The sequence below is a fragment of the Pseudomonas alloputida genome, assembly GCF_021283545.2.
Taxonomy (GTDB): Bacteria; Pseudomonadota; Gammaproteobacteria; order Pseudomonadales; family Pseudomonadaceae; genus Aquipseudomonas; species Aquipseudomonas alloputida.
In genome coordinates this window covers 773,189-1,693,487 of sequence record NZ_CP128540.1, presented here as the reverse complement: position 1 = coordinate 1,693,487, position 920,299 = coordinate 773,189, and the positions used below count along the sequence as shown (strand labels likewise).

General features: G+C 61.9%; 844 protein-coding genes, 8 tRNA genes, 3 rRNA genes, 16 pseudogenes and 1 riboswitch (1 of these 872 only partly in view). Of the genes and pseudogenes, 377 read left to right on the top strand and 494 right to left on the bottom strand.

What is annotated here, in order from left to right:
* The first annotated feature begins 318 nt into the window (after positions 1-318).
* Positions 319-573, top strand: a complete 255-nt coding sequence (locus LU682_RS07835; RefSeq protein WP_003254526.1) for a DUF2790 domain-containing protein — start codon at positions 319-321, stop codon at positions 571-573.
* A 152-nt stretch (positions 574-725) separates the two neighbouring features.
* Here LU682_RS07835 and LU682_RS07830 read toward each other — a convergent pair whose 3' ends face one another.
* Complete coding sequence (locus LU682_RS07830) at positions 726-2,285, bottom strand: sigma-54-dependent phenylalanine hydroxylase transcriptional regulator PhhR (protein WP_010955180.1); 1,560 nt, start codon at positions 2,283-2,285, stop codon at positions 726-728.
* A gap of 257 nt (positions 2,286-2,542) precedes the next feature.
* Between LU682_RS07830 and phhA the strand changes: the two genes are divergently transcribed.
* The 4 genes from phhA to LU682_RS07810 all read left to right on the top strand — a co-directional run bounded on the left by phhA (position 2,543) and on the right by LU682_RS07810 (position 5,636).
* The gene (gene phhA / locus LU682_RS07825) at positions 2,543-3,331 is read left to right on the top strand and encodes a phenylalanine 4-monooxygenase (protein ID WP_003254528.1); all 789 of its coding nucleotides are present in this window, start codon (positions 2,543-2,545) and stop codon (positions 3,329-3,331) included.
* A gap of 39 nt (positions 3,332-3,370) precedes the next feature.
* On the top strand, positions 3,371-3,727 hold the full coding sequence (locus tag LU682_RS07820; protein ID WP_003254532.1) for a 4a-hydroxytetrahydrobiopterin dehydratase: 357 nt from the start codon (positions 3,371-3,373) through the stop codon (positions 3,725-3,727).
* Between the two features lie 189 nt (positions 3,728-3,916).
* On the top strand, positions 3,917-4,045 hold the full coding sequence (locus LU682_RS07815) for a hypothetical protein (protein WP_003254533.1): 129 nt from the start codon (positions 3,917-3,919) through the stop codon (positions 4,043-4,045).
* 388 nt (positions 4,046-4,433) lie between these two features.
* Entirely contained in the window at positions 4,434-5,636 is a 1,203-nt protein-coding gene (locus tag LU682_RS07810; RefSeq protein ID WP_010955181.1) for an MFS transporter, read from the top strand.
* 113 nt (positions 5,637-5,749) lie between these two features.
* Here the strand turns inward: LU682_RS07810 and ydiJ are convergent, their stop codons facing one another.
* Complete coding sequence (gene ydiJ / locus LU682_RS07805) at positions 5,750-8,770, bottom strand: D-2-hydroxyglutarate dehydrogenase YdiJ (protein WP_010955182.1); 3,021 nt, start codon at positions 8,768-8,770, stop codon at positions 5,750-5,752.
* 152 nt (positions 8,771-8,922) lie between these two features.
* Between ydiJ and LU682_RS07800 the strand changes: the two genes are divergently transcribed.
* The gene (locus LU682_RS07800) at positions 8,923-9,807 is read left to right on the top strand and encodes a LysR substrate-binding domain-containing protein (RefSeq protein ID WP_003254537.1); all 885 of its coding nucleotides are present in this window, start codon (positions 8,923-8,925) and stop codon (positions 9,805-9,807) included.
* 376 nt (positions 9,808-10,183) lie between these two features.
* Here the strand turns inward: LU682_RS07800 and LU682_RS07795 are convergent, their stop codons facing one another.
* Genes LU682_RS07795 through LU682_RS07735 form a run of 13 tightly spaced genes read right to left on the bottom strand, consistent with a single transcriptional unit; the run spans position 10,184 to position 22,513 of the window.
* Positions 10,184-10,429 (bottom strand): DUF2274 domain-containing protein, encoded by a 246-nt coding sequence (locus LU682_RS07795; RefSeq protein WP_000108283.1) that lies wholly within the window; start codon positions 10,427-10,429, stop codon positions 10,184-10,186.
* Positions 10,426-11,706 (bottom strand): TraB/TrbI/VirB10 family type IV secretion system protein, encoded by a 1,281-nt coding sequence (locus LU682_RS07790; protein ID WP_003092274.1) that lies wholly within the window; start codon positions 11,704-11,706, stop codon positions 10,426-10,428. Before LU682_RS07790 ends, LU682_RS07795 begins: the two co-directional genes overlap by 4 nt.
* 2 nt (positions 11,707-11,708) lie before the next feature.
* Entirely contained in the window at positions 11,709-12,701 is a 993-nt protein-coding gene (trbG, locus tag LU682_RS07785) for a P-type conjugative transfer protein TrbG (protein ID WP_000776560.1), read from the bottom strand.
* Positions 12,698-13,402, bottom strand: coding sequence for a conjugal transfer protein TrbF (gene trbF / locus LU682_RS07780; protein WP_001211312.1), 705 nt, complete (start codon positions 13,400-13,402; stop codon positions 12,698-12,700). Before trbF ends, trbG begins: the two co-directional genes overlap by 4 nt.
* 18 nt (positions 13,403-13,420) lie before the next feature.
* Positions 13,421-14,788: a P-type conjugative transfer protein TrbL gene (gene trbL / locus LU682_RS07775; RefSeq protein WP_001000746.1), complete on the bottom strand. Its 1,368-nt coding sequence runs from the start codon at positions 14,786-14,788 to the stop codon at positions 13,421-13,423.
* The gene (locus tag LU682_RS07770) at positions 14,785-15,111 is read right to left on the bottom strand and encodes a hypothetical protein (RefSeq protein WP_014603538.1); all 327 of its coding nucleotides are present in this window, start codon (positions 15,109-15,111) and stop codon (positions 14,785-14,787) included. Before LU682_RS07770 ends, trbL begins: the two co-directional genes overlap by 4 nt.
* Positions 15,112-15,123: 12 nt before the next feature.
* Positions 15,124-15,867 (bottom strand): P-type conjugative transfer protein TrbJ, encoded by a 744-nt coding sequence (gene trbJ / locus LU682_RS07765; RefSeq protein ID WP_003092277.1) that lies wholly within the window; start codon positions 15,865-15,867, stop codon positions 15,124-15,126.
* Positions 15,864-18,314 (bottom strand): conjugal transfer protein TrbE, encoded by a 2,451-nt coding sequence (gene trbE / locus LU682_RS07760; RefSeq protein ID WP_000933135.1) that lies wholly within the window; start codon positions 18,312-18,314, stop codon positions 15,864-15,866. The genes trbJ and trbE overlap by 4 nt, the downstream gene beginning before the upstream one ends.
* Before the next feature lie 12 nt (positions 18,315-18,326).
* Complete coding sequence (locus LU682_RS07755; protein WP_003092280.1) at positions 18,327-18,596, bottom strand: VirB3 family type IV secretion system protein; 270 nt, start codon at positions 18,594-18,596, stop codon at positions 18,327-18,329.
* Positions 18,593-18,979 carry a TrbC/VirB2 family type IV secretion system protein gene (locus tag LU682_RS07750; RefSeq protein WP_000150010.1) on the bottom strand — a complete coding sequence of 129 codons (387 nt, stop codon included), beginning with the start codon at positions 18,977-18,979 and terminating at the stop codon, positions 18,593-18,595. Before LU682_RS07750 ends, LU682_RS07755 begins: the two co-directional genes overlap by 4 nt.
* Positions 18,976-20,046 (bottom strand): P-type conjugative transfer ATPase TrbB, encoded by a 1,071-nt coding sequence (gene trbB / locus LU682_RS07745; protein ID WP_023093367.1) that lies wholly within the window; start codon positions 20,044-20,046, stop codon positions 18,976-18,978. The genes LU682_RS07750 and trbB overlap by 4 nt, the downstream gene beginning before the upstream one ends.
* Positions 20,043-20,519, bottom strand: coding sequence for a ribbon-helix-helix protein, CopG family (locus LU682_RS07740; RefSeq protein WP_000085131.1), 477 nt, complete (start codon positions 20,517-20,519; stop codon positions 20,043-20,045). Before LU682_RS07740 ends, trbB begins: the two co-directional genes overlap by 4 nt.
* Complete coding sequence (locus tag LU682_RS07735; RefSeq protein WP_232914907.1) at positions 20,516-22,513, bottom strand: conjugal transfer protein TraG; 1,998 nt, start codon at positions 22,511-22,513, stop codon at positions 20,516-20,518. The genes LU682_RS07740 and LU682_RS07735 overlap by 4 nt, the downstream gene beginning before the upstream one ends.
* A 305-nt stretch (positions 22,514-22,818) precedes the next feature.
* On the opposite strand from LU682_RS07735, the gene LU682_RS07730 reads away from it, so the two are divergent.
* The 3 genes and pseudogenes from LU682_RS07730 to LU682_RS07720 all read left to right on the top strand — a co-directional run.
* Positions 22,819-23,724, top strand: coding sequence for a LysR family transcriptional regulator (locus LU682_RS07730; protein ID WP_023093368.1), 906 nt, complete (start codon positions 22,819-22,821; stop codon positions 23,722-23,724).
* A gap of 281 nt (positions 23,725-24,005) precedes the next feature.
* Positions 24,006-24,536 (top strand): SRPBCC family protein, encoded by a 531-nt coding sequence (locus LU682_RS07725; RefSeq protein WP_000043569.1) that lies wholly within the window; start codon positions 24,006-24,008, stop codon positions 24,534-24,536.
* A 101-nt stretch (positions 24,537-24,637) separates the two neighbouring features.
* Positions 24,638-24,817, top strand: a pseudogene (locus LU682_RS07720) (integrase core domain-containing protein); the annotation flags it as partial.
* Between the two features lie 228 nt (positions 24,818-25,045).
* On the opposite strand, the gene LU682_RS07715 reads toward LU682_RS07720, so the two are convergent.
* The 4 genes from LU682_RS07715 to LU682_RS07700 all read right to left on the bottom strand — a co-directional run bounded on the left by LU682_RS07715 (position 25,046) and on the right by LU682_RS07700 (position 28,120).
* Positions 25,046-25,363, bottom strand: coding sequence for a DMT family transporter (locus LU682_RS07715; RefSeq protein ID WP_000539741.1), 318 nt, complete (start codon positions 25,361-25,363; stop codon positions 25,046-25,048).
* Between the two features lie 58 nt (positions 25,364-25,421).
* The gene (locus LU682_RS07710; RefSeq protein ID WP_000717310.1) at positions 25,422-25,685 is read right to left on the bottom strand and encodes an EexN family lipoprotein; all 264 of its coding nucleotides are present in this window, start codon (positions 25,683-25,685) and stop codon (positions 25,422-25,424) included.
* Between the two features lie 32 nt (positions 25,686-25,717).
* The gene (locus LU682_RS07705; protein ID WP_000405670.1) at positions 25,718-26,623 is read right to left on the bottom strand and encodes a LysR family transcriptional regulator; all 906 of its coding nucleotides are present in this window, start codon (positions 26,621-26,623) and stop codon (positions 25,718-25,720) included.
* A gap of 93 nt (positions 26,624-26,716) precedes the next feature.
* Positions 26,717-28,120 (bottom strand): efflux transporter outer membrane subunit, encoded by a 1,404-nt coding sequence (locus LU682_RS07700; RefSeq protein ID WP_000078291.1) that lies wholly within the window; start codon positions 28,118-28,120, stop codon positions 26,717-26,719.
* Between the two features lie 100 nt (positions 28,121-28,220).
* On the opposite strand from LU682_RS07700, the gene LU682_RS07695 reads away from it, so the two are divergent.
* The 9 genes from LU682_RS07695 to LU682_RS07655 all read left to right on the top strand — a co-directional run bounded on the left by LU682_RS07695 (position 28,221) and on the right by LU682_RS07655 (position 37,903).
* Positions 28,221-28,862, top strand: coding sequence for a TetR/AcrR family transcriptional regulator (locus LU682_RS07695; RefSeq protein WP_023093369.1), 642 nt, complete (start codon positions 28,221-28,223; stop codon positions 28,860-28,862).
* A complete protein-coding gene (locus tag LU682_RS07690) occupies positions 28,859-30,025 on the top strand; it encodes an efflux RND transporter periplasmic adaptor subunit (protein ID WP_003092290.1) in 1,167 nt (388 codons plus the stop codon). The genes LU682_RS07695 and LU682_RS07690 overlap by 4 nt, the downstream gene beginning before the upstream one ends.
* A gap of 24 nt (positions 30,026-30,049) precedes the next feature.
* Positions 30,050-33,154: an efflux RND transporter permease subunit gene (locus tag LU682_RS07685; protein ID WP_003092293.1), complete on the top strand. Its 3,105-nt coding sequence runs from the start codon at positions 30,050-30,052 to the stop codon at positions 33,152-33,154.
* Positions 33,151-33,582: a DMT family transporter gene (locus tag LU682_RS07680; RefSeq protein ID WP_000055206.1), complete on the top strand. Its 432-nt coding sequence runs from the start codon at positions 33,151-33,153 to the stop codon at positions 33,580-33,582. The genes LU682_RS07685 and LU682_RS07680 overlap by 4 nt, the downstream gene beginning before the upstream one ends.
* Before the next feature lie 15 nt (positions 33,583-33,597).
* Positions 33,598-34,218: a DUF3313 family protein gene (locus LU682_RS07675; protein WP_000837791.1), complete on the top strand. Its 621-nt coding sequence runs from the start codon at positions 33,598-33,600 to the stop codon at positions 34,216-34,218.
* Positions 34,215-35,372, top strand: a complete 1,158-nt coding sequence (locus LU682_RS07670) for an MlaE family ABC transporter permease (RefSeq protein ID WP_000063629.1) — start codon at positions 34,215-34,217, stop codon at positions 35,370-35,372. Before LU682_RS07675 ends, LU682_RS07670 begins: the two co-directional genes overlap by 4 nt.
* Positions 35,373-35,377: 5 nt before the next feature.
* The gene (locus tag LU682_RS07665; protein ID WP_024944155.1) at positions 35,378-36,190 is read left to right on the top strand and encodes an ABC transporter ATP-binding protein; all 813 of its coding nucleotides are present in this window, start codon (positions 35,378-35,380) and stop codon (positions 36,188-36,190) included.
* A 91-nt stretch (positions 36,191-36,281) separates the two neighbouring features.
* On the top strand, positions 36,282-37,211 hold the full coding sequence (locus tag LU682_RS07660; RefSeq protein ID WP_000433686.1) for an MlaD family protein: 930 nt from the start codon (positions 36,282-36,284) through the stop codon (positions 37,209-37,211).
* A 92-nt stretch (positions 37,212-37,303) separates the two neighbouring features.
* Positions 37,304-37,903: an ABC-type transport auxiliary lipoprotein family protein gene (locus LU682_RS07655; RefSeq protein ID WP_003124411.1), complete on the top strand. Its 600-nt coding sequence runs from the start codon at positions 37,304-37,306 to the stop codon at positions 37,901-37,903.
* A gap of 66 nt (positions 37,904-37,969) precedes the next feature.
* Here the strand turns inward: LU682_RS07655 and LU682_RS07650 are convergent, their stop codons facing one another.
* The 9 genes from LU682_RS07650 to LU682_RS07610 form a co-directional block, all read right to left on the bottom strand.
* A complete protein-coding gene (locus LU682_RS07650) occupies positions 37,970-39,973 on the bottom strand; it encodes a relaxase/mobilization nuclease domain-containing protein (RefSeq protein WP_000132148.1) in 2,004 nt (667 codons plus the stop codon).
* A 448-nt stretch (positions 39,974-40,421) separates the two neighbouring features.
* A complete protein-coding gene (locus LU682_RS07645; protein WP_003092304.1) occupies positions 40,422-41,009 on the bottom strand; it encodes a S26 family signal peptidase in 588 nt (195 codons plus the stop codon).
* Positions 41,006-41,563 carry a DUF2840 domain-containing protein gene (locus LU682_RS07640; RefSeq protein ID WP_023093372.1) on the bottom strand — a complete coding sequence of 186 codons (558 nt, stop codon included), beginning with the start codon at positions 41,561-41,563 and terminating at the stop codon, positions 41,006-41,008. The genes LU682_RS07645 and LU682_RS07640 overlap by 4 nt, the downstream gene beginning before the upstream one ends.
* Positions 41,560-41,823: a hypothetical protein gene (locus tag LU682_RS07635; RefSeq protein WP_000147048.1), complete on the bottom strand. Its 264-nt coding sequence runs from the start codon at positions 41,821-41,823 to the stop codon at positions 41,560-41,562. The genes LU682_RS07640 and LU682_RS07635 overlap by 4 nt, the downstream gene beginning before the upstream one ends.
* Positions 41,820-42,458, bottom strand: coding sequence for a ParA family partition ATPase (parA, locus tag LU682_RS07630; protein WP_003092312.1), 639 nt, complete (start codon positions 42,456-42,458; stop codon positions 41,820-41,822). Before parA ends, LU682_RS07635 begins: the two co-directional genes overlap by 4 nt.
* 241 nt (positions 42,459-42,699) lie before the next feature.
* On the bottom strand, positions 42,700-43,545 hold the full coding sequence (locus tag LU682_RS07625) for a replication initiator protein A (RefSeq protein ID WP_022652188.1): 846 nt from the start codon (positions 43,543-43,545) through the stop codon (positions 42,700-42,702).
* A gap of 26 nt (positions 43,546-43,571) precedes the next feature.
* The gene (locus LU682_RS07620) at positions 43,572-43,856 is read right to left on the bottom strand and encodes a helix-turn-helix transcriptional regulator (RefSeq protein WP_001247107.1); all 285 of its coding nucleotides are present in this window, start codon (positions 43,854-43,856) and stop codon (positions 43,572-43,574) included.
* A 111-nt stretch (positions 43,857-43,967) separates the two neighbouring features.
* Positions 43,968-44,738, bottom strand: coding sequence for a DUF2285 domain-containing protein (locus tag LU682_RS07615; protein WP_003092318.1), 771 nt, complete (start codon positions 44,736-44,738; stop codon positions 43,968-43,970).
* Positions 44,739-45,080: 342 nt separating this feature from the next.
* Positions 45,081-45,428 (bottom strand): DUF2958 domain-containing protein, encoded by a 348-nt coding sequence (locus LU682_RS07610; protein ID WP_016487838.1) that lies wholly within the window; start codon positions 45,426-45,428, stop codon positions 45,081-45,083.
* Positions 45,429-45,715: 287 nt separating this feature from the next.
* On the opposite strand from LU682_RS07610, the gene LU682_RS07605 reads away from it, so the two are divergent.
* Positions 45,716-46,009, top strand: coding sequence for a helix-turn-helix domain-containing protein (locus tag LU682_RS07605; RefSeq protein ID WP_006379425.1), 294 nt, complete (start codon positions 45,716-45,718; stop codon positions 46,007-46,009).
* A gap of 312 nt (positions 46,010-46,321) precedes the next feature.
* On the opposite strand, the gene LU682_RS07600 is transcribed toward LU682_RS07605, so the two are convergent.
* The 4 genes from LU682_RS07600 to LU682_RS07585 all read right to left on the bottom strand — a co-directional run bounded on the left by LU682_RS07600 (position 46,322) and on the right by LU682_RS07585 (position 50,660).
* Positions 46,322-46,636 carry a DUF736 domain-containing protein gene (locus tag LU682_RS07600; protein WP_001273857.1) on the bottom strand — a complete coding sequence of 105 codons (315 nt, stop codon included), beginning with the start codon at positions 46,634-46,636 and terminating at the stop codon, positions 46,322-46,324.
* Between the two features lie 775 nt (positions 46,637-47,411).
* Entirely contained in the window at positions 47,412-47,621 is a 210-nt protein-coding gene (locus LU682_RS07595) for a hypothetical protein (RefSeq protein WP_022580212.1), read from the bottom strand.
* Positions 47,622-47,682: 61 nt separating this feature from the next.
* A complete protein-coding gene (locus LU682_RS07590; RefSeq protein ID WP_232885721.1) occupies positions 47,683-49,752 on the bottom strand; it encodes a ParB/RepB/Spo0J family partition protein in 2,070 nt (689 codons plus the stop codon).
* An 80-nt stretch (positions 49,753-49,832) separates the two neighbouring features.
* Entirely contained in the window at positions 49,833-50,660 is an 828-nt protein-coding gene (locus tag LU682_RS07585) for a DUF932 domain-containing protein (protein WP_003092327.1), read from the bottom strand.
* 545 nt (positions 50,661-51,205) lie between these two features.
* Between LU682_RS07585 and LU682_RS07580 the strand changes: the two genes are divergently transcribed.
* Complete coding sequence (locus tag LU682_RS07580) at positions 51,206-53,509, top strand: ATP-binding protein (protein ID WP_006379607.1); 2,304 nt, start codon at positions 51,206-51,208, stop codon at positions 53,507-53,509.
* A 66-nt stretch (positions 53,510-53,575) separates the two neighbouring features.
* Here LU682_RS07580 and radC read toward each other — a convergent pair whose 3' ends face one another.
* The 9 genes from radC to LU682_RS07535 all read right to left on the bottom strand — a co-directional run bounded on the left by radC (position 53,576) and on the right by LU682_RS07535 (position 63,429).
* Complete coding sequence (gene radC, locus LU682_RS07575) at positions 53,576-54,085, bottom strand: RadC family protein (protein ID WP_003092330.1); 510 nt, start codon at positions 54,083-54,085, stop codon at positions 53,576-53,578.
* 351 nt (positions 54,086-54,436) lie between these two features.
* Complete coding sequence (locus LU682_RS07570) at positions 54,437-55,501, bottom strand: PDDEXK nuclease domain-containing protein (RefSeq protein ID WP_003092331.1); 1,065 nt, start codon at positions 55,499-55,501, stop codon at positions 54,437-54,439.
* Entirely contained in the window at positions 55,498-56,697 is a 1,200-nt protein-coding gene (locus tag LU682_RS07565; protein WP_001062689.1) for a tyrosine-type recombinase/integrase, read from the bottom strand. Before LU682_RS07565 ends, LU682_RS07570 begins: the two co-directional genes overlap by 4 nt.
* A gap of 233 nt (positions 56,698-56,930) precedes the next feature.
* Positions 56,931-58,349 (bottom strand): amino acid permease, encoded by a 1,419-nt coding sequence (locus LU682_RS07560; RefSeq protein ID WP_010955183.1) that lies wholly within the window; start codon positions 58,347-58,349, stop codon positions 56,931-56,933.
* 638 nt (positions 58,350-58,987) lie between these two features.
* Positions 58,988-60,055, bottom strand: coding sequence for a 23S rRNA pseudouridine(2605) synthase RluB (rluB, locus tag LU682_RS07555; RefSeq protein WP_003254539.1), 1,068 nt, complete (start codon positions 60,053-60,055; stop codon positions 58,988-58,990).
* 265 nt (positions 60,056-60,320) lie between these two features.
* Complete coding sequence (gene scpB / locus LU682_RS07550; protein ID WP_049587023.1) at positions 60,321-61,088, bottom strand: SMC-Scp complex subunit ScpB; 768 nt, start codon at positions 61,086-61,088, stop codon at positions 60,321-60,323.
* Positions 61,075-61,929 (bottom strand): segregation and condensation protein A, encoded by an 855-nt coding sequence (locus LU682_RS07545; RefSeq protein WP_020192616.1) that lies wholly within the window; start codon positions 61,927-61,929, stop codon positions 61,075-61,077. Before LU682_RS07545 ends, scpB begins: the two co-directional genes overlap by 14 nt.
* Positions 61,926-62,555 (bottom strand): L-threonylcarbamoyladenylate synthase, encoded by a 630-nt coding sequence (locus LU682_RS07540; RefSeq protein WP_014590089.1) that lies wholly within the window; start codon positions 62,553-62,555, stop codon positions 61,926-61,928. Before LU682_RS07540 ends, LU682_RS07545 begins: the two co-directional genes overlap by 4 nt.
* 13 nt (positions 62,556-62,568) lie before the next feature.
* Complete coding sequence (locus LU682_RS07535) at positions 62,569-63,429, bottom strand: PHP domain-containing protein (RefSeq protein WP_010955187.1); 861 nt, start codon at positions 63,427-63,429, stop codon at positions 62,569-62,571.
* A 67-nt stretch (positions 63,430-63,496) separates the two neighbouring features.
* Here LU682_RS07535 and LU682_RS07530 point away from each other — a divergent pair, with 67 nt between their 5' ends.
* The 5 genes from LU682_RS07530 to LU682_RS07510 all read left to right on the top strand — a co-directional run bounded on the left by LU682_RS07530 (position 63,497) and on the right by LU682_RS07510 (position 67,211).
* Positions 63,497-64,090 (top strand): septation protein A, encoded by a 594-nt coding sequence (locus LU682_RS07530; RefSeq protein ID WP_010955188.1) that lies wholly within the window; start codon positions 63,497-63,499, stop codon positions 64,088-64,090.
* A gap of 1 nt (position 64,091) precedes the next feature.
* Entirely contained in the window at positions 64,092-64,391 is a 300-nt protein-coding gene (locus LU682_RS07525; protein ID WP_003254549.1) for a YciI family protein, read from the top strand.
* 164 nt (positions 64,392-64,555) lie between these two features.
* Positions 64,556-65,233, top strand: coding sequence for a response regulator transcription factor (locus tag LU682_RS07520; protein ID WP_003254551.1), 678 nt, complete (start codon positions 64,556-64,558; stop codon positions 65,231-65,233).
* Positions 65,234-65,395: 162 nt separating this feature from the next.
* A complete protein-coding gene (locus tag LU682_RS07515) occupies positions 65,396-65,812 on the top strand; it encodes a Spy/CpxP family protein refolding chaperone (RefSeq protein ID WP_010955189.1) in 417 nt (138 codons plus the stop codon).
* A gap of 58 nt (positions 65,813-65,870) precedes the next feature.
* Complete coding sequence (locus tag LU682_RS07510; protein ID WP_010955190.1) at positions 65,871-67,211, top strand: sensor histidine kinase; 1,341 nt, start codon at positions 65,871-65,873, stop codon at positions 67,209-67,211.
* A 130-nt stretch (positions 67,212-67,341) separates the two neighbouring features.
* On the opposite strand, the gene LU682_RS07505 is transcribed toward LU682_RS07510, so the two are convergent.
* Positions 67,342-67,899, bottom strand: coding sequence for an NAD(P)H nitroreductase (locus tag LU682_RS07505; RefSeq protein ID WP_010955191.1), 558 nt, complete (start codon positions 67,897-67,899; stop codon positions 67,342-67,344).
* 102 nt (positions 67,900-68,001) lie between these two features.
* Between LU682_RS07505 and LU682_RS07500 the strand changes: the two genes are divergently transcribed.
* Positions 68,002-69,456 (top strand): TrkH family potassium uptake protein, encoded by a 1,455-nt coding sequence (locus LU682_RS07500; protein ID WP_010955192.1) that lies wholly within the window; start codon positions 68,002-68,004, stop codon positions 69,454-69,456.
* On the opposite strand, the gene LU682_RS07495 is transcribed toward LU682_RS07500, so the two are convergent.
* Positions 69,413-70,474 carry an AraC family transcriptional regulator gene (locus tag LU682_RS07495; protein ID WP_010955193.1) on the bottom strand — a complete coding sequence of 354 codons (1,062 nt, stop codon included), beginning with the start codon at positions 70,472-70,474 and terminating at the stop codon, positions 69,413-69,415. The two genes, LU682_RS07500 and LU682_RS07495, sit on opposite strands and share 44 nt — an antisense overlap.
* 153 nt (positions 70,475-70,627) lie before the next feature.
* Here LU682_RS07495 and LU682_RS07490 point away from each other — a divergent pair, with 153 nt between their 5' ends.
* Positions 70,628-70,939, top strand: coding sequence for an Mpo1-like protein (locus tag LU682_RS07490; RefSeq protein ID WP_003254563.1), 312 nt, complete (start codon positions 70,628-70,630; stop codon positions 70,937-70,939).
* Between the two features lie 38 nt (positions 70,940-70,977).
* On the opposite strand, the gene LU682_RS07485 is transcribed toward LU682_RS07490, so the two are convergent.
* A complete protein-coding gene (locus LU682_RS07485; RefSeq protein ID WP_003254566.1) occupies positions 70,978-71,775 on the bottom strand; it encodes a UDP-2,3-diacylglucosamine diphosphatase in 798 nt (265 codons plus the stop codon).
* Between the two features lie 127 nt (positions 71,776-71,902).
* Here LU682_RS07485 and LU682_RS07480 point away from each other — a divergent pair, with 127 nt between their 5' ends.
* Both LU682_RS07480 and LU682_RS07475 read left to right on the top strand, forming a co-directional pair.
* The gene (locus LU682_RS07480; RefSeq protein ID WP_010955194.1) at positions 71,903-72,670 is read left to right on the top strand and encodes a helix-turn-helix transcriptional regulator; all 768 of its coding nucleotides are present in this window, start codon (positions 71,903-71,905) and stop codon (positions 72,668-72,670) included.
* Between the two features lie 181 nt (positions 72,671-72,851).
* Positions 72,852-73,742 (top strand): DMT family transporter, encoded by an 891-nt coding sequence (locus tag LU682_RS07475; protein WP_060489458.1) that lies wholly within the window; start codon positions 72,852-72,854, stop codon positions 73,740-73,742.
* On the opposite strand, the gene LU682_RS07470 is transcribed toward LU682_RS07475, so the two are convergent.
* The gene (locus tag LU682_RS07470) at positions 73,743-74,024 is read right to left on the bottom strand and encodes an Rdx family protein (RefSeq protein ID WP_010955196.1); all 282 of its coding nucleotides are present in this window, start codon (positions 74,022-74,024) and stop codon (positions 73,743-73,745) included.
* Between the two features lie 67 nt (positions 74,025-74,091).
* Here LU682_RS07470 and LU682_RS07465 point away from each other — a divergent pair, with 67 nt between their 5' ends.
* A complete protein-coding gene (locus tag LU682_RS07465; protein WP_020191240.1) occupies positions 74,092-76,278 on the top strand; it encodes a patatin-like phospholipase family protein in 2,187 nt (728 codons plus the stop codon).
* Positions 76,279-76,310: 32 nt separating this feature from the next.
* On the opposite strand, the gene LU682_RS07460 is transcribed toward LU682_RS07465, so the two are convergent.
* On the bottom strand, positions 76,311-76,748 hold the full coding sequence (locus LU682_RS07460; RefSeq protein WP_010955198.1) for a MarR family transcriptional regulator: 438 nt from the start codon (positions 76,746-76,748) through the stop codon (positions 76,311-76,313).
* Positions 76,749-76,899: 151 nt separating this feature from the next.
* A complete protein-coding gene (gene recQ / locus LU682_RS07455) occupies positions 76,900-79,047 on the bottom strand; it encodes a DNA helicase RecQ (protein WP_010955199.1) in 2,148 nt (715 codons plus the stop codon).
* A 243-nt stretch (positions 79,048-79,290) separates the two neighbouring features.
* On the opposite strand from recQ, the gene LU682_RS07450 reads away from it, so the two are divergent.
* The 3 genes from LU682_RS07450 (at position 79,291) to LU682_RS07440 (ending at position 81,921) form a co-directional block, all read left to right on the top strand.
* On the top strand, positions 79,291-79,878 hold the full coding sequence (locus tag LU682_RS07450) for a YecA/YgfB family protein (protein ID WP_010955200.1): 588 nt from the start codon (positions 79,291-79,293) through the stop codon (positions 79,876-79,878).
* 7 nt (positions 79,879-79,885) lie between these two features.
* On the top strand, positions 79,886-80,251 hold the full coding sequence (locus LU682_RS07445; RefSeq protein WP_010955201.1) for a YbaN family protein: 366 nt from the start codon (positions 79,886-79,888) through the stop codon (positions 80,249-80,251).
* Between the two features lie 311 nt (positions 80,252-80,562).
* Positions 80,563-81,921, top strand: a complete 1,359-nt coding sequence (locus LU682_RS07440; RefSeq protein ID WP_010955202.1) for a TolC family outer membrane protein — start codon at positions 80,563-80,565, stop codon at positions 81,919-81,921.
* A gap of 62 nt (positions 81,922-81,983) precedes the next feature.
* Here LU682_RS07440 and LU682_RS07435 read toward each other — a convergent pair whose 3' ends face one another.
* The 3 genes from LU682_RS07435 to LU682_RS07425 all read right to left on the bottom strand — a co-directional run bounded on the left by LU682_RS07435 (position 81,984) and on the right by LU682_RS07425 (position 85,245).
* Complete coding sequence (locus LU682_RS07435) at positions 81,984-82,583, bottom strand: tRNA-uridine aminocarboxypropyltransferase (protein WP_010955203.1); 600 nt, start codon at positions 82,581-82,583, stop codon at positions 81,984-81,986.
* 64 nt (positions 82,584-82,647) lie between these two features.
* On the bottom strand, positions 82,648-84,213 hold the full coding sequence (locus LU682_RS07430; protein ID WP_010955204.1) for a methyl-accepting chemotaxis protein: 1,566 nt from the start codon (positions 84,211-84,213) through the stop codon (positions 82,648-82,650).
* 138 nt (positions 84,214-84,351) lie between these two features.
* Positions 84,352-85,245 (bottom strand): LysR family transcriptional regulator, encoded by an 894-nt coding sequence (locus LU682_RS07425; protein WP_003254585.1) that lies wholly within the window; start codon positions 85,243-85,245, stop codon positions 84,352-84,354.
* A gap of 224 nt (positions 85,246-85,469) precedes the next feature.
* On the opposite strand from LU682_RS07425, the gene speB reads away from it, so the two are divergent.
* The gene (speB, locus tag LU682_RS07420; RefSeq protein ID WP_232857065.1) at positions 85,470-86,420 is read left to right on the top strand and encodes an agmatinase; all 951 of its coding nucleotides are present in this window, start codon (positions 85,470-85,472) and stop codon (positions 86,418-86,420) included.
* A gap of 132 nt (positions 86,421-86,552) precedes the next feature.
* Positions 86,553-87,932 (top strand): sodium:solute symporter family protein, encoded by a 1,380-nt coding sequence (locus LU682_RS07415; protein ID WP_060489456.1) that lies wholly within the window; start codon positions 86,553-86,555, stop codon positions 87,930-87,932.
* 126 nt (positions 87,933-88,058) lie between these two features.
* On the opposite strand, the gene LU682_RS07410 is transcribed toward LU682_RS07415, so the two are convergent.
* The gene (locus tag LU682_RS07410; protein ID WP_009683677.1) at positions 88,059-88,187 is read right to left on the bottom strand and encodes a PA1414 family protein; all 129 of its coding nucleotides are present in this window, start codon (positions 88,185-88,187) and stop codon (positions 88,059-88,061) included.
* Positions 88,188-88,311: 124 nt separating this feature from the next.
* Positions 88,312-89,205, bottom strand: coding sequence for a putrescine utilization regulator PtrR (gene ptrR / locus LU682_RS07405; protein WP_010955207.1), 894 nt, complete (start codon positions 89,203-89,205; stop codon positions 88,312-88,314).
* 104 nt (positions 89,206-89,309) lie between these two features.
* On the opposite strand from ptrR, the gene LU682_RS07400 reads away from it, so the two are divergent.
* Complete coding sequence (locus LU682_RS07400) at positions 89,310-90,482, top strand: MFS transporter (RefSeq protein WP_010955208.1); 1,173 nt, start codon at positions 89,310-89,312, stop codon at positions 90,480-90,482.
* An 18-nt stretch (positions 90,483-90,500) separates the two neighbouring features.
* Here LU682_RS07400 and LU682_RS07395 read toward each other — a convergent pair whose 3' ends face one another.
* The 4 genes from LU682_RS07395 to LU682_RS07380 all read right to left on the bottom strand — a co-directional run bounded on the left by LU682_RS07395 (position 90,501) and on the right by LU682_RS07380 (position 92,515).
* Positions 90,501-91,427 (bottom strand): DMT family transporter, encoded by a 927-nt coding sequence (locus tag LU682_RS07395; protein ID WP_010955209.1) that lies wholly within the window; start codon positions 91,425-91,427, stop codon positions 90,501-90,503.
* Positions 91,428-91,532: 105 nt separating this feature from the next.
* On the bottom strand, positions 91,533-91,928 hold the full coding sequence (locus LU682_RS07390) for a hypothetical protein (RefSeq protein ID WP_014590069.1): 396 nt from the start codon (positions 91,926-91,928) through the stop codon (positions 91,533-91,535).
* 76 nt (positions 91,929-92,004) lie between these two features.
* On the bottom strand, positions 92,005-92,259 hold the full coding sequence (locus LU682_RS07385) for a BrnA antitoxin family protein (RefSeq protein WP_004576871.1): 255 nt from the start codon (positions 92,257-92,259) through the stop codon (positions 92,005-92,007).
* Positions 92,237-92,515: a BrnT family toxin gene (locus tag LU682_RS07380; RefSeq protein WP_010955211.1), complete on the bottom strand. Its 279-nt coding sequence runs from the start codon at positions 92,513-92,515 to the stop codon at positions 92,237-92,239. The genes LU682_RS07385 and LU682_RS07380 overlap by 23 nt, the downstream gene beginning before the upstream one ends.
* A 215-nt stretch (positions 92,516-92,730) precedes the next feature.
* Here LU682_RS07380 and LU682_RS07375 point away from each other — a divergent pair, with 215 nt between their 5' ends.
* Positions 92,731-93,003 carry a hypothetical protein gene (locus LU682_RS07375; protein WP_003254599.1) on the top strand — a complete coding sequence of 91 codons (273 nt, stop codon included), beginning with the start codon at positions 92,731-92,733 and terminating at the stop codon, positions 93,001-93,003.
* Between the two features lie 71 nt (positions 93,004-93,074).
* Here LU682_RS07375 and LU682_RS07370 read toward each other — a convergent pair whose 3' ends face one another.
* On the bottom strand, positions 93,075-94,436 hold the full coding sequence (locus LU682_RS07370) for a DEAD/DEAH box helicase (protein ID WP_012051553.1): 1,362 nt from the start codon (positions 94,434-94,436) through the stop codon (positions 93,075-93,077).
* A gap of 103 nt (positions 94,437-94,539) precedes the next feature.
* Between LU682_RS07370 and LU682_RS07365 the strand changes: the two genes are divergently transcribed.
* A complete protein-coding gene (locus LU682_RS07365; RefSeq protein ID WP_010955212.1) occupies positions 94,540-95,841 on the top strand; it encodes a mechanosensitive ion channel family protein in 1,302 nt (433 codons plus the stop codon).
* Between the two features lie 72 nt (positions 95,842-95,913).
* Here the strand turns inward: LU682_RS07365 and LU682_RS07360 are convergent, their stop codons facing one another.
* The 5 genes and pseudogenes from LU682_RS07360 to LU682_RS07340 form a co-directional block, all read right to left on the bottom strand.
* Entirely contained in the window at positions 95,914-96,183 is a 270-nt protein-coding gene (locus LU682_RS07360) for a DUF3077 domain-containing protein (RefSeq protein ID WP_019471426.1), read from the bottom strand.
* 95 nt (positions 96,184-96,278) lie between these two features.
* Positions 96,279-96,521 carry a hypothetical protein gene (locus LU682_RS07355; RefSeq protein WP_010955213.1) on the bottom strand — a complete coding sequence of 81 codons (243 nt, stop codon included), beginning with the start codon at positions 96,519-96,521 and terminating at the stop codon, positions 96,279-96,281.
* A 584-nt stretch (positions 96,522-97,105) separates the two neighbouring features.
* A pseudogene (locus tag LU682_RS07350) lies at positions 97,106-97,573 on the bottom strand (DUF3732 domain-containing protein); the annotation flags it as partial.
* An 82-nt stretch (positions 97,574-97,655) separates the two neighbouring features.
* Positions 97,656-99,083 carry a hypothetical protein gene (locus LU682_RS07345; protein WP_060489452.1) on the bottom strand — a complete coding sequence of 476 codons (1,428 nt, stop codon included), beginning with the start codon at positions 99,081-99,083 and terminating at the stop codon, positions 97,656-97,658.
* The gene (locus LU682_RS07340) at positions 99,080-100,777 is read right to left on the bottom strand and encodes a VPA1262 family N-terminal domain-containing protein (RefSeq protein WP_139139500.1); all 1,698 of its coding nucleotides are present in this window, start codon (positions 100,775-100,777) and stop codon (positions 99,080-99,082) included. Before LU682_RS07340 ends, LU682_RS07345 begins: the two co-directional genes overlap by 4 nt.
* A gap of 597 nt (positions 100,778-101,374) precedes the next feature.
* Between LU682_RS07340 and LU682_RS07335 the strand changes: the two are divergent.
* A pseudogene (locus LU682_RS07335) lies at positions 101,375-101,986 on the top strand (mechanosensitive ion channel family protein); the annotation flags it as partial.
* A gap of 42 nt (positions 101,987-102,028) precedes the next feature.
* Here the strand turns inward: LU682_RS07335 and LU682_RS07330 are convergent.
* From LU682_RS07330 to LU682_RS07320, 3 genes are all read right to left on the bottom strand, one after another.
* The gene (locus tag LU682_RS07330; RefSeq protein WP_003254607.1) at positions 102,029-102,904 is read right to left on the bottom strand and encodes a carboxylate/amino acid/amine transporter; all 876 of its coding nucleotides are present in this window, start codon (positions 102,902-102,904) and stop codon (positions 102,029-102,031) included.
* Positions 102,905-103,159: 255 nt separating this feature from the next.
* Positions 103,160-103,759: an FMN-dependent NADH-azoreductase gene (locus tag LU682_RS07325; RefSeq protein WP_003254608.1), complete on the bottom strand. Its 600-nt coding sequence runs from the start codon at positions 103,757-103,759 to the stop codon at positions 103,160-103,162.
* Positions 103,760-103,870: 111 nt separating this feature from the next.
* Positions 103,871-104,185, bottom strand: a complete 315-nt coding sequence (locus LU682_RS07320) for a hypothetical protein (protein ID WP_012051530.1) — start codon at positions 104,183-104,185, stop codon at positions 103,871-103,873.
* A 48-nt stretch (positions 104,186-104,233) separates the two neighbouring features.
* Here LU682_RS07320 and LU682_RS07315 point away from each other — a divergent pair, with 48 nt between their 5' ends.
* The 4 genes from LU682_RS07315 to LU682_RS07300 all read left to right on the top strand — a co-directional run bounded on the left by LU682_RS07315 (position 104,234) and on the right by LU682_RS07300 (position 108,429).
* The gene (locus LU682_RS07315) at positions 104,234-105,157 is read left to right on the top strand and encodes a LysR family transcriptional regulator (RefSeq protein ID WP_003254610.1); all 924 of its coding nucleotides are present in this window, start codon (positions 104,234-104,236) and stop codon (positions 105,155-105,157) included.
* Between the two features lie 13 nt (positions 105,158-105,170).
* Positions 105,171-105,983, top strand: coding sequence for an alpha/beta fold hydrolase (locus LU682_RS07310; RefSeq protein WP_010955215.1), 813 nt, complete (start codon positions 105,171-105,173; stop codon positions 105,981-105,983).
* Positions 105,977-106,534: a peptidylprolyl isomerase A gene (locus LU682_RS07305; protein WP_010955216.1), complete on the top strand. Its 558-nt coding sequence runs from the start codon at positions 105,977-105,979 to the stop codon at positions 106,532-106,534. The genes LU682_RS07310 and LU682_RS07305 overlap by 7 nt, the downstream gene beginning before the upstream one ends.
* Before the next feature lie 62 nt (positions 106,535-106,596).
* Positions 106,597-108,429 carry an ABC transporter ATP-binding protein gene (locus LU682_RS07300; protein ID WP_060489451.1) on the top strand — a complete coding sequence of 611 codons (1,833 nt, stop codon included), beginning with the start codon at positions 106,597-106,599 and terminating at the stop codon, positions 108,427-108,429.
* A 105-nt stretch (positions 108,430-108,534) separates the two neighbouring features.
* Here the strand turns inward: LU682_RS07300 and LU682_RS07295 are convergent, their stop codons facing one another.
* On the bottom strand, positions 108,535-109,662 hold the full coding sequence (locus tag LU682_RS07295; RefSeq protein WP_049587010.1) for a GNAT family N-acetyltransferase: 1,128 nt from the start codon (positions 109,660-109,662) through the stop codon (positions 108,535-108,537).
* A gap of 262 nt (positions 109,663-109,924) precedes the next feature.
* Between LU682_RS07295 and LU682_RS07290 the strand changes: the two genes are divergently transcribed.
* The gene (locus LU682_RS07290; protein WP_003254615.1) at positions 109,925-111,169 is read left to right on the top strand and encodes a putative porin; all 1,245 of its coding nucleotides are present in this window, start codon (positions 109,925-109,927) and stop codon (positions 111,167-111,169) included.
* Positions 111,170-111,369: 200 nt separating this feature from the next.
* Here the strand turns inward: LU682_RS07290 and LU682_RS07285 are convergent, their stop codons facing one another.
* Both LU682_RS07285 and hrpA read right to left on the bottom strand, forming a co-directional pair.
* Positions 111,370-112,491 carry a beta-ketoacyl-ACP synthase III gene (locus LU682_RS07285; RefSeq protein ID WP_049587008.1) on the bottom strand — a complete coding sequence of 374 codons (1,122 nt, stop codon included), beginning with the start codon at positions 112,489-112,491 and terminating at the stop codon, positions 111,370-111,372.
* A 174-nt stretch (positions 112,492-112,665) separates the two neighbouring features.
* Positions 112,666-116,571, bottom strand: coding sequence for an ATP-dependent RNA helicase HrpA (gene hrpA, locus LU682_RS07280; RefSeq protein WP_060489449.1), 3,906 nt, complete (start codon positions 116,569-116,571; stop codon positions 112,666-112,668).
* A gap of 503 nt (positions 116,572-117,074) precedes the next feature.
* Here hrpA and LU682_RS07275 point away from each other — a divergent pair.
* Together LU682_RS07275 and LU682_RS07270 are read left to right on the top strand one after the other, a co-directional pair.
* Positions 117,075-118,439, top strand: a complete 1,365-nt coding sequence (locus LU682_RS07275) for a glutamine synthetase family protein (RefSeq protein ID WP_010955221.1) — start codon at positions 117,075-117,077, stop codon at positions 118,437-118,439.
* Between the two features lie 24 nt (positions 118,440-118,463).
* Positions 118,464-119,771, top strand: a complete 1,308-nt coding sequence (locus LU682_RS07270) for an NAD(P)/FAD-dependent oxidoreductase (RefSeq protein WP_010955222.1) — start codon at positions 118,464-118,466, stop codon at positions 119,769-119,771.
* A gap of 182 nt (positions 119,772-119,953) precedes the next feature.
* Here the strand turns inward: LU682_RS07270 and fadD1 are convergent, their stop codons facing one another.
* Positions 119,954-121,651 carry a long-chain-fatty-acid--CoA ligase FadD1 gene (gene fadD1 / locus LU682_RS07265; RefSeq protein WP_010955223.1) on the bottom strand — a complete coding sequence of 566 codons (1,698 nt, stop codon included), beginning with the start codon at positions 121,649-121,651 and terminating at the stop codon, positions 119,954-119,956.
* A 331-nt stretch (positions 121,652-121,982) separates the two neighbouring features.
* Entirely contained in the window at positions 121,983-123,671 is a 1,689-nt protein-coding gene (gene fadD2 / locus LU682_RS07260; protein ID WP_010955224.1) for a long-chain-fatty-acid--CoA ligase FadD2, read from the bottom strand.
* Between the two features lie 218 nt (positions 123,672-123,889).
* Here fadD2 and LU682_RS07255 point away from each other — a divergent pair, with 218 nt between their 5' ends.
* Together LU682_RS07255 and LU682_RS07250 are read left to right on the top strand one after the other, a co-directional pair.
* Positions 123,890-124,834, top strand: coding sequence for an alpha/beta hydrolase (locus LU682_RS07255; protein WP_010955225.1), 945 nt, complete (start codon positions 123,890-123,892; stop codon positions 124,832-124,834).
* A 34-nt stretch (positions 124,835-124,868) separates the two neighbouring features.
* Positions 124,869-125,339: a MaoC family dehydratase gene (locus LU682_RS07250; RefSeq protein WP_003254624.1), complete on the top strand. Its 471-nt coding sequence runs from the start codon at positions 124,869-124,871 to the stop codon at positions 125,337-125,339.
* A 116-nt stretch (positions 125,340-125,455) separates the two neighbouring features.
* Here LU682_RS07250 and LU682_RS07245 read toward each other — a convergent pair whose 3' ends face one another.
* The 5 genes from LU682_RS07245 to LU682_RS07225 all read right to left on the bottom strand — a co-directional run bounded on the left by LU682_RS07245 (position 125,456) and on the right by LU682_RS07225 (position 128,464).
* Complete coding sequence (locus LU682_RS07245) at positions 125,456-126,694, bottom strand: RNA polymerase sigma factor (protein WP_049587004.1); 1,239 nt, start codon at positions 126,692-126,694, stop codon at positions 125,456-125,458.
* Positions 126,694-127,179 (bottom strand): SRPBCC family protein, encoded by a 486-nt coding sequence (locus LU682_RS07240; protein WP_010955227.1) that lies wholly within the window; start codon positions 127,177-127,179, stop codon positions 126,694-126,696. Before LU682_RS07240 ends, LU682_RS07245 begins: the two co-directional genes overlap by 1 nt.
* 21 nt (positions 127,180-127,200) lie before the next feature.
* A complete protein-coding gene (locus LU682_RS07235) occupies positions 127,201-127,545 on the bottom strand; it encodes a YciI family protein (protein WP_010955228.1) in 345 nt (114 codons plus the stop codon).
* Between the two features lie 44 nt (positions 127,546-127,589).
* On the bottom strand, positions 127,590-128,015 hold the full coding sequence (locus LU682_RS07230; protein ID WP_010955229.1) for a YybH family protein: 426 nt from the start codon (positions 128,013-128,015) through the stop codon (positions 127,590-127,592).
* Positions 128,016-128,206: 191 nt separating this feature from the next.
* Positions 128,207-128,464 carry a DUF2790 domain-containing protein gene (locus tag LU682_RS07225; protein ID WP_003254632.1) on the bottom strand — a complete coding sequence of 86 codons (258 nt, stop codon included), beginning with the start codon at positions 128,462-128,464 and terminating at the stop codon, positions 128,207-128,209.
* Between the two features lie 354 nt (positions 128,465-128,818).
* On the opposite strand from LU682_RS07225, the gene LU682_RS07220 reads away from it, so the two are divergent.
* Positions 128,819-129,187: a GNAT family N-acetyltransferase gene (locus LU682_RS07220; RefSeq protein WP_232014117.1), complete on the top strand. Its 369-nt coding sequence runs from the start codon at positions 128,819-128,821 to the stop codon at positions 129,185-129,187.
* On the opposite strand, the gene def is transcribed toward LU682_RS07220, so the two are convergent.
* From def to LU682_RS07205, 3 genes are all read right to left on the bottom strand, one after another.
* Entirely contained in the window at positions 129,142-129,678 is a 537-nt protein-coding gene (gene def / locus LU682_RS07215; protein ID WP_010955231.1) for a peptide deformylase, read from the bottom strand. The genes LU682_RS07220 and def overlap by 46 nt on opposite strands.
* Positions 129,678-130,634, bottom strand: coding sequence for a YihY/virulence factor BrkB family protein (locus LU682_RS07210; protein WP_010955232.1), 957 nt, complete (start codon positions 130,632-130,634; stop codon positions 129,678-129,680). Before LU682_RS07210 ends, def begins: the two co-directional genes overlap by 1 nt.
* A 153-nt stretch (positions 130,635-130,787) precedes the next feature.
* Positions 130,788-130,967, bottom strand: coding sequence for a CsbD family protein (locus tag LU682_RS07205; protein ID WP_010955233.1), 180 nt, complete (start codon positions 130,965-130,967; stop codon positions 130,788-130,790).
* A 235-nt stretch (positions 130,968-131,202) separates the two neighbouring features.
* Here LU682_RS07205 and LU682_RS07200 point away from each other — a divergent pair, with 235 nt between their 5' ends.
* Complete coding sequence (locus LU682_RS07200) at positions 131,203-131,583, top strand: hypothetical protein (protein ID WP_003254641.1); 381 nt, start codon at positions 131,203-131,205, stop codon at positions 131,581-131,583.
* Between the two features lie 5 nt (positions 131,584-131,588).
* On the opposite strand, the gene LU682_RS07195 is transcribed toward LU682_RS07200, so the two are convergent.
* The gene (locus tag LU682_RS07195; protein ID WP_010955234.1) at positions 131,589-132,425 is read right to left on the bottom strand and encodes a CvfB family protein; all 837 of its coding nucleotides are present in this window, start codon (positions 132,423-132,425) and stop codon (positions 131,589-131,591) included.
* A gap of 130 nt (positions 132,426-132,555) precedes the next feature.
* Between LU682_RS07195 and LU682_RS07190 the strand changes: the two genes are divergently transcribed.
* Positions 132,556-133,416: a DUF6279 family lipoprotein gene (locus LU682_RS07190; RefSeq protein WP_010955235.1), complete on the top strand. Its 861-nt coding sequence runs from the start codon at positions 132,556-132,558 to the stop codon at positions 133,414-133,416.
* Between the two features lie 19 nt (positions 133,417-133,435).
* Here LU682_RS07190 and aceK read toward each other — a convergent pair whose 3' ends face one another.
* Positions 133,436-135,151: a bifunctional isocitrate dehydrogenase kinase/phosphatase gene (gene aceK, locus LU682_RS07185; RefSeq protein ID WP_010955236.1), complete on the bottom strand. Its 1,716-nt coding sequence runs from the start codon at positions 135,149-135,151 to the stop codon at positions 133,436-133,438.
* A gap of 204 nt (positions 135,152-135,355) precedes the next feature.
* Between aceK and LU682_RS07180 the strand changes: the two genes are divergently transcribed.
* Together LU682_RS07180 and LU682_RS07175 are read left to right on the top strand one after the other, a co-directional pair.
* Positions 135,356-136,231, top strand: a complete 876-nt coding sequence (locus LU682_RS07180; RefSeq protein ID WP_010955237.1) for a DMT family transporter — start codon at positions 135,356-135,358, stop codon at positions 136,229-136,231.
* Positions 136,232-136,244: 13 nt separating this feature from the next.
* Positions 136,245-136,703, top strand: coding sequence for a DUF4265 domain-containing protein (locus tag LU682_RS07175; protein ID WP_049586995.1), 459 nt, complete (start codon positions 136,245-136,247; stop codon positions 136,701-136,703).
* Between the two features lie 3 nt (positions 136,704-136,706).
* Here the strand turns inward: LU682_RS07175 and LU682_RS07170 are convergent, their stop codons facing one another.
* From LU682_RS07170 to cysK, 4 genes are all read right to left on the bottom strand, one after another.
* A complete protein-coding gene (locus tag LU682_RS07170) occupies positions 136,707-137,588 on the bottom strand; it encodes a DMT family transporter (RefSeq protein WP_003254651.1) in 882 nt (293 codons plus the stop codon).
* 115 nt (positions 137,589-137,703) lie between these two features.
* Complete coding sequence (locus LU682_RS07165; protein WP_154070663.1) at positions 137,704-137,865, bottom strand: hypothetical protein; 162 nt, start codon at positions 137,863-137,865, stop codon at positions 137,704-137,706.
* A gap of 156 nt (positions 137,866-138,021) precedes the next feature.
* Positions 138,022-138,957 (bottom strand): aspartyl/asparaginyl beta-hydroxylase domain-containing protein, encoded by a 936-nt coding sequence (locus LU682_RS07160; protein ID WP_010955240.1) that lies wholly within the window; start codon positions 138,955-138,957, stop codon positions 138,022-138,024.
* Between the two features lie 173 nt (positions 138,958-139,130).
* A complete protein-coding gene (gene cysK, locus LU682_RS07155; protein ID WP_010955241.1) occupies positions 139,131-140,105 on the bottom strand; it encodes a cysteine synthase A in 975 nt (324 codons plus the stop codon).
* A gap of 132 nt (positions 140,106-140,237) precedes the next feature.
* Here cysK and LU682_RS07150 point away from each other — a divergent pair, with 132 nt between their 5' ends.
* The 3 genes from LU682_RS07150 to LU682_RS07140 all read left to right on the top strand — a co-directional run bounded on the left by LU682_RS07150 (position 140,238) and on the right by LU682_RS07140 (position 143,550).
* Positions 140,238-141,311 (top strand): DUF748 domain-containing protein, encoded by a 1,074-nt coding sequence (locus LU682_RS07150; RefSeq protein WP_010955242.1) that lies wholly within the window; start codon positions 140,238-140,240, stop codon positions 141,309-141,311.
* Between the two features lie 201 nt (positions 141,312-141,512).
* Positions 141,513-142,358 (top strand): AAA family ATPase, encoded by an 846-nt coding sequence (locus LU682_RS07145; protein WP_003254658.1) that lies wholly within the window; start codon positions 141,513-141,515, stop codon positions 142,356-142,358.
* A 13-nt stretch (positions 142,359-142,371) separates the two neighbouring features.
* Complete coding sequence (locus LU682_RS07140) at positions 142,372-143,550, top strand: vWA domain-containing protein (protein ID WP_010955243.1); 1,179 nt, start codon at positions 142,372-142,374, stop codon at positions 143,548-143,550.
* A gap of 52 nt (positions 143,551-143,602) precedes the next feature.
* Here LU682_RS07140 and LU682_RS07135 read toward each other — a convergent pair whose 3' ends face one another.
* From LU682_RS07135 to LU682_RS07120, 4 genes are read right to left on the bottom strand one after another with little or no spacing between them, the layout of a single operon-like run.
* Entirely contained in the window at positions 143,603-144,520 is a 918-nt protein-coding gene (locus tag LU682_RS07135) for a 5-oxoprolinase subunit C family protein (RefSeq protein WP_010955244.1), read from the bottom strand.
* Positions 144,517-145,203 carry a 5-oxoprolinase subunit PxpB gene (gene pxpB / locus LU682_RS07130; RefSeq protein WP_049586992.1) on the bottom strand — a complete coding sequence of 229 codons (687 nt, stop codon included), beginning with the start codon at positions 145,201-145,203 and terminating at the stop codon, positions 144,517-144,519. The genes LU682_RS07135 and pxpB overlap by 4 nt, the downstream gene beginning before the upstream one ends.
* The gene (locus LU682_RS07125) at positions 145,203-145,979 is read right to left on the bottom strand and encodes a 5-oxoprolinase subunit PxpA (RefSeq protein WP_010955246.1); all 777 of its coding nucleotides are present in this window, start codon (positions 145,977-145,979) and stop codon (positions 145,203-145,205) included. The genes pxpB and LU682_RS07125 overlap by 1 nt, the downstream gene beginning before the upstream one ends.
* A 9-nt stretch (positions 145,980-145,988) precedes the next feature.
* On the bottom strand, positions 145,989-147,275 hold the full coding sequence (locus LU682_RS07120; RefSeq protein ID WP_010955247.1) for an MFS transporter: 1,287 nt from the start codon (positions 147,273-147,275) through the stop codon (positions 145,989-145,991).
* A 130-nt stretch (positions 147,276-147,405) separates the two neighbouring features.
* Here LU682_RS07120 and LU682_RS07115 point away from each other — a divergent pair, with 130 nt between their 5' ends.
* Positions 147,406-148,317 carry a LysR family transcriptional regulator gene (locus LU682_RS07115; RefSeq protein WP_010955248.1) on the top strand — a complete coding sequence of 304 codons (912 nt, stop codon included), beginning with the start codon at positions 147,406-147,408 and terminating at the stop codon, positions 148,315-148,317.
* Between the two features lie 72 nt (positions 148,318-148,389).
* Here LU682_RS07115 and LU682_RS07110 read toward each other — a convergent pair whose 3' ends face one another.
* The 3 genes from LU682_RS07110 to LU682_RS07100 are packed head-to-tail and all read right to left on the bottom strand — an operon-like array spanning position 148,390 to position 150,206.
* A complete protein-coding gene (locus tag LU682_RS07110) occupies positions 148,390-148,911 on the bottom strand; it encodes a DUF2937 family protein (RefSeq protein WP_010955249.1) in 522 nt (173 codons plus the stop codon).
* A 9-nt stretch (positions 148,912-148,920) separates the two neighbouring features.
* Positions 148,921-149,694 (bottom strand): class II glutamine amidotransferase, encoded by a 774-nt coding sequence (locus tag LU682_RS07105; RefSeq protein ID WP_010955250.1) that lies wholly within the window; start codon positions 149,692-149,694, stop codon positions 148,921-148,923.
* Between the two features lie 14 nt (positions 149,695-149,708).
* Complete coding sequence (locus LU682_RS07100; protein WP_010955251.1) at positions 149,709-150,206, bottom strand: hypothetical protein; 498 nt, start codon at positions 150,204-150,206, stop codon at positions 149,709-149,711.
* A gap of 179 nt (positions 150,207-150,385) precedes the next feature.
* Between LU682_RS07100 and LU682_RS07095 the strand changes: the two genes are divergently transcribed.
* On the top strand, positions 150,386-152,428 hold the full coding sequence (locus tag LU682_RS07095; RefSeq protein ID WP_010955252.1) for a S9 family peptidase: 2,043 nt from the start codon (positions 150,386-150,388) through the stop codon (positions 152,426-152,428).
* A gap of 48 nt (positions 152,429-152,476) precedes the next feature.
* Here LU682_RS07095 and LU682_RS07090 read toward each other — a convergent pair whose 3' ends face one another.
* On the bottom strand, positions 152,477-152,755 hold the full coding sequence (locus tag LU682_RS07090) for a hypothetical protein (protein ID WP_049586991.1): 279 nt from the start codon (positions 152,753-152,755) through the stop codon (positions 152,477-152,479).
* A gap of 132 nt (positions 152,756-152,887) precedes the next feature.
* Here LU682_RS07090 and LU682_RS07085 point away from each other — a divergent pair, with 132 nt between their 5' ends.
* Both LU682_RS07085 and LU682_RS07080 read left to right on the top strand, forming a co-directional pair.
* Positions 152,888-153,259 carry a YajD family HNH nuclease gene (locus LU682_RS07085; protein ID WP_003254676.1) on the top strand — a complete coding sequence of 124 codons (372 nt, stop codon included), beginning with the start codon at positions 152,888-152,890 and terminating at the stop codon, positions 153,257-153,259.
* A gap of 71 nt (positions 153,260-153,330) precedes the next feature.
* The gene (locus tag LU682_RS07080) at positions 153,331-153,801 is read left to right on the top strand and encodes an RNA methyltransferase (protein ID WP_010955253.1); all 471 of its coding nucleotides are present in this window, start codon (positions 153,331-153,333) and stop codon (positions 153,799-153,801) included.
* Positions 153,802-153,915: 114 nt separating this feature from the next.
* Here LU682_RS07080 and LU682_RS07075 read toward each other — a convergent pair whose 3' ends face one another.
* Both LU682_RS07075 and LU682_RS07070 read right to left on the bottom strand, forming a co-directional pair.
* The gene (locus tag LU682_RS07075) at positions 153,916-155,124 is read right to left on the bottom strand and encodes a hypothetical protein (protein WP_010955254.1); all 1,209 of its coding nucleotides are present in this window, start codon (positions 155,122-155,124) and stop codon (positions 153,916-153,918) included.
* A gap of 41 nt (positions 155,125-155,165) precedes the next feature.
* Positions 155,166-155,615, bottom strand: a complete 450-nt coding sequence (locus tag LU682_RS07070) for a YcgN family cysteine cluster protein (protein ID WP_014590031.1) — start codon at positions 155,613-155,615, stop codon at positions 155,166-155,168.
* A 145-nt stretch (positions 155,616-155,760) separates the two neighbouring features.
* Between LU682_RS07070 and LU682_RS07065 the strand changes: the two genes are divergently transcribed.
* Positions 155,761-156,354, top strand: a complete 594-nt coding sequence (locus LU682_RS07065; protein WP_010955256.1) for a nitroreductase family protein — start codon at positions 155,761-155,763, stop codon at positions 156,352-156,354.
* A 113-nt stretch (positions 156,355-156,467) separates the two neighbouring features.
* On the opposite strand, the gene LU682_RS07060 is transcribed toward LU682_RS07065, so the two are convergent.
* The 4 genes from LU682_RS07060 to LU682_RS07045 all read right to left on the bottom strand — a co-directional run bounded on the left by LU682_RS07060 (position 156,468) and on the right by LU682_RS07045 (position 160,641).
* A complete protein-coding gene (locus LU682_RS07060) occupies positions 156,468-157,400 on the bottom strand; it encodes a D-2-hydroxyacid dehydrogenase (protein WP_010955257.1) in 933 nt (310 codons plus the stop codon).
* Positions 157,401-157,402: 2 nt separating this feature from the next.
* Positions 157,403-157,696: a YcgL domain-containing protein gene (locus LU682_RS07055; protein ID WP_010955258.1), complete on the bottom strand. Its 294-nt coding sequence runs from the start codon at positions 157,694-157,696 to the stop codon at positions 157,403-157,405.
* The gene (gene rnd, locus LU682_RS07050) at positions 157,693-158,826 is read right to left on the bottom strand and encodes a ribonuclease D (RefSeq protein WP_010955259.1); all 1,134 of its coding nucleotides are present in this window, start codon (positions 158,824-158,826) and stop codon (positions 157,693-157,695) included. Before rnd ends, LU682_RS07055 begins: the two co-directional genes overlap by 4 nt.
* A 177-nt stretch (positions 158,827-159,003) precedes the next feature.
* Positions 159,004-160,641: a phosphoethanolamine transferase gene (locus LU682_RS07045; RefSeq protein WP_010955260.1), complete on the bottom strand. Its 1,638-nt coding sequence runs from the start codon at positions 160,639-160,641 to the stop codon at positions 159,004-159,006.
* A gap of 250 nt (positions 160,642-160,891) precedes the next feature.
* On the opposite strand from LU682_RS07045, the gene LU682_RS07040 reads away from it, so the two are divergent.
* Positions 160,892-161,128, top strand: a complete 237-nt coding sequence (locus LU682_RS07040; protein WP_010955261.1) for an HP1242/YdcH family protein — start codon at positions 160,892-160,894, stop codon at positions 161,126-161,128.
* Between the two features lie 93 nt (positions 161,129-161,221).
* On the opposite strand, the gene LU682_RS07035 is transcribed toward LU682_RS07040, so the two are convergent.
* Complete coding sequence (locus tag LU682_RS07035; RefSeq protein WP_010955262.1) at positions 161,222-162,403, bottom strand: trans-sulfuration enzyme family protein; 1,182 nt, start codon at positions 162,401-162,403, stop codon at positions 161,222-161,224.
* Between the two features lie 92 nt (positions 162,404-162,495).
* Between LU682_RS07035 and LU682_RS07030 the strand changes: the two genes are divergently transcribed.
* On the top strand, positions 162,496-162,957 hold the full coding sequence (locus tag LU682_RS07030) for an Lrp/AsnC family transcriptional regulator (protein WP_049586986.1): 462 nt from the start codon (positions 162,496-162,498) through the stop codon (positions 162,955-162,957).
* 109 nt (positions 162,958-163,066) lie between these two features.
* Here LU682_RS07030 and LU682_RS07025 read toward each other — a convergent pair whose 3' ends face one another.
* Positions 163,067-165,397: an FdhF/YdeP family oxidoreductase gene (locus LU682_RS07025; protein ID WP_010955264.1), complete on the bottom strand. Its 2,331-nt coding sequence runs from the start codon at positions 165,395-165,397 to the stop codon at positions 163,067-163,069.
* Between the two features lie 222 nt (positions 165,398-165,619).
* Here LU682_RS07025 and moaA point away from each other — a divergent pair, with 222 nt between their 5' ends.
* The 3 genes from moaA to LU682_RS07010 all read left to right on the top strand — a co-directional run bounded on the left by moaA (position 165,620) and on the right by LU682_RS07010 (position 168,758).
* The gene (moaA, locus tag LU682_RS07020; RefSeq protein ID WP_003254695.1) at positions 165,620-166,624 is read left to right on the top strand and encodes a GTP 3',8-cyclase MoaA; all 1,005 of its coding nucleotides are present in this window, start codon (positions 165,620-165,622) and stop codon (positions 166,622-166,624) included.
* A gap of 20 nt (positions 166,625-166,644) precedes the next feature.
* Entirely contained in the window at positions 166,645-167,544 is a 900-nt protein-coding gene (locus tag LU682_RS07015) for a bestrophin family protein (RefSeq protein ID WP_010955265.1), read from the top strand.
* Positions 167,545-167,792: 248 nt separating this feature from the next.
* Positions 167,793-168,758 carry an IS110-like element ISPpu10 family transposase gene (locus LU682_RS07010; protein WP_010951808.1) on the top strand — a complete coding sequence of 322 codons (966 nt, stop codon included), beginning with the start codon at positions 167,793-167,795 and terminating at the stop codon, positions 168,756-168,758.
* Between the two features lie 148 nt (positions 168,759-168,906).
* Here LU682_RS07010 and moaB read toward each other — a convergent pair whose 3' ends face one another.
* The gene (gene moaB / locus LU682_RS07005) at positions 168,907-169,425 is read right to left on the bottom strand and encodes a molybdenum cofactor biosynthesis protein B (RefSeq protein ID WP_003254698.1); all 519 of its coding nucleotides are present in this window, start codon (positions 169,423-169,425) and stop codon (positions 168,907-168,909) included.
* 141 nt (positions 169,426-169,566) lie between these two features.
* On the opposite strand from moaB, the gene LU682_RS07000 reads away from it, so the two are divergent.
* A complete protein-coding gene (locus tag LU682_RS07000; protein ID WP_010955266.1) occupies positions 169,567-170,454 on the top strand; it encodes a LysR family transcriptional regulator in 888 nt (295 codons plus the stop codon).
* On the opposite strand, the gene LU682_RS06995 is transcribed toward LU682_RS07000, so the two are convergent.
* Entirely contained in the window at positions 170,442-171,224 is a 783-nt protein-coding gene (locus LU682_RS06995) for an AraC family transcriptional regulator (protein WP_049588297.1), read from the bottom strand. The two genes, LU682_RS07000 and LU682_RS06995, sit on opposite strands and share 13 nt — an antisense overlap.
* A 435-nt stretch (positions 171,225-171,659) precedes the next feature.
* Positions 171,660-172,061: pseudogene (locus tag LU682_RS06990) on the bottom strand (transposase); the annotation flags it as partial.
* A 440-nt stretch (positions 172,062-172,501) separates the two neighbouring features.
* Between LU682_RS06990 and LU682_RS06985 the strand changes: the two are divergent.
* The 5 genes from LU682_RS06985 to LU682_RS06965 all read left to right on the top strand — a co-directional run bounded on the left by LU682_RS06985 (position 172,502) and on the right by LU682_RS06965 (position 179,035).
* Positions 172,502-174,115, top strand: coding sequence for an APC family permease (locus LU682_RS06985; protein ID WP_010952393.1), 1,614 nt, complete (start codon positions 172,502-172,504; stop codon positions 174,113-174,115).
* A gap of 23 nt (positions 174,116-174,138) precedes the next feature.
* The gene (locus LU682_RS06980; protein WP_010952392.1) at positions 174,139-175,065 is read left to right on the top strand and encodes a 4-hydroxyproline epimerase; all 927 of its coding nucleotides are present in this window, start codon (positions 174,139-174,141) and stop codon (positions 175,063-175,065) included.
* Positions 175,066-175,107: 42 nt separating this feature from the next.
* A complete protein-coding gene (locus tag LU682_RS06975; protein ID WP_010952391.1) occupies positions 175,108-176,055 on the top strand; it encodes a dihydrodipicolinate synthase family protein in 948 nt (315 codons plus the stop codon).
* 152 nt (positions 176,056-176,207) lie between these two features.
* The gene (locus LU682_RS06970) at positions 176,208-177,785 is read left to right on the top strand and encodes an aldehyde dehydrogenase (NADP(+)) (protein WP_010952390.1); all 1,578 of its coding nucleotides are present in this window, start codon (positions 176,208-176,210) and stop codon (positions 177,783-177,785) included.
* Between the two features lie 2 nt (positions 177,786-177,787).
* Positions 177,788-179,035, top strand: a complete 1,248-nt coding sequence (locus LU682_RS06965; RefSeq protein ID WP_010952389.1) for an NAD(P)/FAD-dependent oxidoreductase — start codon at positions 177,788-177,790, stop codon at positions 179,033-179,035.
* Positions 179,036-179,158: 123 nt separating this feature from the next.
* Here the strand turns inward: LU682_RS06965 and xenA are convergent, their stop codons facing one another.
* The gene (xenA, locus tag LU682_RS06960; RefSeq protein ID WP_010952388.1) at positions 179,159-180,250 is read right to left on the bottom strand and encodes a xenobiotic reductase XenA; all 1,092 of its coding nucleotides are present in this window, start codon (positions 180,248-180,250) and stop codon (positions 179,159-179,161) included.
* 49 nt (positions 180,251-180,299) lie between these two features.
* Here xenA and LU682_RS06955 point away from each other — a divergent pair, with 49 nt between their 5' ends.
* The gene (locus LU682_RS06955; protein ID WP_003254716.1) at positions 180,300-180,635 is read left to right on the top strand and encodes an ArsR/SmtB family transcription factor; all 336 of its coding nucleotides are present in this window, start codon (positions 180,300-180,302) and stop codon (positions 180,633-180,635) included.
* Positions 180,636-180,786: 151 nt separating this feature from the next.
* On the opposite strand, the gene ltrA (LU682_RS06950) is transcribed toward LU682_RS06955, so the two are convergent.
* Together ltrA (LU682_RS06950) and LU682_RS06945 are read right to left on the bottom strand one after the other, a co-directional pair.
* Positions 180,787-182,208 carry a group II intron reverse transcriptase/maturase gene (gene ltrA, locus LU682_RS06950; RefSeq protein WP_138868007.1) on the bottom strand — a complete coding sequence of 474 codons (1,422 nt, stop codon included), beginning with the start codon at positions 182,206-182,208 and terminating at the stop codon, positions 180,787-180,789.
* 504 nt (positions 182,209-182,712) lie between these two features.
* On the bottom strand, positions 182,713-182,904 hold the full coding sequence (locus tag LU682_RS06945) for a YhfL family protein (protein WP_003254720.1): 192 nt from the start codon (positions 182,902-182,904) through the stop codon (positions 182,713-182,715).
* 190 nt (positions 182,905-183,094) lie between these two features.
* On the opposite strand from LU682_RS06945, the gene LU682_RS06940 reads away from it, so the two are divergent.
* A complete protein-coding gene (locus LU682_RS06940) occupies positions 183,095-183,712 on the top strand; it encodes a LysE family transporter (RefSeq protein ID WP_049587971.1) in 618 nt (205 codons plus the stop codon).
* Between the two features lie 100 nt (positions 183,713-183,812).
* Here the strand turns inward: LU682_RS06940 and LU682_RS06935 are convergent, their stop codons facing one another.
* From LU682_RS06935 to LU682_RS06925, 3 genes are read right to left on the bottom strand one after another with little or no spacing between them, the layout of a single operon-like run.
* Entirely contained in the window at positions 183,813-185,021 is a 1,209-nt protein-coding gene (locus LU682_RS06935; protein ID WP_232857438.1) for a hypothetical protein, read from the bottom strand.
* Positions 185,022-185,031: 10 nt separating this feature from the next.
* Positions 185,032-186,891 carry a hypothetical protein gene (locus tag LU682_RS06930; RefSeq protein ID WP_010952383.1) on the bottom strand — a complete coding sequence of 620 codons (1,860 nt, stop codon included), beginning with the start codon at positions 186,889-186,891 and terminating at the stop codon, positions 185,032-185,034.
* 8 nt (positions 186,892-186,899) lie between these two features.
* Positions 186,900-187,760 (bottom strand): SH3 domain-containing protein, encoded by an 861-nt coding sequence (locus LU682_RS06925; RefSeq protein WP_003254727.1) that lies wholly within the window; start codon positions 187,758-187,760, stop codon positions 186,900-186,902.
* 646 nt (positions 187,761-188,406) lie between these two features.
* Between LU682_RS06925 and LU682_RS06920 the strand changes: the two genes are divergently transcribed.
* From LU682_RS06920 to LU682_RS06905, 4 genes are all read left to right on the top strand, one after another.
* On the top strand, positions 188,407-188,664 hold the full coding sequence (locus LU682_RS06920; protein ID WP_049588003.1) for a hypothetical protein: 258 nt from the start codon (positions 188,407-188,409) through the stop codon (positions 188,662-188,664).
* 136 nt (positions 188,665-188,800) lie between these two features.
* Positions 188,801-189,073: a DUF3077 domain-containing protein gene (locus tag LU682_RS06915; RefSeq protein WP_012051485.1), complete on the top strand. Its 273-nt coding sequence runs from the start codon at positions 188,801-188,803 to the stop codon at positions 189,071-189,073.
* Between the two features lie 356 nt (positions 189,074-189,429).
* Positions 189,430-189,780 carry an addiction module antidote protein gene (locus tag LU682_RS06910; protein WP_010952378.1) on the top strand — a complete coding sequence of 117 codons (351 nt, stop codon included), beginning with the start codon at positions 189,430-189,432 and terminating at the stop codon, positions 189,778-189,780.
* A gap of 386 nt (positions 189,781-190,166) precedes the next feature.
* On the top strand, positions 190,167-190,574 hold the full coding sequence (locus tag LU682_RS06905; RefSeq protein ID WP_060489892.1) for a hypothetical protein: 408 nt from the start codon (positions 190,167-190,169) through the stop codon (positions 190,572-190,574).
* Between the two features lie 36 nt (positions 190,575-190,610).
* On the opposite strand, the gene LU682_RS06900 is transcribed toward LU682_RS06905, so the two are convergent.
* The 34 genes and pseudogenes from LU682_RS06900 to LU682_RS06740 form a co-directional block, all read right to left on the bottom strand.
* Positions 190,611-190,982, bottom strand: a complete 372-nt coding sequence (locus LU682_RS06900; protein ID WP_370688794.1) for a hypothetical protein — start codon at positions 190,980-190,982, stop codon at positions 190,611-190,613.
* A 59-nt stretch (positions 190,983-191,041) separates the two neighbouring features.
* On the bottom strand, positions 191,042-191,389 hold the full coding sequence (locus LU682_RS06895; RefSeq protein ID WP_060489894.1) for a hypothetical protein: 348 nt from the start codon (positions 191,387-191,389) through the stop codon (positions 191,042-191,044).
* A gap of 11 nt (positions 191,390-191,400) precedes the next feature.
* Entirely contained in the window at positions 191,401-191,832 is a 432-nt protein-coding gene (locus LU682_RS06890; protein WP_060489890.1) for a lysozyme, read from the bottom strand.
* Positions 191,833-191,892: 60 nt separating this feature from the next.
* Entirely contained in the window at positions 191,893-192,117 is a 225-nt protein-coding gene (locus LU682_RS06885; RefSeq protein ID WP_060489888.1) for a hypothetical protein, read from the bottom strand.
* A 61-nt stretch (positions 192,118-192,178) separates the two neighbouring features.
* Positions 192,179-192,349 carry a hypothetical protein gene (locus LU682_RS06880; RefSeq protein WP_177332261.1) on the bottom strand — a complete coding sequence of 57 codons (171 nt, stop codon included), beginning with the start codon at positions 192,347-192,349 and terminating at the stop codon, positions 192,179-192,181.
* On the bottom strand, positions 192,333-192,713 hold the full coding sequence (locus tag LU682_RS06875) for a hypothetical protein (protein ID WP_060489885.1): 381 nt from the start codon (positions 192,711-192,713) through the stop codon (positions 192,333-192,335). The genes LU682_RS06880 and LU682_RS06875 overlap by 17 nt, the downstream gene beginning before the upstream one ends.
* A complete protein-coding gene (locus LU682_RS06870) occupies positions 192,710-200,182 on the bottom strand; it encodes a TipJ family phage tail tip protein (protein ID WP_232857436.1) in 7,473 nt (2,490 codons plus the stop codon). The genes LU682_RS06875 and LU682_RS06870 overlap by 4 nt, the downstream gene beginning before the upstream one ends.
* Positions 200,183-200,236: 54 nt before the next feature.
* Positions 200,237-200,821 carry a tail assembly protein gene (locus LU682_RS06865; RefSeq protein WP_060489882.1) on the bottom strand — a complete coding sequence of 195 codons (585 nt, stop codon included), beginning with the start codon at positions 200,819-200,821 and terminating at the stop codon, positions 200,237-200,239.
* Positions 200,818-201,600, bottom strand: coding sequence for a C40 family peptidase (locus tag LU682_RS06860; RefSeq protein ID WP_029885684.1), 783 nt, complete (start codon positions 201,598-201,600; stop codon positions 200,818-200,820). The genes LU682_RS06865 and LU682_RS06860 overlap by 4 nt, the downstream gene beginning before the upstream one ends.
* Positions 201,601-201,603: 3 nt before the next feature.
* Positions 201,604-202,305: a phage minor tail protein L gene (locus tag LU682_RS06855; RefSeq protein WP_029885683.1), complete on the bottom strand. Its 702-nt coding sequence runs from the start codon at positions 202,303-202,305 to the stop codon at positions 201,604-201,606.
* A gap of 34 nt (positions 202,306-202,339) precedes the next feature.
* A complete protein-coding gene (locus tag LU682_RS06850; protein ID WP_060489881.1) occupies positions 202,340-202,687 on the bottom strand; it encodes a phage tail protein in 348 nt (115 codons plus the stop codon).
* Positions 202,687-205,245 (bottom strand): phage tail tape measure protein, encoded by a 2,559-nt coding sequence (locus tag LU682_RS06845; RefSeq protein WP_060489880.1) that lies wholly within the window; start codon positions 205,243-205,245, stop codon positions 202,687-202,689. The genes LU682_RS06850 and LU682_RS06845 overlap by 1 nt, the downstream gene beginning before the upstream one ends.
* Positions 205,246-205,298: 53 nt before the next feature.
* Positions 205,299-205,649, bottom strand: coding sequence for a superinfection immunity protein (locus LU682_RS06840; protein ID WP_029885680.1), 351 nt, complete (start codon positions 205,647-205,649; stop codon positions 205,299-205,301).
* 74 nt (positions 205,650-205,723) lie between these two features.
* Positions 205,724-205,981, bottom strand: coding sequence for a phage tail assembly protein T (locus tag LU682_RS06835; RefSeq protein WP_060489862.1), 258 nt, complete (start codon positions 205,979-205,981; stop codon positions 205,724-205,726).
* A gap of 29 nt (positions 205,982-206,010) precedes the next feature.
* Positions 206,011-206,349 (bottom strand): phage tail assembly chaperone family protein, TAC, encoded by a 339-nt coding sequence (locus tag LU682_RS06830; protein ID WP_029885679.1) that lies wholly within the window; start codon positions 206,347-206,349, stop codon positions 206,011-206,013.
* Entirely contained in the window at positions 206,346-206,846 is a 501-nt protein-coding gene (locus LU682_RS06825) for a phage tail tube protein (RefSeq protein WP_060489861.1), read from the bottom strand. The genes LU682_RS06830 and LU682_RS06825 overlap by 4 nt, the downstream gene beginning before the upstream one ends.
* A gap of 62 nt (positions 206,847-206,908) precedes the next feature.
* Positions 206,909-207,277 carry a DUF3168 domain-containing protein gene (locus tag LU682_RS06820; protein ID WP_060489860.1) on the bottom strand — a complete coding sequence of 123 codons (369 nt, stop codon included), beginning with the start codon at positions 207,275-207,277 and terminating at the stop codon, positions 206,909-206,911.
* Positions 207,274-207,759: an HK97-gp10 family putative phage morphogenesis protein gene (locus LU682_RS06815; RefSeq protein WP_029885676.1), complete on the bottom strand. Its 486-nt coding sequence runs from the start codon at positions 207,757-207,759 to the stop codon at positions 207,274-207,276. The genes LU682_RS06820 and LU682_RS06815 overlap by 4 nt, the downstream gene beginning before the upstream one ends.
* Entirely contained in the window at positions 207,752-208,093 is a 342-nt protein-coding gene (locus LU682_RS06810) for a phage head closure protein (protein ID WP_029885675.1), read from the bottom strand. Before LU682_RS06810 ends, LU682_RS06815 begins: the two co-directional genes overlap by 8 nt.
* On the bottom strand, positions 208,093-208,569 hold the full coding sequence (locus tag LU682_RS06805) for a head-tail connector protein (protein ID WP_060489859.1): 477 nt from the start codon (positions 208,567-208,569) through the stop codon (positions 208,093-208,095). The genes LU682_RS06810 and LU682_RS06805 overlap by 1 nt, the downstream gene beginning before the upstream one ends.
* Before the next feature lie 3 nt (positions 208,570-208,572).
* The gene (locus LU682_RS06800; RefSeq protein WP_060489858.1) at positions 208,573-208,797 is read right to left on the bottom strand and encodes a hypothetical protein; all 225 of its coding nucleotides are present in this window, start codon (positions 208,795-208,797) and stop codon (positions 208,573-208,575) included.
* Positions 208,798-208,838: 41 nt separating this feature from the next.
* Positions 208,839-210,092 carry a phage major capsid protein gene (locus LU682_RS06795; protein ID WP_060489857.1) on the bottom strand — a complete coding sequence of 418 codons (1,254 nt, stop codon included), beginning with the start codon at positions 210,090-210,092 and terminating at the stop codon, positions 208,839-208,841.
* A gap of 9 nt (positions 210,093-210,101) precedes the next feature.
* Entirely contained in the window at positions 210,102-210,848 is a 747-nt protein-coding gene (locus LU682_RS06790) for an HK97 family phage prohead protease (RefSeq protein WP_060489856.1), read from the bottom strand.
* On the bottom strand, positions 210,845-212,179 hold the full coding sequence (locus tag LU682_RS06785; protein WP_082423995.1) for a phage portal protein: 1,335 nt from the start codon (positions 212,177-212,179) through the stop codon (positions 210,845-210,847). Before LU682_RS06785 ends, LU682_RS06790 begins: the two co-directional genes overlap by 4 nt.
* Entirely contained in the window at positions 212,172-212,336 is a 165-nt protein-coding gene (locus tag LU682_RS06780; protein WP_019752321.1) for a hypothetical protein, read from the bottom strand. The genes LU682_RS06785 and LU682_RS06780 overlap by 8 nt, the downstream gene beginning before the upstream one ends.
* Positions 212,337-212,347: 11 nt before the next feature.
* Positions 212,348-214,057 carry a terminase large subunit gene (locus tag LU682_RS06775; RefSeq protein ID WP_082423994.1) on the bottom strand — a complete coding sequence of 570 codons (1,710 nt, stop codon included), beginning with the start codon at positions 214,055-214,057 and terminating at the stop codon, positions 212,348-212,350.
* The gene (locus tag LU682_RS06770) at positions 214,057-214,440 is read right to left on the bottom strand and encodes a terminase (protein WP_029885668.1); all 384 of its coding nucleotides are present in this window, start codon (positions 214,438-214,440) and stop codon (positions 214,057-214,059) included. The genes LU682_RS06775 and LU682_RS06770 overlap by 1 nt, the downstream gene beginning before the upstream one ends.
* A gap of 76 nt (positions 214,441-214,516) precedes the next feature.
* Entirely contained in the window at positions 214,517-214,849 is a 333-nt protein-coding gene (locus tag LU682_RS29945) for an HNH endonuclease (protein WP_434785029.1), read from the bottom strand.
* Positions 214,850-215,042: 193 nt separating this feature from the next.
* Positions 215,043-215,408, bottom strand: a complete 366-nt coding sequence (locus LU682_RS06765) for an HNH endonuclease (protein ID WP_082423993.1) — start codon at positions 215,406-215,408, stop codon at positions 215,043-215,045.
* Positions 215,399-215,755: a hypothetical protein gene (locus LU682_RS29785; protein WP_060489854.1), complete on the bottom strand. Its 357-nt coding sequence runs from the start codon at positions 215,753-215,755 to the stop codon at positions 215,399-215,401. Before LU682_RS29785 ends, LU682_RS06765 begins: the two co-directional genes overlap by 10 nt.
* 64 nt (positions 215,756-215,819) lie before the next feature.
* The gene (locus tag LU682_RS06755) at positions 215,820-216,044 is read right to left on the bottom strand and encodes a hypothetical protein (protein ID WP_060489853.1); all 225 of its coding nucleotides are present in this window, start codon (positions 216,042-216,044) and stop codon (positions 215,820-215,822) included.
* Positions 216,044-216,275 (bottom strand): annotated as a pseudogene (locus tag LU682_RS06750) (Acb2/Tad1 domain-containing protein). Before LU682_RS06750 ends, LU682_RS06755 begins: the two are co-directional and overlap by 1 nt.
* Positions 216,276-216,582: 307 nt before the next feature.
* On the bottom strand, positions 216,583-216,864 hold the full coding sequence (locus LU682_RS06745; protein ID WP_060489851.1) for a phage holin family protein: 282 nt from the start codon (positions 216,862-216,864) through the stop codon (positions 216,583-216,585).
* Entirely contained in the window at positions 216,865-217,239 is a 375-nt protein-coding gene (locus tag LU682_RS06740; RefSeq protein ID WP_060489850.1) for a putative holin, read from the bottom strand.
* Between the two features lie 33 nt (positions 217,240-217,272).
* On the opposite strand from LU682_RS06740, the gene LU682_RS29940 reads away from it, so the two are divergent.
* Positions 217,273-217,545 carry an ECs_2282 family putative zinc-binding protein gene (locus LU682_RS29940; protein ID WP_413247405.1) on the top strand — a complete coding sequence of 91 codons (273 nt, stop codon included), beginning with the start codon at positions 217,273-217,275 and terminating at the stop codon, positions 217,543-217,545.
* Positions 217,546-217,884: 339 nt separating this feature from the next.
* Here LU682_RS29940 and LU682_RS06730 read toward each other — a convergent pair whose 3' ends face one another.
* The 14 genes from LU682_RS06730 to LU682_RS06665 form a co-directional block, all read right to left on the bottom strand.
* Positions 217,885-218,394, bottom strand: coding sequence for an acyloxyacyl hydrolase (locus LU682_RS06730; RefSeq protein WP_060489848.1), 510 nt, complete (start codon positions 218,392-218,394; stop codon positions 217,885-217,887).
* Between the two features lie 190 nt (positions 218,395-218,584).
* Positions 218,585-218,974 (bottom strand): antiterminator Q family protein, encoded by a 390-nt coding sequence (locus LU682_RS06725; protein WP_060489847.1) that lies wholly within the window; start codon positions 218,972-218,974, stop codon positions 218,585-218,587.
* Positions 218,971-219,258, bottom strand: coding sequence for a hypothetical protein (locus tag LU682_RS06720; RefSeq protein WP_060489846.1), 288 nt, complete (start codon positions 219,256-219,258; stop codon positions 218,971-218,973). The genes LU682_RS06725 and LU682_RS06720 overlap by 4 nt, the downstream gene beginning before the upstream one ends.
* On the bottom strand, positions 219,251-220,585 hold the full coding sequence (locus LU682_RS06715) for a tyrosine-type recombinase/integrase (protein WP_060489845.1): 1,335 nt from the start codon (positions 220,583-220,585) through the stop codon (positions 219,251-219,253). The genes LU682_RS06720 and LU682_RS06715 overlap by 8 nt, the downstream gene beginning before the upstream one ends.
* Entirely contained in the window at positions 220,582-220,926 is a 345-nt protein-coding gene (locus tag LU682_RS06710) for a Lar family restriction alleviation protein (protein WP_060489844.1), read from the bottom strand. Before LU682_RS06710 ends, LU682_RS06715 begins: the two co-directional genes overlap by 4 nt.
* Positions 220,923-222,305 (bottom strand): replicative DNA helicase, encoded by a 1,383-nt coding sequence (locus LU682_RS06705; RefSeq protein ID WP_232885743.1) that lies wholly within the window; start codon positions 222,303-222,305, stop codon positions 220,923-220,925. Before LU682_RS06705 ends, LU682_RS06710 begins: the two co-directional genes overlap by 4 nt.
* Complete coding sequence (locus LU682_RS06700; RefSeq protein ID WP_060489842.1) at positions 222,302-223,102, bottom strand: ATP-binding protein; 801 nt, start codon at positions 223,100-223,102, stop codon at positions 222,302-222,304. Before LU682_RS06700 ends, LU682_RS06705 begins: the two co-directional genes overlap by 4 nt.
* Positions 223,083-223,817: a helix-turn-helix domain-containing protein gene (locus LU682_RS06695; protein WP_060489841.1), complete on the bottom strand. Its 735-nt coding sequence runs from the start codon at positions 223,815-223,817 to the stop codon at positions 223,083-223,085. The genes LU682_RS06700 and LU682_RS06695 overlap by 20 nt, the downstream gene beginning before the upstream one ends.
* Positions 223,818-223,821: 4 nt before the next feature.
* On the bottom strand, positions 223,822-224,346 hold the full coding sequence (locus tag LU682_RS06690) for a hypothetical protein (protein ID WP_060489840.1): 525 nt from the start codon (positions 224,344-224,346) through the stop codon (positions 223,822-223,824).
* Entirely contained in the window at positions 224,343-225,089 is a 747-nt protein-coding gene (locus LU682_RS06685; RefSeq protein ID WP_060489839.1) for a hypothetical protein, read from the bottom strand. The genes LU682_RS06690 and LU682_RS06685 overlap by 4 nt, the downstream gene beginning before the upstream one ends.
* Positions 225,086-225,394 carry a hypothetical protein gene (locus tag LU682_RS06680; RefSeq protein WP_060489837.1) on the bottom strand — a complete coding sequence of 103 codons (309 nt, stop codon included), beginning with the start codon at positions 225,392-225,394 and terminating at the stop codon, positions 225,086-225,088. The genes LU682_RS06685 and LU682_RS06680 overlap by 4 nt, the downstream gene beginning before the upstream one ends.
* Positions 225,391-225,915: a helix-turn-helix domain-containing protein gene (locus tag LU682_RS06675; RefSeq protein ID WP_232108450.1), complete on the bottom strand. Its 525-nt coding sequence runs from the start codon at positions 225,913-225,915 to the stop codon at positions 225,391-225,393. The genes LU682_RS06680 and LU682_RS06675 overlap by 4 nt, the downstream gene beginning before the upstream one ends.
* Positions 225,912-226,277 (bottom strand): hypothetical protein, encoded by a 366-nt coding sequence (locus LU682_RS06670; protein WP_232108449.1) that lies wholly within the window; start codon positions 226,275-226,277, stop codon positions 225,912-225,914. The genes LU682_RS06675 and LU682_RS06670 overlap by 4 nt, the downstream gene beginning before the upstream one ends.
* A 316-nt stretch (positions 226,278-226,593) precedes the next feature.
* Positions 226,594-226,887: a Cro/CI family transcriptional regulator gene (locus LU682_RS06665; protein ID WP_082423991.1), complete on the bottom strand. Its 294-nt coding sequence runs from the start codon at positions 226,885-226,887 to the stop codon at positions 226,594-226,596.
* Between the two features lie 107 nt (positions 226,888-226,994).
* Here LU682_RS06665 and LU682_RS06660 point away from each other — a divergent pair, with 107 nt between their 5' ends.
* The 12 genes and pseudogenes from LU682_RS06660 to LU682_RS06605 all read left to right on the top strand — a co-directional run bounded on the left by LU682_RS06660 (position 226,995) and on the right by LU682_RS06605 (position 232,189).
* Positions 226,995-227,810, top strand: coding sequence for a LexA family transcriptional regulator (locus LU682_RS06660; RefSeq protein WP_156351404.1), 816 nt, complete (start codon positions 226,995-226,997; stop codon positions 227,808-227,810).
* Positions 227,811-227,939: 129 nt separating this feature from the next.
* On the top strand, positions 227,940-228,323 hold the full coding sequence (locus LU682_RS06655; protein WP_060489833.1) for a response regulator transcription factor: 384 nt from the start codon (positions 227,940-227,942) through the stop codon (positions 228,321-228,323).
* Between the two features lie 83 nt (positions 228,324-228,406).
* A complete protein-coding gene (locus tag LU682_RS06650; RefSeq protein ID WP_060489831.1) occupies positions 228,407-228,655 on the top strand; it encodes a hypothetical protein in 249 nt (82 codons plus the stop codon).
* Positions 228,652-229,485, top strand: coding sequence for an SPFH domain-containing protein (locus tag LU682_RS06645; protein WP_060489830.1), 834 nt, complete (start codon positions 228,652-228,654; stop codon positions 229,483-229,485). The genes LU682_RS06650 and LU682_RS06645 overlap by 4 nt, the downstream gene beginning before the upstream one ends.
* Positions 229,486-229,535: 50 nt before the next feature.
* A pseudogene (gene csrA / locus LU682_RS06640) lies at positions 229,536-229,733 on the top strand (carbon storage regulator CsrA); the annotation flags it as partial.
* A gap of 97 nt (positions 229,734-229,830) precedes the next feature.
* A complete protein-coding gene (locus tag LU682_RS06635) occupies positions 229,831-230,058 on the top strand; it encodes an Arc family DNA-binding protein (protein ID WP_060489826.1) in 228 nt (75 codons plus the stop codon).
* On the top strand, positions 230,045-230,605 hold the full coding sequence (locus LU682_RS06630; protein WP_232108448.1) for a hypothetical protein: 561 nt from the start codon (positions 230,045-230,047) through the stop codon (positions 230,603-230,605). Before LU682_RS06635 ends, LU682_RS06630 begins: the two co-directional genes overlap by 14 nt.
* Positions 230,602-230,745 carry a hypothetical protein gene (locus LU682_RS06625; protein ID WP_177332258.1) on the top strand — a complete coding sequence of 48 codons (144 nt, stop codon included), beginning with the start codon at positions 230,602-230,604 and terminating at the stop codon, positions 230,743-230,745. Before LU682_RS06630 ends, LU682_RS06625 begins: the two co-directional genes overlap by 4 nt.
* Positions 230,742-231,104 (top strand): hypothetical protein, encoded by a 363-nt coding sequence (locus LU682_RS06620; protein ID WP_060489824.1) that lies wholly within the window; start codon positions 230,742-230,744, stop codon positions 231,102-231,104. The genes LU682_RS06625 and LU682_RS06620 overlap by 4 nt, the downstream gene beginning before the upstream one ends.
* The gene (locus LU682_RS06615) at positions 231,097-231,654 is read left to right on the top strand and encodes an HNH endonuclease signature motif containing protein (RefSeq protein ID WP_060489822.1); all 558 of its coding nucleotides are present in this window, start codon (positions 231,097-231,099) and stop codon (positions 231,652-231,654) included. The genes LU682_RS06620 and LU682_RS06615 overlap by 8 nt, the downstream gene beginning before the upstream one ends.
* Positions 231,644-231,886: a hypothetical protein gene (locus tag LU682_RS06610; protein ID WP_060489820.1), complete on the top strand. Its 243-nt coding sequence runs from the start codon at positions 231,644-231,646 to the stop codon at positions 231,884-231,886. The genes LU682_RS06615 and LU682_RS06610 overlap by 11 nt, the downstream gene beginning before the upstream one ends.
* A gap of 54 nt (positions 231,887-231,940) precedes the next feature.
* Positions 231,941-232,189 (top strand): helix-turn-helix transcriptional regulator, encoded by a 249-nt coding sequence (locus LU682_RS06605; RefSeq protein WP_060489818.1) that lies wholly within the window; start codon positions 231,941-231,943, stop codon positions 232,187-232,189.
* Positions 232,190-232,191: 2 nt separating this feature from the next.
* Here the strand turns inward: LU682_RS06605 and LU682_RS06600 are convergent, their stop codons facing one another.
* The 6 genes from LU682_RS06600 to dapA form a co-directional block, all read right to left on the bottom strand.
* Entirely contained in the window at positions 232,192-233,169 is a 978-nt protein-coding gene (locus tag LU682_RS06600) for an integrase (RefSeq protein WP_060489816.1), read from the bottom strand.
* Between the two features lie 110 nt (positions 233,170-233,279).
* Positions 233,280-233,369: transfer RNA gene (locus LU682_RS06595), tRNA-Ser, on the bottom strand.
* A 91-nt stretch (positions 233,370-233,460) separates the two neighbouring features.
* On the bottom strand, positions 233,461-234,171 hold the full coding sequence (gene purC / locus LU682_RS06590) for a phosphoribosylaminoimidazolesuccinocarboxamide synthase (protein ID WP_003254733.1): 711 nt from the start codon (positions 234,169-234,171) through the stop codon (positions 233,461-233,463).
* A 30-nt stretch (positions 234,172-234,201) separates the two neighbouring features.
* Entirely contained in the window at positions 234,202-234,960 is a 759-nt protein-coding gene (locus tag LU682_RS06585) for an MBL fold metallo-hydrolase (RefSeq protein ID WP_010952377.1), read from the bottom strand.
* Complete coding sequence (gene bamC / locus LU682_RS06580) at positions 234,961-236,082, bottom strand: NlpB/DapX family lipoprotein (RefSeq protein WP_010952376.1); 1,122 nt, start codon at positions 236,080-236,082, stop codon at positions 234,961-234,963. It lies immediately after the preceding gene.
* 15 nt (positions 236,083-236,097) lie between these two features.
* Complete coding sequence (gene dapA, locus LU682_RS06575; RefSeq protein WP_003254739.1) at positions 236,098-236,985, bottom strand: 4-hydroxy-tetrahydrodipicolinate synthase; 888 nt, start codon at positions 236,983-236,985, stop codon at positions 236,098-236,100.
* Between the two features lie 259 nt (positions 236,986-237,244).
* Here dapA and LU682_RS06570 point away from each other — a divergent pair, with 259 nt between their 5' ends.
* Both LU682_RS06570 and LU682_RS06565 read left to right on the top strand, forming a co-directional pair.
* Positions 237,245-237,805, top strand: a complete 561-nt coding sequence (locus tag LU682_RS06570; protein WP_003254741.1) for a glycine cleavage system transcriptional repressor — start codon at positions 237,245-237,247, stop codon at positions 237,803-237,805.
* Between the two features lie 11 nt (positions 237,806-237,816).
* The gene (locus tag LU682_RS06565) at positions 237,817-238,290 is read left to right on the top strand and encodes a peroxiredoxin (RefSeq protein ID WP_232857434.1); all 474 of its coding nucleotides are present in this window, start codon (positions 237,817-237,819) and stop codon (positions 238,288-238,290) included.
* 35 nt (positions 238,291-238,325) lie between these two features.
* On the opposite strand, the gene LU682_RS06560 is transcribed toward LU682_RS06565, so the two are convergent.
* Positions 238,326-239,396 carry an AI-2E family transporter gene (locus LU682_RS06560; protein WP_003254744.1) on the bottom strand — a complete coding sequence of 357 codons (1,071 nt, stop codon included), beginning with the start codon at positions 239,394-239,396 and terminating at the stop codon, positions 238,326-238,328.
* A 20-nt stretch (positions 239,397-239,416) separates the two neighbouring features.
* On the bottom strand, positions 239,417-239,656 hold the full coding sequence (locus LU682_RS06555; protein WP_003254745.1) for a sulfurtransferase TusA family protein: 240 nt from the start codon (positions 239,654-239,656) through the stop codon (positions 239,417-239,419).
* A gap of 122 nt (positions 239,657-239,778) precedes the next feature.
* On the opposite strand from LU682_RS06555, the gene LU682_RS06550 reads away from it, so the two are divergent.
* Positions 239,779-241,215 carry a M48 family metalloprotease gene (locus LU682_RS06550; RefSeq protein WP_010952374.1) on the top strand — a complete coding sequence of 479 codons (1,437 nt, stop codon included), beginning with the start codon at positions 239,779-239,781 and terminating at the stop codon, positions 241,213-241,215.
* Positions 241,216-241,323: 108 nt separating this feature from the next.
* Here the strand turns inward: LU682_RS06550 and nadA are convergent, their stop codons facing one another.
* The gene (gene nadA, locus LU682_RS06545; protein WP_003254747.1) at positions 241,324-242,382 is read right to left on the bottom strand and encodes a quinolinate synthase NadA; all 1,059 of its coding nucleotides are present in this window, start codon (positions 242,380-242,382) and stop codon (positions 241,324-241,326) included.
* A gap of 274 nt (positions 242,383-242,656) precedes the next feature.
* Complete coding sequence (locus LU682_RS06540) at positions 242,657-244,165, bottom strand: YdgA family protein (protein WP_010952373.1); 1,509 nt, start codon at positions 244,163-244,165, stop codon at positions 242,657-242,659.
* 447 nt (positions 244,166-244,612) lie between these two features.
* Between LU682_RS06540 and LU682_RS06535 the strand changes: the two genes are divergently transcribed.
* The 3 genes from LU682_RS06535 to LU682_RS06525 all read left to right on the top strand — a co-directional run bounded on the left by LU682_RS06535 (position 244,613) and on the right by LU682_RS06525 (position 249,138).
* Positions 244,613-245,965, top strand: coding sequence for an APC family permease (locus tag LU682_RS06535; RefSeq protein ID WP_010952372.1), 1,353 nt, complete (start codon positions 244,613-244,615; stop codon positions 245,963-245,965).
* A 66-nt stretch (positions 245,966-246,031) separates the two neighbouring features.
* Entirely contained in the window at positions 246,032-248,098 is a 2,067-nt protein-coding gene (gene mcpU / locus LU682_RS30145; protein ID WP_010952371.1) for a methyl-accepting chemotaxis protein McpU, read from the top strand.
* An 80-nt stretch (positions 248,099-248,178) separates the two neighbouring features.
* Positions 248,179-249,138, top strand: coding sequence for a cation diffusion facilitator family transporter (locus LU682_RS06525; protein WP_010952370.1), 960 nt, complete (start codon positions 248,179-248,181; stop codon positions 249,136-249,138).
* A 93-nt stretch (positions 249,139-249,231) separates the two neighbouring features.
* On the opposite strand, the gene LU682_RS06520 is transcribed toward LU682_RS06525, so the two are convergent.
* The 18 genes from LU682_RS06520 to LU682_RS06435 all read right to left on the bottom strand — a co-directional run bounded on the left by LU682_RS06520 (position 249,232) and on the right by LU682_RS06435 (position 262,942).
* A tRNA-Lys gene (locus LU682_RS06520) sits at positions 249,232-249,307 on the bottom strand.
* A gap of 60 nt (positions 249,308-249,367) precedes the next feature.
* Positions 249,368-250,042: a 7-cyano-7-deazaguanine synthase QueC gene (gene queC, locus LU682_RS06515; protein WP_010952369.1), complete on the bottom strand. Its 675-nt coding sequence runs from the start codon at positions 250,040-250,042 to the stop codon at positions 249,368-249,370.
* A 17-nt stretch (positions 250,043-250,059) separates the two neighbouring features.
* On the bottom strand, positions 250,060-250,707 hold the full coding sequence (gene queE, locus LU682_RS06510; protein WP_003254753.1) for a 7-carboxy-7-deazaguanine synthase QueE: 648 nt from the start codon (positions 250,705-250,707) through the stop codon (positions 250,060-250,062).
* A 168-nt stretch (positions 250,708-250,875) separates the two neighbouring features.
* Positions 250,876-251,682 (bottom strand): tol-pal system protein YbgF, encoded by an 807-nt coding sequence (ybgF, locus tag LU682_RS06505; RefSeq protein WP_003254754.1) that lies wholly within the window; start codon positions 251,680-251,682, stop codon positions 250,876-250,878.
* 6 nt (positions 251,683-251,688) lie between these two features.
* Complete coding sequence (pal, locus tag LU682_RS06500) at positions 251,689-252,189, bottom strand: peptidoglycan-associated lipoprotein Pal (protein WP_003254755.1); 501 nt, start codon at positions 252,187-252,189, stop codon at positions 251,689-251,691.
* 54 nt (positions 252,190-252,243) lie between these two features.
* Entirely contained in the window at positions 252,244-253,515 is a 1,272-nt protein-coding gene (gene tolB / locus LU682_RS06495; RefSeq protein ID WP_232857440.1) for a Tol-Pal system beta propeller repeat protein TolB, read from the bottom strand.
* Positions 253,516-253,541: 26 nt separating this feature from the next.
* Complete coding sequence (gene tolA / locus LU682_RS06490) at positions 253,542-254,660, bottom strand: cell envelope integrity protein TolA (RefSeq protein ID WP_010952368.1); 1,119 nt, start codon at positions 254,658-254,660, stop codon at positions 253,542-253,544.
* Positions 254,660-255,112, bottom strand: a complete 453-nt coding sequence (tolR, locus tag LU682_RS06485) for a protein TolR (protein WP_003254760.1) — start codon at positions 255,110-255,112, stop codon at positions 254,660-254,662. Before tolR ends, tolA begins: the two co-directional genes overlap by 1 nt.
* A gap of 14 nt (positions 255,113-255,126) precedes the next feature.
* Positions 255,127-255,822 (bottom strand): protein TolQ, encoded by a 696-nt coding sequence (gene tolQ, locus LU682_RS06480; RefSeq protein ID WP_010952367.1) that lies wholly within the window; start codon positions 255,820-255,822, stop codon positions 255,127-255,129.
* 2 nt (positions 255,823-255,824) lie between these two features.
* Positions 255,825-256,277: a tol-pal system-associated acyl-CoA thioesterase gene (gene ybgC, locus LU682_RS06475; protein ID WP_003254764.1), complete on the bottom strand. Its 453-nt coding sequence runs from the start codon at positions 256,275-256,277 to the stop codon at positions 255,825-255,827.
* 125 nt (positions 256,278-256,402) lie between these two features.
* On the bottom strand, positions 256,403-257,449 hold the full coding sequence (gene ruvB / locus LU682_RS06470; protein ID WP_003254766.1) for a Holliday junction branch migration DNA helicase RuvB: 1,047 nt from the start codon (positions 257,447-257,449) through the stop codon (positions 256,403-256,405).
* Positions 257,446-258,063 carry a Holliday junction branch migration protein RuvA gene (ruvA, locus tag LU682_RS06465; protein ID WP_003254768.1) on the bottom strand — a complete coding sequence of 206 codons (618 nt, stop codon included), beginning with the start codon at positions 258,061-258,063 and terminating at the stop codon, positions 257,446-257,448. Before ruvA ends, ruvB begins: the two co-directional genes overlap by 4 nt.
* Before the next feature lie 109 nt (positions 258,064-258,172).
* Positions 258,173-258,697 carry a crossover junction endodeoxyribonuclease RuvC gene (gene ruvC, locus LU682_RS06460; protein ID WP_010952366.1) on the bottom strand — a complete coding sequence of 175 codons (525 nt, stop codon included), beginning with the start codon at positions 258,695-258,697 and terminating at the stop codon, positions 258,173-258,175.
* A gap of 185 nt (positions 258,698-258,882) precedes the next feature.
* Positions 258,883-259,629: a YebC/PmpR family DNA-binding transcriptional regulator gene (locus tag LU682_RS06455; protein ID WP_232914925.1), complete on the bottom strand. Its 747-nt coding sequence runs from the start codon at positions 259,627-259,629 to the stop codon at positions 258,883-258,885.
* A gap of 114 nt (positions 259,630-259,743) precedes the next feature.
* Complete coding sequence (gene aspS / locus LU682_RS06450) at positions 259,744-261,519, bottom strand: aspartate--tRNA ligase (protein ID WP_004575741.1); 1,776 nt, start codon at positions 261,517-261,519, stop codon at positions 259,744-259,746.
* Between the two features lie 93 nt (positions 261,520-261,612).
* A complete protein-coding gene (locus LU682_RS06445) occupies positions 261,613-261,834 on the bottom strand; it encodes an FmdB family zinc ribbon protein (protein WP_010952365.1) in 222 nt (73 codons plus the stop codon).
* Positions 261,835-261,928: 94 nt separating this feature from the next.
* Positions 261,929-262,258, bottom strand: coding sequence for a ribbon-helix-helix domain-containing protein (locus LU682_RS06440; protein ID WP_020189844.1), 330 nt, complete (start codon positions 262,256-262,258; stop codon positions 261,929-261,931).
* A gap of 210 nt (positions 262,259-262,468) precedes the next feature.
* Positions 262,469-262,942: a Dps family protein gene (locus LU682_RS06435; RefSeq protein ID WP_010952363.1), complete on the bottom strand. Its 474-nt coding sequence runs from the start codon at positions 262,940-262,942 to the stop codon at positions 262,469-262,471.
* Between the two features lie 281 nt (positions 262,943-263,223).
* On the opposite strand from LU682_RS06435, the gene LU682_RS06430 reads away from it, so the two are divergent.
* Entirely contained in the window at positions 263,224-263,817 is a 594-nt protein-coding gene (locus LU682_RS06430; RefSeq protein ID WP_049587981.1) for a cold-shock protein, read from the top strand.
* A 121-nt stretch (positions 263,818-263,938) separates the two neighbouring features.
* Here the strand turns inward: LU682_RS06430 and LU682_RS06425 are convergent, their stop codons facing one another.
* Positions 263,939-264,145: a SlyX family protein gene (locus LU682_RS06425; protein ID WP_010952361.1), complete on the bottom strand. Its 207-nt coding sequence runs from the start codon at positions 264,143-264,145 to the stop codon at positions 263,939-263,941.
* A gap of 1 nt (position 264,146) precedes the next feature.
* Positions 264,147-264,566 (bottom strand): HIT family protein, encoded by a 420-nt coding sequence (locus LU682_RS06420; protein ID WP_010952360.1) that lies wholly within the window; start codon positions 264,564-264,566, stop codon positions 264,147-264,149.
* Positions 264,567-265,256: 690 nt separating this feature from the next.
* Here LU682_RS06420 and LU682_RS06415 point away from each other — a divergent pair.
* The 3 genes from LU682_RS06415 (at position 265,257) to LU682_RS06405 (ending at position 269,372) form a co-directional block, all read left to right on the top strand.
* Positions 265,257-266,522 carry an OprD family porin gene (locus tag LU682_RS06415; RefSeq protein ID WP_232914924.1) on the top strand — a complete coding sequence of 422 codons (1,266 nt, stop codon included), beginning with the start codon at positions 265,257-265,259 and terminating at the stop codon, positions 266,520-266,522.
* Positions 266,523-266,682: 160 nt separating this feature from the next.
* Positions 266,683-268,398, top strand: coding sequence for a proline--tRNA ligase (locus LU682_RS06410; RefSeq protein ID WP_010952358.1), 1,716 nt, complete (start codon positions 266,683-266,685; stop codon positions 268,396-268,398).
* A gap of 20 nt (positions 268,399-268,418) precedes the next feature.
* Positions 268,419-269,372 carry a hypothetical protein gene (locus LU682_RS06405; protein WP_014589989.1) on the top strand — a complete coding sequence of 318 codons (954 nt, stop codon included), beginning with the start codon at positions 268,419-268,421 and terminating at the stop codon, positions 269,370-269,372.
* Positions 269,373-269,398: 26 nt separating this feature from the next.
* On the opposite strand, the gene dinB is transcribed toward LU682_RS06405, so the two are convergent.
* On the bottom strand, positions 269,399-270,457 hold the full coding sequence (gene dinB, locus LU682_RS06400; protein WP_162490561.1) for a DNA polymerase IV: 1,059 nt from the start codon (positions 270,455-270,457) through the stop codon (positions 269,399-269,401).
* Between the two features lie 221 nt (positions 270,458-270,678).
* Here dinB and LU682_RS06395 point away from each other — a divergent pair.
* The 5 genes from LU682_RS06395 to LU682_RS06375 all read left to right on the top strand — a co-directional run bounded on the left by LU682_RS06395 (position 270,679) and on the right by LU682_RS06375 (position 275,373).
* Positions 270,679-270,755 (top strand) — tRNA-Met (locus tag LU682_RS06395).
* A 134-nt stretch (positions 270,756-270,889) separates the two neighbouring features.
* Positions 270,890-270,966: transfer RNA gene (locus LU682_RS06390), tRNA-Met, on the top strand.
* Positions 270,967-271,100: 134 nt separating this feature from the next.
* Positions 271,101-271,177 (top strand) — tRNA-Met (locus tag LU682_RS06385).
* Positions 271,178-271,438: 261 nt separating this feature from the next.
* The gene (mprF, locus tag LU682_RS06380) at positions 271,439-274,081 is read left to right on the top strand and encodes a bifunctional lysylphosphatidylglycerol flippase/synthetase MprF (RefSeq protein ID WP_010952355.1); all 2,643 of its coding nucleotides are present in this window, start codon (positions 271,439-271,441) and stop codon (positions 274,079-274,081) included.
* A complete protein-coding gene (locus LU682_RS06375) occupies positions 274,081-275,373 on the top strand; it encodes a virulence factor family protein (RefSeq protein WP_010952354.1) in 1,293 nt (430 codons plus the stop codon). The genes mprF and LU682_RS06375 overlap by 1 nt, the downstream gene beginning before the upstream one ends.
* 48 nt (positions 275,374-275,421) lie before the next feature.
* On the opposite strand, the gene LU682_RS06370 is transcribed toward LU682_RS06375, so the two are convergent.
* Positions 275,422-277,332 carry a potassium transporter Kup gene (locus LU682_RS06370; RefSeq protein ID WP_010952353.1) on the bottom strand — a complete coding sequence of 637 codons (1,911 nt, stop codon included), beginning with the start codon at positions 277,330-277,332 and terminating at the stop codon, positions 275,422-275,424.
* A gap of 448 nt (positions 277,333-277,780) precedes the next feature.
* Between LU682_RS06370 and LU682_RS06365 the strand changes: the two genes are divergently transcribed.
* The 3 genes from LU682_RS06365 (at position 277,781) to rimO (ending at position 279,914) form a co-directional block, all read left to right on the top strand.
* The gene (locus LU682_RS06365) at positions 277,781-278,095 is read left to right on the top strand and encodes a hypothetical protein (RefSeq protein WP_049587984.1); all 315 of its coding nucleotides are present in this window, start codon (positions 277,781-277,783) and stop codon (positions 278,093-278,095) included.
* A complete protein-coding gene (locus LU682_RS06360) occupies positions 278,095-278,382 on the top strand; it encodes a helix-turn-helix domain-containing protein (protein WP_049587986.1) in 288 nt (95 codons plus the stop codon). The genes LU682_RS06365 and LU682_RS06360 overlap by 1 nt, the downstream gene beginning before the upstream one ends.
* Before the next feature lie 200 nt (positions 278,383-278,582).
* A complete protein-coding gene (rimO, locus tag LU682_RS06355; protein WP_004576169.1) occupies positions 278,583-279,914 on the top strand; it encodes a 30S ribosomal protein S12 methylthiotransferase RimO in 1,332 nt (443 codons plus the stop codon).
* A gap of 71 nt (positions 279,915-279,985) precedes the next feature.
* Here rimO and LU682_RS06350 read toward each other — a convergent pair whose 3' ends face one another.
* The 4 genes from LU682_RS06350 to LU682_RS06335 form a co-directional block, all read right to left on the bottom strand.
* Positions 279,986-280,735, bottom strand: coding sequence for a hypothetical protein (locus tag LU682_RS06350; RefSeq protein WP_049587988.1), 750 nt, complete (start codon positions 280,733-280,735; stop codon positions 279,986-279,988).
* Between the two features lie 54 nt (positions 280,736-280,789).
* Positions 280,790-282,508, bottom strand: coding sequence for a DUF5666 domain-containing protein (locus tag LU682_RS06345; protein ID WP_010952348.1), 1,719 nt, complete (start codon positions 282,506-282,508; stop codon positions 280,790-280,792).
* Positions 282,505-283,350, bottom strand: coding sequence for a DUF6502 family protein (locus LU682_RS06340; RefSeq protein WP_003254799.1), 846 nt, complete (start codon positions 283,348-283,350; stop codon positions 282,505-282,507). Before LU682_RS06340 ends, LU682_RS06345 begins: the two co-directional genes overlap by 4 nt.
* Before the next feature lie 191 nt (positions 283,351-283,541).
* Positions 283,542-284,144, bottom strand: coding sequence for a hypothetical protein (locus LU682_RS06335; protein ID WP_010952346.1), 603 nt, complete (start codon positions 284,142-284,144; stop codon positions 283,542-283,544).
* Positions 284,145-284,438: 294 nt separating this feature from the next.
* Here LU682_RS06335 and LU682_RS06330 point away from each other — a divergent pair, with 294 nt between their 5' ends.
* The 4 genes from LU682_RS06330 (at position 284,439) to tsaA (ending at position 286,934) form a co-directional block, all read left to right on the top strand.
* Complete coding sequence (locus LU682_RS06330) at positions 284,439-284,894, top strand: GNAT family N-acetyltransferase (protein WP_049587991.1); 456 nt, start codon at positions 284,439-284,441, stop codon at positions 284,892-284,894.
* A 119-nt stretch (positions 284,895-285,013) separates the two neighbouring features.
* Positions 285,014-285,724 carry an rRNA pseudouridine synthase gene (locus tag LU682_RS06325; protein WP_010952344.1) on the top strand — a complete coding sequence of 237 codons (711 nt, stop codon included), beginning with the start codon at positions 285,014-285,016 and terminating at the stop codon, positions 285,722-285,724.
* Positions 285,725-285,773: 49 nt separating this feature from the next.
* A complete protein-coding gene (locus LU682_RS06320; RefSeq protein ID WP_010952343.1) occupies positions 285,774-286,235 on the top strand; it encodes a YehS family protein in 462 nt (153 codons plus the stop codon).
* A gap of 6 nt (positions 286,236-286,241) precedes the next feature.
* Complete coding sequence (gene tsaA / locus LU682_RS06315) at positions 286,242-286,934, top strand: tRNA (N6-threonylcarbamoyladenosine(37)-N6)-methyltransferase TrmO (RefSeq protein ID WP_060489550.1); 693 nt, start codon at positions 286,242-286,244, stop codon at positions 286,932-286,934.
* A 148-nt stretch (positions 286,935-287,082) separates the two neighbouring features.
* Here tsaA and LU682_RS06310 read toward each other — a convergent pair whose 3' ends face one another.
* From LU682_RS06310 to LU682_RS06295, 4 genes are all read right to left on the bottom strand, one after another.
* A complete protein-coding gene (locus LU682_RS06310) occupies positions 287,083-288,405 on the bottom strand; it encodes a dicarboxylate/amino acid:cation symporter (RefSeq protein WP_010952341.1) in 1,323 nt (440 codons plus the stop codon).
* Positions 288,406-288,755: 350 nt separating this feature from the next.
* Positions 288,756-290,102 carry an ATP-binding protein gene (locus tag LU682_RS06305; protein ID WP_010952340.1) on the bottom strand — a complete coding sequence of 449 codons (1,347 nt, stop codon included), beginning with the start codon at positions 290,100-290,102 and terminating at the stop codon, positions 288,756-288,758.
* Positions 290,099-290,776: a response regulator gene (locus LU682_RS06300; RefSeq protein WP_010952339.1), complete on the bottom strand. Its 678-nt coding sequence runs from the start codon at positions 290,774-290,776 to the stop codon at positions 290,099-290,101. The genes LU682_RS06305 and LU682_RS06300 overlap by 4 nt, the downstream gene beginning before the upstream one ends.
* 196 nt (positions 290,777-290,972) lie before the next feature.
* The gene (locus LU682_RS06295; protein WP_010952338.1) at positions 290,973-291,578 is read right to left on the bottom strand and encodes an outer membrane beta-barrel protein; all 606 of its coding nucleotides are present in this window, start codon (positions 291,576-291,578) and stop codon (positions 290,973-290,975) included.
* 129 nt (positions 291,579-291,707) lie between these two features.
* On the opposite strand from LU682_RS06295, the gene LU682_RS06290 reads away from it, so the two are divergent.
* Entirely contained in the window at positions 291,708-292,499 is a 792-nt protein-coding gene (locus LU682_RS06290) for a dienelactone hydrolase family protein (RefSeq protein ID WP_004576834.1), read from the top strand.
* A gap of 81 nt (positions 292,500-292,580) precedes the next feature.
* On the top strand, positions 292,581-293,282 hold the full coding sequence (locus LU682_RS06285) for a 4'-phosphopantetheinyl transferase family protein (protein ID WP_010952336.1): 702 nt from the start codon (positions 292,581-292,583) through the stop codon (positions 293,280-293,282).
* A gap of 3 nt (positions 293,283-293,285) precedes the next feature.
* Here LU682_RS06285 and LU682_RS06280 read toward each other — a convergent pair whose 3' ends face one another.
* Both LU682_RS06280 and LU682_RS06275 read right to left on the bottom strand, forming a co-directional pair.
* The gene (locus LU682_RS06280; RefSeq protein ID WP_010952335.1) at positions 293,286-294,893 is read right to left on the bottom strand and encodes an ATP-binding protein; all 1,608 of its coding nucleotides are present in this window, start codon (positions 294,891-294,893) and stop codon (positions 293,286-293,288) included.
* Entirely contained in the window at positions 294,890-295,588 is a 699-nt protein-coding gene (locus tag LU682_RS06275; RefSeq protein ID WP_010952334.1) for a response regulator, read from the bottom strand. Before LU682_RS06275 ends, LU682_RS06280 begins: the two co-directional genes overlap by 4 nt.
* 748 nt (positions 295,589-296,336) lie before the next feature.
* On the opposite strand from LU682_RS06275, the gene LU682_RS06270 reads away from it, so the two are divergent.
* The 5 genes from LU682_RS06270 to LU682_RS06250 all read left to right on the top strand — a co-directional run bounded on the left by LU682_RS06270 (position 296,337) and on the right by LU682_RS06250 (position 308,871).
* Positions 296,337-299,216, top strand: coding sequence for a ribonucleoside-diphosphate reductase subunit alpha (locus LU682_RS06270; protein WP_010952332.1), 2,880 nt, complete (start codon positions 296,337-296,339; stop codon positions 299,214-299,216).
* A gap of 139 nt (positions 299,217-299,355) precedes the next feature.
* Complete coding sequence (locus LU682_RS06265; protein ID WP_003254821.1) at positions 299,356-299,487, top strand: hypothetical protein; 132 nt, start codon at positions 299,356-299,358, stop codon at positions 299,485-299,487.
* Positions 299,488-299,928: 441 nt separating this feature from the next.
* The gene (locus LU682_RS06260; protein WP_003254823.1) at positions 299,929-301,179 is read left to right on the top strand and encodes a ribonucleotide-diphosphate reductase subunit beta; all 1,251 of its coding nucleotides are present in this window, start codon (positions 299,929-299,931) and stop codon (positions 301,177-301,179) included.
* A gap of 216 nt (positions 301,180-301,395) precedes the next feature.
* Positions 301,396-306,273, top strand: a complete 4,878-nt coding sequence (locus tag LU682_RS06255) for a DEAD/DEAH box helicase (protein WP_060489548.1) — start codon at positions 301,396-301,398, stop codon at positions 306,271-306,273.
* Between the two features lie 711 nt (positions 306,274-306,984).
* Positions 306,985-308,871 carry a DUF262 domain-containing protein gene (locus LU682_RS06250; protein WP_060489546.1) on the top strand — a complete coding sequence of 629 codons (1,887 nt, stop codon included), beginning with the start codon at positions 306,985-306,987 and terminating at the stop codon, positions 308,869-308,871.
* Between the two features lie 210 nt (positions 308,872-309,081).
* Here the strand turns inward: LU682_RS06250 and LU682_RS06245 are convergent, their stop codons facing one another.
* The gene (locus LU682_RS06245; RefSeq protein WP_021783298.1) at positions 309,082-309,987 is read right to left on the bottom strand and encodes a ParB/RepB/Spo0J family partition protein; all 906 of its coding nucleotides are present in this window, start codon (positions 309,985-309,987) and stop codon (positions 309,082-309,084) included.
* Positions 309,984-310,826, bottom strand: coding sequence for a ParB/RepB/Spo0J family partition protein (locus LU682_RS06240; RefSeq protein ID WP_175442680.1), 843 nt, complete (start codon positions 310,824-310,826; stop codon positions 309,984-309,986). Before LU682_RS06240 ends, LU682_RS06245 begins: the two co-directional genes overlap by 4 nt.
* A 79-nt stretch (positions 310,827-310,905) precedes the next feature.
* Here LU682_RS06240 and tnpA (LU682_RS06235) point away from each other — a divergent pair, with 79 nt between their 5' ends.
* From tnpA (LU682_RS06235) to tnpC (LU682_RS06225), 3 genes are all read left to right on the top strand, one after another.
* Positions 310,906-311,226: an IS66-like element accessory protein TnpA gene (gene tnpA / locus LU682_RS06235; RefSeq protein ID WP_014754842.1), complete on the top strand. Its 321-nt coding sequence runs from the start codon at positions 310,906-310,908 to the stop codon at positions 311,224-311,226.
* A complete protein-coding gene (gene tnpB, locus LU682_RS06230) occupies positions 311,223-311,558 on the top strand; it encodes an IS66 family insertion sequence element accessory protein TnpB (protein WP_014754843.1) in 336 nt (111 codons plus the stop codon). Before tnpA (LU682_RS06235) ends, tnpB (LU682_RS06230) begins: the two co-directional genes overlap by 4 nt.
* Before the next feature lie 63 nt (positions 311,559-311,621).
* Positions 311,622-313,157, top strand: a complete 1,536-nt coding sequence (gene tnpC, locus LU682_RS06225; protein WP_014754844.1) for an IS66 family transposase — start codon at positions 311,622-311,624, stop codon at positions 313,155-313,157.
* A gap of 110 nt (positions 313,158-313,267) precedes the next feature.
* On the opposite strand, the gene LU682_RS06220 is transcribed toward tnpC (LU682_RS06225), so the two are convergent.
* Positions 313,268-314,821, bottom strand: coding sequence for a recombinase family protein (locus LU682_RS06220; protein WP_232914935.1), 1,554 nt, complete (start codon positions 314,819-314,821; stop codon positions 313,268-313,270).
* A 122-nt stretch (positions 314,822-314,943) separates the two neighbouring features.
* Between LU682_RS06220 and LU682_RS06215 the strand changes: the two genes are divergently transcribed.
* Positions 314,944-315,297, top strand: a complete 354-nt coding sequence (locus LU682_RS06215) for a hypothetical protein (RefSeq protein WP_021783295.1) — start codon at positions 314,944-314,946, stop codon at positions 315,295-315,297.
* 118 nt (positions 315,298-315,415) lie between these two features.
* Here the strand turns inward: LU682_RS06215 and LU682_RS29780 are convergent, their stop codons facing one another.
* The 3 genes from LU682_RS29780 to LU682_RS06205 all read right to left on the bottom strand — a co-directional run bounded on the left by LU682_RS29780 (position 315,416) and on the right by LU682_RS06205 (position 316,554).
* Positions 315,416-315,577 (bottom strand): antitoxin Xre/MbcA/ParS toxin-binding domain-containing protein, encoded by a 162-nt coding sequence (locus tag LU682_RS29780; protein WP_353511561.1) that lies wholly within the window; start codon positions 315,575-315,577, stop codon positions 315,416-315,418.
* Positions 315,578-315,806: 229 nt separating this feature from the next.
* Complete coding sequence (locus tag LU682_RS06210) at positions 315,807-316,142, bottom strand: hypothetical protein (protein ID WP_060489911.1); 336 nt, start codon at positions 316,140-316,142, stop codon at positions 315,807-315,809.
* 85 nt (positions 316,143-316,227) lie between these two features.
* On the bottom strand, positions 316,228-316,554 hold the full coding sequence (locus LU682_RS06205; protein WP_021783293.1) for a hypothetical protein: 327 nt from the start codon (positions 316,552-316,554) through the stop codon (positions 316,228-316,230).
* A 744-nt stretch (positions 316,555-317,298) separates the two neighbouring features.
* On the opposite strand from LU682_RS06205, the gene LU682_RS06200 reads away from it, so the two are divergent.
* From LU682_RS06200 to LU682_RS06135, 14 genes are all read left to right on the top strand, one after another.
* On the top strand, positions 317,299-317,949 hold the full coding sequence (locus LU682_RS06200) for a TnsA endonuclease N-terminal domain-containing protein (protein ID WP_060489915.1): 651 nt from the start codon (positions 317,299-317,301) through the stop codon (positions 317,947-317,949).
* A gap of 4 nt (positions 317,950-317,953) precedes the next feature.
* Positions 317,954-319,885, top strand: a complete 1,932-nt coding sequence (locus LU682_RS06195; RefSeq protein ID WP_060489917.1) for a TnsB C-terminal domain-containing protein — start codon at positions 317,954-317,956, stop codon at positions 319,883-319,885.
* The gene (locus tag LU682_RS06190) at positions 319,882-320,823 is read left to right on the top strand and encodes a TniB family NTP-binding protein (protein ID WP_004576814.1); all 942 of its coding nucleotides are present in this window, start codon (positions 319,882-319,884) and stop codon (positions 320,821-320,823) included. The genes LU682_RS06195 and LU682_RS06190 overlap by 4 nt, the downstream gene beginning before the upstream one ends.
* Positions 320,823-322,766 (top strand): TniQ family protein, encoded by a 1,944-nt coding sequence (locus tag LU682_RS06185; protein ID WP_060489919.1) that lies wholly within the window; start codon positions 320,823-320,825, stop codon positions 322,764-322,766. The genes LU682_RS06190 and LU682_RS06185 overlap by 1 nt, the downstream gene beginning before the upstream one ends.
* Before the next feature lie 1,294 nt (positions 322,767-324,060).
* Positions 324,061-324,195: a BRO-N domain-containing protein gene (locus LU682_RS06180; protein WP_010952328.1), complete on the top strand. Its 135-nt coding sequence runs from the start codon at positions 324,061-324,063 to the stop codon at positions 324,193-324,195.
* Between the two features lie 754 nt (positions 324,196-324,949).
* Positions 324,950-326,188: an OprD family porin gene (locus LU682_RS06175; protein WP_010952327.1), complete on the top strand. Its 1,239-nt coding sequence runs from the start codon at positions 324,950-324,952 to the stop codon at positions 326,186-326,188.
* 282 nt (positions 326,189-326,470) lie between these two features.
* Entirely contained in the window at positions 326,471-327,529 is a 1,059-nt protein-coding gene (locus LU682_RS06170; RefSeq protein ID WP_010951689.1) for an IS110-like element ISPpu11 family transposase, read from the top strand.
* Positions 327,530-328,029: 500 nt separating this feature from the next.
* Positions 328,030-328,836, top strand: a complete 807-nt coding sequence (locus LU682_RS06165) for an NAD-dependent epimerase/dehydratase family protein (protein WP_010952325.1) — start codon at positions 328,030-328,032, stop codon at positions 328,834-328,836.
* Between the two features lie 22 nt (positions 328,837-328,858).
* Positions 328,859-329,740 (top strand): glucurono-1,5-lactonase, encoded by an 882-nt coding sequence (locus LU682_RS06160; protein ID WP_010952324.1) that lies wholly within the window; start codon positions 328,859-328,861, stop codon positions 329,738-329,740.
* Positions 329,741-329,804: 64 nt separating this feature from the next.
* Complete coding sequence (locus LU682_RS06155) at positions 329,805-330,776, top strand: TRAP transporter substrate-binding protein (RefSeq protein ID WP_010952323.1); 972 nt, start codon at positions 329,805-329,807, stop codon at positions 330,774-330,776.
* A gap of 66 nt (positions 330,777-330,842) precedes the next feature.
* Positions 330,843-331,370, top strand: coding sequence for a TRAP transporter small permease (locus LU682_RS06150; protein WP_003254832.1), 528 nt, complete (start codon positions 330,843-330,845; stop codon positions 331,368-331,370).
* The gene (locus tag LU682_RS06145) at positions 331,371-332,651 is read left to right on the top strand and encodes a TRAP transporter large permease (protein ID WP_010952322.1); all 1,281 of its coding nucleotides are present in this window, start codon (positions 331,371-331,373) and stop codon (positions 332,649-332,651) included.
* A gap of 54 nt (positions 332,652-332,705) precedes the next feature.
* Positions 332,706-333,629, top strand: a complete 924-nt coding sequence (locus tag LU682_RS06140) for an EamA family transporter (protein ID WP_010952321.1) — start codon at positions 332,706-332,708, stop codon at positions 333,627-333,629.
* Positions 333,630-333,653: 24 nt separating this feature from the next.
* Complete coding sequence (locus tag LU682_RS06135) at positions 333,654-334,523, top strand: aldose 1-epimerase (RefSeq protein ID WP_010952320.1); 870 nt, start codon at positions 333,654-333,656, stop codon at positions 334,521-334,523.
* Positions 334,524-334,595: 72 nt separating this feature from the next.
* Here LU682_RS06135 and LU682_RS06130 read toward each other — a convergent pair whose 3' ends face one another.
* The 11 genes and pseudogenes from LU682_RS06130 to LU682_RS06080 all read right to left on the bottom strand — a co-directional run bounded on the left by LU682_RS06130 (position 334,596) and on the right by LU682_RS06080 (position 349,434).
* Positions 334,596-335,492, bottom strand: a complete 897-nt coding sequence (locus tag LU682_RS06130; protein WP_010952319.1) for a LysR family transcriptional regulator — start codon at positions 335,490-335,492, stop codon at positions 334,596-334,598.
* 108 nt (positions 335,493-335,600) lie between these two features.
* Positions 335,601-337,637 carry a pyridoxamine 5'-phosphate oxidase family protein gene (locus tag LU682_RS06125; RefSeq protein ID WP_010952318.1) on the bottom strand — a complete coding sequence of 679 codons (2,037 nt, stop codon included), beginning with the start codon at positions 337,635-337,637 and terminating at the stop codon, positions 335,601-335,603.
* 27 nt (positions 337,638-337,664) lie between these two features.
* A complete protein-coding gene (locus tag LU682_RS06120; protein ID WP_010952317.1) occupies positions 337,665-338,294 on the bottom strand; it encodes a glutathione S-transferase family protein in 630 nt (209 codons plus the stop codon).
* Between the two features lie 169 nt (positions 338,295-338,463).
* On the bottom strand, positions 338,464-339,015 hold the full coding sequence (locus LU682_RS06115; RefSeq protein ID WP_049587999.1) for a UPF0149 family protein: 552 nt from the start codon (positions 339,013-339,015) through the stop codon (positions 338,464-338,466).
* A 91-nt stretch (positions 339,016-339,106) separates the two neighbouring features.
* Positions 339,107-340,096, bottom strand: coding sequence for an asparaginase (locus LU682_RS06110; RefSeq protein WP_010952315.1), 990 nt, complete (start codon positions 340,094-340,096; stop codon positions 339,107-339,109).
* The gene (locus LU682_RS06105) at positions 340,093-341,247 is read right to left on the bottom strand and encodes a hypothetical protein (protein ID WP_010952314.1); all 1,155 of its coding nucleotides are present in this window, start codon (positions 341,245-341,247) and stop codon (positions 340,093-340,095) included. Before LU682_RS06105 ends, LU682_RS06110 begins: the two co-directional genes overlap by 4 nt.
* 10 nt (positions 341,248-341,257) lie before the next feature.
* Positions 341,258-342,153, bottom strand: a pseudogene (locus LU682_RS06100) (nitrilase family protein).
* A 349-nt stretch (positions 342,154-342,502) separates the two neighbouring features.
* The gene (locus LU682_RS06095) at positions 342,503-344,146 is read right to left on the bottom strand and encodes an acetolactate synthase large subunit (RefSeq protein ID WP_004576806.1); all 1,644 of its coding nucleotides are present in this window, start codon (positions 344,144-344,146) and stop codon (positions 342,503-342,505) included.
* 308 nt (positions 344,147-344,454) lie between these two features.
* Positions 344,455-344,570, bottom strand: a 5S ribosomal RNA gene (rrf, locus tag LU682_RS06090).
* A 142-nt stretch (positions 344,571-344,712) separates the two neighbouring features.
* Positions 344,713-347,605: ribosomal RNA gene (locus tag LU682_RS06085) — 23S ribosomal RNA — on the bottom strand.
* A 292-nt stretch (positions 347,606-347,897) separates the two neighbouring features.
* A 16S ribosomal RNA gene (locus LU682_RS06080) occupies positions 347,898-349,434 on the bottom strand.
* Together the 16S, 23S and 5S rRNA genes form the textbook arrangement of a ribosomal RNA operon.
* Before the next feature lie 457 nt (positions 349,435-349,891).
* Between LU682_RS06080 and LU682_RS06075 the strand changes: the two genes are divergently transcribed.
* The 3 genes from LU682_RS06075 to LU682_RS06065 all read left to right on the top strand — a co-directional run bounded on the left by LU682_RS06075 (position 349,892) and on the right by LU682_RS06065 (position 354,777).
* Complete coding sequence (locus tag LU682_RS06075; RefSeq protein WP_010952313.1) at positions 349,892-350,788, top strand: formate/nitrite transporter family protein; 897 nt, start codon at positions 349,892-349,894, stop codon at positions 350,786-350,788.
* Positions 350,789-351,066: 278 nt separating this feature from the next.
* The gene (locus LU682_RS06070; protein ID WP_010952312.1) at positions 351,067-352,140 is read left to right on the top strand and encodes a diguanylate cyclase; all 1,074 of its coding nucleotides are present in this window, start codon (positions 351,067-351,069) and stop codon (positions 352,138-352,140) included.
* Between the two features lie 51 nt (positions 352,141-352,191).
* Positions 352,192-354,777, top strand: a complete 2,586-nt coding sequence (locus LU682_RS06065; RefSeq protein ID WP_010952311.1) for a bifunctional diguanylate cyclase/phosphodiesterase — start codon at positions 352,192-352,194, stop codon at positions 354,775-354,777.
* Between the two features lie 14 nt (positions 354,778-354,791).
* On the opposite strand, the gene LU682_RS06060 is transcribed toward LU682_RS06065, so the two are convergent.
* The 8 genes from LU682_RS06060 to LU682_RS06025 all read right to left on the bottom strand — a co-directional run bounded on the left by LU682_RS06060 (position 354,792) and on the right by LU682_RS06025 (position 360,115).
* Positions 354,792-355,130 carry a DUF2025 family protein gene (locus LU682_RS06060; RefSeq protein WP_020191710.1) on the bottom strand — a complete coding sequence of 113 codons (339 nt, stop codon included), beginning with the start codon at positions 355,128-355,130 and terminating at the stop codon, positions 354,792-354,794.
* A gap of 145 nt (positions 355,131-355,275) precedes the next feature.
* Positions 355,276-356,145 carry an efflux RND transporter periplasmic adaptor subunit gene (locus LU682_RS06055; protein ID WP_010952309.1) on the bottom strand — a complete coding sequence of 290 codons (870 nt, stop codon included), beginning with the start codon at positions 356,143-356,145 and terminating at the stop codon, positions 355,276-355,278.
* Between the two features lie 12 nt (positions 356,146-356,157).
* Positions 356,158-356,364 (bottom strand): DUF1656 domain-containing protein, encoded by a 207-nt coding sequence (locus tag LU682_RS06050; protein ID WP_010952308.1) that lies wholly within the window; start codon positions 356,362-356,364, stop codon positions 356,158-356,160.
* On the bottom strand, positions 356,351-358,339 hold the full coding sequence (locus tag LU682_RS06045) for an FUSC family protein (RefSeq protein ID WP_010952307.1): 1,989 nt from the start codon (positions 358,337-358,339) through the stop codon (positions 356,351-356,353). The genes LU682_RS06050 and LU682_RS06045 overlap by 14 nt, the downstream gene beginning before the upstream one ends.
* A 205-nt stretch (positions 358,340-358,544) precedes the next feature.
* Positions 358,545-358,661 carry a cytochrome c oxidase subunit CcoM gene (gene ccoM, locus LU682_RS06040; protein WP_003254862.1) on the bottom strand — a complete coding sequence of 39 codons (117 nt, stop codon included), beginning with the start codon at positions 358,659-358,661 and terminating at the stop codon, positions 358,545-358,547.
* Positions 358,662-358,796: 135 nt separating this feature from the next.
* Positions 358,797-358,958 (bottom strand): hypothetical protein, encoded by a 162-nt coding sequence (locus LU682_RS06035; protein WP_003254864.1) that lies wholly within the window; start codon positions 358,956-358,958, stop codon positions 358,797-358,799.
* A 68-nt stretch (positions 358,959-359,026) separates the two neighbouring features.
* Positions 359,027-359,356 carry a hypothetical protein gene (locus LU682_RS06030; protein ID WP_010952305.1) on the bottom strand — a complete coding sequence of 110 codons (330 nt, stop codon included), beginning with the start codon at positions 359,354-359,356 and terminating at the stop codon, positions 359,027-359,029.
* A gap of 63 nt (positions 359,357-359,419) precedes the next feature.
* Positions 359,420-360,115 (bottom strand): M949_RS01915 family surface polysaccharide biosynthesis protein, encoded by a 696-nt coding sequence (locus tag LU682_RS06025; protein ID WP_010952304.1) that lies wholly within the window; start codon positions 360,113-360,115, stop codon positions 359,420-359,422.
* 150 nt (positions 360,116-360,265) lie between these two features.
* Between LU682_RS06025 and rapA the strand changes: the two genes are divergently transcribed.
* Both rapA and LU682_RS06015 read left to right on the top strand, forming a co-directional pair.
* Complete coding sequence (rapA, locus tag LU682_RS06020) at positions 360,266-363,112, top strand: RNA polymerase-associated protein RapA (protein WP_010952303.1); 2,847 nt, start codon at positions 360,266-360,268, stop codon at positions 363,110-363,112.
* A gap of 277 nt (positions 363,113-363,389) precedes the next feature.
* Positions 363,390-365,654: a putative bifunctional diguanylate cyclase/phosphodiesterase gene (locus LU682_RS06015; RefSeq protein ID WP_010952302.1), complete on the top strand. Its 2,265-nt coding sequence runs from the start codon at positions 363,390-363,392 to the stop codon at positions 365,652-365,654.
* On the opposite strand, the gene LU682_RS06010 is transcribed toward LU682_RS06015, so the two are convergent.
* Together LU682_RS06010 and LU682_RS06005 are read right to left on the bottom strand one after the other, a co-directional pair.
* Positions 365,554-366,441 (bottom strand): NAD(P)-dependent oxidoreductase, encoded by an 888-nt coding sequence (locus LU682_RS06010; protein WP_010952301.1) that lies wholly within the window; start codon positions 366,439-366,441, stop codon positions 365,554-365,556. The genes LU682_RS06015 and LU682_RS06010 overlap by 101 nt on opposite strands.
* Before the next feature lie 192 nt (positions 366,442-366,633).
* Positions 366,634-366,945, bottom strand: a complete 312-nt coding sequence (locus tag LU682_RS06005; protein WP_049588172.1) for a DUF2288 domain-containing protein — start codon at positions 366,943-366,945, stop codon at positions 366,634-366,636.
* Positions 366,946-367,304: 359 nt separating this feature from the next.
* Between LU682_RS06005 and LU682_RS06000 the strand changes: the two genes are divergently transcribed.
* From LU682_RS06000 to LU682_RS05980, 5 genes are all read left to right on the top strand, one after another.
* Complete coding sequence (locus tag LU682_RS06000) at positions 367,305-368,420, top strand: branched-chain amino acid ABC transporter substrate-binding protein (RefSeq protein ID WP_010952299.1); 1,116 nt, start codon at positions 367,305-367,307, stop codon at positions 368,418-368,420.
* A gap of 185 nt (positions 368,421-368,605) precedes the next feature.
* Positions 368,606-369,529, top strand: a complete 924-nt coding sequence (livH, locus tag LU682_RS05995) for a high-affinity branched-chain amino acid ABC transporter permease LivH (RefSeq protein ID WP_008097482.1) — start codon at positions 368,606-368,608, stop codon at positions 369,527-369,529.
* Complete coding sequence (locus LU682_RS05990; protein WP_010952298.1) at positions 369,526-370,782, top strand: high-affinity branched-chain amino acid ABC transporter permease LivM; 1,257 nt, start codon at positions 369,526-369,528, stop codon at positions 370,780-370,782. Before livH ends, LU682_RS05990 begins: the two co-directional genes overlap by 4 nt.
* Positions 370,779-371,546 (top strand): high-affinity branched-chain amino acid ABC transporter ATP-binding protein LivG, encoded by a 768-nt coding sequence (gene livG / locus LU682_RS05985; protein WP_010952297.1) that lies wholly within the window; start codon positions 370,779-370,781, stop codon positions 371,544-371,546. The genes LU682_RS05990 and livG overlap by 4 nt, the downstream gene beginning before the upstream one ends.
* The gene (locus LU682_RS05980; RefSeq protein ID WP_003254879.1) at positions 371,547-372,248 is read left to right on the top strand and encodes an ABC transporter ATP-binding protein; all 702 of its coding nucleotides are present in this window, start codon (positions 371,547-371,549) and stop codon (positions 372,246-372,248) included.
* Positions 372,249-372,369: 121 nt separating this feature from the next.
* Here LU682_RS05980 and LU682_RS05975 read toward each other — a convergent pair whose 3' ends face one another.
* The gene (locus LU682_RS05975) at positions 372,370-373,671 is read right to left on the bottom strand and encodes an NHL repeat-containing protein (RefSeq protein WP_010952296.1); all 1,302 of its coding nucleotides are present in this window, start codon (positions 373,669-373,671) and stop codon (positions 372,370-372,372) included.
* Positions 373,672-373,966: 295 nt separating this feature from the next.
* Between LU682_RS05975 and LU682_RS05970 the strand changes: the two genes are divergently transcribed.
* Positions 373,967-374,641, top strand: coding sequence for a COG3650 family protein (locus LU682_RS05970; protein WP_049588168.1), 675 nt, complete (start codon positions 373,967-373,969; stop codon positions 374,639-374,641).
* A gap of 103 nt (positions 374,642-374,744) precedes the next feature.
* Positions 374,745-376,352 carry an NAD(P)/FAD-dependent oxidoreductase gene (locus LU682_RS05965; protein WP_010952294.1) on the top strand — a complete coding sequence of 536 codons (1,608 nt, stop codon included), beginning with the start codon at positions 374,745-374,747 and terminating at the stop codon, positions 376,350-376,352.
* Positions 376,353-376,780: 428 nt separating this feature from the next.
* Here LU682_RS05965 and LU682_RS05960 read toward each other — a convergent pair whose 3' ends face one another.
* Entirely contained in the window at positions 376,781-378,109 is a 1,329-nt protein-coding gene (locus LU682_RS05960) for an IS110-like element ISPpu9 family transposase (RefSeq protein WP_010952293.1), read from the bottom strand.
* Positions 378,110-378,674: 565 nt separating this feature from the next.
* Between LU682_RS05960 and nhaA the strand changes: the two genes are divergently transcribed.
* Positions 378,675-379,868, top strand: a complete 1,194-nt coding sequence (nhaA, locus tag LU682_RS05955) for a Na+/H+ antiporter NhaA (RefSeq protein ID WP_010952292.1) — start codon at positions 378,675-378,677, stop codon at positions 379,866-379,868.
* 69 nt (positions 379,869-379,937) lie between these two features.
* On the opposite strand, the gene LU682_RS05950 is transcribed toward nhaA, so the two are convergent.
* The gene (locus tag LU682_RS05950) at positions 379,938-380,402 is read right to left on the bottom strand and encodes an outer membrane lipoprotein (protein WP_009684613.1); all 465 of its coding nucleotides are present in this window, start codon (positions 380,400-380,402) and stop codon (positions 379,938-379,940) included.
* A gap of 147 nt (positions 380,403-380,549) precedes the next feature.
* Here LU682_RS05950 and LU682_RS05945 point away from each other — a divergent pair, with 147 nt between their 5' ends.
* Entirely contained in the window at positions 380,550-380,783 is a 234-nt protein-coding gene (locus LU682_RS05945; RefSeq protein ID WP_014860076.1) for a hypothetical protein, read from the top strand.
* A gap of 39 nt (positions 380,784-380,822) precedes the next feature.
* On the opposite strand, the gene pdxH is transcribed toward LU682_RS05945, so the two are convergent.
* From pdxH to dinG, 5 genes are all read right to left on the bottom strand, one after another.
* On the bottom strand, positions 380,823-381,470 hold the full coding sequence (pdxH, locus tag LU682_RS05940; protein ID WP_010952290.1) for a pyridoxamine 5'-phosphate oxidase: 648 nt from the start codon (positions 381,468-381,470) through the stop codon (positions 380,823-380,825).
* A gap of 19 nt (positions 381,471-381,489) precedes the next feature.
* Positions 381,490-382,467 (bottom strand): OmpA family protein, encoded by a 978-nt coding sequence (locus LU682_RS05935; RefSeq protein ID WP_049588531.1) that lies wholly within the window; start codon positions 382,465-382,467, stop codon positions 381,490-381,492.
* Positions 382,468-382,566: 99 nt separating this feature from the next.
* Positions 382,567-383,712 (bottom strand): EstA family serine hydrolase, encoded by a 1,146-nt coding sequence (locus LU682_RS05930; RefSeq protein ID WP_010952288.1) that lies wholly within the window; start codon positions 383,710-383,712, stop codon positions 382,567-382,569.
* Between the two features lie 133 nt (positions 383,713-383,845).
* Positions 383,846-386,080 (bottom strand): beta-galactosidase, encoded by a 2,235-nt coding sequence (locus LU682_RS05925; RefSeq protein WP_060489330.1) that lies wholly within the window; start codon positions 386,078-386,080, stop codon positions 383,846-383,848.
* A gap of 79 nt (positions 386,081-386,159) precedes the next feature.
* Entirely contained in the window at positions 386,160-388,304 is a 2,145-nt protein-coding gene (dinG, locus tag LU682_RS05920; RefSeq protein ID WP_003254889.1) for an ATP-dependent DNA helicase DinG, read from the bottom strand.
* Positions 388,305-388,402: 98 nt separating this feature from the next.
* Between dinG and LU682_RS05915 the strand changes: the two genes are divergently transcribed.
* Complete coding sequence (locus LU682_RS05915; protein WP_010952286.1) at positions 388,403-388,867, top strand: CopD family protein; 465 nt, start codon at positions 388,403-388,405, stop codon at positions 388,865-388,867.
* A 116-nt stretch (positions 388,868-388,983) separates the two neighbouring features.
* Here LU682_RS05915 and LU682_RS05910 read toward each other — a convergent pair whose 3' ends face one another.
* The 3 genes from LU682_RS05910 to LU682_RS05900 form a co-directional block, all read right to left on the bottom strand.
* Positions 388,984-389,259, bottom strand: coding sequence for a DUF1145 domain-containing protein (locus LU682_RS05910; RefSeq protein ID WP_003254892.1), 276 nt, complete (start codon positions 389,257-389,259; stop codon positions 388,984-388,986).
* Between the two features lie 98 nt (positions 389,260-389,357).
* The gene (locus LU682_RS05905; protein ID WP_049588526.1) at positions 389,358-390,077 is read right to left on the bottom strand and encodes a PA1041 family peptidoglycan-binding anchor lipoprotein; all 720 of its coding nucleotides are present in this window, start codon (positions 390,075-390,077) and stop codon (positions 389,358-389,360) included.
* An 89-nt stretch (positions 390,078-390,166) separates the two neighbouring features.
* On the bottom strand, positions 390,167-390,859 hold the full coding sequence (locus LU682_RS05900) for a PA1041 family peptidoglycan-binding anchor lipoprotein (protein ID WP_010952284.1): 693 nt from the start codon (positions 390,857-390,859) through the stop codon (positions 390,167-390,169).
* A 159-nt stretch (positions 390,860-391,018) separates the two neighbouring features.
* Here LU682_RS05900 and LU682_RS05895 point away from each other — a divergent pair, with 159 nt between their 5' ends.
* The 4 genes from LU682_RS05895 to LU682_RS05880 are packed head-to-tail and all read left to right on the top strand — an operon-like array spanning position 391,019 to position 392,673.
* Positions 391,019-391,513: a DUF6231 family protein gene (locus LU682_RS05895; protein ID WP_010952283.1), complete on the top strand. Its 495-nt coding sequence runs from the start codon at positions 391,019-391,021 to the stop codon at positions 391,511-391,513.
* A 2-nt stretch (positions 391,514-391,515) separates the two neighbouring features.
* Positions 391,516-391,992, top strand: coding sequence for a YchJ family protein (locus LU682_RS05890; RefSeq protein WP_029615445.1), 477 nt, complete (start codon positions 391,516-391,518; stop codon positions 391,990-391,992).
* Between the two features lie 2 nt (positions 391,993-391,994).
* The gene (locus tag LU682_RS05885; RefSeq protein WP_020191309.1) at positions 391,995-392,468 is read left to right on the top strand and encodes an LEA/WHy family protein; all 474 of its coding nucleotides are present in this window, start codon (positions 391,995-391,997) and stop codon (positions 392,466-392,468) included.
* Positions 392,469-392,475: 7 nt separating this feature from the next.
* A complete protein-coding gene (locus LU682_RS05880) occupies positions 392,476-392,673 on the top strand; it encodes an SEC-C metal-binding domain-containing protein (RefSeq protein ID WP_060489328.1) in 198 nt (65 codons plus the stop codon).
* A gap of 167 nt (positions 392,674-392,840) precedes the next feature.
* On the opposite strand, the gene LU682_RS05875 is transcribed toward LU682_RS05880, so the two are convergent.
* From LU682_RS05875 to LU682_RS05860, 4 genes are read right to left on the bottom strand one after another with little or no spacing between them, the layout of a single operon-like run.
* Positions 392,841-393,743 (bottom strand): pyridoxal-phosphate dependent enzyme, encoded by a 903-nt coding sequence (locus tag LU682_RS05875; protein ID WP_010952276.1) that lies wholly within the window; start codon positions 393,741-393,743, stop codon positions 392,841-392,843.
* Positions 393,740-394,951 carry an MFS transporter gene (locus LU682_RS05870; protein WP_010952275.1) on the bottom strand — a complete coding sequence of 404 codons (1,212 nt, stop codon included), beginning with the start codon at positions 394,949-394,951 and terminating at the stop codon, positions 393,740-393,742. The genes LU682_RS05875 and LU682_RS05870 overlap by 4 nt, the downstream gene beginning before the upstream one ends.
* Entirely contained in the window at positions 394,948-395,736 is a 789-nt protein-coding gene (locus LU682_RS05865) for an alanyl-tRNA editing protein (RefSeq protein ID WP_010952274.1), read from the bottom strand. Before LU682_RS05865 ends, LU682_RS05870 begins: the two co-directional genes overlap by 4 nt.
* Complete coding sequence (locus tag LU682_RS05860) at positions 395,733-396,446, bottom strand: serine O-acetyltransferase (protein WP_172835037.1); 714 nt, start codon at positions 396,444-396,446, stop codon at positions 395,733-395,735. Before LU682_RS05860 ends, LU682_RS05865 begins: the two co-directional genes overlap by 4 nt.
* Before the next feature lie 172 nt (positions 396,447-396,618).
* Between LU682_RS05860 and LU682_RS05855 the strand changes: the two genes are divergently transcribed.
* The 7 genes from LU682_RS05855 (at position 396,619) to pdeM (ending at position 407,697) form a co-directional block, all read left to right on the top strand.
* The gene (locus LU682_RS05855; protein ID WP_010952272.1) at positions 396,619-397,959 is read left to right on the top strand and encodes an aminotransferase-like domain-containing protein; all 1,341 of its coding nucleotides are present in this window, start codon (positions 396,619-396,621) and stop codon (positions 397,957-397,959) included.
* A gap of 103 nt (positions 397,960-398,062) precedes the next feature.
* Complete coding sequence (locus LU682_RS05850; protein ID WP_010952271.1) at positions 398,063-400,504, top strand: penicillin acylase family protein; 2,442 nt, start codon at positions 398,063-398,065, stop codon at positions 400,502-400,504.
* 126 nt (positions 400,505-400,630) lie between these two features.
* Positions 400,631-401,647, top strand: coding sequence for a ligase-associated DNA damage response exonuclease (locus LU682_RS05845; RefSeq protein ID WP_010952269.1), 1,017 nt, complete (start codon positions 400,631-400,633; stop codon positions 401,645-401,647).
* Entirely contained in the window at positions 401,644-403,302 is a 1,659-nt protein-coding gene (locus LU682_RS05840) for an ATP-dependent DNA ligase (protein ID WP_010952268.1), read from the top strand. Before LU682_RS05845 ends, LU682_RS05840 begins: the two co-directional genes overlap by 4 nt.
* A gap of 113 nt (positions 403,303-403,415) precedes the next feature.
* Complete coding sequence (locus tag LU682_RS05835; protein WP_010952267.1) at positions 403,416-404,531, top strand: succinylglutamate desuccinylase/aspartoacylase family protein; 1,116 nt, start codon at positions 403,416-403,418, stop codon at positions 404,529-404,531.
* Between the two features lie 68 nt (positions 404,532-404,599).
* On the top strand, positions 404,600-407,050 hold the full coding sequence (locus tag LU682_RS05830; protein ID WP_010952266.1) for a ligase-associated DNA damage response DEXH box helicase: 2,451 nt from the start codon (positions 404,600-404,602) through the stop codon (positions 407,048-407,050).
* Positions 407,047-407,697 carry a ligase-associated DNA damage response endonuclease PdeM gene (gene pdeM, locus LU682_RS05825; protein ID WP_010952265.1) on the top strand — a complete coding sequence of 217 codons (651 nt, stop codon included), beginning with the start codon at positions 407,047-407,049 and terminating at the stop codon, positions 407,695-407,697. Before LU682_RS05830 ends, pdeM begins: the two co-directional genes overlap by 4 nt.
* A 6-nt stretch (positions 407,698-407,703) precedes the next feature.
* Here the strand turns inward: pdeM and LU682_RS05820 are convergent, their stop codons facing one another.
* The gene (locus LU682_RS05820) at positions 407,704-407,931 is read right to left on the bottom strand and encodes a hypothetical protein (RefSeq protein ID WP_003254918.1); all 228 of its coding nucleotides are present in this window, start codon (positions 407,929-407,931) and stop codon (positions 407,704-407,706) included.
* A gap of 94 nt (positions 407,932-408,025) precedes the next feature.
* Complete coding sequence (dcd, locus tag LU682_RS05815) at positions 408,026-408,592, bottom strand: dCTP deaminase (RefSeq protein WP_003254920.1); 567 nt, start codon at positions 408,590-408,592, stop codon at positions 408,026-408,028.
* Between the two features lie 327 nt (positions 408,593-408,919).
* Here dcd and LU682_RS05810 point away from each other — a divergent pair, with 327 nt between their 5' ends.
* Positions 408,920-409,129, top strand: coding sequence for a cold-shock protein (locus LU682_RS05810; RefSeq protein ID WP_003254922.1), 210 nt, complete (start codon positions 408,920-408,922; stop codon positions 409,127-409,129).
* Between the two features lie 167 nt (positions 409,130-409,296).
* Here the strand turns inward: LU682_RS05810 and apbC are convergent, their stop codons facing one another.
* The gene (gene apbC, locus LU682_RS05805) at positions 409,297-410,391 is read right to left on the bottom strand and encodes an iron-sulfur cluster carrier protein ApbC (RefSeq protein WP_010952263.1); all 1,095 of its coding nucleotides are present in this window, start codon (positions 410,389-410,391) and stop codon (positions 409,297-409,299) included.
* 158 nt (positions 410,392-410,549) lie between these two features.
* Here apbC and metG point away from each other — a divergent pair, with 158 nt between their 5' ends.
* The 7 genes from metG (at position 410,550) to LU682_RS05770 (ending at position 416,252) form a co-directional block, all read left to right on the top strand.
* Positions 410,550-412,589 carry a methionine--tRNA ligase gene (gene metG, locus LU682_RS05800; RefSeq protein ID WP_010952262.1) on the top strand — a complete coding sequence of 680 codons (2,040 nt, stop codon included), beginning with the start codon at positions 410,550-410,552 and terminating at the stop codon, positions 412,587-412,589.
* A gap of 106 nt (positions 412,590-412,695) precedes the next feature.
* A complete protein-coding gene (locus LU682_RS05795; protein ID WP_010952261.1) occupies positions 412,696-413,244 on the top strand; it encodes an Rnf-Nqr domain containing protein in 549 nt (182 codons plus the stop codon).
* Entirely contained in the window at positions 413,241-414,212 is a 972-nt protein-coding gene (locus LU682_RS05790; protein ID WP_010952260.1) for an RnfABCDGE type electron transport complex subunit D, read from the top strand. Before LU682_RS05795 ends, LU682_RS05790 begins: the two co-directional genes overlap by 4 nt.
* The gene (locus LU682_RS05785) at positions 414,209-414,811 is read left to right on the top strand and encodes an RnfABCDGE type electron transport complex subunit G (protein WP_010952259.1); all 603 of its coding nucleotides are present in this window, start codon (positions 414,209-414,211) and stop codon (positions 414,809-414,811) included. Before LU682_RS05790 ends, LU682_RS05785 begins: the two co-directional genes overlap by 4 nt.
* Positions 414,804-415,328 (top strand): hypothetical protein, encoded by a 525-nt coding sequence (locus tag LU682_RS05780; protein WP_049588516.1) that lies wholly within the window; start codon positions 414,804-414,806, stop codon positions 415,326-415,328. Before LU682_RS05785 ends, LU682_RS05780 begins: the two co-directional genes overlap by 8 nt.
* Positions 415,329-415,332: 4 nt before the next feature.
* On the top strand, positions 415,333-415,971 hold the full coding sequence (gene nth, locus LU682_RS05775) for an endonuclease III (protein ID WP_010952257.1): 639 nt from the start codon (positions 415,333-415,335) through the stop codon (positions 415,969-415,971).
* A 104-nt stretch (positions 415,972-416,075) separates the two neighbouring features.
* Positions 416,076-416,252, top strand: coding sequence for a PA3496 family putative envelope integrity protein (locus LU682_RS05770; protein WP_010952256.1), 177 nt, complete (start codon positions 416,076-416,078; stop codon positions 416,250-416,252).
* Between the two features lie 70 nt (positions 416,253-416,322).
* Here the strand turns inward: LU682_RS05770 and LU682_RS05765 are convergent, their stop codons facing one another.
* A complete protein-coding gene (locus tag LU682_RS05765; RefSeq protein ID WP_003254939.1) occupies positions 416,323-416,946 on the bottom strand; it encodes a response regulator transcription factor in 624 nt (207 codons plus the stop codon).
* A 366-nt stretch (positions 416,947-417,312) separates the two neighbouring features.
* Here LU682_RS05765 and LU682_RS05760 point away from each other — a divergent pair, with 366 nt between their 5' ends.
* A complete protein-coding gene (locus LU682_RS05760; RefSeq protein WP_010952255.1) occupies positions 417,313-417,795 on the top strand; it encodes a hypothetical protein in 483 nt (160 codons plus the stop codon).
* 67 nt (positions 417,796-417,862) lie between these two features.
* On the opposite strand, the gene LU682_RS05755 is transcribed toward LU682_RS05760, so the two are convergent.
* A complete protein-coding gene (locus tag LU682_RS05755) occupies positions 417,863-419,080 on the bottom strand; it encodes an argininosuccinate synthase (protein ID WP_003254941.1) in 1,218 nt (405 codons plus the stop codon).
* Positions 419,081-419,450: 370 nt separating this feature from the next.
* Positions 419,451-420,392 carry a flagellar protein MotY gene (locus LU682_RS05750; protein WP_049588514.1) on the bottom strand — a complete coding sequence of 314 codons (942 nt, stop codon included), beginning with the start codon at positions 420,390-420,392 and terminating at the stop codon, positions 419,451-419,453.
* A 130-nt stretch (positions 420,393-420,522) separates the two neighbouring features.
* Between LU682_RS05750 and pyrC the strand changes: the two genes are divergently transcribed.
* Together pyrC and rnt are read left to right on the top strand one after the other, a co-directional pair.
* Positions 420,523-421,569, top strand: coding sequence for a dihydroorotase (pyrC, locus tag LU682_RS05745; RefSeq protein ID WP_060489326.1), 1,047 nt, complete (start codon positions 420,523-420,525; stop codon positions 421,567-421,569).
* Between the two features lie 59 nt (positions 421,570-421,628).
* A complete protein-coding gene (gene rnt / locus LU682_RS05740; protein ID WP_010952252.1) occupies positions 421,629-422,240 on the top strand; it encodes a ribonuclease T in 612 nt (203 codons plus the stop codon).
* 98 nt (positions 422,241-422,338) lie between these two features.
* Here the strand turns inward: rnt and LU682_RS05735 are convergent, their stop codons facing one another.
* Entirely contained in the window at positions 422,339-422,941 is a 603-nt protein-coding gene (locus LU682_RS05735) for a peroxiredoxin (protein WP_003254945.1), read from the bottom strand.
* Between the two features lie 224 nt (positions 422,942-423,165).
* On the opposite strand from LU682_RS05735, the gene LU682_RS05730 reads away from it, so the two are divergent.
* Positions 423,166-423,384, top strand: coding sequence for a bacterioferritin-associated ferredoxin (locus tag LU682_RS05730; RefSeq protein ID WP_003254947.1), 219 nt, complete (start codon positions 423,166-423,168; stop codon positions 423,382-423,384).
* A 199-nt stretch (positions 423,385-423,583) separates the two neighbouring features.
* A complete protein-coding gene (gene bfr, locus LU682_RS05725) occupies positions 423,584-424,057 on the top strand; it encodes a bacterioferritin (protein WP_003254948.1) in 474 nt (157 codons plus the stop codon).
* Positions 424,058-424,114: 57 nt separating this feature from the next.
* Here the strand turns inward: bfr and grxD are convergent, their stop codons facing one another.
* Positions 424,115-424,450 carry a Grx4 family monothiol glutaredoxin gene (gene grxD / locus LU682_RS05720; RefSeq protein WP_010952251.1) on the bottom strand — a complete coding sequence of 112 codons (336 nt, stop codon included), beginning with the start codon at positions 424,448-424,450 and terminating at the stop codon, positions 424,115-424,117.
* A gap of 91 nt (positions 424,451-424,541) precedes the next feature.
* Positions 424,542-426,650, bottom strand: coding sequence for a molybdopterin-dependent oxidoreductase (locus LU682_RS05715; protein ID WP_010952250.1), 2,109 nt, complete (start codon positions 426,648-426,650; stop codon positions 424,542-424,544).
* 374 nt (positions 426,651-427,024) lie between these two features.
* On the opposite strand from LU682_RS05715, the gene argF reads away from it, so the two are divergent.
* Together argF and LU682_RS05705 are read left to right on the top strand one after the other, a co-directional pair.
* Positions 427,025-427,945, top strand: a complete 921-nt coding sequence (argF, locus tag LU682_RS05710) for an ornithine carbamoyltransferase (RefSeq protein ID WP_003254953.1) — start codon at positions 427,025-427,027, stop codon at positions 427,943-427,945.
* The gene (locus LU682_RS05705; protein ID WP_010952248.1) at positions 427,942-429,051 is read left to right on the top strand and encodes an ABC transporter ATP-binding protein; all 1,110 of its coding nucleotides are present in this window, start codon (positions 427,942-427,944) and stop codon (positions 429,049-429,051) included. Before argF ends, LU682_RS05705 begins: the two co-directional genes overlap by 4 nt.
* Before the next feature lie 37 nt (positions 429,052-429,088).
* Here LU682_RS05705 and ybaK read toward each other — a convergent pair whose 3' ends face one another.
* On the bottom strand, positions 429,089-429,559 hold the full coding sequence (gene ybaK / locus LU682_RS05700; protein WP_003254957.1) for a Cys-tRNA(Pro) deacylase: 471 nt from the start codon (positions 429,557-429,559) through the stop codon (positions 429,089-429,091).
* 302 nt (positions 429,560-429,861) lie between these two features.
* Between ybaK and LU682_RS05695 the strand changes: the two genes are divergently transcribed.
* From LU682_RS05695 to glpD, 4 genes are all read left to right on the top strand, one after another.
* On the top strand, positions 429,862-430,713 hold the full coding sequence (locus tag LU682_RS05695) for an MIP/aquaporin family protein (protein ID WP_003254959.1): 852 nt from the start codon (positions 429,862-429,864) through the stop codon (positions 430,711-430,713).
* 51 nt (positions 430,714-430,764) lie between these two features.
* Positions 430,765-432,264 carry a glycerol kinase GlpK gene (gene glpK / locus LU682_RS05690; RefSeq protein WP_060495345.1) on the top strand — a complete coding sequence of 500 codons (1,500 nt, stop codon included), beginning with the start codon at positions 430,765-430,767 and terminating at the stop codon, positions 432,262-432,264.
* Positions 432,265-432,365: 101 nt separating this feature from the next.
* Complete coding sequence (gene glpR, locus LU682_RS05685) at positions 432,366-433,121, top strand: DNA-binding transcriptional repressor GlpR (RefSeq protein WP_010952246.1); 756 nt, start codon at positions 432,366-432,368, stop codon at positions 433,119-433,121.
* A gap of 222 nt (positions 433,122-433,343) precedes the next feature.
* A complete protein-coding gene (gene glpD / locus LU682_RS05680) occupies positions 433,344-434,882 on the top strand; it encodes a glycerol-3-phosphate dehydrogenase (RefSeq protein WP_020190708.1) in 1,539 nt (512 codons plus the stop codon).
* Between the two features lie 27 nt (positions 434,883-434,909).
* On the opposite strand, the gene LU682_RS05675 is transcribed toward glpD, so the two are convergent.
* Positions 434,910-439,229, bottom strand: a complete 4,320-nt coding sequence (locus tag LU682_RS05675) for an NEL-type E3 ubiquitin ligase domain-containing protein (protein ID WP_010952244.1) — start codon at positions 439,227-439,229, stop codon at positions 434,910-434,912.
* Between the two features lie 333 nt (positions 439,230-439,562).
* On the opposite strand from LU682_RS05675, the gene LU682_RS05670 reads away from it, so the two are divergent.
* From LU682_RS05670 to LU682_RS05640, 7 genes are all read left to right on the top strand, one after another.
* Positions 439,563-440,480 carry a glutamate/aspartate ABC transporter substrate-binding protein gene (locus LU682_RS05670; RefSeq protein ID WP_049588510.1) on the top strand — a complete coding sequence of 306 codons (918 nt, stop codon included), beginning with the start codon at positions 439,563-439,565 and terminating at the stop codon, positions 440,478-440,480.
* Positions 440,481-440,625: 145 nt separating this feature from the next.
* Positions 440,626-441,372, top strand: a complete 747-nt coding sequence (locus LU682_RS05665) for an amino acid ABC transporter permease (protein ID WP_010952242.1) — start codon at positions 440,626-440,628, stop codon at positions 441,370-441,372.
* Positions 441,373-442,044 carry an amino acid ABC transporter permease gene (locus LU682_RS05660; RefSeq protein WP_010952241.1) on the top strand — a complete coding sequence of 224 codons (672 nt, stop codon included), beginning with the start codon at positions 441,373-441,375 and terminating at the stop codon, positions 442,042-442,044.
* Positions 442,041-442,775 (top strand): amino acid ABC transporter ATP-binding protein, encoded by a 735-nt coding sequence (locus tag LU682_RS05655; RefSeq protein WP_021781956.1) that lies wholly within the window; start codon positions 442,041-442,043, stop codon positions 442,773-442,775. The genes LU682_RS05660 and LU682_RS05655 overlap by 4 nt, the downstream gene beginning before the upstream one ends.
* Before the next feature lie 68 nt (positions 442,776-442,843).
* Complete coding sequence (aauS, locus tag LU682_RS05650; protein WP_019438135.1) at positions 442,844-444,748, top strand: two-component sensor histidine kinase AauS; 1,905 nt, start codon at positions 442,844-442,846, stop codon at positions 444,746-444,748.
* Positions 444,749-444,795: 47 nt separating this feature from the next.
* Complete coding sequence (gene aauR / locus LU682_RS05645) at positions 444,796-446,073, top strand: two-component response regulator AauR (RefSeq protein ID WP_232857307.1); 1,278 nt, start codon at positions 444,796-444,798, stop codon at positions 446,071-446,073.
* Between the two features lie 23 nt (positions 446,074-446,096).
* Positions 446,097-446,432, top strand: a complete 336-nt coding sequence (locus LU682_RS05640) for a GlpM family protein (RefSeq protein ID WP_010952237.1) — start codon at positions 446,097-446,099, stop codon at positions 446,430-446,432.
* Positions 446,433-446,449: 17 nt separating this feature from the next.
* Here the strand turns inward: LU682_RS05640 and LU682_RS05635 are convergent, their stop codons facing one another.
* Complete coding sequence (locus LU682_RS05635; RefSeq protein ID WP_049588505.1) at positions 446,450-447,445, bottom strand: alpha/beta fold hydrolase; 996 nt, start codon at positions 447,443-447,445, stop codon at positions 446,450-446,452.
* A gap of 195 nt (positions 447,446-447,640) precedes the next feature.
* Between LU682_RS05635 and metR the strand changes: the two genes are divergently transcribed.
* The gene (metR, locus tag LU682_RS05630) at positions 447,641-448,558 is read left to right on the top strand and encodes a transcriptional regulator MetR (RefSeq protein WP_003254981.1); all 918 of its coding nucleotides are present in this window, start codon (positions 447,641-447,643) and stop codon (positions 448,556-448,558) included.
* On the opposite strand, the gene LU682_RS05625 is transcribed toward metR, so the two are convergent.
* The gene (locus LU682_RS05625) at positions 448,542-448,955 is read right to left on the bottom strand and encodes an NUDIX hydrolase (protein WP_003254983.1); all 414 of its coding nucleotides are present in this window, start codon (positions 448,953-448,955) and stop codon (positions 448,542-448,544) included. The genes metR and LU682_RS05625 overlap by 17 nt on opposite strands.
* 136 nt (positions 448,956-449,091) lie before the next feature.
* On the opposite strand from LU682_RS05625, the pseudogene LU682_RS05620 reads away from it, so the two are divergent.
* Positions 449,092-453,394 (top strand): annotated as a pseudogene (locus LU682_RS05620) (DEAD/DEAH box helicase).
* Positions 453,395-453,581: 187 nt separating this feature from the next.
* On the top strand, positions 453,582-455,201 hold the full coding sequence (locus LU682_RS05615) for an FMN-binding glutamate synthase family protein (protein WP_010952233.1): 1,620 nt from the start codon (positions 453,582-453,584) through the stop codon (positions 455,199-455,201).
* A gap of 36 nt (positions 455,202-455,237) precedes the next feature.
* On the opposite strand, the gene LU682_RS05610 is transcribed toward LU682_RS05615, so the two are convergent.
* Positions 455,238-456,656: an amino acid permease gene (locus LU682_RS05610; RefSeq protein ID WP_003254987.1), complete on the bottom strand. Its 1,419-nt coding sequence runs from the start codon at positions 456,654-456,656 to the stop codon at positions 455,238-455,240.
* A gap of 391 nt (positions 456,657-457,047) precedes the next feature.
* Here LU682_RS05610 and LU682_RS05605 point away from each other — a divergent pair, with 391 nt between their 5' ends.
* The 3 genes from LU682_RS05605 to LU682_RS05595 all read left to right on the top strand — a co-directional run bounded on the left by LU682_RS05605 (position 457,048) and on the right by LU682_RS05595 (position 461,586).
* A complete protein-coding gene (locus LU682_RS05605) occupies positions 457,048-460,197 on the top strand; it encodes a transglycosylase domain-containing protein (RefSeq protein ID WP_010952232.1) in 3,150 nt (1,049 codons plus the stop codon).
* An 89-nt stretch (positions 460,198-460,286) separates the two neighbouring features.
* Positions 460,287-460,832, top strand: a complete 546-nt coding sequence (locus LU682_RS05600; protein WP_003254989.1) for a PadR family transcriptional regulator — start codon at positions 460,287-460,289, stop codon at positions 460,830-460,832.
* On the top strand, positions 460,825-461,586 hold the full coding sequence (locus LU682_RS05595; protein WP_010952231.1) for a siderophore-interacting protein: 762 nt from the start codon (positions 460,825-460,827) through the stop codon (positions 461,584-461,586). The genes LU682_RS05600 and LU682_RS05595 overlap by 8 nt, the downstream gene beginning before the upstream one ends.
* Before the next feature lie 159 nt (positions 461,587-461,745).
* On the opposite strand, the gene LU682_RS05590 is transcribed toward LU682_RS05595, so the two are convergent.
* From LU682_RS05590 to LU682_RS05535, 12 genes are read right to left on the bottom strand one after another with little or no spacing between them, the layout of a single operon-like run.
* Positions 461,746-462,408: a general secretion pathway protein GspN gene (locus LU682_RS05590; RefSeq protein WP_049588502.1), complete on the bottom strand. Its 663-nt coding sequence runs from the start codon at positions 462,406-462,408 to the stop codon at positions 461,746-461,748.
* Complete coding sequence (gspM, locus tag LU682_RS05585) at positions 462,405-462,791, bottom strand: type II secretion system protein GspM (RefSeq protein ID WP_010952229.1); 387 nt, start codon at positions 462,789-462,791, stop codon at positions 462,405-462,407. The genes LU682_RS05590 and gspM overlap by 4 nt, the downstream gene beginning before the upstream one ends.
* Positions 462,788-463,864 (bottom strand): type II secretion system protein GspL, encoded by a 1,077-nt coding sequence (gspL, locus tag LU682_RS05580; RefSeq protein WP_232857302.1) that lies wholly within the window; start codon positions 463,862-463,864, stop codon positions 462,788-462,790. Before gspL ends, gspM begins: the two co-directional genes overlap by 4 nt.
* Entirely contained in the window at positions 463,861-464,451 is a 591-nt protein-coding gene (locus LU682_RS05575; protein ID WP_010952227.1) for a prepilin-type N-terminal cleavage/methylation domain-containing protein, read from the bottom strand. The genes gspL and LU682_RS05575 overlap by 4 nt, the downstream gene beginning before the upstream one ends.
* The gene (locus LU682_RS05570) at positions 464,448-464,816 is read right to left on the bottom strand and encodes a type II secretion system protein GspI (RefSeq protein WP_049588499.1); all 369 of its coding nucleotides are present in this window, start codon (positions 464,814-464,816) and stop codon (positions 464,448-464,450) included. Before LU682_RS05570 ends, LU682_RS05575 begins: the two co-directional genes overlap by 4 nt.
* Positions 464,813-465,244: a type II secretion system minor pseudopilin GspH gene (gspH, locus tag LU682_RS05565; RefSeq protein ID WP_232885716.1), complete on the bottom strand. Its 432-nt coding sequence runs from the start codon at positions 465,242-465,244 to the stop codon at positions 464,813-464,815. The genes LU682_RS05570 and gspH overlap by 4 nt, the downstream gene beginning before the upstream one ends.
* Positions 465,245-465,247: 3 nt before the next feature.
* Complete coding sequence (gene gspG / locus LU682_RS05560; protein WP_003254997.1) at positions 465,248-465,682, bottom strand: type II secretion system major pseudopilin GspG; 435 nt, start codon at positions 465,680-465,682, stop codon at positions 465,248-465,250.
* Between the two features lie 17 nt (positions 465,683-465,699).
* Positions 465,700-466,902 (bottom strand): type II secretion system inner membrane protein GspF, encoded by a 1,203-nt coding sequence (gene gspF / locus LU682_RS05555; RefSeq protein ID WP_010952223.1) that lies wholly within the window; start codon positions 466,900-466,902, stop codon positions 465,700-465,702.
* A gap of 3 nt (positions 466,903-466,905) precedes the next feature.
* Complete coding sequence (locus LU682_RS05550) at positions 466,906-468,354, bottom strand: GspE/PulE family protein (RefSeq protein WP_049588498.1); 1,449 nt, start codon at positions 468,352-468,354, stop codon at positions 466,906-466,908.
* A complete protein-coding gene (gene gspD / locus LU682_RS05545; protein WP_049588495.1) occupies positions 468,354-470,090 on the bottom strand; it encodes a type II secretion system secretin GspD in 1,737 nt (578 codons plus the stop codon). The genes LU682_RS05550 and gspD overlap by 1 nt, the downstream gene beginning before the upstream one ends.
* 21 nt (positions 470,091-470,111) lie before the next feature.
* The gene (locus LU682_RS05540) at positions 470,112-470,534 is read right to left on the bottom strand and encodes a pilus assembly protein PilZ (RefSeq protein ID WP_049588493.1); all 423 of its coding nucleotides are present in this window, start codon (positions 470,532-470,534) and stop codon (positions 470,112-470,114) included.
* A complete protein-coding gene (locus tag LU682_RS05535; protein ID WP_049588491.1) occupies positions 470,534-472,174 on the bottom strand; it encodes a bifunctional UDP-sugar hydrolase/5'-nucleotidase in 1,641 nt (546 codons plus the stop codon). The genes LU682_RS05540 and LU682_RS05535 overlap by 1 nt, the downstream gene beginning before the upstream one ends.
* A 224-nt stretch (positions 472,175-472,398) precedes the next feature.
* Between LU682_RS05535 and LU682_RS05530 the strand changes: the two genes are divergently transcribed.
* Entirely contained in the window at positions 472,399-474,474 is a 2,076-nt protein-coding gene (locus tag LU682_RS05530) for a PhoX family protein (protein ID WP_010952218.1), read from the top strand.
* A 129-nt stretch (positions 474,475-474,603) separates the two neighbouring features.
* Here LU682_RS05530 and gspK read toward each other — a convergent pair whose 3' ends face one another.
* Positions 474,604-475,569 carry a type II secretion system minor pseudopilin GspK gene (gene gspK / locus LU682_RS05525; protein WP_010952217.1) on the bottom strand — a complete coding sequence of 322 codons (966 nt, stop codon included), beginning with the start codon at positions 475,567-475,569 and terminating at the stop codon, positions 474,604-474,606.
* A gap of 145 nt (positions 475,570-475,714) precedes the next feature.
* Here gspK and tatA point away from each other — a divergent pair, with 145 nt between their 5' ends.
* From tatA to tatC, 3 genes are read left to right on the top strand one after another with little or no spacing between them, the layout of a single operon-like run.
* Complete coding sequence (tatA, locus tag LU682_RS05520) at positions 475,715-475,948, top strand: twin-arginine translocase TatA/TatE family subunit (protein WP_003255011.1); 234 nt, start codon at positions 475,715-475,717, stop codon at positions 475,946-475,948.
* Positions 475,948-476,238 (top strand): Sec-independent protein translocase protein TatB, encoded by a 291-nt coding sequence (gene tatB, locus LU682_RS05515; protein ID WP_003255013.1) that lies wholly within the window; start codon positions 475,948-475,950, stop codon positions 476,236-476,238. Before tatA ends, tatB begins: the two co-directional genes overlap by 1 nt.
* Positions 476,235-476,996, top strand: a complete 762-nt coding sequence (tatC, locus tag LU682_RS05510; RefSeq protein WP_010952216.1) for a twin-arginine translocase subunit TatC — start codon at positions 476,235-476,237, stop codon at positions 476,994-476,996. The genes tatB and tatC overlap by 4 nt, the downstream gene beginning before the upstream one ends.
* Before the next feature lie 41 nt (positions 476,997-477,037).
* Here tatC and LU682_RS05505 read toward each other — a convergent pair whose 3' ends face one another.
* Positions 477,038-477,349: a YqfO family protein gene (locus LU682_RS05505; RefSeq protein ID WP_010952215.1), complete on the bottom strand. Its 312-nt coding sequence runs from the start codon at positions 477,347-477,349 to the stop codon at positions 477,038-477,040.
* A gap of 3 nt (positions 477,350-477,352) precedes the next feature.
* The gene (gene purL / locus LU682_RS05500) at positions 477,353-481,252 is read right to left on the bottom strand and encodes a phosphoribosylformylglycinamidine synthase (protein WP_010952214.1); all 3,900 of its coding nucleotides are present in this window, start codon (positions 481,250-481,252) and stop codon (positions 477,353-477,355) included.
* A gap of 411 nt (positions 481,253-481,663) precedes the next feature.
* Here purL and mltF point away from each other — a divergent pair, with 411 nt between their 5' ends.
* Complete coding sequence (mltF, locus tag LU682_RS05495) at positions 481,664-483,121, top strand: membrane-bound lytic murein transglycosylase MltF (protein WP_020193355.1); 1,458 nt, start codon at positions 481,664-481,666, stop codon at positions 483,119-483,121.
* A 93-nt stretch (positions 483,122-483,214) separates the two neighbouring features.
* Here the strand turns inward: mltF and tadA are convergent, their stop codons facing one another.
* Both tadA and LU682_RS05485 read right to left on the bottom strand, forming a co-directional pair.
* Positions 483,215-483,694 (bottom strand): tRNA adenosine(34) deaminase TadA, encoded by a 480-nt coding sequence (tadA, locus tag LU682_RS05490; protein WP_012051365.1) that lies wholly within the window; start codon positions 483,692-483,694, stop codon positions 483,215-483,217.
* Positions 483,694-485,073, bottom strand: a complete 1,380-nt coding sequence (locus tag LU682_RS05485; RefSeq protein WP_020193354.1) for a multicopper oxidase family protein — start codon at positions 485,071-485,073, stop codon at positions 483,694-483,696. The genes tadA and LU682_RS05485 overlap by 1 nt, the downstream gene beginning before the upstream one ends.
* 299 nt (positions 485,074-485,372) lie before the next feature.
* Here LU682_RS05485 and LU682_RS05480 point away from each other — a divergent pair, with 299 nt between their 5' ends.
* Positions 485,373-487,259 carry an LTA synthase family protein gene (locus LU682_RS05480; protein WP_049588487.1) on the top strand — a complete coding sequence of 629 codons (1,887 nt, stop codon included), beginning with the start codon at positions 485,373-485,375 and terminating at the stop codon, positions 487,257-487,259.
* A 93-nt stretch (positions 487,260-487,352) separates the two neighbouring features.
* Here the strand turns inward: LU682_RS05480 and guaA are convergent, their stop codons facing one another.
* From guaA to LU682_RS05460, 4 genes are all read right to left on the bottom strand, one after another.
* On the bottom strand, positions 487,353-488,930 hold the full coding sequence (guaA, locus tag LU682_RS05475) for a glutamine-hydrolyzing GMP synthase (protein ID WP_010952209.1): 1,578 nt from the start codon (positions 488,928-488,930) through the stop codon (positions 487,353-487,355).
* Positions 488,931-489,008: 78 nt separating this feature from the next.
* Complete coding sequence (gene guaB / locus LU682_RS05470; RefSeq protein ID WP_003255025.1) at positions 489,009-490,478, bottom strand: IMP dehydrogenase; 1,470 nt, start codon at positions 490,476-490,478, stop codon at positions 489,009-489,011.
* 86 nt (positions 490,479-490,564) lie between these two features.
* Positions 490,565-491,122, bottom strand: a complete 558-nt coding sequence (locus LU682_RS05465) for a hypothetical protein (RefSeq protein WP_003255027.1) — start codon at positions 491,120-491,122, stop codon at positions 490,565-490,567.
* A 47-nt stretch (positions 491,123-491,169) separates the two neighbouring features.
* A complete protein-coding gene (locus tag LU682_RS05460; RefSeq protein ID WP_010952208.1) occupies positions 491,170-491,925 on the bottom strand; it encodes a sulfite exporter TauE/SafE family protein in 756 nt (251 codons plus the stop codon).
* 97 nt (positions 491,926-492,022) lie between these two features.
* Between LU682_RS05460 and LU682_RS05455 the strand changes: the two genes are divergently transcribed.
* From LU682_RS05455 to ltrA (LU682_RS05435), 5 genes are all read left to right on the top strand, one after another.
* Positions 492,023-492,901: a LysR family transcriptional regulator gene (locus LU682_RS05455; RefSeq protein ID WP_010952207.1), complete on the top strand. Its 879-nt coding sequence runs from the start codon at positions 492,023-492,025 to the stop codon at positions 492,899-492,901.
* A 94-nt stretch (positions 492,902-492,995) separates the two neighbouring features.
* Complete coding sequence (xseA, locus tag LU682_RS05450; protein WP_060489332.1) at positions 492,996-494,375, top strand: exodeoxyribonuclease VII large subunit; 1,380 nt, start codon at positions 492,996-492,998, stop codon at positions 494,373-494,375.
* Between the two features lie 3 nt (positions 494,376-494,378).
* On the top strand, positions 494,379-495,206 hold the full coding sequence (locus LU682_RS05445; RefSeq protein ID WP_010952205.1) for a M23 family metallopeptidase: 828 nt from the start codon (positions 494,379-494,381) through the stop codon (positions 495,204-495,206).
* Between the two features lie 432 nt (positions 495,207-495,638).
* Complete coding sequence (gene leuA, locus LU682_RS05440; RefSeq protein ID WP_010952204.1) at positions 495,639-497,312, top strand: 2-isopropylmalate synthase; 1,674 nt, start codon at positions 495,639-495,641, stop codon at positions 497,310-497,312.
* A gap of 481 nt (positions 497,313-497,793) precedes the next feature.
* A complete protein-coding gene (gene ltrA, locus LU682_RS05435; RefSeq protein WP_010952877.1) occupies positions 497,794-499,215 on the top strand; it encodes a group II intron reverse transcriptase/maturase in 1,422 nt (473 codons plus the stop codon).
* A 269-nt stretch (positions 499,216-499,484) separates the two neighbouring features.
* Here ltrA (LU682_RS05435) and LU682_RS05430 read toward each other — a convergent pair whose 3' ends face one another.
* Genes LU682_RS05430 through zwf form a run of 3 tightly spaced genes read right to left on the bottom strand, consistent with a single transcriptional unit; the run spans position 499,485 to position 502,352 of the window.
* A complete protein-coding gene (locus tag LU682_RS05430; RefSeq protein WP_003255037.1) occupies positions 499,485-500,165 on the bottom strand; it encodes a bifunctional 4-hydroxy-2-oxoglutarate aldolase/2-dehydro-3-deoxy-phosphogluconate aldolase in 681 nt (226 codons plus the stop codon).
* Positions 500,166-500,182: 17 nt separating this feature from the next.
* On the bottom strand, positions 500,183-500,896 hold the full coding sequence (pgl, locus tag LU682_RS05425; RefSeq protein WP_049588484.1) for a 6-phosphogluconolactonase: 714 nt from the start codon (positions 500,894-500,896) through the stop codon (positions 500,183-500,185).
* Complete coding sequence (zwf, locus tag LU682_RS05420) at positions 500,883-502,352, bottom strand: glucose-6-phosphate dehydrogenase (RefSeq protein WP_010952201.1); 1,470 nt, start codon at positions 502,350-502,352, stop codon at positions 500,883-500,885. The genes pgl and zwf overlap by 14 nt, the downstream gene beginning before the upstream one ends.
* 211 nt (positions 502,353-502,563) lie before the next feature.
* Between zwf and hexR the strand changes: the two genes are divergently transcribed.
* On the top strand, positions 502,564-503,427 hold the full coding sequence (gene hexR / locus LU682_RS05415) for a DNA-binding transcriptional regulator HexR (RefSeq protein ID WP_061405576.1): 864 nt from the start codon (positions 502,564-502,566) through the stop codon (positions 503,425-503,427).
* Here hexR and LU682_RS05410 read toward each other — a convergent pair.
* The 11 genes from LU682_RS05410 to edd form a co-directional block, all read right to left on the bottom strand.
* Complete coding sequence (locus tag LU682_RS05410) at positions 503,420-504,274, bottom strand: D-hexose-6-phosphate mutarotase (RefSeq protein WP_232885710.1); 855 nt, start codon at positions 504,272-504,274, stop codon at positions 503,420-503,422. The two genes, hexR and LU682_RS05410, sit on opposite strands and share 8 nt — an antisense overlap.
* Before the next feature lie 117 nt (positions 504,275-504,391).
* Positions 504,392-505,735, bottom strand: a complete 1,344-nt coding sequence (locus LU682_RS05405) for a carbohydrate porin (RefSeq protein ID WP_010952199.1) — start codon at positions 505,733-505,735, stop codon at positions 504,392-504,394.
* A 40-nt stretch (positions 505,736-505,775) separates the two neighbouring features.
* Entirely contained in the window at positions 505,776-506,930 is a 1,155-nt protein-coding gene (locus LU682_RS05400) for an ABC transporter ATP-binding protein (protein ID WP_003255047.1), read from the bottom strand.
* Positions 506,931-506,933: 3 nt separating this feature from the next.
* Positions 506,934-507,779 (bottom strand): carbohydrate ABC transporter permease, encoded by an 846-nt coding sequence (locus LU682_RS05395; RefSeq protein ID WP_010952198.1) that lies wholly within the window; start codon positions 507,777-507,779, stop codon positions 506,934-506,936.
* Entirely contained in the window at positions 507,772-508,680 is a 909-nt protein-coding gene (locus LU682_RS05390) for a carbohydrate ABC transporter permease (protein WP_003255050.1), read from the bottom strand. Before LU682_RS05390 ends, LU682_RS05395 begins: the two co-directional genes overlap by 8 nt.
* 133 nt (positions 508,681-508,813) lie before the next feature.
* On the bottom strand, positions 508,814-510,100 hold the full coding sequence (locus LU682_RS05385; RefSeq protein WP_010952197.1) for an ABC transporter substrate-binding protein: 1,287 nt from the start codon (positions 510,098-510,100) through the stop codon (positions 508,814-508,816).
* A 104-nt stretch (positions 510,101-510,204) separates the two neighbouring features.
* Complete coding sequence (locus tag LU682_RS05380) at positions 510,205-511,455, bottom strand: D-mannose isomerase (protein ID WP_010952196.1); 1,251 nt, start codon at positions 511,453-511,455, stop codon at positions 510,205-510,207.
* Positions 511,456-511,670: 215 nt separating this feature from the next.
* Positions 511,671-513,125, bottom strand: a complete 1,455-nt coding sequence (locus LU682_RS05375) for an ATP-binding protein (protein ID WP_010952195.1) — start codon at positions 513,123-513,125, stop codon at positions 511,671-511,673.
* Positions 513,106-513,831, bottom strand: a complete 726-nt coding sequence (gene gltR / locus LU682_RS05370; protein ID WP_010952194.1) for a two-component system response regulator GltR — start codon at positions 513,829-513,831, stop codon at positions 513,106-513,108. Before gltR ends, LU682_RS05375 begins: the two co-directional genes overlap by 20 nt.
* A gap of 78 nt (positions 513,832-513,909) precedes the next feature.
* On the bottom strand, positions 513,910-514,869 hold the full coding sequence (locus LU682_RS05365) for a glucokinase (RefSeq protein WP_010952193.1): 960 nt from the start codon (positions 514,867-514,869) through the stop codon (positions 513,910-513,912).
* On the bottom strand, positions 514,866-516,692 hold the full coding sequence (edd, locus tag LU682_RS05360; RefSeq protein ID WP_003255057.1) for a phosphogluconate dehydratase: 1,827 nt from the start codon (positions 516,690-516,692) through the stop codon (positions 514,866-514,868). Before edd ends, LU682_RS05365 begins: the two co-directional genes overlap by 4 nt.
* A gap of 264 nt (positions 516,693-516,956) precedes the next feature.
* Here edd and gap point away from each other — a divergent pair, with 264 nt between their 5' ends.
* From gap to LU682_RS05330, 6 genes are all read left to right on the top strand, one after another.
* Positions 516,957-517,958 (top strand): type I glyceraldehyde-3-phosphate dehydrogenase, encoded by a 1,002-nt coding sequence (gene gap / locus LU682_RS05355; protein WP_010952192.1) that lies wholly within the window; start codon positions 516,957-516,959, stop codon positions 517,956-517,958.
* Positions 517,959-518,214: 256 nt separating this feature from the next.
* Positions 518,215-518,727, top strand: a complete 513-nt coding sequence (locus LU682_RS05350) for an RNA polymerase sigma factor (protein WP_003255059.1) — start codon at positions 518,215-518,217, stop codon at positions 518,725-518,727.
* Positions 518,728-518,816: 89 nt separating this feature from the next.
* Entirely contained in the window at positions 518,817-519,779 is a 963-nt protein-coding gene (locus LU682_RS05345) for a FecR family protein (protein WP_041166852.1), read from the top strand.
* 126 nt (positions 519,780-519,905) lie between these two features.
* Positions 519,906-522,494 carry a TonB-dependent receptor gene (locus LU682_RS05340; RefSeq protein WP_049588480.1) on the top strand — a complete coding sequence of 863 codons (2,589 nt, stop codon included), beginning with the start codon at positions 519,906-519,908 and terminating at the stop codon, positions 522,492-522,494.
* 140 nt (positions 522,495-522,634) lie between these two features.
* Positions 522,635-523,228: a biliverdin-producing heme oxygenase gene (locus LU682_RS05335; RefSeq protein ID WP_010952189.1), complete on the top strand. Its 594-nt coding sequence runs from the start codon at positions 522,635-522,637 to the stop codon at positions 523,226-523,228.
* A gap of 54 nt (positions 523,229-523,282) precedes the next feature.
* Positions 523,283-523,696, top strand: a complete 414-nt coding sequence (locus LU682_RS05330) for a YbaN family protein (protein ID WP_010952188.1) — start codon at positions 523,283-523,285, stop codon at positions 523,694-523,696.
* On the opposite strand, the gene arcD (LU682_RS05325) is transcribed toward LU682_RS05330, so the two are convergent.
* Complete coding sequence (gene arcD, locus LU682_RS05325) at positions 523,676-525,103, bottom strand: arginine-ornithine antiporter (RefSeq protein ID WP_003255067.1); 1,428 nt, start codon at positions 525,101-525,103, stop codon at positions 523,676-523,678. The two genes, LU682_RS05330 and arcD (LU682_RS05325), sit on opposite strands and share 21 nt — an antisense overlap.
* Positions 525,104-525,539: 436 nt before the next feature.
* Here arcD (LU682_RS05325) and arcD (LU682_RS05320) point away from each other — a divergent pair, with 436 nt between their 5' ends.
* From arcD (LU682_RS05320) to gltS, 7 genes are all read left to right on the top strand, one after another.
* The gene (gene arcD / locus LU682_RS05320; protein ID WP_232914906.1) at positions 525,540-526,967 is read left to right on the top strand and encodes an arginine-ornithine antiporter; all 1,428 of its coding nucleotides are present in this window, start codon (positions 525,540-525,542) and stop codon (positions 526,965-526,967) included.
* A gap of 33 nt (positions 526,968-527,000) precedes the next feature.
* Entirely contained in the window at positions 527,001-528,254 is a 1,254-nt protein-coding gene (gene arcA / locus LU682_RS05315) for an arginine deiminase (RefSeq protein ID WP_010952186.1), read from the top strand.
* 69 nt (positions 528,255-528,323) lie between these two features.
* Entirely contained in the window at positions 528,324-529,334 is a 1,011-nt protein-coding gene (locus LU682_RS05310) for an ornithine carbamoyltransferase (protein ID WP_010952185.1), read from the top strand.
* Between the two features lie 164 nt (positions 529,335-529,498).
* A complete protein-coding gene (arcC, locus tag LU682_RS05305) occupies positions 529,499-530,428 on the top strand; it encodes a carbamate kinase (protein ID WP_010952184.1) in 930 nt (309 codons plus the stop codon).
* 56 nt (positions 530,429-530,484) lie between these two features.
* Entirely contained in the window at positions 530,485-530,853 is a 369-nt protein-coding gene (locus tag LU682_RS05300; protein WP_049588478.1) for a DUF5064 family protein, read from the top strand.
* Positions 530,854-530,993: 140 nt separating this feature from the next.
* Positions 530,994-532,502 carry a transcriptional regulator GcsR gene (gene gcsR / locus LU682_RS05295; RefSeq protein WP_003255078.1) on the top strand — a complete coding sequence of 503 codons (1,509 nt, stop codon included), beginning with the start codon at positions 530,994-530,996 and terminating at the stop codon, positions 532,500-532,502.
* Positions 532,503-532,629: 127 nt separating this feature from the next.
* Entirely contained in the window at positions 532,630-533,835 is a 1,206-nt protein-coding gene (gene gltS, locus LU682_RS05290; protein WP_010952182.1) for a sodium/glutamate symporter, read from the top strand.
* A 77-nt stretch (positions 533,836-533,912) separates the two neighbouring features.
* Here the strand turns inward: gltS and LU682_RS05285 are convergent, their stop codons facing one another.
* Positions 533,913-534,554 carry a DUF1109 domain-containing protein gene (locus LU682_RS05285; RefSeq protein ID WP_010952181.1) on the bottom strand — a complete coding sequence of 214 codons (642 nt, stop codon included), beginning with the start codon at positions 534,552-534,554 and terminating at the stop codon, positions 533,913-533,915.
* On the bottom strand, positions 534,544-535,128 hold the full coding sequence (locus LU682_RS05280) for a sigma-70 family RNA polymerase sigma factor (RefSeq protein WP_010952180.1): 585 nt from the start codon (positions 535,126-535,128) through the stop codon (positions 534,544-534,546). Before LU682_RS05280 ends, LU682_RS05285 begins: the two co-directional genes overlap by 11 nt.
* Before the next feature lie 223 nt (positions 535,129-535,351).
* On the opposite strand from LU682_RS05280, the pseudogene LU682_RS05275 reads away from it, so the two are divergent.
* From LU682_RS05275 to LU682_RS05230, 10 genes and pseudogenes are all read left to right on the top strand, one after another.
* Positions 535,352-535,638, top strand: a pseudogene (locus LU682_RS05275) (BufA1 family periplasmic bufferin-type metallophore).
* Between the two features lie 16 nt (positions 535,639-535,654).
* Positions 535,655-536,488, top strand: coding sequence for an MNIO family bufferin maturase (gene bufB / locus LU682_RS05270; protein ID WP_010952178.1), 834 nt, complete (start codon positions 535,655-535,657; stop codon positions 536,486-536,488).
* Positions 536,485-537,258 (top strand): HvfC/BufC N-terminal domain-containing protein, encoded by a 774-nt coding sequence (locus tag LU682_RS05265; RefSeq protein ID WP_010952177.1) that lies wholly within the window; start codon positions 536,485-536,487, stop codon positions 537,256-537,258. Before bufB ends, LU682_RS05265 begins: the two co-directional genes overlap by 4 nt.
* Entirely contained in the window at positions 537,251-537,718 is a 468-nt protein-coding gene (locus LU682_RS05260) for a DoxX family protein (protein ID WP_014589844.1), read from the top strand. The genes LU682_RS05265 and LU682_RS05260 overlap by 8 nt, the downstream gene beginning before the upstream one ends.
* A gap of 303 nt (positions 537,719-538,021) precedes the next feature.
* Positions 538,022-538,405: a glycine cleavage system protein GcvH gene (gcvH, locus tag LU682_RS05255; RefSeq protein WP_010952175.1), complete on the top strand. Its 384-nt coding sequence runs from the start codon at positions 538,022-538,024 to the stop codon at positions 538,403-538,405.
* Positions 538,406-538,416: 11 nt separating this feature from the next.
* Positions 538,417-541,272: an aminomethyl-transferring glycine dehydrogenase gene (gcvP, locus tag LU682_RS05250; RefSeq protein ID WP_003255089.1), complete on the top strand. Its 2,856-nt coding sequence runs from the start codon at positions 538,417-538,419 to the stop codon at positions 541,270-541,272.
* Between the two features lie 149 nt (positions 541,273-541,421).
* Positions 541,422-542,798: an L-serine ammonia-lyase gene (locus LU682_RS05245; RefSeq protein WP_010952174.1), complete on the top strand. Its 1,377-nt coding sequence runs from the start codon at positions 541,422-541,424 to the stop codon at positions 542,796-542,798.
* A gap of 27 nt (positions 542,799-542,825) precedes the next feature.
* The gene (gcvT, locus tag LU682_RS05240; protein ID WP_010952173.1) at positions 542,826-543,947 is read left to right on the top strand and encodes a glycine cleavage system aminomethyltransferase GcvT; all 1,122 of its coding nucleotides are present in this window, start codon (positions 542,826-542,828) and stop codon (positions 543,945-543,947) included.
* Between the two features lie 357 nt (positions 543,948-544,304).
* Positions 544,305-544,514, top strand: coding sequence for a cold-shock protein (locus LU682_RS05235; protein WP_014589840.1), 210 nt, complete (start codon positions 544,305-544,307; stop codon positions 544,512-544,514).
* Positions 544,515-544,603: 89 nt separating this feature from the next.
* Positions 544,604-545,092 (top strand): RDD family protein, encoded by a 489-nt coding sequence (locus LU682_RS05230; RefSeq protein WP_003255094.1) that lies wholly within the window; start codon positions 544,604-544,606, stop codon positions 545,090-545,092.
* A 146-nt stretch (positions 545,093-545,238) separates the two neighbouring features.
* Here the strand turns inward: LU682_RS05230 and lptG are convergent, their stop codons facing one another.
* Together lptG and lptF are read right to left on the bottom strand one after the other, a co-directional pair.
* Entirely contained in the window at positions 545,239-546,300 is a 1,062-nt protein-coding gene (gene lptG, locus LU682_RS05225) for an LPS export ABC transporter permease LptG (protein ID WP_010952171.1), read from the bottom strand.
* Positions 546,293-547,408: an LPS export ABC transporter permease LptF gene (lptF, locus tag LU682_RS05220; protein ID WP_004575655.1), complete on the bottom strand. Its 1,116-nt coding sequence runs from the start codon at positions 547,406-547,408 to the stop codon at positions 546,293-546,295. The genes lptG and lptF overlap by 8 nt, the downstream gene beginning before the upstream one ends.
* Before the next feature lie 301 nt (positions 547,409-547,709).
* Between lptF and LU682_RS05215 the strand changes: the two genes are divergently transcribed.
* The 5 genes from LU682_RS05215 (at position 547,710) to rlmF (ending at position 554,115) form a co-directional block, all read left to right on the top strand.
* Complete coding sequence (locus tag LU682_RS05215; protein WP_010952169.1) at positions 547,710-549,203, top strand: leucyl aminopeptidase; 1,494 nt, start codon at positions 547,710-547,712, stop codon at positions 549,201-549,203.
* 50 nt (positions 549,204-549,253) lie between these two features.
* Entirely contained in the window at positions 549,254-549,682 is a 429-nt protein-coding gene (locus LU682_RS05210; protein ID WP_010952168.1) for a DNA polymerase III subunit chi, read from the top strand.
* A 5-nt stretch (positions 549,683-549,687) separates the two neighbouring features.
* Positions 549,688-550,053 (top strand): hypothetical protein, encoded by a 366-nt coding sequence (locus LU682_RS05205; protein WP_010952167.1) that lies wholly within the window; start codon positions 549,688-549,690, stop codon positions 550,051-550,053.
* A gap of 83 nt (positions 550,054-550,136) precedes the next feature.
* A complete protein-coding gene (locus LU682_RS05200) occupies positions 550,137-552,983 on the top strand; it encodes a valine--tRNA ligase (RefSeq protein ID WP_010952166.1) in 2,847 nt (948 codons plus the stop codon).
* 178 nt (positions 552,984-553,161) lie between these two features.
* Positions 553,162-554,115, top strand: coding sequence for a 23S rRNA (adenine(1618)-N(6))-methyltransferase RlmF (rlmF, locus tag LU682_RS05195; RefSeq protein ID WP_010952165.1), 954 nt, complete (start codon positions 553,162-553,164; stop codon positions 554,113-554,115).
* A gap of 47 nt (positions 554,116-554,162) precedes the next feature.
* Here rlmF and LU682_RS05190 read toward each other — a convergent pair whose 3' ends face one another.
* Positions 554,163-554,444 carry an HU family DNA-binding protein gene (locus LU682_RS05190; protein ID WP_003255106.1) on the bottom strand — a complete coding sequence of 94 codons (282 nt, stop codon included), beginning with the start codon at positions 554,442-554,444 and terminating at the stop codon, positions 554,163-554,165.
* Between the two features lie 369 nt (positions 554,445-554,813).
* On the opposite strand from LU682_RS05190, the gene yejK reads away from it, so the two are divergent.
* The gene (gene yejK / locus LU682_RS05185; protein ID WP_010952163.1) at positions 554,814-555,821 is read left to right on the top strand and encodes a nucleoid-associated protein YejK; all 1,008 of its coding nucleotides are present in this window, start codon (positions 554,814-554,816) and stop codon (positions 555,819-555,821) included.
* On the opposite strand, the gene LU682_RS05180 is transcribed toward yejK, so the two are convergent.
* The 4 genes from LU682_RS05180 to LU682_RS05165 all read right to left on the bottom strand — a co-directional run bounded on the left by LU682_RS05180 (position 555,769) and on the right by LU682_RS05165 (position 558,633).
* Positions 555,769-556,110 (bottom strand): GIY-YIG nuclease family protein, encoded by a 342-nt coding sequence (locus LU682_RS05180; protein ID WP_049586473.1) that lies wholly within the window; start codon positions 556,108-556,110, stop codon positions 555,769-555,771. The two genes, yejK and LU682_RS05180, sit on opposite strands and share 53 nt — an antisense overlap.
* On the bottom strand, positions 556,103-556,579 hold the full coding sequence (locus LU682_RS05175; protein ID WP_010952161.1) for a nuclear transport factor 2 family protein: 477 nt from the start codon (positions 556,577-556,579) through the stop codon (positions 556,103-556,105). The genes LU682_RS05180 and LU682_RS05175 overlap by 8 nt, the downstream gene beginning before the upstream one ends.
* A gap of 109 nt (positions 556,580-556,688) precedes the next feature.
* Positions 556,689-557,969 (bottom strand): CynX/NimT family MFS transporter, encoded by a 1,281-nt coding sequence (locus LU682_RS05170; RefSeq protein ID WP_049586471.1) that lies wholly within the window; start codon positions 557,967-557,969, stop codon positions 556,689-556,691.
* A gap of 13 nt (positions 557,970-557,982) precedes the next feature.
* Entirely contained in the window at positions 557,983-558,633 is a 651-nt protein-coding gene (locus tag LU682_RS05165) for a FadR/GntR family transcriptional regulator (protein WP_010952159.1), read from the bottom strand.
* A 139-nt stretch (positions 558,634-558,772) separates the two neighbouring features.
* On the opposite strand from LU682_RS05165, the gene LU682_RS05160 reads away from it, so the two are divergent.
* Positions 558,773-559,957 (top strand): alkaline phosphatase family protein, encoded by a 1,185-nt coding sequence (locus tag LU682_RS05160; RefSeq protein WP_049586468.1) that lies wholly within the window; start codon positions 558,773-558,775, stop codon positions 559,955-559,957.
* 115 nt (positions 559,958-560,072) lie between these two features.
* On the opposite strand, the gene hisC is transcribed toward LU682_RS05160, so the two are convergent.
* The 10 genes from hisC to LU682_RS05110 form a co-directional block, all read right to left on the bottom strand.
* Positions 560,073-561,119: a histidinol-phosphate transaminase gene (gene hisC / locus LU682_RS05155; protein ID WP_060488967.1), complete on the bottom strand. Its 1,047-nt coding sequence runs from the start codon at positions 561,117-561,119 to the stop codon at positions 560,073-560,075.
* 2 nt (positions 561,120-561,121) lie between these two features.
* Positions 561,122-562,447: a histidinol dehydrogenase gene (gene hisD / locus LU682_RS05150; protein ID WP_010952156.1), complete on the bottom strand. Its 1,326-nt coding sequence runs from the start codon at positions 562,445-562,447 to the stop codon at positions 561,122-561,124.
* Positions 562,448-562,733: 286 nt separating this feature from the next.
* On the bottom strand, positions 562,734-563,369 hold the full coding sequence (gene hisG, locus LU682_RS05145) for an ATP phosphoribosyltransferase (protein ID WP_010952155.1): 636 nt from the start codon (positions 563,367-563,369) through the stop codon (positions 562,734-562,736).
* 91 nt (positions 563,370-563,460) lie between these two features.
* On the bottom strand, positions 563,461-564,726 hold the full coding sequence (murA, locus tag LU682_RS05140) for a UDP-N-acetylglucosamine 1-carboxyvinyltransferase (RefSeq protein ID WP_003255119.1): 1,266 nt from the start codon (positions 564,724-564,726) through the stop codon (positions 563,461-563,463).
* 23 nt (positions 564,727-564,749) lie between these two features.
* Complete coding sequence (locus LU682_RS05135) at positions 564,750-564,989, bottom strand: BolA family protein (protein ID WP_003255121.1); 240 nt, start codon at positions 564,987-564,989, stop codon at positions 564,750-564,752.
* A gap of 117 nt (positions 564,990-565,106) precedes the next feature.
* Positions 565,107-565,409, bottom strand: coding sequence for an STAS domain-containing protein (locus LU682_RS05130; RefSeq protein WP_010952154.1), 303 nt, complete (start codon positions 565,407-565,409; stop codon positions 565,107-565,109).
* Entirely contained in the window at positions 565,406-566,053 is a 648-nt protein-coding gene (locus tag LU682_RS05125; RefSeq protein ID WP_010952153.1) for an MlaC/ttg2D family ABC transporter substrate-binding protein, read from the bottom strand. Before LU682_RS05125 ends, LU682_RS05130 begins: the two co-directional genes overlap by 4 nt.
* 9 nt (positions 566,054-566,062) lie before the next feature.
* On the bottom strand, positions 566,063-566,548 hold the full coding sequence (mlaD, locus tag LU682_RS05120) for an outer membrane lipid asymmetry maintenance protein MlaD (RefSeq protein WP_010952152.1): 486 nt from the start codon (positions 566,546-566,548) through the stop codon (positions 566,063-566,065).
* Positions 566,548-567,345 carry a lipid asymmetry maintenance ABC transporter permease subunit MlaE gene (gene mlaE / locus LU682_RS05115; RefSeq protein WP_020192840.1) on the bottom strand — a complete coding sequence of 266 codons (798 nt, stop codon included), beginning with the start codon at positions 567,343-567,345 and terminating at the stop codon, positions 566,548-566,550. Before mlaE ends, mlaD begins: the two co-directional genes overlap by 1 nt.
* A complete protein-coding gene (locus LU682_RS05110; protein WP_010952150.1) occupies positions 567,345-568,154 on the bottom strand; it encodes an ATP-binding cassette domain-containing protein in 810 nt (269 codons plus the stop codon). The genes mlaE and LU682_RS05110 overlap by 1 nt, the downstream gene beginning before the upstream one ends.
* Positions 568,155-568,402: 248 nt before the next feature.
* On the opposite strand from LU682_RS05110, the gene LU682_RS05105 reads away from it, so the two are divergent.
* The 10 genes from LU682_RS05105 (at position 568,403) to LU682_RS05060 (ending at position 575,414) form a co-directional block, all read left to right on the top strand.
* Positions 568,403-569,377, top strand: coding sequence for a KpsF/GutQ family sugar-phosphate isomerase (locus tag LU682_RS05105; protein ID WP_010952149.1), 975 nt, complete (start codon positions 568,403-568,405; stop codon positions 569,375-569,377).
* Positions 569,378-569,389: 12 nt separating this feature from the next.
* Positions 569,390-569,914: a KdsC family phosphatase gene (locus LU682_RS05100; RefSeq protein WP_010952148.1), complete on the top strand. Its 525-nt coding sequence runs from the start codon at positions 569,390-569,392 to the stop codon at positions 569,912-569,914.
* Between the two features lie 8 nt (positions 569,915-569,922).
* Complete coding sequence (gene lptC / locus LU682_RS05095) at positions 569,923-570,495, top strand: LPS export ABC transporter periplasmic protein LptC (RefSeq protein WP_010952147.1); 573 nt, start codon at positions 569,923-569,925, stop codon at positions 570,493-570,495.
* Positions 570,482-571,006, top strand: a complete 525-nt coding sequence (gene lptA, locus LU682_RS05090; RefSeq protein WP_003255131.1) for a lipopolysaccharide transport periplasmic protein LptA — start codon at positions 570,482-570,484, stop codon at positions 571,004-571,006. The genes lptC and lptA overlap by 14 nt, the downstream gene beginning before the upstream one ends.
* Entirely contained in the window at positions 571,007-571,732 is a 726-nt protein-coding gene (gene lptB, locus LU682_RS05085) for an LPS export ABC transporter ATP-binding protein (protein ID WP_010952146.1), read from the top strand.
* A gap of 175 nt (positions 571,733-571,907) precedes the next feature.
* Positions 571,908-573,401 carry an RNA polymerase factor sigma-54 gene (locus LU682_RS05080; protein WP_003255133.1) on the top strand — a complete coding sequence of 498 codons (1,494 nt, stop codon included), beginning with the start codon at positions 571,908-571,910 and terminating at the stop codon, positions 573,399-573,401.
* Positions 573,402-573,480: 79 nt separating this feature from the next.
* Positions 573,481-573,789, top strand: a complete 309-nt coding sequence (hpf, locus tag LU682_RS05075; protein WP_003255135.1) for a ribosome hibernation-promoting factor, HPF/YfiA family — start codon at positions 573,481-573,483, stop codon at positions 573,787-573,789.
* 12 nt (positions 573,790-573,801) lie between these two features.
* Positions 573,802-574,266: a PTS IIA-like nitrogen regulatory protein PtsN gene (gene ptsN / locus LU682_RS05070; protein ID WP_003255137.1), complete on the top strand. Its 465-nt coding sequence runs from the start codon at positions 573,802-573,804 to the stop codon at positions 574,264-574,266.
* 2 nt (positions 574,267-574,268) lie between these two features.
* Positions 574,269-575,123: an RNase adapter RapZ gene (gene rapZ, locus LU682_RS05065; RefSeq protein ID WP_010952145.1), complete on the top strand. Its 855-nt coding sequence runs from the start codon at positions 574,269-574,271 to the stop codon at positions 575,121-575,123.
* An 18-nt stretch (positions 575,124-575,141) separates the two neighbouring features.
* Positions 575,142-575,414 carry an HPr family phosphocarrier protein gene (locus LU682_RS05060; RefSeq protein ID WP_010952144.1) on the top strand — a complete coding sequence of 91 codons (273 nt, stop codon included), beginning with the start codon at positions 575,142-575,144 and terminating at the stop codon, positions 575,412-575,414.
* A 27-nt stretch (positions 575,415-575,441) separates the two neighbouring features.
* On the opposite strand, the gene LU682_RS05055 is transcribed toward LU682_RS05060, so the two are convergent.
* The 6 genes from LU682_RS05055 to pmbA all read right to left on the bottom strand — a co-directional run bounded on the left by LU682_RS05055 (position 575,442) and on the right by pmbA (position 580,810).
* Entirely contained in the window at positions 575,442-576,335 is an 894-nt protein-coding gene (locus LU682_RS05055) for a ZIP family metal transporter (RefSeq protein WP_049586462.1), read from the bottom strand.
* An 11-nt stretch (positions 576,336-576,346) separates the two neighbouring features.
* Complete coding sequence (locus LU682_RS05050; protein ID WP_014589823.1) at positions 576,347-576,958, bottom strand: superoxide dismutase; 612 nt, start codon at positions 576,956-576,958, stop codon at positions 576,347-576,349.
* A gap of 1 nt (position 576,959) precedes the next feature.
* The gene (locus LU682_RS05045; RefSeq protein WP_010952141.1) at positions 576,960-577,421 is read right to left on the bottom strand and encodes a DUF2753 family protein; all 462 of its coding nucleotides are present in this window, start codon (positions 577,419-577,421) and stop codon (positions 576,960-576,962) included.
* 27 nt (positions 577,422-577,448) lie between these two features.
* A complete protein-coding gene (locus LU682_RS05040; protein ID WP_049586460.1) occupies positions 577,449-578,825 on the bottom strand; it encodes a class II fumarate hydratase in 1,377 nt (458 codons plus the stop codon).
* The gene (locus tag LU682_RS05035) at positions 578,818-579,219 is read right to left on the bottom strand and encodes a hypothetical protein (protein WP_012051310.1); all 402 of its coding nucleotides are present in this window, start codon (positions 579,217-579,219) and stop codon (positions 578,818-578,820) included. Before LU682_RS05035 ends, LU682_RS05040 begins: the two co-directional genes overlap by 8 nt.
* A gap of 244 nt (positions 579,220-579,463) precedes the next feature.
* On the bottom strand, positions 579,464-580,810 hold the full coding sequence (gene pmbA, locus LU682_RS05030) for a metalloprotease PmbA (RefSeq protein WP_014589820.1): 1,347 nt from the start codon (positions 580,808-580,810) through the stop codon (positions 579,464-579,466).
* A gap of 109 nt (positions 580,811-580,919) precedes the next feature.
* Between pmbA and yjgA the strand changes: the two genes are divergently transcribed.
* Complete coding sequence (gene yjgA, locus LU682_RS05025; protein WP_003255152.1) at positions 580,920-581,441, top strand: ribosome biogenesis factor YjgA; 522 nt, start codon at positions 580,920-580,922, stop codon at positions 581,439-581,441.
* A gap of 57 nt (positions 581,442-581,498) precedes the next feature.
* On the opposite strand, the gene tldD is transcribed toward yjgA, so the two are convergent.
* The 8 genes from tldD to mreB form a co-directional block, all read right to left on the bottom strand.
* The gene (tldD, locus tag LU682_RS05020; protein ID WP_010952138.1) at positions 581,499-582,938 is read right to left on the bottom strand and encodes a metalloprotease TldD; all 1,440 of its coding nucleotides are present in this window, start codon (positions 582,936-582,938) and stop codon (positions 581,499-581,501) included.
* A gap of 2 nt (positions 582,939-582,940) precedes the next feature.
* Positions 582,941-583,792 (bottom strand): carbon-nitrogen hydrolase family protein, encoded by an 852-nt coding sequence (locus LU682_RS05015; protein ID WP_010952137.1) that lies wholly within the window; start codon positions 583,790-583,792, stop codon positions 582,941-582,943.
* An 8-nt stretch (positions 583,793-583,800) separates the two neighbouring features.
* The gene (locus LU682_RS05010; RefSeq protein WP_010952136.1) at positions 583,801-587,622 is read right to left on the bottom strand and encodes a YhdP family protein; all 3,822 of its coding nucleotides are present in this window, start codon (positions 587,620-587,622) and stop codon (positions 583,801-583,803) included.
* An 82-nt stretch (positions 587,623-587,704) separates the two neighbouring features.
* Entirely contained in the window at positions 587,705-589,162 is a 1,458-nt protein-coding gene (gene rng, locus LU682_RS05005) for a ribonuclease G (RefSeq protein WP_010952135.1), read from the bottom strand.
* A 53-nt stretch (positions 589,163-589,215) separates the two neighbouring features.
* Positions 589,216-589,827 (bottom strand): Maf family protein, encoded by a 612-nt coding sequence (locus LU682_RS05000; RefSeq protein WP_010952134.1) that lies wholly within the window; start codon positions 589,825-589,827, stop codon positions 589,216-589,218.
* A 32-nt stretch (positions 589,828-589,859) separates the two neighbouring features.
* Positions 589,860-590,348: a rod shape-determining protein MreD gene (gene mreD / locus LU682_RS04995; RefSeq protein ID WP_003255161.1), complete on the bottom strand. Its 489-nt coding sequence runs from the start codon at positions 590,346-590,348 to the stop codon at positions 589,860-589,862.
* Positions 590,348-591,340, bottom strand: coding sequence for a rod shape-determining protein MreC (gene mreC / locus LU682_RS04990; RefSeq protein ID WP_060488969.1), 993 nt, complete (start codon positions 591,338-591,340; stop codon positions 590,348-590,350). Before mreC ends, mreD begins: the two co-directional genes overlap by 1 nt.
* A 226-nt stretch (positions 591,341-591,566) precedes the next feature.
* Positions 591,567-592,604, bottom strand: coding sequence for a rod shape-determining protein MreB (gene mreB, locus LU682_RS04985; protein WP_003255163.1), 1,038 nt, complete (start codon positions 592,602-592,604; stop codon positions 591,567-591,569).
* A 205-nt stretch (positions 592,605-592,809) separates the two neighbouring features.
* On the opposite strand from mreB, the gene gatC reads away from it, so the two are divergent.
* From gatC to LU682_RS04960, 5 genes are all read left to right on the top strand, one after another.
* On the top strand, positions 592,810-593,097 hold the full coding sequence (gene gatC, locus LU682_RS04980) for an Asp-tRNA(Asn)/Glu-tRNA(Gln) amidotransferase subunit GatC (RefSeq protein WP_003255165.1): 288 nt from the start codon (positions 592,810-592,812) through the stop codon (positions 593,095-593,097).
* Between the two features lie 15 nt (positions 593,098-593,112).
* A complete protein-coding gene (gatA, locus tag LU682_RS04975; protein WP_010952131.1) occupies positions 593,113-594,564 on the top strand; it encodes an Asp-tRNA(Asn)/Glu-tRNA(Gln) amidotransferase subunit GatA in 1,452 nt (483 codons plus the stop codon).
* An 11-nt stretch (positions 594,565-594,575) separates the two neighbouring features.
* Positions 594,576-596,021 carry an Asp-tRNA(Asn)/Glu-tRNA(Gln) amidotransferase subunit GatB gene (gatB, locus tag LU682_RS04970; RefSeq protein ID WP_010952130.1) on the top strand — a complete coding sequence of 482 codons (1,446 nt, stop codon included), beginning with the start codon at positions 594,576-594,578 and terminating at the stop codon, positions 596,019-596,021.
* 126 nt (positions 596,022-596,147) lie between these two features.
* A complete protein-coding gene (locus tag LU682_RS04965) occupies positions 596,148-596,522 on the top strand; it encodes a septal ring lytic transglycosylase RlpA family protein (RefSeq protein ID WP_010952129.1) in 375 nt (124 codons plus the stop codon).
* Between the two features lie 60 nt (positions 596,523-596,582).
* Positions 596,583-597,626, top strand: a complete 1,044-nt coding sequence (locus LU682_RS04960) for a calcium/sodium antiporter (RefSeq protein ID WP_010952128.1) — start codon at positions 596,583-596,585, stop codon at positions 597,624-597,626.
* A gap of 143 nt (positions 597,627-597,769) precedes the next feature.
* Here the strand turns inward: LU682_RS04960 and LU682_RS04955 are convergent, their stop codons facing one another.
* From LU682_RS04955 to LU682_RS04945, 3 genes are all read right to left on the bottom strand, one after another.
* Positions 597,770-599,131 (bottom strand): amino acid permease, encoded by a 1,362-nt coding sequence (locus LU682_RS04955; RefSeq protein WP_003255172.1) that lies wholly within the window; start codon positions 599,129-599,131, stop codon positions 597,770-597,772.
* 56 nt (positions 599,132-599,187) lie between these two features.
* The gene (locus tag LU682_RS04950; protein ID WP_049586457.1) at positions 599,188-600,129 is read right to left on the bottom strand and encodes an AEC family transporter; all 942 of its coding nucleotides are present in this window, start codon (positions 600,127-600,129) and stop codon (positions 599,188-599,190) included.
* 193 nt (positions 600,130-600,322) lie between these two features.
* Positions 600,323-601,210: an acyl-CoA dehydrogenase middle domain-containing protein gene (locus tag LU682_RS04945; RefSeq protein WP_010952126.1), complete on the bottom strand. Its 888-nt coding sequence runs from the start codon at positions 601,208-601,210 to the stop codon at positions 600,323-600,325.
* Positions 601,211-601,370: 160 nt separating this feature from the next.
* On the opposite strand from LU682_RS04945, the gene olsB reads away from it, so the two are divergent.
* Positions 601,371-602,126 (top strand): L-ornithine N(alpha)-acyltransferase, encoded by a 756-nt coding sequence (gene olsB, locus LU682_RS04940; RefSeq protein ID WP_003255175.1) that lies wholly within the window; start codon positions 601,371-601,373, stop codon positions 602,124-602,126.
* Positions 602,126-602,914: a lysophospholipid acyltransferase family protein gene (locus tag LU682_RS04935; protein ID WP_010952125.1), complete on the top strand. Its 789-nt coding sequence runs from the start codon at positions 602,126-602,128 to the stop codon at positions 602,912-602,914. The genes olsB and LU682_RS04935 overlap by 1 nt, the downstream gene beginning before the upstream one ends.
* A 112-nt stretch (positions 602,915-603,026) precedes the next feature.
* Here LU682_RS04935 and LU682_RS04930 read toward each other — a convergent pair whose 3' ends face one another.
* Positions 603,027-603,611, bottom strand: coding sequence for an acyl carrier protein phosphodiesterase (locus LU682_RS04930; protein WP_010952124.1), 585 nt, complete (start codon positions 603,609-603,611; stop codon positions 603,027-603,029).
* Between the two features lie 150 nt (positions 603,612-603,761).
* Between LU682_RS04930 and LU682_RS04925 the strand changes: the two genes are divergently transcribed.
* Both LU682_RS04925 and LU682_RS04920 read left to right on the top strand, forming a co-directional pair.
* Entirely contained in the window at positions 603,762-604,064 is a 303-nt protein-coding gene (locus LU682_RS04925) for an ArsR/SmtB family transcription factor (protein ID WP_003255178.1), read from the top strand.
* 17 nt (positions 604,065-604,081) lie between these two features.
* Positions 604,082-605,131, top strand: a complete 1,050-nt coding sequence (locus LU682_RS04920) for an alkene reductase (protein WP_010952123.1) — start codon at positions 604,082-604,084, stop codon at positions 605,129-605,131.
* 108 nt (positions 605,132-605,239) lie between these two features.
* On the opposite strand, the gene LU682_RS04915 is transcribed toward LU682_RS04920, so the two are convergent.
* The 3 genes from LU682_RS04915 to LU682_RS04905 form a co-directional block, all read right to left on the bottom strand.
* A complete protein-coding gene (locus LU682_RS04915) occupies positions 605,240-606,109 on the bottom strand; it encodes a hypothetical protein (protein ID WP_049586455.1) in 870 nt (289 codons plus the stop codon).
* Between the two features lie 73 nt (positions 606,110-606,182).
* Positions 606,183-607,175: an NAD-dependent epimerase/dehydratase family protein gene (locus LU682_RS04910; protein ID WP_010952121.1), complete on the bottom strand. Its 993-nt coding sequence runs from the start codon at positions 607,173-607,175 to the stop codon at positions 606,183-606,185.
* Between the two features lie 49 nt (positions 607,176-607,224).
* The gene (locus tag LU682_RS04905; RefSeq protein WP_003255184.1) at positions 607,225-608,115 is read right to left on the bottom strand and encodes a LysR family transcriptional regulator ArgP; all 891 of its coding nucleotides are present in this window, start codon (positions 608,113-608,115) and stop codon (positions 607,225-607,227) included.
* 101 nt (positions 608,116-608,216) lie between these two features.
* Here LU682_RS04905 and LU682_RS04900 point away from each other — a divergent pair, with 101 nt between their 5' ends.
* The 12 genes from LU682_RS04900 (at position 608,217) to LU682_RS04845 (ending at position 624,334) form a co-directional block, all read left to right on the top strand.
* Positions 608,217-608,816, top strand: a complete 600-nt coding sequence (locus LU682_RS04900; protein WP_003255185.1) for a LysE/ArgO family amino acid transporter — start codon at positions 608,217-608,219, stop codon at positions 608,814-608,816.
* A 266-nt stretch (positions 608,817-609,082) separates the two neighbouring features.
* Entirely contained in the window at positions 609,083-609,679 is a 597-nt protein-coding gene (locus LU682_RS04895; RefSeq protein ID WP_003255187.1) for a superoxide dismutase, read from the top strand.
* A gap of 249 nt (positions 609,680-609,928) precedes the next feature.
* Positions 609,929-611,980 carry a putative bifunctional diguanylate cyclase/phosphodiesterase gene (locus LU682_RS04890; protein WP_232914905.1) on the top strand — a complete coding sequence of 684 codons (2,052 nt, stop codon included), beginning with the start codon at positions 609,929-609,931 and terminating at the stop codon, positions 611,978-611,980.
* Between the two features lie 158 nt (positions 611,981-612,138).
* Positions 612,139-613,470 carry an imelysin family protein gene (locus LU682_RS04885; protein ID WP_010952117.1) on the top strand — a complete coding sequence of 444 codons (1,332 nt, stop codon included), beginning with the start codon at positions 612,139-612,141 and terminating at the stop codon, positions 613,468-613,470.
* Positions 613,471-613,611: 141 nt separating this feature from the next.
* Positions 613,612-614,094 (top strand): hypothetical protein, encoded by a 483-nt coding sequence (locus LU682_RS04880; protein WP_049586451.1) that lies wholly within the window; start codon positions 613,612-613,614, stop codon positions 614,092-614,094.
* 13 nt (positions 614,095-614,107) lie between these two features.
* Positions 614,108-614,494: a hypothetical protein gene (locus tag LU682_RS04875; RefSeq protein WP_010952115.1), complete on the top strand. Its 387-nt coding sequence runs from the start codon at positions 614,108-614,110 to the stop codon at positions 614,492-614,494.
* 109 nt (positions 614,495-614,603) lie between these two features.
* On the top strand, positions 614,604-616,031 hold the full coding sequence (locus LU682_RS04870; RefSeq protein ID WP_010952114.1) for a di-heme oxidoreductase family protein: 1,428 nt from the start codon (positions 614,604-614,606) through the stop codon (positions 616,029-616,031).
* Positions 616,032-616,050: 19 nt separating this feature from the next.
* Positions 616,051-617,115, top strand: a complete 1,065-nt coding sequence (locus LU682_RS04865; RefSeq protein ID WP_010952113.1) for an imelysin family protein — start codon at positions 616,051-616,053, stop codon at positions 617,113-617,115.
* A 2-nt stretch (positions 617,116-617,117) separates the two neighbouring features.
* On the top strand, positions 617,118-618,215 hold the full coding sequence (locus LU682_RS04860; protein WP_010952112.1) for a DUF1513 domain-containing protein: 1,098 nt from the start codon (positions 617,118-617,120) through the stop codon (positions 618,213-618,215).
* 402 nt (positions 618,216-618,617) lie between these two features.
* Entirely contained in the window at positions 618,618-619,946 is a 1,329-nt protein-coding gene (locus LU682_RS04855; protein ID WP_010952293.1) for an IS110-like element ISPpu9 family transposase, read from the top strand.
* Positions 619,947-620,130: 184 nt separating this feature from the next.
* The gene (locus tag LU682_RS04850; protein WP_049586450.1) at positions 620,131-621,288 is read left to right on the top strand and encodes an efflux RND transporter periplasmic adaptor subunit; all 1,158 of its coding nucleotides are present in this window, start codon (positions 620,131-620,133) and stop codon (positions 621,286-621,288) included.
* Position 621,289: 1 nt separating this feature from the next.
* Entirely contained in the window at positions 621,290-624,334 is a 3,045-nt protein-coding gene (locus LU682_RS04845; RefSeq protein WP_010952110.1) for a multidrug efflux RND transporter permease subunit, read from the top strand.
* A gap of 105 nt (positions 624,335-624,439) precedes the next feature.
* Here the strand turns inward: LU682_RS04845 and LU682_RS04840 are convergent, their stop codons facing one another.
* The 5 genes from LU682_RS04840 to colR all read right to left on the bottom strand — a co-directional run bounded on the left by LU682_RS04840 (position 624,440) and on the right by colR (position 628,149).
* Positions 624,440-624,673: a hypothetical protein gene (locus tag LU682_RS04840; protein WP_010952109.1), complete on the bottom strand. Its 234-nt coding sequence runs from the start codon at positions 624,671-624,673 to the stop codon at positions 624,440-624,442.
* Positions 624,673-625,371: a lipopolysaccharide kinase InaA family protein gene (locus LU682_RS04835; RefSeq protein WP_049586448.1), complete on the bottom strand. Its 699-nt coding sequence runs from the start codon at positions 625,369-625,371 to the stop codon at positions 624,673-624,675. The genes LU682_RS04840 and LU682_RS04835 overlap by 1 nt, the downstream gene beginning before the upstream one ends.
* A 6-nt stretch (positions 625,372-625,377) precedes the next feature.
* Positions 625,378-626,058, bottom strand: coding sequence for a class I SAM-dependent methyltransferase (locus LU682_RS04830; protein WP_010952107.1), 681 nt, complete (start codon positions 626,056-626,058; stop codon positions 625,378-625,380).
* A 107-nt stretch (positions 626,059-626,165) separates the two neighbouring features.
* Complete coding sequence (locus tag LU682_RS04825) at positions 626,166-627,476, bottom strand: sensor histidine kinase (protein ID WP_049586445.1); 1,311 nt, start codon at positions 627,474-627,476, stop codon at positions 626,166-626,168.
* Positions 627,466-628,149 carry a two-component system response regulator ColR gene (colR, locus tag LU682_RS04820; protein ID WP_003255215.1) on the bottom strand — a complete coding sequence of 228 codons (684 nt, stop codon included), beginning with the start codon at positions 628,147-628,149 and terminating at the stop codon, positions 627,466-627,468. The genes LU682_RS04825 and colR overlap by 11 nt, the downstream gene beginning before the upstream one ends.
* 183 nt (positions 628,150-628,332) lie before the next feature.
* On the opposite strand from colR, the gene LU682_RS04815 reads away from it, so the two are divergent.
* The gene (locus LU682_RS04815) at positions 628,333-629,061 is read left to right on the top strand and encodes a phosphatase PAP2 family protein (RefSeq protein ID WP_010952105.1); all 729 of its coding nucleotides are present in this window, start codon (positions 628,333-628,335) and stop codon (positions 629,059-629,061) included.
* Between the two features lie 70 nt (positions 629,062-629,131).
* Entirely contained in the window at positions 629,132-630,379 is a 1,248-nt protein-coding gene (locus tag LU682_RS04810) for an IS256 family transposase (protein ID WP_060489951.1), read from the top strand.
* A gap of 93 nt (positions 630,380-630,472) precedes the next feature.
* Here the strand turns inward: LU682_RS04810 and LU682_RS04805 are convergent, their stop codons facing one another.
* Complete coding sequence (locus LU682_RS04805) at positions 630,473-631,393, bottom strand: iron-sulfur-binding ferredoxin reductase (protein ID WP_010952104.1); 921 nt, start codon at positions 631,391-631,393, stop codon at positions 630,473-630,475.
* 249 nt (positions 631,394-631,642) lie between these two features.
* On the opposite strand from LU682_RS04805, the gene LU682_RS04800 reads away from it, so the two are divergent.
* On the top strand, positions 631,643-633,166 hold the full coding sequence (locus LU682_RS04800) for a fumarate hydratase (protein WP_003255232.1): 1,524 nt from the start codon (positions 631,643-631,645) through the stop codon (positions 633,164-633,166).
* A gap of 115 nt (positions 633,167-633,281) precedes the next feature.
* Here LU682_RS04800 and LU682_RS04795 read toward each other — a convergent pair whose 3' ends face one another.
* Together LU682_RS04795 and LU682_RS04790 are read right to left on the bottom strand one after the other, a co-directional pair.
* Positions 633,282-634,154 (bottom strand): carbon-nitrogen hydrolase family protein, encoded by an 873-nt coding sequence (locus tag LU682_RS04795; protein ID WP_010952102.1) that lies wholly within the window; start codon positions 634,152-634,154, stop codon positions 633,282-633,284.
* Complete coding sequence (locus LU682_RS04790) at positions 634,151-634,741, bottom strand: GNAT family N-acetyltransferase (RefSeq protein ID WP_010952101.1); 591 nt, start codon at positions 634,739-634,741, stop codon at positions 634,151-634,153. Before LU682_RS04790 ends, LU682_RS04795 begins: the two co-directional genes overlap by 4 nt.
* Positions 634,742-634,856: 115 nt before the next feature.
* Here LU682_RS04790 and LU682_RS04785 point away from each other — a divergent pair, with 115 nt between their 5' ends.
* The gene (locus tag LU682_RS04785) at positions 634,857-635,255 is read left to right on the top strand and encodes a nuclear transport factor 2 family protein (RefSeq protein WP_010952100.1); all 399 of its coding nucleotides are present in this window, start codon (positions 634,857-634,859) and stop codon (positions 635,253-635,255) included.
* A 30-nt stretch (positions 635,256-635,285) separates the two neighbouring features.
* Here LU682_RS04785 and LU682_RS04780 read toward each other — a convergent pair whose 3' ends face one another.
* The 7 genes from LU682_RS04780 to LU682_RS04750 all read right to left on the bottom strand — a co-directional run bounded on the left by LU682_RS04780 (position 635,286) and on the right by LU682_RS04750 (position 640,998).
* Entirely contained in the window at positions 635,286-635,864 is a 579-nt protein-coding gene (locus LU682_RS04780; protein ID WP_049586441.1) for a DJ-1/PfpI family protein, read from the bottom strand.
* Positions 635,865-635,915: 51 nt separating this feature from the next.
* The gene (locus tag LU682_RS04775) at positions 635,916-637,073 is read right to left on the bottom strand and encodes a phospholipase D-like domain-containing protein (protein ID WP_010952098.1); all 1,158 of its coding nucleotides are present in this window, start codon (positions 637,071-637,073) and stop codon (positions 635,916-635,918) included.
* Between the two features lies 1 nt (position 637,074).
* Positions 637,075-637,656, bottom strand: a complete 582-nt coding sequence (locus LU682_RS04770; RefSeq protein ID WP_010952097.1) for a YceI family protein — start codon at positions 637,654-637,656, stop codon at positions 637,075-637,077.
* 44 nt (positions 637,657-637,700) lie between these two features.
* Positions 637,701-637,997 (bottom strand): hypothetical protein, encoded by a 297-nt coding sequence (locus tag LU682_RS04765; protein ID WP_010952096.1) that lies wholly within the window; start codon positions 637,995-637,997, stop codon positions 637,701-637,703.
* Positions 637,994-639,073 carry a serine hydrolase domain-containing protein gene (locus LU682_RS04760; protein WP_049586439.1) on the bottom strand — a complete coding sequence of 360 codons (1,080 nt, stop codon included), beginning with the start codon at positions 639,071-639,073 and terminating at the stop codon, positions 637,994-637,996. Before LU682_RS04760 ends, LU682_RS04765 begins: the two co-directional genes overlap by 4 nt.
* Before the next feature lie 108 nt (positions 639,074-639,181).
* On the bottom strand, positions 639,182-639,742 hold the full coding sequence (locus LU682_RS04755) for a response regulator transcription factor (protein ID WP_003255244.1): 561 nt from the start codon (positions 639,740-639,742) through the stop codon (positions 639,182-639,184).
* Positions 639,742-640,998 (bottom strand): ATP-binding protein, encoded by a 1,257-nt coding sequence (locus LU682_RS04750; RefSeq protein WP_014589781.1) that lies wholly within the window; start codon positions 640,996-640,998, stop codon positions 639,742-639,744. Before LU682_RS04750 ends, LU682_RS04755 begins: the two co-directional genes overlap by 1 nt.
* 202 nt (positions 640,999-641,200) lie before the next feature.
* Between LU682_RS04750 and LU682_RS04745 the strand changes: the two genes are divergently transcribed.
* From LU682_RS04745 to LU682_RS04685, 13 genes are all read left to right on the top strand, one after another.
* Positions 641,201-641,917 carry an SIMPL domain-containing protein gene (locus LU682_RS04745; RefSeq protein WP_003255248.1) on the top strand — a complete coding sequence of 239 codons (717 nt, stop codon included), beginning with the start codon at positions 641,201-641,203 and terminating at the stop codon, positions 641,915-641,917.
* A gap of 380 nt (positions 641,918-642,297) precedes the next feature.
* Entirely contained in the window at positions 642,298-643,923 is a 1,626-nt protein-coding gene (locus tag LU682_RS04740) for an ABC transporter substrate-binding protein (protein ID WP_010952093.1), read from the top strand.
* A 146-nt stretch (positions 643,924-644,069) separates the two neighbouring features.
* Positions 644,070-645,662, top strand: coding sequence for an ABC transporter substrate-binding protein (locus LU682_RS04735; RefSeq protein ID WP_010952092.1), 1,593 nt, complete (start codon positions 644,070-644,072; stop codon positions 645,660-645,662).
* A 228-nt stretch (positions 645,663-645,890) separates the two neighbouring features.
* Positions 645,891-647,270: an OprD family porin gene (locus LU682_RS04730; protein ID WP_010952091.1), complete on the top strand. Its 1,380-nt coding sequence runs from the start codon at positions 645,891-645,893 to the stop codon at positions 647,268-647,270.
* 78 nt (positions 647,271-647,348) lie between these two features.
* Entirely contained in the window at positions 647,349-648,959 is a 1,611-nt protein-coding gene (locus tag LU682_RS04725) for an ABC transporter substrate-binding protein (RefSeq protein ID WP_172835036.1), read from the top strand.
* Positions 648,960-649,050: 91 nt separating this feature from the next.
* The gene (locus LU682_RS04720) at positions 649,051-650,061 is read left to right on the top strand and encodes an ABC transporter permease subunit (RefSeq protein ID WP_003255257.1); all 1,011 of its coding nucleotides are present in this window, start codon (positions 649,051-649,053) and stop codon (positions 650,059-650,061) included.
* Between the two features lie 10 nt (positions 650,062-650,071).
* Complete coding sequence (locus LU682_RS04715) at positions 650,072-650,998, top strand: ABC transporter permease subunit (protein WP_009685150.1); 927 nt, start codon at positions 650,072-650,074, stop codon at positions 650,996-650,998.
* Positions 650,999-651,008: 10 nt separating this feature from the next.
* Positions 651,009-651,977 (top strand): ABC transporter ATP-binding protein, encoded by a 969-nt coding sequence (locus LU682_RS04710; RefSeq protein WP_010952089.1) that lies wholly within the window; start codon positions 651,009-651,011, stop codon positions 651,975-651,977.
* Positions 651,977-652,945 (top strand): peptide ABC transporter ATP-binding protein, encoded by a 969-nt coding sequence (locus LU682_RS04705; RefSeq protein WP_010952088.1) that lies wholly within the window; start codon positions 651,977-651,979, stop codon positions 652,943-652,945. Before LU682_RS04710 ends, LU682_RS04705 begins: the two co-directional genes overlap by 1 nt.
* A 986-nt stretch (positions 652,946-653,931) precedes the next feature.
* Positions 653,932-654,756 (top strand): AraC family transcriptional regulator, encoded by an 825-nt coding sequence (locus LU682_RS04700; RefSeq protein WP_010952086.1) that lies wholly within the window; start codon positions 653,932-653,934, stop codon positions 654,754-654,756.
* 64 nt (positions 654,757-654,820) lie between these two features.
* Positions 654,821-656,227 carry an NAD(P)/FAD-dependent oxidoreductase gene (locus LU682_RS04695; RefSeq protein ID WP_049586433.1) on the top strand — a complete coding sequence of 469 codons (1,407 nt, stop codon included), beginning with the start codon at positions 654,821-654,823 and terminating at the stop codon, positions 656,225-656,227.
* Between the two features lie 33 nt (positions 656,228-656,260).
* A complete protein-coding gene (locus LU682_RS04690; RefSeq protein WP_010952084.1) occupies positions 656,261-656,602 on the top strand; it encodes a cupin domain-containing protein in 342 nt (113 codons plus the stop codon).
* Between the two features lie 52 nt (positions 656,603-656,654).
* On the top strand, positions 656,655-657,734 hold the full coding sequence (locus LU682_RS04685; protein ID WP_003248478.1) for a polyamine ABC transporter substrate-binding protein: 1,080 nt from the start codon (positions 656,655-656,657) through the stop codon (positions 657,732-657,734).
* A gap of 130 nt (positions 657,735-657,864) precedes the next feature.
* Here the strand turns inward: LU682_RS04685 and LU682_RS04680 are convergent, their stop codons facing one another.
* Positions 657,865-659,448 carry a peptide chain release factor 3 gene (locus LU682_RS04680; RefSeq protein WP_003248481.1) on the bottom strand — a complete coding sequence of 528 codons (1,584 nt, stop codon included), beginning with the start codon at positions 659,446-659,448 and terminating at the stop codon, positions 657,865-657,867.
* A gap of 556 nt (positions 659,449-660,004) precedes the next feature.
* Here LU682_RS04680 and LU682_RS04675 point away from each other — a divergent pair.
* Genes LU682_RS04675 through LU682_RS04660 form a run of 4 tightly spaced genes read left to right on the top strand, consistent with a single transcriptional unit; the run spans position 660,005 to position 663,447 of the window.
* Positions 660,005-660,718 carry an ABC transporter permease gene (locus LU682_RS04675; protein ID WP_003248483.1) on the top strand — a complete coding sequence of 238 codons (714 nt, stop codon included), beginning with the start codon at positions 660,005-660,007 and terminating at the stop codon, positions 660,716-660,718.
* A 13-nt stretch (positions 660,719-660,731) separates the two neighbouring features.
* Positions 660,732-661,643: a glycine betaine ABC transporter substrate-binding protein gene (locus tag LU682_RS04670; protein ID WP_049586430.1), complete on the top strand. Its 912-nt coding sequence runs from the start codon at positions 660,732-660,734 to the stop codon at positions 661,641-661,643.
* The gene (locus tag LU682_RS04665) at positions 661,640-662,293 is read left to right on the top strand and encodes an ABC transporter permease (protein ID WP_010952080.1); all 654 of its coding nucleotides are present in this window, start codon (positions 661,640-661,642) and stop codon (positions 662,291-662,293) included. The genes LU682_RS04670 and LU682_RS04665 overlap by 4 nt, the downstream gene beginning before the upstream one ends.
* Positions 662,290-663,447: an osmoprotectant ABC transporter ATP-binding protein OsmV gene (locus LU682_RS04660; RefSeq protein ID WP_010952079.1), complete on the top strand. Its 1,158-nt coding sequence runs from the start codon at positions 662,290-662,292 to the stop codon at positions 663,445-663,447. The genes LU682_RS04665 and LU682_RS04660 overlap by 4 nt, the downstream gene beginning before the upstream one ends.
* 89 nt (positions 663,448-663,536) lie before the next feature.
* Here the strand turns inward: LU682_RS04660 and LU682_RS04655 are convergent, their stop codons facing one another.
* The 3 genes from LU682_RS04655 to LU682_RS04645 form a co-directional block, all read right to left on the bottom strand.
* On the bottom strand, positions 663,537-665,966 hold the full coding sequence (locus LU682_RS04655) for a TonB-dependent siderophore receptor (protein WP_010952078.1): 2,430 nt from the start codon (positions 665,964-665,966) through the stop codon (positions 663,537-663,539).
* 108 nt (positions 665,967-666,074) lie between these two features.
* Positions 666,075-667,037, bottom strand: coding sequence for a FecR family protein (locus LU682_RS04650; RefSeq protein WP_049586482.1), 963 nt, complete (start codon positions 667,035-667,037; stop codon positions 666,075-666,077).
* 20 nt (positions 667,038-667,057) lie between these two features.
* Entirely contained in the window at positions 667,058-667,543 is a 486-nt protein-coding gene (locus LU682_RS04645; protein ID WP_003248496.1) for an RNA polymerase sigma factor, read from the bottom strand.
* 507 nt (positions 667,544-668,050) lie between these two features.
* Here LU682_RS04645 and LU682_RS04640 point away from each other — a divergent pair.
* A complete protein-coding gene (locus LU682_RS04640) occupies positions 668,051-669,214 on the top strand; it encodes a type III PLP-dependent enzyme (RefSeq protein WP_003248498.1) in 1,164 nt (387 codons plus the stop codon).
* 28 nt (positions 669,215-669,242) lie between these two features.
* Here LU682_RS04640 and LU682_RS04635 read toward each other — a convergent pair whose 3' ends face one another.
* Positions 669,243-670,013 carry a tetratricopeptide repeat protein gene (locus tag LU682_RS04635; protein ID WP_010952075.1) on the bottom strand — a complete coding sequence of 257 codons (771 nt, stop codon included), beginning with the start codon at positions 670,011-670,013 and terminating at the stop codon, positions 669,243-669,245.
* A 3-nt stretch (positions 670,014-670,016) separates the two neighbouring features.
* Positions 670,017-670,697 (bottom strand): Fe2+-dependent dioxygenase, encoded by a 681-nt coding sequence (locus LU682_RS04630; RefSeq protein ID WP_003248502.1) that lies wholly within the window; start codon positions 670,695-670,697, stop codon positions 670,017-670,019.
* 221 nt (positions 670,698-670,918) lie between these two features.
* Here LU682_RS04630 and LU682_RS04625 point away from each other — a divergent pair, with 221 nt between their 5' ends.
* Positions 670,919-673,210: a TonB-dependent receptor gene (locus LU682_RS04625; RefSeq protein WP_014589763.1), complete on the top strand. Its 2,292-nt coding sequence runs from the start codon at positions 670,919-670,921 to the stop codon at positions 673,208-673,210.
* A 228-nt stretch (positions 673,211-673,438) separates the two neighbouring features.
* Positions 673,439-675,991, top strand: a complete 2,553-nt coding sequence (locus LU682_RS04620; RefSeq protein ID WP_049586426.1) for a PepSY domain-containing protein — start codon at positions 673,439-673,441, stop codon at positions 675,989-675,991.
* A gap of 124 nt (positions 675,992-676,115) precedes the next feature.
* Here the strand turns inward: LU682_RS04620 and LU682_RS04615 are convergent, their stop codons facing one another.
* From LU682_RS04615 to trmJ, 21 genes are all read right to left on the bottom strand, one after another.
* Entirely contained in the window at positions 676,116-676,907 is a 792-nt protein-coding gene (locus tag LU682_RS04615) for an amidohydrolase (protein WP_010952072.1), read from the bottom strand.
* A complete protein-coding gene (locus LU682_RS04610) occupies positions 676,895-678,043 on the bottom strand; it encodes a pyridoxal phosphate-dependent aminotransferase (RefSeq protein ID WP_003248511.1) in 1,149 nt (382 codons plus the stop codon). Before LU682_RS04610 ends, LU682_RS04615 begins: the two co-directional genes overlap by 13 nt.
* Before the next feature lie 151 nt (positions 678,044-678,194).
* The gene (gene der, locus LU682_RS04605) at positions 678,195-679,658 is read right to left on the bottom strand and encodes a ribosome biogenesis GTPase Der (RefSeq protein ID WP_010952071.1); all 1,464 of its coding nucleotides are present in this window, start codon (positions 679,656-679,658) and stop codon (positions 678,195-678,197) included.
* Positions 679,659-679,774: 116 nt separating this feature from the next.
* Positions 679,775-680,917, bottom strand: coding sequence for an outer membrane protein assembly factor BamB (gene bamB / locus LU682_RS04600; protein WP_004576298.1), 1,143 nt, complete (start codon positions 680,915-680,917; stop codon positions 679,775-679,777).
* Positions 680,918-681,559 (bottom strand): tetratricopeptide repeat protein, encoded by a 642-nt coding sequence (locus LU682_RS04595; protein ID WP_003248514.1) that lies wholly within the window; start codon positions 681,557-681,559, stop codon positions 680,918-680,920. It lies immediately after the preceding gene.
* A 39-nt stretch (positions 681,560-681,598) separates the two neighbouring features.
* A complete protein-coding gene (gene hisS, locus LU682_RS04590; RefSeq protein ID WP_232857525.1) occupies positions 681,599-682,888 on the bottom strand; it encodes a histidine--tRNA ligase in 1,290 nt (429 codons plus the stop codon).
* Between the two features lie 25 nt (positions 682,889-682,913).
* Positions 682,914-684,023, bottom strand: a complete 1,110-nt coding sequence (gene ispG, locus LU682_RS04585) for a flavodoxin-dependent (E)-4-hydroxy-3-methylbut-2-enyl-diphosphate synthase (RefSeq protein ID WP_010952070.1) — start codon at positions 684,021-684,023, stop codon at positions 682,914-682,916.
* 3 nt (positions 684,024-684,026) lie between these two features.
* Positions 684,027-685,034 (bottom strand): RodZ domain-containing protein, encoded by a 1,008-nt coding sequence (locus LU682_RS04580; RefSeq protein ID WP_010952069.1) that lies wholly within the window; start codon positions 685,032-685,034, stop codon positions 684,027-684,029.
* Complete coding sequence (gene pilW, locus LU682_RS04575) at positions 685,031-685,792, bottom strand: type IV pilus biogenesis/stability protein PilW (protein ID WP_049586424.1); 762 nt, start codon at positions 685,790-685,792, stop codon at positions 685,031-685,033. The genes LU682_RS04580 and pilW overlap by 4 nt, the downstream gene beginning before the upstream one ends.
* Positions 685,793-685,806: 14 nt before the next feature.
* Entirely contained in the window at positions 685,807-686,952 is a 1,146-nt protein-coding gene (gene rlmN, locus LU682_RS04570) for a dual-specificity RNA methyltransferase RlmN (protein WP_010952067.1), read from the bottom strand.
* 28 nt (positions 686,953-686,980) lie between these two features.
* Positions 686,981-687,406, bottom strand: a complete 426-nt coding sequence (gene ndk, locus LU682_RS04565) for a nucleoside-diphosphate kinase (RefSeq protein ID WP_003248526.1) — start codon at positions 687,404-687,406, stop codon at positions 686,981-686,983.
* An 88-nt stretch (positions 687,407-687,494) separates the two neighbouring features.
* Complete coding sequence (iscX, locus tag LU682_RS04560; RefSeq protein ID WP_003248529.1) at positions 687,495-687,695, bottom strand: Fe-S cluster assembly protein IscX; 201 nt, start codon at positions 687,693-687,695, stop codon at positions 687,495-687,497.
* Between the two features lie 10 nt (positions 687,696-687,705).
* A complete protein-coding gene (gene fdx / locus LU682_RS04555) occupies positions 687,706-688,047 on the bottom strand; it encodes an ISC system 2Fe-2S type ferredoxin (RefSeq protein ID WP_003248531.1) in 342 nt (113 codons plus the stop codon).
* A gap of 3 nt (positions 688,048-688,050) precedes the next feature.
* Complete coding sequence (gene hscA, locus LU682_RS04550) at positions 688,051-689,913, bottom strand: Fe-S protein assembly chaperone HscA (protein ID WP_010952066.1); 1,863 nt, start codon at positions 689,911-689,913, stop codon at positions 688,051-688,053.
* A gap of 43 nt (positions 689,914-689,956) precedes the next feature.
* Positions 689,957-690,478 carry a co-chaperone HscB gene (hscB, locus tag LU682_RS04545; protein ID WP_010952065.1) on the bottom strand — a complete coding sequence of 174 codons (522 nt, stop codon included), beginning with the start codon at positions 690,476-690,478 and terminating at the stop codon, positions 689,957-689,959.
* A gap of 8 nt (positions 690,479-690,486) precedes the next feature.
* Entirely contained in the window at positions 690,487-690,810 is a 324-nt protein-coding gene (gene iscA, locus LU682_RS04540) for an iron-sulfur cluster assembly protein IscA (protein ID WP_003248536.1), read from the bottom strand.
* Positions 690,811-690,838: 28 nt separating this feature from the next.
* Entirely contained in the window at positions 690,839-691,225 is a 387-nt protein-coding gene (gene iscU, locus LU682_RS04535; RefSeq protein ID WP_003248539.1) for a Fe-S cluster assembly scaffold IscU, read from the bottom strand.
* 46 nt (positions 691,226-691,271) lie between these two features.
* Positions 691,272-692,486 (bottom strand): IscS subfamily cysteine desulfurase, encoded by a 1,215-nt coding sequence (locus LU682_RS04530; protein WP_003248541.1) that lies wholly within the window; start codon positions 692,484-692,486, stop codon positions 691,272-691,274.
* Positions 692,487-692,531: 45 nt separating this feature from the next.
* On the bottom strand, positions 692,532-693,023 hold the full coding sequence (iscR, locus tag LU682_RS04525; RefSeq protein WP_003248542.1) for a Fe-S cluster assembly transcriptional regulator IscR: 492 nt from the start codon (positions 693,021-693,023) through the stop codon (positions 692,532-692,534).
* 179 nt (positions 693,024-693,202) lie between these two features.
* On the bottom strand, positions 693,203-693,988 hold the full coding sequence (cysE, locus tag LU682_RS04520) for a serine O-acetyltransferase (protein ID WP_010952064.1): 786 nt from the start codon (positions 693,986-693,988) through the stop codon (positions 693,203-693,205).
* A gap of 3 nt (positions 693,989-693,991) precedes the next feature.
* Entirely contained in the window at positions 693,992-694,747 is a 756-nt protein-coding gene (gene trmJ / locus LU682_RS04515) for a tRNA (cytosine(32)/uridine(32)-2'-O)-methyltransferase TrmJ (protein WP_004576300.1), read from the bottom strand.
* Between the two features lie 151 nt (positions 694,748-694,898).
* Between trmJ and suhB the strand changes: the two genes are divergently transcribed.
* The gene (gene suhB / locus LU682_RS04510; protein ID WP_003248548.1) at positions 694,899-695,717 is read left to right on the top strand and encodes a type III secretion system regulator SuhB; all 819 of its coding nucleotides are present in this window, start codon (positions 694,899-694,901) and stop codon (positions 695,715-695,717) included.
* Positions 695,718-695,885: 168 nt separating this feature from the next.
* Here the strand turns inward: suhB and LU682_RS04505 are convergent, their stop codons facing one another.
* From LU682_RS04505 to queA, 6 genes are all read right to left on the bottom strand, one after another.
* Positions 695,886-696,428 (bottom strand): glycine zipper 2TM domain-containing protein, encoded by a 543-nt coding sequence (locus tag LU682_RS04505; RefSeq protein WP_010952063.1) that lies wholly within the window; start codon positions 696,426-696,428, stop codon positions 695,886-695,888.
* 118 nt (positions 696,429-696,546) lie between these two features.
* Positions 696,547-697,455 carry a protein translocase subunit SecF gene (gene secF, locus LU682_RS04500; RefSeq protein ID WP_010952062.1) on the bottom strand — a complete coding sequence of 303 codons (909 nt, stop codon included), beginning with the start codon at positions 697,453-697,455 and terminating at the stop codon, positions 696,547-696,549.
* Positions 697,456-697,465: 10 nt separating this feature from the next.
* A complete protein-coding gene (gene secD, locus LU682_RS04495; protein WP_010952061.1) occupies positions 697,466-699,328 on the bottom strand; it encodes a protein translocase subunit SecD in 1,863 nt (620 codons plus the stop codon).
* A gap of 63 nt (positions 699,329-699,391) precedes the next feature.
* Positions 699,392-699,727, bottom strand: a complete 336-nt coding sequence (gene yajC / locus LU682_RS04490) for a preprotein translocase subunit YajC (RefSeq protein WP_003248556.1) — start codon at positions 699,725-699,727, stop codon at positions 699,392-699,394.
* A 42-nt stretch (positions 699,728-699,769) separates the two neighbouring features.
* On the bottom strand, positions 699,770-700,885 hold the full coding sequence (gene tgt, locus LU682_RS04485) for a tRNA guanosine(34) transglycosylase Tgt (protein WP_003248558.1): 1,116 nt from the start codon (positions 700,883-700,885) through the stop codon (positions 699,770-699,772).
* Positions 700,886-700,899: 14 nt separating this feature from the next.
* The gene (queA, locus tag LU682_RS04480; protein WP_010952060.1) at positions 700,900-701,949 is read right to left on the bottom strand and encodes a tRNA preQ1(34) S-adenosylmethionine ribosyltransferase-isomerase QueA; all 1,050 of its coding nucleotides are present in this window, start codon (positions 701,947-701,949) and stop codon (positions 700,900-700,902) included.
* Positions 701,950-702,054: 105 nt separating this feature from the next.
* On the opposite strand from queA, the gene LU682_RS04475 reads away from it, so the two are divergent.
* The 3 genes from LU682_RS04475 to LU682_RS04465 all read left to right on the top strand — a co-directional run bounded on the left by LU682_RS04475 (position 702,055) and on the right by LU682_RS04465 (position 703,695).
* A tRNA-Leu gene (locus LU682_RS04475) sits at positions 702,055-702,139 on the top strand.
* A 261-nt stretch (positions 702,140-702,400) separates the two neighbouring features.
* A complete protein-coding gene (locus LU682_RS04470; RefSeq protein WP_049586421.1) occupies positions 702,401-703,048 on the top strand; it encodes a trypsin-like peptidase domain-containing protein in 648 nt (215 codons plus the stop codon).
* Between the two features lie 167 nt (positions 703,049-703,215).
* On the top strand, positions 703,216-703,695 hold the full coding sequence (locus tag LU682_RS04465; protein WP_010952058.1) for a GNAT family N-acetyltransferase: 480 nt from the start codon (positions 703,216-703,218) through the stop codon (positions 703,693-703,695).
* A 10-nt stretch (positions 703,696-703,705) separates the two neighbouring features.
* Here LU682_RS04465 and LU682_RS04460 read toward each other — a convergent pair whose 3' ends face one another.
* A complete protein-coding gene (locus LU682_RS04460; protein WP_003248566.1) occupies positions 703,706-704,002 on the bottom strand; it encodes an addiction module antidote protein in 297 nt (98 codons plus the stop codon).
* 318 nt (positions 704,003-704,320) lie between these two features.
* Here LU682_RS04460 and LU682_RS04455 point away from each other — a divergent pair, with 318 nt between their 5' ends.
* Positions 704,321-705,214 (top strand): bestrophin family protein, encoded by an 894-nt coding sequence (locus tag LU682_RS04455; RefSeq protein WP_049586418.1) that lies wholly within the window; start codon positions 704,321-704,323, stop codon positions 705,212-705,214.
* 36 nt (positions 705,215-705,250) lie between these two features.
* Here the strand turns inward: LU682_RS04455 and phnE are convergent, their stop codons facing one another.
* The 4 genes from phnE to LU682_RS04435 are packed head-to-tail and all read right to left on the bottom strand — an operon-like array spanning position 705,251 to position 708,496.
* A complete protein-coding gene (gene phnE, locus LU682_RS04450) occupies positions 705,251-706,018 on the bottom strand; it encodes a phosphonate ABC transporter, permease protein PhnE (protein WP_010952056.1) in 768 nt (255 codons plus the stop codon).
* Positions 706,015-706,842 carry a PhnE/PtxC family ABC transporter permease gene (locus LU682_RS04445; protein WP_004576350.1) on the bottom strand — a complete coding sequence of 276 codons (828 nt, stop codon included), beginning with the start codon at positions 706,840-706,842 and terminating at the stop codon, positions 706,015-706,017. The genes phnE and LU682_RS04445 overlap by 4 nt, the downstream gene beginning before the upstream one ends.
* Positions 706,836-707,645 carry a phosphonate ABC transporter ATP-binding protein gene (locus LU682_RS04440; RefSeq protein WP_010952055.1) on the bottom strand — a complete coding sequence of 270 codons (810 nt, stop codon included), beginning with the start codon at positions 707,643-707,645 and terminating at the stop codon, positions 706,836-706,838. Before LU682_RS04440 ends, LU682_RS04445 begins: the two co-directional genes overlap by 7 nt.
* A complete protein-coding gene (locus LU682_RS04435; RefSeq protein ID WP_010952054.1) occupies positions 707,642-708,496 on the bottom strand; it encodes a putative selenate ABC transporter substrate-binding protein in 855 nt (284 codons plus the stop codon). The genes LU682_RS04440 and LU682_RS04435 overlap by 4 nt, the downstream gene beginning before the upstream one ends.
* 126 nt (positions 708,497-708,622) lie before the next feature.
* Between LU682_RS04435 and selD the strand changes: the two genes are divergently transcribed.
* The 3 genes from selD (at position 708,623) to LU682_RS04420 (ending at position 712,445) form a co-directional block, all read left to right on the top strand.
* Entirely contained in the window at positions 708,623-709,657 is a 1,035-nt protein-coding gene (selD, locus tag LU682_RS04430; protein WP_010952053.1) for a selenide, water dikinase SelD, read from the top strand.
* Positions 709,657-710,769 (top strand): tRNA 2-selenouridine(34) synthase MnmH, encoded by a 1,113-nt coding sequence (gene mnmH, locus LU682_RS04425; protein WP_010952052.1) that lies wholly within the window; start codon positions 709,657-709,659, stop codon positions 710,767-710,769. Before selD ends, mnmH begins: the two co-directional genes overlap by 1 nt.
* 347 nt (positions 710,770-711,116) lie before the next feature.
* Positions 711,117-712,445: an IS110-like element ISPpu9 family transposase gene (locus LU682_RS04420; protein ID WP_010953496.1), complete on the top strand. Its 1,329-nt coding sequence runs from the start codon at positions 711,117-711,119 to the stop codon at positions 712,443-712,445.
* Between the two features lie 494 nt (positions 712,446-712,939).
* Here the strand turns inward: LU682_RS04420 and LU682_RS04415 are convergent, their stop codons facing one another.
* The 13 genes from LU682_RS04415 to hmpA form a co-directional block, all read right to left on the bottom strand.
* Positions 712,940-713,326 carry a lysozyme inhibitor LprI family protein gene (locus LU682_RS04415; RefSeq protein ID WP_014861457.1) on the bottom strand — a complete coding sequence of 129 codons (387 nt, stop codon included), beginning with the start codon at positions 713,324-713,326 and terminating at the stop codon, positions 712,940-712,942.
* A gap of 20 nt (positions 713,327-713,346) precedes the next feature.
* Positions 713,347-713,886: a hypothetical protein gene (locus LU682_RS04410; protein ID WP_014589735.1), complete on the bottom strand. Its 540-nt coding sequence runs from the start codon at positions 713,884-713,886 to the stop codon at positions 713,347-713,349.
* A gap of 86 nt (positions 713,887-713,972) precedes the next feature.
* Positions 713,973-714,536, bottom strand: coding sequence for a GNAT family N-acetyltransferase (locus tag LU682_RS04405; RefSeq protein WP_003248588.1), 564 nt, complete (start codon positions 714,534-714,536; stop codon positions 713,973-713,975).
* A gap of 192 nt (positions 714,537-714,728) precedes the next feature.
* Positions 714,729-715,112 (bottom strand): YkgJ family cysteine cluster protein, encoded by a 384-nt coding sequence (locus tag LU682_RS04400; protein ID WP_003248590.1) that lies wholly within the window; start codon positions 715,110-715,112, stop codon positions 714,729-714,731.
* Positions 715,113-715,273: 161 nt separating this feature from the next.
* Positions 715,274-716,401, bottom strand: coding sequence for a hypothetical protein (locus LU682_RS04395; protein ID WP_049586415.1), 1,128 nt, complete (start codon positions 716,399-716,401; stop codon positions 715,274-715,276).
* A gap of 113 nt (positions 716,402-716,514) precedes the next feature.
* Positions 716,515-717,723: an alanine transaminase gene (gene alaC / locus LU682_RS04390; protein ID WP_010952049.1), complete on the bottom strand. Its 1,209-nt coding sequence runs from the start codon at positions 717,721-717,723 to the stop codon at positions 716,515-716,517.
* Positions 717,724-718,035: 312 nt separating this feature from the next.
* Positions 718,036-718,923: a heme o synthase gene (gene cyoE, locus LU682_RS04385; protein ID WP_003248596.1), complete on the bottom strand. Its 888-nt coding sequence runs from the start codon at positions 718,921-718,923 to the stop codon at positions 718,036-718,038.
* Positions 718,924-718,934: 11 nt separating this feature from the next.
* The gene (gene cyoD / locus LU682_RS04380; protein ID WP_003248599.1) at positions 718,935-719,267 is read right to left on the bottom strand and encodes a cytochrome o ubiquinol oxidase subunit IV; all 333 of its coding nucleotides are present in this window, start codon (positions 719,265-719,267) and stop codon (positions 718,935-718,937) included.
* Complete coding sequence (gene cyoC, locus LU682_RS04375; RefSeq protein ID WP_010952048.1) at positions 719,267-719,890, bottom strand: cytochrome o ubiquinol oxidase subunit III; 624 nt, start codon at positions 719,888-719,890, stop codon at positions 719,267-719,269. Before cyoC ends, cyoD begins: the two co-directional genes overlap by 1 nt.
* 3 nt (positions 719,891-719,893) lie before the next feature.
* Positions 719,894-721,912, bottom strand: coding sequence for a cytochrome o ubiquinol oxidase subunit I (gene cyoB / locus LU682_RS04370; RefSeq protein WP_010952047.1), 2,019 nt, complete (start codon positions 721,910-721,912; stop codon positions 719,894-719,896).
* Between the two features lie 3 nt (positions 721,913-721,915).
* A complete protein-coding gene (gene cyoA, locus LU682_RS04365) occupies positions 721,916-722,857 on the bottom strand; it encodes a ubiquinol oxidase subunit II (RefSeq protein WP_003248605.1) in 942 nt (313 codons plus the stop codon).
* Between the two features lie 559 nt (positions 722,858-723,416).
* Positions 723,417-723,923 carry a disulfide bond formation protein B gene (locus tag LU682_RS04360; protein WP_003248609.1) on the bottom strand — a complete coding sequence of 169 codons (507 nt, stop codon included), beginning with the start codon at positions 723,921-723,923 and terminating at the stop codon, positions 723,417-723,419.
* Positions 723,924-724,379: 456 nt separating this feature from the next.
* Entirely contained in the window at positions 724,380-725,558 is a 1,179-nt protein-coding gene (hmpA, locus tag LU682_RS04355) for an NO-inducible flavohemoprotein (RefSeq protein WP_010952044.1), read from the bottom strand.
* Between the two features lie 155 nt (positions 725,559-725,713).
* Between hmpA and norR the strand changes: the two genes are divergently transcribed.
* The 11 genes from norR (at position 725,714) to LU682_RS04300 (ending at position 755,719) form a co-directional block, all read left to right on the top strand.
* Complete coding sequence (norR, locus tag LU682_RS04350) at positions 725,714-727,270, top strand: nitric oxide reductase transcriptional regulator NorR (RefSeq protein WP_010952043.1); 1,557 nt, start codon at positions 725,714-725,716, stop codon at positions 727,268-727,270.
* A 190-nt stretch (positions 727,271-727,460) separates the two neighbouring features.
* Complete coding sequence (locus tag LU682_RS04345; RefSeq protein ID WP_289176115.1) at positions 727,461-745,106, top strand: BapA/Bap/LapF family large adhesin; 17,646 nt, start codon at positions 727,461-727,463, stop codon at positions 745,104-745,106.
* A 63-nt stretch (positions 745,107-745,169) separates the two neighbouring features.
* Positions 745,170-746,606, top strand: a complete 1,437-nt coding sequence (locus tag LU682_RS04340) for a TolC family outer membrane protein (protein WP_010952041.1) — start codon at positions 745,170-745,172, stop codon at positions 746,604-746,606.
* Complete coding sequence (locus LU682_RS04335; RefSeq protein ID WP_010952040.1) at positions 746,603-748,771, top strand: type I secretion system permease/ATPase; 2,169 nt, start codon at positions 746,603-746,605, stop codon at positions 748,769-748,771. Before LU682_RS04340 ends, LU682_RS04335 begins: the two co-directional genes overlap by 4 nt.
* The gene (locus tag LU682_RS04330) at positions 748,768-749,952 is read left to right on the top strand and encodes an HlyD family type I secretion periplasmic adaptor subunit (protein WP_010952039.1); all 1,185 of its coding nucleotides are present in this window, start codon (positions 748,768-748,770) and stop codon (positions 749,950-749,952) included. The genes LU682_RS04335 and LU682_RS04330 overlap by 4 nt, the downstream gene beginning before the upstream one ends.
* Before the next feature lie 92 nt (positions 749,953-750,044).
* Entirely contained in the window at positions 750,045-750,944 is a 900-nt protein-coding gene (locus LU682_RS04325; RefSeq protein WP_010952038.1) for a chemotaxis protein, read from the top strand.
* 88 nt (positions 750,945-751,032) lie between these two features.
* On the top strand, positions 751,033-751,344 hold the full coding sequence (locus LU682_RS04320; RefSeq protein WP_021781735.1) for a hypothetical protein: 312 nt from the start codon (positions 751,033-751,035) through the stop codon (positions 751,342-751,344).
* Entirely contained in the window at positions 751,341-752,075 is a 735-nt protein-coding gene (locus LU682_RS04315) for a YkgJ family cysteine cluster protein (protein ID WP_049586407.1), read from the top strand. Before LU682_RS04320 ends, LU682_RS04315 begins: the two co-directional genes overlap by 4 nt.
* 190 nt (positions 752,076-752,265) lie before the next feature.
* Positions 752,266-752,490 (top strand): hypothetical protein, encoded by a 225-nt coding sequence (locus LU682_RS04310; RefSeq protein ID WP_049586405.1) that lies wholly within the window; start codon positions 752,266-752,268, stop codon positions 752,488-752,490.
* Positions 752,491-752,695: 205 nt separating this feature from the next.
* Positions 752,696-754,030: an OprD family porin gene (locus tag LU682_RS04305; protein ID WP_010952035.1), complete on the top strand. Its 1,335-nt coding sequence runs from the start codon at positions 752,696-752,698 to the stop codon at positions 754,028-754,030.
* Between the two features lie 198 nt (positions 754,031-754,228).
* Complete coding sequence (locus tag LU682_RS04300) at positions 754,229-755,719, top strand: sensor domain-containing diguanylate cyclase (protein WP_232885731.1); 1,491 nt, start codon at positions 754,229-754,231, stop codon at positions 755,717-755,719.
* On the opposite strand, the gene LU682_RS04295 is transcribed toward LU682_RS04300, so the two are convergent.
* A complete protein-coding gene (locus LU682_RS04295) occupies positions 755,716-756,192 on the bottom strand; it encodes a ferritin-like domain-containing protein (RefSeq protein WP_014589713.1) in 477 nt (158 codons plus the stop codon). The genes LU682_RS04300 and LU682_RS04295 overlap by 4 nt on opposite strands.
* Positions 756,193-756,393: 201 nt before the next feature.
* Here LU682_RS04295 and LU682_RS04290 point away from each other — a divergent pair, with 201 nt between their 5' ends.
* Complete coding sequence (locus LU682_RS04290) at positions 756,394-756,615, top strand: DUF3820 family protein (RefSeq protein ID WP_049586403.1); 222 nt, start codon at positions 756,394-756,396, stop codon at positions 756,613-756,615.
* 147 nt (positions 756,616-756,762) lie between these two features.
* Here LU682_RS04290 and LU682_RS04285 read toward each other — a convergent pair whose 3' ends face one another.
* Genes LU682_RS04285 through ptsP form a run of 3 tightly spaced genes read right to left on the bottom strand, consistent with a single transcriptional unit; the run spans position 756,763 to position 762,302 of the window.
* Positions 756,763-758,505 carry a PTS fructose-like transporter subunit IIB gene (locus LU682_RS04285; protein ID WP_010952031.1) on the bottom strand — a complete coding sequence of 581 codons (1,743 nt, stop codon included), beginning with the start codon at positions 758,503-758,505 and terminating at the stop codon, positions 756,763-756,765.
* Positions 758,502-759,449, bottom strand: coding sequence for a 1-phosphofructokinase (gene pfkB, locus LU682_RS04280; RefSeq protein WP_010952030.1), 948 nt, complete (start codon positions 759,447-759,449; stop codon positions 758,502-758,504). The genes LU682_RS04285 and pfkB overlap by 4 nt, the downstream gene beginning before the upstream one ends.
* The gene (gene ptsP / locus LU682_RS04275) at positions 759,450-762,302 is read right to left on the bottom strand and encodes a phosphoenolpyruvate--protein phosphotransferase (RefSeq protein ID WP_060489336.1); all 2,853 of its coding nucleotides are present in this window, start codon (positions 762,300-762,302) and stop codon (positions 759,450-759,452) included. It abuts the gene before it with no gap.
* Between the two features lie 284 nt (positions 762,303-762,586).
* Between ptsP and cra the strand changes: the two genes are divergently transcribed.
* Both cra and LU682_RS04265 read left to right on the top strand, forming a co-directional pair.
* On the top strand, positions 762,587-763,582 hold the full coding sequence (cra, locus tag LU682_RS04270; protein ID WP_010952028.1) for a catabolite repressor/activator: 996 nt from the start codon (positions 762,587-762,589) through the stop codon (positions 763,580-763,582).
* 2 nt (positions 763,583-763,584) lie between these two features.
* Entirely contained in the window at positions 763,585-764,361 is a 777-nt protein-coding gene (locus LU682_RS04265; protein WP_010952027.1) for a TatD family hydrolase, read from the top strand.
* 44 nt (positions 764,362-764,405) lie between these two features.
* On the opposite strand, the gene ampE is transcribed toward LU682_RS04265, so the two are convergent.
* The 3 genes from ampE to LU682_RS04250 form a co-directional block, all read right to left on the bottom strand.
* On the bottom strand, positions 764,406-765,236 hold the full coding sequence (gene ampE, locus LU682_RS04260) for a regulatory signaling modulator protein AmpE (protein WP_010952026.1): 831 nt from the start codon (positions 765,234-765,236) through the stop codon (positions 764,406-764,408).
* Complete coding sequence (ampD, locus tag LU682_RS04255; protein ID WP_010952025.1) at positions 765,233-765,805, bottom strand: 1,6-anhydro-N-acetylmuramyl-L-alanine amidase AmpD; 573 nt, start codon at positions 765,803-765,805, stop codon at positions 765,233-765,235. Before ampD ends, ampE begins: the two co-directional genes overlap by 4 nt.
* Positions 765,806-765,893: 88 nt before the next feature.
* Entirely contained in the window at positions 765,894-768,053 is a 2,160-nt protein-coding gene (locus LU682_RS04250) for a DUF1631 domain-containing protein (protein WP_049586400.1), read from the bottom strand.
* A gap of 243 nt (positions 768,054-768,296) precedes the next feature.
* Between LU682_RS04250 and nadC the strand changes: the two genes are divergently transcribed.
* Entirely contained in the window at positions 768,297-769,145 is an 849-nt protein-coding gene (nadC, locus tag LU682_RS04245; RefSeq protein WP_010952023.1) for a carboxylating nicotinate-nucleotide diphosphorylase, read from the top strand.
* Between the two features lie 75 nt (positions 769,146-769,220).
* On the opposite strand, the gene trxB is transcribed toward nadC, so the two are convergent.
* A complete protein-coding gene (trxB, locus tag LU682_RS04240) occupies positions 769,221-770,183 on the bottom strand; it encodes a thioredoxin-disulfide reductase (RefSeq protein ID WP_003247318.1) in 963 nt (320 codons plus the stop codon).
* Between the two features lie 330 nt (positions 770,184-770,513).
* On the opposite strand from trxB, the gene cysZ reads away from it, so the two are divergent.
* Positions 770,514-771,242 carry a sulfate transporter CysZ gene (cysZ, locus tag LU682_RS04235; protein ID WP_010952022.1) on the top strand — a complete coding sequence of 243 codons (729 nt, stop codon included), beginning with the start codon at positions 770,514-770,516 and terminating at the stop codon, positions 771,240-771,242.
* A 44-nt stretch (positions 771,243-771,286) separates the two neighbouring features.
* On the opposite strand, the gene LU682_RS04230 is transcribed toward cysZ, so the two are convergent.
* The 5 genes and pseudogenes from LU682_RS04230 to LU682_RS29920 all read right to left on the bottom strand — a co-directional run.
* Positions 771,287-771,904: a GAD-like domain-containing protein gene (locus tag LU682_RS04230; RefSeq protein ID WP_003247320.1), complete on the bottom strand. Its 618-nt coding sequence runs from the start codon at positions 771,902-771,904 to the stop codon at positions 771,287-771,289.
* Between the two features lie 342 nt (positions 771,905-772,246).
* A complete protein-coding gene (locus LU682_RS04225; RefSeq protein ID WP_232914913.1) occupies positions 772,247-772,870 on the bottom strand; it encodes a GAD-like domain-containing protein in 624 nt (207 codons plus the stop codon).
* 15 nt (positions 772,871-772,885) lie between these two features.
* A pseudogene (locus tag LU682_RS04220) lies at positions 772,886-773,660 on the bottom strand (polymorphic toxin type 15 domain-containing protein).
* Between the two features lie 225 nt (positions 773,661-773,885).
* A pseudogene (locus tag LU682_RS29925) lies at positions 773,886-774,299 on the bottom strand (methyl-accepting chemotaxis protein); the annotation flags it as partial.
* A 180-nt stretch (positions 774,300-774,479) separates the two neighbouring features.
* Positions 774,480-775,073, bottom strand: a pseudogene (locus tag LU682_RS29920) (PAS domain-containing protein); the annotation flags it as partial.
* Positions 775,074-775,380: 307 nt separating this feature from the next.
* Here LU682_RS29920 and LU682_RS04210 point away from each other — a divergent pair.
* Complete coding sequence (locus LU682_RS04210) at positions 775,381-776,571, top strand: glycosyltransferase family 4 protein (RefSeq protein WP_010952016.1); 1,191 nt, start codon at positions 775,381-775,383, stop codon at positions 776,569-776,571.
* A 63-nt stretch (positions 776,572-776,634) separates the two neighbouring features.
* Here the strand turns inward: LU682_RS04210 and LU682_RS04205 are convergent, their stop codons facing one another.
* A complete protein-coding gene (locus LU682_RS04205; RefSeq protein ID WP_004575870.1) occupies positions 776,635-777,117 on the bottom strand; it encodes a glutathione peroxidase in 483 nt (160 codons plus the stop codon).
* A gap of 145 nt (positions 777,118-777,262) precedes the next feature.
* Positions 777,263-777,748 carry an FKBP-type peptidyl-prolyl cis-trans isomerase gene (locus LU682_RS04200; protein ID WP_003247325.1) on the bottom strand — a complete coding sequence of 162 codons (486 nt, stop codon included), beginning with the start codon at positions 777,746-777,748 and terminating at the stop codon, positions 777,263-777,265.
* Between LU682_RS04200 and LU682_RS04195 the strand changes: the two genes are divergently transcribed.
* Both LU682_RS04195 and pta read left to right on the top strand, forming a co-directional pair.
* Entirely contained in the window at positions 777,747-778,049 is a 303-nt protein-coding gene (locus tag LU682_RS04195) for a DUF3565 domain-containing protein (protein ID WP_010952015.1), read from the top strand. The genes LU682_RS04200 and LU682_RS04195 overlap by 2 nt on opposite strands.
* 31 nt (positions 778,050-778,080) lie before the next feature.
* Positions 778,081-780,168 (top strand): phosphate acetyltransferase, encoded by a 2,088-nt coding sequence (gene pta, locus LU682_RS04190; RefSeq protein ID WP_010952014.1) that lies wholly within the window; start codon positions 778,081-778,083, stop codon positions 780,166-780,168.
* Positions 780,169-780,247: 79 nt separating this feature from the next.
* Here pta and LU682_RS04185 read toward each other — a convergent pair whose 3' ends face one another.
* The 10 genes from LU682_RS04185 to LU682_RS04140 all read right to left on the bottom strand — a co-directional run bounded on the left by LU682_RS04185 (position 780,248) and on the right by LU682_RS04140 (position 793,323).
* A complete protein-coding gene (locus tag LU682_RS04185) occupies positions 780,248-780,967 on the bottom strand; it encodes a YiaD family glycine zipper/OmpA-like lipoprotein (RefSeq protein ID WP_003247328.1) in 720 nt (239 codons plus the stop codon).
* A 109-nt stretch (positions 780,968-781,076) separates the two neighbouring features.
* On the bottom strand, positions 781,077-781,721 hold the full coding sequence (locus LU682_RS04180; protein WP_010952012.1) for an MBL fold metallo-hydrolase: 645 nt from the start codon (positions 781,719-781,721) through the stop codon (positions 781,077-781,079).
* Positions 781,722-781,739: 18 nt separating this feature from the next.
* Positions 781,740-782,087: a type II toxin-antitoxin system ChpB family toxin gene (locus LU682_RS04175; RefSeq protein WP_010952011.1), complete on the bottom strand. Its 348-nt coding sequence runs from the start codon at positions 782,085-782,087 to the stop codon at positions 781,740-781,742.
* The gene (locus LU682_RS04170; protein ID WP_019436943.1) at positions 782,084-782,362 is read right to left on the bottom strand and encodes an AbrB/MazE/SpoVT family DNA-binding domain-containing protein; all 279 of its coding nucleotides are present in this window, start codon (positions 782,360-782,362) and stop codon (positions 782,084-782,086) included. The genes LU682_RS04175 and LU682_RS04170 overlap by 4 nt, the downstream gene beginning before the upstream one ends.
* Positions 782,363-782,531: 169 nt before the next feature.
* Positions 782,532-783,224, bottom strand: a complete 693-nt coding sequence (locus LU682_RS04165; RefSeq protein ID WP_010952009.1) for a sensor histidine kinase — start codon at positions 783,222-783,224, stop codon at positions 782,532-782,534.
* Positions 783,221-784,828 carry a tetratricopeptide repeat-containing response regulator gene (locus LU682_RS04160; RefSeq protein ID WP_003247330.1) on the bottom strand — a complete coding sequence of 536 codons (1,608 nt, stop codon included), beginning with the start codon at positions 784,826-784,828 and terminating at the stop codon, positions 783,221-783,223. The genes LU682_RS04165 and LU682_RS04160 overlap by 4 nt, the downstream gene beginning before the upstream one ends.
* Before the next feature lie 159 nt (positions 784,829-784,987).
* The gene (locus tag LU682_RS04155; RefSeq protein ID WP_010952008.1) at positions 784,988-787,705 is read right to left on the bottom strand and encodes a winged helix-turn-helix domain-containing protein; all 2,718 of its coding nucleotides are present in this window, start codon (positions 787,703-787,705) and stop codon (positions 784,988-784,990) included.
* Between the two features lie 327 nt (positions 787,706-788,032).
* Positions 788,033-789,397 carry a DUF1329 domain-containing protein gene (locus tag LU682_RS04150; RefSeq protein ID WP_010952007.1) on the bottom strand — a complete coding sequence of 455 codons (1,365 nt, stop codon included), beginning with the start codon at positions 789,395-789,397 and terminating at the stop codon, positions 788,033-788,035.
* 25 nt (positions 789,398-789,422) lie between these two features.
* On the bottom strand, positions 789,423-791,309 hold the full coding sequence (locus tag LU682_RS04145) for a DUF1302 domain-containing protein (protein WP_010952006.1): 1,887 nt from the start codon (positions 791,307-791,309) through the stop codon (positions 789,423-789,425).
* Between the two features lie 331 nt (positions 791,310-791,640).
* Positions 791,641-793,323, bottom strand: coding sequence for a fatty acid--CoA ligase (locus LU682_RS04140; RefSeq protein ID WP_010952004.1), 1,683 nt, complete (start codon positions 793,321-793,323; stop codon positions 791,641-791,643).
* A gap of 293 nt (positions 793,324-793,616) precedes the next feature.
* Between LU682_RS04140 and LU682_RS04135 the strand changes: the two genes are divergently transcribed.
* The 3 genes from LU682_RS04135 to LU682_RS04125 all read left to right on the top strand — a co-directional run bounded on the left by LU682_RS04135 (position 793,617) and on the right by LU682_RS04125 (position 796,488).
* Entirely contained in the window at positions 793,617-794,582 is a 966-nt protein-coding gene (locus LU682_RS04135; RefSeq protein WP_010952003.1) for a 2-hydroxyacid dehydrogenase, read from the top strand.
* Between the two features lie 54 nt (positions 794,583-794,636).
* A complete protein-coding gene (locus LU682_RS04130; RefSeq protein WP_010952002.1) occupies positions 794,637-795,635 on the top strand; it encodes a methyltransferase in 999 nt (332 codons plus the stop codon).
* 40 nt (positions 795,636-795,675) lie between these two features.
* A riboswitch (yybP-ykoY riboswitch) is annotated at positions 795,676-795,816 on the top strand.
* A gap of 87 nt (positions 795,817-795,903) precedes the next feature.
* A complete protein-coding gene (locus LU682_RS04125; RefSeq protein WP_003247342.1) occupies positions 795,904-796,488 on the top strand; it encodes a TMEM165/GDT1 family protein in 585 nt (194 codons plus the stop codon).
* Between the two features lie 45 nt (positions 796,489-796,533).
* Here LU682_RS04125 and LU682_RS04120 read toward each other — a convergent pair whose 3' ends face one another.
* The 4 genes from LU682_RS04120 to LU682_RS04105 form a co-directional block, all read right to left on the bottom strand.
* Complete coding sequence (locus tag LU682_RS04120) at positions 796,534-797,352, bottom strand: M48 family metallopeptidase (RefSeq protein WP_049586394.1); 819 nt, start codon at positions 797,350-797,352, stop codon at positions 796,534-796,536.
* 179 nt (positions 797,353-797,531) lie between these two features.
* The gene (locus LU682_RS04115; RefSeq protein WP_010952000.1) at positions 797,532-798,152 is read right to left on the bottom strand and encodes an SOS response-associated peptidase; all 621 of its coding nucleotides are present in this window, start codon (positions 798,150-798,152) and stop codon (positions 797,532-797,534) included.
* 15 nt (positions 798,153-798,167) lie between these two features.
* Positions 798,168-798,428 carry a putative signal transducing protein gene (locus LU682_RS04110; protein ID WP_020192887.1) on the bottom strand — a complete coding sequence of 87 codons (261 nt, stop codon included), beginning with the start codon at positions 798,426-798,428 and terminating at the stop codon, positions 798,168-798,170.
* Entirely contained in the window at positions 798,428-798,613 is a 186-nt protein-coding gene (locus tag LU682_RS04105; RefSeq protein WP_010951999.1) for a CPXCG motif-containing cysteine-rich protein, read from the bottom strand. The genes LU682_RS04110 and LU682_RS04105 overlap by 1 nt, the downstream gene beginning before the upstream one ends.
* A 122-nt stretch (positions 798,614-798,735) precedes the next feature.
* On the opposite strand from LU682_RS04105, the gene LU682_RS04100 reads away from it, so the two are divergent.
* Positions 798,736-799,905: a 1-acyl-sn-glycerol-3-phosphate acyltransferase gene (locus LU682_RS04100; RefSeq protein WP_162490559.1), complete on the top strand. Its 1,170-nt coding sequence runs from the start codon at positions 798,736-798,738 to the stop codon at positions 799,903-799,905.
* Positions 799,906-799,940: 35 nt separating this feature from the next.
* Here LU682_RS04100 and LU682_RS04095 read toward each other — a convergent pair whose 3' ends face one another.
* Positions 799,941-800,201 (bottom strand): hypothetical protein, encoded by a 261-nt coding sequence (locus LU682_RS04095; RefSeq protein WP_012051192.1) that lies wholly within the window; start codon positions 800,199-800,201, stop codon positions 799,941-799,943.
* Positions 800,202-800,361: 160 nt separating this feature from the next.
* Here LU682_RS04095 and LU682_RS04090 point away from each other — a divergent pair, with 160 nt between their 5' ends.
* Positions 800,362-800,568 carry a hypothetical protein gene (locus tag LU682_RS04090; RefSeq protein ID WP_003247353.1) on the top strand — a complete coding sequence of 69 codons (207 nt, stop codon included), beginning with the start codon at positions 800,362-800,364 and terminating at the stop codon, positions 800,566-800,568.
* 74 nt (positions 800,569-800,642) lie between these two features.
* Here the strand turns inward: LU682_RS04090 and LU682_RS04085 are convergent, their stop codons facing one another.
* Positions 800,643-801,227, bottom strand: coding sequence for a YajG family lipoprotein (locus LU682_RS04085; protein ID WP_010951995.1), 585 nt, complete (start codon positions 801,225-801,227; stop codon positions 800,643-800,645).
* 145 nt (positions 801,228-801,372) lie between these two features.
* Between LU682_RS04085 and LU682_RS04080 the strand changes: the two genes are divergently transcribed.
* Together LU682_RS04080 and mqo are read left to right on the top strand one after the other, a co-directional pair.
* A complete protein-coding gene (locus tag LU682_RS04080) occupies positions 801,373-801,606 on the top strand; it encodes a hypothetical protein (RefSeq protein ID WP_049586388.1) in 234 nt (77 codons plus the stop codon).
* 601 nt (positions 801,607-802,207) lie between these two features.
* On the top strand, positions 802,208-803,716 hold the full coding sequence (mqo, locus tag LU682_RS04075; RefSeq protein WP_010951993.1) for a malate dehydrogenase (quinone): 1,509 nt from the start codon (positions 802,208-802,210) through the stop codon (positions 803,714-803,716).
* A 176-nt stretch (positions 803,717-803,892) separates the two neighbouring features.
* Here the strand turns inward: mqo and LU682_RS04070 are convergent, their stop codons facing one another.
* The 4 genes from LU682_RS04070 to LU682_RS04055 form a co-directional block, all read right to left on the bottom strand.
* Complete coding sequence (locus LU682_RS04070) at positions 803,893-804,183, bottom strand: PA4642 family protein (RefSeq protein ID WP_003247360.1); 291 nt, start codon at positions 804,181-804,183, stop codon at positions 803,893-803,895.
* Between the two features lie 68 nt (positions 804,184-804,251).
* The gene (locus LU682_RS04065) at positions 804,252-804,722 is read right to left on the bottom strand and encodes a hypothetical protein (RefSeq protein ID WP_003247361.1); all 471 of its coding nucleotides are present in this window, start codon (positions 804,720-804,722) and stop codon (positions 804,252-804,254) included.
* 51 nt (positions 804,723-804,773) lie between these two features.
* Positions 804,774-805,247, bottom strand: a complete 474-nt coding sequence (locus LU682_RS04060; RefSeq protein WP_010951991.1) for a WbuC family cupin fold metalloprotein — start codon at positions 805,245-805,247, stop codon at positions 804,774-804,776.
* 2 nt (positions 805,248-805,249) lie between these two features.
* The gene (locus LU682_RS04055) at positions 805,250-805,807 is read right to left on the bottom strand and encodes a hypoxanthine-guanine phosphoribosyltransferase (RefSeq protein ID WP_232914914.1); all 558 of its coding nucleotides are present in this window, start codon (positions 805,805-805,807) and stop codon (positions 805,250-805,252) included.
* Between the two features lie 162 nt (positions 805,808-805,969).
* Here LU682_RS04055 and upp point away from each other — a divergent pair, with 162 nt between their 5' ends.
* Positions 805,970-806,608, top strand: a complete 639-nt coding sequence (gene upp, locus LU682_RS04050) for a uracil phosphoribosyltransferase (RefSeq protein WP_232857409.1) — start codon at positions 805,970-805,972, stop codon at positions 806,606-806,608.
* A 2-nt stretch (positions 806,609-806,610) separates the two neighbouring features.
* Entirely contained in the window at positions 806,611-807,876 is a 1,266-nt protein-coding gene (locus tag LU682_RS04045; RefSeq protein ID WP_003247369.1) for a uracil-xanthine permease family protein, read from the top strand.
* A 35-nt stretch (positions 807,877-807,911) separates the two neighbouring features.
* On the opposite strand, the gene hemH is transcribed toward LU682_RS04045, so the two are convergent.
* Together hemH and LU682_RS04035 are read right to left on the bottom strand one after the other, a co-directional pair.
* A complete protein-coding gene (gene hemH / locus LU682_RS04040) occupies positions 807,912-808,928 on the bottom strand; it encodes a ferrochelatase (RefSeq protein ID WP_010951989.1) in 1,017 nt (338 codons plus the stop codon).
* A 13-nt stretch (positions 808,929-808,941) separates the two neighbouring features.
* Positions 808,942-809,847 (bottom strand): TIGR01777 family oxidoreductase, encoded by a 906-nt coding sequence (locus tag LU682_RS04035; protein ID WP_010951988.1) that lies wholly within the window; start codon positions 809,845-809,847, stop codon positions 808,942-808,944.
* Between the two features lie 186 nt (positions 809,848-810,033).
* Here LU682_RS04035 and LU682_RS04030 point away from each other — a divergent pair, with 186 nt between their 5' ends.
* From LU682_RS04030 to LU682_RS04010, 5 genes are all read left to right on the top strand, one after another.
* Positions 810,034-811,020, top strand: coding sequence for an NAD(P)/FAD-dependent oxidoreductase (locus tag LU682_RS04030; RefSeq protein WP_010951987.1), 987 nt, complete (start codon positions 810,034-810,036; stop codon positions 811,018-811,020).
* A 103-nt stretch (positions 811,021-811,123) separates the two neighbouring features.
* Positions 811,124-812,092 carry a YbgA family protein gene (locus LU682_RS04025; protein WP_010951986.1) on the top strand — a complete coding sequence of 323 codons (969 nt, stop codon included), beginning with the start codon at positions 811,124-811,126 and terminating at the stop codon, positions 812,090-812,092.
* The gene (locus LU682_RS04020; RefSeq protein WP_010951985.1) at positions 812,082-812,981 is read left to right on the top strand and encodes a MerR family transcriptional regulator; all 900 of its coding nucleotides are present in this window, start codon (positions 812,082-812,084) and stop codon (positions 812,979-812,981) included. The genes LU682_RS04025 and LU682_RS04020 overlap by 11 nt, the downstream gene beginning before the upstream one ends.
* A complete protein-coding gene (phrB, locus tag LU682_RS04015) occupies positions 812,972-814,414 on the top strand; it encodes a deoxyribodipyrimidine photo-lyase (protein WP_010951984.1) in 1,443 nt (480 codons plus the stop codon). The genes LU682_RS04020 and phrB overlap by 10 nt, the downstream gene beginning before the upstream one ends.
* Entirely contained in the window at positions 814,411-815,109 is a 699-nt protein-coding gene (locus LU682_RS04010) for an SDR family oxidoreductase (protein ID WP_010951983.1), read from the top strand. The genes phrB and LU682_RS04010 overlap by 4 nt, the downstream gene beginning before the upstream one ends.
* 115 nt (positions 815,110-815,224) lie before the next feature.
* On the opposite strand, the gene LU682_RS04005 is transcribed toward LU682_RS04010, so the two are convergent.
* The 6 genes from LU682_RS04005 to hemA all read right to left on the bottom strand — a co-directional run bounded on the left by LU682_RS04005 (position 815,225) and on the right by hemA (position 820,573).
* On the bottom strand, positions 815,225-815,743 hold the full coding sequence (locus tag LU682_RS04005; RefSeq protein ID WP_003247385.1) for an acyloxyacyl hydrolase: 519 nt from the start codon (positions 815,741-815,743) through the stop codon (positions 815,225-815,227).
* 104 nt (positions 815,744-815,847) lie between these two features.
* On the bottom strand, positions 815,848-816,645 hold the full coding sequence (gene murI / locus LU682_RS04000) for a glutamate racemase (RefSeq protein ID WP_010951981.1): 798 nt from the start codon (positions 816,643-816,645) through the stop codon (positions 815,848-815,850).
* The gene (locus LU682_RS03995) at positions 816,638-817,393 is read right to left on the bottom strand and encodes a molybdopterin-synthase adenylyltransferase MoeB (protein ID WP_010951980.1); all 756 of its coding nucleotides are present in this window, start codon (positions 817,391-817,393) and stop codon (positions 816,638-816,640) included. Before LU682_RS03995 ends, murI begins: the two co-directional genes overlap by 8 nt.
* Positions 817,387-818,217 carry a peptide chain release factor N(5)-glutamine methyltransferase gene (prmC, locus tag LU682_RS03990; RefSeq protein WP_010951979.1) on the bottom strand — a complete coding sequence of 277 codons (831 nt, stop codon included), beginning with the start codon at positions 818,215-818,217 and terminating at the stop codon, positions 817,387-817,389. The genes LU682_RS03995 and prmC overlap by 7 nt, the downstream gene beginning before the upstream one ends.
* Positions 818,217-819,299, bottom strand: a complete 1,083-nt coding sequence (gene prfA / locus LU682_RS03985; protein ID WP_010951978.1) for a peptide chain release factor 1 — start codon at positions 819,297-819,299, stop codon at positions 818,217-818,219. Before prfA ends, prmC begins: the two co-directional genes overlap by 1 nt.
* Positions 819,296-820,573, bottom strand: a complete 1,278-nt coding sequence (gene hemA / locus LU682_RS03980) for a glutamyl-tRNA reductase (RefSeq protein ID WP_010951977.1) — start codon at positions 820,571-820,573, stop codon at positions 819,296-819,298. Before hemA ends, prfA begins: the two co-directional genes overlap by 4 nt.
* An 804-nt stretch (positions 820,574-821,377) precedes the next feature.
* On the opposite strand from hemA, the gene LU682_RS03975 reads away from it, so the two are divergent.
* From LU682_RS03975 to LU682_RS03945, 7 genes and pseudogenes are all read left to right on the top strand, one after another.
* On the top strand, positions 821,378-823,213 hold the full coding sequence (locus LU682_RS03975; protein ID WP_061405570.1) for a CDP-alcohol phosphatidyltransferase family protein: 1,836 nt from the start codon (positions 821,378-821,380) through the stop codon (positions 823,211-823,213).
* A gap of 12 nt (positions 823,214-823,225) precedes the next feature.
* Positions 823,226-824,536 carry an ATP-grasp domain-containing protein gene (locus tag LU682_RS03970; protein ID WP_010951975.1) on the top strand — a complete coding sequence of 437 codons (1,311 nt, stop codon included), beginning with the start codon at positions 823,226-823,228 and terminating at the stop codon, positions 824,534-824,536.
* Between the two features lie 59 nt (positions 824,537-824,595).
* The gene (locus tag LU682_RS03965) at positions 824,596-825,786 is read left to right on the top strand and encodes a PEP/pyruvate-binding domain-containing protein (RefSeq protein ID WP_010951974.1); all 1,191 of its coding nucleotides are present in this window, start codon (positions 824,596-824,598) and stop codon (positions 825,784-825,786) included.
* Positions 825,787-826,956 (top strand): PEP-utilizing enzyme, encoded by a 1,170-nt coding sequence (locus LU682_RS03960; RefSeq protein ID WP_010951973.1) that lies wholly within the window; start codon positions 825,787-825,789, stop codon positions 826,954-826,956. It abuts the gene before it with no gap.
* Complete coding sequence (locus LU682_RS03955) at positions 826,953-827,555, top strand: type 1 glutamine amidotransferase (protein ID WP_010951972.1); 603 nt, start codon at positions 826,953-826,955, stop codon at positions 827,553-827,555. The genes LU682_RS03960 and LU682_RS03955 overlap by 4 nt, the downstream gene beginning before the upstream one ends.
* Positions 827,552-828,277: a phosphocholine cytidylyltransferase family protein gene (locus LU682_RS03950; RefSeq protein ID WP_010951971.1), complete on the top strand. Its 726-nt coding sequence runs from the start codon at positions 827,552-827,554 to the stop codon at positions 828,275-828,277. The genes LU682_RS03955 and LU682_RS03950 overlap by 4 nt, the downstream gene beginning before the upstream one ends.
* An 81-nt stretch (positions 828,278-828,358) precedes the next feature.
* Positions 828,359-828,490 (top strand): annotated as a pseudogene (locus LU682_RS03945) (IS5/IS1182 family transposase); the annotation flags it as partial.
* Between the two features lie 64 nt (positions 828,491-828,554).
* Here LU682_RS03945 and tnpC (LU682_RS03940) read toward each other — a convergent pair.
* The 3 genes from tnpC (LU682_RS03940) to tnpA (LU682_RS03930) all read right to left on the bottom strand — a co-directional run bounded on the left by tnpC (LU682_RS03940) (position 828,555) and on the right by tnpA (LU682_RS03930) (position 830,806).
* Positions 828,555-830,090 (bottom strand): IS66 family transposase, encoded by a 1,536-nt coding sequence (gene tnpC, locus LU682_RS03940; protein WP_014754844.1) that lies wholly within the window; start codon positions 830,088-830,090, stop codon positions 828,555-828,557.
* A 63-nt stretch (positions 830,091-830,153) separates the two neighbouring features.
* On the bottom strand, positions 830,154-830,489 hold the full coding sequence (gene tnpB / locus LU682_RS03935) for an IS66 family insertion sequence element accessory protein TnpB (RefSeq protein ID WP_014754843.1): 336 nt from the start codon (positions 830,487-830,489) through the stop codon (positions 830,154-830,156).
* On the bottom strand, positions 830,486-830,806 hold the full coding sequence (gene tnpA, locus LU682_RS03930) for an IS66-like element accessory protein TnpA (protein WP_014754842.1): 321 nt from the start codon (positions 830,804-830,806) through the stop codon (positions 830,486-830,488). Before tnpA (LU682_RS03930) ends, tnpB (LU682_RS03935) begins: the two co-directional genes overlap by 4 nt.
* A gap of 330 nt (positions 830,807-831,136) precedes the next feature.
* Between tnpA (LU682_RS03930) and LU682_RS03925 the strand changes: the two genes are divergently transcribed.
* The 9 genes from LU682_RS03925 to LU682_RS03885 all read left to right on the top strand — a co-directional run bounded on the left by LU682_RS03925 (position 831,137) and on the right by LU682_RS03885 (position 839,820).
* On the top strand, positions 831,137-832,858 hold the full coding sequence (locus LU682_RS03925; RefSeq protein WP_010951970.1) for a tetratricopeptide repeat protein: 1,722 nt from the start codon (positions 831,137-831,139) through the stop codon (positions 832,856-832,858).
* Positions 832,859-832,862: 4 nt separating this feature from the next.
* Positions 832,863-833,480 carry a lipoprotein insertase outer membrane protein LolB gene (lolB, locus tag LU682_RS03920; RefSeq protein ID WP_010951969.1) on the top strand — a complete coding sequence of 206 codons (618 nt, stop codon included), beginning with the start codon at positions 832,863-832,865 and terminating at the stop codon, positions 833,478-833,480.
* Positions 833,481-833,484: 4 nt separating this feature from the next.
* Positions 833,485-834,345 carry a 4-(cytidine 5'-diphospho)-2-C-methyl-D-erythritol kinase gene (ispE, locus tag LU682_RS03915; RefSeq protein WP_010951968.1) on the top strand — a complete coding sequence of 287 codons (861 nt, stop codon included), beginning with the start codon at positions 833,485-833,487 and terminating at the stop codon, positions 834,343-834,345.
* Between the two features lie 20 nt (positions 834,346-834,365).
* A tRNA-Gln gene (locus tag LU682_RS03910) sits at positions 834,366-834,440 on the top strand.
* A 48-nt stretch (positions 834,441-834,488) separates the two neighbouring features.
* Positions 834,489-835,430, top strand: coding sequence for a ribose-phosphate pyrophosphokinase (locus LU682_RS03905; RefSeq protein ID WP_003247410.1), 942 nt, complete (start codon positions 834,489-834,491; stop codon positions 835,428-835,430).
* Between the two features lie 118 nt (positions 835,431-835,548).
* Positions 835,549-836,142, top strand: a complete 594-nt coding sequence (locus tag LU682_RS03900) for a 50S ribosomal protein L25/general stress protein Ctc (RefSeq protein ID WP_049586382.1) — start codon at positions 835,549-835,551, stop codon at positions 836,140-836,142.
* A 79-nt stretch (positions 836,143-836,221) separates the two neighbouring features.
* Positions 836,222-836,806, top strand: a complete 585-nt coding sequence (gene pth, locus LU682_RS03895) for an aminoacyl-tRNA hydrolase (RefSeq protein WP_003247413.1) — start codon at positions 836,222-836,224, stop codon at positions 836,804-836,806.
* 24 nt (positions 836,807-836,830) lie between these two features.
* Positions 836,831-837,931 (top strand): redox-regulated ATPase YchF, encoded by a 1,101-nt coding sequence (gene ychF, locus LU682_RS03890; protein ID WP_003247414.1) that lies wholly within the window; start codon positions 836,831-836,833, stop codon positions 837,929-837,931.
* A gap of 176 nt (positions 837,932-838,107) precedes the next feature.
* On the top strand, positions 838,108-839,820 hold the full coding sequence (locus LU682_RS03885) for a SulP family inorganic anion transporter (RefSeq protein ID WP_010951966.1): 1,713 nt from the start codon (positions 838,108-838,110) through the stop codon (positions 839,818-839,820).
* Between the two features lie 18 nt (positions 839,821-839,838).
* Here LU682_RS03885 and LU682_RS03880 read toward each other — a convergent pair whose 3' ends face one another.
* The 7 genes from LU682_RS03880 to ycaC all read right to left on the bottom strand — a co-directional run bounded on the left by LU682_RS03880 (position 839,839) and on the right by ycaC (position 847,376).
* The gene (locus LU682_RS03880; RefSeq protein WP_232914930.1) at positions 839,839-840,861 is read right to left on the bottom strand and encodes a DUF2955 domain-containing protein; all 1,023 of its coding nucleotides are present in this window, start codon (positions 840,859-840,861) and stop codon (positions 839,839-839,841) included.
* Positions 840,851-841,948, bottom strand: a complete 1,098-nt coding sequence (locus LU682_RS03875) for an HlyD family secretion protein (protein ID WP_010951964.1) — start codon at positions 841,946-841,948, stop codon at positions 840,851-840,853. Before LU682_RS03875 ends, LU682_RS03880 begins: the two co-directional genes overlap by 11 nt.
* A complete protein-coding gene (locus LU682_RS03870) occupies positions 841,945-843,459 on the bottom strand; it encodes an efflux transporter outer membrane subunit (protein ID WP_010951963.1) in 1,515 nt (504 codons plus the stop codon). The genes LU682_RS03875 and LU682_RS03870 overlap by 4 nt, the downstream gene beginning before the upstream one ends.
* A 3-nt stretch (positions 843,460-843,462) precedes the next feature.
* Positions 843,463-844,560 (bottom strand): AI-2E family transporter, encoded by a 1,098-nt coding sequence (locus LU682_RS03865; RefSeq protein ID WP_010951962.1) that lies wholly within the window; start codon positions 844,558-844,560, stop codon positions 843,463-843,465.
* Positions 844,561-844,600: 40 nt separating this feature from the next.
* Positions 844,601-845,797, bottom strand: coding sequence for a monovalent cation:proton antiporter-2 (CPA2) family protein (locus LU682_RS03860; RefSeq protein ID WP_010951961.1), 1,197 nt, complete (start codon positions 845,795-845,797; stop codon positions 844,601-844,603).
* Between the two features lie 36 nt (positions 845,798-845,833).
* Positions 845,834-846,649, bottom strand: a complete 816-nt coding sequence (gene ppk2, locus LU682_RS03855) for a polyphosphate kinase 2 (RefSeq protein WP_010951960.1) — start codon at positions 846,647-846,649, stop codon at positions 845,834-845,836.
* A gap of 106 nt (positions 846,650-846,755) precedes the next feature.
* Positions 846,756-847,376, bottom strand: a complete 621-nt coding sequence (gene ycaC, locus LU682_RS03850; RefSeq protein ID WP_010951959.1) for an isochorismate family cysteine hydrolase YcaC — start codon at positions 847,374-847,376, stop codon at positions 846,756-846,758.
* Positions 847,377-847,587: 211 nt separating this feature from the next.
* Here ycaC and LU682_RS03845 point away from each other — a divergent pair, with 211 nt between their 5' ends.
* The 3 genes from LU682_RS03845 to LU682_RS03835 all read left to right on the top strand — a co-directional run bounded on the left by LU682_RS03845 (position 847,588) and on the right by LU682_RS03835 (position 851,013).
* A complete protein-coding gene (locus LU682_RS03845) occupies positions 847,588-847,977 on the top strand; it encodes a nuclear transport factor 2 family protein (protein WP_049586379.1) in 390 nt (129 codons plus the stop codon).
* Positions 847,978-848,069: 92 nt separating this feature from the next.
* A complete protein-coding gene (locus LU682_RS03840) occupies positions 848,070-849,569 on the top strand; it encodes a purine-cytosine permease family protein (protein WP_010951957.1) in 1,500 nt (499 codons plus the stop codon).
* Positions 849,570-849,582: 13 nt separating this feature from the next.
* Positions 849,583-851,013 carry an aldehyde dehydrogenase family protein gene (locus LU682_RS03835; RefSeq protein WP_060489542.1) on the top strand — a complete coding sequence of 477 codons (1,431 nt, stop codon included), beginning with the start codon at positions 849,583-849,585 and terminating at the stop codon, positions 851,011-851,013.
* 131 nt (positions 851,014-851,144) lie between these two features.
* On the opposite strand, the gene LU682_RS03830 is transcribed toward LU682_RS03835, so the two are convergent.
* From LU682_RS03830 to LU682_RS03820, 3 genes are read right to left on the bottom strand one after another with little or no spacing between them, the layout of a single operon-like run.
* Entirely contained in the window at positions 851,145-853,556 is a 2,412-nt protein-coding gene (locus tag LU682_RS03830; RefSeq protein ID WP_049586377.1) for a DUF3772 domain-containing protein, read from the bottom strand.
* Between the two features lie 56 nt (positions 853,557-853,612).
* A complete protein-coding gene (gene ada, locus LU682_RS03825; RefSeq protein ID WP_010951954.1) occupies positions 853,613-854,665 on the bottom strand; it encodes a bifunctional DNA-binding transcriptional regulator/O6-methylguanine-DNA methyltransferase Ada in 1,053 nt (350 codons plus the stop codon).
* A gap of 47 nt (positions 854,666-854,712) precedes the next feature.
* On the bottom strand, positions 854,713-855,339 hold the full coding sequence (locus LU682_RS03820) for a DNA-3-methyladenine glycosylase family protein (RefSeq protein WP_010951953.1): 627 nt from the start codon (positions 855,337-855,339) through the stop codon (positions 854,713-854,715).
* A 171-nt stretch (positions 855,340-855,510) separates the two neighbouring features.
* Between LU682_RS03820 and LU682_RS03815 the strand changes: the two genes are divergently transcribed.
* Both LU682_RS03815 and LU682_RS03810 read left to right on the top strand, forming a co-directional pair.
* Entirely contained in the window at positions 855,511-856,026 is a 516-nt protein-coding gene (locus LU682_RS03815; RefSeq protein WP_010951952.1) for a sigma-70 family RNA polymerase sigma factor, read from the top strand.
* Positions 856,013-856,969 (top strand): FecR domain-containing protein, encoded by a 957-nt coding sequence (locus tag LU682_RS03810; protein ID WP_049586375.1) that lies wholly within the window; start codon positions 856,013-856,015, stop codon positions 856,967-856,969. Before LU682_RS03815 ends, LU682_RS03810 begins: the two co-directional genes overlap by 14 nt.
* A gap of 7 nt (positions 856,970-856,976) precedes the next feature.
* Here the strand turns inward: LU682_RS03810 and LU682_RS03805 are convergent, their stop codons facing one another.
* From LU682_RS03805 to LU682_RS03795, 3 genes are all read right to left on the bottom strand, one after another.
* A complete protein-coding gene (locus tag LU682_RS03805) occupies positions 856,977-858,134 on the bottom strand; it encodes an MFS transporter (protein WP_010951950.1) in 1,158 nt (385 codons plus the stop codon).
* A gap of 83 nt (positions 858,135-858,217) precedes the next feature.
* Positions 858,218-858,355, bottom strand: coding sequence for a hypothetical protein (locus LU682_RS03800; protein ID WP_003247435.1), 138 nt, complete (start codon positions 858,353-858,355; stop codon positions 858,218-858,220).
* A gap of 103 nt (positions 858,356-858,458) precedes the next feature.
* Positions 858,459-859,673: an MFS transporter gene (locus LU682_RS03795; protein WP_010951949.1), complete on the bottom strand. Its 1,215-nt coding sequence runs from the start codon at positions 859,671-859,673 to the stop codon at positions 858,459-858,461.
* 193 nt (positions 859,674-859,866) lie between these two features.
* Between LU682_RS03795 and LU682_RS03790 the strand changes: the two genes are divergently transcribed.
* Together LU682_RS03790 and LU682_RS03785 are read left to right on the top strand one after the other, a co-directional pair.
* Complete coding sequence (locus LU682_RS03790; protein WP_049586372.1) at positions 859,867-860,790, top strand: FecR family protein; 924 nt, start codon at positions 859,867-859,869, stop codon at positions 860,788-860,790.
* A gap of 95 nt (positions 860,791-860,885) precedes the next feature.
* A tRNA-Met gene (locus LU682_RS03785) sits at positions 860,886-860,962 on the top strand.
* A gap of 130 nt (positions 860,963-861,092) precedes the next feature.
* On the opposite strand, the gene LU682_RS03780 is transcribed toward LU682_RS03785, so the two are convergent.
* Positions 861,093-861,707 (bottom strand): LysE family translocator, encoded by a 615-nt coding sequence (locus tag LU682_RS03780; protein ID WP_010951947.1) that lies wholly within the window; start codon positions 861,705-861,707, stop codon positions 861,093-861,095.
* A gap of 511 nt (positions 861,708-862,218) precedes the next feature.
* On the opposite strand from LU682_RS03780, the gene LU682_RS03775 reads away from it, so the two are divergent.
* Positions 862,219-863,547 (top strand): IS110-like element ISPpu9 family transposase, encoded by a 1,329-nt coding sequence (locus LU682_RS03775; RefSeq protein WP_010953496.1) that lies wholly within the window; start codon positions 862,219-862,221, stop codon positions 863,545-863,547.
* A 956-nt stretch (positions 863,548-864,503) separates the two neighbouring features.
* Positions 864,504-865,357, top strand: a pseudogene (locus tag LU682_RS03770) (LysR substrate-binding domain-containing protein).
* Here LU682_RS03770 and LU682_RS03765 read toward each other — a convergent pair.
* The 3 genes from LU682_RS03765 to LU682_RS03755 are packed head-to-tail and all read right to left on the bottom strand — an operon-like array spanning position 865,297 to position 867,167.
* Positions 865,297-865,872, bottom strand: coding sequence for a D-Ala-D-Ala carboxypeptidase family metallohydrolase (locus tag LU682_RS03765; protein WP_049586371.1), 576 nt, complete (start codon positions 865,870-865,872; stop codon positions 865,297-865,299). The pseudogene LU682_RS03770 and the gene LU682_RS03765 sit on opposite strands and share 61 nt — an antisense overlap.
* 57 nt (positions 865,873-865,929) lie before the next feature.
* Positions 865,930-866,385 (bottom strand): ribosomal protein S18-alanine N-acetyltransferase, encoded by a 456-nt coding sequence (gene rimI / locus LU682_RS03760; protein WP_010951945.1) that lies wholly within the window; start codon positions 866,383-866,385, stop codon positions 865,930-865,932.
* Complete coding sequence (locus LU682_RS03755; protein WP_049586369.1) at positions 866,382-867,167, bottom strand: hypothetical protein; 786 nt, start codon at positions 867,165-867,167, stop codon at positions 866,382-866,384. The genes rimI and LU682_RS03755 overlap by 4 nt, the downstream gene beginning before the upstream one ends.
* A 211-nt stretch (positions 867,168-867,378) precedes the next feature.
* Here LU682_RS03755 and mksB point away from each other — a divergent pair, with 211 nt between their 5' ends.
* The 3 genes from mksB to mksF are packed head-to-tail and all read left to right on the top strand — an operon-like array spanning position 867,379 to position 872,193.
* Positions 867,379-868,668 (top strand): Mks condensin complex protein MksB, encoded by a 1,290-nt coding sequence (mksB, locus tag LU682_RS03750; protein ID WP_003247449.1) that lies wholly within the window; start codon positions 867,379-867,381, stop codon positions 868,666-868,668.
* Positions 868,658-869,365 carry an Mks condensin complex protein MksE gene (mksE, locus tag LU682_RS03745; protein WP_003247452.1) on the top strand — a complete coding sequence of 236 codons (708 nt, stop codon included), beginning with the start codon at positions 868,658-868,660 and terminating at the stop codon, positions 869,363-869,365. Before mksB ends, mksE begins: the two co-directional genes overlap by 11 nt.
* A complete protein-coding gene (gene mksF / locus LU682_RS03740) occupies positions 869,362-872,193 on the top strand; it encodes an Mks condensin complex protein MksF (RefSeq protein WP_010951942.1) in 2,832 nt (943 codons plus the stop codon). Before mksE ends, mksF begins: the two co-directional genes overlap by 4 nt.
* 93 nt (positions 872,194-872,286) lie before the next feature.
* Here the strand turns inward: mksF and LU682_RS03735 are convergent, their stop codons facing one another.
* From LU682_RS03735 to rplU, 5 genes are all read right to left on the bottom strand, one after another.
* A complete protein-coding gene (locus LU682_RS03735; RefSeq protein WP_010951941.1) occupies positions 872,287-872,748 on the bottom strand; it encodes a CreA family protein in 462 nt (153 codons plus the stop codon).
* Complete coding sequence (proB, locus tag LU682_RS03730) at positions 872,745-873,863, bottom strand: glutamate 5-kinase (RefSeq protein ID WP_003247458.1); 1,119 nt, start codon at positions 873,861-873,863, stop codon at positions 872,745-872,747. The genes LU682_RS03735 and proB overlap by 4 nt, the downstream gene beginning before the upstream one ends.
* An 85-nt stretch (positions 873,864-873,948) precedes the next feature.
* Positions 873,949-875,175, bottom strand: a complete 1,227-nt coding sequence (gene cgtA / locus LU682_RS03725; protein WP_003247460.1) for an Obg family GTPase CgtA — start codon at positions 875,173-875,175, stop codon at positions 873,949-873,951.
* Between the two features lie 188 nt (positions 875,176-875,363).
* Entirely contained in the window at positions 875,364-875,621 is a 258-nt protein-coding gene (rpmA, locus tag LU682_RS03720) for a 50S ribosomal protein L27 (RefSeq protein WP_003247464.1), read from the bottom strand.
* Between the two features lie 38 nt (positions 875,622-875,659).
* Complete coding sequence (gene rplU, locus LU682_RS03715) at positions 875,660-875,974, bottom strand: 50S ribosomal protein L21 (protein WP_003247466.1); 315 nt, start codon at positions 875,972-875,974, stop codon at positions 875,660-875,662.
* Positions 875,975-876,218: 244 nt separating this feature from the next.
* On the opposite strand from rplU, the gene LU682_RS03710 reads away from it, so the two are divergent.
* The 3 genes from LU682_RS03710 (at position 876,219) to LU682_RS03700 (ending at position 878,019) form a co-directional block, all read left to right on the top strand.
* Complete coding sequence (locus LU682_RS03710; RefSeq protein ID WP_010951940.1) at positions 876,219-877,187, top strand: polyprenyl synthetase family protein; 969 nt, start codon at positions 876,219-876,221, stop codon at positions 877,185-877,187.
* Between the two features lie 160 nt (positions 877,188-877,347).
* Positions 877,348-877,689: a zinc ribbon domain-containing protein YjdM gene (locus LU682_RS03705; protein WP_010951939.1), complete on the top strand. Its 342-nt coding sequence runs from the start codon at positions 877,348-877,350 to the stop codon at positions 877,687-877,689.
* An 84-nt stretch (positions 877,690-877,773) separates the two neighbouring features.
* Positions 877,774-878,019, top strand: coding sequence for a PA4570 family protein (locus LU682_RS03700; RefSeq protein ID WP_010951938.1), 246 nt, complete (start codon positions 877,774-877,776; stop codon positions 878,017-878,019).
* 26 nt (positions 878,020-878,045) lie between these two features.
* Here LU682_RS03700 and bamJ read toward each other — a convergent pair whose 3' ends face one another.
* The 5 genes from bamJ to LU682_RS03675 form a co-directional block, all read right to left on the bottom strand.
* Complete coding sequence (gene bamJ, locus LU682_RS03695; protein ID WP_003247482.1) at positions 878,046-878,663, bottom strand: BamJ family beta-barrel-assembly machinery protein; 618 nt, start codon at positions 878,661-878,663, stop codon at positions 878,046-878,048.
* A gap of 85 nt (positions 878,664-878,748) precedes the next feature.
* A complete protein-coding gene (locus LU682_RS03690; RefSeq protein WP_014589631.1) occupies positions 878,749-879,054 on the bottom strand; it encodes a DUF6482 family protein in 306 nt (101 codons plus the stop codon).
* Between the two features lie 160 nt (positions 879,055-879,214).
* A complete protein-coding gene (locus LU682_RS03685; protein ID WP_003247486.1) occupies positions 879,215-879,703 on the bottom strand; it encodes a TIGR00645 family protein in 489 nt (162 codons plus the stop codon).
* Positions 879,704-879,892: 189 nt separating this feature from the next.
* A complete protein-coding gene (locus tag LU682_RS03680) occupies positions 879,893-880,231 on the bottom strand; it encodes a PA4575 family protein (RefSeq protein ID WP_010951936.1) in 339 nt (112 codons plus the stop codon).
* A gap of 162 nt (positions 880,232-880,393) precedes the next feature.
* Positions 880,394-882,832, bottom strand: a complete 2,439-nt coding sequence (locus LU682_RS03675) for a Lon protease family protein (RefSeq protein WP_004575710.1) — start codon at positions 882,830-882,832, stop codon at positions 880,394-880,396.
* Between the two features lie 250 nt (positions 882,833-883,082).
* Between LU682_RS03675 and LU682_RS03670 the strand changes: the two genes are divergently transcribed.
* From LU682_RS03670 to LU682_RS03655, 4 genes are all read left to right on the top strand, one after another.
* Positions 883,083-883,571 (top strand): DUF3015 domain-containing protein, encoded by a 489-nt coding sequence (locus LU682_RS03670; RefSeq protein WP_003247492.1) that lies wholly within the window; start codon positions 883,083-883,085, stop codon positions 883,569-883,571.
* Positions 883,572-883,642: 71 nt separating this feature from the next.
* Positions 883,643-885,496 carry an Lnb N-terminal periplasmic domain-containing protein gene (locus LU682_RS03665; RefSeq protein WP_049586363.1) on the top strand — a complete coding sequence of 618 codons (1,854 nt, stop codon included), beginning with the start codon at positions 883,643-883,645 and terminating at the stop codon, positions 885,494-885,496.
* A gap of 101 nt (positions 885,497-885,597) precedes the next feature.
* The gene (locus LU682_RS03660; RefSeq protein WP_003247495.1) at positions 885,598-885,954 is read left to right on the top strand and encodes a lipoprotein; all 357 of its coding nucleotides are present in this window, start codon (positions 885,598-885,600) and stop codon (positions 885,952-885,954) included.
* Positions 885,955-886,021: 67 nt separating this feature from the next.
* Positions 886,022-886,519, top strand: a complete 498-nt coding sequence (locus LU682_RS03655; RefSeq protein WP_010951933.1) for a GreA/GreB family elongation factor — start codon at positions 886,022-886,024, stop codon at positions 886,517-886,519.
* Positions 886,520-886,578: 59 nt separating this feature from the next.
* Here the strand turns inward: LU682_RS03655 and gdhA are convergent, their stop codons facing one another.
* From gdhA to LU682_RS03640, 3 genes are all read right to left on the bottom strand, one after another.
* Complete coding sequence (gdhA, locus tag LU682_RS03650) at positions 886,579-887,919, bottom strand: NADP-specific glutamate dehydrogenase (protein ID WP_003247498.1); 1,341 nt, start codon at positions 887,917-887,919, stop codon at positions 886,579-886,581.
* A gap of 221 nt (positions 887,920-888,140) precedes the next feature.
* On the bottom strand, positions 888,141-889,808 hold the full coding sequence (gene ettA / locus LU682_RS03645) for an energy-dependent translational throttle protein EttA (protein WP_010951931.1): 1,668 nt from the start codon (positions 889,806-889,808) through the stop codon (positions 888,141-888,143).
* A 304-nt stretch (positions 889,809-890,112) separates the two neighbouring features.
* The gene (locus LU682_RS03640; protein ID WP_017148090.1) at positions 890,113-890,517 is read right to left on the bottom strand and encodes a hypothetical protein; all 405 of its coding nucleotides are present in this window, start codon (positions 890,515-890,517) and stop codon (positions 890,113-890,115) included.
* Positions 890,518-890,765: 248 nt separating this feature from the next.
* Here LU682_RS03640 and LU682_RS03635 point away from each other — a divergent pair, with 248 nt between their 5' ends.
* The 3 genes from LU682_RS03635 (at position 890,766) to LU682_RS03625 (ending at position 897,174) form a co-directional block, all read left to right on the top strand.
* Positions 890,766-894,596, top strand: a complete 3,831-nt coding sequence (locus tag LU682_RS03635; protein ID WP_232857463.1) for a sensor domain-containing protein — start codon at positions 890,766-890,768, stop codon at positions 894,594-894,596.
* Between the two features lie 249 nt (positions 894,597-894,845).
* Positions 894,846-896,099, top strand: coding sequence for a serine hydroxymethyltransferase (gene glyA, locus LU682_RS03630; RefSeq protein ID WP_003247505.1), 1,254 nt, complete (start codon positions 894,846-894,848; stop codon positions 896,097-896,099).
* A gap of 121 nt (positions 896,100-896,220) precedes the next feature.
* Positions 896,221-897,174 carry an arsenic resistance protein gene (locus LU682_RS03625; RefSeq protein ID WP_010951928.1) on the top strand — a complete coding sequence of 318 codons (954 nt, stop codon included), beginning with the start codon at positions 896,221-896,223 and terminating at the stop codon, positions 897,172-897,174.
* 133 nt (positions 897,175-897,307) lie between these two features.
* On the opposite strand, the gene LU682_RS03620 is transcribed toward LU682_RS03625, so the two are convergent.
* The 12 genes from LU682_RS03620 to LU682_RS03565 all read right to left on the bottom strand — a co-directional run bounded on the left by LU682_RS03620 (position 897,308) and on the right by LU682_RS03565 (position 911,234).
* Positions 897,308-899,740, bottom strand: coding sequence for a TonB-dependent siderophore receptor (locus LU682_RS03620; RefSeq protein WP_010951927.1), 2,433 nt, complete (start codon positions 899,738-899,740; stop codon positions 897,308-897,310).
* A 90-nt stretch (positions 899,741-899,830) separates the two neighbouring features.
* The gene (locus tag LU682_RS03615) at positions 899,831-900,796 is read right to left on the bottom strand and encodes a FecR domain-containing protein (protein WP_010951926.1); all 966 of its coding nucleotides are present in this window, start codon (positions 900,794-900,796) and stop codon (positions 899,831-899,833) included.
* Positions 900,793-901,329, bottom strand: coding sequence for a sigma-70 family RNA polymerase sigma factor (locus LU682_RS03610; RefSeq protein WP_010951925.1), 537 nt, complete (start codon positions 901,327-901,329; stop codon positions 900,793-900,795). The genes LU682_RS03615 and LU682_RS03610 overlap by 4 nt, the downstream gene beginning before the upstream one ends.
* 170 nt (positions 901,330-901,499) lie before the next feature.
* Complete coding sequence (locus tag LU682_RS03605; protein ID WP_049586359.1) at positions 901,500-901,832, bottom strand: RidA family protein; 333 nt, start codon at positions 901,830-901,832, stop codon at positions 901,500-901,502.
* A 46-nt stretch (positions 901,833-901,878) separates the two neighbouring features.
* Positions 901,879-903,297 carry an aldehyde dehydrogenase family protein gene (locus LU682_RS03600; RefSeq protein WP_010951923.1) on the bottom strand — a complete coding sequence of 473 codons (1,419 nt, stop codon included), beginning with the start codon at positions 903,295-903,297 and terminating at the stop codon, positions 901,879-901,881.
* Between the two features lie 12 nt (positions 903,298-903,309).
* A complete protein-coding gene (locus tag LU682_RS03595; protein ID WP_010951922.1) occupies positions 903,310-904,353 on the bottom strand; it encodes a homoserine dehydrogenase in 1,044 nt (347 codons plus the stop codon).
* Between the two features lie 198 nt (positions 904,354-904,551).
* Entirely contained in the window at positions 904,552-904,989 is a 438-nt protein-coding gene (locus tag LU682_RS03590; RefSeq protein ID WP_010951921.1) for an Lrp/AsnC family transcriptional regulator, read from the bottom strand.
* Positions 904,986-906,374 carry a threonine synthase gene (locus LU682_RS03585; RefSeq protein ID WP_010951920.1) on the bottom strand — a complete coding sequence of 463 codons (1,389 nt, stop codon included), beginning with the start codon at positions 906,372-906,374 and terminating at the stop codon, positions 904,986-904,988. The genes LU682_RS03590 and LU682_RS03585 overlap by 4 nt, the downstream gene beginning before the upstream one ends.
* Before the next feature lie 24 nt (positions 906,375-906,398).
* Complete coding sequence (locus tag LU682_RS03580) at positions 906,399-907,283, bottom strand: LysR substrate-binding domain-containing protein (RefSeq protein WP_010951919.1); 885 nt, start codon at positions 907,281-907,283, stop codon at positions 906,399-906,401.
* Between the two features lie 45 nt (positions 907,284-907,328).
* Positions 907,329-908,768 (bottom strand): amino acid permease, encoded by a 1,440-nt coding sequence (locus tag LU682_RS03575; RefSeq protein ID WP_010951918.1) that lies wholly within the window; start codon positions 908,766-908,768, stop codon positions 907,329-907,331.
* 142 nt (positions 908,769-908,910) lie between these two features.
* Positions 908,911-910,182 carry a cystathionine gamma-synthase family protein gene (locus tag LU682_RS03570; protein WP_010951917.1) on the bottom strand — a complete coding sequence of 424 codons (1,272 nt, stop codon included), beginning with the start codon at positions 910,180-910,182 and terminating at the stop codon, positions 908,911-908,913.
* Positions 910,183-910,349: 167 nt separating this feature from the next.
* A complete protein-coding gene (locus LU682_RS03565; RefSeq protein ID WP_172835035.1) occupies positions 910,350-911,234 on the bottom strand; it encodes a homocysteine S-methyltransferase family protein in 885 nt (294 codons plus the stop codon).
* Positions 911,235-911,352: 118 nt separating this feature from the next.
* Here LU682_RS03565 and LU682_RS03560 point away from each other — a divergent pair, with 118 nt between their 5' ends.
* Both LU682_RS03560 and LU682_RS03555 read left to right on the top strand, forming a co-directional pair.
* The gene (locus LU682_RS03560) at positions 911,353-912,174 is read left to right on the top strand and encodes an ABC transporter substrate-binding protein (RefSeq protein ID WP_049586355.1); all 822 of its coding nucleotides are present in this window, start codon (positions 911,353-911,355) and stop codon (positions 912,172-912,174) included.
* Entirely contained in the window at positions 912,171-912,992 is an 822-nt protein-coding gene (locus LU682_RS03555; protein ID WP_010951914.1) for an amino acid ABC transporter permease, read from the top strand. Before LU682_RS03560 ends, LU682_RS03555 begins: the two co-directional genes overlap by 4 nt.
* A gap of 61 nt (positions 912,993-913,053) precedes the next feature.
* Here LU682_RS03555 and LU682_RS03550 read toward each other — a convergent pair whose 3' ends face one another.
* From LU682_RS03550 to LU682_RS03540, 3 genes and pseudogenes are all read right to left on the bottom strand, one after another.
* Entirely contained in the window at positions 913,054-913,413 is a 360-nt protein-coding gene (locus LU682_RS03550) for a hypothetical protein (RefSeq protein ID WP_049586353.1), read from the bottom strand.
* A gap of 5 nt (positions 913,414-913,418) precedes the next feature.
* A pseudogene (locus tag LU682_RS03545) lies at positions 913,419-913,670 on the bottom strand (Hcp family type VI secretion system effector); the annotation flags it as partial.
* 119 nt (positions 913,671-913,789) lie between these two features.
* Positions 913,790-914,719 carry a malate dehydrogenase gene (locus LU682_RS03540; RefSeq protein ID WP_060489749.1) on the bottom strand — a complete coding sequence of 310 codons (930 nt, stop codon included), beginning with the start codon at positions 914,717-914,719 and terminating at the stop codon, positions 913,790-913,792.
* Positions 914,720-915,151: 432 nt separating this feature from the next.
* On the opposite strand from LU682_RS03540, the gene LU682_RS03535 reads away from it, so the two are divergent.
* Entirely contained in the window at positions 915,152-916,537 is a 1,386-nt protein-coding gene (locus LU682_RS03535; RefSeq protein WP_010951910.1) for a GntP family permease, read from the top strand.
* Between the two features lie 64 nt (positions 916,538-916,601).
* Here the strand turns inward: LU682_RS03535 and LU682_RS03530 are convergent, their stop codons facing one another.
* Positions 916,602-916,829 carry a hypothetical protein gene (locus tag LU682_RS03530; protein ID WP_014755271.1) on the bottom strand — a complete coding sequence of 76 codons (228 nt, stop codon included), beginning with the start codon at positions 916,827-916,829 and terminating at the stop codon, positions 916,602-916,604.
* A gap of 833 nt (positions 916,830-917,662) precedes the next feature.
* On the bottom strand, positions 917,663-918,112 hold the full coding sequence (locus tag LU682_RS03525; protein ID WP_010951909.1) for a GNAT family N-acetyltransferase: 450 nt from the start codon (positions 918,110-918,112) through the stop codon (positions 917,663-917,665).
* A gap of 66 nt (positions 918,113-918,178) precedes the next feature.
* On the opposite strand from LU682_RS03525, the pseudogene LU682_RS03520 reads away from it, so the two are divergent.
* A pseudogene (locus LU682_RS03520) lies at positions 918,179-918,331 on the top strand (transposase domain-containing protein); the annotation flags it as partial.
* A gap of 27 nt (positions 918,332-918,358) precedes the next feature.
* Here LU682_RS03520 and LU682_RS03515 read toward each other — a convergent pair.
* The 4 genes from LU682_RS03515 to LU682_RS03500 form a co-directional block, all read right to left on the bottom strand.
* Entirely contained in the window at positions 918,359-918,769 is a 411-nt protein-coding gene (locus tag LU682_RS03515) for an NUDIX hydrolase (RefSeq protein WP_010951907.1), read from the bottom strand.
* Between the two features lie 87 nt (positions 918,770-918,856).
* On the bottom strand, positions 918,857-919,312 hold the full coding sequence (locus tag LU682_RS03510; RefSeq protein WP_010951906.1) for a GFA family protein: 456 nt from the start codon (positions 919,310-919,312) through the stop codon (positions 918,857-918,859).
* A 191-nt stretch (positions 919,313-919,503) separates the two neighbouring features.
* Positions 919,504-919,893: a hypothetical protein gene (locus LU682_RS03505; RefSeq protein ID WP_010951905.1), complete on the bottom strand. Its 390-nt coding sequence runs from the start codon at positions 919,891-919,893 to the stop codon at positions 919,504-919,506.
* On the bottom strand, positions 919,886-920,299 hold the 3' portion of the coding sequence (locus LU682_RS03500; RefSeq protein ID WP_010951904.1) for a PAAR domain-containing protein. Its footprint extends 987 nt past the window's final position; only the last 414 of its 1,401 coding nucleotides appear in the window; the start codon falls outside the window, past its right edge — the gene reads right to left on this strand; its stop codon occupies positions 919,886-919,888. Before LU682_RS03500 ends, LU682_RS03505 begins: the two co-directional genes overlap by 8 nt.

Sequence of the window (920,299 nt, the reverse complement as noted above, 5' to 3'; positions counted from 1 at the left end):
TGGTAGTAATTTGGTACACCCGTTCCGGCAAAACGCTCTGGCGCGGGCATTACAGCCTTGCCGACGAAAAAACGAGGGGTTTGCCACAGGATTGTTACAGATTCTGTCAAAACACTTTATCAAAACACCCACTGTTTCGGCCTTGGCCAGCGCCATAAAATTCACCTCGCCAGCAACGGCAAGGCGATTAACAACTGGTAACAGCCCCCACGAAGGCAAGCGTTAATCTCCATCTAATCCCGATAGTTAAAACTAGCAATACTCGCGGCGCCATAAGCGCCGCGTGCCCCCTCACGACCTTAGACAGGTAAATAGAAAATGAAAGCTTTACTGGTATTGGTACTTGGCAGTCTTTGCGGCGCGGCAATGGCCGGCGAAGCCAAAGATGCCGAGCAGATTCCGGTTGAACAGTACAGTTACTCGCAGCACCTGGACATTGCCCGCGTTATTTCCATGAGCGAAGTGCCCAATGTGTGCGAAGTCGTGCCGGCCCGCATGACCTACGAGGACTCCCAGGGCCAGAAGCACATTCTCGAATACCGCGTGATGGGGAACGGCTGCTCCAACGGCTGATACCTTGGAATCGGGGGCCCTGCGGGCCCCTATCGCGACACAAGGCCGCTCCCACAGATAATGCGCTCAGCCAGAGCACAGCGTATTACCTGTGGGAGCGGCCTTGTGTCGCGAAAGGACTGCAACGCAGTCCCAGGTTCTTTGACCAACAACTAATCCGCCGACTTGTTAAGCGAGTAATCCCTCAACTTGTTGGCAATTGTCGTGTGCGAAACACCCAGTCTTTTGCCCAAGGCCCGACTACTGGGAAACTCCCCCATCAAACTTTCCAGCACCGCCTTTTCAAAGCGCCCGACTATCTGCGAAAGATCCCCTTCCAGCGAAAACTCGCCCAACGGTTGCCGCACGCCATAATCCGGCAAACGAATATGCTCGCTTTTAACCACGCCGCCGTCACATAACGAAACCGCCTGGAACAAAACGTTTTCCAACTGCCTTACATTACCTGGCCAGTGATACTGCCCAAGTTTGTCCATTGCCGCCGGTGCCAGGCGCGGCATGGCGCAGCCAATCTGCCGACTGGCCTGATCGAGAAAATGCTGCACCAACCCCTCCAGACCATCCATGCATTCGCGCAAAGGCGGAATGTGCAGCGACAGTACATTGAGCCGGTGATACAGGTCCTGGCGAAACTCGCCACGGGCACACAACTCGGACAAATCGACCTGGGTTGCACAAATCACCCGCACATCCAGGTAGACCTCTTCATCGCTACCTACCCGACGGAAGCAGCCGTCCTGCAGAAAGCGCAGCAGCTTTACCTGCAAGCGCGGGCTCATCTCCCCTACCCCGTCAAGGAACAGCGTGCCGCCTGCAGTCAACTCCAGCAGCCCCAGCTTGCCTTCGGCCCGTGCCCCTTCGAATGCCCCGGGGCCGTAACCGAACAGCTCAGTCTCGGCCATCGACTCGGGCAGCCCGGCGCAGTTGAGCGCCATCAGCGGCGACTGCCCACGCGGGCTGGCCAGGTGGCAGGCACGCGCCAGCAACTCCTTGCCGGTTCCGGTTTCGCCCTCGATCAGCAACGGTGCATCCAGCGGCGCCATGCGCCGCGCTTCACGCACCACGGCAGCCATCACCCGCGAGCTCTGGAAGATGCTGTCGAAGCCACGCAGCTCTTGCTTGCGCACATTGTAGATACGCTCGCCGATCCGGTCGGCACGGTGCAGGGTAAGCACCGCGCCGGCCAGCGCCTCGCTGTCATCGTGTTCGGACTGCAGCGGTGCGATATCGGCCAGAAACACATCACCTTTGACTTTGATGCGCAAGCCGTTGATGCGCGACTTGTTGGCCCGCACCAGCTCCGGAAGATCGAAGTCTTCTACGTAGCGCGCCAGCGGCATGCCCGGCACCTCATCAACCCGCACGCCAAGCAACTGCGCGGCTGCACGGTTGGCCGCAACGATGCTGCCGCCCATGTCGATCGACAGCACCGGGAAGTCCAGCGCCCCCAGCAACGCATTCAGCTCCATGTGCCGGCGTTCGCTGGGCATCAGGCCCACACGCTTAACGCCGAATACCCCGGCAATGGCCTCGAACTTCGGCCGCAGGGCCTGAAATTGCAGGTTGATCAGGTTCGGGCAGTGCAGGTAGATGGCGTTGCCATGATCACCGCCCACCTCGCCGCGCAGTACGTTGATGCCGTACTCCACCAGCAGGTTGAGGATGTCGCGCAGGATGCCAATGCGGTTCTGGCAATGGACTTTGATACGCATGAGGGCTCTCGAAGCGCTGATGTTTTTCAACACAGCGCGGAAAAGTCGTAAAGATAAGCTGACAAAAACTGTGTTTCCGCCAGCCAGATGCCTCGAATTTTCCGACACTTGCCGAGTTTTGTAAAATTATCGTTACGAAAACCGACGTCGGCACACTCCGCGGCCGATCCGCGCCCCCGTGCAAAACCTCTGGCGAAGGGATATTCCTTTAGGCATGTCCTGCACATAACAAGAAAAGCCCTCACCAGGAGAGCCTCATGAAACAGACGCAATACGTGGCACGCGAGCCCGATGCGCATGGTTTTATCGATTACCCGCAGCAAGAGCATGCGGTGTGGAACACCCTGATCACCCGCCAGCTGAAAGTGATCGAAGGCCGTGCGTGCCAGGAATACCTGGACGGCATCGACCAGCTGAAATTGCCGCATGACCGCATTCCGCAACTGGGCGAGATCAACAAGGTGCTGGGTGCCACCACCGGCTGGCAGGTTGCCCGGGTTCCGGCGCTGATCCCCTTCCAGACCTTCTTCGAATTGCTGGCCAGCAAGCGCTTTCCGGTCGCCACCTTCATCCGCACCCCGGAAGAGCTGGACTACCTGCAAGAGCCGGATATCTTCCACGAGATCTTCGGCCACTGCCCGCTGCTGACCAATCCCTGGTTCGCCGAATTCACCCACACCTACGGCAAGCTCGGCCTGGCCGCGACCAAGGAACAACGTGTGTACCTGGCACGCTTGTACTGGATGACCATCGAGTTTGGCCTGATGGAAACCGCGCAAGGCCGCAAAATCTATGGTGGTGGCATCCTCTCGTCGCCGAAAGAGACCGTCTACAGTCTGTCTGACGAGCCTGAGCACCAGGCCTTCGACCCGATCGAGGCCATGCGTACACCCTACCGCATCGACATTCTGCAACCGGTGTATTTCGTACTGCCGAACATGAAGCGCCTGTTCGACCTGGCCCACGAGGACATCATGGGCATGGTCCATAAAGCCATGCAGCTGGGTCTGCATGCACCGAAGTTTCCACCCAAGGTCGCTGCCTGAGCGACCTTGCCGATAACAACTCGAACCGGAAAACACCTCATGAATGCCTTGAACCAAGCCCATTGCGAAGCCTGCCGCGCCGATGCGCCGAAAGTCACCGACGAAGAGCTGGCCGAGCTGATCCGCGAAATCCCGGACTGGAACATCGAAGTACGTGACGGCCACATGGAGCTGGAGCGCGTGTTCCTGTTCAAGAACTTCAAGCACGCCTTGGCGTTCACCAATGCCGTGGGCGAAATCGCCGAAGCCGAAGGCCACCACCCAGGGCTGCTGACTGAATGGGGCAAGGTCACCGTGACCTGGTGGAGCCACTCGATCAAAGGCCTGCACCGCAACGACTTCATCATGTGTGCACGCACTGACAAGGTGGCGGAAACGGCTGAAGGCCGGAAGTAAACACCAGAAGGAAGGGGCCAGAGGCCCTTTTTTTCATGGGGCATATGTGCGCTGTTCGCCCGCAAAACCGACAAACGACCGGGAAAAAAACCAAACTGTCATCCAGACTTGTGTATCCTGCCCGAGCTTTTTGAAGCTACAAACGCGCCTGGCGCAGACTTTTCACTCACACTTGCGAGGAACGACGAGATGCATGAAATCCCGAATCTTCCCTTCCCAAGCCTGAACCCAGAAGAGCCATCCGTGACCGTTCACGCCGAACCGGCAGCTGCCGCCGAGCAGGATGGTGACGATCAATCCAGCGCTGACCAGGAATAACTGCGCATCCCCGACTGTGTGAAAACGGCTGACCTGCGGGCTACCCCCGTCATCACGTTTTCACACCGTCTAAAATCAACGTTGTAACAACCCACTACCACCTGCCCCGCCCCTCTCCCACACAGACTCGTGCCTCCTAACGCAAAGAGGCAGAAATGCGCCAGCCGCTCAAGCGCTCGACGCCCTGCTGCATTCGTCCATGTTCACCCGATGGGCCGGCTTTGTCCTGCTGCGCTTGCGGCTGGATTACTTGCAAGCCGAGTTCAGTGTGACCTGGATGCTCGATTACACCCACTGACTACAGGCTGACAGCTGCGCCCGCAAATACCCTTGCTGTGGTTAAGATGGCGGCACACAACGCCATCCTTACCGCAGCAACGGATCCCCAATGCCACCACGCAGTCCCACGTCCCTTGCCGTCACTGGGCAAGTCGTCTCCATCGTCCTGTTCACCTTCATCGGCTACCTGAACATCGGCATCCCTCTGGCCGTGTTGCCCGGCTATGTGCACAACGACCTGGGTTTCAGTGCTGTGATCGCCGGCCTGGTGATCAGCGTGCAGTACCTCGCGACGTTGCTCAGCCGCCCTGGCGCCAGCCGTATCATCGACAACCACGGCAGCAAGAAGGCAGTCATGTACGGCCTGGCCGGCTGCGGGCTAAGCGGGGTATTCATGCTGGCCTGCGCCTTCCTCACTCACCTGCCCTGGCTGAGCCTGGCTTGCCTGCTGGTCGGCCGCCTGGTGCTGGGCAGCGCCGAAAGCCTGGTAGGCTCGGGTGCGATCGGCTGGGGCATTGGTCGGGTGGGTGCCGCAAACACGGCCAAGGTCATCTCCTGGAACGGCATCGCCAGCTATGGTGCGCTGGCCATCGGCGCCCCACTGGGTGTGCTGATGGTCAAAGGCATCGGGCTGTGGAGCATGGGTGTGAGCATCATCCTGCTGTGCGTACTCGGTTTGCTGCTGGCCTGGCCCAAGCAAGCCGCCCCCATCGTCAGCGGTGTACGCCTGCCGTTCCTGCGGGTGCTGGGCAAGGTATTCCCGCATGGCTCGGGGCTTGCCCTGGGTTCGATCGGCTTTGGCACCATCGCCACCTTCATCACCCTTTACTATGCAAGCCGTGGCTGGGCCAATGCGGCGCTGACCCTGAGCCTGTTCGGCGCCAGTTTCATCAGCGCACGGCTGCTCTTTGGCAACCTGATCAACCGCATCGGTGGCTTCAGGGTGGCGATCGCCTGCCTGTCGGTGGAAACGCTCGGGTTGTTGATGCTGTGGCTGGCACCCAACGCCGAACTGGCCTTGGCGGGGGCTGCATTGAGCGGGTTTGGTTTCTCGCTGGTGTTTCCGGCATTGGGCGTGGAGGCAGTGAACCAAGTGTCGGCGGCTAACCGCGGGGCGGCGGTGGGGGCGTATTCGCTGTTCATCGACTTGTCACTGGGGGTGACCGGGCCATTGGTCGGTGCGGTGGCGGCGGGGTTCGGCTTTGCTTCGATGTTTCTGTTCGCGGCGGCTGCGGCAGCGTGCGGGTTGGTGTTGAGCCTCTATTTGTACCGCCAAGGGCGTAGGGACAGGGACCGTACAACAGAAGCCTGAAAGCCGCTGCCGGCCTCTTCGCGGGTAACCCCGCCCCCCTGGCGTGCACGATCCCCCGTAGGAGCGGGTTCACCCGCGAAGGGCTGCAAAGCAGCCCCCAAAGGCCCTGAACCTCAGCGCTGAGCGTACTGCAACACCACCTCAAGCGGGTGACGCATCTTCCGCTCGGTCATGCGCTTGACCTGGCTACGGCACGAATAACCGGTTGCCAGCGGCTCCCCGTCCTTGTCCAGCTTGGTCGCCCAGCTCTGCTCGAATATGGTCCGAGACGTTTCCTGGTTGCGAGCTTCGTGCCCATAGGTACCGGACATACCACAGCAACCGGTGGCCTCGGTCACCAGCTTCAGCCCCAGACGGGCGAACACCTGCTCCCACTGCCGGGTGCTGGCCGGCACATTGGTCTTCTCGGTGCAGTGCGCCATCAGGCGGAAGCTGCCCGGTGCGGCAGGCGCCTGCTCGGGCAGCACATCCATCAACCATTCCTGCGGCAGCAGCACCTTCGGGCAACCCTCCAGGCCTGGCACTTTCTGATACTCCTGGCGATACACCAGCGTCATCGCCGGGTCCAGCCCCACCAGCGGCACACCGCAATCGGCCAGGGCCTTGAGCTGCGTGGCGTTGCGGATCGCTGCCTTGGCAAACGCGCCAAGGAAACCCTGTACGTGCAACGGCTTGCCGTTGGCGCTGTACGGCGCCAGGAATACCCGGTGGCCCAGGCGGTGGGCAAGGTCGATGAAGGCCGACAGCAGCGGCGTTTCGAAGTAGCGGGTGAAGGCGTCCTGCACCAGCACGATGCTGCGCTCGCGCTGGGCCGGGGTCAGCTCGCGCAGGGCCGGCACCGTGGCCATGCCAACGCGACAACGGGTCAGGGTAGCCTGGAAGTTGAAGCGGCTGATCAGCGGGCTGTCGACCATGCCCACCTTGTCGGCCAGCAGCTGGCTCACCCACTTCGAGCCCATCACCGCGTTGTACAGCCCCGGCGCGTGCGCCAGGTAGGGGATGGTGAACTCGAGCGAGCCGATCAGGTAGTCACGCAGCGGGCGCTGGTAGCGACCGTGGTAAAGCTCGAGGAAGCGCGAGCGGAAATCCGGCACATTGACCTTGATCGGGCACTGCCCGGCGCACGACTTGCACGCCAGGCAGCCGGCCATAGCGTCGTACACTTCATGGGAGAAGTCTTCCTGGCCCTGGTTGCGCGCACGGTTGTTGCGCAGACGCGCCGGCAGGCCCTTGAGCCACGACACCTTGTTGCGCGCCGCAGCCAGCACATCGATGTTCGCCTCGCCCTGCAGGCGCAGCCACTCGCGCATCAGCGAGGCGCGCCCCTTGGGCGAATGCTGGCGTTCGCGGGTGGCCTTCCACGACGGGCACATGGCGTCGTTGGGGTCATAGTTGTAACAGGCGCCATTGCCGTTGCAGTGCACGGCGCTGGGGAAGTCCTGCCAAACGCGCTCGTCAATGGTACGGTCAAGGTCGCCGCGCAGGGTCACGCCATCGACCGGGGTCAGGCCCTCTGCGCTGCCAAGTGGCGTGCAGATCTTGCCCGGGTTGAGCTGGTTGTGCGGGTCAAAGGCGCCCTTCAGGCGCTGCAACGCCGGGTACAGTTCGCCGAAGTACTCGGGCACGTATTCCGAGCGCAAGCCCTTGCCGTGCTCACCCCACAGCAACCCGCCATAACGTTTGGTCAGCGCGGCAACGGCATCGGAAATCGGCTTGACCAGCGCGGCCTGCACCGGGTCCTTCATGTCCAGTGCCGGGCGCACGTGCAGCACGCCGGCATCGACGTGGCCAAACATGCCGTAGGCCAGGCCGTAGCCGTCGAGCAGTGCGCGGAAGTCGGCGATGTAGTCGGCCAACTGTTCTGGTGGTACTGCGGTGTCCTCCACGAACGGCTGCGGGCGCACTTCGCCTTCGACGTTGCCCAGCAGGCCGACCGAACGCTTACGCATGGTATAGACGCGGGTGACTGCCTCGGCGCCTTCGGCCAAGGTGTGGCCCAGGCGCTCGACGCTGGTGTCGCTTTGCAGGTGCTGGATGAACGCCTGCACCTTGGCGTTGACCTCGGCCGGCTCGTCGCCGCAGAACTCCACCAGGTTGATGCCCAGCGTGGGGCGCTCGGGGTCCGCCGGGAAGTACTCGGCAACGCTGTGCCAGACGATGTCTTTCATCGCCAGCATCAGCACCTTGGAGTCGACCGTCTCGATCGACAGCGGCTTGTGCGCCATCAGCGCGTTGGCATCACGCAGCGCATCCATGAAGCTGGTGTAGCGCACATTGACCAGCACCGCATACTTGGGAATCGGCAGCACGTTGAGCTTGGCTTCGACCACGTAGCCCAGCGAGCCCTCGGCGCCGCACAGTACGCTGTTGAGGTTGAAGCGGCCCTGCTCGTCGCGCAGGTGCGCCAGGTCGTAGCCGGTCAGGCAACGGTTGAGCTTGGGGAAGGTGGTTTCAATCAGTTCGGCCTGGGTTTCCTGAATTTCCCGGGCCATGCGGTACACCTCGCCGACCCGGCCCGGCGCGGCGCAGGCCTGTTCCAGCGCAGCATCGTCGATCGGCAGGCTGTGCAGGCGTTCGCCACCGAGCAGCACGCTGTGCAGCTCCAGCACGTGGTCGCGGGTTTTACCGTAGGTGCAGCTGCCCTGGCCACTGGCATCCGTGTTGATCATGCCGCCGACCGTGGCGCGGTTGGAGGTGGACAGCTCAGGGGCGAAGAACAGCCCGTGCGGCTTGAGCGCAGCATTGAGCTGGTCCTTGACCGTGCCGGCCTGTACCCGCACCCAGCGCTCTTCCACGTTGATTTCGAGGATGTTGTTCATGTGCCGCGACAGGTCGACGACGATACCGTCGGTCAGCGACTGGCCGTTGGTGCCGGTGCCACCACCGCGCGGGGTCAGCTTGACCTGCTGGAAGCGCGGCTCGCCCATCAGCGTGGCGACCCGCGCCACATCGTCGGCATCCAGCGGGAACACCGCCGCCTGCGGCAAGCGCTGGTAGATCGAGTTGTCGGTGGCCAGTACCGTGCGGGTTGCGTAGTCGGCACTGATCTGGCCGCGGAAGCCGCTGTTGCGCAGGGCTTCGAGGAATTCGGGGTAATTGGCGCTCGGTGCAACGGTGGACAGCTGGGCGATCATCGAAGGATGGCCTCTTGATATTGGCTAGATCACGGGATACCTGTGGCCCCGGCATGGGTTCAGGCATGCAGGGATGACGTATAGGCCAATGTTCCTGTAGTTTCGCGTCAGGGGCAAACGGATAATCCTGCCGCTATCAATGACTTTTATGAATGAATTACCGCCACCTGACCCCATCCATGTCACTGCTGCTGGCTTTCGAGGCCGCCGCCCGGCATGAAAGCTACACCCGCGCCGCCGCCGAACTGTCGCTGACCCAAAGCGCGGTCAGCCGCCAGGTACAGGCCCTGGAGCAGCAGTTGGGCCTGACCCTGTTCCGCCGCGAGGGGCGCCAGGTACAGCTGACCGATGTCGGCCGCCTGTACCAGCGCGAGCTGAGCGAGGCACTGGGGCGCATCCGCAGCGCCACCTTGCAGGCACTGGCCTATCAATCGGGAGTAGGCACGTTGCGCCTGGCCACCCTGCCAACCTTCGGTTCGAAATGGCTGTTGCCGAGGCTGCATGCGTTCTACAGCGCTCACCCGGGCATGCTGGTGCACATTCATTCACGCATTGAAACCATCAACTTCGACACCAGCGAAATCGATGCCGCCATCGGCGTGGCCAGCCACGACTTGCCGGGTCTTGTCTGCCATCGCCTGCATGCCGAGGAGCTGGTGGTGATCTTGCCGCCGGAGGCTGGCGTCGGCAGCCAAGGCTGGAGCCCGGCCAGGATCAGCGAAGAGGTGCTGCTGAATGTGGCCAACAACCCGCATGCGTGGGGCGAGTGGTTTTCCCATCATGGCCTGCCGCACCGGGCGATGCGGCTGGGGCCGAGCTTCGAGCTGACCTCGCACCTGATCCAGGCGGTACGTGCCGGGATCGGGATCGGGCTGGTGCCGCGCATATTGGTGGAGGAGGAACTGGCCAAGGGAGAGCTGTACAGCCCGGGGGTGGCGTTTGCCAGCCAGCGCAGTTATTACCTGATCTACCCGCCGAGGAATGAGGCACTGCCGTCGCTGCGGGCATTCAGGGGGTGGTTGCTGGAGCAGATCTGATTTTTGGCGGGGTCACCTGACCTGAGGGCAACGCTGTACCCGTAGGAGCGGGTTCACCCGCGAAAGGGCCCGTACAGGCAACAAAAAAGTGCCGGTGTCAATTCTTTCGCGCAAATCAAGAAGGACTTGAAACCGTATATGGGACAGTAGGTTAGCTCCTTTCGGGGCCGCTTAGAAGAAGAGCGGCGTTGTCGGCTAGGAGCGACATAGGAGCGTTGGGAGAGAAAGCCGCATCGCACTGTGTAGTGCTGGATTGCCGAGGAACGGCGGGCCTGTCGCATCATCATAGCCCAACAGGCTCGGCGGCATCCAGAATGAAGAACGCGCAGCCTGGGCTGCGCGTTCGATGGATGCCGTTGAATAGCATGCGGTGCAATCATGGCGGCTTCGGTGGTGTGCTGCGGGTCGCCGTGCCCTTCCTGAATCCTCGATCCCCCGCCATGAACGCTTCCAGCATATGCGGGATCAGCGTCGCCGCATCAACGGCCTCGCCATACGCCTGCGCGTGTAGCGCGGCGTAGCGGTCGAGGTCGACTTTCAAGCTGGTCGGGCAAACGAAAGTCAGCTTGGTGCTCTCGGTCTTCGGCAGCGGGCCGAGCCGCAGCTTCTTGGTCGTGCTCATCGTGAAGTCCCCCGGTTGAAGAACAGCGGCTGGTACGGCCGCAGCACCAGATCCCGGTTGACGATGATGCGAACCGGCAGGCCCGGCCGTTGCGTTAAGGTCGGCTGGATGTTGAGGTTGCGCCGGGTCATCTCCTGGCCGACCTGATTGATGCTGTCCTGCGCGCTGTCGCGCCCAGCGATGATGACGCGATCACCATCCTGCCGGTTCTCCGGCGCGGCCAGCTCGGCACCGACGCCCAGCAGCGTGGTGAGTGCCGCACCGGCAAAGATGCGGCCCCAGTGGTAGTCCACATCGTCCTCCAGCCCGGCATAGCCGGCTGGGTCGGTGCCGGCCAGGTTGTCGAGCGTGAGCGAAGACGTGTCCGGCAGGATGATCCGGTTCCAGACGACTTGAACGCGGCTCTGCCCGTAGCTGACCTGGCTGTTGTATTTGCCCAGGATGCGCGAACCCTGCGGAATCAGCAGGAAGCGCCCGGTGGCTGTGTCATAGACCGGCTCCGTCACCGTGGCGATCACGTCGCCGGGCAAGTCCGACTTGATGCCCGTCACCAAGGCACCTGCGACCACTGTTCCGGCCATAACCTGATACGGCGAAATTGGCAGAGTCAGATTGCCGGAATTACGGGTTTCAGTGGGGCCAGCTTTCATGAAAGCCTCTTTCTGGTCTTGCCGGTTTTGCACCGCTGTCGGGTCAGCAGGTTGGGCCGCCGTGGAGGCCGGCCCGGCCGCCAGCGGGTCAAACGCCGCATTGGCGGCGAAGCCCGGCGCAGCGGCCACCTGTGTCTGCGCTACCGGCGCCGCATTCTGCCCACCCGAGCGGAAGAACACGGACGAGGCCGCGGCCGCCTCGGCTTCTTTTCGCAGGGCATCGTTCGGGTCGTGACCGGGGGCCGCGTAGGCAGCCGTCGCCGGTTGCTGCGACTTCACGATAGCCGGGCCAAGATCGCCCGGCAGCGGTGGCCCTAGTTCGGGAACGGCAGGCAGCAACGCCGGCGGCAGCTTGGAATAGTCCGTCGGCAGCGCATCCAGTCCTTCCGACTTTGACACGCGATCGACGTTGTAAAGCTCGGTCTGCTCGCCTGTGCTGCGTCGATGAGGTTGCAGCGACCACATCAGCGCGCCGAGCACGGCGACCGCTAGGACGCCGGCAAGGATGGCCAGCGAGCGCCGGTTCAGGCGTGTGACTGGACGCGGCTGGGCGCGCAGCGCCACTGCCTCCGGCGCCACCTTGTCCGCCTGCGGCGCGGCAAGGTCGGGAGTGTCATCCTGGCTCATGGTCAGTTCCTCCGTGCAACACCATCGGTGCGCTCGATCCGCACCACGTCGCCGCCATCGCCGCCCAGCCGCAGTTCGGCCGCGCCGAACAGGCGATCCACGACGTAGTACGGCGAGCGAAAACGGTAGTTCACCAGTTGCCCGTCGCCCTGCGCGCCGATGACAAACAGCGGCGGCAGCTCGCCCTGGGCGATGCCCGGCGGGAACTGGATATAGACCTTCTCTCCATCATCGAAGGCGCGCAGAGGCTTCCACGGCGGGTTGCTGCCCGATACCGCGTAGCGGAAGCGGATCTTGTCCAGCGACAGGCCCGTATCGACAGGCGTTGTTGCCTGCGCTGCCTGCGCCTGGCGCTGCAACGCGAGCATTCGGTCTTTCGGATAGTCCCAGGACACCGACGCCATCCATGCCCTCTCGGTCGAGGTCAGCTCCAGCAGGTAGGTGCGCCGACTGGTGGTGATGACGAGATTGGTTTTCAGACCGGAGCGGATAGGCTTGACCAGCACATTGACGCGCAGATCGGCCCCGCCGCCGCTGGACGTGTCGCCCACGATCCAGCGCACGGTATCGCCGGCGGCGACCGTTACCAGTTCCTCGCCCGGTTGAAGCGAAACCACCGTCACGCGCCCCGGCGACGCATAGACCTGATAAAGCGCGCCATCGGTGAACGGCCACACCTGAATCGCGTTGACGTAGCCCTCACGGGTAGGCGCGATACGCGCTTCTGCATTGGCACGGGAAACGCGCACCTTTTCGTCGGCCGGCTCCGGCGCAACGGGGGCCTCATCGAGTTCCGGCAGGGGCTTCAACTGCGCCGGCAGCGCCAGCGGTTCAGGGACGGCGACGACTTCGACGGGCTTGGGCGGTTCGGGCAACGGCTGGGCCAGCACCGTCTCGTCGAGCGAGATGGATGGCGGCGGCTTCCCCTGCGAGGCGCAGCCCGCGAGGGCCAGCAGCGTCAAAGGAACAACGTAAAGGCGGAAACGAAGTTTCATGGTTTGGCTCCTTCGGAAGAATCCAGTTCGCGGCTCCATGACAGGCCGTTGACGTAGATACCCAATGGGTTCTTGAGCAGGCGCTGTTCAGTACGCGGGGTTTGCAGGACGGTCGAAAGCACGGCGTTCCAGCGTTCGGTGCCGGCGGGCGCACCGTTGACATAGCGCTGCTCTGTCCAGCGCACGTTGAAAGACGTGTCGCTCGCGCGAACCACGCTGGTGATTTGCACCGTTACCGATTCCTTGCCGATGCGGGCGAATGGGTCATTGGTGCGGGCGTAGTCGTTGAGCACCGCCGCGCCCTTGTCGGTGGTGTAGTCGTAGGCATCGAGCCAGTTCTGCCGCACCACGATGGGGTCGATGGACAGCGAGCGAACCAGCGTCACGAAGCGCGCCAGGTGGTGCGCGATCTGCGCGTCGCCGGGCCGGTACGGCGTGGCGGCCTCTCCCACGGCGCGCACCTGCCCGGCTTGATCGACCTCGATGACATAGGGCGTCACGATGGACTGCGCCGAGCGCCACACCAGGCCGCCGGCCATCAACAGCGCGAGCACTAGGCAGCCGAAGGCCATCAGGCGCCAATTCTTCGCCTGCACGCGGGCGGAGCCGATACGGTCGTCCCACACCTGGGCGGCGGCTTGATACGGGGTGGCAGGCTGCGGCGTATCGGCGTAGCGCACCTGCGGTCGTTTGAATCGCATGGGTGTTCTCCTTGAAGGTTAGGTATCGGAATCCCGCAGGCTCGGGCCTTGCCCGGAGCCGCCGCCGTCGCCGCCGCGCAGCGTGTGGGCGGCAGTGGTCGCGGCATGGGTAGCCTGCTGGCGGCGGTGCATCCGCTTGGCCCAGGCCGGTTGCTCTTGCTTCTGCGAGCCTGCGGTGCCGTCTGCGGTCTGGCCGGGGCCAGCACCGTCGCTGCCGGCTTCTGTGCCGTTCCAGCCAGCGCGGAAGGAGTCGGCCACCTTCTGCCCAACAGCGGAAGCACCAGAGGTGACGCTGCGGCCTGCGGCTTGTGCGCCAGTCTTGGCGACATTGCCGAGGCCAGCCGCCGCGCCCTTGGCACCGCCGCCGGCCGCAGCGGAACCGGCCTGGAACGCCGATCGGGCACTGCCGGCCGCCGAAGTCGCGGCACGCGCACCGGCACCGGCCAGCTTTGCGGCCGCCGGGGCCATTCGTGCCCCGGCCATGACGGCGCCGCCCACGCCCGTTACGGCGGCGCCGATGGCAACGCCGGTGCCGACAGCCCCGACCGCAGCACCAGCCATCGCGCCCGCACCAAGCTGTGGCGCACCGGACACCAGGCCGGTGGCGATACCGGGGCCGAAAATGCCCAGCGCCAGCAGCGCGAGCGAGGCCAGCATCACGACCAGCGCGTGGTCGATGGATGGTTCGTCGGGATGCACCTGGAACTCGGCGAACAGGCCTGAACCGATGCCGACGATGACGGCCAGCACCAAGACCTTGATGCCTGACGACACCACGTTGCCTAGCACCTTTTCCGCGAGGAACGAGGTCTTGTTCCAGAGTGCAAACGGGATCAAGACGAAGCCGGCGAGCGTAGTCAGTTTGAACTCGATCAGCGTGATGAAAAGCTGTACGGCCAGCACGAAGAAGCAGAGGATCACCACCAGCCAGGCGATGAACAGAACCACGATAGGGTCGATGTTCACGAACACCTCGGGGAACCCAGCCATGTCCCCGATCTGTTCCAGAATCGGCGCGGCTGCGTCGATGCCGGTCTTCGCCAGCCGGCCCGGCTGAAGGAAGTTCTCCATCGTGATGGCCGAGCCGGTAGCGGTAATTCCCAAGCCGGCGAACGAGCGGAACACGATGCTCGCCAGCCAGTTGAAGTTGCCGATGATGTAGGCGAACGCGCCGACACAGAGCACCTTGCGCAGCAGCTTGGCGATCACGTCGTCGCCCTGGCCGGTGGCGTGGCTCATGGCCCAATACAGGCCAGCGATCGTCATGTCGATGACGATGAGCGTGGCGGTGAGAAATGCCACTTCGCCCTGCAATAAGCCGAAGCCCGAGTCGATGTAGCGCGAGAACGTATCGAGGAAACGGTCGATGATGGTCACGTCGTTCATGGCGAATCCTCGGGCGGAGTGAGCGGAACGGCGCCCTCTGGCAATTCATCTGCGGGCGTATCGAAGCTCGGCGGAATCGGCGGGAGTTCAGCCAGCGAGTTGTATTCATCCGGCCCGGTATGGCCGGCGAAGAAGCGCCGCCGGAAGGCTTCAGCGGCGGCGCGGCAGGCATCCTCGCCCACGGCCTGCCGGTCGGCCGCGCATTGCCCGCGCAACGCCTTGAGCCGCACCGGATCTGCGGCCAGGGCGTCGGCCAGGTTCTCGGCCGGCTGCTGGCCGCACGCGGTCAGCAGCACGGCCATCAGGACGGAAGCGCATCGCATGGCCGCCTCCGGTCAGTTGTTATAGAAGTTGACGGACTGCGGCGTGTACGGCGTGCCGGTGCCCAGAAAGCGCCGCCGCACTTCGCGGGCGCGCTCCATAGCCGCCGCTTGCCGCGCCAGTTCCAGTGAAGCGGCCCGGTCTTGCGTGATCTGGAGCTGCTGCGCCTGGATCGACTGCTTGGCCTGCAAAGCCAGGAGCTGGTTCGTCGCCTGCATCGCTTGCAGCGCGCCGGTGGCCGACTGGCTCTGGCTCACGAGATCGGCCAGCGCGCTTTCGTCTTGGGCGAGGTTCTGCGACACCTGCGCCTGCATCCGCATCGCGGTGTGCAAGCCGTTCAAGGTGTTCTGCCAGCGTTCGCGGGCGTCCTGTGCCATGCGGTCGCCGCTGATGGTGGCGGCGTACTGTTCCGGGTACAGGCGGGCGAACGTGGCATCCATGCTCTGCACGTCGTAGGCCAAGCCGCGCGCCTCGGCGATCAGGCGCTCGGTGGTGGCGAGCGTCGAGCGCAGGCGGTTGACGATGTTGAAGTCGAGATTTGCCAGGTTCCTGGCCTGGTTCATCAACATCTGCGCCTCGTTCTGAAGCTGGTTGATCTGGTTGTTGATCTGTTCCAGCGTGCGCACGGCGGTCAGCGTGTTCTGCACGAAGTTGGACGGGTCGAACACCGTCAGCGCGGATGCGGGCTGCACGGCCAGCAGCGATACCGACAGCACGGCAGCGAGTGAGACAGAGAGCAAACGGGGCTTGGTCTTCATGGTGAAACCTCCAGCGGTTGAGAAGCGAGAAAGGAAGCTGCCGCCGGAGCGGACGGCAGCAGGTCGGCGGCCCAGCCGAGGCCGCGATGGCGCAGCCACGCGCCGGCGAAGCCGGGAGCGCCGGCCTGCGTCAGCACGCGGTCAATATCGCGTTGGTCTTGAGGGGTGGATGCGCCCGCGAATGCGAGCGCGACAGGCCCCAGGTCGAGGTCGAACAGGCGATTGCCGAGGCGCGACTGGTAGTAGTAATCGCGCTTGGGCTGTGCGGTCGCCACGATCTCAATCTGGCGGCTGTTCAAGCCGAAGCCTTCGTAGATCGTGCGAATCTGCGGCTCGGTGGCCTGCGGGTTAGGTAAGAAGATCCTGCTCGCGCAGCTTTCGATGATGGCTGGCGCGATGGTCGAGTCCTTGATGTCGGCCAGCGACTGCGTGGCAAAGATGACGCTGACGTTCTTTTTTCTGAGCGTCTTGAGCCATTGCCGGATGCGGGCCGCGAAGGACGGCTCATCGAGGAACAGCCACGCTTCATCGAGGATCAGCAGCGTGGGCGCGCCGTCAAAACGTTCGTCGAAGCGGGCGAACAGGTAGCGCAGCACTGCTTGCACGGCGGCGGGGCTGTGCATCAGTTCTTCCATCTCAAAGCCCTGCACGTCGGCCATGCCCAGCCGGTCGTGGTCAGCGTCCAGCAGCTTGCCGTGGGCGCCGCCCAACACATAGGGCGCGAGCGCTTGGCGCAGCGCGTTGGACTGCAATAACACCGACAAGCCGGTCATGGTGCGCTGCTCCACTGGCGCACCGGCAAGGCTTCGCAGCGCCGACCAAATGGCAGCCTTCTCGTCCGGGCCGACCGTCACGCCTTCGTGCAGCAGCCGGCCCTCCACCCATTCGGCGGCCCAGGTGCGGTAGCCCTCGTGGGCTATTCGCGCGAGTGGCTGGAAGGCGATGCCGCCATCGGCACCGAGGTCGTAGTGCTCACCGCCAAGGCCGAGGATGGTGGCGCGCATCGAGCGCCCCATGTCGAAGGCGAAGATCCGCGAGCCGAAGTAGCGCCGGAACTGCATGGCCAATATGGCGAGCAGCACCGACTTGCCCATGCCGGTCGGCCCGGCGACAAGGGTGTGCCCCACGTCGCCGATGTGCGTCACCAGCCGGAACGGCGTCGCGCCATCGGTGCGGGTGACGATCAGCGGCGGGCCATCGAGGTGTTCGTTCTTCTCCGGCCCAGCCCATACCGCTGACATCGGCATCATGTGCGCCAGGTTCAGCGTCGAAACGATGGGCTGACGCACGTTCGCGTATGCGTTGCCGGGGACGGACGACAGCCAGGCATCGACTGCGTTGAGGGTTTCGGGGATGGTCACGAAACCCCGGCCCTGGATGACGCGCTCCACCATGCGCAGCTTCTCGTCGGCCACGGCCGGGTCGGCGTCGAGCACCGTCACCGTGGCGGTGAGGTAGCCGAAGGCGACTTGATCGCTGCCCAGCTCCTGCAAGGCGGCATCGGCGTCGGCGGCCTTGTTGCTGGCATCGGTATCGACCAGCGGGCTTTCCTGCTGAAAGATCGTTTCGCGCAGCAGCGCGATGACGTTCTTGCGCTTGGCGAACCATTGGCGCCGCAAGCGCCCCAATTCCCGTTCCGCCTCGGCTTTGTCCAGGCACAGGAAGCGCGTACTCCAGCGATACGCAAAGCCCAGGCGGTTGAGGTCGTCCAAGATCCCCGGCCAGGTCGAGGTCGGGAAGCCTCGTACCGACACCACGCGCAGGTGCTGATCGCCCAGCATGGGCGCCAGGCCGCCGACCAGCGCGGCATCGGCCAGCAGTGCGTCGATATGGAACGGCACGTCGGGCACGCCGACGCGATAGCGCCGCGTGGAGACTGTGGCATGCAGGTAGGTCAGCGTCTGGCTATCGTCCAGCCAGGCAATCTCCGGCATCACACCATCGAGCAGGTCGAACACGCGATCGGTCTCTGCCACGAAGGAATCAAGCCGACCACGCCAGTCCACACCCTCAGTGGGCCGGTTCTCGTACAGCATCCCAGCCGCACGGGCGCGAGACTCTTGCGGCGGTAGGTGTTGCAACGTGAAGTGATAGACGCTCTCGAAATGGCCATCCGACTCCTCGAACGCCGCGCGTCGCTCCTCATCCACCAGCCAGGACAGTGGTTCGGGAAAGGAGGATTGCGGATAGCTCGATGCCCGCATCCGCTCGGCCTCGATATAGAAGGCCCAGCCAGACCCGGTACGGCGAAGCGCGTTGTTCTGCCGCGCCGACGTGGCAATCAGCTCGCCCTGTGTCGCACTGTCCAAGTCGGGGCCGCGAAACTGGAACGTGCGTTGAAACGAACCATCTTTGTTCAGCACAACGCCCGGCGCGACCAGCCCGGCCCAGGGCAGCCAGTCGGCAAGCAAGGCCGGGCGCTGACGATATTCGGCAAGGTTCAGCATGGCGTCCTCCCCTCACACGTCCAGAAGCGGGCGGTGTTTGATATGCCGCGCGAAGACCTGCATGAACTGCGGATCGACGCGCGCACCCCATACGGCCAGCGAGTGGCCGACGATCCAGAGCACCACGCCGGGAATCCACAGTTGCAGGCCCAGCCCGACGGCGGCGGCTAGCGTGCCGTTGGCAATCGCCACGGTGCGCGGCGCACCGCCCAGCAGGATCGGCTCGGTCAGCGAGCGATGCAGCGGCACTTCAAAGCCCGGAAGATCGGTGGCCTTACTCATACGACGGCCCCTCCGGAGAAGCTGAAGAACGACAGGAAGAACGAGGACGCGGCGAACGCGATGGACAGGCCGAACACGATCTGGATCAGCTTGCGAAAGCCGCCGCTGGTATCACCGAACGCCAGCGCAAGCCCCGTCGAGATGATGATGATCACCGCCACGATCCGGGCGACTGGCCCTTGGATGGATTCGAGGATGGAGGTCAGCGGCCCTTCCCACGGCATCGAGGAACCGGCGGCCTGCGCCGTGCCCGCCAGCAACAGCATCAGCGCGGCCAGCAGCAGCCCTTGCCCTGCGGGACGGGCCAGGTGGCGCAGCCGCGCCATGCTGGACAGGCGAGAAATAGGATTTACGGAAAGACGGAAAGCATCAACGTGCGTCATGGCAGTTCTCCAGGTTGGTCAGGGGTCGAGGAAGGCGCAGCGGCAGCGGCTGCAAGAGGAACCGGCGGCAGCTCGGGAAACGGCGTTTCCAGCGCATCTGTCAGGCGATAGCCCGCACCGTCGAAGCCGACGACACGGGAGATGGTTTCGACGTGACGTTTGCGGCCACGGCCTGCGATGTGAATCACCACGTTGACCGCCTCGGCGATCAGGGCGCGGGGCGGATTCACTGCCACTTCGAGGATCAGTTGCTCCAGACGCAGCAGTGCGCCCAAGGCGGAGCCGGCATGGATGGTGGCAATGCCGCCGGGGTGGCCGGTGCCCCAGACCTTCACCAAGTCCAGGGCTTCGCCGCCACGCACTTCGCCGACGATCACGCGGTCAGGCCGCAGGCGCATCGTGGCCCGCACCAGCTCGGTCATTGTGACGACGCCGGCGCGGGTGCGCAGCGGCACATGGTCGCGGGCCGCGCATTGCAGCTCGATGGTGTCTTCGAGCACCAGCACGCGGTCGCCTGTGGCGGCGATCTCGGCCAGCAGCGCGTTCGCCAGCGTGGTCTTGCCGGTGCTGGTGCCGCCGGCGATCAGGATGTTCTGCCGCTCGCGCACGGCGCGGCGCAGGAACTCGGCCTGCCCGGCGGTCAGGATGCCGTCGGCCACGTAGCGATCCAGGCCGATGATGCTCACGGCCCGCTTGCGTAGCGCGAAGGCTGGCCCCGGGGCGGCCGGAGGCAGGATGCCCTCGAAACGCTCGCCGGTTTCCGGCAACTCGGCGGTCAAGAGCGGCTGGCCGCGATGCACCTCCGCGCCGACATGCGCGGCGACCAGGCGGATGATGCGTTCACCATCGGCCTCGGGCATCTCCACGCCCAGCGGCGAGCGACCCGACGACAGCCGATCCACCCACAGGGTGCGATCGGGGTTGAGCATGATTTCCACAACATCCGGATCTTCGAGCGCAGCGGCGATCAGCGGCCCCATCGCCGTGCGCAGCATCTGGATGCGGCGATCCTGGGACGCCGCGGCGGATGAGCGAGATTCAGGCGGAATCTGCGGAACGGCACTCATGACGCACGCTCTGCAGCTCGCTCATCGGCGGACGCCATCGCTGCTGCGTCATCCATCCGCATCGGATCGGGGTGCAGTTCCTCCACCACGTCGCGCACCAGACTGCGGCCACGCAGCAGGTGGCGACCCAACTGCTCGACGAACTGCTCGAAGCGCGCTTTGCCCTGGGCGCGGGCCGCGTCCTTGTGGGCTTCTGGCACCGGCGTGCTGATGGTCAAGAAATAGCGGATGAACAGCGCCAGCGTTTCGATCTGGATGTTCTGGTCGCGCTCCATGCGTTCGGTCTGCCGCGACAGTCGATCCAGCCGCTTGGCAATGGCGGCCTCACGCTGGTCGCCCGCATCGGGTGACAGCCAGGACGCCAAGGCCGCTGCGACGATGGAGGACTTGGACACGCCTTTCTTGGCGGCAAGTTCATCCAGGCGCTTGGCGTGCTCGGGCTGGATGAAAAGATTGAGGCGGTATTGGCTCATAGGTCGATTCCGTCGTTGGGGTCGAGAGAAGCCAGCCGGGCCGTGCGCTGCATGGCCGGGTCGAGCTGGCCGGGAAGCGGGAGCGCCAGGTCGTCGTCATCGAGCAGCTCCAGGTCGTTCGCACACGCGTCCAACTCGGGCTCGTAGGCGACGGTTTCGGAGAGTTCGAGCTGGCGGCGCGGGCCGCCGTCATCGGTGCCGCCCGGACCATCGGCGGATACCGAGGTCGGCGCCGTAGGTACGGCCGGGATCGCCAAGCCGCTCCAGTCGTCGGGGCGGGCTGGCGGCGCGTCGGCGTACCTCCCGACTGCGAGCACGGGCGGTGGCAGGACGCGATCCTTGAAATTGGCGTCGACGTAGTAACGCAGCTTCTTCGCGCGGATCGGGGCAACGCTGGACACCATGACTACGGCGTCCTCAGGTGGAAGCTGCATCACCTCGCCGGGCGTCAGCAGCGGACGTGCAGTTTCCTGACGCGACACCATCAGGTGCCCCAGCCACGGAGCGAGGCGGTGGCCCGCGTAGTTGCGCTGCGCGCGAAGCTCGGTGGCGGTGCCGAGGGTTTCGGAAATCCTTTTCGCCGTCCTTTCGTCGTTGGTGGCGAAAGTCACCCGGACATGGCAGTTGTCGAGGATGGAATGGTTCTGCCCATACGCCTTGTCGATCTGGTTCAGGCTTTGAGCGATGAGAAAGCTGCGGATGCCGTAGCCGGCCATGAAGGCAAGCGCGGACTCGAAAAAATCGAGGCGACCCAGCGCCGGAAACTCGTCCAGCATCAGCAGCAGCTTGTGCCGGCGCGCGATGCCATCGCTGCCGTCGAGCGATTCGGTCAGCCGCCGCCCGATCTGGTTCAAGATGAGCCGGATCAGCGGCTTGGTGCGGCTTATGTCGGAGGGCGGCACCACCAGATAGAGCGATACCGGGTGCTCGGCGGAAATCAGGTCGGCGATGCGCCAATCGCAGCGCGATGTGACTTCGGCCACGGTCGGGTCGCGGTACAGGCCGAGAAACGACATGGCGGTGGAGAGCACGCCCGATCGCTGGTTGTCCGACTTGTTGAGCACTTCGCGGGCAGCGGATGCGACAACCGGGTGAGGCGCATCGCCCAGGTGCTTCGTCGTCATCATCCGGTGCAGCGTCAGCTCGAACGGACACGCCGGGTCGCTGAGGAAGTTGGCGACGCCGCGCAGCGTCTTGTCCTCGCCTGCGTACAGAACATGCAAGATTGCACCGACCAGTAGCGCGTGGCTGGTCTTCTCCCAATGATTGCGCTTCTCTAACGCACCTTCAGGGTCAACCAGAATGTCGGCGATGTTCTGCACGTCGCGCACTTCATGTGCGCCGCGCCGGACTTCAAGCAGCGGGTTGTAGGCGGCCGACTGCCTATCGGTGGGGTTGAAAAGCAGGCAGTGCGAAAAGCGCGAACGCCAGCCCGCCGTGATCTTCCAGTTCTCTCCCTTAATGTCGTGAATGACGGCGGACGCCGGCCACGAAAGCAACGTAGGCACCACCAAGCCCACGCCCTTGCCCGAGCGCGTGGGTGCGAAGCTCAGGACATGTTCCGGCCCCTCATGTCGGAGGTATTGGTCGTCGTGTTGGCCGAGGAAGACGCCCGCCGGGAGGGTCAGTCCAGCTTTGCGGATGTCGACGGCATCGGCCCAGCGTGCCGAACCATAAGTCGTAACCAGCCGCGACTGCCGAGAACGCCATACCGACATGGCGATGGCGACGAGTAAAGCGAACAAACCGCTACCACCCGCAATCGCACCGCCTGTGTCGAAGACGTGCGGCGCGTAGGCATCAAAGAAGAACCACCATTCGAACAAGCGCCACGGGTGATAAACCGGTACACCTAGAAGATCGAACCAGGGCGATCCGAGGCGTACTTGATAGCCAAGGGTCGCTGCTGTCCATTGTGTGGCGCCCCAGACGCCGGCGATCACGATGCCGATTACCACAGCGATCTGGCCGAACAGAACGTTCGTCCCTTGCATGACCTGTCCTCCGATTTCTCCTGCGCTGGTGTCTCATTGAAAGCGTTGCACAGGGGGTGTCGCAGGCGTCAGGATCGGTTCTGGGCTAGTGCCGGTCAAAGACCGTTCGCAGCACAATGGTCGAGGGAAAAGAAAGAATGAGCGCGGTGGCGAGTCAAAGAAAAGCGCCGCAAGCGAAAGCGCACTGCGGCGCATACAGAGTTCCAAGCAAGTTACCCAAAAAAAGCCGTCAATGGGCCTTGCTTCCACTCATAGGCAATATTTAGATATCATGAAAAACGATGATATTTAAGATTGGAATAAAAATGAAAAATATCAAGAGTATGGATCTCAACTTGCTCAAGGCGCTGGACGCATTGTTAGACGAACGCAATGTGACACGGGCGGCGGCCCGTCTGGGACTAACCCAGCCGGCCTTGAGTGGCATGCTGACGCGGTTGCGCGAGAGCTTCGGTGACCCGCTTTTCGCGCGCTCGCAGCGGGGTATCGTTCCAACGCAGCGGGCGCTGGATCTAGGGATGCCTGTCAAGCAGGTGCTCGCCGAAATCGACGCGCTGCTCCAGCCACCTTCCTTCAATCCGGCCACCGCACAACTGACCTTCTCCATCGCCGCGACGGACTATGCGCTGCGTGCCGTTGCTGTCCCATTTCTATCGGCACTTAAACGGCACGCACCGCGTGTACGAGTCTCATTAGTGCCAGTCGAGAGCGGGCAGCTACAGAACCAGCTTGAGCGCGGTCAGATCGATTTAGCCCTCCTGACGCCAGAGATCACTCCGCCAAATCTGCATGCCCGAGAGCTGTTCAAGGAACACTATGTGTGTGTCCTGCGGGAAGACCATCCTGCGGCTATGGGGCGCAAGCTGACCGTTAAACAGTTCTGTGCTCTCGACCATGCGCTTGTTTCCTACGATGGTGGAGGTTTCCGCGGCGTCACCGACGATGCGCTAGAACAGTTGGGCAAACGACGCAGCGTCACACTGTCGGTCAAGAGCTTTCTGATCTTGCCAGACATCCTGCGTGCCAGTGACATGGTTGCGATCTTGCCGAGCCGCTTGGTCGCCGGTATGGACAAGCTGGCTATCTCCCTGCCGCCGGTGAAGATACCGGGGTTCACCAAGACGGCTGCTTGGCACGAACGCACCCATCACGATCCAGCACATCGCTGGATACGAGCACTGCTGTTCACTTCCTGTGCTAACAACAAGTAGGCAAGATCGCTCCTATCGTCATGCTCAGCACAACTCTACCTCGCACTACAAATAAGCAATCAGTCGGCTCAATTGGAGACGCGCCCTTTCGTAGCGCCGCTGCGAGATAGCCTAGTCGGTGGATGGCAGAACCTAGGCCTTGATATCATATTTTATGATATCAAAAATAGAAACTTAGGATTTCACTTATTGCAGATGGAGGCTCATGATTTGCTCCATGACCACTTGAATGACGCAGCCACCCCTGTTGCGTCATCGACATTTTGTGAAGGAGCTTCGATATGAGCAAGCAACAGAACGCCATCCTCTGGCCCGAAGGCTACACGCCGGGCTTTACTGAGAATTTCGCCTCCAATGAGATCATCGCCGCCGGCTTGAGCGCGGCCGACGTATGGCCTCTACTCGTCACACCATCGCTGTGGCCAAGCTACTACGCCAACTCGGCTAACGTGTGCTTTCATGACGGCAAAGGCCCGGTACTGGCCGACGGCGATCGGTTTTACTTCGAGACCTTCGGCTTCCCGGTAGAGGGGCAGTGCAACGAATACGTGCCACCTGCGGATGGGCAACCCGGCCGCGTGGCCTGGCACGGCTGGTCCGGCGAGGAAGGCACAGATACGCGCCTGGATGTGCATCACGCCTGGCTGGTTGAGAACCTGGACGGCAGGCGCGTGCGCATCCTCACGCAGGAAACTCAGAAGGGCAAACCGGCCGAGGAGCTGCACAACGCCAAACCCAACCCGATGATCAACGGCCATCAGGACTGGCTCGACAGCTTGGTCGAGGCAGCGCGCAAAGCCAAGCAGGCGTAGTGGTCTCCGGCCGCTTGATCCCAAGCGTCTGAACGGAGAAAACCATGATGAGAACTCCCCTCAGGATTCTGCTGGTCCTGACTTCGCAGGCAACGATGGGCGACGAACTGCTCAACCGCGAATGGTTCCGCAGTCGGACCGAAGCGAAGGTGCTGATCGAACGTTGGCGACAGTTCTACAACGAGCAGCGGCCGCATAGCGCGCATGCTTACAAACCGCCGGCGACGATCCGGCGCAACTGGATCCAATCCGATAGCATCCCCTCCGAACTCACTGCCTGACTGGCTACAAAGTTCGTACTCAGGTCACCTTGGCGCAGGCACTGAAGGTGGAGCCACCCGGAATGGGTGCTCCCACCGCCTTACGCGCACTGGCTCGAACTCTCCCGAGGCGCCGGCAAGCTCGTCACATAGCGACTAGAGAGAGGAGGTGACCGTACGAGTTCCCAGCGCCCGATCCACTCTGGGAGCTGGGTCGCCTAGCGACTACGCTACCAATGGAGCTAGCGATCAACTCGATAACTTGAGCGTGATAACGCCCAGGATGATCAACGCCACGCCAAGGTATCGCATCAGGGAGGTTGGGTCGCCATAGAAATGAATTCCGACTAAGAAAGTTCCCGCCGCTCCGATACCCGTCCACACCGCATAAGCAGTCCCAATCGGTATCTGACGCTGAGCAAGCCATAGGAAGGCGCCGCTAATTGTCATGAAAGAGACGGCTACTGCGACCCCACTCCAACGCGATGTTGGCTCTTGCGCCATTTTCAGCCCGACCGGCCATCCGATTTCAAACAATCCAGCCAAAACAAGATAGATCCAACCCATTGCGATTCTCCTTCAAATTTTTCATATCCGGCATACATACTCCGGCATGACCACCAGCTTAGAACTTCGGCGGCTCTTTAGGCGTGGTGTGGGGCACATCGCCATCTTCGTAAAAGCGCTTTCGCGTAGCCTCGGCAACCCGGTTACATAGTTGGTCGCCCAGCATTGGTCGATCCAACTTGCATTGCTTGCGCAACTCTTTCAGACGCTCAGGATTGAGCGCTAATTCATCGACTGTCGGAAGGTTGGCTTTATCTGGTTTCCCAGATGGGCTGCAGGCTGCCAATGTCGAGGAAAGCAATATGAGAGCAATCTTCTTCATGGTTAATTTTCTTTGGGAGATTGTGTGATGGTTTACCGCCGACCTTTGGCATCTGGAGATTTGATCGAATGAACGCGTTCCATGAAGCGAGTCAGCATTTCTGACGGCTCGCTGGCCGGCCGTAGTAGATAGGTCGTGAGCATTGGCGAACGTCCAGTCAGCGGCCGTGCGACCACCCCCTGTTCCCTGCTGGCTGTGATATGCGCGCCTCCTGTGAGGCCTAGTGCAAGTCCCGCCGAAACCAGGACCATCATTAGATCGCTGGAAGTCACGCGTTCGGCAATCAGTGGCTCTATGTCCACGCGACGTAGCACCCGTTCAACTTGCCGAGCATGGCCCTCACACGCCACCGCGTCGCAGAGCACCAGCGGATACCGCAACAGCTCTTCTAGGGGAATCTGTTTGTGGGATAGCAAGGGGTGCCGTGCGGGCACAGCTACCATCAGAGGGTCACTCCACACCGGCACGGCGATGATGCCTTCGCCGACTTCATCCGATTGAGCGAAGCCGAGATCGTACAGTTCGCCACACAATCCCTTGATTTGCTGTGCCAAAGGCACCTCGAAGAAGCGAACTTCCACTTCCGGCTCTTCCTGCCGGCAGAGCGCCAACAACGCAGGCAGGCGCGATGGCGTGATTCCATCAGACAATGCAATACGGAGCTGGCAATGAAAGCCATTGGCTGCGGCGTTCACACTGTCGCGCGCCTGCTGCAAAGCTGCGAAGACACGCGGCACGCTCTCAAAGAAGAGCCTGCCCGCACGAGTCAAGCGGGTGCTCCGAGTGGTTCTCGCAAATAGCGCTACGCCCAACTCTTCCTCAAGTTCCTTGATGGCGCGCGACAGCGGCGATGTCTCTATGTGGAGGCGCTCTGCGGCTCGGGCAAAGTGCAGCTCCTCTGCCACCGCCAGAAAGTAGCGCAGGTGTCGAATTTCCATGTTCGCATTCCTCATCACTCAGGCCTCACCACCTTCGCCTTGCGTCACGCTATTTAGCTAGCCTTCGCAAGCTGCTCCAGCATGTTTCTGCGATCAAACAGGAGAGCCGGATAATGCTTTTGCCAGGACGCCCCATTGCATGGCTGTCTCGGCCCGCGTGCGGATCAGCGAAGCCTGCGCTGACAGCACCCCGGCCTCAGCCTCGGCCACCACCGTGGCGTCCACTTGTCCCGCCTCGAACAGACGTCGGCTGCGATCGAGCTGACGCTCCGCGACTGCGACACCCTCGGCCTGATGCTCCAGTGCTGCGTGCTGCGTATGCCAACCGAGATATGCGTTCTCTACGTCCTGCAAAGCACTCAACAAAGTGCGCTCGAACTCCGCACGGGCAGCTCGGCTGCGCGCCTCTCCGGTCTCGATGCCGGCACGGATCGCGCCACCATCGAAGATCGGCAACGACACCCCGGCCCCAAGTGAAAAAATGTTTCCAGTGATGCGGGTTCCCACACTCTCTACGCGCTGCCGTCCGCCGCTCAGGTCCAACACCAGCCTGGGGAAGCGTTCGCCTTCGGCTGCGTTCCAGCGCGCGGTTTCGGCGGCGAACTTCGCTTCGGCGGCGCGCACGTCGGGCCGCTCACTCAGCAGGTCCGCAGGTATGCGTGTCGGTGTCCAGTCCGGGACGGCGAGCGACGCAAGAGTTGGGGAAGCTGCAGGCGCTCCGGGCGTTTGTCCCACTAGTACATCGAGTGCATGCGTCGCCTCGCCGCGCGCACGCCGCAGTTGCTCTTGCTCCACGCGCAGTGCGACGACGCCGGCGCGGGTACGCTCGATGTCGAAGCCGGTAGCTTGTCCGGCCTCGAACTTCCGTTGCATCAGCAAGACGAGTCGTTCTGCGGATGCCAGCCGCGCCGCGGCTAGCGCTTCGAGCTCACTGGCTTGGCGCTGCTGCACAGCCGCCGACACTGTTTCAAACGCGACCTGCCACCGCGTGGCAACCCACGCTTGTTCGGCTGCCACCGCATCCAGGCGCGCACCTTCTGCTGCCTGCGAAAGCCGTCCCGACAGGTCTGCCTCCCACGATGCGGACAACGTGGCGCGGCCATCATTGCCGATTGCAACGTTCTCTGAATAGTCGCGTCCTCGAGTTGCCTGCGTGCCCGCGGACAACGAGGGGAGCAGGGAGGCCCGTGCTCGCCGCGTGGCGGCCGATGCCTCGTCCACGCGCGCTCGCGCAATCGTCAGTTCGGTATTGCGCTCCAGCGCCGCCCGGACCAAGGCATTGAGGTGCGGATCGCCGTAGGCCGTCCACCAATCGACGGGAAGAGTACGGCGGGACGATTTGTCCAAGATGCCTTCACCTCCCTCTTCATTTGAGAAATGGGCCGGTACATCCAGGCGAGGTGGATCGGCAGAGTGCGGGGCATGGCTGCAGGCCGCAAGAAGCAGTAGCGGAGAAATCATGGCAATGAGGCGATAGCGTTCAAGAATTTGAGACATGGCAGCTCCTTGCGTTCCGAAAAAGTCTTGACGGACTGTTGTATGGCTTCTACTATACCGTCTGGACTGTATATGACTCAAGCTTTTTTGGAGCACGACCATGCCGCCCCGCGCGAAAACAAAGTTGCCCCCCCCGTCCACTGCCCATAGCAGCGCCGATGCGCAGCCCGGCCTCCAGCAAGGAGCCCAGCGAACTCGCGACCGCATCCTGCAGGCCGCCCGCGAACTGGTGCTGGAGGAAGGTGCCAGTCGCTTGACACTGGACGCCGTCGTTGTGCGGGCCGGGTTGAGCAAAGGGGCGTTTCTCTATCACTTCAAGACCAAACGCGATTTGTTCGTGACACTGATCGACGAGATGATCCGGGCGTTCGACGCGGTACAAGCCAATCACGAGCGCAGGTTTGCCGGAGATCCGGACCCCTGGCTGTCGAGCCAGGTGGAAGCGATGCCCGACGACGAGATGCAGAAGATGGGCGCAGCGCTGCTCGCGGCAGCTGCGGAAGATCCAACACTTCTCGACCCACTGCGCGAGTGGTACCGCGTGCAGTACGAACGCGTGCGTCGATCCCCGCGTGGCACCGAGACCGCGGCACTCATCATGCTGGCATTGGATGGCGCCCTGTTCGCCGATCTTCTGGGTTTGCCAATACTCGCACCCGCAGAGCGGCGGCATTTCTTTCGGGCGCTCCAGGATCTCGCCTCGGGCCATCTCGAACTTGTCCCGGCAAAAGGACGCACATGAGTCGCGTCCGTAGCGGTGTCATGACCGCGTGCGCACCGCGCTCCTTGGCGGTTGCTTGCACACTATCCATTTCGACTCTGCTCTCAGGGTGCGGAAACTCGCAATCCACCGTATCCGAGCCTCCGCGCGCAGTGAAGCTCGCCGCCGCGCAGTCGGATCTCCCGCATAGCTCTCGCATCGAATTGACTGGCTCGGCGCGAGCAACCGAGCGCAGCATCCTAGGATTTGAAACAGGAGGACGGATCGCCAAGTTGAACGTCGACGTGGGTGAACGGTTCTCCCGCGGCCAAGTCCTGGCAGAACTTGATGCGCAACCTGACCGGCTTCGCGTGACACAAGCGCAAGCATCCCTGGCGGCCGCCGAAGCCGGCCTGATGGATCGACGTGTACAGACAGATCAACAGCGCCGGTTGCTCGAAAGCGAAGTCATCTCCCCTGCTGCGTTCGAGAGCGCGAAGGCGCAGCTAGCGGTCGCAGAGGGTCAAGCGCGCACTGCCAAGGCGGCGCTTGGCCTGGCCGAACGAGCACAACGTGGCACGATGATCGTCGCTCCTTTCGATGGTGTCGTGGCGGAAAAGCTGGCTTTGGCGTTCACCGACATTGCTGCTGGTGCGCCGGTATTTCAGGTCGACGGCGTGCGCAGTGGCACTGAGATCATCGCGAACGCGTCTACTACACAGGCACCTCACATAGATGTCGGCCAACGCGCAGAACTGAGCTGGAGCGGAGCCGAACAACCAATCCGAGCGGTGGTACGTCGTGTCGGTCTGCGCGCCGAAAATGGCTCGCTCCTACCCGTGGTGCTAGTGCCTGAAGATAACGCGCAAGCGCGCGCACTTCGGCCAGGTATTCCCGTACAGGTCGTGCTCGACGCACCTGCGGCAACCTCCAAGACCTCTCGGCCCGAGACTGTATCCATACCTTATGCCTCGCTGGTGCTCGGCACGAAGCCGGGCGAGGCTTCCGTCTTCGTCTACACCCCTGAAGATAAGAAGGTGCACCGTCGCGCGGTGCGCTTCACGCCGGTACAGGAAGGAGACAGCGCGCGCGTCCTCGCTGGACTCAAGCCCGGCGAGACGGTGGTTGCCGCCGGAGGAGGATGGCTCACCGATGGACAGCCAGTGACACCACTGGAAGCCACCACTCAATTGACCAAGCGCTAACGCGATCCACCAGGTTACTTCATCATGAAGATCACCGAGATGGCGCTGCGCGCCAGTCGACTTACCTACTTTGTAGCGCTCATCATTTTCGTCGCCGGCATCGCGACCTTCCTGAATTTTCCTTCTCAGGAGGAGCCGACTGTCACGGTCCGCGATGCGATGGTCACGGCGTTGAACCCGGGGCTGCCCGCCGAACGCGTTGAGCAACTCATTGCCCGGCCGATCGAGGAGCGCTTGCGCGAACTGGCAGAGGTCAAGCGCGTGACGAGCACCGTGCGCGCAGGCAGCGCCATGATCCAGGTCACGATCTGGGACCGCTACACCGACTTGGCACCGATCTGGCAGCGCGTCCGGGCCAAGGTCGCCGATTCGAAGGATGCCTTACCACAGAGCACGATGGGGCCTTTCGTCGACGAAGACTTCGGCCGCGTCGCGGTTGCCTCGATTGCGGTCACTGCACCAGGTTACTCCATGAGCGAGATGCGCGTCGCGCTCAAGCAGATGCGCGACCGCCTGTACACCGTGCCTGGTATTGAGCGCATCACTTTCTACGGCCTGCAGGAAGAGCGCGTCTATCTCGAATTCGATCGGCCTAGGCTCGCGCGATTGGAGCTGACACCACAGGGGGTGATCGACCAACTCGTCAAACAGAACGTCGTCGCTTCGGGTGGACAAATTGTTGTCGGCGGCATCAATGCAACCTTGGCGGTCAGTGGCGAAGTGCGTGACGCTCCCTCCCTGCGAGCAATGCCGATCGCGCTGCCACGACCGCAAAGTAGTACGGCGCCCGTGCCGACGATCGCATTGGGTGAACTGGCGCAGGTGAGTGTGCGGCCAGCCGATCCGCCGGAATCTGCTGCCATCTACAAAGGCCAGCCCGCTGTCGTCATGGCGGTTTCGATGGCCTCCGGTCAGAACGTGGAGCAGTTCGGAAAAGCGCTCAAAGCACGGGTTGCAGACCAGGAGAAGCTGCTGCCGGCGGGTTTCGATCTGTCATACGTCACTTTCCAGGCCGATGTCGTCAAGCACGAGATGGGCAAAATGAACCACGTCATGATGGAGACGATCATCGTCGTCCTCGGTGTCGTCGTGCTATTTCTCGGTTGGCGCACCGGGATCATCGTGGGCATGATCGTGCCGTTGACGATCCTCAGTGCACTCATCGTCATGCGCGCGATGAACATCGAGCTTCAGAACGTCTCGATGGGCGCCATCATCATTGCGCTCGGCTTGTTGGTGGACAACGGCATTGTGATTGCCGAAGACATCGAACGCCGCCTGGCCGGTGGCGAAGATCGTAAGCATGCCTGCCTCGAGGCGGGCCGCACGCTCGCCATTCCGCTGCTCACGTCCTCGCTCGTGATCGTGATCGTGTTCTCGCCGTTCTTTTTTGGCCAGAACGCCACGAGCGAGTATCTGCACAATCTCGTGGTCGTGCTGGCACTGACGTTGTTCGCTTCGTGGCTGCTGTGCCTGACTGTCACGCCCCTATTGTGCTACCACTTCGCCAAACCCCATCACAAGCAGGAGCAGGGCGACGCCTATGACACCCGCTTCTACCGTGGCTACCGGCGCGTACTGGAGTGGGTGCTCCACCATAAGGCGGTCTATGTAGCGTCGATGATCGCGGCGCTTGCCATTGCGCTGTATGGCTTCACCACCCTGCCGTACGATTTCATGCCCAAGTCCGACCGGCTTCAGTTCCAGATTCCGGTGCAGCTCGCCCCCGGTACCGACTCGCGCGAAACGCTCGCCCGCGTGAAGCAGATCAGTGGTTGGCTGGGCGACACGAACATCAATCCAGAAGTCTCCGATCACATCGGCTACGTCGCCGATGGTGGCCCGCGCTTCATCCTTAGCCTGAATCCACCACTGCCGGCATCGAACATCGCGTACTTCGTTGTCACATTGAAGCCGAAGAGCGACATCGACGCCGTCCTCGCCCGCACCCGCAGCTACTTTGCGCAAGCACATGGCGACGTGCGCGCCGAGCCCAAGCGTTTCTCGCTCGGTGCGACCGAGTCAGGGACTGCCATTTATCGCGTCAGCGGTCCGGATGAGGAGGTATTGTTGGGGGCCGCGTCCAAAATCGAAGCAGCGCTGCGCAAGCTGCCCGGCACCATCAACGTCAAGAACGATTGGGATACGCGCGTTGGCCGCATCGACGTACGGGTCGACCAGGACCGCGCGCGTCGGGCGGGCGTGACGACTGAAGACATCGCTGGCGGGCTGGATGTCCGCTACAGCGGCAGATCGATCTCGGTTATTCGCGACGGTGACACCTCCGTCCCGATCGTCCTGCGCAGTATCGTAAGCGAGCGTCGCAGCACGGCAGACGTAGGCGCGACGCTCATCTATCCCACCAACGGCGGTCCAGCGGTGACGCTGGCTCAGGTCGCAGACGTATCGCTCGCGAGCGAGCCCTCGGTCATCCAACGGCGCAATCTCATCCGCACGATCACCGTGCAAGGACAGAACACCTCTTACACCGCCCAGGAGATCATCAACCGCCTGGCGCCTAGCGTCGCTGCCCTGGACCTGCCCGCGGGCTACTCGGTTGAACTTGGCGGCGAGATCGAGGAAGCCGCCGAATCGAACGCCGCGCTGTCGACCTACATGCCCCTCGCATTTCTGGCGATGCTGATGCTGTTCGTATGGCAGTTCAATTCTTTCCGCAAGCTCGGTGTGATCCTCGCGACGATCCCTTTCACGCTTATCGGCGTGGTATTGGCTCTGAAGCTGACCGGCACACCTTTCAGCTTCATGGCGACCTTCGGCGTACTGGCCCTGTTCGGGATCATTGTCAACAACGCCGTGCTCTTGCTGGAACGCATCGACCAGGGGCTAGCGGAAGGCCTGCCACGCCATGAAGCCTTGGTTGGGGCCGCGATACAACGGCTTCGTCCAATCGTGATGACCAAGGTCACCTGCATTTCGGGACTGGTGCCACTCATGCTCTTCTCCGGACCATTATGGAAAGGGATGGCGATCGCGATGATCGGTGGGCTGGCACTCGGAACGCTGGTGACGTTGGGCTTGATTCCGCTGCTTTACGAAGTCCTGTTTGGAATCAAGCGAATTGGGCCGTGGAACCTGAGTGTCGCCACCGCGCATGGAGATCGCTCATGAGTCTCTTGCGAGCCGCCGCGTGCTGCGCATTCTCAGAATTCGTATGCACCCACGCTTCATGCGTATGTCTCGCTAGGCTTATGCGATTCAGCACCCATCCGCTGATCTGGAAATCCTGGTCGATTGTCATTGCCGCAGGGGTTCTAGGAGCGGGCTATCCACTGGGCCTGCGGGCCATCACGGCGGGCGGTCCGATGCGCTGGGTCGGCCTCTGTGTGGCAGTGACGTGCATGGCGGCCAGCGGCGCACTTTTGTGGTTCGCGCTCAAGCGGATTCCGATCAGCGCGGCCTCTGCAGCCTGGGCAGGAATCGGGCTACTTGGAAACTTGGGCGTCGGCGCCCTCCTACTAGGCGATGTCGCATCGGTAACGCGCTGGTCTGGCACCGCCCTCATCGCAGCAGGCATTGCCTGTCTTAGTTTCGTTTGATCAAGGAGACCCATTATGAAGAGCAAAACTGCATTGATCCGCGGCGGCATCTTTTTTTGCGTAGCAGGCGCGCTCTCTGGATGCGCGACCAACAGCATGACGCGCTCCGGATTTCTCGGCGACTACGAGAAGTTATCGCCGACACGATACGAGAACGTACTGATGTACCGCGCAGCGGGATTCGAGCCCAAGCGTTATGCCGCTGTCGTGGTGGAAGAAGCGCAGATCAAGACCGCCTCGGGTCGCATCGATGGGCTCGATGACGCGCAGCAGCGCGAAGTGCTAGACCATGTGACGAGCGAACTGAAACGCCAGGAAGGCAAAAGTCCCGCCCCCCCAGGTGGCGCGGGACAGGTTCGGGTGCGTGTAGCGGTCACCGAACTGCAGACACCGAATCGGGCAGTCAATGCAATGACGACCCTGCTGGTTGGACCCGTGACGACGGGTGGTGCCAGCCTAGAGTTCGAAGCAGTCGATTTAAGGACGGGACGCCGGGTTGCTGCCGCCAGTTGCTTCGAGCGCGGCAACGTCATTAAAGAGTTCGCCGGTTCGTACACATTGCTGGGTCATGCCAAAGCGGCGATCACGAACTGCATCGAGCGCATCGACAGCGCTTGGCGGGACACGCAGCCATGAGCAACGCTTCACAGGCTTGGCTCCGGCAGGATGCCATGGTCGGCGGTGATCACAAATGGCTGGCGGGTGGCGACTGGACGATAGAGCACTACGCCAGTCTGGCAAAATCCGTGTCCGCCGCCCGCATCAGTCATGCCGAGGGGTACGCCACTCCCTTACTCGACTGGACGCAAGTCCAGAGACTGGACACCGCCGGCGCGGCTCTGCTGGTGGAAATTCTCGGGCCAGACTCGATACTCGACCGGCCGGAGGCAGCTCCAAATCTGTCCTCGGATCGCCTCGCCCTAATGAGAGCGCTGGCCGCCGCTGCTACCGATCAGCAGAAGACGGAGAAAGCAGCGGTGAGCGGGAATCCTCTGCTCCGCGGTCTGGGACGCATAGGCCTGACCTTGGAACAGGGCTGTCGTGCGTGTCTTGGTCTGGCCGGGTTCGTGGGCCAGATCATCGAAACATGGAGCCGTACCGTTCGTCACCCGCGTCGCTGGCGCGCGACCTCGGTGATCGCTCAAATCCAGCGATCAGCGGTGGACGCCATTCCCATCGTGGCGCTACTGAGCTTCATGGTAGGAATGGTGGTGGCGTTCCTGGGAGCAACGGTGCTGGCCAACTTCGGTGCGAGCATCTTCTCGGTGCATCTGGTCGCCTTCTCGTTCATGCGCGAGTTCGGAGTGCTGCTCCCGGCCATATTGATTGCAGGCCGTACCGCAAGCGCGTACACCGCCCAAATCGGTTCGATGAAGGCAAATGAAGAGATCGATGCGCTTCGCTCCAACGCGCTCGACCCCATCGAGTTACTGGTGCTGCCACGCGTGCTGGCGCTTCTTGTGTCCTTGCCACTGCTCACCTTAGTAGGCATCTTGGCTGGCATTGCGGGCGGCGCCACCGTATGCGCACTGAGCTTGGAAATTCCTCCCGCACAGTTCCTTGCCATCGTGCAGGAAAAAATCGAGGTGCGCCATTTTCTTGTCGGAATGAGCAAGTCCCCGCTCTTCGCGGTGATGATCGCCGCTATCGGCTGCCATGAAGGGTTCAAGGTCGCCGGTAGCGCTGAGTCGGTAGGCGACCACACGACGTCTAGTGTCGTGCAATCAATCTTCATGGTGATCCTGATAGACGCCATCGCTGCACTGTTCTTCATGGAGATGGGCTGGTGAGCGCGGTGAAGCAAGACACCGACAACGGTGTGCGACACGCTATTGAAGTGCGCGGCCTGGACAACAGGTTTGGAACCCAGCAGGTCCATCAGGACCTAGACCTGGACGTGCGGCGCGGGGAAATCCTTGGCGTGGTGGGAGGGTCAGGCACCGGGAAATCCGTGCTCTTGCGTAGCGTCGTCGGGCTGCAGAAGCCGCATTCGGGCGTGGTCCGTATCGGGGGGCGCGACCTACTGCGAGCCCAATGGCTTGCGCGCGCGCGTATGGAGCGAAGGTTCGGCATTCTGTTCCAGAAGGGCGCGTTGTATTCATCGCTGACCGTCTTGGAGAACGTCGCTCTTCCTTTGATCGAGCATGTCGGTCTGGCGCGGCCTCTTGCCGAGCGTTTGGCAAGAAGCAAGCTGGGCTTGGTGGGGTTGCCTGCCGGAGCGGGAGACAAGTATCCGGCCTCGTTGTCCGGAGGCATGGTGAAACGAGCAGCACTGGCGAGAGCCTTGGCGCTTGATGCGAACATCCTGTTTCTTGACGAACCCACCGCAGGACTGGATCCAATCGGGGCTGCATCTTTCGACCAATTGATTCTGACCCTGCGCAATGCACTGGGCCTCACGGTGTTTCTGGTAACCCACGACCTCGATACGCTGTACACCATATGCGACCGTGTCGCGGTCCTGGCGAACCAGAAGGTACTCATCAACGACGGCATCGAGGCAGTCGAGCGCTTCAAGCACCCGTGGATACAGGAATACTTTCACGGCCCCCGTGGCCGTGCGGCCGCACAGGCCACTGGTGCTTCCAGCCAAGAGACGCAGCCATGAAACCCCTCCGCATCTGCATCATTCTTCCGTCGCGCACGCATTGGGCTGGGCGCACGCAATATTTAAACTCTGAGAACGAGGTGGTCTGATCATGGAACCACGTGCCCATCATGTATTCATTGGTCTGTTCGTCGTGCTGCTCGGTGCGATTGGTATTGGCTTCGCGCTTTGGCTCAGCGACACACGTTCCGACCACGATTACCAGTATTACCGGATTATGTTCGATGAGCCAGTGACCGGGCTTACGCCCGGCAGCCAGGTTCAGTACAGCGGAATCACGATTGGCGAAGTCGTTGCACTTTCTCTTTCACCGCGAGACCCAAGGCGGGCGATAGCGCGCGTACGCATCAATGCCACCATCCCGGTCCGGCAGGATACCCGCGCTGAATTGGTCATCACGGGAATTACCGGCAACGCGGTGATCGAGTTGAGCGACGGTGGGCCAAACGTGCCATTGCTGGATCGGAGAGAGGACGAGGAACCGTTGATCCTCGCACCACGTTCGGCGATGGCATCCCTGGTCTCCGGTGAGGGGAACAGCATGACGACACTCAACGGCATCTTGCTGCGCACGCAGGAGTTACTGTCGAAGGAGAATTTGGCTCTTGTGCACCGCAGTCTGGTGAATCTTGAACAGACCACGGGCGCGGTCGCTGACCAGAGGGCCGAGATCGCGACGTTAATCAGCAATCTGACCGAAGCAAGCAGAGAATCGACAGCTGCCGTGCGCCAAGCAAATAGCACTCTTCGCGATGCCAACCTGCTACTAAATAACGATGGTAAGCAAATCATGGTGAACACGCGTGATGCAACGGCATCCCTCGAACGCGCCGCTTTCAGGGTTGAGACGCTACTGCAAAACAATCAGGAATCGCTGAACCAGGGCTTGGCCGCCACAGGTCCTGCCATGCACGAACTCCAGCAGGCGCTGGCCAATCTAAACACCGTGCTGCGCCGACTGGATCGCAATCCGGCGCAATACCTGCTCGGTGGAGAGAACATTGAGGAAACCAAGCCGTGAACACTTCCGCCAGGATGATTCCCGTCGCTGCCGTGACTATGACGCTAGTACTCGGCTTGTCCGCGTGCAGTGTGCTTCCCAAAGCAGCTCCAATGGTCACCTACAAATTGCCCGACTATCACATCGCCCAGGCGGAGAGTACGCCGCGCGCCGTTCCGGGACCCGGGGCGCTGCGCGTCTACGCCCCTGAGAGTAGTCGCGTCCTGGATTCGGAGCGGCTGTTCATTGCGCAGCCCGATGGTCGCTTGTCGGCTTGGCAAGGAGTGCGTTGGGCCGACCCCGCACCGGTGCTGCTGCGTGACCGAATCGTCGAAGCCTTCATGCGCGATGGGCGGTCGACTTCCGTGATTACCGATAGCACCCCAATGAGCGCCGATATGGAGTTGCGCAGTACGCTGCGGGCGTTCCAGCTCGAATACCGCGGCACTGAAGCGATCGCCGCGGTTCGGCTCGATGTGCAACTGGTCGATCCGGCCAAACGGACTGCTATTGCCAGTAGACGCTTCGAAGCAATCCAAGCCACAGGCAGCAAGCGAGAGGCCGATGTGGTGAGCGCGTTCGGTGTCGCCACGGATATATTGGCCGGGCAGATCGTTGAATGGGCAGTTCAGGTCGGGGCAGCGCGTTTGCGAGTTGCACCGGAATTGGCAAGCAACCATGCACCCACAGCGTCGTCGATAAGCACAGACTAGTCGTCTTAACGGAGCACAGAAGCTAGGGCCAAAACGCTGCTCGACACCTTAACTCGGTACGACAGCCTACGGCCCCGATCCAATCCCAGGACCTCTTTGCCGTCCAACCTCCCATGACACACCGCCGCCGCGTACAGTCGCGGCGATCTGCTGCCCCAGTCGTGGCTCGATTATCGGCCGCCAAGGCACCAGACTGAATCCCATGCCGTCATCGAGCAGCGCATAGCGACCGCTGGCGAGCATGACCGAGCGCCGGTAGATGCCGGCTACGCGCTGCCCGTCTGTGACGTGCCGATGCTCCAATCCGCTATCGGCGGCAATGTGCTGGGCGGCCTGCGCCAGCTCCCGATTGCGCAGCGTTTCCAGCAGATTCCGGGAGAGAATCAGCCGCTGCCCGCGCCGCTGGGCCAGCCCCTGTTCTTCGAGGAAGTCGGCGCGCTGCTGCAAGGCTTGCCTAGCATCGCCGCCAAAGCCCAGGTCGCCCAGTCCCTTGCCGCCGCCGATCAACTGCTGATCCAGCCAGGTCGCGCCGATGACGCGGGCCTGCCGTTCAATCGGCAGATGCGATTTCAGTTCGACCGCCACGCCGCCCAGCCGCTGCGCGTCGTACTGGCGGCCACGCTCGGCCAAGTCGTCCGGCACCTTCCATAACCCCTCGGCCACGCGCTCCACGATGCCGGCCCGCCGTAGGGCTTCCAGCCGGCGGATATGGGCCGCCACAGCCTCTTGCGGGTCGCGGCCGGGCTTGGCTCGGCCTTGCTCGATCGCCAGGTGGTGATCGGTGCGGTACAGGCCATTGCTCGCCAGCGTGGCGATGTTCTTGTCGGCCGCCCGCACCTCGGCGGAACCGCGTACCTCCACCACCGCGCCGATGGGATAGTTCGCCAGCTCGTCGCGGGCGTCCAACGCGACGTAGTGGGCTTTGCCGTCCAACCCGTCGATGACCAGATAGCCGCGGTCGTGCAGCTCGTCGGCCAGACCCTTAGCAGCCACGCGACCGACGATAGTGCGGCCGTCGTCGCCCGGCTCGAACACCGCCAGCTCGCGAGGCTTGCCGCTCATGGCCCGCTGCATCGTTCGGATGATGTCGCCACGCTCGCCCAGGGCACGCAAGGTCTTCTCCGCGTCCGCATGGACGGCCCAGGTGCCGGGCTGCACCTCGTCGGCCAGGCCCAGGCGCTGCAAGTGTTGCAGGCGGCCGATCAGCAGCAGGCGCTGGCGTTGCAGCCGGGGTTCGTTGAAGCGTTCGATCTGCACCCGGCCATCCTCGCCGGCCTCGCGCTGCAACGTGCGGTCGAGGCTCGTCCACCGCTCTTGCTCCACCTCGCGCTGCAAGGTCTGCTGGATCTCCAGTTCGGTGCGCGGCCCCAGCCATTCCGTCGCCAGCTCGGCGGCGCGATGGCGGAAGCCGTGGGCGATGTAGTCGCCCGCGATGATGAGGTCTTTGCCGGTATCGTCGCGTCCGCGCACGATCAGGTGCGTGTGCGGGTTGTCGGTGTTCCAGTGATCGACCGCCACCCAATCCAGCCGCGTCCCCAGGTCGGCCTCCATCCGGTTCATCAGGTGCCGGGTGTAGGTGCGCAGGTCGTCCAGCTCCGCACTGTCTTCAGGTGAGACGATGAAGCGGAAATGATGTCGGTCGTCCTGGCAGCGTTCCTTGAAGGCATCGAGGTCGGCTTCGTCGGTCTGCGGCCCGTAGGCACGGCCCGGCTCGCCGTTCCGGCCGGCACCGTCGCGCTCGATGTAGCGCAGGTGCTTGGCGAGCGACTGCGGACTGGCGTTGCGCTGGTTGACCAGCAGCGTCTTGATGGTCACGCGCCGTGACATAGGGGTCAGCTTTGCGCCTGCGAAGCGCGCCGCCGTATGGCCGCGTCCAAGCCGTGAGCCGGGCCGCTGGCCGGCGTGCTGGCCGCTCCCGCCAGCGGTAGGACGGCGCACCGCCGACTTGCCGCCGCTGGCCTTGCCAGCCTGCTTGAGCACCTTGGAAACGAAGCTCTGGCCCTGGCCTTTGCCTCGGTTCTTCGGCGCGCCAGGGCGCACCCAGAAATCATGGTCGCCGCGGTCGGTCATGGCTGTGCTCCCTGCAAGCTCCGGCGTGTCCGAGCGTGCGAAGCACGCGGACATGCCTGCATCGGCGCGTGCCTCGCGCCCCACGCGGCACGGCGGCGAAGCCGCGCCGTGCCGCGCCACCCCCACGTGCAGACTGGCTTTGCGGGCGGCAGAGTGCCGAACCCTTTTGTCTTGCCTTCCGCCTTTGCCCCTCGCTCCCGCTCCGGGCATCGGCGGCCCGGCGGCGCTGCTGCACGAGCAGCCAGCCCGCCGGCGAACACGCCAATGGCCGCAGGCCAGGCGCGTTCGAGGCAAGACGCCTGCACGTTGGGCGGCTGCGCCGAAGGCAGCGCGAAGTGCGGTGCGAATGCACCCGCACTGCACGCGCGACGACACGGCGACGAACAGTAGAACGACATGCCCGATGGCACGATGAGAGGCGCGGCAAAGTGCAGCGAATCGGCGGCCATCATGGACGTGTCTCCAGCCAGATCGGATGCGCAACGCCGATCACGGCGAACGCGCTGACCGGCCCGAAATAGCGGCTGTCGAACGACGCCGGGTTGGTCGCGCTCAACAGGAACAGTTCGCCCGGTTGGAGACGGCGGCAAAGCTGCAAGGATGGCAGCGGCCGGCCCAGCCGGTCGGCAGGCAGGGCGGCGGCCACCGGCACGCCGTCGATGCGAACCTGGCCGGCGACGATGCAAACGTGTTGTGGCGCGACTGCGCCCACACGTTTGAGCAGCGGAACGCGGGTCGGCAGGTAGCCGCGCTGCGCAGCCAGCATGGCGGCCCTGTCGGGCAGCGGCATCAGCACGATGCTGTCCACGGACAGCGGACGTGGCCGCGAGGCGGTGCGCGGGTCGAACGGTTCGATGCGATACCAACCGACCGCCACGCTGTCGGACGGGTTGTAGGCCATTCGCGGCAGGGGCTGCACGAACGCCGCCCAGGCCAGCGCAGCGAGGCCGACGGTGGCGAAGCCTGCCAGCACGAGGCGAGCGCGCAGGCGCGAGCGAGGATGCGGCACGGGGCCGGTCGTGGAAATCGTGGTCATGGCAATGCCCTCCCGGCCAGCCAGGCGGCGTGCCGTTCTGCGGTGTATGTGGGTAGCGCCGAGCGCGCTGCGAGCCGGTTCGCGAGCGTGCGCCAGTACGCGGGCGATGTGTCTGCGGCTGCGATGCCCAGCGCCTCGATGCCGTCGATGCGTTCCAGCACGGCGCGCACGTTGGCATCGCCTTCGGCGTGCAGCAGCAGACGCGCGCCCGGCTGCACGCCGGGGATGCGCTGCACGGCGTCCAGCGGCGTGGCGGTCTGCATCACCATGAGCTGCCAGCGGATCGTGCCGTAGTCGTTGGCCTGCCAACGGATGCGGCACAGAACCGCGTTCGGCAGGAACACGGCGCAGCGCCGCCAGCGGTCGAGCTGGAGCGTGCGCGCCGGTTCGCCGAAGCGCAGGTAGAGCTTGAAGCGCGGTTCGATGTAGGCCAGCGCCACGCGCGTCAGCGGCACGTTGCCGGCCTGGCCGGCGAGTGTCGAAGGCGCCGGCGGCGGCGCAGCCGTGGGCGCACTTGCTTTGGGGGTGTGGGCGGTCGAAGCGGATGCGTTCACGGCGTGCCCTCCGGGGGAAACTCCCGCTCCAGCAGGTCGCGCAGCAGTTCGGCTACGGTCACGCCTCGCGTGAAGGCCGACACCTTGATGCGCGCCCGCATGGCGGGCGTGATGTCGAGCGTCAGTCGAGCGGTGTAGAGGTCGCCTTTCTGCACGGCATCTGCGTCGCCCTGGCGAATCCACGCTTCGGCGTGCGGATTCGCTGGGGGACGCGCACCGATGCCGACGCGCTTGCTGCGTGGTGGTGGCTTCCCAGTCATGTCGGCCACCGCAGCAGTTCGTCGGTGAGCGCGGCGATCTCGCGGGCAGCGGCGCTGTCGGGCGCGGTTTCGCGGGCGAGCCGGCCAGCGGCTACGCTGTCGGCAAAGACGATGCGCTGGTGGATCTCCGAGCGCAGCGCGGGCAGCGGCTGTTCGGCCAGCGATTGCCGTGCCTCCCTGCCGATGATGGTGGTGCTGACGCGCCGGTTGATGACGAAGGCCGCGCGCAGCGCTGGCCGGAACACCTGTGCTTCGCGGATCAGTGCGACCATCTCGGCAGAAGCCCATACGTCGTAGGGGCTGGGCTGCACGGGGATCAGCACGCGCTCGGCCGCCAGCAGCGCGGAACGCGCGAGGGCGGCGATGCGCGGCGGGCCGTCGATGATGATGTGATCGGCCCGCCTGGCGAGTTCTGGCGCTTCCTGATGCAGCGTTTCGCGGGCAAGGCCCACGGCGCTGAACAGACGGGGCAGGCCCTGCTGGCTACGCCGCTGCGTCCAGTCGAGCGATGACCCCTGCGGGTCGGCATCCAGCAGGATGACATGCAGGCCGCGCATCGCCAGTTCGCCGGCGATGTGCGTGGCGAGCGTGGTCTTGCCGACGCCGCCTTTCTGGTTGAGAAACGCGAAGATCATGGCGCGGCCCTCCGAGCTGGAAAGCCGGCCTGGCCGTGCCGTTTCGTGGTTGTCCACCGAAACGGCGCGCTTCTACTAAAAGTTATGTATTTCTTGTTAGGTAAGTTAGAGGGAACGCAAACCCGCGCCGTTGTTGGCTTTCCGGCGTTTTCGTACTCCTGATAGCACGAGGGTCGTACTCCTGATAGCACGATACCCGGTACTCCTGATAGCACGAGGCCGTCCACAGGTTCTCCCGCAGTTATCCCCGTGCCGCGTGCGGCACGGGCCGGAAGGTCAGCAGCTCGGTGTTGTCGTCCGGCATCCGCTCGATGCCGAGGACGTAGCCGGGCAACGACTGCCGCGCCACCAGGGCGCGCACGTCGTAGGCGAAGTCCGAGAAGCGGGCCGCGCTGCCGGATTTGCGGTACAGGTGTCGGAAGTCGAATTGCCAGCCGTGCTCCTGCCGCCCGCCATGCTTGCGCACCAGGCGGTACAGCCAGCGTTCGATACCGCCCTTCAAGCGGAAATAGGCCGGGTCGATGGTCAGCACCAGGGCGGCGTCGAGCACGCCGGCATAGAACCAGTCCGGCAAGATCAGCTCGATGCCCAGCGGGGTGCCGCTGGCGTCGGCGAGTTCCTTCCACTCGTTGATCCACGAGAAGCGATGCAAGCGCCTTCCCGTGGTTTCGCGGATGGACGTGGCCACCGTGGTCGATTGCAGCCGGTCGAGGGCGGCCTTCAGGCGCTGGTAGTCGTTGAGGGACGTGCCGCGCCCGATGAAGCGCAAAATCTCGTAAGGCGTGGCGCGTATCCAGCGCGACGGGCGCAGGCCCGCGTCGCGCGCCTCCACGATCTGCGAGGCGGCCCATATCAGCACGTCGGCATCCCATATCGTTGCGATGCCGTGCTCCTGCGTGCCTTCCACGCGAATGGTGACGTTCCCGCTGCGGAAGTCGATCGGCGCCGTGCGCCGCGACTTGGCAAGCGAGAAGAACGGAAAGGCCATCAAGTCCTGGGAATCGCGTGGCGCCATGTCGCCCGGCAGCGCGCGGAACAGATCGAGCTGTTCGCGCTGCGGCAAGGCTTGCCCTGGCGGGCTGGACATGGCGAAGGCCACCCACGCGCCGACGATCAGCGGCCATCACGGTAGTCGCCCGCGTGGCGCTCGGCGTATTCGGGATCGGACGTGGCCTCGTAGCTGCGCTGGTCGGCCCAGGCATCGAGGTCGGACACCGCGTACATGACGCGGCGGCCGAACTTGCGGAACTTGGGGCCGCCGCCGATCACCCGCTGCTTCTCCAGCGTGCGCGGCGACAGCCGCAGGTAGTCGGCGGCTTCGTCGTTTGTCAGGTAGCGTTGAGGCTGCGAGGTCGCAGTGACGGCAGCGGCGGCAGGCCGCGAGGGAGCAGGTCGCATGGGATGTACCTCCATCAAGCCCGGCCACACCACGCGGCCGGATAGAGGCACTCTCAAGAAAGCAAGGCTTCTTGCTAAGGGACGATTCGCACGGGTCGAGAAACGTCCCCCCTAATGCGACGGGAACATTGGAAGCTGCGCTAGTCGGCGGTAGCCGCCGTGCATCAGCTCATCGCCGCGGCGTACCAGCCGCCGTACGCGGGCACGCAATGCACTGTCTTTGTGCCAGTCGGCCGCGACGGCATCCGCGCCGAACAGACCTTCGCCCACCTCGCGCAAGGAGGCTCCCGCGAGGGTCGCGTCGAGCGCTTGCAAGGTATGCAGTTCCAGCAGCGCGGCGGGCGTGGGGCGGGAGCGGGCTGTTGCCACAGGCGTGGCCACGGTTGCGGCAGATAGCGCATCCAGCTTCGCAGCGAGCGTGCGGTAGCGCGCACAGGGCGTGGCGCAGGCGCGTGTGGCGTAGAGATAGGCCGAACCATCTTCCAGGTCGGGTGCGAGTGCCAGCCGAACGCAGCAGCCTGGCCAATGCGATACGAGCACCAGGCGCTTGCCGTCGTGGGTCAGTTGCTTGCGCCCAGGAATGCGCCAGAACTCGAAGGTATGCGCATCGGGTGGTGGGTCGGCGTCGGGGTATAGCTGCACCACGGCATCGTGATCGGGGAACCAAGCAGGATGTGCGTCGCGCGCATCCAGGCCGGGATCTTCCAGCAGGCGCAGGCCCCAGGCCTGCGCCGCATCAGGCTTGCGACGCCGGCGTAGCCAGTCGCGCCGGTAGCTTGGATTCCTGCGCAAATACTCCCAAGCCAGCGCTGGGCCATCGAGGTGCAGCGTGTAGAGATACGCGGCCGTGGGATACCAGTGTTGGCTGCTGCGGTCAGTCATGGCGAAACCTCCCTGTTTCTGGGAACGTCGCCACAATTCCGCTGTGCGGGAGCTATCGAATCGCCATCAAGTGGTCATCAAACTCGGGTTACGCTTTAACTGCTGGTGTCAAGACAGATTCGCTCCAGTGCATTGCCGAAATCGTCTAAATGCGACGACTGCACCGCCCGGAAATGGGGTGCAGCATTGAACACCGTGCCGAATCTCGCGCCTGGCATCATGACTGTTTTGGTCAGGAGCGCACCACCCTGGTGCAAGCATGCGGATCAAGACTTGCCAGGTCTTGGCTAAGACCGAAATAGTCACAATGCGATACTTTTTGCCTGGTCGCGCTGGAATGCGTCAATCGGTGATCGAACCGTTTTCCTGAGCCAGTCGAACGTATTCCGACAGCGGCCGCGTCGGCTGGAAATACCGATCTCGTATCACGGGCTGCTTGAGCGGCCCGACGATGGACGCCAGATCGGACAGCTTCACCGTCGCCAGGGCAGGCATCCCGATCCCGAGGTCGATCAGGCCGTAGGCCGTATCGCCATCGGTCGGATCGAGCGCGGCCAATAGCCAGGTCGCATGTGCGTCCGGTGTGAACAGGCGCACCACGGGCAGCGGGTCACATTCCTGGCCTGCGGCGCGGGTGAGGCCGTGGGCCAGTAGGTGCACCCGGTCTTCCTCGGTGACAAGCGTGGTCAAGGCCGCGCCCCTTCCACGAACACACGCAATCGCCGAGGCGCATCTGTGCCTGCGGACGGATGCACGTATGCGCAAGCGCACGAAGCCGCAAAAGCGGAGAGGCACGAAGGCGTATTGGTGGAAGTCAGGAAAGACACGGATGCGGTTCCCTGGGTCTGAGGAAATCCGCAGATGCGGATCTCCGTAAAAGCACGGAAAAGGAAAACATCACCACCAAATGAACACTATAGATTGTAGTCCTATAGGGCGCAATGGGCTGTCATCTTGGTTTTTTGGGGAAACCATAGGTGGCAGCGAAGAACTCATTGGCAGCGGCGATTCGGACGGTAAGGAAGGCGCGTGGTTTGAGCCAGGAAGCGTTCTCCAACGTGTCCAGTCGCACCTACATGAGCACGCTGGAGCGCGACCTGAAAAGCCCAACCATCCAGAAGCTGGCCGATCTGTGCGAGGTCATGGAAGTGCATCCGCTCACGCTGCTCACATTGGCTTATGCCGGTGACAGCACCCGCGAAGCTGATGAATTGCTGGCACAGGTGCGCCAGGAACTCAGGGCGATATTGGAAGAGCCCGACACGCCTTAGCGCGTTGGCGTGTGGTACTGAATTGCAGCAAGCGGAGCGCGCAGCGCCGCAGGCGCGAAGGCGTGAGGGATTGAAGCCGGATGGCCGTGACGGCTTGCCGGCACGGGGCGAAGCCCGAAAGCCCGGCGGCGCTTACAGCGCCGACACGCCACACACCGCTCGTTGACACGGATTGCGAGCCACAAGGCACGCATGCAGGCCCGCCGTGACGGGCGTATCCAGCACGCGGCAGCAGCAGAAATCCTGCGCGTGCGGTGCTGCGATCAGCAGCATCGCGCCCCGCCGCAGTGGGCGGGACGCGGTAAGCGGCTGTCAGGCCGCCTTCGGCTTGTTGCGCGACCAGATCAGGTCGTGCGTGCCGTCCTCGTTCTCGATCAGGCGGGCATAGACCGTCGCCGGGAACGAAGGGTCGTCGATGGATACGGACAGGTATTCCCGCCCGGCCTCGCTGGTCTTCTTCCACGCTGCGCCGACTTCGTGGCCAGCCGCTTGCAGGTGGAAGTCGGGGGCGTTCTCGGTGTCGCCCTTGTCGTTGGGAACCAGCTTGACCTTGACGTTGAGCGTCAGGGTGCGAAGCGTGCCGGTGAAGCCGTCTTTCTCTGCGGTGAAGGTGCCGATGTTAGCCATGATGTTTCTCCTTTCGGGTTGAACAAGGTCGCGCCAGTGCGTCCTTGTTGTGATCCGGCCGGCGGGGGATGGGCTGGTCGCACCGCACAGCGGTCGCAACAACGTGGAGAACCTGGAAGCGAAAAGAATTTGTCCCGCGAGGAATGCGCGCAGCGCAGGGGAAATTGTTTTCGCTGCAAGGTTGCGGCCATCAAGCACAAGGCGCAGCCGCGCCACCGCCAGGATTCACAACAAGACAAGGACGCACAGGCCGCCCGCTCCCGAATGGAGACGTGGCCAACTCGGCATCCCCGCGTGACGGCTGCACCGGCTTGCGCCCTGACGCGGGCCAGGTCAATGCCCCGACGACAAGGCCAGAGCGCCCCTGCCGCAGCTCACGGCCACATACTGAGGCGTGGTGTGGAAGCTCCATAGAAGCGAGGCTGGGCGGCGTGTCGGTGAACCGTCTTTCGTGACGTACAGACAACGAACCGCCAGCGTCGGGGACGGCACGCTTTCGTGCAACCTGCCGCAGCAAGCCGGGGCGTAGCCACACCAGCCCCGCCCATTGCGGCGGGGCTCGGTCGAATCGTTGGCGGCGCGATGCGCCGCCACACTTGCTGGCTTCGTGGATTTCGCGCACGAGCGCCCTTGTGCGTGGCCCCATCGCCGCCTGTCCGAAGGCGGCGATGGGGCGTTTTGGCTTTGAGCAGTGAAACCGGGCGCGGCCACCGCCGCGCCCGGAGTTTTCGACCACCGGCCCCAAGGCGGCACGGCTTGGGGCCGGTGCGGCTCGTTATTCCTTGGTTTCGATGATCCACCACACGGCGCGCGGCAAGGCGCGGCCCGTGAGGGGATGCAGATCGGTCAGGTCGGCGCGGGCCGTCCAGCCACGCGGCGGACGGTAGCCGCGCACGTCGCCGTCGCCGTGCCAGCGGCGGGCGCGCACCGTGCCGGAGGCATAGGTCGCAGCTATGCGGGGGCGGTTTGCGGGTTGGTGGGTCATGGCAGGCATCCTCAACATGAAGCGCCCCGGCCGGAACCGGGGCGCTATCTACGGTGCGAAGTCACGCGGCCAAAGCCTCGGCCTGCGGCTGGTCATCCGCCACGGCGGCCACTTCTTCCTGTGCTTCGGCTTCGCCATCCGCCGGCGCGTCCTGCCCGGTCTGCTGCGGGCCTTCGGAGCGGAAGATGGCGGGCATCCAGCCGGTGCCAGCGGCCAGCCGTTCGGCTTCGCTGGCAATGTCGCCCTTCTTCAACTTCGCCAGTCGGGTGACGTGCGAGGGCGCGAACCCGCCAAAGGCTTCCAGAATCGCGGCCTTCGGCACATGCCGGAAGTAACCCTCATTGGTGGGCTGCCACCACGCGGCCATATCCAGCCCCACGGCCTGCGCCAGTTCCGCGCCGGGCTGGTGCGGCGTGGCGCGAGGCGTCACCACGTCCACCGTGGAAGCTAAGCACACGGCCAACAGCCGCACCAGTTCATCCTGTGATTTCGCCAGCAGCGCGGCGAACAGTTCGGCGCTGTCCTCCGGCAAGGTTTCGCCTGCCACCTGTTGCAGTTCGCGCAGCGCCACGGCGGCGGGTGATTCCGGCCAGTCCGGGGCCATGCCTTCCAGCCGGTCTTGCACCGTGAGGCGCACACCCAGCGGCAGGTCGTGCCCGTAGTGCCTTTCCTGCAAGACGGTCTGCACCATGCCATGCACCACGGCGGCCAGCGCTGCTTGCGGATGCCGTGCAACTTCGATTTGCAGCGCAGCGGTACGGTGCGCGCTCAACCGCTGCGCCAGTCGGTCAGACATGGCGGCGGTCTTGGGCTGCTCGTCGTCCTCGCCTGCGTCCTCGTTCGCGGCTTCGCCTTCGCTGCCGAAACCCTGCCGCAGCCGCTCCAGCGTGCGCAGTGCCTTGGCCTCCGCTTCGCGCAGCAGCCCGCGATGAATCGCGGCCTGCCCGTCGCGGTCGATGGTGACAATGGCACCGGCTGCGGCCTTCACGTTGGCCGCATAGTCCAGCAAGCCATCTTCCAGCGCCTGCAACTGCTCGCCCAGGCGTTCGCCTTCTTCCTGCAAGGCATCGGCCTTTTCCTCGTCCTCGTCGTCCAGCGCGGCATCCACCGCCTCGGCCAGTTCGTGCAGCTTGGTTTGCAGCTTCTCGATGCGCTGCGCGTCGCGCTTGTTCGGACTGCGGCGTTCCCTTGGCGCACGCTGGAAGGCTTGCAGATCGGCATGGGTCATGCCCGGCGTGGCATCCACCCACGCCCAGCCCTCGGCCTGCACCTTGGCGGCGATACCTGCCAGCTTGTCCTGCGCCAGCCGTTCCAGCAGTGCGGCATCGGTCAGATACACGCCTTTGTCGCCCTCCGCGAACAGGTCGCGGCGGATGCCACCGCCTTCCTGCTCGTAGCCGTCCAGCCCGACAAAGCGCACCAGCGGATGCCGGTAGGCGTCGATTTCGCGTTCGGTCAGGCGGTCGCGCAGGTTGTGCGGGCCGCGCTGCCATGTGGGCGCATCGTAGAACGCGGCTTCCTGCGCAGCATGGTCGTCGGTGATGGCGAGGGCCATCAACTGGTCAAGGCTCACGGCCTCGGCCCGGTAGTCGGCCAGCAGGCGCGGCGACACGTTGGCGAGTTTCAGACGGCGCTGCACCACCAGCGGCGTGACGCTGAAATCCGCTGCAATGTCCTCGATGCTGCGGCCTTCGGCCACGAGCGCGGCGAACGCCTCGAACTGGTCGGCGGGGTGCATGGCTTCGCGCTGCACGTTCTCGGTGAGGCTGGCCGTGCGGGCGGTGCCATCGGCCACCAGCAGGCAAGGCACCTCCCATTCCTTGCTAATGCGGTGCTTTTTCGCCAGCAGCTTCAACGCTGCGAGGCGACGGTCACCGGCCACGACCTCGTAATGCTCGCCATCGGCGGCGGCAATCACGATGAGGTTTTGCAGCAGGCCGACACGCTGGATGCTGGCGGCGAGTTCGGGAATGGACATGCGCGGGGTCTTGCGCACGTTGCGGCCAGTGGGACGCGACACCAGCCGCGACAGCGGAACCAGAATCAGGTTCTTGGTCGGATCAGCGGCTTCCAGCGGGATAGCGGCGGCGGTGTTGATGGCGCGGGCTTCGGTTTGGGTAACGGCGTTCATGGTGATAACTCCTATCGGTTCAGGGATGCAGCAGCGAAGAAAGCGACAAGGGCTGCTGCCTGCCCCTGCCGCGTGGGGATTCAGGCTTTCAACTGGCGCATGCCATCGGCCAGCAGCCAGAGGGCGCGATTTAGTCGGATGTTTTGGTCGATGCCCTGCACCGGGCGGGTTTGCTGTCGGCGCCCGTTGGCGCTGCGGCCACGCAGCCCGCCTTGGGTCAGGTTTTCTTGGGTGCGGTTGAACACGCTCCACAGGTCGGGGCGGCGGTCGTCGAAGCGGCGCGGCATCAGGATTTGCGATTCCGTGATGGGCGCGGGCTTGTCGGGGTCGTCGTACTTGAGGGCGAGCGCGGCGCGGGCGAACACTTCGGATTCGCCATCGTCCAAGGTGATGCCGCGCATGGCATCGCGCGATTCCTTCACCCGATCGAAACCGCTCAAGACTTCGTAAGCCCCCTCAATGACCAGACCGGCCACGTCGCCTTTATGGGGCACTCGCACATCGGCCACGGTGTTGCCGCAGACAAGGCCATTGCTGCACACGAACCGGAACATTCCGGCCAGCATCTGATAGCTGCTGGTGCCGTCGTGCGAGTTCAGCAGCACGATTTCGTTGGCCTCCGCGCCGTTGATCTGGCTGGCATGGCGCAAGCGAATCATGTGTTTGGTGTGCTCGCGCTTGCCTTCGTCGCGCACGCGGGTTTGCGTCACCATGAAAGGCTGGAAGCCTTCTTTGCGAAGCTCGGTCAGCACGGCGGCGGTGGGGATATAGGCGTACCGCTGCGAACGGCTCTCGTGCGGGGCATCCGCGAAGATGGACGGGGCCACGCGGTGAATCTGGTCGTCGGACAGCGGGTAATCGCTGCGCAGCGAGGGGGAGCGGAAAGCGAAACGGGATGCGAGTTGCATGGTCTTTCTCCTGACAAAAGAGGTTTGCTGTTCACACCGCACACCGGATTTCTAGATTCGGAGCCCAGCCTTTCGGCTGTTTGGTGCGGTCGGCACGAGGAACCCGGTTGGCCCTGTTGCCACCGTCTTTCCTGAGTTCATCGCCCGCGCCCAAAGGAGCGCGCGGACGGGGGCCGTCAAGGAGCCAAGCGCAGGGTTGGTGCGGCCCGCAGGCGCAGCCGAGGACACGGCCCTGCGCGCCTTGACGGCACACGGTCGCGGGCTACGGTCGCGGGTAAGGTGATGAAGTCAGGGGAGACGGCTGGACAAGGCAACGGCCATCCCTTTGTGCTGACCGCACGCAAGCGAAGCGCGCAGGCCCGAAGCTGGAAGCCGGGCCGTAGGCGTCAGCGATGCGGAAGGCTGGCGAAGCCAGTCCCGCCAGGGATGAGCGACTAGCGAACCTGGAGCAGCGCGATCCGCGAAGCGGAGACGCAAGAGGACTCTTCGTTTACCATTTGTTTCGCAAGCAAATGATGGGAAAGCAAGAACACGGAGATATAGAGATGATTGTCTGCATCAACCGCCTCAAACAGTTCGGAATCTTCAGCGACTTCAATGGAACGAAGATCCAAAAGTTCGGCCGGTACAACCTGGTCTATGGTTGGAATGGAACAGGCAAGTCAACGTTATCGAATCTATTCTCTTGCTTTGAGCTTCGCTCGATGGTTCCCCGCTTCAGCACGGGCCAATTTTCAGTAGTTCTGGAGGATGGCTCAACGATCACGGAATCCACACTCCACTCATCCCAATTGAATATTCATGTTTTCAATCAACGCTTCGTGCATGAGAACATTGATTGGGACAAATCCGTAAAGAGCATCCTTCTTATTGCGAAAGAGAAGATTGATGACTTGCAGAAGCTGGAGAAGCTGAAGAGCGAGCTTCAGTCGAAAAAGAAGGCTCACGACGACAAGCAAAGCGATATCAAGAAGCAGCGTGAGGCATTAGAGAAGTTCCTGACCAATGCTGCCAAGAAAATGAAGCTTGGACTTCAGGCGATTGATACGAGCGACAGTTATTACTTGAATTACGACCGCCGCAAGCTCTTCAACTTCATACAGAATAACGGCGAGACAATTATCAAGGCGGAGTCGGTTCTTCCAGATGAGAGGGTTATCGACCTTACGAATGCCGCCAAGCCAGATCAGCTTCCAAGCATTGCTTTCGCCTCAACGGCCATTGAGCCGGACTACTTTAAGAAAGCGGCGGGCCGCATCAGAGATTTGATTGGGACTACGGCGGTCAATCAAGCAATCCAGCGGCTGACCGATAACCCGGAAATCCGCGAATGGGTTCAAGCAGGCTTGGAAATCCATAAAAACCACGACTCGCAATCCTGCGAGTTCTGCGGCTCTCCGTTCGCCCAGCTTCGTGCCGAGGCGCTTGCTGCCCACTTCAGCAAGGAGTTCACGGAGTTTCAGAGCCGACTTCAGAACGCGGCGACATGGATTGAATCTCAAGGCGCTCCAGCTAATCAGTTTCCCGCATCGACCGAGTTTTATAAAGAACTATCGGCCGAGGCAGAGAAGCTTCAAAAGGACTACGCAACTGCTGCTGAAAAGATCGACCAGCAAATCGACGCCTGGCGGGAAGCCCTGAAGGCCAAGATCACAGACCCTGGGAAGACAGACATTCAGATCTCGGATGTGGTTGAAGACGATGTCACCAATTTCAATGACATCCTGAAATCGATTGTTGCTCTCGTTGGAAAGCACAACAATAAGACTTCAAATTTCAAATCTGAGACCTCAAAAAGCAAGGTGGCACTGGAGCTTCACTTTGCTGCGGCTGAGGTGCAAGAGTTTGACTATGCTGGAAGTGAGAAGAAGTGCAATGACCTTGAGTCAGAAGCAAAGAACGACCATAAGGAAATTGAAAAAATTAGTCTAGAGGTCGGAGCCATAGAAGCGGCGCTCTCGAATGAAACGGTCGGGGCAAAGGAGTTCAATGACATCCTGCATCGCTTCATTGGCCGCTCTGAGCTTTGCCTGAACTTCAATCAGAAGAAGAAAGGCTATGAGATCATCAGAAACGGGGTTGGTGAGCACGATGGGAATTTGAGCGAAGGTGAGAAAACTGCGATTGCATTTGTCTATTTCATCACGAAGCTCAAAGAAAATGGAAATAACATCAAGGATACGATCGTCGTCGTTGACGATCCGGTCTCAAGCTTTGATTCTAATCACTTGTTTCACGCCTACTCGTTTTTGAGAACGCAATGCACTGAAGCCAAGCAACTTTTTGTGCTGACTCACAACTTCACTTACTTTAAGCTAGTGAGAGACTGGTTCACTGGCACCAATAGGAATCGAGTCAAAAAAGGCAACGCCGAGAATTGCTTCTTTTATCGCCTGGATGCGCCACCTGGCTCCCCTCGTCACTCCCTACTTGTGGATGCCGACGACTCACTCAAGAACTACGGTTCCGAGTACCACTATATCTTCAAGAAGCTCTACGAATATAGGGCGCACACAACACTCAATCGAGATGAGGCGTTCTTGACCGCCAACCTCGCCCGAAAGCTTGTTGAATCGTTTTTCACCTTCAAATATCCAAGGCGTCGAAGCGACATTAGTCAATTGATGGAGGCTGGCCTAAAAGATTGCACCATCACGACACCAGAGCTTAAAGAAAAAATCTACCGCTTTATCAATAAGTATTCACATAGCGACGTTATTGAGATAACAGAGGAATCCGCAGAAAACTTGGCAGGCGAAAGCCACAGCGTCATCGGGAACATCTTCCAGTGGCTGGAAGAGGTGGACAAGAAACATTACGACGAGATGATTCAGGTTGCGACGGCCTGAGCATCAGGCCGCGAGGGCCATAGCTATGCCACCAGGCGCAGCAAAAAGGGGCCGAAGCCCCTTGGGCTAGATCAGCCCATGCTCGGCGAACGATGCCGTTTCGTTGCCCGCAACGATGATGTGATCGAGCACGCGCACGTCCACCAGACCCAACGCTTCCTTGAGCCGCTGGGTCAGCGCCCGGTCAGCCGCGCTCGGCTCGGGGTTTCCGCTCGGATGGTTGTGCGAAACGACGACCGCCGCCGCATTGAGCCGCAGCGCCTCCTTGACCACTTCGCGCGGATACACCGACGCACCGTCAATAGTGCCGTGGAACATCTCCCTGTATTCGATCAGACGATGGCGCGTATCCATGAACAGCACTACGAACACCTCATGCTCGAAGCTGGCCAACTTTGTACGCAAGTATTCCTTGACCGCCGCCGGCGAAGTGAACTCTGCTCCGCGCCGCATTTTCCGGTCAATGACCTGGCGCGCAGCTTCCAGAATGTCGTCGGCCGATGCCGGTAGATAGCGCCCGTGCGCGTCGCGCACCAGCAGACAGGAATCGAACGAGGGAAAGGACAGTTGCGACATGATCGTGCTCCGGTTGCTCGGGCGGAATTGCCCGGAACCGGCGGCAGCACGGCGCAGCGCAAGCAGTCAGGGGTCGCAGACGGCCGCCAGGACGCAAGCGCGCATGGCGCGCGCCGCCCTTGACGGCGAGAACGCCGTGATACGGTGAAGGGAACAGCAAGACCGCCCACACCCGCCCACTGCACAGAGTCGATTTTTGGCAAGCGGAGCGCGCAGGCCCGGATCAACGAGCCGGGACGGAGGCGTCAGTGATGGAAGCCCGACAGGGGCGAGACTCGCGCAGCGAAGCTCGATGCGCAGCACGACAGCGCGACGGCGGCACGCCGGGACGCCCGACTGCTTGGGACAGGACTACTCGTTGTCCGTCTTGCGCTGCTCGATTTGCAACTGCGCCCGTTGCGTTGCCTGTTGCAGCCGCTCCACCAGCACGCCCCTCGGCGGCAAGGCGGTCAGATACTCGGCAACGTGGATGCCGGACTTGTCCAGCTCCAGCAATTCGATCTGCTCGCGCTTCTTGCCGGTGCAAAGGATGATCCCGAGCGGCGAGGCTTCCTCCGGCTCCCGTTCGTGCTTGTCTAGCCACCGAAGGTAAAGCTCCATCTGCCCTTTGTAGGCCGCCTTGAAGTCACCTACCTTCAACTCCACCGCAACCAGCCGCCGCAGCTTGCGGTTGTAGAACAGAAGGTCAAGGTGGAAATCCTCGTCGTCGATCGGAATGCGCTTCTGCCGGGCGACGAATGAGAAGCCCGCGCCCAGCTCCAGCAGGAAGGACTCCATTTCACGGATGATCGCCGCTTCCAAGTCGCCTTCCTGCCAAGTGTCCCGCAGGCCCAGGAAGTCGAGGATGTACGGGTCGCGCATGACCAGGGCCGGCGACATGCGCTGCGCATCGCGCAGGGTCGCCAACTCCTGCGCTATGGTTTCTTCCGGCTTTTGGGAAAGCGCCGTGCGCTCGTACAGCATCGAGTCGATACGCTCGCGCAGCGTCCGCACGCTCCAGCGTTGGGTGCTGGCCATCTGTGCGTAGTAGTCCCGCTGGAGCGGGTCTTTCAGCGGCATCAGGGCGATGAAGTGCGTCCAGCTCAATTCTCGTATCAGTGATACGAGAATTCGCTCGTCGGGGAAGGTGGCGGCGAACTGCACCATGCGGCGCAAGTTCTGCTCTGCAAAGCTGCTGCCGTACTCCTCCACCAACTGCGCAGCCAAGGTGGGCAGAACTTCCTTGCCGTAGGCGCCCCGGCGCCTGTCCAAGACCTGCGTGTGGATGCGTTGGCCGATGCGCCAGTAGAGCATCGTAAGCTCGCTATTCACCGTCGAGGCGGCGCGCAAGCGCGCCGCCTCGATCAGTGCCCGAATGTCGCCCAGCAGCGCCGCGGGCGCTGCGAGCGATGCTGCTGATGGCCGGCGCCCGTTCATGCCACCGCCTCCGCAAGCTGCCGCGCGCCCGTGATGGCTTGGCGGCGGCTGGCCACCAGCTCGGCCGCCTCGCGCACCGGCTTGTCCTCGGTGTGGACGTAGTGCATGAACATCGCCACGGTCTTGTGGCCCGTCAGCTTCATTCCCACTTTGGTCGGCACACCGGAATTGGCAATGTCGGTGGTCGAGCGATGACGGATGCCGTGCGTGCCTACGTGCGGCACGCTGGCGGCCTTGAGCGTCCGGCACCAGCCGCCATAGTGCTCGCCAAAGGTCAGGTGCTTGGCCGGGTCGTTCGGCGACGGCAGGACGTAAGGGCAGCCTTCCAGACGCGGCGCCGTCGAAAGCAGCCGATAGGCTTCCTCGCTCATGGGCTTGGAAATGCCGCCAACCTTGCTGTCGGGCCACACCACGCGCCGGTTCTCGAAGTCCAGCCAGCTCCATTCGAGCGGGCAGATTTCGGAGCGCCGCGCCGCAAACTCGAATTGCAGCCGGATCGCCAACGGGATGACGTAGTTCTCCAGCCCCTCCGCCTCCAGTTTCTCCAACTGGCGGAAGATCCGCACCATTTCCTCGTCCACGATGAGCCGGGTTTCCTTGCCCGGCGGGTACATCGGGACGTGGCGGCACGGATTCGTGCCGTCCGGGCGGAAGCCCCAGACTTCGGCCAAGTTGAACATCTTGCGCAGCACGCCGAAGGTCTTGTTGGCCTCGGTCGGCTTGTAGGCCAGCTTTTCCATGAGCCCCGCAATGTCGGGCCGCTTCACGTCATGCACCTTCTTGCGGCCCAGCAGCGGGATGATGTTGCGGTCGATGACGCCCTGGTAGCCGTCCTGCGTGCTGACCTTGTTGCGCTTCTTGGAGTAGTCCTCCATGAACTTTTTGCACAACTCGGCCATCGTGGGCGCCTTGCGCGCCTCGGCCTTGGCACCGCCGGGATCACCACCCCGGCGAACCTCGGCCAGCCAGTCCTGCGCTTTGACCCGCGCCTGTTCGACGGTTAGCTCCCCGTAGAGTCCCAGCGAGGGCTTGCGGGGCTGGCCAGAGTTCGTGCGGTACTGGAGCATGAACACCCGGCGTCCCGTCGAGGTAATCTTGCAAAGGAAGCCGGGCACGACGGTATCCCGTAGTTCGATGTCCTTCGCCTGGGGTTGCGCCGACTCTACGGCGGTCTTGGTGAGCTTGATCTTTGCCATGATGACTCCTTGGAACGACCCGGATTCCAGGAGCCAGATAGGAGCGGCGCGAGGGAGAACCGGGTCAAGTTTCAGAAAGCACCGGCATATGATGGAAGCGCGTAAGCTATTGATAAACCTGCTGTATCGGGCTACGTCGCAGTCCAGCGAACTACCGGGCTGGAGTCATCGTGAAACAAAAAACCCGAAGCCAGTCACCTGACTCCGGGTTTTCACATACCGCCTATGGCGCCTTACTTGGCCACAGTCTCAACAGCACCGCCCGCATTCACCTGGCGACGCGACTTGACCATGTACACCACCAACATTGCAAGCAGCCACACCGGGATTGCATACACCGACACCTGGATACCCGGGATCATCAGCATGATGCCCAGAATCAGCACCACGAAAGCCAGCACCACATAGTTGCCGTACGGGTACCACAGCGCCTTGAACAGCGGTTTCTGGCCGGTACGGTCGAGGTGCTGACGGAACTTCAGGTGCGAGTAGCTGATCATCGCCCAGTTGATCACCAGGGTGGCCACGACCAGCGACATCAGCAGTTCCAGCGCGTTTTGCGGCATCAGGTAGTTCAGCAGCACGGCGACGAAGGTCACGGCAGCCGACACCAGGATCGAACGCACTGGCACGCCCCGCTTGTCGACCTTGGCCAGCGACGCCGGGGCATCGCCCTGCTCGGCCATACCCAGCAGCATGCGGGCGTTGCAGTAGGTGCCGCTGTTGTACACCGACAGCGCCGCAGTCAGCACCACGAAGTTCAGCAGGTTGGCAGCCACGTCACTGCCCAGCAGCGAGAACACTTGCACGAACGGGCTGCTGCCGTAGCTGCCACCCGAGGCGTCGATGCTGGCGACCAGGTTGTCCCACGGGGTCAGCGACAGCAGCACCACCAACGCACCGACATAGAAAATCAGGATGCGGTAGATGACCTGGTTGATCGCTTTGGGGATCACGGTCTTTGGCTTGTCGGCCTCGGCGGCGGTGAAGCCGAGCATTTCCAGGCCACCAAAGGAAAACATGATGAAAGCCAAGGCCATTACCAGCCCGCTGACGCCGTTGGGGAAGAAGCCGCCGTGTGTCCACAGGTTGGCCACGGTGGCTTCAGGGCCGCCGCTGCCGCTGGTCAGCAGGTAGGCACCCAGGCCGATCATGCTGACGATGGCGACCACTTTGATGATGGCGAACCAGAATTCGGCTTCACCGAAGAACTTCACGTTCATCAGGTTGATGGCGTTGATCAGCACGAAGAAGGCTGCCGCCGTGACCCAGGTGGGGATCTCCGGCCACCAGTAGTGAACATACTTGCCGACCGCCGAAAGCTCCGACATCCCCACCAGGATATACAGCACCCAGCAGTTCCAGCCCGACAGGAAGCCGGCGAACCCACCCCAGTAGGTGTGGGCGAAATGGCTGAACGAGCCGGCCACCGGCTCTTCGACGATCATTTCACCCAGCTGGCGCATGATCATGAAGGCGATGAAGCCGCAGATCGCGTAGCCAAGGATCATCGACGGGCCGGCGGATTTCATCACGCCTGCCGAGCCGAGGAACAGGCCGGTACCAATCGCACCGCCGAGGGCGATCAACTGGATATGGCGGTTCTTCAGGCCCCGCTTTAGCTCGCCTGAATGCATGTTTTGTCCACTCATGAACGAAGTCACCTGCATTGTTTTTATCTGTGACGGAATCGGACCCACCGCGCTCGTGGCGCAGCGGAATGGGCAAGGTGGTTACCTTGGGTTTCTTGACCTCAGGTGCCGCCGGAGCGGGTCAACCAGGCGTGATCAAGAGTGCGCGGTACGCAAGAGGGTCACAGGTAAAACGCGGCGCACTGTATACCCCTGCAAACGCGCAGGCGTCAACGCGTTGCATCGTTTCCTCGGGAAAAAACGCAGCGTTCCTGTGGTACAGGCCTTCAAAGGCGAAGTGATCGGCGTACATGGCGCCTCCATTTGTTGTTTTGTCAGCCCGGCTCTCTGGACGGGCTCCTGCACAAGGCAATGGCGGCTATAACACCGTGGGGACGGGGGTTTGGGCAAGGGTGGCTGGCGCCATGGCGACGGCTTTGGCACAGGGGCGCCGGCAAGGTTTGTTTACAAGATCGGGCTTGATCTGAAATGCGGACTGAAAACGGCCACATTCGTACAGATTTCTTTACAAGGCGGTTCAAGAACTTGCCAGTCGTCCGAAAAATTCTTTTTGTTCAATATCTTGGGCTTGGTCCACATTCCCGCAGGCATAAAAAAACCAGCCCGAAGGCTGGTTCCTTGATGACCACACTGGCTTATTAGCCACGCGGCTTGCCGCGACCACGGCCTGCCGGCTTGTCGCCATCAGGTTTGCCCGGACGCTTGCGCATCTCGCTCGGGCGCTCAGCCACCGTGCTGCCACGGGTGGGTTTGCGCGGCGCTTCTTCACGCGGCTGACGCGCCGGGCGTTCGCCAGTAGCGGCACCTTCGTGGGCCGGGCGCAGGTTGCGCACGCGCTCGCCACGGCCCAGCGGGCGGGTCGACTTGCGCTGCAGGCGCTCCATCTTGTCCTTGGCCTTGAGCTTCATGGCTGGCAGCGCGACCGGCTGCAGGCCCACTTCGGCGGCGAGGATGTCGATTTCGCCCTGGGTCATTTCGCGCCAGCGGCCCATCGGCAGGTCAGAATTGAGGAACACCGGGCCGAAACGCACACGCTTCAGGCGGCTGACCACCATGCCCTGGGATTCCCACAGGCGACGCACCTCACGGTTACGACCCTCCATCACCACGCAGTGGTACCAGTGGTTGAAGCCTTCGCCACCCGGTGCCTTCTGGATATCGGTGAACTTGGCCGGGCCGTCCTCCAGCATTACGCCGGCTTTCAGGCGCTCGATCATCTCGTCGTCGACTTCACCACGCACACGTACCGCGTACTCACGGTCCATCTCGTAGGATGGGTGCATCAGGCGGTTGGCCAGTTCACCGTCGGTGGTGAACAGCAGCAAGCCAGTGGTGTTGATGTCGAGGCGGCCGATGTTGATCCAGCGGCCTTCTTTTGGCCGTGGCAAGCGGTCGAACACGGTCGGGCGCCCTTCCGGGTCGTCACGGGTGCAGATTTCGCCGTCGGGTTTGTTGTACATGATCACCCGGCGGGTGGCCTCGGCGGCCTCCTCGCGCTTGATCAGCTTGCCGTCGACGGCGATGGCGTCGTGCAGGTCGACGCGCTGGCCAAGGGTGGCCTCGACGCCGTTGACCTTGATGCGACCCTGGCTGATCCAGGCCTCGACGTCACGCCGCGAGCCCACGCCAATGCGCGCCAGCACTTTCTGCAGCTTTTCGCCGGATGGCGGGGTGATTTCGGTTTCTTTCAGGTCTTGCTCACTCATCTGGGCACCTCCCGGTGTAGGAATGAAAACAGGTTTCTGGCGACGAACGCGCCAAAAGGCCGCGCATCATACGCGGTTCATCAGGGGAACGCACTGGAGGGTAGAGGGTTTTGTGGGGCTGGGCATGATTTTCTGCCCAGTGGGCTTTGTGCTGGCCTCTTCGCGGGCACGCCCGCTCCTACATGTTCGCGCAACCTTCGGGGCCTGTGATACCCCTGTGGGAGCGGGCTTGCCCGCGAAGAGGCCAGCACAGGCAGCAGATCAATCAGGGCTGAGCCTTGATCTCCTCCTCCACCGGAGGCTCAGGCTCCTCTCCCCGCAGATCATCAAAATCGGTTTTCAAACCGTCTTCCATGGCATCCAGCTCCACCAACAGGCTACGGAAGCTGGTCTCCTCTTTCGGCTCACCAACCTCCTCGTCCCCAAGGCTGGCATCCGCCAACGCCTGCAGGTGCGCAGGCACCGGCGCATCATCCGGGTCAAGTTGCGGCGCTGGTTCCATTTCGCGCAGCTCGGCCAAGGCCGGCAGGTCCTCAAGGCTCTTGAGGTTGAAATGATCGAGAAACGCCTTGGTGGTGGCGAACATCGCCGGCCGCCCGGGCACTTCGCGGTAGCCGACCACGCGAATCCACTCGCGCTCCATCATGGTCTTGATGATATTGCTGTTCACCGCAACGCCCCGCACGTCCTCGATTTCACCACGGGTGATCGGCTGGCGGTAGGCAATCAGGGCCAGTGTCTCAAGCAGCGCTCGCGAATAGCGCTGCGGGCGCTCTTCCCACAGGCGCCCGACCCAAGGGGCATAATCCTCGCGAATCTGCAGGCGATAGCCGCTGGCCACCTCCTTGAGCTCGAACGCACGCCCATCGCACGACTTGCCCAGCACCTCCAGGGCCAGCCTGAACACCTTGGGCTCGGGGCGCTCGGCTTCCTCGAACAGCTCGTACAGGCGCTCCAGGGATTGCGGCTTGCCCGAAGCGAGCAAGAAGGCTTCGATCAGCGACGCCAGGTCGCGGGGTTCATTCAGGTTCATTGGGTTCTTCAACTGGCGCCGGGCGAAGCCGCACGTGAATGGCGGCGAAAGGTTCATTCTGCACAAGTTCGATCAGCGATTCCTTCACCAGTTCGAGAACGGCCATGAAGGTCACCACCACGCCCAGCTTGCCCTCCTCGGCAGCGAACAGCGCGATGAACGGCACAAAGGCGCCGCCCTTGAGACGCTCCAGCACCTGGCTCATGCGCTCGCGGGTGGACAAGGTCTCACGGGTGATCTGATGGCTTTCGAACAGGTCGTTGCGGCGCATCACCTCGGCCATGGACATCAGCAGCTCTTCCAGGCTGACCTGAGGCAACAGCTTGCGTACCTTGGCCTGCGGCGCTTCCAGGCGCGGCACCACCACCTCGCGCCCGACCCGTGGCAATTCGTCGATGCCCTCGGCGGCAGCCTTGAAGCGCTCGTACTCCTGCAGGCGGCGGATCAGTTCGGCGCGTGGGTCACCCTCCTCCTCCTCGACGTCGGCGGAACGCGGCAGCAGCATGCGTGACTTGATCTCGGCCAGCATGGCAGCCATCACCAGGTATTCGGCGGCCAGCTCAAGGCGTACGCTTTTCATCAGCTCCACATAGCCCATGTACTGCCGGGTGATCTCGGCCACAGGGATGTCGAGGATATCGATATTCTGCTTGCGGATCAGGTACAGCAACAGGTCCAGCGGGCCTTCGAAAGCTTCGAGGATGACTTCAAGGGCGTCCGGCGGAATGTACAGGTCCAGCGGCAGCTCGGTCAGGGCTTCACCATAGACCAGCGCCAACTGCAGTTGCCGAGGCTCCTCGACCCGTTCGGCCGGCGCCTCAGGCGCTTCCAGCTGGCTCACGCGTTGACCAGGAATGGCGTGGGGTCGCCACAACCTTCGCGGATCAGTTCCGGTTCGTCGCCGGACAGGTCGATGATGGTCGACGCCTTGAGGTCGCCGAACCCGCCATCGATCACCAGGTCAACATGGTGCTCCAGCCGTTCACGGATCTCGTAAGGGTCGGTCATCGGCTCGCTGTCGCCCGGCAGGATCAGGCTGACGCTCATCAGTGGCTCGCCCAACTCGGCCAGCAAGGCCAGGGTGATGGCATGGTCCGGTACACGCAGCCCGATGGTACGCCGCTTATCGTGCAACAGCAGGCGCGGCACTTCACGCGTGCCGTTGAGGATGAAGGTGTAAGGCCCCGGCACATGCGCCTTCAGCAAGCGGAAGGTGCCGGTGTCGACCTTGGCGTACAACCCCAGTTGCGACATGTCGCAGCACATCAGGGTGAAGTTGTGCGTCTTGTCCAGCCCGCGCAGGCGCCGCACCCGCTCGATTGCCGACTTGTCGCCTATCTGGCAACCCAGCGCATACGCCGAATCCGTCGGATACACCACCACGCCCCCCTTGCGGATGATCTCGACGGCCTGTTTTATCAGGCGCGCTTGTGGGTTCTCCGGATGAATCTGGAAAAATTGGCTCACGTAATCGTCCTGTTCATAGCGCCAAAGGCTGTTCATGGCTGAATCGACGCCACAAAGGTGGCAGATCCTCGGGCAAAGGCCGATAGGCACCGATCTCGCCCCAGGTGCCGGGGCCGTGGAAGTCACTGCCAGCGCTTGCCAGCAGGCCGAACTCACGGGCAAGGATGGACATGGTGCCCACTTGCTCAGCAGGCATCATCCCGTTGACCACTTCAAGCGCCTGCCCTCCTGCCTGAATATAGTCGGCAATCAGCCGCCTGCGCTTGCTGCGGGTCAGGTCGTAGTGCATGGGATGCGCCAGGCTCACCCAGGCATTGGACTGCCTCAGCGTGGCAACGGTTTCGTCGAGCGTCGGCCAGTGCTGCTTGACGTCGCCCAGCTTGCCGGCGCCCAGCCACTTGCGAAACGCTTCACCACGGTCCTTGACGTGCCCGGCCCGCACCAGATACTCGGCAAAATGCGGGCGCGCCGGGGCGTTGCCGCTGTCACCCAACTCGTGCTGCACGGCGCGCGCGCCTTCGAGCGTGCCGGGCATGCCCTTGGCCGCCAGCCGTCTGTCGATTTCTTCGGCACGCAGCCAGCGGCCGTGGTGCAGCGCTTGAATCGCCGCCAGCAGTGGCGGTGCGTCGAGTGGGAAGTCATAACCCAGCACATGGATGGTCGCGCCGCCCCACGTGCAGGACAGCTCCACCCCGCTGACCCAGCGCATACCCAGGTCAACGCAGGCCTGGCGCGCTTCGGGCAGGCCTTCGAGGGTGTCATGGTCGGTCAGTGCCAGCGCTTGCACCCCGTGCTCATGAGCCCGGGCAACCAGTACCGAAGGCGACAGGGCGCCGTCGGAGGCCGTGCTGTGACAGTGCAGATCAACATTCATAGAGGAGCGCTTTCGCTGGATTCGATGTTTGTTATTATGCCGTCACATCCCGATTCTGGCTGCCATTGTGAAACAATTCATCGATTTCATCCCGCTGCTGCTGTTCTTCATCGTCTACAAGCTCGACCCGCGCCCCATGGAAGTCGCCGGCCATCACTTCGAATTTGGCGGCATCTACAGCGCCACGGCCATGCTGATCATCAGCTCGCTGGTCGTGTACGGCGCACTGTTCCTGCGCCAGCGCAAGCTGGAGAAGGGCCAGTGGCTGACGCTGATCGCCTGCCTGGTGTTCGGTGGCCTGACCCTGACCTTTCACAGCGAAACCTTCCTCAAATGGAAAGCCCCCGTCGTGAACTGGCTGTTCGCCCTGGGTTTTGCCGGCAGCCACTTCATCGGCGATCGGGTGCTGATCAAGCGCATCATGGGCCACGCCCTGACCCTGCCTGATGCCATCTGGACGCGCCTGAATCTGGCCTGGATCGCTTTCTTCCTGTTCTGCGGCGCGGCCAACCTGTTCGTCGCCTTCACCTTCCAGGACTTCTGGGTGGACTTCAAGGTGTTCGGCAGCCTGGGCATGACCGTGATCTTCCTGGTGGCGCAAGGCGTGTACCTGTCGCGCCACCTGCACGATGACCCTTCTACCTCCAAACCCAAGGATTGACATGCTCTACGCCATTATCGCCAGCGACGTCGCAAACTCCCTGGAAAAGCGCCTGGCCGCCCGCCCGGCGCACATCGAACGCCTGCAGCAGCTCAAGGCCGAAGGCCGCGTGGTGTTGGCCGGCCCGCACCCGGCCATCGACAGCAACGACCCGGGCGAAGCGGGTTTCAGCGGTAGCCTGATCGTTGCCGAATTCGAATCGCTGGCGGCGGCGCAGACCTGGGCCGATGCCGACCCGTACATCGCTGCCGGCGTGTACGACAAGGTTGTGGTCAAGCCGTTCAAGCAAGTACTGCCTTGACCTGAGACGGCACGGCCTTCTTCGCTACACAAACCTTCGGATCTGTGCCATCACCCGCGAAGAGGGCCACGCGGCACCAGCAGTTATACTCAGGCCATCAGTCTGCGGTATCTTTGCCACTGGCGGGCCGAATCACCGCCGTCAATGGTTGAATTGAGTGAGTCATGAGCGAGCTGTTACTGATTGATGATGACCAGGAACTGTGCGAGCTGCTCGGCAGCTGGCTGACCCAGGAAGGGTTTTCCGTGCGTGCCTGCCACGATGGGCAGAGCGCACGCCTGGCCCTGGCCGAGCATGCCCCTGCTGCTGTGGTACTGGATGTGATGTTGCCCGACGGCAGCGGCCTGGAGCTTCTCAAGCAGCTGCGCAGCGAGCATGCCGAGCTGCCGGTGCTGATGCTTTCAGCCCGCGGCGAGCCGCTGGACCGCATTCTCGGCCTGGAACTGGGCGCCGACGACTACCTGGCCAAACCCTGCGACCCGCGTGAGCTCACTGCCCGCCTGCGCGCGGTACTGCGCCGCAGCCACCCCACCGCCACGACCAGCCAGATGGAACTGGGTGACCTGGTCTACAGCCCTGCGCGGGGCGTGGCCAGCATCGATGGCCGCGAAATGACCCTGACCCTGTCCGAAAGCCGTATTCTTGAAGCGCTGCTGCGCCAGCCCGGCGAGCCGCTGGACAAACAGGAACTGGCGCAGATCGGCCTGGGCCGCAAGCTGACCCTGTACGACCGCAGCCTGGACATGCATGTCAGCAACCTGCGCAAGAAGATCGGCCCCCACGCCGATGGCCGGCCACGCATAGTGGCGTTGCGTAGCCGTGGCTATTACTACTGCCTGTAAACACACCGGGGCCGCTGTGCGCCCCCCTTGCGCGGCACAAGGCCGTGGCTGCACCGACCCATCATCTTTACTTTGCCTTTACCATCCCCTGACTGCGCTTGACGGTGATCTCCCTAGACTGTGCTCATCCGGTAATCACCGGCCTATGAAAGGAGAGACACCATGCGCAAGACCCTTATCGCCCTGATGTTCGCTGCCGCTTTGCCGACCGTAGCCATGGCCATGCCAGATGGCGGCCCGCGCCACGACGGCCCGCATCATCGCGGTGATGCGCCTTTCCACCAACTGGACCTGAGCCGCGATCAGCGCCAGCAGATCGGCAAGCTGATGGGCGAGCAAATGCAGCAGCGCCGCGACATTACCGAGCGCTACCTGTCCAAGCTGCCGGCCACCGACCAGAAAGCCATGAAGGATGAACTGCAAGCCAACCGCGACAAGACCGACAGCGCAGTGCGCAAGTTGCTCACGGCTGACCAGCAGAAGAAGTTTGACGAACTGCAAAAAGAACGCGCCGCCAAGAAAGCCGAGTGGCAGGAGTTCCAGGCCTGGAAAGCTGAAAAAGGCGCCAAGGCCCAGTAAGCTGTCCGCCCCATGCCCGGCCCGCATCACTGCGGGCCGGGCTTTTCCCGTTTAGGAGGTGCACTTGCGTTCACTGTTCTGGCGCATCCTGGCCAGTTTCTGGCTGGCCATCACCCTGGTCGCAGGCCTGTCGATCCTGCTGGGGCACATGCTCAACCAGGACGCCTGGATCCTCAGCCGTCACCCGGGCCTGAATACCCTGGCCAGCAAGTGGACCAAGCACTACGAGCAGGAAGGCCTGGAGGCGGCCCAGCACTTTCTGGAACGACGCAAGAACCGCTACAAGATCGACGTGCAGGTGCTCGACGATAGCGGTGAAGCCGTGGTGCCCGGTACCTTCCCACGCCGTGCGGCAGCCCTCGAAGCGCGCCAGCACAATGACCAGCGGCGCTTGCCATGGCGCCGGCTGACCGAGGAATACACCAGCCCCGACACCGGCGAAACCTACTTGCTGATCTACCGCATCCCTCACCCGGCGCTGGATGCCTGGCACCGCGAGAGCCTGCTTTGGCCGCTCAGCGCACTGGGCATTGCCTTGGTCGTGCTGACCCTGTTCAGCCTGCTGGTGACGCTGTCCATTACCCGCCCGCTAAGCCGCCTGCGCAGTGCCGTACACGACCTGGGCCAGACCACCTATCAGCAGAACAGCCTGGCACGGCTGGCAGCGCGGCGCGACGAGTTTGGCGTGCTGGCCAAGGACTTCAACAAGATGGGCGCACGCCTGCAAAGCACCATTGGCAGCCAGCGCCAGCTGCTACGCGACGTGTCCCACGAACTGCGCTCGCCACTGGCCCGGCTGCGCATCGCCCTGGCCCTGGCCGAACGCGCCGAGCCTGAGCAGCGGCAAGCGCTGTGGCCGCGCCTGACCCGCGAATGCGACCGCCTGGAAGACCTGATCAGCGAAATCCTCGCCCTGGCCCGGGTGGATGCCGAACAAGCCCATGCCGAACCGGTCGACCTCAATGCCCTACTCGGCAGCGTGCGCAAGGACGCCCTGCTGAGCGCGCCGGATCAGGACGTGCGCCTGGAGGCGCAGCCAGGTTTGAGCTTGCAGGGTTGGCCAACGCTGATCGAGCGTGCCGTTGACAACCTGCTGCGCAATGCCCTGCGCTTCAACCCGGCGGGCCAGCCGGTCGAGGTCAGCGCCGCGCGCGAGCAGGACCGCATCGTGATCAGCGTGCGTGACCATGGGCCTGGGGCGGCAGAGGAGCACCTGGCGCAACTGGGTGAGCCGTTCTTCCGCGCGCCGGGGCAGGAAGCGCCGGGGCATGGCCTGGGGCTGGCGATTGCGCGCAAGGCAGCGGAGCGCCATGGCGGTAGCCTGATGCTGGAGAATCATCCACAGGGTGGGTTTGTGGCCAGGCTGGAGTTGCCCTTGGCTGGAGCGGCAGGCAGTTGATGGGGTGCAAAGGCGCCAGGCCTCTTCGCGGGTAAACCCGCTCCTACAGGGGATGTGGATGCTGTTGTAGGAGCGGGTTCACCCGCGAAGAGGCCGGATGCCTTGATGCATGAATCAGCCCAAGGCCAGGTTACTCACCCCAGCTACTAACGAAATCAGCCGTTTCCAGCACCGGCGCCGTCCGCGGCTCGGTCAGCGGCGTACCGACATACAGGTAGCCGATCAGCTCCTCGTTCTCGGCCAACCCCAACCCCTTGTGCACATGGGCATCGAAGGCCATGTCACCGGTACGCCACACCGCGCCGATCCCCTGCGCGTGCGCAGCAATCAGAATACCGTGCGCCGCACAGCCCGCCGCCAGGCGCTGCTCGGACTTGGGCACCTTGAAGTGGTCCTGCAACCTGGCCACCACCACGATCAGCAACGGCGCCCGCAGCGGCATCGCACGGGCCTTGTCCAGTGCAGCCTGGCTGGCATCGCCCTTGTGCTGCACGGCTTCGGCGAACAGCTCACCCAGCTTCTCGCGGCCCTGGCCTTCGATGGTAAGAAAACGCCACGGCCGCAGCTGGCCGTGATCCGGGGCGCGCAGGGCAGCCTGGAACAGCGCCTCGCGCTGGGCGGCATTGGGCGCCGGGTCGGTCAGGCGTGGCACGGAAACACGGTTGAGCAATGCGTCGAGAGCCTCCATCGGCTACCCTCCTGGCAGGTGAATGTGCGGCCATTCTAGCGTTTACATCACCAGACCCATAGGTAGAATGGCGCCCTTCCGTTTCGAGTCTGAGCAGATCACATGGCGTTGCCGACCTTAAGGATCATTGGTTTCATCATCGGCATCTTCCTGATTACGCTGGCCGTGAGCATGGCCGTGCCCATGGCGACCCTGGTGATCTTCGAGCGCACCGGTGACATGCCGTCGTTTCTCTGGTCGAGCCTGATCACCTTCATCGCCGGCCTGGCCCTGGTGGTGCAGGGGCGCCCGGAGCATGTACACCTGCGCCCGCGCGACATGTACCTGCTGACCGTCAGCAGCTGGCTGGTGGTGTGCGTGTTCGCCGCGCTACCGTTCCTGCTGACCCAGCACATCAGCTACACCGACGCCTTCTTCGAAAGCATGTCAGGCATCACCGCCACTGGCGCCACCGTGCTCAGCGGGCTCGATAACATGTCGCCGGGCATCCTCATGTGGCGCTCGATGCTGCACTGGCTCGGCGGTATCGGCTTTATCGCCATGGCGGTGGCGATCCTGCCGCTGCTGCGCATCGGTGGCATGCGCCTGTTCCAGACCGAATCGTCCGACCGCTCGGAAAAGGTCATGCCGCGTTCGCACATGGTCGCCAAGTCCATCGTGGGGGTTTACGTCGGTTTCTCGATACTCGGCGCGCTGGCCTTCTGGTGGGCGGGCATGAGCCCGTTCGATGCAATCAACCATGCCATGTCGGCTATCTCTACCGGCGGTTTCTCCACCTCCGACCAGTCGTTGGCGAAATGGGATATCCCGGCCGTGCACTGGGTTGCAGTAGTGGTGATGATCATGGGCAGCCTGCCGTTCACCCTCTACGTAGCCACCCTGCGCGGCAACCGCAAGGCGCTGATCCGCGACCAGCAGGTGCAAGGCTTGCTGGGCATGCTGGTGGTCACCTGGCTGGTGCTGGGCACCTGGTACTGGTACAGCACCAACCTGCACTGGCTCGATGCCCTGCGCCATGTGGCGCTGAACGTGACCTCGGTGGTCACCACCACCGGCTTCTCCTTGGGTGACTACAGCCTGTGGGGTAACTTCTCGCTGATGCTGTTCTTCTACCTGGGCTTCGTTGGCGGCTGCTCCGGCTCGACCGCAGGCGGCATCAAGATTTTCCGCTTCCAGGTGGCATACATCCTGTTGAAGGCCAGCCTCAACCAGCTGATTCACCCGCGCGCGGTGATCAAGCAGAAATACAACGGCCATCGCCTCGACGAAGACATCGTGCGCTCGATCCTGACGTTCTCGTTCTTCTTCGCGATCACCATCTGTGTCATGGCGCTGCTGTTGTCGCTGCTGGGCGTGGACTGGATGACCGCGCTGACCGGCGCCGCCGGCACGGTTTCGGGTGTAGGCCCGGGCCTGGGTGAAGTGATCGGCCCGTCGGGCAACTACGCCACGCTGCCTGACGCGGCCAAATGGATTCTGGCGGCCGGCATGCTGCTGGGTCGCCTGGAAATCATCACGGTGTTGGTGTTGTGCATGCCGGCGTTCTGGCGTCACTGAGCACTTCGCCTTCCGCGCCCAGGCGGGCGCGGTACTCGCTGGGCGTGGCATCGAACCAGCGACGGAACGCCCGATAGAAGTTGCTGGGGTCGGCAAAGCCCAGCAGGTAGGCGGTTTCCAGCAAGGTCATGCCCGGCTGGGCCAGGTATTGTTCGGCCAGTTCGCGACGGGTGTCGTCAAGCAAGGTCTGGAAGCTGGTGCCTTCCTCCTGCAGCCGCCGTTGCAAGGTGCGCTGCGACAGGTGCAGGGCCTGGGCCAGGGTTTCGCGCTTGGGCTCACCCTGCGGCAGGATGCGGCACAACACCTGGCGCACGCGGTGGCTGACCCGGCTTTCGGAGAAGCGTGCCAGGTACTCGCCGGCAAACCGGTCGTGCAGCACCGCCATGGCCTCGTTGGCGGTCGGCAGCGGCGCCTCCATGTCGGCCCGCTCGAACACCAGCGCATCATGTGGGGCGCCGAACACCAGCGGCGAATGGAACGCCACCTTGTAAGGCTCGACATTCTTCGGCTGCGGCCCCTGCACCAGGACCCGCCGCGGCTGGACCGGCCGGCCACTGAGCCATTTGCAAAGCGCCAGCGCACAGGCCAGCGACGCTTCGGCGCTGTGCCGGGTTGGCGGCAGGTGGTCGCCGTGCACGGTCAGAATCAGCGAATAGCCCTCGGGGCCGAGGACGAAACTGAGGTCGGAGCTTTCGGCGATGATGCGCTGGTAGCGCACCAGGCGCTCGAAGCCCTCGGCCAGGGTGCGGCTGGACATCAACGCATAGCCCACCACATGGAACGACGCCGGGCGGACCACCCGTGCCATGTTCAGGCCGATGGCCTCATTGCCTGACAGCTCCACCGCCAGTTGCCATAGGCGGGTCATGGAGTCTTGCGGAAAACGTGCGTCGGGATCGTCGAGGGCGGCAAAGTCCAACCCCAATTGCTTGAACATGGCTCTGCAATCCAGCCCTTCCAGTTCAAGTGCCTTCACGATCCCTGATGCCCAACTGGCTGACGTTGTTCTTTCGCTCATGACAGGCTTCTTTTACCAACCGCTCCTGCGGTGAACCCCAAGGATACTCATTTGGCGCCTATTGTCACTGGTAGGCCCCGTCAGTCACTCTAGACTCGAATCAGGCTCCACGCCGTGTATCTTGTCCAGAAGTATTAATCCCGGAGCACTGCCATGAACAGCACAGCGCAGTTTCGCAGTTTTGCCGAGTTCTATCCGTACTATCTGGGGGAGCACAGCAACCCCACCTGCCGCCGCCTGCACTTCGTCGGCACCAGCCTGGTGATAGCGCTGCTGGCCTACACCATTGGCAGTGGCAAATGGTTGCTGCTGCTGGCCGTGCCGGTGTTCGGCTATGGCTTTGCCTGGGTCGGGCACTTCTTTTTCGAGAAGAATCGGCCAGCGACCTTTACCTATCCGCTGTACAGCCTGGCCGGGGATTTCGTGATGTTCCGGGATATCCTGCTAGGCAAGCTCAGGCTGTAAGCATCTGAGGCCGCTTGGCGGCCCCCTGCCCTCGAGCCTTAAGCCGGCTCGCGCAACGCCGCCACGGCCTGCGCTTCGGCCAGCCGATACAGCTCGACACTGCCGTCCCAATGCTCGATCAGGGCCGTGCACGACTCCACCCAGTCCCCGCAATTGAGGTAGTCCACCTCACCCACCTTGCGGATCTCGGCATGATGGATATGCCCGCACACCACCCCGTGAAAACCACGGCGGGTGCACTCATGGGCAATGGCGTTCTCGAAGTCGCTGATGAAGTTCACCGCGCCTTTCACCTTGTGCTTGAGGTACGCCGACAGCGACCAGTAACCATAGCCATACCGCGCACGCCAGTGGTTGAGCCAGCGGTTGAGCACCAAGGTGAATTCGTAGGCGCGGTCACCCAGAAACGCCAGCCAGCGGTGGTAACGGGTAATCACATCGAACTGATCACCATGGACCACCAGCAGTCGGCGGCCATCGGCTGTCAGGTGCTCGGCCTCGTCTACCAGCTGAATGTTGCCCAGAATCAACTTTGAGTAGCGGCGCAGGAATTCGTCATGGTTGCCGGTGACGTAGATCACCTCGGTACCGCGCTTGCTCATGGTCAGCAGCCGGCGAATCACGTTGGTGTGGGCTTGCGGCCAGTAGATCCCGCCGCGCAGCTTCCAGCCATCTATGATATCGCCCACCAGATAGACGCGATCAGCCTGGTAGCCCTTGAGAAACTGCGACAGGTGTTCGGCCTGGCAGTCGCGGGTACCCAGGTGCACGTCGGAGATCCACAGGGTACGCACGCGTTGCTTGCGCGAGGGGCGGGACAGTTCGGCATGGCTCATGGGCAGGCTCCGGCGCAGTTTGCTGGAGACTGGCAGGCACACATGACAGCGCCATGGCAAAACGGTGACGAGTGATGGCGTGCAGGGATTGAGGCACAATGGGCGCCTGCCCTGCGAGGAAGCCCCCATGACCGCCGGCCCGATCCTCTCGCTGCGCCATTACCGCGACAGCCTGATCGCCCATAGCCACGAACACCCGCAACTGGTGTTCGGCCTGCGCGGCCGCCTGGAGTTCGAGGTCCAGGGACATGGCGCCGGCATCGATCGCCAGGGGCTGATCGTGGTCCCGGCGGGTGCTCATCACACGTGCGCCAGCGATGCCGGCAGTGATTGCCTGGTGCTTGATGTGCCAGGGGAGCCTTGGCTGCGCGAGCACCTGGGCGAGCATGCCGATGCCAGCCGCCGCCTGCTCGACCGCCCGGCCGCCGTAAGCCTGGATGAGCGCCAGCAGCAACTGGTGGACTGGCTGGCGACCAGCCCCGTGCACGACCCGTTGATCGCCAGGCAAGGCGCGGCACTGCTGCTGGCCAGCCTCAACGCCACGGCGGCAGCCAGAGTGCACCCCAGCCAGCGCCTGCCCTACAGCGCCTTCGATGCGCATATCGAACAGCATGCTGCCTACCCGCTGCAGGTTGCCGACCTGGCACGCATCGCCGGGCTGTCCATTGCCCGGCTGCATGCGCGATTTACCGCGGAGTGCGGGATGACTCCGATGGACTACATTCGCCAGCGGCGGTTGCTCAAGGCGCGGCGGCTAATCGTGCAGACCGTGCTGCCGATGGGCGAAATTGCGGCGCAGGTGGGGTATAGCTCGCAAAGTGCCTTTTCAGCGGCGATGCTGCGGGCGTTCGGGTGTACACCTTTGGCTTTGCGGCGAGAGTCTGGCGATAACTGACAGCAGTCTTGCGACAGAATGTGTTTGCCTGAGGCTTTACACTTTGCCTTTGCCGGCCCCTTCGCGGGTAAACCCGCTCCTACAGGATGCCCCCGCCTGAATGTTGTGCAAAACCTGTAGGAGCGGGTTTACCCGCGAAAGGGCCGGCACTGCCTGTAGAGATCTCCATCAAGGACCCACCATGAACCACCGCACCGCCCTCGGCGCACTGCACATTGGCGCGCTGTTCTTCGGCCTTACCGGCGTCTTCGGCAAACTGGCCACCAGCGCCAGCCCGGCGATCATCGTCTTCGGTCGCGCCACCTTCGCCGTACTCGCGCTGGCCCTGTTCGCCAGCCTGGCCGGTCCGGGCTGGCAACGCCTGAGCAGCCAGGATGCGCGCCGCCTGCTGCTCGGTGGTGTGCTGCTGGCCGGCCACTGGGTCAGCTTCTTCATCGCCGTCAAAGTGGGCGGCGTAGCCATCGCCACCCTCGGCTTCGCCAGCTTCCCGGCCTTTACGGTGATCCTCGAAAGCCTGCTGTTCCGCGAGCGTATCCACCGTAACGAAGCCGTCTTGGTCGTGCTGGTCAGCATCGGCCTGATACTGGTCACACCAGCATTCGACCTGGCCAGCGAAGCCACCGGCGGCCTGCTCTGGGCACTGCTCTCGGGCCTGCTGTTCTCGCTGCTGTCACTGACCAATCGGGCCGGCTCCGGCCGTTTGCCTGCAGTACAGGCCGCACTGTGGCAAAACCTGGTGGTGGGCCTGTGCCTGCTGCCGTTCGCAGCGCCCGGCCTGGCCGACGTTGCGGCCCTGGACTGGCTGTGGATCGCCCTGCTCGGCATCTTCTGCACGGGTGTGGCGCACAGCCTGCTCGTCGCCAGCCTGGCGGTGATCAAGGCGCGCACCGCCGCGGTCGTGTTCGGCATGGAGCCGGTCTACGGTATTGCCGTGGCCTGGGCAGTGTTCGCCGAAACCCCGACCGTGCGCATGCTGCTGGGCGGCGCGCTGATCATCTTCGCTATCGTGCTGTCCAGCCGTCTGGCTGCCGAGCAACCGCCCAGGCAGCGACCACTGACCGAGGGCGCCTGATCAGCGGTCGTTGTGACCAAGATCACGCTGCGGGTCGACCTGGTCGCGCACCCGCTGCTTCAGTACCTTCGCTTCGGGGAAACCACCGTCGGCCTTGCGCTCCCAGATCTGCACGCCATTGCAGGTGATGCGGAAGATACCCCCGGTACCCGGCTCCAGCGCTACCCGGCCAAGGTCGTCGGCAAAGGTGCTGAGCAGTTCCTGAGCCAGCCAGGCAGCACGCAGCAGCCACTGGCACTGGGTGCAATAGGTGATGACGATTTCCGGCTTGTGGTTAGCCATGGTGAAACATCTCCAGGTAAGGGGCCGCTTATACTATCGGTCTTTAGCCCACGGTTTGAGACTCACGATGCGCCGTTTGCTGTTCTGTTTTCTGCTCGTCCTTACCTCGCTTACGGCAATCGCTGCGGAACCCGCCAGGCCCAAGGTCGGCCTGGTGTTGTCTGGCGGTGCGGCCCGTGGCCTGGCCCACATCGGCGTACTCAAGGCGCTGGAGGAACAGGGTGTGCGCATCGACGCCATCGCCGGCACCAGCATGGGCGCGGTGGTCGGCGGCCTGTACGCCTCGGGCTACAGTGTCGAAGAGCTGGAAAAACTCGCGACCACCCTTGACTGGCAACAGGCGCTCTCCGATGCACCGCCCCGCGAGGATGTGCCGTTCCGGCGCAAGCAGGATGACCGCGACTTTCTGGTCAAGCAGAAGCTCAGCTTTCGCGACGACGGCAGCCTGGGCCTGCCGCTGGGTGTGATTCAGGGCCAGAACCTGTCACTGCTGCTGGAAAGCAAACTGGCGCATACCGCCGATACCCGCGACTTCGACAAGCTGCCCATCCCCTTCCGCGCCGTGGCCACCGACATCGCCAGTGGCGAAAAAGTCGTATTCCGCCGTGGTCACCTGCCCCAGGTAATCCGCGCCAGCATGTCGATCCCCGCCGTGTTCGCCCCGGTCGAACTGGACGGCCGCCTGCTGGTCGACGGCGGCATGGTCGACAACATTCCGGTGGATGTGGCCCGCGAAATGGGCGTGGACCTGGCCATCGTGGTCGACATCGGCACCCCGCTGCGCGATCGCAAGCAATTACTGACGGTGGTCGACGTGCTGAATCAGTCGATCACTTTGATGACCCGGCGCAACTCCGAAGAACAACTGGCCAGCCTGCACCGCGACGACATCCTCATCCAGCCATCGCTGACCGCCTTCGGCGTGACAGATTTCGGCCGTGCCCGCGACATGATCGACGCCGGTTACCGCGCCACTCGCCTGCTTGACCCGCGCCTGGCCGCCCTGCGCCAGCTCGAGGGCGACGCCAGCCTGGCCGTGGCCCGCTCGCCGCGCCAGCGCACGCCGGTAATTACCGCAATCCGGATCGAAAACGACTCCAAGGTCAGCGATGATGTGATCCGCTCGTATATCCGCCAGCCGATCGACGCACCGCTGGAACTGGACCGCCTGCAGACCGACATGGGTACGCTGTATGGCCTGGACTACTTCGACAGGGTGCAGTACCGCGTGGTGCACAAGGGCAACGACCACACCTTGGTGATCAACGCCCGCGGCCGACGCGGCGGCACCGACTACCTGCGCCTGGGCCTGAACCTGTCCGATGACCTGCGCGGCGACAGCGCATTCAACCTGGGCGCCAGCTACCGGGTCAACGGCATCAACAGCCTTGGCGCCGAATGGCTGACCCGCGGCCAGATCGGTGACCAGCAAGCGCTGTACAGTGAGTTCTACCAACCCCTGGATGTGGGCTCACGCTACTTCATTGCGCCGTATCTGGACCTGGGCTCGCAGAACATCGAAGCCACCCTGGACAACGACCCGGTCGCCGAGTATCGCCTGGAGCGCTACGGTTTTGGCCTGAACGTAGGCCGGCAGATCGGCAACAGCGGGGAAGTGCGCCTGGGCGTGGGCAAGGCCTGGGGCGAGGCCGAGGTGCGCATCGGCGACCAGGACCTGCCCAAAGTCAGTTTCAACGAAGGTTTCTACGAGCTGAAGTACTCGTTCGACACCCTCGATAACGTGTACTTCCCGCACCATGGCGAGGACATCGGCCTGACCTTGCGCAAATACGACAAGTCGCTGGACTCCGACCAGGATTACCGGCAGTGGCTGTTCACCCTGGACAAGGCCATCAGCAGCGGGCCGAACACGTTCGTGCTGGGTGGGAGCTACGGGCGCACGCTTGACGATACCGAAGTGGTGACGTCGAGCTTCGTGATGGGCGGGGCGCGACAGCTGTCAGGCTTCCGCGAGGACTCGGTATCGGGGCAGAACGCGAGCCTGCTGCGCATGGTCTATTACCGCCGGCTGACGCCGCGGGCCTATGTGCCGCTGGACTTCCCGCTGTACATCGGCGGCTCGCTGGAGCGTGGGCGGGCGTGGAACAACGACAACGAATTCGACAGTGGGTACATCAATGCGGCGAGCATCTTTCTGGGGCTGGATACGCCTCTAGGGCCACTGAACTTCAGCTACGGCGCCAACAGTGCGCATGAGCAAGCGGTGTACCTGAACCTTGGGCACACCTTCTGAGGCTTGCACTGCACCTGCATCGATGGGTGAGCTCAGGACTTTTCGAGGTTGGCCAGGATCTTGGCATGCACGCGCATACAGACCTGCAAGTCCGCCTCGTCCACGCCGGTAAACAGCTCTACCCGCAGCTGGTTGGCGATGGTCTCGATCTGATCGATCAACGGCTTGGCCGGCGGGCACAGTACAATCTTCTTCGCCCGCCGATCCTCCAGCACCGCCTGCCGGCGCACCAGCCCTTGCGCTTCCAGGCTGTCGAGCAGACGCGCCAGGGTCGGGCCTTCGACGCCTACGCTCTGGGCCAGCTCACGCTGTGTCGGGGCTTCTTCGAAGCGGGCCAGGTGCAGCAACACCAGCCAGCGCGCCTGGGACAGGTTGAGCCCGGCCAGGCGGCGGTCCAGCTCGGCACGCCAACCTCGGGACATCTGGGCCAGTTGCATGCCAAAGCGGTGTTGGTTGTCGTTCAGGGGCATAAGGAACTCATTGGAGTAGATCTAATTATTAGGCAGCTAACCATGCCCTGCCCTACGAGGCAAGGCTCGGCCATGGTTACGCGTTCGATAATCGTCAAAAAGCATGACAAAGGTCAGCAGATGGCGCTTCTGCCTTCGATCCTGCATGCGTTTACAATTCGAATTCCGCCGCCAGTGCTGCGCGCACGCAATAGAGTACGCCCTCCGGCACCCGCGCCCCGAACTGCGGGGCAATGGCCGACACCGGTGGCAGCTCACCCTCGCCATCAAGAAAGGCGTCCTGCACCTCCATCATCAGGTCTTCCGGCAGGTCGATGGCCTGGTCCAGACTCAGCTCCTGGCGGCCCAACGCCTCGGCCAGCAGGCTATACACGTTCTTCTCGCTGCAGTTGAGCTGCCCGGCGATCTGCGCCGGGGTCATGCCGGCACGGGCCAGGCTGACCAGTTCGTGGCGCAGGTCGAGCACCACTTTCGGAGCCTCGTCGGTGCCACCGCTGTTGTTCAGCACTTCGAGGAACGCCTGGCCGTAGCGCTCCAGCTTGCGCGCCCCCACACCGCTGACCTGGGCCATGTCGCTGAGGCTGACCGGCTGGCTGCGCAGCATCTCCAGCAGTGTCGAGTCGGGGAAGATGACGTAGGGCGGCACACTGTGTTCTTCGGCCAGCTTGCGGCGCAGGGTACGCAGCGCTTCCCACAGATCGCGCTCTTCGGCACGCACCAGCTGGCTGGCCGGGCTGCCGCCGCTGGACGACGAGGTTTTGGCCGTGGTCTGCGGTTTGAGATCACGGCGCAGTTGCAAGGTCACCTCGCCGCGCAGCAGCGGCCGGCAGCTGTCGGACAGGCGCAGGCCGCCGTAGCCTTCCAGGTCGATATCGACCAGGCCGCGCGCCACCAACTGACGGAACAGTGAGCGCCACTCGACCTCGGCCAAGCCTTTGCCAACGCCGAATACCGACAGCTTCTCGTGGCCGAAATTGCGCACCTTCTCGGTGTCCTTGCCCAACAGCACATCGACCAGGTGGCCAACACCATAGCGCTGGCCGGTGCGGAACACCGCCGACAGCGCCTGGCGGGCCGGCTCGGTAGCGTCCCAGGTCTGGATGTTGTCGACACAGTTGTCGCAGTGCCCGCACGGTTGTTCGAGGATCTCGTCGAAGTACGCCAGCAGCGACTGGCGGCGGCAGCGGGTTTCTTCGCACAGCGCCAGCATGGCGTCCAGCTTGTGCTGCTCGATGCGCTTGTGGCGCTCGTCGCCTTCGGAGTTCTGCAGCATCTGCTTGAGCATCACCATGTCCTGCAGCCCGTAGGCCATCCAGGCATCGGAGGGCAGGCCGTCACGGCCGGCCCGGCCGGTTTCCTGATAGTAGGCTTCAAGCGATTTGGGCAGGTCGAGGTGAGCAACGAAGCGCACGTTGGGCTTGTCGATACCCATGCCGAAAGCAATGGTAGCGACCATGATCAGCCCTTCCTCGTTCAGGAAGCGATGCTGGTTGGCCGCCCGCGTCTCGGCGGCCAGGCCGGCGTGATACGGCAGCGCGGGGAACCCCTGACTACAGAGGAAGGCGGCGGTTTCGTCGACCTTCTTGCGCGACAGGCAGTAGACGATGCCAGCGTTGCCACGACGTTCGCCGAGGAAGGCCATCAACTGCTTGCGCGGTGCCTCCTTGGGCACGATGCGGTAAAAGATGTTGGGCCGGTCGAAACTCGACAGGAAGCGCTCGGCGCCTTGCAGGTGCAGGCGCTGAACGATCTCCTCGCGGGTTCGCATGTCGGCCGTAGCGGTAAGCGCAATGCGCGGCACATGCGGAAACAGTTCGGCCAGCTGGCCCAGCTGCAGGTACTCTGGGCGGAAATCGTGCCCCCATTGCGAAACGCAGTGGGCCTCGTCAATGGCGAACAGCGAGATGTCCAGATCGCGCAGGAAGTCGAGCATGCGCGGCTGCACCAGGCGTTCCGGCGCCAGGTACAGCATCTTGACCTCACCACGGCGCAGGCGCCCGGCCAGTTCACGCTGCTGCTCCGCCGTCAGGGTAGAGTTCAGGGCGGCCGCAGACACACCCAGCTCGTCAAGGGTGGCGACCTGGTCGTCCATCAGCGCGATCAGTGGCGATACCACCACCGTCAAGCCCGGGCGCAGCAGCCCCGGCACCTGGAAACACAGCGATTTGCCGCCACCGGTGGGCATCAGTACCAAGGCATCGCCGCCATTGGCCACGCATTCGATGATCGCTGCCTGGCGCCCACGGAAACTGTCGTAGCCGAAGATGTCCTTGAGAACGCGCTGAGCCTGTTCGAGCATGTGCAACTCCAAATCGCCGTACCATCCTGGATAAAGGCTGGACGAAAAACCCGCCCCGCACACGCCAAATGCGTAAGCGGTTTTTGCCAGGCAGCCATTGAAACCTGCCCCTGGATGAAAAATCGCGGAGTATACCGCAGCACCGTGCTGCACATGCACCGCGGCGATAGACGTTCCCTTTGCCCCGCTGCCGCTGCAAGGTGCTAGAATTCGTTATCGTTTATTCCCCAAGGTAGCCCTGTAATGTCCTTCGCCGAGCAACTGACCCGCCTGCAAGCCTTCCTCGACGCCGACGAGCTGCACGAAGAAGCGCTGGACTATGTCGCCGCACACGGCTACCTCACCGCTCTTTCGATCAACGCCGAGGACGTGCCCGAGCGCGAATGGATCGACGCCCTGTTCGCCGAGGAGCCGCACTACGCCAGCGAAGCCCAGCGCACCGAGATCGAGGCCACCCTGGTGGCGCTCAAGGCACACATTGCCCGCCAGCTGGCCAGCGACGAAGAATTCGACCTGCCCTGCGACCTCGACCTGACCGATGAGCCGGACGATTCCGACCTGCGCGGCTGGTGCATCGGCTTCATGGAAGGCGTGTTCCTGCGGGAAGAGGCGTGGTTCGAAAACGCCGAGGAAGAAGTCAGCGAAATGTTGCTGCCGATCATGGTGGGTTCGGGCTTGTTCGACGAACAACCAGAGTTCGCCGACATCGCCAGCAACGCCAACCTGCAGGATGACATGATCGTGCAAATCCCCGAGGCACTGAGCGCACTGTTCCTGCTGCTGCACGCCCCTGACGAAAAACCGGCGCTGCTCAAGCCACGCCACCACTGAGCAAGCTGTGCGCTACCTGCTGCTGGCCACTGGCTGGCTCAGCGTCGCGCTGGGGGTGCTGGGGATATTCCTGCCGGTATTGCCCACCACCCCATTCCTGCTTTTGGCGGCGGCCTGCTTTGCCCGCAGCTCGCCGCGCTTCCATCACTGGCTGGTCCATCATCCCAAGCTGGGGCCATGGATTCGTGACTACCTCAGTGGTGAAGGCATCCCCCTCAAGGGCAAGGTCTACGCCATCGGCCTGATGTGGGCCAGCATTGGCCTGTCGTGCTACCTGGTGCCGCTGTTCTGGGCGCGCACCTTCATGTTGACCAGTGCCGCATTGGTCACCCTGTACATCCTCAGCCTGAAAACCCTGCACAAGCCAAAGTGACAATATTTTGTCGCCAAATATCGCTTTCGCCTAATCAATGCCCTCTTTATCCGAATTAGTTCTGGAACTGGGCATAGCCCTTGTATCCATTGGTTTTCAAGGCATTTCCTGCGTTCATTCCGTGCCCTTGAATGCACACTTATTAGACAACAAAGATATTATATGGCAATTTGATATGAATAAATCTTCTTACCTATCGCGTTGAATGTACTTAGCTGTGTTGTTAAAAACCTGCAACACTATACGCGATAAGTTTATCGTCATTTTTTTGGCGAACAGCAGGATCAATTCCAGGATCAGGGAGATGTACCATGCGCGTTTTGAACCCCATCACCAGTGCTTTACTGTTGGCCCTGGCGAGTGCCAACGTACAGGCGATGTCGATTACCGAGGCTGTCCAAAGCGCCGTGGACTACCACCCACAAGTCAGCTCCAACCGTAACAGCAAGCTGTCGGCCGATGAAGACGTGAAGTTCGCGCGTGGTGGCTACTACCCTTCCGTGGACCTGGTTGCCGGTTATGGCCGCCAGCGCTCGGACAACGCCACTACCCGCGCCGAGGGAAACCACAACAAGGAAACCCTCAACTACACCCAGTCCGAACTGCGCCTGCGGCAGATGATCTTCGACGGCTTCAACACCTCGAATGAAGTAGGACGCACCGAGGCGGTCTCTACCTCCCGCGCCTATTACACCCAGGCCGTCGCCCAGGATGTCGCCCTGCGTGCAGTCGAGGTCTACCTGGAAGTGCTCAAACGCCGTGAACTGGTGACCCTGGCCAAGAACAACCTGCAAGCTCACCTGCGCGTCAACGATCAGATTGGCCTGCGCAACGAGCGCGGCGTCGGCAGCACCGCCGACCTCGACCAGTCCCGCGCCCGTCGCGCCCTGGCGGAAAACAACCTGGACACCGCCGAAGTCGACCTGGCCGATGCCGAGGCCAACTTCTTCAGTGTGATTGGCCGTGCCCCGGACGAGCTGGAAAGCCCGCAGAGCATCAAGGGCGAGGTGCCAGGCACCCTCGAAGAAGCCCGCGATGGCATGCGTCAGAACAACCCGTACATCAAGTCTGCCCAGGCTGACGTCAACGCCGCCGAGAAGCAGTACGAAGTGGGCAAGTCGACCTTCTACCCACGCTTCGACGCCATTCTGGCAACCGGTGCCAACAACAACACCGGCGGCGAGAAAGGCCACAACAACAACGACTGGCAAGCTGGCGTGGAGATGAACTACAACCTGTTCCGCGGTGGCAGCGACAAGGCTCGCCTACAGTCCGACGCGCACAAGATCAACCAGGCACTGGACATTCGCAACAACGCCCTGCGTGAGTTGACCGAGAACCTGAGCCTGGCGTGGAACGCCATGAACAACGCCAGCAAGCAGCTGCCGACCGCGCGTGAATACGCCGAAACCACCAAGCGTGTGCGTGCGGCCTACCAGGACCAGTTCGGCCTGGGCCAGCGCACCCTGCTGGACGTCCTCGACAGTGAGAACGAGCTGTACAACGCCGACCGCCGCTACACCGAGGTGCGTTATACTGAAGAGTTCTCGCGCTACCGCGTACTGGCGACCATGGGTGAATTGCTGAGCAAACAGCATATTTCGTTGCCACCAGAGGCGCTGGCGACCACCGAAGTCCGCACCGAGGCGCGTCTGCCTGAGATGCGTTGAGCGGGTTTTAGGTAGCGGGGCCGCTTTGTGCTGCGAATGGGCTGCAAAGCAGCCCCCAACCCTCACTCGCGGCCATGATTACGCTGAAAGGTCTCTACGCCCATGGCCCTGATCTGCCCCTCGATCAACGTCTCGAACGGCGCCAGCAGTGCATCGAAGCAGGCCGGTTGCTCCAGCGTGTTCAATGCCCCGACCACCGCCTCGATCGTCGACAACGCACCCGCCTCCGGCGCTTTGCGCAACCGATAGCGTGAAGCGGCCACCTGCCCCAGCGTCACCCGTGGCAGCCCCCCCAGCAACGGGTTCAGGTACAGCAGCTTGCGCGCCTTGCGCCAGGTGCCGTCGGGCACGATCAGCAGCAAAGGTTTGTCGCCCGCCTCGCCATAAGCTGTCAGCACCTGGGCGTCATCACCCGGGAACAGCAGCACCGGGTGGTATCCGGGGGTGGCGAGCAGGTCATGCAGGTCATCGAACACCTCTCCAATCCGCAGCTCGGCATTGTTCAGGCCAAGGGCAGCCAGGCGCGCCGTGTTCAGGGCATGGGCAGTTTCACTGGGGTGCTGCAGCAGGATCACACGGGTGCGGCTGTCGAGCGCGGGGATCAGTGGGCATAGGCAATGGTCGAGCGGGCGCTGGCAGCGCTCGCAGCGGGGTCTGGGCATGGCGGTCTCCTTGGCGGGGACAGTTTGCCACATAACCGGGGCCCGCTTTGCGGGCCCCGCGATTTCAGCGGTTGAACCTTTCCGCCAGGCTATGCAGGTACTCCGCCATGCGCTCGAGGTCCTGGCTGATTTCCGCGCCTTGCCTGGCTTGCCCGGCACTCTGGTCGCACAGCTGGGCAATTCTCACGATCTGCTGGTTGATGTCTTCAGCCACATGGCTCTGTTGCTCCGATGCCGTGGCCATCTGCTGGCTCATGCCGGTGATGCGGCTGACCGCCACGGCAATCCCGCTCAGCGCCGCCTGCACCGCCTCGACACTGTGCACACTGTCCCGGGAAATCTGCTCGCCCCGGCTGGCAGTGCTCACCGCTCGCTCCGCCCCGGCCCTCAACGAGGCGATGATATGGTGGATCTCTTCGGTCGACGCGCGGGTACGCTGCGCCAACGACCGCACCTCATCAGCCACCACGGCGAACCCGCGTCCTTGCTCACCGGCGCGCGCCGCTTCAATGGCGGCGTTAAGCGCCAGCAGGTTGGTCTGCTCGGCAATCGAAGTGATCACGTCGACCACACTACCAATCGACTGGGTCTGCTCGGCCAAGGCGTTGACTGCCTGACCAATGTCATTGACCGCATCGCTCATGCTGCCCATGTCTTTCAGGCTCTTCAGGGCCAGCTCGCTGCCCTGCTGCGCCAGCTGGTCGGCATCACTTGCCGCGTGTGCCGTACTTTGCACGTTGTGGGTGACCTGCTGGATGGTCGCCGCCATCTGCGCGATGGCCGTGGCGGACTGGTCAGTCTCGCTGCGCTGCCGGTCGAGCATCTGCGCCTGGGCATCGGACAAGTCGGAAGATTGCGCCGCCCGCGACTTTACCCCGACCCCGGCATCCACCAGGCGGGTCAGGGCCGTTTGCAGACGGGCTTCTTCGCTGATGATGGCCAGGTCGAGCTGGCCCTTCAGGCCTGGGTTGTCGCTGTAGGTCAGCGCCACCAACGGACTGGTAAAGGCCTTGGGATGCTCAGCCAACGTGCGACGAATGGCCTGGTTCTGCCGGTGCTCGACCCAGTACCAAGCCAGCAGCAGACTTGCCATCAGCACCGCGAGCGCCGCATAGGGGGGCAGCCAAAGGTAACCCGCCGCCGACAGCAGGCCGGCGCCGATCAGTGGCCAGCCATGGCCCAGGCCGTGCCCCAGGCGAGCAGCCCAGGGCACCGGGCTGCGGCCATCGCGCAAGCGCGCATACAGCGCCTCGGCCCGGCGGATCTGCTCACGCGTGGGCACCGAGCGCACCGACTCGTAGCCACTGATCCGGCCTTGTTCGTATATCGCCGTGACATAGGCGCTTACCCAATAGTAATCGCCGTTCTTCGCCCGGTTTTTGACGATGCCCATCCAGGGTTTGCCCTGCTTGATGGTTTCCCACATATGGCCAAACACCGCCGGCGGCATGTCTGGGTGGCGCACCAGGTTGTGCGGTTGGCCGACCAGCTCGTCATAGGTAAAGCCGCTGATTGCCACAAAGGCGTCGTTGCAGTAGGTGATGCGGCTGTCGAGGTCAGTCGTGGAAATAAGGCGTTGATCGCCGGGGAAGGTTCTTTCGTGCTCAGTGACGGGCAAATTCATGCGCATCTTGGGCGATCCTTGCAGGATGAAATAAGGGGAAAATCATCAGCGCAAGTTGATATGTAGCAGAGCGCTATCAGGTTAGCGGCCAGCGTTTAGCGGAATTTAACCCGCTCCCGACGGAATGCATGAATGCGTCGCATCTCAGCCCACGTTGAGCTGGCTTTTCAACAGGTCACGGAAGGTCTGGATCAACGGTTCGCGGCTGCGCCCGCGGCGAATGATCAGCGAGAACGGGGCCTGGTAACCAAAGGTCGACGGCGACAGCACGCGCAAGTCACCCTTGTCGACCCAGGCCTGGGCGTAGTGTTCAGGCAAGTAGCCGATATAGGCCCCGGAAAGGATCAGGATCAGCTGCGCCTCCATGCTTTCAACCGTCGCCGCACTGTGCTTGAAGCCATGCCGGGCCAGTTCGGCCTGGCTCCAATAACCACGGCCGACCATGCGCTGCTGGGTCACTACCTGCTCGGGAATGCGCCGCTCGGCATACAATGGGTGGCGGCTGCTGCAGTACAGCCAGTGCTGTTCGCGGTACAACGGCTGGTAGAGCAGGCCGCTCATCCGCGAAGAAAACGCGCCGATGGCCAGGTCCAGGCGGTTGTCCTGCACACCCAGTTGCAGCTCGTAGGGGCTGGACACCGATAGATGCAGGTGCACCGCCGGGTGCTCCTGGCTGTAGGCACCGATGGCTTCGGCCAACGGCAAGGCGCGATCACCGACGGTGGAGTCGATCACCCCAAGGTTGAGGGTGCCACGCAGTTCGCCCTTCAGGGCGGCGGCATACTGCTCGAAACCGTCCAGCTCGGCCAGCAGGCGCAGGGTTTCCTGATGGAACAGCTCGCCCTTGCTGGTCAGGCTGAAGCCCCCCCGACCCCGGTGGCACAACACGATACCCAAGGCGCCCTCCAGCTGGCTCATGTAGGTACTGATGGCCGAGGTCGACAGGTTCAGCTCGCGCTGGGCGTTGGCAAAGCCCTGGTGGCGCACCACGCTGATGAAGATGCGCAGCAGTTTCAGGTCGGGCAAGGTCGAGGCCATGGTGCAACGGTTCCACAAGGGTATGTGCGCGCAGTCTAACTGCTCTACCCGCCTTTAGTTCAGAAATTCCTGAACTAAGTATTTGTCGGTAGCGATTCTTCCCCGGCGCTCGCTTGAGCAGACTTGGCCGAAATGTCCCTGCCCGCCGGCAAACCACACGTGAATGGCGCGCGGCGGCACAGGTTCGAACAAACACAACAATCGACCGACTGATGAGGCCCACCGTGGACAAGACTCTCCACCAACCACTGGGCGGCAACGAAATGCCGCGTTTCGGCGGCATCGCCACCATGCTCCGCCTCCCCCACCTGCAAAGCGCGAAAGGTCTGGATGCGGCCTTCATCGGCGTCCCGCTGGATATCGGTACCTCGCTACGTTCCGGCACCCGCTTCGGCCCACGGCAGATCCGCGCCGAATCGGTGATGATCCGCCCGTACAACATGGCGACCGGTGCCGCCCCGTTCGACTCGCTGTCGGTCGCCGATATCGGCGATGTGGCAATCAACACCTTCAACCTGCTGGACGCCGTGCGCATCATCGAAGAAGCGTATGACGAGATCGTCGAGCACAACGTCATTCCCATGACCCTGGGGGGCGATCACACCATCACCCTGCCGATCCTGCGTGCGCTGCACAAGAAACACGGCAAGATCGGCCTGGTACACATCGATGCCCACGCCGACGTCAACGACCACATGTTCGGCGAGAAGATCGCCCACGGCACCACCTTCCGCCGCGCCGTGGAAGAAGGCCTGCTCGACTGCGACCGCGTGGTGCAGATCGGCCTGCGCGCCCAGGGCTACACCGCCGACGACTTCAACTGGAGCCGTCGCCAGGGCTTCCGCGTGGTCCAGGCCGAAGAGTGCTGGCACAAGTCACTGGAGCCACCGATGGCCGAAGTGCGGGAAAAGGTCGGCGGTGGCCCGGTTTACCTGTCTTTCGACATCGATGGCATCGACCCGGCCTGGGCGCCCGGTACCGGAACCCCGGAAATCGGCGGCTTGACCACCATCCAGGCGATGGAGATCATTCGCGGCTGCCACGGCCTGGACCTGATCGGCTGTGACCTTGTCGAAGTCTCCCCGCCTTACGACACCACCGGCAACACCTCGCTGCTCGGTGCCAACCTGCTGTTCGAGATGCTCTGCGTGCTACCTGGCGTGGTGCGTCGCTAATACCGCTCTACCCCGGCAGGAGCCATGAGGGAGGGCCACTGAGGCCCGCCAACACAAGAAAAGACCGCCGGGCGCCGTGCAAACGCCCGCGCGGTCGATCTCGCCATAATAAAGATAATCGGGAGACCCCCAATGGCCTTGGACATCATTGTTGTAATGATCTACACCGCTGGCATGCTAGGCCTTGGCTGGTATGGCATGCGCCGCGCGAAAACCCATGAAGACTACCTGGTAGCCGGGCGCAATCTCGGCCCGGTGCTGTACATGGGCACCATGGCCACCACCGTACTCGGTGGCGCTTCCACCGTCGGCACCGTGCGCCTGGGCTACGTCCACGGCATTTCCGGCTTCTGGCTGTGCGCAGCCCTGGGCCTGGGCATCATCGCCATCAACCTGTTCCTCGCCAAACCGCTGCTGCGCCTGCGCATCTTCACCGTGACCCAGGTACTGGAGCAACGCTACAACCCCACCGCACGCCAGGCCAGCGCCGTCATCATGCTGGCTTATGCACTGATGATCGGGGTCACCTCGACCCTGGCCATGGCCACCGTCCTGCAGGTGCTGCTGGACCTGCCGTTCTGGGCTTCTCTGATGCTCGGCGGCGGCGTGGTAGTGCTGTACTCGACCATCGGCGGCATGTGGTCGCTAACCCTGACCGATATCGTCCAGTTCGTGATCAAGACCGTCGGCCTGATGTTCATCCTGCTGCCAGTGTGCCTGTACAAGGCCGGTGGCTGGGATACCCTGGTGGCCAAATTGCCAGCGGCCAGCTTCCAGCTGACTACCATTGGCTGGGACACCATCATCACTTACTTCCTGATCTACTTCTTCGGCATCCTCATCGGCCAGGACATCTGGCAGCGGGTGTTCACCGCCCGTGACGAAAAGGTCTGTCAGCGTGCCGGTACCGCCGCTGGTGTGTATTGCGTGCTGTATGGCCTGGCCTGCGCTGCGATCGGCATGGCTGCGCATGTGCTGATGCCCGACCTGGCCAACCCGAACAACGCCTTTGCCGAGATGATCAAGACCACCCTGCCCGATGGCATCCGTGGCCTGCTGATGGCTGCGGCCCTGGCGGCCATGATGTCCACCGCCAGCGCCGGTCTGCTGGCTGCCTCGACCACCGTGACCGAAGACCTGCTGCCCAAGCTGCGTGGCGGCAAGCAGTCGAGCCTGGGTACCAGCCGCCTGTTCACCCTGCTCACCGGCCTGGTGGTGCTGGGCATCGCGCTGATGGTGAATGATGTGATCAACGCCCTGACCCTGGCTTATAACCTGCTGGTCGGCGGCATGCTGATCCCGCTGATCGGGGCGATCTTCTGGAAGCGTGCGACCACTGCAGGCGCGATTGCCAGCATGTCGCTGGGCTTTGCCACCGCCCTGCTGTTCATGTTCCTGGACGGGCTGGAGGCCAATACGCCGATCTACTACAGCCTGGCAGTAGGGCTGGTGAGCTTTGTGGGCGTGAGCCTGGTGTCGCGCAAGTCAATGGCGGCGGTGAAGCTGGCCTGACTGCTGTACCGGCCCTTTCGCTTGTAGGAGCGGGCTTGCCCGCGAAAGGGCTGGTACAGGCAATAGAAATCAGCAGACACAAAAAGGCCGCTGCACCCACTCGGGTGAAGCGGCCTTTGTCGTTAATCAGCGCCGACGCGGTTGACGTTTGCGCTGCTCTTCATCAGTCGGGATCGGCACCGGCTGCAAGGGTGGTGGGATCAGCCCCAAGGCGACAGCCAGGTCATGGAGCCAGTTTGACAGTGGTTTATTCATAATGCCCCCTTGACGGGTCAGCCTCACGGCAAATCAATCCTGCGATGTTTCATACAGATCATAGCCCGATGTCCTGTATTACGCATTCCTCTGTTCCTACAGATAAGGGCGATTTTGACTCGGATCAAGCCGTGGCAGCGCATTCCGACGACTGGTTAATCGTTTCGCTTTGTTGCAGGTCGATCCATGCCTGCAGATTAGCCCCGCGCATACCTTGGCGCCACATCAGCCAGGTGACCGCCTGATCGAAAGGTGCCTGCAGCGAGTGCACCCTCACCCGATCACGCCCAGGCAGGCTGTCGAGCATCGACTGGGCCATCATCGCCACACCCGCACCCGCGATCACACAGGCCAGCATGCTCTGGTACGACTCGATCTCCATCACCCGCCCCATTGGCGTATGGGCATGGGCATACCAGGCCTCCAGACGCATGCGGTACGAGCAGCCCTGGCGGAAGGTGAACACCGCCTTGCCCGCCACGTCCTTGGCGGTGAGTACCGCCGGGTGCTCGGGGCTGGTGATCAGTACCAGTTGCTCATCGCACAGCGGCACGCCATCCAGCCCGGCAAGGCTCGGTGGCCCGTCCACAAGAGCAGCATCCAGGGTGTGGTTCAACAGCCCTTCAAGCAACTCGCCGCTGGGTGCTGCACGCACTTGCAGGTTCACCTGCGGGTAAGACTGGTGATAGCGCGCCAGCAACGCCGGCAAGTGGGTCGCCGCCGTGCTGTACATGGTCCCCAGCACGAAGTCCCCAGCCGGCTGACCGCCACGCACGGCGCCCAGCGCTTCGTCGCGCAAGGCGGACATACGGTTGGCATAGTCCAGCAGCACCTTGCCTGCTGGCGACAGTTGCAGGCGCTGACGTTCGCGCAGGAACAGTTCAACGCCCAGCTGCTCCTCGAGTTGGCGCAGGCGCGTGGAAAGGTTTGATGGCACCCGGTGCAGGCGCTCTGCGGCGCGGGTAACCGAGCCCTCCTCGGCCACGGCCTGGAAGATACGCAGTTGGCTGAATTCCACGGCATTCTCCAAAACAGAACAACTTGATCATCATTATTCAATTTTATTGAAAAATAAACCGCCCTAACCTGCCATCTATCGCTTACCTGCGCAGGAGACCTGTCATGTCGCCACTCATTCAACTGCTCGCCAGCGCCGTGGCGCTGATGATGGCCATGGGCATCGGCCGTTTCGCCCTCACCCCGCAACTGCCGCAACTGATTGCCGAGGGCCAGTTCGACCTGACAGTCGCTGGGCTGGTCGCGGCGGCCAATTACCTGGGCTATTTCGTGGGCGCGGTGGACGCCATGTTCGCCCGCTCGCCAGGCCAGGTACGGCGACGCCTGCATGGGGGGCTGTGGCTGTGTGTGCTGCTGACCCTGGCCTCCTGGGCTGCCAACGGCTTTTGGGGCCACCTGCTGCTGCGCTTTGGCACAGGCGTAGCCAGCGCCTGGGTGCTGGTGATGATCACCAGCCTCAGCCAGCAAGTAGCCACTGCGCACAACCGCCAACGTCTGGGAGCGCTGGTATTCGCCGGGCCCGGCCTCGGTATCGCCGTGACCGGGCTACTGGCACTGGTTGCGCATGTGCTGGGGCTTGGCTCGGCAGCCCTGTGGCTGATCTATGCCGTAGCTGCGCTGGTGATGCTGCTGGCCGTGCGGCCGTGGTTGCCACGGGCATTGCAAGCGGCACCGACTCAGTCGCCAGTACGACAAGGCCCGACGCGCAATGTCGGCACTGGCCGCCTTGGGTTGGTGTATGGCCTGTATGGCATGGGCTACATCCTGCCGGCCACCTTTCTGTCACAGATGGCCAATCAGCAGTTTCGCGGGCAGTGGCTGGCTGACCTGTTCTGGCCGGCGTTTGGCCTGGCGGCGGCGTTGGGCGTCTTGCTGGTGAGCGTGCGCCGTGATGGCCGCACTTCAACCTGGTTGACCGCCACCCTGTGGTTGCAAGGGCTGGGTGTGCTGGCCTGCCTGATGGGTGGGGGTATCGGGCTGGCGCTGGGTGTTGCGCTGTGTGGCGGGCCGTTCCTGGCCTGCATGCAACTGGTCATGCAACGCTCGCGCGAGTTGGCGCCACAGGCCACACAGCGCAATGCCGGGCTGCTGACCGCATGCTTTGCCTTGGGGCAGTTGAGTGGGCCGCTGCTGGCGGCGCTCAGCAGCCACTACAGCGGTGGGCTGCAACCCGCATTGATGCTGGCGGCGGGCGGGTTGGTGGTGGCTGGCGGGTTGGTTCAGTTGCCGGGTGATGCACAACAAGGAAGCGCCTGTCAGGCCAAGGTTGCATCCTGAGCCGGTACAGGCAACCCATCACCCTACCAACCGCCGCAATTGTTGTTTAACCCAAGGCTCGGCACTGACCAGGATCACACCCAACAACACCATCAACGCCCCCACCACGAAATTCGCACTGAGCGGCTCATCCAGCAGCAAAACGCCAAAGGTCACCCCAAACAACGGGGTAATGAAGGAAAACACCGCGAGGTTCGACGCCAGGTATTTGCGCAGCAACCAGAACCAGGTGAGGTAGCTGATGAACGACACCACAATCCCCTGGAACAATACACTGCCCATCGCCAGCGGCGTCAGCGACACCGCGCCGATCTGCCCGCTGAGCAGAGCGATCAGCAACAGCCCGGCAAAACCGACCGCCAGCTGATAGAACAGGGTCAAGGTCGCTGGCGCCTCCGACAACCGCGAGCAGCGCACCACCACCGTGGTCGCACCCCAGGCCAGCCCGGCGATCACGCCAAAGGCATCACCCAGCAAGGTGCGGCCGTCCATGTGCTCGAACGAAGAGCCACCGGCAAAGGCCATGGCAATGCCGCCGAAGGCCAGCAGAATGCCCAGCCACTGCAGCAGCCGCAAGCGTTCACTGGGTAGACGAAAATGCAGGCCCAAGGCGGTAAATACCGGCGCGGTATAGAGGAATACCGACATGTGCGCCGCCGAGGTCAGTTTCAGCCCTTCGGCAATGAACAGAAACTCCACCCCGAACAGCCCGCCCGCCACCAGCCCTGCGCGCCAGGTGCTGCCGACCTGCTCCCAGCCACCCCGCCAGCACAGCATCAGGCCTACCAGCACAGCGGCAATGCCATTGCGCAGTGCTGCTTGCATCACCGGCGCGATGTCGACGGCGGCGGTCTTGATCAGTACCTGCTGGCAGCCCCAGATCAGGCAAAGGCCCAGCATTACCTGGAAGGCAAAGGCGTCTGGGTTCTTGCGGACCGCGCTCATAAGCGGGCCTCTGGGGTGATCGTAGGCATAAGCAAGGCTCGGCAGCGTTCAGAAGCTACCGATTATCGGGTTTTGAACGCTGCACTTGCCAGCCTTAAAACGACCTCAAGCAATCTGTGCCTTCGCAGAAACCCGTTCGAACGTCGTTTCGTCCAGCGCATCCTCTTGCTCATCCAGCACCTGGCGCGGGTGCTCGAAGCCGGGGATGCTGCTGTCGATCAGGCTCATCAAGCGCGAGCCGCGTTCGGTCAGGACGAAGTTTTCGCCATTGCCGCCGTCCTCTTCAGGTCGGCATTCAATGAATCCGCGCTCGAATAGCAGCTTTTCATACTCGCATGCACGGGTTTTCAGGTGATCCACGTCACCCACCGGCTCACCCTTGGCGGCCAGTGCAGCAGCATGCTGCTCGGCATAGGGGCGGGGCGTGAAGCTGTGACCGGCGCCGTTCTGCACTTCGTGCAGCAAGCGTTCGATCAGGTCCCAGTCGTAGGCGATGCTCATGGCTACGGGCTCCTGCTGTGGACGAAAGGGGTACACAGGTTGGGACCTGCCAAGGTTGCCAAGCGTTCCGAAGCGCTTAGCGCTGGCGTTGTTGCGCTTGCATGTACTGGCGCAGCAACTGATTGATGCGGGTCTGGTAGCCGCTGCCCTGTTCCTTGAACCAGGCGAGGACATCTGAGTCCAGTCGAATGGTCACCGTCTGCTTGGCGGGAACGCGCAGCTCGGCCTGGCGGAAAAAGTCCTGGTCCAGTTCAGGGATATCTGATGTGTCGATATCCTTGTCGTCCTGTCGGGCCAGGCGGCTCCAGTCAGTTCTCGATGATTTGGTCATAGTACCTGGCCTCCCGTTTGGTGGCTTTTCTTGCAGAAATGATGCGTATCACCTCACCCCGCCTCTCCGTGTACACGACGACACCTATCAGCGCCTTTAGCCATCCTAGGCTGACCCAACGTTCTTCAGCACATTCCACATCCTCATCACGCCGGATCAGCATGGGATGGTTGAACATGTCAGGAACGTCGGCAAAGTCGATGCCGTGCTTGCGGATATTGCTCTGGTTTTTCCCTTCGTCCCATTCAAAGAACATGGGACGGCCTGTATTTACAGCTGTACATACAATACCCCCTCTTTTCCTTCGAGACTAGAGCGATGTAGCGTGCTGCTCAACAGCGCTGGAGGGACACGGGAGCGTTTCAGAAACGGACTACCACCACCAAAGAAATCTTCCATCGGTCGCAAGCCCTGAACTTCCCTGCGCCCACAGCCCTCCACCGGGCATCACCACCGCCGGAGGTTGGAAGGATGAAACCGCTACTGCCCATAGCCTGTGCCGCTGCCCTGCTCTGCGCCCTGCCCGCTTGGGCCTGCACACCTGAAGAAGCAACGCAGAAACGTGAAGAGCTGGCCGGGCTGGTTACTCAGTTGACCGAGCAGAACCCGCAAAAGGCCAAGGAGATCAATGATGAGCTTCAGGGGATGGATCTGGGGACGGCGAGCAAGGACTTGCCCGATAAGTGTCAGCTGATCGACCAGCGGATCAAGGAGTTGAAACAGGCAGAGAAAAAAGCGGAGTGATCGTTCGTCGCCTGCGCACGCCCTTCGCAGATGCGAACTTGCGTCGCTTCTGCAAAGGGCCGGCGTGAGTCTTATTCAGCAGCAGGCTTGCGCTTCTTCAGCGGTGCCAGGCCATCTGCACTGGCCAGAGGCGCATTGGCTTTCGGCTTGGCAGTAGGCTTGCGCTTGGCGGCAGCTTTCTTGTCGCCGGTCTTCTTCTCGACCTTTTTCTTCTTGCTACCGGCCGCCTTGCCCGAGGCCTTGACCTTCTTCGGCCCGTTGTAGGTGCCCTTCACTTCCTTGATGACCCGGCGCTCGAACTGCTGCTTGAGGTAGCGCTCGATGCTCGACATCAGGTTCCAGTCGTTGTGGGTGATCAACGAGATCGCCAGGCCTTCGCCACCGGCACGGCCGGTACGGCCCACACGGTGTACGTACTCGTCACCGCTACGTGGCATGTCGAAGTTGATCACCAGGTCCAGGCCGTCGATATCCAGGCCACGGGCTGCCACGTCGGTCGCCACCAGCACTTTGGAGCTGCCCTGCTTGAAGCGCTCGATGGCCAGCTTGCGGTCCTTCTGGTCCTTTTCGCCATGCAGCACGAAAGCCTTCACGTCCTTGGCCACCAGGTGACCGTAGATGCGGTCGGCCATGGCGCGGGTGTTGGTGAAGATGATCGCCTTGTCGAAGGTTTCGTTGGCCAGCAACCACTGCGCGATCTGCTCTTTATGCTGGTCGTGGTCGGCGGTAATGATCTGCTGGCGGGTGCCTTCAGCCAGTTGCGAGACACTGTTGAGCATCAGGTGTTCAGGGTCTTTCAGCACCTTGCCGATGATGTCGCGCAGGGCCGCGCCACCGGTGGTAGCCGAGAACAGCAAGGTCTGCTCGCGGTTTTCGCACTCTTTGCACAGGCGCTCCATGTCTTCGGCAAAGCCCATGTCGAGCATGCGGTCGGCTTCGTCCAGGATCAGGACCTGCACGTGGGACAGGTCGAGGTTGCCGGCATTGAGCTGCTCGAGCAGGCGACCCGGGGTGCCGATCAGCACGTCAGGCACCTTGCGCAGCATGGCGGCCTGTTCCTTGAAGTCTTCGCCGCCAGTCACCAGGCCCGACTTGATGTAGGTGAACTGCGAGAACAGCTGCACCTGCTTGAGGGTCTGCTGGGCCAGTTCACGGGTCGGCAGCAGGATCAACGCGCGAATCTCGACACGCGGACCGCTGAGGTCGACCAGACGGTTGAGCAGTGGCAGTACGAAGGCCGCCGTCTTGCCGCTGCCGGTCTGCGCAGTCACACGCAGATCCCGCCCTTGCAGGGCCAGGGGGATGGCCGCGGCCTGCACCGGGGTTGGCTCGACAAATTTAAGCTCGGCCACGGCTTTAAGCAGGCGTTCATGCAGGGCGAATTGGGAGAACACGGAGGTAACCTCAGACAAGTGCGGGAAATTCAGTTGCATAGGGTAACGTTTTCTGCAGCCTTAGCCGAATTTCTTTTGGCAACTTTGTCGCTATCCGCGCTCTAATACGGCTTCGTTTCGCAACAAGACTGTACGCAAGCCCATGGATATCCAACGAATCTGGCGTGACTCCCTCGACCTGTGGGGCACCCTCGACCAACATCCCATGCTGCACGCCGCCATCGGTCTGGCGGTACTGCTGCTCATCTCCCTGGTAGTCGGCCGCCTGGCGCGCTTCCTGATACTGCACGGCGCGCGCCTGCTGGCCCGCCAGCCTGCACTGAAGTGGCTGGACGACCTGCGCCACAACAAGGTGTTCCACCGCCTGGCACAAACGACCCCGTCCCTGGTGCTGCAGTTCGGCCTGAAGCTGGTGCCTGAGCTGTCCGACACCGCTCAGCACTTCCTCGGCAATGTCGCCCTGGCCTTTACCCTGTTGTTCATGACCATGGCGCTGTCATGCCTGCTGGATGCCCTGCTCGACATCTATGCCCGCACCGAACACGCCCGCACCCGCTCGATCAAGGGCTACGTGCAACTGGCCAAGATGATGTTGTGGATCTTCGCCTCGATCATCATCGTCGCCACCCTGATCGACCGCTCGCCGCTGTTGCTGCTGTCCGGTCTGGGTGCGATGTCGGCGGTATTGCTGTTGGTGTACAAGGACACCCTGCTGTCATTCGTCGCCAGCGTGCAACTGACCAGCAACGACATGCTGCATGTCGGGGACTGGATCGAAATGCCGCAGGTAGGCGCCGATGGCGACGTGGTGGACATCACCTTGCACACGGTGAAAGTACAGAACTTCGACAAGACCATCGTGTCCATCCCCACCTGGCGCCTGATGAGCGAGTCATTCCGCAATTACCGCGGCATGCAGCAGTCCGGTGGCCGGCGCATCAAGCGCAGCCTGTTCATCGACGCCGCCGGCGTGCGCTTCCTCACCCGCGAAGAAGAACAGCGCCTGAGCCAGGTGCAGCTACTGAGTGACTACCTGGCGGGCAAGCGCCAGGAACTGCAAAACTGGAACGAGGCGCTGGGGCCGGTGGCGGACCTGTCGGCCAACCGCCGCAAGCTGACCAACATCGGCACCTTCCGCGCGTTTGCCCTGGCCTATCTGAAGAACCATCCCAACGTGCACCCCAACATGACCTGCATGGTGCGGCAGATGCAGACCACCGCCGAAGGCGTGCCGCTGGAGATCTACTGCTTCACCACCACCACGGTGTGGGCGGATTACGAGCGCATCCAGGGGGATATCTTCGACTACCTGCTGGCGGTGTTGCCGGAGTTCGGCTTGAGCCTGTATCAGCAGCCGAGTGGCAATGACATGCGCGTGGGGTTGGCCGGGCGTACGGCGGCGGAGCCGATGCCGCGACACCTTGAAGAAATGAGCGAGGCCTGAGATTGCCGGGGCTGCCTTGCAGCCCCTTACGAGCCAAGGCCGCTCTGCAAAGGAGCGGCGGGATGATGGTGTTTAAGGGGTTTTCATCATGCCCAATTCAGCATCATCCATCAGCGCCTTGGCCAAGGCACAGAGGTAGTGCGAAGCCCAGATTAGCTGAGGTTTGTCTTCCATCAATCCGTCCAGGGTCATGTCACGTGCGTAGCCCATCAACTCCGAAGCTTGTTCGCGGGCGCTCTGGCAAGGGATGCCGGCCTCGATGCGGAACAGTGGATGGGTCTGGTTTTCACCTTGATAGAAGGTGGTTTTGCCGACGGTGAATTTGGTTTCTTCTGTAGACACTGCTCATTATCTCCCCGAAATCTTTATTGCCTGGGCTGGCCCAATCGCCGGCAAGCCGGGCACCTTCAGGGGCCCCCAGGCGAGTCATGATGCGGTTAATGCAACGGCTGAGAGTCCGCTGGCTTTTGGACTTGAGCCAGCGCCGATTCGAGCAACTTGCGGAGGGTCTCCAGCTCGTGCATTGAGGCCATCATCAACACCGAGACGGGTGATCTCGGCTGCATCAAAACGGCTTGCTGAGCAACGGCTTCCGCGCACAGTGCGTAGTCCGCTGCCATCAGCAGTGTGTCTTCAAGGGAGTGAAGATTGTAAGGTGGATCGGGGACTATTTTCAGCATGGTGTAACCCTCAATTTGTGGTTGGGACTACCGCCATTCGCTGTCAAACAAAGGGTGGCAGCTGTGCACGGGTTGACAGACCGGTCAAATTGAGAAACCCGGCGCACCCGAAGGCGCCCCACGCACAGCCACCATTGAAGGTACAGCTATGGATTGCAATTTGAGTCGGCCTGTCAAAGCCGGTCGTTGAATGGCAACGACCAAGCGAGACTAGTGGCCAACTCGGAACTGCACAATGGGCGACAGTATCTTTGGGAAATGTCCTACAAGAAAGGGGCAAAATCTGATTTTTTTAGCCGTTAGGCGTAACGGCATGTAACGCGCACACACCGTGAGTAAAGTGTTTTTCTGCGTGGAGGCACGCCTGGCGGTGCATAGCGCATAACGCTCAATCAAGGGCACTCGCCTTGTAACTATGCGCGCGTCTTGAGTCGCTGTGCATTCTGAATGACCACGAGCAATCAGACGCATAATACATAATGTGTCCACGCCGCCCGCCATATCTTGGCTTCAACTTCAGTGTCCAAGCCAATCCTCATCCAAGTTCCAACCAGGAGGCTATCCCCCCCTGGTTGGAACTTCAGTTACTCGGCAATCAGACCGCGCGTTCTCCACCGAGCGCGGACGAAGTCCTCGAAGACATAGTTGCCCTGCAACGGCAGGCCATCCGCGTGATCGCAGACAATGATTTGCGGCTTGACGCCGGTTTCCTTGAACGTCGTGTCGCAAAACTTGGCCAGGGTAGTGAACATCTTCGAAACCGCGTCCACGTCTTCGTCGACCGTCTTGGTAGTCTTCCGATCCCCACGTAGCTCGTCGGCTTTGAAGGCTTCAGCGTTGTCAGTAGAAGGGAAGTAGACCTGGGTCGGCTGATCCAAGAAAAGGATCGGCGGCACCTTACACTTGGGATGTGCGGCGAACTGGTAATGCAGTGCCATGAAGAGCGTCAGGTGGGAGTACAGCCAGTTGGCACCGCTGCCCATCGAGCGCAGAAACACCTTTTTCACATGTCCCCCAGCAATGGGCTTCTCATGCCAAAGATCGAAGGTATCCCCTTTTCAATTTGGACGCCATGGCCTGCTTCAAGCAAAACCCTATGAGGGTTCAAAAATACTCAGGCCACTGAAAAATGCATTAAATGGTCAGAAACGTAGGATTATCAAAGTCTGTGTCGTACCGCAGACTCCGGTAGAGTGAACCATCCTCCCATGGTGGAGTGGAAAACGAGTCCCCTATGTGCCAGTCAATTTGACTAGAACATGCTAATTCGGCTTGTGCGAGAGGCTGATAGGTAGAGGCCAGCTTAAATCGTTCAGTCATCGCTGAGCTAGTACTTGGATGCCAGGACTGATCAAGCAAGACAGCTCGACTTCTTAGCTGTTCAATTAGTTCGTGACGCTGCTTCGCATCAAGACACTCTACAAAGTAACCTATTACTGCGTAATCAAGAGAGCTTGATGAAACCGAAAACAGATGCTTAGACTTACCTTTAGCATCGAAATCCCAATCTTTCCACTTATTGAAAGATGCCTGCCATAACCGCTTTCGCTCCTTTAGGGCCGCCCTCTCTCTAAAGACCGATAGCGCCGATGCTACCGGCTTCCTAGCCATATCAGGCGTAATCATAGAAATCGAGCTAACATATATATCGAGCGCCCAGCCCTCAGCCTGCGCTAGCGCACTTCCTAATGCCTTTTGAATTTGAGGGTAGCGAGACGGATACTCATTTATAACCGATAACCACCGAGGCCACTCTGTTGGGCTTTTTGAAGCTTCCCGCAACAATACCTCCCATTCGTTAGGGGAGGACGGTATATTTCGACTAGCATGCGTAACAGAACGATGAAAAGCCCAAAATTTGAATGTCCAGTTCTGGCTCGCCACTGCCAACGGCATGATTTTTTCAATAGGGGCGTGACGCGTGTAGGACGCCAATTCAAAAAAATCTTTTTCACCTTCGATGAGGCTCTGCAGGAGGGGTACATTATACCGGTGCAGTGCAGCTGCTGCCTGGAGCTTTATTGGTGAGCGATAGTCCATCCAAAACTGGTCGATTACCCATTCTACCGACTTCCAATCCTTATTGGCAATATCCTCCTTAATCTCACGAACATGGCTATCACTACAATAATACCTACTAATGACTCGCTCACTATCGACATGACTTTCCTTGATCAAGCTGGCAAGAGCAGCAATAACTCGCTCAGGAAGAACGGGATTTATCCTGTAAATCTCGCCCCATAGTTGATCATCGCAATCAAGAGCCGCCGCAACTGCTAGTAATTTTGCTAGATCTGCCTCAGGCCTTATCAAACCACAGGGGAAATCGAAAATCTCACGCACAAGCCAGCAGAATAAATGATCAAACTTTTCAGACTCACCACCCTCGAAGTACTCTCTGCCATTCCACAAAAAAGGGAACTCACCAACTAGACTATCAAGCACCAATTCAAATGCAGCCTCTCCATATTCAAGAAGGGAGAAACCAAGCGCTTCAGGTTGCAGAGGTTCAGCACCAGTAATTCTATCCGCGATGCCAACTAAAGCGTCCTTCTGCTTCATGAGTACTTCCATATCAGGTGTTCAGGTTTAGCACTTTGATTCCAAAAGCTTTGGAAAGCCTGGAGTACGGGCTCAGGATAGGTCACCTCCTGAACAATACAATGCTGCGCACCAATGTGATTTATCGATGCACCAAGAGACCATACTCGTGTGCGGCCTCGGCCTAACCCTGGAAAAATTAGAAACCTATCATGAAAGCTTCTCTGAATACCCCAGCTCATGCGAAATTCAAGCTTCATACATGGCGAGCCCGTAAAAGCTTGATTCAGTAATTCTTGCTGAGCAGTTATCCATTTCACGCGATCTGTCGCGCCAGCTGGGTCGGCCTCAGTTAACTCGTCGTCCGCATCATCTGAGCAGTCCGGACGCATCTTTGATGGTTTAACAGACGTTAACCCCCAGAGCTGAGTCCCCGCGTCAGTACAAAAAGCAAGAGTGTTGAGAATGTCATTTGCCGACAAGTATGGATCCCATAGGTAGACTGCCCCTTGGCTGACTGAGCGGATCAGTACGCGCAAGTCATCCAACGCTCGAACCCTCTCATCTTGCCTATTACTTCCTTCAAGGCCATATTGCAAGAATTTACGAGACACAACAAACTGCTTCATCTTTGCTTTCAGCTGCCTTATCGCTTTCCAATCAACGTCCTCAGGGTGTCGTGGTTGCCGATGGTTTCGCCATCCCCCTGAGGGTTCCATCAGCGCGATTTCGTGTATTTCGACGTCTCCGTTAGGGCTAGTTACTCTGAATCGCCTTGGCGCCTCCATTCCACTACTAGTTTCTGAAGAAAAACGCCACTTCCCTCCTTGTGCAAACGTAGTTGACGCAGCAAGGAGGACGCCGTTTTCCACATCCCAGACCGAAAACTGTAAATCCCCGGACGCTTGCGGTATATCTATCTTCGTTACACCCTCGCTCAAATCAAAGCGAGTAAGGCAAGAAATTATACCGTCATGCTCAATACGATACTCCCCAACTATAGCTCGTGGGGAAACGACAGGACTCCAAGCCAAGCATATCTCAAGCGGCATGTTTGGGCGCCGACGAAACTCGGCAAGCAATGCATTGGCAGGAATTTGGAACAGCACATCGCCTATGCGATCAGGGACAATTGCAAGGTTCAGCGGAAGCATCGTCACGAGCCACTCAGATAGCTCTTCGAAAAGAGCCTCTTTACGAACTAAATCCACCAATCTTGACTTACCCTCATCCTTGAGCTCAACAAGGTATGACCCAGACCAATAGTTATTCTTTAAAACGGCGTTAAGTGGCACCTCAATCCGCGAGTTCGGAGGGCAAAACACTGGTGGAGCAGCTACTAAACTTCCAACCTCAAGAGCAGGCTGCCCTGGTGGCGCCCAAGTCCCACTACGACCATAAGAGCAGAGACTCGCCATAAGCTCGCCGATATCCACGGGACGTTTTGAAACTCTAAAACTCCACCCATCAAAGCCCTTTAGCTTTTTTGATTTTGCATCTATAAAAGGCGACTTCGGTGAGATTGGCTTTTCGCCCTGTTCCGCCACATAAATTGAGAAGATATTTCGTACAACTTTCTTACCATCCGAATCGGTACCAAAAGCGATGACTTCAACTGCTTCAAACCATGTAAACTGCCCCAGCACGCCCGGAGTAATTAAATAATTTAATGCACCAACTGCTTCTTTAATGTTCTGCGACCTAGCTTGAGTCATTATCCCCCCAAAATATTTTGCCTTAGTCGCGACTACCGTCCCCCTGCCCCAGCTCGATTTGGCCGATCACCGTGTCATGTGACAGGTGGCCGAAATCCTGGCAGTGTCGAACTAGCCTCTTACTGGAAAGAAACCACATTCGACGTCAACGAAATGAAAAGCGTATCGCCGCTTACGTCCCAGCTTCTGTTCCTGCTCACTCATGCATGGGTACCTCAGCTATTGAAATTTTGTTCGGCAGCCCGACTCATCAAATCTCAGACTCGACGAAGCCTCCCGGATTGATGCTTCGGGATATTGTCGGTGTGTTCGGTGGCGCAACTGATCCATGTCATGCTCCTACCGCCCTCCTCACCTTTCAGGCGAGGGTTACTGGGCATCCGGGTGTCCATACGCAATGGCACAATACTATCGTCATTGCGCTTCTCTCGGAAACCAGATGGCATGCCACTGCGGCTACCGGGAGGGCGTGCGGGAGGCTTATGGATTGCAGGGAGGAAGGGTGTCCATGGATTTGAAGAAAAATGGACAATGGACAAAAAATCTTAACCTGTTGATCTGTATCACTTCTCCACGTCCATTTCGGGGAAGAGCTCACGCGTGCAGAACTTCGACAAGACCCTCGTTTCCATCCCCACCTGGCGCCTGATGAGCGAGTCATTCCGCAATTACCGCGGCATGCAGCAGTCCGGTGGCCGGCGCATCAAGCGCAGCCTGTTCATCGACGCCGCCGGCGTGCGCTTCCTCACCCGCGAAGAAGAACAGCGCCTGAGCCAGGTGCAGCTACTGAGTGACTACCTGGCGGGCAAGCGCCAGGAACTGCAAAACTGGAACGAGGCGCTGGGGCCGGTGGCGGACCTGTCGGCCAACCGCCGCAAGCTGACCAACATCGGCACCTTCCGCGCGTTTGCCCTGGCCTATCTGAAGAACCATCCCAACGTGCACCCCAACATGACCTGCATGGTGCGGCAGATGCAGACCACCGCCGAAGGCGTGCCGCTGGAGATCTACTGCTTCACCGCCACCACGGTGTGAGCGGATTACGAGCGCATCCAGGGGGATATCTTCGACTACCTGCTGGCGGTGTTGCCGGAGTTCGGCTTGAGCCTGTATCAGCAGCCGAGTGGCAATGACATGCGCGTGGGGTTGGCCGGGCGCACGGCGGCAGAGCCGATGCCGCGTCGCATTGAAGATATGAGTGAGGCTTGAGATTGCCGGGGCTGCCCTGCAGCCCCCGGATCAAAGGGCGAGTCAGGCCTTGCCGGCCAGCGGCGCCTGTGCGCGCCCACCCAGGCGGCTCAGCCACACCGACGCCAGGATGATCCCCCCGCCGATGAACAGCCGCCCCAACGGCTCGTGCTGGTTCCAGATCAACAGGTTCAGCAGCAGCCCCACCGGCACATGCAGGTTGTTCATCACCGCCAGCGTACCGCCAGAAACCAGGCATGCACCTTTGTTCCACCAGTACAGCCCCAGCGCCGTCGGACACAGCCCCAGGAACAACAGCACCAGCCATTGCACGTCAGTGCTCGGCAAGTGCTGGGTATTGCCGAACAGCAGGAAGGCCGGCAGCACCACCAGCAACGCACCGAGGTAGAAGTAACCGAAGCGGGCGTAGTGTGGCAGGTCGCTGGGGTGGCGAGCGACCAAGTGACGGTACAGCACCTGGCCGGCAGCGTAGGTGAAGTTGGCCAGTTGCAGCAGCAGGAAGCCGATGAAAAACTCGCCGCTGATGCTGTCGAAGCGGATCACGGCAGCACCGGCCACGGCGACCAGCGCGGCCACTAGCGCCCAAGCGTTGAAGCGCCGGTTCAGGGCATCTTCGATCAAGGTCACGTGTAGCGGCGTCAGGATCGTGAACAGCAGCACCTCCGGTACGGTGAGCACGCGGAAGCTCAGGTACAGGCAGACATAGGTGATGCCGTACTGCAGCGCGCCAATCAGCAGCATGGAACGCATGAAGCGTGGCTCGACCTGGCGCCAGCGGGTCAGCGGCAGGAACACCAGGCCGGCCAGCAGCACCCTGGCGAGCACTGCGAAATAGCTGTCGACGTGCCCGGCCAGGTACTCGCCGATCAAGCTGAAGGAAAACGCCTGGATCAGCGCGACGATTATCAGATAGCCCATGGTTGCCTCTCGTGAATCAAGGCCGCGACCTTAGCGGGTTGCAGCGAATGAGTTCAACCATGAGGAATGTAGGGGCTGTACCGGCCTCTTCGCGGGCACGCCCGCTCCCACAGGGACCTGCATATCATCCGGCGAGCGAATAGGCCGGCACTGACCACCAAAAAACCCCAGGCATAAAAAAGCCCGGCCATACAAGCCGGGCAGGTACACCCAAAGGAGCAAAAACAGGTGTCAGGTTTGGGAATTCGTGAAGCCTCAGGCCACCGCTGCCAGCTTGGCCTTGGCCTGGTTGACGCCCTTCTCGTGGAACTCGCCGCTCATGTTCAGGCCTTCGGCATGGATGAAGTCGACATCGTGGATGCCGATGAAAGCCATGACCTGGCGCAGGTACGGTTCCTGATGGTCACTGCTGGCACCCGCATGGATGCCGCCGCGGGCAGTCAGGACGATGGCGCGCTTGCCAGTCAGCAGGCCTTGCGGGCCGGTCGGGGTGTATTTGAAGGTGATGCCGGCACGCAGCACATGGTCCAGCCAGGCTTTCAGGGTGCTGGGGATGGTGAAGTTGTACATGGGCGCAGCCATCACCAGTACGTCGGCAGCCAACAACTCATCCGTCAGTTCGTTGGAACGGGCCAGGGCCTCCAGTTCGGCGGCACTGCGCTGTTCTTCGGGTTTCATCCAGCCGCCCAGCAGGTTCGCATCCAGGTGGGGAACCGGGCTTACTGCCAGGTCGCGCACAGTGATCTGATCGGCCGGGTGGGCGGCCTGCCATTGCTGGATGAAGTCCTTGGTCAGCTGACGGGAAACGGAATCCTGCTGGCGGGCGCTGCTTTCGATGATCAGTACGCGGGACATGGGGGGTGCCTCCATCGGCAAAAAAGGGTGCGATTCGATGGAGGTGAGATTAAGGCTTGACCTATCGATAAAAAAGCGTAAAAAGTGGGTCCAATCTATCGATTAATCAGTTTATTCCGCGCTGCAGTTCAAGGCGATCCGCAGTTTGATGATTTGCCGATTGAATTTCGCGGTGACATCGACGCTTTTACCCGCCGGTACGTTCACCCGGCGCACCCGCGGTGCCTCTGGGCCATTACGGAAGGTCACCTTGCACGCCGCCGGGACCTGCCCATAGTTGTTGAGGGTGATGGCGCCAATGTCATAGGCCGTGTCATAGGCGGTGTAGTCGAGCTTGACCCCGGTCAGCTCCTTCTCCACATCGATGGGATAAGCCATGGCCCCGAGGGGCAGGCACATCAGTATTGCCGCACAACATTTCTTCATGGGCCGCTCTCCTTGAAAGAGCGCAGCTTAGGACAACAGGAGCGAAAGATGAAAGCGCCGCGCGTAACCCTTGACCAGTGGCGAACCCTGCAAGCAGTGGTCGATCACGGCGGGTTTGCCCAGGCCGCCGAGGCCTTGCACCGCTCGCAGTCATCGGTCAGCTACACCGTGGCCCGCATGCAGGAGCAGCTGGGCGTCCCGCTGTTGCGCATCGATGGCCGCAAGGCGGTGCTGACCGAGGCCGGCAATGTGCTGCTGCGCCGCTCGCGCCACCTGGTCAAGCAGGCCAGCCAGCTCGAAGACCTGGCCCACCACATGGAACAGGGCTGGGAAGCCGAGGTGCGCCTGGTGGTCGATGCCGCCTACCCCAGCGCCCGCCTGGTGCGCGCGCTGGCTGCGTTCATGCCACAAAGCCGTGGCTGCCGGGTGCGCCTGCGTGAAGAAGTGCTGTCTGGCGTGGAGGAAGTGATGCACGAAGGCATCGCCGACCTGGCCATCAGCAGCTACAGCATCGGCGGCTACCTGGGCGCCGAATTGAGCGCAGTGGAATTCATCGCCGTCGCCCACCCCGAACACAGCCTGCACCGCCTGGGACGCGAACTGACCTTCCAGGACCTGGAAAGCCAGCTGCAGGTGGTGATTCGTGACTCCGGCCGCGCCCAACCGCGCGACGTCGGCTGGCTGGGCGCCGAGCAGCGCTGGACCGTCGGCAGCCTGGGCACCGCCGCCACCTTCGTCAGCAGCGGCCTGGGCTTTGCCTGGCTGCCCCGTCACATGATCGAGCGCGAGCTGCGCGAAGGCGTGCTCAAGCCATTGCCGCTGGATCAGGGTGGCAGCCGCCACCCACTGTTCTACCTTTATTCGAGCAAAGAGAAGACCCTGGGCCCGGCCACGCAGATTCTCATCGACCTGCTGCGCAATTTCGACACCGCGCCACTGGACGTGCCCTTCGCAGCCCCCCCACAAGCCTGAGAGGACCGCGCCCATGGCCTATTTCGAACACGAAGGATGCACGCTGCATTACGAGGAATATGGCCAGGGCGAACCCTTGGTGCTGCTACACGGCCTGGGCTCCAGCTGCCAGGACTGGGAGTTGCAGGTGCCGCTGTTCAGCCGCCACTACCGGGTGATACTCATGGACATCCGCGGCCACGGTCGCTCCGACAAACCCGCTGACGGTTACCAGATCGCCACCTTCAGTGCCGACCTGCTGGCCCTGCTCGAACACTTGCACACAGGCCCGGTGCACTTCGTCGGCTTGTCCATGGGCGGCATGGTCGGCTTCCAGTTTGCCGTCGACCACCCTCAATGGTTGCGCAGCCTGTGCATCGTCAACAGCGCCCCTGAGGTCAAGCGCCGCACCCGCAGTGACTGGGCGTGGTGGCTCAAGCGCTGGAGCCTGGCGCGCATCCTCAGTGTCGAAACCGTCGGCAAGGGGCTGGCCGAGCGGCTGTTCCCCAAACCACAACAAGCAGACCTGCGGCAGAAAATGGCCCAGCGCTGGGCGCGCAACGACAAGCGCGCCTACCTGAAAAGCTTCGACGCCATCGTCGACTGGGGCGTGCAGGAACGCATCGGGCAGATTCACTGTCCTACCCTGGTGATCGCCGCCGACCACGATTACACGCCGATACAACTCAAAGAGCGCTATGTCGCCCTCATACCCAACGCCAGGCTGGTCGTCGTCGACGATTCCCGGCACGCTACACCCCTCGATCAACCCGAGGTCTTCAACCAGACCCTGCTGCAGTTCCTCGCAGCCGCTTCCACCTCTCAAGGATCTTTGAGCCCATGCTGAAAAAACTCCTGCTCACCGCCTGCTCGGTCGCCTTCGCCACCAGTGTCATGGCTTCCGACAAGACCCCGCACGTCCTGCTGGACACCAGCTTCGGCCAGGTCGAAATCGAGCTGAACGCCGAGAAGGCACCGCTCAGTACCAAGAACTTCCTGCAGTACGTGGACAGCGGCTTCTACAACAACACCATCTTCCACCGCGTGATCCCGGGGTTCATGGTCCAGGGCGGCGGTTTCACTGACCAGATGGTGCAGAAGAACACCAACGACCCGATCAAGAACGAGGCCAGCAACGGCCTGCAGAACACCCGCGGCACCCTGTCGATGGCACGCACGTCCAACCCGAACTCGGCCACCAGCCAATTCTTCATCAACGTCGCCGACAACGACTTCCTCAACCCAGGCCGCGACGCCGGTTATGCCGTGTTCGGCAAGGTGACCAAAGGCATGGAAGTGGTCGATCAGATCGTCAACTCGCCGACCACCATCAAAAAAGGCATGCGCGACGTACCGGCCGATCCGGTCTATATCAAGTCCGCCAAACGTATCGACTGACTGCAGGCTTCACAGGGATGTGAAACCGCCTGAGGGTCGGACGAACAGGAGTGTTGTCGCCCATGCTGTACCGCCGTTTCGAAAGACTGATCAATATTTTCCGCGAGGCACCGAGCGAAGCCCCCCCGAGCACGGTGTGGCCGTTCTACCTGTATTACCTGCGCCAGGTGTGGCCCAGCTTCGTGGCCCTGCTGGTGGTCGGCCTGGTCGCCTCGCTGATCGAGGTGGCGATGTTCAGCTACCTCAGCCGGATCATCGACCTGGCCCAGGGTACGCCCAATGCCAACTTCTTTAGCGAGCACAGCGGCGAGCTGATCTGGATGCTGGTGGTGATTCTGCTGCTGCGGCCATTGTTCTTCGGCCTGCACGACCTGCTGGTGCACCAGACTATCAACCCCGGCATGACCAGCCTGATCCGCTGGCAAAACCATACCTATGTGCTCAAGCAGAGCCTGAACTTCTTTCAGAGCGACTTCGCCGGGCGTATTGCCCAGCGCATCATGCAGACCGGCAATTCGCTGCGCGATTCCGCCGTGCAGGCGGTGGACGCGCTATGGCATGTGCTGATCTACGCCATCACCTCGCTGGTGCTGTTCGCCGAGGCCGACTGGCGCCTGATGCTGCCGCTGCTGGCGTGGATCGTCAGCTACATTGCAGCGCTGTTCTACTTCGTGCCACGGGTCAAGGAGCGCTCGGTGGTGTCTTCGGACGCACGTTCCAAGCTGATGGGGCGTATCGTCGACGGCTACACCAACATCGCAACGCTGAAGCTGTTCGCCCATACCGACTACGAACAGCAGTATGCGCGTGAGGCAATCCGCGAGCAGACCGAGAAAACCCAGCTGGCCTCCCGGGTGATCACCAGCATGGACGTGGTCATCACCACCCTCAATGGCCTGCTGGTGGTCGCCACCACCGGCCTTGCCCTGTGGCTGTGGAGCCAATCGCTGATCACCGTGGGTGCCATCGCCCTGGCCACTGGCCTGGTGATCCGCATCGTCAACATGTCGGGCTGGATCATGTGGGTGGTCAACGGCATCTTCGAGAACATCGGCATGGTGCAGGACGGCCTGCAGACCATCGCCCAGCCGGTCACCGTCACCGACCCGCCCAATGCGCCGGCCCTGAAGGTCAGCCGCGGCGCGGTGCGTTTCGTTGACGTCGACTTCCATTACGGCAAGGCCACCAATGTCATAGAAGGGCTCAACCTGGACATCCGCCCGGGTGAGAAAATCGGTTTGATCGGCCCGTCCGGGGCAGGCAAGTCGACTCTGGTCAACCTGCTGTTGCGTCTGTACGACGTGCAGGGTGGGCGCATCCTCATCGACGGCCAGGACATTGCCAAGGTGAGCCAGGCCAGCCTGCGTGCACAGATCGGCATGATCACCCAGGATACCTCGCTGCTGCACCGTTCGATTCGCGAAAACCTGCTGTACGGCCGCCCCGGTGCCAGCGATGCAGAACTGCATGAAGCTGTGCGCCGCGCGCGGGCTGACGAGTTCATCCCACAGCTTTCGGATGCCCAGGGCCGCACCGGTTTCGATGCCCATGTGGGCGAACGCGGGGTCAAGCTGTCGGGTGGCCAGCGTCAGCGTATCGCCATTGCACGGGTCCTGTTGAAGAATGCGCCGATCCTGATCATGGACGAGGCCACCTCGGCGCTGGATTCGGAAGTGGAAGCGGCGATCCAGGAAAGCCTGGAGACGCTGATGCAGGGCAAGACGGTAATCGCCATTGCCCACCGGCTTTCCACCATTGCCCGTATGGACCGGCTGGTGGTGCTGGACAAGGGGCGAATTGTCGAGAGTGGCAGCCACAGTGAGTTGCTGGAGCAGCAAGGGCTGTATGCCCGGTTGTGGCACCACCAGACCGGAGGTTTTGTCGGGGTCGATTGACACCTGCGCGGCCTTTTCGCGGGTAAACCCGCTCCTACACAGGTTCGCTATCGTTGTAGGAGCGGGTTTACCCGCGAAAAGGCCGGCACAGGCAACACAGATCTCTCAGTCCCGGCGGTAGGGCAACATCCCCCGCGCCTCTTCGGCATACCCCTTGACCCCTTCCCGTTCCTGCAGCAGAAAATCCTCCACCGCCCGCCGCAACCCCGGGTGCAGCAGGTAATGCCACGACCGCGTCAACACCGGCTCGAACCCGCGTATCAACTTGTGCTCGCCCTGTGCCCCGGCATCGAAACGCTGGTAACCCTCGGCAATGGCAAAGTCCATGCCCTGGTAGAAACACGTCTCGAAATGCAGCCGGTCGAACTCATCCAGGCAGCCCCAGTAGCGGCCAAACAGGCTGTCGCCGCCCACCAGGCTCAAGGCCATGGCCACATCACGCCCACCCTGGCGGGCCATCACCACGCGCACCGCCTCGGGCATGCGCTCGGCCAGCAGACTGAAAAATTCGCGCGTCAGGTAGGGGGCACGACGACGCACCGCATAGGTGTTGGCATAGCATAGAAAGACGAAATCCCACTGTGCCTCGTCCAGTTCATCACCGCGGTACCAGCGGAAGTCGATACCCTGCCCCGCCACCTGCTCGCGCTCCTTGCGCATCTGCTTGCGCTTGCGCGAGCTGAGGCTGTCGAGAAAGTCCTGGAAGTCGCGATACCCCCGGTTTTGCCAGTGAAACTGGCAGCCCAGGCGTTCCATCCACCCAGGCAGGCCCGCCAACTGCGCGTCCAGCGCCGGGTCGGTGAAGTTGATGTGCGCTCCGGAAAGCCCACCCTTGCCCAGATACTCCGGCAGGGCCTGCAGCATCAACAAACCGTCAGCCGGATCGGCCGTCAGCAGCCGTGGGCCGCTGACCGGGCTGAACGGCACAGCGCCAAGCAGTTTTGGGTAGTAGGCGATACCGGCCCGCTCACAAGCATCGGCCCAACCATGATCGAACACATACTCGCCAAACGAGTGCCACTTGCGGTACGCGGGCAACAGCGCCCGTACCTGTCCGTCACGCTCCAGCACCAGGTGCTCGGCGGCCCAGCCCGTGTTGCGCGCCACGCTGCCGCTGTCCTCCATTGCACTGAGAAAAGCATGGCGCAGGAAGGGTTGGCCGGCTGGCACAAGGGCATCCCAGGTGGCCGTCGAAAGATCACGCAGGTGGGCAAGGCTGTACAGGCTGGTCACGTTTTCGGCTCGCTGTCTGAAGACCGTCAGTATCCCCAAGGAAGGCCCGTCGCTCAAATGACGAACGCCGGGTGGGTCCTTCAATACTCAATTACTTAACAACAGTGCCACTAATCAGACATTAATCTGTCATTGGCCCCCGCAATACTTGCGCCTGTTTTCCGGAACCCTAGAACCTGTCTATTCAGGCCCTTTCCGAAGACATGCCAACGCAGGGGCAGGCGCTTGAGCCTCCCCCATTTTTTTCAGTAGGGAGAACCTTATGCGTCTTGTTTCCACACTTACCGGAGTAAGCCTCACCGGCATGATGCTGGCCCTGAGTGCCCCGGCCAGTGCTGCTGTCGACGCCAAGCTGCTCGAAATGCTCCGCGCCAATGGCTCGATCAACCAGGCGCAGTACAACGAACTGCAGGGCGACCTGGCAAAAGAAACCAAGGAAAAGGCCGACCAGAAAGCTCAGTCCGAACGTATGAGCTCCTTTGAACAAAAAGTGGCATGGGCCGCCAAGACCCAGATCAAGGGTGACGTGCGCCTGCGTTACGAAGACGTCAACGTCGACGATCCGAACAGCAGCAGCGGCAACCAGGACCGCCAGCGAGTACGTGCCCGTGTCGGCTTCTACAGCGAGATCAACCCGCAGGTCGACGCTGGGGTCCGTATCGCCACTGGCAGCAGCGCTGACCGACGTTCGACCAACCAGAGCTTCGACAACTACTTCGACAAGAAGTCGCTGTGGGTCGACCTGGCCTACCTCGACTGGCACCCGACTGCAGTGCCTAACCTGCACCTGATTGGCGGCAAGATGCAACAGCCTTGGGTGAGCATGGGCGACATCATCTGGGATAGCGACATCAACCCGGAAGGTGTGGCGGCCACTTACAAGGCTGACCTGGGCGGGGCCGAAGTCTTTGCCAGCGCCGGTCAGTACACCCTGAAGGACAACGTCGATGGTGACGGCGTCCAGTACAAGCACGATGCGCAGGTCTACCACGGCCAGTTGGGCGCCAAGTTCGCGCCGGCCGACGTGCTCAAGCTCACCGTGGGTGCCAGCATCTATGGTTACGACAACGACAAGGAAGCAGCCATCCTGCAGTCGTTCGGCAACACCACCAACGAGTTCAATCTGGTGGAAGGCTTTGGCCAGATCGACTTCACTGGCTTGGCCATTCCGTTGTCGGCCTATGGCCAGTACGTGAAGAACACCGACAGCACCGACGGCGAAGATCAGGCCTGGCTGGCTGGCCTGAAAACCAAAATGGGTGCCTGGAGCCTGGACTACAACTACCGCGATGTGCAGCGTAACGCGGTGGTCAGCCTGTTCACCGATTCGGACTTCGGCAACGGCTACACCGGTTCGCGCGGTCACAAGTTCAAGGTCGGTTACGAGATCGACAAGAACTTCTCCCTGGGTGCTGCCTACCTGATGGCCAAGACCGACCTGTCGCAGCTGCCGAACAGCAATGCTGACGTCGACACCCTGCAGGTAGACCTGGAAGCCAAGTTCTAAGCAACACCCTGCTCTGCTTCACCTGAAGCGGGAAACGCCGACCCCATCCGGCGTTTCCCGCTTCTTTTTGTCTGTGTGAAATGCGCCGGCCCCTTCGCGGGCTTGCCCGCTCCCACAGTATCACCACAGACCTTGAGAACTGTGCTGTACCTGTGGGAGCGGGCAAGCCCGCGAAGAGGCCGTAACAGGCGCCTGATGAATCAGCGCTTGCGCAGAATCACACTACCAATCGAATACCCCGCACCAAACGAGCTCAACACGCCCAACGAGCCTTTGGCCAGGTCATCCTGGTACAGGTGGAAGGCAATCACCGACCCCGCCGAGCTGGTATTGGCGTAACGGTCCAGAATCACCGGTGCCTCTTCCTCGGCCACTTCACGCCCCAACAGTTTCTTGACGATCAGCTGGTTCATGCTGAGGTTGGCCTGGTGCAGCCAGAAGCGCTTCACGTCGCCTGGTTGCAACCCGTTCTCCTGCAGGTGCTCACCGATCAGCTCGGCCACCTTCGGGCACACCTCGCGGAACACCTTGCGGCCTTCCTGTATGAACAGCTTGTCCGCAGCGCCTTCGCCCTCTTCCGCCGCACGGTTGAGGAAGCCGAAGTTGTTGCGGATGTTGTTGGAGAACTCAGTCCAGAGCTTGCTGCTGACGATGTCGAACTGGTGCGCCGAAGTGGCCTGGTCGGCACGCTCCAGCAACACGGCGGTGGCGGCATCGCCAAAAATGAAATGGCTGTCGCGGTCACGGAAGTTGAGGTGGCCGGTGCACACTTCGGGGTTGACCATCAGCACCGCCCGCGCCTGGCCCAGCGCTACGCTATTGGCGGCGGTCTGGATGCCGAAGGTGGCCGACGAGCAGGCCACGTTCATGTCGAAGGCAAAGCCCTGGACACCCAGTGCCTGTTGCACTTCGATGGCGATCGCCGGGTAAGGGCGCTGCAAGTTGGAGCAGGCGACGATCACCCCGTCGACATCGGCCGCCGTTCGGCCTGCGCGCTCCAGGGCCTGGCGGGCAGCGGCCACGGCCATTTCACACAGCACCGACGGCTCATCGTTGCTGCGCTCGGGCAGGCGCGGCTTCATGCGCTGCGGGTCGAGGATACCGGCCTTGTCCATGACAAAGCGGCTCTTGATGCCCGAGGCCTTTTCGATAAACGCCGCGTCGGAGAGCGGCGCCGCCTCGACTTCACCGCGCTCGATGGCGGCAGCGTTGTCCTGGTTGAACTGCTGCGACCAGGCATTGAAGGAAGCCACCAGCTCTTCGTTGGAAATGCTCTGGGCCGGGGTGTACAGGCCGGTGCCGCTGATCACGACGTTATGCACGGTCGTTCCTCTGGTCAAAGGCCATCGCCACAGGGCGCTGGCTGGAAACATGACAGGTTAATGGCACTTTAGTGCCAATTCAGGGGCATACGTTTACCCCCGCGCGGCGGGCTTATCCGCCAAGGGCCGCAAAGCGGCCCCAAACGCCCCAAAGTTTGCCACAAATAATGGAGGTTAGCCTTCCACCTGACTCCATTGTTTGCTCAATCGCTTGTCAGAAATCGGCACCTTGGTCCCCAACTGCTGGGCAAACAGCGACACTCGATATTCTTCCAGCCACCAGCGGTACACGGTCAGTTGCTCATCGCGCTTGCCTTCCTGGGCATGCTTGTCGGCACGGGCCTTGTACTGCGCCCACAGGTTGGCCAATTCGCCGCTCCACACCCGGTCCTTCTGTACTTGCGAGCCGAGTTTCTCGAGGCGCAATTCAACCGCCTTGAGGTAACGCGGCAACTCCTTGAACCACACCCCAGGCGTTTCGCGTACGAAGCCCGGGTACACCAGGTTGCCTAGCTGCTGCTTGATGTCGTTCAGTGCCACCGCTTGGCTCAGGTCGATCTTGCCCTTGAAGCGTTTCTGCAGACCATGCCACAGCTTCAGCACTTCCAGGGTCTGCCTTGCCAGGCGCTCGGCATGCTCGGCCCAGCTGCCGCGCTTGCGTTCAGCCAGCGCGGCCAAGGCCGCACCTTCACGTGGCAACGGTTGTTCGCCTTCAAGGATGCAACTGTCCAGGCTGGCCAGCAGAATGTCTTCGACCAGCGCTTCTACCCGCCCCATTTCACGGTACAGCAGGCCCAGCTCGGTCAGCCCCGGCAGCTTGCCGCGCAGGAACTTGGCCGGCTCGGCCAGTTGCTGCAGCAACAGCCGTTGCAAGGCGCGGCGGTGCTGAAACTCCGCTTCGGCCTGGGTCGAGAAACGCCCTTCACGCACAGTGCCGTTGTCTTCCACCAGTGCCGGGTACACGGTCATCGACAGGCCGGCGATCTTCTGCTGGGCGGTCTGTTTCACTTCGCTGAAGGCCTTGGCCTGCACCGGCTGCTCACCCTTGGCGTCACGCGGCACGGCCAGGGCAGCCTGGCTGGCGGCAGCAAAGCGCGCGGTCAGTTCCGCCAGGTCGCGGCCTTCGCCAAGGAACTTGCCCTGGCCATCGACCACTTCGATGTTCATGCGCAGGTGGCCCTCGACCTGGTTGACCGACTCGTCCCAGGCCTCGTCCGACACACGTGCACCGGTCATGCGCAGCAGCTCCTGGCCCAGGGCCTGTGGCAGCGCCCCTTGGCCGAAGGTCATGCGCGCCAGCGAAGCCTTGACGAAGTCTGGCACCGGGACGAAGTTCTTGCGCAGGGCCTTGGGCAGGTTGCGCACCAGCGCCACGCACTTGGCCTCCAGCAGGCCCGGCACCAGCCACTCCAGGCGCTCGCCCGGCAGGCTCGGCAACAGCGGTGCCGGCACCCGCACCGTCACACCATCACGGGGGTGGCCGGGCTCGAAGTGGTAGCTCAGCGGCAGGCGCAGATCGCCCACCTGCATACTGTCGGGGTACTGTGCGGCGGTCACTTCGCTGGCCTCGCGGGCCAGCACGTCCTCCTCGCGCATGATCAGCAGGTTGGCGTCCTTTTGGCTGCCCATGCGGTACCAACTATCAAAGGTCGCCGTCTGGTGGATTTCCGCCGGCAGGCGCGCTTCATAGAAAGCGTACAGCGTTTCTTCGTCAGCCAGGATGTCACGCCGGCGAGCCTTGGCTTCCAGCTCGTCCAGCTCTCCAAGCAGGCGTTTGTTGGCCGCCAGGCACTTGGCCCGCGACTGGATTTCGCCACCCACCAGGCCTTCACGGATAAACAGCTCGCGCGAGGTCGCCGGGTCGATCGGGCCGTAGTGCACCGGCCGACGGCCGACCAGGATCAGCCCGTAGAGCGTGATCTGCTCGTAGGCCACCACCTGCCCGCGCTTCTTCTCCCAGTGCGGCTCGAAATGGTTCTTCTTGATCAGGTGGCCGGCCAGCGGCTCGATCCAGTCCGGCTCGATCTTGGCCACCATGCGCGCATACAGCTTGGTGGTTTCGACCAGCTCGGCAGCCATGACCCACTGCGGGCGCTTGCGCCCCAGGCCCGAAGATGGATGCACCCAGAAGCGCCGCTGACGGGCGCCCTGGTAGTCGCCCTCTTCGGTCTTCTGGCCAATCTGGCTGAGCAGCCCGCTGAGGATTGCCTTGTGCAGCTTCTGGTAATCGGTCGGTTCCTTGTTCACCGTCAGCTGCAGGTCACGGCAAATCAGCGCCAACTGACGATGAGCATCGCGCCACTCGCGCAGCCGCAAGTAGTTCAGGAACTGCTTGCGACACCAGTTGCGCAGCGGGTTGGCGGTCAGCGCCTGGCGTTGTTCCTCGAAGCCACGCCACAGGTTGACCAGCGCAGCGAAGTCCGAGTCCACGTCCTTCCACTGTGCGTGCGCCTGATCGGCGGCCTGCTGGCGTTCTGGGGGGCGTTCACGCGGGTCCTGCACCGACAGCGCGCTGGTGACAATCAGCACTTCCTGCAGGCTGCCCAGGCGCGCGCCTTCAAGCAGCATGCGGCCCAGACGCGGGTCGATCGGCAAGCGCGCCAACTGGCGGCCAATTGGCGTCAGCTGGTTCTCGCGGTTAACCGCCGAAAGCTCCTGCAACAGGTTGAAGCCGTCGCTGATGGCTTTGCCATCCGGCGGCTCGATGAACGGGAAGGCATCGATTGCGCCCAGGCGCAGGTGCAACATCTGCAGGATCACCGCCGCCAGGTTGGTGCGCAGAATCTCCGGGTCGGTAAACGCTGGCCAGCTGTTGAAGTCCTCTTCGCTGTAGAGACGCACGCAAATGCCCGGCTCGACCCGGCCGCAACGGCCTTTACGCTGGTTGGCACTGGCCTGTGACACGGCCTCGATCGGCAGACGCTGGACCTTGGCGCGGTAGCTGTAGCGGCTGATGCGCGCAGTACCGGTGTCAATCACATAGCGGATGCCAGGCACGGTCAGCGAGGTTTCGGCGACGTTGGTGGCCAGCACCACGCGGCGCCCGGTGTGCGGTTGGAAGATACGCTGCTGCTCGGCCGGTGACAGGCGCGCGTACAGCGGCAAAATCTCGGTATGGCGCAGTTGCGCCTTGCGCAGGATCTCGGCGGCATCACGGATTTCCCGCTCGCCCGGCAGGAAGATCAGCACATCGCCCGGGCCCTTGCCCTCGCTGCGTTCGTGCTGCGCCAGCTCGTCGAGGGTGGCAAGGATGGCCTGATCGACGGTGAGGTCGTCCTCGATCTGGTTGCCCTCTTCGTCCTGCTCGCTGGTCAGCGGGCGGTACCAGGTGTCCACCGGGAAGGTGCGCCCAGACACCTCGATGATCGGCGCACCGTCGAAATGCCTGGAGAAGCGCTCCAGGTCGATGGTGGCCGAGGTGATGATCAGTTTCAGGTCCGGTCGGCGATGCAGCAACGTTTTCAGGTAGCCGAGCAGGAAGTCGATGTTCAGGCTGCGCTCGTGCGCTTCGTCGACGATGATCGTGTCATAGCGTTCAAGGAAGCGGTCATGCTGGGTTTCGGCCAGGAGAATGCCGTCGGTCATCAGCTTGACCAAGGTATTGGAATCGCTCTGGTCTTCGAAACGCACCTGGTAGCCGACCAGCGCGCCCAGGGGCGTGCCCAGCTCTTCAGCGACTCGCGCGGCCACACTACGCGCTGCGATCCTGCGTGGCTGGGTATGGGCGATCAACCCATGGCTGCCACGGCCAAGCTCCAGGCAGATTTTCGGCAACTGGGTCGTCTTGCCAGAGCCGGTTTCGCCGGCGATCACCAATACCTGGTTTTCGGCCAGGGCCTTCTTGATTTCGTCACGCTTGGCGGCGATGGGCAGGTTGTCGTCGTAGCGTACGGTCGGCACGCTCTGCTGACGCGCGGTGACCTGAGCGCAGGAGGCCTGGACCTTCTCCACCCACTGCGCCAGCTTCGCCTCGTCGGGGCGCTTGCGCAGTTCGTGCAGTTGCCGGCGCAGGCAATGGCGGTCGGCAATCATGGCGTGGTCGAGGTTTTGCAGCAGTTTGTCGATGGCGTGGTCAGTCATGGGGCTTTTTAGTGATGCAGGTGAGCCTGCTTTTTCATGATCGGCATTCGGAAAGTCGGGCGATTGTCGCAGATTTGCGGATTCTCTGCTGCCTGCACGCTCCCTGTGGAAGCGGCCTTGTGTCGCGATAGGGCCGCAAGGCCGCTTCCACTTTGACCGTGGTGCTTTCAACACGAATGTTTAGCCAAGTGCGATGTAAAGGTTGCCATTCACTGCTTTAATCAACCTTACGCCGCATGTGAGTATCAAAGGCATGACTCCCGCCCAGCCCATCGCCCCACCGTCGTCCCGCCCTTCGCTACCGAAGGCCCGGAGCCGTGCCGGGGAAAATCCGCTGGTCCACATCATCCTCGCCTTCTGGGCCTTGTGGCACTGCCGTCACGCGCGCCCACCGGACACTTCGCTCACGCCATTGTGACCAAACCCGGCCAGCGTCTGGCCGTTTGACTCAACCGGGCCGCCTGCTTGCGCGGTGGCCCTGCGCGTCTATGAGCGAATTGATCATGCACTTTGCCCCTGTAGAGCAGGCTACCCGTTTTCTGGCCGACAACCCCGATATCGAGCTGTTCGAACTGTTCATCCTCGACGCCAACGGTGTGCCACGCGGCAAGCTGTTGCACCGCGAGGAACTGCTGGCCGTGTACCAGACAGGCCGGCCACTGCCCAGCACCATCCTTGGCCTGACCCTCAACGGCGACGACGTGGAAAACTCCGGCCTGGTGTGGGACGTCGGCGACATCGACTGCCGTGCCTACCCGCTTGACGGCAGCCTGGTGCGCCTGCCCTGGCGCCGGGTGCCCACCGCCGCAGTGCAGGTGAGCATGCACCCCAGCGAGGGTCTGCCGGCCAGCATCGCGGACCCACGCCATGTGCTGCTGCGCACCATCGAAGCGTTGAAGGCCGATGGTTATCACCCGGTGATGGCCTGCGAGCTGGAGTTCTACCTGCTCGACCAGCAGCGTGATGCCCAGGGCCGCCCACAACCGGCACTGGACAACGATGGCGGCCGCCCCCGCAGCACCCAGGTCTATGGCCTGCGCGAACTGGAGCAGATCGAACCGTTCCTCGCCGACCTGTACGCTGCCTGCAAGGCCCAAGGCATCCCGGCGCGCACGGCCATTTCCGAGTACGCCCCGGGCCAGGTGGAAATCACCCTGGAGCATGGCGATGCGCTGCAGGCGATGGACCAGGCGGTGCGCTACAAGCGCTTGGTAAAAGGTGTGGCCCATGCCCACGGCATGCAGGCCTGCTTCATGGCCAAGCCATTCGCCCAACTGGCCGGCACCGGCATGCACATGCACCTGAGCCTGGCCGACAGCGCCGGCAACAACCTGTTCGCCAGCGAAGACAAGGCCGGCACCCCGCTGCTGCGCCAGGCCGTGGCCGGCATGCTGCGCCACCTGCGCGACTCGCTGCTGCTGTTCTGCCCCAACGCCAACTCCTTCCGCCGCTTCCAGGCCAACAGCTATGCGCCCCTGGCGCCAACCTGGGGCGTGGACAACCGCACCGTGAGCCTGCGTGTGCCAGGAGGCCCTGCCAACAGCCGCCATGTGGAGCACCGCATCTGTGGCGCGGATGCCAACCCTTACCTGGCAGCAGCGGCGATCCTTGCTGCCAGCCACTGGGGCATCCGCGAACAGCTTGACCCAGGCGCGCCCGTTGAAGGCAACGGCTATGCCCAGGCCACCGAACACCTGCCCACTGACTGGCTGACCGCACTCGACGCCCTGCAACATTCCGATTGGGCCCGTGAAGCATTGGGCGAAGACTTCCTTGGCGTGTACCTGAAGGTCAAGCGCGCCGAGTACCGCCAGTTCATGGCCGAAGTCAGCGAACAGGACTGGCGCTGGTACCTGCACCAGGCCTGAGCCCCTAAATAACAAGGAACACCCATGAACGCAGCATTGAACAACGGCCCGGCGCAGCGCGCGCCGTCCTACTACAGCGCCACCCTCAACGACCACACTGCGTACCCGCAACTCAAGGGCACGGTGCAGGTGGATGTGGCGATCATCGGCGGTGGCTTTACGGGCGTGGCCACGGCGGTTGAACTGGCCGAGCGCGGCCTGAAGGTCGCCATCGTCGAAACCAACCGTATCGGCTGGGGCGCCAGCGGGCGCAACGGCGGCCAGGTCACCGGCAGCCTGTCGGGCGACGAGGCCATGCGCTCGCAGATGCGCAACCATCTGGGCGCCGAAGTTGACGACTTCATCTGGCACTTGCGCTGGCGCGGGCACCAGGTGATCGAGCAGCGCGTGGCGCGCTATGGCATCGATTGTGACCTCAAGCGTGGCCACCTGCATGCAGCCATGAAGCCTTCGCACATGAACGAACTGCGTGCGTTCGAGGCCGAAGCGCGGCGCCGTGGCATGGGCGATCAGGTGCAATTGCTCGATCGCGCTGCAGTGGCCGAGCATCTGCAAAGCCCGCTTTATCTGGGTGCGTTGAAGAACCTGCGCAACCTGCACCTGCACCCACTCAACCTGTGCCTGGGCGAAGCCCGTGCCGCACATGGCCTGGGTGCACTGATATTCGAAAATTCCGAAGTGCTGGACATCGTCCATGGCCCGCGCCCGGCGGTGGTTACCGCGCATGGCCGGGTGGAGGCACGCCAGGTGATGTTGGCCGGCGATGTGTATCACAAGCTCGAAAAGCGCCAGCTCAAGGGCAAGATCTTCCCGGCCATGGGCGGTATCGTCACCACCGCGCCGCTGGGTGAGCTGGCCGAGCAGATCAACCCGCAGGACCTGGCGGTGTACGACTGCCGCTTCGTCCTCGACTACTACCGCCTGACGGCCGACAAGCGCCTGCTGTTCGGCGGCGGCGCCAACTACTCAGGCAAGGATTCACGGGACATCGAAGGCGAATTGCGCCCCTGCATCGAACGCACCTTCCCGGCATTGAAGGGGGTGCCGATCGAGTTCCAGTGGAGCTGCGCCATGGGCATCGTGGTCAACCGCATCCCGCAGCTGGGCAAGCTGTCGGACAACGTGTGGTACTGCCAGGGTTACTCGGGGCATGGCATTGCCACCAGCCACATCATGGGCGAGATCATGGCCGAAGCGTTGACCGGGACGCTGGAGAAGTTCGACACCTTCGCCCAGTGCAGGCATGTGCGGGTGCCGATGGGGGACTTGCTGGGGAACCCGCTGCTGGCGGCGGGGATGTGGTATTACCAGATGCTTGAGAAGCTGCGCTGAGTTGCGCCTACAGGGACTCACAATGTCTGAAGACGGCGCCGCATCTTATTGTGGGGCCTTGTGTCGCGAAAGGGGCGCAAAGCGCCCCCAGCCATTGATGCATCGCCGCCGAAATCCCAGGGCCGCGTCGCGGCCCTTTCGCGACACGAGGCCGCCCCCACACTGAGCGTGCAGGCTTGTGGTCAGGCGATCTTCTTCAAGCCTTGCTTCTTGAGCTCTTCATCACGCAGTTCGCGGCGCAGGATCTTGCCCACGTTGGTGGTCGGCAGCGAATCGCGGAACTCGATGTGGCGCGGTACCTTGTAGCCGGTAACGTTGGCACGCATGTGCTCCATCACCTGCTCCTTGGTCACGGTCATGCCCGGCTTGACCACGATGAAGACCTTGATCACTTCACCCGACTTCTCGTCCGGCACACCGATGGCTGCGCACTGCAGCACGCCCGGCAGGGCCGCCAACACGTCTTCCAGCTCGTTGGGGTATACGTTGAAGCCCGAGACCAGGATCATGTCTTTCTTGCGGTCGACGATGCGCATGTAGCCGTCCGCCTGGATCACGGCGATGTCGCCGGTCTTCAGCCAGCCTTCGCTGTCGAGAATCTCGGCCGTGGCGTCTTCACGCTGCCAGTAGCCCTTCATCACCTGCGGGCCCTTGACACACAGCTCGCCCACTTCGCCAAGCGGCAACTCATTGCCGGCGTCGTCGATGACCTTGCACAGGGTCGACGGCACCGGAATACCGATGGTGCCCACCTGGTTCGCTTCCGAGGGGTTCACCGCCGCCACCGGGCTGGTTTCGGTCATGCCGTAGCCTTCGCAGATGGCGCAACCGGTAACGGCCTTCCAGCGCTCGGCCACGCTTAGCTGCAAGGCCATACCGCCCGACAGGGTGATTTTCAGCGCCGAGAAATCCAGGGCTCGGAACGCCTCGTTGTTGCACAGGGCAACGAACAGGGTGTTGAGGCCCACAAAGCCGCTGAACTTCCACTTGCCCAGTTCCTTGACCATCGCCGGCAAGTCACGCGGGTTGCTGATCAGCACGTTGTGGTTGCCGATCAGCATCATCGCCATGCAATGGAAGGTAAACGCATAGATGTGGTACAGCGGCAGCGGGGTGATGAGGATTTCGCAGCCTTCGTGCAGGTTGGAGCCCATCAGTGCACGGCACTGCAGCATGTTGGCCACCAGGTTGCGGTGGGTCAGCATGGCGCCTTTGGCCACACCGGTGGTACCGCCGGTGTACTGCAGCACCGCCACGTCGTTGGCCTGCGGGTTGGCTTCGGTCACGGGCTGGCCCTTGCCCAGCGCCAGGGCGTCATTGAAACGCACGGCCTGCGGCAGGTTGTAGGCCGGCACCATCTTCTTCACGTACTTGATCACGCTGTTGATCAGCAGGCGCTTGAGTGGTGGCAGCAGGTCGGCAACTTCAGTGACGATAACGTGCCTGACCTGGGTTTTGGGCACCACTTTTTCCGCCAGGTGGGCCATGTTGGCCAGGCACACCAGGGCCTTGGCACCCGAGTCGTTGAACTGGTGTTCCATCTCCCGCGCGGTGTACAGCGGGTTGGTGTTGACCACGATCAGCCCGGCACGCATGGCACCGAAGACCGCGACCGGGTATTGCAGGACATTGGGCAGTTGCACGGCAATGCGGTCACCCGGCTTGAGGTCGGTATGCTGCTGCAGCCAGGCGGCAAACGCCCCCGACAACGCATACAACTCGCCATAAGTGATAGTCTTGCCCAGGTTGCTAAAGGCCGGTTTGTCGGCAAAGCGTTGGCAGGATTGCTTGAGTACTGCCTGGATATTGGGGAATTCGTCAGGATTGATTTCCGCCGTAATCCCGGCTGGGTACTTATCCTTCCAAAAATTTTCGATCATGGAAGCCCACTCCTTCAGCAACAGCGAAGTTCGATTCACGCGTCGATGCGCTTATTATTGATATGAGATGACGGTTCGTTGCAAACCGGATCATCTGGAAGCGGGCCGAGAGTAACAGCTTTGTCTGGGGTCGCCTAGAGGCCAAAACAGGCCTTATGGTCACAAAAATGACTCAATGAACAATACAGGTCATTTTTAGAGTAATTATCCAAAATGTCGCAGATAAGGCTGTATAGAGCCTGTTAGAGCGGTTTAAGGCATTCGCGGGTAAACCCGCTCCTACATTGGGCAGTGTAGGAGCGGGTTTACCCGCGAAGAAGCCATCCCGGTATCACGCTATATCGCGCAACTCCCGCCGCAAAATCTTGCCCACCGGCGTCATGGGCAACGATTCGCGCAGCACGATGTGCTTGGGTACTTTGTAGCCGGTGAAGTTGGCCTTGCAGTAGGCCTTCAGCTCATCAACGCTCAGCCCCCCCTCGCGCGGCACCACGAACAGCTTGACCGCCTCGCCGGAACGCTCGTCCGGCACGCCGATAGCCGCACAGTTGGCGACCTTGGGATGCCCCATCACCACATCCTCGATTTCGTTGGGGTACACGTTGAAGCCCGAGACGATGATCATGTCCTTCTTGCGGTCGACAATTCGGGTGAAGCCGTCCGGGTCGATCACCGCGATATCACCGGTCTTGAACCAGCCTTCTGCATCCAGTGCCTGGGCCGTTGCCTCGGGCTGCTGCCAGTACCCCTTCATGACCTGCGGGCCTTTGATGCAAAGCTCGCCCCGCTCGCCCAGCGGCAGTTCGTTGCCATCATCATCGATGACCTTGAACGCGGTACCCGCCACGGGGATGCCCACGGTACCCAGACGCGCCAGCTGGCCGTAGGGGTTAGTGCTGGCCACCGGCGAGGTTTCTGTCAGGCCGTAGCCTTCAACGATGCGGCACCCGGTAAGGTCTTCCCAGCGCTCGGCGGTGGCTTTGACCAGCGCTGTGCCACCAGAGTTGGTGACCTTCAGCGCCGAGAAGTCCAGCTGACGGAATCCCGGGTGGTCCATCAGTGCGACAAACAGGGTATTGAGGCCCAGCAAGGCAGAGAAACGCCACTTGCCCAGCTCCTTGATGAAGCCGGGAATATCCCGCGGGTTGGTAATCAGCACATTATGGTTGCCGGTGACCATCATGCACATGCAGTTCGCGGTGAAGGCATAGATGTGGTACAGCGGCAGCGGCGCAATCATCACTTCCTGGCCGTCCTTCAGCAGCTTCTGCCCATCGGGGCCGTGCTGCGAGAAGCAGGCCAGCACTTGCAGCATGTTGGCCACCAGGTTGCCATGGGTGAGCATGGCGCCCTTGGCCAGGCCGGTGGTGCCGCCGGTGTACTGCAGCACCGCGATGTCATCGAGGTTCAGCGACACCGGTTTGGGCGACAGCCCGCGGCCCTCGCGCAGCACCTGCTTGAACGGCACCGCCTGGGGCAACCGGTAGGCCGGCACCATCTTCTTCAACTTGTCGACCACGGTGTTGACCAGCCAGCCCTTGGCGGCCGGCAGCAGGTCACCCATCTTTGCCTCGATCAGGTATTCGATACCGGTATCGGGCAGCACCTCCTGCACGCGCTTGCCGAACATGTTCAGGTACACCAGCGCACGCGCGCCACTGTCCTTGAACTGGTGGCGCATCTCGCGCTCGGTGTACAGCGGGTTGGTATTGACCACGATCAGCCCGGCGCGCATGGCACCGAAGACGGCGATGGGGTACTGCAGCACATTGGGCATCTGTACGGCGATGCGCTCACCCGGTTTGAGGTCGGTGTGCTGCTGCAACCAGGCAGCGAAGGCTGCCGAATGGCGCTCCAGTTCCGCGTAGCTGAGGGTCACGCCCAGGTTGCTGAACGCCGGGCGGTCGGCAAAGCGCTTGCAGGAGCGCTCGAACACCTCGACGACCGAGGCGTAGGCATTGATGTCGATGGTGGAAGGCACGCCTGCCGGGCGCTTGTCATTCCAGAAGTCGGCTTGCATTTATTATTGTTCCTCTGCCTGGACCTGCACTGCGTCCTTTAGTCCTTTACCTGACCGCCTGCCGGCGAAAAGGCGTTGATTCGACGTTAGCAGGTAAACCCAAGGTGGCATATACGCCAAGTGCCGCCATTAACATTGTGAATCTTATTTGTGCCCCTCCTGCAATCCGGCCGGTTGTGCATACACTGTTCGGGTAACCGCGCGCACAAGGACCCGCCATGCCTCACGACGCCTTCTGGCTGCCCGCCAGTGAGCACTGCAGCCTGTACGTACACCAATGGCTGCCGGCCACACCGGTAAAGGCCGTGGTGCTGCTGGCCCATGGCATGGCCGAGCATGCCGGGCGCTACCAGCGCCTGGGCCAGGCTCTGAGCGAGGCCGGCTTTGCCCTGTTCGCTGCCGATCAGCGTGGCCACGGGCGCACTGCCGAACTGGGCAACCTCGGCCTGTTCGCCCGCCATCATGGCTGGAATGCCGTGGTCAATGACCTGGGGTGTGTGGCCCAGCACATCGGCCAGCAGTTCCCGTGCACGCCGCTGTTCCTGTTCGGCCACAGCATGGGCAGCTACATCGCCCAGGCGTACCTGCTGCATCACAGTGGCAGCCTGCACGGGGCGATCCTTAGCGGTTCCAACTACCAACCGGCCGTGCTGTACCGCTTTGCGCGGCTGATTGCCCGGCTGGAGTCCTGGCGCCAGGGGCCACTGGGCAAGAGTGCACTGATCGAATGGTTGTCCTTCGGTTCGTTCAACAACGCCTTCAAGCCCAACCGCACGGCCTTCGACTGGCTCAGCCGCGACCCGGGCGAGGTCGATCAGTACGTGAATGACCCGTTGTGCGGCTTTCGCTGCACCAACCAGTTGTGGCTCGATCTGCTGCAGGGCTTGGCGCAGATCAGTCAGCCGGGTAACCTCGCGCAGATCGATCCCAACCTGCCGATGCTGGTGATCGGCGGTGAATGTGATCCGGTCAGTGCCGGCAAGCGTCTCACCCATCTGGCCGACGCCCTGCGCGCGACCGGCAACCGACATGTACAGCTGCGCGTCTATCCTGAGGCGCGGCATGAAGTACTCAACGAAACCAACCGTGGCGAGGTCATCGCCGATATTCTCGGCTGGCTGGAACAGGCGCTGGCCCTTGGCCGCCCTGCGCGCAGTGAATGATAGCCGCCCTCGCCCAACGCTTAAGGAAGCCTCGATGTCCCAGGTCACCAACACGCCTTACGAAGCCCTCGAAGTCGGCCAGAAGGCCGAGTACAAGAAGTCCGTTGAAGAACGCGACATCCAGCTGTTCGCCGCGATGTCCGGTGACCACAACCCGGTTCACCTGGATGCCGAGTTCGCCGCCAAGAGCATGTTCCGCGAACGTATTGCCCATGGCATGTTCAGCGGCGCGCTGATCAGTGCGGCAGTGGCCTGCACCCTGCCTGGCCCTGGCACCATCTACCTGGGCCAGCAGATGAGCTTCCAGAAACCGGTGAAAATCGGCGACACCCTGACCGTGCGCCTGGAGATCCTCGAGAAGCTGCCCAAGTTCAAGGTGCGCATCGCCACCAATGTGTACAACCAGAACGACGAGCTGGTGGTCGCGGGTGAAGCCGAGATCCTGGCGCCGCGCAAGCAGCAGACCGTCGAGCTGGTATCGCCGCCGAACTTTGTGGCGAGCTGAAGTGTGATGCAGCCAGCCTCTTCTTCAAGGCTGCTCTCCTGGGTAACCCGCTAACGCGTTGATTTAGCAGGCACCCTGAGGGAGCGGGCTTGCCCATGAAGCGGCCGGCCCCCCCATCATTCGATAGCCTGCAAACGCCGCTCGATATGCCGCCGTTCAGGCGCCTGCCGGGTCAAGGCCAGCGCCTGCTGCCAGGCCGCACGCGCCTCTTGCACCTGTCCCAGCTGGCAATGCAACTCGGCGCGTGCCGCATGTGCCAGGTGATAGTCCAGCAACTCCCCCCGCGCCAGAATCCCTTCGACTTCCCGCAAGCCAGCCTCCGGCCCATCCCGCTTCGCCAGCGCCACCGCGCGGTTAAGCGCCACCACCGCTGATGGCCAATACCGCTGCAACACGTCATACAGCCCGACGATTTCTCCCCAGTCCGTCTCTTCAGCCGTCGCCGCTTCGGCATGCACGGCAGCAATCGCCGCCTGGACGGTATAGGCCCCGAATGCACGGCTCTGCAGGGCCTGGCGAACCAGAGCACAGCCCTCGGCAATGAACTGCCGGTCCCACAAGCTACGGTCCTGCTGCTCCAGAACCACCAAATCGCCTTGGCCATCGATGCGCGCCCGCTGCCGGGACGCCTGCAGCAACATCAACGCCAGCAGGCCGACCGCCTCCGGGTCGGGCAGCAACTGCACCAGCAACCGCGCCAGGCGAATGGCTTCATCGCTCAGCGCCTGCTGCAGCAGTGTCTCGCCCGATGACGCCGAATAGCCCTCGTTGAACACCAGGTAGATCACCCGCAACACGCTTTCCAGGCGCTCGGGCAGTTCACTCAGCTCCGGTACCTGGTACGGTATGCCCGCGTCACGGATCTTGGCCTTGGCGCGCACGATACGCTGGGCGATGGTGGCCGGGCTTTGCAGAAAGGCGCGGGCGATCTGCTCGGTGGTCAGGTCGCAGACTTCGCGAAGCGTCAACGGCACCTGAGCGTCGGCCGACAGGGCCGGATGGCAACAGGTGAAGATCAGCCGCAGGCGGTCATCCGCCAGCAGCTCTTCTTCACTGGGGTCCTGCGCCTGACCCTCCAGCAGCATGCTCAAGTCAGCCTGGGAGCGGTCGAAGCGGACGCGCCGGCGCAGCGCGTCAATGGCCTTGAAGCGCCCGACAGAAACCAGCCACGCTCGCGGGTTGGCGGGGATACCGTCGCGTTGCCAGCGTTCGACGGCAATGAAGAAGGCATCATGCATGGCCTCCTCGGCCAGGTCGAAATCACCCAGCAAGCGGATCAGTGTCGCCAGTATGCGCCGCGACTCCTGCCGGTACACAGCCTCGACTTCGGCACGCACCTGGGCCAGTGCGGCCATCAGTCGGGCATCCGCTGGGTCACCACCTCCACCAGGCGGTCCAGGCTTTCTCCCCAGCCCTGGTGGAAGCCCATTTCTTCATGGGCCCGGCAGTCGGTGGCATTCCAGTGCCAGGCACGGGCGGTGTAGCGGGTTTTGCCCTGTTCCTCGTCAAAGCTGATCACGGCGGTCATGAAGGCCTTGTCCGACGGTACCCAACCGGGGCCGAAGGCATCGGTGAACACCAGCCGGCGTGGCGCGGCAATTTCCAGAAAGACGCCCTGGTTGGGGTACTCGCAGCCATCCGGCGCGCGCATCAGGGTGCGAAACAGGCCACCGGCCCACAGTTGCATCTCACACTCCGGGGTGGTCATGCCGTGCGGCCCCCACCACTGCATCAGCCACTGGGGTTCGGTCCAGGCGCGAAATACCTTGGCCGGTGGTGCGTCGATCAGGCGGCTGATGGACAACTCGTGTTGCGCCTGGGCAATGGGTGCAAGGCTCATGCTGATGGTTCTCCTTGGCTGTCAGGGTTGCAGCTCGCGCACTGGTCGCACCTCGACACTACCGACCCGCGCGGCAGGGATGCCCTTGGCGATATTCAGCGCTTCGTTGAGGTCGCGGGCCTCCACCAGGTAAAAGCCCGCCAGTTGCTCCTTGGTTTCGGCGAACGGGCCGTCTGTCAGGCTCATGTGTCCGTTGCGCATGCGTACCGTGGTGGCCGTCTGCACCGGCTTCAGCGCCTCGGCCGCCAGCATGCGCCCGGAACCGTGAATGGCTTCGGCGTAGGCCATGCATTCGGCGTCTGCCGGGCTGTCGGGCAGGCTGTGCAACAGCCCCTCGTCACAATAGACCAGGCACAGGTATTTCATGGTCGCCTCCAGGGTATTGGCAAAGTGCGTTTGGCGATAACGGCTCAGGGCTTGAGATCAAACAGCGCTTTTTGCGTTTCCATGTCGAAAGGCGCCGACCAGTGTTCGTGGATTACCTGCCACTGGCCGCCTTGACGACGATAGCCCACCGTGGCGCGCATGAAGCCGCACTGGCTTTCGTCGTCGCCCGGGCCGCAGCGGTTCAGCCAATGGGCCAGGGCCAGATCGCCAGCGGCGTGCACGGTGAGTTGGGCAAGTTCGAACACCATGGGGCCGGTGCACATGCCCATGCACATTTCCCAGTGCGCCGTGTAGGCCGACTTGCCTTTGAATTGCAGAGCCTGGATGGCATCGAAGGCGACGATATCGTCGGCGTAGGGGGCGATGATGCCCGGGATGTCGCGATCGCGCACGGCTTGCATCCAGCGCTCGATCAATTGGCGGATTTCGGATTCGGCTGCGGTGCTCATCGGGGTACCTCCGACAGATCATAGGGGTTGGGGCACGGTGTGAAGCGTGCCTTCAGCTATGGTCGAACGGTAAGCGGAGGATTCGACAGGTGGGGGAAATTATTCTGTATTGGCGGAGCACCCGGGAGATCGCATCAGGGCCAGCAAGTGCCCGCCACAGCGTTTTCAGCCCCTGTGGCGGGCACCGCCAGTCAACCCTGCTGGCAACCTTCACCCATGGCCCGGTACTGAATGGTGTGCACCTGGCCCTGATGGTCTTCATAGGTCATGGTCGCAGGTACCACTTCGCAGACATTGGGGATGGTCGACAGGTTGATCACCCGCTTGATGTCCAGGTTCATCGAGTAGTCGTACTGCTGAGCCACAGGCTCGCTGGAGACGGGTTTGGCCTCATCGGCGAGGGCGAACGAGGACATACCGACCAATGCAAGAATCAGTAATGGTTTCATGTGGTTTTGCCTTTTGAGCGTTCAAGCTGATCGATTGACTTCTATTGCCGTATCCGGCGCGGAGAAGTTGTCATCTAGGGTCTAGATGGCACGAAGTACCGATCCCGCTTCGTACTGCCAGGGGGGATGAACAAAATTCTACTCCCGGCCAGCAATAGTTGAACCCCGTAGTCGGATATTCACCCTTGCCGGTTTTGCAACAATCTGCGACAAAGTGGCCGCAAATCATCAGGCCAGAGCCTCTGGCCTCGTTTCAGGGTAGGGCTCACCATTTCTGAACAATTGTACTGTTCGACGCTTTCGGACACAGAACGCCGTTTGCTGGACCACTTCTACCGCCAGCACAGCTCACGCATGCGCGCTGCAAGCGACGCCGAACTGTGGGTAGCACGGGCCCCTGGCATCATCGCCGGGCTGAGCCTGAGTGCGGTGGGTGAGGGATTCTGGCTGACGGGCCTGTTCGTCGCCCCGCAGCGGCGCAACCAAGGGGTGGCTGCGCGATTGGTCGAGGCCGCGCTGGCGCAGGTTGGCGGGCCCGTCTGGCTGTTCTGTCACCCCGACCTGATGCCCTTCTACCAGCGCCTGGGTTTCGACCTGGCCCAACAGCTGCCAGAAGCCCTGGCCAGCCGCCTGCTACGCTATCAGCGCAACAAACGCCTGGTAGCCCTGCAGCGAAGTCAGTCCTCGCTGACCTCGAGCCCAGGGAACAGCACCTCGGTGTAGCCGAACTTGGCAAAGTCCTGGATGCGCGAGGGGTATAGCCGGCCGATCAAGTGGTCGCACTCGTGTTGCACCACTCGTGCATGGAAGCCATCGGCAAAGCGGTTGATCGGGCTGCCCTGGGGGTCGATCCCTTGGTAGCAGATATGCTTGAAGCGCGGCACCACGCCGCGCAAGCCAGGCACCGACAGACACCCCTCCCAGCCGTCCTCGACCTCGCTGGAGGTCGGGGTGATGACCGGATTCAGCAAAATGGTCTGCGGCACCGCCTCGGCATCGGGGTATCGCTCGCTGCGCTCGAAGCCGAAGATCACCAACTGCAGGTCGATGCCGACCTGCGGGGCGGCCAGGCCCACACCGCCGACGTGACGCATGGTTTCGAACATGTCGTCGATCAGTTGCTGCAGTTCGGCACTGCCAAGCATGTGCTCGGGCACTGGCGGAGCGATGCGCAGCAGGCGTTCGTCGCCCATCTTGAGAATGTCACGGATCATCAGGGGTTCGGCTCGACGCTATGAGGCTTGCTCGGGTTTGGGTGCTCGTGACCCAGTACAGTCAAGGTTTCCTTGGGCTTTTCCCCGTCGAAGTCTTTCTCGCCCGGGTTCTTGCCTTCGGCTGACATGTGCTCGATCACCGCATTCATTTCGGCGCCGAGCAGCAGCACGGCAGCCGAAATATAGAAATACAGCAACAGCACGATGATTGCACCAATGCTGCCGTACATGGCGTTGTAGTCGGCAAAGGTCTTCACGTAGTAGGCAAAGCCCAGGGAGGCCACGATCCACACCACAACCGCCAGCACCGAGCCCGGGGTGATGAAGCGAAACTGCTGTTTCACATCAGGCATCACGTAATAGATCAGGGCCACTGCCACCATCAGCAGAATGATGATCACCGGCCAGCGCAGGATGGTCCACAGTGTGACGATGAACTCCTGCATGCCGATCTGGGCAGCTATCCATTCCATCACCTGCGGGCCCAGCACCATCAGAGCTGCGGCCGCCAGCAGCATGCCAGCCAGGCCCACGGTGTAGAAAATGGAAAGCGGGATACGCTTCCACACCGGGCGACCTTCGGACACATCGTAAGCGGCGTTCATGGCGCTCATCATCAGGCGCACGCCGGCGGAGGCGGTCCACAGGGCGATCACGATACCCACCGACAGCAGCCCACCCTTGGATTGTTGCAGCTGGTCGATCACCGGGTTCACCTGCTCCAGCGCCTGGGGCGGCAACACCAGTTCCGATTGCAGACGCAGCCAGGAGAAAAAGTCCGGCAAATGTAGGAAACCGATCAGGGCAATCAGGAACAACAGGAAGGGGAATAGCGAGAACAGCGCCTGGTAGGCCAGCGCTGAGGCATAGGTGGACATCTCGTCGTCGAGGAATTCCTTGACGGTGCGAACCAGCACGCGGTGCAGGGGCAAGCCGCGCAGGTCGGGGAAAATCATAGCGTCTCCTTTCGCCGCTTGATCGTTACACAGGCAAGTCTAATAGACCGTGCCCGAGCTGTGCTGCTCCCGGCCGTGGTTGAAGAATTTGCTTACGAATAAGTGCCGGCCTCTTCGCGGGTTCACCCGAGAAGAGGCCGGCACCGCCTCAAGTCAAGGCTTCTTCACCGCATCCTTCACATTTCCCTTGACCTGCTGCGCCTCGCCTTTGAGCTCCTGCGCCTTGCCTTCGGCCCGCAGCTTTTCGTTGTCGGTCACCTTGCCAACACCCTGTTTCACGTTGCCGATCGCTTCGTTGGCCAAGCCTTTCGCTTTGTCTTTAGTACCGCTCATGGCAAAACTCCTGCAAATGGAGACACGTGAACCGTGTCGACAGAAGGTTGACCCAACGCCTGGGCCAGGAGTTTCAACGGATTTCCCGGCCAGAAGCCGAACGGTAAAACGGCAGGCGAATACCGCCCAAGCCCGCGAAGAGGCCGGCACTGGCACCGCAAGTCACAAACCTTGCTCCGCCCCGTGCCACCCCTCACAATGCAGGCCTTCATAGCGTCAACGCGCAGGAACCTGCATGAAACTCGACAAACCCGCCGCCATCGCCCGGCGCAACGAAGCACTGGCCCGGCCGGTGCTGACCAGCAGCAACACCCTGTTCGCCATCCTGGACAACAAACGCAACCTGTGGTGGTTCGAAGTGCCGGTGGCACTGCTGGGCAAGGGCCAGGCCGACTGGGTCAACCTGCTGCTGCACACGCCGGAAAGCGATGAGCTGCAGCACCTGAAGGTGCCCACCAATTTCCTCAAGGCTCACCTTGAGCAAATGGAAGTGCGCAAGCCTGGCAAGCGCCGCTCCACCATCAGCCTGGCCCTCAGCGCCGACCGGGACTCGCTGCTGCGCGACACCCGTCCGGGTGGCGAGCAGCTGGACTTCCGCAACTTCGTACAGGCGTAAGGCCGTCAGGCTTTCTCGATGCGATCGTCATGGATGACGATCAGGCCCTGCTTGAACAACCCGCCAATGGCCTTCTTGAAGTTGCCCTTGCTGACGTTGAACAGCTTGCTGATCAACGCAGGGTCACTCTTGTCGCACACCCCCAACACCCCGCCTTCGGCTTCCAGGCGCGCCATGATCTGCTCTTGCAGGGTGTCCGCCAGGGCGGCGCCTACCGGCTGCAGGCTCAGTGAAATCTTGCCGTCCTGGCGCACTTCCTTGATGAAGCCCTTCTCGTGCATGCCCGAGCGCAAGAACTTGAACACCTCGTTCTTGTGGATCAGGCCCCAGTGGCGGTTGTTGATGATGGCCTTGAAGCCCATCGGCGTTTCGCCGGCCACCAGCAGCTCGACCGGCTGGCCAACCTTGTAGTCGGCCGGGGTGACATCGAGGTAGCGGTCCAGGCGCGACGTGGCAGTGATCCGGCGGGTGCGCTTGTCGAGGTACACGTGCACCACGCAGTAATCACCGATCTTCAGTGGCCGAGCCTCTTCCGAGTACGGCATCAGCAAGTCCTTGGACAGGCCCCAGTCCAGGAAGATACCGGCACCGTTGATGTCCTTGACCTTCAGGCTGGCGAACTCGCCGACCTGCACCTTGGGCTTCTCGGTGGTGGCGATCAGCTGGTCTTCGCTGTCCAGGTAGATGAACACGTTCAACCAGTCATCGACCTCGGTCTCGGCGTTTTTCGGGATGTAGCGCCCGGGCAGCAGGATTTCGCCATCGGCGCCGCCGTCCAGGTACAGACCGAAGTCCACGTGTTTCACGATTTGCAAACTGTTGTAACGCCCAAGCAGAGCCATTTCCGATGATCCTCAAGACAAGGCGGCTATTCTACACCTGAAGCCACCACATGGCCCGACCACTCATGCAGTGGAACCGCCAGGCCGCACTTGCATCTACCTTCTGGCCAGCCTGAGGAAGGAACAGCACATGCCGCTACGCCTGCCCAAAGCCCTGCTTATCGCCATCGGCTTCGCCCTGGCCTTGGCCGCCTGCAGCCGCATCGACCTGGCCTATCGCAACCTCGACCGCCTGGTGCCGTGGTCGCTGAGCGACTACCTGGACATGAACCGCGAGCAAAGGGCGCTGCTGGATGATCGGTTGCGCGAGCACCTGGCCTGGCATTGCAAGACTCAACTGCCCGGCTACCTCGACTGGCTCGACCGGCTACGTGACATGGTCGCCGACGACCAGGTCACCGACCAGGCCCTGCAGCAAAGCACCCGCGAGGTCCGTGAGGCAATTGGTCGATTGGCCGAGGAAATCACCCCTTCGGCCACCGAACTGCTGCGCGGCATGAGCGACAACCAGGTAGCGCAGATGCGTGAGGCCTTCCGCGAAGACATCAGTGAACGGCAGAAGCAGTATGTGGATACGCCATTGCCCAAGCAGATGGCCCGCCGTAGCGAACGCATGGAAAAACGCCTGACGCCATGGTTTGGCGAGTTGACGGCGGTACAGAAGCAACGCATCCAGGCCTGGTCTCAAGCGCTGGGTGACCAGAACCGTGAATGGATCGCCAACCGTGCCCACTGGCAGCAGCAACTGCTGTTGGCAATGAACCAGCGCAACGACTCCAGCTTCGAACCGCGCCTGGCGACCTTGTTGCAACGCAAGGAGAGTTTGTGGACACCCGAATACCGGGCGGCGTATCGGAATAGCGAGCAGCAGGCACGCAGCCTGCTGGTGGACCTGGTGCGGCAGAGCACCCCGCAGCAACGGAGGTTCCTGCAGGAACGGTTGGGCAAGGTGCGTACCCATTTGAGCGAGATGAAGTGTTTGAAGGCGTGACAGGCCTGTTCGCGCTGATTCACCGGGCCTTGCGCCGATACGGAAACACATCGATCACTTTCCCCTCACGTATCGCCGCCTGCAGCCCCTTCCAGTAATCCGCGTCATACAGTTCCCCATGCAAGCGGCTGAACAACCGCCGCTGGCCCATATCGGCAAACAGAAACGGCGGAAACTCTTCGGGGAACACATCATGCGGCCCGATCGAGTACCACGGCTCGCCCGACATTTCGTCCTCCGGGTAACGCGGTGGCGGAATGTGGCGGAAATTCACCTCGGTCAGGAAGCTGATTTCGTCATAGTCGTAGAACACGACCCGGCCATGACGGGTCACACCAAAGTTCTTCAGCAACATGTCGCCGGGGAAGATGTTCGCCGCCGCCAACTGCTTGATGGCCAGGCCGTAGTCCTCCAGCGCCTCCAGCACCTGGCCTTCGGTGGCCTGCTCCAGGTACAGGTTCAACGGCGTCATGCGCCGCTCGGTCCAACAGTGGCGGATCAGCACCGTGTCGCCCTCCAGCGCCACCGTCGACGGCGCCACCTCCAGCAACTCGGCCAGGCAATCCGGCTCGAACTTGCTGCGCGGAAAGCGAAAATCGGCAAACTCCTGGGTGTCGGCCATACGCCCCACCCGGTCGACACTCTTCACCAGCCGATACTTGTCGATCACCGTGGCGCGATCCACGGTTTTCGATGGCGAGAAGCGGTCCTTGATGATCTTGAACACCGTATTGAAGCCGGGCAAGGTGAACACGCTCATGACCATGCCCCGCACCCCTGGTGCCATGACAAAGCGGTCATCACTGCTGGCCAGGTGGTTGATCAGTGCGCGGTAGAACTCCGACTTGCCCTGCTTGTAGAACCCGATCGAGGTATACAGCTCGGCAATGTGCTTGCCCGGCAGGATGCGCTTGAGGAAATTGACGAACTCGGCGGGCACCGGGACATCGGCCATGAAGTAAGAGCGGGTGAACGAAAAGATGATCGACACCTCGGCCTCGTCGGTAATCAGCGCATCGGCCTCGATGCCGTGGCCCTCGCGGTGCAGCAAGGGAATCACCAACGGCCACTGCTCATCGCTGTTGTACAGGCGGCCGACCAGATAGGCCCCCTTGTTGCGGTAAAGCACGGGTACAAACAGCTCCACGGCCAGCGCCGGGTCCTTGCACACCCAGTCGGGCAGGCATTCGCGCAGTTGTTCTTCCAGCCGCGCCAGGTCGCCTTCCAGGTCGCCATAGGGCATGTCGAACGGGTAATCGGCGAACACCGCGCGCAGCAAGTTCCTGAGACTGCCGTCAAGCCGATAGGTACGGGTTTGCGCGGCGCGCTCGCGGCCGCGCATGGAAGGCCGGGTAGTGTGGATGAACATGCAGCCGTCGCTGATCAGGTCATGGCTGAAGAGGCTGCAAAACAGCGAGTTGTACCAGGTCTCTGCCAACTCGTCGTCCAGGCGGGGGTCGATCAGGTGGATATAGGCGTTTTTCACCAGCGGCCACTGTTCCACATCCAGCAGCACCTCTGCAGCAAAGGCCTGGCGCAGCCAACCGTTGACTTCGGCGACTTTCTCTTCGTAGAGATTGATGCGGGCAGCGGCGGCCTGCTGGATATCCTGCCAGCGCGCCTGTTCGAAGCGCTGGCGAGCACCCAGGGTGATGCGCTGGAAATGATCGCGGTAGTCGTCGAAGCCGGCGAGGATCATCCGGGCGATTTCGACAGCGGGCCAGGGCTGGGACATGCGTGGGGCCTCGGAGCTGGGATTGAGTACAGAGCTTAGCCGCCCTTGGCTTCATGGGTTACTGCCATTGAAGGCCCGAGCTGTAGTTGCAGTTGCCTTGCCCAGAGCCCCGCAGCCCAAGAGGAATTACACAGCAAGAAAGCACAAGAATCCCCCCGCCCCCTGGCGTACACTCGCGCCCCTGCCTTACCTCCGGAGACCGTTGTGAGCCCCATCGCCCTAGCCCGCCTGCTGACCCTTGCCGCCGTCTGGGGAGCGAGTTTCCTGTTCATGCGCATCATCGCCCCCGAACTGGGCACGGTGCCGACCGCGTTCTTCCGGGTCTCCATCGCCTGTCTGGGCCTGATCGTGATACTGGCCGCCGCCCGTGTGCGCTGGAACTTCCAGGGCAAGCTCGGCGCGTGCCTGGTGCTGGGCATGATCAACTCCGGCATCCCCGCCACCTTCTACTCGGTGGCGGCCCAGGTGCTGCCGGCCGGCTATTCGGCGATCTTCAACGCCACCACCCCGTTGATGGGCGTGCTGGTCGGCGTACTGTTCTTCCGCGAGCCAATGACCCTGGCCAAACTCTGCGGCATCTTCCTTGGCCTGTTCGGCGTCGGCATCCTTAGCGGCGCCGGCCCGGTGGCACTGGACATGGCCCTGCTGCAAGGCGCCCTCGCCTGCCTGGCGGCCACCACCTGCTACGGCTTTGCCGGGTTCCTCGCCCGCCGCTGGATCAGCGGCCTGGACAGCCGTCTTTCCGCACTGGGCAGCATGCTCGGCGCAACGCTGATGCTGACCCCGCTGTTCGGCTGGAGCGCACTCACCCAACCGCCCGCCAGCTGGGGGGGCTGGGAGGTGTGGTTGTCGTTGCTGGGGCTGGGTTTGCTGTGCACCGCCTTTGCCTACATCCTGTACTTCCGCCTGCTCGAAGAAATCGGCCCGGTAAAAGCCAGCACCGTAACGTTCCTGATCCCGGTATTCGGCGTATTGTGGGGGGCATGGCTGCTGAATGAGCCGTTGTCGATGGCGCATCTATACGGCGGCCTGCTGATTGGCCTGGCCTTGTGGCTGGTGCTGCGCCCGGCGCGCAGTTGAAGCGGGGTACTGCATGAACAGCGCGTACAAAAAGGTCCTGTTCCGCCTGGAACAGGACGAGAACGGCTACCCACCGGCCTCGGTCGAGGGCCTGTGGGCCAAGGCCGTGGAAGGCGGCTATGCCATCGACAACATACCCTTCCATGTCTATGGCATCGCCCCGGGCGACGTGATCGACACCCGCGAGGAAGCAGGCGAAACCTGGTTCGCACAACTGCGCCACAGCAGCGGCAGCTCGGTGTTCCGGGTGGTCGTCAAACCACCGGAAACCCTCGACCAGGTACGCGCAGCATTGCTGGATTTCGGCTGCGCCTGTGAAACCGAACAAGCAGTGAAGATGTTGGCGGTCGAGGTCCCGCCGCAACGCTCGCTCGATACCCTGCTCTACTACCTGCTCACCCAGCGCGAAGCCGGCCTGCTGGACTTCGAGGAAGGCGTGTTGCGCCACGCCATCCCCGAAGAGTTCCGCTAGGGCCTACGCTTCGGCCAGGCGCGCGGCGGGCTTGCGAAACACGAACAGCAGCCCTACCACGATCAGCCCCATGCCCAGCAGGCTGAGCGGTGCCAGGCGGTTACCGAAGATCAGCAAGTCCATCACCGCAGTCACTGCCGGCACCAGGTAGAACAGGCTGGTGACATTGACCAGGTTGCCCTTGGCGATCAGCCGGTACAGCAGCAAGGTTGCCAGCAGCGAGACCACCAGGCCCATCCACAGCAGCGCACCGACGAAGCTGCCGGTCCACTCGACATGAAGCGGCTGCAGAGGTGCGAACAGCGCGCACATGGCAAAGCCGGCCAGGTACTGCAGCGGCAGTGTGCCCATGGGGTTGTCGGTAATGCGCTTCTGCAGGATCGAGCCAAAGGTCATGCTGACCAACGCCAGCAGGGCGAACAGCATGCCCGCCAGCGATACCCCGCCCAGGTTGATGCCCTGGTAGACCACCATGATCAAGCCGCCCAACCCCAAACCCAGGCCGAACAAACGGCTCCAGGAGCGCTGGCGTTCCATCAGCACCACGGTGAGGATCGGTTGTACCCCCATCACCGTGGCCATGACGCCGGGGGTGACATGGGTATCAAGCGCCAACAGATAGAAGATCTGATAGGCACCGAGCAGCACACAACCGGTACCCAGGGCGCGCAGAATGCTCCCGCGAGTACGCGGCCAGCGCAGCCCTAGCAACGGGCCGATCAGCAACAGGCCAGCCAGGGCCAGCGCCGAGCGCAACAGCAGAAAGGCGAACGGGCTGGCATGCGCCAGGCCGAGCTTGGAGACGATCGCCCCGCTGCTCCACAGCAGGACGAACAGGCAGGTAGTGGCCGCCGAGGCCACGGACGTTTTGGTAAAGACAGACATGAATTGCCACCTGATAGTAGGCAGATAAGCCAAACGGACGGCGTGCGCTTCACGTGAGCAGTGGCCGACCGTGTTCAGTAGGTTGCGCGTGTGAAGGGGTACGGCAAGAAGCCGATCAGCCCAGCACGACCACGCAATGAGGCGGAGCTACGCCGCCTACGACGCCACTGACAGGTGGTGGGGAGTGACAGATCATGACCGGCTGCTGGCTACCACGCACGACCATGCCCGCGACTGGCGCGATGGCAAAGCGTGTGGTGGAAGGGATGGCGGGCATGACAGGGGTCTTTGCAGAAGTGAATGTTCTGGAATATAGCGAGTGATTCTTCGCAGCACAACCCCGCTTCCACGCGCGCGCCCTCGTCCTTGAAGGATCAGCCGCACCTGTGGCAGCGGGCTTGCCCCGCAAAGATGCCGGTTAGACCAGAAAAAATCAGAACAACCAGCGATACAACAGATACGCCACCACCACCGCCAGTACCGGCCGCAGCACGCGGTAAGCCTTGGGGTTGGCACGTTTGAACTGCTTCACATGGCTGCTGATCCTGTTGCTGAAGCGCTTGCTCCAGGCGTACGCCTGGTTGATCCCGCCCACGCGCTCGTCGTCGGTGTTCTGCGGCGCGGTGGCGCGGCCGAGGAAGGCACTGACCTTACGGTTGATGCGCGTCATCAGCGGGCTACTCAGCGGGCGCTCGATGTCGCAGAACAGGATCACGCGGGTAACGTCGGTTTCGTTCTTGACCCAGTGCACGTAGGTTTCGTCGAACATCACGTCTTCGCCATCACGCCAGGCGTACTGCTCACCGTCCACGTAGATGCGGCATGCGTCGGAGTTGGGCGTGGACAGCCCCAGGTGATAACGCAGCGAACCTGCGAACGGGTCGCGGTGCGGGTTCAGGTGGCTGCCGCCGGGCAGCAGGGCAAACATTGCGCCCTTGACATTGGGGATGCGGCTGACCAGTTCGACAGTGCGCGGGCACAGGGTTTGCGCCGAAGGCAGCGGTTTGTCGTACCACTTCAGGTAAAAGCGCTTCCAGCCCTTCTTGAAGAACGAACCGAAGCCGGCGTCGTTATCTTTCTCAGCGGCACGGATATAGCCTTCGTCGAACAGACGCATGGCCTCTTCGCGGATTTCCTGCCAGTTGTCCTTCAACACGTCCAGCTCGGGGAAGCGCTGGCGATCCAGGTAAGGCTTGGACGGCACGCCGGAGAACAGGTACATCAACGCGTTGTAGGGGGCGAACAGCGCCGAATGGTTGACGAACTGGCGCAACACCGGCAGGCGGGCCTTGCCGCGCAAGTGCACGAACAGCACGCTGCCGAAAAACACCAGCAAGACACCCGCCTTGGCTGCAAAGGAAAAGGTCATGCTTTCACTCCTTGAGGAAGAGTCACGGCTGCGCTGCCTGCTCTCCAGAAAATCATCCTGCCATCATAAACCGATCCCGCCGCGGTAAAAACAACCCGGGCGGGATCGCATTCATGAAGATTTTGCAATAAACCAGTCCGCCGATCGTTGCGCCGGATCAGCGGCAAGGCCGATTACTGCTGGGTTTCCTGCTCGCTGAACATGTCGCTGAACAGCATGCTCGACAAGTATCGCTCGCCCGAATCGGGCAGGATTACGACGATGGTCTTACCCTGCATTTCCGGTTTTTCGGCCAGACGCACCGCTGCCGCCATTGCCGCACCGCAGGAAATACCACAAAGGATGCCCTCTTCCTGCATCAGGCGAATCGCCATGGCCTTGGACTCTTCGTCGGTCACCGTCTCCACTTGGTCGACAATCGACAGGTCGAGGTTTTTCGGCACGAAACCGGCGCCGATGCCCTGGATTTTGTGCGGGCTTGGCTTGAGTTCTTCGCCGGCCAGGGTCTGGCTGATCAGTGGCGATGCCACGGGTTCCACTGCCACCGACAGGATGGCCTTGCCCTGGGTATGTTTGATGTAGCGCGACACGCCGGTGATGGTCCCGCCAGTGCCCACGCCTGCCACCAGCACGTCGATGGCGCCGTCCGTGTCGTTCCAGATCTCAGGACCGGTGGTTTTCTCGTGAATGGCCGGGTTGGCCGGGTTTTCGAACTGGCCCGGCAGGAAGTACTGCTCCGGGTCGGAGGCGACGATTTCGTTGGCCTTCTCGATCGCGCCCTTCATGCCCTTGGCCGGATCGGTCAATACCAGTTCGGCGCCCAGTGCCTTCAGCACCTTGCGGCGCTCCAGGCTCATCGAAGCGGGCATGGTCAGCATCAGCTTGTAGCCGCGGGCGGCGGCGACGAAGGCCAGGCCGATGCCGGTGTTGCCCGAGGTGGGCTCGACAATGGTCATGCCCGGTTTGAGCTTGCCGCTGCTCTCGGCGTCCCAGACCATGTTCGCGCCAATGCGGCATTTGACCGAGTACCCGGGGTTGCGCCCTTCGATCTTGGCCAGGATGGTCACACCGCGCGGAGCGATGCGGTTGATCTGCACCAGCGGCGTGTTACCGATGGAGTGGGCGTTGTCTGCGAAGATACGGCTCATGGCAGGGGTCCTTGGCATGAAAAAGCAGGGAAATGCCTCAAGGGTAAGCCTGCGGCGGTGGCCCGTAAAGCCTGTTCGAACTCAGCCCGGCACGTTGCGGTCAACCGCACATCCCGCCTTGGAGACAGCCTCATGAAAGCCCGCTATCGCTGGCCGCTGGTCGGCCTGGCCAGCCTGATCGTGCTGCTGGTGGCGCTGCACCTGGCCCTGCCCTACCTGGTGCGCGACTACCTCAACGACAAGCTGGCCGACATGGGTGACTACCGCGGCCAGGTAGCCGATGTGGACCTGGCCTGGTGGCGCGGTGCCTATCAGATAAACGGGCTGAAAATCGTCAAGACCACCGGCAAGGTGCCCGTACCGTTTCTCGACGCCCCACTGATCGACCTCTCGGTGAGCTGGCATTCGTTGTGGTACGACAAGGCAGTGGTGGCGGAGGTGACCTTCGTGCACCCCGAGCTGAACTTTGTCGACGGTGGTAGCAAACAGGCGTCGCAGACCGGCCAAGGTACTGACTGGCGCCAGCAGCTGGAAAAACTCCTGCCCATCACCCTCAACGAAGTGCGTATCGACAATGGCGTGCTGACGTTCCGCAACTTCAATTCCAAGCCACCGGTCGACCTCAAGGCCACCCGGTTGAACGCCAGCATCCGCAACTTGACCAACGTGCGCGACCAGCAAGGCCGTCGCGATGCAAGTTTCGAAGGGACGGCGCTCATCGCGGGGGATGCGAAGGTAGAAAGCCGTGCCACCTTCGACCCTTTCAGTGATTTCGACGACTTCGAATTCAGGCTTCGCGCCACCGGCATCGAGCTGCGCAAACTGAATGACTTTGCCAGCGCCTACGGCAAATTCGACTTCAATGCCGGGCACGGTGACGTGGTCATCGAGGCCCAGGCAGAAAACGGCCGGCTGAACGGCTATATAAAACCGCTGCTGCGCGATGTCGACGTGTTCGACTGGCAACAGGACGTCGAGGAAAAGGACAAGGGCTTCTTCCGCTCGGTGTGGGAGGCCCTGGTGGGTGCGACGGAGACGGTGCTGAAGAACCAGCCGAAAAACCAGTTCGCCACCCGGGTGGAACTCAGCGGCAGTGTGCGCCAACAGGATATCAGTGCCTTCGAAGCGTTCTTGCAGATCCTGCGCAATGGGTTTGTCCAGGCATTCAATGCGCGCTATGAGCAACCAGCGCCGAAGTCTGACTGAGACAGCGTGACGGGGCATTCAGGGACTGAATACCCGGTCTGCGTTTGCAGCCGCCAGGCCCCGCGTTATAGTCGGAAACAAATCCAGATCATGTGCTGCCTGTTCGGGCCTCTTCGCGGGTAAACCCGCCCCTACAACCTTATTAGGCGCGGGTTTACCCGCGAAGAGGCCCGCAAAGCCCTAAACAGAGGACAAACCCCCATGAAGTTCGAAGGCACCCGCGACTACGTCGCCACAGATGACCTGAAACTGGCGGTAAACGCGGCCATTACCCTCGAACGCCCGCTGTTGGTCAAGGGCGAACCGGGCACCGGCAAAACCATGCTCGCCGAGCAGTTGGCGGCTTCGTTCGGGGCGCGCCTGATCACCTGGCACATCAAATCCACCACCAAGGCCCACCAGGGGCTGTACGAGTACGACGCGGTCAGCCGCCTGCGCGACTCGCAGCTGGGCGTGGACAAGGTGCACGATGTGCGCAACTACCTGAAAAAGGGCAAGCTCTGGGAGGCCTTCGAGGCCGACGAGCGGGTCATCCTGCTGATCGACGAAATCGACAAGGCCGATATCGAATTCCCCAACGACCTGCTGCAAGAACTCGACAAGATGGAGTTCTACGTCTACGAAATCGACGAGACCATCAAGGCCAAACAGCGTCCGATCATCATCATTACCTCGAACAACGAAAAAGAGCTGCCGGACGCTTTCCTGCGCCGCTGCTTCTTCCACTACATCGCCTTCCCCGACCGCACTACCCTGCAGCAGATTGTCGACGTGCACTACCCGAACATCAGCCAGTCGCTGGTCAGCGAGGCGCTGGATGTGTTCTTCGACGTGCGCAAGGTGCCGGGCCTGAAGAAAAAGCCGTCCACCTCCGAGCTGGTCGACTGGCTCAAGCTGCTGATGGCCGACAACATCGGTGAAGCGGTGCTGCGCGAACGCGACCCGACCAAGGCCATCCCGCCGCTGGCCGGTGCGCTGGTAAAAAACGAGCAGGATGTACAACTGCTCGAGCGCCTGGCCTTCATGAGCCGGCGCGGCAACCGCTGACAGGAGCAGGGCCATGCTGCTCAATCTGTTCAATGAGATGCGTGCGGCCAAGGTGCCGGTTTCGGTGCGTGAACTGCTCGACCTGCACCAGGCCTTGCAAAAGCGCGTGGTGTTCGCCGACATGGACGAGTTCTACTACCTCGCCCGCGCCATCCTGGTGAAGGATGAACGCCACTTCGACAAGTTCGACCGTGCCTTCGCAGCCTATTTCAAGGGCCTGGAAAACCTCGACCGGCATATCGAGGCGCTAATCCCCGAAGACTGGCTGCGCAAGGAATTCGAGCGCTCGCTGACCGATGAAGAACGCGCGCAGATCCAGTCGCTGGGCGGCCTGGACAAGCTTATCGAGGCATTCAAGCAGCGCCTCGAAGAGCAAAAGGAACGCCACGCTGGCGGCAACAAGTGGATTGGCACCGGCGGCACCAGCCCATTCGGCTCGGGTGGTTTCAACCCCGAGGGCATCCGCGTCGGTGAAGCCGGCAAGCGTCAGGGCAAGGCAGTAAAAGTCTGGGACCAACGCGAGTACAAGAACCTCGACGACCAGGTCGAGCTTGGCACCCGCAACATCAAGCTGGCCCTGCGCCGGCTACGCAAGTTCGCCCGCGAAGGCGCCGCCGAAGAGCTCGACATCGATGGCACCATCGACCACACCGCGCGTGATGCCGGGTTGTTGAACATCCAGATGCGCCCCGAGCGGCGCAACACCGTGAAGCTGCTGTTGCTGTTCGACATTGGCGGTTCGATGGACGCCCACGTCAAAGTCTGCGAAGAGCTGTTCTCGGCCTGCAAGACCGAGTTCAAGCACCTGGAGTATTACTACTTCCACAATTGCGTTTATGAGTCGGTGTGGAAGAACAACCTGCGCCGCACGTCCGAACGTTTTTCCACCTTCGACCTGCTGCACAAGTACGGCGATGACTACAAGGTGGTGTTCGTCGGTGACGCGGCCATGGCGCCCTACGAGATCACCCAGCCCGGTGGCAGCGTGGAGCACTGGAACGAAGAAGCCGGGTATGTGTGGATCCAGCGTTTCATGGAAAAATTCAGGAAGGTCATCTGGATCAACCCGTACCCCAAGCAGGCCTGGGAGTACACCGCCTCGACCCATCTGGTGCGCGACCTGATCGAGGACAAGATGTATCCGCTGACCCTGCAAGGGTTGGAGGACGGGATGCGCTACCTGTCCAAGTGAGGTTGCCTGTACCGGCCCTTTCGCGGGCTCGCCCGCGAAAGGGCCAGCAGTCTTACGACCAACGCCCCAGGTAAAGCTGCTGCTCTCGCCAGGCCTCGTCCTGCACCACCGCCCTGAACCGCACCACCGTCCCCGGCATGCACTGCGCCAGTTGCGCCAGCGCCAGCGGCGTCAGCGCGCCCAGCCGCGGGTACCCACCAATGGTTTGCCGGTCATTGAGCAACACGATCGGCTGCCCGTCTGGCGGCACCTGTACCGCCCCCAGCGGGATCCCTTCGGAGATCATCGGCGCCCCTTGGTACACCAGCTGCGGCCCCAACAACCGGATGCCCATGCGGTCGGCCCGGCTATCCAGCGTCCACTCCCGGTTGAATGCCTCGAACAAGCTGGTACCGCTGAATTCACCGATCTGCGCGCCCATCACCAGGTCCAGCACCGGCTTTTGGGCGAACTGCGGGCACAACGCTTGCGGCACTTCGCGCAGGGGGGCATTGCTACCGGTAAAAGCCAATGCCTGGTGTTTAGCCAGCGCAGCACCCTGGCCATCGATGCCACCCAGTGCTTCACGTACCACAGTGGCACAACTGCCCAGCACATCCTCGCCCAGAAACCCACCCGGTGCCGCCAGATACGCCCGCACACCCACTTTGGGCTGCTTCAGGGTCAAGCGCTGCCCCTTGGCCAGGGCAAAGCTGCGCCATGGCGCCAAGGGCTGATCATCGACACACGCATCCAGGTCGGCACCGGCCAGGGCCAGCACGCAATCCTGTTCGGCCACCACGCAAAAACCACCCAGCGCCACCTCGACCACCGGCGCCCCCAACGGGTTGCCCAGCAGCCAGTTGGCCCAGTGCATCGCCACCCAGTCCAGCGCCCCGCCCTGGGTCACGCCAAGGTGGCGCACGCCAAAGCGCCCGGCATCCTGTAACTGGCACAACGGCGTACTGGCCTCGATCATCAACTGCTTCATCCCTGCGCCTCCACATCACCACCCATGGCCAGGAATTCGCTGCGCGAAACCGGCACGAAGCGCACCCGGTCACCGGGTTGCAAGAGGCTGTAACCCTCACGCTCACGGTCGAACAACCGCACCGGGGTGCGCCCGATCAGGTTCCAGCCACCCGGCGATACTGCCGGGTAGGCCGCCGTCTGGCGCTCGGCAATACCCACGCTGCCCGCCGCCACGCGCTTGCGTGGGGTACTCAGACGAGGGCTGGCCAGGCGCTCGTCGACCAGGCCCATGAAGCCGAAACCCGGTGCGAAGCCCAGGGCAAACACCGGGTAATCGCGTTCACCGTGCAAGCGAACAATCTCCGCTTCACTCAAGCCGCTGCGGGCTGCCAGCACAGGCAGCTCGGGGCCGACACTGGCGTCGTACCACACCGGGATCTCGTGTCGGCGGCCGCCACTGCCTGTGTCAGGCTGCAAGCCGTCCAGCGCCTGAGCGATTCGCGCCCTGGCCTCGCCTGGCGCCAGGGCAGACTGCACCATCAGCGTAGTATAAGACGGCACCAGGTCCAGCAAATGCTCGCCGAACGCCGCGCTCAAGCGCCGGCTGGCGGCGAGCATCCATGGCATGTTGACCTCATCGATACGGTCGAACAGGCGTACCATCAGGCTGTCGATGGCGACCACTTCGATTCGCGGCTTCATCACACCTCCAGCCCATCGAGGGCCTGGCGAATCTGCCGCACCGCCGCCACCGAACTGTCGTTGTCGCCATGCACGCAGAGGGTGCGGGCGGCAAGCTGCAAGGCGCTGCCATCGTCAGCCAACAGCGTTTCGCCTCGGGCCAGACGCACCGCCTGCTCCACCACCCGCGCCGGGTCGTGATGCACCGCGCCCGGCAGGCGCCGCGACAGCAGATGGCCGCTGGCAGTGTATGCGCGGTCTGCGAACGCCTCGAACCACAGCGGCACGCCGATTTCATCGCCCAGTGCCTGGGCGGCACGGTTGTCGGCGGTGGCCATCAGCATCAACGGCAGGTTGCTGTCATAGGCCGCGACGGCCTCCAGCACGGTACGCAGCTTGAGCGGGTCGGCCATCATGTCGTTGTACAGCGCACCATGGGGCTTCACATAGGCCACGCGACCACCCAGCACTTTGCAGATGCCATCCAGCGCACCGATCTGATAATGCAGCAGGTCACGGATTTCTTCCGGGCTGCAGGCCATGGAGCGGCGGCCGAAGCCGACCAGGTCCGGGTAGGCCGGATGAGCGCCGATAGTCACCCCGTGCTCAAGCGCCAACGTCACCGTGCGGCGCATGATACCGGGGTCGCCGGCGTGGTAGCCGCAGGCGATGTTGGCGCAATCGATGTAAGGCATGACCTCGGCATCCAGGCCCATGCGCCAGCTGCCGAAACTCTCGCCCATGTCGCAATTGAGTAGCAGGCGTTCCACCACGCGGTCTCCCTTGTCGTTGTGCATATGCCTACCTTACCGCGCCTGCAGCTGTTTGCCGCGGGTTTCAGGCAAGCTCAAGGCCGCCACGATCACAATGCCGTAGGACACCGCAGAAAACACGCCGATACCCAGGCCCAGCGGAACATTCTGGCCGAGCATGCCGATCATCAACGGAAACAGCGCGGCAATGACCTTGCCGATGTTGTAACAGAAGCCCTGCCCCGAACCCCGAATGCGCGTGGGGAACAGTTCGGTCAGAAACGCCCCCATGCCGCTGAAGATACCCGAGGCGAAGAAGCCCAACGGGAGGCCCAGCCACAGCATCACGCCATCGCTGACCGGCATCTGCGTGTACAACAGCACAATGACGAAAGAGCCCACGGCGAACAGGATGAAGTTCTTCTTGCGCCCCAGCAGGTCGGATAGATAAGCGCTGACCACATAGCCCATGTATGAGCCGACGATCACCATGGCCAGATAGCCACCCGTGCCCAGCACGCTCAGGCCGCGTTCGTTCTTCAGGAAGGTTGGCAGCCACGAGGTGATGGCGTAGTAGCCGCCGAGCGCCCCGGTGGTCAGCAGGGATGCCCGCACAGTGGTCCAGAGCATGCCCGGGGCGAAGATTTCGTAGAAGCGCGAAGGTGCCTCGGCGTTTTCCACTGCCTTGGCCTTGCGATAGACCTCAGGGTCCTTGACCAGGCGGCGAACGAAGATCACGAAGATTGCCGGTACCAGCCCCAGCAGGAACAACGCACGCCAGGCCTGCTCTGCCGGCAGCCAGGAGAACAGCAGCGCATAAAGGATGGCCGTGAGGCCCCAGCCAATTGCCCAGCCGGACTGCACCATGCCCACCGCCTTGCCGCGGTCCTGGGCGCGGATCACTTCGCCTATCAACACCGCGCCGGCGGTCCACTCGCCACCGAAGCCAAAGCCCATCAGGGTTCGGGCAATCAGCAATTGCTCGTAGTTCTGAGCGAAGCCGCACAGGAAGGTGAAGAAGGCGAACCACAACACCGTCAGTTGCAGGGTACGCACCCGGCCGATGCGGTCGGAGAGGATACCGGCCACCCAGCCTCCTACAGCCGAGGCGATCAGCGTGCTGGTGTGGATCAACCCGGCTTCGGTGGTGGTGATACCCCACAGCATGATCAGCGTAGGGATGACGAAACTGAGCATCTGCGTGTCCATGCCGTCCAGGCCATAGCCAATCTTGCAGCTCCAGAAGGTACGTCGTTGCTGTTTGTCGATGTCGCGGTACCAGGCGAAAGGCCCGGACGAAGGGAGGGTACTGACCTGCTGCTGCACGCCGGTGGGGTTCATGGATGCCTCGGCTTGTTGGTATTGTTTTATGGGCGACATGAAGCGTCGCGGCCTGGGCGCCATTGTTCAGAGGCCGCCTCGCCTGCGTCCAACGAAAAAAACCGCCGGTCTGGATTAAGAAAAACTGATCATGAACCTTCGCTTCCTCGAAACCTTCGTCTGGGTCGCCCGGCTCAAGAGCTTCCGCCTGACGGCAGAAAAGCTGTTCACCACCCAGGCTTCGGTATCCAGCCGCATTGCCGCACTGGAGGCCGACCTGGGCGTGAAGCTGCTGCTGCGCGACTCCCGCGGCGTCAGCCTGACCCCGGAAGGCAGCAAGGTACTGGAATACGCCGAACGCATGCTGGAAACCGCCAAGGCCATGAAGCAATCGCTGGACAGCGACCGGGCCAAGGTCGGGCGCATTCGCATCGGGGTGATGGATACTGTGATCCACACCTGGATGAGCGCGCTGGTGGCGGAGCTGACCGAGCGCTACCCACAGGTGGAAATCGAACTGGTGGCCGACACCGCGCTGAACTTGCGCGAGCAGCTGCAGAAGGGCTTTCTTGACGTTATCTTGCAGACCGACTTGCTGCGCGAGCAATCGATCCGCAGCCTCGACCTGGCACGCTACCCAATGGGCTGGGTGGTGGCCGCAGGCGCCCACCAGCACCGGGACTATGCGTCGCTGGCCGAACTTGGGCGCGAGCGCATCATCACCTTCTCGAAGAATTCACGGCCGCACCAGGAGGTGCTGAGCTTGCTGCAGGCTGCGGGGGCAGAGGCACCACGGTTGAATTGTGTGAACTCGGTGGCGGCGATTACCCGGCTGTTGCGCGACGGCTTTGGCATTGGCGCGCTACCGCCGGCGCTGGTGGATGCCGAGTTGGGCCGGGGCGAGCTGGTGCTGCTGGAAGGGTTGCAGCCGCCGCCGAGCCTTGAGCTGGTGGTGGCGTGGCAGACCGGGGTGGCGTTGGTCGATGAGGTGGTTGGGGTTTGCCGGCAGGTGTTGGCGCGGTATGCGCGGGATGTGGGTGGGCAGCGGATCGTGCTGGTCTGACCAACAGTCTCCGCCTGTAGCGGCCCTTTCGCGGGCATGCCCGCGAAAGGGCCGGTACAGGTACAGCAGAACTTAGCGCCAGCTCTCTTTCACCACCCTGCGCCGCCCGCCCAGGATCAGCCAGCCAATCCCCAGCAACAGGCTTTCGACCACAAAGGCCAGCACAAAACCGGCACCCACACCCCAGCCAATCGCCTCGGGTACCAGCAGAATCTGGTAGCTGTAGCCATTGAGGGTTTCTTCACGCAACTGCGGGTCGGCCTGTACCAGCACATGCCAGGTACGCCCGGCCCATGACCCTTGCAGCACCTGCCATTCGTTTTCCAGCAGTTCGTTGCGGATCATCAGGCTTTCGATGCTGTTGGCATCACTGTTGAACACCGGGTCGTCGCTGCTGCGGTAGTGCTGCAGCAGCGCCTGCAAGTCGCCCTTGAAAAAGCGCTCGGCCGTTTGCCGGAACCCATCGAGCGCCTCGCGCGATTCGAACAGGTGCGCCTCGACCCGCTGGCTATAGTCCTTGACCAGCCCCGGGACCTGGATACCGGCCAGCAGGCCGAAGGTGAACAACAGCAATCGCAGGTAACTTCTGAACATGCAGCGTCCTTAGCTCTGGCCGTGCGCCACGCACTCGCCGTGCCGCCACAGGGCCCACTGACCCGGCGCGTAGCGGTGCCAGGTCTCGTTCTCGGTCAGGGCCTCGGTGGCAATCACCGTGACCACGTCGTTGGGGGTGGTTTCGGTATGAAAATCGACGATCAGGTCGACATCCTTCAACCGTGCGGCACCGAATGGCGCACGGCGGGTAATGTGCACCAGCTTTGTCGAGCAGAAGCAGAACAGCCAGTCGCCATCGCTGAGCATGCAGTTGAACACCCCCAGATCCCGGTAGCCGGCACAGGCTTCGACCAGCACTGGCAGCAGCTGTTCCACCGGCACCGGTTCGGGGAAGGCGCTGCGGATGCGGTTGAGCAAGTCGCAGAAGGCCGCTTCGCTGTCGGTGTCGCCCACTGGCCGGTAGAAACTGGCCAGGCCCTTGAAGTCACCCAGCTGGCCGTTGTGCGCGAAGCACCAGTTGCGGCCCCACATTTCCCGCACGAACGGGTGGGTGTTGGACAGGCACACCCTGCCGACGTTGGCCTGACGGATATGACCGATCACCACTTCACTTTTGATCGGGTAGCGCTGCACGAGGTTGGCCACTTCCGACTCGCTGCTCGCGGCCGGGTCCTGGAACAGGCGCAGGCCGCGGCCTTCGTAAAAGCCTATCCCCCAGCCGTCACGGTGCGGGCCGGTTCGCCCGCCCCGCTGCATCAGGCCGGTGAAGCTGAAAACGATGTCGGTAGGGACGTTGGCACTCATGCCCAGCAGTTCACACATAGGCGTGTCTCCGTTTACAGACGGGGCTCGACCCGGCCTGCGCCACGCGCAGCGGCTGGCGGCAAGTCGTCACGGTAACGGTCGCTGCGCTCGGCAGCCAGCGGCGCCTGGGTGCCGAGCTGGTCATCCTCGGCCCGCTGACGCCTGGCGGCGGCTTCGGCCTGCTCACGGCGTGCGTGCGTGCGCTTTTCCAGCGGCCAGCGCAGCAGCACGAAGAGGAAGTACAGGCCGAAGGCGATCATGCCGTACATGGCGAAGTCGGACACAGCGCGCCAGGCGTTGTTGCCGACCTTGAAAGCGACATCCAGCGCAGTGATGGCGATTGCAGGGGCGAAGCTGTCCTTGACCGGGTCGACGATGGTCGGGGTCAGCAGCAGCACCGCCAGCACCACGCGTAGCGGTTCGCGCAGCCAGCGCCACATCCAGCCGGTGAGCTTGAAGCCCACCAGCAGGCACCCTAAGGCGGCTACTGCGTACAAGCCCCAGGCGAAGGTGTAGTCGTTCTCGGTCATGGTGTTCGTGCAAGCCAGGCAAAGAGATGCCTATGATAAACACTTTTCCGGGCGCAGACAGTGTTTGCCTGTGCCGGCCTCTTCGCGGGTAAACCCGCTCCTACCTCGGTGCGATCCCTGTTGGAGCGGGTTTACCCGCGAAGAGGCCGGCACAGGCAACTCCAATCAAGAGACCTTCAATGCCAACCAAGCCCCAACCCCCGATTGCCCAAGCCGACCAGGCCACCGACCCGTATGCCTGGCTGCAACAGCGCGACACCCCCGAGGTACTCGCTTACCTGCAAGCTGAAAACGCCTACCAGGAAGCCTGCCTGGCCGACCAGGCACCGTTGCGTGAGCGCCTGTTCGAAGAAATCAAGGGCCGCATCCTGGAGACCGACCTGTCATTGCCGGCGCCCTGGGGCCCCTACCTGTACTACACCCGTACCACCGCCGGCGACGAATATCCGCGTCACTACCGCTGCCCACGTCCGGCCGACGACTCGAACACCGTCGATGAAAGCCAGGAGCAACTGCTGCTCGACCCCAACGCCCTGGCCAACGGCGGTTTCCTCTCCCTGGGCGCGTTCAACATCAGCCCCGACCACCGCCTGCTGGCCTATAGCCTCGACACCAGCGGCGACGAAATCTATACCCTGTACGTCAAAGACCTGGCTAGTGGCAGTGTCACTACCCTGCCCTTCGACGACTGCGACGGTAGCCTGACCTGGGCCAACGACAGCCAGACGCTCTTCTTCGCAGAGCTGGACGACACCCACCGCCCATGGCGCCTGCGTCGCCACACCTTGGGCACCGACGCCGCGCACACCGTGTTCGAAGAGCCAGATGGGCGTTTCTTCCTGCACTGCTACCGCACCAGCTCCGAGCGCCAGCTGGTGCTGCTGCTGAACAGCAAGACCACCAGCGAGGCCTGGGTGCTGGACGCCGAAACCCCGCAGGCGCCGTTCACCTGCCTGGCGCCGCGCGTCGAAGGCCACGAATACTTCCCCGACCATGGCCAACTCGACGGCCAGTGGCGCTGGTTCATCCGCACCAACCAGGATGGCATCAACTTCGCCCTGTACCACGCGCCAGCCGCGCCAGTGCCAAGCCGCGAACAGTGGCAGGTGCTGGTGGCGCACCGCGACGCGGTCATGCTCGAAGGCCTCAGCCTGAACGCCGGTGCCCTCACCCTGAGCCTGCGCGAAGGCGGCCTGCCGATCATCGAAGTCCGCCCGCAGGGCTTGCCGGCCTACCGCGTCGAACTGCCAGACGCAGCCTACAGCCTGTACGTGCAGGACAGCCTTGAATTTGCCAGCACTCGCATACGCTTGCGCTACGAAGCGCTCAACCGCCCGGCCCAGGTGCGCCAACTGACGTTGCCCACGGGCGCCCAGGTGGTGCTCAAGCAAACCCCGGTGCTCGGTGCATTCGATGCCGATGACTATGTCAGTGAGCGCCTGTGGGCAACCGCAGCGGACGGCACCCTGGTGCCGATCAGCCTGGTACGCCGCCGCCAGGACCTGGGCAAGACCGTGCCACTGTACCTGTACGGCTATGGTGCCTATGGCGAAAGCCTCGACCCCTGGTTCTCACATGCGCGCCTGAGCCTGCTGGAGCGCGGCGTGGCCTTTGCCATCGCCCACGTGCGAGGTGGTGGTGAACTGGGGGAAGCCTGGTACCGTGCCGGCAAGCAGGAGTACAAGCACAACACGTTCAGCGACTTCATCGCCTGCGCCGAGCACATGATCAGCCAGGGCGTGACTGCCGCCGACCGCCTGGCCATCAGTGGTGGCAGCGCTGGCGGCCTGCTGATCGGCGCGGTGCTCAACCTGCGCCCGGCGCTGTTCCGCTGCGCCATTGCCGAAGTGCCGTTCGTCGACGTGCTCAACACCATGCTCGACCCGGAGCTGCCGCTTACCGTGACCGAGTACGACGAATGGGGCAACCCTGAGGAGCCGGAGGTGTATGAACGGATCAAGGCTTATGCGCCGTACGAGAACCTGAAAGCGCAGGCCTACCCGGCGATGCTGGTGGTGGCGGGCTACAACGACAGCCGCGTGCAGTATTGGGAGGCAGCCAAATGGGTGGCGAAGTTGCGCACACTCAAGACCGACAGCAACCTGCTGCTGCTCAAGACCGAGATGGGGGCTGGGCATGGCGGGATGAGCGGGCGGTACCAGGGGTTGAAGGATGTGGCTCTGGAGTATGCGTTCGTGTTTGGCGAGCTGGGTATTCTTTGAGATAGCGGGGGGCGCGTTGCACCCCCCAGCCCCCTCAGCTCGCACCCGTCAATCATCCTCCACAACCGGCTTCGGCGGCTCCGGCCGCAACCCGGGCAATGGCTGATCCTTCGGCGGGCCGGGCACTGGCATCGGCGGCAACAGTGGCGCCCCCGGCTGGCTGTCGTAAGCCTTGGGCGGTGTACTCGGGGTTATCTGCGGGTATGGCGTGGGCGTAGGCGTACCCGGTGCACCAGGCACTGGCGTATTGAGACGAGGTGGCGTGCTGGCAGCTTCTGCCAGGGGCAGGCCAGCCATCAACAGCGCGGCGAGGATCGCGTGAAACATCAGCAACCTCCTGTCGGGAACCTTTCTACAGGCTACGCCTAAATCAACGCTTTCGCCTGTCCGCCTGACCTGCAAGCGCGCTAGACTCAATGGCATAACCGTCACCTGCCTGATCAGAACAAAGGAAACACCATGAGCTCCACCTCTTCTGCCGCCGCTACCGCGCGCCTCGACCGCATCCTGGCCGATGCCAAGCGCGACAAGGAAATGGGCTACCGCGACAAGGCCCTGAGAATGTACCCGCACGTGTGCGGTCGCTGCGCCCGCGAGTTCGCTGGCAAGCGCCTGAGCGAGCTGACCGTGCATCACCGTGACCACAACCACGACAACAATCCTCAGGACGGCTCCAACTGGGAGCTGCTGTGCCTGTACTGCCACGACAACGAGCACTCGCGCTACACCGACCAGCAGTACTTCAGCGAAGGCTCCACCAGCACCCCGAGCATTGCCAAGGCTACGCACAACCCGTTTGCCGGGCTGGCGGGCATGCTGAAGAAAGACTGACCATCGATTCGCCCCCCGCTGTTACCGGGCAGCCCGTATAATCGCGCTTTTTTCGCGAAGGGCCCCGGTACGTGGCAAACAAACGATACAGCTGCATCGGCCTGTTCAACCCCAAGTCGGCAGAAAACGTCGGCTCTGTGATGCGCGCCGCGGGCTGCTATGGCGTCAATTCGGTGTTCTACACAGGCAAACGCTATGAGCGCGCACGTGACTTCGTCACCGACACCAAGCGCGTGCACTACGACATCCCGCTGATCGGCATCGACGACTTGCAGCGCATTATCCCGCTGGGCTGCACGCCTGTGGCGGTGGAACTGGTAGAGGGTGCGCGGCCATTGCCGGACTACACCCATCCGGACCGGGCTATTTACATCTTCGGGCCAGAGGACGGCTCGTTGAGCGAAGACGTGCGGGGATGGTGTGAAGAGACTATCTACATCCCGACCGAGGGCTGCATGAACCTGGCGGCGACGGTGAATGTGGTGTTGTATGACCGCATGGCCAAAGGGCTGAATACCCGCTCAGGGCCCAAGTTCAAATAACAAGGCCGTGCGGCGAAGCTTGGGCTGTCAAAGGCCGGGACAGGCGCCAGGGATGCCTTGGGCCTGTATGAAAAGCCTTGAGACGAAGGTCAGGCAAGGCTTTTCATACGGGCCTTAGTGCAACACCTTGCTCTGCAGCACATCCGAACGCCGCCCCAGCACGTTCTCGCTGATCTGCACGAAGTCCTCGGTACTGACGCTGGGCAGGCGCATCAGCCCACGCACTACATCGTCCAACGAACGTTTGGCCTGGGTGTGAATGCGGATTTCCTTGTCCAATGCCTGCAACAGCATCACGCCACGGGCCACCTGGGCCGGGCTTGCGCGCTCACCCTTGAGCCGGTTGACCTTGGCGCCCTGCTTGCTCAGACGCGCCTGCCAGACCTGGTAGCGGTCATCACTCATCCCGCCCGAGCGGCGTAACAACTCGTTGGCGTAATAATCGGTCAGGCTCTCTACCAGCCAGTCACTGCCGTCACGCCCCTCAATCTGCGCGAACAGTTGCACCAATTCGCGCAGCAACGGGCTATTGCCGTTTTCGCTGACCATGGGCCGGGCACTGTTCAGGTACAACGAGCCCTGCGCAGCCATAGCCCCTCGCCACATGCCGTCACGCGCCCCGACCAAGAGCAGCTTGGGCGGGTTACGCGGGAACACAGCTTGTAGTTGTGGCCAGACGAATGTGAGCAAGGTCAGGCTGTCCATGCGCCGCATGCCCTGCCCCACCGGCGCGGCCACGGTCACTTCGGTCTCGCCCAGGCGAGCGCGGCGGCTGCCCAGGTCGCCGGCAAGCATCCAGCCGGTCGGGCGATCGAACAGGCGCGACACGTTGTCGATGCGAAACTTCCCCTTGCCGATGCGCGGCCAGGAGGTTTCGATGCTCTTCCAGCCCTCGGGCAGGTCGAAAGCCAGGCGCGCCACCAGCTCGGTACCATCCTGCTGGTCGAGGCGCGCAGGGGGTATCAGCTGGTCGCCGAGGAACAGGGCCCAGTGCGGGGTGATGCGTGATGAATAGGCGCCGCTGGCCAGCTTCTGGTCCAGTTGCACACGGTAGCTGAGGCTGGTCTTGCCGGCCGCTGGCTGCCAGATACCACGTTGCCCCTTCAGCTGCCATTGCCCATCAGCCTGGAAGCCGCTGTAGGCCCCAGCCTTGCCCAGGTCGAAGTCCAGGCTGCGCACGGCGCTGCCTTCGGCCAATGTCACGCGGACCTCGGCCTGGCCGCTGGCAGGCAGCAAGCGCACCTGGTAGTCGAGGTCGACCTTTTTCGCCCAGGCCGGCGAACTGGCCATCAGGCCCAACAGCAACATCAGGTGGCAACGCATACAGAAACTCCTTGTTTCCCCGAGGCAGCGGGCCGCGCCGGTCAGCTGGCGCGAAAGATCAGGTGGTCTTCCCAGTCGTCTTCGTGCACATCGTGTTCACTGAGCATACGTCCCGACTGGGAAATGCGCTGTTCATGAACCTGTTGCCGGTCGCCACAAACCAGGTGATGCCAGGCCGGCAAGTCCTTGCCCTCACTGACCAGGCGGTAACCGCAGGTACTCGGCAGCCACTTGAACTGGTCGGCCTTGCCCGGGGTGAGCTGGATGCAGTCTGGCACTTGGGCGAAGCGGTTGGGGTAGTCGCTGCACTGGCAGGTATTCAGGTCCAGCAATTTGCAGGCGATGCGCGTGTAATAGACGCTGTTGTCGTCTTCGTCCTCGAGCTTTTGCAGGCAGCACAGGCCGCAGCCATCGCACAGCGACTCCCACTCTTGCTGGCTGAGCTCTTCGAGGGTCTTGCGCCGCCAGAACGGCGCGTTTTCAGCGATCATCACACAGGGTTCCTGCCTTCATCTTGGGGGCCACGGCGCGCGGCGGCGCCAGTCTAGAGCCTGGCCTTCGGCAAAGCCAGACCGCTTGTCAGTCGCGACGGCACGCAGTAGCGTGCGCTTTTCCCGTCCGTTCGCAGGAGCCGCCATGAGCGCCAACCCCCGCATTGCCGATTACGCCATCAACGAGCAGTTCATCAACCGCTGGTCGCCACGCGCCTTCACCGCCGAGCCGATCAGCGAAGAAACCCTGCTGAGCTTCCTCGAAGCCGCCCGCTGGGCACCTTCGGCCTATAACTCGCAGCCTTGGCGCTTCCTTTATGCCCGCCGCGACACGCCGAACTGGGAGCGTTACCTGAGCCTGCTGGTGCCCTTCAATCGCAACTGGGCGCAACAGGCGTCGGCGCTGGTGCTGGTCATTTCCAAGACCACGTTCGCGGCCCCGGGCGCTACGGAAGAAAAACCGGCGCTGTGGCACACCTTCGACACGGGCTCTGCCTGGGGGCACCTGGCCCTGCAGGCCAGCATCAGCGGCTGGCATACCCATGGCATGGCCGGCTTCGATCAGGACCTGGCACGTCAGGAACTGAAGATTCCCGAGGGTTACGTACTGCATGCCATGGTGGCGATCGGCAAGCTGGGGGACAAGGCCAGCCTGGATGAAGCCCTGCAGGCGCGTGAAGTGCCGAGCCCGCGCAAGCCGCTGAGCGAGCTGGCTGCTGAAGGCGATTTCAGCCTGTAAGGTTTGTGTTGGCAGTGCTGGCCTCTTCGCGGGCAAGCCCGCTCCTACGGGGGGTATCACCACCCTGTGCTAAAGCGGTTTTACCGCGAAGAGGCCGGTACAGGCCGCAGCGATCAGTAGCCCCGGGCGAAATCGACTTCACCCCGCAACCCCTGCCCCGCTTCATAAGCCCGCACATTCTCGACAAACAAGCGCACCATCGCTGTCGGCGAGGTGGGCGCCGAGCTGTGCCCGGTCAGCAGCAAGCCCCAGGCGGTCCAGAACGGGTGTTGCTTGGGCAACGGCTCCTGGCGGCACACATCGATCACAGCACCGGCCAGATGACCCTCTTTCAACGCCTCGACCAGGTCGGCATCGACCACCGCCACACCACGCCCGGCATTGATGAACAAGGCCGAGGGCTGGAAGCATTTGAACAGCGCGGCGTCATACAGGTCATGAGTCGCCGGGGTATCCGGCAGCAGGTTCAGCACGTAGTCGACCTGGCCAACCAAGCGCGGCAGGTCGGCCAGCGCCGCCACCTCGACGAACGGCGCCTGCTCACGGGCGCTGCTGGCAACGCCGTACAGCGCCACACCAAACGGCTGCAGGAACTCGGCCACACGCTGACCAATGTCGCCTACACCCACAATGAGAACCTTGCGCCCTTCCAGGCTGCGCCCCGGGCGGTCATCCCAGCGCCGCTCGACCTGGCTGACCAGGCGCGACAGCACCTCACGCTCATGGCCTAGCATATAGGTGAGCATATACTCGGCCATCACCTGTCCGAAGATGCCTACTGCGCGGCTCAGGCGGTAATCACGCGGCAGGCCGTCGGCCAGCAACGGCGTGATACCGGCCCATGTCGACTGTATCCAGCCAGGCTTGTGGCCTTGGCGCAGCAGACTGGCCAGCAAGTCCGGCTGGCCCAGCCACACCGGGCACTGCGGTGCCTGGCGGGCCAGTTCGGCAGAGTCGCCGCTGGTCAGCACTTCCAGTTCTGGCGCGGCGGCGCGCAAAAGCGCGGCGTATCGAGCATGGTCATGCTCAGCGATCAGTACGCGCATGGTCAGACGGGGTCGTTGCGGCGCAGCAGCTCTTCGGGCAGGTGCTCGATGTACTCATCTTCCAGCGGCGGCATCTGCAGGTGGTAGCCTTGGCTTTCGAGGTTCTCCAGCACCTTGGTGATGTCCTCGCGGGCCAGTTTGCGCTCAGGGGTGAGCACCAGGTCGAAAGCGTGCACGGGGGTGCCGAAGAACGGCAGCAGGCCTTCAGGCACGCGTTCCAGGCCGTCAGCCTTGAGTACGTACAGGTACATTTCGTTCTTGCGTGGGCTCTTGTAGATCGAGCAAATGCGTTTCATCGGGTTTCTCCGGCACCTGCCAGGTTGTCCAGCAGGGCCTGGCCCATGCGCTCACGGCGCCAGCCGCGCAGCGAATCGGGCAGTTGATAAGGGCCATTGGGGTATCCGCTCTTGAGCAGCGCCTCCAGGGCTTTCTTGCGCAGCATCAGCTCGGGTGCAATCCCCAGGCGCTCGCCTTCGGCCTGGCCGATGGCACGCAGCTGCTTGAGAAGGCCAGCAGCCTCGATCGGAAGCGGCTCAGGCAAGGGCGCAGGCCATTGCTCGGCCGGCAGGCTGGCGGCGCGCTTGATCAGCTGGATGAGGAACTCACCGTCCTGACGAATGGTGCGCGGGTGCATCTCGTCGATCTTGGCCAAGGCCGACAGGTTGTTCGGCTGGCTTTTGGCCATGGGCCACAGCGAGTGCTCCTTGAGGATACGATTACGCGGCACATCGCGGTTGCGCGCTTCGCGTTCGCGCCAGGCGCACAGCTCACGTAGCACTGCCAGTTGTTGAGGCGCCAGCTTCCAGGCCAGCTTGACGTCGCGGTACAGGCTTTCGGGCTCGACTTCACGGCGCAACGCAGCCACCAGCTCGGCGCCGTCTTCCAGCACCCAGGCATACTTGTCGTCACTCAGCCGCGGGCGCAGCACGGTGAAAAGCTCGGCCAGGTGCACGGCATCTTCGGCAGCGTAGCTGACCTGGGTTTCCGAGAGCGGGCGTTGCAGCCAGTCGGAACGGGTTTCGCCTTTGGGCAATTCGATGCCCAGCACTTCCTGCACCAGGCGCGAATAGCCCATCGAGAAGCCCAGGTTCAGGTAACCGGCGGCCAGCTGAGTGTCGAACAGCGGCTGAGGCAGCTTGCCGGTCAGGCGCAGCAGCACTTCGAGGTCTTCGCTGCAGGCGTGCAGCACCTTGACCACAGCGCTGTCTTCCAGCAGGTCGGCCAAGGGTTGCCAGTTGCCGATCAGCAGCGGGTCGATCAGGAAGGCGCGTTGGCCGTCGCCGATCTGGATCAGCCCGGCTTTCGGGTAAAAGGTGTCTACCCGCATGAATTCGGTGTCGACGGCGACGAAGGGCAGTTGGTGCCAGTCGCGGCAGTGTTCGGCCAGGCTCTGGTCGTCACGGATCCAGTGAATTTCGATGGCCACAAGGCTCTCCCACTAACATTGGCGCGCAGTATATACGGCGCGGGCACTGCGGGTGAAACTGTCCCGCTTTTCGGGGGCAGTCCACCCTGTGGGAGCGGGCGCGCCCGCGAATGAAGGCAACACGGTGTATGGCCCGGGTTTGCCCGGGTTCGCGGGCGTGCCCGCTCCCACAGGGCTTCAGCGCTTGGCCGCCAGCCAAGGCCGGCAACCGGCAAACATGTCCAGCGACTGCTGGTAGAGCTCGGTATGTACCTGCAACAGGCCAAGCATCGAGTGGAACAGGTTGTCCTGGGACAGCGGGGCATCGCTGAGCCGTGCCAGGCAGTCGGTATCGACGCCGAAGTCCTCCTTGTAGCTGTCGGAGAACCAGGTCAGCAGTGGTATGTGCTTCTGCTGCTCGGGAGCGATGGCGTAGGGCGTGCCGTGCAGGAACAGGTTGTACTCGCCCAGCGACTCGCCGTGGTCGGACAGGTAGATCATCGCGGTATCGACCTTGTCTTGCTTGCTGCGCAGGGTATCGATCAGCGAGGCCAGCACCTTGTCGGTATAGGCCAGGGTGTTGTCGTACCCGTTGATGATTTCCTCCTCGCTGCACTGGTTCAACGCGTTGCTCTGGCACACCGGGGTGAAGCGCTCGCCATCACTGGGGTAGCGCTTGAAGTACTCGGGGCCGTGGCTGCCCATCTGGTGCAGCACCAGCACGGTGTCCTTGTCGAGGTTGTCGATCAACGCGTCCAGGCCTTGCAGCAAGATCTGGTCATGGCATTCGCCATCGGCGCACAGCTGCGGGTCCTTGAGGTTGCTGACGTCGATGAACTGCACGCGATCGCAGGTGCCTTTGCAGCCCGACTGGTTGTCACGCCACTGCACGGCCAGGCCGGCACGCTGCAGGATGTCCAGCAGCCCTTCGCGGTTCTTCGCTACGCGGGCATCGTAGTCCTTGCGCTTCATGCCCGAGAACATGCAAGGCACCGAAACCGCCGTTTCCGTACCGCACGAGTGCACGTCGGAAAACGCCAGCAGGCCCTGCTCCCTGGCGAGATTGGGCGTGGTATCGCGGTCATAGCCCAACACGCCGAAATGGTCTGCCCGGGCACTTTCCCCGACCACCAGCACGGTCAGCGACTTGCGCTCATGTTTTAGCCAGGCCGCATCACGCTTGGCATCTTCGCCATAATGCTGGAACGGGCGCGAGGCCGTACCGACACGTTCGTCGACATAACCAATGGAGGCCCCGACGATATTGCTGGGGGTGAGCATCAGACGCAGTTCATGGTGATTGCGAAACAGCGACGACAGCCCTTGATAATTGACCAACGCGACCGAGCCGATGGTCACCACACAGGCACCACTGACCACCAACTTACCCAGCAGCTCGCGGTGCCACGGGCGGTAGGCGATCTGCGCCTTCCACAGCAGCACCGATGGCAGCACACCCAGCAGCAGGATATACGCGGCAAACTTGAACGACATCAAGTCGCGCACCTCCGCAATATTGGTCTCGGCCATATTACGGAACATGCCGGCGTCAATAAGTACGCCGTACTGGTTCATGAAGTAAGCCACGCCCGCGCCACTCATGAACAACACGATAAGTACCGGCTTCACTACATACCGGAAGGCAATTAACGTGAGGATCAGATTGAACGCGAAGAGCATCAGCACAGCAAACGCCAGACTCAGCCACAACCCCGAAAGGCCGGCAGGAACCACCGCTTGCAGGTGCTCCCAGAGGAACATATTGAAGCCAATCAGCAGATAAAGACTGGCCAGCAGCGTGACCCATTCAGTCCGCAGGGATTTGAAGTTGAGCATCAGCGTTCGCTATCAAGAGTGATGATCACCCCAGGCCAGATGGCACTGTGGGAACTGGGGCGAACTCTAGAAAGCACGTCATCAATTTTTTGTGAAAAACTTGGTAACAATTTCGTGAGGGTGTGTCTTTTATCGATTATCGCAAAACCATTCAGCTGCCATTCAGCCTGGACCGCCGTCACAAGCCTGCGCAAAGACAGCTATCCTCAATGGTCAGGACCTTACCGACAACCCTGACAGAGGTGAAGAAATGCCAGTTCCGCACGATCTGCTCGCTGACCTGCACGTTACCGCTGATGCATTCCAGGCGCTCATGGACAAGGATCAGGGCCTGCACAAACTGCACAAGGAGTACAACGCCAAGGACAAGGAGGTGGTAGCCGCCGAAGGCAACGGCACCAACGACGAAGCCGTCAACCGCCTGCGCAAGGAAAGGTTGCTGATCAAGGACAAGATCGAACGGATCATTCATCCGCCCAAATCCTGACAGGCATCTATTGAATCCACCGGCCTCTTCGCGGGCAAGCCCGCTCCTACACCGTCGTAGGAGCGGGTTTACCCGCGAAAGGGCCTGCGGCCCTCACACAGCGACCAGCGCTTTCAACGCCCCATCCAGGTCCTCGACCAGGTCACGGTAATCCTCGATCCCTACCGACAACCGCAGCAGGTTCTCGCTGATCCCCATCACCCCTTTCTGCTCTGGGCTCAGCGAGCAGTGCGACATGCTCCAGGAGTGGTTGATCATGCTCTCCACCCCGCCCAGCGAGTCGGCCAGCACAAAAATCTGCAGCGCCTCCACCAGGCGGTTGAGCGCGGCGCGGTCGCCTTTTACTTTCATCGCCACCACCGCCCCGCCACTGCGCATCTGGCGTTTGCACAGTTCATGCTGCGGGTGGCTTTCCAGCCCCGGGTAATACACCTGCTCGACCTGCGCGTGACCTTCCAGGAAGCGCGCCACCTGCAGGGCATTGGCGCACTGGCGCTCCATGCGCACATCCAGGGTCTTCAGACCGCGCAGGGCCAGGTAGCAGTCGAACGGCCCCTGCACCGCACCAATCGCCATGCTGATACGGCGCAGGCGTGCCAGCAACGCATCGTTGGCCGCCACCACCACACCGCCGGTGAGGTCGGAGTGGCCACCGATGTACTTGCTGGCCGAGTGCATCACCAAGTCCACGCCCAGGGTGATCGGGCGCTGGTTCCACGGCGAGCAGAAGGTGTTGTCGATGCAGGTGAGGATGCCCTTGGCCTTGGCCAGGTCGCACACCGCCTTGATGTCGACCAGGTGCAGCAACGGGTTGGTCGGCGACTCGATCCAGATCAGCTGGGTTTCCGGCTTGATCGCAGCCGCTACGGCTTCAATGTCGTTGAGATCGACATAGGTGGTGGTCAGCCCCGAGGTGCGGCTGCGGTAATCTTCCATGATGCGGAACGTGCCACCGTACACGCCGTTCATCACCACCACGTGGGCATCCTTGGGCAGCAGCTCAAGCACGGTTGCGGTGGCATTGACTCCCGAGGCGCAGGCCACAGCGCCCACGCCTTCTTCCAAGGCAGCGACACAGGTTTCGTAGGCATGCCGGGTGGGGTTGCCGACGCGGCTGTAGGAATATTCCGGCTTATCGTCCAGGCTGCGCTTGGTGAACGAACTGGCGGTGACGATAGCCGGGAAAATGGCGTTATCGGCAACGCTGAACTGCTCGCCGGCGTGAATGGTACGGGTGGCGAAATTGCGCGGCTTGTCGGACATGGTCAGGCCCATTGGCAGAATGAAAGCCGCAACTATCGCACAACCCAAATCGTCTGGCCTTGGGGTAATCTGTGAAATATTTTCCTGCACGGCCAGCGCGCGATATGGACAGTTTCGACCAGCACATTCTTACCCTGCTACAGCGTGATGCCTCAATCTCGCTGAAGGACCTGGCCGAGGCCGTCAACCTGTCCACCACACCGTGCTGGAAGCGGGTCAAGCGCCTGGAGGAAGACGGCTACATCCTCGGCCGCGTCGCCCTGCTGGACCCCGAACGCCTGGGGTTGGGGCTCACCGTGTTCGTCCAGCTCAAGACCCAGCGCCACGACAGCGCCTGGCTGGAGCAGTTTGCTGCGACCGTGACCGGGTTCGAGGAAGTGATGGAGTGCTACCGCATGTCGGGGGACTGGGACTACATGCTGCGGGTGGTGGTGGGTGATATTGCTGCGTATGACCGGTTCTACAAAAAGCTGATTACCCATACCGATGGGCTATCGAACATCACGTCCAGTTTTGCCATGGAGCAGATGAAGTACACCACGGCTTACCCGGTGCATCGCGCCTGACCGGTGCTGGATTCTTCGCGGGCAACCTCACAGGATCACCTCAACCTCAAGCGCTGTGGGGTCCCGTAGGAGCGGGTTCACCCGCGAAGAGGCCAGCACAGGCACCCCATCAATCCGAGGCCAACACCGCCGCAATGCGGTTCCCCGCCTTGGCCTTTTCGACCTTGATCGCCACGAATTTCGAGGTCGGGGTATAGGTCCCCTCACCATAACTTTCCAGCGGTACCAACGGGTTGGTTTCCGGGTAATACGCCGCCGCCTGCCCCTCGGGCACGTCATACGCCACCAGGCGGAATCCCGACACCCGCCGCTCCACGCCATCCTCCCACAGCGACACAAGGTCCACCTGCTCACCCGGTTCGAAGCCCAGGCGACGGATGTCGGCTTCGTTGACAAACACCACTTCACGCAGGCCGAACACCCCACGGTAGCGGTCGTCCAGGCCATACAGGGTGGTGTTGTACTGATCGTGCGAACGCAGGGTCTGCAAAATCAGGTCGGGCTTGTCACCACGGGCCAGTACCTTGGCGTTGACCAGTTCCTCGGGCAGCGCGTGGGGCATGAAGCGGGCCTTGCCCGTGGCCGTGCGGAAGTTGCGATCGGCGGCATTGTTGCCAAGGTGGAACCCGCCGGGGCTGTTCAAGCGTTCATTGAAACCGGTAAAGCCCGGAATCACGTCAGCGATCATGTCGCGAATGCGGTTGTAATCGGCCACCGCGTACTCCCAGTCGATCGGCTGGTTGCCCAGCGTGGCCTTGGCCATACCGGCAATGATCCACGGCTCCGAGCGCATATGCGGCGAGCGCGGGCGCAACTGGCCATTGGAGATGTGCACCATGCTGAAGGTGTCCTCCACGGTCACGCCTTGCGGCCCTTCGGCCTGCAGGTCGATTTCGGTACGGCCCAGGCACGGCAGGATCAGCGCATCGCGGCCGGTGATCAGGTGCGAGCGGTTAAGCTTGGTGGAAATCTGCACGGTCAACGCGCAGTTCTGCAGCGCCGCGTGGGTGCGCGCGGTGTCCGGGGTGGCTTGGGCAAAGTTGCCGCCCAGGCCGATGAACACCTTGGCCCGCCCCTCTTCCATAGCCTTGATCGCCAACACTGCGTTGTGCCCATGGGTACGCGGCACACTGAACTGGAAACGTTGCTCGATGGCATCGAGTAGTGCCGCCGAGGGTTTCTCGTCAATGCCCATGGTACGGTCACCCTGCACGTTACTGTGGCCACGCACCGGCGACAGGCCTGCGCCGGGCTTGCCGACGTTGCCACGCAGCAGCTGCAGGTTGACGATTTCCTGCACGGTCGGCACCGAATGGCGGTGCTGGGTGACGCCCATGGCCCAGCACATGATGACCCGCTCGGCCTTGCGGTACATGCGGGCGGCCAGCTCGATCTCGGCCAGGGTCAAGCCCGACTGTTTGACGATGTGCTCCCAGGACGTGGCGTCCACCGCCGCCAGGTAATCGTCGACGCCGCTGGTGTGCTCGGCGATGAAGGCATGGTCGAACACCGCCGGCTCGCCCTTGGCCTGCGCCTCGCGCTCCCATTGCAACAAGTACTTGGCAATACCGCGCATTGCCGCCATGTCCCCACCCAAGGCCGGGCGGAAGTAGGCGCTGGAGGTCGGCTCGGAGCCGTTGCTGAGCATTTCGAACGGGTGCTGCGGGTGCTGGAAGCGCTCAAGGCCACGCTCTTTCAGCGGGTTGAAGCAGACGACCTGGGCGCCACGCTTGACCGCTTCGCGCAGGGGTTCGAGCATGCGCGGGTGGTTGGTGCCGGGGTTCTGCCCGATGACGAATATCGCGTCGGCCAGCTCCAGATCGTGGAACACCACGGTGCCCTTGCCCACCCCGAGGGTTTCCGACATGCCCGCGCCGCTGGCTTCGTGGCACATGTTCGAGCAATCCGGGAAGTTGTTGGTGCCGTAGGCACGCACGAACAGCTGGTAAAGGAACGCCGCTTCGTTGCTGGCCCGGCCCGAGGTGTAGAATTCGGCTTCATCCGGCGACTGCAGCGCACGCAGGTGCCTGGCGACCAGCTCGAAGGCCTCCTGCCAGGTGGTTTCGACATAGTGGTCGGTGGCGGCGTCGTAGCGCATCGGGTGGGTGAGGCGGCCCTGGTATTCAAGCCAGTAGTCGGTCTGCTCCTTCAGCGCGCTGACGCTGTATTTGGCGAAGAAAGCCGGGTCGACCGAGCGGCCGGTGGCTTCCCAGTTGACCGCCTTGGCGCCGTTTTCGCAGAACTTGACCATGTCGCTTTCCGGCGACTCGCCCCAGGCACAGCCGGGGCAGTCGAAACCGCCGTTCTGGTTGGTCTTGAGCATGGCCCGCAGGTTCTTGAAGGCGTTGTCGCTGCCCAGCCAGCTCTTGGTCACGCTTTTGAGCGCCCCCCAGCCGGCAGCGGCGCCCTTGTAGTCCCTGATGTGTTCGTCCTGGCTCATGCGATGAATCCTCACGCTTCGATGCTTTTTTCCAGCCTATGGAGCGTGGGAAGGGGCGTCCAATCGAAAGATCTTACGGCGTGATAAGCGGTTTCGATCATGGCTGCCAGAGGCTATGCCAAGCGATAGAGGCCATCGATCAACCGGTCAGGCAAAGCAATTTGACGGCCTTGCGGCCAGGTTATAGCTTGGAGTCATGTCCCAACCCATTCGAGTGCGAACGTGGAACAGAACAGCCGGGCCCTGATCGACGGCTTCAACCGGAAAATCGACTACCTGCGGATGTCGGTCACCGACCGCTGTGACTTCCGTTGCGTGTACTGCATGGCCGAAGACATGCAGTTTCTGCCGCGCCAGCAAATCCTCAGCCTCGAAGAACTGTTCCAGGTGGCCGAACGCTTCGTCGCGCTGGGCACCCGAAAGATCCGCCTGACGGGTGGCGAGCCACTGGTACGCCAGGGCATCGTCGACCTGTGCGGGCGCATCGCCGCCCTGCCCGGCCTGCGCGAGCTGTGCCTGACCAGCAACGGCTCGCAACTCGGGCGCCTGGCTCAGCCGCTGTTCGACGCCGGGGTGACACGCCTGAACATCAGCCTGGATAGCCTGGATGCCGACCGTTTCAAGCAGCTGACCCGCACCGGCGACCTAGCCCAGGTAATCGCCGGCATCGACGCCGCACGCCAGGCCGGTTTCAAACGCACCAAGCTCAACTGCGTGGTACTCAAAGGCCGCAACGACCATGAACTGGTCGATCTGGTGCGCTTTGCCATCGAACGCGAGCTGGACATCACCTTCATCGAGGAAATGCCGCTGGGGGTGATAAGCGAGCATGAACGTGGCGAATCGTTCTGCTCCAGCGATGAAGTACGGGCACGCCTGGCCGAGCAGTTCACGCTGGTCGAATCGACCGAGTCGTCCATGGGGCCGGCCCGCTACTGGCGCCTGGCCGAAGCCGCGAACACCCGGGTCGGCTTCATTTCCCCACACAGCCACAACTTCTGCGCCACCTGCAACCGCGTGCGCCTCACCGTCGAAGGCCGCCTGCTGCTGTGCCTGGGCAACGAACACTCGGTAGACCTCAAGCACGTGCTGCGCGCCCACCCGGGCAACCCCGAACGCCTGGAAAAGGCCATTCGCGACTCGCTGCACCTCAAGCCCTATCGCCATCATTTCGAAGTCGGTGGCGATGTGCAGATCCTGCGCTTCATGAACATGACCGGCGGCTGAGCAGCCGTCTCTGGACTTCCATGATCGTCCCACCCTCCACCGATGTGTTGCGCGTGCTGTTCACCCTCAAGGGGTCGATCGTCAAACGCATTGCCCTGCGTTGCCTGATGGTGACACTGCTGGCCGCGCTGATCGTGCTGGTCGAGCGGCATTACCCGGCGTATTTCTACCCGGTCAGCGCCACGCCGTTCACCTTGCTGGGCCTGTCGCTGTCGATCTTCATGAGCTTTCGCAACAACGCGTGCTATGACCGTTGGTGGGAGGGGCGCAAGGCCTGGGGCAAACTGATTATCGAAACCCGCTCGTTCGTGCGGGAAAGCGTGGTGATTACCGACGAAACACTGCGCACCGAACTGCTGCGCAACCTGTGTGGTTTCGCCCATGCACTCAATGCCCGGCTGCGTAACGAGGACGAACGGGCAGCTGCCAGGCCGTGGCTGGCCCGGGCCGATGCGATCAGCCCGCACAATGTGTGCGACGGCATCCTGCGTGAAATCGGCGAACACTGTTCACGGTTGGCCGCACAGCAACAGATCAGCGAATGGCGCTACAACCTGCTGGAGCAACGCCTGGCGGGCCTGACCGAAGTGCAAGCCACCTGTGAGCGGATCAAGGGCACTCCCTTGCCGTTCCCCTACACGCTGCTGCTGCACCGTACTATCTACATTTTCTGCCTGCTGCTGCCGTTTGCCCTGGCCGAGCCGCTGGGCTGGCTGGCACCGCTGTTCACCACCATCGTGGGGTACACGTTCTTCGGGCTGGATGCGATCGGCAACGAGCTGGAAGACCCGTTCGGGCGCGATGAGAACGACCTGCCGACCGATGCCATGGTGCGGACTGTGGAGCGCGATGTGCTGGCCGGATTGGGGGAACAGCAGCTGCCTCCCGCCTTGTTGCCGGTGGGGTATGTGTTGAGCTGACGGTGGGTGGTTGCCTGTTCTGGCCTCTTCGCGGGTAAACCCGCTTGTATGGTAGGACTTGAAGGGAGGAGGAGGGCCATAACTCGCTTCTGACTGTTCGCGCAGTACAGACCGTAGGAGAAATCACCCCTCCTCCTTTCAACACCCAAGCGCCGATAAGGAATGCCTCGCGAGCAAGCGACAATAGAAGCAAGCCTGCGCCAGGGTGTGCCCTTCAAGTCACACTACGCTACAAGGAGCAGCTATTCATGGCAATGTCCGCAATCCCAATCGAAGCTGGCGTGGACACCTCCAAAGATGAACTGGTGATTCAAGCCGCTCCGAATACCAAATCCTTCGCCATCCCTAACACTCCGAAAGCAATCAAAGCCTGGCTCAAGACGCTGCCCAAAGGCTCAGCGCTGGCCATCGAAGCGACCAGTACCTATCACATGGAAATGGCGGAGCAAGCCCATGCTGCGGGCTTCGCGGTATACGTTATCGATGGGCTGAGGCTGAGTAAGTACCGGGAAAGTGTTGCTATACGGGCAAAAACAGATGCCCATGATGCCGCTTTGCTCGCCCGCTTCCTGAGCAACGAGCGGGGCTCTTTGAAGGCTTGGACTCCGCCACCAGCCGGGCATCGTGAGATCCAGGTGCTGCTGCGCCGCCGCGCCAAACTTGTAGCAGTGCGCGGCATGCTGCGGATGAGCTTGTCGGGCGACAAATTGTTTGCCTCAGAACTCAAACGTGTTGAGGAAGTGCTCGAACGCATAGAGCTTTCGCTGGAAAAACAGCTGCGTGCGGTGATCAAGAAGGCGGGGCTTTCCGATCAGATGCGCCGTGTTCAGAGGCTTCCGGGTGTTGGTTTCTTAACGGCTGCCGGCCTGGTGATGTCCTTCATGCGCGGCGAGTTCAAGAACAGCGACGCCTTTGTCGCTTATCTAGGCATGGATGTAACGGTTTCCCAATCCGGTAAATGGGCAGGCAGAGGGAAGTTGAGCAAGCGCGGAGACTCGGAGGTCCGTAGACTCCTGTACAACGCCTCGATGAGCGGCAGTCGAACCGCGACCTGGAAGCAGTATTACGCCCATCACCAAGCCCGGGGGAAGAAAACCACTCAAGCCTTGGTGATCCTTGCACGTCGCTTGGCTCGGCTGGCCTTCGGCCTGATGAGGCATCAGGCCGACTGGAAGCCCGAGATATATACCGGAGGTGCCAAGCCGGCCAGCTGAGGCTGGGGCTGCAACGCAGCCCGCCCAAACTGACGGGCAGTATCCAATGCTGGGGAGAAATTCTCTGGCACGCTGACTCGTACCTCGAGGTTGCTGAGAGAGGCCGATGGCGTTTTTACTGAAAATTTGCCTCCGGCCATAGAATCTCCTACATCGGCAACAGGTGTTTGACGAAGTTGCATGGCCGGTGCCGTGCATCCAGCTGCTCGGCCAGAATGCCTTCCCAGGCGGTGCGGCAGGCTCCGGTCGAGCCCGGCAGGCAACATACCAACGTGCGGTTGGACAACCCGGCCAACGCCCGGCTCTGCACGGTCGAGCTGCCAATATCGAGAATCGACAATGCCCGGAACAACTCGCCGAACCCATCGATACGCTTGTCCAGCAGGCACTCGACCGCTTCGGGTGTGCTGTCGCGCCCGGTAAAGCCGGTACCTCCGGTGATCAGCACCACCTGCACCTGTTCATCGGCAATCCAGCTGGCCACCTGAGCGCGGATCTTGTACAGGTCGTCCTTGAGCAGCGCTCGCGCCACCAGCCGGTGACCGACCTCGACCGAGCGGTTGGCCAGCAGCGCGCCGGAAGTATCGTTGTCGTAGGTACGGGTGTCGCTGACAGTCAGCACGGCGATGTTCAGCGGTACGAAGACCGCATCAAGTTGGACGCGCACGGTGAAGCTCCTTGAAGGGCATTTTCACCACGCTAGAGGCATACCCCCAGAGGCGTCCAATCGATATGACGTACCGGCCGATCAATGACATCTATCGCAGACGTGGGTTAAGGTCTGCATAACCAGACGCCAGGCACTTCCATGGACATCAAGCAGCTCAAGTTCCTCATCGCCCTCGACCAGACCCGCCACTTCGGCCAGGCGGCGGCGCTGTGCCATATCACCCAGCCGACGCTGTCCATGCGCCTGCGCAACCTGGAAGACGAACTGGACCTGGTGCTGGTCAAGCGGGGCCAGCGCTTCGAAGGTTTCACCGAGGCCGGCGAGCGCATCCTGGCCTGGGCCCGTACCCTGCTCGCCGCCCATGACGGCCTGCAGGCCGAGGCTGCCAGTTGCCGTGGCCAGGTGGTCGGCAGCCTGCGCCTGGGCACGGTGCCGCTGGCCAGTTTCAACCCCATGCACCTGCTGCTGCCCCTGCGCGAAAAATACCCCGAACTGCACTTTCAGCTCAGCTCGCTGAGCTCGGAACAGGTCATCGACGGCCTCAGCCGCAACCAGCTCGACCTGGGTATCTGCTACCTGGACCAGGTCAACACCAGCTTTTTCGAAGTGATCGAACTGGGCACCACCACCATGGGCCTGCTGCACGATACGCGGCACTTCCAGTTCACCAGCGACCGGCTGCGCTGGGACGAGCTCGGCGATATTCCGCTGGGGCTGCTGAGCAAAGGCATGCACTACCGCCAGTCGCTGGACCTGAGCTTCCGCAGCCGTGGTCTGGAGCCCAATGCGGTGCTTGAGAGCGACTCGAGCTTCCAGCTTATCCAGGCCATCAACACCGGCATATGCTGCGCGATCATGCCACTGGACTGCGGCCTGGAAGACCTCAGCGAGCACCTGCGCATCGTACCGGTGGCAGACGCCGCCATCCACAGCCCGGTCGGGCTGCTGCTGCGCCGCAGCGAGCCGCGCTCGGCGATTGCCGAGCAATGCTTTGCCGAGGCGCGGGGGCTGTTTCAGGCCAGCTGATCGGCGGTAGCCTGGCGGTACTGGCGCGGCGTAAAGCCGGTCAGCTGCTTGAACTGGCGGCTGAAGGCGCTGTGGTCGGTGTAGCCGCAGCGCATCGCCACTTCAGTGATCGGCAGCTCCGAATGCAGCAGGCGATGGGCATGCTCCAGGCGCGCCTTGTGGATCATCTGCCGGGGCGTGAGGTGGAACACCCGCTTGCAATAGCGCTCCAGCTGGGCCACGGAAATACCGGCAATGCGGGTCAGCTCGCTCATGCTGATCGGCTGGTGAAAATGCTGGCGAATGTGCTCGTCCACTGCGGCCAGGCGCTGGTAGGCGGGGTGGCTGTCAGCGGCTGACTGCAAGTCGACCGAGATGCCGACCAGGCCGATGATTTCGCCGGCAGGGTTGTACAGCGGGCGCTTGTGGGTCAGGCACCAGCCGGGCTCACGGCTGCCGTAGAGGTGCAGCTCCAACTGGTCCTCCAGCACCAGGCCTTCCTTGAGAACACGTCGATCCTGCTCGGTATAGCCGGGGCCAAACTGTGCCGGAAACACTTCGGCGCTGGTCTTGCCCAGCAGCGGTTGCAGGCGCTTGAGGCCACAGCGCTGGACCAGTGTGTTGTTGGCCAACGCATAGCGGGCGGCAGAATCCTTGATGAAGATTGCGGCGTTGGGGATGGCGTCGAGCATCGGCAGCAACAGCGATACGCCGGCGAGCAGGGCCTCGAGGGTGGCGGGGCGGTGCTGGTCGAGGGACTGGTAGAGGGTTGCCAGGGGGGTGTCGGTCATCTGTCGGTTCTCTGCTGGCTGGGCCGGCCTCTTCGCGGGTGAACCCGCTTCTATCAAACAAAAGATAACCCACTGTTCTTTCTAGCGAAAAAAACAGGCGCGCGGGGTCAATGGCGGCGAAGTGTTCACTCTTCTATACGTGGTCACAGCAAGCTGTGCCGACAGGGATTAACGCCGATGCCATTTGGGCCACTCTCTCATTCGGGAGCAAAGCAGCACACCAGTGCGGTCTACGGCCTCTTTCCCGCGCATTGGGAACCATAGCAAAGTATTCGGCGGCTGACCTACCCGGATCAGTCGGCGAATGCTTTTCTAGATCTCGATGTCAGTGCAGATCTGACGTCATGCGCATCCTGTTTGCTGTGCGACAGCGCAGCCCGGAAGGGCTGGGTGATCTCTCATCAAACAAAATGCAACCCATTGTTTTCTAAGCACTCAAGCGGCCACCAGTTGATACCCCAGTTTCCGGGCTTTGCGAAGCAAAGCCCGGACCTGCCGGTCTTGGCTTCTGGTTTCGAACTCCTCAAGACCTTGTTCAACATAAGCCTGCTTCTTGGTTAACAGGTTGTACACCAGACGTGCCAACTGATGCGCAGTGGCCTTGATGGCGCAGCTGGTATCCATTCGAGTCAGTCTGGCTCGGTGCGATGCGCCAATGAAACCCTTGTCGTTACGGGCATTGGATGCAGCCTGCTTGAGTGCTTGCGCTGCTCGATTGACTATTTTGGGCCCACCACCTGCCAGTCGATGACCGCCGGAAATTCGGGTAGGGGGAGCCAGTCCCAACCAAGAGCAGAAGTGCTGTGAGGACGGGAAGCGTGATAGATCTGTACCGATCTACCGGGCCAACCGCCTTTTCTTTTTCAAAATGTCAGCGTCGCTGCGGAACTGAAGCCGTACACCTCATGTTTGCTGCGCGACAGCGCAGCCCGGAAGGGCTGGGTGATCTCCTACAGGGCCCCCACAGATTTCGAATTCTGCGCCGTACCTGTAGGAGCGGGTTCACCCGCGAAAGGGCCGGCACTAGCACTGCATCTCTCAAACCCTTATCCGGTATGGCTTTGAGCCTATCCCCACGCTTTGCGGCTTACCACTGTTTTTCTGCAACTGTGCCGATTTCGTCATCCCCCTTGCAGAAAACCATCAAGAACCGCCGCCCTGATCGGTCCACTCTATGCCCCACGCAAGCCGCCCAAGTCCTACAAGAGCGCGGCCCAAAAAGCCGCATCTCGTGACATCAGACCTGCCTATCCAATAACCAACAAAAAGGCGAACCCATGTCAGGCAAATTCAAAAAACAGTTATCACTGCTGGACCTCACCTTCATCGGCCTAGGCGCCATCTTCGGCTCCGGCTGGCTGTTTGCCGCCAGCCACGTCTCGGCCATCGCCGGCCCGGCCGGCATCCTCTCCTGGTTCCTTGGCGGGTTCGCCGTACTGCTGCTGGGCATCGTCTACTGCGAGCTGGGCGCCGCCTTGCCCCGCGCCGGTGGCGTGGTGCGCTACCCGGTGTACTCGCACGGTCCACTGTTGGGCTACCTGATGGGCTTCATCACCCTGATCGCCTTTTCCAGCCTGATCGCCATCGAAGTGGTCGCCTCACGCCAATACGCCGCCGCCTGGTTCCCTGGGCTGACCAAGGCCGGCTCCAGCGACCCAACCGTGCTCGGCTGGCTGGTGCAGTTCGCCCTGCTGGGGCTGTTCTTCTTCCTCAACTACCGCAGCGTGAAAACCTTCGCCAAGGCCAACAACCTGGTCAGCGTGTTCAAGTTCATCGTGCCGCTGCTGGTGATCGGCGTACTGTTCACCTTCTTCAAACCGGAAAACTTCGAGGTCCAGGGCTTTGCCCCGTTCGGCCTGTCCGGGGTGGAAATGGCCGTATCCGCCGGCGGCATCATCTTCGCCTACCTGGGCCTGACGCCGATCATTTCGGTGGCCAGCGAGGTCAAGAACCCGCAGCGCACCATCCCGATTGCGCTGATTCTTTCGGTGTTGCTGTCCACCGCGATCTACGCCTTGCTGCAACTGGCCTTCCTTGGCAGCGTGCCGACCGAAATGTTGGCCAACGGCTGGGCCAGCGTGACCAAGGAACTGGCCCTGCCCTACCGTGACATCGCCCTGGCGCTGGGTGTGGGCTGGCTGGCCTACCTGGTGGTGGCCGACGCAGTGATCTCGCCAAGCGGCTGCGGCAACATCTACATGAACGCCACCCCGCGCGTGATCTATGGCTGGGCGCAGACCGGCACCTTCTTCAAGTACTTCACCCGCATCGATGCAGAGTCCGGCATCCCGCGCCCGGCCCTTTGGCTGACGTTTGGCCTGTCGGTGTTCTGGACCCTGCCGTTCCCGTCGTGGGAAGCGCTGATCAACGTGGTATCCGCCGCTCTGGTACTGAGCTACGCCGTGGCCCCGGTCAGCGTTGCCGCCCTGCGCCGCAATGCACCACACATGCCGCGCCCGTTCCGGGTCAAGGGCATGACTGTGCTCGGCCCGCTGTCGTTCATCATCGCTGCGCTGATCGTGTACTGGTCGGGCTGGAACACCGTGTCGTGGCTGCTGGCCCTGCAGATCGTGATGTTCGTGCTGTACCTGCTGTGCAGCCGTTTCGTACCCACCCAGCACCTGTCGCTGGGTCAGCAAGTTCGCTCGTCGGCCTGGCTGATCGGCTTCTACGCGCTGACCATCCTGCTGTCGTGGCTGGGCAGCTTCGGCGGCCTGGGCGTCATCGGCCACCCATTCGACACCGTGGTCGTGGCGGCCTGTGCACTGGGCATCTACTACTGGGGCGCCGCCACGGGTGTGCCTGCCCACCTGGTGCGCCTGGAAGGCGACGACGAAAGCGAAGCCTGCGCTGAAACCTCTAACGGCCGCCCTGTTGCCGTCGCTTCCTGATCTTTTACGCAAGGGACAAGCCCATGAAACAGATTCACGTCATCGACTCCCACACGGGTGGCGAACCAACCCGCCTGGTGATGAAGGGCTTTCCGCAACTGCGGGGCCGAAGCATGGCCGAACAGCGCGACGAACTGCGCGAACTGCACGACCGGTGGCGCCGCGCCTGCCTGCTGGAGCCACGCGGCAACGATGTGCTGGTTGGCGCACTGTACTGCCCGCCAGTGTCGGCCGACGCCACCTGCGGGGTGATCTTCTTCAACAACGCCGGTTACCTGAACATGTGCGGCCACGGCACCATCGGCCTGGTCGCCTCGCTACAGCACATGGGCCTGATCACGCCCGGGGTGCACAAGATCGACACCCCGGTCGGCCAGGTCAGCGCCACCTTGCATGAAGATGGCGCCATCACCGTCGCCAACGTGCCCTCCTACCGCTACCGCCAACAGGTTGCGGTGGACGTGCCCGGCCATGGCGTGGTGCGCGGCGACATCGCCTGGGGCGGCAACTGGTTTTTCCTTGTGTCCGAACACGGCCAGCGCATCGAGCTGGATAACCGCGAGGCGCTGACCGAGTACACCTGGGCCATGCTCAAGGCCCTGGAAACCCAGGGCGTCACCGGCGAAAACGGCGCGCCCATCGACCACATCGAGCTGTTCGCCGACGACCCCAACGCCGACAGCCGCAACTTCGTGATGTGCCCCGGCAAGGCCTACGACCGCTCCCCGTGCGGCACAGGCACCAGCGCCAAGCTGGCCTGCCTGGCCGCCGACGGCAAGCTTGCCGAAGGCCAGACCTGGGTGCAGGCCAGCATCACCGGCAGCCAGTTCCATGGCCGCTACGCGCGCGACGGCGAACGCATTCGCCCGTTCATCACCGGCCGCGCCTACATGACCGCCGACAGCACCCTGCTGATCGACGAACAAGACCCTTTCGCCTGGGGCATCTGACCCCGGTCTTTTCCCGACTGAACTTTGCCAGGAGTGACAACAATGAATGACAACATCTTCACCGGCACCATGCCTGCCCTGATGACCCCGTGCACCGCCGAGCGCAAACCGGACTTCGACGCCCTGGTGCGCAAGGGCCGCGAGCTGATCGAGGCCGGCATGAGCGCGGTGGTGTACTGCGGCTCGATGGGTGACTGGCCGCTGCTGACAGAGGCCGAGCGCCAGGAGGGCGTGGCGCGCCTGGTGGCGGCCGGCATCCCGACCATCGTCGGCACGGGCGCAGTGAACACCCGTGAGGCGGTTTCGCATGCTGCACACGCCGCCAAGGTTGGCGCCGCCGGCCTGATGGTCATCCCCCGCGTGCTCAGCCGCGGTGCTTCGCTGATCGCCCAGAAGCACCATTTCTCGGCCATCCTCGCTGCCGCACCGAAACTGCCGGCGGTGATCTACAACAGCCCTTACTACGGCTTTGCCACTCGCGCCGACCTATTCTTCGAACTGCGCAGCCAGTTCCCCAACCTGATCGGCTTCAAGGAGTTTGGCGGTGGCGCCGACTTGCGCTACGCCGCCGAGCACATCACCTCCAAGGATGACGATGTCACCCTGATGGTCGGTGTCGACACCCAGGTGGTGCATGGCTTCGTCAACTGCAACGCCACCGGCGCCATCACCGGCATCGGCAATGCGCTGCCGCGCGAAGTGCTGCAACTGGTGAGCCTGAGCAAACAGGCCGCCAAAGGCGACGCCCGTGCCCGCCGCCTGGCGCGCGAGCTGGAAGCGGCGCTGGCGGTGCTGTCGTCGTTCGATGAAGGCTGCGACCTGGTGTTGTATTACAAGCACTTGATGGTGCTCAACGGCGACACCGAGTACAGCCTGCACTTCAACGAGACCGACGTCCTGACCGACGCTCAGCGCAACTATGCCGAACAGCAGTACGCGCTGTTCCGCAGCTGGTATGCCAGCTGGTCGGCCGAGCAAAACATCGCCTGAGCAGCCACTGCTCTCCCTGTGGGAGCGGGCGTGCCCGCGAATCAGGCGACCCGGTGCATGGCACCGGCTTCGCCGGTGTTCGCGGGTGAACCCGCTCCTACAGGGGTCGTAATCCCCCCCATGCATCTGCATTAGATTTCCAAGGAGGCTACATGCCCCTCACAGGCAACCTGCTGATCGGCCAGAGGCCGGTAACCGGCAGCCGCGACGCCATCCGTGCCATCGACCCAACCACCGGTCAGACGTTGGAGCCGGCCTACCTCGGCGGCACAGGCGAACACGTGGCCCAGGCCTGCGCGCTGGCCTGGGCGGCATTCGATGCCTACCGCGAAACATCGCTCGAACAACGAGCAGAGTTCCTTGAAGCCATCGCCACACAGATCGAGGCCCTCGGCGATGCCCTGATCGACCGCGCCGTGATCGAAACCGGCCTGCCCAAGGCGCGCATTCAGGGCGAGCGTGGCCGTACCTGCACCCAGCTACGCACCTTTGCCCGTACAGTGCGGGCCGGCGAATGGCTGGACGTGCGGATCGACAGCGCCCTGCCTGAGCGCCAGCCCCTCCCCCGCGCTGATTTGCGCCAGCGCCAGGTGGCCCTGGGGCCAGTCGCCGTGTTCGGCGCCAGCAATTTCCCGCTGGCCTTCTCGGTGGCCGGTGGTGACACCGCGTCGGCATTGGCCGCTGGCTGCCCCGTGGTGGTCAAGGCCCACAGTGCCCACCCCGGCACCAGTGAGCTGGTCGGCCAGGCAGTGGCGCAAGCAGTGAAGCAGTGCGGCTTACCGGAGGGTGTGTTCTCGCTGCTTTATGGCTCCGGCCGCGAAGTGGGCATTGCTCTGGTCAGCGACCCACGTATCAAGGCCGTTGGTTTCACCGGCTCGCGCAGCGGTGGCATGGCACTGTGCCAAGCCGCCCAGGCGCGCCCGGAGCCCATCCCGGTGTATGCCGAAATGAGTTCGATCAACCCGGTGTTCCTGTTCGACGCCGCCCTGCAAGCCCGTGCCGAAGCACTGGCACAAGGTTTCGTCGCCTCGCTGACCCAGGGCGCCGGCCAGTTCTGCACCAACCCTGGCCTGGTAATCGCCCGGCAGGGGCCGGCACTGCAGCGGTTCATCACTGCAGCCGCCGGGTACGTGCAGCAGGGCGCCGCCCAAACCATGCTCACCCCTGGCATTTTCAGTGCCTACCAGGCCGGTATCGCAGCCCTGGCAGACAACCCCCATGCCCAGGCCATCACCAGTGGCCAAGCCGGTCAGGGCCCCAACCAGTGCCAGGCACAGCTGTTCGTGACCCAGGCCGAAGCGTTTCTCGCCGACCCGGCGTTGCAGGCTGAAGTGTTCGGTGCAGCATCGCTGGTCGTTGCCTGCACCGACGATGAGCAGGTCCGCCAGGTAGCCGAACACCTGGAAGGTCAGCTGACCGCCACCCTGCAACTGGACGAGGCCGACATCGACAGCGCTCGCGCCCTGCTCCCCACCCTTGAGCGCAAGGCCGGGCGTATTCTGGTCAATGGCTGGCCGACCGGCGTCGAGGTGTGCGATGCCATGGTCCACGGCGGGCCGTTCCCGGCCACTTCCGATGCCCGTACCACCTCGGTGGGCACGGCGGCGATCCTGCGTTTCCTGCGCCCGGTTTGCTATCAGGACGTCCCCGATGCGCTGCTGCCGCAGGCATTGAAACACGGCAACCCGCTGCAGCTGCGGCGCCTGCTTGATGGTAAACGGGAAGACTGAGCATGGTCGAAACCGCTGAAACCGATATCGCCGTGGTGGGCGCCGGCATTGTCGGCGTCGCCTGTGCCCTGCAACTGGCCCGCCAGGGCCATCGGGTAACGCTGGTCGACCGCCAGGCGCCCGGCCTGGGCGCGTCCTTCGGCAATGCCGGGCACCTGGCAACCGAGCAAGTATTCCCGATTGCCGACCTGTCGATCCTCAAGCGCCTGCCTCGCATGCTGCTCGACCCGATGGGCCCGCTGCGCCTGGACTGGAAGTACCTGCCCAAGGCCATGCCGTGGTTCACCCGGCTGCTGCTCAACCTGCGCCCGGCGCCGTTCCAGCGCAGCGTGGCGGGCATCCGCACGCTGAACGAAGGCAGCCTGGGCGCCTGGCAACGGCTGTTGGGCTCGATCGGGCGCAGCGAGTTGTTTCAAGAGGATGGTTCGTTGCTGGTGTTCGAGAAGCCTGAGTCACGCCAGGCGCTGGAGGCGTTGCGCACACGCATGCAACAGCAGGCGGTGCCGGTGGACTTCTGGTCGGCCGAAACCGTGCGCGAAGCGGCGCCGCAACTCAGCCCATCACTGTTAGGCGGGCTGTTCTTCCCGCGCACCGGGCACTTCATCGACCCTTATCGGGTGGTGTGCGAATTGTTCGAAGCGGCCAAGGCCAGCGGGGTGCGCTTTGTCCAGGCGCAGGTCGATGGCGGGCAGTTACACAGTGCCGGCGTGAGCCTTGCCAGCGACCAAGGCATGCTCAATGCCCGCCAGGTGCTTGTCAGCTGTGGCGCCCATTCTGCAAAACTGACTGCCGCGCTGACAGGCAAGCGGGTGCCGCTGGATACCGAACGCGGCTACCACCTGATGTTGCCGGGTGAGCACCAGCGCCTGCCGTTTGCAGTCACCTCGCTTGAGCGCAAGTTCATCATGACACCCATGGCCGAAGGCTTGCGCCTGGCGGGCACAGTGGAGTTTGCCGGGCTGCAGGCACCGCCGAGCATGCAGCGGGCGTGGCAGTTGCACCGGTTGAGCAAGGGGTTGTTCCGGCACGACTTGAGCGTCGAAGGGGCAACGCCGTGGATGGGTTTCAGGCCTTCGTTACCGGACTCATTGCCCGTGATCGACAGGGTGTGCGATGGGCGGGTGCTGTTGGCGTTTGGGCATCAGCACCTGGGGTTGACCCAGGCGGCGGTGACGGCGGAATGGGTGGGGCGGTTGGCTGAGCAGACTGGTGGGCCTGAGATGGGCGCATACCGACTGAACCGGTTTTAGCCCCTACCGGCCCATTCGCGGGCAAGCCCACTTCCACAGAGAGGGTGCAGTATCTGAAACCTGCGGTGTCTCTGTGGGTGCGGGCTTGCCCGCGAATGGGCTGCAAAGCAGCCCCTCCAAGCCTCAGCGATAACGCTCGAGCCAGTGTGCATAAGGCGCCGGCAAGGTCCAGGAGGCTTTTTCCACCCCCAGCTCCTTGGCAGCAAAGTAAGCCCAGTGCGGGTCGGCCAGGTGCGCGCGCCCTACCGAAACCAGATCCAGCTGGTTGGCCTGCAATGCGGCCTCCGCCAACTGCGGCGTACCAAAGCCCCACGCCGACGTCACGGGCAGCTTCGCTTCGCGGCGCACGCGCTCGGCAATCGGCCCCATGAACGCTGGACCCCAGGGGATGTTGGTGTCGGGAATGGTGAAGCCGACACTCACGCTCAGCAGGTCGAGCCCACCGGCCTTGAAGCGGCGGGCCAGTTCGATCGACTCTTCCAGGGTCTGCTCATCGCGGCCATCGTACTCCAACACACCAAAGCGCGCGGTCAGCGGCAGGTTCTCCGGCCACACTTCACGCACGGCGGCCAGTGTCTCCAGCAGGAAGCGGCTGCGGTTGTCGAAGCTGCCACCGTAGGCATCGGTGCGCTTGTTGGAGTGCTCGGAGAAGAAGCTCTGGCCCAGGTAGCCATGGGCAAAGTGCAGTTCTATCCACTCGAAGCCGGCATCACGCGCACGGCGGGCGGCATCGACGAAGTCCTGCTTGACCCGGGCGATATCGTCCAGCGTCATTTCGCGTGGCACTTTCGGCAGGTGCGCGCCAAAGGCAATGGCAGACGGGGCAATGGTCTCCCAGCCGCGCGCATCGTCGGCGGCAATGTGGTCATCACCCTCCCACGGGCGGTTGGCGCTGGCCTTGCGCCCGGCGTGAGCGATCTGGATACCCGGCACGGAACCGGCAGCCTTGATGGCCTGCACCACCGGTACGAACGCCTGAGCGTGGGCATCGCTCCAGATACCGGCGCAACCGGGGGTGATACGCCCTTCCGGCGCCACAGCAGTGGCCTCGACCACCAGCAAGCCGGCACCACCACGGGCCAGGCCGGCCAGGTGAACGTGGTGCCAGTCGTTGATCATGCCGTCTTCGGCCATGTACTGGCACATCGGCGGAATGGCGATACGGTTACGCAGGGTGACGTCTTTGAGGGTGTAGGGTTCGAACAGTGCGGACATGGGAAACTCCGGGTTCATTTGAATACTGTTGTTCGATCATAATCGAACTATGGCAATTAATGAAACCCCCGTTATCATGTCAACCATGCGAGCCTATAAACATCCCAACCCCGACGACCTCATTCTTGAACGCCTGCTCTATGCGCTCAGCGACCCCGTGCGCCTGGAAATCGTCCGCCACCTGGCCGGCGTGGCCGAGGCCAGCTGTGGCGAGCTGGATGGAGGTCGGCCGAAGTCGAGCATGTCCCACCACTTCCGTGTGTTGCGTGATGCAGGGCTGGTGCAAACCCGCAATGTGGGGACTACCCATATGAATTCGCTGCGTAGCGAGATGCTGGGCGAGCGGTTTCCCGGGCTGCTGGAGTGCATCCTGCGCCAGCAGTGATACCTGTGCAGGCCTCTTCGCGGGTGAACCCGCTCCTACCAGGGATGGCGATAAGCCTGAGGGTTGCGCTGGGCTTGGCAATCGAGTAGGAGGCGGATTCACACCCGCCGTCCTCTCACACCACCGTGCGTACGGTTCCGTACACGGCGGTTCAGGTTACGCGGCTAAGCCGGTTAATCGTATCCAGTATCGAGACCAGCCCGAGCCGGTCCCACAGTTTCTTTGGCAGCGCGTAGTTCATATGTTGCGCTCCCGAATTCCACCATGGACCTCGGCCATTGAAGGCTGACTTGTTGGCACGCTCCTCGCTCAACCCCAGGCGCATCAAGTTTCTCAGCCTCGTGGGAGGCTGCTTCCATTGACGCCAGATGACGCAGCGGAGTTTGTGCCTGACCCAACCATCCAGTTCCTCAAGCGGCCGCTTGCTCTGGCTGAGCTTGAAGTAGCTAGCCCAGCCTCTCAGGACGGGGTTGATCCGCTCGATGACAGTCGCCATTTTGCGAGCCCGTACGCTGCGCAGCAGCATTCTGAGCCGGTCGCGTAAGCGGTCTAGGCTCATCCTTGCCACGCGCAGCCTTGGCTGCTGGTGCCAGCTCATCCCATAGCCTAGGTAGTCGCACTTCCACGCCCTTGCCACTTGGCTTTTCTTCCTGTTCACCGTCAGCTTCAGACGTTCTCTCAGGAAGCGCTCGACGCTGACCAACACCCGTTCGCCGGCCCGGGGACTGCGTACATAGATGTTCGCATCATCGGCATAACGTACGAAGCGATGGCCCCGCCGCTCCAGCTCGCGGTCGAGTTCGTCGAGCAGGATATTCGACAGCAACGGCGAAAGCGGGCCGCCTTGCGGCGTCCCCTCCTGCCGTGGGCTGACGACACCGCCCGACATGATCCCGGCTTCAAGGTAGCGGCGAATAAGCCTGAGTACGCACTTGTCTTTGATCCGACGTTCGATGCAGGCCATGAGGATGTCGTGATTGACCCGATCGAAAAACTTCTCCAGATCGAGTTCCACGCACCAGCGGTGTCCCGCTGTCACATGAGCACGGGCCATCTCGATGGCTTGATGCGTACTTCTGCCCGGACGAAAACCATAGCTGTAGTCCGAGAACAGTGGGTCGAAGATAGGTGTGAGCTGCTGCTGCAGTGCTTGCTGGATCAGGCGATCCACGACGCTGGGGATTCCCAGTTGCCGTGTGCCGCCCTGCGGCTTGGGAATTTCAACCGCTCGCACTGCTTGGGGCTGGTATTCACCGGCCAGTAACCTGACCTTGAGGGTTGGCCAATACTGTCTCACGTAGCCCGCCAAGTCAGCGACCGTCATGCCATCGGCACCCGGTGCTCCCTTGTTGCTGACCACGCGTTGATACGCACGTCTGAGGTTGGCCGGTGCAAGCACCCGCTCCATCAGCGTGTCCGGCTCCGCGTTCGTCCACGTCACGGACGCCGTCGATACCTTTGCACTGTCAGGCGTCACCCTCGGCTTCTGGCCGGAGCTCGGGATGACAGTTTCCGCTGTGGGAAATTTCTGCATTACGGTTACCAACGAGACGGCGACGCCTACTGGCGGCATAACCTGTTCGGCCCTTGGTGGCGCGGTTAACCGCCACTTACTACGGCTTCGGCTGACTTCTGCACGCTCATCCCGTCGCCTTTCGACGCGCGGTAGCACAATGGCAAACGTACAGATCTCCCAGGGTAATTCGCGCGACCTTCCTGCTTATGCCTGTCGGATCTACGTCACAGCGTTCCGTGCAAGTATTGGGCTTTGGCGATTTGTGCCACCTCACCCCGCTGTGCCGCCTCTATCCGCTTCCTGTTCGTCAGGCCAGCATTTTGCCTCGGGCTTCCTTCAGATTCGCGGTCACCCGCGACACCCTTGCCTCCGGCTAACACTTCCCCTTGCCGGGTGTGTAGAGGACTTTCACCTCCAAGTCACCCACTTGGCCACCACAACCAAGCGGGTTGCGCATACGCGCAACGCGCCATGCCTGGCGCACACAAAAACCCCCGGCCATGTGCATGACCGGGGGCCTTGGATCACGCCGCAAGCGTCGCGATCAGGGTACCGCCAAGATTACTGCTGCTGAGGCAGTTTATCGATCGGGCCGCAGCCACCGATGATCTTGGAGATGGAAACCGAAGGGTGGAACAGGTAGTCGTAGGTGCAGTTTTTCGGTTGGTTGTAAACCTGGCCAGTGCAACCCGACAGCAGGGCGACACCCGAAACGACGGCAACGGCTACGGTGGCCTTGAACAGCTTTTTCATTACTCAATCCTTTAAATGAATCATCTTCGACCATCGTCTGATGGCCGCGGAATCATACAGACTCCAGGCATTGGATCCAAGCCGCGCTTGGCACAGGTTCTTTGCAACTGTGCAACAACAGGTTGAAAAGCGCGCCTTTGGCGACGATAGTTCAGAGCACTGCCTTCGCAATGCCCAACAGGAACTCACCATGCTTGGCGTCACCGACTACGGCGCATTCGTCATCGCCTTCCTCATTCTTCTGGCCATCCCCGGCCCGGGCAATTTCGCCCTGATCACCGCCACCGGCAAGGGCGGTATCAAGGCAGGCCTGGCCGCGACCTGTGGCGTGATCGTGGGTGACCAGGTGCTGCTGTGGCTGGCGGTAGCCGGTGTCGCCACCCTGCTGGCCACCTACCCTGCCGCCTTTCATATGGTGCAGTGGGCGGGGGCTGCATACCTGGCATACCTGGGCCTGCGCATGCTGCTGAGCAAACCCGGTGGTGCAGCACACACCTGCCGCATGGACAACGGCCAGTACCTGCGCCAGACCATGATGATCACCCTGCTCAACCCCAAGGCGATCATGTTCTACATGGCGTTTTTCCCGCTGTTCGTCGACCCGGTGAAGCACCAAGGGCTGGTGACGTTCGGTTTCATGGCGGCGACAGTGGCGGTGGTGACCTTCCTGTATGGGCTGATTGCCGTGGTGCTGACCCATCAACTGGCCGAGCGCATGCGCGCCAGCCCGCGAATTGCCAATATGTTCGAGCGGCTGGCGGGGGCTTGCCTGGTGGGATTCGGCATCAAACTGGCGGCGATGCGCTGATCCCAAGCCCGACAGTGTCCGGGCGCGCCTGACAGCAACCCTAAAAAAGCCCCCGGCAACTCATGGTTCCCGGGGACTTGTTCACTCAGCCATTACCCAGTCAATTGGTTTCCAGCTGATAGGCCTTGTTCACGAACAACGCCGCAAACAGGCTCTTGCCTTCCTTGAAGGTGTACTGCTCTTCGAACGTGCCGTCTTCGACCAGCTTCTGCCCGATGGCGCATTCCGAGTCGCTGTGGTTCTTGGCCTTGGCGCCAAAGTCACTGCTCCACGACGACAGCCCAACCTCCTGGCAGAAGGCTGCGAACTTTGCCTTGGGGACTTGCTGCTGGTATTCGCTGAAAGCCTCTTTCAGCGATTTGAAGCCGCTGTAGCTCACCGAGTAGTTCTCGACCTTGGCCTTGCGGGCAAAGCCGCTCACCGCTTCAGCCAACACCGCCTGGCCGGTGTACGGGCTGTACGCGCCAATCAGCATCGCGCTCAGGGCACTCTTGAGCTGGGTTTCGACATCGTCCAGTTCCGGCAGCGACTGGAAGTCGGCCTTGCGCACGATTTCCCCCACCTTGGAGCCGTCGTTGCGGTGGGTGACCACGAACGCCATCGAGCCTTCGCCATCGCTGGAGCGCTTGATGGTGAAGTCCAGGTCGACCGTGGTACCAAAGTCACCGGTGCTGCTGACCAGAAACGCGCCGGTTACTGGCTGGCGCACCGCCATGTTGGCGCCCCAGGTGAAGTTCGACGGGGCGGCCCGACCATTGGCGGCCAGCTCGGCACGTGGCTGGACTTCGTCGCTGACATCCGCCACCAGCACGACTTCGGCCCCCTTGGTGGCAACGTAAGGGTTGCCCATCTGCATGCCCAGCAACTGGATATGAATGCTGCCATCCTTGCTGTCTCCGTCATGGGCCAGCTTCAGCGCATCAGCCTTCAGGTACACCCCGGCCACATTGCGGCTGACATTGAGCTGGTACTTGGCCCAGCCCGCCAGGCCTTCTTCAGCCGAACCACCCTGTACGGACTCCATCAAGCCCGACAGGCCGCGCATGAACTGCTGGGCGCCATTGGTCTGCGCCGCCGCCACGCGGATCTCCGGGTCGGCTACCGTCAGGTTGCCGGAAAACGCCGAGTAGGAAATGTCCCCCTCAGACAGCACATCCTCAAGGAAATAGCGCTCCTTGAAGTCGTCGTAGTAGGCCAGCGCAGCCTTCTTGCCCGAGCTGGAGACCATCGCATAGCCACCACCGAGCACCAGCACCGCTGCGGCCACACCGCCAATCAGCAACTGCTTCTTGTTCATCTGTTTGATCATGGTGTTTGCCTCACTGGACCATGGCGGAAGCGTTGTTCCAGTCGTTCACGTACTGTTGGGAGACCTCGGGGGTCCAGCTGAAATCGATACCGGCGTTGGGGAATTCCTTGGCCAGCACGGCGCCGAACGACACGCGGTCGGCACAGTGGTCCTGTTTGCAGGCCTCCGGCTCACCGGCGCTGTAGGCACGGTAGGTAGGCACGGCGCGGCCGTCGTCCAGCGGGTAGTACGGCGTGGCGTTGGCCACCTGGGTCACGTACCAGCCTTCGCTGTATTCCTCGTCCGCAACCAGGCGGCCGTTGCTCGGGAAGTCGATGCTGTAGAAGTCACCTTTCTTGCCGGTGACGTGCACCATCATCGGCACTACGCTGGCCGAGGTCGCAGGGTTTTGCTGCTCCAGTGGCGAAGCGAAGCGCACCTTGATACCGGCCATCTGCGCCAACGCCTCGGTTTCGCGCCCCTTGAAGTCGCTCATGCCGTCCTGCAACTGCTGGTAACGCTCCAGCACACGGGTGTGCACGCGGGCCAGCTCCTGTTGGCGCTGACGCTGCTCACGCACACGCTGCTGCTCGCGCTGTACCGCCCAGTTGGCTCCGTCGCGCACATCGAAGAACAGGCCTTGGCGGTTGATGCCGATGCGGTTGCGGGTGATTTTCTGCGCGTCGTTGCCCCAGATGTTGTTCGAGATCGCCGACAGGTCTTTGACGATGAACAGGTTGGCCACATCGGTGGTGGTCGGCGAGGTGGTCTTGATCAGGTCGAAGATTTCCAGCGCAGCTTCCTTGTACTTGGTCGCGTCCAGAGCAAACGACTCGTCCGGGGTGACCGCGACGTAGTAAGGGTCGCTGCTGAACGGGCGGAGCACGCCGTAGCTGGAGCGGGTGAACGTCAGGTACACCTTCATCTGCCGGCCGGGGATCTCACCGACCAGGAACGCGGCCTGGTCAGCTTGCGGCGTAAGATAAGAAACGGCCTTGTCCTTTACCGCAGGCTCAAGGTTCTTGTTGAAGATCAAACCACTCGGGTGAGCATAAACGCGGGTCCAGTTATCACCCCGGTAGGTACCCACAGCCTTCCAGCTGATTTTGTCGAAGCTGCCTTCACCAAAGCCGGACGCCGGGCACGGCATGGCCGGGGTGGTGCCGAACGACAGGGTGTCGCCATCGCCGATGATCGAGGTACTGAGTACCCATTTGCAGCCGGTGCCGTCCGTTACCTGCATCAGGTTGCGGTTTTCCAGGACCACCGAGCGACCGAAGTCCGAAGTGGGGGCTGCGGCGACTGCTGTGGCAGGTGCCGGAGCGGGCGGCACAACAGGGGCTGCTGCCGGAGCTTCGGGGGCCGGGGCTGGCTCTGCGGCTACGGCTGGCGCGGGCGCGGGCGCGGGGGCCGGAGCGGGTTTTGCCTGCGCAGGTGCGGCTTCGACCACTGCCGGGGCCGCTGCAGCAGCAGGGGCTGGGGCTGGGGCCGGAGCAGGTGCCGGTGTCGGTGTCGGTGCAGCAGCCGGTGCCGGGGCGGCAGTGGCAGGCGCAGCAGCCAGGGTCACCAGCCCCAGGTTGCTGGCATTGCCCGAGCCGCTGGCGTACAGGTTGCCCTTGGCATCGACCGCCTTCCAGCTCACCTTGGCGGTCGAGCAGTCCTTGGCGAACACGAACGGCAGCTTGGTCAGCAGGCCCGCCAGCAGTTCCTGGTTATCCCAGGCCGGGCGGGTGATGGTCAGGTCGACCTGGGGCTTGCACCAGCTGGTGGCATCCCCGGGCACTTCGACCTTGATGTTGTCTTTCTTGGAAAAGGCCAGCTCGTGGGCGAACGCCTGCGGTACCAGACCACAAGCGCCGATCACAGCCAGCGCGAGCGCGTGCTTTTTCATGGAGTTCCTCAGATCAGTTCCCAGGTGCCGTTGGCTTGTTTGCAGAAGGTGTTCTGCTCTTGTTCGGTCTGGCCGCTTTGCGATTTCAGGCTGACGGTGACCGGGCGGCAGGCCGCTTCGGCGGCAACTGTCTGGGTCGGCAGCGACTGCACCGAGTCCAGGTCGAAACCTTGGGTTTCCTTGCTGGCGGCAACGTCCAGCTCGTCCAGGTTGACGGCTGGCGTTACGCGCTTGGCGACCGCTTGCGCCTTGGGCTCGACGTAGTTCTTGTGCACATAGCCCACGGTCACACCCTTGCGGCCGACCAGAATCCAGTCACCGGTGGAGCCCACGGCGGTGAATTCGGTGTGGTTCTTCAGGCTGCCGACCTTCTCACCAGCCTGGTTAGGCGCGGCGCGCACGTTGAGGTTGTCGCTGATGGTCACATACGGCTCGTTGATCAACTTCATCGACGGCACCGCCTGGATCTTCGGCGCGCGCTTGACCTCGACCTGCTTGGTTTTGGTGTATTCCTTGCCCGGCACGATCTGCGCGGTGGCGCCGGAGTGGTCGGACTTCCAGGTCACTGGCTGGGCACTGGCAGTGGTTTGCTGCTGGCTCAGAACCTCCTGCGTACGCAGCGCCAGGGCTTGCTGGTCCTTTTCATCGAGCATGTGGCCGATGCGGTTGCCCACGTAGGCGCCAATGCCACCTGCGATCAGCGCGGCGGCGATCTTGCCGTTGCCACTGCCCATGGTCGAGCCGATGGCCACACCGGCCAGGCCACCGATCACGGTGCCCGCTTGCTCTTTGCTGATCCCGAGCTGTGCACAGGCCGTGGTAGAGGCGATGGCGACCGCCAGAAGGGACGCGACGAATTTCTTACGCAAGTGGAGCACTCCATTTTCGGTGGGGCGCACAGCCGCGTACCGCAGCCAATGGTTGGCGGCAGCATTCGAGTTTGTGCGGGGTTTTCAGAAAGTGTGCAGCACTGGCCGCAGACGACAATTCAGCCGTCCAGCGAGGGGCGCAGGGGGAGACCAGTACGGCGCAAAGCATCCAACGAATCCATGTCAGGAAGAGTTCATCGCCCAGCGCGCGTAATCATTACGGCGTGTGGCCTGGGCGTGAGTGGCGTATCAGAGCGCCGCATTGTAGCCCAAGGTGCCATTGGCAGTTCAAGACAAAATGTTGCAGGAAGCCTGTCTGATTGATTAGTAGAAATCCGTCCTACAACTTCTACTCAGAATTATCCCCTTCCTTGTAGGGCGTTTCCCAAACATACTGCCAACCCGCTCAAACGGTTGCGACGGATTCGGTCGCGCTCTAGTCTCGGCTCGTCGTTGCAAAATCAACGGCCGGCTTTGACAGGCCGACGATTTCCCGCACACGTGCACTGTTTATGGCGGCTGTACGTGGGGCACCTTCGTGTGCGCCGAGTTACTCCGGGATCCTCGGTCTGTCAACCCATGTACAGCTGCCACCCTCTTGTTTGACAGCAAGCTTGCGGCAGCTCCAATGATCCTGGAGATGTTTATGCGCAAGATGGTCCCTGATCCACCCCTCGATACCACCCAGTTCCTGCAAGACACTCTGGTCCAGTCCTCAGAGTACGTACTCTGCGCCCTGTCCGTGGCCCGCCAATCCGTGCAACTCAAACCCACCGCCCACAGCTCGATCGTGATGCAGGCCGTGATCCATGAAATGGAAGCGGTACAGGGGCTGGTCGAGTCGGCGTTGATGCAGTTGCAGATGCGGTCGCATTTACCCACAGAGCCTCACACCTTGCATTAGCAGGTCAGGCCTCTTCGCGGGCACGCCCGCTCCCACAGGGTCACCACAGCCGTCACGCACTGCACAGTACCTGTGGGAGCGGGCGTGCCCGCGAAGAGGCCAGCCCAGGCAACCCAGAATCCAGGGAAACAAAACAATGCCCACCGACAACACAACAGAACCCACCACAGTCGGCAAGACCTGCTTCTACCAAGGCGAAAACAACACTCACCCGCTGTTCCGCATCGAACCCGGCATCCCCTGCCAGGACGCCCGCGAACAGGCTTCCGAACTGATGGGTTACGTGCGCGACCTGATCATCACCGGCCTGATGGACGGCGACCAGAAACTGATCTGGGCCTCGCATTACCTGAGCGCGATGGCCAAGGCGCTGCTGGATGATGCCGAGTTGGGGATGATGAAAAAGTAAGTGCGAGGAAGCCCTGGAAACGCAAAATATCCCGGGGCTTCACCGATTGCATCATGTCGCAAGCGCACCTTAGCGAGCCCCCACGCTGACAGCTGGAGTGCGACATTCTCTACCGCCATGTAGTCCATTTCCCAAACGCTCAGCAAACCCGCGCTATCCGTTGCCAGCGCTCCGCTCGCGCCCTAGCCTCATCACGTCGCGGCCAAACCAAGCGCCGACGATGGGAGGCGAACATCGTTGCAGGCGTATACACCCGTTGCGTAATGGGCAGCCCACTCCGTTTAAAAAGCGGCAGGCCGACTCGGCCGCTCACTCAAACGAGCAAAGGAAATTTTTGATGCTTTACGAGGTAGAAAATGATCAGCAAAAAAATTTCGCCGCAAGACATGCCAATCCTTGATCTGGATTTGAGCAAAACAAAACGCTTCGAGGCCTCCCGGTTTCTCGACAGCCCGGAAACCATCGCGGCATTTCTGGCAGAAGCAATGAAGGCTAATGACGCTCAGACCCTGATGCATGCATTGGGTGAAGTGGCAAAAGCCAAGGGCGTGAATCAGTTTGCGCAAGACGCAGGGGTCAATCGAGAGTCTCTTTATAAAACGCTGAAGGGCGAAGAAAAGACCCGTTTCACCACTATTCAAAAACTGATGGTTGCGTTAGGTGTAGAGCTCACAGTCAGGCCGCTCGAGAAGCTTCCGGGCTCTTGATTTAAGCGCTCGGGCAATTAGCATGCTGGCTGTAAATCTTTGCCTTCCATAACGAAAAAGCCCCCGAAAGCTTTCGCTTCCAGGGGCTTGATCTTGTATGGCGGAGAGATAGGGATTTGAACCCTAGGTACTGTTGCCAGTACAACGGATTTCGAATCCGTTTTTTATCTTATATTTTTTTGAACAAAAAATTGAAAACCTAACAAAATCAGCATCTTAAACGCAGCATGACACAACACGATTCCACACCTTTTGGGGAACCCATTCCCCCAAAATTCCCCCAGCGCCTTTTTGTTGGATAGGCGTCGGTAGAATGATACTTTTCCAGCTATCCGCACACGGTAGTCGACTAACCTCGGTATCTGAAACGACAAAAGGAGCTTGGCTTGCAACTCAAAATAAAACTTGTAGCTGCGGCAGACGATCAGCCGACGAAAAGCACATCAATCCAACAAGATTACCGTAGCTTCAGGTCGACCCTGGATGATGCTGGAGTCAAATATTCGCAGCGATCTATGGTTTTCGACAGTGCAGAAGCGCTTGGTTATTCACTAGGCGAATTCGCTATTGAGTTCACCAAGACTGTGTTGCCAGTGCTCACCGCCGCTGTAGGTGGCTGGTTCTTGGCCCGCAAGGGCAGGAAAATTCGCCTGGAGATGGATGGCGTGATACTTGAGGCCGGCTCCATCAAGGAGATGGAAAAGCTGGTTGAGCTTTATGAATCTGTGCGTGATGGTCAGGTCTACGACCCTGATTCGCACCGAAATGGCCCCGACTCACCTTCGGGAAGGTAGCGACCTATCCGTGCAAGGTGCACGGCACGCTGGACATCAGCGACAGGCCTGCACTGCCGCCACCAACTCCTTCTCATACCCGATACGCTGGCGTCGTTCAGCCAACAGCGCCCGCACCTTCACTTCCAGACTGTCGGTCTTTCGCAGCGCGGCAGCCGCCCAGGCCGGCACCGCCACCTCCGGCGCCCGACACGGCACCTGCACGGGCACCTCGACGCGCACGTACTGGACCTCTGGCGCGACCTTCCCTGCGCAGCCGGCCAGCAGAGCGATGCCTGCGAGCACCCCCACCCCGCGCAGGATTCGACCTGCAGCACCTGCACCGCCTGCACTTTTGTGCAAGACCTGCACTTGTTCGCTGCTCCTGCAGGGCCCACCTTGGTGACCTCCCTCAAGCCCAGAAGCCATGCGGGTTTCAGTGGTAATTTCGCCTGCCTGGTGGTCGGGCAGGCCCACCCCTAAATCGGTCATAGCCCTAGCTCCTGATCGATGATCGAGGTGGCGGCTTCGCACTGGTCGCCGCCGGTGCGCTCCTGCTGCAGGCGGTTCGCCGCGGCGAAGTCGATGCCTGCACTGGCTTTGGCCTCACTCACCGCCTGCTCTGCCCTGGCCTGGCGCTCATTCGCCGCCAGGGTCAGGTCGCCCAGGGCCCTGCCCTGCTCTTGCGCCAGGCCTTCTAGGTTGTCGCGCGCCGCTGTGCACGCTGCGACCCGGTCCTGCTCCTCGTCGAGAGCCGGCCGGAAATGGCTAGTGGCTAGCCAGACGCCCACTGCCACGCCGAGCAGGATCATCAGGCCGGCGCCGGCAAGCCGCATCACCCAGTCGTTCACATTGCCTCCAGGAACAGATCCCGCTCAGCAGCCCGCCGGCGCACCAGCCCGGCCAGCACCTGCCCGCCTGCCTTGTTCCAGCGGGGGAACTGCTCGGCAGCAGCAACGTAGTTGCCCGCATTGAGCAGCCGGCGTAGCGTGGACGACTCAAGATTGGCCGCACCCAGGTTGTAGGTGAAGCTCATCAGGGCATCCCACTGGTTTTGGTTCAGCGGCGCTGTGACCAGGCGCTGCACTTCTGGCTCGAAGCGCTGCACGTCGTTCAGCAGCATGCGTTCGGCCTGTTCCTTGGTGATCGTCATCCCCGGTTTCACGCCACGGGTGGTGCCATAGCCGATGGTCCAGACGCCGACAGAATCCTGATAGGCCTGCAGGCGCAGGCCCTCGAATGACTTGATGAGGCTCAAGCCACGTTGCGATGTGCGCATGGGTTTTCTCCAGGCGAAAAAAGCCCGCGCTGGGCGGGCATTGGGTGGTTGCGAACGCCGTCAGGCAGCAGACGCCTCAGGCTCTGGTGCTGGCTCTACCGGATCTTTTGCGCTGATGGAGACTTTGGCGGTGTAGTCCTTCAGCACCTGGGCCACGCATACCTGCGCGGTCGGGAACTGGTTCAGGATCTCGCGAGCTCGGGCGTCGGCCTCCTCCTGGGTGGCGTAGCGAGTTTTGTTGGCAACTTCGTAGTCATTGCTCAGGTTGATGGCGACAAATGGCATGGGTAAATCTCCAGGCAAAAGAAGCCCGCTCGATGGCGGGCATTGGGTAGTTGACTTGGATTCAAGCCTTGGGGTGTTGCTGTTTGATCTGCTGCAGGGTCGAGAAGAACGGCTCAGCCTTGGGCATAAGCCCTTGATTCATCGCATGCCAAAGCATGTCCAGTTGCTCCTCCACCGGCGGGTACTCGGCCGCACGGCGCTTGGTGTGGTCGCTCTTATGCTGAATTTTCAACGGTGAACTCCTGATCGCGGTATGGCCAAAGGCTGACCGTGACGGTGTAGATACCGGGCGCCGAAAATCCCAGCTCGATGTCACTGCCGTCAGCGGTGTAGGTTTCGCTCTCGATGTTGACGGCGGCACCTTCGTGCACCCCCTTCAACCAGAGCCCTTGGAGAACCGCCCCCATCTGGGGGCGCTCCCTGAGCATTTGCCCCATCACGAAGTGATCGGCCGGCCTTGCCGGTGTGGCCACTTGGATGAAGGGCCGGTCGGTATTCAGCCTGATGATCTGCTTCCCGAACTCGGGCGGGCAGCTGACGGCAAATACGATCCGGCCGTCAGTCTCATAGGCTGCGAAGTGTCCAATGTTGCTCACCGTTTAGTCCCCATGGCAAAGAGGTTATGATTTCTCACGCCGACACCCGTGTTCTCCCCCCACCACTTCACAGTGACGACGAAAAAACCCGGGCCAACGCCGATTGATCCCATCAGGTTAGGGAAACCGTCCGCCCAGTCGCCTCCACCTTCAGCGATCACCAGGCCGTTGATATCCATCTGGAATTGGTACTTACGGATACCACTGCCAAACCCTTGGTAGCAGCTGTACTGGGCCGTGATGAAACCGCCCTCGTCCATTTGCACGCCGACGGCGGCCAAGTTCTGCCATTGGCCTACTCCCGCACCCAGCACATTCCCGGGGCTATTTGCCGATACCGGCACGGTGACGGCGTTCCCACGAATGCGCAGCGTGTCGATTTCCGCCACACCGATCTTCGCCGACGTAATCGCACCGTTGGCGATCTTGGCGTTGATGATGCTGCCATCACGAATGAAGGCATCATTCATGAACACCTGGCCGCCTTGAATCGCAAACGGGCTGACGTAACCATTGCCGGCGGCGTTGATTACCGCGAACTGGTCCGCCAAGACGGCCACGACCGACTGCAGCACACCATTCTGGTTCTGAATGCCTACTCCAATCCCACCGAGCGCATAAACTCCGCTTTGCGTAACTGCAACCTTGATCGAGAACTGAGCGTTGACCCGATTATTCAATCCGGTCTGCGCGGTACTGATCTGCTGTACCGAAGCATTGGTGGCCCCCAAAGACGATTGGGTGCTCTGAATTTGCTGACTGAGTGCTCCATCAGCATCGCTTCGGGCCTTGGCTTCGTTCTGAATCGCAGCGTTGGCATCTCCGACAGAGGACAGCAGCCCATTTATCCTCTGTGTTTCAGCCGCCAGCTTGTCCCCCTGCTGGGAAACGTTGACGCTGAGTGAGTCAAACGCCCTCCCCGAAGCAGCCACCGACCGTCGCCCGGCTGCGATGTAGGCGATGTCCACCTCGCCATTGGCATCACCCGAGTTGTACATGTCCAGGCGGATGGCCCAGATCTTCTTCCCATTCCAACCAGAATGGCCGGACAGATCGAGCTCGATGTCCTGCCAATCTCCACTCGAGGTGCTGATAGGCCAGTTGAACCGCCGAGCCTCGGCAAGCCCCCCATCCTCGTTGGCCCAGTACATAGCCGCACTGGTCCGGCCGGTGTTGCGCCGGCGTAGCCTGATCCTCACAAGAGGGTTCGCGGCTCCGTCTATGACCGGGAAGGTGTTGGTTGCCTGAATGGTCGTGAACTTGGCGACAGTTGCATACTGAGGGCCAGCGGTCAGGGTTGCTCCAGACGTATTGGCTATCCATCCCTCCACTGAGTTAACGAACTCCCAGGTCTGCCCAGCCACGAATGGCAGAGCGGTGCCAATCTTCGCCTCCAGGTTGGTGATGCTCGTGGATTGCGCCGTCAGGCCGCTTTCCGTAGCAGCGACGCGGTTGGCCACGCTGGTCAGCGCAGCGGTCGACGCCTTGCTGGCCAGTCCAGTGGAACCGTTGTTGACGCTATTCTCCAGGCTGGTCGTTCTGCTGGACACAGAGTTGATGTCTTTGCCCTGCTGGCTCACGCTGGATGTCAGGCCGTCGACTGCCGTAGAAACGGCGCCGATGGCGGTGCTGTTGACCTGCCCGTTGTCTCGCCAGCCAGTCGGCCGCGAACCGTATTCGACCTGTGGCCTGGCAACCTCGAAAGTACCAGCAGCACTACTCCCGCTTGCAGCGTGGGCCCGGTAAAACACCCGAACCTTGGCGGCGCCAGCAGGAGCAATCGATGTGAACGACACGCGATCGCCGGAAACCGATACGGGCACAACCAGCGAGGCCGGAGCGGAGATTACGGTACCGGCGGCGTTTGCCCACTGATGGAAGATCCTCAATCCCAAATCGCCTGAATCGGAGGTCTTCCTTGCATAGATCGACGACGTCACCGTCTGACCCGGGGCAACTGCAGGAGCCCGTTCACTTGCTGTGACCAGCGACGTGTAAGGGTTGCCCGAAGCTGTTGTGCCAACGCCCGTGGTGGTGCACCGATATGCATTTTCTGCAGCGTTAAGCCAGGAGCTGACCATTGAGGGCGTATAGGTCGCCGTCCCTTCCGGAACCCATCCATCAGGATTGTTCCCCGTAGCTGCTCCCAATTTCGTGAAAGCCGGGTTGTAGAGCAGATTCTCTCCGCCAACGTCTCCGATCGAATTGTCCAGTTGAGTTAGCCGACCACTGACTGACGTCAGCCCCTCCTCCGTGCTGGAGACACGACCCGATACGCTGTTGATCGCTGCAGCGTTTGCTTGCGCTGCGCTTTGAGCGTTCTTGGCGTTGTCCTTCCAGGCACTCACGACGATGGATAGTTCAGCTTGGGCGCGATCAATCTCGTAGTAGCCGTCACTGGCGGTACCACCCAAAGGACCTCTGACGCGTAGAAGAAGGTCTGCCCCGATCGTCCCCGCTGGAGCGGCAGCGCCAGTGAAGACTGGTCGGTTCCATGCGTCGCTCAGAATGGTTCGGAGCGGTCCATGCGTCCCTATCGTGGCCCCACCACTGTTCTTGTATTGCAGGTATATCTCACTGACCAGATCCTGGGTGCCCCGGACATACGCCGACACTGTCAGTACCTGCCCTGGCGCCATGGACACCCAGCTTGCGTTCGGTAGCGCAACATCCACATACGCAGAGCCGGATAGCCCTTTGGCATCGACACGCTGCGCCTTACCGCGAGGGTCCAAGGTTGACGGCACCAACGACAGCAGCCGATTGGGTGCAGACAGCGGAGAGCCAATACGCCAGCCATCAGCAAGGCCGGCAGTTGGCCCCTCTACCTCAAACGAAGGGTTAGGCAGTAGGTTCTCGCCGCCAACCTGGCCGAGCGATGCATTAATACCAGTGATCGCCTCGCCAGCGGCGGTGATGGCTGCGCCTTGTTGCTCTACCTTATTCGTGAGGCTCTGAACGGTAGAGGCATCAGCCTTTGTCGCTACTTGGCTCAGGGCATTGGCCGCTGCTGCTGCGGCATCCGTGGCTACCTTGTCCGAAACTGCCTGCCATGCAGAGCCATTCCACCGTTTGGGTGTGTTCCCACCACCTGTGGTATCAATCCAAAGGTTCTGGATCTGCTGGTTGATGGCTGAAGGTGTTGAGTTTTGGACGATCACCTTGCCCTTGGCATCAGCGAGGCTGTAGGCGTCTTGGGCAGCCTTCTGCGCAGCTGACACATTACCGTTGGTGGCATTGAGCCCACCCTGCAGATTTACGATCGACTGGCTCTGGCTGGATAGCTTTCCTTCTGCTTCGGTAACCGCGTTGCTCAGAGTGGAAACGGCTTCTGCCGAGGCCGAGGCGGAACGCCTACCAACGGCGATATAAGCGATATCGATCTCGCCGCTTGTATCACCGGAGTTCATCATGTCCAGGCGGATGGCGTAAATTTTCTTGCCGTTCCACCCGGCATGGCCGGACAGGTCAAGCTCGATGTCCTGCCAATCCGTGGTTGTGGTGCTGATGAACCACCCAAAGCGCCTTGCCTCGGCCAACCCGCCGTCTTCGTTGGCCCAGTACATCTGGGCACCCGCCCGGCTGGTATTACGCCGCCTTAGCCTGATCCGCAGATAAGGGTTCTCTGCGCCTGCAACGACTGGGGTGAAATTGCACTGAAGGTTCGGGTTTGCAGTCACGGTAGCAAACAGCGGGCCCGCAGTAATCGTCCCATTTGTCGCGGTCGCCACCCAACCCCTTGTCGAGCCGGTGAACTCCCAGGCACGGCCAGCAACGAATGGCTGGGCAGCGCCTACGCTGTTTTTCAGCTGCGTGATATCAGTGCTCTGGCTGCTCAGTGCCCCTTCAGCAGCCTCTACTCGGTTACCCAGGGACTGGACAGCCGAAGCATCCGCCTTCTTGCTCACGCTGTCAGTCAGCGAGGTGAGCGCCTGGCTTTGCGAGCTGATGAGCTGATCTTGGGCCTTATCCTTGTCCTCGGTCGCCGTCACACGGCTCGTGACCTGCTGCAGCGCCTGCGAACTGGCCTTGCCGTCGATGCTGGTCTGCATGCCGTCCATGCGGGTGGCTTGCGACGACAGTTTGCCCTCGGCATCGCTGACGCGGGTGCTCAGACTGCTGACTACAGAAGCGTCGGCCTTGGTCTGCGCCAGGGCCAGAGCACCAGCGGCAGCAGCGGCTGCATCGGTGGCCACCTTGTCCGTCACCGCAACCCAAGCCGAGCCGGTCCAGCGCTTCGGGGTGTTGGCATTGCTGGTGGTGTCGATCCATAGGTTCTGCGCCAGGCGGTCAGCGACGGCAGGCGCGGCCGACTGAACAATGACCTTGCCCTTCCCGCCCGCCAGCGTGGCCGCATCCTGCGCAGCCTGCTGGGCAGCCGACACGTTGCCGTTGGTGGTGGTAAGGCTCGACTGCAGGCCCGAGATCTGCTGGGCCTGGGCTGAGGTGGCGCCCTCCAGGGTTTCGACTTTGGTTTCCATGGTCTGGACGCGCGCGGCCATGCCGTTGGCAGTCACCACCGCCTGGCCAACATCGGTCCAGTAGGTGGCGTTCGGCGGTGGCGTGTTCAGCGGTACCGCTTTTAGGGCCTGGTACAACTTGCCATCACTGCCCAGGGCGCTTTGCCCGACGCTGTAGGCCTTGTCTTTCCGGTACGGCAACGAGCCGGCCAAGGCCGAGACGTTGGCGATCTGCTGCTGCAGGTCGGCCTTGGCAGCCGACACATCAACGCTCACAGCGGTGATCTGCTGCTGCAAGTTGCCCTTGGTGGTGTTGAGGGCGTTGTTCACCTCACTGATTTGCTGGGCCAGTTCGGTCTTGGCCGTCCCTATCCGATCGTTCACCGACCCAGGGCCATTCTTGTCTATCAGGTCGATGCGGCTGGTGAGCTCCTGGCCCAGTTCACTCTCGGTGATCTGATCCTTGATCTGCTCGAGGATCGCGCCAGCATCAGCGCTGGCCATTCCGGCAACCACTGCCGGGGCCTCCGGGAAGAACGGGCCGAGGTTGCCGGTGCGATCCACCAGGCGCGCCCAGAAGAAGAAACGCTGCCCGGCGCGCAGGCCCTGCATGACGTGCTCGTTCTGCGGATAGGCCAGGTCGGCCAGCTTGGTGGCCAAACCCAGATCGGTGCCTTCGCTGTACCACAGTTCGGTGCGCTGGGTGTCCTCGGCACCAGCCGGGAAGCCCCACATGACCTTGATGCCGAACAGCAGGCTCTCGGTGATAAGGTGAGTGACCGCCGGCGGCGGCGTCGTCTTTCCGGCCACGTTGGTCAGCATCGAGGTGGTGGGGATGGACGAGACATCCATGGAGCTGACTGCGCGCACGCGGGCCAGGTACTGGCCGGCATACACGCCACGCACGTCGGCAGCCAGCTCGCCGGTTCTCGGCACCTTCACCCAGTCCCGCGAGCCCCAGCGCCACTCAACGTCGTAGGCCACAGCCCCGGGCGCTGCATCCCAAGAGATCGTCATGGTGGTGACGGCCATACCTTGGTCCACAGAAGAGTGGCTGCCGATCAGCACGCGCGCCGGGGCATCTTGAACGCCCGGTGGCAGAACGCTGATGGGGCGGTCATCGATCACCGTCCCGTAGTCAATGGCGTCGAACTTGCTCGGCTCGTACTGGATGCACTCCAGCTGGAACTGGTGCCACTCCGGGCGCGTGACGTTGCGCACGTAGAACTGCATCAGTTTCAGATCATCGAAGTCCAGCACCCAGCCGGATTCAGGCTGCGGCACCTCGCTGAAGTCCGCCATGACAGTGATCTGGCGGCCGGCCACAGAGCGCACCTGGCGCGCCTCGGACTTGCCGCTGGGCAGGTTGACCAGCAGGCGGGCACCAGTCGGCACCTCGATGTCACGGTCGACCGTCACGACGCGCCCGGCCACGGCGGCGATACGGCCACCGTTGGCGCGGCCTGCCAGCATCGGGTCGGACAGGGTGATCACCTTGCCCGGCTTCGGGATGTAGCCATCCAAGCCGACACGGAAGCTGGCACCGCGCAGCTGCAGCTGCTCGGTCATGAGAGCCCACTGGCCGGCGCGCTGGGCCTGGCCCCGCGACGTGCAGCCGACAGCCTCCACAGAGATCTCGCGCACGCCATACTCAGCAATGGCGCTTTCATCGAAGACCGGCTCTTTGTCGGTGTCGTAGCCGCGATCTGGGTCATCGAACGACACCATGGCCTGGCTGTGCCGATCGCGAAGCTTGCTGCCGGTGTACTTGACTGCGCCGTCGTCGAGGATCTGCGACAGGGTGTAGTTGTAGACCGGATCCTGCGGCATATCGGCGTTGACGGTGATCTGGCTGCCGTCCCAGAAGGCCAGGCCATGGAAGATGGCCGCCAGGTCCTGCAGAACGGCCCAGGCCTCGGCCTGCTTCTGCAGGTACAGGTTGCAGGTAAATCGCGGCTCCTGGCCGCCAAGTCCGTTCGGCACCAGCTGGTCGCAATACTGCCCGATGCGGTACAGCGACCAGCGATTGATCATGGTCGCGTCGATGCGATCGCCAAGGCCGTAGTAAGGGTGCAGGGCCAGGTCGAAGAACACCCAGGCCGGGTTGTTGGTGTAGGCCTCCTTGAAGGTGCCATCCCAAACGCCGTTGGTGGTGCCGGGGCCGCTGGTGGCGTAGGTGCGGTTCACCGGGTCGTAGTTCATGGGCACGCGCACGATTCGCCCGCGCATCAGCACGGCAATCTTGGCGATGTCGCCACCGAACTGCTCGGCGTCGTACTCCACGCAACTGACGGCGGTCAGCGGGTATTCCTGATCGCTGTCGACCACCTCGGCGATGGCCTCGACGTACATCCCATCCTGCACCAGCGAGCTATTAGCCTCCGGCGTGATCCGGCGCGCGCGAATCGCCCAGCGGCTGCCGGCCGGCAGATCGATGCGATGGGATCGCTCGTACTTGGTGACGTTCTTCCGGTTGACCTCGGAGGCCAGCACCTGCTGGAACGGGCCGTTATCGGTAGAAACGTCCACCGCATACTCGATACGAACGCCATCGATGTTGCCGCCCGAATCCTGGGACTGCAGTTGTGGCCACGAGAACCGCAGGCGCACGGCGTCCAGCATGGAGTTGGTGATGGTGTAGACGTAAGGCGTGGTGCTGAGCAGCTGCTGGCCAACGGCAATCTCGTTGCTCGACTCGCTGATCCCGGTCATGCGCTCCTGGTTCAGCTCGCCCGAGCGGAACTGCCACTTCACGCCTGGGTAAGTCAGGGTGCCGTCTTCCGCCATGACTGGCGTGCCATCCAGTTTCACAGAACGCAGGCCGTTCACCGGGCCCACGATCGGCCCCCAGCTCCACAGGTAGAGCATGCGCACCGTGGCGATCGACGGAACGCTGTTGGAAGCGATGCTGGGCTGTTTCTGCTTGGCTGAACCGCCCTTGCTGCCGACCACCTGCCGCTTGCTGGCTGCAGTGGCGCGCCGCGGCGCGCGCTTCAGTGCTTGACCCATTCCACTCTCCAAAAACGAAAAAACCCGCCGAAGCGGGTCAGGTGTTGCCGGCGATCACAGCCGGTCTTGCGTGTAAATTCCGCCGGACTCGACGGCCCCGCCGATCTCCCGCTCGCCGTACAACAGCGGGTAGGGGTTGCCCTGGGCGATCGTCGTGACTGCACCACCAAAGCCATAGCTGGGGTTGTTGCCATCCTCGTTACGGTCCAAGCCACCGGTTTTGGGGGTTGGCGACAGCATCTGCACAACGCCGGAGGCGGCCATGGCCGCCCCGCCCGCGATCATGGCGACGCCGTAGGCGGAGGTCGTGCCGAACGTGAAGTAGCCGGCGACGATCAGCACCACGCCGAGAATGGTCGTGAACAAACCGGCCTGCTTGCTGCCCTGGATGATCGGTGCGATGCGGATATCGCCGGCGTCGTCGCCCTTCAGGTCCAGATCATCCGCTGAGAGGTTGCGAGTGCCCGAGAAGACGGTGAACACCAGGCCCCGCTCTTCACCGTTGGACAGGAACTCCTCGAAGCCCGGGACCATGTTGCACAGGGCCTGAATGGCATCGCGGGTGCTGTTCACGTCCAGAACGTACTCGCGGCCGAAGTGCTTGCGTAGCACGCCGTACAGCTTCACCGTGCGTTTCATGGTTGGTAGTCCTTGTGCCGCAGGATCAGCCGGCAGCGGCTGGCCATCGACCAGCCGTAGACCTCGCGAGTCGACGCCCTGCCGGCCATGTGGTGGTAGATGAATGGCCCGCTGCCACCGAGCGATGCCGCCGGCTCACTGGTAAGGTCCGGTTGACTGCCCAGGTAGATGGCCGCGTGGTTCGGGTGGAAGCACGGCCGGCCAGGCGATGGCACCATAAACACCAGCATGTCACCACGCTGTGGCACGTCCACCTGATAGAAGCCGGCGCCAGCGAAGTTCGCCTCGTACAGGCTCGGGCCGTCCTCCTGCTCCCACCACAGGTCATCCCGTTCGAAGTTGGGCAGCACCAGCCCGGCCTCGCGGGCGTACCAGTCGCGACAGGCGCCCCAGCAGTCGAGCAGGCCGTGGGCGAACTCGCGGCCCAGCAGCGGGGCCTGGTAGCCGGACGGCTTGAACCACTGCATATCGCCGCCGGGCCAGCCGACGATGCCCCATGGCACCTCATGGAGCTCGCAGCTGACCAGGTCAGCCATGCTCGGCATGGGCGCGGCGTCGGGGTGGCTGTGCACGATCGCCAGCAGCTCGCCCTGGTCTTCGGCGTTTGCCAGGTCCTCGTGGTGCAGGCGGAAGTTCTCCCGCGGTGTCTTCGCCAGGTTGCGACAAGGCACGTAGCTCCGGCCCTGGTCGGTCTTGATCAGCACCCCGCACGCTTCGGCCGGGTACTCGCGTTCGGCATGCTCGCGGATCGCGGCCTGCAGTGTCTGGTTGATGCGCATCGATTACCTCGAACTGGCGATCAGGCTCGCGCCCATGGAGCCGCCGAAGCGGCGGGTGTTGCCGCGGAGCTTGCAGCTCTTCCACCGCCCCGGGCAGCGGTCGAGCGCCGGATTGTCGGTGGGCTCGTCCTGCTTGGTGTACATGGCCGCGCCGGTGTAGGCGCAGGCCTCGCCCCGGTACTGACCCCGGCAGGCCCAGCGGCACAACTTGGTGATCTGCTGGCTCGGCAGCATGATGCCGCCCATATCCAGCGGGCTGGACAGCTGGAACGTCACCTGCTGGCGGTCTTCATCGGTCTTTTGCTCGATGTACCAGAGGTTTTCCCGCGCCTGGTTGGACGCCTCCGGGTTCCCGTCGGGGAAGTTGGCCGCATCGAGGAAGTGCCGGAAGGTTTCGATTACCTTCACCTTGGAGCCGACCAGGTCCTTCAGGGCCAGGCACAGCGCGGTGACCGCTCCCCTCACCCCGTTGATTTCGTTGACCAGCTGCAGCGTCGGCGTTGCGGGCCGGCCATCGCCACGGATGTCGAAGCCCTTGGCTTCCAGCTGCATCGCCGAGTACAGCTGGCCCTGCCAGATGATGTCGGCCTCTTGGGCGTGGCCGTGGAAGCGCATGATGTTGCCGCCCAGGCGCGTCGCGTCCACTTCGAACAGCCGGATCTGGTTGCCCGGCTCGAGCTTCTGGATATCGGATTCGAATGTCATGGGGCCTCAGAAAGAAAAACCCCGCAGTGCGGGGTCAGTAGGGGGTGAATGTCTGCTTCATGGTGAAGCTGATCTCGAAGAGCCCGGCGCCCTTCGGGTCGAGCTTGTAGCCGTTGGCCTTGTACCGGCCCTGCGTGCCGCCCGGCGGCGTCCAGAGGAAGGACTTGTAGCCTTCGTGCCGGTCGAGGAAGTCGCGCATCAGGCGCAGTTCTTCGCCGGCGTCGAGGCTGCCCACGGCCTTGTGCGACCACTCCTGGGTCTTGGTGTTGATCCCGGTACCGCCGGCCTGGGTGTAACCGTCACCGAAGTCGTTCTCCCACACCCTCTGCTTGATCTCACCCGTCGCACCCAGCCGGGTGCAGAAGCTGAACGTTTCTGCCATTACCGCCTCCAGAGAAGCCCGCCCTGCTGGGTGGCCTCGTAAATCACCTGTTCCATCTGCTGCTTCAGCCCCTCGGCCATCATTTCTCCCTGTCGGCGCGCGGCGTCGTCGCTCATGCCGGGCTGAGCCTGGACGGTGACCGGTGCGTTGATCGTGACGCCGCCCCCGCCGCCCGAGCCTGCGCCAGCATCGTTCGCGTTGCGCAAGTACTGAGTCAGGTCGCGGTTCTGGTTCGGGTTCAGCACCCGTTCCCCGCCGTCGAGCAGCCAGGTACCCTCTCGCGGAATGTTGTCGAGGCCGTTGTGAGCCATACCCATGAGGGATGTGGATGCCACGCCAGCCACCATCGGCGCCGTGGCCATGGCTGCGGCCATCGCGGCACCAGGCGCCAGGGCCGGGCCGACGATAGGGATCGCGGCAGTGGACGCATAGGCAGCCAGCTGGGCCTGAAACGAGGTCGCCTGCGCGTTGGCCACCATGCCCATAGCTGCAACCGACTGGGTGCTCTTGCCGACCAGCAGCTGCACTGCCTGGTACACCAGCCACTGTGCGGCCATGTCCGCCAGGGTATCGATCATCGACTTGGCGAAGCCGGTGACCATATCGGCCAAGGCATCGCCTGCATCCTCGGAGCCCGTGGCTACATCGGAGAGGAACGAGCCAAGTTCACTTCTGGCACTCCCAAGCACAGAGGTCGTTGCATCGGCAGCCATGGCCGAGTAGTTCGTCGCAGCGTCTGCGAAGTTCTCCCAGGCGCTGGTGACGCCATCCATCCAGTTGTTCTGCGCTTCGTCGAGCTGGCTGTAATAGTCGTTCTGCAGTTCCAGGCGCTCGGCCAGCGCATCGCTCAGCACCTCGGTTTCCTGGTCGTAGAGCTCTTGGCTTATATCGCCGCTGTTGCGCTGAAGAACCAGCTCGCGCTGCTGGCGGTTGAAGTCCTGCTCGATCGCTAGGCGCTCTTTCAGGCGCTCCTTGTACTTGTCACCACGGCCCGCGCCAGCGAGCTCTTGATCAAAGCCGTTGCTGGCTGTGAGGAAGTCTTCGTTCACGTTAGACTTGAAGGAAGCAAGCTTTTTGGCGTCCTCTTCGGCGTTCTTGACCTTCTTCAGGGCGTCAAGCTCAGCCGCCAGGCCCTCCAGACGCTTACGCTGTTTGTCGTTGATGCCGTCCAGCTTCCCGCTGGATATCTCGAAGGCTAGCTTCTCAACTTCGGTCGCATCCTTGCGCTTGTCCGTCGAGGTGTTGATCAGCTCAATCTGCCTCTGGTAGTTCTCTTCAGTCGTCTTGAACGCCTGGTTCAGCTTTTTGGTGGCGGCCTCAGCCGCCTTCGCTGCGGCTTTCTGCGCATCGGTGTGACCGACAATCCCTGCGTTACCACTTCCTGGCGGCTGCAATTTGGGCAACTCGGCAGCGGCCTTCCTAGCCTCTTTAACGTAATCGCGGATTACGTCGCCGGACCAAGGCTTGTTGAAGGCTTCCGCAACCTCCGACATAACGCTTCCAGCGGTCCTCGAGTTGATAATCGCATCGTTTGTCAGCTGCTCAGCATTCTTCTTGAAGTCTTTTGACATGTCGCCAAAAGTAATGGCGCCAAGCAAAGTGTTCGCTGTAGCCCCGATGCTCTGCAGGTACGCCATCGTTGTGGAAAACCCACTGACGATGGTCGCTGCAGCAATCTTGAATGCCCGCGCAATACCGTCGGCAAGACTCGCAGTGGTCGCAGTAACCTCGATGAAGTCATCAGCGAACTCCTGAACTACTTTTCGAAGGCCACCAGCCTCTTTTGAGGTGTCGGCCAGGTCTTTCGCCAGCTGCGCCAACACCGGCATGAACTCGGCAGCCAGGGCGGTCTTCGCTGAGTTGGCGTACTGGCCTATAACGGTCAGTTCTGTGCTGAATTGCTGAGCAGCACCAATTGTCTGCTCATCCATGATCATGCCGGCAGCCTGCGCGGCATTACCCAGCTCCTTGAATTTCTTGCCACCATCGGCCAGGAGCGGCACAAGGGCCGTGGCCTCGTCGGCGATCGCCTCCATGAAGAAAGTCATTTGCGACTGGCTGACGTTTGCCTTTTGAAGGCTGGTAACGTAGAGCTGCAGCGCATCCGCGCTGTTCAGCTTGCGAAACTGGTCCGCAGTCACGCCAACCTTTGGCGCTACCGTTTCGAAAAAGTTTTTCAGCTCTCCGCCGCCAGTAGCCAGGAAGTCGCCGACTTTGTCGTTTGTGTCCTTGAAAATATCAGACAGTTTTTCCTGGTTCAGTCCGACCGAGGCTGCGGCAGCCGCAAAGCGCTGGAACTCAGTAGTACCCACCCCCGCGAGCGCGGATAAATTGGAAATCTCTTTCGCCGCTGACGCGGAACTGGTTACAAGCCCAGCGACAACGGCGGGAATGGCGGCGAAAGTAGCACCTACGGCAGTACCCAGACGCTCGGCCTGCTTCTTGATCTCGGCCATTTGCTTCTGCGTTTCACGACCTGCCTTGTCCAGCGGACCAGTGAAACCGCCGATTTTCGCGATTAGGTCGAGTGTAAGTGTGCCAAGTGAACGGCTCGCCATACTTTCCTCCAGGCGAAAAAAAACCCGCCTAAGCGGGTTTGTTACGTGAAGGTCTAGCGGCTCAGAATCTTGGCTTTTTCTGCCTCAAACTCTTCTGCCGTTATGTGCCCTCGCTCTTTCAGAGCAGCTAATTTTTCGAGCTCATGGTATGGATCTTCTCCCGATCTTCCTGCATGAGCGATGGGAGGAGCGACGCCTCCGGCCGGTTTATTTATTGCCGATGCGGACCATATTAGCGCTCCCAGCCACCCAAGCCCCGTCCATCCAAGGAAGAGGTTCAGCAGCATAATCGAGACGCGATTTTGATGAAGACGAATTGCGGCCACAATGGTTGGGATAAAATACACAGCCACCACAAGCGCGAGCGTGACGAATGCTTTGGTTGACTCGGGTTCAACAACCATGGTTAGACACTCCCTGTTAATCCAAGGAAATCTACCATTACATTCACATTCTCCCAAATCAAAGGCGAAACGGGTTATGTCCAAGAGGCAACCGCATCCATGAGCGATATCCCCGACTGCTGTGGGTGATGCGGCATGAAATCGTACAGATCAGCCTTACCACCCCGACTGCGATTTACCTGAACGGCGATCAGCGCTGCGGACAACTCCTGTCGTCTGGCTATGTTGAGCGACCCATGCTTGTCTCGATAGTCGACCCATGACAGCACCTCCGCGTAAGAAAGCGTGGCCTTGGCCTCTGCGATAGAGGTGCCACCGATCCCGTTCAGCACCAGCTCATGCCAAAGTTCATCAGCCGGGGTCAGCTCTTTGGGGGCGGATTGTTCACAGCCTTAACGGCGTTGTACAGCGCCAGCCCCAGACCTGGGTCAAGATTCACCGCGTCGTCGAATGGCAATTCCTCGGTACCATCTTCGCCCAGCATGACGCTGGCCGACAGGTAGCGAGCGGTTTTGAAGCGCTCAGTTTCCCCGCCGGCGAACATCGCCTCCATCACACCGAAGGCGTGACGACGGATGTGGACCGTGAATTTGTCAGTTACGGTCTTGCCGTTCTTGTCGACGTGCTTCCACGCGACTTCTTTCGGCACCAGTGCATCAGCGATGACTCCACCTTTCTTCTTCAGCTGCTCCAGATTCATGGGTTTTCCTTAATGATCCAGTTGAGCTTGCCGGAACGCTGAATGGTGGCGGCGGTGCTCACCGAGGCGTTGCTCGCGAAATCGAACGGGAAATCCGCTACGTAGCCGGCGAACAAGCACCAGGTGCGGGTCTTCGGCAGTTCGAAATCATCACCCTCAGTGTTTACCGTGGGCGCAATGCCTTTGCCATCCGACCAGCCGAGCGCCCACAGGATGTCCTCGTCGCTATCGTCCTGGGACAGCTGGAACATACGCACATGGCTGGCGTTGCGCGGATCAGCCAGGATAGTTGCGGTCGCTTGACCTGGCGTGCGAAGGCCCTTTTTGTACTTGCGATCGGTGTCAGCCAGGCAGGTGTCATCGATCTGGTCTGCAGGCGCACCGCCGGGGTTGAATGCCGTGAGGCACTCAACTTCCATTACAGTCATACCGCCTGAGCCACCATTGGCTGGCGGCAACAGCGCATAGAGCTGTGCGCCCTGAGCATTCATCGACATGGTTTATCTCCAGTCAGCAATAAAAAAGCCCGCGCGGGGCGGGCGTGATGGACTTCGACTGTTTAGCGTTGCACCCACCAATCCACGTCGAAGCTGGCCCGGTAGTTCTTGGTAGCAGGGTCGCGAGTTTCGCCCCCCCAGCGGGTGACGTAGGCGCGCAATTCAATTGCATCGCGAATCGCATCGCGCACCTGACGCACTGACTTGCTAGTGGTGCCGTAAACGTCGACTTGCAGCGTGAAGCCATCGGCATCAGGGCGGCCGGCCAGGTAGTTCTCTGGGCTGCCATTCACCAGCTGCCATACCGCATAGGGCTTGGCCACGGCTTCGGGCGCCTCGCCGAATGGGTACATGCGCAGGTCAACGCCACTGCCGAGCAGCGCCGTGACGCCGGGGTATGCTGCGCAAACGAGTTCAATGGGTGGTGTCATGAGGATGCCGCCTTCTTCGCAGCGCGCCGGATGGCGCGGTCGATCGCTTTCTCGTACTCGGTGACGAAAGTGCTGGTGACTTCGCTGATACTGTTGGCGAGGGCTGGTCGCATGAACGGAGCCGCGGCCATCTTCTCAGTACCGAACTCGATCAGGCGCCAGTGAGGCGTCGGCGAGTTAGGGCTGAGGTCACCGCCATCCTTGAGCACGGCGCCGTGCAGCACGCCGATGCGAAAGCCCAGGTCGCCTGTCTGCTTGAAAAGCTTGCCGTTCCAGCGCAAGGCGATGTTGTCTGCGATTGAGCGGCCAGTGGCCTTGTCATCGATGCGCTCGGCGCCTTCCTTGGCCTTCTGCACCACGACCTGGGCAGCCTTTCGAAGTGCAGCCCGGCCACCCTTGCGCCGAACGTCATAGCTGACCGACTCCAGCTTCCCCAGCAGGGTATCCAGGCCGGTGATGCTGAACTCGACCCCATCAGCCATCCTTAACCCCCTTCTCGACCAAGATCGTCAGGTAGTCGAGGCCAGACTTAGCGTCGGCCAGCGGCGGGCCAACGATGCTATACACCTCCCCCCGGTACAGGATGCGCATGGTGGCTAGGACGCCAGGCCGGTATCGGATAACCATCCGACTCGTGGCCTGCGCCTGGCCGGCCTGGGCGGCAATGAAGTCTCTGGCCGACAGATCTTCGACCCTGGCTGGGCACTTCTCCCAGCGAGTGACCCATTCTGGCTCCCCGAACTCGAGGGTCACCGGGTCACGCACCGCTTTCAGCTCCTGAATGTCAATGCGGTGCCGGAGCTTGCCGGCCTGCATCACACTCCCATCCGGATGCGATATGGCATCAGCAGGTGCTGCGATGCCACCGGAAGCTCGGTAGCGATGGTCCCGGTCACGACATCCTCGCGGTTGGCAAACAAATGGCCCAGCTTCAGCAGGCAAGCCGCCTGAATAGAAGAATTGAGCACCATGCCGTAGGCAATGGCGTCTGCATGGTCATACGCATCGGCCAGAGCCTGGCGGGCATGGTCGAGCAGTCGGCAGCGCAGCGCGTAGTCCTGCTCGGTCTCAGCTGCGGTGACCGCCGCTGCGTTAACGTCCTTCGCTTGCTGCAGGGCGGCCGACACGCCGGCGCGGGCTTCGTCGAGCGTCACCTGGTCGAGGTAGAAGCGTCGGTTGAGGAACTGCATGGCCGCCTCCTCCGCCGCATCAAGCTGCGCCTGGACCAGCACCTGGTCTTCAGGTTCAGCCAGCAGATGGTGCATGGCCAGGTCGATGGCGATCACGGACATGGATCACTCCTTGGGCTTGGTGGCCGCTCCCTTGCCGCCCTTGTTGGCCGGCTCCGGCGCCTTCTTGTTGTCTGGGTCTTCGGCTTTCTTCACGTCGTATTCCTCGATGAGGCCGTTGCGCAACAGGTCACGAGCGCGCTGCTCGTCCACCGTAATGGTCGAACCGCGCTTTGCGTAGACGCCGTCGTTGTTGAAACCCTTGATGGTTTTTACGCTGACTTCTGGCATGGTCTGCCGCGCCCCGTTGCCGAGGCGCGCTCCGGTGATGGTTACGGGGCGTCGAATTCGCCGTGAACGAACGACTCTTCGCGGTACACCGCCAGCGCCAGGCGCTCTTCTGCGCGGATGGTGACCATGTTGGTGCGGAAGTTGTCGCCGTCTTCAGTGGAGACCTCGACAGCCGCTTCCTCGCGGTCGAACACCTGGGCTGCGATGTTCATCGCGCCGACCAGGAACTCGCCTTCCGGTACGGCGTTGCTGTCCACCACCGGCAGTTTCCACAAGCGCTGCACGCCACCTTCCTGCACGTTGACCCAGATGTAGGAGCCGTTGGCGTCCTTGGTGAGTTCGATGTCGGCCCAATCGACCGGATTCAGGGCGATGGCCGAGGCGCGGTATTCCGCGACGCGAACCTGCAGAATGGCGCGGCGCAGGGTGTCGATCTTGGTGTCGCCGGTTTTGCGCAGGGCGTTGTTGAAAGCGGTCGCCTGCGGGATCAGGCCCAGCAGGTTCTGACCGGTACCGTCGCCTGCCAGGATCTGCTCTTCTTCCTTGTACTTCAGGCCGTAGATGGCGCGCCCGTTGATGTAGCTCTGCAGCAGCGGAATATCCGACAGTACCTGCTTGGAGGCCTTGAACCAGTGAGCGATGGTACGCACCGGGGTGGTCTTCAGCTCGAAGGACAGGTCCGACTGGGCCTTCAATGCGCCCTCGCCAGCCTGAGCGGCGGCCATGTTCTGGAAGCCGCTCTCGCGCACATACTCGATGGCGTTGGACGAGGTGCGGCCCGGCATGATCAGGTCACGAATAGTGAACTGTCGCTCAGGCTCAGTGATGATGCCTGGCAGGCGGGTCGGCTGGATGGCAACGCCCACGCCGCCGGTCCCGGTGGTGGCACTGGTGATGTTGGTGACAGCCTTGCGACCGATGCGCGCGATACCACGACCACGGGTTTGCAGGGCCTTGAATTCTTCGGTTTCAGAAAGCTCTTCACCAACCGATTTCACGTCAACCGGATCGTTTGCCGCGAAGCGGCGGGCCATCTTCTGCTCGATCTCCTGCAGGCGATCCTGCAGGCCCAGGCCATCCTTCACCAGGCCGTCGAGAACGGTCTTGGTTTCCTCGAGGATGGTGCCGTGCTCTTTGATTTCAGCCGCCGCCTTACTGGCGAAGGCCTTGATTTCCTGATCGCGCTCATCGAGCAGGTCGTTGACCGCTTTCAGCTGGATCTTGTCGTCGGCGTGCTCCTTGCGCTGGAACTGGCGATGTTCGGAGCGAGCCTGGTTGCTCATGGCGTTATGCATGGTGATTCCTCAAAACGAAGGGAGGGAAAGAGCGGGGCGCGACTTGAGCGCCTCAGCGATTTCAATTGCTGCCAGGTCGCCCTCGGACTCGCTCCGGAGCAGGTGCTGCAGGCCACGGTTGGCAATCACCGCAGACTGAGTCTTCGAGAAGCCTGCCTCGCGCAGGAGCAACTCAAATTCGGGCATCGAAGGCAGGCCGCCGTGGGCCAACTTCGACTTGATCGTGTCGGTGCGGGCCTCGTCATTGGCCGGCACGGTCACGATGGAAATCTCGATCAGGTCGAGCTTGGTCAGCGTGCGAATGCGGGTCTTCTCATCGAAGCTAGACTCGCGCACGTAGTAGCCGATCGACAGGCCGGTGATCGAACGCGTCTGCATGCCGCGGTAAGCGATGCGCGCATACGGGGCGTCCTGCAGCCAGAGCTCACCGGCGCCGAACAAACCCCGGTCGTCTTCCTTCATGCTGCTGATGTCCCAGCTGCCAATAGGCTCGCCGGTGCGGTGCTGCCAGAGCACCGGGAAGGTTCTCGACTTGGCCTTGGCGTCCTCGATCGACTCCAGGAAGGCGCCAGGCGCGACCACCTCGTTGTAGCTGTCGACCACGCCGAACACTGAGCCGTAGCCAGAAAAAAGGCCGTCGTCGCCGACAGCCTTCACGTCATAGTCGAAAGAGCGGTACTTGACTGCCGCTGCTCGATCCTTGTGTCCCGCCTTGACGCCGGGCCCAGACCACCAGCTGGTGGGTGCGGTTTTCATTCAGATTTACCTCTTGGCTGGTCGTTGAGCCAGTCGAGCAACGCTGCCTTGGCCTGGTTGGCGCCGCCGGGGTCTTCGCCCAGCTTGTCGATCGGCAGCATGTTGGATTGCACGGTGAGCTTTGCCGCGTTGCCGCCCTCCGGCGGCAAGTTCTCTTTGCGCCGGCAGTCGTCCCGGGTGTAGATCCCGTTCTGGGTCATCGAGCTGTAGAAGGCCGCCCGCGCCGCGCTGTCCATGCGCAACAGCCCTTCCGGGTTGAACTTCACGTAGAAGCGGCGACGTTCGTCAGGACGCAGCAGGCGGCGGTTGGCGCACATTTCGATGCGCTTGATCCAGGGCAGCAGCGTGAAAGACAGGAAGCCGATCATCTGCTGCTCCATGCCGGTACCCCAGCTGGTGGAGTTCTGTGTGTGCCCGACCATCCAGGGCGGCACGCGGAACCAGCGGCAAATCTCCTCGACGTTGAACGCCCTGGTCTGCAGCATCTGGGCATCCTCAGGCGTCATGGATACCTGCTGGTACTTCATTCCCGCCTCGAGAACCATCGTCTTGCCGTGGTTCGTCGCGCCTGAGAACTGCTTGATCATGTCCTCGCGGATGTCCTTCCGCTGTTCCGGCTTGAGGATCTGGTCCGTGGACAGGACGCCGCCCAGCTTCATGCCGTTGGCGAACATCTTCGCCGCCGACTCATCAGCCGCCATGGCCGAGCCCAGCACCTGTCGCCCGTATGCCAGAGGCGAAAGGCCGCAAAGCGGGTCAACGCCGAAGGCTCGGACGTGCACCATCTGATCCTCGGTCAACGTGTGAGGCTTGCCGAAGTTGTCGGTGTAGCGGTACTCAATGGAGCCGTCCGCCAAGCGCCGCGGGGGCGACATGTTCTGCGGCAGAAGGAACTCCAGACTCGTCAAGGTGCGGCCGCTCTGGTGGGGCTCACAGAATGCATTCCCCTGCAGCAGCAGGCTGGCCATGACGTTCTCCCAGAACTCCACAGGGGTTTGGTCGGCGTTGGGTTGCTGGCTGATGACGAAGTTGACCGGGTGAGAGCTGGCCACCACCGGCGCACCGTTCCTGTCCTCGTACAAGGCGATCGGCAGCGTGGCGATCGTTTCAGCGATCAAGCGCACGCATGCCCAAACAGTCGAGAGCTGGAGCGCCGTCTGCTGGCTGACCACCTTCCCTGAGGCCGAGTCGGTACCGTAGAAGGTGTTCCAGAAGGCGGAGTCGGTTAGGCCGATCTTGCGGCCCGCCCATCCCGCCAGGCTCGATGCCACTCCCGGCTCGGCCGACTTCACCAGGGCCTGGCCGAGGATCTGCGTCAATGATTTATCCACCGATCAACCCCTTGCGAATGAAGCCCGCGGCGATCAGTAGCGAACCAGCAGCGGCCAGCAGCGCGTAACCCAAGCCGGCCAGCACGTATACACCAGCGACGCCCAGCAGCAAGCCGCCGGCGGCAAGCACCAGAAAGATGATCAGGCCAGTTTTCATAGGTAGTCCAGTTAGCCAACCACGATCGGGCTGGCAAGAAAGTCATCGAAGTGGCCGGAGTCATCGATACCGAGCTTGATGGCCACGGCGCAGCCGGTGATCAGGCTCACCATGCCGTCGATCTTGTTCTCCGGGCGCTCCTTGTTGGGGTAGATGTTGTCCTTCACGTCCAGCTTCGCCACCACGTTCGAGGCCATCCAAGTCAGCACCGGGCAGTCACCGTGGGCCAGCTTGCGCTGCAGCACCAGAGCCTCGACCTCTTTCATGGGCTCGCTCAAGTTCTGCACTGTCTGGCGCAGCTCCACCATCGGCAAACCTTCGGCGTCCATTTCCTGAGCCAGCTGGGTGGCCTGCCATGGGTCGTAGGCGTAGGCCCGGATGTCGAAGCGACCGGCAAACTCTCGCATGTCCTCCTTGATGACTTCGAAGTCAGTGACCTCTCCGTCGGTCAGGGTCAGCAGACCGAGAGCATCGAATTCGCGGTACCGCGCGGTGTTGCTGTCCAGCTCCTCCAGCACCCGCGCCTCTGGCAGGTAGTACCTGGCGTGGATATGCCAGAACGGATCGTCGCCATGGGGCGGAAAGATCAGCAGGTTCGCAGCAATGTCGATCTTGCTCGCCAGGTCGAGACTGCCGTAGCACGGGCGGCCCTCCAGTTCTGCAAGGCTCTTCCTGACCGGGGCCTCTTTCCAGCGCAGCATGTTGAGCCAGGCATTCTTGGCGCCTACCCACTCATTCAGGTGCTTGGTGCGGAAGGTGGCCTGCTTGGTAGCCGACTGCATCGCGTCACGCTGGCGGGCCAGCAGAAAGTCCTCCCCGACCGAAATGCCGAAGTTCGGATTCGCCTTGCGCAGCGCGATCTCGCTGGTCCAGTCATCGCCATGGTCAATGGTGTAGAGCGCGGGCCAGAGATCCGGACGTTCAATGACCCCTTCCAGCATCCGCTCGGAGTCGCGAATCAGCTGGTGGCAAGGCCCGCCGATGCTGGACCCAGCAGTGGTGATGACTAGCATGATTGGCTGCTCGCGGGCGCCCATGCCGGTTTCCATGGTGTCGTAGAGCGTCGAATCTTGATGTTCGTGGTACTCGTCGACCACCGAGCAGGACGGTGAAGAGCCGTCGCCAGGCTTCCCGATGACCGGTTCGAATCGCGACCCATCGGCCAAAACGACCATGTTGGAAGCGTTCACGTCGACGCCGTAGTGCTCTCGCAAGTCGTCGGTACGCTCGACCATCAGCTTGGCCGGCCTGAACACCTCCCAGGCTTGCTTCTCCGTGGTCGCTCCAGAGTAGACCTCGGCGCCGAACTCTCCGTCGGCGACGAACATGTACAGACCCACGCCGCCGCCGATGATCGATTTGCCGTTCTTCCTGGGTACGAACACCAGAATCGTCCGGTAACGCCGAGTGCCATCCTTCTTGCGGACCCAGCCGAACGGCACGCAAACCGAGAAAAGTTGCCAGGGCTCCAGCTTGATCAGCTGCTTCTTTCCGCCCCATTTACCCTTGGTGTGCGGCAGAAGCTGCAGGAACTTGGCGACTTTCTCCGCCTTGGCGGGATCGAATTTGTACGGAAAGTCCTTGCGCTTTGAGGCAGCCAGGTCGTCGAGGTGACGCTGGGCCAGCAGCTGGATCCATTTGCAGACGAGGATCTTCCCGGCGACGACATCCTTGGCGTACTTTTCGGCCGCCTTCATCAGCGGAAATTTCACCTTGGCCATCACAGCTCCGCGAATGCATTGCCCTTCGGCGCGTCTTTTTTACCCCCGCCCACCTTGGACCGGTCAGCCGGCGTCATGCCGAACTTGCCGAGCATGGCCTCCAGGCGCACTAGCTTGGCGGCAGGGAAATCGAGTGGGTCGTTGCGGAACTGGGCCAGCAGGTTGGCGGCCAGTTCCAGACTGAGTCGGTCGGAGTTGGTCAGCACGTCCCGCGGGGCGTACTTCGCAATCTCCTTCCAGGCGTGGAGCACTGCTCCGTTGATGTGAGCCGGCGGTGCGGTCAGCTCACCCACCGGTTCGGCATCCTCACGGTGACGCTGGGGGTCTTTCTTGAACGCACCGGTCAGCTCAAGCACGTTGGTCGGCTTGCGCGGTCGGGCCATTTTGAAAACCTGAATTTTGCGGAAGTGGAAAAAAAGCTGAGGGCGCGGTGTCCGAGCGGAAAGGTGTGAACTTTCACTAGACCCCTACCCCCACCTTGATCGGTATGCAGCTCCAAGCCTTACCGCTGACGATCTTGGGGATGTATTCGCGGTGTACACCGTACTCCTCGGCCAGAGCCTTCGGCGACTCGCCTGCAGCTCTCCTCTGCCTTATCTCAACCACCTGTTGGTCAGTAAGGCGTCGATGCAGAGCCTTCATTCCTGGTCCGCGAGTACCATGCTTGATGGCGTCCTCTAGGTTCTGTCGCCTGGTACCCCACGCCAAGTTAACCGGACGGTTATCCTCGCTCACACCGTTCAAGTGGCGCGCTTCAAGGCCGTCAGTTTGCGGCAAGCCTGCATACGCCATAAGCACGAGTCGATGCACTTCGAAGCGATGACGTTCCTTCTTGCCATTGACTCGAACCGTCAATGTGACGCGATGGTAGCCATCGTACACCTGGCTCTTGAGAACCCGGACAGATCCAGACCGCACAGACGCAACTTCCCCGCCCTCAGTTGCGTAGTAGCCGCTGAGGTTGGGTATTGGTTGCATGTTCTATCTATCGATGCTGTCGGGATTCTTTCTGCGTCTTCGCCTTGTGGCAGTCACGGTTGATCGCCCGAAGGTTGTCGTCATCGTCAGTACCGCCGTGGGCCAGGGCCACGATGTGGTCAACCTCATGAGCTTCGCGGATGCGACCTAGCTGGGTGCAGTCATCGCACCGGCAGAGGTACTGGTCTCGCTTCAGGATTCGCTCACGCTTGCGGCGCCAGGGGCGACCACCACGGCCAGACCCCTTACGCGTCGCCCAGGCCTTGGCCTGTTCGGCAGCCAGTTCGGCATGGCCATCGCAGTAGCCGTTGGCATTCCGGTGCAGCGACCTGCATCCCTGAGTCCGGCATGGACGCTGGGGCCTCAACGGCATGGCGAGCCGTCCAGGTAGGTGGATGGCTGTGCGTCAGGGTCAGCACCTTCACCCTCGGCCAGCGCTTCGATCAGTGCCAAGTTCTGGGTTGCGATCTGCTCGAGCAGTGCGGTCTGCTTCTGCTGCTCTGCCAGAAGCTCGCTCACGCTTGGCTGCAGCTGGGCAGTGATGCCCGCCTCAAGCACGACCAGCTCACACTGGAGTCGATCAGCCGTCCCCGCCAGATGCTGAGTCAGCCGCTCGCGCTGCTCCGCCTTGATTGGGAATGGAACGCTGATCACCAGAAGGTCGCCCTTCTTCGCGCCCAGCTTCTGGATTTGTTCGGAATAGGCTTGCTGCTCGCTCATATGCCACCTTGGCCCATTTGTTTAACCACTCGCGCCGGGCGGCGCATCCACTGCAGGACACTCGTCATCTCCGGTACCAGGTCAGTTGGTAGCACCGCGCGTCAGGCGGCACCTCGGTGATCGGCCAGCGCAGGCAGTCCATGTGCTTGCGCTCTGGCCGCTTGCGGTTCACCCGCAGCGTCTGCACCAAGTACGCCGAACCGGCAGCGGTGGTGATGAAGTCGCCAACCGCGATGCCGTCAGCGCCGTCCACGTAGAGCTTGCAGGGTGTGTAAGGCGCCTTGGCCATTAGCTGAAAGGGTCAGCCGGCTTGGCGATCGAGCGCACAAACCACATGAAGCCCTGCTGCAGGTTGGTCTTGGCCAGGGCCAAGGTGCGCTGGTCCACACCTTCGATCTGGCCGATCTGCTTGAACAATTCGCCAGCTTCAGCCATCAAAAGCCTTGATGGAATTCATTCCGTCGATCTCACTCTGGGTGAGATCGCGGTAACCGGTAATCTTCTTGTGCTGGTTGTCCATGGGTGAACCTCTATGCTGATTGAAAGGCTTTATGGAGCAAGACGCTATGGAAGGAAAAAAGGATCTCGCCAGAAAGCATTTAGATCTGGTCGAACAACTAAAGCGGCTATCCAGCATGCTGCATGATCACTCGAGTGGAATTGACCCATTAGTAGTCATGCGGCTTGATTTCCGGATACACCAACTAGAGCAGACCGCCGCAAAGGAAAAAGGCTGGCGATCTCCATTCTCGACAAGGCCTGGAAGCTAGGCATCTGTTAGTTGCGTTCGCGCCACGAAACGGCGCATGTCGAATTCGTGGCGCGGATCATTCAACCCGCACGATCTTGGCCACGTTCCCCTTGGCCCGACACACCAGCATGGCGGCCAGCAGGTAGAACGCAGTGTTGAACCAGGACACGTCGGCGAACTCGTCATGCAGCACCATGCGGCCTATGAGGCTCACGCACTGCATTCCTGTGACCGCGCATGCGGCCCAGGCCATCAGGGACACGCCCAGCTTGTAGCGGGCATCGGGATAAGGCCGATAGCGCAGTCCAATCATCACGAAGATGACGGCGCACAATGCGGCCTGAATAACAGCGGCCATTCAACCCTCCTTCCTGGCCCGGAGGCGGAAGAACCAAGCCCACCACCTTGGCGGCTGGCCGGTCTGCATCCACTCGATGAGGCCAGAGAACGTGATCACGCACAGAGCGCCACACACGAAGGCGCTGAACCCTGCTGTCTTGGTCCAAGCCCAGCCCATCAATTCGGCAGCACCGAAGTAGCCACCGATCCAGCCAGTCAGCAGGTAGCCGATCCGGCGCCAGGTGCTCATGTCCTTGGCGAATACGACGTAGAAGAAAGCCCCGCCGAAAGAGCCGACGAGCGTGGCCAGGTCCAACTGCGGGAAGGCAGCACCCAGGCTGACGCTGGCAAGTAGGCCGGTCACTGCGAGGGCGCCGGTACTTGGTTCGGCCATAGGGGTGCTCCGGAAACAAGAGGGCCCGCCGAAATGGCGAGCCCTCGAGTACGAGAAAAAGGTGGCTACGTGCTATCGTCGGGCTTCCATCCAAAACTTTTCAGGGAGCGAAAAACGATGAATGTAACCCTCAAGTGCGCGAAGTGCGGCAGTGACAAGTTCGATATTCCGTCTAGGCCGAACAACAACTCGAAGATCACCTGCGGCAAGTGCGGTGCTGTCGAGACTTACGGAAAGCTCGTGAAGGCTGTTGGCGACAAGGTCACGAAAGACCTGCAGCGGCAACTCGGGAAACTTTTCAAGTGACCTGAGCGCCTCAGCCAGAGGGCGCAGGAAATCAGCGGCGTCCTCAACCTCTACGTCGAGTTGTAGCTTTTCCATGCATCCTCCAGAACGAAGAAAGCCCCGGCAGGTCCCGAGGCTTCAATGAAAAACCCGGCCTCGCGACCGGGTATTCCGAACTAGCCAACATAGACTGCTACGGCTATGCAAAAGCTCGGAATTCGATGTTCTCACAAAAACTTTAGGCATGTCATCACTCCTGCCAGGAGCGGCTAATACTCAATGAGTCAGCCCGGAGATAAAAGCCGCAGATCAACAACATAAAAAAAAGCCCGCACTGAGCGGGCAAGAGGGGGAAAGCCTTCAAATTCGGTGGCTGTAGAACAGCGAGTATGACTCGATGCCGTCGTTCGGTTGCTTGATGCCAGCGTTGGAATAGTGGATCGCTCGGATGCCAACCTTTTGCGTCTCGCCGATCTTCAAGCCTGCCCCAATGCGATCTTCAAAGTTGAAGGACGATCCAAAATTCTGGTCACCTGCGGAAGTGCCAGAGAACACCGCAACACCGATACCGGCTTCGATGAAGGGTTTAACGTTGCCGTTGCCAAACTCGTAAACGAACACAGGGGAGAATGACAGCGAGTGGGCTCCACCGGAAGCGTCCCCAGCTTCCCAATAGGTGTAGCCAGCATCCCAATAACCGGTTAGGCGGCCAGTGCTGCTTTCTAACCAGCTCTTATCCCAGTTAAAGCCTACTGCTGCACGAGCGGTCAAGCCGCCCTGGCTTGTAGCACCGATAGCGCCGGATAGATCAGCGGCTTGGGCTCCAGAGGCCAAAAGTGAAAACACGGCAGCAGCGATAATTTTTTTCATGATCACGGAGTCCTGATGGTTTTTTCTCAGAAAGCTATCAGAATCAGAGTGCCATCAATTCGTTCCGCTGCGCTACAAAAAACCAATAAAAAAACCCCAGCGAGATAGCTAGGGTTTGTAGGTGTCACGTTGCTTGCAAGCTGGACACGCTGCTATGAAAACAGGTGTTTATCCGCCCGCATAGAACTTTTTACGCAGCCACTCGGATTTCTTCGAGCGCGCAATCGATCCATGCCACACCAGCCTTGATAATCTCCCTTGCCTTTCGCTCAGACATGCCCGCCTCCCTTCCGACTCGCATAGCCGGGTGCTTTGAGCCGTAGTAGGCCCACACAAAGTCACCCATCTGCTGGTTGCGCTTTGTCAGCCTGGCCACGGCGCCATCGATGATCAGCGCCAGATCGTCGGTGATGACGTGCTGCCGAATACCGCCCTCGCTGGGCACGTTGTCGCGCATAAGCGCGTATAGCGGTGACACGTAGCGAGGTACCCCCATCTCGCACATCCGCCACCAACCCCACTGCTCAAGCATGTACTCAGTGTCGCCGAGGGCCTTGTCCACGTAGGTTCGTTTCTTCATGCAGCCCTCCGGGGCGTTGGGTCGGTGTCTAGGCCGAACAGTTCGCACAGCAGCATATAGGCGTGCTTGTTCTTGGCCCCACCTTGGATGATCCAGGCCTTGGCGTACTGCTCAAAGCCATGGCTGGCCCGCGAACCAAGCCAGTCCACCACGATGTCCATCAGAGCAGCAGCGCCCATACGGCCATTGGGCTTGTCCAGCATCATGCGGTTGCCCTTCTTTAGAAATTCCCGCTCCACCGGGGTCAGGATCTTGTGCGGCATGACCGCAGCGACGTTACTCATGGCCATCTCCTCGCTTGAATTTTTGATTAAACATCCTCCCTTGGGATGGATGCTGTGAGGTGCCGCAACCCGCCCAGGTAGTGGCGTCAACGGCTACAGGCCCGGTTTTCTGTCCCAGCAATGTCTCGGTGTGAATGACGGCGAACCCCTGCCCGTCGAGGTGCTGGTGCCAGGCCTCCAGAGCCTGACGCTTCAGCCCTTCGGCCGTGGTGTGGATGTAGGTGGCGTCGAGATCCTTCATGGCGTGGTTCAGCAGCAGCTCGCCCACCATGTAATCCACGCCGAGGTCGGTCCACGCTGTGCGGGCCACCTTGCGCAGGTCATGGCTTGACCACTCGCCCTTGGCCAGATCGGTGAACAAGGTGTTGGCCTTGCTCGGGCTCAGCGGTGCACCGTGGCTGCCCGGGAACAACAGCAGGCCGGTGTAACCCTGGGCGGCCTGCAGGCGCTGGTACCGGCGGAGCAGTGCGCAAGCCTGGGCGGTCAGCGGCAGCGTGTGCTCGGCCTTGGTCTTCGTGTCACCCGCCGGGATGAACCAGCGCCTCGACTCAAGGTTGACATTGCGCCAGCGCGCCAGCCGGGTCTCACCCAGCCGCGAACCGTGGCACAGCATCATCAGGGCCAGCATGCAGCCCGCCGGCTCCACCTCGAAGCGCTCGGCCATCACCGCCAGCAGGGCCGGCACATCATCCCCGCGCAGTCGCGCCGGTCGCGGCCTGATCCGGGTTCGCACGAAGTCGGTGAACTTCAGCGAGGCCATGGGATTGGCTGGCAGCATGTCCAGACGCAGGGCCTGGCGAAACGCGACCGAAAGGACGCCGTAGACCGAGCGCACGAAGGACAGGGCATAGCGCTCCTGCAGCGGCCACATCAGGCGCTGGTCGATCGCCTGCTTGTTGGTCTCGACCAGCGGCAAGTCACCAAGGCGCGGCACCAGGTGGCGATCAAGCGCTGACTTGGCGCTGGCCTTGCGTTTGGCCGACAGGCCACGGTCACGGTTCATCCGATCGCGGTACCACGCCAGCACATCGCCCACCGTGGCCCAGCTGGTGGTGGTGGACTTGGCGTCGGCATCGGCGGCACGACGAGCCAGGATCGCTGGCAGCGTGGTCAGCATGGTCTTGGTGTTGATGCCCGGGTAATCGCCAGCCTTGCCCCAGCGCCCACGCACCACGACGTGCCAGGCGCCGCGGGAACGGTCCACAGTCGAGAAACGGAACCGCAACTCCCGGTGGCGGGTGTCGCGCAGCTGGAAGACCTCACCAGCAGCGTGCCGGCGGATCTCCGCGTCACTGAGGGTAACGGTGAGGGTCTTGGTGTCGCTCATGCGTCCCTCCTCGGCCATAGGTTCAGGCCCTTCTGATCGCCAACGTCATAGCAGGCGCGGGCCTTCGCGTGGCGGTTGTTCCAGCTCTCGACAGCGATCCGCATCACATCCGCCACCTGCAGGTCATACAGGCACTCGAACGAGCCCAGGGTCAGCGTGTCGATGTTCGGCCCCTGCGCGCCGCAGTCGTGGCACCAGACGTGCGCCGAGACCATCGGGAACTCGTCAGAGGGGTCGAAGGTGTGGCCCTCAGAAATTTCGGTACCGGCTTCATCCTTGGCCGTGATGCAGGGCGGACCTTCGCAGAATGGGCATGGCGCCATCTTGATTGGCTCGGTCACAGGTCGGCCCCCTTGTAGCGCTGGGCGTAGCTGCCACGCCCAGCCTCGACCTCATCATCGCTGGGCAGCGAACCGGCGTAGGTGGCGAAACGGCCATACTGCCCCTCCTGCTGGACGATGCAGCTGCCAACCCGCGCATGGCGACACTTGGTCATCAGGATCTCCGTGAGACCGTTCTGGCCCTGCTCCGTATCCATGTCGCGATGCACCATCAGGATGCAGCTGGCGTCGGCCTCGATCTCACCAGAGTCGCGCAGGTCGCTGGATTGGGGCTTCTTCCCAGGGCGCTTGGTTGAGTCACGGTTCAGCTGGGCCAGCTCAATGACCGGGATGGCCATTTCCTTGGCCAGCTGCAGCAGGGCCTTGCTGATCTTGCCCACTTCCTCGGTACGAGATCGGCCACCACGCTCGCTGCGCACCAGGGTCAGGTAGTCGACCACGATGCCGGCCAGTCCGTGCTCGCGCTGGCACTGCCGAGCCGTGGCGCGAATAGTGGACGGCGTCTGCACCGGGTCGTCACAGACGAAGAGCGGGGCTTCCAGGGCCAATCCTACGGCACCGCTCATCCTGGCCCAGTCGTCTTCGCGCATCTGGGCCGGGTTATCCAGCTTGTGCAGAGCCACCCCTCCAAGCGAGGCGATAGCGCGCAGCCCCAGTTCTTCGCCGGGCATTTCGATGGAGAACACCAGCCACGGCTTCCGCTCCTTGACGGCGTTGTGCTGTGCGATCTGCAGGGCCAGGGTGGTCTTGCCACTGCCCGGCAGGCCGGCGATTACGGTCACCTTCTTCGGGCGAAGGCCTTGGACCAGCTCATCCAGCTTTTCGAGCCCCGTGGAGGGCCACTTCGGCGCCACCCCTCGATGCTTTTCATCCACCAGGTCGGCGGCATCTCCCATCCATTGATCCAGCCGCTTGTAACCCTTGGCCTCGCCATCAAGATTGCGCAGGTCTGCTATGGCCTGCTGGGCAGCGGCGATTACTTCGCCGGTAGGTGCCCCGGCCTGCACCATTTCCTGCGCGCCGCCTGCCACGTCAAGAATGCGCCGAATCACGCCCCATTCCTTGACATGCTTAGCGTAGGCCTTCCAGTTGGCCAGAGAAGGCACCTTGCTGGCCAGCTCAGCGGCATAGGCCATGACGTTGTCGCCACCCGGGAGCAGCCGTTGAACTGCCCCCAAGGTCACCGGATCGATGGGCATGGCTTGCTCGCGGCACTCCAGCATGGCCTCGAACAGGGCCGCATTGTCGGCGTGATAGAAGTCGGCCGAGGTCATCTGGCCGAGCATGTCCTCGACCAGGCCTTCGTCTTGCTGCAGCGAAGCGTAAATGACCGCACCAAGCACCCCGTGCTCAGCCTCGTCGCTGTAGAGAGCCCTCATGCCGCAGCCCTCTTCGATTCCCAAGTGAACCCGACTTGCTGCCCGCCGTTCTGACGCAATCGGTCAAGGGCGCGTTCGCCAATGTAGGATTTGAGGCCGTCAGCGTTCAAGTTGCTGATCACCACAGTCGGCAGCACGGACTGATACCGGCGGTCGATGATGCTGTGCAGCAGGCCCAGCTCGTACTCGCTGCCCTTCTGCGCACCGATCTCATCGATCACCAGCAGGTCCAGGCCGCCAAGATGGACTGCCACGTCACGGTCGGTGTAGCCAGAGCCAGGCGTCATCGACGCACGGGCAATGCTCACGATGTCGCCAGCCGGAATGATCAGCGCCTCGCCGCGGTCGGCCACCACCGCGCGGACGATTGCGCTGCCCAGGTGGGTCTTGCCGCAACCGACGTTGCCGGTCAGCAGCAGGCACCGGCCAGCGCGGTAGTTGGCCGGGAACTGCTCAGCATACGCCCGACATTTCGCCAGTGCCTTGCGCTGCGGGTCTCCATCGACCTGGTAGTTGTCGAAGGTCGCGCCAGCAAAGCGAGGCGTGATACCGGCAGCGATCAAGGCCTCGTTGGCTTTCTCTACTTTGTGCTGGGCGGTGGCCAGAGCGCGCTCAGCCGAGTCGCGACGCGTGGTGTGCAATGCCTCCCAGGCGCAGCGCTTGCAGCCACGCGCCAGCATCGAGCCGTCCAGCTGCTCGACTTCGGTCATGTCGACCTGGCCGTGCACGGCGCACTCGCCGGAGAAGATGCGCATGAAGGGGCGACGGTGGAAAAGATCAGAAATTCGAGCGGCCATCGTGGCTCTCCTGGTACATGTCATCGGTGTGCTGCGGAAGGTTGTTGAATGCGCTGCCTTGGGCAGCTGCGCCAGCTGGTTGCAGAACGTCGTGCCAGCGCTCGCCGTTGAGCCAGGTGGAGGCCATCGGCACGTACTGGCCGGCATTCTTGGTCCAATCCCGCGACACGCAGTGCTGGGCCAGAGCGGTGATCATCACGGCCTGCAGTTCTGCGTCAGGGTTGATCTTGCTCCAAGCCTTCAGTGCGTCCTTCCGGCTCTTCTTTTTCGGGTACAGCTTCCAGAACTGCTCGAACCCATCCGCCACCGAAGTGCACTTAGGTTTAGGTTCCTTGACTGGTTCAGAAAGGTGACTGGTTCTGGGGGCAGCTGCCGCCCCACCCCCTGGGTTTTCTCCCGCCCCACCTAGGATTTCTGCCGCCCCACCGACTGGGGCAGCTCCCGCCCCATCAGGTAGGTTCAGGTGAAACAGGTTCGACTGGTTCAGTTCGCCAATACGACGAAACTCTCGGCGCACCAAACCTGCTTTCTCAAGCTCGCGGATGTGCGCTTTTACGGTCGAGCGTGCGATCTCGCATTGATCGGCAATGTGCTGATAAGACGGCCAGCACTCGCCCTGGTCGCTGGCGTTGTCCGCCAGCTTGATCAGCACCAGCTTGCGCAGCGGGTTGCCGACCTTGGTCTTCATGGCCTTGACCATCAATTCCATGCTCATGGGTTCAGATCTCCAACTCAGCGGTGATCCGCTGGACAAACTGGTCGTAGGGTTCAGCCACCGCGATGCCCTGCTCTTCCAGCGCGACCCGATATGCCTTGGCTGTGCTGTAAACCACCCACCGCTCGCGCTCAGGCAAATTTCGAGCCCCGGCGTAACTGGGCCATGGGTCCATCACCAACGATTCGCCGCCGCAGGGCTCAGTCGCTGCAGCCAGTCCGTCCGGATCGATTGCAAGCCGTTCAAGAAACGCCTTGTTCACCTGCTCCCGAAGCTCAAGGGCAGGGAACCCGGTTAGTCGCCGAACCAGCACCCGCAAAGCCCACTGAGCCATGAGCACTTCAAACTTGGCTTCTCGCAGAGAGTCTTCCTCTGCCTCATCCGAGAAGAAGATTTCCTCAGCCAGGTCGCAGTGGTTCCAGGCCCGGTACGCGAGCTGGTCGTTGGTCAATGGTTCGAAATACGCCTCGTTGATCACCACCGGATCGGTGGGCTCCCGGCCGAACAGAGGAATCACGTTGTCGGTCATTGCGGCGCCCTCGGGTTGATCTTGAATCGCCCTTGTGGGATCTCCGGATGGGTTGCACGCTCGGATGTGACGTACGCGCATTGCTCCACGAACTGGTCAAATCGGCGCGTGATTGCCGGCTTGGGCCAGATCGCGAAAGGCTGCCCCCCTTCGTCGGAATGGCGGCTGCGCACCATGGCAAATGGCAGCGGTGCCCCTGACACTTCACGCATCACCGCGTTGACCACCCAGGCCGGCAGGCCATGGCGATTGTTGATGCGGTCGCGGATCGTGGTGATGGTCTCGAAGCCGCTGGGCACGGAATCGAGATAGCGGACCTGTTCAAGCTTGGTCGTGCGATCTTCGACGCGCTCCAGCGCCACCTGGTGGGCCGCCTGCTGCCGCTCGATGGCGACCAGCTGGTTCGCACTGGCGGCAATGAGCTCGGCCTGGGTCATCGGTCGGGCCTGCTGCCCCTCCAGTTCGTTCAGTCGAGCAAGCACGCGACGGCGCACGCCCTTCGACTCGCGCATGGCGACCAGCTTGCATTGGTCAGCGGTGAGTCGAAGCCCTTCGGACTGCGTGTTGTTCAAATTTTGCACTACGAAAGTTTCGTAGTGCTCCCCGTCGAGCTCATCCTTGCAGCGAGCAACGAAATCGTTATGACGGACCGCCCCTTCGCCGAACGCAGCGCGGGCTTCATTGACGAGCGCCAGCAGCTCAGGGGTGTCCATGGTGGTGAAGGCGGTAGAAGGCAGATTCATGCCGCACCTCCCACATCTTTTGCTTCGTGGGAGGCTGCAGCGTCACGATGGGGGTAGAGGAAGTTGCGCGTGTCGAAGACGACACGCTCCATAAGGCGCTCAAGCTCGCACACTACGGGGTTATCAAAGCCGCCGAGACCAGGGACAACCTTCGACCAATACAGGCTTTTGATGGCCCGGAACGCCTCGCGGGCTTCGTTGAAGCGTGAGATTTCCGCGGCGGTGAGGGTTACGTCATAGACGATCTCACATTGCGCTCCGCCGCCCTGCCATGCTGGGATAACTTGGCTAGTTGAATGGCTCATGCTGACGCCTCCGATCCGAAGGCCAGCCAGTCCGTGCTAACGCCGCAAGCACGAGCCATTTCTGCAACGTACGTACTGCGCTGGGATTCCCCCCTCTCAAGCTGCGAGATTGATGCCTGTTCGATGCCAATCTTCTTCGCCAGCTTGGACTGGGTCAGACCCGCCCATGCACGAGCAAGAACAAGGCGTTCACCTATTGTTCTGCAGGGGCCATCGACAGGTGGCGCACCACGTTCGGGTAAGGTGCTGTTTTGTGGCGCGCCTTCCATCTCCGGATCAACGCCGGCATGCGCTGCATAAACGAGCGCCAGCGCTGACTCCGCTGCATAAAATACGAGTGTGGCGTGCTGCGTGACGGTAGGGTCCTGCATCAGCTCACGCAGGCCGGCCAAAACGGCCTCAAGGCGATCGGTGGCGGCGCCCAAGGATTCATGAACGGGAATATCTCCAGCAGCCTCAAGCACATCGTGCAGGCCATACGTGGCGAACGGGCTCGAAAGAGTTTCGGCTTGAGGTCTCATTGCTCACCCCCGCGGCCCGCAGCGGCGGCAACGCTCTTTTCAACCGACCAAACCAATGCGCTTACGGTCTCTCCCAGGAAGCTCAGGGCGGCCATGCCATCACAGTACGCCATCTCACCCATGTTCAGGCTGTCGTGCATGTGTTGGCAGAGTTGGCTCAGGCCGGAAGACAGGGTACGGGCCGCGCGCAGAGCGTCTTCGGCGTTCATCCCAGCATCAACGCTGAGCAACTGGTCGGCAACTGGGCTGATTGGAGCATTCAAGAACCCCACCTTGGTGGTGAGGATTGCTTGCACCGATGATTGCGCGGTGGTATTTTTTGGGTGCGACATATCGCCGTCTCCTAATGAAAGACGTTTCAAGAAGGTCCCCTGCAAGGGACTGGATTTAAAGAACCCGCCGGCAAGCGGGTTTTTTTGTGCCTGGACGAAGAGGATTGTTCTTGTCCAAATCACAAAATTAGGCGCCTTTACCCTGGGCGGGCGGGCGGACTAGATGATTGCTCGCGCACTTCACACTCCTTTGAAAGCGCAAAATGCGCTTGAATTTTTGTCGAATGATTCAAGCGACAAGTGGTCGCCATTGGAAGGCCCGCAAGAGGCCCTTTAGGCAAAGAGAATCCTTGAAGCGCTCGGCAGGTGACACCGAAGTCACTGCATTTGCTCTCGGTGTCCAAGCTCACGGCAAAACCTCAGCACTGTATGAATGAACAGATCCATGGAGAGGCTGTGCCGATTGCACAGAAACTGTGATCATTTCTTCAAGGTCGGCAAGGGTCTTGCCGCTTGCTCCTACGGCAGGAAATGACCGGATTTCAAATGCAGCGCAGCGATCAGCCCCGAGGCTGACAACGTAAATGGTTCTTCCAGATCGGACAGCTTTGCTTACCGCTGCCTGTGAAAGCCCGAGACGCCGCGCAGCATCTTTCTGTCCTCGGCAGTCAACGAAATGGGTTAGAGATACAGGCGTCATGGGGCTACCTGAAAGTGGCTATTACCGGGAAAAATAACCTGCGGTGATTCTTTTGTAAATACCTGCGGTATTTGTCGCCCATAATCTACGGTTATACAATGGACGGTATGAAAAAGCGCACCCTCACTCCAGAAGAGCTCGCTGAATGCCAGGCCCTGAAGGCCGTCTACCTGGCCAGCAAGAGCAATCACGGGCTCAGCCAGATGAGCCTTGCCGAAAAGTTAGGCATCACCCAGTCAGCCGTTTCGATGTACATGAACGGGGTAAACGCCCTGAACCTGCCTATCGCGCTCGGCTTCGCGAAAGCCCTCAACGTGTCAGTGGAGGACTTCAGCCCTCGTCTTGCGAAAGAGCTCGGGGATGCTTTGCCCAATGCTGCTGGACCATCGCAACTGGGCGTCGAGACCACGCAGCCTAGAAAGGGCGACGACATGGAGCTGCTCGGTTCGCTTTCCGCCTGGGAGGACGGTGACCCCGTCGATAGCGATGAGGTAGAGGTGCCTTACTTTGCAGAGGTTGAGTTTGCTGGTGGAAATGGAATGACTGAGGTCGCGGAAATCGCCGGCAGACAACTGCGATTCAGCAAAGACACCCTTCGCGCCGCCGGCGTGAATAGCAACAGCGCCGCAGTCGCTCGGATCAAAGGCTCAAGCATGGAGCGTTTGATTCTTGATGGCGCAGCTATTGGCTTCGATATGAGCGACACGCTGATCTATGACGGCGACATCTACGCCTTCAATCATGGGGGCATGTTGAGGGTAAAGTACCTCTACCGCCTACCCCATGGGGCGGTACGTATCAGCAGCGAGAACAGTCACGAGTATCCGGACGAGATCATGAGCGCCGAGGATTGGCAGCGAGAGGTCAAGATGCTGGGGCGGGTCTTCTGGTGGTCCACAGTCCGCAGATCACGCCGTCGCTAACGCACTTCTAAGCCCGGAGACCCCGGGCTTTTTTACGTCACCTGAAAAAATATGACCGCAGGTTATTGACCGATTGTATAACCGCTGATAATTTCCTTCCCAACGACGAACACACTCTCGGGTGGCGATATGGAAATGACTGTTGGTAATTGGCATGGAATCCAAGGCTTGCTCGCCCCACGTGAGCTTGAAGGCGTACTGCACTGCGCGAACGACCGGACAGTTAAAGAGGCTGCCAGAGAGATGAATATCAGCCCGGCAACTCTCAAAAAGCGCTTGGAAAGTGCGCGTTTGAAATTAGGGGCTGGAAGTATTCGGGCCTTGGTTCTTGAGGCGTTCAAGCGCGGACTGATCAATCCAGCAGCTACTACCCTAGCAGTGATCATGGCCATTCACGGAATGATCGGTGATGACCACGATTTCACCCGTATACGTCGAGGCGGCGGTCAAGGCCGGAAAGTGGAATTACGAGTAGCAACCCGGCGCGCTGAATGCGCCCTGGCGGTGGCGTGAAACTAGCCACCTGACCTGATCCAACCCTGATTTTTGCGAAAGCCAACAAACGCGGCGGGCCTTTGCTCGCCCTGGAGAAAGTGATGAAACCACCCTCAATCAGAACGCTGGACCTGCTGATCAATCTGACTTGCGCATTTCTGTACGCGATCATTTCGCTGGCAGTACTGCGCTTCATCGCGCCATCCCTGGTCAGCAGCGAATCCGACGCCCTGGTGATTATCGGCCTGGCACTGATCGCCATCTGGCTGATCGGGTCGATCGCCCTCGCCTACCACCTTTTCAACAAGCGCCGCGCTTCTGCGGCAATCACCAATGAGGAAGACCAATGAAGCGTTTACTCGCTGCTGTATCGCTGTGTGCTCTCGCCGTCCTGGGCGGATGCTCAAAGGTTCCGGCTGGCAACGTCGGCGTCATCGTGAACCTGTACGGCTCGGAAAAGGGCGTTGAGCTCAAGGAAGTCGGCACCGGCAAGTACTGGGTTGGCATCAACGAAGAGCTATACCTGTTCCCGACCTTTACCCAGACCGAGACCTGGACTGGCGACGAGACGATCACCTTCCAAACCGTCGAGGGCATGAAGGTCGGCGGCGACGTGGGTATCACCTATGCAGTCGCTCCGGACAAGGTCACCACCCTGTTCCAGAAGTACCGCGCCGGCATAGACGAGATCACCAACAAGTTCCTGCGCAACATGGTCCGCGACGCTTTCAATGACGTTGCCTCCACCCTCCCGGTGGAAAGCGTGTACGGCGCAGGCAAGGCCGACCTCCTCACAGCGGTGGAAAAGCGTGTGCGCACCCAGGTTGCGCCAATCGGCATCAACCTCGAGCGGATCTATTACGCCTCCGATCTGGCCCTGCCGCCTCAAGTGACCAACAGCCTCAATGCCAAGATCCAGGCAACCCAGATGGCTGAACAGCGCCGTAATGAGGTCGCACAGGCCAAGGCCGAGGCAGACAAGGAGCGCGCTCGCGCCCAAGGCGAGGCCGACGCCAAGCTGCTGATTGCTCAGGCAGATGCCAAGGCGATCGAGGTCCGCGCCCAGGCGCTGCGTGCCAATCCCGACGTGGTGACCCTCAACGCCGTTGAGAAGTGGGACGGCAAGCTGCCGACCTATACCGGCGGGCAAGCCCCTCTTCCCTTCATCGGCATCAAGTGATCGCAAGGGGTGGTGAATGTCATCACCCCTACCCCTACAGGAGTTTGACCATGCTAATCCTCACCAGAAAGATCGGCGAATCCATCAAGATTTCCGACAACATCACCGTTGTTGTGCTGGGCGTGAAGGGCAGCCAGGTGCGCCTCGGCATCGAAGCTCCGGAAGGCGTAGCTGTGCACCGCGAGGAAATCTTCGAGCGCATCCAGGCCGGTCTGCAGCAATCGGCGCCGGCAAATCAACCTGAGCCCGACCGGTCCGAACCGCTGTACGCCAACCGCACCGAATCGGAGTGGCGCCAGCTGCTGGCTGAGGAACAAGCCGTGCAGGTAAATAAGGAGGTGGCCCATGGCCTTTGAATACGGCTCCCGCGAGGCGGACAAGTTCGTGGTTCGACTGCCGGATGGCATGCGTGACCAGGTTGCAGCGGCAGCAGACGCAGACGACCGTTCGATGAACTCCCTGATCATCACCGCGATTCGCAACGAACTGGATGGACGCGCCCGCGCCAACGCCCTCCTCGATGCGCTGGCCCAGGCAGCAGAATCCAAGGGGGTTCAACATGCAAGCGCCTGACCGTATCACCTTGGTTTTGAAAGCGCCCGAGGGTGGAAGCCTTGAGCAGATCCTGCCGTTCGCCCTCCGCGGTGCCCACGTATCGATCGGCCGCGGCCTGGCGGTGATCGCCGGCGCCAGCGGTGGCGACCTGCAGGCAGAGCTTGAGCAATCCCTGATAGGTGCGAGCTCGCAAGGGACTGCGTACGTGTATGCGCCTTGGAGTGACGCGCAGGTGCTGGACTTCATGTCGGTAGCACTGCGGAACGTTGTGGTCGAAGGAGACCTGCAGTACAGCGACATCAACGAAGCGATGCGCTACATGGCGGAGAAAGGCCAGCCGGCATTCTGCAAGGAGTTCAGCATCGACGAGCACGTCAAACTGGTGGCCGACGCACGCCGGTACCGCTTGCTGCGTGACCGCGAGCGCATCGAAGACCCCGATGAAGACCTGCTGGTGGTGCGTGGCGATAACTGGCTATCCGGCGAAGAGCTGGACCAGGAGATCGACACCGCACTTCGCGTGCAGGCCATGCAGCAGCAGGTGGTGCAGGAGCAGCAGCCATGAGCCAGGCCGGCCTGCTGCTTCTGCTGTGGGATGCTCTGCAGCAGCGTGAGACAACCTTTGGACAGGTTCTCGACCTGTCCGCCGCCTGCGGCCTGGACGGGCGCCGAGTGCTGGCCGACCACTTCCGGGGGTGCTCATGAGCCATCGCGATGTCAGCCCAGCTGCGATGGAGATCATCGAATCGATGGGGCTCAAGCGGGGTCGCGGGCAGATCAACTCGGTCGCATCGAGGTCGGCTGCAAAGCTCCCATCTGCGCAGATTGCAGAGCCGGCCCGGAAATTTTCTGGCCGGGCACAGCCTCTGGCCGGACCCATCAATCGCTTCATGTACTTGGAAGCGAGGAACTGGGCGATTGATTTGGTCGCCTCGCTGCGAGGCTCTCCGGTCGAGGTAGTGGTAGAGCGATTGAACGGCGCGACTGCAGGCCGGCCAGGCAGCTATGTGGCCGGCATCCAATCGGTTATCGGAGAACTACAGGCCGGAGCAAGCCATGACTAGGCGCGGGCCAGTCAAGCGCTGGACTGAGGCGGAAGATGCACTTCTTCGCGAGTTCTATCCCAGCAAAACCAACAAGCAACTTTGCGTCTTGCTACCAGGCCGGACAAAGACGGCCATCACGCTGAGGGCAGCCGGCTTCGGAATCACGAAGACGAAAGAACACCGATCAGCGATATCAAGGCAGACCTTCCTTACGACCTGCGAGGCCCTTGGGATACAGCCTGGTCAGCAACCTAGGCCAATAGGAGCAACTCACAGAAAGGGTCGGTACATCCTGATAAAAGTTGCCCAGCCCGACGTTTGGAAGCCCCTGCACACGCACGTTTGGGAGCAAGCCAACGGACCAGTACCAGAAGGAATGATTGTCGCAGCCAAGGACGGGAACGTAAGGAACACAATCCTGGAGAACCTGTGCCTCAGAACATTCTCCGAAAACCAGCTGCGCAGAAACAAACATTACAAGGACCTACCGGAGGAGATCGTTGACATCCTCCATCTGCAGAACGAACTGAAAAAAGAGATCAAGAGGAAGACCCGGAATGAAAAATAAGCTCAGCGACCTTCGCGACCATCTATTTGCCCAGCTAGAAGCAGTGCGCGAGGCCGATGACGAAAACCTGGCCAAAGAGGTTCAGCGCGCCCAGTCAGTCTCGGATATCAGTCGTGTGCTGATTGAAAGCGCAAAGGTCGAGATCGACTATTTCCGCCACATCGGCGGCGAGAACTCTGCCAGCTCGTTCATTGAGTCGAAGCCAGCCCTACCGCCAGCGAAACGAACCTGACGTGACAGGTCAGCGTGACAACCAAAACCTGACGCGTCAGGCTAGGAGTAAGGTATGAGCGAAGAAACTGAAGTGTTGACGGTCGAGGGCTTGGCCAAGCTGCTGGGCCGCACCGAGGCGTCAATCAGGGAGGGGATTCGCCGCGGCGTGCCGTGGCTACCCAGAAGCTTCAAGATGGGCAACCGGCATTGCTGGCTGAAAGAGGACGTGCGCAAGTTCCTGCGCGAGTATCGGGACGGGGAGCACCAGAAGCCGAAGCCGGGGCGGAAGCGGAAAGATCCGCCCTCGCTCTGGGTTGCCTGACCTCAGCCGAGCTTCTCGGCGAGGTCCTGCGGGCTTAGGTGTGTGTAGCGCTTGAGCATCGCCAGGGTCTTGTGACCAGTGATACTCGCGACCTCCATCATCGTGAAGCCGCGCTCGAAGAAACGACTGGTCGCCTCATGGCGCAAGTCGTGAAGGCGCAGGCCTTCAATCCCGGCGGCTATGCAGGCTCGGGGGAAGTAGTTGCTGATCGTGTTGAGGGCCAGGTTGAAGTACCGGCCGCCACCGATCGGCGTGGGCAGCCCCTCCAGCAGAGCGATCGCCCGGGAGGACAATGGCACGGCACGCCGCTCGCCGTTCTTGGTCTCTTCCAGATAGGCCACTTTGCCGCGCACCTGGTCGTGGCGCAGCATCAACAGCTCAGACCGGCGCATCGCCGTCTCCACCGCCAACTCAATGAACACCGGAAGCTGGGCATTCATCTGGCCGGCTGCCTTGTACAGCGCGGTGAGCTCGGCCGGCGTCGGGCGTCGATCCCTTTCCTTGCTGCCTTTGGGCATCCGGATAGCTCGGCACGGGTTGGTCAGTCCTTCGATACCCCATTCCTTGGTGGCCACCGTGTAGAGATGGCTGATCACCGCCAGGTTGAGGCGCACTGTCGCCGTCGACTTCCCTTCCTTGAGCTCAGCATCGCGATACGCGGCCATGTCGCTCGAGCGGATCGCGGCAAGGCCCTTGCTGGCCAGCTTGTGCTCTTTCCATTTCTTGATGCGGACCTGCTCTTGCTTGGCGCCCTTCTTGGTGGAAGTGACTTCTGACAGGTAGCGGTCCAGGGCCTCAGCGAGCGTGGTGCTCTCGGCCTCGCGCATGTCGACAAAACGCGCACGCGACATATCACCTTCGATCTCAGCGGCCCATCGCTGGGCTTCTGCCTTGGTATCAAAGGTGGCGGAAAGGGTTGGATATCCTTTGCGGCGGATCTGGGCGCGCCAGGCGTCCCCGCGCTTCTCGTAGTAGGCCATGGGGGAAATGATAGCGAACGCTTGGGGGAAATACACGCTCCCCCATTCCCCCAAAATTCCCCCAAATGAAAAAGGCCCCGAGGGCTATACAGCGCTCGGGGCCTTCAATATGGCGGAGAGATAGGGATTTGAACCCTAGGTACTGTTGCCAGTACAACGGATTTCGAATCCGTCCCGTTCGACCACTCCGGCATCTCTCCAATGCCGCGCATCATACCAGCGTTCTTTTAAAACGCAAATCTTTTTTTCAAAAAAATCGCGTGGTATCAGGCGCTTGCGTGAACGTGCCGCTTACAGCGGCACGCCCAGGCGCTTGGCAACTTCTTCGTAGGCTTCGATCACGTCGCCCAGGCCCTGGCGGAAGCGGTCCTTGTCCATCTTCTTGCGGGTTTCCTTGTCCCACAGGCGGCAGCCGTCCGGGCTGAACTCGTCGCCCAGCACGATCTGGCCGTGGAATACGCCGAACTCCAGCTTGAAGTCGACCAGCAGCAGGCCGGCGTCATCGAACAGCTTGCTCAGCACTTCGTTGACCTTCAACGACAGCTTCTTCATTTCCACCAGTTGCTCGGCGGTGCCCCAGCCGAACGCGACAACGTGGGATTCGTTGATGAAGGGGTCGCCCTTCTCGTCGTTCTTCAGGAACAGCTCGAAGGTGGACGGCTCCAGCTTGATGCCCTCCTCCACGCCCAGGCGCTTGACCAGGCTGCCGGCAGCGTAGTTACGCACCACGCACTCGACCGGAATCATGTCCAGCTTCTTCACCAGGCACTCGTTGTCGCCCAGCAGCTTGTCGAACTGGGTCGGCACGCCGGCTTCTTCCAGTTTCTGCATGATGAAGGCGTTGAACTTGTTGTTCACCATGCCTTTGCGGTCGAGTTGTTCGATACGCTTGCCGTCGAACGCCGACGTGTCGTTACGGAACAGCAGGATCAAGCGGTCGGCGTCGTCGGTCTTGTAAACCGATTTGGCCTTGCCGCGGTAAAGTTCTTCGCGTTTTTCCATGATTGGGCTCCGCTTGCTTGAGGTGTTGGGCTAGGCGATTTCGCGCCAGTCGAGCCCGTGTTCCTGATTCGCCACCTGGAGCCAGTCCGGGTCACACCCGAGGGTGTCGACAAAGCACTGGCGGGCCAAGTGTGGCAGGTTGTTCTTGCTGCTGAGGTGGGCCAGCACCAGGTGTTGCAGGTTGTTCCAGCCCAACTCGTGCACCAGGCGCGCAGCCTGGTGGTTGTTCAAATGCCCTTGCATGCCACCCACCCGCTGCTTCAGAAAAGCCGGGTAGTGACCACGTGCCAGCAGGTCGCGACAGTGGTTAGCCTCGATCAGCAGTGCATCCAGGCCCTGGTAACGCTCCAGCAACAGCGCGTCGTAAGAGCCCAGGTCGGTCAGCATGCCAAAGCGCCGCTTGCCGTCGCTGACCACGTACTGCAACGGCTCGTAGGCGTCGTGCTCGACCCGCGCTGCGGTTACTTCCAGGCTGCCGATATGCAGGCTTTGGCCACACGCGAGAAAACCGGCCACCTCCACCGGCTTGCGCATGCCGCGCAAAGTCCCTTGGCTGAGGTAGACCGGTACATTGTAGCGCCGTGACAGCAAGCCGACCCCATGCACGTGGTCGGCATGTTCGTGGGTGACCAGCACTGCACTGAGCTGAGCTGCAGAAACCCCGAGCAGCGCCAGGCGCCGCTCGGTTTCACGCAGGGAAAAGCCGCAATCGACCAGGATGAACGTGTCACCACTGGCGATCAGCGTGCCGTTCCCTTGGCTGCCGCTTCCGAGTACCGCGAAGCGCACTTAGCCCAGGTGGTCCTGAATAGCGCTCAGCACGCGGCGGGCGACATCGGCCGGAGCCACGGTGTTGATGTTTTTCTCGACCGTGACCTGCACGCTCTCACCCACCTTGCTCAGGCGAACCTGGTAACGCTCGGCACGGGCTTCACGCTCTTCCTTGGTCGGCTCGCTGCCGAACAGGCGGCTGAAGAAGCCCGGCTGGTTCTGCTTGTCGTCAGGCTTTTCGGACAGGTTGATGTAGTACAGGCCCAGGCTGCGGTTGATATCCTCAACCCGCCATTCGCCACCCTGCTCCAGGGCACGGCCCACGCCAGACCAGGCGCGGTCCAGGTCGGAGCCCAGGTACAGCACCGGGTTGCCGCTGCCGTCTTCGCTCAGGCTGACGCGGCTTGGTGCGTCGAAATCGCGCGCGGCCAGCAGCGACACCGAACCGCCCTTCTCGGCGCTGCGGTTCATGCTGGCAAGCATTTCGTCGGCCAGCAGGGCATCGGTGCCGGTATTGATGGAGGTGGATGGGAACGCAGGCTCGGCAGTGCTGCCCGCCGGGCGCTCGACGCTGACCACATACACTTCGGAGGTGTTGCGCTGCACGCCAGGCTCCATGCGCACACGTACGCGCACCTCGCTGTCGCCGCTGCTGGCAGTGCTGGCCAGACGCTGGCCAAGCGATGCCGACAGTTCATCGAAACGCTGCCAGGCGGTATTGAACTCACCCGTCTGCGGGCGCTCCTCAGCAATGCGGAAGCCGTTGTCCTCGAAGAACTGCCGGGCAACCGGCCACACTTCGGCTGGCGAATGCTGGGCCAGCACCCAACGGCTGCTGCCGCTGCGCTGCAGGCTGTAGTCGGTGACCTGGGCGGCACCGCCCGTCAACGGTTGCGGGCGAGGCACTTCAAACTCACCCTTGACGGTATCGTCAGCGACGTTACGCGGAATCGGCAGCAGCGGGTCAAGGCGTTTGACGTTGCTGGCGTCCGGCGGCAGCTGCATCGGCGCGGTCGGGTGCGCCTGCAGGTAGTCACTGCCGCGGTCGCGGAAATAGCCATCCTCGCCCCACAGCCAGCCACACCCACTGGTGGTGGAGATAATCAGGGCAAGGGCGGAAAGACCAGCCAGTCGCTTCATGCGGTGTACTTCCTCTTAAACCAGTACGCCGGACTGGCGCAAGGCAGTACGGACTTTTTCGTGGCAGCCTTCGCTCAGCCAGGTCAGTGGCAGGCGAATACCTTTTTGCATCAGGCCCATTTCGACGAGCGCCCATTTCACCGGGATCGGGTTGGACTCGCAGAACAGGTCCTTGTGCAGCGGCATGAGTTTTTCGTTGATTGCGCGGGCCTTCTCGGCATTGCCCTCAAGGGCGGCCTCGCACAGGTCCGCCATTTCGCGCGGAGCGACGTTGGCGGTGACGGAGATGTTGCCCTTGCCGCCCATCAGGATCAGCTCGACGGCAGTCGGGTCGTCGCCGGACATGACGATGAAGTCCTTGCTGACGCCATCGAGAATGGCCTTGGCGCGGGCCAGGTCGCCCGTGGCTTCCTTGATGCCGATGATGTTCGGCACGGTCGACAGGCGGATCACGGTCTCGGCCTGCATGTCGCAGGAGGTACGGCCGGGAACGTTGTAGAGGATCTGCGGGATGTCGACGGCTTCGGCAATGTGCTTGAAGTGCTGGTACAGGCCTTCTTGCGTCGGCTTGTTGTAGTACGGCACAACCAGCAGGCAGGCGTCGGCGCCAGCATTCTTGGCGTTCTGGGTCAGGTGCACGGCTTCGGCGGTGGAGTTGGCACCGGTGCCGGCGATGACCGGAATCGGTTTGGCGCTGCGTTTGACGCGCTCGACCACGTGCTTGATGACCAGGATGTGTTCTTCGACATCCAGCGTGGCCGACTCACCGGTGGTGCCGACAGCGACGATCGCATGGGTGCCGTTTTCCAGGTGGAAGTCTACAAGTTTGTCGAGGCTGCCCCAGTCAACACGCCCTTGTGCATCCATGGGTGTGACCAATGCCACCATACTGCCCGCAATCATGTAACTGCTCCTGCCGGAAAAAGAGAGCGGTAATGGTACTGGGGGCATCGACCTTGCACAAGCGAAGCAGGCGGGTGGAGCATTCCCCTCGGCGGCTTATTTCGCTACCCTTGGCCCTTTGATCGGTGCAGCGCGGCCCGCCGGGCCGTCGACCTTGCTCCCCGCCAGCGTCCAAGACCTCGCATGCGAGCCCCGGGCCCTGCCGACAGGAGGCATTTGCCCGTCCTGTGCCGACCGCTCATCGCTTTAGGAATGCTGCATGTCCACCCCCACCGTCCGCGAACAATTCCTTGTCATCAGTGCCCTGGGCCCGAACCCCATGGAGCTGGCCAACGTCCTCAGCCGCGCTGCCTTCGAAAACCGCTGCGCGGTGGTCACCTCGCGCCTGAGCCGCCACGGCGAGACCAGCGCCCTGGTGCTGCAGGTGGGCGGCAGCTGGGACGCCCTGGCACGTCTCGAATCCACCCTGCCAGGCTTGGGCAAGAAGCACGGCCTGACCCTCGACGTGGTCCGCAGCGCGGACCAGGAAGTGCGCCCGCAGGCCCTTCCGTATGTGGCCTACGTGAGCGCTGCCTACCGCCCGGACATCATCAACGAGCTGTGCCAGTTCTTCCTTGACCACCGCGTCGAGCTGGAAGCCATGACCTGCGACACCTACCTGGCGCCGCAAACCGGTAGCAGCATGCTCAACGCCCAGTTCACCGTGATTCTGCCGGCCGGCACGCAGATCAGCTGGCTACGCGACCAGTTCCTGGACTTTGCCGATGCCCTGAACCTCGACGCTCTGATCGAGCCATGGCGTCCACAGAACCCTATGTAAGGAAACCGATCATGGCTGTAGCACTCGACCAACCTGTCGCCGACTTCCAGGCCCAGGCCACCAGCGAGCAAACCGTCAGCCTTGCCGAACTCAAGGGCCAGCAGGTGGTGGTGTACTTCTACCCCAAGGACAGCACCCCAGGCTGCACCACCGAGGGCCAGGGCTTCCGCGACCAGCACGACGCCTTCGCCGCGGCCAACACCGTGATATTCGGTGTGTCGCGTGATGGCATCAAGTCGCACGAGAACTTCAAGGCCAAGCAAGGCTTCCCGTTCGAGCTGATCAGCGACAAGGACGAGGCCCTGTGCCAGCTGTTCGACGTGATCAAGCTGAAGAAGCTGTATGGCAAGGAGTACATGGGCGTTGACCGCAGCACCTTCCTGATCGACAAGGACGGGGTGCTGCGCCAGGAATGGCGTGGCGTGAAAGTGCCCGGGCATGTGGATGCCGTATTGGCGGCCGCCCAAGCCTTGAACAAGGCTTGAAATTGAATGGGGCTGCCTTGCAGCCCCAATTACATTCAAAGCATCGGTGAAACGCTAGGCTCCTGCTTGGGCCACGCATCCAGCACGGCCTTGATCAGCGTCGCCAGCGGGATGGCGAAGAATATCCCCCAAAACCCCCATAGCCCGCCAAACAGCAGCACCGCGCAGATAATCGCCACCGGGTGCAGGCTCACCGCTTCGGAGAACAGCAGCGGTACCAGCACATTGCCATCCAGCGCCTGGATGATCGCGTACACCGTCATCAGGTAGATGAACTGGTCACCCCAGCCCCACTGGAACAGCGCAATCAGGGTCACCGGCACGGTCACGACCACCGCGCCCACGTAAGGCACCACCACCGACAGCCCCACCAGCAACGCCAATAGCGCTGCGTAATTGAGCCCCAGGCTGATGAAGGCGATGTAAGTGGCAATGCCGCAGATCAGAATCTCGATACCCTTGCCACGGATGTAGTTGGCGATCTGCCGGTTCATCTCGCTGCCCACCCTGTTCAGCAAGGTGCGCTGGCGCGGCAGGTAGCCGCTGACCCAGCGGCCAATGAGTTCGCGATCCTTCAGGAAGAAGAACACCAGAATCGGCACCAGCACCAGATAGATCATGGCATTGACCAGCAGTGGCAGGCTGGACAGCGAGAAGGTCAGCGCCCATTGACCAAACTTGCCAATTTCACCGCGCACCGACTCAATGGCGTGCAATACCTGCTCGTCCGACACCAGATGCGGATAGCGCTCCGGCAGCAGCAGCAACAACGACTGCCACTTGCCGAGCATGCCCGGCAGCTCGTTGAACAGCGTGATCAGCTGGTGCCACAGCAGCGGTACCAGCACCAGCATGAACACCGCCAGTGCGCCCATGAACAAGGCGAACACCAGCATCACCGCCAGCCGTGTAGGTACGCGCACGCGCTCCAGGGCGTTGACCAGCCCCTGCATCAGAAACGCCAGCACCATGCCCGCCAGCACCGGCGCGAGCATGCCGCCCAGGGTGAGCACGGCGGTAAAAGCCAGGAACAACAGGACCGCCAGCACCACCGCTTCCTCATCGGAGAAGTAGCGCTGCACCCAGTCGCGAAGCACTTTGAACATTGACGATCCTTGGAAAAGACTCAGGCCTTGCGCAGCCAGTAAGTATAGGTACCGGCCTCGGCCGTTTCTTGCAGCAGGGTATGACCGGCCAACTGGGCGAAAGTGCGGAAGTCGCGCTGGGAGCCTGCGTCCGTGGCGATAACCTTGAGCACCGCGCCACTGGCCAGGCGATTGAGCTCCATCTTGGCCTTGAGCAGTGGCAAAGGGCAATTCAGCCCGCTGGCGTCCAGTTCGGCGTCGCAGGTCAGGGTGTTACTCATCGCGGGGTCTCCAAAGGCATCGCCAGGCTGCTTCTTGGCATGGCTGGCTAGGATAGCGCCACTGGTCGTCAACGTGTGAGCCCGCTACAGTAGGTATCTTTGATCCGACGCGAGCTTCATGCATGAATCTACTGCGCCCTACCCTGCTGACGCTGGCCTGCCTGATGGCCCTTCCCGGCCATGCTGACGACCTGCCATCACTGGGTGATGCCAGTTCTGCGATCGTCTCGCCGCAACAGGAGCACCAACTGGGCCGTGCCTGGCTCAGCCTGCTGCGCGGCCAGGTCAATCAGCTCAATGACCCACAGCTCAAGGACTATGTCGAAACCAGCGTGTACAAGCTGGCCGAAACCAGCCAGCTGCAGGACCGGCGCCTGGAATTCATCCTGATCGACAGCCGCGAGCTGAACGCCTTTGCCGCCCCGGGTGGCATTGTCGGGGTCAACGGTGGGCTGTTCCTCAACGCCCAGACCGAGGGCGAATATGCCTCGGTACTGGCCCACGAACTGGCGCACTTGTCGCAACGCCACTTCGCGCGGGGTGTCGAGGCCCAGCAGCGCATGCAGTTGCCGATGATGGCGGCGCTGCTGGCCGGCATCGTGCTGGCCGCAGGTGGTGCCGGCGATGCGGGCATCGGCATGATTGCCGGCACCCAGGCAGCGGCCATTCAGGAGCAACGGCGCTTCTCGCGCCAGAATGAACAGGAAGCCGACCGCATCGGTATCCAGAACCTGGAAAAAGCCGGCTACGATCCACGCAACATGCCGACCATGTTCGAGCGCCTGGCACGCCAGTATCGCTATGACGCCAAACCGCCGGAATTCCTGCTGACCCACCCGGTGACCGAATCACGTATTGCCGACACCCGTAACCGCGCCGACCAGGCGCCCAAGGGTGGCATTGAAGACAGCATGCGCTACCAACTGATCCGCGCCCGGGTGGCACTGATCTACGAGGGCACACCGGGGCTTGCCGCCAAGCGCTTCCGCGCCCAACTGGACGAAGACCCAAAGCTGGACGCCGCACGTTATGGCCTGGCCTTGGCACAGGTCAAGGGCGGGCAATTGAACGAGGCCCGTGAAATGCTCAAGCCGCTGCTGGCCAAGGCGCCCAACGACATCACCTACAACTTGGCACAGATCGACCTGGACATCACCAACAACCGTCTTGCCGACGCCCAGCAGCGCGCCGAACGGATGCAGGGGCTGTACCCGGGCAACTACCCGTTGAAACAGGTGCGTGCCGACCTGCTGGTGAAACAGAACAAGCCGGCTGAGGCCGAGAAGGTGTTGAACGAGCTGGTGAAGAGTCGGCCGGATGACCCGGATGTGTGGTACGACATGGCCGAGGTGCGTGGCTTGTCGGGCAATACCATTGGCTTGCACCGGGCGCGTGCCGAGTACTTCACCCTTGTAGGCGACTTTGATCAGGCAATCCAGCAGCTGGATTACGCCAAGCGTCGGGCGGGCGGTAACTTCCCGCTGGCCTCACAGATTGACCAGCGCCAGCGCGAGATCATGGAGCAGCGGCGCATGGTTCAGGAAATGATGGGGCGCTGAAGGCGATTCGCGGGCAAGCCCGCTCCCACAGGTACTCCACCGCCTTGGTAAACGGTGCAATATCTGTGGGAGTGGGCGAGCCCGCGAAGAGTATGACGCGGTCTGGCGTCAGGCATTACCAGACAGCTTCAGCCGCGCCGCCTGGGTAAAGTCCAGCATGCGATTAAGCGGCTTGATCGCCTTGGGCACCAGCGCCGGGTCAACGAAAATTTCGTTGGTGCCGTTACGCAGGCAATCCAGCACCCGCTCCAGGGTGTTCATCGCCATCCACGGGCAATGCGCACAGCTGCGGCATGCCGCGCCGTTGCCGGCGGTGGGGGCTTCGACGAATTCCTTGTCCGGGCACAACTGCTGCATCTTGTAGAAGATGCCGCGGTCGGTGGCGACGATGAAGGTTTTGTTCGGCAGGGTCTGGGCAGCCTTGATCAGCTGGCTGGTGGAGCCCACCGCGTCGGCCAGCTCGATCACCGCTTCCGGCGACTCGGGGTGCACCAGGATCGCAGCATCCGGGTACAGCGCCTTCATGTCAGCCAACTGGCGCGACTTGAACTCTTCGTGAACGATGCAGGCACCGTCCCACAGCAGCATGTCGGCACCGGTTTGCTTCTGGATGTAACGGCCCAGGTGCTGGTCCGGGCCCCAGATGATGGTTTCGCCGTTGTCCATCAGGCTTTCGACAATTTCCAGGGCACAGCTCGAAGTCACCACCCAGTCGGCGCGTGCCTTCACCGCTGCGGACGTGTTGGCGTAGACCACCACGGTGCGCTCAGGGTGCTGGTCGCAGAAGGCCGAGAACTCTTCCACCGGGCAACCCAGGTCGAGCGAGCAGGTGGCCTCCAGTGTCGGCATTAGCACGCGCTTTTCCGGGGTGAGGATTTTTGCCGTCTCGCCCATGAAGCGCACACCGGCCACGATGACCGTTTCGGCCGGGTGGTTCTTGCCGAAGCGGGCCATTTCCAACGAGTCGGACACGCAGCCGCCGGTTTCTTCAGCCAGCGCCTGGATGACCGGGTCGCAGTAGTAATGGGCAACCAGCACGGCATTCTGGGCTTTGAGCTCGGCAGCGATGGCCGCACGGTATTCGGCCTCCTGCTCGGCTGTCAGCGGGTTGGGCTGCTTGGCGTCGAGGTGGGCCTGAACCAAAAGGCGTTCGGAAATCTGGGTCATGATCGCTGGACCTGCAGGCGCGCTTGCGCGTCAAATCGAGTGTATCACCCGGCCCTGGCAGATCGGCTAAGGGTGCCGGACGGCATGTTGACCGCCACGGCCCTCTGCGGGCGCGGATTATTATCGGAGGCCGAAGGCTACAGACAATCCAGCGATTACTAAAGGGGTTTTTGTAGTGCTTGTGCGGGCCCCTTCGCGGGTGAACCCGCCCCTACACTGTGAAATCCTCGTAGGAGCGGGTTCACCCGCGAAGAGGCCGCAACAGGAGAAACCATCACCCCTGCGGCGACAGGGCCCCCAGATGCGCCGCCATGAACATGGCAAATTCTTCAACGGTCATTTTTCGGCCATTGAAATCGACCATGCCATCGGCATAGTGCAGGCTGCTGACCACATCATCGCCCTGCACGGTGGCCATGCCGCTCTGCAGCGCCATCATGCCGACCATCTCCCCCGCCTGGCTCGACTGCATGGCAATCGCTTGGGCGTCGGTCTGGCCATCCAGCAAGGCCTGCAAGGTCGCCAGGTCACCGATCATCGGCTTGGACAGCGACAGCTTGCCTTTCACCTCCGTGATGATCTGCTTGCTCAGTTGGTCCGGCGGCAGGTCGAAGCTGGCCGGCGCGGCGAGGTCCATCGACAGGTTGAAACGGCTCTCGCCATTGGCGGTCTTGAACGACAGGTTTTCCACCGCCAGCCTGGGCTTGGCGGCCAGCAACTTCTGCAAGTCACCCTGGAAGCGGGCCTTTTCGGCGTCGTCCATCTGGATCTGCGGTACCGGCTGGCCAGCCGCACTGGCGGCCTCGAACTCCGGCAAGTGCGACTGGTACCACTTCGACAAGGCCTGCAGCGCCGGGGCGTTGACCGAGGTCACGCTCACCGCCATCTGCGCCTTGCCTACCGCGCGGCCATCCCAGCTGATGTCACCGACCTTGTACTCCGCGCGACCACCTACGGTGTCCGTGCCTTCGAGGGTTTGCAAGGCGTTCTGTTCCAGGCCCTTGATCAGCAGCACCTGCTGTTTCGGCCCAAGGATGACCTTGGTTTCGGCCAACGCCATATCGACGTTGCCGACATAGATGGCATCGTGCGCGGTGGCTGCGAGGTTACCGCCAAACGTCAGCCCTTTGAGCTCGAAGGTGGCCGGCGGCTGGTCGTCATGCACCCATTTCATCACCAGCCTGTCGGCCTGGCCGTGGAACTTCGAGGCCTTGCCCTCCTTGTCCCCACTGACTTCGAACTGCATGCCCGAGAAGTCAAGGCTGTTGCCATCCGCTTCGTCAAACTTGAGCGGCGCCAGCTGAACCTGGCTGACCACATTGCCGCCGTAACCCAGGCTGGTCTGCGCGCTGATCGGGGCCTTTTCACCCGCAGCGGCGAACCATGGCGCAACGGCGTCATCCTTCTGCAGCGTGCTGTTGCTGACCGCCATTACCGGCATCAGCTTCAGTGACCTGACCCTCGACCACGGAAACGGGCCGTGCTCGATCTGGTCGGTCACGCCCACGTCAAAATTGATCACCTCGCCCTGCCCCACATTGATGTCGCGAGCCTTGAGCCGGTACTGGGCAGTGCTGCTGAAGAGATGCTGCTCCAGCGACACACGCTCGATGCTCATGCTACCACCGGTACTGACCAGGGCCTTTTTGAGTTCGGCGTTGCTGCGTGCAAGGGCGTTGTCCAGCTCTGCCGGCAGCTGCTTGCCGGTGTACCAGGCGCCTGCGGTAGTTGCGACGGCAATGGCGATAGCCAGGCCGGAAAGGATGCCAACTGATTTCTTCATGAATAGAACCGATTGCTGTCCGTAAGGGCTTCGAAGGCGGCCAGAGGCCACGCAGAAATTGAAGAGTACCCCCCCCGATTGGGCCGAGTGCTGGCCCAGGTCGAGAAATGCCATTTTTCGGACACATCCGACATCACGCTGCGGCAAGCAAAGGGATCGTTAATTTTTACGAACACACAAATTGATCATAATCGCAAAAAAACGCGCAAAAACCGAACAAACCCCGTATTTAATCGATAGATATTTCAATCTGGCAACATCTTGTCATGTTTAACTTGACACCAACCTACCCATCGTTTTTTATTTTCACCACTTTGCGCGCCCCCACCGCGCCTTCCGCCGCTCCAACATAAAAGGTGAACAACATGGAGCCCACCCGCTCGCCCTTGCCGCATGCGCAATACACCGTGCCCGTCGTTTACGCCAAGCAGCAGGAGCCATGCCAGCATGCAGCCTGACCACAGCGCTTCCGGCAACGGCCAACTTCGCAAAACCCTGCGCCTCTGGCACGTGATCATCATCGGCCTGGCCTACCTGACCCCGATGACCGTGTTCGACACCTTCGGCATCGTCAGCGGGATCACCGCTGGCCATGTACCCAGCGCCTACATCCTGGCATTGGCTGGCATCCTGTTCACCGCGGTGAGCTATGGCACCCTGGTAAAACGCTTCCCGCAGTCGGGCTCGGCCTACACCTACACCCAGCGCGCGATCAACCCGCACGTGGGCTTCCTGGTGGGCTGGTCTTCGTTACTGGACTACCTGCTGCTGCCGATGGTCAACGCACTACTGGCCAAGCTGTACCTTTCGGCCATGTTCCCGGAAGTGCCTGAGTGGATGTGGGTGGCCGGCTTCGTCACCCTGATCAGCCTGATCAACATGCGCAGCGTGAACCTGGTGGCGCACTTCAACCTGCTGTTCGTGGGTGTGCAGGTGGCGATCATCGCCGTGTTCATCTACCTGTGCGTACGCGGCCTGGACCAGGGTGAAGGGCTGGGTACCACCTGGAGCCTGATACCGTTCGCCGACAGCCAGACCCAGTTCAGCGCCCTGGCCGCCGGTGCGACCATCCTGTGCTTCTCGTTCCTGGGCTTTGACGCAGTCACCTGCCTGTCCGAGGAAACCCGCGATCCGGCCAAGACCATTCCCCGGGCGATCTTCCTCACCGCACTGATTGGCGGTGTGGTGTTCATCACCGTGTCGTACTTCATCCAGGCCTACTTCCCGACCATGGCCCGCTTCCACGACCAGGAAGCAGCCCTGCCGGAAATTGCCCTGTACGTTGGCGGCAAGCTCTTCCAGTCGATCTTCATCGCCTGCACCGTGATCAACACCATCGCCTCGGGCCTGGCCTCGCAAACCAGCGTGTCACGCCTGCTGTATGTAATGGGCCGCGACAACGTGATCCCGGCCAGCGTCTTCGCCCGCCTGCATTCGCGCTACAAGACGCCAGTGCTGAACATTGCCGTGGTAGGGCTGATTTCGCTGTCGGCGATCTTCTTCGACCTGGTCACCGCCACTTCCATCATCAACTTCGGCGCCCTGGTCGCGTTCAGCTTCGTCAACCTGTCGGTGATCAACCACTGCTACCTGCGCGAAGGCAACCGTAAAGGCCTGGCCAACCAGCTGAAGTACCTGGTACTGCCGACCATCGGCTTCTGCATCATCGTCTCGCTGTGGCTGGACCTGAACGCACATTCGCTGATGTTTGGCGGTATCTGGGCTGCGCTCGGGCTGGTCTACCTGGGCTGGCTGACCAAAGCCTTCCGCGCGGCACCGCCCAACTACGTCGCCGAATGACCCACGCTGCCAACAACGCCCGCGCCTGATCGCGGGCGTTGCATTTGTTCGAAAAGGAAAGCCCCCATGCCGCTGCGTCGCCTCTCCATCCAGTGGAAGATCACACTCCTCGCCGGCCTGTGCCTGCTGGCCATTGTCGCCTTGCTGGTCGCCACTTCGCTGACCCAGGCCCATCGCAGCGCCGCCCTGGTCAACCAGGCCAACACTGCCATGCTCGAAGACAGCGCCCGCCAGCGCCTGCAGGCCCACGCCGAAACCCAGGCCTTGCGTATCCAGCGCTACTTCATGGACGCCTACCAGTACGGCAATGGCTTTGCCCGCCTGGTACAGGTGCTGAAGGACCGTGGTGGTAGCGACCTGCGCGCCGAACTGACCCGCCAGGCGCGTGCCAGCCTGGCCGGCAACCCGGATGTGATTGGCCTGTACCTGGTGTTCCAACCCAATGCCCTGGACCAGCAGGACAGCCACTACCTCGGCCAGGACGCCATGGGCAGCAATGAGAGCGGGCGTTTCTCGCTGTACTGGTCCCAACCAAGCCCCGGCACCCTGGAACTTGAAGCCATGCCGGAAACGATGCTCGGCGACACCAGCATCGGCAGCAACGGCGCGGCGAAGAACCGCTGGCTGACCTGCCCGCAGGACACCGCCAGGACCTGCATGCTCGAACCGTACCTCGACGAGGTCAACGGCCGTCAGGTGCTGATGACCAGCATCGCTCTGCCCTTGCTGGAACACGGCAAGGTAGTCGGCGTGGTCGGCCTGGACATCGGCCTGGCCAACCTGCAGCAACTGAGCGTGAACGGCCGCCGCGATCTGTTCGACGGCCAGGGCCAGGTGAGCATCGCCACCGCCGCCGGCCTGCTGGCCGGCAACAGTCGCGACGACAGCGTGCTCGGCAAGCCCATGGACAAGTCGGTAGCCGACGGCCTGCTGCGCGTGGCCCACCCCTTCACGCCAATCCCTGACACAGCCCCGTGGCAGGTAGTGCTGGAACTGCCGGAAAGCGTGCTGCAGGCCCCTGCTGTCGCCCTCAACCAGCGCCTTGATGCCCATAACCAGAACGCCAACCTCACCAGCCTGCTGATAGGCCTTGGCACGGCTATCGCCGGTTTGCTGCTGGTGTGGCTGACCGCGCGCGGCGTTACCCGGCCAATCCTGGCCGTGGCTGCACGCCTGGAAGACATTGCCAGTGGCGAAGGCGACCTTACCCGTCGCCTGGACTACGCCCACCAGGATGAACTGGGCCAGCTCACCGGCTGGTTCAACCGTTTCCTCGACAAGTTGCAACCGGTCATTGCCCAGGTCAAAGGCTCGCTGCAGGAGGCCCGCAATACCGCCGACCAATCGGCCGCCATTGCCAGCCAGACCAGCGACGGCATGCAGCAACAGCATCGCGAAATCGAACAGGTGGCTACAGCTGCCAACGAAATGAGCGCCACCGCCCTGGATGTCGCCCACAACGCATCGCAGGCGGCCCAGGCCGCACGCGCCGCGGATCAGGCCAGCCAGGAAGGGTTGCAACTGGTGGACAGCACGCGCCAGGGCATCGACCGCCTGGCCGCCGGCATGAACACTGCCATGGACGAGGCACGCGCACTGGAAGACCGCAGCGGGCAAATCGGCTCGGTGCTTGAAGTGATCCGCACCATTGCCGAACAAACCAACCTGCTGGCACTGAATGCCGCCATCGAAGCGGCCCGCGCAGGCGAAGCCGGGCGTGGCTTCGCCGTGGTTGCCGATGAGGTGCGCGGCCTGGCCCAGCGCACGCAGGTTTCGGTGGAGGAAATTCGCCAGGTCATCGAAGGCCTTCAGCAAGGCACCCAGGACGTGGTCGGGGCCATGCATGCAGGCCAACGCCAGGCCCAGGACAGCGCCGCACGCATGGAGCAGGCACTACCGGCACTGCAGCGTATTGGCGAGGCCGTGGCGGTGATCAGCGACATGAACTTGCAGATAGCCTCGGCGGCGGAAGAGCAGAGTGCGGTGGCCGAGGAAGTGAACCGTAACGTGGCCGGCATTCGAGACGTGACAGAATCACTGGCTGGGCAGGCCGATGAATCGGCACGCATCAGCCAAGCCCTGAACCGGCTGGCCAACCAGCAGCAGGCGCTGATGGAGCAGTTTCGCGTCTAGCCTGTCAGGGCCTCTTCGCGGGCACGCCCGCGAAGAGGCCCTGACAGGCACCGCACCATCGTTATTCTTGAGCACAACTTATGCCTAATCCAACCCGATCCACTTTCTTCGACATCACCAGCGAACAAGGGCTTTTACGCACCTCGATCGCCGCCACCCTGTTCATCGCCACCATCGGCATCGCCTTCGGCCTTGCCTCCGGCTCGTTTTCCATCGTCTTCGACGGCGTATACTCGCTGGTCGACGCCAGCATGAGCGGGCTGTCGCTGGTGGTGGTCAAGCTGATCACTTCGCACACCACCAGCGTGCAGATGTCGCGCAAGCTGCGCGAGCGCTTCACCATGGGTTTCTGGCACCTGGAGCCCATGGTACTGGCACTCAACGGCATTCTGCTCGGCGGCGTGGCCATCTACGCGCTGATCAACGCCGTCAGCAGCCTGCTGCAAGGCGGGCGCCACCTGGAGTTCGGCATTGCCATGGTCTACGCGGCGCTGACGGTGATCACCTGTGTGACCATCGCCGTCATCGAGGCCCGCGCCAACCGCAAACTGAAGTCAGACTTCGTGCGCATGGACGTCAAGGGCTGGGTGATGTCGGCCAGCATCACTGCCGCACTGCTGATTGCCTTCTGTTTTGGTTATGCCGTGCAGGGCACTGCGCTGGAATGGGTATCACCCTATATTGACCCGGCGGTGCTGGCGCTGGTGTGCCTGGTGATCGTGCCGTTGCCGATGTCGGTGGTGCGTCAGGCGCTGTCTGAAATCTTCCTGGTCACCCCTGGCGACCTCAAGCTGCACGTAGATGAGGTGGCCAAGGCCTTCGTCGCCCGCCATGGCCTGCAATCTTACCGCGCCTATGTCGCCAAGGTCGGGCGTTCGCGGGAGATCGAGCTGTATTTCATCGTGCCCAAAACCATGGCGGCGAAGACCATCGATGAATGGGATGCCTGGCGCAACGAGATTGGCGACGCGGTAGGCGGAGAAGGGCCGGACCGCTGGCTGACAGTGGTGTTCACTGGCGACCCGGAATGGGCCGAGTAATTGGTGGGCGCTCTGCGCCCTTTTTCCGAAACCCGTAGCGCAAACGAAAAAGCCCGCGACCATTTCTGGTAGCGGGCTTTCACGTACTGCGTATGGTGGGTCGTGTAGGATTCGAACCTACGACCAATTGGTTAAAAGCCAACTGCTCTACCAACTGAGCTAACGACCCATTTGATGGCGCGTATAATACTGATTTCTAACGAGAATTCAACACCCCATCACGATTTTTTCAAAAATACCGAGTCGGATCTTCGATACCGGCGGCCTTGAAACCATCGGCGCGCAGGCGGCAGCTGTCGCATTTGCCACAGGCGCGGCCGTCATCGTCGGCCTGGTAGCAGGAAACGGTCAGGCTGTAGTCCACGCCACGGGCCATACCGGCCTGCACGATCTGCGCCTTGCTCATGTTCTGCAGCGGCGCCTGGATGCGGAAGCCCTGCCCTTCTACGCCAGCCTTGGTCGCCAGGTTGGCCATGCGCTCGAAGGCCTCGACGAACTCGGGTCGGCAATCCGGGTAGCCGGAGTAATCCACGGCGTTGACGCCAATGAAGATGTCGCGCGCTTCCAGTACTTCGGCCCAACCCAGGGCCAGCGAAAGGAACACGGTGTTGCGCGCCGGCACATAAGTGACCGGAATGCCTTCACCCGGGGCTTCCGGCACGTCGATGCTGCTGTCGGTCAATGCAGAACCGCCGATGCCGTCGAGGTTCAGCCCAATCACCTTGTGCTCGACCACACCCAGGTCGCGGGCCACGCGGGCAGCGGCGTTCAGCTCGGCACGATGACGCTGGCCGTAGTCGAAGCTCATGGTGTAGCAGCTGTAGCCTTCGGCCTTGGCCATGGCAACCACGGTGGCCGAATCCAGGCCGCCGGACAACAGGATTACTGCGCGTTTTTCTGTCATGTGTACGTGCTCCTCAATCAACGTCCGGGCTCGTCGTTCCACAGCAACTTGTGCAGCTGCAGTTGGAAGCGTACAGGCAGGTTGTCAGCAACGATCCAGTCAGCCAGGTCACTGGCGTTCACCTGATGATGGCTGGGTGAGAACAACACCTCACCGGCACGCTCGGCCAGGTTGTACTGGATCAGCTTGGATACCGCCCAGTCATAATCCTCGCGGGAACAGATGACGAACTTGACCTGGTCGTTGCGTGTCAGCTGCTCGATGTTCTCGTAGCGGTTACGGTGCGACTCTTCGGAGCCTGGGGTTTTCAGGTCGACCACACGGCTGACGCGAGTGTCGGTGCCGGCAATATCCAGCGCGCCGCTGGTCTCCAGCGACACCTCGTAACCGGCATCACACAGCCGCTGCAGCAACGGCAAGGCGTTGGGCTGGGCCAGTGGTTCGCCACCGGTGACACAGACGTAGCGCGGTTTGAAGCCGGCCACTTGTTCGAGGATCGAATCAAGGGTGCGTACGGTACCGCCACTGAAGGCATAGGCACTGTCGCAGTACTGGCAACGCAGGGGGCAACCGGTGAGGCGCACAAATACCGTGGGCAGCCCGGCCGTTCGCGTCTCACCCTGCAAAGAGTAAAAGACTTCGGTGATGCGTAATGTGTCTTGCATGCTCGCCACGGGCGTGACAGCTAAACAGGCTGTCCGCCTCCGTCAGGCACTGTCGCGGACTCGACATAGCGTTATCCGCAGCAGCGTGTTTACGAAAAAAGGGCAGTGATTCTAACGAAAAAACCCGCGACTGGCGCGGGTTTCTTTCGAGCGGTACAGCGACAACGCCTAGAGCTTCTGCAGGTCACGCTGGGCCAGTTGAGCGGCAGAGGTGCCGGGGTACTGGGTCACGACCTGCTGAAGGATGCCTTTTACCTTGTCGGTATGGCCCATACGGCGCTCGACATCAGCCAGTTTGTACAGCGAATCTGGCACCTTGCTGTGCTTCGGGTACTTTTGGCTGACCTGGGCAAAGGCCTGGCTGGCGCCTTGCAGGTCACCCTTGGCCAGGTTCACTTCACCCAACCAGTATTGGGCATTACCGGCGTACTGGCTGTTGGGGTACTTGCGCAGGAAGGCGTTGAACGCCTGGCTGGCCTTGTCGAAGTCTTTCTGTTTGATCAGGTCGAAAGCTGCGTCGTAATAGAGCTTCTCTTTCGCCGGATCACCGGGCTGGCTACTGCCGGCCGGTTGTTGCGCAGCAGCACCTGCTGCGGCATCGGGGGCGGCATTGGACGCGCCACCACCGGAGGAATTGTCAGGGGTTGCGGCAGGCGCAGCGCCACTGTTGATGCGACGGTCCAGGTCCTGGTAACGCTCCAGGTTTTCCTGCTTCATGCGGGACACATCGTTTTGCAGCTCTTCGATGATGCCTTGCTGGCGGGAAAGCTGATCCTGCATCTGTTGCAGCTGCATGAACAGCTGGCCCTGTGCAGAGGCAGGGGCCGAAGCCCCTGACCCGGCATAGGCGCCGCTCGTGCCATAACCCGCAGGCGGATAGCTGCCTGCGTTGTCATCTACTACAGGGACCTCAGCCCAGGCCGCAAGCGGCAGGCTGAGTGCGAGGACGGTTACTACACGGCGGCACATACGCATAAGAACTTACTTACGCAGTTCTACGCGACGGTTCTGAGCCCAGGACTGCTCGTCGTTGCCGGTAGCAACTGGACGCTCTTCGCCGTAGGAAACCAGTTCCAGCTGAGCAGGGGAAACGCCCTGCAGAACCAGGTAGCGCTGAACGGCTTTCGCACGACGCTCACCCAGAGCCATGTTGTACTCGCGGGTGCCGCGCTCGTCGGTGTTACCTTCCAGAACAACACGGTTGCCGTTGGCTTTCAGGTCCTTGGCGTGAACGTCCAGAGCGCGCATGGCTTCTGGCTTCAGGTCCGAGCTGTCGTATTCGAAGTAGAAGGTGGTGATTGCGCGCAGGGCGGCTTCTTCGCTCAGGGAGCCGTCAACAGCGCCAGTGTTGGCACCGTAGCCAGCGTTAGGGTCTACAGCAGCGCCTTCGCCTGCGTTATCACCGCCCTTCGAGGAGCAACCTACAGCTACGGCCATGGCCAGAGCCAGCGCAGCAAATTTACCAAACTTCAGCATTTCCATCGTGAAACTCCTAATGAAACCCCAGTGTGTTAAGCAAAATGTATTACGCCGCAATCAGTTCAGGTAAGGGGACCAGGACGGTTCTCTGACTTCGCCTTGAGCGGTAGGAAGTGAGAGCCTCACGCGGCCGTTCAGCGACACGAGCATCAAGACTCCCCGGCCCTGCTGGCGGGTGGCGTAGATTAGCATGGTGCCGTTTGGCGCAACAGTGGGAGACTCATCAAGACTTGTTTCAGACAGAATCTTTACACTTCCGCGTTGCAAGTCCTGTGCCGCCACTTTGAAGTTGGTAAAGCCCTGTTGGCGATGAATCATTACCAGGGTCTTTTCGTCCGCCGAAAGTTTCGGGTTGGCGTTGTAGTTACCTACGAACGTTACGCGCTCGGCACCACCACCACTGACCGACTGTTTATAGATCTGCGGTTTGCCGCCACGGTCGGAAGTGAAGTAGAGGGTGTTGCCATCTTTACCCCAGAACGGCTCGGTATTGATACCCGGGCCTGCAGTAACACGGCTGATCTGGCGCGAGGCCACGTTCATCACGTAGATGTCCGGGTTGCCGTCCTTGGACAGTACGAACGCCAGGCGCGAACCGTCCGGCGACCAGGCTGGCGCACCGTTCAGGCCTTCGAAGTTGGTCACCTGCTCGCGGCGGCCAGTATCGATGTTCTGCACGAAGATACGTGGGCGCTTCTGCTCGAACGAAACGTAGGCGATACGTTTGCCATCTGGCGCAAAGCGCGGCGACAGGATCGGCTCACGCGATTGCAGCAGGGTCACCGCACGCGCACCGTCGTAGTCCGAACGCTGGAGGGTGTAGCGGGTGTTATTGGTGGAGAAACGCTCGGCCGTCACGTACAGCATGCGCGTAGAGAACGCGCCCTTGATGCCGGTGAGCTTCTCGAACGACTGGTCGGCAATGTAGTGCGCCATGTCGCGCAACTGGTCGGTGCTGCCCGCCACGCTGCCGGTCAGCACTTGCTGCTCGGTGGCGACGTTGAACAGCGCGTACTGCACCTGCAGGCGACCGCCCGACGGCACGATGCTGCCGACCATCACGTACTGTGCACCCAGCGCTTTCCAATCACGGAAGATCACTTCGCTGGCCTGCGACGGCTGGCTGATCATGTTCTGCCGCGGAATTGGCGAGTAATAGCCAGAGTTGCGCAGGTCGTTGCCGATGATGTCGGCGATGTCTTCAGGCAACACGCTACCGCCCTGCAGACCGAACGGCACTACCGCGATGGGCGTGGCCCGGTCGCTGCCGCTGGTAACCAGGATGTTCTTTTCTTCTGCCACCGCCATGCCTGCCACGCAGCAGAGCATGACCAGCAGTCCTCTCAGACGTTTAATCACAACGCTAGATCCTCAGGTGTAAATGTCATCTTGAACGAACGATATTGGTTGAAATCGCTCGGCTTCATACCCTGCATCTCGGTCAAACGACCAATGTTCTTCACCGCAGCCACCGCCGAACTGTCATACGGGCCGTCACCACTGGACCGGGCCACGCTGACATTGGTGATGGTACCGTCCGGCAACATGTTGATCTGCAGGACCACCGTCATGCCCTTGCGCGCGGAAGGCGGACGTGCCCAGCCCTCGGCCGCGCGCATGCGGATCAGGTCGTCGAAGTCGCCGGCCACCTGGTCACCCTGCTCGTCGGCCAGCGCCTGCTGCCGCTCGGTGGTATCGGACAACAGCTCGGCCAGTGCCTGGGCTTTCTTGTCTTCTGCCGCCTTGCGGGCCGCTTCCTGTGCCTTCTTCTTCTGGGCATCTGCAGCGGCCTTTTTCTTGGCCTCTTCAGCTGCCTTCTTCTTCGCGTCCTCGGCCGCCGCTTTCTTCTTGGCGTCCTCGGCTGCTTTCTTCTTGGCCTCTTCGGCTGCCTTTTTCTTGGCGTCCTCGGCGGCTTTCTTCTTCGCCTCTTCAGCGGCCGCTTTCTTGGCCTCTTCTTCGGCTTTTTTCTTGGCTTCGTCCTCGGCCTTCTTCTTGGCGATGTCGGCCTGCTGTTTCTCGGCAGCTTTCTTCGCCTCGTCGGCCTTCTTGGCTTCGGCAGCTTTCTTGGCCTCGGCAGCCTTGGCGGCTTCAGCGGCCTTGGCAGCATCCTCGGCTTTTTTCGCCTCGGCGGCTTCGCGGGCCTCTTCGGCCTTTTGAGCGGCGTCAGCTTTCTTTTGTTCCGCGGCCTTCACGGCCTCCTGCTCGACCTTCTTCTGTTCCAGCTGCTCGACTTCGGTCTGGCGCGAAGCGGTTTTCTTCGCCTCCCCGGCAATCTTCTGATTGGTCTGGGTGGTTGCCTGGCTCTTGGACTTGAGCTGGTACAGGGTAGCCTGAACGATCGGCTTGGAAGGCGGCAGCTCCGGCGTCATGGCAAAACTGACGAACAGCAGGGCGAACACCAGCACATGCAGGCCGATGGCCCAGACACTGGGCCAGAAGTAGCTTTCCGAGGCGGATGGCTCTCGCTGTTGCATCAGGGCGCCTCGGTAATCAGGCCAACGTTACCGACACCGGCCTTCTGCAACCCGCCCATGGCACCCATGACCGCGCCATAGTCGACAGCCTTGTCGCCACGAATGAACACCTGGGTCTGCTTGCCCTGGTCACGGCCGGCAGCAATGATCTTGGTCACGGCGTCGGTCATGGCCGGCAAGGTCATGGCTTTGTCCATCTGCTTGTCGGTATCGACTTCGCTGCCGAGGTTCCAGTAATAGGTTTTATCGGCCTTGATGGAGATGGTGAGGATCTGGACGTTGTTGTCCTGCGGCAAGGCTTCGCTGGAAACCTTGGGCAGGTCGACCTTCACGCCCTGGTTGAGCATGGGCGCCGTCACCATGAAGATGACCAGCAGCACCAGCATCACGTCGATGTAGGGCACCACGTTCATCTCGGCGACGGGCTTGCGTTTGTGGCGAACTCGGGCCATGGGCTTCTACCTGATTACTCTTCGCTGGTGTGCACTTTGCGGTGCAGGATCGCCTGGAACTCGTCGGCGAAGGTGTAGTAACGGCCGATCAGTACTTCACTGCGCGCGGCGAAACGGTTGTAGGCAATAACAGCCGGGATTGCCGCGAACAGGCCGATGGCGGTAGCGATCAGTGCTTCGGCGATGCCCGGAGCAACGGTAGCCAGGGTGGCCTGCTGGGCGCTGGCCAGGCCGCGGAAGGAGTTCATGATGCCCCACACGGTGCCGAACAGGCCGATGTACGGGCTGGTCGAACCAACGGTGGCCAGGAACGGCAAGCTCTGCTCGAGTTTTTCTTCCTCGCGCGAGATGGCCACGCGCATGGCACGGCCAACACCTTCCATGACGGCGTCCGGGTCAACACCCGGTTGCTGGCGCAGGCGCGAGAACTCCTTGAAACCGGCACGGAACACCTGCTCTACGCCGGAGTCCGGGTCTGGGTTGCTGCCTGCCTGGCGGTACAGCTTGGACAGGTCGATACCCGACCAGAAGCGCTCTTCGAAGGCATCCAGCGCACGACGACCGGCGCGCAGCATGGTGCTGCGCTGGAAGATCATGATCCATGAGGTGACCGAGGCGGCCACCAGGGTCAGCATTACCAGCTGTACCACCACGCTGGCATTGCTGACCAGACTCCACATGGAGGTATGGTCGACGACGTTAGCTTCCACGCTTATTCTCCTGCATTCGATTGATTACCCGAGCCGTCCGCCGCAAAGGCGTCGCGCAGCTGGGGGGGTAGGGCTCGGGGTTTGAAAGTGTCGGCGCGCACGGCAGCCACCAGGAACTGCCCTTCGCAAAGCAGCGTTTCATCCTTTTCCCGCCAGACCTGCTGTACGAAACGCAAGCTGGCGCGATTGAGTTCAAGGACCTGCGCGGTCACCCGCAATTCGTCATCCAGCCGCGCCGGCGCGTGATAGCGCGCTTCGCTGGAATGGACCACGAACAGCAGGTTGTCTTCAGCCAGTTGCGACTGGGAAAAGCCCAGGTGCCGCAGGCGTTCGGTGCGCGCGCGCTCCATGAATTTCAGGTAGTTGACGTAATACACCACGCCGCCCGCATCGGTATCTTCGTAATAGACGCGACACCGATGTGCGAACGGTTCGAGCTGATTTTGCGCGCGCATACTCTAGTGCTTACTCCTCAGCTTGCCAATCCGCTGTGGCAACTGTTTTTTCTTCATTAATGTCTTATTGCCAGCGCACCAGGGGCATGCCAGCGGTAGGACCACAAAAAGTCGCTTTCGATCTGTCATTCATCGCCTGGCTCGGAAAAATCGCCCCCCTCCCCCAAGCGCCCGGGAATATTCAGCCCAAAGTGCAGGTAGGCATGCCGGGTGACCACGCGGCCGCGTGGCGTGCGCATGATGTAGCCCTGCTGAATCAGGTACGGCTCAAGCACATCTTCGATGGTATGACGCTCTTCGCTGATGGCTGCAGCCAGGTTGTCCACGCCCACCGGGCCGCCATCGAACTTCTCGATCATGGTCAGCAGCAGGCGACGGTCGGAATGGTCGAAACCACGCTCGTCGACATCCAGCAGGTTCAGCGCCATGTCAGCCACGGCCTTGGTGATCTGGCCCTTGCCGCGTACCTCGGCATAGTCACGCACGCGGCGCAGCAGGCGGTTGGCGATGCGCGGCGTGCCACGGGCACGGCGGGCGATCTCGTAGGCACCCTGGTCTTCGATGGCCAGGCCAAGGATGTTGGCCGAGCGGCTGACGATGGTGCTCAGATCCTTGTCGTTGTAGAACTCCAGGCGCTGGACGATACCGAAGCGATCACGCAGTGGGTTGGTCAGCATGCCGGCACGGGTAGTAGCCCCCACCAGGGTGAAGGGTGGCAGATCGAGTTTGATAGAACGGGCTGCGGGGCCTTCGCCGATCATGATGTCGAGCTGGAAGTCCTCCATGGCCGGGTACAGCACCTCCTCGACAACAGGCGACAGGCGGTGGATTTCGTCGATGAACAGCACGTCGTGCGGCTCGAGGTTGGTCAGCATGGCTGCCAGGTCGCCGGGGCGCTCGAGAATCGGCCCCGAAGTGCTCTTCACCGACACGCCCATTTCATGGGCGATGATGTTGGCCAGGGTGGTCTTGCCCAGGCCGGGCGGGCCGAAGATCAGCGTGTGGTCAAGCGACTCGCCGCGGCCGCGGGCGGCCTGGATGAACAGCGCCATCTGCTCGCGCACCACCGGCTGGCCGATGTACTCGTCCAGGCTCAGCGGGCGAATCGCACGGTCCTGGACTTCTTCGCGGTCGCGGCCACTGGCGGCGATCAGGCGGTCGGCTTCGATCACTTGGAAATCATCCCTTTCAGGCTGCGGCGGATCAGCTCTTCACTGCTCAGGCCGGCCTTGTCCTTGATCGCGGCGATTGCCTTGCTGGCTTCCTGCGGCTTGTAGCCCAGCGAGACCAGGGCACTGACGGCATCGGCCTCGGCACTGGACTCGCTGGCGACCGGTAAAGGCCCATCGGACACCAGGGTGAACATGGCCGGCGAGGTTTCCCAGGCCTTGAAACGGTCCTTGAGCTCGACCAGCAAGCGCTCGGCGGTTTTCTTGCCGACGCCCGGCACGCGCACCAGGGCTGAGGTGTCCTGGGCCTGCACGCAGCGCACCAGTTCATCCACTTCCAGCCCGGACATCAGCGCCAGGGCCAGCTTCGGCCCTACGCCGTTCAGGCGGATCAGCTCGCGGAACAGCTCGCGCTCGCGCTTTTCGGCAAAGCCGTAGAGCAAGTGGGCATCTTCGCGCACGACCAGGTGGGTATGCACCGTGACGGTTTCACCCACTTTGGGCAGACGGTACAGCGTGGTCATGGGAACTTCCAGTTCGTAACCCACGCCGTTGACGTCGATAATCAGGTGAGGCGGTTGTTTTTCCGCCAGGGTGCCGCGCAAACGTCCAATCACGTTCCGATCCTTCCTCTCGGGGAGCCGGTCAAAGACCGCTCAACCCTATCAGCAAATGCAGCGGGTGAATGTAACACCCGAACAAAATGTGTATCAGCGCATGAAGCGCTTACAGACGCAAGCGCCCGCCGCGTCGCCGCGCTGTGGTCAAGCCATGCGGCACCAGGCTGGAGCGGGTGTGGGCGTGGCACAGAGCGATGGCCAAGGCATCGGAAGCGTCGATCTGCGGTTTTTGCGTCAATTTCAGCAGGTGCATGACCATCATCATCACCTGCTCCTTGTTGGCCCCGCCCGTGCCGGCCACGGCCTGCTTGACCTGGGTGGCGCTGTACTCGGCGATCTCCAGGCCGGCCTCGGCGGCGGCGACGATAGCCGCGCCACGTGCCTGGCCAAGCTTGAGCGCCGAATCGGCGTTGCGGGCCATGAACACCCGTTCGATGCCCATGGTCACCGGGCCGTGCTGGGCAATGATTTCACTGACACCACGAAAAACAATCTGCAGCCGCTCGTGCAGCTCACCGCTGCCGGTGCGGATGCAGCCCGACGCCACGTACTCGCAACCACGGGCGGTCTGGCGTACCACGCCATAGCCGGTGATGCGCGAGCCGGGGTCGATACCTAGAATCAGAGTCATAAAGCCCGTCGAAAAAATGATGCATCTCTACAAACTGCGCCGGCCCTTTCGCGGGTAAACCCGCTCCTACAGGTACTGCACCACATTTGAAATGGGCGTAATACCTGTAGGAGCGGGTTTACCCGCGAAAGGGCCGGCACAGGCGCTATCAAACGCTCAGAGTTGGCACAAAATGCCAAATCACCTTAGCCGAGGTTTTCCATGATCTCGTCGGAAATCTGGGCATTGGAATAGACGTTCTGCACGTCGTCCAGGTCTTCGAGCATGTCGATCAGCTTGAGCACCTTTTCGGCACCGTCCTGGTCGAGCTCGGCACTGGTGGTCGGCTGCTTGACGATTTCCGCGTCAGCGGCCTTGAAGCCTGCCTCTTCCAAGGCATTACGCACGGCATAGAAGCTGTTGAACGAGGTGAACACGTCGAACGAGCCGTCGTCATTGGCGACCACGTCGTCGGCATCGGCCTCCATTGCCGCTTCCATCAACGCGTCCTCTTCCACGCCCGGGGCAAAGCTGATCTGGCCTTTGCGCTCGAACAGGTAGGCCACCGAACCGTCAGTACCCAGGTTGCCGCCACACTTGGTGAAGGCATGACGCACGGCCGCGGCGGTACGGTTGCGGTTGTCGGTCATGGCTTCGACCATGATCGCCACGCCACCCGGGCCATAACCTTCGTAGCTCAGCTCTTCGACATTGTCGCTTTCATTGGTGCCAGCACCACGGGCCACGGCGCGATCGATGATGTCGCGGCTCATGTTGGCGCCCAACGCCTTGTCCAGGGCCAGGCGAAGACGCGGGTTGGATGCCGGATCCGGGCCACCCTGCTTGGCAGCGACCGTCAGTTCACGGATCCACTTGGTGAAGACCTTGCCTCTCTTGGCATCCTGGCGCTCTTTGCGGTGCTTGATGTTCGCCCACTTGGAATGACCAGCCATAACGACTCCGAATCCTTTGAATCACAAACGGCCCCGCCCCATGACGGGGCGGGACGGGAAAAAACCTGCGTCGAAACGCAAAGGCGCATCCATGTGGATGCGCCCGGGGACTGCTTACTCGACCTTGGTCTGTTCGCGCAGTCGGATGTGCAGTTCGCGCAGGGCCTTGGCGTCGACCATGCCAGGGGCCTGGGTCATGACGCATGCAGCGCTCTGGGTTTTCGGGAACGCGATCACTTCACGGATCGACTGGGCGCCGGTCATCAGCATGACCAGACGGTCCAGACCGAATGCCAGGCCACCGTGAGGCGGTGCCCCGAACTTCAGAGCGTCGAGCAGGAAGCCGAACTTCTCTTCCTGTTCTTCTGCCTCGATACCCAGCAGACGGAATACCGCCTGTTGCATCTCTTTACGGTGGATACGGATCGAACCGCCACCCAGCTCGGTACCGTTCAGCACCATGTCGTAGGCACGGGACAGGGCAGTGGCCGGGTTGGCCTCGAGCTCTTCCGGGGTGCACTTCGGCGCGGTGAACGGGTGGTGCAATGCAGTGAAGCTGCCGTCTTCGTTCTCTTCGAACATCGGGAAGTCGACGACCCACATCGGCGCCCACTCGCAGGTCAGCAGCTCGAAGTCGTGACCCAGACGAATACGCAGCGCACCCAGGGCTTCGCTGACTACCTTGAACTTGTCGGCACCGAAGAACACGATGTCGCCGTCCACGGCACCCACGCGGTCGAGGATGTTGTTGAGGTTGGCCTCAGGGATGTTCTTGACGATCGGCGACTGCAGGCCTTCGACACCCTTGGCGCGCTCATTGACCTTGATGTAGGCCAGGCCCTTGGCACCGTAGATGCCAACGAACTTGGTGTACTCGTCGATTTTGCTGCGCGGCATGCTGGCACCACCTGGCAGACGCAGGGCGGTAACGCGGCACTTCGGATCGTTGGCCGGGCCGGCGAACACCTTGAAGTCGACATCCTTCAGCTGGTCGGCAACGTCGACCAGTTCCAGCGGAATACGCAGGTCTGGCTTGTCGGAGCCGTAGCGGCGCATGGCCTCTTCGAAGGTCATGTGCGGGAATTCGCCGAATTCCAGATCGAGCACTTCCTTGAACAGCTTGCGGATCATGCTTTCGGTCAGGCCCATGATCTCGCTTTCATCGAGGAAACTGGTCTCGATGTCGATCTGGGTGAATTCCGGCTGACGGTCGGCACGCAGGTCTTCGTCACGGAAGCACTTGGCGATCTGGTAGTAACGATCGAAGCCAGCGACCATCAGCAGCTGCTTGAACAGCTGTGGCGATTGCGGCAGGGCGAAGAAGCTACCGGCGTGGGTACGGCTTGGCACCAGGTAGTCGCGGGCGCCTTCCGGGGTGGCACGGGTGAGAATCGGGGTTTCGACGTCGAGGAAGCCGTTTTCGTCGAGGAAGCGACGGATGCTGCTGGTGATGCGCGAGCGCAGGCGCAGCTTGTCGGCCATTTCCGGGCGACGCAGATCGATGAAGCGGTAACGCAGGCGGGTTTCCTCGCCGACGTCGGAGTATTCGTTCAGGGGGAACGGCGGGGTTTCCGCTTCGTTGAGCACGTTCAGCTGGTAGCCGAGGATCTCGATGGCACCGGAAGCCATGTTGGCATTCACTGCACCTTCAGGACGCTTGCGGACCTTGCCGGTGATCTGCACGACGTATTCGCTGCGCACGCGGTCGGCGGCAGCGAAGGTTTCGGCGCGATCCGGGTCGAACACGACCTGGGCCATGCCTTCGCGGTCACGGATGTCGAGGAAGATCACCCCGCCGTGGTCGCGGCGACGATGGACCCAGCCGCAAAGGGTGACTTCCTGGCCGTCCAGGCTCTCGTTCAGTTGGCCGCAATAATGGCTGCGCATCATGATGGTGGTTTCGCTTCTCGTGATTCGTGTATTCGGTGGAGGCCTTGGCCGCCCGGAGGACTAATACTGCAAGACCCGGTCACAGCATTCAACTCAGTCGGCCTTGTCGCCGCCTGCCAGATTCTTTTTCGCCCCGGTCTTGAAGTCGGTTTCGTACCAACCGTTACCGCTCAGGCGAAAGCCTGGCACCGACAGCAGCTTTTTCAGTGCCGGCGCCTGACAGGCCGGGCAATCGATCAGCGGCGCGGCGCTGATCTTCTGCAGCACTTCCATGCGGTGCTCGCAGGACGCACATTGATAGTCATAAAGGGGCATGGGTGTCTCTCGTCAACCATAACGCTGGCTGCCGGGGGGCAGCAAAAAGCGGGATTATATATGGTTAGCAAGCACTGCGCAGCCCGCCTGGCGATCAGCGCGCACTTGGCGGGTCCTGCAGCCACGCCACGCAGATTACCCGGATCAGCCCGCTGAAATTGCGCACTCCGCCCTGGCGCAGGTGCACCTCACGGTCCACGTAGGACAACACGGCACTGACCGAACAACGGTTGGCGGCGGCGATGCGCTCTAGGATACCCCAGTAGACAGCCTCCAGGCGCAGACAGGTAGAAAAGCCGTTGAGCCGCACGGAACGTGACACCGGCTGCGTCTGCAACATGTCGAAGTCCGCCTTGAACGGGTCGATGCACTGTTTCCCTGGCCAGTTGCCCTGGCCGGCCATACGCTTGTTCGCTTGCATCATGCGCCACACTTCCTCGTCACAGGTACCAGGTGGCCTATGAAGCGCTGACGGGCGAGCTTAAAGCAGCGGCAAAATGTTCCTTCGCAAATACCAGATTGCCAGGCGGAGCCTGTGGGAGCAGGCAATGCGGTGGATGGCACCGGCTGCGCCGGTGTTCGCGGGCACGCCCGCTCCCACGGGGGTTGCGCAAGCTTTCCCCTTGAGCAACGGTTACTTGTCGTCGAGCAGTACCCGCAGCATCCAGGCGGTTTTCTCGTGAACCTGCATGCGCTGCGTCAGCAGGTCGGCGGTCGGCTCGTCACTGACCTTGTCCACCACAGGGAAAATGCTGCGCGCAGTGCGTACCACGGCCTCCTGCCCCTGAACAAGCTGGCGGATCATCTCGTCTGCCGGGGGGACGCCTTCCTCCTCCTTGATCGACGAGTGCCGTGCATAGAATGCATACGAACCCGGTGCCGGGAAGCCCAAGGCACGGATGCGCTCGGCGATCGAATCGACTGCCAGCGCCAGTTCGTTGTACTGCTCTTCGAACATCAGGTGCAAGGTGCGGAACGACGGGCCGGTGACGTTCCAGTGAAAGTTATGGGTTTTCAGATACAGCACGTAGGTATCCGACAACAGGCGGGACAGCCCATCGACGATGGACTTGCGATCTTCTTCACTGATACCGATATCGATTGCCATGAAGCTCCCCTTTCCACAAGGCTTGAGACTCAAGCGGGTGCCGACCACTGTAGCAACACTTGCCGCATGCCGCATGTGACATGGCGCAATACATTGCCCACTGGGCGGCCTGCGGTTTGAGTAGGCTGCGGCTTTACTGTTAAATAGGCAGTGTGCCACCCGTGCGGACTGTCATTGCCGGGTGCATAGGCTGGCCTGCCACGTGTTCGCGCTCTATATCTCATGCGCACCGTGCTGCCAGCTCTTCCTGTGATCGGCCTTATCAACAGTGAGCCAACCCCATGTTCAAGATCGTCCATCTGGTGACGGGCGTGGCAGCTTTGCTGCTATCGCTCATACCCAGCCTGAAAACCGATGCGACACCCTTCCTGCAACAACCCGACGCGGTCTACCTGGCCCTGCTCGGCCTGCTCAACCTTGTGCTGGCCCCGGTCGTGCCGCTGTATCATCGCGGCGCGCGGCAACAACTGCAGCACCTGGCCTGCGCCCTGCTGGTAGTCGCCGTCGTGCTGCAGACCCTGACGCTACTGGCCCGCCCCGAAATGGGCAACCTGGCAGCCCTGGTGTGTGCGGCGCTGGCCGTGGCCGTGCATCTGGCCGTGGGCTTTGCCCGCAGCACGCGCAAGGCACGCGGCACTCAACACGTGGCACAAGATGCCGGCAACCGTGATACCGGCACCGTCAAATGGTTCAACACGTCGAAAGGCTTTGGTTTCATCTCCCGAGACTCGGGCGATGACATCTTCGTGCACTTTCGGGCCATCCGCGGTGAGGGCCACCGCATTCTGGTCGAAGGCCAGCGCGTGGAGTTTTCGGTGATGCACCGCGACAAGGGCCTGCAGGCCGAAGACGTGGTTGCAGTAAACCGCCGTTGACCAACGGCTGACCGGCCGACGCTATCAACGGCAAACCAGCGCCCACAAGGGCCGTGCTGCACCTGAAGGCAGCATCATACCTGTGGGGGCTGGCTTGCCGGCGATAGCAGCCTGGAACAACTCAATAATGAGGAGGCGGGGCCTCTTCCCCTTCGCTGCCATACTGGCCAACCATCTCTTCATGACGCTTGATCAGCTCGGCCATCTGCAATTGCAGCCGCTCGATCACCCGCGCTTGCTCCACCACCACGTCATTCAGCGCCTGGATAGTGTCATCCTGAAACGCCTGACGGGTTTCCAGTTCGACCATCCGCATTTCCAGTGTCATCTCAGGCCTCTTGGTATCCAGCAAGTTGTAGCCCGCGCAGACGCTGGCGAACAGCTTGCAGTTGATCATCGGTGTAGCCCACAGGCGCACACTTGCCCCATACCGGTGCCGGCCATGCAGCGTCGTCGCGCTGGCGCACAATCACATGCATGTGCAACTGGCTGACCACGTTGCCCAAGGTAGCCACGTTCATCTTGTCGGCCCCATAGCTGGCTTTCAACGCCTCTGCCAACAAGGTGGTTTCCTGCCACAACTGCTGTTGCTCTGCCGCATCCAGCTCGAACAGCTCACTGATACCAGCGCGCTTGGGCACCAGAATGAACCATGGGTAATTGGCATCCTTGCTCAGCAGCAACTGGCACAGCGGAAACTCTCCCAACACCAGCGAATCCTGCTGCAAACGCGAATCGAGGACGAACACGGCATATCTCCTTCAGGCAATACATCCCGCTTCAGGCGGAAAACAGGGCAGCAAGGATACCTTGCACACTCCCGGTAACACAGCGCTACTTTTCGCACCAAAATGAGGCCACCTGCCCGCCCCTCCCACACTGACCACCCCACAAACGACGCTGGATGAACAAGTCGCGGTAACACTTTGACTCTAAGGGCAACTTTATAATTTTTAATGATTCTCGATCGCACAAATCACACAAGCAGCCTTCGCCCCGCGTTTACGGGACTTTCCGACCCTCGGTAGCAGGTTTTGTGAAAATTTCATGAACTGTTGCGAATTTTGAGCACGCTTGTTGCATTCCCTTCACGCCAAGTCGGCACGACATCTGCAGTGACAGGTGTACGCGACAAATAACAACAGCGACATGGGTTACCAGGGAGTTTCCTCAACCGGAATCGGCAGTTACAGATTCGTTACGGTGACAGGAATAGCGCTGAGGTTATACGGCCCCTGAACCGGGGCGTGATTTGCGACATGGAAATACTTAAAAGCGACACGGTGAAAAAGTTCCGCAAAGAGTGCTTATAGCCATATCGCCAACAACAGTCTGCGTGCTATACATTTTCGCCGACATAAAAAGAAAGAGCTGCCCCATATAACTAAAAGACTTGGACGCAGCGGTACTCTTCCTAAAAACCAAAGAAGCAAATCACGATGCGCGTGATGAAGTGGAGCATGATCGCCCTGGCCGTTTCGGCAGGGACCTCGCAGTTGGCAATGGCCTCGGCACAGGACGAGTCCAAAGGTTTCATCGAAGACAGCAAGCTGAGCGTCAAGACCCGCATGCTGTATTTCAGCCGTGACTTCCGTAACAACGAAGGCGGCCAGAGCCGTCGCGAAGAAACCGGCCTGGGCTTCGTCGGCACCTTCGAGTCCGGCTTCACCCAAGGCACCGTGGGTGTGGGTGTCGACGCCATCGGCATGCTCGGCCTGAAACTGGACAGCGGCAAGGGCCGTGCCGGTACCGGCCTGTTCCCGACCGGTTCCGACGGCCGTTCGCAGGATGACTACTCCAAGGGCGGCGGCGCGGTCAAATTCCGCATCTCCGACACCGTGCTGAAAGTGGGTGACCAGTTCACCGCGCTGCCGGTCTTCGCCACCGATGACAGCCGTCTGCTGCCAGAAATCGCCCAGGGCACCCTGATCACCAGCAACGAGATCGAAGGGCTGACCCTGCACGCTGGTCACTTCACCAGCCTGACTGCCCAGGAACAAACCAACCGCGACAGCTTCGGCCTGAAGGAAGCCAACGTGGTCGGCGGCACCTACGCCTTCACCGACAACCTCAGCACCAGCCTGTACTACTCGAAGGTTGAAGACTACTGGCGCAAATACTACGCCAACGTCAACTGGGCGCTGCCAATCTCCGACAATCAAGGCCTGGTGTTCGACTTCAACATCTATGACACCAAGAGCGAAGGCTCTGCCGAGTACCGCGCCTTCGATGGCGACAAGCTGGACAACCGCGCGTTCAGCCTGTCGGGCGCCTACAACATCGGCGCTCACACCTTCACCCTGGCCTACCAGAAAGTCACCGGCGACGGCGACTATGGTTATGGTATCGACGGTGTCGGCACCATCTTCCTGGCCAACTCCGTGGCCCGCTCCGACTTCAACGCCGAAGACGAGAAATCCTGGCAGGCTCGCTACGACCTGAACTTCGCCGAATACGGCATTCCAGGCCTGACCTTCATGACCCGTTATGTACGCGGTTCCGACGCCAACGTCGCCGGCACCAGCAACGGCAAAGAATGGGAACGTGACGTCGACATCAAGTACGTGCTGCAGGAAGGCCCGGCGAAAGACCTGAGCTTCCGCGTGCGTCAGGCCACCTACCGTTCTTCCGATGGTGTCTACTACGATTCCCCATCGATCGACGAACTGCGCCTGATCGTGGAGTACCCGCTGAGCATCCTGTAAGCCTGGCTTGCAGTGCCCCGCACCTGAAAAAGCCCGGCAATCACGCCGGGCTTTTTCTTGGCTGACAAGTGTCACGCCCTGGGGCATCCTGTACGCCTTCGTTTCCCCCCCGTACAATGCGGGGCTATTTCAACGTCTTAGGCAATCGACACGGCTAACCATGCGCACCAGTCAATATTTGCTCGCCACCCAGAAAGAAACCCCTGCCGACGCAGTGGTCATCAGCCATCAGCTCATGCTGCGTGCCGGCATGATCCGCAAACTGGCCTCCGGCCTGTACACCTGGCTGCCGATGGGCTTGCGGGTAATGCGCAAGGTCGAAGCCGTGGTGCGTGAGGAAATGAACGCCGCCGGCGCCCTGGAAGTGCTGATGCCGAGCATCCAGCCCGCCGAGCTGTGGCAGGAATCCGGTCGCTGGGAGCAATACGGCCCTGAGCTGCTGCGCCTGAAAGACCGCCACCAGCGCGACTTCTGCGTTGGCCCTACCCACGAAGAAGTGATCACCGACCTGGCCCGTAACGAGCTGTCCAGCTATAAACAGCTGCCGCTCAACCTGTACCAGATCCAGACCAAGTTCCGTGACGAGATCCGCCCGCGCTTCGGCCTGATGCGTGGCCGCGAGTTCATCATGAAGGACGCCTACTCGTTCCATGCCGACCAGGCTTCCCTGCAGGAAACCTATGATCGCATGCACCAGGCGTACAGCAATGTGTTCACCCGCCTGGGCCTGGACTTCCGCCCAGTGCAGGCCGACACCGGCTCGATCGGGGGCAGCTACTCGCACGAGTTCCACGTGCTGGCAGAGTCTGGTGAAGATGACGTGATCTTCAGCGACAGCTCCGACTACGCCGCCAACATCGAGAAGGCCGAAGCCATCCCGCGTGAAACCGTGCGCCCTGCCCCTACCGAGGAGCTGCGCCTGGTCGACACCCCGAATGCCAAGACCATTGCCCAGTTGGTGGAAAACCACGGCCTGCCGATCGAAAAGACCGTCAAGACCCTGATCGTACGCGGTGCCGAAGAGGGCAAGCTGATTGCCCTGATCGTCCGTGGCGACCACGAACTGAACGAAATCAAGGCCACCAAGCTGGAACAGGTTGCCGACCCGCTGGTCATGGCCACCGAAGCCGAACTGCGCGACGCCATTGGCGCCGGCGCCGGCTCGCTCGGCCCGCTCAACCTGCCACTGGAAATCATCATCGACCGCTCGGTTGCCCTGATGAGCGACTTCGGCATCGGCGCCAACATCGACGACAAGCACTACTTCGGCGTCAACTGGGAGCGCGACCTGCCGGTGCCACAGGTTGCCGACCTGCGTAACGTGGTCGAAGGCGACCCAAGCCCGGACGGCCAGGGCACCCTGGTTATCAAGCGCGGCATCGAAGTGGGCCACATCTTCCAGCTGGGCACCAAGTACAGCGAGGCGCTGAAGTGCCAGGTGCTGGGCGAGAACGGCAAGCCGGTCGTACTGTCGATGGGTTGCTACGGCATTGGCGTGTCCCGTGTGGTTGCAGCTGCCATCGAGCAGAGCTATGACGACAAGGGCATCATCTGGAACGACGCCCTGGCTCCGTTCCAGATTGCCCTGGTCCCACTGCGCTACGAAACCGACGTGGTCCGCGAAGCAACCGACAAGCTGTATGCCGAACTGACTGCCGCCGGCTATGAAGTGCTGCTGGACGACCGCGACAAGAAAACCAGCCCAGGCATCAAGTTTGCCGACATGGAGCTGATCGGCATCCCACACCGCATCGTCGTCAGCGATCGCGGCCTGGCCGAAGGCAACCTGGAGTACAAGCACCGCACCGAGCAGGACGCCCAGGCGTTGCCGCTCAATGAAGTGCTGACCTTCCTGCAGGCCCGCGTTCGCCGCTGATAACCAATGCACGAGTGATCATGTACAAGCGAAGTACCTTTACCCTTGGGGGCGCCGCACTGTGCGGCGCCCTGCTCGTCAGCGGCTGCGCCAACCAGATGTCCCAGCGCAGCGACCATGAGGAGCGCGTCGAGCGCAAACTGCTCGAGCATACCCTGCAGATCGATGTCGGCGAGCCGAAGGTGATGGAGCTTCCGCAGCGACGTGTGCGCGTGCATGAGCAAAAGCGCTTCGAAGTCACCGAATTCGAAGTGACCCGTCGTTATGACCGCTACACGCCTTACCAACCCTGGCGGGAGATCTACGAGATCCCGCTGGGTGCAGTGGCCGTGGTGGCGGGTGTCGGCGCCAATGTGGTCAACGTCTTCGCCTTGGGTAACCTGCCGCAAAGTATCACCCACGACTGGCTCAGCTATGGCGTGGATGGGCTCAACCCGTTCATGAACGTGCCATCCAACGGCCGCGCCCAGCAGAACCTGGCCGGGATCAGCGAAGTGCAGAAAGGCAAGCGCGAGGAATCCATCAGCCTGCCCTGGAGCGAGCGCCTGGTCGAGGTCAAGGCCGGCAAGATGACCCACGAGCTGACCACCGACCGCAACGGCGTGCTGCGCCTGAACCTGCTCGACAGCCCGTTCTCCGAGCAGAACCTCAACCACGTCGGCACCCTGCACCTGCAAGTACTTGACGAGGACAATGCGGTACGAGGCGATGCCAGCCTGTTGGTCAGCGCCACCCTGCGCAATAAGCTGCTCGAAGCCCATGAGCTGATCTTCGATGACCTCGAAGATGATGATGTCGGCCAGTGGGTGCACCGGGTCAAGCGCCTGTCCGAACTGGGCCTTGAAGAGGAAGCCAGTGAAATGGAACAGAGCCTGATCGAGCTGACCCGCAACGATCCGGAGCTGCAGCAGGAGTTCCTGCAGTCGCTTACCAAGGCCACTGGCCGGTTGGTGGCGGATCCAGGCGTGCATTAATAGAAGGGGCTGCATTGCAGCCCCTTTCATTTGGGCGGAAACAGCTCCAACTGTTCATGCGCGCCCCGCAAGTCACGCAACCTCACCCCTACCCCTAGCAAGCGCACCGGCTTGCCGCCACGGGCGAACGCCTGCCCCAGCAATTGCCGATAACTCTCCAGGTCCCGGCCCGCCCCGGCCTGCTCCATGGTGGTCTGGCTGAAGTCATGGAACTTGACCTTGACGAACGGTTTGTCTGGCCGGTAACTGCTGTCCATTCGGGCGATGCGTTCGTTCAGGCTATCCAGCAACTCTGGCAGCCGCGCCAGGCAACTGGCCAGGTCTGGCAGGTCGGTGTCGTAGGTGTTTTCCACACTCACCGACTGGCGTCGGCTGTCGTTATGCACCGCACGCTCATCGATCCCTCGCGCCAGCCCCCACAACCGCTCGCCAAAACTGCCGAACTCACGCACCAATGCCAGCCGTGACCACTCACGCAAATGCAGGCAGGTTTCGATGCCCAGCCGCGTCAGTTTGTCGGCCGTCACCTTACCCACCCCATGCAACCTGGCCACCGGCAAGGCTGCAACGAACGTTTCCACTTCATTTGGGGTAATCACGAACAGCCCATTGGGTTTGCGCCAGTCACTGGCGATCTTGGCCAGAAACTTGTTAGGCGCCACGCCAGCCGACACGGTGATATGCAGGGTGCGGGCAACACGCCGGCGAATATCCTCGGCAATGCGCGTGGCGCTGCCCGAATACCACTGGCTGTCGCTGACATCCAGATAAGCTTCGTCCAGGGACAAAGGCTCGATGAGCTCCGTGTAATCGCGAAAGATCGTGTGGATTTCCCGCGAGGCCTCACGGTAGGCCTCGAAGCGCGGCTTGACGATCAACAGATCGGGGCAAAGCTTCAGCGCATGCCGCGATGACATGGCCGAGCGCACACCATAGGCACGCGCTTCATAGTTGCAGGTGGCGATTACCCCGCGATGGTCGGGCGAGCCCCCCACCGCCATGGGGCGACCGGCCAGGCGCGGGTCGTCACGCATCTCGATCGCAGCGTAGAAACAATCGCAGTCGACGTGGATGATCTTGCGCAAGGACATGGACGACCGTCAGCACTGTAAATTCATACAGATAGTATCGCATGCACCCAGCTTTGAAACAGCTCACCTGCCTTGCTACACGATAATCGGCCTGAAAGCCCCGCCGTGACTGAGCTGTACACGGTCATGAAGCGCTAAGGGTTTGAACAAAAAAGGTTTTTCCAAAACAATTGCTTGACATCAGTGCGTAAATCCGTAGAATTCGATCTCACAGGCGCGGGATGGAGCAGCCTGGTAGCTCGTCGGGCTCATAACCCGAAGGTCGTCGGTTCAAATCCGGCTCCCGCAACCAGATTCGAGAAAAGGCCACTGTTAACGCAGTGGCCTTTTTCTTTGCCCGTTAAAAAGCTTTTTCGAAAAAACATCGACAAATCAAAGCCTAGCGCTTGACATATAAACTACACGCTGTAGAATCCGCCCCACTGACGCGGGATGGAGCAGCCTGGTAGCTCGTCGGGCTCATAACCCGAAGGTCGTCGGTTCAAATCCGGCTCCCGCAACCAGATTCAAGAAAAGGCCACTGTTAACACAGTGGCCTTTTTCTTTGCCTGCTGATAAGCATTCGCGAAAAAACGTCGAAAAATCAAAGCCTAGCGCTTGACATACAAACCACACACTGTAGAATCCGCCCCACTGACGCGGGATGGAGCAGCCTGGTAGCTCGTCGGGCTCATAACCCGAAGGTCGTCGGTTCAAATCCGGCTCCCGCAACCATATTCGTCAGAACAAACCCCGCCTGTGTAAAAGCAGCGCGGGGTTTGTTGCTTTATACCTCCCTGACTTTCGTCGCCTCGATTTTCCCTCCCCTCATGCCAACCCGCAGGCTTGAGATGTCGTGCCCAGGATGAACTATCTTTAACCCTGCCAAGCCGCTGCAAACGCCTGAGGCCGGAGTAACATTGGATACGTTTTCCTAAGGGACTTTCACTTGGCCGCACCTTTCCTTCACCTCGCGCTGCATGCCCGGGGCAACTCATGACTTCGCACAATCCCGAACCTCCGGTGCCACTCGCTACGGCACTACCCGGTGCTGTGCAGCGCCTGCCCCTACTCGAACGCCTGAGTCGCTACCGCCAGCCCATAGGCCTGATGGTGACCCTGTTACTGTTCACGATGGCCTTGATTGCCTGCCGCCACCTGCTGAGCGAGCTGGACATCTATGCCTTGCACGATGCCATGCTCAGCGTGCCCACCCAATCATTGCTGGGCGCCTTGCTGGCGACGGTGATCGGCTTTGTGATCCTGCTGGGCTACGAGTGGTCGGCCAGCCGCTATGCGGGCGTGAAACTGCCAGCACGCAGCCTGGCACTGGGCGGCTTCAGCGCCTTTGCCATCGGCAACGCCATCGGCCTGTCGATGCTCTCTGGCGGCTCGGTTCGCTATCGCCTGTACGCACGGCAAGGGCTTGGTGCTGGCGAAGTCGCACGCATGACCGTGTTTGCCAGCCTGTCACTTGGCTGCGCGCTGCCGCCCCTGGCCGCCTTGGCGACATTGAGCAACCTGCCGGCGGCCTCGACAGCGCTGGGGTTGGCGCCCGGCCTGCTGGCAGCTGTTGCCAGCGCCGTGCTGGTGGTGTCTGCCTTACTGGTAATTGGCTTGTACCGCCGACGCCTGGCCGAGCAACCGGCGGCCAATAACCTGCTCGTTCAACTGGGGCGGCGCACACTTCGCCTGCCGGATGCACGCCTGGCGGCCCTGCAATTGCTGATTACCGCGTTGGATGTGGCGGCGGCTGCCACCGTGCTCTACCTGTTGCTGCCCGAAGCCCCTCCTTTCGGCGCGTTCGTGCTGGTGTACCTGCTGGCCTTGGCTGCGGGCGTGCTCAGCCACGTACCGGGCGGCGTCGGGGTGTTCGAAGCGATCCTGCTGGCGGCCTTTGCCGACCAGCTCGGTGCCGCGCCGCTGGCGGCAGCCTTGCTGCTGTACCGGCTGATCTATGTGGTACTGCCACTGCTGCTGGCCTGCGTGTTGCTGCTGGCCAATGAAGCCCGACGCCTGCTGTTTGCGCAACAGGCCATCAAGGCCGCTTCGGGGCTGGCCGCGCCGATCCTGTCGATCCTGGTGTTCCTGTCCGGCGTGGTGCTGCTGTTTTCCGGTGCCACGCCCGAGATAGATACGCGCCTGGAGCATATGGGCTTCCTGGTGCCACACCGGCTGATCGATGCCTCTCATTTCGGCGCCAGCCTGATCGGTGTGCTCTGCCTGCTGCTGGCCCAAGGCCTGCGCCGGCGCCTGTCCGCCGCCTGGCTACTGACCACCGTGCTGTTGCTGGTCGGCGCCCTGCTGTCGCTGTTGAAGGGCTTTGACTGGGAAGAGGCTTGCCTGCTGACCTTTACCGCCGCCCTGCTCGCGCTGTTCCGCCGCTCGTTCTATCGCCCCAGCCGACTGCTGGAGCTGCCCTTCTCGCCGGTGTTCCTGGTGGCCAGCGCCTGTACGGTGGGCGCATCAGTGTGGCTTCTGCTGTTCGCCTACCAGGATGTGCCTTACAGCCATCAGCTGTGGTGGCAGTTCACCCTCGATGCCGATGCGCCACGGGGCCTGCGCGCCGCCATGGGCAGTGCCTTGCTGCTGGCTGCCGTGGCACTGACGTGGCTGCTGCGTACAGCGCCACCCGTGATCCACCTGCCTGACGAAGAAGAGTTGCAACGCGCCAACCGTATCCTGCAGGCCTCCGACCAGCCCGACGGTGGCCTGGCGCTGACTGGCGACAAGGCGTTGCTGTTCCACCCGCGTGGTAACGCGTTCCTCATGTATGCCCGGCGCGGCCGCAGCCTGGTGGCGTTGTACGACCCGATAGGCCCGGCCCAGGAACGCGCCGAGATGATCTGGCAGTTCCGCGACCTGTGCGACCTGCACCACGCACGCCCCGTGTTCTATCAGGTGCGCGCAGAGAACCTGCCGTTCTACATGGACATCGGCCTGACCGCATTGAAGCTCGGTGAAGAAGCCCGGGTCGACTTGCGCCGCTTCGACCTTGAAGCCAAAGGCAAGGAGATGAAAGACCTGCGCTACACCTGGAACCGCGGCGGACGCGATGGCCTGAGCCTGGAGATCCATGAGCCCGGCCACGCCCCGCTGGCTGAGCTGAAGGAAATTTCCGACGCCTGGCTCGGCGGCAAGAACGTGCGCGAGAAAGGCTTCTCGCTGGGGCGCTTCAGCCCAGACTACCTGCAGCACTTCCGCATAGCCCTGATTCGCTTCCAGGGCCGCCCGGTAGCCTTCGCCAACCTGCTGGAAACCCATGGAAACGAACTGGCCAGCCTCGACCTGATGCGTGCGCACCCCGAAGCGCCAAAGCTGACCATGGAATTCATGATGATCGGCTTGATCCTGCATTACAAAAGCCATGACTACGGGCGTTTCAGCCTGGGCATGGTACCGCTGTCCGGCCTGCAACCAAGGCGCGGCGCACCCTTGACCCAGCGCTTGGGTTCGCTGGTGTTCCGCCGTGGTGAGCAGCTTTACAACTTCCAGGGGCTTCGACGCTTCAAGGACAAGTTCCAGCCGGACTGGGAACCCCGCTACATGGCCGTGCCAGCCGGGCTCGACCCGCTGGTGGCACTGGCCGACACCGCCGCCCTGATTGCAGGCGGCCTGACTGGATTGGTGAAACGCTGATGACCCGACGCTTTTTGTTGTACCTGCTGGTTCCCCTGCTGCTGGCCGCCCTGGGTGGTGCGCTGGCCTTCTGGCTGTGGACGCGCCCGGCCCCCGAGGCGCGCCTGGAACAGTTGAGCATCAATGACACCAGCATCACCCGTGTTACCCCTGGCGTGCACCCCAAGGCCCGGGTGGCCATCGGCGTGCCACAAGACCAGGCACTGACGGGCAAGCAACTGCTCGACCTGAGCCAGGCCGGTGAAGCCCAGTTGGTGCAGGTGATTCTGCCGCCTGGCGACTGCAGCAAGCAGCAACAGGCCATGGACCAGGCGCTGAACCAACTGCAGGAAAAACCGACCTTGGTCGCCGGCATCGGCCCCGGTGCCGTCCAAGCCTGGCGCTGGCTGGCCAGCCAGAACGATGACAAGGCGCGGGCCATTTCCGTGGGCTTCACCCTCGAACAGCCTGACTGCCAGGCACCGCTGCCCAAATCGGCTGCCCATGGCCACTGGAACGTCGCCTGGAACGACAACCCGGATGACGCCAGCGCCGCCTTCGTGCGCGACCAGGCCAACGCCGAAACCAGCATCAGCGACTACGACATCCACTTGCCACAAGTGCTCAAGGCGCAACTGACCCAAGCCCTGGTCGGCCGCGACGGTAACGCACTGGCCATCCCGGTGGTCGAAGTGCCGGCCGGGCAAACCACAGACACGGTTACCTTGTTCCTCTCTGGTGATGGCGGCTGGCGCGATCTGGACCGCGACGTAGCCGGGGAAATGGCCAAGCTGGGTTACCCGGTGGTGGGCATCGACACGCTGCGCTACTACTGGCAGCACAAGACCCCGGAACAAAGCGCCGCCGACCTTTCCGAGCTGATGCATCACTACCGGCAGAAGTGGGGGACCAAGCGCTTCGTCTTGACCGGCTATTCGTTCGGCGCCGACGTGCTGCCGGCGATCTACAACCGCCTGCCCGTCGAGGACCAGCAGCGTATCGACGCGGTGATGCTGCTAGCCTTTGCGCGCAGTGGCAGCTTCGAGATCGAGGTCGAGGGTTGGCTGGGCAAGGAAGGCCAGGAAGCGCCAACCGGGCCGGAAATGGCCAAGCTGCCAGCGTCCAAGGTCGTGTGCGTATATGGCGTCGAGGAAACCGACGAGAGCGGTTGCACGGAAAAGACGGCAGTAGGTGAGCGCCTGAAACTGCCTGGCGGGCACCACTTCGACGAGAACTACCCGGCACTCGCCAAGCGGTTGATTGGCGAGATCGAAACGCGCCAAGGCAAGTCCAGCGTAGCTGAGCAGAACTGACAAGGCTCAGGGCCGCTCTGCGGCCCTGAGCCTGCTGTATAACCCCATTCAGATCTCGACCTGGGTCCCTAGCTCGATCACCCGGTTCAACGGCAGGTTGAAGAAGCGCAAGTTGCCGTTGGCATTCTTCAGCAAGAACGCGAACAGGTTGCCCCGCCAGCGCGACATCCCCTCCAGCCGTGACGCGATCACCGTCTCGCGGCTGAGGAAGTAAGTGGTGCGCATGGGCGTGAAGTCCAGGCCATCCAGATGACACAGCTTCAACGCGGCAGGCACGTCCGGCTCATCCATGAACCCAAAGTGCAGCAACACCCGGAAGAATCCGTCGCCATAGGCTTCCACCTCGAAACGCTCATGTTCCGGCACCCGGGGCCGGTCCTCGCTGACCACAGTCAGCAGCACCACCTGGCTGTGCAGCACCTGGTTGTGCAACATGTTGTGTAACAGCGCATGCGGCACGGCATCGGAGCGTGCAGTCAGAAACACCGCCGTACCCTCGACCCGGTGCGGTGGCTGAATGCGGATGCTGCTGATGAACAATGGCAATGGCAGCGCCCCTTCATCGATGCGCTCGACCAGAATCTGCTTGCCGCGCTTCCAGGTGCTCATCAGCAGGTACAGCACACCACCGGCCAACACCGGGAAGGCACCGCCCTGGGCGATTTTCGGCACGTTGGCGGCGAAGAACAGCCCGTCGACCAGCAGGAAGCCGACCAGAATCGGCACTGCGAGCAGCGGCGGCCACTTCCACAGCAGCAGCATCACCGCTGACACCAGGACGGTGGTGATCAGCATGGTACCGGTCACCGCAACCCCGTAGGCAGCCGCAAGGGCACCTGACGACTCGAAACCGATGACCAGCAACACCACGCCCACCATCAGCGTCCAGTTCACCGCACCAATGTAGATCTGCCCCTGCTCGTCGCTTGAGGTGTGCTGAATCTGCATGCGCGGAATATAGCCCAGCTGGATGGCCTGGCGGGTCAGGGAGAAGGCCCCGGAAATCACCGCCTGCGAGGCGATAACCGTGGCCATGGTGGCCAGCCCGACCAACGGCAGCAGCGCCCAGCCCGGCGCCAGCAGATAGAACGGATTGCGCGCGGCCTCCGGGTTTTGCAGCAGCAATGCACCCTGGCCGAAGTAATTGAGCACCAGCGCCGGGAGCACCAGGATGAACCAGGCCCGGGCAATCGGCTTGCGGCCAAAGTGCCCCATGTCGGCGTACAGCGCCTCGGCCCCCGTCAGCGCCAGCACGACCGCGCCGAGAATGGCCACGCCGATGCCAGGGTGCACCACGAAGAAATTGACTGCCCAGGCCGGGTTGAACGCCTTGAGTACTTCCGGGCTCTGCGAGATGCCATGCACACCCAGCGCGCCCAGCGCCAGGAACCAGGTAACCATGATAGGACCAAACAGCTTGCCGATCTTCTCGGTGCCGTGCCGCTGTACCAGGAACAGTGCCACCAGCACCACCAGCGAAATTGGCACCACCCAGTGGTCGATACCGTCGAAGGCCAGGCCCACGCCCTCCACTGCCGACAGCACCGACACCGCCGGGGTGATCATACTGTCGCCATAGAACAGCGAAGCGCCGATCAAGCCACAGATCACCATCAGTGTGCGCAGCCGCGGGTACGCCGCCGTGGCCCGCCGCGCCAGTGCGGTCAGCGCCATGGTGCCGCCCTCCCCCTGGTTATCGGCGCGCAAGATGAACATCACGTACTTGAACGACACCACCCACAGCAGCGACCACAGGATCAGCGAGAGGATCCCCAGCACGCCATCATGGTTGACCGACACCCCGTAGCCGCCGGTAAAGACTTCCTTGAGGGTATACAACGGGCTGGTGCCGATATCGCCATAAACCACCCCGACCGCCGCCACCAGCAGGCCCACCGACCGCGATGCCCCCTGCTTCCCCTCGTGCCCGCTCTCAGCGTGACTGCTTGCCTGAACCATCGACCACTCCCGCAAACGGCCATCACGGCCCTTGGTAATCAATCTGCCACCAGGCCCTGGAAGGTACCCCGGCACAACGGCGCGAAGCATAGCGCAGCGTTCGTCGTATTTCTGCTGGTCAAGCGCCCTTGCGCTCGCTAGAATTGCGCACTTTTTGATCAGAGGCGCCAAAAGCGCCCGTCAAGTTCGCCCCCGATTCCGGCCGGGCGACCTGCATTCAATACCGAGGTTAGTCATGCCCACCACACCCGCCACCCCCAAGGTAGGTTTCGGTTTGGAAGGCCTGGATTGCCCTGATGACTCTCAATCCATACTTGAACGTTGATCTCAACCTATACCGCTCATCCCCTGATCAAGAAGAATCACACGCTGACACAAGCGTCACCTTGTACAACTTAGATGAGCGCCCTATTATCCAGCTACGCCATTGACGCATAGCAGGGACTGCATGATCTTCATCGAGACCCCAGTATTCACCTCCGATCTCAAGGAGCACCTGGATGATGAAGAATACCGGGCTTTGCAGGCCTATCTGGCCGAGCATCCCGAAGCCGGTTCTCTCCTGGAGGAAACCGGCGGCCTCAGAAAGATCCGCTGGGCAGCCAAGGGCAAGGGCAAGAGTGGGGGTGTACGAGTGATCTACTACCACGTCACTGCAGCCCACCAGATCCGTATGATTCTGATCTATCGCAAGGGCATCGTGGATACCTTGACAAGCAGTCAGAAAGCGCAGCTTCGCGCACTAAACAAAGGGTGGAAATAATGGAAAAGCATCTCTTCGATCGTCTTGTGGAAAGCATGACTCAGATGGATGAGATCGATCGCGGTGAGCGTCAGCCCTCGCGTGAGTTCCACGTAGACGCACTTCAAGTCAAAAAGATTCGTCAAGCCACTGGCCTTTCCCAGGCTGCGTTTGCCAAACGTATCGATGTCGCAGTAGGAACTCTACGGAATTGGGAACAGGGCCGTCGCGAACCTGAAGGACCAGCTCGTGCCTTGCTTCGAGCGATTCATAACGATCCCGAACATGTACTTGCGGCCTTGAGCTAAGTACACGAAAGCCACCAGGCCCTAGAAGGTACCCCGGCACAACGGCGCGAAGCATAGCGCAGCGTTAGTCGTATTTCTGCTGGTCAAGCGCCCTTGCGCTCGCTAGAATTGCGCACTTTTTGATCAGAGGCGCCAAAAGCGCCCGTCAAGTTCGCCCCCGATTCCGGCCGGGCGACCTGCATTCAATACCGAGGTTAGTCATGTCCACCACGCCCGCCACCCCCAAGGTAGGTTTCGTAAGCCTGGGTTGCCCAAAAGCCCTGGTCGACTCCGAGCGCATCCTGACCCAGCTGCGCATGGAAGGCTATGAAGTCGTACCCACCTACGAGGACGCCGACGTGGTGGTGGTCAACACCTGCGGCTTCATCGACAGCGCCAAGGCCGAATCGCTGGAAGTGATCGGCGAAGCCATCAAGGAAAACGGCAAGGTGATCGTCACCGGCTGCATGGGCGTCGAAGAAGGCAGCATCCGTGACGTGCACCCAAGCGTGTTGTCGGTCACTGGCCCGCAGCAGTACGAGCAGGTAGTCAACGCCGTTCACGAAGTGGTGCCGCCGCGTCAGGACCACAACCCGCTGATCGACCTGGTGCCGCCACAGGGCGTCAAGCTGACCCCGCGCCACTATGCCTACCTGAAGATCTCCGAAGGCTGCAACCACAGCTGCAGCTTCTGCATCATCCCGTCGATGCGCGGCAAGCTGGTCAGCCGCCCGGTGGGTGAAGTGCTGAGCGAGGCCGAGCGCCTGGTCAAGGCCGGAGTCAAGGAAATCCTGGTGATTTCCCAGGACACCAGCGCCTACGGCGTCGACGTCAAGTACAAGACCGACTTCTGGAACGGCCGCCCGGTCAAGACCCGCATGCTCGAGCTGTGCGAAGCACTGAGCAGCCTGGGCGCCTGGGTACGCCTGCACTATGTGTACCCTTACCCGAATGTTGACGACGTGATCCCGCTGATGGCTGCCGGCAAGATCCTGCCGTACCTGGACATCCCATTCCAGCACGCCAGCCCGAAAGTGCTCAAGTCGATGAAGCGCCCGGCCTTCGAAGACCGCACCCTGGCACGCATCAAGAACTGGCGCGAGCAATGCCCTGAGCTGGTGATCCGTTCCACCTTCATCGTCGGCTTCCCGGGCGAGACCGAGGAAGACTTCCAGTACCTGCTGGACTGGCTGACCGAAGCCCAGCTCGACCGCGTGGGCTGCTTCCAGTACTCGCCGGTAGAAGGCGCCCCGGCCAACGACCTGGGCCTGGCCGAAGTACCGGACGACGTCAAGCAAGAGCGCTGGGACCGCTTCATGGCCCACCAGCAGGCCATCAGTGCTGCCCGCCTGCAATTGCGCATCGGCAAGGAAATCGACGTGCTGATCGACGAAGTCGAGGAACAAGGTTCGGTTGGCCGCAGCTTCTTCGATGCACCGGAAATCGACGGCAGCGTGTTCATCGATGGCGACCATGGTTTCAAGCCAGGCGACAAAGTGCGTTGCCGTGTGGTGGATGCCGACGAGTACGACATGTGGGCTGAACCCATCTAAAACGGCTGAAGCCTGCAAAGCCCCTGCCCCGGCGTTCTCCATAGGGAATGACCGGCGCAGGGGCTTTTTTGTCAGAACGTGTGAAACAGCATCAGGCCGCCCTCGGCATCCGGGCTGGCATCCGAGAAGCCTTTGACTGCATAGAGTTGGACTTTCCACTGCGGGTTGAGCTTGTGGGTGAGGAACAGGGTAAGCTCCTTGATCTGCGCCCCGGTCGAGACCACTTTCTGCCGCCAATCGTAGGAGGCGCCGGCCGAAGTACCGACCGCCACCGGCAGGGCAAAGCCGAGACTGGCAAATACCGGGTCATCGAAGTCGCTATCGGGCGGGTCACCGAACTTCTTCCAACCCAGCGTCGCGAAACCGGTGACCGGGCCAAAGCCCTTGGCTATGTCGACCTGGGTGGTGTAGTCGTACTGGCCGGTGCCCAGGCACTGGTCTTCATCAGCGGTAGGGAATTTGACCTTGCCGATCAGGTCCAGCATCAGGCCGCCGTCACGACCATCGAGCAGTGCATAAGCGGCGCTGGCAACCGTGTCACCCAACCCGCTTTCCACGTCTCGGCAACCACCGGGCAAGGGGTCACCATTGGGGCCGACTTCGGGGTTGGTGATACGCAACCAAGGCACGGTAACCTTGTAGGTCATGGGGCCGCTCTCATACTTGCCGACCACCGGCACATACCAGATTTCCGAAGTGGTGCCGGTACCATAGTCGCCACTTGAATAATCCATGCCAATGGCGGCACTGAAGGTATCGGCCAGCGCCGACACGCAGGTGCACGAGAGCAAACAGGCGAACAGAGGGAGCGTGGGTCTCATTTGCAACTCAGTACTCTTTCGGGAAGCATGGCCAGACTTACCCAGCCTAGTTGCCTAACGCCCGGATCGCTCTGGATGCTCGACTTTTTCCACCGTCTCTGCCTTTTCCGGCCTCTCCACCTTTTCAACTTTCTCTGGTAACTCCACCTTTTCGACTCTCTCGACCTTTTCGACCTTTTCGACCTTTTCGACCTTTTCGACCCGTTCAGGCTTTTCGACTTTTTCGACTTTTTCGACTTTTTCGACTTTTTCGACTTTCTCGACTTTCTCGACTTTCTCGACCTTCTCGACCTTCTCGACCTTCTCGACCTTCTCGACCTTCTCGACCTTCTCGACTTTCTCGGGCTTCTCGACCTTGTCTACTTTTTCGACCTTTCCGGTGTTTTCGACTTCGACCTTCTCAACCCGATCGGAGCTACCACTGTTGCTGCGCGTCGATTGCTCCAATGCGTCGAGGTGTACCGACTTTCCCGACTTTTCACCGCTGCCATGGTCACTGGAGCCGTCAACGGCACTGCGCCCACTGTGATCATCGCTGTTTTCATCGCGATCGCTGGCCCCATCGCTTGCGCCATGACCGCTGCTGGAGCCGCCGGAGCTACTTCCGTCATGCTCACCACCGTGCCCCGACTGGCTTCTGTCAGGATTGTCGACACGGTCGTCCTGGAATTCCACGCGGGTTGCCCGCAGCTCGTGAGTTCCATTGAGCACCCCGCTCACCCGCACACGTTGATCAAGCGCCAACGCCGCTGGCTGCCGACCGACAATTACGGTGCCCTGCCCCAATGTCACATTGAGACCTGCAACCACCAACTGCCGAGCTTGTGTACGCTGTACCAGCCCTTCAACCACCGCCTGCTGGACACGACCAGCAAAAGGCAGGCTCGGGTCTGGACGGGTTTGTGCCACTTCAAGCTGGCGCCCGGTCCACTGGCCGCGCACCAGCACCTCACGAGCAGGCGCCACACGGGTACCCAACTTCAACCCTTGAAGGCTGCCAGTGCGATCAACCGCGCCGATGGCGCTGGCCTCCCTCAACCCCGGTGCCCGTTCGATACGGGTCGCCACGACTTCTCCCCGGGCATCGCGCAGGCCGCTGACCCTCACGGGCTCACCCGGGCGCAACCCTTCAGCTACCCGCGCGCCAGCGGCCAGCCGCACGGGTTGCCCCATGACCCGCAGTGGGGCCGAGGCATTGGGCAGCGCCGTCAACGGCCCTTCAAAGACGTTGAGGATCGAAATGCGCCCCGCTTGCAGGCCGCGCTGGGTGGCGAATGCCTCCACCGCCACCACCTGCCCGATCGCCAGGTGACCACTGCTGGCAGGCGCACCGTTCTCACTCACCGGTACGTCCTTGCCATAGTGCACTTCCATGCCATTGACGCAGATCGAGGCGAAGCCGGTGATGGTACCGACGATGCCTGTACCCCCAGTACCACCCGGGCGCAGGATCGGCGTACCGGTACCACCTACATCACCGTGGCGCTGATCAAAGTAGGTGCCGTCCACACCCTCCGCCACCGCGCCTGTGCCGCCTGTACCACCCGGGCGTTGCTGGACTGGGGCACCGGTGCCACCGACGCCGCCATTTTCATTGCGTGCACCGGTGCCGCCCATACCGCCGGGAAACTGCAGGCCTGCGGCACCGGCCATACCCATCTCGTCACGGCTGACACACACCGGCGCTGCGGCCACCTCGGCCGGGGCCATCAGGTTCCCCCCGAAAACCAGGGCAAACATGACAGCACTGAGGTAGCGCACAGGAAGAGTCATGGGCCGGGTGTCTTCGACGGATCGGAATCGGTAGCTTCAGTGTAGAAATAAAGCCCGACAGTGATGCGCTGACGTTGTTCGATACCGGGCTCATCAGCACTCTCCAACGCTGCTGCAAGCCGGCTGAAGGCAAGTAGTGTCTGCATGCCATCCTTGGCTACCACATCTCGCAAATGCTCGACGCTGGCCGGGCTCAAGGCATCGTAGTGCACGCTACGCTCAAAAAATGGCGGGCCTTCGCCGCTGAGGTTGTGCACCGCCGCACAGGCATGGTCATGCAGGTTGTGGCCGAAGTACGCAGCCTTTTCATCAAAACCCTTCTGTGGCACGAATGCATGGGCTTCCAGGTGCACGCAATCCTGCTCATCGAGCCGCACGACGCCCAGGCGCAACCATTCGTCCAGCACCACCCGGCCGCGGATATCGGTGCTGACCTTGGCGACCAGGGCGTCGAATGAGCAATCGCCACCCACACTGGCTAGCCGCGCAAGCGCCCTCGCCTGGCCGGGTGCCGAGCAGAATGGTGGGGTGTTGGTCCATACATTGACCAACTGTGCACCTAGCGTGATGTTATCCGGCAGGGCCGCAATTGCAGTGTCACCCTCATTACGCAGCCGCCGGACATCTTTACGATGTACGCCGGTAAGCAGGCTGATGCGGCTATCGGTTGGCGCGGTGTCGTTCAGGCGAAACTCGCGATGGGCCACATCGACGAACACCTCCTTGAGCAGGTCGGTGAACATCGTGTAGGTAACCCCTTTGCGCAGCATCAGGCGCACCAGCGGGCGCATCACACGCCGCAGCGCACTCAGCATCGACGGGGGTAAGACAGGCGATTGCATCGAGGGCATTCCTTGACAGAGGCACCCAGTATAAGACGCGGGAATTAATCCCACGCAAACCGCAATCATATCCCGGCATGGACGAGGAAAAAGCTGTCAGCGCTCATTGGAAATGACGTGATAAAGGCAAGACAGGCCAGAACCTGCTCATACAAAACCCGTCCGCTGGGTTTTGTATGGGCCACTTCGGGTCAGCGCCAATCAGCTTCTGCTGTTGTCATCCCCGGCCTCGCCGCCGGCATGAACACCGTGGTCATTACCGGGTTCGCCACCCACATGGTTGCCGTGATCGTCACCAGGTTCACCACCAACATGATTGCCGTGATCATCGCCAGGCTTACCGCCGACATGATTACCATGATCATCCCCGGGTTCCCCACCCACGTGATTGCCATGATCGTCACCCGCTTCAGCATGGTTGCTGCTGCGCCCAGCGTTTGAATTACCGTCGTGGCCACTGCCGCTGTTGCCGGCATGGCCACCACCGTCACCGCCGCTGCCGTGGCCACCACTTCCGCTTCCGCCACCATGGCCACCGCCGCCACCACTTCCACCACCACCGTGGCCACCACCACCGCCGCTTCCACCACCACCGTGGCCACCGCCACCGCCGCTTCCACCACCACCGTGACCACCGCCACCGCCGCTTCCACCGCCACCGTGGCCACCGCCGCCGCCGCTTCCACCGCCACCGTGGCCACCGCCGCCGCCACTTCCACCGCCACCGTGGCCACCGCCACCGCCACCGCCACCGCCACCGCCACCGCCATCTTTAGCGTAGGCACTGGAGCCATGAGAAATCGAGTCAGGGATCAAGGCAATGGACATCGACAACACGCCAGCTACAGCAGCCGCGAGTAAAGCCTTCTTGAACAGCAGGTGGATTTGCATAGTCCGTCTCCAGGTCTTCGCCACGAGAACGCCAAATCAGTCAGTAATCTTGCTTCAGATTGAACTTATATTTACGTGGGATTTTTTCCCACGCTTAAGTAATAGACCGTCACTCCCCAGGTCTCAAGCGCTAAGCGAACAAGCCGACCGGTGGTTGGCCTGCTATGTTTTCCCTATCGCCCCAGAGGAACACCGGCATGTCTGCGCTACTGACGCTGCAAACCCCGCGCTTGTGCGACTACAGCGAGCTGGTACAAGTGTGGGAGGACTCGGTACGCGCCACCCACGACTTCCTGCCAGAGGGCTATATCCTGCTGCTGCGCGAACATGTGCTGCGCCGTTATCTCGACGCAGTGATGCTGGTCTGCTGCAAGGACCGCCAGCGCATCTGTGGTTTCGCCGGTGTCGCCAACGGGCGGGTGGACATGCTGTTCGTCGCACCTGGCTACCGTGGCCAAGGGGTAGGCAAGCGCCTGCTGCGCTATGCCATCAGCGAACTGAATGCCGAGTACCTTGACGTCAACGAGCAGAACCCGAAAGCGCTGGGCTTCTACCTGCATGAAGGTTTCGAGGTTATCGGCCGTTCGGAAACCGACGGCCTGGGCCAGCCCTATCCTCTGCTGCACATGAGGCTGATGCGCACAGTGCCTTGAGGCGGCGCCTGAATGTGCCGCGCTATGTGTCCAAAATGGCGCATCTGACACAGATTCCCATCATCTACCGCTTGCAGGCAGGTACAATGGAGGCCTTTCCCTGCCTTGCGAATTGCCCCATGTCCGAACCCGTCCGCCTGTCCAAACGCCTCATCGAGCAGCTCGGCTGCTCCCGCCGCGAGGCCGAGCAGTACATTGAAGGAGGCTGGGTAACGGTCGATGGCGTGGTGGTCGAGCAGCCGCAGTTCAAGGTTGAGCAGCAGCGCGTCGAGCTGCTGCCGGGCGCCCGTGCCGAAACCCTGGAGCCGGTGACCCTGCTGCTGAACCAGCCAGCCGGCATGGACAGTGAAGATGCCCGCGCCAGCATGAACATGGGCAGCCTCAGCGAGGCCCACCGCGAAGGCGTGCGCGCCCTGCACGGGCATTTTGCCCGGCAGGCCTGCGTGGCACCGCTGGAGCGTGGCGCCAGCGGCCTGCAGGTGTTTACCCAGGACTGGCGGGTATCCCGCAAGATCGAGGCCGACCTGCGTCGCCTGGAGCAGGAGTTCATCATTGAAGTGCGCGGCGAAACCACCCCCCAGGCGCTGGAACGCCTGGCGCGTGGGGCCATGCGCAATGACCGCGAGTTGCCCAAGGCCAAGGCCAGCTGGCAGAACGAGACACACCTGCGCATGGTGTTGAAAAACCCACAACCAGGACAGATTTCCGAGCTATGCGCCTACCTGCGCCTGGAGCTTTTAGGCATGCGACGCATTCGCCTGGGTGGTGTGTCGATGGGCAAGCTGCCCTTGGGCCAATGGCGTTACCTGGCTACCTCCGAACGTTTCTAAGCAATACGCCGCGCTGGAATGCGCGGCACCTGAACAGGATTCTGCTGCAATGAACCACAACGACGTCCTGCGCAGCCTGCGCTACATGCTCAAGGTGAACGACGCCAAGATGGCCGAAATCATCGGGCTCTCCGGCCTCGAAGTGCATCCTCTGGTGCTGGCCACCTACCTGAAAAAAGAAGAAGAGGAAGGCTTCGTGCGCTGCCCGGAACGGGTGATGGCGCACTTCCTTGACGGCCTGGTGATCTACCGCCGTGGCAAAGACGAGAGCCGCCCGCAGCAACCGATCGAGCTGCCGGTAACCAACAACCTGATCCTCAAGAAGCTGCGTGTGGCCTTTGAGCTCAAGGAAGACGACCTGCACGCGATTCTCAAGTCGGTCAACTTCCCGGTCAGCAAACCTGAGCTCAGTGCGCTGTTCCGCAAGGCTGGCCACGACAACTACCGCCCGTGTGGCGACCAGTTGATGCGCAACTTCCTCAAGGGCCTGACCCTGCGCGTGCGCGGCTGAGTGGCCATGCAGCATACGGTTGTCCCGGTCGGCATCGTCCACTCCTGTTTCAAGGAAAAGTTCGCCATTCCGCGCCAGCCGCAACTGGCGCCTGCCGCCCGTGGCGTACTCGAACTGTTGCCGCCGTTCGATCAAGGTGACGCGGTCGAGGGCCTGGAACAGGTCAGCCATGTGTGGCTGCTGTTCCTGTTCCACCAGGCCCTGGAGGAAAAGCCGCGCCTGAAAGTGCGGCCTCCGCGTCTGGGCGGCAACAAGAGCATGGGGGTGTTCGCCACCCGCGCCACCCACCGGCCCAACGGCATCGGCCAGTCGGTGGTACGCCTGGAGGGCGTGGAGCCCGGGCGCCTGCTGCTGTCCGGGATCGACCTGCTCGACGGCACGCCGGTGCTGGATATCAAGCCGTATGTGCCCTATGCCGACAGCATCGCTGGCGCCAGCAACCAGATGGCCAACGCAGCGCCGGTGGCAATTGCCGTGCAGTGGGCCGACAACGCCTTGCTCCAGGCCCGCGAGCATGCGCTGCGCCTGAGCGAGCCGCTGGTGGAGCTAATCGAGCAATGCCTGGCGCAGGACCCACGGCCGGCCTACCAGATACCACCGTCCGAGCGGGTGTACGGGGTGAAGTTCTGGGATGTGCAAGTAAGGTGGCATTACCCGCAGCCGGACGTCATCCGGGTGTTGGAAGTGGTACTGGGCTGAGGGCCACGGGCTTCGCCCGTGTTCGCGGGCAAGCCCGCTCCCACAGTCCAATCGCGCCAGCTTTTAGAAATTGAGCAAGGCCCACACAAGGGTCCGCGCTAACACGAAAAAGGCGACCTTTGGTCGCCTTTCTCATTTCAACCAGCTCTCAACGAGCCGGGCCTTCAGCCACGCCCAGGTCGTCCGTCGGGCGGGTATCGATCAGCGGCGCACCACCGGAGTCCAGTTCCGAAGCCAGCTTGTCGTTGTCCATTTCCTTGACCCACTTGGCCACTACCACGGTGGCAACGGCGTTGCCCACCAGGTTGGTCAGGGCGCGGGCTTCGGACATGAAGCGGTCGATGCCGAGGATCAGCGCCAGGCCGGCAACCGGCAGGTGGCCAACAGCCGACAGGGTCGCGGCCAGCACGATGAAGCCCGACCCGGTAACGCCGGCAGCCCCCTTGGAAGCCACCAGCAGCACCAGCAGCAGGGTGATCTGGTGAGTGATGTCCATGGTGGTGTCAGTGGCCTGAGCGATGAACACCGCAGCCATGGTCAGGTAGATCGAGGTACCGTCCAGGTTGAACGAGTAGCCAGTCGGGATAACCAGGCCCACTACCGATTTCTTGGCACCCAGGCGCTCCATCTTGGCCAGCATGCGTGGCAGGGCCGACTCCGAGGACGAAGTACCCAGCACGATCAGCAGTTCTTCACGGATGTAGCGGATCAGCTTGATCACGCTGAAACCGTGGGCGCGGCAGATACCGCCCAGCACCACCAGCACGAACAGCAGGCAGGTGATGTAGAAGCAGGCCATCAGGTAGCCCAGCTGCACCAGCGAACCAACACCATACTGGCCAATGGTGAAGGCCATGGCGCCGAAAGCGCCGATCGGGGCCAGCTTCATGATCATGTTGATGATGTTGAACATGACGTGGGCGAAGCGGTCGATCATGTCCAGCACCGGCTTGCCGTAGCTGCCCAGGCGGTGCAGGGCGAAGCCGAACAGTACCGAGAACATCAGCACTTGCAGGATGTCGCCGTTGGCGAAGGCGCCGACGACCGTGTTGGGGATGACGTTAAGCAGGAAGCCGACGGTCGTCTGCTGCGCGCCGGCGGCGGCGTAGGCAGCCACGCTGCTGGCGTTCAGGGTGCTGACGTCGATGTGCATGCCAGCGCCTGGCTTGACCACGTTGACGACGACGAGGCCGATGATCAGGGCGATGGTGGAGACGATTTCAAAGTACAGCAACGCGTAGCCGCCGGTTTTACCGACCGACTTCATGCTCTGCATGCCGGCAATGCCGCTGACCACGGTACAGAAGATGATCGGGGCGATGACCATCTTGATCAGTTTGACGAAGCCGTCACCCAGGGGTTTGAGGGCAACGCCCGTTTCCGGGTAGTAGTGGCCGAGCAGGATGCCGATGGTGATGGCGACCAACACCTGGACATACAGGGATTTGTACAGCGGCTGACGTGTCGTCATGGCTAATTTTCCTCAAGTGTGCCGGTTCACCCTTCCCAGGGTGATGGGGCACCTGAATCGCTAACCCTCCTGCACTTGGAGGGATTTGTCGTTGTGTTCGAGCTGCCTGGGCAGGCCTCTGCGAGGATCAATAGCAAGGGTGGTGCCAAAATGCTCATGAAGGGTGCAAGGTCCGTATTTGCTGGGGATAAATGCCCAACGACAGGGCGATACTCCCGGGACGGATTGGCGGATTTCCGCCCGATGGCGGAATTTGTACAAGGAGGAATGGCGGAAATCCGCCCTTTGTGGATTGCCTGTGCCGGCCCATTCGCGGATTGACCTGCGAACGGGCTGGCACAGGCTAAGAATCAATCCAGGTGGAAGGTGATCCTGAACGCAGCGCCCCCCAGTGGCGAATCGCCAAGGCTCAGCTCGGCGTCATAGCTGTCGACGATATCCTTGACCACTGCCAAGCCGATGCCCTGCCCCGGGTGCTGGCTGTCCAGCCGCTCCCCACGCTCCAGAATGCGTTCACGCTGGTCGACGGGCACGCCCGGCCCGTCGTCCTCGATGCACAAGGTCAGATACCCCGGCGCTTTCATCAGGCTCACCCGCACTTGGCCCAGGCTCAGCCGGTAGGCGTTCTCCAGCAGGTTGCCGAGCATTTCCAACAACGCGCCCTGCTCCATCGGTACCTGCGCCGCGTCCGGCAACTCCAGCACCACGTCCACACGTTTTTCCCGGTAAACCTTGGCCAAGGTGCTGCACAGGCTGTCGAGCAACGGCCGCAGCAATACGCTGTGGCGTACCAGGCCACTCTTGCGCAGGCTGGCGCGTTGCAGCTGGTAGTCGATCTGCTGGCTCATGCGCTCGATCTGGCTTTGCAGCACCCGCGCCTGCTCGCGCTCGCCGCTGCGCTGCTGCAAGCTTTCACCCACGCCCTGCAGCACCGCCAGCGGCGTCTTCAGGCTGTGCGCCAGGTCGTCCAGCGAATCACGGTAGCGCGTGCGCTGCTCACGCTCACTGCGCAACAGACGGTTGAGCGAGCGGGTAAGGCGCAGCAACTCGCGTGGGTGCTCGCCGCTCAGGCCGTCACGTGCACCGGATTCCACTTCATCCAGTTCGTGGCTGAGGCGTCGCAACGAGCGCAGCCCCCAGGTCAGGCCTGCCCACAACAACACCATGAGCGCCAGCAATGCAGCGCCGAACCCCAGGTAGAGCTTTTCGCGCAGGCCATTGAGGGTGGCCTTGTACTCGCTCACGGGCTGTAGAGCGACAATGCTGTAGGCGGCGCTCTGCCCGCCCAGCAGCTTTATCTCGACGTCGTATACGAAGAACTCTTCGCCATCTGACTGGTGAATGCGGTCGAACTCGTTGCCGCGCCCGTCATAGCGCGGCTGATAGTTGATGTGCCGGTCGGCGGTGGCACGCGACTGCCAGACCAGTTTGCCATCGCGGTCAAAGATATAGCCGAGCAGGCCTGTGTAGGGCAGGTTGTAGCGCTCGTCCGGCAGCAGTGTCGGCATCTGCAACCGGCCATGCTCGATACGCGCAGCGGAAATCAGCGTGGTCACATCCGAGGCCAGACGCTGCTCGATCGATTCCTGCAGAGCCAGGCTGAAGGCCTTCTGCAAGGCCGGCAGCAGCGCCAGCATGAACAGCAGCGCCAACACTGCGGCGGCCAGCATCAGGCGCACCCGCAGCGAGCGGATCATCGGCAGCGCTCGGTGAACAGGTAGCCCAGGCCGCGCACCGTGTCGATGGGTTTGAAGCCGCGCTCGCCTTCAAGCTTGCGGCGCAGGCGGCCAACCAGCACTTCGATGACATTGGGGTCGCGCTCTTCGTCTCCTGGGTACAACTGCTCCATCAGGCGATCCTTGGCCACCACCTGCTGGTGATGGCGCATGAGGTATTCGAGGATGCGGTATTCGTAGGCGGTCAGGGCCAAGGCTTGTTCGTCGAGGGTGGCCTGCTTGCGGTTGAGGTCAAGCACCAAGGGGCCAGCGGCGATGGTCGACTGGGTGAAACCACTGGAGCGGCGCAACAGGGCATTGAGCCGTGCTTCAAGCTCCTCGAACTGGAACGGCTTGACCAGGTAGTCGTCGGCACCGGCGGCCAGGCCCTCGACCTTGTCTTGCCAGTTGCCACGGGCTGTGAGGATGAGAATGGGGAAGGTCTTGTCCTGGCTGCGCAGGCGCGTGATCAGCTCCAGGCCGCTGATACCGGGCAGGCCCAGGTCGATGATGGCAAGGTCGAAATGGTACTGCTCGGCCTGGTACAGCGCCTCTTCGGCATCAGCGACCGCCTCGACCACATGGCCGCTTTCGCCCAGGCGGGTGTAGAGGTGATGGCGAAGCAGGGCTTCGTCCTCGACCACCAGCAGTTTCATGTGCAGCTCCTTATGTGTATTGCCTGTACCGGCCCTTTCGCGGGCACGCCCGCTCCCACAGTAATCGCACAGTCCCTGAAACCTGTGTAGCACCTGCAGAAACCCAAGGCACTGCACAGGTTCTGAGGTTTGTGCAGCACCTGTGGGAGCGGGCGTGCCCGCGAAGAGGCCAGTACAGGATAACGCGGCTCGTCCGTCAGAACTTGTATGAAGCCGCCAGGTAGGTCTGGGCGCTGCTGGTCAGACGCAGGGTGCCGTCCTTCGGCCCGCCATGTGCGCCCACCTCGGTCGCGGCATTGGTGCGCAGGTAACGGTAGCCCAGTTCGACCGAGGCCTTGTCGGTGATGTCCTGGATCACACCGGCCTGCAAGCCGTAGGCATAACCGTAGTCAGTGTCCCGGCTGGCGCCTGGCGAGTCCTGGGTCAGTTTGGTCACACCCAGGCTGCCACCACCGAACAGCTTGGTGGTATCGCCCACCGGCAGGAACAAGTCGTAGCTGCCAAGCAGGTTTTCCTGGCGCAACTTCAGGCCACTGTGGTCGCCAGAGACGTTGTCATAGGTCATGTAGTAGCGGCCCTGGTCGTTGATCTTGCCCAGACGCACACCCCAGGTATCGTCCTTGCCGATGATACCGTCGGCGTTGAGGTGGTCGGTGTTGCGTTGCAGCAGGCCGGACTTGCGGACTTTGTCGCTGGTCTGGCCGTAGGTGAGGCTGGCGAAGTTGTCGTCCGCGGCCTGGGCGGTGGTGATGCCAGCGGCACAGACGGCCATGGCGGCAAGCAGGGTATTGAAGGTTTTCATGGCTGGGTACTCCAGTTGGGTGCGCTGTTTCGGTCTGGAAGCTAGAGTAATCAGGGCACCCTGAACCGCGACTGAACCCTGGCTGAACCCCGGCTGAACGAACCGATAGCAAAACAAGGAGTTGTGAACATGCGAGCCCTGCTGGCCCTGACCCTGATGTGCAGCGCCGCCCTCGCCCAAGCGGCGGTAGTGACCCGTGAAATTCCGTATCAGGACGACGATGGCAACCGCCTCGTCGGCTACTACGCCTACGATGACGCGCTGGACGGCAAACGCCCAGGCATCGTTGTGGTGCATGAATGGTGGGGCCTGAACGACTATGCCAAGCGTCGTGCGAGAGATCTCGCCGCCCTGGGCTACAAGGCACTGGCCATCGACATGTACGGCGATGGCAAGCACACCGAGCATCCGCAGGATGCCCAGGCATTCATGGCCGCAGCGATGAAGGACCCGGCCGCAGCAGCAGCGCGCTTCGACGCGGGCCTGGAGTTGTTGAAGAAGCAGCCGAATGTGAACAAGCATCAACTGGGCGCTGTCGGCTACTGTTTTGGCGGCAAGGTGGTGCTCGATGCCGCACGCCGGGGAGAAAAGCTCGATGGCGTGGTGAGCTTCCATGGCGCACTGGCCACCCAGACCCCGGCAAAACCTGGCGTGGTGCGGGCCGATATCCTGGTCGAGCATGGTGCGGCGGACAGCATGGTCACCCCACAGCAGGTGGAGGCATTTAAGGCCGAGATGGATGCGGCCAAGGTCAACTACCAGTTCGTCAGTATTGAAGGGGCCAAGCACGGGTTCACCAACCCCGATGCCGATCGGCTGAGCCACGGTGAACATGGGGGGCCGGACATTGGCTATAACAAGGCAGCGGACGAGCGTTCCTGGGCAGATATGCAGGCGTTCTTCAAGAAGGTGTTCAAATAAAAGATTGTGCAATCGTTGTGGGAAAGGAGGCGTTACCACGCCACCTCCCTTAGCGCCTGCACAGCTGGCACAATAGCCGCCATGAACACACTTCCCGCCTGCTGCGCCCCGCTCCGGCACCACTGGCCCCTGCCCCGTCCATTGCCCGGCGCGGTGCTGGTCAGTTGCGCCTTCGACCCTGCCCACCTGGCAACCGACGACTTCCAGCGCGCCGGTATCGTGCCCAGCGCCAGCCTGCAGCGCTCGGTCGCCAAGCGCCAGGCCGAGTACCTGGCCGGTCGCGTATGTGCCCGCGCCGCGCTCCAGCACCTGGACGGTCGCGACTACGTGCCCGGCACCCACGAAGACCGCTCGCCCATCTGGCCCGCCGGTATTCATGGCTCGATCACACACGGCAAGGGCTGGGCCGCTGCGGTGGTCGCCGGCGAAAACAGCTGCCAAGGTCTGGGCCTGGATCAGGAAGCCTTGCTGGATGACGAGCGCGCCGAGCGGCTGATGGGTGAAATCCTTATCCCGGCAGAGCTGGAGCGCCTGGACCGCCGTCAGCTCGGCCTGACCGTTACCTTGACCTTTTCGCTGAAGGAAAGCTTGTTCAAGACCCTGTACCCACTGACTCGCCAACGCTTCTACTTCGAACACGCAGAAGTGCTCGACTGGTCCGCGGAAGGGCTGGCGCGCTTGCGCCTGCTCACCGACCTGTCACCGCAGTGGCAGCAAGGCGCAGAGCTGCAAGGCCAGTTCTGCCTGCAGGACGGCCACCTGCTGAGCCTGGTCAGCGTCTGACCTTTACAGCGGTGCCTGCTGCCTTGGCCAGTTCAGGCTGAAGCAGGCACCGCCCAACGCCTCGCTGCGGCCCACTGTGGCCCGGCCCGCGTGCCAGTAGATGATCCGCCGTACGATCGACAAGCCCAACCCGTGCCCGCCCGAGGCACGGGTACGGCTGTCATCGAGGCGGGTGAAGGGCGTGAAGATGCGGTCCCAGAAGCCCTCGGGGATCCCCGGGCCGTCATCCTCCACATCGATACGGCAACGTTGCTGGCCCAGCTGATAGCTCAGGCGCACTTCGCCCTCGGCATGGCGCATGGCATTGCCGACAAGGTTCTGCAGGGCCCGGTGCAAGTAGCGCGGCTCGGCCTCGACCCAGGCGCCTTCGGCATCCGCGCCCTGGCAGTCGCCGCGCACAACCCGCACCTCGGCACGCAAAGGTGCCAGCTCTTCGATCACCCGATCGAGCAAGGCATCCAGATCGACCCGCTGGAACTTCAAGGCCGGTGCGCCCTGCTCCAGGCGGGCGTAGGTCAGCATCTCGTCGACCAGCTTGTCGAGGTCCTGAATATCCCCGTCCATGCCCGCCAGATGCTTAGCCCGCACCTGTTCAGTCGTGGCGCTTTCGATCATCTCCAAGCCAAAGCGCAGGCGCGCCACCGGCGTGCGAAGCTCGTGGGACACCGCTCGCACCAGCTCGCGCTGCATGGTCAGCGAGCGCTGCAGGTGCTCGGCCATGCCATTGAAGGCAGCAGCCAGGCGCCCTACCGAGTCGGCGTCGCCGGCCGGCACGCGGGTGTCCAGGCTGCCCTGGGCGATGCGCGTGGCAGCAATCTCCAGGCCCGACACACGACGTTCCAGCTGACGCACCAGCAGGTAGACCACCAGGCCGATCAGGCACAGCCCCAGGAAGGCAATCAGGATCAGCAACTGCGGCGGGTAAGGGTTGAGCTGGTACAGCGGGCCGATTTCCAGTACCCATGGCGAGCCCGTCAGCCCGGCGAACACCCGGATCGAGTCACCATCCTTGCCCAGCGCCATCACCGTGTCGCCCTCCTCCACCCGGCGCCGCTGGTCATCGTCCAGGCTGACCCGCTCGATACGTTGCAAGGCAACGCCAAAGCCGAAGCCTTTTTCCTGCTTGATCTGTGCCAGACGCTGCTGCTGTTCGGCTACCGGGTAGCGCACCAATTCGTCGGCCAATAGATAGAGGGTGGCCCGCGCCAACTGCTCGCTGATCTGTTTGATCTGCGCGACCAGCATCAGGTCTTCCTGGCCCACCTTGCGTAGCACTTGCGCCGCATGCGGGCCAATCTTCTCGACCACCACCAGGCCACGGTACAGGCGCGCCCGCTGGCCACCGTCAAGGCTGCGTGCGCTCATCGGCTGCAGCGCCAACTGCACGCCAAGCAGGCGTTCCCAGATCAGCAGCGAACGCTTGCGTTGGGTTTCATTCTGCATTGCCAGGTTGTCGGCCATCAGGCTGAAAGTGCCCTGGGCCAGGCCCTCGCGGTGCTGGGCAGCGCGCACTTCGTTGACCAGGTGCAGGCTGAGCACGCCAAGCAGGGCCACCAGCACCAGCACGGCCAGCATGCCGCCGTAGATGCGCAGGAAGATCGAATTGTTCATGGCGCCTCGCCCACGAACAGGTAGCCTTTGCTGCGCAGGGTCTTGATCAACCGCGGCTGAAGCGGGTCATCGCCGATCTTGGGGCGGATTTTCGAGATGCGGATATCGATGGAGCGGTCCTGGCCGTCGTAGCCCACGCCACGCAGTGCGGTGAAGATCTGTTCACGGGTCAGCACGCGGCCAGCGTTGCTGGCCAACAGCCAGAGCAGGTCGAATTCGGCGCCGGTCAGCTCGATCAACTGCTCGCCCAGGCGCGCCTCACGCAGGCGGTTGTCGATACGCAGCGCACCGAAGGCCAGGTCCTGGCGCTTGCTGTCCACGGTTTCGCTGCGGCGCAGCAGGGCCTGGATACGTGCCAGCAGCAAGCGTGGGCGCACGGGTTTGCAGACGTAGTCGTCGGCGCCCAGGTCCAGGCCCTGGACCTGGTCCAGTTCATCACTGCGCGCGGTGAGCATGAGGATCGGCCCCTGGTACTGGCTGCGCACCCGGCGGCAGATGCTCAGGCCGTCCTCGCCGGGGAGCATCAGGTCGAGGATCACCAGGTCGGGCTGGCTGTCGATGATGCGCCTCGCGGCACGGGCGCCATCGGCCTCCACCGCGACCTCGAAACCATTGGCCTGCAGGTATTCGGCGGTGAGTTCGGCGAGGCGCTGGTCGTCTTCGACGATGAGGATGCGGGGTATGGGGTGGTCCATGGCTTTGGCCTTGTTGTTCTTGGGATCGTGTCAGGGCAGCTGAGAGTATGAATGTAGATGGGGGGCCCTGCGAGACCGAGCGCCCCGCGGGCGGTGCTCGATCTCCCAGGCACCCCAGATCTTCAGACACGCCCTACCGCCCCCTCGACTGAACCGTTTTTTGTGACAGGCTTCGCGCCCAAAAAAAACTGCCCAAGGGCTTCACGGTGCAGAAAAATACTGCAAACCACTTGGCACAAGGCCTACAGCGAATACCCACCATTCACTCACAAAGTACACACAACTTATCCACAGGCGCTCGCCTTGCAAAGCCCCCAATACCGCATTATCTTGTATCCCGATCGCAGCGAACCACTAGATATAGGGGTTCGTGCAAAATCACACACAAAAGTCAACCCGCAAGATCAAGCGATTTTCCGGGTGGAACTTCAGGTGATTTCAGCAGCCAAACCGCTCCTGCGGAGGCGACCGAGGCAAGCCCTTTCAGGGCGTTGTTCGGGCATGGGTGTTGCAGGCCAGGCCTGGCACCCATCAGCAACAGTTTTTGGGCTCGGCCCAGAACCTTTGACTTCGGCCAGGGAGCGGCAAGCCATTGCCCCTTATTCCTGAGTCTGTCCCGAAGTCGGTACGCCCGCGCGGGCGGATGCGCATGCATTGCGCATCCCCGCGAGGTTATCGAGCAAGTGGACGGAACGGTGGGCGCCCATAAGGCGCCTGAACAATATAGAAACTGTGGAGACACCCACCCATGCAAACCGACACGACTCGCGAGAACCCGCAGGCCCAGGTGCCGCAGGCCGCCGATTCCAACCAGGATCTGGCTGCCACCGCCCCCGGCCAACTGCGCGTGATCAAGCGTAACGGCACTGTCGTCCCTTACACCGACGACAAGATCACCGTCGCCATCACCAAGGCGTTCCTCGCAGTTGAAGGCGGCACCGCCGCCGCTTCGTCGCGCATCCACGACACCGTCGCGCGCCTGACCGAGCAGGTTACCGCAACGTTCAAGCGTCGCATGCCATCGGGTGGCACCATCCACATCGAAGAAATCCAGGACCAGGTCGAACTGGCCCTGATGCGCGCCGGCGAGCAGAAAGTCGCCCGCGACTACGTGATCTACCGTGACCAGCGCGCCAAGGAGCGTGCCACCCGCGCCAACACCGACGCCGTGGTCGAGCCGCACCCGAGCATCCGCATCACCCTGGCCGACGGCAGCCTGGCGCCGCTCGACATGGCCCGCCTGAACACCATCATCAGCGAAGCCTGCGAAGGCCTGGCCGAAGTCGATGGCGACCTGATCCAGCGCGAAACCCTGAAGAACCTGTACGACGGCGTGGCCATCAAGGACGTCAACACCGCCCTGGTGATGACCGCCCGTACCCTGGTGGAGCGCGAGCCGAACTACTCGTTCGTTACCGCCCGCCTGCTGATGGACACCCTGCGCGCCGAAGGCCTGGGCTTCCTGAATGTAGCCGACAGCGCCACCCACCACGAGATGGCTGACCTGTACGCCAAGGCCCTGCCGGCCTACGTCGCCAAAGGTATCGAGTTCGAGCTGCTGAACCCGGCCCTGGCCGACTTCGACCTGGAAAAACTGGGCAAGGCGATCAACCACGAGCGCGACCAGCAGTTTACCTACCTGGGCCTGCAGACCCTGTACGACCGCTACTTCATCCACAAGGATGGCGTGCGCTTCGAGCTGCCGCAGGTTTTCTTCATGCGTGTGGCCATGGGCCTGGCGCTGGAAGAAAAAGACAAGGAAGCCCGTGCGATCGAGTTCTACAACCTGTTGTCGTCGTTCGACTACATGGCCTCGACCCCGACCCTGTTCAACGCCGGCACCCTGCGCCCGCAGCTGTCCAGCTGCTACCTGACCACCGTGCCGGACGACCTGTCGGGCATCTACCACGCGATCCACGACAACGCCATGCTGTCGAAATTCGCCGGTGGCCTGGGCAACGACTGGACCCCTGTGCGCGCACTGGGCTCTTACATCAAGGGCACCAACGGCAAGTCGCAGGGCGTCGTACCGTTCCTGAAAGTGGTCAACGACACCGCCGTTGCGGTCAACCAGGGTGGCAAGCGCAAAGGCGCTGTATGTGCCTACCTGGAAACCTGGCACCTGGACATCGAAGAATTCATCGAGCTGCGCAAGAACACCGGTGATGACCGCCGTCGTACCCACGACATGAACACCGCCAACTGGATCCCTGACCTGTTCATGAAGCGTGTCTTCGATGACGGCAAGTGGACCCTGTTCTCGCCTTCGGAAGTGCCAGACCTGCACGACCTGACCGGCAAGGCCTTCGAAGAGCGCTACGAGTACTACGAAGCCCTGACCGAGTACAACAAGATCAAGGTGTTCAAGACCGTTCAGGCCAAAGACCTGTGGCGCAAGATGCTGTCGATGCTGTTCGAGACCGGCCACCCATGGCTGACCTTCAAGGACCCGTGCAACCTGCGTTCGCCGCAGCAGCACGTGGGCGTGGTCCACAGCTCGAACCTGTGCACCGAAATCACCCTGAACACCAACAAGGACGAGATCGCGGTCTGCAACCTGGGCTCGATCAACCTGCCGAACCACATCGTCGATGGCAAGCTGGACACCACCAAGCTGCAACGCACCGTGAACACCGCCGTGCGCATGCTCGACAACGTGATCGACATCAACTACTACTCGGTGCCGCAAGCGCGTAACTCGAACTTCAAGCACCGGCCGGTCGGCCTGGGCATCATGGGCTTCCAGGATGCGCTGTACCTGCAGCACATTCCTTACGGCTCCGATGCTGCCGTCGAGTTTGCCGACAAGTCGATGGAAGCGGTCAGCTACTACGCCATCCAGGCTTCGTGCGACCTGGCCGATGAACGCGGCGCCTACGAGACCTTCCAGGGTTCGCTATGGTCCAAGGGCATTCTGCCGCTGGATTCGCAACAGATCCTGATCGAGGCCCGTGGCCAGAAGTACATCGACGTCAACCTGGAAGAAACCCTGGACTGGGCGCCGGTACGTGCCCGCGTACAGAAAGGTATTCGTAACTCGAACATCATGGCCATCGCGCCAACCGCGACCATCGCCAACATCACCGGCGTGTCGCAGTCGATCGAGCCTACCTACCAGAACCTGTACGTGAAATCGAACCTGTCGGGCGAATTCACCGTGATCAACCCGTACCTGGTTCGCGACCTCAAGGCCCGCGACCTGTGGGACTCGGTCATGATCAACGACCTGAAGTACTACGACGGTTCGGTACAGCAGATCGAGCGTATCCCGCAAGAGCTGAAAGACCTGTACGCCACTGCGTTCGAAGTCGAGACCAAGTGGATTGTCGACGCTGCTTCCCGTCGCCAGAAGTGGATCGACCAGGCGCAGTCGCTGAACCTGTACATCGCGGGTGCATCGGGCAAGAAGCTGGACGTGACCTACCGCATGGCCTGGTACCGTGGCCTGAAAACCACCTACTACCTCCGTGCCCTGGCCGCCACCAGCACCGAGAAGTCGACCATCAACACCGGCAAGCTCAACGCCGTTTCCAGCGGTGGCGACAGCGCCCCAGTCCAGGCAGCCGGCCCTGCGCCAGTGCCAAAGGCCTGCGCGATCGACGAGCCTGACTGCGAAGCCTGCCAGTAAGGCCTGAATGCCGTGCGGGGTGCCTACGGGTGCCCCGCGCGGCATTTTTGTATCCGCGCCTCAGAGAAACCTTGCCCTTTGCCCACTGTTCACGCAGCTCGGTAAAAGAACAGGACCTCTCAAAAAAGGATGTACGCCCATGGCGCGGAAAAAACTGGCATCTCGCAAGATTGGTCGCAACGCAGAAACCGGCCGTTTCACCTCGGTGGAACAGGCACGCAAGCACCCCAAGACACACATTGTCGAAACGCTGTACACCCACCGTAGCTAGTGGTGGCTGGCCTCATCGCCGGCAAGCCCACGGTGAGGCCGACTCCGCCAACACAAGCCTCAGGAAACACCATATGATGTGCCTTCAAATTTAAACTGGCACAACATATAGGTTGGCGCTACACTCTCCCCCCGTAGAAGAAGCCACCCGCTTCGTGAACGGACGCACGCCAAACCGGTCAAAAAAGTTACCCTCGCCGGCAAGACACGCGCCCCGATCGAAGGTGAATTCCGGTATACTTTGCGCCCTCTGAAAAGAGCACCTATTCAATTGTCCTGGCCCCTCCCAGAGGCCTGGCCAGGTACAAGCCAGAACACATTCAGATGTAAACGAGAGTCAGCCTCTCGAGCTGCCCATTCGCCATTACGGCCTTGCGTCAGGCATCACATTCTTAAAATCCAACCGGTTGCCTCTGGGCGACCCTCAAGCAGGAGCCAAACCATGCTGAGCTGGGACGAATTCGACAAAGAAGACGGCGAAGTAGCCGCCAAAGGCAACACCCCTGCGCAGGCCGCTGCCGCCGCCACCCTCGACAAGCTCGACAGCGCCGGTGGTGCCGCCGCCCTGGAGGCCCGTGCGGCCACCGCTTCTGACTCCGAAGCCGTCAAACGTGCCAAGGCTGCCCTCGACGCCCTCGACGTTGCCGAAGGCCTGGCCGAGCTGGAAGGCTCCTCGGCCCGCGTTGCAGTCGATGAAAAGCGCATGATCAACTGCCGCGCCGACCTCAACCAACTGGTACCGTTCAAGTACGACTGGGCCTGGCAGAAGTACCTGGACGGCTGCGCCAACCACTGGATGCCGCAAGAGGTCAACATGACCGCCGACATCGCCCTGTGGAAGAGCCAGGACGGCCTGACCGAAGACGAGCGCCGCATCGTCATGCGCAACCTCGGCTTCTTCTCCACCGCCGACTCGCTGGTTGCCAACAACCTGGCCCTGGCCGTGTACCGCCTGATCACCAACCCGGAGTGCCGCCAGTACATCCTGCGCCAGGCCTTCGAAGAGGCGATCCACACCCACGCCTACCAGTACTGCATCGAGTCGCTGGGCATGGATGAAGGCGAGATCTTCAACATGTACCACGAGATTCCGTCGGTCGCTAAAAAAGCCGCCTGGGGCCTGAAGTACACCCGCGCCATCTCCGACCCGGAATTCAACACCGGCACCGTCGAAACCGACAAAGAGCTGCTGCGCAACCTGATCGCCTACTACTGCGTACTGGAAGGCATCTTCTTCTACTGCGGCTTCACCCAGATCCTGTCCATGGGCCGCCGCAACAAGATGACTGGCGTTGCCGAGCAGTTCCAGTACATCCTGCGTGACGAGTCGATGCACTTGAACTTCGGTATCGACGTGATCAACCAGATCAAGATCGAAAACCCGCACCTGTGGGATGCGGCGATGAAGGAAGAAGCGACCCAGATGATCCTGCAAGGGACCCAGCTGGAGATCGAATACGCCCGAGACACCATGCCACGCGGCGTGCTGGGCATGAACGCAGCGATGATGGAGGATTACCTCAAGTTCATTGCTAACCGTCGTTTGACTCAGATTGGTTTGAAAGAAGAGTATCCGGGGACTACCAACCCGTTCCCATGGATGAGCGAGATCATGGACTTGAAGAAGGAGAAGAACTTCTTTGAGACGCGTGTGATCGAGTATCAGACGGGTGGGGCGTTGAGCTGGGATTGATTGACCGGGCGCTCAAAATCAGTAGATCGTGAAACCTTCTCACTAAATGTGAAATGGATTCACCCAAAAGGCTGCCTAAGGGCAGCCTTTTTGTCATCCACAGATCATTGAGCGCCCCCAGCCCCTCAGAAGCTGTAGCAACTCTCTCCAATTGGTAGACTGCTGAAATTTGGTGCCCATGACGCACCTGTCGTGCCTTAAAGGAATTCCTGTTCAATGTCCGCCCTTCAATCCCTGCTCGACACCTACCGATCTGCATCTGTCACCGAACGCGAAAAAGGTACTTACTTCGAAGAGCTGATCTTCGCCTATTTCCGCAACGAAGCGACCTATCGCGACCTCTACGATAAAGTATGGACATATGGCGACTGGGCCAAAGAACAGGGACTGGACGGTCGCGACACCGGCATCGACCTGGTGGCGCGCACCCAGGGGACAGGCGAGTACCACGCCATCCAGTGCAAGTTGTACGCCGAGGACTACCGCGTCCAGAAGAAGGACATTGATAGTTTCTTCACCGCTTCCGGCAAAGCACCGTTCTCGCACCGCATTATCGTCGCTACCACCGACAACTGGAGCAAACACGCCGAGGACGCCTTGCAAGGCCAGCAGCTTCCGATCAACAAGATCGACCTGCAAGCCCTAGAGGACAGCCAGATCGACTGGGCCAAATACCAGCCCAAGCATGCGGTTGCGCTCAAGGCGCGCAAGCAGCTGCGTGATCATCAGCAAACCGCACTGAATGCCGTAGCAGCCGGTCTTAAAGATGCCGAGCGAGGCAAGCTGATCATGGCCTGCGGTACCGGCAAAACCTTCACCAGCTTGAAGATTGCCGAACAGCAGGCCGGCAAGGGCAAGCGTGTGTTGTTCCTGGTGCCCAGTTTGTCGTTGCTGTCGCAGACTCTTACCGAATGGACACAGGAAAGCGAAACTCTGCTCCACAGCTTCGCCGTATGCTCCGACAGCGATGTAGGCAAGAAACGTAAGACTGATGAGGATGCCCCGCAGGTCTTCGCCCACGAACTCCGCTACCCAGCCACCACCAAGGCAGATCGCCTCGCGGCGGAAATGCTCAAGCGTCATGATGCCGAACATATGAGCGTGGTGTTCTCCACCTACCACTCCATCGACGTGATCAGCCGTGCTCAGCATGAGCACGGCCTGGCAGCATTTGACCTGATCATCTGCGACGAAGCCCACCGCACTACTGGCGCGACCTTTGACGATGATGACGAAAGCACCTTCGTGCGCGTTCACGACGCCGACTACATCCGTGCCACTAAGCGCCTTTACATGACCGCTACGCCGCGCATTTACGGCGACAGCGCCAAGGTCAAAGCCGAGTCCGGAGAAGTCACCCTGTGCTCAATGGATGACGAGGCGCTGTACGGCAAAGAGCTGTTCGTCATCAACTTCTCCGAGGCTGTTCAGCGCGGCCTGCTGACCGACTACAAGGTGCTGGTACTCACCGTCGAAGAGAGCGCCATCAGTCGCCGCCTCCAAGACTTGCTCAAAGACGAAGACAACCAGCTTAAGGTGGACGACGCCGCCAAGATCGTCGGCTGCTGGAAGGCGCTGGCCAAGCAAGGCCTACACGAGCAGCTCATTGGCGATGATGAACCCATGAAGCGTGCTGTGGCCTTCTGCCAGGTCATCTCACCCAACTACAAGGGCACCAAGCACAAGGTCAGCTCAATCAACATCGCCAGCATGTTCCAGTCGGTGGTGGAGGCTTACCAGGACTCCGAAGAGATAGATCAGGACTCGCGCATCATCTGCGAGGCCGAGCACGTCGATGGCGGCATGAATGCCAGCCAGAAGGAAGCCAAACTCAACTGGCTCAAAGACGAGGCCCCGGCCAACACCTGCCGTATTCTAAGCAATGTACGCTGCCTATCTGAAGGTGTGGATGTGCCGGCGCTGGATGCCGTGCTCTTCCTCACCCCGCGCAACTCCCAGGTGGACGTGGTGCAATCCGTAGGCCGGGTGATGCGCAACGCACCGGGCAAGAAGCGCGGCTATGTGGTGCTGCCAGTGGTCATCCCTGCGGGCATGGAGCCTCACGAAGCCCTCAATGACAACCAGACCTACAAGGTGGTCTGGCAGGTGCTTCAGGCGCTGCGTTCGCACGACGACAGCTTTGACGCGATGGTAAACAAGCTCGACCTGATCGGCTCAGACCCGCGCAAGATGGAAGTCATCGCCATTACCGACAAGGCCGACAAAAAGGCCAAGAAAGGCAGCGGCACCAGTAACGACAAAGCTGGAAAAGGCCAGTATGGCATTGGCGAGAAGCGCCAGAAATACGATGCCGAAGGCCAGATGACCCAGCAGGCCGAGCTGACCTACGAAGTGGGTGAAATCGAAAAGGCCATCTACGCCAAAATCGTCGATAAGTGTGGCAACCGCCACCACTGGGAAGACTGGGCTAACGACATTGCCAAGATCGCCCGCACCCACATCGACCGCATCCAGGGCATTCTGGAAAATCCGGCCAACACACAGGAACAGGCCGCCTTTAATGCCTTCGCAGCCGAACTGCGCGACGACCTCAACGACAGCATCAGCGATGGCGAGATCGTCGAAATGCTTGCTCAACACCTGGTAACCAAGCCGGTGTTCGATGCGCTCTTCGAGGAGTACAGTTTTGCCAGCAACAACCCTATGTCCAAGGCCATGCAAGGCGTGCTGAACGCGCTCCACGAGCACCACCTGGCCAAGGAAGCGGACACCCTGGAGAAGTTCTACGCCAGCGTGCGGCAACGCGCAGCCGGCATTGATAATGCCCAGGGCAAGCAGAAGATCATAGTCGAGCTGTACGACAAATTTTTTCGCAACGCCTTCCCCAAGATGACCGAGCGTCTGGGTATCGTCTATACCCCAGTCGAGGTGGTGGACTTCATCCTCTACAGCGTCAACCACCTGCTGCAACAGGAGTTCGGCCAAACCCTGGGCAGCAAGGGCGTCCACATCATCGACCCGTTTACCGGCACCGGCACCTTTATCACCCGTCTACTGCAATCCGGGTTGGTCAAGCCGGAAGAACTGCCGCACAAGTACAAGCACGAGATCCACGCCAACGAGTTGGTGCTGCTGGCGTACTACATTGCTGCCATCAATATTGAAGCGGCCTATCACGGCGAAGTGATTGACGAGTACACCCCATTTGAAGGGATCTGCTTGACCGATACATTCCAGATGTACGAGAAAGACGATCTGGTGGATGCCCTGTTGGAAGACAACAGTGCGCGGCGCAAGCGGCAGAAGGCGCTGGATATTCGGGTCATTGTGGGAAACCCCCCTTATTCGGTTGGCCAGAAAAGCGAGAACGACAACAACGATAACGTCGAGTATCCAACACTCGACGGCCGCATCCGCTCAACCTATGCGGCGCGCTCCAGCGCCACCCTAGCTAAGGGACTGTACGACAGCTATATCCGCGCCATCCGCTGGGCCAGCGACCGTATTGGCAACGCCGGCATCATCGGCTTTGTCACAAACGCAGGTTTTCTGGAGGCCAACACCGCAGACGGCCTGCGCAAGTGCTTGGCCGATGAGTTTTCCAGCCTGTATGTGCTCCATCTGCGCGGCAACCAGCGCACCATTGGTGAAACCTCACGCAAAGAAGGCGGCAAGATTTTTGGTAGCGGCAGCCGCGCCCCCATCGCCATTTCTCTGTTGGTCAAGAACCCCGACGCACAGGCTCACGGCCAAATACACTTCCATGACATTGGGGACTATCTCAGCCGTGAGGAAAAGCTGGAGAAGATTGCGAGTTTTAGCAGTATTGCCGGCATCGAGCAGTGGCAGCAGATCACCCCGGATGAGCACGGCGACTGGCTCCGACAGCGCGACGACAGCTTCAACCAGTTCATCGTATTGGGCGACAAGAAGGGCGATGCGCTCAAGTTGTTCGATAATTTCTCGCAAGGCGTACTTACCGCGCGAGATGCTTGGGCTTACAACGCGAGCCAAATAAAACTGACCACCAACATGACCGGAATGATCGGTTTCTACAACACCGAGGTGACACGCTTCAATGCGGCTCATCCGGCGCTGGATAGCAAAGCTCGGCAGGCAAAGGTGGACGGTTTTGTTGATACCGACCCGACCCGTATCAGTTGGACGCGAGCCCTGAAGCAGGATCTTGGCAAAAACCGCAGCTATGTCTTCAAGGCCAGCTGCCTGATGCCAAGTCTTTATCGCCCATTTACCAAACAGTGGCTGTACTTCGATCGCCGCTTTAACGAAATGGTCTATCAGATACCACGGCTATTCCCCACAGCAGGGTGCCAAAATCTAGTTATTTTGGTGAAGGCTCGTTGGTCAAACGGGCAGATCGCATTGATTACAGATAAACCACCAGCCTTTACGCCTGATGGGGGAGAACAATGCTTTCCTCTTTATCTATACGACGAAGCCGCCCAGACCTCAGACGATGACCTCTTTGCAGAGCCGGTTGAAGGTGGATTGCGCCGTCGCGATGCCATTACCCACGCTGGCCTGACCCACTTCCAGTCAGCCTACCCCGGAGATTCGATCAGCAAGGAAGACCTTTTCTACTACGTCTACGGCATCCTCCATTCTCCGGATTACCGTGAGCGCTTTGCCGACAACCTGAGCAAGGAACTGCCGCGCATTCCAGCAGTGAAGAAAGCCGCCGACTTCTGGGCTTTCAGCAAAGCTGGCCGTGCCCTGGCTGATCTCCACCTGAACTACGAAACCATCGCACCCTACCCACTGACCATCGATTCCAAGGGCACGCTCACCAATGCTGACTATCGCGTGGAGAAGATGAAGCTCGCCAAGAAGGGTGACAAGAGCACCGTCATCTACAACCACCGCATCACCCTGAAAGGTATCCCTGAAGCGGCCTGGGATTACGTGGTCAACGGCAAGGCCGCGCTGGACTGGGTGATGGAACGTCAAGCCGTTCGTACCGACAAAGCCAGCGGCATTGTCAACGACGCCAACGACTGGGCAATCGAAACCATGGGCAACCCCAAGTACCCGCTGGAGCTTTTTCAGCGCGTGGTCACCGTGAGCCTCGAAACACAGAAGATCGTCAACGGCCTGCCACTTCTGGATATCTAACCGAGTAGAAACAGGAGCAAGCATTCTCGCCAACGCGAATTCCGCTGATAACCAAACGACCGCTGTATGTTTGCAATGGCGAATGATACAAGCGGTCCGGCGTGGTGCGACATGAACAACCGCGCCTTGGTCTATTAGATAGAGCACTGCATCTCATCAGTGCTCGGTCGGCAAACTTAACTGAATACGGCTGAGGCCTTGGGCTTAGCCTTCTCCCACTCCTTTCGAGCCTTACTTTAGTCCTCCTTGATGCTATCAAACAGGGCTAGCTCGTTAGTCACCACTTCGAGGGTGAGCGGCACCTCGTAAAAATCTTCGGAGTGCGAATGTGCGTCGATGTAACGAGACAGTACCGCCAGCCCTTGCCATCCGTCCCACGCGTCGCCCGAAACTCCCGCGCAGCCCCACTCTCGATCAGCGCCACCAAGGTGTCCTGCTCAACAGCCTTTTCATTTTTTCTGGCCCCAACCGTCCATGCCCTGAGCACTCAGGCTAGTGGTCGACACGTGCCTCAACCTGCTTCATAGCTTCCGGTCGACCAGCGACCGGGGGCGTGGTTGCCAGTCCCGAGTGGGACTGACGCCAGCGCCCCGGTGAAGAGAGAGGCAATTGACCATAACGTCAAATTACACGCAGCACGCGACAGTCGCCCCGCCCTAGTGACGCCATGGTCCGCACAGGCCAGAATGCGCAGACCATCAAGGGGACGCCATGAAATCCGAAACGCTCACCGTGCGCCAGCTTTTCCAAGACCGCCGCCAGTACTGTGTACCGTTCTACCAGCGCGCCTATGTGTGGACGCTGCGCAATCAATGGAATGCCTTGTGGCAGGACATCCAGGAAAAAGCCCAGGCACGGGTATCCGGCCTGAGCATCACACCGCACTTCCTGGGGGCGGTGGTCCTCGAACCCCAAGCCAAAGACGGGCTGATGGGCGTCGACACCCTGCACATCATTGATGGCCAGCAACGGTTGACCACGCTTCAGTACGTGCTGGCCTCGCTCCTGCTCGCGTTACGTGCCACCGGCATTCAGGCCTTTGAGCCCAGCGTGATCGGCTGCATGCAAAACAACAACGAAGAAACCATGCGCGACCCCAAAATGGAGCGCTATAAGCTGTGGCCGACCTTCCGCGACCGCCCCCATTTCATCAAAAGCCTCGGCATCCAGCGTCTGGACGATTTCCGGAGCGAATACCCGGCCCATTTCACGCAGCACGGCAGCCTGCGCAAGCACCATGATCACCCACCTGCACTGGCCGCGATCTGGTTCTTTACCCATGAGTTCATACGCTGGATTCGCTCAGGAAACGAATTGGCCGCCGCCTATGCAGAAAGCCTCATCATGGCGGTATTGCAAGACCTCAAGCTGGTCAGCATTTCGCTGGAAGCCGAGGACGATGCCCAGGTGATTTTTGAAACGCTCAATGGACGGGGCGCAGAGCTGCATGCCACGGATTTGATCCGCAACTACATTTTCATGCGTGCCGACCAAGATAAAGTCGATGCCCAAGCGCTTTACGACAAGCAGTGGCTACCGTTCGAAGAAGACTACTGGTCGACCAAGCAGCGTCGTGGCCGCCTGAACAAGCCCCGCCTGGAGTGGTTGATCCACGCCACCCTGCAAGCAGAGATGGGCAGTGAGGTTGATCTGTCACGCTTGTACAACGAATACCGGCGCTATGCAGCCGAGGCTCCAGCCAACACCGCAGACCGTCAGTTGGTGACCCTGACCCAATACGCGGAACATTACCGCGAACTGATCAGCACCTCCGGCTCCTCCCTCATTGCTCGTCTTGGGCGTCGCATTGCGGCGTATGATGTCACGACGCTCCACCCGCTGGCCCTGCTGATTTCGACTGCGCAAGTGCCTGAGGCGGACAAAGCCTGCATGTTCAATTGCCTGGTGTCCTACGTGGTACGCCGCGCTATCTGTGGACTGACGCCCAAAAACTACAACAACATCTTCCTCAGTGCGCTACGTCACCTGACGAAATCAGGGATCTCCAGCGGGGTCCTCGGCGACTATCTGAGTACACTCAACGGAGATGCTTCCCGTTGGCCCGACGATGCCGAATTCCGTAACGCCTGCGTCAGCGCACCGTTGTACCCAGGCCGGCTGGATACAGCGAAAACCCGTTCGCTGCTAACGGAGCTGGAGGGCGGTTTACGACTATCCGTTAAAAGCGAAGAGCCCGAACTGCCAAACCTATCAGCGCTTGATATCGACCATATTTTGCCGCGCAGCTGGCACGCCCACTGGCCGCTGAAAGATGGCAGCGTGGCAGCCGACAGCGACGAGTCGGATATCGAAGTGATTGTGCGCTCTGGCGGCACATTGACGCCCTGGCAGCTCCTGATTCGTGAGCGGCATGAGAGCATCCCAACGCTAGGCAACTTGACGCTGCTGAACCTCAGCGTCAATAGAGCGGCGCAACACTGCGATTTCGCGGCGAAACGCGACAAGCTGCTTGCTAATACCAGCCTGCGTCTCAATGTCCCACTGATTGCTACCTCTGCGTGGGATGAAGCCGCGATTTCAGCCCGAGCCCATGCCCTCGCCACCATAGCACTGACAATCTGGCCCAAATACGAATGATCACCTACCACTCAGAAGCAGCAACACTACTTTGCTGCCGAATGCCGATCCGGTAGTAGCGGCTCTGCTTACGCGAGGCGATCCCTCCGGGGATCGCCCCCGCGATACAGGCCGACCGTGCGACGAACCGGAGCCTCACCCGAGATGCCGTTTGCTGGCGCCGCTCAGTGAGTGCCTGGCGCGCGCCGCCGTTCAGCACAGCGGAGAGGTCTATTCACGCTCCAGACTACGAGCATCGGCGGTGACCGCTTCCACAACCCCCGCCAGCTCCCGCACCAGGTCAGGCTCGAAACGCTCCAAGTAAGCGGCGATAGTCTGATTGCGCAGCATGCGAGACACATAGCCCTTGGCAACCACGAGTACCAGCATGGTTTCGCCAAGGGTGTCTTCAACCAACCGGTAGTCGTGGTAGAGCTTTTCCATCTCCCGCTCCATGCGTGCAATGTCTTCAGCAGTCACGCCCTCACTGACTTTCTTTGCCTCGACCAGCTGTTCAGGACGCGTTGCGGCCAAGACCATTTCGGCGTAGCGGCCAGTAAAGCAGTTAGCCGACATCATCATCTCGACTAATTCGATCTGGCGCATCGGCTTCATCTTGCGCAGCACGCGAAAGACCGCCTGACTGACCATTCGCGTTTTCAGCATCTCAGCGACTTCCGGCGCAATCCCCCGCAGCAAATGCTGGCGCTCGCGGATGCGTCCAACGTTGACGCTCAAGACTTCGGCAATCCGCTCGGCGGTCGTTCCTTTGCGAATCGCCTCCAGAATCATCTTGTGCTCTTGAATCGGGGTAAGTCGGTTGACCTGCCGGTTGTAGGTAAAACCTTCGTCATCTGTCGCCAACAGGCACAACGCGTCTTCCGCCCCCAACTGTACGAGCGCAGCTAGCCGCAAATGACCATCCAACAGTAGATAACGGGGCTCCCCTCCCGTCCCGTGAACCGGCTCGGGATGCACCGCGAGCGGCTCGACCACGCCCAACTCACGGATGGAGGCCAAAATCGCCGCATACTTGACGGACGTCAGCATATCGTGGGTGACTTGGCGAGAGGGCAGGATCAGCGGTAAGCGGACGGTAATCAAATCGGGCTCAAAGGCACGCTTGACGACAGTCATGGGTCCCCCTGAATACGCTCGGCCAATACCTGCGGCATATCATCAATACCTTCACTGCGTAACATTGACCGGAAAAATTCATCGGCCAACAACCGACGCAATGCGGTCACGACGAAGAGCAATCGTTGCTCACCGATGTCCGCCTTCTTCACCATCAGGCGCTGACGGCGCACCTCACTCTGATAGGCGGTCAGCAGCTGGCGAGGAGTGGTCATGCGCTCGCCTCCATGCTGCCTACCATAGCCCTTGCCAAGAACGCGTCTTCGGTCGATCAGACGGCGCACCTTGATGAGTTCATCTCCTTTCAACAATCCACTTTCATAGGCTTCGACCATGGCGGCCTGGACCTGGCCATCGTCAGACCGTGCCACATGGATCGCGACTTTAATCGGTAGCCAGCCCTTTTCGACGGCAGCGATCAGGCGCTCCTCTCCTTGCCGCAACAGGATCAGAATGCCGCCAACATAGGCACGGTCCAAGCAGGTTTTCTGGGCAATCTGCCTGATGGAGTAACCACGCTCGTGCAGTACGTTAATCGCCATCAGCAAGTCGCGGTTCGAGTGCTTGCGTCGCGCCAGATTCTCTACCAGGCTGATGAGATAGCGGTCCGCCTCAGCCGCCGTCACCACGACCGCCGGTATGGCCGACTCCCCCAGGACCTTGAAGGCTTCGAAGCGCCCCTGCCCACAGATCAGGTCGAAACTCGAACCGTTGCGGGTCACCGTGATCGGTCGTTTCAACCCCAGGCTCGCAATGTTTTCCACCAAGCGTGCAAACACTTGTTGATTGCGACTACGCGGATTGAGCACGCGAATATCGTAAGCGTCCGGCGAACTCACCTTCCGAACTCCAGCATTAAGGGCGATGGTGTCCGCGTATTTTTAAGCGGACGCGATCACCCTTATCGCCAGGATTTCCATGCGCCAACGAAGCTCTTATCCGAAACCATTCAAAGCCCAAGTCGTTCAGGAATGCCTGCAACCTGGCGCGACGGTGTCCAGTGTTGCCATCAGCCACGGCATCAATGCCAACGTCATCCGCAAATGGCTGCCGCTCTATCGAGATCAGCCTGCAGCAGCTTCACTACCGGCTTTCGTCCCGCTAAAAGCCCCACCTAAACGGCCAGTCGAGGCGTCAGTGATCATCGAGTTGCCCATGGCCGGGCAAGTGATCACGGTGAAATGGCCAACCTCAGATCCTGAGGGCTGCGCGCAATTTATCCGGGCTGTCTCTCAATGATCCGCATCGATGCGATCTGGCTGGCCACCGAGCCGATGGACATGCGCGCCGGTACCGAAACCGCTTTAGCCCGAGTAATCGCGGTGTTTGGTGCGGCGAAGCCGCACTGCGCTTATCTGTTCGCCAATCGCCGGGCCAACCGGATGAAAGTGCTGGTGCACGACGGCGTGGGCGTCTGGCTTGCCGCACGGCGACTGAACCAAGGCAAGTTCCACTGGCCCGGCATTCGCCATGGCTGCGAGGTCGAGCTCGACAACGAACAACTCCAGGCGTTGGTACTGGGCTTGCCGTGGCAGCGCGTTGGCGCCGGCGGTGTGATCAGCATGCTGTAAACGCCGGCCATTTGGCCGGTCTACTTGTCGTCGTCCCGCGCCTGCTCTGGCACAATCGGCGGCATGACTTTCTCGCCCAACCTCGACCAGATGACCCCGGAACAGCTTCGTGCCTTGGCGGCACAGGCGTTGCAGTTGCAATCACAGGTCGAGGCGATGAGCAGGAAGATCCAAAACGATGAAATCCTCATCGAACAGTTCAAGTTCGAAATCGCCCTGCTCAAACGGCACAAGTTTGCCAAGCGCAGCGAGCAAATCAGCCCGGCTCAAAGCAGCTTGCTGGATGACCTGCTCGACACAGACCTTGAAGCTATCGAGGCCGAGCTAAAACAGCTCCTCCCAGCTGCGCCACAGTCCGAACCACGGCAATCCCCGAAACGTGCGCCCTTGCCGCCGCAGTTTCCACGCACCGTCATTCGCCATGAACCCGAAAACACTCAGTGCGCCTGTGGTTGCCAGCTCCAACGCATCGGCGAAGACGTCAGCGAAAAGCTGGATTACACGCCGGGCGTGTTTACCGTCGAGCAACATGTGCGGGGCAAATGGGCCTGCCGTCAGTGTGAAACACTGATCCAGGCGCCGGTGCCGGCGCAGGTTATCGATAAAGGTATCCCGACCTCAGGTTTGTTGGCCCACGTGATGGTGGCCAAGTTTGCCGATCACTTGCCGCTGTATCGGCAGGAGAAGATTTTTGGCCGCGCCGGGCTGGCAATTGCTCGCTCGACCCTGGCGCAGTGGGTTGGACAAACCGGTGTGCGACTTCAGCCGTTGGTCGATGCACTGCGTGAAGCGGTGCTGAACCAGGGTGTGATCCACGCCGACGAAACACCGGTGCAAATGCTTGCGCCAGGCGAGAAGAAAACCCACCGGGCTTATGTCTGGGCCTACAGCACCACGCCGTTTTCGGCGCTCAAGGCGGTGGTTTACGACTTCAGCCCAAGCCGTGCTGGCGAACATGCGCGCAACTTCCTGGGTGACTGGAACGGCAAGCTGGTCTGCGACGACTTCGCTGGCTACAAAGCCGGGTTTGAACAAGGCATCACTGAAATCGGTTGCATGGCCCACGCCCGTCGCAAGTTTTTCGATCTGCATGTGGCGAACAAAAGCCAATTGGCCGAACAGGCGCTGCACTCGATCAGCGGCCTGTACGAGGTCGAACGCCAGGCGCGAGACATGAGTGATGAAGATCGTTGGCGAATACGTCAGGAACTAGCGGTACCGATCAGCAAAACACTGCATGAGTGGATGTTGGCCCAGCGTGACCTGGTGCCCAACGGATCAGCCACGGCCAAAGCCCTCGATTACAGCCTGAAACGCTGGGTAGCGCTGACGCGCTACCTGGACGATGGGGCTGTGCCCATCGACAACAACCAGGTCGAGAACCAGATACGGCCATGGGCACTCGGGCGCTCGAACTGGTTGTTTGCCGGGTCGTTGCGCAGCGGCAAACGCGCGGCGGCGATCATGAGCTTGATCCAGTCGGCACGCATGAATGGGCATGATCCGTATGCCTATCTCAAGGATGTGCTGACGCGGCTGCCGACCCAACGGGCCAGTGAGATCGGGCAGTTGCTGCCGCATCAGTGGGTACCGGCCTGACTTACGCAAGGTGAGTTGGGCGGACGCTTACCGAATATCCGCGAGTGGGATCTGCGCAATAGGCGCCGCCTGCGCCACATGTAGTGCAAGATGCTCTCCCGATGTGGCCATTACGCAGCGCTCCCCAGGGGTATACGTCGACTCAGGGCCGCCAGGATATCCAAGCTGTCGAACCGGTAGAGTTCCAATTCGCGCGGATTAGTATCTCCCAGACGCAGGTGAGGGGCCGCCAAATCGATCATGGGAAAGAGGTAGTAATCAAGCACCTCCTGCTCACCGGGGAGCATGCGAACCGCGACAGTAAGGTCAGGTAACAAACCGAAATCAAAGCGCAGCTGCCAACGCCTGCGCACTGACTCTGAACATTGACAGCGGCACAGCACCACCGAGATCGAGAACTCATCATTAACCCAAACCAGTTGGGTCTGAGGGTCGACCGAGATGCGTCCACCGACAAGACGAATGCGCTCCTGCGTGTCGACCAAGATCTGCGGATACAGCTCTCGCAGCCGGCGATTGGCCTCCAGAAAGCTGTAGTCCCGTGCGGGTGAATAACCAATCAGGCTGTAGCTGCGTAGCAAACTACCAAAGCGTTGGCGATAACAACTGCTGGAGGGGCAATCCTCTTGCTCATCAATGATCAAACCAGACAGACAGCCTCGCTCCGCAAATAGTTGCTTCAGCGCGGCCAGCATTTGCTCATCAGTCCAGTGCCGTGACCGCGCACGGATGATGGCCTGCGCCGCGAGAAACAAGGCGTGGTCGACCACTGAGGAGAAGGCACCGTCGGCCCGCACCAACTGATCAACTGGATTAGGTGTACGGGGCTGTTTCAACTTGCCAGACGTGCGATTCCAGACGTTGTTACCGATGTACTTTTCGTTGATCAGGACCTGATGCACTACACCCCGTGTCCACGGCCGCTGGAAGTCTGTTAGCAGGCCACGCCGATTCAGTTGCGTTGCAATTTCAGCTTCGGTTCGACCTTCCCTTACAAAGGCCTGGTAAATGTCTTGAACGACCTGTTGCTCGGACTCCGGACCTGGCGTGAGGATCACCCGATCCGTCTGAAGGCTTTTGTACTCTCCCCGACCCAAGATTGCTTTAGGCTGCCCAGTCTGATCGATAAGTTGACGACGCAATCCATAGCCAGCCGGGCCTCCTTGTCGGTAGCCCAACTCGATCAGGCGCGACTGCCCCGCAAATACCTTGACGGACAGCTCACGGCTGTACTCACCGGCCATCATGCGCTTAACACTCTTGATGATGCTGGAGACCGGAGAGCCATCGTTAACGAACTGTTCGGCGCAGTATTCGACCCTGACACCCGCCTGCCGACATCGAACTTCGTAGCTGGCGCTCACATCAGGGTCCTGAAAGCGCCCCCAGCGACTTACGTCATAGACCAGAACCACAGAGAACTCGGACTGACCCGCGTCAACGTCTCGAAGTAGCTGCTGAAGAGCTTCCCGACCATCCAGGCTCAAGCCACTTTTCCCTGCATCGGTGTACACCCGGACGATCTCCAGCTCATGCGCTGCGGCATAAACGCGGATCGCATCCAGATGGTTCTCAGTGGAGTACTGCTGGTGTTCCGTCGACATGCGGACGTAGGCAGCGGCTCTATTGCTGCCCTCTGCCAGGGATAGCTGTGCTCGTCTCATTTGTTGATCGATGCCCCCTCAGCAGCTTGTGGTCTACACCCATGCCAAGCCGTAGACCTCACCACGCCTACCGGTCTTCGTCAGATACGCCACAAACGAATATAAAGAGGAGACACAGAAAAATGATCGCGAAAACGGGCAACCCATTTCCAATCAACGCAGAAATCTACGCCAGCGCCGTAGCCGCAGCCTTACGCACCGAATTGGGCATGTCACATCGCGCAATCAAGACGCTGCGCCATTGGACCGATGCCAGTGAGCGTACCGCTAAGCACTGGCTGGCGGGCAGCCATGGTCCCAGCGGCCTTCATTTGGTTGAATTGATGCGGCATTCAGACCATGCGCTTCAGGCAGTGCTTGAATTGGCACAGCGGAACTCGTCCGTGGCAGTCGTCTGGCTTCCCGCTTTGCGCGAGCGCTTACTTGACGTCGCGGACATGATCGAGGCTTGCCTGGGTCCAGGCAGCGCTCACTGACGGACCTTTGCGGAGGCCCACTCCGATCACGCAAGTGGGACACAATAGGATTACGGTGAGAGGCCCTTAGCTGGCAGGCCGTCTTGTCGCCCCCCAAAGGACAACGGTTCAAGTTGGCTCATGGCGGCACACCATGCGCCAACTGCCCAAGCAACCTCAAGATCTCTTCGCGGCCTGCTTCACTTTGAACAAGGTCTTTGGGACATTGCCCAGCAAGACCGATGACAGGCGATGAGAACCAACGCGAAGCGCACGATGGATCGTGACTGAAGAACGCCATAACCTGATGAATGACTCCTACCATGGCCAGAACGTCTTCTGGGCACTCGGTCGTAGGCATTACCAGCGCAGCCAACTGAGGCCAGAGGGCCATTGCGACGCGAGTAGTGCAGCGCAGGCAAAGCTTTAACACCCCCTCCCCCTGCGCCGGGCGGGCAACAATAGCCCAAGTGCTGCTGAGGTCTTCGGTCAGGAGAACACAGCCACAACCGGCACAAGATGGACTTGGATTACTCATTTCGCACCGCCAAGGCTGCCTGGCAGCGAGCACAGAGTTTCCAAACGCGCCTCGCGCTTACCAGACGCTGCGGCCCAGGCTTCCCACAGCGTTGGCAGATCGCGTCGGTCACGTATTCCACTGCCATGGCTAAGGTCTGTATGTGCAGTGGCGCGAATGGTTCCTCAATCCTCAGGTAACCATCCATGGGCTTTACAAGGGTGAGCTTGAAGTCGTAATCCAGTGCAGCAAGCTGTAAAGCATTGGCGAAACGTTGCCAGCCAGCAAAATCGGGACCGAGGTCTAGGTCCAGAGCCTTGATCTGCTGCGTCCAATCCTTCCCCTGCATTTGCTTCACCTGTTTCCCGATCGTAAACCTGATCTTCTTGTAAACTTGGTAGGTTTACGAAAAATCTAGCTTTACGATCTAGCTATTAATGACGAGTAGAGTTCTGATCCAGGTGCCACAATGTCAGCACCCGATATAATCCCTGGGCGGAGGATAACTTTCTCTTCAGCTTACCCTTGGTGCATTCGCCAATGGGATAAATCCGCACACAGGTCCCTAACAACAGCGTCAACTGCAAACTCAGTTGCACCACTTCACGTCTATACCTGAACGAAATCAGCTCCACCCCGCGCTCTGGAAAATCGGGGAGATCATGGGGCTGAACCAGCAAAATTTCAGGATCCCGAATCGTCAGCTTACGAATATCGGAGCAGAACAAAAGGAGGACAATATTTTGACGCGGCATCAACATATTGATTTACCTTGGGAAGAATTTGCCCTTGGTCAGCACTGGAAATTTAGTATACCGAAAGTCCTTGTCAACTTTTGAGGCCCATAGGACTATTAGTTCAAGTTCAATGGCCACTCACCGATTAGCCAAGTCCACGACCACTCCGGCGACCTCCGCATGGTTAGCCTTGGCGGAAACAGTCTTGAACTGGCTTGAGCCGCTCGACACAGCCAGCGTCACCGTCTAAATAGGCCGCCCTACGCCGCATGGGGCGATCCTTAGCCCCTCCTTGGCGAAAAGTCGATCTACTCTAACGCGAAGCCAGCTATTGACTTTCATGGCAAGCCTTGTTATACTCTGGCGGCATCTAATCAATGCGCGAAGCAAGAATGAAAGCACTTTCCCTCCCCTTGCAATACTTATTACCCTTCCTCAATCGCTGATCAGCGAGCTTTCAGCTTTCTGCTACCCCCTGTCGTTTCGGCAGGAAAAACTTACTTGACCTGTAAGCTTACCGAGTTCCACTAGACATGGCGCCTAGCCACTCGTCAGGCAATGCTCCGTGATTTCTATAAAATAATAATAGGAAAATATAGATATAACTTTTCAACCCCTTGATTAATCCGATTTTCTCATCAACCAGTCAATCTAGCAAACGAACCGACCAGGACCGAACCATGATGTTATGACCATCTATCTGACAGCCGTTTGACAAGCTGATGCCTTAGTACCAGCCTAAGTAACGCTACCAATAGGGTATACATCATGAAAAAAATCCGCAGTTCTGGCGGTGGCCTCCCCTCGCCCGAAAGATTGATTGGGCGCAGCAAATATGGGAAACAAACCACGGTCTTTCCCTCTCGAAAGAATGGCTCGCTGATTATCTGTGAAACACGGCTGGAAGCAGACGCCTGCTTTCACTGGGAACAGGATCGGAATGTCATAGCCTACCGAGAACAACCCGAGCGGCTGCACGTGCTGGTAGAGGGCAAGGCTCACACCTACGTGCCAGATTTCGTCGTTCAGTACGCAGATAGGCCCATCCGCTTTGTTGAGGTAAAACCCGACAACGTCTTTCAAAAACCGAAGTCCCTTGCCCTCTACCAAGCAGCCAAGCAGCTCGTCGAATCCCGAGGCGCTGACTTCGAACTGCTGACAGAGCGACAAATACGCCGCCAGCCACTCTTGAACAACCTGATCCAGGCCTATAACCAGTCACGGGCCGTTTCGCCACTGGAACTCGACTACCTGCGTGACCGACTTGGCGCCCTGACTCCGCCGTTGCGCATTCGCGAGCTACTGGACCTGCCTTCGCCACCTTCCCCTGGCGCGATAGCTGCGGCGATTTTCAATCAGGACCTGCATCTCGACTGGAGTAAGCCCCTCACCCAAGACAGCCGAGTTGACTGGAGATAAGGGCATGGAAAAGCGTCATGAAGTGCGCCTGGGCGCTCGCTACCTGTTCAATGGTGAACTGATGGAAGTAGTTAGCTTTTACAATGGCTACTTTCAGCTACGAGGCGTCAACCACAAGGGAGTGATAAACCTCCTTGACAGTGAAATTGATAAGCGCCTACAACAGGGACAACTGGTCCCTGCTCGCAGTGCCATTTTGAATGAAACTGAAGCACTAAGAATGATCCATCTCGATGCTTCTGAACAACTCAAACTGGACAATATCGCTTACTACATTCGCAAGCTACACGAAAAATTTCATGGTTCACTGCCACGTGAGAGCACTCTCGCTGAGTTGCAGAATCTAGCATCAGAACGCGGCGACCCAAAGCCGCCAAAATACACAAAAATATACAATCTGATGAAACGCTACGTAGAGAGCGGTCAGAATATTTTTGCGCTACTAAAGGCACCGCAGAGTAAATGCCAGCGCGCTAAGAGGCTCGAACCAGAGGCCCTCGACATTATGCAAGACTACATAAAAAATTACTATTTGACGCCAACCCGGCTACCAGCCTCCTGCGTCTACCAACTCATGAGAGGCCATATCGAGGTTTTGAATGAAGACCGAACGACGGATCTAGACATTCCTTCCACAGCGACGTTTTACCGCGCAGTGAATGCTATTCCCACATATGTGGCCGATTGCGCACGCCTGGGGAAAAAAGCAGCTGCCAATAAACATAAGTTTGGCACTAGCATTCACTGTTCACGCCGCCTACTCGCAAGAGTTGAGGCCGATACGCAAGAACTAGATGTTGAGCTGGTCGACGACTTTGGCCTGAATATTGGTAGACCCTATCTGACTATGCTCATAGATACCTACTCGGGAGCACTAATTGGTTGGTCGTTGTCGATGACACCGCCCTGCTACGAGAAGACCGCTAGCGCATTGCGCCATGCACTGACTGAACGAGAGGATGGCTCTCCAGCCGGACTACCTGAGGAGTTGGTCGTTGACAACGGTTCCGAATTCTACAACGCCTCCCTTCTAGCAACTGCCCAACGACTTGGCTTCCAAATAAGGTTTTGCGCACGAGGACAACCTGATCAAAAGCCGTTTATTGAGTCATTTTTCAAGACGCTCAACAAACAGCTAATTCATTGCCTAGAGGGAACAACAAAATCAAACCCAGCAGAAAAAGGTGATTACAACTCCACAACCGAAGCAACGTTCACGTTGGCAAAACTGCGGAATATTTTTGAAGATTGGGTACACAATTATTATCACAAGCGAAGACACGGTCAGCGCAGCCTTCCAACGCTAGAGATGTGGAAGCAAAGCATCGATCCGATTAACCCACCAAAGGTCTTCTCGCCGGAAAACGTTTCTTTTCTGTGCATGGCAAGCTTCCGCTGCACAATTAACAAAGGACGAGTTAGACATAAAAATTTGGCCTGGACCGGACCCGGCCTCTCACACCTCGCAGAGGTGGTTGGAGCGGGCCAATCTGTAGAGGTTTTGTATGACCGCTCTGACCTCGGCACTGCCTATGTACATGCACCGGGAAGCCACGTTTTCTACACAGCTGACGCAGTCACTGATTATCAATATGGCCTATCGATGTACGAGCACGAACTTGTGCAAGAAAAACTCAAGGCTGAGAAAAAAGCGTATGACGAAACTGACGCAAGAAAAGCCCTGCTCAGAATTCACACAGAAATCAGCAACGGAAAAACACGGAGCGAACGACGCAAACGTCAGCAATTGCAAGACGCGCTAATCCAACAGCGCTCTCTTGATATTACCCACGAATTCCCTCCAGACCATGATCACGAGCTAGAGCCCCAGGAAACTGACAATGCCCTTATCAAACAAGACATCCGAGGTAACGAAGTCGATGACTCCGAGGAAGACGACTATCAAACCATTCAACTACCCAGGAAGAAACCATGACCAAAACTATTACCGACAAACTATCGCAGTTCGCAGAGTGCATTGTCAGCCACCCTGAGTACACCCAAGCGCTTGATTGCATTTATCGTAGCGTAGAAACCACTCAGGTGCGCGGTGAGCCAGCCTCTGCGCTCATCGTTGGAGAGCCTGGTACAGGGAAGTCTACTGTTTGCAAGGTTGCGATGAGCCGTTTCGGTGCAAGAAGCGTCGTTACCGATGAGCATGGAACCAGAGAGATTGTGCCGGCATTCTACTGTTCGCTCAATGCTGGAGCAACCATAAAAACGCTGACTGTTAGCATGCTTGAAAAGCTGGGATCCACCAATACCTCAGGTAATAACTCGACACTTTTTAACCGTCTTGTTGTTTTGCTAGAAACTTGCCAAACACAACTGATAGTCCTTGACGAATTCGATAATCTGCTCAGAAAAGGTGCTGAAAAATCAAGGGAGCAGGTCTGCGACTGGGTTCGCACTCTTTTGAACGAAACCCTCGTCCCTATAGCTATTGTTGGCATACCACGTTGCGAAGAGATCATCAATGCCCACCCGCAACTTTCTCGACGCTATCCTTATCGTCACCAAATGACCGAATTTACCTATTCGACGCTAGATCCAAAATCGGTATTCAGCAAAACCCTCCGTGCACTGGGAAACACCCTGAAAGAGGTTGGCGAGTTCACAAGCTGTATGAACATCTGCGCGGATCAACACCTAAAGGCAATGTACCTGGCCAGCGGCGGAAACATGAATGGGATTAGGCAACTGCTCAGCGATGCCCTTAAAGCCGCTCTCCTACGGGACGATGGATGCTTTACCCATGAAGATCTCGCAAAAGCGGTGGACCTGTCGTTCATCCCAACCGCCAAATGCCCCAATAATCCCTTCCGTTTGCCCCCGGCGTCGCTCGACCGAATCATCGCCGGGAGGATGAGTTAATGAAGCTTTTTTTCCTCGCTCATGGATCTGACGAAGAAAGTCCACGCAATGTCCTGATCCGTACCGCGCTGGCCAATGGGTTCGGCTCAGTCACTGCAATGGCCAGAGCCATGGGCTCCAAGGAGTCTCGACAACCCTTTGCATGGCAAATGCGACACTCGAAACTAGTCACTGAACTCAGCAAAAACACCGCTCTCAATGGGGGGCAATTCCGACGAAGCTTTTATACCCAGAGAGGCCCCACAAGCGAAAGTCCGGTGGAAGTGATGGGACTGCTAGTCCCAGCGGCATCGATCCGTGCCGAAGCCTACTGTTTCTGCCCAGAATGCCTTCGGAACGTTGGTCATCGCGCGATTCAAGACCTCATCTGGCTGGATACCTGCCCCTACCATGAATGTCGATACGAGTTCGCCTGCCCTAACTGCCAGAAGCCGATTCAATGGACCCAGTTGGTGGGTAACCACTGCCGCTGCGGCTTCGATCTCTGCATTAGTCCTACCGCAGCCTCTCAGTCTCAAGCCTCCCATCTGGTTCTGGACTTCTTCAGAAGAGGGGACCAGGATGCACTGGACCGTTTTATGTTTGCACTGCGGGCACTTCGCTATGAAGCACACCCCCAGCGCTTGATGATTCTCGAAATGGCGGCACGCGTCGCCAACTGCGATGAGCAAACATTCAATGAGGTGCTCGCTCTCGCAAGCAAAAAGTACCCCTGTTTGCCGGTTCGAGCACTCATGGCGCCTTGGATGACCGCTACTGACGTATGGATCAGAAATCAAATCTCTCGCTTGCTCATTTCCGAAGTCCCCAAGAACGAGCACATTGGTTCATGCCGTTGTTCAGAGCTACAGCTTTATCAAGATGAACTGCTGAAGGCTTTGAATGTATCTACCAAAAATCTCAAGTCACTGCTGTCACGCAATCTGGTTCAGCGAAAGAAGCAACAAGGAGTACGTTGGATCTATTCTGCGATCAACCTGTGCAAATTGTTGGAAGCACAGCAGCACGCACCAAATACCGTATTCAGTGTTCCAGAGGCTCTTCATAGTGACGACCACAACGACCTCATCACTATTGAGGAGGCCGCAGTCCGGCTCGGAGTATATCCTGAGGCGGCACGCAATGCGCTCTCCAATGGGTTTATACAGCCCCATCTAAAGAAAGGTCCACGTGGTAAAATTTTGATCAATGCGGCATCTGTTGCTCAATTTTCGACCGATTTCATATTCATCGGTCAGCTTGCCGATGAGCTGGCACTTCCTCGCACCACGCTCTCTGCCAAGCTGCTTCACCTCGGAGTGCAGCCAGTATCAGGCCCTTTGATTGACGGTGGCCTAGTAACCATCTATCGGCGCACGGATCTTGGTCAGGAGCTACTCCTAACGCTCCAAGGCTTGGTTCGTTATAAATCGAAGTCTGGCAGAAAAAGAGCCTCTGCTAGCTGCGGCGCCCCTGAGCCAGACGATTCATGCGTCAGTGCTGTCGCCGCGCGTATGCTGCAAGTGTCCCTGCATGATCTTAAGCACCTACACGACCTCGGCCATCTCACGCGTGTGCAGGGAGCAAAACGGAGATTCACGATGAGTTCGGTCCTCAACACCAAAGCCCTGCTGGAGAGAATGCTTACGCTAAAAAGCTGTGCAAGAGAACTATCAATGTCACCGCAAACCTTCTCTCGGCGTTTTGTCCAAAGCGGTTTCGTAGAGCACCTGCGCTTGGGTGCCAAGGTCTTTATACCCCAAAACCGACTAACGCAACTGAAAGAACACCGCCTATCGTTCGTTAGCCTCTGCGAGGCAGATGAGATGCTCGACGGCCCCATCGGATATTCGACCAACCTTGTGAGAATGGGAAAAATCAATCCAATATCGCCAGGGGAGCCAGGATATGTCCCGACTGTCCGCCTACTACATCGCAACGAAGTAAACAGGTTAAAATCGTAGGTCAGACGCCGAGCCATCCGACGATGCCGGGGCATACTTTCCCTTGATAATAGTCATTTCACAAATAAGTGATAAAAAATCGCTAAATTTCACACAATAGTGGAAATTGAATTTCGCTCCAAGCGATAAACTCCTCGCCAGCCCTTGATTTTCCTTAGTGACATTTCTCAGTCCAATGAGAATGAGCGCGGGCTGAGCATCAACAAGGCTGCCAAATGGCAGCCTTTTTATTGCCTGGCAGAAGCAGAACAGGACGTTTCCTACGGCTGCCGACCTTGCCTGTTTTTGGACATCGCGATAACGTTTTCCGGCGCTTAAGAACGCTCACATAGCGGAATCCCGTTCTCGTCAGAAACGGCTCTCCCCCATCAGGATGGCCAAACATGGACAATCTTAATACCCCCACCCTCTTCATCCGCCACAACCGCCCCTCCACACTATCTGGCCCGAATCCCAAGCCTGGTTCTGCGCCCACGAACTCGGCCGGCTGAGCGGTCATTTCTTCGACGAACAATGCATGCGCAAGCTCGACGCGGATCAGTACCGCACTGTGCCGCTAGTGCGCTATGGCAAATACCAGGAGACCACCATGGTCAGTGAGTCCGGGGCCTAGACCTTGCCGGCGCATCACCATGTGCCAGAGAACCGCCATTTGCGCTGGCGCAAGTGTGCAGCGGGCGTTGCGGATGCATGGGGTTTTGCGGGCGTTTTTTGCCTGTTCTGGCCCTTTCGCGGTGAACCCGCTCCCACACCGAACTCGGATGCCTGGACTGACCAGAGGCCATTTCCGCAGCAAATCGGGCTTATATTTTCGATAACTCCGGAGATGAGTCTGTCTTTCTTGCGGAGATTACTGATGGTGCCACGCTGGAGTTTCATCAGGACGACATGCCAGATTGGTTCATCAACGCCTATCTGAGCCGAGTTTGGGAATTTTGATGTACTGGCTGAAGACAAGAGGAGTGCGACGGCACAGCTTCTGATTTCTTGCATGAACTGCTGGAGCTAGGGAGCGCTCGATCTCATCCGGTCAGTCGCTCCGCAAAAGAAGAGGCCCCGCCCACGCCGACAAGAGGGGTACGGCACAACGAGGTGCCGGGACTGGACATGCCAGTCTACGTGGTCGAGGGCGAGGCCAGAACTGAAAATAGCGCAGGGTTGCGGCCGGGTCTACAGGCGATTGGATTGAATTTGTAAACCATGTCCTCTCCACACCCTCTGGCTCGAATCCCAAGCCTGGTTCTGCGCCCACGAACTCGGCCGGCTGAGCGGTCATTTCTTCGACGAACACTGCATGCCCGAGCTCGACCCGGATCAGTACCGCACGGTGCAACTGCTGCGCTATGGCAAGGACCAGGAGACCACCATGGTCAGCGAGTCCGGGGCCTATACCTTGTACAAAGCACTGATCTTGGGGGTTCTGCAATGATGGATTGTTTGCCGGGGCGGCTGTGCGGCCCTTTCGCGGCACAAGGCCATTCAGGGAAGCGCGTAGCACGGGAGAGTTGCCAAGATAGCTGGCGGCCGTGGCGCCAGGGAGCGCTCGATCTTAGCCGGGAAGCGTTGCGGAAAAGGAAGAGGCCTCGCCCACGCCGACAGGAGGGGTACGGCACCAACGAGGATGCCGGGACTGGACATGCCAGTCTGAGTGGTCGAGGGCGAGGCCAGATCTGAAGATAGCGCATGCTCGCGGATGGGACCACTGCTGATTCGATTTGATTTGTAAACCATGTCCCCGGTTTGAGGTGCGAGGCAGGCAATGGGGGCACGCCCGCACAGAGGATCGCGTACGGCGCGAGAGCCCCAGTCGTAGTATGTCTGTACAGAGTCCACGGCAGAGCTTCTGCAGCCCGGATTTTGGGTCCTTGGACCTTTATTACTCAGCTATCAGCCGTTGACAGCCCATCTTCCCCTTGCTAATAATCACCCATAGTTGTACGACAACACATAACAAAAACAACAAGCCGTGGACGAACCCATGTCGACACCCATCCCGCTGCACCCGCACCTGTTGCCCCCCCCTCTTCCCCCGGCCAGCTCGCGTACGCCTGCCAGTACGTAGCGCCCGGTTACCGCGCGTTCACCCCTGGCCCTGACCGGCCCGTTATCTACCCGCCCCTGCCGCAGGCCGCTTGCGCGTGCCCGGTGGACGGGCTGCCACACCCTTAGGGAGCACAACAATAATGAAAATCTGCCACACCCTGCCCTTCGCCCTGCTTGGCGCCGGGGTTATCGCCGGCCTGCCGGGCACCAGCCTGGCCGCGGGATTTGTCGAGGACGGCAAGGCCACCCTCGGGCTGCGCAACTTCTACATCAATCGAAACTTCACCAACCCCAGCAACCCGCAAAGCAAGGCCGAGGAGTGGACGCAAAGCTTCATCCTCGACGCCCGCTCGGGGTTCACAGAAGGGCCAATCGGCTTCGGCGTGGATGTGCTGGGGCTGTGGTCGGTCAAGCTCGACGGTGGTGGCGGCACTTATGGTACGGCGTTGCTGCCACGCCATGACGATGGCCGGCCAGCCGACGATTACGGGCGCCTGGCAGTGGCGGGTAAGGCGCGTATTTCCAAGACCGAACTGAAGATCGGTGAATGGATGCCGGTGCTGCCGATTCTGCGTTCGGACGACGGGCGTTCGTTGCCGCAAACATTCCGTGGCGGGCAGGTGACCTCCAACGAAATCGCAGGGCTGACCCTGTACGGCGGCCAGTTCCGCGGCAACAGCCCGCGTAACGACGCGAGCATGGAAGACATGAGCTACGGCGGCGGTGTGTCGGACCGTTTCAACTTCGTCGGCGGCGAGTACAAGTTCAACCAGGACCGCACGCAGGTGGGGCTTTGGAATGCGGTGCTGAAGGACGTGTACCAGCAGCAATACCTGCAACTGAGCCACAGCCAGCCGGTGGGTGACTGGACCCTGGGTGCGAACCTGGGCTACTTCCATGGCGACGAGGACGGCTCCGAACGTGCCGGGCAGCTGGACAACAAGACCTACTCGGGGATGTTCTCGGCCAAGTACGGCGGCAGCACCTTCTGGGTGGGGCTGCAGAAAGTCGATGGTGATACCTGGATGCGGGTGAACGGCACCAGTGGCGGGACCTTGGCCAACGACAGTTACAACTCCAGCTTCGACAATGCCAACGAGCGTTCGTGGCAGGTGCGCCATGACTTCAACTTCGTCACCGTCGGGGTACCGGGGTTGACCCTGATGAACCGCTACATCAGCGGGCGCGATGTGCACAGCGGGGGCGTGACCGATGGCAAGGAGTGGGTGCGTGAAACGGAGCTTGCGTATGTGATCCAGAGCGGGGCGTTCAAGGATTTAAGCGTGAAATGGCGTAACTCGTCGATTCGCCGGGATTACAGCAATAACGAGTTCGATGAGAACCGGTTGATCTTCAACTATCCGCTGTCGTTGCTCTGATCAAGATCTGCGGGTTTACCCGCGAATACGGTGGTGGCGGCAACGGCGAACGGCGGGTGAAAACTGGCCAGCAGGGCCGGCCCATTCGCGGGTAAACCCGCTCCTACACAGCGGCCTGCGCCCAACCTCCGATGTGTGTCCACCATTGATCAGGTGTAATCGATGGACTCGCCCCCGCCGAGGCATCACAGTGCCACGGTGGTGTTCGAAGAAGCCAACGGCAGCGAGGGCGAGACCATGAAAAAGCATAGTTCGAAACACGATTCCCTGTCTTCCACTGATGTGGAGCTTTGCACAACCATCTGCGTAGACCTGGCCAAACAGGTCTTCCAATTAGCAGGCGAGGACGCTACTGGTCGGGTGATCTACGAAGATCGCATCAAATCCCGCCAAGCGTTCCACGATTTCCTGCTCAGGCTGCCAACGACCGTGGCCGTCTTGATGGAGTGCGGTCCAGGTGCGCAAGCCTGGGCCAGGCTGCTGCAGGCCAAAGGTAATCCGGTTCGCATCCTGCCGGCGCAACGTGTCGCCGAACATCGCAGCGGTGCAAAGAACGATCGTAACGACTGCTATGCCATTTTGCGTGCCGGTCGCGATACGAGCATCGCTTCGATACCGATCAAGAGCACCACAGCACTGGCTATTCAAGCGCTGCACCGTATCCGGCGCGGTAACATCAAGCGACATACCGCGCTGGGTAATCAGATCCGTGGTTTGCTACTTGAGCATGGCGTATCCATGCCCCAGGGCGATGCCGCGATCAATAAGCATGTGCCTCAGGCGCTTGAGGATGCTTCCTTGCCTCTACCCGACCTGTTGCGCGAGTTGCTCGATGAGTTGCTGATGGACTGGTTGTCTCTAGGTGAACGCATAACGGCGCTGAGCCGCCGGCTCGAAGCGACCGCCCAAGAGGATAAAGTCGCTCAGCGGCTGATCACCATTCGCGGCGTCGGCCCTATCATTGCCACGGCGATCGTGGCGAAACAGACCGACCCCAGCCGCTTCGCCAGTGGCCGAATGTATTCCGCCTTCTTCGGTATCGTGCCCGATCAGCACAGCAGCGGAAACAAAATCAGATTGGGCAAGATGAGCAAGCGCGGTGACGGCTACATACGCAGCCTGATGATCCAGGGCGCGCATTCCGTCTTGAGCCAGCTAAGGCCTGATTCCGATCAGCCAGATGATCGCCGCCTCTTGCGCTGGCTATCCCGCCTTGGGCGCAAGGAGGCGGCGATCAGGCTGGCTAATCGAAATCTGCGGATTATCTGGGCCCTGTTACAGAGCGATCAGGTTTACCAACGCAAACCGAACGAAAAACCGGAGGCGGCTATGAGCCTCTGACCAACCGGGTAATGCCACCGGGGCGCTAGGCGCTCCAACCCCTGCTAGTGAACATTGACCCTAGGTAAGACCGTCGCAGACCGATGCCTCCGCTCCTACAGGCCTGATAGTGGCCTCAATGTAAACGGCACACTGCGAGCTCACCACGATGTTGGCCAGAAGCAAAAAGCTTCCTCGAATAGGCCTGATACATAGATGCAACCGGGTTCCTATGTTCAAAAAAGCAGCTAGACAGTGTGGGCGAGTCCATACATAGGAGCGGGTTTACCCGCGAATACGGTGGCGGCGGCAACGGTGAACGGCGGGTGGAAATTGGCCAGCAGGCCTGGCCCTTTCGCGGGTAAACCCGCTCCTACGGGCGACCGCGCAGGCCTTTCGCATTTCTTACCCGCGAAAGGCCGGCAAAAGCCGCCCAAGCCTCATTGACAACACACAGAACCACCGCCAATAATCACCCAAGTCATACGACAACCTACAACAACTAACAACAAGAGCCGGCCATGACCACTACCCCCTTCAATCGCCTGCTGCTCACCGGAGCCGCAGGCGGCCTGGGCAAGGTCCTTCGCGAACGCCTGAAAGGCTACGCCGAGGTCCTGCGCCTGTCTGACATCAGCCCCATGGCCCCGGCCGCGGGCCCGCATGAAGAAGTCATTACCTGTGACCTGGCCGACAAGGCTGCGGTGCATACCCTGGTCGAGGGCGTAGACGCCATCATCCACTTTGGCGGGGTTTCTACCGAACACGCCTTCGAAGAGATTCTCGGCCCCAATATCTGCGGCGTGTTCCACGTGTACGAGGCGGCGCGCAAGCACGGGGTCAAGCGCATCATCTTCGCCAGCTCCAACCACACCATCGGTTTCTATCGCCAGGATGAGCGCATCGACGCTCACGCGCCGCGCCGGCCCGACAGCTATTACGGGCTGTCCAAGTGCTACGGCGAAGATGTGGCCAGCTTCTACTTTGACCGCTACGGCATCGAGACCGTCAGCATTCGCATCGGCTCGTCGTTCCCGCAGCCACAGAACCTGCGCATGCTCTGCACCTGGCTCAGTTACGACGACCTGGTGCAGTTGATCGAACGCGGGCTGTTCACCCCCGGGGTTGGCCACACCATCGTCTACGGCGCCTCCGACAATCGCACCGTGTGGTGGGACAACCGCCATGCCGCGCACCTGGGCTATGTACCCAAGGACAGCTCCGAAACCTTCCGCGCAGCCGTGGAGGCCCAACCGGCACCCGCCGCCGATGACCCGAGCATGGTCTACCAGGGCGGCGCTTTCGCCGTGGCCGGCCCGTTCAACTGACCCCACGCCAGGAGGCACGGCCATGAACTGCGAACTGATCGTCGACGCCCGCAACGGTACCGGCGAAAGCCCTGTGTGGCACCCCGGTGAACAGGCCCTGTACTGGGTAGACATTCCCGCTCGCCAATTGCATCGCTGGCAAGCGGCCGATGGCAAACACCAGTGCTGGCAGGGCGACGAGATGCTGGCCTGCATCGCCCGCAGCGGTCAGGGCTGGGTTGCGGGCATGGAAAGCGGCATTTTCCAGCTCCAGGCCAAGGCGGACGGCAGCCTGGACAGCCGGCTGCTCAGCAACGTGCAGCACGCCCAGGCCGGCATGCGCTTCAACGATGGCCGCTGCGACCGTCAGGGCCGCTTCTGGGCCGGGACCATGCTGCTGGACATGCAGCAAGGCGCCCATGTGGGTGCGCTGTACCGGCATGACGGCGAAGGCCACCTGCACCTGCAGCAGGACGGCATGATCGTGCCCAATGGCCTGGCGTTCAGCCCCGACGGCAAGCGCATGTACCTGTCCGACTCGCACCCGAACGTGCAGAAGGTATGGGCTTTCGACTACGACACCGACAGCGGCACACCGCACGGCAAGCACCTGTTCGTCGACATGCGCAACTACCCCGGCCGCCCGGATGGCGCCGCCATCGACCAGGACGGCTGCTACTGGATCTGCGGCAACGACGCCGGGCAGATCCACCGTTTTACCCCCGAAGGTCGCCTCGACCGATCACTCAGCGTGCCGGTGAAAAAGCCGGCAATGTGCGCCTTTGGCGGCGCCAGCCTGGACATTCTGTACGTCACCTCGATCCGCCCCACGGGCATCGACCTCAGCGACCAGCCCCTGGCTGGCGGGGTATTTGCCCTCGACCCTGGCACCAAGGGCCTGGAGGAACCTGCCTACCGGGGCTGACGCGCCGTGCCACACCCACACTTGCACCCACGAAACCAGATAATAAAAACCACGGAGTTTCATCATGACGTTCAAACGCAAGCTGCTTCTTGCCGTACTCCCGTTCGCCTTCAGCGTGGCCATGCCCGCCTCGGCACTGGACATCAAGTTCGCCGAGATTCACCCGGCCGGGTACCCGACCGTGGTCGCCGAACAGAACATGGGTAAAAAGCTGGAAGACGCCAGCAATGGCGAAATCACCTTCAAGATGTTCGCCGGCGGCGTTCTGGGTTCTGAGAAGGAAGTGATCGAACAGGCACAGATCGGTGCCGTGCAGATGACCCGTGTCAGCTTGGGGATCGTCGGCCCGGTGGTGCCGGATGTGAACGTATTCAACATGCCGTTCGTGTTCCGCGACCATGATCACATGCGCAAGATCATCGACGGCGAGATCGGCCAGGAAATCCTCGACAAGATCACCAATTCCGATTTCAACCTGGTGGCCCTGGCCTGGATGGATGGCGGCTCGCGCAGCATCTACACGAAAAAGCCGGTGCGCAGCCTGGAAGACCTCAAGGGCATGAAGATTCGCGTACAGGGCAACCCGCTGTTCATCGACATGATGAACGCCATGGGCGGCAACGGCATCGCCATGGACACCGGGGAAATCTTCAGCGCCCTGCAGACTGGCGTGATCGATGGCGCCGAAAACAATCCGCCCACGCTGCTTGAGCACAACCACTTCCAGAGCGCCAAGTACTACACACTCACGGGTCACCTGATCCTCCCGGAGCCGGTAGTGATGTCCAAGACCACCTGGAACAAGCTCAGCCCCGAGCAGCAGGCGCTGGTGAAGAAGGTTGCGCGTGAAGCACAGATGGAAGAGCGCGCGCTGTGGGACGCCAAGTCTGCCGCCAGCGAAGAGAAGCTCAAGGCCGCCGGTGTCGAGTTCATTACCGTCGACAAGAAGCCGTTCTACGACGCCACGGCTTCGGTACGCGAAAAATACGGCGCGCAGTACGCCGACCTGATGAAGCGTATCGACGCCGTCCAGTAACAGCCGCCCTTGCCCAATCGACCTCGGCAGTGCGGCGCCCGCCGCCCTGCCGCTTTGGTGATGCCTATGAAATCGCTTTTCCTGAGCGTGAACGACACGCTGTACCGCAGTTGCATCTGGATCGCGGGCCTGTCGATCCTGGCCATGACGCTGATCATCCCGTGGGGCATCTTCGCCCGCTACGTGCTGGGCACCGGCTCCAGCTGGCCAGAACCAGTCTCTATCCTTCTGATGGTGGTATTCACCTTCGTTGGTGCCGCCGCCAGCTATCGCGCCGGGGCGCATATGGCGGTTGGGATGATTACCGACCGGTTGCCGCCGCTGCAGCGCCAGCTGGTCGCCCTGCTGGTTCAACTGCTGATGATCGTGGTGTGCGTGTTCATGACCTATTACGGCACCCGGCTGTGCATCACCACCTGGAACCAGTCGCTGGCCTCGCTGCCCGGCGTGCGGGTCGGCATGACCTACGCGCCGATCCCGGTCGGCGGCGTACTGACGCTGGTGTTCGTGCTGGAAAAACTCCTGCTGGGCGATCAGAGCAACCGCAAGGTCGTGCGCTTTGATCTGGTCGAAGAAAACGAAGGAGCTGCGTAAATGGAAGCGTTCATTCTGTTGGGCAGTTTCATCGTGCTGATTCTGATCGGCATGCCGGTAGCCTACGCCCTGGGCCTGTCGGCACTGATCGGCGCCTGGTGGATCGACATCCCGCTGCAGGCGATGATGATCCAGGTGGCCAGTGGTGTTAACAAGTTCTCCCTGCTGGCCATTCCATTCTTCGTGCTGGCCGGCGCGATCATGGCCGAAGGCGGCATGTCGCGGCGGCTGGTGGCCTTTGCCGGGGTGCTGGTGGGCTTCGTGCGTGGCGGGCTGTCGCTGGTCAACATCATGGCCTCGACCTTCTTCGGTGCGATTTCCGGCTCGTCGGTAGCCGATACCGCCTCGGTGGGCTCGGTGCTGATCCCGGAGATGGAGCGCAAAGGCTACCCGCGTGAATTTTCCACCGCCGTGACCGTCAGTGGCTCGGTGCAGGCGCTGCTGACCCCGCCCAGCCACAACTCGGTGCTGTACTCGCTGGCGGCGGGCGGCACGGTATCCATTGCCTCGCTGTTCATGGCGGGTATCATGCCCGGGTTGCTTCTGAGCGCAGTGATGATGGGCCTGTGCCTGATCTTCGCGAAGAAGCGCAACTACCCCAAAGGTGAAGTCATCCCGCTGCGCGAGGCGCTGAAAATTGCCGGTGAGGCGCTGTGGGGCCTGATGGCCATGGTCATCATTCTCGGCGGTATCCTGTCGGGGGTGTTCACCGCGACCGAATCGGCAGCCGTGGCGGTGGTGTGGTCATTCTTCGTGACCATGTTCATCTACCGCGACTACAAGTGGCGCGACCTGCCCAAGCTGATGCACCGCACAGTACGGACCATCTCCATCGTGATGATCCTGATCGGCTTTGCCGCCAGCTTCGGCTACGTGATGACGCTGATGCAGATCCCGTCGAAGATCACCACCGCGTTCCTGACCCTGTCGGACAACCGCTACGTGATCCTGATGTGCATCAACTTCATGCTGATGCTGCTGGGCACGGTGATGGACATGGCGCCGCTGATCCTGATTCTTACCCCGATCCTGCTGCCGGTGATTACCGGTATCGGCGTGGACCCGGTGCACTTCGGCATGATCATGCTGGTGAACCTGGGGATCGGGCTGATAACGCCACCGGTGGGCGCCGTGCTGTTCGTGGGCTCGGCCATTGGCAAGGTGAGTATCGAGTCGACGGTGAAGGCGCTGATGCCGTTCTACCTGGCGCTGTTCCTGGTGCTGATGGCAGTGACTTACATTCCAGCGATCTCGCTGTGGCTGCCTAGCGTGGTGCTGTAATTATGACCGGGGGCCGCTTGGCGGCCCCTGGGCTCTTGCAAATGGATCCTGCACATGGCTGTTCCCTCCTCGGCTGTACCGCTTTTCCCACGCAAACTAGCCATCGCCCTGCTCGCCCTCCTGGCCTGTTCATTCGCTGGCAACCACATCGCCGCGCGCATCGCCTTCGATGACGGCACCGGCGTGCTGCTGGCGATTCTCTGCCGCTCAGGCATCACGTTCCTGGTACTGGCCGGGCTGCTGCTGTGGCAACGCCAGGCCCTGGCCCTGCCCGCCGGTGCGCGCCGGTGGCAGCTGCTGCTCGGCCTGCTGATTGCCACCCAGAGCCTGTGCCTGTACTCGGCGGTGGCGCGTATTCCAGTGGCTTTGGCGCTGCTGGTGGGCAACACCTTCCCGATGCTGCTGGCGCTGCTCACCTGGGCGCTGGGCGGCGCACGCCCCACGGGCCGCACCGTGCTGTTCATGGGCCTGATCCTGTGCGGCCTGGTGCTGGCGCTGGATGTGCCGGCACGCCTGGCCGACAGCGGTGCGGCCAACCCGCACTGGGTGCCAGGGGTCAGCCTGGCCTTCGGCGCCGCCTGTGCCTTTGCCTGCGCCTTGTGGATCACCGACCATAAACTGGCCAGCGTGCGCGGCCCCGTGCGCAGCCTGCTGACTTTGCTGATCGTGTTCTCCAGCATGCTGGTTGCAGGCGCAAGCGGCGTGATGCCTTCCGGTTTGTCATTGCCAGGCAGCAGCGGTGGCTGGGCGGCCTTGGCCAGCCTTGTAGTGCTGTATGGCTTGGCCTTCACCTTGCTGTTTGTTTGTGTGCCAAGGCTGAACATGGCGCAGAACGCACCCGTGATGAACGTCGAACCCATCGCCACGCTACTGCTGGGCTGGGCCTTGCTCGATCAGCAACTCGGTACCCTGCAATTACTCGGCGGCGCGGTGGTGGTGTGCGGCATCGTGCTGCTCACCTACCGTCGGGCCAATTGATCGTTCATTTAAATGGAGCCTTGAATGCCTGCGACCGAACTGCACCTGCAGGACCGCCTGACCCGCCTGAGCCTGGCTCCGGAGTTGGGCGCCAGCCTGGTCAACTGGGAAGTGAAAGCGACCGGGCAAGCGCTGCTGCGCCATTCCGACCTGGCCGCACTTGAAAGTGGTACGCCACGACGCCTCGCCTGCTACCCACTGGCGCCTTGGTCCAACCGCATTGGCGAGGGTGGCTTTGCCCGACCCGAGGGGTGGCAGGCACTGGCACCCAATACCGGGCATGACCCTTACCCGATCCATGGCAGTGCCTGGCAGCAGGCCTGGCAGGTGGAGCACCACAGTGAACAGCGAGCACGGCTGACGCTAGACAGTGCTGTGCCGTTTGCTTACCGGGCCACGCTGGATGTGCATCTGCATGAGGGGTGCCTGAACCTGGACCTGCATATAACCCATCTGGATGAGTCGGCCAATTGGTACGGGTTGGGGTTGCACCCTTACTTTCCGCGGTATCCCGATACCAAGTTGTACGCATCGGCACGCAAAGTGTGGCTGGCCGAGGATGGACGGTTGCCGTCGTACCAGGCCGAGGTGCCCGAACAATGGCGCTTCAATGCCATGGGACGTTTACCCGAGACAGTGGTTGATCACGCCTTCAGTGGCTGGCCAGGGGAATGTGTGATCGAACAACCCAGCGCGGGTTATCGACTGGCGTGCAGTGCCAATGGGGCCGAACACTTCTTGCTGTATTGCCCGCAGGGGCAAGGTTTTTTCTGCTTTGAACCTGTTAGCCACCCCATCAATGCGCACCACCTGCCAGGGCGACCAGGGTTGCGGTTGCTGCACCGGGGGGAGGCAATGAACCTGGGGTTCAGGATGCAGTATCGGGCGTTGTGAGCGGGTTGCCTGAGAAAGGGCCGCCACGATATCGAACATTGTCTGACATCCTTTTCGACCCGCTGTAAGACCTTAATCCAGCTGCTGATCGCGCAATCCTTGCGCCAGCATGTCGATAAAGGCCCTGACCTTGGCCGAGCCGTACTTGCTTTCGCGGTGCAGCACATGAATGGGCCAGGGCGCCTCTTCGTACTCGGCCAGCAGCACCTGCAACTGCCCGCTGGCCAGTTCGTCTGCCACCTGGTACGACAGCAGCCGGGCAATCCCCAGCCCGCCGCTGGCAGCTGCGATTGCCCCGTCATTGCTGGTGACCGTCAGCCGCGGCTTCATGCGCACCAAGGTCGGCTCGTCGGTCACTCCGAAGCGCCAACCCGCACGCGGCGACAGGTTGGTGGTGCCGATTATCGCATGCCCGGCCAGGTCCGACGGGTGCTTCGGCACACCATGGCGCGCCAGGTAGTCGGGCGAGGCACACAACATGCGCCGCACCCTGCCCACCCGCAGCGCCTTCAACCCGGAGTCGGGCAACGGTCCGATGCGCACGGCCACGTCCATGCCCTCCTCGACCATGTTTACCACGCGGTCGAGAAAGAACGCGGAAACATCGACTTCCGGGTACTGCTGCAGGTAACGGACGATGCACGGCATGACGAACTTCTTGCCGAACAGGATCGGCGCGGTCACCGCCAGGTCGCCCCTGGGAGTCGCGTTGATGCCGGCAGCGGCCTCATTGGCCTCGTGGATACTGGCGAGGATGTGCCGGGTGTCTTCCAGATAGCGGCCGCCGGCCTCGGTCAAACGCACGCTGCGTGTTGTGCGCAGCAACAGCTTGACCCCGAGCTGCTCTTCAAGGGCGCTGACGGCGCGGGTGACGGCGGCCGGGGAAATGTCCAGACGGCGGGCCGCAGCGGCGAAGCTTTCCAGCTCGCCGACGGCGACGAATACCTTCATCAGGTGGATCTGGTCCATGCGGGCTCCTGAAGGTTAAGAGGCGTGGGGATTATCTTTCATCTGGATGCCTGGTGTTAGCTGTGCCGGCGTCTTCACGGGCAAGCCCGCACCTGCGACTGGCTTGAATCAGACATCCAGCACCAACGCCTGCATCCCCTCCTCCACCTTCGCTGGCACAGCACAACAGATCAGCACCGATCCTGCCTCCGGCAACTCTGCCGGCGGATTCGGATAATGCACCTGGCCGCTTACCAGCCGGGTCTTGCAGGTACCACACGAACCACCCCGGCAACTGAACTCCGGGGCCAGCCCACGCGCCTCGGCCAGTTCCAGCAAGGTGCCGCTACCGGGTACCCAGCGAGCCTCCTTGGCCGACGCGGCAAAATACACCGGCACCGGTTCGTCAGCGGCAGGTGGCTGTTGCAGGACTGGCTGGTCTGCGTCGGTGTGCCGCCGCAGCGTCGACGGGCCAAACGCTTCGGCGTGAATCCGCGCATCCGGCACATGCACCCCACGCAGCCCTTCGTAAAGCTGCTGGGTGAAGCTGCCCGGGCCACACAGGTAGAAATCGTAGTCGTCCAACGCCAGCGTTGCCTTGACCTGTTCGATACCCAACCGGCCGGCAAACTCGTAATCACGACCGACCTGCGCGTGCCCTTCAGGCTGGCTCAGTGCGCGGTGTACCTGCAGTAGATCGCCAGCCTGTTGCCGCAAGGCCGCCAGTTCCTGCTGGAACGGCAAGTCGGCCAGGCTGCGTGCGCCATGGAACAGATGAATGCGCCGGGCCTGCCCTGTCCTCAACTGCTGGCGCAGCATGGCCAGCAACGGCGTGATGCCCACGCCCGCGCCGATCAGCACCAACGGGCGCGTGCTTTGCTGGTCAAGCGTGAAGCTGCCCATCGGCGGGCGCACATTCAGCACATCGCCGGCCACAACGCGCTCATGCAGATACCGCGAAGCCGGGCCCTGGGCTTTGACGCTGATGCGCAAGAATCCATCGTCGGGGGCACTTGAAAGGCTGTAGGTGCGGATCAGCGCTGACTCGCCATCACGCGGCACTTGCACAGGCAGATGCTGGCCAGGGGCAAAGGCCACACGGCAGCCTGCCGGTGGTTCGAGATAGAACGAGCGGATGTCGCGGCTTTCCTGCTCCACCCGCAGCACCCGCCAGGCCAGCCATTGGCGCTGTTGTTGCCGCTGCTCCAGGCGCGCATCGGCCTCGGCCCAGGTACCAGTCATCAGACTGGTCGGCGCGTACTCCTTGAAAGCCCAGCGCAGGGCAACGGCTGCCGGACGCCACACCACCTTCTCGACCTGCAGTGTCCATAACCGCTCAGCGCCTTCAAAAGCCTGGATGGCCGGGCTGTCCAGCAGCACCTCGGCACGCCCGTACAGTTGCAACACATTGCCATTTTTGAAGTCGATGAACAGCAAGCCGGCCCGCGGGTTGACCACCAGGTTGCCCAAGGTGTTGAAATGCAGATTGCCAGCATAGTCGGGAATCGTGAGCCGATTGCCTTCGACCTTGATGAACCCTGGCCGGCCACCACGGTGGGAGACATCCACCGAGCGCTGGCCGTAAGCATGCTCGACATAGCTGGCGACGAAGAAGGTATCGGCCGCCTGGATCATGCTGACGGTTGAAGTATCCAGTGTTGTCGCATCGATGCGCCCGAGGGCGGGTTCGGTGACGCGGGTGTAGTCACGCAACTGGATGTACTGCGGGCAGTTGCCAAACGCCTGCTCTACGGCCACTTGCAGTTGCCCTTGGGCAGCGTGGCGGATCTGCCCGTTGATGCGATTGCGCCGACGGGTGTGCAGTTCGATCCCCAGCAGGCCGACCGCCTGCCCGGCTGCCAACCCGGGGGTGGCGGGGTCATCTGCTGGCAACGTGGTGTGGATCGTCAGCATACGAGGGTCAGGCGAGCTTACGAACCCTTCTGGCCCTTCCAGCAGCGTGGCCCAAGGCCGACCCTGGGCATCCACACTGGCGGCGACCATGAACGGTAACTGGTGATAGAACGTTCGGTGCTGGTCGGGCATGTGGTCACGAATGACCTTTTGCCCGAACGCCTCCATGCGTTCTGCTACACCGACCTTTTCCTGCAGGGTCTTTTCACCCGCATGCCAGGGCGAGGGGCGGTGATCAGGAGATTGTTGCATGGCGGCGTTCCTCGCGATGGCGGGGTTTCAGGCGTGGGTTTGCAGCCCGATCACGGTGCGCGGCATGGGGACGAAACGCGGCAGCGCCTCGATCCGCGCCAGCCAGTTGCGCACATTGGCATAGGGCTCCAGCGACACGTTGCCTTCGGGGGCGTGAGCGATGTACGAGTAGTTGGCAATGTCCGCTATGGTGGGTGTGCTGCCCGTCAGGAATGGCGTATTGGCCAACTCGGCATCGATCACCTTGAGCAAGGTGTGGGCGCGGGAAATCACTTCGTCGGTATTGAACGAAGCCCCGAACACCGTGACCAGGCGAGCGGCTGCCGGGCCAAAGGCCAGCGGGCCTGCGGCGACCGATAGCCAGCGTTGCACCCGGGCGGCGGCGGCAGGTTCTTCGGGCAGCCAGGTACCGTTGTCATACTTTTTGGCCAGGTAGACGAGGATGGCGTTGGAGTCGGCAATCACGGTGCCGTTGTCATCGATGACTGGAACCTGGCCGAATGGGTTGAGGGCGAGGAAGTCCGGCTGCTTGTGCGCGCCTTTGGCCAGATCGACGAACACCAGCTCGGTGGGCAGGTTCAGTAGCGAGAGCATCAACTCGATGCGATGGGCGTGGCCAGACTTGGGGAAGTTGTAGAGCTTGATCGGGTTCGACATGGGCTTGGCTCCTGGTCAGCGCCGGGATGGGGCTGATGGAGCACATGCTGCACTGGATCGGCTGGTAGCAGAATCAGTGCGCAGGGGAAACCATAATTTCGCTGGGCGGAATAATGGTTTCCAAACACTTGCACTGGCGCCTGCAGGTGAGCGCTAGCCAACGATCCGATCAGTGCAGTTTTTTGAAATGTCGGTACAGCCCACGCGCAGCCTCGACCACCTGCGGCACACAGGCCTGGATATCCTCATCGCTCATCTGGTCCAGCAGCTCGAAATTATCCTCCAGCCCATGTAGCGAAATGGCCTTGAGCAGCGGGTCCTGCTCCGGTGGCAACTCGCCCCAACCGGCCACCTGGGTACCGCGCATGTAGCCGAAACACCACTCCTCCATCACGATCACAGTGCCCTGCTCGCCTTCGCGTTCCTCGAACAGCGGCTCGAACTGGTCGACATCATTGCTCAGTTCTTCTGCCACCTGGCTGGCATAACGCAGCATCAATGCCGTGTAGGCCTCCTCATGGGCGGGTTTCTTGAACTTCGGTACCTTGCCACCCACCACCGCCGGCAGCCATTGCTCCGGGAGGACAGTGACCGGCGAACTGGCCAGTGCGACGAAAAAGCCATTGAGCTCGGCCAGGTTCAGCACCGAGTAGTCGTTGCCATAGGTGATCAGCAGGTCTTCAAGGCGGTCGAGTTCTTTTTCGCTGAGTACGGGGAGCATGGGTAAGAATCCTGGGAAGCAAAAGTGTGTGCACCCTAGCACAGCAACGCCGGAAGGGCTGCCCGCGCGAACACCCGCGCGGGCAGATGGTTCAGGGCTGCAACCAGTCCTGCAGCTCATGTTGCCGGTCGGTGCCTATCAGCAGCCACAGCAAGATGCGGCATTTGCGCGGGCAGAGTTGCCCAGCCATGTAGACGCCTTTTTTCTGCAGGTCGATCTCTGCACCAGCAAACCCGTAGGTTGCCCGGGCTGTAAGCCCCCTACCTGTGCGCGTAGCAACCATGACCGGCAAGGTGGGCGCCAGGTGTTCCAGCACTTCGGACCAACTGGCGGAAACATGCCCAGCACCGAAACCGGCGATGACCAACCCCTCATAACCCAATGTGGCCACAGCCTGCAGCAGCGCCGTGTCTGCGTCCAGGCAGGCTTCCAGCAGGGCAACGCGCTGGTCGGTGCGATAGGGTAACGGCAACACTTTCCGTCGCCCGGGCGGATGGCGATACAACACAACACCCTCCACAACGTCGCCCAACGGGCCACATCCGGGCGACTCGAATGCCGCCATCGCCAGGCTGGCCGTCTTGCGAACCCTTGCCGCGCAGTGGACCTGATCATTCATGACCACAAGCACACCTCGCCCACGGCTGTCTTGTGCCAATGCAACCTGAGCCGCAGCCAACAAGTTGGCCGGCCCATCATTGCCCGGCTGACTCGCCGAGCGCATGGCACCGGTCATCACCAATGGCACATCGAATGGCCAGAGCAGATCCAGGAAATAGGCCGTTTCTTCAAGGCTGTCGGTCCCTTGGCTCAATACCAAGGCCTGAGCCCCGCGCTCCACCTCGCCCCGGGCCCATGCCAGCACCTCCAGCAACGTCGCGAAGCCCAGCGATGCACTGGGGAGCAGGCACAATGAAGCAACGTTCAACTGCGCCATTTCGCGCAATTGTGGAACCTGAAGCAGTTGCCGCTCACAATCCAGGCTTGGCGTCACACCATCCCCGACAGCACCGGCCCGCATACTGACCGTGCCACCCAGAGTGGCGATCGACAGCCTGGGCAGGCTCGAATGTTCACTCATGCTTCTCCCCCCACAAGCAACCCGACTACCGGCACGATGCCAAGCGTGCAGATGGCCATCGACACCACATTGCCGATGTAGCCATGCACATAGGCCGGCAACCGCTGAGTGATCGCCACTGCCAGCGGCGGAGCCACCAGTGCACCCAGCACTGCACTGGCCACCACCACTTGCCAGCTGCCGCCATGTGTCAACACCGCGGCCGGGACGATCGACACAATCGGAATGTAGGTAGGGTACCACCCACGGGCTTTCCACTGTCCACGCCAGAGTACAACCCCGACCAGGGATGCCAGGGCCTGCCCGGCCACCATCTGCATCACCAGCATAGAACCGTAGGACAGTGCAGCCGGGCTCAACAGGTATGCCAGCAACACACCCAGCAATAGCCCGAGGCTGGCCAGCTCATTACCAAAGAATGGGGCTTCGCTGAAGTCGGCCAGAACGCGCCGCAAAGTCCAGACCACACCGTAGTCAGGCTGATTGACAACCGGCGCCACGACGGTGGGTTCACCGCATTGGCGTACCCATGAAGGAAAGCGCTTGCACAGGATGAAGGCCACGACGCTTGCCACAGCCATGCCACTCACATTGCCCACTACCACTGGCAACTGCAGGGGATAACACAGGTAATTGACCATCAGCAGGCCGGCCGGTGTTACCAGTAGTGCCCCCAGTAGCGCCCCTGTGATCGTCACCCGCCAGCCCGCACCAAAAAGCAAGACCATGGCTGCCGGCAATGACACGAAGGCAACGAAGGTGGGTTGCCAGGTGCCACTGGCCAAGGTCCATCCCCACAACACATGGCTAAGCAGCAAGCCCAAAAGCGAGCTGGTAAACACCCATGGCCATAATCCGCTGCCATAGCAGATGGCAAAGCCCTGCCAGCGGTACCCTCGCAGCTGCGCCCAGTGCGCCAGGCACGCCCCCAGCAGCAAGCCCAGCGCGGGCAGTTCGTGCTTGTAGAAAGCCACTTCACTGATATCACCAACAATCCAGCGCAAGCGGCTGAGCGGCTCATCAAGCGTCGCCACCCTCTGTGCATAATCCAGCCATTGGCCATGGCCAAGGCTTGCAGCGAGAAACACCAGCAGGCAGCCGAAAATCAACGCAAGCCAATACTGCTGTCGTGAGAAGAAGAGCGTGTTCATTCGCAACTCCTCAACGTGGCATAGGTGCATGCAAGCGATAGCCAAGGGTGACATCGTAGAGGTCGGTGCGCCGGTCTCTTGGCAGGTCGTTGAGGCTGTTCCAGATCGGTGCCGAGCGTGCACTGCTCAAATCGACATCGGCATAGATGATCTCCTCGGCTTCTGCACTGCCCACCTCGCCGATCGGCCAGCCATTGGTACCGGCGATCAGCGAGCAGCCCAGGAAGCGCCCGCCCCGCTCGCTGCCGACACGGTTCGCGGCGGCGATATAAACGTTGTTGACATGCGCTGCCGTCATGGTCAGGTACGAGGCCATGCAGCGCCCTGCATCATCGAACAAAGGCGGCGGGGTCCATACCCAGTTGTTGAGGCTGCAGATGATGTCGGCACCTTGTGCGGCCATCACCCGTGGTACTTCCGGGAACCAGATGTCCCAGCAGATCAGCAGGCCGATACGGCCGATAGGCGTCTCGAATACCGGGAACCCCAGGTCACCGGGGGTGAACCAAAGCTTTTCCTGGTTCCACAGATGCGCTTTGCGGTAATGCCCAAGCAGGCTTCGGGGCCAAACAGGACAGCACTGTCGTAGAGCTTCAGCCCGTCGCGTTCTGCAAACCCCGCAGCCAGGTATACCTGGTATTGCCTGGCGAAGTCGGCCCAGGTTTTCAGGCAAGGGCCGTCCTGCAGCACCTGCGCATGGGAATAGGCTTCGGCACGGGAGTTGAAGGTGTAGCCCGTGTTGGCCAGTTCAGGCAGTACGATCAGGTTGGCACCTTCGCGTGCTGCGCGCCGGGCCAATGCCAGGCCTCTGCTCACGTTGCTCTCACAGTGTTCAAGACCGACCTGAGGGTCGTACTGGATGACAGCGATACGTACGGGGCTGACGGGAGAACAGGATTCAGACATGGCGGCTTCCTTCTTGTGGTTGTTTTGGAAGGACGCCAGTAAAGCGATGTTGGGTCAGGGAGCGACAGTCAGGAGAGTCCTATGGAACCAAAGGAAAATCACACAACGGCGGTAGGACTCCCCCTACAAAATGCCTCGTACGCCGTTGGCAGCGAAGGGTCGATGGCCAGATCGGCAGGATGGTTGTGTGTTGAACCAATAGTCATGATCTCGTGTTCTCCATGAGTAGAGAACCTGAGAATGATCAATTGCAAGAGGCGTGAAGTGGTTGCTATGTAGCACCTGCCGGCACCTACAGGATCGTGTGATACCTGTGGGTGCCGGCTTACTGCGATAAGGTCGTTAGGCCTTACACCGCCAGCGCGCGCTCACGCAGCTCGCTGTTGAGGATGCGGTCGTTCTCGCTGTAATCGACCGGGCAGTCGATCACGTGCACACCTGGGGTCTTGATGCAGTGCTCCAGCAGCGGCAGCAGGCCTTCGGCGCTTTCCACGCGGTGGCCGTTGGCGCCGTAGGCTTCGGCATACTTGACGAAGTCCGGGTTGCCGTAGTCCAGGCCGAAATCGGTGAAACCCATGTTGGCCTGCTTCCAGCGGATCATGCCGTAGCCGTCGTCACGCAGGATCACCACGGTGATGTGCATGCCCAGACGTACTGCAGTTTCCAGTTCCTGGCTGTTCATCATGAAGCCGCCGTCGCCACACACCGAGATTACCGGGCGGTCCGGGTGCACCAGGTGCGCGGCCATTGCCGATGGCAGGCCGGCGCCCATGGTCGCCAGGGCGTTGTCCAGCAGCACGGTGTTTGGCTTGTGCGCTTTGTAGTTGCGGGCGAACCAGATCTTGTAGATGCCGTTGTCCAGGGCGACGATGCCTTCGGACGGCAGTACACGACGGATGTCAGCCACCATGCGCTGTGGGTAGACCGGGAAGCGGTCGTCGTCGGCGCCTTCGGCGATCTGTGCTTCGTTGGCTTCACGGATGGCCATCAGGCGGGTGAAGTCCCAGTGCGACGTGTCGTTCAGTGCTTCACTGATCTGCCACACGGCGTTGGCGATGTCGCCGATCACTTCTACTTGCGGGAAGTACACGGCATCGACTTCGGCAGAGCGGAAGTTGATGTGGATGACTTCGGTGCCGCCACGGACCATGAAGAACGGCGGCTTCTCGATCACATCGTGGCCGATGTTGATGATCAGGTCGGCGGCTTCGACGGCGCGGTGAACGAAGTCGCCCGACGACAGCGCAGCGTTGCCGAGGAAGCGCGGGTGGCGCTCGTCGACCACGCCTTTACCCATCTGGGTGGTGATGAACGGGATGCCGGTCTTGTCGATCAGCTGCTTGAGGACCTTGGCGGTCATCTTGCGGTTGGCACCGGCACCGATCACCAGGATCGGATTACGCGCGTTCTGCAGTTTCTCGACGGCAGCTTCAATGGCCACGTGCTCGGCCAGCGGGCGGCGGTGCAGGCTGCGCGGGATCGGCAGCGCGTCGGTCTGCTCGGCGGCGATGTCTTCCGGTAGCTCCAGGTGCACCGCACCCGGCTTTTCTTCTTCGGCCAGGCGGAAGGCTTCGCGCATGCGGGCCGGGATGTTGTCGGCCGAGGCGAACTGGTGGGTGTACTTGGTGATGGGGTCCATCATGCCGCACACGTCAATGATCTGGAAGCGACCCTGCTTGGACTTCTTGATCGGCTTCTGCCCGGTGATCATCATCATCGGCATGCCGCCCAGGTAGGCGTAGGCGCTGGCGGTCACCAGGTTGGTGGCACCAGGGCCGAGGGTCGACAGGCTGACGCCGGTCTTGCCGGTCAGGCGACCGTAGGTGGCAGCCATGAAACCTGCGGACTGCTCGTGACGGGTCAGTACCAGCTTGATCTTCGACTTGCGCAGGGATTCGAGCAGGTCGAGGTTTTCCTCACCGGGAATGCCGAATACATACTCGACACCTTCGTTTTCCAGGCATTGCACAACGACATCGGCGGCCTTGGCCATCTTGCTTGCTACCTCAAGTGATGGGACGGGGAAGTCCAGAAATGCGCAGCACGGTACGCTGGCATCGCCAGGTCCAGGAGCAAAAGTGCCCCGAACCAAAGTCTTGACGTAGGGGGGGTGCGGGAAAGTCACGTTAATGCTGCGTTGAGGCCATTCTAGCCTGGCTTCGCACCATCCTCTGTAGGAGCGGGTTTACCCGCGAACACCGGCGAAGCCGGTGCCATCTCCGCTCTCGAGCAGGTCCAATTTTTTGCCCACAAAGACAAAACCCCTACCTGCGTGCGCAGATAGGGGTTTTGCGAAATGAATCTTGACGATGACCTACTCTCACATGGGGAAACCCCACACTACCATCGGCGATGCATCGTTTCACTACTGAGTTCGGGATGGGATCAGGTGGTTCCAATGCTCTATGGTCGTCAAGAAATTCTGTTGCCAGAATGTCCAGATGGACAGCCCAGCGAATTCGGATATGCGATATTTGCGAAGCTCTTGTGTAAAGCACGAATTTTCGGGTCTTTCGTCTTCACCACCACAATCTGCGTAGCAGATTGCTTGGGTGTTATATGGTCAAGCCTCACGGGCAATTAGTATTGGTTAGCTCAACGCCTCACAGCGCTTACACACCCAACCTATCAACGTCGTAGTCTTCGACGGCCCTTTAGGGGATTCAAGATCCCAGTGAGATCTCATCTTGAGGCAAGTTTCCCGCTTAGATGCTTTCAGCGGTTATCTCTTCCGAACATAGCTACCCGGCAATGCCACTGGCGTGACAACCGGAACACCAGAGGTTCGTCCACTCCGGTCCTCTCGTACTAGGAGCAGCCCCTCTCAAATCTCAAACGTCCACGGCAGATAGGGACCGAACTGTCTCACGACGTTCTAAACCCAGCTCGCGTACCACTTTAAATGGCGAACAGCCATACCCTTGGGACCGGCTTCAGCCCCAGGATGTGATGAGCCGACATCGAGGTGCCAAACACCGCCGTCGATATGAACTCTTGGGCGGTATCAGCCTGTTATCCCCGGAGTACCTTTTATCCGTTGAGCGATGGCCCTTCCATACAGAACCACCGGATCACTAAGACCTACTTTCGTACCTGCTCGACGTGTTTGTCTCGCAGTCAAGCGCGCTTTTGCCTTTATACTCTACGACCGATTTCCGACCGGTCTGAGCGCACCTTCGTACTCCTCCGTTACTCTTTGGGAGGAGACCGCCCCAGTCAAACTACCCACCATACACTGTCCTCGATCCGGATAACGGACCTGAGTTAGAACCTCAAAGTTGCCAGGGTGGTATTTCAAGGATGGCTCCATGAGAACTGGCGTCCCCACTTCAAAGCCTCCCACCTATCCTACACAAGCAAATTCAAAGTCCAGTGCAAAGCTATAGTAAAGGTTCACGGGGTCTTTCCGTCTAGCCGCGGATACACTGCATCTTCACAGCGATTTCAATTTCACTGAGTCTCGGGTGGAGACAGCGCCGCCATCGTTACGCCATTCGTGCAGGTCGGAACTTACCCGACAAGGAATTTCGCTACCTTAGGACCGTTATAGTTACGGCCGCCGTTTACCGGGGCTTCGATCAAGAGCTTCGCTTGCGCTAACCCCATCAATTAACCTTCCGGCACCGGGCAGGCGTCACACCCTATACGTCCACTTTCGTGTTTGCAGAGTGCTGTGTTTTTAATAAACAGTCGCAGCGGCCTGGTATCTTCGACCGGCATGGGCTTACGGAGCAAGTCCTTCACCCTCGCCGGCGCACCTTCTCCCGAAGTTACGGTGCCATTTTGCCTAGTTCCTTCACCCGAGTTCTCTCAAGCGCCTTGGTATTCTCTACCTAACCACCTGTGTCGGTTTGGGGTACGGTTCCCAGTTATCTGAAGCTTAGGAGCTTTTCTTGGAAGCATGGTATCAACCACTTCGTCGCCTGAAGGCAACTCGTCATCAGCTCTCGGCCTTGAAATCCCGGATTTGCCTAAGATTTCAGCCTACCACCTTAAACCTGGACAACCAACGCCAGGCTGGCCTAACCTTCTCCGTCCCTCCATCGCAATAACTGGAAGTACAGGAATATTAACCTGTTTTCCATCGACTACGCTTTTCAGCCTCGCCTTAGGGACCGACTAACCCTGCGTCGATTAACGTTGCGCAGGAAACCTTGGTCTTTCGGCGTGCGAGTTTTTCACTCGCATTGTCGTTACTCATGTCAGCATTCGCACTTCTGATACCTCCAGCAAGCTTCTCAACTCACCTTCACAGGCTTACAGAACGCTCCTCTACCGCATCATCATAAGATGATACCCGTAGCTTCGGTGCATGGTTTGAGCCCCGTTACATCTTCCGCGCAGGCCGACTCGACTAGTGAGCTATTACGCTTTCTTTAAAGGGTGGCTGCTTCTAAGCCAACCTCCTAGCTGTCTAAGCCTTCCCACATCGTTTCCCACTTAACCATGACTTTGGGACCTTAGCTGACGGTCTGGGTTGTTTCCCTTTTCACGACGGACGTTAGCACCCGCCGTGTGTCTCCCATGCTCGGCACTTGTAGGTATTCGGAGTTTGCATCGGTTTGGTAAGTCGGGATGACCCCCTAGCCGAAACAGTGCTCTACCCCCTACAGTGATACATGAGGCGCTACCTAAATAGCTTTCGAGGAGAACCAGCTATCTCCGAGCTTGATTAGCCTTTCACTCCGATCCACAGGTCATCCGCTAACTTTTCAACGGTAGTCGGTTCGGTCCTCCAGTCAGTGTTACCTAACCTTCAACCTGCCCATGGATAGATCGCCCGGTTTCGGGTCTATACCCAGCGACTAAACGCCCTATTAAGACTCGCTTTCGCTACGCCTCCCCTATTCGGTTAAGCTCGCCACTGAATATAAGTCGCTGACCCATTATACAAAAGGTACGCAGTCACCTAACAAAGTAGGCTCCCACTGCTTGTACGCATACGGTTTCAGGTTCTATTTCACTCCCCTCTCCGGGGTTCTTTTCGCCTTTCCCTCACGGTACTGGTTCACTATCGGTCAGTCAGTAGTATTTAGCCTTGGAGGATGGTCCCCCCATATTCAGACAAAGTTTCTCGTGCTCCGTCCTACTCGATTTCATTGACAAGAGATTTTCGTGTACGGGGCTATCACCCACTATGGCCGCACTTTCCAGAGCGTTCCACTAATCTCAAATCAACTTAAGGGCTGGTCCCCGTTCGCTCGCCACTACTAAGGGAATCTCGGTTGATTTCTTTTCCTCAGGGTACTTAGATGTTTCAGTTCCCCTGGTTCGCCTCTTGCACCTATGTATTCAGTACAAGATAACCAGCTTATGCTGGCTGGGTTCCCCCATTCAGAGATCTCTGGATCACAGTCTGTTTGCCGACTCCCCAAAGCTTATCGCAGGCTACCACGTCTTTCATCGCCTCTGACTGCCAAGGCATCCACCGTATGCGCTTCTTCACTTGACCATATAACCCCAAGCAATCTGGTTATACTGTGAAGACGACATTCGCCGAAAATTCGTACGTTGCTCTTTCGAGCAGAACTCACAAATTTTACCTTAGCCTGATCCACCAGCAGTGAAACTGGTGTTCAGTCTATATCTATCACATATCCGAATTTTTAAAGAACGATCTGACAAAAGCCAGAAATCAACATTCGATGCGAATGCTCATTTCCAGGTTCTGACCAGGAAAAACGTCTTCGACAATGAATCAAGCAATTCGTGTGGGAGCTCATCAGCAGGCTGATGTCGTCGATTAAGGAGGTGATCCAGCCGCAGGTTCCCCTACGGCTACCTTGTTACGACTTCACCCCAGTCATGAATCACACCGTGGTAACCGTCCCCCCGAAGGTTAGACTAGCTACTTCTGGTGCAACCCACTCCCATGGTGTGACGGGCGGTGTGTACAAGGCCCGGGAACGTATTCACCGCGACATTCTGATTCGCGATTACTAGCGATTCCGACTTCACGCAGTCGAGTTGCAGACTGCGATCCGGACTACGATCGGTTTTGTGAGATTAGCTCCACCTCGCGGCTTGGCAACCCTCTGTACCGACCATTGTAGCACGTGTGTAGCCCAGGCCGTAAGGGCCATGATGACTTGACGTCATCCCCACCTTCCTCCGGTTTGTCACCGGCAGTCTCCTTAGAGTGCCCACCATAACGTGCTGGTAACTAAGGACAAGGGTTGCGCTCGTTACGGGACTTAACCCAACATCTCACGACACGAGCTGACGACAGCCATGCAGCACCTGTGTCAGAGTTCCCGAAGGCACCAATCCATCTCTGGAAAGTTCTCTGCATGTCAAGGCCTGGTAAGGTTCTTCGCGTTGCTTCGAATTAAACCACATGCTCCACCGCTTGTGCGGGCCCCCGTCAATTCATTTGAGTTTTAACCTTGCGGCCGTACTCCCCAGGCGGTCAACTTAATGCGTTAGCTGCGCCACTAAAATCTCAAGGATTCCAACGGCTAGTTGACATCGTTTACGGCGTGGACTACCAGGGTATCTAATCCTGTTTGCTCCCCACGCTTTCGCACCTCAGTGTCAGTATCAGTCCAGGTGGTCGCCTTCGCCACTGGTGTTCCTTCCTATATCTACGCATTTCACCGCTACACAGGAAATTCCACCACCCTCTACCGTACTCTAGCTTGCCAGTTTTGGATGCAGTTCCCAGGTTGAGCCCGGGGCTTTCACATCCAACTTAACAAACCACCTACGCGCGCTTTACGCCCAGTAATTCCGATTAACGCTTGCACCCTCTGTATTACCGCGGCTGCTGGCACAGAGTTAGCCGGTGCTTATTCTGTCGGTAACGTCAAAACAGCAAGGTATTAACTTACTGCCCTTCCTCCCAACTTAAAGTGCTTTACAATCCGAAGACCTTCTTCACACACGCGGCATGGCTGGATCAGGCTTTCGCCCATTGTCCAATATTCCCCACTGCTGCCTCCCGTAGGAGTCTGGACCGTGTCTCAGTTCCAGTGTGACTGATCATCCTCTCAGACCAGTTACGGATCGTCGCCTTGGTGAGCCATTACCCCACCAACTAGCTAATCCGACCTAGGCTCATCTGATAGCGCAAGGCCCGAAGGTCCCCTGCTTTCTCCCGTAGGACGTATGCGGTATTAGCGTTCCTTTCGAAACGTTGTCCCCCACTACCAGGCAGATTCCTAGGCATTACTCACCCGTCCGCCGCTGAATCAAGGAGCAAGCTCCCGTCATCCGCTCGACTTGCATGTGTTAGGCCTGCCGCCAGCGTTCAATCTGAGCCATGATCAAACTCTTCAGTTCAATACTGCTTGGGTTTTTAAGAAACCCTAAACTTGGCTCAGCAATCTCAAATGACTATGTGATTTCTCGCATGGTCACTTGTGATGCTGATAATCTTTTTGACTATCAGTCCATACTCACAAGCACCCACACGAATTGCTTGATTCGATTTGTTAAAGAGCGTTTGGTTAAGAGCTTTTCGTCTCAACCGAGGCGCGCATTCTACGCTTTCCTCAGAGCCTGTCAAGCGTTTATTTTGAAGTTTTTTACTACCGCTTTCTTTCGAAAGCTAACAACTTCAACAACTTACCGCTTGCCCCGAAGCGTTCATCGCTGCGAGGAGGCGAATAATACGCGCTTTGAAATCAGAGTCAACACCTTGTTCTGAAAAACTTTTCCATCACCGTTTTGCCGCTAACCGGCAACTAATGAAAGCGCCGTGGATCTGTAAAGAAACACACCACGGAGCGTAGCGGCCATGAGCAATGGGCAAAGCGAGAAAACCCCCGGCCTCTCTGCAGATGAAGAGCAGGAGGTCAGCCACAGCCAACCGCCACGGGCGGCAGTGCTGCACGAAATCATTCGCTACCAGGGCGACCAGGAGCTGGAACGTACACTTGCCGCGTTGTGGTGGTCGGCACTTGCCGCCGGCCTGTCCATGGGGCTGTCGTTGATGGCCATGGGGCTATTCTACGCCCGCCTGCCAGAAGGCGCTGGTGCCCAGGTGGTCGCCAGCATCGGCTACAGTGCGGGCTTTCTTGCAGTGATCCTGGCCCGCCAGCAACTGTTCACCGAAAATACGCTCACCGCGGTGCTGCCCGTCATGACCGCCCCTACGCTGGCCAACTTCGGACGCCTGCTACGCCTCTGGGGCGTGGTGTTGCTTGGCAACCTGGCAGGTACCCTGCTGGTAGCCTGGGTGATGCTGGAACTGCCGATATTCGACAGCAAGACCGATGTGGCATTCCTGGAGGTCGGTCGCAAGGTAATGAAGAACGACATCAGCCAGATGTTCGCCAAGGGCATAGTCTCAGGCTGGATGATTGCCACCATGGTCTGGATGATCCCTTCAATGGAGCACGCCAAGATCTGGATCATTCTGATGATCACCTACCTGATGGCCCTTGGCGATTTCACTCATATAGTGGTGGGGTCAGTCGAAGTGTCCTACCTGGTGTGGGCTGGCGACGAAACCTGGAGCCGCTTCTGGCTGGAATTTGCACTGCCGACGCTGGCGGGCAACATCATCGGTGGCAGTTTCATCTTCGCCTTGATCAGCCATGCACAAGTGCGCAGTGACAGTGGCAAACCACCCTCGCGGCTTCTGAACGAAGACCAGCCCCGGTCCGCGCGCAGCAGACATGAGCACAAATGATACTCAGCGTGCCGCTACGGTGAGTTCATGCCCCTGGTCCTGCTCACTCACAGGCCAGGGGCTACCCATCCGTTTGCCCGTCATGCGGTGAGTCCAGGTTGCCCCGCCCCCGCCTGCGAGTGCTCAGTAGTACCTGAGCCTGGTTATCAACTGCCCCACCGTGATCGAATCAACCGTGAATTGGCTTGCAAGGTCATTTCTCGCCAATGACACACTGTTCAACAATATTCATGCGTGTTATGCGATGAACGGTACACCGACAGAAAACTGTGAGCACTATGGATAACCGCAACGGCAAAGGACTTTCATTCGTCAAGCGCATCTACCTGCCGCGGGTCATTGGCCTGGGAATCGGCCTGTTCACTGTCATGGCGGCCATTGCGCCGCTGTCACCCCCCTCCTGGGCATGGCTGCTGGTACTGTTCAATGGTTTGCTGTGGCCGCACGTGGCCTACCTGTGGGCTGCCCGCTCGACAACGCCTTACCAGGCGGAACAGCGCAACCTCCTGCTGGACTCCCTGATGGGCGGGTTCTGGACCGCCGCCATGCACTTCAACCCGTTGCCCAGCGTGACCGTGCTGGCGATGATGACGATGAACAACGTCGCCGCCGGCGGCAAGCGCATGGTCTTTCGCGGGGTGCTGGCGCAACTGGCTGGCATACTCGCCGCCATCCTGCTGCTCGGCCCTGGCTTGCAATTGACCGCCACGCCCCTGCAGGTCTATGCGTGCCTGCCAATGCTGGGGCTGTACCCGCTGGCCTTGGGCTGGGTGTGCTACCAGCTTGCGATCAAGCTGGGCGACCACAAGCGCCGGCTGAGCGCCCTGAGCCTGACCGACAGCCTGACCGGGCTGTTCAACCACGGTGCCTGGAAGGACCTGCTGCAGCTCAAGTTCCAGGCGTGCAAGCAACAACAGGGGCACGCGGTGATTGCCCTGATCGACATCGATCACTTCAAGACCATCAACGACACCTTTGGCCATGTGGTCGGCGACTGTGTACTGCGCCAGCTCAGTGCTGAGCTGCGGCGCAGTTTGCGCGAGGGCGACCAGGCCGGGCGTTACGGCGGCGACGAGTTCTGCGTGATCCTGCCCGAAACCAGCGAAGCCCAGGCCTGCCAAGCCATGGAGCGTCTACGCGAGCGGGTTTCCAGCTACCGCAACCCACAGTTACCGCACCTGCGCATCAGCCTGAGTATCGGCCTGTCGCCCTTCCAGGCCAGCCTCGAGTCCCCCGAGCACTGGCTCGAACAGGCAGACAAGGCGCTGTACATCGCCAAGCACGCTGGCCGCGATCAGGTCAATTTTGCCCGCGGTGAAGCTGCCACGCTCAGGCTGGCCTATCCTGATTGAACCTCCTTCCTGACTGACTGGCGGGAGGTTGCCTGAAGGAGCCGCTCGCGCATGGCCAGGACCGCCAAGCTTTCACCCGCTAGCCCCACACCGCGCTTTCAGGTACGCCACCTCATTGCCGGTTTCAGCGCAGTGTTCGGCCTGGCTTGCCTGGTCATTCTCGGCGCTCTGTTCAATATCGCCCGCACGCTCGACCAACAGGAGCGCGAGCGTAGCGCCTTCCATGCGACCCAGGCGCTGGAACAACGGCTGCTCGCCTCACGCCAGTTTCTGTCCAGCTATGCCGTATGGGATGCAGCCTTCGAGCACCTGTCGGGCCAAGCCGACTGGCAATGGGCCTACGAGGAAAAGAACGTAGGCGAGTCGCTGTACAGCGCCAGCGGCTACGAAGGGGTGTTCGTAGTGGAAAACCGCCGCACCACCTATGCCTTGTTCAAAGGCCAGCCCAGCCAGGCAGGCGCTGACAGCTATATAGACACACCCCTGCAGCCGATTATCGAACAGGCCCGCGCGGCGGCGATTTCACGCGAGCAGGTCACCCGTTTCGTGCTGTTCAATGGCTGGCCGGCCGCACTCAGTGCAGCAGCCGTGCGCCCGGACCGGGAGGTTACCGACAGCGAGGTGAGTCAGGCGCCGGTCATGCTATTCATTGACCAGCTCACCGAAAGCAAACTGGCGCAGTTGGGCAAAGGCGCCGGCCTGACCGGCATGCACGTGGAAAAGGAGGATAGGCAGGATCACAACCACCTGCGCATCGACCTGGGCGACACCGGCTACCATCTGACCTGGAACAGCCCGCTGCCGGGGCAGCAGATGCTGTGGGCAGTGTTGCCAGCACTGTTGTGCGCACTACTGATACTTGGGCTGGTGATGCTGTACCTGTTCCGCCATGCCTTGCGCAGCTCCCGGGCAATCGGCCTCACGCTCGTGCATCTGCAACAAAGCAACCAGGCCCTGGAGGCCAGCGAGCAGCGTTTCCGGGCGGTGGCCGAGTCGGCATCCGACTGGATCTGGGAAACCGACCGGCAACAACGCCTGACCTACCTGTCGCAACGCTTCGCCAACGTCACCGGCTACCCGGTAGACGGCTGGCTGGGCCACCCGCTCAACCAGTTGCTGGCCTGCGATACCACGCCGCTGTCACCTTGGCTGGACGCCCTGACTGCAGCCGAGCCGCAGCAATTGGCCAACCTGCGCTGTACTTACCGCGACCAGAATGGCCAGAACCGCTACTGCCGGATATCCGCCCGCGCTATCTGGCGCGATGGCAAGGCCATCGGTTTCCGGGGTACCGCCAGCGATATCACCGACGAAGTCGACGCCCACGCGCGCATTCAGCACCTTTCGCTGCACGACCCACTGACCGGACTGGCCAACCGCAACAAGCTCGCCCGGCACCTGGAGCAGGCCTTGTTGCGCGGCAGTGACTCGCCGCCGCTGACCTTGTTGCTGCTGGACCTGGACAACTTCAAGCCGATCAACGACTCGCTCGGTCATGCCGCCGGAGATGCCGTGCTGCAAGAAGTGGCAACGCGCCTGCGCGACACCACCCGCGATGGCGACCTGGTCGCGCGTCTGGGCGGCGACGAGTTCATCCTGGTACTCAGCGGCATGGACAACAGCAGCGAGATCGACCGCTTCTGTGCGCGCCTGATCGGCCTGCTGCAGCAACCCATCGTCTTCGAAAACCAGCCGCTGCACATTGGTGCCAGCATTGGCGTTGCACAGACGCGCAACCAGGGCTTCGATGCAGGTGAGCTGATCCGCTGCGCCGACATCGCCCTGTACCAGGCCAAGGCCGATGGAAAGAACACATGGCGCTACTTCGTTGCCGAAATGAACCAGCAGATCCAGTACCGCCGCCAGCTGGAGAACGACCTGCGCAGGGCCCTGCGCAATGAGGAGTTCGAGTTGCATTACCAGCCACGCTACCGCCTGGACGACCTGCGAATCGTCGCGGTCGAGGCCTTGGTGCGCTGGCGGCATCCACAGGAAGGGTTGCTGGCGCCGGACACCTTCATCCCGTTGGCCGAGCAGAGCGACATCATTGTTGCGCTGGGCCGCTGGGTGCTTCGCGAAGCTTGCCGCACTGCCCATGACTGGCCGGCCGACGTGCTGGTTTCAGTCAACCTGTCGCCTGCCCAGTTCTTGCGCAGCGATGTGGTAGCGGACGTGCGCGAAACTTTGCTCGACACGGCCTTCCCCGCCCAACGCCTGGAACTGGAAATTACCGAGAACGTGATGCTCAACGATATCGAAGGCGCATTAGGCACCATGCTGTCGCTCAAGGAGCTAGGGGTGCGCCTGAACATGGATGATTTCGGCACCGGCTATTCGTCGTTGGGCTACCTGCGTACCTACCCGTTCGACAGCATCAAGATCGACAAGCGCTTCATCAGCGGCCTGAACAACAACGGCGGCAGCGACCGCGCTGTGGTCCAGGCCATCATCAACCTGGGCGAGGCGATGGGGCTGACAGTGACAGCCGAAGGCGTGGAAAGCGAACATCAACTCAAGTCGCTGGAAAAGGACCGCTGCCATGAAGTGCAAGGCTATTACCTGAGCAAGCCCCTGGACAGCGCCGGGTTGACGGCGTTGTTGCACCAACCCTCCCAAAACACTGCACAGCCTTTGTAGACCCGGCCTTGCTCCTAAACAGACTGGGTGCGCTGCTGCAGGCTGCGCTGCGCCACGATTTCAGGCAGATCACAGCGGCGAAGGTAGGCGCGCAGCGGTTCACCAATGTTCAAGCGGTCATCCACATGCTGATCCAGCAAAAGCGACAGCCGTTCGCGGCACAACGCCATGCGCTGCCCTTGCTCGGGCCGCCAGACAAACTCGCTGCAGGGGGTGATACTGGCGTCGGCCACGTCCATGCCGAACGCGTCCTCGGAGAAACGCACGATATGAACACCGCGCTTGCCGTGAAAGCCGACAAAGCCCTTTAGCTGATCGGCGGCGTTGCAGATATCCTGGGAAGTGATGGCCATGACGTAACCTCGCAATGAAATCGGAAGATACGCACGCCTGGCGGGAGAAGGGTTGCCTCTGTCGGGCAACTCACAGCGACAGCCTAACGCAACTGGCGGACCGTTCGCCACGAACGTTACATTTCTGCCTGTTAAGCCAGCACCATCACTGCGGCTCGCGGTCCTCGTGCACTTGCACACTCGCCGTCATCCCCGCACTCAAGGTCAGCCCTTCCGGCACCTGATCCAGGCGAATCCTCACCGGTATGCGCTGGGCCAGTCGCACCCAGTTGAAGGTCGGCTCTACCTCCGGCAGCAACTGGCTGTCCGGGTTGCTGTTGCGGTCGGTGATGCCGCGGCTGATGCTCTCCACGTGCCCCTGCATCGGTTCACCCGTGCCCATCAGCCACACCTTCACAGTGTCCCCAACGCGAATGCGCGGCAACTTGGTTTCCTCGAAATAGGCCTGGATGTAGAACGTCGAATCATCCACCAGCGCCATCACCGATTCCCCGGTGTTCACATAATTGCCCTCGGCCAGACGCAGATTGGTGATATGCCCGCTGCGCGGGGCCCGCACTTCACTGCGCGCCAGGTTGATCCTGGCCACCTGCAACTGCGCCTCGGCTTCATGCAGCTCGCCACGCGCGATGGCGGCATTGATCTGGGCGTTTTCACGCAACTCGGCACTGATCGCCTCTGGCCCCAGGGCAGTACGCCGGGCTGCTTCACGCTCGCGCAAGCGCAGTTGCTGGGCGCGTGTCTCGGTCACCGCGCTGGCCTGATCGAGCGCGGCCTGGAAGCGCTCGCGGTCAATACTCATCAACAAGTCGCCAGCCTTGACCTGCTGGTTGTCATGGACCTTGAGTTCGCGAACCCAGCCGGACACATCAGGCGCAATCACCACCACATCGGCGCGCACACGGGCATCACGCGTCCATGGGGTGAGCATGTAGTACTGCCACAGCTGGTAGCCGGCCAACACGGCCAGGGCCACCACACACAGGGTCACCAGAATACGTACGGCCGCACGCATCGAAACACTCCTTTATAAAGTCCCAGACAGGCGTACCACCAGGAACAACACACAGACGAACAGCGCTGCGTCGAACAGCGCTTCATGCCAGATCCAGCGCCCCAACGGTGTGGCATGCACCACCAGGCGCAGCAGGCCGGTGAGCAGCAGCGCCAACAACACATAAAGCAAAAACGGGCTGAGCAGCACACCGCCCACTTCCCACTCACGCAAACCCATGGGTGTCCTCCTGCCAGCGGCACCATTTGCCCCAGCTTTTCTGCAATTGCAGTACTGCCCCCTCGGCCAGGCGAAGCGGGTCGCTGGCGGGTAGCCGACGCAAGGCCGCAATGAACTGCTCACTGGCAGCATCCAGCAGCTGCCCACGCCCGGCAGCAGGCCCTTTGGCCAGCGCTGCCTCCACGTGTTGCAGGTACTCGCGCTCGGCCCGCCCCAAAGGGGCCTGAGCGACCGCCAGGCACATGCGCAGGTGCACCAGTTCGTCGCCGATATCCAGCCCGTGAAGGCCGTCATCCCAGCGTTTGCGTTCGCCTTCCGGTAATTCACTGGCATGCCGCGCCAGTTGCATCAGCCGGTCGGCCATGCGCCCGCCAAACCAGCTGTCAGCCCCGCGCAGGTCGCGCCGAGTCAGGCGCACCAGGTCGTTCTGCGTTGCAGCACGCAAGCGCCGGCCCAGCCAGGCCGGATGGCGGAACACCAGCAAGCGAAAGGCCATGACCGCTGCCGACACCCCCACCAGCATGGCCAGGGCACTGTTCAGCATGGTCGCCACGCCGAACTGCATGGCGTTGAGCGGCGACACCAGCACAATGAAGTGCAGGCAATAGGAAGTGGCCGTAGCCCCGGTACGCGGATGGGCCATGCCCAGTGCACCAAGAAACAGTGGCACGCCCATGCCCAGGCAGAGCATGGCGAAGCTGCTCCATTGCGGCAGCATGATCTGCCCGACCACAAACGCCGCCGGTATCGCCAGGAATATCCCGCGCAGGAAACTCAGGCCGATCTGTGCGCCGTTCTCGCGACTGGCGAACAGGCTGCAGACCACGCAGGTCAGCACCAGGCCACCGGGGGCCGAAGGCCAGGCCGTGGCCAGCCAGAAACCACTCATTACCAGGAAGGCCAGCGCGCTGCGCGAGCCGAACAGCAAGGCCAGCGACCAGTCTCGGTGCGCGGCCAGCCCCTGGGACACGTCCTTGGGCGCCCTGCCCGCCTCCACATCCTCAAGTGCCTGGCTGGCGGCCATGGCATAGTCCAATAGCAGGGCCATGCGCGCCAGGCAGAAGTGCTCCGCTGAACTGATTTGCTCATCGTGGGCGGCATCCCAGATTCGCTGACGCAACAACAGCAGGCTGGGCTGATCGGGTTGGGCCAGCAGCGTGCGCACTTCCTGCAACCAGGGCGTCAGATGCTCTACCTCACCCTCATCCAGTTGCCGCCACTGGCGGCGCACCGAACGGGAAATACGCAACAGCACCATCAGTTTCTGGCTAAGGCCACGAATGGCACGGGCACGTTGGCGCCCGCGATTGCCCTCGAACCAGGCATGTTCACGTTGGCTGTCGATGGCAACGATGCGCCCCAGGCTTTCCAGCAGGCCTTTGCGCGCCTCGTCCTCTCCGCCCAGCATGGCGCTGGCGGCCTGCAGGCCGTTCTGCCAGGCCTGCCGCGCCTGCCCGCCCAGTTGCTGCTCGACCCGCATGGGCCAGAGCAAGGCACTGCTGGCTGTTGCACAGAAAATACCCAGGCAGATCTCGGTACAGCGAGCCACGGCCTGGTCGAATACTTGCAGGGGGTGGTCAATGGCCGGCAAGGCGATGATCGCTGCGGTGTAGCCGGCCAGCACGAAGGCATAGGCCCAGGCGCTGCGCAACTGGGTGGACGCTGCGGTACACAGCGCCAGCCAAAGCGCCAAGGTAAGCAGAAACAGGCCGGGGGTCTGGGCGAACAGGCCGATGAACAGCACCGACATGACTGTGCCGACCAACGTGCCGGCCAACCGCGCCAAGCCTTTCTGCACCACCATGCCCGATAGCGGCTGGGCGACGATGAAAGCAGTCATCAATGCCCAGGAGGGTTGCTCCAGCCCCCAGCGCATCGCCAGCCACAACGCCAGGCCGCCCCCGAGCAGGGTCTTGATGGCAAACTTGAGGGCGAGGCTGCTGGGCGCGAACAGGGCCTGAAAGGTGATGGGCACGAGGCGGACCTTGCGGGGAAAAGTCTTGCTGAAAAGATAGACAATGATGAGCAGGATAAAGCGGAAACGATTAATTAGCTAGCTAATCATGTATATTCGATTGGCCTGCACTGAAAGGGACAGCTCAGACAATAAAAAATGCAGGCAAAAAAAATGGGCGACCGAAGTCGCCCTAAATGCCTTGCGTGCTCGTGTACCCGGAAGGTCAGCGCGGCTTGCGCTTGTTCGAGTCCTTCCAGATGAAAATGCCCAGACCGGCAAAGAAGGCGACCATCAGCCCGACCGTTACCACACCGGCGATAACCACGTTGTCGAAGAACATGCTGGCCTCCCCATTCGTTTGCCGTTGTCCGATGGGTACACGTTAACCAATGTGGCGGCGGGGAAAATTGATCAGTGTCAATGGTGCCCGAGGCCGGGCACGCGAGGGGGGCGCAGGGTTGACCTGCGTCAAGTTTCAACGCTTCTTAGGCTTGCCCTTGGGCTTCTTTTTCTTGCTGGTACTCAATGGCAGGGCCTGCTCGAAAGCATTGCGCATTTCGTTCAGCCGCTTTTCCTTGAGGTCGTGGACGCGCTTGGCACGTTCGGCATCGAAATCGATGAGGTTGTCTTGGCTCATGGGGTGGGCTCGACGATCAACAGAGAATTGCATGATGAAGCCAGGCGCAGGCGCTGACCAGCCCCGTATCAGACTTCGATGTCCACCAGCAGTCCTTGGCGTACATGCTCGCCCATCAATGGCGCTACCGGCACGGTGTTGTCGGCATTGACCTCGTCACCCGGGACGGCCTCGTAGCGTTCCTGCTCGCCCTTGTTCCGGCGTTGCTGCTGGCGGCGCTGTTCATCGCGCAGCAACAATACCTGCTCCTGCGGGTCGCGCTGGCGCTTGAGGTCAATGGCACTTTCGCCGGACGCAGGCTGCGTCGGCACCACCGGCTTGACGTCGGGGGTTGGCTTGACCGGGTCCTGTTGCGAGGTTACCGGGGCGGCACTGAGCGGAATGATCGGCGGCAGCATGGACGTTCTCCTATGCCCCCTGTATCGGCAGGCGCAGCTTTACCTTGATGTCATGGACAACATTTACTCGGCTTCGTCACCCGGCTCATCGTCGACTGGCGGGCTGGCCTCGCTCCAGGGCCGCTTGTACACCTGCTGCCAAACCGCATCCATATGATCGCGCAATACCTGCGGCGCGGCTTTCAGCGAAGCGCTGTCCTCGCGCTCACCACCGATCGGTTCCTCGCCCGCCGGGGTGATCAGCGACTGGCCGGTAATGGTGTAACTGGCCTGCCCTTCACGCATCTCGATGGCGATGTCATGCGGGTCGATACCGCCGCCGCAGAATGCATGGCTGGCCACCGTTATCTCGGCCACTCCATTCTGGTTCAGGTCGCTGACATCACTGACGTCATTATAGAAGTCCACATCCAGGTCCAGCCCCGGGCAGGTCGTTTCCTGCTCGACCTGCCAACGCGCCTTGAAGGCGTCGCTCTCGGCCGTGCGCCCGTACAAGGTGGCCTTGAGCACCACCTTGTCCACTTCCTGTTCGCTTTCCAGGTCGCTGGCCTGGCCATCGCTGCGGCTCAGGACCAGCAGCCCTTCGCCGTCACTGTCACGAAAGTGCACGCTCTTTATCGGAGTCTGCACGCCCAGTACCTCAAGCTGCTCCATCGGAATGGGGGGCAATGTCTCAAAGTTTTTCTGCTCGCAGGCGCTAAGCAGCACCAGGCTGCCCACGGCCATCGAAGCGCTGATCCAGCGGTGCTTGGCAGACATGTTGATCCGGGGCCCTCATCGGCGGCGCTGTGCAGGGCGATGAAACGACTAGACTGTGCCTTTCGATACCATTCGGTGCTATCGGCACTTTGGTCTGACCGGCCGATCCGTTAACATAATCGGCTTTTTCATCGCGGGAGTTCAGGCAGTATGGCGCAGCAGTATCAACCGGGGCAACGCTGGATCAGCGACAGCGAAGCAGAGCTCGGCCTGGGTACCATCCTGGCGCAGGATGGCCGCCTGTTGACCGTGCTCTACCCGGCCACTGGCGACACCCGCCAGTATTCCCTGCGCAATGCGCCGCTGACCCGCGTGCGCTTCTCGCCAGGTGACCAGATCACCCACTTCGAGGGCTGGAAGCTGACCGTGCGCGAGGTCGAGGACATCGACGGGCTGATGGTCTACCACGGCCTGGACGGGCAGAACCAGCCTCGCACCCTGCCTGAAACCCAGTTGTCGAACTTCATTCAGTTCCGCCTGGCCAGCGACCGCCTGTTCGCCGGGCAGATAGACCCACTGTCGTGGTTCAGCCTGCGCTACAACACCCTGCAGCACACCAGCAAGCAGATGCAGTCGGCACTGTGGGGGTTGGGCGGCTGCCGCGCACAGCCCATCGCCCACCAACTGCACATTGCCCGCGAAGTCGCCGACCGCAGCGCCCCGCGCGTTCTGCTGGCCGACGAAGTGGGCCTGGGCAAAACCATCGAAGCCGGCCTGGTCATTCACCGCCAACTGCTGTCGGGTCGCGCCAGCCGCGTACTGATCCTGGTGCCGGAAAACCTCCAGCACCAGTGGCTGGTGGAAATGCGCCGGCGCTTCAATCTGCAAGTGGCGCTGTTCGACGCCGAGCGCTTCATCGAAAGCGACGCCAGCAACCCGTTCGAGGATGCCCAACTGGCGTTGGTTGCCCTGGAGTGGCTGGTCGATGACGAAAAGGCCCAGGACGCGCTGTTCGCCGCTGGCTGGGACCTGCTGGTAGTCGACGAAGCCCACCACCTGGTCTGGCACGAAGACCAGGTCAGCGCCGAATACGGCCTGGTCGAGCAACTGGCCCAAGTGATTCCGGGCGTACTGTTGCTGACCGCCACCCCCGAGCAGCTGGGCCAGGACAGCCACTTCGCCCGCCTGCGCCTACTCGACCCCAACCGTTTTCACGACCTGGCCGCTTTCCGCGCCGAAAGCGAGCACTACCGCCCGGTAGCCGAGGCGGTGCAGGAACTGCTCGACGAGGGCCGTCTGTCGCCCAAGGCCCACGCCACCATCCTGGGCTTCCTGGGTGCCGAAGGCGAAGCCCTGCTGGCAGCGGTCAGCGACGGCGACACCCAGGCCAGCGCCCGGCTGATTCGCGAACTGCTGGATCGCCACGGCACCGGACGCGTGCTGTTCCGTAACACCCGTGCGGCGATTCAGGGCTTCCCCGAGCGCCAGTTGCACCCCTACCCGCTGCCCACGCCCGAGCAATACCGCGACCTGCCAGCCGGCGAGCACGCCGAGCTGTACCCGGAAGTTGCCTTCCAGGCCCAGGGTGAAGTGGCCGATGACGAGCGCTGGTGGCGTTTCGACCCACGCGTCGACTGGCTGATCGACACCCTGAAGATGCTCAAGCGCACCAAAGTGCTGGTGATCTGCGCCCACGCCGAAACCGCCATGGACCTGGAAGACGCCCTGCGCGTGCGCTCCGGCATCCCGGCCTCGGTGTTCCATGAAGGCATGAGCATCCTCGAGCGCGACCGTGCCGCTGCCTACTTTGCCGATGAAGAGTTTGGCGCCCAGGTGCTGATCTGCTCGGAAATCGGCAGCGAAGGCCGCAACTTCCAGTTCGCTCATCACCTGGTGATGTTCGACCTGCCGGCGCACCCCGACCTGCTCGAACAGCGCATCGGCCGCCTTGACCGGATCGGCCAGAAGCACACTATCCAGTTGCACATCCCGTACCTGCAGGACAGCCCGCAAGAGCGCCTGTTCCAGTGGTACCACGAAGGGCTCAACGCCTTCCTCAACACCTGCCCCACCGGCAATGCCCTGCAGCACCAGTTCGGCCCACGCCTGCTGCCGCTGCTCGAAGGCGGCGAAAACAAGGCCTGGGATACCCTGGTGGCCGACGCCCGCAGCGAACGCGAACGCCTGGAAGCCGAACTGCACACTGGCCGTGACCGCCTGCTGGAACTCAATTCCGGCGGCGCCGGCGAAGGTCAGGCGCTGGTCGAGGCCATTCTCGAACAGGACGACCAGTTCGCCCTGCCGATCTACATGGAAACCCTGTTCGACGCCTTCGGCATCGACAGCGAAGACCATTCCGAGAATGCACTGATCCTCAAGCCGAGCGAGAAGATGCTCGATGCCAGCTTCCCGCTGGGCGACGATGAAGGCGTGACCATCACCTACGACCGTGGCCAGGCGCTGTCACGCGAGGACATGCAATTCCTCACCTGGGAGCACCCGATGGTACAGGGCGGCATGGATCTGGTGCTGTCAGGCTCGATGGGCAACACCGCCGTGGCGTTGATCAAGAACAAAGCGCTCAAACCAGGCACTGTCCTGCTTGAACTGCTGTTCGTCAGCGAGGTGGTGGCACCCCGTAGCCTGCAACTGGGCCGCTACCTGCCGCCAGCGGCACTGCGCTGCCTGCTCGACGCCAATGGCAACGACCTGGCGTCACGCGTTGCTTTCGAAACCCTCAACGACCAGCTCGAGAGTGTACCGCGCGCCAGCGCCAACAAGTTCGTCCAGGCCCAGCGCGATGTGCTGGCCAAGCGTATCAGTGGCGGCGAGGAGAAGATCCTGCCGGCCCACAACGAGCGCGTGGCCGAAGCCCAGCGCCGCCTGGCAGCCGAGGCCGACGAAGAGCTGGCGCGCCTGGTGGCATTGCAAGCGGTCAACCCAAGTGTGCGTGACAGCGAAATCGACGCCCTGCGCAAGCGGCGCGAAGATGGCCTGGCAATGCTGGAGAAGGCCGCCCTGCGCCTGGAAGCCATTCGCGTGCTGGTGGCTGGCTAGCGCAGGCCCCGCGCCCCTTGTGGGAGCGGGCACGCCCGCGAACACCGGCAAAGCCGGTGGCATCCACCGCAGTGGATGCTTCGCGGGCTCGCCCGCTCCCACAGGAAGGCATTAGGGCCCCAAATTTATTCCTCACTGCGATTGGAGTTATAACCAAATCGTAGAAATCATTGTGCCATTAGTCAGGAAGGCTTAAGTACTCCTTCCTATACTGCCTCTGGACAGTCTGCACAGGGTTGTAGCGCAGACGAGTGAAGACTCGATCAAGAGGCATTCCATGGAATGGCTGGGGCTGCAACTGTTCACCGATCTTCCCGCAACCGGGCGCATCGTCATCGACTGCCGTCATGAACCGCTCTTGGTTCTGCTCGCCTATTTCGTTGCTTGCGCGGCCTGTTTCGCCACGCTCGACATGGCCGAGCGTCAGTCCCACAGCGACGACCCCACCGCCCACCGACAATGGAACATGCTTGGAGCCTGCTGCCTGGCAGGCGGCATATGGGCCATGCATTTCATCAGCATGCTGGCCTTTCGGGCCCCGGTGGACGTGCACTACGACGTATCCCTGACCATTCTTTCACTGCTCATCGCACTGGGCGTGGCCTGGTTGGCCATGCACAGCCTCGAACGCAGCAACATGCGCGCGCACTATTTCGTGCCGAGCGCAGGGCTGATCGGCCTGGGCATCATCCTCATGCATTTTGTCGGCATGGCCGCGATGGAAACGGGTGCCCGCCAGTACTACCAAACCGGCTTGCTACTTGCCTCTGCCGCCATTGCCCTGCTCACCGCCCTGACCGCGCTGTACCTGGCCCGCTACTTGCGCAATGGCAGCGGTACCCTGTACCAGGCCATGAAGTACGGCGCCAGCCTGCTGATGGCCGGCGGCATCGTCGCCACTCATTTCACCGCGATGTCGGCCATGACCTTGGTCATCCCTGCCGATACCGCACTGCGCCTGCCGTCGGGCGACAACAGCCTGCAACTGGGACTGGGCATCGGCTTCATCACCCTGCTGATCAGTGGCGCCAGCATCAGCGCCGCACTGGCCGACAAGAAGCTGCAAAGCAAGGAGCACGACCTGCGCCGGGTCAGCGTACTGCTCAGCCAACTGGACCAGGCCCGCGCTTCGCTGCAGCAGGCGGCGCACTATGATGCCCTGACCAACCTGCTCAACCGCCGTGGATTCAACCAGGTATTCGCCGAGCGCCTGGTCGAACATCAGGCCAGCGAAAACCGCCTGGCTGTCATGTTCCTCGACATCGACCATTTCAAGCGTATCAACGACAGCCTTGGCCACGACGCCGGTGACGAGCTGCTCAAGGTGATCGCCAACCACATCAAGGCCGCTACCCGCAACCACGACCTGGTTGCGCGCTTTGGTGGCGACGAGTTCTGTGTGGTCACCAGCCTGAACAGCCGCGACGAAGCCCGCCACCTGGCCCAGCGCATCATGCAACGGATGAAAGACCCCATCGACCTGGGCGGGCGGCGCATGGTCATGACCACCAGCATCGGTATAAGTATCTTCCCGGACGATGGCAGCACAGCCGAAGAGCTGCTCAAGCATGCCGACCTGGCCCTCTACCAATCCAAGGACAACGGGCGCAACAGCCTGAATTTCTTCAATGACAGCCTGAAGGCTCGCGCGTCGATCGCCTTGCAACTGGAAGAAGAGCTGCGCCTGGCGCTGCTCGAAGAGCGCGGGCTGTGTGTGCACTACCAGCCGATCTTCGACCTGCGCAGCGGGCAAGTGGCCAAACTGGAAGCGCTGGTACGCTGGCAGCATCCTCAACACGGCCTGCTCGGGCCCGACCGTTTTGTCGGCATTGCCGAAGCCAACGGCCTGATCATCGACCTTGACCTGTGGGTGCTGCGCCATGCCTGTGCCGACCTGGCCCACTTGCAGCGCCACGGCTACGGCGAGGTCCAGGTCACGGTCAATTGCTCGGCAGTCACCCTCAGCCACGACGAACTGCCTAACGAAGTAGAAAAGGCGCTGTTCCACGCCGGCCTTGCGCCGCGCCACCTGGAGCTGGAGGTGACCGAGAACGCCCTGGTAGGGGATATCCAGCGCACGGTCAGCCTGCTCAAACGCGTCAGGGCTCTGGGGGTGGCACTTTCGATCGATGATTTTGGTACCGGCTACTCGTCACTGGCTTACCTCAAGCGCCTGCCGCTGGATGTGCTGAAGATCGACCGCACCTTCCTGCAGGATGTACCGGGCAGCCAGAAAGACCGGGAAATTGTCCAGGCGATCATCGCCATGGCGCATACCCTGCACCTGCGGGTAGTCAGCGAGGGCGTGGAAACCGCCGAACAGCAGGCGTTCCTCGAAAGCCATGGTTGCGACTACCTGCAGGGCTACCTGTTGGGGCGCCCCGTACCGCTGGCCGAGTTGCGCCCACTGCTGGAGCGGTTGCAGCGCCAGAATGGCCGGATCACACCTTGTTGCGGTACAGCTCTACCAGGGTCGCCGGATCTTTTTGCAGGTAACCCTGGCTACCGTGCAAGCGCATCAGTTGCGCGGCAAGGCCACTGAGCGGCGTCGCCGAGCCTTGCTCGCGGGAAAACTTGACCGCGCCATCGAGGTCCTTGAGCAGCGTGCGTACGTGCCACTTGATTGGCTCGAAGCGGCTCTCGGCCATTTGCGGTGCAAGAATCTGCAATGGCTTGGAGTCGGCGAAGCCACCCGCCAGCGCTTCAGCGATCAGCGTCGCGTCCACGCCCGACTGTTCGGCCAGTGCCACCACTTCTGCAATTACCAGGGCATTGCAGGCTACGATCATCTGGTTGCAAGCCTTGGTCACCTGGCCCGCGCCTACCGCGCCCATATGCGTCACGCGCTGACCAAGCACCTGCAGCACCGGGCGTGCACGCTGCAGATCGGCCGCTTCACCGCCCACCATGATCGCCAGCGTGCCCGCCTCGGCACCGGGGGTACCGCCAGATACCGGTGCATCCAGCCAGGCCATGCCGCACAGTGCGGCCAGTTCGGCAGCCATTTCACGGGTGGCGGTGGGTTCCAGGCTGGAGAAATCGATCAGCAACTGGCCGCTGCGCCCGCCCTGGGCAATGCCTTGCTCGCCGAACACCACTTCACGCACCACCGCCGTGTCGGCCAGGCACAGTAGCACCATGTCGCTGTCACGGCACAATTCGGCCGGGCTGCTGGCCAGGCGCGCGCCAGCAGCGACCAGTGCGGCGCACTTGTCCGGGCTGCGGTTCCATACCGTCAGCGGATAACCCGCTGCCAGCAGGCGGCGGCACATGGGCAGGCCCATCAGGCCAATGCCGGCGAATCCAAGCGAAGGTAGTGCAGTGCTCATCGATAAACTCCTGACTGATTCGAACATTTCCCAGGCTGGCGACGGTCCCGGTGGCGACTGGCAGAACGGTGGCCACATTACGCATCCCGTAAACTGTTACCGCCACGCCGAATTGTTACTTCCCTCTACCCGTCTTGATTGCTTTCAAGCACCAAAACGGCGCTGATGCGTAATTTTGCGCACTAAAAAAGATCACGCCTCTTCCTGGCCCTTCACCTGAATCACGATGAACGGTGAAACCACCACCGCCCAGATCTCTGGGTCGCGGCTTTGCAGGTCCAATGCCTGCTCGGCCGACACCGGCCCAACAGTGCCATCACTACGCCACTTGGCGAAGATCTCGCTGCGATTCTCGGCCATCGCCTCGGCAACGGCGATCAGGTCAAGGTTGGGGTCGACCCAAATCAGGTCACCCTTGGCCCAAAAACGCTCCAACGCTTTCCACTCGATGATTGCCGTCTCGCCAAGCAATTTGGCATAGAGGGTGCTTGTTTGATCAGTCATGGGTGGTATCCGCAAAAAATCGGTCAATAAAAAGGCCGGCATTTTTGCAGAAAAACCCGGTTTCAAATATGTAATTTGGTCGATTGGCCCCGAAGTTGTGGGACGGGGTCGCAGATGCAGGCAGTTTGATGGCGCCTTTCTGTATCTTTCTGTCGATCAAGCGACAACGCAGGAAAGACGCACTTTTCGACCGCTTTTCAAGCGCTCGAACAGCGCTCTACACTGTACCGGTACAGTTCCGGGACATGTTCCGGGGGAAGGTGGGCTAGCGCGTTGGCATGGCCACGCCGCAAATCCCGCCCGGTCTGTAGCCCTGGCCGCCAGGACTATAAGAATTACAACAGAATGAGTGGAGCACTATGATCAAGATTTCCAAGCTGTTCGCCGCAATGGTACTGGCCGGGGTAGCCAGCCATTCGTTTGCCGCCGATACCATCAAGATCGGCATCGCCGGTCCCAAGACGGGTCCCGTGACCCAGTACGGCGACATGCAGTTCATCGGCGCCAAGCAAGCCATCAAGGATATCAACGCCGCGGGCGGCGTGGATGGCAAGATGCTCGAAGCCAAGGAATACGACGACGCCTGCGACCCTAAACAGGCCGTGGCAGTCGCCAACAAAGTGGTCAACGACGGCGTCAAGTTCGTGGTCGGCCACCTGTGCTCCAGCTCCACCCAGCCAGCGTCCGACATCTACGAGGACGAAGGCGTGATCATGATCACCCCGGCCGCCACCTCACCGGAAATCACCGCCCGTGGCTACAAGCTGATTTTCCGCACCATCGGCCTGGACAGCGCCCAGGGCCCGGCTGCCGGCAACTACATCGCCGACCACGTCAAGCCGAAGGTCGTTGCCGTCCTGCACGACAAGCAGCAGTACGGTGAAGGCATCGCCACCGCCGTCAAGCAGACCCTGGAAAGCAAAGGCACCAAGGTTGCCGTGTTCGAAGGCCTGAACGCGGGTGACAAGGACTTCTCCTCGATCATCCAGAAGCTCAAGCAGAACAACGTCGACTTCGTCTACTACGGCGGCTACCACCCAGAGCTGGGCCTGATCCTGCGCCAGGCTCAGGAAAAAGGCCTGAAAGCCAAGTTCATGGGTCCGGAAGGCGTGGGTAACGACTCCATTTCGCAGATCGCCCAGAACGCCTCCGAAGGCCTGCTGGTCACCCTGCCGAAGTCGTTCGACGCGGACCCGGCGAACAAGAAGATCGTCGACGCCATCAAGGCTGACGGCAAGGACCCAAGCGGCCCGTTCGTATTCCCTGCCTACTCGGCTGTCGAGCTGATCGCTCAAGGCATCAAGAAAGCCGGTTCCGATGATACCGACAAGGTGGCCGAGGCCATCCACAAAGGCACCTTCAAGACCCCGACCGGCGACCTGTCGTTCGACGACAAAGGCGACCTGAAAGACTTCAAGTTCGTGGTCTACGAATGGCACTTCGGCAAGCCGAAAACCGAAGTCTCCCCTCAGTAACTGCGTGACTAATAGCTGACCTACGAGCCCACTGTGCGAGCAGTGGGCTTCGTTTTATGAGGTTCATGGGCCCGATCCCCGCGATCCGGGGGCCGGCTCACCTGAAAATCTTAAAACCGTCACCCGCGGTTTCCTGGCCGTACCCCTGCCAGTGAAATGCAAATCAGGTTTTTAGGAGCGCTGTAATGCCTGAGATCTACCATTTCTTCCAACAACTGGTTAATGGATTGACCATCGGCAGCACCTATGCCTTGATCGCCATCGGCTACACGATGGTGTACGGCATCATTGGCATGATCAACTTCGCCCACGGCGAGGTGTACATGATCGGTTCCTACGTGGCCTTCATCGCCCTGGCGGGCCTGGCCATGATGGGTATCCATTCGCTGCCGATCCTGATGACCGTCGCCTTCGTCGCGACGATCTTCGTCACCAGTGCCTATGGCTACAGTATCGAACGGGTTGCCTACCGCCCCCTGCGCAACAGCAACCGTCTGATCCCGCTGATTTCTGCCATCGGCATGTCGATCTTCCTGCAGAACACGGTCTTGCTTTCGCAGGACTCCAAGGACAAGTCCATCCCCAACCTGATCCCCGGGAGTTTCTCCTTCGGGCCAGGCGGTGCTGAAGAAGTACTGATCAGCTACATGCAAATCCTGGTGTTCGTCGTCACCCTGGTGGCCATGACCCTGCTCACCCTGTTCATCTCTCGTTCCCGCCTAGGCCGCGCCTGCCGCGCCTGCGCCGAGGACATCAAGATGGCCAACCTGCTGGGCATCAACACCAACAACATCATCGCCCTCACCTTCGTCATCGGTGCCGCCCTGGCTGCCGTGGCGGCCGTGCTGCTGAGCATGCAGTACGGGGTGATCAACCCCAACGCCGGTTTCCTGGTGGGCCTGAAGGCTTTCACCGCGGCGGTACTGGGTGGCATCGGCAGCATCCCGGGCGCCATGCTCGGCGGGCTGGTGCTGGGCGTGGCCGAAGCGTTCGGTGCCGATATCTTCGGCGACCAGTACAAGGACGTGGTGGCATTCGGCTTGTTGGTTCTTGTCCTGCTATTCCGGCCGACCGGCATTCTGGGCCGCCCGGAGGTTGAAAAAGTATGAACAGAAATCTCAAACAGGCGTTCTTCAGCGCCTTGCTGGTCTGGGCCGTGGCCTTCCCGGTACTGGGCCTGAAACTGAGCATCGACGGCATCAGCCTGGTCGTGCACAGTCAGGGCTCGTTCACCATCAGCATCATCGCCGTGTGTTCCGTGCTGATGTTCCTGCGCGTGCTGTTCGACAAGCAGTGGAGTTCGGTGATGGGCCGCCGATCGGATCGCAAGCTGATCCCCCCGGCAGTCAGCAACTACCTCACCCTGCCCAAGACCCAGCGCTATGTCATCATCGGGTTGATCGTGGTGGCACTGGTATGGCCGTTCTTCGGCTCTCGTGGTGCGGTCGACATTGCCACGCTGATCCTGATCTACGTGTTGCTGGGCCTGGGCCTGAATATCGTGGTCGGTCTGGCGGGCCTGCTCGACCTCGGCTACGTGGGCTTCTATGCCGTCGGTGCCTACAGCTACGCCATGCTCTCGCATTACCTGGGCTGGAGCTTCTGGGTGTGCCTGCCGATTGCCGGCCTGATGGCTGCCACGTTCGGCTTCCTGCTCGGCTTCCCGGTGTTGCGCCTGCGTGGTGACTACCTGGCGATCGTGACCCTCGGTTTCGGTGAGATCATCCGCCTGTTCCTGCGTAACCTCACCGACTGGACCGGCGGCCCCAACGGCATCAGCAACATCCCCAAGCCGGAGTTCTTCGGCCTGACCTTCGAACGCCGTGCGGCCGAGGGCATGCAGACCTTCCACGAGTTCTTCGGGCTGCAATACAACTCGATCAACAAGGTCATCTTCCTGTATCTGGTGGCCCTGCTGCTGGCCCTGCTGGCGTTGTTCGTGATCAACCGCCTGCTGCGCATGCCGATCGGCCGTGCCTGGGAAGCCCTGCGTGAAGACGAGATCGCCTGCCGTGCTCTGGGCCTGAACCCGACCGTGATCAAGCTCTCGGCATTCACCCTGGGTGCCTGCTTCGCCGGCTTCGCCGGCAGCTTCTTCGCCGCGCGCCAAGGCCTGGTGACGCCGGAGTCGTTCACCTTCATCGAGTCGGCGATCATCCTCGCCATCGTCGTGCTGGGTGGCATGGGTTCACAACTGGGCGTGATTCTCGCGGCCATCGTGATGATCCTGCTGCCTGAGCTGATGCGTGAGTTCAGCGAATACCGCATGCTGATGTTCGGTGCGCTGATGGTGTTGATGATGATCTGGCGTCCGCAAGGCCTGCTGCCTATGCAACGTCCACACATGGAGCTGCGTCGATGAGCCGCGAAATTCTGCAAGTCAGCGGCCTGAGCATGCGCTTCGGCGGCTTGTTGGCGGTCAACGGCGTGGCCCTGACCGTCAAAGAAAAACAGGTGGTGGCATTGATCGGCCCGAACGGCGCCGGCAAGACCACCGTGTTCAACTGCCTGACCGGCTTCTACAAGCCCAGCGGCGGCACCATCCTGCTCGATGGCCAGCCGATTCAGGGCCTGGCCGGCCACCAGATCGCCCGCAAGGGCGTGGTGCGGACCTTCCAGAACGTGCGGCTGTTCAAGGAAATGACCGCACTGGAAAACCTGCTGATCGCCCAGCACCGCCACCTCAACACCAACTTCTTCGCCGGCCTGTTCAAGACCCCGAGCTTCCGCCGCAGCGAGAAGGAGGCCATGGAACGCGCGCAGTACTGGCTGGAGAAGGTCAACCTGACCGAGTTCGCCAACCGTACGGCCGGCACCCTCGCCTACGGGCAGCAACGCCGCCTCGAAATTGCCCGCTGCATGATGACCCAGCCACGCATCATCATGCTCGATGAACCGGCAGCCGGCCTGAACCCGAAGGAAACCGAAGACCTCAAGGCTCTGATCGCCTACCTGCGTGAGTCGCACAACGTCACCGTGCTGCTGATCGAGCACGACATGAAACTGGTGATGAGCATTTCCGACCATATCGTGGTGATCAACCAGGGCACCCCCCTGGCCCATGGCACGCCGGAACAGATCCGCGACAACCCTGATGTGATCAAAGCCTACCTGGGGGAAGCGTAAATGCTGAAGTTCGAAAACGTTTCCACTTTCTACGGCAAGATCCAGGCGTTGCACAGCGTCAACGTGGAGATCAACCAGGGCGAGATCGTCACCCTGATCGGCGCCAACGGTGCCGGCAAGTCGACCTTGCTGATGACCCTGTGCGGTTCGCCGCAGGCGCACAGCGGCAGCATCAAGTATCTGGGGGAAGAACTGGTCGGCCAGCCGTCCTCGCACATCATGCGCAAGAGCATCGCGGTGGTGCCGGAAGGCCGCCGCGTGTTCGCTCGTCTGACGGTCGAGGAAAACCTGGCCATGGGCGGTTTCTTCACCGACAAGGGCGACTATCAGGAGCAACTGGACAAGGTCCTGCAACTGTTCCCGCGCCTGAAAGAGCGTTACATCCAGCGCGGCGGCACCATGTCCGGTGGCGAGCAGCAGATGCTGGCCATCGGCCGGGCGCTGATGAGCAAGCCCAAGCTGCTGCTGCTCGACGAGCCTTCGCTGGGCCTGGCGCCGATCATCATCCAGCAGATCTTCGACATCATCGAACAGCTGCGCCGCGATGGCGTGACGGTGTTCCTGGTGGAGCAGAACGCCAACCAGGCGCTGAAGATCGCTGACCGGGCGTACGTGCTGGAAAACGGCCGGGTGGTGATGCAGGGTACCGGTGAAGCACTGCTGACGGACCCGAAGGTACGCGACGCGTATCTGGGGGGATAGGTATTTAACGTAGAAAGGAGACAACCAACAGGCTCTCCATTGCGCCTGTCACGTTGCCCGACACCTCAATGTTCTGTAGCCGATGCTACCAAGCATTGAGGTCGTCGGTCTCGGTACCACGCTAGTCAAGCTGCGCCGCAAACCCCTTCATAGAACTTAAATTGTTATTGGGACCACTATCGCCAGAAACCAAGATTTTTTGCTCTAAATCGACCTGCAGGCCCTGTAGATATGTGACCGCATCTCCAAAAGGTGCGAGTATCCTCCAGCCCTGCTCGCCAAATGTAGGATCAAGTACCCCTTTGGAATCATATCGAACCAGCAGCACCTGCCGCTGATAACCTGCATTGCGCGTCACTGCACCTCCCGCCACGGCCACCTTGCCATCGGCCATTTCAGCAATCCCGCCCCAAAGGAAGTCAACCTCAACGCCATCAGGCAGCTCAAAGAGCAACGGTTTACCGCCGTTGAAAGACTGCTCCGGCCGGCCGGTTGAATCTATGCGTACCACCATCCCATAGAAGCGCCAGGGATCACGTGCTGTCAGGTAACCACACGCGACGTATCCGCCGTCCGCCATGATCGCCACGTGAGCAAGCTCCATTTGACTCAGCTCTGGATGAGGGATACCTGCAGATACAGAATCGAAAATCGAATAACCTTCCTCACCGAACGTCTTGTCCAGCGAGCCATCGGCCTTGTACCGACAGAAAAATCCGCGCATCCCAACCGACAGGTCGCCCAGTGTGCCAACTACCACTGCGCCCCCGTCTGCAGAAGCGATAACGGCGGGGGCGTCTGTGTCCAAAGTCGGATGCTTAACGCTAACAATGCCAGTGCCATTGAACTCAGCATCCAGCGCTCCGTTTGCTAAACAGCGCAGCAACGAGAAATCACCTGCAAAGCGGTTACCCAGAACCCCGTAAAAGTTGCCGTCCTTGGCGGGTGTCAATGCGCCCAGCACTGCCGACGAAAAAACAGAATCCTGACGACCGTCATTGTTTCTTCCACGCCCCGCTGAACTTGCACTCATCTTTTCAACTTTGTGGAAGACCGTGCCGGCCTGCCCAAACGACATATCGACCTCACCATTGAGCTTGAAGCGGACCAAGCCCAGCTCCGATGCATTATACAAACCAGCGATTACGCCTCCGTCAGGTTGAGGAATCAACCCTGCAGCGCGCGGAAAAGCATCCGTAAAGTCAGAAATATTATGGGAGCTGAAACCTCGCAAACCAAACGTCAAATCTGCTGTACCATCATGCTTTACACGCCCTACCATAATCGTTTTACCAAGGCCATCCAGCAAATATCGCTTACCTCCAACGGGGAGAACCAGCGTACTTTTATTGGTGGCCTCGGGAATCGGAAAAGGTACTCGATATTCAATATCAAATCCCGCTACCTGCTTATTCTGACCCATGTTTTATATCCTCTAAAATAATTAATAAAGTCCGCAACCATGCATATGCAGAGGCAAATGATCATCCCTGAAGCAGAAAGCAGCGGGTATAAAATTCTTGCCAATTAAAAACAGCTTGACTACTGACAAATATAACTAATGGCCCAGGGCTATCACTTCATCAAGTATCTGGGCATTCCTGGTCCGACTCGCGCGTCGTTTTCATAGGTCTCAATGGAGATAATGTCACTTGTGGAGTTCGTCCGGTCTCAGTAACGTGGCCAGCTCTTTGGCAAAGATTCCCCGGAGTTCGCCCATGCGCCTAACCCCTACCCTGCTGCTGACCACCCTGCTACCCCTGTTCGGCGGTTGCCAGCTCATGGCTGACGCCCCCAACGACCCGAACATCGGCACCACGCGCATGCAGGGCGAACTGCGTGCCGCCGGTGGCCAGTTGCTGTTCAAGCCGTGCAGCGAAAACCGCACCTTCGTGATCAACGACGTCGCCGCCACCGGCATCCTGCAAGAGGCCGCCAACCTGGCCAAGGATGCCAACGACAAGCTGTTTGCCGATGTCCGAGGGCGCCTTACCGGCAGCAAGCAGGCCACCAACGACGGCCAACTGGAAGTACGCCATCTGTACCGCCTGGAACCTTCCACCCGCGCCTGCGAGGACCCCAACTTCAAACAGCTGACCCTGCGCGCCAACGGCCACGAACCGGGTTGGGACATCAAGGCCAGCGGCAAAGGCATGGTGCTCAACCGCATCGACCAGCCCCCCCTGCCCCTGCCATTCCTGGAAGAAGAAGTGCCCGGCGGTGGCCTGACCCTGACCAGCGAAGCCAACGGCCAGCACGTGGAGCTATGGGCCGCGCCGCAACGCTGTGTAGACAGCGCCACCGGCGCCATCTACCATCTGCGCGCCGAATTGCGCATCGACGGCAAGACCCTGCAAGGCTGCGGTTACTACGGTGGGGCGCGCGACAACTGATCACCGGGCGCTTTTATCCTGCCAGTCGGGGCGTCTAACAGCTTATACTTGGCGGTTTGTGTAAAGCCGCCGGCCGCCCATGGCCGGGATACTGGACCCTGCCATGCTACGAATCACCGAACTGAAGCTGCCCCTGGACCATCCCGACGAAGCGCTGCGCGAAGCCATCGTCCAGCGCCTGGGCATCCGCGACGAGCAACTGCTCAGCTTCAACCTGTTCAAGCGCAGCTACGATGCGCGCAAGAAGAACAGCGAGCTGCTGTTCATCTACACCATCGATCTGGAAGCCAGCAACGAGGCCGAGCTGCTCAGCAAGTTCGCCGATGATCGCAACATCGGCCCGGCCCCAGACGTCACCTACAAGTTCGTCGGCCAGGCCCCGGCAGGCCTGCAGGAGCGCCCGATCGTGGTCGGTTTCGGCCCGTGCGGCATCTTTGCCGGCCTGTTGCTGGCACAAATGGGCTTCAAGCCGATCATCCTCGAACGTGGCAAGGAAGTGCGCCAGCGCACCAAGGACACCTGGGGCCTGTGGCGCAAGAGCGTGCTCAACCCCGAGTCCAACGTGCAGTTCGGTGAAGGCGGCGCCGGTACCTTCTCGGACGGCAAGCTGTACAGCCAGATCAAGGACCCGCAACACCACGGCCGCAAAGTGCTGGAAGAATTCGTCAAGGCCGGTGCGCCAGACGAAATCCTGTACATCAACAAGCCGCACATCGGCACCTTCCGCCTCACCGGCATGGTCGAACAGATGCGCCAGGACATGATCGCCCTGGGGGCCGAAGTGCGCTTCCAGGAGAAGGTCACCGACCTGTTGATCGAAGATGGCCAACTGACCGGTGTAGTGCTTGAAAGCGGCGAGCAGTTGCACTCGCGCCATGTGGTATTGGCCCTGGGCCACAGCGCCCGCGACACCTTCCGCATGCTGCACGCCAAAGGTGTCTACATGGAAGCCAAACCGTTCTCGGTGGGCTTCCGTATCGAGCACCCGCAAACGCTGATCGACAAGGCACGCCTGGGCAAGTATGCCGGCCACCCAAAACTGGGTGCCGCCGACTACAAGCTGGTTTACCACGCCAAGAATGGCCGCTCGGTATACAGCTTCTGCATGTGTCCGGGTGGCACCGTGGTCGCGGCCACCAGCGAGCCAGGGCGAGTCGTCACCAACGGCATGAGCCAGTATTCGCGTAACGAGCGCAACGCCAACTCCGGCATCGTCGTCGGCATCGACCCCGAGCGCGACTACCCGGGTGGCCCGTTGGCCGGTATCGAACTGCAGGAGCGCCTGGAGGCGCACGCCTATGTAATGGGCGGCAGCAACTACCAGGCCCCGGCACAGCTGGTGGGTGATTTTGTCGCCGGCCGGCCCTCGACCGCACTGGGCAGTGTCGAGCCGTCCTACAAGCCGGGCGTGACCTTGGGTGACCTGGCGCCGAGCCTGCCGGACTTCGCCATCGAGGCGATCCGTGAGGCACTGCCGGCGTTCGACCGGCAGATCAAGGGCTATAACCTGCATGATGCGGTGTTGACCGGGATCGAGACGCGTACCTCGTCGCCACTGCGGATTACCCGGGGTGAGGACTACCAGAGCCTGAACATCAAAGGGCTGTTCCCGGCGGGTGAAGGGGCCGGGTACGCGGGCGGGATCCTGTCAGCCGGTGTGGATGGCATTCGCATCGCCGAGGCAGTGGCGCGGGATATGCTCGGCCTCTGACTCTTTAGCGACTGACAGGGCCTCTTCGCGGGTAAACCCGCTTCTATCAAACAAAAGATAACCCACTGTTCTTTCTAGCGAAAAAAACAGGCGCGCGGGGTCAATGGCGGCGAAGTGTTCACTCTTCTATACGTGGTCACAGCAAGCTGTGCCGACAGGGATTAACGCCGATGCCATTTGGGCCACTCTCTCATTCGGGAGCAAAGCAGCACACCAGTGCGGTCTACGGCCTCTTTCCCGCGCATTGGGAACCATAGCAAAGTATTCGGCGGCTGACCTACCCGGATCAGTCGGCGAATGCTTTTCTAGATCTCGATGTCAGTGCAGATCTGACGTCATGCGCATCCTGTTTGCTGTGCGACAGCGCAGCCCGGAAGGGCTGGGTGATCTCTCATCAAACAAAATGCAACCCATTGTTTTCTAAGCACTCAAGCGGCCACCAGTTGATACCCCAGTTTCCGGGCTTTGCGAAGCAAAGCCCGGACCTGCCGGTCTTGGCTTCTGGTTTCGAACTCCTCAAGACCTTGTTCAACATAAGCCTGCTTCTTGGTTAACAGGTTGTACACCAGACGTGCCAACTGATGCGCAGTGGCCTTGATGGCGCAGCTGGTATCCATTCGAGTCAGTCTGGCTCGGTGCGATGCGCCAATGAAACCCTTGTCGTTACGGGCATTGGATGCAGCCTGCTTGAGTGCTTGCGCTGCTCGATTGACTATTTTGGGCCCACCACCTGCCAGTCGATGACCGCCGGAAATTCGGGTAGGGGGAGCCAGTCCCAACCAAGAGCAGAAGTGCTGTGAGGACGGGAAGCGTGATAGATCTGTACCGATCTCCCCTGCCAGCACTAATGCAGTGTCCACCCCAATGGTTGGAATTGCGGTTAGGTCCACGCCAAGAACTTTCCACAAAGTCTGATGCAATACAGTCTGTTGGGCGCCGTTTCGGTGTGGGCTCCGTAAAGGCTTCTTGGATGGCTCTGGCTTGTTTTGCAGCACCGGCAACTGCTCTAACGCGGCTTTTATGGCGTCGTCACAATCTGCAATTTGCTGCTCCAGGAAGTCATAGGCAGCCAATTCCTGAGTTAGCGCATGCAAATGCTCGCGCCGCCAATTGCCATGAAGACTCCGAGCGACAGCCTCCTTGCCTGCCTTGATGCGGCGGTCGGTTAGTTCAGCCAGTTGCACTGGGTCCCGTTCACCTGCGCAGATGGCCCGCAAAATCTTCATGCCAGTTACACCGGAAATATCACTGATGACATTGGCCAGCTGGATGTTCATTTGGCTCATGGCCTTTTGCATCCGGTTCAGCGTCTGCGCCTGGTCTTTCACTTTGGAAGCACGCTGCCTGACCAATGACCGGACGCAGCAGGTCAGATCATCGGGGCGGAATGCGCCTCTGAGCAGTCCATGAGTCATCAGCTGCCAGATCCACTGGCAATCCAGCACATCTGATTTACGGCCCGTGATTTGCCGAGTTGCTCTGGCATTGACGAGATAAACGTCAAAACCGCGCTCGCTGAGAATCTCGTAAATTGGAATCCAATAAACCCCCGTGGATTCCATGGCAACGACCTTGATCCCCAGGCTTTCAAGCCAGTTAGCCATCTTGAGCAGGTCGTCAGTAAAGGACGTGAACGACTGGACGGGATTTTCGTGCCGGGGATCGACCGCCACGAAATGCTCTCGACCACCGACATCGATCGCCGCGCAATCGGGATGGACGACGGTAAAGCGTTGCTTGGAAGGCTTGCGCGCCATGATGAATCCTCGCAGGATAAAGGGCGCGCGGGGCACACGGTGGCGAAAGGGTTCACTCTCTCATACGTGGTCACAGCTGAATCAGCTGATGCCTACAGGGACTTCACGCCGATACCGTGCGGATCACTCTCCTACGCGGGTGTGCAGACACACACCAGTGCTGGCTACGATCTCTGTCCCGCGCACACGAACCCTAACAAAGCAAAAGGCGGCTGGCCCTACCGGGCCAACCGCCTTTTCTTTTTCAAAATGTCAGCGTCGCTGCGGAACTGAAGCCGTACACCTCATGTTTGCTGCGCGACAGCGCAGCCCGGAAGGGCTGGGTGATCTCCTACACGGAACAATGGTCCCCTGTAGGAGCGGGTTTACCCGCGAAAGGGCCCGGTCCGGCATCAGACTATTCCAGCACCTACTCCAGACTTCCCCTCCCCCATCCTTCCCCAAATCCATCTAGGCTTGCCCCAGGCCTGTCAGCAACAACATATAACAAAAACGAATATGTCTTTTGTTTGAAAGCATATCTCTGCAGGCTAGGGTGTACGCCCGTACCCTGCGTAAACTGCTCATGGAGGGCCTACAGCCCGTGCGTAGCCTGTTTACCCGTTTCTTCCAGCTCGAAGCCGCCAGTGGCCTGCTGTTGATCGCCGCCGCCGTTCTGGCCCTGATCATCAACAACTCGCCACTGTCCTACCTGTACGGCGGCTTGCTCGAGGTACCCGTCGCCGTCCAGGTCGGCGCGCTGAACATCGCCAAGCCATTGCTACTGTGGATCAACGACGGCCTGATGGCCCTGTTCTTCCTGCTCATCGGCCTGGAGGTCAAACGCGAGGTGGTCGACGGTCACCTGTCCAAGCCCTCACAAGTGATTCTGCCTGCCACCGCAGCCGTGGGCGGCATGGTGGTGCCAGCGCTGATCTACTGGTTCATCAACCGTGACAACCCTGCAGCCGTGGCAGGCTGGGCGATCCCTACCGCCACCGACATCGCCTTCGCCCTCGGCGTCCTGGCCCTGCTCGGCAAGCGCGTACCAGTGTCACTGAAGTTGTTCCTGATGACCCTGGCGATCATCGACGACCTGGGTGCGATCATTGTCATCGCCCTGTTCTACTCCGGCACCCTGTCGAGTGTGTCGCTGCTGCTGGCTGCGGCCTGTCTGCTGGTGCTGGTGGCGATGAACCGGCTTGGCGTGATCAAGCTTGGCCCCTACATGATCGTTGGCCTGATCCTGTGGGTTTGTGTGCTCAAGAGTGGCGTGCATGCCACCTTGGCCGGTGTCGCGCTGGCCTTTTGCATCCCGCTGCGTACACGCAATGCTGAATCGTCGCCGCTGCTGGCGCTGGAACATGCCCTGCACCCCTGGGTGGCCTATGCCATCCTGCCAATTTTCGCCTTTGCCAATGCCGGCGTTTCGCTGGCAGGCATGACCGTAGACAGCTTCACCCACCCCGTGCCGATGGGCATCACGATCGGCCTGTTGCTGGGCAAGACCGTGGGGGTTTTCGGCCTGACCTGGGTGGCGGTCAAGCTGCGCCTAGCCGCGCTGCCTGCGGGCGCTGGTTGGGGGCAAATTCTGGGGGTGGCGATACTCTGCGGCATTGGCTTTACCATGAGCCTGTTCGTAGGCTCGCTCGCCTTCGCCCCGGGTAGCAGTGAGTACGCCGGCATGGACCGCATGGGCATTCTTACTGGTTCGTTCTTTGCTGCGGTGATCGGCTACGCCGTCACCGCAATGGCCAGCCGCAAAACCAGCATTGCCTGACTTGGCTGAGGCATGAAAAAACCCCGACTGGCAGCAGCCATGTCGGGGTTTTTTATTACTGCACTACGGTCAGTGCGAAACGCGACTGGTACCGTCTACAGTCATGATGCGCACTCGGTCGCCAACACGGAAGATTTCGTTCTCCTGCACGGCCTGCACATAGGCGCGCATGCTGCCATCATCTTCACGAACGGTAATTTCGACACCTTGGGTACGGGTCAAGCCTTCTTCTGCTGCGGAACCCGCCAAGCCACCGGCCACGGCACCGATCACGGCAGCCACGATGCTGCCACGGCCACCGCCCACGGCGCTGCCGGCTACACCGCCCACGATGGCACCAGCACCGCCGCCAATCGGGGTCTTGGTGCCCTCGATCTTGACCGGACGCAGGGATTCGATGGTGCCCATACGCACGGTTTGCACGCGGCGGGCTTCGTCACGGGAGTAGCTGTCACCGGTCAGGCTCGAGGCACAGCCCCCCAGCAGCAGCGACATGGTGGTAAAGGTCGCCACCAGCAAAGCGGATTTACGCATGGGTAAAGTCTCCATAAGTCAGGTGCTCATTAGACGCTGCACATTGACGGCTGTCACGGTACAAACGTAATAAAATTGTTTTCATTCAGCCGGGGTACAGCCTGCCGGGCTGTGTCGAAGGCCTTTCAAGTGAGACCAAGAATAGCCATGGATTACTTCATCGTCGTGGTCACCACCGTTGCGGGACTGTATTTCCACTGGTGGTTGTATGTGCGCATGCGCCGCTGGATGGACCGCGACCTGGCGTTGTCGCTGGCAGGGGCCGATCCTGAAAAACGCGCGTTCATGCTGGAAAGGTTGGCGCAGGCGCGGCAGGAGAAGGTGGGGCGTAAGCAACTGGCGGGGTGGTTGGAGCGCGAGGCGGCAGGTTATCCGGGGTAGCTTGATCAATGGCTGGGGCCGCTTGGCGGCCCCAGTTGCTCAGGGCGCCAGCCGCTCTCGCAGCCACTGCCCGTCCACCAGCCGATAGTTCAAACGATCATGCAGACGACTTGCCCGCCCCTGCCAGAACTCGATGCGCTCGGGCAACAAACGGTATCCCCCCCAATGCTCAGGGCAGTGCGGCTGGGTGTCGGAGAAACGCGCTTCGGTGGCCTTTACCAGGCCCTCCAGCTCTTCACGCCCGGCAATCACGCGGCTCTGTGGCGAAGCCCAGGCCCCCAGGCGACTGCCCAACGGGCGTACCTGGTAGTAGGCATCCGACTCCTGCGCCGTGACCTTCTGCACCCGGCCCTCGATGCGCACCTGACGCTCCAGCGCCGGCCAGAAGAAGGTCATTGCCGCAAAGGGGTTGGCTTGCAGTTGCTGGCCCTTGGCGCTGTCATAGTTAGTGAAGAAGGTGAAACCCTGCTCGTCGAGCCCCTTCAACAGCAATACACGGCAATGCGGGCGACCTTCGCCGTCCACGGTGGCCAAGGTCATGGCGTTGGCTTCTACCGGCACCTGCTCGGTTTTCACCGCATCGGCGAACCACTGGTGGAACAGGGCGAACGGCTCCCCTGGTGCCTGGTCTTCGGCCAGGCCATCACGGGTGTAGTCGCGGCGCATATCGGCCAGGGATTGGGTCATTACTGCGGTTCCTTGACGATCAGTTGGTCTTCGCAGGGCTGTTGGCAGCTACTTTCTTGTCAACGGCAGCTTTCTTGGCGGCAGGCTTGGCCGGCGCAGCTTTTTTCTTGGCTGCAGTCTTCGCAGGCGTTTTGGCCTTGGCTACAGGTTTCTTCGCCGCAGCCTTGACGGCAGGTTTGCCACCAGCGGCCTTGGCAGCTGGTGCCTTGGCATCCTGCACCGCCACCATCGAGGCCGGGGCGGGTGCCGGGGCGGCCTGCTGGTATTTGGCCAGCAGCGCGACCATGGTGTTTTGCGGGGTCAGCAACATTTCCACGCGGCGGTTCAGGGCGCGGCCCTCGGCGCTGTCGTTGGCAGCGCGCGGCATCACCGAACCCATGCCCTTGAGGGTCAGGCGGTCACGCTGCAGGCCGCTGAGGCGGAAGATGGCCGATACCGAAGCGGCGCGCTCCAGGCTGAGCTTCTGGTTGGCAACGGCGGCGCCGCTGCTGTCGGCATGGCCCAGTACCAGCACGGCAGTCTTGGGGTCGCCTTCGACAGTCTTGGCAACGCGGGTAATCGGGCCCAGGGACATGGGCAGCAACATGTTCGGGCGATCAGGATTGTACGAGCTGTCCACCGGCAGGGTTACCGCCAGCACGTTGTCACGACGCTCCAGCTCCAGCTTGCTGTCCTTGATCGCTTCGCGCAGCTTGGGCTCGTATTCGTCCAGCCAGGCCTGCGTGGCCTTCTGATCGATCTTCGGTACCACCGGCCCCTTGGCTTGCTTGTCGTCACCGCCAAACGGCCACCACCAGCGGCTGGAGCTTTCCGATTTGGCATCGGCTTTGGCCACGTTTTCAGTGACGGCTGACTTCACTTCCTGCTCGGCAACCTTGTCCGAACCGAAAGGCCACCAGCTGGAGCCACCTTCCTTGGAGCCGTCCGGGGAGTGACTGGCGCAGCCGGTAACGGCGGTCAGGCACAGGGCGAGTGCTAAGGTTTTATGTGAAGACATCAGCGATACACCATGAAATAGAAAGATATTTTGCCTACGAACTTCAGGCGTTGGCATTGAGAATAGTCAAAGGGGTGTGGCAATACCCGCATTACCCGATCAAAGGCAACTGGCAAGGACGCGTACCAGTTTCTGGGCGCGTGGGTCCATCAGCACATAAGGGCCGAGGGTATTGACCACAAAACCGAAGGCCACATCGTACTCCGGGTCGGCAAAACCGACCGAACCACCGGCACCAGGGTGGCCAAAGGCGCGGGCGCCGAGACCAAAGGTGGCATTGGCCACATCGGGCTGGTCGAGCATGCAGCCCAGGCCGAAACGGGTCTGGGTGAGCAAGGTACGGTCCTGGCCAAGGCTATGCTCGCGGGTCAGCTCATCGAGCAGTTCGGATTCAAGCAGGCTGCCGTCCAGCAGCCCGGCATAGAACCCCGCCAGGCTGCGTGCGTTGCCATGGCCATTGGCCGCTGGCTGCTGCATGCGTCGCCATTCCGGTTTGTTGGTGCTGGTCAGTATCGCGGGCGGGTTGGTAAAGGCACGGGTCGACAGCGCCTCAGGCTCGCGCATGGTCACCTGCAGCAAGCGTTGCGCTGCACTGTCTCCAGCATTGCCCTTGCCACGGGCGATATGCGCCACGCGGTGGAACTCCTCGTCGGCCAGGCCAACATGGAAATCCAGGCCCAATGGGCGGGCGGTGCGGGCCACGATCGAGTCGCCAGGGCCACGGCCGTCGGCACGGCGAATCAGCTCGCCGATCAGCCAGCCAAAGGTGATGGCGGCGTAGCCGTGTTCTGTGCCTGGCGTCCACCACGGAGTCTCGGCTGCCAGGGCATCGACCATGATCTGCCAGTCATACAAGGCTTCAGCCGGCAGCAGCTCACGAATGGCCGGCAAGCCGGCACGGTGGCTGAGCAGCTGACGCAAGGTGATCGACTGCTTACCCGCCTGGGCGAACTCGGGCCAGTAGTTGGCCACCGGGGCATCGAGGGCCAGCTTGCCCTCGCCGACCAACTGCAGGGCGGTAACGGCCGCGAAGGTCTTGGTGCAGGAGAACAGGTTGGCGATGGTATCGCTGTGCCAGGCCTGCTGGCCGTCCTTGTCGGCACTGCCGGCCCACAGGTCAACGACGGTTTCGCCACCCACCTGGATGCACAGCGCGGCGCCACGCTCCTGGGGATCATCGAACAGTGCGGCAAAAGCTTCGCGCACAGCTTCGAACTTCAGCTCATAGTGACCCTGGATCTGCACCCGCTGCTCTCCGTACGACCATATCCAAAAAGGTGTGCATTGTTTCAGTAGTTGGGTGTTTTGCAAACAGGCTTGGGCCAAGTGGTCGCGACACAAGGCCGCTCTCACCTGGGTTGACTGCATCCGCCTGATCTCAGGGGGCCGGTTTTTCCAGCTCGGCACGCAGTTGGTTCATGGTTTGCAGATTGCTTTTGCGCACGGCATCGACAAACCCTGGATAGGGCATATCGGTAATCGCCACCAGCCCGAGGTGGCCGTTCTCACCATCGAGCAGGCGACCGCTGGCCGGTTGGTCGAGGTACTGGAACCAGTGCGCGCCAACGATCATCGGCTGCGCCATGGCGGCCTTGAGGAAGTTTGCGTAGGCCGGGCCGCGATCCTCTTCCCGCGCCAGCTCCAATGGCCCCGGCCAGAACGGCCCGCGATCACGCGAGCCGAACTGGAACTCGGACACCAGCACCGGCTTGTCCAGCTCTGCCAGGCGGGCAAAGTCGTAGCCGTCCTGCGGCTTGAGGGTATAGAAGTTGAAGCTCAGTACATCGCAGAACTCGGCACAGGCCTTGACCGCCTCCGGTGTACTGACCGCATAGCGGCCACCCAGGAGCATGTGATTGGGCGCATGCCATTTCAACGAATCGGAAATGGTCTTGAAGTAGGTCTCGGCAAATACCCGCTGGAAGTGCTGGTAGTCACGTTCGATTTCCGGGTGCTCCGGGTCAGGCAACGGCGCCTCGAAGCCAGGATCTTCCATGAGTTCCCAGGCGGTCAGTTCGATGCCCCAGGCCTTGGACAACCCTTCCTGGTTGCGATACTTGTCGCGCAACTGCTTGAGGAATGCGCGTTTGGCTGGCACGTCGGTGGTCAGGCGCAAGGTGCCGTAGGCCAGGCCATAACGGCTCTTGGGGTCGCTTCCAGGGGCGGCCCAGGCCAGTTCGTTATCGGCGAAGTAGCCGATGAGCCAAGGGTCGTCACGGTGATCACGAGCGGCGATGGCCACGGCACGCTCGGTGGCCATGGCAAAACGCGGGTCGAACGGGTCGGGCATGCGGCCCCACCAGTCCATGCCAGTGCTGATGCTGGCGTAGTCGCCTACGATCGACAGCGGCAAGGTATACGGCATGCGTCTGGCTTGGCCAAGCGCCGGCTCGCTCCAGTTGCCAACGGTGTTGAACCCCCAGGCCTGAAGGCGATCAAGCGCATGCGCCTGCCAGCGGTCGGCATCCAGCACCGGCGGCGCGCAATCGGCTGGCTGGCCCTCCACTGCGGGCCGGCAGGGTTTGCCATAGGTACGCTGCAGGTTGGCGGCGTAGAAGTCGAACCAGCGCCCCTGCTTGAAATTGCGCCCTTGCGACGAGGCATTGCCATCGTCGTTGTTGCTTTCGCCATAGAAAGCGGCCAGTGCATCGCCCTCAGCGGGCAAGGCCTTGAACATGCCTTCGCGCCCGGCGACATAGGTACGCCCGCCGTCTGCCGCCACGGCGTTCACCCCCAGGGAATAGAACGGGTGCCCATCCGGCGTTACCAGGTACCAGCGGCCATCACGCTTTTCAGTGCGAAAGAAACCCTTGGCTGCAAAGGCCGGCCCACCCACCAGACCACCGTAGGCGTCCAGTTTCTGCTTGCCGCGCTCTGCCAACCAGCCCTTGAGCTGTTGCTGTTCACGGGTATCGGCCGCCTTGAGCTGCTCGTCACTGGATACCTTCTCGGGCCAGTTACCGCGAGTCGACTGGCCATAAGCATCAATCAGCTCGTGGTAGGCCGCCCTGTACGCCTGGTCGTCATCCTGGATACCGACACGCTCGATCAGCAGGCTCTGCGCCACCTTGGGGCTGGGGATGCTCAGGCTGACCGAGGTCACCTGCTTGAGGTCGACTGCTCCGGCGCTGCTGGTCAAAAGGAGGCGCTGACCACCATGGTTCCAGGGCATCGGCGGGCCGGCGCGCATGCCCTGGTCCAGCGGCGAACTGGCCGTCAGGGGCACCATCACGGTTTGCGCGGGGCCAGCGGGCAGGTCGATACGGCTGGTCAAGACGCGGCCATCGCTGCCTTGCACTGTGACATACACGGTCAATGCCCAATCCATGGCACTTTGCAGGCGCAAGGTCAGGAACTGCCCGGCGGACCAGTCCCACACCCCGCTCTGCGGGCTCAGGCGCAGGGTCGGCTGCTGGGCCGGGTTGAACACCACACGCCGCAACACCTCGCCCTCGGCCGTTTGTTCCGCGTTGTACTGCGGCATGCTGGCATCCACCGTCGCCACATTGACCACCGAAGCCGGGCGCACGAAGCTGAACAGCGTTTGCTGCCCGGCCAGCAAGGGCGAACTGCACAACAAGGCGAATACGGCGGGCAGGGTGCGGCGGATCATAAGGCTGAGGCTCTCCTTCAGGACCCTGATGGGCCCAAGACGAGTAATGGACAATGCGCCGGCGCAAGTGCTCCGGCGATCAGGAAATTTCCCGCCGGAACGGCGGCAGCGCATTGAGAATAGCCTTGCCGTAGCGCTGCGTGACCAAGCGCCGGTCAAGCAAGGTGATAACGCCGCGATCCTGCTCGGTACGCAGAAGGCGGCCGCAGGCCTGGATCAGCTTCAACGAGGCGTCAGGCACGGCAATTTCCATGAACGGGTTGCCGCCACGTGCCTCGATCCACTCGGCCAGCGCAGCTTCGACCGGGTCGTCGGGCACAGCAAAGGGAATCTTGGCGATGACCACGTGCTCGCAATACGCGCCCGGCAGGTCGACACCCTCGGCAAAGCTGGCCAGGCCGAACAGCACGCTGTGCTGGCCATCGTCGACCCGCGCCTTGTGCTTGTTCAGGGTTTCCTGCTTTGAAAGGTTGCCCTGGATGAGCACCAGCTTGCGCCAGTCACGGTCCAGACCGTCAAACACATCCTGCATCTGCTTGCGTGACGAGAACAACACCAGCGCGCCACGGGCATCTTCGACGATGTTCGGCAGTTCGCGGATGATCGCCGCGGTGTGCGCTGCTGCATCGCGTGGGTCGGCCTGCAGGTCGGGGACCCGCAACAGGCCGGCATCGCCATGCACGAACGGGCTGGGCACCACGCAGGTGACTGCGTCGCGCGGCAACCCCGAACGCATGCGAAAACGGTCGAACTTGCCCAGCGCGGTCAATGTCGCCGAGGTCACCAGCGCGCCGTGGGCCACGCTCCACAGGCTGCGCCGCAGCATATCGGCGGCGAGGATGGGGCTGGCGTTGACTTCGATGTCGAACAGCGCGCCACTTTCGGCCAAGGTCAGCCAGCGCGCCATGGGCGGGCTGTCTTCCGGGTCTTCGGCGGTGAAGGCCGTCCACAGCTCCCAGTTGCCCTGGGCACGGGTGACCAGGCTGCCGAACAGCGGATACCACTCTTCGGCCTGATGGCTGGCGATGCCGATATTGACCTCGCCGTCCATGCCTTCCTTGAGCAGGTCAGCCAGGCGGGTGAACAAATCGTTGAGGCGGGCAAAGCCCTTTTTCAGTTCGATGCCCACTTCACGAATCTGCTCCGGCACCACCCCACCCTCGAAACGGTAACGCGGGCGCTCACGGCCTTCGGTGTCCTCGCTGGGACGGAAGTCAGCCACCTGTTCACAAAGGGTGAACATGAACTGCTGCTGGGTGCGTACTTCTCGTGCCAGCTCCGGCACCTGCTCGATGTACTTGCCCAGGTCGCCAGGCAGCGGATGCTGGGCCAGCAATTTGGTCAGGTTCTTGGCGGTCTGCTCCAGCCAGTCGGCGGTGGAACGCAGCCGCGAATAATGGGCGAAATGGCCGATCGCCTTGTCTGGCAGATGATGGCCTTCGTCGAACACGTACATGGTATCGCGCGGGTCAGGTAACACCGCACCGCCACCCAGGGCCAGGTCGGCCAGAACCATGTCGTGGTTGGTGACGATCACATCGACCTTGCCCATGCCTTCGCGGGCCTTGTAGAACACGCACTGCTGGAAGTTGGGGCAGTGGCGGCCGGTGCACTGGCTGTGGTCGGTGGTCAGCCGTGCCCAGTCCTGGTCTTCCAGGGCCTCTGGCCAGCTGTCACGGTCACCGTCCCAGCGGTTGCCGGCAAGCTTCTCGATCATGCTGTTGAACAGCTTCTGGCTGCGCTCGTCGACTTCGATGCGGAAGCCTTCTTCCTCGAACAACTGGGCCGTGGCTGACTGGGCGTGGCCTTCCTGCAACAGGATGTCGAGCTTGGACAGGCACAGATAGCGGCCACGGCCCTTGGCCAGGGCGAAGCTGAAGTTGAGGCCGCTGCTGCGCATCAGGTCGGGCAGGTCCTTGAAGACGATCTGTTCCTGCAGGGCCACGGTGGCCGTGGCGATCACCAGGCGTTTGCCGGCGGCCTTGGCCGCCGGGATGGCAGCCAGGCTGTAGGCTACCGTCTTGCCGGTACCGGTGCCCGCTTCCACGGCCACCACGGCAGGCTCGCCAGCGCGGCGGCCTTCATCGTCGCAGGCAATGTCGCCAAGCACCTTGGCCACTTCGGCGATCATCAGGCGCTGGCCATAGCGCGGCTTGAGGCTCTTGGCTTCGAGAAAACGCGAATAGGCGCCCTGGATAGTGGCTTTGAGTTCGTTGCTGATCATGGTCTGCAGGCGCCCGAAGGGCTGGATATATTTTCAGTGTTTCACATGGGGCGGCTATCATACCCCGCTATTGCCCTTTCTGCCGCATGGAGATCCGAATGCTCGCCTTTGCCCTGCCCTACACCCTGCATGTTCTGGCCGCACTCGTATGGGTCGGCGGCATGTTCTTCGCCTGGCTGGTGCTGCGCCCGGCAACGGTTGCAGCCCTTGAAGGGCCTGCCCGCCTGCGCTTGTGGGTGGAAGTTTTCCGACGCTTCTTCGGCTGGGTCTGGCTGGCGGTGGCGATTTTGGCGATAAGTGGTATCGGCATGTTGCACATGCGCTTCAGCGGTTTCGAGACGGCGCCCAGATACGTGCACGTGATGATCGGTGGCGGGATCGCCATGTTTGCCTTGTTCATGCGCATTCAGGCGTTGCTGCTGCCGGAATTGAAGGCAGCGGTGCAGGCCGAGGACTGGCCGACGGGTGCGGCGGTACTGGGGCGCATTCGGCGGATGGTGGGGGTCAATCTGCTGCTGGGGCTGGCCGTCGTTGCGGTGGCCAGTTCGCGACTGGTGATCTGACAGGCGTTGCGTGCAAACAGCAGTGAAGCAGGAGCCACGATGGATGGCACCGGCGTTGCCAGTGTTCGCGGGCAAGCCCGCTCCTGCAAGGGATCGCAGCGAGAGACGCTGCAAGATCAGTTCACCCGCGGCGCCTCCCGCGGACGAGGAATGGACATGACATGGAAGATTCCCGTCAACAGGATTTGCAAACGGTCAAACCAACGGTGACTGCGCCCGCGCAGGCTGCGATTGAAGAACAGCACTTCAAGCAGGTGCAGGCCAAACAAGACGATGCCTGCGGCATTGATCAGCAGATTGAAGGGCAAGGGTTGTGGCATCAGCTGATTGAACAGCACCACCCCCCAGAAAGCGACCGTCAGGACCTTGCCCAGGCCCAGGATGAACTTCATACCACGCCCCTATAGATGGTTGCCATGTCGAGGTGGCCTGATCGAGCAAACCGTGCGAACAACATTAACGGCAATGCCCAGGCAGGCGCCAGCAACACTCAGTTGAGGTGCAGCTCCACCCGTCGGTTGCGCGCGCGGCCCTCCTCGGTTTCGTTGTCGGTAACCGGTTCGCTTTCCCCACGGCCCTGGCTGGTGACCTTGCCCATCTCCAGACCCTGGCCGATCAGGTACTCGGCAACGCTGCTGGCGCGGCGTTCGGAAAGTGCCTGGTTGTAGCTGTCGGAGCCCACACTGTCGGTGTGCCCGATCACACGAACCTTGGCCACCGTCGGTGAATTGAGCTTCTCCACGAGGCCTTGCAGGCGTTGCTGGGCCGCCGGCGTCAGTTCGGCGGAGTCGAAGGCGAACATCACCGCGCCGTTGTCATCGAGGGTGATCACCTCTGGCGAGGGTTCGGGTGCACTGGCAGGTGGCGCGGCCGGGTACTGTTTCAGTGGGCAGCCCATGTGGTCAACCGCCGTGTTGGCCGGGGTCTCGGGGCAGTGATCGCGCCGGTCGAAAATGCCGTCACCATCTTCGTCACCGTCCTGGGCGTAACAAATCAGCCCGCCGGCAATGGCGCCCAAGGCGCCACCACCGGCGGCCCAGGAAGAACTCTCGATGGCACCAAGGCCACCACCGACCAAGCCGCCCAGCAGGCTGCAGATGGGCCAGGTCCTTTGATTGAGGGGCGCGCTGCCATCGCTGTGCGTAGCGCAGCCCGTGAGCAGGCTGGCAGCCACCAACAGCGGCAAAGCCGCCTTCGACGTCACACTCATGCTGAATGCTCCTGTGTCATTGGCCACAAACGGCTGGCCGGCATGAAGACGCGCCCGTGCCACTGCTCGAGGCACGGGCGCCTGCCGTCTTACCGCTGGATCTTGATCTCGGTACGACGGTTCATGGCACGCCCTTCGGCCGTGGCGTTGTCTGCCACCGGCTGGGTTTCACCCGCGCCGACCACCGAAACGAAGCTGCTGCGCGGTACACCGCTCTCGACCAGGTAATCGGTCACCGAATGGGCACGGCGCTCGGACAGTTTCTGGTTGTAGCTGTCGGAACCGACGCTGTCGGTATGGCCGCTGACGCTAAGGCGGGCAGAGGGCGCTTCCTGCTTCAGGCGCGTGGCAATGGTATTGAGGCGCTCTTTGTCACTGGCCGTCAGGCGCGCAGAATCGAACTCGAAGTGCACATCGCGGATGACAATGACTTCTTCCTTCTGCACCACCACTTCTTCGACCACCGCAACCGGCTCAGGCGGGCATCCGTTGGCATCGACCTGCACACCACGCGGGGTGCCAGGGCACTTGTCACGGCTGTCTGGCACGCCGTCACCATCCTCGTCGCCATCGCCATGGGCCCAGCAATAGCCCGCCGCCAGGCCACCGCCCAGCAACGCACCCCAGCCAGCCCAGCTGGAGCTTTCGATGGCGCCCAGGGCGGCGCCGCCTACACCCCCGACGGCGGCACATTTCGGCCAGTCGGTTTTTTGCAAACCTGCACAACCAGTCAACACACTGGTGAGCAGTACCAGGGGTAACGCTGTGCGTACTATGCTCATTTCATTGCTTCTCCTAGGGGGAATCGGCATAAGGCCGATCTCTGGGAGTAAAGACCGCGCATTCCAACCCTGCCAGCAATAAGCTACGACACGGTCACATGCCTCTTTGCCCGCACGCCGCAGCCCGCTAGTCTTGGATGACTTGAACGAGGAATGGCAATGACCGAAGGTTTCTCCAAACGCACCCCGCAACAGGCCCTGGCAGCCCTGCTCGAGCGCTTCACTCCACAACGGCTGCTGCTGGTAGGTACGCGCTTTCCGGCGCTGGACGCCTTCGCCCAGGCACACCCCCAGGTCACCATCAACACCGCCGCCCCTGGCCCGCTGCCGGCCGAACTGGCCGCCAAGCGCTTTGACCTGGCGGTACTGGTGGACTGCCTGGAACACTTGCCCAAGCGCACCGGCCTGGAGCTGCTCGGCGGTATTCGCAACCTCAATGCCAGCCGGGTTGCAGTGCTGGCCGACCTGGCTGCCTGCGGCTGGCAGGACACCGACTTTTTCGCCCTGGCCATGTCGGCCAGCGAGAAATTCTGCCGTGACCAACAGGTTTTGAGCCTGTTCACCTATGATCTACATGACTATAAGCAGGTCCCGGACTGGCTCAATGCCAGGTTCTGGGCCAACCCTGAAAACTTCGGCAAGTACTGGTGGTGATGATGAGTGTCTCGGTCTGCCCTTGTGGCAGTGGCAACCTGCTTGACGCCTGCTGCGGGCATTACCATGCCGGTACCCCGGCACCGGATGCCCAGGCCCTGATGCGCTCACGCTACAGTGCCTACGTGCTGGGCCTGGTCGACTACCTGGTAGCCACCACCCTACCAGCCCAGCAAGCCGGCCTGGACCGTGCTGCCATGGCCGACTGGAGTGCACAGAGCACCTGGCTGGGCCTGGAGGTGGAAAGCGCAGAAGTGCTGGGCGGCCAACCCGAGCACAGCTTCGTCACCTTCACCGCGCGCTGGCACGACCAAGACGGCGATCATCAGCACCGCGAACGCTCGGCCTTCGTCCAGCATGCCGGTCGCTGGTACTTCATCGACCCAACGGTCGGGCTGAAGGCCGGGCGCAACGACCCCTGCCCCTGCGCCAGCGGGCACAAATTCAAGAAATGCTGCGCCAGCTACGTAGGGAGCTGAACATGATCAAGCGCACCCGTCTGCTACTGCTCGGTGCGCTGCTGGCATGGCTGACGGGCTGTGCCAGTTGGGGCGAGGACTGGCGCGAGCCCGAAGTGCATCTGGTCGAGGTCGAAACGGTCAAGGCCAGGTTGCTGGAACAGGAGTTCGTCTTGCACCTGCGGGTCGACAACCCCAATGACAGCCGCCTGTTCATTCGCAACGTGTCGTATGCAATACGCCTCAATGACCTGCTACTGGTGCAGGATGAAGCCAGCGTATGGCGCAGCGTGGGCGGGCATGCACGGCGCACTTTCAAGATCACCGCACGAACCAACCTGTGGCAGCACCTGAAGCCACTGGCCAAGCTGCTCAGAAGCAAGCAGCCGCTGCGTTACTCCCTGCAGGGCGAACTGGCGACCGGGTTGCTCATCCATCGGGACCTGCACATCTCGCGCAGTGGTGAGATAATCCCCGACGATTACATACCGGAGTGACCCTGCAATGTCCCAACAACCCCACGTTCATGGCCCTGACTGCAACCATGGCCATGATCACCACCACGACCACGGCCATGTACACGGCCCGCACTGCAACCACGGCCACCAGGAGCCGGTACGCAACGCCCTGAAGGACGTTGGCCGTAACGACCCGTGCCCGTGCGGTAGCGAGAAGAAGTACAAGAAGTGCCACGGCGCCTGATCGACTGACGCGATAAAAATCTGAGAGATGGCTCGAACACTGTGGGAGCGGGCGCGCCCGCGAACACGGGCGAAGCCCGTGCCATCCACCGCGTCGCCTGCTTCGCGGGCTTGCCCGCTCCCACAGTTTCCGTGCCAGCCTCTGGATCATGAGCCTGACACAGGTGGCTACGCGGCCTTTCGCCGGTTTGCCCCCAACAGGTCCTGGTACCAGAGGCCGGCATCATAGGCGATGGTCACCAGGGTGGTCTCGACATACCGCGGGTGCTGGGCCATGCGCTGGGCAACTGCCAGGCAGGCAGCGGCTGTATTACCGACGAAAATGCCACTCTGCATGTAGAACCAGCGCTGTGCGGCCAGCATTTCTGCATGTTGCACCTGGGCCCGCTCGTCCACCAGCGACCAGTCCATGAACGGCGGGCAAACGCCCACGGCCATGCCTTCAAAACGATGGTCGGCGAACACGCCAGCCCTCGAATCGCAGCCATTGGGATCGACCAGTACCGTCGACACGTCGAAGCCATGGTCCTTCAGCCCCAGGGTGATACCCGTGAAACTGGCGCCAGTACCCGCACAGCCCACGAACAGGATCTGCCGCCCTGCCCCGGCGTTGGTCAGTTGCACGGCCAGTTCACTGGCGGTCTGATAACGATGGGCTTCGATGCCCACCGGGTTGTTGAACTGGTCGGTGTAGAAGTATGACTTGCCCAGCGCGGCCTGGTTATCCAGGTGATGCATCACCACGTCCTTGGGTGTGGCACCGGCCATCAGCATTTCCTTGCCGATCAGTCGGGCACCGAAACACTCCAGCAGATCCCGCTTGGTCTGGCTGAAGCTCAGCCCCACCGCCAGCTCTACGGCGACCTGGTACTTGTGGCAGGCCGCCAGCAAGCCAAAGCCGAAGCTGCCACCGGTTTTTTCGATGACGGTCGTCACCCCGGGAATGATCTCACCCTTGCGCACGGCATGTTCGACGATCCGCCGCGCCGCCCGATATTTGTGGCTACCGCCCGGGTTGTTCATTTCCAGCTTGGTGTAGATACGATCGCTGACACTTATGAGCTCGCTCATTTGCGGCTACCTTCCATTGAAGTTTGCAGGCCGACCTTGTTCTGCAGCAGGCCGGCAGTGGCAACCAGCAGCCCCAGGCAGAGGACCATGCAGATGGCGTTGGTACCGTCCCAGCCGACCGAGCTGAGCAACAGCGAAGGGCTGAATGCGCCGAGGGTGGCAAAAATGGCAATGGCCAAGTCGTTCTTGCCCTGCATCTGCATCGCTGCCGGGCTGTTCTGCAGCGACTGGGCCAGCAAGGCACCTCCGCCTACGTAAGTGAGGTTCCAGCCCAGCCCGAGGGCAATCAGTGCCAGGGTCATCATGGCGTAGCTGTGCGACCAGATATTCATCGCCGAGCAACCGATCAACAGGGCCAGGCCCGCGCAAATGGTGGTCTTGATACCCAGCCGCTGGATGATGGCGCCGGTGAAGAACGACGGGGCAAACATGGCAATCACATGCCACTGGATCGCCAGACGGACGTCAGTGAAGTCCTCGTGCATGTGTTTCATGTGCATCGAGGCCTGGATCATCAGCAGGTTCATGATCCCGTAGCCCAGGGCAGCGACAGCCATTGCCACAACCACGCTCGGGCCTGCCGGCTCGGCACGGACACTGGCCGGCTTTGCTGCGCTGTTGACCGCTCTGGCCATACCGGCATCGTTGGGCAGGCACAGCGCAATCAACAATGAAAGCAACGCCAGGCCGACAAACGCGGCATAACACAGCGAAAACAGTGGGTAGCCACCCACGTCACGCAGCCACTCGGTAAGCGTCGGCCCGACGACAGCCGCGATGACCCCGCCCGCCACGACCAGCGAAAGCGCCTTGGGCTTCAAGGCCTGGGAAAGATTGTCGGTTGCCGCGAACCGGTTGAAGTTGGCGAACGCGATGTACACACCCAATGCAGAGTGGCTGAGGACCAGCGTTGGAAAATGCTGGTGCTCCACCGCCAGAAAGCCGCTGACGCCAGACAGCGCCAGGGGAATCGCGCCCAGCATGAACGCCTTTTTACGGCCGATACGGCTCATCAGCCTGGAGACCGGATAAGTTGCCAGCATCAGGCACAGAAACTGGAACCCGTACGGCACCGTGGACCATGCGGCATCAGGCGCCAGCGCAGCCCCGACAATGGCCGCCATCGTCACCGACATCACGGCAGTCGTCAGGTTGATCGACTGTGCCGTGAAGTACAGGTACGTGCGCCGCGGTAACGTGCTGTTCATAATGCGTGCTCGTGATAAGTGGACAGGTCGATTTCGGCCTCGGGGAACACGCAGATCAGCCGTTCCTTGCCTTTACCCAGGCGTTTGCGCTTGACGCCAAGGCGCCCGATGCGCCTAGGTGAATCGAGGTGCGTGCCACCGCACGGGATTTCGATGCCGTTGTAGGTCCACAAACGCGCGTCTTCCAGGCCTTGAACCGCGTAGTGCTCGATGGGCGCATCGCAGCCGATCAGTTCATTCGCCCGTCGTTCTATTTCAAGTACGTCTTCAGCCGTGAACGCGTCCTCGACCAGGAAGTCGAAACGTGCCGTGTCCTCCTTGATATGGCAGCCGATAGTCCATTGCTTCAATTCTTCACGCAGCCCGATGGCGGCGGCATACAGGAAGTGGCTGGCACTGTGAGACAACGTCAGCCGTTCGCGCCGTTCGATATCGATAGTGACGCGGGCCGGCATGCCTACGGTGACTTCATCCAGCAAGTGCAAATCATCAGGGTGCAGGCTGTGAATAATGATGCCGCCCAGTTTTCCACCTTTGAAACCTTCCAGGCGAATAGGGCTACCGTAGAGTTTTTTAACCCAGACGAATCGCACGGTACCCACCGGTAATTCAATGGTGCCGAAGTCCGCTTCCTGGCCGCCCCCTTCTGGATAGGCCACCGTACTCAGCAACTCGATGCCGTCACTGTGCACCCGCGCTACTTGCGTATTCGCGCCCGCCAAATACTGGTCTTTGTAATACAGTTTCTCGGTATTTCTTAAAACTTCGTAGTTCAGAGCGTTCATGATTCCAATACCACCTGCAATGATGTTTTAACCTGTACCCGGGCAGCGGCCGGGACGTCTTTGGTAACAATGCAGCCCGGCCCGATAAACGCACCGTCACCGACATGAATTGCGCCCAGCACACTGGCGAAAGCGCCGATCTGCACCCGGTTACCCAACGTCGGATGCCTGGGGCTCGAGGGGTTGTCACTGATACCGCGGGCGCCCAGGGTTACGCCGCCAAGCACGTAGCAATCGTCACCAATGGTCGACGTTTCACCAATGACGGTGCCCATGCCGTGATCGATGATGAAGCGCGCACCAATGCGGCTGCGGAAATGGATCTCCGCCCCCGAAAGCATTTTTCCGCGCCTGGAGATCATGGCGGCCAGGCATTGACCGCCGGCGCCGTAGGTCGCGGCGCTATTGTTGTAAATCCAATGGGCAAGCCGATAATGCAAAACCGCAGAATAAGAGGTGTAGGTTTTTGCAATGAATACCAGGTCGCGGCCGGCAGCCGGATCTTTCATGGCAAATGCCTGTAAATCGGCATGTGCCTGTTCAGTCACAGTTTCTATGATCGGTGTTTCTTTCAGTGCTTCGAACTCGACGATTGAACAACACTCCAATAAAGCCGAGGTCACAAGATTCTTTACAACTTTGAATGACTCCAGTTCGTCAGGGACAGGAAGCCTGGCAATGACGGCTGATTGCATGTCCATTGGGTGCATGGGCTTGATATCCAGTTGTCTGGTCTGCACAGACGCTAAAAGTGCCGCCTTTGTTGGCAGCCGAAAGTTCCGACACAGGGATATTGGCATGTGCTGGCCATTTGCAAACGAACAGTCGACAAGCATTTCCGTTAACTGTTAGGCTTTTTTTTCTAACGGTTTCGGACCTGCCATGATCCCCTGCAGCCTTCATCACCTTTTGAAACAACGCCTGGATGCAGGCGAGTGGTTGCCCGGGCAACGCATGCCCTCCATCCGCAAGCTGACCGCTGCAGTGGACTTCAGTTACCACGACGTCGTGTCGGCCTACGCCCAGCTGGTCAGCGAAGGTGTGTTGACGGCATCACCCGGGCGAGGCTACTTCGTGGCAAACCGCGCCCGGCAAACCAGCGTGATTCACGAACCCGAATGCATGGCCGGCGACCCGCTGTTCCGGCTGCTGCAGGGCGGCCAGCACTTCACCAAGCTGGGCAGCGGCTGGCTGCCCCCAGCGTGGCGCGACACCGAACTGCTGGCCAAGGCGATTCGTCGCACGGCGCGGCTGGAGCAGAGCTCGCTGGCAGAGTACGGCGACATCCAGGGATACCTGCCCATGCGCAAACAGCTGTGCGTGCACATGAAACGGCTAACCCGTGTCGAAGTCCGCCCCAACCAGTTGCTGACCACACTGGGGGCCACGCAAGGCCTGGACCTGGTTGCACGGTTGCTGATCAAACCGGGCGACCACGTGTTCGTCGACGAGCCGGGCAACGGCAACCTGATCAAGCTGATCCAACTGGCTGGCGGACACGTCGTCGGCATTCGGCGGACCCAGGACGGGCCGGACGTGGAAGAAATGAGAAGCCACCTGGCCAGGCACAAGGTCAAGGCGTTTTTCTGCAACAGCACCTTCCACAACCCGACCGGCAGCAACATCAGCCCGCACAACGCCTTCAGCGTCCTGCGCCTGGCGGTGGAGCACGAGTTCTTCGTGGTCGAGGACGACGTTTATGGGGACTTCAGCCCTGCTGTGCGCCAGACCTTTGCCGAGCTGGACAACCTTGACCGGGTTATCTACATCGGCAGCTTCTCCAAATGCCTGTCGGCCTCGCTGCGCGTGGGGTTCATTGCCTGCTCGCAAGACCTGATCGAGCCGCTCACACGCCTTAAACTGCTGACCTGCGTCGCTGTCCCCGCGTTTTGCGAACGCTTCGTCAACACCATATTGTCGGATGGCACGTATGCCCGGCACATGAAAGACGTGCAGCAGCGCCTGATCCGCCAGCAAGTGCAAACCCAACGCTTGCTGCTCGAGCGCGGCTGGCAGTTCGACATTGCACCGCAAGGGGGTATGTTCCTCTGGGTATACCACCCGGACCTGCCCGACCTGCAACCTTTCGTGCGTAAACTGGAGCAACACAAGATCCTGCTGATGCCCGGCTCTGCATTCGCGGTGAGCCGTGACTACCAACGCTACACGCGCATCAATTGCACGCATTTTTCCGACGCCTTGGCCGAGCACTTCGAGGTTTGACCCGGCGCAATCAAATAAACCGACCTGGGACCTTGCACGGCGCCTGCGCGCTTACTACCTTAGCGCCTTTCCAAACCAGCCTCGCCTTGCAGGAGCCCTTGCCATGGCCGCCCCCGCCTTTCCTCCCTTCCGCCTGCGGTTCGCAACCGCTGCCACCCTGCTCGGCATGCTCGGGCTGGCCGGCTGCCAGACGGGCGGCTATCAGGACAGCGTGCCACCGACCAGCGGCGTGCAGCCGCTCAAAGGCTTGGCACAGAATGTTTCGGTACGGCGCAATGCCATGGGCGCGCCGCTGATCGAAAGCAGCAGCTTCCATGATGCGCTGTTCAGCCTGGGCTATGTGCACGCCGGCGACCGCATCGAACAGATGGTCGCCATGCGCCTGCTCGCCCAGGGCCGCCTGGCCGAACTGGCCGGCAGCGAGGCGCTGGATATCGACCGCCTCATGCGCGCCGCCAACCTCAAGCAGAGTGCCGCCCAGCAATACGCCGACGCATCGCCACGGCTCAAGCGCTTCTTCGAAGTGTACGCGCGCGGGGTCAACGCCTACCTGTTCCGCTACCGCGACAAGCTGCCAGCAGGCCTGGCCAGTAGTGGCTATCGCCCCGAATACTGGAAGCCTGAAGACTCGGCGCTGATCTTCTGCCTGTACGCGTTCAGTCAGTCGGTCAACCTGCAAGAGGAACTCAGCGCCCTGACCCTGGCGCAGAAAGCCGGTAGCGACAAGCTGGCCTGGTTGCTGCCCGGGGCCCCGGACGAGCCGTTGGCCGAAATGGAAGTGGACAAGCTCAAGGGCCTGAACCTGGCCAGCCAGTTGCCGGGGCTGCCAGCCCTGGCGGCTGCCAGCCAGAAGCTGGCCGACCTCGACCTGCTCGGTAGCCCGGGGTCGGCCAACCTGGCCCTGGGTCCGCAGCGCAGCCGCAGCGGCAAGAGCCTGCTGGCCAGCGACAGCCGCGCCGCCTGGGCCTTGAGCCCGGTACAAATCAATACCAGCAAGTACCAGGTTGCCGGCCTGTCCTTGCCGGGCCTGCCAATTGTGCTGGCCGGCTACAATGGCAAGCTGGCCTGGAGCAGCAGCGCGGTCATGGCCGACAATCAGGACCTGTTCCTCGAGCAGCTGCGCCGCCAAGGCAGTCAGCTGAGCTACCTGGCCGATGGTAAATGGCTGCCGGCCCGCGCCCGCAGCGAAACCTACTTTGTACGTGGCCAACGCCCCGTGCGCGAAGTGATGTACGACACCCGCCACGGCACCCTGCTGGCCCAGCCAGAAAACGCCAGCCTGGGCCTGGCGCTGAACCTGCCCCAGTTCAAAGGTGATCGCAGCCTGGATGCCCTGTTCGACCTGACGCGGGCCAAGAACGTGGAGCGGGCCTTCGACAGCACACGTGAAGTGACGGCTGCTGCCGTCAACTTCGTTTTTGCCGAGCCTGAGCACATCGGCTGGCAAGTCAGTGGCCGCTACCCCAATCGCCGCGAAGGCCAGGGCCTGCTGCCCTCGCCGGGCTGGGACGGGCGTTACGACTGGGACGGCTATGCCGACCCGATGCTGCACCCGTACGACCAGGACCCACCCGCGGGCTGGATCGGCCATGCCAACCAGCGCAGCCTGCCGCGCGGCTATGGCATGCAGCTGTCCAGCACCTGGTACTACCCCGAGCGTGCCGAACGACTGGCACAGCTGGCCGGCAACGGTCGCCACGACAGTCGCAGCCTGATGGCCCTGCAGAACGACCAGGTGACCTTGCTGGCCAACAAGCTCAAGCAGATGTTCGACGCACCCGGCATGGCCCAGCCACTGAAGCAGGCAATCGACGCCCTCCCCGCCGGGCAGCGCGACAAGGCCCGCGACACGCTGGCCCGGCTCAAGGCCTTCGATGGCCGCCTGAGCCCGGTGTCGGCCGATGCCGCGCTTTACGAGTTGTTCCTGCAGGAGGTCGCTCGACAGACTTTCCTCGATGACCTGGGCCCGGAGTCTGGCCCGGCCTGGCAGGCATTCGTCGGCAATGCACGTTTGTCATTCTCGGCGCAGGCCGATCATCTGCTGGGCCGCGATGACAGCCCCTTCTGGGATGACCGCAACACGCCACAAAAAGAAGACAAGCCCGCCATCCTCGCCCGCAGCCTGGCGGGCGCAATGGAGGCCGGTATCGCACAGCTGGGGGCCGACCGACGCACCTGGCAGTGGGGCAAGCTGCACCAGTACCGCTGGCCGGCACCGGCCTACCATGGCCTGGGTGATGCGATCAGCCGTTCGCCGCTTGCCGCAGGCGGCGACTTCACTACCCTGGCCCTCACACCATTCGCCTGGGGCAGCGACTTCGACACGCATCTGCCAGCCTCGGCACGGATGATCGTCGACTTCGGCCAGGCCGAACCGTTGCAGATACTGACCAGCAGCGGCCAGTCCGGCAACCCGGCCAGCGCGCATTACCGCGATGGGTTGGATGCCTGGTTCAAAGGGCGCTTCATGAGCCTGCCACTGCAACAGCAGAACTTCGGCAGGGCGTATGGCAACCAGCGGCTTACATTGGTGCCGGGGCGGTAACGGCATTCTTCAGGGGCGCATGAGGGGGCTTGATGAAGTTTTTCAGCAGCTCCCTCCCAAATCCATCCGAACTAACGTCCAGCACCATGCCTCTTAACGGGTAACCCCAGAACCAGTGCCCGTGCCATGGACCTCGTCATCGCCCGCCCCGAAGGCCTGTACTGCCCGCCCGGAGATTTCTACATCGACCCCTGGCGGCCCGTGGAGCGGGCTGTCATTACCCATGGCCACGGCGACCACGCACGCACCGGCAATGGCCATTATCTGACCGCCAGCCCCGGTGCCGGCATTCTGCGCAGCCGCCTGGGCCAGGACATCAATCTGCAGACCCTGCCCTACGGTGAGCGCCTGCTGCACCACGGCGTGACGTTGAGCCTGCACCCGGCCGGGCACGTGCTGGGTTCGGCACAGGTGCGCCTGGAGTATCGAGGTGAAGTCTGGGTTGCATCCGGTGACTACAAGGTAGAACCCGATGGCACCTGTACGCCCTTCGAACCGGTGGCGTGCCACACCTTCATCACCGAGTCGACCTTCGGCCTGCCGATCTACCGCTGGCCAAGCCAGAGCGAGATCTTCGCCAGCATCAATGCCTGGTGGCGGGCCAACAGTGAACAGGGCAAGGCCAGCGTGCTGTTCTGCTATGCCTTCGGAAAGGCCCAGCGGATTCTGCATGGGCTGGATGCCAGCATCGGCCCGATCCTCGTGCATGGCGCCATGGAGCCGCTCAACCGGGTGTACCGGGATGCCGGCATCCGCCTGCCGGAAACCCGCTACGCAGGCGATATTCCGCGCAACGATCCACTGCTGCGCCAGGCACTGGTCCTGGCGCCCCCGTCAGCCGGTGGCAGTAGCTGGATGCGCCGTTTTGGCGATTACAGTGATGCCTTCGCCAGCGGCTGGATGCTGCTACGCGGCGCCCGCCGGCGGCGCGGCGTGGACCGGGGCTTTGTGCTGTCCGACCACGCCGACTGGCCTGGCCTGCTCTGGGCCATTGGCCAGACCGGTGCCCAACGGGTGATGGTCACTCACGGCTCGGTCGAGGTACTGGTGCGCTACCTCACCGAACAAGGCCTGGATGCCCGCGCCTTCGTCACCGAGTATGGCGACGAAGACGATGTGCCCAACACCGCCCCCTCGCCATGAAAGCCTTCGCTACGCTGTTCCTGCGCCTGGACGCGACCACCTCCAGCAATGCCAAGCTCGAGGCACTGCGCGACTACTTCGACATGGCGCCCGCCGAAGATGCTGCCTGGGCGGTGTATTTCCTGGCCGGCGGGCGCCCACGCCAGCTGGTGCCCACCCGCCTTCTACGCGAACTGGCGACGACGCTGGCTGGCCTGCCGGACTGGCTTTTCGAAGAAAGCTATCAGGCCGTGGGCGACCTGGCCGAGACCATTTCGCTGCTGCTGCCGCTGCACGCCGATGGCAACGAGGAAGGCCTGGCCACCTGGGTGGAACAGCACTTGCTACCCCTGCGCGGGCTGACGCCTGAGCAAGTCCGCCAGCGCCTGCCGCCGCTCTGGGCCCGGTTGGACCGTGCCAGCCTGATGCTATGCCTGAAGCTGATCACTGGCAGCTTTCGCGTGGGCGTGTCAAAGCTGTTGGTCACCCGCGCCCTGGCGCAACTGGCCGGGCTGGACGCCAAACGCGTGGCCCAGCGCCTGGTCGGCTACACCGATATAGGCCATCGCCCGACTGCAGCCAGTTACCAGAGGCTGATCGCCCCAGAGTCCGCCGATGAACACAACCAGCGTGGCGGTCAGCCCTACCCATTCTTCCTGGCCCATCCGCTGCAAGTGTCCAGCGATCAGTTCGATACCCTGCTCGGACCACCAAGCGATTGGCAAATCGAATGGAAGTGGGATGGCATTCGGGCGCAAGTGGTGAAGCGCGATGGCCAGCTGTGGGTGTGGTCACGCGGCGAAGAACTGGTTACCGAGCGCTTCCCCGAACTGCATGGCCTGGCACAGACGTTGCCCGATGGCGTGGTGCTCGATGGCGAGATCCTGGTCTGGAAACCCGGTGAAACCGAGACGGAACTGGCCGTGCAGCCTTTCGCCTTGCTGCAACAGCGCATCGGTCGCAAAACGCTGGGCAAAAAACTGCTGAACGATGCGCCGGTGGTGCTGCAGGCCTACGACCTGCTGGAGTGGCAGGGCGAGGACTGGCGCAGCCGACCGCAGCACGAACGCCGAAGCCAGCTGGAACACCTGGTGGATGAACATCCACTTGCCCCCGTGCTGTTGTCGCCTCTGCTGCAAGGCCCGGACTGGGCCGACCTTGCCCGCCAGCGCGAACAGTCACGCAGCCTGGGCGTGGAAGGGCTGATGCTGAAGCAACGCGAGGCCCTGTACGGTGTGGGGCGCACCAAGGACATGGGCATCTGGTGGAAGTGGAAGATCGACCCTTTCAGCGTCGATGCGGTGCTGATCTATGCCCAACGCGGCCACGGCCGCAGGGCCAGTCTGTACAGCGACTACACCTTTGCCGTATGGGATGCACCGGCAGGTACCCCTGGTCGGGCGTTGGTGCCCTTTGCCAAGGCCTATTCAGGGCTCAGCGACGAAGAAATGCGCAAGGTCGACGCCATCATCCGCAAGACCACGGTGGAAACGTTCGGCCCGGTGCGCAGTGTCACTCCAACGTTGGTGTTCGAGCTGGGCTTCGAAGGCATCGCCCTGTCCCGGCGCCACAAAAGCGGTATTGCCGTGCGCTTTCCGCGCATGCTGCGCTGGCGGCTGGACAAGCCGGTGGAAGAAGCAGATGACCTGGCCACCCTGCAGGCGCTACTGGCCTGAAAAAGTATGCGGTGCCTGACTGCTGCAGGATGAGGCGCATTCGCTGAAACTATGCTTCTATTTTTGAGCCGACCCGTGTCGCAGACCGTTTTCGCCACGCAGCCAGGACCAACATGCACCATTCAACCCACGACCTGCTCTCCCCCGTACCGGGGATCACCCGCCAACTGCACAGCTTCCACTTCGGCCCCCGCAGTGGAGGCAAAGTCTATATCCAGGCCTCACTGCACGCCGACGAGCTGCCGGGCATGCTGGTAGCCTGGCACCTCAAGCGCCGCCTGGCCGAGCTGGAACAGCAAGGCCGACTGCAGCGCGAGATCATACTGGTGCCGGTGGCCAACCCGGTGGGTTTGGAGCAAGTGCTGCTGGATGCACCATTGGGGCGTTTTGAACTGCAAAGCGGCGAGAACTTCAATCGCAACTTCGTCGACCTGTCGGACAGCATCGGCGACCAGATCGAAGAACACCTTACCCAGGACCCGACGCACAACCTTGCACTGATCCGCGAATACCTGCGCCGCGGCCTGGACGCACACCCGGTCCGCACACCCCTGCAAGCCCAGCGCCTGATACTGCAGCGCCTGGCCTGCGATGCCGATATGGTGCTGGACCTGCACTGCGACTTCGAAGCAGTCGAGCACCTGTACACCACACCCGATGCCTGGCCCCAGATCGAACCCTTGGCCCGTTACCTGGGCGTCCAGGCCAGCCTGCTGGCAACCGACTCGGGCGGGCAGTCGTTCGATGAATGTTTCAGCCTGGTCTGGTGGCAATTGCAGCAACGTTTCGGCAAACGCTTCCCGATCCCGCTGGGCTGCTGCTCGGTCACCGTGGAGCTGCGTGGCCAGGCGGATGTCAGCCATGATCTGGCCAGCAAGGACTGCCAGGCGATCCTCGACTTCCTGACCCACGCAGGTGTCATCGAAGGCACCAGCGCCCCCCTGCCCGCGCTGTTACGCCACGCCACCCCGTTGGCTGCGGTGGAACCTGTGGCAACGCCACTGGGCGGGTTGCTGGTTTACCACGCCAAACCGGGCCAGCACCTGGAGGCCGGCCAACTGATCGCCGAAGTCATCGACCCACTCAGTGACCGAGTCACCCCCCTGCGCAACAGCCAGCCGGGGCTGCTGTATGCGCGTAGCGTCCGGCGCATGGCCACCGCTGGCATGGTCATCGCCCATGTGGCCGGCGAACAGGTATGCCGCAGCGGCTACCTGTTGGCCAATTGATCCGGTAAAACCATTGCAGCCGGCAAGTGGTCTGTAGAAGCACAGCCTTCGAAGGACCGCCTGCCCTCATGCCTGCTGCTACCGACCTCGCCAATGCCTGGTTTGCCAAGCGCGGCTGGAAGCCCTTCGCCTTCCAGCGGCGCGTATGGGCTGCCGTCGAACGGGGCGAATCCGGTTTGCTGCATGCCAGTACCGGTGCCGGCAAGACCTACGCGGTCTGGCTCGCGGCGCTGCGTGCGTTCAAGCCCAGGCCCCAGGGCCGCCACTTGGCCCCCATACAGGTGCTGTGGGTGACGCCCATGCGTGCCCTGGCCGCCGACACTGCACGTGCGTTACAAGCGCCGCTTGATGAGCTCCAGCTGCCTTGGAGCGTAGGGGTGCGCAGCGGCGACACCAACAGTGCCGAGCGCGCCCGACAGGCCCGGCGGCTACCCAGTGTGCTGATCACCACCCCCGAAAGCCTGACCCTGCTGCTGACCCGGGCAAAGGCACGTGAGGATTTCGCCACGCTGCAACTGGTGGTGGTGGATGAATGGCACGAGCTGCTTGGCAACAAGCGCGGGGTACAACTGCAGCTGGCCTTGGCGCGCCTGCGGCATTGGCACCCGGGCCTACCGACCTGGGGCTTGTCGGCAACCCTCGGCAACCTGCAACACGCACGGGATGTCTTGCTGCCCCAGGGCGGCCTGCTGGTGCAAGGCCGGCAAGACAAGGCACTGCAAGTCGACACCCTGCTGCCAAAAGCGATCGAGCGCTTCCCTTGGGCTGGACACATGGGCCTGAAGATGCTCGACCAGGTCTGTCACGAGATCGATGCCAGTGCCAGTAGCCTGGTGTTCACCAACACCCGCGCCCAGGCAGAAATCTGGTATCAGGCCCTGCTTGAGGCCCGCCCGGACTGGGCCGGGCTGATCGCCCTGCACCACGCCTCGCTGGCCCGCGATACCCGCGACTGGGTCGAGCGCAGCCTCAAGCAAGGCAGCCTCAAGGCGGTGATCTGCACGTCCAGCCTGGACCTGGGCGTGGACTTTCTGCCCGTGGAACGGGTGCTGCAAATCGGCTCGGCCAAGGGCATCGCCCGCCTGATGCAGCGGGCGGGTCGCTCAGGACACGCGCCTGGGCGGCGCTCCAGGGTCACCCTGGTGCCCACCCATAGCCTGGAACTGGTGGAAGCGGCGGCGGCCCGGCAGGCGCTGTTAGCCGGCCACATCGAAGCCCGCTTTTCACCGCGCCTGTGCATGGACGTGCTGGTACAGCATCTGGTCAGCATGGCCTTGGGCAGCGGTTTTCGCCCGGAGCAACTGCTCGCCGAAGTGCGCAGCACCTGGGCTTTTCGCCAGTTGCGCGACAGCCAATGGCAATGGGCGCTGGACTTCGTCTGCCACGGCGGCAGCTCATTGACCGCCTACCCGGACTACCAGCGTGTCGAGCGCCAGGCCGACGGAGTTTACCGGGTTACCAGCGAACGCCTGGCGCGGCGCCACCGCATGGGCATCGGCACCATCGTCAGCGATGCCAACCTGCAACTGAAATACTGGAGCAAGGGCGGCGGCGGGAAAACGCTGGGCAGTGTTGAAGAAGCGTTCATCGCCCGCCTGCGCCCCGGCGATACCCTGGTGTTTGCCGGGCGGGTACTAGAGCTGGTACGCGTGGAAAACATGACGGCCTATGTGCGTCGCAGCACGGCGCGCAAGGCTGCGGTAGCGCGCTGGAACGGCGGGCGCATGCCGCTCTCGAGCGAACTGGCCGATGCGCTGGTCGAGCAGCTCGATGCTGCCGCCCATGAACGCTTTGAGGGGCCGGAAATGCGCGCAGTACGCCCGCTGCTTGCGCTTCAAGCGCAGTGGTCAGCCTTGCCCACCACAAGCACACTGCTGGCCGAGACCTTCAAATCCCGCCAGGGCTGGCACCTGTTCCTGTATCCCTTTGCCGGGCGCATGGCCAACCTGGGCTTGGCCAATCTGATTGCCTGGCGGGTCAGCCGCGCACAGCCGCTGTCGGTGTCGATTGCCGTCAACGATTACGGATTCGAACTCCTCAGCCCTGCCCAGGTGGACTGGGCCAGTCACCTGCCGCAAGCACTCGGCACCGCGGACCTGCTGGAAGATGTGCTGGCCAGCCTGAATGCCGGGGAGATGGCACTGCGGCGCTTTCGTGAAATTGCCCAGATTGCCGGGCTGGTGTTTGGCGGCTATCCCGCCGCGCAGAAGAGCACGCGGCAAATCCAGGCCTCCAGCGGGCTATTCTATGAGGTGTTTCGCAAGCATGACGCGGGGAATTTGCTGCTTGGCCAGGCGCGGGATGAAGTATTGAGCGAAGAGCTGGAAATCGAACGGCTGCATCGGCAACTGCTGAAAATGAGTGAGTTGCAACTGGACCTGCAGGCGTTGAGGCGGCCAGGGCCACTGGCGTTTGCCTTGTTGGTGGAAGGCATGCGCGAGACATTGAGCACCGAGAAGCTGGCAGACCGCATTGCGCGGATGGTGGCGGAACTGGAACAAGCGGCGAACGCGGGATGAATTACCAACCCATCGAACACCGGGGGCAGGCGCTCTGGCTGCTTGCCGACAAAGCCATCTACTGGCCCGCCCGCCGCGCCTTGCTGGTGGCCGACGTGCACATCGGAAAGGCCGCCAGCTACCGCGCCCTGCATCAACCGGTGCCACGCGGAACGACTGAGGCGACACTCGCCAGGCTCGATCGCCTGCTGGCCGAGCATGACTGCGAACAACTGATCATCCTGGGCGACTTTCTGCATGCCCGCACGGCCCGCGCCCCGGCAACGCTGGCCAAGGTGGAGGATTGGCGAAAGCGGCACAAAAATCTGAAAGTGGTGCTCATACGCGGCAATCATGATCGCAACGCCGGCGATCCACCAGCCTCGCTCGATATTCAGGTCGTGGACGAGCCTTGGGTTCTGGAGCCCTTTGCCCTGCAGCACGAGCCGCAGCCCCACGGCACACACCCGGTACTGGCGGGCCATGTACACCCGGTCTTCGTCCTGCGCGGCAAGGCCCGTCAGCGCTTGCGCCTGCCTTGCTTCGTGATCGATGAGCAAGTCAGCCTGCTACCTGCATTCGGTGAGTTCACCGGGGGGTGGGAAATCACCCCCGCCAGCGCCAGCCGGCTGTACCTGGCTGGCGCTGAACGCGTCTGGCCGCTTTAGCGACGCTCAGGCCACAGGGGCGGGAGGCGGCTCGTCCGGCAAGGTCGGCTCACCCGGCTCCATGGGAGGCGTCTCACCGGGTTCCGGCGGTTGCGGGGTATCGGGGTCAGGCTGATGGGGCACGCCCCCCGCCTGCATGGGCAGCGGGTGCGCCAGCAGTGACCAGGGCAACAACCCAACGTGATTGGGCTGCAGGCCTGCCAGCTTGGCACTGATTGCGGGATGGAGTTTCATTGGCTGCTCCTGACGAAAGCCGATGCACATCATGCACACCGGCGTTACTTCGTTGGAGTGCCAAAGGCGCGGGTAATTCCCCGCGCTTGTCGGCTCAGGTACGCGGCAGGGTGACGCCGCGTTGGCCCTGGTATTTGCCGCCACGGTCCTTGTACGACACTTCGCACTCTTCGTCGGACTGCAAGAACAGCATCTGCGCCACGCCTTCGTTGGCGTAGATCTTTGCCGGCAGCGTGGTGGTGTTGGAGAACTCCAACGTCACGTGGCCTTCCCACTCGGGCTCGAGCGGCGTGACGTTGACGATGATGCCGCAACGGGCGTAGGTGCTCTTGCCCAGGCAAATGGTCAGCACGTCACGGGGAATGCGGAAATATTCGACAGTGCGCGCCAGGGCGAAAGAGTTTGGCGGGATGATGCACACGTCGCTCTTGATATCGACGAAGCTGCCAGCATCGAAATTTTTCGGGTCGACGGTGGCCGAGTTGATGTTGGTGAACACCTTGAATTCGTCGGCGCAGCGTACGTCGTAACCATAGCTGGAGACGCCGAAGGAGATCACGCGGTTGTCCTGCTCGCCGCGCACCTGGCGCTCGACGAACGGCTCGATCATGCCGTGTTCCTGCGCCATGCGGCGAATCCACTTGTCCGATTTGATGCTCATGGCGGGGTGTCCTGAAGAGTTGCGAGGTGAAAATCGTGACGCGCATATTACCGGTCCCGGCGCCCAGGTTAAAGTTCCATCCCTCATCCCGCGCCGGGTGGGGGCTGCAGCCGCCGCCGATCCGAATTTGCCTAAAGCGTCTTCTGACCATTGGCAGGTTGCGGAAAGTGGGGTAAGGTGTTGCCACTGTGCTGCACGTGACACCGAGAATCTCTAGTTTGATGCACGATCCTGATCGGCCCATCGCTGAATTTTCTGCTCTCTTTGCGCTCAGTCCCGGGCAGGGTTTTTCCTGACCGTTATCAAATTGTCCAAGGAGACAGAAAAATGTCCAACCGTCAATCCGGTGTTGTTAAGTGGTTCAACGATGAGAAAGGCTACGGCTTCATCACCCCTCAGTCGGGCGACGACCTGTTCGTGCACTTCAAAGCCATCCAAGCTGACGGCTTCAAAACCCTGAAAGAAGGCCAGGCTGTTACTTTCGTCGCTACCCGCGGCCAGAAAGGCATGCAGGCTGAAGAAGTTCAGATCGCCTAAGTCGATCTAGCTTCCTAGCTTTCAAAAAAACCCGCCTTCTGGCGGGTTTTTTTATGCCTGCTCGAAATAGGCGCTGGCCTCTTCGCGGGCTCGCCCGCTCCCACAGGGACTGCACAGGCTTCAAGTACGGCGCAGTCGCTGTGTGCGGGCAAACTCGGTATGGCAGGTCAGTCTTCGCTGATGGTAATGCTGGGCATTGCCGGCGCCGCAGCTTCCTGCAGCACGATCCGCGCGCCTACCTGGCGGGCCAGCTCCTGGTAAACCATGGCAATCTGGCTTTCCGGCTCGGCGATCGCCGTGGGCTTGCCGCTGTCGGCCTGCTCACGTATCAGCATCGACAACGGCAGCGACGCCAGCAGGTCGACGCCATACTGGCTGGCCAGCTTCTCGCCGCCACCCTCACCGAACAGGTGTTCGGCATGGCCGCAATTCGAGCAGATATGCACGGCCATGTTCTCGACCACGCCCAGCACCGGAATGTTGACCTTGCGGAACATTTCCACGCCCTTCTTGGCATCCAGCAGCGCCAGGTCCTGCGGCGTGGTGACGATCACCGAACCGACCACCGGTACCTTTTGTGCCAGGGTCAGCTGGATGTCACCGGTACCCGGTGGCATATCGATCACCAGGTAATCCAGGTCATCCCAGGCGGTCTGGGTGACCAGTTGCAGCAGCGCGCCAGACACCATTGGGCCACGCCATACCATCGGCGTGTTGTCGTCGGTGAGGAAGGCCATGGACATGACTTCCACGCCGTGGGCCTTGATCGGCACAAACCACTTCTGCTCGCGAATCTGTGGACGGGTGCCCTCGGCGATGCCGAACATCACCCCCTGACTGGGGCCGTAGATATCGGCATCGAGAATACCTACCCGTGCGCCTTCGCGTGCGAGGGCCAAGGCCAGGTTGGCAGCGGTGGTCGATTTGCCCACACCGCCCTTGCCCGAGGCCACGGCGATGATGTTCTTGACGTTGGCCATGGATGGCACCTGGGCCTGGGCCTTGTGCGCGGCCACCACGCAATCGATCGAAACCTGAGCGCCAGTGACCCCCTCGAGGCTGCCAATGGCGGCCTGCAGCACCTGGGCCCAGCCGTTCTTGAACAGCCCTGCGGCATAACCCAACTGCAACTGCACGCTGACCTGCCCGCCCTGGATATCGATGGCGCGCACGCAGCCGGCGCTGACCGGGTCCTGGTTCAGGTAGGGGTCGGTGTACTGGCGAAGCACGCCTTCAACGGCGGCACGGGTGACGGCACTCATGGAGACTCCCATTGGCAAACTGAATGTAAAACAGCCGCCTATCCTAACCCGTCAATCGTCAGCAGATGCGCTTGCGGGGTGAAATATCTTCGCCAGCCCTTTATAGTGGCCGATCATCCTCATTTTTACCCCGTAGCCAGATAAGTAGCCGAGCCACCATGTCCGAGCCACGCCAGATTCTCGTCACCAGCGCCCTGCCCTATGCCAATGGATCGATCCATCTCGGCCATATGCTGGAGTACATCCAGACGGACATGTGGGTGCGCTTCCAGAAGCTGCGCGGCAACCAGTGCATCTATGTCTGCGCCGATGACGCCCACGGTTCGGCCATCATGCTGCGCGCCGAAAAGGAAGGCATCACCCCGGAACAGCTGATCGCCAACGTCCAGGCCGAGCACAGCAGCGATTTCGCCGACTTCCTGGTGGACTTCGACAATTTCCACTCCACCCACAGCGACGAGAACCGCGAGCTGTCGAGCCTGATCTACTCGCGCCTGCGTGAAGCCGGGCACATCGCCACCCGTTCGGTGACCCAGTACTTCGACCCGGAAAAAGGCATGTTCCTCGCCGACCGCTTCATCAAGGGCACCTGCCCGAAGTGCGCGGCCGAAGACCAGTACGGCGACAACTGCGAAAAATGCGGCGCCACCTACGCACCCACCGAGCTGAAGAACCCCAAGTCGGCGATCTCCGGTGCCACCCCGGTACTGCGTGATTCCCAGCATTTCTTCTTCAAGCTGCCAGACTTCCAGGCCATGCTGCAGCAGTGGACCCGAAGCGGCACCCTGCAGGACGCGGTAGCCAACAAGCTGGCGGAATGGCTGGACTCCGGCCTGCAGGAGTGGGATATCTCCCGCGACGCGCCGTACTTCGGCTTCGAGATCCCGGGCGAGCCTGGCAAATACTTCTACGTATGGCTGGATGCACCAATCGGCTACATGGCCAGCTTCAAGAACCTCTGCGCACGCCGCCCGGAGCTGGACTTCGACGCCTTCTGGCACGAAGGCTCCAAGGCCGAGCTGTACCACTTCATCGGCAAGGACATCGTCAACTTCCACGCCCTGTTCTGGCCTGCCATGCTCGAAGGCGCCGGCTTCCGCAAGCCGACCGCGGTCAACGTGCACGGCTACCTGACGGTCAACGGCGCCAAGATGTCCAAGTCGCGCGGCACCTTCATCAAGGCCCGCACCTACCTGGACCACCTGCAGCCGGAATACCTGCGTTATTACTATGCGGCCAAGCTGGGCCGTGGCGTCGACGACCTGGACCTGAACCTGGAAGACTTCGTGCAGAAGGTCAACTCCGACCTGGTCGGCAAGGTCGTCAACATTGCCAGCCGCTGCGCCGGTTTCATCCACAAGGGCAACGAAGGTGTGATGGTAGGCGGTGATGCCGCGCCTGAGCTGACCGAAGCCTTCCTGGCTGCCGCACCTTCCATCGCCGAAGCCTATGAGGCCCGTGATTTTGGCCGCGCCATGCGCGAAATCATGGCACTGGCCGACCGCGCCAACGCCTGGATCGCCGACAAGGCACCGTGGTCACTGGCCAAACAGGAAGGCAAGCAGGATGAAGTCCAGGCCATTTGCGCCCAAGGCATCAACCTGTTCCGCCAGTTGGTGATCTTCCTCAAACCGGTACTGCCGGTGCTGGCCGCTGACGCCGAGGCTTTCCTCAACGTGGCCCCGCTGACCTGGAACGACCACCTGACACGCCTGGAAAACCACCAGCTTAATCCGTTCAAGGCCCTGATGAGCCGTATCGAGCCGGCCAAGGTCGAAGCCATGGTCGCTGCCAGCAAGGAAGACCTGCTGGCTGCCGAAGCCAAGGCCCCGGCGGGCAATGGCGAGCTGGCCAAGGACCCGCTGTCGGCAGAGATCGAGTTCGATACCTTCGCTGCCGTCGACCTGCGTGTGGCGCTGATCGTCAAGGCTGAAGCCGTGGCGGGTGCCGACAAGTTGCTGCAACTGACCCTGGACATTGGTGACGAGCGCCGCAACGTGTTCTCCGGCATCAAGTCAGCCTACCCAGACCCGTCCAAGCTGGAAGGCCGCCTGACCATGATGGTAGCCAACCTCAAACCCCGGAAGATGCGCTTTGGCGTGTCCGAAGGCATGGTCATGGCTGCCGGCCCTGGCGGTGAAGAAATCTACCTGCTGAGCCCGGACAGCGGCGCCAAGCCAGGCCAGCGCATCAAGTAACCGCCCTGCCGGCCATTGTGGGAGCGGCCTGCCCGCTCCCACAATTACGCAGGCCCCTTCATGTCAAACCCGGACAATCGCCCCGATTCCCGGCTATCGTCATCTCATGAATGACTACATCCTGGTCCTGATCAGCGCCGCACTGATCAATCACCTGTGCCTGCTCCGACAGCCACTCTCCGGGCTGCAACTTCAGGTGCACGGCCTGGCCTGCGCCCTGTGCATCGCCCTGGGCGTAATCGGCGCGCAGCTGCTGGTGCACGCGGTACTTGCCCCGTTGCACATCCACGATCTTGCCCTGTTTCTGCTATTGCCCTGGCTGGCCTTGCTCGCCTGGGGACTGCCCTGGCTTTTGGCCAAGTGGCGCCCGGCCTGGCCTGTAGTGGGGTTGCCAGCGCTGCTGTTGAGCAATGCAGCAGCGCTTGGGCTTGCCCTGCAGCAGACAAGCGACGGCACCACCTGGCCAACCATGCTGCTCAAAGGCTTGCTGACGGGTGGCGGCTTCTGGCTGGCGCTGATGGTGTTCGCCGACCTGCGCCAGCGCAGCGCCCACGCCGATATCCCCAACGTGCTGCGCGGCCTGCCCATCGAATTGATCGGTGCCGGGGTGATGGCTATGGCGTTTTCCGGTTTCAACGGAATGTTTGGCCAATGAGCAGTCCCGATCCGCGCCTACGCACCAGCATGGGCCTGGTCTTGCTCGCCTGCACGCCTGGGCTGCTGGCGCTGTTGTGGCTGCATGGCTGGGGCATGATGCTGAACCTGTTGCTGTGCGCCAGTGCCGCGCTGCTGTGCGAGGCATTGCTGCTGGCACTGCGCAGCCAATCGCTGAGCCAGGCGCTAAACGACGGCAGCGCACTGGTGACCGCCGTACTGCTGGCGGCCGCCCTGCCCACCTTGGCGCCATGGTGGCTGCCGGTCATCGCGGCAAGTGTCGCGATCGGTATCGGCAAGCAGGCCTACGGTGGGGTCGGGCGAAATCTGTTCAATCCAGCCATGGTGGGCTATGCCTTCGTGCTGCTCAGCTTCCCGTTGCAGATGAACCATTGGCCTGGGCAGGCCCCAGGCCTGCTCGACAGCGTGCAGCAGGTGTTCGCTGGGGGCGGACAGATCGATGCCTGGGCCCGACCGACATTGCTCGACGGCTTGCGCCACAACCGCAGCCTGACCATCGACGAGCTGTTCGCCAGCCATCCGGGCTTTGGCAACATTGGCGGGGCAGGCAGCGAATGGGTCAACCTGGCATTCCTGCTTGGTGGCCTGTTCTTGTTACAGCGCAAGGTGATCAGTTGGCATGCACCGGCAGGTTTGCTGGCAGGGCTATTGGTATTCAGCTTGTTGGGCTGGAACGGTTCGGGGTCGGACTCCAATGGCTCGCCTTTGCTGCACCTGTTTTCCGGCTCGACCATGCTGGCAGCCTTCTTCATTGCGACCGAGCCAGTGTCCGGCCCCAGAGACGACTGGGCCAAGCTGTGCTTCGGCGTGGGAACAGGGGTGCTCATCTACCTGATTCGTACCTGGGGCAGCTATCCGGATGGCACCGCGTTCGCCGTCCTGCTGATGAACCTTTTCGCACCGGCACTCGAGCGCATGGCTGTGCAGCGTCAGCAGGCAGCCCGATGAAGCGCGGGGTTCGGGATGTGGGCCTGTTGCTGCTGACTGGAGTATTGGCAGTGTCAGCCACCCTGGCCTGGCGGCAGTGGACCGGTCCGGTCATCGCCGGCGCTGAAAAGCAGCTGCAAAGCCGCCAGCGGCTGGCCGTGCTGCCCGACGGTAGCTATGACAACCAGCCCCTGGAAAGCCCGCTGCCAAGGCCCGCCGCACAGAGGCCCAATAGCCGTATCCTGGCGGCTTACCGTGCCACTATGGCAGGTAAGCCAAGCGCCATTATCCTGATCACACAGGCCCAGGGGTATGCCGGGCCGATCGTGCTGAGCGTCGCCATCACCACGGACGGCCGGCTGATCGGCAGCCAGGTTGTCGAACAACAGGAAAGCCCCGGGCTGGGCGATCGCCTGGGGGATCCGCGATTGCACTGGCTGAGTCAGTTCAACAACCGCGATCATGGCGATCACTGGGCGCTGAAGCGGGACCAGGGTGACTTTGACCAATTGGCCGGCGCAACCGTGACCTCGCGAGCGGTGATCGCCGCATTGCAGGATGCGCTGAGCTATTTCGACGAGCAGCGTAGTGTATTGCTGGAGGGCGCCACCCATGAATAGGTTCTGCCTGCTGGCCATGAGCCTGGCGCCACTGCTGGGTGCCACCCGAACGCTGGCTGAAGGCGCGGCCATCGGCCTGTGCGCAGTACTGATGGGGTGCCTGCACCAACTGTTGCTGGCGCCACTGCGTAAACACATGGCCAGCTGGGCCTATGTACTGGCTAGCCTGTTGCTGCTGGCAGCCTTGGCCAGTTGCCTGCAGTTGGCCCTGCGGGCCTGGCTGCTACCACTGGCCATTGCCCTGGGCCACTATCCCGCATTGTTGTGCCTGCAATGCCTGGCCAGTGACCACCTGCTACCTGACCAACGCCGCTGGCGCCTGCTCGCAAGGCACCTCGGCGCTGTCTTTGCCATTTGCCTGCTGCTGGGCGCCAGCCGCCAATGGCTGGCTGACCATGCCGAGCTGCACCTGGCCAGCCTCGCACCCGGTGCGCTACTGCTGCTGGGTCTGCTGTTGGCCTTGTACAATCGCCTGCTTCCAGACCCTGCCCACCCACCTCGTCAAGGAAAGCCCTGATTTCATGAATGCCGCCAAACGCCTGGAGATTTTTCGCAGGCTGCACGAAGACAACCCCGACCCAAAGACCGAACTGGCCTACACGACCCCGTTTGAACTGCTGGTCGCCGTGACACTGTCCGCGCAATCCACCGACGTCGGCGTCAACAAGGCCACTGCCCGCCTGTTCCCCGTCGCCAACACCCCCGAGGCCATCTATGCCCTGGGCGTTGAAGGCCTCAGCGAATACATCAAGACAATCGGGCTTTACAACAGCAAGGCCAAGAATGTCATAGAAGCGTGCCGGCTGCTGATCGAGCGCCACGACAGCCAGGTACCGCAAACCCGCGAAGCGCTGGAGGCGCTACCCGGCGTCGGCCGCAAAACCGCCAACGTGGTGCTAAACACGGCGTTTCGCCAACCGGCCATGGCCGTGGATACCCATATCTTCCGGGTGAGTAACCGCACAGGCATCGCGCCAGGCAAAACGGTGCTGGAAGTGGAAAAGAAACTGCTCAAGTTTGTACCCAAGGACTACCTGCTCGACGCCCACCACTGGCTGATCCTGCACGGGCGCTACGTGTGCCAGGCGCGCAAGCCAAGGTGCGGCAGCTGCAGGATCGAAGATTTGTGCGAGTACAAGCACAAAACCTCCGACGATTGAGCCGATAGCCAAAAACCACTCACATCGATTGAAAAAATCTTTTTTACCAGCGTCTGCTTTCTGGTTATAAGGACGGCCAATGGCCCCTTGGCTTGGAGCGACTCATGAGTACCGATAAAGACGACCTGTCGATCGATGATGATTTTGTTGCCGCAGACGATGACGCGGAGCCACAGGTTGAAATCGCAAAGACCAACCTGAGCAAACGTCGCACCATCGACAACATGCTGGAAGAACGGCGCCTGCAGAAGCAGTTGGCCGATTTCGATTACGACCTGTAGTGCGGGTCCCGTAGTCATGGACCGATAGCCCTGGCAAAGCCTCCTGGCTGGAGGCTTCAAGGCTTGGCGATCAGTTCAGACCTTGCCGTTGCGCCAGCTCGATCAGGTCAACCAATGACCGTGCATTGAGCTTGAGCAGCAGCCGTGACTTGTAGGTACTGACCGTCTTGTTACTGAGGTACATGCTGTCGGCAATCTCCTTGTTCGAACGCCCTCGCGCCAGTTGTTGCAGCACCGTCATTTCTCGCGCAGAAAGGCGATTCACCATATCCGTCTCGCTGCCCGCCCCCCTGCCACGTGACGCATGCAAGGCCTGGTTGGGGAAGTAGCTGTAACCCGACAACACAGCCTTGATAGCGCTGAGCAGTTCGGTAAGCTCCTGCTGCTTGCACACGTAACCCGCCGCCCCTGCCTGCATGCAGCGCATCGAAAAGTTGCCGGGGGCCTGTGACGTCAGCACCAGTACCTTGCTACCCGGGCTGAATGTCGCCATGCGGGCGATCACCTCCAGGCCATCCAGTTTCGGGATACCGATATCCAGCACCACAATATCCGGCAGGTGTTGCCGTGTCAGCTGCAACGCAGCTACCCCATTGTCAGTCTCCGCCACAACGTCATACCCATGCCGCTCCATCAGCATGCGTACGGCCAGGCGTATGACCGGATGATCATCCACGATAAGCACTTTATTCATGCGATATCCATACATTGTTGTTGCTTTGGCACGCCACGATAACCGACAGGACGCTTGCTGGCGCGGCGATTTACCAGCGAAAGCCATGGACAGAAAAAGCCTACAGAACTTACAGAAACTTCCTACACACAATGACTATGGTTGTAACAAATAAATTACTTATTACCGAAAAAAAGTACCACCCACTGACATAAACGTACCAGTTGAATACTGATCTTCAGCAAAGGAAAACTTCCGACTCAAACACGTCGAAAAAGCAACACAACGAGGTTCTCTGACGATCATTCCTCCCCCGGGAAACAATCCAGCCTTTAGTTGAGTACAGCAGTAAGGTAAAGATGGACAAAACCGCTGGAGACGGCCTATATGACCCAAGCACAACCTGTCGCCCCGCTGACGATCATTGCCATCTTCGCGGGGATCATCGAAGCCTCCGCCCTTGCCACACTGCCATTTCTCGGCGAGTCCAGCCAAAGGCTCTACACCTGGTTCCTGGTAGGCTTTCCATTCTTTCTGACGGCACTGTTTTTTCTGACACTCAACTTCAATTACAAGTCGTTCTATAGCCCGCTTCCCAACAACGCAGCACACGACAACACGCCAGCACTGAGCAGTGTGGCCACACCCGCAATTGCCAATGATGCCCCCGAGGCGGTACAGGGCGAACCTGTCACTTTCATGTTCTCCGGCCCCGACGCCTGTCGCATGATGGAACAACAACTCTTGCACGCACTTGCCCAACCGCCCGAGCCAGCGCGCGTCTGGCGCTTTTGTAATCTGGACAGACGTCAATGTGCGCAGCTTTCGATCAGCGCACTCGAGGGCGATGATGTGAGCCACCGAAGTTGAACGACCCGCCTTTGCGCGGGCATAAAAAAACCCCGGACCGAGCCGGGGTTTTCGCACACGCCAGCAATCAGAGCAGCGAACGGCCCTTGTTGGCGGCAATGCGCATACGCAGTGCATTGAGCTTGATGAAGCCAGCAGCATCTGCCTGGTTGTAGGCACCACCATCTTCTTCAAAGGTGGCGATGTTGGCATCGAACAGCGAATCGTCCGACTTGCGGCCAACCACGGTCACGTTGCCCTTGTACAGTTTCAGGCGCACCACACCATTCACGTTGACCTGCGAAGCATCGATCATCTGTTGCAGCATCAGACGCTCCGGGCTCCACCAGTAGCCGGTGTAGATCAGGCTGGCATACTTTGGCATCAGCTCATCTTTCAGGTGAGCGACTTCGCGGTCCAGGGTGATCGACTCGATGGCACGGTGTGCCTTGAGCATGATGGTACCGCCAGGCGTTTCGTAGCAACCGCGCGACTTCATGCCGACGTAACGGTTTTCGACGATGTCCAGACGGCCGATGCCGTTGGCACCACCGATACGGTTCAGGTCTGCCAGGACGGTGGCCGGGGATTTCTCGACGCCGTCGATGGCAACGATGTCACCATTGCGGTAGGTCAGCTCGATGTAGGTAGCCTGGTCCGGGGCATTCTCAGGCGAGACACTCCAGCGCCACATGTCTTCTTCGTGCTCGGTCCAGGTATCTTCCAGGACACCGCCCTCGTAGGAGATGTGCAGCAGGTTGGCGTCCATCGAGTACGGCGACTTCTTCTTGCCGTGGCGCTCGATCGGGATGCCGTGCTTCTCGGCGTAGTCCATCAGCTTTTCGCGGGACAGCAGGTCCCACTCGCGCCATGGAGCGATGACCTTGACGCCTGGCTTCAGGGCATAGGCACCCAGCTCGAAGCGCACCTGGTCGTTACCCTTGCCGGTGGCGCCATGGGAAATGGCGTCAGCGCCGGTTTCGTTGGCGATTTCGATCAGGCGCTTGGCGATCAGCGGACGGGCGATGGAAGTACCCAGCAGGTACTCGCCTTCGTAGACGGTGTTGGCGCGGAACATCGGGAACACGAAATCACGCACGAATTCTTCGCGCAGGTCGTCGATGTAGATCTCTTTAACGCCCATTGCCTGGGCCTTGGCACGGGCCGGTTCGACCTCTTCGCCCTGCCCCAGGTCAGCGGTGAAGGTCACCACTTCGCAGTTGTAGGTATCCTGCAGCCACTTGAGAATCACCGAAGTATCAAGGCCGCCGGAATACGCCAGTACGACCTTTTTTACGTCCGCCATGCCATCACTCCACGGGGTTGTACGGAAAGGGATCGATTCTACCGGCGTTGCGGATAAATTTACAGTGGGGCGACAGCTTCTGACGACAAAGCGACAGGAACTTTCGTAGGGGCGACGGGCGGTAGGTTGAGGGATGTGGCATGAGGACCTTGGAGGGGCGTCGAGCCGCAGCGTGCATGCCTTGAGGAGTTCAGCGCCTGTGAGATCGAGCGCCGCCAGGTGTCCACCTCAAGACATTCTGCGCCTGTGAGATCGAGCGCCTCAGGTGTCCGCCTCGAAACATTCTGCGCTCGATCTCACAGGCGCTGAAAATGTTGTGACGAACCCCTGGCGGCCTTGATGCGAGCCCATGACATGCACCGACCAGATCTCAGGGCGCCTTCGCCCCCGGGACGCCCGAGGCAGGTGCAACACCCGGCGCCGCTTGCTCAACCGGCTTTTCCACCGGTTTCTCAACCACCGCCACCCGATCCAGCTCGATATTCACCCGCCGATTACGCGCCCGATTCGACGCACTGTTGTTCTTCGCGAGCGGATAACGCTCGCCATGGAAGCGCACAGTGATCTGCTCTTCCGGCACACCGTTAGCCTTGAAATAATCGGCCACGGCCAATGCCCGACGGCGCGACAGGTCGCGGTTGGTAAGGCGGTTGCCACTGTTGTCGGAATGCCCATTGAGCTCGACATGGTTCACCGTCGGGTCGGCTTTCATGTAATCGAGGATCACGTCCAGCCGCGCCTTGGCTGCTGCGTCCAGCTCGATACCGCCCCCGGGGAAACCCACCTGTGTCTGGCGCACCTGGTCGTAGTTCATCGGCAACAGCTTGCCAGCACAGACCTGATAGTCATTGTAGGCTTTGGCGAAGCTGACCGGCAGCACACGCACCTCCATCGGCCTGCCCGCCTCACCGGTGTAGTTGCGCACAACGGTGCTACGCCCGTCGAGCAAGCCGTTGATCAGCCGGCTGGCCTGCCCTTGGGAGGAGCTGAACAGCACGCCACTGCGGGCCATTCGCACATTGCCCAAGTTGATATCGCCACGCCCAGGTTGCCACGGCGCTGCCGCAGCCAGCAGGCTGGCGGTGCCGGCACCCAGTGCGTTGCTGTCCGACCGCAGCTGAAACACCGGCTGCTCGCCTGCCCGACGCACGAACGTACCGCTGCCGAAACCTTCGATCGGCTGGCTCAGACGACACTCGAACTGGTCACCCTCGACCTTCCAGGCAATGTTCTCCATGCGCGTCTGGAAAGTCAGTGCGCCGGCCGGCAGGCTGGCGAACAGGGTCAACAGGGCTAGGTAACGCTGGCGCACGGGCGGCTCCACAAATTCTGACGGCTTACCAGCAGGCTATCGGACGCTGTCCGGAAAACTTGATAGCCGTGCTCGCCCCGGGGTTTTCCGGTAGGATTGGGGCTTGAGTTCGACCCGCCTGGAATCCCCAATGTCCGATCGCCTGACCCTCCTGCGCCCCGACGACTGGCACATCCATCTGCGCGATGGTGCCGTCCTGCCCCACACCGTTGGCGACGTGGCGCGTACCTTCGCCCGTGCCATCATCATGCCCAACCTCGTGCCGCCCGTGCGCAATGCCACCGAGGCCGGCGCCTACCGTGAGCGCATTCTGGCTGCCCGCCCGGCCGGCAGCCGCTTCGAGCCGCTGATGGTGCTGTACCTCACCGACCGCACCAGCCCCGAGGACGTCCGCGCGGCCAAGGCCAGCGGTTTCGTGTACGCCGCCAAGTTGTACCCGGCCGGCGCCACCACCAACTCCGATTCCGGCGTGACCAGCATCGACAACATCTTCCCGGCCATAGAGGCACTGGCGGAAGTGGGCATGCCGCTGCTGGTGCATGGCGAAGTGACCCGCAGCGAGATCGACGTGTTCGACCGCGAGAAGCGCTTCATCGACGAGCACATGCGCCGTGTGGTCGAGCGCTTCCCGACGCTGAAAGTGGTGTTCGAACACATCACCACCAGTGATGCCGCGCAGTTCGTCACCGAGGCCCCGGCCAACGTCGGTGCGACCATCACCGCCCAGCACCTGCTGTACAACCGCAACCACATGCTGGTCGGCGGCATTCGCCCGCACTTCTACTGCCTGCCGATCCTCAAGCGCAACACCCACCAGGTGGCCTTGCTGGACGCAGCCACCAGCGGCAATCCGAAGTTCTTCCTCGGCACCGACTCGGCACCTCATGCCCGTCACGCCAAGGAAGCAGCCTGCGGTTGCGCGGGTTGCTACACCGCCTATGCGGCCATCGAGATGTACGCCGAAGCGTTCGAGCAGCGTAACGCGCTGGACAAGCTGGAAGGCTTCGCCAGCCTGCACGGCCCGGCCTTCTATGGCCTGCCGGCGAACACCGACACCATTACCCTGGTCCGCGAAGAATGGACCGCTCCGGAAAGCCTGCCATTTGGCGAGCAAACCGTAGTCCCGCTGCGCGCTGGCGAAAAACTGCGCTGGCGCCTGCTGGAGAAAAACGCGTGAGCGAAGACCTTTACGAAGACGACCTGGACACCCAAGGCAGCAGCGGTCCTCGCCACCCGATGGCCGAGCGCTTCCGCGGCTATCTGCCGGTCGTGGTGGATGTTGAAACCGGTGGTTTCAACAGCGCTACCGATGCATTGCTGGAAATTGCCGCCGTCACCATTGGCATGGACGAGAAAGGTTTCCTGTTCCCCGAACATACCTACTTCCACCGAGTGGAGCCGTTCGAGGGCGCCAACATCGAGCCGGCCGCACTTGAGTTCACCGGGATCAAGCTGGACCACCCGCTGCGCATGGCGGTCAGCGAGGAAAGCGCGATGACCGACATCTTCCGTGGCGTGCGCAAGGCACTCAAGGCCAACGGCTGCAAGCGGGCGATTCTGGTCGGCCACAACAGCAGCTTCGACCTGGGTTTCCTCAATGCAGCAGTGGCGCGCAATGACCTGAAGCGCAACCCGTTCCACCCGTTCTCCAGCTTCGACACCGCCACCCTGGCGGGCCTGGCGTATGGCCAGACCGTGCTGGCGCGGGCCTGCCAGAGCGCCGACATCGACTTCGACGGGCGTGAGGCGCACTCGGCACGTTATGACACCGAGAAAACCGCTGAGCTGTTCTGCGGCATCGTCAACCGCTGGAAAGAAATGGGCGGCTGGCGCGATTTCAACGATTGATCTGCTAAAGGCATTCGCGGGCGCGCCCGCGAAGAGGCCGGCACAGGAAGGCATAAAAAAACCGGCCACGAAGGCCGGTTTTTTCATGCACGCAGCAATTACAGCTTGCCAGCGTTCTCGCTCAGGTAGGCAGCAACGCCTTCAGGCGAAGCGTTCATGCCCTTGTCGCCTTTTTTCCAGTTGGCAGGGCACACTTCGCCGTGCTCTTCGTGGAACTGCAGAGCGTCAACCAGGCGCAGCAGCTCGTCCATGTTACGGCCCAGGGGCAGGTCGTTGACGATCTGCGAACGGACAACACCGTTGGTATCGATCAGGAAGGCACCACGGAAGGCCACGCCGCCTTCGGACTCGACGTCGTAGGCTTTGCAGATTTCGTGGGTCATGTCGGCAGCCAGGGTGTACTTCACCTGACCGATGCCGCCGTTGTTGACCGGGGTGTTACGCCAGGCGTTGTGGGTGAAGTGCGAGTCGATCGACACACCGATCACTTCCACGTTGCGCGCCTGGAAGTCAGGGATGCGGTTGTCCAGGGCGATCAGCTCGGACGGGCAGACGAAGGTGAAGTCCAGCGGGTAGAAGAACACCAGGCCGTACTTGCCCTTGATGGCCGAGGCCAGGTTGAAGCTATCGACGATCTCGCCATTGCCCAGCACGGCCGGAACGGTGAAATCGGGGGCTTTCTTACCAACGAGTACGCTCATTGTAATCTCCTGATGAGGGTGAAAAACCGTTTGCCGGGCCAGACGGGCTTGCCCGACATCCAACAAAGGCCGACCATCATACACGGCTTCTCATGACAGGCCGACTCCGTCGACAAAGCGACCACCGGTCGCTCAAGCACAGCACCCTCAGAAAGATCTTTGACAAGCATTCTCATTAACATTAAGCTCCAACCCATCGACCCAACCAGCGATGGTCAGCCCTTATGTATGTGTGTCTTTGTGTCGGCGTTACCGACGGACAGATCCGCGATGCGATCTATGAAGGATGCTGCAGTTACAAGGAAGTGCGAGCCGCCACCAATGTCGCCAGCCAGTGTGGGAAATGCGCCTGCGTGGCCAAGCAGGTGGTCCGCGAGACCCTGACCGAGCTTCAGGTCAGCCAGGCGGCCTTGCCCTACCCCGTCGAATTTACCGCTGCCTGAACGCAGAATTTCAAGAACCGGACCTGGTGTCCGGTTTTTTTATGCCCGCAATTCAACAAGTTAGCGTTGCAACGCGGTTCACAAACATTCTTATTCCTATTAATTTTCACTTAGTATTCAAGAACTTAGGTTTGACACACCTAAGTATCGGGCTCAAACTTCAGTGGATTGACACACTTCTACAGGGCAGGAACCCGACATGAAAGGCGACGTAAGCGTCATCCAGCATCTCAACAAGATCCTCGGAAACGAGCTGGTCGCGATCAACCAGTACTTCCTGCACGCACGCATGTACGAAGATTGGGGGCTGAACAAACTCGGCAAGCACGAGTACAAAGAATCCATCGATGAAATGAAGCACGCTGACAAACTGATCAAGCGTATTTTGTTCCTCGAAGGTATTCCTAACGTTCAGGACCTGGGCAAACTGCTGATCGGCGAGCACACCAAGGAAATGCTCGAGTGTGACCTGAAGATTGAACAGCAAGGCCTGGTCGACCTGAAGGCCGCCATCGCCCATTGTGAAACCGCTGGCGACTTCGGCTCGCGTGACGTGCTCGAAGATATCCTCGAGTCCGAGGAAGAGCACATCGACTGGCTGGAAACCCAACTGGGGCTGATCGACAAGATCGGTATCGAGAACTACCTGCAGTCGCAGATGGGCGAAGAGTAACTATTCGCCCCATAAAAAAACCCGCTGATCGCGGGTTTTTTTATGCTTGCCGGAAGATCAGGCTTCAGAAGCCTTGGCCTTGGCAGCCGCGTCCTTGATCAGGGTTTGCAGCTCACCCTTCTCGAACATTTCCAGCATGATGTCGCTGCCGCCAACCAGCTCACCGGCTACCCACAGTTGCGGGAAGGTCGGCCAGTTGGCGTATTTTGGCAGGTTGGCGCGAATTTCCGGGTTCTGCAGGATGTCGACGTAGGCGAACTTTTCGCCACAACCCATCACGGCCTGCGATGCACGCGCAGAGAAGCCGCACTGCGGGGCATTCGGCGAGCCTTTCATGTAAAGCAGAATGGTGTTGTTGGCAATCTGCTCTTTGATCGTTTCGATGATATCCATGTAGCACCTCGGCTGAACTATCCGACACAGTCGTCGGCACGGTGTCGCATTGTATCGGAAAGCCGAGCGCCGTGCTCGGCCTTGCCGTTCCTCAAGCGGCCTCGACCTGCACGGGTACGCCATTGAGCGCAGCGTTTCCGGAAACCTGGTCCCGAAAGCGCTCATCGGTCAGGTCATTGGCACTCACGCCGGGTTGCGCCAGGGCGATCTGCAGGTGCACGCCGTGACGACCATGACCATAACCATGGGGCAAGCTGACCACACCGGGCATCATGTCCTCGCAGGCCTGCACCTCGACCTCCAGTGAGCCAGTACGCGAACGGATGCGCACGCGCTGGCCATCCTGCAGTTGCCGCTGCTGCAAATCTTGCGGGTGCATCAACAACTGATGCCGTGGCTTGCCTTTCACCAGGCGATGGAAGTTGTGCATCCACGAGTTGTTGCTGCGCACATGACGGCGCCCGATCAGCAGCAGCTCGCCCGGCACTGGGGGCGTCATTTGCGCCAGGCGGTGCAAGTCGTCCAGCAAGACCTGAGGGGCTGCTTCGACAGCCTTGCTGGCGGTCGCCAGGCGCCCAGCGAGGTTGCTGCGTAACGGCCCCAGGTCAAGCCCGTGCGGGTGATCGTCCAGTGTTGCCAGGGAGAGCCGCCAGGGCGTTGCTTCACCATAGCGCCCTTTGCGCAGGGCTTGATCAATCATCTGCGCAGGCGACCAGGTCGGCTTCAACGCCAACTCGGCACGCTTGGCAAACGCCTGGGCCAGGCCGACGAAGATCTCCCAGTCATGCAGTGCCCCCTCCGGCTTGGCCAGGATCGCCCGGTTGAAGCGCGTGACATTGCGCACTGCCAGCAAGTTGAAGGTGCTGTCGTAATGGTCGTTCTCCAGCGCTGAGGTGGAGGGCAGGATCAAGTCGGCATGGCGGGTGGTTTCGTTGATGTAGAGATCGATACTGAGCATGAACTCCAGACCCTCCAGCGCCGTATCCAGCTGGCGGCCGTTAGGCGTGGACAACACAGGGTTACCGGCAACGGTCACCAGGGCGCGCACCTGCCCTTCGCCCGGTGTTTGCATTTCCTCGGCCAGGGCAGCCACCGGCAGCTCGCCGCCATACTCGGGCAAACCCGACACACGGCTCTGCCAGGCGTTGAAATGGCCGCCCGAGGTGGTTGCCACCAGGTCGACGGCAGGCTCCGTGCACAACGCGCCGCCTGTGCGGTCGAGGTTGCCGGTCACCAGGTTCACAAGTTGCACCAGCCAGTGGCAAAGGGTACCGAATGCCTGGGTCGAGACGCCCATGCGGCCGTAGCACACGGCCTGCCCGGCAGCAGCGAAGTCGCGTGCCAGCTGGCGAATATCCGCTGCAGCAATACCACATTGGGCGCTCACGGCCTCGGCACTGAACGGCGCAATGGCCTCGCGCACCTGCTGCAGGCCGTTGACCGGCAAGTGCGAGCCCCGTGCCAGGCCCTCTTCGAACAATGTGTTGAGCAAGCCGCACAACAGGGCTGCATCACCACCGGGGCGTATGAACAAATGGCTGTCAGCCATTGCCGCCGTTTCGCTACGCCGCGGGTCAACCACCACCAGGCGCCCACCACGCGCCCGCAGGGCCTTCAGGCGCTTCTCCACGTCCGGAACAGTCATGATGCTGCCATTGGAAGCCAGCGGGTTGCCGCCAAGAATCAGCATGAACCCCGTGTGGTCGATGTCCGGAATCGGCAGCAGCAGCCCATGCCCATACATCAAGTGGCTGACCAGGTGTTGGGGCAACTGGTCCACTGAAGTGGCTGAGAAACGGTTACGGGTCTTGAGCAGGCCTAGAAAGTAGTTGCTGTGGGTCATCAAGCCGTAATTGTGCACGCTCGGGTTGCCTTGGTAGACCGCCACGGCATTGCGCCCATGGGCTTGCTGGACCGCCCACAATTTTTCGGCTGCCAGTGCGAAAGCCTCATCCCAGCCAATAGCCTGCCAATGCTCGCCGACCCGCTTGTGGGGCTGGCGCAGGCGATCCGGGTCGTTCTGGATGTCCTGCAACGCCACGGCCTTGGGGCAGACATGGCCACGGCTGAACGGGTCCAGGGGGTCGCCCTTGATCGAGCTGATCAGGGCCCGCCCGTCTTCCTCATGGCTGACTTCGATGTTGAGCCCGCAGATCGCTTCGCACAGGTGACAGGCACGGTGATGCAGGGTCTTGGTCATGGCCGCCTCTGCCTTGTTGTTGTCGAACAGTGACTATGCGCCCGCCCCCGCCCTGCGGCCAGTGCGCTTCGCCGCGTGAATCCACCGACATCAGGCGCACGATTTACGACAGCCATTTGCCAAATTGCCAGCAAGCCGTGTACAACCGTCTGTAGCAAATAAAGAACAGCACGGGCCAACGGGTAAAGACACCCTTTGCAACACCCTTTGCAATCACGCCGCTTTTCCCCCCTTGGCTTCAGGCGACATTTACTTATAGTATTGCGCCTTTCCCTATTTCGTCCGCCCCGTGCGGCTTACGCCGCAGGTCACCCCCGTTGTCAAAAAAAACCATACGGTCGACCTGCATACCGTTGCAGATAAGGTAGTCACTCATGAGCGCTAGGCACTTTCTCTCCCTGCTGGACTTCACCACCGACGAATTGCTCGGGGTGATCCGCCGCGGCATCGAGCTGAAGGACCTGCGCAAGCGAGGCGTGCTGTTCGAACCGCTGAAGAACCGTGTGCTAGGCATGATCTTCGAAAAGTCCTCGACCCGTACCCGTGTGTCGTTCGAGGCCGGCATGATCCAGCTCGGCGGCCAGGCCATCTTCCTGTCGCCCCGCGACACCCAGCTGGGCCGCGGCGAGCCAATTGGTGACAGCGCCATCGTGCTGTCGAGCATGGTTGATGTGGTGATGATCCGGACCCACGCCCACAGCACCCTGACCGAGTTCGCCGCCAAGTCGCGTGTGCCCGTGATCAACGGCCTGTCCGACGAATCGCACCCGTGCCAACTGCTGGCCGACATGCAGACCTTCGTTGAACACCGCGGCTCGATTCAGGGCAAGACCGTGACCTGGATCGGCGATGGCTTCAACATGTGCAACTCCTATATCGAAGCCGCCAGGCAGTTCGATTTCCAGCTGCGCATCGCCTGCCCCGAAGGCTATGAGCCGGATCAACGCTTCATGGCACTGGGCGGCGACCGCGTGCAGATCATCCGGGATGCCAGGGAAGCTGTGCGTGATGCACACCTGGTGGTCACCGATGTCTGGACTTCCATGGGTCAGGAGGAGGAAACTGCACGGCGCCTGGCGCATTTCGCGCCTTACCAGGTCACCCGCGAACTGCTCGACCTGGCTGCACCCGATGTCCTCTTCATGCACTGCCTGCCCGCCCACCGTGGCGAGGAAATCAGCCAGGACCTGCTCGACGACCCACGTTCGGTCGCCTGGGACGAGGCTGAAAACCGCCTGCATGCACAGAAGGCGCTTCTCGAATTCCTTGTAGAACCGGCTTACCACCACGCATGAGTCAACCCCTACTGCTCAACCTGCGCAACCTCGCCTGCGGCTATGGCGACCAGCGCATCGTCCAGAACCTCAACCTGCACCTGAACGCAGGCGACATCGGTTGCCTGCTGGGTTCATCCGGTTGTGGCAAGACCACCACCCTGCGCGCCATCGCCGGTTTCGAGCCGGTGCACGAAGGTGAAATCCACCTGGCCGGTGAGGTCATTTCCCGGGCTGGCTTCACCCTGGCCCCGGAAAAGCGCCGCATCGGCATGGTATTTCAGGACTACGCACTGTTCCCGCACCTGACCGTGGCGCAGAACATTGCCTTTGGTATCGCCAAACACCCACGCCAGGCGGCCGTCATCGAAGAGATGCTGGAGCTGGTCAAACTCGGCGGGCTGGGCGGGCGTTACCCGCATGAGCTGTCCGGCGGCCAGCAGCAACGTGTCGCCCTGGCCCGGGCGCTGGCGCCCGAGCCGCAACTGCTGCTGCTTGACGAGCCATTCTCCAACCTCGACGTGGAGCTGCGCCGGCGCCTGAGCCATGAGGTTCGCGACATTCTCAAAAGCCGCGGTACCAGCGCCATTCTGGTCACCCATGACCAGGAAGAAGCCTTTGCCGTCAGCGACCAGGTCGGCGTCTTCAAGGAAGGTCGCCTGGAACAGTGGGACACGCCCTACAACCTTTACCACGAACCGCAGACGCCATTCGTGGCGAGTTTCATCGGCCAGGGGTACTTCATCCGTGGGCAAATGAGCAGCCACGAGGCGGTCAATACCGAAGTGGGTGAGCTGCGCGGTAACCGCGCCTACATCATGGCGCCGGGCAGCTCGGTGGATGTACTGCTGCGCCCGGATGATATCGTGCATGCACCTGGCAGCGCGCTCATGGCGAACATCGTGGGCAAGAGTTTCCTTGGGGCATCCACGCTCTACCGCCTGCAGTTGCCCACCGGTAGCCAGCTCGAAGCGATCTTCCCTAGCCATAACGACCACGAGATCGGTGAGAATGTGGAGATTGCAGTGAAGGCCGATCACCTCGTGCTATTCCCGGTACCGGGTAGCGTTGCGGCACAGTTGCCACGCCAGGAGAATGGCGTGCGTCGATACAGTTCGGCGACTTGACTTCAGAACCAGAGGGCCGCTTGGCGGCCCCCTGTTCTCAGCCTCGACCAATCCCGGCAAACGTGCCCTGCGTATACTCCGCCAGCACCGCTGCGGCCAACTCCACTTCCAGGCCACGCCTGCCGGCGCTGACATGGATAGTTGCAAAATTCTGCGCCGAGTCATCAATAAAGGTCCGCAGGCGCTTCTTCTGCCCCAGCGGGCTGATGCCGCCCACCAGGTAACCGGTCGCCCGCTGCGCCGCTGCCGGGTCGGCCATCTCGCACTTTTTTACCCCGGCAGCATGGGCCAGGGCCTTGAGGTCCAAGGTCCCCACCACAGGCACAACCGCTACCAGCAATTCCCCTTTCTCGCTGCTTGCCAGCAACGTCTTGAACACCTGTTGCGGGTCGAGCCCGAGCTTTTCTGCCGCCTCCAGGCCATACGACGCCGACTTCGGGTCATGTTCATAACTGTGCACACGATGCTCGGCACGGTGCTTCTTCAACAGGTCTAGGGCGGGGGTCATGCAAGGGCTCCAGTCAGGGACGACTCGGCGGCTACTTTAGGACAATTCCCACATCCCAGCCACCGCACCGCAATCGCGCGCGTCTAGTACAGGGATCAGCAGCTGATTCTAGCGACCATATCGTGACTGACCGTTCACTTTCGACCTTTGACATCAGCGTTTCTTGTCTATATTTTTTCGTTTCTGAATAAGCGGTGCACTTATAAGGTGCATTTCCTACATCACCCGGGGTCAATGGGGATAGACACCGGGTTTTGCTGTCGAGCGCCACGCGCCTCACAACAAAAAAAACGAGGTCATACATGACGACTGCTCTGCGCCAACCCACACTGTCCAGCCAATGCCTGGCCGAGTTTCTCGGCACCGCCCTGCTCATCTTCTTCGGTACCGGCTGCGTCGCCGCGCTCAAGGTGGCCGGCGCCAGCTTCGGGCTTTGGGAAATCAGTATCATCTGGGGCGTGGGCGTCAGCATGGCCATCTACCTCACCGCCGGTATTTCCGGTGCGCACCTGAACCCAGCCGTGAGTATCGCCCTCACACTGTTCGCAGGGTTCGACAAGCGCAAGCTGCCCTTCTACATGCTGGCCCAGGTATGCGGCGCATTCTGTGGCGCAGCACTGGTCTACACGCTGTACAGCAATCTGTTCTTCGATTTCGAACAAGCCCACGCCATGCTGCGCGGTAGCGAAGGCAGCCTGGAGCTGGCCTCGGTGTTCTCCACCTACCCGCACCCGTCGCTGTCCACCAGCCAGGCGTTTCTGGTTGAAGTGGTGATCACTGCCATTCTGATGGCCGTGATCATGGCCCTGACCGACGACAACAACGGCCTGCCGCGCGGCGCCATGGCCCCGCTGCTGATCGGCCTGCTGATTGCAGTGATTGGCAGCGCCATGGGCCCATTGACTGGCTTTGCGATGAACCCGGCCCGCGATTTCGGGCCAAAACTCATGACCTTCCTGGCCGGTTGGGGCGAAATCGCCTTCACTGGCGGGCGGGATATTCCCTATTTCCTGGTTCCGGTATTTGCACCGATCCTTGGCGCCTGCTTGGGTGCAGCGAGCTATCGCGGCCTGATTGCACGCAACCTGCCAATGGCGCCCGCCGCGACCCCTGAGACAAATGACATTCGCCAGGGCGATACTCAAGCCAATTGATGCCACCATCACGCACAGCCCTGCCCCCCTATTCTTGCAAGGCCTACGACCATGACAGACACCCAGGATAAGAACTACATCATCGCCCTGGACCAGGGTACCACCAGTTCGCGGGCGATCATTTTCGACCGTGACGCCAATGTTGTAGGTACCTCCCAGCGCGAGTTCGCACAGCATTACCCGCAGGCGGGCTGGGTCGAGCATGACCCGATGGAGATTTTCGCCACACAAAGCGCCACCATGGTCGAGGCCCTTGCCCAGGCGGGTATCAGCCACGCCCAGGTCGCTGCGCTGGGCATCACCAACCAACGCGAAACCACGGTGGTGTGGGACAAGGAAACCGGGCGTCCGGTGTACAACGCCATTGTCTGGCAGTGCCGCCGCAGCACCGAGATCTGTGCTCAGCTCAAGCGTGACGGCCATGAAGACTACATTCGTGAAACCACCGGCCTGGTCACCGACCCGTATTTCTCCGGCACCAAGCTGAAATGGATCCTCGACAATGTCGACGGCGCCCGTGAACGCGCCGAGCGTGGCGAACTGCTGTTCGGCACCATCGACACCTGGCTGATCTGGAAGTTTACGGGTGGGAAGGTTCACGTCACCGACTACACCAATGCCTCGCGCACGCTGATGTTCAACATCCACAGCCTGCAGTGGGACGACAAGCTGCTGGAAATCCTGGGCATCCCGCGGCAGATGCTGCCTGAGGTGCGCCCATCCTCGGAAGTGTACGGCCACACCAAGAGCGGCATAGCCATCGCCGGTATCGCCGGCGACCAGCAATCGGCACTGTTCGGCCAGATGTGCGTGGAGCCGGGCCAAGCCAAGAATACCTACGGCACTGGCTGCTTCCTGTTGATGAACACGGGCGACCAGGCGGTGAAGTCGTCCCACGGCCTGCTCACGACCATTGCCTGCGGCCCGCGTGGTGAGGTGGCCTATGCACTGGAAGGCGCGGTATTCAATGGTGGCTCTACCGTGCAATGGCTGCGTGACGAACTGAAGATCGTCAACGACGCCCTGGATACCGAGTATTTCGCCAGCAAGGTCAAGGACAGCAATGGCGTGTACCTGGTGCCAGCCTTTACCGGCCTGGGTGCCCCGTACTGGGACCCGTATGCCCGTGGTGCGTTGTTCGGCCTGACACGTGGCGTGAAGGTAGACCACATCATCCGCGCCGCACTGGAGTCCATCGCCTACCAGACCCGCGATGTCCTCGACGCCATGCAGCAGGACTGTGGCCAGCGCCTGTCCGAGCTGCGCGTGGACGGTGGTGCCGTGGCCAACAACTTCCTCATGCAGTTCCAGGCCGACATCCTCGGCACCTGCGTGGAGCGGCCGCAGATGCGCGAAACCACGGCGCTGGGCGCCGCCTATCTGGCAGGCCTGGCCTGTGGCTTCTGGAGTGGCCTGGACGAGCTGCGCGACAAGGCGATCATCGAGCGTGAGTTCAGCCCGCAACTGGACGAAACGCAGAAAGAAAAGCTGTATGCCGGCTGGAAGAAGGCGGTCGAGCGTACCCGTGACTGGGAAGATCACGAGGCATGATAGCTGTTGGGGCCGCCATGCGGCCCCAATCGTCTACTGGCCGTCATCCCCTTCCTACGGCATCATTGCAGAATTTGTCCGGCAGCCCCAAAGGACCGCCCATGAATCTGCCCCCCCGCCAACAACAAATCCTCGAACTGGTACGCGAACGCGGCTATGTCAGTATCGAGGAAATGGCGCAGCTGTTCGTTGTCACTCCCCAGACCATCCGACGCGACATCAATCAGCTTGCCGAGCTCAACCTGCTGCGCCGTTACCACGGCGGCGCAGCTTACGACTCGAGCATCGAGAACACCGCCTACGCCATGCGTGCCGACCAGATGCGTGACGAAAAGCAGCGCATTGCCGACGCCGTAGCCCGGCAGATTCCCGACCATGCGTCGCTGTTCATCAACATCGGCACCACCACCGAATCGATCGCACGGGCGCTGCTCAACCACAGCCACCTGAAAGTCATCACCAATAACTTGCATGTGGCGGCGATCCTGGCCGCCAAGGACGATTTCGAAGTGCTGGTGGCAGGTGGCACGGTGCGCCGAGATGGTGGTGTCGTCGGCCAGGCCAGTGTCGATTTCATCAACCAGTTCAAGGTCGACTTCGCCCTGGTGGGCATCAGCGGTATCGACGAGGATGGCAGCCTGCTCGATTTCGACTATCAGGAAGTGCGGGTGTCGCAAGCCATCATTGCCAATGCCCGGCAAGTGATCCTCGCCGCCGACTCCAGCAAGTTCGGGCGCAATGCCATGGTGCGCCTGGGCTCGATCGACCTGGTCGACTGCCTGGTGACCGACCGGACACCAACCCCGGCCCTTACCCAATTGTTGAACCAGAACAAGATCAGGCTTGAGGTGGTCTGAGGGCTGGTGGGTGCATGCCGCCAGACTTTTGGTGTCTGCGTGAGCAAGCGCCCCCTCACCCAAGCCGTACCCCCTGAATTTTCGTAAATGTTCACTTCATTGTCATTTGATCAGTTTTTTCTATAGAGACTGACTGGCGACCGGCGTTCTGTTGCGCTAATATTTTCGCAAACGAACATCAATGTTCACATTCGATGTGAACAGCCTCAGGAGGCCTTGCCCGTGTCCCAGCCAGTTTCGTCCCAGCCCCCAACAGCCAACTGCTATGACCTTGCCGTAATCGGCGGTGGCATCAATGGCGTGGGCATCGCTGCCGACGCCGCTGGTCGCGGCTTGAAGGTCTTCCTTTGCGAAAAAGACGACCTGGCCCAACACACGTCGTCAGCCAGCAGCAAACTGATTCACGGTGGCCTGCGCTACCTGGAGCACTACGAATTTCGTCTTGTACGCGAGGCCCTGGCTGAACGCGAAGTGCTGCTGGCGAAGGCGCCCCACATCGTCAAACCTATGCGCTTCGTGCTTCCGCACCGCCCGCACCTGCGCCCTGCATGGATGATCCGCGCCGGCCTGTTCCTCTACGACCACCTGGGCAAGCGCAAGCGCCTTGGCGCCTCGCGCAGCCTGCGCTTTGGCCCGGGCTACCCGCTGAAGCCGGCAATCACCCGCGGCTTCGAATACGCCGACTGCGCTGTCGATGACGCCCGCCTGGTAGTACTCAACGCCATGGCGGCCCGTGAGCTTGGCGCCCATATCCGCACCCGCACCCGCTGCTTGCGCGCCGAACGTGTAGAGGGCTTGTGGCAGGTAGAGCTACAGCACGCCGATGGCAGCCTCCAGACGATCCATGCCCGCGCGCTGGTCAACGCCGCCGGCCCGTGGGTGGCCAGCTTCATCAAGGACGACCTCAAGCTCGATGCGCCTTACGGCATCCGCCTGATCCAGGGCAGCCACATTATCGTGCCGCGCCTGTATGAAGGCGAACATGCCTACATTCTGCAGAATGAAGACCAGCGCATCGTCTTCTGCATCCCGTATCTGGACCGCTTTACCCTGATCGGCACCACTGACCGGGAATACAGCGGCGACCCGGCCGCGGTCGCCATTACCGAGCAGGAAACACATTACCTGTTGAAGGTCGTCAACGAGCACTTCAACCACCAACTGAGCCAAGCCGACATCCTGCATACCTACTCCGGCGTTCGGCCGCTGTGCAACGACGAGTCGGACAACCCTTCGGCGGTGACCCGGGACTACACACTCGCCCTTTCGGCAGAGGTTGGCCAGGCACCGCTGCTGTCGGTGTTCGGCGGCAAGCTCACCACCTACCGCAAGCTGGCCGAATCGGCCATGGCTGAACTCAAGCCCTTCTTCACTCAGATGCGCGCCCCCTGGACCGCCAGTGCGCCACTACCGGGCGCAGAGGGCATGACAACGGTACAGGCGCTGATCGATGCCGTACTGGCACGTTGCGGCTGGTTGCCTGTCGACCTGGCCAAACGCTGGGTGCTCACTTACGGCAGCCGCGTGTGGCGGCTGCTCGATGGCGTTCACGGCCCCGAAGACCTCGGGCAGGCTATCGGGGCCGGGCTGTTCACCCGCGAGGTGGATTACCTGCTGGAGGAGGAATGGGCAGAGCAAACCGCTGACATTATCTGGCGTCGCACCAAGCTGGGCCTGTCGCTGACCGCGCAGGAGCAGATGGCCCTGGAGGCGTATCTGCAACAAGCCCGCAAGGTGCGGGCGAATAGCCGCGCAGCCTGATACCTACGGTGAAGCCCTCTTGATCCGTCAAGGGGGCGTATTCGCCCAGCGCTCGTAGGCTTCACGCGCCAACCGCGCCAGCAATGCCCGCTCGCTGCGATCGAAATCAGCCTTCAGTGCTTCACAGCGTTGCAGAAACTCGTTTTCGCTGATCACTTGCTCATCTACCTGAGCCTGCAGGGCCTCCATACGCTGGTGCAGTGGCTGTACCAGGTCTTCAAATCGCTGCGCATGAAACTCGCGCGCGTATTGCTCCCAGAAAGGCCGCTGTGCCAGCGAGGCAATCAGGGCATCCGTCGACTCATTTTGTAAAACCGCGTCCTGGACCCGCAGCAGGTTGCTGGTGGTCACGTTTGCAAAACTTGGGTAGTGCATTTCGTCGAGCTCGATCGGCAAGCCCAATGGACGCGCAAGCCGCTGTCGGTAAAACAGCCTTGTCTCAATTTCATCGATATGTGGGGCGTGCTCGGCATGCATGCGTTGCACGTGCAACGTCGCGTGGCGGTCAACCTCGTCCAGGCGAAACAAACCACGCGCCAGGCTTAGCAAGCGAGCTTCCATCCGACTGCCATGCGCGTCTTCGACGGCGCGCAACACCAGAACCCCAAGCTCCATCTGCTCCAGCAACAGCAGCAGGCGGTCTTCACAACTGCGTGGACCAGACGCCTCGAGAAACAACTGGTGACGCAACTGCTCGTGCTGCTCACACGTTTCCAGAATTCGCCAGATTCGGCTGCGGTAATGCCCAGGGTGCTGTTCAAAGTCCTCGCCGTGGACGAAGTCTGCCAGAAAGCGGAACATTCCATCTGAGTGCGGTTCCTCAAGCAGCGCTGTCCATATGGCCTGCTGGCGATCACGTTCAGCGTCGGCTGTGCTGTTGGCCCAGGTATTGAACAGGTCACTGTCAATGGCGCGATGGCGTGCGGACGCTGACCCCCACTGGCCCGGGGCCACACCTCGTGCCTCATCGAGCAGCAATGCGTCAGCTTCGCCAAGTGGATTATCGTGCAAGGACAACTGGTGCACCTGCCGGCGCAGCTGCTGCAACTCTCGGCGCAGTGTGCGAATGTTGTTGTTACGCACGTCCACATGGGCACGAAATGAGATCTGCTCAGGCAACGCCTCAAGGCCAGCAGAGCGCAGGTTGACTTCACGCAAATTGCCCAGGCGCGTCAGTACCGGCGCCCTTCCCAACGGGTTGTGGCTGAGGTCCAGGTACCGCAGCGCACTCATCCCGGCAAGACGCAATTCACCGGCCTCATCCATTATCACGCTGTTACGGCGCAGGTTCAGCTGCCGCAGGCGGGGCATATGTTCAATGCCGTGAGGGATCGCAGTCAGGCGATTGCCGGACAGGTCGAGTTCAATCAGGTTGGGAAAACGGCGAAGAAAGTCCGCATTGATTTCACCAAGGCCCAGATCACTGAGGATCAGCCGTCGCACATGATCAAAGCTCACCCCCTCCGGTAATTCGGGCAGACTCCCGATACGCTCTCCGCTGATGATCAGCGCGTAGTCCCCGGCCTCGTCGGTTATCTTGCGCCGCCAGCTTCGCCGTACGGCAGTAGCGACCCGACGGCGGCGTAAAGCGTCCAGTGGGTTACTGGCATCCCTGCGCCACTGGCGCAGGCTCTGACGCAGGCGCGCCAACTGCCCCGTCAGCTGGCTGTAGTGCTCCCACAACCCTACTCGCCGCTCCATGAGGTCAAGCAGATAGGCTTGTAGCTCCCCGTCTGTCATCGTCGGAAACACTTGGTGAATACCACGCCCTATGGCACGCCGACTGCTCTCGCCTCGCCCACTCAAGGCATACCCGATACGCCCATCCCCGAAACGGGTCGGGGGTCGCAGGCCAACGCCCAGACGCGGCATGCCACAGAGCTCAGCCGCTTGGGTACGATCACCGGCAGCGGCCTCGATCAGCAACGAGCCCAGGGCGCCTGGACTGACAGCGGCATCGCCGAGATCGGCTGTCTGCGTCTCGTCCAGCGCAGCCAACAGTGCCGCCAGGTAGGGGCCGGATGTACCTTGACCGGCGTAGCGATAGCCGTCGCCGCGGCGCACGATACACCGTACATCCTGCGCAGACTCTGCGCCGATACCGGCCAGATACCGGCCACTCGGGCTACCTTCGCGCAGTTCGATGCGCAGGGTGTCCGGCCATTTCAGCTGACGCTCGAGCAAGCCCAAAGCCAGGCGTTCGGTGTCCGGATTGACGCAACGCGGCAGGCGCAAACCGGCACAGGCCCTGTCCAGACGGCTTTCGCGCAGCGACCATCGTGCACGCTCGGCCACTGCCAAAGGGATCCGCTGCGCGTTGCTGAGCGTATCGAGCTGCGCACCGCTGCATTGCTGAAGCAGCTCACGGGTACAGCGAGCCGACAGGCCGGGGAAAGTGCGCCGCAGTATCCGCTCGATGCCATTGGGCTGCACTTGCCGATCAGCAACGTACTGCGCCAGTCGCGGCGCGCTGAAGTCCGGGTGTAATTCATGTGCCTGATAAAGCTCCAGGGCATCGAGCAACCGTGCAGGTGCGCCCATGTGCTCGACGTGCAAACGGCGAATCTGCGCTTCACTCAGCCCTGTCACCTGGAGCAGGTAGTCACATGTCGGTTCCGGTAGCTCTGCCAGGGGCGTACTCAAACGGCGTATCAGATTGGCCCGCCCTTCCCAGTACTGTGGAGCTTCGAGTTCATGGCGCCAGCCACCGGCACCATTCTGCTCGATCACAGGGCGATAGGCACTGGGACGACCAGGGTGCAGGATCCTGGAGCGACCATCCTGCGGATCCTCCATCACCCGATAACGCCCCTCATCAAGGTGCCACAACCATTCCTGTGCGCCGACACCCCGCAACGGTTGGGCATCGTAACCGGGCAGATCCGTGGCCATGAGCCTGACCTTGCCTGCGGAGTTGCACACCGGTGCCAAGTCATCCACGAAGGCCAGACGCTCAAGGGCACGCACGGCCACTTTGCTGCCAGCAGCGATCATCCCGCCGACCACGACGTTTGCGGCAACGTTGAACAGGTGGTTCAACGCCCCTTCGCGGTCACCCATGCGCCAATCTTCATACCCTTCATAAACTTCGTCAGCAATCTGAACCGCGTTTGCCACCAGCAGCACTTCGCCAAGCACAGGCACGAACGCCCCCGCCACGTTCAGCACATTCAAACCCAGCTCTTTGTAGCCCTGCATGCGCGCTTCACGGTCTTCGTCATCTTCGACATCGGTGGGCACGGCGAGCACCCTGGCGTCATCCCTGATCTTGGCGAGGCATTGCCGACGCAGGTGTACGAACGGTGCGTCAGTGATCGGTGCAGAACGGGCGTCGAGTTCCACCCCGGCTGTCGATGCCTGCGCGACCCGCTCGTTCAATACCCGATAGAAATTGATGCGCTCACGCTCGGTAATGAAGCGCGCGAAAAAGCGCCGATAGGCCGGCGTACGGAAGCGCTTACCGAGGTACTTGTCGAGTGCATCCCAGCTGGCATGACGGGAGACGGGCTGATGAGGGTCATCGGGTATCCAGAGCACCACCGACTCCACTGCGTCAGCTGACGGACGCACTTCCAGCGTCAGCACGCCTTGAACCGGGCGGCCCAGCAGGTACAACTGTCGGGGCACCACAGTGCCCACCAGCGCAGGCACCACCGGCTTATCGGCAATAAGTGGCAACAGAAAAAAATACGTGCGCTCGTCAATGTCCTGTTTCAACGCAGCGACCCGCATCGCCACCTCGAAATGGGCCTTGAAACTCGCCTCGAAAAGACCGTGCAAGCGGGAAACGGCCTGGCCCGGCTCATCCTCCGGGCCATCTTCAGGCTGTAGATGGTGGGTGAGCAACGCCTGGTACTTGCCCCCTGCGTCGACCTCGCGACATGCGGAGGCAAACGCGTGGAAGCTCATCGGCAGGCGGTTACCGTTGCCATCGACCAGTTCACCTTTGAGCGTGAGCCCGGGGCGTGTCTCCCTGCGATGATAGTTATGCAGCGCCGCCTCCAGCAATGACCGCCTGGAGCGGCGAACATAGGTGGGCCGCAGCAGCACAGGCGAAGCGCTGGGCAGCAACAGCCGCTGCGAGACCCGTACCCTCCAGCCCGTCACGTCCGGGTTGCTGAAGCCGCTCTTGCGCAGTTTCGTTTTGAGCAACGCTGCTGCGTAGGCCTGCAAAGAAGGGATGGCCTGGAGGATCGGGCCAAGCCGCGCATTGCAGTGCGCCTGGCGACTCAGGGCATTACGTAACGCATCGAGCCTTTCCGGTTGGGCGTGGTCGACTAGCCATCCAGGCAAATTCTGGGCGATCAGGCTATCGATGGAATCGTTCGGGAGCCGGTGCGGTGACATCTGTGGAACTCTCCAGGCAAAGAGCAAAGCTCACTACGTCTGAGCCCTTGCCGCGCACTGCATAGTTACCGCAAGCGATACCGGGATAGGTTGGCAGCCCATGCGTTCGGATAACCGAACGAGCAATCGCTGTTTATTCGGCCTGGCGAACCCCGGAGAGAGGTCGAGACTGTCAAGCACGAGCAATACCAGTGGTTTAAGGTCGACAGCAGGGCTTGGCACGAGTCATGCTCTACACTTGGTAGCCGAATGCACCCGCTTCTTGCTGTATTCGTTGAACGAAGAGTCCGCCAACGGCTCCATAAAAAAAACAAACACGTCGAGGAAAATTTGATGCGTATCGTTCGTCAATTGCTGGGCGCAGCCATCGCGGCTGCAGTCATCGCTTCGCCGGCCATGGCCGAGGAGCTCACCGGCACCCTGAAGAAGATCAAGGAATCGGGCACCATCACGCTGGGGCACCGCGACTCCTCCATTCCATTTTCCTACCTGGCCGGCAAACCCGAGCCCGTCGGTTACTCGCATGACATCCAGCTGGCCGTCGTCGACGCGCTGAAAAAGCAACTGGGCACGGACATCAAGGTCCGTTACAACCTGGTCACCTCGCAAACCCGTATTCCGCTGGTGCAGAACGGCACCGTCGACCTGGAGTGTGGCTCCACCACCAACAACGTCGAGCGCCAGCAACAGGTTGGCTTCTCGGTCGGCATCTTCGAAGTCGGTACCCGCCTGTTGACCAAGGTCAAGGACGGTCAGCCGGCATACAAAGACTTCCCGGACCTGGCCGGCAAGAACGTGGTGACCACCGCCGGTACCACCTCCGAGCGCATCCTCAAGGCGATGAACGCCGACAAGCAGATGAAGATGAACGTGATTTCCGCCAAGGACCACGGTGAAGCCTTCAACATGCTCGAAAGCGGCCGCGCCGTGGCCTTCATGATGGACGACGCCCTGCTCGCCGGTGAAATGGCCAAGGCGCGCAAGCCAGCGGACTGGGTCATCACCGGTACCCCTCAGTCGTACGAAATCTACGGCTGCATGGTGCGCAAGGATGACGCTGCGTTCAAAAAAGCGGTCGACGACGCCATCGTTGCCTACTTCAAGTCGGGCGAAGTCAACAAGAGCTACGAGAAGTGGTTCATGCAGCCGATCCCGCCTAAAGGTCTGAACCTCAACTTCCAGATGAGCGAAGAGCTGAAAAAACTGATCGCCGAGCCGACCGACAAGGCTGCGGACGAGAAGAAGTCCTGATCCTCAGTAAATAGTGGCCTGGTGCTCACGAGCACGAATCAATTCTGCAGGCCACTCATTAGTGTCTAACCTTTCATCCGTGGGCGCCTTGCGCCCCCGGATGCTCGAAGGTGCCCGTGAAACAACCGTCTGAGGGGAAATCCCGATGAATTACAACTGGGACTGGGGCGTGTTCTTCAAGTCCACCGGCGTGGGCAGCGAAACCTATCTGGACTGGTACATCACCGGCCTGGGCTGGACCATCGCCATCGCCATCACCGCCTGGATCATCGCGCTGCTGCTGGGGTCGCTCCTCGGTGTCATGCGTACCGTACCGAACCGCCTGGTATCGGGTATCGCCACCGCCTACGTGGAACTGTTCCGCAACGTGCCACTGCTGGTGCAACTGTTCATCTGGTACTTCCTGGTACCGGACCTGCTGCCAGAAGGCTTGCAGGAATGGTTCAAGCAGGACCTCAACCCGACCACTTCGGCGCTGATCAGCGTGGTCATCTGCCTGGGCCTGTTCACCGCCGCGCGCGTCTGTGAGCAAGTGCGTACCGGTATCCAGGCGCTGCCCAAAGGCCAGGAAGCTGCCGCCCGCGCCATGGGCTTCAGCCTCCCGCAGATCTACAACAATGTGCTGCTGCCGCAAGCCTACCGGATCATCATTCCGCCGCTCACCTCCGAGTTCCTCAACGTATTCAAGAACTCCTCGGTGGCGTCGCTGATCGGCCTGATGGAGCTGCTCGCGCAGACCAAACAGACCGCAGAGTTTTCCGCCAACCTGTTCGAGGCGTTCACCTTGGCCACGCTGATCTACTTCACCCTGAACATGGGCCTGATGCTGCTCATGCGCATGGTCGAGAAGAAAGTCGCCGTGCCTGGCCTGATTTCCGTGGGGGGCAAGTAAATGGAAATGGATTTCAGCGAAATCATCCCCGCCCTGCCTGCCCTCTGGGAGGGCATGGTCATGACCCTCAAACTGATGGTCATGGGAGTCATCGGCGGTATCGTGCTGGGCACCATCCTGGCACTGATGCGCCTGTCGTCAAGCAAACTGCTGTCGAACCTGGCCGGCGCCTACGTCAACTACTTCCGCTCGATTCCGCTGCTGCTGGTGATCACCTGGTTCTACCTGGCGGTACCGTTCGTGCTGCGCTGGATCACCGGCGAAGATACCCCGGTGGGTGCCTTCACCTCCTGCGTGGTCGCCTTCATGATGTTCGAGGCCGCGTATTTCTGCGAAATCGTCCGCGCCGGTGTGCAGTCGATCTCCAAGGGCCAGATGGGCGCCGCACAAGCGCTGGGCATGAACTACGCGCAGACCATGCGCCTGATCATCCTGCCCCAGGCCTTCCGCAAGATGACCCCGCTGCTGCTGCAGCAGAGCATCATCCTGTTCCAGGACACCTCGCTGGTATACACCGTGGGCCTGGTCGACTTCCTCAACTCGGCACGCTCCAACGGCGACATCATCGGGCGCTCCCATGAGTTCCTGATCTTCGCCGGCGTCGTCTACTTCCTCATCAGCTTCTCCGCTTCGTGGCTGGTCAAGCGCCTGCAAAAAAGGATCTCCGTATGATTTCCATCAAGAACGTCAACAAGTGGTACGGCGACTTCCAGGTACTGACCGACTGCAGCACCGAGGTCAAGAAAGGTGAGGTGGTGGTGGTCTGTGGCCCGTCGGGCTCGGGCAAGTCCACCCTGATCAAGTGCGTCAACGCGCTGGAGCCGTTCCAGAAGGGCGACATCGTGGTCGATGGCACTTCGATTGCCGACCCGAAGACCAACCTGCCCAAGCTGCGCTCGCGCGTGGGCATGGTGTTCCAGCACTTCGAGCTGTTCCCGCACCTGACCATCACCGAGAACCTGACCATTGCCCAGCGCAAGGTACTGGGCCGCAGCGAGGCGGAAGCCACCAAGAAGGGCCTGGCGCTGCTCGACCGTGTAGGCCTCAGTGCCCATGCCAAGAAACACCCCGGCCAGCTCTCCGGTGGCCAGCAGCAGCGCGTGGCAATCGCCCGCGCCCTGGCGATGGACCCGATCGTCATGCTGTTCGACGAACCTACCTCCGCACTGGACCCGGAAATGGTCAGCGAGGTACTGGACGTGATGGTGCAACTGGCCCAAGAAGGCATGACCATGATGTGCGTAACCCACGAGATGGGCTTTGCCCGCAAAGTCGCCAACCGGGTCATCTTCATGGACAAGGGCAGCATCATCGAAGACTGCACCAAGGAAGAGTTCTTCGGTGACCAGAGCGCCCGCGACCAGCGCACCCAGCACTTCCTCAGCAAGATCCTGCAGCACTGACCCGGCCACAGCTTCCGCTGCCAGGGACCCACCAGGCAGCGGAAGCTGGTCGTAACAAGGCCACTGTGATGAAATGCGATCCCTCGCTACTTCGCCCTGCCAAGCCTGCCGTGAATTCCCGCCTGATCCGTCAATTGCTGTTACCACCACTGATCATCCTGCTGATGGTCGGCCTGGGAATGGCTGGCTACCTGATCAGCGAGAGCAATGGTATCCGCACCCTCAGCGAAAACGGGGAACGCCAGCTGGAGCTGCACGCACGCACGGTCGAAAGCGAAATCAGCAAGTACACCTACTTGCCGAGCCTGCTGGAGCTGGAAGACAGCGTCTCGCACCTGCTCACCGACCCGGACGGCGCCTCACGCCAGACGGTCAACGAATACCTTGAAGGCCTGAACCGTCGCAGTCGCAGTCGGGCCATCTTCGTCCTCGACACCAATGGCCGGGTACAGGCCACCAGCAACTGGCGCGATGCCGACTCGTTCCTGGGTGAAGACCTGTCGTTCCGCGCCTACTTCCAGACTGCCGTGCGCGGCGAGCCAGGGCGGTTCTACGGCATCGGCAGTACCACGGGCGAGGCTGGCTATTACCTGGCCCATGGGCTTGAGGAGCACGGCAAGATCATAGGCGTTGCGGTGATCAAGGTGCGCCTGGACACCCTCGAGGAGCGCTGGCAGCGTGCCCGCCTGGAGGCGTTCGTCAGCGACGAGAATGGCATCATCATTCTCTCCAGCGACCCGGCCCGGCGCCTCAAGTCGGTGCGCCCGCTGACCCCGCAAATCAAGGAGCGACTGGCGCGAAGCCTGCAGTACTACTGGTGGCCGCTGAACGAATTGCAGCCCCTGGCCCGGGAAACCCTAGCCGATGGTGTGGAAAAACTGACCTTCCCGGCCAACACCGAAACCGCTCATGGCAAACCGCACGAAGTGGCCTATCTGGCGCAAACCAGGCGCCTGGTCGACACCCCCTGGCATTTCACCCTGCTGACCCCACTGCAGGACCTGCGTCGCGAATCCATGGTGCAGGGCATTCTGGTGGGCGTGGCCTTTGCCTTGCTGGCGATCCTCGGCATTGCCTGGAACGAGCGGCGCAAAGTGATCGCCACCCGCCTGGCGGCCCGCGAAGCCCTTGAAGAGGCCAACAGCCAGCTGGAGCGGCGGATTGCCGAACGCACCGCCGACCTGCGCGCCAGCAACGAACGCCTCAAGGGCCAGATTCGCGAGCGCCGGCATGCCGAGCAGACCTTGCGCCACGCCCAGGATGAGCTGGTGCAGGCAGGTAAGCTGGCCGCCATCGGGCAGATGTCCACCAGCATTGCCCACGAGCTGAACCAGCCACTGGCTGCGCTGCGCACCCTTTCTGGCAATACAGTGCGCTTCCTCGAGCGCGGGGCGCTGGAAACCGCCAGCACCAACCTGCGCACCATGAATGACCTGATCGACCGCATGGGCCGCATCACCGCCAGCCTTCGCTCGTTCGCCCGGCGCGGCGATGACAGCGGCCAGGCTTCACTGGCCAAGGCAGTAGAGGCCACCCTGCAGGTGCTGGCCAACCGCATCAGTGCCTGTCATTTGCAATTGCACCACCAGTTCGAGGACCAGCAACTGGCCATCGACCAGACCCGCCTGGAGCAGATTCTGGTCAACCTGATCGGGAATGCCCTTGACGCCATGGCCGCGCAACCGCAGCCTGAGCTATGGCTGGAAGGCGAGTTGCAGGGTGACAAGTACCGTTTGCAGGTGCGCGACAACGGCCACGGTATCGACCCCGAAGCGCGCAAGCACCTGTTCGAACCTTTCTTTACCACCAAACCGGGCGAGCATGGCCTGGGCCTGGGCCTGACCCTGTCGGCGAGCCTTGCCGCCGCCGCCAAGGGAAGCCTGAACGTCGAGCATCCCGTCACAGGCGGCACGGCCTTCGTCCTGGCCCTGCCTCTGGTTTCACCCCCTAGCGAATCGGCAGAGCATCCATGAACCAAGCGCCTCTTACCGTCCTGATCGTCGAAGACGACCCGCATGTGCTGCTCGGCTGCCAGCAGGCGCTGGCCCTGGAGGATATCGCCTGCGAGGGCGTAGGCAGCGCCGAACAGGCGCTGGAACGCATCGGCGACGATTTTGCCGGCATTGTCGTCAGCGATATCCGCCTGCCGGGTATTGATGGCCTGGAGCTGCTCAATCGCCTCAAGGCCCGTGACCGCAGCCTGCCGGTGGTGCTGATCACTGGCCATGGCGATATCGACATGGCCGTTGGCGCCATGCGTAACGGCGCCTACGACTTCATGGAAAAACCGTTCTCCCCCGAGCGCCTGGTCGACGTGGTACGCCGCGCGCTGGAACAGCGCGGGCTGTCACGCGAAGTGGTGGCCCTGCGCCGCCAGCTGGCCGAACAGAGCAGCCTGGAGGGACGCATCATTGGTCGCTCACCGGCCATGGAGCACTTGCGCGAACTGATCGCCAACGTCGCCGACACCTCAGCCAACGTGCTTATCGAAGGCGAGACCGGCACCGGCAAAGAGCTGGTCGCACGCTGCCTGCACGACTTCAGCCGTCGCCAGAGCCACCCGTTCGTGGCGCTGAACTGTGGCGGCCTGCCGGAAAACCTGTTTGAAAGCGAGATATTCGGCCACGAGGCCAACGCCTTCACCGGTGCCGGCAAACGCCGCATCGGCAAGATCGAACATGCCAACGGCGGCACGCTGTTCCTCGATGAAGTGGAGAGCATGCCGATCAACCTGCAGATCAAGCTGCTGCGCGTGCTGCAGGAGCGCACCCTGGAACGATTGGGCTCGAACCAGAGCATCCCGGTGGATTGCCGGGTGATCGCCGCGACAAAGGCGGACCTTGATGCCCTGGGCCAGAGCGGCCAGTTCCGCAGCGACCTGTATTACCGGCTGAACGTGGTCACCCTGGAGCTGCCGCCGCTGCGTGAGCGCCGTGAAGACATCCTGCAGTTGTTCGAACATTTCCTGCAGCAGTCGGCCCTGCGCTTCGATCGGGAAACACCGACACTGGACAGCCAGCCCCTGTCGCGCCTGATGGCCCACGACTGGCCAGGCAACGTGCGCGAGTTGCGCAACGTGGCCGAACGCTATGCCCTCGGCCTGCCAGCGTTCAAGAAAGGCCCCAGCGGTGGTGCCAACCAAGGCCTGCTTTTTGCCGAGGCGGTGGAAGCATTCGAACGCAACCTGCTCACTGATGCCCTGCAACGCACGGGTGGCAACCTGAGCCAGGCCAGCCAGGAGCTGGGCATGGCCAAGACCACGCTGTTCGACAAAGTGAAAAAATACGGCCTCGCCTGACTGAACCCAAACTGGAAAACAACGTGGACCTGGTATTCAAAGCGGCCCTGGGCGCAGGCGTGGTGCTGTTGCTGGCAGTGCTGTCGAAAACGCGCAACTACTACATCGCAGGGCTGGTGCCGCTGTTCCCCACCTTCGCCCTGATTGCCCACTACATCGTCGGCAAGGGGCGCAGCATTGCCGACCTCAAGACCACCATCCTGTTTGGCATGTGGTCGATCATTCCGTATTTCGTGTACCTGGCAACCCTGTATGTACTGGTCGACCGCTTGCGCCTCGAGGCTTCGATGGCGCTGGCCACAGTGGCCTGGCTGATCGCCGCGACCGTGCTGGTGACTGTGTGGGTGCGGATGCACTGAGCGAAATCGACGCCGATTCAGAGCCCTGCGATGTGCGTGACCTCTTGCCTGTGCGCCTGCAAATAAGGCAACACCGCCCCCAGTAACGGCGCCTTGAACGGCTCCTGGAAACGGTGCGCCAGCCCCGGGATCAAGCGCAACTGGCTGCCCCGGATATGCGCCGCCAAGTGCACGCCATGCATCACCGGCAATAACGGATCAGCCGTGCCGTGTACCACCAGGGTCGGCACTCGCAACTGGTTGAGCAACTCGACGCGGCTCGGCTCGGCCAGTATCGCCATGATCTGGCGCTTGGCCCCGTCAGGGTTGAACGCCCGGTCGTAGGCCTGCGCCGCCTGGTGCAGCAACACCTCGCGGTCGTCCCGTACCTCAGGGCTGCCCAAGGCCGCCAGCAGGTCGGCCTGCTGCTCGATTGCCACTTCACGGTTCGGTGCGCTGCGCCGGGCCAGCAACTGCACCAGCGCCGGGTCCGGCGCCGGGAGCCCCGCCGCCCCTGAACTGGACATGACCAGCGTCAGGCTGCGCACACGCTCGGGCGCCATCGCCGCCAGGTGCTGGGCAATCATGCCGCCCATGCTCACACCCAATACATGAAACTGGCGCACGCCCAACGCGTCCATCAGGTGCAAGCCGTCATCGGCCATATCAGTCAGCGTGTAGGGCGCCGACACGGGCAGGCCCAGCTTGTAACGCAACAGTTCGAGCGTCAGGTTGGCGTGCGGTGGCACCTGGTTCCAGCGTGACAGGCCGACATCGCGGTTGTCATAGCGGATCACCCGAAAACCTTGGCGACACAATGCTTCGACCACGTCGTCTGGCCAATGAATCAGCTGTCCGCCCAAGCCCATGACCAGCAGCAAGGCCGGGTCGCGTGGCGCACCGACGCTCTGGTACACCAGGCTGACGGCACCGAGTTCGGCACGCTGCACCGGCACCTGGGCGTCACAGCGCTGTTCGGCGAAACTCGCCGGTGCGCTGAACAGAAAGAAAAGAAAAAGCCAAAAAGCCCGCATGAAAGAAACACCAGAATGCAGATCCCCAGTAGAGCGCGAGTCTGATGAATTCTGTTCGGGCGCGCTGCCACAGTTCGGTGACAGTTTTATGACTCCCGCCAGGCGGTGCGACGATCGCCCAGTCGACAGATGCCGCATCATGAGAGAAACTCAATTCATTCCCTGTTTCTTCAATTCCACACCCCGGAGTCATCTGTGCTGGAGATCCGTCACCTGAAAACCCTTCATGCCCTGCGCGAAGCCGACAGCCTGGTGGAGGCCGCCGAACGCCTGCACCTGACCCAGTCGGCGTTGTCGCACCAGTTCAAGGAGCTGGAAGAGCGCCTGGGCCTCCCGATTTTCGTGCGCAAGACCAAGCCAATCCGCTTCACCAGCGCCGGGCTGCGTCTGCTGCAACTGGCTGATGCCACCCTGCCGTTGCTGCGCAGTGCCGAACGTGACATCGCACGCCTGGCCGGAGGCACTGCCGGACGCCTGCACATGGCTATTGAATGCCACAGTTGCTTCCAGTGGCTGATGCCGACCATCGACCAGTTCCGTGATGCCTGGCCGGAAGTGGAACTGGACCTGGCCTCGGGCTTTGCCTTCGCCCCGCTACCGGCCCTGGCCCGCGGCGACCTTGACCTGGTGGTGACCTCCGACCCGGTGGACCTGGCAGGCATCACTTACGTGCCGCTGTTCACCTACGAGGCGATGCTGGCAGTGGCCAACCAACACCCGCTGGCCAGCAAGCCTTACATCGTGCCGCAAGACTTGCTCGACCAGACGCTGATCACCTACCCGGTGGAGCGCGATCGCCTGGACATCTTCACGCGCTTCCTGGAGCCGGCCGATATCGAGCCAGCCGCCGTGCGTACCTCGGAGCTGACGGTGATGATGATGCAACTGGTGGCCAGCGGCCGTGGCGTGTGCGGCATGCCGCATTGGGCGCTGCACGAGTACAGCTCGCGCGGCTATGTGAAGGGCAAACGCCTGGGCGAGAAAGGCCTGTTTGCCACGCTTTATGCCGCCGTACGCACCGACATGCTCGATGCCCCTTACATGCGCGACTTTTTGCTGACGGCCAAGGACACCTCGTTCGCCACCCTCGACGGCGTCAGCGCGGTGCGTTGAGCGCCTGGCGATACAGCGGCAGGATCAAGTCGCGGGTCAGGGGAGCCAGTGGCATGACGGGCGCCTGATCTGCTGCCAGCCAGACCACCTCCTCGATCTCTGCGGCCGGCACCACGGCAGCGGCGCTGTCGACACGGAACAGCTCGGCTTGCACTTCGAAGCCTGGTTCGTTGGCGGCGGGGGCACTGAACTGGCCCAGGTGCATAGCCTGAGCCGGGTCGATGCGCAGGCCCAGTTCCTCCTGCAACTCGCGCACCAGCGCCTGTACCGGCGTTTCACCGGCATCGATCTTGCCGCCTGGCTGCATGAAAGCCTCGGTGCCACGCTTGCGCACCAGCAGCGTGCGGCCCTGAGGGTCGATCAGCAGGGCGGCGGCGATGCGGATGATGTTGGGCATGAAGTGGGCTCGCTGAATAAAATGACCCGCGAGGATCCCATGGGGTCATTGGCCTGACAAGGCCGGTCATTCCTGTGTCGGCCTGGTAGACGAGCGGCCCCTTGCCAACCTGTTGCACACCCTCCATAAACAACACATGAACCTGCCCGCCAAACACCACCCGGTGCTCGAGCTGTTCCATCCTGCCGTCAGCACCTGGTTCCGCCGCCACTTCGCCACGGTCACCGATGCCCAGGCACAGGCCTGGCCGTTGATCCACGCCGGGCAATCCATGCTGCTGGCCGCGCCGACCGGCTCAGGCAAGACCCTGAGCGCTTTTCTGGCCGTGCTTGATGAGCTGCTGCGTGAAGGCATGAAGCACCAGGGCGAACTGCCCGCACAGACCCTGGTGATCTACGTTTCACCTCTGAAGGCCCTGTCCAATGACATTCGTCTGAACCTGCAGGCCCCGCTCGAAGGCATCAGCCAAGCCATTGCAGAGCAAGGCCTGAACGCCCCACGCATCACCACGGCGGTACGCACCGGCGATACGCCGCAGAAGGAACGCGCCGCCATGCGCAAGCTGGCCCCGCACATTCTGGTGACGACCCCCGAATCGCTTTACGTGCTGATGGGCTCGGCTTCTGGCCGTGAAGGCCTGGCCCATGTGCACACGGTAATCGTCGACGAAATCCATGCCTTGGCCGGTAACAAGCGTGGCGCCCATCTGGCCCTGACCTTGGAACGCCTGCAAGCCTTGTGCAAAAAGCCACTGCGGCGTATCGGCCTGTCCGCTACCCAACGCCCGGTCGAACGGGTGGCACAGTTTCTGGTGGGTAGCGGGCGTCCCTGCGCCATTGTCGATATCGGCCATGCCCGCAAGCGTGACCTGGCCATCGAAGTGCCGCCGGTACCGCTGGGGGCGGTGATGGCCATTGATGTCTGGGGCCTGGTGTATGACCGCTTGGCCACCCTTGCCCGTGAACACCGCACCACGCTGGTATTCGTCAACACCCGGCGCCTGGCCGAACGTATCACCCGCCACCTCAGCGACCGGCTGGGCAAGGAGGCGGTTGCCGCACACCATGGCAGCCTGTCCAAAGCGCTGCGCCTGGATGCGGAGCAGCGGCTCAAGAGCGGCCAGCTCCAGGTGCTGGTAGCGACCGCATCGCTGGAGCTTGGCATTGATATCGGCGATATCGACCTGGTCTGCCAGGTCGCCTCGCCGGGCTCGATTGCCGCCTTCCTGCAACGGGTTGGCCGCGCTGGACACCAGGTCGATGGTGTGCCGAAGGGGCGCCTGTTCCCTACCTCACGCGATGACCTGATCGAATGCGTTGCCTTGCTTGACTGCGTTCGACAGGGCGAACTGGACGCACTGCACATCCCCCGGGCACCGCTGGATGTGCTGGCCCAGCAGATCGTCGCAGAAGCCAGCAACCAGGCCTGGCACGAACAGGAACTGCTGGATTGCCTGCGCCAGGCCACACCTTACGCCGAGCTTGACCAGCACCACTACCAGGCCCTGCTGCGCATGCTCGCCGAGGGCTACAACGGTCGCCAGGGTGTGCGCAGTGCCTACTTGCACCGTGACGCAGTGAGCGGCACGCTGCGTGGCCGACGTGGCAGCCAACTGACCGCGCTGACCAGCGGCGGCACCATCCCCGACAACGCCGACTACGCCGTGTTGCTGGAACCGCAGGCGCTGAACATCGGCAGCGTCAATGAAGACTTTGCCGTGGAAAGCATTGCCGGCGATATTTTCCAGCTGGGCAACGCCTCCTATCGCATTCTGCGCGTCGAGCCGGGCCGGGTGCGGGTAGAGGATGCTCATGGCCTGCCACCGACCATTCCGTTCTGGCTGGGTGAAGCGCCGGGGCGCAGTGACGAGCTGTCTGCCGCCGTGGCCCGGCTGCAGGCGCGAATCGACCAGCAACTGGCGCTGGCAGGCGGCGACACGGTGGAGGTACTGGCCTGGTTGCAGGCGACCTTCGAACTGGACGAAGCTTGTGCGGGCCAGTTGCTCGACTACCTGGCCCGCACCCGTGAAGTGCTTGGCGCCCTGCCCTCGCAGGATACGCTGGTGATGGAACGTTTTTTCGATGAGTCCGGCGGGACCCAACTGATCATTCATTCACCCTACGGTAGCCGCATCAACCGCGCCTGGGGCCTGGCCCTGCGCAAGCGCTTCTGCCGCACCTTCAACTTCGAACTGCAGGCTGCCGCCAGCGAGGACGCCATCGTGCTGTCACTGTCGACCAGCCACAGTTTCGAGCTGGACGAAGTGTGGCGCTACCTGAACAGCCGCAGCGCCGAGCCGATTCTCATCCAGGCCCTGCTCGATGCACCGCTGTTTGGCGTGCGCTGGCGCTGGAATGCAGGCGTGGCCATGGCACTGCCGCGCTTTGTGGGCGGACGCAAGGTGGCGCCACAAATCCAGCGCATGAAGAGTGAGGACCTGGTTGCCGCCGTGTTCCCTGACCAGATCGCCTGCCTGGAGAACATCGCCGGCGAGCGGCAGATTCCCGACCATCCGCTGGTCGAGCAAACCCTCGACGATTGCCTGCACGAGGCGATGGACAGCGAAGGCTGGCTGGCCCTGCTGCGGCGTATGGAAAGCGGTGCAGTGCGCTTGCTGTGCCGGGATCTGCCCGCCCCCTCGCCGCTGGCATCAGCGATTCTCAACGCCCGGCCTTATGCCTTTCTGGACGATGCGCCACTGGAAGAACGACGTACCCAGGCGGTGCTCAACCGGCGCTGGAACGACGTGCACAGTAGCGACGACCTGGGCGCGCTGGACGCTGATGCCATTGCTGCCGTCGCGGCCGAGGCCTGGCCACAGCCGGCCAATCCCGACGAAATGCACGAGGCATTGATGAGCCTGGGTGCCATCGGTCAGGTCGAGGGATGCCAACCCCTGCTGGGATTTGCTGCTAAGGCAGCTGGCCAAGGCTGGGCGTGCCTTGCGCCTGCCCGATGACAAGCTCTGGTTGGCCCGCGAACGCCTGAACCTGCTGCTGGCACTGTACCCCACAGCGCACAGGGAGCCAGCGCTCGAACGGCTCGCTGGCTTCGACCAGCCCATCGAGCCCGACCACGCACTGAGCGAACTGCTGCGCGCCCGCCTGAGCGGCCATGGCCCCCAGACCCTGGCGCAGATCGCTGCGCCATTGGGCAAACCGGTAACCGATATCGAGCAGGCTCTGGCCCGCCTGGAAGCCGAAGGCTATGTGCTGCGCGGGCATTTCAGCCCAGGTGCAACTGACCTGCAATGGTGCGAACGCCACTTGCTGGCACGCATCCACCGCTACACGGTCAAACGCCTGCGCCGCGAGATCGAACCGGTCAGCCTGCAAGACTTCATGCGCTTTCTGTTCGATTGGCAGCACCTGGCGCCTGACGAGCGCCTGCGTGGTCCGCAGGCGGTGGCCGAAGTGCTCGGCCAGTTACAAGGGTTCCCCAGCGCCGCAGCGGCCTGGGAGGCGGAACTGCTGCCGGCGCGTATCAAAGACTACAGTCCGCACTGGCTCGACGAAGCCTGCCGAAGCGGCCAGTTTGCCTGGAGCCGGCTGGCGGCAACAGTGGCGAGCAGCACGTTGACCAGTACCCCGCTGGTGTTGCTGCCGCGGGACCAGTTGAACACGTGGCGCAGCCTGGCGCCCGCACCTGCTGTCGACGCCCTTGGCCTACGTGCGCAACGTGTGCACGAAGCGCTGAAAACCCAGGGTGCGCTGTTCTTCGATGAACTGGCACATGAGGCACACCTGCTGCCCAGTGAACTGGAAACTGCACTGCAGGAGCTGGTGGGCTCGGGCTTGGCCAGGGCGGACAGTTTCACTGGCTTGCGCAGCCTGATCACGCCTGCAACCAAGCGCAGCTCACGTAACAGCCGCCGAGGCCACCCGCCGCTTTCCAGCAGCATGGCGCATGCCGGACGTTGGGCCCTGCTGCGCCGCAGCGATGCGCCCCCGGATCACGACCAGCGCCTGGAGCACATTGCCCGCACGCTGCTGCGCCGCTATGGCGTGATCTGCTGGCGGCTGTTGGCGCGCGAGAGTGATGTACTGCCGCCCTGGCGTGAGCTGCTGCGCTGCTATCACCGATTGGAAGCGCGTGGCGAGATCCGGGGCGGGCGCTTCATTGCCGGGCTGGCCGGTGAACAGTTCGCCTTGCCTGAGGCGGTAGTATTGCTGCGGCAAGTGAGACGACGTGAACCGGACGGAACGCTGCAGGTGGTGAGCGCCGGTGACCCGCTGAACCTGATCGGCTCGTTGCTGCCTGGGGCGAAAGTGCCGGCAGTGATTGGCAACCGGCTTCTGTATCGCGACGGGATACCGGTGGCGGTGCGGATGGCCGGGCGTTACGCGTATCTGGTCGAGGCGTCCGCACAGGAGCAGGAAAGCTGGCGGCAAAAACTGCTGCGCGACACCCTGGAGCGGGTTTACCCGCGAATACGGTAGCGGCGGCAACGGTGCACGGCGGGTGGAGATTGGCCAGCAGGCCCGGCCCTTTCGCGGGTGAACCCGCTCCTACGCTCGAGAATGATTTTCGCTACCCCGATTTTATTTTGCAGTGCCCGGCAACTTGGCTATGGTCGGGGTTTGCCCCCAGGCCCTGAGCCTGACCGCGCCATCGCAAGGACCCTGTATGAGCCTGTCACTTCTCAGTCGTTATGCCTTCTTCGCCGCCTGTGTGCTGTTCACCCTGGCGAGCCTCCCCTTCAGCCACCACGAATGGTTGTGGCCGTTCACCCTGACCACAGGCATTCTCAGCCTGATCGGCCTGTTCGACCTGCTGCAGCAGCGCCACGCCGTACGCCGCAACTACCCGATTCTCGGCAACATCCGCTATCTGGTCGAGGCCATTCGCCCGGAAATCCGCCAGTACCTGCTGGAGTCCGACAGCGATGCCCTGCCCTTCTCCCGCGCCCAGCGCTCGCTGGTGTATGCCCGGGCGAAGAACGAAGCCTCGGACAAACCTTTCGGCACCCTGATCGACGTATATGAATCCGGTTTCGAGTTTATCGGCCACTCCATGCGCCCGGCACCGCTGGCTGACCCGACCAGCTTCCGTGTCATCGTCGGTGGGCCGCAGTGCGGCCAGCCGTATTCCGCGTCGATCTTCAACATTTCGGCCATGAGTTTCGGCTCGCTCAGCGCCAATGCCATCCGTGCGCTCAACCAGGGCGCCAAGCTGGGCAATTTCCACCATGACACCGGCGAGGGCAGCATCAGCCCCTACCATCGCGAGCACGGTGGTGACCTGGTGTGGGAACTGGGCAGCGGCTACTTCGGGTGCCGCACGCCAGATGGGCGCTTCGATCCCGAACGCTTCGCCGCCCAGGCGCGCAGCCCTCAGGTGCGCATGATCGAGATCAAGATGAGCCAGGGCGCCAAACCCGGCCATGGCGGCATATTGCCCAAACACAAGGTCACCCAGGAAATTGCCGAAACCCGTGGCGTGCTGATGGGCGAGGATTGCATCTCACCGTCGCGCCACAGCGCCTTCTCGACACCGATCGAAATGATGCAGTTCATCGCCCAGTTGCGTGAACTGTCCGGCGGCAAGCCAGTGGGGTTCAAGTTCTGCCTGGGCCACCCGTGGGAATTCATGGGCATCGCCAAGGCCATGCTGGAAACCGGCATCCTGCCCGACTTCATCGTCGTCGATGGCAAGGAAGGCGGCACCGGCGCAGCGCCCGTGGAGTTCACCGACCATATCGGCGTGCCACTGCGTGAAGGCCTGCTGTTCGTGCACAACACCCTGGTCGGCCTGAACCTGCGCGACAAGATCAAGCTGGGCGCCAGCGGCAAGATTGTCAGCGCCTTCGACATCGCCAGCGTGCTGGCCATTGGCGCCGACTGGGCCAACTCGGCACGCGGCTTCATGTTCGCCATCGGCTGCATCCAGTCGCAAAGCTGCCACACCAACAAATGCCCGACCGGCGTGGCCACGCAAGATCCGCTGCGCCAGCGCGCGCTGGTGGTGCCCGACAAAGCCCAGCGGGTGCTGAACTTCCATCACAACACGTTGCGTGCCTTGGCAGAAATGCTGGCGGCGGCAGGCCTGGAGCATCCGGCACAACTGGAGGCCAAGCACCTGGTGCGGCGCATTTCGGCCACCGAAATCAAGCTGTTCTCGCAGATGCATGTGTTCTTGAAGCCAGGTGAGCTGCTGACCGGCGAGGTGAACGGCCAGTTCTATTCGCGGATGTGGCAACTGGCCCGGGCGGACAGTTTCGAGCCGCACAGCGAAGTGGCGGCCTGAGAGAACGCTGGGGCCGCAAAGCGGCCCCACGTCAGGTCAGGAGGCTGTACTCGTCACACCTTGTGCGTCTTTCGGCGCCAGGCGGAACGTGTAATACAGCACTGTCAGCAACACCAGGAACGCCGGGCCGATGTACAGGGCCACACGCGTATCCTCGAAGTACGCCATCAGCCCCACCACCAGCACCAGGAAGGCCAGTGCCAGATACGAGCTCAACGGCCACAGCCACATACGGTACTTCAGTGCCTTGCGCTCGGCAGTGGTAAGGCCGGCACGGAACTTCAGCTGCGCCAGCAAGATCATCACCCAGGTCCAGATCGCACCGAAGGTGGCGATCGAGGTCACCCAGACGAAGACCTTTTCTGGCACCAGGTAGTTGGCCAGCACGCCCAGCAGCAACGCGCCGATCGACAGCAGCAGCGCATTGCGTGGCACGCCGTTCTTCGAGGTGCGGGCGAAGGCCGCCGGCGCCTGGCCGTTCTGTGCCAGGCTATAGAGCATGCGCCCGGTGCTGAAGATGCCGCCGTTGCACGACGACAGCGCCGCCGTGATGACCACGAAGTTGATGATGCCGGCAGCGGTCTTGATGCCGAGGCGCTCGAAGGTCATGACGAACGGGCTGCCCTGGCTACCGATTTCGTTCCACGGGTAAATCGACAGGATCACGAACAACGCGCCGACGTAGAACAGCAGGATGCGCCAGAACACCGAGCCGATGGCCTGCGGAATGGTCTTTTGCGGGTTGCGTGCTTCACCGGCGGTGAGGCCGATCATTTCCACACCCAGATAGGCGAACATCACCATCTGCAGCGACATCAGCACGCCGGTCACACCATTGGGCATGAAACCGCCGTTGCTCCACAGGTTGGAGATCCCCACTGCCACACCGTCATTGCCAAAGCCGAAGGCAATGATGCCGATGCCGCCAAGCACCATGGCGATGATGGTGACGATCTTGATCAGCGCGAACCAGAACTCGAACTCACCAAAAGCCTTCACCGCCACCAGGTTGACCGCGCCCATGCTGCCCAGCGCCGCCAGGGCCCAGATCCAGCGCGGAACGTCGGGGAACCAGATGCCCATGTAGATGGCCACTGCCGTGATTTCGGCAACACAGGTCACCAGCCACAGGAACCAGTAGTTCCAGCCGGTCAGGAAGCCCGCCAATGGGCCGAGGTAATCCTGGGCATAACGGCTGAACGAGCCGGCGACAGGGTTGTGCACGGCCATTTCACCAAGGGCGCGCATGATCACCAGAATGGCCAGGCCGCCGATGATGTAGGACAACATGATGGCCGGGCCGGCCATTTCGATCGCCTTGGCCGAACCGAGGAAAAGACCGACACCGATACAGGCGCCCAGCGCCATCAGGCGGATGTGCCGTTCGCCCAGTTCACGCTTGAGCGGGCCGCCTTCAGTGGCCTGGCCGTGGGCAGAGTGGTTGCCGACTGGCATAGCAATACAACCTCATTTTGTTATTGGATTTGACCTTCGTGCCGCCGCGACCAAGCCGATAGGCGTGGCATTGGCTTGCCAGGCTGGCCTTGTGGACCGGCCCGTGTGCCGGAGTAGAGCGCCCGGCAAGGCGAAGGGGGCGAGCAGTATAGGAAGACCGTTGTAGGAGTTTTCACTGTATATATGCAGAAATTTGGCTAGAACTCTGGGGCCGCCACACGCCCCAAAAATCGCCGGGGCACCATAGCAACATCGTCCGTTGAAGGAACCCACACCAAAGCCGCATAGCCCCACATGACTTTTTCCTTCTTCTTACAAATTTTTCACCCTATCCACTCAACGTCTAAGCTTCAGACAAGCAAGACGAAAATACTTGGCCGGATAGAAGATTATGGGCGCACTGTGGCAATCGGAACCAAGCAGAACGGAAGCACCCGAGATACCTCCGGCCGAGACGCCACAACCCAAGTCCCCCCGTCAGCGTCGGCTATGGTGGCGGCTGATCATCCTCATCCTGCTGGTGGCGCTGGTTGCCATCGGTGTTGCCGCGTATGACGAATTCCGTACCTCTGAACTGCAATCGCGCGAGTTCAGCAAACTGGCCAGTACACTGACCTATTCGCTGCAACCCGGTCCCAGCGATGCCATCATCTACCCCGGTGACGGGCCGTTCGACAAACGCCTGGGCTATAGCGCCCTGGGTGAATTCCTGCCACGCCTGCTCAAGCGCGACTACCTCATCAGCGAACAGGTGAAGTTCTCACCCGCATTGATGAACTACGTCGATCATGGGCTGTTCGCCCCCTATATCGAGAAAATCCAGGCCGGCCTGTCGATCACCGACTGCCGCGGCGACACGCTGTACCAGTACAACTACCCCCAGCACCTGTACCCGGACTTTGCAGCGATCCCTCCCGTGATGGTCAACAGCTTGCTGTTCATCGAAAACCGCGACCTGCTGGATACCCAGGACCCACGTAACAACCCGGCAGTGGACTGGCCACGCTTTGCCAAGGCCGCCTACAGCCAGGTCGCCAAGTACCTGGCCCTGCCCGGCCAGTCTGCCGGCGGCAGCACCCTGGCCACACAGCTGGAGAAATATCGCCACTCACCCGACGGCCTGACGGTGTCGGGCGCGGAGAAGATCCGGCAGATGATTTCTGCCAGCGTGCGTGCCTACCAGGGCGGCCCCGACACCACCGAGGCACGCCAGCGCATCGTGCGCGACTACCTCAACAGCGTACCGCTGTCGGCTGTGCCTGGGCATGGCGAGGTGCATGGCATGGCCGAGGGCCTGCGGGTGTGGTACGGCGCCGACTTCGACCAAGTCAACCAGGCCCTGAACGCCACCGCCACCGACCCCCAGAGCATGGCCGCACGTGGCCTGGCCCTACGCCAGGTGCTGTCGCTGATGATTGCCCAGCGCCGCCCCTCGCATTACTTGTCCAAGGGCCGGGTCGAGCTGGCCGAGCTCACCGATTCGCACATTCGGCTGCTTGCCGCCAACAAGGTCATCGATCAGCCGCTGGCCGATGCCGCGCTGGCCAGCAAGGCGGTGTACCGCGACTGGGTCGCGCAGCCGACCATCGTACCGATCATTACCAACAAGGGCATCAGCCTGGCGCGCAACCGCCTGTCGGCCATGCTCAATCGCCCGCTGTACGACCTCGACCGCCTCGACCTGTCAGCCACCAGTACCTTGCAGGCCGACCTGCAACTGCAGGTTAGCCAGTACCTGAAAAACCTTGCCGACCCGGAGTTTGCCGCACAGATCGGCCTGATCGGCGAGCGGCTGCTCACTGCCAAGACCACCGACCAGGTGAGCTACAGCTTCACCTTGTTCGAACGCACCGCCGATGGCTCGCGGGTCCGGGTGCAGACCGACAGCACCAACCAGCCCTTCGACATCAACGAAGGCAGCAAGCTGGAGCTGGGCTCAACCGCCAAGCTGCGGGTACTGACCACCTACCTTGAAATTATCGCCGAGCTGCACGACAAGTACGCCGGCAAACCTGCCGCCGAGCTGAAGAAGGTCGAAGTGGCCGAACTCGACCGCATCACGCAATGGTCGCTGGAATGGCTGGCGCTGAACAGCAAGAACCAGAGCCTTGACGCCATGCTCGACGCCGCGCTCGAGCGCAAGTATTCGGCCAACACCGGTGAAGCGTTTTTCACCGGTGGCGGGATGCATGTGTTCAACAACTTCCGCAAGGAAGACAACAACCGCAACCCGACACTCAAGGATGCACTGCGCGAGTCGATCAACCTGCCGTTCATCCGGCTGATGCGCGACCTGGTGCGCTACGTGACTTACCAGCAGCCGTACAACCGCGTGCCGCTGCTCAAGGACGATGCCGACCCGCGCCGCCAGGAGTACCTTGCGCGCTTTGCCGACAAGGAAGGCACCAACTACCTGATGCGCTTCTGGAAGAAGTACCAGCGTAAAACCTCGCAACAACGCCTGGACACCTTCCTCGACAGCATGCGCGTGACCCCACAGCGGTTGGCGGCGGTACACCGCTACCTGTTCCCCGAGGCAAGCCAGGAAACCTTCAACGCGTTCGTGCGTGCCCACCTCAAGGGTGACAAGGTCGTGCTGGGCAAACTGACCGATGGCCGTCTGTCCGAGATGTACGTAGCTTACGGCCCCGGCAAGTACGACCTGCCCGACCAGGGTTACATCGCCAAGGTCCACCCGCTGGACCTGTGGCTGCTTGGCTACCTGCTGAAGAACCCGAGCTCGACACTGACCGAGATGATCAACGCCAGTCGTTTCGAACGCCAGGAGGTATACGGCTGGCTGTTCAAGAGCCGCCACCAGGGCGCCCGTGACAGCCGCATCCGCACCATGGTCGAAATCGAAGCCTTCCTCGATATCCACCAACGCTGGAAACGCGTGGGCTATCCATTCGACCACCTGGTGCCCTCATTGGCCACCGCCATCGGCAGCTCCGGCGACCGCCCCGCTGCCCTCTCCGAACTGGTCGGGATCATCCAGAACGACGGTGTTCGCCTGCCTACCCTGCGCATCGACACCCTGCATTTCGCAGCCAACACACCCTACGAGACCAAGTTGATCACAGACCCTGACCGGGGCGTGCGAATTCTGCCAGTCGAAGTGGCGCGTGCACTCAAAGGCGCCATGTCGCAAGTGGTCGATGCAGGTACCGCGCGGCGTATTTCCGGCAGTTTCAAGCTGCAGGACGGCACGCCGCTGGTGATGGGCGGCAAGACCGGTACCGGTGACAACCGAATCGAGAGCTTTGGCGCCGGCGGCCGGCTGATCGGCTCGCGCTCGCTGAACCGCACCGCCACCTTCGTGTTCTTCCTTGGCGACAACCATTTCGGCACGCTGACCGCCTTCGTGCCGGGTCGCACGGCAGAAGCGTTCAAATTTACCTCGGCGCTGCCGGTGCAGGTGCTCAAGGGCATGGCACCGATCCTCATGCCTTACCTGCAGCCGGGCAATCCGAATGAGTGCAAGCCGCCACAGGTTGCCCTGCACACACCGTCACCGGCAGGGAACACATCGACGCAGTAGATGATAATCATCAGCATTGAAGGGCTTGTCTTTAGATATATCTTGAGTAATATCTTACGATATATCGCAAACGACGGAGCCCTATCCCTATGCGCGAACATCCCCCTCATGATCCCTTCGAGCGGCGCCCCGCCCGTGGCGAGCGCGGCCCGCGTGTCTTCGCCCCGGGTGACCTCAAGCTGCTGATGCTGGACTTGCTGGCCGAGCAGCCCGGCCACGGTTACGACCTGATCCGCCAGATCGAAAATCTGTTCGACGGCAGCTACAGCCCAAGCCCTGGAGTGATCTACCCCACGCTGAACTTCCTTGAAGAGGCCGAACTGATCAGCGGCCAGGTACAAGGCAGCAAACGCCTGTATGCCATCACCGATGCCGGCCGCAGCGCCTTGGCGGATCAGGCAGTGGCCCTGGATGGCGTGCGCATGCGCATCGAGGTCAGCAAACGCGCCCTGCGCGGCCACGACCGCCCACCAGAGATTCATGAAGCGGTCGGCAACCTGCGCCATGCACTGCACATGCACAGCGGCCGCTGGACAGTGGAAGAAATCGAACGGGTCCGTGACCTGCTCAACCATACCGCCAAGGCCATCGCCTCCGGGCCCACCGAACCTTTCAGGGAGACGCCCCATGAGTGACACCATTCACCGCGTAAACCACGAGATCCGCCAGCGCCGTCTGCAGGTGCTGCGGGTCACCGAGCTGACCCCGCGCATGCGCCGGATCACCCTGGGGGGTGCCGAGCTGCAAGGCTTTACCAGCATGGGCAGCGACGACCATATCAAGCTGCTGTTCGCCGAAACGCCGGAGCAACAACAGGCCATCGAGGCCCGTAATCTGGGCAAGGACGGTGGCGCGCGGCCCACCATGCGCGAGTACACACCACGGCGCATCGACCTGGTGGCACATGAGCTGGACATCGACTTCGTGCTGCACGGCGACGGCCCTGCCTCTACCTGGGCCGCGCAAGCCGCGCCCGGGCAAACCCTGGACATTGCAGGGCCACGGGCCTCGCTGGTGGTGCCGGATATTTTCGACGCCTACCTGCTGATCGGTGATGAAACTGCCATCCCGGCCATTGGCCGTCGGCTGGAGGAGTTGCCGGCGGGCCGCCAGGTGCTGGCAGTGATCCAGATCGAAGACGAGCACGAGCGCCAGCCGCTGCCAAGCAAGGCGCAGGTGGAAGTGATCTGGGCACGTCGCCAAGGGGAAGACTTGTTGGAGCTGGTGCGTAACCTGAGCTTGCCGCAAGGCCAGCTGTATGCCTGGGTGGCGCTGGAAAAAGCCCTGACTCGCCAGGCCAAGGCGTTGTTGCTGGAGAAAGGGGTGCCGGAAGATGCGCTAAAGGCTGCAGCCTACTGGCGGGCCAACGGGACTGCGGACGACGAGTGATCGTGATTGCCTGATCTGCCGTCTTCGCCGGTGCCACGCAAAGCGCAGCCTGCTTCGCGGTTTAAACCATTTGATAAGACCAAGCGGTTCAGCCCCAAGCACCTCAGAAAAGCTCGACCGCCAACAGCCTATCTACAGGGGGCCGCGCCACGTTGTTGCTTACCAACGAAGGTCTCGCTGCCCCGCCAGGGCCTGCGGTCCAAGCCATTGAGCCCCACGCAACAATGGCGTCAACTGCGCTTCAGGCTGCAGCTGGAACACCACCTGCACCTGGCGTCCTGGCAGGTCGGCATCCACGGTCAGTTGATGTTGCCCTTGCTGCGCCAACTGCCCGCGCAGGTGCCAGCCACTGCGGCAATCCATTTCCAGCCAGCCGTGCCCAAGGCCCAGGGACCAAGGGTCGCTGAGGGCTAGGTCGGTTACGATCACGCGGCCTTCACTGGCCTGGCATTGGCGCCCTGCCCCCTGCATCCTCAACACACCCTGCCACTGGCCGGCCAGGCGGTAATCCGTCGAGACCGTCGCCAAAGCCCCCTTGGCTGATGCCTCCAGCCGCCAATGCCAAGGCCAGCCTTCTGCACGCAACTGCCAGGCCTGGCCCTGGAACCCCACTTGCGCATTAGCCTGCAAGCGCCAGGGCTGCAGCGTCCAGCGCAAAGGCCCGACCGGCCCCCATTGTTGTGCCTGCCCTTGCCAGAGGCTTCCACCAACATCGCGTACCGGCAGGCCGAACGCACGCACCACCCAATTGGCCGGAAGCTCGATAAACAGCGTGAGCACGAATACCAATAGCACCCAGGCCATTGCTGCACTGCGGCTCATGGCTGCACCACCAGGTCGAATCGCAAAGCCTTGCCCTGCTGCTCCAGCCCCCATTGCAACGGCAATGCGCCTTCTGCACGCAGGCTCTGCACCCAGCCTTGCAGCATGCGCTCATCGGCCACCTGCCCACGCAGTTGCCAGGCCTTGCCTTGCGTATCGACTTCAATCAGTTCGACCCCACGGGCCTGGGCCGACTGACGTAGCCGCTCCAGGTTCAAACCGGGCCCGCCTTGGAGGCTGGCCGCCTGTTCGGCCAGCACACGCCACTGGCCAAGCACGCGCCATTGCGCAATGCCTTCGCGCAGGGCCAGGAAGGCCAGCAGCAGGGCGATCAGTCCCCAGGCGAACGTGATGCGATGACGCTGCAGCCAGTCACGGTTCATGAGGCTGCTCCCAGGTCGAAGATCACTTGGCCATCTTGAACCTGCACTGTGGCGCCAGCGGCAGCCGCCATATCAGGCCATGGCGGCGCACTGCCCTCGCCCTCCAGGCGCAGGTGCCAACGCTGACCATCGAAGCGCACCGCTTGCAGGCGCAAGCCGGGGTTGTCACGCAGCCAGGTCTGCAAGCGAGCCTGCAGGTCGTCTAGCTGACGTGTACGCAGTTGCTGCTGCAGTACGCTCTCGCGCAGGCGCTTGAGGGCCTGTGCCGCGTGCCGAGGGCTGGCCTGCTCCCCGGTCACGGCAATGACCTGGCTGCGCCAGAGTTGCGCCTGACGCCATTGCTGACTCAACCACAGGCCACCCCAAACGGTAGCCAGCACCAGGCAAGCTGCCAGCAGCCGCTGCTGCTGGCGGGAGGCGGCCGGCAACGAGCGCACCTTGCGGGCGCGGTCGAACAGGCCGGGCAGTGTGTCGAGCGGCGCAAATACGGTTGGCCAATTGCCGCTCAGCGACGTCCTGTGCAGCACTGCCCACGGTGGCTGCGGCACGCCACCCAAGGCATCAGGCCACGCCAGCCAGTGCTCCTGTCCATCTTCGGCCAAGCCTTTGTAGAGCGACATGCCGGGGGTGCGTTGCCATTGCCAGGCGCATCCTGGCTCGGGTGATGGCAGCAGCTGCAGCTCCGCCCAGCAACGTACCGTCTGCAAGCCCCATTCGGCGCATTGGCCACGCCAGTCATCCAGCTGCTGACGCGCCACTACCAACAGACGAAGGTACCCCGGTTCACGGGCCAGGCAAGCACAGGCCACCTCATGCGGGGCCTGCAGCAAGCGATCCTCAAGCAGCAAAGGCCATTCTTCGCGCTTGAGCCCGGGCGGGGCCGGCACGCGAAAATGGCTGCACGCCTCGGCAGGCAGAACCAGCGCAACATGGGCCTGCGGGTTGGCCGGTGGCTCGCCCTGCCCCTCGCTTTGCAAAATACCGTCCTGAACCAGTGCCCAGTGCCAGACAGCACCCGGGCGCAGCAGCAGCCACGCCTGGGCCGGCGTACGCCGTCGCCATTCAAGTTTCATGAGCGCCCCCATGGAAGGGCGAAGGTGCAGACATAGGGGGCTCCATCACGCAGCAGTTCCAGACGCACACCACGACCTGGGTGCACCGGTTGGTCAGAAGGCCAGGCCAGCCAGCGGCCGCCCTGGTAGAACAGAACGTTCATGGCGCTGACCTGGTCGAGTCGTTCGCGCTGTACCCAGCGCGGGGCGCCAGCGGCGTACAGGTCCGCCGAGCTTTCCAGCAGCAGGCGTTGCTCGCGGGCCTCGAACCGCAGGCGCTGGCGTTGCAGGCGCGAGCCACCTTCGGCTGCCGGCAGGCCGGTGCTGGCGACCCACAGCAACTGGTTGCTGGCGGGCTGCCAGTCCAGCCAACGGCTGGCCAGCGGCAGACGCTGGTCGTAGACACGGCGCAGCACCGGGCTGTCGAAGCGCCGCTCCAGGGCCAGGCAAAAGTCCAGCACCGAGATTTGCCGAGTGGTGTCCTGCAGGCGTTCGCGCACCTTCAGCCAGCCATTGACCAGCGCGGCGAGCATGATGCCAAGAACGGCAGTCAGGGCCAGGGCGACCATCAGTTCGATCAGGGTCAGGCCGGTTTGGCGGTGTTTCATGGGCGCTCCAGAAACACGGTGTACTGGCCCAGTGGCAGGCGCTGGTCGCGGTCGGCGAACAATTGCAGTTCGCCACGGCGCAGGTCTCGCACGCCGGTGCGGCGCAGTTGCAGTTGCCAGTGACACCGCTGGCCACCTTGGCCGAGCTCGCCGGCTACCTGGTTTTCGGCAGGCCAGTACTGCTCGACGGCAAAGCGGGCTTGCAGCTCACGCGCGCACAACAGGCCAAGGCGGTGCTGTTGCAGGTTGTCCTGAACGGCCAGCCGCTGGTGCAGTACCTGGCTGGTGATCACCGCCAGCACGGCAGCGATTGCCAGGGCTACGGTCACCTCCAGCAGAGTGAAACCACGCTGTGCTTGCTTCATGGCACTAACCACATGCCATCGGTGCGGCTCCAGGCCCATTGCTGACTGCCATCGGCCCAGCGCCAGCGCACACTACCCGCCTGCGCCCAGCCATGCGGCGTGAACAGTACGCGCGGTTGCGGGCTGGCCGGCCAGTCCGGGTGCAGGCCCTTGGGCCAGTCGCCGAGCGGGACCGCTTCGACCACCCAGGCATTGCCCTCGCCGCGGACGAACTCCGGTCGCTGGCCATTCCAGCGCAACCCGCGCAGTTGCCCCGCATGCCGGGCCAGTGCGGCCTGGCCGCGGACCTCGACCGCCAGCCGTTGCAGGGCCTGCTCGACACTGGCCTGGCCGTTGCCAAGGCCGGCCACCGCCAGCCCGGTCATCAGCCCGGCGATAGCCAACACCACCAGCAGCTCGATCAGGCTGAAGCCACGCTGACCGCGCACCGGTTACAGCGCCCAGTTACCCAGGTCGGCATCCTGGCCTTCGCCGCCCGGCAGGCCATCGGCGCCCAGCGAGTACACATCGACCCGGCCATGTTCACCGGGCATGCGGTACTGATAAGGGGTGCCCCACGGGTCTTCCGGCAGGCGACGCACGTAGCCATCACTGCGCCAGGCCCGAGGCAGCGGCTCCTGAGCCGGCTTTTTCACCAGCGCGGCCAGGCCCTGTTCGTTGCTGGGGAAGCGCAGGTTGTCCAGGCGATACATGTCCAGCGCCTGCTCCAGGGTGGCCAGGTCGGCCATCACCTTCTGCTTCATGGCCTTGTCCTGGTTGCCCAGCACGCTGGGCGCTACCACGGCAATCAGCAGGCCGATGATAAAGATCACCACCATGATTTCCATGAGGGTGAAACCGCGTTGGCGGTTACGTCGATGCTGCATGGCAATACTCCTCGTCGTCACAATTGCAGGCCCTGGTTGAGTTGCATGATCGGCAGCAGCACCGCCAGCACGATGAACAGCACCACGGCGCCCATCACCAGGATCATCAGGGGTTCGAACAGCGCCATGGCGGTATCGACCTGGCGGGCAAAGCCGCGCTCCTGGTCGTCGGCCACGCGCTCGAGCATGTCCGCCAGGGTGCCGCTGGCCTCGCCGCTGCCAACCATGTTCACCAGCAGCGGCGGGAATTGCTGGCTGGCATCCAGCGCACGGTGCAGGCTGGTGCCGCCCTGCACGTGTTGGCGCACCTGCTCCATGGCCAGGCGGATACGCCGGTTGCCGATGGTTTCGGTGGCCACTTGCAAGGCTTCGAGCAGGGCCACGCCACTGCCACAGAGAATCGCCAGGCTGCGCGCCAGACGCGCGCTTTCCAGCACCTGCAGCAGGTTGCCAATACGCGGCAGGCGCAGCAGCAGCTGGTCGCGACGCAGGCACCAGTGCGGTTTGCGCAACAACCAGCCAGCCAGCCCCCCGAGCAACAGCGCCACCCCTAACAACCAGGGCCCGGCGTGCACCAGCCCCTGGCTCAGGCCGATCAGCAACGAGGTGATCAGCGGCAGGCTTTGCCCGGCATGGGCGAATTGCTCGGTGAGTTTGGGCACGACGAACGTCATCAGGCCAATCACCACGGCCAGCGACACACCCATCAGCACAGCGGGGTAGATCAGCGCTGTGCGGGCCTTGTGTTGCTGGCGTTGCACCTGCTCCAGGTGGTCGGCCAAGCGGGTCAGCACCTGGGCCAGGTGCCCGGAACGTTCGCCGGCCTCGACCAGCGCGCAGTACAAGCCAGTGAACGGTGCGCCCTGCCGGGCCAGGCTGCGGGCCAGGCCCAGGCCTTCGGCGAGTGAGCCGCGCAAGGCCACCAGCACACTGTGCAGGGCAGGCTGACGCAGTTGCCGTTCAAGGGTGGCAAGGGCATCGACCAAGGGAATGCCGGCCCCGGTCAAGGTGGCCAGCTGACGGGTCAGCTCACACAGCTGGGCGCGGCTCAGGCGCTGGCGTCGGGGTTGTCGGCTGCCGGCGTCATGACGCTGCAACTGGCGGGCGAACAGGCCCTGCTCGCGCAACAGCTGGCGGGCGTGGCGTTCACTGTCAGCCTGCAGGCTGGCCTTGTGCGATTTGCCGGCGAGGTCAACGGCCTGGTAGCGATAGGTCGGCATGCCTTAGCCCTGCACCACGCGCAGCACTTCGGCCAGGCTGGTCTCACCGCGAGCCAGGCAATCGCTGGCCATCGCCACCAGGCTTTGGCGCCGGTCAGCCAGATAGTCCTGCATGGCCAGCTCACTGGCGCCGTCGTACAACAGGCCGATGAGCCCAGCGTCCAGCTCGATGAATTCGTACAACCCCAGTCGCCCGATATAACCGCTGCCCTGGCACTGCTCGCAACCCACGGCGTGATAAGAGCAGCCCAACGCCGCAAGCTCAGGCCATAGCTCGCGCTCGGCAGCCTGTAGCGGGTGCGCCACGGCACAGCTGCACAAACGCCGCACCAGGCGCTGGGCCAGGACGCCGCGCAGGCACGAGGCGATCAGGAAGGGCTCGATGCCCATGTCGCGCAGGCGGGTCACTGCGCCTACCGCATTGTTGGTGTGCAAGGTCGACAGCACCAGGTGGCCGGTGAGGCTGGCCTGCACGGCGATCTGCGCAGTCTCCTGATCGCGGATTTCGCCGAGCATGATCACGTCAGGGTCCTGACGCAGGATGGCGCGCAGGCCACTGGCAAACGTCAGCCCGGCACGCGGGTTGATGGCGGTTTGGCCAATGCCGGCGATGGCGTACTCCACCGGGTCCTCGACGGTGAGGATGTTGCGGCTGCCATCGTTGAGGCTGTTCAGGCTGGCGTACAAGGTCGTGGTCTTGCCCGAACCGGTCGGCCCGGTGGACAGCACAATGCCGTTGGGCCGCGCCAGGCAACTGCGCAGGCCCTGCAATACCGCTGCCGGCATGCCCAGGTTATCCAGCGCCAGCAGGCTGGCCTGCTTGTCGAGCACGCGCATCACCACCCGCTCGCCGTGGATGCCGGGCAAGGTCGAGACTCGTACGTCCACTTCGCGCCCCGCCGCGCGCAAGGTGATGCGGCCGTCCTGGGGCTGACGCTTTTCCGCAATGTCCAGGCGGGCCATGACCTTGATCCGTGATACCAGCATGGCCGACAACGCACGTGGAGGACGCAGCACCTCACGCAGGTGGCCATCGACCCGCAGACGCACCACCAGGCTCTGCTCGAAGGTCTCGATATGGATATCCGAGGCGCGCAGCCGCAGCGCCTGGCCGAACAGGCCGTTGATCAGGCGGATCACCGGGGCTTCGTCGTCGCTTTCAAGCAGGTCTTCGATGCGCGGCATCTCGCTCATCAGGCTATCCAGGTCGACCTGGTCGCCGATGCCTTCGATCAACGCTTCGGTGGCGGCATCGCCGGCCTGGTACAGCTGGCCAAGGCGCTCGTCGAACAGCGCAGGTTCCAGGTATTCGAGCAGGCTTGGCTGGCCATGCACACGCAGCAACTCCTGCAACTGGGCATTGTCGGCGTCGGGCCGCAGCCATAGCTGCCAGCCCTGCTCTGCCGGGGCCATGGCCACTCCGCTCTGCCGTGCCTGGCGATAGGGCAGCATCACCAGTCACCGCCTTCCAGGCGTGCGCGGCTGGCGGGGAATACCTGCAGCAGCCGCGTGCCCTCTGCAAGGTCCGGCAACTGCAGCGGTGTGGTCTGCTGCAAGGTGCGGTACTTGTCTTCACTGAGGCCCGCCAGGCTCGGCCCGTCGCGCAGGATACGCGGGCGGATGAACACCATCAGGTTCTGCTTGGTATTGCGGGTGGCATCGGAGCGGAACAACCGGCCAAGATAAGGAATGTCGCCGAGCAGTGGCACACGCTGGTCGCTGGTACTCAACTCGTCGCTGATCAGCCCGCCAAGTATCACCAGGCCGTTGTCCTCGACCATGACCTTGGTCTTGATCTCGCGCTTGTTGGTGATCACGTCGCTGGCCGAGCTGGTGTCGGCAATCGACGACACCTCCTGGACGATGTCCAGGCGCACGCTGTTGTCGATATTGATCTGCGGCTTGATGCGCAGCTTCACCCCGACTTCCTTGCGCTCGATGGTCTGGTACGGGTTGGCGTTGTTCTGCGTCACGGAGCCGGTGACGAAGGGCACCTCCTGGCCGACCAAAATCGACGCTTCGGCGTTGTCCAGGGTCAGCAAGGTGGGCGTGGACAGCAGGTTGAAGCCGCTCTTGCCCTTCAGCGCGTTGACCAGCATGGCGAAGTTGAAGCCACCGCCGAAATGGCCGATGCCCGCCGTGGCACCGGTGGTGGTGGACAACAGATCGCCCAGGGCCTCGTTGTCGCCACTGGCGGCGGCGCCGGCGATGCTGGCGATATTCACCCCGTTACTGCCGAAGTTGACGATACCGGCGCCGAACTTCTCGTCGGCGAACAGCCACTGCACGCCCAGCTCCTGGGCGCTGCTGTCGGACACCTCGGCGATGATCGCTTCGACCACCACCTGGGCACGGCGAATATCCAGTTGCTCGACAATGGCCCGGTACGCCGCCAGCTCGCTGTCGGGGCCGACCATGACCACGGCATTGGTACCTTCTTCGTATTCCAGGCGGATGCCCGAGCCACCGGCGGCTGGCACCACCGGCCGGTCCTTGCCCTCTGCCTCACCCGCGCCTTCAACCGGCACCGCCCCTTCCTGGCTGAGCCCTCGCAGCACCTTGACCACTTCGCCGGCATTGGCATGGCGCAAGTAGATCACCTGGGTGCTGCCGCTGCCCGGTACCTCTTGAGGGCGGTCGAGCTGGCGCAGCAGGCTGGCGATGCGTTCGAGGTTGCTGCGCCAGTCAGTCACCACCAACTGGTGCGCCGCCGGGTACGGTGTAATAACCCCAACTCGCGGGTCGATCAGCGGTTTGAGGATGCCCAGTACCTGTTCGCTGGCGGCGTTGCGCACGCTGAATACGCGGGTGGCCACGCTGTCGCTGCCCTCGCCCTGCTGCCCGCCCGCCTCCACTGGCACCGGCTCCAGGCGCGCGGCCTGGTCGGGCACGATTTTCACGCTGCCGTTGGGCAGGTCGACGGTGGCATAGCCCTGGGCGCGCAGTTGGGCCAGGAAGATGTCGTAGATGGCGTCGGCGTCGTGCAGGTCGACGGTGCGCACGGTGACCTTGCCCTTGACCCGGGGGTCGACGATGAAGGTGGTGCCGGTGATGCGCGACACGCTGTCGATGAACTCGCCGAGTTCGGTATCGACGAAATTCACTTCGTACATCGGCGTACCGTTGTCATCGAACACCGGCTCTTGGGCATAGGCCATGGACAAGGCCAGGCTCAGCGCAGCCGCCATGCAGTATCTAACAGGCATCGTTCATCCTTGCCGCTTGAAGCCGGTCACGGCGGGGCGTGGCGGCCAGGGCAGGCGCTCACGCCGCCCCTGGTTGTTGAAAATCAGGCCATCGCTGTCGATGTCCTGCAGCACGATCCCTGGCGCCAGGCGCTGACCGCGGGCCAGGGTGCGCACTTGCTCGCCGTAGCGCAGCACCACCACACTGGCGGCCAATGGCTGGGCCTTGAGGCCGCCGAGGTATTGCAGCGGCAGACGAGTGATGGTGATGGCGCCGTCGTCGGGCGGCGCCTGCCAGTGACCAACCATCAGCCCGGGCAGCGGGCTGTCGGCCACCGCAGGCGCCGTGGCCGGGTGTGGCTGCCGGCTCAACTGCAGCACACACTGCGCAGAAAGCCAGCCGGCCAGGGTCAGGCCAGCACCGGTGAGCAGACGCGAGGTGAGCATCACGAGGCCAATTGCCGTGGGTGCCAGCCTGGGTGCCCCTGCACGTAACGCACTTCGGGCAGTTGCAGCGGCGCCAGTTGCCAATCCTCAGGCTGGCGGGCGAGCCAGGCCTCGACCCGCTGCCACAGTGGCTCGCCGGCCTGGCTTTCGAACTGCAGGCCAAAGGTGCGGCACAGGCCCTGCACCGGCTCCAACCCCGTGATGCGCTTGCCTTGCGGGCTGTAGCTGACGCTCCAGGCCTGGCCCTGCCAGCGCGGCAGGTCCTGGCTGTTGTCCAGCAGCAGCGGGTCACCGAACAATTGCTCAGCGGCGTTTTCCAGCACTTGCTCAACCTGCCGGGCCGGTGCCTCGACCACTGGCGCGGGGTAGCCTCCGGTAAGGCTGATCAGATGTTCGCGGGTAATGGCCGCCCCCGCTGCCAGCGGGTAGTCATAACGCAAGCCCGGCAGCAACACGGGCATGCTGCTATCGTCGGCCAAGGCTTGATGCAGCAGGCAGTCCCAGCTACCGCCACGGGTATCGCGGCGCCACAAGGCCTGGGGCGCGCGGGCCAGCGGCTGGTCGAGCCAGGCCGCGTGGCCGGCCCGTTGCTGGCGCAGTTGCGCCTGCAATTGCGCGACACGCAGCTGCGCGGCAGGCGCCAGTTGCTGTTCAAAGGCCGGGAAAAAACGCCCGTCGAACTGCCACTGGCCGGCCACACGCTGGCAGCGCAGGCGGAAGGCACCGCTGCCCCGGCAGCCGGCAAACAGCACCGGCACGCGCCGACCGCTGGCCTGGGTGGCCTCGACCGGTGCGGGCCACAGGTCCTGACCACGGGCGCACAACAGCACGTCGATTTGCGGCACCCGTTCAGCCAGCCACAGGCCGGGGCCCGTGCCTGCATCGGCCATGGCCACCACCAGGTCAGCCTCGTGCCGGGCTTGCTCGAATACCGGCAGCAGAGACTGGTACCACTGTTTGAGTGAGGCTTTCTGATCCTGGGCGTACGGGTCGGTCACGCCAACCACTGCAATACGGGCACCGCCGCGCTCGAAAACGTGCAGGGCTTGCACACCCAGTGCCTGGCGTTGTGCGTCTGCCAGCCCGGCGCCGAGGGTAATGGCGCTGGCCTGGCGATACAGGCCCGTGCTGCGTTGTGGCCACAGCACACGCTCGTCGCTGCTGACCCGCGCTTCGATGCCCAGCAGCTGGCTGCCTTGCACACCACTTTCGCCCTGGGTCAGGTAGGCCAGGCCACTGCCATTCCAGCCCTGGCCGTTTTCCAGGGTCAGGCTGTTGCCCGCACCGGCCTCGCCACGCAGTTGTTCCAGCAACGCCGCGAGTACCGCATAACCGCCCAGCTGGGCTGTCGTTGCCTGGCGGGCATCGAGCAGCGGCGCCAGTTGCGGGTAGGCGATACTGGCGCTGCGGCCGGTCATCCAGGGCGCACGGCCCAAGTGGCTGACCGGCCCCAACCGGGTAGCCGGTACCACCGCCTGGCCAGGCTGGCGGGCATCGAGGGTATCGGCGACGTACAGCAAGTCGAGCTGGGCATTGCCGCCCTGCTGCCCTGGGAAGGCTGTGCAGGCGCCGAGCAGCGGTGCCAAGGCACCGATACCCATCCAGCCGATCACTTCGCGCCTGTGCACACTGCTCGCCATCGCATCCGCCATCCTTAACCACGTCCATTCAGGGACCCGGATGTTGCGGCGTTGGCATTACAGTTTGATGGCAGAAATCCGACAGCAATTCCAATTTGATCTGTAGACCAAAAATTTAAGAACTGGCAGTTTTAAAAGCTCGTTAACATTTCTGCCAAGGAATCATCACACTTGCGCCTTAAAGTCGCGGTTTCCTCCAACTCAGCCAACACAAGGACACCCTGATGAGTCGAGATACCGGCGACAACCTGGACCGGAACCAAAGCGGCAACCTGCCGATGGCCAACGTCATGGACGCCTACCTGAGCCGCCGCAGCGTGATGCGCGGCAGCCTGGGCGCCGCCATCGCCATGATTGCCGGTACCGGCCTGACAGGCTGCTTCGACGGTGGTGGTTCCGATCACGATGATCCGGTCACCGAGCCACCGGTGACCGAACCGCCAGTCACCGAGCCGGAAGTGCCGAAACTGGCACTGGGCTTCCAGTCCATCCCAGGCTCGCGCACCGACGCCTGTGTGGTCGCCGCCGGCTACAGCGCCTACGTGCTGGCGCCCTGGGGTACGCCACTGAACAGCAACGGCAACCCGTGGAAGTCCGACGGCAGCAACACCTCGACCGACCAGGCCAACGCCATGGGCATGCACCACGACGGCATGCACTTCTTCCCCATCAACGGCAGCTCGGAAGACGGCCTGCTGGCGATCAATTTCGAGTACATCGACACTGCCGCCCTGCACCCGGCCGGCCCCACTACCGATGTCAACGGCAAGCGCCCAGTTGAAGAAGTGCGCAAGGAAATCAACGCACACGGTGCGGGCGTCGTACGCCTGCAGAAAATCAACGGCCGTTGGCAGGTGGTCGACAACGACCCGCTGAACCGTCGCTTCACCACTGCTTCACGCATGGAGATCACCGGCCCGCTGCGTGGCACCGACCACGTCAAGACCAAATACTCCACTGCTGGCACCCACTGCCGTGGCACCAACAACAACTGCGGCAACGGCTATACCCCGTGGGGCACCTACCTGACCTGCGAAGAGAACTGGCCGGGCATTTTCGTCAACAAAGGCACCCGCCCCGAGGACCAGCGCCGCATTGGCGTGGGCACTTCCAGCGGCCAGTACAAGTGGGAAAGCGCTGCCGGTGACGCCAGCGAAGTGGACGACGAATTCGCCCGCTTCGACGTTACCGTCAAAGGCGCCAGCGCCACCGACGACTATCGCAACGAAGCCAGCACCTACGGCTACATCGTCGAGATCGACCCGTACAACAGCAGCACCCTGGCCACCAAACGCACCGCGCTGGGCCGCTTCCGTCACGAGGGCTGCGCCCCCGGCCTGCCCGTCGCCGGCAAGCCGCTGGTGTGGTACATGGGTGACGACTCGAACAACGAGTACCTGTACAAGTGGGTGTCCACCGCCGTGTGGGACCCCGCCGACGCCACCCCGGCCGACCGCCTGGCCACCGGCGCCAAGTACCTCGACCAAGGCAAGCTCTACGTGGCCCGCTTCAATGCCGACGGCACCGGTGTATGGCTGCTGCTGGACGTGGCCACCGCCACCACCGCCGGCAGCACCCTGGGTGCGCTGTATGGTGACCTGCCGGGCATCATCCTCAACACCCGTGGTGCCGGCGATGCCGTGGGCGCAACGCCGATGGACCGCCCGGAGTGGACCACGGTCAACCCGCTGAACGGCGACGTATACCTGACCCTGACCAACAACAGTGCACGCACCCCGGACAAGGTCGATGCAGCGAACCCACGCGGCCCGAACCGCCACGGCCACATCATTCGCTGGCACGACAGCGACGACCAGCTGAGCTTTACCTGGGACATCTTCGTGTTCGGCGCCAACGCTGCCGGCACCGCCGACATCAACCGCTCCGGCCTGACCGAACTGAACCAGTTCGCCAGCCCCGACGGCATGAGCTTCGATAGCCGAGGCGTGCTGTGGTTCGAGACCGACAACGGCGAAACCACCTTGACCGACTACACCAACGACCAGCTGCTGGCGGTGATCCCTACCGACCTGGTGGATGCCAGCGGCAAGCAGGTGCCGGTGAACGCACAGAACCAGGTGGACCTGCGGCGCTTCTTTGTCGGGCCAAATGGTTGCGAGGTGACCGGGATTACCTTTACCCCGGACAACAAGACGCTGTTCGTCAACATTCAACACCCGGACAACTGGCCGTATACCGACAAGGCAACCGATGCAACGCCGGCTGGGGCTACCGTACGGCCGCGGGCTTCGACGGTGGTGATCCAGCGTATTGATGGTGGGGAGATCGGGACCGTTTGATCCCGTGCCGGTCAGCCAACTTTTGCTGGCTGTACCGGCCTCTTCGCGGGCAAGCCCGCTCCTACGGGGGGTTCACTGGTTTCAGAACCAGCGTAGGGGCGGATTTGCCCGCTAAGAGGTCGGTGAACGTTACCAGGCTATCGGCTCCCGGCTACGCACCCGCACTTGTTGCGCAGGTACACGGGCATGCCATTGCACCACCCCCAGCGCCTCCACCTGGAATTCGCTGCGCATCACCCGCCCCTCTTCCTCGAACGACAGCTGCAACAGAAAATGCCCGCTGTTGAGCAGCAGCCCTTCGCTCAACCGTTCGAACGTTTCGTCATCCACCGCCCCAAGCGCCTGACGCAGTGCAGCCGCGTCCACAAACCCCGACGCCGGCCTGCCGCTGACAATGCGACTGAGCAACGAACGCGAGTAACGCCCTTCATACAGCGCCTCCAGCAGGGGCAGATGCTCCAACCCCAGCGCATTGGCGTTGAGCCGCCAACCCGTGGTCTGGGGCAAGGCGCACAGCATCGGGTAACGCGCCTGGCGGCTGGCGTCCGGCTCCAGCAACAGGTTCAGCTCGCTGGTGTCGAGCATCGGCTGGTCAGCCGCCAGCCGTGGCGGTTGCTGACGCAGGTACTGGGCGCTCTCGGCGCCCTGCAGGCGGGCATCACTGTCGGCATCAAGCCAGTCGGCCAGGGCATCGACCAGGCGTTCGGCCGCCATGTCATTGCCCAGTAAGTAACGCAACTGGCGCTCGGCGCGTTCGCCGTCGGCGCCGAGCAATGCATTGACGTTGAAGCAGGTGTGCTGGTCGCGTACCCGCAACTGCGCCTGGCCAGCGCCAAAGTCGTAGTTCAGCGGCTGCCCGCGCAAGGCTTGCCAGAACAGCGGACTGAGCCGCCAGGCGGGGTCACGCAGGGCCTGCCCGGCATAGGCCAGGCCGGCCTGCTCCATGGCCCGCACCTGCACTCGCTGGTGCAGCAGGCGCACTTCGTCGACCTGACGCCGGCCATCTTCCACCAGCCAGGCCATGCCCGCCGCCAGCATTGCCAGCACCACCATCACCATCAAAAGGGCCGCACCCTGCTGTTGCCTTCCACCCATCCGTGCATGCCTCGCTCGCGGAATAAAAACGCCAGTCAACACGCGGGGTGTTTCAGCTAGATGGCAATGCCCGTTCGTCATGTGCACGTCATCTAGGCAAGGCAGGATTGCCCTTCCTTTTCATGACCTTACAGGAGTGGTCGCTATGGGTGGCATTGGAATCTGGCAACTGGTGATCGTACTGCTGATCGTGTTCTTGCTGTTTGGTACCAAGCGCCTGAAGGGCCTGGGTAGCGATGTGGGCGAGGCGATCCAGGGTTTTCGCAAGTCCATGGGTGGTGACAATGACGCCAGCGCCGCTGACCAGGCGCATGTGCAGCAACAGTGCCCGCTGAACGGCCAAGTTGCCCAGCAATCTCAAGCGGACCGCCAGGCCTGATGTTCGAGGTAGGCTTCAGCGAGTTGCTGCTGATCGGCGTCGTCGCGCTGTTGGTGCTGGGCCCCGAGCGCCTGCCGGTGGCAGCCCGTACCCTCGGCCGCGGCCTGGGCCAGGCGCGCCGGGCCATGCACGCCTTGCGCACGCAGGTGGAGCGCGAAATCGAGATGCCCAACCTCGACCAGGCACCTCTGCAACGCCTGGAACAGGAGATCCGCCAGGGCATCAGCCTGAACGCGGAACCGGCCAATGATGCGGCCACGGCCGTGCTGCCCAAGGAAAATGCTTCATGAGTATCGCCATGGACCCTGCCGCGAGCATGCCCCTGACCGAACACCTGCGCGACCTGCGCAAACGCCTGGTGCGTTGCCTGGCGCTGGTGGCATTGGTGTTCGCCGGCCTGTTCCCCTTTGCCCAGACACTGTACACGCTCATATCCGAGCCGCTACGGCGCTTTTTGCCGGAAGGCGCGAGCATGATCGCCACCAGCGTCACCTCGCCCTTTCTGGCACCGTTCAAGCTGACCGCGATGTGCGCCCTGTTCCTGGCCATGCCGCTGCTGCTGCATCAGGCCTGGGGTTTTCTGGCGCCGGGGCTGTACCGCCGTGAACGGCGCATTGCCCTGCCGCTGCTGGTATCGAGCATCGTTTTGTTCTATGCCGGCATGGCGTTCGCGTTCTTTCTGGTTTTCCCGATGATGTTCGGTTTCTTTGCCAGCGTGACACCGGACGGCGTGGCGATGATGACCGATATCAGCCAGTACCTGGACTTTATCCTGGCGCTGTTTCTGGCGTTCGGGCTGGCGTTCGAGATCCCGGTGGCGACGTTCATCGTGGTCTGGGCAGGGTTGGCCGATGTGGCCACATTGCGGCGCAGCAGGCCCTACGTGGTCGTCGGGTGCTTTGTGGTGGGGATGATCCTGACACCGCCGGATGTGTTTTCGCAGACGATGCTGGCAGTGCCGATGTGGGTGCTGTTCGAGATGGGGTTGCTGGCTTGTGGAATGTTGAAGCGGCCGGAGCCAGGCAAGGAGATTGTGGCTGGATTGTAGGGCCCTTTCGCGGGCGTGCCCGCGAATAGCCGTGATGCGTTCTAGAACTCGGCGAGCCGCCAGACTTCATAGGCTGGCGTCTCGTACGGGTGGCTCTGCTTGAGCGCAGCGACGACCTGCACAATCAGCTCGTCAGCCACCACCAGCTCCACCTTCCACTCTTCCACCGCCTCGACCTGGCCCGCTTGCCCGAGGAACGGCTGGCTGCCGTCCAACGGGCGGAACTGGCCCTGGCCAAGGGTTTGCCAGGCGCAGTGGTCATAGTCACCGATGCGCCCGCCGCCCGCGGCGAACACAGCGGCCTTGACCACTTCGACATGGCTGGCGGGGACGAAGAAGGCGAGCTTGTACACGCCTTAGTTCACCCACACCCGCGCGTTGCGGAACATACGCATCAGCGCAGCATCTTCCTGCCACTCGTCCGGGCGCCAGGAGTTCTGCACAGCGCGGAACACACGCTCCGGGTGCGGCATCATGATGGTCACGCGGCCGTCGCGGCTGGTCAGGCCGGTGATACCACGCGGCGAGCCGTTCGGGTTGGCCGGGTAGGCTTCGGTGACCTTGCCATGGTTGTCGACGTAGCGCAGGGCCACGCAACCGGACACATCGGCTTCCAGCAATGCTTCTTCGCTGGCGAACTCGGCATGGCCTTCGCCGTGGGCGATGGCGATCGGCATGCGCGAACCGGCCATGCCCTGCAGGAAGATCGAGTTGGACTTCTGCACTTCGACCATGGCCACGCGGGCCTCGAACTGCTCCGAGCGGTTGCGCACGAAGTGCGGCCAGTACTCGGTGCCCGGGATCAGCTCGTGCAGGTTGGACATCATCTGGCAACCGTTGCACACGCCCAGGGCGAAGCTGTCGGTACGCTCGAAGAAGGCCTGGAAGGCGTCACGGGCACGGGCGTTGAACAGCGCCGACTTGGCCCAGCCTTCGCCAGCGCCCAGCACGTCACCGTACGAGAAGCCGCCACAGGCGACCAGGCCCTTGAAGGCTTCGAAGTCGACACGGCCAGCGAGAATATCGCTCATGTGCACGTCGATGGCGGCGAAGCCGGCGCGGTCGAAGGCAGCAGCCATCTCGACCTGGCCGTTGACGCCCTGCTCGCGCAGGATGGCCACTTGCGGGCGCACGCCCTTCTTGATGTAAGGCGCGGCGATGTCGTCGTTGACGTCGAAGCCCAGCTTCACCGACAGGCCCGGGTTGTCTTCCTCGAGCAGCAGGTCGAACTCCTGATCAGCGCAGTCGGCGTTGTCGCGCAGGCGCTGGATCTGGTAGCTGGTTTCAGCCCACTGGCGCTGCAGCATGCGACGGTCATCGTCGAACAGCACTTCGCCGTTCAGGCTGATGGTCACTTCAGCGTTGTTGACCGGCTTGCCGATCACCGCGACGCACTCTTCACCCAGGCCTGCAGCGCTGAACTGTGCCAGCACGTCCGGGGTAGCATCCTGGCGAACCTGGATCACCGCACCCAGCTCTTCGTTGAAGAGGATGGCCGGCACTTCGCCCTTGCTGTCGGTCAGCGGGTCGAGTTGCAGGTCGAGGCCGCAGTGGCCGGCGAAGGCCATTTCCAGCACGGTGGTGACCAGGCCGCCGTCGGAACGGTCGTGGTAGGCCAGCAGGTGGCCGTCGGCGTTCAGGCCCTGGATCACGGCGAAGAAGGCCTTGAGGTCTTCGGCGTCGTCGACGTCCGGTGCCTGGGCCGCGATCTTGCCGTAGGTCTGGGCCAGGATCGAGGCGCCCATGCGGTTTTTGCCGCGGCCCAGGTCGATCAGGATCAGGTCGGTCTCGCCCTTGTCCATGCGCAGTTGCGGGGTCAGGGTCTTGCGGATGTCGGTGACCGGGGCGAAGCCGGTGATGATCAGCGACATCGGCGAGGTGACGCTCTTCTCGACGCCCTCGTCGCTCCACTTGGTCTTCATCGACATCGAGTCTTTGCCGACCGGAATGGTGATGCCCAGCTCCGGGCACAGCTCCATGCCGACAGCCTTGACGGTGTCGTACAGGCGTGCGTCTTCACCTGGGTGACCAGCAGCGGACATCCAGTTGGCCGACAGTTTGATGTCGGACAGCTTTTCGATGCGCGAAGCCGCCAGGTTGGTCAGGGTTTCGCCGATGGCCATGCGGCCGGACGCCGGGGCATCCAGCAGCGCCAGCGGCGTACGCTCGCCCATGGCCATGGCTTCACCGGTGTAGACGTCGAAGCTGGTGGCGGTAACGGCGCAGTCGGCCACCGGAACCTGCCACGGGCCGACCATCTGGTCGCGGGCAACCAGGCCGGTGATGGTGCGGTCGCCAATGGTGATCAGGAAGCTCTTGCTGGCCACGGCCGGGTGGTTCAGCACGCGCTGGACGGCGCTGTCCAGGTCCAGCTCGCTCGGGTCGAAGTCATCGCCCAGCTCGGCTTCGCGGGTAACCGAACGGTGCATGCGCGGCGGCTTGCCCAGCAGCACGTCCAGCGGCATGTCCACCGGGGTGTTGCCGAAGTGGCTGTCGCTGACGGTCAGGTGCTGTTCTTCAGTCGCTTCACCCACCACGGCAAACGGGCAACGTTCGCGCTCGCAGATGGCCTTGAAGCGCTCGAAGTCGACCGCGCTGACGGCCAGCACGTAACGCTCTTGCGATTCGTTGCTCCAGATTTCGTGCGGGGCCATGCCCGGCTCGTCGTTGGGCACGTTGCGCAGCTCGAAGCGACCACCGCGGCCACCGTCGTTGACCAGCTCAGGGAAGGCGTTGGAAATACCGCCAGCGCCCACGTCGTGGATGAAGGCGATCGGGTTTTCGTCGCCCAGCTGCCAGCAACGGTCGATGACCTCCTGGCAACGGCGCTCCATTTCCGGGTTTTCGCGCTGTACCGAAGCGAAGTCCAGGTCAGCCGAGCTGGCACCGGTAGCCACCGACGAAGCAGCGCCGCCGCCCAGGCCGATCAGCATGGCCGGGCCACCGAGCACGATCAGCTTGGCGCCGACAGTGATTTCGCCCTTCTGCACGTGGTCTTCACGGATGTTGCCCATACCGCCGGCGAGCATGATCGGCTTGTGGTAGCCGCGCACTTCTTCACCGTGCGGGGTGTTGATGGCTTGCTCGAAGGTACGGAAGTACCCGGTCAGGGCCGGGCGGCCGAATTCGTTGTTGAACGCAGCGCCGCCAAGAGGGCCTTCGATCATGATGTCGAGGGCGTCGACGATACGCTCGGGCTTGCCATAGGCCTGCTCCCAAGGCTGTTCGAAGCCCGGAATGCGCAGGTTGGACACGGTGAAGCCGGTCAGGCCGGCCTTGGGCTTGGCGCCCCGGCCGGTAGCACCTTCGTCGCGGATTTCGCCACCGGAGCCGGTGGAGGCGCCGGAGAACGGGGCGATGGCGGTCGGGTGGTTGTGCGTTTCCACCTTCATCAGGATGTGCACCGGCTCCTGCACCGCGCCGTACTGGCGGGTTTCAGGGTTCGGGAAGAAACGGCCGGCAACGTTGCCGACGATCACCGAGGCGTTGTCCTTGTACGCCGACAGCACACCTTCATTGTGCATCTGGTAGGTGTTCTTGATCATGCCGAACAGGCTTTTTTCCTGGGCCTGGCCGTCGATATCCCAACTGGCGTTGAAGATCTTGTGGCGGCAGTGCTCGGAGTTGGCCTGGGCGAACATCATCAGTTCGATGTCGTTCGGGTTGCGCTTGAGGCCCTGGAAGGCATTGACCAGGTAGTCGATCTCGTCTTCGGCCAGGGCCAGGCCCAGGTCGATGTTGGCCTTGGCCAGGGCGTCGCGACCGCCGGCCAGGATGTCGACCGAGGTCATTGGCTTGGGCTGGGCGTGGCTGAACAGGTCAGCGGCCTGCTCCAGCTGGCCGAGCACACGCTGGGTCATGCGGTCGTGCAGTTCGGCGGCGATCAGTTCGGCATCAGCGTCGCTCAGGGTGCCGGCAACGTAGTAGGCGATGCCGCGCTCCAGGCGCTGGATCGACTGCAGGCCGCAGTTGTGGGCGATGTCGCTGGCCTTGCTGGCCCATGGCGAAATGGTGCCCAGGCGCGGTACCACCAGGAACAGACGACCCGTCGGCTCCTGTACCGGCACGCTCGGGCCGTACTTGAGCAGACGGCCCAGCACCTGCTGCTGGTCGGCGGTCAGCTCGCCGTCGACATCGGCGAAGTGGGCAAATTCGGCATACAAACCAGTAACAGCGGGGACTTTCTGGCTCAGTTGCTCGAGTAATTTACCGTGGCGAAAGGCAGAAAGGGCAGGAGCGCCGCGCAGGATCAACATCGTCGGGACAGCCTCAGGAAGGGGTGTGCTTAGAGGCCGTGCATTCTAGCCTAATTCGATGGCTTTCGGCACCTGCTCTAAGCCACGCCTGCCGGGCGGCGGAACCGGACTTCGGGGTCAGTTTTCAGAGGTGTCCGGCTTGAGACGAGATCGAGCGCCGCAGGTGTCCGGCTCGACACATTCTGCGCCTGTGAGATCGAGCGCCGCCCGCGCGGCGCTCGATCTCATAGGCGCTGAATATCTTAAGGCGGACACCTGGCGGCGCTCGATCTCACAGGCGCTGAATATCTCAAGCCGGCCACCTGGCAGCCCTGATGCAATCCCCCCTCCCCCAACCACACAACCCGCTACCAGACAAGCTAACCGTTGTCGAGATATGGTTGGGCCAGTCCTTTGCGTATACTGCAACCTATGTTCGCCCACACTGCTTTGCGCCAGCGTTGCGCCAAATGGCTTCTCGCAACCGGACTCTTTCTGCTGCTAGGTGCCTGCGTTGAAAAACCCAGCACCCTCGAGCGCGTGAAGGAGGATGGCGTGCTGCGCGTGATCACACGCAACAGCCCGGCAACCTACTTCCAGGACCGTAACGGCGAAACCGGCTTTGAGTACGAACTGGTCCAGCATTTCGCCGACGATCTCGGCGTAAAGCTGCAGATCGAGACCGCCGACAACCTGGACGAGCTGTACGACGCCCTCGGCAAGCCCTCCGGCCCGGTACTGGCTGCCGCCGGCCTGGTCAGCAGTGAGCGGCGCAAAACCCAGGTGAGATACTCCCATCCCTATCTGGAGGTGACCCCGCAGGTCATCTACCGCAACGGCCGCCCGCGCCCCACCGGCGCCAAGGGTTTGGTCGGCAAGAAGATCATGGTGCTCAAGGGCAGCAGCCATGCTGACCAGCTGGCCGAGCTGAAAAAGCAGTACCCGGCCTTGCAATACGAGGAATCCGACGCCGTCGAAGTGGTCGACCTGCTGCGCATGGTGGACGAAGGTCAGATCGACTTGACCCTGGTGGACTCCAACGAACTGGCGATGAACCAGGTGTATTTCCCCAACGTGCGGGTCGCCTTCGATCTGGGCGAAACCCGCGACCAGCGCTGGGCAGTGGCCGCAGGCGAAGACAACAGCCTGCTCAACGAAATCAACGAGTATCTCGACAAGGCACAGAAAAACGGCACCCTTCAGCGATTGAAGGACCGCTACTACGGCCATGTCGACGTACTTGGCTATGTCGGCGCCTACACCTTCGCCCAGCACCTGCAACAGCGCCTGCCCAAGTACGAGAAGCACTTCAAGAGCTACGCCAAGGTCGAGCAGGTCGACTGGCGCCTGCTGGCAGCCATTGGCTACCAGGAATCGATGTGGCAGCCGGAAGTCACCTCCAAGACCGGCGTGCGCGGCCTGATGATGCTGACCCAGCGCACCGCCCAGGCCATGGGCGTGTCGAACCGACTGGACCCGAGGCAGAGCATCCAGGGCGGCGCCAAGTACTTCATGAAGATCAAGGAAGAGCTTGACGACAGCATCAAGGAGCCGGACCGCACCTGGTTCGCCCTTGCCGCCTACAATGTCGGTGGCGGCCACCTGGAAGACGCCCGCACCCTGGCCAAGCGCGAGAAGCTGAACCCGAACAAGTGGCTGGACGTGAAGAAGATGCTGCCGCGGCTGGCTCAGAAGCAGTGGTACCGGCAGACCAAGTACGGCTATGCCCGTGGGGGCGAACCGGTGCATTTCGTGGCCAACATCCGCCGTTACTACGACATCCTCACCTGGGTGACCCAGCCGCAGCTGGAAGGCCAGGTGGCCGAGGGCAACCTGCATGTGCCCGGGGTCAACAAGGACAAGCCAGCGGATAAGTCGTCGCCGATGTAAGCCTGTCAGGACCTCTTCGCGGGCAAACCCGCGCCTACAAGATTTGCGCAGAACCTGTAGGAGCGGGCTTGCCCGCGAAGAGGCCGGTGCAGCTCAAGCCTTGGCCCGGCGGGCCTTGAAGAAGTCGCTGAGGATCTGCCCGCACTCTTGCGCCAGCACCCCGCCCTCCACCATCACCCGGTGGTTGAGAAAGCCTTGGCCAAAGAACTGCCCCTGGCTCTGCACGATCCCGGCCTTGGGCTCCAGCGCGCCAAACACCACGCGCATCACCCGCGAATGCACGATCAGCCCCGCACACATGCTGCACGGTTCCAGGGTCACATACAGGGTGCTGCCGGGTAGCCGGTAGTTGCTGGCCGACCTGGCTGCCGCCCTGATCGCCACCATCTCGGCATGCGCGCTGGGGTCGCTGTCGATGATCGGCCGGTTGAAACCCTGGCCGATCACCTGCCCATGCTGCACCAGCACCGCCCCCACTGGCACCTCGCCCAACGCCGCGCCTTCGGCGGCCAAGGCCAGCGCCAGGCGCATGAATTCCTGATCGCGACTGCGATCGATGATCTGCGGGCGCATCAGACCACCGCAATCGCGGCCATCAGGCCGGTTTCCATGTGGTCGATGACGTGGCAGTGAAACATCCAGGTTCCAGGGTTATCCGCCACCAGTGCTACCTGGGCGCGCTCGTTCTTGCCCAGCAAGTAGGTGTCGGTGAACCACGGTTCCTTGATGTCGTGACGGTTGGAGGCGATCACCTTGAAGCTCATGCCATGCAAGTGGATCGGGTGCTGGTACTGGGTCATGTTCTTAAGCTCGAAGATGTAGCTCTTGCCCTTCTGCAACGTGGCGATGGGGCGGTCGGCGCAGGTCTTGTCGGTAATATCCCAGGCCTGGCCGTTGATCTGCCACATGCTCGACGGCTTGGCCGGATCAGGGGTGACAGAGACGCTGGCCGCCCACTCGAAATTGAAGTTCAGCTTTTCGGCATTCTCCAGGTCCGGCTCGGCGATCGGATTGGGCGGCAGCGCGGGCGGCCAGTCACTCGGCGCGTCGTTGCTGGCCACCGAACGCAGGGTGCCCAGGCGCACGAAACCGTCGCGCAGGGAGATTTCCTCACCCGCCTCGGGAATGCGGATGGCCAGGCAGATACGCATGCCCGGGCCTAGCCAGTATTCGTCCAGCGCACGCGGGGTCACCGGGTTGCCGTCGAGGGCATAGATTCTCGCCTCGCAGTTGCCCTTGAGGTTGAGGCGGTAGGTCCAGGTATTGTCCAGGTTCAGCAGGCGCACCCGCACCACCTGGCCGGCCGGCAGCTCGGTGATCGAGTCGGCCTGGCCATTGATGGTGATCAACCGCCCGGCAGTGCCGTTGCGCGCGGCCTCGCGCGGGATGCTGAAAGGCAGCCATGCGCCCTGCTCGTCCACATGCCAGTTCTTCAGGCTCAGCGTACGCTCATGCTGGAACCCGGTGGGTTCACGTTCCTCGACGATCAGCGGCCCGACCAGACCGCGGCCCAGCTCCTCGGAACTGCTGACATGGGGGTGATACCAATAGCTGCCGGCGTCCGGCACGCGGAATTTGTAATCGAAGTACTCACCAGGCTTGACCGGCAGTTGCGAAACGTATGGCACGCCATCCATCTCCAGCGGCAGGCGGATGCCGTGCCAGTGGATGGTGGTTTCGACCGGCAGGTGATTGATGAAGCGCACCCGCAACCAGGTGCCTTGGCGTACCCGCAGTTCGGTGCCAGGTGCCGATGGGCCGAAGGCCCAGGCTTCGGTCTTGAAACCCGGCACCAGCTCCACTTCCAGTGGGGCAGCAATCAGCTCGTAGTCGTGCCCGGCATTCTCGTCCTCGACCTTGCCCAGCCAGTAGCGCGCCGCGCCCCCGGCGCCCAGGCCTACCACAACCAGACCAGTAAGGCCTTTGAGCATTTGTCGACGGGTAAAGGACATCGGTGCGGGTACCTCGTTTCTGCGCAATCAGTCTGCCAGCAGGGGCTGGCGATGAAGGGCGAATACGATACACCTGCATTTGCGAAATATTAAGTGAAGTCTTGTCGCACGGCCGGTTAGCGGCCGCGATCGCCAGTGGCAATCCGCCCCCCCTCGGTACCCAACCAACGCCCCGGGGCTGACTTGCCGAATTCAGGGTGGGCTGCTTAAGTCTAAAAACGGGGTGCGCAGGTGCTGGCCTTTTGCCCGCCTATCGCTTCAGACAAGACGCCGGCTCTGTGAATGCGAAGGTAGACACCATGTGGCTCAGGAATTCATTACTGCATATCTCGCTCCTGCTCGCCGCAGGCCTGCTGCTGGCACCGAAGATCATCCTGATCGAGTTTTTCTCCTATCGATGGGTGGAGACCGGTGTTTTCGACATTGCCCTGTACTTGCTTCAAGACGTGCTGTTAGTGGTTGCCCTCTATGTGATTGCCGCCAACACCATTACCAGAAACAAATTCAACTTCTATCTGTTGAGCATCGCCTCAGGCGCCTTGCTGTTGTTCCTGCTGGTGGACATGCGTGTTCGGGAGCTATGGCTAAAGCCACTGGACTGGCAACTGATAAGCTACAGCCTGCAAAACGCAAGCAACCTGACCTCCGGGGCCGAGGTGTTTCTCACGCAAGCTGCCGGTTTCGGGCACACATTCAGGTTCATTGTCTTTGTGCTTTTTCTGGCTTACCTGGCGACCTGGTCTTTCGCTGGGCTGGCAACCTACATCGCTTATAAAGAACAGCGCACCCGCACAGTAAAGAAAAGACAACACCTCTGGGCATCACTGCTGGTGATCGGCGCCCTGCTCTTCGGCTCCATCCATGCCAAAAGCGCGCGCTATCACCTGAACGAAAACATTGTCATCAGCCCACTGGTTACAACACTCAGAAACACCACTTCCTTGACCTTGACCGCAGCGCCGCATAGACCGTCGCTGCCATTCGAACAACCCGCCTACCCGCTGACCAGTGTCAACGAAATCCAAAAACTTCAATCTCACCCCACGCCAGACTTCAAGAACCTGGTCTTCATCGTTCTGGAGTCAGTGCGCTGGAACAGCGTGTTTGCTCCCGACATCAAAACCGCCGAGCGCTACCCCACCTTCGATAAGCTCGCTCGGGAGGGCATGCTCTTCAAATCGTACGTCTCAGTGCCTCACTCGTCCAAAGGCTACCACGCGATCCTGACGGGGCTGCATGCCTACCCTGATATTGAAATCAAAGAAGCCATGTACCTGCTACAACCCAGTGTCATCCATGAGCTGAAGAACAGGAAAAACATGGAAGCCGTCGCCTTCAGCTCGCTGTACCTGCAGTTCGAAAACATGGAGGGCTTCCTGAAATCCATCGGTGTGTCGAATGCTTACGGAATTTCGGAGCTCATCCCCGCCGAGAACCGCTCACAAAACGCCAGTAGCTTCGGTGAAAGTGATGAACAGCTGTTTTCGTCCAGCATCGCTTACCTGGAAAACATCAAAAAGAATGGCAAGGGTTTCATCGCGCTCTACTTCCCAAGCGCAGCCCACTACCCCTACCAATGCAGCCAAGGGCCCCCATTACAGAGCGAGCTGGAAAAGTATGAAGACTGCATAGCCAAGACAGACAGCGTGCTGGGTGAAATGCTGACATCCTTCGACAAGCAAGGCCTTCTGGACTCGACATTATTCGTACTCGTGGGTGACCACGGTGAGTCATTTGGTGAGCACGGACTGTTCATTCACAACGCGTCCATGCACGAAGAAGAAGTGAGCGTACCCCTGATTTTCTGGAGTAATGGAAAGTCACTGCCCAAACCCGCCTCAACCACCAGTCACCAGATCGATGTTGCGCCCACGGTTGCCGATTTTTTTGATGTGACCGAATCCTCCCTCTCGGTACAAGGCATCAGCTTGTTGAGGGAACAGGGGAAACGCACATTCTTCATGTCCACGTTCTTTGACCAACTGGCGTCAGCCTTGGTGGAGCACCCGTACAAATACATATACGAATTCAGTTCGGACACCCTGACTAAATACAACCTTGAGGATGACCCGCAGGAAAAGCACCCCCAACGCGTGGAGGGTGACGAGTTCATCGCAGTGAGGAGCAGGCTGCTTTCCTATAACGCCTACCAGAAAGCGCTATTTGCCAGAAAGCCAGAAGAATAAGCAATCTGAACGAACAAGAACCAGAAAGCCCGCAATCATGCGGGCTTTCTGGTGTATCCGTCCTGCGGGTGCCAGCCTGGGCTGGCTACCCGATCACTCCCACTCGATAGTGGCAGGCGGCTTGCTCGACACGTCGTAGGTAACGCGCGAGATACCGTCGATTTCGTTGATGATACGACCGCTGACAGTTTCCAGCAGCTCGTACGGCAGGTGTGCCCAACGCGCGGTCATGAAGTCCACGGTCTCGACGGCACGCAGGGCCACGACCCAGGCGTAGCGACGGCCGTCGCCGACGACGCCGACCGACTTGACCGGCTGGAACACCACGAACGCCTGGCTGGTCTTGTGGTACCAGTCGGCCTTGCGCAGCTCTTCGATGAAGATGTGGTCGGCGCGACGCAGGATGTCGGCGTATTCCTTCTTCACTTCACCGAGGATACGCACGCCCAGGCCCGGGCCCGGGAACGGGTGGCGGTAGACCATGTCGTATGGCAGGCCCAGCTCCAGGCCGATCTTGCGCACTTCGTCCTTGAACAGTTCACGCAGCGGCTCGACCAGCTTGAGGTTCATCTCCTCCGGCAGGCCGCCTACGTTGTGGTGCGACTTGATCACGTGGGCCTTGCCGCTCTTGGCGCCAGCCGACTCGATCACGTCCGGGTAGATGGTGCCCTGGGCGAGGAACTGGATGTTCTCCAGCTTGCTGGCTTCGGCATCGAACACGTCGATGAAGGTGCGGCCGATGATCTTGCGCTTCTTCTCAGGGTCCGCTTCGCCTTCCAGGTTGTCGAGGAACTGCTTTTCAGCGTCGGCGCGGATCACCTTGACGCCCATGTTCTCTTTGAACATGGCCATCACCTGGTCGCCTTCGTGCAGGCGCAGCAGGCCGTTGTCGACGAATACGCAGGTCAGCTGGTCGCCGATGGCGCGGTGCAGCAGCGCGGCAACCACCGAGCTGTCAACGCCGCCGGACAGGCCCAGCAGAACGTTGGCCGAACCGACTTGCGCACGCACCTGGGCGATGGCGTCTTCGACGATGTTGGACGCCGTCCACAGGGCTTCACAGCCGCAGATGTCCTGCACGAAGCGGGACAGGATACGACCACCTTGCTTGGTGTGGGTCACTTCGGGGTGGAACTGCACGCCGTAGTAGCCGCGGACGTCGTCGTACATGCCGGCGATCGGGCAGCTTGGGGTGCTGGCCAGAATGTTGAAGTTGCCAGGCATCTGGGTGACCTTGTCACCGTGGCTCATCCACACGTCCAGGCCCAGCACGCCGTCGTCATCAACGTGGTCTTCGATGCCGTCGAGCAGGCGGCTCTTGCCGACAACGTCCACACGGGCATAGCCGAACTCACGCAGGTCGGAACCTTCTACCTTGCCGCCCATCTGCTCGGCCATGGTCTGCATGCCGTAGCAGATACCCAGCACAGGCACATTCAGGTCAAACACGGCCTGCGGAGCGCGCGGGCTGTTGGCTTCGTGGACCGACTCGGGGCCGCCGGCGAGGATGATGCCGCGCGGGTTGAATTCGCGGATCGCTTCATCGTCCATGTCGAACGGGTGCAGTTCGCAGTACACGCCGATTTCGCGCACGCGGCGGGCGATCAGCTGGGTGTACTGGGAACCGAAATCGAGGATCAGGATGCGGTGAGCGTGAATGTCGAGGGCCATGACTCAATCTCGTCAGTGGAAATCGGAAACGACGCGGGGCTGTCATGACAGCCCCGCTTTATGTTGTAGCTGGAAGCCTCAGCCTACGCGGTAGTTAGGGGCTTCTTTGGTGATTTGCACGTCGTGCACGTGGGACTCGGCCATGCCGGCACCGGTGATGCGCACGAACTCCGGCTTGGTGCGCATTTCTTCGATGGTTGCGCTGCCGGTGTAGCCCATGGACGAACGCAGGCCGCCCATCAGCTGGTGGATGATCGCGGCCAGGGCGCCTTTGTAAGGAACGCGGCCTTCGATGCCTTCCGGTACCAGCTTCTCGGCGCCGGCCGAGGAGTCCTGGAAGTAACGGTCGGACGAACCCTGCGCCTGCGCCATGGCGCCCAGCGAGCCCATGCCGCGGTAGGCCTTGTAGGAACGGCCCTGGAACAGCTCGACTTCACCCGGGGCCTCTTCGGTACCGGCGAACATCGAACCCATCATCACGCAGGAAGCACCGGCAACGATGGCCTTGGACAGGTCACCGGAGAAGCGGATACCGCCGTCAGCGATCAGTGGCACACCAGTGCCTTCCAGTGCTGCTGCGACGTTGGCGATGGCGCTGATTTGCGGCACGCCGACACCGGCAACGATACGGGTGGTGCAGATAGAGCCAGGGCCGATACCGACCTTGACCGCGTCGGCACCCGCTTCGGCCAGGGCCTTGGCGGCAGCGCCGGTGGCGATGTTGCCGCCGATCACCTGCACTTGCGGGTAGGTTTCCTTCACCCAGCGTACGCGGTCGATCACACCTTTGGAGTGGCCGTGGGCAGTGTCGACGACGACGACATCAACGCCAGCCGCCACCAGGGCAGCAACGCGCTCGCCGGTGTCCTTGCCGGTGCCGACGGCGGCGCCGACGCGCAGGCGACCCTGGTCGTCCTTGCTGGCCAGCGGGTAAGCCTTGGCCTTTTCGATGTCCTTGACGGTCATCATGCCCTTGAGGTTGAACTTGTCGTCAACGATCAGGACTTTTTCCAGGCGATGCTTGTGCAGCAGCTCGCGAACTTCGTTCTTGTCGGCGCCTTCGCGGACGGTGACCAGGCGCTCTTTCGGCGTCATCACGTCGCGTACCTTGGCGTCCAGGCGATTTTCGAAGCGCACGTCACGGGAGGTGACGATGCCGACCAGGTCGCCGTTGGCCAATACCGGCACGCCGGAGATGTTGTTCAGGCGGGTCAGCTCGAACAGGTCGCGCACAGTGGCATCGGCGTCGATGGTGATCGGGTCCTTGACCACGCCAGCCTCGAACTTCTTGACCTTGCGCACTTCGCCGGCCTGTTGTTCGATGGTCATGTTCTTGTGGATGATGCCGATACCGCCTTCCTGAGCCATGGCAATGGCCAGACGCGCTTCGGTCACGGTATCCATGGCAGCGGAAACCAGCGGAATGTTCAGCTCGATGCCACGGGTCAAACGGGTCTTGAGACTGACTTCATTGGGCAGTACCTCGGAATAGCCAGGTACAAGGAGGATATCGTCGAAGGTCAGGGCTTCTTGGCTGATACGCAGCATCGCGGGGGCTCCCGGGCGGGAAAAATGGAAGCGCGCCATTATACTCATGCATGGCGCGCCGCTCAATGCAAAATAAGGGCCTTCGGTCAGGCTTGTGGCAGTTTTACCTGCACCACGGCCACCGGCTGGTCGAGCCAGTCGGCGAAGCTGTCGAGAAAGGCCTGGGTGAACCCGGCCTCGCCCCAGTTGTTGAAGATGAACCCCAGGTTGGAAAAGGCACATGGCTGCAGGTAAATGAAGCCATTGATGTCATCTTCGAAGCCGCACAGTGGGCAGGTAAAGTTGTCGCTCACTGCCGGCATCCACTCTTCCAGGCTTTCGAACAACGGCTCACCTACCTCGCGCCGGCACTCCGGGCAACCGGCTTCTTCGAGGAAGCCTTCGGTGGGGGTATAGATGCAGCGTTTGAGCATCACTTCCAGGCCGTTGACCGGTTCGCCGAAGGGCAGTTTTTCCGGGTGCAGGGCCACTTTGCGCGCCCCTGCCGCCAGGGCATGGCCCATGCGGTTACCGGTGCGGCCACAGGTGGTCAGCTGCTCCTCGACGACCTTTTCGCGCACCAGCCAGCGCAGGATGGCGCGGGCACGGGCTTCATGCACCGGGACGGTAGACAGCTTTGGAACGATGATGCTCTGGGTGTTCATGAACGGGACAAGCCTGAGAAACGCCGGTAATGACGCAATTCTACCGCTCAGGCGCTCAGGTAGCGACCAATCAACGCCAGCCCACTGGCCAGCACCAGCCAGGTCACCAGCCGTACGAACGCTTCGCGGGACAACCGGTTGGTCAACCGACGCCCTACCCACAGACCAATGAACATGACAGGCAGCAGGCAGGCGGCGAGCAGCAGCAGGCGTTGGTCGGCATAGACACCGGCAATCAGGAACAGCGACAGACGCACTATCGTACTGCAGCTGATCAGCGCGCTCTGGGTGGCGCGTACCTGTTCCTTCACCTCCAGCCGTGCGCTCAGGTAAAGGGCATAAAGAAACCCGCCGCTGCCGAACAAAGCCCCGAACAAACCGCCTGCCGTGCCCATCGGCACCGCCCAGAAGCCGGACAGGCTCGCTGGCCTCACTTTCACTGCCAGCCCGTAAAGTGCATAGGCAGTCACGAATACCCCCATCAACAGCAGCAACAGGTCGGACTTCAGTTGCAGCAGGAACACCACGCCCAACGTACAACCCAAGGCCATGAAGGGCAGCAGCCGCAGCAATTCACTGCGGACCACATCCCGGCGCGACGGCAGCAGGTTGCCGAACGCGGCCACGAAATCCAGCAGCACCAGCAACGGGATGATGCGTGACAACGGCATGAAGTGAATCAGCACCGGCCCCGCCACCAGTGCAGTACCAAAACCGGCGATGCCGAAGACGATGTAGGCCGCGGCAATGGCGAACAGGATCGGCAGCCAGTCAAGGCCGGAAAACGACAGTTGGGCAAGCATGGCAGCAGTTCCTGGGAAGACAGGCAAAGGTTAGCCAGCCATGAGCCATGCCGACTAATATGCCTTTATCCCAAAAGCCATCTCGAAAAGGCATGACATGACGTCAATCCGACAGTTGCGTTACTTCGTGGAGATCGCCGAGTGCGGCAGTTTCAGCAGTGCAGCCGAGCGCCTGTACGTCGCCCAGTCGGCCCTTAGCCGGCAGATCAAGGAGCTGGAGCAACAACTCGGCACGCCGCTGTTCGAACGCACGGCGCGCCTGCCTCGCCTGACGCTGGCGGGTCAGGCCTTTCTTGAACGGGCGCGACGCTTGCTGGCCGACCTGGCACAGGCCGAGCGGGTTACCCGTGACATTGGCCAAGGGTTGCAAGGCAGCTTGCGCCTGAACCATTCCAGCACCGTGCCACTGACCGGCGGGCTTCTGGCTCGCCTGGGGAACTACCTGAAGCACAACCCAGGGGTTTCGCTGGAGATTGCGCAGCAGTCATCGGAGGCACAGCTGGAAGACATTGCTGCCGGACGGCTGGATATCGGCCTGTTGCGCTTGCCGGTGCTGCGCCAGCATGAAGGCGTGGTGCTGCACGAGTTGTTCGACGAACCCTTGTTGCTGGCGGTCGCCGCTGGACACCCCTTGGCGGGTACTCAGCACGTGCAACTGGAGCAATTGAAGGAAGAGCGCTTCATTTCCATCCCGCACCGGGATCGTGGTGGTTTGAGCTACTTGTCTGCCTCGTTGTGCATGGAGGCAGGGTTCTTCCCGCAGGCGGCGCAGGTACTGTCGCGCAAGACTACGCAGTTGCAGCTGATACAGGCGGGGTTTGGGGTGGCGTTGTTGCCGCGGTGCATGTGCGAGATTGCCCCGGCTTCAGTCAGCTTCGTAGCGCTGGAGGGTGATTGCCAGAGCACAGTGGCACTGGCCTGTCGCCGTGATGCGGGGCAACTGGTGCGGCAGTTCGTGGCGACGATGCAGGGCTGAAGGCACCGGTTGCGGTCTCCCACAAGGATTGGGTCAAGGCTGACACTAGGGGCAAGACAGACAACCGGGGCCGATGTCATTTATGATGCCAGCCATGATCAAAGACCCTTTCGAACGACTCGGGCTGGACCGCGAGGTCCTTACCGTCAGCCAACTCAACGGCCGCGCCCGCGTGCTGCTGGAAGACGTTTTCCGCAGCGTGTGGGTGGAAGGCGAAATCTCCAACCTCGCCCGCCCGGCGTCCGGCCACATGTACTTCACCCTCAAGGACAGCGGCGCCCAGGTGCGTTGTGCGTTGTTCCGGCAGAACGCCACGCGGGTACGCCAGGCGCTGCGCGACGGCCTGGCGGTGCGGGTGCGTGGCAAGGTTTCGCTGTTCGAGGGGCGTGGCGACTACCAGCTTATTCTCGACACCGTCGAGCCAGCCGGTGATGGCGCGCTGCGCCTGGCTTTCGAGGCCCTGAAGGAAAAGCTCGGGGCCGAGGGGCTGTTCAGCGCCGAACGAAAGAAGCCACTGCCGGCTCACCCGCAGCGCATCGGCATCATCACCTCGCCCACTGGCGCGGTGATCCGCGACATCATCAGCGTGTTCGGCCGCCGTGCCCCGCAGGTGGAGCTGAACCTGATACCTACGGCGGTACAGGGCCGCGAAGCCATCGCGCAGATCGTACGCGCCATCCGCCTGGCCGACAGCCTCGGCTTCGATGCGCTGATCCTGGCGCGGGGTGGGGGTTCGCTGGAAGACCTGTGGTGTTTCAACGAGGAAGCCGTGGCGCGTGCCGTGGCCGCCTGCGTCACGCCGATTGTCAGCGCCGTGGGCCATGAAACCGACGTGTCGATCAGCGACTTCGTGGCTGACGTGCGCGCGCCCACCCCGTCTGCGGCCGCCGAGCTGCTGGCCCCTGACAACAGCGGCCTTCGGCAACGCCTGGATGGCCTGCAACGGCGCCTGCTGCTGCGCATGCAGAACCGCCTGACCCACGACCGCCTGCGCCTGGAGTCACTCACCCGGCGCCTGCGCCACCCAGGCGAGCGTTTGCGCCAGCAGGCTCAACGCCTGGACGACCTGGACATGCGCCTGCGTCGCGCGTTCATGCTCAACCTCAACCAGCGCCGCGAACGCCTGGCACGCCTGGACGCCCGCCTGGCCGCGCAGCATCCGGGGCGTAACCTGAAACTGCTGAACCAGCGCCTGGACAGCCTGGCCGAGCGCCTGCCACGGGCCATGCGCGAGGTGCTCAAGGACCGTCGCCAGCGGTTCCAGGCCCAGTTGCAGACACTGCAGGTGGTCAGTCCGCTGGCCACTCTGGCCCGTGGATACAGCATTTTGCTGGATGAGCAAGGCCAGGCCATTCGCAGCGCCGAACAGACCCGCAATGGCCAACGCCTGACCGCCCGCCTGAACGAAGGCGAGTTGCTGGTGCGGGTCGAAGACAACCACCTGACCCCGGTCACCCTCTCACTACTGGACTGACACATGCCCCGCGTGCTCGCGCCCCTGCTTGCCCTTTCCCTGCTGCTGCTGGCCGGCGGCGCCCAGGCCAGCTACATCACCCGCACACTGAACAAACCGGTACCCGGCGGTGTGGCAGTCGTCGACCTGGGCCCCGCCGCCAATGCACCCAGCGCCCGTTTCGACGGCAAGCCGGTGCTGGTGGTGAAGGAGCAGGACAACTGGCTGGCCATCGTCGGCATCCCGCTGACCCAGAAGCCCGGCACCGCAGTGCTGAACCAGGGCGGGCGCACCCTGCCTTTCAGCGTACGCAGCAAGAAGTACCCTGAGCAGCGCATCACCCTGAAGAACACGCGCCAGGTCAACCCGAACCCGGCCGACCTCAAACGCATCGAGCGCGAGCTGGCCGAGCAGATCAAGGCCTACCGCAGCTTCAGCCCGAACCTGCCGAGCAACCTGGTTCTCGACAAGCCGGTCAACGGCCCGCTGTCGAGCAAGTTCGGCGTGCGCCGCTTCTTCAACGGCGAAGAACGCAACCCGCATGCGGGGCTGGATTTTGCGGTGCCGGCAGGCACGCCGATCAAGACACCCGCCAATGGCAAAGTGATTCTGGTGGGGGATTATTTCTTCAACGGCCGCACGGTGTTCGTCGACCATGGGCAGGGCTTTATCAGCATGTTCTGCCACATGTCGAAAATCGATGTGCAGGTCGGCCAGCAACTGCGTCGTGGCGAGGTGGTCGGGCGCGTGGGCTCGACCGGGCGGGCAACCGGGCCGCACATGCACTGGAACGTCAGCCTGAACGATGCGCGGGTGGACCCGGCGATTTTCATTGGCGCGTTCCAGCCCTGAAACTGCGGCGCCTGCTTCGCGGGCACGCCCGCTCCCACAGGTACAGCGAAGCCTTCAGACACAGCACAATACTTGTGGGAGCGGGCATGCCCGCGAAGAGGCCAGCACAGTCGACAGCAGTTCAACTGTGTTGCGCCATCGAAAAATACTGCGCAAACATCAATAAGCGCCTAGCAGATCCAAGCCATAAAATCTCGCCTAATGGCTTTTTTTAAGCATTCCTCTCAATTTTTCCCGAACGCTTGCCATCCCCCACCCCACTGGTTAAGTTTGAAGGCATGAAAACCTTCAGCACCCTCATCCTGCTCCGACAACATCGCAGCCTCTGCCTGGTCAGCGCCCGACTACCAGGCTGAATCGCGTCGCCTCGCCTCTTCATATCGTTATCGCTCGGCAGGCCCGATCTCGGCCGCACACAAAAGGATTGCTTCCATGACCATGCTCAAAGACCCTTCGAAGAAATACCGCGCTTTCCCGACCATCGACCTGCCTGACCGTACCTGGCCGTCGAAGACCATCACCCAGGCACCTATCTGGTGCAGTTCCGACCTGCGTGACGGCAACCAGTCGCTGATAGAGCCGATGGACTCGGAGAAGAAACTGCGCTTCTGGAAGACCTTGGTGCAGGTTGGCGTGAAGGAGATCGAAGCCTCGTTCCCGTCTGCCTCGCAAACCGATTTCGACTTCGTGCGCACCCTGATCGAGGACGGCCACATCCCGGATGACACCACCATCCAGGTGCTCACCCAGGCACGTGAAGACCTGATTGCCCGTACCTTCGAATCACTGCGCGGTGCGAAGAAGGCCATCGTCCACCTGTACAACGCCACCAGCCCGTCGTTCCGCCGCATCGTCTTCAATCAGGACAAGCAAGGCGTGAAGGACATCGCGGTGAACGCGGCCAAGCTGTTCGTCAAGTACGCCGCCCAGCAGCCGGAAACCCAGTGGACCTTCCAGTACTCGCCAGAAACCTTCAGCGCCACTGAAATGGAGTTCGCCAAGGAGGTCTGCGACGCGGTCATCGAGGTGTGGAACCCTACCCCTGAACACAAGATCATCCTCAACCTGCCGGCCACCGTGGAAGTGTCCACGCCAAATATCTACGCCGACCAGATCGAGTGGTTCTGCCGCAACGTCAGCCGCCGCGACAGCGTGATCATCAGCCTGCACTGCCACAACGACCGCGGCACCGGCATCGCTGCCACCGAACTGGGCCTCATGGCCGGCGCCGACCGTGCCGAAGGCTGCCTGTTCGGCAACGGCGAGCGTACCGGTAACGTCGACCTGGTGACCTTGGCACTGAACCTCTACACCCAGGGCATCGACCCGTTGCTGGACTTCTCCGACATCGACGGCGTGCGCAAGGTGGTCGAAGAATGCAACCAGTTGCCGGTACATCCTCGTCACCCCTATGTGGGGGATCTGGTCCATACCGCGTTCTCCGGCTCGCACCAGGACGCCATCCGCAAGGGCTTCGCCAAGCAGCAGGATGGGGAACTGTGGGAGGTGCCTTACCTGCCGATCGACCCGGCCGACATCGGCCGCAGCTACGAAGCGGTAATCCGCGTCAACAGCCAGTCGGGCAAAGGCGGTATCACCTACCTGCTCGAGCAGGAATATGGCATCAGCCTGCCGCGTCGCATGCAGATCGAATTCAGCCAGGTGGTGCAGGGTGAGACTGACCGCCTGGGCCTGGAAATGACCGCCCAGCAGATCTACAGCCTGCTGCACAAGGAATACCTCCAGGCCAACGCGCCATATGCACTGGTCAGCCATCGCCTGCAGGAAGAAAACGGCCACAGCGCCGTGGAAGTGGAAGTTGCCGGTGAAGGCGAAACCACCCTGCACTGGCGCGGCAAGGGCAACGGCGCCCTGGAAGCACTGGTGGCCGGCCTGCCGATTGCCGTGGAGATCATGGACTACAACGAGCATGCGATTGGCGCTGGCACCAATGCCAAGGCAGCTGCCTACATCGAACTGCGCGTGGCCGGTGGCCGCCCGGTACATGGCGTGGGTATCGATGAGAACATCACCACGGCCAGCTTCAAGGCGCTGTTCAGTGCGCTGAACCGCTCGCTGAGCCAGCAGGAAGCCAAGGCGGCCTGAAGCCTGAAATGAGGGATGAGAAAGCCCGCATCGTTTGATGCGGGCTTTTTTTGTGTGCGCCAGGCATGGCGCGTTGCGCGTAAGCGCAACCCGCTTGGTTGTGGTGGCCAAGTGGGTGACTTGGAGGTGAAAGTCCTCTACACACCCGGCAAGGGGAAGTGTTAGCCGGAGGCAAGGGTGTCGCGGGTGACCGCGAATCTGAAGGAAGCCCGAGGCAAAATGCTGGCCTGACGAACAGGAAGCGGATAGAGGCGGCACAGCGGGGTGAGGTGGCACAAATCGCCAAAGCCCAATACTTGCACGGAACGCTGTGACGTAGATCCGACAGGCATAAGCAGGAAGGTCGCGCGAATTACCCTGGGAGATCTGTACGTTTGCCATTGTGCTACCGCGCGTCGAAAGGCGACGGGATGAGCGTGCAGAAGTCAGCCGAAGCCGTAGTAAGTGGCGGTTAACCGCGCCACCAAGGGCCGAACAGGTTATGCCGCCAGTAGGCGTCGCCGTCTCGTTGGTAACCGTAATGCAGAAATTTCCCACAGCGGAAACTGTCATCCCGAATCCCGGCCAGAAGCCGAGGGTGATGCCTGACAGTGCAAAGGTGCCGGCGGCGTCAGCGACGTGGACGAACGCGGAGCCGGACACGCTGATGGAGCGGGTGCTTGCACCGGCCAACCTCAGGCGTGCGTATCAACGCGTGGTTAGCAACAAGGGGGCTCCGGGTGCCGATGGCATGACGGTCGCTGACTTGGCGGGCTACGTGAAACAGTATTGGCCAACCCTCAAGGCCAGGTTGCTGGCCGGTGAATACCATCCCCAAGCAGTGCGAGCGGTTGAAATTCCCAAGCCGCAGGGCGGCACACGGCAACTGGGTATCCCCAGCGTCGTGGATCGCCTGATCCAGCAAGCACTGCAGCAGCAGCTCACACCTATCTTCGACCCACTGTTCTCGGACTACAGCTATGGTTTTCGTCCGGGCAGAAGTACGCATCAAGCCATCGAGATGGCCCGTGCTCATGTGACAGCGGGACACCGCTGGTGCGTGGAACTCGATCTGGAGAAGTTTTTCGATCGGGTCAATCACGACATCCTCATGGCCTGCATCGAACGTCGGATCAAAGACAAGTGCGTACTCAGGCTTATTCGCCGCTACCTTGAAGCCGGGATCATGTCGGGCGGTGTCGTCAGCCCACGGCAGGAGGGGACGCCGCAAGGCGGCCCGCTTTCGCCGTTGCTGTCGAATATCCTGCTCGACGAACTCGACCGCGAGCTGGAGCGGCGGGGCCATCGCTTCGTACGTTATGCCGATGATGCGAACATCTATGTACGCAGTCCCCGGGCCGGCGAACGGGTGTTGGTCAGCGTCGAGCGCTTCCTGAGAGAACGTCTGAAGCTGACGGTGAACAGGAAGAAAAGCCAAGTGGCAAGGGCGTGGAAGTGCGACTACCTAGGCTATGGGATGAGCTGGCACCAGCAGCCAAGGCTGCGCGTGGCAAGGATGAGCCTAGACCGCTTACGCGACCGGCTCAGAATGCTGCTGCGCAGCGTACGGGCTCGCAAAATGGCGACTGTCATCGAGCGGATCAACCCCGTCCTGAGAGGCTGGGCTAGCTACTTCAAGCTCAGCCAGAGCAAGCGGCCGCTTGAGGAACTGGATGGTTGGGTCAGGCACAAACTCCGCTGCGTCATCTGGCGTCAATGGAAGCAGCCTCCCACGAGGCTGAGAAACTTGATGCGCCTGGGGTTGAGCGAGGAGCGTGCCAACAAGTCAGCCTTCAATGGCCGAGGTCCATGGTGGAATTCGGGAGCGCAACATATGAACTACGCGCTGCCAAAGAAACTGTGGGACCGGCTCGGGCTGGTCTCGATACTGGATACGATTAACCGGCTTAGCCGCGTAACCTGAACCGCCGTGTACGGAACCGTACGCACGGTGGTGTGAGAGGACGGCGGGTGTGAATCCGCCTCCTACTCGATTGGCCTGGACTGGCCCTTTCGCGGGTAAACCCGCTCCTACTACGGCCTGTGTCCAACACCCGGTGTGTGCCCACCGCAGATCGGTGCGTAGGAGCGGGTCTACCCGCGAAAGGGCCAGCACAACCACTGCAAATACCCCAGGCAAAAAAAAGGGGCGCCGACCAAGCGCCCCACAAGCCGTAAAGCACACAACTGTTTTCAGTTGGCGTCCAGCAGTGCCATCGCCTCGGCACTGCACGCTTCGATCCGCGCCCAGTCACCGTTCTTGATCCAGCTGCTGTCGAGCATCCAGGTTCCCCCCACGCACATCACGTTTGGCAGTGCCATGTAGTTGCGCACGTTGGCCGGGTTTACACCACCGGTAGGACAAAAACGAATATCGCCGAACGGGCCACCAAAGGCCTTGATCGCTGCTACGCCGCCGCTGATTTCCGCCGGGAACAACTTGAACCGGCGGTAGCCCAGGGCATAGCCCATCATGATTTCGGACGGCGTGCTGATGCCCGGCAACAGCGGAATTTCACTGTCCACGCCAGCCTCGAGAATGTCCTGGGTAATACCAGGGGTAACGACGAACTGCGCGCCCGCAGCTTCAACCGCCGCGAACATGCTGCGGTCGAGCACGGTACCGGCGCCGACACACAGCTCCGGGCGCTGCTCACGCAGCACCTGAATGGCCTTGAGGCCATGCTGTGAGCGCAGGGTCACTTCCAGGGTACGGATACCGCCAGCGGCCAGGGCGTCAGCCAGCGGCAGGATGTCTTCCTCACGAGCAATGGTGATTACCGGCAGGATGCGCGCCTTTTTGCAAATGGCGTCGATCCGCGCGGCTTTATCAGCCATCGAGAGCTTGGGCTGTGGGCGTTCAAGGGTGGTCATGACTGTGGATCCTTGGCTCATGGGCACCAGTAGATGTCCAGGGGGTCGTGAAGAAAAGCGCGAATCGGCATTTCAGTAAGGTCGTTGCCCGCCAGCGCGGCGCGCAGGGTAGCGAGTTTGCCCTGGCCTTGCACAGACAGCGCGATGAAGGCCGCGCTGGCCAGCAGCGAACGGGTCATCGACAGGCGCTGGTGCGGCACGCTCGGCGCCAGCATCGGCAGGCAGCGGCGTGGGCCCGCCAGGTCCAGGCCTGCTTCCAGGTTGGGACTGGCGGGGAACAGCGAGGCGGTATGGCCATCGTCGCCCATGCCCAGCACCAGCACGTCGATCGGCGGTAGCTCGGCCAAGGCCTGGTCAGCTTTGAGCGCAGCTGCATCAAGGTTCTCCGCCTGCTGGTACAGGCCAACGAAACGGGCCTTGGCCGCTTCGCCCTTCAACAGGTGACGGGCCAGCAGGCCGGCATTGCTGTCGGCGTGCTCCACCGGCACCCAGCGCTCATCAGCCAGGCTGACAGTGACCTTGGCCCAGTCCAGGTGCTCGCTGGCCAGTTTCTCCAGGAACGGCACCGGGCTGCGGCCGCCAGACAACACCACACAGGCCTGCCCCTTGGCGGCAATCGCGGCGCGCAGGCGCTCAGCCACATCATGAGCCAAGGACACGGACAGTGCCTTGGCATCCGCCAGTTCATGAGCCTTCACGGCCGCTGGCAGTTTCAATTCAGATATCCCCATACCACGCCCTCCCATCGCGTGTGATCAGTGCAATCGAGCTCATCGGCCCCCAGGAGCCCGCCGCGTATGGCTTGGGCGCATCGCCCGCATTACGCCAGCCGGCGATCAACTGGTCGCACCACTTCCAGGCATACTCGATTTCGTCCTTGCGCACGAACAGGTTCTGGTTGCCGCGCATCACTTCGAGCAACAGCCGCTCGTAGGCATCCGGAATTCGTGCACTGCGCCAGGCATCGGAAAAATTCAGCTGCAATGGGCCACTGCGCAGTTGCATGCCCTTGTCCAGGCCCTGCTCCTTGGTCATCACCCGTAAAGAAATGCCTTCGTCCGGTTGCAGGCGGATGATCAGCTTGTTACCGATCTGCAAACGCTGTTCCGGGGCGAAGATGTAGTGCGGCGTTTCCTTGAAGTGAATGACGATCTGCGACAGTTTTTGCGGCATGCGCTTGCCGGTTCGCAGGTAGAACGGCACGCCCGACCAGCGCCAGTTACGGATGTCGGCGCGCAGGGCGACGAAGGTTTCGGTGTCGCTCTGGGCGTTGGCGTTGTCTTCTTCCAGGTAACCCGGCACCGGCTTGCCTTCGCTGTAGCCGGCAATGTACTGGCCGCGCACCACGCTGGTGCTCAGGCCGTCGCCAGTGATCGGTGCCAGGGCTTTGAGCACTTTCACCTTCTCGTCGCGGATGGCATCGGCGGACAGTTCGCTGGGCGGGTCCATGGCGATCAGGCACAGCAACTGCAGCAGGTGATTCTGGATCATGTCGCGCAGTTGGCCGGCCTTGTCGAAATAACCCCAACGGCCCTCGATACCGACCTTTTCCGCGACGGTAATCTCCACATGGGAGATGGAATTCTGGTTCCACTGGGTTTCGAACAGGCTATTGGCGAAGCGCAGGGCAATCAGGTTCTGCACCGTCTCTTTGCCCAGGTAATGGTCAATGCGGTAAACCCGGCTTTCAGGGAAGAACCGCGCCACGGCGTCGTTGACCCGGCGCGACGACTCCAGGTCGTGGCCAATAGGTTTCTCGAGCACTACCCGGGTGCGCGCAGCCAGCCCGACCTTGTCGAGGTTTTCGCAGATGGCCCCATACACCGCCGCCGCCGTGGCGAAGTAGGCGATCAGCGGCAGCTCGCCCGGCAGCTGCTCGGCCAGGGCCTGATAGCCCTCGGGCTGAAGGAAGTCCAGGTGCTGGTAATTCAGGCGGGCAAGGAAGCGCCCCAGCGCAGCAGGCTCGATATCTGCCTCGGGCACGTGCCGGCGCAGGTGGGCTTCGATGCTGTCCAGGTGCTCCTGCGCACTGCCGACCTCACGGGCGAGGGCCAGCAGGCGGGTGTCCGGGTGCAACAGGTTGGCCCGGTCGAGCTGGTAGAGCGCAGGAAACAGCTTGCGCAATGCCAGGTCGCCGAGGGCGCCAAACAGGGCAAAGGTGCAAGGTTCGACACTGATTGCGGCCATGATGTTGGTTCTTTCCTAAAGTTGGTCTAGGAATACCGCTTTCACACACGGTTTTCAAGGGATAATGTAGTAAAAACCACAACATTACACACAAGTGTTACAGACAAGTGGTACGTCAACCGCACCGACAGTACGATAGACGACCGTGCAAAAAGCCTGCTGCTCACACAGCCGGCTGTCTTCCCGACCCAAGGACACACCCATGGACCGCGTGCGAAACCTCCTGGAACAGATCCAGGGCCGCCTCGACGAGCTGAACAAGGCCGAACGCAAAGTCGCCGAAGTCATCCTGCTCAACCCGCAACAAGCCACCCGTTTCAGCATCGCTGCGCTGGCCCAGGCGGCCAAGGTCAGCGAACCGACCGTCAACCGCTTCTGCCGCTCGTTCGGCGTCAGCGGCTACCCCGAACTCAAGCTGCAACTGGCGCAGAGCCTGGCCAGTGGTGCCGCCTATGTCAGCCGCGCGGTAGAGGCCGACGATGACCCGGCCGCCTACACCCAGAAGATCTTCGCCAGCGCCATCGCCTCGCTTGACAGCGCCTGCCAGCAACTGGACCCGCAGCAGGTCAGCCGCGCCGTGGACATGATGATCCAGGCCCGGCAGATCCACTTCTTCGGCCTCGGCGCCTCAGCCCCGGTGGCCCTGGATGCGCAGCACAAGTTCTTCCGCTTCAACCTGGCCGTGTCGGCCCACGCCGATGTGCTGATGCAGCGCATGCTGGCCTCGGTCGCCCACACCGGCGATCTGTTCGTGATCATTTCCTACACCGGGCGCACCCGCGAACTGGTCGAAGTGGCGCGCCTGGCACGTGAAAACGGCGCTTCGGTGCTGGGCCTCACCGCCGCAGGCTCGCCACTGGCCAATGCCTGCAGCCTGAGCCTGCACATTCCGCTGCCGGAAGATACCGACATCTACATGCCAATGACCTCGCGGATCATCCAGCTGACCGTGCTCGATGTACTGGCCACCGGCATGACCCTGCGCCGCGGCGTGGACTTCCAGCCTCACCTGCGCAAGATCAAGGAAAGCCTCAACGCCAGCCGTTACCCGATCGAGGACGACGACCTCAACTGAGCCGGTGCGCCTGCAAACGCAGGTGCGCACGCTGCCCAGGTGCCAGGCTCAGGCCTTCGCCACTGCCACTGGTCGCCTCGACGCAGACAAAACGCTGCGACTCGCGGCCGGTCACCCCCATCAGCGGGCGATTGCCAGGGTGCCAGACCACGGTGTCGTCGCTGTCACCGGTATCGATGCACAGCTCGCGCTGCCAGGCCGGGCCCTGCAATTGCACCCGTGGCGTACCGGGGTAGACCTTCTGGCAGCCGCCCTTGAGCTTCAGCGCGCCATCTTCACGGCAAGCCTGACGGTTGAGGCGGTCGTAGCCCTCGATGTCTTCCAGACCAGACAGCGCTATCTCGGACACGTCACTGATGCGCCAGTACGCCAGCAGCGCATGGCTCAACTGGCAGGGTTCGCTGTCCTGATGTTCGGTGCTCAGGCTCAGCTCCATGCGGCTACCCAGCCGGGCATGCAGGTCGACCTGCCAGTCGCACAGGTCCAGCCGCCATTTCAGGGTCACGCCCTCCTCGTCCTCACGGCTGTCCACCAGCTTCCAGTCCAGCAACCGCGCCCAACCGTGGGCCGGCCACAGGTCTTCGCTGGGATGACGGCCATACCAGGGCCAGCACACCGGCACACCACCGCGGATCGCCCCCACCTGCGGCCACTGTTCGGCGCACCACAGCCACGGCCGTTCACCCGCTGGTTGAAAGTGCAGCAACTGCGCGCCCTGGCGGCTGAACACCGCCTGGCAACGGGGGTGGTCGATGATCAGGACATCGCGCTGCTGATAACGCTCCCACTCGAATGTCGGCCGGGGCCGCTGCGAGGAGAAGAAGCGATGGAGCGGATGTTCGGGCATGGTTCAGAGCTCTTGTTGTTTGAGATAGCGCTGTCTCGGCCTATCCCCAACACCCACTGCAGACCAGTGGGTGCCGGGAACCGAAAATGGATTGGCGTAAATTTACAACAAGTTGCCTCAGAATGACGACTGAATCTTCAAGCCAGCGACCAGCGCGTTATCCACCTCGTCCACCCCGCCAGGGCTCTTGATGTACTGCAGGTTGGGCCTCACGGTCAGCCAGTTGGTAACGTGGAAGCCGTAGTAGAGCTCTGCGTTGTATTCGGTACGCTGCAGCGGCACGAAACCAGGGTTGTCGTAATCGTTGATGCCGCTCTGTGCGTTGAGCAGTTCGGCGCGCTTCTTCACGTCGTCATTCACATGAATACGCGCCACGCCGAAGCCGATGTCATCCTTGGGCCGGGCGTCGAAAGCGCCTTTGTAGACCAGCCCCACCTGCTGGTAGTTGTCGACCACGTTGGTGGCCTTGTCGTGCACGGTGAAGTTGGCGAACAGGCTGAGGCCCCGGTTGACGTCGCCGCCATGGGCAGTGACCTGCTGCTGCGCCACCACCCACCATCCGTGCTTGCTGGAGTGCGACTTGAAGGCTTCACCTGTCAGCGCCTGCGGGTTGCCGTTGACGTCGTCGTACACATCGTCAGCCTTGGCCGTGCTGTAGTAGTAACCCAGGCGGTACTCGCCCGGCAGGCCATTGACCTTGGGCGACCACACCGCTTCCACCGGCAAGATCGCCCCCTTGGTACCACTGCCGCTGAGCTTGAAGCCGTTGCCGGTTTCCAGGTTGGAAGGGTTCTGCTCGAAGGCCCCGACCTGTACGAAGAACTCCGGCGTGATGTTGTACTTCACCCGCAGCGCCCACTGGCTGACCGGCCAGTTGTACCAGATGCCGCCCACCCAGTTGCCCACCTGCGAGCCGCAGAAGGCCAGGTTCTGGAAGTCGCAAGGGAAGCTGTTGAAGTCCTCGCCCTCGCCAAAACGGCCAAATTTCACGTCCAGCGCGCCGTCGAAGTACTTCTGCTTGATCCACATCTGGGTCAGGCGCCAGGTCTGGCCACGGCCCCACACCTCCTGCACCGAGCTGAACTGCCCGGCGCGCGGGTCGCTGATGCGGTCGTTGGACAGGTTGCGACCGCTTCGCTCGGTGATTGCCAGCTTGAACTCGGCATCATGCCAGCCCAGTATCTTCTGCAAGTCCAGATGCGCGCCGAGGGCGAACTGGTCGCTGTAGCGTGCCGTCTTGTCGTCGTTGTAGCCGCCATGCAGGTTGCCAGCCACCTCACCCACATAATCGAGGGTGAAGTCATAGCCCTTGTCCAGCAGCTCGGTCCGGGTGCCGCCCCAGTCGCCGGTCATCCATTTGGATTCGCTGGAAAAAGCCTCGGCAGCCTGTGTACCGCTGCTGCCTACAAGTGCAAGCAAGGCCAACGATCCCAGTGTCTTGATGCGTTTGCGCTGTTCCATCCCTTTGCGTCCTCTTTTTCTTATTGATGGTGTAGACGAGTCAACGGCCTTTGAAGTGAGCCACGTTGTCCTTTGCGGTTGCGCCAGTACTGGCCAGGTGCAGGCGCTCGCCATTGGCGGCGTCGAACAGCAGCACCCGGGCCGGGTCGAATTGCAGGTTGAGGGTGTCACCCACCCGGCACGCCACATCTGGCGCCAGGCGGCAGCACACCTTGGTCTGGTTGAGCGTGACGAACACCAGCAGGTCCGGCCCGGTGGGCTCTGTCACCTGCACCTCGGCGCGGATAGCCGGCAAACCATTGCCGTCAGCAGCGCCCAGGGCGATCTGCTCAGGGCGGATGCCGAGGATGATCTCGCGCCCCTCAAGCGCGTCAGCAGCCTCCCCCAAGGGCAGTTCGCAGCGCGCCTGGCCGCTGTCGAGCAGCGCCAGCAAGCGGCCATCCTGCCTGGCCAGACGCACCGGAATGAAGTTCATTGGCGGCGAACCGATGAAGCTGGCCACGAACTGGTTGGCCGGGTCGTTGTAGATCTGCTGCGGGGTGCCGAACTGCTGGATGATGCCGTCCTTCATCACCGCCACCTTGTCGCCCAGGGTCATGGCCTCGATCTGGTCATGGGTGACGTACACCGTGGTGGTCTTCAGGCGCTGGTGCATCAACTTCATTTCGGTGCGCATTTCGACCCGCAGCTTGGCATCGAGGTTGGACAGGGGTTCATCGAACAGGTAGATCTTGGGTCGCCGCGCCAATGCCCGGCCCATGGCCACGCGCTGCTGTTGGCCACCGGACAGCTGCGCCGGCTTGCGCGCCAGCAGGTGTTCGATCTGCAGCAACTTGGCCACCCGCGCCACTTCCTCGTCGATGGCGGCCTGGGGCAGCTTGCGAATCTTCAGGCCGAACTCGATGTTTTCACGCACGCTCATGGTGGGGTACAGCGCATAGGACTGGAACACCATGGCGATATCGCGGTCCTTCGGGCTCATGCCACTGACGTCCTGTTCGTCGATGAGGATGGCGCCGCCGGTGATCTGCTCCAGGCCGGCGATACAGTTCATCAGGGTCGACTTGCCGCAGCCCGACGGGCCCACCAGGATCAGGAACTCGCCGTCCTTGATCGACAGCTGGATGTCCTTGAGGGTATCCGGCAGGCCGCTGCCGTAGGTCTTGTTCACATTGCGAAGTTCGAGCGTTGCCATGGCTTACCCCTTGACCGCGCCGGCCGTCAGCCCGCGCACGAAATATTTGCCTGCCACCACGTAGACCAGCAGGGTTGGCAGGCCAGCGATCATCGCTGCCGCCATGTCGACGTTGTATTCCTTGGCCCCGGTGCTGGTATTGACCAGATTGTTCAGGGCTACGGTGATCGGTTGCGAATCGCCGCTGGAGAACACCACGCCGAACAGGAAGTCGTTCCAGATCTGGGTGAACTGCCAGATCAGGCAGACCATGATGATCGGCGTGGACATCGGCAGGATGATGCGGCGGAAGATGGTGAAGAACCCGGCACCGTCCAACCGCGCGGCCTTGACCAGCGCGTCGGGGATGCTCACGTAGAAGTTGCGGAAGAACAGCGTGGTGAAGGCCAGGCCGTAGACCACATGCACCAGCACCAGGCCACCAGTGGTACTGGCCAGGCCAAGCTTGCCGAGGGTGAACGAGGCCGGCAGCAGCACGGTCTGGAACGGCAGGAAACAGCCGAACAGCAGCAGGCCGAAGAACAGTTGCGAACCTCGGAAGCGCCACATCGACAGCACATAGCCGTTCAGTGCACCAATCGCGGTGGAGATCAGCACCGCGGGCACGGTGATCATGATCGAGTTCCAGAAGTAACCGCTGACCGCTCCCCAGGCCTTGACCCAGCCTATGCCGGTAATCACTGCAGGCCAGCTCAGCAGGTTGCCGGTGGTGATGTCTTCGGGGGTCTTGAAGCTGGTCAGCAGCATCACCACCAGCGGCACCAGATACAGCAGCACGGCGATCAGCAACACGGCATGGATGGCCATGCGGCTGAGGCTGAGCACTGGCTTGTCGACAGGACTATGCATGGCGTTTGCTCCGCAGCTCCGAGTACAGGTAAGGCACGAGGATCGCCAGGATTGCCCCGAGCATCAGGATGGCGCTGGCCGAGCCCATGCCCATCTGGCCGCGGCTGAAGGTGAACGAGTACATGAACATGGCCGGCAAGTCGGAGGAGTAACCCGGGCCGCCGGCCGTCATTGCCGCCACCAGGTCGAAGCTCTTGATGGCAATGTGCGAGAGGATCATCAGCGCGCTGAAGAACACCGGGCGCAGGCTGGGCAGCACCACGGTCCAGTAGATGCGCGGCAGGCTGGCGCCATCCATCTGCGCAGCGCGGATGATCGACGGGTCGACGCCACGCAAGCCGGCAAGGAACATGGCCATGATGAAGCCCGAAGCCTGCCACACGGCCGCGATCACCAGGCAATACACCACCCGGTCGGGATCGATCAGCCAGTCCAGGCGAAAGCCCTCCCAGCCCCAGTCGCGCAGCAGCTTGTCCAGGCCCATGCCCGGGTTGAGCAGCCACTTCCAGGCCGTGCCGGTGACGATCATCGACAGTGCCATGGGGTACAGGTAAATGGTGCGAATGAAGCCCTCGCGACGGATGCGCTGGTCCAGCAGCACCGCCAGCAACACACCGATGGCCAGGCTGATGGCGATGAACAGGCCGCCGAACAGAAGCAGGTTCTTGCTCGCCACCCACCAGCGGTCGTTGTCGAACAGACGGGCGTATTGCGCAAGGCCCGCCCACTTGTAGGTGGGCAGAAAGGTCGAGGTGGTGAAGGACAGCACGAAGGTCCAGAGGATGTAGCCGTAGAAGCCCACCAGGACGATGAACATGCTGGGTGCCAGCACCAGCTTGGGCAGCCAGCGCTGAAGCGCGTCCAGGGGTGAGGCCCGCAGTTGGGCGGTGGTCGTTGTCATGTATTGGATCCCGAGGTAGTGGCGGTGCTACGCACCGCTTCGCGGGCAAGCCCGCTCCCACAGGTCCGGCGTCATGACCAGGAACAGTGGTGAGCAGGGCCCATCTGGGAGCGGGCGTGCCCGCGAACAGCCGTTACTGGGCAGCCTTGATAGCCGCCGCCAGCTTCTTCGCCGCATCGGCCGGGTCGGCCTTGGGGTCGTTGATGTAGTTGGTCACCACATCGAAGAACGCGCCCTGCACGGCCAGCGTGGTGGCCATGTTGTGCGCCATGCTCGGTTGCAGGCCGCCCGTTTTGGCGTCAGCCAGGAAGTCCTTGGCGGAGGTTTGAGCACAGGCATCGAAACCATACTTGCCCATGTCGGCAAGCATGTCGTTGCGTACCGGGATCGAACCCTTGTTGATGCTGAAGACCTTCTGGAAGTCCTCACCCAACACCTTGCGGGCGATGTCCTGCTGACCAGCAGAGGTGCCAGCGTTGTTCTGCTTGAACACCACCAACGAGTCGATGTTGTACAGGAAGGACTTGTCAGTACCGGGGAACGGCACGCACTGGTAATCCTTGCCAGCAGTTTTCTTCGCCAGGGTCCATTCGCTCTTGGCCCAGTCGCCCATGATCTGCATGCCGGCCTTGCCGTTAATGACCTTGGCGGCTTCCAGGTTCCAGTCCTGGCCCTTGCCGTCCGGGTCCATGTAGGTGGCGACTTTCTTCAACTCGGTCAGCGCCTTGACCATCTGCGGCCCGGTCAGCGTTGCGCTGTCGAGGTCGACCAAGGCCTTCTTGTAGCCATCGACGCCCATCACCGACAGCACCACGCTTTCGAACACGGTGCTGTCCTGCCAGGGTTGCCCACCATGGGCGAGCGGGATGAAACCGGCAGCCTTGAGCTTGTCGGCGGCGGCGTAGAATTCGTCGAGGGTGGTGGGCGCCTTGTCGATGCCGGCTTTTTTGAACACCTCGGGGTTGATCCACAGCCAGTTGATGCGGTGGATATTCACCGGTACGGCAACGTAGTCACCGTCGTACTTCACGGTGTCGGCCACTTTCTTGTCGAGCAGCGAGTCCCACTTTCCTTCCTTGGCCACATCCTTGAGCACATCGGCGTCGAGCAGGCCGGTGGCCGCCCAGTCCTGGATGTCCGGGCCTTTGATCTGCGCGACGCCCGGCGGGTTGCCGGCCACTGCGCGGCTTTTGAGCACGGTCATGGCCGTTGCACCACCGCCGCCGGCGACGGCGCCGTCCTTCCAGATGAAGCCGTCTTTTTCGACCTGGGCCTTGAGCACATCGACCGCCGCTTTTTCACCACCGGAGGTCCACCAGTGCACCACTTCGACACTGCCTTTGGCGTCAGCAGCCTGGGCACCCAAGGGGATTAACGAGGCAAAGGAAATTGCGGCAGCGAGACGAAGCGTGGAATTCATCGGAGCACCTTTCTTGTTGTTATGCCGTGCAAGTCGATCGCTTGCGTAGCATGAAGTCTAAACAGCGTGCCCGCCTCGTCAGGTAACGAAGCGATGCGTGAATGTCATCGTTTGGTTACATTGCCGGCCAGGTTGCTGGCCAGGCTGGGTGCCAGGGACAAACCTGGCAGCAGCAGCGCCTGGTAGGCGTGATAGAGGTCGGGCTTGCCCGGCCAGAGGGACCCGGCCGGCTGGTTGTGCGCATCGAGTTCGTGGTGCCAGCTGCCGCCAATGGGGTCGATGAAATGGTTGGCGATAAAGCCCCAGCAGCAGCGGTACCACTGTTCGTAATGCGCCTCGCCGGTGCGTTGCAACAGGGCTGCCGCAGCCGCGCAAGCCTCAGCGTGCACCCAGTGCAATCGTGCATGCACCACCGGGCGATCAGCCCAGTCCAGCGTATAGACGAAGCCCGGTTCGCCATCGACGTTCCAGGCCTGTTGGCAGGCTGTGTCGAACAATGCGCGGGCACTGTCCGGCAGCCATTGCGGGGCGTACAGGCCGGCCCGTTCAAGGCTTGCTTCCAGGTGCAACAGCAACCGCGCCCACTCCAGGGCATGCCCGGGTGTAGTGCCATAAGGCCGGAAGGGGTCGGCGGGGTGTTCGAGGTTGTAATCCGGCAGCGGCTGCCAATGGACATCGAAATGCTCGATCACCCGATAGCCGTTGGCGGTGGCATGGGTATGGATGATGCGTTCGGCGATACGCAAGGCACGTTGCAGCCACAGGCCGTTGCCGGTGACGTCTGCCAACGCCAGGAAGGCCTCGGTCGCGTGCATGTTGCTGTTGGCGCCCCGGTACTGCTCGGGGAGCTGCCAGGCGCGGGAGAAGGTTTCCCGCAGAGCACCTTCGTCTTCACTCCAGAAATGCGCTTCGATCACCTGGATTGCGTCTGCCAATAGCGTATTGGCGTCGACAGCGCCGGCCACCACCGCCGAGCTGGCGGCCAGCGCGACGAAGGCATGCAGGTACGCCGCCTTGCCGCTATCGTCGTGGCCGCCAGGATGGGCGAACCAACCGCCGTGGGTGGCATCCTGCATGGCACCGCGCAGTGCTGCCACACCGTGCTCGGCATAGGCCAGGCTACCGGGGATGCCCTGCAGGTGGGCCAGGGCAAAGCAATGGGTCATGCGGGCGGTGTTGATGGTTTCGGCACGGGCACCGGGGGCGAGTTGCCCATTGGCATCCAGGTTACCGAAACCGTCGGGTAGTTTCGCGGCCTTGGCAAAGGCCAGCAGGCGCTGTGCTTCAGCCAGGCGCCAGGCGGTGTGGGCCGGGGCATTGAGCCAACTGTTCACATACAGGTTGAGGGGGGTCATGGGCCAGCTTGATCCTTGCCAGTCGTTTGCGAATTCTAGCCAGCGGGGTCAAGGCGGATGTCACGAAGGACGACGGGATTGTCACCGGGCAGTGACATTTTGGGTGCCTGTGCGGGCCTCTTCGCGGGTGAACCCGCTCCTACGACGCAAACCTGACTCGGTCGTTGTAGGAGCGGGTTCACCCGCGAAGAAGCCCGCACAGGCACCCCAAAAACTCAATCCATACCCCGCGGCAGATACAGGGTCACCCGCAGCCCGCCCTCCCGCAGGTTCAGCAAGCTCACCTCGCCCCCATGGCTATGGGCGATGTTGCGCGCAATGCCCAACCCCAGCCCATACCCCTGCTGCTGCCCGGCCAGCCGGAAATGCGGCTCGAACACCTGTTCCAGCTGCTGCTGCGGCACCCCGGGCCCCTGGTCATCCACCTGCAGCACAAAACCCTCTGCCCCGTCGATGATGCGCAGCCGCGCCCGTTCGCCGTACTTGATGGCGTTGTCGATCAGGTTGCCGATGCAGCGACGCAACGCCAGCGGCTTGCCCGGGTATGGCGCCAGCGCCTGGCCCTCGACGGTGATGCGACCATCGCCCAGGTAAGGCTCGGCCAGAATCTCCAGCACCTGGTTAAGGTCGACCGGCTCGATGTTTTCGTGGATGTCGGTGTCCTTTACGCACTGCAAGGCGCCTTTGACCAGCAACTCCAGCTCGTCCAGGTCCTGGCTGAACTTGGCCTGCAGGCGCTCGTCCTCCAGCAGTTCGACGCGCAGGCGCAGGCGGGTGATCGGCGTGCGCAGGTCGTGGGAAATGGCGCTGAACAGCTGGCTGCGTTCGGTCAGGTAACGGCTGATACGCTCGCGCATGCTGTTGAATGCCCGGCTCACCTCGACCACTTCACTGCCGCCTGCTTCAGCCACTGGCGCCACATCGGCACCCAGCGACATCTCTCGGGCGGCCCGCGCCAGGCGCTTCAGTGGCCAGCTTTGCCAGTGCACCAGCAAGCCGATGAACAGCAACAGCAAGGCCGTGGTCAGCACGATGAAGCCGATCTGCTGGCGCGGCAGGCGTTCGGCTTCCAGCCCCGTGTACGGTTCGGGCAACAGCGAGGCGATGTACAACCATTCGCCCTCGCCCAAGCGGATCTGCGTGACCAGTACCGGGGGTTTCAGCGGCTCCAAGGTCAGCGAATAATGGGCCCATGAGCGCGGCAGCTCGTCGAGTTTGAGGCCGCTGTTGAAGATGCGCAGGTCGTCAGGCCCGACAAACTCCACGGAAATTTCCATCTGCGAACCCAAGCGCTCGTGCAGCACCTGCTGAAACACATCGATCACCGCCTGCTTGCGAGGGGTGACGGGCAGTGCCTGCATGTCCAGCGGCGTGGCGTTGAGCGACACGAAGAAACGCGTGCCGCCCATGCTGCGCAATTGGTCGAGCACCAGCGGCCGGTAGGCCACCGGCAGCGAGCGGAAGTAACTGACGCTGGCACTCATGGAATGCGCCAGGCTGCTGGCGCTGGCACGCAGCCCCTGAAGCTGGCTGGCGCGCAGCTGAGATACCCAGATAATGCTGGACAACCCCTGGGCCAGCAGGACAACCAGCAAGGTCAGCAGCAGCATCCGCCCCAGCAAGGAGCGCGGCAGCAGGCGCCAGCGCCGCTCAGGGCGCACAGCAGACATGTGCCGCCAACAAGTAGCCACTGCCGCGCACCGTGCGGATCAGCCGGGGAGGCTTGTCGGTATCGCGCAGGCGCTGGCGCAGACGGCTGACCGCCATGTCGACGATACGGTCCAACGGCATCGGTTCGCGACCACGGGTGGCGTTGCCGATGGTGTCGCGGTCGAGGATTTGCTGCGGGTGATCGAGGAACAGTTTGAGCAGGGCAAAGTCGGCGCCGGAGAGGATCACCTCCTCTCCATCACGGTGGAACAGGCGGTGGCTGACCGTGTCCAGGCGCCAGTCGTCGAAGGCCAGCACGGCGTTGCCCGGCGCCGTCTGGCCGAACTCGGTGCGACGCAACAAAGCCTTGATTCGCGCTTGCAGTTCGCGGGGGCTGAACGGCTTGCCCAGATAGTCGTCAGCGCCCAGCTCCAGGCCGATGACCCGGTCGGCCTCGTCCGAACTGGCGGTGAGCATGATGATAGGTACGCGCGCCTGGCGAGGGTGCTGGCGTACCCAGCGGCACAAGCTGAAGCCGTCTTCGTCGGGCAACATGACGTCAAGAATGACCAGGTCGCAGGGCGTGGTTTCCAGCGCGTGGCGAAAGCCCTTGCCGTCAGCCTCGGCATGCACCTGGAAGCCGGATCGACTCAGGTAGGTTTGCAGCAGTTCACGGATTTCCTGGTCGTCGTCGACCATCAGGATCGATTTGCCGGCAGTGCTCAAGGTGGTCCTTCCTCTTGTTGATTACAGGTCTTTTTGCCTGCTGTCGGGTATTGCCATCGGGGCCGCAAAGCGCCCCCCTCAGTGATCCAACGCCTGCTGCAACGCTACCCCTGCTCCCTCCAACCCGGAAAACTCCGCCGTCACCAGCCACACCGGCACCCCGGTGAAATAGCCACTCATACACCCCTTGTCGGCAAAACTCGCGGCAAACCCGCTACGCAGGAACAGCTCGGCAAAGCGCGGAATCACACCGCCCACAATATAGACCCCGCCTCGCGCGCCCAGCGTCAGCACATTATTACCCGCCACTCGCCCAAGGAAACGACAGAACTGCTCGACCACCGCCAGCGCCCGTGGCTCCCCGCCCAGCGCGGCATCGGTGATATGCGCCGGGGTCTTGTGCCTGGGCGTGTCGCCGTCCAGCGCACAGATCGCCTGGTACAGCCGCACCAGGCCACCCCCACTGAGCACGGCCTCGGCGCTGACATGACCGATCTGACTGTGGATCTGCTGGTGGATTGCCGCTTCGCGAGCATTGCCTACCGGCAGGTCAACATGCCCGCCTTCACCCGGCAGGGCCTTCCAGAGCTGTTCGCCCAGGCGCAGCAGCGAGCCCACACCCAGGCCAGTACCTGGCCCGATCACCAGTGCCGGCCTCGAGGGGTCGGCCTGGCCGGGGCACACCTCGCGGAACTCGCCTTCGCGCAGACGCGTCATGCCCAGTGCCATTGCGGTGAAATCATTGATCAGCAACAGCCGCTCGACCTGCAAGGTCTTGCAAAATGCCGTGCGACTCAGGCGCCAGTGGTTGTTGGTGAAGCGAAATTCATCGCCATCGACCGGGCCGGCCACCGCCAGGCACACCGCCGCCAGGCCACCGCGGGCGATACCTTGGCTTTCCAGGTAGGCCTCGATGGCCTGCTCCGGGTTGGTGTAGTCCACGGTGGCGAAAACATTTACTTCATGCAGCTGGTTGTCACGCCACAACGCAAAACGGGCATTGGTGCCGCCAATATCACCAACCAGCAGGTGCTTCATTTGAGGTGCTCCAGGGCCGAGGTAAAGGCACTGGCGCCCTGCTCTGCCGGGCTGAACGCCATGCGCATGAAGCCGAACAGCTCGCGCCCACACCCCAGGTCGTTGCCCTGGGGTGCCGGCGGCAGCTCACGGCTGGCCAGTTCTTCGGCCGACACCATGATCCGCAACGTGCCTTCGACTCCGTCGACCCGCACGATATCACCATCGCGCACCCGTGCCAGCGGGCCGCCGTCGTAAGCCTCCGGGCAAACGTGGATGGCCGCGGGGATCTTGCCCGAGGCACCGGACATGCGCCCGTCGGTGACCAACGCAACCTTGTAGCCACGGTCCTGCAATACACCGAGGAACGGGGTGAGCTTGTGCAGTTCCGGCATGCCATTGCAGCGCGGGCCCTGGAAGCGCACCACCGCGACAAAGTCACGCTCCAGCTCACCGGCCTTGAACGCATCGGCCAGCGACTGCTGGTCCTGGAACACCCGCGCCGGGGCCTCGACCACCTGGTGCTCGGGGGCGACGGCAGATACTTTCATCACGCCACGGCCCAGGTTGCCTTCCATCACCCGCAGACCGCCTTCGGCCGAGAATGGTCGCGACACCGGGCGCAGGATGCTTTCGTCCAGGCTGTGTTGCGGCCCTTCGCGCCACACCAGCTTGCCATTGTCGAGGAAGGGTTCCTGGGTGTAGCGGCGCAGGCCATGGCCGGCCACGGTGTTGACATCTTCGTGCAGCAGGCCGGCGTCGAGCAGTTCACGAATCAGGAAGGCCATGCCGCCGGCAGCCTGGAAGTGGTTGATGTCGGCCTTGCCGTTGGGGTAGACGTGCGACAGGGTCGGCACCACTTCGGAGAGGTCGGCCATGTCCTGCCAGGTCAGCTGGATACCCGCAGCCTGGGCGATCGCCGGGATGTGCAGGGTGTGGTTGGTCGAGCCGCCGGTAGCGTGCAGCGCGACGATGGAGTTGACCAGCGCCTTCTCGTCGACGATTTCGCCCAGCGGCATGAAGCTGCCGCTGGCCTTGGTCATGCGCGTCACCTGCTGCGCAGCCTCGGCGGTGAGTGCGTCACGCAGCGGCGTGTACGGGTTGACGAACGAGGCGCCCGGCAGGTGCAGCCCCATCACTTCCATCACCAACTGGTTGGTGTTGGCGGTGCCGTAGAAGGTGCAGGTGCCGGGGCTGTGGTAGGAATTCATCTCGGACTCCAACAGCTCTTCGCGGCTGGCCTTGCCTTCGGCATAGCGCTGGCGCACATCGGCCTTCTGCTTGTTGGAGATGCCGGAAACCATTGGCCCACCCGGGACGAAGATGGTCGGCAGGTGGCCGAAGCGCAACGCGCCCATCATCAGGCCGGGGACGATCTTGTCGCAGATGCCCAGCATGAGTGCCGCGTCGAACATGTTGTGCGACAGCGCTACCGCCGTGGACATCGCGATCACTTCACGGCTGGCGATCGCCAGCTCCATGCCCGGCTCGCCCTGGGTCACCCCATCGCACATGGCCGGCACGCCACCGGCGAACTGGCCGACCGAGCCGACCTCGCGCAGGGCCTGCTTGATCTGCTCGGGGAAGTGCAAGTAAGGCTGGTGGGCAGACAACATGTCGTTGTAGGCCGAGACGATGGCCACGTTGGCCGCGTTCATCAGGCGCAGAGTCTGCTTGTCTTCGCTGCCGCAACCGGCCACGCCGTGGGCGAAGTTGGCGCACTGCAGGCTGGCACGCATGGGGCCTTCACTGGCCGCGCCGCGAATCAGTTGCAGGTAGCGTTCGCGGGTGGCGCGGCTGCGTTCGACCAGCCGCTGGGTGACCTCAAGGATGCGCGGATGCATGTACTGGACTCCAGGCTAATTGTAAGGGCGGTTTACCGAGCATTTCCCCTCCAAACGATTGCGGCCTAGGCTCATGGTTAGGAGCCCGCTGCATCGGTGGAGGCACGACACCCAACCACTCGTTGTATATTTAAACAAAATACTGCCACTAAAAAGGCTTGTTTTCTATCAGCCAGTGAATAATCTTGTAATTCCAACAACAAAACCGTTTCAGTGAAGCTCCTTTGTGCCACAGGTTTCACTCGAACTGCCAGAGGTACTGCCATGACCCTTCGCATCGCCATCAATGGATTCGGCCGAATCGGGCGCAATGTCCTGCGCGCACTGTATACCCAAGGCTACCGCCAGGACCTGCAGGTCGTCGCCATCAACGACCTGGGCGACAGCACCATGAATGCCCACCTGCTCAAGTACGACAGTGTCCACGGCACCTTCGACGCGACCGTCGAGGCCGACCACGAAAGCCTGACGGTCAACGGTGACCGTATCGCGGTCAGTGCCATTCGCAATCCGGCCGAACTGCCCTGGAAGGCCGAGGCGATCGACGTGGTGTTCGAGTGCACCGGGCTGTTCACCGACCGCGCCAAAGCCGCTGCGCACCTGGCCGCCGGGGCGGGCAAGGTGATTGTCTCGGCGCCGGCCAAGGGTGCCGATGCCACCGTGGTATACGGGGTCAACCACGACATCCTGCGCGCCTCGCACCAGATCATTTCCAATGCCTCCTGCACCACCAACTGCCTGGCGCCGATCGCCCAGGTGCTGCACCGTGAGTTCGGCATCGAGCAAGGCCTGATGACCACCATCCACGCCTACACCAACGACCAGGTGCTGACTGACGTTTACCACAGCGACCCGTACCGCGCGCGTTCAGCCACCCAGTCGATGATCCCGAGCAAGACCGGTGCCGCCGAGGCCGTGGGCCTGGTGCTGCCGGAGCTGGCCGGCAAGCTGACCGGCATGGCGGTGCGGGTGCCCGTCATCAACGTGTCGTTGGTGGACCTCACCGTCAACCTCAAGCGCGAGGCCACGGCCGAGCAAGTGAACCAGCTGTTCCTCGAGGCCAGCAAGCATTCCAAGGTATTGGGCTACAACGCTCTGCCATTGGTTTCCTGCGATTTCAACCACAACCCGCTGTCGTCGATCTTCGATGCCAACCATACCCGGGCCAACGGGCGGATGCTCAAGGTGCTGGCCTGGTATGACAACGAGTGGGGGTTCAGCAACCGGATGCTGGACAACTGCCTGGCGCTGCACCGGGCTGGCTGACGCGACCCGTGTGGGAGCGGCCTTGCCCGCGAAGCCAACACCGTGGTGGATGGCACGGGCTTCGCCCGTGTTCGCGGGCAAGCCCGCTCCCCCAGGGATCGCGCCAGCTTTTAGAAATTGAGCAAGACAGTTGCTCCCAAAAAAAGCAAACGGCATCCAGTGACTACAATCTTTACCTTTTCCTGATAATTCCACACTTGACCTGCCGCACGGATGATAAGCATTATCATTAACCTTTCGTCGGCCAGGTCCCCCCGTGAGTCAGTCCCGGTTCAATTCCGTCTTCCTCGTTCAGCGCCTCACCCTGCTGCGTACCCTGCAGCGCATGGTCGGTAACCCCAGCACGGCCGAAGACCTGCTGCAGGAAACCTACCTGCGGGTGTCCCGCGCGCTGGGCGAGCGGCCCATCGAGCACATCGAGCCGTTCGTGTTTCAGACCGCGCGCAACCTGGCGCTGGACCACCTGCGTGCACGCCGGGTGCAGGCACGCATGCTGGTCGACGACGTGCCCGACGAAGTGCTGCACAGTGTCGCCGCGCCAGCCACCAGCAGCGAGGATGCCGCCCACGCCGAGCAGTTGCTCAAGCACCTCAGCGTCAGCCTCAATCAACTGAGCGAACGCCAACAACGCATTTTCATCCTCAGCCGCCTGCATGGCGCCACCTATCTGGAAATCGCCGAACAACTGAGTGTTTCGCCCAGCACGGTACAAAAGGAACTGAAACTGATCATGGCAATCTGCATGGGTGTTGCCGAACGACTCAAGTGAGCTGCCCCCAGGCGAACGGCAACGCAAAGCCCTTGCCACACCCCGCCTTAGCCTTGATCATTCGCAAAAAAACCATTCAAGGATTCACCGTGACCGACAGCCCTGCCCCTCGCCCGTCACCTGCCAGGCCTGATGCCCGTGCTCGTGCCATGGACGAGGCGCTGGACTGGCTGGTGCGCCTGCAATGCGCAGATGCCGCAGACACCCAGGCCTTTGAAGCCTGGCTGAGCGCCGCGCCCGAAAACGCCGAGGCCTATGTCGAAGCCGAGGCGCTGTGGAACGGTACGCCGTTGCACAAGGTGGCCACGCACATGCACCAGCAGCAACGCAGGTCATGGCGCGGGCGCCTGCGCAGTCACTGGAAACCCCTGGCCACCGCAGCGCTGCTGCTGGTCGGGCTATTCACCGTCGGTAACCTGCCCATGCGCCTGCAGGCCGACCACCTTACGGTGGTCGGCGAGCGCCAGCGCCTGCAACTGGAAGACGGCGCAAAAGTGCTGCTCAACACCAATTCGGCATTCGCCAGCGAACGCCAGGACGGCCGCCAGGTCGCCCGCCTGCTACAGGGCGAGGCTTACTTCCAGGTCCCCGAGGGCGCGCAGCTGCCGCTGGAAGTGGAAGCCGGGCCGTTGCGCGCACAGGTGCGCGACACCGACTTTGCCGTGCGCTACCTTGACGGCGAGGCCCAGGTACGGGTGCAACGCGGCGATGTCGACCTGCAGGGGGAGCGCGACCAGCGCATCCGCCTGAGTGCCGGCGACAGCATCAGCGTCGGCCCCCAAGGCTTTGGCCAGCGCCAGCGCCCCGACATGCACAAGGACCTGGCCTGGATCGACGGCCGCCTGGTGTTCGAGAACTGCCCGTTGAGCCAAGTGCTGGCCGAAGTACAGCGCTACTACCCGGGCTGGATCATCAACCGCAATGCGCAGTTGGAGCACGTTGCCGTCACCGGTAACTACCGCCTCGACCAGCCACTGGAAACCCTGCGCGCACTGGCCCACATCACCTCGGCACAACTGCATGAGTACCCAGCGCTGGTCATCCTGAACTGACCCCTGAATTATTTTTACGCGATCGCACTCGGCCGCCCGTCTCGTTATAGCCAATGCAACTGATTCTTGTTTGAGAACGAGAACAGCCATCACCTATAACAGCCCGCGCGTCTGGGAGCGCTTCCGATGTCCACTGGTCCTACCCGCTCGTCCAACCTTCCCCGCCGTACAGGACAACTGTCCCTGTTGACCCTTGCCCTGCTCGCCAGCGGCGCCTGCAGCCTGCCGGCGCTGGCCGCCGAGCCGGCCCAGGCCAGCAGCCCGCGCATGGGCGACTACCGCTTCAGCATCGGCCAGCAGCCGCTGGTGTCGGCGATCAACGCCTTCAGCCAGGTCACCGGCTGGCAGGTCGGCTTCAGCGCCGAGCTGGCCGACGGCGTGGCTTCGCCAGGCGTACAAGGTTCGCTGCCGCCAGATGCTGCCCTCAAGCGCCTGTTGCGGGGCACCGGGCTGAGCTTTCGCAAGATCAGCAACGGCAATGTGGTACTGGAGCGCCAAACCGCAAGCAACGTGATCGCCCTGCAGCAGGTGACCGTCAGCGCCACCCGCAGCGCACAGGACGTCAGCCAGGTGCCGAGCACTGTCAGCGTGCAGACCCGTGAGCAACTGGACCGGCAGAACGTGAACAATATCCAGGATCTGGTGCGCTACGAGCCGGGGGTTTCGGTATCCGGAACCGGCCAACGCAGCGGGCTGAACGGCTACAACATCCGTGGTATCGACGGCGAGCGGATCCTCACCCAAGTCGACGGCGTGTCGATCCCCGACAGCTTCTTCTACGGCCCTTACGCCCAGACCCAGCGCAACTACGTCGACCCGGAAATCGTCAAGCGTGTGGAAATCCTCCGCGGCCCGGCCTCGGTGTTGTATGGCAGCAACGCCATCGGCGGTGCGGTGAGCTACTTCACCCTCGACCCGGACGACATCATCAAGCCCGGTAAAGATGTGGGGGCACGCCTGAAAACCGGCTACAGCTCGGCCGACGAAAGCTGGCTGACCTCCGCCACCGTCGCCGGCCGCCAGGGTGACTTCGACGGCCTGCTGCACCTGAGCCAGCGCAACGGCCACGAGACCGAAACCCACGGCAGCCACAGTGGCGACGGCCTGTCGCGCACCGAAGCCAACCCGATGGATGCGCGCACCACCAACGTGCTGGCCAAGCTGGGCTGGAACTACGCCGACGACGCACGCCTGGGGTTCACCTACGAGCGCTACAAGGATGACCGTGACCAGAACATCCTCAGCGCGGTGGGTGGGCCGTTCATTCCGGGCTTCGGTGGCATGAACTCGTACCGCATGCGCCAAGGCAACGACACGATCACCCGTGAACGCTTCGGCCTCAATCATGAATTCGACCTCGATAGCGTGGTCGCGGATCACGTCAAATGGAGTTTCAACTACCAGATCGCGAAGACCGACCAACGTACCGATGAGCTGTATGTCGCCTCGGGACGCCAAGTGTTTCGGGACCGGCAGACTACCTACAAGGATCGCCAGTGGGTATTCGACGCCCAATTGGACAAGGCCTTCAGCATTGGCCAAACCGACCACCTGTTTACCTACGGCACCACACTCAAACAGGAGAAAGTCACGGGTTCACGTAGCGGCACCGGCACTTGCCTGAACATCGGTGGTACCTGTACAGCCATCGGACAGGACAGCGCGCGTGACGGGCAGGCCTTGGTCAGCGACTTCCCGGACCCGACCGTGAATACCTACAGCCTGTTCGCGCAGGATGAAATCCGCTGGAACAACTGGACCTTCATGCCCGGCGCGCGCTACGACTACACCCGCATGGAGCCCAAATTCACGGAGGAATTCCTGCGCGGTCTGGAGTCCAGCGGTACGGCGCCTACCGCCCAGGACGATTCGGACAAGAAGTGGCACCGCGTCTCGCCCAAGTTCGGCCTGACCTACGCCTTCAACGACAATTACACCTGGTACGGCCAGTATGCAGAGGGCTTCCGCACGCCGACCGCCAAAGCCATGTATGGCCGCTTCCAGAACCTGGACCAAGGCTACCGCGTGGAGGGCAACCCTAACCTTGAGCCTGAAAAGAGCAAAAGCTACGAAACCGGCCTGCGTGGCAACTTCGACGCCGGCAACTTCGACGTGGCAGTGTTCTACAACAAGTACCGTGATTTCATCGACGAAGATGCCGTGCAAAGCGCCAACCTGGAACAGACCTTCCAGGCCAACAACATCAAGCACGCCACGATCAAGGGTGCCGAATTCAAGGGCCGCCTGAACCTCGACCACTTCGGCGCACCGCAGGGTCTCTATACCCAAACTTCGATTGCCTACACCTATGGTCGTAACGATGACACCGGTCAGCCGCTGAACAGTGTCAACCCGCTCAAAGGCGTATTCGGCCTGGGCTACGAGCAACAGAACTACGGTGGCTTGCTGAGCTGGACGCTGGTCAAGCGCAAGACCCGTGTCGACGACAGCACCTTCTATTCGCCTGACGGTTCTACCTCGAAGTTCCGCACCCCGGGCTACGGTGTGCTGGACCTGACCGGTTACTACAAGGTCACCGACGACGTCACCATCAATGCCGGGCTGTACAACCTTACCGACAAGAAATACTGGCAGTGGGATTCGGTGCGCAGCTACGACGGCCAGGGTGAGGCGGCTGTGACCCAGCCAGCCAACATCGACCGCCTGACCATGCCGGGGCGCAACTTCGGTATCAATGTGGTTTGGGATATCTGAGGCGTTACGTCTGTACCGGCCTCTTTGCGGGCACGCCCGCGAAGAGGCCGGTACTGGCAACGCAAATACCGGCTTTTTTTACTGTCTCGCTCCCGCTGTTTCGTCTTGTATCTAGACGCCCTCTTTCCAAGGACTCCCCCATGACCGACCGCCCAGCCCTGCGCTCCCAGCGCCTGAACCAGATCACCCACGCCCCGCACGCCGAGCTGGATGCCCTGGTGAAATCCCACGCGCCTTTCGACAGCCGCGAAAGTTTCGCCCGCTTCGTCGTCGCACAGTACCTATTCCAGTCCGAGCTGCAGGCCCTGTACAACGACCCTCAGCTGATCGCAATCGTCCCTGATCTGGCTGAGCGCTGCCGTGCCGAGCAGGCCCGCCTTGACCTTGCCGACCTCGACACCGAAGTACCGGCCGCCGTACCGGGTGCCGTGGGCAAGCCGAGCCTGGGCGAGGCAATGGGCTGGATCTTCGTCTCCGAAGGCTCCAAACTGGGCGCTGCGTTTCTGATCAAGCGTGCCGTGGCCCTGGAACTGTCCGACAGCTTCGGCGCCCGTCACCTGGGGGAGCCCGCCGGTGGCCGTGCCGAAGGCTGGAAGCAGTTCACCCGCATCCTCGATGGCCTGGCGCTCTCGCCTGAAGAGGAAGCGGCTGCCGAACGCGGTGCAGTGGCCGCCTTCGAGCGCTTCACCCAGTTGCTCAAGCACGCCTACGCTGCGGATGCCGCGCTGGTCTGATACGCCGTAGCCGGCCACCCCTCCGGTGGCCGAACCGTTTTATGCAGTGAGAACATGACCCTACCAGCCCGCTCGAAACTCGCCCGCCTGTCGTATGGAATCCTGGCCTACGTGAGCCTCGGGGTGGGCCTGGTCGCCATTGTGATTCCCGGCTTGCCGACCACCGAGTTCATCCTGCTGGCCGCCTGGGCCGCCACACGCAGTTCACCGCGCCTGTCGGCATGGCTGGAGAACCACCGGCTGTTCGGGCCAATTCTGCATAACTGGCGCAACGGCAAGGTGATCCAGCGCCGGGCCAAGGTCAGCGCAACCATCAGCATGCTGCTGTGCGCGGGCCTGATGCTGACCTTTCTGGAACATCACTGGCCGGTATTCCTGGCAATCGCCGGCATGACCCTGGGCAACCTGTGGATCTGGTCACGCCCGGAACATGCCTGCCCTGCCCCGTCACAAGCTCAGCAGCCCTGAATACAAGGCGTAGGCCGCCAGCGCGGCACCCACCAGCACGGCGGCGAAAATCAGCTTTTCCCAGGCCGTGAACAACGTCTGCCCCTGCTCATGCTTGGCCCTCGCGAACAAGATGACGCCGGGGGCGTACAGCAGCGCCGAAAGCAGCAGGTACTTGAGCCCGCCGGCATACAGCAGCCACACGGCATACAGCAGGGCAACCAGCGCCACCAGCAAGTCCTTGCGCCGCAACCTCGGCTGCCCGGCATAGGTTTCTGCGCGCATCGCCAGCAGCACGGCATAGGCCGCAGACCACAGGTAGGGCACCAGGATCATTGACGAGGCCAGGTAGATCAGACTGGTGTACGTACCGGCGGAGAACAGCGTAATCAGCAGGAAACCCTGAATCATGCAGTTGGTCAGCCACAGGGCGTTAGCCGGCACATGGTTGGCGTTTTCCTTGGCCAGAAAGCGCGGCATGGTCTTGTCCCGCGCCGTGGCGTAAAGGATTTCGGCACACAGCAGCGCCCATGAAAGCAAGGCGCCAAGCAGCGAGACCGCCAGGCCGAGGCTGATCAGCAAGGCGCCCCAGGGGCCGACGATATGCTCCAGCACCGAGGCCAGCGAGGGGTTCTGCAGCCCGGCCAGTTCCGGTTGGGTCATGATGCCCAGCGACAACACGTTGACCAGCACCAGCAGCGCCAGCACACCCAGAAAACCGATGACCGTGGCCTTGCCCACGTCTGACCGACGCTGGGCGCGCCCGGAATACACACTGGCGCCCTCGATGCCGATGAACACGAACACGGTCACCAGCATCATGTTGCGCACCTGCTCCAGCACGCTGCCGAATTGTGGGTTGCTCAAGCCCCAGATATCCCGGGTGAAGATATCGGCGCGGAAGGCGAATGCAGCGATCACCACGAAAATCAGCAAAGGCACCACTTTGGCGACGGTGGTGACCTGGTTGATGAAGGCCGCCTCCTTGATACCGCGCAGCACCAGAAAATGTACCGACCACAGCAGCAGCGATGCACAACCGATGGCGATGGGTGTGTTGCCTTCGCCGAACACCGGGAAGTAGAAGCCCAGGGTGCTGAACAGCAGCACGAAATAGCCGACGTTGCCCAGCCAGGCGCTGATCCAGTAGCCCCAGGCCGAGGAAAAGCCCATGTACTCGCCAAAGCCGGCCTTGGCGTAGGCATATACCCCCGAGTCCAGTTCCGGCTTGCGGTTGGCCAGGGTCTGGAACACGAAGGCCAGGGCCAACATGCCGACCGCGGTGATCCCCCAGCCGATCAGCACTGCGCCCACATCAGCACGCGCGGCCATGTTCTGCGGCAGCGAGAAGATCCCGCCGCCAATCATCGACCCGACCACCAGCGCGATCAGCGCGCCCAGGCGCAGCTTCTGTCCCGGTTCGCTCATGAGCCTCCCTTTCTTCGAGCCCTGTCATGCGTTTGAAACAGCCTTGCGGGCTATATGAATATCGTTACTTATACTAAAGCTGTGCGTTCAACCTATATCACTCATAACTGCTTTGTCTATGTGCCTGCTCTCTCAAAACTAGCAGCAGTCCGGCAACTAGAAAAGAAACGGATAAAACTCGAAATTCTTGTGGAAAATTTGCGAAAGCGGCAAAAGCAGCTAGTTTCAAGCATCGCAGGCTGAACAGAGCGTTTGCTCTAGAAGGACATGGAGGTGCCAGTACGCAAGGCCTGCAGCTCAAGCTGTCGGCACTCTCCAGGAGCACCCGTGAAGGAAATTTCCTACCTTCACGGCGCCTTAAACTGACATAAGTCAGCTCAAGGCAAAGGCGTCGGATCTATTCTGTCGTCAACTTTCTCCTGGCAGGAGTTGTTAAATGTCTGATTCATCCGGAAAACTAAAGCTCGGCGCGTTAGTTGCACTTGTCGTCGGCTCGATGATTGGCGGCGGTATCTTCTCGCTGCCACAAAACATGGCCGCCAGCGCAGGGGTTGGGGCCGTACTGATCGGCTGGGCGATCACCGCAGTCGGCATGCTGACCCTGGCCTTCGTGTTCCAGACCCTGGCCAACCGCAAGCCCGACCTGGATGGTGGGGTGTATGCGTATGCCAAGGCTGGCTTCGGCGACTATATGGGCTTTTCCTCAGCCTGGGGCTACTGGATCAGTGCCTGGCTGGGCAACGTCGGCTACTTCGTGCTGCTGTTCAGCACCCTGGGCTACTTCTTCCCGATCTTCGGTGAAGGCAACACCCCAGCCGCCATAATTGGCGCGTCGATCCTGTTGTGGGCGGTGCACTTCCTGGTACTGCGCGGCATCAAGGAAGCCGCCTTCATCAACTTGGTCACCACTGTGGCCAAAGTGGTGCCGCTGGTGCTGTTCGCCCTGATCTGCCTGTTCGCCTTCAGGCTCGACATCTTCACCGCCGATATCTGGGCCATGGGCACGCCAGAGCTTGGCAGTGTCATGAACCAGGTGCGCAACATGATGCTGGTCACCGTGTGGGTGTTCATCGGCATCGAGGGCGCGAGCATCTTCTCGGCGCGGGCGGAAAAACGCACCGACGTGGGCAAGGCAACGGTGATCGGCTTCGTGACCGTGCTGCTGTTCCTGGTGTTGGTCAACGTGCTGTCGCTGGGCATCATGACTCAGCCGGAACTGGCCAAGCTGCAGAACCCGTCGATGGCTGCCGTGCTGGAGCATGTGGTCGGCCACTGGGGGGCGGTGCTGATCAGCGTCGGCATGGTCATCTCGCTGCTCGGGGCGCTGCTGTCGTGGGTGCTGCTGTGCGCCGAGATCATGTTCGCCGCAGCCAAGGACCACACCATGCCGGAGTTCCTGCGCCGCGAGAACGCCAAACAGGTACCGGCCAACGCCCTGTGGCTGACCAACGCCATGGTGCAGATCTTTCTGGTCATCACGCTGTTCTCAAGCAGCACCTACCTGTCTCTGATCTACCTCGCCACCTCGATGATCCTGGTGCCCTACCTGTGGTCGGCAGCCTATGCGTTCCTGCTGGCACTGCGCAGCGAAACCTACGAACAAGCCCTGGCCGAACGCAAGAAGGACCTGATCATCGGTGGCATCGCCCTGTTGTACGCCATCTGGCTGCTGTACGCCGGCGGCGTGAAATACCTGCTGCTCTCTGCCCTGCTCTACGCACCTGGCGCCATCCTGTTCGCCAAGGCCAAGCGTGAGGTGGGCAAACCGGTCTTCACCAACGTGGAAAAACTGATCTTCGCAGCCGTGGTCATTGGCGCCCTGGTGGCAGCCTATGGCCTGTATGACGGCTTCCTGACCCTTTGACCCACGTCTTCGATCAATTGGAGGAATGAAACCATGTCCGCTGAAAAACAGAAGTACGGTGTCCACTCCGAAGCCGGCAAACTGCGCAAAGTGATGGTTTGCGCCCCGGGCCTGGCGCACAAGCGCCTGACGCCGAGCAACTGTGACGAACTGCTGTTCGACGACGTGATCTGGGTCGACCAGGCCAAGCGTGACCATTTCGACTTCGTCACCAAGATGCGCGAGCGTGGCGTGGATGTGCTGGAGATGCACAACCTGCTGACCGATATCGTGCAGAACAAAGAGGCGCTCAAGTGGATCCTCGACCGCAAGATCACCCCTGACACCGTCGGCGTAGGCCTGACCAACGAAGTGCGTAGCTGGCTCGAAGGCCTGGAGCCACGCCACCTGGCCGAATTCCTGATCGGCGGCGTGGCGGGCCAGGACCTGCCGCAAAGCGAAGGCGCCGATGTCGTGAAGATGTACAACGACTACCTGGGCCACTCCAGCTTCATCCTGCCACCACTGCCCAACACCCAGTTCACGCGCGACACCACCTGCTGGATCTACGGCGGCGTGACGTTGAACCCGATGTACTGGCCGGCGCGTCGCCAGGAAACGCTTTTGACCACCGCCATCTACAAGTTCCACAAGGAGTTCACCGAGGCCGACTTCCAGGTGTGGTATGGCGACCCGGACAAGGACCATGGCAATGCCACGCTCGAAGGCGGTGATGTGATGCCGATCGGCAATGGCATCGTGCTCATCGGTATGGGTGAGCGCACCTCGCGCCAGGCCATCGGCCAGCTCGCGCAAAACCTGTTTGCCAAGGGCGCCGTCAAGGAAGTGATCGTCGCCGGCCTGCCAAAGTCCCGCGCCGCCATGCACCTGGACACTGTCTTCAGCTTCTGCGACCGCGACCTGGTTACGGTCTTCCCGGAAGTGGTGAAAGAGATTGTGCCATTCATCATCCGCCCGGACGAAAGCAAGCCTTACGGAATGGATGTACGCCGCATCAACAAGTCGTTCATCGAAGTGGTGGGCGAGCAACTGGGCGTGCAGCTGCGCGTGGTCGAGACCGGCGGCAACAGCTTCGCCGCCGAGCGCGAACAGTGGGATGACGGTAACAACGTGGTGGCCATCGAGCCGGGCGTGGTCATTGGCTACGACCGCAACACCTACACCAACACCCTGCTGCGCAAGGCCGGCATCGAGGTCATCACCATCAGCGCCGGCGAACTGGGCCGGGGCCGTGGCGGCGGCCACTGCATGACCTGCCCTATCGTGCGCGACCCGATCAACTACTAACGACCATTACGCCCGGCCGCACCCATGAAGTGGCGGCCGGGACATCACCGAACTCAAGGAGAAACTGTCATGGCGTTCAACATTCACAACCGCAACTTGCTCAGCCTGGAACACCACACCACCCGTGAGTTGCGCTACCTGCTGGACCTGTCCCGCGACCTCAAGCGCGCCAAGTACACGGGCACCGAGCAGCAGCACCTGAAGGGCAACAACATCGCCCTGATCTTCGAAAAAACCTCCACCCGTACCCGTTGTGCCTTCGAAGTCGCAGCCTATGACCAAGGCGCCAACGTCACCTACATCGACCCCAACTCCTCGCAGATCGGCCACAAGGAAAGCATGAAGGACACCGCCCGTGTGCTCGGGCGCATGTATGACGCCATCGAGTACCGTGGCTTCAAGCAGGAAATCGTCGAAGAGCTGGCCAAGTTCGCCGGCGTACCGGTGTTCAACGGCCTGACCGACGAATACCACCCGACCCAGATGATCGCCGACGTGCTGACCATGCGTGAGCACAGCGACAAGCCGCTGCACGACATCAGCTACGCCTACCTGGGCGATGCCCGCAACAACATGGGCAACTCGCTGCTGCTGATCGGCGCCAAGCTGGGCATGGATGTGCGCATCGCCGCGCCCAAGGCACTGTGGCCACATGACGACCTGGTCGAGCGCTGCAAGCAGTACGCTGAAGAAAGCGGCGCACGCATTACCCTCACCGAAGACCCGAAAGCCGCGGTCAAGGGTGTCGACTTTGTGCATACCGACGTGTGGGTATCGATGGGCGAGCCGATCGAAGCCTGGGGTGAGCGCATCAAGCAGCTCAAGCCTTATCAGGTGAATGCCGAACTGATGAAGTCCACCGGTAACCCACGGACCAAGTTCATGCACTGCCTGCCGGCATTCCACAACTCCGAAACCAAGGTAGGCAAGCAGATCGCCGAACAATACCCGGACCTGGCCAACGGCATCGAAGTGACCGATGACGTGTTCGAGTCGCCAGCGTGCATCGCCTTCGAGCAGGCGGAAAACCGCATGCACACGATCAAGGCGATCCTGGTATCGACCCTGGCTGATCTATAAGTAGCCCGCAGTCCCTGTGGGAGCGGGCGTGCCCGCGAAGGCGTCAGCCGCATCATCGATGATGTCAGGTCTGGCCTCTTCGCGGGCATGCCCGCTCCCACAGCGAACTCCGCAGCTTCCGTGCAGCGACAGTCCATTCATTCTTTCGCTAAAGGACATTCCACATGCGTATCGTTGTTGCATTGGGCGGCAACGCCCTGCTTCGTCGCGGCGAGCCCATGACCGCTGACAACCAGCGCGCCAATATCCGCACCGCCACCGAACAGATCGCCAAGATTCACCCTGGCAACGAGCTGGTCATCGCCCACGGCAACGGCCCGCAAGTGGGTCTGCTGTCGCTTCAGGCCCTGTCGTACAAGCCAGACGAGGCCTACCCGCTGGACGTGCTGGGTGCCGAGACCGAGGGCATGATCGGTTACATGATCGAACAGGAACTGGGCAACCTGCTGGCCTTCGAGGTGCCGTTCGCCACCTTGCTCACCCAAGTGGAAGTGGACGCCAACGACCCTGCCTTCAAGGACCCGACCAAGTTCATCGGCCCGGTCTACAGCAAGGAAGAGGCCGAGCGCCTGGCCAAGGAAAAGGGCTGGGTGGTCAAGGCCGACGGCGACAAGTACCGCCGCGTGGTAGCCAGCCCGAAACCCAAGCGCATCTTCGAAATTCGCCCGATCAAGTGGCTGCTGGAAAAAAGCAGCATCGTGATTTGCGCAGGCGGTGGCGGCATCCCCACCATGTACGATGAAAACCGCAAGCTCAAAGGCATCGAGGCGGTGATCGACAAAGACCTGTGCTCGGCGCTGCTGGCCGAGCAATTGGAAGCCGACCTTCTGATTATCGCCACCGACGTCGATGCAGCCTACATTGACTGGGGCAAGCCGACGCGGAAGGCCATCGCCCAGGCCCACCCGGACGCGTTGGAAACGCTGGGGTTTGCCGCCGGCTCCATGGGGCCGAAGGTGCAGGCCGCCTGCGACTTTGCCCGCAACACCGGCAAGGTGGCGGTGATCAGTTCGCTGGAGAACATCGAAGACATCGTCAAAGGCAAAGCCGGCACTCGGGTTTCCACCGAGAAGCCGGGGATCAGCTACCGTTGAATGCAGTCGGCGGGCTTACGCGGCCCGCCATTTTCGACCTTCCAAAGGAGATAGCCATGGCCCAGTATCACTCCGGTCATGTACACATCGAGCGCACTGCGCTGAACAACGCCGACCACAGCTATGACCTGAACATCGAGTACGAGGCCGTGGCGGACCCCAAGGAAGGCAGAGGTATTCAGTTTCACATGCATGGCAGCATCGAAGGCAAGCCGGTGGAAGAAAAGTTCTTCCTGGCCAAGGACCAGGTCTTGCCCAGCTTCCTCATGCTACTGACCCGCAAGGCGCAGTCATATCTGGCGCCGCCGAAGAAATTCGAGACCCTGAGTTCGCCGCACAAGCTCTATGACCATATGTTCGCGGACATTCGCGAAAAGCTCGATGTGAAATCGGGCGACCCGATCAAACCTGAACATCTGGAGTGACCCTTTTCGCGAGCAAGCCCGCCCCTACAGCAGCAAGCCTGTGGGAGCGGGCGCGCCCGCGAATGCGCCACCGCCAACCTTGGGCCTGACCCCCGTCTCAGGGCATACTGGCGGCCTCCATTGCCAACTGTTCGAACCCCATGCGCATCCACGTCAGCTTCATCGACCGCGTCGGCATCACCCAGGAAGTCCTCGCCCTGCTCGGTGCCCGCAACCTCAACCTGGACGCCGTGGAGATGGTCCCGCCGAACGTCTACATCGACGCCCCCACCCTCAGCCCCGCCGTACTTGAAGAACTGCACGACGCGCTGTTCGAAGTACACGGCGTGCAATCGGTGGACGTGGTCGACATCCTCCCCGGCCAGCGCCGCCACCTGCAACTCGATGCCCTGCTGGCCGCCATGAGCGACCCGGTGCTGGCGGTAGATAGTGCAGGCCTGGTGCTGTTGGCCAACCCGGCGCTGATCGAACTGTGCGGCCGCGAATCTGCCGGCCGCTCGGTGGGTGAGCTGTTTGGCGACCCCGCGCTGCTGCAGGCGCTGCTGGACAACAACTTCCACCTGCCCATGCGCGAAATGCAGCTGAACGGCCATAGCCTGCTGCTGGACGCCATGCCGATTACCAACGCCGGTGGCCTGCTGACGCTGTACCCACCTTCGCGTATGGGCGAACGCCTGTCGGCCCTGCACCACGACCACGCCGAAGGCTTCGATGCCTTGCTGGGCGAGTCGCCGGCCATCCGCACCCTCAAGGCCCGCGCCTTACGCGTGGCTGCGCTCGATGCACCGCTGCTGGTGCATGGCGAGACCGGCACCGGTAAAGAACTGGTAGCCCGCGCCTGCCATGCCGTCAGCAGCCGCCATGCGGCCCCGTTCCTGGCCCTGAACTGCGCCGCGCTGCCCGAGAGCCTGGCCGAAAGCGAGCTGTTCGGCTACGCGCCCGGGGCCTTTACCGGCGCGCAACGCGGTGGCAAGCCTGGGCTGATGGAACTGGCCAACCAGGGCACCGTGTTCCTCGATGAAATTGGTGAAATGTCGCCCTACCTGCAGGCCAAGCTGCTGCGTTTTCTCAGCGATGGCAGCTTCCGCCGGGTGGGTGGCGACCGTGAAGTGAAGGTGGATGTGCGCATCATCAGCGCCACCCACCGCGATCTGGAGCGCATGGTCGCCGAAGGCAGCTTTCGCGAAGACCTGTTCTACCGTCTGAACGTGCTTAACCTGGAGGTACCGCCGCTTCGCGACCGTGGCCAGGACATCCTGATGCTGGCGCACTTCTTCATGCAGCAGGCGTGCACGCAGATCCAGCGCCCAGCCTGTCGGCTGACCCCCTCCACCCATTCGGCACTGCTGGCCAACCCTTGGCCGGGCAATGTGCGCCAGTTGCAGAACGTGATCTTCCGCGCCGCGGCTATCTGCGAGGGCAACCTGGTGGATATCGGCGACCTGGATATCGCCGGCACCTCGGTGGCACGCGGGCAAGACGGCGAAGTGGCCAGCCTGGAACAGGCTGTAGGTGATTTCGAGCGCGAACTGTTACAGCGCTTATACGCCAGCTACCCGTCAACACGGCAACTGGCCGGGCGCTTGCAAACTTCGCACACGGCTATCGCGCAGAGGCTGCGTAAATATGGAATACCCGGGAAACCATAACGACTGTGGTCAAAACCCATAATTGAATCGGACTTTTCCTAGCCGCTCAGCCACATTTGACTGGAGTGCTCCCCGTAGAATGGCGACATTGTAATTTTGCTTGTCACCCTGAACGAAGAGTACCCTGATGTTCGAACTCGATTTTTACGGGACACTTGTAGCCGCCTCTTTGGTACTGCTACTGGGACGCGGCCTGGTTGCACGCATTGGTTTCCTGCGCGCATACAATATCCCGGAGCCTGTTGCAGGCGGCCTGGTCGTTGCCTTGTCACTCCTGGCATTGCGCAGTTTCGATGTACACGTCCAATTTGATACCTCGTTGCAAACACCGTTGATGCTGGCATTCTTCGCTACCATCGGCTTGAGTGCAGACTTCGCAAGCCTGAAGAAGGGTGGACGCGTGGTCGCCGTATTCCTTCTGGTGGTGACGGGTTTGCTAATGGTTCAGAACGCCATGGGCATCGGCCTGGCAACAGCATTGGGGCTCGACCCGCTGATGGGCCTGCTAGCCGGATCGATCAGCTTGTCGGGTGGCCACGGCACAGGCGCTGCCTGGGGCGCGACCTTCACTGAGCGGTTCGGCCTGGCTTCGGCTTCGGAACTGGCAATGGCCTCTGCCACTTTCGGCCTGGTGTTGGGCGGTTTGATTGGTGGCCCAGTCGCCCGGTTGCTGATCAAACGGGTCGAAACGCCTGGGGTGCAAGAAGAAGCACCGCAATTACCCAAAGGCTTTGAACAACCGGACAAAGAGCGCCTGATCACCTCGTTTTCATTTATAGAAACCTTGGCACTTATTGCTGTCAGCTTACTGACGGGCACATTACTTAATGGCTTGTTGAAAGGCACAGCATTCGAACTGCCGACATTCGTTTGCGTACTCTTCGTCGGTGTAGTGTTGCGCAATGGGCTTCGGGCTTTAGGTGTTTACAAAGTATTCGAACGGGAAGTGTCGGTACTGGGCAATGTGAGTTTGTCCCTGTTCCTGGCCATTGCCTTGATGTCGCTCAAGTTGTGGGACCTGGCAGCCCTGGCATTACCCTTCTTTACCTTGTTGGCCGCACAGACACTGGTCATGGCGCTGTTCGCAATCTTCGTGACGTTCAAGGTAATGGGGCGCAACTACGATGCAGCAGTCCTGGCTGCCGGCCACTGTGGCTTCGGCCTGGGTGCTACACCGACAGCCATCGCCAACATGCAGGCGGTGACACAACGCTATGGGGCCTCGCACCTCGCCTTCCTGGTGGTGCCGATGGTGGGGGCGTTCTTCATCGACATCATCAATGTCATCGTGATCAAGCTGTACCTGGCATTGCCTTGGTTTGTTGCGGGTTAAGCGAGGTCACGAACCTGTGAAGCCAGGGCAAGCAATCAGAACGTCGTTCTGAGTTGCGTGGGGCCTGCCGGTACAGCCTACCAACGCAGCATGCGGGGGCCCCACCAGGCACCGAGTACCGTCGGCACGAGCATGCCGAGGACATACCACACACCCCAGAACGGCACGCCCATTTCCGGGCAATGCAGGCAGTAGGCCACCGTTGCGCTCGAGCCCGCCAGCAGGCCACCGGCAGCACCTGCCAGCCGCAACCGGGTCGGCGCCAGGCCTTTCAGCGCCCAGAACACGGTGACAAAGGCCGGCACCGACAGCAACGCGATATTCAGTGCGCAGGTACGCCATGTGCGCCCGAACAACAGGTCGGCGCGCGCATCCACAGGCGCCCCGGCGATACTCACCGCCGCCCCGCACCAGACCAGCAGCAGTGGCAAGCCGAGCATCTTCCAGCCTGCAGCACCCTTCCCCCCTGGCCTGGCCAAGCGGCTCGTCAACCACAGCCCGATCAACGCCAAGCTGGTTGGAAAGGCGACTTTGCCCCAGAACAACGGGGTTTGTGCGACCTCTGTGATATCACTGCGTACACCGTAAAGGGTAATAGTCAGCAGCAGTGCTGCGGTCAGCCCGCCCAGCGCAGCCACTGCCATCCGCCTGCCAACGGCGTGGCGCGGCACTGGCCCTTCGCCTGCGGCCAGCAAGGCAATCAAATCGTCAGTCTTCATGGTTGTTGGCTCCTCCAATCAGCCTGGATAGCGCTTTCAGACCTCGATGTATCCCAACCTTTACCGCTGAACTGGAAAGCCCGGTAAGTTGTGCCGTCTCTTCGACAGACAACCCCTCCAGCTTGACATGAACAATCGGCAGTCGTTGCCGCTCTGGCAGCTGTTTGAGCAGCTTGGTCAGGTCTCGGCTGGCCTCGGCTGATTCAACCTCCGAGACGGCAAACAGTTGCGCATCATCGTCCAGCACATCATGCCGGGCGTCGCGACGTGAAACACTTCGCAGATGATCCGCCAGCTTGTAACGGGCAATCGCCTGCACCCAGGCAGTCAAAGGCTGCTGCGGCTGGTAAGTGTGGCGCGCGTTATGCACCGCCAGTAGCACATCCTGCACCATGTCCTCTATCTCGGCCGGGCGCCTGCTCAGACGGCTGCGCAGAAACGCACGTACATGCAGCGCAAGCGTGCCAAGAAAATCCTGATAGGCCAGCTGGTCGCCTGTCAGCCCCTGAAGCAACAGTGCTTTCAACCGGGCCTCGCGAGCCTCGAGCTCATCCTGTGAGTTAGTTCGCTGCATGGGTCGCCTGGGTTACACCCTGAATACAATTGACTTGATTCATCCGCTCCCGCCGTGTGGCACGCAGGTGCTGCAAATATGCCATGCCCTTGGCTTCAACATCAGGTCGTGAAGACTCGCCCTGAAAAAATTTCTTCCAAGGCTGTAACCCGTTTTACGCAAGGCACGAATTACTCCATGAGCCGCCGGTATAGACCACGGCCACACTCTCAGGAGATTGACCATGAAAACCCTCGCCCTCACCACCGCAGCACTCGCGCTTGCCACGCTTGCAGGCGCCGCCATGGCGGCCGACAGCACGCAACCCGCAGGCAATGGCGCTGCCATGGAAAAATGCTACGGCGTCGCCATGGCAGGAAGAACGATTGCAAGGCCGGCGCCGGCACCAGCTGCGCTGGCAGTGGGAAGAAGGACTACGACGGCATGCACTGGAAAAACGTCCCCGCCGGCACCTGCACATCGATCAAGACACCCGCCGGCATGGGCTCGCTGACACCTATCAAGTCTTGATCAGGGGAAACCGACCATGAACACAGACGCACGAATGGGCGCCGGAGTCAGCCTGAAGGCCGAGCACTACGACCAGGCGCTGGCGTGCAATCTCGAAGGGCTCTGGTTTGAAGTTCACCCGGAGAACTACATGGTCGGTGGCCCTCGCCTTGCCTGGCTGAACCGAATCGCAGAGCGGCACCCGGTCTCATTGCATGGTGTGGCACTTTCGCTTGCGGCTGACGCGGCCCCCGATCAGGACCATCTGCAGCGTCTGCGCGCACTGTGCGATCAGATCGAACCGGTACTGGTATCAGAGCACCTGGCCTGGTCAACCTGGCAGGGGCACTACCATCCAGACCTGCTGCCATTTCCGCGCAGCAACGAAGCCCTGCAGCGCATCGCTGAAAACATCCAGCGATGCCAGGAGGTTTTGGGCCGGCGGATATCCATCGAAAACCCCAGTCATTACTTGCAGCTGCAGGGCCATGAATGGGACGAGATCGACTTTCTTGGCGAACTGACACGTCGCACCGGTTGTGGTCTGTTGCTGGACATCAACAACGTCTACGTGAGCGCTCACAATCTGGGGTTCTCGGCAACTGCCTACCTGGACCGCTTTCCAGCGCAAGCCATCACAGAAGTTCATCTGGCCGGGCACAGCGACGATGACCAAGGCAGCCTGCTGATCGACTCTCATGATGCGCAGGTCGCCGAGCCTGTATGGGCGCTGTACCGCAAACTGGTATCCCGTGTCGGCCCGCGCCCGACCCTCATTGAACGTGACGACAAGCTTCCCCCGTTCACCGAACTGCTTGCTGAACGGTCCATTGCACAGTCGATCATGACTTGCCCAGGTGTATTGCCATGAACCTTTCCCTTGGTCAGTTCCAGCAAGCGTTCATCGAGGCACTCTATTCCCGTCCCGCTCCCCAGCTTGCGGGCGTGACCGAACAAGCGGCGTTCGCGGTTTATCGCAACACGGTGTTGGCCGGCTGCGTGGATGCGCTGCGCGCAAACTTTCCGAGCGTGTGCACACTCGTCGGGCGCGCCTGGATGGACGAGACCGCGGCAATCTATGCGCGGCAATTCCCCCCCAGCGATCCCCGGCTGATCTGCTACGGCGCGACCTTCCCGGATTTCCTCGAAGACATTCAGTCACAGCACGCTGTGCCGTATCTGGCGGAAGTCGCCCGCCTGGACCTGCGTTGGACAGAAGCCTTCAGTGCGCCGTACGAAACGTGCCTGAACCTTGTCGAACTGGCAGGCATGACCCCCAGCGATCTTGATCACGGTTGCTTGCACCCCCGTGCCAGTGCTCGCTGGTACTGGTGCGAGGCGCACCCTGTGTACACCCTGTGGCGCTGCGCCCGCGAGCAGGTTGCCTGGCCCGATGACCAGCCATGGGTGGGCGAAGGGGTGCTGTTTGTCGGCACCGCTGATGGCGTATGCCACCAGCCACTGGGAAAAGGTGGCCATGCGTTCCTCAAGGCCTGTGCTGCCGGACAGTCGCTGATGCAGGCCTCGGACCTGGCGCGACACGCTGAAACCGACCTGGATTTCACCGAGATGCTCGGGCGCCTGATGACGGCCCAGGCGTTTCGCTCACTCGCCTTCACAGGAGAACACCACCATGGCTAGTGCCGATTTCACACCTCCGGCCAGCAGCCTGCGGCGCGCCTGGAACCACGTTGCACAGAGCCTCGAGCGCCGTTTGAGCGATGACCTGTTGTGCCTGGTCGCCCGGTTCGGGATCGCCTCGATATTCTTTCTTTCCGGACGCACCAAAGTGGAGGGTTTCCTCACCCTTACACCCGGCACCTATGAGCTGTTCCGCACCGAGTACGCGCTGCCTCTACTCTCGCCCTGGCTTGCAGCGCACCTGGCCGCCTACGCTGAGCACTTGTTCCCGCTATTGCTGGTGCTCGGGCTGATGACCCGGCTATCGGCGCTGGCACTGCTGGGCATGACGTTGGTGATCGAAGTGTTCGTCTACCCCGATGCGTGGCCCACCCACCTGACCTGGGCAGGGCTCTTGCTGCTCCTGGTTGCCCGAGGCGCCGGCGCGTTTTCGCTGGATCATCTGCTGAAAGTGAGATGACCGAAGGCCATTGGCACCTCGCCAGTCCAGGCACCACATGTATCGTTTTCGCTACGTCGTAGCGAAAACGATACACAGCCTCCTCGCCGTCGGTGCACAAGGGTTTGATGCTCAAACCCTTTTCCTCTCAGAGGCACCTGTAACGATATCATTCCACACAATAAATACGGCTTCTCCGTAAATTTACGTAATCTATTGATAAATAAGAAATTTTATAGGTTGGCCGCATTATTGCTAAGGGAATCCTACCCTAAGAGCGCGGCGCCACCGCGCCCCCAACGCCCTGCTTCCCGAGGATTCCCCATGAGCGAGTTGCGTTTCACTGAAGATCACGAATGGCTGCGCGTCGAAGCCGATGGCAGCGTCACCGTGGGCATCACCGCCTACGCCCAGAATGCCCTTGGCGACGTGGTTTTCGTGCAACTGCCAGAGTTGCAGCAGTATGAAAAAGGCAACGAAGCGTCCACCGTCGAATCGGTCAAGGCCGCCAGCGGCGTGTACATGCCACTGACGGGTGAAGTGGTCGAGGTCAACGGCCAGCTCGAAGACAGCCCTGAACTGGTCAACGAAGACCCGATGGGCGAAGGCTGGTTCTTCCGCTTCATCCCTGCCGATGCAGAAGCCGTAACCGCTCTGCTCGACCAGGACGCCTACGACCGCCTGCTCAAAGCCAACGACGACGCCTGAGGAATCCCGCCATGACCATCAACCTCGGCACCGCCAACGAATTCATCGCCCGTCACATAGGCCCGCGCGCCGCTGACGAACAGGCCATGCTCACTGCACTGGGCTTCGACTCGCTGGACGCCATGACCGCTGCGGTCATCCCCGACAGCATCAAAGGTACCAGCGTGCTTGGCTCGCACGACGGCCAGAGCGAGGCCGACGCGCTCGCTGCGCTCAAGGCCATCGCTGGCAAGAACCAGCTGTTCAAAAGCTACATCGGCCAGGGCTACTACAACACCCACACTCCGGCACCGATCCTGCGCAACCTGCTGGAAAACCCGGCCTGGTACACCGCCTACACCCCGTATCAGCCAGAAATTTCCCAAGGCCGCCTGGAAGCACTGCTGAACTTCCAGACCCTGATCAGCGACCTCACCGGCCTGCCGATCGCCAACGCCTCCTTGCTCGACGAAGCCACTGCTGCGGCCGAGGCCATGACCTTCTGCAAGCGCCTGTCGAAGAACAAGTCCAGCCATGCCTTCTTCGCCTCCGTGCACTGTCACCCGCAAACCCTCGACGTGCTGCGCACCCGTGCCGAGCCGCTGGGTATCGAGGTTGTGGTTGGCGACGAGCGCGAGCTGGGCGATGTCAGCGCCTTCTTCGGCGCCCTGCTGCAATACCCGGCCAGCAACGGTGAAGTGTTCGACTACCGCGAGGTCGTGCAGCGCTTCCACGCGGCCAACGCCCTGGTCGCCGTAGCGGCAGACCTGCTGGCCCTGACCCTGCTGACCCCACCGGGCGAGTTCGACGCCGACGTGGCCATCGGCAGCGCCCAGCGCTTCGGCGTGCCACTGGGCTTCGGTGGTCCGCACGCGGCTTACTTCGCCACCCGCGACGCGTTCAAGCGCGACATGCCTGGCCGCCTGGTCGGCGTGTCGATCGACCGCTTCGGCAAAACCGCCCTGCGTCTGGCCATGCAGACCCGCGAGCAGCACATCCGCCGCGAAAAGGCCACCAGCAACATCTGCACCGCCCAGGTGCTGCTGGCCAACATCGCCAGCATGTTCGCCGTGTACCACGGCCCTGCCGGTCTCAAGCGCATTGCCGAGCGCACCCACGCCCTGACCGCGATCCTCGCCGCCGGCCTGAAGGCGCTGGGCGTACAAGTGGTGGGCGCCAGCGCCTTCGATACCCTGACCCTGGCCACCGGCACTGCCACCGCCAGCCTGCATGACAAGGCACGCGCCCAGGGCATCAACCTGCGCCAGATCGATGCCGCCCATGTGGGCCTGTCTCTGGACGAAACCAGCACTCAGGCTGACGTCGAGTCGCTGTGGCAGCTGTTGGGTGGCGAGCAGGCACAGCCTGATTTCACCGCACTGGCCGCCAGCACCGGTTCCCTGCTGCCTGCCGCCCTGCTGCGCCAGTCGGCCATCCTCGAACACCCGGTGTTCAACCGCTACCACAGCGAAACCGAGCTGATGCGCTACCTGCGCCGCCTGGCCGACAAGGACCTGGCGCTGGACCGCAGCATGATCCCGCTGGGCTCGTGCACCATGAAGCTGAACGCCGCCAGCGAAATGATCCCGGTCACCTGGGCCGAGTTCGGCAACCTGCACCCGTTCGCCCCGGCCGAGCAGAGCCAGGGCTACCTGCAGATGACCACCGAACTGGAGGCCATGCTGTGCGCGGCCACTGGCTATGATGCCGTGTCGCTGCAGCCCAACGCCGGCTCGCAGGGCGAATACGCCGGGCTGTTGGCGATCCGCGCCTACCACCGCAGCCGTGGTGAAGGCCATCGCGATATCTGCCTGATCCCGTCGTCGGCCCATGGCACCAACCCGGCCACCGCACACATGGCTGGCATGCGTGTCGTGGTTACCGCCTGTGACGCCCGTGGCAACGTCGATGTCGAGGACCTGCGCGCCAAAGCCATCGAGCACCGCGAGCGCCTGGCTGCAATCATGATCACCTACCCGTCGACCCACGGCGTGTTCGAGGAAGCGATCGGCGAAATCTGCGCGATCATCCACGACAACGGCGGCCAGGTGTACATCGATGGCGCCAACATGAACGCCATGGTCGGACTGTGCGCGCCAGGCAAGTTCGGCGGCGACGTTTCCCACCTGAACCTGCACAAGACCTTCTGCATCCCGCACGGTGGTGGTGGCCCGGGTGTTGGCCCGATTGGCGTCAAGTCGCACCTGGCGCCGTTCCTGCCAGGCCATGCACAGCTGGAAAACACCCAGGGCGCGGTATGCGCTGCGCCGTTCGGTAGCGCCAGCATCCTGCCCATCACATGGATGTATATCCGCATGATGGGCGGTGCCGGCCTCAAACGTGCCTCGCAGATGGCAATCCTCAACGCCAACTACATCGCCCGCCGCCTGGAAGAGCACTATCCTGTTCTGTATACCGGCGGTAACGGCCTGGTGGCTCACGAGTGCATTCTCGACCTGCGCCCACTGAAGGACACCAGCGGCATCAGTGTCGACGACGTGGCCAAGCGGTTGATCGACTTCGGCTTCCACGCCCCGACCATGTCCTTCCCGGTGGCTGGCACGCTGATGATCGAACCGACCGAAAGCGAGTCCAAAGAAGAACTGGACCGCTTCTGCAACGCAATGATCCAGATCCGCGAAGAAATCCGCGCGGTGGAGGACGGTAGCCTGGACAAGGACGACAACCCGCTGAAAAACGCACCGCACACTGCGGCTGAGCTGGTTGGCGAATGGACCCATGGCTACAGCCGCGAGCAGGCGGTATACCCCCTGGCGAGCCTGGTGGAAGGCAAGTACTGGCCGCCGGTCGGCCGGGTCGACAACGTGTTCGGCGACCGCAACCTGGTGTGCGCCTGCCCGTCGATCGAGAGCTATCAGGACGCCTGATAGCCCTCCCCGCCACCTGGCTTGGGTGGCGGGCTCTGTGTAGGAGCGGGTTTACCCGCGAATGCGATGGTGGCTATACCTCCGCATTCGCGGGTAAACCCGCGCCTACAGGGCTCAATGTCCACCCAACAACCTGGCAGGAGGTCCACATGTCACTGAGCGTCTTCGACCTGTTCAAGATCGGCATCGGCCCCTCCAGCTCCCACACGGTCGGCCCGATGCGCGCCGCTGCGCGGTTTGCCGAAGGGCTGCGCCGTGACGGCCTGCTGGCCCGCACCGCCAGCGTCAAAGCCGAGCTGTATGGCTCACTGGGCGCCACAGGCAAAGGCCACGGCAGTGACAAAGCCGTGCTGCTGGGCCTTGAAGGCGAACACCCGGACATTATCGACACCGACAGCATTCCCGCCCGCCTGCAGGTCATCCGCGACAGCGGACACATCAACCTGCTGGGCGAACACAGCATTGCGTTCATCGAAAAGCAGCACCTGGCGATGATCCGCAAGCCGTTGGACTACCACCCCAACGGCATGATCTTCCGCGCGTTCGACGACGCAGGCCTGCAAATCCGAAGCCGCGAGTATTACTCGGTAGGCGGTGGTTTCGTGGTCGACGAGGACGCTGCCGGCCATGACCGCATCGTCGAAGACACCACGGTGCTGGCCTATCCGTTCAAGACCGCCAAGGCGCTCCTCGGCCACTGCACCGCGCATGACCTGTCGGTGAGCCAGGTGATGCTGGCCAATGAGTCCGCCTGGCGCCCAGAAGCAGAAACCCGGGCCGGGCTGCTGCGCATCTGGCAGGTGATGCAAGATTGCGTCGCGGCAGGTTGCCAGCATGAGGGCATATTACCGGGAGGGCTCAAGGTCAAGCGCCGCGCGCCGGCCCTGTACCGCCAACTGAGCGGCCACCCGGAAGCCAGCCTGCGTGACGCCCTGTCCGTGCTCGACTGGGTCAACCTCTACGCCTTGGCGGTGAACGAGGAAAACGCCTACGGCGGTCGTGTGGTCACCGCCCCTACCAACGGCGCAGCGGGCATCGTCCCGGCAGTCCTTCACTACTACATGCGCTTCGTCCCGGGGGCCAGCGAGGATGGGGTGGTGCGCTTTCTGCTCACCGCCGCAGCCATCGGCATCCTGTACAAGGAGAACGCCTCCATCTCCGGCGCCGAAGTGGGCTGCCAGGGCGAGGTCGGCGTCGCCTGCTCGATGGCCGCCGGGGCGCTGTGCGAAGTGATGGGCGGCAGCGTGCAGCAGGTGGAGAACGCCGCCGAAATAGGCATGGAACACAACCTGGGCCTGACCTGCGACCCGATCGGCGGCCTCGTACAGGTGCCCTGTATCGAGCGCAATGCGATGGGCTCGGTGAAGGCCATCAACGCGGTACGCATGGCCCTGCGCGGCGACGGGCAGCACTACGTGTCGCTGGACAAGGTCATCCGCACCATGCGCCAGACCGGCGCCGACATGAAAAGCAAATACAAAGAGACCGCCCGTGGCGGCCTGGCCGTCAACATCATCGAATGTTGACCCGACAATGACAGCAAGGAGTCATCGATGTCCGAAACACTGCTCAAGACCCCACTGCATGCCCTGCATCTGGAACTGGGTGCACGCATGGTGCCGTTCGCCGGCTACGACATGCCGGTGCAGTACCCGCTGGGCGTGCTCAAGGAACACCTGCACACCCGCGAGCAGGCCGGCCTGTTCGACGTCTCGCACATGGGCCAGATCATTCTGCGTGGCGCTGACGCCGCCAAGGCGCTGGAAAGCCTGGTACCGGTGGACATCATCGACCTGCCAGTGGGTATGCAGCGCTATGCCATGTTCACCAATGAGCAAGGCGGCATTCTCGACGACCTGATGGTTGCCAACCTGGGCGAGGACACCCTGTTCCTGGTCGTCAACGCCGCCTGCAAGGAGCAGGACCTGGCTCACCTGCAAACCCACATCGGCAGCCGTTGCGAGGTGCAGCCGCTGTTCGAGGAGCGTGCCCTGCTCGCCCTGCAAGGCCCGGCTGCAGTCAAGGTGCTGGAACGCCTGGCTCCAGAAGTGGCCGGCATGACCTTCATGCAGTTCCGCCGGGTAAAACTGCTGGGTGTGGACTGCTTCGTCAGCCGCTCGGGCTACACCGGCGAAGACGGCTACGAGATCTCGGTACCGGTCAACGCTGCCGACGCCTTGGCCCGCCGCCTGATGGCCGAGCCGGAAGTACAGCCGATCGGCTTGGGCGCACGCGACTCGCTGCGCCTGGAAGCTGGCCTGTGCCTGTATGGCCACGACATGAACAGCGAGACTACGCCGATCGAAGCCAGCCTGCTGTGGGCAATTTCCAAGGTGCGCCGTGCCGACGGTGCACGTGCTGCCGGCTTCCCGGGTGCCGAGGCGATCTTCGCCCACGTGCGCGATGGTGTTGCGCGCAAACGTGTCGGCCTGCTGCCGCAGGAGCGTACGCCTGTTCGTGAAGGTGCGGACATTGTCGACGCAAACGATAAACCGGTGGGTAAAGTGTGCAGCGGGGGCTTTGGCCCGACACTCGCTGCCCCTGTCGCCATGGGTTATATCGATAGTGAACATGCTGCACTCGACACCGCACTGTTTGCCGTGGTGCGTGGAAAGAAGGTGGCCTTGAAAGTCAGCAAAATGCCTTTCGTGACACCACGTTACTACCGTGGCTGAAACGGCTTTGTGAAGGTTTTGGGCAGCATAGACATATTCGTTTTCGAACCTGCCCAATAACTTTTGAACATGGCGCCAGGCCAGGCGCCATGCCGTTTCCGACAAATCGGTCGGTTATCGGCAAACCGCCAGTTTTCCATACGACCAAGGGCTTGTTTTTCGCTCGAGAGTTGGCGTAGAGTCACTGCACTGTGTTTGCATGGGTCGCAACAGTTCGTGACCTGGGCCAGTAGCCGAGATTTGCTACAACCCGTTCGACGTCTCTTACTTCCTGCAACCCAGCCCAGTAATCTTTCGCTTACAAAAAAGTGCGAAAGTAACTGTCATCAAAATTTAAGTTTCATAGGAAATAAGACAATGGCTGAGCGTCAGAAGGGTACCGTCAAGTGGTTCAATGACGAAAAAGGTTACGGCTTCATCACCCCAGAAAGCGGTCCGGATCTCTTCGTTCACTTCCGCGCTATCGAAGGCAACGGCTTCAAGAGCCTGAAAGAAGGCCAGCAAGTCACCTTCGAAGCAGTCCAAGGCCAGAAAGGCATGCAGGCTGACAAGGTTCAACCTGTCTGATCCAGCGCCAGACTTTGAAAAGCCCCTGCCAAGTGCAGGGGCTTTTTTTTGCCCGTAGAATAGTGGGCTCGTCTTTTGGAGCGTCCTGCATGTCCAAGCCTCTACTCACTCCCCAGGGGGATTTTCCACCGGTCGGCCTGGGCCGGCGCCTGGCAGCGATGTTCTATGACTTTTTACTGTGCACCGCACTGCTGATCGTGACCGCCGGCGCCTACAAGATGATTCAGATGTCGATCATCGGCGAAGCACGCATGCGCGAGCTGACCGAGGCCGGCGCACTGGATGGCGACCCATTGCTGTCTACGGTATTGCTGTTTGCCCTGTTCGGCTTCTTTGCCAAGTTCTGGACCCACGGCGGGCAGACGCTGGGTATGCAGGTATGGGGCGTTCGGGTGCAGAATGCCGATGGCTCGGCCATCAGCCTGTGGCAGGCGCTGTTGCGGTTCGTCGTGTCGATCGCCTCGTGGCTGTGCCTGGGGCTGGGTTTTTTCTGGGTGCTGATCGACAAGCGCAAGCGCGGTTGGCATGACATCTATTCGGAAAGCCAGCTGGTGCGGGTGCCGAAGCAGAAGAAATAAGCCAGAGGATTGGAGTTGCCTTCGGGCCCTTTCCTGATGCCTGCGCGGTACCTGTAGGCGCGGGCTTACCCGCGAAGAGGCCGGGCCAGATCAACACCCACGAAAAAGCCGACCCTGAGGTCGGCTTTCTTGTGCAGCTCAGGCTATTACCCTGCCCGGCGCAACAACCACACACCGGCCAAGGCACAGATGCCCGCTGGTATCACCACCGCCAGCAGTGGCGGGAAGCCGAATACCTGGCTCGACGGCCCAAGCAGGTCCTGGCCAATGCGAAACACGAAGCCCACCAGTACACCCGTGAATACGCGCTGACCAAGGGTTACCGAACGCAGCGGGCCAAAGATGAACGAAATCGCCATCAGCACCAGGGCCGCCGTTACCATCGGCTGCAGCACCTTGGTCCAGAACGCCAGCCAGTAGCGGGAGTTGTTCAGGCCCTGATCAGACAAGTAGTGGATGTAATCCCACAACCCGGTAATCGAAAGCGACTCCGGCGCGAGGATCACGGTATTGAGCAGTTCTGGCGTGAGCGAAACATCCCAGCGCTCCTCCGGCGCGTTGACCACCTCGGTGTGGTCGCCGCGGAAGTAGGTGGTACGCACATCGGCGAGCAGCCAGTGGTCGTTCTGGTACTGCGCACGGCGGGCAAAGCTCGAGGTGACAATCTTGCGCTCGCTGTCGAAGCGGTAGCGGGTCACGCCCAGCAGCAGGCCATCGGGCTGTACGGCGTTGATGTGCACGTACTCCTCGCCCTGGCGGTGCCACATGCCACGTTTGGAGCTTTGTGCTTCACCACCACCCTGGGCCAGGGAACGGTCGGCCTGGGCCTTGTTCTCGGTCACCGGTGCCACATATTCGCCAATCAGCAGCCCCACCAGCATCAGCACCAGCATCGGCTTCATCACCGCCCAGACGATACGGCCAATGGACACGCCGGCCGCACGCATGATGGTCAGCTCGCTGCTGCTGGCCAGACTGCCCAGGCCGATCAGGCAACCGATCAGGGCGGCCATTGGCAGCATTTCATACAGCCGCCGAGGTGCGGTAAGCAGAACAAAGTTACCCGCTTCCATCACCGTGTAGGTGTCGCTCAGGTCGCCCATTTCATCGATGAAGGCGAAAAGCGAAGCCAGGCCGAGGATGATCCCCAGCACGGCCAGGATGGCCAGCAGCACGCTCTGGCCGATGTAGCGATCGAGCTTAGCCATGGGCCACCTCCGCACGGCGGGCGGCACGTTTGAGGCGCAGCGGCTCCCAGTACATCAGGCCAAGGCCGATCAGCAGGAACAGGCCGTGGACCCACCACATGCCCAGGGCGATCGGCAGTTTGCCCTTCTCGAGGGCGCCGCGTACGGAAATCAGCATTGTCAGGTAGGCCATGTACAGAAGAATTGCCGGCAGCAGCTTGAGGAAGCGGCCCTGGCGCGGGTTGACCCGCGACAGCGGCACCGCCAGCAGGGTGACGACGAACACCAGGATCGGCAGCGACAACCGCCATTGCAGCTCGGCGCGCTCACGCAGGCCCTCCTTGCCGATCAGTTCGGAGGTGGGAAGCGCTTCGCGCTCGGTCACTTCCTCGGCGACTTCCGGCTTGGGCAGCAGCACGCCGTAGGTGTCGTACTTGATGGCGCGGTAGTCGGCCTGGCCCGGGTTGCCGTCGTAGCGGTAACCGTTTTCCAGCACCAGGTAGCGGTTGCCGTCGGCCTGGATTTCCTGGTGGCCTTTCTCGGCGACCAGCACCGACGGGGCGCGGTCCTTGGTCTTGTCCTGGTTGAAGCGCTTCTCGGAGATGAACACCCCGCCCAGGTTGATGCGGTCATCCGACAGTTGCTCGGTATAGGTTACCCGCGAGCCATCACGCAAGGTCTGGAAGCGGCCCGGCACCAAGGTGTCGAACTCGGTCAGGGCATCCTGCTGGCTGATGATCTGCTGCACCTGGGCAACGCCCAGGGGGGCCAGGCTCAGGCTCAGCCAGGCCACCAGCAGGGCAACCAGGGCAGCCGGCGCCATGGTCATGCCCAGCAGGCGCTGCTGGCTCATGCCAGTGGCCGACAGCACGGTCATCTCGCTTTCCAGGTACAGGCGCCCGTAAGCCAGGAGGATGCCGAGGAACAGCCCCAGAGGCAGAATCAGTTGCAGGAAGCCTGGCAAGCGGAAGCCCATGATCAGGAACAACACGCCCGGGTCGAGCACGCCCTGGGCAGCCTGGGCCAGGTACTTGATGAAGCGCCCGCTCATGATGATCACCAACAGCACAGCGCTGACGGCGCTCAAGGTGACCAGGACCTCGCGGGACAGATAACGAAAGACGATCAAACCAGACACTCCTGGGTTGTCAGGGCGGACTGCCATGCAATGGCGCCAAACAATGACTTAGTACATCCAAGACCAATGCCGGTTCGCCAAAGGCGAACCTCCATGTAAAGTGCGCGCATTATCCTGTGATTGACCGCCCCTGTCACTTGGCCGCGTACGAAGGCGCACATCGGGGTTGTCAGCACGCTTGCCACAGGCTCAAACTGGCAGCTTTTCCGCTGGTGCGCGACGACGCGGCCAGGCCCGTCCAGAGCGCTGGAACACACAGCGCCATTCGTATCGATCATTCGGGGATCCTGACATGGAACTGGTTGTAAAAAGCGTAGCTGCTGCATCCGTAAAAACCGCCACACTGGTCCTTCCGGTAGGTGAAAACCGCAAGCTCGGCACTGTTGCCCAGGCTGTCGACCAGGCCTGCGAAGGCGCCATCAGCGCCGTGCTCAAGCGCGGCGACCTGGCCGGTAAGCCGGGCCAGACCCTGCTGCTACAGAACCTTTCGGGCCTGAAAGCCGAGCGCGTGCTGCTGGTGGGCAGCGGCAAGGAAGAAGCCCTGGGCGACCGCGCCTGGCGCAAACTGGTGGCCAGTGTCGCTGGCGTGCTCAAGGGCCTGAACGGCGCTGACGCAGTACTGGCCCTGGACGATATCGCGGTCAGCAACCGCGACGCCCATTACGGCAAGTACCGCCTGCTGGCCGAAACCCTGCTGGACGGCGAATATGTGTTCGACCGTTTCAAGAGCCAGAAAGCAGAGCCGCGCGCGCTGAAAAAGGTCACCCTGCTGGCCGACAAAGCCGGCCAGGCCGAAGTCGAGCGTGCGGTCAAGCATGCCAGCGCCATCGCCAGCGGCATGGCCTTCACCCGCGACCTCGGCAACCTGCCGCCCAACCTTTGCCACCCAAGCTACCTGGCCGAACAGGCCAAGGAGCTGGGCAAGGCGCACAAGGCCCTCAAGGTTGAAGTGCTGGACGAGAAAAAGATCAAGGACCTGGGCATGGGCGCGTTCTACGCCGTGGGCCAGGGCAGCGACCAGCCGCCACGCCTGATCGTGCTCAATTACCAGGGCGGCAAAAAGGCCGACAAGCCATTCGTGCTGGTGGGTAAAGGTATTACCTTCGACACCGGCGGCATCAGCCTCAAGCCAGGCGCCGGCATGGATGAAATGAAGTACGACATGTGCGGCGCCGCCAGCGTGTTCGGCACCCTGCGTGCAGTGCTCGAGCTGCAACTGCCGATCAACTTGGTGTGCCTGCTGGCCTGCGCCGAGAACATGCCAAGCGGCGGTGCCACCCGCCCAGGTGACATCGTCACCACCATGAGCGGTCAGACCGTGGAAATCCTCAACACCGACGCTGAAGGCCGCCTGGTGCTGTGCGACACCCTGACCTACGCCGAGCGCTTCAAGCCGCAGGCGGTCATCGACATCGCCACCCTGACCGGCGCCTGCATCGTCGCCCTGGGCAGCCACACCTCCGGCCTGATGGGCAATAACGACGACCTGGTCGGGCAGTTGCTCGATGCCGGCAAGCGCGCCGACGACCGTGCCTGGCAGTTGCCGCTGTTCGAGGAATACCAGGAGCAACTGGACAGCCCGTTCGCCGACATGGGCAACATCGGTGGGCCGAAGGCCGGTACGATCACCGCGGGTTGCTTCCTGTCGCGCTTCGCCAAAGCCTACAACTGGGCGCACATGGACATTGCCGGTACCGCCTGGGTCAGTGGCGGCAAGGACAAAGGCGCCACTGGCCGCCCGGTACCTCTGCTGACCCAGTACCTGCTGGACCGCGCTGGCGCCTGAAGCCGTGAAGCCGGTGGTGCCTTGCGCGCCACCGGCCGGCGATTCCCACCATGAGCAAAGTCGACTTCTACATTCTGCCCACCGACTCGCTGTCGGCGCGGCTCGATTTCGCCTGCAAACTGTGCGAGAAAGCTTGGCGCCTCGGCCACCGGGTCTATCTGCACTGCCAGGATGCCGAACAGCGCAGTGAACTGGACCAGCGCTTGTGGCGCTTCAAGGGCGAGGCCTTCGTGCCCCACGACCTCGCCGAGGTGCATGCCGATGCTGACGTGGTTCTGGGCCTGGCTGACAACGCCGGCGAGCACCACGGTCTGCTGATCAACCTCGGCGCCAGCGTGCCGGGCTTTGTCGGGCAGTTCGAGCGGGTGGCCGAAATCGTTGTTGAAGAGCCGGCTATCCGCCAATCAGCCCGTGAGCGATTCCGTTTCTACCGCGAACAGGGCTATGCTCTGCAAGACCACCGCTTACAGCGACTTTGACGACGATGGACAAGCCCTCCTCTTTGCCCGATTCCGCCCATCTGCTCGATGACCTCGAGTCGATCCGTCAGCTGCTTGGCGACGCCGACCTGCAACCGCCACTGCTCACCGAGACGGTAGAGCAGATTCCGTTGCTGCTGGACGAAGCCGCCAGCGATCCCGCGGCGCCCGCAGAACCGGTAGCTGCCGAGCCCGAGGACGACCCGCAGACCCGCCGCCAGGACACCCTGCTGCACCTGGAAAGCGAGCTGCGCGCCGCAGCGCAGATGATCATGCAGGACGTGATCAACGACTTTACCCCGCATATCGAGAACGAAATCAAGCGCCGGCTGGATGCGCGGATCGAGCGGCTGATCAAGCGTTCCGAGTAGAACCGGCAACGGTGTCGCCTGCGGCCCCCAGCTTGGTTATACTTCCCGGCTTTCCCGAATAAATGCACAGGGTCCCGCCGCGCATGGATAAGACCTACCAGCCGCACGCAATCGAAACTTCCTGGTACAACACCTGGGAGTCCGAGAACTATTTCGCTCCACAAGGTGCAGGCGAGTCCTACACCATCATGATCCCGCCGCCGAACGTAACCGGCAGCCTGCACATGGGCCACGGGTTCAACAACGCGATCATGGACGCCCTGATCCGTTTCCGCCGCATGCAAGGCCGCGACACCCTGTGGCAGCCAGGCACCGATCACGCGGGTATCGCCACGCAGATGCTGGTCGAGCGCCAACTTGAAGCCAAAGGCCAGAACCGTCATGACCTGGGCCGCGAAAAGTTCCTGGAAAAAGTCTGGGAATGGAAGGATCAGTCCGGTGGCAACATCAGCCGCCAGATTCGCCGCCTGGGCTCGTCGGTAGACTGGAGCCGCGAGCGCTTCACCATGGACGACGGCCTCTCCGAAGCAGTGAAAGAAGCGTTCGTGCGCCTGCATGAAGATGGCCTTATCTACCGCGGCAAGCGCCTGGTCAACTGGGACACCAAGCTGCACACAGCCATCTCCGACCTCGAAGTGGAAAACCACGACGAGAAAGGCCACCTGTGGAACCTGCGCTACCCGCTGGCCGACGGCGCCAAGACCGCCGAAGGCCAGGACTACCTGGTAGTTGCCACCACGCGTCCGGAAACCCTGCTGGGTGACGCTGCCGTGGCCGTCAACCCGAACGACGAACGCTATCAGGCACTGATCGGCAAATTCGTCGAACTGCCATTGGTCGGCCGCCGCATCCCGATCATCGCCGATGACTACTGCGACCCCGAGTTCGGTACCGGTTGCGTGAAGATCACACCGGCCCACGACTTCAACGACTACGAAGTCGGCAAGCGTCATAACCTGCCGCTGCTGAACATCTTCGACAAGAACGCCTTCGTGCTGTCCAGCGCCCAGGCCTTCAACCTCGACGGCAGCGTTAACGAGCAGGTCGACACCCAGCTGCCGGCCCAGTACGCCAACCTTGACCGCTTTGTCGCGCGCAAGCAGATCGTCGCCGACCTGGACGCCCAGGGCCTGCTGGTCAGCATCGACGACCACGCCCTGAAAGTGCCGAAAGGCGACCGCTCCGGCACGGTCATCGAGCCGTGGCTGACCGACCAGTGGTACGTTTCCACCAAGCCGCTGGCAGAGCCTGCCATCGCCGCCGTGGAAGATGGCCGCATCCAGTTCGTGCCCAAGCAATACGAGAATATGTACTTCTCCTGGATGCGCGATATCCAGGACTGGTGCATCAGCCGCCAGCTGTGGTGGGGCCATCGCATTCCTGCGTGGTACGACGAGGCCGGCCAGGTCTACGTTGGCCGCAACGAGGAAGAAGTGCGCGCCAAGCACAAGCTGGGCGCCGACGTGGTCCTGCGTCAGGATGACGACGTACTCGACACCTGGTTCAGCTCGGGCCTGTGGACATTCTCCACCCTGGGCTGGCCGGAGCAGACCGAATTCCTCAAGAAGTTCCACTCCACCGACGTGCTGGTGACTGGCTTCGACATCATCTTCTTCTGGGTTGCGCGCATGATCATGCTGACCATGCACCTGATCAAGAACGAAGACGGCACCCCGCAGGTACCGTTCAAGACCGTGTACGTGCACGGCCTGGTACGTGACGGCCAGGGCCAGAAGATGTCCAAGTCCAAGGGCAACGTGCTGGACCCGCTGGACATCGTCGACGGCATCACCCTCGACGCCCTGCTGGAAAAACGCACCAGCGGCATGATGCAGCCCAAGCTTGCCGAGAAGATCGCCAAGCAGACCAAGGCCGAGTTCCCCGAAGGTATTGCCAGCTACGGCACCGACGCCCTGCGCTTCACCTTCTGCTCGCTGGCCTCGACCGGCCGCGACATCAAGTTCGACATGGGCCGCGTCGAAGGCTACCGCAACTTCTGCAACAAGATCTGGAACGCAGCCCGCTACGTGCTGGACAAGGGTGAAGACTGCGGCCAGAACGGCGAAGCCTACGAGCTGTCGCTGGCCGACCGCTGGATCATCTCGCAGCTTCAGCGTACCGAAGCCGAAGTAACCCGCCAGCTGGAGCAGTTCCGCTTTGACCTGGCCAGCCAGGCGCTGTACGAGTTTATCTGGAACCAGTACTGCGACTGGTACCTGGAGCTGTCCAAACCGGTACTGTGGGACGAAAACGCCCCGGTAGAGCGCGCCCGTGGCACCCGCCGCACCTTGGTGCGCGTGCTGGAAGTGGCACTGCGTCTTGCGCATCCGTTCATGCCGTTCATCACCGAAGAAATCTGGCAGCGCATCGCGCCGCTGGCCGGCATCGACGGCAAGACCATCATGCTGCAGCCATGGCCAGTGGCCAACGAAGCACGTATTGACGCCGCTGCCGAAGGCGACATCGAGTGGCTGAAAGAGTTGATGGTCGGCCTGCGCAATATCCGCGCCGAAATGAACATCGGCCCCGGCAAGCCGCTGCCGCTGTTCCTGAAGAACGCCAACGCCGACGACCAGCGCCGCCTGCAGGAAAACGAAGCGCTGCTGAAGAAGCTGGCCAAGGTCGAGTCGTTCACCGTACTGGGTGATGCCGACGAAGCGCCGCTGTCCGCTACCGCCCTGGTCGGTGACCTGCAAGTGCTGGTGCCAATGGCCGGGCTGATCGACAAGGATGCCGAGCTGGCGCGCCTGAACAAGGAAATCCAGCGTCTGCAAGGTGAAGTGCAACGTGTTGGCGGCAAGCTGTCCAACACAGCCTTCGTCGACAAGGCCCCGCCTGCGGTGATCGAGAAGGAACGCGCCAAGCTGGCCGAGTCCGAACAGGCCCTGGCCAACTTCACCGAGCAGCATGCGCGGATTGCAGCGCTGTAATCACTAGAGAGACCGTTGGGGCCGCTGTACGGCCCTTTCGCGACACAAGGCCGCTCCCACAGGACGGCGCCAACCTTCAAGGCGCCACCCTCCTGTGGGAGCGGCCTTGTGTCGCAAAAGGGCTGCGCAGCAGCCCCAGGGTCTTCAAGCCACCGCTCGTATAGGGCTGGACACTGCCATGACCCCGAACAAACCCACCCTGCACCCGCGCAACCGCCACCAGGGTCGCTACGACTTCCCCAGCCTGATCAAGGCCCACCCTGATCTGGCCCGTTTCACCATCACCAACCCCCACGGCAAGCCCAGCATCGACTTTGCCAACCCCGAAGCCGTCCGCGTGTTCAACCGTGCACTGCTCAAGGCCCAGTACGGCATCCAGCACTGGGACATCCCAGCCGATTACCTGTGCCCGCCCATTCCTGGCCGTGCCGACTACATCCACGTAGCCGCCGATCTGTTGGCCGATGACAATGCTGGCGACGTCCCAAGGGGTGCCCAAGTGCGCGCGCTGGACATCGGCGTGGGGGCCAACTGCATCTATCCACTGCTGGGCTACAGTGACTACCGCTGGCGCTTCCTCGGCTCGGACATCGACCCGGTGGCGCTGGCCTCGGCCAAGGCTATCGTCCAGGCCAATGGCCTGGGCAAAGCCATTACCCTGCGCCAGCAGGCCAACCGAGCGCACATCCTCAGTGGCCTGCTGCAGGAGGGCGAACGCTTTGACCTGACCCTGTGCAACCCGCCCTTCCATGCCTCACGCGACGAAGCCACCCGCGGCAGCCAGCGCAAATGGAAGAACCTCGGCAAACAGGACCCCAAACGCAAGCTGCCCGTGCTGAACTTCGGTGGCCAGAACAATGAACTGTGGTGCGAGGGTGGCGAAATCCGCTTTGTCACCCAGCTGATCGGCGAAAGCGTGCAGTACGCCGAACGGGTACTTTGGTTCACCAGCCTGGTGTCCAAGGCCAGCAACCTGCCGGGCATCGAAGCCGCGTTGAAGAAGTCCGGCGCCAAGGCCGTACGCATCATTGAGATGGGCCAGGGGCAGAAACAGAGCCGCATGGTCGCCTGGAGCTTCCTTGACGACGCCGCACGCCAAGCCTGGCACGCCCAGCGTAAATCACAGGCATGAAAAAACCGCGCCCGGGCAAGCCGGGCGCGGTTTCGTCAAAGCAACAATTACTTGTTGATGGCGTCGGTCAGCACTTTGGCTGGAACGAACTTGACGACTTTCTTGGCAGCGATTTCGATGGCAGCGCCAGTCGAAGGGTTGCGGCCGGTACGGGCAGGACGCTCGGAGACTTTCAGCTTGCCGATGCCTGGCAGAGTGATTTCAGCGCCGTTTTCCAGTTGGTCAGCAACGATCTGGCCCAGTTGCTCCAGAGCGTTCTTGGCGGTGGCTTTTGGCGCGGCGATCGATTCGGCGATGTCGGCAATCAGTTGGTCTTTGGTCAATGCCATGGTGGTGTTCCTTCCCTATCAAATTCGATGGTTATGCAGCGGACTACGACGTTATCGGGCCAGCCCCTTGAAATGGAGGGCCGCGCCAATTGCGTATGTAGATACGAAAATCGGCGTTTGGTTCGACACGACGACAGCATGCTGCCAGCAATGCGCACACGAGGGGCGCAAGACCGCGCAAAACTACCACATGAATGGATAAATATCCGCTTCGCACTTTGATTAAATGCAGGTTTTTCGGGGGTTTCAGCTGAAAACACACAGAATTGAACAAAAAACGAACAACCGACATATCTGCCAACATACGGCCACTGCATCACCTCAGGTCTAGGTTAAACTTGGCAACTTTTGCAGCTCGCCGAGAATTCCATGCCAATCCGTCATTGCATCGTTCACCTGATCGACAAAAAGCCCGATGGCAGCCCCGCCGTGCTGCATGCTCGCGACTCCGAACTGGCTGCCTCCGATGCCATCGAAAACCTCCTGGCCGACCTCAATGACAGCTACAACGCCAAGCAAGGCAAGGCCTGGGGCTTTTTCCACGGCGAATCGGGCGCCTACCCGCTGAGCGGCTGGCTGAAGCAGTACCTGGATGAAGAAAAAGACTTCACCGCCTTCAGCCGCGTGGCTGTCGAGCATCTGCAGAAGCTGATGGAAGAGTCCAACCTGTCCACCGGCGGCCACATCCTGTTTGCCCACTATCAGCAAGGCATGACCGAGTACCTGGCGATCGCCCTGCTGCACCATAGCGAAGGCGTGGCGGTGAATGCCCAGCTCGACGTGACCCCTTCCCGTCACCTCGACCTTGGCCAGCTGCACCTGGCAGCACGCATCAACCTGTCGGAGTGGAAGAACAACCAGAACTCCAGGCAGTATATTTCGTTCATCAAGGGCAAGAACGGCAAGAAGGTGTCGGATTACTTCCGCGACTTCATCGGCTGCCAGGAAGGCGTCGACGGCCCGGGCGAAACCCGCACCCTGCTCAAGGCCTTCAGCGATTTCGTCGAAAGCGAAGACCTGCCGGAAGAATCCGCCCGCGAAAAGACCCAGACCCTGGTCGAGTACGCCACCACCCAGACCAAGCTGGGCGAGCCGGTGACGCTCGAAGAGCTGTCCAGCCTGATCGACGAGGACCGCCCCAAAGCGTTCTACGACCACATCCGCAACAAGGACTACGGCCTGTCGCCGGAAATTCCTGCTGACAAACGCACCCTCAACCAGTTCCGCCGTTTCACCGGGCGTGCCGAGGGGCTGTCGATCAGCTTCGAGGCGCATCTGCTGGGGGACAAGGTGGAGTATGACGAAGCAGCGGGGACCTTGATCATCAAGGGGCTGCCGACAACCTTGGTGGATCAGCTGAAGCGCCGCAAGGACTGATTTCCCCCAAGCCGCCAAAGGAGGCCACCAGTGCCTCCTTCGCCGACTTGCGCAGCCGTTTCACCAACCGCTCCTGGCGCAGCGCCGCGCTCTTGTCCGGCCACTGCTCCACATACACCAGCGCCTGGGCCGGGCTGGTCTTGAAATAGCGGGCGCCCTGCCCTTTCTGATGCGCGGCGAACCGACGCTGCGGGTCATCGCTGATGCCGCAATACAACGAGCCATTGGCAGCCCTTACCAGATAGACAAACCAGGGCTTACCCATGGCAGGTTCGACGACTTCACTCACCCTGGGCCTGCTGGAATGCGCGCAACCCCTTGAATGCCTGCAGGCGGACCTTGTTCTGCATCAGCGGCGACCACCCCAGCAGCATTCCAGGAACACCCAACGCTTGCCGCGACCAGCGCCACAGGTCAAAGGTGTCGTCATGCTGGCAAATCAGCCCATCACGAATGACAAAGCGTGCCTGGATATCGTTGACCACAACACGGCCGGTCTGGCTGAACAGGTAGGTAGCCACCCAGTGCGCGCTGCCACTGTGCTCATCTGCGCGAATGCTGTCGAATGTCAGGGTGAAGTTCTTGGCGCGGGTGGTGAGCATCCGCCACATATCGCCTGCGTCCTTGCCGCGCAGGGTGCCGAACACCGGGTCGCTGAAAACGATATCGTCGCTGTAGCAGGCCAGCATGGCGTCGGCATCCAGGCGCTGGAAAGCCTGGTAGAAACGGGTGATCAGGGCGCGGTTGGCATCACTCATTGGGGGCTGGTCCGTCCTAGGTTCGAAAACTGCACGATAATCTGCCCCGGTGGCTTATGCCAGTCCCGCCCTCTTGGCAGGCACGAGGACGGGACTGCTAAAACAGGCCTCAGACTTTTTCGCAGGTCACCTGCACATGCAGCGCCCGCCCGGCACCCAGCCCGAACACCACGGCGCCAACGCCCAGCACCGCAAAAATCCAACCCAGTGCCGTCCAGCCGCCGGTCAGGTCATGCACCAGCCCCACCGCAAAAGGCCCCATCGAGGCCAGGGTATAACCCACCCCTTGGGCCATGCTCGACAAGTTCGCCGCCACGTGGGCGTCCTTCGAGCGCAGCACGATCAAGGTCAGCGCCAGGGCAAAGGTACCGCCCTGCCCCAGGCCCAGCACAATGGCCCACCCCCACAACCCGGAAAGTGGCGCATACAGGCAACCGAACAGCCCCGCCAGCGTGCCCGACATGACCACCACGATTGCCAGCCGCTGGTCCTTGCCGCGGGTGGCCAGCCAGGGGGCGCTGAGCGAACTGATCAACTGCACGATTACCGACCCTGACAGCACCAAACCTGCCTCGGTAGGGGTGAGGCCGCGGCCGATCAGGATCGATGGCAACCAACCGAACACGATGTAAGCCAGTGATGACTGCAGGCCCATATACAGGGTCACCTGCCAGGCCAGTGGGTCACGCCACAAGCCTCGCACGCGATAGGCCACCTTGTGCAGCCCATGCCCCTGACGGGCCTGTGGCAGCCACACCAGCATGGCCAGCAAAGCCGGCAGCACCCAGAAGCCCAACCCCAGTGCCCAGCTGCCGTCGAAATGCTGGGCCAAAGGTACGGTGGCACCTGCGGCCATGGCCGCGCCCAGGCATAACGCCATGGTGTATACACCGGTCAGCGTGCCAGCGTGCTGTGGAAAGTCGCGCTTGACGATACCGGGTAACAATACGCCGATAATGCCGATGCTGGCCCCCGCCATCAGGCTGCCGAGGAACACCCCGATTGCCCCAAAGGTACTTCGTACCACGAGGCCAAGTGCCAGGGTGAGGAGGATGCCAAGAATCACCCGCTCGCTGCCAAAGCGCCGCGCCAGCACCGGCGCCAAGGGAGCAAACAGGCCCAGGCAGAGCACCGGCAAGGTGGTCAGCAAGCCAGCCTGCGAAGCATTCAGCCCCAAGCCTTCAGATACTTGGCCCAGCACCGGCGCCATGCTCGACAATGCCGGGCGCAGGTTCAAGGCCACCAGCACCAGGCCCAGCAGCAACAGCCAGGGCCGCCGCAACACCACAGCCTGCTGCTGGACCTGTTCGTCGTCAGCTTCAGCGTCGATCAGCAGCTCATCGAGATCCCGCTCGTTCGACGGGGAATTACGGGTGATGGATTCAGCCATGGCCTTCTCGGTCTCAGGATTCAATGAGGATACGGGTCAGGCGCTTGGCCCGTTCAGCGTCACGTTGCTCGATGGCGTCGAGGATCTGCCCATGCAAGTCGAACGTGGCCTGGCAGCGCGGAACGGTGGCCATATTGTGTTGCAGAGCGGCAGCCACGACCCCGGAAAAGTAACGGTACAGCTCGCTTAATGCCGGGTTGTGGGCGGCATCGACCAGCCGCTGGTGGAACACCAGGTCGCAGGCCACATAGGCATCGACATCGCCGTGAAAATGCCCGGCACTGCCTTCCAGGGCATCCCGTAGCGCTTGCAGGTCGGCATCGGTACGGCGCAAGGCCGCCAGCCCGACGGCCTCCGCCTCGAGAATATGGCGGGTTTCACGGGCCTGCTCGGGCGTACACCGGGACATCGCGTGCACCGCCTGCAGCGGGTCCTGGGCAGTGCGCAGGTAGCTGCCGTCGCCCTGGCGAATTTCCACCAGGCCACTGAACGCCAGCACGCGCATGGCCTCACGCACGGTGTTGCGGCTGATGCCCAGCTGCAAGGCAAGCTCTGGCTCGGTAGGCAGGCGCTGACCGACCTGCCAATCGCCCAACACGATGCATTCGCGCATGCGCTCTACCGCCAACTCCACCAGGGAGCGCTTGGTCAGCTCTGTATTCATGCCACTCAACCAATCATCCGACGAATTGAGGCAGCTTACTGGATTGCAGGCAAAGAGGTAAACCACCTGGTATTTCTGCCAGTTGTGGGCATGCCACTTTGTTGCAACGCTCGCTGCGTGCTTTCAAGGATGCGACCCCATGCGACTGGCAAGTTTGCTGTTATTGCTGTTCCTGGCCCTGCAGCCGGGCTGTGACCCGGCCCGGCACCCGAGCCGCCCTAAAACCTTGCTCATCGGCCTTGACGGCGTGCAATTGCAGCAGTACCTGCAATTGGGCGATGCGACCAACCTGAAACAGCGGCTGCACTACGGCAAGGCTTACGCCGGGGGGATCAATGGTAAAGCCAGCGAGCAACCCACCTTGAGCGGCCCAGGCTGGATCACTTTGCTGACCGGCGTGTGGAGCGACAAGCATGGCGTTGAATCGGACGACGACTCGCAACGGATAAACCCGGCGTTTCCTAGCCTGTTCAAGCGGCTACGCCTGGCCTACCCCAATGCCTACCTCTCCAGCATCGTCAACTGGTCGCCCATCAACACGGCATTTCTGCTGGAGGACGCCCATGGCGCCGATGTACGCGAAAGTGGCTTGCCAGATGAACAGGTGATCGAACGAACGTTGCAGATCCTCGGCGACACACCCGCTGATTTCACGTTCATTCAACTGGACGAACCTGACCAGATTGGCCATCACAGGGGTTATGGTGAGCGCTATGCGCAGGCGTTGCGCAAGGCCGACAGCGAGATCGGACGGCTATTGGACAAGGTAGACCAGCGGCGTCGCATGTTCCCACAGGAAGACTGGCTGGTACTCGTCAGTACCAACCATGGCCGGGACTATTGGGGCAAAGGCCATGGCGGCGCTTCGGAGCAGGAAAAGAGCATTTTCATCGCCAGCAACAAACCGTTGAATCAGGAACTGACCGAGCTGAGCATTCCTGTGGAAATGCCTGGGCCCGGCGGTCTGTACGGGCTTCCCGCGCAGACCTCGGTAGCGCCCACGGTGCTGCGCCACATGGGCCTCAAGCTGCAGCCGGAATGGCTATTGGACGGCACGCCTTTACTGGGTGATACCGGCGTGCGCAAGGCGCGGGCAGATGAAAACAAAGGACGGCTACGCTGGAACAGTAACGCCAAGGGTTATCTGACCATTATCAAGAACGGCCATGTGGTTGCCCAGGTTGCGGCCAGAGACGAGCAATGGACCGATCCGGAGGGGATGGACAAGCAGAACGATTATGCACTGGTACTGGATGGTACACCGGCGGCAGTGCGCAACAGGCCGGCAGCCAAGCCGTTTGTAATCGAAGACCGCCGCTATTGAGCCCCCCGGTAGGAGCGGGTTCACCCGCGAATGGGCCGGGCCTGCTGGCCAATTTCCACCGACCGTTCGCCGCTGCCGCCGCTATCGTATTCGCGGGTAAACCCGCTCCTACACGTCAGCTCAACGCATCCAGCAGTGCCTGGTTCATTTCCGGCGTACCGATGGTAATCCGCAGGAACTGGGCAATACGCGGCTGCTTGAAGTGACGCACGATCACGTCCTGCTCGCGCAAGCGTGCCGCCAGCTCGCCGGCATCCTGCTGCGGGTGGCGGGCGAAGATGAAGTTGGCAGCCGACGGCAGCACCTCAAAACCCTTGGCCTGCAGCTGACCGACCAACACCTCGCGGCTGTCTATTACCTTGCGGCAGGTTTCCTCGAAGTACTCACGGTCTTCGAACGCCACCGCCGCGCCGACGATAGCTGCACGGTCCAGTGGATAGGAGTTGAAGCTGTTCTTGATCCGCTCCAACGCCTCGATCAGGTCCGGATGCCCCACCGCCAGGCCCACTCGTAGCCCCGCCAGCGAGCGCGACTTCGACAGCGTCTGGGTAACCAGCAGGTTATCGTAGCGGTCCACCAGGCTGATCGCCGTTTCACCACCGAAATCGATGTAAGCCTCATCCACCACCACCACCGAATCACGGTTGGCCTGCAGCAACTCCTCCACCGCCTGCAACGGCATCAGGCAACCGGTCGGCGCGTTGGGGTTGGGGAAGATGATGCCAGCGTTGGGCTTTTTGTAGTCCTCAATGCGGATCTGGAACTGCTCATCCAGCGCCACCTGTTCGAAGGCAATGCCGTACAGGCCACAGTAGACCGGGTAGAAGCTGTAGCTGATGTCCGGGAACAGCAGCGGCGCATCGTGCTGGAACAGGCCGTGGAAGATGTGCGCCAGCACCTCGTCCGAGCCGTTGCCGACAAACACCTGCGCCGGGGTCACGCCGTAGTACTCGGCCACCGCTTGCTTGAGACGGTCACCGTTCGGGTCCGGGTACAGGCGCAGGTTATCGTTCAGCTCGCCGCGCATGGCCTCCAGCGCCTTGGGCGACGGGCCATAGGGGTTTTCGTTGGTGTTCAGCTTGACCAGGCGGGCCAGCTTGGGTTGCTCGCCCGGCACGTAAGGCACCAGGTCCTTGACGAAGGGGCTCCAGAATCGACTCATGCTCAGTTCCCCTTCTCTTGGGTCAAAATACGGTATTCAGCGCTGCGGGCGTGGGCGGTCAGCGACTCGCCACGGGCCAGGACCGAGGCAGTGTGGCCCAGTTCGGACGCGCCCTGTTCGGAGCAGAAGATGATCGACGAACGCTTCTGGAAGTCATACACCCCCAGCGGCGACGAAAAACGCGCGGTACCTGAAGTGGGCAGCACGTGGTTAGGGCCAGCGCAGTAATCGCCCAGCGCTTCGCTGGTGTGGCGGCCCATGAAGATCGCGCCAGCGTGACGAATGTGTGGCAGCCAGGCTTGAGGGTCGGCCACCGACAGCTCCAGGTGCTCCGGTGCGATGCGGTTGGCCACGTCCATGGCCTGCTGCATGTCACGCACCTGGATCAGCGCACCACGGCCATTGATCGACTTCTCGATGATATCGGCACGTTCCATGGTCGGCATCAGCTTGTCGATGCTGGCAGCCACGCGATCGAGGAAAGCAGCATCCGGGCTGACCAGGATGGCCTGGGCGTCTTCGTCGTGCTCGGCCTGGGAGAACAGGTCCATGGCGATCCAGTCCGGGTCGGTCTGGCCGTCGCACACCACGAGAATTTCCGAGGGGCCGGCGATCATGTCAATGCCTACCTGGCCGAACACGTGGCGCTTGGCGGTGGCAACGTAGATGTTGCCCGGGCCGACGATCTTGTCCACCTGCGGCACGCTTTCAGTCCCGTAGGCCAGCGCAGCCACGGCCTGGGCGCCACCGACGGTGAACACCCGGTCGACACCAGCGATGCAGGCAGCCGCCAGTACCAGCTCGTTGACCTCACCCCGCGGGGTCGGCACCACCATCACCACTTCAGTCACGCCGGCAACCTTGGCCGGGATGGCGTTCATCAGCACCGACGACGGGTACGACGCCTTGCCGCCCGGCACATACAGGCCAGCACGGTCCAGCGGGGTGACCTTCTGGCCGAGCACGGTGCCGTCGGCCTCGGTGTACTGCCAGGAATCCTGCTTCTGCCGCTCGTGATAAATGCGCACACGGTTGGCGGCCTTTTCCAGGGCCTCGCGCTGGACCGGGGTAATACGGGTCAGCGCCAGTTCCAGGCGCGCGCGATCGAGGATCAGGTCGTCAATCGACTTGGCGTCAACACCATCGAAACGCTGGGTGAATTCCACCAGCGCCGCATCACCGCGTTCACGCACGGCCTTGATGATGTCGAGCACGCGCTGATTGACCGCGTCATCGGACACACTTTCCCAGCTCAGCAGATGATCCAGATGTCGGGCGAAATCCGGATCAGCGGCGTTGAGACGGGCAATTGCAGTGGACACGGTCATGGCGAGGGCCTCGTAATATTAGCGAATGCTCAGGCGCCCTAGGGGATTGTGCGAAAAGTGCCTGCGCGACGATCATGCTACGTTAAAAACAGGCTCGGTATGCTCATTTGCAACCAGCAAAGTCGGGCGCGACCCCGGCCGTTCCTCGCCTGTTTTCGTTCTTGCATGATCGCCGCTCGGCGACTTTTCGCACTATCCCAAGCTACCAGTCCATCCGCGCGGGCACCCGAGAAAAATGGCTATGACGCGGATAGACGGGCGCGACAGCGAAGGTCGCGCGCAGGAGTCAACCGCGGTGTCGCGATTCGACCGCTGCACGCAGCGTGTCGATCAGGCTCTGGATACGGGCGTGCTGCATTTTCATGGAGGCTTTGTTGACCACCAGGCGAGAGCTGATCGTGGCGATCAGTTCCTGGGGTTCCAGGCCGTTGGCACGCAGGGTGTTGCCGGTGTCGACCACGTCGATGATCTTGTCGGCAAGGTTGATCAGCGGCGCCAGCTCCATCGAGCCATACAGCTTGATGATGTCGACCTGGCGACCTTGTTCGGCATAGTAACGCTTGGCTACGTTGACGAACTTGGTGGCCACACGCAGGCGCCCCTTGGGCTCGGCTGCGCCGACTACGCCCGCGGTCATCAGCTTGCATTGGGCAATCTGCAGGTCCAGGGGCTCATACAGGCCCTGGCCGCCGTACTCCATCAGCACGTCCTTGCCGGCCACACCCAGGTCGGCAGCGCCATGCTCGACATAGGTCGGCACGTCGGTGGCACGCACGATCAGCAGGCGTACATCGTCCTGCGTGGTGGGGATGATCAGTTTGCGGCTCTTGTCCGGGTTTTCGGTCGGCACGATGCCGGCCTCGGCGAGCAACGGCAAGGTATCGTCGAGAATACGGCCTTTGGAAAGCGCGATGGTCAACATTGGAACGTCGGTCCTTAAGCGGCTGCTGCCGGCCAGGTCATCGACCTGGCCGCATTCAATTCAAAAGGTGCGTCCTTGCACCCGCGGGGTACTAGCCCGGTACGCGGCGGATTTTCGCGCCGAGCATCTGCAGTTTTTCCTCGATGCATTCGTAACCACGGTCGATGTGGTAGATGCGATCGATCAGGGTATCGCCTTCGGCAACCAGCGCCGACAGCACCAGGCTGGCGGAAGCACGCAGGTCGGTGGCCATGACCGGGGCACCCTTCAGCGCCTTGACGCCAGTGACGATGGCGGTGTTGCCTTCAACCTGGATCTGCGCGCCCATGCGGTGCATTTCGTAAACATGCATGAAGCGGTTTTCGAAGATGGTCTCGATCACCGCGCCAGTGCCTTCGGCAATGGCATTCAGCGAGATGAACTGCGCCTGCATGTCGGTCGGGAACGCCGGATACGGGGCAGTACGCAGGTTGACGGCTTTCGGCCGCTTGCCATGCATGTCCAGTTCGATCCAGTCTTCGCCGGTGTTGATGTCGGCACCCGCTTCCTTGAGCTTTTCAAGCACGGCTTCAAGGATGGTAGGGTCGGTGTCCTTGACCTTGACGCGGCCACCGGTCACGGCAGCGGCAACCAGGTAGGTACCGGTCTCGATGCGGTCCGGCATCACGCGGTAATTGGCCGAATCCAGTCGTTCGACACCATCGATGGTGATGGTGTCGGTACCGGCGCCCTGAATGTTCCCGCCCATGGCGTTGATGAAGTTGGCCAGGTCGACCACTTCAGGCTCACGCGCGGCGTTCTGCAACACGCTGCGGCCCTTGGCCAAGGCAGCGGCCATCATGATGTTCTCGGTACCGGTCACGCTGACGGTGTCGAAGAAGAAGTGCGCGCCGCGCAGGCCACCTTCAGGCGCCTTGGCCTTGATGTAGCCGCCTTCCACTTCGATCTTCGCCCCCATGGCCTCAAGGCCACGGATGTGCAGATCGACCGGACGCGAACCAATGGCGCAACCGCCAGGCAGGGCCACTTCGGCCTCGCCGAAACGGGCAACCATCGGGCCCAGCACCAGGATCGAGGCGCGCATGGTCTTGACCAGCTCGTACGGCGCGACCAGGGTCTTGATGGTGCGTGGATCAATCTCCACCGACAGCTTTTCGTCGATCACAGGCTCGATGCCCATGCGCCCGAACAGCTCGATCATGGTGGTGATGTCGTGCAGGTGCGGCAGGTTGCCCACGGTGACCGGGCCATCGGCCAGCAGGGTGGCTGCCAGAATCGGCAGGGCTGCGTTTTTCGCGCCCGAAATGCGGATCTCGCCGTCAAGGCGAGCGCCGCCAGTAATAATCAGTTTGTCCATTGGAGTCTCGCCGCCAAGTTGGCTCAGGTGCGCTCAGCCCAGGCTGCGCTGCTGAAAAATTTCATGGTTACCGCATGGATGCTGCCATTGGCGATCCACGGATTCAGGTGAGCATAGATCGCCTGCTGGCGTTTGACCGGACTCAGGCCAGCCAACTCGTCGCTGATCACGTTCAACTGGAAGTTGCAGCCTTCGCCTTCAACTTCGACCCGGGAACCCGGCAATTTCTCTTCAAGGAAGCTTTTAACTTCTACGGCCTGCATGCTCAACCTCAATCGGCGCCCGATGCGCACGGGTCGGCCATCATACAAAAAAGCCCCTCGCCTGCGAAGCCCAACGAAGGCTTCGCTGACCGAGGGGCCATCATCCGTGCCTGGCCACTAGCTTGCCAGCACTTCATCGAGATCATAGACCTCGGCAATTTCCCGCATATCATCAGGCATGCCACGCACCTCGCACGCCTTGCCAGTGGCCTGAGCATCCCGCATGTACGCCAGCAGTAGCGACAGGCCAACACTCGACGACTTCTCGACAGCCGAGCAATCAAGCACCAGTCGCGGCTCGCGCGAGCCATCGATCAGCACCTTGCCTTGCTTGCGCAAGGCCGGGCCGCTGCGGTAGTCCAGCACGCCAGTCAGACGCAGCACGCCTGGCTCTGCCATGCTTACAGCGGCCTCACTCATTTGACGCTCTTCTCTGGCGAGTTGTCGGCAGCCTGCTTGGCCTTGGCCACTTCGCCGGCCCAGCCGTCGATGGTCTTGTCCAGGTCATTGCCGTTGCGCTGCATGGCATCGGCGAACTGGTCACGGAACAGCTTGCCGATGTTGATGCCGTTGACGATCACGTTACGCACCTTCCACTCGCCGCCAATGTTCTCCAGGGTGTACTGCACGGGGTACACGGCACCGTTGTTGCCGGTAACCTTCATGCCGACACTGGCGCGCTTGCCGTCATCGGCTTTAGCCGGGTCGACAGTGATGCCCTGGTTATTGTATTCGAGCAAGGCATTGCCATAGAACTGCATCAGGCTGCGCTTGAAGTTTTCCTGGAAGCGCTGCATCTGCTCCGGGGTCGCCTTGCGCGAGTACTTCACGGTCATGATGCTGCGCGAGATACCGTCGGCATCCACCACCGGGCCGAGAATGCGGTTGAGCGAGTCATAGAAGGCGTTGGGGTTGGACTTGTACTGCTCCTTGTTGGCCTTGAGGTCGCCGAGCAGTTCATTGGTGGTGCTTTGAACCACTTCGTGCGGTGTCTGCACAGCCAGGGCCAGCAGGGGGAAGGCCGCCAGCAGCACCAGCAGGCCACGTCGCAGGATCGAAATCATGGGTACTCCTTAATTAGCCGGTTGCGCTTCTTTCGGTTCCTTGCCAACAGAGTTGAGCAGGAACTTGCCAATCAGATCCTCCAGCACCAGTGCCGACTGTGTGTCATGGATGGTTGCACCATCCTTGAGCACTTCGTCTTCACCGCCAACGCTGATGCCGATGTACTTCTCACCAAGCAAACCGGCGGTCAGGATCGAGGCAGTGGAGTCGGTCGGCAGGTTATCGACCGACTTGTCCAGCTGCAACGTCACCCGACCGGTGTAGGAATCACGGTCCAGATCGATGGCGGTAACCTTGCCGATGGTCACACCGGCCATGGTCACTTTAGCTCTGACCGTCAAACCGGCGATATTGTCGAAGTAAGCATAAACTTTATAGGTATCGCTGCTCGGGCTGGCCGACAGCCCGCTGACACGCAGGGCCAGCAGCAGCAGCGCCAGGATCCCGGCCAGGAGGAACAGGCCGACACCGATTTCCAGGGTGCGGTTTTGCATCAGAAATCTCCAAACATCAAGGCGGTCAGAATAAAGTCCAGACCCAGCACTGCCAACGAGGCATAGACCACGGTCTTGGTGGTTGCACGGCTGATCCCTTCTGAGGTGGGCTCACAGTCGTACCCCTGGAATACGGCGATCCAGGTCGAGACGAAAGCAAACACCACGCTCTTGACCAGCCCGTTGAGCACGTCGTCAGTGAAAGAAACACTGTTCTGCATGTTGGCCCAGAACGAGCCCTCGTAGACACCCAGCCAGTCCACCGCCACCCACGAGCCACCCCAGATACCGACCACGCTGAAGATCAGCGCCAGCAGCGGCAGCGAGATGAAACCGGCCCACAGGCGTGGCGCAACGATGTACTTGAGCGGGTCGACACCGATCATTTCCAGGCTCGACAACTGCTCGGTGGACTTCATGTTGCCGATTTCGGCGGTCAGCGCGGAACCGGCACGCCCGGCGAACAGCAACGCCGTTACCACCGGGCCAAGTTCACGCAGCAGGGTCAGGGCGACCATCTGCCCTACCGCCTGCTCCGAGCCGTACTTGGTCAGGATGCTGTAGCCCTGCAGCGCCAGCACCATGCCGATGAACACACCGGACACGACGACGATCGCCAGCGACAGCACACCCACCGAGTACAACTGCTTGGTCAGCAGCTGGAAGCCGCCGCCAATACCACCGCGACCGACCAGCGCATGGAACAGGAACAGGCACGAACGCCCGAGCACGGCCAGCACGTCGATTGCCGAGCGGCCCAGCAGGCGGACACGCTCGAGTAAGGATTTTCTGCGCATCAACGCGCCCCCAGCAGGTCGGCGCGGTAGTCAGGCGCGGGAAAGTGGAAGGGAACCGGGCCATCCGGGTCGCCTTTCATGAATTGGCGGATCCGTGGATTGTCCGACCCCATCAGCTCATCAGGCGTCCCCTGGCCCAGCACCTGGCCGTCACCTACAACGTAGATGTAGTCGGCGATGCTGGCAGTTTCTGCCAGGTCATGGGAAACCACGATGCTGGTGATGCCCAGGGCATCGTTGAGCAGGCGAATCAGGCGCACCAGTACCCCCATGGCGATCGGGTCCTGGCCGACGAACGGTTCGTCGTACATGAGGATCTGCGGGTCCAGGGCAATCGCCCGGGCCAGCGCCACACGGCGCTTCATGCCACCGGACAGCTCGTCGGGCATCAGGTCGATGGCACCGCGCAGGCCCACGGCCTGCAGCTTCATCAACACGATGTCACGGATCATTTCGTCCGACAGCTGAGTATGCACGCGCAACGGGAACGCGACGTTCTCGAACACATCGAGGTCGGTGAACAACGCGCCGCTCTGGAACAGCACGCCCATCTGCTTTCGGGCGTCGAACAGGTCGCTGCGCGACAGCGTCGGCAGGTTCTGCCCGGCAACCCATACCTCACCGCTCGAGGGGCGCAACTGTGCGCCCATCAGGCGGAGCAACGTGGTCTTGCCGCACCCCGATGGCCCCATGATGCCGGTGACCTTGCCGCGCGGGATGCTGATGTCCACGTTGCTGAAAATGCTGCGCGAACCACGTTTGAAGGTTACTCCCTTCAACTCGACCGCGTAGGCGCTATCCACACTCATCTAGACTCCTTGCTAATGCAGCCTCGTCCTAATGGACGCCGGCCTCCATCTGGAAGGCACACGCACCCCTGACAGGCCGAATAGCGGCGAACTATAGCACCGCTGACAGCCCCGCCCCAAGGCCGGACAAGCAGTCGTTCAGCCCCGGGACAGGCTTTGGTGGTATTCACTGCAACAATCGAGGAGGTGAGGGTTTTCATCATTGCGCGTATAATCGTCGCCCTTTCATCAGGCATTGCTTTTTCGACATGAGCCAATCCAGCGAGCTGATCCAATCCGCCCAACGCACTCTGCGCCTGGAACTCGAGGCCGTAGAGGCCCTTTTGGCGCGCATCGACGACAATTTCGTCAAAGCCTGCGAACTGATTCTGGCCAGCAAGGGCCGGGTCGTCGTGGTCGGCATGGGCAAGTCCGGGCACATCGGCAACAAGATCGCCGCGACCCTGGCCAGCACCGGCACACCGGCGTTTTTCGTGCATCCGGCCGAAGCCAGCCATGGCGACATGGGCATGATCACCCGTGATGATGTCATCCTTGCGCTGTCGAACTCCGGCAGCACCGCCGAAATCGTCACCCTGCTGCCGTTCATCAAGCGCCTTGGCATCAAGCTGATCAGCCTGACCGGCAACCCGGACTCGCCGCTGGCCCAGGCCGCCGAGGTCAACCTTGACGCACGTGTCGAACAAGAGGCCTGCCCGCTGAACCTGGCCCCCACCTCCTCCACCACGGCAGCGCTGGTACTGGGCGACGCCTTGGCCATCGCCTTGCTCGAAGCCCGCGGCTTCACCGCCGAGGACTTCGCCTTCTCGCACCCGGGAGGCGCGCTGGGCCGCCGCCTGCTGCTGAAGGTCGAGAACGTGATGCACGCCGGCGACGACCTGCCTCAAGTACCACGCGGCACCCTGCTCAAGGACGCGCTGCTGGAAATGTCCCACAAAGGTTTGGGCATGACCGTGATCGTCGAAGCCGATGGCAAACTGGCCGGGATCTTCACCGACGGTGACCTGCGCCGCAGCCTGGACCGCAATATCGATGTGCACACCACCCTGATCGACCAGGTCATGACCGTTCATGGCAAGACTGCGCGTGCCGACATGCTCGCCGCCGAAGCCCTGAAGATAATGGAAGACCACAAGATCAACGCCCTGGTGGTGGTGGACCGTGAAGACCGCCCGACCGGCGCCCTGAACATGCATGACCTGCTGCGCGCCGGCGTAATGTAAAGGAGCGATGGAATGAACCAGGACCTCATGCAACGCGGCAAAGGCATCAAGCTGGCAGTGTTCGACGTGGACGGCGTGCTCACCGACGGGCGCCTGTACTTCCTCGAGGATGGCAGCGAATTCAAGACGTTCAATACCCTCGACGGCCAGGGCATCAAGATGCTCATGGCCTCGGGCGTGACCACCGCGATCATCAGCGGGCGCAAGACCCCCGTGGTCGAACGCCGGGCCAGGAACCTCGGTATCCCGCACCTCTACCAAGGCCGGGAGGACAAATTGGTGGTGCTTGACGGCCTGCTCGCCGAACTGGGCCTAAGCTATGATCAAGTGGCTTACCTGGGCGACGACCTGCCCGACCTGCCGGTGATTCGCCGGGTGGCTCTGGGCATGGCCGTAGCCAACGCCGCACCGTTCGTACGCCAGCACGCCCACGGCGTGACCCAGGCACGTGGCGGCGAAGGCGCGGCCCGTGAATTCTGCGAAATGATCATGCAGGCCCAGGGCACCCTGGACTCTGCCAACGCCAACTACCTGTAAGGCTGCCCATGCTCAGCAAGAAAGCCCGAAACATTGTGCTGCTGGGGGCGATAGCCGCCCTGTTGGTAGCCATTGGCTACTGGAATGTCAGCCCGGAGAGCTTCCTCGACAAGCCCGTGACCCAGGTCGACGAAAGCGCCATCGATTACTACGCGATCAACGCCCACAGCGTGCAGTTCCTGCCCGACGGCAAGCTGCAATACGAAATGACCGCCGACAGGATCGAACACCTCAAGACCAGCGAAATCACCCAGGTGACCACACCGGACCTGCACCTGTACCGCGGCACCGAGTACCCGTGGCATGTGCAGAGCACGCGCGCCGAGGTCAATCCTGACGGTACCGAGGTCGAACTGATCGACAAGGTGCGGATTGCCCGCACCGATGAAAAGCAGCGTGAAACCATCATCACCAGCTCACGCATGACCGTGTTCCCGCAGAAGCAATATGCGCAGACCGAGCAAGCCGTTAGAATCGACGGCGCCGGAGGCACCACTACGGGCAAAGGCATGAAAGCGTATTTGAAAGAAGGCAAGATGGACTTGCTCTCTAACGTAAGAGGACAGTATGAGGCTCGTTAAAACCCTCCCCCTTTTGCTCAGCCTGAGCGCAGCACTGGGAAGCGCGAGCGCCCTCGCCCTGCCGAACGACCGTGACCAGCCTATCCGCATCCAGGCCGACAACGCTCACCTGGATGACAAGCAAGGCGTGGCCACTTACACCGGCGACGTGATCATCACTCAGGGTTCTATGATGATCAAAGGCAACACCGTGACCATTACCCGCTCCGCCTCTGGCGATATCGACGTAGTGACCTCGGTGGGCAACCTGGCCTACTTCGAGCAGCAGCAGAGCGCAGCCAAGCCGGACAAGATGAAAGGCTGGGGCGTAACCATCCAGTACCAGTCGCAGAAGGACTTGGTCATTCTCACCGACCGCGCCAAGGTCGAGAGCGAAGGCAATACCACCGAAGGCGAAAAGATCGTCTACAACACCCAGACCCAGGTGGCGACCGCCGGTCGCGGTGGCAATGTGACAACACCCCGTCAGCGCATCGACATGGTGATCCAGCCCAAGAAGAAGGCCGAGTAAATGGCAACCCTCAAAGCCCAGCACCTGGCAAAGAGCTACAAGGGGCGGCAGGTAGTACGTGATGTCAGCCTGTCTATCGACAGCGGCCAGATCGTCGGCCTGCTCGGCCCCAACGGCGCCGGCAAGACCACTTGCTTCTACATGATTGTCGGGCTGGTCCAGGCCGAACAGGGCCGGGTACTGATCGACAACCTCGATGTCAGCCACCAGCCCATGCACGGCCGCGCCCGTGCCGGAATCGGCTACCTGCCGCAGGAAGCCTCGATCTTCCGCAAGCTGTCGGTCGCCGACAACATCATGGCCATCCTCGAGACCCGCAAGGACCTCGATCGGGACGGCCGCCGCAAAGAGCTGGAAAGCCTGCTGCAGGAGTTCCACATCAGCCACATCCGGGACAACCTCGGCATGAGCCTGTCTGGTGGTGAACGCCGCCGCGTCGAAATTGCGCGCGCCCTGGCGACCGCACCCAAGTTCATCCTGCTGGACGAACCGTTCGCCGGTGTCGACCCGATTTCGGTCGGCGACATCAAGCAGATCATCCACCACCTCAAGGCCAAAGGTATCGGCGTACTGATTACCGACCACAACGTGCGTGAAACCCTGGACATCTGCGAAACCGCTTATATCGTCAACGATGGCCGACTGATCGCCGAAGGTGACGCTGAAACCATCCTGGCAAACGAACTGGTCAAAGAAGTTTACCTGGGTCACGAGTTCCGCCTCTGACCCGGCACGCGCCTGAAGTACTGGCAAACAGCCCTGAAACTGCGGGTAAAGTTGTTACTGTACTCTAGGCAAACGCTACAATTTAAGGCATAAAACTTGCTTGATCTGGCGCTTCGGCGCCCTCGTGTAGTGGATGGCGCATGCGCGCCGGCGAACAAGGTATTAAGCCCCTGCCATGAAACCATCGCTCGTCCTAAAAATGGGCCAGCAACTGACGATGACACCTCAGTTGCAACAGGCCATCCGCCTGCTCCAGCTTTCTACCCTGGACCTCCAACAGGAAATCCAGGAAGCGCTGGAGTCGAACCCGATGCTCGAACGTCAGGAAGACGGCGAAGACTTCGACAACAGCGACCCGATGGCCGACAACGCCGAGAACAAGCCGGCCGCCGAAGTTCAGGACAACAGTTTCCAGGAAAGCACCGTCAGCGCCGACAACCTGGAAGACGGTGAGTGGAGCGAGCGCATCCCCAACGAGCTCCCGGTCGATACCGCTTGGGAAGACATCTACCAGACCAGCGCCAGCAGCCTGCCGAGCAACGATGACGACGAATGGGACTTCACCACGCGCACATCGGCCGGCGAAAGCCTGCAAAGCCACCTGCTGTGGCAGTTGAACCTGGCACCGATGTCCGACACCGACCGCTTGATTGCCGTGACCCTGATCGACAGCATCAACGGCCAGGGCTACCTGGAAGACACACTCGAAGAAATCTGCGCCGGTTTCGACCCGGAGCTGGATATCGAACTGGACGAGGTCGAAGCGGTACTGCACCGCATCCAGCAGTTCGAGCCGGCTGGCGTTGGCGCCCGCAACCTCGGCGAATGCCTGTTGCTGCAACTGCGCCAGCTGCCCGCTACAACTCCGTGGATGACCGAAGCCAAGCGCCTGGTCACCGATTTCATCGACCTGCTCGGCAGCCGTGACTACAGCCAGCTGATGCGGCGGATGAAAATCAAGGAAGACGAGCTGCGCCAGGTCATCGAACTGGTGCAAAGCCTTAACCCGCGCCCTGGTTCGCAGATCGAGTCCAGCGAGCCCGAGTACGTGGTGCCCGACGTCATCGTGCGCAAGGACAGCGACCGTTGGCTGGTAGAACTGAACCAGGAAGCCATCCCACGCCTGCGCGTCAACCCACAATACGCCGGCTTCGTGCGCCGTGCCGACACCAGCGCCGACAACACCTTCATGCGCAACCAGCTGCAGGAAGCGCGCTGGTTCATCAAGAGCCTGCAAAGCCGTAACGAAACCCTGATGAAGGTTGCCACGCAGATCGTCGAGCACCAGCGCGGCTTCCTCGACCACGGCGACGAAGCGATGAAGCCGTTGGTACTGCATGACATTGCCGAAGCCGTAGGCATGCACGAATCGACCATTTCGCGGGTTACCACGCAGAAATACATGCACACCCCGCGTGGCATCTACGAACTGAAATACTTTTTCTCCAGCCATGTCAGCACCTCCGAAGGCGGAGAATGCTCGTCCACGGCGATCCGCGCGATCATCAAGAAACTGGTTGCGGCGGAAAATCAGAAAAAGCCATTGAGTGACAGCAAGATCGCTGGTTTACTGGAGGCACAAGGCATCCAGGTAGCCCGTCGCACCGTCGCCAAGTACCGCGAGTCCCTCGGCATCGCACCGTCGAGCGAACGCAAGCGACTGATGTAGCCCCTGAGATGTGCCACAGCGTTTTCGTGGCAGGTGCAAGACCTGCCTCTTTATGCACGGGCAACAAAGGAGAAGCTGTATGCAAGTCAATATCAGTGGACAGCATGTAGAAGTCACCCAGCCACTGCGCGATTACGTGCTTGAAAAGCTCGCCCGCGTGGAGAGTCACTTCGACAAGATCACCAACGTGCAGGTAATCATGAAAGTCGAGAAGCTTCAGCAGAAGGTCGAGGCGACCCTGCAGATTCCCGGCGGCGAAGTGGTAGCCAACGCCGAACACGAAGACATGTATGCAGCGATCGACGCCTTGGCCGACAAGCTCGACCGCCAACTGAAAAAACACAAGGAAAAACAGCAAAGCCTGCTGCAAGGTGCAGCTGCCCGCTGATCCCCCTCATCCATGATCCGACTTGAAACCATCCTGACCCCCGGCCGTTCCCTCGTGAACGTGCCGGGAGGCAGCAAGAAGCGCGCCCTGGAAAAGGTCGCCACTGTCATCGCCGACCAAGTGCCAGAACTGGAGATGCAGGACGTCTTCGAAAAACTGGTAGCCCGGGAAAAGCTCGGTTCTACCGGTTTCGGCAATGGCATCGCCATCCCACACTGCCGGCTTGAAGGATGCTCCGCGCCAGTCAGCGCCCTGCTGCACCTGGAAGCGCCTATCGATTACGACGCCATCGATGGCGCGCCGGTGGACCTGCTGTTTGTGCTGCTGGTACCCGAAGCGGCCACCGATGCCCACCTTGAACTTCTGCGTCAGATCGCCAGCATGCTCGATCGCAAGGAGGTCCGTGATCGACTGCGTGCGGCCACCAGCAACGAGGCCCTGTTCCAGGTTGTCCTGGACGTACAGAACGAGCACTGAACATGCGCCTGATCATCGTCAGCGGCCGGTCCGGCTCCGGCAAGAGCACCGCCCTCGATGTCCTGGAAGACAGCGGTTTCTATTGCATCGACAATCTGCCCGCCGGGCTACTGCCGCAGTTGGCGGAAAATGCACTGATCAACACCGAATTGCTGCAGCCCAAGGTGGCGGTTTCGATCGACGCGCGCAACCTGCCCAGCCACCTGATGCGTTTTCCCGAGCTGCTTGAAGAAGCCCGCGCACGGCACATCCAGTGCGACGTGTTGTACCTGGATGCCGATGAAGAGGTCCTTCTCAAGCGTTTCTCGGAAACCCGCAGGCGGCACCCCCTGACCAACGCCAACCGCTCGCTCGCGGAAGCGATCCGCGTGGAAAGCGACTTGTTGGGGCCAATTGCCGACCTGGCCGACCTGAAGATCGACACCACCAATCTGAACCTGTACCAGTTGCGTGACTCGATCAAGCTGCGCCTGCTCAACCAGCCCGAGCCTGGCACAGCGTTTCTGGTCGAGTCGTTCGGGTTCAAACGGGGCATGCCGGTCGACGCCGACCTGGTTTTTGACGTGCGCTGCCTGCCCAACCCCTACTGGAAACCGGAACTGCGTGAGCACTCGGGCCTCGATCAACCCGTGATCGACTACCTGGCCGCACAACCGGATGTCGAAGATATGTACAACGACATCTCCAGCTACCTGCTCAAATGGTTGCCCCGCTTCGCTGCCAGCAACCGCGCCTACGTAACCATTGCCATCGGCTGCACCGGCGGACATCACCGTTCGGTGTACATCACCGAGCGCCTTGGTCGACAGCTGCAGCAAACCCTGAAAAACGTCCAGGTCCGCCATCGCGACCTCTAGCCCAAGGATCCGCCCCAGATGCCCGCCCGCGAAATCACCATCATCAACAAGCTGGGTCTGCATGCCCGGGCGGCAGCCAAGTTCGTCGGTGTGGCCGGCCGCTTCCCCTGCCAGGTACGGGTGGGTCGCGCCCCGGACAAGCTGGTGGATGGCAAGAGCATCATGGCGGTGATGATGCTGGCCGCAGGCAAAGGCACCCAGGTGCACCTGCATACCGAGGGCGAGCAGGACAGCGACGCCATGGACGCGCTGGTCGAGCTGATCAACAATTTCTTTGACGAAGGCGAATAGGCCTCGCAAACCTGCGCTTGCACCAGGTCAGGACATCGCGGTATCCATCACCATCATCAGACAGAAGCCTGTACACAGCCCAAGGCTGGCCAGACGATGATGGCCGTTGCTGCGCGATTCGGGGATGATTTCCTGGGTGACCACCAGCAACATCGCCCCCGCTGCACAGGCCAGCCCCAGCGGCAGCAGCAGTTCGGCAACATTCACCAGCCAGGCACAGATCAACGCCGCCAGCGGCTCGACCAAGCCTGAGGCTGCGCCGATCAGGAAGGCCTTGAAGCGCGGCATGCCCGCCCCTGCCAGCACCAGCGCGATCACCAGCCCCTCAGGCACATCCTGCAAGGCAATGCCCATGGCCAGGCTGTCGGCGTCGGCCATGCCACCCCCGGCCGACACACCAATGGCCATACCTTCGGGGATGTTGTGGGCAATGATGGCAATCACGAACAGCCAGATGCGCGCTGCAATCACCGGTTGGTTTGCCGTGCCCACCAGCGCTTCCGGCGAAGCCCAGGATACCTTGAGGTCGACCAGGAACAGGCACAACGCCCCGAACATCAGGCCAAAACTGACCAGGCCACCTGCCCCCCAAGGGCTGAAGCCAATAGACTGAGCCGCCGCCAGGCCCGGCATGATCAGGGAAAACGCGGTGGCCGCCAGCATCACGCCAGCACCGAAGCCCAACAGCGTATCCGCCAGCGCCACGGGCATATTGCGAATGACCAGTACCGGTACTGCGCCCAGTGCCGTACCCAGTGCGCATAAAGCACCGCCCTCCAGGGCGCGCAGCATGCGCGGGTCGAGGTCTAACCAGGCGAGGCCGCGCGCCACCAGTAACGCGGCGCCAGCCAGCAAAAGCAAAGTACCAAGCGCCAGGCGGAACAGGCGCACACTGCTGACAGACATCACCTCAGAGCGCATACCGATCCGACTCACTTCAGGGCTTCAAGGTAACGACGTTCAACTTCCACCCAGTCAATGACGTTGTAGAAGGCACCGATGTATTCCGGACGACGGTTCTGGTACTTGAGGTAGTACGCGTGCTCCCACACGTCCAGGCCCAGGATCGGCGCATTGCCGTGCATCAGCGGGCTGTCCTGGTTGCCGCTACTCTCCACCATCAAGGTTTTTTGCGGCGTCACGCTGAGCCAGGCCCAACCGCTGCCGAAGCGGGTCAACGCGGCTTTGGTGAAAGCCTCCTTGAAAGCCTCGAAGCCGCCAAGTTGTGCAGTGACGGCTTGCGCCAGCTGGCCCACAGGCTCGCCACCGCCCTGAGGCGACATGACAGTCCAGAACAGGCTGTGGTTGGCGTGACCACCGCCGTGGTTGGTCACGGCGCCACGCAGGTTTTCCGGCAGTTGCTTGACGGCAGCGACCAGTTTTTCCACCGGCCATTCGGCCCACTCGGTACCCTCGAGGGCGGCATTGAGGCCGTTCACGTAAGTCTGGTGATGCTTGGTGTGGTGGATTTCCATTGTCTGGGCATCAATGTGTGGTTCCAGCGCATCGTAGGCGTATGGCAATGCAGGCAAGGTATGGGGCATGTCAGTGAATTCCGTAGGCATGGGTTCTAGGTGTTACATCCGGCTTGGCAGCGAGCTCGCTGGCCCCGGCGCTGTGGCGGTTGAGCAAGCGCTCGGTACGCGGGTACTGGCCATACTCGGCAATGAAACTCAGCAGCTCGGTGTAAGTGCGCGCACTGTGGCGCAAGGCTGCATCACGCAGCCCCTGAGGCAGGCGCACTTCCTGGCAGGCCTGCAGCAGTCGCTGGTGAGCAGCGCACAGGTAGTCGGCGCTTTCATGCGGCTGGTCAAGGCGCAGGTGCAGGTCAGCCAGGTTGTGGTGGGCGATGACGAATGCAGCCACCGCTTCGTCCACGTCATGCCAGCGCTCGAACAGCACCTGGGCCAACGCCAAGGCTTGCAGGTAGTGTTCCCGGGCGTCCACCAGTTCGCCTTGTTCGAATAGGCGGTTGGCGGTTTCCGTGGTGCGTTTCCAGTGCTGCATGGTTGTCTCCTGGGCGGTGACGCAGTGTCAGATACCGCCGGCGGTGAGTTTTTCCGGGTCCAGCAGCGCTTCAAGCTGGTCGCGGGACAGGTCGGTGTGCTCCAGCGCCACATCGATGATTGGACGACCCTGCTTGTAGGCGGTCTTGGCGATTTCGGCGGCCTTGAGGTAGCCGATGATCGGATTCAACGCCGTGACCAGAATCGGGTTGCGCGCGAGGGCTTCCTTGAGTTTGTCTTCGTTGACCTTGAAGCTGGCGATGGCTTTGTCGGCCAGCAAGCGGCTGACATTGGCCATCAGCTCGATGCTTTCCAGCAGGTTGCGGGCGATCACCGGCAGCATCACGTTCAGCTCGAAGTTACCGGCTTGACCTGCGACGGCGATGGTCGCGTCGTTGCCAATCACTTGGGCGGCGACCATGGCAGTGGCCTCCGGGATCACCGGGTTGACCTTGCCTGGCATGATCGAAGAGCCCGGCTGCAGAGCTTGCAGCTCGATTTCGCCCAGACCGGCCAGCGGGCCGGAGTTCATCCAGCGCAGATCGTTGGCGATTTTCATCAACGCCACAGCGGTGGTCTTGAGCTGGCCAGACAAAGCCACGGCAGTGTCCTGCGAGCCGATCAGTGCGAACAGGTTCTGGCCGGGCGTGAACTCGACCTTGGTCAGGCCACTGAGCTGGCGAGCGAAACCGACAGCGAACTGCGGATGGGCGTTGATGCCGGTACCCACGGCGGTTCCGCCCTGGGCCAGCGCCTGCAAGTGCGGCAGCACACCTTCGATGTGCGACTTGGCAGCATTGATCTGCGCAGCCCAGCCATCCAGCACCTGGCTCATGCGCACGGGCATCGCGTCCATCAGGTGAGTACGACCGGTCTTCACGTATTGATGTACTTGTGCCGACTTGACCTCGATCACCTGTACCAGGTGCGCCAGGGCTGGCAGCAACTGCTCGTGCAGGGCCAACGCGGCGCTGACATGGATGGTGGTCGGAATGATGTCATTGCTGCTCTGGCCACAGTTGACGTGGTCATTGGCATTGACCGCCTCACCCAGTACATGGGTAGCCAAGGTGGCGATCACCTCATTGGCGTTCATGTTCGAACTGGTGCCAGAGCCTGTCTGGAACACATCCACCGGGAAGTGCTGGATGAAGTCCTCGGCCAGCAATTGCTCGACAGCCTTGACGATAGCCTGGCCCTGCCCGGCAGACAGTTGCTCCAGTTCGACGTTGGCCTTGGCCGCAGCGGCCTTGGCCAGCAACAAGGCACGAATGAACTGGGCCGGCATACGCTGGCCGCTGATCGGGAAGTTGTCGACCGCGCGCTGGGTCTGGGCGCCGTAGAGGGCCTGGGCCGGCACCTGCAGCTCACCCATGCTGTCACGCTCGATACGGGTATCACTCATCATCAAATCCTTGCATCAGTTCATCGGGAGAAATCGAAGGCAGCAGACGGCAATTGGCCAACTGCAAGGCGTAGGGTTGCCAGCGTTGGTTCTGTTCCTGGCGGTCGAGGTTGCGCAGGTCCAGCAGAGGGCGCCACGCCTGGTCCAGGCACAGACAACGCCAATGCCAGGGGAGCATGCGATCGCAGGCGGTATCCAGCAGCAGGCGAAACGCTGTCAGCGCCACCGTCCATGGCGAGGTTTCGGTGCAGCACACCAGATAGCGGCCTTCGGCCAGGTAATGCTCGATCAGGCGCGGCTCGTCGGGGTCGAGCGCACAGCGAATGCGCCGGCTGAGCCAGCGCCAGTTTTCCAGGTAGGGCAGTTCGCGGAGGACGGATTTCATGAACATCATCGCCGGGTTACTGGATAATGATATTCATTATTAAGTGATAAATAGAATCACTTCAAGAAAAAGGTGATGAAATAAAAACCCGGCGCGAGGGCCGGGTCTTCGGATTTGCAGGGAAAGGTGTAGTGCTGTTCCGGCCTCTTCGCGGGTGAACCCGCTCCTACAACGGCCTGTGTCCAACCCCGATGTACGTCCACCACCGTGTAGGAGCGGGTTTACCCGCGAAAGGGCCGGCGCAGGCTAAAGATCAGCTACCAGCAACGGTCATCCGCTCGATCAACACCGAGCCCGTATGAATATTGCTACGGGTTTCAAGATCGCTACCGATCGCGACAATCTGCTGGAACATGTCCTTCATGTTTCCGGCGATGGTGACTTCCTGTACGGCATGCTGAATCTCGCCATTCTCGACCCAGAACCCCGCCGCACCACGGGAATAGTCCCCCGTCACCATGTTCAAGCCATGCCCCATCAGTTCGGTCACCAGCAGCCCGCGCCCCATACGGCGAATCAGCGCGGCCTGATCTTCGACACCGTGGCTGACGAACAGGTTATGCACGCCACCGGAATTGGCCGTACTCGGCAAACCCAGCTTGCGCCCCGAATAGGTACCCAGCAAGTACGACACCAGCTCGCCTTTGTCGACAAACGGTTTGGCATAGGTGGCCAGGCCATCACCGTCGAAGGCGGCACTGCCCAACGCGCGCGGAATATGCGGGCGTTCGTCGAGGGTCAGCCAGGAAGGGAACAGGCGCTGGCCAATGGTACCCTCCAGGAAAGACGACTTGCGGTACAGGTTGCCGCCGGAAATGGCCGACAGGAAGCTGCCGAACAGGCCACCGGCCAATTCGGCCGAAAACAGCACCGGTACCTCACAAGTCGGCACCGGCCGGGCGCCAAGGCGGCTGGCGGCACGCTGGGCAGCGCGCAGGCCGATGCTGCTCGGGTCGGCCAGCAGGTTGCCCTGGCGGTTCACGTCGTACCAGTAGTCACGCTGCATCTGCCCGTCGCCTTCGGCAATCATCACGCAGCTCAGGCTGTGCCGGGTCGAGGCGTAACCACCGATGAACCCATGGCTGTTGCCATACACGCGGCAGCCCTGGTGGGTATTGAGGGTGGTACCATCGGCGTTGAGGATGCGCGGGTCGGCGTCGAACGCCGCCGCCTCGCAGGCCAGGGCCATTTCGATGGCCTTCTCGGGCTCGATATCCCAGTCGTGGTACAGGTCCAGGTCCGGGATTTCACGCGCCATCAGCGCTGCGTCGGCCAAGCCCGAGCATTCATCCTCGGAGGTATGCCTGGCAATTGCCAACGCTGCGGCGACGGTCTCGCGAATCGCCTCCGGTCCACTGGCCGAGGTGCTGGCCGAACCTTTGCGCTGGCCAACATAAAGGGTGATACCAAAGCCCTGGTCGCGGTTGAACTCGACCGTTTCGACCTCACGCTGGCGTACGGTGGTGGACAGCCCTTGCTCCAGCGACACCGCCACTTCACAGGCACTGGCCCCCTGACGACGCGCCTCGGCGATGATCGCCTCGACCTGTTCCTGCAATGCTGGCAGGTCTTTCGGACCTACGCTCTGGACTGCACTCATGGTTCTCTCCACTCAAATTCTGCGTTCGGCTTGGGGTCATTCTACGACCGGGCCGGACAAGCGGCCCCCGACTGGTTATCATGGCGGCGATTTCTAGCGGACTGCCACCATGGTTGATTCAAACGACGACGCCTTCGACGGCGAAAAAAGCAAAACCCAGATCAAGCGCGAACTGCATGCGCTGGTCGAACTCGGCGAGCGGCTTACCACGCTCAAGGCCGATACCTTGGCGCGCCTGCCTTTGACCGACGAGCTGCGCAAGGCACTGGCTGAGGCCAGCAAGCACACCGCTCATGGCGCCCGTAAACGCCACATGTCGTTCGTCGGCAAGCTCATGCGCGTGCAAGACCTCGATGCCATCCATGCCTTGCTCGAACAGATGGACAGCTCGACTCGCCAGTACAACGAACGTTTCCACAGCCTGGAGCGCTGGCGTGACCGGTTGATCGACGGTAACGACGAAGACCTCGAGCGCTTCGTCAACGAGTACCCCGACACCGACCGCCAGCAGCTACGCTCGCTGGTGCGCCATGCCCAGCACGAGAAGGCGCGAAACAAGCCGCCTGCCGCCGCGCGCAAGGTGTTCAAGTACATCCGCGACCTCGACGAGTTGCAGCGCGGGTTGCGCTGACGGACTGGGGCCCTGTGGGAGCGGACGTGCCCGCTCCTGCAAGGGTCCCCGAAGCCATCAAGCCCCGGTACCGCCCACGGTAATCGCATCCAGTTTCAAGGTAGGCTGCCCCACCCCGACCGGCACCGACTGCCCGTCCTTTCCGCACGTTCCTACCCCGCTGTCCAGTGCCAGGTCGTTACCGACCATCGAAACCCGGCTCATCGCCTCGGGACCATTGCCGATCAGGGTTGCGCCCTTCACTGGCGCGGTAATCTTGCCGTCTTCGATCAGGTAGGCCTCACTGGTGGAGAACACGAACTTGCCGCTGGTGATATCCACCTGTCCACCACCGAGGTTGGCGCAGTAGATACCCTTCTTCACCGACGCGATGATCTCCTGTGGGTCGCTTTCGCCGGCTCGCATGTAGGTGTTGGTCATGCGTGGCATCGGCAGGTGCGCGTAGGATTCACGGCGGCCGTTGCCGGTCACAGCCATGCCCATCAGGCGCGCGTTCAGCTTGTCCTGCATGTACCCCTTGAGCACGCCATTCTCGATCAGCGTGGTGCATTCGGTCGGGGTGCCTTCGTCATCCACGCTCAACGAGCCGCGGCGGCCTTCGAGGGTGCCATCGTCGACGATGGTGCACAGGCTCGACGCCACCTTCTCGCCAATGCGGCCACTGAACGCCGAACTGCCCTTGCGGTTGAAGTCGCCTTCCAGGCCATGGCCGACCGCTTCGTGCAACAGCACGCCCGACCAGCCCGAGCCCAGCACCACCGGCAAGGTACCGGCCGGTGCCGGGATCGCTTCAAGATTCACCAGGGCCTGGCGCAGGGCCTCGCGCGCATAGCCCATCACCCGCTCTTCGGTAAAGAAACGGTAGTCGGTACGGCCGCCACCGCCCTGTCCGCCACGTTCGCGACGGCCATTCTGCTCGACGATGACACTGACATTGAAGCGCACCAGCGGGCGTACGTCGGCGGCCAGGCTGCCATCGGCCGCGGCAATCAGAATGCGTTCCCAGACCCCGGCCATGCTCACGCTGACTTGCTGAATGCGCGGGTCCAGGGCACGGGTGGCGGCATCGACACGCTTAAGCAGCTCGACCTTTTCGGCACGGCTGAGCACGTCCAGCGGATTGTCCGCGGTATACAGGGCGGCCACTTCCTGGCTGCGGAAGGCTTGCACCGTGCCGTTTTGCCCGGCACGGGAAATCGAACGGGCGGCACGGGCTGCCGAGGTCAACGCTTCGAGGTTGATCGCGTTGCTGTAGGCGAAGCCGGTTTTTTCGCCGGACTGGGCACGCACGCCCACGCCCTGGTCGAGGTTGAAGCTGCCCTCTTTGACGATGCCGTCTTCCAGCGCCCAGGTTTCCGAGATCTGGCCCTGGAAATACAGGTCGGCGGCATCGATGCCGGGGCCAGCCAACTCACCCAGCACGCTCTGCAGGCTGTCCAGGGTCAAGCCGCCTGGGGCCAGGAGCTGCTCACTGACGGTGGATAACATCTGGCTCATAGTCACTCCGAGGTATGCGCAGGCCGCAACGCGCCCTGCGAAAAAAAGCGCCGGTGCGATACCACCGGCATGCGCGTCCGAATGGACGCTTGTTCTTCAATGTCGCGCTCGGCAAGCAGTACCGCTTCACCTTGCGCCTGTTCTGCGAGAATGCGCCCCCAAGGGTCGACGATCGCCGCATGGCCATGGGTTTCCCGTGGGCCAGGGTGGGCACCGCCCTGTGCCGCAGCCAGCAGGTAACACTGGGTTTCGATGGCCCGGGCACGCACCAGCACCTCCCAATGTGCTGCGCCGGTCACTGCGGTAAAAGCTGCCGGTGCGGTTATCAGCTCCGCGCCGGCCGCGCGCAGCGCGCTGTACAGTTCGGGAAAGCGCAGGTCGTAACACACGCTCAGCCCCAGCCGACCGACCGGCGTATCAGCCACCACCACCTGAGCACCCTGTGCGTAGTCATCCGACTCGCGGTAACGGCCCCGGTTGTCGGCCACGTCCACATCAAACAAGTGCAGCTTGTCATACCTTGCCGCCACCTCGCCGTGTTCATCGACCAGCAGCGAGCACGCATGGGCCTTGGCATCGGGATGGCCGAACGGCGGCAAGGGCAAAGTACCGGCAACAATCCATAACTTGAGGTCGCGGGCGGTGCGTTTCAACCACGGCAGGATGGGCCCTTCCCCCAAGGCTTCGGCGCGGCCGATGGCAGCAGCGTCCTTGCGCCCCATGGCGGCAAAGTTTTCCGGCAGCACCGCCAACCGTGCGCCGCCCAATGCGGCCTGCTCCAACAGGGCACCGGCACGCTGCAGGTTGGTCTGCACGTCGTCCTGGCTGACCATCTGGATTACCGCTGCCTTCATGGGTACTCCTAGCGGGATTTCTCGAAAGGTTTCACAAATGTGATTCTAGGCTCTTTCCACGGCCCTTCGACACGGTAGTGCACGCTGGCAAAGCGTGACACGCGGTCACCGATCAGCCGATCGACCAGGAACAGCGCACCGCCCACCGCCGGCGCGCCGACGATCAACGCCGCCAGCGGCAGGTTGTTGGTCACCGGCAGGCTCACCTGCAAGTCAGCATCGACCCGGTCGCTGACCATGTCCAGCGTGCCGTCGAGCTCGAAGTTGCTCGACGGGCCGGTCACAGTAATCGGTTCGCGGGTCACGTACACGCCACTGCTGGCCACCAGCAAGCCCTTGACCCGGTCATAGGCCAGGCCCTTGTCAAACAGGTCGGAAAAGTCCAGACGCAGGCGCCGGCCAATCGAGTTGAAGTTGAGCAGGCCGAACACCCGCAGTGCCTGTGCGCTGCCTTCGACCTCGACGAACTGGCCGGTGCGCAGCGCCGCATCCATGCTGCCCGAGAAGCGCTTCAGGCCCACTGCGGCCGGCGAACCCGGCCAGCGGCCATCCACGTCCAGGCGGAAGTCGCGGCTGGTCACCGTCGGGGCAAAGCCCCAGGCGCTGAGCACATCCGCCAGGTTCTTGCCGTCAAGGCGCCCTTTGTACCAACTGCTGGTTTTACCCGTTTCCCCCTCCCAGCCACCACCGCCATCGATGCGCAACCCCTTGAGGTCGAGGTCGATATCACTGGCTGTAACGCCACGTGGGGTCGGCCGCAGCTTGATCGCGGCACTACCGTAAAGATCGTCACCGCGATAGAGCTTGTCGATGCTCAGGTCCAGTGCCGGGACTTTGCGCGGATCGAACGAGGCCAGCGGGTCGGGGCCGTCTTCAGCCTGCTGTTCAGCGGCGCTGGCGGCAGGCAGCCGCAAGGTCTGCATGCGCACGACCACGGGCGCGCCCTTGGCATCCGGTACGCGCGCATTACCAATGACTTCCTTGCTGTCGAGGCGCAAATCCCAGGCCGGGCCGCCCCGGGCCAGGCGGACCACGGCCTGGTTCAGGTCCATGCCGAAGGCTTTCAACTGGCCGATGCTCAGGTCGACGCTTTGCAGGTTCTGCCGCGCGCTGCCACCGGGGTCGTCCCCAGCCAGCCGGCCCGCCTGCTCTTGCCAAGGGGCCAGGTCCAGGGTCTCCAGGCGCCCGCGCACCCTCAGCCCCTGGCTGGCAGGTACCCGGGCGTCGCCTGTGCCCAGCACTAGCTCGCCGCGGCCCTGGGTCAAGTTTTCAGCCGGTGCAGCATAGGCAAAGCGAGCAAGGTCGGCGTAGGCAGCATCGAATTGCCGCTCCGGGCCCTGAAGGCTCATGCTGAAACGGCTGTCACGGGTATCAGCTGCCGCTTTGCCGAACGGAGCCGGCAGGTCGATGGCCAGCCCCTTGAGGCTGGAAGTGACACTCAGGCGGTTGTCCCGGCTCCCCAGACTGAGCTGCAACTGATAGGGCAGGTCACCGGAGGCCGGCAAGGCCTGCTTGAACTGCAGCCAGTCAGTCAGCGTCTTGAGCGATACCTGGCCATTGGCATTGATGCGGGTCTGCATCTGCCCAGCCTGACCTTCAGCGGTTATTTGCGCCGTTACCGGCTTGCCAAAGGCCTGCAGGCTGATGCCCTTGCCACTCAGGCCCTTGTCGAAGTCGAAGCTGAAGTCGCCCTTCAGGCGGTTCAACTCCAGGCTTGGCGGGGCAACTTTCAGGCGCGCATCGTGGGTGGCGAAGTCCACCTGCACCTTTGGGCGCTGCCCATGGGCCAGCGGGATATCGAGCTTGACCTTGCCCTTCAGCGGCCCCTCACCTTCCCAGCCGGCGAAAATCTCCCCGGTGCCGATTGGCGCTTCCTTGAGAATCTTCAGGCCATCACCCAGGCTACCGTCGAAGTCGCCATCCAGGTAGAGATGGCTGTGCTGGTCGCCGTCGACATGCGGGATATCGACATTCACATCGCTGACCTTGGTGTCGAGCAGCACGCCTCGCTGAGCCTTGATGCGCACGCCACTGTCCTCGATGAACACATCGCCATCGACGTGCTGCACCTGTGGCCAACCGGGCTGGAAGTCCAGGGCGGCGTCATGCACCTTGAAGAACAGGCTGATGCTGCGCGCTTGCGGGGATGCGCCATGGTTCAGCGAGCCCTGATACTGGAAGTAGCCTTCATCCACAGCGCCTTTGACGATAGCGCTGCGCAGCCACTCGTCGAGGGCCGGGCTGAGCACCTCGGGCAGATACTTGGCAGTATAGCGGCCATCGCCTTCGGTCAGGCCGACGCGCAGGTCCATGTAGTCCTCGCGGCCTTCCTCGAACAACAGGCGAATCAGGAAGTCACCGGCGATCTTGCCCTCCTCGCCCAGCACCTTGAGGTAGGGCGCAATCAGGGTGAAACCGTCTTTGTCCAAGGTCCAGGTCAAGCGCGCATTCGCCTTCTGGTAATGCCAGGGCTTGGCGAAGATCGGGTACAGATGCAGCATGAACGCATCGGTATCCAGGCGCAGTTCGCCGTGGCCCAGGTCACCACTGATGCTGCCACTGACGTTACCGGCCGCCGGGGCGTTGTGATAAGCATCGAAGCCTACCTTCTCCAGGTTGGCTGCGAACTGCAGCCGCTGGTCACCCTCGGCCTTGGGCCTGGCCTCGAGGCGCACATTGCGCAACGCACCGGTCACCTTCAAGCCATCGACCACATCCTTGACCTTGTCCGACAGGGGGGCGAGGGCATCGATCAGCGGAGTCAGCGGGGTGAGGTCGAGGCGGTCGGCCTGTAACTGCCAGCTTTCATCGGCTGCATTCTGGCCAGGGCGCTGCTGCAACTGCAGGTGAGACTCCCAGCGGGCCTTGCCGAGGTCCATGGCCAACGAGTCGACGACCACATCGAAGCCTTGCTCCCGGCGCTGGAACCAGGCGCCCAAAGCCAGATTATTCAGGTTGGCAGCCTTGCGCCCGGCATAGGCCCCCTCCAGCCTGGGTGCATTGAGCCTTACGACGGCCCGTTGCAACTGCCCCTTGCCCCAGCCGATCCAGAACTCACCGCCCGCCCGCAGGGTGTCAGCATGCCACTGCCCCAACACCCTGGGCGGCAACCAATGTGCCCAGTCACTTTGCGGCAGGCTCACATAGGCTTCTACCTCGCCATCACGCCAGGCCTCGGCCGACATACGGCTGTTCAGGCTCAACGCCAGGGGCTGGCCGTCAGGCAGGGTCGCACGCAAATCCAGGGCCTGGCGTTTAGCACCGGCCTGCAGGCCGGCACTCACATATGTCAGGGTCAGCGGGTCGCGCTGCCAGGGGTGCAGGGTGACCAGACTGTCGAACACATCGATGCGCCCCAGCTGGCGCAGGCGCTGCAGCAAGTCGGCAGGGTCCAGCGGCGCGTCGTCCTTCTTCGGCAGGCCTTCCAGGTTCCAGGCGCCCTGCTCGTTCTCGCGAAGGATCAGTTGCAGCCCGCCCAGCTGGATGCGCGCCAGGCGCACTTCGCGGGCGGTGAGGCTGGCCCAGATGTCGGGCACCACCATGACGTCATCCAGCCGGAGCGCCTTGGTGCCTTCGCCCAATTGCAGGTCGCGCACCCGCAGCACAGGGGCCAGTCCGCTCCAGTGCCCTTCCAGGGCACCGACATGCACGGGCAGGCCCAGCGCCTGCTCGGCCTTGCTTTCTACGTCGGCACGGTACTCGGCTACCAGCGGCACCAGTTCACGACCAAGGCTGACATACAGCGCCACCAATACGGCCAGCAGGGCACATATGCCCAACCCCCAGCGGGTCAGAGCAACAAGAACGCGGTTCAGACGTCCCATGGCCATGGCCCTCCAAGTCGTTTATCCATGATGGCCCGTCGTGCCGGTTTTGCCAGCACGACAATGCAGTGGCGTGTTTCGGAAGACCTCAGAGCAGCACCACGTCGTATTGTTCCTGCGAATACATCGACTCGACCTGGAAGCGAATGGTTCGACCGATGAAAGCTTCCAGTTCCGCCACGTTGCCTGACTCTTCATCCAGCAGGCGGTCGACCACCTTCTGGTTGGCCAGCACACGGTAGCCTTCAGCCTGATAGGCACGGGCCTCACGCAGGATCTCGCGGAATATTTCGTAACAGATGGTCTCGGGCGTTTTCAGCTTGCCGCGGCCCTGACAGGCCAGGCACGGCTCGCAAAGCACCTGTTCCAGGCTTTCCCGCGTGCGCTTGCGGGTCATCTGCACCAGGCCCAGCTCGGTGATGCCGATGATGTTGGTCTTGGCGTGATCGCGCTCCAGCTGTTTTTCCAGGGTACGCAGTACCTGGCGCTGGTGATCTTCGTCTTCCATGTCGATGAAGTCGATGATGATGATGCCGCCAATGTTGCGCAGGCGCAGTTGTCGGGCGATGGCGGTAGCAGCCTCGAGGTTGGTCTTGAAGATGGTTTCTTCGAGGTTGCGATGGCCGACGAAAGCCCCGGTATTGACATCGATGGTGGTCATCGCTTCGGCCGGGTCGACCACCAGGTAACCGCCGGACTTCAACGGCACCTTGCGCTCCAGAGCCCGCTGGATCTCGTCTTCGACGCCGTACAGGTCAAAGATTGGGCGCTCGCCCGGGTAGTGTTCGAGGCGGTCGGCAATTTCCGGCATCAACTCGCCGACGAACTGCGTGGTCTTCTGGAAGGTTTCCCGCGAGTCGATGCGGATCTTCTCGATCTTCGGGTTGACCAGGTCGCGCAGGGTACGCAGGGCCAGGCCAAGGTCTTCGTAAATGACCGTGGGCGCGCCGCAGGTCTTGATCTGGGTGCCAATCTGCTCCCACAGGCGGCGCAGGTAACGGATGTCCTGCAAGATCTCCTCGGCACGCGCGCCTTCGGCGGCGGTGCGCAAGATGAAGCCGCCGGCATCCTTGATGTTTTCGCCATCCATGCAGTCGCTGACCACTTGCTTGAGGCGCTCACGCTCGGCTTCGTCCTCGATTTTCAGCGAAATACCGACATGGCTGCTGCGTGGCATGTACACCAGGTAACGCGACGGAATCGATAGCTGGGTGGTCAGGCGTGCACCCTTGGTGCCGATCGGGTCCTTGGTCACCTGCACCACCAGGGCCTGGCCTTCATGTACCAGTGCGGTGATGTTCTCTACCGCCGAGCCTTCGCGCTGGGAGATTTCCGAGGCATGGATAAACGCTGCGCGTTCGAGGCCAATGTCGACGAAGGCCGCCTGCATGCCTGGCAGCACACGCACCACCTTGCCCTTGTAGATATTGCCGACGATGCCACGGCGCTGGGTGCGCTCGACGTGCACCTCCTGCAGCACCCCGTTTTCCACCACCGCCACACGTGACTCCATCGGGGTGATGTTGATCAGGATCTCTTCACTCATGGCAGGCTCTCGTCAAAGGTTCTTCTAATGATGGATGGCGTATGCACTGCTGGCTACTGCGGGTTTGTTACCTCTGGCGTATGCGCGAGCGACTGCCAGCAGGCGATGCCGAACTGGCCAAGCAAATCGGCCGTTTCACAGAGTGGCAAGCCGACCACCGCCGAATAGCTGCCGGAAAGGCCGCTGACGAAGACCGCACCCAGCCCCTGGATGGCATAGCCGCCAGCCTTGTCAGATGGCTCGCCGCTGGCCCAATAGCGTTGCGCTTCATCAGTGCTGATGGCGCGAAAGCGCACCGTGCTGGTCACGCAAAAACTGTGCACACGCTGGCCATCGTCCAGGGCGACAGCGGTCAGCACCTGGTGCTCACGGCCTGACAGGTCAGCCAGCATGGCCAAGGCATCTTCACGGTTTTCCGGTTTGCCGAGAATACGACCATCGAGCACCACGGCAGTGTCTGCGCCGAGCACTACAGCCGGGCCGTCGACACTGACCAGGCCGGCGGCGGCCTTTGCCCGGGCCAGGCGCTCGACGTAGGCAGGGGCGCTTTCGCTGGGTAGCGGAGATTCATCGACCGGGGCACTGATGACAATGAACGGCACGCCGATCTGCGTCAGCAGTTCACGACGACGGGGCGAGCCTGAAGCCAGGTATAGCGGGGTCATGCAGACATCTCCCTGTCAGTGGCGCGTTGCCGTCAGTTGATGTGCAAGCGTCGACGCAGGTCGCGCAAGGCAAAGCTGATCCAAGGCCAGAGCAAGGCGCTGATCACCGCCGACCAGACCAGCGCCAGGGTGGGCAGTCGGTTGCCGGTCAGTGCACTGAGCCACAGCTGGATCAACTGGGCGATACCGAAGATCACCAGAATGACCAGGCTTTGCTGCCACATGGGGAACATGCGCAGACGCTGCTGCAGGGACAGCACCAAGAAGGTGATGAGGGTAAGGACCAGCGCATTCTGCCCCAGCAGCGTGCCATACAGCACGTCCTCGGCAAGGCCCAGCACGAATGCCGTGGTCATGCCGACCTTGTTCGGCACGGCAAGGGTCCAGAACGACACCAGCAAGGCCAGCCACATGGGCCGGAACACTTCCATGAACTGCGGCATGGGGGAAACGCTGAGCAGCAGGCCGATGGCGAACGTAAGCCAGATGACCCAGCCGTTATTGCGGCGTGATGCAGCCATCATTGCCTCCGGGGTTGAGCGGGTGCGGCCGGCGTGGCAGGTGCAGCAGACGGGGCTGCTGGCTGCGCGACCGGAGTGGCCGGTGCTGCCGGTGTGACCGACGCGGCAGGCGTGCCAGCGGCGGGTGCGACCTGATCACGGGTAGCGGCCGGCTGGCCAGCAAGTGCAGCGCCCTTGCGGTCAGCCTCTTCCTGGGCAATGGCGGCATCGGTGGCGCGCTGCTCCGGGCTACGCCGGTCACTGAACACCAGCAACATATAGCGGCTGCGGTTGAGCGCGGCGGTGGGGATGGCACGGACGATGGCAAAGGGTTGGCCGGAATCGTGGATCACTTCGTTGACCGTGGCCACCGGGTAGCCGGCAGGAAAGCGCTGCCCCATGCCGGAACTGACCAGCAGGTCGCCTTCCTTGATGTCGGCAGTGTCGGCCACATGCCGCAACTCCAGGCGCTCCGGGTTGCCAGTGCCGCTGGCGATGGCACGCAGACCGTTGCGGTTGACCTGCACCGGAATGCTGTGGGTGGTATCGGTCAGCAACAGCACCCGCGCGGTATAGGGCATCAACTCTACGACCTGGCCCATCAGGCCGCGGGCATCGAGCACCGGCTGGCCCAGGAACACACCATCACGCTCACCCTTGTTGATCAGAATGCGGTGGGTAAACGGGTTGGGGTCGACACCGATCAGCTCGGCCACTTCAACCTTTTCGTTGACCAGCGCCGAAGAGTTGAGCAACTCGCGCAGCCGCACGTTCTGCTCGGTCAGGGCCGCCAGCTTCTGCAGGCGCCCCTGCAGCAGCAGGGCTTCGGTCTTGAGCTTCTCGTTTTCGGCAATCAGCTCGGTGCGGCTACCGAACTGGCCGGCCACACCTTGCCAGGCACGCTGTGGCAAATCGGTGATCCAGTACGACTCCATCAGCACCAGGCCCATCTGGCTGCGCACGGGTTTGAGCACGTCGAAGCGCGCGTCGACAACCATCAACGCGACCGACATCACCACCAGAACGAGCAGGCGAACGCCCAGCGAAGGGCCCTTGGAGAAAAGCGGTTTAATGGGCCGTTCCTCGTGGACGACTCAGGAGGTCATTGGACATGGAACAACGCACCAGCCTGGTTGCGGGTTGACGGATACGGCGCCCCAAACGGGCGCCAGCCCAGCGCATACAGGTAGCACTGTACGTACTACCTGTAAACCGGGCGCTCGTGAACAGCGAGCGGGATCACTCGCTGGAGAGCAGGTCCATCGCGTGCTTGTCCATCATCTCCAGGGCGCGACCGCCGCCACGGGCGACGCAGGTCAGCGGGTCCTCGGCGACAATCACCGGCAGGCCGGTTTCCTGGGCCAGCAGTTTGTCGAGGTCACGCAGCAGCGCACCACCACCGGTCAACACCAGGCCGCGCTCGGCGATGTCCGAGGCGAGTTCCGGCGGCGATTGCTCGAGGGCGCTCTTGACCGCCTGGACGATGGTCGCCAGCGATTCCTGCAGCGCTTCGAGCACTTCGTTGGAATTCAGGGTGAAGGCACGCGGTACACCTTCGGCCAGGTTACGACCACGCACGTCGACTTCACGTACTTCGCCACCTGGGTAGGCAGTACCGATTTCCTGCTTGATACGTTCGGCGGTGGATTCGCCGATCAAGCTGCCGTAGTTGCGGCGCACGTAGGTCACGATGGCTTCGTCGAAGCGGTCACCGCCAACGCGGACGGACTCGGCATAGACCACGCCGTTCAGCGAGATCAGGGCGATTTCAGTGGTACCGCCACCGATATCGACGACCATCGAACCGCGGGCCTCTTCAACCGGCAGGCCGGCACCGATGGCAGCGGCCATCGGCTCTTCGATCAGGAACACTTCACGGGCACCCGCGCCGAGGGCCGACTCGCGGATGGCGCGGCGCTCGACCTGGGTCGACTTGCACGGCACGCAGATCAGCACGCGCGGGCTCGGCTGCAGGAAGCTGTTCTCGTGAACCTTGTTGATAAAATATTGCAACATTTTTTCGCAGACGCTGAAGTCGGCAATGACGCCGTCCTTCATCGGACGAATGGCTGCAATGTTGCCGGGCGTACGGCCCAGCATGCGTTTGGCTTCGGTACCGACGGCGACGACGCTTTTCTGGTTGCCATGGGTACGGATGGCAACAACCGAGGGCTCATTCAGGACGATACCGCGCTCACGCACGTAAATAAGGGTGTTGGCAGTACCCAGATCGATAGAAAGATCGCTGGAAAACATGCCACGCAGTTTCTTGAACATGGGAAAGTGACCCTGGGGAAAGCGTGGGTAAAAAAGTGCGGCAAACTCTAACAATGGCAGGGATTTTGGGCAAGGAGCCAATATGTTAAATTGGCTGTTTTTCCGAGCACGCCAGCAGAATTTCGCGGCCGTTAGACCGCCAGAAAGCTGACATGTTCCTCACCGCGGACCCAAATTCCGTTCTTTGTTTCCCTTGGAGATCCTCATGGCGCTTGAACGCTGCGACGTGGAAAAGATCGCCCATCTGGCCCGCCTGGGCCTGAATGATGGCGAACTGCCACGCATTACCGACGCCCTGAACAGCATTCTCGGCCTGGTCGACCAGATGCAAGCGGTCGATACCACTGGCATCGAGCCCCTGGCCCACCCGCTGGAGGCCAGCCAGCGCCTGCGTCCTGACCAAGTCACCGAAAGCAACCAGCGCGATGCCTACCAGGCCATCGCGCCGTCGACCGAAAGCGGTCTGTACCTGGTTCCCAAAGTCATCGAGTAAGGGATAGAGCCTGCCATGCATCAATTGACCCTGGCCGAGATCGCCCGCGGACTCGCCGACAAATCGTTTTCTTCCGAAGAGCTGACCGGCGCCCTGCTGGCGCGCATCAAGCAGCTCGACCCACAGATCAACAGCTTCATCAGCGTCACCGAAGACCTGGCCCTGGGCCAGGCGCGTGCCGCCGATGCCCGTCGCGCCGCGGGCGAAACCAGCGCGCTGCTGGGTGCACCGATCGCCCACAAAGACCTGTTCTGCACCAACGGCGTACGCACCAGCTGCGGCTCGAAGATGCTCGACAACTTCAAGGCGCCCTATGACGCCACCGTGGTCGCCAAGCTGGCGGAAGCCGGCATGGTCACCCTGGGCAAGACCAACATGGACGAGTTCGCCATGGGTTCGGCCAACGAATCCAGCCATTACGGCGCGGTGAAGAACCCGTGGAACCTCGAGCACGTTCCGGGCGGGTCGTCCGGTGGTTCGGCCGCTGCCGTGGCCGCGCGTCTGCTGCCCGCCACCACGGGCACCGACACCGGCGGCTCGATCCGCCAGCCAGCGGCACTGACCAACCTCACCGGCCTCAAGCCGACGTACGGTCGTGTGTCGCGCTGGGGCATGATCGCCTACGCCTCCAGCCTCGACCAGGGCGGCCCACTGGCCCGCACCGCCGAGGACTGCGCGCTGCTGCTGCAAGGTATGGCCGGTTTCGACGCCAAGGACTCCACCAGCATCGAAGAACCGGTGCCGGACTACAGCGCCAGCCTGAACGCTTCGCTGCAGGGCCTGCGCATCGGCCTGCCGAAAGAGTACTTCGGTGCCGGTCTAGACCCACGCATCGCCGACCTGGTCCAGGCCAGCGTCAAAGAGCTGGAAAAGCTCGGCGCAGTGGTCAAGGAAATCAGCCTGCCGAACATGCAGCATGCCATTCCGGCCTACTACGTGATCGCTCCGGCTGAAGCCTCTTCCAACCTGTCGCGTTTCGACGGCGTACGCTTCGGCTACCGCTGTGAAGAGCCCAAAGACCTCACCGACCTGTACAAGCGCTCCCGCGGCGAAGGGTTCGGCGTTGAAGTACAGCGGCGCATCATGGTCGGTACCTACGCCCTGTCGGCCGGCTACTACGACGCCTATTACGTGAAGGCGCAGCAAATCCGCCGCCTGATCAAGAACGACTTCATGGCCGCCTTCAACGATGTCGACCTGATTCTCGGCCCGACCACGCCAAACCCGGCCTGGAAGCTTGGCGCCAAGAGCAGCGACCCGGTTGCCGCCTATCTCGAAGACGTCTACACCATCACCGCCAACCTGGCGGGCCTGCCAGGCCTGTCGATGCCTGCGGGCTTCGTCGACGGCCTGCCGGTCGGCGTGCAACTGCTGGCGCCGTACTTCCAGGAAGGCCGCCTGCTCAACGTCGCGCACCGCTACCAACAGGTGACCGACTGGCATACCCGCGCCCCCAACGGCTTCTGAGGAATTCACACATGCAATGGGAAGTTGTGATCGGGCTGGAAATCCACACTCAGCTCGCCACCCAGTCGAAGATCTTCTCCGGCAGCGCTACCACCTTTGGCTCCGAGCCGAATACTCAGGCCAGCCTGGTTGACCTGGGCATGCCCGGCGTACTGCCGGTGCTGAACGAGCAAGCCGTGCGCATGGCGTGCATGTTCGGCCTGGCCATCGATGCCGAGATCGGCAAGCGCAACGTGTTCGCACGCAAGAACTACTTCTACCCCGACCTGCCCAAGGGCTACCAGATCAGCCAGATGGACCTGCCGATCGTCGGCAAGGGTCACCTGGACATCGCGCTGGAAGACGGCACCATCAAGCGCATCGGTGTAACCCGCGCACACCTGGAAGAAGACGCCGGCAAGAGCCTGCACGAAGACTTCAGCGGTTCCACCGGCATCGACCTGAACCGTGCCGGCACCCCGCTGCTGGAAATCGTCTCCGAGCCTGACATGCGCAGCGCCAAGGAAGCCGTGGCTTACGTCAAGGCGATCCACGCGCTGGTGCGCTACCTGGGCATCTGCGACGGCAACATGGCCGAAGGTTCGCTGCGCTGCGACTGCAACGTATCGATCCGCCCGAAAGGCCAGACCGAGTTCGGCACTCGCTGTGAAATCAAGAACGTCAACTCGTTCCGCTTCATCGAGCGCGCGATCAACAGCGAAATCCAGCGCCAGATCGACCTGATCGAAGACGGTGGCAAAGTGGTGCAGGAAACCCGCCTGTACGACCCGAACAAGGACGAAACCCGCTCCATGCGCAGCAAAGAGGAAGCCAACGACTACCGTTACTTCCCCGACCCCGACCTGCTGCCGGTGGTCATCGAGGACAGCTTCCTCGAAACCATCCGCGCCGGCCTGCCGGAGCTGCCGCCACAGAAGGTCGAGCGCTTCCAGACTCAGTACGGTCTGTCGGCCTACGACGCCAACGTGTTGGCTTCCAGCCGCGAACAGGCTGACTACTTCGAAGAAGTGGTGAAGATTGGTGGTGATGCCAAGCTGGCGGCCAACTGGGTCATGGTCGAACTGGGTAGCCTGCTGAACAAGCTGGGTGTCGAAATCGATCAGGCGCCGGTCAGCGCCGCGCAACTGGGCGGCATGCTGCTGCGCATTCGTGACAACACCATCAGCGGCAAGATTGCCAAAACCGTGTTCGAGGCCATGGCCGCCGGTGAAGGCGATGCCGACAGCATCATCGAGAGCAAAGGCCTGAAACAGGTTACCGACACGGGTGCGATCGACAAGATGCTCGACGAAATGCTGGCAGCCAATGCCGAGCAGGTCGAACAGTATCGCGCAGCCGATGAGGCCAAGCGCGGCAAGATGTTCGGCTTCTTCGTCGGCCAGGCCATGAAAGCCTCCAAAGGCAAGGCCAACCCGGGGCAGGTGAACCAATTGCTCAAAGCCAAGCTCGAAGGGTGATGGTTTTACCCCTGTAATGCTGCGAGGGCTTCGCCCTCGTTCGCGGCTGAAGCCGCTCCTACACAAGCCAGCGTTCCCTGTAGGAGCGGATTTACCCGCGAATGGTCGCACCGGAGAGCACCTGACTTGCTAAAACGTTCCCTCGGCACCCTCGCCCTGTTTTCTTTCCTGGCCGGCTGCGCCAGCCATGACATCGACCCGCGCGGCTACGACCAGACGGGCACCGCTTCCTACTACGGCTCGCGCCACCATGGCAAACGCACCGCCAGTGGCGAACCGTTCAACCAGCACGCCCTTACCGCCGCCCACCGCAGCCTGCCCTTCGGCACACGTGTGCGGGTGACCAACATGGCCAACCAGCGCAGTGTGGTGGTACGCATAAACGACCGTGGCCCGCACACCCGCGGCCGCCTGATCGACCTGTCTCGCGCAGCAGCGGAAAAAATCGGCATGCTCCGTAGCGGAACAGCCCGCGTGCGAGTACAAGGGCTTAGCGACTGACGCGACAGGAGTCCGACCATTTTCGACCTGGCCACCCTTCCCACTTTTAGCCTGCTGCAAATGGGCGTCGCCCTGCTGTTGCTGGTCGGCGGCGCCGAGCTACTGGTGCGCTCCGCCTTGCGCCTGGCGCAGCGCCTGCACGTCCGCCCGCTGATCATAGGTCTGAGCCTGGTGGCCTTCGGCAGTACCGCGCCACAATTGACCGTAAGCCTGCAGGCCGCCTACCAGGGTGCGCCGGATGTGGCAGTAGGCAGCGTGATCGGCAGCAACATCTTCAACGTACTGGTCATTCTCGGCCTGGCCGCGCTGATCATCCCGCTGCGGGTGTCACGCCAGCTGGTGCGGCTGGACATTCCCCTGATGATCCTTGCCAGCGGGCTGGTGTATGCGCTGTCCGCCAATGCCCACCTGGGCAGGGTTGAAGGGGCACTGCTATTGCTGGGGCTGGCCGGTTACCTGGCAATGCTCTGGCATCAGTCGCGCCATTACGCACGCACCTACCCTGCCCCGGACGCCGCCAGGTCCGGGGCCGGGCGCTTCTGGTCAGGTACGCTGCTGCAGATACTGGTCGGCCTTGGCCTGCTGAGCCTGGCGGGCCACTTGCTACTGGAAGCTGCCATCGAGGTGGCCACCGACCTGGGCCTGTCCGAGCGTATTATCGGCCTGACGGTCGTCGCCATCTGCACCTCCCTGCCGGAACTGGCCGCTGCGCTGATCGCCGCCTTGCGTGGCGAACGGGAGATCGCGGTGGGCACGGTGATCGGCAGCAACCTGTTCAACCTGCTGGCCGTACTTGGCCTGACCGCACTGATCACCCCGGAACCCCTGTCGATCTCGCCTAACGCGCTGTCTTTCGATCTGCCTGTAATGCTCGGCGTTGCTGCCCTGAGCCTGCCAGTGTTCTATTCCGGTTACCGCATCACTCGCGCAGAAGGCCTGGTGTTTCTTTGCCTGTACCTGGCCTACGGCCTTCATGTGGCGGCTTTTACCATGGGTATGCCGTTGGCTGGCCGCCTGGAGCGATTGATGCTGTTCTATGTACTGCCGGTGCTCGCTACGGTGTTGCTGTACACCACTGTGCGTGCTTGGCGGAGGCAGCATTGAGGGGCATGGAAGGGGAACGCGTCAGGGCCGCCAGACGCATGCCTTTAGGCTTTCATCGCCTGTGAGATCGAGCGCCGCCCGCGCGGCGCTCGATCTCACAGGCGCCGAAAACCTAACGGCATACCCCTTACGAACAAACCCGATCAGCCCTTGGCCTGGCGAGCCTTCTTCAGCTTGAAAGCCACCCACAGCACAGCGATCCATGCCGGGATCAGCATTACCGAGATGCGAATCGGCGGCGTCAGGTACATCACTACCAGGATCAGCACGATGAACGCCAGGCACAGGTAGTTGGTCAGCGGGTGCCCCAGGCTTTTGTAGAAGGGGGTGATCCCGGCGGCCAGCTTGGCCTTGCGGAATTTGAGGTGGGTAATGCTGATGCTCGCCCAGTTGATCACCAACGCGGACACTGCCAACGCCATCAGCAAACCAAAGGCCCCGCCCGGCATCAGGTAATTGATCAGCACGCACAGGCCGGTCGCAAAGGCCGACACGGCCAGCGCGGTCAGCGGCACGCCGCTACGGCTCACCTTCAGCAACTGACGCGGCGCATCGCCCTGGCTGGCCAGGCCAAACAGCATACGGCTATTGGCGTACACACAGCTGTTGTACACCGACAGCGCAGCCGTCAGCACCACGATATTGAGGATGGTCGCCACCAGGTCGCTGTCCAGTTCGTGGAAGATCATCACGAACGGGCTGCCGCCCTGCACCACCTTCTGCCAAGGGTACAGCGACAACAGCACTGCCAAGGCACCGATGTAGAAAATCAGGATACGGTACACCACCTGGTTGGTGGCCTTGGGGATGCTCTCGCGCGGGTTGTCAGCCTCGGCAGCCGTGATGCCGACCAACTCCAGGCCACCGAACGAGAACATGATCACCGCCAGGGCCATTACCAGACCCGTGACGCCGTTAGGGAAGAAGCCGCCGTACTGCCACAGGTTGGCCACGCTGGCATCCGGGCCACCATGACCGCTACCCAGCAACCAGGCACCAAAGCCGATCATGCTGACGATGGCTACCACCTTGACCAGGGCGAACCAGAACTCCATCTCGCCATAGACCTTTACCTGAGTCAGGTTGATCAGGTTGATCACCACGAAGAAGATCGCCGCCGTGGCCCAGGTGGGGAAGTCCGGCCACCAGTACTGCACGTAGATACCGACCGCCGTCAGCTCGGCCATGCCGACCAGCACGTACACCACCCAGTAATTCCAGCCTGAGACAAAGCCGGCAAACTCGCTCCAGTATTGGTGGGCGAAGTGGCTGAAGCTGCCGGCGACCGGCTCTTCCACCACCATTTCACCCAGCTGGCGCATGATCAGGAAGGCCATCAGGCCGGCGATGGCGTAGCCCAGCAACACGGAGGGGCCGGCCAACTGGATGGTCTGGGCAATGCCCAGGAACAACCCGGTACCGATGGCCCCGCCCAGCGCGATCAGCTGGATATGGCGATTCTTCAGCCCGCGCTGTAACCGCTCGGGCGTGCTCTGGTCTTGCATGAAGTGTCCTTTAGCTCAGTGAGGCAGTGTTGTTGCTGTTATTTGCAGTCAAGGATCTAGATCCATCCGCCCCACTGCAAGATGAAAATACCAATGTTGGTGGTGATCGCCGCCATTAGCGTGGTAATCACGATGATCGACGCAGCCAGTTCATGATTGCCGTTGGCTGCCCGCGCCATCACGTAGCTGGCCGCAGCGGTCGGGCTGCCTATGTACAGGAAAAGGATGCCCAGCTCCGCCCCGCGAAACCCGCACAACCAGGCCCCAAGGGTGCCGAGCAGCGGCAGCCAGAGCATTTTCACGAAGCTGGCATCGATGGCCAGCCGACCACAGTTACGCAGCGCTGCCAGCGACAGCGTGCCGCCGATACAGATCAGCGCCAGCGGCAGGGTCATCTGTGCCAGGTAGTCGCCCGAGGTCAGTAGCCAGTTGGGCAGCGGCACCTGGCCGTAAGCCATGGGCGCGGCCACCAGCACGCTGATGATCAGCGGGTTGCTGAAAATGCTCTTGCAGATGCTCCACGGATCGGACTTGAGGTCCGGGCTGTACACCGCCAGTACCACCGCTGACAGCGAGTTGTACATGAGGATGACCAGGCCTGCGAGTACCGCCCCCAGGGAAATGCCATAGTCACCGTACAGGCTGGCGGCCAGGGCCAGGCCGATCACACCGTTGTTGCCGCGGAAGGCGCCCTGGGTATAGATGCCCCGGTCGGCCATCGGGCTGCGCCAGATGGCCATGCCCCAGGCAATGGCGAAACCGACCAGGGTGGCGACGATGAAATACAGGATGACACCGGGCTTGACCGCTGCGGCCAGGTCGGCGTGGTAGATGCCGAGGAAGAGCAGCGCCGGCATGCAGACGTTGAATACCAGCTGCGAGGCGACGCGGTTGAAGTTGTCGTCGATCAAGTGAATGCGTTTGAGCAGGACGCCCATGAACAGCATGGCGAAAACCGGCGCCGTGATGTTCAGGGTCTGGATAAGAAGGGCGAGCATGCGCAAGCGATCCTGGAGGGGTTGCCGTCAGGCGGCCAATGATACGTCAACGGCTGGGATTTGCGGGGATCAAGCGCGATAAAAGGAAATGTCTTTCAGGTTTTCTGCTGCCAGTACCGGCCGCTTTGCACCTAACCCCGCCCCCACAGGTACCACGCCGCGATTCATCGGTTCACACAAACCTGTGAGCCATTCATGAAAAGCCCGCAGCAGCCCAAGCCTTGTTCAGCCGCTTCTCCCGCGCCGACGCCGCCAGCGCCATCACCCCTTGGTCACGCTGCCAGACTTGCGCCCACTGCACCGGCCCTGTCGCCAACGCCGCATCGATCTCCCCCCGCAAGGCCTGGAACTGCGCAAACAACCCGCCAAGCAACAAGTGACAACCCATGCTATCGGCACACTGGCGGCTACCCTCGGCGCAGCCGGCCAACAGCCCAAGCAACTGCAGGCGCAGCCCCTGCGGCCAGGCGCACTCCTGCCCAACGCCATACAACCAGGCGGTCAGCGCCGCGAGCACATACAAATCCTCCAGCGAACGGAAAGGCTTCACGTAGGCATCCCAGCCGTCACCGGCCAGCAACTCGCACGATGCCTGCTCCAGCAGCAGCCGGCCGTGCCCGACTTCCGGCATCAGCGGCAGGGTCGGCAATGGCTCCAGTGTCACCCCCGGCTCCCCGGGATAGACCACCGCCAGGCTCAGTTGCGGTGCCGCGCCAGCCGCTTCGCTACGCGCCGCCACCAGCAACCACTCCGCCTCCAGGCCTGCGGTAACGAAGTCTTTGCAGCCCGACAGCCGCAGAGCGTCCAGCCGTGTGCGCATGTCTGCAGGCCTCACGCTGCGCCGCTCGGTGGCACACAAGGCGCCAAGGCTGTGCGGCGCACTGGGCCACAGCACGCGAAGGGCGGCCTGGTAACCCACCAGGAAGGCCAGGCCCGGGGTGGCCATTGCACGCCCACCCAGTACCGCCAGTTCGAACGGGGCAACCGGGCCGAGGCGCTCAAGCAGCGCGGCGTAGGTTTCGCCCAGGGTGCCTGTCGGCGCGAGGCGAAGCGGATCGTTGAGTCGTTGCAACCAGGCCATGGAACAGCTCCTTGCTGGAGGGCTTTCAGTTAAGGCTCAGGGTGTGTCACGCAAGCATCACCAAACATTCACAGGGGTGACACTGGGTCTACCTAGGCTGACTTTGCACAACAAAGCCGACCGGCCGCAACCCTTCTTGGCTGGCTTATGGAGACTCGTAATGACTCGGATCGCTACCGCTGGCGACTACAGCACCGAACGCCGTCTGCAAGCCGAACGCCTGGTTGGCGCCGCGGCGTTGCAAGAAGCCCAGGCTCTGCGCTACACCGTATTCAGCGCAGAATTCAAGGCCAAGCTCAAAGGTGCCGAGCAGGGCCTGGACATGGACGACTACGACGTGCACTGCCGCCACATTGGTGTACGCGACCTGAGCACCGGCGAACTGGTTGCCACCACCCGCCTGCTCGATCACCAGGCCGCCAGCAGCCTGGGCCGTTTCTACAGCGAAGAAGAATTCAGCCTGCACGGCCTGTTGCAGCTGCAAGGCCCGATCCTCGAACTGGGCCGTACCTGCGTCGCCCCCGACTACCGCAACGGCGGTACCATCGCCGTGCTTTGGGGCGAACTGGCCGAGGTGCTCAACGAGGGCCGCTACAGCTATCTGATGGGCTGCGCCAGTATCCCCATGCAGGACGGCGGCGTTCAGGCCCATGCAGTGATGCAGCGCCTGCGTGAACGTTACCTGTGCACCGAACACCTGCGTGCCGAGCCGAAGAACCCGCTGCCGAAACTGGCCCTGCCCAATAACGTCATTGCCGAAATGCCCCCGCTGCTCAAGGCCTATATGCGCCTGGGCGCGAAGATTTGCGGCGAGCCATGCTGGGACGAGGATTTCCAGGTGGCAGACGTGTTCATCCTGCTCAAACGCGACGAGCTGTGCCCACGCTACGCCCGCCACTTCAAGGCGGCGGTCTGATGCCGAAGTTGCGGGTACTGGCCCGCCTCATCCGACTGCTGCTGGTGCTGGCGCAGGGCATGCTGATGGCCAGCATTATCGCCTTGGGCGAACGCTTGGGCTTCAAGGCGCCGATCGAACGGCGCCAGCGCTGGACCTGCCTGTTCATGAAGCGCCTGGTCGCTGCCCTGCCCTTCGACGTCAAGGTAGTCGGCGAACTTCCGCAACGGCCGATGTTGTGGGTCAGCAACCATGTTTCCTGGACCGACATCCCCCTGCTTGGCATGCTCACGCCGCTGTCTTTCCTGTCCAAGGCCGAAGTGCGCCACTGGCCGGTGGCCGGCTGGCTGGCGGAAAAGGCCGGCACGCTGTTCATTCGCCGTGGTGGTGGCGACAGTCAGCGCCTGCGCGAACAGATCGCCGGGCAACTGGGGCTGGCTCGTCCGCTGTTGATCTTCCCCGAAGGCACCACTACCAGCGGCCGCACGTTGCGCACCTTTCATGGCCGCCTGCTTGCAGGAGCCATCGACCGTGGCGTGTCAGTGCAGCCAGTCGCTGTTCAGTACCTGCGTGATGGCCAGATCGACCCGGTAGCGCCGTTCATTGGTGAGGACGACCTGGTGTCCCACCTTATGCGCCTGTTCGCCCTGCCGCGGGGCGAGGTGTGCATCCACCTGCTGCAGCCAATAGGTAGCGTGGGCAAGGAACGTGCGGTGCTGGCGTTGCAGGCGCAACAGGCGATTCACCTGGCGCTGTTCGGGGTTGAAGACGTGGAGATGGCGCCACGTCGGCAGGCGCGGGCTGCCTGAATGCCTGCACTGCCTGTTCTGGCCCTTTCGCGGGTGAACCCGCTCCTACACCGAGCGCATTGCCCGTAGGAGCGGGTTTACCCGCGAAGAGGCCAGTATCACCCACACACCTCTAACTGTCAGACATCCGCCCTACCGCCGCAAACGCCTGCAGCTGCGGGTAGAACTCGCGAAAATCCGCCAGCAGCGGCTCATACAGCCGCTCCAGTTCCACCATCACCCCGGCCATCCCCTCAGGCCGCGACAAGCGCCGGGCAATGCCGTTGAACACCTGTTCCAGCGTGTCGAAATCGCCATACGCCCCTAGCCAGTCATCCGCTGCCATGAACGGCGCAATCCGCGCCAGTCGCCCAGGCAACTCAGGCTCTGCCAGCAATACCCGATAGAACGCGCCAGTGAACTGCTCCAGCGGCTGATCGGCGTAGTTGCCCCAGTGCCGTGCCAGGCAATGGTCGAAAAACACATCCAGAACGATGCCGGCAAAACGCCGCCGCTCGCGCGGAAAACGTGCCAGAGCCGCCAGCACCACTGGGTGCCGGTCAGTGTAACTGTCGATTTGCCGGTGCAGCCGGATGGCCGCCTCCAGCGCAGGCGCAAAGCGCCCTTCCAACGAGCCTTTGACAAAGTCGCCATACAGGCTGCCAAGCAGTTGTTGCGGCGCCGGGCCGCCCAGGTGCAAGTGTGCGAGGTAGTTCATGAGCGCAGTCTAGCATCGTCACCGAACATATCGTTATAACGCGATATATCGATTCGTGCTCAGCTCAGAACACCTTCGTATTTGTATATCGGAATTCAGCGAATTATATTTCGCCCTATCGCGATATACCGCTACAACGAGCCTCAAACCATGCCACTCGATCTCGACGAAATCATAAAAGCACTGGCCCACCCGGTCAGGCGAGAAATTCTCAGTTGGCTGAAAGACCCGGCAACCCAGTTTCCGGACCAGTACCACAGCACCGAAAACGGTGTGTGTGCCGGGCAAATCGACCAACGCTGCGGCCTGTCGCAGTCGACCGTCTCTGCCCACCTGGCCACGTTGCAGCGCGCCGGGCTGATCAGCAGCCAGAAGATTGGCCAATGGCACTTCTTCAAACGCGACGAAGCCACCATACAGGCGTTCCTCGAACAACTGCGCCAAGCACTTTGACAAGGCAGGTAACCGCTATGACCACGCTTTTCGATCCGATCAAACTGGGCGACCTGCAACTGCCCAACCGTATCATCATGGCCCCGCTCACCCGCTGCCGCGCCGATGAAGGCCGCGTGCCCAATGCGCTGATGGCCGAATACTACGTACAACGTGCCAGCGCCGGGCTGATCCTCAGCGAGGCGACTTCGGTCAGCCCCATGGGCGTCGGCTACCCAGATACCCCCGGCATCTGGAACGATGAACAGGTACGTGGCTGGAACAACGTGACAAAGGCCGTGCATGCTGCGGGCGGTCGCATCTTCCTGCAGCTGTGGCACGTGGGTCGTATCTCCCACCCCAGCTATCTGAATGGCGAATTGCCTGTGGCCCCCAGCGCGATCCAGCCCAAGGGCCATGTGAGCCTGGTGCGCCCACTGAGTGACTACCCTACCCCGCGGGCGCTGGAAACCGAAGAAATCAACGACATCGTCGAGGCCTACCGCAGTGGCGCCGAAAATGCCAAGGCTGCCGGTTTCGATGGTGTGGAGATCCATGGCGCCAACGGTTACCTGCTCGACCAGTTCCTGCAAAGCAGCACCAACCAGCGCACCGACCGTTACGGTGGCTCGCTGGAAAACCGCGCGCGCCTGTTGCTGGAGGTGACCGATGCGGCCATTGAAGTGTGGGGCGCGCAGCGCGTAGGTGTGCACCTGGCACCGCGAGCCGACGCCCACGACATGGGCGACGCCGACCGCGCCGAGACCTTCACCTATGTGGCCCGAGAGCTGGGCAAGCGCGGCATCGCCTTCATCTGCTCGCGGGAGCGGGAGGCCGACGACAGCATCGGGCCGCTGATCAAAGAGGCATTCGGTGGCCCGTACATCGTCAACGAGCGGTTCGACAAGGCCAGTGCCAATGCGGCCCTGGCCAGTGGCAAAGCGGATGCCGTGGCGTTTGGTGTGCCGTTCATCGCCAACCCCGACCTGCCGGCACGGCTGGCAGCGGATGCGCCGTTGAACGAGGCACATCCCGAAACCTTCTATGGCAAGGGGCCGGTGGGTTACATCGATTATCCGCGGTTGTGATTGAGGGCCATTCGCGGGCATGCCCGCTCCCACCGGTATAGCGACAGGCTTGAAGCTGCGCTCGATCCTGTGGAAGCGGGCGTGCCCGCGAACAAGGCTCAGCTGATGTTACGGACGGGCGTTGATCTGTTGCTGCAGGTTCTGAATCTGGCTCTGCAGCGTATTCAGATTACGCGTCATCTGCGCACGGAAGGCATCGAACTCCTGCACCGAAGCACCACTGGATGACGCCGCAGCCGGGCGGTTGTCGACCTGGCTCTTCAACACCAGCATGTCCTGCTGCAGGCTCTGAATGTCAGCGCTCGGGTTGCCCTGTTTCTTCAAGGCCGCCACCTCGCTACCCAAACTCTTGAGCTGGCCGTCCAGCTGAGCGCCATCCACCTGTGAGGCCTTCAGCGCGGCAACCTGCTCGCTCAGGCTCTTGAACTGGGCATCCAGCTTGCCACCATCGACCTGGCCCGAACGCAGCGCCGCCAACTCGCCATTCACCAGCTTCAGTTGCGCCTGCAACTGGCTTTGCAGCTCGGTAACAGCCTTCTGCTGTTGTCGGGTATCAGCCAGCACCTGCTCCAGACGCTTGCCCAGGTCGCCGGTCTGCCCGGCAACTCCCTGCTGCAACTGGCGCAGCTGTAGCTTCAATGCCTCACTGCTGGTAGTGGCGCCAGACTCACTGGCCGCCACCTTGCCACTGATTGCCTGAAGGCGGCCAGCCGCCTCTTCACTGATGCGGGCAAAGCTTTCCTGGGTCGCCACCAGTTGCTGCTCCATCAGCGAGATCTGCTGGAAGCTCCACCAGCCCAGCCCCGCCAAGGCGATGAACGAGGCACCGAGCAATGCCCACAACGGCGCCGTGCTGGCCCCGCGGGCGGCTTTCTGGCGGCTGCGCATCACATGCGCCGGCATCAGTTCGTCATCATCAACGGTGCCCGCCCGCAAGGCAGGCACGTCATCAAAGTCATCGTGAGCATGGTTACGCATGGATACATTCAACCGCGGTAGTCACAAAGAGGCACGAGTATAAACCGCAAGCGCAGCGCATTGATGACCATTGTCAGCCGGGCGGCAAATGCTTCCACCAGCCGCAGAATTCATCCAGCGCCGTCCACAGGCTGACCTTGGGTTGGTAGTCCAGGTACTGCCGGGCACGGCTGATATCCAGGGTGAAATCACGGCTCATCACCTGCATCCCCAGGCGCGACAAGGTCGGTTGCGGGCGCCCTGGCCATAACATGCAGGCCGCCTCGTTCAGCGTGGCCAGGCTATAGGCAAGACCATAGGAACGGTAGCGGGTCACCTGGGGAAGCTGCATCTGGCGCATCACGTAGTTGACCACGTCCCACAGCGGCAGTGGCTGGCCGTTGCTTATGTTGTAGGCCTGGCCCAGCGCCCGGTCATCAGCGAACAATGCACTTAGCAGCGCCTCGTTAAGGTTGTGCACACTGGTGAAATCGACCTTGTTCAGGCCGTTGCCGATGATCGCCACACGCCCTTTGCGCTGCATCTGCATCAGCCGCGGGAAGATACTGGCATCGCCCGCGCCGGTAACGAAACGCGGACGCAGCGCCAGCACTTCCAGGCCGAACTCCTGGGCACCGAACACTTTCTGCTCGGCCAGGTACTTGGTTTGCCCATAGTGATCGTGGAAGCGACGCGGTACCTGGTCTTCACGGACGTCCAGACGCGAAGGGCCATTGAAGTAAATCGACGGCGAAGACAGATGCACCAGGCGCCGTACGTGCTCTTTCAGGCAGCCCTCGACCACGTTCTCGGTCACCACCACGTTGCCTTGGTAGAAATCCTGATAGCGCCCCCAGTTACCCACCGCGCCAGCGCAATGCACCACGGCTTCGACACCCTGGCACAAACGCCGGGCCAGCTCGGCGTCACCCAGATCACCCGGGATGAACTGTGCGCCACGCTTGACCAGATGCTCGACCCCTTCGGCACGGCGGCCGCTGACGCGCACGTCCAGGCCTTGCTCCAGGGCGAAACGCGCAAAACGCCCGCCAATGAAGCCACTCGCGCCGGTGACCAGAATTCGCATGTAACACTCCGTCTTGCCAGATTTCAGATGCAACTGACGCCAGCCATGGCTACAAGGGCACCAGCCAATGCTGTGCGGTGTGCCGCAGGTGGTCGGTCAGTTGCGCGAGCAATTGCCCGCCATTGCGCCAATGATGCCAGTACAGCGGCACATCGATAGGGGTATCGCGGCAGATTTCCACCAATTGCCCACTGGCCAGTTGCTCCCGGGCCTGCAATTCGGGCACCAGGCCCCATCCCAACCCGGCCTCGGTCATGCGCAGGAAGCCTTCGGATGAAGGACACAGGTGGTGCAGGAAACCACCCTCTATGCCCAGCGATGCCAGGTAGCGATGCTGCAGGAAATCGTCCGGGCCGTACACGATCGCTGGAGTACGGGCCAGGCGGCTGGCGACAAAACCTTGGGGGAAGTGCCGCGCCATGAACACGGGACTGGCCAATGCCCGGTAGCGCATGGCCCCCAGTGGCAAACTGCGTGCGCCGGCTACCGGCCGCTCACTCCCACACAGGCAGGCCGCCACTTCGCCGGCACGCATGCGTTTCAGGCCCACTTCCTGGTCCTCAACCACCAGGTCGGTCAGCACGTTCTGTTGTGCGCAGAAGTTGCCCACCGCGCCGGCCCACCAGGTGGCCAGGCTATCGGCGTTGAGGGCGATGCGCAGGCGCTCCGGCATGCCCTCTTCGTCCAGCGCCGGTACCTGGCGCTGCAGGTCGCGTTCGAGCAGGCGCACCTGCTGCACATGGTTGAGTAGCTGGCGGCCGACTTCGGTCGTGCCGGGCGGCGAGGCACGTACCAGCACCGGCTGGCCGACCCGCGCCTCAAGCAACTTGATGCGCTGGGAAATCGCCGATTGCGACAAGCCCAGCACCTGCGCCGCACGCTCGAAACCGCCTTGTTCGATCACTGCCGCGAGGGCAGCCAGCAGTTTGTAGTCGAACATCGATTTTCCTAATGGGTGATGAGCTTTATTTGTTTTTCTTATACAGCGCCGAACATCACAATGGCCAGCATCTTTCGTGACCCTTTTTGGAGAGCCCTGCCATGTGGCAAAGCTATCTCAATGGCATGCTGGTGGCCTTCGGTCTGATCATGGCCATTGGCGCCCAGAACGCCTTCGTCCTCGCCCAGAGTCTGCGCCGTGAGCATCACCTGCCGGTGGCAGCGCTGTGCATCGTCTGTGACGCCATCCTCGTGGCCGCCGGAGTATTCGGACTGGCCACCGTGCTGGCACACAACCCGACCTTGCTGGCGATTGCCCGCTGGGGCGGCGCAGTGTTCCTGATCTGGTACGGCGCCAAGGCGCTGCGCAGCGCCTGCTCCAAGCAGAGCCTGCAGCACCAGCAAGGCCAAGGCGTTCGCTCACGTCGCGCCGTACTGCTCAGCGCCCTGGCGGTGACCCTGCTGAACCCGCACGTGTACCTCGACACCGTGTTGCTGATCGGCTCGCTGGGCGCTCAGCAGTCCGCCCCTGGCGCCTACGTGGCCGGTGCGGCCAGCGCTTCGCTGCTGTGGTTCTCGACCCTGGCCATTGGCGCGGCGTGGCTGGCACCGTGGCTGGCGCGGCCGGCGACCTGGCGCATGCTCGACCTGATGGTGGCGGTGATGATGTTCGCGGTGGCGGCGCAATTGATCTTCAACTGACCTCGGGGCGCGGCATATTCATCAACGGCAAGATCGAGCGGCACGCGGTCTTGCAGGCAACACCCGCGCAACGCCGAGCCGCCGGTCGGCACAGCCCGCCCCCTGCGGAACCTCTATTCCCTATGTTTGTTGCGTGGTTATGCGCCGGGCCCGGTGCTATGATCCAGCCCTTGCGTCGCAAAGAGTACAGACTCGCCGACGCTTATCGGGCCGCCCGTGATCGGCCTTGCGCAAACCGCAAACAGACCTGAATCAGGAGATCCACCATGGCTTTTGAATTGCCGCCGCTGCCGTACGCCCATGATGCCCTGCAGCCGCACATCTCCAAGGAAACCCTGGAGTATCACCACGACAAGCACCACAACACCTATGTCGTGAACCTGAACAACCTGGTCCCAGGCACCGAATTCGAAGGCAAGACCCTGGAAGAGATCGTCAAGAGCTCTTCGGGCGGCATCTTCAACAACGCCGCTCAAGTCTGGAACCACACCTTCTACTGGAACTGCCTGTCGCCAAACGGCGGCGGCCAGCCTACCGGTGCACTGGCTGACGCCATCAACGCCGCTTTCGGTTCCTTCGACAAGTTCAAGGAAGAGTTCACCAAGACTTCGGTGGGCACCTTCGGTTCCGGCTGGGGCTGGCTGGTGAAGAAAGCTGACGGTTCCCTGGCCCTGGCCAGCACCATCGGCGCCGGCTGCCCACTGACCAGCGGCGACACCCCGCTGCTGACCTGCGACGTCTGGGAACACGCCTACTACATCGACTACCGCAACCTGCGTCCGAAGTACGTCGAGGCGTTCTGGAACCTGGTCAACTGGGCCTTCGTTGCCGAGCAGTTCGAAGGCAAGACCTTCAAGGCCTGAGTCATTCGGCCTTGAACGAGAAACCCGGCCATGTGCCGGGTTTTTTTGTGCCTGTGTTGCCGCAAACAGGCTGGCACGGTTTTGCTTGCTCAGGCCGCATACCACGCTAACATCAAACCTCTGGAAGATTGATACAGCGCATTCAAGTTGCGGGGTCAGGCAACCGATACACTGCTAATGGTCGGCCGGTAGTGTATCGTCATCGTTGATGGCAAAATGATGCCATGCGCATGGATTAAGGAAACCCCATTGAAGCTGGAATTGCGGAACAGCTTGTCGGTCAAGTTGCTCAGGGTCGTGCTGCTGTCGGCGCTGGCGGTCGGCGTCGTGCTCAGCTGTGCGCAAATCATCTATGACACCTACAAGACCCGCCAGGCCGTGGACAGCGACGCCCAGCGCATCCTCGACATGTTCCGCGATCCTTCGACCCAGGCGGTTTACAGCCTCGACCGTGAAATGGGCATGCAGGTCATGGAAGGCCTGTTCCAGGACGAATCAGTGCGCATGGCCTCCATTGGCCATCCCAACGAAACCATGCTGGCAGAAAAGTCCCGCCCGCTGCAGGACATGTCCATGCGCTGGCTCACCGACCTCATCCTCGGCCAGGAGCGCACCTACACCACGCAACTGGTCGGCCGTGGACCTTACAGCGAATACTACGGCGACCTCAGCATTACCCTCGATACCTCCTCCTACGGCAAAGATTTCCTGATCAACGCGGTGATCATCTTCATATCCGGCGTGCTGCGGGCCATGGCCATGGGCCTGGTGCTTTACCTGGTCTACCACTGGCTGCTGACCAAACCGCTGTCGAAGATCATCGAGCACCTCACCCAGATCAACCCTGACCGCCCCAGCCAGCACCAGATACCGCTGCTCAAGGGCCACGAGAAAAACGAGCTGGGCCTGTGGGTTAACACCGCCAACCAGTTGCTGGCCTCGATCGAGCGCAACACCCATTTGCGCCACGAGGCGGAAAACAGCCTGCAGCGCATGGCCCAGTACGACTTCCTCACCGGCCTGCCCAACCGCCAGCAACTGCAGCAGCAACTGGACAAGATCCTCGTCGACGGCGGCCGCCTGCAGCACCGTGTGGCAGTGCTGTGCGTTGGCCTGGGCGACTTCAAGGGTATCAACGAACAATTCAGCTACCAGGTCGGTGACCAGTTGCTGCTGGCCCTGGCCGATCGACTACGCGCCCACAGCGGCCGCCTGGGCGCTCTGGCGCGGCTGGGCGGCGACCAGTTCGCCCTGGTACAGGCCAATATCGAGCAGCCCTATGAGGCTGCCGAACTGGCGCAAAGCATTCTTGACGACCTGGAAGTACCGTTCGACCTCGACCACGAGCAAATCCGCCTGCGCGCGACCATCGGCATCACCCTCTTCCCCGAAGACGGTGACAGCACCGAAAAACTGCTGCAGAAAGCCGAACAGACCATGACCCTGGCCAAGGCCCGCTCGCGCAACCGCTACCAGTTCTATATCGCCAGCGTCGACAGCGAGATGCGTCGCCGTCGCGAACTGGAAAAGGACCTGCGTGAAGCCCTGCCCCGCAACCAGCTGTACCTGGTGTACCAGCCACAGATCAGCTACCGCGACCACCGAGTGGTCGGCGTAGAGGCCCTGCTACGCTGGCAGCACCCGGAACTGGGCATGGTGCCACCCGACCAGTTCATCCCCTTGGCCGAGCAGAACGGCAGCATCATCAGCATCGGCGAATGGGTGCTTGACCAGGCCTGTCGGCAACTGCGCGAATGGCACGACCAGGGCTTCAGCGACCTGCGCATGGCGGTCAACCTGTCTACCGTGCAACTGCACCACAGCGAGCTGCCACGGGTGGTCAACAACCTGCTGCAAGCCTATCGCCTACCACCGCGCAGCCTGGAACTGGAAGTCACCGAAACCGGCCTGATGGAAGACATCAGCACCGCCGCCCAGCACCTGTTGAGCCTGCGCCGCTCCGGGGCGCTGATTGCCATCGACGACTTCGGCACCGGCTACTCGTCCCTCAGCTATCTGAAGTCGCTGCCCCTGGACAAGATCAAGATCGACAAGAGTTTCGTTCAGGACCTGCTCGACGACGATGACGACGCCACCATCGTTCGCGCCATCATCCAGCTGGGCAAGAGCCTGGGGATGCAGGTGATCGCCGAGGGCGTGGAAACGGCCGAGCAGGAAACCTACATCGTGGCCCAGGGTTGCCACGAGGGCCAGGGCTACCACTACAGCAAGCCCCTTTCGGCCCGTGAACTGACCCACTTCCTCAAACAAGCGCAACGCAACCGGGTTTCGGTGTCCTGAGGCACCTGCCCGGTTACAGGCCGAGCCCCTGATTTACATGAATTGCGCGCCCGCCCCTTTACAGCAAATGCAAATCTTTCGCATGATGTTGTAGTTTTGCGTGCCACGGCGCACGGTCCACCCCTTTGGTCCAACCACACGATGCAGGAAAACCAATAATGATTCGAATGCCTCTGGCCTCCGCCAGTCTGCTGGCCATTGCCATCGCCCTCGCCGGTTGCGGTGAAGGCAAGGACGAAAAAGCCGCCGCGCCGCAAGCCCAGGCACCTGCTGCTGCCACCACCGCTGCGCCAGGGGCTGTCGACGAAGCAGCCGGCAAAGCCGTGGTCAAGCATTACACCGACATGGTCTACGCCGTGTACAGCGACTCGCTGAGCACTGCCAAGACGCTGCAGACCGCGGTCGATGCGTTCCTGGCCAAGCCCAACGACGAAACCCTGAAAGCCGCCAAGGAAGCCTGGTTCGCCGCGCGCGTACCGTACCTGCAGAGCGAAACCTTCCGCTTTGGCAACACCATCATCGACGACTGGGAAGGCCAAGTGAACGCCTGGCCCCTGGACGAAGGCCTGATCGACTACGTCGACAAGAGCTACGAGCACGCCTTGGGCAACCCGGGTGCCAGCGCCAACATCATCGCCAACACCGAGATCCAGGTGGGTGAAGAGAAGGTGGACGTCAAGGACATCACCCCCGAGAAACTGGCTAGCCTGAACGAGCTGGCTGGCTCCGAGGCCAACGTTGCCACGGGCTATCACGCCATCGAATTCCTGCTATGGGGCCAGGACCTGAACGGAACCGGCCCTGGCGCTGGCAATCGCCCGGCATCCGACTACCTGGAAGGCCAGGGCGCTACCGGCGGCCACAACGACCGCCGCCGCGCCTACCTGAAAGCGGTTACCGACCTGCTGGTCACCGACCTCGAAGAGATGGTCGGCAACTGGGCACCGAACGTCGCCGACAACTACCGCGCCAAGCTGGAAGCCGAGCCTGTCAACGACGGCCTGCGCAAGATGCTGTTCGGCATGGGCAGCCTGTCGCTGGGCGAACTGGCTGGCGAGCGCATGAAAGTTTCGCTGGAAGCCAACTCGCCGGAAGACGAGCAAGACTGCTTCAGCGACAACACTCACTACTCGCACTTCTACGACGCCAAGGGCATCCGCAACGTCTACCTGGGCGAGTACACCCGCCCGGACGGCACCAAGCTTACCGGCCCTAGCCTGTCGTCGCTGGTCGCCAAGGTTGACCCGGCCGCCGATGCAGCCCTCAAGGCCGATCTGGAAGCCACCGAGGCCAAGCTTCAGGTGATCGTAGACCACGCCCTCAAAGGCGAGCACTACGACCAGCTGATCGCCGCCGACAACGCTGCCGGCAACCAGGTTGTGCGGGACGCCATCGCCGCCCTGGTCAAGCAGACCGGGTCGATCGAACAGGCTGCGGGCAAGCTGGGCATTGCCAACCTGAACCCGGACACTGCGGATCACGAGTTCTGATCCTGCTGTAGCGCTTCACCGCAAACGCCCGGCCTTGTGCCGGGCGTTTTCGTTTGCTGCCGGGTAAAACGCTTCCCGCTGCCTGGCGTGCACGCAGATGCTCATCCTGTAGGCCTTCGATCAAACCTAACAGGAGGCACAGTGCTGCAGATTCTTGATGTCTGGGGCGAAGGCCGAATCGTCCAGCGCATGAATGGGGAAGACCTCATCACCGGATTCAACGATGCGTACAACCTGAACAAGGCTGGCCAGCTCATCTCCAACGGGCCGTTCGCTGGCGGGCACATTCCCAACCTCATCGTCGTATACGAATACGATGCTCCGGACTTTCCCCTCGACGACCATGCAGTCCCTCACGTGACGCTGATGGGCGCTCCGATCACCCACCGTGTGGCCGAGGAGATGTGCCGGGTAGTTGCCCGCCCCGGCAAGATCTACCTCTACGACCCCAACGAAACCGACCGCCGGATGTTCGAAGCAGTCGCCATTGACCATGGGATGCAGCTGCTCGGTCGCTTTCATCCCGCCGAGCTCGCCCCCCCGTTCAACGAAATCACCTTGCTCGCGGCCTATGTCTATCGCGCCCCGACCAGCCCGTTACCCCGCCCAAAAACTGAACATTGAAAGGAAACAAAACATGGCCAACGTCACTTACTTGCGCTCCATCGCCAATAACACCCCTTATACCTTGACCCTGATCGACGGTGAAAACCGCAGCAACAGCCTGGCAGTCGGCGCGCAGCACGTCTGGAATGGCTCGCTGGCCATCCCGTGGATCGGCAGATCGACTGAGAACCACAAGGCCTTGCGCCTGATCCTCGGCCCGTCTGCCGACACCAACATCTGGTTATTCCAGGATTACTGGCAACCTGCGCACATGGACGCGGTCAAGTGCATTACCGCCTCCTCCATGGAATACACCAGCGAAGAAGTCATCGAAGTCACCGGCGATAATCGCGGTGGCGGCAACAAGAACCTGATCGTCAACCTGGTCAACCGACACTTCATGCTCTATATGGCCTGAGCAACCGCGCTGGCAGCGATTTCATCAAGCAAACGCAAATTGCTCTTATTCAATGATCCTGGGCCTGCTAAGCTGCACGCCGGTTTTTCGCTCACGCCCAGGATTCTCGATGTCCTTGTCGCTGTCCCGACTCCCCCCTCTGCTGCTGGCCTTGGCCTTGGCCGCCTGTGACGACGCCCCGCGCTTCACCCACGCCGAGCCCGGCGAAGCGTTGTCGGGTGGCCAGGCGACCGTGCAGCGCAGCGACCGCAATGCCTATTCCCTGCCCTCGGCCAACCTCTCGCCAGAGCTACGCCTGGACTTCGCCGTGGGTAACAGCTTCTTTCGCAACCCTTGGGTGATTGCGCCGTCAACCACCACCGCGCGTGATGGTCTGGGCCCGTTGTTCAATACCAACGCCTGTCAGAACTGCCACGTGCGCGACGGCCGTGGCCACCCACCAGAGCCGGGCGACAGCAACGCGGTGGGTATGCTGGTACGCCTGTCGATCCCCGACCAACCCTACCTGGCCAAAGTGATCGAGCGCCTCGGCGTGGTGCCAGAGCCCGTCTACGGTACCCAGTTGCAGGACATGGCCATACCCGGCGTGGCGCCCGAAGGCAAGGTGCGGGTGAGCTACACCCGCGAAACCCTGTCATTCAAGGACGGCCATCAGGTCGAGCTGCGCAAGCCAGCCCTGCAAATCACCCAGCTCGGCTATGGAGTGATGCACCCCGACACGCGTTTTTCTGCGCGGGTGGCACCACCAATGATCGGCCTGGGCCTGCTTGAAGCGATCCCCGAAGCCGACCTGCTGGCCAACGAAGACCCGGACGACCGTAACCGCGATGGCATCCGCGGGCGGGCCAACCGTGTATGGGACGACGCCCAGGGCAAAACAGTGATCGGCCGCTTCGGCTGGAAAGCCGGGCAGCCCAACGTCAACCAGCAGAACGTGCACGCCTTTGCCGGCGACATGGGCCTGACCAGCACCCTGCTGCCCAACGACGATTGCACCCCGGCACAAACCGGCTGCCTGACTGCGCCCAACGGCGACGGGGCCGATGGCGAGAAAGAAGTCAGCGACAACATCCTGCGCCTGGTCACGTTCTACACCCGCAACCTGGCTGTGCCGGCCCGCCGTGACGTCGGCTCGCCACAGGTGCTGGCGGGCAAGAACCTGTTCTACCAGGCGGGTTGCCAAGGTTGCCACACACCGCAGTTCACCACCGCCGCCGACGCCACCGAACCCGCGTTGGCCAATCAGGTTATCCGCCCCTACAGCGACCTGCTGCTGCATGACATGGGCCCGGGGCTGGCCGACGAGCGCACCGAATTCGCCGCCAACGGCCAGGACTGGCGTACGCCGCCACTGTGGGGCATCGGCCTGAGCGAAACGGTCAGTGGCCATAGCCAGTTCCTGCATGACGGCCGCGCCCGCAACCTGCTTGAGGCCGTGCTGTGGCACGGTGGCGAAGCCGAGGCGGCACGCAATTTCGTACTCACTTTCGATGCCGAGCAGCGCGCTGCGTTGCTCGCGTTCCTGAACTCACTTTAAACGCGCAAAGGAGCCGGGCATGTTCCGACCCAAACTGTTGTTCACCAGCCTCGCCGCACTCGCCCTCGGTGCCTGCTCGCCACAAGACCCGCAAGCAGTGACCTCCGCCGCCATCGCCAACCAGGTGATCCTGCCTACCTACAGCCGCTGGGTCGAAGCCGACCGTACGCTGGCTGCCAGTGCCCTGGCCTATTGCGAAGGCAAGGAAAGCCTGGACAAAGCCCGCGCCGACTTCCTCAATGCACAAAAAGCCTGGGCCGAGCTGCAACCGCTACTGGTCGGCCCGTTGGCTGAAGGCAACCGCGCCTGGCAGGTACAATTCTGGCCTGACAAGAAAAACCTGGTCGGGCGTCAGGTCGAGCAACTGGTCAACGGCGACAAGCCGGTTGATGCTGAGGCGTTGGGCAAGTCCAGCGTAGTGGTACGTGGCTTGTCGGCCTATGAGTACATCCTGTTCGACAGCAAGCCGGACATCGCCACTGCCGAACAGAAAGCCCGCTACTGCCCGCTGCTGGTGGCCATCGGCGCGCACCAGAAGGCCTTGGCAGAGGAGATTCTCAAAGGCTGGAACAGCACCGACGGCATGCTTTCGCAGATGACCAAGTTCCCCAACCAGCGCTATGCCGACTCCCATGAGGCTATCGCCGATCTGTTGCGCGCCCAGGTGACCGCCCTGGACACCCTGAAGAAGAAGCTCGGCGCACCGATGGGCCGTCAGAGCAAGGGCATCCCGCAGCCGCTGCAGGCCGAGGCCTGGCGCAGCCACAACTCGATGAACAGCCTGCAGGCCAGCCTCAAGGCCGCCGAAGCCGTCTGGGTCGGGGTAGACAACCAGGGCCTGCGCGGCCTGTTGCCCAGCGATCAGAAAGCGCTGGCGGACAAGATCGACGCCGCCTACGCTACCTCGCTCAAGTTGCTGGCCGACAACCAGAAAACGCTCGGTGAACTGCTGGCCGACGACGCTGGTCAGCAAACCCTCAACCAGATCTACGACAGCTTGAACGTCGTCCACCGCCTGCACGAAGGCGATCTGGCCAAGGCGCTGAACATCCAGCTGGGCTTCAATGCCAACGACGGTGACTGATCATGCTGCGACGCCAGGCACTCAAACTCGGTAGCGTATTGCTCAGTGCCCTCACCTTGGGCGGCTGGAGCCTGTTCCGCAGCAAAGGCAGCGAACCCTTGCTGCTCTCGGCGCGTGACAACGGCGACGGCCAGCACTATGCCGTAGGTTTTCGCCTGGACGGTACACAGGTGTTCAGCACGCAGGTCGCTCAGCGTTGCCATGCCATCATCCACCACCCCGAGCAGCCAATCGCTCTGTTCGTCGCCCGCCGCCCAGGTACCGAAAGCTACCTGATCGACCTGCGTGACGGGCGCCTGCTGCAAACGGTAGCCTCGCAGCCGAACCGGCACTTCTATGGCCACGCCGTCGTGCACAAAGGCGGCGAATGGCTGTATGCCACCGAGAACGACACCACCGACCCAGGGCGCGGCGTGCTTGGCGTGTACCGTTTCGAAGGCGAACGCCTGGTACACACCGGTGAAATTCCGACCCACGGTATCGGCCCGCACGAGGTTGCCTGGCTGCCTGACGGTGAAACGCTGGTCGTGGCCAACGGCGGTATCCGTACCGAGGCCGAAAGCCGTGTCGAGATGAACCTCGACGCCATGCAACCGAGCCTGGTGCTGATGCAGCGCGACGGCACCCTGCTGAGCAAGGAAACCCTGGCCCAGCAGATGAACAGCGTGCGACACCTGGCAGTGGCCAGCGATGGCACCATCGCCGCCTGCCAGCAGTTCATGGGCGATGCCGATGAAACTGCCGAGCTGCTGGCGATCAAGCGCCCGGGCGAGCCATTCAAGGCCTTCCCGGTACCGGAGCGGCAACTGCAAGCCATGGCCCAATACACCGCAAGCGTTGCCATCCACAGCGAGCTGCGGCTGGTGGCGCTGACGGCACCGCGGGCCAACCGCCTGTTCGTCTGGGACCTGGACAGCGGCGCGGTGCGGCTGGATGCCCCGATGCCCGACTGCGCAGGCGTTGGCGCGGTGAAGGACGGCTTTGTCGTCACCTCCGGGCAGGGCCGCTGCCGGTTCTACGATTGCCGCAAGGCCGAACTGGTCGGGCAACCGATGAACCTGCCGTCCGGCTTCTGGGACAACCACCTGCATCTCGTCTGATTTTTCTGTTGCATTCACTGGCCTTCTCCCAGCTAAAGCCGATCCCACAGGGTTCTACACAGTCCCTGTAGGAGATCACCCAGCCCTTCCGGGCTGCGCTGTCGCGCAGCAAACATGAGGTGTACGGCTTCAGTTCCGCAGCGACGCTGACATTTTGAAAAAGAAAAGGCGGTTGGCCCGGTAGGGCCAGCCGCCTTTTGCTTTGTTAGGGTTCGTGTGCGCGGGACAGAGATCGTAGCCAGCACTGGTGTGTGTCTGCACACCCGCGTAGGAGAGTGATCCGCACGGTATCGGCGTGAAGTCCCTGTAGGCATCAGCTGATTCAGCTGTGACCACGTATGAGAGAGTGAACCCTTTCGCCACCGTGTGCCCCGCGCGCCCTTTATCCTGCGAGGATTCATCATGGCGCGCAAGCCTTCCAAGCAACGCTTTACCGTCGTCCATCCCGATTGCGCGGCGATCGATGTCGGTGGTCGAGAGCATTTCGTGGCGGTCGATCCCCGGCACGAAAATCCCGTCCAGTCGTTCACGTCCTTTACTGACGACCTGCTCAAGATGGCTAACTGGCTTGAAAGCCTGGGGATCAAGGTCGTTGCCATGGAATCCACGGGGGTTTATTGGATTCCAATTTACGAGATTCTCAGCGAGCGCGGTTTTGACGTTTATCTCGTCAATGCCAGAGCAACTCGGCAAATCACGGGCCGTAAATCAGATGTGCTGGATTGCCAGTGGATCTGGCAGCTGATGACTCATGGACTGCTCAGAGGCGCATTCCGCCCCGATGATCTGACCTGCTGCGTCCGGTCATTGGTCAGGCAGCGTGCTTCCAAAGTGAAAGACCAGGCGCAGACGCTGAACCGGATGCAAAAGGCCATGAGCCAAATGAACATCCAGCTGGCCAATGTCATCAGTGATATTTCCGGTGTAACTGGCATGAAGATTTTGCGGGCCATCTGCGCAGGTGAACGGGACCCAGTGCAACTGGCTGAACTAACCGACCGCCGCATCAAGGCAGGCAAGGAGGCTGTCGCTCGGAGTCTTCATGGCAATTGGCGGCGCGAGCATTTGCATGCGCTAACTCAGGAATTGGCTGCCTATGACTTCCTGGAGCAGCAAATTGCAGATTGTGACGACGCCATAAAAGCCGCGTTAGAGCAGTTGCCGGTGCTGCAAAACAAGCCAGAGCCATCCAAGAAGCCTTTACGGAGCCCACACCGAAACGGCGCCCAACAGACTGTATTGCATCAGACTTTGTGGAAAGTTCTTGGCGTGGACCTAACCGCAATTCCAACCATTGGGGTGGACACTGCATTAGTGCTGGCAGGGGAGATCGGTACAGATCTATCACGCTTCCCGTCCTCACAGCACTTCTGCTCTTGGTTGGGACTGGCTCCCCCTACCCGAATTTCCGGCGGTCATCGACTGGCAGGTGGTGGGCCCAAAATAGTCAATCGAGCAGCGCAAGCACTCAAGCAGGCTGCATCCAATGCCCGTAACGACAAGGGTTTCATTGGCGCATCGCACCGAGCCAGACTGACTCGAATGGATACCAGCTGCGCCATCAAGGCCACTGCGCATCAGTTGGCACGTCTGGTGTACAACCTGTTAACCAAGAAGCAGGCTTATGTTGAACAAGGTCTTGAGGAGTTCGAAACCAGAAGCCAAGACCGGCAGGTCCGGGCTTTGCTTCGCAAAGCCCGGAAACTGGGGTATCAACTGGTGGCCGCTTGAGTGCTTAGAAAACAATGGGTTGCATTTTGTTTGATGAGAGCGGCTTTAGCCGCGAAAAGGCCGGCACAGGCATTTCACGCCCCACCTCCGGAAAAACAGTCAATACTTCCCCCATCCGCACGTGGGCAGGATCGCCCGTTGTCGTGTAGAAGCGAATAACAACTGCATCCAAGGAACCGGACCTATGCTGCGCCGCCGCATGCTCATCATGTTGGCCGTGGTTCTGCTGATCGTGCTGGCCCTGGGGGGTTACAAAGCCTTCTCGATCTACCAGCAGATCCAGATGTTCACTGCCCCCAAGCCCCCCATCACCGTGGCGGCTGCCATGGCCGAACAGCGCCCGTGGCAAGAGCGCCTGCCCGCTGTCGGCAGCCTCAAGGCGCTGCAGGGCGTGGATCTGAGCCTGGAGGTGGAAGGCATCGTCAAATCCCTGCACTTCGACTCAGGCCAACAGGTCAAGGCCGGGCAACTGCTCTTGCAGCTCAACGACGATCAGGAAACAGCCCTGCTCGGTACCGCCCTGGCCGACCTGGGCCTGGCCAAGGTCGACTTCGGCCGTGGCAGCCAGCTGGTGGGCGATTCGGCCATCTCCCGCGGCGAGTTCGACCGCCTTTCCTCCCAGTACCGGCGCAACCAGGCGGTGGTCGAGCAGCTTAAGGCGCAGAAGATCAAGAAACGCATCAATGCACCTTTCAGCGGCACCATCGGCATCCGCCAGGTGGACATCGGCCAGTACCTGGCCGCCGGCACTGTGATCGCCACCCTGCAAGACACCTCCAGCCTGTACGTAGACTTCAACGTGCCGGAACAGGCGCTGCCACACCTGAGCCTGGGCCAGCAGGTGCTGGTGCAAGTGGCCGCCTACCCGGGTCAGCGCTTCCCCGGCAGCCTCAGCGCCATCAACCCCAAGGTCGAGGAAACCACGCGCAACCTGCTGGTACGCGCCACCATGGCCAACCCCGACGGCAAACTGCTGCCAGGCATGTTCGCCAGCCTGTTGATTCTGCTGCCCAACCCGCAGCCGCAAGTGGTGGTGCCGGAAAGCGCCATTACCTACACCCTGTATGGCAACTCGGTGTATGTCGCCTCACCGAGAAAGGACAAGGATGGCAAACCGGTGTACGACGACAAGGGCCAACCCCAGCTGGTCGCCGAACAGCGCACGGTAAAGACTGGCGAGCGCCGAGACGGCGTGGTTGTAGTCAGCGAAGGCCTGCAGGCCGGGGAACAGGTGGTCACCGCCGGGCAGCTGAAACTCACACCCGGTGCCGCAATACGCATAGGCCAGGACAACGCCCTCAAGCCCGAACCGGGCGCAGCGGCCAAGGACTCAGGAGGCTGACATGGCGTTCACCGACACGTTCATCCAACGCCCGGTGCTGGCCAGCGTGGTCAGCCTGCTGATTCTGCTGCTCGGCTTCCAGGCCTGGAACAAGCTGCAGATCCGCCAGTACCCGCAAATGGAAAACGCCCTGATCACGGTCACCACCGCCTACCCCGGGGCCAACGCCGAAACCATTCAGGGCTATATCACCCAGCCATTGCAGCAAAGCCTGGCCAGCGCCGAAGGCATCGACTACATGACCTCGGTGAGCCGGCAGAATTTCTCGATCATTTCCATTTACGCGCGCATTGGCGCCGACAGCGACCGGCTGTTCACCGAGCTGCTGGCCAAGGCCAATGAGGTGCGAAACAAGCTACCCCAGGACTCCGAAGACCCGGTACTGAGCAAGGAAGCTGCCGACGCCTCGGCGCTGATGTACGTCAGCTTCTACAGCAAGGAAATGAGCAACCCGCAGATCACCGACTACCTGTCACGGGTTATCCAGCCCAAGCTGGCCACTCTGCCGGGCATGGCCGAGGCGGAGATCCTCGGCAACCAGGTGTTCGCCATGCGCCTGTGGCTGGACCCGGTGAAGCTGGCCGGTTTCGGCCTTTCGGCTACCGACGTGACCAATGCCGTACGCCGCTACAACTTCCTTTCCGCCGCTGGCGAGGTGAAAGGCGAATACGTGGTCACCAGCGTCAACGCCAGCACCGAGCTGAAGTCGGCCGAGGCGTTCGCCGCCCTGCCGCTCAAGACCAGCGGTGACAGCCGCGTGCTGCTGGGCGATGTGGCGCGGGTCGAGATGGGCGCAGAAAACTACGACACGGTCAGCTCGTTCGACGGCACCCCGTCGGTCTATATCGGCATCAAGGCCACCCCGGCCGCCAACCCGCTGGATGTCATCAAGGAAGTGCGGCGCATCATGCCTGAGCTGGAAAGCCAGCTGCCCTCGGCACTGAACGTATCGATTGCCTACGACGCCACGCGGTTCATCCAGGCCTCGATCGACGAAGTGATCAAGACCTTGGGCGAAGCGGTTCTGATCGTCATCGTCGTGGTGTTCCTGTTCCTCGGTGCCCTGCGCTCGGTACTGATTCCGGTGGTGACCATACCGCTGTCGATGATCGGTGTACTGTTCTTCATGCAGATGATGGGCTACTCGCTCAACCTGCTGACCCTGCTCGCCATGGTGCTGGCCATCGGCCTGGTGGTGGACGATGCCATTGTGGTGGTGGAGAACATTCACCGGCACATGGAAGAAGGCAAGTCGCCGTTCGATGCAGCCCTGGAAGGCGCGCGCGAAATTGCCATGCCAGTGGTGTCCATGACCATCACCCTTGCCGCCGTGTATGCACCGATCGGCTTCCTCACCGGGCTCACCGGCGCGCTGTTCAAGGAGTTTGCCCTGACGCTGGCCGGGGCGGTGATCATTTCCGGAATCGTTGCCCTGACCCTGTCACCGATGATGTGCGCCCTGCTGCTGCGCCGGGAGCAGAACCCGAGCGGCCTGGCCCACCGCCTCGATCAGCTGTTCGAACGCCTGAAAGGGCGCTACCAGCGTTTGCTGCACGCCACCCTCGACAGCCGGCCGGTGGTGCTGGTGTTTGCCGTGATCATCCTGTGCCTGATCCCGGTGCTGCTCAAATTCACCCAGAACGAACTGGCGCCCAACGAGGACCAGGGGGTGATCTTCATGATGAGCAGCTCGCCTCAACCGGCCAACCTCGACTACCTCAACGCCTACACCGACCAGTTCACACCGCTGTTCAAGGCCTTCCCCGAGTATTACTCGTCGTTTCAGATCAACGGCTTCAACGGCGTGCAGACCGGTATCGGTGGTTTTTTGCTCAAGCCCTGGAACGAGCGCGAACGCACGCAGATGGAGCTACTGCCGCTGGTGCAGGCCAAACTCGAGGAAATCAGCGGGCTGCAGATCTTCGGCTTCAACCTGCCTTCGTTACCCGGCACTGGCGAGGGCTTGCCATTCCAGTTCGTGATCAATACCGCTGGCGACTACCCGGCACTGCTGGACGTGGCCCAACGCATCAAGACGCGCGCTCAGGAATCGGGCAAGTTCGCCTTCCTCGATATCGATCTTGCCTTCGACAAACCCGAAGTGGTGGTGGACATCGACCGGGCAAAGGCGGCGCAGATGGGGGTGTCGATGGACACCCTCGGCGGCACCTTGGCGACCCTGCTGGGCGAGGCGGAAATCAACCGTTTCACCCTTGAAGGCCGCAGTTACAAGGTGATCGCCCAGGTTGAACGGCCTTACCGCGACAACCCCGGCTGGCTGAACAACTACTACGTGAAGAACGACCAGGGCCAGTTGCTACCGCTGTCGACCCTGATCACCCTCACCGACCGCGCTCGCCCACGCCAGCTCAACCAGTTCCAGCAACTGAACGCTGCGATCATTCAGGGCGTGCCCATGGTCAGCCTGGGCGAGGCGCTCAAGACCGTGCAGGACATCGCTCGCGAAGAGGCCCCGGAAGGCTTTGCCTTCGACTACGCCGGCGCGGCCCGCCAGTATGTACAGGAAGGCAGCGCATTGTGGGTCACCTTCGGCCTGGCGCTGGCGATCATTTTCCTCGTACTGGCTGCACAGTTCGAAAGCTTCCGCGACCCGTTGGTGATTCTGGTGACAGTGCCGTTGTCCATCTGTGGCGCGCTTTTGCCGCTGTTCCTGGGTGTGTCGAGCATGAACATCTACACCCAGGTCGGGCTGGTGACATTGATCGGGCTTATCAGCAAGCACGGTATCCTGATCGTCGAGTTCGCCAATCAGCTACGCGATGAGCGTGGCTTGAGTGTGCGCGAAGCGATCGAGGAAGCAGCGGCCATTCGCCTGCGGCCGGTGCTGATGACCACTGCGGCTATGGTGTTCGGCATGGTGCCGCTGATTCTGGCAAGCGGGGCAGGAGCGGTCAGCCGGTTTGACATCGGTATGGTGATTGCCACCGGGATGTCGATTGGCACGTTGTTTACCTTGTTTGTGTTGCCGTGCATCTACACCCTGCTGGCGCACAAGGCGAGCGCCAAGGCACCTGCAATCGCTTGAACCGACCTTGGGGCGGGCTGCCCGCGAAGAGGCCGGCAAGGCAGACGCAAAAAACCAAAGGCCCCGCAATCGCGAGGCCTCTGGCTTTTCCAGCTAACGCAGGGTTCATCCCTGTGACCGCAACCCTTGACGCAGGCCAAACAGGAACAGCAAAAGGTCCTGGTCTGGCTCGCTCCGGGCCTGCTGCTGCGGTTTTGCATCCCGCGGCAACGCGCACTGGTCTGCCATCTCAGCCTTGCTGAACACGGTTGGCCTCGGCTCTTCCCAGGCAGCCACCGCCACGGTGGTCACCGCCAGGCCAGCTACCAGGAACAAAGCTCGAGCAATTTCTAGTTTCATTACTCTAACCCTTTGACAGCGCTGCCAAACGCCATCTTGTAAAAGTAGAGCAGCGTCCGCCATTCCGCGTCATTGAGCGACGAATGGCGGCGTAGCTGACGCAAGTCATTGCCGGCCGCCCGCTGGCAGCTGATACGCCGCCTGCACTTTTCCAGGTCCAGCAGCGCCACTTCGACGCGGGCCTGCTCGCCTTCGCCAATTACCTTGATGAATACGTGCTTGCCATACAGGCAGCCGTGCTGCCAGTGCCCCAGGTGCATCCGCGCCAGGTTGTCCGCCAGGTCCTTGAGCATGCGCTCATGCACCACTTGCGGGTAACGCTCGCGGGCACCTTCGGCATGCCAGGTGTCGAGTTCGACAAAACCGTCCAGCGCTTCGCTGACCAGCAGCGCGCGCCACTGGTGCTCGGCATCGCGCTGCGCGCCACAGAAGACGATGCGCGGTACACGCACGCCCAACTGCTCGAAACTGTTCAGCGCATCGAGTTCACGCAACACGGTCGGCCGACCAAAAGGGTGCAACAGGCTGCGGTAGATATGCCCGACCTGGCGTTTGGCATACAACAGCTTGCCATCGGCATCGTTGAGGCGTTGCACGCCACTCTCGCCGCCGCGGCGCTGGTTAGGCTCCTCGACCCACTCGCCTTGCTGGCGCCAGTAAAAATCGAACTGCGCTTCCCCTTTATGGGCTACAGCCATCAAACACTACCCCTTACGCAATACATAGACCCGCCACATGGCATAGAACGGCAGGAAGTCGAGGCGTTCCTGGATTCTGAAGCCGGCGGCCCTGAATTCTTCTTCGACCGTTTCGGCAGGTAACACGAAACGGTTCTGGTAATTGTCCTGCTCGGCCTTGGCGCTACGGCGCTGCTCCAGCTTTTTCCGCCGCCAGGCCTTGAAGTTGCCATCCACCCACAGGGAAAGGATCACACTATCACGGCTAACCCGTTGAAATTCCGAAAGAATGGTCTTTCTGTGCGCCGACTCGCCAATGTGATGGAACAGGCGCATGCAGAAAATACTGTCCACGGCGTTATCTGGCAGGTCGATGGCAAATGCAGAAGTCTGCAAAGGCCGTACCCGTGCCACAACTTCTGGCGGTTGCGCCGCACAGGCTGTCTCGATCATGGCCTCGGAGTTGTCGGCACCGATGATTACCCGATTGGGCTTTTCCGCCAACAGCGGCCAGAAACGGCCCGCTCCGCATGGCAGGTCGAGTACCAGGCCAGGCTCGCCCGCCAATGCCAAGGCGCGGCGCGCCAACTGCTCATCTCGCTTGTGGGAAAGGCGTCGCGCCAGGCCGTCCTGGTGCTTGAGAAAGTACTCGCGCGCATGGTCTTTGTCGTACTTCTCGGAAAATTCAAGCTTGATGGGGCTACGCATTGGGCATCTCCTGACTCCATTGCGCCCACACTAGTCATGCAAGCGTTGGAATCAGGTCATGCCAATGTGAAAAAAACGTTGGGCACCCGTTGACCTGATACAAGAAATTACTCGACCAGGGCGTCCGGGTCGCCTTTGGTCGCGGTGTTGCTCAGGTCCACCTGGAAGCGGCAGCCATGCGGCAAGGTGGATGTCAGGGTGACACGCCAACCTTGGTCGTCGCAGATCCGCTGCACCAGCGAAAGCCCCAGCCCAAGCCCCTCGCCACGCCGTTCATCGCCCCGCACGAACGGCCTGAACATGGCCTCACGCTGCTCTTCGGGGATACCCACGCCGCTGTCCTCTACGCTGAAACCGTTGGCTTCCAGGCTCAGGCGGATATACCCACTGTCGGTGTAGTGCGCCGCATTGCGCAGCAGGTTGCCCATCACCGACTGCAGGAAGGTGGCGTTGTACAGCACAGGGCTAGCGCTCACGCGGCCATCGAAATACAGGGTGAGGCCTTTCTGTTCGATGGTGTCACGCCACACCCCGATGAGCTCGTCGGCCACTTCGCGCAGGGTCGCCCGTGACGCCACTGCCCCCTCATCACGCTGCGCGCGGGCCAACATGAGGAAGGTCTTGACCAGCTCGCGCATCTCTTCGGTGGCCCGCGCCACGCGCTCCACCTGGCTACGCGCGCGGGCATCGAGGCCAGGGTTTTCCATCAGAAGCTCACACGAGGTAGCCAACACCATCAACGGCGTGCGCAGCTCGTGGCTGACGTCGCTGGTGAACAGCCGCTCGCGGGTCAGCGCATCACGCAGGCGACCCAGGGTATCGTCGAAAGCCACTGCAAGCTGGCCGACTTCGTCTGCCGCATAATCCGGAGCCAGCGGCGGGGCCAGGCCCAGTAGTTGATCGCGGTGGCGCACCTGACGCGCCAGGCGGATGACCGGTGCCATTACCCGACGTGCAACCAGCCAGCCAAGGATGACCGCCAGCACCAGGCTGAGCACGAAGCCCACCACAACCACGGCAAAAAGCACGCGCTCGCGCTCCTCGAAGTCGCTCTGGTCCTGCAGCAGTACATAACGGCGACCATCGACGATCTCGACCATGGCGTGGTAGGACAGCTGGTCTCGGAACACCTCGTGGAAACCGCGGTCGAGGTGACGCAGGTCCTTGGGCAGCTCGAAGTCGTCACGCCCGCCACTGAAATAGAACAGCTGGTCTGGACGAGGCCGATGACTCCAGTCACTGACGCTGTCCATACGCAGCAGGCGCTGCAGGTCACCGCCCAGTACCGAGGAAATCAGTCGCTCTTCGACCAGGTGCACCGTGCCGACGATACCGAATGCGAAGGCCCCGGCCACCAGCGCGCTCATCAGGGCAAAGGCGATGATGATGCGCTGGGCAAGGCTTTGCTTAAACTCCATCGCGGCCCTCGGCGAGGCGATAGCCGACGCCATGGACGGTATGCAGCAACGGTTTCTCAAACGGTTTGTCGATCACCTGGCGCAGCTGATGCACATGGCTGCGCAGGCTGTCGCTATCAGGGCAGTCGTCGCCCCACAAGGCTTCTTCCAGCACCTCGCGGCGCAGTACGTGCGGGCTTTTCTGCATCAGTACCGCCAGCAGCTTGAGGCCGACCGGGTTGAGCTTCAACAGGCGACCCTGGCGGGTAACCTCCAGGGTATCGAGGTCGTAGCTCAGGTCAGCCACCTGCAGGGTGCGCCGCCCACCGCCCTGGGCACGGCGCAGCACCGCTTCGATGCGCGCCGCCAGCTCCGACAGGGCAAATGGCTTGAGCAGGTAGTCGTCAGCCCCCGAGCGGAAGCCCTGCAGGCGGTCGTCCAGCTGGTCACGGGCAGTGAGCATGATCACCGGCGTGTCACGGCGGGCATCTTCGCGCAGGCGCTTGCACAGGGTGTAGCCATCGATGCCTGGCAGCATGATGTCGAGTACGATCAGGTCGTAGTGTTCGGTGGCGGCCAGATGCAGCCCGGACAGGCCATCCTGGGCGCAGTCGACGGTGTAGCCTTTCATGCCCAGGTAATCGGCCAGGTTGGCCAGGATATCGCGGTTGTCTTCAACCAAAAGAATGCGCATCGGTTTCTCCTGTGCGGCGCTTCTCGCTGTGGTGCGCGGCAGGCGCAGCTTAAGGCCTATGCCTGCACGGTGCCAGCCCTGGGGAAAATTCACCGCACTTGACGGTTTTTTCACTGATCCTTCACGGACACAGGATAGCGGGCGGTCGACAATGCCCGATCTTTTTCGCGCCCTGGAGCCGTCATGCAGCAACGCACCCGCCCTCGCCCGATCAACTACTGGCTGTACCTGGGGATTCCCCTGGCGACTGCGGTGGCCTTGATCCTGCTGGAGCTGACTTCAGTCGACATGGATGTCGCCAACCTGTTCTTCGACCCCGCTGCCGGGCAGTTCATTGGCCGCCACAGTTACCTGTTGGAAAACATCCTGCATGACCGGGTCAAGCAAGTGGTGATCCTGTTGGGGGTGATATCGCTGCTGACCTTTGCCGCGAGCTTTTTCTGGAAGCGCCTGTTTGGCTGGCGCCGTGAACTGGGCTGCCTGGTGCTGGCACTGGGCTTGTCCACGGCGTTTGTCACGCCGCTGAAAAAAGTCACCCAGGTGCAGTGCCCTTGGAGCCTGACCCAGTTTGGCGGCACCGAAACCTACAGCAAGCTGCTGGAGCCACGGCCGCCTACCGACAAGCCTGGGCTGTGCTGGCCGGGCGGGCATGCAGCGACCGGTTTCTGCCTGTTCGCCTTGTTCTTCCTGCTGCGTGATCGCAAGCCACGCCTGGCGCGAGTGGCATTTGTAGTGGCCTTGACAGCAGGGTCGATACTGTCGGTGGGCAGGATGATGCAGGGGGCGCACTTCCTGTCGCACAATGTGTGGACGGCAGTGTTCTGCTGGTTGATCGGATTGGGGTCGTATTACCTGGTTCTCTATCGGCGGGGGCTGGCCGAGGTGCCCGTCGCCGAGCGCAGCGCCGCATGAAAGAGGGGCCGCTTTGCGGAGGGTGTCAGAAATTTTGTGTTCGGGCATAACATGAGTAAGAGGTGCATGTATGCCAACCAAAAAGAAACCCTTGCGTGACCTGCCCAAAATCCCCAAAGAGCTGCTGGAGCAGTTCGGTGAGGGCCTGATGACCGCAGAGGCTATCGAGGATGCCTCTGCGGCGTTCAAGAAGGCCTTGATCGAACGCGCTCTGCACGCCGAACTTGGCCACCACCTGGGTTATCCGCCGGGCGCGCAGCGCCCAGAGGATGAAACCAACCAGCGTAACGGCAAGAGTGGCAAGACGGTTTTGACCGGCGATGGCCCGCTGCGGCTGGAAATTCCTCGTGACCGAGACGGCAGTTTTGCGCCCATTCTCATCCCCAAGCATGAGCGGCGGTACACCGGTTTCGATGACAAGATCATCGCCATGTACGCCCGTGGCATGACGGTCAGAGAGATCCGAGCCTTTCTGTCCGAGCAGTATGGAACAGAGGTCTCACCCGACTTCATCAGCTCTGTGACAGACGAGGTCATGGAAGAAATTGGCGCGTGGCAGCAGCGGCCACTAGAGCCCATGTACCCGGTCATTTTCTTCGATGCACTGCGGGTGAAGATCCGCGAAGAAGGCTTGGTGCGCAACAAGGCCATTTACTTGGCGCTGGGCGTTCTACCCGACGGGACGCGCGATATCTTGGGCATCTGGATCGAGAACACCGAGGGTGCGAAGTTCTGGATGAAGGTCTTTAACGATCTCAAGACACGTGGTGTCGAGGATGTGCTGATTGCCGTGACCGATGGCCTCAAAGGCATGCCAGAGGCTCTCAGCGCCGTGTTTCCAGAGACGACTCTGCAGACGTGCATCGTGCACCTGATCCGCAACAGCCTGGACTTTGCAGCCTGGGACAAGCGGCGGGCACTGGCCAAGGCGCTCAAGCCGATCTACCAGGCCATCAACGCCGAAGCGGCTGAGCAGGCACTCGATGAGTTTGAAAACGGGCCCTGGGGCAAGCAGTATCCAACGGTCGTTGCGGCCTGGAGACGCGCCTGGGATCGAGTGATTCCCTTCTTTGTCTTCCCACCAGCCATCCGGAAAGTGATCTACACCACCAACGCCATCGAGAGTATCAATGCCCAGCTGCGCAAGATCATCAAGACCCGAGGCCATTTCCCGAACGATGACGCAGCTACCAAGCTGATCTGGCTGGGGCTGCGAAACATCACGGCAAACTGGGGCTCAGCGGCGCATGATTGGAAAAGTGCGATGAATCAATTCGCGATTTTGTACGGAGATCGGTTCATCAGGCCGACCTGGTGAAAGTCAGGGCCTGCCTGACGGCAGGCCGTTACCGGCCCGCACACAAAAAATCTGACACTTCCGCTTTGCGGCCCTTCGCACTTCAAATGCTACTCAGGCATGCTCGACGAACACATCAGCAAACACCTGTCCCCGCGGTACCCCTGCCATGAACATGCGTCGGGCAAACCGCTCGACACTCCCCGGTGCCCCACACAGCAGCGCCACCGTCTGTCGCGACAACAGCCGCATCCCGGCCAACGCTTCATCCACATGCTCCACCAGCACCAGCTCGACACTGACCCCTGGCAGCTTCAGCAGCTTCTCCGCCAGATAGTGCCCAGCCGGATCCCGCGCCACATGTACCACCCGGATTTCGCCCCGATGCCCCCGGCGCAACGCTTCGCGCAAGATACCCCAGAGCGGCGCCAGCCCGGTTCCCGCAGCCAGCAACCACAGCGGCCGCTCCTGCCAATCAGGGTCGTAATGAAGGGCTCCGCCTCTGAACTCCCCCAAACGCATCTCATCGCCGACCTGCAGACCACGCGCCTTGTCGCAAAAGGCACCAGGCCGCTGGCAATCGATATGAAACTCGAGAAAATCATCCTCGCCCGGCAGGCTGGCCAAGGAATAAGGCCGAGCAACCGCGCCTAGCCACAGCACCACGTGCTGCCCCGCCTGGTAACGCACCACCCGATCGGGGCGCAACCGCAGGCGCAACACATCGCCAAACCAGTCCAACGCACAGACCTGCGCCGGTACGCCACCCTGCTGGGGGTCGTACAACGCCACACGCAGGTCCTCGACCACCCGGCACTGGCAAGCCAGACGCCAGCCCTGGGCATGTTTCTCCAATGCCAATGCCTCGGGCAAAGCGTCTGCCGGTTGCCCTTCCAGGCAGCGCACCAGGCAGGCGTGGCAACTGCCGGCGCGGCAACTGTAAGGCACATTCAGCCCCGCCTCGTTGAGGGCATCGAGCAGGTTGCTGCCAATGGGCACCAGCCAGCGGCGCTCGCCCACGCAAATTTCGGGCATGTTCGGTACATCTCCTGCTGTCCAAGGCTCACTGTAAGCCAAGCAGAGCACACCAGCAAAATAGATGCCTGCGCGCTGCCGACCATGGTCCAGACCGGCCGCAGGTGTGCCGGGCACGGATGCGCGCTATACTGCCGCGCCTTTTTCCGTCGGCCTGACCTGCCGGCGCCTTGCAAGGCGCTTCGACGTGCTGGTCGGCTATGTCGAGCGTCTTTTTGAATGTTCCCGTCTTTAAGAGGAGCGCGCTGCATGACCGTGATCAAGCAAGACGACCTGATTCAGAGCGTCGCCGACGCCCTGCAATTCATCTCGTACTACCACCCCGTCGATTTCATCCAGGCCATGCACGAGGCCTATCTGCGTGAGGAATCGCCTGCTGCACGCGATTCCATCGCCCAGATCCTGATCAACTCGCGCATGTGCGCCACCGGCCATCGTCCAATCTGCCAGGACACCGGTATCGTCACCGTGTTCATCCGCGTGGGCATGGACGTGCGCTGGGATGGCGCCACCATGAGCGTCGACGACATGATCAACGAAGGTGTGCGTCGCGCCTACAACCTGCCTGAAAACGTCCTGCGCGCTTCGATCCTGGCCGACCCGGCCGGTGCCCGCAAGAACACCAAGGACAACACCCCGGCAGTGATCCACTACTCCATAGTCCCCGGCGACAAGGTGGAAGTCGATGTCGCAGCCAAGGGCGGCGGCTCGGAAAACAAGTCGAAGATGGCCATGCTCAACCCGTCCGACTCGATCGTCGACTGGGTACTGAAGACCGTGCCGACCATGGGTGCTGGCTGGTGCCCGCCTGGCATGCTCGGCATCGGCATCGGCGGTACCGCCGAGAAGGCCGCGGTCATGGCCAAGGAAGTGTTGATGGAGTCCATCGACATTCACGAACTGAAAGCCCGTGGCCCACAGAACCGCCTGGAAGAAATCCGCCTGGAGCTGTTCGACAAGGTCAACCAGCTGGGCATCGGCGCCCAGGGCCTGGGTGGCCTGACCACCGTGCTCGACGTCAAGATCATGGACTACCCGACCCACGCCGCGTCCTTGCCGGTGTGCATGATCCCCAACTGCGCTGCTACCCGCCACGCCCACTTCGTGCTCGATGGCACCGGCCCGGCAGAACTGGAAGCGCCGTCGCTGGACGCTTACCCGGAAATCGTCTGGGAAGCCGGCCCGAGCGCCCGTCGCGTCAACCTCGACGACATCACCCCGGAAGAAGTGGCCAGCTGGAAGCCGGGCGAAACCATCCTGCTCAACGGCAAGATGCTGACCGGCCGTGATGCCGCGCACAAGCGCATGGTTGAAATGCTCAACCGTGGCGAAGAGTTGCCGGTAGACCTGAAAGGCCGCTTCATCTACTACGTCGGCCCGGTCGACCCGGTGGGTGACGAAGTGGTAGGCCCAGCCGGCCCGACCACTGCTACCCGTATGGACAAGTTCACTCGCCAGATCCTTGAGCAGACTGGCCTGCTGGGCATGATTGGCAAGTCCGAGCGTGGCCCGACCGCCATCGAGGCGATCAAGGACAACAAGGCCGTGTACCTGATGGCCGTTGGCGGCGCTGCCTACCTGGTCGCCCAGGCCATCCGCAAGTCGAAGGTACTGGCCTTCGCCGAGCTGGGCATGGAAGCGATCTACGAGTTCGAAGTCAAGGACATGCCGGTGACCGTCGCCGTGGACAGCAACGGTGAATCGGTACACATCACTGGCCCTGCCCTGTGGCAGAGCAAGATTGCCGAAAGCCTGGCCGTCGAAGTGAAGTAACCTGATGTAACTGCGGCGGCTGCTTCGCGGGCAAGCCCGCTCCCACACGTACAGCGCAAGCCAGAAGGCTACGCATTTGGGAGCGGGCTTGCCCGCGAAGAGGCCGCCACAGTCATCACAGGACTCTCTCGAACTGCTCCGGCCAGTCCCGCCAGGTAAACACCTGCCCTTCCCGCCTCACCCGCCGCACTTCCTCCAAATCTACCTCACACACCAGCCACTGGCTGCAGTCCGGGTTCAGCTGCTCACTCAACGCCACCACCCCATCCCCCGGCATCCCGTGATCCGGCGGTACGAACAAGCCTGCCCGGCCGATATTCTCGTCCAATGCCGGCGACCAGGGCGCCACCCCCACCGTCGGGCTCTGCAACACGGCAATCTGGCTCTCCAGGGCGCGCGCCTGGGCGCCAATACGCACCCGGTGGTAACCGGCTTCGGTATCGGTACAACTTGGCGCCAGGATCAGGTCGGCACCACACTCGGCCAGGCGGCGGGCCAGCATCGGGAACTCGTTGTCGTAGCAGATCAGGATGCCCAAGCGCCCCAGTTCGGTTTCGAACACCTGCAGCCCCTGGCCTGCAGCGATGTCCCACTGCTCGCGCTCGAAGCGGGTCATCATCAGTTTGTCCTGATAACCCAGCACACCTTGGGGGCCGAACAGCCAGGCACGGTTGCGGTAGCGCCCATCGTTGTCCAGCACCGGCACACTGCCCGGTTGCAGGTAGATCCCCCAACGTCGGGCAAGGCTCTCGCACAACGCTTTCCAGGGTTCGATCAGCGGCTGGATGCCGGCAATCGAAGCCTTCAGGTCTTCCCGCTGCCCGGCACTCAGCTGGCCGCTCAGCACCAGCCCGGCGTACTCAGGCAGTAGCAGCAAGCGTGCCCCCGCCTCCACCGCTTCGGCGCACAGGCCTTGCAGGTGGTCGGCGTAGGCGTCCCAGGTTTCGTGCAGCTCGATGGCGTACTGGCAGGCTGCCAGGCGGATCATACCGGCAGTGCCTTGAGCCAGAACGACATCAGCTTGTCGGAGCTTTCCTGCTCGTCCAGGTCGCGCCAGGCGTAGGTGGTACGCAGCGATGGGTCGTGCAGGAAGCCGCGGTTGCGCCAGAAGCCGTGCAGGGGTTTGTACTCGGCTGGCCGTCGCGGGTGCGCACCGGGTCGCTCGACCGCGCAGAACGCGCAGTAATCGAACTCGGCCAGTTTGTGTGCGTAGGACTCGCGCTCGATGAAGAAGCGAACCCCCAGGCCCTGTCCGCGGTATGCCGGCAACACCAGCGACTCACCGAAGTAGTACACACTGGCCGGGTCGCGCCCCTGGGCCAGGAATGGCTGCTGGAATTCGGGCGCGACATCCACCAGCGGCAGGCCGGTAGAGGCGCCGACCACCTTGCCGTCGTCCAGCGCCAGCACAACCAGGCTGCGCCCGGAGCGGGCATAGTTGGCCAGGTAGTCGGCCTCGTACTCCGGGGTGCCGTCGTAAAGGTAGGGGAACTCGCGGAACACAGTAAGGCGCAGGCGAGCGAGGTCATCGATGTAAGGCGCGATAGCGGCACCGTGCAACAGGCGTATTTCCATGTTTGGCGGTCGTTTTGTCGATGTGGATGACGCGCTCGGCTAAGCCGGGCTTGAGGGGAAACCCTATCATCCGAGGTAACGACCCGCCTTTTCCCTACACGACAGGAAATGTTCCATGACCGCAACCGAACTGGTAAATGCTTACTACGCCGCCTTCAACGCGGGTGACATGCCGGCGTTTCTGGCGCTGCTCAGCGAAGACGTGATCCACGACATCAACCAGGGCGAGCGCCAGATGGGCAAGGCCAGGTTCGCCGCGTTCATGGAAAAGATGAACCGCTGCTACCGCGAGCGCCTGGCCGACATCGTGGTGATGCAGAACGCCGATGGCAGCCGCGCGGCGGCGGAGTTCACCGTGCATGGCCAATACCTGGCCGATGACGAAGGGTTGCCGACAGCAAACGGCCAGACCTATGTGCTGCCGGCAGGGGCGTTCTTCTATATTCACTGTGGCAAGATTGCCCGGGTCACCAACTACTACAACCTCAATGACTGGGTGGAGCAGGTTGCCTGAAGCAACCCGCTGCCAACTCAATCAAGCCTGTCAGACAATACGCGTGCCCAGCACTTTAAGGAACGCCGCCAGCCAGGCCGGGTGCGCGGGCCATGCCGGTGCGGTCACCAGGTTGCCATCCACATGCGCCTGGTCCACCGCGATGTCGATGAACGTGCCACCCGCCAGGCGCACTTCTGGCGCACATGCCGGGTACGCGCTGCACTCACGCCCCTCCAGCACCCCTGCCGCCGCCAGCAGCTGGGCACCATGGCACACCGCCGCAATCGGCTTGCCGGCCTGGTCGAACGCCCGCACCAGGTCCAACACCTTTTCATTCAGGCGCAGATACTCCGGCGCCCGGCCACCCGGGATCAGCAGCGCGTCATAACTCTCGGGCCGCACCCGCACGAAATCATAATTCAGGGCAAAATTGTGCCCAGGCTTTTCGCTGTAGGTCTGCTCCCCCTCGAAGTCATGAATCGCGGTACGCACGGTCTGCCCCGCCAGCTTTTCCGGGCACACCGCATGCACCGTGTGGCCCACCATGCTCAAGGCCTGGAACGGCACCATCGCTTCGTAATCTTCGACGTAGTCGCCCACCAGCATGAGAATTTTCTTCGCCGTCATCTCGCCCACTCCTTCGGTTAACTGTGAATAGTCACTGCACGATAGCCGCTGTCAGTCACGGCGGTCGAGGAAGTTGACCACCAGCCGATCGAGCCAGCCCCAGATCCGTTGCTTCACCCTGCGCCACCAAGGGCGCGCATGCCAGTGGGCGAGGTCGACTTCTTCGCTCTGGGCGAAGTCGCGCTCGAAGCTGGCCACCACCGCCGCTGTCAACGGCGGGTCGAGCGCTTCGATGTTGGCTTCAAGGTTGAAGCGCAAGTTCCAGTGGTCGAAGTTGCACGAACCGACGCTGACCCAGTCGTCTACCACAGCCATCTTCAGGTGCAGGAAGCACGGCTGGTACTCGAAAATCCGTACGCCCGCGCGCAACAGACGCGGGTAGTAACGATGCCCGGCGTAGCGTACCGAGGGGTGATCGGTACGCGGGCCGGTCAACAACAGACGCACGTCCAGGCCCTTGCTGGCAGCCCGGCGCAACGACCGGCGCACGCTCCAGGTCGGCAAGAAGTACGGCGTGGCCAGCCACACCCGTTTCTGGCCGCTGTTCAGCGCCCGTACCAGCGCGTGCAGGATGTCCTGGTGCTGGCGGGCGTCGGCATAAGCGACCCGGCCCATGCCCTGCCCCTGCGCAGGCACCTTGGGCAGACGCGGCAGGCCAAAGCCTTCAGCAGGGCGCCAGGCGGTGCGGCGGTTGTTGGCTTGCCACTGACGGTCGAACAGCAACTGCCAGTCGCTCACCACCGGCCCCTGCATCTGCACCATCACTTCGTGCCATTCGCTGGTCGCCTCACCCGGCGTCCAGAACTCGTCGGTAACGCCCGTCCCCCCCACCACTGCCCAACGTTCGTCAACCAGTAGCAATTTGCGATGATCACGGTAGAGGTTACGCAGGCCACGCTTCCAGCGCAGGCGGTTATACCAGCGCAAGTACACGCCAGCGTCCAGCAGGCGCTGACGCAACGCGCTGTTGAAGGCCAATGAACCGTAGTCATCGAACAGGCACCGCACCCGCACGCCACGCCGGGCAGCCTGCTCCAGCGCGTCGACCACCGCCTCGGCACAGGCACCGGCCTCGACCAGGTACAGCTCCAGGTCAACCTGGAACTCGGCACGCATGATCGCCAGGAGCATGCGCGGAAAGAACGCAGGGCCGTCGATAAGCAGTTCGAACTGATTGCCATCCCGCCAGGGGAAGACCGGCCCCGCCATGTCAGCGCGCAGTGAAGATCAGCACCGCGCTAACCGGTACCGACGGGTTGATGGACTTCAACCTGGCGAACTTGCGCAGGCTTTCCAGCCCCGGCAGCAAGCCAAAATCTTCGGCGCGCAGCACCAGAGGCTCAAGGGTCACCACCTGGAAGCGCCGCGCATCCAGGCGGGTGGCCAGCAACAGGACATTGTAGCTGTGCGACTGGCCATGCAGGGTGACCGTCAGCGGCAGGCGCAATTCGATCTGTGCACCGTCGGCCAGGTCATTGATCGGCTGCAGGTCGATCTGTGCCTTCACTGTGGCCTCGGCGAAGCGCTCGACCTCGAACAGGTTGTCGCGCATTTGCTCGTCACGCAGCGGAATACCGCTGCTCACCGAGTCCATCTCGATCCTCAACCCGGCCATACCCTTGCGATCGACCGTGCCATGCAACACCAGAAAGCGATGCACTTCGGCGGTGTCGCCGTTCTTGCCGGTGATGAACGACAGCCGTGAAGATTCGCCATCCAGGTGCCAATTGGCATGAGCGGGCAGGCACAGAGCCAGCAATAAGGCAGACAGCAGACGGGGCAACTTGAACATGACAGATCTCGTGAAACCAGGCCGCCAACCTTACCCGCCTGCATTCATGGCAGCAAGCGGCAGCCCTCACGCGCGCCTTGCCAGGCCGCCTGACTGCGCCGCCCCAGGCCTTCAGCGGTGACTCGCTGCTGCTGGCTGTTTTCCTCCAGCAGGCTCAGTGGCAGCCACTGCTTCACGTACCCTTGGCAGTACACCTTGTCGAAGCCCATGACAAAGCGGCAGGAACAATATTCCTTGGCCGAGTAGGCCGAGAGTATGCCGGGGAAGTCCGCCAGCGCCTGGCGTTCCTGCCAGGCCCAGTACAGGAGCCCTGCCAGCGCCAGCAGCAATAACCGCTTCATGCCCCCTCCCCGGCCAGTACCGCCAGCACCCGCTTGAGCAATTCGTCGTGTCGATAGCTGCTGTCGCGGTCATCGGCGTAGCGCACGATCACCAGCTTTTGCTCAGGCAGCACATATAAAGCCTGCCCCCAGTGGCCAAGGGCGGCGAAGGTGTCTGCCGGTGCACTGGGCCAAGGCCGTTCGGCGCCAGCCAGCGGCTGGTTGAGCCACCAGTGGCCGCCCGGGATGGCCTCGCCAGGCAGCGCCTGGGCCTGGACAAACGGGGTGCGGTTGAAAGCTACCCAGGCTTTGGGCAGCAATTGTCGGCCCTGCCAGCGCCCGTCGCGCTGCATCAGCAGGCCAATACGGGCCAAATCGCGGGCACTGAGGTAGAGATAGGAAGAGCCTACATAGGTGCCTGCCCGGTCACGCTCCCACACCGCACTGCCGATACCCAACGGGGTGAACAGTGCGTGCCAGGGGTAGTCGGGGTACTGCCCGGCATCGAGCATGCCACGCAGCGCGGCGGCCAGCAGGTTGCTGTCGCCGCTGGAGTAGAGGAACCGCTGACCGGGGCTGGCGGCGGCACCCCGGGCCGCCGCGTAGGCGGCCATGTCTGCGCGGCCACGGGTATACAGCATGGCCACCACCGAGGACTTCAGCGGCGCGTATTCGTAGTCTTCCTGCCACTCAAGGCCACTGGCCCAGTGCAGCAGGTCGGCAACGCGCACGCCTGGGTGGGCGCGCATGGGTGGATAGAAGCGGCTGACCGGGTCTTGCAGCTGGAAGCGGCCTTCGCCCTGGGCTACGCCCATTACCGTGGCCAGTACGCTCTTGCTTACCGACCAGGTCAGGTGCGCGGTGGCGGCGCGGGTGGGCGCGGTGTAGCGCTCGTGGAGGATACGCCCGTCGCGGATGATCAGCAGAGCGTCCGTGCGGATGCCGTTGCGCTCCGAGGGGGAGCGTGCAGGAAAGGCGTAGGCATCGACGGCCTGCCAGTCGAGGGTGGCAGGGTCGTTCTGCCACTGCGGGTCAGGCCAGTCTTCAGCTTTGGCGCTACCTGCAACCAGCGCAAGGATGACCAACAGTACCTTCATCGAGCTCGCCTTGATTGGGACTGCTTTGCAGCCCTTCGCGGGCAAGCCCGCGCTCACAGTTGCAGGAGCGGATTCCCCCGCGAACAGGCCAACATCATCGATAAGGAATCAGCGCCGAACCGGCCGCTTCTGCAGCTTGCGCTGCAACGTCCGTCGGTGCATGCCCAGCGCCCGTGCGGTGGCCGAGATATTGCCTTCATGCTCGTTCAGCACGCGCTGGATGTGTTCCCACTGCAGGCGATCGACCGACATCGGGTTTTCCGGCACCAGGGTATCCAGGTCGGTGTGCTCCGACAGCAGTGCTGCCAACACGTCATCGGCGTCAGCCGGCTTGCACAGGTAGTTGCAGGCACCGCGCTTGACCGCCTCCACTGCGGTGGCAATGCTCGAGTACCCGGTCAGGATCACCACGCGCATTTCCGGGTCCAGTTCCAGCAGCTTGGGCAGCAGCACCAGGCCGGAGTCGCCATCCATCTTCAGGTCCAGCGTGGCGTAGTCCGGCAGGTCCTGCTGGGCCAGAATCAAGCCTTCTTCGGCAGAACTGGCAGTGCTCACACGGAAACCGCGACGGCTCATGGCCCGGGCCATGACCCGGGTGAAGGTGGCATCGTCATCCACCAGCAGCAGGTGCGGCAGCTCTTCGCTTTCGACCTGGTTTTCTTCGCTCATCATTCATCTCCTCGCTTGCCATAGGGCAGGCGCAGTTCGGTCAGGGTGCCACCCTGTTCATGACTATAGAGTTTCACCGAGCCGCCCGCACGGGTCACGCTGGCCTTGCTCAAGAACAGGCCCAGGCCGAAGCCTTTGCCCTTGGTGGTAATAAAAGGTTTGCCAATGGCTTCGGCAATGGCTGGCGGTACACCAGGACCATGGTCGTGGATACTGATGACGATGTCCTGGGCGTCCCAGTCCAGGCGAACTTCCAGATCATCAGGGCAGGCATCGGCGGCATTGTTCAGCAGATTCAGTAACGCCTGGGTCAGGTCTGGCGGCGGCGCCAGACGCGGCACCTTGCCGTCGCGCAGGCGCTGGAAGCGGTAGCTGGCTTCCGGGCGCATCAGGTGCCAGCGGTTGAGCGCCTCGTCCAGCCAGGCGGTCACATCCTGCTCCACGATGGCCAGGCGCCGGTTGGCTTCGGCTGCGCGCACCAGCTGTTGCAAAGTCTCTTTGCACAGCTTTACCTGGTCCTGGAGGATTTGCAGGTCCTCCTGCAACAGCGGGTCGGTGTGGTCCTGGCGCATTTCGTTGATCAGCACGCTCATGGTCGCCAGCGGCGTACCCAGTTCATGGGCGGCACCGGCGGCCTGGGTAGCCACAGCCAGCAGTTGCTCGTCGCGCAGGCTTTCTTCACGCCGCTCTGAACGCAGCTGCTCCTGGCGGCGCAGCTCTTCGGCCATGCGCGCGGCAAAAAAGGTGATCACAGCCGCCGCCAGGGCAATGCTCAGCCACATGCCGTAGACCTGCATCTTGTCCCGCGCCATCGGCAGCCCTTCGAGCGGGTAGAACTGCACCAGCAGCAAGCTGTAGGCCGTCAGCGCAATGCCCGACAGGATCAGCGAATACAGCCACGGCAAGGTCACCGCAGCGATCGCCAGCGGCACCAGGTAATACGACACGAACGGGTTGGTCGAGCCGCCGGAGTAATACAGCAAGGCACTGTGGATCAGCAGGTCACAGGCCAGCTGCAGGGCGTACTCCATTTCGGTGACGGGCAGCGACAGCCGCAGGCGCAGGGCCGTGAAGGCACACAGCAACGAAGACAAGGCCAAGGTGCCGGCCAGTGACAGCCAGGGCAACGGCAGCAGTTCGGTCCAGTAGGCAACGCCCACCGAGCCGGCCTGGGCAGCCAGGACCAGGACCCGAATGACGGTCAGGCGCCAAAGGTTCTGGCGGGTAGCGGACAACGGTTGTACGGCGGCGAGCATGAGCTCTCCTGATGAGTGCTCCAGAAAAATCGGCTGGAGTATACCGAAGCCGGGCGCCTCGCTGCAGCGATGCGGCAAAGCGCCACACTTTGTCACAGGTTCATGATGGCACTTTTGAACCCACTACACTGTTGCCGGTCCTATGGGCCATGCGTGGAATGGATGACCAGCCCCCACGCCTTCAAATGCCAAGGAGTACCACATGCAAATCCCACGTCGCGGCGCCGCCCTGATCATGTCTTGCGGCCTGCTCGCCAGCCTGCCGGCACTGGCTGCCGATGAACCGCGTTTCAACCAGGTATCGCTGCGTGCCGAAGTCAGCAAGGAAGTGGCGCGCGACCTGATGGTCGTGACCCTGTACAGCGAAGCGCAGAACAGCGACCCGGGCAAGCTCGCCAAGCAGATTACCGAAACCATGAACAAGGCCGTGCAGCAGTCGCGCCAGGTCAAGGACGTGAAGATCAGCCAAGGCAGCCGCAACAGCTACCCGGTGTATGACAGCAAGGGCCAGAAAATTACCGGCTGGCGCGAGCGCGCCGAACTGCGCCTTGAAAGCGCCAACTTCCCGGCCTTGTCCCAGCTTACCGCCGATTTGTTGCAAGAGCTGAAAATGGCTGGCATGGACTTTTCCATCGCCCCGGCCACGCGCAAGGCCAGCGAGGATGCTCTGCTCAAGGATGCGGTCGATGCCTTCAAGGCACGCGCGCAACTGGCGACCGAAGCGCTGGGTGGCAAAGGCTACAAAGTGGTGAGCCTGAACCTCAACAGCAGCGGCTACCCGCGCCCGTACTTGCGTAGCGCGCCGATGGCGATGAAGGCCATGGGGGCTGATGAAGCAGCACCGGCGCCAGATATCGAGGCAGGCACCAGTGAAGTGAGCATGAATGCCGATGGCCTGATCGAAGTGCAGATGCCATAAGGCGTCCACGCATCATCTGTGGGAGCCCGCGAGCAAGACACGGCGGTGGATGGCACGGGCTTCGCCCGTGTTCGCGGGTAAACCCGCTCCTACGGGTGACTGCGTCATTTTCTTTATTTTCAGACATTTCTTACGCACCATTAGGATGCATCCTACGCTTTCCCCTACCTAGAAACATCGCGCAAAACGCCATCATTTTGCCTACGCAAACGTTTAACTTCGCCAAAAGTTATACCGATGCGACATCCATGTACGTTCGTACCACTTTCCCGGCGTCAACTATCCTTGTACCTGTTGCAATGGGAACGCCCCCTGCATAAGTATCCGCAGGTCGGCTCACGAGGCCACCTCATCCAAAAAATGACAACAATGAGGCCACCATGCTCAAACACGCAGTCATTCCGTTCCTGCTGGGTGCAGGCTTGCTCAGCGGCGCACCGTCGGCCGTTGCCGCATCCAACCTGGTGTTCTGCTCCGAAGGCAGCCCGGCCGGCTTCGATCCGGGGCAGTACACCACCGGGACCGACTTCGATGCCTCGGCAGAGACCGTGTTCAACCGCCTGACCCAGTTCGAGCGCGGCGGCACTGCGGTCATCCCGGGCCTGGCGACCAAATGGGAAGTGTCCGACGACGGCAAGACCTACACCTTCCACCTGCGCGAAGGGGTCAAGTTCCACACCACCGACTACTTCAAGCCCAGTCGCCCGTTCAACGCCGACGACGTGCTGTTCACCTTCAACCGCATGCTCGACAAGGACAACCCGTTCCGCAAGGCGTACCCCACCGAGTTTCCATACTTCACCGACATGGGCATGGACAAGAACATTGCCAAGGTGGAGAAGCTTGACGAGCACACGGTGAAGTTCACCCTCAACGAGGTTGACGCCGCGTTCATCCAGAACCTGGCCATGAGCTTTGCCTCGATCCAGTCCGCCGAATACGCCGACCAGCTCCTAAAGAACGGCAAGGCCGCCGACATCAACCAGAAGCCGATCGGCACCGGCCCGTTCGTGTTCAGCAAATACCAGAAGGACGCGCAGATCCGCTTCAAGGGCAACAAGGACTACTGGCAGCCCGAGGACGTGAAGATCGACAACCTGATCTTTGCCATCACCACCGACGCCTCGGTGCGCATGCAGAAGCTCAAGAAGAACGAGTGCCAGGTCACCCTGTTCCCACGCCCGGCCGACATCGAGCCGCTAAAAGCCGACAAGAACCTGCAAATGCCGCAGCAGGCCGGTTTCAACCTCGGCTATATCGCCTACAACGTGATGGACAAGATCAAGGGCAGCAACGAGGCCAACCCCATGGCCCAGCTGAAAGTCCGACAGGCGCTGGACATGGCCGTGGACAAGAAAAAGATCATCGAGTCGGTGTACCAGGGCGCCGGCCAGCTGGCGGTCAACGCCATGCCGCCCACGCAGTGGTCCTATGACGACAGCATCAAGGACGCCGCCTTTGACCCCGAGAAAGCCAAGCAACTGCTCAAGGAAGCCGGCATCAAGGAAGGCACCGAAATCACCCTGTGGGCCATGCCCGTGCAACGCCCGTACAACCCCAATGCCAAACTGATGGCTGAAATGCTCCAGTCCGACTGGGCCAAGATCGGTATCAAGGCGAAGATCGTCAGTTATGAATGGGGCGAGTACATCAAGCGCTCCAAAGGTGGCGAACAGGGTGCCATGCTGATTGGCTGGAGCGGTGACAATGGTGACCCGGACAACTGGCTGGGTACCCTCTACGGTTGCGATGCCGTCGATGGCAACAACTTCTCCAAGTGGTGCTACAAGCCCTACGACGACCTGATCAAGCAGGCCAAGGCCACGTCCGACCAGGCCAAGCGCACCGAGCTGTACCAGAAGGCGCAGCATATACTCAAGGAGCAGGTACCGATCACCCCGATCGCCCACTCCACTGTCTACCAGCCCATGAGCGCCAAGGTGAAGGACTTCAAGATCAGCCCGTTCGCGCTGAATTCCTTCTACGGCGTCAGCGTGGACAAATAGGCTGACTGAGGCACCCGCTGAATCGCGGGTGCCCTTCACCCCCGCTACCCCTTCATGTCGTCCTGCGGCCATACGCTACGGGGTCGGCGAACTGTTGCCGTCAGTCGTACCCGGAGGCGGCGCGAACAGATGAAAAAGGATTTGCCATGCGCCACGTTACCTGCCTTTCCGCGCTGCTGGCCCTGGGCCTGGTCAGCCAATCCCCGGTCCTGCTCGCCAACAACCTAGTGTTCTGCTCTGAAGGTAGCCCCGCCGGTTTCGACACCGCCCAGTACACCAGCGCCACCGACAACGACGCCGCCGAACCCATCTACAACCGCCTGGTCGAGTTCGAACGTGGCGGCACCGCCGTGCATCCGGCCCTGGCGACGCACTGGGAGGTGTCCGACAACGGCCTGCGCTACACCTTCCACCTGCGTGAAGGGGTCAGGTTCCACAGCAACAAGGCCTTCAGCCCGAGCCGCACGTTCAACGCCGACGATGTGCTGTTCACCTTCAACCGCATGCTCGACAAGGGTCATCGGTTCCGTCAGGCCTACCCTACCGAGTTTCCCTATTTCAACGGCATGGGCCTGGACAAGAACATCGCCCGTGTCGAGAAGACCGACCCATTGACCGTGGTGTTCACCCTGAACACCGTCGATGCCGCGTTCATCCAGAACCTGGCCATGAGCTTCGCCTCCATCCTCTCCGCTGAATACGCCGAGCAGCTACTGGCCAGTGGACGCCCCAGCGACATCAATCAGCAGCCTATCGGTACCGGGCCGTTCGTGTTCCAGCGCTACCAGAAGGATTCGCAGATCCGCTACAAGGGCAACAAGGACTATTGGGCAGCGAACGAGGTGAAGATCGACAACCTGGTGTTCTCGATCAATACCGACCCGTCGGTGCGTATCCAGAAGCTGCGCCGCAATGAATGCCAGGTGACCCTGCACCCACGCCCGGCCGACCTGCCGGCGCTCAAGGCCGACAGCACGCTGCAGGTGCTCCAGCAACCAGGCTTCAACCTCGGCTACATCGCCTACAACACCCAGCACCCGCCATTCGACCGCCTGGAAGTGCGCCAGGCAATGGACATGGCGGTCAACAAGGAAGCCATCCTCCAGGCGGTGTACCAGGACGCCGGCCAACGGGCGGTCAACGCCATGCCACCGACCCAGTGGTCCTATGACGACAGCATCAAGGACGCCCCGTACGCGCCGGAAAAGGCCAGACAGCTGATCCAGCAGGCGGGTGTCAAACCTGGCACCGAGATCACCCTGTGGGCCATGCCGGTGCAACGCCCGTACAACCCCAATGCCAAGCTGATGGCCGAAATGCTCCAGGCGGACTGGAGCAAGCTCGGATTCAAGGTGCGCATCGTCAGCTACGAATGGGGCGAATACCTCAAGCGCATGAAAAACGGTGAGCACGACATCGCCCTGATCGGCTGGACCGGTGACAACGGCGACCCGGACAACTGGCTGGGTACCCTCTACAGCTGCGATGCCATCGGCAGCAACAACTACTCGCAGTGGTGCGATCCGCAGTACGACAGCCTGGTCAAGCAGGCCAAGCAAGTGACCGACCGTACGCAACGCACCGCCCTGTACCAGCAGGCCCAGCAGCGGCTCAAGCAGCAGGTACCGATTACGCCGGTGGCGCATTCCATCGTGAGCCAGCCGCTTAGCGTCAAGGTTTCCCAGTTCAAGGTCAGCCCGTTTGGGCGCAATGATTTTTCCGGTGTGAGTGTTGATTAAGCGTTAGCCAGTACCGGCCTCTTCGCGGGCAAGCCCGCTCCCACAGGATCTCGACAGGTTCGGACACTGCGCCCTACCTGAGGGAGCGGGCTTGCCCGCGAAGAGGCCAGAACGGCCAACACAACGCCCCGATTCTGCCCGGCGATCCCGCGGCACCCCTGGCAACACCGCAGCAATCACCCGGCCCACAAGGCCGGCCATAACTAGAAAAGAAAGGGAGCTTTAACCTTGAAAGTATTCACCTTGACCGCACTGGCGTTATCCATCAGTGCCTTTTCCACGGTGGCCCAGGCAGATCCGCAGAGCCAGGACTACCTCCCGCTCACCCTCAAAAGCAGCAGCGAGCAAGCGCAAGCCAGCGGCTTCATCGACGGCCAAAGCCTGTCCGGTAGCACCCGCAACTGGTATGCCCGCGAACGTGCCGCACGCGCGCCGCTGTGGAAGTACTACAAGAACGACGGCACCCGCCACGACACCCACAGCCGTGAAAACTGGGTCCAGGGCACCATCCTCAATTACAGCTCCGGCTTCACCCAGGGCACCGTGGGCTTCGCCGTCGAGGCTGCCGGCTACAACGCCATCGCCCTGCAGCAGAGCCGCGAAGCCATCGCCGGCCCCAACAACCGCACCCTCACCCACAGCGATGGCGACCCCGTCGGCCAGTGGAGCAAACTGGGCCTGGGCAATATCAAGGCGCGCGTGTCCAACACCACCCTTACCCTTGGCCGCCAGTCGGTGGACACGCCGATGATCGCCTACATCGGCAACCGCGCCCTGCCCTCGAGCTTCCAGGGCGCGTTCCTGCACAGCGCTGAATTCGACAACCTCAGCATCGACCTGGGCACCTTCGACCGCGTCTCGCCACGTACCGAACAGAGCCTCAGCAAGTTCCGCAGCGAGTACAGCGCCACCGGCGTGGAAACCGACCGTGCCAGCACCGCCGGCATCAACTACCAGCCGTTCAAGAGCCTGAGTACCAGCCTGTACGCCACCAAGGTCGAGGACTTCTGGAACCAGTACTACTTCGGCGCCAACCATGTGCTCGGCGACAGCGCAGTGCTCAGCCTGAGCACCGGCCTGAACTACTACAAGACCGTCGACGCCGGCAGCCAGAAAATGGGCAAGATCGACAACGACACTTACAGCCTGTCACTGGGCCTGACCCATCAAGCCCACACCCTCAGCGCCTCCTGGCAGCAGGTCAACGGCAATGAGTACTTCGACTACCTGCACGAAACCAACGGCATCTTCCTGGCCAACTCGCTGCTGTCGGACTTCAACGGCCCCAACGAGAAATCGCTGCAGCTTTCCTATGTGCTGAACATGGCGCCCTATGGCGTGCCTGGCCTGAAGTTCAACCTGTACAACGCCCGCGGCTGGGGTATCGACGGCACCCACTACCGCGGCACTGCCTACGACGTGAATGGCCTGGATGGCGAAACCCACTATGAGTGGGGTATCGGCACCAGCTACGCGTTGCAGAGCGGGCCGCTGAAAGACACCAGCATCCGCGCCACCTACACCACCCATCGCGCCAGCAAGGCCCAGGGCGATGGCAGCCTGGATGAGTTCCGCGTGGTCACCACCATTCCGTTCAACATTCTCTGACCGTCGGCGCCCTGGCCCGTTTCGCTGCGGGCCGGGGCGGCTACGCTGGAACCAATGCAAGCAGGGAGTTTTCAACACATGCACAGAGCTTTCATGAAATCGCGGCCGTTGCGCCTAGCCCTGGTCGCGCTGCTTCTGGGCGGCGCCACGCAACTGGCGGCCAAGCCGCTGGTGGTGTGTACAGAAGCTAGCCCGGAAGGGTTCGACATCGTCCAGTACACCACCGCAGTCACCGCCGATGCCTCGGCCGAGACAGTGTTCAACCGCCTGGTCGACTTCAAACCCGGCACCACCGAGATCCAGCCAGCCCTGGCCGAGCGCTGGGACATTTCAGCCGACGGCCTGACCTACACCTTCCATCTGCGTCAGGGGGTGAAGTTCCACACCACCGACTACTTCAAGCCCACCCGTGACTTGAACGCCGATGACGTGCTGTGGAGCCTCAATCGCCAGCTCGACCCGAACCACCCCTGGCATGACAAGACCAGCGTCGGCTACCCGTACTTCGAAAGCATGGGGTTCAAGGAACTGCTCAAGTCGGTCAGCAAGGCTGACGAGCACACCGTGGTGATTACCCTCAGCCGACCGGAAGCGCCGTTCCTGCGCGACATGGCCATGGGCTTTACCTCGATCTACTCCGCCGAATACGGCGACCAGTTGCTCAAGTCTGGCAAGACCGCCGAGCTGAACAGCAAGCCGATCGGCACCGGCCCTTTCATCTTCCAGCGTTACAACAAGGACGCCCAGGTCCGCTTCAAGCCCAACCCGGACTATTTCCGCGGCAAGCCGCCGGCCGATGCGCTGGTGTTCGCCATCGCCATCGACAGCAACGTGCGCCTGCAGAAACTGCGCGCCAACGAGTGCCAGGTGGCGCTCTATCCCAAGCCCGATGACGTGCCATCGATCAAGCAAGACCCGAAACTCAAGGTTGAAGAAATCGAGGCCCTGGTCACCGGCTACATCGCCATGAATACCCAGCACAAATACCTCAACGACGTGCGCGTGCGTAAAGCCATCAACATGGCCTTCGACCGCCAGACCCATGTCGACCAACTGTTTGGCAAAGGCAACGCACTGGTGGGTGTAAACCCTTACCCACCCACCATGATCGGCTACAACACCCATAACCAGAACCCACCGCGCGACCTCGATAAAGCCCGCGCACTGCTCAGCCAGGCCGGTGTACCCGAGGGCACGGTAATCACCCTGTTCACCCGCAACGGCGGCGGCCCGACCAACCCCAACCCGCGCCTGTCTGCCGAGATGCTGCAGGCCGATCTCAAACAGATCGGCCTCAAGCTGGATATCCGCGTCATGGAATGGGCCGAGATGCTGCGCCGGGCGAAGAACGGCGAAGCCGACCTGGTGTCCACCGGCTGGGCCGGCGACAACGGCGACCCGGACAACTTCCTCAGCCCACTGCTCAGTTGCGATGCCGTGAAAAGTGGCGAGAACTATGCGCGCTGGTGCAACCCCAAGTTCCAGGAGCTGATCAGCCGCGCCCGCGAAGTGATCGACAACGACGAGCGTGCAAGGCTCTATAACGAGGCATTGAAAGTGTACGATGACGAACAACCCTGGATCAGCATGGCTCATCCAAAGATGTTCACCGCCATGCGTGACAACGTGGAGGGCTACGTGATCAACCCTCTGACCAACAACAACTTCGCCACCACCAAGGTGAAGTAGAACAACAACGACCGCCGGCCACCCACACGGGGACCGGCGGCACTGCCGTACCGGGCTGATCGCCCCACGGCCTGATGAGGTAACCCCGACAATGTTGAGTTTTATTGCCCGGCGCCTTGGCCTGCTGATACCGACCTTTTTCGGCATCACCTTGCTGACCTTCGCGCTCATACGCCTGATCCCCGGCGACCCGGTGGAAGTGATGATGGGCGAGCGCAGGGTCGACCCCGAAATGCATGCCCAGGCCATGGAACGCCTGGGCCTGAACAAGCCATTGCCGGTCCAGTACCTGGACTACGTCGGCAAACTTGCCCAGGGTGACCTTGGCGAATCGCTGCGCACCCGCGAAAGCGTGTGGCGCGAGTTCCTCACCCTGTTCCCGGCCACCCTGGAACTGGCCTTCGCCGCCCTGCTGTTCGCCGGCGTCGTCGGCCTGCTGGCCGGTGTAATCGCCGCACTCAAGCGCGGTTCGCTGTTCGACCACGGGGTCATGGGCATATCACTGGCCGGCTACTCGATGCCGATTTTCTGGTGGGGCCTGATCCTGATCATGTTCTTCTCCGTGAGCCTGGGCTGGACCCCGGTTTCCGGGCGCATCGACCTGCTCTACGACATCGAGCCGAAGACCGGCTTCATGCTTATCGACACCCTGCTCAGCGATGAAGAAGGCGCGTTCAAGGACGCTGTGATGCACCTGATCCTGCCGGCCATCGTGCTCGGCACCATCCCGCTGGCAGTGATCGCCCGCATGACCCGCTCGTCGATGCTTGAAGTACTGCGCGAAGACTACATCCGCACCGCCCGCGCCAAAGGCCTGTCGCCGGCCCGTGTGGTGTTCGTCCATGGCCTGCGCAATGCGCTGATCCCGGTGCTGACCGTGTTCGGCCTGCAGGTCGGCACGCTGCTGGCCGGTGCGGTGCTGACCGAAACCATCTTTTCCTGGCCGGGCATCGGCAAATGGCTGATCGAAGCCATCGGTGCCCGTGACTACCCCGTGGTCCAGAACGGCATCCTGTTGATCGCCTGCCTGGTGATTCTGGTCAACTTCGTCGTGGACATCCTCTACGGCCTGGCCAACCCACGCATCCGTCATCAGCGCTGAGGCCCTTGCCATGACTAGCCCGATTCCAAAATCCGTGTCACCGGCCAGCCCGGTGGACCAGAGCCTGCTCTACCCCTCCCCGTACAAAGAATTCTGGCAAGCCTTCGCGCGCAACAAGGGCGCGGTCATGGGCCTGGCCTTCATGTGCCTGGTGGTGTTCTGCGCGCTGTTCGCGCCTTGGGTCGCCCCGCATGACCCGAGCGAGCAGTACCGCGACTTCCTGCTGACCCCGCCGGTGTGGCTGGAAGGCGGCACCTGGCAGTTCATCCTGGGCACCGACGAACTGGGCCGTGATCTGCTTTCGCGGCTGATTCAGGGTGCACGGCTATCGCTGCTGATCGGCCTGTCGTCAGTGGTGATGTCACTGATCCCGGGCATTCTCCTTGGCCTGCTGGCCGGCTTTTTCCCGCAGTTGCTCGGCCCGTCGATCATGCGCCTGATGGACGTGATGCTGGCGCTGCCGTCACTGCTGCTGGCTGTGGCCATCGTCGCCATCCTCGGCCCTGGCCTGATCAACACCGTGATCGCCATCGCCATCGTTTCCCTGCCGTCCTACGTGCGCCTGACCCGCGCCGCGGTGATGGGCGAACTGAACCGCGACTACGTCACCGCTGCCCGCCTGGCCGGCGCCGGCTTGCCCCGGCTGATGTTCGTCACCGTGCTGCCCAACTGCATGGCACCGCTGATCGTGCAGGCGACCCTGAGTTTTTCCTCGGCGATCCTCGACGCCGCTGCGCTGGGTTTCCTCGGCCTCGGCGTGCAGCCGCCTACCCCCGAGTGGGGCACCATGCTGGCTTCGGCCCGGGATTACATCGAGCGCGCCTGGTGGGTGGTAAGCCTGCCCGGCCTGACCATCCTGCTCAGTGTGCTGGCAATCAACCTGATGGGCGACGGCCTGCGCGATGCGCTGGACCCGAAACTCAAGAATGCCGCCTGAGGAGAACGCCATGTCACTGTTGCAGATCAACAACCTGAATGTGCGCTTCGGCGACGCCAATGCAGTACCGGTGGTAGACGGCCTGGACCTGAAAGTGGACGCTGGCGAGATCCTGGCCATCGTCGGCGAGTCCGGCTCGGGCAAGTCGGTCACCATGATGGCCCTGATGGGCCTGATCGACGCTCCCGGGCGCATCACCGCCGACTCACTGACCTTCGACGGCACTGATATGCTCAAGCTCAGCGGCCGTCAGCGGCGCAAGGTGGTGGGCAAGGACATCGCCATGGTCTTCCAGGACCCGATGACCGCGCTCAACCCCAGCTACACCGTAGGCTTCCAGATCGAGGAAGTGCTACGACAGCACCTGGGCCTGAAAGGCAAGGCTGCACGCCAGCGTGCTCTGGAGCTCTTGAAAAAGGTCGAGATCCCGGCCGCAGAAAGCCGCCTGGACGCTTACCCGCACCAGCTGTCAGGCGGCATGAGCCAACGTGTGGCGATCGCCATGGCCATTGCCGGCGAGCCCAAGCTGCTGATCGCAGACGAACCGACCACGGCCCTCGACGTGACGATCCAGGCACAGATCATGGAACTGCTGGTCAACCTGCAGAAGGAGCGCAACATGGCGCTCATCCTGATCACCCACGACCTCGCCGTGGTCGCCGAAACCGCCAGGCGGGTGTGCGTGATGTACGCCGGCCAAGCCGTGGAAGTGGGCCAGGTGCCAGAACTGTTCGATGTGCCCGCCCACCCTTACAGCGAAGCCCTGCTCGCCGCGATCCCCGAGCACAGCATTGGCGCCGAACGCCTGGCCACCCTGCCTGGCATCGTCCCCGGCCGCTACGACCGCCCGGTCGGTTGCCTGCTGTCACCACGCTGCCCCTATGTACAGGACAATTGCCGGCGCCAGCGCCCGCCCCTCGACCCTCAGGCCCACAGCCTGGTGCGTTGCTTCTACCCGCTGAACCAGGAGGTGGCGTGATGGCCGTCGTTCTATCCGCCCGGGAGCTGACCCGGCATTACGAAGTCTCCCGCGGGCTGTTCAAGGGCCATGCGCTGGTGCGCGCGCTCAATGGCGTGTCGTTCGAACTGGAGGCCGGCAAGACCCTGGCCGTGGTCGGCGAGTCGGGCTGCGGCAAGTCGACCCTGGCCCGCGCCCTGACCCTGATCGAAGAGCCGTCGTCCGGATCGCTGCAAATTGCCGGCACCGAGGTGAAGGGCGCCAGCAAGGCAGAGCGCAAACAACTGCGCCGCGATGTGCAGATGGTGTTCCAGAGCCCCTACGCCTCGCTCAACCCACGGCAGAAGATCGGTGACCAACTGGCCGAACCGCTGCTGATCAACACCTCGCTGAGCAAGGCCGAGCGCCGCGACAAAGTGCAGAAGATGATGGAGCAGGTCGGCCTGCGCCCCGAGCACTACCAGCGCTACCCACACATGTTCTCCGGCGGCCAGCGCCAGCGTATCGCCTTGGCCCGGGCGATGATGCTGCAACCCAAGGTGCTGGTGGCCGACGAACCGACCTCTGCGCTGGACGTGTCGATTCAGGCGCAGGTGCTGAACCTGTTCATGGATCTGCAGAAGGAGTTCAACACCGCCTACGTGTTCATCTCGCACAACCTGGCGGTGGTGCGGCATGTGGCGGATCAGGTACTGGTGATGTACCTGGGGCGGCCGGCGGAGATGGGGCCGAAGGAGGACATCTACGCGAAGCCGCTGCACCCGTATACCCAGGCGCTGCTGTCGGCGACACCCGCGATTCATCCAGACCCGTTGAAGCCGAAAATTCGTATCGTCGGGGAGCTGCCCAACCCGCTGAACCCGCCGGATGGGTGTGCGTTTCACAAACGCTGCCCGTATGCGACCGAGCGGTGTGCCAAGGAGGTGCCGGCACTGAGGCAGGTGAGTACGCGGCAGGTTGCGTGCCACTATGCGGAGCAGTTTCTTTAACTGTTAGAAAACTGGGCAGCCCTCAGTGCGAAAAACAGCAGTTTGCTGCGCTGCCCAGCTGAAGTGCCAAGGCTTTTTGATTGTGGAGCTGAATCCATTTGTGGACGAGGTTGCCATTGAGGCTGTGGCCCAAGGCGATGTTTGCGATGGAGGCGCCGGGCTCGTCGCACTCTGGGCTTTGAAAGGTTTATTGTAGGTACGGCGCTGAGGATGCCTGGAAAATCCGCTTGATGGGCCAGAAATGGTGTCCACTTTTAGGTGGACACCATGGCCTTCGCCGGTTTCGTCAGGAAGATGTGTTGGCCGGACGGATACCGGGATTCGACTATCAGGGGAGTGTCAGTTTTTTTGTGTACGGGACAAGGCATTTTCAATGCTTTGATACCTGCTTGCTGACTGCAGACGCCGTCAAGCCTAATCGGGCAGATGCGTCTACAAAACTTCCAGTTTCACCACTACCGCAAATGCTGCCATGCAAGGCAACATATCAACATGACTTTTGCAAGATAGATTTGATAGTCCATTACTATGAGCACTCATATCTACAGGCCCGCAGCGAAAAATACGCCATTGGCACACTCCCCCAAAAATCTACAATTTATATACCGAAGAAAATGTCACGAGGCCTTTGGTGTTCATCAGAACACCAAACTGGATTTATTGATCTCAAGCCCGACATCCGGGCCCTGCCTTGCACACGCCTTTTGTAGCGAAGAGTTGTAGCAAAAGGGCCGCAAAGCGGCCCCCAAAATCTCAATGCATAAAGAACCAGATCAGAATGATCACCGGAATCGGCACCCCAATCATCCAAAGCAGTATCGAGCGCATGGCCTTTCTCCTTGATCGATGGTGACAAGAAAGGTGCAGCCGCCATGCCAGTTGTATCAAAAAACTACATTCATAAGAATCAAAGGCTTACCCTCCAAGCCGCCTGAGCAAACCGTGCAATATGCAGGATCCACGCCCTTGCACCTGGGTGTTCTGCAATGCACTATCCACCCATGATCGCCACCACCCTCCCCGACGGCCCCGAGCAAACCCCGCTTACCGCCGAAATCGTGCTGCGCTACCACCTCTGCTGGAAGCATCGCGACCTCGACGGTGTCATGGCGCTCTACCACCCCGATATCCAGTACCACGACTTCTTTCAGAACCGCGTGCTCGGCCATCAGGAACTGCGCGACTACGTACGCGCCTGCCTGCCCCATGAAGCCGGCGAGGACATCGTCCACAGCGACCGCATCCGCGTCGATGGCAGCACCGCATTCATCCAGTATCAGGTCACGGTCCAGGGCGGTGACGGCCTGGTTGCGTTCCAGTCCAGCGAGGCGATCACCGTCAGGGACGGGCTGATCTGGCGGGTCAACGAATACGCCACGCTGGTCCGCCAGAACGGCACAGGCCACGCCAACAGCGGTCCGCGCCCCGCCACCAGCCGCCTGGGCTTGTCGCCTCGGCAGTTGTCGACCATGGCCCAGGACCTGGAGCATTACTTCCGGCGTCAACGCCCCTACCTCGACCCGGAGCTCGACCTGCAACAGGTCGCCGACGCCAGCGGCTACAGCCGCAACCAGATTTCCTACCTGCTCAACCAGGTGCTGGGGCAAAGCTTCTACCGCTACGTCAACCAGGCACGCCTGCAGCACCTGATGGCCAGCCTCGGCGACGACAGCGTCGAGGCGACGATCGACGAGCTGGCCTTCAGTGCCGGCTTCAACTCGCTGTCGGCGTTCTACAAGTGCTTCCGCGAACACACCGGGTTCACGCCCAAGGCCTACCTGAAGCAAATTTCCCTGCGTGCACGCACGTAAGACAGCCGCCCACTGACACCACTAGCATCGCCCACAGACCTTGACGGATGTGGAGCCAAACCCGATGCAACCCCTGCGCACGCTCAGCCTGTGGATGGACCAGCTCGACGAGCCGCTGTGCGCGCGCCCGGCACTGCGCAATGACCTCGACGTTGACGTGTGCATCATCGGTGCCGGCTATACCGGCCTTTGGACCGCGTACTACCTCAAGCGCCAGGCCCCCCAGCTGAACATCGCGGTGATTGAAGCCCAAATCGCCGGCTTCGGCGCCTCCGGCCGTAATGGGGGCTGGCTGATGGGCAACCTGCTCGGCGAAGACCGCCTGCTCGGCACCCTCTCGCCGCAACAGCGCCGCGCCAGCATCGACCTGCTGCACGGCATCCCGGATGAAGTGCATCACGTGCTGCAAAGCGAAGGCATCGACTGCGACTACCGCAAAGGCGGCGTCCTTTATTGCGCGGCGCGCTACCCGGAGCAGGAACGCAGCCTGCGCGCCTACCTCGACGACTTGTATCGCCAAGGCATGACCGAGGACGACTACCGCTGGCTGAGCCCCGAGCAGCTGGGGAGCCAGCTGCGGGTCAGCAATGCGTTTGGAGCCATTTACAGCCCGCACACGGCGACCATCCAGCCAGCCAAGCTGGTGCGCGGCCTTGCCCGGGCAGTGGAGGCGCTGGGCGTATCGATCTACGAAAATACCCCGGCCATCGACTGGCAGCCGAGCGAGGTGCGTACCCCGCTGGCACAGATTCGCTGCCAGTGGATGGTACCTGCCGTGGAGGGTTACGCCGCCAGCCTGCCGCCACTGGGCAAACACCAATTGCCAGTACAGAGCCTGCTGGTGGCCACCGAGCCGCTGCCAGAGGCCACCTGGGAGCAAATTGGCCTGAGCAAGGGCCAAGCCTTCAGTGAAAGCAGCCGCCAGGTCACCTACGGCCAGCGCACTGCCGACAACCGTCTGGTCTTCGGTGCTCGCGGTGGCTATCGCTTCGGTGGGCGTCTGCGCGAGAACTTCAACCTCGACGAACACGAAGTCGAACTGCGCCGCTACCTGTTCGGCGAACTGTTCCCGCAGCTCAAACAGGTACGCATCACTCATACCTGGGGCGGCAACCTCGGCATGGCGCGACGCTTCCGCCCACACATGCTTTGCGACCGCCAGCGCGGCATCGCCCTTGCCGGCGGCTACGGCGGCGAAGGCGTCGGGGCTACCAACCTGGGTGGGCGCACCCTGGCGGCGCTGATCCTCAACCAGCACAACGAACTGACGGCGCAACCCTGGGTGCTCGACAACCGCCCGCTATCGAGCCTGGCAAGCTGGCCTCCCGAGCCCTGCCGCTGGCTGGGCTACAACGCGATCATCCAGAGCTTCGTCCACGAGGACCGGACCCTCGCCAACCCCGCCAGTGCACCGTGGAGGCGGCGCCTGGCCATCTCGGTTGCGGACTTCATGGAAGGCTTCATGCACTGACTTCCCTTTTCACTCGTACAGGATCCACCGGTCATGAGCATCACCCAGTTCAAGAACACCGAATTTGCCGTGCTCGACAGCTCCAACCCGGTCGCGGTACCGCTCGGCGAACCCGTGGCAGTCACGTCAGTCACCTGCGTGGAGCGCAGCGATGGCGTTGAAACCGGCATCTGGGAATGCACCCCAGGGCGCTGGCGGCGGCAGATCGTGCAACAGGAGTTCTGCCATTTCATCAAGGGCCGCTGCACGTTCATCCCCGACGGTGGCGAGCCCCTGGTCATAGAAGCCGGAGACGCATTGATGCTACCGGCCAACAGCACCGGCACCTGGGACATCCAGGAGACCGTGCGCAAAACCTACGTGCTTATTTTCTGATCCGCTGATCGCCTGCCTTCGATAACAACAGACAAAGCAAGGTAAACCCGACATGCGCACCTTCCTCCTCGCCCCCCTGATGCTGGCCGCCAGCGTGGCCAGCGCCGCTGAAACGGTGAAGATCTACAACTGGTCCAGCTACGTGGCCCCCGATACGTTGAAAAACTTCCAGCAAGCCAGCGGCATCGTGCCGACCTATGACGTGTACGACAGCAATGAAACCCTCGATGGCAAGTTGATGACCGGCAATTCCGGCTACGACGTGGTGTTCCCCTCCAACCATTTCATGGCCCGGCAGATCCAGGGCAAGGCCTTGAAGCGCCTGGACAAATCCCAGCTGCCTAACTGGCACAACCTCAACCCGGTGCTGCTCAAGGCGCTGGAGGTGAACGACCCGGGCAACCAGTACGGCTTCCCGTACCTGTGGGGCAGTACCGGTATTGGCTACAACATCGACAAGGTCAAGGCGGTGCTCGGCGACAACGCGCCCGTGGACTCCTGGGACCTGATCTTCAAGCCCGAGTACATGAGCAAGCTGAAAAGCTGTGGCGTCGCGGTGCTGGACAATGGCCCCGAACTGCTGCCGATCGCCCTGCACTACCTGGGCTTGCCCCATCACAGCCAAGACCCCAAGGACTACGAGAAGGCCAAGGACCTGCTGATGAAAGTGCGGCCTTACATCAGCTATTTCCACTCGTCCAAGTACACGGGCGACCTGGCCAACGGCGATATCTGCGTGGTAGTGGGGTTCTCAGGGGATGTGCTGCAGGCGAAGAACCGCGCCGACGAGGCGAACAATGGCGTGAAGGTGGGCTATTCGATACCCAAGGAGGGCGCGCCGATGTGGTTCGACATGGTTGCCATGCCCGTCGATGCGCCGGATGAAAAGGCCGGATATGCCTACATGAACTACCTGCTGCAGCCGGAAGTGATGGCCAACATCAGCAACCACGTCCAGTACGCCAACGGCAACCTCAAGGCGGACGGGCTGGTGGACCCGGCGATGAAGGGTAATACGATGATTTACCCGAGCGACGAGGTGATGGGCAAGCTGTATGCGCTGGAGGCGATGCCGGCGAAGATCGACCGTATTCGTACGCGAATCTGGACCAGTATCAAAGCCGGAAATTGAAATGGGGCCGCCTAGCGGCCCTTCGCGGGCACGCCCGCTCCCACAGGTATCACATGACCTCCAGGTCTGGTGATTCCTGTGGGAGCGGGCGTGCCCGCGAAGGGCTGCAAAGCAGCCCCGATTTCAGGCCTTAATGGTGCTCGCGGGTAGCGCGGAACTTGATGTCCGGCCAGCGCTCTTCCATCAGCGCCAGGTTGACCCGGGTCGGCGCCAGGTAGGTCAGGTGACCGCCGCCGTCGATGGCCAAGTTTTCCATGGCCTTGGTCTGGAATTCCTCGAGCTTCTTCTTGTCATCGCAACTGATCCAGCGCGCCGACCAGACGGTGATAGGCTCGTAGGCACACTCCACCTTGTACTCTTCCTTCAAGCGGCTGGCGACCACGTCAAACTGCAGCACACCGACCGCACCCAGGATGATGTCGTTGCTGCGCTCAGGGAAGAACACCTGAGTAGCACCTTCTTCGGCCAGCTGCTGCAGGCCTTGACGCAGTTGCTTGGATTTCAGCGGGTCTTTCAGGCGTACGCGGCGGAACAGCTCCGGCGCGAAGTGCGGGATACCGGTGAAGCCCAGCGCTTCGCCTTCGGTGAAGGTGTCGCCGATCTGGATGGTGCCGTGGTTGTGCAGGCCGATGATGTCACCGGCAAAGGCTTCTTCCAGCTGCTCACGCTCGGAGGAGAAGAACGTCAGCGCATCGCCGATACGCAGGTCTTTGTTCAGGCGCACGTGGCGCATTTTCATGCCTTTCTCGTACTTGCCCGAGCAGATGCGCATGAAGGCGATACGGTCACGGTGTTTCGGGTCCATGTTCGCCTGGATCTTGAACACGAAGCCTGTGAACTTCTCTTCCACAGGCTCCACGGTGCGCTCGTGGGCCACACGGCCAAGCGGACGCGGCGCCCAGTCGACCACGGCGTCGAGCACGTGGTCGACACCGAAGTTGCCCAGTGCAGTACCGAAGAACACAGGGGTCAGCTGACCGTTGATGAACTCTTCCTGGTTGAACTCGTGGCAAGCGCCCTGCACCAGCTCCAGTTGCTCGACGAACGAATCGTACTGGTCGCCCAGGTGCGCGCGGGCTTCGTCCGAGTCCAGCTTCTGGATGATCTTGGCTTCGGTGCGCTCGTGGCCGTGGCCCGGGGTGTACACCACGATGTAGTCACCGGTCAGGTGGTACACGCCCTTGAAGTCGCGGTAGCAACCGATCGGCCAGGTGATTGGCGCGGCCTTGATCTTCAAAACGGCTTCGATCTCGTCGAGCAGTTCGATCGGGTCGCGGATGTCTCGGTCGAGTTTGTTGATGAAGCTGACGATGGGCGTGTCGCGCAGGCGGCACACGTCCATCAGGGCGATGGTACGCGGCTCTACACCTTTACCGCCGTCGAGCACCATCAGCGCCGAGTCCACCGCGGTCAGGGTGCGGTAGGTGTCTTCCGAGAAGTCTTCGTGGCCGGGGGTGTCGAGCAGGTTGATCATGTGCTCGCGGTACGGGAACTGCATCACCGAGGTGGTGATGGAGATGCCGCGCTGCTTCTCCATTTCCATCCAGTCGGAGGTGGCGTGGCGGTCGGACTTGCGCGACTTCACGGTACCGGCGACGGCAATGGCCTTGCCCATCAGCAGCAGCTTCTCGGTGATGGTGGTCTTACCGGCGTCGGGGTGGGAAATGATTGCGAAAGTGCGGCGCTTCGCGACTTCGGCGGCCTGGTTGGTCATGGGAAATCGCCTGACTGGGGGATTTGAAAGGGGCAGTATCATACCTGAAGTTGGGCCTGGACCAAAATCTGCCGAATGAATGGCGCCTGTGCCGGCCCCTTCGCGGGTAAACCCGCGCCTACAGGTACGACACAGGGTTCGGATGCGGTGCAGTCTTCGTAGGAGCGAGTTTACCCGCGAAGAGGCCGGCACAAACAAAACAAACCCAACAGGCAATCGCTTTATCACGACAAATAACCAAAACGCAGTTATTTCAACGCCTGCAGCACATCAAGTCGCTGTTTTTCTCGCCCAAAAACCCGCAACCCAGCGATTAACACTGGCCAAATGCCGCCTCAGATGGGAACCTTTACGCCCACGGAGACGTCCACTCCCCTGCAACCCGCTTCGGTTGGGGACTGGTTTCATCAGCATTTTCGGGCCCGACGGGGTTCGGCTCATGGCCTGATCGCAGCCCTCGGTTTGCATCACGCTGCTACTCGCGAACACACCACCCGCCGCCAGGACTGGCCGGCAACCAAGAAGTGTGCTCGCCGACTACACAAGGAGTCCACCTGTGGCTAAACGCTACGGAAAGGGGCTGTTGGGATGGGCCGCCGTGCTCGTCATCCTGGCCCTGCTGGTCCACTGGATCGGCATCGACACGATCGCGCGTTATCGCGACGATCTTGGGTTCTACCTGCAAGCGCACCTGGTATTGGTGCTGGCTTCGATGGCGGCGGCGCTGGCCGTGGGCATCCCCGCCGGCATTGCGTTAAGTCGACCGCACCGGGTCGACAAAGCCGAGCGCTTCATGCAGTTCTTCAACGTTGGCAACACCATCCCCCCTCTGGCCGTTCTGGCCATCGCCCTGAGTATCCTGGGCATCGGCGCCGGGCCTGCGATCTTCGCACTGTTCCTCGCGTCCCTCCTGCCCATCGTGCGCAACACCTACGAAGGCCTGAAAAACGTCCCCGCATCGCTCAAGGAAGCCGCTACCGGCATTGGCATGACCCCGCGCCAGCAACTCTGGCAAGTGGAACTGCCCAACGCCGTGCCGATCATCGTCGGCGGCGTACGTGTGGCCCTGGCGCTGAACGTGGGCACCGCACCGCTGGCGTTCCTGATCGGTGCCAACAGCCTGGGCAGCCTGATCTTCCCCGGCATCGCCCTGAACAACCAGCCGCAGCTGCTGCTGGGGGCCGCCTGCACCGCGCTACTGGCACTGGTACTGGACGCGGCGGTGAGTTTCTCCAGCAGGCGCTGGCTGGAACGTGGCCTGGCCCAATAAGGATAGGAAACGCATGAAGAAGAGAATCGCCTTGCTGCTGGGCGCGGCCCTGCTGTTCGCAGGATTTGCCCAGGCAGCGGAAAAACCGCTGATCCGCATCGGCGCGCGGGTGTTCACCGAACAGACCGTGCTCGCCGAAATCACCGCGCAGTACCTGCGCGCCAATGGCTTCGATGTGCGTGTCATCGGCGGGCTTGGCAGCAGCCTCGCACGTCAGGCCCAGGAAACCGGCCAGCTCGACCTGATGTGGGAATACACCGGGGTGTCGCTGGTGTCCTACAACCACATCGATGAGCGTATGCCCAGCGCCGAGGCCACTTACGCCAAGGTCAAGGAGCTGGATGCCAAAAAAGACCTGATCTGGCTGACCCCGTCGAAATTCAGCAACACCTATGCCCTCGGCTTGCCGAAGCAGGTCGCCGAGGCCTACCCGCAGATCAACTCGATCAGCGACCTCAACCAGGTGCTGCGCGACGAGCGCAAGCGTAATCACCTGGTGGCTCTGGACACCGAGTTCGCCAACCGCCCCGACGGCCTGGTCGGGCTCAAGGAAATGTACGACCTGCAGGTCGGCCGCGCCAACATCCGCCAGATGGACGCGGGCCTGGTCTACACGGCCATGCACAACAACCAGGTGTTCGCAGGCCTGGTCTACACCACCGACGGTCGCCTGAGCGCGTTCAACCTCAAGCTGCTCGAAGACGACAAGCACTACTTCCCCGACTACACCGCCGCCCCGGTGGTGCGCAAGGCCGTGCTCGACGCCAACCCGCAACTGGTCGCCCTGCTCAAGCCACTGGCCGAGCAGCTCGATGACGAGACCATGCGCCAGCTCAATGCCAAGGTTGACGTAGACCACCAGAACCCGACCGCAGTGGCCGCCGCATTCCTGCGAGAGCATCCCCTCAAGGAGGTACAGCCATGAGCCTGCTCGACACGTTCGCCCACCTCGACTGGGCCCAGGTGCTGCAACTGACCTGGCAGCACATCATGCTGGTCGGCATCGCCGTCGGCCTGGCGATCCTCGTTGGCGTGCCGCTGGGCATCCTGATGACCCGCTTCCCGGCAGTGGCCGGCCCGCTGCAGGCCAGCGCCACAGTGCTGCTGACCATCCCATCGATTGCGTTGTTCGGCCTTCTGCTGCCGTTCTACTCCAAGTTCGGCCAAGGGCTGGGCCCCTTGCCGGCGATCACTGCCGTGTTTCTTTATTCGCTGCTGCCCATCCTGCGCAACACCTACCTGGCCCTGACCAATGTCGAGCCCGGTATCCGTGAAGCCGCGCGTGGCATTGGCATGACCTTCGGCCAGCGCCTGCGCATGGTCGAGCTGCCCATCGCCGTACCGGTAATCCTCGCCGGCGTGCGCACCGCCGTGGTGATGAACATCGGCGTCATGACCATTGCCGCCACCATCGGCGCCGGCGGCCTCGGCGTGCTGATCCTTACCTCCATCAGCCGCAGCGACATGTCGATGCTGCTGGTCGGCGCCGTACTGGTCAGCCTGCTGGCGATCATCGCCGACCTGCTGCTGCAAACCCTGCAACGTGCCCTGACTCCAGAAGGACTGCGCTCATGATCGAACTGAAGAACCTCAGCAAAACCTTCAACGTCAACGGCAAGGACGTCAAAGCCGTCGACTCGGTAAGCCTCACCGTCAATGAAGGGGAAATCTGCGTGTTCCTCGGCCCGTCGGGCTGCGGCAAGAGCACCACGCTGAAAATGATCAACCGCCTGATCACGCCCACCTCGGGCCAGGTGTTCATCAATGGCGAAGACACCACCGGGCTGGACGAAGTTACCCTGCGCCGGCACATCGGCTATGTGATTCAGCAGATCGGTCTGTTCCCCAACATGACCATCGAGGAGAACATTACCGTGGTCCCGCGCCTGCTTGGCTGGGACAAACAGAAATGCCACGAGCGGGCTCGCGAGCTGATGCACATGATCAAGCTCGAACCCAAGCAGTACCTGCAACGCTACCCACGCGAGCTGTCTGGCGGCCAGCAACAGCGTATCGGCGTGATTCGCGCCCTGGCAGCAGATGCACCCGTGCTGTTGATGGACGAGCCGTTCGGCGCGGTCGACCCGATCAACCGCGAGATGATCCAGAACGAGTTCTTCGAAATGCAGCGGGCGCTGAACAAGACGGTAATCATGGTCAGCCACGACATCGACGAAGCGATCAAACTGGGCGACAAGATTGCCATTTTCCGTGCCGGCAAGCTGTTGCAGCTGGATCACCCGGATACCCTGTTGGCGCACCCGGCGGATGATTTCGTCAGCAACTTTGTGGGCCAGGACAGCACCCTCAAACGCCTGTTGCTGGTGCGTGCCGAGGATGCAGCGGACAACGCGCCGTCGGTGAGCCCGGAAACACCGGTGGGCGACGCGCTGGAGCTGCTCGATGAGCACGACCGCCGCTACGTGGTGGTGACCGATGCGCAGAACAAGGCGCTGGGCTATGTGCGCCGGCGCGACATGCACCGCCAGCAAGGGACGTGTGGCGATTTCCTGCGGCCGTTCAATGCCACCGCGTCGCACGATGAGCATTTGCGCATCCTGTTGTCGCGCATGTACGAGTTCAACCGCGCGTGGTTGCCAGTGTTGGATGCCGAGCAGGTGTTCCTGGGCGAGGTGACGCAGGAGTCGATTGCCGCGTACCTGAGCTCGGGGAGATCGCGGGGGGCGAAGAGCAGTATCGTTTCGCCGGCCGAGGCGGTGGTTTCGTAATCGCCGGGGGCGCTTTGCGCCCCTTCGCGGGTAAACCCGCTCCTACAAGAGCGAGCGAAGGGCCGCAAAGCGGCCCCGACAGTCTCGGATCAAAACCCAACACTGGCCTGCACGTAGAAGGTCCGCGGCTCCCCCACGTAAAGGCCGGCATTGTTGTCACTGGAGCGGGTGAAGTACTGCTTGTCGAACAGGTTCTTCACCCCCGCCGCCAGCTTCAGGTTGGACATGTCCGGCCCGAACTCATAACCGCCACGGGCATGCCAGGTCACGTAGCCTGGAATATCGCCATACTGCCCGTCAGCACTCGGCTCGGTGATGTAGTCGCCATTGAAACTGCCATCGGCATTGATCCCGGTTCCCGGCGCACGCTGCTTCGATTGGGCATAGGCGTCCAGGTTCCAGGTCCAGCGGTTAACTGCGTAACGCACCCCGGCAGTGGCCACCTGGCGTGAATAGAACGGCAGGTCTCGGCCCTTGAACCCTGGAATATCCCCTTCATAGGTCGCGCGGGTATAGGTGTAGCCACCGCTCACCGACAGCCCGTCCAGGCGCGGGTCCAGCCCGGCCAGGTCATAACGCACCGAAGCCTCGATACCCTGGTGCTTGGTCGCACCGAGGTTGGTCCAGCCCACGTCGTTGCTGATGTACTGCAGCTCATCATCGAAGTCGATGTAGAACGCCGTCAGCTCACCGGCAAAGCCGCCATTGTCATAACGGGTACCGATTTCGTAGGTCTTGGCTTTTTCCGGCTCCAGGCCATTGGCCGTACTGTTGCCAGAACCGCCCTGGCCCAGCTGGAAGTACTGCAGGCTACCGAACGACGTCTCGTAGTTGGCGAATACCTTCCAGGCATCGGAAACGTGGTACATCACGCTCAGTGCCGGCAAAGGCTCGTTGCTGGTGATGCTGCGCTTCTTCTCGGCTACCGGGCGGTTGTTGGCGTCCAGCACCGGGCGGTCGCGCCAGTCGGTATTGATGTGCTCGAAGCGCACGCCAGGGGTGATGGTCCAGTTGCCCACGTCGATCTTGTCGTCGATGTAGTAGGCGCTGGCCTCGGTGCCACCGCTGCGGTCCTGGAACACGTGGCCGTCGGAAGTCGGGGTCACCGTCGGCACGTTGTCGATCAGCGCCAGGCGAGTCGACTGTTCGCGCATCGCTTCCTTCAGGTAACGGTAACCGACACTGACTTCCTGGGTGGTTGGGCCGGCAAAGAAGATGCGCGACACACGGGGTTCAATGGCGAAGGTGTGGTAGTTGCGCGGGTACGACGACAACGTCTTCATGTCCCGCGAGGCTATTGTGCTGCCGCGGAAGCTGTCGGTGTAGTAGGTCAGCACTTCGAACTGGGTGGCATCGTCGAGCTGCCGCTGCCATTTGAACGACACATCCTTGCGCCGGCCCGCGAAGTAGTCGTAATCGCGCAGCGACTGGTACGGGTTGCTGTCGTATTGGGCCTGGGTCAAGCCACCCGGCATGTCGGCACGGCCATCGTAATAATGGAAGTTGAGCCAGAACTCATCGACATCGGTTGGCGCCCAATGCGTCTTGAGGATAACGTCGTCGATGTCGTTGCCGTTGTTGCTTTCACGGTAACCGTTGCCATTTACCCCGGTGTACAACAGCGCCACGCCCATGCCATTGTCGGCCGTGCCACCGACGAAGGCTGACTCGGTGTGTTTCCAGCCACCGTGCTGAGAGGTCTCCAGGGTGGTGGACAGCTCTGCCGAGGCCTTTTCCGGAATCGCCCGGGTTACAAAGTTGATCACGCCGCCCACGTTCTGCGGGCCATAGCGCACCGAGCCGGCACCGCGCACGACGTCGATGCTGTCGAGGTTGCCAGAAGAAATCGGTGCCATCGACAGCTGTGGCTGGCCATACGGCGCGAAGGCGGCCGGGATGCCATCGATCAGTACCGTGGAGCGCGGCGACAGGCGCGAAGTAAGGCCGCGTACGCCCACGTTCAGCGACAGGTCGCTGCCACCGGTCCCGTTGGAGTCCTGCACTTGCACGCCGGGGATGCCGCGCAGCACGTCGCGCACGTTCATTGCGCCCTTCTCCACCATTGCCTCGCGGCGTACCACAGTGCGTGCCCCAGGGTGGTTCTGTACCACGCTCTGCTGGGCATCACCCAGCCAGTCACCGACCACCTTGATGTCGGTGGGTGCCAGCTCCAGGCTGCCGCTGCCCAGGTCAAGGGTAGTCGGCAGAGGCTTCACCACAACGGTGTCCCCGGTCATCTCGAAGGTGAGCCCGCTGCCTTGCAACAGCTGTTGCAGCGCCTGCACCGGCGCGAGGTTGCCCGATACCGCCGGGGCCTGTTTGCCGGCGACCAGCTCGGGACTGAAAAACAGCTGCAGGCTGGTCTGCTGGCCGAGCTGGTTCAGCGCCGAATCCAACGGCTGGGCCTGGATCTGGAGGGTATTGCCGGCCTCTGCGGCCTGGCTGTCAACGGCCACGGTGCTGACCGCCAGGGCCAGCGCCAGGGCGCGAAAGCGTGGGAAGGGTTTGTTGTTGTTCACGTCGTCGAAACATCCTGGAATGCGGAATAAACGCCAACCGCGTGCAAATGGAAATGCTTGGCAGTTGCAGCTGGCGAGGAAGACGAACGAGTGAAAAAAAACCTGAATCTATTTGGCGATTATTTCGCTGGAGCCGTCTTCATGGGCTTTGATGGCCACCGGGAGGATGCTCGGCAAGGCCCGCAGCAGAGCGTCTGTATCGTTGGTACTGAAGGTGCCGGACAGGCGCAGCCGCGCGACTTTCCCAGGGGCGACCCGCAATGGCTGGCGACGGTAGCGCGAGGTTTCGGCCACTACTTCGGCGAGGGTTGCGTTGTCGAACACCAGCTTGCCCTGTCGCCATGCGGTAATGGCGCCGGTGTTGACCGCATAGGGTGCGGCGACCAGGCCCTGTGCATCTATATGCGACCCCTGCCCGGCCGTCAGTTGCGCCGGCGAGTCGCCCTTGCCCTGCACCCGCACCGACCCCTGTTCCACCGCCACACGGGTGCTGGCTGGGTCCAGGCGGACGTCAAAGCGGGTACCTGTGACGATCACACTGCCCTGGGCAGTGTCGACCACAAACGGCCGGTTACTGTCATGGGCGACGCTGAACATCACTTCACCAGCGTTCAGGCGCACGTGCCGCTGGCCGGCGCTGAACTCGACCTGCAACTGCGTGTTGCCATTGAGCTCCAGATGCGAGCCATCCGGCAGTTCGACCTGACGGCGCTCATTGAAGGCCGTCTGCAGGCTGCCCTGATGGTTCAGTTGCAGGTGGTGCCAGCCGCTCCAGCCCAGGCCCAGCGCCACTACCGCGACACTGGCGGCCAACGCCTGGCGCATGAAACGCCGTCGTGGCAGTTGCTGCACCGGGTCTGGCCGGCACAGCGCCTCCAGGTGCTGGCGTGGAATGAAGTCGGCGGCCTGCCACACGCGGCAGAGATGCTCATATTCTTCCCGGTGGTGCTCGTCGCTCGCCAGCCAGGCATGCAACTGCTTGTGCAGCCCGGCATCCCGAGGTGCGTCCTGCACGCGGGCGAACCATGCGGCCGCCTGCTCGCGGACGGCATCGGTACCGTGCTGTTTCATCGAAAAGGCCTCCTGACTCTTCATGCCGACACATCCAGGTGCTCACGCAGGTGCCGAAGCGTGCGGATCATATACTTTTCGACCATGTTCTTGCTCAACCCCATGCGCTCGGCAATCTCGGCCTGGGTCAGGCCTTCGAGCTTCTGCCAGATGAACACCTGCCGGCAGTTGAGAGGCAGCTCGGCCAGGGCCCGCTCAACGCTGTCGGCCAGCTCCAGGGCATGCACGTAGGCTTCCGGGTCGCCACTGCCGGTTGCGCCTTCTTCGAAGGCTTCCCGCTCCAGGGCCTGGCGCCGGTCTTCGCGACGGAAGCCATCCACAGCGATATTGCGCGCAGCCTGATGCAGGTAGGCGCGTGGCTGCTCAACCTGCTCGCGCGGGGTTTCCAGTACCCGGACAAAGGCATCGTGGGTGAGGTCCTCGGCCTGCTGACGACTGCGCAGCTTGCGCGTCCAGGTGCCGATCAGCTCATGGTAGTGGTCGAGGAAGCCTTTGTGTCCGGACACGGTCGGGGGTCATCAGGGAGGCAGATAAGGGTGCGAATAGTAATGTTTCTCATCAAAAGCAGCAAATCCGCCAGTCGGTAACAAAAAATTTATGGGCGATTTCCTGTACGGGGGTACCAGGAAAATGTGGCCATAAATATGAACACCTCCGGCCCTTTCGCGGGCAAGCCCGCTCCCACAATGAACGGGTATCCCCTGTAGAAGCGGGCTTGCCCGCGAAGGGCCCAACACGCTCCATTCCACAATTTTTTACGCTTGAAAGATCGCAGGGAACATCAGCCGGTCACACGAGTCGGTTATTCAAATGGCTGGTCGTCGATCCACGTCGATCACGCCCGGATTGCCTGTTGATTCTGCATTCTTCACGCCCTAAAGTGCGCGCCGAACGTCCATGCTGGAAACGATCCATCCGGCTCAAGTACTGAGTAGGCGAACCAAAGTGGGGATACGGAGGACGTTCAGTTTGCAGCCACTTAATCTTTCAGTTTGCCCATGGAGTCCCTGAGCATGTCGATCCAGGTCGAAGACTATTTCGCGCGTGAAACCTTCCAGAAAATGAAGGCGTTCGCTGACAAGCAGGAAACCCCGTTCGTACTCATCGACACCCAGATGATCAGCCAGGCGTACGACGACCTGCGCGCCGGTTTCGAATTCGCCAAGGTCTACTACGCGGTCAAGGCCAACCCGGCCGTTGAAATCATCGACCTGCTCAAAGAGAAAGGTTCGAGCTTCGACATCGCCTCGATCTACGAGCTGGACAAAGTGATGGGCCGCGGTGTCAGCGCCGACCGCATCAGCTACGGCAACACCATCAAGAAGTCCAAGGACATCCGCTACTTCTATGAGAAGGGCGTGCGCCTGTACGCCACCGACTCGGAAGCCGACCTGCGCAACATCGCCAAGGCCGCACCGGGCTCGAAAGTGTATGTGCGTATTCTGACTGAAGGCTCCACCACTGCCGACTGGCCACTGTCCCGCAAGTTCGGCTGCCAGACCGACATGGCCATGGACCTGCTGATCCTCGCCCGCGACCTGGGCCTGGTGCCATACGGCATCTCCTTCCACGTGGGCTCGCAGCAACGCGACATCAGCGTGTGGGACGCCGCCATCGCCAAGGTCAAGGTAATCTTCGAACGTCTGAAAGAAGAAGACGGCATCGAACTGAAGCTGATCAACATGGGTGGTGGCTTCCCGGCCAACTACATCACCCGTACCAACAGCCTGGAAACCTACGCCGAAGAAATCATCCGCTTCCTCAAGGAAGACTTCGGTGACGAACTGCCGGAGATCATCCTCGAGCCCGGCCGTTCGCTGATCGCCAACGCCGGCATCCTGGTCAGCGAAGTGGTGCTGGTCGCACGCAAGTCGCGTACCGCCGTCGAGCGCTGGATCTACACCGACGTGGGCAAGTTCTCCGGCCTGATCGAAACCATGGACGAAGCCATCAAGTTCCCGATCTGGACCGAGAAGAAAGGCGAAGCCGAGGAAGTGGTCATCGCCGGCCCGACCTGCGACAGCGCCGACATCATGTACGAGAACTACAAGTACGGGCTGCCGCTGAACCTGGCCATCGGTGACCGCCTGTACTGGCTGTCGACCGGCGCCTACACCACCAGCTACAGCGCAGTGGAATTCAACGGTTTCCCACCGCTGAAGGCTTACTACCTGTAATGCACGACGGGGCCGAAAGGCCCCGTTTTCATGTGTGCTCTCCTGTACCGGCCTCTTCGCGCCGATCGATTTCCTCGGCATACCGCGCCGCAAAGGCCATCAACACCGGCCCCGCGTCCTGCAGGGTTACCAACGCAGCACGCAGGAAATTCATGTTCCCCGCAACCCGGGCCTGCTCCAGCCACTGCCCTGCCTCGGCCAACTGCCCACGCTCGACCAGCACCAGCGCCAGGCTGAACATCCCACGAAAATCCCCCGCCTCGGCCGAACGCCGATACCAGCGCACCGCCCGCGCCGGGCTGGGCGCCGTGGCAATGCCCTGCTCCAGGTAACGCCCATACAGGTTCATCGACTTGGCATGCCCCAGCTGCGCAGCCTTCTCGTAGCACATCAGTGCCTGCACCTGATTGGCCGGCACCCCACGCCCGGTCGCCAGAAGGTTGCCCAGGTTATATAGGCCCCAGTCCAAACCAGAATCGGCCGCACGGGCGTAGTGAACGGCCGCCTGCACCAAATTCACCTCGCCACCCCAGCCATGCTCCAGGCAACGCCCGAGCATGTTGTGCGCCATGGCACTGCCACCCTGTGCAGCGATACCGAACCAACGCCGGGCAACCGTGGCATCCTGCTGGATGCCACGCCCATCCAGCAGGATCTGCCCCAGCAGCAACTGCGCCTCGACCACACCCTGCCCCGCTGCCGCCAGAATCGCCTGGGCGGCCTTGCCGGGAGTTTCCTCGAGCATGGCCTGCAAGCCGGCCACATCCACCACTTCCTCACGTCGCAGCAGGTAGGACACGGCTCAGACCTCAGCCCAGCGGCGCAGCAAATTATGGTAGGTGCCCGTCAGCTGCAAAAGCGAAGGATGGTCCGGCACATCGGCAGTCAGTTGCTGGATTGCGTTGTCCATCTCGAACAGCAGCGCCCGCTGGCTGTCATCGCGCACCAGGCTCTGGGTCCAGAAGAATGCGGCATAACGTTGGCCACGGGTCACCGGGTTGACCTTGTGCAGGCTTGTGCCGGGGTACAGCACCATGTCACCGGCGGCCAGCTTGATCTGCTGCACGCCATAGGTGTCCTGGATCACCAGCTCACCGCCGTCGTAGCTTTCCGGGTCGCTGAGGAACAGCGTGGAAGACAGGTCGGTACGCACCCGCTCCGGGCTGCCCTTGGGCTGGCGCAGGGCATTGTCGATGTGGAAACCAAAGTTGCCGCCATCGCGGTAGCAGTTGATCAGCGGCGGGAACACCTTGTGCGGCAAGGCTGCCGACATGAAGCGCGGGGTCTTCCACAGGCGGTCGATCAGCGCAGTGCCGATTTCCTTGGCCAGTGCATGGCCTTCCGGCAGCTGCAGGTTGTGCTTGGCCTTGGCCGACTGATAACCCGCCGTAACCTTGCCATCGGCCCAGTCGGCCCGCTCCAGCGCCTCGCGGATACGGGCCAGTTCATCAGCGTCGAACAGGCCTGGAATGTGAAGCAGCATGGCAACAGCACCGTTAGGAAATGTAAAGGCGCAATGATATTGATTCCCTTTTACGCTACACAAGCCCCATTCGCCGCTTAAGACGTTTCAGCGGCATGAAACCGTAAAGACAAATTGTAAAGATTGTAAATTCTTCACGAATGGTAACGACTCTCAATTGTTAGTCAAAATTGCTTACATTAAGATCCACCGCCTCAATACCTTGGGGAAGGTTCTTTGCAATGCGCCAGTACGTACCATCTGCTGTGAGTTCGCCACGCCTGATCGTGTCTGCCATCGGTGTCGCCCTGAGTGCCTCGTCGGTATATGCCGCCGATCCGGCCGCCAACAGCGCCATCACTCTCGATGCCACCAGCGTCAACGGCAAGGCTGAACAAGCCAGCACCGATTACAAGGTGGAGAAGGCCGCCTCGCAGAAGTACACCGCGCCGCTGGTAGACACCCCGCGCTCGGTAACCGTTATCCCGCAGCAAGTGATCAAGGACACCAACGCCCTGACCCTGCAGGATGCCCTGCGCACCGTGCCCGGCATTACTTTCGGCGCTGGCGAAGGCGGCAACCCGCAAGGTGACCGCCCGTTCATCCGCGGCTTCGACGCCCAGGGCGATACTTACCTGGACGGCGTGCGTGACACTGGCGCCCAAACCCGCGAAATCTTCGCCATCGAATCTGTTGAAGTGGCCAAGGGGCCGAACTCGGCCATCGGTGGCCGCGGCGCGGCCGGCGGTACCATCAACCTGGTAAGCAAGCGCGCGCATCTGGGCAACTCGCTGGACGGCGCCTGGACCTGGGGCAGCGACCAGACCCAGCGCTACACCTTCGATGGCAACTACCAGTTCAGCGATACCGTTGCCGGTCGCCTGAACCTGATGACCCACGAAAGCAACGTCGCCGGCCGCGACAAGGTCAACTACGACCGCTGGGGTATCGCCCCGTCGCTGGCCTTTGGCCTGGGCACGCCGACCCGCGTCAACCTTGACTACTACCACCTGGAAAGCGACGACCTGCCGGATTCGGGCATCCCTTACACCATCCCGACCAACGGCAGCGCCGGGCGCACCTCGGCACACCCGAGCAAGCCGAATGATGGCGGCGACAGTGACAACTTCTACGGCCTGACCGGCCGCGACTTCCGCAAGACCCGAGTGGATATCGCAACCTTCGCCGTCGAGCACGACCTGACCGACTCGCTGACCATCAAGAACACCCTGCGTCACGGCAACAGCATGCAGGACTACATCCTGACCCAGCCCGACGACAGCAAGGGCAACGTCAACAACGGCAGTGTCTGGCGCCGCGCCAACACCCGTGTCGGCAACACCGCCACTACCACCAACCAGACCGATCTGTTCGGCGAGTTTTACGTTGGCGGCATGAAAAACAGCTTCTCGACCGGTATCGAACTGAGCCGTGAAGAGAGCGAGCGCTCAAGCTACACCGTCGACACCGACACCGTGCCAGGCGGGTCTGCCAACAGCAACTGCACCCCAGGCATGATCGGCGCCACCAGTGGCTATAACTGCACTTCGCTGAGCAACCCGAACCCGGATGATCCGTGGAACGGTGCCATCTCGCGCAACTATGCCGGCACCACCACCAACAGCAAGACCCGTGCAATCTACGTGTTCGACACCCTGGAGCTTACCCCGGAGTGGCTGGTCAACATGGGCCTGCGCTACGACCACTTTGACACCGACTACAAGACCTACAACGCCGCTGGCACCACCACCGCCAAAGGCAAAGATGTCAGCGAGTTCGTCACCGGCCAACTGGGCCTGGTGTGGAAGCCGGCCGAAAACGGCAGCATCTACGTCTCCTATGCCACCTCCGCAACGCCACCAGGCGCCATGCTCGGCGAAGGTACCGAAGGCAACCCGCTGGGTGGCACCCCGGACCGTAACGGCAACCTGCTGGCCAGCGACATGGAGCCGGAAGAAACCACCAACTACGAAATCGGCACCAAATGGGACCTGCTCGACCAGCGCCTGTCGCTGACCGCTGCGCTGTTCCGCACCGAGAAGGAAAACGCCCGCGTCCAGGTGGACACCACTACCTACGAGAACGTCGGCGAAACCCGCGTGCAGGGTATCGAGCTGTCCGCCAGCGGCAAGCTCACCGACAAGTGGCAGGTGTTTGCCGGCTACACCTACATGCAGGCTCGCCAGATCGACGGCGGCCCGCTGGGCAAGGCCAACGACGGCAATCAGCTGCCGAACACGCCGAACAACAGCGCCAGCCTGTGGACCACCTACTCGATCACGCCAAAGCTGACCGTGGGCGGTGGTGCGTTCTACGTGGATGACGTGTACGGCAGCGTGGCCAACACCACCATGGTCGACAGCTACGTACGCTACGACGCCATGGCCGCCTACAAGCTGACCAAGAACGTCGACCTGCAACTGAACGTGCAGAACCTGACCAACGAGGTGTACTACGACAAGGCCTTCTCTACCCACTTCGCCAACCAGGCGGCCGGGCGCACGGCACTGTTGACCACCAGCGTGCACTTCTGATGTCAGGGTTGGGTTGATCTGTTGAAGGGCTGCGCCTGTGCCGGCCCTTTCGCGGCTGAAGCCGCTCCTGCGTTGCCGGTGCAGGAGCGGCTTTAGCCGCGAAGAGGCCCGCACAGACAACACGAAAAGCAGCCCTCCCGGCCCCGTTCATTCCCGTGAGCGGGGCTTTTGTGTATCAAGGCATAATGCACGCCGCGCGGGTCGCGGCAGCAACTCAAGGTGAGAAACGTGGTGAAGAAGACGCTGTTCCAATTGCACTGGTTCTTTGGCATCACCGCTGGCCTGGTGCTGGCCTTGATGGGCATTACCGGGGCGCTGTACTCGTTCCAGGAAGAGCTGCTGCGCGCATTCAATGCCGATGTACTCAAGGTGGAAGTACGCGCCGAAGGCGTGCTGCCGCCGGCCGAGCTGGTTAAGCGGGTCGAAGCCCAGCAACAGGACAAGGTGTCGATGCTGTGGGTCGATGTCCGCGAAGGCAACGCTGCACGGGTCTTCTTCATGCCCGCCCCGGGCGAACGCCGTGGCGAGCTGCGCTATGCCGACCCGTACACGGGCGAACTCAAAGGTGAAGCGGCCGGGCAAGGCTTCTTCAACCTCATGCTCAAGCTGCACCGTTTCCTCGCCATGGGCGATACTGGCCGGCAAATCACCGGAGCCTGCACCCTGATGCTGGTGTTCTTCTGCCTGTCCGGCCTGTACCTGCGCTGGCCGCGCAAAGCGCTGGACTGGCGCACCTGGCTGACCTTCGACTGGGCCAAGAAAGGCCGCGCCTTCAACTGGGACCTGCACGCCGTTGCCGGCACCTGGTGCCTGCTGTTCTATCTTCTGTTCGCCCTGACCGGGCTGTTCTGGTCCTATGAGTGGTACCGCGAAGGCCTGAACAAGCTGCTGGCCGACGCGCCGGCTGCGGGCCAGCAGCAAAAACGGGGTGAAGGCCGTGGCCGGCACGGGCCGCAGAACGTCGACAGGAATGCGCCGCCGCTGGTGGTGGACTACGACGCCATCTGGGCCAACCTCAAGGACGCCGCGGGCCCAGGCCTGTCCACCTACAACCTGCGCCTGCCGCCCGCTGGTGGTCAGCCGGCCAACCTGTTCTACCTGCTCGACAACGCTGCGCACCCGCGTGCCTTCAATAACCTGGTGCTGGACCCGGCCACTGGCCAGGTTAAAAAGCACGACCGCTACACCGACAAGTCCTTCAAGGCGCAGCTACTGCAGAGTGTTTACGCCTTGCACGTCGGCGAATACTTCGGCTTGCCGGGGCGCATCATCGTCACCATCGCCAGTCTCACCATGCCGTTGTTCTTCGTCACCGGCTGGCTGCTGTACCTCGACCGCCGCCGCAAGAAACGTCAAGTGCGCGCAGCCCGTGGCAACGTCGCCAACAGCGGTAATGGCGACGGCTGGCTGATCGGCTTTGCCAGCCAGAGTGGCTTTGCCGAACAGTTGGCCTGGCAGAGCGCCGAGCAGCTGCAGGCAGCTGGCCTGCCCGTTCAGGTGCGCGCCCTTGCCGAGCTGGGTGAAAACGACCTGCGCCAGGCCCATCGCGCGCTCTTCGTGGTGAGTACCTTCGGCGACGGCGAAGCGCCCGACAGCGCTCGCGCCTTCGAGCGCAAGGTACTCGGCCAGCCTTGGGCACTCAACAACCTCAACTATGCCCTGCTCGCCCTCGGTGATCGTCAGTACCCGCACTTCTGCGGTTTCGCTCGTCGCCTTCAGGCATGGCTGGGAGAGCGCGGTGCCAGCAGTGCATTCAGCCCGGTGGAAGTGGACAACGCCGACCAGGCCGCCCTGCAGCAATGGCAGCAGGAGCTGGCGCAACTGACCGGTGTCCAGCCAGTGGCCGCCTGGCAGCCGCCAACCTTTGCCAACTGGTCACTGGTGCGCCGCGAACTGCTCAACCCCGGCAGCCAAGGCCAACCGGTGTACCTGCTTGGCCTGCAGGCTGCAGAACCTGCGAGCTGGGAAGCCGGCGATCTGGTAGAAATACTGCCGCTGAATGGGCAGCCACGGATCGACGCGTTCCTCAAGGGCATGGCACTGGACGCCAGCAGCCAGGTGCAGGTGAATGGCCTGAGCGAAACCCTTGCCCAGGCACTCGCTGGCCGCCAACTGCCGACGCGCCGCGACCACCTGATCGGCTTGCAGCCACAAGCGCTGGTCGATGCACTGGCGCCAATCGGCAGCCGCGAATACTCCATCGCCTCGATCGCCAGCGATGGTGTGCTGGAGCTGATCGTGCGCCAGGAACGCCACCCCGACGGCAGCCTTGGCTTGGGCTCTGGCTGGCTGACTGAATACCTGCCAATGAATGGCACCCTGAGCCTGCGCCTGCGGCGTAACAGTGGCTTCCATCTGCCTGAGGCTGCTGCGCCGATGATCCTGATCGGCAACGGCACTGGCCTGGCGGGCCTTCGCAGCCTGTTGCGCGCCCGGGTCAATGCCGGTGAGCAGCGCAACTGGCTGCTGTTCGGTGAGCGTAATCGGGCGCATGACTTGCTGTGTGGCGATGAGCTGCAAGCTTGGCTGGACAACGGCGACCTGGCACGGTTGGACCTGGCGTTCTCGCGCGATCAGGCCGGGAAGGTGTATGTGCAGGACGTGATGCTGGAGCAGGCCGAGGACTTCAAGCGCTGGGTGGCCGACGGGGCTTGCGTGTATGTCTGCGGCAGCCTCCAAGGCATGGCAGCGGGGGTGGATGCGGCTCTCAACGGCATGCTGGGTGAAGCTGCTGTACAGCAGTTGATCGAGGATGGGCGATATCGGCGAGATGTGTATTGATCGGTGTGTAGGAGCGGGTTTACCCGCGAATACGGTGGCGGCGGCAACGGTGAACGGCCGGTGGAAATTGGCTGGCAGGGCCGGCCCTTTCGCGGGCAAGCCCGCGAAGAAGCCGGGCCTGCTGTCAGTGCAGCTCGAAGGTATCGGCATCCAGATTGGCCGGGAACTTGGCCCGGTACGCCGCCAGTTCCGCCGCGCTCAGTACTGCAGTGAACACCCCGTCCGCCTCCCCGGCACTGAGCAGGCTCTCGCCCTGGAAATCCAGCACCTGGCTGTCACCAGAGTAAGCAAAGCCTTTACCGTCCGTGCCCACCCGGTTCACCGCCGCCACATAGCACAGGTTCTCGATCCCCCGCGCCGGTAGCAGGCGGTTCCAGTGCTGGCGACGCGCGGCCGGCCAGTTGGCGGTGTACAGCAGCAGGTCAGTGTCCTGGGCGTCACGGCTCCAAACCGGGAAGCGCAGGTCGTAGCAGATCAGCGGGCGAATCCGCCAGCCCTTGAGCTCGAACTGCACCTGCCGCTCGCCTGGGGTGTAATGTTTGTGCTCACCGGCCATGCGGAACAGGTGGCGCTTGTCGTAGTGCAGAATCTCGCCGTCCGGCCGCGCCCACAACAGGCGGTTGCGGTGGCTGCCATCGGCGGCCTGGATGATCACACTGCCGGTAATCACCGCATTGTGCTTCCTGGCCTGTGCCTTCAGCCATTTGTAGGTCGGACCGTTCTCCGGTTCGCACAGGCTTTCCGATTGCATCGAAAAACCGGTGGTAAACATTTCCGGCAGGATCACCAGGTCGACCTCGCCCACCTGCTCCAGCAGCACCTCGAAGTGCGCGTAGTTGGCCTCGCGGTCGTGCCAGGCCAAGGTGGTTTGCACCAGGGCGACTTTCAGGTTCGGCAGTGTACTCAGATCGCGCATAGTCGTTCCGCTGCCTGACGCAGCGTCTCCTCTCGTTTGGCAAAGCACAGGCGTACCAGGCGTTGCTCGGGGATGGGTTGCTGGTAGAACACCGATACCGGGATGGTCGCAACGCCGTGCTCACGCGTCAGCCACAGCGACATGTCGACATCGTTCAGGTCCGGGCGGATTTGCGAATAGTCCACCAGCTGGAAATAAGTGCCCGTCGTGCGGGTAAAGTTGAAACGCGAGCCGTCCAGCAAACCGCAGAACAGGTCGCGCTTGGCCTGGTAAAAGGCCGGCAACTCATCAATATGCTCGGGGTGCCCGGCCATGAAGTCGGCCAAGGCACACTGCAGCGGCGTCACGCCACAGAAGTTGACGTACTGGTGCACTTTGCGCAGCTCGGCGCTCAAGGCAGGCGGCGCGATCACGTAACCGGTCTTCCAGCCGGTAACGTGGTACGTCTTGCCGAAGGAACTGACCACGAAGGCACGTGAGTACAACTGCTCATGGGCCAGCACACTGGCGTGGCGTACGCCGTCGTAGACCAGGTGCTCGTACACTTCATCGCTGACCAGGTAGATATCGCGGTCGGCAATAAGTGCGGCCAACTGGTCGAGGTCTTCGCGGGTGATCAGCGCGCCGCTGGGGTTGTGTGGCGAGTTGAGGATGACCATGCGCGTGCGCGGGCTCAAGGCATCGCTGAATTTCTGCCAGTCGATACGGAAGTCGCCGTCGCTCAACTGCACGTGTACACAGCGGCCCCCGGCCAGCTCCACGGACGGCTCGTAACTGTCGTAGCAGGGGTCGAAGACGATCACTTCATCACCGGCATGCACCACCGCCTGGATGGCACAGAAAATAGCCTCGGTGGCGCCGGGGGTGATAGTCACTTCCTGATCGGCATCCACCCTGGCCCCATACAGCCGCTCGACCTTGGCCGCCACCTGCTGGCGCAGGGCCGGCAGGCCGGTCATGGGCGAATACTGGTTATGCCCGGCAGCCACGTGCCGGCCCACTGCATCGAGCAGGGCCTGCGGGCCATTGAAGTCAGGAAAGCCCTGGGACAGGTTGAGTGCGCCAGTCTGCACGGCGAGCTGGGACATGGTGGTGAAGATGGTCGTGCCGACATTCGGCAGTTTGCTGCGGATCATGGAGCCCTCTTTCCTGGGGTATATCCGGCACGGGGTGGAGTCCGAGCATAGCGGATCGAGCGGTCAGGAAAAAGGTTGAAACAATAGGGGGATTGCTCTGGATCAAAGGGCGTCTGTGGGGGCGGTCTTGCCCGCCCCCACATGGCGCTGCTTAGCGTTTGTCGCGACGCTTCTTCTCGGCCTTCTTGTGGTGCGACATCAGGCGGCGTTTCTTGTTGACCTGGCGATCGGTAAGGGTGTTCTTCTTACCCTCGTACGGGTTCTCGCCGCCCTTGTACTCGATACGAATCGGCGTACCGACCAGTTTGAGCACCCGGCGATAGGTGTTTTCCAGGTAACGCGAGTACGACTTGGGAATGCTGTCGGTCTGGTTGCCGTGGATCACGATCAGTGGCGGGTTGGCACCACCGAGGTGGGCATAGCGCAGCTTGATGCGGCGACCGTTGACCATCGGCGGCTGGTGCTCGCTCACGGCATCCTCGAGGATCTGCGTCAGGCGGCTGGTCGGCCAGCGGGTGACCGCGGACTGGAACGCTGCCTGTACCGACTTGTACAAGTTGCCCACGCCCGTACCATGCAGCGCGGAAATGAAGTGGATGTCGGCAAAGTCGACGAAGAACAGCCGGCGCTCCAGCTCGGTCTTCACGTAGGCGCGCTCACCCGGCTCCATGCCATCCCACTTGTTCAGGGCAATGACGATGGCGCGACCGGCTTCAAGGGCGAAGCCCAGCAGGTTCAGGTCATGGTCGACCACACCTTCGCGTGCATCCATGACGAAAATGACGACGTTGGCATCCTTGATCGCCTGCAGCGTCTTCACCACCGAGAACTTCTCGACTTCCTCGTGGATCTTGCCACGCTTGCGCACACCGGCGGTGTCGATGAAGGTGTACTTCTCGCCATCGCGCTCGAACGGGATGTAGATACTGTCACGGGTGGTGCCCGGCTCATCGTAGACCACCACACGCTCTTCGCCGAGCATGCGGTTGACCAGCGTCGACTTGCCAACGTTCGGGCGGCCGATGATGGCGATCTTGATGCCATCCTTCTCGCTTGGGCCAGGAATGCGCACGGCTTCCTCACCTTCAGCGACGTCCTGCTCGAGGGCTTCTTCTTCGGCATCACGCGGCAGGTGACCGAGCACGGCCTCCATCAAGGCGTTGATACCACGGCCCTGGGAGCCAGCCACCGGAATGGCGTTACCCATGCCCATTGGCGAGAATTCGGCGCGGGCAACGTCGGGGTCGATGTTGTCGATCTTGTTGGCAACCAGGATCGCCGCCTTGTTCCGCTTGCGCAGGTGCTCGGCGATCATCTGGTCTGCCGCAGTCATACCCGCACGGGCATCAACCAGGAACAGCACATAGTCGGCTTCTTCAATGGCCATGAGCGACTGCTCGGCCATTTTTTCGTCCATGCCCACTTCGTCACCGGTGATACCACCGGTGTCGATCAGGATGAAGGAACGACCCTGCCAGCTGGCATCACCATACTGGCGGTCACGGGTCAGGCCCGACAGGTCACCGACGATGGCATCGCGGGTCTTGGTCAGGCGGTTGAACATGGTGGATTTGCCGACGTTCGGGCGGCCCACCAGGGCAATTACGGGAACCATCGGCTCTCCACTCTCGAATTCTTGAAAATGCAAAGGCCGCTGCAAGGCAGCGGCCGGAGTTTGGGCGGCGTGTCCTACGCCGCGGCTTGAAGCCCGCCAAGGCTTCAAGCATAGCTTCAGCGGATGGTCAGTGCCTCGAGCTTGCCGCTGTTGCCGAAGACATAGATGGTGTCGCCGACCACAAGTGGGCGGGCGCGCAGGCCATCGCTGTCGATACGCTCACGGCCTACGAAGCGGCCATCCACCTGGCTCAGCAGGTGCAGGTAACCTTCAAAGTCACCCACAGCCACGTAGCTGCTGAACACTTCAGGGGCGGTCAACTGGCGGCGAGCCATGCTGTCGTTGCTCCACAGGGCACTGGAAGAGCGCTCATCCACACTTTCCACGGTACCCGAGGCTTCGCTGACGTAGACGTTACCGAAGCCCTGGGCGACACCCACATAGCTGGAAGCATCGCGCTGCCACAGCTCGCGGCCGCTTTCCAGGTCCAGGCCCGCTACACGGCCCTGGTAGGTGCTGACGTACAGGGTACCACCAGACAGCAACAAGCCGCCGTCGATATCAACCACACGGTCCAGCTCGGAACGGCCCTTCGGGATGGCCACGCGGCTCTCCCACACCGGCACACCGTTGTTGATGTCCACCGCCACTACCTTGCCGGTAGACAGGCCGGCAACCGCCAGGCGGTTGGTGGCGATCGGCGCACCGGTGCCACGCAGCGTCAGCACGGCCGGCGAGTTTTCGTAGATCCAACGGCGGTCGCCAGTGGCGGCATCCAGGCCGATCAGGCGATCGTCCTGGGTCTGCACCACCACCACGTCACCGTTGTTGGCAGGTGGGGCCAGCACTTCGCTGGTCACGCGCGAGCGCCAACGCTCCTCACCGGTGCTGGAGTCCAGGGCAATGACTTCACCCTTGAGGGTACCGAGCATGACCAGGCCATAGCCTACGCCAACTGCACCGGAAACCTGCAGCTCCAGGTCCTTCTTCCACACCACGTCACCGGTGATGCGGTCGAGGGCGAAGACTTCGCCGTTGACGTCGGAAGCGTAGATACGGTCGTTCTCGATGGCCGGTACCAAGGTGTTGTAGGTTTCACCCTGGCCGTCACCGATCGAACGGCTCCACTGCTTCTTCAGCACCACTTCCTCGGTGAACTTGGTCAGCTCGGCCGGGGGCAGTTCCTTCTTGCTGTTGCTGCTGCAACCTGCGGCCAGTACGGCCAGGGTCAGCACTGCTGCATGTTTCCAACCGATCACTTACGCGTCCCCTTTAGCCAGGTCATCCAGCTTCAATTGCAGGCCACCGACCGCCGCGTCATCGGACAGCGCAGCCTTGGCTTTTTCGTAAGCGCTGTGTGCGTCGTCGGCGCGACCCAGCTGCACCAGCAGGTCACCCTTCAACTCTTCACGGCTGGCCAGGAAGGCTTTGTCGGCGTCGCCGTCGAGCAGCTTGAGGGCATCCTCGGCCTTGTTCTGGGCTGCCAGTACGCGCGCCAGACGCTGACGCGAAATCTCGCCCAAGGTAACGTCGGCCGGTTTGTCCAGCACGCTTTTCAGCTCGGCTGCGGCGTCATCGAGCTTGCCGCTGTCGACCGCGACCTTGGCCACGAACAGGCTGCCGTACTGGGCGTAAGCGGTGCCGCCAAACTCGCTCTTGAGCTTGCCGGCCAGTTCCGCGACCTTGGTGGCGTCCGGCTGGCCGGTCGGTGTCAGGCTGGTTTCAATCAGCGCCTGATACAACTGCGAGGCACCTTGCGACTGGTTGGTCTGGTACTTGTGCCAGGTATTCCAGCCCAACACCACCACGCCAGCCAGCAATGCACCGGTCAGCAGCGGCTTGCCGTTGCGGTTCCACCAGTCCTTGACGCCTGCCAGGTCATCATCATCGGTACTCGACACCCCAATACTCCTTTTCGCCTATTCGCTTGTTGAACCGCGTTACGCTTGCGCGATCGCGGTTTCCAGGTGCTCTGCAAGAGCATCCCAGGCAATGTTCTGTTGTTCACCCTGGCCACGCAGGGGCTTCAAGCCGATTTCTTGCTTGGCCAGCTCGTCGTCGCCGAGGATCAGGGCGAACAGTGCACCGCTCTTGTCGGCTTTCTTGAACTGGCTCTTGAAGCTGCCACCACCGGCGTTGACTGCCAGGCGCAGGCCCGGCAAGCGGTCGCGCAAGCCTTCGGACAGGCGCAGGCCGGCCAGCTCCGCCTGTTCGCCAAAGGCGCACAGGTAAACGTCGATCTGGCGGCTGATGGACTCCGGCACCTTGCCCAGGGTTTCCAACAGCAGGATCAGGCGCTCGATGCCCATGGCGAAACCAACGCCAGTGGTCGGCTTGCCACCCATCTGTTCGACCAGGCCGTCGTAACGGCCACCCGCGCACACCGTGCCCTGGGCACCGAGCTTGTCGGTTACCCACTCGAACACGGTCTTGCTGTAGTAGTCCAGGCCGCGTACCAGCTTGGTGTTGATCACGAACGGAATACCGGCAGCGTCCAGGCGGGCCTTGAGGCCCACGAAGTGCACGCGCGATTCTTCGTCCAGGTAGTCTTCCAGCTTCGGCGCTCCGACCAGCACCGCCTGGGTGTTCTGGTCCTTGCTGTCGAGGATGCGCAGCGGGTTGCTCTTCAGGCGGCGCTGGCTGTCTTCGTCCAGTTGCTCCAGGCGCGCCGAGAGGAACTCGACCAGCGCGTCACGGTAGCGTGCGCGGGCTTCACTGGTGCCCAGGCTGTTGAGCTCCAGCTTGACCGCGTCCTGGATGCCCAGCAGGCCCCACAGGCGCCAGGTCAGCATGATCAGCTCGGCATCGATGTCCGGGCCGTCCAGGTTGAACACTTCCACGCCAATCTGGTGGAACTGGCGGTAGCGGCCCTTCTGTGGACGCTCGTGGCGGAACATCTGGCCGATGTACCACAGCTTCTGCACCTGACCGTTGCCGGTGATGCCGTGCTCAAGCACCGCTCGCACGCAAGCCGCAGTGCCTTCAGGGCGCAGGGTCAGCGAATCGCCGTTGCGGTCCTCGAAGGTGTACATCTCTTTTTCGACGATGTCGGTCACTTCACCGATCGAGCGTTTGAACAGCTCGGTGAACTCGACGATCGGCGTGCGGATCTGGCTGTACCCATAGGTGTCCAGCAGCCCGGCCACTGTGCCTTCGAAGTAGCGCCACAGCGGCGACTGTTCTGGCAGGATGTCGTTCATGCCACGGATGGCTTGCAGCGATTTGCTCACGAAAAGTCCTTACGAATTCTGTGTGTCAGCCACGAGCGATCAACGCCGCGTCGGCCTCGGCCTTTTCGGCCGCTTTCTGGCGGATGAGTTTTTCAAGCTCATCGACCAGGTTGTCATTGGTCAGCTTCTGCGCCGGCTTGCCGTCGATGTAGATCAGGTTCGGCGTACCGCCGGTCAGGCCTACATGGGCTTCCTTGGCTTCACCCGGGCCGTTGACCACGCAACCGATCACCGCCACATCCAGCGGTACCAGCAGGTCTTCCAGACGCCCTTCCAGCTCGTTCATGGTCTTGACCACATCGAAATTCTGCCGCGAGCAGCTCGGGCAGGCGATGAAGTTGATGCCACGCGAGCGCAGATGCAGCGACTTGAGGATGTCGTAGCCGACTTTCACTTCTTCGACCGGGTCGGCCGCCAGCGAGATGCGGATCGTATCGCCAATACCTTCGGCCAGCAGCATACCGAGGCCGACGGCGGACTTCACGGTGCCCGAACGCAGGCCACCGGCTTCAGTGATGCCCAGGTGCAGCGGTTGCACGATCTGCTTGGCCAGCAGACGGTAGGCTTCGACAGCCATGAACACGTCCGAGGCCTTGACGCTGACCTTGAAGTCCTGGAAATCCAGGCGGTCGAGATGCTCGACGTGGCGCAGGGCCGACTCGACCAGTGCGGCCGGGGTCGGTTCGCCGTACTTCTTCTGCAGGTCTTTTTCCAGCGAACCGGCGTTGACCCCGATACGAATCGGAATGCCGCGGTCGCGGGCGGCATCCACCACGGCGCGCACGCGGTCTTCACGGCCGATGTTGCCCGGGTTGATCCGCAGGCAATCAACGCCCAGTTCGGCAACACGCAGGGCGATCTTGTAGTCGAAATGGATGTCGGCGACCAGCGGCACGCTGACCCGTTGCTTGATCTTGCCAAACGCTTCGGCCGCGTCCATGTCCGGCACCGAGACCCGCACGATGTCCACGCCGGCGTCGACCAGACGCTGGATTTGCGCCACGGTAGCAGCGACATCGTTGGTGTCGGTGTTGGTCATGCTCTGCACCGCGATGGGCGCATCACCACCCACCGGCACATTGCCAACCCAGATTTTGCGGGATTCGCGACGTTTGATCGGAGATTCGCCGTGCATGACTTACTGTCCCAACTTCAGGCGAGCAGTCTCGCCACTGGTGAACGGGGCAACATCGACGGCCTGGCCGTTGTAGCTGACCTGGGCGCCCCGGGCAAAGCCCAGGCGTACCGCGAATGGCGGCTTGCCGGTCAGCTCGAGGTTGTCCCCCTTGCGCTTGATGGCGCTGAACAGCACCTTGCCGTTGCCGTCGCTGACCTGGGTCCAGCAATCGGCGGTGAACTGGATGGCGACCTTGGCGCTGCCTGCTGGCACCGCGGCAGGCTCGACGGCCGCCACGGCCGGTGCAGGTGCAGGTGCTGGTGCCGGCGCAGCAGTGGCCTGTACCGGAGGAGTAACCGGTGCAGGCGAAGCAGCAGGTGCGGGTTGCACAGGCGCTGTGGCAATGGTTGCCTCAGAGCTTACCGGCGCCTGTTCAGCGGCAGCAGGCTGCTCGGCAGCGCCCTGCTCCAGCGCCAGCGGCGCGCTTTCAGGTTGCTGTCCAGCGGAAACGGCCTGGTCTTCAGGCTCATCGAGCGGGTGAATCTGTGTGGTGCCGTCGGCGCTTTCGACCTCGACGTGCTCCAGGGCAATCTTCGCCAGCTCCTTGCCCCGCAGGCTGCCCTGGTCCTGCCACCAGAAAAAGCCACCACCGACCACAGCCACCAGCAACAGCAGGCTGACGCCGCGCAGGATATTGTGCGACAACCGCACAGGCTCTTCGATACGGCCCAGCGAATGCACGTCGCTGCCTTTGGCGTGGGTACCGGTGTAGCGGTCGAAGGCATCTACCAGGGCGGCCTGGTCGAGGTCCATCAGCTTGGCGTAGGCGCGAATGTAGCCACGAGCGAAAGTATGCCCGGGCAGCTTGTCGAAGGCGCCGGTTTCCACGTGGTTCAACGAACTGACAGTGAGGTTGAGCTTACGGGCCACCTCGGCTTGAGACCAGTCCCGTTTCTCACGGGCCAGGCGCAAAAGCTCACCGGGGTTCTGGCCAGGCGCTACTGCTACTTCGGGATGCGCGGCGTTCATCGTTGCTCCGACAGGTATTGCTGATATTCCGGCGTACCGGGATAAAGTCGTTGTAATTGCTGGCCCAATTCGGCCAGTGTGCCCTGCTCGTCGAACACCCTGGCAAGGCGGCTGCCCAGCAGCAGGCTACGGGCGTCGTGGTCGCTCAACTGGCTGAAACGATCGTAGTAGTCCCGGGCCGGCACATAATGCCTGTTTTCGTAGGACAACTCAGCCATTTCCAGCAACGCTTTTGGTTGCCGCTGGTTGAGTTGTAACGCTTTCAACAGATACGCGTGCGCCTGATCGCGGCGTTCGAGCTTCAGGGCGGTCAGGCCCAGATTCTCGTACACGCGTGAGCGCTCAGGATACAGGGTATCGGCACTGGCCAGGCGAAACATCTGCTTGGCCTCGGCAAATCGCCCCTGAGCATAAAGGAAACTGCCGTAATTGTTGCGAATTCGCGTGTCGCCGCGGCTTATCAGCAAGGCCTTGCGAAAATGTGCTTCGGCCAACGCCGGCTCGCCTTGGGCTTGAAACACTACCGCCAGGGCGGCGTGCGCGTCGACATCCTGGTCATCCAGCGCCAGGGCCTTTCCCAACGGCGCCTTGGCCTGTTCGGTCAAACCTTGTTGCAAATAACCCAAGCCAAGCTGCACATAAGCCCGCCCTGCCTCCACCCTGCCCTGGCGGCTGGCCAAGGGGTCGCTCGCGCCGCCCGACACGCAGCCGGCCAGCAGCGAAAGCGCAAGGATCGACAGCGCGGCACGCAGGCTCATGGGCAAGGTACCTGTCAGTGGCTGGCGGCGCTGTCTGGCAGTTCGACGTCCGCAGAAAGCTGGCGAACTGCGATGTAGCGCTCACTGCGGCGAGTACGGTCATTGACCTGGCCGACCAGCTGGCCACAGGCAGCGTCGATGTCGTCGCCGCGCGTGGTACGGGTGGTGACGTTGAAGCCACCGTGGTGCAGCAGGTCCTGGAAGCGACGAATGGCGTTGTTGCTCGGTCGCTCGTAGCCCGAATGCGGGAACGGGTTGAACGGGATCAGGTTGATCTTGCAGGGTACATCGCGCAACAGTTCGATCATCTGCGCAGCATGCTCGGGCTGGTCGTTGACGTCCTTGAGCAGGGTGTACTCGACGGTGAGCACGCGCTTGCCACCCAGGGTGGACATGTAGCCCATGCACGATTCCAGCAGCACTTTCAGCGGGTACTTCTTGTTGATCGGTACCAGCTTGTTGCGCAGTTCGTCGTTCGGCGCATGCAGCGACAGGGCCAGCGACACGTCGATGTGCTTGGCCAGCTCGTCGATCATCGGCACCACGCCCGAGGTGGACAAGGTGACACGGCGCTTGGAAATGCCATAGCCAAGGTCATCCATCATGATTTTCATGGCGGCAATGACGTTGTCGAAGTTCAGCAAGGGCTCGCCCATGCCCATCATGACCACGTTGGTAATCGCGCGGTCGACTTTGGCAGGAACGGTCCCGAAGGATTTGTTGGCAAGCCACACCTGGCCGATCACTTCGGCGGCAGTGAGGTTGCTGTTGAAGCCTTGCTTGCCGGTGGAGCAGAAGCTGCAGTCCAAGGCACAGCCGGCTTGCGACGATACGCACAGGGTGCCGCGGTCGTCGGTTGGAATATAGACGGTCTCGACGCAGCTGCCGGAGGCAACGCGGATCACCCATTTACGGGTGCCGTCGGCGGAAATGTCTTCACTGACCACTTCCGGTGGGCGAATTTCGGCAACGGCCTCGAGCTTTTCGCGCAAGACCTTGCCTACGTTGGTCATGGCCGCAAAGTCGGACACGCCAAAATGGTGAATCCATTTCATCACCTGGCCGGCACGGAAGCGCTTCTCCCCAATAGAGTCGAAGAATTGTTCCATTTCCGGCTGGGTCAGACCCAACAGGTTGATTTTGCCAGTAGATGTCGTCATGGATTCACCCTCACCCGTAAGCTTTCGCTTAGCGAGTGGTTACCTCGGTAGCAGCGAAGAAGTAAGCGATTTCGCGAGCAGCAGCAGCTTCGGAGTCCGAACCGTGAACGGCGTTGGCGTCGATCGACTCGGCGAAGTCAGCGCGGATGGTGCCGGCAGCAGCTTCTTTAGGGTTGGTAGCACCCATCAGCTCACGGTTCTTGGCAATGGCGTTCTCGCCTTCCAGAACCTGGACAACGACCGGACCGGAAGTCATGAAGGCAACCAGGTCACCGAAGAAGCCGCGCTCGCTGTGCTCAGCGTAGAAGCCTTCGGCTTCGGCTTTGGACAGTTGCTTCATTTTCGAGGCAACGATTTTCAGGCCGGCTTCTTCGAAGCGAGTGGTGATCTTGCCGATGACGTTTTTGGCAACAGCGTCAGGCTTGATGATGGAGAAAGTACGTTGAACAGCCATGGAAAACTCCAGAATATGAGTGTTACGAAAAATTAAACCCGCGAATTATACGCGGGTTCCGGGGGATTGCCTAACCTGCAAGTGACGCTTAGTCGGCTTCGTCGATCCAGGCGGCCTGGATTGCCTCGAGCACTTTCTCACCGCCGCGTGACGGATCGTCGCTGAACTCTGGCAATGCCAGCACCCAGCGGTGCAGGTCCACGAAATTCACATAACGAGGATCGACCTCAGGCTTGCTTTCTGCAAGCTGGATTGCGATCTCAAGTACATCAACCCATTTCAGACTCATGTACAGGCCCTCAGTGCGGTGCTTCGGCAGCATGGTTGAGCGAATACTTGGGGATCTCGATGGTCAGGTCTTCGTCAGCGACGAAAACCTGGCAACCCAGGCGCGATTGCGCTTCCAGGCCCCAGGCTTTGTCCAGCATGTCCTCTTCCAGCTCGTCAGCCTCTTCGAGCGAATCGAAGCCCTTGCGCACGATGCAGTGGCAAGTGGTACAGGCCTTGACGCCGCCGCAGGCGCTTTCCATCTCGATGTGATGGTCGTGGGCCAGCTCCAGGATGTTGGTCCCGGGCTTGACCTCCACGGTCAGCCCCTCGGGGCAGAACTTCTCATGCGGCAGGAATGTCACCAGCGGCATCGATTACTCCTCGATCTCATTCAGGTTGCGCCCGGCCAGTGCGGCTTTGACCGTCGAATCAAGGCGACGGGCGGCAAATGCATCGGTCACCTGCGACAGACGCTTGGTCTGTTGCTCGATGGCTGCGCCATCGGTGCCGGCCAGCAAATCACGTAGTTCTTGCATCTGGAATTCGATGGCGTCGCGCTCGTCACTGCTGAGCAGGCGATCGCCGTCGGCGTCCAGGGCGCCCTGTACCGCCTCGAGCAGCCGCTCGCCATCTACCTGATGCTCTCGCAGCTGGCGGGCATGCTTGTCGGAACCGGCGTGTTCGAAGGAGTCCTTGAGCATGCGGGCGATTTCGCCGTCGGTCAGGCCGTAGGACGGCTTGACCTGAATGCTGGCTTCCACGCCCGAACCCAGCTCGCGGGCAGCGACGCTGAGCAGGCCATCGGCATCCACCTGGAAGGTGACGCGGATTTTTGCAGCACCGGCAACCATGGCCGGGATGCCGCGCAGCTCGAAGCGGGCCAGCGAACGGCAGTCACTGATCAGCTCGCGCTCGCCCTGCAGTACGTGGATCATCATGGCCGACTGGCCATCTTTGTACGTGGTGAACTCCTGAGCGCGGGCCACCGGAATGGTGGTGTTACGCGGGATCACCTTCTCCATCAGCCCGCCCATGGTCTCAAGACCAAGCGACAGCGGGATGACATCGAGCAGCAGCAGCTCGCCACCTTCGCGGCGGTTGCCGGCCAGGGTGTCGGCCTGGATGGCGGCACCAATCGCCACCACCTGGTCTGGGTCGATCGAGGTCAGCGGGGTGCGCCCGAACAGCGCGCCCACGGCCTCACGCACACGCGGCACGCGGGTCGAACCACCGACCATGACCACGGCGCTGACTTCTTCCAGTTCAACGCCACTGTCGCGCACGGCGCGGCGGCAGGCCTTCAGGCTGCGGGCAACCAGTGGCTCGATCATGGCTTCGAAGGCATTACGGGTCAGCTCGCCGTGCCAGGCACCGTGGCTGACACTGACCACGTCAGCGTCGGTCAGGGCTTCCTTGGCGGCGCAGGCGGTTTGCAGCAGCGCGCGCTGGGTAGCCGGGTCCAGATCGGACGACAGGCCAGCCTGCTCGATGATCCAGCCGGCAATAGCATGGTCGAAGTCGTCACCACCCAAGGCGGTATCACCGCCGGTGGCCAGCACTTCGAATACGCCAGCGGTCAGGCGCAGGATGGAAATATCGAAAGTACCGCCGCCCAGATCATAGATGGCCACCACGCCTTCGGCGTTCTGGTCCAGGCCGTAGGCTACGGCGGCCGCAGTCGGTTCGTTGAGCAGGCGCAGCACGTTCAGGCCGGCCAGACGCGCTGCGTCTTTGGTAGCCTGACGTTGGGCGTCATCGAAATAGGCAGGCACGGTGATCACCGCGCCTACCAGCTCGCCACCCAAGGTGGCTTCGGCCCGTTCGCGCAACACCTTCAGGATGTCGGCAGACACTTCCACAGGGCTTTTCGGCCCCTGCACGGTGTCGATGAACGGCATGTGCGATTCACCACCCACAAAGCGGTATGGCAGTTGCTCGCCCAGCTGCTTGACGTCGGCCAGGCCGCGCCCCATCAGGCGCTTGACCGACAGCACGGTGTTCAACGGGTCGCTGGAGGCAGCATCACGCGCGGCCTGCCCCACTTCGTTGCGCCCTTCGAGGTAGCGCACCGCGGACGGCAGAATGACGTTACCCTGCGCGTCGGGCAGGGGCTCGCTACGGCCGCTGCGCAGTGCAGCGACCATTGAGTTGGTGGTACCCAGGTCGATTCCAACCGCCAGGCGGCGCTGGTGCGGCTGAGGGCTTTGACCGGGTTCGGCAATCTGCAGTAGGGCCATGCTTATCTGAATACCTTAGGTGCCATCACGGGCAGCACCGGGGTTAATCGTCGAGGCGCTCTTCCAGTTGGCGCACTTCTTGGGCGAGCTTGTCGAGGAACTGCATGCGGCGCATCAGGCGTTCAGCCTTGTCGCGCTCGCCCGGGGCATCCCAGCAGCCGGCAAAGTCCTCATTCAGCGTGTCCTGGGCGGCCTTCAGGCGCTTCTTGAACACGCCGACACCGTCAAGGTCGGCTTCATCCTGCAGTTCTTCGAGCTCTTCACGCCACTGCATCTGCTGCAGCAGGAAGTCAGGGTCGTGGACCGTGACCTCCTGGGGCACTTCGTGGCCGCTGATGGCCAGCAGGTAGCGCGCGCGACGCGGCGCACTGCGCAGCGTCTGGTAAGCGTCGTTGAGGGCCGCGGATTTTTCCAGCGCAATACGCTGCTCACGCTCGGAGGCGTCGGCAAAGCGATCAGGATGGACTTCGCGGGCCAGCTCGCGATAGCGAGTGGCCAGCTTGTCGAGATCCAGACGGAAGCTTGGCTGGAGGTCAAACAATGCGTAATGACAAGGAGTACCCACAGCCAGCCTCAAACGTTGAAGCTTTCGCCGCAGCCACACTCACCGCGCACGTTGGGGTTGTTGAACTTGAAGCCTTCGTTCAACCCTTCCTTGACGAAATCCAGTTCGGTGCCATCGAGGTAGACCAGGCTCTTGGGATCGATGATCACCTTGACGCCATGGTTTTCGAACACCTGGTCTTCGTCCGCCAGTTCGTCGACGAATTCCAGCACGTAGGCCAGACCCGAGCAACCGGTGGTGCGCACGCCCAGGCGAATGCCCTCACCTTTGCCGCGCCCGTCGAGGGAGCGGCGAATGTGGTTGGCGGCGGCTTCTGTCATGCTGATAGCCATCAGAACTCCTTACCTTGCAACAGGCGACTTAGATCAAGCCTTTCTTCTGCTTGTAGTCGCGTACGGCTGCCTTGATGGCATCTTCGGCGAGTACCGAGCAGTGAATCTTGACCGGCGGCAACGCCAGCTCTTCGGCCAGTTGGGTATTCTTGATGGTTTCGGCCTCGTCCAGGGTCTTGCCCTTCATCCACTCGGTGGCGAGGGAGCTGGACGCGATGGCCGAACCGCAGCCGTAGGTCTTGAACTTGGCGTCTTCGATAACGCCCTGCTCGTTGACCTTGATCTGCAGACGCATCACGTCACCGCAGGCCGGGGCGCCGACCATGCCGGTGCCGACATCCGGGTCCTCGGCATTCATCTTGCCGACGTTGCGCGGGTTTTCGTAGTGGTCGATGACCTTTTCACTGTATGCCATGGTGCAATTCCTTCCTCATCAGGGAGCCGCTCTTGCCGGCGACTGCTTAGTGGGCGGCCCACTCGATCTTGGAGATGTCAACGCCGTCTTTGTACATATCCCACAGCGGCGACAGCTCACGCAGTTTATTGACGGCCTCGCAGACTTTCTGCGCGGCGTAGTCGACTTCTTCTTCGGTGGTGAAACGGCCGAAGGAGAAGCGGATCGAGCTGTGCGCCAGCTCGTCGTTGCGGCCCAGAGCACGCAGTACGTAGGACGGCTCGAGCGACGCGGAGGTACAGGCCGAACCGGACGATACGGCGATGTCTTTCAGCGACATCAGCAGCGATTCGCCTTCGACGTAGTTGAAGCTCAGGTTCAGGTTGTGCGGTACACGCGCAGTCTGGCTGCCATTGACGTACAGCTCTTCAAGGTTTGAGACCTGCTTGAAGAAGCGGTCGCTCAGGGCCTTGATGCGTGCGTTTTCTGCAACCATTTCCTGCTTGGCAATGGCGAAGGCTTCGCCCATGCCGACGATCTGGTGAGTCGGCAGGGTGCCCGAACGCATGCCGCGCTCATGACCGCCGCCGTGAATGATGGCTTCAAGACGTACACGCGGCTTGCGGCTGACGTACAGCGCGCCGATGCCTTTCGGGCCATAGACCTTGTGCGCCGAGAACGACATCAGGTCGACTTTCAGCTTTTGCAGGTCGATTTCGACCTTGCCGGCCGACTGGGCCGCGTCGACATGGAACAGTACACCGCGCGAACGGGTCAGTTCACCGATGGCGGCGATGTCGTTGATCGAGCCGACTTCGTTGTTCACATGCATCAGCGAGACCAGGATGGTGTCGTCGCGCAGCACCGCTTCTACCATGGCCGGGGTGACGATGCCGTCTTCGCCTGGCTCCAGGTAAGTGACTTCAAAACCTTCGCGTTCCAGCTGGCGAGCGGTATCCAGGACCGCCTTGTGCTCGATCTTGGAGGTAATGATGTGCTTGCCCTTGGTCTGATAGAAGTGCGCGACACCTTTGAGCGCGAGGTTGTCGGACTCGGTGGCACCGCTGGTCCAGACGATTTCGCGCGGATCGGCGTTGATCAGCTCGGCAACCTGACGACGACCGTTCTCCACCGCTTCCTCGGCCTTCCAGCCAAAGACGTGGGAGCGCGAGGCCGGGTTACCGAAGTTCCCGTCGACCAGCAGGCAGTCGGCCATCTTCTGGGCCACGCGTGGGTCGACCGGAGTGGTCGCAGAATAATCAAGGTAGATCGGCAACTTCATTTGTCTCTCCTATCAGGCGGTGGCGTCGCTCGTCGTCCCAGGGGGTCAATCGACGGCAGACGTCTCAATCTTGTCCAGCTGGGCGGTTCGTCCTGCGACACGGCGCAGGTCCTGGCGCTGGGCGACTTCCTGCACATCACGGCGCTTGACGAGGTCGGCCAGGCTTATGCCGCTGAGGAATTCATGGATCTGCTGGCTGAGGTCGCACCACAGGTGGTGGGTCAGGCAGGTATCACCGGCATGGCAGTCACCGAGCCCCTGGCAGCGGGTGGCGTCGACCGATTCGTTGACCGCGTCGATAACCTGGGCCACCTGGATGGTTTCCATGCCCCGCGACAGCTGGTAGCCACCGCCTGGACCGCGCACACTGGAAACCAGGCTGCTGCGGCGCAGCTTGGCGAACAGCTGCTCCAGATAAGAGAGGGAAATGCCCTGGCGCTCGGAAATATCGGCCAAAGACACCGGCCCATGCTTCGCGTGCAACGCCAGGTCGAGCATGGCGGTCACGGCGTATCGGCCTTTGGTAGTCAGTCGCATGGCTATTGGGTACCACGGGAGTTTCAGGATGTGTGCGAGTATGCGATTCCCGAGCATTTAAGTCAACTATTAGACCTACTGCTTTAGTCGGGATTGCATCAGGGAGGCGGGCGCGATTGTAGCAGACGAGGGGCGTGAGCACACGCCCCGCATGCCACCATGACTTCAGTGCGGCGCGATCAATGCGGCTGAGTGTCGCGCTGGGCCACTTGGGCAGCCTCGCTGAAGTCGTCCTCCGGCAAGGCCGGCAGTTCCTTGGCACAATAGTCACTGCCCATCTTGGTCAGCGCGCCACACATACCCTCCAACCGTTCGTCGACGGCCTGCAGGTGATCGAGCATCTGGCCGATGGCCCGCGCCACCGGGTCGGGCATGTCGCCACTGACACCATAGGCGTCGAAGCCGATCTTCTCGGCCATTGCCTTACGCTTGGCTTCGACTTCGGTGTCCTCGCTCTTGACGATGATCCGCCCCGGAATGCCTACCGCCGTAGCCCCGGCCGGCACCGCCTTGGTGACCACCGCATTGGAACCGATCTTGGCCCCGGCGCCGACGGTGAAAGGCCCCAGCACCTTGGCACCCGCCCCTACCACCACGCCGTTTTCCAAGGTGGGGTGGCGCTTGCCCTTGTTCCAGCTGGTGCCACCGAGCGTCACCCCCTGGTACAGGGTGACGTCATCGCCGATCTCGGCGGTTTCGCCAATGACGATACCCATACCGTGGTCGATGAAAAAGCGCCGGCCAATGGTGGCGCCAGGGTGGATTTCGATACCGGTCAGCCAGCGACCGAAGTTCGACACCAGCCGGGCCAGCCATTTGAAATCACGCCTCCACAGCGCATTGCCCAGGCGGTGCAGCCAGATGGCATGCATGCCGGGGTAGCAGGTGAGCACCTCGAAGGCATTGCGTGCAGCCGGGTCACGGTGGAATACGCTTTGAATATCTTCACGCAGGCGTTCGAACATCTGTCAGTCCTTCCGTTTATGCGGCTCGCCCCGGACCACCTTCTGGGTCTCGGTGAGGATGCCGCGCAAAATGCTCATTTCCGAACGCTCGACCGCCACCCGCCCATACAGCCGGCGCAGGCGCGGCATCAGGTGCTTGGGCTTTTCGGGGTCGAGGAAGCCGATGCCCACCAGGGTTTTCTCCAGGTGGTCGTAGAACAGCTCCATTTCATCCATGGTCGCCAGCTCAGCGGCGTCAACCTTCTCGACTTTGCCCGGTGCTTCACCGGCAGCCAGCCAGGCCATGCGCACCTCGTAGGAGAGCACCTGCACGGCAGCCGCCAGGTTCAGCGAGCTGAAGTCGGGGTTGGAGGGAATGTGCACGTGGAAATGACATCGCTGCAGTTCTTCGTTGGTCAGGCCGGCGTGCTCGCGCCCGAACACCAGGGCGATTTCCTCGCCGCCATTGGCATGCTCCACCGCCTTGGCACCGCATTCACGCGGGCCGATCAACGGCCAGGGAATGCTGCGCTCGCGGGCGCTGGTGCCCATCACCAGGTTACAGCCGACCAGCGCCTGTTCGAGACTGTCGACCACCTGGGCGTTATCCAGCACATCGTCGGCGCCCGAAGCACGGGCACTGGCATCCACGGCGGGGAATTCTTTCGGCTGCACCAGCACCAGACGCGACAAGCCCATGTTTTTCATGGCACGTGCAGCGCCGCCGATGTTGCCGGGGTGGCTGGTATTGACCAGAACAACACGAATATTTTGCAGCAAGGTGTTGTGCTCACAGATGCAGGAATCAGGGCCTTCGATCTTACAGAACCGACAGACGTAACGCCATGAAAGCAAATGTGACACTTCTGCCGCCAAAGTTTTCTGCTAGAATGATCGGCTTTCTTCTTTAACATCTCCAGGTGACCCGCCCATGCAGCCTATGCTGAATATCGCCCTGCGCGCCGCTCGCAGCGCCAGTGAACTGATTTTCCGCTCCATCGAACGCCTGGATAGCATCAAGGTCGATGAGAAAGAGGCCAAGGACTACGTTTCCGAAGTCGATCGCGCCGCCGAGCAGAGCATCGTCAACGCACTGCGCAAGGCCTACCCGAACCACTCCATCCAGGGCGAGGAAACCGGCCTGCACGCGGGTAGCGGCGAAGAAGGCAAAGATTACCTGTGGATCATCGATCCGCTGGACGGCACCACCAACTTCCTGCGCGGTATCCCGCACTTCGCCGTCAGCATCGCCTGCAAATACCGCGGCCGCCTTGAGCACGCCGTGATCGTCGACCCGGTTCGCCAGGAAGAATTCACCGCCAGCCGTGGCCGTGGCGCCCAACTCAATGGCCGCCGCCTGCGCGTCAGCTCGCGCACAAGCCTGGAAGGCGCCCTGCTGGGCACCGGCTTCCCGTTCCGTGACGGCCAGATGGCGGACATGGACAACTACCTGGGCATGTTCCGCGCCTTGACCGGCCAGACCGCCGGCATCCGCCGCGCCGGCTCCGCCAGCCTGGACCTGGCCTACGTGGCTGCTGGCCGCTTCGACGCCTTCTGGGAGTCGGGCCTGTCCGAATGGGACATGGCAGCGGGCGTACTGCTGATCCAGGAAGCCGGTGGCTTGGTGAGCGACTTCAACGGTGGCCACGACTTCCTCGACAAAGGCCACATCGTTGCAGGCAACATCAAGTGCTTCAAGGCGGTACTGACTGCCATCCAGCCGCACCTGCCAGAAAGCATGAAGCGCTAAGCGCAGATTGCCGGCAAACAAAAAGCACCTCTTGAGGTGCTTTTTTGTGCCTGGTGGTTTTGCGTGGCCTGTACCGACCTCTTCGCGGGTAAACCCGCTCCTACATGGATCGCATTGCCCCTGTAGGATCGGGTTTACCCGCGAAGAGGCCGGCACAGACACCGCAAATCACTGACCCGCTTCGCTCAGAATCAGCTTGCCATTCTTGTCCAGCGGAATGGTCGATCCCGGCTCGCGATCCATCTTCACCTTGCCTACCTGATCACCGATGGAATAGGTCACGTTGTAGCCCACCACCTTCTCACTGATGTCGTTGACCGTGTTGCAGCGGGTTTGCGTGGTTGTGTAGGTATCACGCTCCTGCATGCCTTCCTGCACCTTGTTACCCGCATAACCACCACCGACCGCACCGGCCACCGTGGCAATCTTCTTGCCGGTACCGCCACCAATCTGGTTACCCAACAGACCACCTGCCAACGCACCGACCACGGTACCGGCAATCTGGTGTTGATCCTTGACCGGCGCCTGGCGCGTCACAGTCACGTCCTTGCAAACTTCACGCGGGGTTTTCACCTGCTGCTTGATCGGCTGCACGTCAGTCACCTGGGCGACTTCGGGGCCTTTGTTCACCAAGCTGTAGGTCGCCACAGCACCTCCGGCAGTTACACCGACAGCACCCAGCACCGCACCCACCAGCATTGATTTATTCACGTGAACCTCCTGATCGTACCAGCGGGTGTGAACCCGCGCTTCTCCCAGCCTTGGAGCAAAAAAAAAGGCGCGAGTTCAACACTCGCGCCTTTTCATCGCCAAACGGCGCAGGAAAAACCTACGGACGTTCGTCCACACCTTCGGCCTTGACCGGCGGAATGAGATCCTCGCTGCTCAGGTTCAGCCAGATCAGTACCACGTTGGCGATATAGATCGACGAGTAGGTACCGGCCATGACACCAATGAACAGGGCCAACGAGAAACCGAACAGGTTGTCACCCCCGAAGAACAGCAGCGCGGCAATGGCCAGCAAGGTCGAAACCGAAGTGGCGACGGTACGCAGCAGGGTCTGGGTGGTGGAAACGTTGATGTTCTCGATCAATGAGGCCTTGCGCATGACGCGGAAGTTTTCACGTACCCGGTCGAACACAACGATGGTGTCGTTCAGCGAGTAACCGATGATCGCCAGCACCGCCGCCAGCACCGTCAGGTCGAAGGTGATCTGGAAGAACGACAGGATACCCAGCGTTACCACCACGTCGTGGATCAGCGAAACGATCGCCCCCACGGCGAACTTCCACTGGAAACGGAACGCCAGGTAGATGAGGATGCCGCCCAAGGCCAGCAACATGCCTATGCCACCCTGGTCACGCAGCTCTTCACCCACCTGAGGGCCGACGAACTCGACACGCTTGACCTTCGCCGGGTTGTCACCTCCAGCCTTCTGCAGGGCTTCAGCTACCTTGTTACCCAGCATGGGATCGTCGCCAGGCATGCGCACAAGCAGGTCAGTGGTAGCACCGAAGCTCTGCACCACGGCCTCGTTGAAGCCGGATTCGACCAACTCGGCACGCACAGCCTTGACGTCGGCCGGGCGCTCGTAGGTCAGCTCGATCAGCGTACCCCCGGTGAAGTCCAGCCCGAAGTTCAGGCCCTTTTGCCACCAGCTGAACAGCGCCAACACGGTGAGGAGCACGGTGACGGCGAACGCGACATTGCGCACACCCATGAAATTGATGGTTTTCATCGCAGCTCCCTCAAACCCACAGCTTCTTGATGTCACGCCCGCCACAGGTCAGGTTGACCAATGCACGGGTCACCATGACGGCGGTGAACATCGAGGTGAAAATCCCGAGGGACATGGTGACCGCAAAGCCTTTGACCGGGCCGGTACCCATGGCAAACAGGATGCCGCCGACCAACAGGGTGGTCAGGTTGGCGTCGACGATTGCCGAGTAGGCGCGATTGAAGCCTTCGTGGATGGCGCGCTGCACCGACATACCAGCCGCGATCTCTTCGCGAATACGCGAGAAGATCAGCACGTTGGCGTCCACCGCCATACCCATGGTCAACACGATGCCGGCAATACCCGGCAGGGTCAGGGTCGCCCCCAGCAGCGACATCAACGCCAGCAGCAGCACCATGTTGCCCGCCAGGGCGATGGTGGCCAGCACACCGAAGGCGCGGTAGATGGCGATGATGAACAGCGAGACGAACAGCATGCCCCACAGCGACGCATCGATACCCTTGGTGATGTTGTCAGCACCCAGGCTTGGGCCAATGGTACGTTCTTCAGCGAAGTACATCGGTGCAGCCAGACCACCGGCACGCAGCAGCAGGGCCAGCTCGGACGATTCGCCCTGGCCATTCAAGCCGGTGATGCGGAACTGGCTACCAAGCGGCGACTGGATGGTCGCCAGGCTGATGATTTTTTTCTCTTCGACGAAGCTTTGCACGGCAACGTCCTTCTCGACGCCGCCGACGGCTTGCTTGACGTAGCGGGTAACCGGCTTCTGCTCGATGAAGATCACCGCCATGCTACGGCCGACGTTGCTACGGGTAGCACGGCTCATCAGCTCGCCACCGTGGCCATCCAGGCGAATGTTCACCTGCGGGCGGCCATGCTCGTCGAAGCTGGCCTGGGCGTCGGTAACCTGGTCACCCGTGATGATCAGGCCCCGCTCGACTGCGGCGGAGCGGCCGCCCTCACGGAACTCGAACACCTCGGTAGTGGCCTTGGATGCACCCGGTTCGGCACCGAAGCGGAACTCCAGGTTGGCCGTTTTACCAAGGATACGCTTGGCTTCGGCAGTGTCCTGCACGCCTGGCAGCTCGACCACGATACGGTTGGCGCCCTGGCGCTGTACCAGAGGCTCTGCCACACCCAGCTCGTTCACGCGGTTGCGCACGGTGGTGAGGTTCTGCTTGATCGAGTATTCGCGGATCTCGGCGACTTTCGCCTGGGTCAGCGCCAGACGCAGCACCGCAAGCTCGTTGCGATCGGTGGTGGTCAGGTCGAAATCATTGAAATTCTTGCGGATCAGGGCACGTGCCTGTTCGCGGGTGGCATCGTCAGCGAAGCCCAGCATGATGCCGCCATCCTGCTGAGGCAGGCTGCGGTAGCGGACGCGCTCTTTGCGCAGCAAGGTCTTGACCTCGCCTTCGTAGACTTTCATGCGGGCAGTCATGGCCTTGTCCATGTCCACTTCCAGCAGGAAGTGCACACCACCGGACAGGTCCAGGCCCAGTTTCATCGGGCTTGCGCCCAGGTTGCGCAGCCATTGCGGGGTAGTCTGGGCCAGGTTCAGGGCCACGACGTAATCATCGCCCAGTGCCTTGCGCACTACATCCTTGGCTGGCAGCTGGTCTTCCTGATTGGTCAGGCGGATCAGCCCGCTGCCCTTTTCACCCAGGCTTGCGCCCTTGACAGCGATCTTGGCATCGACCAGCGCCTTGCTGACGCGATCAAGGTCGGCCTGATTCACCTGCAGCGCCGAGCTGGCACCGCTGATCTGTACCGCCGGGTCATCCGGGTAGAGGTTGGGAGCGGAATAAATGAAACCGACCACCAGTACCAGCACGATCAGTGCATATTTCCACAGAGGATATTTGTTCAGCATCACGCCGCCCGTTCAAGACGCGGGGCGCGTTGCGCGCCCCGACTGGAAAATAAAACCGGTAACTCAGATAGCCTTGAGCGTACCTTTTGGCAGGGTCGCAGCAATGGCACCCTTCTGGAACTTCAGCTCGACAGTGTCGGACACTTCCAGCACCACGAAGTCATCGGAAACCTTGACGATCTTGCCGGCGATGCCGCCGTTGGTGACAACTTCGTCACCTTTCTGCAAGTTGCTCAGCAGGTTCTTCTGCTCTTTCGCGCGCTTGGCCTGCGGGCGCCAGATCATCAGGTAGAAGATGACCAGGAAACCGACCAGGAAAATCCACTCGAAGCCGGTACCGGCTGGGCCAGCGGCAGGTGCTGCAGCGTCCGCGTATGCGGCGGGGATGAAGAAGCTCATTGGGCACTCCTAATGTAATTTTCTAATAATGGATGCGGACAGTCAGTCCAAGGGCGGTACAGGAAGCCCGCGCTTGGCGTAGAAGGCGTCGACAAAGGCGGCCAATTTACCCTGTTGAATAGCCTCGCGTAAACCGGCCATCAAGCGCTGATAATGGCGCAAGTTGTGGATGGTATTCAGCATGCTGCTCAGCATTTCGCCGCATTTGTCCAGATGATGGAGATAGGCGCGCGAGAAGTTGGTGCAGGTATAGCAGTCACAGGTCGGATCCAGCGGCGATTCATCGTGACGATGGAACGCATTGCGGATCTTGATCACCCCTGTATCAACGAACAGATGACCGTTGCGCGCGTTACGCGTCGGCATCACGCAGTCGAACATGTCGACGCCGCGGCGCACACCCTCAACGAGATCTTCCGGTTTGCCTACCCCCATAAGGTAACGAGGTTTGTCAGCAGGCATCTGGTCCGGCAGATAATCCAGCACCTTGATCATTTCGTGCTTGGGCTCGCCCACCGACAGGCCGCCAATGGCCAGGCCGTCGAAACCGATGTTTTCCAGGCCTTCCAGCGAGCGCATGCGCAGGTCCTGGTACATGCCGCCCTGGACAATGCCGAACAGCGCTGCGGTGTTGTCGGCATGGGCGTTCTTCGAGCGCTGGGCCCAGCGCAGCGACAGCTCCATGGAGGTGCGTGCCACATCGTGCTCGGCCGGGTACGGGGTGCACTCGTCGAAGATCATTACCACGTCCGAGCCCAGGTCACGCTGAACCTGCATCGACTCTTCCGGGCCCATGAACACCTTGGAACCATCGACCGGCGAAGCGAAGGTCACGCCCTCTTCCTTGATCTTGCGCATGGCACCCAGGCTGAATACCTGGAAACCACCGGAGTCGGTGAGGATCGGGCCTTTCCACTGCATGAAATCGTGCAGGCCGTTGTGCTTCTTGATCACCTCGGTGCCCGGACGCAGCCACAGGTGGAAGGTGTTGCCGAGGATCATCTCGGCGCCGATGGCCTCGATGTCGCGTGGCAGCATGCCCTTGACCGTGCCATAGGTCCCCACCGGCATGAATGCCGGGGTTTCCACGGTGCCACGTGGGAAGGTGATGCGACCCCGACGGGCCTTGCCGTCGGTGGCCAGCAGTTCGAAGGACATTCGACAGGTGCGACTCATGCTTGATCCTCGGGCCCGCGTGGCGCCGGATTGCGGGTGATGAACATGGCATCACCGTAACTGAAGAAGCGGTACCCGTGCTCGACCGCCGCTGCGTAGGCAGCCATGGTCTCGGGGTAGCCGGCGAAAGCCGAGACCAGCATCAGCAGCGTGGACTCCGGCAGATGGAAGTTGGTGACCAGGCAGTCGACCACATGGAACGGCCGGCCCGGGTAGATGAAGATGTCGGTGTCGCCACTGAAGGCCTTGAGCACGCCATCACGCGCGGCGCTTTCCAGCGAACGCACACTGGTGGTGCCAACCGCGATCACCCGACCACCACGGGCCCGGCAGGCCTCGATGGCATCGACCACATCCTGGCCCACTTCGAGCCACTCTTTATGCATGTGGTGGTCTTCGATCTTGTCGACCCGCACCGGCTGGAAGGTGCCGGCGCCCACATGCAGGGTGACGAAGGCGCGCTCGACGCCCTTGTCGGCGATCTTTTCCAGCAGCGCCTCGTCGAAGTGCAGGCCTGCGGTAGGCGCGGCAACCGCGCCGGCGCGCTGGGCGTACACAGTCTGGTAGCGCTCACGGTCGGCGCCCTCGTCCGGGCGGTCGATATAGGGCGGCAGCGGCATGTGGCCGACACGGTCGAGCAACGGCAGCACCTCTTCGGTGAAGCGAAGTTCGAACAGCGTGTCATGGCGCGCGACCATTTCGGCCTCGCCACCGCCATCGATGAGGATGACCGCGCCTACCTTGGGCGCCTTGCTGGCGCGCACATGGGCCAGCACCCGGTGGCTGTCGAGCACGCGTTCGACCAGTACCTCTAGCTTGCCGCCGGAGGCTTTCTGGCCGAACAACCGCGCCGGGATCACTCGGGTGTTGTTGAACACCATCAAGTCGCCGGGGCGCAGATAGTCGAGCAAGTCGGGGAATTGCCGGTGCGCCAGCGCGCCGGTAGGCCCATCGAGCACCAGCAGACGGCTGCCATGGCGCTCGGCCAACGGGTGGCGGGCGATCAGGGAATCAGGGAGTTCGAAGGAAAAATCGGCGACGCGCATGATGATGTTCGGTTCGGCAGGGCCGGGAAGTTTAGCCCAATGTGTGAAAATTGACCATGAAAGCCGATTGACCGACCAGCGGCACCTCTTTATACTGCGCGCCACGCCCTGATGGCGGAATTGGTAGACGCGGCGGATTCAAAATCCGTTTTCGAAAGGAGTGGGAGTTCGAGTCTCCCTCGGGGCACCAAATCCGGAAAAAACCGACCTTACGGTCGGTTTTTTTGTGCCTGCGATTCACGCACGTCGTTGACGCCGCCCCCCTGACTCCCGCGCCTCCCCCCATACCTGCATTCTATTGGCCGCCCCTTGCGCTAGCACTTAAGCTGTCATTCGTCAGATATATTCCGAAAGTATTGTTAGCGTAATGGCACTTCGCCATAGTGGCGCTCCCCTTTCTCCACGCAATGTGTGTCCCATGAAAACAATCGCGCCCTGCATGGCGGCAATGATGCTGCTCAGTGGGTGCAATGGAGTGCCAACGTCGTACGTTTCAGATCCCGTCTACAGTCAGGCTTTCGTGGTCACTTCTGGTGCCCCTCTGCCGATGTTGCTGATGGCCAGCGCCATCCAGTGGAACGAGGATTACGCTGTAACCGCCAAACACACCCCCTTCCTGCGCAACGTGGTCCACGAGGGCCTCGGTGACGTAGTGTTCTTCAAGCACAAAGCCAGCAGCGTGCCGCACTGGCGCCAGTACGTGCCTGGGGAAGCCGTGACGGCGGTGGGCTTCAACAGTTTCATGATGCCGATGCAGGGCAAGGGCCATGCCCTGTCGTCGCTGGTACGGCTTGAAGGTACGCCTGGCAGTGTTTTCTACTCGGTGCATGACGGCCCGATCACCAAAGGCATGTCGGGTGGGCCTGTGTTTGCCGATGACGGCAAGGTGGTGGGCATCAACGTGGCCATCATTCCTACCGACGAGATCAATGCGGGCAAGCGCCCGGACCTGGTCGGCAAGGACCGTATCAGCGTGTTCATGTCGTTCAGCGAAATCGACAAGGAATGGCGACGCTATCAGTACCTGCTGGCGCACAAGGCCAAGCCCAAGGCACCGGCTGCGGTCAAAGGCTACGTGGCGGTGGCCGCCAAACCGTGAATCGGGGCGCGGTGTTGGATGGAAAGCGGCCTATGATGTGAGGCTGATGGCCTCTTCGCGGGTAAACCCGCTACAGGGCCTGCACAGGATTTGAGCCTTGTGCAGTACCTGTGGGGGCGGGTTCACCCGCGAAGAGGCCCTGCCAGCCAACGCGAGAAGGACCTGCCATGCACCTGACCCACCGCCCCATCCGGCCAGAAGACATCCCCGTTATCTGCAGCTTCCCGCAGAGCCCGGACGAACTGTTCTACATGTTCCCCAAAGCCACCTACCCCCTCACCCCCAACCAGCTGAGCGACGCCATAGCCCAACGCAGCGGCTCCACGATAGTGGAAGGTGACGGCGCTGTCCTGGCCTTCGCCAATTTCTACAAAGCCGAAAATGGCGGCCTATGTGCCCTGGGCAACGTAGTGGTGGCCCCCGGCGCCCGCGGCCTTGGTGTAGCGCGTTATCTGGTAACGGCCATGATCGACCTCGCCCGCCAGCAGTACAGCGCCCGGGAGGTCTGGGTGTCATGCTTCAATCACAACACCGCCGGCCTGCTGCTTTATCCACAACTGGGTTTCATGCCGTTCGGCATCGAGGAGCGGCAGGCGTGGGATGGCACGCGGGTAGCGTTGGTGCAGATGAAGCAAATACTGACTTAACCGAACTGGATCAGCGGGTCATTGCATGTGGCTGAACGAGAAGGTCCACCCCCAGAGCACGAATGACCCTCAATACAGTGTCAAAACGAGGCTTCGCGCCAGGGCTCAGCGCCTTGTACAGGCTTTCTCTACCCAGCCCACTCTCCGTAGCAATATGTGTCATGCCCCGTGCACGAGCGATATGGCCAAGTGCTCGAATGATTTCCTCGGTATCGCCATCTGATAGCACTTGGCTAAGGTATTCACTGATTGCCTCATCGCTGCTCAACAAGGCTGCCATATCAAACGGGATCAATTTTTCGCTCATTTCATCTCCTTCAGCAGCTTTCTGGCTTTGGATGTCGGCGGCTTGGGTGGCAGTAGCCAAGCGGCAAAGCTTTCCGTCTGTTCAACGAGAAACATCAAGTGGTCACCCAATCGTATCCTTATGGATACACCCATTCAAGGATTGAAGCGAACCACTCTGTCGTTTTCGAGCTGAATCAGGAATACAGGCACACCTGATAGGCCGGTCGGATTTTTCCCTTCGTTTCAGCTACAAAATCCCTTGCAACATTCAACCCTCGAACCTTCGACGAGCCTCGACGTCCCATCCTGCATCCCCCGCGTTTCGAGGTACCCTCGCGTGAAAGACGTCATCGCCCGCAAGTACCGCCTGGTGGTGAAGACCATCGGCTATATCGGCTGGTCGCTGTTCTGGCTGCTGATCTGGGATGTGCTGGTCACCATCGATTTCATGCTGTTCTTGAACAGCAAGTTCACCCTGCCACTGATCCCGCTGACCCTGCTGGGCTCAGCGCTGGTGGTGCTGGTGAGTTTTCGCAACAGCAGCGCCTACAGCCGCTGGTGGGAGGCTCGCACCCTGTGGGGCGCGCTGGTGAACAGTTCGCGCAGCTTCGCCCGGCAGACGCTGACGCTGATCGATGACCCGGATGACGGCCTGAACCCGGTCAAGGCCACCCTGCTGCGCCGGCATATCGCCTATGTGAACTGCCTGGCGGCGCACTTGAAAGGCGAAAGCTGCCCGGAGGAGCTGATGGCCTTCATCCCCCCGGCGGAGTTCGAACGGCGCAACCGCTCGAACAATTTCGCCAATGACATTCTCGGCGGCTCGGCAGCCTTGCTGGCGCGGGAATACCAGGCCGGGCGGCTGGACAGCATTCGTCTGGCGCGGCTGGAGTCGACGCTGGTAGACCTGTCTAACGCCCAGGGCGGCATGGAGCGGATTGCCAATACGCCATTGCCCTACCCCTATGTGTATTTCCCACGGCTGTTCATCACCCTGTTCTGCCTGATCGTGCCGGTGGGGCTTGTGGAGTCGTTGGGCTGGTTCACGCCGCTGGCGTCGACGGTGGTAGGGTTCATGTTGCTGGCCATCGAGCGGATCGGCACGGACTTGCAGAGCCCGTTCAGGTTCAGCGAGCATCAGATCCAGATGGATACCATATGCGAGACGATCGAGCGCAACCTGGAGTCGATGCAGCGGGAGGCGCAGTGTGCCGAGGCTGTAGACGCCTGAGAGATGTCGGGGCTGCTTTGCAGCCCGGGCTTTCCGTCAGGCCCGCACGTAGCGCTGACGCAACACATCACTCGACACATCCACCAGCAACACCAACACCAGCATACCGATGATCACCGTGCTGGCCTGGGCCTCCTGGAACAGGCTCAAGGTGGTGTACAGCATCTGCCCCAACCCGCCCGCCCCGACGAAGCCGAGCACGCTGGCCATGCGGATGTTGTTCTCCCAGCGGTACAAGCTGTAGGCCAGCAACTGCGGCCACAGGTTGGGCAGGGTACCAAAGCAGAACGCCGCCACCTGGCTGCCCCCCTGCAAACGGATCGCCGCCGCCGGCTCGGGCGGGGCGTTCTCAAGCGCCTCGGCAAACAAACGCCCCAGCACGCCAGCGGTGTGCAACGCCAAAGCCAGGGTACCGGCATTCGGCCCCAGCCCAGCCGCCAGCACAGTCAGCGCTGCCCACACCAGTTCAGGAATGGCACGCAAGGCATTGAGCAGCAAACGCGCGGCCCCTTGCAACGGCCAACCGAAGCGCCCCGCCGCCGGCAGTGCCAGCAACATCCCCAATACCATTGCCAACAAGGTGCCCATGCCAGACATGGCCAGGGTTTCCAGCGCCCCGCGCCACACCGCCTTGAGGTGCCCCGCAGACAGATCCGGCTGCAGGAAGCGCCCGGCGTACTCGCCCATCTGCCCCAGCCCGCCATTGCCGACCAGTGCGTGCAGGTCCAGCTGCAGATACGCGAACGAGGCCACCGCCGCTGCCACGATGGCGCCCAGCAACACCCAGTTGATCACCCGGTTCATGCCAGCCTCCAGCGCAGCAGGCGGCTGAGCAGGTCGGCCAGGATCACCAGCAACAAGAACGTCAACAGCATGCTCGCCACTTGCGCACCCGCAAACATGCGCATCGACAGGTCGATCTGCTGACCCAGCCCGCCAGCACCGACAAAGCCCATCACCACCGAAGCCCGCACCGCGCACTCCCAGCGGTACACGGTGTACGACACCACTTCGGAGGCAGCATTGGGCAGGATGCCGTAGAAAAACGCCGCCAGCCGGCCACTGCCCGCCTGCAACAAGGCATGCGCCGGGCGCTGGTCGACCGACTCGAAGATTTCGGCATAAACCTTGCCGAGCATGCCACTGTAGGTGATGGCGATAGCCAGTACGCCCGCCGTCGGCCCCAGCCCCACAGCGCGCACGAACAGCAACGCCCAGACGATTTCCGGCACGCTACGCAGGAAAATCAGTAGCCCACGCACCGGCAGGCGCAACAGTCGCGACCAGAGCCCGGCCCGCCCGCCGCGTGAAGCAGCACGCAAGGACAAGGCACGGCTGGCCAGCAAGCCAGCCGGGATCGCCAACAACAACGCCAGCGCCATGCCGGCAGTCGCCACGGCCAGGGTCTGCAAGGTAGCTTCATACAGCAGTGCAAGAAAATCGGCATCATGTGCCGGCGGCCAGAAGGCGCTGGTGAAGCTGGCAATCTGCTGACGGTTATCCGCCTGCAACAGCACCCCGGGGTTCAGTTCGCTTGTCTGGATAGCCGGCCACAGTACTGCTACCGCCAACAGGGCCAGCAGCAACCGTGGCAGCAGCGCGGGGTCGCGGGCGTCGGCCTTCAGCATCGCGGAATCTGCACGGTCAGGGTCGGCCCCTGGGTTGGCGGCGGAGCCAGTTGTTCGTTGGCGTATAGCGCGTCCAGCAGTTGCTCGGTGACCGCTTCGGCCGGGCAGTCAAACACAACCTGCCCTTCCCGAATGCCAATCACCCGCGGAAAATGCGCCAGCGCCAACTCTACGGCGTGCAGGCTCGCCACCAACGTCACGCCAGTGGCCTGCGCATGGCGATTGAGCAAGGCCAGGCTATGGTCGGCCAACACCGGGTCCATGGCCGACACCGGTTCGTCGGTCAGCAGCACCTGCGGACGCTGGTACAACGCCCGAGCAATGCCCACCCGCTGCAACTGGCCACCGGACAACTGCCCACACTGCACGAACAGCTTGTCGGCCAGGCCCAGTTCGGCCAACACCTGGCGCGCCCCCGGCACATCGCTGGGATACAGCAGGTTGAGCAAGCCGCGCAGCGTCCCCCACTGCCCCAGGCGACCCGCCAGTACGGCAGTCACCACCCGCTGACGCGGTGGCAAAGGCGGCGACTGATGCACCAGGCCAACCCGCGCACGCAGTCGCTGGCGTGCCCTTGCCGACAGTGCCCAAGGCTGCTCGCCAAGCAACTCCAGGCGCCCACTGCTGGGCTGGATGGCCGTGGCCATCAGGTGCAGCAAGCTGGACTTGCCCGCCCCCGACGGCCCGATGATGGCGACACGCTCGCCCTGCGCGATACGCAGGCTCACCGCATCAAGCGCGCGTACCTGGCCATGGCGCAGGCTGGCACCGTACAGATGAATTGCCGCATTCGAAGCTGTCACTTGAGCAGGCCGGCCTCGCGTGCAGCTTGTTCGGTGCCCTTGTAGTTCTCAGGCTTGGTCTCGATGAAGCGGCTGGCGGCCTGCAGGTCAAGGATCGCCTTATGCTCCGGGTTGCTCGGGTCGAGGTCCAGGAAGGCTTTCTTGATTTTCTGTTTCAACGCCGGGTCCATGTTGCCGCGCACGGTCCAGTTGTAGTCGAAGTAGGTTGGGGTTGTGGCGAACACCTTCACCTTGGTGGTGTCGACCTTGCCGGCATCCACCAGCTTTTGCCACACGCTGGCGTTGAGCACGCCACCATCGACCTTGCCAGCCTGCACCCAGGCCACGGTGGCATCATGGGCGCCAGAATAGGCCACGCGGCTGAAGTACTCTTCAGGCTTGATATTGTCCTGCTTGAGCATGAAGTAACGCGGCATCAGGCTGCCCGAAGTAGACGAAATGGAACCGAAGGCAAACGACTTGCCCTTCAGATCGCTCAGGCTCTTCACGTCGGGGTTGGCGGTGATGAACTTGGAGGTGAACTGTGCGTCCTGCTCACGCTGTACCAGTGGCGTGGCGGTCGGGTCCTTCAGGTGCACCTGAACGAACGTGAAGCCCCCCAGCCAGGCCAGATCGAGGCGGTCTGCGGCCAGCGACTCGACCACCGCCGGGTAGTCCGCCACGGGTACGAACTTCACCTCCATGCCCAGTTGCTTGGCCAGGTACTCACCCAAGGGCTTGAACTTGCGCTGCAGTTCGGTCGGCGCTTCGTCGGGGATGGCGCTGACCCGCAGGGTTTCTGCGGCCTGAACGACAGCGGCACAGCAAGACAGCACGAGGCCGGCGGCGAGCGCCAGGGGGCGGTTGAGCATGGGTGTTCTCCGGTTCAATAGCGGGGAAGTGCCGACACATTTGCCGACACCGGGAATTATAAGAGGCAAGGGCCTAAAGGCCAGCTTTGCTACAATCGCGCAACAATTTGACCTGCAGAGGTGCGTATGAGCGAGCCGATTCGCCTGACCCAGTACAGCCATGGCGCCGGCTGTGGTTGCAAGATCTCCCCCAAGGTGCTGGACGTGATCCTTGCCGAAAGCGGCACCCAGGCCCTGGACCCGAAACTGTGGGTCGGCAACGCATCGCGCGACGATGCAGCAGTGTACGCGCTGGACGACGAGCGCGGCGTGGTCTCGACCACCGACTTCTTCATGCCGATCGTCGATGACCCTTACGACTTCGGCCGCATTGCCGCCACCAACGCCATCAGCGACATCTATGCCATGGGCGGCGACCCGCTGATGGCCATCGCCATCCTCGGTTGGCCGGTCAACGTGCTGCCGCCGGAAGTCGCCCGCGAAGTCATCCGCGGCGGCCGTGCGGTGTGCGCCGAAGCGGGTATCCCGCTGGCCGGCGGCCACTCGATCGACGCGCCCGAGCCGATCTTTGGCCTGGCCGTCACCGGGGTGGTCAGTAAACGCCACCTCAAACGCAACGACACCGCCAGCGCAGGCTGCCAGCTGTACCTGACCAAGCCCTTGGGCATCGGCATCCTCACCACTGCCGAAAAGAAGGCCAAGCTGCGTGTGCAGGACCAAGGCCTGGCTCGCGACTGGATGTGCACCCTCAACACGCCCGGCAGCCGCTTCGGCAAACTGGACGGGGTCAAGGCCATGACCGACGTCACCGGCTTCGGCCTGCTCGGCCACCTGGTCGAGCTGGCCGAAGGCAGCGGCCTCACCGCGCACCTGAACTACGCCGCCGTGCCACGCCTGCCTAGTGTCGACCATTACCTGGCCGAAGGCTGCATCCCCGGTGGAACCCTGCGCAACTACGACAGCTACGGGCACAAGATCAGCGCCCTGAGCGACGACCAGAAGCACCTGCTGTGCGACCCGCAGACCAGCGGTGGCTTGCTGGTAGCTGTTGCCCCGGAGGGTGAAGCCGAGTTCCTCGCCGTGGCTGCCGAACTGGGCCTGAAACTGTCCCCGATCGGCAAGCTGGTCGAGCGACAGAGCCATGCGGTCGAGGTGATCTGATGCGCCCCGACTGCACCGACTTCCGTCAGCTGTTCCTCGACGACGTGCCGATGATGGACATGCGCGCCCCCGTCGAATTCGCCAAAGGCGCCTTCCCTGGCGTGGTAAACCTGCCGCTGATGAACGACCAGGAGCGGCAGAAGGTCGGCACCTGCTACAAACAGCAGGGCCAGGCTGCCGCCATCGCCCTGGGCCACCAACTGGTCAGTGGCGCCACCAAGCAAGCCCGTCTGGAGGCCTGGGCAGCGTTTGCCAAGGCGCACCCTGACGGTTACCTGTACTGCTTCCGTGGCGGCCTGCGATCGCAGATCGTGCAGGGCTGGCTGCGCGATGAGGCGGGTATTCAGTACCCGCGTGTCAAAGGCGGCTACAAGGCCATGCGTACCTTCCTGCTGGAGACTACCCAGCAAGCGGTGGAGCAATGCGATTTCGTACTGGTCGGTGGACTGACCGGTACCGGCAAGACCGATGTGCTGCACCAGCTGGACAACGTGCTGGACCTTGAAGGCCACGCCAACCATCGCGGCTCCAGTTTCGGCAAGCGCGCCACGGCGCAACCGGCGCAGATCGACTTTGAAAACCAGCTGGCAATCGACGTGCTGAAAAAGCGCGCCCGCGGTATCGGGCAGTTCGTTCTGGAAGATGAAGGCCGCATTGTCGGCAGCTGCACGGTGCCGCTGGAGTTGTACCAAGGCATGCAGCATTACCCGCTGGTGTGGCTTGAAGACAGCTTCACCAACCGCGTGGAGCGCATCCTGCGCGACTACGTGGTCAACCTGAGCGCCGAGTTCAAGGCCGTGCATGGCGAAGAAGACGGTCCCCGGCTGTTTGCCGAGCGCATGCTGCAGAGCATGGCCAATATCTACAAGCGTTTGGGTGGAGAGCGCCATCAGCGCTTGTCCGAGATGCTGCGCGAAGCCCTGCAAGAGCAGCAGCGCAGCGGCGCAGTAGACCTGCACCGGGGCTGGATCGAAGGTTTGCTGAACGAGTACTACGACCCGATGTATGCCTACCAGCGCGCAGCCAAGGCCGAGCGCATCGAGTTTGCCGGGGATGCCGTGGAAGTACGCGAGTACCTCAAGGCCCGGGCGCTGCGCCAACCGCGCAAATAGAACCAGTACCCTGTAGGAGATCACCCAGCCCTTCCGGGCTGCGCTGTCGCGCAGCAAACATGAGGTGTACGGCTTCAGTTCCGCAGCGACGCTGACATTTTGAAAAAGAAAAGGCGGTTGGCCCGGTAGGGCCAGCCGCCTTTTGCTTTGTTAGGGTTCGTGTGCGCGGGACAGAGATCGTAGCCAGCACTGGTGTGTGTCTGCACACCCGCGTAGGAGAGTGATCCGCACGGTATCGGCGTGAAGTCCCTGTAGGCATCAGCTGATTCAGCTGTGACCACGTATGAGAGAGTGAACCCTTTCGCCACCGTGTGCCCCGCGCGCCCTTTATCCTGCGAGGATTCATCATGGCGCGCAAGCCTTCCAAGCAACGCTTTACCGTCGTCCATCCCGATTGCGCGGCGATCGATGTCGGTGGTCGAGAGCATTTCGTGGCGGTCGATCCCCGGCACGAAAATCCCGTCCAGTCGTTCACGTCCTTTACTGACGACCTGCTCAAGATGGCTAACTGGCTTGAAAGCCTGGGGATCAAGGTCGTTGCCATGGAATCCACGGGGGTTTATTGGATTCCAATTTACGAGATTCTCAGCGAGCGCGGTTTTGACGTTTATCTCGTCAATGCCAGAGCAACTCGGCAAATCACGGGCCGTAAATCAGATGTGCTGGATTGCCAGTGGATCTGGCAGCTGATGACTCATGGACTGCTCAGAGGCGCATTCCGCCCCGATGATCTGACCTGCTGCGTCCGGTCATTGGTCAGGCAGCGTGCTTCCAAAGTGAAAGACCAGGCGCAGACGCTGAACCGGATGCAAAAGGCCATGAGCCAAATGAACATCCAGCTGGCCAATGTCATCAGTGATATTTCCGGTGTAACTGGCATGAAGATTTTGCGGGCCATCTGCGCAGGTGAACGGGACCCAGTGCAACTGGCTGAACTAACCGACCGCCGCATCAAGGCAGGCAAGGAGGCTGTCGCTCGGAGTCTTCATGGCAATTGGCGGCGCGAGCATTTGCATGCGCTAACTCAGGAATTGGCTGCCTATGACTTCCTGGAGCAGCAAATTGCAGATTGTGACGACGCCATAAAAGCCGCGTTAGAGCAGTTGCCGGTGCTGCAAAACAAGCCAGAGCCATCCAAGAAGCCTTTACGGAGCCCACACCGAAACGGCGCCCAACAGACTGTATTGCATCAGACTTTGTGGAAAGTTCTTGGCGTGGACCTAACCGCAATTCCAACCATTGGGGTGGACACTGCATTAGTGCTGGCAGGGGAGATCGGTACAGATCTATCACGCTTCCCGTCCTCACAGCACTTCTGCTCTTGGTTGGGACTGGCTCCCCCTACCCGAATTTCCGGCGGTCATCGACTGGCAGGTGGTGGGCCCAAAATAGTCAATCGAGCAGCGCAAGCACTCAAGCAGGCTGCATCCAATGCCCGTAACGACAAGGGTTTCATTGGCGCATCGCACCGAGCCAGACTGACTCGAATGGATACCAGCTGCGCCATCAAAGCCACTGCGCATCAGTTGGCACGTCTGGTGTACAACCTGTTAACCAAGAAGCAGGCTTATGTTGAACAAGGTCTTGAGGAGTTCGAAGCCAGAAGCCAAGACCGGCAGGTCCGGGCTTTGCTTCGCAAAGCCCGGAAACTGGGGTATCAACTGGTGGCCGCTTGAGTGCTTAGAAAACAATGGGTTGCATTTTGTTTGATGAGAGATCACCCAGCCCTTCCGGGCTGCGCTGTCGCACAGCAAACAGGATGCGCATGACGTCAGATCTGCACTGACATCGAGATCTAGAAAAGCATTCGCCGACTGATCCGGGTAGGTCAGCCGCCGAATACTTTGCTATGGTTCCCAATGCGCGGGAAAGAGGCCGTAGACCGCACTGGTGTGCTGCTTTGCTCCCGAATGAGAGAGTGGCCCAAATGGCATCGGCGTTAATCCCTGTCGGCACAGCTTGCTGTGACCACGTATAGAAGAGTGAACACTTCGCCGCCATTGACCCCGCGCGCCTGTTTTTTTCGCTAGAAAGAACAGTGGGTTATCTTTTGTTTGATAGAAGCGGGTTCACCCGCGAAGAAGGCCACGCGGAGCATGACACCGGCAAAGCCGGTGTTCGCGGCTGAACCCGCGCCTGCAAATGTGGGCCAATCATGCCTGAACAGGCGCTACTGCCCAGGGCTAAGCACCCGCTCCAGTTCCGCAGCGCGGTCGCGGGTCATGTCCATGATGCAGCTGCCACCTTCCAGCTGCGCCAGGGTCCCGCCACTGGCCTGTACATGGAACTGGCAATTGCCATCACGGTAGGCCAGCCACTTGCGCTGAACATCCCGCAGGCTCTTCTGCTGCCCGGCATCCAGCTTGCCCATCAGCTGCTTGTACACCCGGTTCAAGCGCTGGTCCTGCACTTGTGTTTCGGCCCCGATGCACGCGCTCATGGCCACGGTGCTGGAGGCCTTGTCCATGCACTGCCCGTAGGCCGCCGTGTAATCGTCCGCCATTGCTACCGGTAGCACGCAGGCCAGTGCCAGGCCTGCCAGGTAATGCTTGATCATGCTAACCCTCCTTGTGGGTATCAAAGCGTCTGCGGCTGCTCCGGAGGCATCAGCACCTTGCCTGGCTCGAAGCGCAGCGAGGGCATTTGCGTCGCTGCATACAACGTTACCCCCAGGGCGGCAATCAAGGCGACATCAAGCCAGTTCCAGCCTGGCACGTCGTCAGCCCTTCGCGCCTTCCAGCAAAACCAGGCTTGCCCCAGGCAAAACACCACCATCGCTACCAGCCACAGGTAGAAGCCAGCACCAAAGCCGGTAAGGTCATGAAACTCATAGCTGCTGTTATCCGGCAAGCGGTCGATGCCAAAACTGCTGGCAGCCAGATACGCCGCCCCAAGCCCGGCCAGCAAGGCCAGCCGGCGAAACCGCCGATGAGCCAGGATGGCCAGGGCCAGCAGCGGATTGGCAAACCATTGGTACAAGCCGAACGGCATGCCCCATGGCCCGTACAGCAGCATCTGCAGGGCCGGCATATGACGCTCGCCGCTCATCAGCGCGCCATCGAAGAACAGGGCGAGCAAATACAGCAGCAGGCTGATACTCAGGTAGAAAGCGGGCAAAGGGGATTCCTGAGAGAAACGGGACAGCCTACGACCTTAACCCAGGCCCTGCCCCGCTTCCAAATTCACGCTCGGGTGTTATGAGATCAGGCTACTGGCGGCTCAAGCAGCAGGCCGTAAATACCCGAGTCGGACAGCTCACCCGCCACGCACCAGCGCGCCCGCAAGGTGCCTTCCAGCACAAAACCTTGCCGCTCCAGGGTGCGTGCCGAGCCCTGGTTGCGCGGGTCGATTTCGCCTTCCAGGCGGCGCATGTGCAGGGTGTGGGCGAGGTAGTCGATGAAGCAGGTCAGAGCCTCGTCCATGTAGCCCCTGCCCTGCACGGCGCTAGCCAGGCAGTAGCCGATCTCGCCACGGCGGGAAATGTCGTCGATGTTGAACAGCTGGACCATACCGATCAGTTCGCCGTTGTCGCGGCGGTACATGCCAAGCTTGAGCTGGTCGCCATTGGCATAGGCTTCGCGGTCGGCGGCCAGGGCGCTTTCGGCCTCGGCCAGGTCTTGCCAGGGTGCATGGTGCCAATAGCGCATGACCTCGGGGTCGGCCATGATCGCCAGCCACTGCGCGGCATCGGCATGGCGCATGGGGCGCAGTTGCAGGCGTGGGCTGTCGAGGCAGAGGTCACTGGGGAAACTGCGGGGTGGGGTCACGCCGGATCTCCTGTCCATTGCTGGGGAGATGACAGTTTAACGTCAAGTGCAGGGTTCAGGCATCTCGGGCAGCTTTGCAGCCCGTCGCCGGCAGGTTCACCACAGGCCAGGAGCCTTGCACGCTACCTGTGGAAGCGGCCCCGCGTCGCAAAAGGCCGCTTCCACATTGACCACGTCAGACTGATCGATACTTCAGGCCACCTCAGCCCCATCATCCGGCCAATGCGGCTCGTTGGCCTCTGGCGGGGTCAGCGGCGGCAAACCATACGCCGCCCGCGCATCATCACAGCTCGGGTTATGCACCCCACCCTCCCACGACGCATCAAACTCGCGGCACGGGCTGGAACGGTTGGCGTAAATCGTACAAGCCACCTCTTTACCGATCTCGCCCTGAAGGCTGACACAGCGGCAGGGCTTGGCATCGGTGCCGATCATGGCAACGCGCGTGGGGTTGATCTGTACCACCAGGTCGTCCGGCACTACGCCCCCGGCAGACTGGCATTCGCCCCAGAAGAAGGACACACGGAAGTACCCGCAGCAGGCGCCGCAGTCAAGGCAAGGGTTATATTCAGACATGATGTCACGGAGGGAAGGTTGTTGTTATCGGGACTGGCCCGCGGCGCCATTTTTAGCCCAAGCAAGGGCCGCTGGATAGAGGGGGAATGCAAAAAAAAATGCCGCTGATCCGGCTGCCGGACAAGGACGGCCAATACCTTCGCCGACCGCCCCCTTTTCAGTCAGCAGATGGGCTGGTAGGTCTCTGCGTCCCAGCGTTGCAAACCTAGGCCTGCGCTCGGCTCGTAGCCACCTCCCTGCACCTTGCTGAATTGCGTATGCGCCTCACCACAATGCACCAGACGATCGTTCTCATCGCCCTCGGTGAGTACCGTGTAGGACTTACTGCGCATGGCCTGATACTGCCTGTCGGCAGCCGCCATGACCTGGTGATACTTCATCAACTGGCTGCTGCTCAAGGCCAGACGTTTGTCCAGCTGCACGCCCCAGCGGGTCAGGCAAACCTCGGCAAAGTGGCGAACGATCAGCCCAGGTTCGGTCAGCACCTTGCCATCGCCTGCGCCATCAGCCGAGGCGTTGCCCACCAGCGTGGCATGGCGGCCCGGCATCGGGTAAACGCGTATCCGTGTTTCTTTGGCGACCGAAGGGATCACGCAGGCAAAACCTTTGGAGCGCTCATCCCTTGAGTAGAAGCCTACGTACTCTTTGACATTATCCGCCAAGGTTACGCGCTCGGCCTGTACGTTACCGACGCCAGGCACCGGGTCGATGGCAAATATGTTCACCGGTATGCCGCGCAATACCGGGTCTTGCGCCATGGCATTGGCCAGCATGTGGCAGCTGATCCCTCCCCTGCTCCAGCCCACCAGATTGACCTGGGTTGGCAGGCGCGGTTTGCGGAACATGCTGATGATGCGCTCCTGCAGTTCCTGCGGGGTCGGGTGGCGATCGCCGTAGTCGTAGGTTCGCCAGAACCATGAGGCGGAGGAAGACACGTCCGGAATGGGCACACCGGCAGCTTTCAGCCGCTCGTATTCCTGCTCACTGAGTTTGGTGCGCCGCCAGCTGCTTTCACCTTTGATGACCTGCAGCACATGGTTGACGTTCTCCTCCCAGCCGCGGCCAAACAGCTGGCCGGTCCAGTTGAAATAGCCGCCGGGTTCGACGAACAGGTTGTCATCCTGAAGGTTGCCGCTGCCTGGGCCGTCGACGGCGATCCAGTGGGCGAATTCCCGGCTCTGGTCATTACTGGCCAGGGTCGAGACCAGCTCGCCATTCCAGAAGTTGGGATTGGCGTCGTCGAAACGGTGCGAGCCAGTGCCGCAGAAGTAGGCGGTGAAGACACTCATGGGGGATCTCTTTGGTGAGAAATGAGTGCTGACGGTAGGCGTACGGGTAACCAGAAGGCAGGCGGAAAGCTCACCCAAGAGGCAGTTGGGGCTGCTTCGCAGCCCCATTGGGCTTACTTGCGAGCCAAACCATCAGCCCGGAACATTTGCCGGATCCCGCGGATGGCCTGGCGAATACGGTCCTGGTTCTCGATCAACGCAAAGCGCACATGGTCGTCCCCATAGTCACCAAAGCCGATCCCCGGCGACACGCAGACCTTGGTCTCGGCCAGCAGCTTCTTGGAGAACTCCAGCGAACCCAGGTGCGCATACTCCGGCGGGATCTTCGCCCACACGTACATCGACGCCTTGGGGTTCTCGACCATCCAGCCCAGTTCGTGCAGCCCTTTGACCAGCAGGTTACGGCGCTGGCGATACTGCTCGGCAATGTCGCGCACGCACTGTTGGTCGCCTTCCAGCGCGGCAATGGCTGCAACCTGTAGCGGGGTGAAGGTGCCGTAGTCGTGGTAGCTCTTGATCCGTGCCAGGGCGCTGACCAACTCGGGGTTGCCGACCATGAAGCCGATGCGCCAGCCGGCCATGTTGTAGCTCTTGGACAGGGTGAAGAACTCCACAGCAATGTCCTTGGCACCCGGCACCTGCATGATCGACGGGGCTTTCCAGCCGTCGTAGACGATATCGGCATAGGCCAGGTCATGCACCACCAGTACGTTGTACTGCTTGGCCAGGGCCACCACGCGCTCGAAGAAGTCCAGCTCCACGCACTGGGCAGTCGGGTTGGACGGGAAGCCCAGGATCATCATCTTCGGCTTGGGGATGGACTCGCGAATGGCCCGCTCAAGCTCGTTGAAGAAGTCCACACCCGGCACCAGCGGCACCGAACGCACCTGGGCACCGGCGATCACTGCGCCGTAGATGTGAATCGGGTAGCTGGGGTTGGGCACCAGCACCGTATCGCCCTGGTCGAGGGTGGCCAGCATCAGGTGGGCCAGGCCCTCTTTCGAGCCGATGGTGACGATGGCTTCGCTTTCCGGGTCGATGTCGACCTCGTAGCGGTCCTTGTACCAGTTGGAGATGGCCCGGCGCAGGCGCGGGATGCCGCGCGACGTGGAGTAGCCGTGGGTGTCTTCACGCTGGGCGACCTGTACCAGCTTCTCGACGATGTGCGGCGGGGTGGCGCCATCGGGGTTGCCCATGCTCAGGTCGATGATGTCCTCGCCACGGCGGCGGGCGGCCATCTTGAGCTCGGCAGTGATGTTGAAGACGTAAGGGGGGAGACGATCGATGCGCGCAAAGCGGCGCGGCGAACCTGGGTTGGCCATGGCTTCCTCTGAGGACGTAAGCGCCCGGAACCGTCCGAGCGACGTTGGCCGATGTGGCGGCCTGAATCAGAAGATAGTGCCGAAACAGGATGCCTGTAAAGGATAATTTCCTGTTTTATTAGAACTTTTCAGATCTATTTTTTGAAAATCAGGTATTTTTATTTTTCTGTGCTGGCCTCTTCGCGGGTAAACCCGCTCCTACAGGAACCTTGTAGGAGCGGGTTTACCCGCGAAGAGGCCGGCACAGGAAAAATACCCCCAAAAAAAAACCCCGGCACAGTGGCCGGGGTTTTCGTGAAACAGGCAGCAGTTTCAGCGTGCGTAGGTCATCAGCACATCCGCAGCGGTCTGGCTGTCCACACCCATCATCACGCTCAGGGCAGTGACGGTGAGGATGGAGAAGCCGAACACCTTGCGGGCCCACTTGCTGTCGTCCTCGGCCTTGTAACCACCCCAGGCCATGTACAACCAGTACAGGCCCATGGCAGCTGCCACGGCCAGGTAGCCGAGGCCGGCGTAACCGCCGAGGGTGAGCATCAAGGTGGCGAGCACAAAGGCCAGCACGTACAGCACAATCTGCTTCTTCGCCGCGAGGATGCCACGTGCCACCGGCAGGACCGGAATGTTGGCAGCGCTGTAATCCTTGAAGCGGAAGATCGCGATGGCAAAGCTGTGCGGCATTTGCCAAAGGCTGAACATCACCAGCAGGGTTACCGCAGCCAGGTCGAAGCTGTTGCTCACGGCGCAGTAGCCGATCACCGGAGGCATGGCACCCGACAGGCTGCCGACCAAGGTGCCGTGCACCGATTTACGCTTCAGCCACAGGCTGTAGAAACCGACGTAGACGACAAAGCCAATCAGTGCGCAGAACGCAGACAGCGGGTTGGCCTGGACATACAGCAGGCTGAAACCCGCCACCCCGAGCAGGGTGGCGTAGATCAGCGCGAGGGGCAGCGACATGCCGCCCTGAACCATGACACGGTTCTTGGTGCGCTCCATCTTGTGGTCGATGTCACGGTCGATGCAGTTGTTGAACACGCATCCGGACGCAACCACCAGCGAAGTACCGATCACCACCGCCAGGAACAGGGCGAAATCCACATGGCCCTTCGAGGCAAGGAAGAAACCGCCTGCCACGGAAAGCACGTTACCGAAAATGATCCCCGGTTTGGTGATTTGGATAAAGTGCTTAACGGACATGCAGTCTTACCTCACTTGGCCAACATTTCGAAGTGGATGCTGAACATGATCCACAGCGACAGGCCGACAAGCAGAGCGATCACCAGGGTGGTGAACAGGAACGTCGAAACGTTGTTGCGTTGCTCTTTCGAGCGGTCCATGTGCAGGAAGTAAACCAGGTGAACAACTACCTGGATCACGGCCATGGCAACAATGATCAGAACGGTCAGGTTCTTCGGCAGGCTGGCAGTCATGGCCAGGCCGAACGGGATCGCAGTCAGGATGATCGACAGTACAAAACCGATCATGTACGACTTGACGCTGCCGTGATTACCTTCGTGATGAGTGTCGTGTGCGTTAGCCATTACAGAACCCCCAGCAGGTAAACGACGGTGAATACGCAGATCCAGACCACGTCCAGGAAGTGCCAGAACAGGCTCAGGCAGCTCATGCGGGTCTTGGCGGTCGGCGTGATGCCGTGCTTGTTGATCTGGTACATCATGATTGCCATCCAGATCAGACCAGCAGTCACGTGCAGACCGTGGGTACCTACCAGGGCGAAGAAGCCCGACAGGAAGCCACTGCGCTGCGGGCCGAAGCCCTCGCTGATCAGGTGATGGAACTCATAGATTTCCATCGCGATGAAGCCTGCACCGAACAGGAAGGTCACAGCCAACCAGCCCAGTACACCTGCTTTCTTGCCATCGAACATCTTCAGCATGGCGAAGCCGAAGGTGATCGAGGACAGCAGCAGGAACAGCGTTTCAACAGCTACGAAATCAAGCTGGAAGATGTCATGACCCGACGGGCCGCCGGCAAAACTGCCGGACAGCACCGCGTAGGTGGCGAAGAGCGACGCAAACAGGATGCAGTCGGTCATCAGGTACAGCCAGAAGCCCAGTACGGTCATCTGGCCCGAGTCGTGGTGGTGGTCGTCATGCCCATGGTCGTGACCATGAGCAGCGCCGTGCATTACTTGACTGGACATTGATTACACCCGCTCAAACGATTCGACACGTGCGCCGGCAGGCAGAGCACCTGCTTTGGCCAGCGCTTTCATACGCTCGCCTTCGATGCGCGCCACTTCTTCGGCCGGAACCATGTAGCCCTGGTCGTCACGTGCAGCGTGGCGAACGAAGACAGCGATGGTTGCAACCAGGCTCGCGCCAACCAGCCACCAGATGTGCCAGATGAAGGCGAAGCCGAAGACAGTCAGGAACAGGCCCATGAACAGACCGGTAGCGGTGTTGCTCGGCATGTGAATGGCTTCGTACTTGGCCGGAGCCTTGTACGCAACGCCTGCTTCCTTGGCTTCGTGCCAGCAGTCCAGGCCAACTTTCTCAGGCATGTGAGCGAAGTTGTAGAACGGAGGTGGCGAAGAAGTCGACCATTCCAGGGTACGGCCGCCCCATGGGTCGCCGGTCACGTCCAGGTTCTGGTTGCGGTCGCGGACCGAAACGACGATCTGGATCAGCTGGCAAGCGATACCGAACAGGATCAGCACGGCGCCGACAACGGCTACGTACAGGTAGGGTTCCCACAGTGGGTTGTCGGAGTGGTTCAGACGACGGGTCATGCCCATGAAGCCCAGGGCGTACAGCGGCATGAACGCAACGTAGAAGCCCGACAGCCAGAACCAGAAGGCAGCTTTGCCCCACTTCTCGTTCAGGGTGAAGCCGAAGGCTTTCGGGAACCAGAAGGCGAAACCGGCGATGTAGCCGAATACCGCGCCACCGATGATCACGTTGTGGAAGTGCGCAATTACGAACAGGCTGTTGTGCAGGACGAAGTCAGCACCCGGAACGGCCAGCAGTACGCCGGTCATGCCACCGATGGAGAAAGTGACCATGAAGCCCAGGGTCCAGAGCATCGGTGCGGTGAAGCGCACACGGCCTTGGTACATGGTGAACAGCCAGTTGAACAGCTTCACACCGGTCGGAATGGAGATCAGCATCGTCGCCAGGCCGAAGAAGGTGTTGACGCTGGCGCCGGCACCCATGGTGAAGAAGTGGTGCAGCCATACAGCAAAGCCGAGGATGGCGATCGCGCCCGATGCGTAAATCATCGAGTGGTGGCCGAACAGGCGTTTGCCAGAGAACGTCGAAGTTACTTCCGAGAACACGCCGAAGGCCGGCAGGATCAGGATGTAAACCTCAGGGTGACCCCACGCCCAGAACAGGTTGACGTACATCATCGGGTTCCCACCAAGCTCGTTGGTGAAGATGTGGAAGTCCAGATAACGGTCAACAGTCAGCAGAGCGAGTGCAGCAGTCAGGATCGGGAACGAAGCGACGATCAACACGTTGGCCCAGGTGCAGGTCCAGGTGAAGATCGGCATGTCCATCAGTTTCATGCCAGGTGCGCGCATCTTCATCACGGTGACGAGGAAGTTCACGCCAGTAAGCGTCGTACCCAATCCGGATAGCTGTAGCGCCCAGATGTAGTAGTCGACACCCACCCCAGGGCTGTACTGAATGCCCGCGAGCGGCGGATAGGCAACCCAGCCGGTCTTGGCGAATTCACCAACGCCCAGCGAGATGTTGACCAACAGCACGCCTGCCAGCAGCAGGTAGAAGCTCAGGGAGTTCAGGAACGGGAAGGCAACGTCACGTGCACCGATCTGCAGAGGAACCGCCAGGTTCATCAGGCCGGTGAAGAACGGCATCGCCATGAAGATGATCATGATCACACCGTGAGCGGTGAAGATCTGGTCATAGTGTTCAGGCGGCAGGTAGCCTTCGGAGCCGCCGGTTGCGGCAGCCAGCTGGGTACGCATCATGATGGCGTCGGCAAAGCCGCGCAGCAGCATGACCATCGCGACGATGATGTACATCACGCCGATCTTTTTGTGGTCGACAGTAGTCAGCCACTCGCTCCACAAGTAGGTCCACTTGCGGAAATAGGTGATAAGACCGACGACAGCGATACCGCCGAGCGCGATCATGGCAAGCGTCACCATGACTATCGGCTCGTGATAGGGTATCGCCTCCAGGCTTAATTTACCGAACATCTCTTACTCCTCTGCACCGGCAGCTGGTTGCATACTCGATTCCACACCCTTGGTTGTGGCCAGATCTTTGCTGCCTGCTTCTTCGTGGCTACGACCGCGGTTCATGCCTTCGTACTTGTCGACGATCAGCTGGAACTGCTCAGGCGAAGCCTCGCTATACAGCGCGACCGGGTTGTTTTCGCTTGGTTTGGCCAAGGCGTCGTATTCGGCCTTGTCCAGCTTCTTCGGCGACTGCTTGACTTCAGCGACCCACTTGTCGAAGTCTTCCTGAGAGGTGGCAGTAGCCTTGAATTTCATGCCGGTGAAGCCAGCACCGCTGTAGTTGGCGCTGATACCGTCGAATTCGCCATTTTCGTTGGCGATCAGGTGCAGCTTGGTGGTCATGCCGGCCATGGCGTAGATCTGGCCGCCCAGGCCCGGGATGAAGAACGAGTTCATCACGGCGTCGGAAGTGACGCGGAAGTTGACCGGAGTGTTAGCCGGGAAGACGATCTTGTTGACCGTGGCAATGCCCTGTTCCGGGTAGATGAACAGCCACTTCCAGTCCAGCGCGACCACGTCGATCTGAATCGGCTTAACGTCCGAATCCAGCGGACGATAAGGGTCCAGCTTGTGGGTGGAGTGGTAGGTGACGTAACCCAGGGCGATGATGATCAGGATCGGGATGATCCATACCGCGGCCTCGATCTTGGTCGAGTGCGACCAGTCAGGGGTGTAGGTGGCTGCCTTGTTGGAAGCACGGTACTTCCAGGCGAACGCCAGGGTCATGATGATCACAGGGATTACCACCAGCAGCATCAGGCCGGTAGCGATCAGGATCAGGTTCTTTTGCTCAATGCCGACCTGGCCCTTCGGGTCGAGCAGGGTCCAGTTGCACCCACTGAGTAAAAGCATGCCTAAAAAGGGCAATATGCCAAACAGTCTGGGGTAACGCTTTTTACTCATCTCACGACCTCTAGATCAGCTTGCTTCAATGCAATTTGTGTTTTGGTAGCCAACACTTCGTCCTGCCAAGTGAGGCATTTCGCGCCCGTACTCGCTCCTGCCTGGGGTCCGACTGCAGGACCTTGGCTTCAAGCGGGTTAGCGGTGCTTATGGTTTCGTAGGCAACAGGCCTGTACTTCAGACCAAGTCCATTTGGTGCGGGAAAACGCGGAGGGGTGTCCGCCCGGTATCGCCGTTGGGCGAAACTTGACGAAGTCAGCAAAAAGGAGCGCTGAGGCTTCCTTCAATCCTGCGACTCGCAAGCAGTGCCGAACGGAAATTGGGGGCGATTGTAGATAGGTCGCCAACCCTTGACTATGACTTATTGAGCAACAGTCTTTTACAGAATCCGCAACAATACTGCTCGATAATTCAACTTCGCGACAGTTTGTCGCACCCCGCTTGATAGGCCTCAAAGCCGCATCCTGCAAGGCCTGCGGATTGATCTGGATCAAGCGGTGCGCAACTTTTCCCTCTTCTCATGCGGTGCAAAAGACCCCATGCAATTCGGGACTTTTGTCTAAGCCTGGCGTCGATTGCGGTAGATACCGAGCGGGACCAGGACGGCGGTCAGCACGAACGCCACAAGTGCCCATTGCGCCAGCGACAGGCCGAGGATCGGCGGATACGGCGTGCTGCAGAAGCCGTCGACCTGAAACGCCAGTGGCCACAGCTTTGCCAGTGGCAGGTCATCCACGATCGGCTGCAGGGTATCGATACCGCAACTGACCATGGGGTTGGCGAGTATATACACATGGTTGCCCGCCGCAACGATTCCGCCAATGGCACTGAGCACCACCAACGCCTCGAAGAAGGTCAGGCTGCGGCGCCCGGGCATCGCCGCAGCGATGAAGGCAAACACGGCAATGAACAGCAACGCATAACGCTGCAGGATGCACAGCGGGCAGGGTGCCTCGCCGAGCACCACCTGCATGTAGAGGGCGCCGCCGATCAGTGAAAGGCAGATCAGCCCCAGCAGCACCAGAAAGCGCCGTTCCCGATTCAGGCGCGATGTTTGTTCGTTCATTGCCGGTTCCTTCGATGGATAGTGGCAGCGTGGTCCGCCTGCCTGGGCGCAAGTCTACACGCTGGGCATGGCCTGTGAGCATGCCGAGGGAGCGTCGCGGAAGCACTGCGCAGGGCTATCCAGTGTGGCTGAGACCGGCCGCAACGACGTCGGTTCAACGCCGGGCGGCAAAAAAACGGCTGCCCAGGTGCCGCGCAGGGGCAAGCCCCTCGACACCCGGGAGTGAAGGATACCGTGATTAAAGGATGATTAAGGATGAAAGTGCAGCGCCCGGTTTCATCTTTCCTTTATATATAGGCAGAAAGGTGTGCTGCAGCGGGGGGACGAGCACTTTATAAGCCTGTACTGGCCCCTTCGCGGGTAAACCCGCTCCTACAGAGACGGCACCACATTCAAGACCGGTGCAATACCTGTGGGAGCGGGCGTGCCCGCGAAGAGGCCGGCACAGGCGCTACATCACTCCAGCGCTGCCGCCGGCCCGAAGAACTCGTAGCGGCTCTGCTGCTCCGGCACCCCCAGGCCCTTCAGCTGGCGCTTGACCGCCGCCATGAAGCCCTTGGGCCCGAGGAAGTAGGCATCCACGTCACGCTCCTGCGGCAGCCACTCGGCGAGCAGGTCTTCACTGAGCAAACCCACGGCGTCGGCCGCAGCGCCACCTTCCGGCTCGGCATAGCAGTAGAAGCGCTTGAGCTGTGGATGGCGCGCCGCCAGGCCATCGATCCAGTCCCGGAAGGCATGCACCGCGCCGTTACGCGCACAGTGGATGAAATGCACCTCGCGCCGGGTTTGCAGTGCTGCCTGCAGCATCGCCAGGGTCGGGGTAATGCCCACCCCTCCGCTGATCAGCACCAGCGGCTTGTCGCTGGCTGCCAGGGTGAAGTCACCCGCAGGCGGGAACAGTTGCAGGGTATCGCCCACCTTCAGCTCATCGTGCAGGTAGTTGGAGACCTTGCCGCCCGCCTCGCGCTTGACGCTGATGCGGTATTCCTTGCCGTCGCACAGCGCCGACAGGGAATAGTTGCGGCGCTGCTCGGCACCGTCAATGTCCAGTTTCAGACCGATGTACTGGCCAGGTTCTGCCTTGAGCACCGGCATGCCATCCACCGGGGCGAAGTAGAACGAAACGATCTCGCTGCTTTCCTGCTCGCGGCGTACCAGGCGGAATTCACGGGTACCGCGCCAGCCACCCTCGGCCTCTTCCTTCTCTTTATAGAGGTTTTCTTCAGCGCCGATCAGAATGTCGGCCAGCTGGCCATAGGCCGCGCCCCAGGCGTCGATCACCGCAGGGGTGGCAATGTCCTTGCCCAGCACTTCCTCGATGGCGCGCAGCAGGCAGCTTCCGACAATCGGGTAGTGCTCCGGCAGAATCTGCAGGGCAACATGCTTGTTGATGATCTGCCCGACCAGGCCGCCCAGTTGCTCCAGCTGGTCGATATGGCGGGCATACATCAACACGCCGTTAGCCAGCGCACGCGGCTGATCGCCACTGGCCTGGTGGGCCTGGTTGAACAGCGGCCGTACCTCGGGGTATTCGCTGAGCATCATCTTGTAGAAGTGGGTGGTCAGCGCTTCGCCGCCGCTTTCCAGCAGAGGTACAGTGGCCTTGATGATTGCACGTTGTTCGGCATTGAGCATTGCAACAACTCCTGAGCCTGTGGCTTCAAATGACTGCCCCTGCCATTACAGCAATCGTGCCAACTTTTTATCGCCAGCAAAATCAGGGGCTTGACGCAGGTCATGTCAAAACGACCCACCCCTGCGTATAGTCATATCGACCCATAGGAGTCCATATGACTACACAGCCACTGCTCACCACCCTCCTGCCCCTGGTCAGCGACCTGTCCCGCGATTTGCCCGACCAGGAACGCTACCGCCGCCTGTTGCAAGCCATGCGTGGCCTGCTGCCGTGCGATGCTGCAGCACTGCTGCGACTGGACGGGGAATGGCTGGTGCCGCTGGCAGTGGATGGCCTTAGCCCCGACACCCTCGGCCGGCGCTTTCGGGTCAGCGAGCACCCGCGTTTCCAGATACTGCTCAGCCGCCCGGAACCCACCCGATTCGCCAGCGATTCCGAACTGCCCGACCCCTACGATGGTTTGGTCAATGCCCCCGATGCCGACCTTGAAGTGCACGACTGCATGGGCTGCCCGTTGATGGTCGATGAGCGCCCATGGGGCCTGGTCACCCTCGACGCCCTCACCCCCGGGCAGTTCCAGAGCCTGGAGCTGGATGCCCTGCAGGCCTTTGCCAGCCTGGCTGCCGCCACCGTTACCGTGGCCGAGCGTATCGAGCACCTGGCCCTGCGCGCCGAAGACGAACACCATCGCGCCGAGCTCTACCGCCAGGCCAGCGGCCAGGATAGAGAGCTGATTGGCCAGAGCCCCGCGCACAAACGCCTGGTGGAGGAAATTCGTCTGGTCGGCAGCAGCGACCTGACCGTGCTGATCACCGGCGAAACCGGGGTCGGCAAGGAGCTGGTGGCCCAGGCCCTGCACCGGGCCAGTAGCCGCGCGGACAAGCCGCTGGTCAGCCTCAACTGCGCCGCCCTGCCCGACACCTTGGTGGAAAGCGAACTGTTCGGTCATGTGCGCGGCGCCTTCACCGGCGCGCATGGCGAGCGCCGCGGCAAATTCGAACTGGCCAACGGCGGCACACTGTTCCTCGACGAAGTGGGCGAACTGCCGCTGACGGTCCAGGCCAAGCTGCTACGCGTGCTGCAAAGCGGCCAACTGCAGCGCCTGGGTTCGGACCGCGAGCACCGGGTGGACGTGCGCCTGATCGCCGCTACCAACCGCGACCTCGCTGCCGAGGTGCGTACGGGCAACTTTCGCGCCGACTTCTATCACCGCCTCAGCGTTTACCCGCTGCACGTGCCACCTTTGCGCGAACGTGGGCGAGACGTGCTGCTATTGGCGGGCTACTTCCTCGAACAGAACCGTTCACGGCTGGGCCTGAACAGCCTGCGCCTGAGCCATGAGGCCCAAGCCGCGTTGATCGCCTACGACTGGCCAGGCAACGTGCGCGAACTGGAACACCTGATCGGCCGCTCGGCACTCAAGGCGCTGGGCCAGCACCCTGATCGGCCACGTATCCTCACCCTCGAAGCCATCGACCTGGACCTGCGTGTGTCGGCAACCACGCCAGGCACGCTGCCCTCCCCCGCTGCACCGCTGCAAGTGGTCACACCGCCTGAAGGCGGCTTGCGTGAAGCCGTCGATAGTTACCAGCGACAGGTGATCGAAGCCTGCCTGCAGCGGCATCAGGACAACTGGGCAGCAGCGGCCCGGGAACTCGGTCTGGACCGCGCAAACCTGAGCCGTTTGGCCCGCAGGCTAGGGCTTCGCTGAGGCTTTTCTACCAAAGGATTAACCCAGAAAGCCATCTGGTTGCTTCCCCACCGGCTGCTATATCTCCCTAACCACCCGTTTGTCGACTGCCTGGTCGAGGCTGTGCGTAAGACCCCTGAAAGGGCTCTGTTACGTCGGTTGTGGCCCGAACACTCGGGCCGGGGGATCCGGATATCAGCAGGGAGCATCCATGGACAACATCGTCGTCGCCGATAAGCAATCCGAAGTCGCCACTCAGAGCGCCTGGGGCAATATCAATCTAAACGCACCAAGCGTCGTGCAGGTACCGGTTTCTCCAGACAAAGTGGCCACGGTCACCCAGCGCGGGCAGGACCTGATCGTCACCCTGAAGTCGGGGGAAAAGATCACCATCGGTAACTTCTTCGCCGTGGACCAGGCCGGGGTCGGCAGCGATATGGTCTTCGTCGGCGAAGACGGCACCCTGTGGCATGCCCAGTACGATGCGGCAGCGTTCACCGGTTTCACCTTCGAAGAAGTGGCCTCGCTGGACGAACTGGTCGCAGGCATCGGTACTGCAGGCAGTGCCATGCCAACTTGGGCGATTGCCGGGCTCAGCCTGCTGGGCGTGGGCGGCGCAGCAGCAGCGGCGGACAATGGAGGCGGGGGCAGCAGCGGCGGTTCCGACCCCGACACCAGCGCACCGGCCACACCGATCGACCTGCTGGTTTCGCCGGATGGCTTGCGTCTGACCGGCCGTGGCGAAGCAGGCACCACGGTGAACATCCGCGACGCCGCCGGCAACCTGATCGGCAGCGGCACAGTGGGTGCCGACGGCAACTTCAACGTGACGTTGAATGCGCCGCAGATCAACAGCGAAAACCTTGATGTCACCCTGACTGACGCCGCCGGTAATGTCTCGGCGCCTGGCGCTGTCACTGCACCGGACGCAACTGCACCACTGGCGCCGACCGACCTGGCTATCAATGAGCAGGGTAACACCCTTACCGGTCGTGCCGAGCCCGGCTCGACGGTTTCCGTGCGAGGCGCAGGTGGCGTATTGCTGGGCACTGCGGTGGCCGGTGCGGACGGCCAGTTCAGCATTACCCTGCAACCGCCACAAAGCGACGGCCAGGCCCTGGAGATCAGCGCCGCAGACGCGGCTGGCAATATCTCGCCAGTTGCCAGCATCACGGCGCCGGACGTCGACAACCCAGATACCACAGCCCCTGAACAACCGACCGACCTGGCCCTGGCCGATGGCGTCACTTTCACCGGACGCGGTGAGCCTGGTGCTACCGTGCAGGTGCGCGATGCTGCCGGTAACCTGATTGGCACCGGTGTCGTCGGTGCCGATGGCCTGTTCAGCCTCACCCTGTCGCCTGCCCAGACCAATGGTGAAGCACTCGACGTGCGTCTGGTGGATGCCGCCGGCAACAGCTCTGCCCCATTGCAATTCGATGCGCCGGACATCACACCGCCTGACGCAGTAACCAATATTACAGTTGGTGCTGACGGCCTGGCCCTGAGCGGTCGCGGCGAGCCAGGTGCCACTGTCGAAGTGCGCGATGCCAATGGCACTGTGATCGGCACGGGTGTCGTGGGTGCCAACGGCACCTTCCTGATCGACCTCGCCCCAGCCGCACAGCCGGGCGAGCAGTTGAGCCTGGTGCAGACCGACCCAAGCGGTAATGCTTCAGTGGCTACCGAGTACGATGTACCACTGACCACCGCGCCCGACAGCCCGAGCAATCTGGCCATCGATGCTGATGGCACCACCCTCACCGGTACCGCGCCGGCTGGCAGCCGTGTGGAGGTGCATGACGCCAACGGCACGCTGATTGGCAGTGCCATTGCCAACGCCGATGGCAGCTTCAGCATCGAACTGAATCCCGCACAAGCCAACGGCGAACTGCTGGACGTGGTTGCCATCGATGACGGCGGCGTTTCCTCGCTGCCCGCACAGATCACCGCGCCCGACATCACCGCCCCTGCCGCACCGACCGAACTGGCGGTGAGCGCGGACGGCAGCGTTATCACCGGCCGTGCCGAACCGGGCAGCACCGTGCGCATCGTGGCTGCCGACGGAACCGAACTGGGCACTGCCGTGGTCGGCCCGACCGGCGTGTTCAGCCTCAACCTCAACCCGCCACAAGTTGACGGCGAAGTGCTGCAAGCCACGGCGACCGATGCCGCTGGCAACACATCGCCAAGCAGCGCAGTTACCGCACCGGATATCGACGGGGTCGATACCACGCCACCGGCAGCCCCGACTGACTTGGTGATCGGCCTCGCCGGCAGCCAACTCAGTGGTCGAGGCGAAGCCGGCTCTACCGTGCAGGTACGTGACGCGGCAGGCAACATCCTCGCGACCGGCACCGTCGCCGCGGATGGCACCTTCACTGTCACCCTGGCCCCTGCCGTGAACGACGGCAGCACCTTGCAAGTCACCCTCACCGATGCCGCCGGCAACGTATCCCAACCGGGCTCGGTCACCTCGGCCGACTTGCTGCCGCCTGCACAACCGACTGACCTGGCCTTGGCCGATGGCGTCACTTTCACCGGTCGCGGCGAGCCCGGCGCTACCGTGCAAGTGCGCGATGCTGCCGGCAACCTAATTGGCACCGGCGTCGTCGGTGCCGACGGCCTGTTCAGCCTCACCCTGTCGCCGGCCCAGGCCAATGGTGAAGCACTCGACGTGCGTCTGGTGGATGCCGCCGGCAACAGTTCGATACCGCTGGAGTTCACAGCCCCGGATATCACACCGCCCGAGGCGGTCACCGACATCCTGGTCGGCCCAGGTGGCACGGCCCTGAGTGGTCGCGGCGAGCCGGGTGCCACTGTCGACGTGCGTGATGCCAATGGCACCGTGATCGGCACGGGTGTGGTCGGTGCCAACGGCACCTTCCTGATCGATCTCGCCCCGGCCGCTCAGCCGGGCGAACAATTGAGCCTGGTGCAGACCGACGCAAGCGGCAATGCTTCCTCGGCACTGCAATTCGAAGTCCCGCTCACCACTGCGCCCGCCAGCCCCAGCGACCTGGTATTCGCCGAAGACGGCAGCAGCATCAGCGGTACCGCACCTGCCGGCACCCGTGTGGAAGTACATGACGCCAACGGCACGCTGGTTGGCACTGTGGTGGCTGGCCCCGACGGCAGCTTCACCGTAACCCTCGACCCGCCTCAGGCCAACGGCGAACTGCTGGACGTGGTGGCCATTGATGACGGCGGTGTTTCCTCGCTGCCCACCCAAATCACCGCACCGGATATCACCGCCCCTGCCGCACCGACCGAACTGGTGATCAATGCCGACGGCAGCGTGGTCACCGGCCGTGCCGAACCGGGCAGCACCGTACGCGTGCTGGCCGCCGACGGCACCACTGTGCTGGGTAGCGTGGTAGTTGGCGCTACCGGCAGCTTCAGCATCACCCTCGACCCGCCACAGATAGACGGTGAAGTGCTGCAGGTGACGGCCACCGACGCGGCAGGCAACGCCTCCACCGCCAGTAACCTTACCGCGCCGGACATTGACGGCGGCGATACCACCCCGCCTGAAGCACCGACCAATCTGGTGATCGGCCTTGCCGGCAGCCAACTCAGTGGTCGAGGCGAAGTCGGCTCTACCGTGCAGGTACGTGACGCGGCCGGCAACATCCTCGCGACTGGCACCGTCGCTGCAGATGGCACCTTCGTCATCGCCCTGGACCCCGCCGTGAACGATGGCAGCACCTTACAAGTCACCCTCACCGACGCTGCCGGCAACGTATCCCAACCAGGCTCGGTCACCTCGGCCGACTTGCTGCCGCCCGCACAACCGACTGACCTGGCCCTAGCCGATGGTGTCACCTTCACCGGTCGTGGCGAACCCGGCGCTACCGTGCAGGTACGCGATGCCGGCGGTGCTGTCATCGGTACTGGTGTCGTCGGTGCCGACGGCCTGTTCAGCCTCACCCTGTCGCCTGCCCAGGCCAACGGCGAAGCCCTCGACGTACGCTTGGTGGATGCTGACGGCAACGCCTCTGCGCCGCTGCAATTCGATGCGCCGGACATTACCCCGCCCGGTGCGGTGAGCAACATTGCCGTCGGCGCTGACGGCCTGGCCCTGAGCGGTCGCGGCGAACCCGGCGCCACTGTTGAGGTGCGCGATGCCAGTGGCACCGTGATCGGCACGGGTGTTGTGGGAGCCAACGGCACCTTCCTGATCGACCTCGCCCCAGCCGCGCAGCCGGGCGAGCAGTTGACCCTGGTGCAGACCGACCCAAGCGGCAACGCTTCCTCGGCACTGCAATTCGAAGTCCCGGTCACCACTGCGCCTGCCAGCCCCAGCGACCTGGTATTCGCCGAAGACGGCAGCAGCATCAGCGGTACCGCACCTGCCGGCACCCGTGTGGAAGTGCATGACGCCAATGGCACGTTGATTGGCACTGTGGTGGCGGGCCCCGACGGTAGCTTCACCGTCACCCTCGACCCGGCCCAGACCAACGGCGAACTGCTGGACGTGGTGGCCATTGATGACGGCGGTGTTTCCTCGCTGCCCACCCAAATCACCGCACCGGATATCACCGCCCCTGCCGCACCGACCGAACTGGTGATCAATGCCGACGGCAGCGTGGTCACCGGCCGCGCCGAACCGGGCAGCACCGTACGCGTGCTGGCCGCCGACGGCACCACTGTGCTGGGTAGCGTGATAGTTGGCGCTACCGGCAGCTTCAGCATCACCCTCGACCCGCCACAGATAGACGGCGAGGTGCTTCAAGTCACGGCCACCGATGCGGCAGGCAACGCCTCCACCGCCAGCAACCTTACCGCGCCGGACATCGACGGCGGCGACACCACGCCACCGGAAGCCCCGACCAACCTGGTGATCAACCCCGCCGGCAGCCAGCTGACCGGTCGCGGTGAAGCCGGTACCAGCGTTCAAGTGCGCGATGGCGCAGGCACCGTAGTTGCCACAGGCACGGTCAACCCGGATGGCACCTTCGCCATCACCTTGAACCCGGCCATCACCGATGGCAGTACCCTGCAAGTGACCCTGACCGACGCTGCCGGCAATGTCTCGCAACCCGGCTCGGTCGCCACGCCAGACCTGCTGGCCCCCACGCAGCCAACCGAGCTGGCCTTGATCGATGGTGTGACCTTCACCGGCCGCGGCGAGCCCGGAGCCACCGTACAGGTCCGCGATGCCACCGGCAGCCTGATCGGCACAGGCCTGGTCAACGAAGACGGCACCTTCAGCGTCACGCTGTTCCCCGCCCAGGCCAATGGTGAAGCACTGGACATTCGCGTGGTAGACGCCGCCGGCAACAGTTCAACGCCGCTGGCGTTCACTGCACCGGACGTCACGCCGCCAGCTGCCGTCAGCAACGTCGTGGTGGGCGCCGATGGCCTGGTGCTCAGTGGCCGTGGCGAGGCCGGTGCTACCGTACAGGTACGTGATGCCAACGGCTCTGTCATAGGCACCGCCACAGTCGGCGCCAACGGAACCTTCTTGGTCGACCTCACCCCAGCCGCGCAACCGGGCGAGCAATTGAGCCTGGTGCAGACCGATGCGAGCGGCAACGCCTCTGAAGCCCTGCAATATGAAATCCCGGCAACCACGACCCCAGCCAGCCCAAGCGACCTGGTGGTGGCTGCGAACGGCGCCAGCATCACTGGTACAGCCCCGACGGGCAGCCGTGTGGAAGTACACGATGCCAACGGCACACTGGTCGGCAGTGTGGTGGTAGGTGCCGGTGGCACCTTCACCGTCATCCTCAACCCGGCCCAGGCCAACGGCGAACTGCTGGACGTGGTGGCCATCGATGGCACCGGCGCTTCGTCCCTGCCGGTGCAAATCGCTGCGCCAGACATCACCCCGCCGGTCACCCCGAGCGAGCTAGCGATCAGTGCCAACGGCAGCGAGGTCACCGGCCGCGCCGAAGTGGGCAGCACCGTGCGTGTGCTGGCCGCCGATGGCACCACCGTGCTGGGTAGTGTGGTGGTCGACGCCACTGGCAGTTTCAGCATCACCCTCGACCCGCCGCAGGTGAGTGGAGAGGTACTACAAGTCACCGCCACCGACGCCGCCGGCAACACCTCCACGGCCGGCGACATCACCGCGCCGGACATCGACGGTGGCGACACCACACCACCGGATGCCGCAACCAACTTGGTAGTTGGCCTGGCCGGCGCCCAGCTCAATGGCCGCGGCGAAGCCGGGGCCAGCGTGCAGGTGCGCGATGCCCAGGGCAATGTACTGGCCAACGGCTCGGTCAACCCGGACGGCACCTTCCAGATCACCCTTGACCCACCGGTGAAAGATGGCAGCAACCTGCAAGTGGTGCTGACCGATGCCAGCGGCAATGCTTCGGCCCCGGCGTCGGTGGTTACCCCGGACTTGCAGGCCCCGGCCCAACCGACCGGCGTGGCCTTGGCCGACGGCGTGACCCTGAGCGGCAACGGCGAGCCAGGCGCGACCGTGCAGGTACGCGATGCCTTGGGCAACTTGCTCGGCACTGGCCTGGTCACTGAAACCGGCAGTTTCAGCATCACCCTGTCGCCGGCCCAGGCCAATGGCGAAATCCTCGACATCCGTCTGATCGATGCCGCCGGCAATATCTCTTCACCCCTGCAATTCGAGGCCCCGGACATCACCGTGCCTGCCGTAGTCAGCAGCATTGTCGTCGGCGCCGACGGCCTGACCTTGGGCGGTCGCGGCGAAGCCGGTGCTACCGTCGAGGTGCGCGATGCCAATGGCACGCTGGTCGGTACCGGCACAGTGACCGCGAACGGTACTTTCCTGATCGACCTCGACCCGGCTGCGCTGCCGGGTGAACGCCTGAGCCTGGTACAGACCGACCCGAGCGGCAACGCCTCTGAAGCGCTGACCTACGACGTGCCACTGGTGGTCACGCCGACCAGCCCGAGCGAACTGGTCGTCGCTGCCGATGGCAGCAGCATCAGCGGTTCTGCTCCTGCTGGTAGCCGCGTGGAAGTGCATGATGCCAACGGCACGCTGGTCGGTAGCATCGTGGTGGGTGCCGAGGGCACCTTCACCGTGGTGCTTATACCGGCCCAGGCCAATGGCGAGTTGCTGGACGTGGTGGCGATCGACAACAACGGCACCTCGTCGTTGCCGGTGCAGGTCGCCGCACCAGACATCACCGCGCCTGTGGCGCCAAGCGATCTGGCAATCAGTGGCGACGGTACCGTCGTCAGCGGCCGCGCCGAAGCAGGCAGCACCGTCCGTGTGCTGGCCGCCGATGGCACCACTGTACTGGGCAGTGTCGTGGTGGGGGCCAGCGGCGCCTTCAGCATCGGCCTCACCCCGCCACAAGTGGCAGGCGAGCAGTTGCAGGTGACGGCCACCGATGTCGCAGGCAACGCCTCCACGGCCGGCAGCGTCACCGCACCGATAGTGGACAACGGCGGCGACACCACACCGCCGGAACCCGCTACCGAGCTGGCCATCAGTAACGATGGCCGCACAGTCTCCGGGCGCGGCGAAGCGGGTGCCACCGTGGAGGTGCGCAACGATCAGGGGCAAGTGCTGGTGAGCGGCACCGTTCAGCCCGATGGCAGCTTCAATGTGCAACTGCCGACTCCGGTGGTGGATGGCTCGTCCCTGCAAGTGACCCTGACCGACGCCGCCGGCAACGTCTCTACACCTAGCCCGCTGACGGCGCCCGACCAGGTAGCACCGCTGCAACCAACCGACCTGGTGCTGAGCAATGGCGACAGCCTGGCCGGTACTGCAGAAGGGGGCGCACGAGTAGAGGTCAAAGATGCCTCGGGCAACCTGATCGGCAGCGCCATTGCCGAGCCGGATGGCAGTTTCAGCCTGACCCTCGACCCGCCACAGGCCAATGGCGAGACCCTGTCCATCACCGTGACCGATGCGGCAGGCAACACTTCGGTGCCGCTGAGCTACGTGGCCCCGGACATCACCGCGCCAGCGATCGTCGCCGACGTGGTGGCAAGCGATGGCAGCCTGGCCGTGTCTGGCCGTGGCGAGCCCGGTGCCACAGTGGAAGTGCGTGATGCCCAGGGCGCAGTCATCGGTACTGGCACCGTGGCGCCAAATGGCACCTTCGTGATTGACCTGGAGGCACCGCTGGCCGCAGGTGAGAACCTCGTGCTGGTGCAGACCGATGCCGCCGGCAATACCTCGGCAGGGGTCAGCGTGACCGTTGCCGATACACCGCTGCCCGAAAGCCCGAGCGGCGTGGTGGTGGCCGGTGACGGCTCCAGCGTTTCCGGTACCGCACCGGCAGATACCCAGGTGGAAGTGCGTGACGCGCAGGGCAATGTCCTGGGCAGCGCCCAGGCCGGTCCGGATGGCAGCTTCACCGTCGGCCTGACCCCGGCCCAGGCCAACGGCGAGACCCTGGATGTCGTGGCGGTTGACGGCGCTGGCAACAGTTCGCTGCCTACCCAGATCACCGCCCCCGATATCACCCCGCCCAATGAAGCCAGCGAACTGCAACTGAGTGCCGATGGCAGCCTGCTCACCGGTCGCGGCGAACCGGGCACCACCGTGCAGGTCATCAGCGCCGACGGGACTGTGCTGGGCAACGCCCAGGTCGGTGCCGACGGTGTGATCAGCGTGGTCCTGAACCCAGCGCAGACCGACGGCCAGGAATTGGACGTGGTCCTGCGCGACCCCGCTGGCAACACCTCGACCGCCAACATCGTCGCGCCCGATACCGACGGCCCGCTGCAACCCTCCGGGCTGGCCATCGATACCGCTGGCATTCACCTTACCGGCCAGGGTCAAAGCGGCTCCATCGTCACCGTGCGTGACGCCGACGGCAATGTGCTGGGCACTGCAACCGTGGGCGGCGACGGCCGTTTCGACGTCACCCTCAACGCGCCACAGCGCAATGGCGAAAGCCTGACCGTCGAAGCGACCGACAACCTGGGCAATAGCGCAGGGCCGGTGGACTTCACCGCCCCCGACTCTACCCCGCCGCAAGTGGTCACCAACCCGGCCATCGACGGCATCGGTACCACGATCACCGGCAACGGCGAACCGGGCGCCACTGTGACCGTGCGCGGGCCGGATGGCAGCGTGCTGGGCAGCACGGTGGTCGGCGCGGGTGGCGCTTTCGAAATTACCCTCGACGAGCCGCAAACCAACGGCCAGGCACTGACCGTGGAGCAACGCGACGCGGCCGGCAACCTGTCGGCGGCGGTCGATTTGTCGGCACCGGATACCCAGGCACCCGATAGCCCCACCGGGCTGGTCCTGGCTGGCGACGGCAGCAGCCTGAGTGGCAGCGGTGAGCCGGGTGCGCAGGTGACCGTGACCGGCACTGGCGGCGCAGTACTGGGCACCGCAACGGTCCAGCCCGATGGCACCTTCCAGGTGGCAATCGACCCGCCACAGCTCAATGGCCAGACGCTGTCTGTCACTCAGGCGGACAATAGCGGCAACGGCTCGCCCGCTGGCACTGTGATCGCACCTGACTTCGAGGCACCGCTGCCGGCGCAAGGGCTGGGCCTTGATCCTACCGGCACACTGCTCAGCGGGCAGGGCGAGGCAGGCAGCACCGTAGAGGTACGTAATGCCGCAGGCAACCTGCTAGGCACCATCCCGGTGAATGCAGACGGTACGTTCGAAGTGGCACTCTCCCCGGCCCAGACCAACGGTGAAGTGCTGTCGGTGGTGCTGATCGATGGCGGCGGCAATGCCTCGCCGTCGGCCACGTTCACCGCTGACGACAGCACCGCGCCAGCTGCGCCTGCCGGCCTCACGATCACCCCGGGCGGCAGTGCCATCCAGGGTAGCGGTGAAGCTGGCTCCACGGTGGAAGTGAAGCTTGCCGACGGCACGTTGGTAGGCACCGTCGTCGTGCCCGCAGGCGGCAGCTTCACGGTCCCACTATCGCCCGCCCAGTTGGACGGCCAGGCTCTGAATGTGACGCTGACCGATGCGGCCGGCAACATTTCGCAGCCCAGCCAGATCTTTGCACCTGACATCACGCCACCGGCACTGCCCACCGACGTTGCAGTCAGCAGCGATGGCACGGCTGTGACCGGTAATGCACCTGGCGCCAGTTCGGTGACCGTGAGCGATGGGGCCGGCAATGTGATCACCGTTGCGGTCAACCCGGATGGCAGTTTCAGCGTGCCGCTGGATACACCGCAGAACAACGGCCAGACCGTAACCGTGGTAGTGACCGACGCAGCCGGCAACGACTCGGCGCCGGTCTCTGTCACCGCGCCGGACACGACCAACCCAGAACCGGCGACCGGCCTTACCGTAAGCCCGGATGGCAGCACGGTCGGCGGCACAGCCGAGCCTGGCAGCACAGTGGAAGTCCGCAACCCGGATGACACCGTGCGCGGCACTGTAACTGCAGGGCCGGACGGCACCTTCGTGATACCGGTCGCCCCACCGCTGGCATCAGGCGAAACCGTCGATGTGGTGGTGATCGACCCTGCCGGCAACGAGTCGCCTGAAATACCACTGACTGGCCCGACCGGTACCGAAGTGGCCACGCCTTCGGCCCTTGCCATCAGCGTCGACGGTTTCCTGCTGACTGGCCAAGGTACGGTCGGCTCGCTGATTACCGTGACCTCCGGTGGCACCACGCTGGGTAGCGCCACGGTCGGCAGCGACGGCACCTTCCGTGTGTTCTTCCAGAACGCCCAGCTCAACGCCCAGATCTTGCAGGTCAGTGCCAAGGCTACCGTCGATGGCCAGCCTTCGGTGCCGGCCATTATCGTGGCCAATGACACCACGGCACCGGACGCGCCGACACAGGTAAACCTCAACGCCACCGGTAGTACGCTGACCGGCCAAGGCGAGGTGGGTGCAACCGTGCGCGTGACAGACCTACAAGGCACCTTGCTGGGGACTGCAACCGTCGACAGCAATGGCCTGTTCAGTGTCAGCTTCTCGCCGGCCGTGGCCAATGGGCAAAACCTGATCGTCACCCAGGCTGATGCTGCAGGCAATGTTTCGCTCGCGGCCACCCTGCAAGCGCCCGACCTGCAGGCACCGCTGGCAGCCAGCAACCTCAGCCTCAACAGCGCAGCCACCGTGCTCAGCGGCCAGGGCGAAGCCGGTGCCAGCGTCACCGTGCGCGACGCCAGCGGCGCCATCCTGGCCACCGGCACCGTCAACCAGAGCGGCCAGTTCCAGATCACCCTGCCCAGCGCGCAGGTCACCGGTAGCCCGCTACAGGTCACCCTCAGTGATGCCGCGGGCAATGTGTCCGGCCCGGCCAGCCTGGCCACGCCAGACCACACGCCGCCAGCGGCCATCAGTAACCCGGTGCTGAGCCAGGACGGCCGGCAGCTTTCCGGCAGCGGTGAAGCGGGCGCCACGGTACAGGTACGCAACGCCGCCGGTGCCTTGCTCGGCACCGCCACGGTGGGCACCGACGGTCGCTTCACGGTGACCTTCGACACGCCGCAAGCCAACGGCCAGGTCATCGGCGTGACGCAAATGGATGCCGCCAGCAATACCTCGCCGGCGATCAACGTGACAACCCCGGACCTGACCCCACCCGCACCGCTGACCAACGTGGTGCTGAACAACAACGGCCTGACCCTGACCGGCCTGGGCGAAGCCGGTGCCACGGTCACCGTTCACGGCCCGGACGGGACCATCATCGGCACCGGCCTGGTGGCAGCCAATGGCAGCTTTACCCTCACCCTGAACAGCGCCCAGCTCAACGCCCAGCTCCTGAGCGTTACGCAGACCGACGCGGGCAACAACACCTCCACCGCCGTGGCGGTCACCGCGCCGGACTTCACCCCGCCTACGGCACCGACAGCACTCGCGCTGTCCGGTACCGGGCTGCAACTGACCGGTAACGCCGAAGCCGGCAGCACCGTGACCGTGCGCGATGCCAGCGGCAACGTGCTGGGCACAGCGGTAGCCGGTGGCAACGGCACCTTCCAGGTCACCTTGAACAGTGCCCAGACCAATGGCCAGATACTGCAGGTGACCGCCACCGACGCAGCCGGCAACGTGTCGCCGGCCGCACCTTACACCGCAGCGGACACCACGCCGCCGGCCGCCGTGGCCAACCTGGCTGTCTCCGCCAATGGCGCCACCCTGACAGGCGATGGCGAAGCAGGCGCAACCGTGACGGTACGAGCACCGGACGGTACCGTGCTGGGCAACGCTACAGTGGCCGCCGACGGTCACTTCAGCGTGTCCCTGTCACCGGCAGCGATCACGGGTGAAAGCCTGAGCGTGGTCCAGGCCGATGCCGCACAGAATGTCTCCCCTGCGCAAAACGTGACGGCGCCGGGCGCGCTGGCACCGGCCACGCCGGACAACCTGATACTGGCCGCCGACGGCCTGTCGGTGAGCGGCACCGCCGAGGCGGGCAGCACAATCAAGGTGTACGGCCCCAACGGCGTATTGCTGGGCAGCAGCCCGGTCACCAACGACGGCACGTTCACTGTCAATCTCGGCAGTGCACAGGCCAATGGCGAAGTGTTGCAGGTCAGCGCAACGGGCCCCGATGGCACCGTATCGCTGCCCGCTACCCTACAGGCACCGGACACCACGGCACCGCAACCACTGACCAACCTGGTGTTGTCCAACGACGGCCTGGTACTCAGTGGCCGCGGTGAAGCAGGTGCCACCGTTACCGTGCTTGGCGAAGGCGGTATCGAACTGGGCACTGCCGTGGTCGATGCCAATGGCGACTTCAACGTCGACCTGAGCGTCGCTCAAATCAACGGCGAACAGCTCAGCGCCAGCCAGTCCGATGTGGCCGGCAACGAGTCCAACAGCGTCAGCCTCACAGCCCCTGACCGCGTCGCGCCGGATGCTGCCGGCAACCTGGCCTTCGCCGGGGGTGGCAGCTTGCTGAACGGTACCGGCGAAGCAGGTGCCGCCGTGCGTGTGCTCGCCGCCGATGGTTCGGTGCTGGGCAGTGCCACTGTGCGCGCCGACGGCACCTTCCAGGTCAACCTCGTATCGCCTCAGGCCAACGGCCAACAGGTGCAAGTGGTGCTGGCCGATGCGGCAGGCAACCAGTCTGCCGCCAGCGCTATCACCGCACCCGATACCACACCGCCATCGGCACCCGGCGAACTGGCCGTTTCCGGTGATGGTGTCACCCTCACCGGCCGCGGCGAAGTGGGCGCACGGGTTACCGTGACCAACCCGGCAGGCGAGGAAATCGGCAGCGCCACCGTCGATGCCAGTGGCCACTTCACCATCACGCTGAGCCCGGCACTGGGCAACGCCGAGCTGCTCAGCTTCACCCAGGCCGATGCGGCCGGCAACGTGTCGGCAGTGGCTACCCTACAAACCCCGGACTTCACCCCGCCCGACCCACTCACCCAAGTGGTGATCAACGCCGACGGCAGCGTGGTCAGCGGCCTGGGCGAGGCCGGCGCCACGGTAATCGTCAGTAACGCGGCCGGTACCGTACTGGGCACGGGTATCGTACTGGCTGATGGCAGCTTCAGCGTCGAACTGTCACCCGCACAAATCAACAACCAGACACTGTCGGTACTGCAGGCCGATCCACCCGGCAACGTCAGCCTGCCGGTCAACGTGCAAGCGCCGGACCTCACGCCGCCAGCGGCAGCAACCGAGCTGCGGCTCAATGCGGCAGGTGACGAGCTGGGCGGTGTCGGCGAAGTGGGCGCCACCGTGCGCGTGTACGTCGGTACCACGCAGATCGGTACCGGCACAGTAGGCGCCAACGGGACCTTCATCGTCGAGCTGGATGCAGCACAGCTCGATGGCCAGGTGCTGCAGGTCACCCTGACCGATGCAACCGGCAACATCTCGCCAATCAGTTCGGTCACGGCCGTGGACACCACACCACCGGCCACCGTGGTCGCCACCATCAACGACAGCGGTACCCAGGTGATCGGTACTGCCGAAGCCGGCACCCGCGTCACGGTGGTCAACAACAATGGCGACCTGCTGGGCCAGGTAACGGTGGAGCCGGATGGCACCTTCGTCCTTGACCTGAACCTCCCGCAAATCAACGGCGAAACGCTGACCATCATCGCCCAGGACGCCACTGGCAACCCGTCGGTACCGCTGGCAGTGACTGCGCCAGACCTGACGCCACCGGTGCAGCCGACCGACCTGCTGCTCAACGCAGCCGGGACGTCGATGACGGGTACGGCCGAAGCCGGCAGCACCATCACGGTGCGCGGCCCGGACAACAACATCGTGGGCACGGTGGAAGTGGGTGAGAACGGCCAGTTCACTGTGCCGATCAGCCCGGCACAGAACAACGGCCAGTTGCTGACGGTGGTGTCCACCGATGATGCCGGCAACGCTTCGGTGGCTGTCCCTTACCAGACCAACGACACCTCGCCACCCGACCTGGTGACCAACCTGGCGATCAACAACACCTTCAACGTGCTGACTGGCAAGGGCGAAGCCAATGCCACGGTCACCGTCAGCTTCGACGGAGACGTGATCGGTACCGGCGTGGTGGATGGCGCTGGCAACTTCCAAATAACACTGGTGCCAGCGGTGGGCTCGCTCGCCACTCTGGAAGTGACACAGTCCGACGGCATCAATACGTCTGCGGTCGCGACCTACCTCACACCGTTGATCGCACCACCCGTGCCGCCAACCGACGTGACCTTGGGCAGCGACGGCCTGACCCTGACAGGCAGTGCACCCAGCGGTGTGGGCATTCGCGTGTACGACGCTGCAGGCAACCTGATCGGTACAGGGGTCGCAAGCCTGAACGGCTCCTTCACCCTGACGCTGGACGCAGCCCAGCTCAATGGCGAACACATTTCGGTGACAGCGGTGGCGCTGATAGGCGGCGAATCGCAGCCGACCTTCCTGCAAGCGGCCGACATCACGCCACCGACCAACCCGGTGGTCACCAGCCTGTCTGTCAATGGCCTGGTGCTGACCGGCACGGGTGAAGCCGGTGCCACGGTGACAGTACGTGATGCCGGCAACAACGTGCTCGGTACGGCGGTGGTGAATGGCGGTGGCGTGTTCACCGTCAACCTGAACGCCGCGCAGCTCAACGGCCAGGTACTGGGCGTGAGCCAGGCTGACACTGCAGGCAATGTGTCCGGCAGCACAAGCTACACCGCCGCAGACCTGCAGCCACCTGCAGCGCCCACCAACGTCGCCATCAACGGCACCGGTACCGTGCTTACCGGTAGCGGTGAGGCGGGCGCTACCATTACCGTCCAAGGCCCGAACGGCCAGGTGGGTACCGGTGTGGTACAAGCCAACGGCACCTTCAGCATTACCTTGACCTCGCCACAGAACGACGGGCAACTGCTGGTGGTACGCCAGGCCGATGCTGCCGGCAACCTGTCCGCCAGCACCAGCCTGACCGCGCCGGACACCACCCCGCCAGCCGCCCCGCTGGCCACCATCAACGCCAACGGCACCTCGGTCAGTGGTTCTGGCCAGGTCGGCAGCACGGTCACCGTGCGCAACAGCGCCGGTACCGTACTGGGTACCGCAACGGTGGGCAGCAACGGCCTGTTCGTGGTCAGCCTGACTGCGGCGCAGATCGACAACCAGGCGCTCAGCGTCACCCTCACCGACAGCGCCGGTAATGTGTCCACAGGCACTGCGCTGACCGCACCGGACCTGACCCCGCCTGCGGCTGCCGGCAACCTGCTGTTCAGTGCCGACGGCGGTACCCTCACCGGTACTGGCGAAGTGGGTGCCACCGTCACCGTACGCAGCGCCGGCGGTACCGTGCTGCAGACCGCGACGGTGCAGGCGGACGGCACCTTCACCGTGACCCTGAGCCCGCCTCAGGACAACGGCCAGATCCTTTCGGTGACCCTCAGCGACCCGCGCGGCAACGTGTCGGGCAACGTCAACGTCACTGCACCGGATGTGGATGCCAACGCGCCGGTCATCGCCAGCGACAACCTGGCCACGGCCACAGTCAACCTGGCAGCGGTCAGCGCCACGAAGACCTACACCGACAGCTTCACCACGCTACTGTCGGGGTTCTCCAAGACCTACACCTGGACGGTGGCAGCAGGCACCACGGCCGACCCTACCCTCACACTGACCACCAACAGCGTGCTGGCACTGCTCAACAACACCAGCTTCACCCTGCAGGTGAAAGACGCCAGCGGCGCCTGGGTGACCATCGCCACCGGCAACACCCAAGGCCTGCTCGACCTGATCGTGCTGCCAATCGGCTTGCAGGTGGACATCGGCGTGCTGCAAGCCGGTGATTACCGACTGACCGTGGGCAGTGGCGGCATCGGCCTGATCACCGAAGTGAGCACCACGCTGGACATCGTCTCCACCAGCCTGACCCAATTCACCGGCACCGGCATTGCCACCTCTGGCAACGTCATTACCGACGTGGGTACCGATGGCGCAGTGGATGCCCGTGGCCCGGACAGCGCCGCCGTGCTGCAAGTGCTCAAAGACGGCAGCTACGTCTCGGCCGGGACCGCCACGACGGTTCAGGGCCAGTACGGCACCCTGGTGATCCGTGCGGACGGCAGCTACACCTACACGCCGAACGGCAGCCCGAACAGTGTCGGCAAGGTGGACGTGTTCAGCTACCAACTGGTGCACCCTAACGGCCTGTCCGATGCCGCCAACCTGTACGTGCGCATCGACAGCCCGCAAGCCACGGAGGTCTGGAGCGACACCAACTACGGTGCACCGGCCACGGTGGTCGACGCAGTCAACGACGTTGGTACCAGCCAGGTCACCCTGGACAACCGCGTGGACTCCAGCAGCAGTACGCTGGGCTCGCTGAACCTGCCAGTGATCGGTACCCGCCAGGCCACCTACACCACCACGGTTGCCGCCAATACCACGGCCGACCTGCAGGTGGTGGTCAACTCCACCAACCTGTTGAGCCTGCTCAACGGCACCACCATCGAGCTGCTCAAGCTCAACCCGGCCACCGGCCAGTACGTGCTGGTACAGTCGGTGCCAGGTGGTTCGCTGGTCAGCATACTGGGCGGCGGCGCCGGGTATACCTTCGAGAACCAGGGCGCCGGTACCTACCACGTACGTGTCACCGCCGGCGGCATCGGCTTGCTCAGCTCCATCACCACCAGCCTGAACACCACCACAACGTACCTGACCGAGTTCGTGGTCAGTGGCGCGACAGCCGCCACCGGCAACCTGCTGGCTGACGACAACGTCGGTTCGGCCCTGACCGTGCTGAGCGTGCTGACAGCGGCCAACACCTACACCATCCCGGGCTACAACGGGGTAAGCGTAGCCGGCACCTACGGCACGTTGCTGGTGCATGCCGACGGCAGCTACACCTACACCCTCAACGCAGGGCTCACCTCGGCGGTGGTAGGCCAGCACGACACCTTCACCTACGAGCTAAGCCACCCGAACGGCACGACCGACACCGCAACCCTCACCATCAACGTGGACAGCGCCGCCGGCCTCACCGCCACCACATCGCTGCTGGCCGATACTGGCGACGAGTCCGCGGCACTCGCCAGCCTGGCAGCGGCCACCGATGTGATCGCCGGCACTGACGGCAACGACCACCTCGATGGCAGCCAGGGTGGCCACATCACCCTGCAGGGTGGTGCGGGTGACGACACGCTGGTGGTGGTCGACCAGAACTTTGCCAGCGTCGACGGTGGCTCGGGAACCGACACCCTGCTGTGGGGCGGCGGTGATGCCAGCATTGACCTGGGCAACCTGGCCGGGCGCGTACACGACATCGAAATCCTCGACCTCAACGACACCAGTTCGGTGGCGCTCACCCTCAACCTGGCAGATGTGGTGGCCATCACCGAAACCGCTACCGACACACTGATCATCAAGGGGGACGACAAAGACTCGGTTCACATGACGGACAACTGGACGCTGGTCGGGAACCAAACTGCCGACGGCATCGACTATAACCAGTACACGGCCCAGGAGGATCCAAGCCATCACCTGTGGGTACAGAACGGTATCCATGTGGTTTGAGGCCGCTGTAAACCCGTCGGGTGAATACCCGGCGGCATGGACGACCAGCAGTAAGGGAATTATGTGAAGCGAAGCAGTCCGCTGTCACCGCTGTTGCTGGGAGCCTTCGGGCTCCTGGCCCTGAACTTCCACCCGGTTGCCCAGGCAGCCGATGATATAGACCCCCACCTGCGCCAGATCGGGCCGTCGCTGCTACGCGATGCGCCCGAAGCGGTGCCCGCCCGCCCCCCCATCGGCATGGCCCCGGTCGCCAGTGGCGAACGGCTGAGCCTTACCGACGCGGTGCTGCAGGCAGCGCAATGGCACCCGAGCATCGCTGAGGCCATCGGCAACCTTTACAAGCAGGGCGAAGGCATCAACGTCGCCCGTGCGGGGTATTACCCACAGATTTCCGGCGGTATCCGCACCGGTTATGACACCGGCTATGGCGGCGACCGCAATAGCCAGGCCCTGAACCTGTCGCTCAAGCAAATGCTCTATGACTTCGGCAAGGTCGACAGCGCCGTCAACGCGGCCCAGGCTGCCGCCGCCCGGGCCCAGGCCAATATCCTGCTGGTGGTCGACGACCTGGCCCGCGACACAGCCTATGCCTGGATCGAGACCCGCCGCTACGAGCAACTGATGACGATTGCCCGCGACCAGATTCGCGGCGTGGGCGACATTGCCGGCATGGCCCGCCAGCGCAGCGACATGGGCGCCAGCACCCGTTCCGACGTGGTACAGGCCGAGTCCCGCGTGGAAAGCGCCCGTGCCACCCTGGAGGAGTACCAGTCGCAGTACGAGCGCTGGCGCTCGACCCTGGCGGCGCTGATGGGTCGCGTTACCCCTCCGGCACTGGCCGAGGGCTCACCCGCCGAGCTGGACCAGGCCTGCAAGCGCCCTGCACAGGGTGATGATCGCCTGCCCGCCGTGCTGATGGCCCTGGCCCAGCGCGCACAGGGCCAGGCCGAGCTGGCCCAGGCCAAGGCGGAGGCCTACCCTACCCTGTCGTTGCAACCGCAGGTCAATCATTACCTGGACGACGACTACAACCGCGATAACGCACGGCTGGACCGCACCCAGGCGGGCATCTACCTGAACGTCGAAGTTCCCATCTACCAAGGGGGCTCCATCAGCGCCCGCACCCGCGCTGCCGGCCACGCGCTGACCGCCGCCGACTCCGCCGAAGACGCCGCACGGCTGCAGGCGCGTCGGGGCCTGGCGGAGGCCAAGGCGCAAACCTCCGGGCTGGGCCGCCGGCTGACTTCGCTGGAAGCCCGCCAGGTCAGCATCCAGGAGGCACGCATGCTCTACGGGCGTCAGTACCTGGACCTAGGGACACGGCCACTGCTCGACCTGCTCAACGCCGAGCAGGAGATCTACCAGTCACGCTTCGAACTTGCCGGCACCCGCTCCGATCTGCTGCGCCTGGATGTCGACTGCCTGTACAACACCGGCGCCCTGCGCACGGCCTTTGGCCTTGAGGGGCGCAACCTGCAAGGTGTGGAGATCCAGCCATGAGTGATTCGATCGATGTGACCCTGCCCAACCAGGCGCCCGCGCCGGAGCAGGCCGCCGCCCACCGGCCAGACCTTGGCCCCTGGCTTGAGGTGATGTTGCAGGTGGCACACCACTACCGCCTGGACGTATCACCCCAGCGTATTCGCCTGGCCGCTGCGGAGGATGCCCGCCCGTTGAATGAAATCCTCCGCCACATGGCACGTCAGGCGGGGCTGGCATTGCGCTTCGTGCACTTCGATGCCAAGGGCCTGCGGCAATGGCGCACGCCGCTGGTGCTGGAGCTGGACGATGGGCAGCTGGCGGTGGTCGAGTCGGTGACCGAAGAGGACGACCTGGCAGTGGTGTTCGCCGGTGACCAGGGCCTGACTTCGCGCCTGCCCCGCGACACCCTCAAAGGCCGTATCAGCCGCGTGGCCCTGCTGCGCCCGGCCCGGCCACTGCGCGATGTGCGCACCGACGACTACACCGCGCCTTACGACCGCCACTGGTTCGCCCGCATCGTACTGCGTGACTTGCGCCCTTATGGGCAGGTGATGATCGCTTCACTGGTGGCCAACGTGCTGGCGCTGGCCGGCGTGCTGTTCTCGATGCAGGTGTACGACCGAGTGATACCGGCCGAATCCCTACCCACTCTCTACGTCCTGTTTGGCGGTGTGGTGTTGGCACTGGTGTTCGACTTCAGCATGCGCCTGCTGCGGCTAAAGGTGACCGACCTGCTCGGCAAGCGCGCCGACCTGCGGGTGAGCGACCTGGTCTACGGCCATGCCCTGCGCCTGCGCAACTCGGTGCGGCCCAAGTCCACCGGCTCGTTCATCTCGCAGTTGCGCGAGCTGGAGTCGATCCGCGACCTGATCACGTCCAGCACCGCGACGGTGCTGGCCGACCTGCCGTTCTTCCTGCTGTTCCTGTTCGTGTTCTGGCTGATCGGCGGCGTACTGGTGTTCATCCCGCTGGTCGCGCTGCTGGCCATGGTGCTGCCCGGGTTGCTTGCACAAAGGCGCCTGGCACGGTTGGCCAATGCCTCGATGCGTGAGTCGGCGCTGCGCAACGCCATGCTGGTGGAAAGTATCCAGGGCCTGGACGAGATCAAGGCACTGCAGGCAGAGGCACGCTTCGAACGGCAGTGGAACCAGTACAACGCGGCCTGCGCGCACACCAACCTGCGCCTGCGCACCCTCACCAACGGCCTGGTGACCTGGACGCAGAACGTGCAGGGTGCCGTGTTTGCCGTGGTCATCGTGATCGGCGCTCCCATGGTCATCGCCGGCGACCTCACCACGGGTAGCCTGGTGGCGGCATCCATGCTTTCATCGCGAATGATGGCGCCGTTGGCCCAACTGACCCATGTGCTGACCCGCTGGCAGCAGGCCAAGGTCGCGCTGCAAGGCCTGGACAAGCTGATGCAGTCGCCGGTCGATCACCCCGAAGGCGAAGCCCGCGTGCACCTGCCGGCCATTCACGGCGAGTACCGCCTGCGCCAGGCCAACTTCCGCTACAGCGAAGACTACCCGCCAGTGCTGAACATTGGCCGGCTGGATATCCAGCCGGGCGAGCGCATTGCCGTGCTGGGCCGCAACGGCGCCGGCAAATCAACCTTGCTGCAGGCGCTGGGTGGGGCCATGGATCTGGTGCAGGGCGAGATCAGCCTGGACGGCATCGCCATGGCCCACCTCGACCCTGCTGACCTGCGCCGTGACGTCGGCCTGCTGCCGCAGTACGCGAGGCTGTTCCACGGCACCCTGCGGGAAAACCTCACCCTCGGTGCCGGCCAGGCCAGCGACCAGGAACTGGTGGCCGCGCTGGCCGCCACTGGCGCACTGGACTTCGTCCGCCGCCTGCCCAAGGGCATGGACCACTTGATCCTCGAAGGAGGCCTGGGCTTGTCTGGCGGCCAGCGCCAAGCCCTGGTGCTGTCGCGCCTGCTGGTACGCCAGCCGCAGGTGCTGTTGCTGGACGAGCCGACCGCGTCGCTGGACGACATGACCGAGCGCAAGCTGCTGGATAACCTGGAGCGCTTCTGTCAGGGCCGTACACTGGTGATCGCAACCCATCGCCTGAGTGTTCTGCAGCGGGTCGACCGCATCCTGGTGCTGGACGCCGGGCGCATCGTCATCGATGACGCGCGCGATGCCGCGCTGGCCAAACTGCAGGGAGCCCAGGCATGAGCAACCATGAACTCCCGGCTTCCTACCTGGACGGGCAGGACGACCAGGCGGTATTCCGCGCCGGCCGCATCATCACCCTCTGCGCGCTGATGCTGGCGGCGTTCCTGGCCTGGGCGGCCTGGTTCGAGGTGACCGAGGTATCCACCGGCACAGGCAAGGTCATTCCAAGTTCGCGAGAGCAGGTCATTCAGTCGTTCGAGGGCGGTATCGTCGCGCAGATGAGCGTGGCCGAAGGTGACCTGGTCGAGCGCGGCCAGGTGCTGGCCCAGCTCGACCCGACCAAGACGGCTTCCAGCGTGGGTGAAAGCGAGGCCAAGTACCGCGCTGCCAGGGCCAGCCAGGCCCGCCTGCAGGCAGAGGTGACCGGCAAGCCACTGACCTTCCCGGAGAGCCTGCGCGACTCTCCTGACCTGATCGATGCCGAAACCGCGTTGTACCAGACCCGCCGCCGCGGCCTGGAACAGACCCTGGCGGGTATTCAGGACTCGTTGCAGCTGGTGCGCAGCGAGCTGAAGATCACCGAGAACCTGGCAAAGATGGGTGCCTCCAGCCGGGTTGAAGTGATCCGCCTGAACCGCCAGCGTTCCGAGTTGGAACTCAAGGCCAACGAGGCACGCTCGGACTATCTGGTGCGCGCCCGGGAAGAACTGGCCAAGGCCAGCGCCGAAGCGGACGCCCTGTCGGAAGTGATCCGCGGACGCAGCGACTCGCTCACCCGCCTGACCCTGCGCTCGCCGGTGCGCGGCATCGTGAAGGACATCGAGGTCAACACCCTGGGTGGCGTGGTGCAGCCCGGTGGCCAGGTGATGAAGATCGTGCCGATGGACGAACGCCTGCTGATCGAAACCCGCATCGCGCCACGGGACATCGCCTTCATTCACCCCGACCAGGCGGCCAAGGTCAAGATCAGTGCCTATGACTACTCGGTATACGGCGGGCTGGATGGCAAGGTGGTAGGCATCTCGCCGGATACCCTGCAGGACGAGGTCAAACCGGAAATCTACTACTACCGCGTGTTCATCCGCACCGAACAGGACAGCTTGCAAAACAAGGCCGGCAAGCGTTTTGCGATCGTGCCAGGGATGATTGCCACGGTGGATATCCGAACGGGCGAGAAAACCATCCTCGATTACCTGATCAAGCCGCTGAACCGGGCCAAGGAGGCCCTGCGTGAACGCTGATCCAGGCATTCCTGGGTTCTGTGCAAAATGCCTAAAGCCCAACCCAAACAGGCCGATAACCGGTTATCCCCTGCTCCTCACCGAAGGTCACCATGGCCACGCAAAATGCCCGCGCGGATTCGCTATCCCTGCTGCTGTTCACCCTGCGCAGCGGCAAGCTGATGGCAATCAACCTGCTCAAGGTCAGCGAGATCATCCCCTGCCCGCCGCTGACCAAGCTGCCTGAGTCGCACCCCCACGTAAAAGGTGTGGCAACCCTGCGCGGCCACTCGCTGTCGGTCATCGACCTGTCCCGCGCCATTGGCGAACAGCCACTGGTCGACCCGCAGGGTGGCTGCCTGATCGTTACCGAGATCAGCCGCTCGCGCCAAGGCCTGCATGTACAGGCGGTCAGCCGCATCGTGCATTGCCTGAGCACCGACATCAAACCGCCGCCCTACGCCTCGGGCACCCGCTCGTTCATCACCGGTGTGACGCGCGTCGACAACACCCTGGTGCAGGTGCTGGACATCGAAAAAGTCATACACGCCATCGCCCCGCCCGTCGCCGAGCCAGTGCACAGCAGCTTGAACGAAGAAGATGCCAGCCTGCTGGCCGCCGCCAATATCCTGGTGGTGGACGACAGCCAGGTGGCCTTGCAGCAGTCGGTGCACACCCTGCGCAACCTCGGTATCGAATGCCACACCGCGCGCAGCGCCAAAGACGCCATCAACGTGCTGCTGGAGCTGCAAGGCACCGCGCAGGAGATCAACATCATCGTCTCCGACATCGAAATGAGCGAAATGGACGGCTACGCCTTCACCCGCACGCTGCGTGAAACCCCTGACTTCCAGCACCTGTACGTGCTGCTGCACACCTCACTGGACAGTGCCATGAGCAGTGAAAAGGCGACCCAGGCCGGGGCCAATGCCATCCTTACCAAGTTCTCCTCGCCAGAGCTGACCGATTGTCTGGTGGTGGCTGCGCGCACCGTGGTGTTCGCCGAGCACTGATATATTCAGCGACAAACTCCCCGGCTTGCCGCCGGGGGTGACTCGGGCATAATTCGCGCCCCTCGCAAGAAAATTGCCGGAATCGCGTATGAAGCTTCTCAGCTCTATCTTGATCAGCTGTGCCCTCTTCAGCGGTATTGCCCAGGCCTCCAGTAGTCAGGCCTGGAACGAGCAGCGCCAGCAGATGCTCAAGGCCTGCCTGACCGCAAGCCAGTTCAAGAACGCCCACGCTCGCGGCAAGCCCGCCGAGTTCGATGACCAGGCAGGCATGAGTGCCCTGCTGATCGAAGGCGTCTACCCACAAAAGCACATGCAGCAGCGCACCGGCACCGAGCTGTGTCTGTACGATCGCCAGCACCAGCGTGCCTTTGTCAGCGAGTGGAGCCCGGAAGCCAAGTGACCGACCGCTTACGTTTCGGCTGTACCGGCTGCGGCAAATGCTGTACCGGCCACCATGTGCCACTGACGCTGGCCGAAGCGCGTCGCTGGGCGGAGGATGCCGGCCAGGTGGTGGTACTGATCGAGGCCTTCGTCGTGGACGGCCCCGGCATGCCGCTGGAGCAGCGTGACCATGTGCTGCGACGCTCCCACCCGGTGCATTGCGGCGAGGGCGAGGCACGCGTCTCGGTGACCTTTGCTGCATTCAACCCCGGACGTTGCCGTAACCTCGACGCCAACGACCTCTGCACCATCTATGAGCAGCGCCCACTGGTCTGTCGCATCTATCCGGTAGAAATCAACCCGCATATTCCCCTGCGGCCAGACAGCAAGGACTGCCCGCCGGAGGCCTGGCAACAGGGGCCGGAGCTGATTCACGGCACGCAACTGGTCGATGTGGAACTGCAGGCGCTGGTACAGGCTTCGCGCCAGGCCGACCGCGATGACATTGCCGCCAAGGTGGCGGTGTGCCAGGCATTGGGCATGACGACCAGTGCGCTCAAGGGTAACGGTTTTACCGCCTACTTGCCGGATATGGGGGCGTTTGCTGCGGCGCTGGCGCAGGTACAGGGGAATGAAGGGGCGCAGTGGACCTTGCATGTGCAGGATGAAGCGCTGACGGCAAGCTTGCAGGCACTGGGTTTGCGCACAACCCATGAAACCCCGGTTTATTACGCCTTTATCGGTTTCTAGCCTGCCAAGGCGGCGCCCTGTGCAGGCGCCCTAGCACGGGGCTTTCGCCGAAAGCCCCGTTGTTCCACCCAATGATCGTTACCTTTTGCGCAACAGTGCTTATCGCACTTCGCTCTGTTTCGAGTGCACTGAAAGGACTAACTTTACCCCTGTCCTCATTAGCACTTGCACCGCAAGAAGGTAGTTTCAAATGTCCAACAGTATGGGTATTGCCAGCGTCTTCGTCCTGTCTTCCCTGTTGTTGTCGCCCCTGGCCATGGCCGAAGAATCCCCGGCATTCGTTGCCCGAAATGCAGAGATCGCGGCTGTCCATCAAGAAGCCCGTGACGCTGTAGCCGCAAACAAGGCCGATACCGTAAAAGATGCGAAACAGACAGCTTCCAAAGTCAGCGTCGATACCAGTGCCGACAGCTGATCACGCGCTGTCGCTACTCCCGTTTTCCCTTGGCTACGCCATGGGCACCCCCGGTGCCGATATGTTAGCCTTTTAAAGCCGCTGCCGATCAGCGGCTTTTTTTATGTGCTTTAACGCTCAGCCCGGCTGTAACGTGTCCCTATAAAAAAGACGCACATTCAAATATAAAAACTGCCCCACCGTCAGATCCAAGGAGCTAGTACCGGTGCCTTCCGCGTTTCGTTTTACCCCGCTTTTCATTGCGTTGACTGCAACGATCCCTTTCGCCGCCCAGGCAGATGAAGACAAGGCTGATGGCTTCATCGAAGGTTCGTCCTTCAACCTGCATTTTCGTAATGCCTACTTCAACCGCGACAACCACAACGCCGGCGTGCGCGACACCCGCGAGTGGGGCCAGGGCGCGGTAGCGCGTTTCGAGTCGGGCTACACCCCGGGTGTGGTCGGTTTTGGCCTGGATGCTCATGCCATGCTGGGCCTGAAGCTCGACGGCGGTGGCGGCCATGCCGGCACCAGCATCCTGCCCGAACACATCAAGGACGACGGCGAACTGGGCGCTGCCCCGCATTCGTTCTCCACTGCCGGTGCTGCAGTCAAGCTGAAAGCCTTCGACACCGAGCTGAAAGCCGGTGACCTGTTCCTCACCAACCCAGTGATCGCCGGCGGCGAAACGCGCATGTTGCCGCAAACCTTCCGCGGTGTAAGCCTGACCAACACCAGCATCGACGGCCTGTTGCTCGAAGGCGGCCAGGTCAGCTTCACCCACCCGTACAACCAAAGCGGCCATCGCCGCATCGACACCTACTACGGGTCACTGGACGAGCACGACAAGAGCAAGCACCTGAACTGGGCCGGCGCGTCGTGGAGCGGTACCGAGCACATCACCGCCAACCTGTACGCCGCCGAGCTGAAGGACATCTGGAACCAGTACTACGCGGACTTCGACTACACCTATGTGGTCAATGACCTGGTCAGCCTGAACCCGGGCGTGCACTTCTATCACACCCAGGACACCGGCCAGGCCCTGCTAGGCAAGATCGACAACAACACCTACAGCGTGCACTTTACCGTCAATGCAGGCTTCCACAGCGTCACCGCTGCCTACCAGCGAGTGAACGGCAACACGCCGTTCGACTACATCAACCTGGGCGACAGCGTGTACCTGGACAACTCGCGCATGTACTCGGACTTCAACGCGCCGAACGAGCGTTCGTGGAAACTGCAGTACGGCTATGACTTCGCCGGTGTCGGCGTGCCTGGTTTGTCCACCTCGCTGTCCTACTCGCGCGGCGAGGCTGACCTGACCAAGGCCACTCAGGACACCACTCACTACGACTACTACCGTGAAGATGGCAAGAACGCCATGCACTGGGAGCGCGACCTGGACGTGAAATACGTATTCCAGGAAGGTGACCTCAAGGACCTGTCGGTGCTGGTACGCTATGCCACCCACCGCGGCAGCCAGGGTTATGCGTCGATCGACAGCAACAGCGACAACGATGAACTGCGGGTAATCGTCGATTACCCACTGAACGTGTTCTGATCTTTTGCTGCCAGTGTAGGAGCGGTTACCCGCGAAGAAGGCTTCGCCGGTGTTCGCGGGTAAACCCGCTCCTACAAGGGTCCACGGCAAATCGAAAAGTACGGTACACCGTGCTTCCGTCGGACAAATCTTGTCCGACAATGCCCGCTTCCCTAGAATATCGCCGCCGCGAATGGCCCTGCCCACGCAGTAGCGAGCATGCCCACCCAATCCCCGCGTTTCGCAGTCTACAGGTCGCACCCCGAGCTGATCCTCAACCTGGGCAGTTGCCTTGCCGTGCTCGCCATCGTGGCCATCGTCAGCTATCTGCTTGCCCGCGAGCGCGATAGTGTCGAGCAGTCGGCGGTGCGCTCGTCGAACAACATCGTGCAGCTGATCGAAAGCGACATTCTGCGCAACGTCGAACTCTACGACCAATCCCTGCAAGGCTTGATCTGGGCGGTTGGCCGCAAGGAACTGCCGGAAGTCCCCGGCCCGATACGCCAGCGCCTGCTTTTCAATGAAGCCTTCGTCGACCGCAAGCGCGGTGACGTGCTGTGGCTGGACAAGCAAGGCAATATCGTTGGCGACTCCACCAGTAGCGTGCCGCGCAAGGCCAACTTCGGCGAAACCGGGGTGTTCAAGGCCCACCAGCACAATGCCAACCTCGGCTTGCTGGTGGGCCCCCCTTTCAAGGCCAAGCTTGGCGACCTGGACTGGTGTATCAGTTTCAGCCGACGTATCTCCGGCCCCAATGGCGAGTTCGCCGGGTTGGCAGCGGGTGCGCTGCGCCTGTCGTACTTCAATGAGTTGTTCCAGCTCCTGGACATTGGCCACGACAGCAGCATCAACCTGTTCAATACCGATGGGCAGCTGCTCGTCCGCCAGCCCTACCGCGGGCAGGACCCGCTGATTGGCACCTACTACACCGAACGGCCCAATTTCAAACGCATCCTCAGTGAACAGAGCGGTAGCTTCACCGCCCGCTCCCACAGCAGCGGCAAGCTGCGCATGTTCACCTTCGCCCGGGTCGCGCAGTTGCCACTGATCGTGCTAGTGGCGCACTCGGCCGACGAGGTGTTCGAGTCCTGGCGCCGCACCGCCATTCTGGTCAGCGTCGCCACCGGCGGTCTGTGCGTGGGCATTCTCTGGCTGACATTGCTGCTGGGCCGCGAACTGCGCCGCCGCCACGAAGCCGAAGAAGACCTGGCCATGCTCGCTTCCACCGATAGCCTGACTGGCCTGGCCAACCGCCGCAGGCTGGACCATGTGCTGCGCCAGGAATGGGCCCGCGCCCAACGTAGCCGTAAGCCGCTGGCGATACTGATGGTGGACGTGGACCACTTCAAGGCATTCAACCAGCGCCATGGCCATGCCGGCGGCGACCATGCCTTGCGCGAGGTGGCCAAGGCCATCGAGGCATGCATTCGTCGCCCTGCGGACCTGGCTGCGCGCTATGGTGGGGAGGAGTTTCAGGTAGTGTTGCCAGAAACCGATCTGGCCGGGGCCCAGCTACTGGCTGAACGCATCCGAGCCAACGTCGAGGCGCTGGCGCCGTTTGCGGATGATGCCCACGCCGTGACCGTGAGCATCGGTATCGGTCTGTCCGGCACCCAGCAGGACCTTGGCAGGCTGCTGGGTGCTGCGGACGAAGCGCTCTACCGGGCCAAGGCCAATGGCCGCAATCGGGTAGAGGGCCCGCTTGATTAGGAGCGGGCGCGAGCGGCGTTGCGCAGGGCCTTGACCTGGTCATGGTTGCGCTGCACGCCTTGCAGCTGCTTTTCCACCAGGCTGTAGGTCATGTCGCTGGCAGTGCGGCCTAGTTTCACCAGCTTCTCGCGGGCTTCCTTGTAGGCCTTGAGGGCGTGGTCCTCGCCACGCTCTACCTCGTTCAGCACTGCCTCCTCGTCCTTGCCGGTGACCATCGACTTGAGGTTGACCCAGCCGCGGTGCAGGTCGCCACTGATGCTGGTAGAAGTTTCCGGATCGCCGCCCAGGCGGCGCACTTCGCTCTGCAGCTCACTGGCAGCGTTGGCGCACTCGCCCGCACGCTGGACGAAGAACGCTTTCAGTTCGGGGTTCTTCACATCATCGGCCGAGGCCTTGAAACCTTTCTCGCCATCCTTGCTGTACTCGATCAGGTCGTTGAGTACATCGATCACGTCTTTGTTGGGGTTGCTCATGGTCGAACTCCTTGGCAGGTGATAGTCCACTAGGGAATTGCAGTGTTCGTGCCACGCTTTCAAAAAATATAAATTACTTAATATTCAATAAGTTAAAAAAATGATGGCATCGGCTGTCAACGGCGTTCTGCATGATTGCAGCTTGGGGCTTCGTGCAGATTGCAGTATGGTCGGCACCTTTCCACAGCCAGGTGCGCGAAGATGAAGCCGGAAACCCTCGAACTACTGGTGACCCGCAGCATGCCGTTCGGCAAGTACCAGGGCAGGATCATTGCCGACCTGCCCGGGGACTACCTGGCGTGGTTTGCGCGCAAGGGCTTCCCGGCAGGGGAACTGGGCGGGTTGCTGGCGTTGATGCATGAGATCGATCACAACGGGCTGGGTGATCTACTGGTGCCGTTGCGGCAGAAGCATCGCAGTTGAAAGGCCAACGCGGGCTCTGTGGGAGCGGCCTTGTGTCGCGAAAGGGCTGCGAAGCAGCCCCAGATTTTCAGCTTCGCAACTTAGATTGCCGGGGCCGCTTTGCGGCCCTTTCGCGACACAAGGCCGCACCCACAGAACGAGGTCTGCTCATACACTTTTAGCAGGCGCCACGGCCAACTCCACACGCTCGCTCTTCTTGATAACCGCATACACCACCGCTGTCACCAGGCTACCCGCCACAATCGCCAGCAGATAAAGCAACGCATGGTTGATCGCGTTGGGGATCAACAACACGAACAAGCCGCCATGCGGCGCCATCAGCTTGCAGCCAAAATACATCGACAATGCCCCGGTCAACGCACCACCGGCGATACTGGCCGGGATCACCCGTAACGGGTCCTTGGCGGCAAACGGAATCGCCCCCTCGGAGATGAAGCACAGCCCCAGCGCCAGCGCCGCCTTGCCCGCCTCGCGCTCGCTCTGGGCGAACTTGCGCCGGGCCAGGAAGGTGGCAATACCCAAGCCAATCGGCGGCACCATGCCGGCGGCCATGGTCGCCGCCATTGGCGCGTAGCTCGACGAGGCCAGCAGCCCCACCGAGAACGCATAGGCGGCCTTGTTGATCGGCCCGCCAAGGTCGACGCACATCATGCCGCCCAGCAACAGCCCCAGCAGGATGGCATTGGTGGTGCCCATGCTGTCGAGAAAATGCGTCAGGCCTTCGAGCATCGCCGCTACCGGCTGGCCAACCACGTAGATCATCACCAGCCCGGTGAACAGACTGGCCAGCAATGGAATGATAAGGATCGGCTTGAGCGCCTCCAGGCTGCTGGGCAAGCGCGCCCATCGGGCAATGGCCTTGGCGCTGTAACCGGCGAGGAAACCGGCGACAATGCCACCGATGAAGCCGGCCCCCAAGGTGCTGGCCAACAGGCCGCCGATCATGCCCGGGGCCAGCCCGGGGCGGTCGGCGATAGACCAGGCGATATAGCCTGCCAGTAGCGGAACCATCAGTTTGAAGGCAGCCTCACCGCCAATCTGCATCAACGCCGCCGGCAAGGTGCCCGCCTCTTTGTAGGCCTCGATACCGAACACGAACGACAACGCAATCAGCAGGCCGCCGGCCACCACCATCGGAAGCATGAACGAGACGCCGGTCAGCAAGTGCTTGTACACGCCGGTTTTCTCGCTCTTGGTCGGCGTGGTCGCCGCTGCAGCGTCGGCACCGTTTTCCACCGTGGCCTGCGCCAGGGCTTTGTCCAGGGTAGCGCGGGCCTGCTTGAGGGCAATGCCAGTACCACAACGGTAAATACGTTTGCCGGCGAAACGTGCAGTGGGTACTTCAATGTCGGCGGCCAGCAGCACCACGTCCGCCGCTGCGATGGCTTCAGCAGACAAGGGATTGCGCGCACCGACCGAGCCCTGGGTCTCGACGGTCAACTGGTAGCCCAGTTGCTGTGCGGCTTGCTGCAAGGCTTCTGCGGCCATGAAGGTATGGGCTACGCCGGTCGGGCATGCAGTGACGGCAACGATGCGAGCGCCAGCACTGCTAGCTGCGGCAGGGGCGCCTGTCACTGCGGCCAGCAGCTCGGCGTTGGCCGCCGCTTCGTCGAGAAAGCCTTCGCGATCAGCCAGCGCCTGGGACGGTGTGCTTTGGTACAGGCGCTTGCCGACGAAGCGGGCCAGGTCCACCGGCCCGGTGCTGACCACAAGCACCCAGTCAGCCTCGGCGATCTGTGCGGCGCTCAGTTGCCGCTCGGGGTGTTCAGTATTCTGCACTTCGACGCTGGTGCTCCAGCCGCGACGCTGGGCGGCGGCGGACAGCAAGCGTGCACTCAGTACACTCGATACCTGGCCATTGGGGCAGGCGGTGACTATGGCAATGTTCATCGGCAACCCTCTTGTTGTTCTGTCAGTTGCACGGCCGCTTCCAACTGCGCAAGGTGCTCGCGGTCATGGATGCCGAAGCCAACCTGGGTAACGGCCTGGGCGGCGATGGCAGTGGCCCGGGTCAACGTCTGCGCAGGCGCCTCGGCCAGCAGCAGGCCGTGGACCATGCCGGCCACCAGCGAATCCCCCGCCCCCACCGTGCTGGCAACCCGCACCTTGGGTGGGCGGGCCTGCAGGGCCAGATCGCGACTGAACCAACTGACGCCCTGCTCGCCCGCAGACACCACCACGTGTTCAACGCCACTGTCCAGCAGGCGCTTGGCGGCAGCGCGCTGTTGCGTCAGGTTATCCACAGCCAGGCCCAGCACTTCGCCCAGTTCTTCGGTATTGGGCTTGACCAACCAGGGCGCGCTTTGCAAGCCAACACGCAGGGCTTCACCACTGCTGTCCAGGACTACCTTGAGGCCTTGGGCCTTCAACCGTTCGAGCAACTGGCGGAACCAGTCGGCACTGATTCCACGCGGCAGGCTACCGGCCACCACCACGGCATCGTGACCGGGGGCAATCTGTTCCAGCCTGTGCAGCAAGGCACTGCGTGCCGCCTCGTCGACTTCCGGGCCCTGCCCGTTGATGTCGGTCACGCGGCCATCGGCCTCGACCAGCTTGATATTGCTGCGGGTTTCGCCCGGCACACGGACAAAGCAGTCGGTAAAACCGCGGCCGTCGATCAGCGCCTCGAAGGGCTGCAGATTGTCGCCCCCCAGGAAACCGCCCACGGTTACGCTGTGCCCCAGGTCTGCCAGTACCTGGGCAACGTTCAGCCCCTTGCCTGCGGCGTGACTGTGCTGCGCCTGGCTACGGTTGACCTGCCCTGGGCGCAGAGTGTCCAGGCCGATGGTGATATCCAGCGCAGGGTTCAGGGTGAGAGTGAGGATCTTGGCCATTCAGTAACGCTCCACCAGCGCGCGAACTGCTGCGGCGCTGTCCTGTTGCAGGGCCTCGCGCGCCAGGGCGCGGGCTGTCTGATGATCGGCCTGGCGAACCAGTGCCTTGACTTCGGCAATGCTGCGCGCGGAGACGCTGAGTTCGTCCACGTCCAGCCCCAGCAGCACGGCCACCGCCTGCGGGTCGGCTGCCAGCTCGCCACACACGCCCACCCACTTGCCGTGGGCATGGGCGGCGCGCACGGTCATGTCGATCAGGCTCAATACCGCCGGGTGCAGGCCGTCGGCCTGTGCAGAGAGGCTGGGGTGGCCACGGTCGATGGCCAAGGTGTACTGAGTCAGGTCGTTGGTGCCGATGCTGAAGAAGTCCACTTCGCGCGCCAATTGCGCTGCCAGCAGGGCCGCTGAAGGCACCTCGACCATAATGCCCAATTGCAGGTCGGCTACCGGGATTTCTGCACGCAGGCGCTCCACCATGGCCCGCGCCTCACGCCATTCGTGCACCTGGCCAACCATGGGGAACATGATACGCAACGGGCGCTGGTCGGCGGCCCGCAGCAACGCGCGCAACTGGTCTTCCATCACTTGCGGGCGCTGCAGGGTCAAACGCACACCGCGCACGCCGAGGAAGGGATTTTCCTCGGCAGCGATCGGCCAGTAAGGCAACGGTTTGTCGCCGCCAACATCCAGGGTGCGCACCACCAGCGGGCGCCCATCGAGGCCATCGAGCACGCGGCGGTACTCGGCTTCCTGGGTAGCCACATCCGGCGCTTGAGGGTGGGCCATGAAAATCAGTTCGGTGCGCAGCAGGCCGACACCTTCGGCGCCCTGCTCCACCACCTTGGCGATGCCGTTGCTATCGCCGATGTTGGCAAACACCTCGACGGCATGCCCATCACGGGTGATGGCCGGCTCGAAGCGGTTGGCCCAGGCGGCCTGCAGGCGTTGCTCGCGCAGGTCACGCTCGGCCAGCGCCCGCTGCAGCTCATCCGCTGGCGGTGCGACGCTGACCACACCACGCTGGCCATCGAGCAGCAGCGGCGTACCACTCTCCAACAGCAGTATCGATGCACCCGCGCCGACCACTGCTGGTATGCCCAACGCCCGGGCGACGATGGCACTGTGGGCCGTGGCGCCGCCCTGGGCGGTGACAATGCCGGCAACCCGGTTGGGGTCCAGGCGGGCGACATCGGATGGACCGACTTCGGTCATCACCAGCACATAGGGTTGCTCGGGTTCAACCTGCGCCTGCACACCACACAACTGCGCCAGCACGCGGCGGCCAATATCGCGCAGGTCGGCGGCGCGCTCGGCGAGCAGCGCATCGTGCAACGCCTCTTGCTGACGGGCCGCAGCTTCGATCACGGCCATCCACGCGGCCGCAGCGCTTTCGCCCTGGGCCAGGCGCTGTTCGACATCATCGGTCAGGGCCGGGTCGGCAAGCATTTCCTGGTGGGTGACGAAAATTTCGCCAATGGCCTTGTCGCTGCGCAGGACCAAAGCCTGCAGTTCGCCATTGACGGTAGCCAAGGCTTCGCGCAGTTTCTGCCGCTCCAGGGCGCACGATTCACCCCGCAAGGGATAGTCGAACTCACGCTCGACACAGACATGCGCCGGGCCGCTGGCAATGCCGGGGGCGGCGCCCACACCCTGGATACGGCTGCCGGCCGCTGGCGCTTGCAGTACTTCGGGGACTTCATCGGCAATGGGCGCGACGCTCTGCGGTAGCGGTTCCACCTCTTCACCCAAGCCTTGTTCGATAGCAGCCAGCAGCACCGGCAAGGCATCGGCAGCGATGCTCGGTTCGGCGACCAGTTCCAGTGCCTGACCACGGCGTGCGCCGAGGCTGAGCAGCTTGCTCAGGCTCTTCACCGATACGGCTGGCTGCGCGCTATCGACCAGGCGCACACGGATTTCCCCTTCAAAGCCTTTGGCCAGTTGTGCAAGCACCTTGGCCGGTCGCGCATGCAAGCCATGTGGATTGGCCAGCACGACCCGTGCGCTGGGCCAGTCCGCCGGCACTTCGCCGCCCAGCACTTCCAGCACCGCACGGCTGCTGGTGGCTTGGTAGAGCACCTGCCCACGGCCTTCGATCAGCACTTCGCACAGCCGCTCGAGCAGGGCCTCGTGAGCGGCGCCAAGGCTGGCCAGGCAGAACAGACCGTTGAGCGGCTGGTCGCGGTAACGCAGCGGCTGCTGCGGGGTGATGAAGGCCAGGCCTGGCTGACGAACCTGGCGCTCGCTGTGCAGCCACCACAGGCCCTCACCCAGCGGCAGCGGCTCGGCCTGCTGCAGCACGGCGGCAAAGCCACTGTCGACACAGTCGGCACGTTGCAGCAGGCGGGCACCGCGCCAGGCCAGTTCGTCGAAGTCTTCTGCCGGCACGTTCAGGCCGACCAGCTGCGCATCCAGCGCCAGCGCCTGGGGCGCGCCCTGCAGCAGCTTGAGCAGCGCTTCGGCAGAGCTGGCACGGCGCAAGGCTTCGGCCAGGTCGGTCTCGCCCAGCGCCCGGGTCAACAGCTGCAGCAGGCGCAGGTGTTCGTCGGAGCGGGCGGCAATACCAATGGCCAGGTAGACCATTTGCCCGTCACCCCAGTCTACCCCCTCGGGGAACTGCAGCAGGCGTACGCCGGTGGCATACACCAGGTCACGTGTTTGCGGCGTACCATGGGGAATGGCGATGCCCTGGCCAAGGAAAGTGGAGCCTTGTGCCTCCCGGGCCTGCAGCCCTTGCAGGTAACCCTCGGCGACCAGGCCGTCCGCAACCAGCCGATCCGCCAGAAGGCGTAACGCCTCGGCCTTGTCGGCGGCCTTCTGGCCCATGGCTATCTGCTCATTGGCGAGCTCGAGCATGACCTTCTCCTTTTGCAGTTCCCGTTCGGGTACTGGAGTATTGTTGTGAAATTCACATAAAGGGCCAGTTCAGCAACCTTGCGCGGGTGGCAGCCGAGGCAGAAAATTCGGCAGCTGAAACGTTTAATCTGACCAGACGGCCACGTTACTCGATAATCTGCCCAGTAAAAAGCCCCATCCTGTCGGACAATTGCGACAATGGTCGTCTGCGCGTGATGCCTGTACCGGGTCAAACTACCCGGTCCGGCCTTACAGGCAGCCCCGGTAATAACAAGGAAAATTCGGTGAAACTCAGCGATATCGCCCGTCTGGCCGGTGTGTCCGTGACCACTGCCAGCTACGTCATCAATGGCAAGGCTGAACAGCAGCGCATCAGTAACAGTACTGTCGAGCGGGTACGCGCGGTGGTCGAAGCCCACGGCTTCACCCCCAACCCGCAGGCTGCTGGGCTGCGCAGCCGGCATACCCGCACCCTGGGCTTCATTCTCCCGGATCTGGAGAACCCCAGCTACGCCCGCATTGCCAAGCAACTGGAGCAAGGCGCACGCGCCCGCGGCTACCAGCTGCTGATCGCCAGCAGCGATGACCAGCCAGACAGCGAGCGCCAACTGCAGCAACTGTTCCGTGCGCGCCGATGCGATGCGCTGTTCGTTGCCAGTTGCCTGCCGCCAGAAGATGACAGCTACCGCGAGCTGCAGGACAAAGGCCTGCCGGTGATTGCCATCGACCGCCGTCTGGACCCCGCACACTTCTGCTCGGTGATCAGCGACGACCGCGATGCCAGCCGCCAGCTGGCCGCCAGCCTGCTCAGCTCGGCCCCACGCAGCATCGCCCTGATAGGCGCACGCCCCGAGCTGTCGGTTAGCCAGGCGCGTGCCGGCGGATTCGACGAAGCCCTGCAAGGCTATACCGGCGAAGTGCGCCGCTATCAGGGCGAAGCGTTCAGCCGTGAGTGCGGCCAACGCCTGATGCAGCAACTGATCGACGACCTGGGCGGCCTGCCGGATGCTCTGGTGACCACTTCGTACGTGCTGTTGCAGGGCGTGTTCGACACCCTCCAGGCGCGCCCGGTCGACTCGCGCCAACTGCAGCTGGGTACCTTTGGCGACAACCAGTTGCTCGACTTCCTGCCGCTGCCGGTCAATGCCATGGCCCAGCAGCATGGCCAGATTGCCGCCACTGCGCTTGAACTGGCACTGGCCGCCATCGAGGAAAAACGCTATGAACCCGGCGTGCACGCCGTTGGCCGCACCTTCAAGCAACGCATCTCAGTGGCCTGAACATGCGCCTGATCGACACCCACACCCACCTGGACTTCCCCGACTTCGACGCCGACCGCCCGCGCCTGCTGGCCAACGCGGCGGCGCGTGGGCTGGAGCGAATGGTGGTGCTGGGGGTGTACCAGGCGAATTTCCAGCGGGTGTGGGAACTGGCCTGCGCCGAGCCGCGCCTGTTCGCCGCGCTTGGCCTGCACCCGGTCTACCTCGACCAGCATCGCCCTGAGCACCTGGTGCAACTGCGCGAGTGGCTGGAGCGCCTGCGCGACAACCCGCGGCTATGTGCCGTAGGTGAGTTCGGCCTGGACTATTACCTCGCAGACCTTGACAAGACCCGCCAGCAGGCGCTGTTCGAAGCGCAACTGCAGATGGCTTGCGACTTCGAACTACCGGCCCTGCTGCACGTGCGCCGCAGCCATGCCCAGGTGATTGCCACACTCAAGCGCTACAAGCCAGCACGGGCGGGGGTGATTCATGCGTTTGCCGGCAGCTACGAAGAGGCCCGCGAGTACATCAAGCTGGGCTTCCTGCTGGGGTTGGGCGGTGCGGGTACCTGGCCGCAGGCGCTGCGGCTGCGCAAGACCTTGGCGCGGCTGCCACTGGAAAGTGTGGTGCTGGAGACTGACTCACCGGACATGGCACCGGCGATGTACCCGGGGGTACGCAACAGCCCGGAGCATCTGCCGGAAATTGCCACGGCGCTTGCGCACGTGATGGGGCTGGATGTCGAGGTGCTGGCACAGGCCAGCACCCGCAATGCTTGCACGTTGTTCGGCTGGTGAAGCTCGGGTGACCGGGATTCGCGTGGGATGCGATTGGCCCCGAATCAGACCAGCACGGTCCACAGCGCGAACCCGGCATACCACAGCACTGCACAGCGCAACAGCAGTTCCCACAGACTGTCCAGCCGCCCCAAACCGCGCTGGCTGTCCTCTTCTTCGGGAATGTCATCGGCAATCCGCCCCACCCGAGCCACCAGGTGCCCGGCGCTGATGTGCCAGTTGAGCACCTCGTGCAGCATCACCCGTGTCACCGCGAGGAAGTTGCCCACCAGGGCAAAGCTCAACGCCAACGCCCGCACCGGCAACCAGTCCATGATGTGCCGCAACTGCTCGGCACGCGCCTTCAAAGCCGGCTGCTTGCTGTGCTCACTACACAGCGCCAACAATCGATAAGCCAGCGCAGCGCCAGGGCCCAGTACGAAATACCAGAAGATCACCGCAAAAAAGCCCTGGTAAACCTGCCACAGCAAGTTACCCTGCACCCGCACCAGCAAGCTGTGCGGTTCATCGGCCACCAGGCCCAGGTCGCGCTCGGCCGCGTGCAGCGCCGCCTGATCGTCCCCCCGCCGCCAGGCATCACGAAACGCCCCAAGCGATGCCTTGGCATCGCCGCGGCCCAGGCTGTAGATCAGCACCAGCAGGTGCACCGGCAACGCCAGCAGACCATAGGCCACCGGCTCCAGCACATGCAGCAGCAACACCAGCAGCGCTACCGGCGCCAACACCAGGATGGCCAACGTCCACCATGGGTGCACCTTGCCGTTGCGTTCCAGACGCACCAGTTCGCCAATAAAGAACCCGTCGCGCTGCACCTGATGGCGCAGGGCCGAAAACTTCTCGACCCACAGCGCCAGCAACAACACCAGAAAACTCATGCCTTGTCCTCGTTGTGCTGCAGCGCCTGGCGGTAGCGCGACCAGTCGAAGGCCGGGCCGGGGTCGGTCTTGCGCTGCGGGGCAATGTCGCTGTGGCCCTGAATGCGGTTCAGGTCGATGGCTGGCCAGGCACTGCGGATGTGCCGGGTGAGTTGCTCCAGCACCGCATACTGGGCATCGGTATAGGGCAGGTCGTCGGTGCCTTCCAGCTCGATGCCGATGGAAAAGTCGTTACAGCCTTCGCGCCCGTCAAAGCTCGACACACCCGCATGCCAGGCACGGTCATGCAACGACACGAACTGAGTCACCGCGCCGTCACGCTCGACGAACAGGTGCGCCGACACGGTCAGGTGGTTGATGCTGGCAAAATACGGGTGTTCATCAGGGGCCAGGCGGTTCTGGAAGAATTGCTGCACCTTGCCCGTGCCGAAACAGGCCGGGGGCAGACTGATGTTGTGGATCACCAGCAGGGAAATCGATTCGCCTTCGGGGCGCGCATTGAAGTTCGGCGATGGGCAGTGGGTGATTCCGATTCCGTGGAACCAGCCAGTGGCATAGTCCAATTGCATGGGCAGATCCTGAAAAACGCCGTGAACATGCCCACAGTATGCCCTGCGGCCAACGCCGTGTGCATGTGAATGATTGTAATGCGTCGGCCTATTGCGCCTGCCCTTGCCGCAAGCTTTCAAGTACCGCCTCCAGCGCCCGTTCGAACAACAGGCGATCATCCAGCACGCGCACTTCGTGCCGCTGCAGTGCCTGGGCCAGGCTGGCACTGCTCCACTCGCGCACTTTCATGCCGGTCCGGTTGGCGAACACCAGCCTGTCACTGCTGTCGATGCGCGCGACCAGCTTGCAGCGCAGTGGCTCATCCTCGTCGAGCACCTCGACCCAGGTGCCGATACGCAGGCGTTGCGCCTGGCGCAGCGCTGCAGCCTGCCCGTCGGCAGTGTGCAGGGGCACGCAGGCGGGTTCTTCGGCAATCGTCAGCACAATCTCTTGTTCTACCAGCACATCGCCCAAGGATTGGCCCTCCCCGCTCGGCAGCGCCTCTTTACCTGCGCAGGCGCGCAGGTGCAACTGTTCCAGTTGCAGGAAGAACTCGCGGGTCGCCACCGCGTCCAGAGCTACGCTTGCCAGGCCATCGCGCAGCGCCTTGAGCAGGCCTGGCACCTGCTGCAGCAAGGCTTGCGGCTCATGTGGCGGGGTGATGCTGGCCAGCAGCATGTCCATCGTCTGCACTGCGTCGCGCCAGGCCTGTGAGGCCTCGCCCTGTTTCAGCCAAGCCAACAGCAGTACCTGGCTCCAGGCCTGCACCAGCATTTGCACCACCACCTGCGGCAATACCCGACCGCGCAGGCGCTGGTTGAGCACGTGCTGCACCTGCTGCCTGGCCTGCATTGCCCGGGCACGGCCTTCTTCGGCGTCGCGAGTGCGTTGCTCCAGCAACTCGTTACGTCGCCGTTCGTCCTGATTGAATGCCAGGAAGTCGTCGAGCAGCTCGGCGAACAGGCTGGCATCGTCGGCAAAATCATTGAGCAAGCGCTGGACGATACGCTCTACCCGCATGTGCAAGCTGTCACGCTGGCACTCGCTGCCGCACTCCCAGCCAATCGCGGCGCCGGCGATTTCGTTGAGCAAACGGCGCGCCGGGTGGCTACTCCGGCTGAACAGCCCCTTGTCCAGTAATGCCACCTTGAGCAGGGGAATATGAAGGCGCGTAATCAGCGCCCGCAGGCTGGCCGGCAGGTTGTCGTCGTTGTGGATGAACGCGAACAGCAGGCCAACCAGGTTGATCATGTCTTCGTCAGCCACGTGAAGGCGTCGACGCGTACCGCTGCGCACGCTGACCCGCAACAGCAGCTGCTCAAGCTGCTGGCCGAGCTCGAAGTCATCGGCCTCGTACGTGGCGGGCACATAGCGCTGCAAATGCGACAGCAGCCGGAGCAGGTCGGCGGTACTGATCGGCTGGGCGGCAGCCACCGCTTGCAAGCGCGGAGCGAACTGCCCGCGCACCGGCGCCAGCAGTGCCTGCAACGAGGCAAACAACGCCTGCCCTGCGGCGTCCGCCCCCTCCTCCTGGCCAAGGTTCGCCGGCCCGGGTCGCACACGCATGCGCCGGTCTTCGGCACGCCGGCGCGGCGCCGGTTGCAGCTCGGGCAGTACGCCGGCAGCGGCCAGCAACTGGTTGGCTTCGCCATAGATCACATCGACATCGCGCAGCACATAACGCTCGAACAGCTTCAGCAGCACCAGCTTGACCCGCAGGCCAACGCCCAGATTACGCCCGGCGTCGAGGAAGTAACGACACAGCGCGGCTGGCCCCAATGGGTTGTGCTGCTCGTACAGGGGGCGGTCGAGCAATGCCTGCAGGCGCAGACCCAGTTGCTGCAGGGCGACGCCATCGCGTGACAGCACCCGCGCCACCATGCCCTCGATGGCGGCGGCCCGTTCCATTTGAGCCTTGCTGCGCGGCTTGCCCGGCTGGGCCAGGTTTGCCAGCAAGTCGACCTGGCCGGCGCGGAGGAAAGCATCATGGAACGTATCCAGAAAACCACGCTCGATGCTCTTGCGCTTCAGGCGCAGGTCACGCATGGCTTCGAAGTACAGGTTCTGGTCACCGCGGTCGAAGGCCTTGTCGGCCATTTCGAAGAGCGTGTCATCGGCATTGTCGAACAAGTCCTGCAGGCCCTGACGCAACTGCAACGCGGCCTTGTCGCGCACCTGCAGCAACAAGACCGGAAGGCAAGGATGAGGCGTACGCCCCCCTCGGTCGATGGTTGCCGCCAAGGGCACCACCTTGCCTTCTTTTTGCATCCTGGACTCCTTGCAGGGTGTCTTGCCCGAAAGGGCTGAAAAATCGTCAAAGCTATGACGCCAAATACTAGTCGCCATTATCGGTAAAAAATCGCATAGCTACCAGCGCCGTTTCGCTGGCTGGCTAATGACCCTGATCTGCTCCGATTACTCACGACGCCCGACCAAAGGTCAGCGCCAAGGCGGCTGTACACACCGGCCCCCTGCCCTATAATCGCGGGCACCTAGCTTGTGGAGCCGACCATGCCGAACCTACGCCTTGCCGACCTGACCGCTGAAATTGAAGCCAACGTGCGCCGCGCGCTGTTGGAGGACATCGGCAGTGGCGATATCACCGCGCAACTGATCCCGGCCGAGCGCCTGGCCAAGGCGACCATCATCACCCGTGAAAACTGCGTGGTCGCCGGTACCGCCTGGGTCGATGCCGTATTCCGCCAGCTCGACCCGCGCGTTGCAGTGCACTGGCAGGTGGCCGACGGTGAACAGGCCAGTGCCAATCAGCCGTTGTTCCACCTGGAAGGCCCGGCCCGTTCGCTGCTCAGTGGTGAGCGCAGCGCACTGAACTTCCTGCAGCTGCTGTCAGGGGTCGCCACCCGTGCGCGCTTTCTCGCCGACCTGGTAGCCGGCACCCAGGTGCGCCTGCTGGACACCCGCAAAACCCTGCCGGGCCTGCGCCTGGCGCAAAAATACGCAGTGACCTGCGGTGGGTGCGACAACCACCGCATAGGCCTGTACGACGCCTTCCTGATCAAGGAAAACCACATCGCCGCCAGCGGCGGCGTAGCCGAGGCGGTGGCCGCAGCACACCGCATTGCGCCGGGCAAGCCGGTGGAAATCGAGGTCGAAAGCCTGGACGAACTGCGCCAGGCGCTGGCCGCTGGCGCGGACATCATCATGCTCGACGAGCTGAGCCTGGACGAAATGCGCGAAGCCGTGCGCATTACCGCGGGCAAAGCCAAACTTGAAGCCAGCGGCGGGGTCAACGAAACGACCCTGCGGGTGATTGCCGAGACGGGGGTGGACTACATCTCGATTGGTGCCATGACCAAGGATGTGAAAGCGGTGGACCTGTCGATGCGACTGAGCCTGTGAGCTGATTGCAGGCAATAAAAAACCGGCGCTTGGCCGGTTTTTTATTGGGGGCGCTTTGCACCCCTTTTTCTCAGATCAGAACGAGGCGTTGGCCAAACCGTCCAGGTAGCGCTCGACATCCAGCGCCGCCATGCAGCCCGCACCGGCCGAAGTGATGGCCTGGCGGTAAACGTGGTCAGCCACGTCGCCAGCGGCAAACACACCCTCGACGTTGGTAGCGGTGGCGTTGCCTTCGCGACCGCCATTGACTACCAGGTAGCCGTCTTTGAGGGTCAGCTGGCCTTCGAACAGCGAAGTGTTCGGGGTGTGGCCAATGGCGATGAACACGCCGTCGACCTTGATTTCGTCGCTACTGCCGTCGTTGTTCTTCAGGCGCGCACCGGTTACACCCATGTTGTCACCCAGCACTTCGTCCAGGGTGGCGTTGAGCTTGAGCTCGATCTTGCCTTCGGCCACACGGGCGTTCAGCTTGTCGACCAGGATCTTCTCGGCGCGGAAGGTTTCGCGACGGTGTACCAGGGTCACTTTGCTGGCGATGTTGGCCAGGTACAGTGCCTCTTCCACGGCAGTGTTACCACCACCGACCACGGCGACCGGCTTGTTGCGGTAGAAGAAACCGTCACAGGTGGCACAGGCCGAAACACCCTTGCCCATGAAGGTTTCTTCCGACGGCAGGCCCAGGTAGCGAGCGCTGGCGCCAGTGGCGATGATCAGCGCATCACAGGTGTACTTGCCGCTGTCACCCTGCAGGGTGAACGGCTTGTTGGCCAGGTCGACAGCGTTGATGTGGTCGAAGACGATTTCGGTTTCAAAACGCTCGGCGTGCTCTTGCATACGCTGCATCAGAGCCGGGCCGGTCAGGCCGTGGGGGTCGCCCGGCCAGTTGTCGACTTCGGTGGTGGTGGTCAGCTGGCCACCCGCCTGCATGCCGGTGATCAGCAGCGGCTTGAGGTTGGCACGGGCGGCATACACCGCAGCGCTGTAACCGGCAGGGCCGGAACCGAGAATGATGACGCGCGAATGACGTACTTCAGACATGTCGAACTCCTGTCGAGCGGGCCGCAGGGCCGGCATCGGTGTACCGGCTGCGCCAGCCAAGAAATTAAAAAGGACCCACGCAGCACTTGGGGAAGGCTAAAACGCGCAGGCCCGCAAAGCGAAAAGTTGAGCGCACTGTAGCGAGGTCGCAAAGATTAAGGAAATATCCTTAGACAATCCACCTCATAGGCATCGCCTATGCTGCGATTTCATCGATAAACAAGCCCCGGGCGCTTTTGTTACATCCCGTTTCCCGCCCACGGCGTGCCTTTCGTCGGCGCGGCAAACTCGGTAAGGTCAGCGCGTTTTCCTTCTCTGCGGAGTCTCTAGATGCAAGCCCCTGTCCTCTCTGGCCCCCAATACCTGCGCGAAGGCCTGAAACTGGTGCTGAGCCCCAACCTGCGGTTGTTCGTGCTGCTGCCTCTGGCGGTCAACCTGTTGCTGTTCGGTGGCCTGATCTACTTCGCCGGCCACCAGTTCGGCCTGTGGCTCGATGCCCTGATGCCCACGCTGCCTGACTGGCTTAGCTTCCTCAGCTACATCCTCTGGCCGCTGTTCGTTGCCTTGCTGGTGCTGATGGTGTTCTTCACCTTCACCTTGGTGGCCAATATCATTGCCGCGCCGTTCAACGGCTTTCTGGCGGAAAAGGTCGAGGTGGTAGTGCGTGGCGAAGACACCTTCCCAGCCTTCAGCTGGGGCGAGCTGGCAGCCATGGTACCGCGCACCTTCAGCCGCGAAATGCGCAAGCTGGGCTACTTCCTGCCACGCGCCATCGGCCTTTTCGTCCTGTCGCTGATCCCGGTGGTCAACGTGGTGGCTGCGCCGCTATGGCTGATCTTCGGCGTGTGGATGATGGCCATCCAGTACATCGACTACCCGGCGGACAACAACAAGATGAGCTGGCAGGACATGCTCGCCTGGCTGCGCCAGAAGCGCTGGCAGAGCCTGGGCTTTGGCGGCATCACCTACCTGGCGCTGATGATTCCAGGCGTGAACGTGCTGATGATGCCGGCGGCAGTGGCCGGGGCTACGTTGTTCTGGGTGCGGGAGCGGAGCTGAAGGAGCGAGGGGCTGCAGGGCAGCCCCTTTTTGCGGATTGCTTTTTAGAAGTCGGAGAAACTGTAGGGTTCGAGGGTGGCAATCTGAGAAAGCAGTATTAGATGTTCCACTGCCTTAACCTTCTCGAGGTTAGCAAGGTCGCTTGACCCGCCGAACGCCAAGGCTGGAACGAACCCATACATTTCATCATGCTTTAGCATGCCCAATTTCTTCTTTGCGGGCTCGAACATACCATCAAAGTCAACAGACGCCTTCTCTTTGCCAAGGAAGAAACCTTGCACTTCCCTGTCCATATCCGCCGCCGTCAACTCATATTCACTGCCCCTGTATCGTGAAATATGAGCCAAAATCTTTACTGAGAAACCCGTTTGCTCTCCAAAGAGATACAGGTCACCAAATGCGCCGCGAGCGATCAGGTGGTATCTATCCCGCTTCTCCAATATTGTGCCTTCGATAAGCGAGGCAGTTACCCCTTCATATTCCTGGGGGTTGACAGTCCAAAATATCCCGTCACCATACCCGCACCAACCGTGCTCACTCCAATACGCTAACAATTTGTTCGGCAAGATCCCTCTGTATCGATCCAGACTTGAGGGAGGAACCTCCTGTCGAAAAAACGGCTCACCAACTTGCTCTACAAACAGGGAAAAAACCTCATCCACGGCGAAAACCTCAAGCGACTAGCATTCATGGATTGTGCAAAGCTGCTAGAGATGACAGGGTTTCCTTTGCCTGCTTCACCGAGAGCTTTCTAGCTTCAATGGCATTCATAGTTATCATAAGATCTCTCTGAATTCTCTCCTGCAACTTAGAAGTTCAGCTGTTCAGTTGTTACCGTGGGTAAGGCTGGAGATTTTTATCGTTCTTTAGATCGAGCGCCGCGCAGGCGAAACTCGATCCCATGGCCATTACAAATTATCAAAGACTCAACCGACTGGAAAACTGTTCCACTACATCCATCACCCGGGCGATTTCCTCGGTGGCGGTGCTGGTTGACTGCGGCATTAATCTGGCTGCTCGGAAAAGGAGTAAGGTTGAAGATCTGTCAATTGCGCCAGAAAGATCAAGTGTTCAACAGCGCTGACTTTTTTAAGATGTTGCAGGGAGTCAGCCCCGCCCAGCATGAGCGCGGGGGAAAAGCCGTACATCTCGTCATGTTTAAGTCTACCCAGTTTTTCCTTGGCGGGATTGAAGAGACCATTGAAATCCATTGACTCCACTTCTTTTGACAAAAAAAAGCCTTCAAGCTCAGTATTTAGTTGTTCCTTTGTGATTTCAGTTCGATAAAATATGTACTGAGACCCAACGCTTGTTATTTCCAATGAAAATCCAGTTTTTTCTCCCCAAAGGTACAAGTCTCCGAAGGCACTTCTTGCAACCAAATGATAGCTGTCGTGCGACGCAAGTGCCGTGCCTGCAATCCAGCAGGAAACTACGGCGTCATATTCTTGCGGATTGACGAGCCACAATATGCCCTCACCGTAGCCCCCCCACCCATGCTCGGACCAATATTCCAAAAGCTTGGGAGGAAGCTTGTCTCTGTATCTTTCGATTGTGGAGCCAGGTACTTCCCGGCGGTCAATCGGCGGACCGAAATTCTCAATCAAACTGGCAAGTACTTTATCCATTTCAACCTTCTCACCTTAGCACTTATGTAATTTGACATTCATGCGGATTGAGCCTCTGGACTCCAGGGATACCCTTTCGGCCGCTTTCTTTAAGTTGGGTATCCTGGTTTTCCATTGGGCGCCTATCACTGAGTTTACCTGGCGGTCCCCAAAGTCCGATATGACGTCTCTACCTCCGGCGACGAGATCCGGATTGTGCAGTGCTGCTGTAATTGACATCCGGTTTCTGGCTTTCTCTATTGCAACCCGTTGCGCTTCAAATGGGCCCATGGTTTTCCTGAGCTCTTTTTCAATTTTTTAAATTCTTGCTCCTTTTTTCTCGCTCTCTGGGCGAGCCCTTTATTGCGCTGATTTGGGTTTTCAACTTTTTCCAAAAATTCTTCAACGGTCATCCAGTTGAGCCCGTCTTCCTGGCCATTCAACTGTCGTTTGAATTCGCCTATTTTGTATCCGGCGCCGCCGGCGAATGCGCCTACCCCGCGCCAAGCAGGCCACCGGTAACGGTGCTGCCGACGACGATCATCGCCATCTGCTGCACGACCCTCAGCAGTTCGTCGACGATGCTGTTGATGTCGAGGTCGACGAAGCGCTGGCGTAGCATGTGCGCCGTCTGCCATTCAGCCTGGTAGAAGGCTGAGCGCACAGCGTCGATCCGGCGCAGGTTGAGGCCCAGCGAGGCGACTTCTTCATTGAGGCTGGTGCGGAACTGGCCACCGCTTGGGTAGCCCACCATGGCGATGACACGTGACTCGATCTCGTGCCAGGAGGGCACGAGGTAATCCAGGTACATGAGGTGTCTCCCTGACAACGTGTGCAGGGGGAAATCCCATCATGGATTCGGATCGGAGGTTTCTGAGTCAGTTGTAGGAAAATGCGACTTCGTTTCCGGCATGCTCGGCGAAGTTCAGCTGTTCAGTTGTTGCTGTGGGTAAGGCTGGAAATTTTTATCGTTCTTGAGATCGAGCGCCGCGCAGGCGAAGCTCGATCCCATGGCCATCACAAACCCCAAGCCATATCAAAGACTCAGCCGGCTGGAAAACTGCCCCACCACATCCACCACCCGCTTCGCCCCGTCCTGGATCTCGACAATTACGCTGCCCGTCTCATCCGCCAGCGCCAGCCCCTGTTCGGCTTGGCGCTTGCTGGTGTCGATGATCGACACTGCTGCCTGCGCCAGTTGTTCGTTCTGCTGTACCACCCGGGCGATTTCTTCGGTGGCGGTGCTGGTGCGAGAGGCCAGTTGGCGCACTTCGTCGGCAACGACGGCAAAGCCCCGCCCTTGCTCACCGGCACGGGCGGCTTCGATGGCCGCGTTAAGGGCCAGCAGGTTGGTCTGCCCGGCAATGTCGCTGATGGTCTTGATGATCGAACCGATCACCCGCGACTGGGTATCCAGCGCCTGGATGCCGTCGGCGGCCTCTTGCATCGAAGCCTCCAGTCCACGCATCACGGTGACAGTCTGGGTGACCACTTCGGTGGCCTTGCGAGCACTGACATCGGTACCCAGCGAGGTGTTGTAGGCGACATCTGCCGCCTCGGCCACTGCCAGCTCCTGGTTGACCTGGTCGGTGATCACGGTGGCGAACTTGACCACCTTGTACAGCACATCGTGGGCATCGAAGATCGGGTTGTACGAGGCCTCCAGCCAGATCACCCGGCCATGGGCATCGATGCGCTTGAAGCGCTCGGCAATATATTCGCCACGGCGCAGCCTTTCCCAGAACGCTTGGTAGCCAGCCGAGTTGACCTCCTGCGGTTCGCAGAACATGCGGTGGTGCTTACCGCGAATCTGCTCCAGGCGATAGCCGACGGTGGCCAGGAAACGATCGTTGGCAGTGAGAATGATGCCGTCGAGGTCGAACTCGATCACCGCAGTCGAGCGCATCAGGGCCTTGATCAGGCTTTCGTGCTCGCGTGAGGTCTCGATGGTTCGCGTGAGGTCGCTGGAATGCAGGGTGAAGTACTTGATGCGCCCCTCGCTGTTCTTCACCGGCTGCAGGATCGAGCGCAGCCAGGCTTCCTGACCATTGCCCCGCAGAAGACGGAACGCACCGTTCAGGTGTTCACCACGGCTGATCGCACTTTTCATGCGCTGGTAGAAGTCCAGCGACTTTACGTGGGCGGGGACGATGTCCTCGATATTGCGTCCAAGCAATTGTTCGGCACGGTAGAGCATCTCGCTCTCGAAATTGCCGTTGACCATCTCGATCCGTCCCTGAGGGTCGAGCTGCAGCACCAGCATCTCGCTGTCGAGACTACTCTTGACCTGTTCGATGGACATCAGGTCTTCGCGCAGTTGCCGGATTTCTTGCTTGAGCTTGTTGTTGAACATCACCGCTCTCCTGGAGCGCATCACGTAGTCGAATGCATCTTCATCGGCTGCCGGCTACACCTTCTTGAGTGCTGTGCGAGGAAATATTCATAAAGGCAAAAATGCCGGCAGTCAGGCGTCATCTTTACGTCACAAGGCGGTCACATTAGCGCAACCCGGCAGGCGGAAACTTTTTGTCATGAATACACCCGCCCTACGTATTACCCTGGTCAGCGAAACCTTCCCACCCGAGATCAATGGCGTGGCCAACACCCTTGGCCGCCTCAGTGATGGGTTGCGCCAACGCGGCCATGAGGTCGAGGTGGTGCGCCCGCGCCAGGCCGGCGAAGGGCACGTGCACAACGATCCGCAGCTGATGCTGTGCCGTGGCTGGGCGCTGCCGGGCTACCCGGGTTTGCAGTGGGGCGAGGTGTCGATGCACAAGCTGTTGCGCCGCTGGCGCCGGCAGCGCCCGGATGTACTGTACATCGCCACCGAGGGGCCGCTGGGGCTCAGCGCTCTACGCGCGGCCCGACGCCTGGGGGTGGCGGTGGTCAGTGGCTTTCACACCAACTTCCCGCAGTATTCCGGCCAGTACGGCCTGGGCCTGCTGGCGCGCCTGCTCACTCACTACTTGCGCTGGTTCCATCGGCGCACGGCAATCACCTTGGTGCCGAGTGCCAGCCAGCGCCTGGAGCTGGAGCGTCGCGGTTTCGAACGCCTGGAGTTGCTGGCCCGAGGGGTCGATGCCTGCCTGTTCAATCCGGCCCGGCGCAGCCAGGCCCTGCGCGAAAGCTGGGGGCTAGGCCCGGAGGACATCGCCGTACTGCATGTCGGGCGGCTGGCGGCGGAAAAGAACCTTGGCTTGCTACGGCCTTGCTTCGAGGCATTACGCAAGACGTATCCACAAAAGCGCCTGCGCCTGATCATGGTCGGCGACGGGCCTCAGCGCACCAAGCTCGAACAAGAGATACCGGACGCCGTGTTTTGCGGCGCCCAGCGCGGTGAACGACTGGCCGAGCACTATGCCAGCGGCGACCTGTTCCTGTTCCCGAGCCTGACCGAGACCTTCGGCAATGTGGTGCTCGAAGCCATGGCCTCAGGGTTGGCGGTAGTTGCTTATGACGAGGCGGCCGCCGCGCAGCATATTCGCCATGGCCACAGTGGCGCGCTGGCGATGCCGGGGGACCAGGCGGCGTTTGTCGATGCAGCGTGCTGGTTGCTGGAAGAAGTGGAGACCTTGCGCAGGGTGCGCCTGAATGCGCGACAGCATGCCAGCCGCCAGGGCTGGCCGGCGATTGTCGAACAGTTCGAGGGGTATCTGAACAGCGCATGCCGGCAACCTGGTGCTACGGCTGGGCGTTCTGCGCAATGTTTGCAGCGCCTGTGAGATCCAGCGCCGCCCGCGCGGCACTCGATCTCACAGGTGCCAAAACATCACGTCAGGCACTCTTCAGGCCAGGGCTTTCTCGATGGCCTGCACCACCGCTGGGTCATCCGGCGCCGTGCGCGGCGAGAAACGCGCCAGCACCCGGCCATCCTTGCCCACCAGAAACTTCTCGAAATTCCAGGTAATGTCACCGGGGAACTCGGCCCCCTCCCCTGCCAGCAGGCGGTACAACGAATGGCGCTGCGGCCCGTTGACCTCCAGCTTGCTCCCCAGCGGGAAACTGACCCCGTAGTTGAGGCTGCAGAAGTCCTGGATTTCCTTTTCGCTACCCGGTTCCTGCCCGGCAAACTGGTTGCACGGCAGGCCAAGCACATTGAAGCCCTTGTCTTTGTAGATCTGGTAGAGGTTTTCCAGGGCCTTGTATTGCGGCGTCAGGCCACATTTGGAGGCAACGTTGACCACCAGCACCACTTGGCCCTTGAAGGGTGCGAGGGGCAGCTCTCCGCCGTTCAGCGCTTCCAGTTTCAGGTCGTGAAATGCACTCATGATGAAATCCCCTCTCAGGTTCCCGGTTGCCGTGCAGGCGAATTCCGCCCACTAAAAAGGCGCTCGTCCAAACCGTTCACCTCCCGTAGGAAGGCAAATCGGCTTGCCCGAGCGCCTGGCGACTTTCTGAGCTTAGCGCAGAAAATCAGTGGTGATGGCCACCTTCACCGTGGATGTGACGGTGAGCGATTTCTTCGTCGCTGGCGTCACGCACGTTCACAACCTTGACCTGGAAGGTCAGGCGCTGACCGGCCAGTGGGTGGTTGCCATCAACGGTGACGTCGTCGCCGTCGATGTCGCGGATGGTGACGATCTGCATCTGGCCGTCCGGCGCCGAAGCGTGGAACTGCATGCCCACTTCCAGCTCGTCGACACCTTCGAACAGGCTACGGTTCAGGGTGCTGACCAGTTCGGCCAGGTACTCGCCGTAGGCCTCTTCAGGTTCAATGGAAACATTCAGCTCGTCACCAGCCTGCTTGCCTTCCAGGGCTTTTTCCAGGCCCGGGATGATATTGCCGGCACCGTGCAGGTAAACCAGCGGCGCGCCACCGGCGGAGCTGTCGATGGTCTCCCCGGCGTCGTTGGTCAGGGTATAGTCGATGGAGACAGCCTTGTTGGCGGCGATCAGCATGGGGCAAGACCTTTTGCAAAAGAATGTAGAGCGGACAAGTGTAACCTTGCCATCGTCCGATTGCGAACGTGGTGCAGACGAGCAACGGCCCATCAGTCGGATCAACGGCTTTCATCAGGACGAAGAAGGCCACTGGGTGGCGGAACTTTCGTGCGGCCATACCCAGCACCTGCGCCACCAGCCGCCGTGGCAGGCACGCCCCTGGGTGCTCGACCCGGCACAACGTGCGCAACACATCGGCCAGCCTTTCGCTTGCGGCTGGTGCGCACAAGGGGCCGATAGCGCTACCCTTGACCGCTAATTTCTTGCACCGCTTATTTCGAGAAGCACGCATGCAGACATTTTTCATTGCGCCGACCGACTTTGGTGTCGGCCTGACTTCGATCAGCCTGGGCCTGGTGCGCACCTTGGAGCGTGCCGGCCTGAAGGTCGGCTTCTTCAAGCCTATCGCCCAGCCCCACCCGGGTGACACCGGCCCCGAGCGCTCCACCGAACTGGTCGCCCGCACTCACGGCATCAAGCCACCGGTCCCACTGAGCCTGGCCCACGTCGAGCGCATGCTCGGCGATGGCCAACTGGACGAGCTGCTTGAAGAAATCATCCGCCTCTACCAGCAAGCCTGCGTCGGCAATGACGTGGTTGTGGTCGAGGGAATGGTGCCCACGCGCCACGCCAGCTACGCAGCGCGGGTCAACCTGCACCTGGCCAAGAGCCTGGATGCCGAGGTAATCCTGGTATCGGCCCCGGAAAACGAAGTGCTCAGCGAGCTGTCTGGCCGGGTCGAACTGCAGGCCCAACTGTTTGGCGGCCCACGCGACCCGAAAGTGCTGGGGGTGATCCTCAACAAGGTGCGTACCGACGAGAGCATGGCGGACTTCGCCACCCGCCTGCGCGAGCACTCGCCATTGCTGCGCGGTAATGACTTCCGCCTGCTTGGCTGCATCCCCTACCAGCCCGAGCTGAACGCCCCGCGGACCCGCGATGTGGCCGAGCTGCTCGGCGCCCAGGTGCTCAATGCCGGCGATTACGAGCAGCGGCGCATGAGCAAGATCATCATCTGTGCACGCACGGTGGCCAACACGGTCCCGCTACTGACCTCGGGCACCCTGGTGGTAACCCCGGGCGACCGCGACGACATCATCCTCGCTGTCAGCCTGGCAGCGATCAATGGCGTCCCCCTGGCCGGCTTGCTGCTGACCAGCGACAGCAAGCCTGACGTGCGTATCCTTGGCCTGTGCCGCGGTGCCCTGCAGGCCGGCCTGCCGATCCTTTCGGTCAGCACCGGCTCGTACGACACCGCCAACCAGCTCAACTCGCTGAACCGCGAAATCCCGGTGGACGACCGCGAGCGTGCCGAGTTCATTACCGACTTCGTCGCCAGCCACCTCGACGCGGCCTGGCTGCACCAGCGCTGCGGCACGCCGCGCGAACTGCGCCTGTCACCGGCAGTGTTCCGCTACCAGCTGATCCAACGTGCGCAGCAGGCCAACAAGCGCATCGTCCTGCCAGAAGGCGCCGAGCCACTGTTGGTGCAGGCCGCAGCCATCTGCCAGGCCCGCGGCATCGCCCGCTGTGTGCTGCTGGCCAAACCCGAAGATGTTGACGCCGTGGCCCGCGCCCAGGGCATCACGTTGCCGCCAGGGCTGGAGATTCTCGACCCCGAACTGATTCGCGGGCGCTACGTGGAACCCATGGTCGAGCTGCGCAAAAGCAAGAACCTCAACGCACCGATGGCCGAGCAGCAGCTGGAAGACCCGGTGGTGATCGGCACCATGATGCTGGCCCTGGACGAAGTGGACGGCCTGGTCTCGGGCCTGGTGCACTCCACGGCCAACACCATCCGCCCGGCCCTGCAGCTGATCAAGACCGCACCCGGCTCGAGCCTGGTCTCGTCGGTGTTCTTCATGCTGTTCCCCGAGCAGGTGCTGGTGTACGGCGACTGCGTGATGAACCCGCACCCAAGCGCTGCCGAGCTGGCGGAGATTGCCCAACAGAGTGCCGCCTCGGCGCAGGCCTTCGGCATCGCGCCACGGGTGGCGATGATCAGCTATTCAAGCGATTCGGCCAGCGATGAAGAGGTCGAGAAAGTGCGCGAAGCGACACGCCTGGCACAGGACGCGGCGCAGGAGCTACTGATCGATGGGCCGTTGCAGTATGACGCAGCGGCCAACCCGGCGATCGCCCGAGAGCTGGCGCCGGCTAGCCCGGTGGCCGGGCGCGCCACGGTGTTCGTGTTCCCCGACCTGAATACCGGCAATACCACGCACAAGGCGGTACAGCGCAGTGCCGACGGGGTCAGCCTGGGGCCGATGCTGCAGGGTTTGCGCAAGCCGGTGAACGACTTGCCGCGAGGGGCGCAGGTTGACGATATCGTGCATACCATAGCCCTGACGGCGATTCAGGCCAGCGTGGCGCGCTAAAAGCAGAGGCTTCTTTGCAAGCCTTGTGGGAGCGGGACTGCCCGCCCCCACAGAGCCGCAAAGCGGCCCTTAAGGTCAATCAGGGATACTGCTGAACCTGACCTTGCTGCTCATACTGCTGACCCGGAATCGGCTTCAGGTTCACTTCCACACGGCGGTTCTGCGCACGACCATTGGCGTCAGCGTTGCTGGCGATCGGCTGGTCCGGGCCCATGCCACGTACAGAGATACGCGAGGCATCCACACCCTGCGAAGTCAGGTAGGTGCTGACCGCCTGCGCACGGCGCTGGGACAGGTCCATGTTGTGCTGGCGGCTGCCCGTGCTGTCGGTGAAGCCGACCACTTCGATGGTGTTCTGGTTGAACTGCTTGAACGAGCCAGCCAGGTTGTTCAGTGGCGAGTAGAAGCTTGGGGCGATGTTGGCCGAGTCGGTGGCGAAGGTGATGTTGCCCGGCATGATCAGCTTGATCTGGTCACCCTGACGCTGCACTTCCACACCCGTGTTGGCCATCTGTGCGCGCAGCTCGGCTTCCTGCTTGTCGGCGTAATAGCCGTAACCTGCAGCGGCAGCACCCACTGCTGCGGCACCGATCAGGGCCCCCTTGCCACGGTTGTTGTGGTCGATGGCGGCACCCGCGATGGCACCGGCCAGCGCGCCCAAACCGCCGTACTTGGCAGTCTTGCTCATCCCTGTGGAGCCCTGCGCCTGACCCTGGTTGTCGTAAGGGTTCTGGCCGGCGCAGCCGGTCATCAGTGCAGCGGCGGTTGCGACGATAATCAGACGACGCATGGTGAACATGGACAAGCTCCTACTGAAATTCATAAATGCGGCAGATCCCAAGGGGTTCTATGCCAGCCTTGGAACGCATCGGCAACGAAAAATTCCATGAAAGTGCCTTCATGTGCCATCAGGCACGCACGAATGGGTTTTCACGCATCTCGTCGCCCAGACGGGTGTCGGGCCCGTGGCCGGTCACCACGACGGCCTCTTCGTCCAACCGGTACAGCCGCTCCTTGATGGAACGCACGATTGCCCGCTGGTCGCCACCCCACAAATCGGTGCGGCCAATACCCCGGCGGAACAGGGTGTCACCGGCAATCAACAACTTGGCGTCGGCGAACCAGAAGCTCATCGAGCCCGGGGTATGGCCTGGCGTATGCAACGCCACACCGCAGCCGCAGGCCAGTTCTTCGTCATCGCCCAGCCAGCGGTCCGGTGCCGGTACCGGGGTGTAAGGTACGCCGAACATCTGGCACTGCATCTCAAGGTTGTCCCACAGCATCTGGTCGTCCTTGTGCAGGTGCAGCGTGGCACCCGTCAGCTCCTTGAGCTTGCCTGAGGCGAGGAAGTGGTCGAAGTGCGCATGGGTGTGGATGATGCTCACCAGCGTCAGGCCGTGGACCTGCAGGCGAGCAAGGATCTTGTCCACATCACCACCCGGGTCCACGACAATGGCTTTCTTGGTCAGGGGGTCGCCGATCAGCGTGCAGTTGCACTGCAAGGGGCCGACGGGGAAGGTTTCGCGGATGAGAGCTGACGATGGGATATGCATTGTGAATAAGGGAACCGGTTAATCGAATAGGGTTTGCACACGCGCCAGTGCATCCAGGATGACAGCTTCAGGCACCGACTCTATGCGCTTGGCAAATCGTGCTTCAAGGTCGACTGTGCGCACCTGGTTGCAAAGCATCACCCCCTGAGTCTGCGTGCCCGCACCGCTGAGCGTGACAGCGAAACCCGCATGCCTCGCGAAATCCCCACCTTGAGTGATCGGGATGATTACAGCCAGGCCTGAAGCATTGAACGCAGCCGGAGTAAGTACCAGTGCAGGTCGGCCGGAGCCCTGCTGTTCCCGCCCGACTGTTGGGTCCAGGTTGACGCGAACAATATCACCCCTGGCGAATTTCAACCGTTTCACACTTCACGCCCCACTGGGCGCATGGCATTCCAGTCGGCCATGTCCTCTGGCTCCGGTGCACTCAGGTCACACTGGGCCATCAGTTCCTCAAGGGTGTACTTGGGTTTCGACCTGACGGGTTTGAGCACCATCGTCTCACCCGTTGTGTCAAGGCTCAGGGTGGAGCCGACACCGAGGCGCATCTGCTTGAGTACTGCGGCGGGCAAGCGGATCGCGGCGCTGTTGCCCCACTGTTGAATCTTGATCTGCATGAGTATCTCCCAAGGTAGATACATAGTAGAAACCCTCCCAATGATTGCAAGCGAAATGTAGAAACGTCGTATCTACACTGTCATCTGCCCTGACCGAACAAAAGCCCTGCAACCTCAAGAAGGAAATGCCCTACATCACCTTGGGAAGCCACTCTCCAACTGCAAAAATTTCAAACGTAGATTCAGCCGGACCTCAAGGTAAAAACAACCTGAACAACCCACCCCCAAGCGCCCCGCCGTTGGATATCTCGATGCGCCCGCGCACGCCGCCGCTTTCATGCAACGCGGCGATCCGCGCCGCGAAATACAGCCCAAGGCCGGTACTGCCGCTGGTCGAGTCGATGCCCTGGATGTAATCCTCCTGGCGCTCGAGCATGTGCTTTGGATAACCCGGGCCGTCATCGTTGACGCAAATGGCCAACTGGTTGTCGGCCTCTTCGATGGTGATCAGCAAGGCGTGCCCGGCAAAGCGGGTGGCGTTGGTGATGACGTTGGCGATCACCGAGGCCACCAGTTCGCGGTCGAAGAAACCCAGCGGGTTGTCGGTGTCGATGCGCCAAGTGGCGAGAATGTCGTTGTGCTTGAGTACTTCCTCGTGCGCCGCCAGCTGAGCTTCGATGAAATCATCCAGCTCATGGTAGTCCGGGCATACCGGCAACTGGTTCACACCCAGTTTGTACAAGCCCAGCAACTGCACCAGCATGCCGTTGAGGTGACGAAACTCATGCTCCATGATCCCCTGTTCGGCACCGCCGCGCAGTTCCTCGGGCAACCGCTCCACCCACTGGCTGTGGGACTGGATCAGCGCCGACAACGAACTTTTGAGGTCGTGCACGGTGGAGGCGATCACCGTGGAAAAATCCAGCCCCTGATTGTCTTGATTCATGCGCCGAACACTCGGATGTGCAGTTTGCGGTAACGGTCATAGCGATTGTCGCTGGCAGGGATCCCGGCCACGCTGGTCAAGGCGTCGCGGCACTCCTGCATGATCGCAGGCTGAGGGTTGTCACCACCGATGCGCAGCAGCGCCTGGGCGGTGTTGAGGGCGATGCTGATGTTCTTCGGCTGTAAACCCAATGCCTTTCGGAACAGTTGCAACGCCTCGCCAAGCTGCCCTCCCTGGTAACTGCGCACACCCTGCCGGTTGAGGGTGACCGCTTCGGTAATGGCGTTGAGCACGCTGGGGTCATCCGTCAGCTTGCCCACTTTCTCCATGACCTTGGGGTCATCGCCATAACTTTCCACACAGTTCTTCAGCACGCCGATGGCGGCGGCTTCCTGCCCCATCGCCTGCAATTGCGCAGCGACAGTCAGGGCCGAATCGACAGAGAAGAACTGGTTCATCTTGTCCAGACGCTGAATCGCCTGTTCTGTCAACTTGCCGGCCGTTTCCGGGTCGCCGGCCTGCTGCAGGCTGGCAGCCTTCATCATCCGCGCACGCACCTGCAGGCCTTGGTCCTCGGGGTTTTCCTTGGCCACTTCGCTGAGCGTGGTGTTGATCTCGACCCGGGTACGGGCGTCCAGGCCGAAGCCTGCATTCTTGCTCATCAACGCCTGCACCAGGCCAAGGTTGTTTTCGGCATCCTTGTAGCGCGAACTCTGCCCCTGGTTCACTGCATGACGGAACGCCTTCGATGCGCTCTCGAAGTCTTCGTTCTCCAGCGCCAGCTTGCCCAGCGTCGACTGCCGACGCACCGACAAAGGCGACAGGCGCACGGCTTCTTCAAGCAGGTTCTGCGCGCGCCGGGTATCCCCCTGAGCCACCAGCACCTCGGCCATGCCATCGTAAAGGCCTGGCATGATCGGGAACGCCTTGAGCGCCTGCTCGTAAACACCCTGCGCCTGGGCATTCTGACCACGCTTGTGCATCAGTGCGCCCAACGCGGCGTATACCCATGGCTGAGGACGGCTGGCCAGGATGGCCTTGAGGAATTTTTCCAGTTCCTCGAAACGGTTGAGGTTGCGCAGGGCATCGGCCCGGTAGCGCAAGCACAAGGGCGCCAGGCGCGGATCCTTCTTGCACAGCTCGGCGCAGGCCGCCAGTACTTCGGCCGGACGGTTGCGGTCCAGCGCCTGCAGGATCGGCTTCAGCAACGTCTTGCGCTGGAACAGTTTCTCGACACGCTGGGCCAGGCCAACCCGGTTGAACGGTTTGGTCAGGTAGGCATCGGGCTCGTGCTCGATGGCGCTGAGAACAATCGCCTGACTGCTCTCGGCAGTGACCATGATGAACACGCACTCATGGCTGATGTGCTTGTCGATGATCAGGTCTTCAAGCACCTGCTGCCCGTTCTTCTTGCCATCACCCAGATGGAAGTCCTGCAGGATGAAGTCATAGCGCTTCTGCGCGCACATGCGCAGCGCCTGCTCGCCGCTGTCAGCGGTGTCCACGTCGCGCACGCCCAACTCGCGCAACATGGAACGGGTCGACGTACGAAAGTCGGTAAAGTCGTCGACGATCAGAAAGCTCTTTTGCCCGTACTGCAGCATCAACACGACCTGCCTTGGAATGATTGAAAAATCGCGCGAGGCGATGCCACCGATAGCTGTATCGGCAGCTGGTCGGGAAAGATGAGGGTAGAGCATTGTCGGCCAGATAATATGGCGTCAGGCCATCACTTTAACGAGCAATGACCTACAGGGCCAGTATCACGCCAGCAACCCCAGGGATTTGGCCTTGGCCACCGCCTGGGTGCGCCGCTCCACGCCCAACTTGCTGTTGATGTGGCTGGCGTGGGTCTTCACCGTGTGCAGGGAAATGAACAGCCGCTCGCTGATCTGCTGATTGGAACAGCCTTGGGCAATCAGTTCGAGCACAGCCATTTCGCGGCCACTCAGCGCTTCGCCGTTGCCCGTACTGGCGATTGGCACTGGCGGCAGGTGCTTGAGCAGTTCCGCCTGAACCGGGCAAGCGGCACCTGCCTGCAGTTGTTCCTGAAGCCATTGCGGGTGTTTTTCCAGCAGTGGCTGCATCGGCTGCATCACACCGCCATGCGCCGCTTCCAGCAAGCTTGGCAGCAACTGCGCGGCCTGCCCTTCCTTGCCTTCGTCCAGCAGCAGGGCAAGCCATTGGCTCAGGGCGCTGACGGTAAGCATCATGCCGCCACTGGCCTGGCCGCGCTTTACCAGGCATGCCAGGCGTTGCACGGCATCGTCGCTACGCAACTGGATGCGATCGAGCGCTGCCTGCTGCAACGCAATGTGCAACGGCAGCAGCGGATGGAACTCCGGTGCCGCCGCCGGCTGCTCGCCGCCATAGGTCTGGCCCAGGCGCTGCAGCCAGGACTCCGCGAGGTCCGTACGCCCCTGGGCCAGCCACAGTTCGCATTTGACCAGGGTAATCATGGCCAGGTAGTAGACCGGGGGCACATCCCAGATGTGCATCAAGCGCTCGGCCTCGGCCAGCTCCGCAAAGGCCTCGGCAAAGTGACCTTCCCGGCCATCGAGCGTGGCAATCACGCAATGACCGATGAGCACACTGATGTCCCGGCACGCTCGCGCCTCGCCCAGCCCCGCGCGCAAACGCGCGCGGCCCTGAGCCGGCTGCAGACGCGAGACCAGCAGGTAACCTTCGTAAAGCGTCAGCCGCGCACGCACGGCATACAGCCGCTGCGCCGAAAGCCCTTGCAGACGTTGCAGCCCTTGGCGCACTTCGTCCAGCGCACGCAGCACTTCGCCACGGGCATGCAGCACCCGCGCCCGGTCGTAATGCGCCAGCGCCTCGAACAAGGGGTTACCGACCCGCTGGGCCAGCTCCAGGGCCTCGCGGTTCCAGCCTCGGGCCCGCCAGAAGTCGCCATCGGCAATGGCCAGGTTGGACAGCGTCGACAAACACACCAGACGTTGGCCGTAGCGCTTGCTCGGCAGGCTCTGCAGCGCTTCGCCGCAATAGGCCAGGGTGCGCTCGCGGTCGCCACGGCCACGGGCTATGACCCCACTGAGTGCCAGCCATTGGGCCAGCATCGACTTTTGCGCAGTCGCCGAAGGCGCGGGCAGAAAGCGACTGAGGTAGCCAGCCAGTTCCTCGGCAGCATCCAGCTGGCAAGCCAGCCCCAACGCCCAGCTGTACAGCACGATCAGCCGCGGCGTGCTGATCAACAGACTGTCGGGCAGGTCCATCTTCCAGCGCAGCAACATGCCGACATTCTGCTCGGCCAGCAGTTGCTCCTCGGACAGACTTTGCACCAGGTCGGCGGCAACATCGAGGTGGCCGGCACGCAAAGCCTGCTCCACCGCCTCGTCCAGCAGGTCTTGAGCTTCAAACCAGCGGCAGGCCCGCAAATGCAGAGCGACCTGCGATTCGCTCGCCTGGCGGCTGCGCAGCAGGTCGGAGAACAAATGGTGATAGCGGAACCAGTGGCCATGCTCGTCCAGCGGCACAAGGAACACCTGATGCGCCTGCAGGAAGCTCAGGACGGCGGCGCTGTCGTGGCGGCCACGCATCGCATCGCAAAGCGGAGCGCAGAAACGCTCCTGGCAGGCAGTTTCGTCCAAGAAGGCCTGCACGTCCGCAGGTAGCCTGTCGATGACTTCTTCAAGCAGGTAGTCGCGGATCAGGCCCTCGCCACCATGCAGCGCCTGGGGCAAGGCTTGCTCGTCAGCGCTGTCGCTGGCCGCCAACTGCCAGAAACGCAACCCGGCCACCCAGCCGTCGCTGCGCTGGATCAGGTTGTCCAGTGCCTGGCCGCGCAGGCCGGTAGGCTGGCGACCGATCACTGCCAACGACTCATCCGCGGTGAGGCGCAGGTCCTGTTCGTTAAGCTCGACCAACTGCCGGGACAGGCGCAGGCGCGCCAGGTGCCAGCCTGGCCGCTGGCGGCTGGTCACCAGCAACACCAGGCCGGGGGGCAGGTGATTGAGGAAGAACTGCAGGCAACGGTCGAGCACCGGCCCCTGGGCCAGGTGATAGTCGTCCAGTACCAGCAGCAGCGGCGTATCAGCTTGCAGGTACAGCGCCAGCTCGTCGAGCAGGCCGTCGAGCCACTCTTCAAAGGCAAACGGCTGATGGCGCTGGCGCATTTTCAGCAGGCCCATGGCCTGGCCGCCCAGTGCCGGGCAGTATTGCTGCAGGCCTTCAAGCAAGCGCTCAAGGAAGCGGCCAGGGTCGGCGTCCCGCTGGCTCAGGCCAAGCCACAGGCTACGCCAGTGCTCGGGCAGTGTTTCGCAAAACTCGATGGCCAGGGAGCTTTTGCCGAAACCCGCCGGGGCATTGACCAGCAGCAGCCGCCCGCCCAAACCGGCTTCCAGCCGCTGGCACAACCGCAGGCGCGGCACATGGCCGTCTGGCAGCGGTGGCCGGAAGAAACGCCCGTCCCGCAGGCCAAGGGCCTGACTTGCGAATCCATGGGTACGGGACAGATCTGTCATGGCCGGCTCGTTCTGGTTGGAAGACAACGGCGGTATGGATGTTTGCGAGACTAGCCGTTAACGCTGCGCATTTGAAGATGATGGGCGCAATAGGCGCGGAAAAGACTGCGACAAAAAGCAACATGGCTGATGGACAGGGGCTGGGGCGGGGGTTTGGAGAGGTATTCAGGAGGTTGATTGCCTTGCCCGGCCTCTTCGCGGGTGAACCCGCTCCTACCGCGGAACCTGTAGGAGCGGGTTCACCCGCGAAGAGGCCGGGTCAGGAAATAGAAACGCCCCGGCGAGCCGGGGCGTTCTGGGGATCACACGGCGTTCAGTGATTTCAGCTTAGCGAATACCCGACTGACGCAGCGCTGCGGGCTGGAAATCGGCCTTGCTGGCACTGAAGCCGAAGTCGTAGGCACGTTTCTCTTCGTTCTTCATCCCAAGGGCCAGGTAACGACCGGACTGCAGGTCGTAGATCGCTTCCAGGGTGTACCAAGGCACTTCCACGTTGTAATAAGGCTGAGCATGGGCCTCGGACACGCGCCACAGTTGGCCACGGCCGTCGTACTGGTCGATCACTGCGGCCTGCCATGTGTCCTCATCGATGTAGAAGTCCCGCTTGGCGTAGATGTGCCGCTGGCCTGGCTTGAGGGTTGCAACTACGTGCCAGACGCGGCGCAGCTCGTAACGGGCCAGGTCCTGGTTGATGTGCCCGGCCTTGATGATGTCGGCGTACTTCAGCTTGGGGTCATCCAGCTTGAAGGCGTTGGAGGCGATGTACAGTTCCTTCTTGCCTTCCAGCTTCCAGTCATAACGGTCCGGTGCACCGTTGAACATGTCCAGGTTGTCCGACGTACGCAGGCCGTCGGCGGCGGTACCTGGGCCGTCATACGACACTTGCGGTGCCTGGCGCACACGGCGTTGACCGGCGTTGTAGATCCACGCCTTGCGCGGCTCCTTCACCTGGTCGAGGGTTTCGTGCACCAGCAGCACAGTCCCGGCCAGGCGCGCAGGCGCAGTAACTTCCTGCTTGAAGTAGAACAGGATGTTGCCTGGGTTGTTCGGGTCGTAGTCCTTCATCTTGTCGCGGAAGACGAACTGGTCGGAGAAGTATACGGGGTTGAACGAGCCATTCTGCTGCGGCGTGGCCTGGGTCACCAGGCGGCTGACACTGCCGCCGCGGTAGCGGGTGATGTGGTTCCAGATCACCTCAAGGCCGCTTTTCGGGATCGGGAACGGCACCGCCGTGCGGAAGTTGCTCAGGCCGTTGCCGCCTTCCACCAGGGTAGTTTTGGTGGCGTTTTCCTTGATGGCAGCGAACACATCGGCCGGGACGGTTGCGCCGCGATGGGTCTTGAACACCGGGATCTTGTAGGTGTTCGGGTAGCGTTTGAACATGGCCAGCTGGCCCGGCGAGAGCTTGTCCTTGTACTGGTCGGCATTCTGCGCCGTGATGGTGAACAGCGGTTTTTCACTGCCGTACGGGTCGGACAGGAAGCCCTTGCCGTCGACGCTGCCTGCGGTCTTCGACAGCGGCTCCCACGGGCCGATGGAGCCGTCGGCGTTGCCGGCCTTCTCGGCACCCATCGGGGTCAGGGTGCTGCCCAGCTTGGCCGCCTCGTCGGCGGATACCGCAGCCATGACGCTGGTCGCCAGCAGGGACAGGCCCAGCACACCGGCTTGCAGCAGACTTCTGGTCTTGTTCATGTCGTGTCGTCCTGGATCTGTATGCTTAGAAGTTCACGCCGAAGCTGAGGGCGACGAAGTCGCGGTCATCCACGGTGCTGTACTTGCCGTCGAAGAAGTTGGTGTACGACAGGCTCGCCGTATAGGTGTTCTGATACTCGGCGTCCAGGCCCAGGCTGACAGCCTTGCGGCCTTCCTCGAAGTTGGCGCCAGGGCCAGGCGAATAACCGGACACGTCATGCGACCAGGCCACGCTCGGCTTCAGGTTGATACCCGCGAATACGTCGTTGTAGTCCCAGATGACACGGCCGCGGTAACCCCAGGAAGTGCTGGTGGTGTAGCCGTCGTTCTCGCATTTGCGGTTCAGGTTGGCGGTGGACGCCCCCGCACCGGCGCCGGCGATGGTGCTGCCATTGAGCGCCTGGCAGGTATCGGCGCCACCGGTGGATGGCAACGGACCTGGGCCGAACACCGGGTCGCGACCGTAGCGGGTATCGTGGGCATTCTCCAGGCCGCCGACATGGGTAACACCCACTTCACCGACTACAGTCATCCGGCTGGCACCCATCACCTGGTCGAAGAAATGGGTCAGTGTGGTCTGGAACTGGGTGATCTCCTTACGGCGATACCCATGCAGGTCTTGCCCCGGCGTACCGGTCAGCAGCGATGCGTTGCTCAACGCGCCGCCAATGGGACGGACACCAGCGAACAGGATATCCGTGGTATTGAGCTGCACTGGCGCGTTGGGGCGGTAGCTGACTTCGCCGCTCCAGGCGGTGCCAGTGGGTAACGTGGTGGAGAAACTCAAGCCATAAAGGCGGATGTCCTCGGGGTATTCCACAAAGTACTCGGAATTACCCGCCACGATCAGAGGCGCCAATGCGCGCAGCTGCGCAGGCAGGGCGCTCAGCCCGGCGAACACGGACGGCGGGGCCCCTGTGGCACTGAAGATGGGTGCACGGCTATGGTAATTCATGAAGTAGGCGCCGAACTCCGTGTCCAACGGCTCGAACATATAGCGCATGGCCACACCGAACTGGCCGCTGTCACGCGCATCGCGGTCGGCACCACGGCGCACCATCACACCCTCTTCGTTGATGTTCACGCCCCGCGTGGCGAGGAACTGCTGGGCAGCGCCCGGCACCGTGCGGCTGCTATTGAGCACGCGCAAGTTGTCGGTACAGCCGTCGGCGATGATGTCCGGCTGAGAAAAGAAGGTGCCGCAGTTATCGACGACCGTCTGGTCCCATTCGAGCTGGTAGAAGGCCTCGGCCGACAGGTTGTCGGTCAGGCTCTGCGAGATGTAGAACATGTTGACCGGAATCAGGCCTTCCTTGATCTCGGCTCCGGGACGGCGGAACGCCGACACGTCGATGGGGTTGATCGAGTTGATGCCGCCGCCGATGAAGGTACTTTCGCCCCAGCTCACTACCTGCTTGCCAAAACGCACCGAGCCAGGCTGATCGCCGATGGAGTAGTTGTGGTAGACAAAGGCGTCGAGCAGCTCGGCCCCGGACGACTTGGCGCCTTCCTTGCGGTTGGAGTCGCTGATGTCCTTGAACTCGCGGTTTTCGTCCTTCAGTTCGAAGTCGTACCAGTACTTGCCGCGCACGAACACACCGGTGTCGCCGTACTTGAGCTCCAGGTCATGAATACCCTTGAAGATCTTGGAGAAGGTTTCGCCCTTCTTGAAGTTCAGGTGGCCATCGTCGGATGTCTGTGACAGGCCCTTGCCGCCGTTGTTCACCCCTATCAGGTTCTTGTTGGGGTTGGCCGTCGACCAGCTGGCGCCGATGGAGAGCGACGAGTCGAACTGGCCTTCGATTTCACCAATGTTGAAACTGACAGCGAAAGCAGGACTTGCGAGCGTGGAAGCAAGGCTGACGGCCAAGGGCAGCTTGGCCCGGCGCCAGAACAGGTTTGCAGATTTCATCGACGCTACTCCATGTACTTTTTTGTTATGGCAGTGAGTCCTTTCAAGAACGGCCCGAGCGACCGGATTGCAGGCTTGCACCTGCGGCGACACAGCTTGCGCATGTCGCCCTCCCCCATTCCTGAAAATCCCCTGGCCCCGACTATAGCCAGCAGGCACAGGCGCTTGATCCCTCTAAAGTGTGATTTGCGCTCCATGCCACCAACTCGCTGCAGTTTTGCTTCGGTTGCGGGCTGGTAGTGCTCAAGGATGGCGCATTTCTGTCGTTTGGCAAGGCGGCGGGCTCTCTAGCATGCGGGTCACGCTCTGACGTGCGCGACCCGCACAATGGTTACAACGTGGAAAGGAACGCGCTGTTGCTGGCCTGCCACTGGACGATGTCCTGGCGAATGCGTTTCTTGTCGAGCTTGCCGACACTGGTCTTGGGAATTTCAGTAACAAGGGCGATCTGGCTTGGAATCGCCCACTTGTTGATATGACCTTGCTCGACGAATGGCTTGAGGTGTTCCTTCAGCGCCTTGGCGTCGATATCGTGGCCGTCACGTGCCACCAGCAGGGCAAACGGGCGCTCACCCCACTGCGGGTCGGCCACCCCCACCACCGCCACTTCGCGCACGGCCGGGTGGCGGCTGATCAGGTCTTCCAGGTCGAGCGAGGAAACCCACTCGCCACCGGTCTTGATCACATCCTTGATGCGGTCGCGGATGTCGATGTAGCCCATGCCGTCGAGGGTGGCGACGTCACCGGTGTGCAGCCAGCCGCCCTGCCACAGCTCCTCGCTCTTCTCCGGCTCCTTGAAGTAGCCCATGGTCAGCCACGGCGCACGCAGTACCAGCTCGCCCTGGGTTTCACCATCGGCGGGCAGGAAGTTGCCTTCGCCGTCGACGATGGCCGCTTCGACCAACGGCACCGGCACACCGGCCTTGATACGGTAAGTGACGCGCTCATCCTCGCTGCCGGCCTGCAGTTCATCGTTCAGGTGTGCCGCGGAGATCAGCGGGCAGGTTTCCGACATGCCATACGCGGCGGTCAGCTGGATGCCGCGCGCCAGGGCGGCCTGGTACAGCGAACGGTTGAGCGAGCTGCCGCCGATGATGATCTTCCAGCCGCCGAAGTCCTGCCCCTGGGCGTTCGGGCAGTTGAGCAGCATCTGCAGGATGGTCGGCACGCAGTGGGAGAAAGTGACCTTCTCTTCACGCCAAAGCTTGACCAGCATGTCCGGCTCGTAGCGCCCTGGGTACACCTGCTTCATGCCGAGCATGGTGGCAGCGTAGGGGATGCCCCAGGCATGCACGTGGAACATCGGGGTGATGGGCATGTACACATCGTTGCTGCCCAGCAGGCGCACGCTGTCGATACTGCCGGTGACCGAGGCCTCGGCCAGGGTGTGCAGCACCAGCTGGCGGTGACTGAAATACACGCCCTTGGGGTTACCGGTGGTGCCAGTGGTGTAGAAGGTAGTGGCCACCGAATTCTCGTCGAAATCCGGGAAGTCGTAGCGCGGGCTGGCAGCAGCCAGCAGCTGCTCATACTCGCCGACCAGACCGGGCAGTTCGGCAGTCTTGTCCGGGCCATCGGTCAGTAGCAGGGTCTTGTCGACAGTGGTCAGCTGCCCGGCGATGGCCTGGTACAGGCCGACGAAGTCGCTGTTGACCAGCACCACGCGGTCTTCGGCATGGTTCATGGTGTAGAGGATCTGCTCGGGCGACAGGCGCACGTTGATGGTGTGCACCACAGCGCCGATCATCGGGATGGCGAACATGCATTCCAGGTAGCGATGGCTGTCCCAGTCCATCACCGCCACGGTGTCACCGGCCTTGACCCCGGCCTCGGTCAGCACGTTGGCCAGGCGGGCAATGCGCTCGTTGAGCTGTGGATACGTCAGCCGCATCTGGTCGCGGTAGACGATTTCCCGGGTCTTTTCATAGCGGCTGCCGGACATCAGCAGGCGCTTGATCAGCAATGGATAGGCATAGGCGCCCTCGGCGGGCTTGATGATGCGTGTCTGCAACATGGGGATCCCTTTTCTGAAAAGCGGGCCGGACAAGTCTGGGTTTACTGTAGTTCGCCAATGTGACGGCCAAATCAGCCGAAGGAATGATTTGCGCGGCAGAGGTATGAGTGGCGGGCGTTGACGGGCAGCAAGGTTGAGCTAGACACTGCGGCGGCGGCTTCAGGTTTGCGCCGAAGCCGAGGGCCTCTTCGCCGGCAAGCCCGCTCCTGCAAGGGTTGTGGTGACCTTGTGGGCGCGGGCATGCCCGCAAATGGCCACAACGCCCTTATCCCTCCCTGCCACCGGAGATCTTCATGCCCAGCCCGCGTCGCGCCGTGTTTCTCGATCACCAATCCCTGGACCTTGGCGACCTCGACCTTTCGCCCCTGAAGCAGCAGTTCGACCAGTTCGAACTGTTCGCCGCCACCCGCCCGGAACAGGTCGCGGAACGCTTGCAGGGCGCCGTGGCAGTGGTCAGCAACAAGGTCATGCTCGACGCCGCAACCCTGGCCGCCAACCCGCAACTGAAGCTGATCCTGGTGGCCGCCACCGGCACCAACAATGTCGACCTGGCCGCCGCCCGTGCCCAGGGCATCACCGTGTGCAACTGCCAGGGCTACGGCACGCCGTCTGTAGCCCAGCATACCCTGGCCCTGCTGTTGGCCCTGGCCACTCGGCTGTGCGACTACAACCAGGCGGTGGCCGATGGCCAGTGGGCCAAGGCCAGCCAGTTCTGCCTGCTGGACTTTCCTATCGTCGAGCTGGAGGGCAAAACCCTCGGCCTGCTCGGCCACGGCGAACTGGGCGGCGCAGTGGCGAGGCTGGCCGAAGCCTTCGGTATGCGTGTACTGAGCGGGCAGATCCCAGGCCGCCCGGAGCGCGCCGATCGGCTGCCGCTGGACGAGTTGCTGCCGCAAGTTGATGCACTGACCCTGCACTGCCCGCTGAACGAGCACACCCGGCATATGCTCGGTGCCCGCGAACTGGCCCTGCTCAAGCCCAACGCGCTGGTGGTCAACACCGCCCGTGGCGGCCTGATCGACGAACAGGCGTTGGCCGATGCCCTGCGCGGTGGTCACCTGGGCGGCGCGGCCACCGACGTGCTGAGCGTGGAGCCGCCGGTCAACGGCAACCCGCTGCTGGAGCCCGGCATCCCGCGCCTGATCATCACCCCGCACAGCGCCTGGGGTGCCGTGGAGTCGCGCCAGCGCATCGTCGGCCAGCTCAGCGAGAACGCCCAGGCCTTCTTCGCCGGGCAGCCACGCCGCGTGGTCAGCTGAGCCAGGCGCCCGCCTCTGTTACACTGCGCCACTTTTTTCCAGGAGACGTCGTCCATGGACCCGCGCAGTGAAGTGTTGCTCCGTCAGGCAGAGCTGTTTCAGGGGCCGCTGCTGATCGCCGGCGCCCCCGCCGACGACCTGCTCGGCCAGTTGCCTCAGGCCCAGGCCTGGACCTGGCATGCCGGCGATCAGGCCATGCTCGAAAGCCGCTTCGCAGGCCGCAGCCATTACGGCGTCGAGGCCCCTGAAGCAGCATTCGACAGCGCCGTGCTGTTCCTGCCCAAATCCCGCGAGCTGGCCGCCTATCTGCTCAACGCCCTGGCATCGCGCCTGGCTGGCCGCGAGCTGTACCTGGTCGGCGAGAAGCGCGGTGGCATCGAGGGCGCGGCCAAGCAGCTGCAGGCCTTTGGCAAGCCACGCAAACTCGACAGCGCCCGGCACTGCCAGCTGTGGCAAGTGACCATCGACCAGGCACCGCAGGCAAAACCGCTGGAAAGCCTGGCCGAGCGCTTCGAGCTGGCCCTCGAAGACGGCCCGTTGCAGGTGGTCAGCCTGCCTGGGGTATTCAGCCATGGCCGACTCGACCGAGGTACCGCCCTGCTCCTGAAGCATCTTGACGGACTGCCCGGTGGCCACATGCTGGACTTTGGCTGCGGTGCCGGGGTACTGGGTGCCACGCTCAAACGCCGTTACCCACAAAGCCGGGTGACCTTGCTGGACGTGGATGCCTTCGCCGTGGCCGCCAGCCGCCTGACGCTGGCTGCCAACGGCCTGGAAGGCGAAGTGATCAGCGGCGATGGCATCGACGCCGCCCCTACCGAACTGAGCCTTATACTGAGCAACCCGCCATTCCACACCGGCGTTCATACCAACTATCAGGCTTCGGAAAACTTGCTGAAAAAATCGGCCGTTCATCTACGAAAAGGTGGCGAAATGCGCTTGGTCGCCAACAGTTTCCTGCGCTACCAACCACTGATCGAAGGGGCGTTGGGCAACTGCCAGGTACGTGACGAGGCCGACGGTTTCCGCATCTACCAGGCAACTCGCGGATAAAAAACAGCGCTTGCCGAAAACGTTTTGCCTAGGCAGAATCCGCACCGTCCTAGGGGAGTAGTCTCCCGCGAGCACCCAGCTCGCCCGGTACGCGTCAACATACTTGGTCCACAGACCATGGCGCGTGCGACCCACCATGCACGCCTGCATGGAGAGATCCGCATAGACGGATCGAGGGTTTGACAAGACCTATGACACGCACACCTTACCCGGGGCGGGGAGGCTGTACGTGTCATAGCCGTGTCGACCCGCCCCCGTAGGAATCCTGATGCTGGAATCACTGTTGGTCCCCACCGCTATCGTTGCCCTGGCCGAGATCGGCGACAAGACGCAACTGCTCGCACTCATTCTCGCTGCCCGCTTCCGCAAACCCTGGCCGATCATCGCCGGCATCATCGCCGCCACCTTGGCCAACCATGCCGCAGCCGGTGCCGTGGGGGCGTGGGTCGGCAGCTTCTTCAGCGATTCGGCCCTGCACTGGATCCTGGCTGCGAGCTTTACGGCCACCGCACTGTGGACGCTGGTACCGGACAAGATGGATGACGACGAGAACCCGGCTCGCCGTTTCGGGCCGTTCCTGACGACGCTGATTGCGTTCTTCCTGGCCGAAATCGGTGACAAGACCCAGGTCGCTACCGTGATGCTGGCGGCGCAGTATCCGCACCTGATCATGGTTATTATCGGCACAACCCTGGGTATGCTGATTGCCAACGTGCCGGTGGTACTGGCGGGTAACTTCGCGGCAGACAAACTGCCGTTGACGCTGATTCGCCGCCTGGCGGCAACGGCGTTCTTCGTACTGGCAATCGTGGCCGTCTATTCGGCAATGAAGGCCAGTGGCTGGATTGGGTAAAGGGAAAACCGGGGGGGCTGCCATGCAGCCCCAGGATTCAGGCATTTACGGCTTGGCGGCAGCCTGATACAGCGGCATCACCTTCGGAATCGCCGCCTGCAGCGAAGCAATGCGGCTCGCGGACGCCGGGTGAGTACTCATGAACTCAGGCGGTGCACCTTCGGAAGCCTTGCTCATCTTGTTCCACAGGGTGATCGCGGCATTCGGGTCGTAGCCGGCACGGGCCGACAGCTCCAGGCCAATCAGGTCGGCCTCGTTTTCGTTGGCCCGGCTGTTGGGCAAGGTCATGGCGTAGTTCACCACCGTGTCGGCCATGGCCATGCTGCTCTGGCCGAGGCCAAAGATGGCACCGGCACCCTGGCGAGCCATTTCCACACCGTATGCCTTGGACATGGCCTCGCGGCTATGCTCGCGCAAGGCGTGGGCAATCTCGTGCCCCACCACTGCGGCAATTTCCGCATCGGTGAGCTTGAGCTGATCGATCAGCCCGGTGTAGACGATGATCTTGCCGCCCGGGCCGCAGTTGGCGTTCAGTTCATCACTCTTGATCACGTTGACTTGCCAGTCCCACTGCGCGGCATCCGGGCGGAATTTGGGCGCCTGGGCGATCAGGCGGTTGGCAATGGCCTGCACACGCTTGGCATCGGCGCTGGACTTGTCGAGCACACCCTTGCTCGATGCTTCACCCAGGGTCTGCTGATACGACTGCGCGTACATCTGGTTGACCTCATCGGTCGAGAGCATGCTGAACATGTACTGTTGGCGTTCGACGCCAACAGCACCGCCGCTGGTGGTATTCACCGCCTGGCAGCCGGCCAGCAGGATGCCAGCACTCAGCAGGCTGATGACAAAAGACTTACGCATGAAAACACTCCCTATCCACATGCGCCGTATCCTAGGCCGAGTCGCCAGTGGCTGCCATAGCCGCAGGGAAGATTTTCGTCGCCTGAACCGGCCTCTTCGCGGGCAAGCCCGCTCCTAAAGGGGTAACACGATCATTGTAGGAGCGGGCTTGCCCGCGAAAGGGCCGGCACAGCCCCCCATCAAGCAGGGGTAAGACACTCCGGCGCATCCAGCTTCGGGTCATTGACGAAATTGGCCAAGGCCCGCTCACGCAACGTCGCCGGTGGGCTGGCCAGCAGCTCGTGCAAGCGGGTAATCGGCGTGTCCGGGTCAAGCCAGGCCGCCTGCCCCGCTTCGTCGAGGATGAGCGGCCGACGCTGATTCATGGCCGCCTGGGTCACCACCGCGCAACTCAGCCATACCTGGTCCTGCACCGGATAGGCCTCCCACACCGCCGCAAAGTACAGCGACGCGCCCTCCCCCGGGGTCAACCAGAACGGGCGTTTGCGCACGCTGCCACGCCATTCGTAAAAGCCGTTGGCCGGCATCAGGCAGCGGCGCTGACGAAATGCATCGCGAAACATCGGTTGTTCGGCCAGCGTTTCGGCGCGGGCATGGGCAGGGGTGCGGGACAGGTCGGTGAGCCAGGCCGGGGTCAACCCCCAGCGCGCCTTGGCCAGTTGCTGCTGGCCGTCAAGCTGACGCTGGATCAGCACCGACGCCCCAGGCGATATATTCCATTGGGCCGGCTGGCCGACGGGAAAGCCCGGCAGACTGGCAAGGGCCTGGGGCCAGCGAAACAGGGCATAACGTCCACACATGGGCGAATTCAGAACCTAGCAGATCAAGGTACCGGGGACATTCTCCGGTTCGTCGCCAACCAGTGGCTGGGCATCATTGTACGCATCGATCAGCTGCCGTGCGCATTCGGCCTGCTCATCAGCCACGACGAGCCCCAGCAGGCCCTGCAAGGGCAGCTCGCCGGCGGCACCGACAAGGTCACGGCCGACCACGTGTACATCGATCCCCTCGCTGGCAAGCATGCCTGCCAGCATTTGCGCCTCAAGCAGGCTTTCCGGTTCGTAGATACGCTGCATCAGGTGTCGTCCTCGCGGCGGACTTCAAGCATCCATTCGTCACCATGCACCTGCAGAATGCACACCACAGGCTGACAGCACACCTGGCAATCCTCGGTATAAACCTGGTCGCCCGCAGACAGATCGACGGTAGTTTCCACACGTTCGCCACAATAAGGGCAATCATAGAAGTCGGTTTCCAGCATCGCGGCCTCCGCAGTGACTTATGCGTATAATTGCCGGTCTGTTTACAGGGTCTGTGTGCGTCCGAGCCGTTTTTCGGAGCCCGTCCCTACCTTATTACCCTAGCCGTTTCCAACAAGAGAGCATGATGGGCGAATTCGATGCCATCCGACCGTACGACGACGCTGAGGTCCCTGCCGTTCTGGCACGCCTGCTCAGCGACCCGGCATTCCTCGATATCCTCACCCACTTCCGCTTTCCACGGGCGGCCGGCGCTCTCGGCTGGTTGCTCAAGCCCTTGATCGCACGCCGCCTGCGCAAGGAATTCGCCGGTGTTACCTGTGTCTCGACCTTGCAGGACAAAGTCGAGTACTACGTCGACCAGACCATCGATCGCGCCACCGACGGCGTCACCTACTCGGGTGTGGAACAGCTCAAGGCCGGCACCGCCTACCTGTTCCTGGCCAACCACCGTGACATCGTCATGGACCCGGCCTTCGTCAACTATGCGGTGTACCACGCCGGCCTGCCCACGCCGCGCATCGCCATTGGCGACAATTTGCTGCAAAAGCCCTTTGTCAGCGACATGATGCGCCTGAACAAGAGCTTCATCGTGCACCGTTCGATCAGCGGGCGGCGCGAAAAACTGGCTGCTTACCAACTGCTGTCGGCTTACATCAACCACTCGATCCGCAACGATGCCACCTCGATCTGGATCGCCCAGGCCGAAGGTCGGGCCAAGGACGGTGACGACCGTACCGACTCGGCGATCCTCAAGATGTTCCACATGAGCCGCAAGGACGAACCGTTCGGTGCAGTGATCCAGAGCCTGAACCTGACCCCGGTGTCGATCAGCTACGAATACGACCCGTGCGACCAGGCCAAGGCCCGCGAGCTGTACATCCGCGCCACTACCGGCACCTACAAGAAGGCGCCGGGCGAAGATGACAACAGCATTGCCAAAGGCATTACCGGCTACAAGGGCCGAGTCCACATCAACTTCGCGCCGCCGGTAACCGAGTACCACGAAGACACAAAACAGCTGGCGGCAGAGATTGACCGGCAGATTCTGGGGGGCTACCGACTGTTCCCGGTGCATTACCTGGCATATGCGATGTGGGAGGGCAAGGACGAAGCCCTGCAGGTGCCAAGCGCCGAGAGGGTGTTCCCGGCGGATGAGCTGGCCAAGGCCAAGGAAGAATGGCAACGGCGCCTGGATGCCTGCCCGCAAGAGCAGCGGCCGTACCTGGTGTTGCAGTATGCGACGCCGGTGCGCAACCAGTATCAGGTCAGGCAGCAGGCACCTGTAGCCTGATCAGGTTTGGGGCTGCGTTGCAGCCCCGATGGTTCTCAGACCCAGGTGCTGAACCAGGACAGCAGCAGCGCCATCGCCAGGCACGAAAAGCCCAGGATGTAGAAGTATTTCGGCACCCGAAGTTCGAAAGCGTCCACTACCCCCTCGTCTACTGCCATGTACGCGCGGGTTTCGGCCTCGCGCCGCCGCGCACTGTGCAGCAGCAAACCGCCCGGGCAGGTCAGCAGCAGCGCCAGCAGGTTGATCAGCTTGGTGGGATGGGCGGCCAGGAACCCCCAGAGCACTTGCAAGGACATCACGCAACCTCGGTGTGAGCAGTGGCAAAGGCCAGCATTCTACCCAAGTCGCACCGTGGCGCCCGGCCTTGGCGACAAACTGTCATTAAATTTCATCTGTCATCCGCTCGTCATCCATACAGGCGACCCTGTCGACCTTTTGATGACCCGGAGCTTTTTCATGTTGCACGCCGAAAACCAGGACCGCCTCTACCTCGTTGCCCAGAGCGATGAACAACAGGCGCTGATCGATGGTTTTGCCATCAACGTGCAGGACCGCCAGTGGCTGGTCTACTGTGCGCTTGGCGGACATGTGCATGAGGACTTGCCCGAAGTGGATGCCGGCACTGGGTTCAGCTTGCTGGATTTCCACATAGAAGCGGCGTAGATCTGTACCGGCCAGACAACAAAAAACCCGCTGCCTGTCACTCAGGCAGCGGGTTTTCTTGCACCACCTGAAGCTTACTGACCCAGCACCTGCCCGATGCTCGGGTCCTTGAACAGGCGGGTCAGGGCATCGCTCAGCACATCACCCACCAGCTGGGTGTTGGTGTCCTGGTTCGGCGCCATGCCGAAACGCTGGTCCAGCGAAGCGCCATAACGGCCACTGTAACGGCGGCCGCCATTGGTCACATCAGCGCGGAAGGTGGCGCCGATGGTAGCCTCGGTCACGTAAAGGTTGTCTTTCGGCGACTGATACTTCAGCTCGGCCAGGGTCACGGTCAGCTGCGGTGCATTGCCGGCGTTCGGGGTCGGGGTGAAGCCGAGCAGGCGCACAGCGGCTTCAGCCTGAGCCTGCAGCTTGGGCACCACGTCGTTACCGCTGACGCTGATGGTGCTGGTCTCGGGGTACATGCCACCGCGGGTACCCAGGGACTGTGAAGGCCGGCCATCAACTACCCGGACCACCACCGGCTGGCCATGGCCGACCGGGGCCAGCTGGGCCTTGAGCGTGGGTTGCGGGTTGAGTTGTTGCGGGCTGTGGGCACAACCGACCAGGCTAAGGCTGGCCACGGCGATCAAACCGAACAACAGACGTTGCAACATGCGCGTTTCTCCAGAAAATGCGGCAAAGGCCCACAGTATACCTAGCCAGGCACAGACCAGTCATCGGCCCGGCCCGCTTGTCACAATCGTTTCATCGCCACACCCTTATCCTTGCGCCAAGCCCTAACGCAAAGGACTCGCCGCCATGACCTCGCTCTGGACTCAGCTCTTCCAACGGTCGCGTCACAACGCTTATGCCCGCCTTGACGCGGATGGCAAATGCCTGGCCTTCAAGCAATGCAGCCAGGCACCACGGGGCATCGACTGGGTGCAGATCAGCGAAATTCAGCTGGCCTGGCTGGGGCGCGAGCTGCCCGCCGAAGCCCGGGTTTGCGCTCGCGCAAACCGCCGTTGGCACCAGCGCCTCCTCGCTGCCTGACAAACGCTGCAATAAAAACCACGAATGGCGACATTTCTGCCCGCGACATCGCTATAATCTCCCCCCGATTATAAGGACGTCTCCTGATCGGGCCCCGCACTCGCCGATTGACCCCGGCAACTTCACCGCTTCGCCCACAGAGAGCCTTCCACTCAGGTCTTGCATCGGCTGTCGTGCCTGCTTTTTCTGGCCCTTCACACTGCATGAACCTGCGGGTTGCCATCGCGCAGTCCCCTTTTGAGGTTCACGTCTCCAAAAGAGCGTGAAAAAACGGTTTTCACAACTTCACAAGAGTGTGGCGAGCAAATGAACAGTCTGGCATGTGCAAAAGCGGCAGATGTGTCCCGAACAGCCCTGAACAGGCGGCAGATGCGCTCATCCCGTATGAGTGTCTGAACCGTTCCATAACGCACGCACGACACCTTGACCATAAGTCGAATTGCCGCACCTGTGGCAAACGGCGTTCAATGCACGAACCCGAAGACTGATTGGCGGTGTCCGCGGAAGTTGCAAGAACTGCGAAAAGTCGGACATGGCGACCCTGGCAAACCCAGGTCCTATGCTGTCAATTAGGTAGCTGTAGATTGTGGAGACGCGTTAAATGGCGCAGAACGAATCGGTTGATGTGGTACTGGTAGGCGCGGGCATCATGAGTGCCACCCTGGCCGTACTGCTCAAGGAGCTTGACCCGACCCTGAAGCTTGAGGTCGTCGAGGCGATGGACTCCGGGGCCGCGGAAAGCTCCAACCCCTGGAACAACGCAGGCACCGGCCACGCCGGCCTGTGCGAGCTGAACTACACGCCGCAGGCCGCCGATGGCAGCATCGACATCAAGAAGGCCGTGCACATCAACACCCAGTTCGAGGTTTCGCGCCAGTTCTGGGCCTACCTGACCAAGAAGGGCAACTTCGGCTCGGCGCGTGCCTTCATCAACCCTGTCCCGCACCTGAGCTATGTCGAGGGTGACAAGGGTGTTTCCTTCCTCAAGAAGCGCTTCGAGCTGCTCAAGCAGCACCACGCCTTCGCCGAGATGGAATACACCGAAGACAAGGCCGTGATGAACGACTGGATGCCGCTGATGATGCCTGGCCGCCCGGCCGACCAGCACATCGCCGCTACCCGCGTGGCCAAAGGCACCGACGTCAACTTCGGCGCACTGACCAACAAGCTGCTCAAGCTGCTGGGCGACTCGCCGGACGCGCAGGTCAAGTACAGCAAGAAGGTGGTCGGCCTGCGCCGTAACGGCAGCGGCTGGACCGTGAGCATCAAGGACGTCAACAGCGGCGGCAGCCGTGAAGTCGACGCCCGCTTCGTCTTCCTCGGCGCTGGCGGCGCGGCCCTGCCGCTGCTGCAGTTGTCCGGCATCCCGGAAAGCAAAGGCTTCGGCGGCTTCCCTGTCAGCGGCCAGTGGCTGCGTTGCGACAACCCGGAAATCGTCAAGCAGCACCAGGCCAAGGTCTACAGCCAGGCCGCTGTCGGCGCCCCGCCGATGTCGGTGCCGCACCTGGACACACGCGTCGTGGACGGCAAGACTTCGCTGCTGTTCGGTCCGTATGCCGGTTTCACTACCAAGTTCCTCAAGCACGGCTCGCTGATGGACCTGCCGCTGTCGGTGCGCATGGGCAACATCGGCCCGATGCTGGCCGTGGCCCGCGACAACATGGACCTGACCAAGTACCTGGTCAGCGAAGTGATGCAGTCGATGGAGCAGCGTCTGGAAGCCCTGCGTCGTTTCTATCCGCAGGCCAAGGCCGAGGACTGGCGCCTGGAAGTGGCGGGTCAGCGCGTGCAGATCATCAAGAAAGACCCGAAAAAAGGCGGCGTGCTGCAGTTCGGTACCGAGCTGGTCTCGGCCCAGGACGGCAGCCTGGCTGCACTGCTCGGCGCATCGCCGGGTGCTTCGGTAACCGTATCGATCATGCTGGAACTGATCGAGCGCTGCTTCCCCGAGCAGGCCAAGGGTGCCTGGGCTGCCAAGCTCAAGGAAATCTTCCCGGCTCGCGAGAAGACCCTGGCAACCGATGCTGCGCTGTACCACAAGATCAGTGCCGATAACGACGCGGCCCTGGACCTGGCAGAGAGCAGCCCGGCGGCCAAGCACTACGCTTAAGCCGGTCTGAAACGCAAAAACGCCCCTCGGGGCGTTTTTTGTGCCTGGCGCTTGATCAGCCTGTACCGCCCTCTTCGCGGGCATGCCCGCTCCCACAGGTTCGGTAATGCCCGCAGGTGCGGCGCGACTCCTGTGGGAGCGGGCGCGCCCGCGAAGAGGCCGGCACTGGCTACAGATCAGCCACGGGCTTTATCGATGATCTCGATGTACTCAGGGGCATTGCGCTGGTCGGCAATCTGCTCGACGAAGGTCTTGCCGTGCTCGTCCTTGCCGTCCAGGTCCAGGCCAGCTTCGACGAAGAAGCCTACAAAGCGCTCGAAGTCGTCCACGCGCAGGCCACGGTAGGCCTTGACCAGCTTGTGCAGCGACGGCGAAGTCACACCATCGGCCGGCTCGAACTGAAGGAACGACTTGATGTAGTCGTCGCTGATTTCGTCACCGATTACCTGTTTCTTGTCTTTACGCATTGCCGACTCCAACTGGACCATCACGGAATTTCGAAGGCCGGCAGTTTACCCCCCGCAGGCTTCGCGCCTCAACGCGTACGTACCGTCCCGGTGTGCAAGTCGGCCCAGATGTGGCCGTTGCCGTAAGTCAGAAACTGCACGTACAGGGTTTCGTTACGCAGCAGGTCCATGACCACCCGGTAGTTGCTCACCGGGTAGTTCAGGCTCAAGGTGCGGGTTTTAGCGTCATACACAGGCTTTTTCAGGCTTTTGGCCGCTTCACCATCGAACGTCAGCAGCACCTGGGCAATGGTCGCACCCTTGCTCAGCGGCTTGCCTTTCAGGCGCACCTGCAACGACGATGTGATCGGGATCGGCTGCTGATCGGACTGGCGCTGAGCCCCTACGACCACCGAATAGTCAGTCACTTGCAGCAATTGCTGGCTGGTCGGTGCTTCCTGGCGCAGGGACTGGTCATCAGGAGGCAGGAACTGACTGTGCAGCGGTGCGGCAGCGAGCGGCAGGCTGACCGCCAGCAGGAGGGGAAGAATCGCACGCATGTGAGGCTCCTTGTATGAAGGAGCACTCTAGCACGCCGGGTACAGGCAGTATCAATCGAACTGCGCGCGCATCCAGGCCTGGTAATCGGCCACGCCGGCCTCACCCTCGCGCGGCGCCCAGTGTGCGTGCTCGCCCTCGCCCACTGGTCGGTATGGCCCAGCCTTGCACTCGAACAGGATGCTGTCAGGCTCCAGCACCACCAAGCCATGGTAGGTACCAGGCGCCAGATCCACACCCAGACAGTCGCCACCGGCCTGCAGCACCCGCTTGTCAGTCACCGCGCCTTGTTCATCGAAGATCAACAGGCCAAAACGCCCCTTGAGCGCTATCAAGGTTTCAGCCTTGTCGGCGCTCAAATGGCGATGCGGCGGAATGTAGGTGCTTGGTTGCAGCCCGACGGCCATGCGGTGGCAGGGCTCTTCCATAGCGTGAAAGTTATGGTGCTGCCGCCCGCGCGGGTTGGCAGCGGCCTTTTCGGCCAGCCCGGCGAACAGCGATTGGTCGATGAACGCAGGCTGGCGCACGGTTACAGCCCCTTTACGGCGAAGATGCCGTTAGCGTTGCGCCAGTAACCTTTGTAGTCCATGCCGTAACCGAAGATATAGCGATCGACACAAGGCAGGCCCACATAGTTGGCCTTGAGGTCAGGGCTTGCCTTGCGGTCGTGGTCCTTGTCGATCAGCACAGCGGTGTACACCGAGCGGGCGCCGGCATGCTTGCAAAACTCGATGATGGTGCTGAGGGTGTGGCCTTCGTCGAGGATATCGTCAACGATCAACACGTCACGGTCGATGAACGACACTTCCGGCTTGGCCTTCCAGAAAAGCTCGCCACCGCTGGTCTGGTTGCGGTAGCGGGTAGCATGCAGGTACGAGGCTTCCAGCGGGAACTGCAGGTGGGTCAGCAGTTTGCCGGAGAAGATCAGGCCACCGTTCATCACGCAGAACACAACCGGGTTCTTGTCGTGCAGGTCCTTGCAGATCTGCTCGCCGACTTTGGCGATGGCCGCTTCGACTTCGGCTTCGGTGTACAGGCAGTCAGCTTCATGCATGACTTGACGGATATGCTCGAGATCGGCGGACATGGCGCGCTCCGGGGGGCATTTTGGAAAAGCGGGCAAAGGTACGCATCCGCTCGTCACAGATCAAGCATTTATGGACTAACGTCCAGAATGACCAGACGACAGCACAGGCTGAATAGATTAATCTAGCGCGGTTTTTTTGCCCGCCTTTCGGAGCCCTCCCCTATGCCCACTCGTGAGATCCGCCATCCGCTGATCCGCCACAAGCTTGGCCTGATGCGCCGTGCCGATATCAGCACCAAGAATTTTCGCGAACTCGCCCAGGAAGTCGGCGCGCTCCTGACGTATGAAGCCACCCAGGACCTGCCCCTCGAAACCTACGAGATCGACGGCTGGTGTGGCAAGGTCTCGGTTGAAAAAATCGCCGGCAAGAAGATCACCGTAGTACCGATCCTGCGCGCCGGCATCGGCATGCTCGACGGCGTGCTCAGCCTGATCCCGGGGGCCAAGGTCAGCGCCGTCGGCGTTGCCCGAAACGAAGAAACCCTCGAAGCCCACACCTATCTGGAAAAGCTCGCGCCGGACATCAACCAGCGCCTGGCCCTGATCATCGACCCGATGCTGGCCACCGGCGGCTCGATGGTTGCCACCATCGACCTGCTGAAAAAGGCCGGCTGCAAAGAGATTCGCGCCATGGTGCTTGTCGCCGCACCAGAAGGCATCGAGGTGGTGGAAAAAGCCCACCCGGACGTGAAGATCTACACCGCCTCGATCGACCAGCGCCTGAACGAGCACGGCTACATCGTGCCAGGCCTGGGTGATGTCGGTGACAAGATCTTCGGCACCAAGCAAAAGGACGCCTGACCATGCAGGACGGCTTCAACGACCCGCTCTGGCGCCAGGTCGTTTCGGGCGCGCAGATGCTCTTCGTGGCATTCGGCGCGCTGGTGCTGATGCCCCTGATCACCGGCCTCGACCCAAACGTCGCGCTGTTCACCGCCGGCATCGGCACGCTGCTATTCCAGCTGGTCACCGGTCGTCAGGTACCGGTGTTCCTGGCCTCGAGCTTTGCCTTCATCACGCCGATCATCCTCGCCAAAGGCCAGTTCGGCCTTGCCGAGACCATGGGTGGCGTAATGGCTGCCGGCTTCGTGTACACCTTCATGGGGCTGATGGTAAAAATCAAAGGCACCGGTTTCATCGACCGCATGCTGCCGCCGGTGGTGATCGGCCCGGTGATCATCTCCATCGGCCTGGCCATGGCACCGATCGCCGCCAACATGGCGATGGGCAAAGGTGGGGACGGTACGGCACTGATGCCGTACAAGACGGCCATGCTGATCTCGATGCCAGCGCTGCTGACAACCTTGATCGTTGCCGTATTCGGCAAGGGCATTTTCCGCCTGGTACCCATCATCTCCGGCGTGCTGGTGGGCTTTGCCCTGTCGTTCGCCTTTGGCGTGGTCGACACCGCCAGGATCGCTGCCGCACCGTGGCTGGAAATTCCCAATTTCACCGCCCCTGCGTTCAACTGGCAGGCCATTCTGTTCATCGTCCCGGTTGCGCTGGCGCCGGCGATCGAGCATATCGGCGGGGTGATTGCAGTGGGCAGCGTGACCGGCCGTGACTACCTGAAAAAGCCTGGCCTGCACCGGACGTTGCTGGGCGACGGCCTGGCGACTACTGCAGCCGGCCTGTTCGGCGGCCCGCCCAACACCACCTATGCCGAAGTGACCGGCGCGGTGATGCTGACCAAGAACTACAACCCGAAGATCATGACCTGGGCGGCGGTCTTCGCCATTACCCTTGCGTTCATCGGCAAGTTCGGCGCGCTGCTGCAGAGCATCCCGGTGCCGGTGATGGGCGGCATTCTTTGCCTGCTGTTCGGCTCGATTGCAGCGGTGGGCATGAACACCATGATCCGCCACAAGATTGACCTGGGCGAGGCACGCAACCTGGTGATCGTCTCGGTGACACTGGTGTTCGGTATCGGCGGCGTGCTGATCGGCAGCGGTGACGGCCCGGATGACTGGGGCCTGAAGGGCATCGCCCTGTGCGCCATTGTGGCTATTGCCCTGAACCTGATTCTGCCGGGTAATGACAGCTGGAAGCACAAGAAGCTGGATGTATGACCGGTCGGAAGGGGCCGCAAAGCGGCCCCTTCGATTCAGGCCTTTTCACACATATCAGCCAACACCCTCACCCACTCCGGGTGATCATTCAGGCACGGCACCAGCACCAGCTCCTGGCCGCCCGCCTCGACAAACTGCTCGCTGCCACGCATGCCTATCTCTTCCAGCGTCTCGATGCAATCCGCCACAAACGCCGGGCACATCACCAGCAGCTTCTTCACACCGGCCTTGGCCAGCTCATCCAGCCGCGTCTCGGTGTAGGGTTCGATCCACTTGTCCCGGCCCAGCCGCGACTGGAACGATACCGACCATTTGCCATCCGGTATGCCCATGCTCTGCGCAAAGGCTTTGGCCGTAGCCAGGCATTGCCCGCGATAGCAAACCGAACTTACTTCGGCGGTTGCACCGTGGCAGCAATCGGCAGCGCGCAGGTCGTGCTTGACCCCCTTCGGAAACAGTTTCTTCAGGTGCCGTTCCGGCAAACCATGGAAGCTCAGTAGCAGGTGGTCGTAACCCTGCTCCAGGTACGGCCGGGCGCTGGCTGCCAGCGCCTCGATGTACGCCGGGTGCTCATAGAACGGCTGCAGCACGCGCATCTGCAACGGTAACTGGTGCTCGCTGACCGTCTGTTTTGCCTGCTCGATCACAGTGGTCACCGTGCTGTCGGCGAACTGTGGATAAAGCGGTGCCAAAGTCACCTTGCGCACACCTTGGGCGGCCAGCCGCGCCAACACATCAGGCAAGGCCGGCTGGCCGTAGCGCATGGCGATTTCCACCGGGCCATGGGGCCAGTGCTCGGCCATCGCGGCCTGCAGGCGACGGGTCAGCACTACCAGAGGCGAGCCCTCCTCCCACCAGATCGAAGCGTAGGCATGTGCCGACTGCTCCGGGCGCTTGATCAGGACCAGCGACACCAGCAAACGCCGCACCGGCCACGGCAGGTCGATCACGTACGGGTCCATGAGGAACTGGTTGAGGTAGCGGCGCACATCGGCCACCGAGGTGGAGGCCGGGGAACCCAGGTTGACCAGCAGCAGGGCGTGATCGGTCATGCAGCGTCCTATGTCAGAGGCGACTGGACAGGTTGTCCAGCGCCGATTGCAGATCGTTGAAGCGGAAGGTGAAGCCGGCTTCCAGCAAGCGTACCGGGCGCGCCCGCTGGCCTCCCAGCAGCAAGGTGGACATCTCGCCAAGCCCGGCCTTGAGCAGCAATGCCGGCACTGGCAACAGCGCCGGCCGATGCAGGGCGCGGCCCAGTCGCCTGGCAAACTCACGGTTGCGCACAGGCTCCGGCGCGCAGGCATTATAAGGACCGCTGGCATCCTTGTGCTGCAAGAGAAAATCAATCAGGGCGACCTGGTCGTCTATATGAACCCAGGGCATCCATTGCCGCCCATTGCCCAAAGGCCCGCCCAGCCCCAGTTTGAAGGGCATGCGCAGGCGCGACAAAAAGCCGCCATCGCTGGCCAGCACCAGGCCGGTACGGACCAGTACCACGCGTATTCCCTGCGCTTGCGAACGCTGGGCGGTCTCTTCCCAGGCAATACACAACTGGCTGGCGAAATCTTCACGCACCGGGGGAGAGGCCTCGGTCAGTTCGCGTTCGCCACCGTCTCCGTACCAACCTACCGCAGAGCCGGAGATCAACACCTCCGGGCGCTGCTCACGGGTGCCCAACCAAGCCAGCAATTGCTCGGTAAGGGTGACACGGCTGGCCCACAGCACGTTGCGCCGGGCGGCCGTCCAGGGCCTGTCGGCAATCGGCGCACCGGCAAGGTTGACCACCGCATCAAGATGATCGTCGGCCTCTAACTGCTCCAGGCGCGCGATACCACGCACCCCGCTACCACAGATTTTCGCCACCTGTTCAGGACGCCTGCTCCAAACCGTAAGCCGATGCCCTTGGCCCAGCCAGTACTGGCACAGATGCTTGCCAATCAAACCGGTGCCACCTGTCAGCAATATATGCATGGCTGTGTCCTCGCAGAATGCGTCGGTGGTCTATTTTTAACAGCAAGGCACTTTTTTGACCCGACGCTCTCGGATAAACATAGGCCAACCTGCCGCCAACACGGAATAACCTTATACATAATTTTGGCATTGTACAGGTTTGCCTGACAGCGTAGTCTGCTCACAGCAAGGTTTGAAGAGGCCATCATGACAGTACCTATCGCCATCATCGGGGCCGGCATCGCCGGTTTGTCAGCCGCCCAGGCCTTGCAGAAGGCCGGGCAATCCGTGCACTTGTTCGACAAAGGCCACGGCAGTGGCGGGCGCATGGCCAGCAAGCGCAGCGAAGCCGGCGCGCTCGACCTGGGCGCACAGTACTTCACTGCCCGTGACCGACGCTTCGTCGATCAGGTGCAGCAATGGGTGGCCGCCGGCTGGGCCGAGCAGTGGAAACCCCAACTGTACAACTACCGTGATGGCGAACTTACACCCTCCCCCGACGAGCAGACGCGCTGGGTGGGCGTGCCACGCATGAGCGCCATTACCCGCGGCTTGCTCAAGGACGTCACCGTCAACTTCGGCTGCCGCATAGCGGAAGTGTTTCGCGGCAAGCAGTACTGGCACCTGCAAGATACCGAAGGTTGCAGCCACGGCCCCTACAGCCGTGTGGTCATTGCCGTCCCGGCACCGCAGGCCACGCCACTTCTGGCCGCCACACCGAAGCTGGCAGCCGTGGCCGCTGGCGTGCAAATGGAACCTACCTGGGCCGTCGCCCTTGCCTTCGAGACACCGCTGGATACACCAATGCAAGGCTGCTTCGTGCAGGACAACCCGCTGGACTGGCTGGCCCGCAATCGCAGCAAGCCTGGCCGCGACGAGCACCTGGACACCTGGGTACTGCACGCAACGTCAGACTGGAGCCGGCAACACATCGACCTGCCAAAGGATGAAGTGATCGAGCAGCTGTGGGGCGAATTCGCCGAGCTGGTCGGCTGCGTGGTCCCCCCGCCCACCTTCGCCCTGGCCCACCGCTGGCTCTATGCCCGCCCCAGTAGCAACCATGAGTGGGGCGCACTGGCCGATGCTGACCAGGGCTTGTACGCCTGTGGGGACTGGTGCCTGTCCGGCCGAGTCGAGGGCGCATGGCTCAGTGGCCAGGAAGCAGCGCGGCGCTTGCTCGAACACCTTGAGTGATGCCGAACTATACAAAAATACTAGTTTGCATAACTTCAGCGCTGTGCTGAAATAAACCTGTACAAGTTTCGAGTCACGTACAGGTTTATTTTCGGAGGCAGCCATGCACGACCCTTCCGCCCACAGCAAGCCGCGTATCGCCATCAGCGCCTGCCTGACCGGGCACAGCGTGCGCTACAACGGCGGCCACAAGGCCTCCGACCTGTGCCGTAAACAGCTGGAACAGCACTTCGACTGGCTACCCGTGTGTCCGGAAGTGGCAATCGGCTTGGGTGTCCCGCGCGACCCGATTCGCCTGGTCGGCAACCCCGAGCAACCCGAAGTGGTCGGCACCCGCGACCCCGGCAAGGACCTGACCGACCCGCTGCGCACCTATGGCGAGCAGATGGCCAACGAGCTTGACGACATCTGCGGCTACATCTTCATGCAGAAGTCACCTTCATGCGGCCTGGAACGGGTAAAGGTTTATCAGGACAACGGCCACCCGGCCGTGCATGGTGGCCGTGGCGTCTATGCCCAGGCTTTCTGCGCATTGCGCCCGGACCTGCCAGTAGAAGAAGAAGGCCGCCTGCATGACCCTGTGCTGCGCGAGAACTTCATAAGCCGCGTTTACGCCTACGCCGACTGGCAGCGCCTGCTGGCCGAGGGCCTGAACCGTGGCGCGCTGGTGCGCTTTCATTCGCGCTACAAGTATTTGCTGATGGCCAACAATCCCCAGGCCTATCGCACCCTCGGCCGCCTGCTTGGCAGCATGAGCAAGGCTGATGAACCACAGAGCATCGGCCCGCGCTATTTCAGCCAGCTGATGCAGGCCCTGCGCCGCTGCGCCAGCCGCGGCACCCACAGTAACGTGCTGCAGCACCTGAGCGGCTACTTCAAGGATGCCCTGACGCAGCAGGACAAGGCGGAGTTGCAGGCAGTCATCGGCCAATACCAACAAGGCGTGGTACCACTGGTAGTGCCACTGACCTTGCTCAAACACCATTTGCGCAAGCACCCAGACCCCTACCTGCAGCAACAAGCCTACCTGCAGCCTCACCCCGAGAGCCTGGGCTTGCGCAATGCGGTCTGAGGACTTGCTGCCCATCGGCGAACTTGCCCGTCGCACTGGCGTCAACCCGGTCACCCTGCGCGCCTGGGAGCGCCGGTATGGGTTGCTCAAGCCACAGCGCACCGCCAAGGGGCATCGCCTGTACCCACTTGAGCAGGTCGAACGCGTCGAAGCCGTTCTGGCTTGGCTGCAGCGTGGCGCGTCGGTCGGCCAAGTCCGCGAGTTGCTCGACAAACCCGCCAGCACCCCACCGAAGGGTGACTGGCAAGCCCGGCAATTCCAGCTGATCGAAGCCATCGCCGGCCTTTCACAGCGCGCCCTCGACCAGCAACTCAACCAGGCCATGGCGCTGTACCCGGCGGTCACCCTGTGCGAGCAATTGCTGCTGCCGCTCCTCGACATGCTCGACCTGCGCTGGCGCAATTACTTCAACGCTCGGCTGGAGCAGGTGTTTTTTCACAGCTGGCTGCGCAGCAAGCTCGGTGCCCGCGTGTACCACGACAACCAGCTGCTGCAAGGGCCTGCCGTGTTGCTGGCCGAAGACAGCGAACGCACCTTCAGCCCGGACTTATGGTTGTGCGCCTGGCTACTCACCAGCAATGGCTTCCCGGTCGAGGTGCTCGAGCAGCCCGTCGCAGGCCCGCAATTGCTAAGCGCCGTCAACGCGCTCAAACCACGCGCCTTACTCCTGCACCTGGGGCCACGCATCGACGACAAGGCGTTGCTGCGCACCCTGCAAGGCTTGCCGATCCCCAAGCTGCTGGGCGGTGCCACGCTGGCCCTGCATGAAACCCGCTTGAAGGCTTTTGAGCTGCCCGACCTTTTCCTGTTCGACACCCCGCAGGCGGCATTGCGCGTGCTTCAAGCCCATGTTCGACAGCCTGTAGAGATAAATCCCCCATGCACCTGACCTGGCTGCGCAGCGACCTGCGTATCGATGACAACACTGCACTCAGCGCCTCTACCGAACGCGGCCCGACCATCGCCCTGTGGCTGGTCAGCCCCGGACAATGGCAAGCCCATGACGATGCCGACTGCAAAGTCGACTTCTGGCTACGTAACCTGCATGACCTGCGCCAATCACTGGAAAAGCTGAACATCCCCCTGCTGATCCGCACAATCGATACCTGGGACCAGGCGCCACAGGCGGTGCTCGATATCTGCCGCCAACATCAGGTGCAAAGCGTGCACTGGAACGAGGAGTACGGCATCAATGAGCAGCGCCGGGATGATGCCACCCGCGCAATGTTGGAAAAGTCGGCCATCCAGGCGCACAGCCACCTCGACCAGCTGTTCTTCCGTCCGGGCACCGTACTCACTCGCAGTGGCGATTACTTCCAGGTGTTCAGCCAGTTCAAGAAGACCTGCCTTGAGCATCTGCACCGCAGCCTGCCCGCCCTGGCACGGCGGGTGAAGCGCCAGGCCCCGCTGAACATCGGCAGCGACCCAATCCCGCAACATGTAGAGGGGTTCGGAAAAACCACGCCCGCATTGCGCGACCACTGGCCAGCCGGTGAAGCTGAGGCACAGTCCCGCCTGTCACGCTTCCTGGACGAAACCATCGACGACTACCACCACTTGCGCGACTTGCCTGCCAAGCCTGGTACCAGCCAGCTTTCCCCCTACCTGGCCGCCGGCGTGATTTCGCCCCGCCAATGCTTGCACGGTGCACTGGCCGGCAACCGGGGCGAGTTCGACAGTGGCAGCACAGGCGTGCAGACCTGGATCAATGAGCTACTCTGGCGTGAGTTCTACAAGCACATCCTGAGCGGTTATCCACAGGTCTCGCGCCACCGCGCCTTCCGCGCCCAGACCGAAGCCCTGCCCTGGCGTGACGCCCCGGCAGACCTGGCGGCCTGGGAGCAGGGCCGCACCGGCTTCCCGATCATTGATGCCGCCATGCGCCAATTGCTGCACACCGGGTGGATGCACAACCGCTTGCGCATGGTCGTGGCCATGTTCCTCAGCAAGAACCTGCTGATTGACTGGCGCAAGGGCGAGCGGCACTTCATGCGCCACCTGATAGACGGCGACCTGGCCGCCAACAACGGGGGTTGGCAGTGGAGTGCTTCCACCGGCACCGACGCGGTGCCCTATTTCCGTATCTTCAACCCGGTTTCACAGTCGCAGCGCTTCGATCCACAGGGTCGGTTCATTCGCCACTGGGTACCGGAACTACAGGAGCTCGATGAAAAAGCCATCCATCAACCCATTAAATCGACGGACCTTTTCGGTAATACTTCGTACCTAAGTCCAATCGTAGATCTCAGCAGCAGTCGCCAGCGGGCCCTGGAAGCATTCAAAGGGCTGCCACGCCGGCAGAATCAGGGGATAACGTCTTGATTAACTCGCGTAGTTTTTGGGTTACAGGCGCAAGCAACGGACTTGGCTTGGCTTTGGTGGAGCGGATGCTCGATGAAGGACATCGCGTTGCCGCGAGTGGCAAGGATAGCGATGCACTGGATGATTTGGGGGCACGCTACGGCAACCAATTGTTGCGTTTGCCGTGGCAGTTGCAGGAAGAACAACACGTCACCGATGCGTGCCAACAGATTTGCCATGCCTGGTGTTCGCTGGACGGGCTGATTCTCAACACCGGCACCACCGATTACCTGCCAGACAATGTCAGTGACAGTGAGCTGATCGAAGCGATCGTCACCACCAACCAGCTGGCCGCAGAGCATTGCCTGAGCAAAGCGCTGCCGTTGCTGACAAAGGGGCAGTCGCCCCAGGTGATGGGGCTTTTCAACCGCTATTCGGCGTTGCAGCTGTTTGCACCGACACAGGTGACTGCGGGCTGGAACAACTTGCCGCAATGGCTGCGTGAGCAGCGTAAGGCCCTTGAGGACCAAGGGGTAGCACTGACCATCGTAGCGCCACAATCGTTGAAGGTTACGGTAACGTCGGCACAGGCGATACCGGAGGCGTGGACGCCCGGCAGTGCCGCAGAGGAGTTGCTGCGCCGGTGGCCTCAGAGAGAACCGGAACTGGTCCTGGAGACGCTGGACCTTAGTAGCCTGTGGCCGCTGGCGCGTTGACCGCTGAAATCAGCATTACCTTCTTCGCGGGCAAGCCCGCTCCTGCAGATTACCCAGACCTTTAATGCTGTGGTATTCCGGCAGGAGCGGGCATTGCCCGCGAATGCAGGTGAATTCAGAGCGCCATTCTGTAATGCAGGCTGTAGCTTTCTACACCATCGTTGGGCTCTTTGATGCCGGCGTTGGAATAGTGAATCGCCCGCACCCCAATCTCATGCCCGCCGGCAAAGCGCAAACCAAAGCCAATGCGGTCCTCGAACTGGAACGCCGAACCCAGCTCGTTGCTTTCCAGCTCGGTGCTGGAGAACGCCGCCACCCCGATGCCGGCTTCGATGTAAGGCTTTACCGACTCCCCGGCAAATTCATAGACGAACACCGGCGCGAAGGACAGGCTGTGATTGCTCGCGGTCTCGTCGCCATCCCAGTAGGTGTAGGCCCCATCCCAATAGCCGGTCAGCCGACCAACGCTGGTCTGCCACCAACTCGCGTCCCAATTCGATTGCAGCCCTAGCCGGTAGACCATTGTCGAATCGCCAGTCTGCCCCACCGAAAACGAAACATCGGCAGCCTGTGCCGACATCGCTTGCCCCAAAACAAAGGCAGCAGCCGCTGCCAAGCCGAGCAGTTTCCTCATAAGAAACATCCTTCTTTCTGATGCTGTTATTTGTCCGCCTCATCTCAGGCAAAGCGGTAGAAAGCAGAAGTGGAACGATAGTTCAGCCTTTTTTCACGTTTTTTTCACAACGCAAAGCTTTGCACATCGTCGGACTTATGCCACAGCACAGGTAGGATTTTTCTTAAGGCTTCTGGGTCAGCGCTGGTCCAGAAGCGTGCAGCGCCGGCCGGGCCTTCGGCCAACAGATCATTGGCACCCAACAGCCGTTGCAACTGACGCGCCACGGCCGCGCCGGTGTCGATGATGGCCACGTCATCCGGGACCATGCCGGCCAGCAATGGGCGAAGGAAAGGGTAATGGGTGCAGCCGAGGATCAGCGTATCGCAACCTGCAGCCAGTAGCGGCTGCACATAACCTTGCAGCAGCTGGCGCACCGCCGGGCTTACCAGGTCACCGGCTTCGATCAGCTCGACCAGCCCCGGGCAAGGCTGGGTAATAACCTGTACGTCATTTGCGAAGCGATCGAGCAAGGCTGCGAACTTGGCACTCTGCAGGGTACCGGTGGTGGCCAGCACACCGACCACGCCCGAGCGGGTGGCTGCCGCTGCAGGCTTGACGGCCGGTTCCATGCCCACCAACGGCCAGGTCGGATACAACTCACGCAGGTCGGCCACTGCCGCCACCGTGGCAGTGTTGCAGGCCAGGACCATGGCCTTTGCGCCTTGTTCATGGAAGAACCCGGCAATGCGTCGGCAGCGCTCGCGGATATAGTCCGGCGACTTCTCACCGTAGGGTATATGCCCGCAATCGCCCACATACAGCAACGTTTCGTTGGGCAGCAGGCGCTGGATCTCGGCCAGCACCGACAATCCGCCAACCCCCGAGTCCATGACGCCGATCGGCGCCGAGCGCTCAGCCATCGCGCTTACCACAGACCGTGCAAGCCGGGTCGCGCTTGACACGAAGCTCGCGGATACGGGTGCCGAGGGCATCGATCAACAGCAAGCGGCCGACTAACGGCTCACCGAAGCCCGCCAGCAGCTTCATCGCCTCCAGCGCCTGCAGGCTACCCACCAGCCCCACCAGCGGGCCAATGACGCCTGCTTCGCTGCAGGTCAGTTCAGCTTCGCTACCATGCCCGTACAGGCAGTGATAGCACGGACTGTAGTCACGCCGCGGGTCGAACACCGACAGCTGACCTTCCAGACGGATTGCCGCTCCGCTGACCAGCGGCTTGCCGGCGGCGACACAGGCAGCGTTGACCGCCTCGCGGGTAGAGAAATTGTCGGAGCAGTCCAGCACCAGGTCGACCGCCGCCACCGCAGCCACCAGCGAGTCCTCGTCCAGTGCCTGGCGGTGAGCAACCAGGCTGACTTCCGGGTTGATTGCCTGCAAGCGCTGCAAGGCCGAGTCGACCTTGCTCATGCCAACGCTGGCACTGTCGTGGATGACCTGGCGTTGCAGGTTGGTCAGGTCGACGGTGTCGAAGTCGGCCAGGTGCAGCTCACCCACGCCAGCGGCGGCCAGGTACAGGGCGACTGGCGAGCCCAGGCCACCCAGCCCGATGATCAGCGCTTTGCTCTGCTTGAGCCGCAGCTGGCCATCGATGTCGATCTGGGACAGCAGCACCTGGCGGCTGTAACGCAGCAGTTCCTGATCACTCAGCATGACAGTCGCCCCAGGGTAATGCGTTCATGGCCGCCCAGGTCCGTGCGGCTGGCCACCTCGATAAAGCCATGTTCAGCCAGCAGAGCACGTACCGCTGCCGCCTGATCGTAGCCATGTTCCAGCAGCAGCCAACCACCTGGCAACAAGTGCGCGGGGGCCTGGGCGGCGATCACGCGAAGGTCGTCCAGGCCATCGGCACCGGCCACCAGGGCACTGCTGGGTTCGAAGCGCACGTCGCCGGCCACCAGGTGCGGGTCTTCAGCGGCGATGTAGGGCGGGTTGCTGACAATGAGGTCGAAACGCTCCGCGGCCAGGCTGTCGAACCAGTGGCTCAGCCGTACCCGAGCGTTGGCCAGGCCCAACCGCTGGCGGTTGCGCTCGGCGAGGGCAGCAGCCTCCTCTACCCGGTCAACCGCTGTCACCTGCCAGGCCGGGCGCTCGCTGGCCAGCGCCAGAGCGATGGCACCCGTACCGGTACCCAGGTCGAGAACCTTGGCGGGCGAAGCGGGTTGCAGTTCAAGCGCCGTCTCGACCAGCAGCTCGGTATCCGGCCGCGGGATCAGGGTATGCGGCGCGACCTCCAGGTCGATCTTCCAGAAGCCCTGCAGCCCAAGGATATAGGCCACTGGCTCGCCGCCACGGCGGCGCTTCAGGTAGCCGGCATAGGTCTCGGCATCTTCGCTGCTGACAATACGCTCGGGCCAGGTATGCAGGTAGCTGCGCGATTTACCGATGGCCGCAGCCAGCAGCAGTTCGGCATCCAGGCGCTCAGTGGGCGATTCAGGCAACTGCGCGTTGCGCAACAGGCTGGCGATGACAGTCATCAGTCCCCCAAGGCGGCCAGTTGATCGGCCTGGTATTCGGCCAGCAGCGGTTCGATCACCGCGTCTACGCCACCGCTGAGGATGTCGTCCAACGAATACAGGGTCAGGTTGATGCGGTGATCGGTCACCCGCCCCTGTGGATAATTGTAGGTGCGGATGCGCTCGGAGCGGTCACCGGAACCCACCAGCAGCTTGCGCTCACTGGCAAGGGCGTTCTGCGCGGCACTGGTCTGCATGTCGTTCAGCTTGGCCGACAGCCAGGACATGGCGCGAGCACGGTTCTTGTGCTGCGAGCGCTCCTCCTGGCATTCGACCACGATACCGGTGGGCAAGTGAGTGATACGGATCGCCGAATCGGTCTTGTTGACGTGCTGGCCGCCGGCACCGGAGGCACGGTAGGTATCCACGCGCAAGTCGGCCGGGTTGATTTCGATGGCGGCCTGCTCGTCCGGCTCGGGGAGCACCGCCACCGTGCACGCGGAAGTGTGGACACGGCCTTGGGACTCGGTCTCGGGCACACGCTGAACCCGGTGTGCACCGGATTCGAACTTGAGCTTGCCGTAGACATTCTCGCCCTCGACGCGGGCAATGATTTCCTTGTAACCGCCGTGCTCGCCTTCGTTCTCGGACAAGATCTCCAGGCGCCAGCCGCGCTTTTCGGCGTAGCGCGAATACATGCGGAACAGGTCACCAGAGAAGATGGCTGCCTCGTCGCCACCCGTACCGGCGCGGATTTCGAGAAACACGTTGCGACCGTCGTTGGGGTCTTTGGGCAGCAGCATGCGTTGCAGCTGCGCCTCCAGGGTCAACAGTTGCTCCTTGGCTTCACGCACCTCTTCCACGGCCATTTCACGCAGGTCCGGGTCACTGTCCTTGAGCAGCGCCTGGGCGCCTTCGAGGTCGTCCTGGACTTTACGCCACTCTTTATAAGCAGCGTAGACCGGCTCTACCTCGGCATACTCGCGGGAGTAGGCGCGAAAACGCGTCTGGTCGGAAATAACCTCGGCGTCACCGAGCAGGGCGGTGAGTTCTTCAAAACGGTCCTGGAGGATTTCCAGTTTGTTCAGCAGCGACGCTTTCATTGCGGGGATTTGTCCGTGGAGCCCTCGTTGAGGGCAAAGAGTTCCTGGGCCATGGCCAGCGCATCGAGGCGACCCTCGGCCGAGAGCTTTTTCAGCTGCACGCTGGGCGCATGCAGGAGTTTGTTGGTCAGGCCCCGGGCCAGCTGGGCCAGCACGTCTTCGGGGTTGCCGCCATTGGCCAGCAGGCGCAAGGCCTTTTGCAGTTCTTCGTCGCGAAGGCGCTCACTTTGCTGGCGATAGGCCCTGAGCACGTCCACTGCAGCCAGTTCGCGCAGGCGCAGCATGAAGTCTTCGGCGCCCACGGATACCAGCTCTTCGGCCGCCTGGGCCGCGCCCTGGCGGCTCTTGAGGTTTTCCGCCACTACATCGTGCAGGTCGTCGACGGTGTACAGGTAGACATCATCCAGCTCGCCGACTTCGGTTTCGATATCGCGAGGTACAGCGATGTCGACCATGAAGATGGGCTTGTGTCGGCGCTGTTTCAGTGCGCTCTCGACCGCGCCCTTGCCCAGAATCGGCAACTGGCTGGCGGTGGAACTGATCACGATGTCACTGTTGGCCAGTTCCTGGGGGATGTCTGCCAGCAGCACGGCATGCGCGCCGAACTGCTCGGCCAGGATGCTGGCGCGCTCCAGGGTGCGGTTGGCCACCACGATACGGCGTACGCCCTGCTCGTGCAGGTGGCGGGCGACCAGGGTGATGGTTTCGCCGGCACCGATCAGCAGGGCCTGGCTGCGGCCCAGGTCGGCGAAAATCTGCTTGGCCAGGCTGACCGCGGCGAACGCAACCGAAACCGGGTTTTCACCGATGGCCGTATCGGTACGCACCTGCTTGGCGGCGCTGAAGGTGGCCTGGAACAGGCGCCCGAGCAACGGCCCGACGGTACCGGCTTCGCGGGCCACGGCGTAGGCGGACTTCATCTGGCCCAGGATCTGAGGCTCGCCCAGAACCAGCGAGTCCAGGCCCGAAGCCACACGCATCATGTGCTTCACGGCGTCGTGCTCTTCATGCACGTAGGCGCTGGCGCGCAGCTCGTCGATGCTGAGGCGGTGATAGTCGGCCAGCCACTGCAGCACGGCGTCGGCGGACAGGTGGTCCTGCTCTATATAGAGCTCACTGCGGTTGCAGGTCGACAGGATCGCCGCCTCGCGGCTGGACGTCAGTCGGCAGAGCTGCTGCAGGGCGTCTACCAGCTGCTCTGGGGTAAACGCCACGCGCTCGCGTACGTCTACCGAGGCAGTCTTATGGTTGATACCAAGTGCAAGAAAGGCCATGCAAGGTCGCTGGTTGTGACGGGAAGCCGATAATTGTCCTCTTTCGCAGGTTTTTGGACAACCACCGTTCGCTATTGTGCTGATAGCGCAGCGGCTATCGCCTTTTCGTAGCCTGCCCTAGCGGTGTTTTCAGGTCTTGCCGGCTTTTGATCTGGCTTTTGATCCTGATCTTGATCTTCGCGACTTCAGGAGGCCGAACGCAGGCCTTGCGCAGGGAGGTGACGGGCATGGATGCCCGTCAAGCGCTGTGCCCGAGGATGGGGCCTGCAGCGCGGTCCTCCCGGGAGCAAGCCCTACGCTCGGCCTCCTGAAGTCGCAATCTGCAGCGCCTGATCAACCGCGCGCTTAGAAGCGACAGTAAGAGCAAAAGCCAGAGCCATCGGCTCGACATCGCCCTAGCCAACTACGCCGACCGGGTCGAGAAGACTTTTGACATATTTCCAAAAGATTTATCCACAGTCTTGTAGTCCATTTCCCAAATACATGCCCAACTGTTGCCCTACCCTCCTTCCGGACCTAGTCTTCACCGCTACATCGATATTCCTCACTGAGACAGCGATACGAGTTGGATTGCATCGAGCTATCAGTCAGTCGGTTTCCAGCTATTAATTTTGCCGATGTTTAGAAGTTTTATTGATGAGGTTTAGCAGCGGTAATGATGAACTGGAATGATGCACACTTACTTGGTGACACACCAACAAGAAGCATTTTTATATTTCAGTTTTGTTAAGCTTATCTTAAAAACGATTTCCAATGCAGGGTATGCTTCGTGCATGGCAGGAAGCTATATAATAGGCGCGAGCAATGGAAGAATTTGCAGTATCTCGTAGGCACTCAGTGCTTCTTTGGGGCGTTAACTTGTGTGCTATTTCGGCCTCTACGCTGAGCTATATTTATTTTTCCTACTATATTTATGCTCATACTGCTAGTCTAATACTTTCCCAAGTGGTGCTGTTTGCACCAATGGTTCTACCGGTAATTCTTGTCGCTCCAATCTACCGACTGGCTGACTATCTAGCACCTCGCACCTTGCTGTGGAGTGCCAACTTGCTGTCGCTGGGCTGCGCGGCGGCCACCTACAAAATCCTGCCACATCATGTGGAAGTCGTCGTGTTAGGCGCGGTAGTCATTGGCACCCTGGATGCGCTGCAACGGGTAGGGCGTATTGTTGCCATCAAGTGTTATTTCCCGGGTGCGCAAATCGCCAGCTCAGTGCCTCTGACACTCACCGCACAATTCATTGCCGGCGGCCTGGCAGGCATCAGTCTGCTACTGTTCAAAGCCAACATGACGCCTGGGTTAGCCCTGCTCATTACTGTCAGTCTTTTTTCCATCGCGGCTTTGGCGGCCTATCTACTACCTGCGCCAACAAAGCCTCCGATCACCGTGCAGGTCGCACCAAGACTATTGACTGCCCTTGGTTCGCTTTTGCATGAGTATCCCGCGTTACGCCTCAGCCTCTATCAGTTCATCGTCTTCGTCAGCCTTTTTCAGGGCTTCTTCAATGTGTCCAGGGTGCTGTTACCGGCCTATGTGCTGGGCTTGGGAGAGGTGTATGTCGGTTTGTTGCAGGCCGTCAATAGTGTGGCAGCTTTGGTGGGCGCAGTACTGTTCTATCGTTTGGGCAAGTGTAATGTGCAACCGCTACCTATGCCGATGGCTGTAGTCAGCGGCCTGTTCATGATGCTCGCAGCGTTCGGCCATGATATTCAGTCCAGTTACATCGCGTATTTTCTCTACATATTCTTTTTCGAACTGGCATTTTTCAAATTGCAAGCCGATCTTGTCAGGAGCACACCTACCAGCGCCATGCCGTTGATGGCATCTGTCCAGTATGCGGGGGTCTACTTAGGCATGATAATCACCATCTTCGCCGGCTCAATACTGGTTAAGTATGTTGGCCTGTTCAGCACGAGCATTATCTTCGTTGCTTTCTATTTCGTCGCATCCAACGCCCTGCGAACGACAGTTCGCGATCAAGGGAAAACAACCTGTCTAAATAATTTCTTCAAGGAGAACAATATGCCCACATTGGCGCGTGTGTTTCCGTTCGTCCGTCTTTTGGATTTGGCGAACATATTAACAATGTTCAATATCGGCCTGGCCTTCGGTACTGTTTATTTTGCGTTGCAAAGACGGTTTGTTCTGGCGGCGACGATGATTTGCCTGGCCGCGATGCTCGATTTCCTTGACGGCCACATAGCCCGGCGCTACCTGGCTGCGAACAGCGCGCAACGGGCCTTCGGCAAGCATCTAGACAGTTTTGCCGACTTGCTCAATTTCAGCATCACGCCAGCCCTTGTCATCCTAATCCTCGACCAGTCTCTTTCGGCCACGCTGGCCGCAGTAACTCTGGTTTTCACGGCCATTTTGCGGCTATCGCTGTTTGGCATGCCCGGCACATCGGCTGGCGGGGGATATCAGGGGCTACCCACCACATATTCAGGATTTGTCTTTGCGCTGGCGCTGATGGGGTTATCGGCCGGGCATTACGGTGCCGGTGTGATCGTCGGCCTAATGGCCCTGGTCGGCATCCTCCAGGTCACCAGCTTGAGAATTCCCAAGTATGGCGCACCTTCGACGGTCGCTTGCTTCGCAATGCTGTTCGGGCTCAGCACTATTTACTTTCATCCCTGGTAATCCGAGGTTCCAATGAAACACGTGGTTTTCGTCGACAGCACCGTAAGCGGCCTGCTGGCTTTTGAGGCAGCCAAACGGCTTGGCTGCCACGTCACCTTCATTCATCAGCGCGACGCCTCGTTCCTGACGATCTCGATCAAGGACGACACCTCCCGTCTCGAGCCTTACCTGCGATATGTGGATGCTTATTTGCGTATCGATAATCTGGAAGGCGGCGAATTCAGCCGGTTGTTGGCCAACCTGCACGCAGAGCGCCCTATTGACGCCCTGATCTCTACCTCTGAAGCAGCCATAGTACCGGTGGCGCGGGAGGCCCAGCGCATCGGCACCCTCTACCCGAGGTACGAAGCTCTGTGCGGGGCGGTATACAAGAGTCGACTGCGCGAAACGCTGCGGGCACACGGACTACGCTCTCCTGATTTTGAAGTACTAAGCGAGGAGCAACTGATCAATGGGGTCGTTCCGAGTTTGTCGCTGCCATTCGTTGTCAAGCCGACCCGAGGGTTCGCCAAGCAGTTTTCCGCCATATGCCATAGCCAGACCGACTTTGACGCCTTTCTCGCCGAGCTGCGCCAGAGTCGCAAGGGTGCTGATCCTATGATCGACCACTTGGTAAGCCGCGACTATCTGGTCGAGCAATACATCGACGGTACATTGCATTCAGCGGAAGTCATCGTCCAGGACACCAAGGTCTCCTGCTTTGCGACCACCATCCGTTTCCGCGCCGACCATAGCGAAATATTAGAAATGACCGCGACCATGCCGTCAGGCCTTGACGCAGCACAGCGCGACGAGATCAAAGCATATGTGCAGGCAGTGTTCAGCGCTCTGGGGCTGGATGTTGGCCTTTATCATGTTGAACTGTTGCGCGATGCCAAAGGGCCCTGTCTAGTGGAGATCAACGCACGCATGATGGGTAGCGTAGCGCCGCAGATGTACCGGATGCTGACCGGCATCGACCCGTTCGAACTGCTAGTCCGTCTGCATCTGGGCGAGCCCATTCTAATTGACGACTCAGTGCTTCAGCGCGCAGGTAGCGTCGTAACTGTCGCCTCCCGCAATGGCGGTCATATCGCCCACGACTACGACCCCGACACCCTACAGCCATTACTGGACAAGTACGCCATCCGGTTTTGCACCGCCCACGTTGCGCCTGGCCAGGCGGTAAACGTCTATAGCGGCAACATCGGCACAATTGGCCACGTCATCGTTGAGGACGACTGCCCCCACTCTGCGGCGAAAAAGGGCAATCGCTTCCTACGCGAGCTGTCCTCACTTTACGGCCTTGAACTCGCGACTTATACCGGCGCCGAATTGGCTTAAACCTGACATGAACTGACAGCCCCCTGCAACGGACTGATTCGACTGATTAGGGAAGACATATGCACTCAGTAAATCCTTCTCCCGTGTTCGCTTTTTCCGGCAAGGCCGATACCCTGCAGCAACTGGCACCACTTCTGAGCACCGGGCAAGTGTTGCCCCTTCATCGATTCACCGTGGCACAGTGGCGGGAGGACTGGCAGGCAGTGATCGCGCACTGTCAGGCGTTCTTTGGCGATGAGCCGCTGATTGTACGATCCAGCTGCCTAGCCGAAGACCGCGACGGCCATTCCGGTGCAGGAATGTACGCGTCAGTTCTAGATGTGTGTGGCGGCCAGGCACTCGGCGAAGCCATCAAGACGGTGATCGCCTCCTACGGCCTAGCTCGCGAGCGCGATGATGTGCTGGTGCAGCAGATGGCGAGAGGAGTATTGGCCAGCGGAGTGGCGATGACCCGTGATCCAGAGACGGGTTTGCCATATTACGTAGTTGACTATGTACCAGGTGCCAGTACTGACGGTGTCACTACCGGCAACGAGACTGTGCATGCTTTCGTCTCCCTTGGCAGCGAAGCGGCAAGCGAGCCTGCGGAATTACCAGGGTTGTTTGCTTTGCTCGAAGAGGTACAAGTTCTAACCGGGCGCGATGCCTTGGACATAGAGTTCGCGATCACTGTCGATGGCCCTCTGCTATTCCAAGTACGTCCCATGACCGCAGATGGGCCCCGTAATGCCAGCGCACTTGCCGACGCCCAACTACGCAAAGTTTTGGAGCACGAGGTTTCCCAGCTCGAAGAGCTGATCTGCAAGCAACACCATCTGCGTCCTACGTCGACCGCCTTCCTTGGCCTTATGCCGGACTGGAACCCGGCGGAAATGATCGGTATCAAGCCGCGAGCGCTAGCCTACTCGCTATATAAGGAGCTGATCACTGACCTTAATTGGGCCTCTGCCAGATTCCGATACGGCTACCGGGATCTGCGGCGCAAACCGCTGATGTACCAGGTGGGTGGCTCTCCTTACATCTGCATTGCCCACAGCATCGAGTCATTCATCCCGGCCTCGGTACCTCAAGATGTTGCCGAGCGCGTAGTCGAACAGTGCGGCGAGTACTTGGCCATGCATCCTCATCTGCATGACAAGATCGAGTTCGCGATCATTCCTACTTGCTTCACGCCAGAGCTTACTAGCCCCGATGCCGCTGCCGCGCTGCCGGCGCTCCGGACTCTTAGTACCAGGCAGCACGAATGCTAGTTGAACGAGCTACGCCAGTTGACCGAGCACATTATTTCCCCCAGCGGCCCGTTCTTCTCCGACCTGACACGTCTACCGAGTATTACTGACAAGGTGCAGAGTTTAATGGCGAGGCAACCTCGGGGCGAGTCCTTGCAACGTATGAGGAATGCTCTATCGGCGGCCAACGTGGTCGCTGAAGTATTCGCTGGCGCTGCCCGTGCAGCGTTCGTAGGTACCGCAATAATTAAATCGCTGGAAACAGCGGGGGTAGTATCTGCCGGTTTCATCGATCATGTGACCGGAGGGGTCAATAGTATCGGTCGCGAGATGGCCAGCGATTTCCAGACGTTGCATAAGGACGATTTCCTAAAGCTCCACGGTCATGTCCGGCCAGGTACCTACGATATACGTGTGGCGCGCTACGACGAGACTCCGGAGAGTTATTTTGACTGGCAGCGCCCATTACAACGCCCCCCAAAATCTACGAACGGGCTAACTGTATCTCGGGCCCAGGTCAACGCCATGCAGCAAGCTTTCGACCAGTGCGGTCTTAACGTTTCCGCCGAGCAGTTCCTCCAATTTGCTCAAGCCGCTATTGCATCGCGCGAGAAGCTCAAATACCTCTATGCAGCGTTTGTTTCGGATGTTTTGCGCTCACTATGCGATTGGGGTGAGGTACATGGTCTTGACCGCGACCAACTCAGCTTTGCGCAAATCACCGACTTTACCCGCGGTTACGCCGACATTGATCGCAAACGTTTGCACCAAGCGATTGCCCACAACCGCAGCCGCTGGTATGAAACGCAGTTAGTCCGTACGCCAAGCATCATTTGTCAGCCGCAAGATCTATTCGGCCATCGAGTGCACTGGTGCAATCCCAACTTCATCACTCGAAGTGCCACTCATGCGCGGGTGGCCCATGTGCTTCCAGGGCAATTGGCACCGGACATAGAGGGTTGCATTGTCTTAATCGAAAACGCTGATCCGGGTTTTGATTGGATTTTTACCCACCGCATTGCTGGTTTCATCACCGCCTACGGAGGCGAGAACTCGCATATGTCGATCCGAGCCCGAGAGTTCGCCATTCCCGCAGCTATCGGCGTGGGCGATACTCGATTCAAAACCCTATTGGCGGCGACAAGCCTGCTGCTCGACTGCGCCGAGCGGCGTATACAGGTGCTGGCATGATTTTGGTTGGGATGACCATGCTCAGGCAGTTCAACGCCGAACGCCAGGAATGGCGGGACGCGCTCGACCAGCGCTGGGTTGAATTCTTAGACCAATGTGGGCTGACCCCGCTGTACCTTCCAAACGATCCAAGAGTCAGCATGGCGTTAGTCCAATCATTGCGCCCTCAGGGCCTCCTGCTTACCGGTGGAGGGAGTTGCCAGGCCCTGAGTGGGACAGCCGACACACGCGACGTCACTGAGAGGGTCTTGCTTGATCTTGCGGAAAATCTACGGCTTCCGGTGCTCGGTGTATGCCGCGGCATGCAGGTAATGTTGACGCGAGCTGGCGGCACTTTGGAACGCTTGGCCGGCCATGTAGGTGAGCACATGATCAACATGCAAGAACAACGGCGGCGAGTGAATTCCTATCATGAATACGGCTTTCGCGAGGCGCCCGACGGCTACCGCGTACTAGCCCTGGCCGACGACGGCGTGATCGAGGCTGTGTATGACGACCACCGTCGGCATACCGGGATCATGTGGCACCCCGAGCGAGAACTACCTGCCGATCCATTGGATATTCAACGCGTGCGACATGCCTTCGGAGCTTTTTCATGAAAGCCGTCATTCTTGCTGCTGGTCGCGGGAGCCGCTTACAAGCCCTGACCGATGAACGCCCCAAGGCCTTGGTACCCTTTAACGGTGTGCCACTGCTACAGCGCGCGATTGAAACGCTCCGTCGATGCGATGTCAGCGAGGTTGGCATCGTTGCAGGCTATCGAAGCGAAATGCTTGCACCATTCGCCGACACTTTGTTTTACAACCACCGCTGGCACAGCTCCGGTATTTTCAGCTCTCTAAATTGCGCCAGCGATTGGTTGAGCGCAGAGCCTTGCCTTGTTAGCTACGGTGACATCTTCTACGACAGCACCCTAGTATCCGAGCTAATTAACCATCCAGCCGATATTGTCCTGGGCTACGATCCCGCTGCAGTGCGTCTCTGGCAGCAACGCTTCAACGATCCGCTACCAGATCTGGAGAACTTCCGCTTAGTCGATGGATGGGTGAGCGCTATTGGACAGACCGCTACCAGTCTTGAAGTCATTCAGGGCCAGTACATGGGCTTGTTCAAAGTCACGCCAGCGGGTTGGCAGGCGTTGAAAAAGCAATTGCAAGGGCTCACGCCTCAGGCACGCGACCAAACTGACATGACATCGCTTTTAGGGACACTCGTCAGCGAAGGTTTTCCAGTCGCCGGCGTGGCGACGCACGCTCCCTGGGGAGAAATTGACTGCCCCAGCGACGTGGCACTATACGAGCGGATCTATCCTGACCGGTGATCTCGACAAAATTGTCGGTGCGACTAACCCTGACGGTAGATTCGAGGATCGCGGCGGGTAAATGGCTCAAGGTTTTTCAGGCTGCACCTGGTTGAAAACGCCTTCGCCCGGTTGAAGCACTAGCGGGCGGCCGCATCGCGCTTCGACAAGCTCAAGCGGAATTATGAAAGCGCAGTGGCCATGGCCTGCGCCTTTCTTTGGCTATACATGTGAAACGGGAACAGCCCCTAACTCCGCACATTACGCGTAAGCGTCCGCCCAACTCACCTTGCGTAAGTCAGGCCGGTACCCACTGATGCGGCAGCAACTGCCCGATCTCACTGGCCCGTTGGGTCGGCAGCCGCGTCAGCACATCCTTGAGATAGGCATACGGATCATGCCCATTCATGCGTGCCGACTGGATCAAGCTCATGATCGCCGCCGCGCGTTTGCCGCTGCGCAACGACCCGGCAAACAACCAGTTCGAGCGCCCGAGTGCCCATGGCCGTATCTGGTTCTCGACCTGGTTGTTGTCGATGGGCACAGCCCCATCGTCCAGGTAGCGCGTCAGCGCTACCCAGCGTTTCAGGCTGTAATCGAGGGCTTTGGCCGTGGCTGATCCGTTGGGCACCAGGTCACGCTGGGCCAACATCCACTCATGCAGTGTTTTGCTGATCGGTACCGCTAGTTCCTGACGTATTCGCCAACGATCTTCATCACTCATGTCTCGCGCCTGGCGTTCGACCTCGTACAGGCCGCTGATCGAGTGCAGCGCCTGTTCGGCCAATTGGCTTTTGTTCGCCACATGCAGATCGAAAAACTTGCGACGGGCGTGGGCCATGCAACCGATTTCAGTGATGCCTTGTTCAAACCCGGCTTTGTAGCCAGCGAAGTCGTCGCAGACCAGCTTGCCGTTCCAGTCACCCAGGAAGTTGCGCGCATGTTCGCCAGCACGGCTTGGGCTGAAGTCGTAAACCACCGCCTTGAGCGCCGAAAACGGCGTGGTGCTGTAGGCCCAGACATAAGCCCGGTGGGTTTTCTTCTCGCCTGGCGCAAGCATTTGCACCGGTGTTTCGTCGGCGTGGATCACACCCTGGTTCAGCACCGCTTCACGCAGTGCATCGACCAACGGCTGAAGTCGCACACCGGTTTGTCCAACCCACTGCGCCAGGGTCGAGCGAGCAATTGCCAGCCCGGCGCGGCCAAAAATCTTCTCCTGCCGATACAGCGGCAAGTGATCGGCAAACTTGGCCACCATCACGTGGGCCAACAAACCTGAGGTCGGGATACCTTTATCGATAACCTGCGCCGGCACCGGCGCCTGGATCAGTGTTTCACACTGACGGCAGGCCCATTTGCCCCGCACATGTTGCTCGACGGTAAACACGCCCGGCGTGTAATCCAGCTTTTCGCTGACGTCTTCGCCGATGCGTTGGAGCTGGCAACCACAGGCGCACTGAGTGTTTTCGGGTTCATGGCGAATGACGGTGCGTGGAAACTGCGGCGGCAAGGGCGCACGTTTCGGGGATTGCCGTGGTTCGGACTGTGGCGCAGCTGGGAGGAGCTGTTTTAGCTCGGCCTCGATAGCTTCAAGGTCTGTGTCGAGCAGGTCATCCAGCAAGCTGCTTTGAGCCGGGCTGATTTGCTCGCTGCGCTTGGCAAACTTGTGCCGTTTGAGCAGGGCGATTTCGAACTTGAACTGTTCGATGAGGATTTCATCGTTTTGGATCTTCCTGCTCATCGCCTCGACCTGTGATTGCAACTGCAACGCCTGTGCCGCCAAGGCACGAAGCTGTTCCGGGGTCATCTGGTCGAGGTTGGGCGAGAAAGTCATGCCGCCGATTGTGCCAGAGCAGGCGCGGGACGACGACAAGTAGACCGGCCAAATGGCCGGCGTTTACAGCATGCTGATCACACCGCCGGCGCCAACGCGCTGCCACGGCAAGCCCAGTACCAACGCCTGGAGTTGTTCGTTGTCGAGCTCGACCTCGCAGCCATGGCGAATGCCGGGCCAGTGGAACTTGCCTTGGTTCAGTCGCCGTGCGGCAAGCCAGACGCCCACGCCGTCGTGCACCAGCACTTTCATCCGGTTGGCCCGGCGATTGGCGAACAGATAAGCGCAGTGCGGCTTCGCCGCACCAAACACCGCGATTACTCGGGCTAAAGCGGTTTCGGTACCGGCGCGCATGTCCATCGGCTCGGTGGCCAGCCAGATCGCATCGATGCGGATCATTGAGAGACAGCCCGGATAAATTGCGCGCAGCCCTCAGGATCTGAGGTTGGCCATTTCACCGTGATCACTTGCCCGGCCATGGGCAACTCGATGATCACTGACGCCTCGACTGGCCGTTTAGGTGGGGCTTTTAGCGGGACGAAAGCCGGTAGTGAAGCTGCTGCAGGCTGATCTCGATAGAGCGGCAGCCATTTGCGGATGACGTTGGCATTGATGCCGTGGCTGATGGCAACACTGGACACCGTCGCGCCAGGTTGCAGGCATTCCTGAACGACTTGGGCTTTGAATGGTTTCGGATAAGAGCTTCGTTGGCGCATGGAAATCCTGGCGATAAGGGTGATCGCGTCCGCTTAAAAATACGCGGACACCATCGCCCTTAATGCTGGAGTTCGGAAGGTGAGTTCGCCGGACGCTTACCATTACGCTTCTCATGGCGCTTGTGCTCTCCCATTTCCTACTTCCAGGGACGTAAAATATAAAGGCAGGGGCTGGGTCATTGCGTCAGAAGCCCCCTCGAACCTCTCCCCTACCCCGCTGTCCTACTCAGCACCACCCAGCCTGTAAACCACGACCTTCGCAGGTGGGTTTGCCTCCGCGCTTGTGTCATCATGCTCCGACCGCCGGTGAGTCCTCCTATAAGCCTTTCTATGAACAAACCATACGCATTGCTGCTTGCCTTCGCCCTGCTACAGGGCTGCCAAAGCCTGGCCCCGCAAAAGGCCGAGCCTCCCGTCGCCGAAGCTGGCAAGGGCGAGGCGGAAAAGCCCGTGGTGTATGGCTCGTTCAAGCAGGACACACTCTATAGCCTGTTGGTGGCAGAGCTGGCCGGCCAGCGCAACCGTTTCGACATCGCCCTGGCCAACTACACCGATCAGGCGGCAAAAACCCAGGACCCCGCAGTTTCCGAGCGCGCCTACCGCATTGCCGAGTATCTCGGCGCCGACGAGCCGTCACTGGAGAATGCACTGGTCTGGGCGCGCAACGACCCGCAGAACCTCGACGCCCAGCGCGCCGCGGCCATCCAGCTGGCCCGCGCCGGTCGCTATGACGAGTCCATGACCTACATGGAAAAGGTACTGCAGGGCCAGGGCGACACCCACTTCGACTTCCTCGCCCTGTCCGCAGCCGAAACCGACCAGAGCACCCGCGACGGCCTGCTACACAGTTTCGAACGCCTGCTGGTGAAATACCCCGACAACGGCCAGCTGATATTCGGCAAGGCCCTGCTGCTGAACCAGGACGGCAAGACCGAAGAAGCCCTGGAACTGCTCGAGTCGCACCCGGCACAAAACGGCGAAGTCGCCCCGATCCTGCTGCGCGCCCGTCTGCTGCAGGCCCTGGACCGAGGTCCGGAGGCCCTGCCACTGCTGCGCGGGGCGATTCGCGACAACCCGGACGACAAACGCCTGCGCCTGACTTACGCTCGCACCCTGGTCGAACAGGACCGTATCGCCGATGCCAAAGGCGAGTTCATCAGCCTGGTCCAGCAATACCCCGATGATGACGAATTGCGCTACTCGCTGGCGCTGGTGTGCCTGGAGAACAAAGACTGGGATGAAGCCGAAGGCTACTTGCAGGAGCTGGTCGAGCGCGACAGCTACGTTGACGCCGCGCACCTGAACCTGGGCCGCATCCACGAGGAGCGCCACGACCCTGCTGGCGCTCTGCGTGAATACGCCCTGGTCGGCCCGGGCCCAGACTACCTGCCGGCACAACTGCGCCAGGCCGACATCCTGATCGCCAACGGCCGCGGCACCGAGGCCTCGCGCCTGCTCGCCGACGCGCGCGAAGCCCAGCCAGACTACGCCATCCAGCTATTCCTGATCGAATCGGAAAGCTACAGCAACAACAACAAGGACGCCCAGGCCAACCAGGTGCTGCAACAAGCCATCCAGCGCTACCCGGACGACCTCAACCTGCTTTACACCCGCGCCATGCTGGCCGAGAAGCGCAACGATTTGACGCAGATGGAAAAAGACCTGCGCGCCATCATCACCCGCGAGCCAGAAAACGCCATGGCCCTGAACGCCCTTGGCTACACACTGGCCGACCGCACCACCCGCTATACCGAAGCCAAGGCGCTGATCGACAAAGCCCACCAGCTGACCCCCGATGACCCGGCAGTGCTCGACAGCCTGGGTTGGGTCAACTATCGCCTGGGCAACCTCGACGCAGCTGAAACCTACCTGCGCCAGGCCTTTGCCAACTTCCCCGACCACGAAGTGGCCGCCCACCTGGGCGAAGTGCTGTGGGCCAACGGCAAGCGCCGCGAAGCCCGCCAGGTATGGGCCAAGGGCTTCGAAGCCCAGGCCGACAGCCCTATCCTGCGCAAGACCCTCTTGCGCCTGACCGGATCCGAGACTCTTTAACGCCATGTTCCTGCGCCATTGCATCACCTTTACCTTGATCGCCCTGCTGGCCGGCTGCGCCGGCTTCGGTAGCCGTGAGGCCCTGCAGGGCCACGGCGACCCGCAACAGTGGCGCGCCCACAAAGCGCAGCTGAGCAGCCTCGATGGCTGGCAGATCAACGGCAAGGTCGGCATCCGCGCCCCGCGCGATTCCGGCAGCGGTACGCTGTTCTGGCTGCAACGCCAGGATTATTACGACATTCGCCTGGCCGGCCCGCTGGGCCGTGGCGCCGCGCGCCTTACCGGCCGCCCGGGTGGCGTGGTGCTGGAAGTGGCCAACCAGGGCCGCTACGAAGCCACCAGCCCGGAAGCCCTGCTGGAAGAACAACTGGGCTGGCAGCTGCCGGTTTCGCATCTGGTCTGGTGGGTGCGCGGCCTGCCCGCCCCCGACAGCAAGAGCAAGCTGACCCTCGATGGCGACAGCCGCCTGGCCAGCCTCGACCAGGATGGCTGGCAGGTGCAGTACCTGAGCTACACCGAACAGAACGGCTACTGGTTGCCCGAGCGCCTGAAGCTGCACGGCAAGGACCTGGACGTGACCCTGGTGGTCAAGGACTGGCAGCCGCGCCAGCTGGGGCATTGATCGCATGCAAAAGCTCACCCTGCCCGCCCCGGCCAAGCTCAACCTGTGGCTGCACATCATCGGCCGCCGCGCAGACGGCTACCACGAACTGGAAACGGTGTTTCAGTTTCTAGACCATGGCGACGAACTGAGTTTTGCCCTGCGTGACGATGGCGTGATCCGCTTGCACACCGAGATCGAGGCCGTCCCCCACGACAGCAACCTGATCGTACGGGCCGCGCGCATGCTGCAAGCACAATCGGGCACCACGCTTGGCGCCGACATCTGGCTGACCAAGGTACTGCCCATGGGCGGAGGTATCGGCGGTGGCAGCTCAGACGCCGCGACCACCCTGCTGGCCCTGGCCCACCTGTGGCAACTGGACTGGGACGAAGACCGCCTGGCCGCACTGGGCCTGAGCCTGGGCGCCGATGTGCCGGTGTTCGTACGCGGCCACGCAGCATTCGCGCAAGGCGTAGGCGAACAACTGACCCCGGTCGACCCGATCGAACCCTGGTATGTCGTGCTGGTGCCGCAAGTGTCTGTCAGCACAGTAGAAATTTTTTCACATCCACAGTTGACACGTGATTCTCTCCCCCTTAAGATGCGCCCCGTTCCCGAGGGAAACAGTCGAAATGACTGCCAACCGGTGGTAGAGCAGAATTACCCAGAAGTTCGCAATGCGTTGAATTCACTGGGAAAATTCACTGAGGCTCGACTAACCGGCACTGGAAGTTGTGTGTTTGGGGCCTTCCCAAGCAAAGCCGAAGCTGATAAAGTTCTGGCCCTTCTTTCAGCGACCCAAACAGGGTTTGTGGCCAAAGGAAGCAATGTTTCGATGTTGCATCGTAAGCTGCAAAGTCTGGTCAAGAAGTCGAGCGCATGAGCGTTCGCAGCAACAGATACAGGGGCGTCGCCAAGCGGTAAGGCAGCAGGTTTTGATCCTGCCATGCGTTGGTTCGAATCCAGCCGCCCCTGCCATTTTCCTTATACTCATCCAGGTATACCCTCAGCCTTCAGGTACTGCGCGTGTCCAAGATGATGGTCTTTACGGGGAACGCTAACCCCGATCTGGCTCGGCGTGTCGTACGTCAGCTGCATATCCCTCTCGGTGACGTCTCTGTCGGTAAATTCTCCGACGGCGAGATCAGTACTGAGATCAATGAAAATGTTCGCGGTAAAGACGTTTTCATTATTCAGCCGACCTGCGCCCCGACCAACGATAACCTGATGGAACTGGTAGTGATGGCCGACGCCTTCCGCCGCTCCTCAGCATCCCGAATCACCGCCGTGATTCCCTACTTCGGATATGCCCGCCAGGACCGCCGTCCGCGTTCGGCACGTGTAGCCATCAGCGCCAAAGTCGTTGCTGACATGCTCACTGTCGTAGGTATCGACCGTGTACTCACCGTCGACCTGCACGCTGACCAGATTCAAGGCTTCTTCGATATCCCCGTCGACAACATCTACGGCTCGCCCGTACTGGTTGACGACATCGAAGACCAGCGTTTCGAGAACCTGATGATCGTCTCCCCGGACATCGGTGGTGTCGTGCGCGCACGCGCTGTCGCCAAGTCCCTGGGCGTCGATCTGGGTATCATCGACAAACGCCGCGAAAAGGCTAACCACTCCGAGGTTATGCACATCATCGGCGACGTCGAAGGGCGCACCTGCATCCTGGTAGACGACATGGTCGACACCGCCGGCACCCTGTGCCACGCGGCCAAGGCCCTGAAAGAGCACGGCGCTGCCAAGGTTTACGCCTATTGCACGCACCCTGTCCTGTCGGGCCGCGCAATCGAGAACATCGAGAAGTCGGTACTGGACGAGCTGGTGGTGACCAACACCGTTCCGCTGTCTGCCGCTGCTCAAGCCTGTGACCGTATCCGCCAGCTGGATATCGCACCGGTTGTCGCTGAAGCGGTACGCCGCATCAGCAACGAAGAATCGATCAGCGCGATGTTCCGCTAAGCGGGACACGTGTTGATGTGAAGCGCCCCGCCCCAACCTGTGTTGGGGCGGGGCTTTTTTGCCATCCCCGTTGGCGCTGGTCGCAAACGCCCTCGGGGGGCTACTTTGGAGAAACAAAATGACTGAATTCACTCTGAACGCCCAAGCGCGTACTGACCTGGGGAAAGGTGCGAGCCGCCGCCTGCGTCACTCCGCGAACATCCCAGCCGTTGTCTACGGTGGTAACCAGGACGCCCAGTCCCTGACCATCCTGGCCAAGGAAATCACCAAACTGTTCGAAAACGAGGCTGCCTTCAGCCACGTTCTGGAACTGAACGTCGACGGTGCCAAGCAAAACGTCGTGGTCAAGGCCCTGCAGCGCCACCCGGCCAAAGGCTTCATCATGCACGCCGACTTCGTTCGCGTCGTTGCTGGCCAGAAGCTGACCGCCAAGGTTCCGGTTCACTTCATCAACGAAGAAGCCCCGGTCAAGAAAGGCGGCGAGATCTCCCACGTTGAGTCCGAGATCGAAGTTTCCTGCGAAGCCAAGGACCTGCCTGAGTTCATCGAAGTCGACCTGGCCAACGCTGAAATCGGCACCATCATCCACCTGTCGGACCTGAAAGCTCCGAAAGGCGTAGAGTTCGTCGCTCTGGCCCACGGTGATGACAAAGCTGTTGCCAACGTTCACGCTCCACGCGTTGCTCCAGAAGCAGAAGGCGCTGCCGAGTAATCCACTCGCACGCCGGCGTTGATCGGGTTACAGTGCCGCGCGCACTGTAACCCACCAACTCCAAGGAAGAGCCCCTGACGTGACCGCCATCCAGTTGATCGTTGGCCTGGGTAACCCCGGCCCCGAATACGAACAGACCCGGCATAACGCAGGGGCTCTTTTCGTTGAACGCCTTGCCAGCGCCCAGCGTGTTTCGCTGACCGCTGACAAAAAGTATTTCGGCCTGACGGCTAAATTCAGCCATCAGGGCAACGACGTTCGTTTGTTGATCCCCACCACCTACATGAACCGCAGCGGCCAGTCCGTAGCGGCCTTGGCCAATTTCTTCCGCATCAAGCCGGAAGCGATACTGGTGGCACACGACGAACTCGATCTGCCCCCGGGCGTTGCCAAGCTCAAGCGCGGCGGCGGCCATGGTGGGCACAACGGCCTGCGCGACATCATCGCGCAGCTCGGCAACCAGAACGACTTCCACCGCCTGCGGCTTGGCATCGGCCACCCGGGTGACGCCAAACTGGTATCCAACTTCGTCCTGGGCCGCGCGCCGCGCGCCGAGCAGGAGAAGCTCGACGCCAGCATCGATTTTGCCCTCGGCGTGCTGCCGGACGTGCTTGCCGGCGATTTCGCCAAGGCGATGCGCGAGCTGCACAGCCAGAAGGCCTGATTTCCTTTAGAGAGGGGAATACCCATGGGTTTCAATTGCGGCATCGTCGGCCTGCCCAACGTCGGCAAGTCCACCCTGTTCAACGCCCTGACCAAGTCTGGCATCGCGGCGGAGAATTTCCCTTTCTGCACCATCGAGCCGAACAGCGGCATCGTGCCCATGCCCGACGCTCGCCTGGCTGCGCTGGCTGAAATCGTCAAGCCAAACCGCATCCTGCCGACCACCATGGAATTCGTCGACATCGCCGGCCTGGTTGCCGGTGCCTCGAAAGGCGAAGGCCTGGGCAACAAGTTCCTCGCCAACATCCGCGAGACCGACGCCATTGCCCACGTGGTGCGCTGCTTCGAAGACGAGAACGTGATCCACGTTTCCAACAGCGTCGACCCCAAGCGTGACATCGAGATCATCGACCTCGAACTGATCTTCGCCGACCTCGACAGCTGCGAAAAGCAACTGCAGAAGGTAGCCCGCAACGCCAAGGGCGGCGACAAGGACGCCTTGGCGCAAAAGGCCATTCTGGAAAAGCTGATTCCACACTTTACCGAAGGCAAGCCTGCGCGCAGCCTGATGAAGCACATGGCTGACGACGAAAAGGCCGTCATCCGTGGCTTCCACTTGCTGACCAGCAAACCGGTGATGTACATCGCCAACGTGGCCGAAGACGGCTTCGACAACAACCCGCACCTGGACGTGGTCAAGGCCATTGCCGAGGAAGAAGGCGCGGTAGTGGTGCCGGTGTGCAACAAGATCGAAGCGGAAATCGCCGAGCTGGAAGACGGTGAAGAGAAGGACATGTTCCTCGAGGCCCTGGGCCTGGAAGAGCCTGGCCTGAACCGCGTGATCCGCGCCGGTTACGAGTTGCTGAACCTGCAGACCTACTTCACTGCCGGCGTGCAGGAAGTACGCGCCTGGACCGTTCGCGTCGGTGCCACTGCCCCGCAGGCAGCCGGCGTTATCCACACCGACTTCGAAAAAGGCTTCATCCGCGCTGAAGTGGTGGCCTATGACGACTTCATCCAGTTCAAGGGTGAAGCCGGTGCCAAGGAAGCCGGTAAGTGGCGTCTGGAAGGCAAAGACTACATCGTCAAAGACGGCGACGTGATGCACTTCCGCTTTAACGTCTAAGCGGTAACCTGCAGCACACACAAACCCCTTGAGGCTTGCGCTTCAAGGGGTTTTGTTTTGCCCAGACATGCGCGCCCTTGGCAGGGGCGGCCTTGCGTCGTGCCAGGCCGCAAAGCGGCCCCCGCCTTCAGCATCTAAGCTGAGGTTCAGCGCCCTTCTCGCCCAGAGCCGACACCATGCCCCAACCCACTCGTTTCGACTGGCAACGCTGGTTACCCGGCCTGGTCACCCTGCTCCACTACAAGGCAGCCTGGCTACCCAAGGACATCGCCGCCGGCCTGGTGCTCACCACCATGCTCGTGCCTGTGGGCATCGCCTACGCCGAGGCTTCCGGCGTCCCCGGTATCTATGGCCTGTACGCTACCATCATCCCCCTGCTGGCCTATGCCCTGTTCGGTCCCAGCCGTATCCTGGTGCTGGGCCCGGACTCGGCGCTGGCCGCGCCTATCCTGGCTGTGGTGGTGCAATACGCCGCCAGCGACCCGCAGCGGGCGATCGCCATCGCCAGCATGATGGCGCTGGTCGCCGGGGCGTTCTGTGTGATTGCCGGGCTGCTGCGCCTGGGCTTTATCACCGAGTTGCTGTCCAAGCCCATCCGCTATGGGTACATGAACGGCATCGCCCTGACCGTATTGATCAGCCAGTTGCCCAAGCTTTTCGGCATCAAAGTCGACAGCGAAGGCCCCTTGCGCGACCTTTGGTACTTGGGCCAGGCGCTATACGCCGGCCAAGGGCACTGGCCAAGCTTTGTCGTGGGTGCCGGTAGCCTGGCGCTGATTCTGCTGCTCAAACCGTTCAAGCGCCTGCCGGGCATCCTGATCGCCGTGGTACTGGCGACGCTGGCAGTGAGCGTGTTCAACCTCGATCAGATGGGCGTCAAGGTACTCGGGCAATTGCCTCAGGGCCTGCCCGGCTTCGTCTTCCCCTGGGTCAGCGACATTGACCTGGTCGAGGTGCTACTGGGCGGGATTGCAGTGGCGCTGGTGTCGTTCGCCGACACCAGTGTGCTGTCACGCTCCTATGCCGCGCGCCTCAAGATGCGGGTAAACCCCAACCAGGAAATGTTCGGTCTGGGCGTGGCCAACGTGGCCTCGGGGCTGTTTCAGGGCATCCCGATCAGCAGCAGTTCGTCACGCACCCCAGTGGCCGAAGCTGCCGGCTCGCAGACCCAGCTCACCGGCATCATCGGCGCCCTGGCGGTAACCCTGTTGCTGCTGGTAGCGCCCAATCTGATGCAGCACCTGCCTAACAGCGCTTTGGCTGCGGTGGTGATTGCCGCTGCACTGGGGCTGTTCGAATTTGCCGACCTCAAGCGTATCTTCCGCATGCAGCAGTGGGAGTTCTGGCTGTCGTTCACCTGCTTTGTCGGCGTGGCGGTGTTCGGCGCCATTCCCGGTATCTGCATTGCAGTGGCGGTGTCGGTGATCGAGTTCCTGTGGGACGGCTGGCGGCCGCATTACGCAGTGCTCGGCCGGGCCGATGGGCTGCGCGGCTACCATGACATACAGCGTTATCCACAGGCCCGGCGTATTCCAGGGCTGGTGCTGCTGCGCTGGGACGCGCCGTTGTTCTTTGCCAACGCCGAGCAGTTCCAGAACACAGTGATGGCGGCGGTGGACGCGTCGCCAACGCCTGTGCAGCGGGTGGTAATTGCCGCTGAGCCTGTGACCAGTATCGATATCACTTCGGCGGACATGCTGGCCGAGCTGGACCGGGCATTGGAGGCGCGGGGGGTGGAGTTGCAGTTCGCCGAAATGAAGGACCCGGTGAAGGACAAGATGCGCCAGTTCGAGTTGTTCGAACATATGGGGGAGAAGGCTTTTCATCCGACGGTGGGCGCCGCGGTGGATGCCTATCTGGAAGAGAGTGGGGTTGATTGGCAGCCCTGAATTGCCTGGAGAGCGGGCTTAACCGCGAAGAAGCCCGCGCCGACTCCGAAGCCGGTCAATCCAGATCAACATGGCGCTGGCATACACCGACACCGCCAGAAACAGCGCCATACGCACCGCAAATGCCTTGTACACATCCTGCCCACCTGCACTGTCCTGCACCGACTGCCCCAGCAAGATCAACATGGTCGTCAGGCAACTGACCCAGTACGCCGGGCTCTGCCGGCTCGGCACCGCCTGGTACAGGCGCCGAGCCTGCCAAAGGGCGAACAGCAGTACCCACAAGAAGAACATCCACAGGTGAACGAACAGGCTCAGCGCTACCCACAGCGCTATCGCCAACACCCCGGCAAGCAAGGTTGAACCGATCAGCTCCCGGCTGGCGTGCCGCGCGCGGGTTTCGCCTGCTTGTTGCCCCACACTCACGGCCTTCATGATCAACGGCATGTACTGATCAGGGGCGATCAATGCCAGCAGAAAGGCCGGCATCACGATCAACGTGGCACGCAGCGCCACCCAGCTGACATGCTCGCTACCCAGCAGCGGCGGCACCGGCGGTGCTGGCGCATTGGCAGGTTCGGGGAACAACGTATGCACCACCGACGTGCCCAGCACTGCCAGCAGCATGCCTTTGGCCAGCGCTTCGACCACCGACAATGCCAGGGTGAAGTCACTGGTGCCGGCAGCAGCGATCATGGTCAGGCCGACCACCAGCAGGTTGGCCAGCAGGCCGTTGCCGCCCTTCAGCGCATAGCGCAAGGTCAGGAAAACACCCACCCCGACCAGTAACACCCCGGCCAACGGAGCATGGCGCAACAGCGGAATCAGCAGCAACCCGCTGCCGCAAGCGAGCAGCACCAGTAGCGCAAGGGCCGGTTCTGCACGCAGGGGCAATGGCTGACTGCGCATGGCCAGCAACAGCACCGCAAACACCGGCGCCAGGATCGGCACCGGCAAGCCGATACCAAAGCTCACCGCCAGGCACAGCGCCACGCCCCAGGCCAGGCGCAGTGCGCGCAGGCGGCGCAATTCAATAGGCATACGACAGCCAGCTCATCAGCCACATGAACAACCGGCCCAGCAGGTTCAGTGGGTTGCCTTCGCTAGGCAGGGCCATGACCTCGGCCTGCCCACCGACCCGCAGCACGGTCTTGTCCTGAAGCTGATCGCGCTCCAGTTCGATAATCACCGGAAAGCGCTGCGCCGAACGCAGCCACTCGCGGCTATTCTGCACGGTCGGCAGCGTACCCGGCGGCGTGCTCTGCCCCACGCTCACGCCATAGCCAATGCTGCGTATACGCCCTTTCAACACGGTGCCCGGTAGCGCATCGAGCACCACCAGCACCGGGGTTTCAGGGCGCAAGCGACCGAGGTTGTTCTCGGTCATGTCGGCACTTATCCACACGTCATGGATACTGATCAGGGTCATCATCGGGCTACCTGCCCCGACATAGTGGCCAACGTCTGTGCGCAGGTCGGTGATCAGGCCGTTTGCGTCGGCACGCACCACAGTACGGGCAAGGTCCAGGCGGGCCTTTTCCAAATTGGCCGCGGCACTGCGCAGTTGGGCGTTGTCTTCCTGTGCCCCGCCCTGCTGCTCACGGGCGCGCTCCACCTCGGCGCGGGCCGCCGCCACTTGGCTGATGGCCTGGTCACGGGTGGCCTGGGCGCCTTCCAGACGGCGCACCGACACCGTACCGGGGTCTTCGTCAATCAGCCGTTTGAGGCGCTCGGCGTCCTGCCGCGCCTTGCGTTCGTTGGCCTGGGCGGCCACCAGCGCTGCTTGCGCCGAATCGATACCAGCGGTACTGGCGCCGATCTGCCGCCGCACGGTATCGAGGTCGGCTTCGGCACGGGCCAAGGCAATGCGGTACTGCTCCTGATCGAGTTCGAACAGCACATCGCCCTGGCGCACCTCCTGGTTGTTGCCTACGGCCACACGCTTGATCTGCCCGGCCACTTCGGCGGCCACCGGGACTACGTAAGCCTGCAGGCGAGCTTGCTGGGTGTACGGCGTATAGCGGTCAGCCAGCAAGTACCAGAGCAGGCTGACGGCAATCAGCAGCAGCACCCAGCGTATGCCGCGATCCGGGGCTGATGGGGGCGGCGTTGGCGTGGCGTCGCTCATTCGGTTTCACCTTGTGCATGCGCGGTGGGGGCTGGCTCGTCGAGCAACTCGCCCCAGTCGGTGCGTTGCTGCATTTGCTGGCGGGTGGCCGGGTCGATCGGCGCGCGGCTGGCGTCCCAACCACCGCCCAGGGCCTTGTACAACGTCACCAGGCTGCTGACCGCGTTGCCACGGCTGACCAGGTAGCCGTCCTGTTGCTGCAACAGCAGTTGCTGAGCATCGAGCACCCGCTGAAAATCGGCGAAGCCTTCGCGATACTGCGAGCTGGCCAGATTCAGCGAGCGCTGTGCAGCCTGAGAGGCCTGCTCGCGAATGGTTGCACTCTGCAGCGAGCGCACCAGCCCGCTGGCAGCATCGTCGGCCTCACGGGCGGCTTCGCGCACGCCCTGCTGGTACAACTCGATCAGTTGCTGTAACCGAGCATCTTCCACACGTACGGTGTTCTTGCGCCGGCCATAGTCGAACGGGTTCCAGATCAGGCTTGGGCCAGCCGCCAGGTCGAAGGTGTCGGGCAGATGATTGGCCGATAGGAAGGTCCAGCCGATACTGCCGAGCAAGCTCAGCTGTGGATAAAGATCGGCCTCGGCCACCCCGACCAGCGCCGACTGCGCCGCCACTGCCTGCTCGGCGGCGCGGATGTCCGGGCGGCGCTGCAGCAGGCTGGCAGGTACATCCTGCAACACTGCCCGGTTGGGCAAGGGCAGTTGGCCATGCCCGGCCTCCAGCTGCGGCAGCGGCCCGGGCGGGCGGCCAAGCAGCGAGCACAGTATGTTGCGCAGGGCGTTGAGCTGGTTCTCGAACTCGGGAATGGTGGCCAGGGTCGCCAGGTATTGAGTACGCGCCTGCTGCCAGTCGAGCTCGTCGTTTTCGCCGTGGCGGAACAACCGCTCGGTAATCTCCAGGCTACGCGCCTGGCGCTTGGCGTTCTCTTGTGCGATCGCCAGCCGCGCTTCGGCGGTACGCAGGGCAAAGTAGGTGTCGGCCACTTGCGCACGCAGCAGCAGCATGGCATCGGCGTAGTTGGCCTGGGAGGCGAAGTAGACGGCATCGGCGCTTTCGATGGCGCGACTGAAGCGGCCCCAGAAGTCAATTTCCCAGCCGATGTCGAAGCCCACGCTGGATTGCCAGAACACCGAATCACGGGCCGAAGGCGTACCAGACTGATCCTGCTTCAGGTACAGGCTTTGCGCACTCAGTTGCTGCAGCTGCGGATAACGCCCGGTCTGCACGATGGCCAACTGGGCACGGGCTTCAGCGATACGCAGGCCAGCCACGCGCAGGTTGGTGTTGTTGGCATCGGCCTCGGCTATCAGCGCGTCCAGGGTCGAGTCGGCAAACACCGCCCACCACTGACGCAGGTCGGGCGCCGCCGCGCTGCGCCCTGCCTGCTCGATCATGGGCGTGCTCCAACCGTCCAGCCACGGCGCTTGGGGCTTCTCGAAATCCGGACCAACCTGAGTGCAACCGGCCAGCACCATCAGCAGCCCCAGGCCATAGCAGCGGTTGGGCATGGCTCAGGCGGCAGGGGGTGCCGGTTGCTCCGGCACCTGCAGCGCAACCCATTGCCAGAACAGCACGTACGTCACGCCGAGGATTACCGGGCCGATAAACAAGCCGATGATGCCTTTGACCACCATGCCACCTAATGCCCCGATCAGTACCACCGGCATCGGTACATCAACCCCGCGCCCCAGCAGCAGCGGTTTGAGCACGTTGTCGGCAAGGCCGGCGACGAAGGTGTAGATGGCAAAAATGATGGTCGCCACCGTGAAGCCTTCGGCGTTGAACACATAAATGATCACCGGCAAGGTCACCAGCGTCGCCGGGGCCTGTGCAATGCCCAGCATGAGGATGACGATGGCCAGCATCCCGGCACCGGGAACACCTTTTACGACAAAGCCGACACCGATCAGCAACATCTGGATGAAGGCAATGCCGATCACCCCTTGCGCCACCGCGCGAATGGTGGCCGTGCACAGCGTGGCCAAGGGTTTACCGCGCTCTGCGCCTGAAACCCGCATGGCGATGCGTTGGGTAGCGATTTCACCTCGTTCACCGAAGGCCATGATGACCCCGGAAATGATGATTGCGCCGATGAACAGAAGGAAGGCCCCGCCGGCGCTCGCCGCAGCGCCCAGCACCGTTAGCCCGGCCCCCTTGATCTGGGGCATCCACTGATTCAGTACACTGGCCATGTTTTCGGAGGCCGCCAACCACAGCGCGTGCACCTTCGGCCCGATCAGTGGCCAGGCCGCCACGGAATCAGGCGGGACCGGTACGCTCCAGGCGCCGCTCTTGAGTAGCGTCACCAGGCTGTCCACCGATTCGCCGATGGACATCACCACCAGGTAGATAGGCACCAGCAGCAGCACCAGAACCAATAGCACCACCAGCGTCGCCGCATAGCCTTGCTTGAGCCCGGTGCGGTGCTGGATGCGGCAATGCAACGGGTACAAGGTGACCGCCAGAATCACCGCCCACAGCATCAACTCCAGGAACGGCTGGAACACCTGGAAGGCGAAGATCACCAAGGCTGCCACCAGACCGGCCTTGATGAGCACATCGAGCAAGCCCCGCGAAAGGGCGCTGTCCAACTTGAAACTCGACTGCATGATTCATCTCCCGATATTCAGTGCACCAGCACGGCGCAGTTCACTGCCCCGTTTCAGGGGATGCCTGCACAGGGCTGTCATCGTGCAGCTGCCGCGCCAAGGCCATCATGACCAAGGGCACCACCGCCATCGACAAGGTGATGGCCAGCACCAGCAGGTCGTGTACTGCTTGCGTGAGCACTTGGTGCTCCAGCGCCAGCTTGAACACCACGAAGGCGAACTCGCCCCCCGAAGCCAGCACAACGCCCAGGCAGAGCGCCTGGGACTTGTTGAGCCCACCCATCGTGCGCCCCAGGCCATACAACAAGGGCAGCTTGATGGCGACCAGCAGCAACGTCAGGCCCAACACCATCAGCGGCATGCCGAACAGCAGGCGCAAGTCGGCACTCATACCTACGCCAACGAAGAACAATCCAAGAAACAGGCCTTTGATCGGCTCGATCTGGGTTTCCAGTTCGTGGCGAAACGGCGACTCGGCCATCAGCACACCGGCCAGGAAGGCCCCCAGCGCCATCGACACACCCACATGCTCCATCAACCAAGCGGTGCCCAGCACGACCAGCAAGGCCGTGGCGGTCGACAGTTCAGGCAGGCCCGAACCCACCGTCCACTTGAATATCGGGGTCAGCAGATAACGGCCAAAAACAATCAGCACACCAATGCCGACAACCACAGCCAGCAAGGGCCAGGCACCTTCGTCAGCAGTGCTGACATCGCCACCGAGCAGCGGCACCACGGCAATCAAGGGAATGGCGGCAATGTCCTGGAACAGCAGGATGGCCACGGCCATGCGGCCATGAGGTTTGCCCAGGTCCTTGCGCTCGGCCAGTACCTGCAAGCCAAAGGCAGTGGACGACAGCGCCAGGCCCAGGCCCAGCACGATGGCGGCAGGTTTCGATTGGTCGAACAGCCAGAATGCCAGTAGCCCAAGCAGCACAGCGGTCAGCCCCACTTGCAAGCTGCCGACGCCAAATAGCGCCCGGCGCATGGTCCACAGACGCTTTGGGGACAGCTCCAGGCCAATCACGAACAACAGCATGACCACGCCCATTTCCGACAGCCGCGCCACGTTGTCCGGGTTGCCGAGCAGGCCAAACACCGACGGACCAATCAGGATACCCGCCAACAGGTATCCCGGTACTGCGCCCATTTTCAGACGCTGCGCCAGCGGTACCAGAAGTACCACCGCCAAAAGGAATACCACCGTCGCCTGCAACAGGCTGCCGTCATGTGGCATGAGCTCGTACCTTCGCAGCTCCCTGCTGGGAGGGGTTCAGAAGCGTTCTTCGACGAACTTGAACGGGTAGGCGACTGCCTTGTACTTGCCGATCTTGCCGCGTTTGGGCAGCTTCACCTGCTGGTCGCGGGTTATGTCCTTGTAGGGAATACGGCTGAGCAGGTGGCTGATGATATTCAGCCGGGCGCGACGTTTGTCGTTGGAATTGGCCATGAACCACGGTGCCCAAGCGGTATCCGACGCCTGGAACATTTCGTCACGCGCTTGGGTGTATTCATCCCAGCGGCTATACGACTTGAGGTCCATCGGCGACAACTTCCACAGCTTGCGGCCGTCGTTGATGCGGTCCTGCAGGCGCCGGGTCTGCTCATCGGCGCTGACTTCAAGCCAGTACTTGATGAGGATGATCCCTGAATCGACCATGACCCTTTCGAACCCGGGTACTCCGGTCAGAAACTTGTCCACTTGCTCGCCAGAGCAAAAGCCCATTACCCGCTCAACGCCCGCACGGTTGTACCAGCTGCGATCGAAGATCACCACTTCACCCGCCGCAGGCAGATGGCCCAGGTAACGCTGCACGTACATCTGGGTCTTTTCCCGCTCGGTCGGTGCGGGCAGCGCCACTACACGAAACACCCGCGGGCTGACACGCTCGGTAATGGCCTTGATGGTGCCGCCCTTGCCGGCGCCATCGCGGCCTTCGAAGACAATGCATACCTTCAGGCCCTTGGCGACCACCCACTCCTGTAGCTTCACCAACTCTACATGCAGGTTCTTGAGCGCTTTTTCGTACGCCTTACCGCCCAGTTTTTCTGGCTGTTTTTTGGGGGGCTTCCTGGACGGCTTCGACATGACACGCTCCTGAAGGCTAATGAAGAGTGAGTATGGTCGATTAATGCCAGTTTGCCGCTTCGCTTGCAGATTGATGTGGGGGCTGTCGTGCAGCCCCCAGAAGGCACTATTTGGCCAGCTTGTTGTAGCTGGTCATCAGGTTGCGGTAGTCCGGGATATGGTTGGAGAACAGGGTACCCAGCCCTTCGATGTCGTTGCGCCAGTCACGGTGCAGTTCGCAGGCCACGCCGAACCAGGTCATCAGTTGCGCCCCGGCAGCCTCCATGCGTCGCCAGGCCGAGTCACGGGTCAGTTCGTTGAACGTGCCAGAGGCGTCGGTGACGACGAATACCTCGAAGCCCTCCTCCAATGCCGACAGGGCCGGGAAGGCCACGCATACTTCAGTGACCACACCAGCAATCAGCAGCTGCTTCTTGCCGGTGGCTTTTACCGCTTTGACGAAATCTTCGTTGTCCCAGGCATTGATGTTGCCCGGGCGTGCAATGTAGGGGGCATCAGGGAACTGCTCTTTCAGTTCCGGCACCAGTGGGCCGTTGGGCCCCGTCTCGAAACTGGTGGTGAGGATGGTCGGCAACTTGAAGTATTTGGCCAGGTCGGACAGGGCCAACACGTTGTTCTTGAAGCGGTCGGGGTCGATGTCCCTTACCAGCGAGAGCAAACCGGTCTGATGGTCGACCAGCAGTACGGCTGCGTTGTTCTTGTCCAGACGCTTGTATTGGAAGGCCACAGTGGATCTCCTTGCTTCAGCGGGTTGGGAGTATCAGCGTAGGCAAGGATGGAGGGTGGGAGAGACCGTCAGTCGGCTTGCCTGTACTGCCCTGTGCCCCATCAGTTCACAAATTTCTGAACTGATTATTTGCCGCCAGCGATTTTTCCCCTCGCCCACCGCCACCAGAATCGCTTCACCACAATCACAAAAAAACCGTGAGGCCACTCCCGTGGACCAGACACTTCAAGTGCGGCAAGCCGCCGCCGACCTCGTCGCGGCGTTCGCCAGCAACGACACCGCCCGCTATTTCGCTTGCTTCAGCGAAGACGCCACCTTTCTGTTCCACACCTTGCCGTATCCGCTGCTGTCGCGTCGCGCCTATGAAGAGCTGTGGGCCCAGTGGCAGGCCGAGGGCTTTACCGTGCTTGCCTGCGAATCGGGCAACGCCCATGTAAGCCTGCAAGGCGACGTGGCTGTGTTCATGCACGATGTGGCCACGCATATCCGCATCGGCGGTGAAGAGCACCCGTTGAGCGAGCGCGAGACCATCGTCTTCCGTCGCCATGGTGACCAGTGGCTGGCCTGCCACGAGCACCTGTCGGTCGTAACGCCGGCCTGATCACCCTTTACGCGGCGCTGCCGCCCTGCCATCGCACCCACAAGAAGGCCCGCGCACTGCGCTGGCTACAACAACCGCGCTGGAGCACCACCATGAGCCACTCGACCGGTATCGAGACCAACGGCGTCGAACAGATCCCCGCCGATCAACGCGACGCCTCCCCGCTAGACCTGTTCCGCCTGATCTTCGGCGGTGCCAATACCTTCGCTACCGCCGTACTGGGCAGCTTCCCGGTGCTTTTCGGGTTGTCATTCCAGGCGGGTGTGTGGGCGATTCTGCTTGGCGTTGGCATCGGCGCGCTGATCCTTGCACCGATGGGGCTGTTTGGCGCGCTTAACGGCACCAACAACGCTGTTTCATCGGGCGCGCACTTTGGCGTACACGGGCGCATCGTCGGCTCGTTCCTGTCGCTGCTTACGGCGGTGGCGTTTTTCTCGCTCTCGGTGTGGAGCTCGGGCGATGCGTTGGTCGGTGGTGCCAAGCGCCTGGCCGGCCTGCCAGAGACCGACCTGACCCTCGGCCTGGCCTATGGTTTGTTCGCGGTGCTGGTCCTGGTGGTATGCATCTTTGGCTTCCGCTTCATGCTGTGGGTCAACAAGATTGCCGTTTGGGCCTCGAGCCTGCTGTTCCTGCTGGGCATCGTCGCCTTTGCCGGGCCCTTCGATGCCGGCTACGCAGGCAGCGTCAACCTTGGCCAGGCAGGCTTCTGGGCTGCGTTCGTCGGCGCGGCGATCCTGGCCATGAGCAACCCGGTGTCGTTTGGCGCCTTCCTGGGTGACTGGTCGCGCTACATTCCACGCGAAACCCCCAAGGCACGCATCATGCTGGCAGTGATCGCGGCACAGGGGGCGACGCTGATTCCGTTCCTGTTCGGCCTGTGTACGGCCACCTTGGTCGCCACCCAGGCGCCGGACTACATTGCCGCCAACAACTATGTCGGCGGCCTGCTGGCAGTTGCCCCTAGCTGGTTCTTCCTGCCGGTGTGCCTGATTGCGGTGATCGGCGGCATGTCCACCGGCACCACCGCGCTGTATGGCACCGGCCTGGACATGTCCAGCGTGTTCCCGCGCCTGCTCAGCCGTGCTGGCGCTACGCTGCTGATCGGCGTGCTGGCGATTGGCTTCATCTTCATTGGCCGCTTCACCTTCAACCTCGTGCAGAGCGTATCGACCTTTGCCGTGCTGATCATTACCTGCACCAGCCCGTGGATGGTGATCATGATCCTTGGCCTGATTACCCGCCGCGGCTTCTACCACGCCGACGACCTGCAGGTATTCACCCGCGGCCAGCGTGGTGGCCACTACTGGTTCCTGCACGGCTGGAACTGGCGCGGCATGGGGGCGTGGATCCCCAGCGCGGCGGTTGGCCTGTGCTTCGTCAACCTGCCGGGGCAGTTCGTCGGCCCACTGGGTGACCTGGCGGGCGGCATCGACCTGAGCCTGCCGGTCACGCTGGGGCTGGCTGGCGTGCTGTACCTGCTGTTGCTCAACCTGTTCCCTGAACCTGCTGGCGTTTATGGCCCCCTGGGCCCGCGATGGGTGCGTTGCAAAAGCACCGCGCATACGCCTGTGACCACCGCCGAAATGGCCTGACTGGAAACCGATCATGACCACTTCCCACTATATCGCCGGCCATTGGGTCGAAGGCCAAGGCAGCGACTGCATCAGCGTCAACGACCCTGCGCTGGGGCAACCGTTCGCCGAGCTGATGGCCGCCAGCGTGAGCCAGGTCGACCAGGCCGTCGCCGCTGCCCGCAGCGCCCTGCCCGCCTGGAAAAGCACCTGCGCCAGTGAACGTGCCGCCTTCCTGCGTGGTTTTGCCGAACAGCTCGGGCAGCGCCGCGAAGCGCTTGTCACCGTGCAGATGCGCAATAACGGCAAACCGCGTCACGAAGCGGAGATTGACCTGGATGACGCCATCGCCACCTTTGGCTATTACGCCGAGCTGGCCGAGCAGCTGCCATCGAAAAACCGCACCGTGCCCCTGGCTGCGCCGGGTTTCACCGCCCGCACCCGCCTTGAACCGGTGGGCGTGGTCGGCCTGATCGTGCCGTGGAACTTCCCGTTGGTGACCAGCGCCTGGAAACTTGCCCCGGCCCTGGCCGCCGGTTGCACCGTGGTGCTCAAGCCTTCAGAGGTCACCCCGCTGATCGAGCAGGCCTACGGCCAGATCGCCGACGCCCTGGGGTTGCCCGCCGGGGTGCTGAACATCGTCAACGGCAAGGCCGAGACCGGCGCCGCGCTGAGCAATCACAACGGCCTGGACAAGTTGTCCTTCACCGGTAGCAACAGCGTCGGCAGCCAAGTGATGCGCAGCGCTTCGGCGCAGTGCCGGCCGGTGACGCTGGAACTGGGTGGCAAGTCGGCCATCGTGGTGTTCGATGATTGCGATGTCGACCAGGCAGTGGAATGGATTGTTGCCGGCATCAGCTGGAATGCCGGCCAGATGTGTTCGGCCACATCGCGGCTGCTGGTGCAGGACGGCATTGCCGATGCACTGCTGCCGCGCTTGCAGGCGGCACTGGAAAACCTGCGGGTGGGTAATCCTTTGACCGAAGAGGTCGACATGGGCCCGCTGACCAGCCAGGCGCAATGGCTGAAGGTGGCCAGCTACTTTGCCACGGCGCGGGAAGAAGGTTTGCAGTGCCTGGCTGGCGGCCATGCACTGGACCGTGAAGGCTGGTTCGTCAGCCCGACGCTGTATACCGATGTGCCGAAAGACAGCCGCCTGTGGACCGAGGAAATCTTTGGCCCGGTGCTCTGCGCATGGCGCTTTGCCACCGAGGAACAGGCCATTGCCGAAGCCAATGACAGCCGCTTCGGGCTGGTGGCTACAGTATGCTCCGCCGACCTGGAACGCGCCGAGCGCGTGGCCGATGCGCTGGAGGTTGGCCATGTGTGGATCAACTCGGTGCAGGCGGTGTTCGTCGAAACGTCCTGGGGGGGCACCAAGGGCAGCGGGATCGGCCGTGAGCTGGGGCCTTGGGGGTTGTCGGCCTATCAGTCGATCAAGCATGTAACCCGCTGTCTGGGCTGATATCGCAAGGGGTCGCGTTATGGCACCGGCTCTGCCGGTGTTCGCGGGTAAACCCGTTCCTACAGCGGCCTGTGTCCAAACTCCGGTGTGTGTCCACCCCCGCTCCTACCAGCTGGACTGCCCCCCGATGCCTACATCGACTCGTCAGCCGGACGCGCGCCCTCCTGCACCAGCACCATGCTCTGCGGCGAAGACAGTGGAATGCCTTCATCACGCAACCGGCCAAGAATGGTGAACAGCAGGTCGCTGCGTGCTCCCGATACCTGCCGCGGCCCGGCCACATAGCCACTCACACCAATCACCATACCGCTGGCCGTCAGGTCCTTGAACGACACCGAGGCAGCTGGCGCATCCAGAATCGCCTCATGCTCATGGTAAGCCGCCAGCAGCAGCTCCCGGACGCGGTTGGCATCAGTCTCCAGCGGCAGTGTCAAGGTAATGCTGACCACGCCCAGCGCATTGCCCATGGTCACGTTGCGCACGTTCTGCGAGATGAACTGCGAATTGGGCACGATCACCGTGGAACGGTCAGACATCTGGATCTCGGTGGCGCGGACATTGATGCGGCGGATATCACCCTCGACACCCGCCAGGCTGACCCAGTCGCCGACCTTCACCGGGCGCTCGGTCAGCAGGATCAGGCCGGAAATGAAGTTCTGCACGATCTGCTGCAAACCGAAACCGATACCGACCGACAGGGCACTGACCACCCAGGTCAGGCTGGTGAGGTTGATACGCAAGGTCGACATCACCAACATGGCCAGGAACAGGAAACCCAGGTAACCCACCAGGGTCACCAGCGAGGCCCGCATGCCGGCGTCCATCTCGGTTTCCGGCAGCAGGCGGTCGCTCAGCCAGCGCTTGACCACACGGATGGCGAACAGGCCACCGAGGAAGATCGCCAAGGCCAGCAGGATGTCCTGCGGCACGATGTTCAGGTTGCCGAGCACCTTGCCGCCGGTCCCATCCCAGTCGCCCAGACTCAACAGCAATTCGCTAGGGCTGGTACCCGACGGCATCAACACCAGCAGCAGTGCCAGGAACAGCACGACAGTGCGGCCGATGCCGGCCAGTATGGTGCTGGCCTGCGCCTGATGGCGAGGCGCCAGGCCCAGGGTCGACGCCAGTGCCAGGCCACCGGGCTGTCGGGGCGACAGCAGGGTTTCGCACAGGTCGCCGAAGAAGGTGGTCAGCAAGTAGGCACAGGTGATCACCAGGCTGACCCACAACAGCTTGGCGGTGAGGAAATAGGCGAGTGTCAGGTAGCCGGTGAGCAGTGCCAGCAGGATCAACGTCAGCCAGATGACCATCACGAACGGGATCAGCCCGGCCAGGCCCGTCGGGCGCTCCAGGTCATGCTTGCGCAGGGTGCGGCGGTAACACAGCAGCGCGCCTGCAAAGGTGAGCGCCACCACCAGCGCGGTCAGCCCGTTGACGGCCACCGTCAGCGCCAGGCTGGCACCGATCACGCTGTTCATGCGCTCCATGGTCATCATGACCATCAGTGCCAATGCCAGCACCTTCGGGAACCAGCCCAGCGCACTGGCGACTTCGTCGTGGATCGCCGGCAACCGCCAGGACGGACGCTGCAGCATCAGCATGGCGCGGCCCAGGCCTGTGATGAAGGCACTGAACACCACCAGGGTAAGAATGTGATTGGTCAGGCTGGTGATATCCGAACCCAATCGCGCATTGCTTTCCAGCCCCCAGCGCAGCAAAGACACCGAGCCGGCGATGGTGCCCAGGGTTGCCAGGCTAACGCCCAGAGCCAAGGCGCTGCGGCGCAGGCGGCCCTCCGGCAACCAACGGATCATGGCACTGGCCAGCAAGCGTTCAAGCACGCGCCGTACCAACGTCCACACCAGAATCGCCGCCACCAGGCTGGCAACGAACAGCCAGCGGTTTTCGGCGCTGAAGGCGCTGCTGATGGCGTCGGCCGCCTCCCCGCGCAGGTCACGCAGGCGCGCTACGTCGTCCTGGGTGGGGCGGATGATGCTCTGCCAGAACGCCGGGCTCAGCGGCGAGGCTGCGCGGCTGGTGATTTGCGAGTTGAACTGGCTGCGGCGCAGGTTGACGATTTGCGTGGACAGGTCACGGGCCGACTGGGTCAGCTTGGTGGCCTGATCCTGCTGGGCTACCAGCGCCTTTTTCTCGGCCTCCAGCGCTTTGCGCTGCTGCGTCAGGGTAGCGGCCTCGTCCGGCTGGGCCGGGCCGATGACCTTCAGCTGGTCGTCGAGTTTTCCCACATCGGCAGTGCGCAGCGCACTCAATGCATCAGCTTGACGCTGAACCTGCATCGCGCCCAGGCGCAGTTGCGACAGCACGTCGTCGTTAGCCTCGCTGGTGACGCCTTGGCGGATGAGGTCCAAGCGGTCGCTCAGTTGTTCGAGGCTGGCGTTTTCGTCCAGTGCGGGCGCCTCGGCAGCCGCCAGGTTGGACAATGGCGTGGCCGGGGCCGACCAGGCCGGGCTGACAAGCAACAGCATCAGGGCCAGCAGGGCAATCAGACCTGGGCAATAACGGGCAAGGCTGACACGCCTCATCGAATATTCCTCTTTGCAATTCGATTTGGCGGGAGATTCTACGCGGCTTCGGGCGGTCAGGAGAGTGCCGTTTCTCGCTTCAGCAATTGCTGTTTGCGCTCCACGCCCCAGCGGTAACCGCTGATGTCGCCATCCCGGCGCACCACGCGGTGGCAAGGGATGGCCACGGCAATACGGTTGGCCGCGCAGGCCATGGCGACCGCCCGCACGGCCTTGGGGGCGCCAATGCGCTCGGCGATGTCGGTGTAGCTGACCCGGCTTCCGGCCGGCACCTCACGCAGCGCCTGCCACACCCGCTCCTGAAACGCGGTGCCTTGCACATCCAGCGGCAGGGCCAGGCCCAAGGAGGGCGCTTCGACGAAACCGATCACTTCGGCGACCTTCTGCTCGTAGGCGCTGTCGCCGCCAATCAGGTGGGCCTTGGGGAACTGATCCTGCAGCTCGTGCAACAAGCCCTCGGGGTCGTCGCCCAGCAGAATCGCGCAGATGCCCTTGTCGCTCTGGGCTACCAGTATTGCACCCAGCGAGCATTGCCCAAGGGCGAAGTGAATGGTTGCCCCGGCACCGCCGGCGCGGTATTGCCGGGGGCGCATGCCCAGGCGCTGGTCGGCACTTTCGTAGAAGCGGCTGTTGGAGTTGTAGCCGGCGTTGTAAATAGCATCGGTGACCGAGCGCTGGTCGTCTTCCAGGTGCGCACGCAGGCGCCGGGCCCGGAAGGCCGTGGCGTAGGCTTTGGGGGTAACCCCGGTTTCGGCCTTGAACAGCCGATGCAGGTGGAAGGGGCTGACGGCCAGCCGTGCACTGAGTTGGCCGAGGCTTGGAACGGGGTCGCTGGTTTCGATCAAGCGGCAGGCGTGAGTAACCAGCTGGCTGTGGCGGGTGGCGCTGGCCTTGCTGATACAGCGTTTGCAAGCACGGTAGCCGGCAGCCTCGGCAGCCGCGGCAGTGTCGTAGAACTCGACGTTCATACGCTTGGCCTGGCGTGATTTGCAGCCGGGGTGGCAGTAGACGCCGGTGGTACGTACGGCGTAGACAAAGTGGCCTGTAGCGGCAGTGTCGCGGCTCTCTACGGCTTGCCAGCGTTGGTCGGGGGTGGTGTAGAGGTTCATCTTTGTTTCCCGGATATGTTGTTGCCTGTACGGGCGATGCGAAAACCTCAGGCCCGCCACAGGTACCAGGCCGCCACGGTACGAAACGGCCGCCAGGCGCCGCCCAGCGAACGCATTTGCGCCGGTGTCGGCGCCGTCTCCAGCCCCTTGAGCCGCCGATACCCCTCGCGCACGCCAAAATCGTCCACCGGCAGAATGTCAGAACGCCCCAGGCTATAGATCAGCAGCATCTCCACCGTCCACCGCCCTACCCCACGCAGCGCCACCAGGCGTTCGATCAACGCCTCGTCAGCCATGGTTAACGCCTGCTCCCGCGTCGGTACCAGGCCCTCCAGGGTGGCTTGAGCAATGCCCTGGACCGTCACCAGCTTGCTCGCCGAAAAGCCGCAGGCACGCAGGGTTTCCGGGGATACCGCCAGCAACTGCTCTGGCTGGGGAAAATCATCTGCCGGGAACAGTGCCAGCAAACGCCCCAGGATCGCCTCGGCGGCGCGGGCGTGCAGTTGCTGGTAGGCAATCGCCCGCACCAATGCCTCATAAGGCTCACGTCCCGGCGTAGCCTGGTGCAGGCAGGGCCCGATCGCTGCGATATGCCGTGACCAGTCCGGGTCAAGTGCCGCCAGGTGTTGCGCGGCCTCGTGATAGGCCTCAGGCGAAAGGTCGGCCAGCATCATGGCACCTCCATCAAGTCGATTGCAGGTCCAGCTTAGCGCAGCCGTTCATCGGGCAAACGCCGGTTCTTGCGCAGCTAATCTTTGGCATGCCATTGCTCCGCGCTATCTTCCCCGCATAGAATTGAGAACTATTCACAATCGCACACATCACTGGACTGGGCCTTCTCTACGATGCAGATCAACGACACGCTCAAGCCCACCGAGGTCGCTCTGCTCTACCAGTCTCACCATACCTGGTTGCGCGGCTGGTTACGCAGCCGGGTCGGTTGCAGTGAACATGCCGCAGACCTGGCCCAGGATACCTTCGTGCGGTTGTTGCGCGCCCGCCAGATGTCGCCGCTCAAAGAACCGCGCGCCTACCTCAGCAGCATCGCCCGTGGCTTGATGATCGACCAGTTCCGCCGCCGCGCGCTGGAGCGGGCCTACCAGGAGGGCCTGGCTCACCTGCCCGAAGCAGAAGTGCCCAGCGAAGAGGATAAGCTTGTCATCCTCGATAGCCTGGAACGCCTCGACCGCGCCTTGCAGCAGTTGAAACCGCGCGTCCGCCAAGCGTTCCTGCTGGCCCAGCTAGACGGTTTGAGCATCGTGCAGGTTGCCCAACGTCTGGGGGTGTCCAGGGCCACCGTTGAGCGCGACCTGGCCAAAGCCCTGGGCGCCTGCTACCGGTTGCGCTATGCCGATGCCTGATGGTACGCCCGCACAGGCGCAGGTCGATCAGGCCATCGACTGGCTGGTGAAGCTGCGTTTCGACACCCCCAGCCCGCGCACCGAGCAGCAGTTTCAACACTGGCTGGCCAGCCACCCACACAACCGCCTGGCCTGGCAGCGAGTCAGTAATCTGGGTGATGAATTGGCCGGGCTGCCCAAGGACCTGAGCCGGCGCACCCTGGACGCTAGCCAGCACCCAAAAGCCAGCCGCAGGGACCACCTGAAGTTGCTGGGGCTGTTGGCCGTGGGCGGCAGCCTGGGCTGGGCCGCGCGCGAACCGCTAGGCCTGCCACAGCTGCTGGCCGACACCAGCACTGCCACAGGCGAACGGCGCCAATGGCAAGGCAGTGACGGCAGCCGTCTGCAGCTCAACACCGCCAGTGCCATCGACTTGCACTACAGCGCGGAGCAACGCCAGCTGAAACTGATCCATGGCGAGGTCAGCCTGGAGAGCAACCCCAACGACAACCGCCCGTTCCACGTCGCCACCCGTGTCGGCCCGCTGACCACCTTCGATGGCCAGCTGTTGCTGCGCGAAAACAGCCAAGGGCTGCTGCTGTCGGTGCGTCGTGGTGAAGTCACGCTGTTCCCTGCCTCGGCCTCAGCGAGGCAAGTGCTGCCCGGTGAAACCTTGCAAGTCACAGCCGACGGCAGCATTCAGGCCAGAACACTGCACAACGACCCCTGGGGTTGGACCGAAGGTGTACTCAGCGTGCAGCAGATGCCGCTTGCCGAGTTTGCCAGCGAACTCGGCCGCTACCGACCGGGCCTGTTGCGCTGCGCTCCAGAAGTGGCGGGCTTGAAGGTTTCAGGCACCTATCAGTTGGCTGACACCGGGCAAATCCTGCAACTGCTCACCCGCAGCCTGCCCGTGCGGGTCGAGTACAGGACACGCTATTGGGTAAGCATCGGCGCGGCGTAAAGGGTTATCACTGCGCCACAGCCCGCATCCGCCCACGGCGCCGGTATGACTGCCTGGCAAAGCACACGAACAGCCCGGCCATCAGTGCCAGCGCCATGGGCAAACCATGCGGCGCGACATTCATGGCCGCCCCACTGACCAGCGGCCCGACCAGGCTGCCTACGCCCCACAGCAAGCCCACACTGGCGTTGGCAGTGACCAGGTCCTGGCCCTTGAAGCGCTGCCCGATCAGCACCAGCGCCAAGGTATAGATCCCCCCCGCCACCGCGCCCAGCACCACCAGCAGCGGCCACAGCAGCCAGGTCAGATTCAGCAGCCAAGGCAAACCGATGCCGATCACCATCGCCACCAGCCCGCACGCCAGGTGCAGCCCTGTGCGCTCAACCCGATCGGCCAACCAGCCCAGCGGCAGCTGGAAAAGCATGTCGCCGGCAAACACCACCGTCACCATCAACGCCGCCACGCCAACGGCAAAGCCATGGCTGGTGGCGTACACCGGCAGCAGCGACAGCACCACGGCATCGAAGAACGAGAAGAACAGCACCGCCATGCACAACGCCGGTGCCACACGGAAGAACCCGGCCAGGCCGAAGCTTTTTTCGCCCTCTTCGTGCTCGACATGGTCGTTAGGCACCGTCAGCACAATGCACAGCAACGCCAGCCCATAACAGACCGTGACGACACCCGTGATCCACGGGCTATCGGCGCCCAACACTGCCAGCATGGCCGGGCCCAGCACCTGAAAGCCCGTAAAGCTGGTGGCGTACAAGGCCATGATCTTGCCGCGGTTATGTTCGGGGCACAGTTCGTTGACCCACGACTCGCCGAGGATGATGGCGATCCCCATGCCAAGCCCCAGGCCCAGGCGCAGCAACGCCAGCAGCCACAACGAGCCGAACGCGGACTCGAGCAAGGCGATGCTGACCGTGCACAGGCTGAAACACAGCAGATAGATGGTGCGCCGGGTGAGATGGCGGCAGCAGGCGTCGACCAGAAAAGCCGAGAGCATCATGCCGGCGGCAGGGATGGCCGAGATGATGCCGATTTCCAGTGTGCTCGCCCCCGCTTCATGCAGGCGCAACGACACCAGCGGCAAGCTGGCCCCCAAACTGAAACCCACGACAGAAACAGCGAACAATAAGCCCGCCAACAAACGCATGTTCATGTACCACTCCTGGCAAACCGAAAAGACGTGCAGAAACAGGCGCGCACGCCAGAACGGCGAGCGACGCGAAAGCGCAGATCAGTTCAGGCGAGGTGTGGCGAGAAGGTGAAGGCAAACAGCACGCTGCGGCGGCGCTTGAGCACCGTGTCACTCGGCCATGCACGACGCAGTGCCTGGAAGGCAGGCTGGCGGGCGTGTGGGAGGGACTGGGTACGGCGCATTGCTTTGGCTACTACGCAGGTGATTGAAAAAAGAGGCGGCACTCTAGCCACCTCCGGGGGGCTCGTCAATTGCCCAGGGGCCTCTGCCAGGCCCCCGGTGCGTTCAGCGTTTACCTGTACTTGGCAGCAACACCGCCAACAACCCGAACAATGGCAGGAACGAGCACAACCCATACACGTATTCGATACCACGCAGGTCCGCTACGTACCCCAACAGCGCAGCGCCAATGCCGCCAAAACCGAACATCAGGCCAAAGAAGATCCCGGCAATCATGCCCACGCTGCCCGGCACCAGCTCCTGCGCATACACCACGATCGCGGAAAACGCCGAAGCCAGGATAAAGCCGATCACCACGCTCAGCACCGTGGTCCAGAACAAGTCGGCATACGGCAGCGCCAGCGTGAACGGCGCCACACCCAGTATCGAAAACCAGATCACAGCCTTGCGCCCGATACGGTCACCGATCGGCCCGCCAAAGAAGGTGCCCGCCGCCACCGCGCCGAGGAACAGGAACAGGTGCAGCTGCGAGCTGGCCACCGACACACCGAACTTCTCGATCAGGTAGAAGGTAAAGTAGCTGGTGAAGCTGGCCATGTAGAAGTACTTGGAGAACACCAGCAAGCCCAGCACGATCAGCGCCGCGATTACCCGATTGCGCGAAATGCCGTGAGTGGCCTGCACCGCCTTGCGCGCCTTGGCCTGATTGAGGTGTTCCTTGTACCAGCCGCGCAACATCAGGGTAACGCCGAGGAAGAACAGCCCTGCCAGGCCGAACCAGGCCACATGGGTCTGGCCGAACGGTATGACGATGGCCGCTGCCAGCAGTGGGCCCAGAGCAGAGCCGGTGTTGCCACCGACCTGGAAGGTCGATTGGGCCAGGCCGAAGCGCCCGCCCGAGGCCAGCCGTGCAATACGCGAGGTTTCCGGGTGGAAGGTCGACGAGCCAATGCCCACCAAAGCCGACGCCAGCAGGATCATCGGGAAACTGCCAACGAAGGCCAGCATCACGATCCCCACCAACGTACACAGGGTGCCTAGCGGCAACAGATTTGGCGTGGGCCGGCGGTCGGTGAAGAAGCCGACCCAAGGCTGCAACAGCGAGGCGGTGATCTGGAACGTGAGCGTGATCATGCCGATCTGGGCGAAGCTCAGGTCGTAGTTGGCCTTGAGCATCGGGTAGATCGCGGGCAGCACCGATTGGATCAGGTCGTTGATCAAGTGCGCCAAGGCGCAGAAACCGATGATACGCATCACCATCGGCGAGGCTTGGCTTGCCGCTGCCGGGGTGGATGCGGTGGAGGCACTACTGGTGGCCATTTGCCTGAATCTCCGTCCTCTGGTTTGGGATCCGATTATCAGGAATCAAATAGATACATAGCTACCTTTTTTATCCCCCTGTCGCCACGTACTTGAAAATGGTTCTCAATATAATTAGCATCCTCTGCCAATGACTCCTGTCATCGTTAGGCCAAACGGCCCCTATCGTGAGCAGACCGCCCCCATGAGCCCGATGTCCGCCAAGCAGCTGCAGCCCGATCCACAACAGGAAGCGCTGGCGTGGTTTTCGTTGCTGCGCCAGCCCGGTTGCGACGAAACCCAGCGCCAGGCATTTGCAGCCTGGTGCCAGGTACAAGAGAACGCCCACGCCTACGCCGAGCTGGAGACGTTCTGGCAACAGCTGCAACCCGCACCTGCCCGCCCTCGCCCACGGCATGTCACTGTCCGTCGCAGTCACCTGGGTAAAGGGTTGGCGCTTGCGTTTTTGCTAGGGTTAGCCGCTGCAGCTTACCTGTACTGGCCGCTGATGCAGCGTCTGGCCAGCGAGCTGCACACCGATGTGGGAGAGCGCCGCAGCATACGCTTGGCGGATGGCACGACATTGAACCTGGACAGCGCCAGCGCGATGAACGTCGACCTGCGCGGCCGCACCCGCCAACTGCACCTGGTGCAGGGCCAGGTGCATCTGGAAGTCGTGCTCGACGGGCGCGCCATGGACGTGGAAGTGGGCAACGCACGCATCCAGGTATACGGCACTCGCCTGCAGATAGCCCGCCATGCAGGGCGCGACGAACTCGTGGTATTCAGTGGCAAGGCCATGGTCACCCAGGGGGGTGAGCAGCGGATGGTCTCGGCGGGTGAGCGGGTAACCTTCGATGACACACGCATCGACCCGGTGCGTAAGGCTGATCTGAAAACCGCTGACAGTTGGCGCAATGGCCGCCTGAAAGCCACAGACATGCCATTGAGGCAGGTGCTGGAGCGCCTTGCCGGTTACCAAGGGCAGCGTCTGTGGATGATGGATGAACAAGTGGCTCATCGCCGTGTAAGCGGCGACTTCAACCTCGACCAGCCTGGCCAAAGCCTGCAATCCCTGGCTGCAGCCCAGCAGTTGCAGTTGCTGGGCGTGCTCGGGCACTGGCTTGTGGTGCGCTGAAACCGGGGCTGGCCGCTAAGTTTTTGAAAGCGTGCAAATTTTTTTTGAAATGAGTGTTGACAGAGGGGGCGTTCAAGAGAATAATGCGCGCCATCGGCTACATAGCTCAGTTGGTTAGAGCATAGCATTCATAATGCTGGGGTCCGGGGTTCAAGTCCCTGTGTAGCCACCAAACAAGACAAAGGGCTTACCGCAAGGTAAGCCCTTTTTCTTTGCCTGCGAAAAAGTTGCTGATGCCCGCGCCAACCAATCCCGCAGCAGCCGGGCGCCGAATCACAGGTTTCGGCGCTGCTATCGTCGCCTCAACGTATTCCGGTCACCGCCACAGCCAGGCCAAGCCCGATCAATGCCAGACCAATGGCCCTGTCCACCAGCACTTGCCGCTCGATCATCGCCCTGCGCAATGCCGTACTGGAGAAAAATACCGCCACCAGGCTGAACCATAGCCAATGGGCAACGGACATGAACGCACCGTAGGCGAAGTTCAGCGCCAGCGGGCTGCCAGGCTGCACCACCTGGGTGAAGGCACTGATGACAAACAACATGGTCTTGGGGTTGAGGGCGTTGGTCAAAAAGCCGGTGCGCAGCGCTTGCAGTACGCTGGCAGCAGACTGGCCAACCCCGTCCAGGCTGATACGTTGCGTGTTGGTCAATGACTTGTACCCGAGGTAGATCAGGTAGCCCGCACCCAGCACCTTCATGACGAAGAACAGCGTCGGGCTCTGGCTGATGATCACGGCAATGCCCAACACCGTGTACAACACATGCACCTGCACCCCCAGGGCGATGCCCACAGCAGCAGCCAGCCCGGCCTTGCGCCCCTGCGCATAACTGCTGCGGGTGACCATGGCGAAGTCCGCGCCGGGGCTGATGACGGCGAGCAGGGTGAACAGGGCGACGGCGATGAGTTCGGTCATGCTGAGGGCTCTCGATAGGCGATGGAAATGCACAGACCGCCGATTATCAAGCGCTTACAGATGCGGAAAAATCGATTTATGCTGAGATGAATCTGATAGTTTTGCTCACAGATATGTACAGCCTGCCTTGGCCTCTTCGCGGGTAAACCTGCCCCTACAGGGAAATATGTGGCCATGTAGGAGATCACCCAGCCCTTCCGGGCTGCGCTGTCGCGCAGCAAACATGAGGTGTACGGCTTCAGTTCCGCAGCGACGCTGACATTTTGAAAAAGAAAAGGCGGTTGGCCCGGTAGGGCCAGCCGCCTTTTGCTTTGTTAGGGTTCGTGTGCGCGGGACAGAGATCGTAGCCAGCACTGGTGTGTGTCTGCACACCCGCGTAGGAGAGTGATCCGCACGGTATCGGCGTGAAGTCCCTGTAGGCATCAGCTGATTCAGCTGTGACCACGTATGAGAGAGTGAACCCTTTCGCCACCGTGTGCCCCGCGCGCCCTTTATCCTGCGAGGATTCATCATGGCGCGCAAGCCTTCCAAGCAACGCTTTACCGTCGTCCATCCCGATTGCGCGGCGATCGATGTCGGTGGTCGAGAGCATTTCGTGGCGGTCGATCCCCGGCACGAAAATCCCGTCCAGTCGTTCACGTCCTTTACTGACGACCTGCTCAAGATGGCTAACTGGCTTGAAAGCCTGGGGATCAAGGTCGTTGCCATGGAATCCACGGGGGTTTATTGGATTCCAATTTACGAGATTCTCAGCGAGCGCGGTTTTGACGTTTATCTCGTCAATGCCAGAGCAACTCGGCAAATCACGGGCCGTAAATCAGATGTGCTGGATTGCCAGTGGATCTGGCAGCTGATGACTCATGGACTGCTCAGAGGCGCATTCCGCCCCGATGATCTGACCTGCTGCGTCCGGTCATTGGTCAGGCAGCGTGCTTCCAAAGTGAAAGACCAGGCGCAGACGCTGAACCGGATGCAAAAGGCCATGAGCCAAATGAACATCCAGCTGGCCAATGTCATCAGTGATATTTCCGGTGTAACTGGCATGAAGATTTTGCGGGCCATCTGCGCAGGTGAACGGGACCCAGTGCAACTGGCTGAACTAACCGACCGCCGCATCAAGGCAGGCAAGGAGGCTGTCGCTCGGAGTCTTCATGGCAATTGGCGGCGCGAGCATTTGCATGCGCTAACTCAGGAATTGGCTGCCTATGACTTCCTGGAGCAGCAAATTGCAGATTGTGACGACGCCATAAAAGCCGCGTTAGAGCAGTTGCCGGTGCTGCAAAACAAGCCAGAGCCATCCAAGAAGCCTTTACGGAGCCCACACCGAAACGGCGCCCAACAGACTGTATTGCATCAGACTTTGTGGAAAGTTCTTGGCGTGGACCTAACCGCAATTCCAACCATTGGGGTGGACACTGCATTAGTGCTGGCAGGGGAGATCGGTACAGATCTATCACGCTTCCCGTCCTCACAGCACTTCTGCTCTTGGTTGGGACTGGCTCCCCCTACCCGAATTTCCGGCGGTCATCGACTGGCAGGTGGTGGGCCCAAAATAGTCAATCGAGCAGCGCAAGCACTCAAGCAGGCTGCATCCAATGCCCGTAACGACAAGGGTTTCATTGGCGCATCGCACCGAGCCAGACTGACTCGAATGGATACCAGCTGCGCCATCAAAGCCACTGCGCATCAGTTGGCACGTCTGGTGTACAACCTGTTAACCAAGAAGCAGGCTTATGTTGAACAAGGTCTTGAGGAGTTCGAAGCCAGAAGCCAAGACCGGCAGGTCCGGGCTTTGCTTCGCAAAGCCCGGAAACTGGGGTATCAACTGGTGGCCGCTTGAGTGCTTAGAAAACAATGGGTTGCATTTTGTTTGATGAGAGATCACCCAGCCCTTCCGGGCTGCGCTGTCGCACAGCAAACAGGATGCGCATGACGTCAGATCTGCACTGACATCGAGATCTAGAAAAGCATTCGCCGACTGATCCGGGTAGGTCAGCCGCCGAATACTTTGCTATGGTTCCCAATGCGCGGGAAAGAGGCCGTAGACCGCACTGGTGTGCTGCTTTGCTCCCGAATGAGAGAGTGGCCCAAATGGCATCGGCGTTAATCCCTGTCGGCACAGCTTGCTGTGACCACGTATAGAAGAGTGAACACTTCGCCGCCATTGACCCCGCGCGCCTGTTTTTTTCGCTAGAAAGAACAGTGGGTTATCTTTTGTTTGATAGAAGAAGCCAAGACCGGCAGGTCCGGGCTTTGCTTCGCAAAGCCCGGAAACTGGGGTATCAACTGGTGGCCGCTTGAGTGCTTAGAAAACAATGGGTTGCATTTTGTTTGATGAGAGATCACCCAGCCCTTCCGGGCTGCGCTGTCGCACAGCAAACAGGATGCGCATGACGTCAGATCTGCACTGACATCGAGATCTAGAAAAGCATTCGCCGACTGATCCGGGTAGGTCAGCCGCCGAATACTTTGCTATGGTTCCCAATGCGCGGGAAAGAGGCCGTAGACCGCACTGGTGTGCTGCTTTGCTCCCGAATGAGAGAGTGGCCCAAATGGCATCGGCGTTAATCCCTGTCGGCACAGCTTGCTGTGACCACGTATAGAAGAGTGAACACTTCGCCGCCATTGACCCCGCGCGCCTGTTTTTTTCGCTAGAAAGAACAGTGGGTTATCTTTTGTTCGATAGAAGCGGGTTTACCCGCGAAGAGGCCGGCACAGCTGAACAGGGATATCATGAAACTGCCGCCACTCAACGCCTTCCGCTACTTCGACATTGCCGCCCAGACCGAGAGCTTCGTGCGCGCCGCCGAGCACTTGCACGTCACTCACGGCGCGGTCAGCCGCCAAATACGCCTGCTGGAAGAAAGCCTTGGCGTGGAACTGTTCGAACGCCGCAACCGGGCCATTTTCCTCACCCCCGCCGGTCGTGCCCTGCAAGGCACCACCCAGGCGATCTTCGAACAGCTCGAAGGCGCCGTGCAGCGCCTGCAGCAACAAGCTCGCGACAATGTGCTGGTGCTGTCTTGCGAACCGACCATCGCCATGCGCTGGCTGATCCCGCGCCTGCCGCGCTTCCATGCCACCCACCCCGACCTTCAGTTGCACCTGGTAGCCGCAGGCGGCCCGCTGGACTTCGCGCGCAGCGGTGTCGACCTGGCAATTCGCCGCGACGACTTCCACTGGGACAACCAGCTGTACAGCCAGAAAATCTGCGATGAATGGATCGGCCCGGTGTGCCACCCCGCCGCCTGCGCCAGACTCGATGGCCAACGGCTGCTGCAAGCACCACACGTCCTGCTGCCTGGCCCACCTGGCTGCGCCTGAGCGGCCAACAGGCGCGGCACTGCGAACGCAGCGACTACGAACATTTCTACCTGTCGATTCAGGCCGCCAGCGCCGGACTGGGCCTGGCCATTGCCTCAGCCCTGATGGTGCGCGACGAACTCGACAGCGGGCAGCTGCAGGCGCCGTTCGGTTTTGTGCGCGATGGCTCGGCCTACCACCTGCTCAGCCCGCAGCCTCTGGCCGACAGCGGCAAGCGCCAGCGCTTCGCCGAGTGGATAATGGACGAATGCCGGAAGTGCCTGGCTCATTTGGGGTTGATACAGAACGACGCCCCCGCACCGCCATCACCACCCCAGGTGCGATAACCGGCGGTATCCAAATGGATACGGCCTGATGGGTAGCGGCCCAGCCCCATGTTCCAGGCTTGGCCGTGTTGCTGCCAGAAACGGCACAGCGGATTGGGGTCGGCCCAGGCCGGCAGCAGTATATCGACGGCGAAAGCGCGGGTATGCGCACTGTTGGCCGCCCCGCCCGCACAGGCATTCAGGCGCGGCTCACGGTAGGCCGAAACCACCTCGAACTGGCGCAGGATGCCTTGATCGTCGAGTGCCTTGATCAACGCGAGGGTCGAACGCACAGCGGCCCAATTGCCGGGGGGTGGTACGGCGAAAGGCGATGCGTGGCACAGTTTCCAGTCCGATGCCGAGCGCAGCAACTGGTGAATTGGCACTACACCGTAAAGCCGGGCATCTACCAGCATTTCACGGAAAGGGCGGGTTTGATGATCACCCGCCCACTGGGCGAACATCCACACGTCGCGCTCGTCAGCGTGAGTAGCGCTAGCGATACACAGGCTCGCTGCCAAAAGCAGTTGTCTCATTCTTTATCCGTCCCTGCCGAGAACAAAGCCTGCGCGCCCGGGTACGCCCCTGCAAAGTCAGTCTTCGAACAGGGTACAGGCCATCACCAGGGCGTCTTCACGGCCGCCGGCAATCGGATAATAGTCGCGGCGGCGGCCAATTTCGTTGAAACCATAACGCTCGTACAAACGATAGGCCGACTGGTTGCTGGCGCGCACTTCCAGAAAGCATTCGCGGCCATTGAGCTGATAGGCCCGGGCCATCAGGTGCTTGAGCAGGCGCAGGCCCAGGCCGCAGCCTTGGTTTTCCGGTTTTACGGTGATGTTGAGCAGGTGCGCTTCATCGATGATCACATTGATCACACCATGGCCCACTTGCTGCTGGCCATCGAACATCAGCCAGACTTCGTACGATTTGAGCGCATCCTGAAAGATTCCACGGGTCCAGGGGTGACTGAATGCGGCATATTCGATCTTAAGTACGGCATCCAGATCCGCCTCGGTCATCGGGCGGAAGCTGATCGAGTCACTCATTCAACGCTCTTCCAGCGCGCCATCAGCTGGCGCATGGCTTTCCAGACGTCCGCCTTGCGTTGCGGCTCGTCCATCAACAGTTCAAGGCCCGGCAATGCCCAGGCGTCGCCCAGGCTGTCGAGCGTCAGGGTTTGGTAATAGGCATCGGCGTCGGCATTGGCGGCAAAACGCAGTGCCGGCAGGCCGACCAGCCACAGACAGGTACACGGGGCGTCTTCCAGGCGCGCCTGAACGAAGCCCTGGACGAAATCGCGCGCAGCCTCCGGCCCCTGGTCCATGTTGCCGCGCACCAGCAGTGGCCAGCGCACCGGCTCGCCGATGATCTGCGGGGCGTCGGGCAGGCCGGCGGCGCGCAGCATGTCCTTGAGCAGCAGGTAAGAGGGGTCGCGGCTCTGGAACGGCTGACCAGTGGCCAGTTCCACCAGCAGCAGGCAACTGCCGGCACGCAGCAACTGCAGCGAAAAGCGCGGTGGCGGCACCGGCGCCGGGCGCGGAGCAGCGGGCTGCTCTTGTGCCTCGACAGGCTTGACGGCGGGTTTTGCCACACTGCCCGGGCGCGGGATCTCGATTTTCGGCCGCTCGCCGGAGCGGGCCTGGGGGGTGACAGGCGCTTCGCTGGTTACCGATGCCGGCCTGACCTCAAAATCGATGTCCTCGACCGGCACAACCGGCAGCAGCAGCTCGGGCCGCGACGGTGCGGCGAACGGCAGCTCGGCGCGCGGCAGCCAGTGCACCACTTGCATGGCGGAAAGGTAGGCGCGGCGACGGGGTTCGGTCAGCAAGGGGCGGATATCCGAGGGGGTGAAGGCAATTGGGCATTCTAACGTGTACGCCGTGGTTTTTGCAGCGCCTATCAGACCGAGCGCCGTCACATGAACAACGCCTTACACCTGCACATCCCATGGTTATTTCTCATTACAGACCAAGGGGTAAAAACCACCCCCGCGAATGCAGTACAATCGCCCCCTTTTTCTTGGCAACGAGTCGAAGCCAATGATCGAACCCAAGCGCGTCCTGCGCGCCCTAGCCGAACACTGGGCCCTGATCGAGCCGCTGTGCGAGCGTTTCGACCAGGGCACCCTGAGCCTGGTCGAACTGCGCCAGCATGTGGCCCGCCAGCAGCTCGAAAGCACCCCGCAGGACATCACCCAGCTACTCGACGTGTGGATCCGCCTGGATATCCTGGTCCCGGTGGCCAAGAGCCCGAACCGTTTCGAGCTCAACGCGCAGATCCACGACTTCCTCGCCTACCTGCGCCGCGAACACCGGCTGGGCCTGTGCCTGGAGATCGAAGCCTACTTGCGCCACCTGGAGCGCCTGGCCGGGCACATCCAGGATGCCTTCGACAACCGCGACAGCGACGACCTGGCACGCCAGTTGCGCCTGCTCGACATGCGCGTGCGCGATGTGCTGAAAAAGCTCGACAACGACGAGCAGGCACTGGTGGCCGTGGCCGAACGGGCCAAGACCAGCAACCGCCAGATTCCGCTGCGCCAGCGTTATGCCGAAGTGCTGGCCACCTGGGACGAATACGTCGAGCCGATGATCCAGCTGGTCAACGCCGACGGCGCCTTCGAACAGGGTGTACGCAAGGTCGAGACCGTGCTGCTGAAACTGCTGGGCGAACAGGCGCGCCTGGGCCACCTGGTCGACGACGACATGCTGCTGCGCACCCACGCGCGCATCCTGGAAATGCAGACCAGCGCCCAGTTGACCCTGCGCCACGCCCGCGAACTGCTGCTGCCGCTGCGCGAAGAAGCCCGCCGACACAACGCCGTGACCCGCGGCGCCGCACTGGCCCTGTCGGTGATCCGGCGCAAAGGCATCGATGCCGTGCCGCAGGCGGCCATGCCGATGTTCACCCGCCCGCAAAGCACCTTCCTTGGCAGTGCCAGCCAGGTCGAGGCCTACGTTTACGCACTGGCTCGCTTCGAGCCCAAACCGGCGCGCTTCCCCAAAGCTCACAAGACCCAGTCCGGCGCCCTGCCCCGTGCCCCGCGCACGGTCAAGGAAATGGCCGAACGCTGCGAACAGGCCCTGCCACTGCCCGACTTGATGGTCTGGCTGCTGGAGCAGGAGCCCGAAGGCGCCACCGACGAGCTGCTGTACTGGTTCTCGCGCCTGTCGCGGGAAAAGCGCTTCAAGCGCGAACGCCTCGACCGCCGCGAATACACCACCCAGGAACATTTGGTCAGCCTGCATTCGTTCGCCCTGACCTCCAGCCGCGAAGACGCCCCAAGCGCGCCTACCGAACCCAACGCGAGCCCAGCCCATGCATCTTGATCTTTCCGAACTGTCCCAGCTCGCGCCGATCTTCCGCGAGCTGTTCAAAGGCTTCCACGTCAGCCGGCGCGACCCTGAGCTGTACGCCCAGCTGTCGAACTTCCAGGACCAGTACCGCACCCTGTTCAAGGCCCTGGGCTTCGAACTGGTGTGCGATACCCGTGGTTTCTACTACTTCGTGCCGGACATGACCGCCGCGCAGGTCAACAAGACCGCGCAGCGCCTGTCGCTGTTCACCTTCATCCTGGTCGAGCACCTTGCTGACCAGGGCCGCGACCCGATGGCCGTGCTCGACGGTGGCAGCATCGGTCGCGACGAACTGCCCTCGCTGCTGGACAAGTACCGCGACCTGTTCCTGCAGGCCGAAGTGCAGACCGTGGACGAGCTGGAAGAAAAAATTCTGCGGCGCATGACCCAGCTCGGCTTCGCCCATGAGGAAGGCGGCATCTACCGCTTCCTGCCGCCCATGCACCGCTTCCTCGATGTGTGCCTCTCGGTACAGCAGGACCGCGACCTGGCCGCCACCCTGCACAGCGCCCTGCCGCTGCCGACCCCGGTACTGGTCGAGGAAGAAAGCGCCGAAGAACTCAACCGTACCGACGACCCGCTCGACCTCACGCCTTTCCAGGGCGAGGAAAGCGAAGAGGACGCCCTGGCCCGGGCCATCCGCGAAGAGCAACAGGAGATTGACGCATGAGCCAGGAACGCTACGGCATCCGCCGCTTCGCATTGCTCAACACCGCCGGCTACAGCCTTGGCCTGTTCCCGCTGGAGCACCCGCTGTCGGTATACGGCGCCAACAACCTGGGTAAATCGGCGTCGATCAACGCCCTGCAGTTCCCGATCCTGGCACGCATGTCGGACATGAGTTTCGGCAAGTACAGCCTTGAGCAGTCGCGCCGCTTCTACTTCGCCAGCGACACCTCGTACATTCTTTGCGAACTGAGCCTGCCCCACGGCCCGCACGTGATTGGTGTGGTCGGGCGCGGCCCGGGTGGCGGTTTCGGCCACCAGTTCTTCGCCTACAAGGGCGAACTGGACCTGGCCCACTACCAGAAGAACGACACCTGCCTGCGTCAGAAGGAGCTGTTCACCAACCTTGAGCGCCTGGGGATCAAGGCTTACGAACTGAAGCCGGACGAACTGCGCCGACTGCTGGTGGGCGGACACACTTCGGTGCCGCTGGACCTGACCATGATCCCGCTGCGTTCCACCAGCGAGCAAAGCCTGAAAACTTTCCGCGCGCTGTTCATCAACCTGCTGCACATGCGTGAGATCACCGCCGCCAAGCTCAAGCAACTGTTCCTCGACGCCTTCGAGCACAGCCTGCGCTCGGGCAGCGTCGACTACATCGCTGCGTGCGAGGAAGCCTTCCGCGACGTACGCCGCATGGAGCAGGACTACAACGCCCTGGTCGCTGCCGGCCCGTTGGTCGAGGCCCTGGCCGGTGGCGTGGCCCAGCGCGACATCCTGCGTGGCAAGCTGCACCGCATTTCGCCTGTGCTCGACACCCTGCTGGGCACCTGGCAGGAATACGCCATGGCGCGCAAGGAAGAGCTGGTCATCCAGTCCGAGCACTACCGTGGCGAGCAGGACCGCCTGCAGAACGACCAGCGTGGCGGCACCCAGGAGCTGATGCGCCTGGAGCGTGAAATTACCGGTATCCAGCGCTGGCTAGGCGAGCTGTCGGTGCTCAAGCACCGCTTTGCGCTGGTCGATGACGTCAAGGTACTGGAGCAGCAACTGCTGGCGGCCAAAGACGCCCACGACGAGCTGGCCGGCGCGCTGGCCCAGTCACGGCAGTTCAGTGCCGAAGACCTCGACGAGCGCGTACGCGACCTGGAAAAACGCCTGAAGCAGGTCAAGCAGCAGCTGGATCACGCTGACAACAACAGCTATGCCCGCCTGCGCGAAGAGTTCTCGCAGCAGGACGTCGACCGCCTGATGCGTCTGTTCAACGGCGCGCTGTTCAGCCTGCCGCTGGGAGATCGCGGTATCGAGCTGGACGACAGCGACCTGTGGGTAAAATCGCTGGAAGCGGTGCTCGACGGCTTCAAGGGCGAACGCTTCGAGGCCCCAGGCCTGGCCATCGACCTGACCCACATCGACCCGCCGGCACTGCAGGCCCTGGCCGACCGGGCCGCCCTGCGCGACCAGAAAGAGCGCCTGGAAAAAGAACTCAAGCAGCTCAAGACCCAGCAAGCCGTGGCCGCCGACCGCTCCGCCTCCAAAGCGCAGACCGAAACCCTGTACCAGGAAGTGCTGGACGCGCAGAAGGCGCTGGAAGACTTCCGCCGCAGCCAAACCCTCGCCGCCGAAGAGCCCGAGAAGCTGGAACAGCTCTCGCAGCTGGAAGCGGCCCAGGACGAACTCAAGCGCTCCAGCGACGCCTTCACCGAGCGCGTCCAGCAGCTGTCAGCCAAGTTGCAACTGGTCGGCCGCCAGCTCGGCGACCTCGAGTCCAAGCAGCGCACCCTGGAAGACGCCCTGCGCCGTCGCCAGCTGTTGCCGGCCGACCTGCCCTACGGCACGCCATACATGGAAGCCATCGACGACTCGATGGACAACCTGCTGCCGCTGCTCAATGACTACCAGGACAGCTGGCAAAGCCTTCAGCGGGTGGACAACCAGATCGAGGCGCTGTACGCCCAGGTGCGCCTCAAAGGCGTTGCCAAGTTCGACAGCGAAGACGACATGGAACGCCGCCTGCAACTGCTGGTGAACGCCTACGCGCACCGTACCGACGAAGCCCTGACCTTGGCCAAGGCACGCCGCGCTGCGGTCACCGACATCGCCCGAACCCTGCGCAACATCCGCAGCGACTACGACAGCCTCGAGCACCAGCTGGCCCTGTTCAACCGCGAGATCAACAAGCGCCAGGTTTCCAACCTGGAAAGCTTCCGCGTGGTACTGGCGCCGAACAAGGAAGCGCTCAAGCACATCGACCAGATTATCCACAGTGCCGGCCAGTACGAAGAAGGCGAAACCCTGTCGGTCTTCGACCTGACCCAGAGTGCCGATCAGGACAACAAGAACGAAGAGGCCAAGGAGTACCTGGCACGGCTGGTGGCGGCCAACCACAACCAGCTGGGCCTGAAGGACCTGTTCGAGCTGGCGTTCGAGATCACCAAGGTCAATGGCCAGCCGATCATCCACGCCGACATCGACGGTGCGGCGTCCAACGGCACCACCATGACGATCAAGGCGCTGACCAACATGTACCTGTTGCTGCACCTGATGGACCGTGACCTGGCCGGGCGCATTCGCCTGCCGTACTACCTGGACGAAGCGGCAGACATCGACGAACGCAACCAGGCGGCACTGCTGGAGACCAGCCAGCAACTGGGCTTCGTGCCGATCCTGGCGAGTGTGAAACCACAGGTCTCGGCGCACGTTGCGATCGACCTGGAAGGTGGCAGCGGGCCGAACGGCATCTACATCGACGAGGCGGACTGGAAGTTCATCAGCCGGCTGGATGAAGTGAAAGCGGTTGTGCGTGAGGATCAGGCCGAGGAACTGGCCTGAGATAGCCGGGGCCGCGTTGCGGCCCTTTCGCGGGTGAACCCGCTCCTACGACGGCCTGTGTCCAACCACCGATGCGTATGCAGGAGCGGGCTATCAATGAGCCCAAGGCAGGATCGGAATGGCAGTCACCGCATTCTGCGGGCTGCCTTCGATCATGCGGTCGCTGTACACCAGGTACACCAGCGTATTGCGCTTCTTGTCGAGAAAACGCACCACCTGCATGGTCTTGAACACCAGCGAGGTGCGTTCCTTGAACACTTCCTCGCCATCCTTGAGCTCACCCTTGAAGTTGATCGGCCCGACCTGACGACAGGCAATCGATGCCTCCGCCCGGTCCTCGGCCAGCCCCAAGCCCCCTTTCACTCCGCCAGTCTTGGCACGTGACAGGTAGCACGTCACGCCCTCGACTTTAGGGTCATCGAACGCCTCGACCACAATGCGGTCGTTCGGCCCGACGAACTTGAACACGGTGGACACCTGGCCGACCTCTTCGGCGCCAGCCAACATCGGCAGCACGCACGCTGCCACAGCGATTACGTTCTTCAGCAGGCTCATACCAGCACCAGGTTGTCGCGGTGTACAAGTTCCGGCTCGGCGCTATAGCCAAGGATCGACTCGATGGCTTCGGACGACTGACCAATGATCTTCTGCGCCTCCAGGGCGCTGTAGTTGGCCAGGCCGCGAGCCACTTCAACACCGTCCGGGCCGACGCACACCACCATCTCGCCGCGACGGAAGCTGCCCTGCACAGTCTTCACGCCAACCGGCAGCAAGCTCTTGTTGGCCTGACGCAGCGCTTGCACGGCACCGGCATCCAGCACCAGGGTGCCACGGGTTTGCAGGTGACCGGCCAGCCACTGCTTGCGCGCCGCGAGCATGCCGCGCTCAGGGGACAGCAAGGTGCCCAGGCGCTCGCCCGCCTTCAGGCGGTCCAGCACGCGCTCGATGCGGCCACCGATAATGATGGTGTGGGCGCCGGAACGGGCAGCCAGGCGCGCCGCACGCAGCTTGGTCTGCATGCCGCCACGGCCCAGGGCACCACCGGTACCACCGGCCACGGCATCCAGTGAGGGGTCGTCGGCGCGGGCTTCGTAGATCAACTGCGCTTCGGGGTTGTTGCGCGGGTCGGCATCGAACATACCATCGCGGTCGGTGAGGATCACCAGCAGGTCGGCCTCGACCAGGTTGGCCACCAGCGCCGCCAGGGTGTCGTTGTCGCCGAAGCGGATCTCGTCGGTGACCACGGTGTCGTTTTCGTTGATCACCGGCACCACGCCCAGATCGACCAAGGTGCGCAGGGTGCTGCGGGCATTCAGGTAACGCTTGCGGTCGGACAGGTCGTCATGGGTCAGCAGGATCTGCGCGGTGTGCTTCCCGTGCTCCCCGAAGCTCGACTCCCAGGCCTGCACCAGACGCATCTGGCCGAGCGAGGCAGCCGCCTGCAGCTCGTTCATCGCACTCGGTCGCTTGGTCCAGCCCAGCTGGCTCATGCCGGCAGCCACGGCCCCGGAGGAGACCAGTACCAACTCCACGCCCGCCTCACGCAGCGCGACCATCTGCTCGACCCAAACGGCCATTGCACCGCGGTCGAGGCCCTTGCCATCGGCGGTCAGCAGAGCACTGCCAATCTTAACGACCCAGCGCTTGGCGCCCGTCACCTTGCTTCGCATCTTCTTCCAACCTATGTCGAATCTGTAGATACCGTGGATACAAAAACGCCGCTCCAGAGAGCGGCGTTTAGTGTACTGCAACCGATCAGTCGCGCACGTAAATGATTTCCGGACCGTCTTCGTCGTCCTCGAAATCATCGTCCCAACCATCGTCGTCGCCGATGTCATGCACGCTCTTGACGCCGGTACGACGCAGGGTACGGGCGTCGTCCAGGGCCTGCAGCTGGGCACGGGCTTCGTCTTCGATGCGCTGGTCAAGGTCGGCCAGCTCTTCGGCGTAGGCCGGGTCGTTGGCCAGGCGGTCGGCGCGGTCTTCGAGGTAGCGCATCAGGTCGTGGCTGAGCTTGTCGGTGCCCTGCTTGGAAATAGCCGAGATCACGTAGACCGGGCCTTCCCACTCCAGACGGTCGATCACTTCCTGCACACGCTCGTCGCGCTCGTCGTCCATGACCATATCGGCCTTGTTCAGCACCAGCCAGCGCTCACGCTCGGCCAGCGACGGGCTGAAGCGGGTCAGCTCGTTGACGATGACTTCGGCGGCATCGGCCGGGCTGCTTTCGTCCAGCGGTGCAATGTCCACCAGGTGCAGCAGCACGCGAGTACGCGCCAGGTGCTTGAGGAAGCGGATACCCAGGCCGGCACCTTCGGAAGCGCCTTCGATCAGGCCTGGGATGTCGGCGATGACGAAGCTCTTCCAGCGGTCGACGCTGACCACGCCCAGGTTTGGCACCAGGGTAGTGAACGGGTAGTCGGCAACTTTCGGCTTGGCGGCCGAGACCGAACGGATGAAGGTACTCTTGCCAGCGTTCGGCAAGCCCAGCAGGCCGACGTCGGCCAACACCTTCATTTCCATCTTCAGGTCACGCTGCTCACCCGGTTTGCCTGGGGTGGTCTGGCGCGGCGCACGGTTGGTGCTCGACTTGAAACGGGTGTTGCCAAGCCCGTGCCAGCCACCTTGCGCGACCATCAGCTTCTGGCCGGGGGTGACCAGGTCACCGATCACTTCCTGCGTGGAAGCATCGATCACGGTGGTGCCGACCGGCACGCGCAGGAACAGGTCTTCACCCTTCTTGCCGGTGCAGTCGGTGCTACCGCCGTTGGAGCCACGCTGGGCTTCATGGTGACGGGTGTAGCGGTAGTCGACCAGGGTGTTCAGGTTTTCGTCGGCAATCATGTACACCGAGCCGCCGTCACCACCGTCACCGCCGTTAGGGCCGCCGTTCTCGATGAACTTCTCGCGACGGAAGCTCATGCAACCGTTGCCACCGTCACCGGCCTTGACCCGAATGGATACTTCGTCAACAAACTTCATTAAAACCGCCTCTCGTCGGCAGACGAGCTGAATGACTCAAAAACATGAGGCTCTTGCAAAAATGAGCGCGGCGGCCCCGTACGACCGTAGAAACCAACGCCGGCAACCCAGACAAACAGCTTTGCAAGAGGCTCACCACAAACGAAAAAGCCCCGTCGCATGACGGGGCTTCTGGAGCGACGTCGCGATTAAGCGGCGACGATGCTCACGTAACGGCGCATGAACTCGCCTTTCTTCTCGAACTTGATCACGCCTTCGATCTTGGCGAACAAGGTGTGGTCCTTGCCCATGCCAACGCCGTAGCCAGCGTGGAATTCGGTACCGCGCTGACGGACGATGATGTTGCCTGGCTTGATAACCTGGCCGCCATACATCTTCACGCCAAGGCGTTTCGATTCTGAGTCGCGACCGTTACGAGTACTACCACCAGCCTTCTTGTGAGCCATGGTTCAATTCTCCAAATAAATTCAGGGGATCTAGGGGATTAAGCCTGGATGCCGGTGATTTTGATCTCGGTGAACCACTGGCGGTGGCCCATACGCTTCATGTGGTGCTTACGACGACGGAACTTGATGATGCGAACCTTGTCGTGGCGGCCTTGCGAAACGACTTCGGCCACTACTTTAGCGCCAGCAACAACTGGAGCACCGATGGTGACTTCTTCACCGTTGGCGACCAGCAGAACGCGATCGAAGGTCACGGATTCGCCAGTGGCGACTTCCAGTTTTTCGATCTTGAGGAATTCACCTTCAGCGACTTTGTACTGCTTGCCGCCGGTAACGATTACTGCGTAAGACATGGTATTTCTCCGATAATCCTGCTCACCCAGCGCTTTATATGATGAGTATTGGCTGGCATGGCTGCACAGGGCTGGAACGGCCCGGCGCAATTGCGTAAGGCAGGTGCTGCCCAGGAAGTTAGGGTGCGCGATTGTACGCAACCACGGTTTTGCTTGCAAGTGCCGCCCCCGGCCTGCGGGCACCGCGCCTTGACACACCGGGACCCGCGACCTAGCATGCCGCGCAACCTCACTGGAGCAGCCGATGCAACCCCAAACCTTCTACCGCGCGGTGGCTGATGATTTCAGCGCCGTCGACGAGATCATCAAGAAGCAGCTGACCTCGCGCGTGCCGCTGGTATCGAAGATCGGCGACTATATCACGTCCGCCGGTGGCAAGCGCCTGCGTCCCCTGCTGGTACTGCTTTGTGGCAAGGCCCTGGGCCGCGAAGGCGACGACCTGCGCCTGCTGGCCGCCACCATCGAATTCCTGCACACCGCCACCCTGCTGCACGACGACGTGGTCGACATGTCCGGCATGCGCCGTGGCCGCTCTACCGCCAATGCCCTGTGGGGCAACGCGCCGAGCGTACTGGTGGGCGACTTCCTTTATTCGCGCTCGTTCGAAATGATGGTCGAGCTGGGCTCGATGCCGGTCATGCAGATCCTGTCCAAGGCCACCCGGGTGATTGCCGAAGGTGAAGTGCTGCAACTGTCGCGCGTACGCGACGCCAGCACCACCGAGGAAGTCTACATGGAGGTCATTCGCGGCAAGACGGCGATGCTGTTCGAAGCTTCTACCCACAGTGCTGCGGCGCTGGCCCAGGCCACCGACGAGCAGCGCGAAGCCCTGCGTACCTTTGGCGACCATCTGGGCGTGGCCTTCCAGCTGGTCGACGACCTGCTGGACTACAAGGGTGACTCGCAGACCCTGGGCAAGAACGTCGGTGACGACCTGGCCGAGGGCAAACCTACCCTGCCGCTGATCTACACCATGCGCGAAGGCACTGCCGAGCAGGCGGCGCTGGTACGCCAGGCGATCCAGAAGGGTGGCCTGGAAGATCTGGAACAGATTCGCGTTGCGGTCGAAGAATCGGGCGCACTGAAATACACCGCCGAGCTGGCGCGCGATTACGTGAAACGCGCCATCGCCTGCCTCGAAGTGCTGCCTGCCAGTGAATACCGGGATGCGCTGGTTGAACTGAGCGAGTTTGCGGTCGCGCGTACGCACTGACAGACCGAGTCGACTTCATTCGCGGGCAAGCCCGCTCCTGCACCATTTGTGGGGAGCGCGCTTGCCCGTGGTGCTTTTTGTCCGGACATAATCACTTCCGGAAAAATACCTTTTACAATGTGGGCTTTTAACCGCCCGTCTGTTTGTTTGAGGAACCGAAGTGAGCACTCTGCCACCCTGCCCGAAATGCAACTCCGAATACACCTATGAGGATGGCACTCAGCTGATCTGCCCTGAATGCGCCCACGAGTGGTCGGCCAGCGGCGATGCCGAGGCGGCCAGCGACGATGTGGTGAAAAAGGACTCGGTCGGCAACATCCTGCAAGACGGTGACACCGTCACCGTGATCAAGGACCTCAAGGTCAAGGGTTCGTCCCTGGTGGTCAAGGTTGGCACCAAGGTCAAGAACATCCGCCTGTGCGACGGCGACCACGACATCGACTGCAAAATCGACGGCATCGGCGCCATGAAGCTGAAGTCCGAGTTCGTCCGCAAAGTCTGATCAGGCAAAAAACCGCCAATTGGCGCTTGCTATTCTGGTAATAAGAATTATTCTCATTGGAATTGCTGTCCAAGGAGAATAGCCATGACTTATCTGATCGACGCCTGGCTGGAACGCCCTCACCCCTACCTGCGCATTCTTCATCGGGAAACCGGCGAAGTGTGCGCGGTGCTTGAAGAAGAAGCCCTCGACGAACTGCGTGACCAGGGTGACCTGGACATGAGCGGGCTGAATTCGAGTGAACCGGGGGTGCTCAAGGAACTGGTACGGAATCTGTTTCTGTTCTGCTATGCGCGGGCGTTGCGCCCTGGGGGGACAGACTGGAATTGAGGCCGGCAGGGCCGGCCTCCAGGGCATTACAGAACGTCGAGCAGCTCGACGTCGAACACCAGAACGCTGTGCGGCGGGATGCTGCCAACGCCTTGGGCGCCGTAAGCCAGCTCGCTTGGCACGTACAGGCGCCATTTGCTGCCAGCGTTCATCAGCTGCAGGGCTTCGGTCCAGCCAGCGATCACGCCGCCTACCGGGAATTCAGCCGGCTGGCCACGCTCGTAGGAGCTGTCGAACACAGTGCCGTCGATCAGGGTGCCGTGGTAGTGCGTACGCACGTTGTCTTCGCGGGTCGGCTTGGCGCCTTCACCAGCGGTCAGCACTTCGAACTGCAGGCCCGAAGCCAGCGTGGTGATGCCTTCACGCTTGGCGTTCTCGACCAGGAACTCCTTGCCAGCAGCAGCAGCGGCTTCGGCCTTGGCTGCAGCTTCGGCTTGCATCACCTCGCGGATGACCTTGAAGCTGGCCGACAGGTCGGCTTCGCTGACGCGGCTGTCGGCACCGTTGAAGGCGTCGGTCAGGCCGGCCAGGATGGCTTCCAGGCTAACGCCTGGTGGCGGGTTGTCGCGCAGCTGGCCACCCAGCTGACGGCCGATACCGTAGCTGACGCGCGTTTCGTCGGTAGACAGGTTGAGTTCGGACATTGTCGTGCTCCACTGCAGGGCGCAATGCAGCCGCGCCCTTGATAAAAAGGGCGAGCAGCCTAGCACACTGGGGCGCTGCGAGCAGCTACCAGGCCGAACGCTGGGAAATCGGCACCTTCAGGTCTTCTTCCGGGTGCGTACCCATGCCGCACATTTCGTCCTGCACCGACCAGTGCACCAGGTTCATCGAGACCATGGGGATGGTTTGCAGCAACTTGCGCGCATCCTCCACCGAGTGCACGCGCAAGCGTTCACCACGGGTATCGGACAGGGGGTGAGGATGGCCTTTGACCCGGGCCTCGAGCAGGTAGTCACCGCCTTCGATGGCGATCAGGTTCAGTTCGTCGACATGGCCAGCCCTGGCCTCGGTATTGAGCTGATGCAGGTTCATGAGAGCACCTCGCGATGGGAACCACGCATGAGAGCTCATTTTTTGTACAGGAAGGGAGAATGCGCAAGGCATGACTGACGCCACTCGTCAGTTGAGCCTCGATATCTGTGGGAGCGGGCATGCCCGCCCCCACAGGAGTTGCAGTGAGGCCTGGGGGGACTCAGTGCTTGGTCAGCTTGTCCAGGTAGCCCATGCAGAACGCCGAGACCACGAAGGTCATGTGGATGATCACGTACCACATCAGGTAATCGGTGGAGATGTTCTGCGCATCCATGAACACCCGCAGCAGGTGAATGGAGGAAATCGCCACGATCGACGCGGCAACCTTCATCTTCAGCGACGAGGAGTCCATCTTGCCCAGCCAGTTGAGCTTTTCCTTGCTTTCATCGATGTCCAGTTGCGAGACGAAGTTCTCGTAGCCGGAAATCATCACCATCACCAGCAGGCCACCAACCAGCGACATGTCGATCAGTGACAGGATCACCAGGATCAGGTCAGCTTCGCTCAACGCAAAGACATTGGGCAGGACGTGGACCACTTCCTGGAAAAATTTCAGCGCCAGGGCCAGCAGGCCGAGGGACAAGCCGAAGTAGATCGGTGCGAGCAGCCAGCGCGAGGCATACATCGCGTTTTCGAGGATACGTTCCATGAAGTTCAGGACTCATCAGGTGACTAAAAAAGCGACGGCGAGTATAGCCAGCCACCTGTTACAGCAAAAGCCCGGGGGCTGCTCCGCAGCCTGATCGCGACACAAGGCCACACTCCCACAGCAAGCCGATGCTGTACCTGTGGGAGCGGCCTTGTGTCGCGATGGGCCGCAAAGCGGCCCCGGCATTCTTCAGGTCTCAGGATGAAACTGGTAATCCCCCAGGTTGCGACACCGCTCACCATTGATCCGCCGCAACTGCGCCTGCAAATGCAGACACCAGATCTGCGGGTCATCGGCCACTTGATAACCATGCATGGTCAGGCTGTCGACGATGGCATTGAGCACCGATTCGGCCACCAGTGGCCCATGAAACGGGCCCTGCGCCTTGATCGCGGAGGGTTGTTCACCGGCCATGCCGGCGGCGAACAGCAACGTCCACATGCCGTTGTCACCGGCCAGCGGGCGGATGCTGCATTCGATACGGGTCACCAGGCCCAGGCACTGGCGTGTGAGGCTGAGGTTGCGCATGGCCGCGTCCCCTCCAATGAGCCTTGTTCAGCCCGAAACCCTCAGGCTGTTTCCATCCTGAACGCTGTACCGTCCTTAAGTTCCAGCATAGAGGAACAGTACAGAAAGATGGAAAACTGGCGCTGAACGGTAGCACATCGCCGCCAGCGCCAGTTTATTGACTCAGGCCGGTTTGGCCTGGGCAATCACCTCTTCCAGGCGTTCCTTTTCTGCCTTCTCGATGTCTTCCTCACTGATCATCTCGGCAATTTCACGCAGGCGCTCCACCACCCGGGCATTGACGCTGCCCTCGGTGAACAGCCCCTTGTCGTCGAGTACCCCGGCCTCCTCGCCCACCAACAGGCTCAGCGCCTCATCAGCCTGGCTGACCGCGTAGACGTGGAACATGCCGTTCTCCACCGCCTGCAACACACGCTCGTCAAGCATCAGGGTGGCGACGTTGGCACGCGGAATGATCACCCCCTGCTCGCCGGTCAGGCCACGCGCCTCGCAGAGGCGGAAGAAGCCCTCGATCTTCTCGTTCACCCCACCCACCGCCTGCACTTCACCAAACTGGTTGATGGAGCCTGTGATGGCGAAGCACTGCTTGAGCGGCGTGCGCGACAAGGCCGAGATCAGCGTGCAGGCTTCGCCCAGCGAGGCGCTGTCGCCGTCCACGTAGCCGTAGGACTGCTCCAGGGCGATGCTCGCGGAGATCGCCAGCGGGAACTCCTGGGCATAGCGGCTGCCCAGGTAACCGGTGAGGATCATCACCCCTTTGGAGTGGATCGGCTGGCCAAGGTTGACCTCACGCTCGATATCGACAATACCGCTGCCGCCGGGGTAGACGGTGGCCGAAATACGCGCGGGCATGCCGAACGCCGAGTCACCCACTTCAAGCACGGTCAGCCCGTTGCACTTGCCGATGGCCGCGCCCTCCGTGTCGATCAGGATGATGCCGGCGAGCATGTCGTCCAGCACCCGTTGCGACACACGGCCGGTACGGGTGGCCTTGGCCTTCAGCGCACGCTCGATGTGGCCTGCGTCGGTCATTTCGTCACTGGCCAGCTGGCGAATGAAATCAGCCTCGCTGACCAGCTGGAACAGGTCACCGATACGCGCTGACAGGCGCGACTGGTTTTCGGCCAGACGAGCACTGTAGGTGGCCAGACGCGCTACCGCGTCACTGGTCAGCGGCGCCATGCCCTCTTCGTTGGTGCGGGTGCGCAACAGCTGGGCGAACTGCTCCAGGTTCTCGTCGACCATCGGCATGTCTTCATCGAAGTCCACCAGCACGCGGAACATCTCCTGGAAGTCCGGGTCGTGGTCCTGCAGTGCGTAGTACAGCTGGCGCGAGCCGATGATCACCAGCTTGACGTTCAGCGGAATCACCTGCGGCTGCAGGCTGACAGTGGCAACACGGCCCAGCTCACCGATCGGCGACTCCATCTTCAGCTTGCGCGACTGCAACGCACGCTTGAGCGCGTCCCATACGAACGGCTCACCCAGCATTTTCTCGGCTTCCAGAATCAGGAAGCCGCCGTTGGCACGGTGCAGCGCGCCTGGGCGCAGTTGGCGATAGGAGGTATACAGCGCACCTTGGTCGGTGCTGTATTCGATACGGCCAAACAAATTGTCATAGGTCGGGTGCGGCTCGAACACCACCGGCGCCCCACCGTCAGCGTGATGGCCCACCACCAGGCTGGGCGCGTACTGCTCTTCGAGCAGCTTGCGGGCCACGGCGTCGGACTTGCTGTCATCGACCAGTTGCTCGACCAGCGTACGCAACAGGTTCAACTGCACCGATTGCAGGTAGGCGCACACCGCCGCGTTTTCGGCGTACTTTTCCGACAGCGGCGCCAGCAACGGCTGCAGTGCCAGGGTGATGGTTTCTTCGTTGAGCTGGCGCAGCTGGTTGTTCGATTCGCGCTTCCATTGCGGCAGGCTGGCCAGCTCTTCGTTGAGGCGCTCCTCAAGCAGGGCAATGTCCTCGTGGAATTGCTCGCGCACCTCCTCCGGCAATTGGGCAAATTCAGCTTCATCCAGCGCCTTGCCATCAGCCATCGGCGTGAAGGCGACGTTGCTGGCATCGCGGTACAAGGCCACGTCCTTTTCCAGCGACGCGCGCTCGATCACATCCAGAGCACGGTCATAACGCTGGTTGAAAGCGCGGTCGATGGCGCCCTTCTTCTGCTGGTAGGACGGGTGTTCGAACACCGCCGGGAACGTCGACAGCAGGTTGTCGATCAATCCGCCCATGTCGCTGATGAACTCGGCGGCGCTTCCGGACGGCAGCTCCAGTGCACGTGGTTCACGGGTGTCGTCGAAGTGGTTGACGTAGACCCAGTCGGCCGGGGTCTGCTGGCGCTTGCCCTCGGCCTTGAGGTAGCGCTTGACGAACGAGAAGCGCCCGGTGCCGGGCTCGCCCATCACATACACATTGTAACCAGGACGCGGCATGGCCACGCCAAACTGCAGGGCCTCAACAGCACGTTCCTGGCCCAGAACTCCGCGAAACGGCTCCAGATCGTCGGTATGGGTAAAAGCAAACTGCTCGGGGGAGAAACGCCGGGTCAGGGCTTCAGGCGCAAGACGCAGGCGCGCAGCGACAGGATCGGGCATTGGGTTTCCTTACTTCGGCGGGGCAGATACGCAGCATTCTGGCGCTGCCCGCGCGCGCCTTGCAAGGCTCCACGGGACTTTATGTCGCAGCCGGTGCAGTCTTGTGACAGCAAATTTTTCGCAATCAACAACGCAACCTTTAGATCGTGCCTAAACTCCAAGCTGCGCGGGTGGGTGAAAAGCTTTCCCGACCTGGCAACCGAGTTGCCAGAAACCCTGACCCTTGGTTAAGACAAAGAGAACAAATGCTATGAAACGGATTCTTCTGGGTACTCTGTTCACCGTGGTCTCGCTGAACGCCATGGCCGAAGCGCCAGGCGGCCCGAACTGCGGCTGGGGCAACATGCTGTTCGAAGGCCAGCGCGGCACGCCGGCACACTTCCTGGCTTCTACCACCAACGGCACCTCCGGTAACGCCACTTTCGGCATGACCTCCGGCACCAACGGCTGCTCGACCAAGGCTTCGCTGACCTACGGCGGCAAGTCCTGGTTCGCCATGAACGGCATGATGAACGAGCTTTCCGAAGACATGGCCATGGGCCAGGGCGAAGCACTGACCACCTATGCCGTCGTTCTCGGCGTAGCACCGGAGGACCGCAGCTACTTCAACTCGGTCACCCACCAGCACTTCAACCAGATCTTCAGCAGCGCCGACGTCACTGCCGAAACTGTCCACAGCAACACCCTGGCCGTTCTGAAGAGCGACCCACGCCTGGCCAAATACGCTACCGAGGCCTAAGCACAGCTGCTCCCGCCCCACCCGGGGCGGGTTTCGCCTTTTTCGGCATCGTCAAGAAGTAGTTGCCCGATATGCTCAAACGCCTCGCTGCCCTGGCGCTGTGTGCCTGCGCCCCTGTTCATGCCGCCCCCATGCTGGATCCAGGCCGTCTCCAGCAATTGGCCAATACCCCCTACTGGCTCGCCATTGGACATTACGAAACCGCCAAGCTCGGCGGCTGGCGCAGCTATGTGGATGATGATGCGTTCTTCCTCGCCGAAGATGGCGCGCACCATCCGGACCAGGAACTCAAGGCTACGGTCGCTGCGCTGTATGCCCCGGCCAGCCTCGGTGACAAGCACGCCCAGTGCGTATTCCCCGCTCGCACCCGCTGGCTGCGCGAACAGCTCGACCTGCAAGACTTGCCACAACCGGACTGCCAGGAATTCAAGACCTGGTACCAGTCGATCGACCCGCACAGCGCCGCGTTGATCTTCCCGGCAGCCTACCTGAACAGCCCGTCGTCGATGTTCGGGCACACCCTGCTGCGCATCGACCAGTCCAACACCCGCAGCGACGACACCACGCTGCTGAGCTACGCCATCAACTTCGGTGCCTATATCGAAGGCAGCGACAACAGCATCCTGTACGCCTGGAAAGGCCTGATGGGCGGCTACCCGGGGCTGTTCGCGCTGATGCCCTACCAGGAAAAACTCTCCGAATACCGCAGCCTGGAAAACCGCGACCTGTGGGAATACCAGCTGGACCTGACCCCCGAAGAAACCGGACGTATGGTCGAGCATGTGTGGGAGCTGAAGCAGATCCAGTTCGACTACTTCTTCTTCGACGAAAACTGCTCGTATCGCCTGCTGGAGCTGCTGCAAGTGGCCCGGCCGAGCCTGGACCTGACGTCTCAGTTCCCGCTGACCGCCATTCCCACCGACACGGTGAAGGCCGTGAAGCAGTCCGGGCTGGTCGCCAGCGAAACTTACCGCCCCTCTCGCGAACGTGAATTGCTGGCCAGGGCCGAGCCACTCGACCACGACGAAAAGCGCCAGGTGCTGGCTGTAAGCGCCGACACTGCGCAATTGCAAAGCCCAGAATTCCAGGCCCTGCCTCGCGAACGCCAAGCGTTGGTGCAAGATGCCGCGTATCGCCTTGAGCGGTATCGGGCCAACGGCCAGGAACGCGACCCAGGGCAAGCCAAACGCAGCTTCGAGTTGCTGCGGGCGATCAACAGCAACCCGCCGCCGCCCCTGCAGATCGAGCGCCCCGGCCTGCCCGAAGATGGCCATGACTCGCGCACCTGGCAACTGGGCGTGGGCACCCGTGAAGACCGCGCCTACGCCGAATATGGCTTGCGCATGGCCTACCACGACCTGAATGACAACGCCTATGGCTTCCCGCTGGGCGCACAGATCGAAATCCTGCAATTGAAGCTGCGCCAGTATGAAGGCAACGATTGGCAGGTGCAGCGCCTGGACCTGGCCACCATCCGTTCACTGACACCCCGTAACGAGCTGCTCAAGCCTTGGTCATGGCAAGTGGCCGGCGGGCTGGAGCGGGTGCCGGGCAAGCATGATGACGAAGTGCTGGTGAGCCATGTGAATGGCGGCGCTGGCGGCACCTGGCAGCTGGCCGACGGTTTGCTGGGGTTTGCCTTGGGCACGGTGCGGGTCGAGCATCACAACGACTTCGCTCAGTTCATTGCCCCGGCAGCTGGCTTCAATGGCGGGCTGCTGTGGCGCAACGGGCTGGGCAACATGACGCTGGAGGCCAAGGGCGATTACTTCACCAACGGCGAAGTGCGGCGCAGTGTAAGCCTGAACCAGCAGTGGGAAATCAGCCAGAACCTTGGTCTTCGGTTGAGCGCCTCGCGTGAGTTCAGCCACCTGGCCACGGCACAGAACGAGGTGATGCTCGAGCTGAAGTGGTATCACTACTGACGTGAATTGTGGGAGCCATCCGACTCTTTGACACTGTTTTGACACCTACCCGACAAACCGCCACCTAGACTTCCCATCATCAACTGGAGGGCTTTGTGGCTATGTCGCGGTACTGGTTCGGCGTGTGCATTGCGTTGTTGCTGTCGGGTTGCGAAACCACCCACGAGCAGATGGTCAACCACGGTTACCCTCCTGCCTATGCGGATGGCTTCCAGGACGGCTGCAGCAGTGGCCGCCAGGCGGCCGGGCTGATGGTGGGCAACTTCCGCAAGAACGTACCGCGCTACCTGCACGAGCGTCAGTACGAAACCGGCTGGGACGATGGCTTCCGCCAGTGTCACGCCATGCAGAACAGCGAAGAACAGCGCCAATACCACGAGCGCTTCTGGGACCAGCGCGACCGCGAGTGGGAGCAGGAAAAGGACCGCGGCGCTGCCAAGGCCTATCGCCACAATTGAGTCGCAAACGGACATTCCTTTAAACCGGCGGCCTGCCATGATGGTCTCATGCACAAGGAGGCCCTACATGAGCCGAGCATTCGTCAACGAAGACCAAGCCGCCGACCAGGCCGATCAGCCGGTCGAGCGGCGCATCAGCGAACAGCCCAACTATGTGACGGCCAGCGGCCTGCGCCAGTTGCAAACGCGGGTGGCCGAGCTGAATGCCTTGCGCAGCGAACTGCAGGCGCAGGGCGAACGGGGTGACAAACAACGGCTGGCCGATACCGAGCGGGATCTGCGCTACTTCAGCGCGCGGGTGCAAAGCGCCCAGGTGGTACCCGCGGCGACTTCCCATAGCAAGGTACAGATTGGTAGCCGGGTGCGGTTTGTCGACGCGCAGGACCAGGAGCAGGTGGTGCAGCTGGTGGGCGAGGATGAGGCGGATGCCGGGCACGGGTTGATCAACTGGGGTTCGCCATTGGGGCGGGCTTTGCTCGGGGCTGGGCCGGGGGATGAGGTGGTCTGGCGGCGGCCGGTGGGGGAACAGGTGATAGAGGTGGTTGAGATTCTGGGCGAGGGTTGAGGGCCCTGGGGCTGCTTTGCAGCCCATCGCGACGCAAAGCGGCCCCCTACGGTCTCAGATCAGACCACGCCCTGAGCCAGCATCGCATCGGCCACTTTCACGAAGCCCGCGATGTTCGCCCCCTTGACGTAGTTGATCCGGCCATCAGCCTCTTCACCGTAGTGCACGCATGCATGGTGAATCGACTGCATGATGTTGTGCAGCTTGCTGTCCACTTCACCGGCCGTCCACAGCAGGCGCATGGCGTTCTGCGACATTTCCAGGCCCGACACGGCTACGCCGCCCGCATTGGAGGCCTTGCCCGGGGCGTACAGAATGCCGGCGTCCAGGAAGATATCCACAGCCTCGAGGGTAGTCGGCATGTTGGCGCCTTCGGCCACACAGATACAGCCGTTACGCAGCAAGGTGCGGGCATCTTCGGCGCCCAGCTCGTTCTGGGTGGCGCATGGCAGGGCGATGTCGCACGGCAGGCTCCACGGGGTCTGGCCCTTGCGGAACTCCAGGCCGAATTGCCCGGCCAGCTCGCTGATACGTCCGCGCTTGACGTTTTTCAGCTCCATCAAGGCGTCCCACTGGGCGTCGGTCAGCCCGGCTTCTGCATACAAGGTACCTTCAGAGTCAGACAGCGAGATCACCTTGCCGCCCAGGTCCATCACCTTACGCGCAGCATACTGGGCGACGTTGCCCGAACCGGACACCGCCACGCGGCGGCCGTCGATACGCTTGTCCTGACGCTTGAGCATTTCTTCGGCGAAGTAAACGCAGCCATAGCCGGTGGCTTCCGGGCGGATCAGGCTGCCGCCATAGGTCATGCCCTTACCGGTCAACACCGAGGTGAACTGGTTGGCCAGGCGCTTGTACTGGCCGAACATGAAGCCGATTTCGCGGGCCCCCACACCGATGTCACCGGCCGGTACGTCGCAGTCAGCACCGATGTGGCGATACAGCTCGCTCATGAACGCCTGGCAGAAGCGCATCACTTCGGCGTCGCTCTTGCCTTTCGGGTCAAAGTCCGAGCCGCCCTTGCCGCCGCCCATGGGCAGCGAGGTCAGCGAGTTCTTGAACACCTGCTCGAACGCCAGGAACTTCAGCACGCTGAGGTTCACCGACGGGTGGAAGCGCAGCCCGCCCTTGTACGGGCCAATGGCACTGCTCATCTGAATGCGGTAGCCGCGGTTGACCTGCACCTTGCCCTGGTCATCGACCCAAGAAACGCGGAAAAGTACGGCGCGCTCGGGCTCGACCATGCGCTCGAGGATGCCGGACTGCAGATAGTGGGGGTTGGCTTCAAGGAATGGCCACAGGGTGCGCAGCACCTCTTCCACCGCCTGGTGGAATTCCGGCTGGCCTGGGTCACGCTGCTTCAGGCGTGCAAGGAAATTGTCGACAGATTCGATCATGGTAGACATCTCACCAAGAGGATTGGACTTATTGGTTTTTTCAGGAATGTACCAAGAAGCAATCGCACCGGAATAGGGCGAAATGTCGTTTTTTTGAAATTATTTGGTGCGTTTTATGTAAGTGTATACAAAATACACCTTCGCCTCGCCATTTATAGCGGTCCGCCAGGCACAAAAATGGGGCCACTTGGGGCCCCATTCTTGTGCATCAGAAAACCGGCTTACTGGGCCAGTTTCTTGTGCCGTACACGGTGCGGCTGGGCAGCAGCATCACCCAGACGCTTCTTGCGGTCGGCTTCGTACTCGGTGTAGTTACCTTCGAAGAACACCACGTTCGAGTCGTCTTCGTACGCCAGGATGTGGGTAGCCACACGGTCCAGGAACCAACGGTCGTGGGAAATCACGATCGCGGCGCCCGGGAAGTCCAGCAGGGCTTCTTCCAGCGAACGCAAGGTTTCGACGTCGAGGTCGTTGGACGGTTCGTCGAGCAGCAGAACGTTACCGCCTTCCTTCAGGGTCAGGGCCAGGTGCAGGCGGCCACGCTCACCACCGGACAGGTCCTTGACGAACTTCTGCTGATCGCCACCTTTGAAGTTGAAGCGGCCAACGTAGGTACGCGAAGGGATCTCGTAGTTGCCGATGCGGATCTGGTCGGAACCGTCGGAGATCTGCTGGAACACGGTCTTGGCGCCGTCCAGGTCCTCACGGCTCTGGTCAACACAGGCCAACTGTACGGTTTCACCGATCTCGATGCTGCCCGAGTCCGGTTGCTCCTTGCCCATCAACATGCGGAACAGGGTCGACTTACCGGCACCGTTACCACCGATCACGCCAACGATGGCACCTTTGGGCATGGAGAACGACAGGTTGTCGATCAGCACACGGTCGCCGTAGCCCTTGGTGACGTTCTTGAACTCGATGACCTTGTCACCCAGGCGCGGACCGGCCGGGATGTAGATTTCGTTGGTTTCGCTGCGCTTCTGGAATTCCTGCGACTGCATTTCTTCAAAGCGCTGCAGACGGGCCTTGGACTTGGACTGGCGGGCTTTGGCGCCTTTGCGCACCCACTCCAGTTCCTCTTTCATGGCCTTTTCGTGGGCGCTCTGCTGCTTGGATTCCTGCGCCAGACGCTCCGACTTGGCTTCCAGCCAGCCCGAGTAGTTGCCTTCGTACGGGATGCCGGCGCCGCGGTCCAGCTCCAGGATCCAGCCGGCGACGTTGTCGAGGAAGTAACGGTCGTGGGTAATGGCTACCACGGTGCCCGGGAAGTCGTGCAGGAAGCGCTCCAGCCAGGCCACCGAGTCGGCGTCCAGGTGGTTGGTCGGTTCGTCGAGCAGCAGCATGTCGGGTGCCGACAGCAGCAGGCGGCACAGGGCCACACGGCGTTTCTCACCACCGGACAGGTGTTCGATGCGCGCATCCCAGGCCGGCAGGCGCAGGGCGTCGGCAGCGACGTCCAGCTGGCGCTCCAGGTTGTGGCCATCGGCGGCCTGCAGGATGGCTTCCAGCTTGGCCTGCTCGGCGGCCAGCTTGTCGAAGTCGGCATCCGGCTCGGCGTAGGCCGCGTAGACCTCGTCCAGGCGGGCCTGGGCGTCCTTGATTACGCTGACCGCTTCCTCGACCACTTCACGCACGGTCTTGGTTGGGTCCAGTTGCGGTTCCTGTGGCAGGTAACCCACGTTGATGTCGGGCATCGGACGGGCTTCGCCGTCGAATTCCTTGTCGACGCCCGCCATGATCCGCAGCAGGGTCGATTTACCGGCGCCGTTCAGGCCAAGTACGCCAATCTTGGCGCCTGGGAAGAACGACAGGGAAATGTTCTTGAGAATTTCCCGCTTCGGCGGCACGACCTTGCTCAGCCGATGCATGGTGTAGACGTATTGAGCCAAAACCAAGCCCTCTAATCAGATAGGTAAAGACATCGCCGATCGCCCCGGCACGCGGTGGCCAGTGGGATGTGTTTACGGGGTGTCATTGAACAAAGTCGACCATTCTACGCCAACGCGCGGCGTTGCATAGGAGGGGCCGATGGTGGGGTGTGATCAGTGCGGTCACTGGGATGAATTCATTGCCTGTGCCGGCCTCTTCGCGGGCATGCCCGCTCCCACAGCGTCACCACAGAGCCTGAAGAATCCGCGATTCCTGTGGGAGCGGGCGAGCCCGCGAAAGGGCCGGCACAGCAGCCGAAGAGACTCAGACGTGACGCTGTTTGGCCTTGCCCCGCGGCAGGCGGCAACGGTCGCCCTGCTCGGCCAGGCGCGCGGCCCAGGCGGACTTCACGCTGAAGCCGCCGCTGCGGGCAGGTTGCTGCTCGGCCGCCTTGGCCGGTTTGCCAGGTGCAGGCGCAGTGCTGACCACCTTGGCTGCCGGCTTGGCCGCCGCCACTGCAACAGCCGGCTCTGCTGCCACCTTGGCGGTCTTGCGCAGTTCAGCCAGCGATGGGGCCTTGCTTTTTGCGGCAGCGGCCGCCTCGGGTTTGCCCAGCGAACGCTGGCAAGACTTGCAGGATACGTCCTCGGTCACGGCAGTGCTGACAAGGGTCTGACTGCTGCGCCCGCAGGCGGAATCGAGGCCATTGGAGGAAAAGTGAGTAACCAAAACCGAACATCTCCGATGCGTTGTCATGTGAAGCGGGCGCTATTCTCGCACAGGTTACAGGGGCTTGCCGAACCACCGGGCAGCCACCATCGGTCAACATGGCTGGCACTTCGCCATAATCCGAGGCATGCTAGCCGGTTTCGGGTGTCCGGCCTTATAGTGCGCCACCGCGGTGCGCAAGCCGGGCGCCGGCACCCACCGTGCACGATCATTCCCTGCCATCGCCAGCCCAATCGCAGGATCAACGCTTGACCAACCTTACTCATCCGTCGTCATTGCGTTCCGCCCCACAAGCACCCGCGACTCTCCTGCGCGGGTCGATCAAGGGTGCGCTGGCGCTGCTGGCCCTGATCCTGCTGGGCCTGCTGCTGTGGCAGCTGTTCGCCCAGTTCAATCATACCCAGGCCGAATTGCGCAAACAGAGCCTGGACGCCTCCGCGGAACTGGCCGACCACCTGAGCCTGAACATGGCGCTCAAGGCGCAACAGGCCGTGAACGTGGTGCAACCCTACCCTGATGCACCGACACCTGCCGCCCTGCCCAGCCTGCTCGGTACCCTGCGCGAACGCCTTCCCGCCCTGCAGAGCGTGGCCTGGCTGGACAACGTCGGGCAGCTACGCGCCGACAGCCTGGCCGGCAGCCCCGACCGCCAGTCACTTGACGAGTTGCTCGTGCTGAGCCAGGGACGCCCGTACTTCTTCACCAATTCGGCCGACAACCACCTCCTGTACCTGTTGCTGCGCCAGGATGCCGCACAGGGTAGCGGCTACTGGCTGCTGCGCCTGTCACCGGACTATTACCGCGAGCTCACCCTCCACCTCGAGGGCAGTGGCCACCCGCAGTGGCTGCTGGAAAACAGCCGCAGCGGCGAGGTGCTGCAGCGCCATGCCGCAGCCGACACCGGCGACGAGCCGCTGCAAAGCGTGATGCTGGCCTTTATCGAAAACAGCACCTGGCAGCTACGCGGTCTGTTCGACGCCAAACTGGCCCAGCAAAAATTATTGCCGGCGCTGCTCGGCAAGTGCCTGCTGGTGCTGTTCTGCGCCCTGCTGCCAGTGCTGGCGCTGATCAACATGCGTCGCCGCCAACGGGCTCTGCAGGAAGACCGCCGGCGTTATCAGGAAATTTTTGAAGGCACCGGCGTTGCCCTGTGCGTGCTCGACCTGTCCAGCCTGCCCGGCCAGCTCGACCGCTACCACCTGCGTAACCGGGCCGCGCTCAAGCACAGCCTGGCGCTGGACCCGAACCTGCGCCGCTCGCTGCTGCTGGAGCTGAAGATCACCGAGGTCAACCAAGTGGCGCGCCAGCTGCTGAACATCGACTGCCACGAAGGTGCCTGGCAGCGGCTGATCGATGGCACTGGCGACAGCCGAGACAGCGTCGGCATGCAACTGATCGACGCACTGATCGAACAACGCCCGTTGCTGGAGCTGGAAGTGCGCCTGCCGACACCGCAGGGCACCGAGCTGCACCTGTGGCTGATGGCGCGCCTGCCGCTGCAGCGCCGTGATTATCAGGCGGTGATCCTCAGCATCAGCGATATCACCAGCCGCAAACAGGTGGAGCTGTCGCTACTGGAACGCGAAAGTTTCTGGTCGGACGTGGTACGCACCGTACCCGACCAGTTGTATGTGCAGGATGTGCCGAGCCAGCGGATGATCTTCAGCAACCGCCACCTCGGCCAGACCCTGGGCTACGACCGCACCGAGCTGGCACAGATGGGCGACCGCTTCTGGGAGCTGCTGCTGCACCCCGAGGACGCCGCACACTACCAGGCACTGCGCCGCCAACAGCGCGACAACTGTCATGACCAACCGCTGCACTGCCAGCTGCGCTTCCGCCACCGCGACGGAAGCTGGCGCTGCTACGACATCCGCGAGCAGGTGCTGACCCGCAACGCCGAAGGCCTGGTGACGCGCATCATCGGTGTGGGCAAGGATGTGACCGTTCAGATCGAGGCCAGCCAGTCGCTACGTGACAGCGAGCAACGCTACCGCATGCTCGCCGAAAGCATCAGCGACGTGATCTTTTCCACCGACAACCAGCTCAAGCTCAACTATGTCAGCCCCTCGGTACAGAGCGTGCTGGGCTACCAGGCCGACTGGATCTTCGCCAACGGCTGGCAGTCGATCGTCGCCAACCCGGCCCAGCTCACTGGCATCTACAGCCTGATGGAGCGTGTCAGCAAGGCCATGGGCGATCCGGCGCAGATGGCGCAACTGTGCAGCCAGTTACCCACCCAACTGTTCCTGTTCGACTGCCTGCGTGCCGATGGCCGCAAGATCCCGATCGAGCTGCGCCTGGTGCTGGTGTGGGACGATGACCAGCGCTTCGAAGGCGTACTCGGGGTGGGCCGCGACATCAGCCAGCAACGTCGTGCCGAAAAAGACCTGCGCATGGCCGCGACCGTATTCGAACATTCCACGTCGGCGATCCTCATCACCGACCCGGCCGGCTATATCGTTCAGGCCAACGAGGCGTTCAGCCGCGTCAGCGGTTACGCCGTCAGTGAAGTGCTCGACCAACTGCCGGGCATGCTCACTGTCGACGAACAGCAGGAAGGCCACCTGCGCTATGTGGTCAAGCAACTGCACCAGCGCGGCAGCTGGGAAGGTGAGGTGTGGCTCAAGCGCCGTGACGGCGACCACTACCCGGCCTGGGTCGGCATCACCGCGGTACTGGACGACGAAGGCGACCTGGCCAGCTACGTGTGCTTCTTCACCGACATCAGCGAACGCAAGGCCAGCGAACAGCGCATCCACCGCCTGGCCTACTACGACGCCCTTACCCACCTGCCCAACCGCACACTGTTCCAGGACCGTTTGTACAACGCCCTGCAGCAGGCCGAGCGGCAGAAGGCCTGGGTGGTGCTGATGTTCCTCGACCTCGACCGCTTCAAACCGATCAACGACTCCCTCGGCCATGCGGCCGGCGACCGCATGCTCAAGGACATGGCCCTGCGCCTGCTGGCCTGCGTGGATGACGACGACACGGTGGCACGCATGGGCGGCGACGAGTTCACCCTGTTGCTGCAACCGCGCCCCACCCGTGAAATGGCCCTGAACCGCGCCATCCACGTGGCCGAGAACATCCTCGGCAGCCTGGTGCGGCCGTTCGTGCTGGAAAACCGCGAGTTCTTCGTTACCGCCAGCATCGGCATCGCCCTCAGCCCGCAGGATGGCAGTGAGCTGAGCCAGCTGATGAAGAACGCCGACACCGCCATGTACCACGCCAAGGAGCGCGGCAAGAACAACTTCCAGTTCTACCAGGCCGAAATGAACGCCAGCGCCCTGGAGCGCCTGGAGCTGGAAAGCGACCTGCGCCATGCCATGGAGCAGAACGAATTCATCCTCTATTACCAGCCGCAGTTCAGCGGCGACGGCAAGCGCCTGACCGGCGCCGAAGCGCTGCTGCGCTGGCGTCACCCGACCCGAGGCCTGGTGCCGCCGGGCGACTTCATCCCGGTGATCGAGGAACTGGCCCTGGTGGTGGACGTGGGCGACTGGGTGCTGCGCGAGGCCAGCCGCCAGCTCAAGGCCTGGCACAAGGCCAAGGTGCGGGTGCCGAAAGTGTCGGTGAATATTTCGGCGCGGCAGTTCTCCGACGGCCAGCTAGGCACGCGGATTGCCAACATCCTGGAAGAAAGCGGCCTGCCGCCGGCATGCCTGGAACTGGAGTTGACTGAAAGCATCCTGATGCGCGAGGTGAACGAGGCGCTGCAGATTCTTGCCAGCCTGAAGAACCTCGGCCTGAGCATTGCGGTAGACGACTTCGGCACCGGCTACTCGTCGCTCAACTACCTCAAGCAGTTCCCCATCGACGTCCTGAAGATCGACCGGACCTTCGTCGACGGCCTGCCCGAAGGCGAGCAGGACGCGCAGATTGCCCGGGCGATCATCGCCATGGCCCACAGCCTCAACCTGGCAGTCATCGCCGAGGGCGTGGAAACCCACGAACAGCTGGAGTTCCTGCGCGAGCATGGTTGCGACGAGGTGCAGGGCTATCTGTTCGGGCGGCCGATGCCAGCGCATCAGTTCGAGGCGCAATTCTCCAACGAGACCTTGTTCATGTTCCATTGACCCGCACACAAGGCCCCCGTAGGCGCGGGTTTACCCGCGAACACCGGCAAAGCCGGTGCCATCCACCGCGCCGCATTCCTGCATAAAAAAGCGGACTTCCAGGTCAACTCCCGCCCCCGCCCAGCCCAGAAACGGCGCGGGATGCAAGATGAAGCCCATTGGTCTGCGACTTGACGCCACTTCATATGCCAGCCGCGAATCAATCGGTTAGAATGCACACCCAAATTACCCCGATCCTTGAGGACCGCCATGTTCAGCCGTGATTTGACCATTGCCAAGTACGACGCCGAGCTCTTCGAAGCCATGCAGCAAGAAGCTCTGCGCCAGGAAGAGCATATCGAGCTGATCGCTTCGGAAAACTACACCAGCCCGGCAGTCATGGAAGCCCAGGGCTCGGTCCTGACCAACAAGTACGCCGAAGGCTACCCAGGCAAGCGCTACTACGGCGGTTGCGAGTACGTCGACGTCGTCGAGCAACTGGCCATCGACCGTGCCAAGGAGCTGTTCGGCGCCGACTACGCCAACGTACAGCCGCACGCTGGCTCCCAGGCCAACGCTGCCGTCTACCTGGCCCTGCTGTCGGCCGGTGACACCATCCTGGGCATGAGCCTGGCACACGGTGGCCACCTGACCCACGGTGCTTCGGTAAGCTCCTCGGGCAAGCTGTACAACGCCATCCAGTACGGCATCGACGGCAATGGCCTGATCGACTACGACGAAGTCGAGCGCCTGGCTGTCGAGCACAAGCCCAAGATGATCGTTGCCGGCTTCTCGGCCTACTCGCAGGTTCTGGACTTCGCCCGCTTCCGCGCCATCGCCGACAAGGTCGGTGCCTACCTGTTCGTCGACATGGCCCACGTTGCCGGCCTGGTTGCCGCTGGCGTGTACCCGAACCCTGTTCCGTTCGCCGACGTGGTCACCACCACCACCCACAAGACCCTGCGCGGCCCGCGCGGCGGCCTGATCCTGGCCCGTGCCAACGCCGACATCGAGAAGAAGCTGAACTCCGCCGTCTTCCCGGGCGCCCAGGGCGGCCCGCTGGAGCACGTCATCGCGGCCAAGGCCATCTGCTTCAAGGAAGCCCTGCAGCCAGAGTTCAAGGCTTACCAGCAGCAGGTCGTGAAGAACGCCCAGGCCATGGCCAGCGTGTTCATCGAGCGCGGTTTCGACGTGGTTTCCGGTGGCACCCAGAACCACCTGTTCCTGCTGTCGCTGATCAAGCAGGAAATCTCCGGTAAGGATGCTGACGCCGCCCTGGGCAAAGCCTTCATCACCGTCAACAAGAACTCGGTACCGAACGACCCGCGTTCGCCGTTCGTTACCTCGGGCCTGCGTTTCGGCACCCCAGCCGTGACCACCCGTGGTTTCAAGGAAGCCGAGTGCAAGGAACTGGCCGGCTGGATCTGCGACATCCTGGCCGACCTGAACAACGAAGCGGTGATCGACGCCGTCCGTGAGAAGGTCAAGGCCATCTGCAAGAAGCTGCCGGTTTACGGCAACTGATTGGCGCTTGCCTAAAGTGAAAGAGCCCGGCCCAGTGCCGGGCTCTTTCGTTTAATACAGGCGCACCGCCCCTCGTACAAAGACTGCGCCCCCAATACCTCCACTTTGCACAGGCCGCACCTTGACCAGAGAGCAACTCGAAACCCGGCAGATCCCCATCTACTTCGCCGCCGTACTGGCCGCTATCGCCTTCGGCCTGCTGGCCAGCGACGCTGCGCGCCAGCTTGAAGCCCTGATCACCCCCGCCATCGCCGTGCTGATGTACGCGATGTTCCTGCAAATACCCTTCCTCAACCTACGCCAGGGCCTGGGTAACCGCCGCTTCATCACGGCCCTGCTACTGGCCAATTTCATTCTCGTTCCGCTGCTTGTCTGGGCCATCACCCGCGGGCTGGTGGAACACCCGGCGATCCTCGTCGGGGCCTTGCTGGTGCTGCTTACGCCCTGCATCGACTACGTGGTGGTGTTCACCCACATTGGCAAAGGCGACTCACGCCTGACCCTGTCCGCAACCCCCCTGTTATTGCTGGCGCAACTGGTGCTGCTGCCGGTGTACCTGGCCCTGATGCTGGGTGGCAGCAGCCAGGTGGCAATCTCCATCACCCCGTTCCTGGAAGCCTTCGTGCTGTTGATCGTGTTGCCGATGGCCCTCGCGGTGCTCACCAGCGCCGGTGCCCGGCGCTCGCGCGCAGTCGCGACCTGGAACGACGCCTGGGCGTGGTTGCCGGTGCCGGCCATGGCCTTGGTGCTGATGGTGGTGATCGCTTCGCAGATTGACGTGGTACTGCGTGATTTCGACCGTTTGCTGCCGGTGATTCCGGTATACATCGGCTTCATGCTGCTGGCGCCGGTGCTCGGCTTCATCTGTGCGCGCCTGCTGCGCCTGCCGGCCAGCGAGGCACGCTCGGTGACGTTCAGCGCAGCCACGCGCAACTCGCTGGTGGTGCTGCCGCTGGCGCTGGCGTTGCCAGAAGAGATGCGCGGGTTGGCGGCAGCAGCCGTGATCACGCAAACCCTGGTAGAGCTGGTGAGTGAACTGATCTATGTACGGGCAGTTCCACGCCTCGTACGCTGATCGATCAGCACATGCATAAGTTGTAGGGGCCCGGTATCGCGACAGCCGGTCAGGCTCTGTATGAAAAGCCTTGAGGTTCGGTGATGCTGCGTTGAAAACAGCCTGACCTTCGTCTCAAGGCTTAATACAGCCCCTAGAACCTGGCCCGCAACGCCACGTTGAAATTGCGCGGCTCGCCATAGAAGTTCCAGTAATTGGGGTTACCCAAGGTCTGGTAGTACTTTTTGTCAAACACGTTGTCCAGGTTGTACTGCACTTCAAGACGCTTGTTGATCTCGTAGATCGCATGCAGGTTCGTCAGGTGGTATGCGTCCTGCTGGATCTTGTAGTCTTCGCCAACCTCAGTCTGGGTCATCTTGCTCTGCGCATAGAAGCTGCCACCCACACGCAGCTGGTTGAGCGCGCCTGGCAGGCGGTAGTCGGTCGCAACCTTGAACAGGTGGCGCGGCGAGGCGCCGTTGAAGTCTTCACCTTTCTGCTCGCCACCGATGTACTTGGACTGGGTGTAGGTGTACCCCGCCGATACATTCCAGTTCGCCAGCACCTCACCGGTCAGCTCCAGCTCGATACCTTTGTTGCGCACCTTGTCGGAGGCACGATAGCAAGCCCAAGTCTGCGCACAGGTCACCCGCTCGGCCCGGCCGGTCTGGTCGGCCTGGAACAGCGCGATGGCGGTTTGCAAGCGCTTGTCCAGAAACTCACCCTTCAAACCGATTTCGTAGTTGCTGCCGGTCATCGGCTGGAGCGTGGTGCCCTCCGCATCTTGCGCGCTCTGCGGCTTGAAGATTTCGGTGTAGCTGGCGTATGCCGACCAGTTCTCGTTCAGGTCCTGCACAAGGCCCGCATAAGGTGTGACTTCGCCACTCTTGGAAAAATGCTTATGGTCTGTGGGCTCACGCACGCCATTGGTGTCGTCCAGCGAATCGTGGCTGTACCAGCTCAGGCGGCTGCCCAGAATGAACGTGGTGCTGTCGGTAAGGCTGAACCGGCTGGCCACGTACACGCCCTTTTGCTCCTGAGTGCGGTTGTATTGCCACTGGTTGACGTTGAGGGCTGTCGGCTTGGGCGGATCGAACGCTGCCAGGTTGTTCATGTCGACGATGTAGCGGTAGGTGGCATCGCGCCCCCCGTGATAGTCGAAATCGTCCTTGTTCCAATTGCCACCCACGATCAGCTCATGCTGGCGGCCCAGCAGCTGGAACGGGCCGGTGAAATAGCCGTCGATGCTGGTCTGGGTGTCATCGAAGTGAAAGTGGCGCGGGTTGAGGGTGAACAGGTCGGGGCCGCCACCCGGGTAGGTGTAGTTACCGAGAAAGTCCGACTTGGCCCACATCTGGTTCACGGCCACCACGCCCTTCCAGCCGTTGGCAAAGGTATGCTGGATGTCGGCGAACACGGTGGTATTGCGCTTGTCCAGGTGGTTCCAGTCGCCGGTCAGCGAGGTAGAGCGCGAAACCGGGTAGAACGCGCCGCTCTCCTTGCTGGGGAGGCCCGACCAGTCATAACCGGAGTTGCGTTCCTTCTGGTAGGTAAACCCGAAGGTGGCCAGGGTTGACTCAGCCAGGTCGGCCTCGATGATGCCATAGAACAGTTGGTTCTCTTTCTGGGCAGTGTCCAGGTAGCTGTTGGCATTGTTGTACGTAATGACCGAGCGGCCGCGCAGGGTGCCTGCTTCGTTCAGCGGCGCAGACAGGTCGACCATGGTCTTGTAGTCGTCCCAGGAGCCGACCGATGTTTCGATCAACGCCTGGCGCTCGGCCGTGGGCCGCTTGCGGACCAGGTTGATGGAGGCCGACGGATTACCCGCGCCTTCCATCAGGCCGGTGGCGCCCCGCACCACTTCCACGCGGTCGTAGATGTCGGTGTTGGGCTTGGAAATGGTATCCATCGAGTACGGGTTGCCAATGTTGGTCGGCACGCCATCAATCTGCAGGTTGTCGACCGTCTGCCCGCGAGCCTGGTACAGCGAGCGCTCGCTGCCGTTCTTGATGATGGTGACGCCGGTGGCGTTACGCATTACGTCGTCAAGGTTCTTCATATTCTGGTCGTCCATGCGCTGACGGGTGACCACCGTGACCGACTGGGGCGTTTCACGCAGGCTCATCGGCAGCTTGGTGGCAGTGGACGAACGGCCCGTCGCATAAGCCCCTGTAGCCTCCGTCACAGCACCCAGGCCCTGGCCCGAGATGGTGGTGGCGCCCAAGGTCACCGCGCCTGCCGCATCTTCGGCCTGGCTCACCAGCTGGAACTCCCGCTCACCCGTGCGCACGGCCGCCACACCGGTGCCGGCCAGCATCTGCGCCAGCGCCACGTCTACGCTCAAGGCGTGCACCGCCTGGCTCTGCTTGTTGGCCGTCAGCGCCGCATCACCGCCGATCAACAGCCCGGCCTGGCTGGCCAACAGGTTCAGTTGGCGCGCCAATGGCCCGGCTGGAATGTCGAATACCACGCGTTGGGCTGCAGCACTGCTGTCGGCCTCGGCGACGGCAACGTGGCCGCCAAGGGCTAGGAAAATGGCCAGGGCCAACGGATGACGGTGCGCGGAGGCAGAGTCGCGAAGCAGCATGGAAGAATCCTTTCGCAAAGAGGATGAAGTAGCGTCATCCCACCAAGCGAATGAGCGTCGCAAAACCGGAAAAAGAATTTTGAAAAAACTTCAGACCGCCTCGATGGAGACCCACCAAGGCAAGGTACGCACAACCCGGATGGGCAACGCACGCTCGAGCATGGCCAACGCACGGTCGGTATCGAGCAACGGGAAGGTACCGACCGCACGCAGGCTGCCAATCGCTGGGTCGATGCCCAAGTGGCCATGGCGGTAATCGCGCAGAATGTCGATCATCTGAACCAGCGGCATGTCCTCCGCCACCAACACACCGCGGCTCCAATCCTCGCGCAAGCGTTGTGCAGTTGATGGGGCGCCGACTTGCTGCGCGTCGAACACCATCATTTGCCCGGCTTGCAACGTGGTTTGTCTGCCGCTGCCGGAGCAAGTTGCCTGCACTGCGCCGGCAAATACGCTCAAGGTGGTCTGCAACCCCTGGTCCCGGACACTGAAGCGCGTGCCGAGCGGTTGCACCCGCCCAGCCCTCGTCACCACGGAAAGTGGACGTGGGTCCTTGCCGGACTCGATCAGGATTTCTCCGCGATACAGGCGCAATTGCCTTGAGCCCTCATCGAACTGCACATCCAGCGCCGTCCCGCCGTTCAGCCACAGCTGGCTGCCATCGGCCAGGGTGACCGGCCGCACCTCACCCAGGCCGGTGCGGTAAGTGGCGAACCAGGCACGTGGCGAGTCGACCCAACCGCGCTGCCATCCGCCCCACCCCAACACACCTGCCACACCCGCCACACAGAGGCTACCGAGCACGGCCCTGCGCGAATGCCGGTCACGGCGCACGCTGTCGAACACTTGCCGAGCCTGCTCTGCCTGGCCGCTGAGGCCGCCAAAGCGCTGATTGATGTTCTCTACGTACGACCAGGCCAGGCGATGCCGCGTATCCTCGTTCAGCCAGGCATGCCACTGCGCCTGGATCGCAGCGTCATTGTGCGCCGCGTGCAGCCGTGCGAACCAACCGGCAGCCGCTTGCAGTACGGCATGGTCGAGTGGCGCCCTGCTCATGCCAGCGAGCCATCCAGTTCGGCTTCCAGCAGCAGGCATTGGTACATAGCCTGAGCCAGGTAACTGTTCACACTGCGCTCGCTCACGCCCAACTGCTCGGCGATCTCGCGTTGCTTCATGCCCTGCAACTGCGCCATGGAAAATGCCTCGGCCACGCGCTGGGGCATACGCTCAAACATTGCCTGCAGTTGCTCGAGGGTTTCGAGGATAACGGCCTGATGTTCCAGCGAAGGCGCAAGTTGCTCGGGCTGGGCGGCCAGCACTTCCAGATAAGCCTGCTCCACCCGCCGCCGTCGCCAGAAGTCCACACACGCATTGCGCGACATACGTCCCAGGTACGCACGGGCATGCTCGTGGTCATTGAACACACGGGGCTTGGACAACAGCCGCACGAATACATCCTGGGCCAGTTCCGCCGCATCATGGGCATTGCCGAGCTTGCGCTGGAGCCACTGGCGAATCCAGCCATGATGGGAACGGTAGAGTTCCTCCAGGTCGAAACCAGGGGCTGGAGCACTGGGAGAGGCATTCATGGGGCAGGCCATTATGCTAATAGGAATTATTCACAATGGTAGCGTGGATGAATGACACCGGGCAATTGCGATAAGCAACGCTGCCCGGTTTGGTCATGGCAGGGATGATTTTGCGATCAGGCCGAGGCCTGCCCATATCAAGCAACTGGTCTGCGCTTTCAGCCTAGCGGTCACAGTGAATCCGGGCACCCAGTGCACACAGCGAACACCTGCACCTCTACCAGGTAGCCAGCCCCCAGGTCGGCACCCACGCAGGCCCGCACCGGTTTTGCACAGCCTTGCAACCAGGCGTCGTACACTTCGTTGACCAGGTCGAAGTGGCGGTAGTCGGCAAGCCACATCTGAACCCGCGTCAGCTGCGCCTTGCCGACGTTGGCTTGCACCATCAGGCCGTCGATCACGCTCAGCGCCTGACGCAACTGCCCCTGCACATCCTGTTGCAGGTCCTCGGCCACGATGCCTGCCGTTTCGAACAGGCCCCTGTAACTGACCGCCAGTGACATCCGCGCGCCTGATCCGTAGCGAGTGATCATCGAGGTAACCTCCCCCTCAACCCATCTGGTTGAAGCAGACGACTTTGGGTTGGGTCATGTCCTCGTAGGCAAACCGCACCCCCTCACGCCCAAGACTCCCATACTTGGCACCACCAAATGGCATGGCATCGAAGCGGTAGTCGGAAGAGTCGTTGATCATTACACCGCCGGCCTCGATACGCCGGGCCAGGCTCAACGCCAGCGACAGGTCACGGGTGAACACACCGGCATGCAAGCTGTACTCCGGGGCATTGGCCAGCGCTATCGCCTGCTCGACAGTCTCGAAGGGCGCCAGCATCACCACCGGTGCAAAAACCTCCTCGAGCCACAGCCGGCTGACGGGGTCAACGCTTTCGAGCACTGTCGGCGCATAGACCGCCCCGTGACGCTGGTGGCCGCAGAGCAGGCGGGCACCGCCCTCAATCGCCTGGTTCACGCGTGCTTCGATCTGCCGTGCAGCTGCTTCGGTGATCATCGGCCCCATATCGGTTTCGCGCCGGCCCGGATCGCCCCAGACCATCGCCTGGGTCAATGCCACGAAGCGCTCTCGAAACGCCTCGTAGATCGAGGCATCTACGAGAATGCGCTGGGTGCCGATGCAGTTCTGCCCGGCCGCCCAGAACGCGCCCGACACACACGACTCGACAGTGGCTTCCAGGTCGCAGTCCTTGAGCACCAGCACCGGGGCGTTGCCGCCAAGGTCCATGGCAAGCTTTTTCAAACCAGCCCCGTGCGCAATCTTTTCGCCCGTCGCGAAACCGCCCGTAAAGGAAACCATGCGCACCTCACGCACAGCCACCAGCGCCTTGCCCAGTTCGGCGCCCCCTGTGGCTACGGTGACGACGGCCTCCGGCAGCCCTGCATCCACCAGGTACTGCACCAGTTTCAGGGCAGAAAGCGGGGCCAGTTCCGAGGGTTTCAGAATGACCGCATTGCCCCCTGCAAGTGCTGGCCCCAGCTTGTGCGCCACCAGGTTGAGCGGGTCGTTGTACGGGGTAATGGCCAGGATCAACCCCAACGGCTCGCGGGTGAACCAGCCCTGACGCGATTCGGAGCCTTCATAGGCATCGAAAGGCACCACCTCACCGGCGTTGCGCCGCGCCTCTTCGGCAGACAGCTTGAGCGTGTTGATGCAGCGTTTGACCTCTTTCTCGGCCTGGCGCAGGGTCTTGCCCGCTTCATCGACGATCAGGCCGGCAAAGTCTGCCGCATCCCGTTCAATGAGCTGAGCGGCGTGCTCCAGAATAGCGGCCCGGCGGTGCCGGGGCAGCGCCGCACTTTCACGCACACCTTGACGGGCACGGGCGAGCAAGGCAGGCACTGCTTCTGCGCCGAGGTTGTCGACGCTGCCAACCAGGCTGCCATCGAAGGGGTTGTACACATCGATCAAGGCGGGTTGCTGAACAAGCGCCCGCGATACGGAAGTCAGGCTCATGAACGTTGCTCCTCAGGCCGAGTGGCCGGCGGTGTGAATGGCGACAATGTCCGACAGCAGGGCAAAAGCCGTTTCGATGCGCCCCGCCCCCGGGCCGGACACGGTTACAGCCCCCAGCAACTCCGTGTCGAACGCCAGCGCATTGGTGGCGCCTAAAATACCCGCCAAGGGGTGATGACCAGGCAGCAGCTTCGCTTCGACGCTGGCTCGTACCGAACCACCGGCTTCACGGCGGGCGCTGCCGATCAGCTTCCAGCGCTCGCCCGCCGCCCGTGCCCGCTCGATAGCCGCGCTGTCGATGGCACTGATACCGCTGCAGGCCACATCACCCACCTGCAGACAGGCGCCGAGCAACTCATTGGCGAGGATCACCACCTTCAGGCGTACGTCATGGCCTTCCACATCGGCGGTCGGGTCAGCCTCGGCAAAGCCAAGCGCTTGTGCCTGGGCCACCGCCTCGTTGAAGCCAAGCCCTTCCTCCATGCGCGTGAGCACATAGTTAGAGGTACCGTTGAGAATGCCCTCGAAACCTACCAAGCCCGCGCCCGCCAGGGTCTGGCGCGCCATACGCAGCACCGGTGTGCCGCTCATGACGGCGCCTTCGTATTCGAACGACACATTGTTGGCCTTAGCCAAGGCCTTGAGTGCCTGGGCATGCAAGGCAATCGGCCCCTTGTTGGTGGTGACCACGTGCTTGCCCGCCTCCAGCGCCCAGCGGCAGAAGGTTGCCGCCGGCTCACCGTCCTTGGGGTTGGTGAATGTGGCCTCGGCGATGATGTCGGCGCCTGATTGCTTGATCACCGCCTCATTGAACGCCTCGGCCGAACCTTGAGGGATGTGCGCCAGCGCGCCCTTCTGGGCCGGCAGCGCGGCCAGCACGGCGGCATCCAAGCCGTCGCGGTCGATCACCGACCCCAGGAACAAGTCGGTGACACCCACGATTTTCAGGCCAAAGCCCAACTCGTGCTGCCAGCGCGCATTGCGTTCGGCGATCAGTTGGGCAAGCGCGCGGTTAACGCCACCAAAGCCAACGAGTGCAATTTTGTATTCGGTCATGGTTTGCTGTCCTGTCCAGGCAGTGGGTCGATGAGGACTAGCGTAAGAGCCGTGCACTGCCAGTTGAATATGGCAATCCGCTGTATTTATTGGCCAATCTGGCCAGTGCAAAGCGCGCACCTGCGCCAGGGCAAAACGCACAACGCCGCCTGGGCGCGAACCCAGGCGGCGTTGTGCTAGCCAATGCAAAGACGCGGTTCAGACCACCGCGGCCAGGACGAACGAAGTCACCGTGTTCTCCACCCCGGGCATGGCAGCGATTTCCTTCCACACATGGTGCACCCGCTCCGGGCTGGAGGCCTCGACGCGCAACATCAGGTCGAACTCGCCGCTGAGCACTTCACACTGGATCACCTCGGGGATCTGGCGCAGCGCATCGAGTACCGCCTCACCGCGCATGCGGTCATAGCGGTAGACGAAGATCACCGCGTTGATCAACGACGCCGGCCGTCTGCCCTCACCGATGCGCAGGGTATAACCCTGAATGGCGCCGTCACGCTCCAGGCGCTCGATGCGCTGGCGTACCGCATTGCGCGACAGGTTCACCTTCAACCCCAACTCGGCGTGGGCGATACGCGCATTGGCGGTGAGCTCGGCGAGAATGCGCTCGTCGAGGGGGTCGAGGATGCGCTTCATCGCCCAGCCTGCAACCGGGTCAACAAGGCATGAACACCGGCCAGGTCGTCAGGTGCCAACAGCGGCCCATCGCCCGCTGTGCCGACCGCGCCGGCGGGCACCTCACCGTGCCAGGCCCCCAGCTCCGCCAGCAGCCCGGCAGACTTTTCGGGGGCAAACTGCCCCAGCGTGACGATGGGCGCACCGATGTTGCGCCGGTGCAGGCGCCCGGCGAATACCCCTGTCGCGGCATGGGGGTCTACTGCGCTGCCCGTTTCGTGGAACAGCGTGACAATTTCTTCGCGAATCAGCGCGTCGTCCACGGCATAGGAGTCGAACAGCATGCGCGCATGCAACCACTGGCGGTTGCCGATGCTCAGCTCGCCGCACGCCTCGAAGTGCTCCATCAGTGCCCGGGTCGCCCCACCATCGCGGTCATACAGTTCCCAGACGAAGCGCTCCAGGTTGGAGAACAGCGAAAAGTCCATGACCGGTGACAAGGTCTGGCTGGTTGAGCCACGGCTGTAGCGGTTGCAGTGGATGAACCGGTGCAAGGCATCGTTGCGGTTGGTGGAGACGATGATCTGGTTGATCGGCAGGCCCATTTTCTGGGCAATGAACCCCGCGTAGATCTCGGCAAAACTGGCCGTGGGGATGCTGAACCCAACCGGGCGTATGCCGCCACCGAGCTGCAGCGCCGCATGGAAATAGAACACAATCTGCGCCAGCACACCGACCCAGTTGGTGGAGTTGAAGCTGACCGGAATCAGCCCGGGGCATGGCCAGTCACGCAGCAGCGCCGACACCAGCGACTGGCAATCGTCAAAGCTGCCATCCACGGCCACGCAGCTCACGCTGTCGGACGCGGCACTGCGCATCACTGCCGCGCGGTCGGCGGGCGTGCCTGCGCTGGGGTATAGCGCCAGCAAGCCTGCTGCAGGGCAATGCCGCAACGCTTCGATAGCCGCTACTGCGGTATCGCCGTTGCTGGCACCGACCAGCATGACCCGCTCGCACTCTGCCCCCAGAAAGTGCCGGACAAAGCGCGCCTGCAACTGCGCGGCAAAGTCCTTGGAGGACCGGGTAGGCCCATGGAAAAGCTGCAGGATCCATTCGTTATGGCCAAGCTGCTGCAACGGCGCAATGCCGCGGTGGCGGAACCCGCGATAGCTGTCGCTGACCAGCGACCTGAGCGTAGGCTCGTCGAGGGTATCGCCGACAAACGGTGCCATTACCCGCCAGGCCAGTTCGTCGAAGGGCAACCACGACCAGCTGGCAATTTCCTGTGGGCTGAACACCGGCACCGAGGTGGGCACATAAAGCCCGCCATCGTCGGCCAGGCCAGAAAGCAATGCCGTGCGGAAATCGACCCGTGTCTCGTTGCCGCGCGTGGATGTGTACTGCATCGGTGCTCCAGATAGCTACATAAGTTAACGATGCGCCATGGCCACCAGCCAATGGCTGAACGCCTGAGCATCGGGGGACAACGCTTCACCTAGGCCGCGTACCAGGAAAAACGACTCGCTTGCCTCGATACGCTGGGCAAAGGGAGCGACCAGCCGCCCCTCCTGCAGCAGGTCCTCTACCAGCGACGAGCGTGCCAGCGCCACCCCGAGCCCCAGCTCCGCCATGCGCAGGGTCGACACCAGCGTGTCGAACTGCAGGCCACTGGAAGAGTCGACCTGATCGGCGCCGACCCGCTCCAGCCAGTAGCCCCACCCCTCCTCGTAACCCAGCACATGCAGCAACGGCACACGGGCCAGGTCGCGCGGTTCGCGCAGCGGGCAACCGGCCAGCAGCGCGGGTGCGCACACCGGCACCAGCATGTCGCGGGTCAGGCGCTGCGCCTCTACCCCGGCCCACTGCCCGCTACCCCAGCGAATTTCCAGATCATCTTCGGCATCCAGCTCCTTGACCCACAGGTTGCTGATGTAGCGAATGTCCACCTGCGGGTGCGAACGCCGAAAGTCGGCCAGCCGCGGGGCCAGCCAGAAGTGCAGGAACGACAGGCTGCCCCGTACCTTCAGGGGCCGACGTTGGCGTTGCCCGAAGATTTCATTGGTGCCGACCGCAAGGCGGCTGATAGCGTCCTGCACCACCGGCAGGTAGGACTGCCCTTCTTCGGTCAGCCCCAACCCGCGCGGCAGGCGCTTGAACAGCGCCACACCCAATTGGCTTTCCAGGTGACGAATCTGTTGGCTCACGGCCCCTTGGGTAAGGTGCAGCTCTTCTGCCGCATGGGTGAAGTTCAAGTAACGCGCCGACACTTCGAAGGCTCTCAGCCAGTTCAGGGGGGGCAAGGTTTTCTGGGTCATCGGCGGCTTCTCGTGGCTAGGTTCCGGTGGCCTAGTATCACCTGCTCAGGCGGCCTCGGAACCTGGGGCGACGATTTCCAGCGGGGCCGTACGGCGGCTGCGGTACTTGCACGTCAGCCAATAGGCCAGGTAGCACCAGGCAATGAAGGGCAAGCCGAAGTACAGGGCAACCCGCTGAGCTGGGTCGAAGGCAATGCCGACGCAGGCCAGTACGCAGCAGAAAATGGCCCCCAGTGGTACGAACGGGTAGCCACGCACCCGGAACTTGAGGTCCTCGAGCTTGCCGCCGCTGGCGATGTAATGACGGCGGAATGCGATCTGGCTGGCCGCGATGCTGATCCACACCACTACCACGGCCAACCCTGAAATCGACACCAGCGCCAGGTAGATGGTGTCGGGGGCAAACACACTGCTCAACAGCGAAGCCATGCCGCCAGCCATGCTCAGCACGATCGCATTGAAGGGGGTGCCGCGGCGCGACAGCGTGGCGTAACGGCGGGGCATGTTGCCTTGGTCGCTGAGGGTCCAGAGCATGCGCGAAGCGGCGTAGAGGCCGGAGTTGGCGGCAGACAGCAGCGCGGTGATGATGACGAAGTTCATGATATCGGCCGCATACGGGATACCAATCATCGCAAAGACCATCACGAACGGGCTTTCAATAACCCCGGCCTGTTCACGCGGCAGCAAGGTGGCCAGTACAAAGATGGTGCCGATGAAGAACAGCGCCAGGCGCAGGACCGTGGTGCGAATGGCCTTGGGCACGTTCTTTTCCGGGTCTTTGGTTTCGCCGGCAGCGATGCCGATCAGCTCGGTACCCGAGAACGCGAAGGCCACTGCCAGCAGGGTCATTGCAATGGACCAGAAACCGGTGGGGAACAACCCTTCACGGGTGAAATTGCCCAGCCCTGCACTGTGCGCCTGCTGGATCTCGAAGCCACCCAGAATGGCCCCGCCGCCCACCACCAGAAAGGCGATGACGGCCAACACCTTGACCAGTGACAACCAGAATTCGGTTTCGGCGAACGATCGCACCGAAATGATATTGCTGATGAACACCGCAGCGCCGAACAGCGCACTCCACATCCATACCGGCGTGTCGGGGAACCAGCGCACCATCAGGATGCCCGCGGCGGTGAATTCGGAGCCGATTGCCACCGTCCAGGTCAGCCAGTACATCCAGGCCACCATGTAGCCGGTGCCCGGGCCGAGGTAACGCGTGGCGTAACTGCTGAACGAGCCGACTTCCGGCATGTGTACCGCCAGCTCGCCCAGGCACATCATGACCAGGTACACCATGATTGCGCCGAGTATGTAAGCGATGACCGCGCCCAACGGGCCGGCCTGGTTAACGGTGTAGCCCGACGTGAGAAACAGGCCGGTGCCTATCACTCCGCCCAGCGCCAGCATGACGATGTGGCGGGTTTGCATATCCTGCTTGAAGGTATGCGCCGAGGCATTTCTAGTTGTGGTTGTCTGCACGGACATTGTGGGTTACTCATGAAAGTTGGCGGGCAAGGACGTAGCAACGACCTCGTCTTGGCAGAGCGAATCGAGTTGCCTTGCATATTGTTTTTGTTCGACTTCATGAAGTGGCACCCACCACACGGGTGGGTGCTACGCGCCAGCCTCAGGCCTGCACCGGGCTCTGGCAGGCGTCTGCGTCAGCGTGCAATTCCTTTGCGACGGCCAGTTCCTCACGCACCGATGCACAGGCCTGTGCCAGGTCCGCCAGCAGGTCATCGGTTTCCTCGATGCCCACTGAAATGCGCACCAGCCCTTCGGAAATGCCCAGCGCCAGGCGCTCTTCCAAAGTGTTCTCGACATGGCTGGTGGTGCGCGCCGGGCCATAGATGGTCTCTACCGCGCCGAGGTTGCCGGCCCGATGGGCATACTTCAGCCGCGGCAGCAAACGGGCCACGGTTGGCATGCCGCCCTTCAGCACGAAGCTGACAATGGCGCCAAACCCGCGCATTTGCGCCTTGGCAATGGCATGCCCGGCATGCGCCGGCAAACCTGGGTAGTTCACCGCTTCAACCAGCGGCTCGGTGCTCAGGTAATGGGCCAACGCCATGGCACTGGCTTGCTGCTGGCGCAGGCGCACTGCCAGGGTCTTGATACCGCGGATGATCAGGTAGGCCGAGAACGGGTCCAGCGCCGCGCCGTTGATTTCCCGGTAGTGCCGCACCTGGGCCATCAACGCCTCCGCGCCGCACACCACCCCACCCAGCACGTCACCATGCCCGGACAGAAACTTGGTTGCGCTGTGCACCACCACATCCACGCCCAGCGCCAGCGGGTTCTGGTTCAGTGGCGTGGCAAAGGTGTTGTCGGCCACCACCAGCGCCCCCACCTTGTGCGCAGCGGCGCTCAGCCGACGAATGTCCAGCACCTTCAGCGTCGGGTTGGTGGGGGTTTCCAGGTACAGCAGGTCGCAACCGGCGGCAATCTCGCGCTCCAGCGCTTCAGTGTCCAAGGTATCGCACAGGCACACTTGCACGCCCATGCGCGGCAGGAACTCTTCGAAGATCTTGTTGGTGCCGCCATAGCTGTCGCGGGTCGACACCACGCGTTTGCCGTTGGACAGGAAGGTGTGCAGCACGGCACTGATGGCCGCCATGCCGCTGCTGAACGCGACTGCCGACTCGGCTTGCTCCAGCTCGGCCAGTTTTGCTTCCAGCGTGGCGACCGTGGGGTTGCTCATGCGGCTGTAGATGAAGCCCGGCTGCTTGCCCTGCGCCACGTCGTACCAGGCATCGATGTCGTTGTAGCCATAAGCGGCGCTGACCACGATCGGGGTCTGCGTGGCGTTGTACGGGTGCTGTACCTGCTCCCCGCTCCACACGACCCGCGTCCCCACACCGGCCGCAGCATTGCCCTCGAATTTTTCGTTGTTGTTCATATCCGGTTCCCGCCCAGCTGAGTTGTGTACACCGATGCAGCATCGGCCTTCAGCGGACTATAGGGAGATGACGGAGGCCTGAAAAACGATGGAATCCGGGTCTGACTGGCGTTTTTTTTAATGGCTGCGGGCCGGGCGCTGCAAAAGCCGCCCGGCCACGTGGGCGCTTAGGCCAGGTTGCGTTTCAGCTCGGCGATGTGCTCCGGGCCGATGCCACAGCAACCGCCGACCATGCTGGCACCCCGCGCACGCCAGTCCTTGGCCCATGCCAGGTAACCCGGCGGATCGAGGTCTTCGCGCAGTTCGTCCAGGCCATCGTTGGCAGTGGCTTCTTTGGGCTGCGGCGGGAAGGCGTTGGCATAGGCACCGATGGCAATCTCGGCGTTGTGTCGCTCGATGACCGAGCGCGCGACATCAATGGCGGCGCCGATCACCTCCGGCTGGCTGCAGTTAAATAACACCGCAGCCACACCCAGGCCGACTGCGGCTTCGATGGCTTCGGCCACCGGTTCACCGGAACGCAGGCGCGGAACCTCGTCGACTTCCTCGTCCTGCAGGGTGAAGGACACCCAGAACGGCCTGCCGTCTGCCGGCAAATGGCTATGAATGGCTCGCACTTCGGCCACGGAACTCTGGGTTTCGGCCAGCCACAGGTCAACATGCGGGGCCAGGCCCTGGAGCAACGGGGTCAGCACCTCTGCCACACGCTCGGGCTGGAACAGGTCGGGCCGGTAGGACCCGAACAGCGGCGGCAGCGAACCTGCCACCCTGACCGGGTGCGCGCCGCTATCTGCCGCGTGCCGCGCAAGCTGGCCTGCGATATGGGCCAGCTGTCGCCCTTCGGCGGCAAAGCGTTCTTCACCGATGTGGAACGGCACTACTGCATAGCTGTTGCTGGTGATGACCTGCGCACCCGCATCGATGAAGGCTGCGTGCACGCCCACGACCGCCTCCGGCGCCTCGCTCAGCGCCAGCGCCGACCACTCGGGCTGGCGAAACGGTGCACCGCTGCGCTGCAGCTCTCGGCCCATGCCACCGTCCAGAATTACCATCGTTCGCTCTGCCATATAACTTCTCTGAAGGTTCTTATGAGTAAAATTCATTATGGGGATTAGGGTTATAACTATTAAATACCCTATCACCCATTTGCCCAACATATCAGGTATGTACATGCGATTTTCTTCTCTGCTGGGTGCGGGCCTTGTACTGCTCGCAACTGCCACCCAAGCCTTTGCTGGCGCCACGTTGGAGCGGGTTGAATCGCGCAAGGAAATGGTCAACGTGTTGATGGAAAGCTACCCGCCGTTTTCCTTCCTCAATGACCACAACCAGCTCGACGGTTACGACGTGGACGTGGCCAAGGCAGTGGCCGACAAGCTCGGCGTCAAGCTGCGCCTGGAAACACCGTCCTGGGACGTGATTGCCGCTGGCCGCTGGAGCGGGCGCTACGACATCTGCATTTGCTCGATGACCCCGAGCAAGGCGCGCGCCGAGGTGTTCGACTTCCCTGTGGAGTACTACGCATCGCCCGCCGTGATCGTGGTCAATGCCTCGGATGAGCGCATCCATGACGCCAAAGACCTGGAAGGCCGCAAGGTGGGTTCGATCAGTGCATCGAGCTACGAAAGCTACCTGAACAAGAACCTGGTCATTGAAGGCAAGGAAGACCAGAAGATCGATTACCCGTTCGACTTCGTGCAGGCTGCGCCCTACGACACTGAAAACGTCGCCTTCCAGGACTTGGGCCTGGGCACTGGCGTGCGCCTGGACGCCATCATTACCAACCTGGTGACCGCGCAGCCGCGCCTGCAGCAAGACAAGCGCTTCAAGCTGGCCGGCGCACCGCTGTATGAAGAGCCCAACGCGGTGGCCATCGAAAAAGGCGACCCCGAGTGGGATGCCAAGGTACGCGAGGTGTTCGCCGAGCTGAAGGCTGATGGCACCCTGGCCAAGCTGTCGCAGAAATGGATTGGCGCCGACATCAGCAAATGAGCACCTTCCCTCACTCCCCCAAGCCCGTGGCAAAGCCTGCGGGCGCCGGCCTGTTCGGCTTTCGCACCCGGTTACTGCTGACCTGGCTGGCGCTGTTCGGGCTGTTTGTCGCCTTCTTCCTCAGCTTTGACCTGAAGTTCGCCATCATTCTGGAGAAGTTTCCCAACCTGGCCGGTTTCAAGCTGGGGCCCAATGGTTTTCTGCAAGGCGCCGCACTGACCCTGTTCCTGTGCCTGTGCTCGATGGTGGTATCCGTGCTGCTCGGCTTTGCCGCCGCGCTGGCACGGTTATCCAACAGCGCGGTGCTGGTGGGTGTGGCCAGCTTCTACACCTCGTTCTTCCGTGGCACGCCGCTGCTGATCCAGATTCTGCTGATCTACCTGGGGCTGCCGCAGGTGGGCCTGGTACCCGGCGCCATCAGCGCCGGCATCATTGCCTTGTCGCTGAACTACGGGGCCTACCTGAGCGAGATCTTCCGCGCCGGCATCCTCGGCGTGGCCCGTGGGCAACGTGAAGCAGCATTGGCGCTGGGCATGCGCACGCCGCAGATCTTCTGCCACATCATCCTGCCCCAGGCCATGCGGGTGATCATTCCGCCCACCGCCAACCAGTTCATTTCGATGCTCAAGGACTCGTCGCTGATTTCCGTGATGGGGGTTTGGGAGGTGATGTTTCTGGCGCAGTCGTATGGGCGTTCGAGCTATCGCTACCTGGAAATGCTGACCACCGCCGCCGTGATCTACTGGGTGCTGTCGATACTGCTGGAGCTGCTGCAGGCGCGCCTGGAACGGCATTTTGGCAAGGCTTATCAGCGCTGAGGGCTGCACGGCTCGTGCAAAACCGGCAGGCCTGACCGCGCCCCATGCAGGAGCGGCCAGGCTACGCGTAAGTGAAAATAATCAGCGCGGCGGCCAGCAGGATGTGAATGACCAACAGACTCACCAGCAGTCGTCTCATGCTTGAGGGGAAACGTTTGACTTGATCGAAGTCAATCAGCCCCCTGCGCACGAAGAGGCTCGGTATAGCCAGCACCATGGAGATCAAACCCGTACGCATAACCTTGCCCAGAAGGCCTGCACGTTGAAACGTGATTTTATTGCCGGTCACGAAGCTACAGCGCGTTAGCAACGACTCGTAGTACTCAGTGTATTTATGTGCGATGAAACACTGTACGACCATCGCCAGCATCATGGGTGCAAGAATCAGAATCGCAATTAGCCCAGGCTCAACTTCGTTCACTCCGACACTTCCTTGAGATGCGGGTCCGAGCAGCTGGCTTCCAGCCGCTTGCAACTCGCGCTGTCGAGAAACTTGGTGAACGTGAAGTTGGTCAAGGTGGTACGTCCCGATGTTGCACCGCCGGAAGAACCTGCGGTAGCCGACGTGCTTTGATTGACACCGAAGTTGTAGCCGTTGATCTCGATCCAGTTGGTGTACTGCTCATCCAGCGCTTCGCCAGCGATGTCGTCGATTTGGATGAAAGCGTCGAAAGCCATGCCTACCTCTCCTTGGTAAGGGTGGGTCTGAACCCCAATGAACGGGTGTGACAGGTACGGAGGCAAAGTGTTCCCCCCACTGCCCGAGCCGCCACACCCGATGCATGACGCTTCAAGCCCTACAACGCCTTCATCTCGGCAATATCCCGCGCCACCTGGTCTGCAGAGTGGTCGAACATCGCCTGCTCCTGCGCATCCAGCGGCAACTCGATAATCCGCGCCAGCCCCTTCTCCGCCAGTACGCAGGGCCCCCCCATGGCGATATCCGTTCGCCCATACTCGCCCTCAAGAATCGCCACCGCCGGCAAAATACGGTTCCGCCCATTGGCGATCGCATCGACCATCTGCGCAATGGCCACGCCCGGTGCATCGCAGGCGCTCCCCGTCTTCTTCAACCCCAGAATCTCGCCGCCGCCCTTACGGGTGCGCTCGACAATCTGTTCGATCTGCTCGCTGGACAGGAAGTGCGACAACGGCACCGAGCCAATCTGGCAGTAGCGCATCAGCGGCACCATGCTGTCGCCATGCCCGCCCAGCACCAACGCCGTGATATCCCGTGCAGAAAACCCGGTTTGCTCGGCGATGAAGCACTTCATGCGCGCGGTATCCAGCACCCCCGCCTGCCCGAACACCTTGTCGCGCCCCTGCCCGCTGACGCTCCAGGCGCGGTAGGTGAGCACATCGACCGGGTTGGACACCACCAGCACCGTCGCAGTCGGCGCGTGGTGCTTGATATCCGCCATGATGCTGTCGAGGATTGGCAGGTTGGTACTCAATACATCCTGGCGCGACTGGCCGGGCTTGCGCGGCACGCCCGCCGTGATCACCACCAGCTCGGAACCCTCCAGCATCTCGGCTTTGGCCCCGCCGTGAACATGGGTATCGGAACCTGAATCCACAGCCGCCTGCCAAACGTCCAGCGCCTTGCCCTGCGCCAGCTCACCCTGCACGTCCATCAACACCAGCTCACGGCACAACTCATCCCGGGCGATGATCTGCGCCGCCGCCTCGCCGACCAGACCGGCACCCACAATCGTTAATTTGTTCACCAGACACCTCCCAGCGGCGCGCGCCACTAGGAACACGCCTGCGTATAGAGAGAAGTATTGCCTGCCGGGGCTAAATGGCCACCCAAGACGATGCGACGACCTTCACTTGACAGTATTCCATGGCAGCGCGAATACTTTGGCCAGATTCATATAGATGACCATACAACAAGGTGAATCAATCAGTGAACATGCTGCCCAAGCGCCCCGTCGCCACACCATCGCCCACCGGCCTCAGCGCCACGCCTCCCTGCTGCCCATCTTCCGTTGCCAGGCGACCGCCTGTGAGCGGCAGATAGCGCAAAGCCGCGTTCCCTTCCTCGAAACCGTAGCAGCAGCCGCAACGGCAGCCACCTGGGCATGCCCCGTGGAAACGCCCGTCACGCCTTCAAACCCTGAGTGCAGCCGAGCGCCAGCCCAACCGAGACTCCTTGAATGACTCCCTTAGATATACAGCTATTACTGACGGCATTGGCCAGTGTTCTGGTGCTGGTGGCGCTCATCGTTTCGCGCCTGAAAATGCACCCGCTGCTGGCCTTGCTGGTGGTGTCCATTGGCGTGGGCTTCGCGACGCATATGGCGCCAGGCAGCATCGTCTCCCACCTGCTCACCGGCGCCGGCAAGACACTGGGCGCAGTGGGGGTGGTGATTGCGCTGGGTGCGATGCTCGGCAAGATCCTGGCTGACGCTGGCGTCACGGAGCAGGTCGCGGATGTCATCCTCAAGCGCACCCCCGACCGCATGATCCCTTGGGCCATGATGCTGGTTGCCTTTGTCATTGGCATCCCCATGTTTTTCGAAGTCGGCCTGGTGATCATGCTGCCGCTGATATTCAGCGTGGCGCGCAAACTGGAAAGCAAGGCGCGCTTCAAAGGCTCGGCGTACGTGTATGTAGGTGTGCCGGTCATTTCGGCGCTTGCCGCCATGCACGGCATGGTACCGCCGCACCCAGGCCCCCTGACCGCCATTGCCGTGCTCAAGACCTCGGTGGGGCCCACCATGCTCTATGGCTTCCTTGCCGCCATTCCGGCAATGATCCTGGGCGGCCCGCTGTACGGCATGTTCATTTCACCGCGCATGAACACGCGGCCCGATCAGGCATTGCTGGACCAGTTCACACTGGCTGAAAAAGCCGATGGCCAACCCCGCCCCGGGGTAATGGTCGGCATGCTGGCCGCATTGCTGCCGGCCATCCTGATGCTGGTGCATGCCGTCGCCGAGATGCTGCTGCCCAAAGGCAATGCGCTGCTGGAGATGGCCAGCTTCCTGGGCAACCCGCTGATCGCCATGCTGCTGGGCGTGCTGTTCGCCGGCGCCAGCCTGGTGCTTGCGCGCGGCGGCGACGCCGAACAGCTGCGCGATGCACTGGGCAAAAGCCTCAAGCCGATCGCCTCGATCATCATGATCATTGCCGGTGGCGGTGCCTTTCAAGAGATGCTGACCAGCGCCAAGGTAGGCGATGCCATTGTGCACCTGACCCAGCAATCTGCCTTCCCTCCCCTGATTCTGGGGTGGCTGATCGCGATGCTGCTCTCGGTGTCTACCGGTTCCGCCACGGTCGGTATCGTAGGGGCTGCCGGCTTGCTGGCGCCGCTGGCAGGTGCAGACCCAAGCCTTAACCTGCCTTTGCTGGCCCTGTCCATCGGCTGCGGTTCGCTGTTCTTCAACTATGCGAACCATGCAGGCTTCTGGATGGTGAAAGAATCCTTTGGCATGACCATGGGCGAAGCCACCAAGACCATTTCGGTGGTGCAGTCCATCGTGGCGGTGGTTGGGCTGATGGTGGTGTTGATGTTGAATGCGGCCATCACCATAGGTTGAACTCGAGTCAACGGGGGCTGCGCAGCAGCCCCAATCTGGCCCCACCCTCGAGCACCGATCTGGCCTAACGCTGCAGATCCTGCTCGCTTCGTTCCATTACCTTCCCACACTGCTCACTGGCCAACCGGCTGATGATCCGGATCGCCTGATGGATACCGGCCGTGTTGCGAAAACTCAGCCGCGGGTTGTGTTCGCACTCGAGCATTTCGTCGTGCTGGACCAGGGCCTCGCCTAGCAGTTCGAGGGTCCAGGCGTAGCTTTGGATGGTGGAGAGGCGTTCTTGGTCAGACATGGCGGGCCTCCGGTTGGGTGGAGACGAAGCGGGGTTGGCTGAGAGTGAAGTAGCTGAGGGCCGTTGAGGAACGGCGGAGGAGAACGGATGCGAGGATCCTGTATGGACTTGAGATGAGCATGCATGCGGTCCTTTTCGATTGAAGCACCACGCTGACCGTCGCCAAACGATTAGGGTGGCAGCTGTACGCAGGTTGGCGAACCGAGGAAAAGGAACTCGGCAGACCCGAAGGTCTCCCACGCACAGCCGCCATTACACGAAACTGCGGACGCAAAAAAAGCGCCTGCAATCGTGGTCGGGGGCGCCGATGCGCCTTTTCGTTCGGGTCGCCAAACCCGGTCGCGGAGTTGGCCGCGACTGGAGCACGGTAGCGTCGTGGGGGCTGCAATGCAAGGTTTGGGGGGATGCGAATGGACGCTGGGAGTTGTAGGAAACGTCGGCTAAAACGGGTTGGTATCAAGATCTAGTTGAAGGTTGGTAGCGGCGTAAATGGGGAGACAGGAGTCGAATCAGGCACCTGAAAGCTAAAAAAAACCATCAAATCAGCTATTAGATCTTCTCGAATGTATACCTAAATCCAAAGATACAATCTGCGACACCTCACTCACAGTCTTTGCTACAGAGGTGCGCTGACTAGCGCGACTCGTGGTGCCCCCGCTAAGCCGGACGTCCCTCCGTAGCGATGTCAGCCGTGCCGCTCAGCAGGGAGGCTTCAACAGCCGCTGGCGAATTGCCGGTAGCGTACGATGGTTGTTCTGCTCTGATAGCTAAGTGCTTTGCCCATCTTTGACTAGGTGGGGTTCATGGAGCGCTTACAATAATCTGGGCTTATCCTACAGCAGCTTCTCCATAACAATGGTGCGTTCCGCTCCATGAAACTCGTCGCGGATTTTTTGGTAACCCAACGCGGTATAAAACCTTTCAGCTGTAATCGACGATGGCACACGTACAGCTCCAACGCCTGCGCTGGCAGCAGTTATATGAATGACATCCATCAAATGCCGCCCGATACCGCCTTTCTGGTGAGCAGGGTCAACGAAAACACTTCTGACCACATCACCGTCGAGACCGGCAGTGCCAACGATGTTTTCGCCCAGTAAGGCTACAAAGACCCTGCGCTTCGTAAGCTGTGTGGTGATGGCTTCAGGAGAAAAGCTCTGCTCAACCTGAGCGATCACATCAGGCGGATAGTCCTGTGAATTTGACTCACGCAGGGCGGCTATAATTACGCGGCTTATCGCTGCTGCATCTCTGCTCGTGGCGGGACGAACGTGACATTTCATGCTGATACCTCAATCCTATAGGATTCCAGCTTAGTGCATTACAATGTGCCTTCCCCGGACGCTTACAAACGGGCGGCTGCAGTCATGAGCCTAATCTGATCGGCTCGCATGAATGGGCATGATCCGTATGCCTACCTCAAAGAGGTGCTGACGCGGCTTCCGACGCAGCGGGCCAGTGTGATTGGGCAACTACTACCACATCAGTGGATGCCGGCCTGACTACCCCAGGGAAAGCTGTAAGCGCACTTAGGCTTCAGTGAGCCTTTTCCGAATAAAGCTCAAAGCATCCTTGAAAACCTGATGCCAATTTTCAGAGGGCTCGCTCATGAGAGGATGCCAAAAGAATCTGAATTCATGGCCTCCATCATCTTCTGCAAAATGCACCCAAGTATCAGGAAGGTCTTGGGCAACATGACATTCATGAAATGCCCATGTGTGTCCAGTTACGATGAAACGCCGCTCCCCCAAATGTCGCCCAACTGTCGACGGAATACCTGCTTCTTCTTTCAGCTCTCGAACCGCAGCCAGGTCGGTTGCCTCACCTGGCTCGACACTGCCTTTGACCAGCTGAAAGCCTGCTAATGGATGCTCGAACGCTAAAATCTCCAGCGTTTCCCGGCCTCGCAGAACTACAGGACAAGATTTTTCTGCTTCCATGCCGTCACACCTCCGATCCTTACACGTGAGTTGGGAAGCATAAGCGAAGCAAGCTGCCTGACCGATGAGCCCGCCTTCATCTTAACCTCACCCTTGACCCCACTCCGGGTTACCTTCATACCGCAGCCACCCCGCAACCCCCACTCCCCCATCTACCCGATCCTTAGGATGAACACGCCCTTCACTAACCGGCACATCTGCAAAATCAAACGGACTCATCCCCTCAATACACGCAACATTCACACCATACTGATCCGGCGCAGAACGCCGCTGGTGGAAGGTATAGATACCGCACCTCGAGCAGAAGTAATGCTTAGCTTCCCGTGTATGGAACTGATAAAGGGTCAGTGCCTCCTCCCCTTGCGTCACAGTGATATCGCCTAGATTGGCTGACACGGCCACGGCCCCGCGCATGCGGCAGAGCGAACAGTTGCACCTGCGCGCGGTACGCAGACCATCGGTCAAACGCAGTTCAAACCGTACAGTCCCGCAATGGCAGGCTGCTTGGTAAACAGGGCGATCATCCTTTTTTTCATCAGTCATAACGTTTCCCTGGCCTGAGAAGGCAACCTGGATATCCACGAGACAAAGGCCCAAATCTATGTACTTTAGCCTGACACTATGATTGCCTCCCGGGAAGTGGTGTAACTGAACCAGACTTATGGCTTTCAGTGGAATCGAATCGGGACTTGCGAAGGATCCAGTGAGAGCTACGATCTCCGTGGCATCAACGTTCACGCCTTGATGAATACATAGGTCACCCACATCCAAGCGAAGCCAAAGGCCGTCAGCCACGCGGATACCTGTAGAGCCAACTTAAGTTTTGCAGGGAAGTTTTCCAGTTCTTCGATGTCCAGATGCCCTCGGCGCATATGTACGCCAGGCCAAATGAGTATTCCACAAAGAAACGTTATCAGCAGCCACCGAGCGCCAAAGCGCCGCGTGCCCAAAAACAGTTTCATTTGCTCCAGGCCGGGATGACTTTGGATAGCCGCGGTTGCAACAGTGAAATTTCTTGTACCCGCGATGAATGCACTGACCGCACAACCGGCCGACGCGATCACGAACGGACACGCCAGCATTATCCACTTCAGCCACACGGGCCAACTCTCGAACTCAGTCATAATGTGATTCGTAGATCAACTCGCCCATTTGCTCACCGCCCTCCGCACCGGCGATGCTCCCAGCAAAAGCCCCTCCCCCGACCAGCGCAATGCCACATACCGGCGCCCCGAAACCCGCGGTACCAGCAGAGAACACCCCACATACAGCGAGCGCAGTGATCCCAGCAATCTTGCCACCCACGATCCCTCCCGCCAGCCCCCCAGCGAAAGCACCTGCCTCAGACAAACGAATTTTTTTGCAGCCTTCGGTTTCCCCTGCACGGCAGGCCTCTTGGACTTTCAGATAGGAAGATGTACCACCTAAGCCAATTCCGACATGCCCACCATACCGAAGGTACTTACTAAGCTTCGCCACTTTGTCCAAGTATGTGGCGTACCCAGGAATCTGCCCTGGCCCGCCGGCTTT

Coding starts and splice junctions, on each gene's coding strand:
- LU682_RS07565 (WP_001062689.1), bottom strand. CDS start 56,697: ATGGCAAAGATCAAGCTCACCAAGACCGCCGTAGAGTCGGCGCAACCC.
- LU682_RS07355 (WP_010955213.1), bottom strand. CDS start 96,521: ATGCTGAAAATAGTCCCCGATCCACCTTACAATCTTCACTCCCTTGAA.
- rimO (WP_004576169.1), top strand. CDS start 278,583: ATGTCCACCACGCCCGCCACCCCCAAGGTAGGTTTCGTAAGCCTGGGT.
- LU682_RS03765 (WP_049586371.1), bottom strand. CDS start 865,872: ATGAGACAACTGCTTTTGGCAGCGAGCCTGTGTATCGCTAGCGCTACT.
- LU682_RS04640 (WP_003248498.1), top strand. CDS start 668,051: ATGTCGATCCAGGTCGAAGACTATTTCGCGCGTGAAACCTTCCAGAAA.
- purC (WP_003254733.1), bottom strand. CDS start 234,171: ATGGAAAAACGCGAAGAACTTTACCGCGGCAAGGCCAAATCGGTTTAC.
- gap (WP_010952192.1), top strand. CDS start 516,957: ATGACCCTTCGCATCGCCATCAATGGATTCGGCCGAATCGGGCGCAAT.
- LU682_RS07225 (WP_003254632.1), bottom strand. CDS start 128,464: ATGAAACCATTACTGATTCTTGCATTGGTCGGTATGTCCTCGTTCGCC.
- LU682_RS05050 (WP_014589823.1), bottom strand. CDS start 576,958: ATGCCCCATACCTTGCCTGCATTGCCATACGCCTACGATGCGCTGGAA.
- yejK (WP_010952163.1), top strand. CDS start 554,814: ATGCCAATCCGTCATTGCATCGTTCACCTGATCGACAAAAAGCCCGAT.
- LU682_RS04320 (WP_021781735.1), top strand. CDS start 751,033: ATGAAGCTTCTCAGCTCTATCTTGATCAGCTGTGCCCTCTTCAGCGGT.
- gdhA (WP_003247498.1), bottom strand. CDS start 887,919: ATGATCGAATCTGTCGACAATTTCCTTGCACGCCTGAAGCAGCGTGAC.
- mnmH (WP_010952052.1), top strand. CDS start 709,657: ATGCGCCCCGACTGCACCGACTTCCGTCAGCTGTTCCTCGACGACGTG.
- lptG (WP_010952171.1), bottom strand. CDS start 546,300: ATGGCTAAGCTCGATCGCTACATCGGCCAGAGCGTGCTGCTGGCCATC.
- LU682_RS03710 (WP_010951940.1), top strand. CDS start 876,219: ATGCAACCCCAAACCTTCTACCGCGCGGTGGCTGATGATTTCAGCGCC.
- LU682_RS07105 (WP_010955250.1), bottom strand. CDS start 149,694: ATGTGTGAACTGCTGGGCATGAGTGCCAACGTCCCTACCGACATCGTT.
- LU682_RS05975 (WP_010952296.1), bottom strand. CDS start 373,671: ATGGGTCAGAATAAGCAGGTAGCGGGATTTGATATTGAATATCGAGTA.
- trxB (WP_003247318.1), bottom strand. CDS start 770,183: ATGTCTGAAGTACGTCATTCGCGCGTCATCATTCTCGGTTCCGGCCCT.
- LU682_RS06630 (WP_232108448.1), top strand. CDS start 230,045: ATGCAAGCGCCTGACCGTATCACCTTGGTTTTGAAAGCGCCCGAGGGT.
- LU682_RS04955 (WP_003255172.1), bottom strand. CDS start 599,131: ATGCAAGACCAGAGCACGCCCGAGCGGTTACAGCGCGGGCTGAAGAAT.
- arcC (WP_010952184.1), top strand. CDS start 529,499: ATGCGTATCGTTGTTGCATTGGGCGGCAACGCCCTGCTTCGTCGCGGC.
- LU682_RS06685 (WP_060489839.1), bottom strand. CDS start 225,089: ATGAATCTGCCTTCTACCGCCTTCACCACCATGGACACCCCTGAGCTG.
- LU682_RS04345 (WP_289176115.1), top strand. CDS start 727,461: ATGGACAACATCGTCGTCGCCGATAAGCAATCCGAAGTCGCCACTCAG.
- LU682_RS04610 (WP_003248511.1), bottom strand. CDS start 678,043: ATGATCCGCAGCAAACTGCCGAATGTCGGCACGACCATCTTCACCACC.
- LU682_RS05480 (WP_049588487.1), top strand. CDS start 485,373: ATGTGGCTCAGGAATTCATTACTGCATATCTCGCTCCTGCTCGCCGCA.
- LU682_RS04290 (WP_049586403.1), top strand. CDS start 756,394: ATGAAGCCGGAAACCCTCGAACTACTGGTGACCCGCAGCATGCCGTTC.
- LU682_RS29945 (WP_434785029.1), bottom strand. CDS start 214,849: ATGGCGTATGCAGGCTTGCCGCAAACTGACGGCCTTGAAGCGCGCCAC.
- LU682_RS07135 (WP_010955244.1), bottom strand. CDS start 144,520: ATGAAGCAGTTGATGATCGAGGCCAGTACGCCGTTGTGCCAGTTACAG.
- LU682_RS04155 (WP_010952008.1), bottom strand. CDS start 787,705: ATGACAGATCTGTCCCGTACCCATGGATTCGCAAGTCAGGCCCTTGGC.
- LU682_RS05190 (WP_003255106.1), bottom strand. CDS start 554,444: ATGGCATTGACCAAAGACCAACTGATTGCCGACATCGCCGAATCGATC.
- LU682_RS07300 (WP_060489451.1), top strand. CDS start 106,597: ATGCTGTACCGCCGTTTCGAAAGACTGATCAATATTTTCCGCGAGGCA.
- LU682_RS07580 (WP_006379607.1), top strand. CDS start 51,206: ATGATTGTCTGCATCAACCGCCTCAAACAGTTCGGAATCTTCAGCGAC.
- LU682_RS06845 (WP_060489880.1), bottom strand. CDS start 205,245: ATGGCGAGCCGTTCACTTGGCACACTTACACTCGACCTAATCGCGAAA.
- LU682_RS06095 (WP_004576806.1), bottom strand. CDS start 344,146: ATGGCCAAGGCCGCCGATGTCGTTGTGCAATGCCTGGAAAACGAAGGT.
- LU682_RS06410 (WP_010952358.1), top strand. CDS start 266,683: ATGCGCACCAGTCAATATTTGCTCGCCACCCAGAAAGAAACCCCTGCC.
- LU682_RS07770 (WP_014603538.1), bottom strand. CDS start 15,111: ATGCGATGCGCTTCCGTCCTGATGGCCGTGCTGCTGACCGCGTGCGGC.
- LU682_RS06550 (WP_010952374.1), top strand. CDS start 239,779: ATGAATCTACTGCGCCCTACCCTGCTGACGCTGGCCTGCCTGATGGCC.
- LU682_RS04110 (WP_020192887.1), bottom strand. CDS start 798,428: ATGCAGCGTATCTACGAACCGGAAAGCCTGCTTGAGGCGCAAATGCTG.
- LU682_RS06625 (WP_177332258.1), top strand. CDS start 230,602: ATGAGCCAGGCCGGCCTGCTGCTTCTGCTGTGGGATGCTCTGCAGCAG.
- LU682_RS03525 (WP_010951909.1), bottom strand. CDS start 918,112: ATGAAATGTCACGTTCGTCCCGCCACGAGCAGAGATGCAGCAGCGATA.
- LU682_RS05905 (WP_049588526.1), bottom strand. CDS start 390,077: ATGAGTGTGACGTCGAAGGCGGCTTTGCCGCTGTTGGTGGCTGCCAGC.
- LU682_RS03735 (WP_010951941.1), bottom strand. CDS start 872,748: ATGAGCCTGCTGAAGAACGTAATCGCTGTGGCAGCGTGCGTGCTGCCG.
- LU682_RS07085 (WP_003254676.1), top strand. CDS start 152,888: ATGAGCTCCACCTCTTCTGCCGCCGCTACCGCGCGCCTCGACCGCATC.
- LU682_RS04780 (WP_049586441.1), bottom strand. CDS start 635,864: ATGACGGCGAAGAAAATTCTCATGCTGGTGGGCGACTACGTCGAAGAT.
- pilW (WP_049586424.1), bottom strand. CDS start 685,792: ATGAGCCTGCGTGCCGCGCTGTCGATCCTTGCGCTTTCGCTGCTGGCC.
- LU682_RS05885 (WP_020191309.1), top strand. CDS start 391,995: ATGATCAAGCGCACCCGTCTGCTACTGCTCGGTGCGCTGCTGGCATGG.
- LU682_RS07625 (WP_022652188.1), bottom strand. CDS start 43,545: ATGTCCAGCCCGCCAGGGCAAGCCTTGCCGCAGCGCGAACAGCTCGAT.
- LU682_RS03505 (WP_010951905.1), bottom strand. CDS start 919,893: ATGACTGAGTTCGAGAGTTGGCCCGTGTGGCTGAAGTGGATAATGCTG.
- LU682_RS06660 (WP_156351404.1), top strand. CDS start 226,995: ATGAAAAAGCGCACCCTCACTCCAGAAGAGCTCGCTGAATGCCAGGCC.
- trbF (WP_001211312.1), bottom strand. CDS start 13,402: ATGCGATTCAAACGACCGCAGGTGCGCTACGCCGATACGCCGCAGCCT.
- LU682_RS04295 (WP_014589713.1), bottom strand. CDS start 756,192: ATGAGCAACCCCAACAAAGACGTGATCGATGTACTCAACGACCTGATC.
- LU682_RS04080 (WP_049586388.1), top strand. CDS start 801,373: ATGACCTCGCTCTGGACTCAGCTCTTCCAACGGTCGCGTCACAACGCT.
- livG (WP_010952297.1), top strand. CDS start 370,779: ATGAGCCGCGAAATTCTGCAAGTCAGCGGCCTGAGCATGCGCTTCGGC.
- arcD (WP_232914906.1), top strand. CDS start 525,540: ATGTCTGATTCATCCGGAAAACTAAAGCTCGGCGCGTTAGTTGCACTT.
- trbG (WP_000776560.1), bottom strand. CDS start 12,701: ATGAAACTTCGTTTCCGCCTTTACGTTGTTCCTTTGACGCTGCTGGCC.
- LU682_RS04855 (WP_010952293.1), top strand. CDS start 618,618: ATGGCGCGCAAGCCTTCCAAGCAACGCTTTACCGTCGTCCATCCCGAT.
- LU682_RS06270 (WP_010952332.1), top strand. CDS start 296,337: ATGCAAACCGACACGACTCGCGAGAACCCGCAGGCCCAGGTGCCGCAG.
- LU682_RS03800 (WP_003247435.1), bottom strand. CDS start 858,355: ATGCGCCGTACCCAGTCCCTCCCACACGCCCGCCAGCCTGCCTTCCAG.
- LU682_RS05445 (WP_010952205.1), top strand. CDS start 494,379: ATGCCCCGCGTGCTCGCGCCCCTGCTTGCCCTTTCCCTGCTGCTGCTG.
- LU682_RS06305 (WP_010952340.1), bottom strand. CDS start 290,102: ATGATCCGCTCGCTGCGGGTGCGCCTGATGCTGGCCGCCGCAGTGTTG.
- LU682_RS04770 (WP_010952097.1), bottom strand. CDS start 637,656: ATGTTCAAGTTGCCCCGTCTGCTGTCTGCCTTATTGCTGGCTCTGTGC.
- LU682_RS03810 (WP_049586375.1), top strand. CDS start 856,013: ATGCCGATGCCTGATGGTACGCCCGCACAGGCGCAGGTCGATCAGGCC.
- LU682_RS07705 (WP_000405670.1), bottom strand. CDS start 26,623: ATGGAAATTCGACACCTGCGCTACTTTCTGGCGGTGGCAGAGGAGCTG.
- LU682_RS07140 (WP_010955243.1), top strand. CDS start 142,372: ATGCTGCTCAATCTGTTCAATGAGATGCGTGCGGCCAAGGTGCCGGTT.
- LU682_RS04170 (WP_019436943.1), bottom strand. CDS start 782,362: ATGTATCTACCTTGGGAGATACTCATGCAGATCAAGATTCAACAGTGG.
- ltrA (WP_010952877.1), top strand. CDS start 497,794: ATGCCGCCAGTAGGCGTCGCCGTCTCGTTGGTAACCGTAATGCAGAAA.
- LU682_RS07675 (WP_000837791.1), top strand. CDS start 33,598: ATGAAGAGCAAAACTGCATTGATCCGCGGCGGCATCTTTTTTTGCGTA.
- LU682_RS05385 (WP_010952197.1), bottom strand. CDS start 510,100: ATGAATTCCACGCTTCGTCTCGCTGCCGCAATTTCCTTTGCCTCGTTA.
- LU682_RS05605 (WP_010952232.1), top strand. CDS start 457,048: ATGGGCGCACTGTGGCAATCGGAACCAAGCAGAACGGAAGCACCCGAG.
- pyrC (WP_060489326.1), top strand. CDS start 420,523: ATGTCCGATCGCCTGACCCTCCTGCGCCCCGACGACTGGCACATCCAT.
- glpR (WP_010952246.1), top strand. CDS start 432,366: ATGAATCTGCCCCCCCGCCAACAACAAATCCTCGAACTGGTACGCGAA.
- LU682_RS07755 (WP_003092280.1), bottom strand. CDS start 18,596: ATGAGTAAGGCCACCGATCTTCCGGGCTTTGAAGTGCCGCTGCATCGC.
- cyoE (WP_003248596.1), bottom strand. CDS start 718,923: ATGTCCGTTAAGCACTTTATCCAAATCACCAAACCGGGGATCATTTTC.
- LU682_RS03700 (WP_010951938.1), top strand. CDS start 877,774: ATGACTTATCTGATCGACGCCTGGCTGGAACGCCCTCACCCCTACCTG.
- proB (WP_003247458.1), bottom strand. CDS start 873,863: ATGCGAAGCAAGGTGACGGGCGCCAAGCGCTGGGTCGTTAAGATTGGC.
- phnE (WP_010952056.1), bottom strand. CDS start 706,018: ATGAACCGGGTGATCAACTGGGTGTTGCTGGGCGCCATCGTGGCAGCG.
- hpf (WP_003255135.1), top strand. CDS start 573,481: ATGCAAGTCAATATCAGTGGACAGCATGTAGAAGTCACCCAGCCACTG.
- LU682_RS07015 (WP_010955265.1), top strand. CDS start 166,645: ATGATCGTCCCACCCTCCACCGATGTGTTGCGCGTGCTGTTCACCCTC.
- LU682_RS04895 (WP_003255187.1), top strand. CDS start 609,083: ATGGCTTTTGAATTGCCGCCGCTGCCGTACGCCCATGATGCCCTGCAG.
- LU682_RS05200 (WP_010952166.1), top strand. CDS start 550,137: ATGGATAAGACCTACCAGCCGCACGCAATCGAAACTTCCTGGTACAAC.
- murI (WP_010951981.1), bottom strand. CDS start 816,645: ATGGCTGAGCGCTCGGCGCCGATCGGCGTCATGGACTCGGGGGTTGGC.
- LU682_RS06205 (WP_021783293.1), bottom strand. CDS start 316,554: ATGTTGATGCCGCGTCAAAATATTGTCCTCCTTTTGTTCTGCTCCGAT.
- LU682_RS06125 (WP_010952318.1), bottom strand. CDS start 337,637: ATGCAACAATCTCCTGATCACCGCCCCTCGCCCTGGCATGCGGGTGAA.
- LU682_RS04200 (WP_003247325.1), bottom strand. CDS start 777,748: ATGCTGATCGCCGCCAACAAGGCTGTCTCCATCGACTATACCCTGACC.
- LU682_RS06600 (WP_060489816.1), bottom strand. CDS start 233,169: ATGGCCTACTACGAGAAGCGCGGGGACGCCTGGCGCGCCCAGATCCGC.
- LU682_RS04115 (WP_010952000.1), bottom strand. CDS start 798,152: ATGTGTGGACGTTATGCCCTGTTTCGCTGGCCCCAGGCCCTTGCCAGT.
- metG (WP_010952262.1), top strand. CDS start 410,550: ATGTCCGAGCCACGCCAGATTCTCGTCACCAGCGCCCTGCCCTATGCC.
- LU682_RS06135 (WP_010952320.1), top strand. CDS start 333,654: ATGCCTGCGACCGAACTGCACCTGCAGGACCGCCTGACCCGCCTGAGC.
- LU682_RS04005 (WP_003247385.1), bottom strand. CDS start 815,743: ATGAGGAAACTGCTCGGCTTGGCAGCGGCTGCTGCCTTTGTTTTGGGG.
- LU682_RS03665 (WP_049586363.1), top strand. CDS start 883,643: ATGCTCAAACGCCTCGCTGCCCTGGCGCTGTGTGCCTGCGCCCCTGTT.
- rluB (WP_003254539.1), bottom strand. CDS start 60,055: ATGAGTGAGCAAGACCTGAAAGAAACCGAAATCACCCCGCCATCCGGC.
- LU682_RS05455 (WP_010952207.1), top strand. CDS start 492,023: ATGACGTCAATCCGACAGTTGCGTTACTTCGTGGAGATCGCCGAGTGC.
- tatC (WP_010952216.1), top strand. CDS start 476,235: ATGAGTATCGCCATGGACCCTGCCGCGAGCATGCCCCTGACCGAACAC.
- LU682_RS03515 (WP_010951907.1), bottom strand. CDS start 918,769: ATGGAAGCAGAAAAATCTTGTCCTGTAGTTCTGCGAGGCCGGGAAACG.
- rimI (WP_010951945.1), bottom strand. CDS start 866,385: ATGAGTGACTCGATCAGCTTCCGCCCGATGACCGAGGCGGATCTGGAT.
- LU682_RS06010 (WP_010952301.1), bottom strand. CDS start 366,441: ATGAGCACTGCACTACCTTCGCTTGGATTCGCCGGCATTGGCCTGATG.
- LU682_RS04265 (WP_010952027.1), top strand. CDS start 763,585: ATGCGCCTGATCGACACCCACACCCACCTGGACTTCCCCGACTTCGAC.
- LU682_RS06365 (WP_049587984.1), top strand. CDS start 277,781: ATGATCTTCATCGAGACCCCAGTATTCACCTCCGATCTCAAGGAGCAC.
- tnpC (WP_014754844.1), top strand. CDS start 311,622: ATGACTTTCTCGCCCAACCTCGACCAGATGACCCCGGAACAGCTTCGT.
- LU682_RS07535 (WP_010955187.1), bottom strand. CDS start 63,429: ATGAATGTTGATCTGCACTGTCACAGCACGGCCTCCGACGGCGCCCTG.
- LU682_RS04045 (WP_003247369.1), top strand. CDS start 806,611: ATGCAGGACGGCTTCAACGACCCGCTCTGGCGCCAGGTCGTTTCGGGC.
- LU682_RS05135 (WP_003255121.1), bottom strand. CDS start 564,989: ATGCAGGCCGTAGAAGTTAAAAGCTTCCTTGAAGAGAAATTGCCGGGT.
- LU682_RS03885 (WP_010951966.1), top strand. CDS start 838,108: ATGCCCCAACCCACTCGTTTCGACTGGCAACGCTGGTTACCCGGCCTG.
- LU682_RS07325 (WP_003254608.1), bottom strand. CDS start 103,759: ATGTCCCGCGTACTGATCATCGAAAGCAGCGCCCGCCAGCAGGATTCC.
- tnpA (WP_014754842.1), top strand. CDS start 310,906: ATGCGCCAACGAAGCTCTTATCCGAAACCATTCAAAGCCCAAGTCGTT.
- gspL (WP_232857302.1), bottom strand. CDS start 463,864: ATGAAACTTGAATGGCGACGGCGTACGCCGGCCCAGGCGTGGCTGCTG.
- LU682_RS07685 (WP_003092293.1), top strand. CDS start 30,050: ATGAAGATCACCGAGATGGCGCTGCGCGCCAGTCGACTTACCTACTTT.
- LU682_RS05625 (WP_003254983.1), bottom strand. CDS start 448,955: ATGCCCAACATCATCCGCATCGCCGCCGCCCTGCTGATCGACCCTCAG.
- LU682_RS04860 (WP_010952112.1), top strand. CDS start 617,118: ATGCTGCGACGCCAGGCACTCAAACTCGGTAGCGTATTGCTCAGTGCC.
- LU682_RS04205 (WP_004575870.1), bottom strand. CDS start 777,117: ATGAGTGCATTTCACGACCTGAAACTGGAAGCGCTGAACGGCGGAGAG.
- pdxH (WP_010952290.1), bottom strand. CDS start 381,470: ATGACCCAATCCCTGGCCGATATGCGCCGCGACTACACCCGTGATGGC.
- tatA (WP_003255011.1), top strand. CDS start 475,715: ATGGGTGGCATTGGAATCTGGCAACTGGTGATCGTACTGCTGATCGTG.
- LU682_RS07795 (WP_000108283.1), bottom strand. CDS start 10,429: ATGAGCACGACCAAGAAGCTGCGGCTCGGCCCGCTGCCGAAGACCGAG.
- tatB (WP_003255013.1), top strand. CDS start 475,948: ATGTTCGAGGTAGGCTTCAGCGAGTTGCTGCTGATCGGCGTCGTCGCG.
- ada (WP_010951954.1), bottom strand. CDS start 854,665: ATGAACCTCTACACCACCCCCGACCAACGCTGGCAAGCCGTAGAGAGC.
- LU682_RS04615 (WP_010952072.1), bottom strand. CDS start 676,907: ATGCGCGATCTGAGTACACTGCCGAACCTGAAAGTCGCCCTGGTGCAA.
- LU682_RS07365 (WP_010955212.1), top strand. CDS start 94,540: ATGGATATCCAACGAATCTGGCGTGACTCCCTCGACCTGTGGGGCACC.
- LU682_RS04805 (WP_010952104.1), bottom strand. CDS start 631,393: ATGCCCGAAATTTGCGTGGGCGAGCGCCGCTGGCTGGTGCCCATTGGC.
- LU682_RS04905 (WP_003255184.1), bottom strand. CDS start 608,115: ATGTTCGACTACAAACTGCTGGCTGCCCTCGCGGCAGTGATCGAACAA.
- LU682_RS03615 (WP_010951926.1), bottom strand. CDS start 900,796: ATGAGCAGGGCGCCACTCGACCATGCCGTACTGCAAGCGGCTGCCGGT.
- pta (WP_010952014.1), top strand. CDS start 778,081: ATGCAGACATTTTTCATTGCGCCGACCGACTTTGGTGTCGGCCTGACT.
- LU682_RS06815 (WP_029885676.1), bottom strand. CDS start 207,759: ATGGCTGATGGGGTCGAGTTCAGCATCACCGGCCTGGATACCCTGCTG.
- LU682_RS04710 (WP_010952089.1), top strand. CDS start 651,009: ATGTCACTGTTGCAGATCAACAACCTGAATGTGCGCTTCGGCGACGCC.
- LU682_RS05910 (WP_003254892.1), bottom strand. CDS start 389,259: ATGAAGTTCATCCTGGGCCTGGGCAAGGTCCTGACGGTCGCTTTCTGG.
- LU682_RS06540 (WP_010952373.1), bottom strand. CDS start 244,165: ATGAAGAAATCAGTTGGCATCCTTTCCGGCCTGGCTATCGCCATTGCC.
- cyoB (WP_010952047.1), bottom strand. CDS start 721,912: ATGTTCGGTAAATTAAGCCTGGAGGCGATACCCTATCACGAGCCGATA.
- LU682_RS07715 (WP_000539741.1), bottom strand. CDS start 25,363: ATGGGTTGGATCTATCTTGTTTTGGCTGGATTGTTTGAAATCGGATGG.
- iscA (WP_003248536.1), bottom strand. CDS start 690,810: ATGGCTATCAGCATGACAGAAGCCGCCGCCAACCACATTCGCCGCTCC.
- LU682_RS04420 (WP_010953496.1), top strand. CDS start 711,117: ATGGCGCGCAAGCCTTCCAAGCAACGCTTTACCGTCGTCCATCCCGAT.
- rplU (WP_003247466.1), bottom strand. CDS start 875,974: ATGTCTTACGCAGTAATCGTTACCGGCGGCAAGCAGTACAAAGTCGCT.
- LU682_RS04085 (WP_010951995.1), bottom strand. CDS start 801,227: ATGTTGCAACGTCTGTTGTTCGGTTTGATCGCCGTGGCCAGCCTTAGC.
- LU682_RS04685 (WP_003248478.1), top strand. CDS start 656,655: ATGCGCACCTTCCTCCTCGCCCCCCTGATGCTGGCCGCCAGCGTGGCC.
- LU682_RS03510 (WP_010951906.1), bottom strand. CDS start 919,312: ATGACTGATGAAAAAAAGGATGATCGCCCTGTTTACCAAGCAGCCTGC.
- LU682_RS05380 (WP_010952196.1), bottom strand. CDS start 511,455: ATGACCCCCCTCAACCTGTATGTGAACAGTTGGCTCAATGCCCCGGCC.
- LU682_RS05615 (WP_010952233.1), top strand. CDS start 453,582: ATGAGCCTGTCACTTCTCAGTCGTTATGCCTTCTTCGCCGCCTGTGTG.
- LU682_RS04755 (WP_003255244.1), bottom strand. CDS start 639,742: ATGAGCGAAGAAAACCAGGTCGAAAGCGAAGAGCTGCCGCACCTGCTG.
- LU682_RS06655 (WP_060489833.1), top strand. CDS start 227,940: ATGGAAATGACTGTTGGTAATTGGCATGGAATCCAAGGCTTGCTCGCC.
- tnpA (WP_014754842.1), bottom strand. CDS start 830,806: ATGCGCCAACGAAGCTCTTATCCGAAACCATTCAAAGCCCAAGTCGTT.
- LU682_RS06935 (WP_232857438.1), bottom strand. CDS start 185,021: ATGATCAAACAGATGAACAAGAAGCAGTTGCTGATTGGCGGTGTGGCC.
- ydiJ (WP_010955182.1), bottom strand. CDS start 8,770: ATGATCGCCCAGCTGTCCACCGTTGCACCGAGCGCCAATTACCCCGAA.
- LU682_RS05395 (WP_010952198.1), bottom strand. CDS start 507,779: ATGCATAGTCCTGTCGACAAGCCAGTGCTCAGCCTCAGCCGCATGGCC.
- LU682_RS07060 (WP_010955257.1), bottom strand. CDS start 157,400: ATGCGCGTACTGATCGCTGAGCATGACCATGCTCGATACGCCGCGCTT.
- olsB (WP_003255175.1), top strand. CDS start 601,371: ATGACTCGGATCGCTACCGCTGGCGACTACAGCACCGAACGCCGTCTG.
- LU682_RS06000 (WP_010952299.1), top strand. CDS start 367,305: ATGATCAAGATTTCCAAGCTGTTCGCCGCAATGGTACTGGCCGGGGTA.
- LU682_RS04445 (WP_004576350.1), bottom strand. CDS start 706,842: ATGCTGAAGGCCGACGCCCGCGACCCCGCGCTGCTGCCACGGTTGCTG.
- LU682_RS07075 (WP_010955254.1), bottom strand. CDS start 155,124: ATGCGTTGCCACCTGATGTTGCTGTTGGGCCTGATGGCCAGTTCGCCG.
- LU682_RS06290 (WP_004576834.1), top strand. CDS start 291,708: ATGCGAGCCCTGCTGGCCCTGACCCTGATGTGCAGCGCCGCCCTCGCC.
- LU682_RS05790 (WP_010952260.1), top strand. CDS start 413,241: ATGAGCAGTCCCGATCCGCGCCTACGCACCAGCATGGGCCTGGTCTTG.
- radC (WP_003092330.1), bottom strand. CDS start 54,085: ATGTCGCAACTGTCCTTTCCCTCGTTCGATTCCTGTCTGCTGGTGCGC.
- LU682_RS05340 (WP_049588480.1), top strand. CDS start 519,906: ATGTCCACTGGTCCTACCCGCTCGTCCAACCTTCCCCGCCGTACAGGA.
- LU682_RS07395 (WP_010955209.1), bottom strand. CDS start 91,427: ATGAGCGCGGTCCGCAAGAACCCAGACGCCTTTGCCTTCCAGGTAATG.
- LU682_RS06970 (WP_010952390.1), top strand. CDS start 176,208: ATGCCCCTCACAGGCAACCTGCTGATCGGCCAGAGGCCGGTAACCGGC.
- phrB (WP_010951984.1), top strand. CDS start 812,972: ATGCACCTGACCTGGCTGCGCAGCGACCTGCGTATCGATGACAACACT.
- LU682_RS04870 (WP_010952114.1), top strand. CDS start 614,604: ATGTCCTTGTCGCTGTCCCGACTCCCCCCTCTGCTGCTGGCCTTGGCC.
- LU682_RS04715 (WP_009685150.1), top strand. CDS start 650,072: ATGACTAGCCCGATTCCAAAATCCGTGTCACCGGCCAGCCCGGTGGAC.
- LU682_RS05530 (WP_010952218.1), top strand. CDS start 472,399: ATGAGTCGAGATACCGGCGACAACCTGGACCGGAACCAAAGCGGCAAC.
- LU682_RS07460 (WP_010955198.1), bottom strand. CDS start 76,748: ATGCCCCTGAACGACAACCAACACCGCTTTGGCATGCAACTGGCCCAG.
- LU682_RS06790 (WP_060489856.1), bottom strand. CDS start 210,848: ATGAAAACCGCACCCACCAGCTGGTGGTCTGGGCCCGGCGTCAAGGCG.
- LU682_RS05770 (WP_010952256.1), top strand. CDS start 416,076: ATGAGTACCGATAAAGACGACCTGTCGATCGATGATGATTTTGTTGCC.
- LU682_RS05125 (WP_010952153.1), bottom strand. CDS start 566,053: ATGATTTCGATCCTGCGACGTGGCCTGCTGGTGCTGCTGGCGGCCTTC.
- LU682_RS06615 (WP_060489822.1), top strand. CDS start 231,097: ATGACTAGGCGCGGGCCAGTCAAGCGCTGGACTGAGGCGGAAGATGCA.
- LU682_RS07090 (WP_049586991.1), bottom strand. CDS start 152,755: ATGTTTCACGCGATCCTCGCCGCGCTGTTGATGGCTGGCCTGCCCCTG.
- LU682_RS04020 (WP_010951985.1), top strand. CDS start 812,082: ATGCGGTCTGAGGACTTGCTGCCCATCGGCGAACTTGCCCGTCGCACT.
- LU682_RS06985 (WP_010952393.1), top strand. CDS start 172,502: ATGTCAGGCAAATTCAAAAAACAGTTATCACTGCTGGACCTCACCTTC.
- ptsP (WP_060489336.1), bottom strand. CDS start 762,302: ATGCTCGAGCTCGCCAATGAGCAGATAGCCATGGGCCAGAAGGCCGCC.
- LU682_RS03610 (WP_010951925.1), bottom strand. CDS start 901,329: ATGAATGCCTCTCCCAGTGCTCCAGCCCCTGGTTTCGACCTGGAGGAA.
- LU682_RS05485 (WP_020193354.1), bottom strand. CDS start 485,073: ATGTCCTTTACCCGTCGACAAATGCTCAAAGGCCTTACTGGTCTGGTT.
- mltF (WP_020193355.1), top strand. CDS start 481,664: ATGTTCGCCCACACTGCTTTGCGCCAGCGTTGCGCCAAATGGCTTCTC.
- nth (WP_010952257.1), top strand. CDS start 415,333: ATGAATGCCGCCAAACGCCTGGAGATTTTTCGCAGGCTGCACGAAGAC.
- hscA (WP_010952066.1), bottom strand. CDS start 689,913: ATGGCCCTACTGCAGATTGCCGAACCCGGTCAAAGCCCTCAGCCGCAC.
- guaA (WP_010952209.1), bottom strand. CDS start 488,930: ATGGCCCTCGACATTCACGCTCACCGCATCCTGATCCTCGATTTCGGT.
- LU682_RS06265 (WP_003254821.1), top strand. CDS start 299,356: ATGGCGCGGAAAAAACTGGCATCTCGCAAGATTGGTCGCAACGCAGAA.
- LU682_RS06145 (WP_010952322.1), top strand. CDS start 331,371: ATGGAAGCGTTCATTCTGTTGGGCAGTTTCATCGTGCTGATTCTGATC.
- LU682_RS07735 (WP_232914907.1), bottom strand. CDS start 22,513: ATGCAAGGGACGAACGTTCTGTTCGGCCAGATCGCTGTGGTAATCGGC.
- ampD (WP_010952025.1), bottom strand. CDS start 765,805: ATGCAATTGGACTATGCCACTGGCTGGTTCCACGGAATCGGAATCACC.
- LU682_RS07470 (WP_010955196.1), bottom strand. CDS start 74,024: ATGGCTAACCACAAGCCGGAAATCGTCATCACCTATTGCACCCAGTGC.
- LU682_RS06160 (WP_010952324.1), top strand. CDS start 328,859: ATGAACTGCGAACTGATCGTCGACGCCCGCAACGGTACCGGCGAAAGC.
- LU682_RS06210 (WP_060489911.1), bottom strand. CDS start 316,142: ATGCAGGGGAAGGATTGGACGCAGCAGATCAAGGCTCTGGACCTAGAC.
- LU682_RS05990 (WP_010952298.1), top strand. CDS start 369,526: ATGAACAGAAATCTCAAACAGGCGTTCTTCAGCGCCTTGCTGGTCTGG.
- mqo (WP_010951993.1), top strand. CDS start 802,208: ATGGCGCAGAACGAATCGGTTGATGTGGTACTGGTAGGCGCGGGCATC.
- LU682_RS04335 (WP_010952040.1), top strand. CDS start 746,603: ATGAGTGATTCGATCGATGTGACCCTGCCCAACCAGGCGCCCGCGCCG.
- LU682_RS06675 (WP_232108450.1), bottom strand. CDS start 225,915: ATGAGACCTCAAGCCGAAACTCTTTCGAGCCCGTTCGCCACGTATGGC.
- LU682_RS06140 (WP_010952321.1), top strand. CDS start 332,706: ATGGCTGTTCCCTCCTCGGCTGTACCGCTTTTCCCACGCAAACTAGCC.
- LU682_RS06055 (WP_010952309.1), bottom strand. CDS start 356,145: ATGCGTGCGGCCGTACGTATTCTGGTGACCCTGTGTGTGGTGGCCCTG.
- LU682_RS06725 (WP_060489847.1), bottom strand. CDS start 218,974: ATGAAGAAACGAACCTACGTGGACAAGGCCCTCGGCGACACTGAGTAC.
- LU682_RS06035 (WP_003254864.1), bottom strand. CDS start 358,958: ATGAGCCAAGACAACCTCATCGATTTCGATGCCGAACGTGCCAAGCGC.
- LU682_RS03965 (WP_010951974.1), top strand. CDS start 824,596: ATGCACTCAGTAAATCCTTCTCCCGTGTTCGCTTTTTCCGGCAAGGCC.
- LU682_RS06370 (WP_010952353.1), bottom strand. CDS start 277,332: ATGGTTCAGGCAAGCAGTCACGCTGAGAGCGGGCACGAGGGGAAGCAG.
- LU682_RS07635 (WP_000147048.1), bottom strand. CDS start 41,823: ATGACTGGGAAGCCACCACCACGCAGCAAGCGCGTCGGCATCGGTGCG.
- LU682_RS06980 (WP_010952392.1), top strand. CDS start 174,139: ATGAAACAGATTCACGTCATCGACTCCCACACGGGTGGCGAACCAACC.
- ampE (WP_010952026.1), bottom strand. CDS start 765,236: ATGAGTTTTCTGGTGTTGTTGCTGGCGCTGTGGGTCGAGAAGTTTTCG.
- LU682_RS05970 (WP_049588168.1), top strand. CDS start 373,967: ATGCGCCTAACCCCTACCCTGCTGCTGACCACCCTGCTACCCCTGTTC.
- LU682_RS05465 (WP_003255027.1), bottom strand. CDS start 491,122: ATGAACACCCAGAGCATCATCGTTCCAAAGCTGTCTACCGTCCCGGTG.
- LU682_RS06995 (WP_049588297.1), bottom strand. CDS start 171,224: ATGACCGACACCCCCCTGGCAACCCTCTACCAGTCCCTCGACCAGCAC.
- LU682_RS07165 (WP_154070663.1), bottom strand. CDS start 137,865: ATGCCCGCCATCCCTTCCACCACACGCTTTGCCATCGCGCCAGTCGCG.
- LU682_RS03560 (WP_049586355.1), top strand. CDS start 911,353: ATGCGATTTTCTTCTCTGCTGGGTGCGGGCCTTGTACTGCTCGCAACT.
- LU682_RS05330 (WP_010952188.1), top strand. CDS start 523,283: ATGACCCTACCAGCCCGCTCGAAACTCGCCCGCCTGTCGTATGGAATC.
- LU682_RS05540 (WP_049588493.1), bottom strand. CDS start 470,534: ATGCTCACCTCGCGTCTGCTCACCGGTGCTGGCCTGACCCTGGCCGGC.
- LU682_RS05715 (WP_010952250.1), bottom strand. CDS start 426,650: ATGACCAAGACCCTGCATCACCGTGCCTGTCACCTGTGCGAAGCGATC.
- LU682_RS03675 (WP_004575710.1), bottom strand. CDS start 882,832: ATGCCCGATCCTGTCGCTGCGCGCCTGCGTCTTGCGCCTGAAGCCCTG.
- LU682_RS03790 (WP_049586372.1), top strand. CDS start 859,867: ATGTCCGCCAAGCAGCTGCAGCCCGATCCACAACAGGAAGCGCTGGCG.
- LU682_RS05935 (WP_049588531.1), bottom strand. CDS start 382,467: ATGTCTTCACATAAAACCTTAGCACTCGCCCTGTGCCTGACCGCCGTT.
- LU682_RS07270 (WP_010955222.1), top strand. CDS start 118,464: ATGAACGCAGCATTGAACAACGGCCCGGCGCAGCGCGCGCCGTCCTAC.
- pgl (WP_049588484.1), bottom strand. CDS start 500,896: ATGGGGATATCTGAATTGAAACTGCCAGCGGCCGTGAAGGCTCATGAA.
- LU682_RS07410 (WP_009683677.1), bottom strand. CDS start 88,187: ATGAATAAACCACTGTCAAACTGGCTCCATGACCTGGCTGTCGCCTTG.
- LU682_RS04725 (WP_172835036.1), top strand. CDS start 647,349: ATGCACAGAGCTTTCATGAAATCGCGGCCGTTGCGCCTAGCCCTGGTC.
- ppk2 (WP_010951960.1), bottom strand. CDS start 846,649: ATGTCGAAGCCGTCCAGGAAGCCCCCCAAAAAACAGCCAGAAAAACTG.
- LU682_RS05830 (WP_010952266.1), top strand. CDS start 404,600: ATGCCTGCTGCTACCGACCTCGCCAATGCCTGGTTTGCCAAGCGCGGC.
- LU682_RS05335 (WP_010952189.1), top strand. CDS start 522,635: ATGACCGACCGCCCAGCCCTGCGCTCCCAGCGCCTGAACCAGATCACC.
- LU682_RS06860 (WP_029885684.1), bottom strand. CDS start 201,600: ATGCGCATCAACCAGACACTGCAGGCCGCGATCCGCGAGCATGCCGAA.
- LU682_RS05310 (WP_010952185.1), top strand. CDS start 528,324: ATGGCGTTCAACATTCACAACCGCAACTTGCTCAGCCTGGAACACCAC.
- LU682_RS03590 (WP_010951921.1), bottom strand. CDS start 904,989: ATGAAGCGCATCCTCGACCCCCTCGACGAGCGCATTCTCGCCGAGCTC.
- cgtA (WP_003247460.1), bottom strand. CDS start 875,175: ATGAAGTTTGTTGACGAAGTATCCATTCGGGTCAAGGCCGGTGACGGT.
- LU682_RS07680 (WP_000055206.1), top strand. CDS start 33,151: ATGAGTCTCTTGCGAGCCGCCGCGTGCTGCGCATTCTCAGAATTCGTA.
- LU682_RS07095 (WP_010955252.1), top strand. CDS start 150,386: ATGCCAACCAAGCCCCAACCCCCGATTGCCCAAGCCGACCAGGCCACC.
- LU682_RS06070 (WP_010952312.1), top strand. CDS start 351,067: ATGGATAACCGCAACGGCAAAGGACTTTCATTCGTCAAGCGCATCTAC.
- LU682_RS06440 (WP_020189844.1), bottom strand. CDS start 262,258: ATGATGCAAGCGAACAAGCGTATGGCCGGCCAGGGCAACTGGCCAGGG.
- mprF (WP_010952355.1), top strand. CDS start 271,439: ATGACTTCGCACAATCCCGAACCTCCGGTGCCACTCGCTACGGCACTA.
- LU682_RS06715 (WP_060489845.1), bottom strand. CDS start 220,585: ATGAGCGACACCAAGACCCTCACCGTTACCCTCAGTGACGCGGAGATC.
- LU682_RS05950 (WP_009684613.1), bottom strand. CDS start 380,402: ATGCGTAAATCCGCTTTGCTGGTGGCGACCTTTACCACCATGTCGCTG.
- LU682_RS06415 (WP_232914924.1), top strand. CDS start 265,257: ATGCGCGTGATGAAGTGGAGCATGATCGCCCTGGCCGTTTCGGCAGGG.
- LU682_RS06920 (WP_049588003.1), top strand. CDS start 188,407: ATGCGCAAGATGGTCCCTGATCCACCCCTCGATACCACCCAGTTCCTG.
- LU682_RS05860 (WP_172835037.1), bottom strand. CDS start 396,446: ATGCACCCAATGGACATGCAATCAGCCGTCATTGCCAGGCTTCCTGTC.
- LU682_RS04915 (WP_049586455.1), bottom strand. CDS start 606,109: ATGCGTAACCATGCTCACGATGACTTTGATGACGTGCCTGCCTTGCGG.
- nhaA (WP_010952292.1), top strand. CDS start 378,675: ATGGAGGGCCTACAGCCCGTGCGTAGCCTGTTTACCCGTTTCTTCCAG.
- LU682_RS04825 (WP_049586445.1), bottom strand. CDS start 627,476: ATGGAGTTTAAGCAAAGCCTTGCCCAGCGCATCATCATCGCCTTTGCC.
- LU682_RS03955 (WP_010951972.1), top strand. CDS start 826,953: ATGATTTTGGTTGGGATGACCATGCTCAGGCAGTTCAACGCCGAACGC.
- LU682_RS06940 (WP_049587971.1), top strand. CDS start 183,095: ATGCTTGGCGTCACCGACTACGGCGCATTCGTCATCGCCTTCCTCATT.
- LU682_RS06535 (WP_010952372.1), top strand. CDS start 244,613: ATGCAGCCTGACCACAGCGCTTCCGGCAACGGCCAACTTCGCAAAACC.
- LU682_RS07585 (WP_003092327.1), bottom strand. CDS start 50,660: ATGCAACTCGCATCCCGTTTCGCTTTCCGCTCCCCCTCGCTGCGCAGC.
- LU682_RS03780 (WP_010951947.1), bottom strand. CDS start 861,707: ATGACCGAACTCATCGCCGTCGCCCTGTTCACCCTGCTCGCCGTCATC.
- LU682_RS06570 (WP_003254741.1), top strand. CDS start 237,245: ATGTCCACCCCCACCGTCCGCGAACAATTCCTTGTCATCAGTGCCCTG.
- LU682_RS06840 (WP_029885680.1), bottom strand. CDS start 205,649: ATGGTTGTTGAACCCGAGTCAACCAAAGCATTCGTCACGCTCGCGCTT.
- LU682_RS04530 (WP_003248541.1), bottom strand. CDS start 692,486: ATGAAGTTGCCGATCTACCTTGATTATTCTGCGACCACTCCGGTCGAC.
- gspM (WP_010952229.1), bottom strand. CDS start 462,791: ATGAACCGTGACTGGCTGCAGCGTCATCGCATCACGTTCGCCTGGGGA.
- mksB (WP_003247449.1), top strand. CDS start 867,379: ATGATCGAACCCAAGCGCGTCCTGCGCGCCCTAGCCGAACACTGGGCC.
- LU682_RS06820 (WP_060489860.1), bottom strand. CDS start 207,277: ATGACACCACCCATTGAACTCGTTTGCGCAGCATACCCCGGCGTCACG.
- rapZ (WP_010952145.1), top strand. CDS start 574,269: ATGCGCCTGATCATCGTCAGCGGCCGGTCCGGCTCCGGCAAGAGCACC.
- lptB (WP_010952146.1), top strand. CDS start 571,007: ATGGCAACCCTCAAAGCCCAGCACCTGGCAAAGAGCTACAAGGGGCGG.
- LU682_RS03655 (WP_010951933.1), top strand. CDS start 886,022: ATGAGCCGAGCATTCGTCAACGAAGACCAAGCCGCCGACCAGGCCGAT.
- LU682_RS06260 (WP_003254823.1), top strand. CDS start 299,929: ATGCTGAGCTGGGACGAATTCGACAAAGAAGACGGCGAAGTAGCCGCC.
- LU682_RS04125 (WP_003247342.1), top strand. CDS start 795,904: ATGCTGGAATCACTGTTGGTCCCCACCGCTATCGTTGCCCTGGCCGAG.
- LU682_RS07730 (WP_023093368.1), top strand. CDS start 22,819: ATGAAAAATATCAAGAGTATGGATCTCAACTTGCTCAAGGCGCTGGAC.
- queA (WP_010952060.1), bottom strand. CDS start 701,949: ATGCGCGTCGCCGATTTTTCCTTCGAACTCCCTGATTCCCTGATCGCC.
- LU682_RS06910 (WP_010952378.1), top strand. CDS start 189,430: ATGATCAGCAAAAAAATTTCGCCGCAAGACATGCCAATCCTTGATCTG.
- LU682_RS06435 (WP_010952363.1), bottom strand. CDS start 262,942: ATGGCAATCGATATCGGTATCAGTGAAGAAGATCGCAAGTCCATCGTC.
- LU682_RS06165 (WP_010952325.1), top strand. CDS start 328,030: ATGACCACTACCCCCTTCAATCGCCTGCTGCTCACCGGAGCCGCAGGC.
- LU682_RS04460 (WP_003248566.1), bottom strand. CDS start 704,002: ATGAGCGAAAAATTGATCCCGTTTGATATGGCAGCCTTGTTGAGCAGC.
- secD (WP_010952061.1), bottom strand. CDS start 699,328: ATGCTGAACAAATATCCTCTGTGGAAATATGCACTGATCGTGCTGGTA.
- LU682_RS06015 (WP_010952302.1), top strand. CDS start 363,390: ATGGAATGGCTGGGGCTGCAACTGTTCACCGATCTTCCCGCAACCGGG.
- prfA (WP_010951978.1), bottom strand. CDS start 819,299: ATGAAAGCGTCGCTGCTGAACAAACTGGAAATCCTCCAGGACCGTTTT.
- pal (WP_003254755.1), bottom strand. CDS start 252,189: ATGGAAATGCTGAAGTTTGGTAAATTTGCTGCGCTGGCTCTGGCCATG.
- LU682_RS07275 (WP_010955221.1), top strand. CDS start 117,075: ATGCACTTTGCCCCTGTAGAGCAGGCTACCCGTTTTCTGGCCGACAAC.
- LU682_RS07025 (WP_010955264.1), bottom strand. CDS start 165,397: ATGAGCCAGGACGAACACATCAGGGACTACAAGGGCGCCGCTGCCGGC.
- LU682_RS05765 (WP_003254939.1), bottom strand. CDS start 416,946: ATGAATAAAGTGCTTATCGTGGATGATCATCCGGTCATACGCCTGGCC.
- cysE (WP_010952064.1), bottom strand. CDS start 693,988: ATGTTCGAACGCCTGCGTGAAGATATTCAAAGCGTATTCCACCGTGAC.
- LU682_RS05375 (WP_010952195.1), bottom strand. CDS start 513,125: ATGTCTGCTGTGCGCCCTGAGCGGCGCTGGCGCCTGCTGCCGCGCTCC.
- LU682_RS05010 (WP_010952136.1), bottom strand. CDS start 587,622: ATGGCCATGGGACGTCTGAACCGCGTTCTTGTTGCTCTGACCCGCTGG.
- ndk (WP_003248526.1), bottom strand. CDS start 687,406: ATGGCTGTTCAACGTACTTTCTCCATCATCAAGCCTGACGCTGTTGCC.
- LU682_RS04160 (WP_003247330.1), bottom strand. CDS start 784,828: ATGCTGCAGTACGGGCAAAAGAGCTTTCTGATCGTCGACGACTTTACC.
- queC (WP_010952369.1), bottom strand. CDS start 250,042: ATGACAGAAAAACGCGCAGTAATCCTGTTGTCCGGCGGCCTGGATTCG.
- LU682_RS04815 (WP_010952105.1), top strand. CDS start 628,333: ATGCAGCAACGCACCCGCCCTCGCCCGATCAACTACTGGCTGTACCTG.
- LU682_RS05665 (WP_010952242.1), top strand. CDS start 440,626: ATGAATTACAACTGGGACTGGGGCGTGTTCTTCAAGTCCACCGGCGTG.
- LU682_RS05235 (WP_014589840.1), top strand. CDS start 544,305: ATGGCTGAGCGTCAGAAGGGTACCGTCAAGTGGTTCAATGACGAAAAA.
- LU682_RS04745 (WP_003255248.1), top strand. CDS start 641,201: ATGCAAATCCCACGTCGCGGCGCCGCCCTGATCATGTCTTGCGGCCTG.
- LU682_RS07800 (WP_003254537.1), top strand. CDS start 8,923: ATGAATTACCGCCACCTGACCCCATCCATGTCACTGCTGCTGGCTTTC.
- ybgC (WP_003254764.1), bottom strand. CDS start 256,277: ATGCGCGCGCAAAATCAGCTCGAACCGTTCGCACATCGGTGTCGCGTC.
- gcvP (WP_003255089.1), top strand. CDS start 538,417: ATGACCATCAACCTCGGCACCGCCAACGAATTCATCGCCCGTCACATA.
- LU682_RS05730 (WP_003254947.1), top strand. CDS start 423,166: ATGTATGTGTGTCTTTGTGTCGGCGTTACCGACGGACAGATCCGCGAT.
- pdeM (WP_010952265.1), top strand. CDS start 407,047: ATGAATTACCAACCCATCGAACACCGGGGGCAGGCGCTCTGGCTGCTT.
- LU682_RS05410 (WP_232885710.1), bottom strand. CDS start 504,274: ATGCCCGAACATCCGCTCCATCGCTTCTTCTCCTCGCAGCGGCCCCGG.
- LU682_RS07710 (WP_000717310.1), bottom strand. CDS start 25,685: ATGAAGAAGATTGCTCTCATATTGCTTTCCTCGACATTGGCAGCCTGC.
- hemA (WP_010951977.1), bottom strand. CDS start 820,573: ATGGCCTTTCTTGCACTTGGTATCAACCATAAGACTGCCTCGGTAGAC.
- trbL (WP_001000746.1), bottom strand. CDS start 14,788: ATGAACGACGTGACCATCATCGACCGTTTCCTCGATACGTTCTCGCGC.
- LU682_RS07450 (WP_010955200.1), top strand. CDS start 79,291: ATGTCCTTCGCCGAGCAACTGACCCGCCTGCAAGCCTTCCTCGACGCC.
- LU682_RS04580 (WP_010952069.1), bottom strand. CDS start 685,034: ATGAACGCCGCGCATCCCGAAGTAGCAGTAGCGCCTGGCCAGAACCCC.
- LU682_RS03795 (WP_010951949.1), bottom strand. CDS start 859,673: ATGGCCACCAGTAGTGCCTCCACCGCATCCACCCCGGCAGCGGCAAGC.
- LU682_RS04325 (WP_010952038.1), top strand. CDS start 750,045: ATGGCCACGCAAAATGCCCGCGCGGATTCGCTATCCCTGCTGCTGTTC.
- LU682_RS05810 (WP_003254922.1), top strand. CDS start 408,920: ATGTCCAACCGTCAATCCGGTGTTGTTAAGTGGTTCAACGATGAGAAA.
- LU682_RS03900 (WP_049586382.1), top strand. CDS start 835,549: ATGACTGAATTCACTCTGAACGCCCAAGCGCGTACTGACCTGGGGAAA.
- xseA (WP_060489332.1), top strand. CDS start 492,996: ATGATCAAAGACCCTTTCGAACGACTCGGGCTGGACCGCGAGGTCCTT.
- LU682_RS04310 (WP_049586405.1), top strand. CDS start 752,266: ATGTCCAACAGTATGGGTATTGCCAGCGTCTTCGTCCTGTCTTCCCTG.
- LU682_RS04795 (WP_010952102.1), bottom strand. CDS start 634,154: ATGATCCGCCTGGCAGCCTGCCAGTACGCCATCGAGCTGCACGAAACC.
- gatA (WP_010952131.1), top strand. CDS start 593,113: ATGCATCAATTGACCCTGGCCGAGATCGCCCGCGGACTCGCCGACAAA.
- LU682_RS06345 (WP_010952348.1), bottom strand. CDS start 282,508: ATGACTCTTCCTGTGCGCTACCTCAGTGCTGTCATGTTTGCCCTGGTT.
- LU682_RS04250 (WP_049586400.1), bottom strand. CDS start 768,053: ATGCAAAAAGAAGGCAAGGTGGTGCCCTTGGCGGCAACCATCGACCGA.
- trbB (WP_023093367.1), bottom strand. CDS start 20,046: ATGAGTGCCGTTCCGCAGATTCCGCCTGAATCTCGCTCATCCGCCGCG.
- rng (WP_010952135.1), bottom strand. CDS start 589,162: ATGAGTGAAGAGATCCTGATCAACATCACCCCGATGGAGTCACGTGTG.
- LU682_RS04950 (WP_049586457.1), bottom strand. CDS start 600,129: ATGCTCGCCCTTCTTATCCAGACCCTGAACATCACGGCGCCGGTTTTC.
- LU682_RS04065 (WP_003247361.1), bottom strand. CDS start 804,722: ATGCGTGCGATTCTTCCCCTCCTGCTGGCGGTCAGCCTGCCGCTCGCT.
- LU682_RS03775 (WP_010953496.1), top strand. CDS start 862,219: ATGGCGCGCAAGCCTTCCAAGCAACGCTTTACCGTCGTCCATCCCGAT.
- queE (WP_003254753.1), bottom strand. CDS start 250,707: ATGCAAGACACATTACGCATCACCGAAGTCTTTTACTCTTTGCAGGGT.
- gspK (WP_010952217.1), bottom strand. CDS start 475,569: ATGGGTGGAAGGCAACAGCAGGGTGCGGCCCTTTTGATGGTGATGGTG.
- LU682_RS03600 (WP_010951923.1), bottom strand. CDS start 903,297: ATGAGCCTGACTTCCGTATCGCGGGCGCTTGTTCAGCAACCCGCCTTG.
- LU682_RS07110 (WP_010955249.1), bottom strand. CDS start 148,911: ATGTTCAGAAGTTACCTGCGATTGCTGTTGTTCACCTTCGGCCTGCTG.
- glyA (WP_003247505.1), top strand. CDS start 894,846: ATGTTCAGCCGTGATTTGACCATTGCCAAGTACGACGCCGAGCTCTTC.
- LU682_RS06930 (WP_010952383.1), bottom strand. CDS start 186,891: ATGAAAAAGCACGCGCTCGCGCTGGCTGTGATCGGCGCTTGTGGTCTG.
- LU682_RS07115 (WP_010955248.1), top strand. CDS start 147,406: ATGAACCTTCGCTTCCTCGAAACCTTCGTCTGGGTCGCCCGGCTCAAG.
- LU682_RS03670 (WP_003247492.1), top strand. CDS start 883,083: ATGAAACGGATTCTTCTGGGTACTCTGTTCACCGTGGTCTCGCTGAAC.
- LU682_RS06190 (WP_004576814.1), top strand. CDS start 319,882: ATGACCAAAACTATTACCGACAAACTATCGCAGTTCGCAGAGTGCATT.
- LU682_RS03530 (WP_014755271.1), bottom strand. CDS start 916,829: ATGTCTGACCAAGAACGCCTCTCCACCATCCAAAGCTACGCCTGGACC.
- LU682_RS06105 (WP_010952314.1), bottom strand. CDS start 341,247: ATGAACACGCTCTTCTTCTCACGACAGCAGTATTGGCTTGCGTTGATT.
- rlmN (WP_010952067.1), bottom strand. CDS start 686,952: ATGACGACATCTACTGGCAAAATCAACCTGTTGGGTCTGACCCAGCCG.
- LU682_RS04435 (WP_010952054.1), bottom strand. CDS start 708,496: ATGCTCAACCGCCCCCTGGCGCTCGCCGCCGGCCTCGTGCTGTCTTGC.
- LU682_RS06775 (WP_082423994.1), bottom strand. CDS start 214,057: ATGGCCAAGGTGAAATTTCCGCTGATGAAGGCGGCCGAAAAGTACGCC.
- dinG (WP_003254889.1), bottom strand. CDS start 388,304: ATGATCAGCAACGAACTCAAAGCCACTATCCAGGGCGCCTATTCGCGT.
- gatB (WP_010952130.1), top strand. CDS start 594,576: ATGCAATGGGAAGTTGTGATCGGGCTGGAAATCCACACTCAGCTCGCC.
- LU682_RS04920 (WP_010952123.1), top strand. CDS start 604,082: ATGACCACGCTTTTCGATCCGATCAAACTGGGCGACCTGCAACTGCCC.
- hemH (WP_010951989.1), bottom strand. CDS start 808,928: ATGACCGATCACGCCCTGCTGCTGGTCAACCTGGGTTCCCCGGCCTCC.
- LU682_RS07230 (WP_010955229.1), bottom strand. CDS start 128,015: ATGAGCACCGCAGCCGAATCCGAAATCCGCCAATTGATCGAGCGCTGG.
- cyoD (WP_003248599.1), bottom strand. CDS start 719,267: ATGGCTAACGCACACGACACTCATCACGAAGGTAATCACGGCAGCGTC.
- LU682_RS04285 (WP_010952031.1), bottom strand. CDS start 758,505: ATGAACATTGCCATAGTCACCGCCTGCCCCAATGGCCAGGTATCGAGT.
- LU682_RS05880 (WP_060489328.1), top strand. CDS start 392,476: ATGTCCCAACAACCCCACGTTCATGGCCCTGACTGCAACCATGGCCAT.
- leuA (WP_010952204.1), top strand. CDS start 495,639: ATGACCATGCTCAAAGACCCTTCGAAGAAATACCGCGCTTTCCCGACC.
- LU682_RS05655 (WP_021781956.1), top strand. CDS start 442,041: ATGATTTCCATCAAGAACGTCAACAAGTGGTACGGCGACTTCCAGGTA.
- LU682_RS04930 (WP_010952124.1), bottom strand. CDS start 603,611: ATGAACTACCTCGCACACTTGCACCTGGGCGGCCCGGCGCCGCAACAA.
- tnpB (WP_014754843.1), bottom strand. CDS start 830,489: ATGATCCGCATCGATGCGATCTGGCTGGCCACCGAGCCGATGGACATG.
- LU682_RS06215 (WP_021783295.1), top strand. CDS start 314,944: ATGATCGCGAAAACGGGCAACCCATTTCCAATCAACGCAGAAATCTAC.
- LU682_RS03565 (WP_172835035.1), bottom strand. CDS start 911,234: ATGGTAATTCTGGACGGTGGCATGGGCCGAGAGCTGCAGCGCAGCGGT.
- LU682_RS06695 (WP_060489841.1), bottom strand. CDS start 223,817: ATGAGCATGGAATTGATGGTCAAGGCCATGAAGACCAAGGTCGGCAAC.
- LU682_RS03660 (WP_003247495.1), top strand. CDS start 885,598: ATGTCGCGGTACTGGTTCGGCGTGTGCATTGCGTTGTTGCTGTCGGGT.
- hmpA (WP_010952044.1), bottom strand. CDS start 725,558: ATGCTCAATGCCGAACAACGTGCAATCATCAAGGCCACTGTACCTCTG.
- LU682_RS06825 (WP_060489861.1), bottom strand. CDS start 206,846: ATGTCGATGAATGCTCAGGGCGCACAGCTCTATGCGCTGTTGCCGCCA.
- LU682_RS05405 (WP_010952199.1), bottom strand. CDS start 505,735: ATGGAACAGCGCAAACGCATCAAGACACTGGGATCGTTGGCCTTGCTT.
- LU682_RS04415 (WP_014861457.1), bottom strand. CDS start 713,326: ATGATCAAGCATTACCTGGCAGGCCTGGCACTGGCCTGCGTGCTACCG.
- LU682_RS05705 (WP_010952248.1), top strand. CDS start 427,942: ATGAGTCAACCCCTACTGCTCAACCTGCGCAACCTCGCCTGCGGCTAT.
- der (WP_010952071.1), bottom strand. CDS start 679,658: ATGGTTCCCGTAATTGCCCTGGTGGGCCGCCCGAACGTCGGCAAATCC.
- LU682_RS04130 (WP_010952002.1), top strand. CDS start 794,637: ATGGACCCGCGCAGTGAAGTGTTGCTCCGTCAGGCAGAGCTGTTTCAG.
- LU682_RS07210 (WP_010955232.1), bottom strand. CDS start 130,634: ATGATTTTCCCCGACCTGCGCGGCTTGCCCCTGCACCGCGTGCTGGTT.
- LU682_RS06865 (WP_060489882.1), bottom strand. CDS start 200,821: ATGAAACGCACGGTGAAGCTGTACGGCGTGCTACGCAAGCACTTCGGC.
- LU682_RS03875 (WP_010951964.1), bottom strand. CDS start 841,948: ATGAGCGACGCCACGCCAACGCCGCCCCCATCAGCCCCGGATCGCGGC.
- LU682_RS06050 (WP_010952308.1), bottom strand. CDS start 356,364: ATGGGTTTGCGTGAGTGGGAAGTGGGCGGTGTGCTGCTCAGCCCGTTT.
- LU682_RS07810 (WP_010955181.1), top strand. CDS start 4,434: ATGCCACCACGCAGTCCCACGTCCCTTGCCGTCACTGGGCAAGTCGTC.
- LU682_RS07670 (WP_000063629.1), top strand. CDS start 34,215: ATGAGCAACGCTTCACAGGCTTGGCTCCGGCAGGATGCCATGGTCGGC.
- LU682_RS07370 (WP_012051553.1), bottom strand. CDS start 94,436: ATGCAACTGAATTTCCCGCACTTGTCTGAGGTTACCTCCGTGTTCTCC.
- LU682_RS07505 (WP_010955191.1), bottom strand. CDS start 67,899: ATGGAGGCTCTCGACGCATTGCTCAACCGTGTTTCCGTGCCACGCCTG.
- LU682_RS05205 (WP_010952167.1), top strand. CDS start 549,688: ATGGACAAGCCCTCCTCTTTGCCCGATTCCGCCCATCTGCTCGATGAC.
- mreB (WP_003255163.1), bottom strand. CDS start 592,604: ATGTTCAAGAAACTGCGTGGCATGTTTTCCAGCGATCTTTCTATCGAT.
- LU682_RS04180 (WP_010952012.1), bottom strand. CDS start 781,721: ATGCATATCCCATCGTCAGCTCTCATCCGCGAAACCTTCCCCGTCGGC.
- aspS (WP_004575741.1), bottom strand. CDS start 261,519: ATGATGCGCAGCCATTATTGCGGCCAACTGAACGAGAGCCTGGACGGC.
- LU682_RS05430 (WP_003255037.1), bottom strand. CDS start 500,165: ATGACCACCCTTGAACGCCCACAGCCCAAGCTCTCGATGGCTGATAAA.
- hisD (WP_010952156.1), bottom strand. CDS start 562,447: ATGACCGTGTCCACTGCAATTGCCCGTCTCAACGCCGCTGATCCGGAT.
- LU682_RS07340 (WP_139139500.1), bottom strand. CDS start 100,777: ATGACTCAAGCTAGGTCGCAGAACATTAAAGAAGCAGTTGGTGCATTA.
- LU682_RS05285 (WP_010952181.1), bottom strand. CDS start 534,554: ATGAAGACTGACGATTTGATTGCCTTGCTGGCCGCAGGCGAAGGGCCA.
- LU682_RS07315 (WP_003254610.1), top strand. CDS start 104,234: ATGAAAGCGCCGCGCGTAACCCTTGACCAGTGGCGAACCCTGCAAGCA.
- LU682_RS05265 (WP_010952177.1), top strand. CDS start 536,485: ATGAACCTTTCCCTTGGTCAGTTCCAGCAAGCGTTCATCGAGGCACTC.
- LU682_RS04470 (WP_049586421.1), top strand. CDS start 702,401: ATGCTGCTCAGTGGGTGCAATGGAGTGCCAACGTCGTACGTTTCAGAT.
- LU682_RS04095 (WP_012051192.1), bottom strand. CDS start 800,201: ATGTCCTTGCAAGTGCTCTGGGGGTTCCTGGCCGCCCATCCCACCAAG.
- tolA (WP_010952368.1), bottom strand. CDS start 254,660: ATGCAACAGCGAGAGCCATCCGCCTCGGAAAGCTACTTCTGGCCCAGT.
- LU682_RS04300 (WP_232885731.1), top strand. CDS start 754,229: ATGCCCACCCAATCCCCGCGTTTCGCAGTCTACAGGTCGCACCCCGAG.
- iscU (WP_003248539.1), bottom strand. CDS start 691,225: ATGGCATACAGTGAAAAGGTCATCGACCACTACGAAAACCCGCGCAAC.
- LU682_RS05460 (WP_010952208.1), bottom strand. CDS start 491,925: ATGCTTGCCCAACTGTCGTTTTCCGGCCTTGACTGGCTGCCGATCCTG.
- LU682_RS06720 (WP_060489846.1), bottom strand. CDS start 219,258: ATGAGTAACGTCGCTGCGGTCATGCCGCACAAGATCCTGACCCCGGTG.
- LU682_RS04735 (WP_010952092.1), top strand. CDS start 644,070: ATGCGCCACGTTACCTGCCTTTCCGCGCTGCTGGCCCTGGGCCTGGTC.
- upp (WP_232857409.1), top strand. CDS start 805,970: ATGCCCACTCGTGAGATCCGCCATCCGCTGATCCGCCACAAGCTTGGC.
- ychF (WP_003247414.1), top strand. CDS start 836,831: ATGGGTTTCAATTGCGGCATCGTCGGCCTGCCCAACGTCGGCAAGTCC.
- LU682_RS05755 (WP_003254941.1), bottom strand. CDS start 419,080: ATGGCGGACGTAAAAAAGGTCGTACTGGCGTATTCCGGCGGCCTTGAT.
- LU682_RS07695 (WP_023093369.1), top strand. CDS start 28,221: ATGCCGCCCCGCGCGAAAACAAAGTTGCCCCCCCCGTCCACTGCCCAT.
- LU682_RS07385 (WP_004576871.1), bottom strand. CDS start 92,259: ATGACCAAATCATCGAGAACTGACTGGAGCCGCCTGGCCCGACAGGAC.
- LU682_RS07070 (WP_014590031.1), bottom strand. CDS start 155,615: ATGATCGCTGAAAACGCGCCGTTCTGGCGGCGCAAGACCCTCGAAGAG.
- LU682_RS06335 (WP_010952346.1), bottom strand. CDS start 284,144: ATGGCTCCAGTGCCTACGCTAAAGATGGCGGTGGCGGTGGCGGTGGCG.
- LU682_RS05260 (WP_014589844.1), top strand. CDS start 537,251: ATGGCTAGTGCCGATTTCACACCTCCGGCCAGCAGCCTGCGGCGCGCC.
- LU682_RS05535 (WP_049588491.1), bottom strand. CDS start 472,174: ATGGCGAGCAGTGTGCACAGGCGCGAAGTGATCGGCTGGATGGGTATC.
- LU682_RS03555 (WP_010951914.1), top strand. CDS start 912,171: ATGAGCACCTTCCCTCACTCCCCCAAGCCCGTGGCAAAGCCTGCGGGC.
- ispG (WP_010952070.1), bottom strand. CDS start 684,023: ATGCACGGCGAATCTCCGATCAAACGTCGCGAATCCCGCAAAATCTGG.
- tolB (WP_232857440.1), bottom strand. CDS start 253,515: ATGCTCTGCTGCGTGGCAGGCATGGCGGTGGCAGAAGAAAAGAACATC.
- LU682_RS06120 (WP_010952317.1), bottom strand. CDS start 338,294: ATGTCGAACCCGATCAAGCTCTACAACTTCCCCAAGTCTGGCCACGCC.
- ybgF (WP_003254754.1), bottom strand. CDS start 251,682: ATGCGTATGTGCCGCCGTGTAGTAACCGTCCTCGCACTCAGCCTGCCG.
- LU682_RS06425 (WP_010952361.1), bottom strand. CDS start 264,145: ATGACACTGGAAATGCGGATGGTCGAACTGGAAACCCGTCAGGCGTTT.
- LU682_RS07150 (WP_010955242.1), top strand. CDS start 140,238: ATGAAAGCCCGCTATCGCTGGCCGCTGGTCGGCCTGGCCAGCCTGATC.
- livH (WP_008097482.1), top strand. CDS start 368,606: ATGCCTGAGATCTACCATTTCTTCCAACAACTGGTTAATGGATTGACC.
- LU682_RS07310 (WP_010955215.1), top strand. CDS start 105,171: ATGGCCTATTTCGAACACGAAGGATGCACGCTGCATTACGAGGAATAT.
- LU682_RS06060 (WP_020191710.1), bottom strand. CDS start 355,130: ATGGCCATCACTTCCCAGGATATCTGCAACGCCGCCGATCAGCTAAAG.
- trbJ (WP_003092277.1), bottom strand. CDS start 15,867: ATGAAGACCAAGCCCCGTTTGCTCTCTGTCTCACTCGCTGCCGTGCTG.
- LU682_RS07725 (WP_000043569.1), top strand. CDS start 24,006: ATGAGCAAGCAACAGAACGCCATCCTCTGGCCCGAAGGCTACACGCCG.
- LU682_RS04360 (WP_003248609.1), bottom strand. CDS start 723,923: ATGAACGAACAAACATCGCGCCTGAATCGGGAACGGCGCTTTCTGGTG.
- LU682_RS05590 (WP_049588502.1), bottom strand. CDS start 462,408: ATGAGCCGCAGTGCAGCAATGGCCTGGGTGCTATTGGTATTCGTGCTC.
- LU682_RS07430 (WP_010955204.1), bottom strand. CDS start 84,213: ATGCGCATGAATTTGCCCGTCACTGAGCACGAAAGAACCTTCCCCGGC.
- rnt (WP_010952252.1), top strand. CDS start 421,629: ATGGCCGAGCGCTTCCGCGGCTATCTGCCGGTCGTGGTGGATGTTGAA.
- dapA (WP_003254739.1), bottom strand. CDS start 236,985: ATGATTGCGGGCAGTATGGTGGCATTGGTCACACCCATGGATGCACAA.
- LU682_RS07220 (WP_232014117.1), top strand. CDS start 128,819: ATGCGCGCTGCAAGCGACGCCGAACTGTGGGTAGCACGGGCCCCTGGC.
- LU682_RS05060 (WP_010952144.1), top strand. CDS start 575,142: ATGCCCGCCCGCGAAATCACCATCATCAACAAGCTGGGTCTGCATGCC.
- purL (WP_010952214.1), bottom strand. CDS start 481,252: ATGTTGATCCTGCGCGGCGCTCCTGCCCTTTCTGCCTTTCGCCACGGT.
- LU682_RS05735 (WP_003254945.1), bottom strand. CDS start 422,941: ATGAGCGTACTCGTTGGTAAGAAAGCCCCCGATTTCACCGTTCCGGCC.
- LU682_RS05845 (WP_010952269.1), top strand. CDS start 400,631: ATGGACCTCGTCATCGCCCGCCCCGAAGGCCTGTACTGCCCGCCCGGA.
- LU682_RS04865 (WP_010952113.1), top strand. CDS start 616,051: ATGTTCCGACCCAAACTGTTGTTCACCAGCCTCGCCGCACTCGCCCTC.
- yjgA (WP_003255152.1), top strand. CDS start 580,920: ATGGTTGATTCAAACGACGACGCCTTCGACGGCGAAAAAAGCAAAACC.
- LU682_RS05015 (WP_010952137.1), bottom strand. CDS start 583,792: ATGAAGGCAGCGGTAATCCAGATGGTCAGCCAGGACGACGTGCAGACC.
- iscX (WP_003248529.1), bottom strand. CDS start 687,695: ATGAGTCTGAAATGGGTTGATGTACTTGAGATCGCAATCCAGCTTGCA.
- LU682_RS06275 (WP_010952334.1), bottom strand. CDS start 295,588: ATGGACCACCCCATACCCCGCATCCTCATCGTCGAAGACGACCAGCGC.
- LU682_RS05895 (WP_010952283.1), top strand. CDS start 391,019: ATGACCGAAGGTTTCTCCAAACGCACCCCGCAACAGGCCCTGGCAGCC.
- LU682_RS03970 (WP_010951975.1), top strand. CDS start 823,226: ATGAAACACGTGGTTTTCGTCGACAGCACCGTAAGCGGCCTGCTGGCT.
- ptsN (WP_003255137.1), top strand. CDS start 573,802: ATGATCCGACTTGAAACCATCCTGACCCCCGGCCGTTCCCTCGTGAAC.
- yajC (WP_003248556.1), bottom strand. CDS start 699,727: ATGAGCTTCTTCATCCCCGCCGCATACGCGGACGCTGCAGCACCTGCC.
- LU682_RS06250 (WP_060489546.1), top strand. CDS start 306,985: ATGAAATCCGAAACGCTCACCGTGCGCCAGCTTTTCCAAGACCGCCGC.
- LU682_RS03690 (WP_014589631.1), bottom strand. CDS start 879,054: ATGAACCTGCATCAGCTCAATACCGAGGCCAGGGCTGGCCATGTCGAC.
- LU682_RS06300 (WP_010952339.1), bottom strand. CDS start 290,776: ATGAAACTGCTGGTGGTCGAGGACGAAGCCCTGCTTCGCCATCACCTC.
- mcpU (WP_010952371.1), top strand. CDS start 246,032: ATGCCGCTGCGTCGCCTCTCCATCCAGTGGAAGATCACACTCCTCGCC.
- LU682_RS06280 (WP_010952335.1), bottom strand. CDS start 294,893: ATGAACAATTCGATCTTCCTGCGCATCTACGGCGGCATGCTGGCCGTG.
- LU682_RS06320 (WP_010952343.1), top strand. CDS start 285,774: ATGAACCACAACGACGTCCTGCGCAGCCTGCGCTACATGCTCAAGGTG.
- LU682_RS03580 (WP_010951919.1), bottom strand. CDS start 907,283: ATGACCCAGAAAACCTTGCCCCCCCTGAACTGGCTGAGAGCCTTCGAA.
- LU682_RS06890 (WP_060489890.1), bottom strand. CDS start 191,832: ATGCGCACATCGCAACGTGGCTTGAGCCTCATCAAGTCATTCGAGGGC.
- nadC (WP_010952023.1), top strand. CDS start 768,297: ATGCCGAACCTACGCCTTGCCGACCTGACCGCTGAAATTGAAGCCAAC.
- recQ (WP_010955199.1), bottom strand. CDS start 79,047: ATGCTCGAACAGGCTCAGCGCGTTCTCAAGGACATCTTCGGCTACGAC.
- LU682_RS06680 (WP_060489837.1), bottom strand. CDS start 225,394: ATGAGCCATTCAACTAGCCAAGTTATCCCAGCATGGCAGGGCGGCGGA.
- LU682_RS06730 (WP_060489848.1), bottom strand. CDS start 218,394: ATGAAAAAAATTATCGCTGCTGCCGTGTTTTCACTTTTGGCCTCTGGA.
- LU682_RS04750 (WP_014589781.1), bottom strand. CDS start 640,998: ATGCTCGCCGCCGTACAACCGTTGTCCGCTACCCGCCAGAACCTTTGG.
- LU682_RS06220 (WP_232914935.1), bottom strand. CDS start 314,821: ATGAGACGAGCACAGCTATCCCTGGCAGAGGGCAGCAATAGAGCCGCT.
- LU682_RS07175 (WP_049586995.1), top strand. CDS start 136,245: ATGAACAGCGCGTACAAAAAGGTCCTGTTCCGCCTGGAACAGGACGAG.
- LU682_RS04900 (WP_003255185.1), top strand. CDS start 608,217: ATGTGGCAAAGCTATCTCAATGGCATGCTGGTGGCCTTCGGTCTGATC.
- prmC (WP_010951979.1), bottom strand. CDS start 818,217: ATGACTGTCATCGCCAGCCTGTTGCGCAACGCGCAGTTGCCTGAATCG.
- LU682_RS07750 (WP_000150010.1), bottom strand. CDS start 18,979: ATGACGCACGTTGATGCTTTCCGTCTTTCCGTAAATCCTATTTCTCGC.
- LU682_RS07615 (WP_003092318.1), bottom strand. CDS start 44,738: ATGACTGACCGCAGCAGCCAACACTGGTATCCCACGGCCGCGTATCTC.
- cysK (WP_010955241.1), bottom strand. CDS start 140,105: ATGAGCCGTATCTTCGCAGACAACGCCCACTCCATCGGTAACACGCCG.
- LU682_RS04120 (WP_049586394.1), bottom strand. CDS start 797,352: ATGCGTAAGTCTTTTGTCATCAGCCTGCTGAGTGCTGGCATCCTGCTG.
- LU682_RS07495 (WP_010955193.1), bottom strand. CDS start 70,474: ATGAGCGAAAGAACAACGTCAGCCAGTTGGGCATCAGGGATCGTGAAG.
- LU682_RS07330 (WP_003254607.1), bottom strand. CDS start 102,904: ATGGGCTATCTGATAATCGTCGCGCTGATCCAGGCGTTTTCCTTCAGC.
- LU682_RS04185 (WP_003247328.1), bottom strand. CDS start 780,967: ATGTTCACCATGCGTCGTCTGATTATCGTCGCAACCGCCGCTGCACTG.
- bamJ (WP_003247482.1), bottom strand. CDS start 878,663: ATGTCCGAACTCAACCTGTCTACCGACGAAACGCGCGTCAGCTACGGT.
- LU682_RS05960 (WP_010952293.1), bottom strand. CDS start 378,109: ATGGCGCGCAAGCCTTCCAAGCAACGCTTTACCGTCGTCCATCCCGAT.
- LU682_RS04225 (WP_232914913.1), bottom strand. CDS start 772,870: ATGGATAAAGTACTTGCCAGTTTGATTGAGAATTTCGGTCCGCCGATT.
- LU682_RS06690 (WP_060489840.1), bottom strand. CDS start 224,346: ATGACCGACAACGTGATTCCTCTGTTCGGCCGGGAGCCCACCGATCCG.
- LU682_RS06130 (WP_010952319.1), bottom strand. CDS start 335,492: ATGGACCAGATCCACCTGATGAAGGTATTCGTCGCCGTCGGCGAGCTG.
- LU682_RS04810 (WP_060489951.1), top strand. CDS start 629,132: ATGCCAACCAAAAAGAAACCCTTGCGTGACCTGCCCAAAATCCCCAAA.
- LU682_RS05635 (WP_049588505.1), bottom strand. CDS start 447,445: ATGCGGGCTTTTTGGCTTTTTCTTTTCTTTCTGTTCAGCGCACCGGCG.
- LU682_RS05230 (WP_003255094.1), top strand. CDS start 544,604: ATGTCCAAGCCTCTACTCACTCCCCAGGGGGATTTTCCACCGGTCGGC.
- LU682_RS05040 (WP_049586460.1), bottom strand. CDS start 578,825: ATGAGTGATACCCGTATCGAGCGTGACAGCATGGGTGAGCTGCAGGTG.
- LU682_RS06895 (WP_060489894.1), bottom strand. CDS start 191,389: ATGCGGCTTGCCGGCGCCGGCCTGATGATCCTGCTCGGCGTGGCAGTG.
- LU682_RS07435 (WP_010955203.1), bottom strand. CDS start 82,583: ATGCCCAGACCCCGCTGCGAGCGCTGCCAGCGCCCGCTCGACCATTGC.
- LU682_RS07030 (WP_049586986.1), top strand. CDS start 162,496: ATGGACAGTTTCGACCAGCACATTCTTACCCTGCTACAGCGTGATGCC.
- LU682_RS07835 (WP_003254526.1), top strand. CDS start 319: ATGAAAGCTTTACTGGTATTGGTACTTGGCAGTCTTTGCGGCGCGGCA.
- LU682_RS06965 (WP_010952389.1), top strand. CDS start 177,788: ATGGTCGAAACCGCTGAAACCGATATCGCCGTGGTGGGCGCCGGCATT.
- LU682_RS06915 (WP_012051485.1), top strand. CDS start 188,801: ATGCCCACCGACAACACAACAGAACCCACCACAGTCGGCAAGACCTGC.
- LU682_RS05870 (WP_010952275.1), bottom strand. CDS start 394,951: ATGAACAGCACGTTACCGCGGCGCACGTACCTGTACTTCACGGCACAG.
- LU682_RS03860 (WP_010951961.1), bottom strand. CDS start 845,797: ATGCCACATGACGGCAGCCTGTTGCAGGCGACGGTGGTATTCCTTTTG.
- fadD1 (WP_010955223.1), bottom strand. CDS start 121,651: ATGATCGAAAATTTTTGGAAGGATAAGTACCCAGCCGGGATTACGGCG.
- rlmF (WP_010952165.1), top strand. CDS start 553,162: ATGACCCCGAACAAACCCACCCTGCACCCGCGCAACCGCCACCAGGGT.
- LU682_RS07240 (WP_010955227.1), bottom strand. CDS start 127,179: ATGAGCCTTGCACCCATTGCCCAGGCGCAACACGAGTTGTCCATCAGC.
- gspG (WP_003254997.1), bottom strand. CDS start 465,682: ATGCAGCATCGACGTAACCGCCAACGCGGTTTCACCCTCATGGAAATC.
- lptC (WP_010952147.1), top strand. CDS start 569,923: ATGCTCAGCAAGAAAGCCCGAAACATTGTGCTGCTGGGGGCGATAGCC.
- pmbA (WP_014589820.1), bottom strand. CDS start 580,810: ATGAGTGCAGTCCAGAGCGTAGGTCCGAAAGACCTGCCAGCATTGCAG.
- LU682_RS06780 (WP_019752321.1), bottom strand. CDS start 212,336: ATGAAAACTGGCCTGATCATCTTTCTGGTGCTTGCCGCCGGCGGCTTG.
- fdx (WP_003248531.1), bottom strand. CDS start 688,047: ATGCCGCTGGTGACATTCCTGCCGCATGAGAAGTTCTGCCCCGAGGGG.
- xenA (WP_010952388.1), bottom strand. CDS start 180,250: ATGTCCGCACTGTTCGAACCCTACACCCTCAAAGACGTCACCCTGCGT.
- LU682_RS06455 (WP_232914925.1), bottom strand. CDS start 259,629: ATGGCTGGTCATTCCAAGTGGGCGAACATCAAGCACCGCAAAGAGCGC.
- LU682_RS04830 (WP_010952107.1), bottom strand. CDS start 626,058: ATGCGTAGCCCCATCAAGCTTGAATTTTCCGAGAAGTACGACAAAGAC.
- LU682_RS06635 (WP_060489826.1), top strand. CDS start 229,831: ATGGCCTTTGAATACGGCTCCCGCGAGGCGGACAAGTTCGTGGTTCGA.
- LU682_RS05980 (WP_003254879.1), top strand. CDS start 371,547: ATGCTGAAGTTCGAAAACGTTTCCACTTTCTACGGCAAGATCCAGGCG.
- LU682_RS05925 (WP_060489330.1), bottom strand. CDS start 386,080: ATGATCCGCCGCACCCTGCCCGCCGTATTCGCCTTGTTGTGCAGTTCG.
- LU682_RS06325 (WP_010952344.1), top strand. CDS start 285,014: ATGTCCGAACCCGTCCGCCTGTCCAAACGCCTCATCGAGCAGCTCGGC.
- LU682_RS07700 (WP_000078291.1), bottom strand. CDS start 28,120: ATGTCTCAAATTCTTGAACGCTATCGCCTCATTGCCATGATTTCTCCG.
- bfr (WP_003254948.1), top strand. CDS start 423,584: ATGAAAGGCGACGTAAGCGTCATCCAGCATCTCAACAAGATCCTCGGA.
- LU682_RS04140 (WP_010952004.1), bottom strand. CDS start 793,323: ATGTTGCAGACACGCATCATCAAGCCCGCCGAGGGCGCCTATGCCTAT.
- LU682_RS05035 (WP_012051310.1), bottom strand. CDS start 579,219: ATGATGTTCATGAAATCCGTCCTCCGCGAACTGCCCTACCTGGAAAAC.
- LU682_RS04650 (WP_049586482.1), bottom strand. CDS start 667,037: ATGAAACAGCACGGTACCGATGCCGTCCGCGAGCAGGCGGCCGCATGG.
- LU682_RS07595 (WP_022580212.1), bottom strand. CDS start 47,621: ATGACCCACCAACCCGCAAACCGCCCCCGCATAGCTGCGACCTATGCC.
- LU682_RS07645 (WP_003092304.1), bottom strand. CDS start 41,009: ATGACCACGATTTCCACGACCGGCCCCGTGCCGCATCCTCGCTCGCGC.
- gspF (WP_010952223.1), bottom strand. CDS start 466,902: ATGCCGACCTATCGCTACCAGGCCGTTGACCTCGCCGGCAAATCGCAC.
- LU682_RS06285 (WP_010952336.1), top strand. CDS start 292,581: ATGAACACACTTCCCGCCTGCTGCGCCCCGCTCCGGCACCACTGGCCC.
- LU682_RS05850 (WP_010952271.1), top strand. CDS start 398,063: ATGGCCGCCCCCGCCTTTCCTCCCTTCCGCCTGCGGTTCGCAACCGCT.
- LU682_RS07490 (WP_003254563.1), top strand. CDS start 70,628: ATGAACAGCACAGCGCAGTTTCGCAGTTTTGCCGAGTTCTATCCGTAC.
- LU682_RS07650 (WP_000132148.1), bottom strand. CDS start 39,973: ATGACCGACCGCGGCGACCATGATTTCTGGGTGCGCCCTGGCGCGCCG.
- secF (WP_010952062.1), bottom strand. CDS start 697,455: ATGAAAACCATCAATTTCATGGGTGTGCGCAATGTCGCGTTCGCCGTC.
- LU682_RS03820 (WP_010951953.1), bottom strand. CDS start 855,339: ATGATGCTGGCCGACCTTTCGCCTGAGGCCTATCACGAGGCCGCGCAA.
- LU682_RS06870 (WP_232857436.1), bottom strand. CDS start 200,182: ATGGGTCAAGCACTGAAGCGCGCGCCGCGGCGCGCCACTGCAGCCAGC.
- gltS (WP_010952182.1), top strand. CDS start 532,630: ATGTTCGAACTCGATTTTTACGGGACACTTGTAGCCGCCTCTTTGGTA.
- LU682_RS07100 (WP_010955251.1), bottom strand. CDS start 150,206: ATGACCGAGAACGACTACACCTTCGCCTGGGGCTTGTACGCAGTAGCC.
- arcA (WP_010952186.1), top strand. CDS start 527,001: ATGTCCGCTGAAAAACAGAAGTACGGTGTCCACTCCGAAGCCGGCAAA.
- LU682_RS05055 (WP_049586462.1), bottom strand. CDS start 576,335: ATGCGCTCTGAGGTGATGTCTGTCAGCAGTGTGCGCCTGTTCCGCCTG.
- LU682_RS07205 (WP_010955233.1), bottom strand. CDS start 130,967: ATGAGCGGTACTAAAGACAAAGCGAAAGGCTTGGCCAACGAAGCGATC.
- LU682_RS07425 (WP_003254585.1), bottom strand. CDS start 85,245: ATGGCCTCGACCTTGCCCGACCTGAAACTGCTGCGCATCTTCATCAGC.
- LU682_RS07525 (WP_003254549.1), top strand. CDS start 64,092: ATGCTCTACGCCATTATCGCCAGCGACGTCGCAAACTCCCTGGAAAAG.
- LU682_RS06110 (WP_010952315.1), bottom strand. CDS start 340,096: ATGAGTGAACATTCGAGCCTGCCCAGGCTGTCGATCGCCACTCTGGGT.
- LU682_RS04690 (WP_010952084.1), top strand. CDS start 656,261: ATGAGCATCACCCAGTTCAAGAACACCGAATTTGCCGTGCTCGACAGC.
- LU682_RS04465 (WP_010952058.1), top strand. CDS start 703,216: ATGCACCTGACCCACCGCCCCATCCGGCCAGAAGACATCCCCGTTATC.
- LU682_RS03535 (WP_010951910.1), top strand. CDS start 915,152: ATGACTCCCTTAGATATACAGCTATTACTGACGGCATTGGCCAGTGTT.
- LU682_RS05900 (WP_010952284.1), bottom strand. CDS start 390,859: ATGAGCATAGTACGCACAGCGTTACCCCTGGTACTGCTCACCAGTGTG.
- LU682_RS06075 (WP_010952313.1), top strand. CDS start 349,892: ATGAGCAATGGGCAAAGCGAGAAAACCCCCGGCCTCTCTGCAGATGAA.
- LU682_RS07160 (WP_010955240.1), bottom strand. CDS start 138,957: ATGACCTTTTCCTTTGCAGCCAAGGCGGGTGTCTTGCTGGTGTTTTTC.
- LU682_RS06800 (WP_060489858.1), bottom strand. CDS start 208,797: ATGCCAGAAGTCAGCGTAAAAACCATCAAGGGTTTCAACAACGACGGC.
- iscR (WP_003248542.1), bottom strand. CDS start 693,023: ATGCGACTGACTACCAAAGGCCGATACGCCGTGACCGCCATGCTCGAC.
- LU682_RS05130 (WP_010952154.1), bottom strand. CDS start 565,409: ATGAGTGAGGCCGCTGTAAGCATGGCAGAGCCAGGCGTGCTGCGTCTG.
- LU682_RS07655 (WP_003124411.1), top strand. CDS start 37,304: ATGGTCACCTACAAATTGCCCGACTATCACATCGCCCAGGCGGAGAGT.
- LU682_RS06350 (WP_049587988.1), bottom strand. CDS start 280,735: ATGAGACCCACGCTCCCTCTGTTCGCCTGTTTGCTCTCGTGCACCTGC.
- LU682_RS07570 (WP_003092331.1), bottom strand. CDS start 55,501: ATGAACGGGCGCCGGCCATCAGCAGCATCGCTCGCAGCGCCCGCGGCG.
- LU682_RS03950 (WP_010951971.1), top strand. CDS start 827,552: ATGAAAGCCGTCATTCTTGCTGCTGGTCGCGGGAGCCGCTTACAAGCC.
- grxD (WP_010952251.1), bottom strand. CDS start 424,450: ATGGATATCATCGAAACGATCAAAGAGCAGATTGCCAACAACACCATT.
- LU682_RS06185 (WP_060489919.1), top strand. CDS start 320,823: ATGAAGCTTTTTTTCCTCGCTCATGGATCTGACGAAGAAAGTCCACGC.
- LU682_RS05965 (WP_010952294.1), top strand. CDS start 374,745: ATGCTACGAATCACCGAACTGAAGCTGCCCCTGGACCATCCCGACGAA.
- LU682_RS06645 (WP_060489830.1), top strand. CDS start 228,652: ATGAAGCGTTTACTCGCTGCTGTATCGCTGTGTGCTCTCGCCGTCCTG.
- LU682_RS04135 (WP_010952003.1), top strand. CDS start 793,617: ATGCCCAGCCCGCGTCGCGCCGTGTTTCTCGATCACCAATCCCTGGAC.
- tgt (WP_003248558.1), bottom strand. CDS start 700,885: ATGTCCTTCGAACTGCTGGCCACCGACGGCAAGGCCCGTCGGGGTCGC.
- LU682_RS06430 (WP_049587981.1), top strand. CDS start 263,224: ATGTTCAAGATCGTCCATCTGGTGACGGGCGTGGCAGCTTTGCTGCTA.
- ispE (WP_010951968.1), top strand. CDS start 833,485: ATGCAAAAGCTCACCCTGCCCGCCCCGGCCAAGCTCAACCTGTGGCTG.
- LU682_RS04630 (WP_003248502.1), bottom strand. CDS start 670,697: ATGCTGCTTCACATTCCAGGCCTGTTCGACGCTGATGAACTGGCCCGT.
- ybaK (WP_003254957.1), bottom strand. CDS start 429,559: ATGACCCCCGCCCTAGACCTGTTGAAGAAGCACCGTGCCGAGCATCGT.
- LU682_RS05670 (WP_049588510.1), top strand. CDS start 439,563: ATGCGTATCGTTCGTCAATTGCTGGGCGCAGCCATCGCGGCTGCAGTC.
- LU682_RS29780 (WP_353511561.1), bottom strand. CDS start 315,577: ATGGCGTTCTTCAGTCACGATCCATCGTGCGCTTCGCGTTGGTTCTCA.
- pxpB (WP_049586992.1), bottom strand. CDS start 145,203: ATGAAGCCGCGAATCGAAGTGGTCGCCATCGACAGCCTGATGGTACGC.
- LU682_RS03995 (WP_010951980.1), bottom strand. CDS start 817,393: ATGCTGAGTGATCAGGAACTGCTGCGTTACAGCCGCCAGGTGCTGCTG.
- LU682_RS07480 (WP_010955194.1), top strand. CDS start 71,903: ATGACCGCCGGCCCGATCCTCTCGCTGCGCCATTACCGCGACAGCCTG.
- LU682_RS06885 (WP_060489888.1), bottom strand. CDS start 192,117: ATGCCATTTGTCGCCATCAACCTGAGCAATGACTACGAAGTTGCCAAC.
- LU682_RS05390 (WP_003255050.1), bottom strand. CDS start 508,680: ATGACAACGACCACCGCCCAACTGCGGGCCTCACCCCTGGACGCGCTT.
- LU682_RS03815 (WP_010951952.1), top strand. CDS start 855,511: ATGCAGATCAACGACACGCTCAAGCCCACCGAGGTCGCTCTGCTCTAC.
- LU682_RS07055 (WP_010955258.1), bottom strand. CDS start 157,696: ATGAAACGCATTTGCTCGATCTACAAGAGCCCACGCAAGAACGAAATG.
- LU682_RS05300 (WP_049588478.1), top strand. CDS start 530,485: ATGGCCCAGTATCACTCCGGTCATGTACACATCGAGCGCACTGCGCTG.
- LU682_RS06900 (WP_370688794.1), bottom strand. CDS start 190,982: ATGGCTTCTGGGCTTGAGGGAGGTCACCAAGGTGGGCCCTGCAGGAGC.
- LU682_RS06665 (WP_082423991.1), bottom strand. CDS start 226,887: ATGACGCCTGTATCTCTAACCCATTTCGTTGACTGCCGAGGACAGAAA.
- hrpA (WP_060489449.1), bottom strand. CDS start 116,571: ATGACTGACCACGCCATCGACAAACTGCTGCAAAACCTCGACCACGCC.
- LU682_RS04835 (WP_049586448.1), bottom strand. CDS start 625,371: ATGGCTGTAGCCCATAAAGGGGAAGCGCAGTTCGATTTTTACTGGCGC.
- LU682_RS07170 (WP_003254651.1), bottom strand. CDS start 137,588: ATGTCTGTCTTTACCAAAACGTCCGTGGCCTCGGCGGCCACTACCTGC.
- LU682_RS06810 (WP_029885675.1), bottom strand. CDS start 208,093: ATGCAGGCCGGCAAGCTCCGGCACCGCATTGACATTCAGGAGCTGAAA.
- cyoC (WP_010952048.1), bottom strand. CDS start 719,890: ATGTCCAGTCAAGTAATGCACGGCGCTGCTCATGGTCACGACCATGGG.
- LU682_RS07830 (WP_010955180.1), bottom strand. CDS start 2,285: ATGCGTATCAAAGTCCATTGCCAGAACCGCATTGGCATCCTGCGCGAC.
- LU682_RS06770 (WP_029885668.1), bottom strand. CDS start 214,440: ATGGCCCGACCGCGCAAGCCGACCAACGTGCTTGAGCTGACCGGTGCG.
- LU682_RS03805 (WP_010951950.1), bottom strand. CDS start 858,134: ATGAACATGCGTTTGTTGGCGGGCTTATTGTTCGCTGTTTCTGTCGTG.
- LU682_RS03925 (WP_010951970.1), top strand. CDS start 831,137: ATGAACAAACCATACGCATTGCTGCTTGCCTTCGCCCTGCTACAGGGC.
- LU682_RS04395 (WP_049586415.1), bottom strand. CDS start 716,401: ATGAGTGTCTTCACCGCCTACTTCTGCGGCACTGGCTCGCACCGTTTC.
- LU682_RS04105 (WP_010951999.1), bottom strand. CDS start 798,613: ATGCTGGAAACCGACTTCTATGATTGCCCTTATTGTGGCGAACGTGTG.
- LU682_RS06340 (WP_003254799.1), bottom strand. CDS start 283,350: ATGCAATCGCCTGTCTTACCCCCGTCGATGCTGAGTGCGCTGCGGCGT.
- LU682_RS07415 (WP_060489456.1), top strand. CDS start 86,553: ATGGCCTTGGACATCATTGTTGTAATGATCTACACCGCTGGCATGCTA.
- bufB (WP_010952178.1), top strand. CDS start 535,655: ATGAACACAGACGCACGAATGGGCGCCGGAGTCAGCCTGAAGGCCGAG.
- murA (WP_003255119.1), bottom strand. CDS start 564,726: ATGGACAAACTGATTATTACTGGCGGCGCTCGCCTTGACGGCGAGATC.
- LU682_RS06445 (WP_010952365.1), bottom strand. CDS start 261,834: ATGCCCCTTTATGACTATCAATGTGCGTCCTGCGAGCACCGCATGGAA.
- LU682_RS06560 (WP_003254744.1), bottom strand. CDS start 239,396: ATGTTCAAAGTGCTTCGCGACTGGGTGCAGCGCTACTTCTCCGATGAG.
- LU682_RS03575 (WP_010951918.1), bottom strand. CDS start 908,768: ATGTCCGTGCAGACAACCACAACTAGAAATGCCTCGGCGCATACCTTC.
- nadA (WP_003254747.1), bottom strand. CDS start 242,382: ATGACCCAGATTTCCGAACGCCTTTTGGTTCAGGCCCACCTCGACGCC.
- LU682_RS03835 (WP_060489542.1), top strand. CDS start 849,583: ATGACCACTTCCCACTATATCGCCGGCCATTGGGTCGAAGGCCAAGGC.
- LU682_RS05365 (WP_010952193.1), bottom strand. CDS start 514,869: ATGAAGCACCTGCTGGTTGGTGATATTGGCGGCACCAATGCCCGTTTT.
- LU682_RS07600 (WP_001273857.1), bottom strand. CDS start 46,636: ATGGCTAACATCGGCACCTTCACCGCAGAGAAAGACGGCTTCACCGGC.
- hisG (WP_010952155.1), bottom strand. CDS start 563,369: ATGTTGACCATCGCGCTTTCCAAAGGCCGTATTCTCGACGATACCTTG.
- LU682_RS05170 (WP_049586471.1), bottom strand. CDS start 557,969: ATGGCTGAATCCATCACCCGTAATTCCCCGTCGAACGAGCGGGATCTC.
- LU682_RS06360 (WP_049587986.1), top strand. CDS start 278,095: ATGGAAAAGCATCTCTTCGATCGTCTTGTGGAAAGCATGACTCAGATG.
- LU682_RS05400 (WP_003255047.1), bottom strand. CDS start 506,930: ATGGCAACGCTCGAACTTCGCAATGTGAACAAGACCTACGGCAGCGGC.
- LU682_RS07305 (WP_010955216.1), top strand. CDS start 105,977: ATGCTGAAAAAACTCCTGCTCACCGCCTGCTCGGTCGCCTTCGCCACC.
- LU682_RS04760 (WP_049586439.1), bottom strand. CDS start 639,073: ATGAAGGTACTGTTGGTCATCCTTGCGCTGGTTGCAGGTAGCGCCAAA.
- LU682_RS07255 (WP_010955225.1), top strand. CDS start 123,890: ATGCCTCACGACGCCTTCTGGCTGCCCGCCAGTGAGCACTGCAGCCTG.
- LU682_RS06745 (WP_060489851.1), bottom strand. CDS start 216,864: ATGGCCGCTGTTATTCAGGCCGCATTGTGCGCCGTCATCTTCGTGATG.
- LU682_RS04885 (WP_010952117.1), top strand. CDS start 612,139: ATGATTCGAATGCCTCTGGCCTCCGCCAGTCTGCTGGCCATTGCCATC.
- LU682_RS07440 (WP_010955202.1), top strand. CDS start 80,563: ATGCGCGTTTTGAACCCCATCACCAGTGCTTTACTGTTGGCCCTGGCG.
- LU682_RS05865 (WP_010952274.1), bottom strand. CDS start 395,736: ATGAACGCTCTGAACTACGAAGTTTTAAGAAATACCGAGAAACTGTAT.
- ccoM (WP_003254862.1), bottom strand. CDS start 358,661: ATGTTCTTCGACAACGTGGTTATCGCCGGTGTGGTAACGGTCGGGCTG.
- LU682_RS05855 (WP_010952272.1), top strand. CDS start 396,619: ATGATCCCCTGCAGCCTTCATCACCTTTTGAAACAACGCCTGGATGCA.
- glpK (WP_060495345.1), top strand. CDS start 430,765: ATGACAGACACCCAGGATAAGAACTACATCATCGCCCTGGACCAGGGT.
- LU682_RS06700 (WP_060489842.1), bottom strand. CDS start 223,102: ATGGCCGCTCGAATTTCTGATCTTTTCCACCGTCGCCCCTTCATGCGC.
- gspD (WP_049588495.1), bottom strand. CDS start 470,090: ATGGCGGCTGCGCTGAGCCTGGCCTTGTCCATGGCCTATGCCCAAGAG.
- LU682_RS06525 (WP_010952370.1), top strand. CDS start 248,179: ATGCCTAATCCAACCCGATCCACTTTCTTCGACATCACCAGCGAACAA.
- LU682_RS05105 (WP_010952149.1), top strand. CDS start 568,403: ATGAGCCAATCCAGCGAGCTGATCCAATCCGCCCAACGCACTCTGCGC.
- LU682_RS07515 (WP_010955189.1), top strand. CDS start 65,396: ATGCGCAAGACCCTTATCGCCCTGATGTTCGCTGCCGCTTTGCCGACC.
- edd (WP_003255057.1), bottom strand. CDS start 516,692: ATGCATCCGCGCATCCTTGAGGTCACCCAGCGGCTGGTCGAACGCAGC.
- LU682_RS03585 (WP_010951920.1), bottom strand. CDS start 906,374: ATGCAGTACACATCCACGCGCGGCAACGAGACACGGGTCGATTTCCGC.
- LU682_RS03840 (WP_010951957.1), top strand. CDS start 848,070: ATGAGCCACTCGACCGGTATCGAGACCAACGGCGTCGAACAGATCCCC.
- LU682_RS06555 (WP_003254745.1), bottom strand. CDS start 239,656: ATGAGTAACACCCTGACCTGCGACGCCGAACTGGACGCCAGCGGGCTG.
- LU682_RS07520 (WP_003254551.1), top strand. CDS start 64,556: ATGAGCGAGCTGTTACTGATTGATGATGACCAGGAACTGTGCGAGCTG.
- LU682_RS05915 (WP_010952286.1), top strand. CDS start 388,403: ATGCTCGCCTTTGCCCTGCCCTACACCCTGCATGTTCTGGCCGCACTC.
- LU682_RS04775 (WP_010952098.1), bottom strand. CDS start 637,073: ATGGCGGGGCCGGTCTTCCCCTGGCGGGATGGCAATCAGTTCGAACTG.
- LU682_RS04150 (WP_010952007.1), bottom strand. CDS start 789,397: ATGAACAAGACCAGAAGTCTGCTGCAAGCCGGTGTGCTGGGCCTGTCC.
- LU682_RS03620 (WP_010951927.1), bottom strand. CDS start 899,740: ATGCTGCTTCGCGACTCTGCCTCCGCGCACCGTCATCCGTTGGCCCTG.
- LU682_RS04840 (WP_010952109.1), bottom strand. CDS start 624,673: ATGAAACTAGAAATTGCTCGAGCTTTGTTCCTGGTAGCTGGCCTGGCG.
- LU682_RS07690 (WP_003092290.1), top strand. CDS start 28,859: ATGAGTCGCGTCCGTAGCGGTGTCATGACCGCGTGCGCACCGCGCTCC.
- LU682_RS06945 (WP_003254720.1), bottom strand. CDS start 182,904: ATGAAAAAGCTGTTCAAGGCCACCGTAGCCGTTGCCGTCGTTTCGGGT.
- LU682_RS04625 (WP_014589763.1), top strand. CDS start 670,919: ATGCGCCAGTACGTACCATCTGCTGTGAGTTCGCCACGCCTGATCGTG.
- bamC (WP_010952376.1), bottom strand. CDS start 236,082: ATGAAGCGACTGGCTGGTCTTTCCGCCCTTGCCCTGATTATCTCCACC.
- argF (WP_003254953.1), top strand. CDS start 427,025: ATGAGCGCTAGGCACTTTCTCTCCCTGCTGGACTTCACCACCGACGAA.
- LU682_RS05215 (WP_010952169.1), top strand. CDS start 547,710: ATGGAACTGGTTGTAAAAAGCGTAGCTGCTGCATCCGTAAAAACCGCC.
- LU682_RS04400 (WP_003248590.1), bottom strand. CDS start 715,112: ATGTCTGAATATAACCCTTGCCTTGACTGCGGCGCCTGCTGCGGGTAC.
- LU682_RS04785 (WP_010952100.1), top strand. CDS start 634,857: ATGACCGCAACCGAACTGGTAAATGCTTACTACGCCGCCTTCAACGCG.
- LU682_RS03865 (WP_010951962.1), bottom strand. CDS start 844,560: ATGCAGTCGAGTTTCAAGTTGGACAGCGCCCTTTCGCGGGGCTTGCTC.
- LU682_RS06375 (WP_010952354.1), top strand. CDS start 274,081: ATGACCCGACGCTTTTTGTTGTACCTGCTGGTTCCCCTGCTGCTGGCC.
- LU682_RS07820 (WP_003254532.1), top strand. CDS start 3,371: ATGAATGCCTTGAACCAAGCCCATTGCGAAGCCTGCCGCGCCGATGCG.
- LU682_RS04925 (WP_003255178.1), top strand. CDS start 603,762: ATGCCACTCGATCTCGACGAAATCATAAAAGCACTGGCCCACCCGGTC.
- LU682_RS04145 (WP_010952006.1), bottom strand. CDS start 791,309: ATGAAATCTGCAAACCTGTTCTGGCGCCGGGCCAAGCTGCCCTTGGCC.
- LU682_RS07320 (WP_012051530.1), bottom strand. CDS start 104,185: ATGAAGAAATGTTGTGCGGCAATACTGATGTGCCTGCCCCTCGGGGCC.
- LU682_RS06025 (WP_010952304.1), bottom strand. CDS start 360,115: ATGTCTGCCAAGCACCGCTGGATCAGCGCTTCGATGGCCGTGGGCAGC.
- LU682_RS05890 (WP_029615445.1), top strand. CDS start 391,516: ATGAGTGTCTCGGTCTGCCCTTGTGGCAGTGGCAACCTGCTTGACGCC.
- tldD (WP_010952138.1), bottom strand. CDS start 582,938: ATGAGCCAGATGTTATCCACCGTCAGTGAGCAGCTCCTGGCCCCAGGC.
- LU682_RS07120 (WP_010955247.1), bottom strand. CDS start 147,275: ATGAACCCCACCGGCGTGCAGCAGCAGGTCAGTACCCTCCCTTCGTCC.
- LU682_RS05600 (WP_003254989.1), top strand. CDS start 460,287: ATGCGCGAACATCCCCCTCATGATCCCTTCGAGCGGCGCCCCGCCCGT.
- LU682_RS04025 (WP_010951986.1), top strand. CDS start 811,124: ATGCACGACCCTTCCGCCCACAGCAAGCCGCGTATCGCCATCAGCGCC.
- LU682_RS07465 (WP_020191240.1), top strand. CDS start 74,092: ATGCGCCGTTTGCTGTTCTGTTTTCTGCTCGTCCTTACCTCGCTTACG.
- LU682_RS07590 (WP_232885721.1), bottom strand. CDS start 49,752: ATGAACGCCGTTACCCAAACCGAAGCCCGCGCCATCAACACCGCCGCC.
- LU682_RS06765 (WP_082423993.1), bottom strand. CDS start 215,408: ATGCCGTTGAGGCCCCAGCGTCCATGCCGGACTCAGGGATGCAGGTCG.
- LU682_RS05840 (WP_010952268.1), top strand. CDS start 401,644: ATGAAAGCCTTCGCTACGCTGTTCCTGCGCCTGGACGCGACCACCTCC.
- LU682_RS06565 (WP_232857434.1), top strand. CDS start 237,817: ATGGCTGTAGCACTCGACCAACCTGTCGCCGACTTCCAGGCCCAGGCC.
- LU682_RS06245 (WP_021783298.1), bottom strand. CDS start 309,987: ATGACTGTCGTCAAGCGTGCCTTTGAGCCCGATTTGATTACCGTCCGC.
- LU682_RS06155 (WP_010952323.1), top strand. CDS start 329,805: ATGACGTTCAAACGCAAGCTGCTTCTTGCCGTACTCCCGTTCGCCTTC.
- LU682_RS04935 (WP_010952125.1), top strand. CDS start 602,126: ATGCCGAAGTTGCGGGTACTGGCCCGCCTCATCCGACTGCTGCTGGTG.
- LU682_RS04700 (WP_010952086.1), top strand. CDS start 653,932: ATGCACTATCCACCCATGATCGCCACCACCCTCCCCGACGGCCCCGAG.
- LU682_RS05660 (WP_010952241.1), top strand. CDS start 441,373: ATGGAAATGGATTTCAGCGAAATCATCCCCGCCCTGCCTGCCCTCTGG.
- LU682_RS07000 (WP_010955266.1), top strand. CDS start 169,567: ATGGACATCAAGCAGCTCAAGTTCCTCATCGCCCTCGACCAGACCCGC.
- mlaD (WP_010952152.1), bottom strand. CDS start 566,548: ATGCAAAACCGCACCCTGGAAATCGGTGTCGGCCTGTTCCTCCTGGCC.
- LU682_RS05210 (WP_010952168.1), top strand. CDS start 549,254: ATGAGCAAAGTCGACTTCTACATTCTGCCCACCGACTCGCTGTCGGCG.
- norR (WP_010952043.1), top strand. CDS start 725,714: ATGACTACACAGCCACTGCTCACCACCCTCCTGCCCCTGGTCAGCGAC.
- LU682_RS07010 (WP_010951808.1), top strand. CDS start 167,793: ATGGCAATGTCCGCAATCCCAATCGAAGCTGGCGTGGACACCTCCAAA.
- cyoA (WP_003248605.1), bottom strand. CDS start 722,857: ATGAGTAAAAAGCGTTACCCCAGACTGTTTGGCATATTGCCCTTTTTA.
- LU682_RS03595 (WP_010951922.1), bottom strand. CDS start 904,353: ATGACCGAATACAAAATTGCACTCGTTGGCTTTGGTGGCGTTAACCGC.
- LU682_RS07290 (WP_003254615.1), top strand. CDS start 109,925: ATGCGTCTTGTTTCCACACTTACCGGAGTAAGCCTCACCGGCATGATG.
- LU682_RS04210 (WP_010952016.1), top strand. CDS start 775,381: ATGAATACACCCGCCCTACGTATTACCCTGGTCAGCGAAACCTTCCCA.
- LU682_RS06795 (WP_060489857.1), bottom strand. CDS start 210,092: ATGCATAACGCCATGAGCAACCAGGCTCGCTCCGAACATCGCCAGTTC.
- LU682_RS04665 (WP_010952080.1), top strand. CDS start 661,640: ATGAGCCTGCTCGACACGTTCGCCCACCTCGACTGGGCCCAGGTGCTG.
- selD (WP_010952053.1), top strand. CDS start 708,623: ATGAGCGAGCCGATTCGCCTGACCCAGTACAGCCATGGCGCCGGCTGT.
- mlaE (WP_020192840.1), bottom strand. CDS start 567,345: ATGCGCAGAAAATCCTTACTCGAGCGTGTCCGCCTGCTGGGCCGCTCG.
- LU682_RS04670 (WP_049586430.1), top strand. CDS start 660,732: ATGAAGAAGAGAATCGCCTTGCTGCTGGGCGCGGCCCTGCTGTTCGCA.
- apbC (WP_010952263.1), bottom strand. CDS start 410,391: ATGAGTGCCGTCACCCGTGCCGCCGTTGAAGGCGTGCTTCGCCAGTAC.
- LU682_RS07245 (WP_049587004.1), bottom strand. CDS start 126,694: ATGGCCGCACTGGCCCAGGTGCGTGCCGAAGTCGAGGCTGTGTACCGG.
- LU682_RS06115 (WP_049587999.1), bottom strand. CDS start 339,015: ATGCTCCCCGTACTCAGCGAAAAAGAACTCGACCGCCTTGAAGACCTG.
- LU682_RS05835 (WP_010952267.1), top strand. CDS start 403,416: ATGCACCATTCAACCCACGACCTGCTCTCCCCCGTACCGGGGATCACC.
- LU682_RS06850 (WP_060489881.1), bottom strand. CDS start 202,687: ATGGCAGAAACGTTCAGCTTCTGCACCCGGCTGGGTGCGACGGGTGAG.
- LU682_RS06065 (WP_010952311.1), top strand. CDS start 352,192: ATGGCCAGGACCGCCAAGCTTTCACCCGCTAGCCCCACACCGCGCTTT.
- phhA (WP_003254528.1), top strand. CDS start 2,543: ATGAAACAGACGCAATACGTGGCACGCGAGCCCGATGCGCATGGTTTT.
- LU682_RS05610 (WP_003254987.1), bottom strand. CDS start 456,656: ATGCCAGTCGGCAACCACTCTGCCCACGGCCAGGCCACTGAAGGCGGC.
- LU682_RS05100 (WP_010952148.1), top strand. CDS start 569,390: ATGAACCAGGACCTCATGCAACGCGGCAAAGGCATCAAGCTGGCAGTG.
- LU682_RS04030 (WP_010951987.1), top strand. CDS start 810,034: ATGACAGTACCTATCGCCATCATCGGGGCCGGCATCGCCGGTTTGTCA.
- scpB (WP_049587023.1), bottom strand. CDS start 61,088: ATGAACCTGAATGAACCCCGCGACCTGGCGTCGCTGATCGAAGCCTTC.
- LU682_RS04695 (WP_049586433.1), top strand. CDS start 654,821: ATGCAACCCCTGCGCACGCTCAGCCTGTGGATGGACCAGCTCGACGAG.
- LU682_RS29785 (WP_060489854.1), bottom strand. CDS start 215,755: ATGAGCGAGCAGCAAGCCTATTCCGAACAAATCCAGAAGCTGGGCGCG.
- LU682_RS04055 (WP_232914914.1), bottom strand. CDS start 805,807: ATGTCCGCCGATCTCGAGCATATCCGTCAAGTCATGCATGAAGCTGAC.
- LU682_RS05550 (WP_049588498.1), bottom strand. CDS start 468,354: ATGCTGCCCTATCGCCAGGCACGGCAGAGCGGAGTGGCCATGGCCCCG.
- LU682_RS04875 (WP_010952115.1), top strand. CDS start 614,108: ATGGCCAACGTCACTTACTTGCGCTCCATCGCCAATAACACCCCTTAT.
- LU682_RS05575 (WP_010952227.1), bottom strand. CDS start 464,451: ATGAAACACCGCCAAACCGGCCTGACCCTGATCGAACTGATGGTCGCC.
- LU682_RS03570 (WP_010951917.1), bottom strand. CDS start 910,182: ATGAACAACAACGAAAAATTCGAGGGCAATGCTGCGGCCGGTGTGGGG.
- LU682_RS06830 (WP_029885679.1), bottom strand. CDS start 206,349: ATGAATCTGGAGCAGCTGAAGAAGAAAGGTGGAGTCATCGCTGATGCA.
- LU682_RS07660 (WP_000433686.1), top strand. CDS start 36,282: ATGGAACCACGTGCCCATCATGTATTCATTGGTCTGTTCGTCGTGCTG.
- LU682_RS06200 (WP_060489915.1), top strand. CDS start 317,299: ATGAAAAAAATCCGCAGTTCTGGCGGTGGCCTCCCCTCGCCCGAAAGA.
- LU682_RS04765 (WP_010952096.1), bottom strand. CDS start 637,997: ATGAAGCGGTTATTGCTGCTGGCGCTGGCAGGGCTCCTGTACTGGGCC.
- LU682_RS06855 (WP_029885683.1), bottom strand. CDS start 202,305: ATGACATTCGAATCCGATATCCAGAAGCTCGAGCCGGGCAACCAGATC.
- LU682_RS07790 (WP_003092274.1), bottom strand. CDS start 11,706: ATGAGCCAGGATGACACTCCCGACCTTGCCGCGCCGCAGGCGGACAAG.
- LU682_RS06195 (WP_060489917.1), top strand. CDS start 317,954: ATGGAAAAGCGTCATGAAGTGCGCCTGGGCGCTCGCTACCTGTTCAAT.
- LU682_RS06150 (WP_003254832.1), top strand. CDS start 330,843: ATGAAATCGCTTTTCCTGAGCGTGAACGACACGCTGTACCGCAGTTGC.
- LU682_RS03605 (WP_049586359.1), bottom strand. CDS start 901,832: ATGTCACTGGCGGTCAGTTACAGGGGCCTGTTCGAAACGGCAGGCATC.
- tolR (WP_003254760.1), bottom strand. CDS start 255,112: ATGGCCCGAGTTCGCCACAAACGCAAGCCCGTCGCCGAGATGAACGTG.
- LU682_RS06955 (WP_003254716.1), top strand. CDS start 180,300: ATGGCAATTAATGAAACCCCCGTTATCATGTCAACCATGCGAGCCTAT.
- gcvT (WP_010952173.1), top strand. CDS start 542,826: ATGTCCGAAACACTGCTCAAGACCCCACTGCATGCCCTGCATCTGGAA.
- LU682_RS07500 (WP_010955192.1), top strand. CDS start 68,002: ATGGCGTTGCCGACCTTAAGGATCATTGGTTTCATCATCGGCATCTTC.
- LU682_RS05570 (WP_049588499.1), bottom strand. CDS start 464,816: ATGAAGCAAGCACAGCGTGGTTTCACTCTGCTGGAGGTGACCGTAGCC.
- LU682_RS07380 (WP_010955211.1), bottom strand. CDS start 92,515: ATGTTCTTTGAATGGGACGAAGGGAAAAACCAGAGCAATATCCGCAAG.
- LU682_RS04845 (WP_010952110.1), top strand. CDS start 621,290: ATGGCGTTCACCGACACGTTCATCCAACGCCCGGTGCTGGCCAGCGTG.
- LU682_RS05080 (WP_003255133.1), top strand. CDS start 571,908: ATGAAACCATCGCTCGTCCTAAAAATGGGCCAGCAACTGACGATGACA.
- fadD2 (WP_010955224.1), bottom strand. CDS start 123,671: ATGCAAGCCGACTTCTGGAATGACAAGCGCCCGGCAGGCGTGCCTTCC.
- LU682_RS07475 (WP_060489458.1), top strand. CDS start 72,852: ATGAACCACCGCACCGCCCTCGGCGCACTGCACATTGGCGCGCTGTTC.
- colR (WP_003255215.1), bottom strand. CDS start 628,149: ATGCGCATTCTTTTGGTTGAAGACAACCGCGATATCCTGGCCAACCTG.
- LU682_RS05780 (WP_049588516.1), top strand. CDS start 414,804: ATGAATAGGTTCTGCCTGCTGGCCATGAGCCTGGCGCCACTGCTGGGT.
- LU682_RS07145 (WP_003254658.1), top strand. CDS start 141,513: ATGAAGTTCGAAGGCACCCGCGACTACGTCGCCACAGATGACCTGAAA.
- LU682_RS04740 (WP_010952093.1), top strand. CDS start 642,298: ATGCTCAAACACGCAGTCATTCCGTTCCTGCTGGGTGCAGGCTTGCTC.
- aceK (WP_010955236.1), bottom strand. CDS start 135,151: ATGTCCCAGCCCTGGCCCGCTGTCGAAATCGCCCGGATGATCCTCGCC.
- LU682_RS07065 (WP_010955256.1), top strand. CDS start 155,761: ATGAGCGCCAACCCCCGCATTGCCGATTACGCCATCAACGAGCAGTTC.
- lptA (WP_003255131.1), top strand. CDS start 570,482: ATGAGGCTCGTTAAAACCCTCCCCCTTTTGCTCAGCCTGAGCGCAGCA.
- trbE (WP_000933135.1), bottom strand. CDS start 18,314: ATGCTGAACCTTGCCGAATATCGTCAGCGCCCGGCCTTGCTTGCCGAC.
- LU682_RS04035 (WP_010951988.1), bottom strand. CDS start 809,847: ATGCATATATTGCTGACAGGTGGCACCGGTTTGATTGGCAAGCATCTG.
- rpmA (WP_003247464.1), bottom strand. CDS start 875,621: ATGGCTCACAAGAAGGCTGGTGGTAGTACTCGTAACGGTCGCGACTCA.
- LU682_RS05175 (WP_010952161.1), bottom strand. CDS start 556,579: ATGAGTGATGCCAACCGCGCCCTGATCACCCGTTTCTACCAGGCTTTC.
- LU682_RS04850 (WP_049586450.1), top strand. CDS start 620,131: ATGCTGCGCCGCCGCATGCTCATCATGTTGGCCGTGGTTCTGCTGATC.
- LU682_RS07620 (WP_001247107.1), bottom strand. CDS start 43,856: ATGCGACCTGCTCCCTCGCGGCCTGCCGCCGCTGCCGTCACTGCGACC.
- LU682_RS05160 (WP_049586468.1), top strand. CDS start 558,773: ATGCGACTGGCAAGTTTGCTGTTATTGCTGTTCCTGGCCCTGCAGCCG.
- LU682_RS03975 (WP_061405570.1), top strand. CDS start 821,378: ATGGAAGAATTTGCAGTATCTCGTAGGCACTCAGTGCTTCTTTGGGGC.
- LU682_RS07560 (WP_010955183.1), bottom strand. CDS start 58,349: ATGAGTGGACAAAACATGCATTCAGGCGAGCTAAAGCGGGGCCTGAAG.
- LU682_RS07250 (WP_003254624.1), top strand. CDS start 124,869: ATGTCCCAGGTCACCAACACGCCTTACGAAGCCCTCGAAGTCGGCCAG.
- def (WP_010955231.1), bottom strand. CDS start 129,678: ATGATCCGTGACATTCTCAAGATGGGCGACGAACGCCTGCTGCGCATC.
- LU682_RS04960 (WP_010952128.1), top strand. CDS start 596,583: ATGGGCGTCGCCCTGCTGTTGCTGGTCGGCGGCGCCGAGCTACTGGTG.
- LU682_RS07740 (WP_000085131.1), bottom strand. CDS start 20,519: ATGAGCCAATACCGCCTCAATCTTTTCATCCAGCCCGAGCACGCCAAG.
- LU682_RS04100 (WP_162490559.1), top strand. CDS start 798,736: ATGATGGGCGAATTCGATGCCATCCGACCGTACGACGACGCTGAGGTC.
- LU682_RS07040 (WP_010955261.1), top strand. CDS start 160,892: ATGCCAGTTCCGCACGATCTGCTCGCTGACCTGCACGTTACCGCTGAT.
- tsaA (WP_060489550.1), top strand. CDS start 286,242: ATGCAGCATACGGTTGTCCCGGTCGGCATCGTCCACTCCTGTTTCAAG.
- LU682_RS06295 (WP_010952338.1), bottom strand. CDS start 291,578: ATGAAAACCTTCAATACCCTGCTTGCCGCCATGGCCGTCTGTGCCGCT.
- guaB (WP_003255025.1), bottom strand. CDS start 490,478: ATGCTGCGTATCAGCCAAGAAGCCCTGACCTTCGACGATATCCTCCTT.
- gcsR (WP_003255078.1), top strand. CDS start 530,994: ATGCGCATCCACGTCAGCTTCATCGACCGCGTCGGCATCACCCAGGAA.
- LU682_RS07035 (WP_010955262.1), bottom strand. CDS start 162,403: ATGGGCCTGACCATGTCCGACAAGCCGCGCAATTTCGCCACCCGTACC.
- LU682_RS05000 (WP_010952134.1), bottom strand. CDS start 589,827: ATGACCCCGCTATACCTGGCTTCAGGCTCGCCCCGTCGTCGTGAACTG.
- LU682_RS04910 (WP_010952121.1), bottom strand. CDS start 607,175: ATGCGAATTCTGGTCACCGGCGCGAGTGGCTTCATTGGCGGGCGTTTT.
- mksE (WP_003247452.1), top strand. CDS start 868,658: ATGCATCTTGATCTTTCCGAACTGTCCCAGCTCGCGCCGATCTTCCGC.
- LU682_RS04945 (WP_010952126.1), bottom strand. CDS start 601,210: ATGGCCTGGTTGCAACGACTCAACGATCCGCTTCGCCTCGCGCCGACA.
- LU682_RS04330 (WP_010952039.1), top strand. CDS start 748,768: ATGAGCAACCATGAACTCCCGGCTTCCTACCTGGACGGGCAGGACGAC.
- aauS (WP_019438135.1), top strand. CDS start 442,844: ATGAAATGCGATCCCTCGCTACTTCGCCCTGCCAAGCCTGCCGTGAAT.
- gatC (WP_003255165.1), top strand. CDS start 592,810: ATGGCGCTTGAACGCTGCGACGTGGAAAAGATCGCCCATCTGGCCCGC.
- LU682_RS03685 (WP_003247486.1), bottom strand. CDS start 879,703: ATGGAACGTATCCTCGAAAACGCGATGTATGCCTCGCGCTGGCTGCTC.
- LU682_RS06310 (WP_010952341.1), bottom strand. CDS start 288,405: ATGACGACACGTCAGCCGCTGTACAAATCCCTGTATGTCCAGGTGTTG.
- lolB (WP_010951969.1), top strand. CDS start 832,863: ATGTTCCTGCGCCATTGCATCACCTTTACCTTGATCGCCCTGCTGGCC.
- arcD (WP_003255067.1), bottom strand. CDS start 525,103: ATGAGCGAACCGGGACAGAAGCTGCGCCTGGGCGCGCTGATCGCGCTG.
- rapA (WP_010952303.1), top strand. CDS start 360,266: ATGGCGCAGCAGTATCAACCGGGGCAACGCTGGATCAGCGACAGCGAA.
- alaC (WP_010952049.1), bottom strand. CDS start 717,723: ATGGCCAACCCAGGTTCGCCGCGCCGCTTTGCGCGCATCGATCGTCTC.
- LU682_RS03680 (WP_010951936.1), bottom strand. CDS start 880,231: ATGCGCAACCTCAGCCTCACACGCCAGTGCCTGGGCCTGGTGACCCGT.
- LU682_RS06605 (WP_060489818.1), top strand. CDS start 231,941: ATGAGCGAAGAAACTGAAGTGTTGACGGTCGAGGGCTTGGCCAAGCTG.
- LU682_RS29940 (WP_413247405.1), top strand. CDS start 217,273: ATGGCGAGCCCTCGAGTACGAGAAAAAGGTGGCTACGTGCTATCGTCG.
- LU682_RS07190 (WP_010955235.1), top strand. CDS start 132,556: ATGCCGCTACGCCTGCCCAAAGCCCTGCTTATCGCCATCGGCTTCGCC.
- zwf (WP_010952201.1), bottom strand. CDS start 502,352: ATGGCCGCAATCAGTGTCGAACCTTGCACCTTTGCCCTGTTTGGCGCC.
- LU682_RS07125 (WP_010955246.1), bottom strand. CDS start 145,979: ATGCACAACGACAAGGGAGACCGCGTGGTGGAACGCCTGCTACTCAAT.
- LU682_RS06175 (WP_010952327.1), top strand. CDS start 324,950: ATGAAAATCTGCCACACCCTGCCCTTCGCCCTGCTTGGCGCCGGGGTT.
- LU682_RS05165 (WP_010952159.1), bottom strand. CDS start 558,633: ATGAATACAGAGCTGACCAAGCGCTCCCTGGTGGAGTTGGCGGTAGAG.
- LU682_RS06650 (WP_060489831.1), top strand. CDS start 228,407: ATGAAACCACCCTCAATCAGAACGCTGGACCTGCTGATCAATCTGACT.
- LU682_RS05045 (WP_010952141.1), bottom strand. CDS start 577,421: ATGCAGCACTGGAAACGCACCACGGAAACCGCCAACCGCCTATTCGAA.
- mksF (WP_010951942.1), top strand. CDS start 869,362: ATGAGCCAGGAACGCTACGGCATCCGCCGCTTCGCATTGCTCAACACC.
- LU682_RS03830 (WP_049586377.1), bottom strand. CDS start 853,556: ATGAGGCGTGTCAGCCTTGCCCGTTATTGCCCAGGTCTGATTGCCCTG.
- tnpB (WP_014754843.1), top strand. CDS start 311,223: ATGATCCGCATCGATGCGATCTGGCTGGCCACCGAGCCGATGGACATG.
- LU682_RS04660 (WP_010952079.1), top strand. CDS start 662,290: ATGATCGAACTGAAGAACCTCAGCAAAACCTTCAACGTCAACGGCAAG.
- LU682_RS05675 (WP_010952244.1), bottom strand. CDS start 439,229: ATGTCACCGCACCGGCTCCCGAACGATTCCATCGATAGCCTGATCGCC.
- LU682_RS05280 (WP_010952180.1), bottom strand. CDS start 535,128: ATGCAGCGAACTAACTCACAGGATGAGCTCGAGGCTCGCGAGGCCCGG.
- LU682_RS06255 (WP_060489548.1), top strand. CDS start 301,396: ATGTCCGCCCTTCAATCCCTGCTCGACACCTACCGATCTGCATCTGTC.
- LU682_RS07045 (WP_010955260.1), bottom strand. CDS start 160,641: ATGCTCAACTTCAAATCCCTGCGGACTGAATGGGTCACGCTGCTGGCC.
- LU682_RS06705 (WP_232885743.1), bottom strand. CDS start 222,305: ATGAGGGCTCTCTACAGCGACGAGGCTGAGCACGGGGTGCTTGGTGCG.
- ltrA (WP_138868007.1), bottom strand. CDS start 182,208: ATGCCGCCAGTAGGCGTCGCCGTCTCGTTGGTAACCGTAATGCAGAAA.
- LU682_RS05245 (WP_010952174.1), top strand. CDS start 541,422: ATGTCACTGAGCGTCTTCGACCTGTTCAAGATCGGCATCGGCCCCTCC.
- LU682_RS05875 (WP_010952276.1), bottom strand. CDS start 393,743: ATGAGCGAGCTCATAAGTGTCAGCGATCGTATCTACACCAAGCTGGAA.
- LU682_RS04790 (WP_010952101.1), bottom strand. CDS start 634,741: ATGGAAATACGCCTGTTGCACGGTGCCGCTATCGCGCCTTACATCGAT.
- LU682_RS04195 (WP_010952015.1), top strand. CDS start 777,747: ATGGGGCAAGACCTTTTGCAAAAGAATGTAGAGCGGACAAGTGTAACC.
- LU682_RS07235 (WP_010955228.1), bottom strand. CDS start 127,545: ATGAAATACCTGTGCCTGGTCTATTGTGACGAGGGGCTGTTGCACAGC.
- LU682_RS05785 (WP_010952259.1), top strand. CDS start 414,209: ATGAAGCGCGGGGTTCGGGATGTGGGCCTGTTGCTGCTGACTGGAGTA.
- pfkB (WP_010952030.1), bottom strand. CDS start 759,449: ATGGCCAAGATCCTCACTCTCACCCTGAACCCTGCGCTGGATATCACC.
- LU682_RS05945 (WP_014860076.1), top strand. CDS start 380,550: ATGGATTACTTCATCGTCGTGGTCACCACCGTTGCGGGACTGTATTTC.
- LU682_RS05760 (WP_010952255.1), top strand. CDS start 417,313: ATGACCCAAGCACAACCTGTCGCCCCGCTGACGATCATTGCCATCTTC.
- LU682_RS04070 (WP_003247360.1), bottom strand. CDS start 804,183: ATGCGTAAAGACAAGAAACAGGTAATCGGTGACGAAATCAGCGACGAC.
- LU682_RS06330 (WP_049587991.1), top strand. CDS start 284,439: ATGTCTGCGCTACTGACGCTGCAAACCCCGCGCTTGTGCGACTACAGC.
- LU682_RS07345 (WP_060489452.1), bottom strand. CDS start 99,083: ATGAAGCAGAAGGACGCTTTAGTTGGCATCGCGGATAGAATTACTGGT.
- cysZ (WP_010952022.1), top strand. CDS start 770,514: ATGCAAGCCCCTGTCCTCTCTGGCCCCCAATACCTGCGCGAAGGCCTG.
- LU682_RS03870 (WP_010951963.1), bottom strand. CDS start 843,459: ATGCCCAACCGCTGCTATGGCCTGGGGCTGCTGATGGTGCTGGCCGGT.
- LU682_RS04720 (WP_003255257.1), top strand. CDS start 649,051: ATGTTGAGTTTTATTGCCCGGCGCCTTGGCCTGCTGATACCGACCTTT.
- LU682_RS07485 (WP_003254566.1), bottom strand. CDS start 71,775: ATGAGCCATGCCGAACTGTCCCGCCCCTCGCGCAAGCAACGCGTGCGT.
- mreD (WP_003255161.1), bottom strand. CDS start 590,348: ATGGCTGCATCACGCCGCAATAACGGCTGGGTCATCTGGCTTACGTTC.
- LU682_RS06740 (WP_060489850.1), bottom strand. CDS start 217,239: ATGGCCGAACCAAGTACCGGCGCCCTCGCAGTGACCGGCCTACTTGCC.
- LU682_RS07815 (WP_003254533.1), top strand. CDS start 3,917: ATGCATGAAATCCCGAATCTTCCCTTCCCAAGCCTGAACCCAGAAGAG.
- dcd (WP_003254920.1), bottom strand. CDS start 408,592: ATGAGCATCAAATCGGACAAGTGGATTCGCCGCATGGCGCAGGAACAC.
- ruvC (WP_010952366.1), bottom strand. CDS start 258,697: ATGACTCTGATTCTAGGTATCGACCCCGGCTCGCGCATCACCGGCTAT.
- LU682_RS07375 (WP_003254599.1), top strand. CDS start 92,731: ATGAAACCGCTACTGCCCATAGCCTGTGCCGCTGCCCTGCTCTGCGCC.
- gcvH (WP_010952175.1), top strand. CDS start 538,022: ATGAGCGAGTTGCGTTTCACTGAAGATCACGAATGGCTGCGCGTCGAA.
- LU682_RS06755 (WP_060489853.1), bottom strand. CDS start 216,044: ATGGCCAAGGCGCCTTACACACCCTGCAAGCTCTACGTGGACGGCGCT.
- LU682_RS07400 (WP_010955208.1), top strand. CDS start 89,310: ATGTCGCCACTCATTCAACTGCTCGCCAGCGCCGTGGCGCTGATGATG.
- tadA (WP_012051365.1), bottom strand. CDS start 483,694: ATGCGCCCGCAGATCATCGATCGCAGTCGCGATCAGGAATTCATGCGC.
- LU682_RS06030 (WP_010952305.1), bottom strand. CDS start 359,356: ATGCTGCCGCCGATCATTCCGCTCAGTGCCGCCCCGGTAACCTCGCAA.
- LU682_RS05110 (WP_010952150.1), bottom strand. CDS start 568,154: ATGAGTGTGGATAGCGCCTACGCGGTCGAGTTGAAGGGAGTAACCTTC.
- LU682_RS05595 (WP_010952231.1), top strand. CDS start 460,825: ATGAGTGACACCATTCACCGCGTAAACCACGAGATCCGCCAGCGCCGT.
- LU682_RS04800 (WP_003255232.1), top strand. CDS start 631,643: ATGACCGTGATCAAGCAAGACGACCTGATTCAGAGCGTCGCCGACGCC.
- LU682_RS05695 (WP_003254959.1), top strand. CDS start 429,862: ATGACGACTGCTCTGCGCCAACCCACACTGTCCAGCCAATGCCTGGCC.
- LU682_RS06405 (WP_014589989.1), top strand. CDS start 268,419: ATGTACAAGCGAAGTACCTTTACCCTTGGGGGCGCCGCACTGTGCGGC.
- LU682_RS06805 (WP_060489859.1), bottom strand. CDS start 208,569: ATGTCCGTGATCGCCATCGACCTGGCCATGCACCATCTGCTGGCTGAA.
- LU682_RS06620 (WP_060489824.1), top strand. CDS start 230,742: ATGAGCCATCGCGATGTCAGCCCAGCTGCGATGGAGATCATCGAATCG.
- parA (WP_003092312.1), bottom strand. CDS start 42,458: ATGATCTTCGCGTTTCTCAACCAGAAAGGCGGCGTCGGCAAGACCACG.
- LU682_RS04680 (WP_003248481.1), bottom strand. CDS start 659,448: ATGACCAACCAGGCCGCCGAAGTCGCGAAGCGCCGCACTTTCGCAATC.
- LU682_RS04165 (WP_010952009.1), bottom strand. CDS start 783,224: ATGAATCAAGACAATCAGGGGCTGGATTTTTCCACGGTGATCGCCTCC.
- suhB (WP_003248548.1), top strand. CDS start 694,899: ATGCAGCCTATGCTGAATATCGCCCTGCGCGCCGCTCGCAGCGCCAGT.
- tnpC (WP_014754844.1), bottom strand. CDS start 830,090: ATGACTTTCTCGCCCAACCTCGACCAGATGACCCCGGAACAGCTTCGT.
- mreC (WP_060488969.1), bottom strand. CDS start 591,340: ATGTCGGTCGCGTTGATGGTTGTCGACGCGCGCTTCGACGTGCTCAAA.
- LU682_RS06610 (WP_060489820.1), top strand. CDS start 231,644: ATGAAAAATAAGCTCAGCGACCTTCGCGACCATCTATTTGCCCAGCTA.
- LU682_RS07200 (WP_003254641.1), top strand. CDS start 131,203: ATGAAACTCGACAAACCCGCCGCCATCGCCCGGCGCAACGAAGCACTG.
- LU682_RS07390 (WP_014590069.1), bottom strand. CDS start 91,928: ATGAGCATCGCCTACGACTGGGACCTGATCGAACGCTTGCTGCACGAA.
- LU682_RS06180 (WP_010952328.1), top strand. CDS start 324,061: ATGCCCGAGCTCGACCCGGATCAGTACCGCACGGTGCAACTGCTGCGC.
- LU682_RS04090 (WP_003247353.1), top strand. CDS start 800,362: ATGTTGCACGCCGAAAACCAGGACCGCCTCTACCTCGTTGCCCAGAGC.
- LU682_RS05820 (WP_003254918.1), bottom strand. CDS start 407,931: ATGAAACTCCATCCCGCAATCAGTGCCAAGCTGGCAGGCCTGCAGCCC.
- LU682_RS06005 (WP_049588172.1), bottom strand. CDS start 366,945: ATGACTGATCAAACAAGCACCCTCTATGCCAAATTGCTTGGCGAGACG.
- LU682_RS04705 (WP_010952088.1), top strand. CDS start 651,977: ATGGCCGTCGTTCTATCCGCCCGGGAGCTGACCCGGCATTACGAAGTC.
- LU682_RS05795 (WP_010952261.1), top strand. CDS start 412,696: ATGAATGACTACATCCTGGTCCTGATCAGCGCCGCACTGATCAATCAC.
- LU682_RS03880 (WP_232914930.1), bottom strand. CDS start 840,861: ATGCCTATTGAATTGCGCCGCCTGCGCGCACTGCGCCTGGCCTGGGGC.
- hisC (WP_060488967.1), bottom strand. CDS start 561,119: ATGAGTCGATTCTGGAGCCCCTTCGTCAAGGACCTGGTGCCTTACGTG.
- LU682_RS07195 (WP_010955234.1), bottom strand. CDS start 132,425: ATGGCTCTGCTTGGGCGTTACAACAGTTTGCAAATCGTGAAACACGTG.
- LU682_RS06975 (WP_010952391.1), top strand. CDS start 175,108: ATGAATGACAACATCTTCACCGGCACCATGCCTGCCCTGATGACCCCG.